Raw genomic sequence first — 922,746 nt, 5'->3', positions numbered from 1 at the left:
GGGTTAAACTTAAGCGATCGCAATATCCTGATTACGCCTGGTAGTCAAACTCTCTATTTCTACGCTGCAAATGCTTTTGGTGGCTACTGTCTCGATGGTGAGTTAAGGCAGATCGTTCTACCCCTAAGTCCAGATTACACGGGTTATGGTGGCGTAAGTCTTGCCCCAGAAGCGTTAATTGCCTATAAGCCTGCACTAGATATCGATGCAGCCGCCCATAGATTCAAATATCGCCCCGATTTCAGTCAACTTAAAATTAACGAAGAGACGGGATGCGTCATATTTTCTCGTCCCTGCAATCCTACGGGTAACGTTTTGACGGATGAGGAAGTCAAGAAAATTGCAGCTTTGGCTGCACCTTATAACGTTCCAGTTATTATCGACTCTGCCTATGCGCCTCCCTTTCCAGCTTTGAATTTTACGGAAATGTCTCCTGTATTTGGTGACAACATTCTCCATTGCATGAGTTTATCCAAAGCCGGATTGCCAGGTGAAAGAATTGGAGTGGCGATCGGAGATGAAAAATTAATTCAAATTCTGGAATCGTTTCAGACAAATATGTGCATCCATCCGTCACGTTACGGACAGGCGATCGCGGCTTTAGCGATTAATTCTGGTGCTTTGGCAGAAATTTCTAGCAATGTCATTCGACCTTTTTATCGGCAAAAGTTTGAGGTATTAGAATCTACTTTAGAACAGGCGATGCCCGATATTCCTTGGTTTTTGCATCGTGGCGAAGGAGCAATTTTTGCTTGGTTATGGTTAAAAGATTTACCTTTAACCGATTGGGAATTTTATCAACAACTCAAACAAGAAAATGTCATTGTCGTTCCTGGTAGTTCCTTCTTCCCTGGTTTGCACGAAGATTGGATTCACAAACAGCAATGTTTGCGGATTAGTCTGACTGCTAGCAATGAAGAAATTGCAGTGGGAATGCAGCGACTCGCAAAAGTAGCAGAACAGGTTTATGCAAAGTCAAAAGTTAAAAGTTAAAAGTTAAAAGATTCCCAATCGACATCTCAGTAGTTTTATGATTGAAACTAAAATTCTCAATTTTGAGATGAGATTTGCCGAACCGGATGACGTACCATTAGTATTACAATTTATCAAAGAGCTGGCTGAGTACGAGCAACTGAGTCATGAAGTTTTTGCTACTGAAGCTATTTTACGAGAGTCTCTTTTTGGCGACAGAAAAGGCGCAGAAGTTATTTTAGGTTACTATCAAAAGCAACCTGTCAGTTTTGCACTTTTCTTTCATAACTTCTCAACATTTCTCGGACGTGCGGGTATTTATCTAGAAGATTTGTACGTAAAACCAGAGATGCGCGGACGGGGAATCGGTCGTGTTATGCTCAGTTATCTAGCTCATATAGCGAAAGAGCGAAACTGCGGTCGCTTGGAATGGTGGGTATTAGACTGGAATGAGACAGCAATAAACTTTTATCAAAAACTAGGAGCAGTGCCAATGAATGAGTGGACTGTCTTCAGAGTAACCGACCGATCGTTGATAGATTTAGCCCAGGAGTTTGCGGTTTAACGCTACTATTATGAATGGCAAAAATACGAGTTCAAAACTTAAATCTCAAAATCAAAAACCACAAATTCCCGATGGCTGGTTGGCAATTGGTACAATTGTTGCACCCCAAGGGTTAGATGGAGAAGTCAGAGTTTACCCCGATTCAGACTTTCCCGAACGATTTGTCGAACCAGGACAGCGTTGGTTATTGCGTCCGGGGAAAACAGAACCAGAACCAATTGAATTAATTGAAGGTCGAGATATTCCAGGTAAGGGATTGTACGTGGTAGCCTTAGAGGGAATTGAAGATCGCAGCCAAGCTGAAGCATTACGGGATTGTGTCTTGCTCGTACCAGAAAGCGATCGCCCCGAATTAGGAGAAGATGAATATCATGTCGTCGATCTGATCGGTTTAGAAGTTTTCTTACAAGAAACTGGCGAGAGCATCGGTACGGTAACAGATGTCATTCCTGCTGGAAACGACTTGTTGGAAGTACAGTTGCATCAAGAAGCCAAAAGTCAAAAGTCAGAAGTCAAAATTAGCGATCCTCCACTCCCGACTCCCGACTACGCGGTTCCGATGCGGAGGACACCTCCGCCTCCACCCGCTTCCCAACTCCCGACTCCCCAAGAAAAGTTTTGATTCCATTTGTGAAAGCGATCGCACCTGTTGTAGATCTAGAGATGAGAAGAATTGAAATCGCACCGCCACCAGGTTTGCTGGAACTGTAACGTTTAGCAGAATACTTCTATCTTGGCTTATCTCTGGTACGATCTTCTCATCAGCATTAGTTATTCGACATTTAATTTGCTGGGTGTAGTTAGCTTGCAGTCTTTTGAATTTTAACTTTTAACTTTTGACTTTTAACCAATGAAGTTATTGCGAAAACTAATATCACCCCTAGTAGATAAAAACACGAATCCAAATTTTTTAGTTTTTGTTGATAAAGTAGAAGATTTTTTTGCCAAACTCTTAACGCTAGCAATGTTAGGAGTTATTTTATTTGCCATTATAGATTTGGGCGTGACTTTAGCTAAAGAACTGCTACTTGTCTCTGAACTAGGGAATTTTTCTGCTGGCTTACTCAGAATATTTGGTTTATTTTTAAACATTCTTATTGCTCTAGAAATTACGCAAAATATTACTTCTTATCTTAGCAGCCATATCATTCAAATCGAGATGGTAATTGTCACATCTTTAATTGCAATTGCTCGCAAAATTATCATTCTCGATCTTGGCAAAATTACTGATTCTCAACTATTAGCACTTGCGGCAGCGATTATTGCTCTTTCTATTTGTTACTGGTTAGTCAGACGCACTAATGCCAAATATCCACCACATAAAGGGCATTAATTATGAATAAACAGCTTAATTTCTAATTTTAACTTTTAACTTTTGACTTACTTAGCAGCTGCGATAGGATCTGGATGGGCGATCGAGCAGTGTATTTGAAGTATGAAAATATACGATTGGATTGTAGTAGGTGGAGGTATTGCTGGCGCAGCTTTGAGCTACGAATTAGTTCAGCAAGGCTTTTCCGTCCTGCTGCTAGAACAAGATCCAACAGGACAAAATGCGACTCGCTATAGCTATGGTGGTTTAGCTTTTTGGTCTGGTACTACCGATACGATGCGTCAATTGTGCGCTGAAGGAATCGCCCGTCATCGCATTCTCTCGGAAGAATTAGCCGCCGACACTCAATTTCGGGAACTAGACTTACTGCTGACAATTGCAGCTGATGACGACCCCGCAGCAGTCGCTGCTACCTATGCTGATTTTGCCATTCCGCCACAACTTCTCAGCATTTCAGAAGCCTGCGAATTAGAACCATTATTAAACCCTCAAGCGATCGCCGGAGCATTGACGGTAAAACACGGTCATATCAATGCTGAAAAAACCGCTCAAGCCTACATCCAAGCCTTTCTACGGGCGGGGGGCGATCTTCAGTTTGCTCAAGTACTCAAACTCTGGCAACAAGGCGACAAGGTAGGAGGGGTAAAAACCGTTAGCGAGACGTATTGCAGTGCCAACACAGCGATCTGCGCGGGTGGATTGAGTCGTGCTTTACTCAAAGCAGCAGGCATTTCGATCGAACTGTACTTTACTCATGCTGAGTTAATTGACATTCCACCAGTTGACATCCAATTGCGATCGCTCGTGATGCCAGCTCGACTTCAACGCTTTCAACTAGAAGCCGCATCGACGACAAACGATCGCCTATGGGACGAACAAGGATTAGAACTCGCACCCCCAATTTTAGATGCTGGGGCGATTCAATTTCTCGATGGTAGCCTGCGATTAGGGCAGTTGAGCCGCACTTTGACCGATACCCAAGCCACCATTAATCCCGAAGCCAGCGAAGCTACTATTCGAGCAAGTGTAGGGCAAATTTTACCAGCACTCAAAGACCTGCCGGGAACTTGGCATCACTGTTTAGTTAGTTTCAGCCGCGTTAGCAAAGCTGAACGAAGTTATCCCCTGCCACTAATCGGTAACATCCCTGGCAAAACAGGCATCCACACCTTCTCTGGATTCAGCAATCCCCTCGTTATCATCCCACCCCTAGCGCAGCGCTTTGCTCGTTCAGTTATCAGTTATGAGTGAACAGTTATCAGGAAGCAGGGAGCGATCGAGTAAGGAGCAGAGGAGACTAGGAGCTACAACCAACTACCAACTACCAACTACTAACTACCCATTACCCATTACCATTAACCAAACAATAAACGTAGTTCCCCCGCTACTTTCTGGGGTGGGATGCCACAAAGCAGGACTAAAAACTTCAATCGTGCCTTGCATTTGTTCGATCAGTGCCTTAGCAATTGCTAGTCCCAAACCCGTACCAGGAATATCTGAATCTGCTTGTCTACCTCGGTAGTGGCGATCGAAAATTCGCTCCTTATCTTGCGGGGGGATACCTACCCCCGTGTCGCTAATGGCGATGCCCTGGAAGTTGTCTCGCTCTAATCCTGCTTGGACGTAAATTTTGCCTCCAGGCGGAGTATATTTAATCGCATTGTCAAGCAAATTGCTTAATACCTCACGCAATTCTCTTAGATGAGCGCGCACTGCTGGTAAATTTGGTGGCAGATCTGCAAGCAGCTCTAAGTTGCGTTCTTGAGCGATCGCCCAAGCAGAAGCTAGCAAGGGTTTTAGCACGTCCTCAATCGTGCAAATCTCGCTCTGAGTGCCTTCGCGATTGGGCAGCAGTGGTAAAGGGGTATTGAGTATAGGTATTGCCGATCGCACCTCTGTGGCTGGAGGAAGGGATTTGGTTGGTTCTAAATCTTCCTCTGTCATGTCGATGACTCGATCGAATTGTTGCAGCAATTCTTGCAAGCGATCGCTTTCTCTCACGATATTGTCTGCCACAGCTCGGTTTGCATCTCCAGGCAGCAGGCGCTTGAGCAGCAATTTGCCGAACGTCCGCAACGCCGTCAGTGGGTTGCGAAACTGGTGCAGTAAGTTATCTAATAACTCTCGCTGCTGGGCTTGTAGTTGCTTTTGCTGGCTGAGCTGCTGCTCCGATCGCTCTCGTCGCCGATCTAAAAGTCTTGCCAACGCTAGCGTTTGCGCCACTCGTTCGATTTCATGCCGTTCTCGCTCGTTCCATGCTCTATCCTCCCGACTAGTCACGAGTAGTCCAATTAACACTCCTTCATTAAGCAGTGGTAAAACAATCTGTTGGCTCGGTACTAGCGCTTTATCTGCCGTTTCTGGCGGTTCAGCTACATTTGCCTCGGTCGGTAGTTCCGGCAAAGATACAGTATCTATATTTTTTGCAGTGGCTTTTGCTTGCAATCGCGGTGGCTGAAGGCGACTTGTTGTAGCAGGAAGTGCTGCACTATTTAACTCTAGTCCCTGCCACCTCACTGCTGACTCTGGATAGGCTACGACAGGGATCAGCTTCTCCTGTGCTGTTCCTTCCTCTACTAATCTTTCCGTCAGATATACCACGCTCAAAGCCGCCCCCATTCCTTGGGTTAGCAAGGCAACTTGAGAGCGACACAATGAAATAAACTCAGCACTGGCAGGCATTACGAAGGGCTACGGCAAGAATTTGGGAGTCGGGGGAAGAGAGCTGGGGGAGCAAGACAAGTCACGAGTCACAAGTCGTTGATAACTGACAACTGATAACTGAATTGTAAGTGGATTAAGAATCTTAATTGACTGCGATCGCTTGTGTCGTTTTATTAATCATATTTTCAACATTAGCGGGTTTTTTGTTGCAAACGCTTAACATAAGTTGATTTTTCTAACTCAAATCGATATACTGACGACGGATTTTGTAAATATAAATACAATTTTCTGGTTAAAAAAAGGAGGGAGACAGGTTGGCAAGAAGACGCAAGCGCAAAAGTCGTCGTCGCCAGGAAGGACGTCGCATCCTCGAGCATGTGCCTCAATATAGCATTGAAAGTGGCGAAGATAAACCCGTGACTGCTGCTCGGAAGTTTATTCAAGCGGAGGGAATTGCTCCGCCTGCATTGCTGCTGGTTAAGCGAAACGAGCACACTACAGATCGCTACTTCTGGGCAGAAAAAGGTTTGTTTGGGGCGCAGTATGTAGAAGAGAATCATTTCTTGTTCCCTAGTCTACGGGTACTAGAAAATCCTCCTGAAAAGGAACTCGTTGCCGCACACAGGTAGCCTAAGGCGTTGCCGAAGCTAAATGACAACCAAAAGTTAGGTATTGGAGATTTTGAAATCATTAGCGTTTTAGTCAAATGCGAGTGAGTCGCGTTTAGCAAAGCAAAGATGAAATTTAGGGGAAGTATATACTTCCCCTAAAATATTGCTACACGCAAGGCTACGCGAATTCCAGATTTCGATCTCCTTACTCTGCTGGCTTCAAATTCAGCGATCGCTGCAATTGAATTAACTCATCCCGATGAGCGGTGACTGTGAGTAGGCTTTGTGGCGAGATGCGATCGCCCGTATTTGCCTCTAATTTAAGAGATACCCGTTCTTTCCTGGCTGCTTTTTTCCAATAGAAAATACCTGCTGTTGGAGCTAGCAAAATCAGGAGCGAGAAAGCCGCCGTCCAGTTTGGAAATAGTAACGACCAAACCAAGATCAGGCAAAGAATTCCCACCGTGGCAAGGATTGAGAGAAACACAGCTAGAAACAAGCTCGGTCGGATAACTCCCTCAAACGTAACAGAATTTTTCTCAGCATCCACCTCGGACACAGTGTAGGAACGCGAGCGCAAATACTGTTGTAGTTGCGCCATCAACGAAGCTTCTGGCTGTGCGGACACCAGATGGAGCGTTTGCGTTCGGTCTTTAGTAGAGGCTCGAATGAAGAAAAATAGCCCCACTGACAGCAATAAAGTCAGCAGTAGGGTCGATGAGAGAATCGGAGTCATAGCTATCTTGCGTTTGAACAGCGCCTGTTCGACTTTTTCACAATCGATTTTTGCACGATCGATCAGCCATTAGCGTACCACCTTACTAATATACTCTTGCCACAGTCGAGATAACTCCTGCGCCTGTACTTGCCATTCTGGGCTTATCTGATACATCCGTCGCGGTCGCCCTCTTCCCTCAACCTTCTTCCAGTAGCCGAGAATTGCCTTTTCATCTTCCAGGAACTTAAGTGCGCTATATAGGACTGTATCGGAAAGGCGATAATTAGGGTATTCGCTCTCCAGCTTTTGAATCAGTTCCGTGCCGTAGGATTCTCCTTTTAACAAAACTGACAGCACGTAACATACTGCAAGTTCTTGGCTCAAATAGGTCGGAGGAGGATTTTGGAAAAACTGATAAATATCCTCAATTCTCATAGCTTTAGTTTACTTCTCATCCATAAATCACAAAAAACAGCACTTTTGACAATCATCTCTGACGAAATCCTTGTTTCTCACACTCAGCCGCGATCGCTCTGCAAAACTTCGCCGATCGCACCGGAATGCGGTTGAGGCAATTTTAAACGCAGAACCATAAGTTGTCTGCTAAACTTCATTCAAAATTCATTACATTTTTGCTTCTTGTCTGACCTAACGCGACAAGATCTCTTACAGGAAGGGCTGTGGAGTAGGGTTTGAGGATTTTGGATGTAAGAATTATTACAAGTTACGAATTATGAATTCTATTTTAAGAGTGATAAGTATCTGTTTAATAAATCCAAACTGGAGATAAATATGTTTGATAAGTCGGGTACGAAGCCTCCTCCGGCATCGCTTGAATCCATTGCTAACCAGTTTCGGCTGACTGGTTGGATTGGCTTCTGGTCGCAGATCGTTTTGGGTGTTGTTTCTGCCATAGTTTTATTGCTATTTGCCGTATTCAGTCAGCGAACTGGTAGTCCTAGTAACAATCCTGGGACTGGATTTGGTATTTTTCTCGCTGTCTGCGGCTTGATTGCCCTTGGCATGAGCGTCTACTGTGCTTTTCGATACACCAGACTAGGCAGACAACTTCGGTCATCTAATCCTGCTAACCGTCCGCGCAAAGTTTATACGATTCAAGTGATCAAATTTGCTTTAGTCGTTAACTTGGTAGGAATGCTCTTGAGCCTGTTTGGAGCTTATGCGATTATTGGGACTCTATTTGCTAGAGCCATATCACCCCAGGCGATCGCAACCGGAATATTCGATCCCAATCGGATTATTGGCGGATTGGACATATTAGCAGTGCAAGCAAACACGAACACCATTTTTGCTCACTTTCTGGGATTATCCAGCGCTTTATGGCTACTCAATCGGATTAATCGGAGTTAAGGAAGTCGTGTAGGGGCGGGTTTTTAGAACGTACCTGTACTAGAACAGAGAATTCTGGGGATAAACCCGCCCCTACGGAGGTTGGTAGGGGCGGGTTTCCAAACCGCCCGTACGGGAGTTGGGAACACAGGAGCAACAACTGTCAACCAACAACAAATGACCAATGACCAATGACCGCTCGTGATAGTGTTGTAACCAGAACTAGAAGAAGCTAAACAGATCCGTGCTGGATATTAAGCAAATTAGAGAAAATCCCCAAACCGTGCAAGAACGGTTGCAGCGTCGTGGCGACTATGACTTGCAACCATTGTTGGAGTTAGACCGTCAACAGCGGGACTTAGAACAAGCGCGATCGCAACTCCAAGCCCGTAGTAACGAAATTGGTAAACTCGTCGGACAAAAAATTAAATCTGGTAGCAGTCCTGACTCTCCAGAAGTGCAAGATTTGCGAGAAGAAGGCAACACGATCAAAACTCGGTTGAGCGAACTCGAACCGCAAGAAAGAGAGCTAAAAGAACAAATCGAAACTTTCTTGCTAACAATTCCTAACTTACCAAGCGATTCTACTCCGATTGGCAAAAACGAAACAGAAAACATTGAAGTGCGGCGTTGGGGCGATGAGTATCTGCCCCAAAACGCGAACATTCTGCCCCATTGGGAAATTGGTGAAAAGCTAGGTCTGCTCAATTTCGAGCGATCGACAAAAATAGCTCAAAGCCGTTTTGTCAGTTTAATTGGTATTGGGGCGCAGTTGGAAAGAGCGTTAATTCAATTCATGCTCGATCGCCAAACCGCCGCAGGTTATGTAGAAATTATCCCACCCTTTTTGATTAATTCTCAATCCCTCACAGCCTCCGGTCAACTACCCAAATTTGCTGAAGAAAGCTTTAAGTGCGCCAATGACGATCTGTGGCTCAGTCCCACAGCTGAAGTTCCAATTACTAATTTCTATCGAGGGGAAATTTTAGCAGCAGAAGATTTGCCAATTAATCACTGTGCTTATACGCCTTGCTTTCGCCGCGAAGCTGGTAGCTATGGTAGAGATACACGGGGACTGATTCGACTACACCAATTTAACAAAGTCGAATTATACAAATTCGTCCATCCCGACACCTCGGAACAAGAGCATCAAAAACTATTGCACGACGCAGAAGCGATCTTACAGGCATTACAACTGCCTTATAGAGTTCTAGAACTGTGTACAGGCGATCTTGGCTTTTCGTCTACAAAAACCTATGACTTAGAAGTATGGCTACCCTCATCAGAAAAATATCGAGAAATCTCCAGTTGTTCTAATTGCATGGATTTTCAAGCTCGCAGGGGGAGCATTCGGTTTAAGGAAGCAGGCAAAAAAGGAACCCAGTACGTCCACACTCTCAACGGCTCTGGCTTAGCTGTAGGTCGGACAATGGCAGCAATTTTAGAAAATTACCAGCAGCCAGATGGCACGGTAAAAGTACCAGAGGTGTTGCAACCTTACTTAAGGCGAGAAGTCATTGGGGAGAGGTGAGGGAACAGCGATCGGTGACCAGCGATCGGTGACCAGTTATCAGTGGCTAGTGTCTTGAAGAATCTAACCACTAGCCACTAGTCACTATTCACTAATTACCACGCACCACTCATTACAATGAAGAAATATGTAGCTAAATTTATCGAGAATTGATTCTATGTCAGTTTTGGCAGCGATCGCAGTCTTAGCCGTTTTAATTTTGGTACACGAGCTAGGACATTTTATAGCCGCACGGTCACAGGGTATTCATGTCAATCGTTTTTCCTTGGGCTTTGGACCGATTTTGTGGAAATATCAGGGACCGGAAACCGAATACGCGGTTCGTGCTTTTCCCTTGGGTGGTTTCGTGGGATTTCCTGACGACGATCCCGATAGTACGATTCCTCCTAATGACCCCAATCTTTTGCGCAATCGCCCGATTCTCGATCGCGCAATTGTCATTAGTGCTGGGGTAATTGCCAACTTAATTTTTGCCTACTTGCTTTTGGTGACTCAAGTAGGAACTGTAGGCGTGCAAAAATTCGTCCCCGAACCTGGGGTACTCGTCCCTGTGGTGGCTACAGATGTGAGTTCTGTGGCTGCTAAGGCGGGCATTCAACCAGGAGATGTAATTTTAGCAATCGAGGGAAAGCGATTAGAGGCTGTTCCCGGGACTTTGGAATACGTCAAGCAGACGATCGCAACGCATCCCAACCAACCTTTAGAACTACAACTTCAACGGGGCGATCGAACTCTAGATTTAACTATTACGCCAGAACGCAGCCCTGAAGGTCAAGGACGGATCGGCGTTCAACTCAACCCCAACGGTAAACTAGAAACTCGCCGTGCTGCGAATATTCTGCAAGCTTTCAACGTGGGAGCAAACGAATTCCAAAAAATTGTCGTTCTCACGGGTCAGGGATTCGTCCAACTGATTAGTAACTTCAGCCAAACTGCCAACCAAGTTGCAGGACCAGTCAAAATTGTAGAGTTTGGCGCAAATATTGCCCAATCGAATCCAGCTAATTTACTTCAATTTGCCGCTTTAATCAGCATCAACCTTGCTATCATCAACATCTTGCCTCTACCAGCTCTAGATGGTGGTCAATTGGCGTTCTTATTTGTGGAAGGACTGCGCGGTAAGCCCCTACCGACTCGCATTCAAGACGGCGTAATGCAAACAGGGCTAATGCTATTGTTAGGATTGGGAATTTTCCTGATCGTGCGCGATACTGCTAACCTACCTTGGGTGCAAAAGTTCTTTCAGTGAACATAACTCGGAAGTGGGCATCGAAAAAACAACGGGCATTGGAAATTCTAGTGCGCCTGAAGCGGCTGTACCCCAATGCCCCTTGTACGCTCAATTATGCAACACATGTTCAGCTTCTGGTTGCAACTATACTTTCAGCTCAGTGTACGGACGAGCGCGTGAACTTAGTCACACCTGCTTTATTCGGGCAGTTTCCCGATGCTGAAGCACTAGCTAAGGCGGAACCAGTTGAGATTGAAAATCTCATCCGTTCGACAGGGTTCTATCGCAACAAAGCTAAGAACATTCAAGCCGCCTGCCGGATCTTGGTAGCGGAATATGGAGGACAAGTCCCTCCCAGCATGGAACAGCTTTTACGCTTGCCAGGAGTGGCGCGAAAAACGGCAAATGTGGTGCTGGCTCATGCCTTTGGGATTAATGCTGGAGTCACGGTAGATACCCACGTCAAACGCTTGAGCTATCGTTTAGGATTGACGAAAAATACAGATCCCATTCACATCGAGCGCGATTTGATTCGGTTGCTCCCCTCAGATGACTGGGAAAACTTTTCAATTCGGATTATTTATCACGGACGAGCTATTTGCAAAGCACGCAATCCTGCATGTCAGGCATGTTTGCTCTCCGATTTGTGTCCCTCAGCCGATCTGCCGTTATTAGACGAGACTCCCCCTAGTGTTTTGAGTGAGGAGTGAGGAGTGAGGGAGACAAGGGAGAGGGGGGAGACAAGGGAACTGGGGGAGAGTCGCCCAGCTGAGGGAGAAAGAAATTTACAATCTCCACACCCTACACCCCACTAGCCACTAGCCACTAGCCACTGATAACTGATAACTGATAACTGATAACTGATGAGATACAATGGAAAACGGTGTCTTTAGGGAACAATAGCTTTCAGCATTTATGGCTAAAAAGAGCATGATCGAGCGCGAGAAAAAGCGCCAAAAGATAGTTGCAAAGTATGCTGACAAACGTGAGGCATTACTTGAGGATTTTCACAACGCCGAATCTCAAGTCGAGAAACTAGAAATCCATCGGCAAATTCAACGCTTACCCCGCAGTAGCTCTCGCACCCGCCTCCACAATCGTTGCTGGGTTACGGGTCGTCCTAGAGGGTATTACAGAGACTTTGGGCTGTCTCGGAACGTGTTGAGAGAGTGGGCGCACGAAGGGCTATTACCAGGAGTCGTTAAGTCGAGCTGGTAGGTTTTATTGACCGCAACAGCGATCGATGCCCAAGCTATCTAGGAGCAGATCGCTGACTGCATTAGCAACAGCAAATTCGCTGTAAAAGCTTTTAGAAAAATCAAATTCTTGCATTTCTGTGACGATCGCGATCGCTAGTGAACCTAGATCGTTCTCTCCCTCCATTCGCTGCCGGACGAAGATTTGAGCAGCGCGACGAGATATTTGTTGATTAGCTGGCTCTGGCAGAAATTCTGTATCGAGCCATTGTTGCAGGGCTGCTCGCAACCATTCCCCCTCTTGTAGAGGATCTTTAGCTGGTGGCAATGTGACTGGCGGAATTGGTTCAGCCATAACTAGGGGTGAGGAGCTAGGGGTGAGGAGCTAGGGGTGAGGAGCTAGGGGCTGGGGCTAGGGTAAGAGAATTTAGTATATTATTCTATATTTTCGGTTCAGAATCAAAAGTATCAGTTATCAGTTATTAGTGACTAGTGGCTAGTGGCTGGACTCAATTCTTGTCACTAGCCACGCTTTCACTATCCACTCACCAATGACCAATGACCAAATATGACGTGTCTGCAATCGTAGAGGGATATGCCCAAGGCTATTTCCTGATGGCTGACGAGACAGGTGAAAATTTGAGTTGGTATTCTTGCAGCGATCGCACTTTCATTCCCTTGGATGAAAGATTTCATTATCCTAAGTCTTTACGGCGAGTTTTAAACTCTAACCGTTTTACTGTTGCCATTAATCGCGATTTCAAAGCTGTGGTAGCTGGATGTGCTAACCGCCAAACAACTTGGATTTCCTCTCAATTAAAAGAAATTTACTGGTTGCTCTATCAATCTGGTTATGCTTATAGTTTTGAAACTTGGCAAGGAGATGAATTAGCAGGAGGAATTTTAGGAATTGCGATTGGTGGTGCTTTTATCGGTGAGTCAATGTTTTATCACATCCCCGAAGCTTCTAAAGTCGCAATGGTGAGGTTAGTTGAAAGATTGCGCGATCGCCACTTTGTTTTCTTCGACGCTCAAATGATGAACCCTCACTTAGCAAGATTTGGGGCTTACACAGTCAGCGAGAAAGAATATCGTTCCTTACTCCGTCTCGCTTGGAAAAGCTCTTGTTCTTTCGCTTAAGCTTTATCAATCGAAAAAATACTTTTAGATAATTAGTGTGGTAATTTAGAATACTCGATTGAAAAAACTACCTGCTGTTGTATTTATGCTTGTGGAAAGAGGAAGCCTCTCTATTTCCTATCTAGGATTGAACTAATAATGAAAGTAAGGGAAAATAGATCGTGGCTTACAACAATGTAGAAGAATTACCGGCAGAAATTACCGAAAAGTTACCCCAACACGGACAGCAGATCTTTTTAGCCGCATTTAATGCCGCACAGTCAGATGGGATGAGTGAAGACGCTGCAACGAACGTTGCTTGGAACAGCGTTAGCCAAGAATACGAACAAGGGGAAGATGGTCAGTGGCATCAGAAACCAGAAGATCCCGCAGTACACGATAAGTCTACCGTATCTGGTGGTAATTAGTAGATAGTTTTAACATCCGATCCTAAGACTCAGCGATCGCAAAACTATTTAACACGAGCTGGCACGAATTTGAACAAAGCTCAGGTTAAGAAAACTAAGGTTAAGAAAACCCGCCCGTGCGGGTTTCTTCTATTTTTTAATCGTTTAGGATGGAATCGCAACTGCGAACGATCAGCCAAACAAGCGATCGCGTTCTGCTCGTAGCAAACCGTAACACTCGCACGCTGTCGCCTCTAAACCTTGGCGATCGCAAATTGTCATCTTACCGCGATTATATTGAAGTAACCCTATTTTTTGCAGTTTTAATGCCACCTCTGTCACGCTAGCGCGGCGCACGCAAAGCATTTGAGCTAAAAACTCTTGGGTCAATTCAAATTTATCGTCTCTGGCACTATCGTGCATCATCAGCAACCAGCGACAGCATCGTTGTTCGACGGGATGGCGGCTGTTACAAGCAGATGTTTGAGCAATTTGGATTAGGAGCAGATTGATATACCGTTGTATCCAGAGCGATAGAGTATCGACTTGAGCGATCGCTTGCTTGAAGACATCGGCTCTCAGCCGTATTGCTTCCCCTGGAATTTGAACGATCGCCTTAAAGTTAGATATGTCGGTTCCCAAAAATAAGGGAATCCCTGCCATGCCATCGTTACCTACAACACCTACCTCTACGGCAGTACCGTCTGTCATAACGGTTAAGAGGGAAACTAAACAACTCGTTGGAAAATAGACATAAGGTATTCGCTCTTGTGGCTGAAACAAAACCTGCTTGAATGCCAAAGAAACAATTTCGAGATGAGATTGGAGGCTGCAATAGGCTTCTTGAGATAAAGCAGATAGTAAGCGATTGTTTAGATCCTTTTGATTAACTTTTCGATCGAGTTCAGATCCACTCATTGGCAGATGTCCTTAGCCATGTGTTTTTTATCAGGAAAAGGTATGGCACAGGACAGGGCAGTGTTTTTCCTCATTATATTTCTCACCGAGAAGTAAATCTTAACTCCTACTTAAGAATACCTACAAAATTAGTATAACAAGCCGTGTATGTACGTTATCGTACTTTGGTTTTTGTCAGCTTTGTGTACGATTTTGAAGTGAAAAGCTGAGCTATGCCTGTAACTCCAATTGCATGAAGTCAAAATATTATCGATTTATCGCTCCAATTCAATACGAGATCTTCATTCTTCATATTCGATATTGGCTACTATGTCAATGCTATTTCTTGGTAGAAGCAAGCTAGTAGTAAATAGCTCAAATATTTTGATTTTCCCCTCATTTTAATTTTCCTGCGACGCTCGATAGATGACAGTACCGACATCCTCGAAACTAATGCTGGAGTGATGTCAAAACTTATCTTGCGCGATCGAAGCAGGTTAAACCCCAATTATTTTCAATTAAATCGATGGAGGAAGCTTTACGTGTCGGATTCTGAAGCTAACGAGCTTTATCGCAAAAATCACTTGCTGGCTGCTTTACCAACGGAGGAATACCAACGCCTACAACCTCACTTAGAAGTTGTCTGCTTATCTCATCGGCAGATTTTGCATGAAATTAACGAGCTAATCGAATACGTTTATTTTCCCACTCAGGCTTTAGTGTCTATGGTATCGCTGATGGAGGACGGAGCGACAATAGAAGTTGGTGTAGTGGGAAGAGATGGTATGGTGGGTTTACCAGTCTGCTGGGGAGGTGGCAGCGTCACAACTCAGGCGATCGTGCAGATTCCTGGTGAGGCGATCGGAATAACAGCCGATCGCCTCAAAGCCGAATTCGATCGCCACGGAGTGCTACACCGGCTCATACTGCTCTATACCCAAGCTTTGTTTACTCAAGTAGCTCAAACAGCTGCTTGTAACAGCCGCCACACTGTAGAGCAGCGCTTGGCGCGGTGGTTGCTATCAATTGAAGATCGAATTGAGTCCGAGCAATTGTTACTGACTCAAGAATTTATCGCTCAAATGTTAGGTATCCGCCGTTCTGGAGTGACTGTAGCGGCTACAGCTTTACAACAAGCGGGAATGATTCGATATTCTCGGGGCAAAATTGCTATAGTCGATCGCCAACTGCTGCAATCTAGTGCCTGTGAGTGTTACAAAGTCGTCAAAAATGAGTTCGATCGCTTGATACGTTTAACACACAATATTTAACACGCAATCCCAATCAATTCGCCGCTTCATTCACTGTTGAGATTGTGCGAGTCTACGTCCGCTATCGTACAGTCATTTTTTACCTCAGTAGATATACTACTTTAAGCATATCTATTCTCATAGCTGTAAACTTTGAATTTTTCAGAGTTATTTTATTGCTTAGTTGCATTCCTTCTAATGTCAACTAGCTTAACAGCAAAGTTTAACCAACACAAACGCTCCGATTGGAAGAATTCTGACAGATCGAGTTGACTTACCTCTCAAAAATTGTAATAGTCGAGCGCAACGCCGTTTAACTTGACTAAGCTGCTTCTATACATTTTGACTTATGAGTTTTCTTATGACCTCAGGAAACGAGCGCGACATCCAAAATCAGAAAGTTGCTAAGCTTTGGGGTAGTAGTTGGCAAAAACTCAGTCCTAAGCAGCGACAGTTGGTTGGAGACATCATGCAAGATGTCAAGATCGTGTCTATTGGCGATCCTCTGGAAGTAGAAGTTAGTAAAATGCCACCGCCAGATTTTGCCAACGTTACGCCAAGCGATCGCTCTACTTACTTTGGCGAGCATAGTTCTTCCGAGCCTCATTCCACTGATGTTTTCGCAATTACATGGCAATCGGTTCTAGAGAAAACTACAGATGCTTTGGTAGAAGAACAAAAGGATTTGAAGCAGCTTCAGTTTATCTTTCAAGAACTAGATTATCAAAAACTTACAAACAATACTATTAATGATATTAGTACGATTGTCAGACAGCCAGCAGATTTGGAGGCGATCGCAACACTTGAAGCCCAAACCGAGCTACTGAAAGAACTACTCGATAACTATTTTATTCAAGCGTTTTCATCTATAGCAAATTGCTGTGAAATATCTCTACAAAGCGATTTAAATGAGGCACTTAAAGATTTAGTTCAACAAGCACAAAGTTTAGGGCTACTAGGATTGGGAGCTTTTACACTCGCAGCAAATTTACATCTATTGCTTTTACACGAAAAGGTGAAATCTTTCCCCCAAGAGCGACAGAATCTCAACCGCATTCTCAATCATTATATAGCTTATGTCAAAAATACAATAAGGCTAATATTTAGACTATCTGTAGGCAAAATTGATAAAGCTTGTACGTGTATAAAATATTATTCAAATTTTGATGAGAACCCAGAATATGAATGTCTATATTCTGATGGGAAAGACATTTATATTTTTCGCGATCGCAGCGAACGAGCAGGATATGAGTGTAACAAACACAGATTAAGAATGTTTCATTCTACGGTAGACCGGGTGATGCAATTCATAGTTCAACCTCTGCGATCGACAATTAAAGTCTGGGAAAAACTAGTAGTTCAGATGTCGCTTTCACCTATGTAGAGATACAAGTTGTGGTAGGGGCGCACAGCCGTGCGCCCCTACATGATGTATTGCACCACAATACAATCTCTATGCCTAAATGTTATTTCCGATGACTACCTAGCCACTTAGCCGCAGCGATACCCAATACGGCTGCTACTAGGGGATTGCTAAGGAACTTGATAATAGCTGGTTGTTCCGCCATGACTTCTTGGAAGATGTCTGGATGGTTGTGATATGCATAAGCAGCCAATTTGCTCACATCATCAGCACTCATACGGTTGGGATTGTGGGTAGAGAGTCCCAGTTGTCTTTCTAAATCACGATCGTGTAGTCCTTTCTTACTTAAATGCTTGAAGAAAGCCCGCGCCACATCATCCCGTTCGTTGGGTTTAATTTGGGCGATCGCTTTTTGCAATTCTGGCTCCATTTGCGCTGGAGGAATGCGCTCGTGCTGTAAAGAGTTACCGAACATTTGGCGGCGCTGATCGTATGACGATCTTTGAGCGAAATCGTCAAAGTTCTCGTACTCTTGTTCTGGATTATTTGAGGGATATGCGTCAAGGTTTTCCGTGTTACCTTGCGCTAGATCGCCCATGATTTCCCTTCTGTATTTGTCGCTGCTAGTCATAATTCCAATCTCCTTTTTTTAAACCGTTCACCTGTCATCAGCTAGTTTGAATAACTGTTTTATCAAGAGAGCGGGTTTATTAATATCTACTTTTATAAGTAAGAAGTTCGGGTGAACCCACCCCTACAGTTATCGTTCATTTAACTAATGACAAATGACCAATGACTAATGACAAAAAAATGACCCTATTTGTACTGAATCTGATTTGTTTGCACATCGTATTGTGCTGTCAAAATCAGTTTTTTGTCAGGAGCGTACATTAAGACTGTCAAGTCCTGGTTAGGGAAGTTTTTATGAAACCCTTGTGCCAAAGATTTCGCTAATGGCTTCACTTCATTCGGACGAACATCCGGGGTAATAACTACGCCTAGCTTATTGTTGTCTCTTACATATGCGTCTTGAACCAGTCCTTTGCCTGTGCGAGTTACCCAAGTCCCAAAGTCTTGCCCGACTGGTGTATTCCCACGAGCAATTTGTCCGTAATCGGCGCTGCGGCTTACTGTTGGTACGTTAGCGTTGGGTTGCTTTGCTTGTACGCTGCTACTACAAGCAACTGTTGTTGTCAGTAAGAAAATGGCTGAAAGAACGATCGCAATTCTACGAAAGTGCTGCATGAAATTCACTTCCGTTTCCTCCCTAAAATTATTGATGTCAATTCCGTTTTTGAAAAAATTGAGGAAGGTAAAATTTCACACTCTCACTTATTTTACCTTCCGATTTTCTAAAGTTTGATTAGAGGTTCTTCTTCACTTCATCTTTTACGTCTTCAGCAGCATGACGTGTTTGTCCTTCTGCTTGCTTGGCTTTGCCTTCTGCTTTATCTTCAGGATCGCCTGTAATATTTCCTAAAGCTTCTTGGGCTTTTCCTTCAATATTTTTAGCAGTAGCTTTTGCTCTATCTTCTGCGCTCATGCTATTTCTCCTTGTGAATTCAAATTAGCTTCTAAGTTGAGTGCCAACTTGAGAGAGCTTTTGTCTCTACACTGAACAATTTATCTGAAAATAATAGTTTTAGCCTTCTGCCACAAGACTGATTCGAGTTCTCTATAAAAAGAAAGAGATAAAGCTTAGTAAGTCAAAAGTCAAAAGTTAAAAGTTAAGAATTACTATCGCAAATGACAAATGACGAATGACCGATAAAAAAACCTAGCTGTATTAAACAACTAGGTTTATAAAGGCACGATTAGATTTTGATTTCTTAATCGATATAACCCATTAAATATGGATAGTTGTCGATTTCATTAGAAGCAATTGGACGCATTCCAGAAGATACATAAGTGGTGGAGAAATCAAAGGCATCTTCGGCAATGGGGCGATCGCCCATTAAGGGAATAATGTTGGAGTATTTGAACTGGTCTGCCATAATCGGACGCAATCCAGCTGAGTTGATTGTATCCACAATCTCTAAATGATTTGCCTCAATCGGGCGAATACCAGAGATGTTAACAGTGTCGAATGTATCAAAATCGGTAGCCATGATGGGGCGAATCCCATGCATGTTCACTTCTTCTCGCACCACTAAACTGCTTGCGGCGATCGGGCGCAGTCCTGCCACGTTGACAACACTACCAGCCAGTGGCTTACCATCGGCGGATACACTCAAAGCCGAACTTTCGATCTCGCCAGTCACCACTTGATTCTCAGCCTTAGACTCGGTACTCTTGGCACGCGGTCTGCGGCTGGTGGAACCGTTACCATTTTTTCTCGCATTACTGGCATTAGTCATAATCGCAAACCTCTAAGTTTCTATCGAGCAATAGCAAATAGCCAGAGAAAATTCCGAGTGGTTTTTATCGGTTAATTACTGCTATCTGAGTTTAACGTTAAAAAAGATTATATAGTTATAGGTATCTTAACGGAATAAACATAGAAAAACTTAAATATGTTAAGATAAATGAAGGTCATTGGTCATTAGTTGTTAGTTGAGCGTTGTTAGTTGTTAGTTGTTGGCAAGATATCACTAATAACTGGTCACCGGTCACTGGTCACTGATAACTACTCCCTTCTTCATGATGCAATTTAGCCTTCAAGCGCCGTTTGCACCTACAGGCGATCAACCGTCGGCGATCGCTCAACTTGTAAAGTCCATTCAAGCCGGACATCGTTACCAAACTTTACTTGGAGCTACGGGAACGGGTAAGACGTTTACAATGGCTGCGGTTATTGAAAAGATTGGCAAGCCAACACTGGTACTCGCTCATAATAAAACCCTTGCTGCCCAACTTTGTAACGAGTTGAGAGAGTTTTTCCCAAACAATGCGGTGGAGTACTTTGTCAGTTACTACGATTACTACCAACCAGAAGCCTACATCCCCGTCACCGATACATTTATTGAAAAAAGCGCTTCGATCAACGACGAGATCGATATGCTACGCCACTCCGCCACGCGATCGCTCTTTGAACGGCGAGACGCGATCGTCGTTGCTTCCATCAGTTGTATTTACGGCTTGGGAATGCCAGCCGAATACCTCCGCGCCTCGATTCCCTTACAAGTAGGAATGGAAGTGAATCAGCGGGAAATTTTACGCAGCTTAGCATCCGTACAGTACAACCGCAACGATGTAGAAATGGGACGGGGAAAATTTCGCGTACGGGGTGATGTATTAGAAATTGGACCCGCTTACGAAGACCGGATCGTGAGAGTAGAATTCTTTGGGGACGAGATCGACGCAATTCGTTATGTCGATCCGGTGACGGGGGAAATCCTTCAGAGTTTGGAAGCGTTGAATATCTACCCAGCGCGACACTTTGTCACTCCAGAAGACCAGTTAGAATTTGCACTGGAAGCGATCGCGGCAGAACTAAAACAGCGTAAAGCCGAATTAGAAGCAGAGAATAAGTTACTAGAAGCACAACGCATTGACCAGCGGACGCGCTATGACTTAGAAATGTTGCGTGAAGTCGGCTACTGTAATGGCGTAGAAAACTATTCCCGTCACCTAGCGGGAAGACAAGCAGGGGAACCGCCAGAGTGTTTGATCGATTATTTCCCGAACGATTGGCTGTTGGTAGTAGATGAGTCTCACGTTACCGTACCCCAAATTCGGGGGATGTACAACGGCGATCGCGCCCGTAAGTTAGTCTTGATCGATCACGGTTTCCGCCTACCCAGCGCCGCTGACAACCGCCCGTTAAAATCAGAAGAATTTTGGGCAAAGGTGAACCAGTGCGTCTTTGTCTCCGCAACTCCTGGGAATTGGGAATTAGAGGTTTCAGAGGGACGAGTAGTAGAACAAGTGATTCGTCCTACAGGTGTAGTCGATCCAGAAATTTTCGTCCGTCCTACCGAGGGGCAAATTGACGATCTTTTAGGTGAAATTAAACAGCGGGTGGATCGGCGCGAACGGACGCTGGTAACAACCCTGACAAAGCGAATGGCAGAAGACCTGACAGAATATCTTCAAGACCACGGGATTCGCGTCCGATACCTCCACTCCGAGATTAATTCGATCGAACGGATCGAGATTTTACAAGATTTGCGCGAAGGTAGTTTTGATGTCTTGGTAGGAGTGAACCTGTTGCGGGAAGGATTGGACTTACCCGAAGTCTCGCTAGTGGCAATTTTAGACGCAGATAAAGAAGGATTCTTGCGGGCAGAGCGATCGCTAATTCAAACTATCGGTAGGGCAGCCAGAAACGTGCGGGGACAGGCGATTTTGTACGCCGATAACCTCACAGATAGCATGGCAAAGGCGATCTCGGAAACAGAACGACGACGGGCAATTCAAATCGAATATAACGAAAAGCACGGGATTACGCCCCAGCAGATCGTGAAAAAATCGAGTAACGCGATTTTATCCTTCTTAGCCGTGTCGCGTCGTTTAAACGCCCAAGAATTAGAAACTGTTTACGAACAAGCCAGCGATTTACCCTTAGAACAGATTCCAGAATTAATTACCCAACTGGAAGCACAGATGAAAGAAGCAGCAAAAAATCTAGAATTTGAAGAGGCAGCAAAATATCGCGATCGCATCAAGCATTTGCGGGATAAATTGCTGGGACATTAAATCAGTGGCTAGTGGCTAGTGACTAGTGACTAGATAAAGAATCCAGCTACTAGCTACCAGCCACTAGCCACTCACCAACTACCAATTACCAACTACCTTGCAATTGAAAGTCATAGTTATCGGCGGTGGGGCGGCGGGTTTTTTTAGCGCGATCGCCTGTGCTGAAAACCATCCCCACACGCAAGTTACTTTACTAGAAGCTGGTCGTCAACCATTGACAAAAGTATTGATTTCTGGCGGGGGACGCTGTAATGTCACCCATGCTTGTTTCGACCCAGCTGCACTAGTCCAAAATTACCCTAGAGGTGGGAAAGCCTTGCGGGGTGCATTCACTCGGTTTCAAAGTCAAGATACTGTCGATTGGTTTACTCGTCGCGGCGTACAGTTAAAAACTGAAGCAGACGGGCGGATGTTTCCCATCACCGATAATTCCGAAACCATCATCGAATGTCTGATCCATGCAGCTGCAAAAGCTGGCGTGAAGATAAGGAATAACGCGCCAGTGGCTGCTGTGTCGTATGTCGGGAGTCGGGAAGAAGGACAAGGGGACAAGGGGACAAGGGGACAAGGGGACAAGGGAGACAAGGGAGACAAGGGGGACAACTACCAACTACCCATTACCAATTCCCCATTACCCATTACCCATTACCCCAAATTTGAAGTCGAACTCAAATCTGGTGAAGTCCTAGAATGCGATCGCCTGCTATTAGCGACGGGTAGTAATGTGGCGGGTTATCGCATAGCGCGATCGCTGGGACATCAAATTGAGCCGCCAGTCCCGTCTTTGTTTACTTTTAATGTTTTGGATAAGAGTTTGCGAGAGTTGGCAGGGGTGAGTATGAACCCCGTGCATCTACGATTGCTGACGGATAGCAAGACAAAATTAGACCAAACGGGGGCGTTGCTAATTACCCATTGGGGTTTAAGCGGTCCCGCCGTCCTCAAACTTTCTGCGTGGGGGGCAAGGGCATTGCATGACTGTCATTATCAAGCGAAATTATTGGTTAACTGGCTGCCAGAATTGGATCGGGAAACGCTGCGATCGCAAATTTTAGCAGTCAAAGCCGCCCAACCAAAAAAAGCGATCGCTTCTTATCGTGGCGTGAATGTGTTGCCGCACCGTCTGTGGCAATACATAATTGTACGAGCGGGAATTGCGCCAGAAGACCGCTGGGCGGGAATCTCTAATAAGGAGATCGATCGCCTGATCCAAGAAATTGCTCAAGCTGAATACCTCATCCAAGGCAAAGGAGCTTTCAAAGAAGAGTTTGTTACCTGTGGCGGAGTCAACTTAAAAGAAGTTGACTTTAAAACCATGCAAAGTAAACTCGTCCCAGGGCTTTACTTTGCTGGCGAAATCCTCGATATTGATGGCGTAACTGGAGGCTTCAACTTTCAAAGTGCCTGGACAACTGCGTGGTTGGCTGGACAAGCGATGGGAATTCGGAATTCGGAATAGACGCGCTCCGCTACACTGCGTGAACGGAATTCGGAATTAGTTCAGTACTCGCTATTCTCTGATTAGGATTGATGATGAAACTTCTTGCATGAACCGCAGTAATTGCATTAAATGTAGGGGCGAGTTCACCAAAAAAATCGGCTCTTGACACGAATTTCAGGTAAACTCGCCCTAACGAGCCGTGCAAGCGTTCTGAGGATGAAGCGAACATGAAATTTAGCGAAATTGTCAGCAAATTGGGTGAGGCGGCTAGCAATAACAGCCTTGCTGCTAACCCAGACTGCGATCCAGAAATTACGGGTGTAGCCGCAGTCGATCGAGCAACGGCTGAAAATATCAGCTACATTGATGGAGACAAATTTGCTGCTTACATTCATGAAACTGGCGCTAGCGCCTTGATTTTGCCTCAAGATGAAACTTTAAAGGAGCGAGCGCAACAACGGGGAGTTGCGTGGATCTCTACGTCTCAACCCAGATTGATGTTTGCTCAGACGCTGGCATTGTTCTATCAACCCTATCGTCCCAAACCAGCGATTCATCCTACGGCTGTGATTCATCCTTCGGTACAGTTAGGTGCGGATGTAGCAATTGGGGCGCATGTTGCGATCGAAGCTGGTGGAAAAATTGGCGATCGCGTTTGTATTCATCCTAATGTCGTGATTTATCCAGATGTAGAAATTGGCGATCGCACGGTGTTACACGCTAACTGTACAATCCAAGAACGCAGTCGGATTGGCGCTGATTGCACGATCCATAGCGGCGTTGTCATTGGTGCAGAAGGATTTGGCTTCGTGCCTACGGCAACTGGTTGGTTCAAAATGGAACAGTCTGGCTTTGTGGTGTTAGAAGATGGTGTAGAAGTAGGATGTAACAGCACGATCGATCGTCCTGCTGTAGGAGAAACCCGCATCGGTCGCAATACCAAACTCGATAATTTGGTACATGTCGGTCACGGTTGTAAAATTGGTGCTAACTGTGCAATGGCGGCGCAAGTTGGCTTGGCGGGAGGAGTGGAACTTGGAAATGGCGTGATTCTCGGCGGACAAGTGGGAATTGCCAATGAAGTCAAAATGGGAGATGGGGCGATCGCTTCGGCTAAAACCGGAATTTATCACAACGTTAAACCGAAAGATATTGTTTCTGGTTATCCTGCTGTTCCCCACAAAATTTATCTCAAAAACTCGGCTATTTACAAGCGATTGCCAGAAATGTACGAATTTTTCAAGCAGAAAATGAAAGAAAAATAACTTACGACTTACCTTTTAAATGTTTGCCGAGACAACCATTGCACGAACCCAGGGAACACATTATATGCAGCTTGAGCGAAATTTGCAGAACCAACCACGACTTCAGCCCTTTGGTGTTTAACTCCATCCCAAATTGCTTTCGCTACATCTTCCGGCTTTTCCACAAAAGGGGTATGTAGTATTTCTTCTAACTGTTGTCGGCGCGATTGGGCATCTGCTTCATCATGACCGGTAAAAATTGCCCGTTCTGTAAAACTGGTTTTAATAATGTTGGGATAAATGCCGCAGACGTGAATTCCTTTAGGCTTAAGTTCTGAATGCATGGCTGCTGTCATGCCAGCAACGCCGAATTTAGTGGCAGTGTAGGGAGCTAGGTAAGGAATTGGTACTTTACCCCCAATTGAACTGATATTGACGATCGCGCCTTGTCTACGTGCCAGCATGTGCGGTAAAACGCTGTGGATTGTATGAACGTAGCCGCAGAGGTTGGTATCGATTGTATGATGCCACTCTTCTAGGGAAAAGCTTTCTACCGGACCTGAGACGTATATTCCGGCATTGTTGATCAGGACATCAATCGCGCCATAATGTTCTAGTGCTTTGTCGATCAGATTTTTTACTTGGTCTGGATCTCTAACATCTGTAGGGACTACCAAGGCTTGGCGATCTAGTTTTTGGATATCCTCTGCTACAACCGCGAGGCGATCTCTATGTCGCGCAGCCAGCACGAGATCGTAACCTTTGCTGGCAAAAAGCAAAGCAGTTGCTTCGCCGATTCCTTGGGATGCGCCTGTAATCAGTGCTATTGGAGCCATACCGAAAGTAAACTATCACTAGTATCTATTACTTGGCTATTCGTGTTTTATTACCTCCCTCTGTTGGCAGAATTCGCGAATGAGTCAAGAAAAAGATTTTTATGTCGCGCAAAGCCGCAAAGACGCGAAGTGTTTTTGTGGAGAAAGTTAAGGTTAAGAGAAGTTAAGAGGAGGGTTTATGTGTTTTTAAATGACGATTTTTTAGAATACTAAGATGTTTAAAATATTGGTTGATTATGAGATTTACTCCGCTCGAACAAATCGATAGCAATTTTCTCAGAAATATTAAAATAATTGCTACTGATATGGATGGAACTCTGACGCAAAAAGGGAAGTTTACGTCAGATTTATTGCTGATGTTTGAAAAGTTGGCTGTATCGGATCTCCAAGTTTTGATTGTGACTGGACGTTCGGCTGGATGGGTGAGTGGATTAGTCAATTATTTACCAATTGCTGGAGCGATCGCGGAAAATGGTGGTTTGTTTTATCCAACAAAAAATGAAGAGGCAATCGCGCTTACATCCATTTCTAATAGATTAGAACATCGACAAGAATTAGCAGCAGTTTTTCAAAAACTCCAACAATCTTTTCCTCAAATTTGCGAGTCCAGCGACAATTGCTTTCGGATTACTGATTGGACTTTTGATGTACGAGGATTAAGTGCAGAACAATTAGAGCGACTCAGTAGTCTTTGTCAGGAATTAGGTTTGGGCTTTACTTACAGCAACGTTCAATGTCATATTAAGCGACTCAATCAAGATAAAGCAACTGGCTTAATGCAGGTTTTACAAGATTACTTTCAATGTCTGCCAGAACAGGTGTTAACTGTTGGTGATAGTCCTAATGATGAGAGTTTATTTAATCCTCAGTATTTTCCCTTTTCTGTCGGAGTTGCAAATGCGCTTGAGTATGCAAATCATTTAAGCTACCAGCCTGCTTATATTACAAAAGCAAGTGAAGGACAAGGATTTTGTGAGGCATGTAGGAAAATTCTCAGGGTTTCAGGTAAATTGAGTAACTAAAGTTTCAAACTTCAATGCGAAAATATCTGTATAATGCTGGAGATTTTTCTTGTATTTGAGAGCAATTTTGAAGGAAGTTATTCGAGCGATGATTCTCAGTTTTTTACTTCAAAATTCTGCAATCTAGCTCTGGACAACTCGCTCAACTACAAAATTAATAATGCCTGCAACTAACGTCAATACAATTGAGCCTAGCAAACCTGGTAACAATCCCGCGACAGTAAAACCAGGTGACAAAACGCTGGCAATCCAAATGCTTATCCCATTGACGACAAATAGAAATAATCCTAAAGTCAAGATTGTGAGTGGTAGAGTTAACACGATCAAAATCGGTCTGATGACAGCATTAACTAAACCAATAACAACTGCTGCAATTAAAGCTGCGGTAAAGTTCGTGACTATAAAGCCATTGACAATGTTTGCCGTAATTAGTAAGGAAACTGCGGTCACGAGCCAAGTCAACAGGAAATGTATCATGGTAGTTTCTACTGAAATGACAAGATGATATTCTTCCTTATTTAATACATACCACAGTGGTGTTTGTCTGTTATAAATCTGCCACTCTCTAGCTGCTAATTTTAGGCAATTGGCTGGAGAGTATGGGTTGTGGCTTCTGCCCTCTGTTCTCTACCCTCTGTCTTTCAGATTGAATGCGATAAGCTGAAAAGAGTAGCATTGAGATCTCACATGGTATTTTTGCGGCAACTGGCAGGATTATGTATCGCGATCGCTCTATTCGTGATTTGGGCTTTACCTGCCCAAGCTTTAGATTATCCGCCGCCGCTCTCCTACAGCAATGCAGAGCTGACAGGTAAAGACTTTTCGAGACAAATTTTAAGAGCCGCAGAGTTTTCTAATGCCAATATGGAGCAGGTTAATTTTACTGATGCTGACTTGCGCGGGGCAATTATGAGTGCTTCAGTGATGACACAGGCAAACTTGCACGGTGCAGATTTGAGTATTGCTATGGTCGACCAGGTGAAAATGACTGGAGCCGATCTGAGCGATGCTGTATTGCAAGAAGCCCTTTTACTCCGTACTATCTTTACTGGTGTTGATATTACAGGTGCAGATTTTAGCGACGCGATTTTAGACGGGGCGCAGGTGAAAGAATTGTGCCAACGAGCAAGTGGAATTAACTCAAAAACAGGTATTGCAACTCGCGAATCTTTGGGGTGTCAATGAAGCGTGTCGGTGTTATTGGTGGCGGACAGTTAGCCTGGATGATGGCTGATGGAGCCAAGAAGTTAGGGATCGAACTGGTAGTACAAACACCAAATAAGAGCGATCCAGCAGTAGCGATCGCCACAGAAACAATTATCGCCGCGATCGACGATGCCGAAGCAACAAAAGTCCTAGCTGAAGATTGCGAGATCGTGACTTTTGAAAATGAATTCGTCAACATAACCGCTTTATCAACTTTAGTCGAGCAAGGAGCCTGCTTTCGTCCTGGGCTAAATGTCTTATCTCACATTCTCGATAAATACGAGCAACGTTGCTATTTACAGCAAATTGGTTTACCTGTCCCCAAGTTTATCGCTTTAGAAGAATCAAATGTAGGGGAGCATAGCTATGCTCCCCTACAAAAGTTTCCTGTCGTACTCAAAGCTCGTCGTCACGGATATGACGGACAAGGGACTTTTATTATTAAGGATGCGGAGACTTTACAAGAAAAACTATCTGCATCTCGACATCCAGAGAAACAGTCTCAGTATCTATTAGAAGAATTTATCCCTTTCGATCGCGAATTGGCAGTTATCGCCGCTCGTTCCGTTACAGGTGAGATAGCAATTTATCCCATTGTCGAGACGCAGCAGCAAGAGCAAGTTTGTCGGCGGGTATTTGCCCCTGCGGATCTTAGTGCAGAATTAGTTCAAGACATCGAAGCGATCGCCCGCACGTTTTTAGAAAGTCTACAAGCTGTTGGTATATTTGGGATCGAATTATTCCTCACCTCAGAAGGTAAGGTATTGGTCAATGAAATTGCTCCCCGCACGCATAATTCTGGACATTTTACCCTAGATGCTTGTGAAGTCTCGCAATTTGAACAACATCTTCGCGCTATCTGCGGCTTACCATTGGGAAATCCTACCCTCCGTAGTGCTGGGGCGTTGATGGTAAATTTATTAGGCTATGAAACTTCTTCTGGGCGCGACTATCTCGCCCAACGCCAACAAATCGCCCAAATTCCTCAAGCATACCTTCGCTGGTACGGCAAAACTGCATCTCGCCCAGGACGCAAGCTAGGACACGTCACCGTATTATTAGACGATCGCAACCGTCACAAAGCAGAGGCGATCGCCCAACAGATTGAATCCATTTGGTATTCAGTCAGCAGTTATCAGTGACCAGTGGTAAGTGGGGTAATGGGTAATGGGTAATGGGTAATGGGTAATGGGTAGTTGGTAGTTGCTTCCTTGTCCCCCTTGTCCCCCTTGTCCCCCTTCGCCCCCTAATCCCCACTCCCTTCAGTCGTGGGGTCCCCGAGTTCCCCCTTGTCCCCCTTGTCCCCCTTGTCCCCCTTGTCCCCCTTCGCCCCCTAATCCCCACTCCCTTCGGTCGTGGGGTCCCCGAGTTCCCCCTTGTCCCCTTGTCCCCCTTGTCCCCCTTGTCCCCCTTCGCCCCCTAATCCCCACTCCCTTCGGTCGTGGGGTCCCGAGTTCCCCCTTGTCCCCCTTGTCCCCCTTGTCCCCCTTGTCCCCCTTCGCCCCCTAATCCCCACTCCCTTCGGTCGTGGGGTCCCCGAGTTCCCCCTTGTCCCCCTTGTCCCCCTTGTCCCCTTGTCCCCCTTGTCCCCCTCTTCCCGACTCCTCTTCCCGACTCCCGACTCCCGCGTGCTTGTCGATTCTCACTAAAAAGTTATAATAGTTGGAGTTCAACTGCGGCGTTGGTGACTGCCAATAATGTTTTTGATCTATGCTTAAACATTTAAGGGAGTCAAAATTGCTAACGGCAGTAGACCGAGCAAGTACTCGGAAACTTTAAGTTCAGCTAATCGATTCCCACCTGGATTTTCCAGGTCAAAACTGAGGTAAGACGGCGTTGCGGTGAACTTACAAGCATGAACTCCTTTGGCTAATAGCTGAAGGAGTTTTTGATTTTGGTCAGTTATCAGTGACTAGTGACTGGTGAGTGGTGACTAGAAAAGAGTCCAGCCACTAGTTCCACTAGTTCCACTAGCCACTCACCAATTACCCATTACCAATAAATTTTTGTATCAATTTATGCAATTCATTATTTGTGCTAACAGTAATATAAATAAACTTAATGTAGTCTTAATTTGGGCTTAAGCGTTTGTCGCCTCTATTGATAGCACCGAGTCACTCGCCGACCATTCTTCAATTAGATTCTGGTTTAACTCTCATACATCAATACCTTCCTGCAACTACAGTGGTAGTCACAGATGTTTGGTTGCGGGCAGGTGCGATCGCAGAGCCGGAAGCATGGTACGGGATGGCTCACTTTCTGGAACACATGATATTTAAAGGGACGGAGACGATCCCGCCAGGAGTGTTCGATCGCGTCGTGGAAAACAGAGGTGGAATGACAAATGCTGCTACTAGCCACGACTACGCTCACTTTTATTTAACAACTGCCGCTCCTTACTGGGAAGATACGCTGCCGTACTTGGCAGAATTGTTGTTAAATGCTGCTATTCCAGAAGACGAATTCGATCGAGAACGGGAAGTTGTCTTAGAAGAAATTCATGCTTGTTACGACGATCCAGACTGGATTGGATTTCAAACCCTGAGTGAAAGTATCTACCAACAGCATCCCTACGGGCGATCGGTTCTGGGTACGGAAATAGAGTTAATGCAGCACTCACCAGAGGCAATGCGGTGCTTTCATCGCGCTCATTACCAACCCGAAAATATGACGGTAGCGATCGCAGGTGGAATCGAAACAGAACGAGCGATTGAAATCGTCAACCTCAGTTTCGACCGATTTTTATCACGGGTAGAATTACCACCTGTAGAGGTAGTCAAAAAACCGCTGCTAGCCGGAATTCGCCGCCAGGAATTATATTTACCAAGACTGGAACAAGCACGGCTACTTATGGCTTGGATCGCACCAGGTATCGACCAATGGCGCAGTGCTTATGGTTTAGATCTGATTTCAGTTATATTGGGCGCGGGACGTTCTTCCCGCTTAATCCGCACTCTCAGGGAAGATAAACAATTAGTCCAAGCAATCAGCAGCCAGTTTTCCCTACTGCAAGATGCTAGTTTATTTACCATTAGTGTTTGGTTAGAACCGCAACATTTAGAAAGAGTAGAAGAATTAATTTGCGCCCATTTAGAACAGTTACAGACAACTGCGATCGCCCCGGAAGAACTCGCGCGCGCTCAGCGAGTTCTGTGTAACGACTATGCTTTTTCCACCGAAACACCAGAACAACTGGCAGGGTTGTATGGTTACTATCAAACTCTAGGCGAACCCGAGTTAGCCACAACTTATCCCCAGCAAATCAAATCCTTCGATTCCGTCGAACTCCAACAAATTGCTCAACAATACCTTTCTCCCTATTCCTACGCGGTAACAGTCGTCAAACCTTGTTAGTCTAGGGAGTAGGGACAAGGAAGCAGGGTAGCTTTGTGTGCAGGTGTGCAGGGGGGAGAAGAGAGAGTCGCGGAGCGCAAGATTGCGCAAGGTCGCGCTTGGGAAAAACTGCCTCTCGCAAGAGCGCAAGAGCGCCTTTCACCAATTACCCATTACCAACTACCAACTACCAACTACCAATTCCCTACACAGACGTTACATGTAACGTTTCTACTGATAACTGATAACTGATAACTGATAACTGATTTCCCGTGACAACCTCTTTACCAACTCAACAGATCCATCGCACAGTTTTACCTAATGGCATGGTTGTGCTGGCGATCGAAAACCCAGCCGCAGACATTGTTGCTACCCGTATTTTTCTCAAAGCAGGGAGTTGCTGGGAACCACAACAGCAAGCTGGGTTAGCGCATTTGCTATCTGCGGTGATGACAAAGGGAACCACAGAACTATCCTCGATGGAAATTGCCGAACGGGTAGAGTCCGTTGGCGCAAGCTTGAGCGTGGATGCAGCCTCAGATTATTTTCTGTTGAGCATGAAAACTGTTTCGGCAGATTTTCCCGAAATCTTGGCATTAGCAGGGGAACTGTTGCGATCGCCCTCATTTCCTGCTGCTGAAGTGGAACTCGAACGACGGCTGACAATCCAACACATTCGTTCCCAACAAGAACAGCCATTTACAATTGCTTTTGACCAACTCCGACAAGCAATTTACCAAAATCATCCCTATGCTTCTTCTGGTTTGGGATGGGAAGAAACGGTAGCTAAAATCGAGCGAACTGACTTACAACAATATCACCAGACTTATTTTCGTCCCGATAATGTTGTCATTAGCTTAGCAGGTCGAATTACAGCCGATACCGCGATCGCCCAAATCGAAAAAGTTTTTGGCGACTGGGAAGCGCCGCGATCGCCCATACCACCATTGCAGTTACCCAGCCTGACTCCCGCACCTCAGCAGCTCAAGATTGCTCAGCCGACCCAGCAATCAATTATCATGCTGGGCTACTTAGCTCCTTCCGTCCATCAATCAGACTATCCAGCTTTAAAACTGCTGTCAACCCATTTAGGTAACGGGTTATCTAGCCGCTTGTTTGTCGAACTGCGCGAAAAGTTGGGTTTAGCTTACGAAGTTTCGGCATTTTACCCCACGCGCATGTCACCCGCTACGTTTGTCGCCTACATCGGGACTGCGCCAGAAAATACCGCGATCGCCCGCGATCGCCTACAAACGGAAGTAGAATTACTCTGTCGAGCACAACTCAGCACGGAAGATTTACAAACAGCCAAAAATAAGCTTCTCGGTCAATATGCCCTTGGCAAACAAACGAACGGACAAATTGCTCAAGTATATGGTTGGTATGAAATTTTAGGGTTGGGAATTGAATTCGATCGCTCCTTTCAACAAGAAATTGCCCAAGTGAGCGCTGAAGCAACACAACAAGCAGCTTGCCGTTATTTACTCGAACCCTATATTTCTATGGTTGGACCAGAAACGGCGATTGGCGATCGATAACTTGTTTGTAAACAGTTTTTAGCAATTATTACAACCGATGAAACCTCATAAACTTTAATAAATTAGCAAGCTCTGCCCGAAGAAAGCCATGCTACTTTAAATGAAGGCACAAAAGGAGATTCTTAAGAGAAAAAACTCTAGAGATTAGAGCCTGTGCCTCCCGCTCTAGTCCTATCGCAAAGTACCTGAACTTGACAATACCTCACTTGTAGTAGAAGAAACGTTGAGTGAAAGAAACGTTCTTGCCTAAATATTTCTACTTTCTCGCAAATAAAAGGAGGTGTCCGGTTTACTGAAGAATCCCGATTGAGCGACGACAAATACAAGCCAAGTTTGATTGTCAGGTAAATTGCGAATTTGTCCACCCTATTTGAGTTCATCTAGTTTTTGCTGCTTTTAACTAAATCCAAACTCTCTGAATAACCCGCCTCCAAAATCAATTAACCGAGGCGGGTTTGCTATTTTAATCAGTTATCAATTATCAGTTATCAGTCGCCCCGCAGATTTTGATAGCGGTAGAATGCATATGTATCGAACAGCGCTCCGACTAAACTACAAGTCATACCGATGATACACAGCCCTCGCCCAGCACTACCACTGCCAAACGTAGCTAAGAACTGTTGCATAGCAGAAGCAATTGCCTGACCGATTCCTTGCAAGCCAGGAACGTACTTCAGCAGAGACACGCTTGCTAAACCCCCACCAATTAGAAATGTGGGGACGACAAAGCTCAGAATAATTGTCAGTAATAGAGAACGGAGAAAGTTAGGCAGAATGCTCATGAAGCGTACTCTGGTCAATCGGTTGACAATAAAAATCCGATACGAGTGCCACTTTCTACAATAAGAGCGATCGCCTACCGTTGCCGCAAATTTCAAAAATCTTAAGCGATCGTTAAAAGTTTTGTCTACAACTTCAAAGCGATATTAACGATCGGGGAATTAGATTAAATTTTTCTGGCGGAGCGTGGCGAGACTGTAACGTATTTTTATTGCTAGATAAGTAAGACACGGTAGGCGATCGCAGCATCCACCCCTAACAACGGCTTCCAACTTGAGTTAATCGGCAAATTTCTCAGATTCACTTAACAATTGGTAAACATTGACGAAGCGAACCTTGACAAGACGGCGCGATCGAACGACACAATAAGGCAAAAATCTATCTATTGCTAGAGTGAAAGCTAGCGATCCTAACTTAAGTTATTTTGCACCTAGTGATTCTGAACTTAGTTATTCTGGACACAGAGTTTATCGAGCAGAGGAAAATTGAGCGAAGTCAGACCAAGTTCTTTCCTGGGAGTATGGAGTCAGCGATTGCTGGCAGCAATTTTACTAGGTGGGCAAGTCCTAATTCACTTGCTCCAAGGTAGGATTCATCGCCGAAATACTGTAGAACAGATGGCAGCAGTGGGACCGGACTCATTGCTAATCGCCCTCATCACAGCAGTTTTTGTCGGCGCAGTTTTTACGATTCAAGTAGCACGGGAATTTATTCGATTTGGAGCAGGAACAACAGTTGGCGGGGTCTTAGCTCTTGCCTTAACTCGGGAACTCGCACCTGTATTGACAGCTGTAGTTCTCGCGGGGCGAGTTGGTTCTGCATTTGCGGCGGAAATTGGCACGATGCGCGTCACAGAGCAGATTGACGCTCTTTATATGCTCAAAACCGATCCAATTGATTATCTTGTCATTCCGCGCGTGTTAGCCTGCTGCGTCATGCTGCCAATTTTGACCCTATTATCTGCAATTACAGGTATGATTGGCGGCTTGGTGATAGCAACCAACTTGTATCGCCTATCTCAGAGCGTATTTATTGATTCAGCCCGCAATTTCTTAGATGTCTGGGATGTTACTAGTGCTTTAATCAAAGGTGCTGTTTTCGGAGCAACGATCGCAATTATTGGATGCAGTTGGGGTTTGACAACCACAGGGGGAGCCAAGGGAGTCGGACAATCAACCACAGCTGCTGTAGTCACGGCGTTACTATCAATCTTCATCATGAACTTTTTCTTATCTTGGGTCATGTTTCAAGGCTTGGGGCGCTCGACGTTGTAAGCAGGGAGCGCACGCGCAGAGAAGCTTCAAGTGCAACTACCAATTACCCACTCCCGACTCCCGACTCCCGACTCCCGGCTGAACCTTAAAATAAGAGTGTTAGAGTCTATTGTTCAGGCAGGACAAAAACAGTGACGACTTCCCCATCTGTAACATCAACCGTTCAGCTTGCTCCCAGCTACAAGCTGCCTTTATTCATAGTCTTAGGGGCAATTCCTCTAATACTCGTTTCAGCCTGGGTAGGTGGCATAATTGCCTTATTTGGTTTGTTTCTGATGTTTCAAGCTACAACCCTACGGCTACAATTCACTGATACTGCCTTAGATATCTACAGAGGAGAAACCATCATCCGGCACTTTCCCTATCAAGAATGGCAACATTGGGAAATTTTTTGGCATCAAGTGCCGATCCTGTTCTACTTTCGAGAAGTGAAAAGCATTCACTTTTTGCCCATTCTCTTTGACCCCAAAATGCTACAAACTTGTTTAGAGCAACGCTGTCCAAGACTAGAGAGCAAGGGGGCAGGGAGCAGGGGTGAAGAGAGCTGAGTGGGACAAGGGAGACAAGGGGGACAAGGGGGAACTCGCTCTTCCCCACTCCCTTCGGTCGTGGGATTAGGAGGCGAAGGGGGACAAGGGGGACAAGGGGGACGAGGAAGCAATTCTAGTCACTAGTCACCAGTCACTAGTCACTGATAATTGATAACTGATAACTGATAACTGATAACTGATAACTGATTATGACTTCAGATGAATCCCAAACACCAAAGCCAGATAATCAACCTTGGGAAGATTCAGAGGAACAAGACAAACCTCTAAACTTCTCAATGGATGCGCCAAATGGGAAATTAGAAGAAATAAATTTACTAGATGAATCTCAATCTGAATCTAATACAGATAAAGATACAGATACGGACTTAGATTTAGAAAACTTTAACTTTTTTGCCTCGCCATCCGAAGAAGCAGAAGATGAGTTTTTGCAAGAGTTAGTAGCGCCAAATTCTGCAAGAGAAACTCCAGCGGAAACGCCGCTCATTCCACTGGCAAAACCATCCAACTTGTCTCAATTGCAACAGCAGGAACAAGCCTTAAGACAAGAAATTGCACGCCTCCAAGCAACGCACAAACAGCTATCTGCTCAATTAGCGCAAACTCAATCTGCTATGAGTAAAGTGGTGCAAGAAGGTCTTGCTCAAATGGAGCAACGCAAGCAAGCATTACAAATTTCAATCGAACAGTTAGAACGGCGGCAAGAACGCATTCGGACGGAAATGCGGACGAGTTTTGCTGGAGTTTCCCAAGATTTAGCAATTCGAGTGCAGGGCTTTAAAGACTATCTCACAGGCAGCTTGCAAGATTTGGCAACAGCAGTAGAGCAATTAGAGCTAGCACCAAAAACTAGACCAGAGCCGCAACCAGCAACTAGACAACCCAAACCTCAAGAGCCGGAGCAACCCGCCACGCCTCAATTTACCGAACAGAGATTTCAAGCTACCACAAAACAAATTCGCCGCCTGCTCGACCAATACCGCAACCAACCAGATTATTACGGTCCCCCTTGGCAACTGCGCCGCACGTTTGAACCAGTGCAGGCGGAACGAGTATCCAATTGGTTTTTCAAGCAAGGAGGACGAGGTGCTTTACGAACTACAGGTAGTCGCCTACAAAATATTCTAATTAGCTCGGCGATTATTTCAATTCTATACACCTTGTACGATACTCGGCTCCGCATCTTGGTCTTAGCTAATACCCCCGAACGGCTGGGAGATTGGCGGCGTGGTTTGCAAGATTGTCTTGGCATTTCTCGCACAGATTTTGGACCCGATCGCGGTGTAACCTTGTTTGAAGATGCAGAAGCAGCTGCCATCAGAGCCGAAAGAGCGATTGAAGCCAATCAAATGCCACTGATTATCATTGATGACTCCGAGGAAAAAATTAGCCTCTCTCTGCTACAATTCCCTCTATTACTAGCCTTTGCCCCGATCCCCAAACTCTTAGAGAAAGAGATTTTGATTATTAATGGGTAATGGGTAGTTGGTAATGGGTAATTGGTAGTTGCTCCCTTGTCCCCCTTGTCTTTCTTGTCCCCCTTGTCCCAATTTTGAATGCGTGAATTTTGATTTTAGAATTTAAACTGTCTCCCTTGCTTTCAAAAAACTAGCCCTTACGTATGACTATCTGGCTCACTCTGTGCGTAGTAACTTTACTAGTAGCGTATCTAATTGGCTCTACGCCCACTGGTTTCACGCTAGCAAAACTTTTAAAAGGAATTGATATTCGCGAGCACGGTTCTGGTTCAACTGGAGCAACTAATGTTTTGAGAACCTTAGGCAAGGGACCAGGCGCATTTGTATTAGTTATTGATGCTCTCAAAGGGGTTTTAGCGATCGCCCTCGTACCTTGGCTGTTTAGCTTTGCTAGCGCTCAAAATCTTCTGCCTCCTACTGTTGACCCTACGCTCTGGCTGTCCTGGATGGTAACGTTATCGGGTTTAGCAGCCATTTTGGGACATAGCAAATCGATTTGGTTGGGGTTTAGTGGGGGAAAATCTGTCGCTACGAGTTTGGGCGTATTATTGGCGATGAATTGGCAGGTTGCTTTAGCAACTGTCGGGGTATTTGGCGTTGCGATCGCCATCTCGCGGATCGTCTCACTCAGTTCGATCGCAGGCGCGATCGCAGTTTCGCTATTGATGTTGCTATTTCATCAACCTTTACCTTACGTCCTGTTTGGGATAGTAGGTGGTATCTACGTCATTCTGCGCCACAAGAGCAATATTCAACGCTTACTAGATGGTACGGAACCTCAACTAGGGCAAAAATCATCTACCGCAAATCAGTGAACGGGTATCAGTTATCAGCGAACAGGGTATGGGGTATGGAGTGTAGGGTGTGGGGTATAGTGAGTGGTGGGTGGTAAGTGGCTTAATTGCGACTTGCAACTGCGAGCATAGCGACTTGGAATTGCTCCGCGACTCTCTCTTCCCTCTGCACACCTGCGCACCTGCTCTCTGCCCCCTTGTCTCCCTTGTCTCCCTTGTCCTCCTTGTCTCCCTTCAATGCCCCAAGTTTCAATTGCCGAACTGGTTGCTGGTGTCCGCGCTGGTTGCGTGGTTAGCTTTCCTACCGATACCGTTCCTGCATTGGCGGCTTTACCAGAGCGAGCCGATCTAATCTTTGCAACCAAACAGCGCAGTCAAGATAAGCCGTTGATTTTGATGGGAGCAAAGGCAGAAGATTTGTGGGATTACGTAATTGGGACGGAAGCAGAATGGCGAGTTTGGCAACAGGTAGCGGCACAATATTGGGCTGGGGCTTTAACTTTGGTACTGCCAGCAAACGATCGCGTCCCTCAAGCCATGAACCCTACCGATCCTACGACTATAGGCGTGCGCGTTCCTCAAAGCGCGATCGCGCGAGAAATATTAGCTCAAACTGGACCTTTAGCTACTACCAGCGCTAATTTATCGGGGCAACCACCATTAGAAACCCTGACAGAAATTGCAGCTCAGTTTCCCGATGTTTTAACCCTACAAATCTCAGATGTTTCTGGAATCGGCGTTCCTTCTACTGTAGCTAAGTGGATGGGTAGTGGTTGGGTAATTTTGCGCCAAGGAGCGGTAGTGTTAGAGATATAATTATCAGTTTTAACTACGGAACTATCTTGGTCGAGAGAGGCTCAATGCTACCAAACTCAGGGTAAGATTTCAATTTTTTGTGGTGTGAGTCTTTGGGAAGTTATGAGCTGGAATGAATGGGTGTATTTATTATTTGGGCTGTTTTTAGGACTGAGCTTAGGTCTAGGTGGACGCTGGTGGCTAGACAAATCTAAGCGCTCGCTTACTGCTAATAATGCCAACGATCCCACACTTGAGCAGAAGCCTCTCACGGCAGATAGGAATGAGATCCTGGCTCTACAAAGTCAGCTACAGCAAAGCCAGATTGCCTATCAGCTAGCACGGGAAATGTGCCAGTTTAAAGCCGGATTTCTGACAAGAACCGCCCATGAATTGCGATCGCCGCTCAATAGTTTAATCGGTCTGCACCAATTGATTTTATCCGATCTATGCGATGACCCTGCGGAAGAGAGGACATTTATTGCCCAAGCTCATCAGTCAGCGTTGAAGCTGATGAATTTAATGGATCGGGTGATTGATGTTTCTCGACTAGAACATGGCAGGTCTCCGCTAGAAATCCAGCCAGTTAATTTAGCCGGGCTATTGACAGACGTTTATAATTCTACTTATCTCATTGCTGCTAATCGCAATCTGCGGTTACAACTCTCCCTACCTGAAACCGAGACTTATATCTTAGCCGACCCGCGCTGGTTGCGGCAGGTTGCGATCGATCTACTTGACATTTGTTTGACTCAAATGCAAGAAGGAAACATTCTTGTTTCTACACATTCCTGTCTTGCTACTAACGAGATGGCAATTTGGCTAGATGCCGAACTACCACATCAGATTTTGTCAGATTCAATTGATGTATCTCAGAGCGATCGTATATCACCATTAGAGATCAAAGATTTTACTTTTTCACCAGGAATGATTCTGCTATTGACTCAGACTCTTCTCGATCTGATGCACTGTCGGTTAGAAATTCTATCAATGCCAAACTCAATATCAATAGACGAAGAGAATGAATCTTACACGCGACTGCAATTAATGATTCCTTTGGTAACTCTCGAACCTGAAACCGTTTCGGAAGCAATAGAAAACTAGAAAGAATTTCGTCTCTCATCCCTCATGCTTCTACTGACAAATCCATTTCCACAAAGGATGGCTTTTACCCTGCTGGCGAATTTGCTGTACTTGTTTCGCTAAGCGACGCAACTCCTTTGGTGGTAGTCCAAATAGTAAAATGCGACCCTGCCAAAGGAGATTAGAAATTGTCATGACCGCACAACAAGCCAAACCAAAAGTGGGTAAAGGATTATAATAAAGCCCGTATCGCACGGCTACCCAAGTGAAATATTGCAACAATAAACTAATTTCATAACGCAGTCCCCAAAGACTTAAAACACCAACACTCAGCCACAAACACCCTACGACTAACCATCTGCTATATGCGATCAGCAGATACAGCTTTTGTACTTGTCGCTCAAAAGTTGGGTCAAGTTCTATCGGTACAAAGGGTGGGTCTTCTGGCTGCATCTGATGGGGGAGTCGAGAGGAAGAAGTCAAAAGTCAAAAGTCAGAAGTCAAAATTGAGTGGCGCATGGTGCGTAATTTTCAATTGAATTGTCTCCCTGATAACTGTTCACTGGTCGCTGGTTGTTGACAACTGGTTGTTATTCTGAGATTGACCAGTCCGTTCTCGCCACAAGGAAAGTAGGGTACTGGCGATAAAAATACTAGAGTACGCCCCAGCAGCGAAACCAATCATGAGTGCTAAGGCAAAGTTTTTCAGCGTTTCGCCACCAAAGATGAATAAGGTCAGCAAAGTCAGCAATACGGTTAAGGTGGTGTTGATCGATCGCCCCAAGGTTTGATTGACCGCATTGTCTACCACTTGGTCTATGGGTAGATCGGGATTAACCTTCAGGGTTTCGCGGATGCGATCGTAAATGACTACCGTGTCATTGACAGAAAAACCCGTGATTGTTAGCAACGCAACGATAAATAAACTATCAACTTCAGTGCCTTGGACTAAGCCAAGAATCCCGAAAATCCCCGTGGTAATCAAAACATCGTGGAACAGAGCCACGATCGCAAATATGGCGTAGTCTAACTGGAAGCGTAGGCTTAAATAAACGACGATCCCAGCAAAGGAGACGAGTAGAGCAATTAAACCCGAAGATAACAACTGTTGTCCGATGGTTGGACCTACTGTATCAATTTGGGTTGCTTTGGGATCGAACGCGCCAATTTCTTTAGTAAGTGTTTGTTGTAACTGCGTCCTCTCGTCAACATTGAGAGTTTTTGTCCGAATTGAAATCCCTTGTTGTTGTCCGCGTTCGTCACTTACCAGTTGAATGCTACTATTGCCCAATCCGCGCTCGGACATGACTTGACGGACGGCATTGATGTCAATTGGTTTGGCGCAGTTTTCTGGTTTAGAGCAGTCGCGCTGGAGTTGCAATCGCGTTCCGCCGATAAAGTCGAGACTCGGACGCAGTGGCGCACCGTATTTTTGCCAAGAAATCCCCATCGCCACTAAACCAGCCAGAATCACGATCAGGGAAACTCCCCACCAAAGCGATCGCTGTTTGTTAATATTGAGTCTCATGTCGCCCCCTGTGCCTTATTCGATGCTGGCAAGCTCGGACAGTATAACTCTGGTTTGCGCAAACTGGGAATTGCGATCGCCAACATTAAGAAGGTACGACTACAGGTAATCGCGGTAAACATACTCATGGCAACCCCCAAGGCAAGCGTCAGAGCAAAACCTTTCACTAACCCAGAACCGAGCCAAAACAGCGCCGCACAAGCAATCCAAGTCGTGACGTTACTATCTAAAATGCTAGAAAAAGCACGGTAAAAGCCAGATTCTACGGAACGATAGAGCGATTTACCCGCCCGCAATTCTTCCCGCGTCCGCTCGAAAATCAACACGTTGGCATCCACTGCCATCCCAATACTGAGGATAAATCCAGCGATACCTGGCAGCGTCAGGGTGACACCCAACAAAGCGAAAGTTGCCCATGTCAGCAAAGCATAAATCACCAAGGCTAGATCGGCTATGAGTCCAGGCAAGCGGTAGTAAACCACCATAAAGATCAAGACTAAGGACAATCCCCCAACCCCAGCATAAATACTGCGTTGAATGCTATCGCGTCCCAAGGTTGCGCCCACAGTTCGATTTTCAACGATTTCTACGGGTACGGGCAAAGCACCGCCTCGCAATTGCAGTGCTAATTCGTTAGCAGACTCGAAATCAAAATTACCTGTAATTTCTGCCCGTCCGCCTGCAATACCTGTTTTTTCAAATTCTTGACCAACTACGGGCGTACTGATTGGTTTATCGTCGAGAAAAATTCCCAAACGTCTTCCCGTGCCTGCCAATTCTTTTGTCAGTTGGGCGAATAATTCGCCGCCTTTGGCATCAAATTCTAAAGCTACACTCCAGTTGCTGCCTTGTGTAGGTGTCGCCTGAGCGTACTTGAGATTTTTCCCCGTCAACCCGGTGCGCTCGAATAGCTTTGCTTCTAGCTCGGTAATTTCTTTGATTTTGGCTTCTATTTGGGCATTATTTGCCGCGATCGCCTTTTCGTCTCGTTCCTTCGCACTTTGTAACTTTTGTTGTTCTTCCAGCAATCCTTGAATTTGTTGCTGCCTGTTATTGACAAAAGCTCGACTTTCTGCATTCTCGCGACGAAAATCCAGTTGAGCTGTACCACCTAGTACCCTTTCTGCCTGTTCTGGATCGTTGACTCCTGGAAGTTGGACGAGAATTTGGTCTTGTCCTACTGTTTGAATCACGGGTTCCGATACCCCTAGTCCGTTGACGCGGTTTTCCACCACAGTTTGTACTGCTTCTAACTCGCGTTCGGTGATGCGTTTGATTTCCTCGTTAGGCTTGACCTGAATTGTCAATTGCGAACCCCCCTGGAGGTCTAACCCGAGTGGCACGGGAAATTTCACAATTACGACAATTGCGGCGATGATGAGAACGACAATTAAAGCTAATAGCGATCGCTGTTTTTGCATACTACGTGTTGCGGCAACAAGTGCTATACTAACCTCTTTTTGAGAGGCTGGGGACGCTTGAGCTAGCTCAAGCGTCCCTAAACTTACACCTGAACGGCAACCATCTTTTTCACGGCTTCGACAATTTGCTCTGGTTGTACGATGGTAAGTCTTTCGAGACTGCCGTTGTAGGGTGTGGGAATGTCTTGAGAAGATAGACGCAAGACAGGCGCATCTAATTCATCGAAGAGGCGATCGTTAATTAATGCGGTCAATTCTGCGGCTATACCCCCAGTTTTCATGCACTCTTCCACGATGATGACGCGATGCGTTTTGCGGACGGAAGTAGCAATGGTTTCTATATCTAGGGGTTTTAGAGAAATGAGATCGATAACTTCTGGATCGAATCCCTGTTTCTCTAGCGGCTTGACTGCTTGCATGACGTGGTGGCGCATTCGCGAGTAGGTCAAAATTGTCACGTCTTCGCCACGGCGCACGATTTCTGCTTTGTCTAACGGGACTAAGTATTCGTGTTCTGGTAGGTTTTCCTTGAGGTTGTAAAGTAGTACATGTTCAAAGAATAGAACGGGATTATCGTTGCGAATTGCTGATTTAAGCAACCCCTTAGCGTTATAGGGAGTAGAACAAGCGACTATCTTCAATCCAGGCACTGCTTGGAAGTATGCTTCTAACCGCTGCGAGTGTTCTGCACCCAATTGTCTGCCTACTCCGCCAGGTCCGCGAATTACCATCGGAATTTTAAAGTTGCCACCAGAGGTATAGCGCAGCATTCCTGCGTTATTGGAAATTTGGTTAAAAGCCAGCAGCAAAAACCCCATATTCATCCCTTCGACGATCGGTCGCAAGCCAGTCATCGCTGCTCCTACTGCCATACCCGTGAAGCTATTTTCGGCAATGGGGGTGTCTAGTACCCGTAACTCCCCATATTTCTTATACAAATCTTTTGTAACTTTATACGAGCCGCCGTAGTGACCGACATCCTCACCCAAAACGAATACAGTAGAATCCCGCGCCATTTCCTCGTCGATGGCTTCTTTCAGGGCATTAAAGAATAACGTTTCTGCCATTAACCTTACAACTTTAGTTGACTAATCTAGCATCTTAGCGCTAAACAAGGGGCGAGGAGTGAGGAGTGAGGGAAAGAGAGTGGAGCGTGGTGTGGGAAGTATGGGAGAACGCTCGAAGAATTTGCTCCCCGCTCTCTCTTATCTCCTTTGTCTTCCTTGCTCCTCGCGCCTCATTCCTCATCCCTAAATTCAGAGAGCTTTGCAATTCTTATTTTTCTGTCGAGTTTTCCCCAGGTATTCCCCACTGTTTCCACAGGTAGTCTGGGTTTTTCCACAGCAGGCTTGAGTTTTTCCACAAGAGATGACTTCAGAAATCTGGGTTTACTGCTCTAGTTGTGAATTTCTCACACCGCTTTCTCTCTGCTGAGAATCTGAGAGGATTTGTAAAGATGTGTGACAAAAATGTGGTTAAAACCCTAATTGTATCGTACTGATTTTTTTGTGTTTAGAACCGTTGTAATATTTCGCAGCATTGACGGGACAGGGAAACTTGTCGCACAATGATGCGACTTCCCTTTATAAAACCTGCCGAGAAAACGTTCGGGCGATCGCGCTCCATCGAAGTGATGATTATGCTTTAGCAACGAGGATTTTTCAGTGCCACAGGTGCAATTATGGTTGCTGCACGAACTACCGAAGGCATTGCATCTTTAACTTGATTTTTAACTTGCGTTTTTTATGTCGTGGAAGTCAGCTTATCCCATTCATGTAACTGTTTGAAGAGAGGTTCTCCATGTCCGCCACCGTTAGCATTTTGACTGAAATTCCCGAGTCATTACACGAATCAATGCAAAATTACTTAGAAACCCATCCTGATTGGGATCAAGACCGAGTGTTTGCCGCAGCATTATCCCTGTTTTTGCTACAAAATAGTAATGGCGATCGCCGTGCCGCTAGAGTCTATCTAGAAACCCTATTTCATCACTCTTAATTTGAGAATGAGTGTGAGTGACTGGTGGCTAATGACTCGTGACTAGATATGAGAACTCTAGCCACCAGCCACTGGTTCCACTGATAACTGACAAAACAAAAGGGTCTTCAACCACATGAAGACCCTATAGTTTTTCCCTCAGCAGCAAGAGTGTAGCCTTCTAGCTCTGATTTTGTAATTGAGAGTGGTGTGCTATTGACTTTTCCCAGCCTTACTAGGAGCTTCAAATTTATATCCGACACCACGTACTGTCTGAATCAGGATCGGCTGAGCCGCATCAATTTCAATTTTTTTGCGAATCTGACCGATATGCACGTCTACCACCCGCTGATCTCCTACATATTCATAGTCCCAAACTTCTTGAATTAGCTCGGCACGCCGCCAAACTCGACCTGGATGGCTGGCAAGAAAGCGTAACAAATCAAATTCCAATGCAGTTAAGGGAATCAATTCATTGTTAATTGTCACTTCTCGCCGTTCTGGATCGATTGTCAGTTTATCAAACACCAGACGTTGTTTTTCCGCAGTCGTAACTACTCGTTGGCGTTTCAAAATTGCTCCAACTCGGACTTCTAACTCTCCTAAACTAAATGGTTTGGTTAAATAGTCATCCGCACCTTGAGAAAAGCCTCTGATTTTGTCTGCCTCATCAGCTCGACTTGTCAGCATGAGTACAAAAACTTTAGTGCGGTTTTGCATCTCTTGGCAGAGATTGTAACCAAGCGTATCTGGTAGATTTACATCTAGGATGACTAGATCGGGGTTAAATTGCTCGAATAGAGCCAAGGCAGTCTTACCGTCTTCGGCAGCCTCTACCTGATAGTTATGCTTGGTTAAAAAGCGTTGAATTAAATTACGAATTGATGGATCGTCATCAACAACTAGAATTTTGGCAACAGCCATAGGCATTACTTTGAGCAGAGAAGGAATAAAAAGCCTATTCAGCAACCTGGGTGGTAGCGCTAGAACAAGCAGATCGAAACTACCACAATTATTAATCGATAATTCAGGAATGCCAACTCTGAGATCGACCCTGGTGTTCTAATATACTAGTAGAATTTCCCCGGGGATTTTATCGCCAGTACGGGCGCGTAAATCAATTAACCCACAATAACTCGAGCAGTTCTCAATCGAATAGACTCGGGCTAGCAAAACGGCAAAAATTGCCAACTCCGCTATTGTTTGCTTTTGCACCTGTCTCACTAACGGCAGATTTTGCGACTAAAATTTTCTTTTCGACTGCCGATCGCTCAATTCTGCTTGAACTCAGTCGTGCTATTTACGACAGCATGGCTCGGTGTTACAACTTATGTTACGTTTTCGTACAATTACCGAGGTAAAGCAGAAAAGCTTAGCAGTTCTGGTCAAAAACAGTAAACTAAGTGTCCGATCTCAGTAAATTTGAGGTAGAAACCAGCGTACGCGATCGCATTGCCTAGAAGACATGACAGTAAAAAACGAATAAGTGATATTCTGGTTAAGTACGACGATAACCGGTAGCCGCAATAGTCTATTAGAATAGATCTAAATAGGCTAGGCTGACAGCATACGCCTTGTTGTACATTTTTCTATATTCGCCCCCGACTCCGCTAAGGCGATAAATTCACATGATCGAGCAAAGTCCCTACGACAAACTTGGGGTATCAGAAGACGCGACATTCGACGAGATCCAAGAAGCTCGCACTCGCCTCGTACAGCAGTGCAGCAACGATCGGCAGCTGTTGGAGACAGTGGAAGCAGCTTATGATGCCATCTTAATGGAGCGTTTGCGACTGCGCCAAGAAGGAAAGATTAAAGTTCCAGAAGGTATCCGCTTCGCTGAGACGGCTATCCAATCTCCCCCTAAAGAAGTCTCATCGCCTGCGCCTCAAGCCCCAGCGTGGCTGCAAGGTATACAAGACAAGCCTAGCTTGAGTGAGATTCTCATGCCTGGAGTGCTGTACTTAGGGTTGAGCTGTATTGGAGTGTTTTATAGCGCTGTCGGCGCTCAAATCTTGCAATTTTTATTAATCGTTGGTGTTTGTTCGAGCCTCTATTTTCTCTATCGGAAAGAACAAAAATTTGGTCGAGCAGTACTGCTAACAGCTATGGGTTTGGTTGTTGGCTTAATCGGTGGTGGGCTGATCGGTAGTTTGTTGCAAACCCAGATTGCCAGCATTGTAACAGTAGAACAATTTTCTACTGTCCTAACTTTTGTGTTGTTGTGGGTGATTTCTAGCTTTCTACGCTGAGAAAAGATCGAGGTACTAGCTAGCTTGGGCAAATGCAGCGTTGAGAACGAACTCGACTGCTGCATTTAGGTCTTTCACAATTAAATCAGGTTGGTACTGTTGTAGCCGCACGCGATCGCGAATTCCGCATTCTACGGCGATCGCTTTGATCCCGTGCTTTTTTGCCGCAATAATATCCGCTTCCGTATCACCAACCATCCAAACATCGCTAGCAGGGGGCAATTCTACTAAAGCCCTTGCCATCAACAAAGGTTTATCGTCAATGTCGCGAGTTTTCAGATAATCATTGCTTAAACAATAGCAGCGATTTTCAGGAAAAAATCTACCTAGATCGTGCTGTCCGAAAGCATAGTCCAGCTCGCGCACGCGACGCATTGTCATCACTGCTAAATCGATACCAGCTTGCTGGATTTGCTCTAAAGCTTCTACTGCGCCCGGAGCGAGTTTGTCATACTGAAAGTAAGGATGAGCGTGTACCGTTTGTCGCCGCAAATTAGCAAATGTTTTAGCTTGAGTTTCGTCTAGTCCAGATAGGATAGCAATCTGTTTTTCAGGAACCTTAGAGCGCTTCAACTGCCAAAATTCCGCTTTACTCAACTGCGTTACAGCTTGTTCTGGATGGCGAGTTTTCTCTAAACATAATTGATATACGCGGTAGTATCGCTCCGACACATCAATAATAGGTCCGTCAAAATCGGTAATTAATCTAATCATTTTTATAGTTAAGATGCTAAGTTTCATTAACACCTTAGCTCAGATGCCATAAGGCGAAATTTTGAATGTTTGATGGATGAGTTTAGAAATACTAATTAGTCATCGATCGTTAGTCATTGGTCATTGGCTATTTGGTAAGTTATCTCCCTTGTCTCCCTTGTCTCCCTTGTCCTCCTTGTCTCCCTTGTCCCCCCAACTCCCGATGCCCGACTCCCGCACCTGAAGGCTACCGCGCTTCATCTGTTCTCGTTCGATTGCCTCAAACAGAGCGCGAAAATTACCTTCGCCAAAACCCGTGGCTTGGGAGCGGCGTTCGATAATTTCAAAAAAGAAAGTTGGTTGGGTAAAAATGGGTTGAGTAAAAGTTTGTAGTAGCAAAGCATCAGGGTGGGAATCTTGCCAGTCAACTAAAATTTGCTGTTGGGCGATCGCTTGTAACTCATCAACTGAGATTGGAAATGATATTGGTAATCCCAAACGCTGCTTTAGCTGAGTGTAGTAAGTAGGAGGAACTGAAAGAAAAGATACGCCGTTATTGCGAAATTGCGCGATCGCTTCGATGATGTTGCTAGTTTTGAGGGCGATGTGTTGAATTCCCGCACCTTGATTGCAATCTAAAAATTCCTGAATTTGCGAATTAGGCGATGCAGGTTGATTGATTGGAAACTGAACGCAGCTATTACTAGAAACCATCACCTGACTATGCAAAGCAGAGCGATCGGTTTGAATAGTAAAAGCCTGCTGAGAGCGAAAATCTAAAATCTCTTTATACCATGCCACAGCCGTCTCCAAATCCCCCGCAGCAACGTTTAATACGATGTGATCGATGCCCATGATTGAGGGTAGTGCGTGTTGCGTGGCGTTGGTAATGGGTAATGGGTAATGGGTAGTTGGTAGTTGGTGGTTGGTTATTTTTTCTCCCTCAGTTTCCTCAGCTCTTTTCTGTTTCCTTGCCTTCTCCTGCCTCCTGTCTCCTGTCTCCTGTCTCCTTTCGATCAAAGTATGAGCCAGAGAACCCCAGGCAGAGATTTTACTCCACTTGTAGCCTTGCTGTAATTGTGGGGGGTGTAAGACTTTTGCGCCGTGAGCGATCGCTCTTTGGACGATCGCTTCGAGATCTTCTACAACAAAGGCGACATCCGCCACACCAGGAGGATGATGGCGCAAAAACTGCCAGACTGGACTGAAATGCGATCGCGGTGACGATAGAGCGAAGCAGACGAAACCACTCTTCACCACTTCTGTATCAGTGTAGCGATCGCGGCTGTAACTAGCTACAGTTTGAAAGCCTAATTTGCTGACAAACCAGTCACGCCAAGCTTTTGCATCTTCTACGTAGAAGTGAATCCGATCGATTTTCATATTTTTGGAAAATTCAGCATCACAGCCTATCTCTTTGTAAATTTTGCCTGTTTTGCTGAATTTACCATTCGCTCTTAAGCAAGAATTGCAGAATCAGTTGTCAGTTATCAGTTATCAATTATCAGGGCAAGGGTAATTGGTAATTGGTAATTGGTAATGGGTAGCTGCTTCCTTGTCCCCTTGTCTCTAAAAAAACAAGTGACTGTCTGGCTGAATATTAATTTCCATCGGGACTGCTTGCGGTTCTGCTTGGAGGGCATAAAAGATTGCATTGGCAGCAGTTTCGGTACTGAGCATTTTTTTGCGATCGACTTTTAGCTGTATGTTGTCCCAGAAGGGAGAGTCTACGCCACCAAAATAAAATAGCGTGAACTTCACACCAAAACGCTTCAACTCTTCCGCCATGCATTTACTGAAACCAACTACACCAAACTTGGAAGCGCTGTATGCTGCTGCCATTGCCATTGAATGCTTGCCCAAAATTCCAACTACGTTACAAATATGCCCGGATTTCTGCCGTTGCATGAATTCAGCTGCGGCTTGGCAGGTGTAGAAGCTACCCTTCAAGTTTAGGTCTAACATCGCCTCTAGATCGGCTGGTTCTAGAGCATTGTAAGGCTTTAATATTCCTGCACCAGCTGCATTTACTAAAGCATCAATTTTTCCAAACTGAGCTGTAGTTTGCTCCATCAGGGCATTTACCGAGGTGCGATCGGTGATATCTGTGGGAACAGTCAATACTGACTTAACTGACAACTGTGTTGCCAAGTCTTGCAGCGCGCTGCTATTTCTAGCTGCCAACACCAGACGCGCTCCAGTTGGAGCCAGTTTGCGAGTTAAAGCTGAACCAATACCCCCAGTTGCACCGACAACTACAACCACCTTGTCTTGCATCTTTCTTTACATTTGTTTACATCTCTCTACATGGTAGATGAACTGATTGGTTATTGGTCACCGATCGCTGGTCACTGGTCGCTGGTCACCGATCGCTGGTCACTGGTCACTGAATTAGCGCGATCGCTTAAAATTACGTTAAATTTGATTAAGATAGTAATCAAACTGCTATCAGTATCTTCATACACTAGAAGATTTACTGATTGAAAGAAAAGTTAACAATATCTGTTTAAGGACTATCGTTTACGGGATAAAAGCGCCCGCCTGTAGTCAAACTGATTTGTTGTATCTACACCTAGAGGCAACTAACTGATGAAATTTTCTTGGAGAGTCCTAGTACTGTGGACACTGCCTGCACTCGTGATAGGCTTTTTCTTCTGGCAGGGGGCATTTGCTGGCGCTCCTGCTGATATGAGTAAGAACGCCGCCAGTACTCGGATGACTTACGGTCGTTTTCTGGAATATCTAGATGCTGGTCGCGTCACTAGTGTAGACCTATATGAAGGCGGACGGACGGCAATTGTAGAGGCAGTCGATCCAGAACTGGACAATCGAGTTCAAAGGCTGCGGGTAGACCTGCCATACAGCGCTCCCGAAGTGATTGCTAAACTCAGAGCGGGAAATGTAAGCTTTGATTCTCATCCGATGCGAAATGATGGGGCAATTTGGGGTTTACTGGGTAATCTCATTTTCCCCGTGCTGTTGATTGGCGGTTTATTCTTCTTATTCCGTCGCTCTAGTAATATTCCGGGTGGACCAGGGCAAGCACTTAACTTTGGTAAATCCCGTGCTAGATTCCAGATGGAAGCCAAGACGGGCATAAAATTTGATGACGTAGCGGGAATTGACGAAGCCAAAGAAGAGTTGCAAGAAGTCGTGACTTTCCTCAAACAGCCAGAACGCTTCACTGCTGTTGGCGCACGCATTCCCAAAGGCGTACTGTTAGTAGGACCCCCAGGAACGGGAAAAACATTACTAGCAAAAGCGATCGCTGGGGAAGCAGGAGTCCCATTTTTCAGCATCTCCGGTAGCGAATTCGTGGAAATGTTCGTTGGTGTCGGTGCATCGCGAGTACGGGATTTATTCAAGAAAGCCAAAGACAACGCCCCGTGTTTGATCTTCATTGATGAAATTGACGCAGTAGGTAGACAAAGAGGCGCGGGAATTGGTGGCGGAAACGACGAGAGAGAGCAAACTCTCAACCAATTGCTCACAGAAATGGACGGTTTTGAAGGTAATACGGGAATTATCATCATTGCTGCTACCAACCGTCCTGACGTACTCGATGCGGCATTATTACGTCCCGGTCGATTCGATCGCCAAGTTACAGTAGATGCCCCAGACATCAAAGGGCGTTTGGAAATTCTCAAAGTCCATGCCAGAAACAAGAAGCTTGCTGACACTGTATCGTTAGAAGCAATTTCTCGCCGCACTCCTGGGTTTACAGGAGCAGATTTAGCCAACTTGCTGAATGAAGCTGCTATTTTGACGGCAAGACGACGTAAAGACGCGATTACCCTGCTAGAAATTGACGACGCTGTAGATCGCGTTGTAGCAGGGATGGAAGGCACACCGTTGGTAGATAGCAAGAGTAAGCGGTTGATTGCCTATCATGAAATCGGAACCATGCTTTAATCGGTACGCTGATTAAAGACCACGATCCACGGTACAGAAAGTCACGCTAGTACCACGCGGACAAGCTCAAGGTTTGACTTGGTTTACTCCTAGCGAAGAACAAGGATTGATCTCGCGATCGCAGCTCAAAGCTAGAATTAGTGGTGCTTTAGGTGGTAGAGCTGCTGAAGATATCATCTTTGGTACGGCAGAAGTGACTACTGGTGCAGGTAATGACTTGCAACAAGTAACGGGAATGGCGCGACAGATGGTGACAAGATTTGGGATGTCAGATTTGGGTCCCCTGTCGTTAGATAGCCAAAGTTCAGAGGTATTTTTGGGACGTGACTTGATGACTCGTTCCGATTACTCAGACGCGATCGCTTCTCGCATCGATACTCAGGTTCGCGCTATTGTCGATCAATGCTATGAGTTGGCAAAGAAACTCGTCCGTGACAATCGCACTGTGATGGATCGCTTAGTCGATTTGTTGATCGAAAAAGAAACCATCGACGGCGAAGAGTTTCGTCAGATTGTGGCTGAATACACCGACGTACCAGAAAAGCAGCAGTACGTGCCAACGCTGTAAGTTTGTCACATTAATTCTGTTGGTTTTTGCCACAAGTTATATCCCCCAACCCCCCTTCAAAAGGGGGGCTTTTGTTGAGATCCCCCAACCCCCGATAAATTGGGGGCTTTTGTTGAGATCCCCCAACCCCCTTCAAAAGGGGGGCTTTTGTTTTGACTTTTAACTTTTGACTTTTGACTTGTTTTATCAGGGGGCTTTTGTTTTGGCGTAGGGAATTATGAAGCTGCGATCGGTAAACGTACCCGAAAACAGGTGTCTCCAGGCTTTGACGTAAAATTGATGTCGCCGTGATGCTTGCCCACAATAATCCGATACGTGACATCCAAACCCAAACCCGTGCCTTGTCCTACACCTTTAGTGGTAAAAAATGGCTCGAAAATACGGGGTTGAATATTGGCAGGAATGCCCGATCCGTTGTCGGCGATCTCGACTACTATATGGTCGTGTTCTTGCCAAGTCCGCAGCCAAATCTTGCCCTGTCCTTGCATGGCATCGATCGCATTATCAATGAGGTTCGTCCACACTTGATTCAATGCCCCACCATAACCGACAATTCGCGGCAAGTTGCGATCGTAGTTGCGGATTACAGTCACGCCACCTTTGAGTTTGTGACTTAAAATTGTCACAGTGCTTTCTAGCCCTTGATGTACGTCTACGTCTTGTAGAGGGGCGCGATCCATGTAAGAGTAATCTTTAATTGCCTGTACTAACTGAGAAATGCGATCGGCACAGCGATCGATCTCTTCAATTGCCCCAACACCTGTAAGGGATGCAGCTAACCAAGCGATCGCCCCAGATAGGGCATCGGTAGGTATTTTCTGGGCGATGCTTTCTAGCCAAGTTGAATCTAACCCAGTTCCAACTAAAATGGGGGCGAGTTGCCAACTATTTTCTACATGATGGGTTGTCAGCCACTCAGCTATTTCATCCTCGCGATCGCTTTGTGTCAGTGGATCGAGAGTAGATATATTTTGCGCCCGTTGCACTGCCTCGCACTGCATATCAATCAAAAAGCCGAGTTGTTCGTTTGTCATCTGCTGCTTCAGCTTTAAAGTGAAGCAGGGTATATCTTGCCAAAGTTCGTGCAGGTGTTTGGCACTGCGTCTGACAGCGGCAGCGGGATTATTCATTTCGTGCGCGAGTCCGGCAGCTAACGTTCCTAAAGCAGCTAATTTTTCTCGTTGCTGTGCTATGGTTTGCACCGTTTGCATTCGCTGCGCCATCGTGCTGAGAATGGAGGCAGTAACGCAGGAACAAGTAGATAGTAAGCGCCAAAATGCGTCTTTTGGTAGTTCAAAAATGCGCGATCGCTTAATCGCAATTCCACTCGCCCAATAAGTATCTTGCCCCATTAATACGGGTAATTCACCAAACAGAGTTTGCGTGTCGTAGGTAGCTAAAACGAGTTGCTGATTTCCTACCTGCTGGGTAATCCGAATTTCTCCTTCTAGCAAGATAAAAACATGGTCGGCTGGATCTCCTTCTTGACGGTGAACTTCTCCTGCTTCCCGCCATACTTCTTGTCCGCGATCGCATAACCACTGCAATTCTGTTTCTGGTAATTTAACAAATAGCGGTACTTGGCGGAGTGCGTCTTTGATATTGAGTTGCTGACGTGGAAGATTTTGAATGTTGGTCATAATTATCCTTCGTAGCATGTCAAAAGTGGTAGGGGCGGGTTTCTACTTTTATTTTGTTTCACTAACATCATCGTGGCAGCAGCAAAAGTTTTGCCAACTGATGCCAATTCGTAAATAGAATTTTTTGTTACTGGTACTGATAATTCTACATTTGCTAATCCATAGTCTTTTACTAGCAAGGGACTACCATCTTTTACTACTGCAATAGAAAGCCCAGGAATAGAACGACTAATTCTTAAAATTTTCAATATATTCGTCCATTGCGATCGCTTCTAAGCTACTTTAGCTAAAAATTGCATGACTGCTCGATTAAATATTTCTGGAAATTCCATCCAATAATTATGTCCACCTTTCTCCGATATGACTAATTCTGCATTAGGAATATTTGCAGCTAACTCCTCAGAAAAATTCAAAGGAATAAATATTTCATCTTTACCAATAAGCACTAAGGTAGGAGCAGAGATTCGATGGATATCGTCTCTTATATCGTGTTCTAAAAGAGCAGCGATTTGTCCTACAAAGCCATGCGTTGGTTGAGGATGTGCATGATTCAATCCCAGGTTTACCGCTGCTGTAACTCGCGCCTCATCTGCTAAAAATTCATCTGTAAACACCCATAAGCAAATCTCTTGCAGTCGGGTTTCTGTAGAAACCTGTTCCTCAAGCATTTTTAACCATAACTTAGTTAAATATCTAGCTCTAGCTGGAAACTTAGCAGATGTCGCGACCAAAATTAGGCTTTTCACAACTTCTGGATATTTTAAAGCAATTTGCTGAGCGATCGTTCCACCCATTGAAAAACCTAAAATATGGGCATTTTTAATATTTAAAAACTTCAATAATTCCACTATGTCATCAGCCATCATTTCAGTAGAGTAAGGTATATTAGGAGAATCAGATTGCCCTACGCCGCGATTATCAAGAACAATAACTCGATACTTTTGAGAAAATGCAGAAATCTGATCTGCCCAAGCACTACTATCCAAGCTCAAACCTTGAATTAGGACTAAGGGCTCTCCAGCTCCATGTACCTCATAGTACATATTAATATTGCTCAACTTAGCTGAAGGCATTCTTTTCTCCTTTTTTGGCTTTACATCTTATTCGGATAGTAAAATATCTTCCATCTTTTGCGCCTTTGCGTCTTTGCGCGACATTTTAATTTAACTGTATCGGCAATCTAACCTGAAACTTTGTCTCTCCTGCCTTTGTCTCAAACCTAATATCACCCTTATGCTGTCCGACAATAATTCGCCGCACGATATCTAACCCTAAACCCGTCCCTTTCCCCACTTCTTTCGTAGTAAAAAACTGTTCAAAAATCCGCGACTGAATCTCTGGTGCAATTCCCACACCATTATCAACAATTTCTACCAAAATGCGATCGCCCTCTTGACAAGTCCTAATCCAAATTTGTCCTTTACCACCCGTAGCATCGATCGCATTATCAATTAAATTCGTCCAAACTTGATTTAACTGACTGCCATATGCACTAATCTTGGGTAAATTACCATACTCTTTATGTACTGATACACCTTGTTTCAATTTGTATTTGAGAATCGTTAACGTAGTATTAATTCCCTCGTGAACGTCTACTTCTTGAATGGGGGCGCGATCCATGTAGGAATATTCCTTCATCGCTTTAACTAATTCTCCAATCCGCCCCGAACTTTGTTGTAATTCATATAACAATCCGCTTCCCGTAACTGTTGCATCCAACCAGCGCAATACACTACTCAAACATTCAGGAGTAATATGAGCTGTAATTTCATCTAATTTTTCTGTTGTAATTCCAGCGTTGACTAATGTAGGAGCAAGTTTCCAACTTTCTTTAACCTTGCGATCGTCCAACCAATCAGTAACCTCATCTTCAGCTTCACTTTGAGCAATTGGATCGCGACGAGAACAAGTTTTTGCAGTTGCGATCGCTTGTTTATACAAGTCACATAAAAAATCGATTTGTTCCTTATTTAAAGGCTGCTGATGTAGCTGCAACGCCAAAGCAGGTAATTGCTGTAAAATCTCATCTAAATTTTGAACGTTTCTTTTTACCGCCGCCGCCGGATTGTTCAATTCATGTGCTAAACCAGCCGATAAAGTACCAAGAGAAATTAATTTTGCTTGTTGCTGGGTGACAGATTCGTGGAGTTGCGATCGCTGCGTAGCAATTTTTAAAATACTGCGCCATACTTGAGGGCAAATTTCTAACATCTGCCAAAAAGCTTCTGGATGGAGTTTATAAAGTGTAACGGGAGTCAAGGCGCGTCCGCTGGTGGGATAGGGTTCGTCTAGCAGTAAAATTAATTCTGCAAATACTTCCCCAGAACCTAAATTGACGGCATGTGCTGCTTGTCCATCTACAGTTCGCGTCCATTCTGTAACTCCTTCTAAAATAATATAAAATCCATCTGGCAGATCTCCTTGTTTGGCAATTTGCGTACCCGCATCGAGGTGAATTTCCGTACCGAGTTGATTTAAACACTGCAATTGCTTCTCATCTAAATGAGCAAAAATTGGTACTTGTTGTAGGGATAATTTAGTAGCTGTCATTTCAATTGGTAATTGGTAATTGGTAATTGATGGCTGAGACGCTACGATAAACGTGCTGCTGCTTCCCGTAATCGCTGATTACAGTTAGCGATAATAGGGCTACCGTGGGCAACGGAAATAACTTGTAAGTCGTGTATACTATCAGCTAATGTTTCTAACCATTGACGATAAGCATGGCGATCGCGTAGAAAAAATTGCCTACCTAAAAAAGTCATACCAAAAAATCCATTTGCCCCAATAGCACTTGCTCCCAACCATTGAAATGTAAACTGTCCTTTGGGTGAGTTTTGTTGTAAATATAACTTATTTAAATTAAATAAAATGTCTGTAAATATTAATGCTTTTCCTGTAGGTAATGGTAATTCATAAACGAGTTCCTGCGGACGAATACCAGCAGGTTCGTGACAGATAATGTCATATTTTGGTAATACTTCTTCTGCAATTCCATCTACTGCTACGACTTCTTCAACATATGGTTTTGCAGCGGCGGGACAAATAATTGTAAGTTGTGGATATCGCTGTTTGTATACGCCAGCATCTAGCCTATGAATGCGGTTAGGTACTATTAAAATTTTAGGTACGCCTAAAGACTCAAGCTGTGACATTCCCACTTCGTTGAGTGCGATCGCGCTGTGAATTAGTAAACTAGAGTCTGGCAATTTATAAACCACCATTTCACGTGGAACCATAGTAGAACTTGGTAAAATACCAGTAACGTGCCATAGATTCGGCGCTAGTTCTGCAATTGCGCTATGAGGTAAAACATGAGATTGCCACTCATCTTTAGAAGAAGTGCTTTTACGAGGTTTAATTAGAGAGAAGAAAGCATAGAATAGCTCAGAATCTCCTTTTTCTTCTTGTTTCATACACTTATTACCAAAGTCTTTGCATTGGATCGGCATCGAAAGCAGAATCGATACTTAATATTGGTAATTGCTCTACAATTACTTGTGAGATTAACAGGAGAGCGAACGGATAGCGATGGTGAAGACGTAAGGATGCAACTACAGCTTCCCCAAGGCTAGCTACACTCAACAAAATATCATTATTTACATCATTAACGATCTCCAAAACTGAGGTAGTTAGTTGTCCTTCATTCGCCACGTACCAAATAAATGTATGAGTATCTAGCAAGAACCTCATGACATGTAATCCTTAAAATCTTCTAGAGGCTCATCAAAATCATCGGATATTATTACTAAGCCTTTAGCGTTTCCTGGCTGACGGCGACGTTGAGTTGCCAATAGCGGCGTGAGTTGAACTAGTGGCTGTTCGTCTTTTGTAATAATGACTTCTTCCCCATGCATTGCAGCTTCAATTAATTCTGATAATTGTTGAGATGCTTCAACAAGATTGACTTATCGCATAGCTACAACCTCTCTATTTCTACTTTTTTGGTCATTGGTCATTATTCATTTTTTACTTACAAATGTAATTTTGACTTTTGACTTTTAACCTTTGAATTTTGACTTCCCTATTACCCATTACCACCTACAACACATTACTCAAATACCGATGGATAAATTGGACGCAAATAGAGCCCTCACCAACGCTAGAAGCCACGCGCTTAATGGAACCGTGACGTACATCGCCCACAGCAAAAATCCCAGGTACGTTAGTTTCTAATAAAAAAGGTTCTCGATCTAACGTCCATCCTTTTGGGCGGTGTCCGTTCTGGCTGAGATCTGTTCCAGTCAAAACAAAACCGCGATCGTCGCGTGCGACAATTCCATCTAGCCATTCTGTTCTGGGAACAGCCCCAATGAAGATAAATAGGGAATTAGCCGGAACGACTTCAATTTCACCTGTTTGGGTATTTTGAATCGCGATCGCCTCTAAATTTGTCTCTCCTTTTACCTCCACCACCTGAGAATGCACCTTAACTGTAATATTTGGTGTCTCGGCAATTTGGTCGATTAGGTATTGCGACATGCTACTAGCAAGAGACTCGCCCCGCACTAACATCGTGACGTGGTGGGCATAGCGAGAAAAATACATCGCCCCCTGTCCGGCAGAGTTTGCACCACCAACGATGTAGACTTCTTCCCCTTGACAAGCTAGGGCTTCGGTTTGCGCTGCACCATAGTACACACCCGCCCCAGTCAATCGATCCATTCCTGGGACGTTCAACCGTCGCCACGAAACGCCCAACGCCAAAATTAAAGCATGACAGCTAATTTCGCTGCCATCGGCGAGAGTTATAATCCGATAGGGATCTTCTATGCGAATTCCCTGCACTTCTTGGGGATTGAGAATCTCTACACCAAAACGTCTAGCCTGGGTGACTGCCCTTCTCGCCAAATCGCCACCACTCAAACCCACAGGAAATCCCAAATAATTCTCAATCCGCGAACTCGTTCCCGCTTGTCCACCTGGGGCTTCCCGTTCGATCAATACCGTGTGCAACCCTTCCGAAGCACCATAAACCGCAGCCGCTAAACCTCCTGGTCCTCCTCCTACAATCGCCAGATCGTAAAATGGTTTTCCAGCTTGAGTCTGTAGCCCAATTTTGGCTGCAACCTCCAAAGGCGAAGGTTTGAGTAAACTGGAACCATCGGAAAATAGCACCAGCGGCAAATTTAATTTATCGCAGTCGGCGTATTTAACTAAATCCTGCGCTTCCTCTGACAATTCAATATCCAACCATTGATAAGGTAATTGGTTGCGGGCGAGAAAATCTTTAATCTCGTGAGAATGGGGCGACCAGCGATTGCCAATTACGCGAATCCCATCAAAAGGCGGACGGAATTGCGATAACCAATCATCGAGGAGATCGTCCAATACTGGATATAACCTTTCCTCTGGCGGGTCCCAAGGCTTCATCAAGTAGTAATCGATCCGCGTAGTATTGATAGCGCGGATTGCTGCATCCGTATCTGCATACGCCGTAAGTAAAGCCTTTTTCGTCTCTGGAAACATCTGTAACGCCTGTTCCAGAAACTCTACCCCAGACATTTGAGGCATTCTTTGGTCTACTAAAAACAATGCTACAGGCTCGTTTCGCAGTTTAAGCTGTTGCAGCGCTTCTAAAGCAACTGCCCCAGATTCCGCCCGCAAAACGCGAAAGCGATCGCCATATTCACGTCGCAAGTCCCGCGCCACCGCTTGTAAAACTTCTGGATCGTCGTCAACTGTTAAAATGACAGGCTTAGTTGTCATGATTGGTAGTTGGTAGTTGGTAATTGGTAGTTGGTAGTTGACGGATAACGGTTAACTGATAACTGTCAACTGATAACCGTTAACTGATAACTGTCAACAGCCATTGCTTAGCTGCTTGCACGTCTTCTCCACTTAAGGCGTGTCCGCCAGAATGCCAAGTGAGGGTTACATCAGCACCAGCAGTCTGCAATATTTTGACTAATCGTTCTGTTTCCTCTGGACTGACGATAGAATCGTTACGTCCGGCTGCAATAAATATGGGGATACCAGTAAGACTGGGTAATTGAGACGGTTCGAGGGGAACCATCGGACGGAATAATACTGCTGCACTCAAAGTATAGGGACGGAGTAACAACATACTGACAGCAATATTTGCTCCATTGGAATAGCCTACAGCAACAACTCGATCTGGTTCAAATCCGTAGCTGTCAGCAGCAGTGGCAACAAAGTTAGCAAGTTCGTGGGTGCGGAATTTTAAGTCTTCTAGATCGAATATCCCTTCAGCTAAGCGCCGGAAAAATCGCGGCATTCCATTTTCCAAAACTTGACCGCGTGGGCTGAGTATTCCTGCATCTGGGATTAATTCTTCCCCCAGCCAAAGTAAATCGGTTTCATCGCCTCCTGTTCCATGTAGCAGTAGTAAGGTGTAAGGTATATTTGGCTCAGCAGCAGGGATAAAACGGTGAGTAAATCCGAGTTGAGTTTGAGGGCGATGGTTGCTGCTACGAATGGGAGAAGTACCAGTTTGCGGTAAATATAGTGATGGCAAAATTGCTTCGATTCGCTGCCGCTTCTTTTCCAGCCAAGGAGGTAGCATCAGGTGAGTTCCCAGTTCTGCTGGTGCTTCATCAACGGTAAAACCTGGGGCATCTGTAGCTAATTCAAAAATAATTCCCCCTGGTTCTTGAAAGTAAATTGAATGAAAATATTGACGATCTAAGACTGGGGTAACGTTAAATCCTAAATTAGCGATCGCGCTTCTCCAAGCTTCCTGTTCCTCATCGTTACGAGTCCGCCACGCTACATGATGGACTGTCCCCACCGCTACCGCACCTTTCCAAAAATCTGGCGCACACCTGACATCGACAATTTTTCCCGATCCTCCTGCCCCAATTTGGTAGCGAAATATATTCCCTTCTTGTTGTTGAAAATTCCACTCCATCGTTTCTGTCAGCAACTTTGCCGTCAGTTCGTAGCCATCCTCACATAGCATGATTGTATGAATTCCACGGATTGCGTGTTCTGCGGGAATACCGCTAGTAGACCAAGGCGATGAAGTTTGAGGATTGGCTGTAGCTACTAGTTCTACCATCAATCCATCTGGGTCTTTAAAACTCAAGACAGACTCGCCAAACCTTTCTTCGGGACTTTCGTAGCGGATGCCATATTTAATACAGCGTTCGATCCAATAACCCAACGATGCTTGGGGAATGGCAAAGGATACAATTGTCGCTTGTCCCGTTCCTTGACGACCCTTAGGCGCATCAGACCAGACGAAAAACGTCATAATCGTACCAGGTCGTCCTAATTCATCGCCGTAATAGAAATGGTATGTTTCAGGATCGTCGAAATTGACAGTAACTTTGACTAGACGCAGACCCAAAAAACCAGCGTAGAAGTTGAGATTTTTCTGTGGGTCTGAGGCGATCGCAGTCACATGGTGAATTCCCAGGATTTCTTGGCTCATGTCGTTTCCCTGCTTGCTGTGAGGACACTATGACCAACCCGTACACTGTGTTTCTGAGTTTTCTATATAGTTTTCAAACTCTTAAGAGTACCTATTTAGTTATTTCCGCCACTAAAATCGAACAGCGCAGACTCATGCAAATTACTTAATTTATACCTTGTTTTTCGTCTAAATTGTCTGCCTAATATATTTTGCCGTATCTACCATAAAATAATCAAAAAGTAAAGTCTTTATGAGAGAGGCAATTGAATTATGGTAAGTTTCAATCGAATTGATGTTGCAGCTAGCGAACATATGGGAGCAGTCCGAGTACCAGTCAAGCTTACAAATGCTGTTGATGAAATCTTAGTCAATCGAGGATTACTTAATCCAAATCAGTTGCGCGTGTGTGAAACTGAAGCACTAGTAGACACTGGTGCAGTTCGTACAGTCGTATCTCAAGCTATAGTACAAGAACTGGGCTTAAAAGTTCGCGCTCAGCAGCTTGCTAAATATGCTGATGGTAGAGAGGAAATGGTGGGACTTACTGAACCTGTAATTATCGAAATCATGGGACGGGAGACAACCGAGGCAGTGTTAGTAACTGGGGATGAAGTCTTAATTGGTCAAACTGTATTAGAAACATTAGATTTACTCGTAGATTGTAAAAATCAGCGTTTAATTCCCAATCCCGCTCATCCCGACCAACCTGTTTTTCGGATTTAGATGTTTTTGTCAGTTATCAGCTAATTCCAACTTACGACTTACGACTTACGACTTACAACTTCCCATTACCCATTACTACGCCAATGAACCAATATATCGTTATCTTTGACGGCAATTGCAATCTCTGTACCACTCTCGTTCAATTATTAGAAAAACTAGACCAAGGACAAAAATTTCGCTATATATCCATGCAAGATGAAACTGCTTTGCAACAGTTAGGAATTACATCTCAAGATTGCGAACTCGGGATGATTTTAATTGATGCTAATACTCCCAATCGTCGTTGGCAAGGTACAGCCGCCGCTGAAGAAATTGGCAGACTATTACCGATGGGTGAAATATTTGTCAATGCTTACCGTTCTCTACCTGGCTTAAAATGGATGGGCGATCGCACTTACGAACAAATCCGCGATAACCGCTACACTCTATTTGGCAAACGCGACACGACATATAAAACTGTGTACGCCGCCGATTGTGGCTGCGCTTCTGGGGGAGTCGGAAAAGAGAATTGAGGGAGCAAGACAAGTCACAAGTCAAATTTAACTGGTCACTTGGTTGCTGATAATTACTCCCTGCTCACTACTCCCTGCTCCCTTGACCATTAAACACTTCCATAATCTTGCGGCAAATCTGCTTTAACTTGTCGCTGGATTCTGTTTTGGGTTTTGTTTCGCCTTCACAACGCCATTCCTCAACCGTAGAAAATTGCCACTGTTTGCCACGATGATCGAATCCAGCAGCCTCCACGCCGATGCAACGCCGGACATCGCTGATGGGATCTTGATAAAACCGAATTTGGATTAGGATACTGCGACTCTGAAACGATTTACTCCAACCAGGAAAATGAAAGCCAATATCAACCGAGTCAGGATCGACTAACTCTAGGGTTTCTGGATCGTTCGTCCAAGGTTTGAGATCGGCTCTAATTTCAGGAAACTCTGCTTTGAGTAAATTCACCACCGTAGCAATCTTACTTGTAAACTCCAGATTAATCGCTTGCTCGGCTGCATTCACGCGAAACACTCCTGTAGATTGAAATATAGATGAGAGAAGTGAGGGCAGCAAGATTTCTAGAAAGCTCGCTGCTATTGGTAACTAATTTTAACAATTCCCTGAGTGCTTACTTGCGTGACTTGTGATACAAAAATTGTCATTAGTCATTAGTCATTAGTCATTTGTTATTTGTGATTCACAAATGACTAGCGATCGCCATAACGTTTCGAGCGTGTGGGGTTGCTATAAGGATCGATCTAGTTGAAGACCAACATTTCTAGCGCGGATTTGCGATGAAAAGGTTGATTTTCTATCTTTTGAAGATTGTATTTTTCGATTATGGAACTATCATTGGTTTGACTGTAAAGCGCTAACGTCGCAAATGACTAGTGACCAAAAATTATCAAACCCGTATGTAACTTAGATTACATACGGGTTTGTGCTTAACGATAATTACTTAAGTATAGTATTAGAGCTAGAGATATTCGGTTTGGCGTCAAGTAAACCTTTGCTTGTTTACTCTATATCAACTGTAAGACTTACTCTATTTTGCTGTCATCAAGAAATGATGAAGATGCACCACTATACTATAAAGAAATGATGTTTTCTACTCGGTCAAGGCTAGAAGAGTCGAGAGTCGGGTGGAATGCGCTGCCGAAAGCGCTTCGTTTTGCCATCTTCGCCATTATTGGTTTTTTGCTAATCTTGATGCTGACGCTGCTAGGAGTGTTCAACAGAGAGCCAATGATGCCTGCACCACCTCAGTTACTGACAGAGCCATTTTTACAACTACCAACAGCCAACTCTGTACAAGTAGTGTGGTTTACAGAATTTGCAGGTAGTCAGCACGCAGTTACTTATGGTGCAGGACTGAAACAAACTGCGATCGCCTCTACAGTTAAACTCAGCCGCACGCGAGAAGATCGAGAGTCCCATGTCGGCGCACAAGCTGAAACCGGACAATACCAAAACATCAAACTGCGAGATATCTGGCGACACGAAGCAAAAGTGACGGGATTAAGCGCTGGGGTGCGCGTCCCCTATCGCGTGTCTAGCGTGCGTGAAGATGGCACGACATTCAGTAGCGGTGAATATACCCTTGCTTCCCTGCCTGAATCTGGAACGCCACTCAAAATTTTACTCACCTCGGATCATCAACTCAAACCGATGACAGCAGCAAACTTGCAAAAAGTAGTAGAGACGGTAGGGAGAGTAGACGGGGTTTTCTTTGCTGGAGATTTAATTAATATTCCCGATCGCGCTTCAGAATGGTTTGACGATAATCGTGGTGGCGCGTTTTTTCCCTGCTTGCAAGGAAGGGCAAAATACGAGATTGCTAAAACAGTGTATCGCGGTGGGGCGATCGCTCAATATGCGCCAATATTTCCCGCGATCGGCAATCATGAGGTAATGGGTAGATATGGTAGTGGCGATAGTTTAGGGGAAGAATTCGAGAATTCTATCCCGCGCGCGATCGCTAAAAAACTTTATCCCGAACAAACAGAAACTCAAACAGAACAATGGTTGAAGGATCGTTCCTTTAATACGAATACCTACGAAGAAATTTTCACGCTTCCCGAAACGAGTCCAGGCGGAAAGACATACTACGCCATTACCTTTGGTGATGTACGGTTGGTAGTGCTGTACGTGACAAATATGTGGCGGTCTTACAATCTCACGCCAGATGTAAGAGGAAAGTACCAAGAACGCCAACAAGATTTAGATCGCCCTGAAAAGTGGGGCTATGGACAAGTCATTTTTGGTGAAATTGCTCAGGGTAGTCCGCAATATAACTGGTTGGAAGCGGAACTCAAAAGCCAGGAGTTTCAACAAGCGAAATACAAAATTGTTATGTTCCACCATCCGCCCCATTCTTTAGGAGATAATATCGTTCCTGCTTATACCGATCCAGTACAAATTCGCGATCGCGCTACAGATGGTAGCCTCGAAGCAGTGCGATACGAATATCCTAGAGCAGCAGATTACATCATTCGCGATGTCGTACCTTTGTTAGAGACGGCTGGGGTGCAATTAGTTTTTTACGGGCATTCTCACCTGTGGAATCGTTTTATTAGTAATAATGGCACGCACTTTTTAGAAACATCGAATGTTGGCAATACTTACGGTGCGGCTGTGGGAAATAAAAGGCGAAAAGTCCCACCTGGCAATAATAAGGATTATGTTGCGCTAGGCAATCCGAATGGATTAGAACCTATAGTACCAACCATTCCCCCTTTACGAGGTGAAGACGATAAGCCACAGCCTTATATTGCCAGCAACGATATTACAGTTTTTAGTATTTTCAATACGGCAACAGGTACGATTAGTAGCTATCGATTTGACACGCGATCCCCGGGTTCAGATGTAGTTAAGTTTGATGAATTTGCTTTGTAGAGACGTTTCATGAAACATCTCTACATATATAGCGATTCTCGTTATGATGCGATACATTCGTAGGGGCGCACAGCTATGCGCCCCTACAGATCTTGTATTTCATCGAATTGAAAAAGGCTATATAAAAAATTAAGGATACAACCCTCGGTCAGATAATGCTTGAGCAACACGACCGACACCCAACATATACGCAGCCCCTCGCAAGGATATTTCCCGCTGCCTAGATTTTTGAGACACTTGCTGATATGCTTGCACCATCAAGTGTTCTAATTCTCGGTTGACGCGCTCTTCATCCCAAAATACATAAGACAGCCCCTGCACCCATTCCAAATAACTCACTACAACTCCGCCAGCATTCGCCAGAATATCGGGTAATACTGTTATCCCTCGTGCTTCTAAGATGCGGTCTGCTTCTAGGGTTGTCGGTCCATTCGCTGCTTCTGCTACAATCGCGGCTTGAATTTGGTTAGCATTATCCTCAGTAATCTGATTTTCTAATGCAGCAGGAATCAGCACGTCGCAGGGTAAAGTTAGCAACTGAGCATTACTAATTGGCATGGCGTTGGGAAAACCCTTCAAACTACGGTGATTTTGAGCCGCAAAACTCTTAAGTGCGGGAACATCTAAACCATTTTCGGCGTACACTCCCCAGCACCAGTAGACACAGCAATGACTTTTGCTCCTGCTTGATGGAGTAACAAAGCCGCCGCACCGCCAACATTCCCAAAACCTTGAATCGCAATCCGCGATCCCGCCAAAGACTTACCCCGTTCGGCAAGTGCCTCTCGCACGGCAATCATCGTACCCCGTCCCGTTGCCATTTCCCGACCCCGCGATCCACCCACCGAAATCGGCTTTCCGGTCACAATTCCCGGTACGGCGTGACCGACGTTGACAGAATACGTATCCATCATCCACGCCATTTCCCGTGCGGAAGTCCCCATGTCTGGGGCGGGAATATCTACAGATGGTCCAATATCCTTGATCAGTTCGCTCGTATAACGTCTGGTAATGCGTTCTAGTTCTCCCACACTATAGCGACTAGGATCGATCGCAATTCCGCCTTTTGCCCCACCGTAGGGAATACCCAGCAAAGCGCATTTCCATGTCATCAACATTGCCAATGCTGAAACTTCTCGCAGGGTTACAGCCGGATGGTAACGAGTTCCACCTTTATAAGGTCCTAAAATATCACAATGCTGTACGCGATGCCCCGCTAACACTCGCACTTCGCCGCTATCGAGTTTAACTGGAATTGATACGGTGATAACTTTGCGCGGGTGACTCAGCATCACGAGTAGGTTTTGGTCTAACCTTAATTCTTTTGCTGCCTGTTCTAGATAGCTACACGCTTGGTCGTAGGGGCAAATATGAGCCGGAGAGGGAGTTTCTAGCGGCAGTGGGGATGTAGAAACCATATTTTTTCCTCTATTTGATTGCGATCGCCCGATTGCGATCGGATTATCTCTCGATCTCTAGCCTATCCTTCCACGATCGAAACACACTAAATTTCTGTAAAATTCGTTACATTTTCATCGGGGAGCAGCGGAGATTTAAACAATTTCCGACTTACGACCTACCAGCAGCCATTTTTGCCGTATTTGCATCTAAAAAATGCTGCGATCGCATGATGTCATAAAGATTTGTCTCTGATTCGAGCAAGCAGGCGTGTCCGCTGTAGGGTAGGACAACTAAACGGGAATTTGGTAAAATTCCGAGCAATCGTTCGGCTTCTGCAATTGAAGGTAAAAGACGATCTTGAGCGCTGGCAATTAGTAATACTGGTTGTGTTAGTTGTCGTAACTGTGTTTTGTCTACATCGAAGTTCTTGATTAAAGCAATTCGCCAGAGAACTGTTTCTGGGGTACTGAACGAATGACTTTAAGCATTTCGCGACGATCGCTTTTAGTTACTCTCCCCAAGGAGGCAAGAAACGGTAACAATCCCACTGCCCCAAATTGGTAGAAACAAGACGGCACTAGATTTGCAAATTGCGAACCCCACGCTAAGAAAGGACGAAGTTGTACGGAAGAAGCAGGATTGACCAAAATAATGCGGCTAAATAACTTTGGTGCTTTGACTGCTACTTTCATTGCTAGACAGCCACCGAATGACTCGCCGCACAAGTAAACTTCTCTTTGAGGATTTTTAGCAAGTTCTTTGTGAATCAGTTGAATCACTTGTGCGCTCAACACATCCCAACTTGTCATATCATCTGGTGGAATCATCAAACAACGCACGTCAAAAGCAACTTCTAAACCTTCAGTTTGCGATCGCAATAACTGCCCCGTTCCATCCATACCTGGTAAAAATACGAATAGCGGATACTCCGGCTGAAGTTTTTTCGGACTGAGGAAACAGGGACGATTGGAGACTATTGGTGTTGTTGTAGAAAATCGGGAATCGGTAGGGGCGCACTGCTGCGCGCCCGTACTAGGAAGTCGGGAGTCGGGGAATTTTGAATTTTGAATTTTGAATTTTGAATTTTGAATTTTGAATTGCTCCTCTGCTCCTTTATCATTCATAACTAGTAACATCCTTGACGTAACAGCGTCTCGATTTCTGTCTCGCAGCGCTCGGTCAATTCTGAGACAACAGCTTTTGCTTGTTTGCCCTGATATTGTTTCACCTGCTGAGGCGTAATCCACAAGGGACGACCGACGAGAAGGGCAACGCGGCGATAAATAACTAAAGGATGCCAGCCAGCGCGATCGAATAAAGGTTCTGAGGGGTCAAATACGCTCAGCAGCCGCAGCGGTACGGCGGAGGTGTTAACTTCTTCTAAAGAGGCGATCGCCACTGGTAGAACTGCCAAGTCCTTGACTGGTTTATGAATCTCTCCACCCGCAGCTGCCCGAATCGCTAAGTGAGCAAATCCGCGCTGAAACTTTTGCATCTGGTAAGGTTGACTAAATTGCACCATTGGCTTTGTCCCTTCGGGAAAGACTCCCACGGCTTGCCGACGTTGCAATAATTCAATTGCTTGATTAAAAAAGCTTTGTTGGCGATATTGGGGAGTTTCCAAAGGAAAACACCCTAATTGACCCGTGACAATCTCGCGCATGACTGGTACTTGTCCCATGTAATGATGGCAAGCAAAGCGGATTGGACGTTCCACTGCCTTCATCAACAGTGGTGCATCCATAAAGCTACGATGATTACTCACGATCAAAACGGCACTATCGCGAGGAATACGGTCTTCGTAATAGAGAAACTGTTTGGTTCCCATTGAAGCCAGAAACCAATCAGAAATTTGCAGGGGGCTGTTTCCACTCATGCACTACTTTGTATAGTTCTTTTATGAGATCGGCAGCCGGCGATCGCTCGAACGAGTTGCTGCTGTACTTAATCTATTTTTACATTTCTTTGCGAACCCGATCGCATATCTTTGGGAATAGGAGTGAGGAGCGAGGAGCGAGGAGTGAGGGGACAAGGGGGACAAGGGGGACAAGGGAGAGAAGAGAGCCCAGGGAGCTGAGGAAGTTGAGGGGACAAGGGAGACAAGGGGGACAAGGGAGAGAAGAGAGCTCAGGGAGCCCAGGGAGCCCAGGGAGCTGAGGGGACAAGGAAGACAAGGAGGACAAGGGAGCAATTACCAATTACCCATTACCCATTACCAACTACCAATTCCCTACACCACTCTCCACTTATACAGTTTCTATCAGAAATTGAGCTAATTTTATAGAGTTTAATTATTCGATCGCGATCGCAAGAGTCATAACTCAAGTAATTATGTAGTTGCATTAAAAGTAATGAAAATATATAACTACCAAGGCTGATATATGATAGAGGGAGTTTTTAAATCCTCTGCTTAAGATTCATGAATTTTGCCGATCGCAGCAAAGACACATTCGCTGTTACAACGCCACTATATTACGTCAACGACTTACCTCATATCGGCAGTGCTTATCCAACGATGGCAGCAGATGCGCTAGCTCGGTTTGAGCGATTGTTGGGTAAATCCGTACTCATGATTACAGGCACAGACGAACACGGGCAGAAAATTCAACGAGCAGCAGAAAGTCACGGGCGATCGCCTCAAGAGTATTGCGATCGAATTTCATCTAGCTTTGTCTCTTTGTGGGAGCTGTTGAACATTCAATACGACCGCTTTAGTCGGACGACAGCAACTCAACATGAAGCCATTGTCAAAGAATTTTTTGGGCGAGTTTGGGATGCAGGAGATATTTACTCCGATCGCCAGCAAGGATGGTATTGCGTTTCCTGTGAAGAATTTAAAGAGGAACGAGAATTATTAGAGGGGAATTACTGCCCGCTGCACCCAAATAAACAAGTAGAGTGGCGAGACGAACAAAATTACTTTTTTCGCTTGTCGCGCTACCAAGAACAACTAGAAGCACATTATCAAAAATATCCCGATTTCATCCAGCCAGTCAGCCGTCGCAACGAAGTGCTGAACTTTGTCAGTCAAGGCTTACAGGATTTTTCGATTTCGCGAGTGAATGTAGATTGGGGTTTTCCCGTTCCCGTCGCGCCAGAACAGACGCTCTATGTCTGGTTTGATGCATTGTTAGGATACGTGACGGCGCTGCTCGATCCTGACAGCGAAGCAACTTTGGAAAATGCTTTAGCTCAATGGTGGCCCATTAACATACACATTATCGGTAAAGATATTCTCCGCTTCCATGCTGTCTATTGGCCCGCGATGTTGATGTCTGCTGGTTTGCCGTTACCAGGGCGAGTTTTCGGACACGGCTTTTTAACCAAAGACGGGCAGAAAATGGGAAAAACGATGGGAAATACAATCGATCCCGTAGCTTTGGTTAAGCAATATGGTTCCGATGCCGTGCGCTATTACTTCCTCAAGACGATCGAGTTTGGTAAAGATGGAGACTTTAGCGAAACTCGATTCATCAATACAGTCAACGCAGATTTAGCAGATAACTTAGGTAACTTGTTAAATCGCACCCTGAGCATGGTGCGCAAGTACTGCGCTGGCAAAGTACCGAGTGTAGGAGAAGTAGCTGCCGAGCATCCTCTGAAGGCGATCGCTACCTCTTTAGGACAAGAGGTGAAACAATACTACGAAGTCCTAGCATTCGACCGCGCTTGTGAAGCGATTCTCGATCTCGTCAGAGCAAGTAATAAATTCATTGATGAGAAAGCCCCGTGGAGTCTCTACAAACAAAAGCGACAGACAGAAGTGGAGGAAGTATTGTATGCTGTGTTGGAATCAGTGAGATTAGCAGCCTATTTACTAGCCCCAATTATCCCACATACTTGCACCGAAATTTATCAGCAATTAGGATTTGCGATTGATTTTAATCACAAAGCTCAAACTTTCATTACCACTCCATTCAGTAGTCACTCAAATTGGGGGATACTGAGCGATATACAACAATTGGGGGAGCCTAGACCAGTGTTTCAACGCATAGAATTGGCTCAAAAGGTTTAACTAATAAGTCAAGCTTACAGGGTCGATAGGAATTACTAAAGATTTGAGCCATCGACCCTGTTCTTTTATAGAGTCTAGTGTTAGCAGGGGCGTTTGCTAGAATCAAGACAATAAAAACTTTCAAAAATAACAATTTTTCTTTTTTTAATAAAAGCTTGAGGTATAACAATCATGTTGAGCAATAGAGATTTTGAAAATAGTTCGATCTTTACGCCAGAACAAGTTTTAGAAAATCGAGGTAAGGTAGCAATCTTTATTGATGGGTCAAATTTATTTTATGCAGCGTTACAGTTGGGAATTGAAATCGATTACACCAAGCTTTTATGTCGGCTAACGGCAGGATCGCGATTGTTGCGCTCGTTTTTCTATACAGGCGTAGACCGTACCAATGATAAACAGCAAGGGTTTCTATTATGGATGCGGCGCAATGGCTACCGCGTGATTGCTAAAGATCTAGTTCAGCTACCAGATGGTTCTAAAAAAGCTAACTTAGATGTCGAGATCGCCGTTGATATGATGGCGTTGGTTGGCGCATATGATACAGCAGTATTAGTCAGCGGTGATGGAGATTTGGCTTATGCCGTAAACGCTGTCAGCTATCGTGGGGCGCGAGTTGAGGTTGTCAGCTTGCGATCGATGACCAGTGATAGTTTGATCAATGTTAGCGATCGCTATATCGATTTGGAAACGATCAAAGAAGATATTCAAAAAACACCGCGCTCCGGTTATACCTATCGTCCTCTCTCCAGCCTGGATCTTGTCGAGCAACCATCCCCCGATGGTTTAGATACGATCGAAACTTCAGACACTTAACGAGGGAGCAGGGAGCAGGGAGCAGGGAGCAGGGAAAAAGAGGACAAGGGGGACACGGGAGACAAGGGAGAAGTCAGAAGTCAGAACTAATTTTTCTCCCTCAGTTCTCGATCGCTCCCGCAGCTCTTTTCTCTCCCGACTCCCTCTTTTTTTGTCAAGATGGAGGCATGAAAAATAATATCTTTCAGCAATTTTTTATGTTTTCTCGCTGCATGGCAGCACCATTAGTAGGTGTAGTACTTGTAACGTTACTATTTGGCTGCGAGCAGCGAACTCAGACAGCAGAAACAGTTGCTCAAGCTCCCTCCTCGCCTCCTCAGCAAGTGCAGCGCGACTTAACTTTTAATGATGTGATCTTAGAGCAGTCAGATAAGCAGGGAAAATTGTTTTGGAAAGTTAAATCGAAGCAAGCAACGTATAGTAAAGATCGTAAAACCGCTCAAGTAGAAAACCCTGTTGGTCAACTGTTTCAAGACGGCAAACCCGTATACGATATTACGGCAAAAACAGGAGAGATTCAGCAGGATGGAGCAAAGTTATTGCTTAAGGGTGAAATTGTTGCTAAAGCTCCTGCATACAATTTGGTATTGCGCGGCAATGAGCTAGAGTGGCAACCAAACCAAGATTTATTAATCGTGCGCGATCGCCTGACGGGAGAACATCCCCAAATGCAAACAGTCGCTCAAGAGGCAAGAGTTAGAAGTCGAGCGGGAATTGTTGAGTTCTTGAATGGAGTCCAGGCAACTGCAAAAGAATCAAACGTGCAAATGCAGACGGAACAGCTAACTTGGCAGTTTCGCGCTCAAAAGTTGATTGGCGATCGCCCGATAAAATTCGATCGCTACCAAAATCATAAAATTACCGACCGAGGGACGGCAGGTCGTGGCGAGTACGATCTGAAAACAAACATTGCTACCTTGGCGCAAAATGCTCAAATTTCTTTACAAGAGCCACCGCTACAAGTGAATGGCAATTCGCTTAAGTGGAACGTTGACACGAAAACTGTAATTGCAGACCAACCCGTGCGCGTCGTGCAGCGCCAGCAGCAAGTCACTGTGAGTGGCGATCGCGGTAGGCTAGAAACGGAAAAACAAGTTGCCTACATGAATGGCAATGTCAAAGGTGTAGGGCAGAAGCAGCAGACTGTTACATCTGACGCGCTTACTTGGTACATTGAAACTCAGCAAATGGAAGCAACAGGCAATGTTGTTTATCAACAATTTCAGCCGCCAGCGACTCTTAAAGGACAAAAAGCCGTAGGCAAGTTGGACGCACAAAATTTTGTCGTTAGCGGGGGTAGGGTTTCGACACAATTCGTACCGCAACCGTAACAAAGGAATTATAGAGGCGCATGGCTGTGCGTCCCTACAGAGGAAACAAAAAAAGTCCGCTCCCAGCGGACTTCAAAATACATAGCTTATGTGGATAAATCCGAACTAATTTGGAATCCCCTTGCCAAGACAAGGGGATATAGCATTAGAAGCGGAATGTCGTTCTCAGCGTACCTACATAAACCGTGTCGTTGTTGTCGTTATGCTCTGGATTAAAGATGACAATGACACCAGGAGTCACATCAATGTTATCGGTGAGCGGAAAGCGATAGAGACCTTCTAAGTGATATGAAGTATCTTGGTCGCGGCGACCGCCAAAATCATTTTTAGCTGTTCTTGGTGGCTGACCGAAGACTAAACCAAGTACGCTACCTTCTTTACCTACATCTTGTAAAGCCAGGGTTGCTGCCCAGTTCCAAATATCAGCAGTTTGTGAAGGGCTGTCTTCATTGAGCGCTACCGTATAACCGCCCCAACCGCCAAGAGTGAAGCCACCCAACTTAAAGCTAGCTTGTACGGCGTACTGGTTGGTGGATGTTGACGCACCGCTGAAGGGGTTGTTAGAAAAGACACTGCCAGTTGCGCCAGAAACGCTAATACCGTTAGTCGCCGTAATATCGCTTACGGTGGAGTTGTCGTAGGTGTGAACGTAGGTCGCACCGATCGCAATGTTATCACTAGGACGGAAGGCAATCTGTCCCAGAGCGGCATAATCACCATTAAACAAACCAAAAGAATTTGTCGGATCGTTAGCATTCCGAGCTAGATAGCTTGCAGAAGCGCTAATTACACCTTTGGGATTTAAGTTGATAGTTAAACCAGCACCATCACCCGCACGATAAATGGGGTTGAAACGTCCGAACCGAGAAATAGCACCGCGACCGCTGCTTTCTAGTAGAGGGTTGAAGGTGAAGACGTTATCGTTGAATTCCCCATTGTCAAAGTCAACTTTGATATCCGCAATTTCGCCAAGCGGGAACTTGTAATAGAAATCGTCAATTTGAACGTCGTTACCTTCATCGCCATCGAAGCCCAGACGAGTCATATTCGTACCCGTCAGACCCGTGCCAAATGGTACAACGTTGCGAGCTTGCAGACGGGTTCTCAACTCGTCTTTTCCGGTGAAACTGGTGTTAAAAGTCAGACGAGCGCGGTCTGCCAAAACAGTGTTGACATCGTTGTCATCACCTGTAGGTTCGCCACTTCCAGATGCAGCTAGCTCGTTACCACCGAATACGTCAGAAACGGCAACAATCACTTCCCCACTCAGTTTGGTTGTGGTAGAGAACTGATTTGCTTCTAGTTCTGCCGTCCGTGCTTCTAGAGCATCAACGCGACCGCGCAGGGTAGCTAGTTCCGCCGAAAATTCTTCCTGCAACCGCTGTAACGTTGCCAGGTCTTCTTTGTTGACCATATCGGCAGAAGCGGTGGCAATCAGTTCGTTCACGCGGTCTAAACAAGCGTTTAAACCTGCGGCAAACTCATAACGGGTCAAGGCGCGGTTGCCACGATATGTTCCATCGGGATAACCAGCAATACAACCGTAGCGCTCGACTAAAGACTGCAAGGCTTGAAAAGCCCAGTCGGTAGGCTGTACGTCAGACAGCTGAGAAACGGACGTGACTTGGGCTAGAGTTTCTGGAGCTTTCTCTTCAGATAACTGGGTAACAGATGTTTGCTGTACTTCTTCCAAAGGTAGGGGTTCAGCAGCTTGAGTCCGAGTTGCTACAAACAGGGTTGCTGTTAGTAAAAGGGGACTTAGTTTGAGAGTATTCCAAATAAGTTTCGACATATATCTTCTCACTCACACCAATGCATAGTTGCTGTTGTCAACTCAAGAGAGATTTCAGCTATCGATCGCTCTTGGCTATCTATAATATTCTCACCAATTCACTCAAATTGGAACCGTGTATGCACTATCGTAAATTCACCGTAATTTCACTGCGATCGCCTCCTAGTAGACTAAATTAGAAGCGGATGAGAACCGGAATTAGACTTTTGCCTTTCCTATTGGTAAACGCAGAATAATGCGTCGTTGGTGTCTTGTTAACAGCCCTTCTTCCTCGAATTGCTGTAACATCCGCGTTACCGATACCCTAGTCGTATTTATAACTTCGGCTATTTCTTGATGGGTAACAGCAACGTCTATTAATCTTCCCAGATCGACATCGCGACCGAATTTTTGACCTAGCCAGATTAAAAACTGCCACAATCTAAGCGAAACGGGTTTGCGGTGAATAATGCTCAGCAATTCCTCTGTTTGGCAAACGTGAGACATCATTGCCTCTACAGTCAAATGCCATAACTCAGATGGAATTATAGTTGTTTCAACACTGGTCAAACACTCAATTTGGTAGGGAACGACTCGCGATAAAGGTTGACCGACTAGATCTCCTGCACCCCAGTAACCCAGAGTAATTAACGTGCCGCTTTCGCTCCAAGTAACAGTGCGCACGGCTCCGCGCTCAATCCGCCATAAAATATTTGGACGAGAGGGAATCAGGTCGTGGCGGGCAAAGAGTCGTTGGGATGACTGAGGAACAAGGCTAGGAGTTGTAGTAGAGATTGCCATAAGACGAGAGGACAAAGGGGACAGTGAGAATTCAAAATTCAAAATTCAAAATTGAGACGGAGACAAGGGAGACAAGGGGGAGAGAAAACAGCTCTCCACTGCTTCATAGCGGTTTTCAATTGGGTAAAACAGACGATCTGTAGGGGCGCACAGCCGTGCGCCCTTACAAATGTCACGCACGCAATCGAGAATTGCTATCATCCTTCTAAAGTTAGTGAGGAAATTTCTGTGGCTTGACCCTGTTGTGTTATGCGACAGAGGGGATTTATAGCTATAGCAAAGACTGACTGTGCGATCCCAAATGGCGATCGCGTTGAGACAAATCAAAATATTATTAGGTAGTAGATCGGGTAAGATTTGCGATCGCGCTTGCCTTTGCCTAAACCATCGCCAAAACAACAATGGGAAAAACGACAGTGTGAAACTTGGCACTTCTGAAGCCATATTTTCAAGTGCAACCGCACTCGCTTTCCCTAGCAAAGACATTAGGGCATTCTGGCACTTGAGCTTCATCAGTCACATGCTCGCTCTTACCTACAACATCTCACCACTAAGCTTTATGACTAAACGTCTCTATTACTAAACTTTTATTATTACTACTTGTTAGCTAGATATTAAAACGCTTAGTTTAAGAAGTCAGTAAGTTTTCATTAAAAAGTGAATTGTCAGTTGTAAGTCGTAGGGGCGGGTTTTGACCAAAGATTTACAGTCGCAGTTGTCTATCTATTTGCGCGCACCCGCCCGTACAGAAGTCGGAAGTCAGTAAGCATCTATTCATCAGCCACCAGCCACTGGTTCCACCGCCACTAGTTACTGGTCACTGCTAAGAGCGTTGTCCGGTAACGATGTAAGCGACTCGCTGACCGACGTTGGTAGCGTGATCTGCCATCCTTTCTAAGTGGCGAATTACCAAAGCTAATAACAACCAAGGTTCTAAAACTCCTTGGATATCTCTTTCTGTTGCTAAAGTGTGATAAAGATTTTCGTATGAGTCGTCTACAACGTCGTCTAATTGCTTGACTGCTAACCCTGCTTGTGCATCTAGATCCGCTAGCGCCATCAAGCTAGCCGCTAACATAGCTTGGGCGTGGTGAGACATAATCTCGATCTGAGGGATGCATTGATGAGGGGGATAGGGAAATAGCTTAATCGCAATTTCTCCTAAGTCCTCAGCATAATCTCCAATTCTTTCTAGGTCTCGCACCAGCTGCATAAAGGCACTTAGTAAGCGCAAATCCTTTGCTACTGGTGCTTCTAAAGTTAGCAGCGCCGCACACTCAATCTCAACGTGGCGATAAAATTGATCGATTTGCTTGTCGAGCAGTGGTAGTTCCTCTGCTGCTGATAGGTTACGGGCAAACAATGCTTGATGACTGAGGCGAAATGAGTTTTCTACCAAAGCTCCCATGCGCAAAATATCTCGCTCTAGACGTTTGAGGCGACGCTCAAAGTGAGTGCGGCTAGGTTGGTGAGGTTGGAAAGGAACAGCATCTACGTTGAGCAATTCTGACACCGTAGTATAAAGGTAGGATTTTATTATTAGTTATAAATCTTGTTAACTGTATCTGTCACTGGCAGGAAAAGCAGATTGTGACGTAAATTACTAACTATATTCACTGTATATAAGCATCTACATTTACTATTATAAGCATCTGCTCTGTCATTGAGTTGGCAACTCAACTTGCAGCCAAGCACCTTTAGTTTCAGGATGGTTCATGGCTTTTACCGTGCCACCATGTGCCGAAACAATTTGTTTGACGATCGCTAAGCCCAAACCACTACCGTGAGTTGTAAAAGGAGAAATTTTCTTTGAGTCGGGTGTTGTTTGTCTAGCTCTGGCTAGATCCCCACGATAAAGGCGTTCAAATACGTAAGGTAAATCGGTCGGTGGAAAGCCGCAGCCAGAGTCAATAATATTTATTTGCACGTAATTAGATTTAGTTTCTGAATTAATTAGTTCGACATTAACCCAAATCGTGCTTTGAAAAGGGCTATATTTGATACTGTTATCGAGTAAATTTAATAACACTTGCGTTAGACGAGACTTATCTGCCTCGATCCACAAAGTTTCTGCACCGGAATAGGATAAACGGAGCTGCTGTCGCTGTGCTAAAGGTTCTATAGTGTGCCATACGGAATCAATCAGCGATCGCAATTCCACTGGTTCGCGCTTGAGCTGACGGCTGGGATCTAACTCTAGTTGGCTTAATTCCAACCAATTTTGCACTAAACTAATCAATCTTTCCACTTCTGGTAAGAGGCGATCGACCCAAAGTTTATATGGTGGTTCGAGTTGTTGCTGTAAGTTTTCTACCACCAATAAAATTGAAGTCAATGGCGTTTTGAGTTCGTGTGCTAAATCGGAAACCCAGCGATCGCGAGTCCGCGCTAAATCGAGCAATGGCTGGCGATTTTCCAAAAATACGCCCACCTGTCCGTTTTGCAGAGGTAAGCTGGCTGCGTTCACTGTCAGCGCTCTCAATTCACTCAGCGCTGCTGCATCTGCACTCGTTCGATGAAACAACCACTCTTTAACCTGCGGCTGCTGTCTTTCTCGCGTTTGCTCGATTAACTGATCCAATTCATAGGAACGCACCCACTCCAATAGTAAGCGCACCTGTCCTGGTTCCCATTTTTGCAAGCCTAGCAATTGCTGTGCCTGTTGGTTGCACCACAACAACTGATTTTCTTCGTCTACTTGCAAGTATCCTACAGGAGCGACTTGCATCAACTGCTCCCAGGTTTGCAGTTTAGCTTGCAACTCTTCCCGTTGCTGTCGCGCCGAAACAATTTCGTGCCGCAACCGAGGGATAGCTCCCAGGGAAGTTGCCATCTCACTATCATTGGATACTGTTCGCAGTAAACGCCGCAATCTAGCTTGTAATTGGGTATACTGCCACAACCACAAGCAAATTCCTATCCCTAGTCCCAGCAAAAACGCCAGCAGTACCATCAGAAAGGTTCAGGATCAAAAGTGGGTTAACTATCACTTTAACCCTTCTTACTAGGGAGCAGGGAGCAGGGAAAAGAGAGCTGAGGGAGCTGAGGGAGCGCAAGGTTGCTGAGGAAGCTGAGGGAGCAAGAGCGGTCAACTGTCTTCACGCAGTGTAGCGTCAGCGCCTACTGTCAACTGTTAACCAACAACCATCAACCTATCCAAATCGATAGCCAAACCCGCGCACCGTTACCAAATATTCTGGGTGGCTGGGGTCTTTTTCGAGTTTTTCCCGCAACCAACGAATGTGAACGTCTACAGTTTTGCTGTCTCCAACAAAATCTGCTCCCCAGACTTGGTCGAGCAATTGCTCTCGCGACCAGACGCGGCGCGGATAAGTCATGAAGAGTTCTAGCAAGCGGAATTCTTTAGGGGAAAGGTTGACTTCTTGCGCTCTGACGGTTACGCGGCACTCTTGCGGATAAAGGGTGACATCTTTAAATTGTAGAATCGGGACTTGTGGTAATACGCCTATGCGCTGGCGGCGTAACAAAGCACGACACCGCGCGACTAACTCCCGCATACTAAAAGGCTTTGTCAGATAGTCGTCTGCGCCAACTTCCAAACCCAAGACGCGATCGGTTTCGCTGCCTTTGGCGCTCAAAATCAAGATTGGTACTTGATTTCCTTGGTGGCGGAGCAAGCGACAGATATCTAAACCATTGATCTGAGGCAGCATTAGATCTAAAATCACCAGATCGAAGGGAAAATCTCCGAAGGTAGGTTCGCTACTCTGAAGTAAGGTCAAAGCTGTACGTCCGTCAGCAGCAGTAGCGATCGCAAAACCTTCTGCCTCCAAAGCCATTACGAGCATTTCCCGAATCAGGTTTTCGTCTTCTACCACCAGAATGCGGCTCATGTGCCCGATTTCCACCTTGGGGGAACTGTTGGTCAATTCGCGAGTAAACATCGTTTTTATCGATCTGTTCTTGCACCATTATTATCTAATCGGAAGACATCCGAAATCCTTTCAACTGCAAATTTCTGGAAATTTAGAGAAATCCAGATCTTGACAGTCTGCATTCACCCAGATATATTTTTTACAGTACACTTGTACTATAAACAGATGGATTGCGGTTAGTGTGTAGCTTTGGGCTAATTGCTAAGCGCTATCTGCCAGTTTTTACGGTCATTTCAGCAATTTTACTGCTTTGCGATCGCCTCAAGGAAGGCTAGCTTAGGATCTATATCTTAGGGTATAGCCACGAGTATTCGTTTTAACTTAAATCTCTCTTAAATTTAGTTGCAGGAGTTGCAATATGAATCGATTCGTAGCTAAAGACAGTACAGATCGTTTGTTAACATTTCAACGCATTCTGGCTGATAGAAAGGATATGTCATTAAAAATTGCTACTAAACAAGAGGAGGCGGACAAGGAAAAGAATAAACAAATTCTACAAACTGCTGCTAGCTATACAGTAGATAACATAGTGAAAGGCTTAGCCGAACTGCAACTAGAGTTTGGCGGAATTGTTAACGGACTATCAGAGAAATTATCTAAAGAAACTTCTAAGTTAGACGAACTCAAGCGTGCTATCGAAGTAGAGACTCAAAATTTACAAGAATTACAACAAATTAGAATTGTTGCTGATACTCTGTACATTTTAAATCAAGAGCATCAAGAAAAATTAAAATTAATTGAGCAAGGCGCAACAACTCAGCAGGAAAACTTAGAAAAAGAAATAACGCAAACACGAAAAATTGGGCAGCAAGAGCAAGTAGAGTTTGAAACAAACCTACAATATCAAAATGAATTGTTAGTTAAAGAACGACAGCGAGAAGTAGAAGAGTATCAATATCGACTCGCACAGACACAAAAAATTAACGCTGATACTTACCAACTGAAAAAGCGTACACTTGAAAGAGAAATAGAAGAAGCAACGCAAGCTAAAGAAAAAGATTGGGCAGAACGGGAAAAAGTTTTGACCGAACAACAGTCATTGCTGGGAGAATATACAAAACAAATTGCTGCTTTCCCTACAGAATTAGAAGAAGCAATTAAAAAAGCTAGAGAAGAAGCGATTAAAGATGTCAACCAGGATGCAAAAGTTAAAGCCGATCTATTTGAGAAAGAATGGCAAGCAGCAAAACAGAGTTACGAATTACAAGTGCAGTCTTTAGAGCAAGTTATTACTAGACAAATAGAGCAAATTGAAAACTTAACAGCGCAAATGCAAGCCGCACAGCAACAAGCTCAAGAATTAGCATTGAGAGCCTTTCAAAATGGAACTAGAGGTTAGGGGAAGAATGAAGATATAAGGGAGACAAGTCAGGAATCCTCTTTCTTCCCCTGCTCCCTGTTCGCTGATAACTAAAAACAGAAAAGGAGATTATTTATGGTAGTAAGAAAACTAAGTGAAAAGAGTACGAAAGCTGAGATCCTAGCGGCTTATGAGGAAATGTCGAAAGAAAAAACCATTCTGAAATCTCAACTCGATAAATTAGCTAAGGAAACTCTCGTAGTTCAAGCAAAACCAATATCCGAGCCAAAACTAGCTATGAATCAATCTGCAACCGTGCAACAAAGAATGAATTCTATTATTGATAACTTAGGCAAAATTCAGCTAGGAGTTGGTAGTGCTGTCAGCGAATTATCAGAGCAGCTTACTACAGAAGCTTCCAAATTACAAGAGATTCGTCGTAATGTGGCAACTGAGACAGAACAATTACAAATTCTACATAGTCTAAAAAAGATCGATGACACAACTTTAGATAGCTTGATTAAGAGCTATGAAGACAATTCAAAAACTTTTAGTGAGGAGTTTAGTCAGAGACGAGAAACTTTAGAGCAGGAAGTAGAAACAAAAGTTAAGGCATGGAATAAAGAGCAAGAAGAATATAAAGTCAAGATTAAAGAACGAAATGAAGCTCAAGCAAAAACTCGTCAAAGAGAGACTGCGGAGTATAAATATAATTTAGAATTGCAGCGTAAATTAGCGGTAGAAGAATACGAACAAACTCAAAAAAATATTTATCGAGAATTAGAGGAGTTTCAGCAAACCCAAGAGAAACAATGGACGGAAAGAGAAAAAGCGATCGCGGAACGCGAAAAGCAGTTTGCAGAAGCAAAAGCTAAAGTGGAAGTCTTTCCTAAAGAAAAAGAAGCGGCACTGAAAAAGGCAACAGAAGAAGGAAAAGGCATCGCTCACTATCAGGCAAAGATTAAATCGGATTTATATGCTAAAGAAGTCGAAGGACAAAAGCGATTTTACGAACAGCGCGTCCACTCTTTAGAACAAACTATTCAAAATCAAGAAGCGCGGATTCAAAGCCTTGCTAAACAATTAGAGGCAACTTCCAAACAAGTACAAGACTTAGCTGTGAAAGCTATTGAAGGGGCAGCGAATGTAAATTCTTATCAAACGGTTAAAGAAATTGCTTTGGAGCAAGCTAAGAACGCCCAGAAAAACAAGTAAGTGCATTCTTCTACAGCTCAAGATGATTGCTCAAGTGTAAGCAACAAGTGTAAGCAACAAGCTATTATTTTAGTAAGATCGGCGCGATCGGCTACAGGTAGTCGGACATACCAGCCTAGCCTGCATGGAAGTGGAAACGACAAATGCAAGATCGACAATTTAGAGAAACTGACGAGATCTACGAAAGCTTAATGGCGCTCAGCAACCAAGCTTTAACGAGCAATCATTATGAAGCTGCTTACCATATGCTAACAGCCGCCATGCACTATGCGAGCGATCTAGGCGACGAACAGTATCTTGCAAGAGTCGAGCAGGAGGCGAAAGCGCAACGCAACTGGATTGACTCCCATACGCCGGAACACCGACTGTCCACGCAGTCAGTCAACAAGCATCATGGGAAGAACTTGTATGACATGTTGGCACGACAGGCAACAGCACAGATCGCGATCGCCAAACAAAAAAATCGAATTAATAGTCATCGGCGTTATCCTTGGCTAGGAGAGCAGTCAGGAAAATTGTTTCCAAAAGAAAAGCAAACAGAATAATTTGACTTGCTGCTTTTGGATTCGATCCTTTCTTTACAAGGAATTTGATTGGTGAGATTACTGGTTCTGGAAAAATAGCAGACTGTCTCATGCCAGTTGATGAAAAAACTATTAAATATTGACACTCGATGGTGAATCGAGGGCAGAAATCATATTTGGTGTAAACAACATTACAAATCTCTACAATCTGAATCGGTAAGCTGTTGAAAACCCTCCGATTGCTCAACAACCGCCATCTCCTGGCGGTTTTTTATTTTCGATCGCGCGATCGCCTTGTAGAGACGTTACATGTAACATCCCTACACTGAAGAACGGCGACGGCGACAGCGTTCGGAACAGTATTTCACCTCATCCCAACAGTCTGCCCATTTTTTGCGCCAGGTGAAGGGGCGTTGACACACTGGACAAATTTTTGTTGGTAGGTCAGATTTAGATCGAGTGCGTGCCATATACAGTTGTTGAGAGAGTAACTAAATTTTACGGAATTGTGAATGAGTCTACTTCCCCCTCTTACAGTAAAAATGGGCTTGCAGCCCCCGGCTACCCCTTGGCAGCGGTAAGAATCGTGCTGGTGGAACCAGCAGGTTCGCTGAATGTGGGAGCGATCGCCCGCGTGATGAAAAATATGGGTTTGCAGCAATTGGTGTTAGTCAATCCCCAGTGCGATCCGCTGTCGCTGGAAGCACAACAAATGGCAGTCCATGCATTCGATCTCTTGCAAGCCGCCCAAGTTGTCGAAACGCTACCAGCAGCCTTGCAGGGGTGTACGAGGGCGATCGCTACGACTGCTCGTCCTCGCACCTTAGACATCCAATTAGAGCAGCCTCAAGAGGCTTTACCTTGGTTAATTTCAACCTCAGAACAAGCAACAGCCTTGATCTTTGGTCCCGAGTCGCGAGGATTGAGTAATGAGGAAATGTACTACGCTCAGCGCTTTATCCGCATTCCCTCCAACCCTGCCTATCCTTCATTGAATCTAGCTCAGGCAGTGGCGATCTGCTGTTACGAACTGGCGAAATACAGCCAATTGGGAGTTAACGATGACAAGAGTGCGATCGCGGTTGACTACGCCTCTGTAGAAGCTTTAGAAGGGTTTTACCAACAACTTGAAGCGCTACTACTCAAAATTGGCTATCTTTACCCCCATACTGCTACTAGCCGCATGGAAAAATTTCGTCAACTATTTAACCGCACTCAGTTAGAAAATACTGAAGTATCAATGTTGCGGGGGATATTAACTCAGATGGAGTGGGCTATGAAGAATTCGGAAGCGTGGAAGTCGGAATTCGGAAGCGATCGGTGATTAGCGATCGCTTATTAGTGCTTTTCTAGGCTATATTTCATCTGAAGATTTATCGCCATTACAAATTGGTTGAGATAAACTTTGACCCAATACTACTTGCTTTTACAACTCATGCAAGCAGTGTTAGGTTATTGTTCAAGTCCAGTTCGCCCTTGTTGTCTTCTGTAAGTCAATGGTATTAGAAAGCGGGTCGTCAAATTCAGGTAAGCGGTCAAACGCTGGGCATAAAAAAGGTCTAAGTAGTTCGCAGCAGCGCGAACAGGCTAAGATGCGCAATCCACGTGGGCGTTTCTCACCACAAGACGCTCGTATAGTCTCTGGGGAATCTAGAAACAGCGATAGGAAAAACCGTAGCCAAACAGTGACTTCTTCTGGAGATAATGGTAGCAGAAGAGTTACTGGCGAGACACTGCCAACACCAACTAGAAAACAGAGTAAGCAAAGACAACACCCGCAGCGTCAAAATAAATTGATTGTATACGCCTTGCGGTTGTTAATTCTGGGAATTGGCATCAGCGCGATCGCGGGTACGGTGCTATCGGCTTTAGACCCTACCACACGCATCACCTCTGAAGAAATACCAATTACGGCGATGGAAGTTATGCCGCAGCTACAAGCTAGAGAAACTATTGCCCATGCTGCACCACTTCAGCCAACCCAAGAAATTACAGCACTAAAAACGCTGATGCAACAATTGGCAGCGAACAACACTCAGTTGTTTCCTGGCATGTTTTTTATCGATACCGAGACAGGCACTTATCTAAATTGGAATGGAGATACAACTTTTGCGGCTGCAAGTACGATCAAATTTCCCATCTTGGTTGCTTTTTTTCAAGATGTAGACGCGGGCAAGATTCGATTAGACGAAAAGTTAACTTTAAAAAAAGAATTAGTTGGTGGTGGTGCGGGAGGCTTTCAATACAAGCCGTTGGGTAGTCAGTTTACTGCCTTAGAGACGGCAACTCAGATGATTATTGTCAGCGATAACACGGCAACTAATTTGCTCATAGAACGTTTAGGTGGTATAGCAGCTTTGAATCAGCGGTTCAAAAACTGGGGTTTGACCGTAACAGAATTGCGGAACTTGTTACCAGATCTGGAAGGGACAAACACGACCAGTCCTAAAGATTTAGCGCAATTAATGGTAGCAGTGCAAAAAGGAGATCTAATTTCTGTCAAATCGCGCGATCGCCTACTCAATATTATGCGCCGCACGCATACAGCCACGCTATTACCAAAAGGGTTGGGACCAGGGGCGACAATTGCTCACAAAACTGGAGATATTGGTTCAATGGTAGGGGATGTCGGTTTAGTCGATCTGCTCAGCGGTAAACGCTATGTTGCCGTTGCTATGGTCAAGCGCCCCCACAATAACGCACAGGCAAAAGAACTGATCCGACAAGTCTCGCGTGCTGCTTACCAAGAGTTTAGTAAGTGAGCGGTAATTGGTAGTTAGTGGTTGGTGTGTCTTCAATTCCGAATTCCGAATTCCGAATTCTCATCAGTCTGCTACTAGCTTTTGAGCCTTTTCTAACTGAGTCTTCAATTCTTCGCGAGGAAATCCTAAATCAATCGCTTGTTGATAGGAATCCCGCGCTTCTCGGTGTCTTTTTAATTCTGTTAAAGTATCTCCTCGATTCGCCCAAATAAAAGGATCTTGCGGTTGTCTTTTAATTGCTTGGTCAAAGGCTTCGAGGGCTAGCTGATGGCGTGCTATTTCTGTTAAAGCGATACCTTTTCCTAGCCAAGCGGGATGAAAGTTATCTCTGAGTTGTATGGCTTGGTTAAAAGATTCGATCGCTTCTCCTTGGCGCTTTAAATGTTGCGATAGCAGCATCCCGCGATTGTACCAAACTTGATAATCTTTGGGACGAATTTTACTTGCTTGATTGTAGGCTATCAGTGCATCTAAATAATTGTTTTCTCCTAACAGAACCAGTGTATTGCCTTTACCCATTAAGGCTTCATAGAAATTAAAATCGATATCTATCGCCTTTTGATAAGATTCAAGCGCTTCTTGGGGACGATTTAATTTTAGTAAAATAGATCCTCTATCAGTCCAGCTAATTATATCTTTCGGTTTTCTATCCAGAAGATCGTCATAAGATGACAACGCTTCTTCAAAATACGATCTAGCAGATTGCCCTCCTTTTGTCTGCTCGATCGCCAAACCTATTTGCTGCCAAATACTCGGATCGTTAGGTCTGAGTTGCTTGACTTTTTCAAAAGATTCTGAAGCTTGCTGAGATTGATTTAAGCCTAGATGGACTAAACCTTTTCCGCTCCAAGCTTCCACATTATTCGGATTGGTTTTTAAAACTTTTGTATAAATATCTAATGCTTGTTTATGTGCATCTCCGCCTAGCTTATATAAAACTTTGCCTTTATTAACTAAGATTTTTGGGTCGTTCGGTTGATATGAATTTGCCATTTCATAGGATGCTAAAGCAGCTTGATAGCGTCCTATGCTAAAAAGGGCATCACCCCGTCCTTTCCAAGCGTTGGCGGAGTTTGGCTTCAGACTTTCCGTAATATTTTCAAATTGTTCGAGTGCTGCTTCTGGCTGACGGCGATCGAGCAAACTATTACCTTGATATAAATAATATAAAGGGCGGATAAATGGATGAATAAAAAACTCTACACCAACGATCGCAGTGCTTAATGCAGTCAATCCAACTACAACATAGGGATAAATCTTTTCTTTTTTAAAGAGAGGTGGTTTTTCACCAGATTTTATTCCGACTGTTTTTGCGAGTTTTGCCGAACTATTTTTCGATGAAACTTTCTGTAAATCTTGCAGAACTCCTGTAACAGATTGATAGCGACGCTCGGGATGAGTGTATACCATCTTAACTAAGATAGCGGCTAATGGATCGTCAGGGGCGATCGCCTCTGTTAAAACTAACCTATCTTTATCGTCTCGTTTGAATTCGCTAGGATGACACCCTGTCAAGAATTGCGCTGCTGTAATTCCCAATGCATAAATGTCGCTGTTGAAGCTGGGTTTTCCCGCCCATTGTTCCAGAGGTGCGTATTCGGGTGTAATAATTTTAGTCTGAGTTGGTTGCTCGGTAGCCTGAGAATTAGTGTCTAATTGTTTGACTGCACCAAAATCAATTAAAACAAATCGCTCGTCTTGCTCTCTTTTAATGATGTTAGATGGTTTGATATCGCGATGAATAATATTTTGCTGATGTAGCGTGTTTAAAACTAATAAAATCTGTTGTAAAAATTGCATCACCTCTTGTTTTTGCCACGGGAAGTTAATTAATTCGTTAAGAGGAGTACCGTGAATGTATTCTTCGACTAAATAGTAACTTTCTCCTTCCTCAAAGTAATTCATGAACTTAGGAATTTGATGATTTTGCTGTAGCTTGAGAATTTTGACTTCCCTTTGAAATAATTTTTGGGCTGTTGCTAAGTCTGCTTGTTGGATGTCAAGCTTTTTGATCGCGCAACGCATATTATCCGACCAAACATCTTCAGCAAGATATGTAATTCCAAAACTTCCTCGTCCTAAAATCTTGATGACTCTATAGCGTCCGTCAAGTAGTTTTTCTGTTCTTTCCATCGCTCTCAATTAATTTCAATGGTTAATATGTCGGTGATGTAGAATCTTATACCTACTGAAACAATCGCTTACTGAGGTGTTATGGTGAATAATGCTGACCCTAACTGTAAAAACAATTGAACCCTAGATTATAGTATGTTTCTGTATTTAAAGATAGCAACAAACTTATTTTTTTATATTTGTTGAATAAATACTACAAGTTACAACTCCTCAAACGGAGAAGAAGTCGATCGCTTATTTACCCAACATTGGTTAACTTTTATTATGAAGATAGTGACCTCAAAAAACAATATGTGGTAAATAAATTTTCATTAAAAATCTTAAATATGTAAACCAAAGCGTTCGTGCAAAGCGATCGCAAATGTTTTTGTCTAAGGAGTAAAACCATTTGAATCGTGGCGAACATTACCGATGTTTCCGGCTCAACTTGGCTATTTTATCGATCCTAGAAGTACCGATCGCATTCTTTAGTTCTATTGCTTGGGCGGGAGACTTGAATAGTGTATTTTGCTGCACAGAATCGACTGCGATCGTGTCTCAGATTCCCAATCCAATTCCACCCAGACAGCCTGAATTACCAACTCCAACCCCGCGACCTACGCCGAAGCCTCCTCTAGATGTCACCCCTACACCTACCCCAACTCCAGAGCGTCTAGAAGCACCAGGAACTATTACGGTCAAGCAGTTTGAGTTTGTAGGGAATACAGAAAAGGTAATTAGTGACGAGCAGTTAAGGGCTGCAACCAAAACATTCACCAACCGACCGCTTTCCTTTGCCGAACTGTTGCAAGTTGAAGCGGCGGTGACAAAACTGTACACCGATGCGGGATATATCAACTCTGGGGCGGTGATTCCAGCAGGGCAAACTTTTGCGCCAAAAGCAGCAACGGTCAAAGTGCAAATTGTTGAAGGTGGACTGGAAGACATTCGCATCACGGGGACGCGGCGACTGAATCCGAAGTACGTTCGCAGTCGGTTAGCGATCGCAACTACTAAACCTTTGAACCGATTCAAACTGCTGGAAGCACTGCAACTATTGCAGCTCAACCCCCTGATTCAAAATCTGTCAGCGGAGTTGTCAGCTGGTTCGCGTCCAGAAACAAGCTTGTTGGAAGTGAGGGTGACAGAAGCAGATTCTTTGCGGACGGAATTATTTGCCGATAACGGTCGCGTTCCCAGTGTGGGTAGTTTTCGGCGAGGGATCGATTTCAGGCAAGCCAACTTATTCGGGATTGGAGATGGCTTGAATTTGAAATACACCAACACTGAGGGTAGTAATGCTTTCGACCTGAGCTATACAGTACCGTTTAACCCTCGAAATGGGACGTTTACCCTAGCGAGTGGGTTTATCGATACCAATGTTGTCGAGCCGCCTTTCGACCGGATTGATATTACGGGAGACTCGTTTTACTTGGAACTGAGTTCTCGCCAACCGATTATTCAAACGCCAACGCGAGAGCTAGCATTAGGCTTAACTTTATCTCGCCAGCAGAGTCAGACCAAAATCGGTGGGGAAGAAATTCCGATTTCGCCTGGAGCCAATGAAGATGGGGAAACCAAGGTATCTGCAATTCGTTTTTTTCAGGAATATACCCAACGCAACCCCAACAAGTTTTTGCCCTACGTTCTCAGTTCAGTTTAGGAGTGGGGTTGTTTGACGCAACGATTAACAGCGATCCACCCGACAGTCGATTTTTCTCTTGGCGAGGACAAGGGCAGTACGTGCGACAGTTAGCACCAGATATGTTGTTTGTCTTACGTTCCGACCTGCAATTTGCTTCTGAAACCCTCGTACCGTTGGAACAGATTGGCATTGGTGGTTTTCAGAGCGTTCGAGGCTATCGGCAAGACCAGTTGTTGACTGATAATGGCTTGTTTACTTCGGCAGAAGTGAGATTTCCAGTGCTACGAGCAAAAGATATTGAAGGAGTTTTGCAGGTTGTTCCTTTTGTTGATTTTGGTTTGGGTTGGAATGGTTCTGACAATCCCGATCCCGATCCTAATAGTTTGGTGGGTGTTGGTTTGGGATTGCAATGGCAAATGGGCGATCGCTTGAATGCTCGTTTGGATTATGGTATTCCGCTGACGGATGTTGATTCGCGGAATCGCACTTGGCAAGAAAATGGTTGGTATTTTTCAGTAAATTATAGTCCTTTTTAATTATGAAATTAGTGTGGCGATCGCTCTTTTTCTATTCGTTTTTGATTGCGAGTTTGGTTAGTTTATTTCCGCTGGCTAGCGTCAAAGCCCAGATCGAGCCGGATAATACTTTAGGTACGGAAAACTCTCAAGTAGTGCCTGATATCGTTGATGGAGTCGATTTGATTAATGGTGGTGCGACTCGCGGCTCCAATCTTTTTCACAGTTTTCGCGAGTTTAATATAAATGAAGGTAGAGGGGCTTATTTTTCTAATCCTGATGGTATTGCCAATATTTTCAGTCGAGTCACGGGGGGTAATCCTTCAAATATTTTGGGTAGGCTGGGAGTATTAGGTAATGCCAATCTGTTTTTAATTAATCCCAATGGAATTTTCTTCGGACGCAATGCCAGTTTGGATTTAGGGGGATCGTTTTTTGCGAGTACGGCAGATAGTTTAGTATTTGATAATAATTTTGAATTTAGTGCTAGCGATCGGGCTGCGCCACCTTTGTTGGCTGTAAATATTCCCACTGGACTGCGATTTCGAGATAATCCTGGCAACATTACTGTGCAGGGATTCGGACAGGATTCAGGTTTAAATGGGATTGATGGTAGATTTGTTACTCCTACTCTGGAAGTAGCGTCAGGGAATACTCTTGCTTTGGTGGGTGGTAATGTAGCTCTAGACGGTGGTGTTTTACAAGCTCCAGGGGGTCGAGTTGAGTTAGGAGGTTTAGTAGCAGCGGGAACAGTAGGACTGGATGAGAATCTTGGGTTGAGTTTTCCTACTGACATAACACGAGCTGATATATCACTGAGTAATTTGGCTGGGATCAATGCGATCGCTGATGATTTTTTGGTTGACGGAAGTATTAATATTAATGCTCGGAATATTAATATTGCAGGACTAAGTTTGCTGACTGCTGGTCTTGCCGCAAATTTAGGAACGGTTGACACTCAAGCAGAAGATATTACACTCAATGCAACTGGAGAAACCAGAATAGACCGTAGCAGAATTGAGAATAATGTAAACGAGGGAACTATTGCTGATAACAGTAATATTAGAATTACAACTGGCTCATTGATTTTAACTAATGAATCAGAGTTAAGTACTTCTAATCTTGGTTCTGGCGAATCAGATCTCGAAAATCCCAGAGTTGCTGGAGATATCATAGTTGATGCTAGTAGGCAAATTGCTATTGATGGAGGAGCAAGCATATTTAGTACTGGCTTTTTTGGAAGAGTTTTTCTCACCTCTGCTAATGGTTCGATAAATATTAATAATGCTTCGATTAGAGCTACGGGTGAGAATGATATTGCCGATTCTGAAAATAGTCGTTTTAGTTCAATTAATATTACTGCTCCTCAAGGCTCGGTTTTTCTCAATACTGCTACATTTGAAGCAAGCAATTCTGGGGCTGGATTTGCAGGAGATATTAAAGTTAATGCCCGCGAGCAAATCCGGCTGGTAAATAGTAATATTTCTGCTACAGGTAGGGCTGGGTTTATTTTTATTGGCAAATCTGATTCAAATGCTCAATCTCCGTTACCCATACCTGATAGCATTGAAATCGATAACTCAATATTGAGTGCTACTAACTCTAATACTAGATTTGCTGGGGATATCGTCCTCAATGCCCGCGATCGCGTTTCTATCAATAACAGTACGATTGAGACTGATGGCAATTTCGGTCGCATTTTAATCGGCAAGGGTAGAGAAGATTTTTATCCAGAGGAAATTACTTCACCTAGAGAAGTCAGCCTCAATAATTCTATCTTAAGCACTACTAACAGTAGTGTTAATGAGTTTCCAGATACGCAAATTGATGCTGGAGATATATCAATTGATGCAATTGAAAGTATCTTCTTGTTAGGCAACCAATCTCAAATAACCTCTTCTACCTGGCGATTTGGAGATGCAGGCAATATTTTATTAACTACTGATGGCTCAGTAAATTTTGAGCGAAGTACATTATTTAGCAATGTGAGAGCTGGAGGGAGGGGTAGAGCAGGTAACATCACGATTACAGCTGGTTCTCTTTCTTTGCTTAATGGCGCACAAATACAGTCTGGTGTTCTAAAAGCGTCAGAGGACGATCCGCAGGCTGGGCAAGGCAATGGTATTAGTCAAGTAACAATTGATATTCGAGGTGATGTGAGGATCGGTGGCTATAAAATCGATCCAAATACTCAAGATAAACTGCGTAGTGGTATCTTTACTGATGTAGAGTCAGGCGCTAGTGGCAACGCAGGCAATATTAAGATTACATCTCAAGCTGGCTCAATTTTTTTAGATGATGAAGCTAGAGTAGTTAGTACGAATACAAGCGATGGTTTTGTAGGAAATGTTGTCCTCAATGCCCGCGATCGCATTTCCATTAACAATAGTGAAATTGAAAGCAAAGGTAATTTTGGTCGGATTCTGATTGGAAAATCTGAACTTTCTGAAGAAACTGCTTCACCCAGAATAGTTAATCTTACTAATTCCACCTTAAGTACTACAAACAATAGTATTGAAGGTTTCTCAGATACACAAATTAATGCTGGAGATATCTCAATTGATGCGACTGAGAATATCTCATTAGAGAATACTTCTGAAATTATTTCTGACACTGAACGCCTGGGAAATGCAGGCAACATCTTCTTAACCACCAATGGCACTATAGAGTTTGATAACAGCACATTATTTAGCAACATAGATGTTGATGGAATAGGGAGAGCGGGTAACATTACGATTAAGGCGAACTCTCTTAGCTTGCTTAATGGTGGGCAAGTGCAATCTGCTATCAACCAAGGTGGGCAGGGAAATGATATCAGCCAAGTGACAATTGACGTTCAGGGCGATGTGAGAATTGCTGGTCGCAACCAACTCGAAAAACCGAGCGCCATTTTTACTGATGTGGTATCAGGAGCAAGTGGTAATGCGGGAAGCATCACTATTACATCCCAACGCGGTTCGTTAGTATTAGATGGTGGCTGGCTGTATAGTACCAATGACAGTAACAGTGGTGGTAAAGCAGGCAATATTATAGTGACGACAGCTCAGGATATCCGACTTGATAACCAGGCATTGATTACTGCTGACAATAGAGGGGATACAGGTAACATTATCTTGCGATCGCGCGATCTAATCTTACGCCGTAACAGCAACATCAGGACTAATGCCGAAGCTGATGCAGCCGGAGGCAATATCGAGATTAAAACTGAAAATCTCGTTGCTTTTCCAAGAGAAAATAGTGATATCACCGCTAATGCAAGACGTGGTAGCGGCGGAAAAGTGGACATTACTACTCAAGCTCGATTTGGAATAGTTCCCCGTAGTCGGTCGGAGCTAGAGCGCCTGCTTAATACAACAGATCCAGCTCAATTAAATCCTGGTAATCTACCTACTAGTGACATAACTGCCATTTCCCGAGAAAATCCGTCTTTAAGCGGCACTGTTGACCTCAACAACCCAGATGTCGATCCCAGTCGCGGGTTGATTGAATTGCCGGAAAATGTAGTCGATCCTTCGACACAAATTGCTCAGAACCCCTGCCAGCGCGGTGTAGGAAGTGAATTCACCGTGACAGGACGGGGAGGATTGCCACCTAGTCCAGACCGCACGCTCAACAGCGATAACGTGCGAGTTGGTTTAGTTGCACCTGTTCCTAGTAAAGCTAATACTGCGACAACAAATATTAACTTACCATCCGTAAATTCTAATACTCAAGAAATCGTACCTGCTCAAGGATGGGTGTTCAACAACAAGGGTGAGGTGATTCTCACGGCTTACGATCCAACGAATAAAGGTGTTGAGCGTTCTAGGCAAAATCCTGCTACTTGTACGGCAAGATGATTTAAAAAGTTGAAAGTCAAAAGTCAAAATTTGGGAATTTTTCAAATTAAATATGGACAAGAAAAAGAGCTGGGCGATCGGAAATTGTAGCTATGCGGGCAAAACTCACCTGCGCGGGTTATTTAAAATTCTATTTATGCGATGTACGATTTTTTTCTTAGCTCCCTTTTTAAGGGGTTGGGGGATCGCAGAACTACGCTACTCATGAAGAGATCCCCCTAGCCTCCCTTAAAAAGGGAGGAAAAAGTGAAAGTTGCACATTGCGTCTAGTTTTTTTCTTAGTCCGCGCAGGCGGAAAGAGTTTGTGTAAAAGCGAATTTGATTCGCCCCGATTGTGGGGAAAACTTGCCAGTCCTCGCAGATCCCCCAACCCCCCTTAAAAAGGGGGGCTATGAGATTGAAGTTATTTCTGGTAGTTTTACTATTTTTTTTGTCGGCGACAGTTACACCTGTTATTGCTTCAAATTTATCGAATTCTGTTATCCAAGCTCAACAAACTACTACGCAACTTACTAATAATGCAGCCAACTTATTCCAGAGTGGAAGATATCAAGAAGCAGTAGAGGTATGGAAGCAAGCTATCAGTGCATTTGCCGCTCAAAAAGATGGCATAAACCAGGCAATGGCGCTGAGCAATCTATCTTTAGCTCACCAAAAGTTAGGACAATGGAAACAGGCAGAAAAAGCGATCGCTAACAGTTTAGCTCTCTTAAAAAATCAATCTCAAAGTAAAGAAGAACAAAAAATTCTGGCTCAAACTTTAGACATTCACGGAAATTTGCAAAGGGAGATGGGGCAAGCAACAGATGCTTTGTCAACTTGGCAAGCTGCAACGAAAATTTACGAGCAAATTGAATCAAGTCTAGCAGCTCAAAGCAAAATTAACCAAGCTCAAGCGATGCAAGATTTAGGACTTTATTCCCGTGCTTGCAAGACTTTATTAGAAGTAGTAAATGTGAATATAAAAGCTGATGATTGTCAAGACATAAGTTTGATATCTTCAGAAGAATTAACAAATAAACTACAAGCCGTAGCGACAAAAACACCGACTCTAACTCAAATAGTCGGATTGCGAAGTTTAGGCGAATTACTGCGCTCGATCGCCCAGCCAGAGCGATCGCTAATATTTTTAGAAACGAGTTTAGAACTAGCGCAAAAATTGAATTCTTCCGCAGAAGTAGCTGCAACTCATCTCAGCATTGGTAATACAGCACAAACTTTATCAGAAACAGAAAGGGTTCGCCGCAAACGCGAGAGCAATCAAGAAAAAGCACTAACTGCATACGCGGAAGTCATCAAGTTAACTTCCTCGCCAACCCTGCATCAGCAAGCACAGCTAAATCAATTGACTTTATGGTTAAAACTTCAGGAATTCGATCGCGCTGCTCAATTATGGCGATCGCTCTTTCCCCAACTGACTACTTTAACCCCGAGTCATACAGGTGTTTACCAGCAGTTAAATTTTGCCCAGAGTTTGATTAAGTTAGTGCAGGAGTCGGTAGGGGCGCACAGCCGTGCGCCCGTACAAGGGAGTCGAGAGTTGGGAGAGAATGAACAACTACCAACATTTGAGCAAATCGAGCAACTTTTAATCCAAGCAACCGCACAAGCTACAACTTTAGGAGATAAACGCGCTCAAGCCTACGCTTTGGGGTATCGAGGTGAATTGCACGAACTGGCAGGAAAACAGAATTTATCACTAGCCGAGCAGTATACTCGACAAGCCCTCAGTATCGCCACCAATTTTGAAACCCCAGATATTGCCTACCAAATGTTTTGGCAATTAGGACGCATCCAGAGAGCAAATGGCAATATTCCAGAGGCGATCGCGGCTTATACTAAAGCCTACGATGCCTTGCAATCAATACGTAGCGATCTCGTCGCCATTAACCCAGAAGTCCAGTTTTCGTTTCGCGAGAGCGTCGAACCAGTCTATCGTCAGTTGGTAGAACTCGATTTAGAATATGCCTCTAGCTTAGAAAAAACGGGCAAGCCAAAGGATGGCACGAAATATCTTACCCAAGCACGAAATGCGATCGAATCTCTACAACTGGCAGAACTTAACAATTTTTTCCGCGAAGCCTGTGTCGAAGCAAATCCCCAACAGATCGATCGTATCGATCCCAAAGCAGCAGTAATTTATCCGATTATTTTCCCAGATCGGCTAGAAGTACTGCTGAGCTTACCCAATCGAGATCCCAGCCTGCATACGCAAAAAATTCCGCCCGCACAGCTAGCCAACACCATAGAAAGCGTACAGCAATCGCTGATCGAGCCTCAGAGCGTCGTACAGGAATTTTTACCCCAATACCAACAACTGTACGATTGGCTGATTCAACCCCTAGAAACAGAGTTAGCCAAATCTCAGGTTAAAACCTTAGTTTTCGTCCTCGACGGAGATTTGCGAAACATCCCAATGGCTATTTTGCGCGATCGCCGCAGCAATAAATATCTCATTGAAAAATATGCCCTGGGCTTAACTCCAGGCTTACAACTACTCGATCCCAAACCGATTGCAGATGTCGAGCCGAAAGCTTTAGCAGCAGGAATTAGCAAAATTCGTCCTAACTTTGCTCCTCACCAAGGTTTTGAACCACTGAACAACGTGCAAGTAGAACTTGCCCAGATTCAAAAACTAGGGTTAGCAGCCCAGGAATTTCTCAACGAACAATTTACCAGTAACCAAATTAAGCAGGCAATTAGCGATTTTCGGTTTCCCATAGTCCACCTGGCGACTCACGCCCAGTTTAGCTCTGTAGCTGACGATACTTTTATCCTTGCCTGGGATCACCGAATTAACGTCAAACAGCTAGGTAATTTACTGCAAGATAATCCAATAGGACGCGAGCCAATTGAATTGTTAGTGCTAAGCGCCTGCGAGACAGCCAGCGGAGACAAAAGGGCTACTTTAGGACTCGCAGGAGTTGCAGTAAGAGCAGGGGCAAGGAGTACGCTAGCAACGCTGTGGGCGGTACAGGATGAAAGCACTGCTAAGTTTATGGGCGAATTTTATCGCCAGATCGAACAAACCAGGAAGACAAAAATCGGTAGTCGCGCCGAAGCAATGCGTCAGGCGCAACTATCGCTGCTGCAAGACAAGCGGTACAGCCATCCTCACTTTTGGAGTCCGTTTGTTTTAGTCGGTAATTGGCAGTAGATAAAATACACGTAGGGGCGCACAGCTGTGCGCCCCTACGAATTGCGTCCCCTACGAATTGCGTCCCCTCCGAATTGCGCCCCTACAAGTGTATTACCTAAAAATCAGGTGGTAGCAGGACCCGATCGACCTCAATAATCACGCCATTTTGAGTGACAATCGAGGGGTGCTTGCCATTAGCATCGTTGAGCTTCACCGTCCCATCAGGAGCGATCGCAATTTTGACAGCATTGCCTTCAACTGTGGCGATCGCACCGCTATCGACGCGATCGGGGGTAACATGACCTGAGACGACGTGATATTGCAGTACTTTCTTCCGATTTTCTGGCTGGCTATAACGCCGAAAGATGTCTTCAGGCAAGGCATTAAAAGCATCATCAGTAGGAGCAAAAATCGTGAATGGTCCCGATTGCTTTAAAGTATCCAGTAAACCAGCTTCTTTTAGCTCATCAACGAGATTGGCAAATTTAGCTTCTTTGGACAGAGTATCGGCAATACTGCTCTTAAAACTGCGATAGGGATAGCTACTATAAGCAGAAGGTTGAAATAGCGCGTAACGAGGATAAAATCTGGCAGCCACAGGAGCAGCAACTAGGGCAAAAACTCCAGCAACTCCCGCCAAACCAGCTAATTTCCACCAAATTCTCATCGAGAAATTAGACTTTTGAATATTCATAGATTAGTCTTGTAGTCAAGATTTGTCCTAAAAAATAGATGATCCGAGCGATCGCACCACCATCTACCTATACAGTTGCTAGCAGTTGGATTCGCAAAACTTCCTGCATAAATCAACGATTTTGTAGGTATATCTAGCATTTACCAAAATTGTTACGGCAGGCGATCGCTATTTTGAGAGAATGAAGGTCGTAAACTGCTGGCACAAGGCACAAATTATCAACAGCGCGAATGTCATGCGCAAACGTTGTAAAGCCTCTCTAGATTCTTTGCAGCGTTTTATCCGGTTTCTGACTTCTGTACGGGCGGGTTTGACTAATAACATACTCGTCTAGCTACAGTCAGCACAAATCAACCTGCCCCTACGACTCCTGATTTTTGACTTTTGACTTCGCCATGACTATCACTATTTCTCTCAAGGCTGACAACTTCAACAGCTTAGATGTATTGCCAGCTGCCAAGACGATCGAAAATATATCGCAAGAAAAATCGGCGATCGCCACTTACGAGCAGCAACTTCGCTTCGAGATCGATTATCCTCGTCCCTCAGACGATCCACGGGAACTGTCTGAAATTCCCGAAGTACGGATGTGGTTTATTCGCCTTGACAGTCGCTATCCCTGGCTACCTTTTCTCTTAGATTGGAAAGCAGGCGAACTGTCCCGCTACACTGCTATGCTGGTTCCCCATCAGTTCCATCGCCAAGAAGGAATTCAATTCAATCCCGAAGCCCTAGAAATTTTCCTCATGCAAAAAGTATTTGTTCTGCATGACTGGCTACAACAAATGGGGATCCCCAGCACGGCACGGTTGAAATCTATGGGTCAAATGCTAGGCTACGACTTAGACGATGACTTGTTTGGAATGTTATGAATAGTCATTTGTCATTTGTCATTGGTTATTTGTAAGGAGTCAGACGTTGTAGGGGCAGGTTTACCAAAAAACTCCGTGCTAAACAGAGAGTATAAATGAACCCGCCCGTACAGGAGTCAGGAAATTTTGAATTGCGACTTGCCACTTGTCTCCCTTGTCTCTCTTGTCCCCCTTGTCTCCCTGCTCCCTGCCTAAATCAGCCGCCCCAAACTCGTTCTAAAACAGTTTGCGGTGCGATGTCTGAGAGTTTGCCTGTAGGAGATTTGATGGCGATACAGCGATCGCTCGGTGGGATTAACTTCTTGGGATCTGTAGCTCCAAACAACGCAATCGTATAGGTTTGCACTGCTACTGCTAGATGCATGGGCGCGCTGTCAGTACATAGCAATAAATTGGCAGCAGCAACGATCGCTGCTGTTTTCCCAATATCTGGGGGATTTGTCACCTTCAGATCGGGAAATGCTTCCTGTAGCGATCGCACCAACTGCTCGTCCTCTGCTGTTTGCACTAGGATCGCAATTGGTAGATCCGGCTGACGCTGTTGCAAATTTTGAATCACTTGTCGCCAACTTTGGACGGGGTAGGTTTGGATGCTGGTTTTCGCAGCCGCAAGTTGGCTAGAGCCGCCGTGAATTAATATGTAACCGCTATCTTTGATTCCCAGTCGTTGCTGCTCTTTGTCTGCCCATTCTAGGTCTGATTTGGGGACGTTAATCGTTAAATCGGGACAGGGGGTAGAAATCCCCAATCCTTTGAGCAGATCGTGATACATTGCCGCGACATACTGCTCGGTTTTGAGGGGGACGGAGTTCGTCAGAAACAGATTTCCTCCCCCCTGGTAGCTGACTCGCACTGCAACGCCACTCAGCCAGAGCGCCATGCCTACAAAAGGGCGCTTTCCGGCACAAATCGCGATATCGTATTCGCGATCGCGGATATTACCGATTAGATCGACCCATTCGGTCAAACTGTTACGGTCTTTAAAGTCGAACTTTAGCACGTTGGACACGGACTTACAGATTCGGTACGCTCCCAAAGAGCCAGGCTCTGCCACCACATCGATTTCAGCGTCGGGATAATTTCGCTTCAGATCGTCCAGGGTGGGAAAGAATAGAATTTGGTCGCCAATCCCGCCAGGGACTAGGGCTACTATTCGCATATTTACTGTTCTACGCTTACTCGCTCCTATTTTAGGGGAACATATACTTATGCGAAACGATAAAAGCGTACATTTTTTCAGTTCACAGGAAATAGGGAACAAGGGACAGGAAACAGGCAACAGGAAATAGCAAGCTCTTTTCACGCATCACGACGCGGCTTCATTGCGGAGGAAACCTCCGCTTCCGCCCGCTTCACCACGCACCACTCACCACTTTCTTAAGAAACTGTGTATTTATTAATTCCAGCCGCCGGAATGGGACGAAGAATGGGCAGCGATCGCAATAAGCTGCTGTTGACGCTGCGATCGCAACCTCTAATCGCTTGGACGCTACGCGCAGCCGAAGCATCTCATGAAATTAGTTGGATCGGCATTATCTCTCAACCCGCCGATTGGGTAGATTTGAAGGAGATCCTGGGGGTTTATCCCTGAATAAACCTGTGGAATTCATTCAAGGGGAACCACCCGCCAAGAGTCTGTTTACAATGGCTTACAGGCTTTGCCAGCAGACGCTAAACAAGTCCTCATCCACGATGGTGCAAGGTGTCTCGCTACACCAGAATTATTCGATCGCTGCGCGGTAGGAATTCGGAATTCGGAATTCGGAATTCCGAATTCAAAATTTTCTGACTCCCGACTCTCGACTCCCGACTCCCCAATCCAAGGCTTAATTGCCGCAATCCCAGTCAAAGACACGATTAAAGTCGTCGATGATGCTGGATTCATTCAAGATACACCAGACCGCAGCCAGCTTTGGGCGGCGCAAACTCCACAGGCTTTTGACGTGCAATTATTGAAGCAGTGTCACGCAAAAGGTCTGGAGCAAGGTTGGGAAGTTACAGACGATGCAGCTTTGTTTGAAAAGTGTGGCTTACCCGTACACATTGTTGAGGGCGAAGAGACAAATTTAAAATTGACGACACCAATGGATTTGGCGATCGCAGAGTTTATATTACAGCAAAGATTAGAAATTGGTAATAGATAATTGTTTACTAGTGTAGAGGCATTACATGTAACGTCTCTTGAGATAAATGACTTACAAAACTGTTAAATATGTATCCTTTCCCTCAACAGGTAAAACTCGCAATCTTTGATTTTGTAAATCCGGTTCTAAGCCCAAGTCTTCTAAAGGCAGCAAACCTAACAAAGGATCTGCACCAGATGGTAATTCCATGCAATTGTACGTACCTTCTCTACCTTCAACAGTGAGGTTAATTTCTCTAAAAATACGCAGTTTTTGCACTCCCGTAGCAATTTTTACGTCTACTTCTCCCTGAAGCACTAAACCCAAATCGTTGATAATATTCGCAGGTAGGCAGAGTCTAGTTGCGCCCGTATCGACCAAAACATCTTTTAACGTTACCGAACGGACTTGTTCGAGGGGAATAAATCCTCTTTCAGCTAAGATTTGATCGATCCGATTAGTGACGGTAATTGTAGTTGTAACTTTGCCCATTCTGTCATCAGTAGCGGTTGCTGCCATATTCACCTCTCTTAGAATACGCGATCGCTACACTTTAGTAGACTTTGCTACCAACCCCAATTGCAACCCCGATGGATAGCTACCTTCTTCCTTGATCCGCTTGATTTCTACTTCGGAAATCCGTAGGTTAAGTTTAGGTGCGATCGCTTTGATAATATCGCCTCGATCTATCGTTCCCGCTATAGCTCCAGCTGGAGAAAGTACGGTTAGACGGGGTAGTTGCTGGCTTTCCATCTGGTTGATGACTTCAACTAAAGATGTCGATTCCTCAACGTGGGGGATTTCAGTGAGGGGATAAGCGATGCTGTGTAAAGTTTGCGTTTCCCACTGACTGCGTTCGACAAGGCGCAAATCGTCAATCGATACCATTCCACGATACCGCCCATCGGATGCGGCAAAATAAGTTTGTGGGGCGGATGTTTCGAGCAGATAAAGGTCAGCAAAAGCCCGCAAGCTCATATCGGCATCTACGACGCGAAAATCGCGGGACATAGCATCGGTAGCGTGCAGTTGCAGCAAGGCTTCTTGTAATTTCGTGATGCGCTCGTATGCACTAGCATGGCGAATACCAAACCATCCCAGCAGCACCAACCACAGACCGCTGACTAATTCACCCGTAAAGAATTCTATTGCCGCACCAGTCGCGATCGCCGACCAACCCAAAAATTGTCCAGTTCTTGCCGCCCAACGCACCGCTTGAAAACGATTCCCCGTTACCTTCCACACTGCTGCTTTTAATACCTGTCCTCCATCTAAAGGTAAGCCAGGAATTAAATTAAACAGCGCCAAAATTAAATTCACTCTGGCTAAGTCTGTCACCATGACATTAGCCAAACTCGACGCAGGCAAAACCAAGCCGATCAGAGCAAGAATACCAAACAAACCAATACTCACTAAAGGTCCGGCGATCGCCACTTGTAATGCTTCGCCTGGGGTTTTCGATTCTTCTTCAATTGAAGCAATTCCACCAAAAAGGAATAAAGTAATAGAATTAACCCTAATCCCTTGCGATCGCGCCACTAAGCTATGACCGAGTTCGTGCAGCAAGACCGAACCAAATAACAGCAGTGCGATCGTTAAACCCGCACTTCCAGCTAAGATATTTCCCCAAGGTGAATAACTCAACCCAAAATTGAGGGCAACAAAAGTTAAAATAACAAACCACAAGGGGTCTAAAAATAGTGGAATGCCCCATAAAGCTCCAATTCGCCAACCTGTTTGCATGGGATTTTCCTAAACCAAATTTCTATCCATCTGAACTATAGGTTATGGCTTAAATAAGATTCGATTGCCGGATTGCGATGCGATCTCAAAAATTACAAATCTTACTAGCCCCTATATTTTCTAGGATAAAAGATTTGGCGATCGCACTAGGTTTAATTGAATTCGCGCTAACCGTACAACTGCAATTGTAGAAATACTCAAAGTTATATATACAAAAGCAAAGACGCAAATAATTCTTAGTGCATCTGCGTCTTTGCGCGGGCAATTTGCCTACCTATGCTCGGTGTATTGCTTTTAGTTACGGATAACCGTATTCATCGATCTACTTGATAATGCCCAAGATATTTAAACTCAGCACTAATGGAATGCCGATGACATGCCCTGCACTCATGGCAGCAAGGAAAGAACCAATACTGGGATTATTGAAAATTCCGGCAAATGGTCCTAAAGGAAACTTAGTGCCAACGTGAGGATAGCGAATCGTGCGGGGAATAATTAACAGAAAAACTAAACAAGTAGCAACAATGACTGCCGATCCAGTCCAACTCCACTTGACTGTATCGGGAACAGTTGGTTGAACTTCGGCTGCTGCAAGCAAGAGTGATTCCAACAAAGCTTTAACTCCTAAGATCGATAGGGCTTGGCTACACTCCATCAAAGTGACTTTGCCAAGAAATTTTATCTGTCTTAGGAGTTAATGTCAGTTATCAGTTATCAGTTGTCAGTAGGAGTCAGGAGCCAAAAGTCAGGAGTCAGAAGTTAGAATTTACTGGTCACTGGTCACTGGTCACTGATAACTGCTCCCGCAAAAATCTAGCTCAACCAACCGAGGTTGGACAGTCCGAGGACGATTCCGGCTCCGACGACGTGACCAAATGCCATTGATGCAACAAATGTACCAACGCTGGGACTGCCCAATACTGGTAAGTTTACGGGTAACTTAGCGCCGACTTGAGGATATTTGATACTGCGGCTAGCGATTAGCAGTATTAATAAGGAGCTAGCACTGATAATCAGTGCTACTTGCGGACTCCAGCTGATAGTGTTGGGAACAGTTGGTTGTGTGGCAGCTAGTAAAATTGTATTAATCAAGGTTTTTTCTCCTACATCGAACTATGGAGCGCAATTTCAGGATTATCAAAATTGCTTTGCCAGGAGATAGTATTTGTTTTAATAGTTAACATTAGCTTTAATTTTCTACACAAACTTGGCTTGTATGCGAATCAAAATTTGCGGCATTACGAAACCAGAACAGGGAAAAGCGATCGCCTCTCTTGGCGCAACTGCTTTAGGGTTTATCTGCGTTCCCAACACGCCTCGCTATGTCAATCCCACCCAAATTCGAGCCGCGATCGCGCAGCTACCAGCTACGGTAGACCGGATCGGTGTTTTTGCCAACACCACCATAAAAGACATTAGCCAAATTGTCGCAGCCACGAAATTGACAGGGGTACAGTTACACGGAGACGAAACACCCGCTTTTTGCCATCAGTTAAGATCCTTGCTGCCCGATGTAGAGATTGTCAAAGCATTGAGAATCAAAAATACAGAAGCACTGGAGCAAGCAGCTAATTACACCACGTATGTAGATGCTCTCCTACTCGATGCATACGATCCTCAGCAGTTAGGTGGTACGGGAAAAACGCTAGATTGGAATGCCTTACAACAATTTCAACCGAGTTGTCCTTGGTTTCTCGCCGCCGGACTCACTCCAGATAATATTCTGGCTGCTTTAACTCAACTTCGTCCTCATGGCATTGACTTATCCAGTGGCGTAGAACGTTCTCCAGGAGATAAAGATTTAGATAAGGTTGCTCGACTATTCGAGCAATTGCGCTTAGCGATCGCTAATTGACGATCGTTTAGATTTCGCTCTCAGCTGTTATTAGTTAATAGCTGATGAGAAAATGATGGGAGTGTTAATAGTTGATGGTTGATAGTTCGGTTCTCCAGTTGACAATTAGCTACTGACAATTAACGTCTTTCACCCCTAACCCTTTCCTACCCCTAGCTTATCTTCATGTCTTGGAACGAACTACTACAACCCGATTTAATCCTAGAAGGATCTGTGCTGAATTTGACCCCAGAAATGATTCAGCAATACCAACTCAAAGGCTTGGTGTTAGATGTGGATGAAACCTTAGTACCAATTAAAGCCACAACAGCGTCAGCCGCTCTGCAAGCGTGGGTTTCACAAACAAGACAATTTGTCAAGCTATGGTTAGTTAGTAATAACCTCAGCGATACTCGCATTGGTGGTATTGCTAGGTCTTTGGATCTACCTTACATTCTCGGCGCTGTCAAACCCTCTCGACGAAAGCTGAGGCTAGCGGTAGAGGCAATGAACTTACCAGCGGAACAGGTAGCAATGGTAGGCGATCGCCTCTTTACTGATGTGATCGCTGGCAATCGCTTAGGTATGTTCACAATTTTGGTCGAACCGTATGTCGATCCTGGTGAAGCCGTCCGTGCTTACCCCATCCGTGGCTTAGAAGTCCTAGTTTCTCAAGCTCTCGGAGCCTCCCTGATCCCCAAGCACACAAAAATTAACAAAAATCAGTAAATCTTTGGAAAAACAAACATTAAGAAATTATTAAAGAGAGTGGAGCTGAGCAAAATGTCTGAGATTATACTAAAAGTTAATAAGGGGTTGCGCTTATAAAGACCCCAGCCATAAATCATCAGTCATAACCCCATGAAGCGCCAGCCTTCTTCTCTAAGAAGACTGGTGCTTTATGATTGTTTAGTTGTTAGGGAGCAGGGAGCAGGGAGCGCACGAGCAGTGACCAGTGACCAGTGACCAGTGACCAGTTAATTTTGACTTGCGACTTGTCTTGCTCCCTCAGCTCTCTTCTCCCCTAAGCCCTTTAAAGATGTTGCGAACTCAAACCATTGTTGTCAAAATTGGCACTTCTAGTCTGACGCAATCGCAGACAGGTTTACTAGCTCTCTCCACGATCGCGACTTTAGCAGAAACTCTCTCTCATCTCCGTCGTCAGGGGCATCGGGTGATTTTAGTGTCTTCTGGAGCTGTAGGGATCGGTTGCGCTCGATTGGGGCTGACAGAGCGCCCCCGCACGATGGCAATGAAACAGGCAGTAGCGGCTGTCGGACAGGGACGGTTGATGCGCGTATACGACGATTTTTTTACAACTCTGCAACAGCCAATCGCTCAAGTGCTGCTGACCCGTAGCGATGTTGGAGAACGCAGTCGCTATGTCAATGCATACAACACATTTCAAGCCTTGTTGGAAATTGGCGTGATTCCAATTGTGAATGAGAATGACACGGTAGCAGTTCAAGAACTAAAATTTGGCGATAACGATACTCTCTCTGCCCTAGTTGCCAGTTTGGTTGAGGCAGATTGGCTATTTTTACTGACAGATGTAGACCGTCTCTATTCTGCCGATCCGCGATCGTTTCCCGATGCTCAGCCAATTGCGTTGGTAACGCACATGGAACAACTAGCCCAATTACAAGTACAAGTAGGTTCTCCTGGTTCCCAATGGGGAACGGGTGGCATGGTGACGAAGATTGCAGCGGCACGAATTGCTACAGCGGCTGGTGTCCGTACTGTCATTACTGAAGGGCGATTTCCACATAATATTGAAAAAATTATCCAGGGAGAGCCTTTAGGAACTCAGTTCGCGCCTCAACTTCAACCGACTAACGCTCGTAAACGCTGGATTGCTTATGGTTTAATTCCTACAGGTAAGCTTTACTTAGATGATGGTGCGGTTAAGGCAATTTGCCAGCAGGGAAAATCTTTACTAGCGGCTGGCATTACTACCATTGAAGGCGAATTTGACAGTCAAGATGCCGTTCAAATTTGCGATCGCTTTGGCAAAGAAGTTGCTAGAGGTATTGTCAACTATAGCAGTAGCGAACTGCAAAACATTCGCGGGCGACACTCGAGAGAAATTGCCACAATTTTAGGCTATGCTGGTGCAGCAAACGTAATTCACCGCGATAATTTAGTTTTGATTTAATCTGAGGAATTGAAAAAGGCACAAGGAATTTGTTTTCTACCTAAAGCGAATTTGCTCCATACCAAAACACGAACTCAACTCAAAAACTCTTGTTTTGACTTTTGACTTTTAATTTTTGACTTTCTTAGCCGGAATCCTAACTGAAAGATGTATGCCTTTCATAGATGAACTAATATATGTCATTATTCCATAGATAAAAGTAACAATTCCTAGCATTTCCATGCCTTCTTCTACAGCGGTCAGAGCGTAATACATCGGGCGATCGCCATACAAGGATCTATAGTATCCGTTACACATTTCTACCAGCAATGCTCCGCCAACGTAAATGCCTCCAGATAACAAAAATAGATACTTGATCTTAGGAGGAAGAGAATTAATGAAGCGCAGAAATGCCAGAAAGCAGATAATTGTAAGAATGCTGCCAGGTATTGTCCAGGCAAAATAGAAAAAGCCGCTCGGATTGAATTTATCTTTAACAATCCAGCCGATTCTTTCGTGAATTCCAATTGCCTCATCTATATACAAATAGAAAAAAATAATTGCTAGTGCCGTCCAGTGAGAAGCGTAGGGTTCTCGATTGGCTTTTTTGCTGTACGCGATCGCCCCTAACAGTAAAGCACAAAATAGCAAGAGCGACCACGAGAAGAATGCAGGTATGGTTTGTTCACCATCTATATTAAATAGAGAAACTAAAGTATCTTGTAATGGATAATCAGGTAAAAGGTAAGTACTAGCTTGAGCTAAAACACAGACAAAAATTACACTAAATGCCGAGACGAGCAAAAATCGAACGATCTTGTGAGGAGAAAGATAGATATTCGGATTGTTAGCAAATCGATTGTTCGGTTGGAATAAGGTTTCGTCCAGGAATTTCTGCTCGCCTATCTCGCGCTCTGGTAATACAATTTTTTTCATCACATATTCAATAGTTTCCTGTTTTACCCAACCTCGGGCTGATAAAATTTCTCCTATACATTTTTCTGTCTGGTGTTGCTCTTGAAGCGCAGTTTCTAATTGAGCTGAGTTGATAATTCCAGACTCAACCAAATACTGTCCCAAAGGCTTTGCCAGCGATGGTTTTAGCTCTAAATCTCTAGTCATTGATTCTTCCCCACATCCAGGTCAATCTTTAAGGCAAAAGACTGCTAGCTCTGCCTAACGTCATCATTTATTAAAAATTTATTTTTTAATTAATTTATAGTTAACAGATGATTAAGTAAAAGTAAAGGTAAAAAACAACAAATTTATACTTCTTTAAGAAAATATACTTAGACGCAGACAACAAAAGACTCGTTACTAGTTTTTAGACTTGAATGCGATCGCCAGAAAGACATGCAAATAGTACAAATAAACTAATAAAGATTGATTAAACACAATAATACAGCATGAAAAAAGCCCAACTTTGTGATTGGCAAAGTTGAGCTAGATAATTGTTTTAAATTAAATTGTTCGATGCCTTGGTATAGCAAACAGCTAAATACTACGGCGCTTTTTTTCAGATGTCACAATATTTATACGTAAGCCTGTACCTTTCATATAGTAACTTATGTAGTGAAGTAACGAGTAAATAAACACTGCTACACCTAACATTTCCAAACTTTCTTCAACTGTAACAATAACAGTATAAATAATATCATTTCTATCATTCATTAGACTAGAATAGTAGCCTCCTATCATCTCTATTCCCAGCGTACCGCTAACGTACAAGCTGCCAGCTAAGAGAAATAAGCGACGAGTCTGGGTAGGAAGATGGCTGAGGAATCGTGTAAAAATAAGCAAACAAATCACAACAAAAGCTGCACCAGGAATAACCCAGGTAGAGTGAAGAAACCCACTTGCGTTTAATCTTATCTGCAATGGCTCAATTAATTTTTCGTGTAGACTAGCGAACTCATCAATAGCTAAAAATAAAAATATGATTGATAAGGTCATCCAATAATTAATATATGCTCCTCGATTGGCTCTCTTGGCATTAGTAATAAATCCTAAAATAAGAGAGCAAGAAAGTAAGGTTAAGACAGAATACAGTGTCGGAATATTAGATTCATGGTCTACAAAAAACAAACCTGATAAAATCTTCTTGGCGGGATATTCTGGTAAATAATAAAGTCCAAATTGCACGCTCAAGCTAGCAATAGCAAGTATAGTAATTGCCACTAACAAAAATTTTAAGGTATGCTGTGGCGTTAGCTCGAATAAGAGAGTTTGCGGCAAATCTTCCCGCACTGGACTGCGTTTTATCACGTCAAATTCTCCAAATGATTTTCTATGTTTTAAATAGAAAAATGCTTGTAATTACGCAATGAGGTTTCATAAATTAGTTATGAAACCTCATAATGAAATATTTTAAAAATTTTAACCTAAATTTAACCTAAGATTATGTGAAGGTTATTTGAAAGTTCAGTGAAAAGAGTGTAAAGTTATACAGCAGAAACTTGCCCAACCTCTGTGCTGTAGTTGGAGTTTGGCGCTCGTTAGCCAGCTAGATCGGTTATTCCGTCAACGGTTAGCGTTCGGCTCTAAAAGATTGAATGTCTGCGCGTAGTCTATCTATCATTGTCATAAGCTCAGTTTGGGCGATCGCAGTTTGCTCTTTAGTTGCCATCCACTTGAGTTTGACAGTTTGGTTGGCTGCTTCCTCATCGCCCAAAATTAGACAAGCCACCGTGCCGCTTTTATCAGCACGGGCAAATTGCTTTTTAAAGGCACTACCGCTGAGGTCTAATTCGACGCTAAACCCTGCTTGGCGTAATTTCTGTGCTAGTATCAGTGCTTGCGCCTCAGCGCGATCGCCCCGTGAAACTACGTAGAAATCTAATTCCGAAACTGGGGGCGTTTGCAATTGTTGTAATAAAATAATCAATCGTTCTAGACCAATTGCCCATCCTACCGCAGGCGTATCGGGTCCACCTAATTCTGTGACTAACCCATCGTAACGCCCACCACCACACACTGTTGCTTGCGCTCCCAAGTCATCGGAGATAACTTCAAAAGCTGTGTGGGTGTAGTAGTCTAATCCTCTGACTAACTTGGGATTGAGTTGGTATTTAATGCCTAAATCGCTCAGTAATTGCTGTACCTGCTCGAAGTGTTGCTGCGACTCAGAGCCAAGATAATCTAAAATGCTAGGAGCGTTTTGAGCGATCTCTTTAGTGCGCTCGTCCTTACTATCTAGAATTCGTAAGGGGTTGCGGGTCAAGCGATCTTGGGAATCTGGATCTAATTCGCCTTTGTAGGGCGTGAAATAGTCTACTAGTGCTTGACGATAATTGTGCCGATCTGTTTTGTTCCCAACTGAATTAAGGTCGAGATGCAGGTTTTTCAGCCCTAGATTTTGTAAAATCTCTGTAGCGATCGCAATAACTTCTGCATCTGCCCTCGGATCGGCACTACCGATAACCTCTACACCTAATTGGTGAAATTGCCGCTGTCTACCAGCTTGAGGGCGCTCGTAGCGAAACATCGGACCTGTATACCACAGACGCTGCACGCCGCCTTGAGCGTATAGCCCATGTTCGATTAAAGCGCGGACAACTCCAGCCGTACCTTCTGGACGCAAGGTAATCGAGCGATCGCCCCGATCCACAAAAGTATACATTTCTTTACCCACTACATCCGTAGCTTCACCAATTCCCCGTTCAAACAACGTCGTCTGCTCGAAAATCGGCGTACGAATTTCTCGGTAGGCGGCTTTACTTAAAATATGCCGCGCCGTTGCTTCTACCCGTTGCCAAAAGACAACCTCATCGGGCAGAATGTCTCGCGTCCCACGTAGTGCCTGAATTTCTCCCATCAGCGATCGATAATCTCTGTAAAGTATGCAATCTAGTTCAGGATGACAGACGATTTGGAAATTAACTACTCCCGACTTCCGACTCCCGACTCCCGACTCCCTGCTCGTACCGAGCCTGATAGTAAGCCAAAATCCGGTCTACTAATTCTCGACTTGCCGAGCTAGCAGTAGGAGCGTACTGAATCCACAATCCGCCTACTTGACTTTGATTGTAGTCAAATTGCTGGTTCGTTGCCGGATACAGACCTGTTTCTACCCCTTCCACTTGACGTAAATGGGCAGCAACTTCCCTATAGACTGCTAAAGGCAAGCCAGGAAAACAGATTTCATATCTTAACTTACTATCCTGCTGTGTTTGCATCTTGACATTGAGCTATGAGAGACAAGCCGCTATTTGCTTTTCAGCAATCGGTCGATCAATTCTTGGCGATATATTCTCGCCTTGCTGTTTGATTGTATCGCTGTTGTGGTGCGATTAGTTTGCGATCGAGTCAATATAGCTACCAAGCGCTGCTTAGATTGTTGGGCTGATGGCAGTTTGGTAGAAGATTGCAATTGACTAATATTGTCACCTTCTACTCCCGGCAGCGAGTCATGAGCAGGTTTTGCTTCTGGGGTATTTGGGGTATTATCCGGCTGTGGGGATGCTTTCTCGCTATTTACCTCGCTCTTTGCCTCTGTAGGCTGTGCCTCTTCTGGAAATGCCGTTGAAGGTTGAACGGTTGGCAAAAAGGTTTTTGTCTGCACTGCTGGCACTGACTCGCTGGAAGACTGCGCGTTTGGGTCGTCAGTTGGTAACGGAGAGGTTCTCAACCGATTTTTCAGTTCTTCTGGAGATGGAGTTTCTGGTAACGGCTGATTTGGTGTTGAATTCTCCATCGTTGGCGGAGATGGAGGTAATGCATTTTGTCCGCCTGCACTAGGAATAACACCGCTAGAGGGTAGTGATGGTACGGAAATAGAAGACGAGGTTTTCCCGGGTGAGCCTGGAGTTGTGCCAGTATTTGCTTGAGCTGGTTCTTGTCCGACTACTCTCGACACCTCTTGACCGAATTGTTCTAAAACTACCACTGGCTCGGAGCCTGGGTACATTTCAATTCTTTTCACCGTCACTTGTCCGTCAGCTAGCCGTTGCCCTTCGCTGACATAACGGCTGGTTGCCTCATTTGGCACTTGAACGATTGCTTGAAACTGGTTGCCTACTTCAATGACACCTAAAACAGTCGTACCCCTAGCTAAATCTGGTTGTGGCGGCGCGACTGGCATTGGAGGAGGTAATGGAGCTGGCTTTAGGACTGGTGTAGCAGGAATTGATGGCGGTTTCGGGGGTTTTGGCGCTGCTGCTACTTTTGGCTGCGCATCGTACAGTTCGGCAAACGGGTCTGGACGACCTTTTTGGACTTGTTGAGTGCGCCGGTCTGAATTGGTTGGCTGAATCAATCCATCTGTTGGTGTAGCTATTGGCGGCGTTTTTTGGCTAGCTTTTGGGTCTGGCTGCGGTGATTGGTCTGGTTTTTTCTCTAGTTTTTGGGCGTTATCTGGTTTTTGTGCCACGATAATAGGCTGGCTCTGTGTCTGAGACGGCTCTGGGCTAGAATCAGAGGCTTGAGTGGCAGCCGTTGGTTGGACGTTGGTACTACTGGTTTCCTCACCTCCCGAACTACATCCGGCTATTGTCAAAGCTAGCATTCCTGCTACAGCGGTCGTTGAAAGTCGATGCATACCCCTTCCTTACCCTTTATTTATGATTTAGATAGTGCGTTGAATGACACCAAACACGTCCTTATTGCTTATTTACCTCAATCTCAATGGCAGCAAATTCGAGCCAGGTTTTTAATTTAACTAAAAATTTTTCAGAATTATTTACTGTCAGTACCTATCAGTTGATTATCAAAACTAATTATTCATCGTTGCCTGCCATCGATCTTTTCAAGGTAGCAAGTCCTTTTTTAACACAACGGGAAACAGTGACAACACTGATACCTAATCGTTCTGCCACTTCTTTTTGAGTTAAGTCATAGAAAAAAACAAATTTTAAGACTTCGTGAGTGCGCTGCTCTAACTCTACTAGGGCTTGTTGTAGGCGCAGTTGGTCTTCCTGGGCTAGTTGAAAGCTACGATATTGTTGATCGGGAACCATTTCACCAAGAGACATTGCTCCTTCTTCATCCTGCACCGGAGTATCCAAACTTAAAGGGGAGCGATTTGTCCATGCTAGTTTAATTTCTTGCCATTCCGTAATAGAAATTTCCAGCTCGGCGGCGATTTCAGCATCCGTGGGCTGGCGATTGTGTTGCGTGCGCCACTCTTGAGAAAATGTCATTGCCTGTTGCTGAAGCGCCAGCCAGCGTCTCGGCATCCGCACTAATACCCCTTTATCGCGCAGATAATGTTGAATTTCACCCCGAATGTAGGGAATGGCAAATGAACTGAAGGCATGACCTTTAGATAAGTCAAATCTCTCAATTGCCCTAATTAATCCCATACAACCGACTTGCAGTAAGTCTTCATAACTTTCCGTGCATTGATTGCTCCAAAAGTGGGCTTCTTTTCTCACCAATCCTAGATTCAGTGTCACCAGTTGATTGCGGATCGCTGCGGAGCGAGACTGTTGATATTCTCGTAGCAGTTGAGCGCTCTCGCGTTTAAGTTCGGGACTCGTTAAAGTATAAGTAAGAACCATAATTTATTTATTGTTAAGCGATATTACGGAAGCTACTGCTGCAAGTTTTATGACTCGGCATCGCATTTTGCCACAAATACTCAAGGGAGCAAAGTTGTAGAAAAGGCTAGAAAAAACTGGAATGACTCATAAATGGAGATTCAGGGAAAAATTGTTTGTGCGGTCGAAAAAAAGCTTAATTTTAGGTCGCTAGACAGATTACGAATAAGGGGTTGACAACAATCCAGGGTATTAACTTTTGCATAATCGCAGCTACCGAAATTCCACTGATCTTTGTTTAACGTAACTTTTGCTCTACTGATAACCTCCTAAAAAAAACTACATAAAGTAGCTAGCAATATATGCAAAAAAAGGGGCTGAACGCCCCCATACAGTTTTTAGCCAGTTTTTAACATGCAGTTTTTATCGACACTTCTAAGTTACCGATAAGTTCAGTTATTGATAACGTACCTGCTTGTGCTTTTCATAGCGCTTCTCCTCGATACAATACGCTTGTAGGGGCGCACAATAGCAGTACGCCCCTACAGGTCTTGCATCCGATTCAATTGTCTAACAATTTACGCTTGTGGTTCGATCCGAGCGTAGAATAGACCGCGAACCTTTACATCTAAAGCTTCCTTCGCACCCATATCCGTATCAGAAGGTTGGATGCTCTCGAAAGTACCAGCTACCTCTCCTGTGGCGTTATCAACTTTAGCAACTTGGAGAGAAATTGACCCGTTTTCAATTCCTGCACTCTTGACATTGGCATACCCTTGCTTGTCTGCTGATGCAGGTAGAGCTACCGCATTGTCATACCCCGTGGTTACGCCTCGTCCTTTGGGGTCGAGGAAGTTAGCAGTCCGGTAAGATGGGACGTTAAATTTACCTTCAAAGTCAGTGGAAGTGTTAATACTGGTCAACCCGGGCTGAGTTTGTGCCACCAAGTTTTTAATTGTGAATAAGAAAGGTACTCTTTCACCACCTGGTAATTGTACGGTAATCGCTTGGAAATCAAGACCATCTTTTTCAACGAAAGTCAAGCTTTTGTCAGGATTGACTTTAAGATCGCCCTGTACCTGGTCGATGGTCGAAGTGTAGCGAGTCAACAGTTTTCCAGCAATATACTCTGCTTCTTGACGCTTATTAACTGGTTCTTCTTTGATGAAGAATGATGTTGGCTCTAAACACAGTTCTACCATTCTGTAGGATTGATTCGGATCGATCGCGATCGATCCGCGAGATGTTTCGGACAGTTGAGGACACTTATTAGCTAGACCAGTGCCTCTAATTTGCTCGTATGTGAGTAGTTCTCTGCTTGCTACTTGTGAGGGTTCGCTACAGGCAGTAAGAAATCCTAGACACAAAGCTAGGAAGGCAACAATTAGCGCGCGATACTTCATCGATCAACCTCAATTTTTAAGTCTGTATCTAACCAATAAAAATGCTAGTGAAGACAAGTGACAATCAAGCGAATATTAGCTTTCATTACCAAGAGTACATTTGTTTGTGCGGGCAACAAATGCGAACAATTGCTTATAATGCGTTTTTCGTCAGGTGAGATCCCCACTCATTTCAAACACTTTTTCACTCTTGGGGTTTAGCTCATTGAATGATGATTCAACCTCGCTCCCATTACAGAATTTTACACGGGGATGTGACGTTTATGTAGGGGGTGAGGAGTGAGGAGTGAGGGGTGAAGAAGACAAGGGAGAGGGGGGAGGCAAGGGAGACAAGGAAGCAGGGGAGCAGAGGAAGCAGAGGAGAAATCCAAAATCCAGAATTTCCCTACACCCCACAACCCACAGCCCACACCACGCACTACTTCGCTGACAACTGATAACTGATAACTGTCTAGCCTTTTTGCCGCTGCCTGCGGATGGCGGCTTGAGCGGCGTTATGTTCCGCTAGGGTGCGGCTGAAAACATGAGAGCCGTCGTAACGGGCAACAAAGTAGAGATAGGGCGTTGATTCGGGATCGAGTGCAGCTTTGAGACTGGCTATGCCAGGGCTAGCGATGGGTGTAGGTGGTAGTCCTGGATTGCGATAGGTATTGTATGGCGAAGGGGTATTAACTTGAGCGTAAGTCAGGGGCTGGTCTGCTGTTTGGCGCAGGTTGAGGGCATACTCTACCGTAGGATCGGAGCCTAGTGTATAACCTTTTTGCAATCGCTTGACAAATACGCCTGCAATTCGCGATCGCTCTTGAGGGATAACAGCTTCTTTTTCGACAATACTAGCTAATGTCACCCACTGCTTCAGGTCGAAATCAGTCCGATCTTTGCCTTGTTCGTATAAAGGTAAAGCGACTTGCTCGAAGCGTTGCAGCATTTGGTTCACCACCTGAGTTGGCGTAACGGAACCACTACCAATCTTGTACGTGTCGGGGTATAAATAACCTTCGAGATGGGGAATATCAGCAGGTAGCCAGGAAAAGCGATCGCGTTTAATTTGACTGGCGGCATTGAGAAACTCGCTAGCAGGGAAATATCCCTGTTGTTCAAAATAAGCCGCCATTTGCCGCAAAGACCAGCCTTCAGGAATCGTGAAGCTCTGCTGCACTACCTGACCGTGCCAGATCTTATTTGCCACTTCTTCTAAAGACTGACTGGGAGAGATTTGATATGTCCCTGCTTGAAATCCCCCATTGGGATTTCGCCAGTGCAGCCACCTTGCCCATAAATTCCATGCTTGACTAGAGCGAATTAGTCCTTCTGCCTCTAGCTGCTTGCCGATTTGCTGGCTGGCTGTGCCTGGAGGAACGCGAAACTGCACTTGCGTAGCATTTGCTGTCTCTAAAGGTTGAGACGGGGCGCTGGAGTGCTGCCACCAATTCCAGCTCGACCAAGCGCCTATTCCTAGAGTCAAGGGGATTAAAGCCCAAATTATGCGCCACTTCAATAGTTTTTGCACTACTATATGCCCATAGGTATCGACAACTACTATCTAAAGGCAGTAGTTTACGCTATTCTTCCATTTCGTCAATCAGCTGCTCTGCTAGTAGCGGTTGTAACTTTTGAAACTCTTCTGGAGACAGTAGCTCTGGATTGCCGGAGCTATTCAATCGCGCAAAGAATAACAAGGGGTCGAGGGGCGTATAAACAGAGTACTCTTGGTCTTCGTGGTAGAAACTAGCTAGCAGTTGCAGTTGCTCTGGTTCTATATCGCTGGTGTCATCTTCAATTTCCAGCGTAAACAATTCTGATTCTTCCACTGGAGGTAATTCCCCTGCTACGGTTAAAGCATAGGCTGTCCGCTTGAGGACTAGATTTTGCTCGGCGAGAACGGCTTCAGCAGTAGGAAAAATACTATTGATGGTTTCGTCATCTTCTACGGGAACTGCTTCTTCCTCGTCGCTATCATGACTTTGCCAAGCAAAAATTTCTACTGCTGCATCTGCGGGTAGGAGTAAGAGATATTCTTTGTCTTCGACCAACAGCGATCGCTCTACGTAACATTCTAAGCTTCGCCCTGCTTCGTCTTTGAGCGTGACGGAACTCGAATTGGAATATTCGTTATTTTCTTCAAATGCCGATGAAAACATAGCCATAATAGCTGACGGAAAACTTTAGATTAGCTTAAAGCTGAGGACATGGGAAGAGTCATCAGTTGCTAATTGTTGGTTGTTGGCAAAAAAGTGGTGTGTGGTGCGCTCAGGCGTGGTGCGTGTCTGATAACTGTTCCTGGTCACTGGTCACTGCTCACTGCTCGATCGCTCGTGCGCTCCCTGCTCACTTCTTCTTGTATCTAACCATTGTTGCAGAATTATGGCAGCTGCTTTGCGATCGATCAGAGCTTTGTGTCGCGAGGGGGAGATATTTTCGGCGTGCATGAATTGTTCTGCTTGAAAAGATGTCAGTCGCTCGTCTACAAATACTAAGGGGAGGTCGAGCGCTTTGGCGATTCTCTTCGCCACTTTTTGGACTTGTCGAGCTTGAAAACCCAAACTACCGTCCATAGAGTACGGTAGTCCAGCTACTATTGTTTGCACGCGGCGCGATTGGACGAGGGACTGTAGTTGGGCTAAGTCCTCAGCAAAAGATTTACGCTCGATCGTCATCAGACCTGTCGCAATCAGACCCGTACCGTCGCAACCAGCTACTCCAATCCGCTTGCGACCGAGATCTAGACCCAAAGCGGAAACAAATGCTTTAGGCGTTTTAACCACAGTAGTGGACGGCGATCGCATTTGTTCAGTCACGCTCTCGTTCTGTTTTGGGTGAAGTAGATTCAGTTGGTTGGACGATCTCGTCAGCCCGCTGGCTGGCGTATTTAATTTGTTCTGTGGGTGAATTTTGCTGTCCCGTCTTGGATGGTGGCTTGCTAGGCTGGATGGTTTCTGGTGCTGGCTTGCCTTGTCCTGCCCATGACATCCCTCCAGGGACGGGTTTACGGGCTGGTTGCAGTCCTTGCAGCACTTCGTGCCATTGCATCCCTTCCAAAGAAACGAGTTTTGATTCCCGTAGCTTGTGCCAGACAGAACGAGACATCATCAGCGTGTGTTCGATGCGGTCTGCACCAATTTGTTGTAAATACTCTTCTCGTTCTGGTTGGTAATCTGCTGAAGCCAGACGCAAGGCTTGGGGAGGAAAATCTTGAGCGATGCGGGCAAGTTGAGTTAGCAGTTCGGGATAAAGCCAAGTATAGGCGGGATGAACGGTCAGCGTTGCCTCGTGCGGCTGGCAACCGCGACGGCACAAATGGACTTGAAAATAGCCGATCGCAGCTTTGCGCTGCGGTTCAAATACATAGCCGCTGACAACTTCCGTTTTGCTTAACCATTGTTTAATGCCTTCGATCAACCCACCGAACAAACTTGTTTTGAAGTCGTCGGCATTGCGATCGAAGACTTGCCGCACCAAAGGAGGCATGGATGCTGTATCGAGTTGATAGAGCAGTTGAGCATCGGCATTACCGATCGGTAATAAGTTAGGTAAATCTGGTTCGCCTAACGCCAGTTCTTGCAACAGAGCGGGAGCAATCTCCCAATAGGTGAGTTGCGCCAGAGTTTGAAACCCATTTTGGCGATAGAGTGCTAGTGCTTCCTTGTCATTGACATTGACTTCTAACAGCCATGTTCGAGCTTCTCGAATTGACTCGAAACAGTGGCGTAGCAGTTGAGAGCCTATTCCTTGAGCGCGGACTTGGGGAGTGACAGCGACTCGCTCTACTCTCCACGTACTGCGAGTGCGGTTGAAGGGACAGACTTGAATCATGCCTTGAACTTGGCGATGTTGCTCCGCGACATGAAGGCAGAATCGGTATTGAAGGGGATTAGGAAACAGGCGAAAGAACTTCAGCAACCAATACCAACTGTGCAGCCAATGCAATTGCTTTTGCAGCTCGGCGACAGCATCTGGATTATCCGTTTCAACCGACTCTTGGTAAAGCCGCTCTATTGCTTCCAAATCTCGGTATTGGAAGGGACGAATGACAACGTTAGAGTCTTGGGGAAGCACTGAAGGCATGGTTGGGTATGCTACTAGGTAGCTTTGAGTAACAAAAATGGAAGTGCTGCCATTATCTTAACGGTTTTCTCGCGATCGCCGTCGAGCATAGCAGGAAATTTGCGCTTTAGTTCAGCGTGGACTCACCGAATATCTCAAAAAATTTCACTATTGTTTAAGCACCGTTCTTATCCGATGTTGGGGTATGAAGTGTCTTTAGTGCCAAACTACAATCGGTAATTGAAATGCTCGGTTGAGTATCTCAATTACCGATTGTTAACTTTATGTGTTGATGAATTGCAGATTTTAGAGCTGTGTTTTGCGCGAGAAATTCTCCGATCTAAGAGTTTAGTCAGAGAATTTGGCGAGAAGCTAATTTTTCAATAGTTGCTTGAGTTTGCTGGAGTAATTGTTCGCGACTATCAACCACTGTTTGGGTTAAAGAAGGCACGAGATTGCGAGCTTGTAGCGCCATATGCAGTTGGAGATGGGCAACGTACTCGCTTAGATCTTCCCGCACCCAATCGCTTGTGAGTCCCTCTGATTGCATAGCTAACTGTGTTCTCCTTATTTCAGCTGGCAAGCTGTATATCCAGAATAGAAATTATCATTATATGTTTGCCATCTTTTGCACTTTGCAATAAAGTGTAATCCTTAACAGCTATAAGGATGGAGAAATGTAAAGTTCTCTGACTTGCGATCGACCATCCCTAACCCCCGATTTCTTAACCCCCTAACCCCCATCAAGTCATGCTGTTGTTTAGTGGCGATCCACACGGGGATTTTCGACCGATTATTCAGGCAGTTGAAACCTACTCTCCCGCAGCAGCAATTTTGCTGGGGGATTTTGACTTGGAGCGATCGCTTTGCGAAGAACTAGAGGAGATCGCGGCAAAAACTGAGATCTGGTTTATTCCTGGCAATCACGATGCCGATCGCGACGAGTGGTATGATAATTTGTTTAATTCTAAGTTGGGCGATCGCAATCTTCACGGGCGCGTTGTAGAAATTGCGGGTAAGCGCGTAGCGGGTTTGGGTGGAGTGTTTCGCGGCAAAATTTGGTTGCCTCCAGCCGCGCCTAAATTTCCCACTCAAAAAGCCCTACTATCGGCTTGTAGCCGAGGCGAACGTTGGCGCGATCGTATTCCTCGGAAGCATCATGTAAGCATATTTTGGCAACAATATCAAGCTTTGCGTTCTCAACGGGCTGATATTTTAGTTACCCACGAAGCCCCGTCTTCTCATCGCTTCGGTTTTAAAGCTTTGGATGAGTTAGCTATGGCAATGGGCGTGAAAACGATATTTCACGGGCATCATCACGAACACTATAGCGCGACGATTGGTAACGGTATTGTCGTGCATGGCGTAGGGGAGGCGGGAGTGGTGGATGAGGGGGGGAGGGTTTTGATTCTAGGGAAGTAGGGACTAGGGGCTAGGAATTCAATTCACAATTCACAATTCACAATTAAGTAGTAGGGTGCGTTTTGAAAACGCACCCTATAAGCTTAGAATGCTTCGATCTTTTTCTAGCGCCAAGAACGTTTCTTCGCCTTGATAGAGAACGTTAACTTGCCCTCCATATACGTCATCAATAGCCAAAAACTTTTTCCCTTCTACTTCTTCAAATTCACAACCTGCTATTGCTCTACAAATGCTATTAAGATTCGTATAATTAGCTGTACTGACTTGCTCGACATCTGTTAAGCGGATGAACAGATAAGGTTCGTTTACTACAGAATTGTTCTCTTTCATTTCCTTCGGTAGCCACACGGCATCCCATTGAATAGCTAATGTTACGCTTTGTTGGTAAGCAACATCATAAAAAATACCTACCCAATAAGAGTCATGTAAGGTATATTTAGCATTGAATTGTTTAAAAGCTATCTTCTGACCTTGTTGCCAAGGTAGGATATCGTCAATAAGCTCATGATAGAGCCAGATTGGGTAATTGTATTCCAATAACGTTTTTCAACTAAAGGTATAGTGGGTAATGCATATTCTCGCATTTTAAAAGGGCGCACGGCTGTGCGCCCCTACACTACTGCTTATTCTCTTGTACTACGCTGCCTTCTCTTAAGCCGATCGCAATTTTACTGTGTTGTTCGATTTGCGTCATGACTTGTTTTGCCCGTTGAATGACGACGGGGGGTAAACCTGCGAGTCTTCCGGCTTCAATTCCGTAGGATTTGTCTGCGCCACCTGGTTGGACTTGGTGTAAGAAGATAATGCGATCGGGTAATTCTTTGACTGTGACTTGGTAGTTAGCTACGTTAGATAAAATTGAAGCGAGTTCGTTCAATTCGTGGTAATGGGTAGCAAAAATTGTGCGGGCGCGAATTTCTGTGGCTAAATATTCTGCTACTGCCCAAGCGATCGATAATCCGTCAAACGTTGCCGTACCTCTACCAATTTCATCTAGTAAAACTAAAGATCGTGGTGAAGCGTGGTTGAGAATATTTGCTGTCTCATTCATTTCTACCATAAAAGTAGATTGCCCCGTTGCTAAGTCGTCTACTGCACCAACGCGGGTGAAAATGCGATCGCATATGCCCAATTTTGCCGATTTAGCTGGGACAAAACTTCCTACTTGTGCCATTAATTGAATCAAACCAACTTGGCGTAAGTAGCAGCTTTTACCACTGGCGTTAGGACCAGTTAGGATGATTAAATCTGGTAGTTGATAATTGGTAGTTGCTCCCTCAGCCTCCTCAGCCTCCTCAGCTTCCTCAGCTCTCTTGCCCTCACTCCCTATTTCAGTAGAATTAGGCACGAAGAATCCGGCGGGTATGGATTTTTCAACAACTGGATGTCGCCCGTCTACAATGTTAATTTCTCGTCCTGAGACAATTTCTGGACGGCAATAACCTTGATATACTGCAACTTCGGCAAAGCCACACAATACATCGGCTGCGGCTATGGCACGGGAAACGTTACGGATTGCCTCGGCTTGTTCTCCTACTTCTGTTCGCAGTTCGGTAAAAATATCGTACTCTAGCTGGTACAAATCTTTTTCAGCCGTAAGGATACGCGCTTCTCTTTCTTTTAGTTCTGGCGTGTAGTAGCGTTCTTCGTTTTTTAGAGTTTGCTTGCGAATGTAGTTAGTGGGAACTTGGTCGGCTTTGGCACGAGAAATGCTGATATAGTATCCGAAGGTGTCGTTGTGACCGACTTTTAATGTCGGAATTCCCGTTCTGGCTTTTTCATCAATTTCAAAATTAGCCACCCACTGCAAATCTTCTTCTAATAATCGTCGCCTTTCATCGAGTTGGGAACTAATCCCAGGACGAATTAAATTTCCTTCTGTGAGGTAGATGGGGGGAGATTCAACTAAATATTTACGAAGTTTATGCCCTAGTTGTTCCAAATCTGAGGGGAATTTTTGTAAAGTACGGAGATATGGCGATCGCGTTTCTGTGACTAATCTTGCTAATTCTGGTAAACGCAACATTGACTCTGCTAATGCTACTAAGTCTCTCGCATTTGCCGTTCCCGAACCAGCCCTACCGCTGAGTCTTTCTAAATCATAAATTTGTCGTAAAAGCTGCCGCAAATCGTGCCGCAAGGAACTATTTTCTACTAATTCTTGAATTGTATCTTGTCGCGCTCGAATGCCTTTAATATCTAATAGTGGTTGCAAAAACCATCGTTTTAAAGCACGACTCCCCATCGCCGTAGTTGTTTTATCTAAAGCCCATAATAGTGAACCGATAAAAGTTCCATCTCTCACAGTTTGGGTAATTTCCAAGTTGCGACGAGTTTGATGATCGAGAATTAAGTAGTCGGTAATGGCATAAGTGCGTAGTTGTTGTAGGGGAACGTCACTTTCTTTTTGCGTATCTTCGATATAGTCTAATAATCCACCCGCCGCACTCACGGCTAGGGGTAAATCTTCACAACCAAAACCTTCAAGCGATCGCACTTTAAACTTTTGAATTAACTTTTGTCTAGCTTCACCCGTGTTAAAACTAGATTGCGATCGCAAACAATAGCAAAATGATGGTGGTAAGCATTCGGGAATGTGTTCTGATGTTTCCCCAGGACGAAATAATGTCCCTACGTCTGGTGCTTTGGTGGGAACGAGAACTTCCGATGGTTGTAGTCGCAGTATTTCTTGAGTTAATTGTTCTAAATTGCTCCCTTGCGTTGCTAAAAATTCTCCCGTTGAGATGTCTGCGTAAGCTAAACCCCAATGATTTTTCGCGATCGCTATTGCTGCGAGATAATTATTACGGCTAGCTTTGAGCATTCCATCTTGCAGCAGAGTTCCTGGAGTCAGGATGCGCGTTACTTCACGCTTGACTAAACCTTGTGCAACCGCTGCATCTTCAACTTGATCGCAGATAACGACAGCATAGCCTTTTTCGATCAACTGAGTTGTGTATCGTTCCCAAGCGTGATGCGGTACGCCTGTCATCGCCACCCGTCCGATTTCGCCACCGTGTTTGCTGGTGAGAACGAGTTCCAATTCCCGCGAGACTATAACTGCATCCTGAAAGAATGTTTCAAAAAAATCTCCACACCGATACAGTAATAAAGAATGGGGATGCTTCTCTTTTACTTCTACATAATGCTTGTACATTGGCGATAGCTTGTTTTTGTCTATCTGCCGACAGTCAGTACAAGGTTGTATGGGTGCTTGAGATTCAGCAGCAGTTGGAGTGGAAGGAACTTTCATGAATCGCTCGTACTACAGTCTTTTACGACTCTACCGTAGGTTGATGTGAGATGATAACAACGTTTGCGCTAAACGCTGCACTACACTACTCCTTCGGAGAAGCAAGCTACGTGAACGCTAACGCTGTTTTTGTTACTCAGTGCGATCGCTTGCCTCGTCTATTTTAACTGTCAAGGTGGTGAAGAGGCGATCGCAGAGGCGATCGCAGTAGAAGAGGGAGGCGGCGCGGACTTTAGCTACAGATATTTGTTCTAAAAGCCTTGCACCATGCTGAATTTTACCGTATTCTCCCTTGGATGTTTCTTTTGTGGCTTTCTGTAAGGCTGAATATATTTCAGTTTTGTTAATTTTTTCTACATTTAGATTTTTAGGAATCGCATTTTCTTTAAAGCCTTGCCCGTAGAATCGTTTTAAAGCCTCTATGTCAGCAATAAACCAAGCTTCCATCATTTGTACCATAAGATGACAGCACGTATCGTCCACTTCTGGCTTATTCCAATTATCCCTTTCTTTCAAATGCTGCCAAGGTGCTTTTTTTACAGATGCTTCTGCATCAACGAGTAGCACGTTAAAAGCGTCTGGGTGTTCTTTTAAAGCAGATTTAAATTGACTGAAAGTATTATTTCGAGAATCACAGATGATTATGTTCCATTTAATTTTCCTACTTCTAGCGAGCTGATTTAATTCCTGTAAAAACTTATTGAATCCTTCTCGTAGTAACCCTCTTGTATTTCTGCCATCTCCACCTCCTTCTATATAAATACGAATCTCTTTTACCATCTATTTCCCCCGATTTCACCCATACGCCAAATATCTCCAAGTGAATATTCTTCCATCCACTTTTTGAGTTTTACAGGATCTAAGCGGCGTAAGTGAGTCCCCTGATAGTCTTTCTCACATATCAATACTGATTCAGGAGGAAGTGAGGAAATTAAAGATTCAGAATGAGTTGTTACAATTATTTGCGTTCTTTGAGATGCTTCGATAAGCATCTCAGCGATGGTAGACATCATATCAGGGTGTAATCCGATTTCTGGTTCCTCGATACATATCAGCGGTGGTGGAGTGGGATCGAGGAGTAAAGCCATTAAGAATAAATAATGTAAAGTACCATCTGATAGGCGTGTTGCTGGAATTGGTTGAGTTAATCCCGCTTCACGAATATATATTTGTACTGTACCACCGTAAATTTTTGTCGTTAGTTCTTCAGCTTCTTCATAAAATTTCTTTAACTTATCAATGATTTTCTTAGAGCCAATCTGGTGCTGTAAATTATTTAAGCATATTCCTAGGTTACTACCATCCTCTAACAAGGGATGTTCAGGTAAATCTGTTTGTTGAGGCATTCTAGCTTTAGAGTTACGCCCTATATGCCAATCTCGATATAAACTGATATTAGAAAACTGATTTCCTAAATATGTAATTTCCAGCATTCGATCTGGATCTTTTCTTTGAGATAGAATAGATTGCTGTCGTTGAACTTTACTATAAGAAATAGGAAGTGTTTTATTTTCTAAATTGGATAGTGCATAAAAACTAAAAGTTGAAGAATCGTTTTTATTAAGTTGGTGATGATATACATCCTGTTGTTCTATTTCTACGCCTTGAATTTTGATGAACTCCTCCAGAACTTCAAATGTTTGCTGGAGTGCGCCAAACACAATTCTATATTGTAATGAAATATTCGTAAGGTATTCTACAGTTACTTCTATTCTTGCTGTTGGAATATCATCACTACCTTTCCATAAAAATTCACTCACGCCGCCGCCGCGACGAATTGACGCAAGTAAATCTGTAGGTAAAGCTTTGAGAATTCCGAAAGCTTCAATTAGATTTGACTTGCCAGATGCATTTGCCCCAATAAGAACATTTAAGGGTTGTAATTCGATTTCCTCTCCTTCGCTACCAAAAGAGAGAAAATTTTGTAACCTTAATGAATGGATAAATCTTTTCCCGTCCATCCCATACTCCTGATGAGTAAATATGTTTCAGCAGACAGTGCAGTAATCCTGTTTAGTTTATTCTAAACTGCGATCGCCCTTACATTCGCATACGACCTCTTAGCTAGAATAGGAGATTATTTGATGATAACTTACATAAAGTTAGTTTTAACTGCAATTATTTGGGGTGGCACGTTTGTGGCTGGTAGAATAGTCGTGCAAACTATGGAACCGTTTACAGCCGCTTTTTTTCGCTTTGCAGTTGCTTCAATTTGTTTGTTAATCTTGACGCAAAAGATTGAGAGACGCTTACCTAAACTCAAAAGAAATCAAATTTTTACAGTTATTTTATTAGGCTTGACAGGAGTTTTTAGTTATAATGCCTTCTTCTTTCTCGGTTTGCAAACTGTTACTGCTAGCCGCGCTGCTTTAATTGTGGCACTCAACCCTACTTTTATTGCTCTTGGTGCTGCTCTATTTTTCAGGGAGAAATTTAACGGTTTAAAACTACTAGGAATTATAACTTCCCTAACAGGTGCAGCAGTTGTCATTAGCAAAGGTCAAGTCATAAATATATTTAAAGGTAGTATCAGTTGGGGAGAGTTTTTTGTTTTTGGCTGCGTCCTGAGCTGGGTAGCTTATACTCTGATTGGTAAATCAGTGATGAAATCTTTGTCTCCCTTAGCTGCTACTACATATGCTTGTATAATAGGCGCGATCGCGCTGTTAATTCCAGCCTTATTTGAGGGAATAGTTCAAAATTTCATGCAGTTTCCTCCTTCTGCTTGGCTGGGAATTTTATATCTGGGGGTTTTGGGTTCGGCAATTGGTTTTAGTTGGTACTATGAGGGAGTTGCAGCAATTGGTGCTGCCAAAGCCTCAATTTTTATTAACTTAGTTCCCGTATCTGCGATCGCATTTGCCGCTTTATTATTGCAGGAACCGATTACTGTTAGTTTAGTCTTGGGTGGGGTTCTAGTTGTCGTCGGAGTATTTTTTACAAATAAGAGTTAACTGTTGGAGAAATGCAATTTGCCACATCTCTACACTAGGTTCATTTATTTTGATTTATTTTGCGAGCGTCCCCACTTCTAAAAAATCTAAAATAATTTGTCTTGCCGCAGGGACTAAAGGTAAAATGCGATCGGCTTTGGCTGAATAACAACTCCCGTGTTGAATTTGTTCGGGAGTTAATAAAGCCATATCCCAACCTTCCTTTAATACGAGTTGGTCTAAATCTACTGTTAGTGGTGCGTGGAAAACATGGCGCTCTACTTGAGGATCCGAGTAACAGCCGACTTCAGATATAGAAGGGGGAAAATAAGCAATTTCTTCCTGTAATTCTCGAATTACAGCCTCATGTGGCGTTTCGCCTGGGTCGAGATGTCCGCCAAAAAAGCCCCAGTGTGCGGGATAGACAATATTGGGAATGTCGTCGCGTAATTGGAAGAGAAATTTATCGTCACGATAGAGGATAGCGATCGCCACGCGAACGGGTTGATGAGTCATAATTGTGCAATAATTAACCTAACGAGTGGGAGTCTGTACCTGCTGTTCCTCTACATAGATTTCCCCAAAATCTTGCCCTGCGATCGGGATACTCTGAAAATATACCTTACCCTCGATTGAGACAGGTGTTTGCAGCCGCACATTCGTTCTTTTTGTCAGCACCCAAATTTTCCCTGTTGAGTCTTGCAGTTGATACATCCGCCAACCAGCCAAAGGTATTTGTTGTACGACTTTACCTTGCAGGCGAACGGTAGTTCCATTGCCTGTTTCTGGCTTGAGTTCGCCAATCTTAAAAGCAGTTGTACCCATCAAGCCAATACCATTCATTGCATACTGGGGCAATCTACCACAACTAAGTAGCCCCAGGATGAGCAGCGAGTAAATAGCAGTTTTGAAAAGATTCATAAAAGAAAGACAAGGGAGACAAGGAAGACAAGGAAGCAGAGGAGAAATCCAAAATCTAGAATTTCCCTACACCATACACCCCATTCTTCACTGACAACTGATAACTGATAACGGATTGCTTAAACTATATAAGTCAAAACAGTTATAACTGCCTTTTGACAAAACCATTTTAAAAAAGTTCCCCCAACGGCGATGAACGCAAAAACAGCGAAGATACTAGATGGCAAAGCTTTAGCCCAAAAGATTCAGACAGAGTTAACGACACAGATTCAAGCACTACAACCGCAAATCGGACGACCCCCAGGACTAGCAGTACTCATGGTAGGAGATAATCCTGCTAGTGCTGCCTACGTGCGCAATAAAGAGCGGGCTTGTACTAAAGTAGGAATTGCTTCTTTTGGAAAGAATTTTCCTGCCGATGCTACCCAAGCAGAAGTCGCGCAAGCGATTCAAGATTTAAATGAGGATGAAAGAGTAGATGGGATTCTCGTTCAACTACCATTACCCAACCATTTAGATTCTGTCGCTTTACTGCATCAAATTGACCCAAATAAAGACGCAGATGGATTGCATCCAGTGAATATGGGACGGTTAGTCAGGGGAGAATCGGGTTTACGCAGTTGCACCCCTGCTGGGGTAATACGAATGTTACAGGAATACCAGATTTCTTTGCAGGGTAAACAAGCCGTAGTCGTGGGGCGGAGTATTTTGGTTGGAAAGCCCCTAGCTTTGATGTTACTAGAAGCTGATGCAACAGTCACGATCGCCCACTCGCGATCGCATAACCTTGCAGCCATTACTCAAACAGCAGATATCCTCATTGCTGCTGTCGGTCGTCCTAACATGATTACTGCCCAAATGGTCAAACCTGACGCTGTAGTCATAGACGTGGGAATCAACCGCATTATCGACTACGAAGGTAACAGCCGCCTGGTTGGAGACGTAGATTTTGAGTCAGTGCAAGAAGTTGCCGAATTGCTGACCCCAGTTCCAGGTGGTGTTGGTCCCATGACAGTCGCCATGCTACTGCACAATACAGTCTGGAGCTATTCTCAAAAGGTTAATGGGTAATGGAGACAAGAAAGTCAAAAGTTAAAAGTCAAAAGTCAAAACGACTTTCTTTTCTTCTGACTCCTGTTCGCTGATAACTGATAACTGATAACGATCGACTGACAACTGCCAATTTCTCGTAAAATTGTTACGGAGACGACAGCACCTAAAGGAAACAAGGCATGGTAGCAGCGGATAACCTTCAGATGCCTCATAATGAAGCCCCGTTTGACCTCTCAGCTTACTTGAAACAACGCCAAGTAGAAGTTGAAGCGGCGCTGGAGAGTTCGATTATCGTCACTTATCCAGAAAAAATCTACGAGGCAATGCGCTATTCGCTTTTAGCAGGAGGAAAGCGGTTACGTCCGATTCTCTGCTTGGCTACTTGCGAAATGGCAGGAGGCACGGTAGAAATGGCAATGCCTACGGCTTGTGCCTTAGAAATGATCCATACGATGTCATTGATTCATGATGACTTACCAGCTATGGATAACGACGATTACCGACGCGGACGACTGACAAATCACAAGGTTTATGGTGACGATATTGCAATTCTGGCTGGAGATGGTCTGTTAGCTTATGCCTTCGAGTATATTGCTACCCAGACTAAAAATGTACCACCAGAGCGCGTACTACGAGCGATCGCTCAGTTGGGTCATGCTGTTGGCGCGGCGGGGTTAGTTGGGGGTCAAGTGGTAGATTTGGAATCGGAGGGTAAGTCAGACGTGACCGCAGACACTTTGCACTTCATTCATACGCATAAAACCGCTGCACTACTAGAAGCCTGTGTTGTCAGTGGGGGTGTTTTAGCGGGGTTAGAAGAATCGGATTTGCAACGGCTATCGCGCTATGCTCAAAATATCGGACTTGCCTTTCAAATCATCGACGATATTTTAGATGTTACGGCGACAGCAGAGGAATTAGGCAAAACGGCTGGCAAAGATTTACAAGCGCAAAAAGTCACATATCCTAGCCTATGGGGTATAGAAGAATCCCGCCGCCAAGCACAAGCATTAATTGCTACGGCAAAGGAAGAACTAACTCCATTTAGCGAGAAGGCACAACCACTCATTGCTCTAGCTGACTTCATCACCAACCGCAAGAATTAGGGGAGTCCGGAGTCGGGAGCAGAGAAGGAGGCACTGTCTTCACGGAGTGTAGCACAGCGTTTACTGTTAACCAACAACTAACAACCAACAACTATCAACTATTAACCTTCATCCCTCATCCTTTCAATCAAACCTCATGCAGGACATTGGCGACATTCTCAATAACAGCGTGCTGCTAGTTGCTGTCATAGCTTGTCTAATTGCTCAAGCAGCAAAACTGGCAGTCGAATTACTTAAAAACCACAAATTGGATTTTCGCGTTTTGTTGACTACTGGCGGTATGCCTAGCGCCCATTCTGCATTGGTCACAGCCTTAGCTACGGGTGTCGGTCAAACCGCAGGTTGGGATAGTCCAGAATTTGCGATCGCGACTATTTTTGCCATCATTGTTATGTACGATGCTGCTGGCGTGCGTCAAGCCGCAGGCAAACAAGCCCGCATTCTCAATCAAATGATGGACGAGTTATTCAGCGAACATCCTGAACTGAATGAAGACCGCTTAAAAGAATTATTGGGACATACACCTTTCCAAGTCATTGTTGGTTCTATGTTGGGCGTATGCATTGCTTGGTTTGTCAATACTTTGTTATTCACACCTACCTACCCAGTACTAGCGGCGGGAGGCTAATCAGTTATCAGTGACCAGTGACCAGTGACCAATGACCACGCACCACTCTTTCCTGATAACTGATAATTGATTACACTGTTGTTAACGAAGCTAAAGGATCGGGGATAGTATCGGAGGGAGCTTGAAATTGCCCGGTAATGACAAACTCTAATCGCAGTTTCAGCCAAGTAATAAACTGAGAATTAGTAGAAATAATTGCTGCTGCTGGCTGCGGGCATTTGCTTTTAATTTCCTGCATTTCTGGGGCTTCTAGAAAGGCAGGTTGTTTGACTAACCAAAAATCAATTTCTTTTTGCTTTTCTAAGTAGTCGCGCGTCCGTTCTTTCAATACTTCTTCTAAAGGTTCTTCTTCAGTTAAAAAGCGTTGACTGGCTAAAACGTAGTGGTAGGTTTTCATTGTTTTGATGGTAATTGGTAATTGGTAATTGGTAGTTGGTAGTTGGCGAGAGGTGAGAGGCAAGCGGTAAGAGGTTTTGCTACCTCAGCTCCCGCTCGCTCCCTTACCTTTCTTCCCCTGCTCCCAGCTCGTCCCTGCTCCCTGCTCCCCTAATAGCCTGTTTCATCTCGCGCACGGCTCGTTCCATACCAACTAAAGCCGCTCGACTAATAATTGTATGACCGATGTTGAGTTCTTCCATCCCAGGAATGCAGGCAATTGGGTAAACATTCCAATAGGTTAAACCGTGTCCGGCGTTAACTCGCAATCCAGAGGCGATCGCTTGTTCGCAGCCTTTGGCTAACACTGTCAATTCTGCTTGGCGGCTGGCTTCCGATTGTGCTTCAGCATAGCGTCCCGTATGCAGTTCGATAAATTTGGCTTTAGTCTTGACAGAAGCTTGGATTTGTGCATCTTCGGCATCGATAAACAAACTTACGGGAATATTTGCCGTTTGGAGCTTGTCTACTACCTCGCTCATGCGATTCAGTTGTCCTGCTATATCTAATCCCCCTTCTGTTGTCACCTCTTCTCGTCGTTCGGGGACTAGGGTAACGTAATCTGGCTTTACATCTAGAGCGATCGCTACCATTTCTGCTGTCGCTGCCATTTCCAAGTTCAGGTGCGTGCGAACTGTCTGCCGCAATATTCTCACATCTCTTTCTTGAATGTGTCGCCGATCTTCGCGCAGGTGAACTGTAATCCCGTCAGCTCCCGCTAATTCTGCTAGCACCGCTGCTGCCACGGGATCTGGCTCTACCGTGCGTCGAGCTTGTCGAATCGTCGCAATATGATCGATATTTACTCCCAGTGTAGGCATCCACGCTCCCTTTACTTGCCGTCTCCGCACTTAATTTTACCAAGAGTCAAACTAAGTCGTAAGTTGTAAGCCGTAAGTCGTCAGTGGAGGACTGCAAAAAAAGCGCGATCGCCCTATTATAGAAGTTAGATGGCTCCGAATCTAGCTCGCTTCCTACGACATGGCATCTACAGAAAAATTAGCGATCGGGGCATTGAGCATCAGCATAAAGATTTGCATTAGAGCTGATAAATAAAATAGGAGGCAAGCTATGCGCGATCGCGTTAACTTAACCTGATTTGATATATTTTCGATTCCTTAATACAACTTAATAATTTCCGAGAAAGGAATCATTTTAGATGTAGCTATACCAATATTAAGTTATCAATTATTTGGTCAGTGGGAAGACTTGTGAAAACTTCTTCCCTCAGTTTCCAGTCCCTACCCCTTAGCTTAGCTCCAAAGATGTGTCCATTAAGTGTCAGTACTAGCCGCTCTACTCATGCCTTGGAAACAGGGGAAGCCAAGCTATGGAGTTTGCTGGTGGGAGTGAATCAATATCAAGACGCTCGGCTACCTTCGCTGAGTTATTCTGCCTCTGATTGCCAAGGATTGACAGAAGCGCTGGCAGAAGCAACTCAAGGATTTCCACGCAAGGAACCGATCGCGCATCACGATTTCGCGACTCATCCACCCACACTAGAGGCAGTGCGGCAGAGTTTAGAACAAATTGTCGCAGCGGCTCAACCTCAAGATACAATTTTGCTTTACTTTTCCGGTCATGGAGTTTTAGATCGGGAGACGGGGCAAGTCGTTTTATGTTTGGCAGATACATCGAAAGATAACCTACTGCAAACAGGTTTGAAGTTGCCAGATGTATTAGAGCTATTGCAAAAGAGTCAAGTTCATCGCCAAATGCTATGGCTCGATGCTTGTCATAGTGGGGATCTCACTTTGCGGGGAGCTAAAGGTGAAGTGACGATAGAACAACCAGAACTGAACCCAGCACAGCAATTGATGGAGGTATTGAGGCAACGAGCAACTCAAAGTCGGGGCTTTTATGCCTTATTGTCCTGCGATCGCAAGCAAAGGTCTTGGGAATTTCCCGAACTGAAGCATGGGTTATTTACTTACTACCTGATGCAAGGATTAAGGGGGGAAGCCGCCGACACTCAAGGTGTGATTGATGCGGATGGGCTGTATAAATACGTTTATCACCAAACTATCCAATATATAGATCGGTTAAATCACCAACTGCGGCTGATGAATCAGCAAAAGCGCAGCCGAGGAGAACTAGATTTACACCCAGAATACCCTTTACAAACTCCGAAGCGAATTGTAGAAGGGGTAGGAGAACTCGTTTTAGGGTTAAAGGTAGACGAACGCATCCCACAACCAGTCAAACACAGCCGCCGCGCCTTAGTATGCGATGGTTTTGCCGATAGTAATGCCGTTTATGCTTTCAGTCGAGCTTTACAAACAGCTGGAAATTTTGCCCTAGAATATTTTCCCCAGTCCGGTAAAGCATGGACGGATGCCAGATATGCCATTCAAAGCTGTTTGCGATCGCCCGTTTCCTCCCAAGAACCAGAAACAGTTTTGTTATACTTGCGCGGTAGAATGGAGGCGATCGCAGATGGGGAAGCTTGGCTTGTTATGGGCGACAGTCTGCGGCTAAGTCGTTCTTGGTTGCAGCAAGAGTTACGCCGTAGTGCGACAGCACGACAAATTATTCTTCTCGATTTTCTGGGTACAGAGCGATCGTCAGCAACACTGCAAGAGTGGATCGAAGAATTACAGCTCAGTGGTGGAAAACAGTGTATTATCGCTGCTGCACCCTCCGATCGCGCACCAGAGCAATTTACTCATGCTTTGCTAGAAACATTGGCAGCAAAGGAACCATCCTCACCTTTGTCAGTAACAGCATGGATGGATGAATTACAGCAAAAGTTAGAACGGATGGGAATGCCATTGCACCTGTGGCTGTCAGAAACCGCCGGCGACATAGAAATTTTCCCTCCAACGACGTTGACAGCCACAAAATTCGTTCCATCGCCACCAAAACCACCACGGATCGAAAAACCTGCTGTCAGCCACTCTACGCCCAAAGTGCAGCCACCAGCAGCCGCCGCCAGTCCTCCTCCAGCACCCGCACCAGCAATACCATTACCGGCGAAAGAATATTTTTCACAGCAATACGCTCAGTTAGAAAAAATTTTGCGGGAACTGGTAGGACCAATTGCTCCTACCTTACTCTCTCAGGTGGCAACTCCAAATTCTCAACCGCATCACTGGGTAGAAAATTTGCTGCCAATATTATCACCGCAGCAACAAAATCAATTGCGTCAACAATCGATCTCCTTATTACAACAAATCCCAGGATCGCAACCGCAAACGCGATCGTCATCTTGTGCTACAAGTTGGCAACACGAAACTTTGTCAGAAAATTTTATTCATCAATGCGAGCAAGCTTTATCTGCCGCGATCGGTCCCATTGCGACTTTCTTAATCCAAAATACAATTAAATCGCAACCACAAATTTCGCGATCGGAATTAATCGAAATATTAGCTACCGCGATTCACGATCCTCTGCAAGCAGCAGCCTTCCGCCGTCGATTATTGTAGCTTCTATAGAGACGTTCCACGGAACGTCTCTACATCGTCATGACTACACGGAAGCGAAGTAAACTTTGGATTTTGTGGGGTCAGGAGTCATGGTTTTATCCCCAGGCTGCCAACCAGCAGGACAAACTTCATCTGGATGGCTTTGAACGTACTGAATTGCTTTCAACGTCCGTAGAGTTTCTTCAACACTACGACCGAAGGAAAGGTTGTTAATCGTGGCGTGTTGGATAACTCCCTCTTTGTCAATTAGAAATAGACCGCGAAGAGCAACACCTGCTTCTGGATCTAAGACATTGTAAGCAGCACTAATCTCTTTCTTGATGTCAGAAACAAGAGGATAGTTGAGGTCGCCAACGCCACCTGACTTGCGATCTGTTTGAATCCACGCTAGGTGGGAGAATTCGCTATCTACAGAAACGCCGAGGACTTCGGTATTAACTGCCTTGAATTCCTCAAAGCGATCGCTGAAGGCAGTAATCTCAGTGGGACAAACGAATGTAAAGTCTAGAGGGTAGAAAAATAGTACGACATACTTGCCACGATAGTCAGATAGTTTGATAGTCTTAAATTCCTGATCTACTACTGCTGTGGCAGTGAAGTCTGGAGCAGGTTGTCCAACACGGAGGCATCCTTCACTTGCGTAACTTAGTGGCATTAACCAATTCTCCTTTGATGTGTCTACTATTTGGCAAATTTAGGGAAAGCTAGTTGAGATTCACCCTTACGCTTATAGGCAAGTTCTCGGCTTCCCGTACAGTTGATTTTTACGTTACGTAACAAATATATCATAGTCATAACGATTTTGAGTAGCAATGGGCAATCTAGATACAAGAGAATGGCTGCTGACGAATGGGTTGGGTAGTTTTGCCTGCGGTACGGTAGCGGATGCTCGGACTCGAATTTATCACGGCTGGTTGATTGCTGCCCTCACTCCTCCTAGTCAGCGTACCCTTTTACTGTCCCATCTAGATGCCAGTTTAGAAGTTTCTGCTCAAGTCTTTGCTCTATCGACAAATTTTTGGGGTGGTGGCACAGTCGAACCAACTGGCTACGAGCTACTACAAAGTTTTGAGATCGAACCAGTACCAACCTGGGTATGGGGTGCGGATAATTGGCAACTGTCAAGACAATTGGTAATGCCAGGTGAGGGAGCAGGGACGAGTTGGGAGCAGGGAGACAAGGGAGACAAGGGAGACAAGGGAGACAAGGGAGACAAGGGAGACAAGGGAGAGGGGGAGACAAGGGAGAGGGGGAGACAAGGGAGAGGGGGGAGACAAGGGAGACAAGGGAGACAAGGGAGACAAGGGAGACAAGGGAGACAAGGGAGGAAACACCAACTACCAATTACCAATTACCAACTACCAATCGTTTAACCACCGAATCTTAATTCAGTACCAATATCAGGGACAAGAGACAGCTATTTTGCGATTGCGTCCGGTAATTGCCGATCGCAAGTTTCACGACTCACAACGGGAGGATGAAGATCTACAATTTTCTCAATTAGTTGCCGAGAGTTCTGTTTGCCTACAAGCCGTAAAATCGGGACGTGTAGGCACGTTATGGCATTTACACTGGACGCAGGGGGAGTATCAACCAAATGGCGTATGGTACTGGAATTATTTACTACCAGAAGAGACAAAACGAGGACTGAGCGATCGCGAAGATCTGTACAGTCCTGGCTATTTCACAATTAATCTCAAACCAGGCACAACCGTCACCCTAGAAGCAAAAGTAGGACTGCCAGAATCTCCTTTAACCGATGATGATTTTGAAAAAGCGATAGAAAGTCAAAATTCAAAATTCAAAAGTCAAAAAACAGGAGTCAGGAGTCAGGAGTCAGGAGCAAGAAGTAATTTTTCTCCCCCAGTTCCCCCAGCTCACTTCAGCGACTCCCGACTCTCGCAATTACTCCTCAAAGCCGGAGAACAATTTATTGTCTATCGTCAGTCAGTAGCCGGAGCAACGATAATTGCTGGTTATCCTTGGCTGGAGGACTTTAGTAGAGATGCATTAATTGCTTTGCCAGGATTAACACTCTCGACGGGACGGTATGACTTAGCAAAAGAGTTGTTGGGAACGTTTGGTAAATATTGCTGTTGCGGTTTAATGCCAGATTGTTTGTCAGATGGCGATCGCGAACCTACATATCACAATGTTGATGTTTCGCTGTGGTGGATTGAAACTTTGGGTCTTTATCTAGAGGCTAGCCAGGACTGGGATTTTTTAGCGACTCAATATCCGATCGTGCAGCAAATCTATAAAGCGTTTACAACTGGAACGAAATACAACATTCAAGTTGATGTGGCTGACGAGTTAGTCATTTGGGATGCGGCTGATGCGGCGCTGACTTGGATGGATGTAAAAATTGACGGTCAACCTGTCACGCCACGTCAGGGTAAGCCGATAGAAGTCAATGCCCTGTGGTACTCTGCTTTATGTTGGGCAAGTCTTTGGGCAGAACGGCTCAGTCTTACTCCTGGGGAGAATGTGGAGCGTTTGAGCAACCAGGCACGACGATATACTCAGCAAGCACACAAGGTCAAAACCTCGCTACAAAAGTTTTGGAATCCTACCCTTGGTTATTTGTACGATGCGATCGCGCTCGACGATCGCCTCAACAATCAAATCCGTCCTAATGCCGTTTTAGCTCTATCTTTACGCCACTGTGCTTTTAGCGAAACTCAAGGACAGAGAATACTGCAACTAGCAACCCGCAGCCTACTAACTCCCTATGGCTTGCGTAGTCTTGCTCCGAGCGATCCTGAATACATTGGCAGCTATGCCGGAGCGCCGCATCAACGCGATCGCGCGGCTCATCAAGGCACAGTTTGGAGCTGGTTAATTGGTGCTTACGTGCGTGCTTGGCAGCGTTTTTATCCCACGCAACCGCTACCGATTGACTGGCAACCAATGCTAGTTCACTTACAACACCAAGCTTGCCTCGGCTCTATTTCCGAACTTTTCGACGGCGATCTACCACACACTCCCCGAGGGGCGATCGCCAAAGCTGGCGCTGTTGCCGAACTGATTAGACTGTTATGAGATGGTAGTTGGTAGTTGGTAGTTGGTAGTTGATCGATCGCCGATCGGCGATCGCTGGTCACTGGTCACTGGTCACCGATCGCTGCTGTCCCGCCACCATGAACTGTACCATCTGGCATTACTGCACCTTTGAGGGTGACACCATTGATTTTGGCGTGAAGTATGTTTGCTTTGTATAGCCTCGCTCGACAGAGATTGGCACGGTTGAGGTTAGCACCTAGCAAATTCGCTTCTTCAAGATTGGCTTCAATTAGATTTGTCCCTTCCATGTTTGCCTTTTGCAAGTCAGCTTGACTCAAGTTCGTTTGAACTAAGTTTGCTTGCAATAAGTCTGCCTGTTTGAGTTTGGCTCGATGCAAGTTTGCCCCAACTAATGTAGCGCGTCGAATGCTAGCTTGAATCAAGTTTGCCTCTTGTAGGTTTGCATGACTAAAATTAGCTTTGTAAATGTCGGCTCCCTGGAGGTTAGCTGCTTCTAAACAGGCTTGCTGACAGTTTACCCCTATGAGGTCTGCCATGTAGAGATTAGCCCCCTTCATGTTTGCTTCTTTAAGAAATGCTCCTCTCATATCAGCGCCACTAAGGTTGGCATATTCCAAGTTTACGCCAGCAAAGTTGACAAAAGCGAGATTGAATCCACTTAAATTTGCGCCTTGTAAATCTGGAACGAGTTCTCGATTTTGTTCGCGCCAATCGTTCCAGGTTACAACTCCTTTTTGCAGCCATGCTAAATGCTCTGGTGAAGACTCTGCGATCGCACCTTCTGAGGGGTGCAGCGTTGGCTCGCTCGTGGATAGTTCAACTGACAGCCCCAATAAACTGTCAATCTTTGCCCGTAGCTCCAGTAGTGCTTTACGATCTAATAAAGTTAAGATATCTTGGGCAATGGATTGCAGCGTTACAGCAGAGGGCTGTACGGAACTAGGCTGCTTTTCAGTCATACTATTGTTTACATAGGAATTGCTTCTCACTTATCTTTCCCAAATTTCTCACCATCTGTAGCAGAGTCAGTCAAGAAGACAAAAGTTTGAGGGGCAGTTTTTTTGACGTGACTTACAGCAAAACAAAAAATTCTGCGATTAAACCCATACCTACACAAGTTAGAAGTTAAAAGAATATTGATGCAGATTAAGTTTGCTACCTCAAATCTCGATATATCACGATGCTTTCCGGTGATGGTGCAGTTGCGATCGCATTTGACAGAAGCAGAGTTTGTTAACCGCGTGCAACGCCAACAGCAAGCTGGTTACTTTCTAGTCTACGTCGAGAAAAACAATTCAATTAAAGCCGTAGCTGGGTGTAGATTGATGGAAACATTAATTGATGGGCAGCTACTTTATATTGACGATCTCATCACTGATACATCCGAGCGTTCTCAGGGTTATGGTAGTGCCTTAATTGATTGGTTGATAGAGTATGCTAAATCGCAAGGGTGCGGTTCGCTGCAACTCGATAGCGGCGTACAACGTGCTGCTGCCCACAGATTTTACTTTAGAAAAGGGCTGACAATTAGTTCTTTTCGTTTTAAGAGAAGTTTACAGTGAAGAAAGGGAGCGCACGAGCAGGGAGTAGGGAAGAAGAGAGCGGAGGGAGCGATCGGGAGCGATTACCAATTACCCATTACCCATTACCTTTTGTAAATATCATAATATGTTGTGATGGTAAAACATCTTTTGTTGTCTGCCATTGCAAACCGATCGCTTGCATCTCTTTGCGGGCTTGTTTTTGGGTCATTTTATGTAAAGTTTTGATCGGAATAAATGGATTTTCTCTGCGATATTCAACTAGTACCACTCTTCCGGCTGGCTTGAGAGCTTTTACTAATTTTTTCATCATTTCGTTGGGATGAGAAAATTCATGATAGGCATCTACCATCAAAGCTAGATCGATACTATTTGTAGGTAAGTTAGGATTGGCGATCGCACCTAAAACAGGTTCTACATTTGCGATTTTATTTTCTTGTTTGAGAAACTCAATTATGTCTAACATTTCTGGTTGAACGTCAACAGCAAATACTTTACCTTGAGGTACTACTTTCGCTAGCCGAAAGCTAAAATAGCCCGTACCAGCACCAATATCTGCCACTACATCAGTAGGTTTTAAATCGAGAGCGGCAATCGCTTTTGTTGGTTGTTCTTCCCGTTCTCGACTTGGACGTTCTAGCCATAAACTTCCTGTATGTCCCATCACTTTAGCAATTTCCCTACCCAAGTAAAACTTACCTATACCATCCGCACTCGGAGAACGATATTCATAAACTTTTGTATTTATTGGATTAGATTGTGTTGCTACATCTGCGGCAGCGCTACTAATATTAAATCCTAGACAACAGACAATTAAGCACAATCCGCAAGTGATGCGTAAAAATGATGAAATACGTGTTTTCAAGTGCATTTTTATGAGTTGTAATTGGTCATTTGTCATTTGTGCGTAGCTAGTTACCAAATTTTTATCTAGCCACTAGCCACTAGCCACTAGTCACTGACAACTGATAACTGTTCACTGTCTCCGTGCTTCTAATTTTTTGACTCTTGCCTCTAATTGATTGACTTGCTGTTTTGTTTCGACCGCTAATGTTGCTAGGTTATCAAAAGATTGTAACTGACTTAGGTTATTGCGATCGCGTCTGCGATTATCTGTATTAGGCGTTCTGGGAAGATTGGGGCGAGAAGTACGATCTATTTGACTTTCTAGGCGATCGAGTCTTGCTTCTAAGGTTCTAAGGTCGAATTCTAATGAGTTGAAGCGCGAATCTGATTGTTGAGATAATGCAATTTTAGGGATAAAACCAATCGTCAAAAATATACTAATCAAACCAACTAAGAGCGGTAATAATATTTGTCTAAAAATACGATTATTGTTCAGCATGGTTTATATAAATCGAGCAAAAAAAGTGTCATCAGTCATTTGTCTATTGACTGATGACCGATGACCAATTACCAATTACCAATTGTTAATTACAGTCTAACGAAAATTCCCAGGATTTAACCGCGAATGAGAGCTATTTTGCTTGACTTGTACGGCATCGTCAAGTTTTGCTCCAGTGCCACCATCCTTTGCATCTAAGAAGGGTTTGAGGTTAATATTCTTAGTATTAGTGCGTTTTTTTCCACCCAAAGCTTCACGACCCATGTTGATGAGATCGCTAATTTCGCTCTGTCTTCCCTGATAAGTACTGACTGCATCAGTTTGCTGTCCGCTATCAGCTACGGTGAGGTTTTCAAAGACGCGATCGCGAGTTGATATGGGGTCTTGTCCTGGTGGTACGGTAAAAACAATCCGACAGGACGAGTCTCTTTCTGTCGTGACGCAAACAGTGTTGTAGCTATTTTCTACCCCTGTAGTCATTTCTAACAAACCATCGGGACGGTAAGATTCTAAACGACGAGCAATTTCGTTACAACGTCTTTGAGAATTCCAACCACCACCCATATTTGATGGTTTTGCCCACTCAAAGAACTCTCCTGGCTGGCTTTCTGGCTGGTAAACTACAGTGTACTCGCCATTTACAGTCTGACAGCTAAACCGCGTCGCTCTCGTAACGGGATCTGAACTGCCAGGATTGCGGCGGGAAGTAGGTGTAGTATCGCCTTCTGTATCTACGACAACATCGCGATCGCGGTTGGTCGAGCGACTATTGCGATCGCTAGAACGAGAATTCTCTTGAGCAATTATCATTCCTTGGCGGGGAAAAGCCATTGCAGTTTCATGTGCTAACAGCAAGGCTAACCCCATTGATAAACTCAAACCTCTTAACAATTGAAACTTAAAAGTTTTTGCAGACATGAAAAATAATCCTCAAACTTAACCCTGCTGCCTCTAAGCTATCTACCTCAAGCCAGTGATGTATCTAGTGCAGGAAAGATTGTTTACATTTATCGATGATGCTTTTTCTTAGTTATCAGTTCCTTCTGAATCAAAATTTTTTCCACTCTTGCTTTCATCTCGGCATGGCGCGCTACTCCCTCGTAGGTATAACGGTTGTAGCCATTACGTTGAATCAGTTCTTCGACATAGCGAATGCGATCGCCTGTTGGGGGGTGAGAAGATAACCACGCTGGCGGTTCTCCCCTTTTGTCTTGTTCTTTCAGCGTCACTAACAGATCGCGTAAACCATCAGCTGCATAGCCGCTAGCTGCAATTAGTCTTGTCCCTAAAGCATCTGCTTGGCGTTCCATATCGCGACTGTATCTCATGGCAAAAATGTTCGTTACAGTCCCACCATAGGGAATATATTGAGTCACATTCGCCAGTAAATTACCTTCAGCTGCCAACTGAAACCCATGAGAAAGGACGGCGTGAGATAATTCGTGTGCCAGTAATCCAGCCAACTCTGCTTCAGATTCAGTTTTGGCGATCGCGCCTGCATTCACAAATACTTTTCCACCTGGTAAGGCAAAAGCATTTAAATTATCGTCTAATACAACGTAAAACTCATATTGAAAATCGTCGCGACCTGTGACTTTAGCTAGTTTTTGTCCAATTTCATTCACGTAGTCAATGACTATTTTGTCTTCTACCATTGGCAATTGTTCTCGCGCATCTTTGGCAATCGATTTACCGATGGATGATTCCCCTCGTAATAACATCGAGCCTGTTTGCAAAGCCGACAGCGGACCCAATAGACTACCTGTAAGGGCATATCCTGCTACCCCAGTAATCACATTGGCGATCGCATTTCCTCGTAACTTGCGGCGCAGATGTCGCGTATAATTCTCTAAATGTAAATCGGCTAGTTGAGTAAATTCTGCGGTGCTAGGTTGGTTGGGATTGAGAATTGCAAATCTTCGCGCGGCGATCGAGGCTTCCATCCATTTTTTTTCAGCAACGAAGGCTTCTATTTTGGCTTTGACTAACTCCGGTCGATCGGGATAAAGAGATGTTGCTCGTTCCAAAACATCGATCGCTTCTTCAGGATGACCTTGTTTATTGAGTACTGCTGCCAGTTGCAGATGTCCGGGGATAAATTGGGGATACTGTTCTACCAACAATCGCAAGGGAACCAAAGTTCTCGTTTGCAGATTTTGAGCGATACCTGCTTCTGCTTCCCGCCAATAAACCTTGCCTGCTGGTGATAGTTGAGTCACATCAACAATCGGTTCTGGACGCTGTTTAACTTCTATAGGGGTAGTAAAAGGCTCTTTGACTTCTCGATAGAGTTTTTCTGCTTCTGCGTGCTGTCCGGCTTGATGCAAACGATCCGCTTCAATTAGTTTTTTTCTCTGCTCGACAATTGTGGCAAGGCGGGAGGCACTGGTTTCGAGTTCAAATGTGGGTGGTTCCCCTGGTTGTGGTTGCGTGGGGGTATTTTCTGTTGGCGCAGGGGGTATCGCCATAACTGGCGTTCCAGAGACAAGCAAAGCTGCATTTAAAGCGATCGCCAGTCGAGTCCAGGCGGGTTTCATAGGGTATTTGTCCGAGTGTGGGAGTGTAGATAATTTTTAGTCTATAGTTGTTGTCAGACTTTAGGCGATCGGGACAAATATTTTTCTCAACGCTCTCCACAAAAAGGCGAGAATCGCTAACCACGGTACTAATACTATGACGCTCAGAATCTTGAGCGAACGAGTACTCCTCAAGACTTCTCTAATTTGATTGAACGTAGTTTTCAAATCTCCTTTGCTCAGCGCTCGAAACGCAAGTTTAATTCCATACTTGCCACATTCTTCTAATGCTTGTTTGGTTAGTTTCCAGCAGAGGTGAGAGGGAAGCAAGCGATCAAATGTTTTTATCACACGTCTAGCACAGACTAAGTTATATCCTGAGGATAGAACAGTAGATGTAATGGTATTATTATGTACTCTATAAAAAGCTAGCACTTGTGGCTCAAACCAAACTTTATAATTAACTGCTATCCTAATCCACATCTCATGATCCGCAGAACTCTCCATTTGAGAATTAAATTTTCCTAGCTTTTCATAAACCTCTTTTTTGACAGTAACAGCAGGAGGATCGAAAAGAGAACTAATAGCAATTTTTTCAATAAAGTTGGGGATTATTCCTGCTTTTTTTCTATGTAAGCGGGAAATATATTTTAGCCGACGACCTATCTCATCTATATGTTGGTGGCGACAGCAAGCTGCTCCAATTGCAGAATTAGTATTAAAACCGATCTCCATCCGATGATAAAATTCAGTTCCAACAATATCGTCATCATGCAAAATATGTATGTATATTCCTAGCGCTCTTTCTATGCAAGTATTCCAATTTGTATAAATATCTACTGTCTTTGGCTGACAATAAAAACTAACTTTACCTTTGTATTGAGAAACTATGCTCTCAATCGCTTTGTTAGTAGAACAGTTATCTACTACTTCTATTTGAAATCGATTGAATTCTCGTTCTGATATTTGAGCTAATACGCTCTCTATTGCTGCTGATAAATATCTCGATCGCTCATAAGTTGGGATCATTATCGACCAGATTGGTCTTCGATTGGTTTCTGGTGTCATCTCAACTTTGATTTTGGTTAAAAATTAGTTGTATAGCTTTATATCGATTGCCGGATATTATACGCATTAGCGATCGCGCGGGCTGTTTTGCACATTACACAAAACCTATTAAACTCATAACGACTTTGCTTTAGTGCAAATGCCGATTCTGCATACCTATGGCGTTCCCGATTTTGAAAAAAAGCGATACATTAATAAATAAGTATTTACATTAATTAATACTTCTGTTAATTTTTTGAAATCTTTGACAAACTCAGCGCAACATCTGCACCATGTCTACAACCACCTTTTTAGCTACCGTACTCAAACCCAACACTAGCCCTAACTTCTGGTCGCAGACTGCTTGGGCTGTCCTGCGTGCTGTCGTAGGGATTGTTATGATTCATAATGGCTTAGACAAACTGGGTAATATCGAAAGCTTTTCTCAAGCTTACGTTGAGTACATTGGTTTACCCTTCCCGATCTTTTTCAGCTACTTAGCTGCATTAACCGAAACAATCGGTGCGCCACTGGTAGCGATTGGCTTTTTGACCCGTCCAGCTGCTTTTGGTTTGTTCGGAACCATGTGTGTAGCGATGTACCATCACATCTTGGTTGCTGGTTTAAATCTTTCTTATCTAGAACTTTCTGCTGTTTATGCAGTTTGCTTTCTCTTCTTCACCATCAATGGTGGAGGACTATTCTCTACAGATGCTTTGATTGCTAACTGGCTCGATGCTAGTGCTTTCTCTATGCAAGCGAAGCGGATTATGCGCTTAGAAAAAGCTTATCAGGCTCAGAGTGTGGCGGAAATGGTCAGTAAGTAATGAGTTGTGAATCGTGATGGAAGATTGGCAACTTGCGATCGCCATTCGCTCTACGATTTAGGGAAGGAAGCGATCGCTTCTTTCCCTAGTTTTTGTATTTTTACAGCAACCCTCAATCGTTTATGAAGAGCTTGTACTACAGTCACCATTAGTTATTGACAAATGACCAATGACAACATGTGAGGGCGCTCTATCTCAATAGTCTCGTTACCCTAATATCGTATTCAATACCTTGTGGATGGTCGCTTCTAGCCTGCGCTCTAGCAAGGCGATCGACTTTATCTTTGGACTCTGCATCGATTTCGTAGCGTGCTGTTTCGCTTCTGCAACTAGCACTTGTCATTTCTAAGCATTCTTTGATATCTACCAATACTTCATAAGTGTGCATCGTTTGAGAACCTCCTCGTTCGAGATGCAAAAGGTAGGAATTAAGTTCAGTATAGGAAGCTACGGAGTTCACAGTCTTTAATAAACACAATTCTTTATAGTGGTAATCGGCAGTTGGTAGTTGGTAATTGGTAATGGGTAGTTGGTAGTTGCTTCCTTGTCCCCCTTGTCCCCCTTGTCCCCCTTGTCCCCCTTGTCCCCCTTGTCCTTCTTGTCCCCCTTGTCCTCCCTGCTCCCTACTCCCTGCTCGTGCGCTCCCTTTCTTCACTGATAACTGTCCTTAGTTGGGCAAACCTCATAAAGTGGTAGGGTAACTTGAAATGTCGTACCTACGCCAATTTCACTTTCTACTGTAATTGTTCCCTGATGGGCTTCAACAGACTTTTTGACAATGGCAAGTCCTAATCCCGTGCCTGGAATTGTACCGACATTACTAGCCCGATGAAACGTCTCAAATAATTGGGATAGTTCTGTTTGCGGAATACCGATCCCTTGGTCTTGAACTTGGAAAATCAGATGTTCTAATTGAAAAATTAACTTAAAATTGACAGCACCACCTTTAGGAGAATATTTAATTGCATTTGAGAGTAAATTACTAAAAATGTGTCGTAGGAGCTTTTCATCCATACAAGCATGAATATACTGGCGCTTGCAATGAAATAAAACTTTATGGTTTTTGGTAGTTATTTCTATTTCTTCTATTAGTTCTTGACAAAAGTTGACGACATCAATCGAGTGGGGATTAAATTCAATTTTTCCAGCTTCTACTTTACCAATCAAAAGTACATCATTTAAAAGTCCGGTCATGTGTTTTACAGAATTAGCAATTCGCTGAAAATGCTGATTTTTGCGATCTTCTGTCCATTTGTAACCATAATCTCGTAGTAACTCTGTTGAAGATAAAATTGTAGTTAATGGTGTCCGAAATTCATGGGAAGCTATAGAGATAAATTTACTTTTCATCTCGTTCAAATGCTTTTCTTGTTGTAAAGCCCGATCGGTTTCTGCTTTGGCAGCCTCAGCTACTCTTACCTGTAACATTGCCGCTTCTATTCTTTTCTTTTCAGTTATATCTCGCGCTACACAAACGAAACCCTGCTTGTTACCCTGTTCGTCAACAATAGCAGAAGAACTAAAAGATACAGGAATTGCTCTACCTGCGGCTGTTAACAGATTTGTTTCCAGATTGAGATTTAACCCGCGATCGGCTAACGTATAAACACTCAAGTTTGTGTTTTGGCTTAGAAAAATATCGATCGACTTACCAAGTAATTTGCTTTCTGAAAACCCAAGTAAATCGAGTGTTGCTTGATTTACCTTAGTAACAATTCGCTCTGGATTAGTTACAATTAGTAAATCTGACATCGAACTGAGAATTTTATCTAAATAGATTTGAGATACTGTTGTTCTCGATAAACCTAATATCATTTGATTAAAAGCATCAGCTAAAACTCCGAGTTCATCGTGAGAATCGATCGCAACTCTAGTTTCTAAATGACCTTCTCCAACCTGAATTGCTGCTCCTTTTAGCTTGTCGATCGGTTTGAGAATAGAACGAGAAATGAAATAGCCTAGAATAATGGCAGTTATGACAGCAGCTAAAGTTGAGGAGACGATCGCGCGCTCTCCCATGAGAAACATTTTTTCGGTTTCTCTAACTTCAGTTGATAAACTATTTTCGGCTCGCTGCTTGTATTCCTCGACCTCGGGTAATATGCTTTTTTCTACATACCATTCTAATTTATCTGCTAAAAGCTGCTTGGCATCCCACTCATTAGTAGATAGTAATTGTAAATATTGCGTGACTAAAGTTTTATATCTTAAAAAATTGGCTTTTAATGCCTTAAGGCTTTGATAACTTTTCTCAGCTTCTTCTCGCGTAAGTTCAGTTTCAAAACTTACTATTAATGCCGGATCGTTTTTCTGAATTCTATCATTTATATTGTTTTCTATTGTATTTAATTTAGATTCGATTAGTGCAATAATTTCTCCTCTACTATATATATGTATTTCTCCAATTGAAAGTTTATGCGTTGCTACATTTACTGCTTGTATGTCAGCGATCGCCCGACCGGAGAACTCGAATTCATAAATGTATTTTTTGTTGATTCGCTCTATATGAGCGTGAGTATTTTTATCGACAACCAATGATAGACAACCGATTGAGCCTACTAATAAAGAAGTCCCGACAAAACCTATAGTTAACTTTTGACGAATCTTCATGTTAGAAACCAATTTATGGGAGTCGCGATCGCGCTGATAGCTATAGCTATGCATTTTCATTTCAACTTCCGGGAATTGCGATCGACGACCGTAAAAATACGGGTGTATTCCGTATCTCCAAAAAATATAGAGACGCAAGCGCTTGCGTCTCTACGATCGAACTTATAGCCAGTTAAGACTCTATGAAGTCTTAGTTTTTGATTTAGAAGCAGTCGTTGTCTTGCGAGTGCTGCTAGCGGTTTTTTTCTTGGCTGTAGTTGCAGTCCCATTACCGTTAGCACTTGCCTTAGTAGATTTGCGCTTCGTCGATTTTTTAGCGCTCGATTCCTTTGAGGCTAATAGTTCTAACGCCTTATCTAAAGTCATATCTTCGACTTTTTGCCCCTCTGGTAATCCCGCATTGGTCTTTCCGTGCTTGACGTAAAGCCCGTAGGGACCCTCGAAGATGTTGACTGGTTCTCCGTCCCCCGGATGAGCGCCCAACTCGCGTAATGCTGATTTGGATTTGCTGCTGGTACGTCGTCCTTTCTTGGGTTCGGCAAGAATCTCTAGCGCCCGTTCTAGAGTCACTGTCAATACGTTGTCACTGACTTTAAGCGATCGATAGTCTTTGCCTTCCTTACCTTGGTCGTGGACGACATAGGGTCCATAGGGTCCAATACTAGCTTGAATTTTGCCTCCCGTTGCTGGGTGAGTACCAAGTAGCCGAGGTAGAGATAGCAAACCAACAGCTGTCTCTAGGGTGAGGTTATCGGGCGTGACACCTTTAGGCAACGAGGCTTGCTTGGGTTTGGGCTTATCCTCAGTTTTTTCCCCTAGTTGCACGTAAGGACCGTGAGGACCGATCTTGACATAGATCGGCTCTCCAGTTTCAGGGTGAATCCCTACCTTGTCCGGTCCTTCGGTTTTCTGTTTGAGCAACTTTTCCACTAATTCGGCATCTAAATCTGCCGGAGTCCAGTCTTTAGGAATGGAAGCAGTCACAGTATCGCTACCGTTCTGTGCTTCGATATAAGGACCGTAACTACCGATGCGGACTTTTGCTTCTAAGTCATCAAAAGCGACTGTTCTCGCAACGTTGGCTTCAATTTGACTTTCCCGTGCCTTAACTAGAGTTTCCAGTCCCGCATCGCCTGAATAAAACTTGCGGAGATATGGCAACCAAGCTGCTTCACCCGTAGCAATATCATCCAAGGTTTGCTCCATTTTGGAGGTAAAGCTAGGGTCTACCAAGTCAGGAAAATGCTGTTCTAACAAGGCAGTGACAGCAAAGGCGGTGAAAGTAGGAACGAGGGCGTTGCTGACGATTTGGGCATAGCCTCGGTCTACAATCGTACCGATGATGCTGGCGTAGGTACTGGGGCGACCGATACCCTCGCTTTCTAGTGTTTTAACGAGAGAAGCTTCCGTATATCTCGCAGGGGGTTGGGTTTCGTGTCCGATCGCCTCTAGGTTTTTGCAGTCGGGGCGATCGCCTTTTTTCAGCGGTGGTAGAATGACTTCCCGATCTTCTAATGCTGCTTCTGGGTCGTCGTAACCTTCCACGTAAGCGCGTAAGAAGCCAGGAAAATCAATTCGCTTCCCACTAGACCTAAATCCCGCGTCTTCTACCTGCAATTGCACGATAACTTGAGTTTGGCGCGAGTCTGCCATCTGGGTCGCCACAGTGCGCTTCCAGATCAAATCGTAGAGATCGAATTCTCTGCCGCTCAAACCTGTTTCCTTGGGCGTGCGGAAGCTGCTCCCAGCCGGGCGAATGGCTTCGTGTGCTTCTTGTGCGCCTTTACTTTTGGTGGAGTACTGGCGCGGTTGGGGACTGAGATAATTTTTGCCATACATCTGCTCGACGCAACTACGGGCAGCTGCGATCGCCTGCTCGGATAAATGCACCGAGTCGGTACGCATGTAGGTAATATATCCCTGTTCGTAGAGGTTTTGGGCGACCCGCATCGTGTCCCGCGCCGACAAGCGCAGTTTGCGGTTAGATTCCTGTTGCAGGGTAGAGGTGGTAAAGGGTGGTGCGGGTTTGCGCGTCGTAGGACGTTCTTCTAAATCCGTCACCGTCCAAGGTTTGCCCGTTAAACGCTCTAGTAGTTCCCTGGCTTGGGTTTCATTCAATAAAACAACATTGCGTCCGGCAACGATCTGCCCTGTATCTGGGTCAAAATCGCTGCCATTGGCGACTTTTGTACCAGCTAGGGTGGTGAGTTTGGCTTCAAATTCACCTTTCGCCTCTTTGCCTTTCGCCTCCAAGGTGGCTTTGAGATCCCAGTAACTCCCTTGGCGGAAAGCGCGGCGTTGCCGTTCGCGGTTAACTAAAAGTCTGACTGCAACTGACTGGACTCGTCCGGCAGATAGCCCTTTGGCTATTTTTTTCCACAGTAGGGGGGATAGGGTGTATCCTACCAGGCGATCGAGTATTCGGCGCGTTTCTTGGGCGCGGACGAGTTGTTCGTCAACGGTGCGGCAATTTTTCAGCGCTTTGCGGATTGCGTCTTGGGTAATTTCGTGGAATACCATCCGCTTGACCGGAACTTTTGGCTGGAGTAGCTGCAACAAGTGCCAGCTAATGCTTTCGCCCTCTCGGTCTTCGTCTGTCGCCAGTACGAGTTCGTCAGCAGATTTTAGTGCTTCTTTGAGCTGCGTGACAATTTTCTTTTTATCCTTGGGAATCACGTACAGCGGTTCAAAGTCACTTTCCACATTCACGCCCAACTGCGCCCATTTTTCCCCTTTAACGTTGGCGGGAATATCGGTGGCTGATTGGGGTAGGTCGCGTACGTGACCCATAGACGCTTCTACCCGAAAGTCCCTTGGTAGGTAGTTACGGATGGTGCGTGCTTTGGTGGGGGATTCGACGATAACGAGAGTTGACATGAGAACCTAAAGGAAAAATAGCGGCTGCGGCTGAAAAATCAGAATTAAGGATTTATCGGTCGGATGTCAATAGTTCACTCCTAGTACGATTGGATTGGGTCAGCATCAAGTGCCTATTGCAGAAAGCGATCGCTGCGGTGGGCATAGCTCCAGCCTCTCCTACCAAACTATTTCCATCTTTAACTTATATCTAGCATTAGTGGCTACCATTAAATGCAAGTTATAGTTCTAGACAATAGCTGGAAGTCCAGGCAGGTAGTGGCAAAATTCACATAAAAATTTTATAATTCACGCCGCTCGCTCTTGGTAGTCGCAGGGGCGATTTTCTCGGAAATAGCTTTACTTTACACGGTTGGCAGCTGAACAAATGTAGATGTACTGAAGTTATACAGCATAATCGAGGGTAGAGCAGTTTTTGTAGTTTTTTGTAGTGTAAACGAAACGATGCGGCGATCGCACGATGTTACTTGATGTTACCCAGAGTATTGTTCGACGACTCGTAGAGTCATTTGAGAGAGGATGAGTTCATAAGATTGCAGACATTCAATCTTGAAGGATAAGGGGCATTATAGGCACAAGGTAGCACTATCTACCTCCGTATCATTTCTGATAGAGCGTGAATTTAGAATTTGAATTAGGAATTTTAGATAATATAAATCTGTATTCGATCGCAATTTAACTGAGGTGCGATCGCATGATTTTTTAAGCACAATTAGCGCAAAATACAGCCAATTACCAAGGTTTTTTATTGTCCGCGTCCTGGTTTGCAATCTGCAAAACCTAACGCTTCTGTATCCAAAAAACTAGCCTTCGCCATCTCAACTACTGCTTCAATTGGGTATTCAATTTCAGCAGCACGAGCAATTAAGGCGGTGCGAATTCGTTCGGGTAAGCGTCCTAAAATGACTTCGGCATCAGCAGGAGAGAGTTGCTCTTGAAGTTTGGCTTGCATGGCTTTACCTGAATTGTTGGATTGTGGCAACTATATGAATATATCAGATATGATATAAATAACACATGAATGAAACGGATAAACCTTTGGTTTGGTTGCATGGCGAGATCAAAACACCTCCTTTTAGCCAAGCAGCACGCATAGAAGCAGGAGTTTTGCTGCGACGGTTACAGCAAGGTGACAACTTAGGACTGCCCCATTCAAGACCAATGACAAGTATTGGGACACGCTGCCACGAACTACGGATTCGAGATGCAGATAAGAATTGGAGAATCATCTACCGAATTGATGACGACGCAATTTTAATTCTTGAAGTGTTCAATAAGACAACCAGAACAACACCTACCAGTGTTATCGATATCTGTCAAAAACGACTCAGCAAATACGACAAAGATATACAGGATTAATTGTATGAAAGAAGCCAAAAGAAAAAAGCTGGAAGAAAAAGGTTGGAAAGTCGGAACTGTTGCAGAATTTTTAGATCTTACCCCAGAAGAAACTACACTTATTGAGATTAAGCTTACTCTCAGCCGTCACCTCAAAGAACGGCGACAAAAATTAATGACCCAAACTGTACTTGCAGAGAAATTACACTCTAGCCAACCTCGAATCGCTAAGGCTGAAAATGGTGATGCTTCAGTTTCTATTGAATTACTCATTCGGGCAATGCTAGCAACAGGCGCAACTCCTCAAGAAATTGGACAAGTTATTGCACAAGTGGGCTAAATTTAAACACTCTAATTGAAACAATCGTATGCTAGAAAAGTGGCGATCGCGATTTAACTGGGGTGCGATCGCGTGAGTTTTTAAGTGCAATTAACACAAAATAAACCCAGCTACTGAGTTTGTTCTAGTAGAGATTTAGTAATAAATGAGCTATGTTGCCACTGCTGCTTAATACACTTCGTCATGGCTACCAATATCTACAAACACAGCTTTTCCATCTTCTGTAAAGTAGAACAATACTCTCTGGTCATAATCTATGCTAAAACTCCAAAATTCTTTGAGGTTGCCTGATAATTTGTGAGTTTTTAAGCTGGGAGCAAATGGAGCTATAATAAACTGCTCTAATTTCTGCCAAAATCTCGCCTCTAAATCTACATCGCTCTTAATACGTTTTTTAAAAGCACGTTTGAATGAGGAACTGAAACTGACTTCCACTATTATTCCTCTATCAGTTGCTTCAGTTCATTAATGTTGGCGGAAAATTTTAGTTCGCCTTTTTGCTGTTCAACCTGCGCCAATTGAAAGTTTTTATATATCTGTTGTCGGCGTTCTTCACGGATATACTGTTTCAGTAGCAGTTGGATTTCTTGTTTTTCGTCAGTGGATAGACTTTTGATTGCCTCGACCACATCGCTGAAGGTCATAGTGTACAAACCCTTTTCATGCTTACTCAATTACTTTAACATATCGCTTGTTGTGGGCGATCGCGCGTTGGCTGTAAGGGAATTGTTAGTTTGCGATCGCATCTTAAGTGATTAAATTGCGATCGCATGAGTTTCTTAGTACAATTAGCGCAAAATAAACTCAATTGCCGATGTTTTTATATGAGTCATTCAGCTAAAAATTAAGTAACTCAAATAAAAAATTTTCAGAATTAGTCTAATATCTATTACCAGGTTGCTAACTAACAATGAAAGCGAGCAACAGGATAGTAGCACCGAACGAAGCGCGAAAACTTTGCACGTCCGCTCCAAAGCGTTATTAGGCTTCTTACGGCGACTGAAAATGTTGCCACGATCATCCTTGCCTCCGATCCTATTTTGAATTACTTATCCGGTACTTAAGCTGCTCTCCCCTTCTTGATAACCTGCATAGCAAGGTTGTAACATTCATCGACGTGCATATCACCGATAGTTTTCATCGCAGCGATGCTAATTGCAAGTGCTGCGCTTTGTCCAATGATTGGGATAAACTTTGCAACTTGCCTTGCTCCAACTCGGATACCAACCCGTTTGAGAATAGTCAAAATTAATTGTTTGGTGATTACCTTACCCGCTAATTGAGTTCCCATGTTAGAAACAAGTCCATAAACTATTGCTTTCATTTGTGGATCAAGTTTTTCTATCTGGTCTGGGGAAAGTCCAAATTTACTATTGATAGCAGGAAGTAGTTGCAAGAGCAATCCAACATCAGCCGCAATGTCAAGTCCTGGAATTGGAACAAGGTTCGCTGCACCTGAAACGACTGCTCGCTTGACTACCATCTGTTTGCATTCTTTACGGATTTCTTCTAGTTCGCTGAGATTTGTCGGAAGCATTTAATAAACCCTAACCTTTCTATATTAGGATTCCCCGAAAAGCTACCTAACTATCTACTAGGCTGAAACTTTCTATATAACTACCTCGTATAGTTGTTTAATAAAATATCGCTTATTTAGTTATTTCTTCCTTATCTTCAAGATAGTTTTGAAGAACTCGATTAAGTTGCTGTAACTCAAATAATTCAAGAGAGATTGAAGTTGGTCAAGTATTTGATCGAAGAGTACCTGAGACATTAAGATTAACCTGCGATCGCACTTTCTCATCCATCTATTTTACAAACCTGTAATATCAAAAGACAGACTAGTAAAGAATTGTAGGGATTTCGGAACCATTTAACCTCATGAGCTATCACAGGAATACTGTGCGAGTAAAGCGAGGCGAACTGTGGCTACGGGTGTGAGAATTGGGGTGTATTTCCTACTAGTATTAACACTTGTACTGGGTATAGCAGGGTGTGGTACGGCGCGGTTATCGGAAAACGAACCACTACCAGTAGTTGCACCGATTCCTCCGCCACCATTACCAAACTGGATTGAACAAATTAGTCCGATTGGAGAAGCTGAAACAAAAGCCCAAATTCGGATTCGGTTTAAAGAGGCGCTGATTCCAGTTGAAAGTATTGATAGCAGCCAAGATATTTTAAAGAAATTTGAGCTTTATCCACCCTTGCCAGGGCAATTTCGCTTTCTCACGCCGCGCATGGTAGGATGGCAAGGCGATCGCGCTTTACCGAAAGCTACACGGGTTAGAATTACCCTGAAAGCTGGATTGGCAGATTTAAAAAATCATCGTTTAGATAAGGATCTGGCTTGGACTTTCAGTACTGAAGCAATTAAGTTATTCAACTTACCAGGAATCGAGCCTAATTCGGAATCTTCATCTGAACCTTTGGGTTTACAGCCAACGCTGAAATTTAGTTCTAATGTCGAATTAAATTTAGAGTCTTTATCAAAACAAGCGCAACTTGTAGCAGAGGAGAAAAAACAAAGCATACCGCTGAAAATTGCGTTGGAGAAACAGGAAGTTATCGAGGCAGATAATTCAGCTCAAGAAAAATTCGATCCTGCTAATCGTGATTGGAACTATACCATAAAGCCGCAACAAAATCTAGACAAAGCAACTCGTTATCGTTTAGAATTTGCCCGTGGTTTGCTGCCTTTACACGGAAATTTACCCAGTACATCTACTTTTGCAACTCAGGTACAAACTTACGCACCTTTAGCATTTGATAAAATTGAGTATATCGGACAAGCGGATGCTGGTGGAGCTTACGGCAGATTTGTTCAAGGTAGCCCCCAACTAATATTTAATAATGGTTTGGTAGCAGAATCTGCGATCGCCAATATTACAATTCAGCCAGCACCTAAAAAATTGCCTCGTTTGGTACAAGCTTACGAAGGTAATAATATAGTCAATCTCAATCCCTATGCTTTAGAACCAGCAACGACTTATACTGTTACTTTGGGTGCAAATCTTAAAGATAAGTTTGGGCAAACTCTCGGTAAACTAATTACTCAAAAATTCAACACAAGTGATGTTTCTCCCGATATTTGGGTTCCCACAGATTTGAATATCTTTCCTGATGGCAAAGATTTACAACTGAATATTAGCACGGTTAATTTACCTGAGTCGAGGTATAAAGCAGCCTATAAAGTCGTACAACCAGAAGATTTAGTTTATATTGATTCCGCCTATCCTAGAAGTGATGGTAACGATTTACTTCCTTCTCAGAGTTCTTGGCAAAAGTTTCCTGTTAAAGGACGCAAGAATCAATCGGTTGATACGACTGTTCCTCTACGAGAAAAACTGGGTAACTCTACAGGAATGTTAGCTTATGGCGTGCAGGCGCGCACTAATTCTTATAAGGAAAATGGTAAGCAGCAATGGCGCGAACCGACATTTTACGGATTAGTACAGTTAACTAATTTGGGTGTATTTAGTCAGTGGTTTCCCGATTCAGGTTTGATTCGAGTTCATCATCTTGCAGACGGTGCTGCTGTAGCAAATGCAAATGTTGAAATTTACGAATCTAAATTAGGGGCAAAATCTAGAATTGTACCCGTAGCTTGTGCGGTTGGGAAAACCGATTTGACTGGAACTTTACTGCTAAATCGTCAAGCTTTGCAAACTTGCACGGGAGGTGCAGAGTTTAATACACCACCTAAGTTACTCGTAATTGCTCGTGAAGGTCAAGACTGGACTTTTGCGCGGAGTGATGAGTATAGCGGTTCCTATGGTTATGGGATTGATGCGGGATGGAACAGCAACGAAATTGAATCGCGAGGTACGATTTTCTCAGATCGTCAATTATATCAACCAGGGGAAAAGGCTGAGTTGACTGGCGCAGCTTATTATCTACAAAATGGCGTTATCAAACAAGATAAAAATGTCTCTTATCAAATCACTCTAGAAAATCCGAACGGAGAAAAGATAGATTTAGGTACTCAAACTACAAATGAATTCGGGACGTTTTCCTTAGAAATACCTCTCAATTCCAGTCAACCTTTAGGATACTATTCAATCCGCGCTAAAGGTGAAAGTGGTGCAGAAATTTCTGGTGAATTTCGCATGGCTGAATTTAAACCGCCTAATTTTAAAGTAGAATTGGGTTTAGATAAAGAATTCGTGCTAACTGACGAAAAGATTACAGCTACAGCCCAAAGCAATTATTTCTTTGGTGCGCCTGTAGAAGGAGGAAAAGCACAATATTACGTCACTCGCAGCCAAACTAATTTTAATCCTCAAGGTTGGGAACAATTTTCATTTGGACGACAGTGGTTTTGGCCCGAAGAAAGCCCTAATATTACTAGTGATGTATTGCGATCGCGTCAAGTTTTAGATGCAGCAGGGAAAAGCAGTCAAGTTGTTCCTGTAGCTAAGGATTTACCTTATCCGATGACCTATCGTGTAGACGTACAGATATCAGATGTTTCCAATCTATCTGTAGCTGATTCTCGCACATTTACGGCACTACCGAGCGATCGCCTCATTGGTTTGCAAAGCGATTTTGTCGCCGATGCTGGTAAATCTTTTCCCATTCAAGTTATCGTCACCGATCCTACAGGCAAAGCCGTGACAGGGCAACAAGTCCGCATCGAGTTACAAGAAATGAAATACAGCAGCGTTACCCAGGTGGTAGAAGGTAGCCAGACTCCTCACAATCAAGTGGAATATAAAACGGTAGCGCAAACGCAGACATCATCTAGCAATACTCCTCAACTTGTTTACCTGACTCCGCCAACATCCGGTTCTTACCGCATTCGCGCTAATTTTACCAATGCTAAAGATGAAAGCACTGCTACTGATACGCAGATTTGGGCGACGGGTGATAATGGGGTAAACTGGGGCGATCGCTACACGAACAATCGCTTAGAACTCAAACTAGATAAAGATAGCTATCAACCTGGGGAAACAGCCACAGTATTGATTCAGTCTCCCTATCCCGAAGCAGAATTATATTTGGCAGTTGTACGCCACGATACTCTATATCGCACGATTATTCCAGTTAAAGGTGGTGCGCCGCAAGTTCAATTTCAAGTCACCGCAGATATGTTACCAAACGCCGCAGTCGAAGCGGTATTGGTACGCCAGGGTACTCCCATATCTCAAGTCGAACCAGGAAGTTTAGAAAATTTGGTACGAATTGGGTTTGCACCTTTCAAAATTAATTTAGAAGATAAGTATTTAAAAGTGCAAGTGAAACCTGAAAAGCGATCGCTTGCTCCTGGTGAAGCGCAAACTGTTGAATTACAATTACAAGATGGAGTAGGAAACCCACTTCAAGGACAGTTTGCTGTCATGGTGGTAAATGAAGCCGTGTTGCAATTAAGCGGTTATCGACTACCAGATTTGGTACAAACAGTATACGCCGAACAACCAATTTCTACTCGCTTTGCCGATAATCGTCCCAATGTGGTTTTATCACCCCTATCATCTCCCCTCGATAAAGGTTGGGGTTACGGTGGCGGAAATTCTTCGGGATTGGCAAGTACCCGCGTGCGGACAAACTTTCAACCTTTAGCTTACTACAACGGCGCGGTGCAGACAGATGCAAGTGGAAAGGCAAAGGTTACGTTTAATCTACCCGATGATTTGACAACCTGGCGAGTCATGGCGGTTGCTACCGATGGCGATTTGCGCTTTGGTAATGGGGAAGAAACATTTATTGCGACTAAACCGCTATTATCTAATCCAATTCTGCCGCAGTTTGCTCGTATAGGCGATCGCTTTGATGCAGGTTTATCTGTCACCAATACTACAGGGCAATCGGGAACGCTAGCAATTCAAGGTACTGTAGATGGTTCCATACAATTTGCTGACAATAATTCAGGTGATTTATCAACTCCGACAAAATCCGGTACGAGTGCTTATCGTTTCCCCTTTGTTGCAAATCGTGCAGGCAAGTCAACAGTTAAATTTACCACGCAATTAAATGGTACAACCGATGCTTTCGCCGTACCGTTGGAAGTCAAACCGCTGGAAGTGACAGAACAAGTGGTAGAGTCGGGAGTAACCAGCGATCGCACTTCCATACCCTTAAATATAGATAACAATGTCGTGCCCGATGTCGGCGGATTAGAAATTTCTCTTGCTAGTACGCCAATTGCTAATATTACCGCGCCAGTTAAACAAGTTCTAGATGAAGAACAATTGCCATTTTTAGAACCAGCCGCCAGTCAACTTGCGATCGCGGCAAATTTACAAATTCTTTCTCAACAATACGGGCAAACTGTAACCAATTTCAACCCCAGTCAACAAGCAAAAGCTTTAGAACGCTTGCAAAAACTCCAGTTACCCGACGGCGGCTTTGCTAGCTTACCTGGCGAGAAAACATCAGATCCTTTTGTTTCGCCTTATGCAGCATCAGCAATTGCTACAGCCCAAACAGCAGGATTCGATCTTAATGCTAAGATGGTGCGTCAGCTGAAAATATACCTGCAAAAACTCCTAGCAAATCCTAGTCAATACGATTTTTGTAAAGAGTCGCCTTGTAAAGAACGAGTACGCTTAGAAGCAGCGATCGCACTATCGGAATTAGGCAACAAACAGAATGATTTTCTTGCCGATATTTATCACGGACGCGATCGCTTCGATCTCGTTACCAAAATTAAATTAGCACGATACCTGCATCTATTTCCAGAATGGCAGCAAGAGGCGAAAATTCTGACGGATCAATTGCAAGAGATTGTATATGAAACCGGACGCAGTGCCGTGGTAAACTTACCTTCCGGTTGGCAGTGGTTGAATTCTCCTACCACAAGTCAAGCCCAAGCCTTACGATTATTTATCGATACTAAGGCAAAGCCTGAAGTTTTAGCTCGATTGTTGCAAGGACTCTTGGCGTTGCGAAGGGAAGGAACTTGGCAGACAACCTATGATAATGCTGAAGCACTCACCGCTTTGGTGCAATATATGCGAGTAGAGACGTTACATGTAACGTCTCTACAACCCACACCACCTAACTTTACAGCAAACGTGCAACTAGGAGGTAAAAACTTAACTGCAACTCAATTTGAAGGCTACCGCAAACCCAGTGTAGATATTTCCGTACCGATGACTCAGCTACTCCGTGGGCAAAAAAATTTAAATCTAACTTTGAAAAAATCCGGTCGCGGGATGCTACACTACCTACTTGCCTATCGCTATCGCCTCCAGGGAGAACAACCAGGGCGCTTAAACGGACTCAGAGTGACGCGAGAAATTCGTCCGGCTAATGAAACAAAGGCATTGCGGCGAATTGGTTTGTATGCCCCTACCGAACCCTTGACAGTTCCAGTTGGACAAGTGTTTGATATAGGTTTAGAAATAATTAGCGATCGCCCTGTGGATCGAGTTATCATTACAGATCCTCTCCCTGCTGGATTTGAGGCTGTGGATACGAGTTTCCAAACCGCTACGCCTTACTTCCAACCGCAACAAGATAGCTGGGAAATTGGTTATCAAACAATATACCGCGATCGCGTGGTAGCCTATAGCGACAGGCTAGAACCAGGAGTCTATCAACTTCATTATCTCGTGCGATCGGTCACTCCAGGCACGTTTCTTTGGTCTGGTGCAGAGGCGCATTTACAATATGCTCCAGAAGAATTTGGGCGTTGTAGTTCCTCTCGGTTGGTGATTCAAGATTCGCAGTGAGATTTTTACTCTCCATCTACCCCAAAAACAACTTGTACGCCGGATTTTGGCTTTCATCCCAATAATTCAATCCCAGCGTATCGAGAAACGCCTGCCACTGTTCCATTTCCTGGGGCGGAACTTGCATTCCCACTACGGCGCGTCCGTAGTCTGCCCCGTTGTTGCGGTAGTGAAACAAGCTAATATTCCAATTGGGACTCATGGAACCAACAAATTGCATCAATGCCCCAGGACGTTCGGGAAACTCAAACCGATAGAGTAATTCGTTGCTAGCTAGGGGAGATCTTCCGCCTACCATGTGGCGCAAGTGTAATTTTGTCAGTTCGTCATCGGTTAAGTCAATGGTTTTCAACCCCGCCGCTTCAAAGTTAGTTACCATCTTGGCTGCATCGGCGCGATTTTCAATTTGTACGCCGACAAAAATATGCGCTTCTTTTTCGTCAGCAATCCGATAGTTAAACTCAGTTAAATTGCGCTTACCAATACATTCGCAAAACTGCCGCAGACTGCCCCTTTGTTCGGGAATTGTCACGGCAAAGATGGCTTCTCGACGTTCGCCTAACTCTGCACGTTCGGCTACAAACCGCAGGCGATCGAAATTCATATTAGCACCGCAGGCGACAGCGACTAGCGTTTGTCCCTGAATTTGTTCTCGTTCTGCATAAGTTTTAGCAGCCGCGATCGCTAATGCCCCAGCAGGTTCTAAAATCGATCGCGTATCTTCAAATACGTCTTTAATTGCGGCGCAAGTATCATCTGTATCCACCAAAATGATGTCATCGACATACTGCTGGCACAACCGAAAGGTTTCTTCCCCGACTTCCCGCACCGCTACCCCATCGGCAAATAAGCCGACTTGAGGCAACCTTACCCTTTTTCCAGCTTTAAGAGACTGATACATCGCATCAGCATCTACGGGTTCTACGCCGATAATTTTGATTTCAGGGCGCAACCTTTTGACGTATGCCGCAATTCCCGAAATTAAACCACCACCCCCAATTGCCACAAAAATTGCGTGAATCGGTTGTTGGCACTGTCGTAAAATTTCCATCCCAATCGTACCCTGTCCGGCAATCACATACGGATCGTCGAAGGGATGAATAAACGTCATGCCTTTTTCAGCTTCTAATTGACGGGCATGAGTATAGGCATCATCGTATGTATTCCCATGCAATATAACCTCTCCCCCATGAGATCTGACTGCATTTATCTTCACCTGGGGAGTCGTCACGGGCATGACGATAATAGCGCGAGTTCCCAACTGGCGGGCTGCAAGCGCAACTCCTTGGGCGTGGTTTCCGGCAGATGCAGCAATGACACCCTGCGCCAACAATTCAGGTGGCAGTTGTGCCATCTTGTTGTAAGCCCCCGCAATTTGAAGGAAAAGACTGACTGCATATCCTCTCGCTTCAGGAGGAGTTTGTTGTTTATTCGAGTTGAGAGATTTGCAGCGTATTCTAGTGGAGATTCCTGGGCGACATCGTAGACGCGGGCAGTCAGAATTTGGACGAGATAATCGCAGTACATGGGGGAGGCGAACAAATACCTATGAATGATAATTTTACGGCACTAGCGTCCCGATATTAGAGTCGATTAGCGATCTCGCTGCTAATCTAGAAAAGTAAGGCTTCTCCAGGGTTTTGCATTAGATCGTTTTTTGAACCATTTTTTCCAAAAGCTATTTCTTAGCTACCTAAACGCTGTCATTTGAATTAAATCAACATTATCATGGCTGAAACTTACTACTTTGTTAAAGATTTAATTAACGATTTAGAAAGGGGTAGAATTAGAATTCCTTCTTTTCAAAGGGGTTTTGTTTGGGACGCAGAGCAAGTTGCCTGTTTTATAGATAGTATATACAAAGGTTTTCCCTTTGGTTCTGTTTTACTATGGAGAACAAAAAACCCTTTGCGAACAGCCAGAAATCTTGGTCCATACAAGCTTCCTAATAACGACCAGAATATCCATTCACTCAAAACCTAGCTCTCAAAATCACGCAGAATTTCATCTGGTAATGGAGCGTTAAAATCAGGAGGAACTGTAAACTCTCCGGCACAAAGCGCAAATGGACGCGGAGATTTTTTTTGTTCGGATACCTGCTGTGTTCTACGAGCTTTGGCAAACAGCAGAAAATCTAAAACCTCCTCAAGCAAAACATCTGGAGTTTGAGCGATTTCGTTAAGCAGTTGTTCTCTTGCAGCCATTGTCGTTCTCTACTCTTTTCCTTGTTACTTTCATTCTCCTATATTAATACTCTAGTTTTTCTTGCTACTCTTGGGGAGAGTTACTAATTCAAGAGAGTGCTTTCACTCTACACTACGCGATCGCAGGTAGAGCGAGCCTCAAGTAGAAAGGCTCGGTACTTACTATAGGAATCCAGTTTGATTTATAAACTTACTCGTGAAGACGGGCAACAGGCAATAGAAAATATTAAATTACTGAGCTGTTTTCAAAAATCAAATATAAATCCTATAGTTGAAATGATAGTACAAATTACTATTAAACATTTTTGACTAAAATCTCTTCTGCTAGTTGAAAGTTGACGGGCGTACCAAAGAAATACCCCTGCGCTTCGTCACACCCCAACTTTTTTAATACAGCTAGTTGATGAGATGTTTCTACTCCTTCGGCGATCGCTTTAATTCCTAAAGTGTGAGCTAGAGTAATAATTGTCCTCACTATTTCACAATTCTTGCCTTCCGCATCAATCGGACTGACAAAAGAGCGATCGATTTTCAGTGCGTCTATTGGAAAACGATGTAAATAACTTAAAGAGGAATATCCCGTGCCAAAATCATCAATACTGAGTTGAATGTTTTGCTCTTTAATTTGAAAGAGAAGTTCGATCGTCTTTTCTCCTCGATCCATTAGCATAGTTTCAGTCAGTTCTAACTTGAGATTTTTTCCATTTAAACCAGTACGATCCAGAATTTTAGCTAACTTATCTACTAGATCGAATTGCTGAATTTGCTTGCTGGAAAGATTGACACTAATATATAAAGATGTCGTAGCAAATTTTTGCTGCCAAATATATAACTGTTGACAAGCTTCCTGTAAAATCCATTCACCAATCGGTACAATTAAGCCAGTTTCTTCGGCGATCTCAATGAAATCTCCTGGATCGATCAATCCCATTTTTGGATGTTGCCAGCGTAATAAGGCTTCAAAACCCGTCAATCTCCCAGTTGCGACAGAGATAATTGGTTGATAGTGTAATAGAAACTCTTGACGTTCCAAGGCATAACGCAAGTCTATTTCTAGTTGTGAAAGATGCAACGTTCTGTCGTACATTTCGCGATCGAAGATTGCATAACGTCCTTTTCCTAAAGCTTTAGCGCGATACATCGCAATATCGGCATCCCGCAGTAACTCATTGACAGTTTGATAAGCTACCGAACCAAAAACAATACCAATACTAGCCCCAATATAGACTTTACATTCACCTAAATGAATTGGAGCAGTTAGTTTCTCTAACAATCGTTCGGCAATTGCGATCGCGTCTTGAGTATCTTGTAGATCTTCTAATAAAATAGTAAACTCATCTCCACTCAAACGCGCTACAGTATCAACCTCGCGCGAGCATTCTTTCAGGATATGAGAGATCGCAATTAATAGGCGATCGCCGACAGCATGTCCCCAACTATCATTAATAATTTTGAAGCGATCGAGATCGATAAATAAAACGGCACACAAATAATCTTTATTTCTGGTAATACGATGTAGAGCTTTTTGTAAATGCTCCATAAATAAAGTTCGATTGGGCAAACCTGTTAGAGCATCATGTAAAGCTTGATAAAATAGCTTTTTTTGAGTTTGTTTGTGCTTGACGATTTCTCGCTCTCTTTGCTGAATAACTTCTTCTAATTGTAAAGTTCTTTGCCGAACTTTTTGTTCTAGAGCGTTATTTAATTGATAAATTTCTGCCTGTGCTGCCTGTAAAGCTAATTGATGTTGGATGCGGACTACAACTTCTTCAATTTGAAATGGCTTTGTGATATAGTCTACTCCACCAACTGCAAAACCTTTAACTTTATCGAAAACATCATCTAGCGCACTTAAAAAAATTACAGGAATATGACTCGTTGAAGAATCTAATTTTAGCTGTTCGCAAACTTCATAACCATCCATTTCTGGCATTTTAATATCTAACAAAATGAGATGAGGTGGATCTTTTTTAGCTGTAAGTAATGCCATAGCACCATTTTTAGTACAGCGAACTTTATAACCTCTTTCTATTAAAGCTGTAGATAAAACTCTCAAATTATCAGGAGTATCGTCAACAACTAAAATGTCGGCACAATGATAATTTAATTGAGCGTTATTCATAAATTAGCTGCGGTTTGAGCGAAATTCATAATCCGGTCAAAATTAAATTCACTAACTTCTTTTTGAATCGATTGAGCTAATGCTTGATATTCTTCTGGTATTTGAGACACTAATTGAGCAATTTGCTCTTCGTCAATCAAAGCCGCAGCTTCTGAGAGGTTCATCAGCCATTCATTCGACATAACGGCTAAAGCTTCAGCTGTCAACTTGTCAACAGTTGAAGCTTCAGAAATATTTTTAGAGCAAATTTCTTCATATATATACCGTACGCCTAAAAATTGAGCCATTTTGTCAAAAATGACTTCTTCATGAAAAGGTTTGCGGACAAAATCATCGCAACCAGCCGAAAGAACAATAGCTTTCTCTTCTTCAAGAGTGCTAGCGGTAAGAGCAATAATTGCAGTAGCTTGTCCTTGAAGATGTGATTTAATTTGTTGAGTCGCATCATAACCGTTCATGACTGGCATTCGCATGTCCATCCAAATCAAATGCGGTTGCCATTGCTGCCATATTTTGATTGCTTCTTGTCCGTTAACTGCTTCTTTAACTTGGAAACCAATTGGTTGTAATAATTTTAGTAAAAGCTGGCGATTCTCCCAGCGATCGTCTACGACTAAAATCCGATATTTCTGTTGATTTGGTTGGATTCCAACAACTCTATAAGTTCTTTTTTGCTCGACGGCTTTACTAACATCGCTTTCTAAAGCTTGGATATTAAATTGAAAAACTGTACCTTTTCCTAGTTCGGAGTTAACAGTAATCTTGCCTCCCATCAATTCGACAAAACTTTTGGTAATAGGTAAGCCTAAACCAGTTCCTTGTTGAGATTGTTTACCTGTTTCTGTTTGAACAAAAGCTTCAAATACACTATTAATTTCTGTTGGTGCAATACCTGCACCAGTATCAGCAACTTCAAAGTGAAGAGTTATGAGTTGTTGATTGTTGGCTATTGGTTGCCGATCGCCTGCTAATTCTACTCCTAGAGTGACGCTACCAACTGAAGTAAATTTAATTGCGTTACCCAATAAATTAATTAAAACTTGCCGCAGTTTCTTGTCGTCAGTTTTGATATATTGAGGGAGATTGTTGCTGCGCTCGATTGTTAACTGTAACCCTTTAGATTCTGCTCGTAGTGCCAACATCTCTTTAATCGAGTCTAATAAGACATATAAGTCGAAGTCAGTGGGATAGAGAGTCATTTTTCCTGACTCAATTTTGGCTAAATCTAATACGTCATTGACCAGCGAGAGTAAATGTTCGCCACTCCGATTGATAATTCTGAGGCTTTCCTGTTGCCGATCCGTTAAAGAAGGTTCTCGATTCATCAATTGGGAAAAACCGAGGATGGCGTTGAGAGGAGTCCGTAGTTCGTGACTCATGTTCGCTAGAAATTCACTTTTAGCGCGATTAGCTAGTTCTGCCGCAGTTTTAGCGTGTTGTAGTTCTACAGTTCTTTTCTCTACTCGCAGTTCGAGTTCATCGTTAGCTGTTGCTAATTCTTGATTCGCCTTATCTAATTGCTCGTTGATTCGGACAACTTCCTGGTTTTTGCGATCGAGTTCTTGATTGATTCGAGCTAAATTAGCAAAAGATGCTTGTAATTGTTGCGCCATCTCATTGAAAGAGCGTGACAATACTCCTATTTCAAGGATCTTTTTCACGTCCACTTGTTGGTTTAAATCTCCTTGAGCGATCGCCGCAGAGGCTTTACTTAAGCGTAGAATTGGTTGACTAATCCAACGAGAGGTAAGTAACCCCAACCAAATTGCTACTAATAATGTTAAAAAACAGAGAAAAAATGTTGTTCGGTTGTTGGCATGAATTTGTCCCATGAAATCTGATTCGGGTATGGTAGTTACGACTAACCAATTCAACCCAAAGCCATCTTGCCAAGGGACTACGCGAACGAACTGAAGTTCGTCTTGTAATTTAAAACTTAGTTTTTGTTCGCCTTTAATTCTTTGGAAATTACCGAAATTGTGTTTCAAATACTTGGCTGTTGCTCGAATTTGAGCGTCATTAATATCAAGAGCGCTGAGTCTTTTAGCTATACCATTAACTAGGGTAAAAGGTTTTTCCGTACTAGAGGAGGCAATGAGTAACCCATCACGTTCGATCACAAAAACTTTGGCTGATGGAGTAAGTTTAAGTTGTTTTAAAAAATCATTAATACCAACTAAAAGTAGATCGACTCCAATGACACCGAAAAGTTGATTTTTATTATTGTAAATAGGACTAGTAGCAGTAATAGATATGTATCCTGCTAAATTTTCGCCATCCCAGTTAGCTACTGAACTCCAGACTGGTTTTCCTGCCTTGACTGCGTCCTGATACCAAGCTTCTGTTTGAGGGTTGTAGTCATCGTAGACTACTGCTATTTGAGTGCGATTGCCTCGCTCGTCTGTAGCGTATGTATATGTTCTCCAGTCAGTAGCAGCAGATAGTTCATCAATAGTAACTCCCCGTCCTGCTAAAAATCTTCCTGCACCGGCATATTCTCCCGTAGTCAGTGTATAGGCACTGTAAGCTAGTTCTGGATAAGTTTGTAGTTGTTTCCAAAAATAACGTCCTGTTGTCTTGAAGTCTTTTAAATCTAATAATCCTAACGCGACCGCGTCATGATTAATCTGATTAATTTTTTGAGGAGTGTCTAAATAACCAGTGAGATGTTCGGACACTAGGTTGCCACTTTTATCCATTAAGCGATCGACAAGAGCGTTCACCGCTTGCTGACCGTTTTTAAACGAAAAATAACCCACTAATCCTACTGCACCAACAATTTGTAACACAAAAGGTAATATCAAGACTAATCGTAGGGGCAGTCCTCTAAAGCTTTTAGCTCTGGAAATATCTTGCTCTTGTGGTGATGCGGTTGGGCTAAACAATTTCATAGTTATCTACTGAGAGTAGGAGCATTAAGAGTGAAGGAATGAGCTTGCTAGCTTTAAATTGCTCAAAAATGTTCTTAAAATAACATTAGTCAGAGTAAGATGCGATATATATATATCTGTGTAATTAAATACTATTTCTTCTAAAAACAATTAACGTCTGCTTAGGTTATTTGAAAGAATTGAAAATGCAATACTTGAGACTACCGTTATAACTTTATGATAGAAACACTAATTATTATAATCGCGATCGCCTTCATCATTACCGGGATTTTCATTCATCCTATTCTAATAAAAAAACGTCGCCGTTACTATAAGCAGCTTCCTTTTCCTATACTGTGGAATGCAGTAATTGAAGATAATTTACCAATTTATTATTGTCTTTCCAAAGGCGATCGCCAGCGCTTGCAAGGACACATTCAAGTATTCTTAGCAGAAAAACAATTTATTGGTTGTAATGGTTTGCTAGTGACAGAAGAAATGAAAATAACGATCGCTGCTGTTGCTTGCTTACTTTTACTCAATGAAAGAGGCGAATACTTCTTAAGGTTGCGCACTATTTTCATCTATCCCAGGACGTATTTTGTCAATGAGATCGCAAAAACTGGAAGTTATATTGTAGAAGAACAGCGCGTCGCAAGATTGGGAGAGTCTTGGACGAATGACCAATTAGTCTTATCTTGGGAACAGGTACAATACGATACTCGTAACTGGCAAGACGGTCGCAATATCGTACTGCATGAGTTTGCCCATCAGTTAGACCAGGAAGATGGTGAAGCTGAAGGCGTACCCATTTTGCCACGAAAATTAGATTATCCGATTTGGATGCAGGTGATGACAGCAGCGTATCAGCAACTTTGTCATGACGTACAACGAGGTAGAAAAACTGTTATAGATAGCTATGGAACGACAAATCCAGCCGAGTTTTTTGCCGTCGCTACAGAAACTTTTTTTGAAAAACCGCACCAATTACAGAAACAGCATTCAGCACTTTACAAATTATTGCAAAGTTATTATCAACTCGATCCCGTGCAGTGGGTTTAAGGTTATGACAATTTTTAGGGTGCGTTAAACAACGCACCCTACTAGCTTTCACGTAGAAGAAGTCATAGCTGCGCTGTCAGAACGACCAACACCAAAAATGCCCTTCCACACTTGTACTAATCTGTAAACAGACGATCGCCGTTCGATTCCCAAGGCGCGATCGTAGCTAGCATAACACTGCTCGTAACGCCCTAAATAATTTAAAGCTACGCCTTTAAATAACCAAGCCTGTTTGTCTTTAGGATTAATTGTCAAAGCGCGATCGCAATCTGTCAGCGCTGCTTCATTCTGTCCTAAATGAATCAATACAACTGCTCGCATCACTAAAGCGGTAGGATTGTCCTCATAAATTGTTATGGCTCGATTTAGGTAATTTAATGCTTCTGTATGTTTACCTAAATTGGCTAACTGAGTTCCCTTTTGCTGCCAAATCTTAGCAACTTCAACAGCAGATGCAAATTCATCAATTGAGTTCAATTTATTATTAGTCGTTGCGGTCATAAAAGTTGTTTAGTAAATGCAGGTTTGAAGTTTTTAACAAAACAGTAAGTACTTATATTTGCATCTCAAGGTTCGATTCAAACATCAAAAAAGTGATTTTCGCTACTTAAAATCAACATATTTCATTTTCTCTCTATCAAGTTTAGAGAAAATACTGAAACCACTATGAACTTTTGTTAAAGAGCGATCGCAATTATGACCTATTCAATGCCCGAGTGGAACTCATATACTCAACATTTACAGTAACACCGCGTTCATTCCAAAAAGAATTTTAACTTGTGTATTGAGATTTTTAGCACATATCGTTTCGATACTTAAAAAAGCTTTATCTAAATGTCTACCAGCTAACTCCCAAATCTCCCGGGACTAGCAGAAACATCCACAGTGCTTAACCAAAAAAACCTAATTTGTCTGTACGCAAACGTACAAAATCTGAGTAGTTAATTCCGACTTCCGACTTCCGTACAGGCGGGTTTCCAAACCTGCCCCTACCGACTTCCGACTTCTCCCTTCGCCTTCTGCCCGTGAAAATAGGCTTCCATCACTTTTAACACCATTGGAGCGCAAATCTTACCACCGCCACCACCAGAGTGTTCGGCAAACGCGACGACCACGATTTCTGGCTTATTGTAGGGGGCATAACCGCCAAACCAAGTATGAGATTTCTGCTTATAAGTCTCCGCCGTACCGCTTTTACCAGCAGCCGGGGGAATGGTAGGAGAACTCAACGCCCTACCCGTGCCGCTAGCTACGACTTGTCGCAATCCTTGACGGACAGTTTGCACGGTACTTGGTTTGATATTTAAAGACTCCCGCCACTTCTTCGCTTCCTCGTTATCTCGCAGTAAGTGCGGTTTGATCCGGTAGCCACCACTAGCAGGAACGGCGAACATCACGGCAACTTGCAAGGGAGAAACTTGCAAAAACCCTTGACCAATGGACATATTTACCGTGTCTCCTACCTTCCAAGGTAAGTCATAGTTGGCTCGTTTCCATTTATCATCTGCAACTAAGCCTTTTGCTTCTTCTGGTGCGAGTTCAATGCCCGTTTTGCGCCCAAAGCCAAATTTCCGCGTCCATTCAATTAAAGTAGGTCCGCCAATACCCCGACCGATTTGATAGAAAAATGTATCGCTACTCCAAGCCAACGCCCCCGGAAAATCGAGTACGCCAAATCCGGCAAGATTCCAATCGCAGAATCGCGTACCACCAATGTTCATGCAACCATAGGTTTGCAATCGCGTTTTAGGCGAAAACTTCCCTGATTCCAAGCCAGCCGTAGCAGTGATGATTTTAAACGTACTGGCAGGGGGGAAACCTCTTAAGGCGCGGTTGACAAAGGGATGATCTTTCTTTTGCAGGCTGCGCCACACGGCGGGGGTAATGCGTTTAGAAAATACGTTGGGGTCGAAGGTAGGACGACTCACCATTGCTAATACTCCGCCAGTACGGGGGTCGAGGGCAACGATCGCCCCTTGGCGATCGCCCAAAGTTTTTTCGGCGGCTTTTTGTAACTCTAGATCGATCGTTAAATGAACGTTCTGACCCGACCTTGCCTTTTTCTCGCCTAAATATCGTAAAACCCTACCCTTACCGTCAACTTCTACCTGTTGTCCGCCCCATTCACCCCGCAGTTGCTTTTCAAAGGCTGCTTCTACTCCCATTTGTCCGATGACATCTCCGAGGCGATAGCCTTCTTGACGTTTCTCAGCTAATGTATTGTCATTCATCTCGCCTGTATAACCGAGAATGTGGGCGGCGATTTGACCGTTGGGATAACTGCGAATCGGTTCGATGTAAACTTCTACATCTTTTAATTGATTTTTGTATTCTGCCAAAGCCGTAATTTGAGCCGGGTTGATATCTCGTGCCATGCGAATTAAGCTAGGAGAATTTACCCCGGCTTTATCCATGCGTTGTTGAATTTCGGCGGCTGGCATTTGTAAAATTTGGGCAAGCCGTTGTTTAGTACTGTCCCATTCCGGTTTTTTGGGAGCCATAGGCCAAATGTAAACGGAATGAGACAGACGACTAGTTGCTAAAATTCTGCCTTTGCGATCGAAGATACTGCCCCGTTCTGGCTGTTTAGGAATCAATCGAATTCGGTTATTGTCCGCCAATTGACGATTGCGAGTCCCTTCAACAAGCTGTAAATATGCCAGCCGACTGCCAATCCCACCAAACATGGCAACAGTAATCCCTAGCATTAACACTAAGGCTTGGAAACTACGCCCGACAGTGCGGGTCGTTTTCGTCTTGCTGCCATAGGCGGGATAAATGATTTTCATGGGGTGGGATTTACGATATTGGCGCAGTAGCATTTAAGATCTAAGTTACCCACAACTGAGGCGATCGCGCTCAGACAAAGCAGCCTTCATCGATCTCATTTTAATCAATTGGAATGAGCGTTCGCTCAGCTAATAGCGGTGACAAGTAAATTTATTGGCACTTCGACAAAATACCGTGCAGACTGGAAGATAAAATATATTACCTGGGACAATACGGATGACGGCTCGAACTGCAACACGGTATACAGGGGGAAAAGTCGGTGCATCGCTGCTTGATGTTGAGCTGCAAAACGTCTATAAGTTTTTTCATCAAGAATTAGCCGTAAACGGGATCGACGTAAATATTCGTCGAGGAGAATTTTTTAGTATTCTCGGTCCCTCTGGTTGTGGCAAAACGACAACGTTACGTTTAATTGCTGGATTTGAACGAGCGGACGCGGGAAAGATATTGATTCAGGGTGAACAGATGAATCGCGTTCCGCCCTATCGTCGCCCCGTCAATACTGTATTTCAAAGCTATGCTTTGTTTAACCACTTAAATGTGTGGGATAACATTGCTTTTGGGTTGCGGTTGCAAAAACTCTCGCGGGTGGAACTGAATAGCCGCGTGGAAGCCGCACTCAAATTAGTCAAGATGGAGACAATGCGATCGCGCTTTCCCACCCAACTCTCAGGCGGACAGCAGCAGCGAGTTGCCTTGGCAAGGGCATTAGTCAATCGTCCGGCAGTCGTGTTGTTAGATGAGCCTTTAGCAGCGTTGGATCTGAAACTACGTCAGGAAATGCAGGTAGAATTATCCAATCTGCATCAAAATTTGGGCGTGACTTTTATCTTTGTCACCCACGACCAAAAAGAAGCCCTTTCTTTATCAGACCGCATTGCTGTAATGCATCGTGGCAAGATCGAACAAATTGGTTCTCCTAAAGAAATTTACGAACATCCAAGTACGGCATTTGTAGCTGATTTTATTGGCGATACTAACTTATTAGCCGGGAAAATCGCGCATAGCGATCGCTCGACTCTCCAGGTTGATACTCACAAGGGATTAAAAATTGTCGTGCAAAGACATGACTATACAGAACCAACTGCAACTTCTGCTCCAGTGATGGTAAGCGTGCGTCCAGAAAAAATTGAATTGAGCTTGGAACGTCCTACTATTCGCACGAATTGTTTTGCTGGTAAACTACTACACGTCATGTACCTGGGAACTCACGTTCACTACTTAGTAAAATTAGACTCGGGCGATCGCATTAAAGTCTTACAACCAAATACAGGCAACACTTTATCAGACACTGATATACCGATCTACGTTCGTTGGGCGACTCGTGACTGTATAGCTTTAAAAGCCAGTGGAAGCGAATGAACACAAACCATCAGCCAGTACAAAGATTTTCGCGATCGAGACGCAGATTTATTCGCACATCAGTAGCAGCATTTTCTGGACTTGCTCTCACCCGTTGTGGCTGGAGACAGGGAGGAGTCCAACGGGAAACAGCATCAGCAGGTCCAACCGACAAGTTATTTGTCTATACCTGGTCGCAGTATACAGATGACAAACTAATTAAAAACTTTACTGCTCAGTTCAAAGCACCAGTCGTTGCAGACATCTATGAATCAAACGAAGCAATGCTGGCAAAGTTACAAGCGGGAGGAGGAGGAAATTACAGCGTCATCTATCCTAGCGATTATATGGTGCGGCGTATGATAGAAATGGGAATGCTCCACGAACTCGACCGTTCGCGCCTCCAAGGTTTAGACCGACTTGCCCCTCAATTTCAAAATCCGACTTACGACCCGCAAAATCGTCACAGTATTCCCATGAGTTGGGGAACAACTGGATTTGTTTACAATACCCAACAGTTAAAAGAACCACCTACAGATTGGGAATATTTGTGGAAAAACCGCCAGCAGCTATCAGGACGCATGACTTTAATTGATGACGTGCGGGAAGTCATGGGCGCAACTTTACGAATGTTGGGTTATTCCTACAACTCTAAAGATGAGTCGCAAATTAAACAGGCTTACGAGAAGTTACGAGAACTCAAACCCAGTATTGCTGCATTTGATACCGATGCTTGGCGCAGTCAAATCCTCGCTGGAGATTTAGTGCTAGCGATGGCATATTCGACTGATGGAATTAAAATTTCCCAAGAAAATCCCAATCTCAGATACATCATTCCCGCCAGTGGCACGTCTTTGTGGACGGATACGATCGCCATTCCCAAAACCGCACCCAATCTCGATGCTGCTTATACTTGGCTCAATTACAACTTGGAACCTACGGTAGCAGCAGAGATTTGTCAGCGACAAACCGTTGCCATTCCCAACCAAGTTGCATTAGAACAGTTACCAACTCAACTGCGCCAAGATACCAATTTGTTTCCTCCAGAATCGGTCTTAAATAAATGCGAACGCATTTCCCCTTTAGGAGATTTTGATGCAGTTTACGATCGCTACTGGACGCAACTAACTAGCAGCTAGGGGATCGGAAATTAGGAAAGTATGAAGGAAGAAGGAAGAAGGAAAAAGGATGAAGTATGAATAGTTATTCGTCATTGGTCATTGGTCATTATTCATTTGTTGACTGACAACTGGTCACTGGTCACTGGTCACTGGTCACTGATTATTGCTCCCTACTCCCTTCTACAAACTGTGCCTGCAAAAAAGTCACCACTTCAACTCGATGCAACCTCAAGTCAGGATGCCGAACCACCGCTACCACCGAAACATCCTCGTTGGTGGAATTGGCTAGAACCGACGATTTTTCTAACCCCGGCTGGAATTTGGTTGATATTGTTGTTGGTACTACCAACACTGATTATCTTTGAGTTGAGTTTAGTGCCAGGGTTTCGCCCGGGAAATATTGTTAATCCTAGCGGTGTAGATAATTATATTCAGGTATTTCAACCCCTGTATATGGGAGTGATGGGGCGATCGCTATTTTTAGCTAGCTCTAGTACTATTATTTGCTTATTATTAGGATTTCCCGTCGCCTACTGGATTGCTTTGTTGACTCCTCAACGCTGGCGGACTCTACTTTTATTGGGTTTTGTCTTACCTCTGTGGACATCCTCTTTACTGCGTTCTTATGCCTGGATTACGATTTTGCGTCCTACAGGCGTGCTGAACTCTTTGCTCAATAGTGTTGGTTTACCCAGCCTCCAGATTCACAATAGCAGTACGGCAGTTTTGATTGGCTTGAGTTACAATTTACTGCCTTATATGGTACTGATTCTCTACGCTTCCCTGGAAAGATTAGACCGGAGATTGCTGGAAGCAGCCGCAGATTTAGGAGCAAATCCCGCTGAAACCTTTTGGAAGGTAACTGTCCCCCAAACTTTACCAGGAATTGCCGCAGGTTCGCTGTTAGTTTTCATTACGGCAATTGGCGATTTCATTGCTCCAGAGTTACTAGGTGGTGCATCCAGTATGACGATCGCCAGGTTAATTTACAATCAGTTTTTAGGCGCAACCCAGAACTGGGGATTTGGTTCGGCGTTAAGTATGGTGTTGGTACTAGCTGTTAGTATTGCGATCGCGCTATTAATTAAATACGGCGGGAATAATTCAGTGACTAGTGACTAGTTATCAGTGGTAATTGGTAATTGGTAGTTGGTAATTGGTAATTGGTAATTGGTAATTACTCCCCTTCTCCCACTCTCCCCCTCTTCCCCTCTGCTCCCTGCTCGTGCGCTCCCTGCTCCCTTGTCCCCCTTGTCCCCCTTGTCTCCCGACTCCCGACTCCCGACTTCCGACTCCCGGCTCCTCTGGAAGAAGGGAATTTTTGTTTTGATACTACTGTGTCTGATTGTCCGTGGCTTACCGTATCTCGCGCCAATTCATGCCAAAGATATCTTACAGGATGGACAGGCAATTGAATTTAGCGATCGCCACGGGTTGCCTTTGGGAACTTTACTGACTCGCGATCGCAACCATACTGTAGCCGTACCGTTGAATGCAGTTTCGCCCCAGTTTATCCAAGCAATTTTAGCAGCAGAAGACGGGCAATTCTATCATCATGGAGCGTTGGATTTAAAGGCAGTCGGACGGGCGATCGTCACTTCTATTCAAGCTAGAAGAATTGTCAGCGGCGCATCGACAATTACGATGCAACTAGCACGGATGCTAGAACCTTTACCGCGTAACCTCTGGGGAAAAGTTCGGGAAATTTGGTTATCTTGGCGGCTAGCCGCAGGCATGAGCAAAGACGAGATCTTGCAAGCTTACGTCAACCGTCTGCCGATGGGTGGCAATATCTACGGCGTAGAAGCTGCGGCGCGAATATATCTGGGAATGCCTGCATCCGAACTAAATTTAGCACAAGCTAGTCTGCTAGCAGCCATACCCAACAATCCGGTATATCTGAATCCTTACGATAGTTGGGAAAGATTGAAACGGCGACAGAAATATGTCCTCGATCGCATGGTTCTAGATAAACATATTACCCGTGCTGAGGCAGAAAAAGCCAATATCGAAGCAATTACGCTCCAGTCGCGACGGCAGGGAATTATCGCTGCACCGCATTTTCTATTTTGGGCAGCTAGTCAACTTCCCAAACAACACCCATCCCAAATTCGGACAACTATAGATCGTCCCTTGCAACAGTTTGTAGAAGTCCAAGTCCAGCAGATCGTGCGCCACCTTGCACCACACAACGTCCACCACGCTGCTGCTTTAGTTATCGACAATCATTCTGGTGCAGTTTTAGCTTATGTCGGTTCTCCCGATTACTTTGCCGATGCCGAATTGGGGCGTAACGACGGCGTGCAAGCACTTCGACAGCCCGGATCTACCCTAAAACCTTTTTTGTATCAATTAGCCTTGGAACAGCGGCTAATTCGTCCAAATACCGTATTAGCAGACGTACCTACCCACTATGCTATTCCTGGAGCGCGGCTTTACAGCCCTACAGATTATAGCGAATCCTTTCAAGGACCCGTGCGCGTCCGCGTTGCCTTAGCGAATTCTCTTAACGTTCCCGCCGTACGAGTCTTGGAGCGAGTTGGTGTAGAAAATTTCTTGCAACGCTTGCATCAACTTGGTTTCGAGCATTTAAACCAGCCCCCGGAATATTACGGACTCGGCTTAACCCTCGGTAGCGGCGAAGTCAGTCTGTGGGAATTAGCCCGTGCTTATGCGACTATGGCAAGAAATTCTATGGAATTAAGCGGGAGTCGGGACAAGGGGGACAAGGGGGACAAGGGAGAGGGGGACAAGGGGGACAAGGGGGACAAGGGGGACAAGGGAGAGGGGACAAGGGGGACAAGGGGGAACTCGGGGACCCCACGACCGAAGGGAGTGGAGATTAGGGGCGAAGGGGGACAAGGGGGACAAGGGGACAAGGGAGCAACTACCAATTACCAATTACCAACTACCAATTACCACCTAACACTGATAACTGGTCACTGGTCACTGATAACTGACATATTAAGCGATCGCCATGCTCGTGCTAAGTCTTTTGGTGTGGACTCGGTGTTGAATTTGCCTTTTCCCGCTGCGGTGAAAACGGGAACTTCTTCTAATTTTCGCGATACTTGGACGGTAGGATTTACGACTGATTATACAGTTGCAACTTGGGTAGGCAATTTTAACGGCGAACCGATGCGTCAGGTATCTGGGGTGATGGGTGCTGCTCCTTTGTGGAATCGGATTATGTTGCACTTGCACGAAGATCGAGAACCTGCGGCTTTTCCTGCTCCATCTGGTTTGGTTTTACGTCCCGTCTGTGCTTTGTCGGGATTGAAACCTACACCTGCTTGTCCGACAGTGGTACAGGAATATTTTTATCCAGAAGATTTGGACGAATACGATCGCCACCCCGATACTTTTTATCAACTGGTAACTGCTCCTACAGCAGGAGAGCCGCAATATCGGCTTAACTTACCTAGAGAATATGATGAGTGGTTGGCAACCCAAGGGCGATCGCCTGGAGTTTCGAGCGGACTGAAAATCGTGTCTCCTACCAACGGCGCTTTGTTTCTCCTCTACCCTAGTAATGGTGCGAGTGACAGTCAGCAACGGCTTGAATTTAAACTCGCTGCAAAGTCAGATAAACCTGTAGAATGGTGGCTTAACGGTGAGAAACTAGCAACGCAGACATCTGATGCTTTCTTTTGGGAGCTGCGTCCTGGGAACTGGACTGTGGAAGTTAAAAGTGATGGGACGAGCGATCGCGTCAGTTTTCAAGTACAGTTAGCACAAAATAAACCTACTCGTCGAGGTTTTTCTATCGGTCGTGTAAGCAAAAATTAGTCAGAGTTACAGGGGTGAAAATGTCAGATTCTACATACATCTTTGCTAATTCTCAGCCTGAGAAAAAAGTTGAATCTAAAACAGTTGAACCCCAAGAATTTAAACTGACAGAAACTGAGTTGAAAGAATTGGCAAGACTCCAAGCAATCGAACGAGTCTTCGATCCTGCCAGTCGTCAGCGAATTCAAGCAACAGGTATTTCTCCTAATTGGTGCTGTCTGGAAGTTGGTGCAGGAGCAGGATCGATCGCCCGCTGGATGGCAGAAATTGTTGGAGAAAATGGTAAGGTTGTTGCTGTCGATTTAAATACTCGCTTTGTTGCCAAGCTCGAACGAGCGAATTTAGAAGTTATAGAAGCCGATATTCGTCATCTAGCGCTAAAGAGTCAATCTTTCGATCTCATTCATACTCGCTACGTGCTGATTCATGTTCCAGAATTTCAAGTTGCTCTCGCAAAAATGTTAGATTTACTCAAGCCTGGTGGGTGGATTGTGATTGAAGAACCAGATTTTTCTGCTGCTAGAGCGATCGCGGGAAATGAAGCAGCTTGTCAGTCGATGAATCGGGTGAATGAGGCGATCGCCCAAATGTTTGCTAGTAGGGGGATGGATTATGCTTTTGGTGTTAAATTGCCTACCATATTTCAACAGTTGAATTTGCAAGAATTATCTGTTGAAAATGATACTCCTTTAGCCCCTGGTGGTTCGGGAATTGCTACAGTTATGAAAATGTCTGCCGAGCGATTAACAGATAAATATATTGCTACGGGTAAAGCAACGCAACAAGACATCGAGCGATATTGTCAAATTGCCGAAGATCCGCAGTCATGGGCAATTTATTATTCAACTATTGGGGCGACAGCGAGGAAAAGCAAGTCAAAAGTTAAAAGTTAAAAATCAAAATTGTGAATCTTAGCTGTGAGGGATCGGTGTTTCTGGACTCTTCTCAACAATATCACCTGCTAGCAATTCCACATGGCGATCGCGCAGAATGTCTGCTTCGATCGTGCGATGATAGTCTTCTACAGACCATTTAGCTAGCGTTTTCATAGCAGAATTGCTCGGAATTTTGCGATTGATTTAGTTCAATTTTATAGTTTCTGGGTTGAGAAGTAACGCGATCGATCGCAGGCTGCGAAAAATATGTCAGTGGTTTCGATTCGCTACAATTTCAGTCCACTTCATGGGTGTTGCCCATACCCCATTTTTGCAAAAGCGATCGCCACTTTGGACAAACCCGACTTTTTGATAAAAGCCTACTGCCGCATCAGATGAGTTAACAATGATTTCATTAAGATCGTTGCTGCACCGAGTGAATAGCTCTCTACCAATTCCTTGCCTAGCAAATTCTCTTCGGACGAACAACAAAGATAGATGATTCCCTCTCCGAAATGCGATAAAACCGACAACGATTCCATTCCATGTAGCGACTAGCGTTTTCTCACCACTCAAGATTCTTCCTCTCAATTCTTCTAGGTCACAAATTTGTTTCCATTCGGCAACACTTTCTGGTGTTCCATCTGTAAGTTCCCAGAGATCCGCAGAAGCCCACATGCAAGCACTAATTTGGTGTTCATCCCCTGGCTCCGGCAGTCTATAGGTAATTGCGTTCATCTTTGTGGGCTGTTGTTGCGAGCGACGCATAACTCACCACAGTATGGTGACAGGGTAACTTCCAAATATTTCGTCTTTCGTCACTACAGGTATGCACTCTGCTAAACTTTGAGCAATTATCAGTCGATCGAATGGATCTTTGTGGTGAAAAGGTAGCTTGGCTAATTCATCTAAATGTTCTGGCTGTATTTCAAGTAACTCAATAGCATTTCCGTATACTTCACGCTGGACTAACTCAGCAAACGTCATTTCAAGCTCTAGTTTTCCAATACTAACCTTGATAGACATCTCCCAGAGACTTGCAACACTCAAAAATCTCTGATTTTTTCGATCTTCGATCGCACTCCTTGCTATGTTGCTGAGGTTGGGACTGCCCTCAATAAACCACAAAAATGAGTGGGTGTCGAGCAATATCCTCATGGAGCATATGCTTCAAAGTCTTCCAATGGCGCGTCGAAATCATCTGACATCTTTACCATTCCCTTTGCACTGCCAAATTTAGGGATCGCTTCTACCGTACCAATCGGTATAATCTTGAAAGATCTTCCATCACTACAGGTAATTACAACTTCTTCCCCGCCAGCCACTTCTTCAATTAGCTCTGCTAGTCGAGTCTCAGCTTCTTTTAAGTTAATCTGGTGCATAATGGTTTTTGGCAAAACTCAATATCTTGAATATAACTTCTGAGTTAAGGTTTCAGTTTAAAAAGCGATACCGCTCCTGATACAAGCATTTGAGAGCGATCGTAGCCTCCTTGCTGCTGTCTATTGATTTATTATGATACGTAATGAGTTTCGCGAGGCAATTCCTGATTTTTTTTCATATTCTTTCAGAATTTTAGAGGTTAATGCCAAAATGCACACTTCTTGATTCTCAATAGTCTCGTCAGTCATGGGTTTTTCAATTTTAGATCTTTTGTTATTTACATCAATAATCATAGTTCCAAAATCTGCCATGCTGATGGAGTCGGCTGTATATTCGTATTTAGCAAACCCATTTACAAGGTTTGAAATCCGTTTTGCATAAAAATGACGTATGCTCATTAGCGTAAAAACAATTAAGGTGTGTTGCGATCGAGATTTTTGGCTTTATAAAATGTTTCTAAACTATCGCGATCGCCCACAAATCTCCAGTGCCAAGGTTCGTAACTTACCCCTTGCGAGTTATTCTTAGGAAAAGACATTTCAAAGTGAAATCGCGCTGCATTTGCCTCTAACCATCTAAAGGCTTTCGTCTTCTCAAAATTAGTATTTAAATTTGTTGCTGGGGTATTTCCATCACCAATATCTACGGCGTAACCTGTATGATGCTCGCTGTAGCCTGGAGGGGCGCTGACTTCGGCACGTTTGGTTACAGATTGTCCCCGTTCTGCTTGAATACCAAAATAGATGTGCTGCTGATCTTGGGTAGAACGAAAACCGGAAATTGGTACTAAACTTATCCCTGAAGCCCTAGCTGCCCGTACCATCGCCTGAAACTCCTCGGCAGCAGCTTGACGCAACCTCATGGCACTTCCTGGTAGAATTGGCACGAGTTCTGTTTCGGGGGCTTCTTGATAAGGTAAATGTCCTAAAAGGTTGTCCGAGCGAGCGGGAGAAGGATTGACTGCTACTGGTGTTTGTGGTGTTGCAGGGGTAGTAGAAACAGTCGGACTAGGAGAAACAGTAGGTGTAGGCTGAGTGACTGTATTTGGTGACGGAGCATTAAAGTACCATAAACCAGTCCCTACCGCGATCGCGCCTACAGCAATTAAGCCACCAATGAAGTAAATCGGCTTGCCACTGGAAGCACGATTTGATGAAGTGACAGAATTAGAAGGGGTTGCATCCCGCAAAGCCTCTGGAATATCATCGGGCGATCGACGATTTGCAGAATTTGAATGTTTTTGTCGCTTTCTCGACAAGTCAGCGTTATCCACAACTCACTCCTTACAGTTCGCCCCGCCAACGTCAAGTTTACAATTGCCAATTGTAAACTTAAGACTGATTAACGGCTAAGTGTCAATTCGTTAAACTGCACTAGTCCATTATTCCCCATTCCCCACTAATTCTTTCAGAAGAATAATTTTCTTTTCGTAATGCAGCTTTTGATACTATACGCCCAATTAATTGGGTTGGTTTCGTTAGGCTTTTGCGCCAGCAGCAGAATACCTCAACTCTCTCCCCATACTTTGGGACAATTTCTGTTTTGGATTGGAGTCCCGATTAGTATTGTTGCCTTCTTGCGCCAAGCCGACTTGTCAGGTGCTATTTGGATTGCGCCGATATGCGCTTGGATAGCTATTTTACTCGGAGCAGGTTTAGCGTGGGGGTGGATTAAGCTAAAAGTCAAAAGTCAAAAGTTAAAAGTCAAAAAACAAGAGCAGGGGAATAGGGAAGCAACAATCAACAACCAACAACTACCAATTACCAACTACCCATTACCTACCCAAGGTAGTTTTCTGCTAGCTGCTATGGTAGGCAACACGGGTTATATTGGGTTTCCCGTGGCTTTGGCGGTGGTGGGAACGCAGTATTTTGGCTGGACGCTGTTTTACGATTTGTTGGGATCGACTTTGGGATCTTATGGTTTAGGTGTAGTGCTAGCGGCGCGATTTGGGAAGGGAGTTAGCGATCGCACTTCACTCATCCAGGCAATATTAATCAATCCTGCTTTGTGGAGTATGGGGTTTGGCTTGTTATTTCGTCAAGTTGCCTTACCTGCTGTCGCAGAATCAGTTTTATCCAGCTTGGGTTGGAGTGTGGTTGCTTTATCGTTGGTTCTCATCGGGATGCGCTTGCAACATCTCAAGTCTTGGCACAATCTACCCAAAGCCGCAGTTAGTTTAACAATTAAAATGCTGATCGTTCCTTTAGTTGTAGGTAGTGTCTTAACTCTATGTGGTTTTACAGGCGCGCCTCAACTAGCGATCGTTTTACAAATGGCTATGCCTCCCGCTTTTGCTACTCTCGTAATTGCGGAAGCTTACGATCTCGATCGCGATTTGGCTGTGACGGCTTTAGCACTCGGTTCTGCAAGTCTGTTGTTGACTTTGCCATTGTGGTTGTGGTTGTTTGGTGTTCGTTAGAACAGGGCTATTGCAAAAGTTTTATTTTGTATGTCGCGCAAAGGCGCAAAGGCGCAAAGAAAGACGCTAGTTTTGACTTTTAACTTTTGACTTTTGACTTTGTTCATCCAGCTCGGTAAGCTTTGGGTGTCATGCCTGTGAGTTGACGAAATTGTTTGCTTAAATGGCTGTGGCTGTTAAAGCCGGATTGTAGAGCGATTTCGACTACTGATAGGTTTGTTTGTTTCAACAATTGTTTTGCTCGTTCTATTCTCTGCTGAAGTAAGTATTGATGGGGAGAAATTCCCAGAGATTGCTTGAATAGGCGGCTGAAATGAAACTGACTCATACCAAGTATTTGAGCTAAATCTGCTAGTTTAATATCTCGATCTAGATGAGCGTTGATATATTCTGAAACTTGTAATAGCCTACGATCGCCTAATCCTCCCTCATAAAGTGCTACACGTGGTTGAGTTGTGGCATAGTCGCGAAGTAAATGCACTGTTAGCAGGTTTGCTAGAGATTCGATATAGAGGCGATTCACCCAAGCATCGTTTTGATGCAATGCCAATCGCAACATCATCGCTATCTGCTCGATTTGCGGGTTGCGTACCCGAAATTCCGGTATAATTTCGAGGCGATTAGGATCGATTTCGATCGCTTCTTTTGCTACCTGTTGTAAGAACTGGGGCGGGATTTGGATGTGTAAGTAGCAATCCTCGCCTTCCGAGCGATATGAAGAAGGGAGATGAGCGGGGGTGATGGAAATATCGCCTTTAGTATAGAGTCCTACATAACGGCGATCGCCCATAATCTGATGCAGGCGATTGGGTTTCGTCGCTAGACATACGGCGATCGCGTGTTCTGGCAAGGCGAAATGCTCTATTCCTCCAGGGGGTTGCTGAAATTCTTCAACAATAATTGATTCCCAACCTAAATTTTGACTCGATGCGATCGGTAATTTGGGATCGCGTGTTGGAGTGTGTAATGCTTTCGCCATCTGTGCTTTAGCCTTCTACAAAACTGACCGCAAGATTTTGATAGTCGCGCAAGATTCAAATAGATCGAAGCTTTGAGTTTCCTTATTCTGTAATTGTAACGGTAAAGTTACATACTGTAACGCCAAAATTAACTAACCGAATTTTATTTAAATGATAGGAGATTGAGATGCTGCTAAAAAAGTATGCAAACGGGGATAATTGTCAAGCAATCGATTTAGTAAAGTCGATCAAAAGTATTGCGATCGCCAATATTCTCAACCAGCGCGATCGCGGCTCTGTTGCTGGTTGGTTATTTCTAATTGGCTCGTTAATGTTTGTATTTGATGCCATATTAGAAATTTCTAAAGGGGTTACTTTGTCTGCTGTTTTGCATTTTTCAGCCAGCATTATATTCACGATTGGCTCAATTCTTTTTATGCCCGATCCTACTCAAAATTAATTTGACAAACTTTGATTCTACAACTTTTTCGTCTGCTCCCTGCTCCCTACTATACAGTCCTAGATATTTTGTCATGTCTTCTCATACCCTTCGCTTCAACATTCAGACTGAAATTAAGGAGTTTCTCAAACTTGCTATTCCTCTAGTCAGCGCCCAACTTGCCCAATCTGTCACGGGTTTTGCCGATACGGTCGTCATGGGTAGGTTGGGACAAGAAACTCTCGCAGCAGGCGGATTAGCCTCCATCACGTTTATGACGCTGTTAAATACCGCAACTAGCATGGTGGTAGGAGTTAGCCCGCTTGTAGCAGCAGCGTATGGTGCAGGAGATAAATCGCGAGTCACGCAGATAACGCGCCAGGGGTTATGGATATCGGTGGTTCTGGCAATTGCTCTGATGCCGATTGTCGGACGTTTGGACGCACTGATGCTTCAGCTCGGACAAACTTCTAGAACTGCTGCTTTAGCCAATGAATATTTAGATGTTGCACTTTGGGGAATATTTCCAGCTTTGGGGTTTACCGTACTCAGAAGTTTAGTAGCTGGCGTATCGCAAGCACGTCCGGTTATGGTTATTGCGATCGCTTGGACGCTGTTTGATATCGCAGGTAATTATCTCTTAGGTTTGGGTATGTTTGGTTTTCCGCACCTGGGACTGGTGGGTTTGGCATTGACAAGCGCTCTCAGTTTTTGGGGTAGATTTTTGTCTTTAGCCGTCTACATACTCTGGCACAAGCAACTAAGAATTTACGGTATTTTTCAGGCATTACATCAAATTAAACCGCGCATTATTTGGGAACTGCTCTGGCTGGGCGCGCCGATTGGGATAGCGACAGCTATAGAATATGGGCTGTTTAATATTGTCACGTTCCTGATGGGGATGTTAGGAACTGAGATTTTGGCAGCACACCAAATCGTTTTACAAACTACGGTGGTTTTTTATATGATTCCCTTGGGAATGTCATACGCGACAACAGTGCGAGTCGGTCAATGGCTGGGACAGCAAAACTTAAAAGCAGCTAAACGAGCCGGATACGTCAGTATGGTTTTAGGTGCTAGCTCGATGACACTCATGGCGATCGCAGTGTTAATTTTTCCTCAACAAATAATAGGATTATTTATCGATCTTCGCGACCCAGCAAATGCAAACGTTTTATCAATTGCTGTCCCTATGCTGTTCGTAGCAGCTTTAGGAGAAATTGTCGATGGAGTGCAAAGAACTGCCAATGGCGTACTGCAAGGACTGCAAGATACTCGCGTCCCCATGTTACTAGGCTTTTTAGCTTATTGGGGAGCTGGTTTGACCAGTGGTTATCTGCTGGGGTTCCAATTTGGTTTGGGTGGTGTAGGGTTGTGGATCGGACAGTCAATTGGACTGGCGATCGCATCTATTGCATTTATCTGGCGATTTCGCCAACTATCTTCCCGCAAGCAATTACAATATTCTCTTTGTTCCTGTCCTCCAAATTCTTAAACTTGTGGACAACATCCGTCCCTACGAGACTCCCGCTTCCTGATGCAATGCAGCTAATTCTGCAATATTCATCTTTTCATAAGGCTCAAACGGTTGGTGAATCCAGGGACTATCGGGTAAATATTCGACATAATAATCTGGGACAAACGCAGAACAACCCTTGTACCACAAAACAGCAGTGCGAATTTCTTCAACTTCCGTACCAAATTGCTCTTGCAACCAGGGAACAGTCTGCTGTAGCGTCACGCCAGAGTCTACCAAATCGTCAACCAAGAGGATGCGAGAACCTAATTTATCTGTTGTCATGGTTAAGTAACGGGAGACAACTAGACTACCTCTTTCTTGCTTACCTGCACCCACATAAGATGAAGTTGCTAAAATTGCTAGCGGTTGTTCGTAAATGCGGGAAAGAATGTCGCCTACCCGCAAGCCTCCCCGCGCGAGACAAACGATTTGATTGAAGTGCCACTGCGACTGATAAACCTGGACTGCCAACTTCTCAATTGTGCGGTGGTAGTCCGACCAAGAAACATAAAGATCTGACATAAGGGGTACAATTTAGCGCTAATACTAGATGGCAGAGTCATTTATTCTAAACTTTTACCATCTTGTTTATGCATAATTCCTCCCCTAATGGTGATTCTGAAGCAACATCTTTCAGTGACAAGTTAGACTTAAAAACCAAACTTGCCTATGGTGCAGGGGATTTGGGACCAGCAATTGCTGCTGGGATTGGTGGATTTTTTCTGCTGGTTTTTTTTACAAATGTAGCTGGCATTCCCGCCGGGTTAGCTGGCAGCATTTTGCTGATTGGCAAAATCTGGGATGCAGTTAATGACCCAATTGTAGGAGTGCTGACCGATAAAACTAAATCTCGCCGTTGGGGTCGGCGTTTACCTTGGTTATTTTATGGAGCCATTCCCTTTGGGATTTTTTTCTTTTTACAGTGGATTGTACCGCGCTTTAGTACCGAGCCTACCAGCCAAATGTGGAGCTTGTTTTGGTATTACGTCGTCATTGGGGTAGTGTCTCAAGTTTTTTATACTGTGGTCAATTTGCCTTATACGGCAATGACTCCAGAACTAACTCAAGATTACGACGAGCGGACAAGTCTGAATAGTTTTCGCTTTATTTTTTCCATTGGTGGCAGTATTTTTTCGCTAATTTTGGCACAAATTGTCTTTTCGACAATTAGCGATCGCCAGCAACAATTCTTTATTTTAGCAGCTATTTGCGCGGTAGTTGCCACTTTATCACTTTACTGGTGCGTTTACGGCACGCGCGATCGCATTTTGGCATTTGAAGCCAGACGCACGGCAGTTGAAGAACCGCCAGCTCTACCAATTAAAGAACAATTCAAAATTGTTTTTACTAACAAACCTTTTTTATTTGTTATTGGAATCTACCTTTTTTCCTGGCTAGCAGTACAAGTTACAGCCAGCATTATTCCTTACTTTGTTGTCAACTACTTGCAACTAAGAGAAGCGCAAGTTCCTACAGTTCTCATTGCTGTACAAGGAACTGCAATTTTCATGTTAATAGTGTGGAGCCATCTAAGTAAAAGAATTGGCAAAAAAACTGTTTATTTTATGGGAATAATTTTATGGATTTTAGCTGCGATCAGATTATATTTCTTACAACCTGGTCAATTAGGTTTAATGTTTGCTTTGGCAGTCATAACAGGCATGGGAGTATCTACAGCTTATCTAATTCCCTGGTCAATGATGCCGGATGTAATTGAATTAGATGAGTTGAATACCGGACAGCGCCGCGAAGGAATTTTTTATGGTTTTATGGTGTTGTTGCAAAAATTCGGATTAGCTTTCGGTTTATTTTTAGTTGGAAATGCCTTGCAAGCATCTGGGTTTAGGGAAGCTGCGGCGGGACAAGAACTACCAACACAACCAGAATCAGCATTATTTGCCATTCGTCTTGCTGCTAGCGTTCTACCTGTAATTTTCCTGATTGGCGGTTTAGTTTTAGCGTATTTCTATCCCATCACTCGTGAGATTCATGCTGAGATTTTGTTGAAATTGAAAGAGCGAAAGCAAGGTAATGGGTAATTGGTAATGGGTTTCAGTCTACATATCTACTCCCACTCGATAAAATTAAACTAGAGATACCAACGTAGATAGTGCTATGGAAACTCTCACGAAACAAAAATGTACTGCTTGCAACAAGGATGCACCACGAGTCACCCCAGAGGAAGAGGCACAACTCAAACCGCAAATTCCCGATTGGCAGATTGTGGAAGTAGAAGGGATACCACATTTAACCCGGACTTATAAATTTCCTGATTTTCAAACTGCTTTGAATTTTACGAATCGCGTGGGTGAAATTGCTGAAGCGGAAGGACATCACCCCGCATTGCTAACCGAATGGGGTAAAGTCAAAGTCAGTTGGTGGACTCATGCCATTTCTGGTTTGCACAAAAACGACTTTATTATGGCAGCTAAAACTGACGAGATTGCGGCTCAATTTACCTGATGCCGATAAAATTTAATTGCGATCGCGCATAGAAGAGGGCGGGTTTATTGAGATTGTAATGGACAAGTAGAGATGTTTGGTGAACCCGCCCCTACATTTACGCATGATTTTGACATACAAAAACCCCGATCGCGATCGGGGTTTTTGCAAACGGGTTGATTATTAATTTTGCGGATCTTGTTGCCCCCCTTTTTAAGGGGGGTTGGGGGATCTAAACTAGGGCAACCATTCGAGGACGGCTTCTTCCTTAGTATTGGTATTGCGCGAAGGGGTTTCGCGGTTGAACTTCATGTGAATCGAACGAGTTTGTTCGCCATCAGCTGCAACAGCCATAATTGGGTAGTCAATTAACCCATCTTGGAATGACATCTGGAAGCGGAATGTCCCATCTGGATTGAGTTTAATCGGACGACCACCGATAGTTACTGTTGCATCTGGTTCGGTTGCCCCGTAGACAATTAACTCAGCATCGGCAACTAACCAAAACTGACGCGGACGCATGGGAACGGCAGAAGCGGAGAAGCCTACGCCGGACATACCTACGCCAGACATGGTTAAACCAGATACGGTAGGTACTGCCCACATTCCTACGCCAGAGGGGAAGACATAAGAACTGATCGCTTGTTCTGGAACTTGCTGCATGGAACCGAACAGAGAACCCGCAACTCGCTGCGCTTCTGCACCTTGAGCCATGCCGAAAATTTCATCGTAGATTGGATTGCCAGTAGCGGCTGCACCACCAGCTGCCATTGACATACGCTTAGCAGGGGGAACCAGTTCAAATACAGTCTTACCGCGCAGATCTTCTTCCATGCTGACGGTAACGAAGTGGTCTTCAATCCAGTCGCTAGGATAGACGGGGGGAACGTGGACGGTAGCAGAACGAGCTAGAACTAGAAAACGACCGTCAACGCAACGATAACCGATATCTACTGCGTAATCGCGATCGCTTACTGGGATCGGTAAATACCATTCCCGCGCTAGTTCGTCGCAAGGGTATTCTTGAATGCTGTGGGGGCTTTGAAATTCGATATTAATATCTGTCACGTCGTAGAGGCGCAACGCCAACTGTTGTCCGCCTTGGCGACGCAGTTCTTCTTTGTGGTCGTTGGGAATATCCCAGTACGTATACGACCATTGCGGATCGCGGGGCATCAGCACAATTCGGCTTTCGCCGTAGCCTCCAGGTAAATCCGCCAAACCCTCATCCACGTCAGCTAAGGAACCACCAGTCCGGTCTTCTTGTCCCAGTTCAAATTTAGCTGCTTCCACTGTTTCTTGTGCCTCCAGATTACGCGGTTGAGTGCTAGAGAGTTTAGTACGCTCGGCTTGTTGTATTGCTGCCAATAGTTGCGACTTACGCATTCGACTGTAGCGGGAGATGCTATATTCACTAGCAACCCGACGCAACTGCCGCAGTGTCATGTCGTCTAGAGGTGGGCGTTCTTTCGCCATAGATTTGACCTCCGATATGAAGTACGAATTCGGAATTCGGAATTCGGAATTCAGAATTAGTGAAAGAGAAGCTCTCTTCTCCCTTTTCCCCGATCGCCATCTTTGCCTTGCGGCAGACAGTATTTTTTTGGGATCGCGGGGATCGCTTTGTTTACTATTTGTAGCAAAAAAACTCTTAGCAAGATCGTTGTTAAAAGACCGATTTCCATCGATCCCACGCAGGTATCGGTTTTTGGGGATCGTTATGTCATGAATTCATGACATAATATTGAAAGCGATCGCGTACTCCTTCAGTTATGTCAAATTTTAATGACATTGCGTAGCGATCGCCTTCATGTAATCGGGCAGACAGCCATAAAGATTTTTATGAGTAGGGGCGCACAGCCGTGCGCCCTACAAACGTCACATACGCGATCGAGTCCCAATACTTCCTGGTTAAGACAAGATCCCCCTAACCCCCTTAAAAAGGGGGGATTTTTGCCCCCTTTTTAAGGGGGTTGGGGGATCTTCAAGATCTTTGCAGTGCTAACCGAGAAGTATTGGATCGAGTCCCTAATTCCCAAACACGTACAACCACAAAGGCAGGACGAGAAGATAGAGAATAGTAGAAAGAATAATACTGCTGGCGATCGTCGTCCGGTCGAGTTCGTACTCTTCAGCAAAAATCAGTCCGGCAAAAGCAGTTGGAACGCCAGACATCAACACCATTGCCAAACGGCGATCGCCCGATAACCCCAATACAAAAGTAGTTGCTACACCCACCAATCCGGGGATAACGATGACTCGCAATACAGCCGGAATTATCCCTTGTTGAAAGCTTTTCCATCCAGGTAGTTGAGACAACCGCATCCCAATTAGTAGAAAAGCGCAGGCGATAACAACATCAATCGATCCCTGCAAGCCTGACTCAATTACAGGTGGGAGTGCCACATCTTGAGTAAAATAACCGATCGCAAAAGCCCAAAGAATCGGTACGGTTAAAACATCTCGAAGATGAATCCACCAGTGATGGGATTGTTCGGAACGACCGAAATAACTAGCAATGAGTACTCCAAACCCGTAAGCACCAACTATGTTATGAGTGATGCTGAAAAATACGATCCAGCTCAAGTACTCTGGATCGATAAAGGTAGGGACGATACTCAATCCTACAAAACCCGTATTTCCTAGCGCCGCAGCTAGGATAAAACTGCCTTGGTAAGATGGCTTGTCCCACGGCTGAGCTAAAAAGCCTGAGATATTGGCATTGGTCGATCGCGCGGCAAACTGCTGCAAGCCCACTAAACATAAATAAGCGATCGCCACCCCAGTGCCAATCGCTGCTAAAGTAATCCCTGGAGCCAATCCCGCTGGCTCTGAAAAATTGGTTTGACGCGCCAAAGCCAGAATTTCCAAAGGAATTCCCACCCAGTAAAGACCGCGACCCAACCAATGGGGTAAAGTCTCCGGTACTAGGCGAAGCATTATTAGCCCCAAACTAGTCCACGCAATCAGGGGCAGGTAAGCATGAAATAAAGTTTCTGTCATATTGAGCTATTAGCTATTAGCTGTTAGCCGTTAGCTATTTGAGCGACGTGCGAGTGTAAACATAGGAGTGAAGCTAAACCCTAACCCCACAAGTTACAATCCTAATCGCTAATTGCCAATTGCTAATCGCTAAAACTGCTATTTCAGCACCTTCATAGTCTGAATTCGCCACTCACCATTTTGACGCACTAAGTTGTACTGCACGCGCAGCTTTTCATTATAAGAAGCAGCTCGGTTCAGGCGGTTTCTTTCGTAAACTTGGGCTACTTCTACAACTGTCGCATCTACCTGGGCGCGATCGCTGTTTTTTGGGTCATTTTTCACGCCATTGACCTGAAGGCTGTGCTTGTAGCGCCGGACGCGGCGATTGAGCAAATCGTCTTGAACGCGCTTTTGCCACTGAGATAAAGCTGGCTCGACCAGAATTTGCTTTAATTTATCTGTTGTGTGTTCCGAGCCAAAAGCGGCGGCTTTTGCCGCTAGCCAAGCTTGAATCACTGGAGCTGCTGTATCCCGATTTAACGGTTTTGGTACTGCTGGCTTTGGCTGCGGTCGAGGAATTGCTACAGGCGGTTGGTTCAACTCTACGACTAGTTGTTCTGAGATGACAGGTGGCTGTTGGGCTATGGGTGGAGTTGCGGTTCTGTGGAATAAGGCGAAGATTTGACTGGCGAGAAACCACAAGACAGCTAAACCGAGAGCCCCGCCACCTAACAGTATTGCCAAACGACCAATCTTGAGAGAACCAAAGCCGAGCGCACCAGTGGTGCGCTCCTTGCCATTATCATAGCTCCCTCGCCGTGGCGGACGATTTTTTGAATTGCGGCGCTGGCGAGGTGGTGTAGCTTTTTCCACCCCAGAAGTTGTCTTCGTAGCACTTGAGCTTGCCGTCACTGGCTCTGGATTGGACAACACAGCCACAGTTCCTTGAGAGGAGTTGTCATCTCCTCTGACCTCTAGCTCCCCTGCTCCCCTGCTAGTTGCGGCACTAGCTGCGATCGCCTGTCGTTGACCATTTCTGGCTGTCTCCCGCCCGTTTCCGTCCGTAGCGCGGTCTGCTGGAGCGACAAACTGGTATTCTGCGATCGCATAGTCTGGTTGGCTAGGTAAAGCTTCTAAGTATTCCTGCACGCCAGGATCGGCAAAATAGTCTTTGAGCGAAGCGGTTCGAGTCGCCAAATCGCGAAAGTGAGGAAAGACTTCTGTTTGTAACCACGTTTCGCTATACAGACACAATCCAGGCAGAAGATCGGGCGCACCTTGAGAATTTTTGCGGATAACGGCTAGAGGTTCTTCTTCTTGACTGTGTTGAAGGGCTTCAGTTGCTTCTACTGTTTGCCCTAGTAGCAGAGAGCAGATTGCTTGTTCTAGATATAAATCTTGGCGTTTTCCCAACCGCAGCAACAGGATTTTGGCTTGGTGAATCAATGCGGGCATTCGTGCCGCAAACCCCCTGGCAATGGAGGCGTAGACAGCTAAATACGTTGCTACTGCTGAAGGACGCTGGCTTTCTGCCTCAAATAGACTTTGCTGTTCTGCGGCTGTGAGGTAGTCTCGTAGTTGTTGAATAAAGCCGAGAAAATCCTCAATACTCAGACCCGAACCATCATTGCCAGTACCTTCAATCCCTTGGCGATCGCGCAAAATGTCCTGTAACAGATGCAACCCTCGCTGCCTTTCGGCAATGTGAGATTCGGGTTGCGATACCAATTCTAGAATGCGATAGGGGCGCAGTTTCTCTAGGTCGGCAGCAATTTCTGCCGCAGTATTGGGAAATAGCCCTTCTCGTTCTAACAAGCTATACCCTGCTTGGAGAGAAACAGCTGCATTTTCATACCGGTCGTTCTGCCATTGCTCTCGTCCTTGTTGTAGATAGGCAAGAGCCACAGCTAGAACAATATCAGGGCGATCGCTTTGAGCGTCGCTATCTGCTTCGAGATCGCTATTGCTGAGGAAAGACTGACCTAAGTTCAATACTAGTTCGCATTCTCCCGCATCTTGCAGAATTATCAGCGCTCCAATCAGCAGCTCGTCGGCAATTTCAATACTGAGGCGATCGGTTTCAGGTTCAAGTTCAAAATTACGCTCGAAACTCTGAGATGGCGCGTTCGCCTCTTCCTCAACGGCATCCGCAGCACCATTCATCACCCCACTGTTTGCTAATTCATCGGCAGAGGCACGATATTCAGCATCATAGCGCTGTCGCTGTTGGGGATCGGACAGGACTCGATAGGCAAGAGAGATGAGTTGATTGCGAATCTCGATCGCTGTCAAAGAATACTCGCGTTGCGGCAGTTGCGCGGTGCGATCGCGGTAAGCTTGTTGCAACTGTTCCGCACTCATCGGCTGAAAAAAATTGGGTGGTAGTCCCAAAATGCGATAGTAATCTAATGGAACGCGCACAGTTAAGCTCCCCTGCACCGTGAGAAAATAAATAGTTTATTTATATCGAGATGTCAAGCGACAGCGTTTTTCCATAGCTTGGCAAAACGTGCCTATATGATAACTTGTGGATTTTAACCTCAAAGTTATTTTATCTACCAGCTTGAAGCATGGATCGTTGAGTCGTTGCGAACTGAAATTTTACTTAATAGAGGAGTGGCTAGTGGCTAGTGGCTAGTGGCTAGTGGCTAGTGGCTAGTGGCTAGTGGCTAGTGGCTAGTGCTAAATTCTTCTGTCTAGTCACCAGCTACCAGTCACTATTCACTGATAACTGATAACTGATAACTGATAACAGGTTATCTTAAAAAATAATTTCATATTAGCGATCGCAAAGGTATTACATAGTAATGGTTCAGGAGCGGACTTTACCCGTTTTTCACGCTGCTACAGCCCAAATCACCAGAGAACAAGGGCTAGTGCTTTACGAGGATATGGTTTTGGGGCGCATGTTTGAAGATAAATGCGCCGAAATGTATTATCGCGGTAAGATGTTTGGCTTCGTTCACCTATATAACGGTCAAGAAGCCGTCTCTTCTGGCGTAATCCAAGCAATGCGACCAGGAGAAGATTATGTTTGCAGTACTTACCGCGATCATGTCCATGCTCTAAGTGCGGGAGTCCCTGCTAAAGAAGTGTTAGCAGAGTTATTCGGTAAAGCTACAGGCTGTAGTAAAGGGCGTGGCGGTTCGATGCATATGTTTTCTGCCGAGCATCGCTTACTTGGTGGCTATGCTTTTGTCGCTGAAGGTATTCCCGTCGCCGCTGGTGCAGCATTTCAGTCTAAATATCGTCGCGAAGCGCTAGGAGATGCAACCGCCGACCAGGTGACGGCTTGCTTTTTTGGCGATGGAGCCTGCAACAACGGTCAGTTCTACGAAACGCTAAATATGGCGGCTTTGTGGAAATTACCGATTTTATTTGTCGTCGAAAATAATAAGTGGGCGATCGGGATGGCGCACGAACGGGCAACTTCCCAGCCAGAAATTTATAAAAAAGCCAGCGTGTTTGGCATGGAGGGAGTGGAAGTAGACGGAATGGACGTGCTAGCAGTCCACGCCGTAGCTAGAGAAGCTGTAGCCCGCGCCCGTGCTGGGGAAGGACCCACTCTGATTGAAGCCCTTACTTACCGTTTTCGAGGTCACTCTCTCGCCGATCCTGACGAGCTGCGTACCAAGACAGAAAAAGAGTTTTGGTTTGCTCGCGATCCAATTACGAGATTAGCAGCTTATTTAGTCGAGCAAAACCTCGCCCAGCAGGAAGAACTCAAAGCGATCGATCGCAAAATTCAGCAGACCATTGATGAAGCCGTACAATTTGCCGAAAGCAGTCCCGAACCCGATCCCAGCGAACTATATCGCTTTATTTTTGCGGAGGACGAGTAAAACGGGAGTCGGCGAAGAGAGCTGAGGGAGCAGGAGGACAAGGGTGACAAGGGTGACAAGGGTGACAAGGGGGACAAGGGTGACAAGGGTGACAAGGGGACAAGGGTGACAAGGGTGACAAGGGTGACAAGGGGGACAAGGGGGACAAGGAGGATAACTACAACCACCAACTACCAACCACCAACTACCAACTACCAACTACCAACTTAACTCGTGTTTACCATTGCACAGCAAAAACAACAATACCAAACCTACGTTCTAACAGATTCATCCACTGATTCGCGGTTGGAAGTCGTACCAGAACGAGGTGGAATTATTACCCGCTGGCGCGTCCAGGGACGAGAAATTCTCTACTTGGACGCAGAACGGTTTGCTCGTCCTGAAATGAGCATACGAGGCGGAATTCCCATTTTGTTTCCGATCTGCGGTAACTTACCGGATAACACCTATACGTATCAAGGACAGCAATATACGCTGAAGCAACATGGTTTTGCCCGCGATTTACCTTGGGAAGTAACAAAATCTGAAGCTGAGGACGACAGTGCTAGTCTCACGCTCGTTCTCAACAGTAACGAGCAAACTCGCACGGTTTACCCGTTCGACTTCCAAGTAGAGTTTACCTATGAGTTTAAAGGTAACTGGCTGGGAATCTGGCAGCGATTTGTCAATCACTCATCCGCTCCCATGCCATTTTCGACAGGGTTACACCCTTATTTCCAAGTCTCTGACAAAACGGCTTTGAAATTTGAGATCCCAGCGACTCAATTTCAAAATCAAATTACGAAGGAAATGCACGCCTTCAGCGGAAATTTTGATTTCGAGCAAGAAGAACTCGATTTAGCCTTCCGACCAATCTCAAACCAAAAAGCGACTGTCAGCGACAATTCTCAGCGTTTACAACTGACATGGAGCAGTAACTATTACGGGACGCTAGTTTTCTGGACAATTAAGGGTAAGGACTATTATTGTTTGGAGCCTTGGACAGCTCCACGCAATGCTTTAAATACGGGAACCGATCTGATTTATATCGAACCTGCTGGTGAAGTTCAAACTTGGATCAATCTGGATATCACTTCTACTTAAGCTAGACCCATGCATAGTTTTCAATATCTTATCTAAACTTCTGAGTTAATTTGTGGGGTACTTGTGTTAATCTAGAAAGAGTGTCAGCTACGGGATGTAGCGCAGCTTGGTAGCGCGCCTGCTTTGGGAGCAGGATGTCGCAGGTTCAAATCCTGTCATCCCGATTTAGATTTACGGTTGAGGCGATGAGATCTTTCGCAAGGTTGTCATTGGTCATTGGTGGTTGGTAAGAGAGTGGTGCGTGGTGCGTGAGAAGAGATCGCTGCTGGTCACTGGTCACTGGTCACTGATAACTGCTCCCTTCTATTTACAAATCTATTTAATTCTTAAAATATTCCAAGAATGCGAACAACCAGCGATAATGTGCCGTCAGCAATAGTCAGTGGCGATCGCATTGGTTGAGTCATCCCTCTTGCCAAGACACTGCTACTATAACTACAACTAGTTGGGTGGGTATATTTACCACCGCTGGAAGAAACACAATCTGGTCATTGATGTCAGGAATACTCATGAAATCAGTTATAAAATCGATGATTCGCTGGAGTGCAACGTTAGGAGTGGTGGGAAGTACCATTATTGGTACGACGACAATGGGCGCTCTAGAAGTCTTGGCTTTGCCAGAACAACAAATCTTGCAAAAGCTTGGACCCGTGCCAATGTTTACAATCACGGATAATAAGGGCGCACCACTGGTAGCTTCCGTACCAGATCAAAAAGATAAATCAGGAGTAGCTGGAGTCTTTATCAATCGCCAAGACGCACAGGCTTTTATCGATCGCCTGAAGCAGAAAAATCCAGAGTTAGCGAAAAATGTCAGAGTTGTGCCTGTCTCTCTAGCAGAAGTTTACAAGCTAGAGCAAACAAATAAGAAAAAGCCGAATTCTCCCAACTTTGCCTTTGTCCCAGGACAGCAGCAAGTTGACGCTGCAAAAACATTACTACAGCAAAGCGGTCAAAAGCCGGAGCAATTTAAAGGAACGCCATTATTTGTCGCTAAAGCTGGCAAGGAAAAAGGCTACCTCACAATTAAACAAGCAGATCAGCAAGTCATTCCTTTCTTTTTTAATAAGACTGAATTGCAGGCAATGCTGGAACGCTTTAAGAAACAGAAACCCGATCTCGCTTCGACAATTGAAATTCAAGTTGTCAATTTGGAGGGAGTATTGCAAGCAATGCAAACTCGCAACGACCAGGGTTTAAGTCAAATTGTTTTGGTTCCTCCCAAAGAATCAATTGACTTCGTGCGATCGCTTCAACCAGCAGCACCCAACCAACCAGCTAAAAAGCCTTAATTACCGAACAAGCTGAAATGAATACATCTGGTCTAGAACTGTGGCGATGGCGACAGCAAGCTGCAATAGATGCGATCGCGGCTGATGTCTCGCCTACAGAACTAGACTGGTTGCTGCAAGAAGTCGCAGGGTTAGATACTCTTTCCCTACGATTGGAGTTATATAAGCACCAACCGCAAATTCAGTTGAAGTTACCTTTAGCTGAGTTGGATCGATTGTGGCAAAGGCGGTTGCAAGAACGCTTACCAGTACAATACATTGCTCAGATTACGCCCTGGCGGGATTTTAAGTTAGCTGTTTCTCCCGCTGTTTTAATTCCGCGACCGGAAACGGAAATTTTAATCGATTTGGCAGTTGCAGCGGTTAACAAAAGTTTCGTGACTGGATTAGAACGGGGACATTGGGTCGATTTGGGTACGGGTAGCGGTGCGATCGCGATTGGCTTGGCTGCTGTTTTTCCGGCGGCTGAAGTTCATGCTGTCGATCGCAGTTCTTCGGCTTTGGTAATTGCCCAAAGTAACGCTCAAAATTTAGGGTACGGCGATCGGCTAAAGTTTTATTTAGGGAATTGGTGGGAGCCGTTAGAATTTCTCCAAGGTCAGGTTTGCGGGATGGTGTCAAATCCGCCTTATATTCCTAGCAAATTGGTTCCTCAACTACAACCAGAAGTCGCCAATCACGAACCGCATTCAGCTTTGGATGGTGGTGCAGATGGTTTAGATTGCATTCGTCATTTGATTGCAACTGCACCAAATTTTTTGCGATCGGGTGGGCTTTGGTTAATTGAAATGATGGGGGGACAGGCTGAAACTGTAAGCGAGTTGTTACAGCAGCAGGGGAGTTATATGAATATTCAGATTTTTGCAGATTTGGCAGGGATTGAGCGTTTTGCTTTGGCTTATCGGCAGTGATAGATTTTGTGGGTCACGCAAAGGCGCAAAGCGTTAGGTGCAAAGCTTTACCGAAGGCTAGGTGTACGGAGCGGTCAGTGCAATTACCTAATTTTATAATAGAATAAATTTTGATTCAACTATAGCAATCCTATTTGATTCATGAACGAAGCAGGCTTCTAGCCTGCCGCAGGCTAGAAGCCTGCTTTACAAATCATTTAGAACTGCTATAGCAATAGATTTAGCTAAATAATTAGATATACATGTTTTAGTCAAAAAATATAATCATTTGCCAAAAGTACCGTAATTTTACTATTAGTAAGTTTGCGATCGCGACTCGATAAGTATCACAATACTTCTTGGTTAGAGCGCATAGTCCTTGAAGATCCCCCCAACCCCCTTAAAAAGGGGGCTATGATTCCCCCCTTAAAAAGGGGGGAACCAGGGGGGATCGAATCAAAACCTGCGATGTATTGGATAAGTATCACGCTGAATGAAACCCTCTGCTCTATCGGCTTTCAAGCATGACTGCGATTTTTTTAGGCGAGCTAATACAAGTATTTTATTGATGTTTTTTACTTGAATAGCTTAAATTTTGGTTGATTTTATGCCTTATGTTCTTCCAAGTCTATAGCTGCAAGCTACTCTGAGAAATTACCTACTAAATAAATCAGTAAATTTTCGCTTGAATGCATACTGAAGCGAGAATACTTTAGGTTTAGTTTAGCTTTTTAAAGCTGATGTAAAGTAACCGATCTGCGTCTGTCAAAAACCTAGATTTGCATGAGGTGTAATGATTCACAATTTATTCAAGTCGTTACACTTCTCGATGGCATAACTGCACTGAAATAGAGCGTTTTTAACCTACTTGAAAAGCTATTTGCATTCAACGCTCTGCCCCTAACCACAATTTCTCTAATCAAAACTGCTGAGGGCGAAAGCAAGTGCAAATCTGCGTGACTTGTCCCACACTCGCACGAAATTCTAGTTGCGTTGAGTGATGCATGGGGCTGGCAGTCGCTTGTCAACTTATCAGGGTACAAGATGAATTTACACCAAAAGATCCAACACCTAGCTCAAAACAAATCGTTATTGCGATCGCTCAAGCCTAAAACAATTGCCTCTATTTTCGTTGCCTCGGCTCTCCTCTACACTTTGCCAGCACGGGCGCTAACAAGTTACTTAGGAATTAATAACGGCACTGGCTACAATACCGATCCAGAATATGTCGATCGCTCCATCCAGCACACGAAGGACTTAAATTTAGAAGTCGCCCGTATGGGTATGGATGGTGTTGGCGGTTTCACAGAGGGCGCTGGTTTCAATTGGTCAGCCAGAGATGCAGCCATCGATCGCTATCTCAACGCCGGACTCAAAATTCATCTGGTACTATCGGCACGGATGCACGTCAATCGAGACGGTAACTACGACCAGTGGAAAGCAAATTTCCGTTATTTTGTGCGTAACGTCATGATGCGTTACAAAGGCAAGATTTCTTACTACATCATCGATAACGAACCCGACCTCGACTACGGTAACGGTAAGATGTCAGCTCAAGAATGCGTTGACATGACGCGAATTGCCTACGAAACAGCGAAAGAAATTGACTCGAACATCAAAATTGAATCGCCGCCCGTAATGGGAATTGAATCCGGTCTGTTAGACGAAATGTTAGATGCTGGGATTGCTGAGGTGAGCGACTATATTGGCTTGCACGCCTACGGCGGACAAATTTCCGAGAATCGCCTCGGACATCCTTGGCGAGTCTTAGAATCGCGTGGCATTCGCAAGCCTCTAGCAATCAGCGAATCGGGATCGATTAACGAGTATTGCAACGGTTCCGAATTTGAAACAGAAGACTGTCGCCGTCGATGGTTTGCTTATTTCGGACAACAACTGAAGCGTTTCGGTTACGACCACGCACTACTATTCGATCTGGACGGTCACGATAGCTGGGCTGTTGCTCCAGACTTTAACCCAACTAAGACATATCAGCAAATCAAAGATTTACGCTTAAACGAAGCTCTGAGTAATGCCGATTTTGAGTCTGACAATAACGTTGAAACAGGCTGGATACCGTTTGATAGCAACGATGTCTGGATTCTAGAAGGTGCTTCGCCCTACGTGAGTTTTGTCCGTAACGATAATGGTGGAGCGCACGGAGGAAACGGATATGTCAAACTCAACAACGGTAATGCCTCCCCAGATACACCAGTGAGAGTCCGGCGCATTGTCGGTCAGCTACCAAAGGGACAAAAGGTCAAGATTGGTGCTTGGGTGTATGTCAACGGTAAGGCATCGGCAACTCTGAAAGCATTAGGGTACGACTATCGCAACGGTGATGCCGAAATTTCAGCTACTTCTACCAAGAAAAATGGGTGGGAATACTTAGAGATTGAAGTCCCGATTTCAAGATACTGGACGGTCATCGAACTGGGAACGTCGGGAACTGGCAATTCGGGAGACTACGTTAAGTGGGATGATGTCTCAATCGATTAATTGGTTGTAGAGGCGCGAAGCGCCTCTACAACTCTAGCTCAACTCTGCTACGACTCGATCTTCGAGTAAAGTTTGATTCGTGAGTAAGTCCTCTACAGTCATTCGCAAGCAGCGCTGTGCGTCTACTTGAAACAAAACCTTAATCCGATCGCTCCCAGGATACCCAGGTGGAGTTAATTGGGCGATTTGCCTCGCCCCATCTCGGTCGTTGAGGGGTTGTACCTGTTTTTTTCCACTATCTAAACGGCGGGTAATCAGGCGATCGCCATCAAAATAAACTTCCGTCCCGCCAGTCTCCGCCCCCAGTTCTCCAACAATGAGTTCGATACTGGGCTGATTATCCAACGATGCGCCCAAAACCAATTCTACGGGATTTGTCATTGGGTAGGGTTGCCCAGGATTGATAATTGGATGCCAGTTGTGACATTGATTCCGTCTATCCCAATAACGGATACCGTAACTGTGATAGAGAAAATCTTTGACTTCCACGCCTTGACAGATCTGCAACGCACCTTGGGCAATCGCTTCAAACGGGCGATCGCAATGAATTTTTTCTGGGGGAAAATACTGTTGTACCCAAGTCTGCACGGCGGGCATTTGTGCTGTTCCACCCACCAACAATACAGCATCGATCTCTGTCACCTCTATCTCCTGTCGCCGCGCCTGTTGTAATAACTGCTGCATCGACTCGTCTAATTGCTCGAAAAATTGATGTTCTGTCAAAATCTGCGTGAGGCGATCGCGGTCTAATTCTAATTCGTAACTCTCAAACGTCTCATCATTAAAATAAACTTCGCTGGCTTGCACCCGATCGGAAAGTTGAATTTTCACCCTTTCTGCCAAGCGAGTTGTTAAAGGAGATACAGCCAATCCTCGCTCCTGAGCGAAATAATCGACAATCCAGTTATCGATATCAGTTCCGCCTAAATTTTGTCCTGCTTTTGCTAAAACACGGGCAGTTTTTACTTTCTGTCCAGATGTTTTAGCAAAAGATTTCTTCCCCCATTGCAACAAAAACCCCGTCTGTTTTTTGACAGTATTTCCACCACCATCTAAGCGGACTAGAGATAAATCTAAAGTACCACCACCAAAATCAATGACTAATAAATTATCCCGCTCTGCCATGCCATATCCCAAAGCAGCAGCAGTAGGTTCGTCCAAAATTCGGACTTGTTCCACAGGTAAAGCACGACAGATCTCACCCAGCCACAAGCGATAAGCTTCAAAACTATCAACTGGGACTGTTAAGACTAAGGATTGCTCGTCTTCAGGGGCTTGAGTGGCTAATTTCTCAATAATTTGGCTCAAAAACCACTTACCAACTCGTTCAAACGAAACCGTCTCGCCATCCAGTTGAGGCAAAAATCCCTGAATCTCCGTACCAATACCGCGCTTAAAGCTACGAAAAAAACGTGGGTCAGTCGTTAAATCCAAACCGCGATCGCGTACTGTCTGTCCGATTAACACGCGATCGCTTGCCGCATCTTCTACATAAACCAAACTGGGAATCAGAGGTGGATTTTGACCCAACTGCTGAGATAAGCCTGGTAAACTCAAAGTTTCCGCTTGCTGCGTCACGGGATTCCAACGGGCTATACAAGTGTTACTCGTACCAAAATCGATTGCGATCGCCATACTTAATCAGTGACCAGTGACCAGTGACCAGTTATCAATTGTTAGTTATCAGTTAATTCTAAATTCCAAATTCCGAATTATAAATTCATCCTACCCCGTGGGGGATACAAGCTACACTTCATTCTTACCAAGCGCCCTTAACCACCAGTCACCGATCGCTGGTTACTAATCGCTGGTCACTGGTCACTGTTTACGCCAGCCTGCTTCTGCTTGCTGGAGGACATAGGCGGAAACTGCTTGAATTTCCTCTGCTGTCAAGCGATCTTTGTAAGCTGACATATTTCCTTGACCGTTGGTGACAATGTTGGCGATCGCCTCTATTGAATCCATGCCATATTTTTTCAAGGCTTTTTGTTTCAGGTTCTTGCCGCGCCTGACGATATTACCACCATTAATGTGACATCCAGCACATTGAGTTTCAAAGATTTTGGCTCCAATTGGTGTCTCTGCGGCTAAGGCTGGGGTAGAAAAGGCGATCGCCATTCCTACGAGCATCACCAGTACTAAACTAAGTATTTGCTTTAATAACATTTTCATATGATAAGGAAATTTTAGGTAGCAAAACCACTACAAGCCAATCTACAAGCCGATATCTACAGAATACAAGTTGCGATCGCGCCCTTGCTACTGATAATCTCTTTCATTAAGCGTTACTCCAATACCTGTCATGACCCTTACCCTGACCGCACAGGAAGAAGACGACCTGTGGGCTGAAGCCGCGCAGCACAACCCACCTCAGCTTGACCCCGATTCTGGGATCGAGATACATGAAATGCCTCAAGAGTTAGGCAAAGGACACAACCTCTTTGTTGAACTGTATCCAGAGTGCTGGCTACGCATCGAGCGCCATCAGTATTGTGAAACTGTCCAAACCAAACATCCAGAGGCGAATCATGGGTTGCAGTTTGGGGTGCTGCTTTTTGGGGTGATTCTCGATAGCCAGGATGGGGTATATGGCAATGGACACACTATGATTTCTGGAAGCGGCGTGCAACAGGAGATTTTCAGTACCAGTTTCAGCACTCAGCCATACCTGGGCATCAATCTCGAAATGTCTGCGGAGTGGTTAACCACTTTCTTTCCAGATGAGAATGGGCAGTTGCCCGCCGAACTGAGCTTTTTAGTGAAAGGGAACGATTGGCAAACGCTAATTTACCCTAAAACAAATCCAGCGATTCAGAATGTAGCATGGCAGATGATTAACTGTCCCTATGAGGGAGCGGCAAAGCGGTTGTATCTTCAAGCAAAAAGTTTAGAACTGATGGCGTTGCAGCTCGCGCCAATCGTGGCGGATCGGGGCAATCCGAAACCACCGTCCCGAATGAAACCAACTACGATCGCTCGTATTTACGAAGCACGAGATATTTTGCAGCGACGATTAGAAAATCCACCCTCGTCGTTGGAGTTGGCTACTGCGGTGGGACTGAGCGATCGCACGTTACAACGAGGGTTTCAATCGCTGTTTGGCACAACTGTAGTAGGATATTTAGCCGAGCAACGCCTATTGCAAGCCGAGCAATTATTACGGGAGCGATCGATGACAGTGACAGAAGTGGCGCATCGCGTTGGCTACGGTCATCTCGGACGCTTTGCCGCTGCCTTCAAGCGCAAGTTCGGCATTACCCCTAGTCAGTGTTTGTTGGGCAAAAAGGTAATTTTGGGAGCATGATAGAGACAACCAAGTTTAGGTTGCACTCATGAATCAGAGCATTTCTACAACTTCAAAACGGTTGACGTTTGAAGAATTCCTCGCCTATGACGATGGCACGGACACGCGCTATGAATTGGTGGATGGAGAATTAGTAGAAATGCCGACAGAATCGCATGAGAACTGCCAGATTGCGAAACTTTTGATGTTTGAATTGGCAAAATATTTTGCGATCGCACTTCTCAACCTCAAAGACGTTGAAATTGAAGTGAGCGGACGAGGGGCAAAAGTCCGGCTTCCCGATTTGCTCGTGCTGAGTGAAGAAGGCTACGCAGCACTGCAAGGCAAAACCCGCAACATCATTACTCGCGATATGCCACCGCCGATCCTAATTATTGAAGTCGTTTCGCCTGGTGATGAGAATCGGACTCGCGATTATCGGTACAAGCGAACCGAGTATGCAGCGCGGGGCATTGCCGAATATTGGATCGTCGATCCTCAAGAACGGCGGATTACAGTATGTCAGTGGGTAGAAGGGCAGTACGAGGACAAAGTATTTGCGGGTGAAAATCGAATTGAATCGACGGTGATTCCCGCATTTGCGCTCGCAGCAGAGCAGATATTTGCATTTGCTCAAAATTAATTGGAACAGTATGGCGGTTTTGGGATCGTCAGACGGTTTTTGGATAGACGCATCTATTGATACTTCTCTACACTGACACTGATTGCAATTAAGAGTGATTGGCAATAAAGCTTCATCAACTGGTGTCAGGAGTGAATATGAGTGGCTGGAAGTCGTCAAGGATTTGCGTATGGGCGATCGCCTCTATAGCGTTGAGCTTGCTGGGAATATTGCCGAGTCGAGCGGCTGAAGTTAAAACTGAATCCCGACTCCAAGATTTGCAACGTCCGGCAACAACTGTTAAAGACTGGCTGGCTCAAACTTCAACGCCAATCGAGATTACAGGGGTACGACTTAACCAAACTGCTAGCGGTTTGGAAGTGTTATTAGAAACTACTAGCAAGCAACCGCTATCGATTGTAACTTCTGGCTACGGGAGAACATATGTAGCTAACATTGTCAATGCTCGTCTAGCTCTACCAGAAGGAAGCTTTCGTCAGGACAACCCCATTGCAGGAATTACCGTTGTCAGCGTTACCCAGCAGGGAGCAAATGGGATTAGGATAAGTGCGATCGGCTCTGAAGGTATACCAGTAGCAAAGGTCAGGCAGAGTAATGGCAATACCGTTTTCAGTTTAACTACTCCTACTGTTCCCACAGCCCAAATACCTCAGTCAGCGCCACCAGAAGGAGAAACCGCGCTGCCTCAAACTCCGACTCAACCAGGAGAATCTACACCAGAAGTACAAGAGGAAATCCCTGCACCACAAGCACCCGCGCCAGATGGAACCGCACAAGGGGACGAGGAAATGGAAATTGTGGTGACGGATGAGCGGGAAGAGGGCTATCGCGTACCGAATACCAGCGTAGGAACTCGAACCGATACACCATTGCGTGACATTCCCCAATCAATCCAGGTTGTACCCCAGGAAGTATTGCGCGACCAGAATGTTAATACCCTAGATGAAGCCTTGAGAAACGTAAGTGGGGTAACTACAAATAGTGGTCCAGACAGTTTCAGCGAAGCTGGGTACATTATTCGAGGCTTTGGTACGTCAAGCCGTAGTGGTGGTAATTTTCTCAGAAATGGATTAAGGGAAGGTGGAGATATACTTAGGGATTTTACCCCCAATATCGAAAGAATCGAAGCACTCTTAGGTCCAGCTTCTGTGCTTTATGGAAACGCCAATCCAGGCGGAACTATCAACATACTGACGAAACAACCCTTACGCGATCCTTTCTATGCTATTGATGCCACCATTGGCAATTATGACTTCTATGAGGGTGCGATCGATCTATCGGGACCATTAAACGACTCCAAAACACTGTTATATCGTCTCAATGTCGGCTACCAGAATCGAGGCAGCTTCATCGATCTTATTGAAGCCAGTATCTTCACTATTTCGCCTGTCGTAAGTGTGGATATTGGAGAGCGAACTCGCTTAACCTTAGAAGGCGAATACACAGAAAGAAGCATTGTTAGTTACCAAGGCTTGCCAGCAGTGGGTACAGTACTTCCTAATCCAAATGGTGAAATCCCGCGCGATCGCTTCACTGGAGAACCTGACGGTACTATTAATAACACTATTACCAGAGTAGGCTATCGGTTAGAACATCAATTCAGCGACAACTGGGCATTACAAAATGTTTTCTCGGCAAGAATTCAAAGCAATGAACCTGGAAATGAGTTCTATATTCTTACTGAAGATGGTCTTGCCGACGATAATCGAACCTTAAATCGTCAGGCGATCGACAACACAGTTGATTACGAAGACTACGACCTAGCTACTTACCTGACGGGCAAATTTTCAACTGGGTCAATTAACCACGAGCTACTCCTGGGAATCGATTTGAGCAGCTCATTCTTAGCATTTGACCGACCTAGCATTATCCCAACAACGTTAGACATATTTGACCCTGTGTACGGGCGTGCTACTGAATCATCCATCGACGCTTTTGATGGAGATCAACTAACAAGAACTCTGGGGATTTATGTTCAAAATCTGGTAACACTAACAGAAAATCTCAAGTTATTGTTGGGCGGGCGATTCGATCTATTTGAACAAGACTTTCGTTTTCAAAGCGATATCGACAGTGCATCGGGGGATGCGTTCAGTCCCCGTGTCGGGCTTGTTTATCAGCCGATTCAACCGATTTCACTCTATGCTAGCAATAGCAAATCGTTTCTTCCAGTTCAAGGCACTGCCTTTGGTGGTGGCGCATTTGAACCAGAGGGCGGGACTCAATATGAAATTGGGCTCAAAGCAGACGTGAGCGAGCAACTTTCAGCAACTCTGGCACTTTATCACCTGACCCGCACTAATGTCACAACGGAAGACCCAGATAATCTAGAGTTTCAGATTCAAACAGGGGAGCAGCGCAGCCGAGGTGTTGAACTCAGAATTGCAGGCGAAATTCTCCCTGGATGGAACATTATCGCAAGTTATGCTTACACCGATGCCCAAATTACCGAAGACAACACGCTTCCCGTGGGTAATCGTTTAGATAACGTTCCTGAAAATGCCTTTAATCTGTGGACAAGTTATGAAATTCAGCAGGGTACATTACAAGGGTTAGGGTTTGGCTTGGGCTTGTTTTATGTCGGCGAACGGCAAGGGGATTTAGACAATAGCTTTCAAGTTCCTAGCTATTTGCGGACAGATGCTGCAATTTTTTACAATCGCGATCGCTTCCGTGCTGCCCTCAATTTTAGAAATCTGTTCGATATCGATTATTTTGAAGGTAGCTTAGGCTCAAATGTTTTCCCTGGTGCGCCGTTTACAGTGCTGGGTACAGTTTCGTGGGAGTTTTAGTATCTGTAACAGAGAATAATAGTTCTTTACATCCATCACGGGCGATCGCCATGCAAACAGCTTTCGCAGTCACAGCTACTTTGCAGCAGCCTTTAGAACAAAATTCGATTTTTGTCTCATCCGTCGTCTACGCAAATAGCGATCGCGCTGATTCATCCTGGCGATCGCGTTCTTAGTTGCTCTCGAAACGCCATCACCGCATCAAACTGTTCCTCTGGTTTCACATAGTTTGCTAATAACCCCGTGTCACAATCCGGCAATAACTCGCTTGTTGTAATTCGCTCGTATTCCTCAGCGCGTAGATGATAAATCGTAAATTGCCCGCTTTCCCAAACCCACACTTCCGTTACCCTCAACCCGCGATAAATCTCTAGCTTATCCACCATGCCACTACTCAATACAACCTCAATCGCTAGATCGGGAAACTCCTTTTTCTGCCCCAAGCAATAGCACTCATCTGGCTCCAATCCGCGCTGTTTCGCCACCTTACGAAATGTTGCCGAGCCGATTGCATGAAAGCGGATGCGCGACTCCTGAAAGTACGCCTCCATTAACATCCCAATCGTTTTTTTGAGTTCTTCGTGCAGTGAAGAGGTGGTCATAATTTCTAGAGTTCCTTCCAAATAGCTCAACCGCAACCCTGGAAAATCATCGCCCAAGGTTGCTAGCAACAATTCATACTGCTGCCAACTTACGCCCTCCAGCACTACACGCTGTTCTGACAAGGGTTGTGAAATCGCTGAAGACAATAGTTGAGAATTCATCAGGATTCGCACTCCAATTCGTCCTTCCATATTAAAATATCGAAGCTTCTACCACGGAGATAAAATCCTTTGCGTCAATCTGGCGCGAATTGTTATCGCCATAAAATTGCTCCATTATTGTAGGCTGAGTAATCGGTAGTGAATTTTTCTATCCCACTCCCGTACGGGCGGGTTCACCAAAAAACTCTTTTCTCAACTAATATTCTGAGTGAACCCGCCCCTACGACTCCCGATTATTGTGACTCGCCAACGCTTATTTCTATTTATTATTGCTTTACTCCTCATCGTACTTTCCTGGTGGCAAATTGCGGCTGTAAGAACTGGGCTAATCGTACAATCCCTCTCTAGAGATGGCATACCAATGCTGTATGTCGCACCAGTGCGATCGCCAAAAATACCAGGAGTACTGATAGCTCACGGTTTTGCAGGCTCTAAGCAATTAATGTTGGGTTATGCCTACACGCTGGCTCATGCAGGCTATGCGGTGATGTTGTGGGATTTTAGCGGGCATGGAGCTAATAGCAAACCCTTGGCACGATCGTCACTCCAAGCCGATCTCGATACTGCATACAAAGCTTTACTCGCTCAGCCTAGAGTCGATCCGCAACGAGTCGCTGTATTGGGACATTCGATGGGTAGCGGTGCGGCGATGACAGCAGCAATTCAACAAAGCGATCGCTTTACTGCAACTGTGGCGATCTCTCCTACTAGAGCCGCAGTTACACCCCAAGTTCCCGCTAACTTGCAACTACAGGCAGGAAATTGGGAACCGCGTTTTGTTGCCACTGCCCAGCAATTACTACAACAAGCAGGGGGAGAAAGTCAAGGGCGATCGCTCGTTATTATCCCCAATGCCGAACATATTACTATTCTTTTTCGCCAAGCTAGCCACCAAGCAGCTAAAACCTGGCTCGATCGCAGTTTTGGTATTCAAAATTCCAGCAATTATATAGATAATCGCATGACTTGGTATGGCGTACATCTATTTGCGTGGCTTCTCATCTTAGGCGCTGTTGCTCCTACGATCTCAAGCGAGCCAACACTACGTCAGCCACCGAGAATCTGGCAGCGCTTTCCTGCAAGAGGAGTATCAGATCTGCTGTTTCAAGCAGCAATTCAGGTTCACAATTCTGACACTGTAAGTAAAAGCGATCGCCTTAAAAGTTGGATTGGTTTAATCTTGAGTCCTTTAGGGGCAATTGGCATACTCGCATTACTAAACCGCAACACAGACATTGCCAGCTTAGGTGGCGTGTTAGTAGGTGGTGCGTTGGGAATTTGGTTTTATGCGGCTGGTATCGTCTGGCTGTTGGCTAACTTGCGTTTACCGCGTTTGACTCCAGCAGGATTGGGATTGGGTTTGGGGCTGTTTCTCCTGCTTTGGGTTGCTTTTGGGGCGATGGCGCAGGTAGTCTGGTTACAGTGGTGGTTGGTTCCCGTTCGCTTGCAACTGTGGCTGTGGTTATCGTTGCTGTGTTTTCCCTGGCTGCTTGCTTCCGGTATTGCCCAAAGACAAAGTAGCCTTAAATCGCGATTTATTTGGTGGTTGGGACAAAGTTTAGTCTTAGTCATAGGACTGTTGGCAACAATCCAAATGCTGCCCCAAATTGGTTTTATCTTCCTCTTATTGCCTATCTTCCCCTTATTTTTGGCAATGTTCGCGATCGCATCTGCCTCTGTCAAAGATGTTTGGGCTTATGCAATTGGATGTTCTCTATTTTTCAGTTGGGCGATCGCGGCTGCTTTTCCCCTGGTAGGATAACCTAAGCTTAAATTCAGTTGCCAATAATATCAGTGTTAGCAATCGAGAATGGCTTATGAAATCGTTGCATCGCCCAGATATGTATACATGGTCGATTTTCGACCGCGATCGAAACATGGATTTCAATAGCTACATTTGGATTCGCCCCAAAGGTAATATCCTCATCGATCCTTTAGCATTATCAAACTACGATTTCGATCGCCTCAATTCTTTTGGTGGTGCAGCTTGGATTATTATCACGAATTCCGACCATATCAGAGCAGCTAAAGGGATCGCCCATGTCACCGGAGCGAAAATTGCTGCCCCATTAGGTGAGAAAGAAACCTTCCCCATTGCGTGCGACTGCTGGTTGATGGATGGGGATGAGTTAGTCTCAGGGTTACAAGTTTTTGCTTTATCTGGTTCCAAAACTCTTGGAGAATTGGCACTGTTAATTGAAGGTAAAACTTTAATTACAGGTGACTTAATTCGCGCCCCCAAAGCTGGTAGCCTGACAATTTTGCCCGATAATAAGCTCAGTCACAAAGCGGATGCTGTAGCCTCAGTCCGCCGCATTGCTGCGATCGATAGTATTGAAACCGTACTCGTAGGTGATGGTTGGTCGATCTTCCGCAATGGTAGCGATCGCCTCAAGGAACTAGCAGCAACGCTATGAGGGTATGGGGTGTGGAACGTAGGATACTACACCCTAATGCAGTTGGTTAGGATCTTCTAGAGTTATTGGGAGTTCGGTATTTTCGACTCGGTTAGGATCTTCCAAACTAGGGGGAAGTTCTGTATTTTCCGTTCTGTCGAGATCGTTCGCTCTTTCGGAAGTGCCTGCATCTCCAAATTCCTCTTCTACCACACAACCAGCTACAGAAACCGAATATTTATGACCTGTAGTGCTGATATCTCCAACTCTCACATTGACCTGATAGGGTTGATTGTCACGACGGGGAATAGCTGCAATTTTTAGCGGTTGACCTTCTAGCAGCCTCACCGAAGAATTGCGATAGAACTGATCCTTCGTACCATCGCTATATTTCAGGTAAACCGATATGTTGTACTTAGCAGTCTGTTCTGGCATCAGATCGATGACAAAGCGATCGAACGTAGCACCACCCGGTACGCCAAAATCGGTATTGTAGTTATTCCGAGAGATCAGCATTCCTGGTGCGGAAACAATTTTTCTTACCTGCGTCCCATCACCCCCGATCGCATTTAACGATTCACAGCTTTGACCGTAAGCAGGTACGTTACTAGCCAACAACCCTAAAATTCCCAACACGGCACAACGATAAAACACGCCCCAACCTCCTTCTGAGCTTTATTCGCCAAAAGTCTACTAGAGATAACCATATTTTTTTGGAAATGTCAAGAAATTTATTGTTTGAAGGTTGTTGGTTGTTGGTTGGCAGTTGACACTCCCTTGTCCCAATTTTGAATTGTGAATTGCGACTCTCCCGTACGGGCGCACTGCTGTGCGCCCCTACCGACTCCCGAAACTACGGCGCGGACTCAAATGCCGCATAACTACCCCCTAATCCCTCGACAATCGTGCGGGTATTGGCAACTAGCATCTTTGGGTAAGTATCGCCGTCTGTGCCTGGTTCTCCTAATCCATCAGCGTAGAGTTCTCTATCTGCAACTTTGACTTTTGCTTCCCTTGCTACAGCTTCAATCAGTTGCGGATTAACTGTCTTTTCGGCAAATATTGTCGGAACGCCAGATTTTCTGATATCTTTGACGAGTTCTGCTACCCTGGCAGCTGTAGGTCTTTCTTCAGTGCTAATCCCTTGTAAGGCTCCTTCAATTGGAATTCCATAAGCATTTGCATAGTAACCCATTGCATCGTGGGTGGTGACTAATTTACGCTGTCCAGGTGGAATTGTCTGAATCTGGGATTTAATCCAAGTATCGATCTGTTTGAGTTCACCCGTCAGTTGTTTGGTATTGCTGGTATATTTTGCGGTGTTATTCGGAAATGCTTTTGACAAGGAGTCAGCGATCGCATTGGCGATGCGAATACCGTTTTGGGCATTATGCCAGACGTGCGGATCGGTAACGGTTTGTCCGTCTTCCTCAAGTTGTTGGGGTTTGGGAACGCCAATCTCATGCACTGCTACTTTAGGTACGGGGTTAGAGGTGGCTTTGATTAGTTTAATGAGACCAGACTCAAAGTTGTAACCACCATACAAAATTAATTGCGCTTGCTCGATCGCTTTGCTATCTTCTGGTTTCGGTTGATATAAGTGAGGGTCAGCACCAGGCTCGATTAAACATTTTAAGTCTATGGTGTTTGCCGCGATTTCTTGAGTTAATCCGCAGGTAACGCTGTTAGTTGCAACTACAAGTGGTAAGTTATTTTTCTGCGCGATCGCCTCATCCCCTTTAAGATTCAATCCAGCTAGACCAAGTGCGATCGCAAAGGTCGCTATAGATTTGACAGACAACTTTAACATCTTCTTTTCGAGCTTGGGTGATAATGATTATCATTGTGCTATAAGAAGGCGTATGTTAGAAGTCCAACATTTAACCGTCAGCTATCGAGGTGTATCTGCTGTTGAAGATGTCAGTTTTCGCCTGCAACCAGGACAAATCGTTGGCGCGATCGGTCCTAATGGTGCGGGTAAAAGCACGATGGTCAAGGCAATGTTGGGTTTAGTACCAGCTGTAAGTGGAGTGGTAAAGTATCGCGATCGCGCCTTACAACAACAGCTGAATGCAGTAGCATACGTCCCTCAACGCACGCAAATTGACTGGGATTATCCCGTGACCGTGTGGAACGTTGTCATGATGGCACGAACGAGACAGACGGGATGGTGGCGCGAACCCAATCGTCAATCTAAGCAAATTGTCGCTACTGCTATAGATCGAGTTGGGATGTGGGAACTGCGTCACAGACAAATTGGCGAGTTATCCGGCGGACAACAGCAGCGAGTCTTCTTAGCGCGATCGCTAGCACAGGAAGCAGAATTATTCTTTTTTGACGAGCCATTTGTTGGTATCGACAAGAAAACCGAAACAATTATGTTTGATGTATTTTCCGAATTAAAATTGCAAGGTAAAACTCTATTAGTTATTACCCACGATCTCGCCACAACATTAATCAAATGCGATCGGCTCTTATTATTAAATCGTCAGTTAATCGCCAACGGTTCTCTCAAAGAAGTCACGACAACAGCCAACATCCAACGCGCCTACGGTGACAGCATTTTGTTAATTCGGAATTCGGAATTCGGAATTCGGAATTAGTAGCTCTCACGAACAAATAACAAATAATAAATGACAAATGACTAACTTATTACTCGAACCGCTAAATTTTGAATTTATGCGTTTAGCGCTAGTAACAGCAATTTTACTAGGTATACTTTGCTCGGTTATCGGCACTTACTTAATCGTACAACGGATGGGTTTATTAGGAGATGTTATCGCTCATGCAGTGTTACCAGGACTAGCGATCGCATTTTTTCTAGGAATTGATATATTTGTCGGTGCATTTATTTCCGGTACGCTCAGCACGTTTGTCATCTCTTGGATTCAGTCTCAGTCTCGAATCAAAGTTGATGTAGCAATGGCTTTGGTTTTTTCGGGCTTTTTGGCATTAGGAATTACACTAATTACCATACTCAAAAGTAAACTAGACTTACATCAATTTCTCTTTGGCGATCTTTTAGGAGTCACCACAATCGATGTATGGAAAACTTTCGCGATCGCCATCATCATATTGCTATTAGTTAAGCTATTTTACAAGGAACTATTATTCTATACTTTCGATCCCTTGGGCGCTCAAGCTGTCGGTCTACCAGTCACTTTAATTCACTTAGGCTTAACATCTGCTATTACCTTAACAATTATTGCGAGTATGCAAGCAGTAGGTATAGTGTTAGTAGTTTCGCTTTTAATTGGACCTGGAGCTACAGCTTACTTACTCGTGAAAGAATTACATCAAATGATGATTTTTGGATCGATTATTGGAATTTTTAGTAGTGTCACTGGAATGTATTTTAGTTACTATTTCAATGTTCCTTCTGGTGCGGCGATTGTCTTAGTAGTTTCAGGGTTATTTATATTAGCACTATTATTCAGCCCTTCCCAGGGCATTTTAACCCAGCCAGCAGTAGCAAATCGTTCTCTTTCGATCTTAGGTCAATTCAAACAATCGAACAAACGAATTTAAAAATATAGAGACGTTACATGTAACGTCTCTACACTGTCAAAGCGGTAGCTTACCTTGTAATTGCTGAACTGCAACGATACAACTAGAACAGTCACAACCATATCTTTGAATTGCAGCCTGCGACTCTTCATCAGTGAAATCTAAAGTAGGAACTTCATCTTTTGATGGATTTTCTGTAACATTGGTAAAAGGTTTAGGAGTTGGGCGATCGAATACTATGTCAACTAAGGGAGGAGATACCGATTTTGAGGTATCGTTAGGTTGAGTCACAATTTCTCTAGCCTGAGCTGAATCGGGAGCTATAAGTATTAATGCCATCAGCGTAGGACAGGCAAATAAGGCTAATTTAGATAACTTCATAAGTCACGCCATAAAGAATTATCTGGTTGGCGCAGATTTTAACTGATTTGAGCTATTTTGTAAACAATTTTTTCAATTATCTAAAATTTATGCATCACAGAAAAGAGATCGATCGCCACACTTAGTTGTCTAGATTTACAAACGCGCTCGTCAATCGATCTTTTTAGTATTACATTTTACTTTTTTTAGTGTGGCATATTTTACTTAATTTGGTGTTCATTATTGAACATGATGTTAGATAAGCTCCTAATTAAATTGCTAGATGACTTCAACTTCTATAGCAGTTCTAAATGATTTGTAAAGCAGGCTTCTCCTGCTCCGCGTTCATGAATCAAATAGGACTGCTATAGCTGCAAATATTAAAAGCAAGTGAAAATTTCTCAGTTATGTAGCCAAATAGGTTTATGAATAAGGCTTTATATAGATCGCTCGTAAGCAGTGATTTATTTATTTTCGTAGAATAATTTTATTGTCAATAGAAGAATCTTTCATCTATGAAAGTTGTAAACTATGCGGAATTCCGTTACTACCGATTCTAAAAAGCTACCACTACGCCTGATTCTAGTCGTGCCGTTTGTGCTACAAATCTTTGCTGCTGTGGGACTAGTAGGGTATTTCTCCTTCCGAAATAGCCAGCAGACGATAAACGACCTAGCTAATCAGCTAATGACAAAAGCTAGCCGACTTGTTAACGAACACCTTAACGCTTATCTAGCCACTCCACATCAAATTAATCAAATCAATGCCGATGCGGTAGAACTAGGACATTTGGACTTGCAAAACTATCCTAAACTAGGACATTACTTCTGGAAACAGTTACAGGTGTTTAATGTTGGCTATATTTCTTACGCAACAGTAAAAGGTGAATTTGCCGCAGCTGGCTATTACAAAAATCCCCAAGAGGCTGTAATTGATGAAGTCTCTTCAGCTACTAAAAGAAAAGATTATATATATGCTACAGATAGTCGTGGCAATCGTACTAAGTTAATTAAGAGCTTGCCAGATTACGATCCGCGATCGGAGTCTGTTTTTCAAGATACGGCGCGAGCAGGTAAACCAACTTGGAGTCAGGTTTACGCTTGGGATGAAGATCCAGATATTTTATCGGTTGCGGCTGGCTACCCGATTTACAACAAAAATAAAGCATTGCTAGGAGTTATTAGCGCCGATCTGCGCCTCACACAGATTGGTGATTTCTTGCGCCACATACAAGTGAGTCAGTCGGGAAAAATTTTTATTGTCGAACGGAATGGATTAGCTGTAGGAAGTTCGAGTCCTGAACCGCCATATACAATTGTGAATGGTAAAGCACAGCGGCTTAATTTTCTCAACAGTCGCGATCGCTTAATTCAATCTACAGCACAATATTTACAAACTAAGTTTGACAGCTTAAAACAAATTCAACATAGCCAACAGCTAGAGTATATGCTGGCAGGAAAACGCCAGTTCGTCCAACTGACACCGTGGCGAGATAAATACGGTTTGGACTGGTTAGTGGTTGTTGTCGTACCTGAATCTGATTTCATGGCACAAATTAACGCCAACACCCGTACTACAATATTGCTCTGTTTGGGAGCATTAGCGATCGCTACAGTAATTGGTGTTTATACTTCTCGTTGGATTACTCAACCAATTTTAAAGCTGAGTCGAGCCAGTCAGGAAATTGCTGCTGGAAATTTAACGCAAACAATCACAGTTAAAGGTATTCAAGAACTCGATATTTTAGCTAAGTCCTTTCACCAAATGGCAGGACAATTAAGAGAATCTTTTGCAGCTTTAGAAACGACAAATCAAGCATTAGAACAGCGCGTGAGCGAACGTACTCTCCAACTGCAATTAGCAAAAGAAGCTGCTGATGCTGCGAATCAAGCCAAAAGCGAATTTCTGGCTAATATGAGCCATGAACTACGGACTCCCTTAAATGGGATTTTAGGTTACGCTCAAATTCTCCAGCGTTCTTCAAGAATTACAGAGCAAGAACATAAAGGAATTAGTATTATCTCTCAGTGTGGCAATCATCTCCTTACCCTAATTAATGAGATTCTCGATCTTTCAAAAATTGAAGCGCGCAAGATGGAACTTTATCCCATTGAATTTCATTTTCCTGCTTTTCTACAAGGGGTAGTAGAAATTTGTAGCGTTCGTGCCGAGCAAAAGAAAATTGCTTTCGTTTATAGTGCGGAAAGCGAAATACCTTCTGGGATTTACGCTGATGAGAAGCGTTTGCGCCAGGTATTAATTAACTTGCTCGGCAATGCAATTAAATTTACAGAGCGCGGGGAAGTTAAATTTACAGTTAAAAGCCGAAAACTCGAAAATTTAAATTATCAGGTAAGGTTTCAAATCGAGGATACTGGTGTAGGCATGACAGCCGAACAATTAACAAAGATTTTTTTACCCTTCGAGCAAGTGGGAGATAATAAATACCAAGCGCAAGGAAGTGGTTTAGGACTAGCAATTACCCAGAAAATTGTTTCTTTGATGAAAAGTACCATTCAGGTATCTAGTCAAATAGGAAAAGGTAGTATTTTTTGGTTCGATCTAGAAGTGACTGAAACTACAAGATGGTTGGACATAGCTAGGCTAAGGTCTCAAGGTAAGATTGTTGGTTTTCATGGCAATAAGCAGAAAATTTTAGTAGTTGACGATCGCTGGGAGAATCGTTCTGTTATTGTCAGTCTTTTAGAGCCAATTGGATTTGAACTAGTAGAGGCTGAAAACGGTCGAGAAGGTTTAGAAAAAGCGTATAAATTTCATCCCGATCTCATTATTACTGACTTAGTAATGCCACTGATGAACGGCTTTGAACTGTTACAGAAAATTCGCGTCTCAGAGCAACTTTCTGGAATTGTCGCGATCGCCTCTTCTGCTAGTGTATTTGAAACTAATCAATACCGTAGTTTAGCTGCTGGAGCCGATGAATTTTTACCCAAACCAATACAAGCAGAAATTTTATTAGAAATGTTGCGATCGCATTTAAATTTAACTTGGATTTACGAACAACAAGAAAATCAAATAGTCTCATCAATTCAAGATTATGCTAGCCAGCCTCATCAAACCGAGCTGCCTCCAGATGAAATCTTGACTCAACTATACGAACTCGTCAGAAAAGGCGATCTGGATAATATTTTAACCGTAGCCTATCAATTAGAAAAGTTAAGCGATCGATATCTATATTTTGCTCAAGAAATTATTCAGTTAACCGAAAACTTTCAGGTTAAACAACTACGAGAAAAACTGCAAAAATACATAAAAAATTGAAGCAATGATGAGATATAGCTTTTTATTATAGCATTATTATAGCGGTTTTCAATTGGGTAAAGCACACGTTCTGTAGGGGCGCACAGCCGTGCGTCCCTACAAATGTCATACACGCAATTGAGAATTGCTATATTTGATTTATGGACGTAAAATAGGCTTCTATGCCGCCATAGAAATGATAGATGCGAACAACAGACAATTATCTGTTGTTCGCAAAATATTTATGACTGCTATATTAAATATTAATCCGATCGCTTAACGCATAAACTACAAATAAATCATCAATGTTCATTTGTATCACCCCAGCTTAAATCTGCGTTTAAGTTTATTTTTTCAATAGTAGCTCTATTTTTAAATTTAATCTTATAATAATTTAATGAAAGCTCTAAATAACGGACTGATATTAATTGTGGATGACAACCCCACAAACTTGTCAGTCTTATCGCGTACGCTAAAAAGTGCAGGATTTAACATTAGAGTTGCAATAGATGGTGAAAGCGCGATCGAGCTGGTAAATTGCGAGCCACCAGATCTCATATTATTAGATGTCCAGATGGAAGCACTGGATGGATTTGAAACCTGTAGCATACTCAAAGCAAATCCAGCCACGCAAAAAATCCCCATTATTTTTATCACTGCTTTAGCCGATCCGCAGGCTAAAATTAAAGGTTTTGCTGTCGGAGCAGTAGACTATATTACAAAACCATTTTACGAAGCAGAAGTTATCGCCAGAGTGTCAGTACATTTACAATTGAGCTTTTTAACGCGCACAGTAACGGAACAAGCGATCGCGCTGCAAAAAGCCAATCAGGAATTACAAAATCTCATCTATATAGATAGCTTGACCCAAATTGCTAATCGTCGCCAATTTGATACTTGTATCGAGAGAGAGTGGCGGCGACTAGCACGGGAGCAAGCACCGCTAGCTTTAATTTTGTGCGATGTCGATTACTTTAAAAAATACAACGATTGCTACGGTCATATCGCTGGAGATATTTGTTTACAAAGCATTGCCAAAGCGTTGATGCGTGCTGTGACACGTCCGGCAGATTTAGTCGCAAGATATGGTGGTGAAGAATTCGGAATTATTTTGCCAAATACCAATACTGAAGGTGCAATTCGAGTCGCCGAACGCATTCAAGCAGAGATCGAACAGCTTCAGATTCTCCATTCTCAGTCTGAAGTCAGTGCATACGTCACTGTGTCTTTAGGAATTAGCAGTCAACTTCCGCATCGGGAAATGTCAACTGAAAAATTGATCGCTGCTGCCGATCGCGCTCTCTATTGTGCCAAACAGCAAGGACGTAATACTTATTGTATTTGCGATCGCTTCTAGAAGACTGGCAAGCTAGATAAGAGATCCAAAGAATTTGGTATACCAATACAATGCAACCAAACCAAGCAGAGATTGAGGCAATTCGCGCACAAATTGCGGCTTTACAGCAAGAATGCGCCTCCCTCAGCGCTGAGTCACCAGAAAGTAGCTCTACCCAGGCGCAAACAACAAACGATAGCTTAGCACAGCTACTAGAAAGCTTAGCAGCTTTGACGGCGCAACTGCGACAAAAACGCGCCGAATTCAGCGCCTTGCAGGTGCGATCGCAATATCAATCGATCGAGCAACACGTCGAGGAAGGGAGAACGCAAGCTAAAGTTCACGCCGATCGAATCAACGAACTTGCAGGAGAATTAGCCGAAGAAATCCGCGCGCTTAAAGCGATCGCAGATCGAATCAGTCCGAGTTATTGGCAAGTTTACTACAAACCGTTTATCACTGGCTTTCAAACGATTTCAGTCCCTCATGTCCGTTCTGATGGAGACGTGTGGACGATTGTGAATCGCGTAGTTTAGATACAGGTGGTTTAGATATAGATTGTAGGGGTGTATCGTAATGCATCTCTACAACTACAGGCAAAGGCTTCTGATAAAAATTAAATACATGGCGATCGCTACTCTCAGCGACAAGATACTGGCTAGTAGCGAGGGGACTGAAAACAACGGGTTCAAACTGTCGCAAGTTTTGACATTCTTCAATCACAGGGAAAGGTTTGTGTCTGGTAACATCATTCCAGCCAAACACTAACATTCCGCCTGGACGCAAGCATTGAAAACATTGCTGAAACGATATCTCTGTTGCTTCTTTACTATCAATCCCATGTCCGAAGACACCGTTATAAACTATTAAGTCAAAGTAACCAGGGGCAAAATGCTGGCTTAAGTTTAATAGCGAGTCAACAACGTGTCGTTTAGAACCGAATTTTTTTCTGTTCGGATTAATTTCAATCGTCCAGTACTCTTTATTTTTGAAATAGCGATTGTACGGTTTAGTGTACCAGTCGCTACCAACAAATAGGATTTTGTGAAATTCATTACATTTGACGATGTAGGGAATAATTGCATCTTCTAATACGAAGCGATCGGGAGAGTTTAGATAAAAGCTGAAACCCTTCCTTCTAGTGACAGATATCAGAGCTAACCAGCTTTGAATTTGATTGACTAAGGGTTTAGGAAGAGCTAGTTTAGCAAGATCCTTAGCCTGCCTGAGAATACTCATAGATACAATAACCTTAATTAAAATAAATTATTGTCAGAAAAACTTTTAGCAATCTCGACCATTTTATTTAAGGTAAAAGTAGTCAATCCGCGATCGATCTGAGCTGAGATTTACTTCCTGACTCGACCTAGCTATCAAATTTTTTCTGATTTAAAGAGTAGTATAAAAAGTTTTTTAAAAAATAGGAAGATTCTAAATTTGACGAGTAAGAACAAGTGATTTCGTTCGCCGACTAAAATTGCTTTGTTTTAGCAAATCGATGACTTATTTGCTCAGTAGATAAACTGTGTTCAAAGTTACTTTAAATATTTTGTGTAACTGTCTAAAATTTTATTTATCAAGGAAAAATTACAGTATAAAAAATATCATTTTATTTCTGTTGAATAACCTATTTATAGACTTTTATTTGCGTGTAATACTGAAGACTACTCAGTGTAAATGTAGCGAAGAGCAACATGGTGATTTTTCTTTATCGCTGCTTCTGGCGTGCGAGTTGCTCAATGATAGTATTTCTCAGTACTACCATATTGTATAAGTAGTTTTTTATACTGCAATGTGTTGTAAGTATTTTTACTGTAAAAGTTAAAATTTTTAGCAAAGCAGGTAAAATTACCTTTGCAAATCTTTACTTAACTTAATAAAATAGAAGCCATAGATAGTAAGTATTTATTCCCAGCCATGTTTCCCGAACAAGTCCCTTGGCTAAGCATCATCACCCTACTACCGCTAGTAGCCAGCCTAGCCATTCCTTTGATTCCAGACTCTAAAGGCATTGTTCGCTGGTATGCTCTCGGAGTCGGGATTGCAGATTTCTGCATCATGCTCTATGCCTTTTGGCAGCATTTTGATTTACAAAACTCTACATATCAACTCGTCGAAAGCTATGCTTGGATTCCCCAGATTGGTTTAAACTGGTCGGTTGCCGTTGACGGTTTATCCATGCCTCTAGTGTTGCTAGCAGGTTTTATCACCACGATGGCAACATTGGCAGCGTGGAACGTGACAAACAAGCCACGCTTGTTCTACTTCCTAATCTTGGTCATGTACAGCGCCCAAATTGGCGTGTTTGTTGCCCAAGATGTATTGATGTTCTTCTTAATGTGGGAAATCGAGCTAGTCCCTGTATACTTGCTGATCTCCATTTGGGGAGGACAAAAGCGGCGCTACGCTGCCACTAAGTTTATTCTGTATACTGCTGCTGCTTCTATATTTATTCTGATATCTGGTTTAGCAATGGCTTTTTACGGGGATACAGTCACCTTCGATTTGACTGCCCTGGGGCTGAAACACTATCCTAAAGTCTTGGCAATGCTAGCCTATGCGGGATTCTTTATCGCCTTCGCTGTTAAATTGCCAGTATTTCCCCTGCACACTTGGCTACCAGATGCTCACAGTGAAGCATCTGCCCCCATCTCAATGATTTTGGCTGGGGTATTGCTAAAGATGGGTGGTTATGCGCTCATCCGCTTTAATATCGAACTACTACCCGATGCTCACGTTTACTTTGCACCAGTCTTGGCAATATTGGGAATAGTTAACATTATTTACGGTGCTTTTGCTGCCTTCGGTCAAGGTAATCTCAAGCGGCGACTCGCTTATTCTTCCATAGCCCACATGGGTTTTGTCCTGATTGGGATTGCTTCCTACACTGATTTAGGCATTGGCGGCGCAGTATTGCAAATGGTTTCCCACGGTTTAATTGCCGCTTGTTTATTCTTCCTATCGGGAGTAGCTTACGATCGCACCCATACTTTAATCATGGAAAAGATGGGGGGGATGGCGAAAGCAATGCCCAAAGTCTTTGCTTTATTCACTGCCGCTTCAATGGCTTCTTTAGCTTTACCCGGAATGAGCGGATTTGTGGGTGAGTTGACGATATTCCTCGGCATCACCACCAGTGACGCTTACAGTTCTGCGTTTAAAACCGTCGTCATCTTCCTCGCCGCTGTTGGTTTAATTCTGACTCCGATTTACTTGCTGTCCATGTTGCGGCAAGTCTTCTATGGAAAAGAAAATCAGGAATTGGCATTCGAGTCATATTTAGGCGATGCTAGACCGAGAGAAGTTGCGATCGCCATGTGTCTGCTAGTTCCCATCGTCGGTATTGGTTTGTATCCCAAAATTGCCACTCAAACTTTTGATGTCAAGACGGTAGCAGTCGCAAGCCAAGTACGTACCGCCCTGTCTACCGTGGTAGCACAGCAGCCCAAGACTCCTCTATATTCTCGCCTGCTGGCTGCACCTCAGTTAGCCGTGACTCAGACATCAAATTTGGCTGAATAGTCATTTGTCAATTCTTTGTATTTATCTGTAGGGTGCGTTAGTAACTAACGCACCCTACATTTTTGCATCTCCAGATGATGATAGCGGTTTTCAATTGGAGCAATACACGTCTGGTAGGGGCGCACAGCTGTGCGCCCCTAATTATGTTGTTGTCGAACAAATCCCGACAAAAAAAGTCGGGTATGTTTGACTCGCTATATACACCGTGTTAGTATCAACCGAAGTTGACGGACAATCGAGGGAATGACTAATGACTCAGGCGATCGCAAACCAAACCAAGACAAACGCCACGTTTAGAGCCTTGAAATGTAAAGAATGTGGTGCTGAGTACGAACTACAAGCAATGCACGTTTGCGAATATTGCTTTGGACCATTGGAAGTTGCCTACGATTACAGCGCTCTGCGCGATACCGTCACTCGCGAAAGCATTCAAAAAGGACCCCACTCAATTTGGCGCTATCGTCCTTTTTTACCTGTTGCTACCGATAACCCAATCGATGTCGGGACTGGCTTAACACCTTTAGTTCGTGCCAATCGCCTAGCGCGTCGCCTCGGACTGAAAAAGCTTTACATCAAGAACGATGCTGTCAACATGCCTACCCTGAGCTTTAAAGATCGGGTGGTATCGGTAGCCCTGACTCGTGCTAGAGAGCTAGGCTTTACGACAGTATCTTGTGCGAGTACGGGGAATTTAGCTAATTCTACCGCGGCGATCGCCGCTCACGCAGGTTTAGATTGCTGCGTCTTTATCCCCGCCGATTTAGAAGCAGGTAAGGTTTTAGGAACTTTGATCTACAGCCCTACTGTAATGGCAGTACAAGGTAACTACGACCAAGTCAACCGCCTCTGTTCTGAAGTAGCGAATACATACGGCTGGGGTTTTGTCAATATCAATTTGCGCCCCTATTACTCCGAAGGTTCCAAGACTTTAGGTTACGAAGTTGCAGAACAACTGGGTTGGGAACTCCCAGACCACGTAGTTGCGCCTCTAGCTTCTGGTTCCCTGTTCACCAAAATCTACAAAGGCTTCCAAGAATTTACCGAAGTTGGCTTAGTAGAAGGCAAGCACGTCAGATTCAGCGGCGCGCAAGCCGACGGATGTTCGCCGATTGCCCAAGCTTACAGAGATGGCAAAGACTTTATCAAACCAGTAAAACCGAGTACGATTGCTAAATCAATCGCGATCGGTAATCCCGCTGATGGTGTCTATGCCTTAGATATTGCGCGGAAAACAAACGGTAATATTGAATCAGTCAGCGATCCTGAAATTATCGAAGGCATCAAATTACTAGCAGAAACCGAAGGCATCTTTACCGAAACCGCAGGTGGAACCACGATCGCCGTGTTGAAAAAACTGGTAGAAGCAGGTAAAATCGACCCCGAAGAAACTACCGTTGCTTACATCACTGGAAATGGCTTGAAGACACAAGAAGCCGTCCAGGGATATGCAGGCGAACCCCTAACAATTGAGCCAAAACTCGATAGCTTTGAAAGAGCATTAGAGCGTTCTCGCACCCTCGAACGCCTAGATTGGCAACAAGTTTTGGTCTAATTTTAGATTTTGGATTTTAGATTTTAGATTGGTAATGGGTAGTTGGTAGTTGGTAGCTGGTGATTAATCAGCACCGACTCCCGACTCCCGACTCCCGACTCCCGACTCCCGACTCCCGAAACATGGCTATCAAAGTACTAATTCCGACTGCATTGCAAAAGTTCACCAACAATCAAGCTACTTATGAGGGTAGCGGTAATAGCGTCTCCGAGCTGATTGAATCCTTAGAACAGGGTTTTCCTGGAATTAAGTCCCGTTTGTGTGACGAACAGGGACAACCGCGTCGTTTCTTGAATCTATACGTGAATAGTGAAGATATCCGCTTTTTAGATGGTATAGATACACCTTTAAAAGAAGGCGATGAAGTGAGTATCGTCCCTGCGGTAGCTGGCGGTTAATTCAGTTAACAGTTATCAGTGTAGAGACGTTACATGTAACGTCTCTATTATCATGTCACAATAATTTTAAGGAAAAAGTTATAAAGCGATCGCTCTTATACCTATAGATCGAGGAATGAGTTGAGCAATGGCAGAAGAAAATCAGAATCCAGAACAGGCTCCAGCAGGAGAAACGGCAGGCGAAAACGCGCCACCCAGCACTGTAGATAAACAAGCTCCTGATGTCGTTGCAGAAAATCTTAAAACGACTTCTGACCCAGAAGCTTCAGAGATTCCTACTGCCAACGCACCAGTTCCAGAAGAGAATCTAGTGGCGAACACGGACGAGGCGAAGGAAAAAGGCACGGCGACAGCAGAAGCTCCAAATGAAACTGACCAGCAAGCAAAAGCAGCTGACAAGCCAGGTTCCAAAAAACCCGACGCATCACCTAAAGCCGATAAGCCAGCCGCCGCTAAAGCAGCAGGTGATAAACCCGCCGCTAAAGCTAAGAAAGAAAAAGGTCCAACAGTCGAAGATAAACCATTTACTGAATTCATCCAACAAGATTACATCCCAGCAATTGAGAAGGCTTTAAAAGCTCAAGGAGTCGTGGATGTAGACTTAACGCTTACCAAGCAAAAAATTCCTGTAGTTGGTTTAGAGCAGCAAGAGTGCTGGCAAATTGTTGGCAAGTGGCAAAATGTCTCGCGACAATTCAACCTTTATTTCCCTGATGAAGATATTCAAGGCAAGAAATATTTCTCTTGCAATGAAGGCTCTCGACCCAGCACTATCGAGCATTTTCTGGGTGACGAACGCAAGATGACGCTCGACCTTCTCATGTGGGGAATCGTCCAGCGGTTGAACGGTCAAAAGTGGCTGTCACTGAATTAAATTGACTTGGCTAAATTCCTAAAATCCGATAGATAACCATTCCTGTTTTGGGATGGTTATCTATATGTGCGTGACCAGATTTAACTAACTGTTTCAAAATAGCTTCTACTTCAGCCAAGTTAGCTCCTGTATCCAATACTGCTTGAGTGGCAGAGATTATACCACCTCTGTTACGGGCGGATTTGAGAATTTTCTGCATCAGCTTGTTATAAGCTGGATCGTTAACCACTGCTGTAACTTGACCAGAAAGAGGTACGCCATTTGGTGATAAGCCAAGTTTAGCTTTTAGCTTGAGGTCGCGTTCTTCAACCATGTCTGGAATTAAGAATAAATCTACAAATTGACCAATGCCAAAAAAACCTAAAGTAAAAAGCCACAATAGTCCTGTAACAATCTTGCCATTGTATAAACGATGTACTCCTCCGACACCCAAAAACCAAGCGGCGCAGAGAACATAAGATGTTGCAAGGCGTTTAGTATTCATATTGATTCAAATATCGATAATTATTTAACCTTATATAGTGTTCCCATGCATAAGGTAAATATTTGATTTTTGAACGAATACGTAGGGTGCATTAGCGTTCAGCGTAACGCACCCTACAGTTTTTGTATTTGATGCAATGACAAATCGCTACGATGACAATTCAAGGAATTTGTAAACAACCACTCCAGTTGCAGGATGATTGTCAACTCCTACATAACCAGACTTGACCATCTCTTTTAAAGTTGTTTCTACTTGAGCAAAAGTAGCACCAGTATCCATCACGCCTTGCGTGACGGAAAGCTTACCCCCATGCGCCGCCGCAGCTTTGAGCAATTTAACCATCAATTGCTCTTTCGGATTTACTTGGATTGTCTGGGTAGCAACTACCGGGTCTGATAGCGGTACGCCAGCAGCAGATAAACCCATTTTGGCTCTTAGCTTAGCGTTGTAATCGTCTACCATATCGGGAATTAGAAATAAATCGATCAATTGTCCGACACCAAATAAACCAAAAGTAAACAGCCACAACAAACCCGTGGCTATTTTGCCGTTATAGAAGCGATGCAACCCGTAAACTTGAAGCAAACAACCCAACCACAGAATATAAGAACTACTAGTTTTATTCATAAGTTGTGTGGATAATCAGGGAGCGTATTTTCTATGTTAGAGATTGGGAATGGGTAGTTGGTAGTTGTTAGTTGTTGGTGAGTGGGTGGTGGATAGTGGCGCTTTGGCTAGAATCGCTTTCTTGTCTTCCTTATCTTCCTTGTCCCCCTTGTCCTCCTTGTCCCCCTTGTCCTCCTTGTCCCCCTTGTCCCCTTGTCTTCCTTGTCCCCCTTGTCTTCCTTGTCCCCCTTGTCTTCCTTGTCCCCCTTGTCTTCCTTGTCCCCCTTGTCTTCCTTGTCCCCCTTGTCTTCCTTGTCCCCCTTGTCTTCCTTGTCCCCCTTGTCTCTCGACTCCCGACTTCTAATACACAAATCAGTCTGTTTCGCCTAAAAAGTGACAAATTTGTAAAAAAAATTGATGGGGTGTAGTAACTCTTAATGTGGTAAAGCGACGCGATCGCCCTGAACCCTTGGTAGACTGAATTTTAGATAATAAATTGCGCTCTATCTTTTGTTACAGAGATAAGAACCCCACAAGAGCAAAACGACATGGTAGATTCCCTGAAAAAGCCGAGCTTTGAAGAAATACGTCCTGGGGTAAAAGCTCCAGCCAAGGAAACCATTCTCACGCCTCGGTTTTACACCACAGACTTCGATGAAATGGCGCGGATGGATATTTCCGTCAACGAAGATGAGTTGAAAGCAATACTCGAAGAGTTTCGTACTGACTACAATCGCCATCACTTCGTCCGAGATGAAGAATTTGAACAATCTTGGGATCGCATCGATGGGGAAACTCGCCAATTATTTGTTGAGTTTTTAGAGCGTTCTTGTACGGCAGAGTTTTCTGGTTTCTTGCTGTACAAAGAACTCAGCCGCCGCTTGAAGGGGAAAAACCCTGTATTAGCAGAGTGTTTTGCCCTCATGTCACGAGATGAAGCCCGTCACGCAGGCTTCCTAAATAAAGCGATGTCTGATTTTGATTTGTCGCTTGATTTAGGATTCTTAACCAAGAACCACACGTATACTTTCTTCAAACCGAAGTTTATCTTCTACGCCACTTATCTATCGGAAAAAATCGGTTACTGGCGCTACATCACAATTTACCGTCATCTCCAGGCGCATCCTGAAGATCGGATTTATCCAATTTTCCGCTTCTTTGAAAACTGGTGTCAAGACGAAAACCGTCACGGAGATTTCTTTGATGCCATTATGCGGGCGCAACCGCAAATGTTAAATGACTGGAAAGCGCGGTTATGGTGTCGCTTCTTCCTGTTGTCGGTGTTTGCCACGATGTATCTTAACGATATTCAGCGGGCTAAATTCTATGCTTCCATCGGCTTGAATGCGCGAGATTACGATGTCTACGTGATTGAGAAGACGAACGAAACCGCAGGACGGGTATTTCCGGTGATGCTGGATGTAGAGAATCCAGAGTTTTACCAACGCTTAGATGTTTGCGTGAAGAATAATGAAAAATTAACGGCGATCGCTAGCTCTAATACGCCGAAGTTTCTACAATTCTTCCAGAAATTACCGTTCTACGTTTCTAACGGTTGGCAACTCTTGCGCTTGTACTTGATGAAGCCAATTGACGTTGCCCCATCTCACGGAATGGTACGATAGCAACTTTAAGTTTTGCTCCGCTAAAGTGGTTCTGTACTATGCAGAACCACTTTTTTTGTGAAAGAATCGCCAAAATCTCGAAAGTTCGGCTGGAATCTCGGTTTGTTGAAACTACGTCACGGCAGATCCCCTCAACCCCCCTTATCAAGGGGGGCAATCAGCTCCCCCTTTTTAAGGGGGCTAGAGAGAATCTGACAAGACATATTCCCCCTTTTTTAAGGGAGGCTAGGGGGATCTGACAAGACATATTCCCCTCTTTTTAAGGGGGGCTAGGGGGGATCTCATCGTTCTGTTCCTTCTCATCTCTACACCTGCGTGGAGTCAACCGCAGCAACACAAAACCCCTAGCGCTGCGGATTTAGATTTAAAGCCAGAAATTATTGAAAGCAGCCCTGTTCTACAGCGCTGGATGCGTCAAGTACCGAACGTGCTAGAAGAGATCGATCGCGATCCGAGTTTTCGTACCCGTCTGCGGCTAGGATATTCTTTATTTCCTTCAACAGATAATGCTAGTGGTTGGAATTTTGGTATAGAGGATTTATTTATTAGTAAAAGTGGTTTGACGATTAGTGGAGATTATCATGCAGCTTTCGATCGCCAGCGCGAGGCTTACGGTGTAGACTTACGTTATTACGTGCGCCCTTTGGGAAAGTACATCAATTTTGCGCCAATAATCGGCTATCGACATATGGAAACAGGCAATTATTCCACTGATGGCATAAATTTGGGCGCAAGGCTGCTCTTGGTATTATCTCGCGGCGGTGCGGCAGATATTGCTCTATCTCAAAGTTGGGTGTCTCCTGGTACGGATGATGAAGTGGGATTGACAACACTCTCTTTTGGCTATGCTGTCACTCGCGATTTGCGGTTGTCTACAGATTTACAAAGGCAAAATTCGCGTCAAGAAAAAGATAGTCGGCTAGGAATTGTGTTGGAATGGATGTTGTGAGATTTTGGTATGGTGCCGCAATCGCATTGCGTACCTGCTACAACCACTGGCTACAATAGGGAAGCGATCGACCTTTGATGCTCTACCGGACGGCTATCTTGTCTGTTACCGAGCATAACATCTATCTAAAGATAGATCGTTATAAATATTGCCTAGCTTAAGATATATCTAGCTATTCCGCTAGTTCATGTCTTAACAAGACTAAATCGTTCTAACAGCCCGCATTAAGCGGGTTTTTTCATGTTTATTTTCCGATCGCGCTGCTCCCAAATCCGTGCAGCAGGCAGATGAACTGTATGCTATTGGAAAGAACGAGGCAATAGCAGATCGTACTTGCACTGAGATTGTACTTGCACTGATGGAGAGTATCTATGCGCTACAAACTATTAGGTAACAGTGGATTGCGCGTTTCCGAACTCTGCCTGGGGACGATGACTTTTGGTGAAGATTGGGGGTGGGGAAGTTCTTACGAGGAAAGTCGTAAAATATTCGATGCCTTCGCCGCTGCGGGTGGTAACTTTCTCGATACGGCAAATCTCTATACCAACGGTACGAGTGAAAAGTATGTTGGTGAATTTGTTGCAGGCGATCGCCATAAATGGGTGATTGCGACAAAATATAGTTTAAACACGGGTAATGGCGAAATCAATGCTGGTGGCAACCATCGTAAGAATATGGTGCAGGCAGTAGAAGCCAGTTTGCAGCGATTAAATGTGGAATATATCGATTTACTATGGTTGCACGCTTGGGACTTCACTACGCCTGTAGAAGAGGTGATGCGATCGTTTGACGATCTGGTACGCATGGGTAAGGTATTGTATATCGGTGTTTCCGATACTCCAGCTTGGATTATCTCGCAAGCAAATACCCTAGCAAATCTGCGCGGCTGGACACCTTTTATTGGATTGCAGATCGAATATTCTTTGAAAGAAAGGACACCCGAACGAGACTTATTACCAATGGCACAGGCGCTTGGAATTGGCGTGACAGCTTGGAGTCCCCTCGGTGCTGGTTTATTGACAGGTAAATACAATCGTCCAGCAGAGGAGACGGACGAACCAGGAAGACTAAGCAATCCAAATGCAGCCCAAATTAGCGATCGCGATTTAGAAATTGCAGCAGAGGTGACTAAAATAGCCACAGAAATTGATAAAGCACCTTCACAAGTTGCACTCAACTGGATACGGCAACAACCAGGCGGAATTATTCCTATTATTGGCTCCCGTAAACTGAAACAGGTTGAAGAAAATTTAGCTTGTTTGGAATTTCAACTAACTACCGAACAAATGCAGCGCTTAAATGATGTGAGTGCAATTGAACTCGGTTTTCCTCACGATTTTCTCAAAAGTTCGATGGTTCAAGATTTTGCCTTTGGTGGAGCGTTGACTAAGATCGATCGCGATCGCTTTTTCTAGTTTTTAGCCGACCGAAAAATTAGATTGCTAACAGAAATACTGAGTAGCTAAATATATACAAAAAGTCCGTATTTTACGGACTTTTTTATGTGGAATTGTTACTAAAGATTGAGTTAATAAATATGAAGTATTTCCATAAAGACCCGATCGAAACTTGTATTAAAACATCGTTTAACTGCTGCAAACTCAACTGAGTTTTGCAACGCAACTATTAATTATTAAGTTTTACGCATGAGGGAAATTTATGAGTTACGAGCTTTCCCGTCGTCAAGTTTTAAAACTAGCTGGATTCTTATCTGCTGGAACTGCTGCTGTCGGAAGCGTTCCCATCGTGAGTCGGTTTTTCGCCGATCGCGCTAACGCTCAGACTGGTACTGTCTACATTCGCGAGAATATATATACATTTATCCAGTCGCCACAGAAAGTTGAGGCTCTCAGGAGAGGTATTCAGGTGATGAAATCTCGACCTGATACGAACCCGACCAGTTGGATTTACCAAGCTAATATGCATGGCATTCCCAGCGGTGAGACACGCAGATTAACAGCATGGAGGACATGCCAGCATGGAACCTTCTATTTCTTCCCCTGGCATCGCATGTACCTATATTATTTCGAGCGTATTCTCAGGCAAGCATCCGGCGATCCGAATCTGGCACTTCCGTACTGGAACTATTCAGATTCCGTCGAACAGCGCGTTTTACCCTCACCGTTTCGCATCCCCGCCAATTCTACAAACCCCCTCTATAGCGATCGCGGCAGCAGCATTAATGTCAACCAGGGCGATCCATTGCCAGAAGCCGATGTTAGATATGCAGATGCTTTTCAACGGACAAACTTTTTCCATACAACAGATGGCGGGCGCAGCTTTGGTGGACGCAGGGTAACTGAGGCAAATGCGAATACTCACCGTGCTAATGGTTATGGAGACTTAGAACGAAGACCGCATAACGGCATCCATTCGCGTATAGGCGGCTTAATGGGAAGCGTACCTACTGCTGCCCGCGATCCGATTTTTTGGTTGCATCATGCGAACATCGATCGCCTGTGGGAGCGCTGGTTGCGACTGGGAGGTGGACGAGCAAATGCGACAACAAACAGCGATTGGATGAACGATGTTTTTACCTTCTTTGATGAAAACGGCACTCAGGTACAGTTGCGCGGTAGGGATGTTCTCGATACTGCGGGTCAACTAAACTATTTGTATGACGATCCTTTATCAAGGAGAAACAGATCTGTAACGCCATCGTCGCAGAGTATAGATACAAGTACTCAACAAACAGATACAAGCACTCAGCAACAAATAGCTATGTCGGCTAACGATCGGCAATTAACGATTGTCCTCAGCGATGCGCCTCTCACTCTGTCTGCTCCAGCTCAAGATCTCGTGAGGACGAGAGCATTAACGGCAGAATCTGCATTGACTCTCAACATTACAGGAGTCGAGTACAACCCAGATAATCCTATTCCCTACGACATTTACATCAATTTACCTGAAGGAGTTGCACCAGACCCTTATGGTCCCTACTATGCTGGGATTCTGTCACTATTCTCTCTGCCCCAAAGAGGCACTTTCCGCCTTGATATTACTTCTACGGTGAGGCAACTACAAAGGCGTAGTCTCATGACAGGAGATTTTATCTCTGTGACTTTTGTGCCACCTTATAGAGAATTACAGCAGGAGCGCTCTACCCAAGATCGCCAAGCTCAATTACAAGGGGCAGTTCGCTTTAGTGGAGTGACTCTGACTAGAGAGTAATCGGGGTTGCTATCGCGCTGTAGCGGCAACGGTGACATCAAAATTGAGCTGAAACGGTTTGAAATTAGCTCCGGCTTTAGGAGTCCCTTTCAATTCCACCTGATAAGCACCGGGTTTGGGAAAAATAATTTCCGCGCCAGGAATGCCTTGATATTTCTCGGCTGTCACGGCTTTGAGTGACGGTTGTAATAGTGGTGCAGCATTTTTCTGGCGCGGTTCGGCATAGACTGCTAGTTGGCAATTACACTGCTGAAGGGGAATTGTTTGTCCGCCTTTACGTGTGAGTGCGATCCAAGCGAGTGTTGCTTTTCCTGCTTGGGGATTGTCGTTAGGTTCGAGGTGAATTGTCCCGCCGACATCGCCGGAGATTTCTACTTTATGGGCGATCGCCTCAGTCGCGATCGCTCCTGTTGCTAGTACGCTGAGTAATAACCATTGAATGTAGTTACTAAGATTTTTTGGCTGAAACATAGTATTTTTCTATATGAAAAATTGACCAAAACCAACGCGATCGCACGAGCAATACTCCCATAGTGGCAACTCCCAAGAGAATTGCATAGAACTGACTGCTTTCACTCACGCTACCTAAATAGTGAGAACCAATCAGCACCGCATGAGCTGAACTCAAAATTGTGGCGGGAATTCCTAATAAATGAATTTGTCGCCAGCGCGTGCCTAAGAATTTTTGGGCGCGATCGCAACTCGTAATTGCTGCCGGAGTCATCAAGATAATCGCAACAAATCCCAAGATTAAACTGATTTGATGGGCGGGTAACAGGAAAGCAAATGCTTCTAAATTCCAATCCAGCGTATGCGCCATCATGTGAGTTGTATGTGCCAAAGCGAGTACGAAGGCTCCCACGCCTAAGACGCGGCGATAGTGTAAGGGCGCAGCCCACAAACGGCTGATGGGACGGGCAATCAGAGCTAGCATTAGGCAGAATAGGGATGCATGACCTGTATAATCAGTCATCGTATCCCCAGTTCGTAGTAGGGTAATCGCCCCAATTGCTACTGTAATCCAGCCACCTAAGCGAAATAATTGACTGCGGCGATCGCGACTTAAAAAAGATGTGGAGACTCCTACTCCTAGCATCATCGGTAGAGTGCCAATGCCAAAAGCGAGCATCGTGGCTGCACCTTGCCATAATTGTCCCGTTTCCGCCGCTTTAATTTGAGCCGCATACAAAAACCCACAGGGCATTAAGCCCCACACTAAACCCAAGCCTGCGGGTGTCCACCATTGTGTTTTAAAAGATAGATTGACCATACCCCGACTCAGGCGATCGTGCCATTTACCGTGCGTCAGGGGGTGTAGCAGGGGAAGGTGGATAAATTGGGGGTTAATTTGCGCTAAACCAAATAAAATGAGCATGATTCCCGTCAGAGTTGCCAGCCAGCGCCGTACTTCGCTTCCGATGCCTGCCATTTGTCCGCTGGCGATCGCGATCGAACCAATCGCCCCAATTGCCGCACCGACGAGAACGTAACTAATTATCCGCCCTAAATTTAATAGAGTATGAAAATAGACTTGCTGCTGCCATTTCGGTTTGTCTTGTTGACCTGATAGGGAAAACGCCACTGTTAGGGGTCCACACATCCCGACGCAGTGTCCGAAACTTCCCAAGAAACCGAGGGACATTATCAGTAGAAGGTCAAAAGTCAAAAGTTAAAAGTTAAAAATTTCTACTTTTTGGTTGCGGGTACTTCTACGATTTGCGTAGCTTCTATCATCTTACCGTTGTGAGCTAAGACCTGATGGTTGTTAGCATTCAAGCTAACCCTAATTTCGTTTTTACCAGGTTTGAGATTGTCTAAATAATACCAAGAGCTATATAAACGAGTGATTTTTTTGCCGTTAACGTAAAGATGGGCGTGACCTTCTCCTGGTTTTGCTGCTTTGTTAACTTCTTCTGGCGCAAATTTGAAGTTGGTCGTTTGCACTTCTAGGTTGTACCCGCGCATAGTGTCGGGATGCACCACCAGTTTCACCGTTGGGATGGGTTCGCCTGCGGAAATTTCCCTCATCTGATGATGGGGGTCTTTACTGGTGTGGGAATGAGGCTCGGATGTGGGATCGTGGTTATGAGCCGTCATTTCAGCGTTGTTCGCCAAAATGGTAACGCCAACGGTAGCGAGTACGAGGAGCGATCGCTTAAACATGCTGTCTAATTGCCAGAGATCTGAAAGTACATGTTTTTGACTGCAACTCATTACTCTAGGTAAAACTTTTGCTTCAGTCAAAAGACAGGCTGTCGTACATATGCGATCGCTCTTGCTCAATTCAACCGTGAATTAATCCATCTGGCATGATTGCCCAAGCTAAATCTATTCGCTCATCTTGCAGTTGAGATTTTAGTTTTGCTCGTTTTAGGTTAGCTCCCCGCAAAATTAACCCTTCCATTTTGGCATCGACTAAATTCGCTCCGGTTAAATTTGCGCCGCTCAGGTTAGCTTGGCTTAAGTTTGCCCAACTTAAATCTGCTTGGGAGAGGTTTGCCTTAATTAGCTCCACCCGTTCTAAATTGGCTCCCCGCAGCGTTGCTAAAATCAATTTGGCATCGGTCAAGTTGGCATGACGCAAATTTGTTCCAGTCAGATTTGCTCCACTCAAGTTAACTCCAGCTAAGTTTGCTTCGCTGAAGTCAACTCCTACTAGATCTGCACCACTAAAATCTGCTTCGCTCAAATTCACTTTCCACAAGTTCACGCCGCTCAAATGCACTTCGCGAAAATCTCGCTCTCCCTGGTTGTAGCGACTAACGAGTGCTGCGGCATCCATACTATCGCGGTTCGTATCCCAACCAAAAGGCGATCGCATCGATCCAAAATTCATCGGGAGTCTCCTTCTATACTTACAAAAATCTCATCCCCGATCGCGCGACTTGGATAACAGCGTACAGGCTGTAAATCTCGCTCTAGTTCAGTCAAGTCAGATGGATAAACGTTGCGGGGATAAACATTGGCTCCAGTTCTGACATCGTAGAGGTAATGATGCCAAGGACATTCGATCTTGTCTCCCCACAGCGTTCCTTGCTCCAGAGGACCATCTTGATGAGGACATTGGGTGGCTAGAGCGTAGATCTCTCCATCTAAATTCACTAACAGCAAGCGTAGATCTCCAACTTCCACAACCTGCATCGTGCCTGGAGACACAGCACTGAGTTTAGTAACTTTGATAAATTCAGTCATAGCAAGATTTTGCAGTAGAGACGCGCCACGGCGCGTCTCTACTCTCTACAGTTTGTGACCGTTGGATGGTGCGACTAAAAAGCGCGAAGTGTAGGGCGATTCTCCTGGTGCGCCTCTACGGATGTGACCGGAAGGACCTTCACCTAAAAACTCGGAGAACCAAGCTTCGTGTTCGATTTCCTCGTTGAGAATAGCCAAGGACAGCTCATAGGTGCGGTGGTCTTTCCCAAAGGTCATGTTGCAAATCTCAGTGTAAACGCGAATAGCACACCGTTCTGCCTCTACCAAAACCTGAAGCATTGGTCTAATATCACCTTGTTGCATTGCCTGCTGTACTTCTGAGACTGCTTCTTTTGATTCCTCGCTTCCGCCACTGGTAAAGCCAACTCGTGGCGTGGATTTGCCATTACCACGATTCCATTCAGGCAAGTAAGCATCTGGACAAGCAGCTTCGTTAGAAAAGTCTCGAATATCCCTTGGTAACTGTCCGCCTAATTCATAGATTCGCGGTACTAAAGCCTCAAAGTGATTGCGGTCTTCTAATCTTGCATCCTCGATGATTTCTTTGAGTCCTTCTCCTTCAAAACCAATGGCATTAACCCGCAGAATTGTGTAGTAGTAGTAAGTTGTAAATTCAGCAGACGCGGCACGGACGAGCTTCTGTACCAACTCTTCTACATTCACACCAGACTTCTGAACGACTTCCTGGGCAATCTTAGCCATAGTGTCCCTCCTCCCTTTTTTATCGGGATTTGTTAAAAGTCTTTTGTTAAAGATATATAAGCAATCTCTTTCAATCGGCTTATCTCAAACTCGTAACGAATTTGAGTTGCTGCTCATAATACGATTTTGAACAAACCGAGAACAAATGTGTGAGATTTAATAGAAAAATTAAAATTCTTTAGACTTCTTTACATATTTAGAGATCTATTCGTTGCTAAAGTCAATTGAGAATTTCCATAGATTTATTTGCATCAGCAACGGTGCGATCGCTTTACCTCTTCTTATTAATTTAGCTACCAATTTAAACTTTTTACACAACAACAGCTTTTAATCACTAATCTTTCATACGAACTTCGGTAATTCTTCCAGTCTGAAACCTGAGAAAAATCAATTATTCTATATTTGGCTCTGTGCCAGTGAAGACGATAGCAAATCTCTGAAAAATAATTATGACGTTTGAAAAAGAATTAGAAGAAATTACTGCTTTAATTTTATTTAGCTGCACGGGTCTATTTTTTGGCTTTTTATTATTTTTTATTTGGGCTTATTCTTGATAAAAACCTTTCAAGCAAAAATTAGATAATAAGGTGGGTATTGCCCACCTTATTTTTTGACAAAAATTGAATTTTGTTGAAAATCATCTCTACTCATAATAGATTTTATAAACATAGCATTTGGATTAGTGGGACTAGCCAAAATAAGAAAATACCACCAATTTAAGGCTTGGAATAACAATAATCCATGCTTCATCTTTAGTGGAGTAGTAACTTCCTTTTTTAGAAGCAGCGAGAAGGATTTGACGTAACAGCGAGCGACTTACACTCGAACAGCCCAACCCTGGCCAAGCGCCTTCACTAGTCCATGTCTTGGGAACTGGTGTTTCTTTCCACGCTCTATAGGTGTAGTAGAGATCTTTGCTTCTTCTGGAATAGATAGCGTCGCTAAAAAATCAATTCCTTGACGGGAAATGGCATCCGCAGTTGCATTTGTTATGCCAAATATAGCTGTGCCACAACCCTCTCGCAAATCGCTCTGACCGCTAATATTTATGGGGTAGGCTATCCCAATTTTTGCAGGAATAAGACTACTGTACCAAAAGTATTCATAAACCGACCATGCTACATGCAGAGTAATAAGTATTAAAATAATAGTTTTTACAAATTTTTTCATTAGCCAAGCAAAGGAATCGTCATGTCGGAGCAAAACCTTCCGTTTCGTCTACTAGATGAAAACTAACTTAGAGAAATATTAAAGCTTGCCAGCATAGCCGAACAAAAGATGCGAGAAAGTAGCGAAGGACTAACTGCTTTATTAGAAAAATGGCAAGATAAAGCTCAAGTCCAGAAGTCAAGACAACGAGGGTAAACATTCTGTCGCTGAATATCTAATACCTGCTTGCTTAAACCTGCGTAAGGCTTCGCCCAAGCGATCGCATTCTAAAATTAAACTAATCCGCACGTATCCTTCTCCGCCTACGCCAAAAGCATTTCCTGGTGTGACGACAACGCCAGTTTGCTGCAATACAGATAAAGCAAAGTCTGTAGAACCCATCCCAGGTGGGCAAGGAATCCACAAATACATCGTTGCTTTGGTTTTTGGGATGTTCCAACCTAATTCTGCTAATCCTTGAATCAGAAAGTCACGGCGGCGACAGTAGCGTTCTTGGACTTGATGTAAATATTCATCTGGGAGTTGTAAAGCTGTTTCAGCGGCTGTTTGCAATGCGGCAAAAATACCATAATCTAAATTCGTTTTTAACGTCCGCAAACCTTGAATAATGTGGCTATTTCCTACCACAAATCCCACGCGCCAACCTGCCATATTATAGGTTTTGGACATGGTGTGAAATTCTACACCGATATCTTTTGCACCTGGTATTTCTAATAAGCTGGTAGGTTGATAACCATCAAAAGCTAATTCGGCATAACATAAGTCATGCACTAATAAAATTTCGTATTTACGGGCAAAGGCAACAATGTCTTCAAAAAATTCGCGGGGGGCTGTGGCGGCGGTGGGGTTACTGGGATAGTTAAAGTAGAGAATTTTGGCTTTTTCGGCTACTGCATCGGGAATTGCTGCTAGATCGATCAGCCAATCATTTTCTGGTTTGAGAATGAGGCTATAAATCTCTCCGCCTGCAATAACGGGACCGCGAAAATGGACGGGATAAGAGGGTGAGGGGACTAGTACGACATCGCCAGGGTTAATATAGGCGATCGCTAAGTGTCCCAATCCTTCTTTAGAACCGAGTAGCGGTAACGCTTCGCTATCAGGATCGAGATTCACACCATAGCGACGATGATACCAATTTGTAATTGCCCGTCGAAAACTTGCCGTACCTTCAAACGGGGGATAACCGTGGTTGGCGGGGTTTTTTAATGCGGCGATCGCCGCATCGATTACGGGCTGAGGTGCTGCGCCGTCGGGGTTTCCCATCCCCAAATCAATTAAATCGATCCCTTGTTCTCTGGCTTTCGCTTTTAATTCATCTAATCGAGCAAATACATACTGTGGTAGCGCCCGGACGCGATCCGCCGGACTAATCCAATCCAAGCTCATTGAGCTACCTCTTCGTTGACGAGATTTGTAGTGATGGGGTTGATGGGATTGCTGTTAGCCGGAGCCGTAGTAGAAACCATCGCCGCCATCAATTGTTCTGTAACAACTTTAAAGGGTAGCCGATGAATGTCAGATTTGGGATTTAAAGCGATTTCTGCCGCTTGTTTGAGTTGGGTAATCGTAATATCTTCCAGTCCCAAGTCTGCAAGAGTTTGGGGTAGTCCGATTTCGGTATAAAACTTAAGTAACTGTTGTCGTGCGGTAGCTGCCAGTTGATTGCCCTGTACCATTTCTTCTAACCGCAACTGGACTAAGATGCCGTAGCTAACTTTTTCGCCGTGAATGCTGCTGTGAATCGGCAGGTGAGTTAAACCATTGTGGACGGCGTGAGCAGCTACAGTACGGCATTGCGCGCCCCCTAAACCACCAATAACTCCTGCGAGTAAAACTGTAGCATCGACTACTTCCCGCCAAACTTCGCTACCTGGTGCTTGTAAAGCAGTGGCGGATTTTTGAAATAAAATATCGCGCAGTACCCTAGCTTGTTGCACGGCAGCAATAATTAAAGTTTGCTCCGAGTGTCCGCTACTCACAGAGGCTTCGTACCATTTGGCGATCGCATCTCCAATGCCAGCGACTAAAGTATGTCTGGGAGCAGTTTGCACCAAATCGTAATCTAGGATGAGTAAATTAGGGCAATTGGGCAGGCTGACATCATACAAAAATGCTCCGTCTTCCGAGTAGACGTTAGAAAGAGCCGTCCAAGCCGCACAAGTAGCCGCCGAAGTCGGAATCGTGACGACAGGCAACTCGCACTGATACGCCAATAATTTCGCTGCATCTAAGGCTTTACCACCACCAACACCAATAATCAGATCGGCTTGGTGTGCTGCTACCGCTTGTTTTAACGCCGCTAAACTCGCCTCGCTGCAATCTCTACCGTAGCTTGCTTGGGTAAATTTCAATTTTTGCGCTTCCAATACAGGCTTTAAGCGAGATTGGACGGCAACAAGAGAGCGATCGCCTCCTACAATCAGAGGACGATGACCTAAACGCGCGATCGCGCTTCCAGCTGCTTCTAAGGCTTGCGGAGCGCGGATTACCTGTGCTGGGGCTACGGACAGACAAAGCATTTTATCTAGTATTTGGTGGTTGAATATATAGTATAAGCGAGTGGTAATTGGTAATTGGTAATTGGTAGTTGCTAGATTTTGACTTTTAGCTTTTGACTTTTGACTTTATGACTACCCATTACTCTGTTCCCTCAGCCCTCTTCTCCCCTGCTCCCTGGTAATTGCGCTATGCTTTCGGGATTCAGCTTGATTTCCATTGCATTGTCAGTGCGGCTGGAGAGCGATCGCTCGATTTGTCCCAAGTAGAGGGGTTTGGTAACTCCTGGTTCTGGATGCAGATTTGTCCTGACTCTAATCGTCAGTTTATCGTCCTGTCTACCTAAGCGACCGTAGGAGAATAAATCGCTGGCGGCTTGCTGCATTGTTGCTTCTAGCGCTTGGCTATCAATGGTAGGCGGAACGGCAATCACGGTTTGCGTCCCGCCGTTATCGAATACTAAAGAGTAACGGACTGCGCCTGGGATAACCGTGCGAGTAAATGGGACTAAACCAAGGGCAAACAATCCGCCTGTAAGTACGCCTAAAAAGCCAGTGATCCCGACGAGGCGAAATCTAATTCCCCATTTAAGCAGAAAACCCAGAACGGTTATCGCCGCTAAAGCTAGGGTGGTTATTCCTACCCACCCAGAAGCATTGAGAAAATCAGTTGTAGTTGGCATTATGAAATCAAATAGTGAGATTGATTACTCGTTTTCGTTACTGATAAATCCTTCAGGCACTTGCTCGTTGGTTGATTCCAAGGCGGCTTTGAGGGTATGCCAGGTGAGATTAGCACATTTGATCCGCACGGGAAACTGAGCGACTCCCGCCATCACGTTGAGTTTGCGCTGTTCTTTAGGAAACTCATCTTCCCCTTTCATCATCCGTTGAAAGCGCTGCACCATCTCTAATGCGACGCTGACAGGCTTACCGCGCAAAACATCTGCCATTAAGTCAGCCGATGCCATCGCGATCGCGCAACCTTCACCATCAAATTTTACATCTGCGATCGTATCGCCCGCTTCATTCAGTTGCACCGTTAATTCAATCGTGTCTCCACAAGAAGGATTATGTCCCCGTTGATACCGATGCACGGGATCGGTTTTTCCTTTGTGGCGAGGTTTTTTATAGTGTTCTAGAATTACCTGCTGGTACAGGTCGCGGACATTACCCAAAGTCATAATTGCGTTTGCGATCGGGTTTATTTACCTACTTCCATCCTATCAGGGTATTTCAGGTGCGATCGGGTCGTTTTGACGTACCCTATCAATTCAGGAAAAAAGGATTGAAAACTGCGATCTAATTCCTGATAATGAGCTGTTAATTCTTCAATCCCACTAGCTAAAATCTCTCCTTGCCTGTTCACGCGATGAGCCATCCGGTTGAGCGTCACCTCTATTCCACTAATATATTGATATTTATTTAACCAATCTTGTTGAATCATTTGTGGTAATGCACGTTGGAGGCGATCGGGTAGAATCACTTGATGTTGTGATAGTATCGCATATACTTTTTGGCTGAAATCGTTAAGAGTTACCGAACTATATTTCTGCCAATCTCTAGCTAAAAAATGGTCGTAAAATATATCAACTAAAATTCCGGCAAATCTTCTCCTCGTTACAGAGATTAGTTGTTTAGCTTCTTTGACTATTGGGTGCGAATCTGTATATGCATCGACTTTTCGATGTAATTGTATTCCTTGCTGGATTGCGATTGAATATCGTTCTTTACTTATCCCTTGAAGAAAATCTCCTAAAAGATTTCCAAGTAACGATTCAGGTGTATGTTCGGCTAAAAACAGATGCGCCAAATAGTTCATTTTGTAACTCGTAACACTTGCCCTTCTTTGGGGCGATCGCCTTTATTAGAAATATATATCGCCCCATCACGACCAATAGTAAGAGCAGTTGGCGATTCTAGTCCATTACCACTAACAAGCGTTGTCCGCGTACCATCAGGGGCAACTTGAATCAAAGCACCATCTACACTACCCGTCCATTGCGGCTGATTGGCATATTGTAAAACATATAAATTACCTTGGCGATCGAATTCTAAGTCGGAAATTTGGGTAAAGCCTTCGGCATAAACTGTTGTTTTACCATCAGCAGCAACTCGCAGGACTCTAGCTTTCCCTACAGGGAACGGAAAACCCGTGTATTCGCTAACATACAAAGCATCATCGGGACCAACCGCCACGCCTGTCGGTACGGATTGAATTTCGATTTCCGCTGGTGTTTGTCCTGGTGGCGGCGCTTCAGGAGGTAGTACTTGTCCCGGCGCTGGCGTAGGAAAAATTGGGTCTTTTATCGTCTGGGTGGGAAGTACAGATAATACACTTAAGCTACCACCATTTAGACTTACACTCAGCAAGTCATTTGCAGCTGCATCCACAATATAAGCGGTATGACCCTTAATTGTAAAAGCATAGGGGTTGCTGGCGACTTCACCGCTAACATCTAATGTGTCCTTCCCATCAGCATTATTATCCAGTTCGTATTTGGCTAAATCGGCAAGACTTTTTAAATGACCTGTAAGCAAATCAACTTGATAAAGTTGTCCCCAACTCGGCGCACCTTCGGGAAAGTCGCGAGTTTCTGGGTTTCCGCCATATCCAATGAGTAAATAGGGATTATTATAGGCATCAAATACTATATCTTGGGGTCCAGCAGCAGTAGTACCAGTGGGTCTTAAAGCGATAGATGGTAGTCCAGTCAACAAGCGTTCTTGCTTACCGTCCTTAATTTTGGTTACAGCACCACTATTACCGACACAGGAAGAAAGTCCTTGCAAACTGGGACCAGGAATGCAACGTCCATCTCCCCCTACACCTGATTCTGTCACGTAGAGGCTGCCATCAGAACTAAAGTTTAGCCCGCGTGGATTATCAAGATCGTTAGCAACTACCGATATTGTGACTTCTGCTTGTGCTGGGAAAATAAATATGAGAGAACTTAATAGCGCAAAACTATGAACTAGTTTAGAAATTAAAGATAAAGACATAAAAACATGGCAGGAAGGGAACAAGAATTAGATCGACCAACCCTGCATCAGCAATTTATGAAAAGTGAGAATGCGATCGCAATGGGTAATTTTTCGATCGCTTAGGTATTTGTTTCGATTAATTCTTAACTTCTCTCTCTCACAACTTCATTAATTCTGTCTTGAATGGCTTGGCTTGCGGCGCTAATTTCTTCTGGGGAATCTGCCACAATTTAGTAAGTAACCATTCAGGGACGGGACTAATTACCATATGACATTTACCACACAAGGTAATTAAATTTGCCAAATCGTTTGTTCCGCCTTGACTTCTAGGCAGAATGTGATGCACTTGTCCGCTATGTTCTTTCCCGCAGACTTGGCACTGGCGATTATCTCGTTGTAATACTTTCTGTCTAATTTCTCGCCATTCTGACATACATTACATATATCTCTAAATTGGTAAGTCAGCGCGGGGGTTGAAGGTTTCGATTTGACGAATCTTTTCGTATAAATCTCGTTCTTCAGGACTAATATTTCTAGGGACAACTATTTGGATCTCAACAATTTGATCGCCTCGTTCGCCATCAGGATCGGGATAACCTTTTTTTGCCAGTCGCAATCTTTGCCCAGTGCGCACGCCTGGAGGCAAATTCATTTGTACCAAACCATCTAAAGTTGGTACTTCTACCGCACCACCTAAAATTGCCTCGACGGGAGTAATTGGTAACTGAATCGCAATATCGTTACCTTCTAACTTGAAATACGGATGAGGGGGAACGGTTATTTTTAAATAAAGATCGCCGCCACCAATTCCCTGTTCTCGTAGGCGAACGATCTGTCCGGTGTACATTCCAGGTGGCATGTTGACTTCTAGCGATCGCCCGTCTTCTGGGAGGCGAATTCGCTCCAATCCGCCTTCATATGCCCGTTCTAAGGGTATAGTTAACTTAGCCTCAATATCACGCCGCGTAGTACGGGCATTAACTGTATAAGCTGCTTTAGTCGTCCCCGGACGAAACGGATCGCGGGGTGCTGTCGTCACTGGTTCGTCATCGGCTGTCGCAGTCCTGGCTTGTTTGCGCCGTCCTAAGACTTGATCGACAAAATTATTAAAGTCGGGAAATGCGCCATAATCAACTTTATTACCATTACCGCGACTATCGCCAGTTTTGGCGCGGGAAGTTTGCTTGCTCCAGAAACCAGGCTGATTCCAATACTTAGTATATTGGTCGTATTCTGCCCGTCGAGTTTGGTCAGAAAGGACTTCGTAAGCTTCGCCAATTGCCTTAAATTTTTCCTCTGCCTCTTTATTGCCTGGATTTAAGTCAGGATGATACTGTCTGGCTAAGCGCCGGAAAACCTTTTTAATCTCTTCGTTGCTTGTCTCTCTGGAGACTCCCAACACTTCATAGTAGTCGCGAAAGTTACGCAAATCTTGCATAGTTTAGCTATCTGCTTGCAGCTTTTGGCTGTTAGCTTTTATAAGTTTCCGTTTAACGTTTTCTTTTTTAGTTCTAGCAATCAACGTACCAACTTAGCGAATCGCCAATCGCTAGATTATAGCCAATCATCGTCATCATCCCAGTTGTCTCGGTAAGTGGGACGCTTGCGGTTAGGCTTATCGCCGCCGCCATAATAAGGGGAACGATCGCGGCTATAGTCTTCTCTACCATAATCGTAGGAGTCGCGATCGCGATAGCTATCTCGGCGGGGTAGGTCGTAATAATCATCGTCATCACCCGTAAAGATGCCCTTGATTGAATCCCACAAGCTTTCTTCCTCATCGTCGCCATAATACTGACGGATCTCTCGTTTTAATTCGGAAATCGCATCTTGCAGTTCGACAAATAATTGGTCGATGCCGCGATCGTTATTTTCCTCTAAGTTTGCCCGCAGTTCGCGGACTAAACTTTCGATCCGTTGGCGTTGACTCCGGGCAAATTGCATCCCGAAGTCTAACGCGACTTCCTTCAATTGTCGTTCTGCTTCAACTGTCAAAGACTCTGCCCGCGTCCGCTTTTCTACCCGTTCTTTGCGCTGACGGTCGATATCGGCATATTGTTCTGCCTCGCGAATTGCCCGTTGAATTTCTCCCTCGCTGAGGGTAGAAGCCCCTTGAACGGTGATACTCTGTTCTCTGCCTGTCGTGCGATCGAGTGCCGTGACCTGTAAAATTCCATTAGCATCGACATCCAACGACACCTGAATTTGGGGAATTCCCCTCGGTGCGGGTGGAATCCCCGTCAGTTTGAATCGTCCGAGGGATTTATTATCAGCTGCCATTTCTCGTTCGCCCTGAACGACGTGAATTTCTACGACAGTTTGATTGTTTTCTGCGGTGGAAAAGATATCGGAACGACGCACGGGAATTGTCGTGTTGCGCGGGATCAGTTTTTTCATCACGCCGCTGACACTTTCCAATCCCAACGATAAAGGTGTGACATCCAATAGCAGCACGTCTTTCATCTCGCCGCCCAAAATGCTGCCTTGAATTGCTGCCCCAACAGCCACAACTTCATCGGGATTGACATTTTGATTCGGTTCTCTGCCAATTAATGCCTCTACAAGTACTTGTACCATTGGCATTCGCGTCCCTCCACCGACGAGGACAACCTCATCAATATCTGCGGGTCGCAAGTTAGCATCCATAATTGCTCGTTTGACAGGGACGCGCAATCGTCCTAGCAAGTCAGAACACAAGCCTTCAAATTGAGAACGGGTGAGTCTTGTTTCTAAATGCTTGGGACCCTCATCTGTAGCAGCGATGAAGGGCAGGTTAATGTCTGTCACCGTCACGCCGGATAATTCAATTTTTGCCCGTTCTGCTGCTTCCATTAAGCGCTGTAGAGAAGAGCGATCGCGTCTTAAGTCTACCCCTTCTGTCTCTAAAAATTGCTCTGCCAGCCAATCGACAATCTTTTTGTCAAAATCATTACCACCTAGTTGTGTATCTCCACTAGTGGCTTTGACTTCAAATACACCGTCGCCCACATCTAAAACAGATACGTCAAACGTACCACCACCCAAGTCAAATACTAAAATCGTTTGGCTTTCCTGACGGTCTAAACCGTAAGCTAAGGATGCAGCGGTAGGTTCGTTTAAAATCCGCAAGACTTCCAATCCGGCAATTCTTCCAGCATCCCGCGTAGCTTGGCGTTGGGAGTCGTTGAAATAGGCTGGAACAGTGATGACTGCTTTTGTGACGGGTTCCCCTAAATATTTGCTGGCATCTTCCACCAACTTTTTTAGCACCATTGCCGAGACTTCTTCGGGAACGAATTCTTTATTCAGTCGCGGGCAGTCGATCTTAATATTTCCAGCTTCACCTTTGCGGATTGTATAAGCAACCCGCTTCGATTCGGGGCTGAGTTCGCTATAGTTGCGACCGATGAAACGCTTGACCGAGTAGAATGTGTTTTTAGGGTTGAGGACGGCTTGTCGTCGCGCCATTTGTCCCACCACCACTTCCCCTTCGCGACTGACACTAACCACGGAGGGAGTAGTCCGCATTCCTTCTGCATTGGCGATCGCCACAGGTTTACCACCCTCCATCACCGCTATGACTGAGTTCGTTGTCCCTAAGTCGATGCCGACTACCTTGCCCATGCGCGATCGTTCTCCTAGTTTGTCTCAATATAATAATATGTTGAGAACTTTTGCTGGATTTATTGTATCTTGCTGGCAGCCTAACTAGGGAGCAGGGGAGAAGAGGGCTGAGGGAGCTGAGGGGGCTGAGGGAGCTGAGGGAGCTGAGGGAGCTGAGGGAGCTGAGGGAGCAAGAGCGGTCAACTGTCACCCCATACCCCACACCCTACACTCTTTCTTTAACGCACTACTCTTTTCCGACTTCTGACTTCGCCATGACACATTCTTGTCACAACTGTTGCTTATGCTAGGTCTTTGTAGTGTTAGCAAATGGATTTGACATGTTGGCGATCGCTAGTTTTTCCCTCTTGAGAGGGAGCCACTTTGCGAACAGAAAAAGTTTAAATAACTTAACAATCATCCGAGCTATGGCAGGAAGAAATAGCCGCAGCCACACTCAGTAATAAAGACTAGCTTATATATTGAAGTTGCCGCAGCAAAAGCAAAAATCAGAATTTTTTTATGGGAGCCTTCGATCTATTTAAAGCAATTGCGTTGAGTGCTGTTGTACTCAGCGCTACAGCAGGTTGTGGCATCTTACCAAAAGAAGCGGCTGATGCGCAATCCCAGGGTAGGGGAGCAGAACAACAGCAACCACCAGCGGTAGAAGTGGCGATCGCCCGTACTGGAAAAATTCGCACGGAACCGGAATATACAGGGACGACTCTACCACTACAAGAAGTTTCGCTCAGGGCGCAAGTAGAAGGGCGGATATTAAAACTCTTAGTCGATGTAGGCGATCGCGTCAAACAAGGTCAAATCCTCGCCCAGCAAGACAATACTATATTGCGAACGGCGCTGAATCAAGAACAAGCAGAATTAGCAGCCCTTAAAGCAGAAGTTGCTAGAGCCAGAAATCAAGTCAGTAATGCCAAAGCCAGGGTAGAACAGGCACGGTTGGAATTTCAACAAGCACAGTCAGACTCTCAACGCCAACAACAATTGGTCGAACAGGGTGCAGTTGCCGAACAGGCTGCCGAACAAGCCCGGACTAACGCTCAAAGTGCTGCTAAAGTGTTAAGAGCTACTGAAGAAGAAGTCCGTACTGAAGAACAAGCGGTAGCAGCTGCTAGCGATCGCGTCAACGCTCAACAAGCAGCGATCGCTCAAGCCCAAGAACAATTATCCTATGCCAACATCCGTTCTCCAATCAATGGCGTAGTCACGCAAAAAGTCACCGAAGCAGGAAATTTTCTGCAAGCTAACGGCGAAGTTCTGCGTTTAGGAGATTTTCGCCGCGTCAAGGTGAATGTAGAAATCTCAGAATTAGCCTTGGCAAATTTGCGCGTCGGACAGACAGTGAGGGTGAGACTAGATGCCTTCCCTAACCAGACTTTTACGGGAAAAATCAGCCGAATTTCCCCAGCTGCCGATCGCACGGCAAGACTAGTTCCCATAGAAGTCATCATTCCCAACGACAATGGGCGGATCGGCAGTGGATTGCTAGCACGGGTGAGTTTTGAAAGTAACGCCGCTGCTAGGGTTGTGGTTCCTGAGACGGCTGTAGTGGAGGATAAGGGAACAAGGGGACAAGGAGGACAAGGGGGACAAGGAGGACAAGGGGGAGAAAATTCCCGACTCCCGACTACAGCGACAGTATTTGTCATAACTGGAGAAAAAGTAGCAGCGCGATCGGTGAAATTGGGAGAACGGGTAGATGGCAAAGTAGAAATTCTATCTGGGTTGCAACCAGGGGAAAGGTTTGTAGCAAAAAGTGGCAGACCGTTGAAAAACGGTGAAACCGTGCGACTGTCTGTCTTATCGGAAACACAGCAACAGGAATCGTAGGGGCGGGTTTAGCAGATGAATCATCGGCTTCAACAGTCAATCTCGGCTTAAAACCCGCCCACGCTTGAATTTGTCGATACAGAGTACAGGTAATGCAGCCGCCAACATCGGGATTTAGTATCAGCGCCATTTCGATCCGACGACACATCGCCACACTGATGTTAACTGTAGCCGCGATCGTCTTAGGTGTCTTTTTTCTGACGACACTGCAAGTCGATCTCTTACCTGCGATTACCTATCCTCGCATCGGCGTGCGGCTAGATGTTCCCGGAGTATCGCCAGAAGTTGCAGTTGACGAAATTACTCGACCGTTGGAAGAAGCTTTAGCAGCTACAGAAGGCGTAGTCCAAGTCTATTCCCAGACTCGCGAAGGACAGGTCAGTATCGATCTATTCTTTCAGCCTGGTGGGAATATCGATCAAGCCTTAAATGATGCTACGGCGGCTTTTAACCGAGGTCGAGGTGGATTGCCCGATAATTTAAATATCCAAGAACCCCGATTATTCAAGGTCGATCCTTCGCAATCGCCAATTTACGAATTTGGTTTAACCTCCCCGACACTTAAGCCAGTAGATCTGCGCGTCTTTGCCGATGAAGAACTGGGACGCGAATTAAGTGTCGTCCCAGGAGTAGCAGCTGTAGACGTGTCCGGTGGCGTGCAGGAAGAAGTGAGGATTAATATCGATTTAGATCGCCTCCAAGCTGTGGGTGTGGGTTTAACTGACGTATTGGAAGAACTGACAACCCGCAACCAAGATATTGCTGGGGGTCGAATTTTGGGAGAATCCGAACCCTTGACGCGAACTCGCGGTAGATTTCAAACCTCTCAGGAAATTCGCAACTTATCCTTTGAAGCCGCTACCTTTGAGGAAAATAACTCTACACCAGGGGTAGCGCGGCGCGTTTACCTGCGAGACTTTGCGGAAGTTATAGACGGGACAGAAGATCAAAGGGTTTTTGCTTTTCTCAACAAAACCCCAGCCGTCAAACTGAGCGTCCAAAAGCAACCAGAAGCTAATACGATCGCAGTAGTTGATGGAGTCAAGCGTCGGATCGAATCTCTACGGCAATCGGGTTTAATTCCCGCCGATGCGGTCATAACTCCCACTCTAGATGAGTCAATTTTCATTCAGAACTCAATTTCTAACGTTACCAGTTCGGGGTTAATTGGTGCGGGACTCGCCGCGATCGCGGTTCTACTTTTCCTCGGTTCGCTACGTCAAACCATCATTATCGTTCTTGCCATTCCGCTAGCGACCTGCGCTGCAATTATCTTGATGGGATTATTCGGTCTTTCCCTCAATGTCTTCAGCTTAGGCGGACTTGCCCTCGGCGTTGGCATCGTCGTCGATAACTCCATCGTTATGTTGGAGAATATTGTCGAGGGAGTCAGGAAGGATGAAACTCATGTAGGGGCGCACGGCTGTGCGCCCCTACCAAAAACCTCAATAATCGATCGCGCCGAAAGCAGCAGCCGTGAGGTAGAATCTGCCTTGGTTGCTTCTACCAGTACTAACTTGGTGGCGGTGCTGCCGTTTTTGCTCATTGGCGGTTTGTTCTCTCTCCTATTTAGAGAATTAATTTTAACTATCAGCTTTGCCGTCGCCGCATCAATTCTAGTAGCAATAACGGTCGTACCCATGATGACATCAAGATTAATGGGAATAAAGCGATCGAGTGGAATTGGTAAATTTTGGTTACTGCGAGAATTTAATCGCAAATTTGAGGCTGCAACTCGTAGTTATGGTAACTTCTTAAATCGGCTGTTGCGCTGGCGGTTCATAGTTGTCTTGCTGGCTTTTCTCGTCCTGGGTGGTGGTAGTGTGTGGATGGCAGGTCAAATTCCGCAAGAAATTCTGCCTCGCATTGATACCGGACAGGCTAGATTATTCGTGCAGTTTCCTCCTGGTACGGCGTTGGAAACGAACCGTAAGGTGATGGAAATTGTAGACGATATTTTACTCAAACAACCAGAAACCGAATATATCTTTTCGACTGCAGGTGGTTTTTTGTTTGGCAATAATACCAGTGAAAATCCTCTACGTGGCAGCAGTAATATTACTCTTAAACCAGGTACTAATGTAGAAGCGTATGTTGCTAGGGTAAGCCAGGAATTCGATCGCCTCAACTTAGTTGAAACAGTTATCCGCCTGCGACCAGGAGAGGTGCGGGGTCTGATCTTAACTAATTCTCCCGTACGGGGGGCGGAGTTGGATGTCATACTTCAAGGATCGGATACGGAAGAACTGAATCGCGCCGGACAGCAAGTTCTCCAAACTTTAGAACAGCAGGCAAAATTAGCGAGTTTTCGACCCGATGCGACTCCCAGACAACCGGAAGTCCAGATTCGTCCTGACTGGGAACGGGTAGCAGAATTTGGTTTGACAACTCAAGAAATTGGCGAAACAATTCAAACCGCACTCGAAGGTTCAATCCCAACGCAACTACAAAGAGGCGATCGCTTAGTTGATATTCGCGTCCAATTGAATGAAACTACAATCCAGCGTCCTTCTCAACTCGCCAGCCTTCCCTTATTTATTGAAGGAAATCGGCAAATTCGTCTTGGTGATGTTGCCCAAATCGAACTCGGTCAAGCACCAGGAGAAGTGCAACGAATCGACCAAAGACAAGTATTTATCATAGCCGGAACTTTAGCAGAGGGAGCGAGTTTAGGTCAAGCGCTCGCTGAAGTTAACAACGTGATGCAAAATATAGACTTACCGCAAGGAGTCAACGTCATCCCGAGTTCGGCGGCGCAGTCCAATCAACAGTTACAAAACTCGTTGAAGCTTTTAGGGGCTTTGGCTGCTTTTCTCGTATTTGTCGTGATGGCAGTGCAGTATAACTCTTTAATCGATCCTTTCGTCATCATGTTTACCGTCCCGCTAGCCCTAGCTGGAGGTATTTTTGGACTGTACGTCACCCAAACGGCTATTGGGGCAACGGTTTTGGTAGGTGCGGTGTTATTGGTCGGGATTGTGGTCAATAATGCAATTATTATGGTGGAACTGGCAAATCAAATTCGGGAACGGGAGGGTTGTTCTCGTTGGCTGGCAATTCAGCAAGCCGCACCGCAACGCTTGCGTCCTATTTTGATGACGACAATTACGACTGTATTGGGGATGCTTCCCTTAGCTATGGGTATCGGTCAAGGTTCGGAGTTTCTCCAACCTTTAGGAATTGTGGTATTTTCAGGATTAGCTTTAGCAACGTTGCTTACTCTATTTATCATTCCCTGCTTCTACGTCATGCTACATGACATTGGCTGGGGTTGGGCAACGCCGATTTGGAAATCTGTTAGCGTTGTGCCGGACAAATTTTTGCATCGCAAGCGCTATAAAGATAAACGCTGGTGAGTCATGCATTCGTAGGGGCGGGTTTACCAAAAATCTTTGACTTCGACAAACGATCTGGTGAACCCGCCCGTACAAAAGTAAGTAGGACAGGCATTGCCCACCAGAAAATAGCGATAATTTTATGAATTTAATGAAACTGCTATAGCAATTCTCAATTGAATGAGGTAGACGTATTTGTAGTAGGGGCGCACAGATGTGCGCCCCTAAAGATGTATTGATGGGATACGCTATACATGGCAACAAATTCTTTATTTACAGGTCGCGTAGTAGTTATTGCGACTATGCACGAGAAAGAAAAAGCGATCGCACCCATTTTAGAAGCAGAATTGGGAGTGCAATGTGTAGTTCCAGACTTTAACACAGATATCTTTGGTACGTTTACTCGCGATATTGCCAGACCAGCAGACCAAATTGCTACAGCTAAACTCAAAGCCAAAAAAGCTTTAGAAATAACAGGTGAAACAATGGCGATCGCTAGTGAAGGTTCCTTTGCACCCCATCCCGATCTACCTTTTATTTCGGCAAATCGAGAAATAGTCGTTTTCATCGATATGCTAAATCAATTAGAAATTGTCGGTCAGGAAATTTCCACAGAAACTAACTTTAATAGTCAATCAGTTAGAACGGTGGAAGAAGCCGAGTCTTTTGCTAATAAAATTGGCTTTCCCTCTCATGGTTTAGTGGTCATGCTCAGTTCTGACTCTTTAGAGCGCACAGAAATTTTTAAAGGTATCAATACAGAAGAAAAATTAACAGAAATTGTGAATTTTGCCTTAAGCAAATCCTCAACAGGGAAAGTGCATATCGAAACAGATATGCGGGCGCTATATAATCCAACCAGAATGCAGAATATTGCTAAAGCTACTAAAAATTTAATTCAAAAAATTCATCAAATATGTCCTAATTGTGCTTGTCCTGGCTTTGATGCGATCGCCCAACGTCGCGGATTACCCTGTGGATTATGCAATCTTCCCACATCTGCAATCCGCTCGGTAGTCTATCAGTGCCAAAAATGCAGTTTTCAACAAGAAAAACTATTTCCGCAGGGTGTTAAAGTAGCCGATCCAGCTCAATGTATGTATTGCAATCCTTAGTTGAAAGTCAAAAGTTAAAAGTCAAAAGTCAAAAATTGAAAGTTTAAAGTTAAAAATTAAATATTGTTAGGTTAGATTGTCAGTCACATTTAGTGACAAAATCTTACAAAAAAAGTCATCAAATTTTGCAAAAATCTAACTTAAGGTAGAAGAAAACCAAATATAAACTTTTCTAATGGGAATAAGGTAACATATATTCTTATCTACTCCGATCGCTTGTAGATCCATTTCTAGACTAGGCAGCAGCTATTACATAGCTCGTGTCATGCGATTTTGACTTTTGCCTTGCGACTTGTGACTTGAGTATGCGATTACTTTTTCTCTTACCCTTAACAACTAGTCTGCTCTCTGGGTATCTCTGCAAAAAATCTGCTGATGAGATGGCTTACCTAACAGGAACGGCTACAGTCGTCAGCCTGATTTTGGCTTTGATTTTAGCTCCTTGGCAGATCCAATTATTAATCCTGTGTGTAACAATCTTCGGGACAAAAAAATTACTTTTAAAAAATTTATCCAAAAGCGAGTCTAATTCAATCGCCCAAAGCATAACCCAGAGCGATCGCCCTCAGATAGCAATTCCTAGCATCTCCAGCGAAAACGATGCCGTCGCAGAAGTTAAAGGAATGTATCGCGGTGCGCCTTGGCTATCGAGTCAGGAAAAAACACCTGCACCACAGCCAGATCCCGCCAACCTCAAATATCGCGGTGCGAGTGTTGTAAAACAAGGGACCAGTGACCAGTGACCAGTGACCAGTGACCAGTGACCAATGACAAATTATATATAGTAATTTTAAATATATGTAAATTTTCAGGATGGGGAAATGAGATACTTACGCAGCAAAATCACTAGCAGTAGAAAATATCTGCAATCTTTAGTTTTCTCTTTGGGATTAGTTGTTCTCACGACATTAATGCTGCCATTTCCAGCGATCGCAACGAGTTTGTATGAAATTCCTTCAGTCGCGCCAGGGGAGAAGACCTGGGTGATCGATCCGGCAAAAGCAATCAGTGCGATCAACGAAGGTAAGATTGGTAGCGAATTGGAGAAATTGGCAGAAACGACCGGAAATGAAGTTAGATTTGTTGCAATTCGCCGCCTCGACTATGGGGAGACTGCTCAATCCTTTACCGATAAATTATTCGAGCAGTGGTTTCCAACCCCAGAAGCGCAAGCCAATCAAACTCTCATCGTATTGGACACGCTGAGTAGCGGGACTGGAATCCGAGTAGGAGATAAAGCTAAGTCGCTGCTGACAGATGACATCGCCAAAAGCGTGGTTACTCAAACTATTTTGTATCCTTTACGTGAAGGTGAAAAATACAATCAAGCGTTTCTCGATGCTAGCGATCGCCTCGTAGCTGTTTTATCTGGCGCACCCGATCCTGGCGCACCCGAACAGCTAGCAACTGATGTCGCTGTCGAAAGTACCTACAAAAACACCGAAGAAACTAAATCCAGCAACGCTACAATTTGGGTCATTGGCTTTCTTGTAGCTGCGACGATTATTCCAATGGTGACTTATTATTTTTATATCAAGTAAGTGGTAATTGGTAGTTGGTAGTTGGTAATTGGTAGCTGCCTATTACCCATTACCCATTACCCATTATCAATTTAATCCTGAACGTATTCTTGCCCGTTGACTAAAGCGATCTCGGCGCGGACAAATTCTCGTCCCAGATAAGCGGCGTGATCTAAGTAAGTCACGGGACAAGTTTGTTCTTGCTCGAAAATTTCTACGCAAATTTCTTTTGCTGTTCTCCCCCGATATAGTGTGGTGGAAGTTCGTTGAACTTTACCGCGTGCGGGGATAGGTTTACCCGTTTCAGGATCGACGGCTAAACCGCGATCGTCGATCGCGTTGGTGTAATGCTTCGCACAAATTAACCCTGCTTCTCGATCCAGATAAATGATGAAATATCCGCCTGGGTCAAGGTCAATATGACGCTTAGAAAGTTTATCATCAATTGCCGTTAAGTCTTCCAGCGTCCGCTCCATGTCTCATCCCATGATTAACTATTTTTTGTCCTTAACTTAATTTTAAATCTTTCTTCTCTCTATGGTTTTTTCCCAATCTCGGCTTAAATCTCCAAGTTTTTGCCGCATAACTGTTTTAACAGCAAATATATTTCCTTGCCATAGCGTGCTGGAGTAAATTGCTCGGCAGCCCATTGTTGACCGTTTTCACCCATTTGTTTAGCCAGATCTGGGCGATCGCAAATATATCTAATTTTCTGCGCTAGTTCTCGCTCGTCTTCCGCAGTATATAACAATCCATTAAATCCATCTCGAATTAACTCTTGCGTGCCACCACTCCTCGTACCGATTATCGGCTTACCTGCCCGCATCCCTTCTACAGTCACCCTGCCAAAAGCCTCGCACTTAGAGCATACAAGTACGACATCTGCACTCTGCATCAACGGAAAGGGATTATCGGCGTAGCCATAAAACTTAATAAATTGCTCTATGTGGTTTTTTGTCGCAATATTTTCTAAATACTCTCGGTACTGAGGATCGCCATCGCCAACGATTAATAGCTCTACTCTTACCCCTGTATGTACCAATTCGGCAATAGCGCGGATCGCGTCTTCCTGCCTCTTTCCCTCCACCAATGCACCCACAATAATGCATCTCAAATTTGGTGTCGGAGGTAAGGCGATCGCCTCGCCTGGAGTGACGTTAACTGCTTGATAAACCACTTTCAACTTTGTCGGCGCGATCCACTGCTCGTATTTTTGAGCTACAGCTTTGGAGTTTACGATACAAACCTGGGACAGCAAATCTACTAGTTTTAAGGTGAGGTTGCGACCGAGATCGAAAACTTGTCCGTGATCTTCGTAAACAAACTCGCGGATATGCCACACATGGGGTTTCCTCAATAAAAATGCGGCAAAAGCACCAACGCCTATGGCAATAGTATTCGTGTAGACAACATTGCACTGCCACTCTTTAATTTGGGCGGCAATTTGGAATGCTATGTGGTAGCTTCGCTTCAGCTTCCGCCATCGATCGCGCCAGGGATAATTTGTGGCTTCCAGCCAGCGTTCGTAGGGAATGACACGAACAGGAATATCGCGACGGCTCAATTCGTCAAACAACCGCCCCTGTGCGGGTAATAACACAAAACACTCGACTCCCAGCTTCTGAAGCGAGTCTATAGTTTCCAGCAGCGATCGCGGTCCTCCCCGCATATCCGTGCCTGGACAGGCAGCAATGAAGCATACCTTCATCATCTATGTTTATCTATCCTCAGTTACCACAGCCAGCGTAAACTTCAATTAATTCTTGAAAATGTTGTTCTAGCGATCGCACCGTTCGCGCCTCTTGCCAAAACTCGGTTAATAAGTGCGGGTTCTCGCGAATAGTTAAGAGTTTCTGCTGAAAGTCTCCTTTTTTGCCTGGGTCGAAAATGAATGCCGGATGTCGTACAAATTCCTGTGCGCCGCCTCGATTCGAGCAAAGTACGGGTACGCGACAAGCTAAAAGCTCATAGGTGACTTGCGGTAAATTATCTTCCCATAGTGGCGGGACAATTCCCAAGTGGATGCCATCTAAGATTTTAGGAAGATTTTCGTGAGAGTAACCGGGATGGTAAATTAATCGATGCAAAGACTGAGCTAAAGAGAGCAAGGGTCCTTTCTGCTGCATTGCCAAGTCTAACTCGGTGCGATCTGCGATTTTACTAGCGACAACGAGTTCTAACGTGCTTAATTCTGTTGCTGACAGGCAACGTAATTCTTCCAATAAGAAGTAAAATCCTTTATCTTTTCTCGGTACTCCCATGTAAACGCATCGAAAGGGCTGCCCTGGAGAGTATATTGCTGGGTTATGCGGCGGGACTGGAAACTGCGTGGCTTTACTACCTATATATTGCGTACTCAACCGTGTCGGATCGACCCCATAGTACCGATAAATTGCAGCAGTGCGATCGGAAACAGACAGCGCCACATCAACATAACGATTAATCAGAGAAACGATTTCCTGCCGTCGAAATTGATACGCCTCGGCTTGCTGAGGCAGATTTGCACCTTTAAGTTCTAGGGTTTTGAGTAGAGGCGATCGCGTCTGCACGACTAGCGGTCGTTGAATTTTGTAGAAAAGAGCAACGAGTTTTTTCAACAAGTTTAGAGGTAGCGATCGCCCTTTCAAATCGAGCGAGTTGCCTAAAAATTCTAGTCTTCTCATTGCCAATTCTCGCTCTGAATTTGGCGGTATAGGTAAACAGGCAAGACAGGCTCGTCCGTCTAAATTATCGTCACAATGGCTCTGTTCTAACCGCCACAAATTAACTTGCGGACAAACAGCCCAATAATTATGTAAACTAAACACGACCTTAGCACCACTTTCTTTTGCTATTTTGAGACAATTAGCGGTTATGCCCTCTAAATTATGAAAGTGAATTACCGAGAAAGGTGCTTGCGTGTCTAAAAACTCTTGAAAGCATTTTTCCAAAGCAGGTTGTTTAACGTTGCCTAATGGATCGTCAAAAGCGAAGTGAGAAGGGGCAATAATTGGGGAATTAACGAGTGAAAAAGTGGGTACGTGGGGATGATTTTGGTTGCGAATCGGTTTGATATGTGGACGTTTATTGAAATAAATATAGTCGGTTCCAGAATAAAGAAAGGTGACGTGCCAGTTATCTTTTTGAGTTGTATAGTCAATTAAATTTTTACAATAAACAGATACGCCTCCCCCAAGAGTAGGTTTCTGAAAGTAGGGAGCCCAGTTATAATGAAGTACTCTGTATGACATATTAAGTTTTCCTAATTGAAAACTGATAATTGAAAACCGATTATGTAGCAGCAAACGCTATTATCATTTTTCAGTCAGCGCGCTCGCCAGTAACAATCTGCCACGCTCGCGGTTGATAAAACTTGCATTGACTCATCGTTCCATCCGATTTAACGCTAAATCGGAAAGACTCAAAGACATCGAAAGTATAGATAGAGCTTTGTTTGAGTTTAATGCTCATAGTATAAGTTCCAGGGGCTAAACCTAAACAAGGCATTTGCAATTGAATTTCATGTTTTCCTGGTACAACTTCAAAAAACTTCTCATCATTTTCGCCACTTAAAAATAAAACTGCCCCCGTACCACCTTCACCACCTAATTCTGTAATTTTTAAATGCAATGTCACGTTGTCAAACTTTTGATGAGCTTTACAGCCTACACAGAAGGAAGTAGGTTCGCCACTTTTGAGCGATTCTAAAATCTTGCCTTCAGCGTCTCGAAAAAATAGATGAGTAATGTCTAAGCCAAAACTTTCATTTGCCGATTTTTCTGGCAAATACATGACTTGTGCAGTTGCTTTCTTACTGTCTAGAAACAAATCTTCCTCATACTTTTCGATAACTCTTTCTGTATCGCCAGATGCAATCAATTCACCCTTGACTAGGTAAATTGCCGAATCACATACGTTTAAAATTGCTTGGGGATTATGATTGACTAAAACAAAAGATGTTCCCTGCTGGCGCAGTTGGTGGAGTTTGCGATAACATTTGGCTTTAAATTTGATATCTCCTACAGCCAAGACTTCATCAATTAATAGGATTTCCGGTTCTGTATGAATTGCGCAGGCAAAACCTAACCGCGCTGCCATTCCCGAACTATAATTTTGTACTGGTGCGTCGATCGCATCCCAAATTTCAGCAAAGTCTATTACTTCTTGAAATCTAGCTTCGATTTCTTTGGTCGATAATCCTAAAATTGACATATTGGCATAGATGTTTTCTCGCCCCGTCAATAGCGGATTAAAACCTGCTCCTAAAGCAATTAGTGGAGCTACCCTACCCTTAAGTTTTACAGTGCCAATATCCGGTTTAATCAGACCGCTAATAATCCGTAATAGCGTGCTTTTTCCAGCTCCATTTGCCCCAACTAAGCCTAATGCTTGCCCCCGACGCAGCTCGAAATTAACATCTTTCAGCGCCCAAAATTCTTGGGTACGCAGCGTTTCTGTTCTCTTCCCACCTATTAACTCTGTGGCGATATCTCGGACACCATAAAATAGCGATCGCCTTAAGTCTCGACAAAACTTTTTTGAGACATTTTCTACCGAAATAACAACTTCAGAATCTTGAGATTGAATAGCAATTTCTCGATCTACTAATTCAGTCATTAGGAACTCACCCTTTCAATCACGAAAGGCATGGCGAGGCGAAATGCCACCCAGGTTAATAATAAGCCAACTAGAGTAATTAGACTGGCGATCCAAAATCCAGCCGGATCTGAGATAACTCCCGTCGTTGCTAGTTCCCGTGTTGTCACGAGTAGAGGAGTCACGGGATTCAGCCGTACCAAAAATCCAAACGTTCCTTCACCAGGAACGGGATAGACTACCGGAGTCAAGAACAGCCAAAACCCTGTAATCATGGTCAGTCCTTTTGATACATCCTGGTATAAAATCCCCAACGGCGCTAATAAAACACCGATAAATGTACCGAATAAAATCAAATGAATCAGCGCCACTGGAGCCAAAATTACCGTCCAACTGACCGGAACTTGAAACCAAATAAACAATCCCACAATTAAAATCAGCTTGATCGCAAAGTTGAAAAAGACCTCACCTAACTTTGCCAAAATTATTGCTTCTCGGGGAAAATTCACCTTAGCTAGCATCGGCTTAGCTACTGTTACCGCTTGCACTGGACCGTTGAGCGCTTCCACAAAAGTTTGCCACAACGCCGTACTGAACATGACATAAGCTGGATATGGTAAATCTGTAGCTTCAACTGCGATCGCACCTGCATCACTTGCTAGCGTAAATCCTGCTGCCATCACAATCGGGGGCAAAAAAGCCCAAATTACACCCAGAAACGACTGACGGTACTGAGCGCTAATATCTCGCACCATCAGCCGCCATGCTAGTTCGCGAGAAGCGAGTAAGTCTCGTCCCATTTGCTTAAACAACTGAATCGGATGCCTTAATAAGCTTTCAGGCGTATACACCACTTCAAACGGCATCGGATTTGAATTGAGATTTCTCTTTTGCTTCAAGTGGTTTATCCTTCTTCCAAAGTTTGGTAGGGTGGGCAATGCCCGCCCTACTGCTACCTTATTATGCTGATACTGGAGTTTTAGGCAACGACTTGGCAGGCTGCTGTTGCACTTCTTGCGGATGTTTGCGAGTATGGCGATCGCTGAGATAACGGTTCAGCCTTTTCTCCATCCGCACTAGCATATTCTCTATTCGAGTCTTGCCCCTACCAAAGACATAATATTTATTCAGCAGCGGTCTAATGATAAATACCCTGCGTCTTCCGGTTAAATATTCCGACCAACTGCGATACCAATTTTGGTGGTATTTATCTTCGGTCAGATTCCACTTTTCGCGCAAGCGGTTTAAGCTAGTCGTACCCCAAGCATCGCTCCAACGTACCATGTAGAAAGGAATTTCGGACAATTCCAACGGCATCCCGTTAATGTATGTGACGAGGGATGTTGGCTCTAAGTAGATGGAACCTCCAGCCTCAGATACCGCTACACAAAAATCTACGTGTTCCTTTGTGTTCATCATTGCGGGGTCGAGCTGACCGCCAATTTTTTCAATTATCGCCGTGCGCACCAACATGCAATGGAACTCTGCCAAACCAGTTGGCTGTCGTTGCAAGAAGTCGCCTAAATCTGCTACGCGCTTACCTTGCTTGTAAATTTTATCGTGCAAGCGCCGCGTTGGGCGATCGCCTTTGTTTTCCTCAATGACCGCAGATTCTCCACCTGCACAATGTACGATTTCGTGTAAAGCTTGACCTTGACATACGAGGGGACTAACTACCGCAGCTCCCGTTTCCTCAGCGCATTGAACCAAATTGTTCAACCAATTCGGAGCAACGACAACATCGTTATCCATGAAGACAACGTATTCTGTATTGACCTGGGCTAAACCTAGATTTCTAGCATAATTTGGTGAAGGGTAATAATCGGTACGAATCAGTTGGAAATTTTTCTCGCGGGCTTGAGCTGCTAAGTAATCTCGGATACGCGCAGGGGAGCCACCATCTACATAAATCAACTTGAAAGGGATGGTTGTATTCTCATAAATACTTTCAAGGGACTTTTGAGTTAAACTGAAACGTTCGCGTGGTACGACTACGATAGTGACTTGTGGTTCTGCCATCTTTGATACGTCCATTTACAACCCTGTTATCTATAAAAAAATCAATCGTCTACAAGTCTGTCTACTTGCAAATACTTACACAAGATTGCAGAATTAGGCTACTCACACCAATACCATACGCAAATTCGCGTAGTGTCATAGGCTTACTAGTTATAAAGAGGCATGTACATAACAGTAATTCATAAAACATTTATACAATATAGGCATTTTATGAAGTATAGATGAATGTTTTATGAGAGTTTTTTCATAATTAGTCGCAGTGTTATCCACTATACAAATGTCAACGCCGTTTCTACCAAAAGTAGTATATCCTTGGGAGAAGTTGCGGTGTACGATTTGTCATTTGAAGGATGAATTTGCATACTACATCAGTAGCAACGAATGTATTCGATTGTTTTTGACTAGATTTTTGGTGTTTTCCAACTATTGTTGCAGAAATTGCTATTATGCTGCTAGTCTGTTTTCTAAAGAGTTGAATCCTACCTGTTGTCTGTTGCCTGGGGAGAGATTATCTCTTATCTCTTAGCGATCGCTTGTATTTTAACTTTTATTTTTCTTCTAGCTCTCATCGATTGGAAAATTTCAAATCAACTCATAGAAACTAGGAACTGACAATGGTTGAAGCAACAATCGCTGTTGTAGTCGTCACCTATAACCGAAAGAAACTTTTAATAGAATGCCTAGACGCAATACTGACTGGAACGCGCTTGCCAGATAAAATTATCCTTGTAGACAACGGCTCTACTGATGATACACCTGATTTTTTGAAGGCAGAAGGATATCTGGCAAATCAACTTATCGATTACATCCGCTTGCCAGAAAATACTGGCGGCGCAGGTGGATTTTATCAAGGTGTAAAGTATGGATATGAAGCAGGTTACGATTGGCTGTGGTTGATGGATGACGATGCCGAACCTGAAATAGATGCTTTAGAAAAGCTAAGTCATTATCTAGATGAACCTGATGTCAGTGCTTTAGCAAATCTCAAAATAGACTTAGAAGGTGAGATATTGCATCCCCATCTAGGGTTTTTCGACCGCCAAACTCATCAGAATGATTTTGATTTTGATATTGAGATTCATCGGAAGATAGAAGACGATTTAGTCAAAAATCATCGAGCCTTAGAAATAGCTTTTAGTTCTTTTGTTGGCATCCTAGTCAGTAAAAGAGCAATTGAAAAAATAGGATTTCCCAATAAAGAATTTTTTATTAGGGGTGACGACTTGGAATATTGTCTGAGGTTAAATAATGCAGGCAAAATTCTCCTAATTACTGATAGCGTTATTCTTCACAAAGAAGCAGGCGATCCAGGAGCGATTGTTAAACAGTTTTTAGGTAAAATTTCTTATAGAACCAAATATAACAGGATATGGTTAACTTATTTTGAAACCAGAAATGCAATTTGGTTAAGAAAAAACTATGCTAGTAAAACGAGATTTTATTTGAGAACATTTAAATACTATTGTCGCTCTTTAATTGCTATTTTGCTCTTTGACGATCGCAAGTTCAAGCGCCTACAATTTCTCACTGAAGCTTATCAGGATGGCTTCAAGGGTTATTTTGATAACAATAAGCCTAAAATTTTATATGAGGAAAAACTCTAAGGTTTTGGTCAACTGAAGTCAAAAAAAATACGCGCGTTATATATAGGGCATCAAACTCAGTACTCGAACAATGATTCCTTAAACAAGCTTTTATTTAGCGATTCATGCTTTCGTAGATGACTCGAAAAAATCGAAACAAGGAGTGCTTGAATGTTCGATTACTTAATTGTAGGAGCGGGATTTGCTGGCAGCGTCCTGGCTGAAAGGTTAGCAAGTCAGTTGGGAAAAAAAATTCTGATTATCGATACGCGATCGCACATCGGTGGAAATGCTTACGATTGTTATAACGAAGCAGGTATCCTCATACACAGGTACGGTCCCCATATTTTTCACACCAACTCTCGCGAAGTTTTCGAGTATCTTTCGCAATTTACTCAATGGCGTTCTTACGAACACCGCGTTCTTGCCAGTGTTGACGGACAACTCGTGCCAATTCCCATCAATCTCGACACGATTAACCGACTTTACGGACTCCATTTAACCTCATTCCAGCTAGAAGAGTTTTTTGCTTCAGTGGCTGAGCCTAAAGCGCGTATCCTAACTTCTGAAGATGTAGTGGTGAATAAGGTTGGCAGGGAACTCTACGAAAAATTCTTCCGCAACTACACGCGCAAGCAATGGGACATCGATCCATCCGAACTCGATCGATCGGTGACTGCCCGCGTACCTACCCGCACGAACCGCGACAATCGCTATTTTACGGATACATATCAAGCAATGCCCCTGCATGGCTATACTCGAATGTTCGAGAATATGCTATCTCATCCGAATATCAAAATCATGCTCCAAACTGATTATCGGGAAATTGTGGGGACGATACCGTATCGCGAGATGATTTATACAGGTCCAATCGATTTATTCTTCGATTACCGTTACGGCAAGCTTCCTTACCGCTCTTTGGAATTTCAGCACGAAACCGTGAATATGCCCGTGCATCAGCCAGTTGCCGTAGTCAACTATCCTAACGAACACTTGTATACAAGAGTTACAGAATTCAAATACTTAACCGGACAAGAGCATCCTAAAACAAGTATTGTCTACGAGTACCCACGCGCCGAAGGCGATCCATATTATCCCGTACCGCGATCGGAAAATACTGCACTCTACAAAAAATATCAGGCACTAGCTGACGCAACTTCCGGGGTGCATTTTGTCGGCAGGTTGGCGACTTACAAGTATTACAACATGGATCAAGTCGTCGCTCAGGCTCTGACAATCTACAAAAAGCTGAGAGAAACTGAGAATAGACGATCGCCGGAACTAGACCAAAAGCTGGTTCGGGTAGGTTAGCAGTTGTCAGTGTAGAGACGTTATATGTAACGTCTCTACAAATTTATTCGTGACTAGACGAGAACGAAAATCTGGTTCTATCAACCGCTTGCTACGTATCCCGCCGATTGTAAGGTAATTCAGCATTAATTACCTCGATTTCTTGCCGTTCTAACTCATTGACCTCACGAATGTAGGAAGTTAGAATTTGCGCCAACCGTCGATGATAAAACCGATGTAAGCTGTGATTGACAGTAGCAGGGAAACCGCGCCGCTTTTTATGCCTTCCCCCGCGCCAGGATCGAAAGTTTGAATACCATTGGCGATCGCCCATTCAATCGGCTTGTAGTAGCAAGCCTCGAAGTGCAAGCAATCAATTTCTTGAAAACTGCCCCAATAACGACCGTAGAGGCGATCGCCCTTCGTTAAACAAAATGACATACCCATCGGTTGACGCTTATCTCCTGCCTTATCTCCTGCATGGTAAGCTGCCACAAACAACACGCGATGGCGATAATGGGCGTGCAACTGCTCGAAAAACTTCTTGGTCAAATACTTGCTACCCCACCAGCCGAATTTATCACAGGTATCGGCATAAAAATGATACATCTGCGGAAATAAAGACTTATGGATCTCATCTCCCGTATGAGTCACTAACTCTAAGCCTGCATTTGCTACGGCTTTGCGTTCGCGCTTAATGTTACGGCGTTGGTTGGCGTTGAAGACTCCGAGATAATCATCAAAAGTGGCAAAACCGAGATTTTGCCAGACATAACTGTGGTGCAACCACGTTGTAAATCCGTGTCGTTCGAGGGTGGGTCGCCATGCAGGATCGACATAGAGAAAATGACACCCAGAAATATTGTGGCGATCGCAGAAATGGTCGATTGCACTCACCATCAACGCCGTCATTTCATCCTCATCTTCCCCTGGCGCAACCAAAAACCGATAGCCTTCAGCAGGGGTAAAAGGTGTCATGCCTAAGAGTTTTGGATAGTACTCTACACCGATCCTCTGTGCCAGATCTGCCCATTGGTGGTCGAAGACAAACTCACCTTGACTGTGACCTTTCAGGTACATCGGGGCAGCTGCAACCAGCGTGCGATCGCGCCATATTGTTAAGTGATTCGGCAACCATCCAGCCCTCGCCGTAGCACTACCAGAAGTTTCTAGATTATTCAACCACTCCCACTCCAAAAACGGAGTTGCTAGAGGTAATGCCAAAGCATCCCATGCCGACTGAGGAATTTCAGCAATTTTGTTCGTCCAGGCAACAGAATATTGCGGTTTAAGTTGTTCCACCATTATTTAGGGAGTAGGGAGTAGAGGGACAAGGCGGACAAGGGGACAAGGAAGACAAGGGGGACAAGGGGGACAAGGGGACAAGGGGGACAAGGAAGACAAGGGGGACAAGGAAGACAAGGGGGACAAGGGGGACAAGGGGGACAAGGGGGACAAGGAAGACAAGGGGGAATGACAACCAATTACCAACTACCACTCTTCACGCTCTTACTAATAACTGATAACTGACAACTAGCCACTGTTACTTAAGTTAATCTAACTATTGCGATCGTTGCAGGCGATAGTGGAGAAATACTTCTTGTGCTTCAACTTGAGCTGATAATAGTTCCAGTCGCGGCGCTAAATTTTCTGGGAAACCCATCCCTGCCACTGGGCTAGGGGCGTTTGTCCCCCCCAAAAGTAAAGGACAGACAGTCAACCACATCTCATCGATTAAATCGACTGCTAGCATCGCTGCCACCAACTCACCCCCACCGAGAACGGCTAAGCGTTTGATTCCCAAAGAAAATAACTGTTCTAGAGCAAATGTCCAGTTGATTGTTGGGAGTCGGGAGTCGGGAATCGGGAGTCGGGAATCGGGAGTCGGGAATCGGTAATTGGTAGTTGCTCCCTCAGTCTCGTCAGCCTTCTTATCCTCCCTGTCTCCCTTGTCTCCCTTGTCTCCCTTGTCTCCCTTGTCTCTCTTGTCCCCCTCGTCTCCCTTGTCTTCCTTGTCCCAATTTTGAATTTTGAATTTTGAATTTTGAATTTTGTCTCCGACTCCCTGCTCCCCCACAATCACTTTCTCAAATTCCGATCGCCCCTGCCAAGACTTTGCCCCAGCCGCAGATGTGAGCAACCAACGAGGTACGGGTTGGCGAAAAAATCGCCACTGAGGATCGATCTTGGCACTAGCAGAAGCCAGGATCTGAATTGGTTGTGATTTTTGATGATTTTGTAGTCTTTGATGCAGTAATTTAGCACTAGTTACGCTTAAGGTTGTGCCGTAAGCGCGAAGCGTACCAGCCCCGAATAGTGTGGCATCGGCAGCAGCTATTTGTTGTTCGAGATGGAACCGATCGCGCTGGGAGGAAAAGCGAGCAGGCGATCGCCTCGCATCGGCAATCTTGCCATCGGCACTCATTGCCAAGATAACTGTTGTATGGGGACGACTTCGAGATCGATCCACGAGCTGCTACCTAGTTTTAAACGATCGAGCATGTTGGCAACCATACAGTAGTAGAAAACACTGTCTCTGCGCTGGCAAAATCTGCCGGAAGTTTTAGCGTAAAAAGTCACACTTTAATTAATTTTGAGTTAATGTTTAAAGATAAAACATTTCTTATGATTAACCAACGAATCTTTTTATACAACATATATGGTAGCAGCTAGAGCTTTTAGATATGCTGTGAAAATGTCGAAAACATCAAGAACGCAATTGAGCTTGGCATCCGTAAATCGCGAACTTTGTTTTGTATGATTTGTTAAATCAGACAAAGATTTTAACAGAATTTGCTTGGCAGCGATCGCGTTTAATGGTATTTAAATGCTAAAACTAATCTGTTTGCTAGCAAGCTATTACTAGAGGGTCTTGCATCTATTTTGAGGGAGCTTCCATGGCTAAGCCCAGTCAATCCTCATTTCGCCGTATCTTACTTGCAAGAATACTGCTGCTGACCGTACCAGTGTTGTTGATTGGGGAAGCGGTGACTTTCAGGAAAGCACGTTCTAGCTTGCTAGAAACCGCGCGCTGGAATTTAACTGAAAGTGCGGTGAACAAGGGAGAAAATATCAGCAACGCGATCGCGGCACTGAAATCAAACCTGCTGCTGGCAAGTCAAACCACCGTCATCCGAACAGGTTCGCCTGCACAGGCTCGGGAGTTTCTTCAACAGTTAGCGTCAACGCTGCCAAATACTCAGTGCTTGCAGGTGACTGAGATCGGCACGGGTAATTTGGTAGCCAGTACTTGTGGTAATACTCGAATTGCTTCTGCTAAAGCAGATCCCGCTTGGGAACAGCAGCAAAATCAAAAAATCTCGCCTTTGATTCGCGTTCAGCCACTAGTCGAAATTGACGCGCGGCGATCGCTACAGCTATCCGCCTCGCTAGATCCTCAACGCTCTCTAGGACAACTACAATTAGTTTTATCGGCTCCCGTGTACAACAGTAGCGGGCGATTGACCTACAGCCTCAACGTATTATCGGCACTGCACAAAAGAGAACGAGATCGACCAGGATTGCTGGCTGGCTCCACCGTCGTAATCGATCGCAACGGCACGATCTTAGCTCACCCAATGGCTAACCGCATTGGACGCAACGTCGCGCAAGAGCAAGATGCAGGACAGTTACAACATCTGCTCAAAAATGCGATCGCCGGACGCACGCGCCAAGATTTTATCCACTTGTCGTTCGACCGCAACGGTCCCGATTTGCTAGCGGGCTATAACGTCATTCCCAGTCCGATCGATCGAGCCAACGGATACTGGCTGATTTTAGCCGTTACCCGTCTGGATCATGCCTTGTACGGACTGCAAGAAATTAAAGTTATCCTTGTCGTACTGACCATCGGCTTGTTAGTAGCGACCTTAATCGCCGCACTACATATCATCCGCGATTTAGCAAGACCTTTAGAAAAACTACGGGACTACGCCCTCAACCTCCAAAGCCACCACGCTGCCGAGAGAGTCCCGCACAATTTCAAAGTCCGCGAGGTAGAACAGCTAGCAGAAGCCTTGGAAGAAATGTTAGGACGGCTAAATGCTTCGGCAGCAGAATTAGAAACCGCTTGGCAAGAAGCCCAGACTTCCAACCAGATGAAAAGTGAATTCTTAGCCAATACCTCCCACGAGTTACGCACCCCTCTCAATGCCATCATCGGATGTATTCGCCTCGTCCGCGACGGCTGCTGCGACGATCGCACCGAAGAACTAGAGTTTTTGGCACGGGCTGATGAGGCAGCTATTCACTTATTAGGTATTATTAATGACTTGCTCGATATTGCCAGAATTGAAGCTGGTAAACTCTCAGTCGTTACGGAAGCGCTCGATTTACGGCAAGTATTACGAGAAGCGATCGACCTGCAAAAGGTACAAATTCAGCAAAAAGGGCTGCAATTGATCGCTACAGAGTGGCAAGAACCGCTACTAGTTCATGCCGATGCTGCCAAACTTAAGCAAGTGCTGATCAATGTTATAGGTAATGCTGTCAAGTTCACCGATCGCGGCAGCATCAGTATCAAAATAGAAGTTACTGCCCAACCCGTACAAGATGGCAGTACTACATTTTGGGTCACTGTGGCTGTAGAGGATACGGGACTGGGAATCGATCCGGCTCAACAACACAAGCTCTTTCGTCCCTTCGCCATGGTAGATGGTACTACTACCCGCAAGCTAGGCGGGACTGGCTTAGGATTGGCAATTTCCCGCAATTTAATTGAATTAATGGGGGGTCGCATTGCCCTCAGTAGTCCTGGTATCGGTCTAGGGACTACTGTAGAAATCAGCTTACCGTTAGTCGATCCTTTGCCGTCTCCTCCCAGCTTGGAGACGCAGCTATCAGAGCGATCGCACTCCACCAGCGACAGCAATTTTGATTTAAACGAACAGAGAGCTTTACTAGAGGATGACTTGAGAGAGAGAATCATAGAAGAATCCAAAAGACTAGACTCCATTAGCTCCGTCAAAAGTATAAAAGTTGAGGAAAACATTAACGGTAGTGGCGTGACTTGTCTTTGACCGATAACTTTGTAGAGACGTTACATGTAACGTCTCTACAAAGTTATTGGTTATTAATTTGTGAATTCTGGTAAATTCTACTGTGCTATTTATACCAATTGAGATTTTGTTGGTAGAAGATGACTCTGGCGACGTGCAGTTAACTAAATTGGCTTTAGAAGAAAGCAAAATGTCTGTAAACTTGCACGTAGTTGAGGACGGTGTAGAAGCGTTAGCATTGTTGCGAAAAGAGGGAAAGTATGCTAACACAAAACATCCAGATATAATCTTGCTCGATCTCAATCTGCCTAAAAAGGATGGGCGAGAAGTGCTAGCAGAGATTAAAGCAGACCCCAACCTCAAGCGCATTCCTGTTATCGTACTGACAGCTTCTCAAGCTGAGACAGATATACTCAACGCCTACAATCTCAACGCCAATTGTTACATTATCAAACCAGTTGACTTTGACCGCTTTGTCAAAATCGTGCAATCGATTGAAAACTTTTGGTTCACCATCGTGAGGCTGCCGTAAACCCTGCACAGTCAACTATCAGTGGCTAGTGGTTAGTGGCTAGTGGAACCAGTGGCTAGTAATTGCGACTTACGACTTCTTCCTAGTATTCCAGCAAACTTCCGACTGCTGGACAAAATTGCTATCTTTGATAATAACCATAGATATTGTTAAGAATAATTAAGAGAGGTATTGTGGCTCTATACGCTGAATTGCACCGCCACTTGGGGGGTTCGGTCGTGCCTCGCGTTCTCTGGCGCTATTTCCAGCGTCACGCTGACGACAAAATCGAGCGGTTTCCTGACTATGCTGCGTTTGAAGATTTCTATACCCGTCCCCGCAACACGTTGGACGAGTATTTAGAATTGCACACTTTAGTTGAGAGCGTGCAAACAATTGAGACTTTGCCTTACTTTGTCTATCGCTTGATTCGTGGGGCGTATATTTTTGAAAATTTGGCGTACTTAGAAATTCGCTACACGCCATATTTACGCACGTCAGAGCATTTAACTCAATCCCAACGGATCGAACAGATGGCGGAGATTGTTGACGTGGTAGGTAAAGCAAGCCAACTTTCCGAATATCCGATTGTCACTAGCCAAATTTTGTGTATGCATTCGCGGCTACCCTATGAGGTAAATCGGGCAATTGTGGACTTGGCTGCCCAAAAACGAGAATATGTCTGTGCTGTGGATGTCGCTGGTGGCGATGGACATTATGCAGAACGCCTCGAAGAGTTCGTGCAATTGTATGCCTACGCGCGATCGCTTGGTTTAAATACCACGGGACACTTATATGAAACTCCCGCAGGTTGTTATCCCGAACTGTTGCCCTATCTGATGCGGATCGGTCACGGTATCCAAATTCCCCTGCTGCATCCCGAACTATTACCAGATTTAGCCAGCAGGCAGCAATGTTTAGAGGTTTGTCCCACAACTTATTTAAAGACGGGAACCCTACAGGACATGCGCCAGTTGAAGTTGGTATTCGATCGTTGTTTGGATGCTGGGGTAGATATTGCCATTTGCACGGATAACGCCGGATTGCACAACGTCCGGTTGCCATTTGAGTATGAAAATCTGCTGACGCTAGATATTATTGACTTTGACGAATTGCAAGCTTGTCAAGATGCAGCCTTCCGCCATGCCTTTGCTTGGCCCTATGGCGATCGCCCAGCGTCTTTACTCAATGGATTACTCAAGCCATCATTACCAACGGGGGTGCTAGCAATGCAAGATTAAGATTGGTAGATGGTAATTGGTAATTGGTAGTTGGTAGATGGTAGTTGATAAGTAGGTGGAGTTTTATGTCTAGCCACTAGTCACTACTCTCTACTTACTACTCACTACTCTCTAATATGAGCGCTAATAACCAAAATACTGGAATTTCAGGCATATTAGCAGCCAATATCGAATTGATCCAACTTGCTGATGGAATGCTTTTTGGTGAAGGACCAGTTTGGGACAAGCAGCATCAGCAACTTATTTTTAGCGATACTGGGGCAAACGAACATAAATCTTGGAGTAAAACTCAAGGATTGCACACTTACCGCAAACCCAGTTATCAGCCAAATGGCAATGTGCTTGATTCTGTGGGTAATCTTTATACTTGCGAACACGAAACGCGGGCAATAAGTATTACAGATCAAGACGATCGCCGGACAATTTTATGCGATCGCTTTCAAGGTCAGCGGTTCAATTCACCGAATGACTTGGAAATTAAATCGGATGGGACGATCTGGTTTACCGATCCACCTTATGGTTTGGGTGATGGAACTAAAGAGATAGAATTTAATGGCGTATTTCGCTACGTTCCAAAAACACAAGAAATAACTGTAGTTATTCAAGATTTGAGTATGCCGAATGGCATTGCTTTTTCTCCAGATGAAACCAAGCTATATGTAGGTAACTCAGCAGCAGGCGATCGCTATATTTGGGTATTTACTGTTAACTCAGATGGAACTCTTTCTAGTGGAGAAAAACTCTGTCAAATTGATAATAATGATTGGGGAGCTGATGGGGTTGACGTAGATACTAATGGCAATATTTATGCAGGTTGCGGCGATGGCGTCCACATTTTTTCTCCTACAGGTTTACTACTAGGTAAAATTTTGACCCCGAGCGCTATTTCTAATTTCGCCTTTGGTGGGGAAGACGGTAAGACTTTATTTATGACGAGCGAACACGCCTTGTACAGAATAGAATTATTAGTTGCAGGCGCAGTGCAGCGATGGTGAAATTTCTGATGAAAGTTTTTTTGGAAACTCATAGACTAGTTCTCCGTCAATTTACGCCGGATGATGCTCAACATTTATTAGCTTTAGATAGTGACATTGAAGTTATCCGTTATGTAGATTTAGGGATGATTAAAGAAGGAAAACCTCTAGAGAAAAGTTCTGAAGACTATCAAAATAATGTTTTACCCAAATGGATGCACTATTATCAACAATATCCAGGTTATGGATTTTGGGCAGCAATTGAAAAATCGAGTCAAGAATTCATCGGTTGGTTTCATTTACGACCGGCATTAGATAGTCAATTTAATCTTAGTTCAAAATTCTTCCATGCTGATGAAATTGAATTAGGTTATCGTTTGCGTCGAGTTTCTTGGGGTAAAGGATATGCCACTGAAGGTTCTCGCGCCCTCGTCACAAAAAGCTTTGCCGAATTAGGGACTCAGTGCATCGTATCTTCTGCATTGGCAGAAAATCGAGCTTCTAGTCGGGTGATGGAAAAAGCAGGGTTAAAGTTTGAATTAAAGTACGTTCACCCAGAAATCGAGCGCGAGGTGGTGAAGTATAGTTTGAGAAATCCTCATAAAAATTGGTAGGAATACACAAAATTGGTAGGGGCGCAAAATTAGGTAGGGGTACAAAATTAGGTAGGGGCGCACAGCTGTGCGCCCCTACTTTACGAAATCCTAATTTTCGCAGCGTGTAACGCCATTAAATTTAACCGTCACCTAAATTCTTAGGAATCTCTTTAGGAATTACCCAGTAATAAATGGTAGAACCACCAGGAGTCTGCAAGGTTTTTTCTGGCTTCCAATCGCCCATATCAAACGCATGAGACACGATACGAGTCCCAGGTTTGAGCTGTTTAAATAGCTGCGGTCTGAGCTTAACATTAAGTTCGGGCAACAAATAAAGCGTTACGACAGTTGCATCGCTGAAGTCGCTCTTAAACAGGTCTTGATTGAGAAACGTCACGCGGTCTGTTACGCCTGCTTTTTTAGCGTTTTCCTTTGCTTCTTTAATCCGTTCTGGGTTGATGTCTATCCCAACTGCCTTTTTCACTTGATATTTTTGTACAGCAGTAATTGGGATGCGTCCGTCGCCACTACCAAGGTCATAGAGCGTATCATTTTTAGTCACTTTAGCAACTTTGAGCATTTCGTCTACCGTCTCTTGAGGTGTAGGTACGTAGACGACATCTGGTTCGCGTAGTGGTGCTTGCGTATCTTGGGCAATTGTTTGAGTTTGAGCGTTAGTTTGGGTAGTGAGACTGTAACCAGTTATTCCTAAGCCAACTATACCAATGCAGGCGATCGGTAGTAGGAACAAGCGTTGTCGGCGCATTATTTTCCTTTCCTGTAGCCGTTTCCGTATAACATAATGCCATGTTATAAGTCGTAAGTTGTAAGTCGTAAGTCGTAATTAAGGAAGCAGGGAGTAAGGAGAATTCGGAATTCGGAATTCGGAATTCGGAATTCACGCATTCAAAATGTATCACTCGCAAGAGCGCAAGAGCGCCTTTCACCAATTACCAATTACCAATTACCAACTACCAACTACCACCCATCAATTAAATAAGTACGCCAGGATTGAATTTTATCTTCATCGGTAGTTTGAGGAATTGCTAAACGCCAGGTTTTCCCCTCTTTCTGAAGTTGTAAATAGACCTCGAATGGATTATTTTCTTGCGTTATCCGTCGTTGAGAAATTTGTAAGGTGCGATCGTAAGTTCCGATAATTCGATATGCTGGTAAGTTTCCAATTTTGAGTTGTTGCTGTTCTTGTATTCGCAGGCGATCGATTTCTAGTTTAAGTGGTGTAGATAGATGGAGTTTCTGACTGATTTGTTGTTGTATTTGAGATAATTGAACTGCTAAAGCTTTTTGCACCAGTCGCTCGTTTGGGATTACGATTGGAGTGCTACTACATGCTGTCAGAAATATTAGCAAGATTCCAATTAAAACGAGCGGTAATTTTCGGCACATAGAACTTGCATTCGTGGGCGACAAGAGACAGCAACTCAAATGAACTCTAGATATATGAAACTTTCTAGAGTTAGTATAAACTGTGAATGACTCTATCGAGCAGTCAATTATGCAAAAAAGATCCCTTGGTTTAGACGATCGCCTCTACGATTACTTTCTATCTGTCTCTCTACGGGAACCAGAAATTTTATCTCAGTTGCGTCAAGAAACAGCTAATCATCCCGCAGCAATGATGCAAATTGCTCCCGAACAAGGTCAATTTATGGCTTTACTAGTTCAATTGTTAGGAGCAACAAAAACTTTAGAAATAGGGGTATTTACGGGTTATAGTTCTTTATCTGTGGCTCTAGCGCTGCCTGCTCATGGTAAGATATTTGCTTGCGATGTGAGTAAAGAATACACAAATATAGCGCGGCGTTATTGGCAGCAGGCTGGAGTCGCTAACAAAATAGATTTGCACTTAGCGCCAGCAATAGAAACACTAGATCGATTATTGGCATCGGGACAATCAGAATCTTTTGATTTTGCTTTTATCGATGCAGATAAAGAAAATTATGACTGCTATTACCAGCGATCGCTTCAATTAGTTCGTCCTGGTGGATTAATTGCAATTGATAATGTTCTCTGGGGTGGAGATGTGGCTAATTTTCAAGTTCAAAATCGAAGTACTCAAGCAATTCGAGCGCTCAATGAGAAATTACATCATGATGAAAGAATAGCCTTAAGTTTAGTACCAATTGCTGATGGATTGACTTTAGCATTAAAGCGATAGATTCAGAAAGTAGATTCAGCCTTTCTAAATTTACTTCTAGGTGCAATTCTCAGTAAAAAATTGTCTACTTCTGCTAAAAAATCTCCGGCTGAATCACTCTTTACATTCCCCTGAGCGTCATCTTGTTCTGCTGCTATGGCTTCCTGCAACAGTTGCTCATGCTGTTGTTGTAAAAGTCTTTTGTGTAGAATTTCTAGCAACACTGCTTGCTCGTCGATTGATAAAGCTTCTACCGTTTCGATCGCCTGCTGAAACTTAGGGGTGTTAAGTACCATAGATACAGATAAGTTACCAACTTCGTTAGGTCTGTTCTTAAGTGTAATCTATAAGATGCTGTTGTAGTACGGAAATTACCCAATGATTTTAGTTGAGGCAATTCCTCATGCATTCGGGCTTTATCATTCTTCAAGAGTTAAATTTAAGCTTTTTTATTTCTGTTTCTTTGGTAAGAAGGTAAAAATTGATAACCCTCTTTAAAAAAGCATAAAGAGGGGGTTATGAAATCTATTTTTCGTGCGATCGCGCTTTTATTGCCCTCTCATTCTGGCTTTATATTCTGCATAATAGTTGCTGAATTTCCAGAATTCGACAATTAGATGCCGCACGGAACGATAGCTTTTTTTAGCAAAGTTGTAGGCTTGCTGTCTGTGACTAACAGGTGCGCGATCGGTGTGTTGATAAGAAGTATCTCTCATATTCGTCTCCTAAATTAATTACAGTTTTTGACAAAATTAGCGGTAATATCTTTGCTCGATCCAAGAACGCATTTCTGCTTCAGTGCCAAAGCTTGTTGACTCATTTGTATTTGGATCGAATGCTTGCCACCATGTATTGCCTTGGCGATCGCGGCGTTGCTTTACTTGTAGTTCGTTGCTTTGAAATAACCAAGCAAATAAGTGCTGAAAAAATTTGGAAACCTTGGCATAGTCGTTTGGCTTTGCCACAATAAATTTAGTTTGAGATTTACGGTCAGTTGTTTCATTTCCACGGGAAATTAAGTAATCGCAATTAGCTTTCATAGTTCGAGGTAATTGAAAGTAAAAATAAGTCTTTGTTTTGCGGCACAAATCTAATCTAACAACTACTAATTCTGATGACAAAGCAATCTATGCATAGTTGTATGAATAAAATCGATAGCTCGAAAATAAGGTAAGTTATGAATGGGTGGCATTGAGCCAAATTCATTCATCATTTATCGTTGAAGCCATGCTAGAGCTTAGCAATAGTCAGATCAAACTCTCCCAACTGCGAGCATTATTGGCAGTAGCCGAATACGGTAATTTTAGTGAAGCGGCTTTACGCTTGGATTTGTCTCAATCAGCAGTCAGCCACGCGATCGCATCATTAGAAGATGAATTAGGCATCTTATTATTCTCTCGCGGTCGGCAAGGCGCATCTCCCACACCTGTAGGAGAACAGGTCATCGGTTATGCTGAAAAAATCTTGCAGCTATTGGAAGAGATGGTTGCAGCAGCCAAATCAGAAAAAAGCTTGCAGAGTGGCACTGTCAGAGTTGCTTGTATACGGAGTGCAGCTACCCATATCTTACCGTCTGCGATCGCCCAATTTCGCCGTCGTAGTCCAGGAATTGCGATCGACATCTTAGAACATTTCGACCACTTGGACGTAGAAAAAGCTTTGCGGGAAGGTCAAGCTGATGTAGGCTTTACCCACCTCCCTACCAGTGCGGAATTTGAGACTTGGGAAATTTTGCGGGATGAATATGTTGCTCTACTACCACCATCTGCTAATTTGCGGCAGAATCAGTGTACTTGGGAAGAATTATTTGCTTATCCTTTAATCGTTCCTAGTACCAATAATGCGTGTTTTACCACGCTTCGCAACCACCTGCTAAGCGCAAGTATTCGGATCGATCATCAGGTTGCTTACCAAGTTAACGAAGACTCTACTGTTGTCAGCATGGTATTACAAGGTTTAGGCGCAACAATTATGCCACGGCTAGCAGCAGAACCAATCCCATCAGCCGTACATGCGTGTAGTTTGCCAGTACCATTAGAAAGAATCATTGGAGTAGCTGTGCTAGCAAATACGCTGCTAACTCCGGCGGTATTTACTTTTTTAGACGTGTTGCGGGGTGTTAAATCACCTGCGGTTAAATTTGCATCGTGAGGTCAGTTATCAGTGTAGAGACGTTACATGTAACGTCTGTACAAAGTTATCAGTTATCAATCAACCGTCAACTACCAATGACCAATGACCAATGACTAATGACCAATAACACTAAAAACTTGTTGCTCTAACTTGTCGCACGACTGGCGTACAAGTCTCAGTCCTTCATCTAGAGAAATTTCACCTGTGGAGGTTTGGAATTCTTGTAACAGTTCCGCTTCTGTAGTTTGATATTCACCGAGATCGGAACGAAATTTAGTTAATAAATTGATATTTTCACCGTCTTGAGTGGCAAATTCAAATATGGAGTCGAGATAATCCTTAACTTCTCGATTTTTCACTCCTTCGGTTACGGCTGTATAGAGTAGATCGTTATCTAAATATTCAAATTCTGGTACGTCTAACCGATCGCCCTTTAATTGAAAAGTCTTAACGCCTGCTTTTGGTCTGACGGTTAAATTCTCGCGTCTGACTCTGGCGGCGGCGTTACTTACTAAAGTTGCGATCGCTAATATGCGATCGGGATAGTTACTATCTGTACCGCGCAATTCGATCGTCCCGATTTTATTGAGTCGGACGCGATTCCATGCCGTTTTTAACATGCTACCTCCCGCCTCATAAAACAGATGGCGTTCTACTCCAGCACGATCCATCGCTTCCAACCAAGCATGATAGCGCCCAAACTGCAACTCTACTAATTCTTCTACGCTATGGACGTAAGGCTGAAGTCCTCCCACGGCTTGCAGATTGGTGTAAACTCCCTCCCAGCCAAAAATATTTCGTCCGCGATAATGTACGGTATGCGCTGAAACATTCATTCCCCGTCCTTCGTAAAACGGACAAGCGCGGGAAAGCGCGATCAGTGCAGCGTCTAAAGCTGTCGCTAGATTGAAGAGATTCAAGATTTCTGCTTTGGCTGCTGGAGTAGCGTCGTAAGATACTCCTATACGCGGATCGATCGCCCCTGGTTCAACTTCCAAATGTAGGTGCGTACCCGTACACCTGCCTGCGTGCAAGAAGCGATCGTAACCTACGGTACGCAGTTGAACGTGATACCATAACTTATTACGAATTATCGGCATGACGTGCAAGGGATAAGTAGACAAGGGATAGAGTCTCAAATCCAATTCTTGTCCCGCCTGGATTGCTATTTGCAGGTTACTAAAATACTCTTGAGTGAGTTCAGTAACTGAATTGACCGGGTTTGTATTAATTTCAACAATATGCTTAACCCATTCAGGTGCAAAACAATCTGGATTGCTGCCTTTTTCAGTTGCGATCGCCTGACAGCGCGATAAAAATTCATCGGCACGATGAGAAATTGCCCCAGTGCGATCGACGAGGAAAAACTCTTGTTCAAATCCAAGCCGCCGCTTTGCTTCTGTCATGGCTAAAATCTCTACAATTTAGTTTTTTACCTCTATTGCAATGATTTCACGCTCGTCGATAATTTAAAGTATCTAAAAGATAGACTTTGACTTTTGAGCTAAAATATCTCTCTTAAGGCGTAAATTTAATGCTCTCGATGATGTTAAGCCCAATATTCCGGTTGGCAAAGCTCGATTGCTAGTGCGATTAAATTGGCAAAATCAATTTTGCTAACTAACATCCAAAAACGTAATTGTTCTCGCTGTCTTTGGCTACTTTTATGAAGATACCTTCCTCGTCATTTCAAATAAATATTGGGCATTTTGTCCTAAGAATGCATCGAATAATACTTTCTTTCCTACTGCTTCTACTGGGTAGCGTTCGGCAATTTCATAATAAGCATAAGTCCAAGGAATTTGCATTAATTCTCCAGTCACATCATCTATGACTGTTACCATCTCTTTCACTGCATGAGTAGCAGTCTGACGCAAACCAACTTCTAAGCTACCTTCAATTTGGGCTTTCATCGGTACTCTCAAAGTAGCTAAGCCGTTAGCTGTAGTCTCTATATCTGGATATTGTAGAGTGTGCTGACGGTTGACATAGCCAGTGAAATGATTGACTGCATATCCATGTAATAATACCCAGGCTCCATATTGGGTAACTCGATTAACTTCTTCTACCACAGATTGTTTGGGAGGCGACCAAGGGCGGGTGAATACGCCTTGGAGCCGATCTACGATTAGATCTATATCGGTTGGATTAGTTGCATTAGAGGGCATTGCCCACCCTAGAGAGGCATCGCTAACAGTTTGATAGATGAGAGATGCGATCGCCTCTGGTAATTCTTCTACAATCAATTCACTAATAAATAGTTTGGGTAAGTCATACTGTTCCTGTTCTGGATGTTGATAGTGGCGAGCGTATAATTTCTGTGCTGGAAAAATATATTCTCCCGCTGCTGTGTAACCCAACGCCTCAGCAACACTAGCTAAATACTCAATGCCTAAATTCTGTTTTCCTTCGGGCGTATCAATATTTAACCGCAGCGAACGAAAAGCAATATGGTCGTTGGCAACCGTACCACCTGCTTGGAAAATCATTTGTTCGTAAACTTGAGCGTAGCTGACTCTAGCACGGTATTGTTGCCAGAGCCGATCCCAAAGATGAAGCGCAATTTCAGCTTTCATAACATCATGAAGGAAGAAGGGGATGAAGAGGTGGGCATTGTTCACCCTGCTGACTGATAACTTTGTACAGACGTTACATGTAACGTCTCTACACTGACAACTGTTTCCTCACAAGTTCCTCAAATTCTATTTCTATATTAAATATCAAGTCATCTGAGTCATCTGTGAATGACGGTAGTGTGACTGGTAGATGCTACGCCTTTGCGCTGATATAGTTCCGCACGTTCTATGGTGGTGAGTGCGGAACTTTTTTATAATTAATCATTTGTCACTTGTCATTTGTCATTTGTTATGGTGATAGTAAGAGCCAAATTTTGAACGCCAGTTGCTTTAAGTCGGCAGAGCCGCCCAACGCACTGGCTCCTTTTGGCTTTTGACTTTTAACTTTGTACATATTTGTTCAACTAACTTCATTCGGTTGAAACAAACTCACAAGATTCTCAACTTTTCTACTTAGTGTAAAAGTAGACATATTCCGGGGAGAGTCTGATATGGAAAGCTTCGATTTTGTCATTATGGGAGCTGGACTAGGAGGACTGTCAGCTGCCGCTTGTTTGACTCGACAAGGATATCGAGTTGTGGTTTTGGAGCAGCATTACTTAGCGGGAGGATGCTGTCATACATTTGATTATGGGGAATATAGATTTTGTGCAGACGTTCACTATATTTCCCAGTGTGGCTCGGGTCAGGCGATCGCGCAATTTCTTAATTACATTGAGCGGGATGTCCCCTTTGTTTCCCTCAATCCCGATTGCATCGATCGCGTTATTGCTCCAGAAATTGATTTTAAAATTCCTTTAGGTTGGGAAAACCTACGTCAGCGTTTGCTCTCAACTTTTCCAGAGCAAGCCACACCAATTAATCGCTATTGTGACGAAATCAAGCAAATACACCAAGAGATTCGCAGCCTAGTTCAAGAAGTCCGTTGGTACAATCGCCATCTATCAGATTGGTTGAAGTTACCCAAGTATTGGAATTTATTTGTAAGGCGAAATTGGACGCTACAAGATCTCTACAATCGTGTCGGTTTGTCACCCAAACTACAAACGATATTAGCAGGACAAAGCGGAGACTATGCTTTGCCACCCGAGGAAATTGCGCTTTTTACTCATACTTCTTTAGTATGGGATTACTCGGAAGGAGCCTATTACCCTCAGCACCACTTCAAACACTTGGTTGATGAGATTGTTGCAGCCATTACCTCTGGTGGTAGCGTCGTGCAATTTTCAACTCCCGTAGAATATATCGAAGTTGAAGACCGTCAAGTACAAAAAGTCATTGCTGGAGGTAGAACTTATCAGGCTACTCGTGCTTATATCAGCGACTTAGACCCCAAGTTAACATTACATTTAATGCGGGAAACTGTCGAAGAATTAAGTAATCGGGAGCGTCAACGCCTGACTGGTTACGAATATTCTGCTAGTGCTTTTAATATTTATTTAGGTTTAGATAGCCGCTTTGAGCCAGAAAAATATGGGATTGGCAATTGGAATATTTGGTATTATCCCAATGGCGATTTAAATCAAGCCTATCGCCAACAATTGCTGGGTGACTTACACCATCCTTGGATTTTTCTCTCTTGTCCTACGATGAAATCTCCAGCAGGTGGTATGGCTCCGCCAGGACATCACGTATTAGAAATTGCTACCGTGTGTCCCTACGAACCATTTAAACAGTTGCACTCAACAGATCTTAAAGCTTACAAGACGAAAAAACGGCAATTTTATCAAGATATGATGACAAGCGTGCGAGATTTGATTCCTGACGTGAATGCTTATACTCGTATGAAGATTTCTGGAACTCCCACCACTAGCGAATATTATCTCGGACAACCACAAGGAAACATTTACGGTGCGAAGTTAATCCCCAAGCAAGTCGGTTTGAATCGTTTAGGATATACAACTGAATTGCCAAATCTTTTCTTCGTTGGTGCTAGTGCTGGATATCCCAGTGTCCCAGGAGTCATTGGTAACGGTATGGATGCGGTTGAATTGATTACAGGTCAATCGGTCTGGAATCGAGCTAACACTTCTGAGCTGTTGATTAAAAGATAGTTTACCTCTTTTGGGTTATTAGCTGTTAGGAGGGAGAATGGACGCAGTGACCAGTTGTCAATGTACAGACGTTACATGTAACGTCTGTACTATTAGGAATCATCAGATACTAGTTACCAAGGTTTTTAATTGCGATCGCCAGTCGTTGTCGAACTGGTCACTGTCCTAACCTCTAACCCCTAAACCCGATATATGAGCATCAGTAAGCAAGGAAAAATAATTGCTCTTTGGATAGTATTTCTATTCGGAACAGTTTTTCACACGCAGTTAGCTTTAATGCCGCTGCTTTATGGTGAAAATGTAATGATGCCTGATACTCAGGGAAAAATGCCGGCATTCGAGTCATGGTTAATGTTAGGCATGTTTGTCTTACCAGCGATCGCAATTGTAGTGACTGCATTTAATAATTCGAGACGATATAGACTCATACATTTTTGCCTGACAGTTCTGTTCACTGTCATAAATTTTATTCACATCGTCTTCGATCTATCGGTACAACCGATTGTTTGGCATCAAATTGTTTCGATCGTCTTGTTATTTGTGAATGGGTTATTGTTAAATATTGTTTCCTTGCAATGGTTGCGAGAGCGAGATAAAAGTCCTAAACTTCGCAAGAAAGTGACTGTTAAAGCAGTCAAAAATTCCTAGTTGTAAAATTTGAAAATTAAAGCCTAAAAAGCTACTTCTTTTTGTGAGTAGAGACGATCGCAATAGAGCATCCAACCCAATCCAAATAAACTCGATAGAGAACCTGCGATCGCAGCTTTGACACCCCATCCCACAGGTCCTAGCCAATCGTTAATTTCGTTTAAAATTGCCGTACTAACTTTAGCAACGACATAGGCTGTTCCCACCGCACCAATAGTAACCATACCTAACTCAGCCAATATTTCTAATAGATTTTTCTGCGATAGATCTTCCTCAAAATAGATTTTCCAAATTAAGGTGTACATGCCAATATCAGCAGCAGTTAAGACAAACTGTTTTGGCATTTCTACGCCTGGAGAAGGGAGAGCCGATACAGCACCGCCACTAGCAGCATAACCCGCGATCGCTAAAACAGCTTCGATTCTCTTTTTACCTTGTAGATCCATGATTATCTCCTTGATGATTTGTCATTTGTAACTACTTTCTGATAACTGATAACTAGAACTTACAAATTCTCTGGATCTTCTCCCAGCTCTCGCAACCGTGCAGCTAATCGTTCGGCTCGTTCCTCTGCTGTTAAATAGCGATTTCCCTGCAAGTCATACCACGTCAATACCTCTTGCTGTATGCCTCCTAAAACTATTTGATGTCTTCCGATTCCTAGATTTACTTCTGGCATCTTGTAGGGTTCGCCTATCTGCAACTGATACACTCCATTTACCAATTTATAAACTTCAAAGGGTTGATGTCCGTCCCGCCGCCAGAACTCGGAATTATAAATTATGTAATATAGAACCCCTAACTTAGCGTAAACTTCCATCTTTTCGTCATACTCTCCCCCTGGAGTCCAAGAGACAATTTCTAAGGTCAAAATTGGTACAACATCATTTTCTTCCCAAATGACATAGCTTTTACGCGATTTACCTTGTTTTTTGCGATCGACTCCCAAACTCAAAAAGCCATCAGGGACAACGGGAATTCTAGGATTGACTCCGGTGGTGTGATAAATTCCCATATCCACCCCAAAGAACCAATCGATCCGATTTGCCCAGATAGTGTTAAGTAAAAATAATAAGAAGTTAGGCAGAAAATTTTGGTCTTCGTTGTCTACGGGCGTATCATCTGAACAAGGTAGTTCGGCACTAGTTGGTAATGCTGGCTTGAGGTCGGATTGTGTCATCATCCCATCCTAAATTGCTTTCATTACTGATGAATATTAGCTGAGGCGATCCGATCGCATTCCTGCTTGTATGGGGTCAAATCCTGGGGGAAAGTGGGTGGTATCGGGGTCGTAATCTGCTTCGCGTAAGTCTGCTGTTTCGAGTTTGGCGTGACGTAAATCTGTACCAATTAGAATTGCTCCGCGTAAATTGGCTCCATTGAGGTTAGTTTCGTTGAGGTTAGCATAGCTTAAGTCTACTCCTCTCAAGTTTGCGCCACTTAGATCGGCTCCACTTAGTTCGGCATAACTTAAGTCTGCGCCCTTCAAATCGGTAGCTTTAAGATCGACTGCACCAAGTTCTATGCTTGTAAAGTCTCGTTTTCCAGCCGCATATTGGTTGAGGAGTTCGGCTACATCAGTCATGGAGTTGGGGATGGCTTCAGACATAAGCAAATCTAACAATTTTGGAGTTAAAGGTTTTATTTCTAGTTTAAGGACACAATAGAACTATTTGTAGTTTGGAAGTGGAAGAATTATGTCGCGCAAAGACGCATACGCGGAGCGTTCTCGAAGAGTAGGCGCAAAGAGTAATTAGGATGTTTACATTTTATTACGGAAATGAAAAATAGAGAGATAGCAAGGAGCGCTGCGTTGGAAATAATTGACTTATATTATGTTTTGTTTAAATGGAACTTATGAGAATAGTTCGTTCTGAGGATTTTATAGAATATGCTGGTATTTTCGAGATTAATCGACTTGCATTTGGTCAAGAAAATGAAGCGAAATTAGTTGAGAATATCCGTTACTTACCTAATTTTAACTCTGCTCTATCTTTAGTAGCAGTTGAAGGCGATCGCCTCGTCGGGCATATTTTATTTAGCGAAATTGCGATCGTTAGTCCTCAAGGTGATGTGATAGCATTGGCTTTGGCTCCATTAGCTGTTCTGCCTCAGTTTCAAAATCAAGGTGTCGGTTCTCAACTTGTGAGAGCAGGGTTGAAACAGTGTCAGATTTTAGGATACAAAATTGTTATAGTTCTGGGTCGTCCGAACTTCTACAGTCGCTTTGGTTTTGTGCCTGCGATCGATCGAGGATTGCGATCGCCTTTTTCTGTTCCAGATGAAGCATTTATGGTACTGGAACTCGTACCTGGGGCATTAAATGGAGTTAGCGGGATGGTGAAGTATCCATCTTTGTTCGATTGCGTTTAAGCATGAAATAAAACACGTGCTTAGATTCCGTGGCTTTTACCAATCACCCAGTGACGGCGGAAAAAACGCGATAAAGCCGATTCTTCTAACGATAAATAAATTGGGCGACCGTGGGGACAGGTACGGGGGTTGCGGGTACGCTGCCATTGATTGAGTAGCGTTTGCATTTCTTCTAAACTCAAAGTCGTACCGTTGCGGATGGCACAGCGACAAGCAGTCGCAACTTGAGCCGCTTGTAAGTCGCCACCTAAACTTAGTTCTACTAAGGCATCGGCGCAGTCGTCGCGCTGTACCAGCATTGCAGGGGCGCTACGGACTGCCCACAAGCGATCGCCAAACGGTTCGACTTCTAAATTCAAACGCTGTAATTGAGCTATTTGAGCCAGCGAAAGATGATTCAGAATCACTGGCGGTTCTAGGGGACGAGTTGCCAGCGATCGCACAGTTGCTCGTACAATACTCGTTCGTGGGCGATGTGCTGTTCCACCAACCACATACCACCAGGATGTTCTACCAAGATATACATGTTGTGTACCTGGGCGATCGCTTTCAGAAAAGGGTGTAGGGTGTGGGGTGTAGGGTGTAGAGTCGATCCCCCTCAACTTCCTTGTCTCCCTTGTCTTCCTTGTCTCCCTTGTCTCCCTTGTCTCCCTGTGCGATCGCCCGACTCGTACTATATACGCCTTTTTCTTCCGCAACTTTAATGAGTTGAGTAACTCGTGTATTATGAGCCGAGTCCGACACGCTGTTACTATTGAGCCGCAGTATTTGTTCTATAGCGCCTGCCGTGTGTTCTTGCCAATGACTCAGATGATGTAGGTAAATTTCGGTTTTCGCTGGCTGGCGGTTCCAATCGATCTGCCACGGCGCAACTTTCAAATGGAGAAAACAAACTGGATAGCGATCGCGGGGTAACGTCCGTGTCATCGCCGCAAAGATCGTTTGTTCCAATTCTGCAAACTTCACCATTCTACCGTTCACTGCCACCCTCACCCAGTCTGGACGATGACGATGACAGCGATCCGGTAAACCCAGAACCAATTGAAGGGATGAATAGTGAGAATTTGGAATTCGGAATTCGGAATTCGGAATTAAATTCTCCCTCTGCTCCTCTGCTCCCCTGCTCCCTGCTCCCTCAAAAGGAGTTGGCACTTCAACCTTAAGATATTGCAAATCGCTCAAACTGACTTGGCGTAGAATTTGTGGGATTAAGTGCTGGGTAGTTGCTCCTGGGGAGAGGGTAAACCATTCGCGATCGTCTTGCCAGACTTGCCAGGTGACGTGAGGATGACACAGGGCAATTTGCTGAATTGTATTTTGGATCGCTCTGGTTTGTTGACTCAGAGAAGGCATTCCCTGACGACGTTCTGCCCAATTTGCAAATAAATTAGAGACTGTGACGACTGTACCAGGAGCGATCGCCACTGTTTCTGTCTCTAGAACTTCGCCGCGATCGCAGTATCTCACGCGCCATCCCTCACCAGTCGCAGCAGCACGGCTCAAAATTTCTAATTCAGCCAGTTGAGCCAAACTATGTAACGCCTCGCCACGAAATCCCAAACTCGTAACTTGCCACAAATCTTCACAGCTACGAATTTTGCTGGTGCTATGGGCAGTAGCACACGCTTGTAAATTCTCCAAATCCATGCCACAGCCATTATCGGCAATGCGAACGCGCCACTGTTGCGGATAGAGATAAATAACTACCCGCGTTGCTCCAGCATCTAGAGAGTTTTCTGCGAGTTCCCGCACGACAGCAGCCAGAGAATCGATAACTTCTCCAGCCGCGATTAAATGTACGACCTCAGTAGGTAAAGGTAGAATCCCAGATTTCATAAGATCTAGTCTATCGGAGGAGACAGTTATCAGGGAGCAGAGAGCAGGGATAAGAGAGCTGAGGGAGCGATCGGGAGCTGAGGGAGATGAGGGGGAGAAGGGGGATAAGGGAGCAACTACCAATTACCAATTACTAATTACCCATTACCCATTTATAAATATTTTCTAGGATTATTTCTTAAGGATGACGAAGTGTGATTTTATGACCATAGATAGTGAATCAGGTTCAATTCGATTTGCATTGCTATAGCTATCATCTATGTCGTGGGTTTTACTTCTTCTACATGGAGATAGATCGCTGATGGATGTTTGAGTTTATTATTCTATCTTTAGGATGAATGTAGAAAAGTTCTTGCTAAAGAAAGATCGTTTTGGTTTGTTTTCCTTGGTACATTGCTGTTAGTTTTGTAAAGAGAGGAAGCCTAATGGATAAAGATAATCTTATGCAAGGGGTGATTCCACCTGAGCCTCCGATTAAAGCTCAGTCGGGCGTACACGAACTGAAATCGCGCTTGGAATGGGGAGAACCTGCTTTTACCATCCTTGACGTGCGCCCTCGAAACGCATATAACGACGGTCATATCATGGGAGCTATGCCCATGCCAATGGAAAGTTTAGCTGAACGGGCAAAATCTTCCTTAGCTCCGAGCCGCGATATCTACGTTTACGGTGAAACAGACGAGCAAACTGCTGAAGCTGCTCAAAGTCTCCGGTCGGCAGGATTTGAGCATGTATCGGAACTTAAAGGCGGTTTTCCTGCATGGAAGGCGATCGCAGGTCCTACAGAAGGGATTGTTGAGTCTCAAGCACCAAAAGATCAGGAAGTATACAATGTTGTAACTCAGTTACAACATCATACGGATACGCAGAAAAACCTTAGAGATAACTAGTGTAAGAAGTCAGAAGCCGGAATTAAAAAAAGACGAAGCTACTTACGTAGAACATCAAAAGAGCGTTAGAAATTTAATCGACTCTGAATAGCAAACCAATCCCATCTCGGAGTTTTTTCGCGGTGGGATCTTTATCATCTAGCTTTGGGCGATCGCCAATCGTCAATTTTGCGATCGCGGCACTTACAATAAAATGCATTGATGCAATTGATCTAGGAGTCGCGATCGTGCCAGCAGCAGTAGGAGTCATTGAAACTTTGGGTTTTCCAGCCATACTCGCCGCAGCAGATGCAATGGTGAAAGCAGGCGAAGTCACCCTTGTTTACTATGGGATTGCCGAAAAGGGAGAGTTTTTAGTCGCGGTTCGCGGTAAAGTAGCAGAGGTTAATAGATCTGTAGAAGCGGGAATTGCGGCTGCTGAAGAAGTGTTTGGGGCTCAAGTCATCGCTCACTACATCATTCCCAACCCGACAGAAAACATAGAAACGGTATTACCAATTCAATACACTCAAAAAGTAGAGCAGTTCCGCACGTTTTAAGGCGACTGGCAATATAAAGTGAGGGCGCGACGCGATCGCCTGTCAGAGCTTATTGTCACAATTAGGAATAAATATCTATTGACAAAGAAGAGATGACACAAAATGCTTTCGCTCTGTCAAAATATAGGATGAGCATTTATAGAATGTATTTCTTAAGCTCTATACTTACAAATTCTTGACACGATCTATTTGGGGAGATAGCCAGTGCCACAGGCAGTTGGATCGATTGAAACGAAAGGTTTTCCTGCTGTGTTAGCCGCAGCAGATGCAATGGTTAAAGCCGGAAGAGTCACTTTAGTTGGTTATATTCGAGTTGGTAGCGCTCGTTTTAATGTCAACGTGCGCGGTGATGTCCAAGAAGTCAAAACCGCCGTTGCCGCAGGAATTGAGGCAGTAGAAAATGTATACGGAGGTACGCTTGAATCCTGGGTGATCATTCCGCGCCCACACGAAAACGTAGAAGTCGTACTACCCATCGGCTTTACAGATGAAGTCCAGCGCTTCCGCGACTCGGTGGAACGACCGATAATTCAAAGATAGAGAGCGATCGAGTAGGGAGCAGGGAGCAACTACCAATTACCAATTACCAATTACCACTAATAACTGACAACTGTTCCCTACTCCCTTTTCTTGTGATTCGGATTTCAATTATTATTCCAACGTTGAATGAAGCAAGCTGTATCGGGCGTACTCTGCGACAGCTAAGCATACTCGATCCTCCAGCGTGGGAGGTGCTAGTTGTCGATGGTGGTAGCGAAGATGGTACGGTTGCGATCGCTCAAGCTGCGGGAGTGCAAGTTTTATTCTGTACTGAGCGCGGGCGTGCAATTCAAATGAACCAAGGGGCAAAAGCTGCCAGCGGAGAAGTTCTTTGTTTCATCCATGCTGATACTTGGGTTCCAGACGATCTCGTTGAAATAATCGAGCGGACTTTGGCAGATCCTGAAGTTGCAGGTGGGGGTTTTGTTTCCCTCATGGCAGGTTCCTCCAAAACTCGTTGGTGGATGTCTCTGCACAATTTTCTCAAAACTTATTACGCGCCGTTACTATTTCGTCCCCACTTATTTTTTCAGGGTTTGAGGTTACTATTCGGCGATCAGGCGATTTTCTGTCGTCGAACTGATTTTTGGCAATGTGGTGGTTTCGATCGCACTTTGGCAATTATGGAAGAAGCCGATTTCTGCTTGAAATTAGTGCGGCAAGGGCGCATCCGGCAAGTCAATCGCATCGTCCAAAGTAGCGATCGCCGTGTTGCCCGTTGGGGATTTTGGCAAGCAACAGCAATATATCTATATGTCGGTTTTTTGTGGGGATTTGGTATTTCTCCCACATATTTAAAGCGACTGTATCGGGATATTCGGTAAGTGGTGCGTGGTGAGTGGAAAGAGCGATCAATAGCTGGTGGCTGGAATTGCTTCCTTGTCTCCCTTGTCTCCCCCCTCTCCCTTGTCCCTCTTGTCCCCCTCAATTCTCCGTCCAGTCATAACCATTTCAACTTTGGTAGGGGCTGAGACTAAACCTCGCCTTACGGGATGTACGGGGCGGTTGTTGGCTAGCGAGAGTTCTAAGTTAGATAGGATGGTAGCCAAGACGAGTTTCATCTCAAACAGGGCAAAAGCTGCACCAATACAGCGCCGCACGCCGCCGCCGAAGGGTAAGTACTCGTAAGGAGAAAATTGCCGTTCTAGGAAGCGTTCTGGTTTAAATTGCTTTGGTTCGGGGTACAGGTCTTGGCGTTGATGGGCGAGATAGATGCTACCTACTAATACCGTACCTGGTTCTAACTGTTGCCCTAAAAGAGTAACGGGCGATCGCACGACTCTCGGAAAAGTAAGCATTCCCACGGGATAAATCCGCAGGGTTTCAGAACAGATGGCGTTGAGATAGGGCAGTCGCACGATCGCGTTTTGGTCTGGTGTATCGCCTAGAATGTCAAGTTCTGCCAGCAACTTTTGCCGGACTTCGGGCAGTTTGTGAATCCAATATAATGCCCATGTCAAAGCTGTAGCCGTGGTTTCGTGACCTGCAACAAGCAGCGTCATCAATTCATCGCGTAGTTCCTCATCTTTCATCGGTTCTCCGGCTTCATCCCGCGCCGCCATGAGTAAGCTGAGGATGTCGGTACGCCCGGGATCGGGATTGGCGCGACGTGCTTCTATTTCAGCATGTAGTAGTCGATCGAGTTGTTGTTTTTGACGCAAAAAGTTCCCCCACGGACTCCATGCACCTAAATCTCGTTGTAAAAAGGGAAAGAATAAGAGGCTAGCTTTGAGGGGCGAGTTCGTTAACTCCAGCATGTTGTAGAGGAGTTTTTCGATCTGTCGATAGCGTTCTCCTTCCCTCAAACCGAAAACAGCTTGCAAAATGACATTGAAGGAAATGGCTTGCATGGAATCCCGCACAGAGAAAGGCTGATTCGGATTCCATTGGCTGGTGACTTGTTTGGCGATCTCGGTAATGATTTCACCGTATGCCTTCATCCGATCGCCATGAAAGGGTGGAACCATCAGTTGGCGCTGGCGGCGGTGGCGATCGCCACTTTGCATGATGACTCCAAAATCCCCTAATAATGGAGCGAAAATGCCGTTGATCTCTCCAGGTGCGTCAAACTGCTTGTAATGGTCGTTGGTCAATATCTCCTGTAACAGTTGGGGACTGCTGACATAGACCAGGGGACGATAATTTAAACCTACCTTGAGAGTAAACCAGTCACCATAACGTTGAGCGCAAGACTCCATTAAAGCAAAGGGATTAGCAATCCACTGTAACAATTGAACGAGCGGTGGAGTTTTTGGACCTTGGGGTAGAAACATAATTTCTTGCTCTAACTCTCTTTCTAAATCTCTTTTATTGTTACGCCAGCCTTAAGTAGTCAAAATACAGATACTGCATTACTGAAATAATCTACCCCAAGCAGATGTAGAGTCAACCGCGATCGCCTTAAACTTTCCTAGCGTTTTCTCGTTGGCGATCGCTATGGTGGATATTTATATTCTCGATCTACTTGTCATTGGGTTGCTGCTGCTAGCAGTCACCCTTGGTTCGGGTTGGATTTCCCGTTTACCTTTTTCCTTTGCCCTCATTTACTTAGTTGTAGGGATTATTCTCGGTCCCTACGGTTTTAAACTCATTCAAGTGCAACCAAATGCTGAGTTTTTGCAACGACTGACCGAATTTGTCGTAATTGTCTCGGTGTTCAGTTGCGGCTTAAAAATGAACCGTCCCTTACAATTGCGAGCATGGCAAATTACAGCCAGATTGATTGGATTTCTCATGCCCATTTCAATTGTAGCGCTGGCAGCAGTAGGACATTGGTTGTTGGGAATGAATTGGGGTGCAGCCGTGTTACTGGGTGCAATTCTCGCTCCTACCGATCCCGTATTAGCTTCAGAAGTGCAGCTAGCAGACATTGACGATGAGGATGAATTACGTTTTGGTCTGACTTCCGAAGGAGGTTTGAATGACGCACTGGCATTTCCCTTTGTCTATTTTGGCTTGCATTTATTCAAAGACCCCAATTTAGATAATTGGTTTAAACAATGGGTAGCCGTGGATTTAATTTGGGCGATCGCATCTGGAATTGTGATGGGAATTGCCGTAGCCAAAGCTATTACTTGGATCGATCGCCAGCTGCAAAAACGTCGTCCTGCTGATGTTTTGATGGAGGATTTTGTTGCTCTAGGAACGATTTTGGTTACCTATTCCTTGGCAGAAATTGTTAACGGCTATGGATTTATTGCCGTATTTGTTGCGGGGTTAGTCGTCCAGCGAAATTACGCAGACAATCTAGAAAAACGCGAGTCCGAATTAGAATTTGTCGAACGAATTGAAAAGTTAATGGAAGTCGGCACAATTCTGTTACTAGGATCGCTGTTGAGAATGCAACCCTTGTGGCAATATCTCGGAAATTCTCTGATTGTGGCAGGATTATTACTCTTTGTCATCCGTCCCGTAGGAGCGTGGATTAGCACGATTGCAACAAATCCTCCGGTAGAATGCGATCGCCGTCGCTTGCATCCTGCCAGTCGGTGGTTATTTGGTTGGTTTGGTATTCGCGGTGTTGGTTCTTTGTACTATCTCTTCTACGCTTTTGGTGAAGGTTTAAAAGACAGTGCGGCAGAACAAATTGCCTGGATTACTTTCACAACAATCGTTATTTCTGTAGTTTTACATGGAATTAGTGCCACACCTTTAATGAGTTGGTACGAGCGTAGAATCAGAGGGAAGAGCAGGCGAGCAAAACACGCAACTCTACCCGAACAAAGCGAGTAAATAATGCATAGAGACGTATCATATTACGTCTCTATATTTGTACTATTTTGCTATTTTTTCCAGTAAGCCTTTTGCCTTATCTTTGAGACTAGTTTTACCTTCTTGGGCTTGAGCATCGATATTTTTGATATTAGCCTTTAAGTTGGGATCGAAATTTCGATTAGAGTTAGTCCTTGCTTGTTTTGCCTCTTCCATCAATCCCGTGGCTTCGCTATACTCATATGCTCGCTCGATCTTCTCTTCTGGAGTAGGTTTATATTCTGGAGGGATGAGTTGTGTCTCTTCTAAAGTCGCTGCATAAACTGGTGAATAGCCCGCGATCGCAGTGCTAAAAAAGCCAAGTAAACTCACGAGAAATAACAGTAAAAGCTTTTGCAAAAGCCCTTGTTTTAGATTGGATAAAATCCCACGCATGACAGTCTCTCAAAAAGTTTGACGATGAGAGCAGCTTACATTTTCTGCTATATCTATTCCTTCTACCAGAAGTACGATGTTACCATTTTTCATAAATGTAGGTAGGGGCGCACAGCTGTGCGCCCCTACAAATATATTTGCTGCTGAATGTGAATATTACGACTTGCCATAGTTTGTTCAAATAAGTCTGTGGGCAAGGCTTGTTCTACAGTCGAAACTCCTGGGTGCTTGAGCTTGCCTGATAATAAAAGTTGGGCAATACTACCAGTACCGCAGCCAGCAGCGATCGCGGTGTTATCGTGAATCAACGTCGAACAATAACTCGCCTGCTGTCCGTCTTTTAACCCCGTGACTTCGGAACGAATTGCGACTCCAATCCCGCTAAAACGATTTGTTACATCGGTCATATAGTGGCTGACATGGGCTAAAAATTCGATCGCACTGCGCCGTTGCATCCAAGATTTGGGGAAGACATGGGCAGCAATCCAAGTGAGATGATTGTAAAAATCGGGAACGGAACCAAATTTGGTAATTACGGTTTTGACGGGGAAGGCTTCCGGTAAGGTAAAAGCTTCTGGCATATCAAACCAGTAAACGCCAGATTTACCATAAGGCGCGGGAAAATCTACGACTTCGCGATCGCTATATGGTTTAATTTCCACCCACTGACCGTCGATCCAAGCGGTGAAAGGCTTCTGTAACCCCAAAAATGTCGTTCGCATGACTGTCACGCCAGCACCGCCAGAACCCGCTACTAAGTAACTTAAGTGGATGCGTTCCGGCTGGTCTAATTTTTCCACTCCCTGGCGTACCATGCTGTTTGAGATTCCAGGGAAAACGCCTGTATTGACAATTGCTGTCACTCCAGCAGCTGAAGCCGCTGGAGATAAATCTAAAGCTTTGCGAGTAAAAGACCGATGATCGCTAACATCGAGATAATCTACACCCGTTTCGATACAAGTTTTCAGAACGCTAGCGTCACGGAAATGAAAGGGTCCGGCACAATGAATGACGAGATTGGAAGCGGCGATCGCTTCTCTTAATTTGGCTTTGTCTGCTAAGTCTAATGCTAGCGATCGAACCTGCGATCCTAGTTGCTTGCTAACTGCGGCTGCTATATCGGGGTTACGGCTAGTGATGGTAATTTCTGCTGATGTATGACTGGCAATGTCTTGGGCTACACTGCTGCCGATTCTTCCCCTGCCACCAAGAATTAAAACTCGATCTGTCATCAATCCAGAATTGTTGCACCTTCTCTATTTGAACAGATTTTATGCCCGCTCTGCCTCGGTAGTAGGGATGAGTTTGGTTTTACCTCTGTCATCGTCTGCCAAACCAGTTTTTTATCTTTGTCAAAAAACCAGAACGGCGGCGAGGGCGGATACGCGGTGAATTCTGAGGATCTACAGATGGTAGTCGGTTAGCAGCAACAGAAACAGCATTTTTTGTTGGCACAATTTCAGAACCATATTTACGGGCATAAACTTGAGTAAATTCCGCCCCTAAAAAGAAAACTTGGGCAGAATAGTAGATCCAAACTAACAGAACGGCAAGGGAACTAGCTGCACCAAAGGTCGAACTGACGGCGGCACTACCGAGGTACATACTCAATAATGTTCTGCCAATTGTGAATAAGAAAGCCGTTGTTGCCGCACCAACTAAAACATCTTTCCAAGCAATTTTGACATCAGGTAGGATGACGTAAATCATCGCAAATAATAATGTCATCAAGCTAAAAGAAACGACAAAGTTGAGAATAGATAATCCAGTTGCTAAACCTGGTATCCAACTATTCATAAAGCTACTAAATGCTGCTAGTGCCGTACTCAAAAATAGGGATAATAACAATAAAACGCCAATCCCTAAAACCATACTAAATGAGATCAGGCGGCGGCGAATTAATACCCAGATTCCTTGTCCTGATTTTGGTGCAACTTCCCAAATTGTATTGAGTGCGTCTTGCATTTCACCAAATAAACCTGTCGCACCTAACAGAAGTGTAGCAAGACCGATCGAAGTGCCAACAATACCCGTTTTGGTTTGATTGACGTTAGCAAGTGCAGTTTGTACGACTGTTGCCCCTGCTTCTCCTACTAAATCTTGAATTTGGGTGACAATTTCTCCTCTAGCAGCTTCTTCACCGAATACTGCACCTGCCACAGCGATCGCGATCATCAGTAGTGGTGCGATCGAAAATATCGTGTAATATGCTAAGGCTGCTGCTAGCCGCGATGCTTTATCCTGGTTCCACTCCTGAAATGTCTCTTTTAATAATTCTCCAACAGATCGCAAGTGCATTGTTTGTCTCTTGTTGGTATTTGTTCAGTTACGTTGGTTGCAGTCAAAAAGCAAAATGGTATGAATTTATTGTAATACCAATTCTTTGTGACTACATCGCAGAATATCCCCATAGCCACCTTAATAAGGGGGGGGGTTCGGGGATCGGATCTGTGCAAAAACAAATAGAATTGGTATGGGCTAGCTAGGCTGAGTTGTTGTAATACAAATCTTTCCTATTCCCAATCGGGTAGGTACTTTTATTTAAATATTTTTTGTGCGATGTGAATTAATTTTATAGTAAATTATTATACAGTAACCGGAGTTTGAGATTCAGTATTGTCAACTTGGAGAGGAAAAACTAAAAATTTTTCGCGATCGCTCAAGCATTTTTGGGCAACCATCTCCGGCAAATTGGGTAGAATTAGTGCTGTCTTTCTGAGAAAGATACTAGTCCACTTTCTAATCCAATAGTGCTGCATTTGATTGACAATCTCTGCATCGTTGCCAGTAAAAATGAATTCCGCATTCTCATCCATCTGAAAGTATGCCAGACACTCAATTTGTTTGGGGCGAGTAGAATCCCAGTATTTTATTGTCGATTTTCTTCCCATGTAAGTACTGGTAAATTTACTTAAATGGTTGAGAGCATTTAATAGTTCTAAAACAGTAATTTTTTCTTTTTGCTTGAGAGATAAGCTTTGATTGCCATCGCATACGTGAGGAAATGTCTGCGAAATTGGCTGTGCGATCGCGCGAACGAGAGGAAATTCTTTAGCTAATTTCTGAAATATAGCAATTGTTTGTTCGGCATCTTTTTTGAGTACAGTTTTTAGTTGTAGGTTAGCGATCGTTTTAATTGCTGCTAGTCCCATACTCGTCAAAACTAACAAGGTGACTTGCGAACTCACTTTATATGTATAAACGTAATTCGTGTGAATTGGAAATTCAAAAACATCAAATGCATCGGGATTTTTGATAATATTACGGATAAAATTATGATTGAGAAATTCTTTCACTTGCCATTGTACGGCTTGCTCTTTTAAACATAGGTAAGATTTCGGTTGTTCTTGAATGAGAATAATTCCTAATCCAACGACTCCGGGCAAGTTGAGAAAGTTTTTAATAGTCGTCTCAATCATAGGATTATCATCCTTGTCCTCTTAGCTAGAAATATCTTTTGTTCTCGAGCCAATAGTTTGAGTTTACATGCTAGCTTGGTAAAATCATACATAAGTAAAATAATTACTTTCTTCAGTAGAATGCGAATATAAAAACTATAACCGATGAGTTTAACGAGAAAATATTCTACTCTCAAGGTAGATTTTACTGAAAATACCTCTGAGGGTAGAGGGGGTTTTAATTATGTCGGTAAATCCACGGAAAATATGATTAATTTTATCAAAAAATAATAGGGTACGCGATCGGCGCACCCTAGCAATTAAGTTGATTGGGATTCTAACAACCGGACAAATTTTACCTTCATCGCTTCAAGATAAATATTTGCGTGAAGTAGTATTCTCCTTTTGAATTTCTGGCAACACCAATACCAGTTAGGTTGTAACTACCTACGATGTTCCGTTGGTGTCCAGAACTATTTAACCAGCCTTGAACGGCATTGGCAGCAGGATCGGCGTAACCTTGATTATACGCAACATTTTCTGCTGCTCCCCTATAGGAAATGACTTTGGCAATCTCTTGCACTCTCTGCTGAAAACCATTATGGCTGAAAGGAACTGCACCACTTGCCATATTTTGACTGTGAATTCGAGCTTGATTGCTGATGCTATTATCCCAAGTTAGAGGAGCTAAATTACGCCCTTGGCGATATTGATTAATTCGGTTGAAAACAGCCCGTTCTACGGAGGAAGTATCAGCCTGAGCTAGGATAGTCGTATTAGGTTTCGGCTTTGCAAGTATGTTTTTCTTAGCAATCTCTCGGTAAAAAGTAGGGGTTTTAGCGTTAGCTACAATTGTTGTTCCAGTGGTGAAAATGACTGAACACAAGGCTAGTTCGAACAAAACAGAATGCTTCATGCAATGATTTCCAATGAAAGAATAAGCAAGTGAAACTGAAAATTTTCAGGATGAATCGCTGCTAAAAGAATTAGCAGATGAGTTTATTTTCCAAACTGAACCGTTGCTAAAAGAATTAGCAAATGTACAGTTTAATCTAATGCGGTCACTCTTGAAACTTTTTGCAGAAAGATTTAAAATTAACTGCAAAAATATAGCCTACAAATCTATTCAACTTTATCTCTAATTAGCTAACAAGCGAATTATTACTGAAGCTATATATCGAAGTAATTTTACTGAAAACTCAGCTATATAAATTCTGAATTAGTGACAAATACTAGACTGTTGATAGCGTATGGCGAGCCGTATTTCACTCAAGGCTTTTCAGTTAAGGCAAGAACCCTCCTAACCCAATACTTGTCGGTTAGAGTACATAGTCTTTGAAGATCCCCCTTAATCCCCCTTGGAAAGGGGGAAAAAAGCTATTCTTATCCCACGCCACTTTAACGCGACGTGCTTCAACGGGGGCGACGAAGTCCGCGATCGCGCCACCCCCGCACGTAAGTGGCTCCCCTTTTTAAGGGGGTTGGGGAGATCGAATCAAAACCCACGAAGTATTGCCCCCTAACCCGCCGCACAAAACAAAACCCCCGAGTTTGCGGGGCTGGGGGATCTTCAATCTTGCAATTTCGCAACGTAAGAAAAGCGTAAGACCACGCGCTCTAGATTATTCTGAAACTGTTTCTTCCTGCAATACCCCTAACACTCGCGCAATATACTCGCTACGCCATTGTTCCCGTGCCTGCACTACTGGTTCCTCTGGCTGATACGCTTCAATCTCTGCCAGTGATATAACTTCTTTTGTCGCCAGTAAACGTTCTACAGTATCGAGACGTTCCCGCAAGACAGACACCTCACCTGTTAACGCGACGATCGCGGACAGCAATTTATCGAGTTGCGGCTCGTCAAAGTAAACGGGGCGTTTGCCCTTGGCTTTTTTCATCCCCATGACTTCCTCCATTTACTTAGTCGCAGCAACAATAAACCAGCTACCTCTACTACCTCCTCCTTGTTGGGAATTGTCAGCCGCAGTTTTCCAAGCCCCATTGGGAACGAAGGTTTGTATGACTCGATCTGCTGCAAATCCAGCTTCAGTCATAACGGCTGTCAAGTCCAACTCCCGCATGGCACTCCAAAAAGGTTCGTTGTTGTTGGCAGTTTCCCAGTCATACATGAAAGCGCTGAAGGCATCCATGTGGCTGTACAAGGGTGCTTCTACGTGGATCGTCATCCCCCCAGGAGCTAGGAGGCGATCGCATTCTCGCATCACGTTACGGATGGCTGGAAGGGGAATTTCATGCAGCAGGATATGAGAAACTATCAGGTCAAAGGAAGCAGCTTCAAAGTGAGTCCGTTCGGCATTTTGTTGAGAAAAATGGACTCGTTTGCCTAAAGCTTCTGCTCTAGCGTGAGCGTAGCGTAGCATCGGTGCGCCAATATCGATCGCGTAGACTTCGGCTTCTGGATAGGCATCGACATAGGGTAAAGTACTGTGACCGACAGAACAACCCAAATCGAGAATTTTGGCGGGTCGAAAGTCGGGATATTTTGGTTTCAGGTAGTTTTTGACAATGGACAAGCCCATATCATCGTTAAGCGGACCCAACCACCCCGCACCGTAAATATAAACGCCGCGATCGTAGGTCGCTCCCGCAGCTAGATCGTCTGCTGTATATTCGCTGTGATAGCTACCAGGCATACAATGGATATCGACAGCGGTTTGGTAGGCAGGAATTTTGAAATTTGGGTCTAGAGTCAGCGTACCTAATTGGCGATCGCTCTGTTTTGCCCGGTCGATGAGTTCTGGTAGTTGTCGCTCTACACTGGTATTAACCGCATCCCACAACATTTCCTGGTTGATGCGCCGCAAAGCACTCCACCAACGATAATGCGGGTGTCCTTGCATAGCAGTGCGGATTTCGTGACGGTTTTGGGGCGATCGCTGGTGTTCGCGTTCAAATTGGGGCTTGACAACTTGCTCGTATACTCTTTTATTGCCGGGACTGAGATTTTTAACGATGTGTAGTTTCAGGCTTTTTACAAAGTTTTGTCGCGCCAGCTCATCATGAGTGACTTGTGGTAGCATTGGGTGTTGGAATTGCCGATCCATGTTTCCACCTCTTGAATAAGTCGTAAGTCAAAAGTCAAAAGTCAAAAGTGAGTTATTTACAACTTAGATTGATGTATAACAATTTTGCAGGCATATCATGAAGATCTACCTGCTCTAGTTGGGTATTTTCGGAAAGTATTGCTAATTGCTAAGTGTTAAGTGCTAATTGTGAGTTGCTAATCGCCAATCATTTTTAGGTACTTAGCAACGGTTTGTACGTCTTTGTCACCGCGTCCCGAACAGTTAATGACAATGCGAGGGCTACCGTCTAGCTGCGGACAAAGGATATCGAGATAGGCGATCGCATGGGCGGTTTCGAGCGCGGGAATAATCCCTTCTAACTGCGAGAGACGCTGCAATCCCGCGATCGCTTCCTCATCGGTAATGCTGTAATATTCTGCCCGACCAATCTCTTTTAAAAAAGAATGCTCTGGACCCACGCCAGGATAATCTAATCCCGCACTGATCGAGTGTGCCTCAATCACCTGTCCGTCTTCGTCCTGCAACAAGTAACTCATGGCTCCATGCAGTACCCCAACTCTACCTTTGGTTAAAGTCGCGGCGTGTTTTTCCGTAGTGACTCCTTCTCCAGCAGCTTCAACACCAATGAGTCTGACGGTTGGTTCGTTGACAAATTCGTGAAACAGCCCCATAGCATTAGAACCGCCACCTACACAAGCCAGCAAAATATCTGGTAAGCCACCCCATTTTTCCATTGCTTGGACGCGGGTTTCTTGACCGATTGCTGCTTGAAAGTCTCGGACAATTGTTGGGTAAGGATGGGGACCAGCTACAGAACCGAGGATGTAATGAGTTGTTTCTACGTTCGTCACCCAGTCGCGAATAGCTTCAGAGGTGGCATCTTTGAGCGTTCCCGTACCAGCTGCTACAGGTTGTACCTCTGCCCCCATCAAGCGCATCCGAAACACGTTCAGGCTTTGGCGTTCCATGTCCTGTACGCCCATGTAGATGACGCATTTTAGCCCAAACCGAGCGCAGACAGTAGCTGTAGCAACGCCGTGCTGTCCCGCCCCTGTCTCGGCAATGATGCGTTGCTTGCCCATCCGTTTAGCTAACAAAACTTGAGCCAGAGCGTTGTTAATCTTGTGAGCGCCCGTATGATTTAAATCTTCTCGTTTGAGGTAGATTTGCGCCCCCGTCCCATCTGGACGGGCGTAATGTGCTGTGAGGCGTTCGGCAAAGTAGAGAGGGGTGGCTCGTCCCACGTAGTCGCGGAGAAGATTTTGCAGTTCTTGTTGAAAGTCCGTGTCATGTCGATATTTTTGGTACGCTGCTTCTAACTCGCTTAGGGCAGGCATCAGCGTTTCTGGTACGTATTTTCCGCCAAAACGTCCAAATCGTCCGAAAGAGTCAGGACGTTGTGTAGATGGTTGGGAGTTGGGGGAGATCGGTGTAAGGGTCACGATACCTGCGGAGAATGACGATACTCCCATCATTATATAAGTTTGAGGAAATAGGTTTGAGGATAGTTAAGAAGAAGAGGGCGATAACGCCAATAATAAAGTATAAGCTCCCGCACCGAGAGCAAATGCCCAAAAACGGCTTTCTCTTTCGGCTGGTAGTTCTTCCTTCAAGGCATTGAGAATAATTCCCCCAGCCAGGAAAGCAAACATAAGTGCGATCGCCGTGCGGTCAACTCCCATACCGCCACTACCAAGCGTCCACCCAACAATTACTGCTGTTGCTAATACCCAGCGACCAATACCGTTATAAATAAACTTGTGATGTTCTCGCAAGCCATAATCGTTGACTGCAAAGTGTAATGCCATTGCTAAAGCAAATTGCAGCATCCCAATCGCATCATTATCATCGCGATTGAGTAGTAAGTAACCGATGATGGTATTGTAAAAACCGTAAACAATGATATGCAGCCAGAAGACACTTGCTGCCGTTACATCTCCTCGGCTCTCTTTGCGGTTGTAACGACGCGATGCGATCGCCGCCCGATCCAAACCATAAAATATCGCTAAACCCAAAAGCGCGACTACGTAAATATGGTATCTCCAAAAAGCCAGCCATCCACCTACAACTTCTCGAATGACTGCTTGTGCCTCGCCTAATTCTGGCAAAATATGAACGAATACATAGGCGATCGAAGCCCCACTGCTGGCAGACAACCATATGCTACGCGGAGTCGCGCTCAGAAATCGCAGCCTACCAGCAAATAATTGCACTAATGCTAGTGCAACTGCCACAATCAGGGAAAGCTCGAACAGAAATCCAGGTAAGAGCATTATTCACGATTGATGATTGGCGAGCGGTATTCGATGGCTGATGAGCGTACCTCCCCATTTGCAATCTAATGTTATGTGGCTATAACGATTTAATTTATACCTTAAAACAGATCTGCAACTAAATATATAGCATTATTTATCAATCCGGTCTTAGCAATCGACTGACTTACGGTTGTGGCGGTTAACTGTTAACAGTTAACCGTCAGCGAACTATATAGGCGCGATCTCCCAGATAATTCGTTTCAAGCACTTATCTGCGGTCGCTGCTCGTGGCAGACAATAAAATGATTCTTGCTATCAATCTCAATTTTTCCTTCCGCCTGTAATTTGCCTAACATGCGGGTGATCGTAACTCTGGTGGTCGAGCAAGCAGCAGCAAGATCGCTATGAGTTAGACGAATGCCCAAACGAATACCTCGCTCCGTAGGTTGACCGATTTGCTTAGCTAGCAACAATAACAAGTGATGCAAGCGGCTCTTGGCATGGCGCTTGCCAGAAATTGCTAAAAGAGCTGTTGTTTGCTGTAGCCGTTGGTTAACTTTGGGTAATAATTTTTGCGAGAGATCGGGATCTGCCGCTAACTCTGACCAAGAAAAACAGGTCAGTTCGACTTCAGTTAATGCTGTGGCTTCGCAAAGTCCGAAAGCTTCTATATCTAGGGCACTGAATGGTGAACCCACTCCTGCCAAACCCAGTAGCACCTCTTCGCCAGTCTCGCAGGCTATTACCAGCTTGACAATCCCGCGACACACCAGCCAAACGGTCTCCGGTCTGAGTCGGATCGTTTCCCCTTTCAAATAAATCTGTTTTTGACTGAGATCTAGCTCGTCGATAGATAGATCTATGTTTTGGTTGTGTGGCTCAAGTTTGTCAGATAGATACAAATGTCGATTGGGATCGCCGATCTCGCGCAGCGATAGCAGGATAGTCTTTGGCTGACCCGTTTTCTCGCAGTTAGACAGACTTGCTACAACTGCCACTTTTACAGGCTGGCGATCGCGCGGACAAAGGTGCATCGTCCATTCCTGCGATTCTTCCATACCTTGTAACTCATTGAATTTGTACCAAAATATTTCCCGATCTTCGGCACTAAGAAAGGTAGTCAGCGGTTTTCCGCTTAAAAAGCGCTGCGATACATTCAAAAGCTTAGCAGTCGCCTGGTTCACTTCTCGAATCGTACCTGAGAGATCGACGATCGCGTAGCTATCCGGTGCCAGCTCAAATAAATCTTTGTAGCGCCTGCGTTCTTCCTCTAAAGCTCTACGCATCGCTAAAAGTTCTGCATTCTGCCGATGTAGTTCTTCTAGAGTGACTTGAATCTCTTCCGAAGCAACACCAAGTTCCTTAAGTGCTATGGGTAACAGGTCTGGTTGAAGCTGCGGACAATCTACATCATGAAGCAGCAGGTCCAACCGTCCTTGCATGGACTGGATTTGCTGGACGAAATTATCTGTCAACATGCACTCTACCTCTACACGAAATTGTTAGCGAGCGACGATTGGCGGTCAATGAATCAGTTGTCATTGCTTTGCTTCAGAGTGACAGATTCCCAAGATAGCGGCATCTATCAAAAGGTAAGTACATTCATCAAGCTGAAGTCATCTATAAAAAGGTAGAATTTTTTCCATACATGCAAAGTCTCTACACCGATCGCTTTGTAGAGACGTTCCATGAAACGTCTCTACAAAGCTCCCGACTCCCTGCTCCCTGTAAACTGCAAACGGCGAGCCGTTCCATCATCGCTAAAACGTTGCTGACCGACTCCCACCACTTCGACAACGACTTCTCGCGCTGGTGGTGTCCATTGTCCCTGTCGCGCGTCAATCTCAACGATTGTTTCTTCTCCTATTGTATTGACACGATAGGTAGTGGTTGACCAGACACCTTGACGATAATCAAAGCTAAGTCCGTCATCTTCGTACATCGTCCATTCTCCCTGTCCTGTCCAAACGCGCAGTGTGAGGAGATCGCATGGTTTTTCATCGACAAACTGTACTACGGGCTGCATGGGTATGACTGTCCCAGACCGTACATAGAGAGGCATTTTTTCCAATGGTGCGCGTGCCAGAATATGAGTCGGTCCCGCGAACGCCTCCCCCGTCCACCAGTCGTACCAAGTCCCAGCAGGTATGTATACCGCACGATGTTCTATCCCAGGACGATAAATTGGTGCAGCCATCAGACCAGCACCCAGCAATACTTGGTCGTAGAGGTTGTAAGTCGTGGGGTCTTGGGGAAAATGGTAGAGTAGGGGGCGAAGAATCGGCGCTCCGGTGGTAGCAGCTTCCCAAAATAGGGTGTAAATGTATGGTAAGAGCTGGTAGCGCAAGTTGATATATTCGCGACAGATTTGTTCGACGCGATCGCCAAAAACCCAAGGTTCGTGACGAGCAGTTGTCATTGCCGAATGACCGCGCATGAGGGGGTAGAGCATTCCAACTTGCATCCAACGGGCGAACAGTTCTGCTGTAGCATTGCCAGCAAAACCACCAATATCACAACCAACAAACCCTACACCCGACAACCCCATATTGCACAGCATTGGCAGGGACATTTCCAAATGCTCCCACAATGACTGGTTATCTCCCATCCACACCGACGACCACTTTTGTACGCCAGCATAACCCGAACGAGTCAAAACAAACGATCGCTCGTTGGGGCGCAATTTTTCCAGCGCCTCAGCACTCGATCGCGCCATCATCAATCCGTAAAGGTTGTGAACTTCGGCGTGAGTTGTGGCTGGGTAATTGGTAGTTGGTAATGGGTAATGGGTAATGGGTAATTGGTAATTGGTGGTTTTTTCTCCCTTGTCTCCCCCCTCTCCCTTATCTCTCTTGTCTCCCTTGTCTCCCTTGTCTCCCTTGTCTCCCCCTGCTCCCTGCGGTGCATCCAACGGAAACCAGATGTGCTTACCGTCGTCACCAAAGGGGCGATCGGCGATCGCGGGTTCGTTCATGTCGTTCCAAATTCCGGCTACACCAATACTGGTAAGACTTTCATGTAAGTTTCCCCACCATTGCCGGACTTCAGGACGCAAGAAATCGGGAAATAAGGCTTTATCAGGCCAGACGTAGCCATGAAATAACTGTCCATCTGCTTTACGGACGAAATAATCTTTATCTATACCTTGGTCAAACACATGATAATTTGCTTCCGGTTCGTACTTTACCCCAGGGTCAATAATTGTTATCGTCTTAAATCCATCCTCGGCTAGTTCCCGCAGTAGCTTCTCTGGATGGGGGAACCGTTGAGGACTCCAAGTAAAGACTCGATACCCCCGCATGTAGTCGATATCTAAATGAATTACATCGCAGGGAATGCGGCGGCGGCGAAATTCTTGGGCGAGTTCTCGTACTACTGTTTCTGAATCATAACTCCAGCGGCACTGATGGTATCCCAAAGCCCAGCGAGGCGGAAGGGGCATTCTGCCTGTTAGCTGCGTGTAGCTACATAGAATTGTGGCTGGATCGGGACCGTAAATGATGTAGTAGTCTAGGGGTGGTGTCTGCATTCCCGCTAAGCTGCGGGTTTCCATGCTCCAAGTTCCAGGTTGAGCTGCGCCAATATCAAACTGACTCCAAAAAGTCGTGTTGAAAAAGATGCCATAACCGACTTCTGGACGCAAAGCCATAAAAAATGGAATTGCCTGATACATCTCATCCGTCAAGGAGTTGTAGTCTAGAGCATCTAGCGTCCAATTTGTTTTAACTTCGCTTAATTTATCTAAGAAACCCGTGCGTTCGCCAAAACCATAAAAATGCTCGTCAGCCTCAATGTGCTTCCAGGCGGCGGTTGCACCCATGCGCCAACCCATACCCATTTCAGCATCTTGGGCAAAGGGGCGATCGCAATTGTCAAAGCAAGTGAGGCGACAAGGTTGGCGTTGAACGACAATTCGCAGCCGATCTGTTTTAATTTCTACCGTGTCAGGTGTTTCTGCAACTTCAAAAGGAACGGGCGATCGCTCGATATCTTCGTCTCCTACGACTGCCCAAGGGCGCTGGGGAAAGAATTCACCGTGAGGGGCTAAACGCACGCGAATAAGATGAGCATCAATAACGCTAATTAATACAGAAGACTCACCGCAATCCAACTGGACAGCGCGATCGCTTTGCGATACTGCCTCCACTGCGCCTACAGTTACCCACGGTTGGTCAGTCGTTGGCAGTTGTCCAAAATATTGCGGCATAAACCTTTCCCCAAATCGCGCATTTACAGCAGGAATTCTATCCCCACAGTCAATTTTCCCGTATCTACACAAACGTAGATTTCTTTGTGAGGGAGCAGGGAGCTTCTGAGCAGGGAGCAGGGGAGACAAGGGAGACAAGGGAGACAAGGGAGACAAGGGAGAAAAAACCATCAACTACCCATTACCCATTACCCATTACCCATTACCATCACTGCTGACTTTTGACTTTTGACTTCCGATTGATTTGCTTGGGGTCGCTAAATTAGAGTAAAGTAAACAAATGTAAAAAAACGCGACTTAATTATAATAATTCTTACGACAGTAGCGATTTTGAGACTCCGATCTACAACTTATAATTGCCCATGCAGCGTTCATTTTGGCGAAGAATCCCGGTTTTAGTAACAACATTTTTTCTGGCAGGGTTGGTTTGGATGATGCAACCATCAGCAGCCCTAGCTTATGACAATCCAGAACTGCTACCCGATCGCCCTACCCCGGTCATTGACCTAGCAAAGACTTTTACCGATATTCAGGAAGAACAACTCGTAGCAGATTTAAATAAGTTTGCCGCTGATACTGGCTGGAAACTGAGAGTTTTAACTCAATACGATCGCACTCCTGGTAGAGCAGTAATTAACTTTTGGGGTTTAGATGACAAAAGTATTCTTCTAGTTGCCGACTCTCGCGGTGGTAACATTCTCAGTTTTAGCGTTGGCGACGCAGTTTACGAACTTCTCCCCCGCACGTTTTGGATCGAACTACAAACCCGCTTTGGTAATTTGTACTATGTGCGAGAACATGGGGAAGACCGCGCCATTCTTGGAGCTTTAGAATCCGTTGAAGGCTGTTTAGTCAAAGGCGGTTGTAACGTCGTTCCAGGTCTACCAAGAGAACAGTGGATTCTCACCCTAATCACATCAACACTGGGAGGCGTAATTTGTGGTTTTGCCGCTCAACCCCGTCGTCCAGGGCAAGCTCTAGCTTGGCAGTGGGCTTTGATTTTCTCGCCGTTGTGGGGCATATTATTCATTGCTTTCGGTATTGGACCAGTTGTCACGCGCACTACAGAATGGCTACCTCTGATCCGCAATATCTCAGGCTTTCTGATTGGAGCGCTCGTAGCATATCTCACGCCGATATTTGGGCGTTCTTCTGCTTCGGAAACGTAATGGGTAATGGGTAATGGGTAATGGGTAGTTGGTTATTATTCTCCCTTGTCCTCCTTGTCCCCCTTGTCCCCCTTGTCCCCCCTTGTCCCTGCTCCCTGCTCCCTGATAACTGTTAAACTGGTCTCTGTCCCTAGCTCCCAGCCTTTCTCTATGGAATGGCAGATGATTGATGCCCAAAATCTGGCGATCGTCGATCGCGAGGTTGGCGATTATGACTTTTCTCCCGCAGAATACGAGATCGTCCGTCGTGTCATTTATGCTACTGCCGATTTTGAGTATAAGAATTTAATTCATTTCTCAGAAACGGCAATGCAAGCAGGCGCGGCGGCGATCGCTGCTCGCTGTACGATTGTGGTGGATGTACCGACAATCCAAGTGGGCATTCTACCCCAGATTCAAAACACTTTTGCCAATCCCCTTTATTGCAGCTTAGACGCGATCGCTCGTCCGCAAAAAGATAAGACTGCTACAGCTTGGGGAATCGAAAACCTTGCTCAGCGCTATCCCGAAGCAGTTTTTGCGATCGGTCAAGACCAAAGTGCATTAACCAGTTTAATAGATTTAATTGCCGCTAGCGCAATCAAACCAGCTTTGGTAATTGCTACGCCTGCGGGATTTGTCGATGTGGATGCGACCAAAAAACGCTTGCAGGAATTTGCCGTACCCCAAATTTGGACGGAGGGTTCCAAGGGTGGTGCTACTGTAGCCACCGCAATTTTGGACGGATTGCTAGAACTGGCTTGGCTTGCTTACGCCCCCTAGAAGAGAGCTGAGGGAGCTTCGCCTCAGCTCTCTTCCTTCTACCATTCCCGATCTTGTCTCGGTAGCTGAGGTGGTTCTTTTCTTTGAGGAGGACGGCGCGGAGTACGAGGTGATTCTTCTTCGGATTCTAAGCGATCGCGACGGATGCGGTTGCTGACTTCCACAAAGACATCTCGTTGCAAGAATGGATAGTCACTCACCCAAATATCGCGGCTGGGGATGTAAATATCGGTCACTTTGGTGATATTGCTCAAATCAGCGCGATTTGACAGTACAATCATTTCCACCACTTGACGACGGGCAATCCCTTTGTGACTGCGGCGCAGTGGCACTTGTACCTGGATGGAAAAACCAGTTTCATCTCCAACTTCGACATTTAGACGGCGCTCTAAATTGTCTACATAGACTAGTTCGCCTTTATTGTTAACTGTTTCTTCTCTCCCAATTAGCTCTTCTGAAATGTAAACATCCAAAATGCGACCGCGAAAGAAACCACTGTATTTGTATTTGCGGTACTGTGCGTTACGCAAACTCGCCCACAGTACGGGACCCCACAGCCAATAAAAACCGCCAACCACCCCAAAGGGAAGTAGCAAACCCCCAAATCCCTCACCCAACAGCCATCGCAACAACAACACGACGACAACAGCGACAACAGAAGCTAACAATCGGCGCAAAAAGTCAGAAAATTTTCCCCAAACGTAGCGATATTGATCGCCCGTAGCAATACGAGGAATGAGTTGTTCAAACTTCTGGCGCGTGAGTGGGACGAGCATGAGGGACTGGGGAGTAGGGTTTTGTTGACAGTTAACCGTTAACGGTTAACTGTCAACTCTTTACAATATTTTTTCTAACCCATAAACAAGGGCTTTGAGTTGGACGACTTTACGGATCGCTAGCAACACTCCTGGCATGTAGCAGGCGCGATCGCTCGTGTCGTGGCGCAAAGTATAAATTTGACCCGCTGAGCCAAAAATGACTTCTTGATGGGCGATTAACCCTGGTAGGCGGACGCTATGAATGCGAATACCTTCTGCTGCGACGCTACCTCTCGCACCTGGTAATTTTTCTGTTTCTTCTACCTGGGGTGGGTTAAAAGTTTTCCCCAACTCAGCTAACATCTGCGCGGTTTGCAATGCCGTACCGCTGGGTGCATCAGCTTTTTGGTTGTGGTGCAGTTCGATAATTTCGACGTGATCGAAATATTGAGAGGCTTGAACCGCTGCTTGTTGTAACAAAACCATCCCAATTGAGAAGTTGGGAATCATCAAACATCCAGTACTGGCTTTGTCAGCAAATTCAGCTAAGTCTTGAATTTGTGCGGGACTTAAACCTGTCGTACCGACGACTGGACGCACTCCATAGGCGATCGCCGAGCGGATATTGTCATACACTGTACTCGGATGGGTAAAGTCTACCATCACCCCAATTTGCCTTTCTTGCCCCGCCATCGCCAGCATTGGTTCTAATTGGTCGGTAATTGGGACTTCCAATGGTTCTGGTAAACCTGCTAGTTCTCCTGCATCTTTACCTTGATGCTCTGGGTTACGATCGATCGCCCCTAGTAAGGTCAGATCGGTAGCTTGGGAAACTGCTTTGACAACTTCGCGTCCCATTTTGCCCGCAGCACCATTGATGACTACTGGGATTGGATATTGGCTGTTCATTGCTTCGTCGATCTCAGTTTTATCAAGGGCATTTTAGACTAATTAAGGATAGCAACGTCTAATGTATACTGGAGTGCTTCCCTTTGACACAGAGCTTTTCTTTTGAAATATTAGCTATTGTAACCTAAATAAACCTTGAGAATTCCTTTATAGTAGGGTGGGCAATGCCCACCTTACGTTTGAAATTCTAAATTTTACCGTGCAATTGTTTTTATCTAACAATATTAATGCTTTATGGCGAAGTATCGTAAATTCAATTTTAAATGGCTGCGCTTACTATTTATAATTATTTTGTGTGTAGGAATAGCTTTTCGAGTTACAAATATCGATAAAAAAGTTTATTGGCACGACGAAGCTTATACTTCTTTAAGAATTGCTGGCTACACGATGAAAGATTTCTCTCAAGGAGCATACGCTCATCGAGACAGCAGTATTAAATACTTGCAAACGTTTCAACGTTTCAAACCTGGAAGCCAATTAAAAGATACAATTCATTCTCTTGCTATAGAAGACTCTCAACATCCACCTTTGTATTATGTTTTGTTGAGATTTTGGGTAAAATTGTTTGGCAATAGTATTACGATAATTAGAAGTTTAAGCATTTTATTTAGCTTCTTAGTATTTCTTTGTTTGTATTGGTTGTGTCTAGAATTATTTCAATCGTCTCTCATAGCATGGATGGCGATCGCGCTTTTAGCAGTCTCTCCAGTGCATGTTTTATTTGCTCAAGAAGCAAGGCAATACGCTTTATGGACGGTAACAATTCTAGGATCGAGTGCCGCTTTACTCAGGGCAATCCGACTGAATCAAACAAGGATTTGGATTGTATATGCCTTCGCTTTAGCAACTAGTTTTTATACTTTTTTCTTGTCTGGATTAGTAGCCGTCGGTCATGGAGTTTACGTTTTCATAATTGAAAAAATTAGGTTGAGCAAAAGAGCGATCGCTTATCTTCTCTCCTCGGGTTTGAGCTTATTACTTTTTACTCCTTGGATATTGAGCTTAATTCAGAACTATTCCATGTTTCAGATGACGACGGGATGGACAAATAATGCTTTACCCGCAGACATTTTTAGTCGTCGCTGGCTACTCAATATCGGTCATGTGTTTTTCGATCTGGGTTTGGAAAAAGATCCAGAATTTCTGATTGTCTATTTCTTGATATTACTTCTAATAGTTTATGCATTTTATTTCACAATACGTCACGCACCTTTGAGGATTTGGCTATTTATTATTACCTTAATGGCTGCAACCACGCTACCACTACTGATACCAGATATCATCAAAGGCGGACAAAGATCGATCGTGCCTCGTTATTTATTTCCTGGTTATTTAAGTATTCAGCTAGCTGTTGCTTACTTATTGAGTCAAAAAATTAGTCAATCGAGATTATTGTCTCGCAGAATTTGGCAAGCGATCGCAACTTTACTCATTTTGGCTGGAATCATATCTTGCACGCTGAGTTCCCAAGCTAATACCTGGTGGATTAAAGAAATTAGTTATAGTAATCCTCAAGTAGCTAGCTTTCTCAATAAAGCAAATAATCCTCTCATAGTTTCTACTAATGGTTGCATCAACAATGGTAATTTACTTTCCCTTAGCTACTTATTAGAACCAAAAGTTCGATTAAGATTAGTTGATATCGCTCCTTTAAAAGAGATACCACAAAATTCTGGCGATATCTTTATTTACGGAGATTGTACGGAGCCAGTGCGGGATAGTCTTATAAAGAACAAATACAAAATAGAACCAATCTTACCTTACTTATGGCAACTCAAGTCAGGGGAAGGAAATTGAATTTAGAGAGGTAAGGAAAAGATCCCCTTAATCCCCCTTAAAAAGGGGGAGACAAGATTGTACTTACTTAATCTCCCTTAAAAAGGGGGAGACAGAATCGTTCTTAGCCCCTTTTTTCAACAAAAAAGACAGAATCGTTCTTAGCCCCCAATTCATCGGGGGTTGGGGGATCGAATCAAAACCTACGAAGTATTTTAACGATCTACAAGTCTAACTAAAGTTAAATTCACTCATTTATGGCATTCGCTCAAAACTCCTACTCAAGAGAGAAGATATGCGATCGCCTCCTACGGCAAGATCGATCCGAAAACTAAAATTAAAACAAAGCAATTAAGGAGCGCTTATTGTTAGCAACCTTAGCAATTGTGTTTCTAAAAGTTTTTACTCTAAAGAAACGCTAATTTTAGTAATCAAAATCATTGGAGGATTCAAATGAAGCAAGTAGTTGATAAATTGAAGCACATGGGCTTGCGTCGAATCGTTACCGTATTTTTAGCAACGATTTTATTTGTCGCACTGCCAGCATTCCAAGCAAACGCTGTAGAATCTGCAACGGGAGAATACAACCCTGTCACCCCTGATACTGTCAAGCGCATTCAAGAAAAAGCTGAAGATTTGGGAGATGCGCCAGGTAGAAGAATAGGTGATACCGGGCTAGAAAATATCAAGACGCTGCCCAAAAAGATTCCTGAAGTCCTCAACCTCAAAGCCAAGCAAACTAAAGTAACATTTGACACTAACGAGCCGAACAAAAAAGCAGCTATGGATGAGGCTCAAGCAGAAGTTGAGAACAAACGCTAGAGATTGCTATCTTGGGTTGCGTTTTTAAAAAGAGAATACGGTGCGGAGAGTACCAGTAATAATTGTGCCATTATCTGCTTGATTGCTAGGGTTGGCGATCGCTTGAACTAAAGGAGCGATCGCTAGATTTTCATTTAGGGGAAAGTTATAGTAGGCTTCAAAGTTTGTTTGAGTCGCATCCCCTACAGCATTTTCCACAAAAGGCTGACCTGCCGCAATTCCCGCTACAGCGCCAGGTAGTAACAAATTGCGTAACGATATCCCCACCATCCAGTAAGACGGTTCGAGATCTCCAAAAATAGTATCGTCATAGCTGCCGTAGCCATAACGCCCAAAAACTCCAAGTCGGCGCGATAAATTGAGTTCGACATTCGCTCCCAATACATCGAAATGGCGATCGAAAGTATTTCCACCACTGTACTGCAAGCGTAGAGTAAAACCTGGGTTAGGAGAGTATTCTAACTCAACCGTCCCCTGATAAGGATTGCCAAATAAACCGCGATCTCCACCCTCATCTGGGTAGAGTAGCCTTGTTAAAGCCGATACACCTTCAACCTCATCGCGACTGCCAGAATTTTCAGCGTCTGCCGCAAGATACATTGCCCGTAATGTAAAAAACTCGTTCGCTTGCCAGTTAACAACCGCCCCAGCACCTTGTTCGTCAATCGGAAAGAGAAGGTAGTTGTTAACCAGTGCTTGAGTCGAAAAATCAACAAAACTGCGGTTAGCATAACGATTGCGATCGAGATAATCTGTAGGTGCGATCGCAGTCCCTAAAACAATTTGGAGATTTTTAGCGGCGCTAAAGCTGTAGTAAAGCCGACCCAGCCCCAATTCTCCACTTCGAGATGGTCTGGTCGAGAAATCAAGTCCGCTGCCGAAATTAGGTTCTAATACTCCGGCTGCATTATCGCGGTTGCCGTTACTACCAGTATCCAAACGAATTTTGAGTAAGTCAGTACCAGAAAAACTCGTATCAAAATCTAACTGAGTCCTGTAAAATAACGTAGTAACAGGATTATTATCGGCAATTTCCGTACCTGTAGGGTCGCGAAGGGAATCGCCGCCAAAGCCACCCCCATTAATTGCAAAGATAACTTGACCTGCAAGTTTAGTCGTTGTGGAAAACTCATGTGCTTGGAGTACGGCGCTTCGAGCTTCCAGGGAATCTAAACGGCTTTGTAAAGCTTTTAATTCCGCAGTATACTCTTGCAGAAGTTTTTCGAGAGTCGCTAAATCATCTTGAGTTGCTTGTACTGGCTTGCCATTAGCGATCGCTCCCTCCAATTGCCGTACCACCGCACTCAAAGCCGCCGCAAATTCGTAACGACTCAAAGCACGATTGCCGAGAAATTTCCCATTCGGATAGCCTGTAACTATTCCATAGCGCCAGATTAAAGATTGTAACGCTCGACTTGCCCAGTCATCGGGTTGCACGTCGGATAATTGGGAAACTTGGGTAATTGGTAATTGGTAATTGGTAGTTGTTGGTTTTTTCTCCCCCCTCTCCCTTGTCTCCCCCTTCTCCCTTGTCTTTCCCCTCTGCTCCCTGCTCCCAGCTCGTCCCTGCTCCCTCATGAAAGTTTGGGCTTGTAGTGGAGTTATCTGAGCTAGAAAGCACAGAATGCTAATACCACTGACTAGGAGGGGGTAAAATTTGCCCATTTTTTAACGAAAGTGTTTGAAAGTGACTGTTTATATGATTTACGAGCGCAACATACGACAAACCTCTGAATGAGCCACAGTTTTTTACTTCTATTTGCGATGATACAGTCTATTTGTACGCACGCTAAACTTTTTTAAGTGGGATGAATTTTTGTGAAACAGCCGCTTAGGATTGACATAACTGAGAAGCCGCATCCTAAAGACATAGAATTTATTTTGCAACAACTGCTGGCATTTAATCGCGATCGCGCAGGTGAGGGACATTTCCAGCAGTTAGCTATCTTTTTACGAAATGAAGGCGATCGTCTGGCTGGCGGGTTGATTGGTTCGACTTATTGGCAGTGGTTGTATATCGATATTTTATGGATAGATGACACTTGGCGCGGACAAGGATACGGTCATGCTTTGCTAGAGGCTGCCTCAAAAAAGAAATTCATTTGTAGGGTAGGCAACGCTCACCTTACAAAAAAAACTAATCTACAGGCAGCTGGTTCACGCCATACAGCCAAGCAATGAGTAAAGGTGTCAGAAATGTCAAAATTAAATTTAAAGGCGCTCCTACCTTAGTAAAATCGAGGAATTTGTAGCCACCAGGACCATAGACCATCGTATTCGTCTGATAACCAATTGGCGTGAGATAGCTGTTAGAAGCAGCAAATGTCACGACAAACATAAAAGCAAACGGATTGAGACTCAAGGTTTCTGCTACATTAGCCGCAACTGGAAGCATCAGCACCACGGCAGCATTGTTAGATAGAATCTCTGTGAGTACGGTTGTGGCAATGTAAAAGCAGACTAGTAACCAAAAACCAGAGAATTGACCGCCGAGCGATGCTAAACCACTCGCTAACCACTTGGTTGCACCTGAATTATCCATCGCCGTACCGAGGGGAATCAGTCCGGCTAGTAGGAAGATAATATCCCAACGTACCGACCGATAGATCTCTCTTGGCTTTAACACTCCAGTCGCTACCATTAAGACAACTCCTGCCAAGGAACTGACTAAAATTGGTATCCACTCAAAAGCAGCAGTAATAACTACACCTAAACCAATCGCGATCGCGATCGCGGCTTTGTCTCGGCGCAGCGTTTCCACCTCTCGCGGTTCTACCACCAGTAAATCTGCACTATTTTGCAGTCCGATAAAACTATCTCTTGCACCTTGTAATAGTAAGACATCGCCAAATTGCAATCTGACTTTACCCAAGCGATCGCGAATGATTTCCTCATTGCGTCGAATTGCCAGTACTGTGAGGTTGTAACGCTGGTGAAACTGTAACTCTTTGAGCGTAGAGCCAATCAAACTAGAGTTGGAAATTATCAAAGCTTCAGAAATAGCTCGATTTTCCGAACTTAACTCAGATGTTGGGAATTCTTGCTGAAATTCGATTTCTGGTAAGATTTCAATCCCCCGCTCATCTCTAATTTTGAGTACGTCGCTGCGATTACCGCGCACGATCATAATATCGCCACCCGCTAGCACTTTATCTGCTACAGGTTTGGTATAACGGCGACTGTTGTGAAAGAGTTCCACTACGTCAATATCGAATCGCTGCTCGATCTGGCTAGAACGTAAAGTTTGTCCGATTAAATTGGAGCGTGGCGCGACAACAACTTCACTAAAGTAATCTTTTAATCCGTAGTTGGCGATCGCTGGAGTCGCAGCTGGCTTTTTTCGGTCTGGTAACAGTTTAGGTGCAGCGAAGGCAAGATAGACTAAGCCGATCGCAAATGTAATTAATCCTACTGGGGTAAATTGGAATAAACTAAATTCTCCATATCCCAACTTTTTTGACAAACTGCTGGCGACAACATTTGTCGAAGTGCCAATAACTGTAATCATTCCGCCTAGAACCGTAGCGTAGGACAGCGGTATGAGCAGTTTAGAGACAGAAATATTCCGCTTTCTACTCCATTCCTCCACAATTGGAATAAAAACGGCAACTACTGCTGTATTGTTGAGGAAAGCGGTAATCGGACCAACGATCGCCCCTAAAACAAAAATCTGCCGTGTCGGATTTTTTCCCCCTCGCCGCAGTAGAAAATCGCTGACGATTTGAATTGCACCCGTGCGTTCGATCCCACCACTGAGAATGAACATTGCTAAAACCGTGATGGTTGCGGAGTTGCTAAAGCCAGCTATCCCTTCTTCTGGGGTAATTAATCCCAGTAGCATCAGTACAACTGCTGTCGCGATCGCGGTAATATCTACAGGGAGCCATTCAAAAATGAAGAAAACTATGGCTAGTCCCAGAACACCAAGGGTAAGAGCAATATCCATATACAATAAAATCGCCCGATATACCGTAATTTAAAGCGGCTTTCCTATCGTACTATATTCCGCTCGACAAATCGTTGTTTGCAAAACAGATTTTTTGTATTCTTCTACTAATGTCGGTACACAGTGCTGAAAGTAGAAGTTATGGAATTATTCAAGCCTAAACGAGTTGATGCAGGAACATTGACACCGCAGCTCAAAAATCCAAATCGCGTGCGGGATCATTTAGCCAACGAACGGACTTATTTAGCATGGATGCGCAGCGCGATCGCGTTGATGGGATTTGGTGTCTTAATCGTGCGTCTGCGAATTCTCCGTCCCCCGCTTGCGCCTCAACCTCCTGGTAATGGTTGGAGATTGGGCTTAGCCTTTGGAATAGTAGGATTATCGATGGTACTGCTTTCAACCGCACACTATTTTGTGATTCGGCGTGACATTGATGCAGATACTTACGAACCAGGCGATCGGTGGGTCATCGTCACTAGCATTGCCGTGCTACTGTTAGGCGTGGGAGTCATCTACTACGTCTTCAGCATTCCGTTAGAATCGTTAAACGCCGTTATTGTCGAGTAAGACTTTACATGAAGACTGTACGGGTGAGAGCGCCGGAACTACCTCAAAATCAGCCTTGGCTAAATACCGACAAGCCGCTATCGCTTCAACAACTCAGAGGTAGAATTGTCATTCTCGATTTTTGGACTTATTGCTGTATCAACTGCTTGCACGTTCTGCCAGATTTGAAATATTTAGAACAGAAGTATAAGGACAGCCTCACGGTTATTGGCGTTCACTCGGCTAAATTCGATAACGAAAAAGAAGTCGAGAATATTCGTCAAGCCATCCTGCGGTATGACATCGAGCATCCAGTTTTAGTTGACACTGGCTTTCAGGTGTGGCAACAATATGCAGTGCGTGCGTGGCCTACGCTAATGATAATTGACCCAGAAGGGTACGTCATTAGCTCTGCTGCGGGGGAAGGAAATCGGGAAGTTTTAGATGAATTAATTGCCAAACTAATTCAAGAGTATCGAGATAAAGGTGCGATCGCATCTCAAGAACTCAGTCTAATTTTAGAAAAACAACGACAACCCTTAACTACACCCATAGCATTTCCTGGTAAAGTATTGGCGACTGCTGCTGGATTATTCATCGCTGATTCAGGACATCACCGCATTATTTGGAGTACCCTCGATGGAGAAATTCTCCACGTCATAGGTACGGGAAAACCTGGGTTAACCGATGGAGACTTTACCCAAGCGCAATTTTTTGCCCCCCAAGGCATGGTATTGGATGATGAAAACCAGTTACTCTACCTAGCCGATACCGAAAATCACGCGATTCGCCGCATCAACTTACCGTTACAGCGTGTAGAAACCATCGCCGGAACCGGAGAACAAAGTCGTAATATCCGTCCTTATGGTGGGATTGGTCAAAAAATAGCTTTAAATTCCCCTTGGGATTTGACGATGCTGAAGAATTATCTCTTCATTGCGATGGCGGGAAATCATCAAATCTGGCAAATGGATTTAGAAAAAGGCATATTGCAAACTTACGCAGGTACAGGTGCTGAAGCGTGTTTGGATGGTTTAGTCGCAGATTCGGCTTTTGCGCAACCGAGCGGGATTACCACTAATGGTAGAGAATTATACGTTGCTGACAGTGAAGGTAGTTCCATTCGCGGTATTGGCTTAATGCTCGATCCTCAAGTACGGACAATCTGCGGGAGTGGCGAATTATTCGGTTTTGGCGATGTCGATGGAACTGGTGCTGACGTACGACTCCAGCATTGTTTGGGGATAGAATCTGCGCAAAATTTCTTGTGGGTAGCCGATACTTACAATCACAAAATTAAATTAGTCAGTCCTCATAGCGGTAATTGCCAAACTATATTGGGAGGGGTAGCGGGTTTACACGATGCTCAAGGTCAAAATAGCTGCTTTAACGAGCCTTCTGGACTGAGTATTTTTGGTGCTTACTTGTACGTCGCCGATACGAATAACCATGCGATTAAGCGGGTAGCATTAGATACATTGACCGTAAATACAATGGAATTTTCAGGTTTATGCGCGCCTGATGTTTGTATTCCGTAGCGTCAATAAATCTAGCTACAATGGCTTGGCAGATGTTTGCTAATCGACAACGCTTTCTGCTACGCAACGCATGAACCAACAGCTTAACAATGCTTTTACCCTGTTCCTCAGCTTGCTTGTCGAGGCAATGCCGTTTTTGCTGCTGGGGGTGTTATTCTCTGGGATACTGTTGCTATTTGTAGACGAACGCAAGTTAATTGCGAAACTACCCAAAAACCCCCTGTTAGGTGCTTTGGTTGGTAGCATGGTAGGATTTTTATTTCCCGTGTGCGAGTGCGGTAACGTCCCCGTGGCGAGACGGATGTTGATGCAGGGAGTGCCTACACCCGTAGCAATTGGCTTTTTATTAGCAGCACCAACGATCAACCCAATTGTTATTTGGGCAACATGGACGGCATTTCGCGATCAACCAGAAATTGTCGTTTTACGAGTCGTATTTTCATTAGCGATCGCCACTATTATCGGTTGGGTATTCAGCGTTCAAAAAGATCTGCGTCCCCTATTACAACCAGCTTTAGCAGCAGCTTGGCAACCAAAACAGCCGCACAAAGATAGGAAAAAAACCTCGTCTGACTTATTACAATCAGGTACGTTTTGGCTATCAGGAACGGGAGATCCAATTAGGTTAGATGCATCTGTGTTACAGGCAAATTTAGCAGCCACGCCAGTTAAACCATTATCAGAACGCTTACGGTTGTTATTAGATAACACTATACAAGAACTGCGCGAACTCGGTTCTGTTTTAGTCATTGGCAGCGCGATCGCGGCATTAATTCAAGTTTTTATTCCCCGCGAGGTCATTTTAAATCTTGGTGGTGGTGAAATTACCTCTATTCTCACCATGATGCTCTTAGCAGCAGTTGTATCGATTTGTTCTACAGTAGATTCATTCTTTGCCCTATCCTTTGCCTCCACTTTTACCAGCGGTTCGTTACTAGCCTTTTTAATCTTTGGACCCACGATCGACCTCAAAGGCATTGGTCTAATGCTATCAATCTTTAAACCCCGGGCAATTATTTATCTATTTGCCTTAGTTGCTCAATTAACATTTTTATTTACTCTATTTGTTAATTTATATGTTATTTAAATACGTAGTGCGTGACCAACTACCAACTACCAACTACCAATTACTACTACATGAACCAAAAGTCTAAAATTTACAATTGGTTAGAAGTATTTGCGATCGCTGCTTGGGGCAGTTTGATGCTGAAATACTGGCTGACTGGTAAGCTAAATTTATTAATTCACCCCGATTATTTTTGGTTGGTTATTGCTGGGGGAATTGGGTTTTTAAGTGTAGCAGGTTTAAAGGCTTGGCAACTCCTGCGTCAACGCCGCATATTGCCAGTGCGTCATATCAGTTTGCTTCCGCCTGGTTTTAGCAGTATTTTGCTATTGGTAACTGCGATCGCCGGGTTGATTTTCACTCCCCGCGTTTTTGCCAGCCAAACCGCCATGCAAAGGGGGGTGACAGACTTTCTCGCTGCTACCCGTTCCCAACCCCAAGCCTTTTACGGTTCTGTCAAACCAGAGGAGCGATCGCTGTTAGATTGGGTGCGCACGCTGAATGTTTATCCCGAACCTGATGCATACACAGGTCAAAAAGTCAAGGTGCAAGGATTTGCGATCCATCCGCCGGAATTTCCACCTAATTACTTGCTCCTTTCGCGGTTTGTTATTACCTGCTGCGCCGCTGATGCCTATCCGGTGGGGTTGCCAGTCAAATTGACGGAAGATCGTCAGGCTTATCCGCCCGATACTTGGCTGGAGGTGGAAGGACAAATGATCACCGAAACTTTAAAAGATAAACGCCAATTAACTATTCAAGCCAATGCTGCCCCCAAGAAAATTCCCGAACCCCAAAATCCTTATGAATATTAGGATCTGTAGGGGCGCAATGAATATTAGGATTTGTAGGGGCGCACAGCTGTGCGCCCCTACGAATGTATTGCATCTGTACTAGAATCACTGCGATCGGGACTACGGGTTAAGAAAGGAACGTCAACGACTTCGCCTGTAACTTCTCCGACTTTAACTTTCAAACCAACACCACCAGCTTTGGTGCGGATGTAACCCAGTCCGAAGCTACCCTCCTCAGTATCGGTATAGCTGGTGAGAATACCTACTTTCTCTTCACCTACAGTAATAATACTACCTGGCTCGGCTGGAGCGTTAAGGCGAATTCCCCATAGGTGTTGTTTGACTCCCTTATAAGTATTCAGACGCGCAATTGTTTCTTGACCGATATAGCAACCTTTATTGAAAGAAATAGTTTGCCACAAGCCTGCTTCTAAGGGATTGTAATCTTCAGTCAGTTCTTTATCGGGGACGGGGCGACCTTGTTCGATCCGCAATTGTTCCCAAACGCGATCGCCTAGAGGGACTGCACCAGTTTCTATGAGGTGATTCCAAACGATCGTCGCTTTGTCTGCTGGCACAATTAGGGTATATCCAGGTGTGGCTAATCCACTCCCAACTGCCACCCGAATTTCTACATCTTGGAGTTGAACGAGCTGGTGGTTAGCATATGCTTGACCGATAATCGAACTTAAGTCCAGTTGTGCCAAAATTTCATCGCTTTTAGTGCCAAGCAGACTGAAAATAGCAGTTTCGCCAGTTACATCTTCTAGTTGGACGCGATCGGCAAAAAAGATATAGCGATCGAGCCAATCTATCAAATACTGACGGCGATTAGGAGAAACGATCAGCAGTACTGCGTCTTCAGTCACATATGCAGTTGCTAGATCGATCGTGCGGGCAGTAGAAGAGACAAAAACCGTGTCGCAGCCTTGCCCTGGTTTGAGAATTTGAAAATCGTTGGTACTTTGGTTGTGTAAAAAGCGAATGCGGTCTTCATCGGTAACGCGGATGATTCCCCAGTGGGAGCGATCGCAGATTGCTACCCCTTCCCTTACTGCTTGCTTAGCTGCTACATCGTTGCCAAAACTCACCGGAATTTTGTCTCCGGCAATTTCCTCAAAAACCGCTCCCGCCGCCGCTTGAACTACCTGTAACTTTTCTCTCATCATATTTTTATGTAATGGGTAATGGGGAAATCAAAAGTTAAAAGTTAAAAGTCAAAATTCACTACTCATTACTCACTACTTAATACTCGCTCCTCACCCCTGACTCCTCACTCCTCACTAAATCTTCGGTAAACTACTAAAGACTTGTTCGACTGCTGCACCTGCTTTAGTATCTAAACGCTGCCAGTCTACCTCGCCAGTTTCATCAATCAAGCTAGTGTCAATTTCTACCGAACTATGACTGGATGTCAAGTCTGCATTGTATTGCTGAAAGCAAACCTGATAGCACAGTTCCCACAGATCGAAATTATACTGTTGGTCTTGGTTTTGTAGAGATAACTGATATCCTGGCTGGGGAGTCGGAAGGTTGGCGATCGCCTGTTCTATTTCTGCCGTGCGTTCTGGAGAAGCAGCATCCAATTCTTGCAATAGCAGGATTACTCTAGTTTTCATTTCCTCTGTCGTGTCTGGAGACCAGATTAATACGTTCTCGTAAGTCCCCTGCCACGCTGATTCGTCCAAATGCTTGCGAATGTGGTCGATGATGCGAATAAAAGCAGGTTGCATTAAGAGTTCTGCCTGTTGCCATGCAACTGGATCGGTAATTCTCGGTGGCATGGGTATTCTCCCGCGATGTGGAATAGATATCAACGCGATGCGATCGCGCTGCCGATTCCTTCATGCTACCGTAAGCACCAGCAGAATTAATGCGAGGGGACGTGGAGCGATCGCCATTGGGTATCAAATCTAAGCAGTAGGTTAAACAAAGCTTGAGTGGTTTCTAATAGTAACATTGAGAGTGGCACTAGTAAGAAGAGCCAATTCAACAAACTTACAACCACAAAAATACTAACAAATACTATCCGCAGAAAAATATTAATTTGTCTCAAAAAATCCCTATAGTTAAATACAAAATTATAGAGCGAGTATCTCAACTTCAAAGCTTCTACTATGCCCGTGCGTGCCTGTTCTTGTTCGGGATCGAGTCGCAACGATTCGCGAAAACATCGTTCAGCCAAATCTCTATTCCGACAATATAAATATACCCAACCTTTAATCGCATAAGCAGCTGAATTTTCGGGGTCTTGAAAGATTGCTGCATCCAATGTGGTTTGTGCTTCTTGATAGCGGCGTAGGCGTAATAAAGCCATAGCACGAAGATTGAGACACAATACATGCTCGGCATCCAAGCTCAATCCCTGTTCCGCACTGAATAATGCGCGATCGCGATCGCCTTGTGCCAATTGAATGACTGACAATAAAGCAAAATAATCGGCAATTTCTGGTTCTAACCGAATTGCTTCTTGGACTACTTTCTTGGCTGGCTTAAGTTGCTTTTGAATATAGAGAATCTTAGCTAAATTATAATGAGTATCAGATAAATCAGGAGCTAAATATACTGCTCGCTTTGCTGCTTGAGTTGCCTCTCGATCTCGATTCATTTCTATTAAGCATATACTTAACAAAGCATGAGCAAAAGAACTATTTGGATCGGTCGCTAATTGGCGCTCAATTTCTATTGCTGCTAATTTGTAGCGCGATTGCTCGATTAAAATTAATGCTTTATCTAAATTTACAAACATAAAAATTATTGCCGTTACATATATCCGGTAGGGCGCGTTGATTAACGCATCCTACTACAAATTTTAGCTAATCTTTAAAAGATTAAACTTAAAATAGCTTGTTTTTATCTTTTGTTTGTTGTAAATAATTCAAAATATCATCATAAATGCCATTTTCGTTAGCATAAGTGGCATAGTTCCGAGCAGTGGCAAACCATTCCGTAACGGAAGGATGAATTAATTCGACTGCGGCTAGGAAATCTCTAGTTGTTAAAGGTTTAGGTATCCCTTGCTTAATTGCTAACTGTAGCTTTCTGTCTATAGCTAAATCTACAACTGCCTTTAAATCTGCTCCAGAAAAGTTGACAGTTTTTTTACTTAAATAATCGTAGTCAATATCTTCAATTGGTTTATGACGGCAGAGAATACGCAAAATATGTGTTCTGGCGTGGCGATCGGGTGGTGGAACAAACATAATGCGATCGAAGCGTCCTGGTCTGCGAAAGGCTGAATCTAAATGCCAGGGAGCGTTAGTAGCAGCTAAAATCAAAATGCCATCATTAGGACTTTCTACACCATCTAATTCGGCAAGAAACTGATTGACAATTTGGCGACCGCTACTATATCGCATATCAGTGCGTTTGGCAGCTAGAGCATCGACTTCATCGAAAAAAAGCACGCAAGGCTTAGATCGTCGTGCTTGCTCGAACAATTCGTGTAAGTTCTTTTCACTACTCCCCAGCCACATATCCAAGACATCATTGATACCTATAGATAAAAATCTCGCTTTAATTTCTCCAGCTGTAGCTCTGGCTAAATAAGTTTTACCGCAACCAGGAGGACCATACATTAATACTCCTCCTCCAATTCGTTGACCGTAAGCTTGATAAATTTCTGGATGCGCTAATGGATGAACAATCTTCAGCCGAATTTCTTCCTTAATGGCATCCATACCACCAACGTCTTGAAAAGTAATTGATGGTTGTTCTAAAGGTGCTTCAACCGCAGTACTAACATCTAATTCGTACTCCGGTAGTTTGTATTCTGAAGATTTAGATTTTGGTGATTTGTACTCTGAAACAGAAATTTTATCAGTGGATACATCGGTATTGCCAAGCCGCTCCGCCAAGATAGGATCGTTCATTTCTGGATCGAGTGCAACAGCTATATGAAAATGTACGGATGCATTGGTAGTATCGCCAGCGTGCAGCAGCAAACGAGCGTAGAATAGATGCACAATAGCCGGAGGTTCAGCGCTTTTCAGCAACTGTTCGACCAGCACCATTGCTTGTGAATTTTTGCCTTGGTGATAAAAAGCAGAAGCCAAATTGAATTGTAGAAAATGGTTTTCAGGCATCAATGACAGAGCAAGGCGATACTCTTGTTCTGCCTCCTCAAATTGCCCTAATTCCATGAGAATATCTGCCAAATGTTGGCGGAGCGGTAGATTATCGGGCGAAACAAGCAAGGCTGCACGCAAAGCCCGCAGAGTATCTTCACTACTAGTCATAAATGCTTCTGATTCATCTCTAATATAAGATGCCCAGATCGAATCAGAAATATTACATTAGTGAGGAGTGAGGAGTGAGGAGTGAGGAGTGAGGAGTGCGTGGTATGTGATGAATAGGGTGTGGGGTGTAGGGTGTAGGGGGAATTCGGAATTCGGAATTAGTGCGTGAATACGTGAATTTTGAGTTGCTTCCTCTGCTTTCTTCCTCGACTCCTGACTCCTGACTCCTCAGTTTTGACTTTTGAATTTTGACTTTTGAATTTTGACTTACTCATTACCAATAGCTGGTCGATGCTGACTCCAGAATTTATTGACTTCGAGTTGAGCGGCGATCGCAATAATGGTAGCTTCGGCTGTAGGACGACCGACAATTTGAATGCCGATGGGTAAACCGTTAGGCGCAAAACCAGTAGGAATAGCGATCGCGGGTAGTCCGCTAGCATTAAAAGGCGGACAGGGAGCAACCCAATTAATGATTTTTTGTAGCGTCTCTTCTGGACTTAATGCTGCCCACTCGCCGACTCGAATTGGTGGGTGCATGTATGTAGGTAAGATTAGCGCGTCTACTGAGTCAAAAAATGCCACAATCTGTCTGGCAATGACTTGTACCTGCGCGACAGCACGAAGATAATCTCCGGCAGAACCCGATTGTTCGAGCAACCACTGATTCATCGGTTGCAAGATTTCTTTTGGTAGTCCAGCATAAGCTACGCCTGCTTGCCACACAGCAGTAAATGGCTCGATTAATCCCGTAAAGTCAGGACAGCCTTCTTCTATTTGATGACCCATTGCTTCCAATAGCCTCACCGTACCCAAAACTGCTTGTTGACAGACTGGATCTGCGGTTCCAATTTGGGGTAGCGAGTTGGTGAAAGCAATCCGCAGGCGATCGGGCGATCGCATCGCAGCAGCCAAGAAAGAGGGATTTGGGGCTGGCAACCAATACGGATCTCCCGTGATATATCCTGACATCACATCTAGTAAGGCAGCAGCATCGGAGACAGTACGGGCAATAGGACCGTTTGCGGCGACACCACTTAATTGATCTCCCAATGGTGCATAGGAGACCCGTCCCCGTGCTGGTTTGATGCCTACTAAACCACAACAGAAGGCGGGACCGCGAATCGATCCACCTGCATCCGAACCTTGGGCGATCGCGCACAATCCTGCGGCTACAGCCGCCGCCGATCCCCCACTAGAACCCCCTGGTGTATACTCTGGATTCCAAGGATTCCGGGCAGGAGGAAATCCCATCGGCTCTGTATAGGGAAAAGAACCCAATTCGGAAGTGGCGGTTTTACCCAAGATAATAAATCCAGCTTGTTTCATCCGCGCGACTACGGCATCATCGTAAGTCGCGACGCGATCGCGCAGTGCTGGACTGCCATAACTACAAGGGACATCAGCCACGGGATTCATATCTTTAATGGCGATCGGTACGCCAAAAAAAGACGGTAACTCAGCCGGATCTTGAGTGCCAGCTAGCATTTCTGTCTGAGTTTGTGCCTGGGCGATCGCCATTTCTGCCATCACCGTAAAATAGCAACCCAACTGCGGATTGAATCGATCTATTCGCTCTAAATAAAGCTGCACTAACTCCCGTGGCGAAACTTCCTTATGTCGAATTAGCCGTGCTTGTTCTAGAGCTGGAGCAAATGCTAGATCGATTGAATTCATAATTCTACAGTTTTGATTTTTGTGTTTCGGTTGCTATAGCTATTCTCAGTTGAATGAGGTACATAGATCTTTAGAGGCGCAAAACTGTGCGCCCCTACGCATGTATTACACCTACATGAGAAACACTATATTTTTAGCTTGCCTATCCTCCAGTAGGTTCGAGACGAATCAACTGCCCGTTGTTATCGTCCGTCAAGACATACAGCAATCCGTCGGGACTTTGGCGCACGTCGCGCACGCGCTGACCGATCTCGATCGCCTGCTGGTTGACCACATTACCCTGAGCATCTAAGTCAATGTACCGCACGTCCTGAGAGACGAGTCCACCTGCGAATAAATCGCCTTGCCATTGCGGAAATTTGCCCCCACTGTAGAATGCTAGACCCGAAGGTGCGATCGATGGTGTCCATACCAGTTTGGGGTCTACCATACCAGGGCGCGATCGCTCTTTAGTAATTTCTTCTCCGCTATATTCGCGGCTATACGTGACGATCGGCCAACCATGATTTCCGCCTGCTTGCACGAGATTGGCTTCATCACCACCCTGCGAACCGTGTTCTGTTGACCATACACGGTTATTTGCTGGATCGAAGGTTAAGCCTTGAATGTTGCGATGTCCGTAGCTCCAGATCGCAGGCTCAGTATCAGTAGATTTCACAAAGGGGTTATCTTGTGGGATCGAACCGTCATCGTTGAGCCGCACAATTTTACCTAGACGACTGCGGCGGTTTTGCGCTTGTTGGCGGATTAACTCGCCATTGAGTTGAATCGGTGGGTTGCCACCATCACCGATCGCCAATAGCATAGTACTGTCAGGCAGCCAGACGATCCGCGAACCGAAGTGTTGCAGACCAGACTTAGTTGGGGAAACCTCAAAAATAATTTGCAGATTGCTCAAGCTTTTCCCGTCAAATGTAGCGCGGGCGAGGCGGGTGCGGTTTGCCTGCTCTGTGCCGTGGGAATATGTTAGATAGACTAAGCGATTTTCAGCAAAGCGCGGATGAACTGAGATCTCCATCAAACCAGCTTGTCCGCCCGTAAGGACTTCGGGAACTCCTGCAATCGGTGTGGGATCGAGCTTCCCGTCCCGCATAATTCGCAATTGTCCCGATCGCTCGGTGATTAACATCGCTCCATCTGGTAGCCATGCAAGGCTCCACGGATGGTCTAAGCCTTCTGCTACAGTTGTTTTTTGAATGCCCTGAGCAACAGCAACATTCCCACTGTCAGATACGTTAAGATTGCTCGATGATAAATTGGGCGATGTCGTTTGTGCAGTCGTAGAGGCGTTAGGCTGTTGTGTCAGAGAACAACTCGCAATGGCTAATAGGGCGATCGCACTCCCTACTCCTTTCATCCAACCGTCAATCTTTGCTTTCATAATTTGGCTGTAATAGTTTTTTATCTCTAGAGTGATATATGAATGTGACAGAAAAATGTCGTTCGCGGCGAACCTATTTGCTCCTATTTGCCCAAGACTAAAACAGCATTCTGTCCGCCAAAGCCAAAACTCAAACAGAGTACGTGCCTGAGTGCTGCTTTTCGCGACGTGACGATTAGATCGAGATCGAATTGGGGCGATCGCAGTCCCGTACATGGCGGTAATATTTGATGACGTAATGCCATCAGACAGAATGCCGTACCAATCGCCCCAGAAGCTCCCAAAGTATGCCCCGTGGCTCCTTTTGTGGAACTTACGGGAACTCCATGAGGAAATAAATACTGAATTATTTGTGCTTCGCGCTTGTCGTTGAGCTGGGTCGCCGTACCGTGTGCGTGAATGTAATCAATGTCTTGTGGTGTAAGATTACCGCGCTCCAAGCATTGCTTAATTGCCACGATCGCGCTTTTCCCCGTTGACTCTGGCTGAACTGCATGAAAAGCATCGTTTGTCAAGCTAAAACCTAGAACGCGACCGTAAACTTTTGCCGAACGCTGCTGGGCTGCTCGTGCTGATTCCAGTACTAATACAGATGCACCTTCCCCCAACACCAATCCTTCTCTATAGCGATCGAATGGATAAGCGCCAGTAGTTGCCAACGCGCCCATCTGCCCAAATCCAGCCAAAGTTAAGGGGGTAATCGGCGCTTCCACTGCGCCAACGATTACCCGGTGACATTGCCCAGTTTTGATTAATAAACTCCCTTGAGCGATCGCCCAAATCCCCGTAGCACATGCTGCCATTGGGGACAATACTACACCTGTTGCCCCAATTTGTCTTGCTGCTATTGAGGCGATTGCGTTTGGTAAGATTTCTAAGAATTCGGGAGTCGGTAGGGGCGGGTTTAGAAACCTGCCCGTACAGGAGTCGGGAGTCGAAACAACTTTTGACTTTTGACTTTCAACTTTTGACTTTATCAGTTCTTCCCAAACTGCCTGCTGGCTGCGGCTAGAACCGATGACTACCCCGCAGTCTGGTAAAGGTGATTCTAAGCCTGAATCTTTTAAAGCGGCTGCTACTGCTAACCGAGTTAACTCGATCGCATTAGTTGGTTGTTCGTCAACCAGTGCTAAAGGTCTAGCCTCTAGTTCTGGGAAAGGTTGCTGCAATCTAATGCCGCTGCGATCGAATATTAAGTTTTCCCAGCTAGTTTCTAAGCTTTTTCCCAAGCTGGAAATGAGACTAATACCTGTGACAACAACTTCCACGCTTTGGGGTGAGGGTTAAGAGTAGGCGCACGGCGTGCGCCCAGAGATTAATTATTTGCCACCGTTTTTCAGCTTGTCACTGCCTTCAGTCACCTTAGCAGAGTCAATGCGATCGCCTTGTTGAATTTTGTCTACCACGTCCATACCGCTAGTCACTTTACCAAAGACGGCGTAATCCCCATCGAGAAAACTCAAATCGGCAAGGGCGAAATAGAACTGAGAAGAGGCGGAATCTGGCTGTTGCGATCGCGCCATAGCGACAGCCCCTCTAAGATGCTGTAAAACTGGTTGTTTTCTGACTCCCGCACTTTTCAGCGTCCGACTGTAGATCGGATCTGTTGCCCCTGTGGGCTTAATTTCTAAAGGAATCTGACGTTCTGTTCCTGTATTTGGATCGATAAAACCGCCAGTTCCTAGACGCTGAGGTGAAAAATTGGGGTTTTTGCTTTGCGGGTCTCCTCCTTGGACTACAAAAGGTTGTTCTGGTGGTCTGCTCTGGGGACCGATGACTCGATGAAACACGAGTCCATCATAGACACCCCGCTGTACTAGATCGACAAAATTTCCTGCCGTTAGAGGGGCATTCTTACCATCTACCTCGATAGTAATTGGTTGCCCCTTCACCGTCATCACAACTGTCGCCGTTCCTTCTAGAGTTGGTAAATTCTTCATTTGAACGCTACTTGTTTGAATTGCAGGTACAGGTGTGGTTTCAGCTGCCGTATTATCGGGGGAAGCAGAATTCGCCACTTGGTTAGGCGTACATCCTGCCAAACATAACCCACCAATAATGAAAACTAAAACCAACCACTGCTGAACTTTTAACTGCATTTGCCTCTGCGATCGCTATAGGTAAAAAAATTCAAAAGGCTAAATCTTCCTTCCGAACGCTTTACCAGGGTACCTCCGGTTTCCCCAGGCAAATTCTGAATTTTTAATTAAATTACTTGATGAAATTACAGTCCTTCTAGCGGCACAGCTAAAAATCGAGCCAATTCTGCCCCATCGTTCTCTAGCTTTGTAATAGATAAGGGTTGACCTACTCGCGTCAAGGGAATATTTCGTCTTCCTTTGACTCGTAGATAAAGTTCTCGACGGGGATTCAAGCCTTCTTTAATCTCTAAACGCACAGCTTGAATATCTTGTATGGGGGCTTTAATTTCAATGCGGCGGTTTTTCCCAGGAAATCCCCACCGAAAAATGTGAAATTCACCCTTCTCCTTGTCAAACTCATTGTAGCCGCCGCCTACGTCCAGCAAAATCATGCCCCACAGATACAGCGCTAGCAGCAGACCTGCCACTCCATAAAATCCAATCGCTATCCCTTGGGGAATGAAAACGAGCTGGGTCGGCTCGGCAAATGGAATTAAATTAATTTGCAAGTAACTAGAAAGTCCAGCCAAGAAAAAGCCTATCCCACCGATGGAAACGACTGTAGCCCACCAGTAATTGCTGAATCGTCGGGAACCTAAAACTTTTTGATTCAAGCAGCTGGAGGTACTGTTTTTATTTGCTTTAGCTTCCGAATCGCCGGAATTGGTGGTTGTTGATGCCGTCATGTCACTACCCTGCTCAGTTAAACTACTGAAGGCGGTTTTCCACTCTTATTATTCACACAGTAAGTTGCCTGGTTCAACTGCGAACAATCTGAGAGAACTGCAAAAACTTGTGTCAAATTGTAAAAATTCTCATATTTGATTAGACTATAATCTAACACTAAACACTCAATCCGCTTTTGTGGATTGGGCTTGAGGTGCGGTCACTGCGATCGATTAAGAAACATTAATCAGCCGTGCTGTCAAGTTGCTGCTTTTCGCGGCAACACTGACATGGCATTCTAGTGAGAAAGGCGTTAGTTACTACAACGATTTTCTTGCCTGCGGAGTTGGATCTAAACCATCTCCTAGTCAACAAAAAGTTAATTCCTCAAAAAGCGTTGCAATTTTTAGTAAACCCAGAGGATTTTAAATGACAATTGCAGTAGGACGCGCACCGAGTCAAAGAGGATGGTTTGACGTTCTCGACGACTGGCTCAAGCGCGATAGATTTGTATTCGTCGGCTGGTCGGGGCTATTATTATTCCCCTGCGCCTACCTAGCACTAGGTGGATGGCTGACCGGAACCACATTCGTCACCTCGTGGTACACCCACGGGATTGCCAGCAGCTACCTGGAAGGAGCCAACTTCTTAACCGTAGCCGTATCGACCCCAGCCAACAGCATGGGACACTCATTGCTGTTCTTGTGGGGACCAGAAGCGAACTGGGACTTCACGCGCTGGTGTCAGCTCGGGGGCTTGTGGGCATTTGTCGCCTTACACGGAGCATTTGCGCTGATTGGATTCTGCCTGCGGCAGTTAGAAATTGCCCGCTTGGTCGGGATCAGACCATACAACGCATTAGCATTCACTGGACCAATTGCGGTGTTTGTCAGCGTCTTCTTGCTCTACCCCTTAGGACAGTCCGGCTGGTTTTTTGCACCTTCATTTGGAGTCGCGGCAATTTTCCGCTTCTTGCTGTTCTTCCAAGGGTTCCATAACTGGACGCTCAACCCGTTCCACATGATGGGAGTAGCGGGAGTACTAGGTGGAGCGCTGTTGTGCGCGATTCACGGGGCGACGGTGGAAAACACCCTGTTTGAAGACGGCGATAGCTCCAACACCTTCCCCGCCTTCAACCCGACTCAATCGGAAGAGACCTATTCGATGGTGACGGCAAACCGTTTCTGGTCGCAGATTTTCGGGATTGCCTTTTCCAACAAGCGCTGGTTGCACTTTTTCATGTTGTTCGTGCCTGTAACTGGACTGTGGATGAGTGCAGTGGGAGTCGTCGGCTTGGCAGTGAACCTGCGGGCATATGACTTCGTCTCTCAAGAGCTGCGGGCAGCAGAAGACCCCGAGTTCGAGACTTTCTACACCAAGAACATTCTGCTTAACGAGGGCATCCGTGCTTGGATGGCTCCTCAAGACCAACCCCACGAAAACTTCGAGTTCCCTGAGGAGGTTCTACCCCGTGGAAACGCCCTATAATTCATCGTTTAATCGCGGCTTGACCTTAGGTGGCGGTCGCGACCAAGAATCTTCAGGATTTGCTTGGTGGGCTGGTAATGCCCGACTGATCAACTTATCTGGTAAACTGTTGGGCGCTCACGTTGCCCACTCAGGTTTGATTGTTTTCTGGGCAGGAGCAATGACTTTATTTGAAGTTGCTCACTTCATCCCAGAAAAACCAATGTACGAGCAAGGTTTGATCTTGCTGCCTCACCTGGCATCTCTCGGTTGGGGTGTAGGTCCTGGTGGAGAAGTCATCGATACTTTCCCTTACTTCGTCGTTGGCGTATTACACCTGATCTCTTCCGCCGTGTTGGGATTTGGTGGAATTTACCACGCGATTCGCGGTCCAGAAACTTTAGAAGAGTACTCCTCTTTCTTTGGTTACGACTGGAAAGATAAGAACAAAATGACCAGCATCATTGGTTTCCACCTGATTATTTTGGGATGTGGAGCCTTGTTGCTGGTACTGAAAGCCATGTTCTTTGGCGGTTTGTACGACACCTGGGCTCCTGGTGGTGGAGACGTTCGCGTCATCTCTAACCCCACCCTCAACCCCGCAGTTATCTTTGGTTATTTACTGAAGTCTCCTTTTGGCGGCGAAGGCTGGATTGTCAGCGTCAACAACTTAGAAGATGTTGTCGGCGGTCACATCTGGGTTGGTTTGACTTGTATCGCTGGCGGGATTTGGCACATTGTCACCAAGCCTTTTGCTTGGGCGCGTCGTGCTTTCATCTGGTCTGGTGAAGCATACCTATCCTACAGTTTGGGTGCTTTATCCCTGATGGGCTTTATCGCCTCCTGTATGGTTTGGTACAACAACACCGTTTATCCCAGCGAATTCTACGGTCCTACTGGTCCAGAAGCTTCTCAAGCTCAAGCTTTGACTTTCTTGATCCGCGACCAACGCTTGGGTGCTAACGTCGGTTCTGCTCAAGGTCCTACAGGTCTGGGTAAATACTTGATGCGCTCTCCTACAGGGGAAATCATCTTTGGTGGTGAGACAATGCGTTTCTGGGATTTCAAGGGTCCTTGGTTGGAGCCACTACGTGGTCCCAACGGTCTTGACTTAGAAAAGATCAAGAACGACATTCAGCCTTGGCAAGCACGTCGCGCTTCTGAGTACATGACTCACGCACCTCTGGGTTCTTTAAACTCTGTGGGTGGTGTGGCTACGGAGATTAACTCCTTTAACTATGTATCTCCTCGCGCTTGGCTAGCTACTTCTCACTTTGTACTAGGCTTTTTCTTCCTAGTCGGTCACTTATGGCACGCCGGTCGCGCTCGCGCTGCGGCTGCTGGTTTTGAGAAAGGTATTAACCGCGAATCTGAACCAGTAATGGCTATGGGCGAATTAGACTAAAACAATATTTGGGGTTGGAGTTAAGCTCCACCCTAAATTGATAAGGCTCCTGCGTTAGAGCGGGAGCCTTTCGCATGGCACGAGTTTTATGACAGAATCTTTTATATGGTGCAAAAAAAGCTACGCTAGCGAGGTGCGATCGCAGTTATTGCTTCTTGCTCACTCCAATCTCAGTTGATGGTGACGACCATGTCAGATTCAAACTTAACCGATCGCCTACAATGGACGAATGAAGCCCAAATTAAGTTAAAAAAGATTCCCTTTTTTGTTCGTTCTCAGGCGATCTCGCGCATAGAACAGTTGACGCGATCGCGGGGTCAAGATATTGTTACAGCAGAGATTGTCGAACAAGCCAGGTTAGAGTTTGGACAATAAGAAACCTAGCTCGATCTTAGGGTTTGTGAGTGTGATCGCGCTTTTCCTTCAAGCTCTCGCTATTTTGCTGCCAAGTGCATTTTTTGACATGCGTTACCTTTTTTGCGGTTTCACGACTAGCTAACGCAGTATGGGCAATACAAGCAGCAGCACAACTAACAATAAACATTTTTTTCTTCCTCTGATTTCCGCAGTTCTCCACATTTATGTTTACGATAGCTACGGTTTAGAGGCTTATATACGCTTATAACTCTTCATATTAACATAAGTAGCCACCATCATGACTGGCGATCGCTCGATTATCCGTAACCAGCGTTTGCAATACCGAAGATTACGGGTTTCCACCGACCGCAGCCGGACGTAGGTTGAGCCGTCAAACAGCCTCACATAGAAAAATATGTAGTTTCCTCTATTATTTCAATTTGATGTGAATGGCATACCAAACCTTCAAACTTACTAGTATTTCCTAACAAAAACCAATAAATTGCTAATTTTCAGCAAATTTAGGTGCTAGTAAAGAATGCAAGTTAGTCATTCTAGGTAGATTCTGGCTTTGGTATATAGATAATTTAATAAATTTGCTCTTTCCGTATAATTTCGCTATCTAATAAATCAGTGTAATTTCTATTGGTTACCGATCCAATATAAAGTTAAGTTTAATTTGTAATCGATCTATGTAAATAAAACTTGAAGCGTACAGAGTACCCCTATTAATGACTTTGTACAGCCTTTACTACGGTTATTTTGATAACAACAAGTTAGATAAGTAACTGTCAGAAAAAATATGACTTTCCAGAGGTATGTTATGAGAATTCAGCACGTAGTAAAAAACTTGAAACTGTCTACGGCTCTACTAGCAACTATGGCGATCGCAGGTTCCTGTACTGCGGCTCCAGTTCCTAGAGTTACTACCACTTATGAAGGTAGTTCAGAAAACTTTTCCAACCCAGAAAGAGGGTTCTACAAATCGATGGAACCGCTCGATAATAATCCAGCTCCTCCACTACAGCTTTCTGAGCTACAACAAGTTAGGCGCGAAAAATTATCTACAATTCGACGATACTATTTATTATCAGATTTTCGAGATAAACCAATTTCGCAGCCTTATCTTGACATGATATCAAATGATTTAAAAACAGTTAGAAAGGCTGGGATAAAAATGATTGTACGGTTTACCTACAATTGGTTAGGAGGTGGTCCTGATGCTCCATCGAGTCTAATGCTTTCTCATCTCGATCAGTTGAAGCCAATTTTAAGAGCAAACTCTGATGTGATTGCTTACATGGAAGCAGGGTTTATTGGTTACTGGGGAGAATGGCATCATTCAACTCATAACTTTACCGATCATACTACAGGAAAAATTACTAATGATGCTAAAAAAGTAGCGCTAAAGATATTGTCTGTCCTACCAAAAAATCGCATGATGGTTGTACGGACTTTGGGATATAAAAAGCAGATATTTGATAACGATCTTCCTCTTACGTCTGAAGAAGCTTTCAATGGCTCTAATAGAGCGAGAACGGGACACCATAATGATGCTTTTCGCTCTACGAAAAGTGATTGGGGAACGTATAGCGGTAATCTAGAGGTAATGGAGCAAGAAAAAGCATGGCTAAACCTTGATACTAAATATGTAGTACACGGTGGAGAACCTGCTGGACCCAGCGACCCGCCGGAATGGGATGATTGTCCAGGAGCGCTAACTGACTTTGCCAGAATGCACTGGAGTGGAATGACAGTAAATGCTAATGGAAATTATTCAGTACCAGTCTATCAGGGCTGGAGAGAGCAAGGCTGCATGAACGAAATTCAACAGCGCTTAGGCTATCGCTTTCGCTTAATAGATTCAGCTATTGTGGACAAAGTCAAACCTGCTGGTACGTTTTCAATGAGTTTTAGAATTACCAATGATGGCTGGGCTAGCCCCTATAATCCTCGTAGTCTAGAAGTAATTTTGAGGCATCGGGAAACAGGACAACAATACTATATTCCCGTAGCAGAGTCTGTACGTCGGTGGATGCCTGGTGAAACCAAAACAATAGATATAGTATGTGGGATTCCAGCAAACATAAATTCAGGAGAATATCAGGTGTTGTTAAATTTACCTGACCCTGCTCCTAAGTTGTATTCTCGTCCAGAGTACTCGATCAGATTCGCCAATCAAAATGTTTGGGAGCCTTCTACAGGATATAACTCGCTGTTGAGAAGCGTTAACATCAGTCCGAACGTAGCAGGAGAAACATATTCTGGGACTCAAGTGTTTAAACTACGTTAACCGCGATCCCTGAAAAGGGTTTTATTATCAGTTTATCGATTGGATATCGATGGAATATCGCATCAAATCGAGTTCTGTCGATTTATTGATTGAAATAGATCCTAGTTTAAGTTTCATTGTTTTTAAAAAGCAATGTAAATAGTGAGATGGATGGTGGTATAGTGCTAAAGGCATAAGTATATATAAGTTTACACAAATCCATTTGCTATGGCAGCTCAACAGCCAAAGATACCAACGTTGCGTCAAAACTTCTCTTGGACGTTTGTTGGCAACGTTGTTTATGCAGCTTGCCAATGGGGAATGCTAGTCATGCTTGCAAAACTAGGCAGTCCAGAGATATTAGGGCAATTCACTTTAGGATTTGCTCTAACTGCGCCTGTTATTATGTTTACAAACTTGCAATTGCGAACAATTCAGGCAACAGATGCTAAACAACAATATTATTTTGGAGATTACCTCGGATTAAGATTACTTGCAACCGGACTGGCGCTGTTAATTATTATAGGAATCACTTTTATATCTGGGTATCGTTTTGAAACATCGTTGGTAATTTTAGTAGTTGGTTTAGCTAAAGCGTGTGAAGCTATCAGCGATGTATTTTACGGCTTGATTCAGCAACACGAACGAATGGATCGCATTGCCATTTCAATGCTAGTTAAAGGTCCTTTATCACTCTTATTCTTATCTTTTGGAGTTTATTTCACAAAAAGTGCTTTATGGGGAACAGTAGGCTTAGCTGTTGCTTGGGCTATAGTACTATTAGGATACGATATTCGTAGTAGTGCATCACTGTTAAATGGTATCCAATCGAGTCAACAAGACGCAAAAGGTAGAGACTTGAGCGGGGCAAAAGTGCAGCTTCAGCCACGCTGGGATTTGAAAACATTAAAGCAATTAGTATGGCTGTCTCTTCCTCTAGGTTTTGTTATGATGTTGATTTCGCTCAACACTAACATTCCCCGCTATTTTATTGAAAATTACTTAGGAGAAAGAGAGCTGGGCATTTTCGCTGCCATAGCATACTTAATGATGGCAGGAAACATAGTAGTGAGTGCACTAGGAGAGTCTGCTTGTCCGCGATTGGCAAAATATTATGCAGCAGGAAATCGCACTGCTTTTCGCAACCTTTTGTGTACTTTAGCTGGAATTGGCGCTGCTTTAGGCGGTGTTTGTGTCTTAGTAGCTTTTGTGGCTGGAAGACATCTGCTAGCAGTTCTTTACCAACCTGAATATGCTGAGCGAGCAGATTTATTTGTGTGGTTAATGGTAGCGGCAGGTGTAAGTTTTATAGCTTCTTTTTTTGGCTATGGCATGACATCTGCCAGATATTTTCGCGTTCAGATGCCTTTGTTTGTTTTCGTGACAACTATCTCAGCTATAGCCTGTTTGTGGTTAATTCCTAAATTTGGACTGCTGGGAGCAGCATTTGCCTTACTTGTTGCAGCAATTGTTCAAGTAGTGGCTAGTTTAGGTGTGAATATCCACGCACTGTACGCTCTGAAAAAAGAATGTAATTGAAAACTAAAATATACCAACGTAATTTGAGAAATTAAATATGACATTATCCAATCAACGTCCGCTTCGCATTCTACAAGTTGTTGGAGGTATGAATCGCGGTGGTATTGAAACATGGTTAATCAACGTTCTACGCCACATCGATCGCGATCGCTTTCAAATAGACTTTTTAGTTCACACAACTCAGCCGTGCGCTTACGACAACGAAATTCGCGCCTTAGGTAGTCGAATCATTCCCTGCCTGCATTCAAATCAACCGTGGTTGTACGCTCGAAATTTCAAGCAGATTTTACGCGATTATGGTCCGTACGACGTAGTTCACGCTCAACTATATCTTTTTAGTGGTCTGGTACTGTATCTAGCACATCAGGAAAAAGTCTGCACCAGAATAGCACACATGCATCCTCTAACAGACCTCCACGAAAAGCGTTTTCTACGTGCAATTTATCAAAAGATTATGACAAGATTGTTATCAAAGTATGCAACTCACATTATTGCTCCATCAAAAAGTAGTTTAAAGGCTTTTCAAGCTATTTGTAACTGTTCGGGTAAGCATAATGAAATTTTGTACAACGGTATCGAGCTGAGCCAATTCGATCGAGAAGTAGACAAAAGAGCTGTACGCCAAAAATTTAATCTCCCAGTCGATCAGCCTATAGTTATATATGTAGCTCGTTTTACTGCTCATAAAAATCATGCTCAAATTTTGAGAATTGCAGATCGAATGAGCAAGAATGGAGTTAACGTATATTTTGTTATGGTGGGTTCTCATGGCGAACTTTTGAATACACTCAAGGAAAAAGTAGCTGAACGAAATGATATGGCAATGATGGTGGGAGTTGAAGATATTTCCGAACTTTTGAAGACTGCCGATTTGTTCTTTCTGCCGTCACTTGAAGAAGGATTTGGAGTTGTTGCTATAGAAGCTGCTGCTGCTGGGTTACCTGTTGTTGCTACCGACTTACCAACAATTCGTGAAGCATGTTCGCCTAGCCATCACCCTTTTATGTTTCCTCCTAATAATGATGAACTTGCTTGTAAAAATATCTTATCAATACTGGAAAACCAGGAACTGAGAAAACAACTCTCCGCTGATGCTCGAAAATGGGCTAATAACTTTTCTATATTTAGTTCCATCAAACAACTAGCTCATCTATATGAGAATTGCACCCAGTGACTGAAAAATATTTTGGGTTTTCCTTAAGAAGCAATTTTTCAACAGAAGCTCTCGATCGACTTGAAATTTAACAATGAAATTGCTAGTTTTTATAACTATATTTATATCGCATCTATTTGCGGCACGTCCTTTTTACTTGAGGCTGCGTCATGAAGAGATGCCATCCACAATTCATTTTGCTACAATTTCAGTTATTCTCTACTACGATCTCGGGTTAGGGTTAGAAGCATTAAATTTTCCCTATGAAAGCAATTTTTTTCTGCCTTTATTTAATGCAGATGAAAAAATAATATTACAAGCATTTGCTTTAATATTGTTTACTCCCTGGTTGTTCGAGCTTGGTGCTACCTTAACAAATAAATATACCAATTTCGGTATACAAGAACCAAATGCAAGCCTGAATAAAGAAAGACAGAACCTTTTTTACTTTATCACAACCTCGATCTCAATCGCTTTAGCTATTTTTGGATATCGTCAATTTGCTCAAAACCCATCTATTTGGTTTAGCAGGCAGCAAATCGGAGAGGCATTAGGTCCTTTTATTATCCTGTTATACTTTCCCACATGTTTCTTAGGTTTTTATGTGAGATTAACTAACGCTAAGACACAATTTGGATCGTTATATTCATTAGGATTAGCTATAACTAGTATTTTTTCCACTTTTGCAGTAGGTCAGAGGAATACTATATTAGTTCCTTTGCTGGTTCTAACACTATTTCGTACAAAGATAAATCTTACTCGAATTACAGTCTTTGTATGTGTAGCAGTAGTAGCTGCTTCTGCTCTCTTACCGATTTTTAAGTGGCAGTATTCTCATGTTGATGCTTCGATACTAGATTTAGTTGGAGAAACTATTAATGGTGATTTCTCTAGAAGTCCTATTTTGAAGACAGCGCTAGAAATGGCAGAACCAGTAGGAACAAGTATCATGCCATATCCTCTAGCTGGCTATGTATACGCTTTGCTTTATTATGTACCTCGTTCAATAGTACCGTTTAAAGGTTGGTCTACAGCACAGTATTTTACAAGCGAACTAGCTAGGACACCCGTTGAGGATACTACATGGGGATTTGGTGTTGGTGCAATAGAAGAAATCTTATTAAATACGGGTTTATGGCTGTTAGTACCAGGATTGATCGTGTATGGAATGTGCATGGGTATGTTAGACAAGCTTTCAGGTCGTATACCTTCACTTGTAGTTTCAACCAGGCTTGCAGCTATTTGGCTTTGTGGTTATGACTTGGTATCGTTGTTAGTCACGTTTGGAACTATGGCTATAATTAGTTTTGGATTTCATTACTTATTTGTACAACAGCATATACATCTGTCCGAGAATCAGCACGAGCGCAATATGTCATTACGCAAACTTGAATAACTTTTTAGACAAGATTTTTTCACAAGCTTTCAATTCATTTGTGTTTATATTCCCAGTTATATTTGACAGTAAAACGTAATACAATAATTAATGTATATTTAATTTGTGGCTTTTTTCTAGTTTTTGTTGAAATTTAATTTGTAACGGCAAATGAAACCACTTGTAAGTATTGGAATGCCTGTATTCAACTGCGAACAAGTACTGACATCAGCAGTGAATTCGATAGTGAATCAAACCTACCAGAATTGGGAACTCATTCTGATCGATGATGGTTCTAAAGATAAAACTTTAGAAGTGGCAAACAGCTTTAGCGATCCGCGAATTAAAGTCATTTCAGATGGGTTAAACCTAAAGCTTCCTCGTCGTCTGAACCAGGCAATTAGCTTAAGTAAAGGCAAGTATTTTGCTCGAATGGATGGAGATGATATTTCATATCGCGAGCGCCTGCAATTACAAGTAGAATACTTAGAAAAGCATCCAAAAGTTGATGTTTTAGGAACTCAAATTCTCGTATTTGACGGCGAAGGTAATCCTAGAGGAAAGTCGGTTTCAAAAGTTTCTCATGTCGAAATCTGTTCTCGTCCCTGGGCTGGCTTTTCTCTTGCGCATCCAACATGGATGGGTAGAACTGAATGGTTTCGTAAAAACCAGTACAGAACACGGGCTATTAGAATGGAAGATTACGATCTTTTACTCCGCACTTATAATATTAGTTGTTTTGCCTGCCTTCCCAATATCTTACTAGGATATCGTATCGAATCTTTATCATTAAAAAAAATTTTAACTGCTAGGTATAATATCTCAACTGCTTTACTTGAAAAAGCTTTTACCGAGCAAAAATATTTATTCGCTTTTGGAGTAGTAGAACAAGGTTTTAAAGCTTTAGTTGATACATTTGCTATTACTACAAGTTTAAATTTTCAGATACTGCGTCACCGGATTGGAGAAACACTAGACGAATCAGAATTAGTTCAATGGCAGCAAGTCTTTGCAGAGTGCCAGGTTAAATAAAACTGCTGCATGAATGTAAAAAGTTGAAGAAAAATTCAGGTATGCCGTGAAATTCATCTTGCTAAAATTGACATAAGCATGAGTAGAGAAAAGACAACTATCCTAGTGACTGGTGGCTGTGGCTTCATAGGCTCCCACATTGTGGAAGCTCTGGTTAAAGAAGGTTATAAAGTTCGGATTCTTGATAATTTTTCAACTGGTAAACGCGAAAACCTCAGTTCTATTGACTCAAACAATGTTGAGGTTTGCATAGGTGATGTCACGGACTTTTCAGCGGTTGATGCAGCTGTGGAAGGATGTGAGTATGTATTTCACGAAGCAGCTGTTGTGAGCGTTCCTAAAAGCGTTGAAGATCCAGTAGGAACAGGGAAAGTTAACTATGGTGGAACCCTCAATGTTTTAGAAGCAGCTCGCAAACATGGCGTGCGTCGTGCAATTTTTGCAGGAAGTGCTGCGGTATACGGTGACGAACCAACTTTACCAAAACATGAGTCAATGCAAGCTTGTCCTATTACTCCTTATGGTGCAGATAAACTGGCATCAGAAGTCATGGGACATGTTTATGCTCGAAATTTTGGTCTAGAGTTTGTCAGTTTGCGTTACTTTAATGTTTTTGGTTCTCGTCAAGACCCATCCAGCCCATACTCAGGAGCAATCTCTATATTCTGTAATAGAATGCTTCAAGGCAATGCTCCAACAATATACGGAGATGGACTTCAAAGCCGAGATTTCGTTCATGTGTCTGATGTGGTTCGTGCCAACTTGCTAGTGATGCAACACCCAAAAGCAGCAGGAAGAACTGTTAACGTAGGACGAGGGATAGCAACAAACTTATTGGAAATTGTCCAAGCAATTAACGATTTGAGCGGACAACACTTGACACCAATCCATCAAGAGGTTCGCCCTGGAGATATTCGCCACAGCCTTGCCGACAACACGGCGTTGCAAAATTTGGGGTGGACTCCCCAAACAAGTATTCGCACGGGTTTACAAGAGTTATTACAGTCAAATTTTTAGTAGCTCAATTCAATCTTAAAGTCTATATTAAAGATTTTTCTCAACCAAAACCTATTCAAGTTACTAACAGATTTTAGATAATTTCAGTATGAATAAACTATTAATCGTTACCACTGTACCAGCTACGATTGATGCCTTTCTCTTCCCTTATGTTCACTATTTCCGCACTAAAGGCTGGCAAGTGGATGCGATGGCACAAGGCATCTCAACCAATACAAATTGCTTGGAAGCTTTCGATCGCGTCTGGGAAGTAGAATGGTCGCGCAACCCTCTTCAACTTCAAAATCTCATGGTTGCTCCACAACAAATTCGACAAGTGGTAGAGCAAGAAGGATACGATCTAGTTCACGTGCATACTCCAGTAGCGGCTTTTGTGACTCGATATGCTCTCAAGAATTTAAGAAAGCGGGGTCAGCCGAAGGTGATTTACACTGCTCATGGTTTTCACTTTTATCGCGGTGGGAAGCTGTTAAAAAATGCCGCTTTTCTGTCCCTAGAGAAGCTGGCTGGAGCCTGGACAGATTACTTAATAGTTATCAACCGAGAGGATGAAGCAGCCGCCAAGCGATATCAGATTGTTCCTGACGAGCGACTCCGCTATACTCCAGGAATTGGAGTAGATTGCGATCGCTACAGTTCCAAATTTGTTAGCGATTCTGAAATCCAAATGGTACGCCAGGAGTTAGGATTAGCACCGAATGCACCACTTTTTCTATCAATTGCTGAACTAAACCCTGGTAAGCGACATCAAGACATTTTGCAAGCATTGGCACAGCTAAGACGGTCTGACGTACACTTGGCATTGGCTGGAACCGGACCGCAACAGGCAAAATTACAACAGCTAGCATTCCAGTTGGGTATTGCCGAGCAAATACACTTTTTGGGTTATCGTCGTGATATTCCTGCTTTGATTCGTGCTTCAGTAGCTACAGTACTTGCTTCTGAGCGGGAAGGACTACCGAGGAGCATTATGGAGTCATTGTGTCTGGAAACTCCGGCGATCGGCACGAAAATTCGCGGTATCCAAGATCTACTTGCAGAAGGCTGCGGTCTTTTGGTCAAGGTTGGGGATGTAAAGGGATTGACTGAAGCTATGGCTCACATACTCGATCGCCCCGAAGAAGTCAAGCTCATGGGTCAACGGGGTAAAGAACGGATGAATGAGTACGAGCTGCAAAAAATTATCGAAATGTACGAACAACTGTATGCTGAAGCATTAGGGCAAAAAATTGTCGAAGTTAAGACCCCTGCTTGATCGGGCGCGATCGCATATAAATTTCGCCGCCTAATCCCGCCGCTACCGTACCGATCGCACCCACGATCGCACCCTTTAAGCCATAAAATCCTACAACTAACGCGATCGCGAGCGTTATTCCCATATACGTAGCGGCAACCCGTCCATGCGACCAACCAGATTGCTGTAGTCTTTGATATAGATGACTGCGATGTGCTTGAAAAATATTTTCTCGCTTTAAGAGGCGACGCAAGATCGTATAAATTGCATCTCCTACCAGTGGGAGAGTTACAGCCAAGGCTGACCAAGCCTGTACTGCGCTATCGCCAGCATTGAGTAAAGCGATCGCTACTGTAGCACCTAAAACAGTACTACCTGCATCGCCCATAAAGATCTTGGCTGGCGACCAGTTCCACCACAGAAAGCCTACGAGCGCTGCTACAAGAAACCACAACAGGGGATGATGTAGGTAAAAGGCAAAAAAACCTAATTGAATCGCACTCGTTCCAGCCACAATTCCATCTAACCCATCCATAAAGTTGTAGAAGTTGACGATCGCTGTCATACCAATTGCAGTGAGAACAATTGCTACGATACTCCCGACAACTCCAAACTGCGACAGCCAAGGCTGAGGAAAAGCACCAAAATAAGTCACTGCAACTCCAGCAGCAACCAACTGAACCAAATAACGAATGCCTGCGGGAACGTTACTGCGATCGTCAAGAATTCCGACAATAGCTAGTGGAATTAGTATTAACCAGACGATCGCTAAATTAAGATTTAATGGTACGTCTGCAAACAGATGAACATAGTTATTTCCCATAGCAATCGCACTCGTAATGGCGAAGGCAATAATAAATCCTAAGCCGCCACCACGGGGAGTAGGCTGGGTGTGAGAACTGCGCTCGTTCGGAATATCTAGTAAGCTCTGCCGAAAGCGCTGTCTAATCAAATTCACGGTCAGGAAACTAATTCCAAAGCTGAAGACCGACAACACGATCGAAGGCATGGTAGTCATATTCTGTAAAGAAGAACCATTAAAGCATATTTGCTGTATGTCAAGTTGGCGATCGCAGCATTTGTGCTAAACCTGCATCAACTGTAAAGGGGGGTTGCCAGTTCAGGGTCTTCTGAATGTAACTGCTATCAATTGCTAAACTTCCTAGTAGGCGATCGATAGTCGATGTGTTAAGAGGCAATTGTTTTTTACTAACATTCTGTACGGTATTCCCTAATTTTCCTCCCAGTTGCAACCAACTTGGAGGAACTGACAGCATGTTACATGGGTGCTTTAAGTTAACGGCAATTTTTTGAATTAATTCTGGTGTGGAAAGATCCTCTCCATCGCTGACTAAAAATGTTTGATTTGCTGCTTGGGGATGGTTCAGGGTAGAGGCGATCGCATCTACTAAATTTCCCACATAAATTAAACTGCGACGATTTTTAACTGCACCAAATGGCAGTGGTAAACCTGTTTGAACGAGTTTAATTAACCGTTCCATATTACCAGGATTTCCCGCACCATAAACTAGAGGCGGACGTAAAATTGTCCAAGTCATAGCACTTTGACTAGCAAGCTGTACTATGGCTTGTTCTGCTTGCAGTTTGCTGCGACCGTAGGGCGTATCTGGTTGACAGGGCGAACTTTCCGTGAGGGGGCGATCGCTACTTGAGGTCATTGCTCCAATCGAACTTACGAATACGAACCGCTTCACCCCTGCGGCGATCGATTGCTTGACTAGATTGACCGTTCCCTCGGTATTGACACTCAAAAACTCTGCTTCTGGATCGGACGCTTTATCTTGAAGAATATGGGCGCGTGCTGCTAGGTGAACGACTATATCTATACCCTTTAAAGCCGAATGCCAATCAGTATTACTGTCAATATTACCAACTTTTACGGCTGTAACGTTGGCTGGCAGTCGTGCAGAATCGTTTCGTACAGCTGCCACAATCTGCAATTTCTCTTGCAGCAGTCTGGGTAGCAAATGGCTAGCAACAAAGCCAGTGGCTCCAGTAACCAAAATCGCGTTCATACTGAGTCCCGTCATTTACGGCGATAGCACAATCCATCAGGTAACAGAGTACTATTTTTTACTTAAAAAACTGTAATATAAGAAAAACTCTGTTACAGTTCGGACAGAAGAAATCATACCTAATTATTTATTTCGTCTACTCAAGTAAATCTGCTGTTATTTATGCGCAGGCTCAAGCAGTTAAGCCGATTAGTTAAATTGTTGCTCGATCGCTTTGTTGCCGCGATCGCGCTGATCGTCTTGTCTCCTATAGTTATTTGTGTTGCGATCGCCATTCACTTTCGCATGGGTTCTCCAGTTATTTTCACTCAACCCCGTCCAGGTAAAGACGGTAATATTTTCAACTTTTACAAGTTTCGTACCATGACCGACGAGCAAGACGCACAAGGAAATCTTCTGCCTGACGCACAGCGCCTTACTGCTTTTGGTCAATTCCTCCGGCGCACTAGTCTTGACGAACTGCCCCAACTGTGGAATGTTCTCAAAGGCGACATGAGTTTCATTGGTCCCCGCCCTTTATTAGTACTTTACCTCGACCGCTACACTCCAGAACAAGCCCGCCGTCATGAAGTGAAACCAGGAATTACAGGCTTAGCTCAAATTAGCGGTCGCAACGCTTTGACTTGGGAAGAAAAATTTCAATTCGACGTTTGGTATGTCGATAACTGGAGTCTGTGGCTAGATTTAAAATTGCTGTTTTTGACTGTATTGAAAGTTTTCCAGCAAGAGGGAATTAGTCAAGAAGGCTTTGCTACCTCAGAAGAATTTAGAGGTAGTCCAGAGGTCACTATTCCAGATTCTAAATAGACTCCCCAACTATGAACTTTAGGAGCAATCGATCGAGATGGAAACTTGCGCGTCTTTGTTGACAGAGGAACAAATAGCTGTTTTACCTACCGAGGAAGATGTAGCTTTTTATGAAGAACATGGTTGGTATATTTCTCCAAAAATTCTTCCTGAGGAAGTTATCGACAGAGCAGTTTTAGCCATTGAAAGGTACTATCAAGGAGAGCGAAACACTCCATTACCTACAAACAGTGGCTTTGGCGATTGGAAGATAGGAGATGGAGATGGAATTCGCAATAACGAACACACCTGGTTACAAAGTAAGGATATCCGCCAGCTTGCCTTACAACCAGCTATTGGGGCGATCGCGGCACGACTGACCAGAACTAAAAGCATCCGCATTTTTCAGGATCAAATTATTTGCAAACCACCTACTAACACCAACTGCACGGGCGCAATTGGCTGGCACACCGACCATGCCTATGTCTCCAATAGTACATCGAACAATCTTTTAGCGGCTTGGATTCCTCTGCAAGACTGCGATTTATCAATGGGACCGTTGGTGATGCTGGACGGAAGTCACAAATGGTCTGGTACAGAACACATGCGACTGTTTAACAAAGAAAATTTAACAGAAATTGCTGACGAATTGCACCAAGCAGGACACCAGCTGGTTGAAGTTCCGATGACTTTGAAGAAGGGACAAATCAGTTTTCATCACTGCTGGTTAGTTCACGGTAGCTATCCGAATCATAGCAATTCATTACGCTTAGCAATGGCAGTCCACCTCCAAGATGAGACTAATCGATATCAACCATTTTGGAATACCCAAGGAAAACAAATCCATCATTTTCTCGACCAACTTTGTAGAAAATTACCAAATGGATATCCCGATTACACCGATCCGAAATTTTTTCCTATCATTTGGTCGGACGAAAATAATCCAACTATTGCTCACAGATGAAAAGCCAAATTATTGTACCATCCAGCTCTTTATGGTTTGATACTGTCCAACAACTGCGGCACGATATTTATCAACTCCCTGAGTATGTAGCTTTAGAAGCTAACAGAACTAACACAATTTCTGAAGCAATTTTAATTAGCGCAGAAGATAAAATATTTTTTGCTCCCTATCTCATCCGTAGTTGCAAGGAGCTAGCATCCGCAGCATCATTTCCTACAAAAACTTTTGATATCATCTCTCCTTATGGCTACCCTGGGATTTTAATGAATGCAGCAGCGGTAAATCCGCCAGAATTTCCTAAGTTAGCATTAGAGGAATTAAAGCGCATTTTAGCTGCTAGGGGTGTTTGTTCGGGTTTTTTTAGATTACATCCTATTCTCAACCACAATTGGAGAGAAATATTTCCACCAAACACTTTTACATTAAATGGAGAAACAGTTTCAGTCAATTTAAAACTTTCTTCTACTGAAATTTGGCATCAAACTCATTCTAGCCAACGCAATAAGATTAATAAATGTAAGCGTTTAGGAATGACTGCTAAAATCGTTAGTTTTTTAGAATATATAGATGAATTTGCCACAGTCTATCAGGAAACAATGGAGCGAGTAGGGGCTGCCAACAGCTACTTTTTGTTCGATAGGCAGTACTTTTTGAAATTGCAAAAATTCTTGTTAGATAAAATTCATTTGTGCATTGTAGAGTTAGATGGAGAAATAGCTAGTGCTGGAATTTACACCGAATGTAGCGGAATTGTGCAAGGATTACTAGGTGGAACTCGCAACAAGTTTTATCGATTTTCTCCCAGTAGTTTGGAAACAGATTATGTCAGATTTTGGGCAAGAGAACGAGGCAATGAATTTTTGCATCTAGGTGGAGGTGTTGGTGGTTCTCGAGATAGCCTTTACCAATTCAAAGCAAGTTTTTCTCAACAAAGACACGAGTTTTTGACGCTGCGTTTAATTATTGACTCAGAAAAATACGATCGCTTAGTTAAGGTACGCGCTGAGTTATTAAATACTCAAGTAGAAAGCTTATTAAGTTCTAACTTCTTTCCTGCATATCGCGCTACCATCTAGAATCAAATAGGATAAAATTTTCAGTTTTTTGCTTTTCTACTTAACTTTCATTCTCTATTTTCTACTAAGTTGCCGTTAGCTCTAAATGAAAACTCTCGGTTTTAGATATCTATAATGGAATACTACCTTCAATCTATACTTATCATTTATAAATTATATGATAACTGTTATTACAATTATAAAAATATATTATTTACATCTATAGGAGGAGGCAATTTGCTTTCATCTCTAGCAAAGATGTATAAACTAGCACATTGTATAGCTTTTAACGAATGAGTATTTAATGTTTAAGTAATAATAGCGTTTACAACTATAGTACGTAGTTAGCTCTGCGGCGCTGATAATTTCATTCAGATGGGAGTATTTTCCGCTGGTGAGAACTGTATTTTTACTTATGAAACGGGACGTAACTAAATTTTTAAAAGTGATTCAATCAGTATTACAATCAAAATAGGGTGAGAATGAGTCAAACGCTATCGTAGCATGTCTTGAGGTTCTATCACAATTAATAGTAGATAGAAAATAAATGCTTCAATTGAGTCATAACGCACATTCTTACTACTGAATTGATAGTGTAAGAAAACTAACTTAGTTATAGCTACAATATATACAAGCAATTATTAAATGATTAAACCAATCCTGCTCTCTACCCCTCATATGAGCGGGGAAGAGATTGAGTATGTCAAAGAAGCATTTGATACGAATTGGATTGCTCCCGTTGGTCCCCATTTAGAAGCTTTTGAACAAGAATTTTGTCATGTAATTGGTGTCAATCATGCTGCTGCTGTAGTATCTGGCACGGCGGCTTTACACCTAGCCTTGCAGTTAGTTGGAGTGGAGTCTGGAGATGAGGTATTTTGCTCGACACTCACTTTTGCGGCTTCAGCCAACCCCATCGTCTATTTAGGTGCAAAACCTGTCTTCATTGACAGCGATCGCACTTCGTGGAATATGAACCCCGAATTGTTACAAGCAGCCTTGGACAAACGGGCGCGGTTAGGTAAATTACCTAAAGCCGTAGTTGTCGTTCACCTATACGGTCAAAGTGCTGACATTGACCCGATTTTAGCAGCCTGCAACCGCTACGAAGTAGCGTTGATTGAAGATGCAGCTGAATCTCTAGGAGCAACTTACAAGGGGCGATCGCCCGGAAGTTTCGGTAAAATTGGCATTTTTTCTTTTAACGGTAATAAAATCATTACGACATCTGGAGGTGGAATGTTGGTTTCCAACGAGCCAGAAATTGTCATCAAAGCCAGATTTCTCTCCACTCAAGCACGCGATCCAGCGCCCCACTACCAACACTCAGAAATCGGTTACAACTATCGGCTGAGCAATGTATTGGCGGGAATTGGTCGAGGTCAATTGCAAGTCCTGGAGCAACGGGTACAAGCTAGAAGGCGTAACTTTGAAGTTTATCGGCAAGCTTTGGGCGAATTGCCAGGAATATCATTTATGCCAGAAGCGAGTTACGGTCGCGCCACGCGCTGGTTGAGCTGCATGACAATCAATCCTCATATTTTCGGTGCAGATAGAGAACAAGTCCGTAAAATCCTCGCTCAGCAGCACATTGAGACTCGCCCAGTTTGGAAACCACTTCACCTCCAACCTGCTTTTGCCCAATACGAGACAGTTGGAGGTGAGGTAGCGGAAGAGCTGTTTGCTTGCGGTCTGTGCCTTCCCTCTGGCTCTAATTTAACCAACGAGGATTTAGAGCGAGTCGTAGGGGCGATCGCTAAAATTTGCTCTGTTGGGATCAAAATGAACTGAGTGGTTACCAATTCAATCGAACCAGAAAAACCTCATCTCTTTTTGCTAATGCTCAGAGGAGAATGACTTTCCGCTAATGCTACATTATCATCTTCTTCCGACTGGCTAGAACGATAATAGTAGTATTGTTCGCTATCGGGATTAAATCCATTCACTACCTGACCGAGGACATGTTGCCCTGACTTTTCTAGAAATTCTTTAGCACGGATAGCAGCAGCAGTATCTACCACCCCAGGTCGAACAACTAATAAAACTCCATCGGTCATTTTACCCAAAATTGCTGCATCAGCAGCCGCATTTAAAGCAGGAGTATCAATAATTGTGTAGTCGTAATTGGCTGAAAAAACAGTAACTAGAGATGCCATCCTTTGAGAATCCAGTAATGCCATTGGATTCGGTGGAATCACTCCAGAAGTTAGGATGTGAAGATTAGCCGTAATCTTTTTGATCGCTGTTTTTGGTTCGGTCTGACCCACAATGATATTACTTAAGCCTAAGTGATTTGGTAATTCCCAGATTTCATGCTGCAAGGGACGATACATATCTGCATCAACTAACAATACCTTACGCCCCATTTGAGCGATAGTGACAGCTAAATTTGCCGCAACTGTTGATTTTCCTTCTTTAGGAACGGAACTCGTAACGACAATTGCTTTGAGCTGTTTATCAGAATTCAGAAATTTCAAATTAGCTTGCAGCATTCGATATGCTTGGCTGAAAGGCGATCGCGGTGACTCTTGCACTAAAATTTCTGGTGTAGCTCTTTCTAGGGAGCGATCGCGCAAGAAAATGTTCTCAGATTTTTTCAAGGCTGGAATTATCCCCAGTAAGGTATAGCCAAATATTTTTCTAGCTTCCTCAACGCTTCTGAGCGATTTATCTAGTTTTTCTAATATTAAACCAGTAGCAGCCGCTAATATTCCACCCAGCATAATTCCTGTCACCAGATATAACATTTTGCGGGGAGCAACCGCTTCTTCTGGTGGTATGGCTGCTGAAATGACGCGAGCATTACCTATATTCTGATTTTCCGCAATCCGAATTTCTTGTAATTTTTGCTGTAGTAATAAATAGGTAGATTGAGCTGTTTGAATTTTTCGTTCTAACGCCCGCTGCAATTGTTCTAACTGAGGTAACCGATCGAGTCTTTCTCTATAAGAAGATTGAACGTTTGAGATTGCTGCTATTTGGCTAGATAAACCCAAACGTCTTGCTTCTGCCCTCACAAACTCTTCTGTCAGTTTTTGATCGAATTCACTATTTTGTAAGCTATTTCCTCTAAGAAGTTTTTGTTCTCCTACCACTTGTTTTAAGCGTTGTTTGAGTAACTGCTCTAAACTTGCTTTCTTTTGCTTGAGGGAGACGACATTAGGAAAATCTGCCTGAAAGCGGCTCTGTTCCACCGCTAGCTGCGATTCTATTTGTTGGATCTCTTTCAAAATACCTTGAACGGCTGGAAATTGACTTACACTAGTTACCGCTCCGGCGCTATTTAAAGTTTCTCCTAATTGCTGTTTCAGCAGTTCAGATTGAGCTTTTGCATCTGCCAAACCAGCATTAGCATTCGCAGCTTGGCGTTGCATATCGGCAATAATTGCTACTGCCGCTCTTTTTTCTTCATTTAGATCGACAACTTTATTCTGCTCTTGAAATTGACGCAACTCTGACTCGCTTTGACGCAAACTTGTTTCCGCCCTGGGCAACTGTTTTTGCACAAACTCTCTCGCAGAAACGGCTTCAGAGCGATTAGCAAGTAAGTTATTTTCTAAATAAATACCCATTAAAGTATTGACTACTGTTGCAGCTCTGTTTGGATCTGCATCCCTATAAGTAATTTGCAACACGTCCGTTTTTTTCACGTCTGTCACGTCTAGTTTTTTAAGAAATTGTTCGGGTTTAAGAGTTTTACCCGATTCATCCTTCAACTCCAACCGCGTAATCGTTTTTTTAATAATAGGCAGAGAACGTATAATTTCCGCTTCTGTATCTACAGGATTATTTTGCTCTTGTAATGGCTGCAATTCACCTATACCCTTACCCACTTCAGGTAAATACGAAGAACTAGGGCTATTTTTTCTAAATAGTAACTTTCCTTCTGCTTCATATATTGGCTTTTGCAAAGCTAAGCTTATACCTGTCAGTGCGACAACTACTCCAAACACGATTGATAGTGGTAAGTAATGTCGTTTGAGTAACAGCCAATATTGCTGTAATTTGACACTAGATTCTGTGGACTCAGGAAGTGACATGAGCGCGCTATAACTTTATGACAAAATTTAACAAATAGATATCGTATTCAATACTACCTTGAATAATGTTGTTGTAAACACCTTCTCCTCAATTCTTCTACATCGATTATTATTTTACGACAAAATTTTATCGCGAAACAATGTTTATTCATAAATCGATAGCTATAGATTGCATGAAATCGGAGCTAGGGAGAGCCAGATAAACGACGTTGCCAATCAGCATCGATTTGCGCCGGATTTTGGCTTTCTTGTTCTAATAAATCGCTATCAGTCGAGTAGACTACATCGTCTTTAGTAATCGTAGATCGAGCAGCAAACTGACTTGCATAAGCAATTTTTTGCTGTAAGACTAAATCGGAGCTAGCTAGCAGATTTGCTCTTGCTTGCCGTCTCTGATTCCGATCGCTGATTTTACGATTGCGCCTCTGCACCCAAAAATATCTTACCAGAGGTAGAAGCAAAAAACCTACGCCGTATGCAAGCAGCAACCCATAAACTCCCTGCACGAAGGCAACCAGTCCACCGAGCTGAGCTGCTGCTAACCCATCTGCGAGTAAATTCCCCAATACTAGCAACCCAACAAAATTCAACGCGCCCAAGCCAATACCGAGCATAATTTGCCCAGAGCTAGCTGCACTGAAACGATAGGGGAACTCTTGCAAAAATGCTGGTACACGTCTAGATTGTTGCTGAGTCGCACTAACTTGCAACTCTGGAAAATGGTAAACGAGATGCCCTTCTGGACTAACAAGTGGTTGACCGTTGAATCTGGTCAGCACGGGCAGCATATAATCTTCGTACTCCTGGGCATATCCCTCGCCTAAGTCGTCAAGATAGGGAGCAATTTGTTCTGCCGTTACTACACCTCGATTGTTACGAATTGTAGCGGCAATCAGCGAGAAGCGTTTATCTTCTAGATCGATATTGGGATTACCATCACCAAAGAGAAACGAGAATATCGCTTCTAAAAAATTCAAATTGCTGGTTTCCCGTCTCCGCTGTCGATAGCGGGTGTCGTAATCTGGATAGAATACCCAAAACCAATCTGGACCAATCCAAAAGTAAGGCATGTAGAACCCACCACCGCCGCGATCGCCGCGATCGTCTCCATCCCGATTTGTCGCTGTAATAATAATTGCGATCGTGAGGAAGACTAGCACGATTGAGACAAGCAAAACAATGCCAAACGAAATCCGAATCAGGTAAAATAGGACTTTCCAAATTTTTTGCCACCATTCTTGCAAGCGCAACCGCCAGTATTTGTTGCGTAAAACTCCCCGCAAATTCTGCGGAAACTGGTAGGCGATTTCACCTGAGTTAGCTACCTGCATGTGTCCGCCGACATCACTTGCTAGAGCAAGTAATCCCTGTTGAGCTTGACCGACATCTAACCCGATCTGAGCTGCTACGTCTCCCACCGTGACGCGATATCCCAATTGTTCCACAGCTTGCACGATCGCGGGATTTGGAATCATACACTACCCTCGATTGCCATTCCTACCTTCTCTCAGTATAGAGTTCTATTTCGGGATGAGGAGCAATTAGCAAGTCGCAAGTCGCAAGTCGCGATGAATTCCGAATTCCGAGTTCTCACCGCGCGCCACTTATTGCAAATGGCTAGCGATCGGTCACTATTAATTTGGATCGATAACTAAAAGAAACGAAACACCTATTTGACGATCGATTTTTTTCACTCGATCTAATCTTCCCCAGGTATTTCGTTTCTCAAACTACTTTCCATTTGAGGTATATAGACAATTTAATCCAACAATAACTCTGCGTCCAGACTTGAATTCCAGTTAACCTAAATCTTTATAAAAAATTTACTATATCAGAAAACTATTATTTACCGCTAGAAATTGCACCATTGAAATATTTATTAAGCGATCGCCGCGATCGCAATATTCGATCTCATGCTCGCAAATCAGGAATTCTGCTGATATTCACCTATTAAACTTGGTATGAATTATTGCATTTCACACTGAAAAACGTGTTTCGTTCGTTTGCTAAATGCTGGGATAAATACCTTCAACTCTATCTTACCAAAGGACTACCATGATGGTGTATTAAATACCACTTGCCAGCCATCTTCTCGAAGATATTTGTAGCGATTGATTCAGCCTTGATGGTTTTGTTACTACTAGCTTGTAGCACGCGCTCAAATAACACGATATAAGCAGTCGTATCGCGAACTTCTGTATTAATAATTTCGATTTCAATTTCTAAATATTTGGTATTTTTGAAAATGACTTCCCAAGAGTCGCGAATTTGCTTCCAACCGCGCAAGGCGTTCCGCCCAGGATGAATGCAAAGGCTGGCAGTTCCCTGCGACCAAACTTGACTCATAGCTTCTAGATTTTTCTTCTCAAAAGCACGGTAAAAATTTTCATTGACTGCCAAAACCTCAGCTTCTACGTCTGTCATTCTTTACTCCTCTACTCCTGTACGGGCGGGCTTATCTAAAATTTCTGTTAGTCAGGAAGTCTATCGGTGAACCCGCCCCTACAACTCCCCACTCCCTAATTAACGTCGGTACTCGTCGCCGCAATCGCCGATTAACCGTAACAGATCTCGCGATCGTGCCAATACAGCTTCGATTTGACCCGTATCGTCTGCATCTAAAGTAAGTGCAAACACCTTAGCATTATCTGCGACGTGTTCCGATATCCCTAACCGCGTGCCAACGATCGCCCCTGCGACTGTCGGGCGCTCGAGAACGTAACGGACTGCAACATTAGCAATGCTGACATCGTGCTTAGCTGCTATTTGTTTTAAAACAGCTAAAAGCTCTTGGAACAGATTCCAACCACCCCATGCATCTACCATGTTTTTATATTTTCGCAGGGAAGCTGTGTTTAACGCCGTACCTCGCGGTTCTGCTTGTTCTAAATATTTTTCTGACAGCAATCCGCCGCAAAGCGTACCGTAAGCTAAAAGTTGAATATTATGCTCTTGACAAAACGGAATCATCTTCATTAGAGGGCGGCGATCGACCAGCGAGAACTGCACCTGGTTAGAAACGATCTTAATGCCTGCTTCTGAGATGATTTTCAACCGTTCCGTGTCAAAATTTGTGAGTGCTAAGTGCTTGATTTTCCCTTCTTGCTGGAGTTCTGCTAGATAAGTTAATGCATCTATGTAGTTTTTATCTCTGTATTCCCACCAGTGGAATTGTAGCAAGTCTAGCGTCTCTACTCCCATTCGAGCTAGGGAGCGATCGATATTTTGCTCGACGACTCGCCGCGTCATCTTTGCTGGTCTGGGAACCCATTTGGTAAATGCTTGTAGGTTAGAAAGCGCCTCTTTACCCCGCGTAGCGATCGCTTGACGGCGAAACTCACCGATGAAGTCTTCAGCCGGTCCGTAGTGGTCTGCTAAGTCCCAAGTAGTGAAACCAGCATCTACATAATCAAACATAGTGGCGATCGCTTGTTTTGGCTGGATCGCTCCATGCGCCCCCGATACTTGCCACATGCCATTGAGTACGCGGCAGATATTCAAATCTGGGGTAAATTGCCACCGACTAGATTCTGGTAATTGCATTTTGCTACACTTACTGTCCTATTTCACAAGGTAGCAGGAGTTTGGTAATTGGTGAGTGGCTGGTGGCTGGTGACTAGCGGCTAGAATCTTGTCTATTCACTAGCCACTAGTCACTAGTCACTCTCTACTGATAACTGTCAGATGATTTTCAACCAATCGGAGTTCGATCTGCGCTGTGAATGGGGAATCGGTGGTGTGATGCAACTGGCTCCTATTAGCGATGTCGTTGTGATTGTGGATGTTTTATCTTTCTCTACTTGCGTAGAAATTGCTACGAATCGAGGAGCGATAATATTTCCTTATCGCTGGCAAGATGATACAGCGATCGCCTATGCTCAGTCTGTCAATGCAACTTTAGCAAGTCGTCAGCCATATGCCGCGATCGCGCTTATATTCGGCATATTTGACATAGATCGCGAGTAGAGGCAGACGTGATAGCAATTCTCAATTGCGTGCGTAACATTTGTAGGGGCGCACAGCTGTGCGCCCCTACAGATTGTCTGTTTTACCCAATTGAAAATCGCTATGAAGCGCAAAATTATCTATCTAGCTAGTCCCTATGGATTTTCGCAGCAGCAAAAGACGCTACTTTTACCTCCCATCGTTCGGGCTTTGGAGGCGTTGGGCATAGAAGTTTGGGAACCGTTTGCCCGTAACAATCAAATCGATTTTTCTCAAGCTGATTGGGCGTATCGCGTGGCGCAGGCAGATTTGCAGGATGTGAAAAACTGCGATGGCATTTTTGCGGTTGTCAACGGCACGCCACCAGATGAAGGAGTCATGGTAGAGTTGGGAATGGCGATCGCCCTGAATAAAGCAATTTTCTTATTCCGAGACGACTTCCGGCGCTGTAGCGATAACGAACGGTATCCCTTAAATCTCATGCTTTTTGCTGGCTTACCGGAAATTGGCTGGGAAAATTATTACTATACCTCGGTAGACGAAATCCAGTTGCAGGATAAAGCGTTGTACAAATGGTTAACAGGAATGTAGACGATCTCTGTAGCACATAAAAATTTGTAGGGGCGCACAGCTGTGCGCCCCTACGGATCGCGATACATTTTATCCTAGTTTCACGGTTGAAATATCGGTTCTTCAACGACAGCAGCCCGCGCAGATGCAATCCGGGAAGCGGGAGAACGGAACAATGCCTGAAAGTAAGACTGTCGCTGTTCGCTTGGTTCTGGGGCGTAGTCCCATAGACTTTGGTAAAAGAAGAAAGCTACTCCCAAACCGCGATCGCGTGTAGCCCTCACTTGTGCTTGAATTCGTTGCATTGGCACTGGATCGTTTCTCAAACCCGTAAGAATACCGATACCAGTGGGAATCTTTTGTTGTACCTCTTGAATTTCGGGGCGGGCAAGTTGTTGGAGAAAACTTTGCAGTTCGGGACGGTAGACTTGCACGATCAGTTCGTCAACAATCCCTTTGCGCACCCATGTTAGCCAGTCTTGCAGGTGAAATTTATAAGCAAAGTCGTAGTAGTTGGGGGCGACGGCAAAAATTGCTTTGGGCTTGCTTTGCTTAACTGTTTGATTGAGTTGAGTCATGAATGCCGTAATTTTGTCAGCCCGCCACCGCATCCACGCTGTATCGCCAGGATGGGCTGGACTGTGCTTGGTTTCCTTCTTGTACAGAGCCACCGTATATTTGTCATAGCCAAACTCGCGCGGTAAACTCATGTGGTCGTCAAACTGAATCCCATCGACATCGTACTTAGTCATAACCTCCCGTACTAGTGCGGTGATGAATTGCTGGACTTCTGGATGGAAAGGGTTGAGCCATACGACCTCACCTGCAACATCAATCGAAGTTTTGCTCCCATCCCGTTTTTGAGTTAACCAGTTAGGGTGTTGTAGTGCTAGTTCTGAAGTAGGAGGAGTCATGAAACCAAACTCAAACCAGGGGACGACGAGTAAACCTTGGCGATGGGCTGTAGCGGCGAGATCGGCTAAAGGATCTTGTCCTTGCAAGCCTTTGCGCACGAAGGTTTGAATTCCTGCTTGTCGTGCTATGTTGCTATCGTACTGGGCGTATCCAGAATTCCAGACGACGGGATAGATGGTGTTGAAGTGCAGCCGCGCTAGTTGGCTGACAGCAGCTTGCATTTTGTCACGGTCGATGAGGGTACTCGTATCGTTATTCGTCATCCACACGCCGCGAATTTCCTCAAAAGGCTGCTGGGCGATCGCCGGAGGTGAAATACTATTCGGTATTGTTAGGGCTAACAATGTACCTAAAAGTAAGGCGAAATACTTCAGCGATCGCCACCACTCTCTAAGGATTACGTATGATTTCAAATATAATTTCATAAGCTAGAATCGCCAGCTATGCCAAATTTCACTTTTGGTAGTAGTTCTTGTCTCCACCATCATTTATCAGCATCCAACTCACCATCCGTTGTCATACTGAGAACTATTAAGATTGCGTGAAAATTCATCTAAAAAGAGGCGTTTTTTGCTAGTAAATTGTGATAAAATAAGCGCGACAACCGCAATTTAACTAAGTTCTGCCCTTAGTATTTCAGCAAACATATTTTAGTTTTGATTTGATATTAGCTGTAAATTCAACTTGAAGTTCTGCCAAGGTAAAGCATCCGAGTCAACGTATTTCTTCCTCAAGATGTGTCCGCGATCGCTCTGAGGACAGTAGTGTCCAGATTATCATAGTGGATATGTTACTACAGCTATATTTATTCTCGCACCTATGACAGGGGTTACAAAAAAAGACGCGGAGCGGATGCTGGAAAAGCAGATGGAAGCAGAACGGATGCACGATGTTTTGCTACTGCTGCAAAATTTATCTAACGATCAAGAAGCAACTATTAAATTAATCATCGATTGTCTCTATGATGCGGGTGCAGTTAATCTGATCAATCAAAAGATCCAATTTCGTCCGCTGAATCGGATGACAAAATCAGTAGCGCGGATATCCAAACCAGTATTTAGAAACATAGCGTGGTATTGGTTTAGACGAAACTGCCCGCAATTGATTGTTAATTGGTTACTGATTAAGATTACTTTTCAACCTCAGCGAGTTGCAGTGGCGCTGGCTGAAGATCGACCCGAACCTTTAGTAGAGAATGAACCGCGTCCCGTGTCTCAGAACGAACCCCGTTATCTAGAGCGCGATTTAAATCGGGTAGCAACTCTCGATCGCGAGAATCGCCAGTTACGCCATCAAGTGCGGTTGCTAACAGGGGTTTCTGTTTTAGCGATCGCAGCTTTGGGTATTGCCGTGACCATACCCCATCGTACTCTGGAAATTTTCCCTAGCCGAAAGCAACAACCAGGAGCATCTGCTAAAATTAGCAGTTCAACTGGTGTGACTCTTGAACGAGCTTGTTTAACTGGTAGACTAACGAACTGCGATTTCTCCCCGTCGATACAGTTCGCGGGCAAAGTCAGTCCACATTCCCTGTCCCCAATAGCGGAAACAACTAGTTTCCAACAATAAGTTATACAACAAGGCTTCAAGGTAGTCAGGACGCTGAGTTAACGTCGGATCTTGCTGTACTAATGAGTCATATTTAGCATGAAATGCTGCACTGAGTTGATTCATCGGTGCTAAAACATTTTCGTAGCCTTTTACCCAGCTGAGATCGTTCGTCCAAGACGCACCATCCATGTGAAATTGATGGTCAGTTGCTTTTAATTGGGCGATCGCATTTTCTACTGCTTCTGGATTTGCATTATCTGGATCGACTTGCTGCCAAATTTTGTGTTGATTTGCCGCTTGACAAGCTGGATAATCATCGGGATTAGCGCCAGCAGCCTCAATCAATTCTAAATATTCCGTGCCATTTAGTGCTACGATGCCCGCGTCATTATTGCCAGCATCGCGAATTTCATGATACACGCGAAATAAATCGCGGGGATATTCATTCATCATCACGCCGCCATTTTCTCCATCAGCAATTTGGGTTACGAGAGAGGGTACAGTTACGTTACCGATTTGTTGCTTCCCTCGCCCTTTAGCTTCAAAATAAGGCTGCATTTGGGCAACTAATTTCGTATCCGAGCCTTGAGTTTTAATTAGTGCTGTAATACTAATCGTTTCACCCACAGAATTACGCGCTACTAAACGGTTAGGAAGATATTTTTGGTCGTGGTGCAACCCCGTACCATCCAAACGTTCCACTGAATGTTCTTGTACCATCAACCAGCGATAACCGCATTCTTTCAAAGCTTTGATGTATTCAAACAAAGTATCTGGGTGGTTGGGTAAGTGCATCTCAGGAGGAGAAAAACCCTTGACGCGCCGCAAAGCATCATAGCCAAAAACCGCCGCAAAATAATGCTGCCAAGCTTGAATGTGCAGCTTGAGATCGGGAATTGGCGTAGAAGGAACGACAGCATGACTCCACATCGTTCCCAGCCATTCTACATAAGGTTGGTATTGGCGATTGCAAGTTATCCGTTTGAGATTGTTCAGGATATCTTCTCGCCCCATTTGCTGCAATCCCCACAACAAATTACCTGAATAGTCCAACATAATTCGAGGATTGCAACCTTCAGCAATTAACTGCGGAATAAACTCTCCCATGCGTCCGTAGCACCAGGCAAAGACTCCGGCGTTGTGGTTATCCCCATCGTGGGGATGTTCAAACATATATTGCAGATTGCTGATGAGTTCGCCATTACCAGCTGCGGGAATTGTCGGTTGGTGCATGTGCAGGGCGCAAGCAAACCCAGCAGTAAGATTTTCTAAACGTAAATTGGTGGTAGGTAGAAATATAGGTTCGTTGTGGTTCGTTACCGATTTAATTTCCGCCTCCCAGCCGCAAATATTTGGCAACCCCGACCTCGATGCTGCTAAAACAGGTAAGTTTGATATAGCTGTTGCCGTCATAGGATTTTCCTTATCAGTTATCAGGGAGCGCACGAGCAGGAAGCAGAGGGGAGAAGAGAGAGTCGCGAAGTTGAGGAAGCAAATCAAAATTCACGCATTAATTCCGAATTCCGAATTCCGAATTCTCCCCACACTCTATACCCTACACCCTTCTTTCTTCAACCACGACAAAATTACCAAAGACGAATGACAAATGACCAATGACAAATCAATTTGGCAAGCTGATTTTTATCGTCGCCCGTGGCAAGATGACACCGGACAGGTATTGTGGGAATTGTTAATCTGCGATGCCGAAGGCGGTATGCTCTTCGACCATGCTACGCAAACGCGAAGCGACCATCGCACGGGGAATTTTCGCTACGAAGCCATATGCCCGCAAGCAGCAGCCAATGCATCGTGGTTGGTAGAACAGTTGCAATTAGCTGCATCTAATTCATCCGAATTTTTTTCGACTACGCCAAAGTCAATCTCCCCTAGCCCCCCTTATCAAGGGGGGTTGGGGGGATCGGAATCTGTGACAGGACAGACAGAATTGGCGTTACCAGATATAATCCAAGTCTTTCGCCCGCAATCTCTCAGTTTAATCGCCACCGCAGGGCAAAAACTAGGTATTACTGTAGAACCAACGCGGCGCACTGGGGCATTGAAACAGTGGTTGCGATCGCGCATACCTCAGTATTCTACCACTGGAGCCTACAACCCCCTTGCTGTAGACAAACCACCCCCCGTCCCCCTACCGGAAAATTTGTGGGGCGATCGCTGGCGTTTTGCTAGTCTACCAGCAGGAGATCTCGAAGCTGCATTTAAAGACCGTCCGCTGCCGATCTTAGACATGCCAGAATTTCTACTTCCCCTAAATTTAGGCTTAGCATCGACAATTACCGTGCCAGGGATAATTATTTATGGTGGTAGAAAGTCTATGCAGTTAGCCCGTTGGTTGCAAGCAGCGCAGCCGATTGCCCTCAACTACGTTCCAGGCGAATTAGCGGGATTAATTTTAGAAGCAGGGTTAGCAGATCGGTGGGTTGTCGCGACTTTTTCCGATAGTGAGGCGATCGCATCTGCTCAAACTTACGCACAGCGCCAGCAACAGAGTCAAGGTTTGCATTTCTTGTTAGTCCAACCCGATGATTCAGGCATGACCTATACTGGTTTCTGGCTGTTACGAGATGAGTAGAAAATACTTCTAGCGTACTTATAGGGGTTTTCAATTGGGTAAACACACCATCTGTAGGGGCGCACAGCCGTGCGCCCCTACAAATGTTACTGAAATTTTCCTCACAACTTCCTCAAACTGTTTCTATATAACCCATAACTGTAGAGCAAGTAGATAGAGTCAATGGCTTTTCCAAGGCTTATCGAGTTTCTATTGACTCAACCTAAATATGAGAGGAATTGAGTCTATGTTGCAATCAACAGCGAAGCGGCAACAGTTACAGAGTTCTAAAGAACAAGCCTTTGTGCTATGGTTTGAGGAAGTTGGCATTGCAGATATCCCTTTAGTAGGTGGTAAAAACGCCTCTTTAGGTGAAATGATTCAACAACTGACACCCAAAGGCATAAACGTACCTATGGGTTTCGCCACAACAGCTCATGCTTATCGCTACTTTATCGAGCAAGCAGGCTTACAAGAGCAGTTGCGATCGCTATTTGCCGATCTAGATGTGGAAGATGTAAATAATCTGCGGCAACGAGGTAAGCAAGCTCGTGCTTTAATTCTCAATACGCCGTTTCCGTCAGAATTAGCCAGCGCGATCGCGGATGCTTATTTGCAATTGTGTCAAAAATATGGCGACACGTCAGCGAGTTTGTGCGATCGCCTCGCGCCAGAATATCGCGAATCGTGCCAGCGTTCTAGTGGTGAGACTGATGTAGCAGTTCGATCTAGCGCTACAGCCGAAGATTTACCGGATGCAAGTTTTGCCGGACAGCAGGAAACATACCTCAACGTCCACGGCGTACAAGCAGTACTAGAAGCTTGTCATAAATGTTTTGCTTCTCTATTTACCGATCGCGCCATTTCCTATCGCACGATTAAAGGCTTCGACCATTTTAATATTGCCTTGTCAGTGGGCGTGCAAAAGATGGTACGTTCTGACTTAGCGGCTTCTGGGGTAATGTTTTCCATTGATACGGAAACGGGGTTTAAAAATGCTGCCCTGATTACCGCTGCCTATGGTTTAGGGGAAAACGTCGTCCAAGGTGCAGTTAACCCCGACGAATATTTTGTCTTTAAGCCAACACTGCAACAAGGTTTTCGCCCCATTTTAGAAAAACGCTTGGGCAGTAAAGAAATTAAAATGGTCTACGATGTCGGCGGTAGCAAGCTGACAAAAAACGTCACCGTACCGGAATCAGAACGAGTCAAATATGCTCTCACGGATGATGAAGTTCTGATTTTAGCTCAATGGACTTGTATCATTGAAGACCATTATTCGGCAGTACGCGGCGTTTATACCCCGATGGATATTGAGTGGGCAAAGGATGGCTTAACGGGAGAATTATTCATCGTCCAAGCCCGTCCCGAAACCGTACAATCGCAAAAATCTACCAATACTATCAAGAGCTATCAACTCGTAGGGGCACATAGCAATGCGCCCGTACTGGCAAGAGGTCGTGCAGTCGGAGAGGCGATCGGTACTGGTAAAGCGCGGGTGATTTTGGATGTCCACAAACTCGACACTTTTCAACCAGGGGAAGTTTTGGTGACATATAAGACCGATCCCGACTGGGAACCGATTATGAAAAAAGCCAGCGCGATCGTGACTAATCAAGGTGGAAGGACGTGTCACGCGGCAATTATCGCCCGAGAAATGGGAATTCCCGCGATTGTGGGAACTGGTAATGCGATCGCCCAATTAAAAACAGGTCAGGAAGTGACGATTTCCTGCGCGGAAGGGGAAGAAGGACGGGTGTACGAGGGGATTTTGCCCTATGAGGTGAAGGAGGTGGCGTTAGAAAACTTACCGCGGACGCGCACCCAGATCTTGATGAATGTGGGCAATCCCTCGGAAGCATTTAGTCTAGCAGCCATACCAAATGATGGTGTGGGTTTGGCGCGATTGGAATTTATCATCGCCAATCATATTAAGGTGCATCCCTTGGCTTTGATACATTTCGACAAATTAGAAGACGAGGATGCTAAAAATCAAATTGCCTTGCTGACACAGCTATATGAAGATAAACCATCATACTTCGTCGATCGGCTAGCTCAGGGGATCGCGACGATCGCGGCTGCTTTTTATCCCAAATCTGTAGTCGTGCGTCTGTCTGACTTCAAGAGCAACGAGTATGCTAACCTTCTCGGTGGGAAGCAATTTGAGCCAGATGAAGAAAACCCGATGATTGGCTGGCGCGGTGCGTCTCGGTACTACGACGAGAAATATCGTGAAGGTTTCGCCCTAGAGTGTCAAGCCTTGAAACGGGTACGGGATGAGATGGGTTTAACCAACGTCATTCCAATGGTTCCCTTCTGTCGCACGCCTGCGGAAGGACGCAAGGTGATGGCAGAAATGGAAAAATATGGTTTAAAACGGGGCGAAAATGGGTTGCAAGTCTACGTCATGTGCGAGATTCCTAACAACGTTATCTTGGCGAAACAATTCAGCGAAGTGTTTGATGGATTCTCAATTGGTTCCAATGACTTGACGCAACTGACTTTGGGACTCGATCGCGATTCTGGTTTAGTCGCGCACCTATTCGACGAACGCAATGAAGGCGTGAAAGAGATGGTACAAATGGCGATCGCTAAAGCTAAAGAAAACCAGCGCAAGATTGGGATTTGCGGTCAAGCACCCAGCGATTACCCAGAATTTGCCCGTTTCTTGGTCGAACAAGGAATTGACTCCATCAGTCTCAATCCAGATTCAGTTTTGAAAACTTTATTGGAAGTTGCTGCTGTTGAGGGTGTATTTACACATTGACGTTTTTGTCAAGATGCAAATCGCGTCTTGACAAAAAATTTGACTGAACTGCGACGAGCGATGAAACAAGAGATGAACGCGAGCCACCAAGAGCAACTGCTCGACTTCTTACAAGAAAAATTGGCAATTTCACCCAAGGCGATCGCGATGGTATTGCGGCTGAACGAGCAGAATCCCGGTCCCTTACCCATGCTGCTGTGGCAGTACGGTCTAATTTCTCTGGAGCAGTTAGAGCAGATTTTTGACTGGATGGCAAGCTAAATTGAGCTGCGAGCAACAAAAATATGCATTCTCATCCCCCAGCAAAAGTGCAAGATCGAGCTACCGTCACGACTCATCCGAGTGGTGATAAGCGTTTTAAGCTTCTAGATGTCACGATTAAGCGACATCAGGCTCGACAAGATGCACTGATCGAGATCTTACACAAAGCACAGGAGCTTTTCGGTTATCTGGAAGATGACGTTCTGCTGTACGTTAGTCGCAGCTTGAAATTGCCTCCCAGTCGCGTTTATGGGGTGGCAACTTTCTATCACTTGTTTTCTCTTGCACCCCAAGGAGTTCACACTTGTACGGTTTGTACTGGAACTGCTTGTTATGTTAAGGGTGCAGCACAAATCTTGGCAGCAGTCGAGCAGAACGTTAAGATTCGTGCTGGTGAGACGACGGCAGATAAACAACTTTCTTTACTGACAGCCCGTTGTCTGGGTGCGTGTGGTATCGCTCCTGCGGTTGTATTTGACGGGACTGTATGCGGACATCAAACGGCAGAGTCAACTTGCGATCGCCTGAAAGAATGGCTGGAAGGCAGGTAGATTTCGCGCCAGCCGAGCGCATCCTCACAAGTTTCTCATACTTCTTTTCTAACTTCAGAGTGGAGTCGAAATCGGTCGTGGCGAGGAGGCAGCTAAAAAATGGATTTAACCCAATTACAGGAGATTGCCCAACACGAACGCGCCGCTCAAAAACCGATACAGATTCGTTGTTGCGTAGCTGCGGGGTGTCTATCTGCTGATTCCCTAGCTGTGAAACAAAGGCTTGAACGAGTAGTGGCAGAGACGGGTTTAGGGGATAAAGTGCAGGTTTGTGGTGTTGGTTGTATGCGCTTGTGCAGTCAAGGACCGTTAGTACAGGTCGCAGAAAGCACGCTTTACGAAAAAGTCACTCCTAAAGATGCACCCGCGATCGTTGCCACGATAGATACAGATGGAGAGATGTTTCATGAAACGTCTCTACATGAAACGTCTCTACAACGTGGCGATTTGACCCAGCCGTTTTTTACTCAACAAATGCCAATTGTTTTAGAAAATAGCGGTAAGGTCGATCCAGAACGGATTGAATCTTATATTGCGGCAGAAGGATATCGGGGACTCTACCACGTTTTGCACGAGATGCAGCCGAACGAGGTGGTAGAGGCGATCGCCCAAAGTGGTTTGCGGGGACGTGGTGGTGCTGGTTATCCCACGGGTTTGAAATGGGCAACGGTAGCTAAGGCAAAGGGAGAACGCAAGTATGTTATCTGCAACGCTGATGAGGGCGATCCTGGCGCATTTATGGATCGCAGCGTCTTGGAAAGCGACCCGCATCGGGTGCTGGAAGGAATGGCGATCGCGGCGTATGCGATCGGGGCAAACCAAGGCTACATCTACGTTCGAGCTGAATATCCTACTGCCATTAGCCGCCTCCAAATTGCCATTCGTCAAGCCCAACGCCTCGGTTTGTTAGGCAGTCAAATCTTTGATTCACCTTTTGATTTCAAAATTGATATTCGCATTGGTGCGGGTGCTTATGTCTGTGGCGAAGAAACCGCATTAATGGCATCGATCGAAGGCAAGCGGGGTTTACCCAGTCCTCGCCCTCCTTATCCTGCTGAATCTGGTTTGTGGAAAAATCCGACTCTAATTAACAACGTCGAAACTTTTGCTAATATCGCGCCGATTATTCGTAAAGGTGCTGACTGGTTTGCCAGTATTGGTACAGCAAAAAGTAAAGGTACAAAGGTCTTCGCTTTAGCAGGCAAAATTCGCAATACGGGTTTGATTGAAGTCCCGATGGGAACGACTTTACAACAAATCGTCGAGCAAATGGGCGGCGGCGTACCCGGTGGCGGGGTGGCTAAAGCCGTGCAAACTGGTGGACCTTCAGGCGGGTGCATCCCAGCTTCAGCTTTTGATACGCCTGTAGACTACGAATCGCTGGCTCAACTTGGTTCGATGATGGGTTCTGGTGGCATGATTGTCATGGATGAATCGACCAACATGGTAGATGTTGCCCGCTTTTTTATGGAATTTTGCATGGATGAGTCTTGCGGTAAATGTATTCCTTGTCGTGTCGGGACTGTACAGTTACATCGTTTATTAACCAAGATTCGGCAAGGTGAGGCATCCTTAACCGATTTGGAACTGTTGGAAGAACTGTGTGACATGGTGAAAAATACCAGTTTGTGCGGTCTGGGTCAATCTGCACCTAATCCAGTACTTAGCACTTTGCGTTATTTCCGAGATGAGTATTTGACTTTGGTTGATGGCAGCGCCAGTAGATACTGCGATTTAAAGGCAAGGTAGAACAATAGCAATGGCAGTCAAAACTTTAACAATTAACGACCAACTCATCAGCGCCCTTGAGGAGCAAACCATATTGGAGGCAGCAAGGGATGCGGGAATTCATATTCCGACACTTTGCTATTTAGAAGGAGTTTCAGAGGTTGGTGCTTGTCGGCTTTGCTTGGTAGAAATTGCTGGCAGTCATAAACTGCAACCCGCTTGTGTAGCGAAAGTTGCGGAGGGGATGGAAGTGAAAACTCATACCCCAAGGTTGCAGAATTATCGTCGCACGATTGTCGAAATGTTGTTTGCAGAAGGCAATCATATTTGCTCGGTTTGCGTGGCGAATGGTAACTGTGAATTGCAAGACTTGGCGATTGAAATGGGTATGGAACACGTTCGGTTAGAATATCATTTTCCCGATCGCCAAGTTGATGTGTCTCACGATCGCTATGGCATCGACCATAACCGTTGCGTTCTCTGCACTCGTTGTATTCGAGTCTGCGATGAAATCGAAGGGGCGCATACTTGGGATATGGCAGGTAGAGGCACAAACTCGCACGTCATTACCGATTTGAGTCAACCTTGGGGAACGTCACAAACTTGTACTTCCTGCGGTAAGTGTGTGAATGCGTGTCCCACAGGGGCGCTTTTCTACCAAGGTTCGAGTGTAGGGGAAATGAAACGCGATCGCGCCAAATTGGAATTTCTGGTGACAGCACGGGAGAAACAGCAGTGGCAGATTTAGCGGGGGTGATTCTTGTCAAGGTTCAAGCCAGTTCTCTTGTTGCAAGCCTGAAATATTGATAAAGTGGCGCGTGTTATCGGTTACAAGAATATCTTGTCGAAAACGGGCGATCGCAGCAATTATTGCGTCTATTTCTCCTGTTGGTCTGCCAATTTTTCTTAACTCAGCTTGAATCTTGCCAAATTCTTCAGCTGCACTCCGGTCAAACTCAATAACTGGCATCAAGTTCAGAAATTGCTCTAGTATAGTTAAGTTTTGCTGTACCCGTTGAGAACAGCAGACTCCTTTATACAATTCAGCTACTACAATTGTGGGAAGATAGCAAAGACTTGCTTTGGCATTAAATTGTTTGATAGCAAAAATATTTTGTTTGAGTAAAGCTACACAAATATTTGTATCTAACAAATACACAAATTTTTTCCTTACTCATCAAGGGTTTCTATTGCTCTACCCCGCTCGGCATGACGCTGTGTGTCAATCTCAGAAAATATCGTATCGAGATCGGGTTGATTTTTCCATGCTCCAAATATTTGGTTGAGTCTAGTTAGTCTTTCCTGTTCGCTTAAAGGCTGCTCGATCTCAACTTCCATGTGAACTTCTGTGCCATCAGGAATGTTTATCTCTTCTAATAATTCAATGTTTTTACCACGCTTTGTACCTTTAACTTTCATCGCGAGCTGTTCCAGATATTAACAACGAGTTATACCCCCACTATACCTAAGTGTTAGAGTGGAGTATTCCGGTTGCCAGGAAGGCAAGAAGGAGAGTTAGCAGCCGTTTTGAAAAGACTCACATGGCGATTGGGTGCAGTTGAAGCAAAGGTGCGATCGCGCCTTCAACAGCTATCCAGTACCCAGTGAGAAGAATTAGCAAATTTAACTTTTATAGTTGTAAATTTAATTTTGGCAATTCGCGATCGCCCTACCTTCAATCAAATTCAAGTTACCGTACTTTTACTTAAATTTGAAAGATTATAAAAACTAATATCCTCGTATTCCTGCTGTGGTTGTTAATAATTTAACTTGATAAAACTGTAAGGGAATAATCTAACTATAACAATGGCGTTTATTGCCACTTGTTATAAATTGATTGTTTCTATGTTTATGGTCAAAATATGCGATTTATGTAAATTTCACTTTTAATTGAGAACGATAATTGAGTTTTATTCCTAAATTTTATCTCTCATAGCAGCATTTTCAAAGAACTAGTAGGGAAGCAAGAATGTCAACTCGCAAGCGCCACAGAGCTAAACAGAATATATTTAGACAAATCTGGAAGCTAACTAGTGCCATTCCCAAATGGTTAATTAGTTGGTTTCTACGTACTTTATTAGTAATTGGTAGAAAACCTCGCTTTGCTAAATCTGGCTTTGTATTACCTACTACAGCATTATTATTAATAATTCTTGCTTTAGTAGTTGGCAGTTTAATATTTCGCAGTTTTAGCCGGACAAATCAAGTTCTAGCTGCACGCGAACAAAAAGTAATTTACAACGCTGCTACGCCTGCTATTGACCGAGCTAAAGCAAAATTGGAGTACCTCTTCAAGCAGGACGATCGCTTGCCTGGTGGAGTACCCTCAAGTGCTGTGCTGTCCAGCATGATGCTTAATGATGGTCTTAATGGTGTGGCTGCGAATTCTACTAAACACCCATATACATTTCCTGATGAGAAACGCCTTGACATAGATAACGATGACAAGCTGGATAATGTTTGGGCTTTTCCGGTTGATAGCAGTGGAAACAAAATCGGAGACACCACAACTGTTTACTCTATTCTGTCAGCAACTGAAAGTGGCACGGGAACTAGTGCTGTAACTATTGACAAAAGTACAGATGCACAAAAAGCTGCTACACTTGTTGTCCGCAATGCTCCACTTAGCAGCTTTCAAAATAGCTTATCTGGCTGTAAGACAGATAGTAGAACGCCCGAAAATGGTTGGTATCAACTCAACAGTGCTACTTTGCGTAAAAATTTTCAGGTTGATGCCTTTGTCATTAATAACAATACATCAGCTAAAACTGTTACTACTCTTGAGCTACAACAAGATAGACAAGTTGATAAGGGTAACAAATGGGGAGTTTGGTTCCGTAACGATTTAGAAATTTTTCCTTATCCCACCTTTAATTTTAATGGAGCTATGCATACAGAGGGCAACCTCATTGTTGGCGGAGATGACAAAAAAGTTACTGGTTACATGATCAGTTCCCATAACTCTTGCTTATATAATCAGGATGCTTCTAAAATTACTGTTGCTAAACAAGCAAACTTTCAGGGAGAAATTATCTCTGGGAATGTAAAAGATGACCAGTTTAAGAACGAATCGTATTTTCATTTATTTAATGGCTTGGGTAATGCACCAACCCGCAATGAAAACATTAATAAGCTAAACAAAGATACAGACTCCATAACACCTAATGATGATAATCTAGTTTCAAAAATCGCCCTCGATCCAGTAGCTCTTTTCACTAGAAATGAATCTAAACATCGAGACAGTAGCGGATGGTCAAGAGATGGCGATTGGGAAAATAGGGAATTAGTCAAGAGACGGCGTATTTTCAATGACATATCGCCTCAACCCTATGTTGATGATACTTATCGAGCTGATAACCGCTATGGACCAAAACCTAAATATAGCGAGTTATTAGAAATACCAAGTGGAAAAAAAGTCGGAGACGAAATCACTAGTGTAACAGAACTTACGGAAAACGCTCCCCCAGTGGTTCAGATAAATTTGGATTTGACGGTTACTGGGAACGCAGAGCGCGTGCAAATGGTTTGCGCCTCATAGTAGGAGAGAGGCTAGATTTGGGTAATACTTATGGCTGGGAAGGGACAAACGATCCTCTTTATCCTTCCTCTAGTACAGCGATTACTCATGAAACTCGTCAGCGGAGAACATTACGAGACAACTTAGCGGCAGTTCAAGCAACAGCTATTTATCATCATGAAAAGGGTAATAGTGGCTATTTCCCTGCTGCTTGTTTGGCAACAACAGTCCATCCAGGAACTGCTACAACTCTGACACGAAGTAAAAATTTTCAAATAAGGGATTTCTTTATAGGAAGGGGAACTAACGGGTGGGAGTATGCGCCACCCACTGCGAGTGAGACTGACTTTGCCAGTGCCATTGCAAGTACTCAACCTTTGGGCAAGGTACTGAGGAATTTGGCATATTTTGCCGGAGATCCTGATGGCGCTTTTCCGCCTAAGCAAGAAACGTCAGGCTCAACTGTGCATCCTTATCCTTACTTGACTATGTGGGGAAACTTCTCTAACTTGCGGCGAGTTGTAAGCAAGCTCGATGCTGGCACAGCATACGCAGATCTGAGCATTGCAGACAAAACCTATCTTCAGACTGCTGGCTGTACTACGGGGATGCTAGCTGGCAACATCAGCAATGCTGAGACTGCAAAAAATAATTTAGTATCGTCGAACAGTGCTGTTAATTTGGGCGAACATATCTGGCAGGTATTTGCGGGTTTAGGTGGTAATCCAGATCTAACCGGAACCTTCTGTGATGCTAGTGGCAATTGCAAAACTCCGCCAATTGAAGTTTTGTTAGCAGGACTTGATGCCGCAGATCGTGCGGATGCTGTGAGTTTTAATACAGCACGGCAAATAGAACGAGACCGAAAGTATGGTTTTCTACTATCCCCAGCTTCCAGTACTCCGTTCTCGTTTACGCATGGAGGTAAAGATTACAAATTCAATTTTTCTCCAGAGTGTAATCCAAGTGACACTTCTTATGTTTATGGATCTCTGAAGTGGGGAGGTGGCAAAGGTCTAGATCCAAAAAAAGCTGGTCTGTCAATGCTGTGCGAGTTACAGGTCAAGTACCCTTCCCTTTATTATCTTTTCCCAGTCGTTGACCACGACCACGATGGTAACAACGACACAGCTACTGGAGGTATTGACCACAGGCAGCCTACCTCTGAAAAATATATAGATGACGCTTATATCAAAGGTACTAGTGTTAACGGTAGCTATACCTACAAAGCACTTAGTAACACAGATATTGCAAATATGGCGATCGCACCTAAAACTACAACTTGGGTGTTACCAAAAACTACTACAGCACCTACAGCACCTAATGTAGGAAATCAGGTAACTGATCCAGATGGTAACACGGTATATGTTCCTTTCCTCGACACTGCTCTCTCCAATGGTCGGGAAATGATGAGCGTACGGGTTCTTAACGTTGATTTGGATTTGCTGCGTAGCAATAAAGTTGTAAACGATACTTGGCTACCTGTTAAGGATGGGATTGTCTACGCTTTTCGTGAAGATGCAGTAAGAGAGGACAGTATTGCTAGACCAGCATCTAAAGATTGGTCTACCTATAAAGACGATCCCACTAATGCTGACTACCGCATGAAAGCCAACACTCCCCAAGATCCTCCTGTTAATGCTGACAATGGTATTAGCCCCAAACCCGTTGACTACTATCCTGACCCAGACCGCCGCCCTTATGGTTTCCGCTTGAGAAATGGACGCAATTTGAAACGTAATGCTACAGGTATTTCAGCTAGTGACAACATTAACGGTTTGACCTTCGTTTCAGATAATCCTGTCTACGTTCAGGGAGATTTCAATCTGCACAGTACTGATGGTACGATTAGCAATTTACTTGAAGAATTTACTGAAAAACTTGGAAGCGATTGGACGACGAATCCTAACTTTTATACTGGGCGCTCAACCGTTGATTCAAAATTTGCCGATGCCACACAAGATACTTGGCGAGCTACAGAAATTCTTGCTGACGCAATCACCATTCTTTCCAATAATTTCATTGATGGCAGCATAGAGGATGCTTTTACTAAAGCGATAGAACCAGGACTTAACACGACAAATACATCTTACCAAAATCAAAACCGTCCTAATTACGACACTACTAAGCTTACTAATTTAAAATATTGGATTCGAGAGGAGCCTTATAAACCAACAACAGTTTCTACCCTAGGTGAATCTCCAGTCAAATTAAATAGAGATGGCTACCCGCTCTATTGCAAAGTTGATACCATTCCTTGTCCAACAAGCAATTTGGAAGCTTACGATGGAACTCCAACCACGGAAACTTTTCGTGCATTCTCAAGCACAGACAGAAAAAAAGAATTGGTAAAGGCAGCAGAAACTAGAGTCAATTCTATTTTGATTAGCGGTCTTGTTCCTTCACAAGCAAAACAGTCTTACGGAGGACTCCACAACTTCCCAAGATTCCTTGAGTATTGGAGAACCGAGATTGATGCAGGAACTTTTATTCCTCTACATATTTCTGGCTCTTTTCTTCAGTTGAACTTTAGTACCTCAGCTACTGGACCTTTTGACCAAGACGCTTGGGAACCAAATTCAACACCTAGTAGTGATGAACATATGCGATACTACGAACCGCCTGCTCGTCGCTGGGGATATGATGTAGGACTACAATACGCACCAGCAGGAGCTGCGGCGCGACGATTTGTGACTCTTAACAATACCCGTAGCGAGTTCTACCGAGAGTTACCTGTAGACGACCCCTACATTAAGAACTTGCGCTGTACCAAGCTAGGGACACAGCAAATCGACTCCAGTGCTAGCTGCTCGTAATACTTATTTAAGGGAGGGAAGATAAAGTGATATCTGCTGAAAGGCGCAAATATACAAAGCGGATAAATAGCGATCGCAATATATCGATGCAAGCAATGTTTTGCCAAAGCAAGCAATCGCCTCAAAATGGATTAACCATATTGGAGTGCTTAGTAGCAATCTTAGTAGTTAGTATAGTTCTCGCGGCGATGGCTCCACCGATTCTTTTGGCGGCGGCTACTCGTTTACGAAATCAACGGGTAGAACAAGCTATGCAGTTAGCCCAAGCTGAGATTGACAGAACTCGGTTAATAGTAGAACGAGGGAATTACACAAATTCAGATTTACCTTTGCAAAGTGACAGTACAAGTGGTATTACTGCAACCTCTGTTCCAACTAGCTGTGTCACTAATAGATCTGATATAGATCAAATAACTAAAGGATTAGCTATAGATGTAAATAAAGATGGTACGAACGACTTTGTAGTTCAATCCTTCCGAGATGAAGGGAAAACTGCCAACAGTAAGCTTATTAATTTCCAAATGAGTGTTAGGGTGTATAGCTTTCGAGCCTTTCAAAACTGCTCGACTGCGCCAACACCAGCTTTAAATAATACTCCTGCTTCCTTAACTTTAACAACAGGAGAGCAGAGTATTAGTCCTCTTTCTGTCCTTAATGTCCAGATTGCTAGAGGCGACTTAAAAGAGTCTTTTGAAAAGTATAAAGAGGCACTAACTTTATCTCCTTAGTTAATAGTATTTTGCCAATTTATTTTTTGAGTATTATTACTTAAGCTAGTACTGTATTTTGCTTAACTAGTGTTGCAGAACAATCAATGAGTTTACATTCTTTTGAGTTCTTAATCAATTCTTTTCAACTCAATCTTAAAAAGTCTAAAACTTCAGGTTTCACCCTGACAGAACTTTTGGTATCTCTTATCATGGCTGGAATTATTATCTCAAGTACTCTATCTCTAGTCATTAATCTTTTAGATACAGATAGGCAAGAATCTGCTAGTAATGCCACTCAATCAGAAATGCAAATGGCATTGAATTACATTGCCTCTGATTTAAAAGAAGCAGTCTATGTGTATGATGATGCTGCAAAAATTAAAGATTACATACCTAACTTTGATACATCTATAAAGCCAATTCTAGCTTTTTGGAAACCAGAAGCTATCGATCCAGACGGTAGTGCAAGCTTAAAGCCTCCTGCTGATTGTACGGGGTTTACAGATAATACTACAACCAAGGTTTTCAAAAAAACTGAGTGCGATATTCTTTTGCTTAGACGTAATACATATACTCTAGTCGTTTATCTACAAGCAAAAAATCCAGCTAACGATGATAAGTGGAAAGGTAAATCTAGAATTATACGTTATCAGTTACGTAAATATAGTGATATGGCTAATTTAACCAAATCCACAGGGTATATAGATCCTGTGCAAGATAAAACTAATTTCAAGATTTGGCCCAAAGATTCAGCAGACAATAATCTTCAGGGTACTACTCGACCTGCCGTAGATACAAATGATGTTTTAGTTGACTTTGTTGACGATCCTGATAATGGAAATATTCCTGACTGTCCAGATAATACTAAGTACAACTGTTATGGGACTACACCGAATCCTCCAAGTAAAAGCTTTTTTACTTATGTGAGAAAGGAGGAGAATCAATTTGGATTTAATCAAGATACATTTATTTTCTTAAGAGGAAATCCTGTAGGCAGACCGGGAATTTTTAGTAATAATCAATTTTTACCTACTCTACAAACCCAAGTTTTAGTTAATGGAGTGATTGATAAAGTGCCTAATCAATAACTTTTGAATTTTATTAAAAAATAGTATTAAACAATAAGAATGAACAGAAAAATATCTTGTGTCAGCCAATCAATAGTAGGTTTTACACTAATAGAAACGCTTCTAGTTACCGTCATAATTGGAATTTTAGCAGCAATTATGGTTCCAAGTTGGGTGGCATTTATTAATACTCGTCAACTCAATGCTGCCCAAGAAAAATTGTATCTCGCTTTGCGCGAAGCTCAAAACAATGCTAAACGGGATAAAGTGACTTGGCAAGTTAGCTTTCGCGAGAATAATAGTACTGTACAGTGGGCTGTTCACCCAGCAAGTGCTACTGTTGCTTCACTAAGTTGGCAAAAATTAGAGCCAGTAATTCGCATAGTCGATACAGATATTAACGCTAGCGATCCTAATGGAACAAGATTTGATTATGACAGTACTAACAATTTATGGAAGATGCAATTTGGTTATAAAGGTAATACTCATGGTCAGATAGGACGGATCACACTAGCAACTCGTAACGGAGGTCAAGCAAAGCGTTGTGTCTTTGTTTCTACCCTTCTAGGAGCTATGAGGATTGCTCAAGATGGAGACTGCGTGAATTAATCTAAGCTTATACTGCCAAGTACTTAGATAAAGAATACATTTACCTTAGGGGTAGGCATTGCCTACCCTTTATTTCTAATTAGTTTAATGAAACTCATCTATCGTAGCAATCCTACTTTTAGCAGGTCAACGCGATCGCCTCTTCCTCAGCATTTATTTATACTCAACCGCTTTCCCTACAACTTAAAACAAAGTTAACCCGTGCGTAACACTCGCCCCAAACAACATGTAGCGCGATAGAATAACTTTGCAGGCTAGCAGGGGAGAACGCTTTTAGGCGTTCCATCTACTTAAACCTAAGTAGATACCCTTAAAGTGAGAAAGCAGCAATGTTAAAACGTATACTAAAAAATATCGCGCGATCGCTGACTCGCAAACAAAGGCGACGACGGTTAAAACCTCTATATCTCAAAAAACGCCGCCGTCCGGCTGAGGCTGGCTTTATTTTACCAACTGTCGCCGTGGTATCGATGGTGGTGGTACTAATGACCGCAGCGATGACGATTCGGTCTTTCGATCGCGCCCGTAATGCGAGTAATGTTAGAGTCAGTCAGGCAGCAGCAGAAGCAGCCGCACCCGCGATCGCCCGTGCTAAAGTTAAAATTGAGGCTTTACTGAGAGATCCTGCCCTACCCAGCCGCACGCCTTCCACTCAATCTCTCTACAACGCAATTAAATACAACTCTAAATTTACTTTTGGCGATGAGACGCGCCTGAAACTAGGCTTTGATATTAATCAAGATAATGCCATAACCGCAGACAACGCCGATATCAAAAATGACGAAACTTTAACAACTGCTTGGCGTTTCCCCATCGATACCAATAATAATGGTAAATTTGATACATATACACTTTATGGAATTTACTTCCGCAGTCCTAGCATTGAAGCAGGTGATTTTAACCGCGAACGCAATCCTCTCGAAGCCAGAACCCCACCTGTAAATATCCCAATTGCTAACAGTCGTTGTGCTGATATTTTAAATGCAGATACAGAAATATTAGACAATGGTTGGTATCAATCTAGTAATAAATTAAATAAAAGTTTTTTTGTCTACACTGCCAGCATACCCATTACAGATAGTACCGATTTAGGCGATCGCTTTGAAACTTTAGGGGTAATACCAGCTTTTATGCTCTAGAGTATCAACAAGACCGCAGCTTGATTCCGCTGAATCAATATGCAGTATGGTTCAACGACGATTTAGAATTGTCACCCAGTAATGATTTTCGCATTAATGGCAGAATTCATACTAATGGAAACTTACTAGTAGGTGGACGCAACAACGCCACAGTTAGATTTTATCAAGTCGATAGTCAAGAATCCTGTTTCTATCAACCAGAAAACGGCAAAATTACTGTTGGGGGTAATGTTGGTAATGGTAGCGTTACCGATACAAGCGATCGCAATGTCGTGACTGTCGATTTATATAGTAACAATCCAAGCAATAACACCGCTCAAATTGGCAGTAATAATAAATCTACAGAGGAAACGGGCGGAGAAGAAATTGCCTATTCTGATGATGCGTTTAACCAACGTATTGCCTTGATGAAACAAGCAGCATTAGAATTTTGTATCGAAGCTGGACGAGATTGTTCTGAATTAGAACCACCGGAAATTAAGACAGTTCTAGCGATTAACAGATATCCTGACGAGGTGAAAAATCGCTTCAGCCAACGCTTGCAGGAAAATCCTAGTTTAAATACATATATTGTCCTCTCAGAAGAATTAGAAAGATATCTGCGTCATCGCACTCGGCGCGTCCCTTATGCAGAAGTTTTAGAATTAAATAACGATATTTTAGACGATTACACCCAAGACAATATTTTTGCCAATTTAAATATAATCGAACCGCCTGCCGAATGGCGAGAACCAACAGATAATAATACTAGATTGTTACTCAGAACGCGCCAATTAGAAGCAACATCTCCCGAACAACAGCTAGATGGAATTGAAAGATATTTAGGCGATCGCATTCGTGTAGGAAATAACTTACCTGCATATTGGAAAGATGGCAATAACTATGTTACAGCACCCCGCGACCGACAATTAATTGCTGGTATAAACTGGACGACTCCTAACGATAAGCCGCGCTATCGTAGCACCCAAGTACAGCCATTCGATCCTAGCGAAATTGCAGAACGCGGTGGATTTTGGGAACGACAAACCGCCACAAATACCGGAGGGTTACGGATTATTACAGGTACGGGAATTTATCGCGATCGCAAAGATAATAACTCTCGCATTCCAGCTTTACAAGTCGATTCTTTTTTACCCGATCTATCAAACCGTAAACTTGACTCTGGAGCAGATCTTCCTACTCCTGATAATCGGTTAAGAATTGCAGGTCAACCTATAGATAAATATACCCTGGTTTGGTCTGACATGATGCCGATGACAGGTGGTGACGAACAGATAAAAGATCCAAAGCAAGCAAATCCTCCCAATCTGCGAATGCGTGCGACAGCAGTTTATCACTATACTCAGAGTACGGGTGTTGACCAAATACCAATTGCTTGTGTTAGCAGTTATTACGATCCTACAGATGAAACTACAGCCAAAAATGGCAAGTTTGGCACTAATAACGGTTATCCCTGGGGCGCAGGTGGTAATGTTTTGCCTTACAATAACGACCTTAATGGTAGGTCAAATAATGGCATAGTTTATGAAGCTCCTTATACTAACAATAACGATAGAATTAGAGAAATTGGGATTTACTTACCAGAACTAAGATCGCAAGCAAAGATGATGTTTCCCAACGGACGCATTGTCAATCAACCCTTACAAAATGCTCTCAAAAAGTTAACTGCAAACGTTACGCTGGAAGACCCCGAGAAACCGCTGAGTATATCAGATAACGCCGCGCTTGATACAGCGATTTGTGCTTTAAAAATCTTAGACGGAACGATTATACCAGTCAATAATAATCCAATTATTCCCCACGGAGCAATTCAAGAAGCTTCCTTCTTAGATAGTAGAGAAATTAAAGCAATTAGCCGCGATGAAGACGATCCTTCAAGTTCTACACTCAACAGCGATCGCAATCCCCGCTACGACTTAGATCTAGAACAGCGTCAACCATTAGAAATAAGGGTGACAGACATCAATCTGAGTACGGGAGAAATTCAAGAAACATATAGCGATCCAGAGAAAGAAAAAGTCGTAGGAATTACTCGCAGAAAAATAAATCCAAGTCGGATCGACAGCGATTATCTATTACCAAATAGTGGAATACTTTACGCCAGTCGTGACGATGCCTTACGCGATGATTCATCGGCAATTAATTCTATTTCTAATAGCACTGGTAGCTCAATTATAGTACAAAGTTCAACCGATACATCTGCGACCGCGCGACATGAGAGTCAGTTGCTTAGTCCTACAGATTTTAAACTCGATCCTACCCGTCGCCCTAATGGGATTCGTTTAATTAATGGGAGTGACTTATCGCGCGATATTGATAATAGATATCGCCCGGAAGAGAAGGGATTGATTTTAGTTTCCAATCTCCCTGTATATATCAAAGGTGATTTTAACCTACATCAAACCCCATTAGGTAACAAATTAGAAGAGTTTCAAGAAACATTAGATTGGTCTAATTGGAGCAATTTTTATACTCGGAGATTAGGAAATCTCAATCCAAATTTTGCCTGTCGCCCTGGAAAAGCAGGATGTCCCGATCGCGATGGCGATACGTGGCGATCTTCTACTATTATTGCTGATACTGTAACACTGCTATCCAATTCTTTCAGAGATGGTTTCCGCAGTGAGGGAGACTACGATCTCAACAATAATACAGCACTCCCCATCTCTCAACAAACTACGCCAGATAATCCTCAGCAGGCTACGACAGAACGCGAAAAGGTGTCTCAAAACCGGAAGAATAATGGCTTTTGGGACAACAGCTTTGTCACTAGTTCTGACTGGTGGGATACAAATAGTAGCGGTAATCCATATCCTAATCAGAAAAATTCCGACGAGAGTTATGTAGGTTCCTATTTAACGAACGGAGTCACACCCATACAGCGACGCACAAACTTTCCTGAATACGTCATGGAAATTTGTCGAAAAATACCTGTTGAAACCTGTGCAGATGGTGATTGGAAGATTGGGTATGACCAAGATGGTGACAGAAAATTGAATAATAACGAAATCAATAGTGCTATAAATCTAAGTAGTCCACCAAATGGAGGATACAAACCCGATCGACTTGGGGCTGGTACTACTGCTTCACCTGCATTACAACCAGAAGATAGACGCTATCCTCGGCGAGTGGCTTTTCAGCGAAACGATAACTTAAATAATCAAAACCAAAATCAAAACAGGAACCAGAATAATCGCCAAAATAATTTAAATAACCAACAAAACAACCAGCAGAATAGTTTAAACGATCGACAAAATAATCAACAAAATAATTCAAACAACCAACAAAGTAATCCAGGTATCCAACAGAATAATCGCCAAAATAATTCGAACAACCAACAAAGTAATCTAGGCGACCAACAGAATAATCAACAAATTAATTCCAACAATCAACAGAGTAATCCAGGTAACCAACAGAACAACCAACAGAGCGATCGACAAAACAACCAACAACAAAATAATCAACAACAACAAAATAACCAAATCAATGCTAATCAACTAACTCCTTTAGGAATAGATTCTCAAGGAAATGTAAAACAGTTTCGCTATGTTGATGAAAATAATAACGGTAAACCAGATGGATTGCCTCGGCAAGTATCTAATGCATTATGGTTTAAAACAACATCTAATTCTGTCGATCCAACTCAAGGCGAATCGTATAGTCCAAATAATCTGCTGTTTATTAAAGAAATCTCTAATGGTAAGCCGCTATTAGTACCAGTTTTACAAATTCACAGTCCCGATGGTTCTCCCAGTGAAAACCTGGATCGAGGAAACCCAAATCGTTACGCTACCAACTGGTTGCAAGCAGCTGAAGAAGATACAACTTTTAATGCTGTATTTATGGCTGGTAATAGTCCCAGTCGTCCTCAAGAAGAGTCGGCAGGATTGCCTAACTTCGTCCGTTTTCTAGAAAACTGGGAAAACAGAATCGTCAAAATCGACGGTAATTTTATTCAAATGCGGCGGAGTACCTACGCTACAGCACCATTTATGCCGATCCGTCGCGACACGGCTACTGAGTTGGCTACAGCAACCGATAACCTTAGTTGGTTTGACTACGCCATTAATAAATATCCCACTGGTGGCGCTAATAACGATTTACCGACAGGAACGCCACCATATTACAGCGAACCAGAACGACACTGGCAGTTTGATGTTGCCTTACTATCCCAATCTTCAGACTTATTTGCCCAAGAGTTTACAACTCCATCGACAAGCCAGCCTAGCGAACTCCTCAGAGAAGTCAGTCGAGACGATCCTTGGGTACAAACTTTGTTGTGTGCAGCCATAGCCAGCGATCGCACTGGTAAAGTTACAGCTACCTACACTCAATATGCGGTTTCAGATAAAACTCAGCGTCCGGCAACTTGTCAAAACGATACACCCGATTATCCGGCAAACTTGAATTAGAGGACAAGGGGGACAAGGGGGACAAGGGAGATGAATAAGAAAAGACGAGTTAGTGCAAAAGTCAAAAGTCAAAACTTAAAAGTCAAAAGTCGTTTGCAATTCCCGACTCCCGACTCTAGTACGGGCGCACATCTGTGCGCCCCTACGACTCCCGCTTCATCAGGCTTCACTATCCTAGAGGCTTTAATCGCGATCGCAATTCTATCAATATTGATGACCGCGATCGCGCCTGTGTTTGTCCTTGCTGTTGGTAATCGGCTGCAAGCAAGGCGAATAGAATTAGCAACTCAAGCAACAAAAACCTATATTGCTGGAGTTAAGGCGGGAACGATTGCACCACCACAGCATATAGTTGTCTTAAATGAAGTCGATAGTAACAAAAATTTTAATTCTCAACGCGAACAATTTGTTGCTACAGCTCCTCCTTCTACTTCTGGTGGTTTGCGTTGTACGAATGTTACAGTTGGTAATTCTTATTGCTGGAATAATACGACATCAAGTTTATATTGTTTCGATTTAGATGGTGGCGGTTGTAGTAGCGATAGCGGACAAGATTTGGTGATTCAGGCTTTTCGCAGCGCCAGTTCTGAGGATCGATCTATGGATAAAGCTTATATATTGGGGCTTCGGGTTTATCGTGCTGCTGGTTTTAGCGATCTGTCACCGCTGGTTGCTAGCGATCCTAATACTCAAAGAACGCAGTTGACTTTTTCGGGAGGGTTGGGTAATTTCAAAACACCATTGGTTGAAATAGCTACAGAAGTTGCTGCAAATGAGTCGAGTATAAATGATTTTTGCGATCGCCTTGGGTGTGAGTGAGCCAAAGGTCAAAAGTCAAAAGTCAAAAGTCAAAAGTCAAAAGTTTAAATATCTGTTTTTTGATTTGCTATATTTTTATTGATAATAAGGTTAAAAATTTTTATGAGTCATGATTTTTTTGATTTTTGTCGCGCAAAGACGCAGAGGCGCAAAGAAAGGAAAGAAAAGAGAAGAAGATTGGGTTGTAATGGTTTTACTTTGATTGAGTTGTTGGTGTCGATTGTTATTTCTTCGATTGTTTTGAGTTCGCTGTTGTCTTTTATGACGAATATGTTGACTTCTGAGCGAAGAGAACAGGCGAAGTCTAGTAGCGAACAAGAAATACAGTTGGCACTCGATTATATTTCTAGGGATTTACAGGAAGCTATTTATATTTATGATGCTGATGGCGTGCAGGCGATCGCCGACCAATTGCCTCATGCTAGAGAAGCAGATAAAGTTCCCGTACTTGTGTTTTGGAAGCCTACTTTTTTAGCTCAAGATCGTCCTGTTATTACGATAGATGGAACTACAACTACTGTTGGATGCTTGACTAAGTTACCTAGAACTGATACCTGTAGTCAAAGAGATTATTTTGTTTATTCTTTAGTTATTTATTACTTAATTAAAGATAATAATCCTGCTTGGTCGGGAGCAGCCAGAATTGGAAGACTCGAAATACAAGATGGAATTAGAGATTCTCATAATTCGCGTAATTATCTGACAAATCCCGCTCCGGGTTTTCAATTATTCAATCTTTCTCAGGCGGGGAGTATTGAAGATAAAATGAATGCTTGGGAAAAGGCAGATACAGCTTACGATCTGCAAAAAAATCCGATTGAAGTATTAGTAGATTATGTCGATCCGAGTCCGAGCGATCGCACGCCAAAACCGTTAGATTGTCAAAATATTTCTTCTGATGCTCAACTCGTTCCTGCTAATACTCAACTTGCTAATCCTTTACAAATAAATAGTTTTTATGCCTGCGTGGATGCATCGCGCAATTTAGCTCAAGTTTATTTAAGAGGAAGTGCGTTGATGCGTTTGGAACAAAATGCTGTTTATAGTGACAGTCAGGCTAGCTATTTTCCTAGTTTAAATATACAAGTGAAAAGTCGCGGTACGACCAGCTCTAAATTTTAGCGGCAATTTGTTATGAATAAAATTACCAAGACAATTTTACACCCATCGATTTTTCGCAGGGGCGCACAGCTGTGCGCCCCTACAGATCGCGTTCCTCTTGGAATCTCCATTGGGGATAGGGGAGAGAGGGGGAATCGAGGATTTACCCTGATCGAACTCATCGTTGTAGTCATTATTATCGGAGTTTTAAGTGCGATCGCGGCTCCTAGTTGGGTGGCTTTTGTTGACGGTCGCCGTTTGAGTGTTGCTCAAGACCAAATTTTGCGCTCTTTACAGGCAGCACAAAGTAATGCTAGGCGAGATAAAGTAATATGGCAAGTCAGCTTTCGCGAACATAACGGCGTAGCACAGTGGATCGTTCTGCCAGCAAGTACAAACCCGACTGCTGTAACTTGGCAAAACTTAGATGCAGCGGTTCGCATCGTCGATCCAATTGTGAATGCCAACGATCCCGATGGCACAACTTTAGAATTCGATCCAACTCATAATTTATGGCGAATGCAATTTAACTATCGCGGAGAAGCAAATAGTCCGTTAGGAAAAATTGCGATCGCCACTCGTAGCGGCGGACAGCGCTGGAGTTGTGTTAAGATTGCTACTCTCTTAGGCGCAATCCGATCTGCTAGTGATGAGAATTGTCTGGATTAAACGTCATTGGTAATTGGTCATTTGCGATCGCCGATGGTTAGTTGTTATTAGTTTTGACTTTTGACTTTTGACTTTTGACTTTTTACTTACTCATCGCCTCTGCTGTTTTTTCCCGATTTAGCTTCAAAATTAGCACGCCTAAGGGAGGCAAACACAGATCGATGGAATAGGGATGATTGTGGTATTGCCATTCATCCGTCCATTTGCCCCCTAAGTTACCCATGTTGCTACCGCCGTACTCGCGGGAATCGCTATTAAATAACTCTTGGTAAAACCCTGGTTCGGGTACGCCAATTCTGTAGTGAGAGTGCGGTTGGGGAGTAAAGTTACAAACTGCGATCGCAAAATCCTCTGAATCTTTGGCGCGACGAATTAACGCAACTACGCTATGGCGATTGTCGCTGCAATCGATCCACTCAAACCCCGCTTCAGCAAAATCTTGGCTGTACAAAGCTGGTTCAGAGCGATATGTGTGGTTTAGATCTTTGAAAAACTGCTTGAGCTGTTGGTGTGATTCATATTGCAACAACTGCCACTCTAAGTCACCCCAGACGTTCCACTCGCTCCACTGTCCAAACTCCATGCTCATAAACATGGTTTTTTTGCCGGGGTGAACGAACATGAAGGTAAACAAGCAGCGGACGTTGGCGAATTTCTGCCACCTATCCCCTGGCATTTTACCGATGATGTTACTTTTGCCATGTACGACTTCATCGTGGGATAGAGCCAACATGTAATTTTCGCTGTGGTGATACCACATGCTGAAAGTGACGTTATTTTGGTGGAACTGGCGAAACCAAGGGTCCATGCTGAAGTAATCCAGCATATCGTGCATCCAGCCCATGTTCCACTTGAGATTAAAGCCTAATCCGCCCATATACGTAGGCCAAGATACCATAGGCCAAGCGGTAGATTCTTCCGCGATGGAGACGATACCAGGAAAATAACTAAAAATAACGTGATTTGTTTGCCGCAGGAACTCTGCTGCCTCTAAATTTTCCGTGCCACCATATTGATTTGGCAACCATTCCCCTTCTTTGCGGCAATAGTTCAGGTAAAGCATTGAGGCAACGGCATCTACCCGAATTCCGTCGATATGATACTTATCAAACCAGAACAAGGCGTTGGCAACCAAGAAGTTTCTCACTTCGTTGCGGCTGTAGTTGAATACTAAAGTTCCCCATTCTTTGTGTTCTCCCTTGCGCGGATCGGCATGTTCGTAGAGGTGAGTCCCATCAAAGAATGCTAACCCGTGTCCATCTTTAGGAAAATGACCTGGAACCCAATCAACGATTACCCCAATACCGTTTTGGTGGCATTGGTCAACAAAATACATGAAGTCTTCTGGCGTGCCATAGCGGGACGTACAAGCATAATAGCCAGTGACTTGATATCCCCAAGAGCCGTCAAAGGGATGCTCTGCAATTGGTAATAATTCAATATGGGTGTATCCTAAATCTTTTACGTAGGGAATCAGGCGATCGCCAAGTTCTCGGTAGGTGAGAAAACGCGCCCCCGGTTTGAGTTCCGAGACAATGACGACGGGTTCTGTCTCCCCATTAGGCAACTTGGGAGGTTCGGCAGAGGAGGCGTGCAGCCACGAACCGAGATGGACTTCATAAACAGAAATTGGCTGCGTTAGGGGGTCGGTATGGCGGCGTTTTTCCATCCATGCCAAATCGCTCCATTCATAAGCATCTAAGTCTGTGACAATGGATGCGGTTTTGGGTCGGGGTTCTTGCTGATAGCCATAAGGGTCAGACTTTTCGTAGATGTGACCATTGTTATTTTTTATTTCATATTTATAGCGATCGCCGACTTTGAGTTCGGGAATAAATATTTCCCATACTCCTGTAGCACCTTTGCGCATCTGGTGCTTGCGTCCGTCCCAATGATTAAAATCTCCAATAACTGACACGTTGCGCGCGTTCGGAGCCCAAACAGCGAAATAAACGCCTTGGACACCGTTAATTTCTGTTGCGTGCGCTCCTAGTTTTTCATAAATGCGGTGGTGATTGCCTTCCGCAAATAGATGCAGGTCAAAATCTGTCAAGCGGGGAGAGCGAAAGGCGTAGGGGTCGTAAATCACACGCTCGCGTTCTCCCTCCAAAATCCGCAACTGATAGTTTGCCAGTTCGGGAAGATCGAGCGTGCATTCAAAAAAGTGAGGATGATGCACGGTCTCCATCGGAAATTCTTTTCTTTCCTCTGGCAGTACCACCCACGCCGCACTCGCATTTGGTAAGTATGCTCGCACTGCCCAGACGGTTTTGCCTTCCTGTTCCACGGAATGAGCGCCTAGCACTTCAAAAGGATCTTGATGCTGGTTCCAAATAATTCGATCTACCTGTTCTGGTGCAATGGTGGTCATAGACATGCAGCTACCTACTTAGAATAAATTTACTAAACTCCTCTCGTCATACTTATACACACTCTTTACATTTATTTGCAAATGAGCAAGCAAAGCAACGGTATTTAGTTTGATTTTGTCTCAACCATAGGTAAGACTTTGGGGAGTCAGGGAAAAGGAGACAAGGGAGACAAGGAAGACAAGGGAGACAAGGAAGCAGAGCGGTAAAGGGAGCAATTCTAGTCACCAGCCACTAGCCACTCTCTACTGATAAATGTTCGCTGCTCCCTGCTCCCTCAAATAGGCAAAAAAGGTAAAAAAGTCCGAATTGCCTTTCGCAGTTGGAGTAGAAAAACGATTTCTCGGACTTGAGAGTTCAAAGTGGGTGGTGCAGGACGGGTTTGTAATTTAGCTTGTAATTGAGCGTATTGGGCAGCAGTTAGTGATTTGCCATCCACAGGCGATCGCGCTGTGAGAAAGATTTCCGTCCGCAAGACTTCTTCTGGTGTATCTTCTGGTGGTGGTAAAGCTAATACAGATTGGGCGATCGCAGAGATTGTAAAAAACACGATGCCAACACCTAAAAATTGAGTTTGAAAGTGGGTTATCTCCTGACGTTTGCCAACTGGCAAAAACCCCATACTCTCTCTTTCTCCCTAAACTGCTACCAGAGTATTTATAGCATTTTGTCTGCCCTCCTAAGCACTACACCTAAGCACTACATATGTAGGTACTTATTACTTATGTGGTAAGAGAGCATATGTAATGCAAAAAGCGCCCCCCTTTTGGGGAGGCGCTTTCCTAAGTCAAACTAACGCGAATTAGCCATTGAGGGAAGGAGCTTCGACAGCAGCTAAGTCGAGGGGGAAGTTGTGAGCATTGCGCTCGTGCATCACTTCCATACCCAGGTTAGCGCGGTTGAGGATGTCTGCCCATGTACCAATCGCATGTCCTTGAGAGTCAACCACCGACTGGTTGAAGTTGAAGCCGTTGAGGTTGAACGCCATGGTGCTGATGCCCAAGGAGGTGAACCAAATCCCGATGACGGGCCATGCTGCGAGGAAGAAGTGCAGCGCGCGGCTGTTGTTGAACGATGCGTATTGGAAGATCAAGCGACCGAAGTAGCCGTGAGCTGCAACGATGTTGTAGGTTTCTTCTTCTTGTCCGAATTTGTAACCGTAGTTCTGAGATTCGGTTTCGGTTGTTTCACGTACCAAGGAAGAGGTAACCAAAGAACCGTGCATCGCGCTGAACAGGGCGCCACCGAATACACCGGCTACACCTAATTGGTGGAACGGGTGCATCAGGATGTTGTGCTCGGCTTGGAACACTAACATGAAGTTGAATGTTCCCGAGATCCCCAAGGGCATCCCGTCTGAGAACGAACCTTGTCCGATTGGATAAATCAAGAAGACTGCGGTTGCTGCTGCTACTGGTGCCGAGTATGCGACGCAGATCCAAGGACGCATTCCTAAGCGGTAGGATAGTTCCCACTCACGTCCCATGTAGCAGAATACACCGATTAAGAAGTGGAAAATTACCAATTGGTAAGGTCCACCGTTGTACAGCCATTCGTCTAATGATGCTGCTTCCCAGATTGGGTAGAAGTGCAAGCCGATGGCGTTGGAGGATGGCACAACTGCACCTGAGATGATGTTGTTACCATAGATTAACGAACCTGCTACTGGTTCGCGGATCCCGTCGATGTCTACCGGTGGTGCGGCGATGAATGCGACGATGAAGCAGGTGGTGGCAGCGAGCAACGTGGGGATCATCAACACGCCAAACCAGCCAATGTATAGGCGGTTCTCTGTGCTTGCTACCCAGTTACAAAACTGTTCCCACAAGGAAGCGCTTTCGCGTCTTTGTAATGTGGTTGTCATGGTTCTATGTATTGCTAATTAAACAACAGGAATGTTGCTTGCTTTGGTATGAATCAGGCTCCGTACTTGGTTGCCTGTAAATATATCTTTACACAACTTCAGCAAAAATTTCACATATTGTTAATTCTATTAAGTAATATTAAAACAAGATATATATAAAAAAAAGTTATATTTAAAGAGGAAAATTTCTGTCTGTAAGTAATATTCGCAATAAATTTATAGCGATCGCAGCAACTGACGTGAGGGCAGTCGCTGCTTTGTCAAGCAGAATTGGTAGGCAAATAGTTGGTTCAAAGTAGTATAAATTTGAAAAATCCTCAGTGGGGAAATATTTGAATGTAATAAGGTATATTTCTAAAGGGGGATGAAAAAAATTTAGATTTCAGCAGCCCTAGCAAGTGACTTAAACAGTCGTAATTTGCGCGATCGCGCCTCCTAAAATAGAGGTAAAGACTCACTCCAATCGAGGTTTAGATGCCTACTTCCAATTCCAACCTCAAAGAAACCGCAGGCGTAAAAGTATTATTTTTTTCAATTCCCAACAATTTCCTATTGCAGCTCGGTACTGGCTCTCTACTACTTGGGCTAGTTGGAGGTAAAGCTGTAGCTCAGGCAGTCACAGCTATTGGGCAAGCCAGTGAAGAAGTATTTCGTGGCGATCGCTTGCCAGTTTTGCCATTTCCAGAAGCAGAGACGACATCAGACTCTAGTGACGCATAATTTGCATCGTGCCTAATTCGTCAGGATTTCGATTAAAGATAAAGATTGTCGCTTCGACAACGAATTAGGACAGCATTCAACTCTACAATTATTAATTGTTCCTGGCTCTACTCGAACAGACCCTATGACTTCGCTCCTCCACTCCCATGATGAAGCTTTGACTATCAGCACCTCTCCCTTTGATTTGTTTTTGAGGCAACGCCTGCAAACAGTAGAGGAGTTGTGGGAGTCTGTTCTGAAACAAGAATGCGGTCAAGAATTAGTAAATCTCTTGGCGCAATTACGCGATTTATGCTCGTCAGAAGGACAAGCGATCGACGAGCAAATAGCGGAAGTCGTACAATTAATCTCTCAGTTAGAATTGAACGAAGCAATTCGCGCTGCGCGTGCCTTTGCACTCTATTTTCAGTTAATTAACATTGTCGAGCAGCACTACGAGCAACGCCAACAGCTGAGTATCAGTCGCGCTTTGCATCAAAAAGCAGCTAAGCAGCTACATCAAACGCCACAACCCACCTCCACAATTAACGGACATCAAACAGCAGATGTAAATCGAGATCCTGGCGTAGAGCTGTTAGAAAAAAACTGGCACGCTACCCAGCAACAGCAAAAACAAGGGACTTTCCACACCTTGTTTCCCCATCTACGGCAGATGAACGTACCGCCGCAACACATCCAACGGTTGATCGACCAGTTAGATGTCAGATTAGTCTTCACGGCGCACCCCACTGAGATCGTGCGCTCTACAATTCGGGACAAGCAAAGACGCTTAGCCAAGCTACTGCAACAGCTCGATCGGATTGAGGAAAGTACGGGCAGTATTGAAGGTGCTAATCCTTGGGAAGCAGAAGCCCTGCGGGAACAGCTCACAGAAGAAATTCGCCTCTGGTGGCGCACTGACGAGTTACACCAGTTTAAGCCAGCAGTGTTAGATGAGGTAGAGTACGCCCTGCACTACTTCAAAGAAGTTCTGTTCGAGCAAATTCCCTTGCTGAATCACAGATTTAAACACGCTCTGGCAGCTGCCTTTCCCCGCTTGCGTCCGCCTAGTAATAACTTTTGCAAATTTGGTTCCTGGGTAGGATCGGATCGGGATGGCAACCCCTCAGTGACACCCCAGGTTACGTGGCAAACGGCTTGCTATCAGCGCCAGTTGGTGTTAGAAAAATACATTCATTCAGTCAAGCGACTGACGAACTTATTGAGCATATCGCTGCACTGGAGCGATGTCCTGCCAGATTTATTAGAATCTCTGGAGCAGGATCGGTTGCAGATGAACGAAGTGTATGAAGCACTTGCCCTGCGGTATCGTCAAGAACCGTATCGACTCAAGCTTGCCTACATTTTGAAGCGACTAGAGAATACATTCGAGCGTAACGCGCGCCTGTACAACAAGAATCTGCGCAAGCAAGAAATTCAAGAAGAGAACGTGACTACGGCAGTCTATAAATCCGGGCTTGACTTTCTCGCAGAATTACGACTCATTCAACGCAACTTGTCAGAAACAGGCTTAAACTGCCGAGAACTGGACAGTCTGATCTGCCAGGTGGAAATTTATGACTTTAACCTAGCTCACCTCGATATTCGCCAAGAATCTTCTCGCCACGCCCATGCTTTTAATGAAGTGTTGGAATATCTACAAATTCTGCCTCAGTCATATAACGAATTGTCAGAAGCAGAAAGAGTCAAGTGGTTGTCGGGAGAATTGCAGACTCGTCGTCCGTTGATTCCCGCCGAACTACCTTTTAGTGAAAAAACCAACGAAGCGATCGAAACTTTGCGTGTCGTGCGTTTGTTACAGCAAGAGTTTGGCGTGCAGGTTTGCCAGACTTACATTATCAGCATGAGCCGCGATCTGAGCGATTTGCTAGAGGTGCTGTTACTAGCTAAAGAAGCTGGACTCTACGATCCAGCAACAGGAATCGGCACGATCCAAGTTGTACCTCTATTTGAGACGGTAGAAGACTTGCAACGCGCCCCCAGCATCATGCAACAGCTATTCGAGCTGAAGTTTTATCGCGCTTTGTTAGCGGGAGGGTATAAGAGAGTTGAGGGAGCTGAGGGAGCTGGCAAAGACAAGGGAGACAAGGGAGACAAGGGGGACAAGACAGGCAATTCAAGTCACCAGTCGCAACTAATTCCGAATTCCGAATTCCGTTCACGCAGTGTAGCGTCAGCGTCTATTCCGAATTCCGAATTCTCTCCCCTCACTCCTCACTTACAAGAGGTGATGTTGGGTTACTCAGATAGCAACAAGGATTCTGGGTTTCTCAGCAGCAATTGGGAAATTCACAAAGCGCAAAAAGCACTCCAACAAGTTGCCGAACAGCATGGAGTCGATTTGAGAATTTTTCACGGACGCGGTGGCTCAGTAGGACGCGGTGGTGGTCCTGCATACGAGGCAATTTTGGCTCAACCCGGACATAGTATTAATGGCAGAATTAAGATTACCGAACAAGGTGAAGTTTTAGCCTCTAAATACTCGCTGCCAGAGTTGGCGCTTTACAATTTGGAAACAATTTCGACTGCCGTGATTCAGGCTAGCTTGCTACGCACGGGATTTGATAATATTCAACCGTGGAATGAAATATTAGAAGAGCTAGCAGCGCGATCGCGGCAACATTATCGCGCCCTGATCTACGAACAACCAGATTTCATTGACTTTTTCCACCAAGTAACTCCGATTGACGAGATCAGCCAGTTGCAAATCAGCTCTCGTCCCGCCCGACGACAAGGCGGAAAAAAAGATTTAAGTGGTTTGCGGGCAATTCCTTGGGTGTTTAGTTGGACGCAAAGCCGTTTTCTCTTACCTGCTTGGTATGGTGTTGGCGCAGCTTTGCAGGAATTCTTAAACGAGGAACCCGAGCAACATCTCAAATTGCTACGTTATTTCTACATGAAGTGGCCCTTCTTCAAAATGGCAATTTCTAAAGTAGAGATGACGCTGGCAAAAGTAGACATGCAAATCGCTCATCACTACGTCAAGGAGTTATCGAAACCCCAAGACTTAGAACGATTTGAGCGGCTATTCGAGCAAATTTTGCAAGAGTTTCACCTCACAACTGACTTAGTACTGAGTATTACAGGTCATAAACGCCTGCTCGATGGCGATCCAGTCCTACAGCAGTCCGTACAGTTGCGAAGCGCCACGATTGTACCGTTAGGATTTTTGCAGGTTTCGTTGCTGAAGCGACTGCGGCAATATAGCAACCCGAGTACGACAGGCATCATCGATTCTCGTCATAGTAAAGGCGAATTATTGCGCGGTGCATTGTTAACTATCAATGGGATTGCTGCCGGGATGAGGAATACTGGTTGATTGGTAGTTGGTAGTTGGGAGTTGGCGATCGCATTTACAAATGACCAATGACAAATGACCAATGACAAATAAAAAAAGAATGTTGGTTTGCACCTTTGTAGCGTTGGCAGCGGGATGTTTTGGTGCGATCGCAGGTGGGCAAATTAGTGCATGGGTACACCAGCAAAACTGTCAACAATTCCAGTGGGGAGGCAAGGAAATTTGTCAAGCTTGGGCGATCCCAGGAGCGCTCTGGCAAGGTAGTACCACTGGATTTTGGGTTGGCGAAGTGGTAGGTGCGTTACTGGCTGGTTTGGCAACACAACGAAGGGCTACTGACAACTGACAACTGATAACTGTACGGGTGGGTATGAAGTGAAGATTATGGCTAAAGCCCGTGAATCTGCTTGCTAAACCCGCTCCGACGACAACTGATAACTGTTCACTGGTCGCTGGTTGCAGTAGGTGTTTGCAAGCTCTCCCAACTCTTCCACGTATTGGTATTCGTGTCAAAACAGCGCCAGCTCAACTGTTCTGCTTCTTGGTAGCAAATCAAGACGCGGTGGCTATATGGGTAGCTGCTACTGATGTAAGATACTACTTGTTGTAGAGGGGTTGTTTTGCGACTGAGCCGCCTAGCTACAGCCTGGTTGGGGCATTCAATTAGCATGGCTGAGTGTCCGTCAAGGTAAGTCAGAGAAAAGACAGACATGCGCAAAATTGCCCGCAACCAACTTTCAGTATGGTCAAAATACTCGTCTACAATCCTGTTAGTAAATGCTCTTTGCAACGAACGGTCGTTGGAGTTGGGTTTGAGAGAGTCTGACATAGTGGCGCTTGTGAGTGGCTGGCTTGAGGTTAGATCGAAAATGTTGAGAGTGACAAGTAGGCGATTCCCTTCGGGATAGCTTCGCTTCACGCACAACCGAGCAGATTTTTTCCATTTGTAACAGAAAAATTCCTGTCGATGCTTTTTGTTTTGATTTTGCCAATCTCTCTTGGTAGAATGCATCCGTAGATCTTCTCATATAGCCATGTCTGCGGAAACGTCACTAGATAACACTTTGGGAGCAGATGCCGTCGATCGCGCGATCGCGGATGGGATCGATTTGGACGGCTCCCCAATTCCTCCTGTCAAGTTGGAGCTTTACCATCAAGTCATGGCGCTAGAAGCTGGAAGACAGCGCAGTGGCGTGTCAAATACGATGCGATCGCGGATCGTGCGCATCGGTGCGAAGCACATCCCCAAGCGGAACTCAACCAAATGTTACTCGACGCTGGTTTTGTTCCACTTAAAGATAAGGAAGTCGCTTTTTATTACGGGAATAAATAGGGGACAAGGGGGACAAGGGGACAAGGGGGATAAGGGAGAAATATAACTGGTCGCGATCGCTGGTCACTGGTCACTGGTCACTGATAACTGCTCCCTACTCCCTCAATTACCACTCATAGCCGCGCTCGACCCAATAGTACCAATCTTCGATCGCTTCTAACGTGCCGTCATCAACTTCCATTGGTACGACATCATATAAAGGTACGGCAAAAGCATCTTCCGTACCCTCTTCTTGATAAACAATTTCTACATACATATCGTCTTGGCATTCTTCTTCCGATGCCATTCCGATAACTTCGACTTCTTCACCTTCGATTTCTACTTCATCTTCCGAATCAATCGGACGCTCTTCTGAAATCCAAATGGCGTTGAAAGGAAATTTAACTTTGTTATCGAGATAGTAATACCAACCTAGTCGCCGTTCTTCTTCGTCATAAGCATCAACGACAACTTCCATCTCGATTCTTTCTTCTCTGCTTGCGTCGATTTCCAACTCGGACATAGGAAACCTCACCACAATAGGCTGAGCGTGAACATTACCAAGCACAAACATTCTAGATGCTAGCAATACTAGCTAGACAATGAGGTTAAAAATTTTAAAGCGCTGAATTCTGAAATTACCTTATGAATGTGTATTCAATACCTTTAAATGAAAAAATGAAAAAAACCAAAATTTCTTCCATGTAAAATCCTCTCAATTTTCTCAATTGAGTGATGAGGCTACCCTTCAGCCTACACCCTGCTTAAAAATTACCAACCCCAACTACCAGGAACGCCTTTAAATGGTCCCACAATATCCTTCGTAATCCAGCCGCCATAAAAGTTACCTGGTTGAGGCTGTACTTTTTCCCCATCGACATAGCAAGCATCCATGACATGGGCATAAAAAGCTACATAATCCTTAATCGTGGCAAAACTTGGCGTTGGGTCGGGATAAAACCAAGCTACATTCTCAGCCTGTTTGTCGCCGACAACAATAGTGTAATATCCCGCTCGACCTTTCCATTCGCAAAAACTCGAATTGGGTGTTCTGACGAGGTACTCCATTTTAATATCGCTAGGAGGGATATAGTAAACCGGAGGATGGCTGGTTTCGAGTACGCGCTTGGCATGGCGAGTATTGGCAATTTCTACACCATTGAAAATAATTTGAATCTGCTTGTTAACATCCTCCAATCGAGGAGGTCTGGGGTAATCCCAGACTGATTCTTGACCAGCAGCGGGTTGAATGCGTTGAGGATGCGCCATATGCTAATTTTTGTAGTTATCAATGTTTGAAGGTAGATATTGTTGCAAAGAGCCGATCCCCCTAGCCCCCTTAACAAGGGGAACCGCCCATAGCCCCCTTAATAAGGGGGGTTGGGGGGATCTTCTGCGGCATAGTCATAAAGAATTGGTATAACCTAAATCTTTGTGGGTGAAAGATTTAGCATTCGTCCCCGTGTAGGTAGCAGCGATGTGTCCGTCGCCTGTTAGCTGGTATTTGTATGTAACTAATCCTTCTAAACCAACAGGACCACGGGGTGGTAATTTGTAGGTGCTGATGCCAACTTCTGCACCAAAGCCGTAGCGAAAACCATCAGCAAAGCGAGTCGAACAGTTATGATAAACTCCTGCTGCATCGACTTGGGCTAAAAATGTTTTGGCAGTTATCGGATCTTCAGTGACGATCGCCTCTGTATGTCGCGATCCGTAGGTATTAATGTGGGCGATCGCTTCTTCTAGAGAATCTACCACCATTATTGACAAAATCAAATCGCTGTATTCCGTCGTCCAATCTGCCTCGGTTGCTGCGGCTACATCGATAATTTTGCGAGTGCGATCGTCACCGCGCAATTCTACTTGACGTTCTTGTAACGCACGGGCAACTAACGGTAGAAATTCAGGGGCAATATATTGGTGTACTAATAGAGTTTCTATGGCATTGCAAGCAGCGGGATAATGGGTTTTGGCATCAACAGTAATTTCTACTGCCTTGGCAATATCAGCTGCTTTATCTATGTAAGCGTGACAGATACCATCTGCATGACCTAAAACAGGAATGCGGGTGTTTTCTTGTACGAAGCGCACGAAAGAGTTAGAACCCCTGGGAATAATCAGATCGACATATTCATCTAATCGCAACAGTGCCATTGTCTCTTCTCGCGTTGTCAGCAATTGGACTACGGCTGGATTAATTTCTGTTTGAGAAAGTCCGTGGTGGATCGCTTTGACGATCGCCTCGCAAGATCGCACGGCTTCCTTACCACCTTTGAGGATGACACCATTTCCCGATTTGATTGCCAATAAGGAGATTTGAATTGCTGCATCGGGTCTAGCTTCAAAGATGACCCCTAATACTCCCAGAGGGCAAGTAATTCGCTGAAGAATTAACCCCGTATCTAATTCACGGTGAATCTGCACCGCACCGACGGGATCGGGTAATTTACCCACATCTCGCACCCCCGCGATCGCATCTTTGAGTTTAGTTGCATCCAATTTGAGGCGATTGTATAGTGGTTTGGCAATTTTTTCCGCTTCAGCTGCTTTGCAATCAGCCGCATTTGCTGCCAAAATTTCCTCAGCTTGGGCTTCTAACGATTGAGCGATCGCTTCAATTGCTCGATTTTTCGCTTCAGTAGATAAGACTGCAAGTTGACGCGCAGCATCGCGAGTAGAAAGAGCGATCGCACTGAGAGAATGGGATTCGATCTGGGTGGCAGTCATGAATCGATCTCAAAGATATCCAGCCAAAGTGTAACAAAATCTGGGTGCTGTTTGATGTTGAAATAAATTGGTAATGGGTAATTGGTAATGGGTAATTGGTAATGGTAGAGAGAATTTCAGTGATTCAAGGTGATATTACTCAGTTGCAGGTGGATGCGATCGTCAATGCTGCCAATAATTCACTGTTGGGTGGTGGTGGCGTAGATGGGGCAATTCATCGCGCGGCTGGTTCCCAGTTGTTAGCAGAATGTCGTCAGTTAAGGGGGTGTGCCACAGGTGCAGCTAAAATTACTCAAGGGTATAACTTACCCGCCAAGTGGGTGATTCATACAGTCGGTCCGGTGTGGGAAGGTGGCGATCGCGGTGAGGATGAACTTTTAGCGAGTTGTTATCGTAGTAGCTTGACTTTAGCAGTGCAACATGGAATTAAAACCATTGCCTTTCCTGCTATTAGTACGGGCGTGTATCGCTTTCCTGTCGATCGCGCCGCACAAATTGCTGTGAGCGAAGTTCAGGCTTTTTTGTCTACCAATGATTCGATCTCGCAAGTCATTCTTGTCTGTTTTAGTCAATCGACATGCGATCGCTTTCTTAAAGCATTGCAACAAGTGGGTGAAACATCGCTAAATTAGATCGGCGTATCTGTTTTTGTCGGGAGTCGGTAATCATTGTAGAGACGTTACATGTAACGTCTCTACAATGTGGTTTGTCCCCTTGTTCTCCTTATACCTTCTAATTTGGAGTGAAATAATGTCAAAACTGCCCAGCAACAAGATCGATCCCGCACCCATGACGGCGGATGTTAGCGTTGTGGATCTGATCGATAATTACTTCACGGCATATAATTCGGCACGATTACGGGAAATTTGCCAACTATTGAGTCGAGAAGTGTTTCGCGAGGGTGTCACTGTAGGTTTAAGCTTATCAGGAGCTATGACCCCTGCTGGATATGGAGTTTCTGCCTTAGCGCCGCTAATTCGACATGGTTTTATCGACTGGGCGATCAGTACTGGTGCGAATCTCTATCACGACATGCACTATGGTTTAGGTTTTGAACTGTATAAGGGTAATCCGTTTGTAGACGATGTGAAGTTGCGTCAGGAAGGCACGATTCGCATCTACGATATTATGTTCGGTTATGACGTGCTGCTGGAAACAGATGCTTTTATTCGTAAGATCCTCCAAGCAGAACCTTTCCAAAAACGCATGGGAACGGCAGAATTCCACTACTTGCTGGGTAAATACATCCGTGAAGTTGAAAAGCAAGTTGGGGTAAAACATTCTTGTTTGCTGGCGACGGCTTATGAATGCGGCGTACCGATCTACACTTCTTCGCCTGGAGATAGTTCGATTGGGATGAATGTTGCAGCTTTGGCTTTGGAAGGATCGAAGTTAATCCTCGATCCGTCGCTAGATGTAAATGAGACAGCCGCGATCGCCTATTCTGCTAGAGAATCTGAAGGGAAAAGCGCGGCGTTGATCCTTGGTGGTGGTAGTCCCAAAAACTTCTTATTGCAAACCCAACCCCAACTTCACGAAGTACTAGGGTTGGAAGAACGGGGACACGACTACTTTATCCAGTTTACCGATGCGCGTCCCGATACTGGCGGTTTATCTGGAGCTACCCCCAGCGAAGCTGTCAGTTGGGGAAAAATCGATCCTGAAGAACTTCCCAGTACAGTTGTCTGTTATACCGACAGCACGATCGCCCTTCCCCTCGTTACCGCATACGTTCTCAACCAGTGTCCCCAGCGTCCCCTGAAACGCCTATACGATCGCCGCGAACAGATCCTAGAACAACTCCGCACCGATTACTTAGCTGCTAAAACTCAGCCCACAGATAAGATTCCGGCTGCGGTGGCTGATGCTGCTACAGAACAACCGATCGCGACTTATCCCTGTGGAAGAGTGATTTCACAACATTCTTCATGAAATTCAAATGTAGGGTGGGCAATGCCCACCTTGACTGAAAAGCTAGGAGATTTTTTTATTTAAACTTACCTATCTTTCGATAGATGAAGTTTGAAAAAATAATATTAGCTGATTAACAATTTAAACCTAAATCGCAAATTTTTAGCTCCTGACTTGTTACGAAATTGTCACTTTTATTGGTTAAGATACAAGACGGCATGGCTGAAAAATCTCATAGCTTTCTTTATGCAATGTTTGTCATCAAATTTCACCTGGATTACTGCCAGTTTTAGATAAACGTGAGAACTTTCTCATTCAAGCTTCATGCAAAACTCACAAAAATCCTTGAATATTTAGGTGTTGTTACTCTATCATTAAGATAAGTAAATCTTGATGAGATTCGCCTCTCAAAATCATCAAAAGAGTGGCTGAACTGCTCATCATGGCTGGCATTGTTCCTGTCTTGGCTAAGATCGAGGCGATCGCTAGTAACTAGCAAGCAAGCATCCTGTTAACTGTTCTAAAGGCGAACGGTAGCTTTGTGCTGCTTGTAAAAATATTTTGAGGTTTGGTCAATTTGATATTAGTGATGAAACAAGTCTGAAACAAAATAGAAAACAAAAGATCAAATCTTTTTCGACCGTCCAACTCTACTTTATCCGATTTTTTGTTAACTGTGCTACGAAAAACGGAGCAGAACGAGAAAAAAGATCGACTGCAAACAAAATGCACAAATGAATTCATTTACTAATTTTAGCCAGTCGAATCAGCGGAACTGAAAAAGATGTTGGTGATGTCCGATCGCTGCTAGAAAGCGCTCGATGCAATTCATAAATAGAGTCATAAATGGAGGAAAGCATGAGAATTCGAGAAGGGATCAAAAACAAACGCGCTTTCATTCGCGGCTCTGCAACCAATGATTTTCTTGCCTCAATCGTCGTCTTTCTCGTCGCCTTACCTTTGTGTATGGGGATCGCGATCGCCTCTGGAGTACCACCAGCAAAGGGCTTAATTACGGGCATTATCGGCGGGATAGTGGTCAATATTTTTTCCGGTTCACCCTTACAGGTAAGCGGACCCGCTGCCGGACTAGCAGTGGTCGTTGCGGAACTGATTCAAGAATACGGAATCGAAATGTTAGGTCCAGTGCTGCTATTAGCAGGTTTCATGCAATGGCTGGCGGGAGCGTTCAAACTCGGGCAGATCTTTCGTGCCATGTCCCCAGCCGTAATTTATGGAATGCTGGCAGGAATTGGCGTGTTAATTTTTGCCTCTCAATTCCATGTTGCCATTGATGAAAAACCTCACACCCACGGGTTAGATAATTTGCTTGCTATTCCCGCTTCAATTCAAAAAGCAATCTTACCCCCTGCTAGCAGCAACCATCATATTGCCGCACTCATTGCGATCGCCACCATTATCACAATTATTCTGTGGGACAAGTTTAAACCCAAATCTTTACGATTATTACCCGGAGCATTAATTGGTGTAGTTTTAACCACGGCGATCGCCACTTCGCTACGACTGCCAATCCAGTATGTCAACGTCCCTGGCAATTTATTAGAAGCAGTACAATTACCGCAACCTGCTGGATTATTTCGCTTGCTGCACGCACCACTGATTTTGGAAGCACTAGCGATCGCCTTTATCGCCAGTGCCGAAAGTTTACTCTCTGCTGTTGCCGTAGACCGCCTGCACTCAGGTGAGAGAACAGATTTTGATAAAGAACTTTCAGCGCAGGGAATTGGCAACATGATTTGCGGCGCACTGGGGGCGTTACCAATGACAGGGGTAATTGCTCGTAGTTCGGTAAACGTCGAAGCGGGCGGAAAAACAAAATTATCTGCTATTCTGCACGGTGTTTGGATACTAATCTTAGTCGTTGCTGCCCCTGGTTTGCTGCGGATGATTCCCACCTCCAGCTTAGCGGCGATTCTGTTGGTAACAGGTATTAAACTGATCGAGGTCGAACACATTCGCAAGTTGAAATTTTACGGGAAAGCTCCCCTCGCCATTTTCTTCGCTACCTTTATCGGCATTGTTGTCACAGATTTGCTCTCAGGCGTATTGATTGGCATCGTCTTAACAGCAATGACACTGCTGTACAAAATGTCTCGCTTAAATATCCATATGCAACGAGACGACGATCGCCCTCGAATCGATATCTACTTAGAGGGAGCAGCAACATTTATTCGGTTGCCCAAACTAGCAGCAGCTTTAGAACAATTGCCACCTCAAAAAGAACTGCACGTTCACTTAGACAAGCTGGCTTACATCGACCACTCCAGCATGGACTTGATCTCGATGTGGGCAAAGCAACAAGAACAGATGGGAAGTCAGGTAGTTATGCAGTGGGACGGTTTAGAAGACCGCTTCCGCAGACCGTTTTTACCTGGACGGGCGATCGCTGCTTGAGGGAGTAGTGCGGGTTTTACTTGCGAATGCGCGACTTGTGACTTGTGACTTGATTGTGTCCCTCTGCTCTCTTCCCCGATTCCCGATTTCCGACTCCCGATTTACAACGACAAGTAGAAGCTTATGAATTTGATTTTTCTGATTCCATTAGCAACTTGTTTTTTTACTGGTTATCTTTGCCAAAAATGCCCAGGTGAAATAGCATATCTTACCGCTGTCATTGCAGTTGTTAGTTTGATTTTGAGTTTGATTTTAGCTCCTTGGCAGCTTCAGCTATTGATAATACTGCTTGTTTCTAGTGCTATTAGAAAGTTGTTGCAGCAGAATGAGTATAGATTGCGGTTGCTGGAGCAACAAAAACAAGGCGATCGCCATTCGTAGTAACTTGGGCGCTGCTCAGCCGAGGAGATCGGAGTTTTAGAGGCGCTGTCTTGACCGCAAATATATACTGGACTCATCCGTTAGGTAGAGCTTTGAGAAAAATAACTCGCACCATTGGCTAGAGGAAAGAATCTGCTTGGCTTTTTACTATAGTTGGGTGGTTGAGAAAAATTGTGAATAGTTTGACAAATAGAGAGTAGAGAGCGCACGAGCAGTAATATCTACTTCAAGTAGCGATCGCTCAACTGTATTACATAGACACAAGCCAGGAGCAACACATGACAGCCTCAAACGAACAGCGCAAAATTCGCTATGCCGTAGTTGGATTGGGGTGGATTTCCCAAGTTGCAGTACTACCAGCCTTTGCTAATGCTGAAAATTCTGAATTAGTGGCTCTGATTTCAGACGATCCTACTAAGCGGGAGGAATTGGGCAAAAAATACCAGGTGCAAAAAACTTATTCTTATGCAGAGTACGATCGCTGCCTTGAGAGTGGTGAGGTTGATGCTGTCTATATTGGCTTACCCAACCACCTGCACCGAGAATACACCGTGCGAGCGGCAAAAGCTGGGGTACACGTACTCTGCGAAAAACCAATGGCAGTTACGGAGCAAGACTGCGAGGCAATGATTGCAGCTTGCCAAGATAGTGATGTCAAACTGATGATTGCCTATCGCTTGCATTTCGAGCCTGCAAATATGCAAGCAGTAGAAATTGTGAAATCAGGACAAATTGGCGAACCACGGTTTTTTAGCTCGGTGTTTGCCCAGCAGGTAGAAGAGGCAAACGTCCGCGTCAAGAAAGCTTTGGGTGGTGGCGTTCTAGACGACATGGGCATCTACTGCATCAATGCCGCTCGTTACATATTTCAAGACGAGCCAGTTGAAGTCTTCGCTGTGGCGGCTAGCAAGCCAGAATCGCGCTTTCAGGAAGTAGCAGAAATGTACAGTGTCACTTTGCGGTTTCCCGAAGATCGGTTAGCGACGTTTACTTGTAGCTTCGGTGCTGCTCCGGTAGGGAGCTATCAAATCGTTGGTACGAAAGGAGATTTGCGGCTAGATCCTGGTTATGATTTTCAAGGAGCGCTAACGCATTACCTGACAATCGATGGTAAAACTCAGGAACGGACTTTTCCACCTACCGATCAGTTTGCCGCAGAATTAATTTATTTTGCTGACTGCATACTACAAAACAAAGATCCTGAGCCATCAGGGATTGAGGGTTTAAACGATATTCGCATTATCCGCGCCCTCGATCGCGCTATTGAAACTGGTAACCCTGTCAAGTTAGGCAAGCTAGAAAAGCAACAACACCCCTCAGCCGCTCAAATTATCGAGCGTCCACCGATTCATCAGCCAGAACTAATTCACGCTGCCGATCCTTCAGGAAACTCTTAACGATTAGTCATCATGTCACGAATACTGAATCTGATGCAAGCAAAGGTGATTTTTTGTCCTCTGCTACTATATTTTTAAAATTAAATGCAATATTTTATACTGACAAGTCAAACTACTTTAAAGACTGAAACCCGTTGTTGTGCAAAGCTTTGAAAACGAAAGTAGCTAAGTAAAATCGCTTGCTCTTAGCGATCGGACAACACTCGTGTAATGAGATCGTAAGACTGATGCACGAAAAGATAAGGCTATTTGCCGATCCCGAGCGATTTCAACTCATGAAATAGAGTGGAATAGAGCGACGATCGCTTATGGCAAAGGCTATATTTGCGCAAGTATCACTCAATTCTTGACGCTAACATAGTTGTTTTACAGCGCAAACAACACGTATATGGACAAGAAAAAACGATTATGCGCAAAAAAGTTAATTTTAATTATTAATAAAGAATTGAGATTTTTAAGTAGTAAAATTTGCTACATAACTTTTCTTTAACTACGCACACACTTTTTTTAAAAGCTTCTTTTTCGTGAGAATTCTATTACAAATCATTAGAAAAGCTTGGCAAATATCTAAGCATTATTCTGGAAAGTAGCAAACTCTGCCTGTAGTGATTAAGTAGAGTAGCCTTTATATCATATTTTGTCATGCAGTTAGCTAATCGCGTTGCAATTCCACTGCGGACTCTGACTTTACCTGAACAAACCCCGAGCAACAAAGCATAATAGTATTTCACTCTACAGGCTCTTCAAATTCACAATTATCACGCCCTCACTCTCATACATTTTTTGAACTTTTTTTTGTTGAAGAGGGTGAAGGTTGGTATTCAATAGGCGATCGCCCTATTTGGGCTAAACCTGGAGATCTATTTTTACTCGCTCCTGGTGAGGTTCACGATCCGAGTGGACTCGATGATGCAACTAAGTGGGTTGTTGGTTTTAGTGCCGAAGCTCTTAACCCTACCCGCGCTGAAGCCGATATGCTCTTAATGTTACCCGATCGCCTGCTAAACTCATTTGTTCAAACTGAAAATGCCCGAACCAAACACTATTACGTTCCAACTGAGATTCGATCGCGCTGGTTAATTCTACTGGGACAACTCAAAAGCGAACTCTGCGATCGGGGATTTGGTTCTACTGAAGCAACCCGCGCTCTGTTAATTCTATTACTGATAGAAACTGCTAGACTCGCTGCATCTGAACTACCTGAATCAAAAAAATCTTCGCCGCAAGCTCGCCCCATAGTAAAACAAGTTTTGTGCTTCATTGATGCTAATTATCGCAACTCCATCGGACTGCAAGAAGTGGCTAAAGAGGTTAACCTTTCTCCTGCTTATCTCACTGATATGATTCGTCGAGAGACTGGTAAAACTGTACTAAGTTGGATTGTCGAACGTCGGATGACAGAAGCTCGTCGCTTGCTTTTAGAAACCGATCTGGCTGTAATTCAAATTGCCGAAGCAGTTGGCTATTGTGATGCGGGTTATTTCAGTCGCCTATTTCGACGACTGAACGGCACAACCCCCCAGGCATGGCGAGTTATGTATCGCGGCTAGCATAAAAGTTAACAGTCAAAAGTTAACAGTCAAAAGTAGGGTGGGCAACGCTCACCCTACTGATTATTTGCACTCAAAGATTTGAATGTAAATTAATCTTTCACTTACATAATTTTAGCTAATTGAAGTCACAAGTAGAGTAGGCAATGCCCACCCTACTGATTATTTGCACTCAAAGATTTGAATGTAAATTAATCTTTCAATTGCATAATTTTAGCGAGATTGAGTGAAGAGAAGCCACAAGTATAAAATATCGAATCGATCTGCTAATCTTTTTCATAAAAAATGTCCAATTGTACAAAAAAAATGTCCATTGATGTTCGAGTTTATCTTGCATAAACTAGTAAACATAGAACAAATAGAGCAAGGGCGATCGACCAATGTAATGTAGTCAAACGAGCGGAACTTTAAAACATAGTTCTACTTAACAATTTCTTCAGTTAATGCTCTGATTTGAAAAAAATTGATGATTTTGCGAATAGTAGTTTGTGATTTCTGCATTATATCGATCGCAAAGTTGAAATATCGATACATTTTTGAAGGTTGAGATGATGCAATCAGCCCTAATTCGAGGAAAAAAACAATGAGACAGTTTACAATTAGTACGACCCTAATGGGTAACGTGACTGAAATCAGAGAGCAAGAAGCTGCCTTTCATATTAAATGTAGAAGTGGTGACGAACTCGTCGTCAATGTAGGTAGAGAAACCCAATTTCAGTTTGTACAAAATTTAGATGGAATTAACCGCGATCGCTATCCAACTCCAGAAGGCTTTGCTTGGAGTCCGTCACAGTTAGTCAAAAAATATATTCAACGCGGTCGCTTAGTTGCCGTTCAAGGAGTTTATCTTGAAGACGATCCCAATCGCCGCCTCGATGCGCGAATTATTAATATCTTACATGCTCCTGACGGCAAATTCCTATTCGAGCAAACGCATTGGTGGTTGGTTCAAATTGCTCGTTTAGCTGATACTTGGTTAGGTTTCTTATTTCCAAATAAGATGACTTATGAAATTGATGATTTCAAACTGTATCAGACTAACTTAAACATTATCGGTTTGCGTACCGATGATAACCTGCAAGAAAGTTCGACGCTATCGCGATTGATCTACGGTCTCTCTTCTGCTTACTTACTCACTGGATGCGAAAGCTATTTATCAGCGGCGCGTGCGGGAGTTCAGTATCAAAGAGAAACTTTTCGCGGCTTAACTAGCGATGGCAAACATTGTTTTTGGGCATCTGGTAAGCGCAAGACAGATTACAGCTATCAACTGTACATGACATCGCAAAATAGTGACGATCTCAACACAATTCCGCTCTACGAACAAATATATGCCTTAGCTGGATTAGCCCAATACTATCGAATTACTCTCGACTGGGAAGTACTAGATGATATTCAACGAACAATTCGTACCTTTAACGATTACTATCTAGATTTTGAATCGAAGTATGGCGAGAATGCTTTTGGAGATTACTTCTCACACCTCGATTATGCAACCCTAAGTTGGGATAATGAGGCGTTAGGTGACAATCAAGCGAGGAAAAATTGGAATTCCATTGGAGACCATATTCCAGCTTATTTGGTCAATCTGATCTTAGCTCTTGAGCCATTGCCAAGAACTTGTGGCAACTTTGAAGAACTTCAGAAGTTTTTAAATATCTGCAAAAAGATTCTCCACACGACCAGCACGATTATCATCGAGCAGTTTCCCGATCCAGATTCGAGCATACCATTTGTGAACGAGAGGTTTTTCCGCAACTGGCAACCAGATCAATCTTGGCGCTGGCAGCAAAATCGTGCCGTGATCGGACATAACTTAAAGATTGCTTGGAACCTGACTCGCGTTGCTAATTACTACTACTTTACAGCTGATAAATCTGTAGCTGAAAATCCAGAAGCGGCAGAGCCAACAAAACAGTTTGCCGATAAGTTGATGAAGCTTGCAGATAAATTAGGTTCGACAATGGCTGAGATTGGTGTCGATCTATTCCGAGGCGGAATTTTTGATACTGTAGAGCGCCATCCCAGCAACGGATTTCCATTAGAATTCCCTTGGAGCAACACAAAAGACTTTTGGCAACAAGAACAGGCTCTCCTAGCCTACTTAATTCTGCATGGTTGCAGTAATGAAGATGAGACGCAAAAGCAAAAGTATTTAGAACTCGCGCAAGAGACAGCCGCTTTCTGGAATTTATTCTTCCTCGATCAAGACAGCAAAGGGATCTTTTTCCGAGTCACCGAAAGCGGAATGCCCATAATTCAAGGTGGTTATGGGAATAAAGGCGGACACGCGATCTCCGGCTACCATGCCTTCGAGCTAAATTATTTAGCTCATATATACGTGAGTTCTTACGTCACGAAACAACCTTTCTGCCTTTACTTCAAACCGAATAAAAATTGTCGGCAGCGCTCGATTAATGTCTTACCTGATTTTGTCAGACCTCATAGCTTGCAAGTTAGCCGCATCAGCATTGATGGTAGCGATCGCGATGATATCGATCCCGATAACTTCCGAATTAATCTGAGCGAAAAAGAATTTCAACTCGGTTCGGAAGCAGAAATCGTCGTACAACTGAAGCCTTTAAGCGCGTAGGAGCAAACACATGACCGCGAGAATGCTTGAAGGCAAGAAAATCGCCGTACTGGTTGAAACTGAATACATTCCCTACGAGATTGAAGCATATCAAACACGCTTTGCCGAACTAGGTGCAACCGTAGATTTGATGTCTCGGCTATGGGAACAGCCCAGCGTTCGCTTTGCCGCTGATGTCGATAGCGTAGAAGTAGCAGATCGGATCAATAGACAGGAAGCGCCCCTTGCAACATTAGAAGTCAACATAGACTTTCAAAACGTAGATCTCAATGAATATGCAGCTGTCATCATGGCTGCAAATTACACCAGCGTCCGCCTGCGCTACTTTCAACCCCCACAAGGACAACAAATCAGTCCAGAACAGACTCGCACCGCTCCAGCAGTCCAATTCTTCGCTAAAGCAATGGCGAATCCCAAAATCATCAAAGGGCTGCTGTGCCACGGGTTATGGTTGCTTACACCAATGCCAGAGCTACTGAAAGGACGACGAGTGATTTGTCACGAAGTTGTCTTAGCAGACATCACGAATGCAGGTGCAATTTACGTACCACCCCCTGCTAATTCCGAGCCAAACGACCCCAAAAATATTGCGATCGACGGCGACATGGTAACGGGACGAGCAGGACATGATGTTCACGCATTTATCGATGCGATCGCGACTCAAATCAAGCAGAATTCGGAATACCCCTGCGGGGAAGCAAGCTACGGAATTCGGAATTCGGAATTAACTACGCACTAATGTGCGGGCGGTTTTACCTAACAAATAACTTGTGTGGTACAGAAATCTAGGAACAAACTCGCCCCTACAACCAATTACCAACTACCAATTACCAATTACCAATTACCAATTACCAAAAGAGGTTCCAATGACTAGAAAGATTTTGATTATTCTATCGGAATGGGGTTACTGGGGCGAAGAATTGATCGGTCCCCTAGAAACCTTCGATGCTGCTGGGTATCAAGTGGACTTTGCAACGCCAACAGGCAAAAGACCTGTAGCCCTCACCCCTAGCATGGATGCTACATTCGTCGATCCGCCTTTAGGTCGCCCTGTCGTTTCTCAAGAAATGGCAGAGAAAGTCCGCGCTATAGACGACCCCAATAACCCCCGCTTAAATAATCCAATCAGCTTGAGAGATTGGCTACCTGAAAGACCTTATTGGAGTTCTCCTAAATTTCTGCGGGAAATGGAAGCCTACTACCGCAGACTTGAGGAAATCCGCGCCAAAGATTTAAGTCAATACGATTCGATGTTAATCGTTGGTGGTAGCGGTCCTCTGGTGGATTTGGTCAACAACCAAAGAGTCCACGATTTGATCCTCAACTTCTATCAAATGGATAAACCCATTGCTGCCGAATGTTATGGCGTTCCCTGCCTTGCCTTTGCCCGCGACATCAACGATCGCAAAAGCATTATCTGGGGCAAGCACGTTACAGGTCATTGTTTGGAATATGACTACAAAGACGGTACGGGATTTATGGGAGCGAACGTCAATCCTAACTTAGGTGATATTAACTTCGGTCCTCCGTTCTATCCACTAGAGTACATTCTGCGCGATGCTACGGGACCAGAAGGGCAATTCCACGGTAACGTCGGGCATGAAGTTTCAGTCATTGTCGATTACCCCTTCGTCACAGGTCGTTCCACCCCAGACTCCTATGCAACTGGTCAACGGTTGGTAGAGGTTTTGGAAAAGGGATTAAGACGGTACGGCTGGTAGTGGAAGAGGACAAGGGAGACAAGGGAGACAAGGGAGACAAGGGAGACAAGGGAGAAATTACAGGTTACTGGTCACTGCTCCCTGCTCCCTCTCTAAAAGGAAAAAATCATGGAAAAAAGAAACGGTAGATTTGCAATTATCGAGCAATTACTTGCTGATGGTATCCGCTACATGTTCGGCAACCCCGGTACATCTGAAGAGGGGTTTCTCGATGCACTCAGCGATTATTATCCAGAATTTGAATACATTCTTGCCTTACAAGAAACGATCGCGGTAGCGGCTGCTGATGGCTACGCTCGCTCTACTAAAAAGCCTACTGTCGTGCAACTGCATAGTGGCGTTGGTCTGGGTAATGGGATCGGAATGTTGTATCAAGCAATGCGCGGTCATGCGCCGCTAGTGGTACTGGCGGGTGAATCTGGCATCCAATATGATGCGATGGATGCGCAGATGGCAGCAGACTTAGTAAGTATGGCAAAGCCTGTCACTAAATGGGCAACTAGGGTCGTTCATCCGAGTTCGCTGCTGCGGGTATTGCGTCGAGCGATCAAAATTGCCGCTACGCCACCGATGGGTCCGGTTTTTGTCTCTCTGCCAATGGATGTGTTGGATGCGCCAAATGAGGAAGAAGTCGTTCCCACCTCGATCCCCATTACGCGAGTTGCTCCCGAACCGGAGGCGATCGCGAAAGCAGCGTCAATGCTGGCTACAGCATCCAAACCACTGATGATCGTTGGTGATGGTATAGCTTATTCCGACGCTCAAGCAGAATTAACCCGCGTTGCGGAACTAATTGGCGCTCAAGTCTGGGGTTCGGATTCATCGGAACCGAATATGAGTGCAACCCATCCGTTGTTTGGTGGCTTGCTAGGTCATATGTTTGGCGAAGTCAGCAGTCGCATTACATCTCAAGCTGATGTCGTGCTGATCTGCGGTACATATGTTTTCCCCGAAGTCTTTCCTGCATTATCCGGTGCGTTTGCACCTAATACAAAAATCATTCATATCGATCTGAATGCTTACGAAATTGCTAAAAATTTCCCTGTAGATCTCGGTATAGTCAGCGATCCGAAAATGACCCTTGCTAAATTGGGTGCTGAATTAGAAAAAATAATGACTGCCGAGCAAAAGCGGCTAGTCGGTCAAAGAATTGCCCAAATTGCTGAAACGAAAAAGCAGCACATGACGGAACAGTTTGAAGCTGACAAAGCTGTGCATGACATAGTACCTCTGCATTTATCACAGTTTGCTGAGGAACTCGCCAGACATTTACCACCAAACGCGATCGTCTTCGATGAGGCTATTACTCATTCTGAAGAGCTGTGTCGCTACATTCCACCAACGACGCTGGGGCATTATTTTCAGACGCGGGGTGGTTCTCTCGGTGTGGGTATTCCTGGTGCAATTGGGATTAAGCTCGCCCATCCCGATAAAACGGCGATTGGTTTTTCGGGTGATGGTGGCGCAATGTACACGATCCAAGCATTGTGGACGGCTGCTCACCACAATATCGATGCTAAATTTGTCATTTGCAACAATCGCAGCTATCGCATTCTAAAGTTGAATATTTTGCAGTATTGGCAAGAACAGCAGCTTCCGCAAGCCGAATTTCCTGCATCTTTCGATTTATGTCATCCCGATCTGCGGTTTGACGAGCTAGCACGGGCGATGGGAGTACAAGCCGTGCGCGTGGAAACACCAGAGCAGATCAAACCCGCGATCGCTCAAGCTCTGTTCCACAACGGTCCTTTCCTGATCGATCTTGTCATTAGTAATGAAGTCCCAGGAGCGATCGGCTAGGGAGAAGAGAGCTGGGGGAGCAATTCAAAATTCAAAATTCAAAATTCAAAATTAATTCTGAATTCTCCCCATCACACCCCACACCCTACACCCCACACCCTTTCTTCACCATGATTCACCAATTAATATTTGCCCATCCCAGACCAGGGATGAGTGAGAAAGATTTTCAAGACTATTGGATTAACATTCATGCGGTAAATTATGCCAGCAAAATTCCTCAAATTAGAAGGTATTTAATCGATCTCAGAATTCCTTTTGGAGCCGAGCCAGTAGATCCGCTTTTTAGTGGTGTTGCTGAAATTTGGTTAGAAAATGAAGCAGAACAAATTGCTTCGCTTCAGTCTAAAGAGTTTATCGAAGGAGCGCGACGAGATGAACCAAACTGGGCAGCATTTTGGCGGACGGTTGGGCTAGATACTACAGCTCACGTTTTAATGGAAGGCGAACCGCTACAAAGAGATTCTAAGCGCATCAAGCTTTTGATTATGGTGAAGCGAAAAGCTGGAATGCCATTAGCAGAGTTTCGCCAAACTATGTTGCACGGTCATGCTGCTAAAGTTATGAAAATTCCAGGTTTGCAACGCTATCTTCAATGCCACGTTCGCGATAGTTTTTACGCGATCGGTGAGTCTATTCTCGACTGTGTATCGCAACTTTGGTTTGATGATTTATCTTCTCTTGAGAAAGCTTTGAATTCGCCAGAATATGAAAATCTAATTCTACCGGAATTTGGGCATCTTTTTGAAACTAATTACGTTCATAGTATGGTGACAAGTGAAAACTGGATTATTGGTCCAGATTTTCGTTAGAGGAGATTATGTTTATGTCGAAAGCAAGTGTAATTGATTTTTTTAGAGTTTGTCATAGCGATACAAAATTGCTAGAAAAATTCGAGCAGAAAAACTTACCCGAAGTTATTTTTCACGCTAAAAGTTTGGGTTACAGCTTTAATGGTGAGGAATTAGCTGAGGTTATTGGAGGTATGGAAGCTCAGATTATTACAGAGAGAATGGGTGAAGCGATCGGCGCTAATAGTAGTTTATGGCGGAAAATGTGGGGCAAGTCTCGCCTGCACTATGTAGTTGAAGAATTATTTCAGGCTTTTTCTGAGGCAGAACTAAAACAGTTTCTTAACTAAGTTTTTAAACTCGTCAAAATCCTATGGCAAGAATAGAAGTCGTTAATTTTTTACAAAAACTCGTCCACCAGTCCGAATTGCAAACCAAATTAAAAACTCTTCCTAAACTAGAAGTTTTGACATATGCAGCGCAAGCAGGTTATAAGTTCACCGAGCAAGAATTCGACGACACTGTTTGGGAACTTGAAATTTATTTAGCGAATAAATTAGGGGAAAATTTCGATTTGACATTTAGTTTGTGGGAAACAATGTGGGGCAAATACTATCTGGAATATCTCGCTGCCAATGTCATTGATAGTTTATCCCAAAAAGAGATTGATGAGTTTCTAAACCGGTAAAAAAGGTGGACTAGTCAATGAATTTTGAACGTACATTTGATTACATTATTGTAGGTGCTGGCGCGGCTGGTTGTGTCATTGCCTACCGACTGATGAAAAATCTGGGTTGTAGCGTTCTGTTACTAGAAGCAGGCAGTCCAGATAGCAACCCCGCTATCCACAACACAGATATGCAGTCGATGACTTCTCTGTGGGGTTCTAATGCAGATTGGGGTTACTCAACCGAACCAGAACCAGGTTTAGGCGATCGCCAAATCTCCATCGCGCAAGGCAAAGTTTTGGGTGGCGGAACCTCAATCAATGCCATGATGTACATTCGGGGCAATCGTCGCGACTACGATCGCTGGAAATATTTAGGTAACGAAGGTTGGAGTTACCAAGAAATCTTACCCTATTTCAAAAAATCGGAAGATTATGAAGGTGGAGCCTCGGAATATCGAGGTGTAGGCGGACCTTTACACGTCATTAACTATCGCAATCCCGCACCTGTATCCCAGGCTTTCGTGTCAGCAGCGATGGAATTGGGTTATGGGGGTAATGACTGGGACTGCAACGGCGCACAACAGGAAAATGGCGCATTTTTCTATCAATCGACTCGCACGCAAGATGATCGGCGTTGCAGTACGGCTGTTGCTTTTCTCAGACCAATTCTCGGACATCCCAATTTTGCAGTAGAAGTTAACGCGCAAGTCACCCGACTTTTATTTGCTAAACAGCGAGTTATTGGCTTGGAATATCTGCAAGACGGCAAAATTCACCAAGTTAAAGCCGAAGCGGAAGTAATTCTTAGTTGTGGTGCATTTGAATCTCCGAAATTATTAATGCTTTCCGGTATTGGAGCCGCCGAACATTTGCAAGCTCATAGTATTCCTCTGGTAGTTGACTTACCTGGAGTTGGCAAAAATCTGCAAGATCATTTGCTATTTGGAGTTGGCTATAGCTGCAAGCAAGAACAACCCGTACCTAATCTGCTTTCCGAAGCAGGTTTATTTACTTATACCAGCAGCGACATCGATCGCAGTACGAACTCACCCGATTTGCAATTCTTTTTTGGACCCGTACAATTTTTAGAACCTCAGTATCGAGTCGATGGTCCTGGCTTTACTTTCGCACCAATTTTAGTGCAGCCGCAAAGTCGAGGTACTGTTTCTTTAAGATCTAACAATCCTCAAGATTTAGCTGTTTTGCGTCCTAATTACTTGCAATCTGAAGCCGATCTCGATGTGTTAATTCGAGGAATTGAATTATCGAGAGAATTAGTGAATACTCGTGCTTTTGATGAGTTTCGCGGTGAAGAATTAGCCCCAGGAATTTCTGTCACCAGCAAAGCAGAATTAAGCACCTATATTCGACAAGTTGCTTCTACTGTCTGGCATCCAGTTGGGACTTGCAAAATGGGAAGCGATCGCGATGCCGTTGTTAATTCTCGACTGCAAGTTTATGGAGTAGAAGGATTGCGGGTTGCAGATGCTTCGATTATGCCCACAATTACGAGCGGGAATACGAATGCTCCTACCATCGCTATTGGTGAAAAAGCAGCCGATTTAATTATTGCCACTCGGTAGTTTAGCAAAACTAAAAACAAAAATTAATGAATGGGGGGCGATCGTGACAGAAACTTTTGATTATATTGTTGTCGGTTCGGGCGCAGCAGGTGCAACCGTTGCCTATCGTTTGAGTGAACTTGCTGATGCTAAAGTCTTAATTTTGGAAGCTGGCGGAACTCAAAATTGGGAAGCTATTGACGTTCCCTATCGTTGGAATGAATTGTTATTGACCGAAATCGATTGGGCTTACATGAGCGTTCCCCAGCCTGGATTAGCTAACAGACAAATCTATTCTGCGGCTGGCAAACTGATCGGCGGAACTTCCAATATTTATCACATGATTCATACCAGAGGTAAAGCCGCCGATTTTGATGATTGGGCTTACAATGGTTGTGCTGGCTGGTCTTTCAAAGACGTGCTGCCTTATTTTCAAAAACTCGAAAATCAGGAAGACGACACCAACCCTACTGCGGGTAAAGGTGGTCCAATTAATATCATTGATGCCAAATACGAAGGCAATCCAGCTTCACAAACTTTTATCGATGCCTGTGTAGAACTAGGATATCCTTACGTCAAAGATTTTAATGCCGAGGATTTTGGTGTTGGTTGGCATCACGTCGATATTAAAAATGGTAAACGTGCTGGAGTCAGAACTGCCTATTTAGAACCAGCTTTAGCTCGTTCTAACGTTACTTTAAGTAGCAATTCCCAAGCAACAAAACTATTAATAGAAAACAATCGTTGTGTAGGAGTTGAATATCAACAGGACGGAGTTTTAAAGACTGCCAGAGCCGATCGCGAAGTTATTGTTTGTGCAGGGGCAATTCAATCGCCAAAATTATTGCTGCTTTCAGGCATTGGCAATCCCGAACAACTGCAACAATTCAACATACCTACAGTAGTCGATTTACCAGGTGTAGGAGAAAATTTTCACGACCATCCGCTGATTATCGGACCTATGGGCATGATGTCCGAACCAGGAGCCGATCCCAAAGGCAATATGACCGAAGTTGCCTTATTTTGGAAATCTGAACCGTCGATGCTGGTTCCCGACTTAGAAATTTGTTTGGTGCATCGCGCCCCATTTGGCGAATCATTTTTCGGTAACGTCATCCAACGTCTGCAAACAAATCAACCAATTGCGCCAGTCAGCCAGTTAGTCGATCCGAGAATCATTTTGGCACTACCTGGTTTAGTGCGTCCGCTATCGCGTGGCTGGGTGCGTTTGGCAAGTAGCGATCCGATGGCTAATCCGCTGATTAACGCCAATTATGGCGCAGAAACATCAGACATCGATCGCATGGTCGAGATGGTAAAAATAGCACGTCAGATTTATCAAACTCAAGCCTTTACTAAGTTAGGTTTGACAGAAATCAATCCAGGTCCAGAAGTCAACAGCGAAGCAGCACTTAGAGATTGGGTGATTAACAATGTCGGTTCCTACTACCACTACGTAGGATCTTGCAAAATGGGTGTCGATCGCATGGCAGTTGTAGACACGCAACTCAAAGTTTACGGCGTGGAAGGATTGCGCATCGCAGATGCTTCCGTCATGCCTGCCATCCCCTCATCCAACCCTCATACAACAATCGTCGCGATCGGCGAAAGAGTCGCAGATTTTATTAAACAACAGAGGTAAATATGCCAGAACAATCACAAACAGAAATTTTCGATTTAGGTGACTTCCAACTATCAACTGGATTCATCCTTTCTAACGCCAAACTAGCGTATAAAACCCACGGTAAATTGAACGCAGCCAAAGACAATGCGATTTTGTTTCCACATTTTTTGGGCGGAGCGCCAGAAGCTCTAGAAATCTATATTGGCGAAGATCGTCCGCTCGACCCGCGCAAATACTTTATCATCTTACCTGGGTTGTTAGGCAACGGTGTCTCTTCCTCGCCCAGCAACACAGCTCCACCATTCGATCGCGGTGGTTTCCCGCAAACTCACATCGCTGATGATGTTATCGCTCAACATCGGCTCGTCACTGAAAAATTCGGCATCGACGAACTGTATTTAGTCCTCGGCTGGTCTGTCGGTGCGTTGCAAACTTATGAGTGGGCGGTTCGCTTTCCCCACATGGTCAAGCGTGCGGCTTCGATCGCAGGCGCTCCCAAGCCTTCTCCGTGGACTCTTTTGTGGTTGCGCACGGCAATTGAGGAACCGATCTTAGCCGATCCAGCTTGGAACAACGGCTTTTACACCGATCCTCAAGCCGTACAAGCTGGATTGCGCCGTCAAGCACACGTCATGGCGCTGACATTACCACCTCTGGGATTCTACCGTGAAGGCGAAGAAGTCTGGCGGGCGATCGGCTTCGCTTCTATGGATGATTTCGTTTCTCGCTTCTGGGAAGCCTTTATGCTGCCCCAAGACCCCAACAATTTGGTGAATCAATCGCGCAAGACCCGCGCCGCAGACCCCAGTGCTGGTGGTGACTTGTCCGCCGCACTCAGCCGCATTAAAGCACAAATGTTTGTAGTTGCTTTCACTGGCGATCGCATGTTTCCGCCGGAAGAATGCCAGCGTGACGCTGAAAGGATTCCCAACGCTAAATACTGGGAAGTTAACAGCATCGGCGGACACTTGACCACATTCTCCCTAACCGAGCAAGACAGACAGGCAATGGACGACGTGCTACGGCAAGTGCTAACAGCTTAGAAATGGGAGCAGGGAGAAGAGAGCTGAGGGAGCTGAGGGAGCTGAGGGGGACAAGGGGGAACTTGGGGACCCCGCGACCGGAGGGAGTGGGGATTAGGGGGCAAAGGGGGACAAGGGGGACAAGGGAGCAGGGGGACAACTACCAACTACCAACTACCCATTACCAATTAACCTCGCGTGCGACTTTTTTCTTAGCCCCCTTTTTAAGGGGGTTGGGGGATCGACAAACTACACCACTCACGAAGAGATCCCTCCTAACCCACGCCACTTTGCTCAAGTCGGGAAACCCGCCCACGCAAGTGGCTCCCCTTGAGAACGGGGGGAACAAGAGCAAGAGACAGTTACACGTTGCGTAATTACCAACTACCAACTACCAATTACCATCTGCATTCCTTTTACAAGCAATTTAGTATCTTCGTAGGAGACAATAAATGTATATCGGTCGCGATTGGTCAATCGAGCATAACCAACGGGCGAAAGTCAAAAATGCCGAACTCAGATATGCGCTGGTGGGAAGTGGCGAACCCGTACTTTGCATTCACGGCACGAATATTGCTGACAGCCTGATTACGCCACTGCAATTTTATCCCCAGTTGTTTGAAAAATACCAGTTTATTAGCTACTACAGAGCTGGCTATAACGGCAGCACGCTAGAAAAAGATAGTTTGAGTATTGAAGAAGGCGCAGAACACGCTAAACAATTGCTGGAGCATTTAGGGATTGAAAAAACACATATTCTAGCTTTTTCCTTTGGTGGTGTGATTGGCTTTCAATTCATGCTTTCCTATCCTGAGATGGTACATTCTGCCATCCTGCTCGAACCATACTTGCCGAGAGAAGCTCCAGAGGCAGTTGAAGCAAACGTGAATGCCTTTAACCGAGCGATGGATCTGTTTAAAGCTGGCGATCGCCTGGGTGCGGCTCAGCGCTACATGGTAGATGTCTGCGGACACAGTTTTTTGAGTGCTGTCGATCTGACAAATCCAATTGATGTATGGGACAGAGTTGCTGTTGATGCCAATATCGCTTTCACAATTGATTTCCCGGCAATTTCCAATTGGGGATTCAGAATGTCAGAGGCAGATCGGCTAGTCGAGAAAAAACCAACTATGCCAATCTTAGCGGCGATGGGATTGGACAGTGAAGCGGCGATGCCTGGTTTTCGCGAAACACAGCAGTTTCTGATGGACTGGCTGCCGCAAGCCGAACGGTGCGGCATCATGAATGCAACTCACGGGATGCAAAGCATGAATCCTGTAGAAGTTGGACAAGCTGCCCTGGCTTTTCTCCAGAAGCATCCAATGGATTGAACGAAATGCTTGTGATATTGTGTCCTTCTATTATTGCTTTTTGACACAAAATTATGCAGACACGCACTCTCGGCAACAACGGTTCCAATGTCTCTGCTCTCGGTCTAGGGCTAATGGGGATGTCAGACTTCTACGGTCCCGCTGACCAAGCTGAAAGTATCGCAACCATACACGATGCGATCGCAGCTGGAATTACGTTATTGGATACAGGAGACTTCTACGGATCGGGTCATAATGAGATGCTTTTGCGCGAAGCCCTGAAAGGTCGCAGGCGTGAAGATGCCTTTATCGCTGTCAAATTCGGGGCGATGCGATCGCCTAACGGTGGTTTTATTGGTGTTGATTGCCGTCCCGCCGCCGTGAAAAACTTCCTCGCCTACACGCTCAAACGGCTGGGAACTGACTACATCGATCTTTACCAACCAGCGCGGATAGACCATACAGTACCGATTGAAGAGACAGTCGGCGCGATCGCCGAAATGCTTAAAGCGGGCTACGTGCGCCATATCGGGCTTTCAGAAGCAGGAGCCGAAACCCTGCGCCGCGCCCAAGCCGTTCACCCGATTAGCTGGCTGCAAATTGAATATTCGCTCCTCAGTCGCGGCATTGAAACTGAGATTCTGCCGACAGCTCGCGAACTCGGCATCGCAATTACTGCCTATGGAGTCCTGTCGCGCGGTCTTTTGAGCGGTCACTGGTCGAAAGAGCGATCGGCAACAGCCCGCGATTTCCGCGCCCACCTGCCCCGCTTTACGGGTGCAAATCTAGATTGCAACCTCGCCCTCGTCGAGGCGTTACGGGCGATCGCCCACGAGAAAGGGGCGACAGTGGCTCAAGTCGCGATCGCCTGGGTTTTAGCGCAAGGATCGGACATTATTCCCCTAGTTGGGGCGCGTCGGCGCGATCGCCTTGCTGAGGCGCTGGGTGCGTTGGAAATAGAGCTGTCTGTGGCAGATCTCGCTCGAATCGAAAAGGCAGTACCAACAACTGCGGTGGCGGGCGATCGCTACGATGCCGGACAGATGGCTATGCTCGACAGCGAAAGAAAAACATAAAGACGTTAACAAGAGTTTTGCTATGCCTACCATTCAATTTACATATTGCACGGGATTAAGAAGAGAGATTTTTGCCAACGTCCGCTTAACTGGTAACTGGGACGGCAACGGACGTTATTCGGAGCAGTGGACGACTATCCCCATGCAACAGGCTATTGGTGAAGATGGTTGTCCCTGCTTTACAACAACAGTTGAGTTAGATGATTCGCAAGTTGGTTGGTTATTTCGTTGGGGTGTAATTTTAGATAGTTCAGCAGGCGCAGATCGGTGGGGCATTGCCACTGAGATTAACGATAGTAATTCGAGCGATCGCTACCGCAGTTTTACACTACAACCTGACAGCGGTAAACCGCAACCAGAAAGCTATTACCTCACCCATTCCCGTCTTCTGGGAGCGCAAAAATACTATAACGATGCTCCCCAACCAGCGATTCAATTTGCCGTTTGGTCGCCTAACGCTCAGAATGTGGAAGTAGTTTTTGGTGGCACTAGCGGTTACATAGGTGATGACGGTTCTGGTATCGACTCCTCTCGCAGTACTCTGGCTTTGTCTCGACAAAATAACGGCATTTGGCTAACAAATATTGCTAATTCCGCCCTGGCTAATTTTTCTAATTTCGACCATCTGCCCTATATGTATCGGATTACGAAACAGAGTGGCAGAGTAGAATACAAAACAGATTTATATTCCCGCTGTCAGATAGGGCAAGGAAATATCAATCCCAACGGCGCAGCTTATACTGGCGATTACCGCGAACTCGATGGTTCGGTGAGTTGTTCGGTGGTTGTCGATCCCGATCGCGTTTTGATGCAACCTGGAGATAGCATTACGTCATCTTCACAAGAATTTACCTCTGAAGCAGAGTTTTGGCAAAACGAATTTAATCCTAATCGTCCCCTTCCCCGTCGCGTTGAAGATCTCGTTATCTACGAACTGCATGTTGGTGCGTTGGGATACGGTACGAATCGACCTGGTAATTTTGCCGATGCTATACAACTGCTGCCCTACTTAGTTGATTTGGGTGTCAATGCGGTTGAATTACTGCCCATGTCTGAATTTAGAGACGAGCAAAATTGGGGTTACGAAACATCCCACTACTTTGCTTTAGAATACAGCGCGGGTGGTCGCGACCAATTAAAGCATTTCGTTCGCGAGTGCCATCGTAACGGTATTGCTGTAATTATGGATGTGGTCTATAACCACTACTCTCCAGATGCCGGACGCGCCCAATGGGCTTACGATTCGGACATTCCCGAACAAAACATTTATTACTGGTACGAAGGCAACTCCAGCAACTATTTCTACTCGGACGGCAGGCACTTCCCAGAAGGCGGATATGTAGACAACATGTCTACCGGCTTTTCTCCCCGCTTTCATGAAGAGATGGTACGGAAGATGTTTATCAGCAGTGCTGCGACGCTATTAGAAGAGTTTCATGTTGACGGTTTCCGCGTCGATCAAACAACTTCGATGCATTCGTATAACGTACTACATGCCGATGGTAGACCGTTAGGAAACGTTAATGTTTTTGGGGCTAAATTCCTGCGAGAATGGTGTCGGACGTTGAAGCTGATCCGCCCAGATGTGATGTTGATGGCGGAGGATCATTCTGATTGGGATCGAGTCACCGAGTCAACTGAAAATGGTGGTTTGGGGTTTGATGCGGCTTGGTATTCCAGTTTTTACCATAATTTAGTCGGCGATGCCAGCGCTGGAAGAGAATATGCCAAATTAATTCCCACAGCTGGCTATGGTGACAACGATCCGCTAGCAATGGATTATTTTGCAGGCGCGTTAGCAGCATCTGGCAGTCACAAAGTTGTCTACCACGAATCCCACGACGAAGCGGGTAACTCATATTACGACGAAGGTGGTCATCGCGTTGAATCTCGGCGCACGATTGTAGCAGCGGTGAACTCTGCACCCTTAATTGGCGAGACGCGGCGCTTTGCTGAGGCACGCTGTCACTTTGCTTGTGGCGTGACAATGTTGAGTGCAGGTACGCCGATGTTTCTCATGGGTGAAGAAATTGGGGCGCAAAAAGCCTACAGATACCGCGATTTCATGAACAACCGCGAAGATTTACTCGGCGAACGGCAAACCAACGGACAGCGATTGTTTCGATTTTATCAGGATATCATTCGATTGCGACTCAACAATTCAGGATTGCGATCGCACAACATTGACATCATCCACGTCCACAATGCTAACCGAGTTATTGCATTTAGACGCTGGGACAACTCCCAAGAATTTTTAATTGCTGCCAGTCTGAATAATAATCCCTTTGGATCGGGATATGCGATCGAATCTTCTCGTCTTGGCAATGGTTCTTGGCGCGAAGTTTTTAATAGCGATGCCGAACCTTATGGGGAAATAGTGTCGGTAATTTAGGCGGATCTATTGGTTCTAGCAATGGGTGGATTCATGTTGTCATTCCGGCAAATGGATTTGTTGTTTTGCAGCGAATTTAGATCCCCCAACCCCCCTTCAAAAGGGGGGCAATAAGATTTTTCGTTAGGATCGATTTAGATCTTCTCATCCCTTCTTAAATAGGAGAGCAATAGAACTTTTGTTGAACCACAAAATTCATCTGCTATCCACGTCTAATTTTTTAACTTTTAACTTTTAACTTTTGACTTACTTTACCATGCCAAAATACACAGTTGAAGATGTTCTAGATATCATTAAAACCTTTACTCCAGAAGAAAAAATTGCCCTGCAATCTCAACTAGCTACAGCTTTAAATTCTCCAGCAGGTGTAACACCTTCAAGTAGAAACCAACAATCTCAATCTTTTGGTAACGTTACCCTTGGTAGTGGCAATACTTTTGATGCCAATCAGATTTCTGCTAAAGGTTCGGTAAACTTAGCCCGTAGTACAAACAAAGGTGAATTTGTTAAACAAGAAATTCAAGAAGCTTTAGACTTATTGCAAACGCTTAAACAAGGAATTGCTCAAACTGAGAAGCTGAATGTATTAGAAAAGAAAAATGCTGAGGCAACGATTTCAGTTGTAGAAGAAGAAATTACTAAGCCCAAACCAGATAAAAATTTACTGACTCAAGCAGGAAGCGCTTTAGAAAATTGTTGTAAAAAAGTAGCAGAATTTGCCGATCCTGCCTTGGCTATTGCGAATATCATCGCCATGATAGTTTAACGGTTATCAGTGACTTGTGACTAGTGACTGGTGACTAGAAAAGAATCCAGCCACTGGTTCCACTAACCACCAGCCACTCACATGACAAAAAATGCTAAATAGTCAACAACAAGTACAAAGTTTTGGTGATATTGCATTAGGCGATGGAAATGTTTTTACGATTAACCAAATCCTCCACGTCACTGCTTCTGCAATTCAAACTCGCCCCCTCAATCCAACATCACCTTATCGAGGACTGAGAAAGTTTGAATTTAATCATAAAGATCTTTTCTTTGGTCGCGATCGCCTGATTGCCAATTTAATTGAAGTCATCAGTCAAAGTAATTTGATCCTACTCTTGGGTGCATCTGGTAGCGGCAAGTCATCCTTAGTTCGAGCTGGAATTCTCCCTCAACTTGCTGAAAAATTAGGTGCTAAATTTCGCGATTTCACATTTACTCCTGACAGAAATCCTTTTGAGTCTTTTCGGATTAGTTTAATTAGCAAAGGCTATAGACAATCCGAAGTAGAAACTGCTTTTGATAATTTTAAATTACCTCTCAATCAAGGTATTCACGCCTTGAAAGAGAAAGATTCGCAATGGCTCATATTTATCGACCAATTTGAAGAGACTTTCACATTATGTCAAGATTTAGAACAACGTAAAAAATTTATTGATAATTTAGTTGCTATTGCAAAATCGAATCGCCAATCTGTCAAAATTATCTTAGCAATGCGGGCAGATTTTTTAGATCGTTTTAGTCCCTACCCAAACTTAGGTAAAATTGCACAGCAGAATATTCATCTCGTCACCGATATGCACCCAGATGAGTTGAGACTGGCGATCGAACAACCTGCTGCTCATCATGGTGTTATTTTTGAAGCCGGATTAGTAGAAGAAATTATTCGAGATATCCAAGGACAAGCTGGTTCTTTACCTTTATTACAATATACTTTAGATTTACTTTGGCAAAATGAAGATATTTCAGACCGCACTTTAAATATTAAAACTTATCGAGAACTGGGCGGCGTGCGCGGCGCATTACAAACTCATGTCGATCGCATTTATCAGCATTTACAACCACAAGAACAACTGGCAGCAAAACAAATTTTTCTCAGATTAATCGATTTAACTGCAACAGAAAAAGAATTCAATATAGTAGGAAAAGCTGTCAGTCGTCGTGCCCATCTGACCGAATTTGACAATCAATTAGTTCAAAATATTTTAGATCGATTAATTGATAGCAACTTATTAGTTAGCAATCGTCAAGAACAATCGACTGTAGAAATTGCTCACGAAATTTTAATTAACTCTTGGTCAACTCTGAAAGAATGGATCGAAGATAGTAAAGAAGCGATCGCCATTCGCAATCGATTGTCAGAAGATGCCCAACGCTGGCAAGATGCAGGTACACCCTCAGACGAACTCTGGAATGGTTCTAAGTTGCAACGGGTAGAAGAACTGCGACAGAAGCAAGAATTCGAGCGCCTGGGTGGGTTAACTGAGTTAGAAAATCAATTTATCGATGCCAGTATAGCAGAACGCGATCGCCGTCTTTGGGAAGCAGAAGCACGTAGAAAACGTCTACTAATAGCAGTTTCAGGCGCATCTGTAGTTTTTGCTGGGCTATCCCTCTTAGCGGGGATACAGTGGCAACAAGCCGAACGACAGAAAACAATTTTAAGCTTGCGCGAACGGGCAAATCAAGCTACCAACCTGCTAAACATTAACCCAGTAGCAGGAGTCACGAGTGCGATCGCCCTCACTGGTGAAAGTATAGACCGATTTGGCGATCGATTCGCACAGACTTTACCCCAAGTACGTTCTAGTTTACGGGATGCGATCGCCGTACCTACAGAACGCAACGCCCTCAGAGGACATCAGGGTGCTGTTTGGGTAGCTGCTTTTAGCCCCGATGGTCAGTATATTGTCAGTGCTAGCGATGACGGGACGGTGCGGTTGTGGGATAAACAGGGTAATCCCATCGGTCAACCCTTTCGGGGTCATAAAGGTTTTGTTCATTCAGTCGCTTTCAGTCCAGACGGGCAATATATAGTCAGTGGCGGTGGTGACAACACAGTGAGGTTATGGGATAAACAGGGTAATCTTATCGGTCAGCCCTTCCGAGGTCATCGGGGTAAGGTGCTGTCAGTCGCTTTTAGCCCTAATGGACAGTACATCGCTAGTGGGGGTGATGATAGCACGATCGGGTTATGGGATTTACAGGGCAACCTCATCGGTCAACCCTTCCAGGGACATCAAGGAGAAGTTTGGTCAGTCGCCTTCAGTCCAGACGGACAATACATTGCTAGCGGTGGTACTGACAACACGATTAGGCTGTGGGACAAACAAGGAAATCCACGCAGCCAGCCTTTTCGGGGTCATCAAGACCAGGTGTTTGCAGTTGCCTTCAGTCCCGATGGAAAAGCGATCGCGAGTGGTAGTGCCGATAATACAATTCGCTTGTGGGATCTCAGAGGCAATGCGATCGCTCAACCCTTCACCGGACACGAAGATTTTGTCCGTGCAGTCACTTTTAGCCCCGATGGAAAGTATGTTTTGAGTGGCAGCGATGATAAAACGCTGCGGTTGTGGGATTTAAAAGGACATCAAATCGGTCAGCCTCTAATCGGACATGAATATTATCTTTACTCAGTTGGCTTTAGTCCTGATGGAGAGACAATTGTTAGTAGTAGCGAAGATAGTACAGTTCGCCTCTGGAATCGAGCCGATTTTGAAACCGATTCCACTCTGACAGGACACCAAGATACAGTTTTGGCTGTAGCCATTAGTCCCGATGGGCAGTACGTTGCAAGTAGTAGTGCTGACAAGACAATTCAGTTGTGGGATAAATCTGGAAATCCTCTGACTCAGCTACGAGGTCATCAAGGTGCTGTCAACTCAATTGCTATTAGTCCAGACGGACAATATATTGCCAGTGGTAGCGACGATCGCACGGTACGATTGTGGAATAAACAAGGTAATGCGATCGCTCGTCCCTTTCAAGGACATGAAGATGCTGTACACTCAGTGGCTATCAGTACTGATGGACAACATATAATCAGTGGTAGTGCAGACGGTACAATTCGATTATGGGATAAACAAGGTAATGCGATCGCGCGTCCTTTCCAAGGACATGAAGGTGGCGTATTCTCAGTTGCCATCAGTCCTGATGGACAACAAATTATTAGTGGTGGGAACGACAAAACAATTCGCGTGTGGGATCTAAAGGGCAATCCTATCGGTCAACCCTGGCGTAGACATCCAGATGAAGTCCACTCAGTAGCTTTTAGCCCAGATGGAAAATATGTCGTTAGCGGTAGCCGCGATCGCACGGTACGATTGTGGGATCGCCAAGGCAACGCGATCGGTCAACCTTTTTTAGGGCATGGTAGTCTCGTTACATCCGTTGCTTTCAGCCCAGATGGAGAATATATCGTTAGTGGTAGTCGCGATCGCACGGTAAGACTGTGGGATTTGCAAGGCAATGCGATCGGTCAACCGATGCAAAAGCATGAAGCTTCTGTCACCTCAATTGCAATTAGCTCCGATGGGCAACATATTATCAGCGGCAGTTGGGACAAAACAGTACAATTATGGCAAGGTGGCAGTTTCTCAACTTGGTTGAAAACAGCTTGCAACAAACTACAAGCGCATTCCGTTATTACCACACATGCCACAGAAACAGCCAAGATAGCCAGCAAAACCTGTCAAATTAAGTTGTAATTGGTCATTGGTCATTTGTAGCGATCGATGGTTAGTTGTTCTTGGTTTTGACTTTTGACTTTTGACTTCTAATTTCCGACTTCCCTATGGTTTCCTCCCGCAGTATCCCCAACCGCCAGACTATAGAACAGCTGGCTCAACAATTTCCAGAAGTTGATATTGCTTCAGTCGAAACCTGTTTAGCTTTTCTCGATACTACTGCTGAAGTTTATACTGCCCTGGAAACTCATTTTGCCCGCCACGGCTTGTCTGTGGGCAAGTTTACCCTACTAATGCAATTGTTTGTGGCTGGGGAACAGGGACTTACACCTTCGGGTTTTGCCGAACGTGCGGGTGTCACTCGTGCAACTATTACCGGACTGTTAGATGGATTAGAACGGGAAAAATTAGTGCAGCGCCAACCCTATCCCGGCGATCGCCGAATGCTAACGATCCATCTGACTGACAAGGGACGAGAACTCATTTCAAATCTGCTTCCAGAGCATTTTTGCCGCACGACAAGCATGATGTCTCAGTTGACGACAGCAGAAAAAAAGACATTGATCGAGTTACTCGGTAAACTGCGCTCTGGTAGTGCTGCGATGCGCGAACCGTAACTGAAACTGAACCGATTCGCGATCGTGCTGTAGTATATAGTTAGCCGCCTAATTATATGGCAGCTAGCAAAAATCTTGATGCAGTATCGCATAAGACTAATCTACTTAGTCAAATTTGACCTTTGCTACTCGTGCATTCGATACCAACCGAGTTTTACATGATTGGAGGAACTCATGTCTGCAATCGACATCAACAGTGAAGAAACACGATCTAAAGTAAAAACGAAATCAAAAGAAGGGAAATCTCCAAGATGGAGCATTCAGCAAAAGAACTGGGTACTATCATTTCATATTGGGTTTGCGACACTGTGGACAGGAACTGTGTTGAGTATGTTTCTCATTGCATGGAGAAATAAGGACTCAACTAATCCCGATATTCTGTTTGCGCTCAACTCAGTTATCAACCTCCTCGATGATTTCGTTGTGATTCCTGCGGCAATTGGCTCAGTCATTACCGCAACATTGCTTTGTTGGCAAACAAACTACGGATTTTTCAAATTCTATTGGGTAATCGCCAAATGGGTTCTCTCGACTGCATTGATTATTTTTGGAACTTTTTGGTTGTTTCCTTGGGCAAACGCGGCAACTGAGATTTCTCTCGAATCAGGGCTAAAATCGTTTCAAAATCCACTCTATACCTTTGACGCGCTCGGAGTGTTACTCGGAACGCTGATTCAAGTTTTCTTTCTATTCGTCATTGTCGGCATCTCGGTACTCAAGCCGTGGGGAAGACGAACAACCACAGAGAAGCAGGCAAAGCCAACCGCCGCAAGTTAAGTTTTTGTCCAAGGATTAATACTTTGAGTTTGTAACTAGTCGCAGTCTAATTGTCATTTAGCAGCTTCATTATTGTGTTAACGTAAACGTCATCTTACTTCAATTTGAAGTTTAAACATAAGACAGGGTTGATGGTTAGCAATCTCCTATCAACCTTTCTTTATGCTTGCTTTTTATCAGAGGATAAAACATTATATCAAGGTATTGTCTCCGAAATAGTTCTTTTTTTTTACAATTCATCTATTTTTCTAAGCTAAATTTGTTCATAAGTTTCCTAATTCACTTTTTAACAATTCTAATATTAAAAATCTTAAATACTAATTATATCAGTATTATCTTAGCAAAATTTGTATTGTATTCAAAAACTTTTGCTAACAAAGCACGCATTACATAAAGTATAACCATCGCCACGAACAAACTACTTACCTTACTGTCAATTCCATTATTTTTCAATTCCTGAACTTTTCTGTCTTAACAAAATATAGCTTCTAGCAGAATATAGAGACTAGATTGCTTCCTAAAGTAGTACTTCAACTTACTATTACCTACTAGTAAACTGTTCGAGGACTATTTTAAGGTTTTTTTAAATTTAGCTTTAAGAGCTACTAGAGGTAGTTGTGAAGCTGCAATCTGACAGCAGATACATGCTAAAGCTACTATAAAAAGTTATGACAATTATTCTAGTCACGGGTTCGGCAGGATTAATTGGTTCTGAATCAGTGAGATTTTTCTGCGACCGGGGTTATACCGTTGTAGGAATTGATAATAATATGCGGCAAACATTCTTTGGGGAAAATGCCTCAACTAAATGGAACCGCGATTTGCTATTAGAAAAATATGAAGAACGCTACATTCATCATAATATTGATATTCGCGATCGCGAGGCAGTTACCAAACTATTTCAAGACTATGGCACAGACATTAGCTTAATTATTCATACAGCAGCTCAGCCTTCACACGACTGGGCAGCTCGCGACCCCTACACTGATTTTACAGTCAATGCTAACGGCACTTTGATCTTACTAGAAAATACCCGTCAAATTTGTCCAAATGCAGTTTTCATTTTTTGTTCTACTAATAAAGTTTATGGAGACAAACCGAATTTCTTACCACTAGTCGAGCAAGAGTGGCGTTGGGAAATTGAGGAAACGCACCCATACAGTGTTGGCATTGATGAAACAATGTGTATTGACCAATGCAAACACTCTTTGTTTGGAACTTCCAAGGTTGCAGCGGATGTATTAGTCCAAGAATACGGACGTTACTTTGACATGAAAACTGCTAGTTTTCGAGGTGGATGTTTAACAGGTCCTAGTCACTCAGGGACTGAATTACATGGATTTTTATCTTATTTAATGAAATGCACGATGTTAGGAAAACCCTATCGGGTTTATGGCTATAAGGGTAAGCAAGTCAGAGACAATATTCATAGCTACGATCTGGTCAATGCTTTCTATCATTTTTACCAAGCTCCTCGAATTGGTGAAGTTTACAACATTGGGGGAAGTCGGTTCAGTAATTGCTCGATATTAGAAGCGATTCAAGAATGTGAAGCGATTGCTGAGAAAAAACTCAACTGGAGTTATGAAGAAGTTAATAGAAGCGGAGATCATATTTGGTGGATTAGCGATGTTCGGAAGTTCCAGCAGCATTATCCAGGCTGGAATTTAACCTATGGCATCAAAAACATTATCAAAGAGATTTACATTCAAAATACGAGTCGTTGGAATTAAAAAATAGCTAGTTTAAGTCGTGCGAATTACTCTCTTAGCTTCATTTATATTGGAGTAGTAGCGATGCAAAAAATATTTCAACAACGAACAGTTAAATTTTTCATTGGTGGAGGTGTAGCAGCAGCACTGAATGTGTGGCTCATTTCTCTATTAATCGATCGCTTAGGGTTTCATACACCTGAATTGCGAAATCTAGCCAATGCAATATCAATGGAGGTTTCCTTATTATTTAGTTTTTTTATCTACCGCATCTGGGTATGGACTGGCGGTGATTGGAGGCTGGAAAAAGTTTTGTGGCGACAGTTACCGCTCTATCATATATCTGCTAGTTCGAGCATAATTATACGTTTAATACTTTTTCCTATCCTCGATTGGTTAAGTCTTAGCCCTCAAAATAATACCCTAATAGGTGTGCTACTAGGTGCTATTCTTAACTATATAATTAGCGATCGCTTAGTATTTCAAACTAGAAAAAAGACCGAGCTTTATTATCCAGAAGGATTAGCACCAGCTTTAGCAACTCCGTCAAATTCAGCCAAACTACCTGTAACCTCCACAAGTATTGAACCTACTCTGGTTCTTTCAATAGTCATTCCAGCTTATAACGAAGAGGATTGTATTGCCCGAACAATCCAATCGATTAGCCAAGTTTTAGAAGAGAAGTACATCCCTTACGACATTTTAGTAGTTAATGATAATAGTCGCGATCGCACAGAAGCAGTTTTACAACAGCTTCGCTTACAAAATCCTAAAGTAACCTACATTAATAACTATTATCCTAATGGTTTTGGTTTTGCAGTACGCTGCGGTTTAGAGAATTTTCAAGGGGATGCTGTAGCGATTGTGATGGCAGATTGCTCTGATGCTCCAGAAGACATAGTTGCTTACTACTATAAGCTATGCCAAGGTTACGAATGCGTGTTTGGTTCTCGCTTTATTAAAGGTGGTAAAGTCATTGATTATCCAGCTCATAAGTTAATTGTGAATCGTTTAGCCAATTTATTTATTCAAATCTTATTTGGCTTAAACTTCAATGACACGACTAATGCTTTTAAGGCTTATCGCCGAGAAGTCATTAAGGGAGTTTATCCACTTTTATCTCATCACTTTAATCTTACGGTTGAAATTCCGCTTAAAGCGATCGCGCGAGGCTACTCTTACGCAGTTATACCAATTTCCTGGCGCAATCGTACAACAGGAGTGTCTAAGTTAAAGCTAAAAGAGATGGGGAGCCGTTATTTATTTATTGCCCTCTGTATCTTTCTAGAAAAGAAACTTTCTAGAGGAGATTATGTTCGGAAGAACTTACAATCTGCAATTCGTAGATGAGCCTGAAAAGGAATACTTTTTAATTTGAGGAAGCTCATAAATTTATGACTATTTCACATTTAAACCAAGAGAAATATCTCAAAAGACTTTACAATAATCGATTTAATTATAAAGAGAAGAGAGCTAAAATTGCTTTATGGAAAGTTTTAATAGAAAACTTTTTACAAAAACATGTCGGACAAGACTCAGTTGTATTAGATATTGGGGGAGGATATTGCGAGTTTATCAATCAGATTCAAGCAAAAGAAAAATACTTAATTGATTTAAATCCTGACTCTCAAGTATTTGCTAATTCTGACGTTAGGATTGCTCATCTTAATCTTCTAAACTTTAAAGAACGAGATTTGTTTACCAAGCGTGTCGATCGGATCTTTATTTCTAACTTTTTTGAACATTTAAATAATAAAGAAGAGTTAATTGAGATTTTATTATTTTGCTGGGATCGCCTTAAACCTGGTGGCTCTCTGTTAATTATTCAGCCCAACTTTAAGTACTCATTTAAGGAATACTATGACTTTATCGATCATAAATTACCACTAACTCATCTTTCTTTGAAAGAAATCTTAGAGACTGTGGGGTTTGAGATTGATGTGTTAATTCCCAGATTCCTACCTTATTCAACAAAAGGTAGATTGACCTCACCTCAGCTTTTAAGACTCTACCTTAAATTGAAAATTTTGTGGAGGTTTTTAGGAGGGCAAATGTTTGTGAAAGCAGTTAAACCTTCCAAAGTTAATGAATTACCAGCAATCGGGAGATAGATCTGATGACTCGACAAGTTTTGATTACAGGAGGAGCAGGTTTTGTAGGTAGTACTTTAGCGTTGGGGTTGGCTCAGCGCTATCCTGACTGGCAGATTACTGCTTTAGATAACCTCAAGCGGCGGGGTTCAGAGCTAAATTTACCTCGATTGAAGCAAGCAGGTATTCAGTTTATTCATGGAGATGTACGAAATCAAGAAGATCTCGATCCAGTGGCACTTAAACCCGATTTAATTGTAGAGTGTTCGGCAGAACCATCAGTTTTAGCGGGATATGCGTCTCCAGGGTACGTACTACAAACAAATTTGGTGGGAACGATAAACTGTCTGGAATTGGCTCGACAAACTCAAGCAGATTTTATTTTTCTTTCTACTAGTAGAATCTATCCAATTAAGAGCCTTAGTAATTTGCAGTTTAAAGAGGCAGAAACACGGTTTCAACTCTCAGAGCAACAAAGTTTACCAGGAGCATCGAGCCAAGGTATTGCTGAGAATTTTCCTTTAAATGGGTCGCGATCGCTTTACGGTGCTACTAAGTTAGCGTCAGAGCTGTTGGTGGCTGAATATGCCGAGGCTTATGGACTAAGAACTATAATTAACCGCTGTGGCGTGCTGACTGGACCCTGGCAAATGGGCAAGGTCGATCAAGGCGTATTTGCTCTGTGGATGGCATTTCACTACTTCAAGCGATCGTTGAAATACATTGGCTACGGTGGAACGGGCAAGCAGGTAAGAGATTTTTTACATGTAAGCGATCTCCTAAACTTAATTGACCTGCAAATTCATCAATTATCAAAATTAGCTGGACAGACATTTAATGTAGGCGGTGGGGTAAACAATACACTTTCACTCTGCGAGACGACGCAGCTTTGCCAGGAAATCTGCGGGCATAGCATACCAATTACTCCCCTTCCAGCCTCTCGAATGGGAGATGTACCAATTTTTATTACAGACTCTAGCAAGGTCATGTATGCCACTGGATGGCAACCTCAGAAAGATGCAAAAACAACTCTAACTGAAATTTATGAGTGGCTGCATAAATTCGAGCATCAAGTTAGCGAGATTTTTCTTTAAGGATTAGTTGTAATACCAGCAATAAGAAGGCTATTGATAGTAAATTTCTATTATTAAAATACCTTGTTTATTACACAAAAAATAAACTTTAATGTATAAAACTACCATTTCTAAATTCAAGCCACCATTAGCAACAATTTTTCTCATTCCACCTACAGTTACTCTATGTTTTATAGCTTTTTTTAGTGTCAATGCTCCCTTAGGAGATCAATGGGATTTAGTTAGCCTGTTTGAAAAAGTTTTAACAGGAAAAGCAGATTTTGAAGATTTTTTTGCTCAACACAACGAACATAGAACATTTTTTCCAAAGCTTATATTTGTTGGTTTGGCTTTAATATCAAACTGGAACATTAAATATGAATTATATTTTAGCGTATTTTTAGTAGGCATGACATTTTTACTGCTATATAAACTTTCCCTACTAGAAGGCAGAAATAATTTTAGCAATTCAAAACACTTAACAAATTTCTTAACCTGTATTTTATTGTTCTCCATAATCCAGTACGAAAACTGGTTATGGGGTTATCAATTACTATGGTTCTTAATTAATGCTTGTTTAGCAGTAGCTGTTTTAATTATTGCTTCATCTAATAATTTTCCTAAAAGGCTTTATTTAGCAGCAATACCTTGTTTTATAGCTAGCTTCTCTGCAGCGCATGGATTGCTAACTTGGCTAGCTGTAATGCCATCAATAGCTTCTATTAAGGGTAGTTATAGGCAAAAAATAATAAGAATCACAGTCTGGATTTTACTTTTAATCGGAACTTTTACTATTTATTTTATAGGTTATCAAAAACCAAGTCACCACCCCGATACGCTTCTTTTTCTGAAACACCCACTTGGTACTTTATACTACTTTTTTACTCTTCTGGGAGCGCCTATTGTATATCATGCTAATATTCCCCTTATTGTAAAAACTTTAGGGGCTATACTTTTCTCAACTTTTTTCTTACTAATATTTTATTTTGTAAAGTATAAATCAAAATTTAATTTTAGTTTAGAGATAGCACCTTGGGTATCAATAGGCTTATTTGCCATACTTTTCGCTCTTATAACCACATTAGGTCGTTTAGGTTATGGAGAATCTATGTCGTCAAGATATACAACTTGCTCAATATTATTAGTTGTTGCTGTTGCTCATCTTTGGCGGCTATCTTTTTCAAGAAATGTCTTTATTACTAGTATTTTCATAGGGTTTATTTTCATGAATTCTATTAACCGGATTCCCCCGACAATAGCTCTTCACCAACAAAGACTTGCTGGTGAAACTTGCTTAGAGTTAATAAAATTCATAAATAATTTAGAACATAGCTGTTTAGAAAAAACTATTCTTCCACCACCTCTTACTAGTCAGCTAAGAAAGCTATCAGGAATTCTGGAGGAAATAGGTTTTAGAAAGTTTCCGAAAGATGTATCCTTTATTACTGAGCCAGCCAAGAACTATGGTCGCTTAGACTCTCCCCCTACAGAAGGAACCCTCATTACTGTTAGCAGAAATGGAACTTTGGATGTAGCAGGCTGGGCTAGCTTACCAGACAGTCAGGAAATTCCAAATATAGTATTGTTTTCCTATGGCGATCGTAAATCATTTTTTGCCGATGCGCTTGTAAACCCAAATAGTCCGATCGTTGACACAACTCCTAACTCGATTCAATTTAATAAAGTAGAATGGTCAGCTAATATTTCATTCGAGTCGTTACCACCTGGAGAAACCGTAATACAAGCTTGGGTATACGAGCCTGTAGGTAAGCAGTTTATCAAATTAGATGGTGAAATTAAAGTAAATGTAGTGGAGTAAAGTGGCTATATATCCCCTAGCATAAAAAATGCAAAAAACTACTTTTAAGAAAATTCAATACCCCCTATTTTTTTTAATCTTGACACTCGTATCATTATACCTTTTTCTAATTTTTATACCAATACCAAATAGTCTAGGAACAGATTTAGAGCTATCTTGGCAATATGCAATTAGCCGTGCAGCAGTAGACAAACTTATTTTTGGAAAAGATATTATATTCACATATGGTCCGTTAGGGTACTTAGTTCATGGAGCAGCGTTAGAGCAAAATTTTATTACAGTCACAAAATTTCGTTTTATTGTATATTTCATTTTGTTTGTAGCGGTATCTTTAAAAATAGCAAAGCTAAAAACGAAACTACAGAAATTAGCAATATTTTCAAGCTGGTTATTACTTGTTTCGATTAATATATCTGTAACTTATCAAAATATATCAACAGACTACCAGATTCTATTTATATTTTTAATCATTTTATCTATAGTTGATAACTTACCTATCAAATTAACGAGATGCTGCGCTGTAAGTTTAGGAGCTTTTGCTGGTTTCTGTCTATTAACCAAGTTCACTCTTGGAATTGCTACTGCTGGTTCTCTATGTTTATTATTCCTGGGGAACTTTTTTGATTCTATTAAGAAAAACTCAAATTACCTGATTAATCTCTTTGCATTACTTGATTCATTATTAGCTGCCATATCCGTATCATTTATATTATTGTCCCCGGATTTCTATATATCAAACCTCTATAAAATACTAGTTTGTCTTGTTGTCTCTGGTACTAGTGGATTACTAGCTTGGTTTATTCAGCTAAGGCTAGATCGTAAGGTTATTCTTAAAGCGGGTGAGAAAATTACTATTAGCAGGAATTTAATCAGTAAATCTCGTATTAGAACTGCCAGTTGGTACGTCTTTTATATAATTTATTGTTCTTGTCTCGTCGTAACAATTTTTTCCTCTTATCCTTCATTAATAGACTATTTAAAGCATTCTTTAGATGTAGCATCTAGCTATTCCAGCGCAATGAGCCTTGTTGGTTCCAAGCGAGAGTTGATTCTTGCAGTGTCAGAAATAGCTTTGATATCTATTCTTTTAGTTTTAGTAGCAAAACAGGGAAGCCTCGGTTTTACTTTAGCTTTATTTCTATGTTTGTTTTTAGCTTTTAAACATGGTTTTGTCCGTCATAGTGTCAATCATGTCGTTATTTTTAGTTGGTGTACGCTAATTGTAGTTTCATTATGTCTACCAAAAGTCAGAGGAGTTCGCATTCAAAAATTTTCTTATTTACTATATTTTTATGTGTTAGTTATAGCTTTTATATTTTGGATACCACTAGGAACTAGCAGCCCTCGCTCTGTTACTCCAGACATGGCGATTAAAAATTTGACATACTTATTTAACCCAAGTTCTTTGCACTCTAGTATACAAGCAAATAGTAACAATAATTTAGCTGTTGAAAAATTACCTACTAGCATGACAAGCATAGTAGAAAATAAAAAAGTTGATATTGTTCCTTGGGAAATATCATTAGTAGCAGCAAACAACCTAAACTGGAAGCCGCGACCAATATTTCAATCTTACTCAGCTTATACAACTACTCTTGATAACCTCAACTTTAAAAGTTTATCAACAGAACCGAGAGACTATATCTTCTATGATTTTTCTGCCATAGATGGTAGACATCCTTTCTTTGATGAACCGAGAACTTTTTCTTATATTTTTTGTAACTATAAGTTAAATTCTTATCTCCCTAAGTCTAGCCAACAAAATAAATTTTCTTATCCAACAAACTTATTACTTTTAGAAAAACTGTCTTCAAGTGGATGTTCTCCAAGTGTTTCAACAGGTAAAACGTCAACTATACGTTGGAATAATTCTCAGCATATAGAAGCAAGCGATCGCTCTATAATTCTTGCAAAAGTTAAATTTACGTATTCTCTCTTTGGGAAAATCTATAAAAGCTTGTTTAGAAGTCCACCTGTAACTATGCAAGTAACTTATGCAGATGGTAGCAAACGAGACTACAGAATTATTCCTGAGAATTCAGACAACGGTGTTATAGTTAGTCACCTACCTAAAGATGACAATGAAGCGTTGTCTTTCTTTCACAGACAATTACCTGCTCAAGTCCAGTCATTTAAATTCCATGCAACCAATTCTCTCTTATACTCACCAACTATAGAAATAAATTTCTTATCATTTGATATCTGATTCCTCTTTTGTTGCTTTGGCAGGATTAAAATAAGAAAAGGAGTGTTAGAAACTAGGCTGTGGCTGTGGATGAGCGTAGAGAGCCAGTGTCAACGGTAGCGTTTCTCGAAAAATATTGCCAAACGTACCGAATTGAAATCACTGGTATGCTCTCAGTACGGTGAATAGATTTTTCAAGCTTCTCATTAGTAATAAATTCTTCTGCGCCAACTAGTACAGCTGCCGCTACGTGTAGGGCATCCATTGCTCCTAATCCCGATTCACTCACTTCTCGATATGCATTTTGAATTATTTGGTCGATATTTTCAGCCCAGTAAGAAACTGCATCAAAATATGCCTCGTAAAACCTAACTTCGCTATTACGACTGTTGTAAATTGCTTTAGGCAGTACCTCTAACTTCAGGAAGATGCTAGATGCGAAGTCACGATTGGGATCTCTAAGAATTGCTAAGGCTCTTTGGGCAATAGCTCCCTCGCCCCGTGCGGCAGCAATTAGCACGCCTGAATCAAGAAATGTGCAAGTCACTCAACGTCTTCCTGATATCCGCCTCTACGCTCGGCTTTCTCACGCTCAACTCCTTCCCAATCCAGCAAAGGTTCGCCAGACGCAACGATTTCCTCACGAATCTGTTGTAACCTTTCACCCAGCGTTGACTTAGACTTCGGTTCGGCTGCTTGCCTGCTTGTAGTGGCTTTCTTTAATTCTAAAAACTCTACAAAATCAATCACTTCTTGTTGCCGCTCTGGAGGTAGCAATCGCCATTTTTCTAGTAACAATTGTTCGGTATTCATACGCCTTACTACTACCGCTCTGAGCGCGATCGCTTTCTCTCGTAGTGTACACCGCTAGTTGAGACTATGTGCGATCGCTCTATTGCTATACACAATATTAGAGCTGGCTTTACTAAAGCTACTTGGCTACTTTTCGTTGTCCAGCAGGAATTACATATTCAAAACCAGGACAATTTCTCACAATTCCATCGCCGCTAGGATTCATTTTCTGGGGATTTGCCAGGTATTGCTGCTGGCAGTTTTTTCTTACGCGCAACGCAAGACTTGCTAAGGCTCGATTATTGACAGCATCGACTGTGTTGTATTCGTGAAGCTTGCCAGCAAAGAATGCTAGAGTCCCCCACACCAGTAGTGCAGCAATTGGAATCGCATAGGCAAGTTTAACCGAATTTATGGCAATTCTCTTCGCTGCCTGGGTCAAGAGCAGCACTTGCTTTTGTTCTTGAATCAGGTTAGAAGTTGCATCGACCAGACCAGTTGAGATCGTGTGTCATTACTACCAAGATGTTCCACAACATATGAACGAACCTCCTTACATACAGCATCGGCATCCCAGGCGGCTCGACAAGCGTAAATGTTGCAAACGGTATGGGCTATTGTGTCCCACCTGTTCTGCCCTTTGCAGCGCCATTCTTGCGCTCCACCGGACTCACTCGTGCTGGGACATAATTAAAGGCTGCTTTGCGTGCTTCCGAACGAGCAAAGTGCTTTCCCAACTGTTGCTGGAACCTCTTGAGTGTTTCACTCCATTGCGAGAGTGCTTCTAACGCAACACCTGTTAAGAATACGTTGGATGTATCTAGCATTGCTCAACCATATTTACTGATAAATCTAGTTGAGCCTGAATACAACTGTAATACTAAACGCGAAAACCCTTCCCATCTTTGCGCCTTTGCGCCTTTGCGTGACATTAATCCGGCAACTTATACTGCCCCACAATTCGCTTAGCAAACTCCGGTACATGCGCTTCCAACTTCTCTAAATAATTCCGCTTCACGTACAGATAATTCCGCGTAAAGTGAGAATCAATCGAGAACCGGGCATATTCCAACCCTTTCGGACCAATTCTTTCAATGACTACACCCATTAACTTCGCCGCCCACATGGGCAAAGTCACCGCTTTATCGTAAGCAGGTATACTCTGTTGTACTGCTTGATGGCGATCGCCCTGCGAAATAACAGGTTGTAGCTCTAATTTATCTTGCACCAAATCCAGCATTTCGCGACCGCGATCGTTGCGGACAACAATCCACTGCCAACCAAAGGTAGCACCCATGTAACCGACAACCAAATCGGCAAGGGAATTGACATAATCAAAGCAACTCATACAAGAAGGTGCAAATACATCCTTGAGTTGGTTTGTCTTTAAACCAAAGAAAGGTACTGTTTCCACCGAACCATCTTCATGCTTGAAGTGAACGCGGAAATCTTGCATGAATTCGTAATGTACTACTGTATCGGGCGATTTACTAGTCGTTTCTAAGAATTTTTGCAATCCCGCACGGGTAACGTTATCCACGCAAGGAGTTCCTAAAACGTAAAGCTTTTCTAAGCCAAGTTGTTTTTCTACTGCCCGCAATGCTTGAATTTGACAACCGACACCAATTACTAACAGCCGTTTCATGCCTGACTGTTCTATTTGTTCTAGCACCGATAGGTTAGGCGACAGCGTAGGTTTATTTACCCGTGCGGCTAAAATTTCCTCTGGGGTACGGGCAATAATTGGCATCGGTTGAAAGCGGTCTTCTTTGGTATTCTGGACGCAGACTACGCCTTCGACAATGCCGCGATTTAGCATTTCGATCGCAATGGTACTAACAATACCCGTCCATTGCGCCCCTGGAATCGGTTCTTTTTTCCGCGCCGCTGTCATCGATTGATGCACGCCGAAGTAAAGTTCGTCTGGATTGTCTAAATTACGGCTGCGATCGTGCGTTTGAGTTTCTAATTGGTCAAATTGCTGATTTAAAAAAGCACAGGCTTCCTTGACATAGTGGATGTAATATGTATCGCACAGACCGCACTCGCTACAAAGTTCTTTGGCTGGGCGACGGCTGCCAGGTTTGAGGGCTTTAGCTTTCTTATGGTCGGTAGGATGAAGGGCGGTCATAAGTCATAAAACTTTGTTTTTTATACCTGTTCACACAATACCGCTTTCAGCCGAAATATTTTAGTATGTGGTGACAAAAGGTAGAATTTGCACCTTTTAAATCGTAGTTTCCTCCGTTTCCTGAGAATTGTCTCCAAAGCATAATAACCGAATTGCAAGCACGGCAAAACCCACAGCCGCGATCGCCTTGACGAATTTTACAGGTAGCAACTGAGCTGCACCCGCACCTGCTAAAACTCCCAGCAAACTTGTCAATATCAAAGCGCTAGCCGTGCCAAAAAAGACAGCACGTGGAGATTTACAACCGCCACTGAGGGCGATCGCTGCTAGTTGGCTTTTGTCTCCCAATTCTGAGAGAAATACAGTTACAAAAGTGATTCCTAGTAGTTTCCAGTCCATGAAGTTGAGGAGTGAGGGGTTGAAGAGAGCTGAGGGGGACTTTTCTGTATTTATTTCCCCCTTTTTAAGGAGGGCTAGGGGCTAGGGGGGATCTCTACGAGAGTAAAATATCCCCTACTAAGGCGATCGCGATCAGTAGTAAACTCGTACCCGCGGCAATTTCTAACTTTCTAGGTGATAAGTGTTTTGCTAACCACTGTCCAAGAGTACGCCTAGTAAACTGGTCGTAATTAACGCTGCGGCTGCACCTACGAAGACAATCCAGGGGGATTGAGACTCTGCACTCATCAAGAGCGTGGAAAGTTGAGTCTTGTCGCCGCATTCTGCCAAAAATATGGTGAAAAATGTCGAGGCGTATATTGCCCACCAAGACTGCTGTGTTTGCTTTTGCTGTTGCGGGGGGCGATCGCTAACGCTGACAACAGGTTGGCTGTGTGTTTCCAAAACCTGTTTCTCCAGTGCTGTTATTTGGTCAGATAAGCTAGATCGCTGTGGGGGTGCAGATTCCAGTTTCACGGGCAACTCAGTTCAATACGCGATACTTTTCATATTCCTTTCATTTTCTGCCAAATCGTGACAAAAGGCAACCCCGTTATCAGTTGTCAGCGACCAGTGACCAGTGACCAGTTAACCAACAACCAACAACTAACAACTACTACCAATCGCCAACTTCCCTACTAAATCGCACCATTTCCAGGCTGCGATCGCCATAAACGCCGGAAATCTGTTGCTCGCAGCACTCGATCGCAAAATCGTTGACTTCTTCCGGCTCGATGCCGTACATATCTAAGAATATTTCTGGCTCGACTCGGCAAAAGCGAGGGCGGTTGGGATAGATTTTGCATTCTCGCTTGAGATGGTCGTAGTTAATACACCAACCACCTTCACCTACCATGCTGAGATAGAGTGATAACTCTTCTGGTGTCAAATACTCTGCTATGTCTGGGCGTTCTTCTGGGTCGAGATGACAGCAAGCGCCACACTGCTTTACACATTTCCAAGTTGCCATTTCCAAGTCGCCATAATATTCAGATTGGGTGACGATCGCGTTCCCGCTACTCAAGCTTAGCGATTTTAGTTACCCCATCACTAAAATGAGAGCAGCAAGAGTTTATTTGTGGTTTGTTATAGATTTGTTAAGTTAATTAAATCCGGTAATTCTCCTCTAGGTAAAATAAGGTGCGGATTTTTATGTAAGAAATCGACGTTAAATAGACAAGCTGGGAGGAGAGATAAATCTTATGTCTGGAATTTTTGATGCGATCGGTAGTTTTCAGTGGGAAACTCTGTTTCAACTAGTAAGCGTTGCCCTGATCATGCTAGCTGGTCCAGCAGTTATTTTTGTCCTTGCCTTTCGCAACGGCGATCTCTAAAACTCATACGATATACCATCAATGGATAAGGGAGGGAGTAGCTTTGAGCTATTTTCCCTCTTTTGGTTTATTTGGATGAAAAGAAAAGTTACAAAAATTAATTCGGTGGTAACTCTAAGGGAACTGTCCCCAAAATTCCTTTGCGAAAATCTATCAGTATCTGTCTTGCCGTGCGTTCCAAGTCACCGCGATCGCGTTTTGCCGATAACTCATAGACAAATTCTTCTCCTGTCATGCCCAACGAATCGATTTTGTAGCGAGATAGGGGATTGTCAGGCATGAGTTCGGGAGCAGTTGCCATTAAATCTTGCAGCAAATCGATAAAGATAACAGCCACTTGGTAAGAATCGTAGGCAGCATCACCAATATCATCGCAGATAGCTAACTTAATTGCTGCTGCTTGGTCTTCTAGCTTAGTTGGAATTACCCCAGGTGCATCTAACAATTCGACGCGATCGGAAATTCTGACCCAGCGCAACTGGCGCGTTACCCCAGGACGAGCCTCACTGACAACAATCCGCCGCTTCAATAGCCGATTGATCAGCGCTGACTTACCCACGTTGGGAAATCCAATCGCCGCTGCCCGCACGGGACGGGCTAACAAGCCGCGATTTTTGCGGCGTTGATTAATCTCATCACCTGCTCTTTGCGCTACCTGCAATACTTGTCCTACACCGTTACCATCTTTAGCATTGGTAAAGTAAACTGTTTCTCCCCGTGTCTTAAACCACTGCTGCCACAACTGCCGCACCGCAGGGGGAATTGCATCGACGCGGTTGAGGATTAATACTCGTGTTTTATTGCCTACCCACTCTGGCACGCGCGGATGGTGGGTCGCTAGTGGAATCCGTGCGTCCCGTACCTCCAATACCACATCAACCAACTTCAGTTGTTCGGCAAGCGCTCTTTCTGCTTTGGCAATGTGACCTGGATACCATTGAATGTCATTGGTCATTTGTCATTGGTCATTTGTGAATGGGTAGTTGGTAGTTGGTAGTTGGTAGTTGGTAGTTGGCTGGAATTGCTTCCTTGTCCTCCTTGTCCCCCTCACTCCTCGCTCTCTGCTCCCTCATTAAGGTACAACTAAAACCGGACAGGGAGATAGATTGATCACGCGGTTGGTGACGCTTTCGGTGACTCCTTCTTCTGTTAACCCGAGTCCTCGGCAACCCATGACAATTAAGTTTGCATTAACTTCGTCGGCTACATCACAGATAACAAATGCAGGCTTGCCCTGCCGCTCAAATGCCTCTGTTTGAATGCCTTGCTGTTTGAAGACGGACTGGGCATCTTCGAGAAGTCGGGCTACGACATCAGGCGATTCCATGCCCTCGTCAGCCTCTTCCGATCCTTCTACTACCGATAGCAGTATTAGACGGCTACCATACTTTTGCACGATTTCAACCACGACTCCTACGGCTTCTTGTGTTTCGCGGCTGCGATCGATCGGAAACAGAACAGTCTTAAACATTTGTGGTAACTCCGATACCCATGCTTCGGTAAAATGTGGACGGCGCTAAATGATGGACTAGACCAAAAAGGCAATTAGGAGGTTGACGCTGTGTCCAAAAAAACTCTAGCAAATTTATCCTCGTCAGATTTATCTGGGAAGCGGGCGTTAGTACGGGTAGATTTTAACGTACCGCTAGATGACCAAGGCAATATCACCGATGATACCCGCATTCGTGCTGCACTGCCGACAATTCAAGATTTAATTAAAAAGGGTGCTAAAGTCATCCTGGCTAGTCACTTCGGTCGTCCCAAAGGTGTAGATGATAAATTGCGTCTGACTCCCGTTGCTAAGCGCCTTTCCGAATTACTCGGTCAAGAGGTTATTAAGTGCGACGATTGTATCGGTGATGAGGTTGCTGGCAAAGTTGCAGGAATGCAAAACGGTCAGGTGTTGCTACTGGAAAACGTTCGCTTCTATCCCGAAGAAGAGAAGAATAATCCAGAATTTGCTCAAAAGTTAGCTGCAAATGCGGACTTGTACGTAAATGATGCTTTTGGTACGGCTCACCGCGCCCATGCTTCAACTGAGGGCGTAACTCACTACCTCAGCCCTTCGGTAGCAGGTTATTTGATTGAAAAAGAACTTCAGTATCTCCAAAGCGCGATCGAAAATCCTCAGCGTCCCCTAGCGGCAATTATTGGTGGCTCGAAAGTCTCCAGTAAGATTGGCGTAATCGAAACGCTGTTGGACAAGTGCGATAAGCTGCTGTTGGGTGGTGGGATGATTTTCACCTTCTACAAAGCACGGGGTTTGAATGTTGGTAAGTCGCTGGTGGAAGAAGACAAGCTAGAACTGGCTAAATCTTTGGAAGCTAAGGCAAAAGAACGTGGTGTCGATCTATTGTTACCTACAGATGTGGTGGTAGCAGATAAATTTGCTGCTGATGCCAACGCTCAGACCGTCAGTGTGGATAATATTCCATCTGATGGTATGGGTTTGGATATTGGTCCAGATTCGGTCAAGACGTTCCAAGCAGCACTGGCTGAGTGCAAGTCGGTGATTTGGAATGGTCCGATGGGTGTATTTGAGTTTGACAAGTTTGCTGTAGGTACAGAAGCGATCGCTCGTACTCTTGCCGATCTCACCAAGCAAGGCGTAACTTCCATCATCGGTGGTGGTGACTCTGTAGCAGCGGTGGAGAAAGTCGGTGTAGCTGAGCAAATGAGCCATATTTCAACTGGTGGCGGCGCTAGCTTGGAGTTACTTGAAGGTAAGGAACTACCCGGTATTGCTGCTTTGGATGATGCCTGATTCGGAGACTGAGAGGAAATCCGCAGTTGAAGAAGCGGGATTTCGATCCCCCTAACCCCCCTTAAAAAGAGGGGAAATTAAAGTACGGGCGGGTTTGCCAGCAAATGTATTTGTTACTTGACATATTTGCTGTAAAACAAACCCGCTCCTACTTGATTTATATTGGACATTCGTTTTATATTTATTTATATCAAACGTTCGATTTAATATGGAGTCAAATTAATTATCCCGATGCCCAAAATTGTAGACCACGACCAATATCGTAAAGAACTGTTGCTCAAGAGTTTCGATCTATTTGCCGAAAGAGGCTACGGTTCGATCACCATGCGACAGTTAGCTCAAGGATTGGGCGTGTCTACAGGGACGCTTTATCATTACTTTCCCAGCAAACAAGCCTTATTTCTTCAGTTGGTAGAAGAACTAGACAGACAAGACTTGCTCAACTTCTTGGCTGAGGCGGGAAATCCACCCACCTTAACAGAGCGAATTGAAACTATGTTCAATTTTGTTGCTAAAAATGAAGATAATTTTTGCAAGCAAGTTTTACTTTGGGTGGAATTCTACCAGCAGGAAAAAGCTGAACTGACCAAAAATAATGCTTTTCACAGCTCTTGGGATAAGACTACGCAAGCGATCGCCGACTATTTGCAAGTACCAGATAAAGCGATCGCGGATTTTGTCCTGAACTATCTTTACGGTTTATTAATGCGAGGAATATTTGAAACTGAAACAATTTCCTATCCAGAACAAGCAACCTTACTCAGCAAAATTCTTGTAGCATACCTGAAATAATCAGTTATCAGTTATCAGTTATCAGTTATCAGGGAGCAATTACCAATTACCAATTACCCATTACCAATTACCAACTACCAATGACCAATGAAATTTTAAAACCTTCAAATCGCTGGATAGCGGGGTTAATTCTGACGGCAACTGCCATCACAGGGGCAACTGGCTTTTATGTCGTTTCTCAATCTTCTCAGCCTTCTCCTCCTGTGGCGACAACTCCCCCAGTGACGCAAGTTACGGCTTTGGGACGACTGGAACCAGAAACAGAAGCAATTCGCTTATTTGCCCCATCTGCATTGGATGGCGATCGCGTAGACCAATTATTAGTTAAAGAAGGCGATCGCGTCAAAGCAGGACAAACTATTGCGATTTTAGATTCTCGCGATCGCTTGCAAAATGCTTTGGCACAAGCACGCGAACAAGTCAGAGTTGCCCAAGCTAAGTTAGCACAGGTGAGAGCAGGGGCAAAAACAGGAGAAATTAAGGCGCAAGAAGCGACTATTACCCGGATACAAGCAGAAATTGCTGGAGAAACGTCAACTCAAAATGCTACTATTGCTCGCTATCAAGCAGAAGTTAACAACGCCCTAGCAGAGTATAATCGTTTTTTACAATTATATCGTCAAGGTGCAATCTCTGCATCGAACATAGATAGCAGGCGATTAACCCTAGAAATCGCTCAAGCACAATTAAAGGAAGCGCTTTCGGGGAAAAACCGCACGGTGGAAACTTTACAGGCTCAACTACAAGAAGCCAAAGCTACCCTGAATCGGATTGCCGAGGTACGTCCGGTAGATGTGGATGCAGCCCAAACAGAAGTGGATACCGCGATCGCCGCTGTGAAAACATCGGAAACGCAGCTACAAGAAGCCTATATTCGCGCCCCTATGTCTGGGCAAATTCTCAAGATTCGCACGCGAGAAGGAGAAAAAATTAGTGATTCGGGGATTGTAGAAATGGGACAAACGGCTCAAATGGTTGCTGTCGCTGAAGTTTATCAGACTGATATCGGTAAAGTTCAGTTGGGACAGCCAGCCGTCATTACCAGTCAAGCAATTACAGGACAGTTGCGCGGTAAGGTTTCCCAAATCGGTTTACAAGTCGATCGACAGAATGTCTTCAGCAACCAACCTGGAGAAAATCTAGATCGGCGCATAGTAGAGGTGGAGATTCGCCTAACTCCAGAAGCTAGTCAACAGGTAGCTGGGTTGACAAATTTACAGGTAGAAACAGCAATTCAACTATAGATTTTATTTGTTTCAAAGCATAACGCATGTTCGGTATAAATAGGGAAAAGTCAAAAGTTAAAAGTCAAAAGGCAAAATCTATCTCTCGCCTCTCGCCTAATGACTGACAACTGACAACTGAAAAGGAGAAATTGAGATGGTGCAAGTTTTGTATTTAACACTTTGTATATTAGGCACTGCTTTAGCCTTCTCTGAAATTTTACCTTTTCTATTCGAGCAAGGATTCAACCCTCAAATCTTTGTACAACAGCTATTTACTAACAAAATTTCAACCTTATTTGGTTGGGATGTCATTGTTGCAGAATTAGTTTTGTGGGTATTTATTTTCTGGGAAGGTTCGCGGCTAGGTATGAAATATTTATGGGTTTATTTTGCTAGTAGTTTAATTGGTATTTCTACAGGTTTACCGTTATTTCTTCTCATGCGTCAAAGATATCTCATTCAGAATTCCCAATAAATTATCGGAATAAGTTTAATTGACTACGACAAAGGTAAGGACGGGTTTACCAAGAAAATCTGTTTTGAACTAAGCATATTGATAAATCCGTCCCTACAAGTAATGGATGTACGCCATCAATTACCAATTACCCATTCCCAATTACCATTATGAAATGGCTGAAAAAAATTCCCCTCGCATGGCATCAATTAATGAAAGAAAAGACGCGGTTGCTAGTGGCGATCGCGGGAATTAGTTTTGCTGATATGCTGATCTTTATTCAACTGGGATTCAACGATTCTCTTTACGACAGTGCGACACAGACACAAAGTTTGCTACAAGCAGATTTGGTGATGATTAATCGGCAATTTGAATCGCTGTCTACGCTGCAAAGTTTTTCAAGGGAAAGATTGTATCAAACATTGGCATACAATGGCGTGTCTTCTGTCAGTTCAATTTATATTGGGAGAGGAGAATGGAAAAATCCTACAACGAGGATTGACAGAACGATTTTAATTTGGGGTATCGATCCAAATGCACCTAGCTTTGCCGTACCAGAAATTCAACAAAATGCGAAGCGATTGCAACTTTTAAATACTGCTTTATTCGATCGCGCTTCACGTCCAGAATATGGGGCGATCGCAGAAACAGTGGAAAAGCAAGGTAGCGTGGAAATACAGTTAAATCAGCAAAATATTCGGACAATTGGATTATTTAGAATTGGTGCATCTTTTGCGGCTGATGGGAATGTAATAGTTAGCAATTCAACTTTTCTCAAATTACTAGCCGATCGCAAATCGAATCAAATTGAAATTGGATTAATTCAACTCAAGCCAGGAACAAACTCAGAAACTGTCAAAGCACAATTAACAGCAAATTTGCCGAATGATGTCAGAGTCATGACACCACAAGAATTTGCAGAAGTAGAAAAATACTACTGGGAAAGCCAAGGTGCAATTGGATTTATCTTTGGGCTTGGTGTGGTTGTAGGAATTATTGTAGGCATTGTCATTGTTTACCAAATTCTCTACACCGATGTTGCCAATCACTTACCAGAATACGCCACGCTTAAGGCAATGGGATATAGCGATCGCTATTTATTAAGCGTTTTGATTCAAGAATCAATAATATTAGCAATTTTGGGGTATATTCCTGGTTTTCTGATTTCTTTAGGACTATATCAAGTTGCAGCAGCAGCAATTTTAATGCCAATTGGAATGAAAGTAGAACGAGCAATCTTTGTATTAGCAATTACGTTTATTATGTGTAGTATTTCTGGGGCGATCGCCATGCAAAAATTGCGTTCTGCCGATCCTGCTGATGTTTTTTGATTGGGGTAATGGGTAATTGTTGGTTAGCAAGGGGAAATATAAGACATGGAGTATAAGATGAGAGTTGTTGAGTGGCTAGACCTGACTTTGAGAGTTTGGAAGTGTATAAGTTGGCTGAACGCTTAGCGAATACAATTTGGCAGATTGTTCAGCAATGGGATGGTTTTACTAAAGATACGATGGGAAAACAAATTGTCCGCGCTGCGGATAGTATTTGTGTCAATATTGCAGAAGGGCGCGGTCGTCATAATTTCAAAGATAATCAGAGGTTTATAAAGATAGCTAGAGTATCTTTGTATGAAACCATTAGTTGGTTACGCTTAGCATATACTCGAAACCTTCTTAATACCGAACAATCAGCTAAACTTAAACCAATAATTGACGAATTAATTCCTAGATTGAACGCTATCTAAAATCTTTGGAGAATGGATAGCTTACAATTACCAATTACCCATTACCCATTACCCATTACCCATTACCATGCAACCTGTCATTTCTATTCAAAACCTCAATCATTACTTCGGACAAGGCGAACTAAAAAAACAAGTTTTATTTGATATTAATTTGGAGATTATGCCTGGAGAAATTATTATTATGACTGGTCCTTCTGGCTCTGGGAAAACAACACTATTAACCTTAATGGGAGGGTTGCGATCGGCTCAAGAGGGTAGCTTAAAAATTTTAGAACAAGAAATTCGCGGGGCAAACAAACAACTATTAACTCGGTTGCGCTGCCAAATTGGATATATCTTTCAAGCACATAACTTGATGTCATTCTTAACTGCAAAACAAAATGTAAGAATGTCTTTAGAATTACACGATCGCTATCTTGCTGAAGATTTAAATGCTAAAGCCACAGCCATGCTAGAAAGCGTTGGCTTGGGAAATCGAGTCGATTATTATCCAGAAAACCTCTCAGGAGGACAAAAACAACGAGTCGCGATCGCCCGTGCGTTAGTCAGTCATCCTAAAATTGTTCTAGCAGACGAACCAACAGCCGCACTTGACAAACAATCTGGACGTGATGTGGTAGAGATTATGCAGCGTTTGGCAAAAGAACAGGGTTGCACCATCCTGCTTGTCACCCACGATAACCGCATTCTCGACATCGCCGATCGCATTGTTTACATGGAAGATGGTTATTTAGCCAATAATCCGAATTCAGCTGTCTTGGGTGAGTAGATATATATGGAGTCACTACCCAGGAGAATCAAAAGTGGATAATCTAGACGCTGCTAATATCTGCCAAACACCTAACGCTTGGGCAAATACTAAAACTTGGCAGGAGACTTGTAGCAAATTTAACGCAGACGCGCAAACCAGTCACAACGATTTGCTGATTCCATCGGCAATTGTAGTATTACCTATATTTATGCTCGTATCAATACTCGTGACTAGAAAGTTACGCCGACACTATCATCGTCAGCAGCAGAGAAATAGAGCATTTGCCCGTTTGCAAAAAGTTGCACTGCTAGAGCGGATGTTATCTATTAAGGTTAAGTAGTCAATGATATGTGTGATGAGCTTGATAAACTGACTAGACTCAGTAGCAAATACATAGTATAAATAAAGCATTTGAATTAATTAATTTATCAAAGTCAGGTGCGATCGCGTCTAAAGTTCGATATTTATACAACTCAATATTTCTACTAATAGCTTAGCCATGACCAGAAACAGCGAAGATAAAGATAAACATCTGTTTGAAATGGGTCTTGTCTACGGAGCTATTTTAGGATGTCTGGGTTTAATCGCGCTAATTATGTTCTCTGAACCAAGATTAATTATTGCATGTTTGATATTTCTAATTTGGATTCTAGTTTTCTCGTTAATTTAGAAATTTCTATTAGATATCAGTGACTAGTGGCTAGTAGTTAGTGGCTAGTTTCTCAATTTCTAGTCACCAGTCACTAGTCACCATCCACTCACAAATTACCAATTTCTTAGCAATCTTAAACCACTCAAAGTCACAATGACAGTCGATCCTTCATGACCAATTACACCAATTGGCATATTCATGTTGCCAGTAAAATTAGCAATGAGTAGTAACACAATAAAGCTGAGAGCAAAGGTAATATTTTGTTTGATAATTCTTTGCGATCGACGACCTAAATGAATTGCTACTACTAATTTTTCTAAACGATCTGCCATCAAAACAAGATCGGCAGTTTCTAAAGCAACATCGCTACCAGTCACACCCATAGCAATACCTACCGATGCTTGAGCTAAGGCTGGTGCGTCGTTGATGCCATCTCCTACCATAGCTACAGTTTGATATTGGCTCTGAAGCTGACGAATAACTTTGACTTTATCTTCAGGTAATAATTCAGCATGAACGCGATCGATCCCCACAGATTGGGCAATGCGATCGGCTGTACGCTGATTGTCGCCTGTTAATACGATCGTTTCCTCAATTCCTAATTGTTTTAGCCGCTTGATGACTTCCACAGCCTTGGGACGTAGGGTGTCGGCTACAGCCACAATCCCAATGATTTCACTTTCTCGTGCTACCCAGATGACGGTTTTACCTTCGGCTTCGAGGTGTTGGGATAGTTCGGGAGTTGTAGGGGCGGGTTTTGACCAAAAATCGCCAGATGGAATTGTCAAGCTATCTGCTAAACTCGCCCGTACAGAGGAATCGGGAGTCGGTAGGGGCGCACTGCTGTGCGCCCTTACAGGGGAGTTATTAGTTAATTCCAAATTTTGAATTTTGAATTTTGAATTTTGAATTAAAAAATCAGCTTTTCCTACTAGGACTTGCTGGCTATAAACCTCCCCAATAATTCCTTGTCCTGGGTGAGAATATACACCAACAGCAGGAACGAATTCGATTTGTTTTTGTTGGGCAGCGGTGACGATCGCTTGTCCGATAGGATGTTCGGAATAGGCTTCTAAAGCAGCAGCAATTTGTAAAACTTCATCGACTGAATGCCCAGTGGTAGGGATAACTTCTGTGACTGCTAATTTGCCCGTGGTGAGAGTTCCAGTTTTATCAAATGCGATCGCTCGCACTTTTCCCATCATCTCTAACTGCGCCCCACTTTTAAATAAAATTCCCTGTCTTGCACCGTTAGCAATTCCCGATAGCAATGTGGGCATAATTGCAGCCATCAACGCGCAAGGAGAGGCAACAACGAGAAAAATTAAAGCGCGATAAATTGTTGTTTCCCAACTCCAACCCCAAATAAATGGGGGTAAAATTGCCAATAAAATCCCAGCAAGAACGATAACTTTGGCATAGCCGCGCTCAAAACGTTCGATAAACATTTGCGAGGGAGGCGCTTCTGTTTGGGCTTGTTTGACTAATTGAATGATGCGCTGAATTAGACTGCTTTCCGGCGGCTGATGCACTTGCAGAATTAAAGCCCCGTTACCGTTCAAAGTTCCTGCAAAAACTTCATGCCCTACAGTCTTTTCTACTGGCAAAGACTCCCCCGTAATTGCTGCTTCGTTGAGGGTGCTGTAACCTTCTTGAATGATGCCATCGGTGGGAATGAGTTCCCCAGGTTTAACCAAAATGCGATCGCCAACTTGTAACCGCTCGACATCAACCAACTTTTCCTGTCCGCGATCCACTACCCTAGCTGTATCGCTACTCAGACTCATCAAACTGCGAATATCTCGTTCCGTACGCTGCATTGCATAGCCTTCCAGCGCCCCACTGATAGCAAAAATTAAAATTAGAACTGCCCCATCGACAATTAGGTAATATTCCCGCCGCCACACACCTAATCCCGCCGCCCCCAAAGCAGCGACAATCATCAATAAGTCTACATCCAACTCTTTTTCTTGCCACAGAGTTGTCAGCCCCTCCTTAGCGCTCTCATACCCGCCGATAACGTATGCTGCTGGTAGTAACAATAATCCCAGCCCGAGCCAACCTATTTGGAGCGCTATCCAGCCCAAAAGTACCAATACAGCACAAACAAAAGCAGCGATCGCATCTAGATGTTCTCGACTGAAAACTCGAAATAAAGTTTTCGATAAGGTTTTGAAACGGGTAATCGCGAAGTAAGTCATAGCAACCGCACATACACCCTCTCACCCTAAACCTTGACATCAATGTCAATGTCAAGTCATTGGTCACTGGTCACTGGTCACTGGTCACTGGTCACTGATAACTGGTCAGGAGTCACTGGTCACTGATAACTGGTCAGGAGTCACTGGTCAGGAGTCACTGATAACTAGTCACTAGTCACCGATTCCTTTATCCTTGAATAGGCGAATAGCAGATAGCCAAGTCTAAACATATGGTAGCGGTAGCAATTTTGGCAGCTGGGCGCGGTACGCGAATGAAATCGACGTTGCCCAAAGTTTTACATCAAATCGGAGGGCGATCGCTGATCGAACGAGCGATCCTGGGTAGTCTGGAAATCTCTCCCAATCGAGTTTTGGTGATTGTGGGATATCAAGCCGAGCAAGTGAAGACAGCTCTTTTAGATCCCAACCGCTCGCTTGTCTCTAATTCCTTGCCAAAGTTGGAGTTTGTCGAACAAACCGAGCAGTTAGGTACGGGTCACGCAATTCAGCAAGTCCTGCCACATTTAGAAGGCTTTCAAGGGGATTTATTGGTGTTGAATGGTGACGTTCCCCTGTTACGACCCCAAACTCTACAACGGCTGATTCAAACCCACAAACAGCACCAACATGCTGCTACCATTCTCACGGCTCAACTTTCCGATCCTCAAGGTTACGGACGGGTATTTTGTAACGGTCAAAACATCGTCCAGCAAATTATTGAAGACCGCGACTGTAGCGCGGCTCAAAAGCAAAATCGTCGCGTTAATGCTGGGGTATACTGTTTTCGCTGGCAAGATTTAGCGAACGTACTACCGCAACTACAAGCAAACAACGACCAAAAAGAATACTATTTGACAGATGCTGTAAATTTGCTCCAACCTGCGATGGCGGTTGATATCGAAGACGAACAAGAAATTTTGGGAGTCAACGATCGCGAACAGTTAGCAACAGCCTACGAGATTTTACAAAGACGCATCAAGTCCTATTGGATGTCAGCAGGAGTGACGCTGATCGATCCAGCTAGTGTCACAATTGATGACACGGTAAAGATTCAACCAGATGTTGTCATTGAGCCACAAACCCACCTACGGGGTCAAACGGCGATCGCCTCTGGCTGTCGGATTGGACCGGGTAGTTTAATTGAAAATAGTCAGATTGGCGAAAACGTCACCGCGATGTATTCTGTTGTCAGCAACAGCATTGTTGGTGCTGAAACTCAAATCGGTCCCTACGCTCACCTACGAGGTCAGGTTGAAGTTGGCGCGGCTTGTCGGATTGGCAATTTTGTGGAATTGAAAAATACGAAATTAGGAGCAGAAACCAAAGCTGCCCATTTATCGTATTTAGGCGATGCCACCATTGGGGAAAAAGTCAATATTGGTTGCGGTACGATTACAGCTAACTACGATGGTGTAAAAAAGCATCCTACTAAAATTGGCGATCGCAGTAAAACGGGTGCTGATAGCGTCCTCGTCGCTCCAATCGCGATCGGACAGGATGTCAACATTGCCGCAGGCTCGACTATTACCGAAGACGTACCCGACGATTGTTTGGTTATTGCCAGATCGCGTCAGGTCGTCAAACCTGGCTGGAGGCTGAAGTCGAAGGAGTGATTAGTGACTAGTGGCTGGTGACTAGAATTAGTCCCCCTTGTCTCCCTTGTCCTCCTACTCCCCCTTGTCCCCTTCCCTAGCCACTTAGTCACTAGCCACCAGCCACTCAAATACAACCAACCTGCGTCCCTACGGGCAATTCCAAAGTATCGCCAATGCGATCGCCATTGTGGAAAGCAGCCAAGATCACGTCGCTAGTTTTACCCCAAGCGATCGCCCCAGAAGCATCGAGGGCGATCGCCCCTAAGTCTCGCTGGCGATCGCTGGCTTCAGTAAACGATCGTTGCATCGCATCTAACAAAGACATACCATCCGTGACGCGGACGACGATCCGCGCTGCCAAACACTCATCGATGATGTCTTCGCCAATTCCCGTACAGCTTACGGCAGCGTGTGCTGTAGCATAATTTCCCGCAGGCATGGCAGAATCGCTGACACGTCCGATGCGTTCAAACCCTTTACCACCTGTAGATGTACCAGATGCTAGCTTTCCTTGGCTGTCTAGCACGACTACGCCAATTGTCCCCCGTCTAGCACTCGTATCGACAACTGCGGTGTCTGCATCATCTCCTACCCCGACTTCTGCCACTACCGCCGCCATCGTCTTTGTGAAATTTTCCTGCCTTTCTTGCAGCCATTCGTTGAGACGACGCTCTGTAATCGGATCGTAACTAGGCAGTTGCAGTTCTCGCAATAGTTCTGCTGCCCCAAAGTCTGACAACACGCGATCGGGGGAGTTTTGTAAATATAATGCTAGTTCGATTGGATGCTGGACTCGCGAGACATTGATCGTACCGCTAAATCTTTGAGCAATACCATCCATCAGCGCCGCACTCATGCGAATTTGTCCGTCCGATTGCAGCACCGATCCCGTTCCAGCATTAAACAAGGGATCGTCTTCTAACATTTGGCAACCACGTACCACTGCCTCGCAAGCACTCTTTCCTTCTAGCAGTAAAGCATAAACATCTTCAATAACCGGGTAGAGCGATCGCCTCACTGCTTCCACTCCACCTTTGCCGTGTAGCGAACTGCCTGCACCACCATGAATAATGACTTTTGGTTGCACGTCTAACTCCATTTCGTCTCCGTGCTTAAAAGTACCACAAAGAGGCTAGAACAGCGACCAGCAATCGGTGATTAGTTCTCAGTTGTCAAAAGCCATAAGTAGAAAACACTTACGACTGTACGGGCGGGTTTACCTGAAATATTTGTCAGAGTCAGATTTCTTTTGTGAACCCGCCCCCTACAACTTACTCCTCATTAGGACTGACTCTCTAGCTCTGCTTTCATCCGCTCCAAAGTATTATGCATTTGCTCAAACATTTGCTGCGGCGTGATCCCAAACTGATTGAGCTGAGTTCTAAGTTGTTCTACCGTCATTTGTGCCATAAAGTCTTCTGAAAGTTCAAAGCGCTTCATAAAAATCCGATAGCGCTCCATCATGGCTTCCATTTGATCGATATATAGCTTTTTTCCTTCGCGGTCAAATTTGCCGTAGCTATTCCCCAGCTTGATCAGCGCTTGATAATCCTCAAACAGCTGTTTGGCTTCCTGTTGAACTATATCAGAATCAAAAAATCCCATAGCGCTTGTAATTATTTGAGTGAGGCACTCAGAGTTTTTATAGGTACGTCTAATATCATTCTAGTTTAGACGACAATTTAATACAGCAGTCATTGGTCATTGGTCATTGGTCATTGGTCACTGCTCGTGCGCTCCCTGCTCCCTGATAACTGATAAGGGAATGAATAATATAGAAGGTAAGGTAGTTAAAAAAGCGATCGCTGGCTTGACAAAATACCTTTAATCCCCCCTTTTCCTTTGGAGTTGTCCTCATGAGCATCGTCAGCCAACAAAAAAATCGTAAAGTTGCTGCTACTCTGGCTTTTGCTTGTACGGTGTTGCCGATGCCAATCGCTGGATTGCACAAGTTTTACTTGGGACAGCCTTTGTGGGGACTGCTTTATCTACTGCTCTCATGGACACCTATACCCCGCGTAGCTAGCGCCATTGAAGGGTTTTGGTATTTAGTACAAGATAGTGAGGAGTTTGACCTCAACTTTAATTCTGAATTCGGTGAATTAGGCATGTCTGGAACGAGCGTAACTAATCTTGCCAATTTTTCCATTTTATCTAAGCGCCCCTCAACTACAGTCATGCCAGCCCGAGTGAGCGCGATCGCAGATGCCATGAGAGAATTAGACAATCTCCGCCAAGAGGGGTTAATCTCGGAATACGAATTCGAGCAAAAACGCCGCCAGTTATTAGATAGTATTTGAAATAAGTCGGAAGTCTTAAGTAAAGAACATCTAGCCACTAACCACCAGCCACTAACCACTGATAACTGACTGCCAAATGTTAAGCTGGCTGCAAATTCAAACGATCCGCAATAGATTGCTAAACGATCCCTATTATCGGTTGCAATCATTAGAAGAAATTGCTGTGGCGGTGTCTTTAGGAATTCAGATTGATGTCAACCAGGCAACGGTAGATGACTGGTTGAGGCTACCGGGACTTTCCATACATCAAGCGCGATCGCTCGTTCAACTCAGCCATGCTGGGGTACAGTTTTATTGTATTGAAGATATTGCCGCTGCTTTGAGCGTTCCCGTACAACGCCTCGCACCCTTGACACCAATCCTCAAATTCTGTTACTACGATGCAGAGACTTCTCCTCTGATTCGCCTCAATCCCAATACAGCGACAGTAGAAGATTTAATCCAAATTCCCACTATGGATTTGGCATTAGCGCAAGCAGTTGTAGAAAATCGTCAGATGGCTGGTGCTTATCGAAATTTAGTTGATTTTCAAAAACGACTGTCCCTTCCAGGTCAGATTATTTCTCAGTTAATGCATTATTTAAGTTTTTGAGTCTCATCTTAAGTCACTTAGCGATCGCTCGTCAGCAATACTTTTGAATTTTGACTTTCCACTTTTGACTTTTGCTGCACGACCATTTTCATATTAGCTGGAGGAGCAACTGTTAAACCGCGACGAGTTGGTTTGACAGGACGGTTACTTGCTAATTTGAGATCGTAATTTGAAAGCATATTTGCTAATACTAATTTCATTTCAAATAAGGCAAAAGCTGCACCGATACAGCGGCGATTGCTACCACCAAAGGGTAGATACTCGTAAGGAGAAAATTGCCGTTCTAAAAAGCGTTCTGGAATGAATTGTTTAGGTTGAGGATAGAGATCCTCGCGCTGGTGGGTGAGATAAATAGAAATCACCACGATCGCACCTGACTCCAACTGATAACCGCCAATTTCCATTGGGACTTTCAGAATGCGCGGAAAGGGACTAATTGCAATTGGATAGATGCGGAGAGTTTCGCAACAAACAGCATTCAAGTATGGTAGTTTAGCGATCGCACTCGGGTCGGGATTGTCTCCTAGCGAGTCAATTTCTGCTTGTAACTTTTCTTTGACTTCCGGCAGGCGATCGAGCCAATATAATGCCCAGGCAAGTGCTGAAGCAGTCGTTTCGTGTCCGGCAAATAATAAAGTTAGCAGTTCGTCGCGCAATTCTTCATCGGTCATGGGTTGACCTGCTTCGTCTCGCGCTGCTAGTAGTAAAGAAAGAATATCATCGCGCGGTGGAGACGTTACATGTAACGTCTCTACACGTTGTAACATCTCTGCACGTCTTTGTTGAATTTCTGCAACTAACAGATCGTCAATTTGCTGTTTCATTTGCAAAAACAGTCCCCAAGGACTCCACTTTCCCCAATCTTTTTGTAGGGAAGGGAAGAATAGTACCATCGAACTTACAGGGGAACTGACAGTTTCTAACAGAGAGGTTAGCAGTTTTCGTAGGCGATCGTAACGTTCTCCACCATCCAAACCAAAAACAGCGCTGAGGATGACGCGCATCGAGATTTCTTGTGTCGCAGCACGAACGGTTATCGATTGTCCCGATCGCCACTGACTGGTAACTTGTGTAGTAATATCCCAAATAGTTTGTCCGTAAGTTCGCAAGCGATCGCCGTGAAAGGGTGGCATTAATAACTTACGCTGACGCTGATGTTTCATCCCACCGAGTAAAATCAGCGAATTAGCTCCTAATAACGGTAGTAAAACATCATTGCCGCTATTAGTATCAAAAAACTCTGGATTTGCTCCTAAAACTTGCTCGATCGCGGCTGGATTGCTCAAATATACCATCGACGGTGAGGCATTCTTGGCGATCGCAAAGATATCTCCATACTTCTTCGCCCGTGCCTCCATCACCTCAAATGGGCGTAAGATCCAATTAATAAATCTCAGTCTCCGCAGCCAAGGCGGACCACTGGGACCATCAGGTAATCGCATACTAGGGGTTAGGGGTTAGGGGGGACAAAGAAGACAAGGCGGACAAAGAAGCTGTTCTAGCCATCAGTCACCAATCACTGTTTTATTCTAATGCTCTTATAGCTGTAGCGGTTAGCTAATCTAAGGCGATCGCACCTCATACACAATTTACTCCGATTACAATACACTTCTAGCAGAAGAAGTGAGTAGCGAGCAGTGATGAATATTGACTAGTGCGCGATAGAAGTGGTGCATGACTGATGGAACCAGCTTCTTGCCTCTAGTCACCAGCCACTAGCCACTGGTTCCACTGATAACTGATATGTTCTACCTCCCTGTTTCCATATTGCTGTTTATTTTACTTTTGTTAGTATTTCCTTTTATTTGGTTCGCGCTGACACTGGATGTTGTCCAGATAGCAGTAGCAAAATTAGGGTTTTCTGCCAATGCTGCTCTATTTTTATTGGCAGCAATAATTTTTGGCAGCACAATTAATATTCCTTTATACAAGGTAGAATCTCAAGTTGAAATCATCGATGATTACAGCAATCTGTGGGTACGACAATTTTTCGGTATTCCCCTACCGCGCATTCGTCAAAAAACAATTGTTGCTTTAAATGTCGGTGGTGGTTTAATTCCCGTTCTTGTAGCTTTATACCAATTTCGCCATGCTAATCCACTAGCAATTGTTTTAGTCACGGCAATTGTGACAATTGTAAGCTACTACGCTGCTCGTGTCGTACCAGGAATCGGAATTCAGATGAATCCGTTGCTGGCTCCAATAACCGCCGCGATCGCGTCTGCTTTCATCACTAGAGGAATCCACGCCGCACCCGTCGCTTTTGCTGGCGGCGTGTTGGGAACTTTAATCGGTGCGGATATTTTACACTTAAAAGAAATTCAGCGCATGACACCAGGAGTTCTTAGTATTGGTGGTGCTGGCGTGTTTGACGGAATTGCCTTGTGTGGTTTATTTGCTCTTTTGCTATCGTAGTTTCTAGATTCTGCAACTTAGGAGAGATGGAGCATCGATTCAAAATGCAGCTTGGCAACTGGTTTCAAATAGAAAAAATTATTCGTAATTTAGAAGTAATTCAGAATTTTATTGTAGTCTCTTTATGTTTTGGTTTATTCTGTGTCATGATAATTCGGCTAGGAGATATGTTTATCTCCCTGCTACATCCTTTAGAATTTCAGCGCGTCACTTCTGACATTCTATTCATTTTAATTCTAGTAGAATTGTTCCGCTTATTAATTATCTATTTACAGCAGCAGCGAATTTCGGTTGGTGTAGCAGTGGAAGTATCAATCGTTTCTGCATTGAGAGAAATAATTCTACGAGGTGTATTAGATATTCCTAGTAGTCAAATGATAGGAATTTGTAGTTTCTTAACCGTGTTAGGTTTACTGCTCTTAGTTCGTGCTTGGATGTCACGCATATACGATCGTCCTATGAGTTCTCCAGTAGAATCAGCAAAACCAGAAAAATAATTATTGTCAAACTAAGCGACGGTCAGCGATTATCAGTAAATATTGACCCCATGAGATGATTTGAAAAATGAGTATGGAAAACCGTTTAGCAGCCTTTCGTAAATTGCCATTAAGAGCGCAACTAGCTCTAATTAACTCAACTCGCGACAATTCAGTATTGAGCCAAAAAACAGAATATCTCGACAATTTAGAACGCATTCATGCAGAATGCCTCAACTCAGCAACTCCAGAACAAAAAATAGCCTATGAAAAGGCTAAAGAAAATTTATGAAAGGAAGTCAAAAGTCAAAAGTCAAAAGTCAAAACTGAGGATCCAGGAGTTAAAGGGATTTCGCGCACCACTCACTAATGACAAACAACTAATGACTAATGACTAATTAAGTCCAATACAAAACTTTTGCTTGAGGAAAACGCTGTTGAATCTGGCGCTCGAAAAATCTGCGTAACTCTCTCATCGTGTCAGAATCGTATACGTATTTCGTACCACCAAACTTATTGCGCTTGACGCTGCGCTTTGACTCGTCCATGTCTAACTTAGTCTGAGGATACCAAGAAAGCAAAACTTCTTTGGAACCTGGAGTAAAACGGTGAGAAATCAACTCAAAAGTCAAATCGCAATCGAAATCTAATGCTTCGCTAATCGCGTCAAATAACTGGGTGTAATGCGATTCCCAGTCTTCCATATCCATAATGGGTGCAATGACTAACCCCACAGGATAACCGCCACCACCTTGCGATCGCGGTAATGCTAGCTTTCTTAACGCCTGCAATCTCGCGCCTACAGAAGCCGTACCACCTTCAAATTGTCCCGATATAGGTGCCGCGTTAACGCTGACGCGACAGCGCGTATGACCGTTGTGAGGCAGCTCTAATAGGCTATCTACGTTATCAAATTTCGATACCCAACGCAGATATCCATCTTGGCGCGTCCCAAAGTGGCGAATGCACTCAGCTAAACTACCCGTAAGATGCTCTATTCCTAAAGGATCGGTGTAACAACTCACCTCAAAACTAGTCGCTCTACCAGGCTGTTCGTAGGATGCAGTATTGGCTAAAATCTGCGGTAAATTGGCAAAAACGCGAATGACTGGTGGACCTTGCAAGCTTCCAGCTAAATAGCAATATTGACAATGTGCCGGACAGCCTTCAGCCAGATGAAACTGCCAGTCAGCCGAGGGAGGAATAGGACTGAGTTTCAAAGCACTTGGTGGTGCGGTGACAACAGCGAGGGTGCGCTTGGCAATATCATAGGTTTCGCGATCGCTCTCTCCCCTTAAACCTGTCAAACGGTTGCGCGGTAACTCTTCTACTGGTAGGTTAAGCGCCTGTACCCGTGCTAAAATCTGCTGAGCGTACGGTTCCGCTAAAGCTGCGGGAGTAAATATGACTCGTTCTGGCATCCACAATCGCGCCGAACGGACTTGCATTTGCGAAGACGGTTGATTGAATTTGTCTTGTGCGATCGTCATGCGAGAAAAATCACGATATAGTTTGCATCGTATAGAGACGTTACATCTAACGTCTCTACACGAGGTTGAATGTGTCTATTCTTCGATCGCTCCCTTAATCCGTCGTTCTAAGCGATCGAGATCTAACTCACCTTCATCGCGGACAATCCGGCGAATAGTCGGGTTAATATTTTGCAGATCGATGAGTAAATCCTGCAAAATCTCTTGTTGCTGGCGAGACTGGGTAATGTCGCGTGGCTCTTGGACTAAATCCCGTACAATCGAGTCTTCTGCACGCGAAGCCACAACCGGATCGACTTGCCCTTCAAGGTGTACGAATGTCCGCCGTCCTGGTCCCCGATCTTCCTCAATCGGTACAATCGATGTCACTTGGTCGGAACGGACGTACTTGCCATAGCCGAGGTGTACTAGCACCGATGACTGTATTTTCATGTAGTGGATCTAAAGCTGTCTGATGTGATATATCTATTATGACAAAGGTATGATGTACCTGAACTGTACCTATAGAGCGGGTTCTACGAGTTTTTAGTAGTGCTAACCGTTAAGCAATATTTCTTTAGTAGCGGGTAGATCGAGTCAGAAGATAGATGTCTTCTAGTTAATCTGGATACATCATCATTTATAGATGTTTGCAGATAAAACCAGTGAGGAAAGTAGATACGATCGCGCCACTATCAACCAATGAGATCGGTCAACAAAAGTTATCTCTGGTTGAAGTATTAGTCAAAGCTGAGGAAATTGCCGATTTCTGTGCGAGTAACGCTGCGGCAATTGATGTCAATGGAGCCTTTCCAGTCAAAGAATTTGAGTCGATCGCCCAAGCTGGTTTACTAGCAGCACCTTTACCACCAGAATTAGGTGGACTGGGGTTAGGAATTGACTCTAGCCGCACCTGGGAAACGTTGCAATTGCTCAAACAGATCGGACGCGGGAATCTTGCCGTAGGGCGAATCTATGAGGGACACGTTAACGCCTTACAATTAATTCAAACATTTGGGACGAAAGCACAAATCGAAGCATATGCCAGCGATGCCCGCGATCGCCATAAAATATTTGGCGTATGGAATGCCGAAGCGAGCGATGGCGTGAAAATCTTCCCAATGGGAGATGGCAAATTTCAGTTGCAAGGATCGAAAACCTTTGCTTCTGGTTCTGGCTACGTAGAACGTCCTTTTGCTAGCGGTGCTTTACCAGATGGCAGCTGGCAAATGTGTATCGTCCCGATGGAAGAAGTCGCTACAGTCAGCGATCCGGCTTGGTGGCAACCTTCAGGAATGCGGGCAACAGCAAGCTTTAAGGTAGATTTCAGTGGGGTAGAACTGGATGCTGGGGCGCTGATTGGTAAACCAGGAGACTACTACAGACAACCTTGGCTGACCACAGGAGTGATTCGGTTTGCTGCCGTACAGCTAGGTGGGGCAGAGTCATTATTTAACGAAACCCGCAAGTATCTCGACAAATTAGGCAGAACTCTCGATCCGTATCAACAGACGCGGGTGGGGCAAATGGCGATCGCCATTGAAAGCGGTAATCTGTGGTTGCGTGGCGCAGCAGATTTAGTCAAAGCATACGCCCCTACTTTTGCTGGTGATGCCAATACCTCCAACGAACAAGCAGATAAGTTAGTTGCCTATGCCAATATGGTACGCACGGCGATCGAGCAAACCTGCATGGATGTAATTCAACTGTGCGAACGCTGTGTGGGGACGCGGGGTTTACTACCACCAATTCCAATGGAACGGATTATTCGAGATCTGACATTATATCTGCGTCAACCTGCATTTGATGCGGCGATCGCTAATGTCGGACAGTATGCCCTATCTGAATCCTCATCTGCACACTCTCTCTGGTCTTATGAGTCCGATAACTAACAAGTCGCTGTTTAGCGATCCGGCTACATTACCTTGGCGTAGCGTGGCTGAAATTGCCAGCAAATCTGCGTATAGGGGCGCACAGCCGTGCGCCCCTACCAAGGCACAGGGGACGATCGCTAAATCTGTACTGGTAGTTGCACCCCATCCCGATGATGAAACTTTAGGTTGTGGGGGTGCGATCGCCCTATTACAATCTCTAGAGTGTCGGGTAAACGTATTAGTTATCAGCGATGGTACGATGTCTCACCCGCGATCGCGCCAGTATCCCGCAGCCAAATTGCGATCGCTGCGCGAAGGCGAAACCCGCACTGCTACAGCGACTTTGGGGATCGAGGTATCTGCGGTAGATTTTCTTAGATTACCGGATGGAGCAGTACCTACTCCAGAAATGCCAGATTTTTCAGTTGCAGTTGAAATGTGTCGCGATCGGATCACAGCCATAAAACCCGATATAGTGTTTCTTCCCTGGCGCTACGATCCTCACCCCGATCATCGCGCTACTTGGCAGATCGTTCATTATGCCATCGTGGGGGCGCACGGCTGTGCGCCCATACATCCCCAAAATTCGCCTCGATTCATTGAATATCCGATTTGGGATTGGGATGAAACGCAAAGAAGCGATCTAGCAACAGGCGATCGCATTACAGCATGGCGGTTAGATATTAGCGATGTTGTCGAAGTGAAAAAACAGGCGATCGCGGCGTATCGTTCTCAGACAACGAATCTAATTGACGACGATCCAGAAGGCTTTCGTCTCACGCCAGAGATGTTAGCAAACTTTACTCGTAATTGGGAAGTGTATATAGAAGAAGATCCCCCTTACCCCCTTTTCAAGGGGGAATAACAAAGCCCCCTTTTTAAGGGGGTTGGGGGATCGAATCTAGGAAGAAAGAGGGGACAAATGCCCCCTTTTTAAGGGGGTTGGGGGATCGAATAGAGCAAGAATATTTGGAGTGAGATATGAAACAATCTTTACCAGCCAGTTACTTTGACAATCTTTACACCGCCGATCCCGACCCGTGGAAATTTGAAACCAGCGAATACGAAGCAAATAAATACGCTGCCACGATCGCCGCTTTACCCAGATCGCGCTATCATTCTGCATTTGAAATTGGCTGTTCGATTGGAGTCTTAACCGCAAAATTAGCCAATCGTTGCGATCGCCTGCTATCTGTAGACTTATCGGAACCAGCCTTAAACCGTGCTATAAAACGTTGCGAATCTCTCCCACACGTCCGCTTGCAACTCATGGGAGTACCGCAAGAATACCCCGATGAAACCTTCGATCTAACTCTAGTTTCCGAAGTCGGATATTACTGGTGTTGGGAAGACTTGAGAAAAGCACAACAACTGATTCTGTCTCACCTAGAACCAGGCGGACATGTACTCTTAGTTCACTGGACTCTCTACGCCAAAGACTATCCACTCAGCGGCGATGAAGTCCACGAAGCATTTTTAGAATTAGTCCCTACTCAACTACGCCATCTCAAAGCACAAAGAGAAGAACAATATCGGCTCGATTTATTTGAGAAAGTTTAATTGGTCATTTGTCATTTGTCATTAGCAAGTGAGCGCCATAGCATCTGACTTTCTTAATTGCGAAAGAGCGAATTGCAAATTGGTAGTGATGCGTGGTAAGTGGTGCGCGAACGATTAATTCCGAATGCCGTAGCTTGCTTTCCCGTAAGAGTATTCGGAATTTCCAATCTTCTGTACTAGCCTCCTTCAAAAGAAAGGAAGATGCAAAAGCAGATCTCCACACTAGAGAGTGATGAAGGCTGACGAGTCTCGAAGTGAAATAGAACTATAACAACCAGTACTGGAATTGCGATCGCCATTTCAAGGGTCATTTGTGATTCCTAACCGCAAGCGATCGAAGATTGGTGACTAGCGACTAGAGATAAAACTAGCCACCAGTCACTAGTCATCAGGCACTCATTTAACTGGAGATAAAACTAGCCACCAGTCACTAGTCACTAGCCACTCACTAACGATCGATGACAATTTTTGCATATGCTTTTATTAACTGTTGATGAACTCAAAAATTTAGTTGCAAAAGCTAAACCTCCCTGTGTCTCCTTGTATATGCCAATGCAAAAAGGAAGTACAGAGGTTAGACAAAATCCAATTCGGTTCAAGAATCTCATTCGTCAAGCTGAGGAACGCTTAGATGCAATAGGAATCCGCAATACAGAAGCAGTAGACTTCCTCAAAGCTGCCCACGAACTAGATACACCTGAATTTTGGGAAGAACATCAAGAGCGGGGACTAGTTATCTTTGTCTCCCCAGATGTCTTCCGTTACTATCTACTGCCTGACGAAGTTCCAGAAATTGTAGTAGTCGATGGTCAATTTCACCTCAAACCGCTACTACCCTTGATTCAAAATAATGGGCGATTTTACGTGCTGGCGCTGAGTCAAGATAACGTTAGATTTTTTCAGGGGACGCGCTACAGCATCAAAGAAATTGAGGTGGAAAATCTACCCAAAGATTTACAAACAGCACTTCAATATGACGAGACTGCTGGAGAAGGACAACAGCGAAATGCTACAGGCAGAGGAACTAATCCAGCATCACAACCTGGCGAATTTCACGGTCAAGGAAGCCCCGATCGCGACGAACACCAGAAGGATATTTTACAATTCTTCCATTTAATCGATCGCGCTTTACACCCAAAACTCAAAACTGCATCAGCGCCTCTAGTTCTAGCAGGTGTAGAATACCTGTTTGCCATTTATCGCCAAGCTAATAGCTACCAACACTTGGTAGAAGAAGGCATTAATGTCAATGTAGATATTGTTAAGCCAGAAGAACTTCGCGATCGCGCTTGGTCGTTGGTAGAACCGCAGTTTCTCCAAGCACAGCAGCAGGCAATGGAGCGATATCAAGAATTAGCAGGAGCTAGTACGGGCAAGGCTTCTGACGACTTAACAGAAATCGTTCCCGCCGCTTATTACCAACGAGTAGATTCTCTCTTTGTCGCTAGCGATCGCCAGCTTTGGGGTGATTTCAATACAGAGACAATGGCAGTGAATTTACACTCAGAACCGGAACCAGACGATGAAGATCTGCTCGATTTTGCTGCCGTCTACACTCTCTTGAATGGTGGTACGGTTTATGCTCTTGCACCAGAGGATTTACCTACCTCTGCCCCAGCAGCAGCTATTTTCCGCTTCTAAGCGAATAGAATTCATAGTGGTTTCTCTGTACGTCCCTACCAGCAACCCTTTTGGGCGACTTATAGTCGCCTTTAGGGATTTTAGACAGTTGCCTGACTAGTTGCTACATTGCCATTAGTCGCCCCGTTATTCGAGGTCGAACTTTCCAAAGTTGAGTTATTCGAGGTTAAATTTTCCAGAATTGGCTTACGAGTTTTCAGATCGAATTTGTAACCGTGGGGCAGAATGTGAAGTCTTGAGCCACATATTGCCAGCGGTTCATCTTTTAAGATCTCGCTTACGTTAGTGTAAGTTGCTTCTGATTCATCAACTATAGTGACAGAACCTTCGCCAATCACTTCAAATTGACTATCGGTCACTACCATAGCAGTATTTTCGTCAATCCCAAATCCCAGAACGGCTGGTTGTTGCGCTAAGGCAGAAATTAAGCGCCCTAACCGTCCCCGTTGAGAAAAATGCTGGTCTATCACCACTCCTGGTAAAAATGCCATTCCTGGTCCCAATTCCACCGTATCCATGCGGGGATGAGTTTCTCCGTCTCCTTCAACAATCATCACATCTGGCATCACCGCTGCACCCGCGCTCGTACCTCCTACAACGACTCCTTCGCCAAAACGCTTGTGAATGAGTGCATCTATGTCTGTATCTTTGAGAATATCGGTGATCCGGGCTTGGTCGCCGCCAGTAAAAAAGATTCCCGTGGCTTTTTCGATCGCTTCTAGGGCAGTAGAGGATCTAGCATCTTCGCGGGTTTCGGTGTCAACTATACGAGCATCTTCCGCGCCCAGACGCTCAAATACTCTGATATAGTTTTCTCCTACATCTCTCGGTAATTCCGTGGCTGCCGTCATAATCACAATTCGTGCTTTTGTTCCCCCAGCACGGCGCACGAATTCCCGCAAAACTTGGCATTCACCTTCTTTATCTTCTGCACCGCCAATAATGACTAGCGCCCCCCGATTGTTACTCATATTCGTATCCATACCATACTTTAAGTGAGTATTCTCAAGAAAACATAACAAATATTCTAGTTAAAACCGTCTTTTGGTAGATTTCGATACAGAATCATGAAAAATAATATAGTAAGCATATTCGGGTGCGATCGCCACGGACAAAAAAAGACCCCTTGTAAAGGGTCTACGTCCAGTAATGTAATTCTTAGTTTTAATTGCGATCGCGCTGATAGACTAAATCGCTGAGAAAAGAGCGTGCTTGTGCCAGAGAAAGATGTCGAGGCTTACCATTAAATACAATTTGGTACTCTTTTTCATTTGCACCGTCACCGTAGCCGGAAATCAATTTGCGGTGAAAAGCTTCCTCCGCCAGATATCGGACTTCGTTTCTTAGATCGGTTGCTGTACCTTTCATATGTCAACGATTCCAAACAATTTATTTATTCTTTTATTTATATATAATTTTCGCTTGCCCTTACACCTTTCCAAAGTTGTATTTTTCGCTACCGTATTATCTGCTATAAATTGCAAGTGGGAATATATCAATCGGATGATGCTGTGGTTATTTGTCATTCGTCATTCGTCATTCGTCATTCGTCATTCGTTTTTACAAAGTTTGAACATCTATAGAAAGTGAGTAGCGAACAGAAGTCGGAAGCGGAAGTCAGAAGTCATACTCTCTGCTCCCTGCTCCCTGCTCATTGCTCCCGAATAACTGAAAAAAGGAGGATAAAAATGGTAATAGATACAAGTACTGATGTCGTGCGCGTTAATGCTAGAAAGACCGATATATTCGATCTATTCAACTTCAAACATTCCATTGGTTCTAATCACGATTTAAATAGGGCAGCATGTACTTTTGATTTTGCTTTGACGGGGTATCGAGAACCACTAGAAATCGCAGATTACGTAGAAAAAATCAGCGATCGCTATCCTCACCTGCGCGAGGAAAAATATGAATCTTACGCTCATTTGTTTGCACGGACATTATCAGAAGTTAGCAAACTCGATATGGGTTTGCACTTCCACTGTTGGAACGTAAAACCGTTAGAACGAGGGGCAAGAATTAGCATTCAGTCGCTCCATACTAGAACGACGCGATCGGTTATTTACTTCGTCTGGGATTGGTTTGAAGCCATGACATTAGATGAAGAAATTGCTTTTGACGAACAGATGCGGAATTTACAAAATATCTTTCGTCGGTCTGTTTATGGTGGTCCTACCGTCTACTCGCTCTTGCGCAAAGCTAACGAAAAAGGTATTCCTGCTTTTTATTTGTGGGATGAAGGACTGATGCAATACGGCTACGGTCGCAAGCAAGTGCGTGGCATAGCAACCACATTTGACGGCGACAGCCATATAGACTCGGACTTTACCACCCGTAAAGATGACTGTAAAGCTTTTCTAGCCACCCTTGGCTTTCCAGTTCCAGGCGGAGAAATCGTCACTAGTCGCGAGGGAGCTTTAGATGCAGCGGAGGATATTGGCTATCCCGTCGCCATCAAGCCTGTTGTCGGTCATAAAGGGATTGGCGTAACCGCCGATGTCAGAGACTCTGAGGAGCTAAGAGCTGCTTTTAATCGCGCTGTCAAAGCAGTTCCAGAAGAACAGCCAATTCGGATCATTGTCGAAAAAAGCATCTCTGGTGCTGATTTTCGCTTGCTGTGCGTCAACGGTCGATTTGTCGCGGCGACCGAACGCCGTCCCGCTTCGGTTGTTGGGGATGGATATTCAACGATTTCAGAACTGATCGATCGCGAAAACCGTTCTGACGCACGTAGAGACACGCCAACTTCTGCCATGAGTAAAATCCAGCTCGATGAAGCAATGGATATGTATTTGGAGGAGCAAGGCTTATCTCTTGACAGCGTTATTAAAGAGGGACGGAGAGTGTATTTGCGTAAAGTTGCCAACCTTTCCTCTGGTGGTGTAAGTATTGATGCCACACCTACAGTTCATCCTGATAATATGATTCTGGCGCAAGATGTCGCCCAGCATTTTCGCCTCACTTGTTTGGGAATCGATGTCATTTCTGAAGATTTGGCAAAATCTTGGAAAGATAGCAGCTTTAGCATTCTCGAAATTAATGCTGCACCTGGGATTTTCATGCATCTTAACCCCGCCGTAGGCGAGAGCGTTGACGTACCTGAAAAGATTTTAGAAACCTTTTTTGACGGAGGAACTGAAGCTAGGATACCGATAGTTACCTTTAACCGAATTAAGGTAGCGGAACTACAAACAACTATCGACCAAATTTTATCTCACCACCCCGATTGGGTCATTGGTGCTGTGTGTCGAGATGGCGTTTATATCAACCGTGCAGAAAAGATTTTGCATCGAGATTACAATACAAACGTTCAAAATTTGTTGCGTAATCCCAAACTCGATCTACTAATAGTCGAGTATGAGGAAGATGTTTTAGCAGCTCAAGGGATGTTTTATTACGGCAGTAATATGGTTGTTTTAGATAATCCCACAGAAATTGAAATGATGTTGGCGCGAGATGTTTTTGAGGACTCTACTATAATCATCAAGCAGGGAGATCGTGTTTCAATTCGCCGTCAGGGATTACTCGAACAATATACTTTGGGTGTAGATGAACCATTTAGCCGAGTGTATTTGAAGGAAATTCCGACAATTTTGTAGTCGATCGCTGATGCTAATTTACTTTTTGACGGCGACAGGGAAGATCCCCCAACCCCCTTAAAAAGGGGGCAGTTCCCTTCCTTCAAAAGGAAAGTATGGGTAGGGTGCGTTACGCCAAAGGCTAACGCACCAAAAACTTAGAGCTGAAAAGTTTTATACTGAAAGCGATCGCCCGCTGATTCGGGAGCATAAATGAAATCTATCGTCATTACAGGAGTGTCTACAGGAATTGGATTTGGTGCAGCAAAAGAATTTGTGACTCATGGCTATCACGTATTTGGTAGCGTGCGACGAGAAGCCGATGCTACCAGGTTACAAGCTGACTTAGGGGATAATTTCACGCCGCTGATTTTTGATATTACAGATAGTAAGGCTGTACGATCTGCGGCTTGCCAAGTAGAAAAAATTCTTGGCGATCGCAATTTGAGTGGATTAATTAATAATGCAGGAATGGCTACGAGTGGGACTTTAATGCATCAACCACTCGAAGAAATTCGGGTACAACTTGAAGTGAATGTTGTCGGACAAATTGCCGTAACTCAAGCCTTTTTACCTTTATTGGGAGCCAGAGCAAATAACAATGACAAACAACCGGGTAGAATTATTAATATCAGTTCTGTCGTGGGAAAATTAGCCGTTCCTTTTCTTGGTGCTTATGTTGGTAGCAAACACGCCTTTGAAGGAATTTCCCACAGCTTACGCCGAGAATTACAATTATATGGTATAGACGTAATTATTATTGCGCCTGGAGCAGTTAGCACGGCAATTTGGGATAAAGAATCAGCCCAAGATGTTAGCAAATATCTGACTACTGACTATGCGGAATCAGTAACGACTTTTCAAAAGCATTTCGTCCAACAAGGTAAAAAAGGTTATCCTCCAGAGGTTTTTGGTAAATTTATTCGCAAAGTTTTTGAAACCCCCAAACCGAAAACTAAATATGCGATCGTCCCTAATCTTTTACTAGATTGGATAATTCCTACTTCTTTACCCGAGCGATGGCTGGATAGAATTATCGGCAGAAAATTAGGCTTTTTTCAGAAATAAAGTTCGTTCAAGTATTAAGTCTTAGAGATTAGAAATCGCGACTATACATACGAAGTTCGCCTGCACAGACTTACCAGCTACGCAAAATTTTAATTAGTACGCTGTCGATTAATTTGTTGAATCTGTTGGGTAAAGTAATCTTGTTGATATTTCAACTTTTGTGCCAGTTCTAAACCTTGTTGAAATGCGGTTAAAGCTCGATCGTAATTACCGCGAGCGAGATGAATTTGCCCAATTTGGTCGTAAGTATTCATCATGCCATAAAAATTAGCAGCAAGGCGATCGCTTTCTAAAAGAATCTGACTAGTTTGCAAAGCAGCATCAATTTGTTGTTGCGAGCGATAAAGTCGAATCATTTGACGTAGTGCATCGCTAGCTTGGGCATATTGTTGCAATTTCCAGGCAGTAGTATAAGCTTGTTGATAAGTCGTAAAAGCTTGTTTCAACTGCCCGATTGCTTCATAGTTTGCACCAATATCTAACTGTAAAGCGGGTAATAGATCGTTTTGTTGTTGTTCCTGGTAGGTTGCTCCTAACCTTTTTTGAACTGTTAGTGCTTGCTGGTATTGTCTAGCTTGTTCGTAGATATAATTCAACTGTTGTAAGTAATTAATGACCTCTAGGCGATCGCCTCGCTGGGTGGCATTTTGTAATAGTTGTTCGTATGCAGCTGCGGCTGGAGGGTAGTTAAACCAGCTCAGATGTAATTCGGCGATCGTTCTTAGAGTCGTTTCTACTGCAACGGCATCTTTCTGTTGACGATGAATAGCCAAAATCTTCTCATAAACCGCGATCGCGCTTTTTGGTTCGCGCACCTGTTGGAACGCTATCCCTAAACTATTCAATACTTCTAAGTTAGGTGCAATGAAAACTTGAGATTGCTGCCGCTCTTCCTTTTTCTTTTTATCAGGTGGTAAAACTTGAATTTGCTGCCCAATTTCCTGCAATCTCCGCGTAATTGCATTCAACTCTAAACGGCGATTTTCTTGCCAAGCAATCTCTCCTACTCTCCCCAAAGCTGGAATTTCTTCCGTAATACCCAAAAATCTTCGTAGCCTTAGCTCTCGACTCCAAATCGCAAATGCTTTTTCCGTATTCCCTGCGGCGAAGCTGGCAGTTGCTTGCTGGTTTAATTTATCCAATGCTGCTCTGAGTCTCAGCTTTTCTGAAGTCGATAAGGGACGGATAAGTTGAGGTAGTAGCGGATCTGGGGTCGTAATCTCTAGAGGATTATAGAATTCTTGTGGCAGTTCTGGTTTGCGATTTTGTGCCAAACCAGGGGCGCTACTACACAAGCAGAGGATACAGGCAAGGAGAGGGAGTAGGGAGCAGAGAGCAGGGAGTAGGGAGCAGGGGGAAGCTGAGGAACAAGGGAGAGCGGGGAGAAAATTCTTTGAGTGTCTTCCCACGCTTCCCACACCACTCACTACACTCCACACCCCACACCCCACACCCCACACCCCACACCCTTTCTTCACGCACCACACCCCACACCCCACACCCCACACCCCACACCCTTTCTTCACGCACCACACATCACGCACCACTCTCTTTGCTGGCTCCTGTTTTGACTTTTGACTTCTGACTTTTAACTTTTGAGACATAGGAAGTTTTAAAATACTGGCAATAGTAAGTCGTTGGCTTTCGAGTAATTTCTACTAATGACCCATTCTACGGATATTGAGACACTAGCTCGCTGGATGGCAGCTGATTTTAGCAATCAAGCGCAAGCTTTTGAAAATCCTCCTTTTTTTGCCCATATTCGCGTTTGTATGCGTCCCCTTCCCCTGAATCTATTATCTGGGGTTAGCTTTTACGTAGAACAAGCCTATGATTACATGCTCGGCAACCCATATCGGGTACGAGTATTAAAGTTATTGCAGGCAGGCGATCGCATTGAAATTGAAAATTACACCATTAAGCAAGAAGAAGAATTTCACGGTGCATCCCGCGATCTCAAACGTCTGCAAGCATTATCAGCCGATCGCCTGGAAAAGCTAGCAGGGTGTAACATGATCGTCCAATGGGTAGACAATGGCTTCAAAGGTACAGTTGAACCAGGTAAGTGCTGTATGGTCGTGCGTAAAGGTAAAGCTACCTATCTCGACAGCGAATTTGAAATTGATGGCGATAAATTTATCAGTCGCGATCGCGGACGCGATCCCGAAACTGACGAACACGTATGGGGTTCAGTGGCGGGACCATTTTACTTTGTTCGCTGGCACAGCTATGCTGATGAGGTAAAAATTGCCTAAATTCAAAATTGCGTCAAAAGTTGCGTAAGGATCGAGCCTTACGGTAAGGTAAGACGAGGTTGATGCGGCGGCTCTTGCTTGCCCGACTGAGATCTCGTCATTTTCTGGCACAATACCAAACCGCCAGTAGATCCAAAGTTCTAAAAAGTGATACAATATATTGCCTGCAAAGATGTCGGCGACATAGCCAAGTGGTAAGGCAGAGGTCTGCAAAACCTTTATCCCCCAGTTCGAATCTGGGTGTCGCCTTAAGGAGTCCAGCCTATAAAAGCGTTCTATGCCCGCTACATTGCCATTTGTCCGCCAGATTGGAAATATGGCATATCTGTCGGGCAAGTTCCACAAGCTCCTTTACCTGGAGCCAGCAAACCGCTACAGTGGGATGAAAAGCTAGGCGTGCGAGTGAGAAAGTAAAGGTTGAGGGAGCAGGGAGCAGGGAGTAGGGGGAAGAGTGCTGAGGGAGTCGCCCAGCTGAGGTTGAGGGAGCAGGGAGCAGGGAGTAGGGGGAAGAGTGCTGAGGGAGTCGCCCAGCTGAGGGAGAAAGAGCAACTGTCAACCGTCAACAACCAACTACCAACTACCAACTACTAACTACCAATGACCCCTCTCACAGATTTAGAAGCAATTCCATATATTGATACAGACGGTCAATTACCAGCACAGTACCAAGGTAAAGTAGGAGTCTATGCAATTTTTGACTCGGACAAAGTGCTGCAATATATAGGGTATTCTCGCGATGTTTATCTCAGTTTGCAACAGCATCTCGTCCGCCAACCGCAAAAATGTTATTGGCTGAAGGTAGAAACTATAGACCGTCCCAGTCGCTCAGTCTTGGAAAATATTCGCCAGGAGTGGATTGAGGAAAATGAATCGTTTCCCCCTGGAAATGGCGCACAAGAAGCAGAATGGACTCAACCAATTGATGCTAAATTATCGCTGACATCTGAAGAACAAAAAAGTTTAGCAGATGGTGATGAATTGGCTCAAATAAAAATTTTAAAAACTGCGGCAAGACGAGTTGAAGCAGAGATTTTATCCCAATTACAAACTCGCGGTTTGCAAATGCAATTACGGTTTAATCCTAAGCTCAAAGAACAGGGATTATTAGACTTGAAGTAATTGCTCGCATAGCCGATCGCCGCGATCGCGCCTATATTGAAAAAAGTGCGATCGCCAGATAGAACAGACAGAATGGAAACAACAACAGCAGTTAATCCCTTTCTTGAGGGTAACTTTGCGCCCGTGCGTGAAGAGATGACTTCCGATCCGCTTAAGGTGATTGGCGAACTCCCTACCGATTTATCAGGGATGTTCGTGCGCAATGGTCCCAATCCTCAGTGGACACCCATCGGACAGTATCACTGGTTTGATGGAGATGGGATGTTGCACGGAGTCGAAATTCGTCATGGCAAAGCTAGCTATCGCAACCGCTACGTCAGAACGCGAGGCTTTGAAATTGAGCAAAAAGCGGGTAAAGCGGTTTGGAGTGGCATATTAGAACCACCTCAGCCAGATAGCGACGGCTACAAAAACGCTGCGAATACTGCCTTGGTATGGCACGCAGGGCAACTTCTAGCCACTTGGGAAGGAGGTGCGCCCCACGCGATCGAGGTTTCCCAGTTAGAGACGAAGGGCGAGTATACCTATAACGGTAAGTTAGCTTCTGCTTTTACTGCCCATCCTAAAGTCGATCCAGTGACGGGCGAGATGATGTTTTTTGGTTACTCGTTTGCTCCGCCATTTGTCAAATACAGTATTGTTTCTCCACAAGGCGAGTTATTGCGCACGATACCCATAGATTTGCCGATGGGGGTGATGATGCACGACTTTGCCATCACTGCCAATTACACGATATTTATGGATCTGCCGATGACTTTTAACCCCGCACGGATGCAGCGTGGCGAACCTGGGTTAATGTTTGAACGCGATCGCCCCAGCCGTTTTGGTATTCTCCCCCGTCATGGCGACAGTGACAGTATTCGTTGGTTTGAATCTCCTTCCTGCTATGTCTTCCATACCCTCAATGCTTACGAGGAGGGAGACGAAGTAGTGCTAATTGCCTGTCGCATGAGTTCTACTAATGTCTTTGTGACGCAGCCAGAACAGCGCGATCCTGATGGTGATATTCCCCGTTTGCATAGTTGGCGGTTCAATCTTAGCACTGGAACAGTGCGAGAGGAAATGCTAGATGACGTACCTATAGAGTTTCCCCGCGTTAACGAAAATTTGTTAGGACGCAAAACTCGCTATGGTTATGTAGGAAAAATGGCTCCTACACCTCTACCTTTGTTTGACGGTTCGATCAAATACGACCTTCAAGCAGGTTATGCTCAAACCTACGAGTATGGTAAGGGACGCTATGGTGGTGAGGCTGTATTCGTTCCTCGTCCTGATGCAACTGTAGAGGATGATGGGTGGTTAGTTACCTTTGTCTACGATACTGATGCAGGAACTTCTGAATTATTGGTGCTAAATGCCCAAGATTTGAGTAGCGATCCTGTGGCGCGGGTATTAATTCCTCAGCGCGTACCTTATGGCTTTCACGGAACTTGGGTATCTCAACAGCAGTTGGATGCTTCCGTGTAGTAGGGCAAATCCAAATAGATCTCGGTTAGGAATGACAAGATCTTACCGATCTCCCAGCCCGCTTAAAAAGGGGGTTTTGTTCCAACACTTCTCGGTTAAAATTCGATCCCCCCTAGCCCCCCTTAATAGGGGGGGGTTGGGGGGATCTCCAAGGGCTATGTAATCTAACCGAGAAGTATTGGGTTTTGTCCTCTCTTGTATAAAATCATCCTGCCTTTAAAAAGGAGTTGGGAAGAGATCGACTGCCTAACTCTCGCTAGATTTGATTTTTCCTCTGCCTGTAGTCAGGTTTTCTACTTCTATCTTCAGTAGGTTTAAGCAAGTTCATAATCTTTGTTACTGTGCAAAAGGTTAGTCATAATCTGCTGACGACAAAGATAAGTTTAGCCGAAGAAGTTTAGAAGGAGTTAATATGACATTTACTCAAAGCAACGACCAGAATCTTAGTCAATTTGTTGCTTCAATTCAGAAATTAAATGTAGACGATCAATTAGCTTTGTTCTACTTCATTTACAAGAAAATGGGTGATTCTGTTACCCCAGCCGCACCAGGAGCTAGTACTGCATCTGCGGATGTAGCTGAAGGTTTATTTAACCAAATTAAAGAAAAGTCTCACGAAGAACAACTACAATTTCAACGGGACTTAATTAATAAGGCTGATAACGAGTACACGCGGATGTATGGTTCGATGAGCGATACTACTAAACTACTATTTTGGTATCGTCTAGCTCAAGGAATGGACAGCAACGTTATCAGTCCTATGCCTCCAAACTACGAGCTTTCCAGTGAATCAAAAGAGATATTAAACCAGCTCGAAGGGATAGATTTCGAGCAACAAATTACTCTATTCCGCGACTATGTATCGCCGATGGGCGCTGAACCCAAGCAAGGCGCGGAAGTATAGAGATGCAAGGGCGCGAAATTTCGCGCCTCGAAAGATTCTGGAACGAAATTACAAACCAAAATTGACAGTAAAGAGGCAAATATGGCATCTACAAACGTTAACGATCTGAAGCCACTAGCAAAACAATTTACGAGCCTAGATATCGATGACCAGCTAGGAGTAATGGCTTTAATCTACATAGAAATTGCTAGTTCGATTCCAGCTGATAGTTTACCAACAAGCTCTAGTGATGTTCAAACCATCGTCGGAAGCGTACAAAAAATGTCCTCTGAAGAGCAGATAAATGCTCTACGCGATTTGTTGCCAGCCAACAAAACAGATCAAGACGAAACTATGCTCGATCCTAATCCTGCTAAGGCACTGCCGGAATTGCTCCAAGGTAAATCAGAAGTTCCTACAGGGGAATATGGCAAGCTAAATCCTGAATCTAAGTTGGCAGTTTGGTATCTTTTTGCACAAAAACTAGGAAATGGAATCGTTGCCATTCCCAGCGATTACAGCCCTTCAGCGGAAGCAATGCAAGTCTTCAATTCCCTCAAATCTATGGGACAAGAGCAAATGGCTAATTTCGTAGTCAAAGGTATGGAAGAGTTGAGTTCCAACATCACAGAACCGCCCAAGAATGCGGAATAAGCGATCGCTCAAATCACATACAGCTAGATAATCTTCATTGCTACCAGGCTAAGTCTGATAGCATTTTTTTATACTCGATTAGGATTGCGTTTATCCACAACAAATGACCAATGACCAATGACCAATGACCCAACTTTTCCCGCTATTATGGTGGATTGGTGGTGGCTGTTTAACCGCCATTATCGGTGTCTTCGTAATTCTATATTTTCGAGGCACATTTCGCGATCGCATTGAGTACAAAGTTCAAAATGTTCCCGCACCTCAAGATGCACGCTTTTCCCTCGCCCTAGCTAGCTTATCTAACTCTGTCATTACCAGCGGGCGCTCGACAGATTTTTGGCTGGAAGCAGAAGAAATCAATGCTGCACGACTAGAAGCCGTCCGTAGCGCCAAACATACGATTCACTTCGAGACATTTTTCATGACTCCCGGGTACAGGGCGAACGATTTCGCCGCCGCGATCGCCGCAAAAGCGCAGGCAGGTGTTAATGTACAAGTCATTGTCGATAAGTATGGGGTCAAAACTTTACCGCAGCGTTACTGGAGACGACTGAAAGCTGCTGGAGTCGAAGTCAGGTTCTTCAATGATTTTAACTGGCGATCGCCCATTGATTATTTTGCCCGCAGTCACCGCAAGCTATTAATTATTGATGGCGAATTTGCCTTAATTGGTGGTGCAGGTGTCTCCGACTATTGGGATGGCAGAGATAATATTCGAGGAACTCATCCTTGGTACGACTTTGAAACGCGGCTAGAAGGCGAAGTTGTCGCCGTGTTAGAAGGTATGTTCATGCAACACTGGACTTACGTACATGGTACTGCTGACTTATCGACTACAGTTTCCCATCTGGGAACGTCGAGCAACCCGACAATTCTCGTTACCGCAGGCGACGATCCTTCCTATCGTTCTGCATCAGTTAAAGCTTTATTTCAAGTTAGCATTCATGCTGCCAGACAGCAGGTTTGGATTGCCAGCCCCTATTTTCTTGCCGATAAAAATATCCGCATTGCGCTAGTTGATGCCAAAAAACGGGGGGTTGATGTCAAAATATTCACGAATGGAATTCGCTCAGACAAAAGATTTGTCTATTTTGCTTCCTGCGAACAATATCGCGACCTACTCGCTGCGGGCATAGAAATTTATGAATATCAACCCAGTATGATGCACGCTAAGGCATTGTTATTAGATAGTTGTTGGCTCAGTACTGGCAGTGCTAATTTCGACCCGCGTAGTTTTTTTCATAATGACGAGTTAGATATTTCTACTTCTGATATTTGCTTAGTCAAGCACGTTGAAAAAATATTTTTACAAGGATTTGCTAAATCCAAACAAGTCAGTTTCAGGGAATGGAAAAAACGCCCTTTATCGCAAAGGGCGTTAGCTAAAATTGTTCTCTTTTTTGAATCGCAATTGTAGAAATACAAAATTTTGTGTCTCTACTAAATATTTCGTGCTACTCCAACATCATTGACTTTTGCAGGTAAAATGATGCCGTAATATAAAGCAGCAACTGCTGTTAAACCGTTCAGCAAAACGTTGCCACCAAAAATTGGCATCAACCCAAATACTGTGTTGGTCGCAGGAATGACTCCTAAAAGAGCAATTAAGATGTAGGAAACGGCAAAAAAGCGGTTAAATACCCGCGCACTACTTGCACTGGTATAGGAAGCAATCCCAAAAATTCCTACAGCACAATGGACTAAATTGTGTAAGAAATTGGTAGGAAATGCCCCAAATAAATAGCCAAATCCGGCAGAATAAGCTCCTGTTGCAACATCTGGTGGAACGTATGAGGCGTTGGTTCCAGGTAGGTGAACGAAAGCTGGAATAAAGCCAGCAATACCGAGAATTAAAAAAGTAATTCCAAGAACTAGAGCGCAATAACGCTCTGCCATGTTCATTTTGTCCATTTTCATGGCATCCATACTCGCTATTCCTCCCATCACTAAGTACAAATTCTTGTTGTTAAAAAAGTCAACCCCTATATTCTCTAATTCAACTTATATAACTGCGATCGCACTCTATCCAAAGATAGGGATGGGAAAATTCGGAATTCGGAATTCGGAATTCAGAGATAACGTTAAAAATATTTTTAATGTTGCAATTATAATGTCTGCAAAAAGGAAGACGATCTTCTGGTGACTATCGAGGTAACTCTTTTGGCATGAACAAAACACACAGTTTTAAATTCCCGCGCCAAAACCCATAATTCGTTCTACAGTCAAATCTAAATTAGGGAAGAATTGGGAAATGATGCGATCGCTGCCTGTAAAACTCGTAAAACTGATAACTGACTAATGTAAAATCTATAAAGCCTGCATCCATAGCTGATTGTGCCTTATCAGCCTAGCGTTACTCTCTGTATCAATCCTAGTGACCCCCAGCATCCACACGTCCAAGCAGGGGGAAACAAGTTTTGTACGACTTGCGGCGCGGCGATCGCGTTGCGAGAGCGTTATATTCCACTCAAAAAATTAGGAACGGGTGGATTTTCTGTAATTTACAGCATTTGGGATCTGCAAACTCAGACCGAACGAGTGTTGAAGATTTTGCTAGAAAATGGCGCTAAAGCAAGACAATTATTTCAGCAGGAAGCGGCAATTTTAACTAGCCTCAACCATCCTGGGGTTCCTAGAGTCGAGCCAGACGGCTATTTTCACATACCCGCCAGCAATTCCAAGCGGGATCTATTTTGTCTGGTCATGGAAAAAATCGACGGTCAGACTTTAGAGGCTATCCTCGACAAGTACGACCGAGGTTGTCCAGAAGAAATGGTTCGAGATTGGTTCGGACAAGCTTTAGAAATTTTACAGGTATTGCATAGCAGGCAGATCATCCACCGCGACCTGAAACCCTCAAATTTAATGCTACGTCAAGCAACAAATCGACTAGTATTGATCGATTTTGGTGGAGCCAAAAAAAGGCGATCGCGTCAGCATTCCGTGTCCGCCGCAGAAAGCTCAACTCGTCTCTATTCCCCTGGCTACAGCCCTCCAGAACAATCTTCGGGTCGGGATGTGGAACCAGCCGCCGATTTCTATGCTTTGGGTAGAACGACAATTGAATTACTCACTGGTCAGCCTCCCTCTGAGTTGGAAGATCCCGTAACCAAAGAGCTGAGTTGGCGACATTTAGTCCAAGTTAGCCCAGCATTTGCCGATCTCCTGGATGAATTAGTGCAGGAAGATGCCCGCCTGCGTCCAACTAGTGCTACGGCGATCGAACAAAGGTTATTACAAAGTCCGCCGACCGAAACGCAACCATCTGTATATCAAGCGATTCATCAACTGAGTTTGAATGGCTGGAAGCGATCGCAACTCATAGCTACCTACTTAACTCACCGCTTAGCGCAAATTAGCAAACAGCGATCGCCCCAACTTGTGAATCAAATGCATCAGATTGCTGCGCGAACGACGAATTTGTTCGCAGAAACAATTAGGAAGCAATCGCCGCCATCAACCTTTCAAACTCACAATACTGCCCCCCAGGGATCGCATACTCTACGACAAGCAACTCAGCGCAAATTATCGACAAGCCGCTTTGCGTCTATACCATTTGTTACCAAGATCGGTAGAAGCCTAGCGAATATCGCTCGTTCTCTATGGCAATTGACTACCCAAGTAGGACACGCTGGAATAGATACTATCCGAGCAATTGTGTGGAGCGCGATCGCGGCTGTTGTTGGAACTAGTATCGGCTTTATCTTTGGTTATTTTTCTCCCCTGGGAATCGCAGTCAATAGCTTCCTAGTAGAATACCTACCCCAACTGATGACAGACTCTCAAATTGCCACAGAAGCAGAATCGATCGTGTTTGCCTCTGCGGGGTTATTTACAGCGTTGGGATTGACCGCACTAGGAGTTTTTGACCAACGACGGCGCTATTTAATCTCTGCTTTATTAGGTGCTAGTGGTTATGTTGTGGGCTGGTTGTGTTGGACTTTAATTACGCCTTACATGGGAATTTGGAGCTTGCCTGCAACTGTTTGCGTGGCGATCGCCTTTCTCGTCTCTGGCTTGGGTTTGCGCCGTCATCGCTTTTTTCATGCTACCGTTGCTGCTGTTAGTACGGCGATCGTGTTTACTATTCTCGTTCGGCTCAATCTTTTCCCAGCCCTAATTTTTCATCTTAGCCCGCAACCAAGTTGGTTTGAGCTTCAGTTGTATGCTACCTTTTTTAGCGCGATCGCCGCGATCTCTAGTTGCTGTCTGGGGATTAGCCACTACATCCTTATTCCTTGCTGGCGTTGGTTGCAGCGCTAAAGAGAGCAAGAGGCAGAATCTGAAAAAGATTTCTTCTGTCTCCTGCCCTTTACAATTGCATATCTAGACGCAAGCCTTACCGCACGCTGCTATTGCTGGCATTCACGAAATTCTCTCGAACCTCCTCCAGTTGGTTCTGGAATTTGATTGGACTCGCAAAATATTCCAGCTCTATCGGTGTTAGAGCCGGAAGTTGAGGTTTGCGATTCAGGGGTAGACGTATCGCTAGCATCGGGGCTAGTCGTAGCATCAGGACTCGTGGTTTCGGGCGTACCTGCATCAGGAGTTACGTCAGGCGTAGTCGTTCCCTCTGGACTCGTACCTGGCGCGGGTGTAGTTGCATCGGGTGTAGTTGCATCGGGTGTAGTTGCATCGGGTACAGTCGTATCCGGTGTAGTTGCATCGGGTGTAGTTGCATCGGGTACAGTCGTATCCGGTGTAGTCGTTCCTTCTGGGCTTGTACCAGGCTCAATTCCTGCGGGTGGAGTTGTTTGACTATCGGGAGTCGTAGGTACTTCCTGGGTTTGAGCTTGTAATAGGACTGAGGATTGTGGCTTTGCTTGAGCTGAGAAACCGCCTACGAGCAATAGGGCGAGAACAGAACCACCTGTCAAAAACTGTTTGAGCATATTTCACTGTCTCCTTTGCTTTAGCTGTCGTGCTAGAAATCTAGAAATTCATAGCTCAGCTTGGCATTTCTGAGTTTATTGCCACCTGTACCATAATGTAGATTTGGTATTTTTGGCTACCGATGTAGTCGATACAAATATTTCTGTCATAAAAATTACTTTTTACAATCGAAGTCTATCTTTCAACTGCAACGAACCTACATTCTTTGTATAAAAAATTACTTGAGCCTTGCTCGCAGACAAAGTTACATAAGTAATAACTAGCCAACTAAATAAAGGTATTATGGTTATTTATAAAAAGAGCTAATAACTACCCGCAACTCACGACTCACAATTCACTGTATGGTTTATGACATCTCAGAAAACTAATTCGCCAGATCCAGCAACGACAACTCAAGAAACAAAAACATCAGAAGCATCTGGATGGTTGCGACTATGGCGATCGCAGGAGGAAAATATTCGCCTAGTTGCGATCGCTCTAGTTATGGCGCTGATAATCCGCATTTTTGTGGCGGAACCGCGCTATATTCCCTCAGATTCGATGATACCCACCTTACATACAGGCGATCGCTTGGTAGTCGAAAAAGTCTCGTATTGGTTTCACCCAGCTGAAACAGGCGACATTGTAGTGTTTGAACCACCTGCACAGTTGCAAAGTATGGGTTATCACAAAAACCAAGTTTTTATCAAACGAGTTATCGGTCAACCTGGGGATACCGTCAGCGTGAAGAACGGTCGAGTTTATCTTAACGGGCGATCGCTCTCGGAAGATTATATTGCCGAACCGCCTGCCTATCAACTCAACTCAGTCCAAGTTCCAGCAGAATCTTACTTCGTCATGGGAGACAACCGCAACGATAGTAACGACTCTCACGTTTGGGGCTTTTTACCTCAACAGAATATTATCGGTCGTGCCGTATTCCGTTTCTTCCCCTCGATCGCATGGGATTTATCTCAAGCTAGCGCGATTTTCAGGCAAAACAAAGCAGCTAGTCTCTTGGCGTGGAATGCTGAATCTTCAAGCTTTTAAACTCTGGCGAAAGCTAGAAGGAGTGGTCGCAGTATGTTTTTTAAAGAAGCGAGAAAAGTATGCTGCATCGTTAAAGCCAAGTCGAAAGGCAATCTCCTGCACGGATTCAGTCGATCTTGACAGCATTGCTTGGGCTTCGGATAGAGTTTTTTCAATCATCCAGGCGTTGACAGATTTACCCGTTTTGCTTTTAATCACCGTACTGAAATAACCAGGGTGAAGATGCTGCGCTTGGGCAAAGTCCTGCACTCGATATGGGCGATCGAGTTTACCCATTGCAAGATCGCGAAAATGAGCTTCCAGGTTGCGCTTGAATGTCATGACAATCTCTGAACCCGTTTGCGATTCAGCCAAAGGATTATAGGTATTCCAAAACTGCTCTTTAATTTTGAATAGCAGTACAACTGTCAAACTGCCAATAATTTTGAATTTGTAGGCAGAATCCGATTGGTATTCTTGTAAAAGTTGCGTTCCCAAGTCGTCAAAAATTTGAAAAACTTCGCGATCGGGATAGTGCGGTGGCACAATCTCGGCAATTAAAAACGGAAAATCATCAAAAATATTTTCATGGACGTATTGCTTCAGAAATGTTTCTGAAAACGTAATCACGTAGCCATGCGATAGTTCGTGAATCTTAAATCCTTTGACGTGACCGGGATTAGTAAAGTAAATCGTCCTGTCCTTTGTTTCGTAAGATTGACCGTCAAGAATGTAGCGACCCCGTCCTTTACGAATGAGCAAGATCGAGTAATAGTTAGCGCGAAATAGGGGAGACTCGATCGGCACATTGCTATGAACTAGCTCAAGCTGATGAATCGTAAAATCAACGTCTTGTTTTAGGGTTCCACCCATTGATGCATAAAACTCAGACATGGAGTTGTAAGCTTTAATCGCATCAGACATTGGCATACTCTACTATTTCAAAGTCTGCCTTAATTGTACTTTGTCGGGTATAGGTTGATACGAATAAGCAAACAAAGTCCGCTGGTGCGGACTCAGGGAAAATTAAGGGTTTTGAACCTGCGTTGTTTTGAAATTGCGTTATTTTGACTCCTCGCATCCTGAAGCCACGACCAAACGCCAGTCACCTAGTCCCGCGTTTATTGTCAAGTCAGGTTTTTTGTCTGAACCAGGCGATCGCACCGATGCTAACGGCGATCTGCGGGATACGTACTCGATGCGTACACAATTAAGAGAACGCACAATAAAAAAGCTGCTAATAAACCGAATAAAACTCCAGTTGCAGTTGAAGCGAATTGCCCTTCACCGTAGGCAAAATAATAGATGTGATGCATGAAACTACCTCAAACTCAAAAATTTTGATGCGATCGCAGCAAGGCGATCTATCCGAGTTTCTACCAACCTACATGAATACCTTGAACCATGAGTGAGGCATTGGCAAGCTCCAAAATGATTAATAAAAACAAGAAAAACAACAGCATTAAACCTACCATTAACGGTGTTGTACCCCAACCAGGGGCAACCTTACCAGCTTCCGAATTGAAATTTCTGAAAAAGTACTGCACGGGGGCAGTTTTTTTAGGTTGATATTTTGGTTGTTGCATAAATGAGGGGTGAGGGAGATAAGGGAGACAAGGAAGACAAGGGGGAACTCGCTCTTCCCCACGACCGAAGGGAGTGGGGATTAGGGGGCGAAGGGGGACAAGGGAGACAAGGGAGACAAGGGGGAATTTATCGACTCCCGACTCCCGACTCCCCAGTTATGCAGCAGGTTCTCTAGTTCCAGCCATAGCTGCGACAGGTATTTTCTTACGTGTAGTAAGGTCTCCTACCTTCTGGAAGACACCAAACTCCACCTGTTCGTCCAAACCAGGATCGATACCAGCAAAGACATCTCGGAAGATAGCGCGGGAACCGTGCCAAATATGCCCGAAGAACCACACTAAAGCAAAGCAACAATGGAAAAAGGCAAAGAATCCGCGATTGCTGGTGCGGAATACGCCGTCAGAGTTATAGGTTTCGCGATCGAAATCAAAGACTTCACCGAGTTGAGCTTGACGGGCAAATTTCTTCACCGTGCTTGGTTCTGTATATGCTTGACCGTCTAATGTGCCACCCACAAAGCTAACCGTAACGCCTTTTTGCTCGAAGCTATACTTGGCTTCTGCTCTACGGAAAGGAATATCGGCGCGGACGACATCATCTTTATCTGTCAAAACGACTGGGAAGGTTTCAAAGAAATTCGGCATTCTGCGCACGTTTAATTCCCGTCCTTCGCCGTCTTTGAAAATGGCATGACCGAGCCAAGCTTTGGCGACTCCATCTCCATCCACCATCCGACCGACTCGAAACAAACCACCTTTTGCCGGACTGTTGCCAACGTAATCGTAAAACGCTAGCTTTTCAGGAATTGCCGACCAAGCTTCCGAGAGGCTTTTACCTTCAGCTAAATTGGATTGAACGCGGCGATCGATCTCTTTTTTGAAGTAATTTTGATCCCATTGAAACCGAGTAGGACCCCATAATTCAATCGGAGTGGTAGCAGTGCCGTACCACATCGAACCGCAAGCAACAAAACCAGCGAAGAAGAATACTGCCAACCCGCTAGCAAGTGCGCCTTCAATATTTCCCATTCTCAAGGCTTTGTACAGTACCTCTGGCGGTCGCGTCACAATATGGAACAATCCGCCAATAATACCGACAATTCCCGCCGCAATGTGGTGCGCCACCACACCACCAGGATTGTAAGGATTAAAGCCTTCTGCTCCCCAGACAGGCGCAACGCCTTGGACGTGACCAGTTAATCCATACGGGTCGCTGACCCACATCCCAGGTCCAAAAATTCCCGTTAAGTGGAAAGCACCAAAACCAAAACAGAGTAACCCTGCTAACAATAAATGAATGCCAAAAATTCTGGGAAGATCTAACACTGGTTCGTTTGTTTTGGGGTCGAAAAATGTCGCCAGATCCCAATAAACCCAGTGCCAACAAGCGGCAAGAAATTCTAATCCTGAGAAAATAATATGGGCGATCGCCACAGTTTCAAACGTCCAAAAACCAGGGTCGGCGACCGATTCACCCGTAATACTCCAACCTTGCCAGGAATTAGTTACCCCTAGGCGAGCCACAAAGGGCATTAAAAAACATCCCTGTCGCCACATGGGGTTTAAAACTGGATCGCTAGAGTCGTACAATGCTAGTTCAAATAACAGCATGGAACCAGCAAAACCCGCACACAGAGCGTTATGCATTAGGTGTACGGCAATAAGTCGTCCTGGGTCATTTATGACCGATGTATGTACTCGATACCAAGGTAATCCCATTAATTATGCTCCTTTTGGTAATTGGTAATTGGTAATTAGTAATTGGTAGTTGGTCTACGATCGCTGGTCAATCGCTACTCTTTACTACTCACTACTTACTGTCCCATCAAACAAAAAGTTGTAGGTAGGTTCTCGATATAAAATTGGGAAAAAAGTATTTTATTCCAATTAAAAACAAGACGAGAACAAATAGTAAAATCCAATCAATTATGGGATCGAGAATTTTCTTCTGAACTGTTTTTTGCATGGCATTTAACTAAAAACAATGAATGAAAAGTAGTTTTTTAAATTTTGACAATGTTTTACATGCTGGAATCTAGGCTATGAACCCTATTCAAGTGATGAAATAATTGCGGGTTTTGTCATTAGCCATCGATCGCTATGTAAATTGAAAGTACAAATGACCAATGACCAATGACCAATGACAGCATGTTGAAGAAAAGGGGAAGAAGCCAGAACAATCTTCTTCCCGCTGCGCTCCAAACTTGTCTAGTCAAGCGGGGGCATAGATAAAACTGGTTCGTCTTCGCGATCGATGCCTCTTTCAAAACCAGCAGCCGCAGCTCTAGCGCGTCCGGCGTGCCATAAGTGACCGACTAGAAATAGAAAAGCGAAAACAAAGTGAGCTGAAGCTAGCCAAGCGCGAGGAGATACATAGTTAAAGGAGTTAATCTCCGTTGCTACACCGCCCACAGAGTTTAGAGAACCCAGAGGTGCATGAGTCATGTACTCAGAAGCACGCCGAATTTGCCAAGGTTGAATGTCATATCTGATTTTCTCCAGGTCGAGTCCGTTGGGACCGCGTAGTGGCTCTAACCAAGGACCTTTGAAGTCCCAAAATCGCATCGTTTCACCACCAAAGATAATTTCTCCAGTCGGCGATCGCATCAGATATTTACCTAACCCCGTCGGACCTTGAGCAGAAACCACGTTTGCCCCTAACTGCTGGTCGCGTACCAAGAAGTTTAATGCTTGCGCTTGCGATGCTTCTGGCGCGGTAGGACCATAAAACTCGCTGGGATAGGCAGTGTTATTAAACCAAATAAAACAGGCAGCAATTAAAGCTTGTCCAGCCACATTTCCTAGACTTTGAGACAGGTAAGCTTCACCAGACCAGATGAAAACACGCTCCGCCCACTTAAATGGCTTAGTTAAAACGTGCCAAATACCACCAGCAATCAAGATCGATCCCATCCAAATGTGACCCCCGACTATATCTTCCAAGTTGTTGACGCTGGCAATATTACCCGCACCACCAGTAAAACCTTTGAAGAGATAGCCAAAAATGATTCTGGGGTCGAGGGTGGGATTGGTCACGACACGGACATCGCCGCCGCCTGGAGCCCAAGTATCGTACAAGCCACCCAAATACATAGCTCTAGCAACTAACAAGAGCGCTCCCAAGCCCAGAGCAATCAGATGATATCCCAAGATGCTCGTGACCTTATCTTTATCAGTCCAGTCAAAATCGTAGAAACCTGCTAGCCTTTCCGGTCCTTTAAGCGAGTGATAGACACCACCAAAACCGAGAACTGCCGAGCCGATGAGATGTATGGCGGCGATCGCAAAAAATGGGAAAATATCAACGACTTGACCACCTTGCCCAACACCAAAACCCAAAGTAGCAATGTGGGGCATCAAAATTAAACCCTGCTCGTACATCGGTTTTTCCGGTACGTAGTGGGCAACTTCAAACATCAGCATTGCGCCTGCCCAGAAAGCCACTAATCCAGCATGGGCAACGTGAGCGCCTAAAAACCGACCGGACAAGTTGATAAACCGTGCATTTCCAGCCCACCAAGCATATCCAGTAGACGCTTCATCCCGTCCTTCTCTAGGCGTATCGACATTAGTTGTGGTTGTAATCGAGCGATCGAAAGGTGTTTCCATTTTTGAATTGGTAATTGGTAATTGGTAATTGGTAATTGGTAATTGGTATTTACGCGACTTATCTATTGCCCCCTTTTTAAGGGGGTTGGGGGATCGAAAAATTAAGTTACCTCCTCGAAGATCCCCCCTTGGAAAGGGAGGAACAAGAGAAACTACCACATCGCGTTAATTGATTTTCACGCACCACTCCTACAGGGCATTTCCGCGCGGTAAGACTTCTTCGGGGAATTGGAATTTTTCGTGAGGTTGGTCTTGGGGTGCTAACCAAGCTCTGGCTCCCTCGTTGAGGAGAATATTCTTGGTGTAGAAAGTTTCAAATTCTGGATCTTCTGCGGCACGTAATTCTTGGGAAACAAAGTCGTATGCCCGCACGTTAAACGCTAAACCTACCATGCCAATTGAACTCATCCACAAACCCGTAACGGGAACAAATAACATGAAAAAGTGCAGCCAACGTTTGTTAGAGAAGGCAATCCCAAAAATCTGCGACCAGTAGCGATTAGCTGTGACAAAAGAGTAGGTTTCTTCTGCTTGGGTAGTAGAAAAACCTCGGAAGGTATTAAAGCCTTTGGTATCTCTAAATAGAGTGTTTTCTACTGTAGCCCCGTGAATCGCACACAACAAAGCTCCACCCAAAACACCAGCTACCCCCATCATGTGAAATGGGTTGAGGGTATAGTTGTGAAAAGCTTGGAAAAATAGTAAGAAACGGAAAATGCCGGCGACTCCGTAGGAAGGCGCAAAAAACCAGCTAGATTGTCCCAAAGGATAAATTAAAAAGACGCTCACAAACACAGAAATTGGAGCAGTGAATGCTAAGGCATTGTAGGGACGGATACCTACAACTCTGGCAATTTCCATCTGCCGCAGACAAAAACCAATTAAACCGAAAACGCCGTGTAGAGTGACAAAACTCCACAAGCCACCGATTTGACACCAACGGGTGAAATCCCAATTAGCTTCTGGTCCCCATAAAAATAGTAGAGAATGACCCATACTATCAGCTGGAGTGGAGACAGCAGTGGTGAGAAAATTGCAACCTTCTAAATAAGAACTAACAACGCCGTGGGTATACCAGGAGGTAACAAAGGTAGTGCCAGTGAACCATCCGCCAATTGCCATATAAGAGCAGGGAAAGAGCAACAAACCAGACCAGCCGATAAACACAAAGCGATCGCGCTTCAGCCAGTCATCGAGTACACCGAACCATCCCCACCCAATCGGGGTAGATCGAATTGCTATAGTCATATGTTAAGTTCCTGTTATTTGTCATTTGTCATTTGTCATTTGTCATTTGTTATTAGTGAATTTTGACTTTTCACTCCTAACTCCTAATTTTTGACTTTTGACTTTTAACTTTTGACTTTACCGTTGCCAATCTGTTCGACCGTTATTTTGAAAATAGGGTGCGCCAGGAGAGGAAATGACTTGCAAAATGAGGTCGAAGTAAGGAATGACTTCGGCTGCATCTTCTGGTGTTAACATGGCGCTAACTTCTGCTTTGACGCAAAGCATATATTGGCGCACATTTTCTAAGGGGATGCCGACGCTGTTGTAAAGTTCTTTCATTCCAATTAAGCCAATTTCCTCTAACGGTTTCTCATTTCCGGCTAGCAGGCAATAACTCACCAGACGGATGTACCACCCGATATCCCGCATGGCTGCCTCAGTTTTACGGGCGTTACCGCTATTACTGGGAGTTCTGGGGCAGATCTTCCAAAATTTTTGCGTCGCTCGTTCGACAATCTTTTTTTCGTTCTGTGCTAGGACTTTCGCCAGACGGATACGCTCTGTTCCCGATCTATAGAAATTTTGCAGGGCGTGAATTTCACCAGGAGTCAGGTAGCGTACCTCTTCATCAGCGTTCAGAATCATTTGCTTGACTATACTCATAGCTCTCCTCTAAGCTCTCTTCCGGTGAATTACTGCGATCGCCTACTATTTCCGCATGTCTCATCTCGGTTGCTCTGTTCGATCGCCCATCGCTGGTAATTTGATTCAGAATCGGTTGTTCGACAAACTCAGTTAGTGCTGCCCAATTCGCTTTTCTAGGATTGTATTTATCGGGAACGGTTTCTGCTGCTTGTTCGCGTCTTAACTGATTTTCATGACGCGGCGATCGCATTAAGTAACCCCTTGCCGTAACGTAGCGTTCGTAAGGCACTGTATTTTCTCCAAAACACTCTAAGTATTCGGGACTGTCGATAATGGCATCGATCAGCGCGTAGAAGCCTCTCGTGGCGCAGATGTCATAGTAGCGATTCATTTCTTGTCGTCCGTAGGTGGGACGACCCATCAACCGTCGATGGATGTATTCAATTGCCTTCGTCACGTAAAGCGAATCCCAATATAAGCTACGGAATACTTTCGACTTGGCTAACTGCCGCACGAACTCCCGCACGCTAATTTCGCCCCCTAGCAGCTTCGATTCAGTACTGGATAGCGGTTGCCGCTGACCTTCATATAAAGAGCGCCCGAATACCTGCCGATAGGCTCCTTCAATAAATGCTGGAGATGAGTGGTGTAAAAGATTAACGCTAGGACTCTGATGCCCTGGCTGACTCACGCCGTTTGACGTACCGTTGCCATGATGCAAGGGTTCTAGCTTCAGTACCCTAGTACCCAAGGAGCCAGGAACTTTACCCAAAGCATTACCGTTGAGCTTGTCGGGACTACCTGCTCCAGAACCGATCAGAATGCGGCGCGTATCCTTGTTAAAAAATGCAGGTTGAGGATGAGGATTGCGAGTTTCCTGGGGAAAGATTGCCCCAAATTGAATTTCTAGCGGGTCGTTACCGCAACCGTAAGGATGCTGTTCGGGTAGGGGTTTCTGGTAGCTACCGAACAGAGTAATAAACTGCGGGACTTTCCGCACGGGGGCGCTGTATTTAAATAAGTCTAGTTGCGGTCCCCAGTTGCGACATTCTTGCGCTTCTTGACCCAATCCCCGTAAATACGGGACTGTCTCTTCACCAAAATAATCGCTGTACTCCGCAGAATCGACAAACGCATCGACCAAGGCAGGCAAACCACCTTTAGTCATGACATCAAAGTATGTCTGAAATTCCTCGCGACTGCTCAATCCACGTCCCAAGAAGTGTCGCGCCGCCAGTTCGATCGCCCGACTAATGGTAAAAGGTTCATAGAATAATCTGCGGTAGAGACGAGATTTACCCAAACGGCGCACGAACTCCTTGACGGAGATATTTCCACCAATGAGCTGAGATTCTAATTCAGCTTTTTGGGTAAACCCATACGTATCGGTTACATCGCGCTCGAATACGTGACGATAGATAGCTGCGATCGCCTCTTGTTTCTGAGTTAGCGTCGCTCCCTGCTTGAAGACGAATTTCGGTCGCACTTCTGCTGACATCGAGTAACTTTGCGGCAGTTGCAATCCTTGTTGGTCGTTGGAAACACCAATTCTGACTTGATTTGAGGGTTTATCGGTCAGATATTCGGCAATCAGTAAGTCAAAGTAACCCTTAACTAATTGGGTTGCCTCCGCATCCTCTAAGAAATAGTCGAGCGACTGTCGCCGCATTGCCCGCAGTGCCACAATAGTAGCTTCTGTAACATCTTCAGGAATTACGCCGCGCAAGCCTCGGACGTTGGCACTTAAAATACTGCCATCACCCGCCACAATTGCATAGGTGATATAGCGTAAAAACCACGCCAAATCCCGCATCGATCGCTTCATCCTGACTGCACCATAGCGAGACACATTGATGAAGCGAAAACCACCAGGCAAAGGATCTTGATTATTAAATAGGTCGCGAAAACGCTGCAACCAACCACTCAAAGGATTGCTGTAGTAGGCAACTTCTTGGATTTTTAAAGCCTCTTTGACCATCACAGCACCAGCTTTTCTTCTAGCAGCCGTGAGAAAATCTTCACCGACGTAGTAACCAGAACCAGGCAATCCAATCTTTTCTTTGGGCTTTTCTAAATAAGCCATCGGCGAACCGCCAACAAAAATTCGGTTAGCCCCAGTTAAGACAATTTCATCAGCATGTTGAGTCAGCGTGTTGGCAATTTCTAACAATTTCACGCCCGAACTGAAAAAATCAGCGAGTTCTTGTAGTTCGGTATTTTTTAAACAACGGTCTTGTTGTACCGCATGAGAAATCACTGCAACTGGGACAGTATGATATCGTTGCGGTTGAGTTACCGGACTTCCACCACTTGCTTTTACACTCATTGTTAAAAAGGTAATTGGTAGTTGGTAATTGGTGGTTATCTTAATCAATTCCGAATTCCGAATTCCGAATTCCGAATTATGGAGTCATTCCCTGAATTAAACAATCAAAATACGGTGTGACTTCAGCAGCATCTTCCCGACTTAAAAGGTCTAAAGTCACTTCTTTTAGACAACGAATGCATTCCACCCAATTTCTTAAAGGAATTTCTAGGGATTCGTACATTTCTTTTACACCTACAATTCCAATGTCTTTTAGAGGTTCAACATCTCCCACAATAACTGTATAAGCAATTAGGCGGATATACCAATCTTGATCGCGCAAACAAGATGCCCGATAAGTTCTATTACCGCTATTACTTGGCGTGTCGGGACAGCATTCCCAAAACTTCAAACTACCTCTTTCAACAATTTCTTTTCTGTTTTCAATTAGAGTTGTAGCGATTCGCAAACGGTTTTCCCCGCCATTATAGAAGTCGCGAATTGTTCGCAACTCCCCAGGACTTAAATAACGAGCTTCGCGATCGGCGCTAGCAATTGCTTTGGTGATGATACTCATTGGTAATGGGTAATGGGTAATTGGTAATTGGTAATTGATAAGTGGCTGGTAACTAGTGGCTGGAATCTTTTCTATTCACTAGCCACTAGTCACTAATCACTAATTAACTCAAACCAGCAGCAATATGATCGAAATAAACACCCATTTCTCTGCCTGCATCAGCACCAACTAAACTAGTGACAACTTCTTTCATGGCTTGTACGGAGCGAATTGTTGCCCCAATTGGCACGCCTAAAGAGTTATAAGTTTCTCTTAAACCGTTAAGAATGCGCTCGTCTAAAATTGAAGTGTCTCCTGCTAACATTGCGTAGGTAGCGTAGCGCAAAAAGTAATCTAAATCACGCACGCAAGCAGCATAGCGACGACAAGTATACATATTGCCACCAGGAGCGGTGATATCTGTATAAAGCAAAGATTTTGCTACTGTTTTGGTGACAATGTTTTTAGCATTTGCACTGACTGCGATCGCAGTTTTTGCCCGCATATCGCCACTTTGAAAGTAGTTTTGCAACTTATCCAAAGAACTCGGATCTAGATATCTGCCTTGAACGTCAGAAGAATTAATTAAAGCAGTAATTGCGTCTTGCATTGGTTTATCTCCTGAATTTGGTAATGGTAATTAGTAAGTGGCTGGTCATTAGTGGCTAGTAGCTAGATTCAATTTTTTTCACTAGCCACTAGCCACAAGACACTAATCACTTTAAGAAAGCGATCGCATCACGTAGTCAAAATATGCTGATACTTCTAAAGCATCTTCTTCGCTCATAAGCGATAGTGCTTCCTCTTTCAAACAGCGCATACATTCAACTATGTTTCTGAGCGGAATTTCGAGGTTGTTATACATCTCTTTGATGCCAATCGTGCCGATTTCTTCTAGAGGCTTTTCGCTACCTGCTAATACGGAATAGGCGATCAGACGAATATACCAACCTTGATCGCGCTGGCAAGAAGCGGTTTTACGTTCGTTGCCGCTATTGCTAGGAGTATTGGGAACTCGTTCCCAAAATCTCGCGCTACCATTTTGAACGATTCTTTGCTCGTTTTCTGCTAATATTTTGGCGATCCGAATTCTCTGTTCGCCTGTTTTAACAAAATTTTGATAGACCTGAATTTCTTTTGGTGCGGGATAGCGAGATTCACTATCGGCATTCAGAATTAATTCGGTAACAATGCTCATTGTTTTCTCCTAAAAATTGCTAAGTCATTTTGTCAAGTTGGTTTGAGTAAAATTGGCAAGCCAATCGGAAAGTCAAAAGACTTGCCAATAAATAGCCAGAGGATAGCTAAATGAGTGCTTAACTGGCGATCGCCTGTGGTGTAACTTCAGCGATTGCTGGCGCTTTGAACGCTACTGGAACGGCATCGCCACAAGCAAGATCTAAGGGGAAGTTATGAGCATTGCGTTCGTGCATGACTTCAAATCCTAGATTTGCCCGATTTAATACATCAGCCCAAGTTGGTAACACGCGACCTTGCGAGTCGAGAACTGAGTTATTGAAATTAAACCCGTTCAAATTAAACGCCATCGTACTGATACCCAGCGCCGTAGCCCAAATACAAATCACGGGCCAAGCTGCCAAAAAGAAGTGCAACGAACGACTATTGTTGAAGCTGGCATACTGGAAAATCAGACGACCGAAATAACCGTGGGCGGCGACAATGTTGTATGTCTCCGATTCTTGTCCGAATTTGTAGCCGTAGTTCTGCGATTCGTTGTCACTTGTTTCGCGAATTAAGCTGGATGTCACCAACGATCCATGCATGGCGCAGAACAACGAACCTCCCAGCACTCCTGCAACTCCCAACATATGGAAGGGATGCATCAGAATATTGTGTTCGGCTTGGAAGACAAACATGAAATTGAAAGTACCGCTGATGCCCATTGGCAGACCATCAGAGAAGCTACCTTGTCCGATGGGATAAACCAAGAACACTGATGAGGTGGCAGCAACGGGAGCGGTATAGGCAACTGCAATCCAAGGACGCATCCCCAAACGATAGGACAACTCCCACTCGCGCCCTGCATAACAACACAGAGCTGGGATGTAGTGAAAACCTATCATCTGATAGGGTCCACCGTTGTAAAGCCACTCATCCATCGATGCTGCTTCCCAAATAGGGTAAAAGTGCAAGCCAATGGCATTAGACATCGGCACTACGGCTCCAGTAATGATGTTATTGCCGTAGAGTAAGGAACCTGATACGGGTTCGCGGATACCATCAATATCTACAGGTGGTGCTGCGATAAAAGCAATGGTAAAGACGCAAATGGAGACTCCTAAAAGGGGAATCATCAGCACGCCAAACCAGCCGATATATAACCGATTTTCTGTGCTAGTCACCCAATTACAGAACCTTTCCCACGCAGGGACGCGGTTTAATTGACGCTGTAAAACTGTAGTCATATGTCAGTTATTAGTTGTCAGTTATCAGTGGAACCAGTGGCTGGTGGCTAGTGGCTGGTGGCTAGTTGTACTGGCACAAGGCGTTAGCCGAAAATAATTTCCTGCCTAAAAGCTATTTGGCAAGCATAATCTTGAACTCATCTTGTGTGTCATTACAGCTAGTAGCTAGAGTCTTTTCTAGTCACCAGTCACGAGTCACTAGCCACTCACTACTCATTACTCACTGCCATCAAGTCACTGGGGAATTGGTGTAACTGGCGATCGCGTGCCATATCTATGCCTAGATTTGCCCAGTCGATCGCGTCTGCCCATGTATTTACTGTTCTGCCTTGGCTCTCAATGTGGGTTGGCTCGAAGTTCAACTTTTCAAAGTTGAATGCTGCAATGTCAACCCCCAAAGCCGCAGACCAGATTCCTGCTACTGGAAAAGCTGCTAGGAAAAAATGCAATCGGCGCGAGTTGGGAAAGCTAGTTCCCCGCCAAATTAACCGCCACAAGTACAGTTGAGCTGCCCTAAAACTGTAGGTCGGGCGCTTTTGACCGAGCTTGTATCCGGCATTGGTCGATTCGCTCAATTCGTCGCTGCGATCGCCATCCATACGGATCAAGGTAGAAGTCACCAGGGAACCGTGCATAGCGCATAAGAAAGCACCACCCAAAACTCCGATGACTCCCAAGACGTGAAAAGGACTCATGAGAATGTTATGGTCTGCTTGAAACCGCAACATGAAGTTGAAAGTTCCAGAAATTCCCAGTGGCATTCCTGCTGAGAAGCTACCTTGTCCGACTGGATAGACTAAGAAGACCGAAATTGAAGCCGCAACGGGTGCAGTAAATGCTAAAGAAATCCAAGGTCGCATTCCCAAGCGATAGCTCAATTCCCATTCGCGATCTTGATAGCAAATAATGCCGATCAAGAAATGCAGCACGATCAGTTGATAAGGTCCACCGTTGTAGAGCCACTCATCTAAAGAGGCTGCTTCCCAAAGTGGATAAAAATGCAGTCCGATCGCCGCTGATGTTGGTACGACAGCCGCCGTAATAATGTTATTGCCGTCTAGTAGAGAGCCAGTAATCGGCGAACTCATACCGTCCATATCTACTGCTGGTGCGGCAATAATGGCAACGATAAACACGCTGGCTGCTGTCAGCATACAGGGAATCATTAGTACTCCAAACCAGCCGATATACAACCGATTTTCAGTACTAGTCACCCAATTACAAAAGCGATCCCAAATACTAGTGCTTTGGCGTTTTTTTAATTCATTAGTGACTGGGATCTGTTCAGTAGGATCGCCACGAGTTGGAGTCGCGATCGCACTGTCTGTCTTTGACACCATGAGAATAGATGTTTAATAAAGGGCGAGAAATTCCCCACCGCAACAGTGTTTTAATCCTGATGCGATGGGTTGACTTTTGATAGTCGAATCAAAGCAATCAAAGTAGGAGCAACAAAACTTGTTGGACGTTGATTGTGTTTGAGAATAGGGAAAAAACCTGAAGAACCAATGAAGAAATGAAATTTGTTTACAAAAAGTAATAATTTTACCGAGAAAACGCTTGCGCGATCGCTTGCCTTGAAGTTGCGATCGCCCTTACTATCAGATGCTTGCAACTCAATGTGCTTGTTAGCAGCAACTCCCAAAAAGTCTTTTGTTCCTCGATGAGCATTGGCTCACTAAAAGTTGAAAATAGATTAAGAAACATTAATTTTACTTGCTATAAGCAGACTAAAATTAGAGATTTGTGAATAATATTTGTCAAATAAGAAACATCGTCTACTTATATCCACTGGTAGAAAAAACTACTCAAAAAATGTATTGACACGGAGGCATTCGCACTTAGCATCTTAATAGCCAAGATTCTAGGATATAGCTTGAGCAACCATTCTAGCTAGAAGCTTTCTAGTAATTCGATACCTGATAGCAGATTAAAATGTAATAAAAGCAACATACATATCGCTTTGCAACTGCTGGCTGAGAAATTTGGATATTTCGTAAGAAGTATTGACTGCTAGTAATTCTTGGCTAGCTATAGGAATCCGGTTCGATCGATCGACTTACTTGTGAAGATAGGGAAGAGGCAGAAGTCGTAAGTCGTAACACGCATCTCTCACTGACCAACTACCAATTACCAACTACCAATTACCAATTACCAACTCACTTATTTAATAGGTGATACAAAATGAGAATTTTACTCATAGAAGACGATGAATGTGTTGCTAAGGCTTTAAAAAATGTGCTTCAGCAGCAAAACTATGTCGTCGATACTGCAACTGATGGTCAGACTGGGTGGGATCTCATTCAAACCTTCACCTATGACTTAATTTTGCTAGATGTGATCCTGCCTAAGCTTGATGGTATTAAACTTTGCCAACGATTGCGCGATCGCAAATATCAAACCCCCGTGCTATTAATTACGGCGCAAGACTCTAGCGATCGTAAAGTGATGGGATTAGATGCAGGCGCAGATGATTATCTCGTCAAACCTTTCGATATGCCAGAATTACTGGCTCGAATTCGCGTACTTTTGCGACGACAAAGTAAACCAATCCTACAAGCTTTAGAGTGGGGAGACTTGCGGCTGCAATGCGGGACGTGTGAAGTAACATATGGCGATCGCGTCTTGCATTTGACACCGAACGAATATCGTCTGCTAGAGCTTTTCCTGCGCCATCCTCAGCTCGTCTTAAGCCGTGGTGAGATTTTAGATCGAGTTTGGGCAGTTCCAGAAGCCCCTAAAGAAGACACGGTGACGGCTCATATTAAGGGTTTGCGACAGAAATTGAAACAAGTCGGCGCACCTGCCGATTTAATAGAAACAGTATACGGTCTGGGTTATCGCCTGAAACAACCCGCACCGACAACTAAAAAAACAAAACTGCGCGGCGCGTCTTTACCTCAAAGTCAGGACTCGATCCAGCAGCAGACAAAAGCAGCCTTGGCAGAAGTCTGGGAAAAAATCAAATATCAAAGTAGCGATCGCGTTGCCGTGTTAGAGCAAGCAACCATATCCTTACTAGACAACAAACTCACAGAAGAATTGCGCGAAAAAGCGCGACAAGCAGCACACAAGTTAGCAGGAGCGTTGGGTATTTTTGGGTTTGCCAAAGGTTCGCGGTTGGCAAAACATATCGAGGATATCTGGCAAGCAGACGTAATTTTAGACCGTAGTGAGGCACTGCACTTATATGAAATGGTGATGGCATTGAAACGAGAAATTCAACGACCTAGCCTGAGCCAACTCGATCGCCCCTTACCGCGCCAGCAATCGATCGTCATGCTAGCAATTGATGGCGATGCCGGACTAGCAGAGCAAATCGTCAAGTTGGCTGCAACCGCAGGAATTGGAGTAAAAATTGCGCCGAATATCTCGGCAGCAAAAGCAGCGATCGCCCATTTAGAAAAGTTCAATCGCCTATCTCCAGCCGATGTAGTCATACTCAATCTTTCCCTCGCCAATACCACCGCCGCAGATTTAGCCATTCTTGCCGAACTGACAAACCGTACTCCACCAATTCCAGTCTTACTGTGTACCAGAGGCGATCGATTAAGCGATCGAATCGAGCTGTCTCGTTTGGGCGTTCACGCTTTTTTACGACAACCCTTCAACCCAGAGGAGGTGCTAGCAGCAGTTACGAGATTGCAACAAACTCGCTCTCATCCCACCAAAATTCTAGTTGTGGATGACGATCCAGAGATTCTGACGCTAATGCAAGCGTTATTAGAACCTTGGGGCATTCAGCTCAACACGTTGGAAGAACCATCGCGTTTTTGGGCAATTTTAGAAGAATTTGCCCCCGATATGCTTGTGCTTGATGTAGAAATGCCTCAGTTTAACGGCATCGATCTGTGTCAAATTGTGCGTAACGAACCACGTTGGCATAAACTACCCGTCCTCTTTCTTACAGCTCACACTGACGATCGCACCATACAACAAGTCTTTACCGCAGGTGCAAACGATTGTTTGAGCAAGTCGATTTTAGGTACGGAACTCGTAACTCAAATCTTTAATCGCTTGGGGCAAATGCGATTGATGCAGAGTATTCAGTAGGGAGTCGGGAGTCGGGAGTCGGGGACAAGGAGACAAGGAGGACAAGGAGGACAAGGAAGCTATTTTATCTAGCCACTAGCCACCAGTCACTGGTTCCACTAATAACTGATAACAGTAGTCAAATGCAAACAAATCGTTCCCTGTCAAATTCTACTTGTGGAGCGAGCGAAGAACAGATCGCTTCGCTGGAAGTGTTGCTACATCGGATGATGAATCGCATTCGTCAATCTTTGGAGTTGCCTGCGATTCTTTCAGGAACTGTTGCCGAAGTGCGTGCCTTTTTGGGAACCGATCGCGTGATGGTTTATCGGTTCGATTTAGATGGTAGTGGCGAAGTCGTAGCAGAATCGGTGCAGGAAGAACGTTTACCATCTTTACTGGGACAACACTTTCCTGCCGAAGATATTCCGCCCCTGGCGCGAGAGTTGTTTTTGAAGGCGCGTCAGCGTTCGATTGTTGATGTGGCAGCACAGGAAATTGGCTCAAGTTCGTTGGATTGTCCGGTTACCGGAGTATCGCTTCCAGAAATTGACATTCGATTTCGCCCTGTCGATCCTTGCCATGTGGAGTATCTCACTTCGATGGGGGTGCAGTCTTCTCTAGTCGTGCCGATCTTACATCGCGATCGCCTGTGGGGGTTGTTAGTATCCCATCACAGTTTACCGCGACAAGTTACAGACCGAGAGTTGCAGGTGGTGCAGTTGGTAGCAGATCAATTATCAATTGCGATCGCCCAAAGTACCTTGCTCGAACAAACTCGCATCCAAGCCCAACAAGAAGCCACGATTAACCGCGTGGCTAAATTATTGCATTCCATGACCGAGATGCAGTTACAGCAAGCGTTAGAGCTAACTGTCTCGGCGCTGGGGGGAACGGGTGGCAGAGTTTATATTAGCCCCAAAGACCAGGAACCGCAGCGCAGTTGTTGACTTGTGGCGAACAACCGATTTGGCGATCTGAAGCGGGGTGCCAGTTGTATCTGGAAGAATATTCGAGTTGGCGATCGTGGCTAGACGCACAAACAACTGTGGATGACGATCGCTGTACTTGGGCGATCGCCGATTGGCACGGTCTAGAAATTCCTACAGAATTGGCGCTGGCATGGTTTCCGGTGCGAATTCGCGGTTTGTTAATCGTGCGCTTGCAGTACCGACAGCAAATTTTAGGTTATTTGAGCGTATTTCGGCGAGAAATTGAGATTGAAACCCTATGGGCGCGACGACCCGACCGGGACGATCCGCGCCACTTACGCCCGATTCAATCTTTTGAAACTTGGCGAGAATTAAAACAAGGGCAAGCGCAAGCCTGGACGAGTGCGGAAATAGAACTAGTGCAAGCTCTAGGTAGCCATTTCGCTCTGGCAATTCAACAATACGAACTGTATTTGCAAGTTCATGCCCTCAACGCCGATTTATCTCGCGACATTCAAGAGCGCAGGCAAGCAGAGATTAAAATTTGTGCTTTAAATGCTCAATTAGAGCAACGAGTCGAGGAGCGAACCGCAGAACTACAACGGGCTAATATCGATTTACTCAGAGAAATTAGCGTGCGCGAACAGGCGCAAGCTTCCTTAGAACGCCTCAGCCGCCAAAATGAATTAATTCTCAACTCGGCAGGCGAAGGAATTTACGGTTTAAACGCTCAAGGCAAAATTACCTTTGTTAATCCCGCTGCCGCAAGAATGTTGGGATACCGAGTTAGAGAGCTAATTGGATCTAATTGCGATCGCGATTTAGAAATTCATGCCAGCTACTTTTTACCAGAAACGCGCGATCGCTCCAATGCTAAATTTATCCATGCCATCCTCAACCACTCCCAACCGGACGGCACGCCTTACACTTGGGAAGACAGCCCGATTTACGCTACCCTCCAAACTGGAGCAGTACAATACATAACCAACGATATTTTTTATCGTCGCGACGGGTCAAAATTTCCAGTTGAATACGTTAGCACTCCAATTCGAGAACAGGGAAAGATTGTCGGTGCAGTTGTCATATTTAAAGACATTACCGAGCGCCAAATTGTCGAGCGGATGAAAGATGAGTTTGTCTCAGTTGTCAGCCACGAACTCCGAACTCCTCTCACTTCAATTCGTACTGCTTTGGGTTTGCTAGCGCGGGGTTTTCTGGAGACTCAACCAGCCAAACGGCAGCGGATGTTAGAAATTGCGTTTGACAATACTAACCGTTTAGTCCGGCTCATTAGCGACATCCTTGACATCGAACGGATCAATTCTGGCAAAGTTATCATGCACAAACAGCTTTGCGATGCAGCTGAGTTGATCGTCCAATCGGCAGAGGTTATGCAAGCAATGGCTGAGAAAGCAGAAATTAATCTGTGCGTCACACCAGTATCAGCAAAGTTGTGGGTAGATCCAGACCGAATCGTACAAACACTAACTAACCTACTCAGCAATGCGATTAAATTTTCCTCCCCAGGATCTACAGTGTGGCTGAGTGCGGAATTAGGGGCAAGGAGCGAGGAGCGAGGAGTGAGGGAACCTGAAGTAGAGGGAACTAGGAGAGGTGAGAACACAGGGCGAGAAATCCAAAATCCAAAATTCAAAATCCAAAATTCAAAAATCTCCGATCCCCTCGCTCCTCGCTCCTCACTCCTCACCCCTCATGTCACCTTCCAAGTGAAAGACACAGGACGAGGCATTCCAGAAGATAAACTCGAATCAATTTTTGAACGCTTTCAGCAAGTCGATGCTTCTAACTCCGGTCATCAAGGCGGGACTGGCTTAGGACTAGCAATTTGCCGCAGCATCGTACAGCAACACGGAGGACAAATCTGGGTCGAAAGTGTTTTAGGGACAGGCAGTACTTTTTCCTTCACCCTACCCTTAGCAGAAAACAGTGACCGGTGACCAGTGACCAGTGAACAGTTATCAGTTGTCAGTTATTGTAGGGGCGGGTTTTTTGAGCCAACTTTTACTAAAACAAACAATTCTGCGGTCAAACCCGCCCGTACCAAAGTCGGAAATCGCGACCATCAACCATCAACTAATAATAAATAACCAATGACTAATGACCATGAAACGCATTTTAATTATTGATGACGAGCAGGATATTCGGGAAGCGACTCAAATTTGTCTGGAGATATCAGGGGAATGGGAAGTGCTGACAGCTAGCTCTGGTGCAGAGGGATTGGTGACAGCTGCATCCGAACAGCCTGACGCGATTCTATTAGATGTGATGATGCCGGATATGGATGGATTAACTACATTCCAAAAGTTGCAAGCTCATCCTTTGACGCAAAATATTCCTGTCATTTTACTCACCGCTAAAGCTCAACCTGCGGAACAGAGACAGTTTACACAAATTCAGGTAGCGGCGGTAATTACTAAGCCTTACGATCCTTTTACCTTGGCTAATCAAATCGAGCAAGTTTTGATTGCTGCTAAGTCATGAAACAATTTGGTACTTAAATAAATAATTATTCATATTGTTTTCCATGAGTTGAATTACGTAGTTTATAGAGTCTTATAACTATATCTTTTTGCGTGTATATTATTGACTGTTTACATCCTTCATGAATTATTCATATTTTTTACCTACGCTACAAGATATAGCAGAGGTTGGCAGTTAGAAGTTGGAAGTCGGAAATCATAACTTTTGACTTTCCGTTTCCTGTTCCCCAATCGCTGACTTTTGTACGCACGGGTTTAGCAAAAGATCTCTGCCTACAGCAATTAAATCTTCGCTTCATACCCGCCCCTACGGTAACTGATAACTGATAACTGATAATTGTGGTTAATCGTGCATCTCGCCGTGTTTTACTGATTGAGAATGAGAATGCGATTCGAGAACTAGCTCAGATTTGTTTAGAAATCGCTGCTGGCTGGGAAGTTTTGGTTGCTGATTCACGTTGCGAAATTATTGTCTTAGCCCAGACAAGACAAGTCGATGCGATTTTATTAGACTTAGATGCCTGCACTACCAAGTATAGCGATCGCTCAGTAGAAGTTGCAGCAGATCTCACACCCGATCGCGACTGGTCAACAATCTTACAACAATTACAGCAAAATCCCGTGACTCAGCATATTCCCGTGATTTTATTAACCAATACCATACACTCTTATCAGTTACCACAATCGCTTGATTTAGGTGTAATTGTGGCGATCGCCAAGCCATTCGATTTATTAGCTTTGGCTAACCAAGTCGCGATCGCGCTGAACTGGAACTAGTGACAGAAAGCACTCGTCAAATTTACAATTTCTTCAAACTGGAAATTATCGACTAAATGCGCGATCGACTGGGCTAAAGATGCGTGTGATGGAGGAATTTGGGCGATTAATTGATGTAATAACTTAGCATTAACGCAAATCGCCGCTTGGCGCAATTGTTCGATCCATTCAACAGGCATGACTTGTAAGGATGAAGCATGAAGATTGCGGGTTGAATCGATCGCTTTTCTCCCTTCTTCCTCCTTGTAAATATACTGCACGCCAAGATATTCAGTCATTTTCTCAAATAGGACTTCGGCACGGAAAGGCTTGCGAATAAAGTCATCGCAGCCAGTAGCAACGGCAATTTGGCGTTCTTCCTCAAAAGCACTACCAGTTAAGACAATGATAATGGGAGCATCCTGGGGCTGATTTAATTTCGTTTGGTGGCTGCGTATCCATCCATGACAGGCATTCGCAGATCCATCCAGATTAGGTGCGGTTGCCAACTTTGCCAAATTGCGATCGCCTCTCGTCCATTCTCTGCTTCTCGCACGTCAAACCCTACAGGTTGGAGTAGTTCTAACAACAACTGTCGATTGCTGGGCTTATCCTCCACAATCAAAATTCGATATGCAGGCTGTCCCGCAGCTAACCCGATAACTTGTCTGGAGGTTGTTGGTGATGGAATGACATCGGCTGCGGTATTCTCTGCTTGAATATAAAACTCAAAGCAACTTCCCTCACCCAAACGGCTTTCCACCGTAATATTTCCACCCATCAATTGCACGAATTTGCGACTAATCGGCAATCCCAACCCCGTTCCCTCCTGAGAACTAATACCCGCTTCCGCTTGCACGAACGGATCGAAAAGGCGATCGACTTCTGCTGGAGCGATTCCGACTCCAGTGTCTGTGACTGAAAAAGTGAGTAGTGAGAATGAGTGGCTAGTGGCTAGTGGCTGGTGACTAGAATTACTTCCTTGTCCCCCTTGTCCCCCTTGTCCCCCTTGTCCCCTTGTCTCCCTTGTCCCCTTCGCCCCCTAATCCCCACTCCCTTCGGTCGTGGGGTCCCCGAGTTCCCCCTTGTCCCCCTTGTCCCCCTTGTCCCCCTTGTCCCCCTTGTCCCCCTTGTCCCCCTTCGCCCCCTAATCCCCACTCCCTTCGGTCGTGGGGTCCCCGAGTTCCCCCTTGTCCCCCTTGTCCCCCTTGTCCTTCTTCCCTGCTCCCGACTCCCGACTCCCGACTTCCTAAACTAACGCGCAGAGTTACACTTCCAGCCTGAGTAAATTTAATCGCATTGCCAATTAGATTGACTAAAACCTGACGCAGTTTACTTTCGTCTGTGCGGATGCATTCGGGTAGATCGGGCGATCGCTCGACGATAAATTCTAACCCTTTGGATGTGGCTCTCAATTGAAACATTTGTTGCAGTCCATCCAGTAAATGATGCAGGTTGAAATCTTGCTCGTTGAGCGTAATTCTGTCTGCTTCAATTTTGGACATTTCCAATACGTCGTTAATTAAGGCGAGGAGGTGTTCCCCACTGCGGCTAATTGTATCGAGATATTCCTGTTGTTTGGGATCGAGTTGGTTGCTGCGAGTCAGGAGTTGCGTAAAGCCTAAAATTACGCTTAAGGGAGTGCGTAATTCGTGACTCATGTGAGAAAGAAACTTAGTTTTGGCATGATTTGCGACTTCTGCGGCTTCTTTTGCCTGCGCTAGGGCGGCTTCAGCAGCTTTGCGATCGCTAATATCGGCGATCGCACCTTCCAAACATCCTTCTGCAACGTTTAACCGTGCCGAAAATAACCCCCAGAATGTCGTCCCGTCTTGGCAGCGAAATTGCTGCTCGAAGTTATTAATTTCGCCTTGCTGTTGCACGATTTCGAGCATTTGCTGACGTTGGCTAGGATCGACGTAAAAATCGATAGTGCGCTTATGTCCGACGATCTCTGCTGCCGATTCATGTCCTAACATGTTCGCAAATCTCTGGTTGGCGGCTAAAATTAAGCCATCTTCCAGCCGCACGCGAAAAATGCCGAACAGGGAGTTCTCAAAAATTGCCCGGAATTTTACTTCGCTTTGTTGTACGGCGATCGCAGAGGTGCGGAGTTTCCAAATAATTGAAGTGGCAATTCCAATGACTAGTAATGTAGAGAGTAGATAAAGTGCCAGTCGATTCAGACTTGCCGTATCGAGTGCTTGTTGATAGGCGTTGTAGTAAGTTTGGGCAATGTCTTCACCGCGATCGCCAGTCGGTAGCGACAATATGTTATTTACTAAGCGATCTCCTTGGGGACGGCGCGCTAAGATGATTCGGGCATGGGCGATCGCTCGTTTTACATCCGCACGTTGAGCCGTAGGGCGAGATACAGCAAGAATTTGAGAAATTGTATCTTCAATCTCTGGTTTTAATTCTTGGCTGGTGGTGAGGTTGAATAATAGTACGTCCTGCAATAATTTATTCAGAAGATCTGCTAAAGTTGGATCGATCGTCTGATTCTGGAGCAAACTATTGACAGAAACAGGAAAATATGATTCAGAATTACGCAAAATAGCTATTTGAGACTTAAACTGTTCGATCTGGCTTTCCTTGTCCTGATAGAGTTGAATATGTAGTTTAATAGCGCGATCGATTGACTGTCGTTCGCCTGCATCAATAAACGCCGGAATTTGTTGTAAATCTGCTTGAATTCGTTTTAGTTTTGCCAATTCATGTACGATTGGATCGTAGTACGGCAGCAATCCTAACCGTGCTTGCAAGACATTTTGATTTATCCGCGCATCGAGTTCTTGAATTCGTAGTAAATTGCTAATGTAGCGATTGTGTCGATTGGGCTCGATCGCTTGTGACTTCATCCACAGCAGTAAAAATAAGATGACTGCACCCGTTGGCAGCAAATAGTCACTCAGGGCAGAAGTGAATTTTTTCAAACGCAGTGGACGCATATCAATTACCAATTACCGATCGCCAGATTTTAATTCAGAATGCTCTCCCGTGAGAGTGCGGAGGAACTGAACGATTAACTGGGTATCTTTAGCAGAAAGCGATCGCCCTAGTTGATACTTTGCCATGATATTAATTGCTTGTTCTAACGTCCGAGCGGAACCATCGTGAAAATAGGGTGCTGTTAAGGCAACATTGCGGAGGCTAGGGACGCGAAAGACAAACATATCCGCCTCATTTTGAGTGACGTTATAGCGCCCTAAATCTACTTTCGTAATCTTACCGCGATCGCGAAAATAGTCGCCCATAATGCCAAACTTTTGAAACAAATTGCCTCCCACATTCATTCCTTGATGGCAACTAACGCAACCGTAAGCTTGGAATAGTCGATAGCCTTCTTTTTCTGTAGCATTAATCGCAGATTTATCGCCGCGTAAGTAGCGATCGAAGCGCGAATTGGGAGTGTATAGCGATCGCAAATAAGTGGCGATCGCATCTACAACATTTGTGGCTGTCAAACCATCAGGATAATTTTGGTTAAACGCCCGTACATAGTCTGGAACCCGTTGCAACTTTGGCAGCAAAACTTGCCATTCAATTCCCATTGCTGTTGGATTTTGAATCACGGCTGTGGTGAAGTCTTCCAACGTGGCAAATTTACCATTCCAATTCAAGTAAGCATTAAATGCTGAATTATATACAGTTGGAGCATTAATGTTACCTACTTTACCATTCACGCCAATTGAAAAAGCCTTGTTATCTGCCCCCCGCGATTGAGAGCGTGACAACTGAGGCAAGAAATTTTATTATCTGAGGAGAGTCGCGGCTCGTGAAACAGTTGCTCGCCCAACGCCACCTTACCTCGATCCAAGGAAATCTGGAGTGGAATTGGTTGAATCGGTTCATCGACTTGTACGGTTTCTATGCGTTCAAACACAACTTCTCTCATTGGTTGGGGCGTTTGGATGCGTTGCCACCAAATGGCTACCAATGTTGCCAAAAATACCAATACAACGAGATATATCCTGCGAAGAACTTGCTTAGTCATTAATAAGAGGTTTTTGTTATATAGCGTTTCTATTTGATTCATGAACGTGGGGCGGGCTTCTAGCTTGCCGCAGGCTAGAAGCCCGCTTTACAAATCATTTAGAACTGCTATATAGCGTTTCTATTTGATTTGCGAACATTTTGTCAAGGCTATTAATAGTTAATAGTTAATAGTGGCTGACCATCGATCGTTAACCATTGACAGTCCTGATAGAAATTTTACTTCGCTGTTTAGACCCGCTATATAATTATCAGACGAGTCGATTATTTTTATGCAGAATAAGAAAAATGGAGATATTCTGATCGTCGATGACAAGCCGGATAACCTACGGTTATTATCTGCCATGTTGAGCGATCGCGGTTATGAAATACGCGCAGTGATGAGCGGATCGGCGGCTTTAATGGGAGCGCAGGCACAGCCCCCAGACTTGATCTTATTAGATATTAATATGCCTGAAATGAACGGGTATGAAGTTTGTCAGCGCCTCAAAGCAAATCATCTGACTCAAAATATTCCCATCATTTTTATCAGTGCGCTAAACGAAGTTTTGGATAAAGTCAAAGCCTTTACATTTGGTGGAGTCGATTACATCACCAAACCATTTCAAGAAGAGGAAGTCTTCGCCCGCATTGAAACGCAGCTATCTTTACGTCGGATGCAAGTAGCATTACAAACCCAAAACGATCGCTTGCAGCAAGCAGAAGCCGATCTCCGCCGCGCCTTGGAACAGGAACGGATGTTAAACCAGCGGATCGAAGCAATGACTGCAATAGAAGAACGCCATCGCATCGCCCGTGACATTCACGACTCTCTGGGACATATTTTAGTCGGACTCAACATTCAAATGGAAACCGCGCTAACGCTTTGGCAAACAGCACCCGATCGCGCTTTTGAGTTTCTGGGCGAAGCAAAAAAACTAGGCACTGAGGCATTAAATGCCGTGCGCCGTTCGGTAACAGATATTCGGTCAGATCCGCTGCAAGGTCAATTATTAGATCGGGCGATCGCTGGCTTAATCGCAGAATTTCATCACACAACAGGCATTGCCCCTGAGTGTCAGCTCGATCTCTCCCTTCCCTTTTCTAACTCAGTAAATACTGTGGTATATCGAATTGTGCAAGAAGGATTGACAAATATCTGCAAACATGCGAAAGCTACATCTGTTCAGTTACAAATTCAAACCACGCCCACCGAGCTATCACTGAAGCTGCAAGATAATGGTGGCGGCTTTTGTGCAGATGAAAACCAGAATGGCTTTGGATTGCAGGGAATGCGCGAACGAGTGCTAGCGGTTGGAGGACAGTTAGAAATTACCAGCGCACCTGGCAAAGGATGTAGAATTACAGCCAGATTTCCTAGAAATGAGGGAGTCGTGTAGAGGCGGGTTTTTAGAGCATACTTTTAGTAAAACAAAGAGTTCTGCGGATAAACCCGCCCGTACCGGAGTCGGGAGTAGAGATCGAGAGTAGTGTCTGGTGCGTGGTGAATAGTATAAATACCAATTACCAACTACCAATTACCAATTACCAATTAAAATGATCCGGGTGCTACTAGTTGAAGATCAAGAAATCGTCCGACGCGGCTTGAAAACCTTGCTGGAAATTAAACCTGACTTGCAAGTAGTGGGAGAAGCTAGTAACGGACAGCAAGCAATTGACGCAGTCAGATCGCTATACGCCCAATCCGATCCACCAGATATTGTCCTCATGGATATTCGGATGCCAGTTATGGACGGCGTGACGGCAACTCAACAAATGTGCCAGGAATTTACCAATATTAAAGTTTTAGTTCTAACTACATTTGACGATGCCAATTATGTATCGGAAGCTCTACGCTTTGGTGCAAAGGGATATTTATTGAAAGACACTCCTGCGGAGGAACTAGCAGAAGCCATCCGCAGCGTTCATAAAGGATATACTCAATTTGGTCCTGGCATTATCGAAAAAATTGCTCCCACGACACCCTCCCCAGCACCAACTCCATCCCCAGAAGAACCGCCACCAGGATTTACAGAACTAACGCAACGCGAACGACAGGTGTTACGCCAAATCGCCGCAGGTGCTAGCAATCGAGAAATCGCTCAGACGCTTTTTCTTTCTGAAGGGACAGTCAGAAATCATATTTCTCGAATTTTGACACGCTTGGATTTACGCGATCGCACCCAAGCCGCAATTATTGCCAATGCATTTCTCTCCTGGTTGAAAGAGTAGGGACAGTTATCAGTGACTAGTGGCTGGTGGCTAGTGACGAGAATTGAGTCCAGCCACTAGCCACTAACCACTAGCCACTCTCTTGCCATGACAAATGTAATGGTAGAAAAATGACATTTATTCGATGCGATCGCACCTTTGCTGCTCGTAAATTAGAACCATTGCGACAGTATGACAAGGAGCAAGCATAGGAGGTAGTCGGATGATGTCCAAAATTACAATGGCACAACTAACACAGACATGGCGATCGCAGTTAGCTGAAGACTACCCGCAAGCCAGTGTAGCCAATAGAGACAGTATTGTTCGGTGGTTGCTTGGCGACGACTTAGAACGATTTGACAACCTGACTTCAGCTCAACTACACGTGACTCAACAAGCATTGTCATTTCGCTATCGAATTCTGCAAAAGCGTTATTTAGGCATACCACCAGAACGAGCTTATCGCCGCCTCATCAGTCGTTTGAGTAGTTTATTGGTACTGCGGCACAAAGTTCGCGCTTTAGTTGCCCTCAGTCGCGATCGCCACCGCACTGTGGTAGATGTCATTCAAGAAGTCTTGCAGGAATTATTGCTGCGCGATCGCTACATTCAACAACAAGTAGCCTGGATTGCCCAGTGTACAAACAATTTCCAACTCCGTAGTGCTTTACTATTCGCCAGTATAGAAGAATATTCCATGCGTCCGATCCGCGATCGACCTCTGTTAGTCTATCGGACGATTGACTATTTACAGCGTACGGCACGGGGAGGAATCACTTACTCACCTAACAGCGAGCAATTACAACTCGTGTCAGACGAATTTTTCACGGAGGAAAGCGACAATTCTTTCAGCTGGCTGGATAACCATGCCTTAGTTGCATATCAAGAGGCTGAAACCGAGGCAGAACAAAAAGCGATGCACGATGCTGTCAAACAAGAATTGTCCGATTATTTGCAGGTAAAACTAGGGATGGAAGCAGTACAGTGGTTGCAGCTTTATCTCCAAGGTAAATCGCAGCAGGCGATCGCCAATCAATTAAATTTGGATGTGCGACAAGTTTACCGACTGCGGGAAAAAGTCTGCTACCATGCAGGACGAACTTTTGCCCAGAAAAAACAACCAGAACTTGTAGCTAACTGGCTGAAAGCAAAAGTTGCCGAACATCAAAGTTGAAGACTTCCAGCCGCTCGGGATGCCTTGCTCATTTTCTTTTCGCCGTTGCGGATCTTTGACTCAAGAGTGCTTGCACATCTTTACATCATCATATAGCATCAGTTTTTTTGACTTTTGACCGAATAGGGATAAGGGAGCAGAGAGCAGGGAGTAGTAGTATACAAAAAAACTTCAGCGTAACGCATCACTCTCAGTTTTTGGTGCGTTACTGAGATTTTTTCAACAATCAAACCGGATTCCTATAGTCAGAAACTATACAGCAAAAATGTAAGCTTTTATTAAGCTACTACCTTTCTTCATTAGTTCTTCATTTTTTTTTCCTATTCTCCAAAAAGATAAAGATGCTAGTGCTTGAGTTTGAATACTCAGATTAAGACAACAGCCAAACAAACTAAACTCCTCGGAGTCTTTCATTGCCAGAAACAAAGTAAGTTATCACGCTATCCGGTGTAACTTGCGATCGAACTCTGGCTTTTTTCTCTATTAACTAGCGATTGAAAAGTCAAAAGTCAAAAGTCAAAAGTCAAAAGTCAAAATTATCTCTCGCGAATGACCAATGACCAATGACCAATGACCAATGACAAATTATGTTTCTCGTATAACCAAGGAGAAATTTGATGACAATTACTCCAGAGCGAGAGCAAAAAGTAAGGGTTGTGGTCGATAACGATCCGGTTCCTACCTCACCTGAGTTATGGGCAAAACCAGGACACTTCGATCGCACTCTTGCTAGAGGTCCCAAAACGACTACTTGGATCTGGAACCTCCATGCTAATGCTCACGATTTCGACACTCATACCAGCGATTTAGAAGATATTTCCCGCAAGATTTTCGCTGCCCATTTCGGTCACTTAGCTGTTATATTTATCTGGCTGAGTGGCATGTACTTTCACGGCGCGAAATTCTCCAACTTTGAAGCTTGGATGGCAAATCCAACTGGTGTTAAACCCAGCGCCCAGGTAGTTTGGTCGCTTGTCGGTCAAGATATTTTAAATGCCGATGTTGGTGGTGGCTTCCACGGAATTCAAATCACTTCGGGACTATTTCAACTCTGGCGGGCTGCTGGCATTACTAATACTTTTCAGCTTTACTGTACCGCGATCGGTGGTTTGGTAATGGCAGCGATAATGCTCTTTGCTGGCTGGTTCCACTATCACAAACGCGCTCCCAAATTGGAATGGTTTCAAAATTGGGAAGCGATGATGAACCACCACTTAGCAGGATTGCTAGGCTTGGGTTGCCTGGGTTGGGCAGGGCATCAAATTCACGTTGCTTTGCCCGTTAACAAACTATTGGATGCTGGGGTCGCTATTAAAGATATTCCCCTGCCTCACGAATTCATTTTGAATACAAGCTTAATGGCAGAGTTATATCCCAGCTTTGCCAAAGGTTTAGTACCCTTCTTTACCCTGCAATGGGGACAATATGCCGATTTCCTTACCTTTAAAGGTGGTCTGAATCCGGTCACGGGTGGTCTGTGGTTGTCAGATACCGCTCACCATCATTTAGCGCTTGCGGTGCTGTTCATCGTTGCCGGACACTTCTACCGCACTAACTGGGGTATCGGTCACAGTTTCAAAGAAATGTTGGATGATGCCAAATCTCCCAACATGCTGCCATTTTTAAACTTTATCGGTCCCGTGGGTCATGAGGGACTCGATAAAATCTTCGAGACTTCTTGGCACGCTAATCTATCTATCCACTTAGTACAGTTTGGAACGGCTAGCCTACTGGTGGCGCACCACATGTATGCTATGCCTCCCTATCCCTACCTAGCAACAGATTACGCTACTGCCCTGTCTCTATTTACTCACCACGTCTGGATTGCCGGATTCTGTATCGTCGGTGGCGCAGCCCACGCAGCTATTTTCATGGTACGGGACTACGATCCAGCCCATCACGTCAACAACATATTAGATCGAACCCTCCGTCACCGCGATGTCATTATTTCTCACCTCGCTTGGGTTTGTCAGTTTTTAGGCTTTCATAGCTTTGCTATGTACTGCCACAACGACACCATGCGAGCTTTCGGTCGTCCCCAAGATATGTTCTCAGATACGGGAATTCAGCTACAACCAATTTTTGCCCAGTGGATTCAGCACATCCACACCGCAGCCGTGGGAGCGGCGCAGGTGGCTCAACCCTTGGGTGATGTCTTTGGTGGCGTGCGGGGAATCGAACTCTCAGGACTCGGTACGACAGCTCCAGGCATCGGCGCACCCGTCAGCTACGCTTGGGGTGGTGGTATGGTTGCAGTTGGTGGTAAAGTCGCCATGATGCCGATCGCACTGGGTACGGCAGACTTCTTGATCCACCACATCCACGCTTTTACAATTCACGTCACGGTACTCGTACTATTTAAGGGCGTACTATTTGCCCGTGGTTCGCGTTTGGTTCCAGATAAAGCAAACTTGGGCTTCCGCTTCCCTTGTGATGGTCCAGGACGCGGTGGTACGTGTCAGGTATCGGCTTGGGATCACGTCTTCCTGGGTCTATTCTGGATGTACAACTCGCTGTCAATGGTAGTTTTCCACTTTAGTTGGAAGATGCAATCAGATGTTTGGGGAACGGTCGATTCAGATGGCATTGTCACGCACTTGACCGGAGGTAACTTTGCTACCTCGTCGATTACCAATAACGGGTGGCTGCGCGATTTCCTCTGGGCGCAATCGGCACAGGTGATTCAGTCTTACAACTCATCCCTGTCTGCCTACGGTCTGATGTTCCTAGCCGGACACTTCATTTTTGGCTTTAGCCTCATGTTCCTGTTCAGCGGTCGGGGCTACTGGCAAGAACTGATCGAATCGATCGTTTGGGCGCACAACAAATTAAAAGTTGCCCCAGCAATTCAGCCGCGTGCTTTGAGCATCGTCCACGGTCGAGCTGTTGGTGTCGCTCACTACCTCTTAGGAGGAATTGTGACAACCTGGGCATTCTTCCTCGCTCGCATGTCGGCAATTGGTTAGTGGTAATGGGTAATGGGTAATGAGAAGACGTAGGGGCGGGTTTTGACCAAAAATTTTCACTTAAGGTTGTCAACCTATTTGCGCGCACCCGCCCGTACAAAAATCAAAAGTCGAAATCAAACAACTACCAACTACCAATTACCAATTACCAATTACCAATCAAATAAATTTGAACCGAAACAAAGAATATGGCTACAAAATTTCCAAAATTTAGCCAAGACCTTGCTCAAGACCCTACGACCCGTCGTATTTGGTATGCGATGGCGACTGCTCACGATTTTGAACTCCACGATGGCATGACGGAGGAGAATCTTTATCAAAAGATTTTTGCTTCTCACTTCGGTCATTTGGCGATTATCTTTCTGTGGGCATCGGGGGTTTTGTTTCACGTCGCTTGGCAAGGCAATTTCGAGCAGTGGATTAAAGACCCTTTAAATGTGCGTCCGATCGCCCATGCGATTTGGGATGCTCAATTTGGTCCACCCGCGATCGAGGCTTTTACGAGAGCCGGAGCAACTAACCCAGTCGATATCTGCTATTCCGGTGTTTATCACTGGTGGTACACGATCGGGATGCGGACGAACAACGAACTTTATGTTGGTGCGATCTTCTTACTTTTACTCGCAGCTTTGTTCTTGTTTGCTGGTTGGTTGCACCTCCAACCTCGATATCGTCCTACTCTCGGTTGGTTCAAAAGTGCCGAACCACGTTTGAATCATCACCTAGCTGGTTTGTTCGGTGTCAGTTCCCTAGCTTGGGCGGCTCACTTAATTCACGTTGCAATTCCCGAATCTCGCGGGCAACATGTGGGTTGGGATAACTTCTTGTTTACCCCGCCGCATCCAGCGGGTTTGGGTGCGTTCTTTACAGGAAATTGGAGCGCTTACGCCCAGAATCCCGATACGGCTCAACATGTGTTTAACAGTTCTCAAGGTGCAGGAACGGCAATTCTGACGTTTTTGGGCGGTTTTCATCCTCAAACTCAATCTTTATGGTTGACGGATATGGCGCATCACCACGTGGCGATCGCCGTCTTGTTCATAATTGCCGGACACATGTACCGTACCAACTGGGGGATCGGTCACAGCATCAAAGAGATGCTGAACTCCAAATCTTTTTTTGGGGCAAAGGTTGAAGGTCCTTTCAACTTACCGCACCAAGGATTGTACGACACGATCAATAATTCGCTTCACTTCCAACTGTCTTTTGCTTTAGCTGCTTTGGGTGTAGCAAGTTCTTTGACAGCACAGCATATGTATTCGATGCCACCCTACGCTTTCATCGGGCAGGACTTCACGACTCAAGCAGCACTGTATACCCATCATCAGTACATTGCTGGGTTTTTGATGGTAGGGGCATTTTCCCATGCTGGTATCTTTTGGATCAGAGACTACGATCCAGAACAAAACAAGGGTAATGTCCTAGATCGGATGCTGCGTCACAAAGAAGCGATTATTTCCCACTTGTCTTGGGTGTCTCTTTTCCTGGGTTTCCACACTCTAGGCTTATACGTCCACAACGATGTAGAAGTTGCCTTTGGTGCGGCAGAAAAGCAAGTGCTGATCGAACCAGTGTTCGCTCAGTTTATCCAAGCAGCTCATGGTAAGGCGTTATACGGGTTTAATACGCTGTTATCAAACCCAGATAGTATTGCTTCTACAGCTTGGCCCAACCATGCTAATGTTTGGCTACCGGGATGGTTAGATGCGGTCAATAACACGACGAACTCCTTGTTTTTGACGATTGGACCTGGAGACTTCTACGTTCACCACGCGATCGCCCTTGGTTTGCACGTCACCACTTTAGTTCTGGTCAAAGGTGCCTTAGATGCTCGCGGTTCCAAGCTGATGCCCGACAAAAAAGACTTCGGCTATGCCTTCCCCTGCGATGGTCCCGGTCGCGGTGGTACTTGCGATATCTCTGCATGGGACGCTTCTTATTTAGCCGTGTTCTGGATGCTCAATACTTTGGGTTGGGTCACTTTCTATTGGCACTGGAAACATTTAGCAATTTGGGAAGGGAATATAGCTCAATTTAATGAGTCTTCCACCTATCTCATGGGTTGGTTCCGAGATTACCTCTGGTTGCATTCTGCTCAGTTGATTAATGGTTACAACCCATACGGTACGAATAGTCTAGCTATTTGGTCGTGGATGTTTCTCTGGGGTCACCTGGCTTGGGCTGTGAGTTTCATGTTCTTAATTACTTGGCGGGGTTATTGGCAAGAATTGATTGAAACTCTGGTCTGGGCGCACGAAAAAACACCATTATCTTTCGGATATTGGAGAGATAAGCCTGTAGCATTATCTATCGTTCAAGCTCGTCTAGTTGGCTTGACTCACTTCACCGTTGGCTATATTGCTACCTATGGTGCTTTCTTGATTGCGTCAACGGCTGGAAAATTTGGCTAGCCTAGAGCAAAAATTTTAGGGCAGATTCTACAAGAAATACATTTGTTGTTTCTGCCCTAGAAATTGGCTTTATCAGTTGCGAATTTAGACTCTCCTCTCCCGGTGGACGTACCAGGAGAGTTCTTTGAAAACCATGAGTTAATGCTTTCTATATTCGCGTTTATCTACGTTACAACTCATAAAAAAATGCTTATTTGAGAAGTCGCACATAAGAAGCAAGATCGGAGGATCGACAACTTTAATTAGGAGAAAATCAAAAATGACTAATACTGCAAATCCATCTGTAGAATCAAAATTGAACTATAGGCTCGATACCGATCCCGTTCAACCCTATAAAGGAGATCCGTTTAACAGTAATTTCTCTACAGCTATTACCGATTCTCCCTTAGCTAGAGCTTTTATTAACAATCTTCCTGCCTATCGCAAAGGACTCACTCCTTTTATGCGTGGTTTAGAAATTGGCATGGCTCACGGCTATTTTCTAGTGGGACCAGAGGTTGTGGTTGGACCATTACGAGAGACAGCTCATGGTGCTAATTTAAGTGGATTAATTACAGCAATATATATAGCTGTATCAGCCTGTTTGGGAATTTCTATTTTTGCAATCACGACCTTCCAAGGCGATCCTAGAGGTGCTTATGGCTCTACTTCTAAAGATTCACTCAGACCGTTACGCAATCGCGATGAATGGTATCAATTAAATGGTGGAATTTTTCTAGGAGCAATGGGAGGAGCTGTATTTGCTTATTTACTACTAGAAAACTTCGATGCTCTAGACTCAATTTTGCGGGGTGGGGTTAATGTTAATTAGTGCGGAGGTAGGCATTGCCCATCCTACACACCTTATCAATTACCAATTACCAATAAAAACTGGAGAATAGCATCATGGTAGATATGACACAATTAACAGGGTCTTATGCTGCTTCGTGGTTGCCTTGGATTATGATTCCTTTAATATTTTATATTTTGCCGTTTCCAGTATTTGCCCTAATATTTATTTGGATTGAAAAAGAAGCAGGAACGGCTGACGAAGAAGTATGATTGCAAGGAGAGAGAAAACTAATATATCTCGGTTTGTGAGGCAAAGAGCTTGAGTATCCTCTCTAATCTCTCTTATAAAAGAGGCAAGAAACCCTGTCAGTTCTATTTGCTTTACAAATTTTTTCCTGTAGAGACGTTACATGTAACGTCTCTACAGGAAAACCAATTTTTAGTTATCTTTCTTCTGTCACACTAGCAGAATAAAAGTAGAAGTTAAGCGGAATTTAGCTGAACATAAGTAATTGGGACAGTATGGAAGTCATTCATATAAGCCATCAGTTTGAAGAAGCCACGTTTAAGTTCTGGAATCGGAAAAACTTGCAAGAACCTATCCCACTAACTTGGGAAACCAGACGTAGGATGTGGCGAGGAGAAGGAAAGCATCAAAACACACTTTCAGGCGTTCAAGCTCGAACAACGAGTCTTCTATACTTGCGTTGAAACCAGGAGAAAGAGCGCTCCTGTTGATAGCGCGGTACAACTTCCTTGATTGGTCTGCCCTTGGGCTTTTTCCCTCCCAGATGCCGTTTGCGGGGGAAAAAGAGCCGCGCCTCGGCTCCGTACTTCCAGTCGATCATTCCCTTTTCCTCTGCCACTGCCAAAATCCGTCTTTTTAGTTTTTCCAGTGTTCCGTCTTCATACCATCGCGCTTTGCCATCGGTGGGCAGAACTCTTTGATGCCCATTGCGCCCCTCGTGGTATGTCGCACCATCGACAACCAGTAATTAATACGTATAACTGAGTATTCAAAACGTTTTTAGGTGCGTTTTATCGGCGTTTACGTTCTCGACTTGGCTCTCCTAAAGCTATTACTGCTACTGCTCACAAAATTGCGCGGATTTTTTACCAACTTTGGACAACCGGAGCAGATTACACTGATCCTGGCATGGATTATTATGAGCTGCGTTATCGCGAGCGAATGGTCAACAACCTTCACAAAAAAGCCCAGGCTTTTGGTTTTGAGCTTATTCCTCAGCCCTCAGAAAATCTGGTTTCTTAGAAGAGGGATAAGTGTTGTTGGTATTTTTGAGCGATCGCTGTAGCAAATTCGCTCATTTCTCTAGCTTTTTGTTCTGCAATTTTGGCAAGTTCAGTAATTTCAGCTAGTTTAGCTTGCTGTTCTTCAGATAAAGATTCTTGTGTCATACTCAGAAATACAATAAATTGCGATCGCACCCCTCCTCTAACTTAAAGCCATGCGATCGCCTTTTACCCTCTATCTATTTACCTCCAACAAGCGCGAAGTCATAAACCGATCCATCCAATTTTCGAGATAAGCTATATTTGCCCGCTGTTCTGACGGATCTTCAGTATTTGCCGGATAAGGCATCAACCCTAAAATTGCGGCTGTGGTGACGCAGAACATTGACTTTTGGAAAGTCATACAAATTTGTACCCGCAAGTCATCTTCTCCACGCTTGGTGCGCCGATAGACTTCATGCAGATATTCGGGTAAGTAATGCCGCATATCCTGCATTAACAGCGTCGGAGGAATGCCAGCACCACCAATTGGTAACGGATCTGCATATAACGCACCATAAGCAAATCGCGCTTGATCGGGGGGAATTTGATGTGCTTGAGCGTTGTAAGAAATTGTCCCTTGAAACGGCGTGCCTCGGAAGAAAACTGCCTCTACGTAGGGTACAGCTGTATCGGGAAGGAAAGTTAAACCCGCACTTTTGGGAATAATTTCGTACTGTTTGCCTTTAATTTTCACCGTGTAAGTAATTGGTGTATTGGCATCGGCAACCAAACCATTTAAGATATGCTCGACTACCTGCGGAATAGTTTTGATTTCACCGCGATCGTAGCGATCGCTCAGCTTCAAAAACATATCGCTCATGATGTGCCAAAATTGCCCCAACCCACTGTAATAAGCTTGCTGACGTACCAATTCTGGAAGAAATTCTGGGAAAAGTTGGTTCAATCCCAAAACCAAAGGATTATTTTTAAACTTTGCCTGAATCGCTGCTGCTGCTCGTTCTTTAAATTCCAGCGTATCTAAATAAGCATCCAAACCGCCGCCACCATGCCAGAACATAGCTTTCATGCAGTATTCAGCGTATTCAAAATTGATGCGATCGTGCCACCAATGACGGAGCAATTTCCTAATAGAAAATTCACCGTTAAAATACTTGAAGAAGGGGAAAAAGACTAAAAACTGATTTTCTGATATATATGTTAAATTCCGCCAGTAGGCATCTAAAACCACACCGTAGCTTTTGAGAATTCCTACAACTTCTAAAACATTTTCAGGAGTATCTGCAAGTAGAGCTTCTCCTGTTTGCAACCTTTGAATGTATTCTGCTAAAGGATGGCTGGTAGGCTTGTTAGTGATGCTGACCATATCAGGTATTAGTTAATCAGTTATCAGTTATCAGACATGAAATGCAACGTCTGTACAAAGAGCTTGGTAAGTGTTTTTTTGATAAAACAAGACTTTATTTTTTATTGTTTCACACATTGGTTAGCAAAATCTGCCCCTACAGGTATGAATCTCAATAGTAGGGACAGATTTTATTCAAACCAATTTACAATTGTGGATTCTTGACTGCGAGATGAGCGATCGCCTCTACATTATTTACCATAGCTGTAGTTGTCCGTTCGCTCCACCGTGCCATCCAACTCGGTTGAATTCCCAACACGACGATCAGTATTGCTAACGCGATCGCGGGGATGCGATCTGACCAGTAAACTTTAGGTAAATTCTCAACCTGGGGCGATAGCCGTCCGAAAAAGGCGCGGTTTACCAAGAGTAAGAAATATACCGCAGTCAAACCAGTCCCCACCATACTGAGGAGAGTTTGGGTAGGGAAGACGGGAAAACTGCCGCGAAACACGAGAAACTCTGCCACAAATCCTACCATACCAGGAATTCCAGCGCTTGCCATTACGCCTAAAATCATCAAGCTGCCAATGACAGGTAAACCTCGTTCGGGGTTGAGTAGTCCTCTTAACACTTGAGTATCGCGACTACCCGCTTTTTCGTAAACGACTCCCACCAGCAGAAACAGGAGTGCTGAAATTAAACCATGACTGAGCATTTGCAATACTGTCGCTAAAATACTCAAAGGTGTCGCTGCCGCTGCTGCCAGTAACACGTATCCCATGTGACCGATAGAGCTATAGGCTACCATCTTTTTCATATCAGTTTGGGCGATCGCGCAGGAAGCCCCATACAGCACGCTGACCACTGCCCAAGTTGCCAGCCAAGGGGCAAATGCTGCCCAAGCCTCCGGTAACAAGTCCATGCCAAAGCGCAACAAACCATAAGTTCCCAATTTCAATAATACCCCTGCCAGCAGCACGGAAACGGGTGTAGAAGCCTCGACGTGAGCATCTGGTAGCCAAGTATGGAAAGGAACCAAAGGAATTTTAATCCCGAAGCCGACAACAATTGCCCCTAGTAAAATCAATTGTGCTGTCAACGGTAAACCCAGCGCCGCCGTGCGTAAGGGTTCGTAAGCAAAAGAACCCGTACCGCTTAATAAAACCAAACCCAAAAAGGCAGCTAAAATCAGAATGCCTGAAATTGCCGTATAAATTAGAAACTTCGTCGCTGCATAGCCGCGCCTTGCGCCACCCCAAATCGCAATTAACAAATATAGGGGAATCAGTTCCAGTTCGTAGAACAGAAAGAATAGCAAGAGATCCTGAGATAGGAAAGCTCCAGCAACACCGGTATTGAGTAGCAGAATGAGAGAATAGTAGAATCGCGATCGCGCCACTTGGTTATTGGTGCTGTAAAGTGCAACGCAAGTGAGTAAGCCATTCAACACCAATAATGGGAAAGATAATCCATCCACGCCTAAGCGATAGCTCAAACCCAAAGCATCTATCCAAGGTAGTGCTTCTTGAAACTGAAAAGCACCATCCGCCGGATCGAATCGAAACCCGAGAACAATACTCCAAATAAATGTAGCAGCAGTAACTGCTAGAGCAATATAGCGCGATCGGGTCTCACCTGGAGGCAAAACCCAGATTAGCACCGCACCTAAGACTGGTAAGCAAATGAAAGCACTGAGCATTGGAATTGGGTAATGGGTAATGGGTAATGGGTAATGGGTAATGGGTAAGAGTTGATAGTTAACGGTTAATAGTTGATAGCAAGACGCGATTGACAATACACAATTGCCAACCACCAATTACCAATTACCAATCACCATCTACTGAAAAATGTATCCTAAAGACCAGCTGATAATTAAGCCGAGCAGACCGACTCCGAGGAGAATGGTTAGCATATAGGCTTGCGATTGACCGGAGATAGTGTACTTCAAGCTTTGACCGCTAAAGATGGTGACAATGCCAACTAGATTTACTAAGCCATCTAAGATGTAGCGATCGATCCAGGCGGAAATTTTGGAGATCGAATTCACTGCCAAAACAACGGTGACTTTGTAAACCTCATCTACATAGAAATCGTAGCCCAACAAGTCTTGCAAAAATCGCCACTGCAATTGCACGGGTCGCGACCAAGCTTTATGCAGGTATATTGTCGAGCCGATTGCCAGCCCTAATCCACTTGATGCCATTAAGAGAGTAACTGCTTGCCAGTTGATGTTTTCCCAACTCGGTAACAATCCCCACTGCTGTAACATCAACGGAACTAGCAGAGTTACTATTGTCAGCGACACCATAGGTAAAGCCATATGCCACATGACCTCTGGAGCGCGACGAGTTTTTGGCTGCGGGTCGCCCCAGAAGACGAGTCGGAAGACGCGAGTGAGATTGAGTGTCGTTAAACCATTAACTACGAGCAATACGCCGACAACCCAAGGGCTAACTATCCAAAAGCCGTTTGTCCATTGCACCATTGCCCAGAAGCTACCCAAAGGGATGAGCGTCACTAGTCCGGCTGCGCCGACGACAAAAGCCGTTGTGGTGGCAGGCATCCGCGACCACAAACCTCCCATTTCCGTTAAATCTTGGGTGTGCGTGGTGGCAATGATCGAGCCTGCACTCATAAATAGTAATGCCTTGGCGATCGCGTGGGTAAATAGCAACATCAGCGCTACGCCACCCTGTTGCAAACCTACCGATAAAAAGACCAGTCCCATGTAGGCGCTAGTGGAATGGGACAGCGCCCGCTTAATATCAATTTGGGCGATCGAAACTAACGATGCTCCTACTGCCGTCATCGTGCCGAGAATGACCAAAGCTTGAGATGCCACAGGTGACAGCGCTAATATGGGCTGCAATTTATACAAAACATACGCACCACCTGATACCACCATCGAGTTTCGCAGCACGGAAGCGGGGTTAGGACCTTCCATTGCTTCGTCTAACCACAAATGCAAAGGAAATTGAGCGCACTTCCCTGCTGGGGCGGCAATTAAAGCTATGCCTAGTAGTGTTGATGTTAAAGGCGATAGTTGAGCTGTCTGCGCCCACTCGTATAAATCGGAGAAGTTGAGGCTGCCTGCAAAGGAGGCAAGGGTAACAACACCCATTAGCAGCAGTATGTCCCCTACTCTTTTGGTTAAGAAGGCATCCCTTGCTGCCGTCACTACCAATGGCTGAGCATACCAAAAGCCTACCAGTAAGTAGGTAGAAAGCGTCAGCATTTCCAATAGAGCGTAACTGAGGATCAATGAATCGCTCAAGGCTAAGCCCGATAGCGCTGCCTCAAAAAATCCGAACAAAGCAAAAAACCGCGCTATGGCATAATCTTTCTCCATGTACCCCAAGGCATAAACTTGTGCTAGCAGACTCAAACCAGTAATTAAAACTGCTGCACCAAGGGTAACTGGCGACACGTCCAACGCAAAAGATAAATCTAAGTCGGCAGCTTTGAACCAGGTAAAGAGAAAGCTCTGTGGCTCTTGATTCCACATATCCCTCAAGAGGATAACGCTGTGGATAAAAGCTACCACTGTCATTAATAAGTTTAGATAAGCGGCAGGTCTTGGTCCAGTGCGACGCACTATCCCCATTGCCCAAGGTAAGGTGAGGACTGCACCAATCAAGCCGTAGAAGGGAACCCACCAACTATTTATGAATAAAAACTGCGTCATTTGCAATTTTCCTACTTATTTGCAACTAAAAAAAAATTTATTTGGGAGCAATTCTAGTTTTCTCAGTAGAGACGTTTGAAGTTTTTTAATTTCTGTTTGTCAATCTCGTTCGGACTATTTTTGTTCTCTGAATGTTTTTGTTATTAATAGTTTTTCCTTACAAAATGTAGCCGGGTAAGTATTTTCTCAAATGATTTGCACTCTTGCCAAATTTCACTCTTTGTATTACTCGTGCAAAACTGATTTAGCTTGAGTGTAGGCAATTATAGCACCCAAGCAGGCGAGATTTCGTCGGTCAGTGGCGATCGGTCAGTAAAAACTCCTAAACCCATCAGACGCGACCTTCGGCAATCGCTCTAGAGGCTGAAGTTGCCGAGTTATAAGTTTGCTTTATCTAAATGTAATTAAAAAATTATAAAACAAAAGTAGAATAGCGATAAACAGGGGCGGTTTAGATGTCAGATCGAGCGGAAAATACACCGTTAAGTTTTTTTAAACATTCTCATTCAAAATTATCATAATGATTTATATTGTCAGGGGAGCAAAGCTTCCCTATGCTTATTTCAGGAAGACTTTTTTCTAATTAAGAATGGGTATTCTCGTCAAAAATTTACTGTCAAACTAAATCCACTAGGTTTACTTACGCGCCATCAAGGAGAAGAGTAAAAATGCCGATCGCGGTTGGAATGATTGAGACCAAGGGCTTTCCCGCAGTTGTTGAAGCAGCAGATGCGATGGTAAAAGCTGCCCGTGTCACTCTAGTGGGTTACGAGAAAATTGGTAGCGCTCGCGTCACGGTGATCGTGCGGGGCGACGTTTCAGAAGTACAAGCTTCGGTTTCCGCTGGCATTGAAGCAGCTAAACGAGTCAATGGTGGTGAAGTTCTCTCCACGCACATCATTGCCCGTCCCCACGAAAACCTCGAATACGTACTGCCAATTCGCTATACCGAGGCTGTAGAACAGTTCCGCACTTAGCCGCGATAAATCCTCAGCTTTCAGTTTTTCAGTTTGATAACCTTACGCTACTTTCAGTTACGGAGTAAAACAAAATGGCAATCGCAGTAGGAATGATTGAAACGTTGGGCTTCCCCGCAGTTGTGGAAGCAGCAGACGCGATGGTAAAAGCAGCTCGCGTCACTCTGGTGGGCTATGAAAAGATCGGTAGCGGTCGAGTCACGGTGATCGTACGAGGCGATGTTTCGGAAGTGCAAGCTTCGGTATCCGCTGGTATAGATTCCGTCAAGCGCGTGAATGGCGGACAGGTCTTGTCTACCCACATCATCGCTCGTCCTCACGAAAACCTAGAATACGTGCTGCCGATTCGTTATACAGAAGCTGTAGAACAGTTCCGCGAGAGCGTCAGCGGTATCCGTCCTTACAACAGACCGTAACCCTGAATGCAAATCGCTCAAGTTCGGGGTACGGTTGTCAGTACCCACAAAGAACCAAGTTTGCGAGGAGCCAAGCTACTGTTGTTGCAATTTATCGATGCTGACGGTCGCCTGCTACCTAAATATGAGGTAGCAGCCGATTGGATAGGTGCTGGTGTAGATGAGTGGGTTTTAGTTAGTCGCGGCAGTGCTGCCCGTCAGATCGACGGCAATCAATCGCGTCCCCTAGATGCATTGGTAGTAGGAATTATCGATACTGTCAGCGTAGACAATCGCAACCTGTACAGCAAAAGAGAGCAAGACCGATCGAGCTTTCCTTAGGCGATCGCGGCAAAATCAATTCATAGCAACAGGATATTTCAGAGGATTTTAACGTATGGTAGCCCGCAGCTATGCTGCCCCGCCTACCCCCTGGTCAAAAAATTTGGCAGAGCCACAGATTGACGAAACTGCATACGTACATTCCTTTTCCAACGTGATTGGGAACGTCCATATCAGTTCTAACGTCCTAATCGCGCCAGGAACTTCAATTCGCGCCGATGAAGGCACTCCTTTTCATATCGGTGCAGGCACGAACGTGCAGGATGGGGTAGTGATTCACGGACTGGAACAAGGTCGCGTGATCGGGGACGATGGCAAACAATATTCGGTATGGGTCGGGAAAAATACTTCCATTACTCATATGGCGTTGATTCACGGACCGGCATACGTAGGAGACGATTGCTTCATCGGCTTTCGTTCCACCGTATTCAACGCCAGAATTGGTAATGGTTGCATTGTCATGATGCACGTTCTGATCCAAGATGTAGAAATCCCGGCTGGGAAGTACGTACCTTCGGGAGCGACGATTACCAACCAACAGCAAGCCGATCGCTTACCCGACGTGCAACAAGTAGATCGAGAGTTTGCGCGTCACGTCATTGGGGTCAATAACGCGCTGCGATCGGGTTATCTTTGTGCTGACGATAAGGCTTGCATCACCCCCATTCGCGACGAGTTGTCACAACCTCAAGCGGATGGGGATAAAGGCGTTAATGGGAGTGCTAGTGGAATCATGGGTAGAAGATTGAATACAGAAGCAGTGGAGCAAGTGCGACACCTATTGTCGCAAGGATACAAAATCGGGACAGAACACGTAGACCAGCGCCGTTTCCGCACTGGGACGTGGAAGAGTTGCACGCCACTCGAACCTCGCTCGGAGTCAGAGGCGATCGCAGCTTTAGAATCTTGTTTGGCAGAACATGAAGGCGAATACGTCCGGTTGTTTGGGATTGACCCCAGACGCAGGCAACGAGTATTAGAAACAATTATTCAAAGACCTAACGGACAAGCCTTAATCCAAAGTAACGGCGCGGCGAGAGTTACCGTACCACCAGCTAGTAGCAGCTACCGCAGTAGTGCGGCTAGCAGTGGCAGCTATGGCGGAGGCTCGACAGGCAGCTCCAAACTCGATTCCGAGACCGTAGAGCAAATTCGTGGTTTGCTGGCACAAGGCTATCAAGTTGGGACAGAACACGTAGACCAACGCCGCTTCCGTACCGGTTCTTGGGCTAGCTGCGGCACAATTAACTCTAACCAGGTATCTCAGGTTATTTCAGCCGTGGAAGCCAGCCTCGCTGAGTTTTCAGGGGAGTACGTGCGCTTGATCGGCGTTGACCCCAGACGGAGACAGCGGGTACTAGAAACCATTATTCAGCGTCCCGACGGACCAGTGATTTCTCACTCAGCAGGTCATTCAGCAGGTCATTCTAACTACGCCTCTGCTCCTTCATATGGTAATGGCAGTAGTTCCAATTCGGGTAGGGTAACGAGTTCTAAGCTGGGGGGCGATATTGTAGACCAAGTACGCCACCTATTGGCAGCTGGGCATACAATTGGCTCGGAACACGTAGACCAACGCCGTTTCCGCACTGGTTCTTGGCAGAGTTGTAGTCCGATTACTACCAGAAATGAGTCAGAGGTAGTGAACGCGCTGGAAACTTGTCTGGCTAACCACCCTGGTGAATACGTCCGGTTGGTCGGGATTGACTCTAAACAAAAACGACGGGTGCTGGAAACGATTATCCAACGTCCATAAGATGAGGGAGTAGGGAGTAGGGAGTAGGGAAAAAGAAGGGGGGCTAGGGGCTAAGGAAGGGCAAGAGGACAAGAGGACAAGGGGAAATAACAACATAACTCATTCCCTCACTATCTCCATCACCTTGTCTTCCTCCTCTTCTCCGACTCCCGACTACGCGGTTCCGATGGCGAGGAAACCTCGCCCTCCACCCGCTTCCCGACTCCCGACTCCCGTTCAAAGGATTTAATCTAGATGTCTTTATCGCCACTACACCCAATTGGTAACTTTAATTCGCATATCAGTGGCGAGGTGATAATCGATCGCACGGCAGCGATCGCTCCTGGGGTAGTTTTCCATGCCGACCCAAACAGTAAAATTATTATTGCAGCAGGAGTATGTATTGGCATGGGAGTCGTGCTGCACGCCCATGACGGAAATGTAGAGATCGAGACGGGAGTTAATCTCGGAGCTGGGGTTTTAGTGGTAGGTAAAGCTACAATCGGAGCAAATGCTTGCGTCGGTGCGGCAACGACAGTTTTTAATTGTTCTGTCGCTCCCAAACAAGTGATTCCTCCAGGTTCTTTGCTAGGAGATACCAGCCGTCACTTAACGGTAGATTCTACTGTTGAGGTTGAAGCAGCACCGACACCGCCAACTGATGCAACTCAGCCATCGCCACCAACATCGGCAACACTTGGAGCAACACCTGAGTCTAACGGTCAGATGGCTGGATCGGCACAAAGTCAACTAGAACCAACTCAACCGAGTGGCGATCGCATTGTTTATGGTAAAGCTTCCATCACGCGGTTGATGGCAACGTTGTTTCCCCATAGTCAATCATTGAACCAACCACCACCAGATACTCCTCCATCTCAAGGAACCTAAGTCAAGGCAATTTTAGATTTGGAATTTGGATGGGATTAACTTTATCTGTAAATAGGATGAAGCCGGAAAATGCCCAGACTGACGATTTTAGAATTATTCTGACTTGCGTTGTCGCGGTACGCACCGACAAATCCTCATTTAAAATCTAAAATCTAGAATCTAAAATCGGTTAGATCTACCATGCAGACACAGAATCAAGGGTTCGCCACTTCTGGGCAAGAACATCGGGTACAAAACTTTCAGGAAATGGCTTTAGGCTTGGTATCTACCCGCAGCTTTCCCGCAATTGTCGGGACGGCAGACATGATGCTCAAGACTGCTGAAGTCACCCTAGTAGGATACGAGAAGATTGGCGGCGGGCACTGTACGGCGATCGTGCGCGGTCGTACTGCCGATGTTCGCCTCGCCGTGAGGGAAGGTGCGGCAACGGCTGAAAGCTTTGGCGAATTAGTTTCCTCATTAGTCATACCTCGCCCTTTGCCGAATCTAGAAGCTGTATTACCAATTGGTCTGCGCTTGCAACAATTGACCGCAAGAGGTTACAGCCGCCTCAGTCATCAAGCTGTCGGACTGCTAGAAACACGGGGATTTCCTGCAATGGTAGGTGCAGCCGATGCCATGCTCAAAGCTGCCGACGTGCAACTTGCTTCCTACGAACGCATTGGAGCTGGGTTGTGTACCGTCATCATTCGCGGTAGCGTATCTAATGTTGCCGTCGCTGTAGAAGCAGGAATGTACGAGGCAGAACGGATTGGCGAACTCAACGCCGTGATGGTGATTCCTAGACCCTTGGACGATTTAGAACAGACCTTACCACTGGCAAGCTGCTGGATCGAGCAACAGCAACCTTTACAACTACCACTCGCCATCAAGGAGAAGGAAAAGGAAAAAGAACTCGTACAATTACCAGATTTAGCTAATTTGCCCGTGCCACTTAAAGAAGAAGAAATCATCCCTCGCGATCTGTAATTGCTGCTATTGACAGCTCGTCATAAGAACTAAGGAAAAGCATCGCACGCGCTGATGAAATGTCGGTGAAATTCTGCGGCTGGTGGGCTAGACCATTCACAGGAGAAGAGTAAATCAATTCCCTACACCCCATAGCGACGTGCAACGCTGCTTGGAAGTCATCTTACGCTCTTTCAGTTGTAAAGAATGGTAACTCATATTCACTATAAATAAAAGCCATAGTTTTTAATAGGTATTATAGGTACATATCTATAATTCAATCTGCTAGGAGAATAGCAGTGAAGCAAGCAACGCTTCACCAATTAAAGGTGTTTGAAGCTGCGGCGCGCAATGGTAGCTTTACCCGTGCCGCAGAAGAGTTATTTTTAACCCAACCGACTGTTTCCATGCAGGTGAAGCAGCTAACCAAGGCGGTGGGTCTACCTCTATTCGAGCAAGTGGGTAAGCGTCTCTACCTCACGGAGGCAGGACGAGAACTATTTGCTACCTGTCGGGAAATTTTTGAGAAACTCGCTCAATTTGAGATGACGGTAGCAGATTTGAAAGGTTTGAAGCAGGGGAGATTGCGACTTGCGGTCATTACCACTGCCAAATACTTCGTACCGCGCCTGTTAGGACCATTTTGCCAGCTTTACCCAGGGATTGATATCGCCTTACAGGTAACGAATCATTCAGGGATTGTCGATCGCCTGAAGGAGAATCTGGACGACTTGTATATCATGAGTCAGCTACCAGAACATCTCGATATCGGTTTCCAGCCATTTTTAGAAAACCCCTTAGTCGTGCTTGCGCCAGCCAATCATCCGCTGGCAGGGGAAAAAAATATTTCCTTGCAACAATTAAGCGAAGAACCGTTTATCCTGCGCGAACCAGGTTCGGGAACGCGCACGGCGGTACAGAAGCTCTTTGACGAGCAGGGGATTAAACTGAAAGTTAAGCTCGAATTAGGCAGTAACGAGGCAATCAAGCAGGCGATCGCAGGGGGTTTGGGTCTTTCCGTCCTCTCGCGCCACACCATCATCCCAGAATCCGCTAATCCAGAATTAACCGTGCTGGATGTGGAATATTTCCCCATTGAGCGCAACTGGTATATGGTTTATCCTGCTGGCAAGCAAATGTCTGTCGTTGCCCGTACTTATTTTGAGTATTTGTTAAATGCTGCCCAGCAAATTGTAGAACAAACAAAAGGAACGCTGTAGAGACGCTGGCGATCGCATCTCTCATTTCCTTTTTATTGGTATTGGTGTCATCACGCCGATCTCAAAGCAGTTTTTGATTGCAGATCGGTAGGGCGCACAGCTGTGCGCCCCTACTACAAATATTGCGCCCCTACAAACGTATCGCATTTCAATGGGAACGCTATATCCGCCCTCTGAAATGGGCTGAATAGATTTGGTGTCTGCAAAGAAACTGTAATAATCGATTAAAGAAAGTATTTAAAAATAAAAACGATTTAATCGAATGGCAATCTACTTTTACAAGGTATGCGAACCCTACGGGTGTTTTTCTAACTTTTCACCCCACTCGATCGACATCCAGGGTACTTACTGGTCAACAGTAGAGCATTATTATCAAGCACAAAAATTTGTCGGTAGTGCTAATGAAGCCATTATTCCTATCATTCATGCTGCGGCAACACCAGAGCAAGCTGCCGCACTAGGACGCGATCGCACTCTTCAAGTTCGTTCCGATTGGGAACAAGTCAAAACCCAGGTCATGCACGTCGCCGTGCGCCAGAAGTTTCTGACCTATCCCGATATTCAATCGATTTTGATTGCAACTGGAGACGAATTACTGGTAGAAAACTCGCCGACTGATTACTATTGGGGCTGCGGTTGCGATCGCACGGGTCAGAACTATCTGGGGAAGATCTTGATGAGCGTGCGTCAGGAAATTCGAGAAATAGCTCAGATCGGCGATCGGGCGCTGCACGACTACCAATAACTTATTATCTATTCCCCAATTCACTTTTCAAAACTTAACTTTTACCGAAAAGGTAAAGATTATTTTCTAACATATTATCTTTAAAATTCATAGTGATAATTTAGTAATTGAAGCAAAAGAGCTTCAATTGGCAGATTGAAAAGCCAACTTCTATTGAGTTAAGAGGTAAACAAGAACTGCTGATTTCTCTTCTGTCCGATCGAATAAAAATAACACCCAACTCACAGGTTGATATTTCCTCAAATACGCGCAAATAGGGGGCAATATATCCGAGCTTGCTATACTAGTATTAATTTACTAGTATTAGTAAGGTAGAGTTCAGAATATCCCTACCTAAGCTTGAAAGACAGAGGAAATTCCTCAGCTAGTGCTAGCTTGGGTGTTATTGTTTTACGGTTAAATCGAGAATGGCAATCATTGCGCTCAAAGCTTGGTTTCTAGAAAAATACGAGCCAGTTAAAGAATTAGAAAAACGCACTCACGATTTGCGATTGAGTAAGAATAGTCTGTTGAAATCGGGATTGAGAGCTGATTTTTTAAACGACAGCGAGGAAGTTAAAAAATCGGCATGGTTTCAGCGCTATTTAGAAGGAGAGGCTGTCGAGTTTTATATTGAGGGTAGCGGTGGTTACGTTATCTCGAATATTGACTTAATCAGTCACGAAATTTACTTTACTAAGCAAGCGGTATCTGCTCTACAAGACCCGACAATTTTTTTATCTTACCAAATAGAATATAGCGCAGCTAGCGAAGTTTTGCGGGAAGGATTGCAACAAGCCCTAGAAACATTAAATAAGCGATCGCGCTTACCTATATCCTTAGTAGAATCTTATCGTTCTAAAGAGAATCCGCTCCGACTCAATCGCCAAATGCTGCTCAACATTCGTAAAAGTTTACTATTTATTGCCGATAGTACGCCAATTACGAGTATTTCTCAAGAGGACAGCAATCAGTTAATTCCTAGCCCTAATGTTTGTGTAGAAATTGGCTACGCCATCCAAACAAAACGTTCCGAGCAAATTTTACTCGCACACATGCAGCGAGATTTAGAAGGACAATTACCCTTCGATTTACCATCTTTACAAACTCTACAATTTAAAGACGGTAAAGAATTAAATAAAATTTTGCCCAAAACAATTGAAAACCAGTTACAGAGATATAGTTTGTTTTCCTAATTTGTTTTTCTACACGAAATGGCGATTCGGATATTAGGGGCGTACAGATGTACGCCCCTCTGTCATAGGGAGGAATTCCCTACTTGATGTTCGGTTTGCACGTATTGAGACTCTTTGCAAAATATTGTTACTTTTATTTACATAAAGTTACACAACTTAAAGCGAGGTAACAGCGATGACTATTCTAATTGCACTATTGGTAATCGGTTGGGTAGCAGCTTCTGTCATCGGAACCCAAGCATATTTTTTAGGAGAGCAAAGAAAACCGATCCACGATCGCAACTGGCGTAGTAAGTCTTTTGAAAAGTTAGCCAAATCTATCACTGGTACTGATATAGATTACAGCGATCGCACTCCGGCATACCGGATGGATGCTTATACGAGCAATAATTTACCTGGTTAATGTTAAACGCCGTAGGGGCGCACATCTGTGCGCCCCTACGTGTAAATTGCAAATAAATTACAAAGGACGATAAACTCGGTAGTTGATTTCGGGGAAGATATTATCCATTTGTTCTACCTTCTCCAACCAGCCGCTGTCGATTTTGCCGATTTTGACATCCTCGTAGAGCTTATTAAAGCGCATCAAGTGCGATCGCGTCCTTCTCACCGCATAAGGAACCATCGTTCCCGTTCGCATGATAAACGCCCAGTCGGAAGACTGCGCTAGTAACAACTCTCGCGCTGCCTGATTCAACGCCTTCCATTCCAACTCATCAACGGGTTCGCGGTAGGCAATTTCGATCATTCGTTCGGCGGCTTTGTGGAGATGCGGATAAATCCAAGCATTGGTCTCGTTCAACCAGTATTCGTGAAATCCCTTGTAACCCCAACTCGATTGCGAAGGACGACACACTTGCTGAGTCGGGTTTTCCTGTAAATAATCCGCTAAGTGCGTCATTTGATAAGTCTGCTGGTCATACCAAGACTTACGGAATAGGTAATCGATAAACCAAGGACCTTCATACCACCAATGCCCGAATAACTCCGCATCATAGGGCGAGACAATAATCGGCGGACGGTGCATAATGCCGTGTAAATGTCGAGCCTGCTGTTCGCGGTTGTACATGAAGTTGCCAGCGTGTTCTGCTGCCTTTTCCCGCGCCCAGTAGGGGTCATAGAGTGCTTTATCGCTCAACCCCAGACCGCGACCAGTGATTTTATGGTATTTAATCCCCGTATTTTTCCGCTGTCCGTTGGGCATGATATAGGGCTTGATGTACTCATACTCGGCTTCCCAACCTAAATCTTTGTAAAATTCGCGATATTCAGATGCGCCAGGATAACCGACTTCTGAAGACCAAACCTGCTGAGATGATTCGTGGTCGCGACCGAAAGCAGCTACCCCAGTCTCGGTAAATATGGGCGCGTAAGAACCAAAGCGAGGACGAGGGCGGGCGTAAAGAATTCCATGCCCATCGGTGAGGAAGTAGCGCAAGCCAGCATCGGCTAACATTCGCTCTAACCCCTCATAGTATGCACATTCAGGCAGCCAAATTCCTCTAGGAGGTCGTCCGAAAGTTTGCTCGTAGTGTTCGCAGGCGACTTGAATCTGCGCCCAGACTGCCTGGGGATACATCTTCATCAACGGTAAGTAGCCGTGAGTAGCGCCACAAGTGATGATTTCTAGGTTGTTGCTGTCTTGAAACTGCTTAAATGCCGTGACTAAATCGCCGTTGAAGCGTTCCCAATATTGGCGAATTTGATTGAACTCACTGACGTAATGTTCGGCAAGGTAGCGAATGTGACCGTTGTGAGCGTTACGTTCTGCCTCTAGCTCCACTAACTCTTCCAGCTTAGCTAAATGAGCGTCAAACCGTTCTTGGAGTAGAGGATCGCGCAGCATTGACACCAAAGGGGGTGTCATGCTCATCGTAATCTTAAAGTCGATTCCGTCTCGTTTTAATCCTTCAAATACCAGCAGTAAAGGGACGTAGGTTTCCGCGATCGCTTCATAAAGCCATTCTTCCTCCAGAACGTAGTCACTTTCTGGGTGGCGCACGAAGGGTAGGTGAGCGTGGAGGACAAGAGCGACATAGCCAATAGCCATAATGAAATTTAGAAATGTTAGGTGAACGGGTATCGCAATGAAGGAACCAGGGAAAGTCAAGCCGCTTTAACAAATTTTATGCCGAAAGCGGGATCGGAAGCGTAGCAAAAGTGCGAGATGACAAGAAAATCTAAAATTTCTAGGTAAAGATCGATCCCCTAGCAGAGTCCATAGAATCTTACACCTTGAGGGGGATAGCAAGCCAATCGCTTTTTCGTTACAACCACAACAGGTAAAGTTCGTCTCAACAGTGGTGAACAATGGACGATAATTCGCGACAGCCAGCTCGATCGCCAGCCTCAGTTGAAGAAGTTAAAGTGCAAGTCACGCCTTCTCAAAACAATCAGGCAATGGAGGCGCAGCCAGTCTCAGCTTCCAGAGAAAAAGCGGCTGGTGAATTGTCGTCCTTTTCTAAGACATTAGGTCAAGCAGTAGGAGCGATCGCCCAACTGCCAGAAGCAGCTTTACAACAAGTCCACGATTGGCTCTCTCCAGCGACGACAAAAGCTGGAGAAGCGATCGAGTGGGTAGGGAATAACTGGTTCGTGCGACGGATTAGTCGCTTCCTCAACCTCAATTGGTTGATTGGGGCAACCGACAGTGTAGATTTAGCCAAAGCAGAAGCAGCCGTCAAAAAACTACAGCAAGAGCATCCCGAAGAGTCTCCCGAACAAATCGCTCACCGAATTATGGTGGAAAAAGCTACCCGTGCTGGGGGTATAGGACTTGCTACCAGTTTCTTGCCAGGGGTAGCACTGGCACTTTTAGCAGTCGATTTAGCTGCAACCACCCAACTGCAAGCGGAAATGGTGCATCAAATTGCTGCTGCCTACGGACTCAGTTTAAAAGACCCTAGCCGCAAAGGAGAGGTATTAACAATTTTTGGCTTGGGACTGGGAGGCGGTCGGTTACTAAGGCTAGCGGGTTTAGGGGTATTACGTAACGTCCCTTTTGCTGGAGCGTTTATTGGCGCGAGTTCTAACGCTGCTATGCTTTACTCCTTGGGATACGCCGCGTGTCGCTTCTATGAAGCCAAATTGAAGTCGCCAGAAACCCTTAACTCCAAAACAGGAATTGCTCAACTCGAACAGCAAAGCAAAAAGTATCTGGAAACGGCGATCGCCCAAGAAGCGGTAATGGATCGAATCTTAGTCCACATGATTCTCGCCAGTCACCCAGAAAAAACTTGGTCGGAAATCCAACCACAGTTAAAGCAGTTAAATCTCAGTCCTTCTTCCTTAGAGGCAATCTCCAGAAATATTCAGTCACCCCAACCTTTAGAGGTGCTTTTAGAGCAGCTCAACCGCGACTTTGCGATTTCCTTATTGGCTCAGTGCTGCCGCATCGCTCGCTTGGACGAACGCAAAACACCTGAAGAAGACCGGATAATTCAGGCGATCGCGACTAAATTTAACCTGAACTTAGAGCAGATTGAATCGAAGTTGGAGACTCCCTAAATACGGTAGGCAATGCCCACCCTACTGTGACACAATTATGCCGGAGCGATTGAAAAATCTGGTGGGCAATGCCCACCCTACGGTTACAAAATTATGCCGTAGTTATTGAGAGTAAATTTAAACTCCAGAATCAGGCGATCGCTCTTTTGAGGCAGAATTCCTTTATGGAAGCAGGAGGGGTCTTCGGCAAAACCAACCCCAGCGCGATCGCAAATTGTCGCGATATTTTTGTCACCGTAATATTCTTTAATTTCACTATCTTCTCTTTCTCTCAGTAGCGAAAACTGGTGACTTAGCTTTTTATTTCTATGACTGCCTTTCACACAAACGTGGGGACCACCGAATAAATCGACATCTGTGAGATAGAACATGAATTTCACACAGGTGTAATCTTCCAGATCGTAGTGAAACTGATAAAAACCTTGAGCGCGACCCTCAGCGGGTGCATCGTTCACAAAAGTCCACCATAGCTGAGTGCAGGCAAGCATTGGTTGACTGCCAAAATATTTTGCCGCAATTTCCCACAGCTTCCGATCTTCTGCTAATTTCCTAATTGCCATACATTGAGATGTAGGCTCAAAATTGTAGCCGATCCTAAAACTTTTGCTAGATTTCATTTCTTGCACTCTTCGATTCGCCAGCGAGAACGGAAATTGTAAGTCTCCATTTCCGTAGTATGTCGCTGTTCTGGCAAAATCTAGAATCTCTTTGAGTATATGTGGTGGGATCGTAATCCCCAAATGCAAACCATCGCTGTTTAAAGCTTTAACCGCCCGATCTGGATCGAGATCTGTAAAAACAGAATTTTCTTTAAGAAAATCAATTTTTATAGGTTTTTTAGTTAAGTGCAACACCAAAAAACGAATAATCTGAATGCGGCTAAATGCAAACATCAGCAACCACTGCGGCTGCTTGAGCGAGATTGCCGAGTATTGTAAAAACCTTCGTTGCAACTTCAGCCATAGTTTTTGAGAATTAATTAGTGAAATCATTTATTTTCGTGAATTCCCTACGATCTTCTAAGAACTGCATGGCAAGAGAATACGATTGCCTGTTGCTACTACTTCTGAGCGGTACGATCTAGCTTAGAGGTGACGCAACATAACACAATGAAATTGAACCAAAATGAGGTTGTTGTGCCAACCCAGACATTCCTGAATTGCTTGGAAATATTAGCTTGATGGAGATTCGGAGTCAGGTGTTAATTTATGGCTACACATCCCGCCGCTGAAATTTCGTCCTACTCAATGAGAATCGGGGTTAAATGAGCAATAAGTAATGTTAAACGACTAACACTGTAAGTATAAAAGACTACCAAAAAATAATAATAGCTATACCGATAACTTTACGATCTTTTTAAATAAATCCAATGCTCCAGGTACAAATCATAAGATATTGTAAAGACAATAGTTCAATCTATCCGGTAATTTACGGTAATTAAGGCGTGTAAATTCTAGCTGTACTTTTCACTGTGATTTAAGGCAATAGAAATCGCAATTGAAGTGCAAAACCATAAATTAAGCAGTGCGGCAGCTAGAAAATCGAATCGCGATCGAGATGACTTCAGAAATCAATTTAGGAAGATTTAGAGGGGCGATTACCTTGTAGTCGAGAGCAAAACTATCAAAACTCTGTTCTTTTCTTTTTGACTTTTGCTTCACAATCCCTGTATTTTTCAGTAAAATTCATCACAAAAACCAAATAGAACAATCGATACAATTACATCAAACGAGCAATTAAGAGGTAAACAAATGCTGCCTGAAATTACGCAAAAACTCTTAGCAGCAAAACAAGAAAAAGGGATGTCCTTTGTCGATTTAGAAAAAGCAGTCGGTAGGGATGAAGTTTGGATTGCCGCAGTCTTTTACCGTCAAGCTAGTGCTTCTCAGGCAGAGGCAGAAAAGATTTTATCGGCGATTGGGCTACCGACGACATTAGCACCAGAACTAACAGAATGCCCGCTCAAAGGTTTAGGTCCAGTCGTACCGACAGATCCGCTCATATATCGCTTCTATGAAATCATGCAAGTGTATGGAATGCCACTCAAAAGCGTGATTCATGAAAAATTTGGCGATGGCATTATGAGCGCAATTGACTTTACTTTAGATGTAGAGAAAGAAGAAGACCCCAAAGGCGATCGCGTCAAAGTGATCATGTCGGGAAAATTTTTACCATATAAAAAGTGGTAAAAATTCAGTTATCTAATTGATAACTGTTCACTGGTCACTGATAACTGTTACTTGAGGCAAACGTCCTCCTAAACCAGTCATGAGTTGTAAGGCAGATCGCTTGACAATAGGTACGCGCCGCAAAACCCACAAGCCGAATTGACGAGCGATCGCCACGGGTAAATAATTATTCGAAAACGTCCGATCTAATAAATCGGTAAAACCCAAAACCACTGAATTTTCTCGCTTGCGCCAGCGTTCGTAGCGTTTGAGTACCTGCAAGCTGCCGAGATCTTCTCCTTGACGAGTGGCTGTTTGTAGCACTTCAGCTAAAGCCGCAGCATCGCGAATTCCTAAATTCAAGCCTTGTCCGCCCACGGGATGACAGCAGTGAGCGGCATCGCCCACCAGTGCCAAACGCGGCAACACATACCGATCGCTTTGCATCAACTGCACCGGAAACATAAAGCGATCGCCTTCTAGTTGCAGTTCTCCCATTTGAGTGCCATACCTGCGGGTGAGTTCGGCGAGAAACCGCTCGTCATCCAATTCCAATAAAGCTTTTGCTTCGGCATGAGGAGCAGTCCAAACAATACGACAGCGATTTCCTGGCAGAGGTAGAATGGCAAAGGGTCCACTCGACCAGAATTTTTCATAAGCTGTGTTGTTGTGGGGTTTTTCAGGCTTGACAAAAGCGACAATACAAGACTGCCAGTACTGCCAGCCCCAGGTTTTAATTCCCGCATTTTGGCGAATCCGCGATCGCGCCCCATCCGCTGCGACTAACAACCGCGTGCAGATCTGCCGTGACTTCCCTGAGACATTGAGTGTCAGCTCGACTCCATGCGATTGAAACTCAGTTCGCACCACCTCTACCGGACATAGATACTCCACGTTGGAGCATTCGTGCAAAAATTCCTGTAGCGGCGTTAATAAAGCTTGGTGTTCGGCAACGTAACCGATAACCTCTGTCCCCAAATCTTTTGGATGGAACTCTACCACGTTGGGGCGATCGGCATCGGAAAGTTTGACATGGTGAAACGTTTCAATTCCAGGCAGAATTTTATCCCAGACACCGATTGCCGATAAAATTAGTCGCGAAGACATGTGAACGGCGTATGCTTGCCCCTTCATCGCTGCTACGGAGTATGGCTTTGCTTCAATGAGTGCCACCCTCAACCCCGAATTTTTCAAGGCACAGGCAAGGGTTAAGCCCACAATTCCACCACCGACGATCGCCAAGTCGTAGTCAAAACCGTTATTGGGTGCGATCGCTTGCGGAGGTGAAACTGATTGCGAAAGTTGCTCGAACGCCATGTCTAACAAAGTATATCGAGTTGATTAAGAATATTTACTTATCTTCATTTTGCCGCGAATCCGCAGGGTAAGCAAGTCATGATGCAGTTAGAAGTCAGCAGTTAGCTGCGTTCGGAGGACGCAAGCTTGATAGTGTTAAACTTCGGGGCTTACTGCTGTTTTAGGTTTTGAGAGTTGCGCGATAAATTCAGTCTGGGATGGGAGTGATGGCTATACCGACGGCAAAGATCTGGACGTTTTGGGTTTCGAGCCGTATAAACAAAAAACAGAGCCGAGCGCTCTGCTGTACGTAGGCTACCATGATGAAAAACGCTGTGAGTATCGACCAGTATCACTGTACCCGCAGCTCCAACACATGATTTCCATGCAGATCTAGGGACGAATTGCTCCATCTTTTCATTTTTCAGACCGGAAAAACCCGTGCGGAAAATCTGATAATCGATCCGAAATCTTAGCCAAGCAGCGGCAGTGACGGATTTAGGAATGTATTCAAAAGGTCCATGCTCTCGGTCAACATCACTCAAATATATGATGACTTTGATACTGCGGCGATCGTCTCCATCCTTATGCCATAGCATCGCGCCAAACTGCTGTGGGTGACTGAATTCTCGTCGCAACTGGATACCTTGAAATTTAATTGGTAGACCGATATAGTTTTGAACGATGTCAAGCAGTCGCCGTTCGTTTCCCCATAAAGAGAAATCTGTTAATTCTGATAGGGTGTAGATTTGAAGCGGAGATTTTGCCGCACTCCGATCGCGTTCGGGTTCGGTACAAGACAGAACTTCGCTGCAAGCATCAACCATCTGTGGAGTGGAAGCAAATCCCAACTTTTCTAAAGAAGTCACGTAAACTCCCTCTTGCTGCAACCGATCGACAATTTGTCGATCGGCTAGAGAAAGTGCGGGCAGTGACTTGGCATATCTTTTTAACGCTAGTCTGTAAATGAATTCAGTTTTTAATTGCCAAACCTTATATCCAATCTCCTTGAGCATTAGGCGTACGATTAAAATGGAAAGAAATAAACTTGCGTATAAAATAATACTATAATCTTTGGATCTGTCAAAGTAGCGAAAATATTTTAGATCCAAATAGATCTCGTCTCTATTGATAGAGCGATCGCCAATATTTTTATCTGAAAAAGGCTTTTACGATTTACGACTTATCACTAAAATCGCTCAAAGCGGCACTTGACTAATTAATCATTACCGTATAGGTGCAGAAAGATTGATAGACTCTTTTAGCTAAATGAGATACACGTGAAATACATACTCAATCGGAACGCGCAGCCGTGCGTCCCGATTAATTTTCTTTATCAGCAAGTCTCTTGACTGCAAGTCGCGCTCGTGGTGTAACTTTTTCATCTGCTCAGAAGCTCAGCTCTCTGCTCGTACGCTCCCTGCTATAGACTAAGCAAAGCTCATGGCAATTAACCGATCGCTCATGTCAAAGTTAGCGGTAGCGTTCTGCACGTCATCCAAAGATTCTAAAGCATCGATTAACTTCAAAAGCGATCGCGCCTGTTCTGGGTCAGTAATTTCTATTGTATTACTGGGAATCCAACGCAATTCTACTTCGTCTACAACAAAACTTTTTTCTTTCAGCTTCTGAGTTAGAGCTTCCAAATTGCCGATCTCTGTCATCACATCAGCCGAGCGCCCATGCTCATCCTCGTTAATTTCATAGGATTGCGCGCCACCTTCTAGAGATGCTTCTAAAAGTTCGTCTTCATCTACTTTGCCAGAAACCAGCGCGACTCCTTTGCGCTCGAACATCCAACTCACGCAGCCTGTTTCACCTAAATTTCCCCCATTTTTACTAAAGGCAGCTCTCAAGTCGGCAGCAGTACGGTTGCGGTTGTCAGTCAAAGCCTCAATCAAAATCGCCACGCCACCAGGACCGTAACCTTCATAGCGGATTTCTTCTAAATTGGCAGAGTCTTCATACGTACCCGCGCCTTTAGCGATCGCTCGCTCGATATTTTCATTTGGAATGCCTGCTGCTTTGGCTTTCTCTATCGCTGTTCGCAACTGAAAATTTCCTGCCGGATCGGGTACGCCATTTCTCGCCGCCACAATAATTGCCCGCGACAATTGCGTAAATGTTTTCCCCTTGACGGCATCAACCCTTGCTTTTTGACGTTTAATGTTCGCCCATTTACTGTGTCCTGCCATAATTGCTTCTATCGTCACACTCTGTCTGAAGTTGGAAAACTTGTGACTATTATCACTCTCGATCGTTGTTTCCATACTTCAATCTCACTGCCCACAAGAGACTCGGGCATTGTATGTAATACCTCTACATAATGTTAGCGAGTGAAGTAGCAATAGAGACTATTTTTTTCACAGTAACAGATGCTAATGGAATAGCCTAGCGATCGAGGCATGTATAAATTAACCCATGAGAATCAGTGCTGACCAAACTGTGAAGAAACTATTTTCCTCATTTACATTTCTTTGCATCTATCTATGGTTAAATTTACAATGTTCCCTTACTCCATTAGCGTTAACAAATGCCGTTGTCGAGGCAAGACCCTTTGAAAATATGTTTTGAAGTAGCCATCAATGGACAAACAGAAACCATTAATAGCTATTTTTCGCCGGATGGAGAATTAGTCTTGACGTAGCACAAATCAGACATTTTTTAACTATTTATTCCCGATATTGAGAGGAATTAATAGAAAAACAGAATTCGAGCTTTGATGAGACTGGAGTTGAATGGATGAAAACTGTAGGTGCTAGTGTTCGTTGGGTACTAGCGGGACGTGGCGCGACTGCTGCTACCTTGCAAACACTGCTGACGAAGATATTGATTTTAGCTGCTAATACATGTACGGGTGCGATTACAGCACGTATTTTGGGACCTGATGGGCGAGGCGAACAAGCAGCGATCGCTCTGTGGCCCCAATTTTTAGCCTTTACTATGACTTTGGGACTGCCAATTGCTTTACGCTATTATCTCAAACGCAATCCAGAGCAGGAATCAGAGATTTTTTCTGCTACCCTCGTCCTGGGTACGATATTAGGTATAGTGGCAGCGATCGCAGGTATACTTTTCATCCCGCAGTGGTTAACTCAGTATTCGCCAGAAGTCATCCGCTACGCTCAATGGTTTATGGTGCTGTCGCCCATAATCATGCTGACAACTATTTATACCGCAGCACTGGAAGCAGATTACAATTTCAAAACTGCCAATCAAGCACAATATCTGCAACCGCTAACAACGTTAGCTATCTTGACCGGACTAGCAGTTTCAGGCAACCTCACTCCTTTTACTGCTGTCATTGCTTATGCATTTCCCAGTCTCCCGATATTTTTTTGGCTATCGCGTTGCGTATGGCAACGCTTTCGTCCCCGTTTGGACGGGTTGAGAAAATCTTACCAACGTCTGGTGAGTTATGGTTTGAGGGCATACGGTATCGATCTAATCGGTACGCTATCAGTACAAGTCGATCAAGCGCTAGTGATCAATTTGTTAGCACCCGAAGCTATGGGAAAATATGTGATTTCTCTGAGCTTATCCCGGATGCTGAATCTGTTTCAGCATTCGATCGTCACAGTGCTGTTACCTAAAACAGCAGCTCGTCCCATAGCAGAAGTTGTTGCTGTAACTGGGATGGCAGCGCGTATCAGCACGGCTCTAACTACTATGGCAGCTGCGATTTTATTTATAGTAGGACCGATGCTGCTCAACTTGCTTTACGGTGCTGAGTTTATGGGAGCTGTCCCTGTATTTCGCATTCTGGTAGTGATGACTGTGGTTGACGGTAGCGTCTGGATACTGGCACAGGCATTTATGGCATTAGGAAGACCTGGAACGGTGACACTTCTGCAAACAATTGGCTTGGGGCTGAGCGTTCCCTTCCTGTTATTACTCGTGCCTCGGTTGGGATTGCAAGGTGCGGGTTGGGCTTTACTCTGTTCAACCGTAGTCCGACTCCTATTTGTCTTGGCTTGCTATCCGCTCGTGTTAAAGGTTCGACCCCCAAGCTTGCTAGCAAAGCGATCGGATTTTTACATACTCAAGCAAAAAATGGTGCATCGGACGTGAAGCGATCGCAACTCTGTTAACTCACCACTGAGGATTGGTCAAAATTAAAGACTCTGCGGCTGCTAAATCTAGGGGTTTAGAAAATAAATATCCCTGTGCTTCTTCACAATCTAATGCATGTAAGTGTTGTAAATGAGTTGGAGTTTCCACGCCTTCAGCGATCGCTTTAATTCCTAACTGGTGAGCTAGGGAAATAATTGTGGCTGCAATCTGACGAGATTTGCCACCAGCTCCAATTCCACTGATAAAAGCTCGGTCTACTTTTAAATAATCAATTGGAAAACGATGTAAATAGCTGAGAGAAGAATAACCCGTACCGAAGTCGTCAATACTCAGGCGAATATTTCTCGCACGCAGTTGTCCGAGAACGAAGATCAGTTCTTCCACGTTGTCCATGAGCATACTTTCGGTCAGTTCTAGGTTGAGACTCTCGCCGGCAATTTCCGTTTCGGTTAATATGCGATCTATCTTCTCCAGAAAATCGGGTTCTCGCAATTGTTTCAGCGAGAGGTTAACGCTGATTTTGGCGGGTGGATGAGAAAATTTAGTTTGCCATTGTTTCATTTGGCTGCAAGCTGTGAAAAGCACCCATTCACCAATCGGAACAACTAATCCAGTTTCTTCAGCAATCGGGATAAACTGGGACGGAGAAATCAAACCCCGTTCGGGATGCAGCCAGCGTAGTAGCGCTTCAAAACCGATAATTTTACCTGTATCTAAAGAGACGATTGGCTGGTAATTGAGGTGAAACTCTTGTCCGACTGCTGCTTGACGCAGATCGTTTTCGATTTGCAGCTTTTGGATTGCTTCAGCATACATAGCTCGGTCAAAAATTTCATACCGCGCTTTACCTTGCTCCTTAGCACGGTACATGGCTATATCTGCATCTCTCAGCAGCTCTGAGCCTTGCTGATAGTGAGTTGCACTCGCAGCGATACCGATACTAGCACCGATAAATACTTCTCTGCTTGCCAGTTGCAGTGGCGATCGCAATTGGGTGTGAATTCGCTCGGCAACTCGAATCGCATCATTAATATCTTGAATGGGGTCGAGGAGAATGATAAACTCATCTCCGCCTAAGCGAGCCACTGTATCTGTGGAGCGGACGAGTTGTTGTAGCTGATGGGCGATCGCCAATAGCAATCGATCGCCTACCTGATGCCCTAAACTGTCGTTGATCGTTTTGAAACGGTCTAAGTCGATAAATAAAACGGCAAATAAATGGTCTGGATATCGTTTTACCCGTTGTAACGCCATTTCCAAGCGTTCCATCAATAGAGTACGGTTAGGGAGATGGGTTAAGGCATCGTGCAAAGCACTGTAGACTAATTGCTCTTGTACTTGATGGCGATCGCTAATTTCTTGTTGCAACTGTCGGTTGACTGCCTCTAGTTGCAGCGTTCGCAGGCGAACTCTTGCTTCTAGTTCTTGGTTAAGCCGTTCGATTTCTATTTTGGCTGCACGTAATGCCAATTGATGTCTGACTCGCGCTAACACTTCCTCGGCTGCAAAGGGCTTGGTAATGTAATCAACTCCGCCAACTGCAAAGCATTCGGCTTTATTGGTTGCTTCATCTAAAGCACTAATAAAAATCACTGGAATATCTTGAGTTGCTGGATCGGCTTTGAGATGACGACAAGTTTCAAAGCCATTCATTCCTACCATTACTACGTCTAATAAAATTAGATCTGGTAATGTATTTTTGATTTCCAATAAAGCATTTTCACCGCTGTTTGCAACAGAAACTATAAACCCAGAGTGGTGTAAGATTTTAAACAAACCTTTAACATTGAGCGGGCTGTCGTCAACAATTAAAATAGAAGATCTCTGATTTATATCGACCATTGCAGGAAATAGCTATGATTAGCTAGCTATTAGCAGTTAACTTTGAGAATAGAAAAAATAACTAAATTTTTGACAGTCGTGCTTTTATCGTGACTTAAGCAAGAGTAATTTAGGTATGCGTACAATGAAGAATTCGATGAAGATTTGAAAAATATGGATTTGTTTCACCCTTGAGACTTGGATAATTTTTTTAAAATTAAAATTAACTAACAGAGAAAATCGCGATCGCAAGGTACAGGTAGGAGCAAATGAGGGATGACGACCGACAGCGGCATGAAGAAATTAGGCTACGTGAAGCAGAACGGCGAGTGACGCTGGCTAGCCGTAATGCTACTGTCAGCAAGCTGGTACAAATTATTTACTTCCTCGCCGGAGCGCTGGGGATGCTGCTGTTGTTACGAATGATTTTGCGGCTGTTTGGGGCGAATCCAGATAATACATTCGCTCAATTTATCTATAATCTCTCCGAGCCTTTTTACGCTCCAGTTGCTAACCTATTCGGTACACCAAAGTTTGGTAATTCCCAGGTGTTTGAAATTAACGCGATCGTGGCAATTGCAGCTTACGCAATTCTTGGTTGGTTGGTAGGAAGATTAGTTTGGTTAATTGGCAGTAGGACAGAATAATTTGGGAGTCGGGAGTCGCAAGTCGGAGGCAAAATTCACGCATTCGCGCATTCAAAATTGGGACAAGGGAGACAAGGAGGACAAGGGGGACTTGGGAGCGGGAGAGAAGAGAGCGGAGGAGCTGAGGAAGCAAGGCAAGTCACAAGTCATAATTCACAAGTGTTTCACGCCTGAGCGCACCACGCCTGAGCGCACCACGAACCACACAACACTCACTACACCCTGCGCGGAGCGCACCTCACCCTTTAAAATAAATTTAGAGGATATTGCAAAAGAGAGCTGTCTGTAAATGCCTAAGACTGTTGCCGATGTCATGACCCGCGACCCAATTGTGGTGCGTCCAGAAACCTCACTGCATGATGCAATCAAGCTTTTGGCAGAAAAGCGTATTAGTGGTTTACCCGTGGTAGACGATGCAGGCAAGTTAATCGGTACAATTTCAGAGACAGATCTGATGTGGCAAGAAACAGGAGTTACTCCCCCGGCTTACATCATGTTTCTTGATAGCGTGATTTTCCTGAAAAATCCGGCTCAATACGAACGAGACTTGCATAAAGCGTTGGGGCAGACGGTGGGAGAGGTAATGAGTCAAGATTTGATTACCGTGGCTCCTGATAAACCATTGCGAGATGCAGCACAACTAATGCACGATCGCAAGATCCCGCGTTTGCCAGTCGTCGATCCTAGCGGTAAGGTAATTGGAATTTTGACTCGTGGCGATATCGTGCGCGACTTAGCAGCCAGCGAGTAGGAGTCAGTTATCAGTTATCACTTATCAGCGTAGAGACGTTACATGTAACGTTTCTACAAAGTAGTCAGTGAAGAAAGTCATTAGAGAGTAGGGCAGGGAGCAGGGAAAATTACTTCTCGTCTTCTAGATTTTGACTTTTGACTTTTAACTTTTGACTTTTAACTTTGACTTCTTGCCCCTAAAAAATGGTAAGAGTAAATACAAATTACCAAATACAAATAACAAATTCAAAATGGCTGTTAGTCCAGAATCGGTAAAGCAATTACTCGATTCGCAGGATTTGGGCGATCGCTTGCGGGCGATGAATCAAGTTCGCGAATTGGAAGATAAAGGAGTTGCGCTAGAGTTGGCGCTCAAGGCAATTGATGACCCCAACGCCAGAGTGCGCTACTCGGCAGTGAGTCAGTTGGACACTTTGGGAGGACAAGATTTAAATACTAGTTTAAATGTATTGCGCGATCGCCTACTCAACGACCCCGAACCAGACGTACAAGCTGCTGCGGCTGACTGTCTGGGAGCGCTGAAGTTAACTGATGCGTTTGCAGATTTAGCGCAAGTCTATCACAGTACGCCCGAGTGGTTAGTGCGGTTTAGTATTATTGCAACTCTAGGCGAATTGGGCGATCCGCGCTCTTTTGACTTATTAAAAGAAGCATTGGAATCGGGTAGCGAGTTAGATAAAACTGCGGCAATTAGCTCTCTGGGAGATTTAGGCAATCCGCAAGCAATAGAATTACTAGTTCCTTTTGCTACCAACCCCGATTGGCAAATTCGCTATCGCGTCGTGCAAGCTTTAGCTAAATTGGGCGGCGAACAAGCCCGGACTCTGATCGAGCAGTTAGCAAAAGATGAAGCTGAAGCTGTATCTCAAGAAGCAAAAAATAGTTTGTAGTAAAATTTGTTTCTAGGAAGTTTGGCGAATAAAATTCGCAGCTATATAGACAAAATCTGCTTAAGCAGATTAAGAGATTGAATATGTTTCAGTCCGCGCAGGCGGACTTTGTTTGTGTAGTCGCGAATTATATTCGCTCAAACCACTATACGGCAACTGCGAGATAACGTACTACAAAAACTCCAGCAGAACAAACATCTGCTCTTGCTGACACATATTGCCTTTTACGAGAAAAATATCGAGCGGGTGCTAGAATTATTTCCCCAGCTCAAAGAGTGGTAGCAGTCTAGATTTCGCCAAGCCCTAGCCAAGGCAATCGAAACTACCCATCCCCAAATGGCGATCGCGCTTTACAAACAATTAGCTACGCAGGCGATCGAGCAAAAAAATCGCTCTGCTTATCGAGAAGCCGTCCAACATTTACAACGAATCAAGGCTGTCTGTGAATCGTGCAACACTCAATCTGATTGGACGGAATACATCACGCAACTGCGCTCTCAATACCCTACTTTACGGGCGTTACACGATGAGTTGTCCAAAGCAAAACTGTAATCAGCAGGTGAATAGTGACTGGTGGCTGGTGACTAGTGACTAGCAGCTTCTTAACTTACGACTTACGACTTATATTCACTTTTGCAACATCTATGTTGTTAAAATGCTAGAAACAATGCTTCAAATCTTGTAAACAAAACTTAACGATTCGTCAAGAAAGGTTATGAACACAACAGAAAACAACGCTCTATCGACTGAGAAAAGCCTAGAGGCAATGTGGCAGTTCTCCCAGACTTATGCCAAGCGCACGGGAACATATTTTTGTGCCGATCCTTCCGTGACAGCTGTAGTGGTAGAAGGGCTTGCCAAACACAAAGACGATCTTGGTGCGCCTTTATGTCCCTGTCGCCATTATGAAGACAAGGAAGCAGAAGTACACGCAACTTTCTGGAATTGCCCTTGTGTACCAATGCGCGAACGTAAAGAGTGCCATTGTATGCTGTTCTTAACTCCAGACAACGACTTTGCTGGAGAACAACAGGACATCGATTTAGAATACATCAAAACCGTGCGAGAAAGCATGGGATAGAGAATTCGGAATTCGGAATTCGGAATTGTAGGGGTGGGTTCACCAAAAATCTCTACTTCCATTAGAAAAAGTAGACAAACCCGCCCCTATTTAACAATTGCGTGTGAGGTATAAAATCTTGAATCAAGAGGAACCAGAGGAGTTTTGGCAGGGTGTAGAACAGTTCAATCAAGGGCAGTTCTATGCCTGTCACGATACCTTAGAAGCCTTATGGATGGAAGCAACTGAACCGGAAAAAACTTTCTATCAGGGAGTTTTGCAAGTTGCTGTGGGGCTTTATCATCTAGGTAATAAGAATTGGCATGGGGCAGTCATTTTATTAGGAGAAGGCATTAAGCGGCTAGACAGGTATCCTAGTGCTTATAGCGGGATTGATGTTGATGAATTGATAATTTCTAGCGCCGATTTATTAAAAACACTACAACAAGCGGGTGCAGAAAAGGTGGGTACTTGGCAATTGGGTAAAGATGCGATCGCAACAGAAACTTCTACCTTGCCCCTGCCGAAAATCGTACCAGCTGAGTCAGAGATTGTGTAGGCAGACTTGACTACTCACTTCTACAAATATTGAAACAAGTCAGCAAAACCGTAGAGGCTGAGGATAAATAACAGTACGGCAATAACTTGGGTGGGACGCGCTTGGTAGGTAGGGGCGATCGCCTCTCGTATCCACATGGAAGCCGATACCCCGATTAAGTAACTCCAGGCTAATGCTTGATAAGACCAATGGGGTGAAATTAGCCAAGTCCCCAATAACATCGTTGCCAACAATAACATCAGCATTTCGATCAGCTGGGGTGGATTGTGCTGACAAGAAAAAACTAGAGTGTTCCACCAAATTAGCCAAATTCTCATAGGCAAGTCAAAAGTCAAAAGTCAAAGTTCAAAAGTCGTAGGGGCGGTTTTTTTAGGCAGACCTGTTCTAGAACAAGTAATTCTGCGGTTCAAACCCGCCCGTACAAAAGTCAAAATGCTCAAACATGAATAATTTAAGGCTAGCGATAGCGTCCGCCTGCTTGTCCAATACCATTAGCTTGCGCTGTTTTTTCTGACATTTCATCCGTCGCTGGTTCAATGCCAAACACGCGGCTAAATGCCTTGTCTACTTTGTAACCAGAATCGATCGCCTCTAAGGGGTCTTTCCGCAGTCTGTGACGCAGGCATAGAGTAATGACACGACGAATATCATCTACTGTGACTTCAGTACGACCTTCAAACGCCGCGATCGCTTTAGCTGCGCGGTTGGTTACAATGTCACCCCGCAAGCCATCAACATCAAGTTCGGAGCAAACTTCAGAAATTTTTACCCGCAGATCGTAATCCATTTGTACTGAAGGTAACAACTCTTGAGCCTTAATCAGCTGTTGTTGTAAAGCTTGTTGCTGTGGCTGATATTTGTCAGAAAATTGCAGTGGGTTTTGGTCGAAATCCGACCTTTGTTCCACAATTTGTACCCGCAAGGCTGGTTCTTTTACAGTATGAATTTCTGCGTGCATTCCGAAGCGATCGAGTAGTTGAGGGCGCAATTCACCTTCTTCTGGGTTGCCAGAACCAACGAGAACGAAACGGGCGGGGTGACGGATCGAAATGCCTTCCCGTTCTACAGTATTCCAACCACTGGCGGCGGAGTCTAGCAATACGTCTACAAGGTGATCGTCAAGTAGGTTAACTTCATCGACGTAGAGGATACCGCGATTTGCCTTTGCCAGCAGTCCTGGTTCAAAAGCTTTGACACCTTCAGATAAGGCTTTTTCAATATCAATCGTGCCGCAAACTCGGTCTTCTGTGGCTCCCAGGGGCAGATCGACCATAGTAATTTTTTTCTTGGCGATGGGAATTTCTGCACCTTGTTCTAATTTTTGCCGTGCTGCATCTCCCATCAAATCGGGATCGCTAGGATGGCTGTTGAACGGATCGTCCGCTACAACTTCAATCTCTGGTAATAAGTCAGCTAAAGCGCGGATCGTGGTAGATTTGCCAGTACCGCGATCGCCCATGATCATTACTCCGCCAATTTTCGGGTCAATAATGTTGAGTAAAAGGGCGAGTTTCATTTCGTCCTGACCCACAATAGCGGTGAAAGGAAACACGACACGACGAGCAGCGGTAGCAGTTGTCACGGGATTACCTATTAAAGTTTTTTCTTAACACCGTCTTTAATTTTGCCACATAATGCAGTGCCACCATTGACACGTAATGCAGTAATGCCAGTAACACCTTATGCAGTGCTAGAGCTTGCAGCAGGCAAATAGAATTCGCAGCTATTGACCAATGTAACGGTTTTGTGGAGCGTAATTCGTGACATTCCTCAGCAGATCTCTCGTGTCGGACTGCATGAAATACAGGCAGGCTATTTGCTGACAAACCCGAGGATAAACATCAAGCTGCGCGTAAGAGATAGAAATCGGTAACAGAGTGTTTCTCATCTACCGCGCTCAAATCAACAATTATACACCTGCTGCTATCCAACCCTACATCAAACCCCACGCTTTAAAGTGGCGGTTTCATCCTTCTGGACAAAAAGTTTGAACCCACGCTGCAACCTTTCCCAGAGTACGTGTAGCCACGGGCAATGAATTGGCGCTTTCAACTTGCAGCTAGTCACAAAAATTCAGAATTCCAAATCCGAAATTCAGAATTATCGAGAGGTAGTTAAGAGTAGGACAACGGTAATTCTTTTCACTGAATGTCTTGCAATTCCTCAGTATTTATATCGCGTTCAGAATCTTTCTGGAAATTAACTTTAGTAAGGAATCTACCACGTTCAAATTTATTTTATTTACACGTTCATCAAACACATATTACCTAAAGGAGAAACAACAAATGCAGCTTTCTTATCGTGGTTTAGCTTACACCAAATCTAATCAATCAGCTCAAGTAGTGACTAAGCAAGTAGCAGGAAAATATCGAGGTGTCAGCTTCGGTTCTCGTCCAACCACACAAGCGATCGCCCCACAACCTACTCAACAATTAAAATATCGTGGATTAGCTTATTAAAGTGAGTAGTGAATATAGCAATTCAAGTTGATTTGTAAACGTGTCCAGTGTAGAGATGTTACATGTAACGTCTCTACACGAGCAATTAATTTCACGATTCATCTAGGATTGCTATAGTAGCTAAGTCAACAACTAATACCCAACAATTAACACCCATTACCAATTACCCATTACCAATTACCCATTACCAATTACCAATGTTTATTGACTAATAATTCCCGACCATTGAACTTTTTTCTGTTTGTCGCGACGATAGGAAAAGAAACGTTCTGGTTCTTGGTAGGTACAGTGAGGAGCGATCGCCACTTGTTCGGGGCTAATACCCAATTGCTCTAATTGCAAGGTAATAACCCGCCGGATATCCAACCGGACTCTTTCTGGGTGAGAATCGGGAAATAGAGGAGAGTTGGGTATTTCAGCTAAACAGTCGAGAATTTCGGTTGTGGCATCAGTTGCAGTAATGCTAGCTCCAACTTCAGCTGCTACCTGTCGGGAAACCTGATAGACACTACCCGCGATCGCAGGACCCAAAGCGACGCGCAAATCTTGAATTTTGCTACCTTGTGCTTGCAAACGCGCAATCGCTTGCGGCACAATTTTCATCGCCGTTCCCCGCCAGCCTGCATGAACGGCTGCAACTTGTCCGGTATGGCGATCGGCAATTAATACAGGCGTACAATCGGCACTCGCTACCCAAACTGCCTGTAGCGGCTGTTCTGTGAGCAATCCATCTGCCTCAACTAGGAGCGAGGAGTGAGGAGCGAGGAGTGAGGCAGAATTTTGGATTTTGGATTTTGGATTTTGGATTGAAAATTCTTCCTTGGCTCCCTCAACCCCCTTAGCTCTCTTCTTCCCCTCGCTCCTCGCTCCTCGCTCCTCGCTCCTCACTTCAGATGGAGTGACGACAACATTCCCGTGTACCTGCTTGACGCGATAAGCCTCGGCTTCTGGGTGTAAAGCTGAGGTCAAGTCATGGGGAGCATGAGGATGAAAATGTCGCGTAAAAAAACCGTGGGGAAATGCTTCTAACAAGCTACAGGATAGATAGAGAAAACCTTCGCAACCGCGCCAATCCCAAGTATGCATGGATTAAATCTAAAAATTAGCAAACAATTAACCAACAAAATGAAACTAAATTAGCCAAGCTGCCATCTAATGTAAAAGCACAGCATGACAGGTTTATTTTCAGCAAATTAATGCTAACTTAATTGACACAGTTTGCACTTGCCAGCGTGACACTAGACCGACAAAAGCTATTAGCAATTCTTGCTCCAATGGTAGCAGAAGCGGATTTTGCTGTAGAAGTTTACGAGAGTCTACCCTCGACCAACCAGAAAGCCTGGAATGCGATCGCGCAGGGGGCAAAACCAGGAACGGTCATCATTGCCGAACGACAAACAGCTGGACGGGGACAATGGGGACGACAGTGGGCTTCGCCAGCAGGAGGTTTATATTTATCTGTAGTCCTAGAGCCAAACTTACCAGTCAACTGCGGCTATCAGTTGACTTTAGCAACTGCTTGGGGCATTGCAACGGCTTTGGGCGATCGCGGTGTTCCGGTAAAATTGAAATGGCACAACGACCTAATTTTGCTAGGACGTAAACTGGGTGGAATTCTGACAGAAACAAAAGTGCGACATGAAAAAATTATTCATGCTGTAGTCGGAGTCGGGATTAACTGGGCTAACCCTGTCCCAGCTACAGGGATCGGTTTGCAATCTTTCTTATCTCAACAACCTTTGGCTGCAATTGACTGCTTAGAAACATTAGCGGCTGTGACACTACAAGGCACAATTTCAGGTTACAAGTTTTGCTCCCCAGGGGGAATCGATACTCTTCTGCCGTCTTACCACAAACTATTTATAAATATGGGACAGCGCCTCACCGTAGAAGGACAAAACGGCGTTGTAGTTGGTATTAGCGATCGCGGCGAACTACGAGTCAGGCTTGACTCTCAATCATACAATTTCAGCCCCAATTCAGAAATTTGTCTCCCCCCTGGTGCTGTGAGTCTGGGTTATGATGGCTAATTGTTTGACAAAGCATAAATATTTCGTTTGTATCGTAAGGAAATAGCAGGGACGAGCAGGGAGCAGCGATCGTCAGTTGTCAGTATATTGGCGGAGCAAGGGAGTAGGGAGTAAGAAGGAACTTACAACTTACCAATGACAAATAACAAATGACAAATAACAAATGACTAACTACTAATTACCAGTTATTATGCCTACTAACTCCAAACATATATTTCTGATCGGTTTTATTAGTATTTCTAGCTTGCTTGGTGGCAACTTAGTCTTAGCTCAGTCAGAAGCCGCGATCGACAATTCATTCGATGCCTCTCCCAGCCCCAGCCTACAAGTCAATTCAAAATCGGTAAAACCGGAGAGATGGCAAAAACTGAGACAACAGCTAGACACTTCACCTGTCAGGCGATCGGCTAACTTGCCCGATCGTCCTGCTCCAGATCCTAGTGGTGCGTACATCGACCCCACAGGATACAGCCTCGGTGCTACCACTGGCTACGAAGCACCAAGCTCAATAGTATTAAAATCCAGAATCTCCGGTTGTCGGGCTGTTGCTAGACCTGGTTTGAGTAGCCTTTGTCGTCCCAGCCTCCGCCAACAGCGGATGAGACAACTAGCTCGTTCTAGAAACTTTGGTAGAAGCGTCGCCCCGCTCGATCGCCACTCGGTTGCCAACGGCATCAGACCAATTCAGCTGGGACCGATCGATATCACTGCTGAAGGCTTTCGCGTGGCGACCAACTTGAAAACCCAGCGTAGCGTTCTCAGCTATCAATACCGCGATCCCGAAGCCAAAGGACAGGGCAATTTCATGTTTCCACTAACAGTTCCCTCTCCCGTCACCTCAGTTTTTGGCTGGCGCGTCCATCCTCTGTTTGGTGATTTCAGTTTTCACTCTGGTACAGATATAGGTGCGCCCCTGGGAACGCCAGTGTTAGCGGCTTATCCAGGTACGGTAGAAGTTGCCGATTATGTCGGTGGCTACGGTTTAACTGTCGTTCTCAACCACAACAAAAATACGCTCCAAACTCTTTACGGTCATTTATCTGAAATTTTTGTCTCCCCAGGAGAAACAATTCCGCAGGGAACTGTCATCGGGCGGGTTGGCAGTACGGGTAATTCCACAGGTCCTCACCTCCACTTCGAGACCCGACAGTTAACTGCCAACGGTTGGATTGTTGCCAACCCTGAAGCATACTTGAAGACTGGGCTAGCACGATTAGATAAAGCTATCCGCTTAGCCAACTCCCAACCAGATCGTCACGAAACGGCGATGCCCGCCACTGTTCGCGAAGCGATCGTCGCCAGCGCCAGCAGTACTCAATTCAACTTTGAAATTAAGCAAGTCGATTTGGATAGCTTAGTTGCCCGCGATCCTGGTGCAGAATTAGAATCTGCCGTAGTCCAGCTAGTTAATGCACTTCGTGGCGATCGCAACGCTGTAAGTAAGAGCGAGGAGTTAGGAGTGAGGGGTTAGGGAAAAGACAAGGGAGAAGCCGTAAGTTTTAAGACGTAGGTATTTCACGCACCAGGCATCACTCTCTTATTCCCTCGCTCCTCGCCCCTCATAGATACCCGTGTTCTACTAAAAATGCTGGCGATAACTCTTCTCTGGCTTGATGAGGAGAGTTGTAATTCAGCAGTTTTTCGACATATTTGCCTAAAATATCAGCTTCTAAATTAACTAGACTACCAGGGCGGAGATCGCGTAAATTAGTGCAATCGTAGGTATGGGGAATGACGGCGACTTTAAACCAATTTCTGGTAGGGTCGAGATCGGCAATGGTAAGGCTAACACCGTTGATGGCAATACTGCCTTTGGGAACGATGTAGCGGGCGATCGCTTCTGTTGCAGTAAAGCTCATTTCCCATGAGGTAGCTGTGTCTTCTACCGTTTCCAAGCACCCCGTTCCATCTACGTGTCCCATGACAAAATGACCTCCCACTTTACCACCGACACGCAAAGAGGTTTCTAGATTGACATATCCTGCATCAGCTTCGCGCTGTCCCAGGGTAGTACGGCGGAGGGTTTCCGGCGAGGCTGCGGCGATAAATCCTTGGGGTAGAATCTCCATGACCGTGAGGCAAACTCCATCCACCGCAACGCTATCCCCGAGCGCGAGATCTGGCAAAATTAAATTTTTCTGGTCGCTAGAGCAAGTAATTTGATAATAATAGTTGTCTAGCGCTCGAATTTGACCCAAAGCTTGTACTAATCCCGTAAACACAGTTTTTCTCCCAAAAATCGATAATTTTGCCCAGTTTAGCTAGTTTGTCTCATCCGAGCGGTCTTGGATGCAATTTAGACAACTGATTCTGGCAAAATTTACTCACGCTAAATCCATAAATTCAGCTTACAATCAGGGCATACTTAGGATAGGCTATCGTACAGCAAAGAACTAAGGGCAATTCTCTGTCTTTGCTGACAGCAGATCGGAAAAGTTGTTATGTAAGGCTATAAAGTATGTTTATTTTTGCTATACAGAATCAAACACCTTCAACCCCATCTACCAATTACCCTTTGCCTAGAGAGTTTTAGAGGCTACGCAAATGATCGAAATGAAAGTCGCTGGCATTGCTTTAGATGCGGTCAACCGCAGTCCAATCGTGCTGTTGAAAGACGGTAAAGAGCGTAGAGCATTACCCATCTACATCAATCAAGATCAGGCAAAGGCGATTATTGGCGCTTTGGAAAATCAAAAACCGCCCAGACCTCTAACTCACGACCTCATAGTAAATATTCTAGAGGTCTGGGGTATGACCTTGGAAAAAGTCGTCATTCATTCAATTCAGGATGGGACGTTTTACGCAGTTTTGTGCGCCCGCCAGGGTGAGGTCAAAAAAGAAATTGATGCTCGTCCCAGCGATGCGATCGCGATCGCCCTACGCCTGAATAGCCCGATCTGGGTGATGGAGGAAGTGGTAGCTGATGCTTCAATTCCCGTCGATCGCGAAGCAGATGAAGCTGAGCTGAAAGCTTTTCGAGAGTTTCTCTCCAACATTAGACCAGAAGATTTGATTCAAGGAGGTGGCGAGTTTCGTACAGGCTGAAATCAGCGACCAGTTATCAGTGACCAGCGATCGATTACCAATTACCACTGATAACTGTCCGCTGTTCACTGAAATGTAATCCATTCTAAATGCTGCGGGTTCTCCATTAAGTCTTTGGCGACGATATAAGCGGCGATCGTCCAGGTTTGATAGCGCATTGCCTTTTTGCCGACTAAATTGCCTTTTCTGCCATCGTAGTATTCGGGCCAACGATCTTTATCTTTATACTCGCACCAACGTTTTTCGGCAATTCTAATTCCCCGTTCGGCAATACTTTTTCTCCCCACTTTTAAAGCTGCCGCGACTAAAAACCATAACAGAACGGGCCAACTTCCTCCATTATGATAAGACCAACTCACATTTTTTGGGTCGCAACCTGTAATTAATTCCCATTCCTTGTCTTCTATAGCAGGAAAACAAAGCTTCATTGGCATATTTCCAACTAGATCGATCCATCGTTTACCGATCAGATTCATGATCTTTTGAGATTGCGCTTCATCTGCTAACGAGCAAATAACTGACATCAAATTCCCAATTGCAAAGAAGCGAAAATCCATCCGCCCTGGTCCCAGATTCCCAGCGAGATAGCCTCCTTCTTTGGGAACCCAATCAATCGCCCAGGCTTCCAAAGACTCTGGATATATATTGAATTTGTTGCAAATTTCTTCTCCAAATTGCTCGTTTTCGTAGCGATGAATTTCATTCACTTTTTCTAAATCGAGCCAATAATGTTCGCGAATGTGCGTTTTCAATCTTGCCAGTCGCTGCTCGATTTCTGTATGAATGTCCTGTTTATTTTTGGGTAACAGCAATTCATCTGCTGCTAGTAAAGCCGCGTAAAATAGAGCTTGAATTTCTAGCGGACGCTCATACACTCCCATGCGACGGTCAATCATAAATGCCCCTTCGGGAACTAACAGCGTCGGGTACATATCGAATTGCTTCAGCATGTAGAGATTGAGAATTAACCTAATTCCCCGCTGAAATCCTGCTTCTTGAACTAACTCTTGGTCGCCTGTAGCTCTTTGATAAATCCGTAGTAAAATCAGCCACCACAAACAAGAATCTACAGGTGTCACTCTACCGATTGCCCGTTCGCCAAAATCGGCTCTGACAGCTTGTTTTCCTTCTTCTTCGACTATCTCAAAACTTGCTGGCATTAGACCCATACCTGGTCTTACGCCATCCATATGCGCCCTAACTTCATCGATATTTTTGTCGTTAATCTGTAACTTCAGGGTTTGTCGTAAAAAATTGGCGACAATTTCACCCTGACCTCTAGTTAAAAATGCTAGGGCTGAAGGCACAAAATCGCGAATAAAGCAATGCCCGTAATTGAATTGTTGAGTGCTTTTATCAATTGCAGCAGCTACTGTACCAATTGGTTCATTCTCAAACTTTAAAACCGATGCTTCTAATCTCGTCCACGCCTCACTCAGTAGCTCCTTTTCTGTATACATGAACCAGTTAGTCCCCGCAAATTTTTGAGCAACCTTTATTTTAAAGGGAGTAGGGAGCAGGGAGTAGGGGGTAGGGAATAGAAGAGGGACAAGGGAGATAAGGAGGACAAGGGGGACAAGGAAGAATTCAAAAGTTATTTTTCTCCCTCAGCTCCCGATCGCTCCCGATCGCTCCCTCAGCTCTCTTTTAGGCTTTTGCCGAGACTGCCAATTTGATTTCTTTGGCAGTGAGGCTTTCGTAGACTGCTCGCATCTTCAAGCCTGTTAGGACTTGGAATAAACCCGTGCCGTTGTTGGAACCAGGGTATTCGCGGTGCTGGAGCAACAAATGAGTCATTTCACCTTGGTATTTGGTAAAGGTGTTGCTCAGGTGAGTTTCGATGTAAGCAACTTCCTCTAGGTTGTCAAATTGTCCGTCTACTTCTAATACGGAGACGTATTGACCGTAGTAAACGTCCGACCCGTAGAACATTTGCATTCCTGGGTAGGAACAGGTCAGTTTACGTCCGCAAGGTGTCCACTGAATCGTAGAGCCTTCGTCGAATAGGTAGGTTGGTGTCATGCCGTGTACGTCTTCTTTTTGCAGCATCCGCACGCGCAACACTTTCCGCTCTTTGTCTTCTTTGATCAGGTTAGTTGGCAACACCTGAATCACAACATCGGCAAATTCTCTTTGCGGCTCGATGTAAGCGTCAAAATCGGGTTTGCGAGAGTTAATTGCCGCAACCACGTCTTCATAGCGATGACCGCGTTCTGCCATGTCGCGTTGAATTTTCCAAGCGATCTTGACTTCATTGCTGATGTCAAGATAAACGCTGAAATCAAGTAGCGATCGCACCCGTTCGTCATACAGCGGATGCAAGCCCTCAACTACAATGATATGATTTGGCTCGATATGTTCCGGTAGGTCAATGCATCCGGTTTCGTGGTTGTAAATCGGCTTTTCAATTGATTGACCGTTTTTCAGAGCTTTGATTTGCTCGTACATTAGGTCAAAATTATTTGCCTTGGGATTGAGGGCAGTGATTCCTGTTTCTTTGCGCTGTTTGCGATCCAGGCTGTGATAGTCATCTAAGCAAATAACGGTGACTAACTCTTCTCCAAACAAATCTGTTAAACGGCGCAAAAACGTGGATTTACCGCAACCGGAATCTCCGGCTACGCCAATCAAAACCACGCGATCCGGCTTACTGATCATAGGTTTCCTCTAACTGACAAGATGGGCTGTTTTTGTATGTTGTTTGTTTGGCTTACTTGGTAGCCTGGAACTTAATCTGGTAGTCTTAACTTGTATTGCTTGGGTTGCCTCCAAGCTTCAGCTGTTGCGATCGCGCTTCCCGATGGAAGAAATCGCCTGAGAGCTGCTAAGTATTTAGTCCTACTGTTATAGTAGATCCTACCAGAAGGGGATCGCCCTTACAAGGCTACTTTTGGGCTATATCGTCTAGTGGCTTAGTACTTATGCTAAGGTTTTGTTGCACATTTTTATTAAAAAAAACAAAACTCGATCGCTCTTAACATTCTGCAAGTGACTAAATTTGTAGTCTGGTAGAGGAGTTAAGCAAGGAATTTGCCATCCCAGGCGCTCCTTTACGGGTGAGAATAATAAAAGTTCATCACAGCTACTTTTTGGAAGTATTTCTTGCGACTCTTTTTTGCAGAAGCAGAAATCTCTCTCTTAAGAGAGCTGTTTTAGAACACCAATTTTCAGTTTTCAGTAGTGATGTAGGGTTCGGAGAGAGTTAATCGATGTACAATTCCAACGCCGCTGATGCAGCCGCCAACACCGAAGCTGGTAGCCGCGTCTTTGTATACGAAGTGGTGGGCTTACGTCAGAATGAAACAACTGACCAAATGGGCTACCCGATTCGTCAAAGTGGCAGCGTATATATGAGAGTGCCTTACAACCGCATGAACCAAGAAATGCGGCGGATCGCCCGTATGGGAGGCAAAATTGTCAATATTCAACTTCTGACAGTTGATGGCAACGGTAACGGCAAAGCCCCTGCTGTGGCTCCAAAACAAGAAGCAGCAAAAGCTGCACCACAAGAGCAGAAAAAAGCAGAAAATAAAGGCAAGCCCATGACTCAAGCACAGCCAAAGCCTGAGAAAGCCAAACACGCAGATGTCCCCGTCAATACCTATCGTCCCAATGCTCCTTTTGTTGGGAAGTGTCTTTCCAATGAAGAATTGGTTGGTGAAGGCGGAATTGGTACTGTTCGTCACTTAATTTTCGATCTTTCCGGTAGCAATCTTCGTTACCTAGAAGGTCAGAGTATCGGCATCATCCCACCCGGGACAGATAAAAACGGTAAGCCGGAAAAGCTACGGCTATACTCCATTGCTTCCACCCGTCACGGGGACAAAATGGATGACAAAACCGTTTCTCTATGCGTGCGTCAATTGGAGTACAAGCACCCTGAAACAGGCGAGACTGTCTACGGTGTTTGCTCGACTTACCTCTGTCACTTAGAAGCAGGGGCAGACGTGAAGATCACCGGACCCGTCGGGAAGGAAATGTTGCTGCCAGAAGACCCCAATGCCAACGTTATCATGTTGGCAACGGGTACGGGTATTGCTCCATTTAGAGCTTACCTGTGGCGGATGTTTAAGGATGAAGAAAAAGCTGCCAACCCTGAGTATCAATTTAAGGGTTTTGCTTGGTTGATCTTCGGTATTCCTCAAACTCCCAATATCCTTTACAAACAGGAACTAGAAGAGTTACAAGCGCAGTATCCCGATAACTTCCGTCTCACTTATGCCATTAGCCGCGAGCAGAAAAACGCTCAAGGTGGCAAAATGTACATCCAAGACCGAGTAGCCGAACAAGCAGCAGAACTGTGGAAGCTGATCCAGCAAGAAAATACCCACACTTACATTTGCGGTTTAAAAGGTATGGAAGGCGGGATCGACGAAGCACTAGCAGCGGAGGCTGCTAAATCTGGTATCAAGTGGTCGGACTATCAGAAAGAGATGAAGAAAGCCGGACGCTGGCACGTTGAAACCTATTAGTGGTTAGTGGTTAGTGGTTAGTGGCTAGTAGGGTGGGCAATGCCCACCCTACAATTGTTTTTGGCGAACTAAGTGGGAAAGTTGTGGCTTTTAAGGTTGGTTTACTAGGATTAGGTACGGTAGGAACGGGGACGGTTCAGCTATTGCAGGATAGGGCTGGACGGCATTCTCTAATGCAGGAGTTGGAAATTTATCGAGTTGGAGTCCGATCGCTCGATAAGCCCCGTGCGGTCAACCTACCAGATGGAATATTGACGACAGATTTACAGGCGATTGTCAGCGATCCAGAAGTAGAGATTGTCGTTGAGGTATTGGGAGGACTGGAACCAGCGCGATCGCTGATTATGGAGGCGATCGCTCATCACAAGCACGTCGTCACGGCGAATAAGGCTGTTATCGCCCGTTACGGCAATGAAATTTTTGATGCTGCCAACGCTGCTGGAGTTTACGTCATGCTAGAGGCGGCTGTTGGGGGAGGCATTCCAGTCATTCAACCCCTGAAACAAACTCTAGGTGTGAATCGGATTCATGCTATTACTGGCATTGTCAACGGGACGACAAACTATATTCTGACGCGGATGCAAGCGGAAGGCAGTAGTTTTGATGACGTACTGGCAGACGCACAAAAACTCGGATATGCTGAAGCTGACCCTACTGCCGATGTAGACGGTTTAGATGCTGGCGATAAAATCGCTATTCTCGCTTCCTTAGCTTACGGTGGCAGGATCAAGCTACCCGATGTTTACTGTGAAGGCATTCGTCAAGTCAGCCAAACAGATATTGCTTACGCCCAAAAACTCGGTTTTACAATCAAATTACTCGCGATCGCCCAAAGAGAAACTCCTTCAGCTTCCTCAGCTCCCTCAGCCCCTCTGCTCTCCGTCCGCGTTCACCCCACTCTCATACCTCAATCGCATCCCTTAGCCAGCATTCACGGGGTCTACAACGCAATTTTGGTGGAAGCCGAACCCCTCGGACAGGTGATGTTTTTTGGTCCTGGGGCAGGGGCAGGAGCAACCGCTAGCGCCGTTGTTTCGGATATTTTAAATGTTGCTGCTGTGTTGAAAACGGGACACTTGGAGACAGAAAGCGCCTCACTCCACCCATTACTCGCTTGCACTCATCAAGACTACTGCGCGATCGCCCCAATGTCAGAACTCGTTACCCGATTTTACGCCCGCTTCCTCACCAAAGACCATCCTGGGGTAATTGGTAAGTTGGGAACTTGTTTCGGTTCCCACGGTGTCAGCTTAGAATCTGTCGTGCAGACGGGAATTCACAAACATTTAGCCGAAATCGTCGTTGTCACCCACAACGTGCGCGAAGGCGATTTTCATCAAGCTTTAGCAGAAATTCGCCAGCTTGAAGCAATTGATAGTATTCCTAGTATTTTGCGCGTGTTGGAAGAGGGGAGTGGGGAGTGAGGAGTGAGGAGTGAGGAGTGAGGAGTGGGGAGTGAGGAGTGAGGGACAAGGGGGATAAGGGGGACAAGGGGGACAAGGAAGACAAGGGGGACAAGGGGGACAAGGAAGAATAATTACTGTCAACCGTTAACTAATGACCAATGACCAATGACCAATGACCAATGACCAATGACCAATGACTAATGACCAATTGAAAAAATTAGCCTTAAGGTAGTAGATTGAGCGAATTAGTACAAGTAGATTGTCTTAGACACGAAATCCTGATTCGATGGGCGAAAATGCATGACTAATTCCCCACCTCCCGATCCTCGGTCTTCCAGAACTCCTTTAGGATTTGATGAATTTCTTGCAGTCGTGCTGGCTTTAGCTGCGCTCGGCGGAATACTATTTTGGTCGCTGTCTCGTTCGGGGCGAGGTTTTCAGATTCCCAGTATCTTACCGTTGGTGACTGCCCCAGAAGCGCGATCGCCTGTGGCTTTGACTCCCCAGCCGCAAGCTAGCCCCGAACCTAGAGCGGAACTAGCGCCGATTCCCAGTCCTGCCCCAGAAGCGATCGCTCCAGAAACGCCTGTCACGCCCCGCAGACAGCCTGTAGCTCCATTTCCGGCGATCGTCCCTGTTCCCACCACACCAACCACTCCAGCATCCCCAGAACCATCTCCAACCCAACAAGTTAAGTTTCAAGATGTGCCTGCGGATTATTGGGCATATCCATTTATTACAGCTCTTGCCGAGCGTGGCATCGTCAGAGGTTTTTCTGGCGGCTATTACAAGCCTACCGATCCCGTCACTAGAGCTGAGTATGCTGCGATTTTGCAAGAAGCCTTCAATCAATTACCTGGATCTGATACTCAGAGTAAATTTACAGATGTGCCTGAAAATTTCTGGGGAATCCCAGCGATTAATCGAGCAATTCAACTTGGATTTTTACGCGGGTATCCTGACAATACATTTAAAGCTCAACAGGAGATTCCTAGAGCGCAAGTTTTGGTGTCTCTGGCTAGTGGCTTAAATCTTGCACCACCAGCCTTACCAGAGCAAGTCTTGGAGAAATTCTATGTAGATGCAGACCAAATTCCCAATTATGCTAGGGAGAGAATTGCCGCAGCTACCACGGCTGGGTTAGTCGTGAATTATCCTGAAGCTAATCAACTCAGACCTAATATCAAGGCTACCCGTGCTGATGTAGCAGCCAGCGTTTACCAAGCTTTAGTAAGAGCAGGACGGCTCGATCCGATTCAATCTCCCTATATTGCTGGAGTTCAACAGCAGTAAATGGTAATTGGTAGTTGGTAATTGGTAATGGGTAATTGTTCCCCCTGCTCCCTACTCCCTGGTTCCTGATAACTGAAAAAGCGATCGCGCTAAGACAAATCTTATTGGGCGATCGCTTTTATTTGTTTGTGTTTTTATGCAGATCTCCGCTACTGCTGCGGACTATTTCTTGCTACCAACGACTTGACTGGTAATAGCTTGAATTTCTTGCCCCAATTCTTCCCGTGTCTCTACTTTGAGTAGGTAACGATAGACAAACCAAGCAGAATAACCGATCCCGATTAATTCAAAAGTTGGTGCAAGCAGAGGAATATCATTGAGAGCATCTAAGATTGCCAAAACGACTTTGACAGTGACAAATGCTGCCACAATCAAGAGGACAACAGTAATTGGCTTTTGGTTTTCGTTATAAAACTTGGCAATGTATTCTGGTAGTTCGTCCAGAAAGGCTCTGACTTGAGCGCCGAGTTTTTTCAATTGCGCGTTTGACTGAGGCGCGGGAGGAAGCGCCAAGGTGCCTGCGGGTTCGCTAGCTGGCATTCCTTCAGGTGTGGTGGTGTATTCTTGTTGTTGTATCTGAGATTCCATAGTTTTACCTTGTTTTTGACAATGACTACTTTAATATCGCCGATATAGCAACGGTCTGCATGTTCTACCGGACTGATTAGTTTGAAAATCAAAAAATCAAAACGAGTTCTTTGTTATTGATCAAATATACTTAACTTCCACGGACTACTCGATCGACTTCAAGATAGATAAATCAGATCGAGTTCGTCAGCACTCGGATTGTCATAAGTTGTAAATTAAGTTACTTGACATTGGTAGCAACCGCTTGAGGAAACTCTACTTTAATTTGATTAGGACAAGGTTTTCCGCTTTCAAAATCGCTAATATTGGCAAGGGTAGTCTGGGCAATACTAGTCAGTGCGTCTTTGGTAAAAAAGGCTTGATGACCAGTAATCAGGACGTTGGGGAACGTCAGCAACCGCTGTAATACGTCATCTTGCACGATGGTGTTTGAGAGATCTTCAAAAAAAATATCTCCTTCTTGCTCGTAGACATCTAAACCAAGATATCCAATTTTACCGGATTTTAAGCCTTTAATAGCTGCTTTTGCGTCGATCAACGCTCCACGACTGGTATTAATCAGCATTACACCTGTTTTCATCAAGGCGATCGCTTCAGAATTAACTAAATGGTATGTCTCTGGTGTTAGCGGACAGTGAAGGCTGATAATGTCAGTACGGGCAAATAAGTCCTGAAGCGAGACATACTGCACGCCTAAAGCTTGACAGTCAGGGTTTTGATATTTGTCATACGCTAGCACATGACAGCCGCAAGCATGGAGAATTTGCGCGACGATCGCCCCAATCTTTCCAGTACCAACGATCCCCGCTGTCTTGCCGTGTAAGTCAAAACCCATCAAACCTTCTAGCGAAAAATTCCCCTCGCGCACGCGATAATGAGTGCGGTAAATTTTACGATTCAGGGCAAGAATTATCCCTAGAGTATATTCTGCTACTGCATAGGGTGAGTAGGCTGGCACGCGCACGACTGGTAAACCTAATTCAGTAGCAGCGATGATATCTATGTTGTTATATCCGGCAGCACGCAAAGCAATTAACTTCGTACCGCGATCGGCTAGACAAGTCAAGGTTTGACGATCTAATTGGTCGTTGACAAAGACGCAAACTACTGGATAGTCTTTTGCTAAAATGCTCGTTTCGCAGGTCAGACGAGGTTCAAAAAATGCCAGTTCGTGTTTGTATTCGGCGTTAGCAGTTTCTAAAAAGGTGCGATCGTAGGATTTGGTGCTAAATACAGCAACTTTCATCCTTGTTCCTCTACTCAGTACGTCAACAGTGAAAAGTCAAAAGTTAAAAGTTAAAAGTCAAAAAAGCAAACTTTTAGCTGTTGTGCTGTTGTAAAGATGTCATCCTGATGTGGCAAAGCTGCTTTTCATTGTACTTGAGCCAGCAGTCGTTACAGTTCTTTGCGAACTTATTCGTCATTTGTCATTCGTCATTTGTTAGTAGTTAGTTAACTCTTGCGTCTTGCCGAATGAAGATGAGTGCTGCGATCGCACCCGATGGATTGTATCGTTATTCCCTAACTAGAGTTTGGGACACCGATCTACCATGCATTGGCTTTATTATGCTCAACCCCAGTACGGCAGATGCAACCAAAGACGATCCCACGATTCGTCGCTGTATCAATTTTGCTCGTAACTGGGGATACGGAAGCATAGAAGTAGGCAATTTATTTGCTTACCGCGCCACCGATTGGTTAGTGTTGCGAAGAGTCTTCGATCCGGTTGGCTGCGAGAATGACTCTTATTTAATGCGAATGCAGCAAAGTGTCGAGAAAATTGTCATTGCTTGGGGTAACTATGGTAGTTGGCAACAAAGAGATAAATCCGTACTAGGTTTCTTGAGTCAGGGTCAAGTCTTGCATTGTCTAGGAGTCACCCTACAAGGACAGCCACGTCATCCACTCTATGTTAGAGGGGGTGCAGTCCTAATACCATATCGGGAGCCGGGAGTCGTAGGGGGGGTTCATGGAAAATTCCTGCGAACAACTAGAAGATCTGCAATTAAACTCGCCCGTACGGGAGTCGGGGAAGAGAGAGTTGCCAAGCTGAGGAAGTTGGGGAAGCTGAGGGAGCAATTCTAGTCACTAGTCACCAGCCGCTAGCCACTGATAACTGATTCAGCCTCCAGCGGCAAATGTAACCAGAATTATTACTGAAAGCAAAATCCCAGGAGTCAAAAGCATTACTAGTGTTAATAGATCGTGGGCGTTCATGATTTTGCTGTTTGATAGCCTTACTTTACTACTCTAATCATTGTGGGGGAAAATTGAATTCTCACCATCGTCAGAGCTATTGATTTAAGATTTCACCTTGTAGAGATGTTACATGTAACGTCTCTACTTTAACCCCATCAAGGGCTGTGCTACTTCTGTCTCAGTGAGTCCCCGGCTTTGAATCAAAACGCCAAATCCGCCTAAACCCATAGGATCGAGCAGTTGATGTAGAGCATCACGCCGCCATAGGACTTGTTGGAGCGATTGGCTTGTGGTTTGAGATAGTGCCGCAATGCGATCGCCCAATCCTAACGCCATCAAAAATAAGCCTTGTTGGGTGAACCCGACTGTTGGCAGTCCGCAGCGATCGCCCCATCGCTGTAGAGCTGTAAAATCAACGTGAGCGGTGATATCTTGTTGTCCGATATTGATATACGGGATCGTTGTGGTGATGGTGTTGATAGTAGCATTGTAAAGTCCCTTGCGATCGTGCTGGATTGGAGTATCGACTTGCAGGATAACCATAATCAATTGGCAATACATATCCGCGCTGCAACTTCTGAGCTACTGATTGCAACCAGTCTAAAGCAGCCAAATTTACCTCGCTGCGATATCCATCTGGATAGGTAGAAGAAGTTATATCGATGCCAACCAAGTCGAAATATTCTTGCAGTCTGGGTGTAGAAAGTTTCTCTGTAATTTCTGTAAAAGGAGAGTGGCTAGTGGCTAGTGGCTGGTGACTAGAATTGCTACTTCCTTGTCTCCCTTGTTTCCCTTGTCCAACATACACCTCTCGCAGCACACCTCGTTCGATCGCAATTTGATGTACGGGTAGTGCGTCTATGAGTTCGTTGGAAAAGAAACAGCCAGCGATCGAATTATCTGGGATTTCTTCTAGACTGCACCAGCGGATGGATCCCCCGCCGGCGGCGACCCCCTTAAAAAGGGGGTTGTAGAGAGAACATTGCCTCCCTTTTCAAGGGGGGTTGGGGGATCGTCTTGCCCCCCTTCTCAAGGGGGGTTGGGGGATCGTCTTGCCTCCCTTTTCAAGGGGGTTGGGGGATCGTCTTGCCTCCCTTTTCAAGGGGGTTGGGGGATCGTCTTGCCTCCCTTTTCAAGGGGGTTGGGGGATCGTCTTGCCTCCCTTTTCAAGGGGGTTGGGGGATCGTCTTGCCTCCCTTTTCAAGGGGGTTGGGGGATCGTCTGCTGCTGTAACTCTCGCAAAGCAGGAGACTGCTCGACAATGATGTAGTCCAGTACGGCAAAAAACTCTGGATAATTCAGCTGGACGTATTTGAGTAAATCTAAAGCCAAAAAACCTTGACCTGCCCCCATTTCTACTAAAGTAAAGGGCTGAGGTTTTCCTAAGATCTGCCACATTTGAACGAACTGCTCTGCGAGCAACTCGCCAAAATCAGCACCCAGATGGGTAGACGTAAAAAAATCACCCTGCTTGCCCATTTGGACGGCTTTAGTCGTGTAATAGCCGCAAGTCGGGTGATATAGCGCTAATTCCATATACTCAGCAAAAGTGATTCGCTGCTGAGAACTGGAGGCGATCGCACGTCGAATCGCCTGCTTCAACTCTAAATTCGAGTCATCTGTCATTTGTCATTTGTATTGATTATTTTTGACTGACGACTTTTGTACGGGCGGGTTCACTAGTTTGTTCTAACTTTGACAAATATTTTAGGTAAACCCGCCCCTACGACTTACGACTTATTTATCGGTCTACCGATCCCATGATGATGTCAATACTACCCAGGATCGTGACGATATCAGCAACCTTCACGCCTCGGAGGATATGAGGCAGAATTTGCACGTTGTTGAAATCAGCTGCGCGGATTTTCCACCGCCAAGGGAAGACATTATCATCGCCGATAATATAAATGCCTAATTCCCCTTTGCCACTCTCTACACGGACGTAGTGTTCGCCTTTGGGAATCTTGAATGTGGGGGCAACTTTCTTACTGATGTATTGGTAATCAAAACCACTCCATTCAGATTTTGGACCAGCTTGCATCCGCTTGGCTTCCAGGTTTTCGTAGGGTCCACCTGGTAGTCCGGCAATGGCTTGGCGCAGAATTTTCACCGATTCGCGCATTTCCCGAATTCGCACTAAGTAACGCGCAAAGCAATCCCCGGCGGTTTCCCAGTGAACGTCCCAGTCAAAGTCGTCGTAGCATTCGTAGTGGTCAACTTTCCGCAAGTCCCACTTTACGCCACTTGCCCGCAGCATGGGACCGGAAAGCCCCCAGTTAATAGCTTCTTCTCTTGTAATCGTGCCTACACCCTCAACACGACGACGGAAAATCGGGTTGTTGGTGATCAGGCGCTCGTATTCGTCTACTTTGGGCATGAAGTAGTCGCAAAAATCGAGGCACTTATCGATCCAGCCGTAAGGTAGATCGACGGCTACACCACCAATGCGGAAGTAGTTGTTATTCACCATCCGGTAGCCTGTAGCTGCTTCCCAGAGGTCGTAGATCATCTCGCGTTCGCGGAAGATGTAAAAGAAAGGAGTTTGAGCGCCAACATCAGCCATAAACGGACCCAACCAGAGTAAGTGATTGGCAATCCGGTTCAGTTCCAGCATGATGACGCGGATGTAGCTGGCGCGTTTAGGAACGGGAATATCGGCTAATTTTTCGGGGGCGTTGACAGTAACAGCCTCATTGAACATCCCCGCCGCATAATCCCACCGACTCACGTAGGGGACGTACATGATGTTGGTGCGGTTTTCGGCGATTTTTTCCATTCCTCGGTGCAGGTAGCCGATGACGGGTTCGCAATCGACCACATCTTCGCCATCCAGAGTCACGATCAACCGCATCACGCCATGCATGGAGGGGTGATGCGGTCCCATGTTGAGTACCATGGGTTCTGTTCTGGTTTCTATCCTTGCCATATGTTTAGCGATCGCTCCTTGACCAATCAGTTATCAGTTAGTAGTAGAGACGTTACATGTAACGTCTCTACTACTAACCACTAACCAGTTTTATTGCGTTTCTTTAATAATTATAAGAATTGACGGCTCCGAAAAAGTTTTATAAACCACTGATATTCATAAACTTTGGCAACTGCTGGTATAGATGGTTTAGCTGCCGATCGCCACTTGCTGCTCGTCAGTCTGTCGCAGGCAAATCCGTAAATGACTTGCCGTTCCTTGGCGATCGCGCACGACGGTTGCCGTCAAGAATGCGTCATAGGGTTCCCATTTGTGAGGTTGGATGCGGACTTGCCAGTTTTGCAGTCGGTCAATTTGATAGCATAGTCGATTGAGTTGAGAACGAAAGGATGAGCGATCGCCTCGTTCGACAAACAAGACAAGTGGTTTGCCAACTAAGTATTCTGGCGCTGCATTCAGTAGACTAACAGCAGCACGGTTAGCTTCGAGAATCACTCCCGCAGCATTGGTGACAAAATAGCCATCTGGAGCCAATTCAAATAAATCTTGGTAGCGTTGGCGCTCCTGCTCGACTAAAAATCTAGCTGCTGCCAATTCTTCATTTTGCTGCCGCAGCTCCTCAATAGCAACATAAATCTCTTCTAGAGAACAACTGAGTTCTCTAAAAGATTCTGCCAGTAACTCGGCTGGCGACCAAGCTGGCTCTTTTGCACGAATATACAAATTTTCTAAGCGACGGCACATTGCTTCTAACTGAATCGTTAGCTCGCCCGTGTTCTCAGCAAACTTATTTGAATTGATTGGCATAGTCTGCGAAAATAGCAATTTTTCTACAACACTTTAACTCGCAAGTATGACATTTGCTATATAAAACAAAACAACAACAACTTCTGACCTCCTATCTCATAGCGGTTTTCAATTGGATGCAATACACGTCTGGTAGGGGCGCTTTCTCTGTGCGCCCCTACAAATGTCATCCATACAATCGAGAATTGCTATCAATACTTTTCGGTTAAGGCAAGATCCCCCCTAACCCTGCCTTATAAAGGGAGCGAGAGAAAGTTGCACATTGGACAAAAATCTCCAGAAACCCACCCTTTCCATGCAGCAAAACCATGAAAATTCAAGTCATCAATCCCAATACCACAGCTAGCATGACCCAAAAAATCGGGTTAGCAGCAAAAGCCGTTGCAAGTCCTGACACTGAGATTATTGCTTGCAACCCAACTATGGGACCAGTTTCGATCGAAGGACATTACGATGAAGCACTTAGCGTAGTTGGCTTACTTGAAGAAATTCACCAAGGAGAAGCAACTGGGGTAGATGGTTATGTCATCGCTTGTTTTGGCGATCCTGGCTTGCTGGCTGCCCGCGAACTAGCACGGGGTCCCGTCCTCGGTATTGCGGAAGCGGCGATGCACGCTGCGAGTTTTGTGACTACTGGATTTTCCATCGTTACCACCCTCAAACGCACGCAAGTCATTGCTCGGCAATTAGTAGAAAACTACGGTATGAGTCGCTTTTGTCGTAATATTCGCGCGATCGATCTCCCCGTGTTGGAACTGGAGATTGCAGGATCTCCAGCTCGCAAGACAATTATTCAAGAGTGTAAATCTGCCCTAGCTGAAGATGACTGTGGGGCGATCGTTTTAGGATGTGGTGGTATGGCTGACCTACCTGCTGAAATTAGCGGCGAGATTGGTATTCCCGTCATTGATGGTGTTACTGCTGCTGTCAAATTTGTAGAAGCTTTGGTAAGTTTGGGTTTAAGTACTAGCAAAGTTGGCGATCTAGCATATCCCATTCCTAAACCCTATACTGGTATGCTTGCCCCTTTTGCTCCCAAAAAGTAACAGCGATCGCCTTTAACTTTCGCTCGAACTGGCTTTGTAAGCAGCCCACCCACCAAGATGCGAAATATCAGTCCAATTGTATTTTTCAATTAATTCTTTCGGATAAAGAAATGCTGTCAAGACTTCTCCATCCTCTAGAACAATATCGCTTGCATACATATTTGGTGGCTCGTTTGCCGACAAATATTCAAACTGCTCTTTCGTCATTTCATAGACTTCCCCAGGAATAGAAATTCCACCTTCTGCGACTTCATAAATCGCCGGATGCCAACCGTCACCAGCAGCGTGAAGGCGATAGCGGGGTTGAGTTGCTGCTGTTTTGACAAACTTTGCTGACTGAAGATTTTGATGATCTGGTTGTCCGCGCAATGCCGAACCACAAATAAAAACTTTTCTGTTTTCTGAGGTTGTTTTCATGTTGAGGGGGAATTGGTAATTGGTAATTGGTAGTTGGTAATTGGTAGTTGGTAGTTGGTAGTTAGTAGTTGGTAGTTAGTATTTATTAGACCTCCTGCGTGAATACTTGAATTGTCATCCATACGCGAAGCGAAACATCTGGGAGATTCTTCACTACACTGCGTTGCGTACCCTTCGGGAAGGCTTCGCCAACAGAATGACATCCATGATTTTTTGATTCATGCAGGAGGTCTATTGATTACTAGCCACTAGCCACTAGCTACTAGCCACTCTTCACTACTCACTACTCACTTTCGTTTGCTGTAATTGCTCGACTTCTTGTACGACTCGCGCTTTACTTGCTCTTAAGTGGGCAACCATTGCCTCGACTGCCGCTTTTTCATCTCGCTGCTGTATGGGTTGATAAATTTGTCGATGTTCTGTACGAATTTCTAATACATTGGGATTGTGTTTGGTTGTCTGAATCCTTAACAGTTGCATTTGATCGAAGACTCGATCTAACAGGGAGACCAGCCAGGGATTGCCGGAACTCTGCGCTAATAACCGATGAAAGCGGTAGTCAATATCTAACAAGCGAAAGCTAGTCAGTTGTGTAGGTTTACTATTTACTATCTTTTCTGCTTGCTCAACCATGCTTTCAAGTTCTTGCAGTTGCATTTCTGTCGCATGATGACAGGCTCCCCGGACAGATAATTCCTCCAAAGCAATTCGACAATCGTACAATTGCATTGCATCCACAATTGAGATCGTCGCAACCCGCAAGACTCCATCTAGGTCGCTTGTAGCTAGATTTTCATGCTGAAGTAAGCGAATTGCTTCTCTAATCGGCGTTCGACTTACCTGAAGCTTGTTCGCTAATTTGGTTTCTACTAGTCGCTCTCCTGGTGCTAGTTCCCCTGAGAGTATGGCATTCCGCAACGCCTGATATGCTTGTTCTTGTAGCGATCGCTGTCGCTGGAGCGACTGAGGAGACAGGGACAAAGCGGGACTCCTTAGCATCTGTCTGAAGAGGGATATTTTAGCTATTCTTATTTTATGTTTTTGACGGCACGATCTTCCTTAACTGTATTTGTACGTGTTATTGAGGAAGAAGTTAGGCGATCGAGCCAGAATGAATATTGTGTGGCTAGCTCCTGACCTCTTCATCAGCTTTGCATACAGTATACAATTTTTTCTCCTGAGGAGCATGAGTTTTTGCTAGCGATCGCCACCCTCAATTATTAAATAGATATTCTTAATTATCGAGATCCCTCGCCTGAGATAGACATGCTCTTTCTCTCGGGGAGATTGTAGTCCAACATACAGTTTATTTTTTCGATTTATTCTTATATATCATCGTATACAGCATACACATTTATCAGCTAGACTTTTGAGTCCAAACGTGCGTACCTGCTGATGAGTAAAGTGCAAAGATAAGAGCGAACTACTGTTACCGCTTTTCTAGCATCGCCCGTTCGCAGCAGGATTGAGTCAAGCTAGCAATTGCACTACAGAACTAATCATGACAACAACTGGAGTTAGACAAGAATTCCTCCAAACGAGTTCAGCAACGCAACAAGCCTTAGCTGATGCGGCGGCTGGCGTATCGTTGCGATCGGTGACGAAGAAATACGGCTCGTTTACAGCAGTTGAAAATTTGACCTTAGATATTCCCGCCGGAAACTACTGCTGTTTATTAGGTCCGAGTGGATGCGGCAAAACAACAGCACTGAGAACGATCGCGGGACATGAAGAAGTCACTAGCGGAGATATTTTAATTGGCGATCGCCGCGTCAATGACATTCCAGCAGCGAAACGCAATACTTCGATGATGTTCCAAAGCTATGCCTTGTTTCCACATAAAAGCATTTGGGAAAACGTCGAGTTTGGCTTGAAAATGCGTAAACTCCCAGAACAAGAACGCCGTACCAGAGTGGGAGAAATGCTAGAAATGGTAGGTTTGAGCCATGTTGCCGAGCGCAAACCGAATATGCTCAGCGGCGGACAACAGCAGCGGATCGCCTTAGCGAGAGCCTTAGCCACCCGTCCCCAGGTGTTGATGTTGGACGAACCTTTAAGCGCCTTGGATGAAAACTTAAGAGTTAAGATGCGGACGGAGTTGCGCCGAATTCAGAAACAATTTGGCATGACCTTCATTCAGGTGACTCACCACGTTGAAGAAGCTTTTTCTCTTTCAGATATGGTGGTGGTGATGACCCACGGACGGATCGATCAAGTTGCTACACCTTCAGAACTTTTCAACACTCCTGCTTCCCAGTTTGTAGCCAAATTTATGGGAGACAACAATATCTTTACAGGTAAAGTTGTCAACAGCGTTGCCGATACGAGTTTGGATTTAATTCAACTGGAAGTAGAAGGCATTGGCACTTTATTTTGTCGCGGCTACGCTGCACCAGTAGGATCTATAGCAGCGTGTTCGATCCGTCCCGATTTAATGCAGATCGAGCCTTATTTGCCTACTGTTCCTATTCAGTCTTCTCTGGCTGCCAATCAAATTACTGCTCGAATTGTTGCTGTAGAAATGACGGGTTTTGTGACGCGAGTTTCCTTGATGGCAGAAGCCACAGGGCAAGAAATATTATACAAAGCCCGTACAACTGATTGGGATGCAAATGCACTTACAGAAGGACAATTAGTCGTACTTAGTTGGTCGAAAGATAACTGCGTTTTCTTAGCCGCATAAAAAAGTCAAAAGTGAAAAGTTAAAAGTCAAAACGGCTTTGTTCTATTCTGCTTAGACTTAATAATGATGGCAGCAATAATGTTCATTAGCTCATTTATCTCACTTAGTAGAGACAGCAATCTTCTTTCGGGAACAATGGCAGTAGCAACGATTAGTTTGAGCCAGTATCTAGTTTCCCTAGCTTCTTTTAAGGCAATTTCTAGTTTGTGGATAAAATCAGCAGGACTTTGTGCTGCTCTAGATTCCTCAACATTTGCCCCAATGGAAGTTCCCGACCGAATAAGCTGCTTTGATATTTCCCTTGCCACCCCCGATATTTTATGCAAAAAACTGCACAGCTTAACAACGCGAATAGAAAACTGAAAAGCGCGATCGCAAATATCAAAAGGCGGTGTCATATCTTTCTAAGAGAGGCGATCGCACCATCTTAACTTTTGACTTTTAACTTTTGACTTTTGATTTTGTAAAGTTATGGGAAAAATTAGTCGGCGCAAGCTGCTCAAAACAGGTTTGGCAGCAGGGGGAACTGCGATCGCGGCTGCTAGTTGTTCCAATCGCAGTCCAACAGTTATTACTAACAAACTTCAAGATGTAACGCTGCGATTAATTGGCACAGGTGCGGCACAAATTAACGATATTCGCGTCCAAGCAGAGAAAGATTTGGGTTTCAAAATTCAAATGCGGGCGTTGAGTACGGCAGAAAACATTCAAATTGCCATTACTCAACCCAAACAATACGATATTTTTGACGGTGAATATTTTGCCTTACCATTAGTTGCTCCTTCTGGCAATCTTCAGCCAATTGATATTAGGAAAATCAAAGAATTCGATAAAATTACGCCGATCTTCACGACTGGAGAATTATATCCAGGGGCAAGAGTCAATACCTCTCAAGGAACGGCTCCACGCAAAGTCATGTTTCTGAAAGGCAAGGATTCGACTGAATTTGCTTCAGAACCAACTGACTGGGCGACGATGATTCCATTTCAGTACAACGCCGATACGCTGGGATATCGTCCTGATTTAGTAAGCAAGAAAATCGAGTCTTGGGCAGATTTATTTGACCCACAATTTAAAGGCAAAACATCTCTGCTCGATATTCCTTCCATTGGCATTATGGATGCAGCAATGGTGATGGAAGCCACAGGACAGATGAAGTTTGGCGATAAAGGTAACATGACCAGAGAAGAACTCGACAAGGTGACTAACCTTTTAATCGAGCAAAAGCAAGCTGGGCAATTTCGTGCCTTTTGGAAGACCTTTGATGAGTCCGTCAACCTGATGTCATCTGGGGAAGTGGTGCTGCAATCGATGTGGTCGCCTGCGGTGACTGCTGTGAGAGCAAGGGGAATCCCTTGCGTTTATGCACCCTTGAAGGAAGGTTATCGCGGTTGGGGTGGCGGTTTGGGTTTGTCGAAGAATCTTTCGGGAATAAAACTAGACGCTGCTTACGAGTACCTCAACTGGATGTTAGACGGTTGGGTAGGCGGATTCCTCTCGCGTCAAGGTTACTACAGTGCTGCTCCCCAAAATGCCAGAAAGTTTATGAAGCCGGAAGAATGGGACTTTTGGTATGAAGGCAAACCTGCGGCGATTGACATTATCGATCCCTTTGGTAAAAAGATCGAGTCTAAAGGTGCGGTGCGCGATGGTGGTTCGTTTACAGAACGAATGGGTAATGTCGTCTGTTGGAACTCTTTCATGCAGCAGCAAGTATATCTCGTTTATAAGTGGACTGAGTTTATTGTGGCGTAATCAGTTATTCAGTTATCACGTACCACGCACCACTTTCTATGAACAACTCAAAAACTTTACGCAATTATTTGTTGGTAGCTCCACAAACATTGGTTTTTCTACTATTTTTGGTGTTGCCAATTATCGCGATCGCAATTGTCAGTTTTTGGAATTTTAATGGCTTTGCGATGACCCCAGGATTTACTTTAAATAACTACTTGGGAATTTTTAGTTCGAGAGTTTACTTGTCAACTTATCTCAATACCTTTAAGTTTGCTTTTCTCGTTTGGTTGATTTGCTTGTTGATTAGCTATCCAGTTGCTTACTTTTTGGCTTTTCACGTTAAAAGTCCGAAATGGCAGACGATTTTATTTTTAATTTGTACTGTACCCTTTCTGACATCAAACATTATTCGGATGATTTCTTGGATTCCATTTTTAGGGAGAGAGGGATTAATTAATCAGGCATTAATGGGCTTAGGTATAACTAATCAGCCAGTGGAAATTTTTCTATTTTCTGATTTTTCTGTAATTCTGGCGATGGTGCATCTCTACTGTTTATTTATGGTTGCACCGATATTTAATAGCATGATGCGAATCGATCGCTCTTTGGTAACGGCATCTGAGGATTTAGGATCTTCTCCATTTCAAATTCAAAAAGAAATTATCCTGCCTTTATCTGCTTCGGGAATTGCGATCGGTTCGATTTTTGTGGTGACGTTGGTGATGGGAGAATTTGCCACGATGCGGATTATGAGTGGTGGTAAGTCTTCTTCTGTTGGCTATTTAATTAAGAACCAACTCGATAGCTTGCAGTATCCCCTAGCCGCAGCAAATGCAGTCGTGTTATTGATTGTTACGCTGATAATTGTATTTGCCATTTTGCGCGTAGTTGATATTCGCAAAGAATTGTAAAAAGTCGAATTTCAAAAGTTAAAAGTCAAAAAATAAAATGACTAACTACCAGCTACCAACTATAACTCTTCACTGATAACTGGTCACTGGTCACCGATCTCTACTCCCTATTCCCCATAATTAAATATGGCTGAAAAAAAACGATCGCTTTCTTACTATCTACTAGCAGGATTTTTCGGATTATTTGTCTTATTCCTTTACGGTCCAATGTCGGCTATTTTTCTCCTCTCGTTGCAGGGACCAGAAGGACAATTGACTTTTCCAATGCGGGGTTTTAGTTTTCATTGGCTCAAAGCAGTATTTGAACCGCAGCGGGTAGGAAATTTTGTCGATGGATTTGGGCGATCGCTTTGGCTAGGGTTAATTGTCATGCTAATTACAGTTGTCTTTAGTGTGATGGCAGGACTAGCATTTCGTCGGAAGTTTTTCGGCTCAAATCTGATTTTTTACCTGACAATTTCTAGCTTAATAGTCCCTAGCATTCTAGTCTCATTAGGAATTGGAATTTTGTTTAGTATAGTTGGGTTAGATAATCAGTGGTATTCTTCAGCACTTGCCGGACATTTAACCTGGACGCTACCTTTTGCCTTTTTAATTATGTTAGGAATATTTGGTCGGTTTAACCCTGCATATGAAGAAGCTGCCCGCGATTTAGGAGCGAGTGACACGACAACATTTTGGCAAATTGTCTTTCCTCTAATTGCCTCTAGCGTCATTGGTGTAGGGTTACTAGGATTTACACTTTCCTACGATGAGTTTACCCGCACATCATTAATTTCTGGAGAGACTAACACCTTGCCATTAGAAATTTTTGGTATGACAACAAACGTCACTTCTCCCGCACTCTATGCCCTGGGAACATTGACAACTTTATTTTCTTTTGCTCTGATTGCGATCGCATTAGTGGCAATTAATTCCCTATCGCGACAGCAAACAAGATGAAGATGTTTCATTCGATCGCAAATCGGGCAAGATAATATTACAACCAGCGAGATACACAAATGTTTCGGTCATTTTTAGCTTGGATTTCCGAAAGTAGCACTTGCAGGTTACGATTAAACGTAGCGTTACCCAAATTGGGTATCGATGTTGAATTGTTCAAAGTTTATGGACGCGGATCGAAGTCCATCCCCCCACAGTAGCATTCTCCTCTGAGCTGAGCGAACTAGTCTCTCAGAGTAGGGGAGACTTAGGAGGTGTTTATGCTCACTCAAGAAGGACGTATTGCCCTAACCGATATTACCGATCTCAACTTACTCAAAGCAGAATTAAACCGTTTGCCCCCTGTAGATGCAGGGGATTATATTGCGGAACTTTCGCCTCAACAACAGGCAATCGCCTTTCGCTTGCTGAATAAAAATCAGGCGATCGCTGTATTTGAATACTTACCTCAAGAAGTGCAGGAAGAATTAATCGGTTCTCTGCATGATGCCCAGGTATTTCACCTGGTAGAGTCCATGAGTCCTGACGACAGGGCAGAGTTGTTTGACGAGTTACCTGCTGGTGTTGTCAAGCGGCTGCTACAACAACTTAGTGCGGAAGAACGGCAAGCCACAGCAACAATATTAGGCTATCCCGAAGGCACGGCAGGACGGGTGATGACGACGGAATACGTCCGCCTGCGCCAAGGTTTAACTGTAGGAGAAGCCCTCAATAAAATTCGACGAAATGATGAAGATAAAGAGACGATTTACTATGCCTACGTCACCGACGATAATCGCAAACTGGTGAGCGTAGTTTCCTTGCGGCAATTATTATTTACTATTCCCGATGTTCTCATTCGCGAGATTGCCAGTCAGCGTGTCGTGCGAGTCAGAACCGACACACCGCAAGCAGAAGCCGCCCAGTTGATGAAACGCTACGACTTGATCGCCATCCCAGTCGTAGATCGGGAGGATCGCTTGGTAGGAATTATCACCGTTGACGATGTGGTAGATATTTTAGAAGAGGAAGCCACGGCAGATATTCAAAAGTTAGCAGGGGTTAGTGGTGGTGACGAAGCGGCTTTATCTCCGCCCCAGGTAACGATCCGCAAGCGATTGCCTTGGCTGTTAGCAAATATTGGGTTATATGTTGGGGCAGCTAGCGCGATCGCGCCTTTTCAACAGGTGATTTCTGTAGTGCCAGTGTTAGCCGTAATTATGCCGATTTTATCTAACACAAGTGGCAATGTTGCCATACAAGCTTTGTCGGTGACGGTACGCGGACTTGGTGTAGGCGAAGTGACACCCTTGGATACGTTAAAAATTCTCCGCAAAGAGATCTTGGCTGGGCTAGGAACAGCCTTAGCTTTGGCGATCGCTTTGGGGATTCTGTCCTTAATTTGGTCGCCGCCTCAAGAACGCTGGGTTGCTATTGTTGCTGCCTCGGTGATGGCAATTAACGTATTTGTAGCGGCAAGTTTAGGGACAATGCTACCGATGGGATTAAAGCGATTGAAACTCGATCCGGCATTGATCAGCGGTCCCCTACTCACAACTATTCTGGATGCCGTTGGGTTCTTAACTTTCCTCTCATTAATTTCTTTAGCTTTACGGATGGTGGCAAAATGACAGCAGCATTAATTCTAGTCGCTGGTGCAACAGGTGGAGTCGGACAGTTAGCAGTTGCTAAAGCACTGGAAAAAGGTTTTACCGTGCGCGTCCTCACCCGTCAAGCTGACAAAGCCAAGCAGATGTTTGGCGATCGCGTAGAAATTGCCGTAGGCGATATTCGTCAACCCAACACCCTACCAGCAGCAGTCACAGGATGTAACGCACATTATCTGCTGTACTGGTACGACTGCCTTTCCTTCTGCCAAGTGGGATTTTCAAAACTTCTTCTCAGCCCAAAATAGTCCACAGCAGGTTGATGCTATCGGCGTGAAAAATTTGGTGACAGCCGCACCGAGAGATTTGCAAAGGTTTGTTTTTATCTCTTCCTGCGGCGTTTTACGCAAAAAGCAGTTTCCTTTTAGTATTCTCAATGCCTTTGGCGTTCTCGATGCCAAGCAGGAAGGAGAACAGGCGATCGCGACTTCGGGTTTGCCTTACACGATTATCCGCCCAGGGCGTTTAATTGATGGTCCTTACACTTCTTATGACCTGAATACATTATTAAAGGCGACAACTGACGGCAAATTAGCTGTTGTTGTAGGTACGGGCGATACCTTGGTAGGGGATACTAGCAGAATAGATGTAGCTACCGCTTGCGTAGAGTGTATATCTGACCCCGTAACAGTCAACAAGACTTTTGAAATTGTTAATTCTGGTGCAAGACCGGAAATCACTGATTGGGAAGCGCTGTTTGCTCAGTTAAATTAATTTCTATGCGAACTTTTTTCTTAGCCCCTTTTTAAGGGGGTTGGGGGATCGAAAAACTACGCCAATGACTCAAAGATCCCCCTAACCCCCTTTATGAAAGGGGGAGACAAGAGAAAATCGAAAAACTACGCCAATGACTCAAAGATCCCCCTAACCCCCCTTATGAAAGGGGGGGACAAGAGAAAGTTGTACCGAAGCGAATTATTTTTAACTATAAACCGCTTCTAACTGAGACAAGTCCCCTTGTACCAAAGCCTCAACCGCTTCCGCTTTAGTTGGTAATGCTGCTGTCAAGACTTCTCTGCCAGTCTCCGTAACTAACACGTCGTCCTCGATCCGAATGCCGCGCACGTCAGCAAATTGAGTTAAGCGTTCCCAGTTGACGACATCTCGATACTTTTTCCGCCGATCGCGATCGGTTAAAATTGCCGGAACTTGATAAAATCCTGGTTCGATCGTGACTAACATCCCAGGACGGAGGGGACGATTCAACCGTAAATAATTTAACCCAAAGCGATCGCTGCGTTTGCGCCCTTCCTCATATCCAGCAATATCCCCTAAATCTTCCATATCGTGGACATCTAAACCCAATAAATGCCCGATCCCGTGGGGAAAAAATAGGGCATGAGCATCCATTTCGACTAAATCTTCCGGTTGACCGCACAAAATGCCTAGATCGACCAAACCTTGAGCAATAACCGTCGCCGCTAACAAATGTATATCTTGATACTCTACGCCGGGACGAATCTTCGCAATACAAGCATCGTGCGCCGCCAGTACCACATCGTAGATCGCCCGTTGAGTGGCTGAGAATTGCCCAGATACAGCCCAAGTGCGGGTGACATCCGCCGCCCAACCTGTTGACGTTTCTGCCCCTACATCCACCAGTAACAAGTCTCCCAACTGCATCGGGTGATGATAGCGATCGTTATGCAACACTTCTCCATGCACCGTCACGATACTGCTATAAGCACAGCTCATGTTATTAGCGAGAATAACGTGTTCCATCGTGGCGCGCACGTCTGCCTCCCATGAGGCGTTAGTTGACACTGCCATACCAGCAATATGAGCTTGTACCGTCACGTCAGCAGCTTGGCGTAATTGAATTAAAGCAGCGCGATCGTGACTGAGCCGCAGCGCTACAATTGCTTGAGCTAACTCCAAATCAATGCCTTGCAATACCTTAGCTGGTGAAATTGGACGGTTAAGGATGCGAGACTGTTGGAGAGCGGTCATAGTATCCTGTGCGGCAATAGTAGCTGCCCCCACAGCATGAGATTCCAACTCGCTCATGGGTAAAGCTGCATCTGCGCCAATCTGAGTTGCAATGTCTGTTCTGCTGGGCATTTCTCCGTGCCAGAGGGCGCTTTCTGGTTTCGGATCGTCTACAAACAACGTCATTTCCCCCCCTTCTAAGCGAATAGCCGCTGTTTCCAGGGGAATACCAGCAAAATAGAGAAAGTGACTGCTGGCTCGAAAGGGAAAGCAATTAGCAGGAAAATTACGCGCGCTACTGCGTCCCGACCATAATATAACTGGTACATCAAGGCGATCGGCTAGATTCTCTCGCCGCTGCCGCAGAGCTTCCACATCAGTGTCATGAGTCATTGAAAACTAAGTCGTGAAGAGTGACTGGTGACTAGTGGCTGGTGACTAGCTACTGACAAATGACCAATTTAATCGTCGTCATCTTGATTATTTTGGTTAGGTGCTTCGTTGCCATCATCCTCGTCGTCTGCTTCGTTCTCGTTGTCTTCTTCTACATTCTCGTTCGTGTCTCTGACTCTTTCATCTCCACTAGGAGTACAGCTAACAAGTCCGCCTGCTACGCTCAGCAAAACAATAACACTTAGTAAACTTCCGATCGCCGCTCTAGGGTTCAACCATTTACTTAGGTCTTTCATTCGCAACCTCCGAGACGCAGAACACATCAATATTTAATTATTAACAAGATTTTAATATCTTGCGTTCATCTATGAATAGTTATTCGTCATCTGTCATTGGCAACAACAAATGACGAATGACCAATGACTAATGACTCTTCACTAAAACACCATTGAGAAAAATATCAGCTAATCCTTCCGCCATCTCTTTCATTTGTTGGGGGGAGGCGTTGGGTTCCATTAACGTGTTGTGGCTGAAACCAGAGATGGCAAACATGCCTAAGAATACTTGGGCGACGATACGCGGATTCATCGGACGGTAAATGCCCCGTTCCATTGCTGTTTGAAAGAAAGCCTCAGCAACATCCGTCATTTTGCCGATCACCTCAGATTGAACGCGATCGCGCAAATCTGGGTGAAATTGGGCTTCCATGAAGCAAACCCGCATTAAATCGGCGTTTTTCTGAAAATTCCACATTCGCCGCTGCATGACTTGTGCTACAGCTTTATAGCTACCCATTTCGCTCAATTCCGTCAGCAGATCGGTGAGAATTTCTACCCAACCTTGGGTTGCTACCTCGACCAAAATTGCTTTTTTATTAGAAAAGTGACGAAACAGCGTACCTTCCGCCACACCAGCAGCTTGTGCTAAGTCGCGGGTCGTCGTACCGTCAAACCCTTGACGCGCGAACAATCGCTGCGCCGCTTGTAAAATGCGATCGCGAGAAGAATCTGCTGGCTGTGAAGCACGGTTAAAAACTTGCATAGAAGGTATTTATGGTTGTATCGATGTTAATACAACTTGTAGGGACATTCTCTTACATCCAGCTGCATAACTGGCAAACTTTAATAGATCGTTAATAGATCTATCTCGAACGCACAATTGATTCCAATCTATGATGCATCAGATCGTACGTTTTATCCGCTCAATTTTATCCGCATTTAAGATCTGGCAACGCTTGCTTGCCGTATTAACAATTGTAACTATCTTGTTTTGGGTTGTCTGTTCGGAAACGGCGTTAGCTGATTCAGTTATCAGGAGTCGGGAGTCGGAAGCTTCCACATTAATTCCGAATTCCGAATTCCGAATTCCGAATTCTTCTCAGTCAATCCAACCTTATTACAAGCGTGTGAGCCAGGATTTAACCGAATTTCGTCTCAGTAATGGGATGAAGTTTATTGTCTTGGAACGCCATCAAGCACCAGTTGTATCTTTTCTGACCTATGCTGATGTGGGTGGAGTTAACGAACCAGTAGGTAAGACAGGTGTGGCTCACTTTTTGGAGCATTTAGCATTTAAAGGTACGACGCGAATCGGTACGCGAGACTACACCGCAGAAAAACCGCTGTTAGAAAAATTAGACAAATTAGCAGCAGAAATTACCGCAGCCAAGACAGCGAAAAATGAGGCAGAAGTTACCAAATTGCAAGCGCAATTTGAGCGAGTAGAAGCTGAAGCAGCCCAGTTAGTTAAACAAAATGAGTTAGGGCAAATCGTCGAACAAGCTGGAGGTGTAGGTTTAAATGCCAATACTTCGACAGAAGCAACGCGGTATTTTTACAGCTTTCCCGCCAACAAACTAGAAATGTGGATGTCGTTGGAGTCAGAACGTTTTCTCGAACCCGTGTTTCGAGAATTTTACAAAGAAAAAGATGTAATTTTAGAAGAACGACGGCTGCGGGTAGAAAATTCGCCTATCGGACAAATGGTGGAAAAGTTCCTCGATACTGCTTATCAAGTCCATCCTTACAAGCGTCCCGTTATCGGTTACGAACAAGATATTCGCAACTTAACGCGGGCTGACGTGCAGCAGTTTTTCGATACTTATTACATACCGAGTCAATTAACGATCGCAATTGTCGGTGATGTTAATCCCCAACAAGTAAAACAGTTGGCTCAAGTTTATTTTGGACGCTATCGCGCTAAAGTCGCTCCTCCTAAGTTGACAACAGTAGAACCAAAGCAGCAAAAAACGAGGGAAGTGACGCTCAAATTACCGACTCAACCTTGGTATTTAGAAGGCTACCACTGTCCGGGGATTAACGATCCAGACTATGTGGTTTATGAAACGATTGGCAGATTGTTGAGTAACGGACGTACATCACGACTCTATCAATCTTTAGTAGAAAAGCAACGCCTAGCTTTATCAGCTCAAGGTAGTAGTGGATTTCCGGGGAATAAATATGAAAATTTAATGCTATTTTATGCTTTGACAGCTCCAGGGCATACAGTTGATGAAGTGGGGACAGCGATGAGAAAAGAAATCGATCGCCTCAAAACCGAACCAGTTTCAGCGATGGAATTGGAGCGAGTCAAAACACAAGCTAAAGCAGATTTATTGCGATCGCTCGACTCAAATATGGGGATGGCACAGTTATTGTTAGAGTACGAAGTCAAAACAGGTTCCTGGCAAAATTTATTTAAAGAACTAGAAGCGATTTCTCAGGTATCGTCAGCCGATATTCAACGAGTTGCACGACAAACTTTCATCCCCAAAAATCGTACAGTCGGGCGGTTATTATCTTCTTGAGGGAGTCGGTAGGGGCTGGTTTCCAAACCCGCCCGTACAGGGGTCGGAAGTCGTGCATGAAAATACTTTTAATTTCTTGAATTATCTCTCACCCATCAACAACTACCAACTACCAACTACCCATTACCAACTACCCATTACCAATTTCCAATTCACATGGACAAACTACAAAAATTACTGCAAGATGACCTTCCTCGCTTAGGTACATACTTTTTAGATATGACAGCGGTACAGGGAGATGGGGTTTTACTTGTCAATTACTACCCTAATGATGCGATCGCTCAAATGGAGGCAAAATTTCTCAAAGCAAGTGTGATTCCCAAATATTCAAGACAAATGGGATTAGCCGATCTAGTCACACAATTTGAAGCACACGATCGCCAAACTCAAATGGTGGTGGCTGTCGTTACACCAGAGACGAAGGGGACTCTAACTGTAGAGGTATCGTCTACACCCCCACCAGCACCAGAACCAGAGACAGCCAAACCAGAAACCGCCAAACCCGAAACAGCTAAATCGACTACCAAGCCTAAAGCCAAGGGGAAAACTTCTACTCGGACAACTGCTAAATCTCCCGCACCAGAACCCGCACCGCAACCAGAAACCGCCAAACCCGAAACAGCTAAATCAACTACTACCAAGCCTAAAGCCAAGGGGAAAACCTCAACTCGGACAACTGCTAAATCTCCCGCACCAGAACCCGCACCAGAACCCGCACCAGAACCCGCACCGGAACTAGAAATAGCTACATCCCCGGCTAAATCAACTACTACCAAGCCTAAAGCCAAGGGGAAAACCTCAACTCGGACAACTGCTAAATCTCCCGCGCCAGAACCCGCGCCAGAACCCGCACCGGAACCAGAAACCGCCAAACCCCCAGCTAAACCAGCGAAACCACCTACCAGACACAAAGCACGGCGCACTCCGCCTCGGACAGCCGCAAGGCGAAGAAAGGCAACTTAGAGTCAACATCCATTTGCTAAACATTCGGCAAATATTCCCAAAAATTAGCACAAGAAACTGTAAATTTAGCGCTGTAGGATCGTTTGCATAGCTGTAAGCCAGGATGCAAATGACTCTTTCATATACGGTAAAGCTGATTTCAGTCGCTTTCGCATTGGCTAGCGTGGGACTGGATACGACAAAAGCGATCGCGCAGACGATATATCCATTTAATGGTAACTATGACACAAGAATCGAGATCGTACCGATTGACGAGGAGCTATCTCAATCGATCGAGTTAGCTACGAGTTCCGATCCTGAAGCCCCTTATGGTCTAACTCAGTATGAAGGATTAATCTACGCGCGAACCGATCCTGCAACTGGTGCGCTTAACTTTGATACCAATCCCGCTACGTTTGGCTTACCAGATCTACCACCAGGTTACATCGTATTTGAGGGAGAAGGCACGGATAACAAATTGCGAGGAACTGCCACGGCTACGGCTACACTTGACCGGGAAAATCTGACGGGATCTGGTTCCGGTACGCTGACAATTACAGGTGGCGAAGGCATATTCACAGGCGCGACTGGAACGCTAGATTTTACTCAAGTCGATCGACTTAACCCAGATCCAAACGTTCTTTCGCTTGAGGGTGATGCTGTCATTACTGGCTCAATCGAAACAGTCCCAGAACCAGGAGGAGTAGGAACGCTGGCTGGTGTCGGTGTTATTGGCGCTGGCTTACTGCTACATCGCCAACGCCAAAAGTTGACCAAAAACACTTAAGACGATCGCCGCCGCCCTTGACCGAATAAAATCGCTTTAGATTCTTCGGTGACAGATGGCGCAGTACTAATTTCGTCAGCCTTAGCATAGGCACGTTGCACGGCAGGACGTGCTTTTATGCTCTCAAACCAGCGTTTAAGATTGGGAAAGTCATCTAAATTTTGCTGTTGCGTCTCGTAGGGTACGATCCAGGGATAAGCTGCCATATCCGCGATCGAGTAACTACCTGTGATAAAAGGTAGATTTGTCAGCCGTTCGTCGAGTACGCCATATAATCGTTCGGTTTCCTTTACGTAGCGATCGATCGCATAAGGAATTTTCTCCGGTGCGTAAGTGACAAAGTGGTGATTTTGTCCCAGCATGGGACCCAATCCACCCATTTGCCAGAACAGCCATTGCATTGTCTCGACGCGATCGCGTAGGTTATCTGGTAAAAATTTTTCCGTTTTTTCTGCCAAATATTGCAGAATTGCCCCCGATTCAAATACGCTTATCGGTTCGCCACCATCAGGGGGGTCGCGATCGATAATCGCCGGAATTTTATTATTAGGTGAGATCTTGAGAAATTCTGGGTCGAACTGTTCGCCCTTAGCAATATTGACAGGTTTGATTTCGTAAGGTATCTCTGCTTCCTCAAGAAAAATGGTAATTTTATGTCCGTTTGGAGTTGTCCAATAGTAGAGTTCGATCGTCATGGCAATTCATTCGGAATGCATAAACTCTTCGATCGTAACTGGAATTGTTGAGTGGTTGGTAGTTGGTAATTGGTAATTGGTAATTGGGTGGTGCGTGGTGCGTGTTGATAGGGTATGGAGTGTGGGGTGTGGTGTGACTAATTTCTCCCTTGTCCCTCTTGTCCCCTCAGCTCCCTCAGCTCCCTCAGCTCCCTCAGCTCTCTTCAGGAGGCAAATCCACGCTGTAGAGGGTGTCCCCGGCTAAATTGTGTAGGGTGACGGTCATCACTTCACTGTCGCGATCGATTTTGACCATACCAAAAAACTGTAACCCTTCCGAAGGGGGACGATTTGGCTTAGTTCCCTTTGGCAAACTGTTAAATTTCACCTGCGGACCAAAAGTACTATCTAGCTCGTTAGGTCCAAATGTGCCTGAGTTTAAAGGACCCGCGACAAACTCCCAAAAAGGCTTGAAATCAGTAAATTGAGCTTTGCTGGGGTCGTAGTAGTGAGCGGCGGCATAATGTACGTCTGCTGTCAACCAAACCACATTGCGGATATTTTGCCGCTGAATGAACTGAAACAAATCTGCAAACTCTAGTTCTCGCCCTAGAGGCACGCCGTTATCCCCATTTGATAACGCTTCATAAGCTGTTGTCCCATCTGGAATTACTAGTCCAATTGGCATATCGCTAGCAATGACTTTCCAGGTGGCAGTTGAGGTGAGTAATTGTTGCTTCAACCAGCTGACCTGAGCTTTACCTAAAAATGCTGTCTCGTCGCTTGCCTCAGTTTGGCGATTTGCCGAGTTTGCGCCTCGATAGCTGCGCTTGTCGAGCATGAAAATGTCTAGCATCGCTCCGTACTGAAACGAACGATAAATCCGCTCTGGGTCGTTAGGATCGAAGCGAATTGGCTGGTATTCTAGAAATGCTTGTCTTGCCCGTTCTGCCAGAAGATTCACATCTTTAACCTGATAACGGGCATCTGTACCGACATCTGTAAGAATCTCGCCCGGATACCAGTTGTTTGTGGTTTCGTGGTCGTCCCACTGAACGAGTTGAGGGACTTCGGCATTGAAACGGCGGACGTTTTCATCGAGTAGGTTATAAATATAGTTGCCGCGAAACTCAGTTAGTGTTTCTGCTACCTTTGCTTTTTCTGGTGTGGTGATGTTTTTCCAAATGCTACCATCATCAAGTTTGACTTCAGCCAAGATTGGATTATCAGCGTAAATCGTATCGCCAGAGTGGATGAAGAAGTCTGGATTGAGTTGTCGCATGGTTTCATAGATCTTCATGCCACCAAATTCTGGATTAATTCCCCAGCCTTGTCCGGCTGTGTCTCCTCCCCAGACAAATTTAATGTCGCGTTTTTTAGTTGAAGGAGTGCGAAAAGTTCCCGTGACAGGAACGCTCGAAATACTGGAGTTGTCCAAATCCTGAAAAGTAAATCGGTAGAAGATTTGCTCGTCGGTTGGCAGTCCTGATAGGTCAACGCGGACTGTAAAGTCAGTTGCTTCTAAGGCTGGCGCTCCAATAATTCGTCGGACATGGCGAAAATTTTCACTCGTACTGTATTCTACGATCGCTCGTGCGGGGCGATCGCAACGGCTCCAAACTACGGCACGATTCCCCGTGATATCACCACTGGCAACTCCATAAGGGATTGTCGGGCGCATTTTGTCTGAGGTCACAATTCCTGGCGCTTGTGCCTTAACTTGTCGGGATGGCGACAACAAACTGGCAGCTACAGCCCCGCTGGTGAAAGCCGAACCGAGCAGAAATGAGCGACGGTTAATTTGTCGCAAGTTGAAATTCATAAGTATTTCCTTTAGTTTGGCAAGGGAAAATCGAAACAATATCGAAAACCTTAATTTTGATAAGTCAAAATAAACTACCAAAAAGCTCAATTCATGCGCTTCGATTTAGCGCGATCGCTATCCTGTTAGTAGTTAATGACGTGAAAGTAATCTTGAAAAAAAAAAGAGTTTACGGCAGTAATTTAAACAAATCTCGCTCCGCAGTCAAGCAGCAAAAATTAACCTTAACTTAACTATTTGATGATGTTAATCGTATTTGCGATCGCTCAGACCAAATTTTAAGAACAATTACCTACGATTAGAAATTTGGCATTTATCATTTATTGTAAATTTATCCGCAGGCATCTTAACTATAGAAGCTATACCAATCGCTCGTACTAGCTTTATATAAGCTTTCTCATACTCCTGAGAATCGATCGATATAAGCAAAATTACTCGGAGGGATTCAACATGAATCTGACTGGACTAAAATGGACTAAAAATGTAAAAAATCAAGATGGTAGATATTGGGCTTATAAGGATAAAACTGAATATATTGAACCAGCAGAAAATATTTTTGGTTTACATTGAAAATTCAACCAATATGAAAACGCTGGCAAGCCTCAAAAAGACAATTTTATCATTTTAAGACAGCACGCCAGGGTCACTCATGTAGTTCGAGTTATAGATAACGAGTTGTACAAAGAGTTGACAGCAAAAGAATTTAGCTTTTATCGGATGGTAAAAACGGTTTGGATAGCTAATGATGGCACAATCCGCCAACTTACGAGCAAGTTTTCGGTCAAAAAATCTTTTTTCCGAGAGATGGAAAAGTTATCGACTTAGAGAATATGAATGTTTTTCAAGAAAACTGGAATTCAAAAGCAGGATTGTTAGCTTTTCAAAAGCACGTTCAACAACTACTTCAAATCAGCTAACGGATTGCAATTGCTAACTGATAATTTTTGAAATGTTTAAATGGATGGTGAGTATTGCTTACCTTTATTTTTGATATTTATTTTGACACTATTTTTTGATATTATTTAATTGCGATCGCCACTCATTACTGACTCGATCATGACTTGGCAAACTCTTGGCTTAGAGCCCCATTTATATGATTACTTATTATCTATTTCATTGCGAGAACCAGAGATTTTAACGCAACTACGTCAAGAAACTGCCCGTCACCCATTAGGTAAGATGCAAATTGCACCCGAACAGGGTCAATTTATCGCCTTATTGTTGCAATTAATCGGAGCAAAGAAAACTTTAGATATCGGTGTATTTATGGGTTATAGTTCTTTAGTCATGGCATTAACATTACCCATTGATGGTATAGTCGTAAGCTGTGAAAAGAATGAGGAATATGCTGCGATCGCCCGTCATTGGTGGCAGCAAGCAGGCGTAGCACATAAAATTGACTTGCACGTTGCACCAGCCAAGGAAACCCTTCACCATCTCATAGAAACAGGTGCATCTGAAACATTTGATTTTGCTTTAATTGATGCAGACAAGAGTAATTACGATAGCTACTACGAACAAGCACTTCAGCTTATACGTCCAGGCGGATTAATTGCAATTGATAACGTTTTATGGTCGGGACGAGTTGCCGATCCACAAGTCCAAGATAATCGCACTAAGAAATTACGCACCTTAAATCAAAAACTTCATCAAGATAAGCGTATTACTCTCAGCCTTGTACCAATTGGAGACGGTTTAACTCTGGCAAGAAAGGTAATGAATGCTAATTGCTAATTGCTTCCTTATCTCTCTTGTCCCTGCTTCCGCAACTCCCGACTCCCGACTCCCTGTTTCAACTTTTCTTGCTGGCGGCTTCTCTTCTCCTCGGTAAGAGTATCAAAGCAATCAGGACAAGAAATTCCCTCTTCGTACTTTTCAGATTGTTTATCTAATTCCGAAAGTGGGTGTCCGCAACTACGACACATTTCATAATTACCTGGTACTAAACCTTGTTGTACAGCTACCCGTTCGTCAAATACAAAACACTCTCCTTGCCACAAACTTTCTTCAGATGGAACTTCCTCTAGATATTTTAAAATTCCACCTTTGAGGTGATAAACTTCCTGAAATCCTTGAGACAGCATGAAAGATGAAGCTTTTTCACAGCGAATTCCTCCCGTACAAAACATTGCTACCTTTTTATGTTGGTCGGGATTGAGATGTTGACGCACGTATTCAGGAAATTGGCGAAAAGACTGAGTTTGTGGATTTTGCGCTCTTTGGAAACTTCCAATTTTTACTTCATAATCATTGCGGGTGTCAATCACAACGACTTCAGGATCGCTAATAATTGCGTTCCAGTCTTGAGGGTTGACATAAGTACCGACTTGCTGACTCGGATCTGCTTCCGGTATTCCAATGGTGACGATTTCCCGCTTCAACTTCACCTTCATCCGCTCGAATGGGGGTGCTTCAGCACGTGATAACTTGTACTCTAAGTCTGCCAGACGCGGATCGGAGCCGAGAAAAGCAAATAGGGAATCAATTAAACTTCGGGAAGCAGCTGCAATTGTGCCATTAATTCCCTCCTCTGCGAGTAGAATTGTCCCTTTCACCCCTTGAGACAGGCAGTAAGACAGTAACGGTTCGCGTATTTCGGCGCAGTCTGGTAAGCTGACAAACTTATAAAATGTGGCGATAACCTGAGTCATGGCTTTGAATGAGTAGAAATTTCTGAAATATTTTTGGTAATTTTGCTCGTTTAGCTCTTGACCATATTGTTTTAGAGTAGCTATAATAACAAAGTTGTCGAAAAAACGACAGCAAACTCACGACTCGCGGGGGTTTAGCTCAGTTGGTAGAGCGCCTGCTTTGCAAGCAGGATGTCAGCGGTTCGAGTCCGCTAACCTCCATATTTAGTTATTAATTATTTAATCCCAACTACCGAATCGACTCTACACTTCTGACTTGCTTGTCAAATAAATCGGTCAAAATACTCATAACCGATCGCTTGCGAATAATAATCCCAGCATTGACTCCCATCCCAGATTGTAAGGAAATTGGTCTGCCATTCACCGATAAATTTTGCGATTCTAATTGAATTCTGGCAGGAAAAGCGTAGTATTGCCGCTCTTGAGTTGGTGCTAAAGCATCGGAACCAACCCAAGTAATTTTTCCTTTGAGTGTACCGAATTCTGTTGAGGGAAAGGAATCGACTCGCACTTCCACTTTCATTCCCTCGCGCACGAAGCCGATATCTCGATTTGTCAGATATACCGAAGCAACCAAATTATCGTTGGGAACGATTTTTAAAATTGGTTTTGTATCGCCAATCACAAAACCCGCCGCACGAGGCTGCAAGTCAAATACAGTTCCATTCACTGGAGATTTAAGCTGCTGATATTTGACAGATTGTACGGCTTTACTAATTTGCGCGTCAATTTCTGCTAATTTTGTCTTATTTTCCAATCGCTTTTGGCTTAATTGACTATCAATCTCCGCTATTTTTTTATGATTTTCGGCAATTTTACTATGAACTTCTTTCGCTGAGGTGGCAATTGTATTTTGTAATTCTTCCTTAGCTCGATCGATAGAAATTGCTAGCTTTTGTTGTTCGGCTGTTAGGCGATCGACCTCTCCTTGTTTGGTAATAACTTCCTGTTGCTGGCGTTCGTATTGAATTTGAGAAATTGCCCCTTCTCCAGTTGCCAAGGGAGTAATTCGCTTTAAAATTTGGTTGTTGACCTTGAGAATTTGCTTCGCCGTTGCTAGTTCTTTGGCAGTCTGCGATCGCTGTTTTTCTAATTCTTGAACTTGCTTCCGCGCTGCCTCAACTCTCGATTGAATTTCATTTTGACTGGCTGTCAATAATTGACTTTGATTATTTGCAAAATCCGTCGTTTCTCCAGAAGCAATATTACCACCCTTTAAAACATTTTGAAAATAGCGATTTTCCGACATCAAATCGGCGCGTAACTTCAGTAGAGAAACCAGATCGGCACTTCCAGAAATTACAGGTTTACTACTATTAATTGCCTGGTCGTAAAACTGATTTTCTTGTACTAAACTAGAGCGAACTTTTGTGAGAGAATCTAAGTCAGCTTGAGGTGAAGTCGGGTCTAAAGTGACTAAAAGCTGATCTTTTTTCACGCTCTGACCGTCTTGAACGTGAATTTCTCGTACCACTCCCCCGTGGGAGCTTGAATTTCTTTAACTGCCCCTAACGGCTCTAATTTACCCGTTGCGACTACAGTTTGATCGAGTTTAGCAAATGTTGCCCAGGCGATCGCCGAAGTTGTCGCGCCAACAATCAGCCAAATAAACAAATGCGACCACAAAGCAGGACGGTTAAGTACTACTGATGAATTTAAAAATTGTTCCTCAGATTTGGCTAACGGTTCGGTATTCATAGTTGCGATTCCTATTGTCGATGGCGGTATCCGTATGTAGGGGCGCACAGAGAAAGCGCCCCTACACGAGGGGAATATTTACAGTTGCGATTCCTGTTGTTGGTAGAGACAGAAATAACGTCCTCTCAAAGCCATTAATTGTTGGTGAGTGCCTTGTTCTACCACCACGCCTTTATCCATCACCAAGATCGCATCGGCATTTTTGACTGTGGCGAGACGGTGGGTAATGAAAAATACGGTGCGCGAGTGAAATGCTTCTGCCAAATTCTGACAAACCTGCCGTTCCGAATCGTAATCGAGGGCGCTGGTGGCTTCGTCCAAAATCAGCAATTTGGGATTTTGCAGTACCGTACGGGCGATCGCAATCCTTTGTCTCTGTCCCCCCGACAGTGACGAACCCCGTTCCCCAACGTTGGTGTTGTAACCGTTGGGTAAAGACATAATAAAGTCGTGGGCGACGGCAATTTTCGCAGCGGCAATAATTTGCTCTGAACTCGCTTCTGGATTCGTTAGAGCAATATTTTCTTGCACCGTGCCGTTGAATAACAACGTGTCCTGTAACACCATGCCGATTTGTCGTCGCAGGGAATACAACTCAACTTTGCTGATATCGTAATTGTCAATTTGAATCGTCCCTGTGGTTGGTTCGTACAGACGCGGTAACAACTTCGTTAGGGTACTCTTACCCGAACCACTCTGCCCGACAATCCCGACAAACGTACCCGCAGGAAATTCTAGATTTACATTAGTCAGTTGAAACACACCGCTGTTGCCAAAGCGAAAAGACACGCCATCAAATTTGACTGCCCCTTCAATTTCAGGCATTGGCAGTTGCGCCCGGTTTGCCTCGTCTACTTCTGGGTGTGCGTCGAGAATATCACCCAAACGCTCGATCGATAAAGCAGTTTCTTGGAAGTTTTGCCACAGTTGAATCAACCGCAATAAGGGACTGGTGGTGTAGCTAGAAATGATTCGAAAGGCGATCAATTGTCCCAGGGTTAATTGTTGGGAAATCACCAAATATGCCCCAACCCACAACAGTAATAGCCCAGAAAACTTATTGAAAAATCCGCTCACCGAACTTGCCGTAGTGGAAGTCACCACGGTATTAAACCCAGCGCTGATGTAACGGGCGTAGCGTTCGTACCAGTGCCAGCGCGATTTAAGTTCGATGTTTTGCGCTTTGACTGTTTGAATTCCCGAAACAACTTCTACTAAATAAGACTGAGTATCGGCGTAGCGTTCTGCTTTCACCCGCAGTTGTTTGCGGACGATGGGCGCGACGAAAATTGTCAACAGGGCAAAGACTGGGACTGTTGCCAGGGCTACAAGTGTCAGTATCCAACTGTAAAAGAGCATCACAGCGATGTAGATCACCGAGAACACGGCATCTAATACAACTGTCAGTGCCGTACCCGTGAGGAATTGGCGGATATTTTCTAACTCGTTGATACGTGACGCTAATTCTCCGACGCGGCGGCGATCGAAATAACTTAAAGGTAGACGTAACAGGCGATCGATCACTTCCGAACCCAAAGCAATGTCGATGCGGTTCGTGGTATCGACAAATAAATAAGTTCTGACTCCCGTGAGCAAGGCTTCAAATAGCGCTACCCCAAGCAACAAAATTCCCAGGACGTTTAATGTATCCAAAGCACCGTTGACCAAAACTTGGTCGATAATGACTTGGGTAACGAGGGGATTGGCTAAACCAAATAGCTGCACGAAAAATGACGCGATCAAAACTTCGATCAATACGCCACGATGGTGGGCGATCGCCGGTAAAAACCAGCGCAAGCTAAATCTTTCCGTCTTTTCCCCCGGACGCGCTTGTAACAGCAATACTTGCCCTCCCTCGCCCCAAGCACGGGCAAAATCGGCAGGGGTTTGACGGTGAATCCCGATTTCGGGAACGGCAAGCGTCAGTTCTTTGTCGTCGCAGGCGTAGAGAATTGCCAAGCTATCGTGATAGCGGATTAAAGCAGGAGTTTTGATCCGCGCGATCGCTTTGCTGGGGACTTGAATTAATTGGGCGCTCATGCCCAACATCTCGGCGATCGCGCCGCAGCTTTGCAAAGAAATTGTTCCGAGAGATTTCTGCTGATTTTCCAATACCCGCCGCACCGTGTCCCGTCGCCACGATACGCCCAAATATTGACACAACATTTGGAAGCAAGCCATCGCCGCGCTAATTTCTCCCTGTCCGCGCACGAAGGGATATTTAACGGATTTGGTGTTGGTTGCTGGGGCTACTGGGGGTTGTTCTGGGGCGTAGGGAACTTCTAGATCGGTAGGAGCAAGTACGACGGGCATAGTTCGTTCGATTTCCTGGGGTAATTTCACGCCCAGCAGCCGCACCCCTGGCTCTGTAATTGTGGGGGCTGAACCGTTCAGCTCGAAACGGTTGCCGACAATCGCCTCCGCTCCACTACTAATCAGCCAAGTGCGATCGCCACGCAATCGCGTCCCATCTGCTTGCCCTGGGGCTAAATTCAGTACCTCAACGGACGGACTCAGTTGAAATACCAAGTCTTTCAGTTTCGTGGCACTGTCGGCGCGACGTTGGAGTTCTAAGCTCAAGAGTTCGCACAATTCCGCAGGAGAAAATTGCACTTTGACGTGTTGGGCAAAAGTCGGTTCGGTTGAAAGACTCGCTAAAAAGTCGGCGGCGGGAATCGCAATACAAATGACTTCCGTAGAGGCGATCGCGGTTTCACAGGGAATGTTGCGAATCAAACCCGCCCAACCTAAGACGGTTTTCGGTTCGACTAAACCCAAACTTACGGGGCTTTGCTGGCGGCGATCGTAGCCTATTAATCTAGCAGTACCTTGGTAGATAACTAACACCTGCGTCGGCATTTTTTCCCGCACGAGTAGCGGTTGCCCGATCCGATAGCGCCACAAGTGACATTTCGTTGCTAATTCCTGTAAAGTCGTTGCTGGCAGCGGATGAAATAAATTTGTTTGAGCGAGAAATGCCTGAAATTGAGAGCTAGAAATAGTAGCTGTCATGACGAATTCAAAATTCAAAAGTTAAAAGTCAAAATATTCCAAAATCAGAATTTGCAGATCGATCGGCTTGATACTGTCCGGGGTCTGATTTAGCTACGGGCAAACGCTAAGACCAAGAAAATTGCAATGGTTGGAGCTGCTGAATTTGTTCGTTCAGCCAGGTTTCAAACATTTCGTTGAGCAAACGCTGCCGCATATTTGCGTCTAATTGAGCTGGTAGCAACTTTTCCAGTCGGACGATCGTAAACCAGTTTTCGATCCGAGTCGGTCGCCAAAGCTGCCCTGGTTGACCGATGGAAAGAATTTTGGCAAGAGTTGGATTGAGTTGGCTTAATGGCACGGGTCCGATGACTCCGGCTGTGTTTGCCTCCGAGCCTTTGGAGTATTGTTGTGCCATTTCAGCAAAGGTTTGCTCCCCTTCGAGGATGCGAAAGTAAATTTCTTGTGCCAGCAAACCGTCTGTTGTCCGCAGTAAGGAAAAAATAACTTGGTCGAAGGCTGCTTTGCGACTCATAAAATAAGACTCGACCTTTGCACCCCAAGTATCTTGTTTGAACTTCTCAATCAGGAGCGATCGCACGGCGACTTCTGCCATCTGTGCTTCACTCATGCCAGCTCTTTTTAACCAAGCTGCTCTTGACTCTGTATCGTTTATGTGATACTGTCTCTCAAACTGCTCGATTGCTTGTTGGCGTTCGGCTTCGGTACAAAAATAAGGAGCGATCGCGCGATCGATCGCAATTCCCCGCATCAACTGCGGTAGCAATTGATAGCGACTCAATAGAGACGGAATTTCTTGAGTGGGAATGATGCTGTTTAATTGAAACTCTTGTGCCATACCAATATACAGATATATAAATTTACAGCCCTAGCTGAAAAATGCATAACATAATTTGTGTTCGACTAGGGTTGCTCATAATTGTCCTTGCGAATACTAATACTAATCTTGATTTAGCCGATCTCGCGGTAAAAGGTAAAAAGTCTTTATTCTTTACTCAATTGGCTTCCCTACTAACTTTTGATTAGCGCTGTATAGGTAAAAATTCCCCACATTAGCTGCATGTTAAATTTACTCCCATCTCATCTTATCCATGTCACCTTTAGCGGAATTAGCTTTTCTTTGGCAATCTTTGATTTTTCTTATGACGTTATACTCCAACTATGGAAAATTAAATGACAAAACAACTAAAGTTACAAGAATTTCGGATTTCTTGATAAAAGTTTATTTGCACAGAGCAGGGAGCAGGGATCGAGGGAATCTCGTAGCGAGTGCGATCGCGCTAGGCTAGAACAAGTGGAGTAAGCTGAAGTTACTCCGCTTGTGCGCTTTGCTTTAGATCTACGAGAGGGTTAGGGTGTTATTTGCACAAAATCATCAACTGTAATTTGACTAGCTTGAATCCCTTCGAGAATAGTTACGTGCGTCTGACTTCCTACATCGTTCAACCCTTCAAGCTTCCAGCGAATTTCAAGATTCTGCCCAACTTGAACAATATCAAGGTCGCTGAAACTGAGAGGAGGACCATCGCTCGTTGTCAGTAGCCCCAATAAATCTCGACCATCCTGAAAGTCTTGGATGATATCGCGATCGCTACTCAAATAGAAGCGATCGACCCCGGAACCACCTTGGAGTACATCGTCGCCCGTACCCCCATTCAAGCGATCGTCACCTGCTCCAGAAATCAAGATATCGTTACCCGAATCGCCATCAAGTTTGTCATCTCCATGACCTGCACGCAACTCATCGTCGCCAGCGTCGCCGTAGAGAATGTTGTTGCCTTGAGTGTCTTTTAAGCGATCGTTACCCGCACCACCACTGAGAGTATCGTTGCCTTTGCCGCCGCTCATCGTATCGTTGCCATCAGCACCAACTAGGGTATCGTCGCCGTTGTCCCCTTCTAATACATCGTTGCCCCCATCCCCATGCAGAAAATCGTTCTCATTACCTCCGTGTAAAGCATCGCTGCCATCCTGACCAAATAAATAATCATTCCCACTGTCACCGTATAGAGAATTATCCCCTCCACCTCCGTGTAAGGCATCGCTGCCATCGCCTCCTTTTAAGACATCGTTACCTCCACCTCCATAGAGGGAGTCATTTTCTCGCCCACCACAGATCTCATCATCACCATCTTTGTCAGACAGGAGATTTTCTCCCTGATAAGATTGGGCGATAACTTCTGGATAGGCTTCTGGAAGCGGAAAGGAACTGTCAGCAAACAGAGGACTTTCTCGATTTTTTAGATAGCGATCGAAAAAAGCAGTGAGATAGTCATTAGTAAGTCGTTGGGGTCTTCTGTGAAAGGTTCTTCTCGCTCCGAATCTTTAAAGTAAAGAGAAGTTGTTCCTACGGCATAATTGCCAGTCGGCTTTGGAAATAAAGGCGCTTGATTTGTATTTGTTTCCATTGCAGTCACATCCTGTTTCGTATTTTGGACTATTCGTTCTAGGGCTATTTGTGTTGGTGTTTATCCTACGAATGGAGTAACTGCTTGCAAATCGCTCGTCCAGTCAAATTGGTAAAACCAATCGGTTAATCTTAAATTCATCCAATCGGTCAGGGTCTTTGGACGACAGCCTTTGCATCGATGCCCGATCTAACCGATCGGTCAATTCCAAATCTGAAGATTGTGATATAGCATCATGGAGTTGAATATCTCTAAAATTTATTTATGGGGCGATCGCTCAAGTCAGGTCAATGGTTGCAATTTATTCAATTAATTTGGCACTGGCTCAGCCGACACGCTCAATACTGGTTGACCCGCCTTAAATCACGCCCAGACTCAGCGGACTACTTGACTTGGCGGCATCAATTTTTACAAAAGCGATTGCGCCTTGGACTATGGTTAGCGTTGTTTTGGCAGTCGCTCGTATCGGCTGAAGGTCTTTACTCTGTTTTGTTTGAGTTTGAGAGATTGAGAGCAGTTGCCTTCAGTACCTATGGAGATGCATCGATCTCGGAGCGATGGAGAGTTGCATCCATTGTTTACTACCTCAGCGCTGTTGTCATTTTATTGGCTTGTGCGATCGGGCAAAAAACGATCTGGGGACGACGGTATCCCGAAGCGCTATTTCTGCTTTTTGCCTGTTCCTTGAGCAGTCTTACACATATTATTTTCACTTTCGTCAGTCTTCCTGAAACACCACCATCCCTGTTATTTCTCATTTTTGCAGTGCTGGTTCCAGTGCATTGGCGGTTACATGTTATCTATCAAGCGGTAGCGATCGCCTATTATGCGATTTTTTATCCCATAACTGGTCTGGCTACCCTTGAGTATGCAAAAATCCGCAATCTTTACTCAAGAGAACTTATTATCCAACTCGCCTGTGCTTGCTCGATTAGTATTCTGTCAGTGTACCTATACGAACGCTTGAAGCGATCGCCAGCTCGCCTTAATTAATTCTCTTCTCGAAGCTCACACTGCTGAAACACAAGGTGTTATTCTCCATTGCGAACCGACTCAACTAAAGCCGTTAGTAGATTCAGTCCTCATTAATTTAAACCACAATTTAACCAAAAAACGCATTCAACCGATCGATTGCATCACGGACGATCTGCCTATTGTGAACGCCGATACCAACCAGCTTTGGCGAGTGTTTAGTAACCCGATCGAGAATGCAATTAAGCACAACCCTCACGAAATTCAATTAACGTTGGAAAGGATTTTTAATCTAAATTTTGTTCGATTGTTTGGTAAACAATCAATACTATAGCAATCTCATTTAACTTTTGAAAGGATTAGGAGAAAAAACGGAGAGCGATATTGGAATTTCCTCAATTTTGTACCTGAATTAACAATCTCAGTTTAAAAGTAGAGTATACTGTATACATAAATGTCTGGGAATAAATACTCTAGTCTGAGATATTGCCAATGGTAGATACTTTATCCCAACTGTCGATAAACCGCGATCGCCTCATCCAGAGCATCGAACAGTTAGCGCAAATTGGCGCTTTGCCTGGTGGAGGAGTGCGGCGGATTGCTTACAGCGCTACGGATATGCAAGCTCGCGATCGGGTGCAACAATGGATGCAAGCCGCAGGGATGAGCGTCAAGATCGATCCGGCTGGCAATATCATCGGTAAATATCCCGGCAAATATCCCGACGCAGCAGCCTTAGCAACGGGTTCCCACATCGATACCGTACCGAATGGCGGACGCTATGATGGTGCGTTTGGAGTCTTGGCAGGCTTGGAAGTGGTAAGAGTTTTGCAAGAACAGCAAATTCAACTGAATCGCTCTCTAGAAGTCATTGTCTTCACCGATGAAGAGGGGACGATGATTGGCAGTAAAGCAATGTCCGGTAGAGTCATTCTCGATCCGGCGACATATCCCCGTGTTGATGGCATAGACATTCAAACTTGTTTGACGCGGGTTGGCGGCGATTGGAGGCGACTTACAGAAGCACGTCGCACCGCCGCAGACATCGCAGCTTTTGTCGAGTTGCACGTCGAGCAAGGACCCGTTTTAGAATGCCTTGGCAAGCAGATCGGTGTTGTGGAAGGAATTGTCGGGCAAAGACGTTACATTATTACCGTTAAAGGTAGCTCCAGCCACGCGGGTTCTACACCAATGCAGATGCGACAAGATGCCTTGGTAGCTGCCTCAAGAGTTGTACTGGCAGTGAATAAAATTGCGCATACCCCAGGCGGACAACAGGTAGCCACAGTAGGCTGGATGGAAGTTTTACCTAATGCTGCGAATGTCATTCCAGGGTTAGTGAAGATGAGCTTAGATATTCGGGATTTATCCAGCCAGCATCTCGATAATTTAATGGCACAACTGCAAGCAGAGATTGAAACGATCGCCGTTGAAACTCAGACTTATATCGATTTACAACCTCGTTTGCGGAACGAGCCAGCCTTAGCAAAACCGCAGATCCAACAGGCGATCGCGCAAGCGTGCGAAGATTTAAGGCTGAGTTACACCCATCTACCCAGTCGCGCCAGCCATGACGCTCAAGAACTCGCCACTTTCACCGATATGGGGATGATTTTTGTGCCGAGTAAAGCGGGTGTCAGTCATGCTGAAACGGAATTTACTTCGCCAGAACAGTGTGCTGAAGGAACGAATGTTTTATTGCATACGTTTTTAGAGTTGGATCGGCATTATCGTTGTGATTAGTCATTGGTCATTTGTCATTGGTGGCATCATGAGCGAGTTTACCAAGGCAAAACTTCGCCATTGCTGTGCCAAAAAGTCCCCGTATTATCTAATGACAATTCATCAATTCGGGCTAACAATCCTTGCACCGATTCTTCAGAAGTAATGCCAGATGCACTAAAGTTAGTCATGCGGGTTTGGACTAACCCTGGATGGAGAATAGCAACGGCAATTCCCAACGGTTTGAGATCGTGCGCTAGAGACTTACCCGCCATCGATAATGCAACCTTGGACATCCGGTAGCCGTAGGAACCGCCAGAAGTATTATCGGCGATCGATCCCATGCGACTAGTCATCATCACGACTTTGGAACCTGCTTTGAGATGGGGTAGGAATGTATGCGTCACTCTTAAAGCACCGATCGCATTGACTTCAAATTGTTTTCGGATACTATCAAAGTCAAGATTTTCCAGCGTGACGCGCTCGACGATCGCCGCATTGTTAATTAACACGTCAATCGGCATTTGTTGCAGGCGATCGCGTAGTTCGGTGACGCATGCATCTGAGGTAATATCAATCTTAGATTCAATGTGTACGCCTAGTTCTTTTAACTCATCCGAAACGGCACGACAGACCGCGATGACGTTCTCCCCTCGCGCTTTAAGTTGACGGCAATATTCGTAACCAATCCCGCGATTTGCCCCCGTGACTAGATATGTTGCCATGTTTTACTCCTCATTAGAAGCAATTCTTCTCGGTTGGGATGCATAGTCCTCGATCCCCCAACCCCCTTCAAAAGGGGGCTTTATTCCCCCCTTTTGAAGGGGGGTTAGGGGGGATCGAATCTTAACCAAGAAGTCTTGGTGGTCTTAGAAGACGGTAACGTAAAACGGCGGATAAAAAAGCGATCGGGAATGGCAGTTTCTTTTCCTGGAATGAGACGATGGCGAATGCGCGATTCTGTCACCCATATTTGTCGATCTGCTACAGTCAAATTAACGGGCGATTCCATTTTGTCCGCTAAGACTTCGATCGCTTTTGGTTGCGATGCAGGTGTAAGAATGTCACGAATGCAGAGCAGACGACCGTTACCACTGGCGATCGCTCCTTCTAATACGAGTAGCGAACCATCTGGAGCAAAGACCATACCATCTGGATTTTCAATCGAGCGTTGCAGCGAAATCGCGTCTACTTGCGTTCCCTGTGGTGATGGAGTCACTTTGAATAATCTGCCACCGGAGAACAGCCCCACAACTACGATACCGTTAGCTGCTCGTGCAATTCCAGCTAAACCAACTGGTTGAGAGCGCAAGCGATCGTCTTCAGCCCAAACCTGAAGTTGCTTGGCTCCAGGTGCAAGATAGTAAATGCGAGGACGATTACTATCAGTGAGGTAAACTCCACCTTTGGGATCGATCGCCATGTCATTACCAAAGCCGCCATCTGGCATCAAAACCACCCGCAGCACTTTACCAGTCCGAATATCGAGTGCAAAGATCCGATGGGGACGGCGAGTGACTTTGCCATCAGCACCGCGCACGCCTAAAAAGTCTGATGAAGCTCCCCACAAAATACCGCGTTGCTCGTCGAGCCGCAGACTATTAGCGGCAAATATTTCATTATTTCCTGGGAAGAAAGTTTCAATTCTACCATTTGGTCGAACTTGGAGAATTTTGCCGCTTGTCACTGAACCCACGTACAGTGTTCCGTCACTAGCGCGGGCAATGCCATTTGGGTATTGAAACCCATTCGGTAAGCCAATGCGAGTTTCTTCGCGCGCTGGAGTTAAACTGGCAATAGTTAAAGGAGATGCGATCGCCCTGGTATTAGAAAGCAGCACGGCGGCGAGTGCAATTGTACGGAAAAGCGTTCTCAACATAGCTCAGCCAGGAATACTAGAAAGCGATCGCCACTTTGCCAAAATACCTCTCCTCTTCGAGATATTCAAAGGCTACTTGAGTTTGCTCTAAGGGAAAAATCTTGTCAAGAGTTTTTAATTCCGAATTCCCTCAACGCAATGGTCCAGCTAAAATCACTTTAGCGATCGCACCTCTAACATCTGCTGGTTCTTCTTGTGCAAGTTGCTGATACCATTTTTGGGTAATTTCTGGCTCTTTACCGTGAATCATTTCGGCGCGTTTGCGGGCTTTTTCAACTACAGCGCTAGTCCGTTCTTTCCGGTCTGCTTCGTAGCGTTTTAAGGCATATTCCATACTAATATTTGTTGTGAGCAGGTATTGAGTTAACACCAACCCATCTTCCATTGCTTGACAACCTCCCTGTCCCAAATCTGGACAAGTAGCGTGCGCGGCATCTCCGAGTAAAGCAACTCTACCGCGTACCATCCGGTCAATCGGTCCCACGTCGTGAATTTCTAAACGATTTGTTTTGTAGGGATCGAGACGCTGAATTAAATTTTGAACGGGTTGCGCCCAGCCTTGAAAGTGTTCTGTCAATTCGGCGCGGTAATTTTCGGGGCTAGAAACAGTACCTTTAGGCAAAGGAACATCAAAAAAGAAGTAGAAGCGATCGCCTGCTACTGGCATCATTGAAGCCCGTTTGTGTTCGCCGACAAAAATTACCCAAGAATTTTTTGCGGCTAAATCTTCGCTGGCGGGAACTAAACCATTCCAGTTGACGTAATGACCGTAATTGGGTTGCACTTCTTGTCCTAATACATACGTGCGCAGAAGCGATCGCACTCCGTCTGCTGCTATAAGTAGATCGCCTGTGGTACGATGTCCGTTCTCAAAAATTGCCGTAACGCTATTCTCGTCTTGTTCGACTGCAATACATTTATGTTCTAGCTTGACTTCGCCGGGATAAGCCTCCAAGAGCATTTGTTGCAAGTCAGTACGAGCGACTGGATAGGGACGCTGACCGACTTCCTCAACTAAGGGATGCAGATCGATATCGCTTAATACATCCCCCTTAAGGGTAAGATATTGCATTCGATCCATCAAGCCGCCGATCGCCGCCATCTTTTCCCCTAACCCCAGGCGGTTGAGGACTTTTACACCGTTCGACCACAATGAAATTCCCGCACCCGCCGGACGCAGTTCTTTGACTCTGTCATAAATCTCGACTTCGTACCCTGCCTGACGCAGAGCGATACCTGCGGTTAAACCGCCAATTCCCGCACCGATGATGACAACCTTGAGGTTATACATTGTAACTTTGCCCCTGCGTAACTTGCCCCTATGTAACTTGCCTCTACCTAACTTGTCCTAACTCAGCGACCAAAACAATTCAAAATTTTGACTTTTGAATTTTGCTCATGCTTCTAACTCTGCAAGTTCGTCAGCATTACTATCGTCCTGCTCGGTAACTTCTTCTTTTCGATCGTAAGGTAACAACCAATTTAATAAGATAGCCGTCAGTCCACCGGCAGAAATTCCAGAAGAGAGAACGTTTTTAATTGCTAGTGGTAATGCATCAACAATTTCCGGCGTGTAAGTCACCCCTAACCCCATTGCCAAGGATGTACCGACAATTACCATCGCACGGCGATCGAGTTCTACTGATGAGAGAATGTTAATCCCGGCGACAACAATTGAGCCGAACATGATAATTGTGGAACCACCCAACACAGCTTGCGGTAAGGTTTGAAAGATCCCACCAACAATTGGAAATAGACCCAAAAAGGCAAGTATGGCTGCGATGTAGTAGCCGATATAGCGACTACCCACACCTGTAATTTGAATCACGCCATTATTCTGACTGAATGTCGTGTTGGGAAATGTATTGAATAATGCCGCAATCAGAGAATTTACACCATCTCCTAAAATTCCCCCTTTGATTCGCCGCATGTAAGTCGCGCCTTTAATTGGCTCTCCAGATACCGCTGATGTGGCTGTGAGGTCGCCAATCGATTCTACTGTGGTGATGATATAGAGTAGAATGAACGGCACGAAAGCAGCAAAGTCAAAGCTCAGTCCGTAACGAAATGGAATTGGCAAGGCGATTAACGGCAAATTTCCCAAACCGCTGAAGTTAACCATGCCTAACACGCTTGCCACAGCGTAGCCGACTAGCAGTCCAATGACAACTGAAGCCATTCTCAGCATTGGCTTTTTACTCACGTTCAGCACGATGATGGTCAGCAGTACCAATGTGGCAACGCCTATGTTTTGCAAGCTGCCGAAAGTACCGTTTCTTTGCGCTGCTACCCCTCCACCCATACTGATAATCCCTGTTTTGATCAGGGTCAGACCGATGACGCAAACAATCGTACCCGTGACTAGGGGAGAGATAATTTTTCTAACTAGGTGTAAGAAGCGGCTCAAGATTATTTCAATAAACGCGCCAAAGAAGCATAAGCCAAAGATTAAGCTCAACGCGCTTTCTGGGGTTCCTCCGGCTGCGACTACTGCTGTCCCTGCGGAGATAATGGGCACTAGAAAAGAGAAGCTAGTTCCCTGAATGCTGAGCAATCCCGAACCAATTGGTCCAATTTTTCTAGCTTGAATGAATGTCGAGACTCCTGAAATAAACAGTGACATACTGACGACGTAGCTAGTGTCAGTTGGGTTCAGCTTTAAAGCGTTGGCAATCAGCAACGGAGGAGTAATAATACCGACAAAGATCGCTAGAACGTGCTGCATGGCTGCTAGCACTGCTTCGATAAATGGAGGCTTGTCGTTCAGTCCGTAGATTAGTCTATTGACAGGTGCTACAGCGTTGCGCTCCTCAGTTTGCGGAGTCGATTGAACACTCACTTTTGCCATCAGGATTCCTCAAATTCAGCGCTTATTTGCGAGGTTTATAAAACTATTTTCGTTATTGTCATGCACGCGCGATCGCCTCTTTTTTTCCCAACGATCGCCTGCTGGAGTTTAGTCGATTTTTACTACTAATTTGTCATTAAATCTCAACTCTCTCGCGAGTTTTTGCATTATTTAATACAATTCACGATCGTTTATCTCTCCTCTCTTGACTCGCCAACTTAAAATTATTTAGCGATTGAAATACAAATTGTCTCCAGATTTAATATTCTGTATTTTTGGCTACAAAACATCAATTTACAAAAATGTTCGTTTGGTCGCTGTCTAGAATTGTTAAATTACTTCTAGGATTGTCACGTAGTCAGGAAATTGCAGGCATCGAGCATTGCAGTCTAAACATAAACTCGATAGATATGGTATACAGTATACTAAAACTTCTAACAACACAAGCCTGCTGCGGATCTGAAATATTAAGTGGTGCGATCGAAGTGCGATGAATGCGTTTTATGATTTGGACAACTGCTCGAATAATATTGCCATCATTCCCAGTGCAATCAACGCGATCGCGGTTCCAATTAAATCGGTTTTAACCGAACTTAAACGAAAAGCAGGTTGTAGCCAAAATCTCATGAACCGCGTTACCAATGGCATCACCAACCACGTCAAAATTGAGGATGTTATCAGGTTATTCACCAACATCGAACTAGCAGGCGACCAAGACTGCATGATACCAAAAGCAGCAAATACTCTCGATTGCGTCATGACTGTGGGATACAATCCCAGAACTACCGATAAGACTTGCTTCCATGCTGGGAGACCCAAACTCGTTTTCTCTATACCAGACTGGAGAGAAAACCATCCCTCTAAGCCAGTCGTCAATGACTTGAATTTGTAAATTTGGAAAATCTCTCGTCCTGACTCCATCACGCGATCGCGATCGCGTGATTGCAGCCACCGATTTAACCGAGTCGGTGTGTCGAAGTGCATGATGGAATACCATTTGACGACTCCATCGCGACATTCCAGAGGCGGACAGAGATCTGTGCGAGTAAACCCCTCGTAATGTGCGGCAGCACTCACTAAGCGATCGTGCCATTTGAGAAAAACAGCTTCTTTCCCCTGTGGCACAATGTATTCGATCGCCACGCTGGAATAAAAAATTTCCTCATCATCTGAGTTGAGCATTAGCTAGTTGGAAGAGTAGAAAATCATGCCATATTTCAAACTAGCATTTTCGATCGAAATTCTTTTCCAGAAAGGTTTTGAGCTAGCTGAATACAGCTTTTATCTCTGCTCAAAGAGAGAGCCGACAGAGCAAAAATGTTTCTAAAAACAGATATGTAACAAGAGTTCATCATGTTATATAATAAAAATGTATCTTAAGGCACGGAAAAAGATTCGGACATACGCTCACAAACCGCGCAATTCTAACTCGCGTAATTGTCAAGCGTCGTGGTGACAGGTTTAGAAGTGCCTCCTGCAATGACTTTAATTGAGGAGGACGATTGTGAAAACTCTCAGCCAAACAAGCAACTCTCAGTGGGAAAACTACCAACAATTAGAACTCATTCCCAGCCGAATTCCCAATCCAGATGGTAAAGCTTCTACATTTAAGTTAGGATTGGACTTTGCTTGGCGAGTCCTAATTTCCTTACTTGTCGATGAATTAGTCGATCGCGAACAACAAGTAGAGTATATTGAACGGTGCTGGGCTAACAAGGAATTCGAGCAACAAGAAAATTCCACCAGTTCGCTGCAAAAACTTTGGCTGTTGATGAATTAAAATCTCTCAACGTCTGCCAAAGGAGATTTTTCGAGCTAGGGATTTCTAGAATAACAATCGCGTCTAGATCGAAAGTTCGTACTGCGATCTAGACTTTTTTGTAGTTGGAATTACAATTTTTTCACTCAAGTTACACTAGCGTATACAGTATGCTTGCAAGCCGATCGGGTCTTGAAAGCTAAAAGTAAGGATGTGTACTCGACATTGGATCGAGTTTAATTCTAGAGTGCGATCGCCACTATAAATCTGTTTTTTCAATTTTTAAATTGTTTAGAGCAAGACAGATTGCTATCTGTTATTGCCAGTTTGCTATGCGTGTGAGGAGTCATGGATTCAGGTTTTTTCTGTCAAGTAAAAGCGACAGCTAAAATAACTTTGTGGTTACGTTTATTAGCAGCAAGTCTTTCAATCGGCGTACTACCAGTAGAGGCAAATGAGAATAATTTAGAATCATCTCAGACCGATCCAGATATTATGGCACAAGTCACATCTGTATCTCAGCTTTCGGACGTACAACCTACAGATTGGGCATTTCAAGCATTACAATCTTTAGTAGAAAGATACGGTTGCATTGCTGGCTATCCTGATGGAACTTATCGCGGTAATCGTGCATTAACGAGATATGAATTTGCGGCTGGGTTGAATGCCTGTTTAGACAGAGTCAACGAACTCATTGCTACAGCCAGCGCCGATGTAGTAGACAAACAGGACTTAGACACCTTGCAAGCTCTGCAAGCAGAATTTGCAGCTGAAATTGCGACTATGCGTCGTCGTGTCGATGCTTTGGAAACACAAACAGCAGAATTAGAAGCAAATCAATTTTCCACGACGACAAAACTCACTGCTAATATCTTCCTCAACGTGACTGGAGCTTTTGCCGATGGAGATATAACAGCAGAGGGAACCAGTGTTTTTGTTCCGGCGCGGGGAGCTGATGGTAGACCTGTACGCCGGACGATTAGCGATGACCCTAATGTTACCTTCAGCGATTACCTTTTCCTCAATTTCAACACTTCATTCACAGGTAAGGATAGCCTCGTCACCCAACTCGTAGCCGGGAATGGGAATTCTCCTGCAAATACATTTGCTTCTGCTGGTTTATTTAATACCTTTGGCGTACCTTACACGGATCAAAAAGGTGTGACGGGAGCGGATAATAATGTCATCGTGCGCGAATTATTCTATAGTTTTCCGGTTGGGGAAAGTCTACAATTTACAGTTGGTCCTCGCGTTAACTGGTTTCGTCATTTTGACAATAACCGCTTCACTCTATATTTAACCGGAGCAAGTAGCTACAACTCGATTGGTAGTACTCTTCTTAATTCCGTCGATAGAGGTTCAGGAGCAGTCGTAGCCTGGGAAATTAACGACCAATTCAAATTAACTGCTGGTTATTTAGGCGAGAATACAGAATTTCTTTCTGGTTCTGCGTTCAATACTTCTAGTAATCCTAGTCAAGGTTTATTTAAACCAACTAACACAATTACAGCAGAATTAGCCTTTGCTCCTGGCAAGAATTTGAACTTGAGATTTCTCTACAACCGTTCTAACATTCAAGCAGTGAACGGACGGGTAGGTGGCGCAATTGGCGAACCGATTTATGGTTTTGTCGATGATGGGTTTGGCGGTTCAATTGAAGATGCTACAGCTGATACTTGGAACTTCAATTTTGATTGGTTAGTAACTCAAGGCATTGGTTTATTTGGACGATATACCTATGCGAGTACGAATGTTAAACCTACTACAGATGGACGACTGGATGGAGAAGTTGACGTACAGGCAATTCAAGCAGGATTAGCTTTTCCCGATTTAGGTAAAGAAGGAGCATTGTTAACATTTTCCTATCTCAGACCATTTGCTGTTTTAGACGGTCGGAACTTTTTAGTTTCTGGTGGTGGTGATGGCGGCGTACAATATGAGTTTGAGGCAACTTACTATTACCCAATTACGGATAACATTGCTCTAGTTCCCGCGTTTTATTTGATTGCCAATCCGAATAATTTCAGTGACAATCCTAATATTTATGTAGGTAATTTACGCGCTCAGTTTAAGTTTTAAAAAATCAAACATTGGTAGGGGCGCATAGTTATGCACCCCTACTGTGATACGATCGCATCTAAACGAAATTTAGCAATTTGAAAAATTTCTGCTAAAGCTTGGTTTCGTTCTGTTTCAATAGAATTTTGCAACCGTTGTTCAAAAGCTGCAAGAATGCTATCTTTTGTGTGATTTTTAACGGCAATAATAAACGGAAAATCAAACTTATTTTTATAGGCTTGGTTTAGAGATAAAAAGCGATCGTATTCTTCAGGTGTAAGACGGTCTAAACCTGCACCAGCTTGTTCTTGTACCGATGCCATTGCCATTTTGGCTTTACTACCTAAGTCAGGATGTGCCTGAATGAGTTCTATTTGTGCGTCTTGACTGGCAGTTCTGACAACATCTACCATTGTTTGATGTAATTGCGCTACGTTTTTAAACGGTCGCTCGTACCAGGCATGATAAGCGATCGCGGGCGTATCTTCAAACACTGCTCCCAAGGTTTTTACAAACTCATCTTGGCTCATTTGGTTCAGTTCTGTTAGAGAAATCATCATCAAGTTACCTAGAAAAGAATTGTCACGCAAAGACGCAAAGACGCAAAGAACACTTTTGCGCCTTTGCGTCTTTGCGCGATCCAAATTAAGCTTAACTACCTCGATAAGTACTATAAGACCAGGGAGAAACGAGTAAGGGAACGTGATAGTGAGAATTAGGATCGGCGACTCCGAATTGTAACGGTACGCGATCGAGAAAAGCTGGCTGAGGTAGGTTCTCTATATGTTTGGTAAAGTAATCGCCGACAGAAAAAACTAGTTCATAAATACCTGATTTGAGTTCTTCATCTACTAATAATGGTGAGTCCGTACGACCGTCATTATTAGTATGAATAGTTTTTAATAGCGTTTTTTCTCCATTTGAGCTAACCAACCACAATTCAATTGTCATTTGTCGAGCGGGACAACCTTGAGCTGTGTCTAAGACATGTGTAGTAAGTTTACCTACCATATTTATCAATGCAAATATAATTTGCGATCGCGCTGATGTATCGTTCGGATTTTAACAGAAATTCAGTGCAAAATCTGCGACAGAAACTTTTTAGTTCTCTCTTCTTTTGGGTTATTGAAAAATTCCGATGGTGTGGTATCTTCTATTAAATAACCATCAGCTAGAAAGATAACGCGATCGGCAACTTCGCGAGCAAAACCAACTTCATGAGTCACGCAAACCATCGTCATCCCAGAATTAGCCAGCGATCGCATTACCTGCAATACTTCTTGTACCATTTCTGGATCGAGAGCTGATGTTGGTTCGTCAAATAACATGACTTTTGGTTTCATTGCTAAAGCACGCGCGATCGCCACTCGCTGTTGTTGTCCGCCAGATAGTTGACCTGGATATTTATTTGCTTGATGGTCGATTCCGACTCTTTCTAATAGTTGCATCGCCATTTCTTCAGCCTTGCTTTTTGTCATTCCGCGCAAATGAATTGGAGCGAGAGTCACGTTTTTTAGTACAGTTAAATGAGGGAATAAATTAAATTGTTGAAACACCATTCCTACTTCTCGACGTACGATTTCGATATTTTTGAGATTATGAGAAATCTTCGTTCCATCAATTTCAATGCTACCTTTTTGATAAGGCTCCAAACCATTGAAAGTCCGAATAAAAGTTGATTTACCCGAACCAGATGGTCCCATTAAAACCACGACTTCACCTCGATTAACTGTCAGGCTAACGCCTTTCAAAACGTGGAAATTATTGCTATACCACTTTTCCACGTTTCTAGCAATAACAATTGGCTCTAAGTCAGTACTAGCGATATTACTTGAACTTATTTCGGAGTGAGAGTATGCCATAAACTGATACTTTTCCCATTAACTATTTATATCTATTTGCATGGTGGACAATGCCCACTATACATTTGACTTTTAACTTTTGACTTTTAACTTTTGACTTTTGACTTTTTATACAGTAGGCAATTCTGCCAGAGGTTCTCCCAACCATTTCTGAGAAAAACTATTCAACTTTCCCGATGTTTTCAAATCTGTAATAATCGCATTAACTCTTTGTAAAAGATCGGTATCACCACGTCGTACGCCAATGTAACAAGGAGAATTCTTCAGCACAAGCTTGCGATCGATTTGTTTATCGGGGTTATCTCGCATTAATTTAGCCGCTACCACGTTGCCAGTTGCAATCAGTTCTACCTGTCCCGATACTAATGCTGATGCCGTTAAGCTGTTACTAGCAAAACGTTTCATTTTAACTGTTCCAGTAGGTAGTTTAGACAGTTCTAAATCTTCTAAAGAGCCTTGAGCAACACCTACGGTACGACCTTTCAAGTCTTCCATAGAAGCAACTTTAACATTTTGTCTGCCATAAATTCCTGAAAAAAAAGGAGCATATGGTATGGAAAAATCAATAATTTTGGCTCGTTCTTTGTTCTTACCCAAACTCGAAATTACCATATCTACCCGATTTGTTTGCAAAAACGGAATTCGGTAATTACCAACCACGGGGACTAATTCCAACTCGACCCCTAAACCTTTAGCTATCTCCCGTGCTACATCAATGTCATAGCCGCGCACTTGCATATCTGGTCCCACAGCACCAAACGGGGGAAAATCATCTGGAACAGCAACTCGTACCTTGCCAGTAGATTGAATTTGTTTTAGCGTTGTTCTAGAATTTACACCAGGTAGGCTAGTAGCTGACGCAGTACCAGATGTCACTGACATCGATTTGACATAAGATGATTCTGACGAGTTACAAGCAGCAATACTCGCCGTCATTAATAAACTTGCCAAAAACAGCGTGATGAATTGCAGCCACTTTTTAGGAATCGCGTTCATTTGAGGTAAATAGGAAATCGGGAGTCGGAACTAGCCGTTAGACTGATTTTTTCAAGCTTTGTATGTTAATTTTCGTTCTAAATTTTGACTTAAAATAGAAAGGGGATAACACAAGCAGAAATAAATCAAACCTGCAAGTGAGAATACTAATAGCGATCGCAGAGTCACATTATTAATTTGCGCCGCAGCGCGAGATAATTCAGTAAAGCCAATTACAGAAGCCAAAGAAGTTCCTTTGATAACTTGTACGGCAAATCCTACGGTTGGTGCGATCGATAATTTGAGTGCTTGTGGTAATACAATCAATCTAAGTTTTTTGAAATAGCCAAAACCTAATGCTGATGCTGCTTCCCATTGTCCTTGAGGAATAGCAGCTACAGAACCCCGCCAAATATCTGCTAAAAATGAACTAGTAAAAGCCGTTAAAGCTAAAGTTGCTGCTTGTAAAGGTGACAAATTAACTCCGAAAACCACAGAGAGTCCGAAAAAGGCAAGAAACAATTGTAATAATAGCGGCGTTCCTTCAAAAAACTCAATGTAAATCCAACTAATGCCTCGAATCCACTGGTTCGGAGAAATCCGCATCAACATCACGAGAAAACCAATAATTCCACCACTGATAAATGCGATCGCAGATAAAATCAACGTCCATTGGGTTGCAATTATGAGGTTTTTCAAAATGATTGGTATAGTAAATTCATCCATTTTTAGAAAGTCAAAAGTTAAAAGTCAAAAGTGATGCATTTGTACGGGCGGGTTTTTATCGTAAATATTTGCCGTAGTCTTAAGTGTTTGATAAACCCGCCCGTACACTAGCCAAAACACGATAAATATGTCATGGATTAGCGTCTATATTTAGCAAATTCAAAAAACCGTTTTTCTATAGCGTAAGTTAATCCTTTAATTAACCAAACAATAGCTAGATAAATGAGAGAAATCGTGAAGTAAATCTCAAAACTGCGGAAAGTTCTGGAATTCAGATAGTCCCCAGCAAATGTCAAGTCTTCAGCTGCAATTTGAGAGACAACACTAGTAAATAAAACCGCAAGAATAATTTGACCAACTAAAGCTGGAGAAATATTTGATAATGCCGGAGTTAAAACAATATAGCGAAACACCGATAAGGGTTTAAATCCTAGTGCCAAGCCTGCTTCAACTTGCCCTTTATGAATGCTTTCTACACCTGCTCTGACGATTTCTGTAGAATAAGCTCCAAAGTTGACAGCTAATGATAAAATTGCTGCTTGTTCTGCTGTTAGCTTAATACCTAAATTCGGCAATCCGAAGAATATAAAGAAAAGTTGGATTAAAAATGGCGTATTTCTGATAGCCTCAACATAGGCGATCGCTAACCAATTCAAAAACCGATTTTCAGAGGTTCTAAATAACGCTCCTACGATGCCAAGAATCAATCCAAAGGCGATCGCAATTAACGATAACCTAATGGTGACAAATGCTCCCGCCGTAAACAAACCTATGTTATTCCAAATCACTGAAAAATCAAAGGTATAGTTCATAGTAGCAAGTCAAAAGTCAAAAGTTAGGAGTCAAAAGTTAGTGCGATCGCGCCAAATACTTGCAGTAGCTTAGCAATAGTAATGCTAACTTTTAAGTCAGTTACATAATTTTGAATACTGTATACAATTATCGTCTTTTGTTCTGTGTAGATCGATACAAGTCACTCTTGATAGCAATTCTCGATTGCGTGTTTTACCCAATTGAAAGCCGCTATGAAAGCAGAAATCATGTAGAAGAATCTGAAGCTGCGAGGAGTAATTTCATGCTTGTTCGCTATTTTGTCAGAATTTCGTGACTATTGAACTAAGATTTCAACCGATTTTCAGAAAATTTAGTTACAATAAATACAGAAAATAAATCGTTCATCTCTCTTAAAAACACTCTTCACCGGATGCTGAGAGAGACGGAAGTAAGGAAATATCCAGAAGGAACGCACGCGAAATAATGACCTGATTCCTTCAGGAGGCGAGATCGTGATGAATTATCAACAAAACATTCAAAAACTAGAACAAATTTACAACTACAAACCAGAACCGCAACACAATCGACCAACTCGCAGATCGTGGTTGAAAAAGATGTGGCGATCGCTCGTTACCGCTTGGAGTCACAATGCAGAAATGCGAGTGTGGCAAACCGAAGATAAAATAGGTCGTTCGTTGTGGAAGCTTTACGACCCGATAACAGGCGAAACGTTTGATTTTAACTCAGAAAATGAAGTGAGAACTTGGATTGAGGAATCATACAATCGTCCGCTAAGAAGAGAAAGAAGCTTTCGACCCTTTTACAGCTAGTTAGACTTAATAGGAGCGTGCGGTGTGCGTTCCTACTACCTTAACTTGGTGAAGCGGCTGAAGTGCAAACAGATAATTGACTGGAACGCAGCAAACAATCTAACCCTTCAGATAAACTCAGTGGCGCATCGCGCAGCTGACGATGCATCCGTAATATGACCTCTTCAGGGACTTGGCGATCGCGCCGTCGATTTCGCGCTAGACATAACCATACAGGAGTATCGACCCAAAGTCCTACAATCTGCTTGAACCCCGCAGCACGAGCGTAAACGATGACTTCTCGCCGATGTCTGCGTTGGGCATTAGTTGCATCGTAAATTGCCGTACTGACTTCGCCGCGCGAAATTTGAATTGCAGCCCTTTGAAATTGCCGTTGCACCTCGCGCCAAACTAGCAACCATTCCCCCTGAATCACCTCATTCCCAAATAGGCGTTCTCGAATTTTGTCAGTTGATATGGGTTGTAGCTTTGAGTCTGCTGCTACCAGTTGTCCTACTAAAGTAGATTTTCCACTCCCTGGTAAACCAACGAGCAGAATTAGAGAGTAGGGAGTAAAGAGTAAACCCGTGTACGACTGATCTAATGCCCCCTTTTTAAGGAAGTTGGAGGATCGCAGAACTACCTCACTCATGAAAAGATCCCCCTAGCCCCCCTTTTTTAAGGGGGAACAAAGAAGCTACACATTATACGAGTAGAAAATTATTTTCAATTCTTCCACTCATCACTCACCACGCATCACTCACCACTAAATAACTGTCCCATCGGAAATCACGGCGTTTTTCAGCACGACAACGATGCCACTGCGGATATAGAAGCCTTCGCTTTCTCGATCTGCTTCTTCAACCCGGTCTTTGTTGATGATGCGGACATCACAACCGATCCGGGCATTTTTGTCAATAATTGCTCGTCTGATAATGGTGTTAGCACCAATTCCCAGAGGAACGTTCTCGATTTCACCATCTGCACAAACTGTTTGTCTTTCCTCTATATGGGGATCGTAGAAATCTGCCCCCATGAGTAGCGCATCTTCTACAATCGAGCCTGCTTGGATAATCGATCGCACGCCTAAGACTGAATGATGTACGCGACAGTTTTTCAAAATACAACCGTCGCCAACGATTGATTCTGTTACCTGACAATCCATCATTTTAGTAGGAGGCAAGTAACGAGCGCGAGTGTAAATTGGTGCTTCTTCCTCGTAGAAGCTAAAAGCTGGATAGGGTTGCTTTGTCAACGATAAGTTAGCATCGTAGAACGCCTCAATCGTTCCGATGTCTTCCCAGTAATCGTTAAACAAGTAGGCTTGAATGTTGTACTCTTTCGCACAAGCTGGCAGAATTTCCTTCCCGAAATCAGTTTGTTCTGGCGCTTCTTTCAGCAACTTGATTAAGACATCGCGTTTAAAAACGTAAATCCCCATTGAAGCGATGTATGGTTTTTGCTTCGCCTCTTCTGGATTTAACCCCAATACTGTAGTATCGACCTGCATGTTCAGCAGTGCATCACCTTTGGGTTTTTCGCTAAAGTCGATTACCCGTCCCGCACTGTCAATTTTCATCAAGCCAAAGTCAGAAGCGCGACGTTGTTCGATCGGGATCACAGAAAGAGTCACATCAGCACCAGTTTCGCGGTGACGCTCGACAAATTGGCGATAGTCCATGCGGTAGAGGTGATCTCCCGACAAGATTAAATATTCGTCCACGTTCCACTCTTCCATCAACCAAAGATACTGACGCACTGCATCTGCCGTACCCTGGAACCAGTTAGTGCTGTACTGCGTTTGTTGAGCTGCCAGGACTTCTACAAAGCCTTCAGTAAAACCAGAAAAGGTGTATGCACGGGCAATATGGCGATTGAGTGAAGCCGAGTTGAATTGTGTTAAAACGTATATTTTGTAAATCTCTGAGTTAATACAATTACTGACAGGAATATCGATTAAGCGGTACTTCCCTGCTAATGGTACGGCTGGCTTAGCTCGTAGCTTAGTCAGCGGATAAAGACGAGTTCCAGCACCGCCACCGAGAATAATTCCTAGTACTTTTTTCACAAATTCCTCCCGACTGCCTTTCGTTCCCAAAATTAGTGTAGAGGACTAGGTGTAAAAGTTGTTAAGAATCTAGAGGCAGAAATTTATCAGCACTACACATGAAGAATTCCTGGGAGTCTGGGGCGATCGCGGTTAGCTCGGCTTTGGCAGGCATAGAGCAGTTGAGCAGCAGCGATCGCACTTCCCAAACTCCAAAATTATCGTAAAATTTGGTGTGGTGCTACCGCTAGTCGTAGTTTTCCCCATCTTTAGGGAGCGGGGAGTAGGGAGCAGGGAGCAGAGGGAGCAAAACAATTCGCGCATTCAAAATTCTCTATACCCCACACTTCCTACACACCCCACACCCCGATAGCGCCAGTTGCTCATAGGGGGCGACGAAGTCCGCGATAGCGCCACCCCCAAGACCGCACTGGCTCCCCCAACCCTATTTACTACTAGCCACCAGCCACTAGCCACTAGTCACTGATAACTGTCAAAAAGCGATCGCGACATTCACCCCCTGGTTAGAGCCACAGAATGGAGAGTATTTGTACCTTGTCAATGAAGGGCTAGAAAGTGACTATGGAGATTACCACCCCAGACTGGGTAAAACACGCTGTTTTCTATCAAATTTTTCCCGATCGCTTTGCTAAGAGTCAACAACCCCGCAAGCGGCTGTTAAAAAACGCTACTTGGGAAGAATGGGAAGAAATGCCCACTCTTCAAGGTTATAAGGGTGGCGATCTCTGGGGTGTGATGGAGCAATTAGATTATTTGCAAACGTTAGGCATTAACGCCATCTACTTCACCCCGATCTTTCAATCTGCTAGCAATCACCGCTATCACACCCACGACTACTATCGAGTCGATCCGATGTTAGGCGGAGATGAAGCTTTTCAAGAATTGCTAGAAGCTTGTCACAGCCGCGATATTAAGGTTGTTTTGGATGGAGTCTTCAATCATGCCAGTCGGGGCTTTTTCTTTTTTCACGACATTCTCGAAAATGGTCCCTACTCTCCTTGGGTAGATTGGTTCAAGATTGAAAAATGGCCCTTGTGTCCTTATGATGGCGATCGCCCTGCTAATTACGAAGGCTGGGCGGGAAATCGCGCTTTACCCGTGTTCAATCACGATAACCCAGAAGTGCGAGAATACATTATGGAGATTGCCGAATATTGGCTGAAATTCGGCATCGACGGCTGGCGGTTAGATGTGCCGTTTGAAATTAGAACTCCTGGTTTTTGGCAAGAGTTTCGCGATCGCGTCAAAGCCATCAACCCCGATGCTTATATTGTCGGTGAAGTATGGGAAGATTCGCGAGAATGGCTAGACGGCACGCAATTTGACGGCGTGATGAATTACTTGTTTGCCGCACCGACAATCGCTTTTACGGCTGGCGATCGCGTGGATATGACACAAGTACAAGACCGTTCCTACTATCCCTATCCACCCCTGTTTGCGGCTGAATATGCCACAAAAATGCAAGAATTGCTGCAATTGTATCCTTGGGAAATTCAGTTAACGCAGTTGAATTTACTCGCCAGCCACGACACGGCGAGACTAATTTCGATTGCAGGAGGCGATCGCCCTAGTGTTGAACTTGCTACCCTATTGCTATTAACATTTCCTGGCGCTCCTAGCATCTACTATGGTGACGAAGTTGGTTTACCAGGCAAAATCGATCCAGACTCTCGGCGGGGTTTCCCTATCGAAGCCACTTGGGATCGGGAAATTCTCGAATACCACCGTCAGTTGATTGCCTTACGCCATGCATATCCTGCCTTGCGTACGGGAGATTATCAAGTGTTACACGCACAGGGCTTGGTTTATGTTTTTGCGCGAACTTTAGGCTCAGAAGAAATTGTCGTAGCTGTCAATACTGGTACTGACTCGGCACAAGTTAGTTTAGACACAAGTAAGTTGCGATCGCACCCCAGCAAGTTGTTATTTGGGAGTGCAGAAATTGAGTCTATTGCTGATGGATCGCAAATGAATTTGAATCTACCTCCAAGGGCAGGTTGTATTTTGGTATAAAAACTTGGACCTAAAAATGTAGAGACGTTACATGTAACGTCTCTACATTTTTCTATTGAAATAAACTCGGTAATAAACTAGAACCTCGCCAAAGAGCGTAAATTAAAAAGGCAAATATTAAGGTAATGACAATAGTATATATATAGCTAACACACATCAATAATCCATCATCTTCTAGTGTTGCTACTGCCAGTACTAAAATACCAATAGTTGGAAAAGAGTTTGTCAGTGGAATTGGTAACATTAATAAAATAGCTAACCAAGCAATACAAAACCCGTTAAATTGCCAAATATAAGGATTTCCCGCTATTTTCAACATGCGAGGACGAACGATTCTTTCTAGCAATCTGGTACACCTTTTCAAGTTTTGTAACAATTGCTGGGCAAACCAGCGAGGAAATTTGAATTGAGCAACTTTTTTCGGTAACCAAGGCGATCGCCTTCCCAATGCCATTTGTAGGGATAAAATTAAGCAAGCTATTCCTGGTATGCCAGTAAAACCAGGCGGATGAGGGAATAAAAATGGTAAGACAAGTAAGGCAATAACAAGACTAAAACCTCGTTCTGAAGTTCCTGCCAAAATATCGCTTAAAGTTAAAGGTTGTTGAGATAGTTTTTCTAGTAAAGATTTAATATCGTGTGAAAATTTTAAATGCATGTTAGCTAAATCGTAAGTCGTAAGTCGTAAGTCGTAAATTAGAAATAAAAACACTCAATACTTGTGCCATTGTTCGCTGCTCTTTGCTGTCTTAATTTTCCTTACTCGATCGCTTTAGTACTAATCTGGTACTAAAACTGCTACTGCTTGGGGAATGACGCGAAATTCTGCGGGAGTGTAAGCGGTGATTTCTCCATCGGTATTAATGGGACGGGGTTTTCTAGTCGCAACACGGATTTTTTGACCGTGCAAGGTACGGACTCCAGGTAAGGCTGTATGCCTACCTTGACGCATTGCGGGTAATAAAGGGATCATCTGCCACCAGTGACGCAATTCCAGACTGTATAAGTCTAGCCTGCGATCGTCGATCGCCGCATCATGAGTGATTGCCATGCCACCACCGTAGTAGCGTCCGTTACCAACGGCAATTTGTACGGTTTTGACTCGAATCGCATCTTGATTATTAATCCGAATTTCGGCTCTGAAGGGTCGAGATTGCCAGAGAACCTGAATTGCTGCCATTGCATAGGCTAAAACTCCCCATCGACGTTTAGACTCTTTCGTCAGTTTCTTAGCGATTTGGACGCTCAAACCGAGGCTAGCAACGTTAAAAAAATGCTTGCCATTCACCCAACCTAAGTCAATCCAACGGACTTTTTGACTCGCAATAATCTCACACGCTTCAGGTAGAGAATTGGGAATTTCTAAAGTTCGAGCTAGATCGTTAGCAGTCCCTAGAGGTAATATTCCTAAAGGTAATCTAGTCTCGACTAATGCATCTACTGCCGCGTTGAGCGTCCCATCTCCACCACCAATAATTACTAAGTCTACTTGATGGCGATAGTAGCGGATCAGTTCGGCTAACTGCCGAGGATGTTCTATTGGCTTTTCTAATAAATCTAAATCTAACTGCTGTAACTGTTCTATGGCAGCAGCAATCCGCTGCTGTCCGTGACGGGCATGACGATTGACTAGCAGTAAGGCTCGCTGTTTCACGATCGATTACAGGTGAGGGTTGCTGCCATGCCCTTGAACGCGCATTTAGAGGCGATCGCGGGTAAGGCTTAATACTAATTTTATCTAAATTAAATCTTTTGATAAATTTATTTTGCTCTCTGACAAGTTAAAAGCAATTTAATTCACAATCTTTCACGCAAATAAAGAGTAGGGCGGGCATTGCTTACCCTATCATAATTCTGACTTTTTATAGATATATAAACATTTGAAAGTTTTAGATGAAACTACGTCCATTCTAATTTTCGAGAGTCATGCCATTGTCTGCTTGAGATAAATTGGCAAAGTCTCTTGACTAACAAGATAAATCGAGAGATCGATCTAAGTTTGTAGAGAATTAGATATGAGCGTAGCTGTTGGTATAGACAAGGCATTAGTTGGTACAGATAAAAATGATGTCATATTCGGTACAACGGATAGCGATACTATATTCGGTGGAGCAGGACATGATGCCATTTTTGGACAAGCAGGTAACGATATATTGAACGGTGACGATGGTAATGACCTGTTACAAGGTGGAGACGGTAACGACAAGATCGACGGTGGTAATGGTAGCAATGTCATATTTGGTGGTAATGGTCATGACATTTTAGTTGCCCGGAATGACGTTGACAGCGGCACTAATTTTATATTTGGCGGTAGTGGGAATGACTATATCAATGGTAGTTCTAATGATGACTATTTATATGGCGAAAATGGGAACGATGAATTGTTCGGCTGGTTTGGGAACGATACTATAAATGGGGGTGCTGGCAATGACAGAATTCAAGGCGCTTTTCACCATAGCAGAACAGACGAAATCGATGTCATGACTGGATGTAGAGGGGCAGATACTTTTGTCTTGGGTGGAAGGTCTTATGGCGAAATGCAACCGCTCTATCGAGGTGACAACCGTAATTACGGTCTAATTACAGACTTTAATAAAAATGAAGACGCGATCGAACTCAACAAATGGGAGGGCGATCTAAGGCACGATCGCGCTATAGAAGTTCGATATAGTCTGGGTGCTGCACCAGTAGGATTACCTCAAGGAACGGGTATATATGTAAATAGCCCAGGACAATCACCAGATCTGATTGCTATTCTTCAAGGTGTCGATCCAAATTCTCTGAATCTGAAGGCAAGCTATTTCAAAATTGTAGATTGAATTAGATCGAGTAGGGTGCGTTATTAACGCACCCTAATAGCCATTTACAACAGTCCGCGATAACGAATAAAAACTAATATAACTGCCCAAGAACCCAAGGCGACTTTGACGGCTACCAGGATATTAAGTAGCGGAATTACTCCGCCGCTGACAAGTGCGCCCAACTCTCCGTGCGGTAGTTCAAATCCAGACAGAGTTATTGCCGCTAAGAGGACGAAAATCAGCACCGAAACTTTCTCCCATGTAGCAGCGTGCCAGCGCTTGTAGATACTTTGCATCTTCTCTGGTGATGAAGTAATTGCCACCAGACCGATCGCCGTTCCTCCCGCTACCCCAGCCGCAAAACCGCCGCCTGGGCTGAGATGTCCCCGAATCGCCAGTTCAATCCCCACTAAAGCTGCAATTGTCGCCCCTAATCGCGCCAGTACTATTGATGGCTGATCTGTAAAACGATAGACTTTAGCGGATGGCTGTTCGTTCGCTAACAAAAAATGAGCGCCCATAATGGCGATCGTAAATACGACCACCTCAAAAATGGTGTCGTACAGTCGATTTCTAAAAATAATCCCTGAAACCGCATTGGGTACTCCGCTATCTCGTACAACTGATTCGACAATTGACAGCGAGAAATCCGGTGCGGGATTGGACATGATGAGGATTTTGACAAACAAAGCTATTCCTGCGGCAATGTAGACCCATTTCATGAATGTTTCTCCTCTGGAATGCTGACATAGGTAATGCTTGTTGCAGGTGATGAAAGTTCGGCTTGTATGATGTCATAGATCCGCTGCACTCTGGTGACGGTATGGTAGGGTTGTTTTTCCGCATCAGGCGTTGTGCAATCTATGTCTTCGGGTCGCGTACAAGTTGCGTGTACTTCTTTCTCCATCAGCGCTTGGTGCAAATCCTGTTGGTCTTTGTAGGTCACTAACTCAAGTCGCATGTGACGTTTGCCCAAAATTGCCCGTAAGTCATCTAGCAGTTGCCCAAAATGGCGATTGCCTTCGCTATCTGTCGCGATCGCTCCTTCTGCAAGTACGCCTAGACGCATCACCATTGACGATCGCACCGCCACGGCATAGAGAGTAATCGCTAGCATTGTACCGACTAATGCTTCGGTCAAAGACACATCCGCCGCCCCCAAAACTGCATAGACCATTGCTGCCACGGCTCCCAAAATGCCGCGAATCACCAAGGCATGATATGGATTGACCTGAAAGACGACCATCGCAGCGGACAGCGGCAACAGAGCCACTAAGACATAGATATAGCTATCCATCATTGCTACCCCTGCTACTGGAACAGTATGCCAACACGTACCCCAGCACTGTATTCCAAATCGCCAAGGAAATAATGGCGAGGATCAGTAACGGCGATTCTCTGGGTCTTTTTAGCAGTAGCCCGATGATGATACTCATCGATCCGAGTGTATCTGCAACTGAAAGACCGTGCAGTTTAAATAATAGCGATCGCTTGCCTAGCAGGGGGAAGGTTCCCCAAAACCAGAAAAATACTCCTATACCCATGCAGGTATAACTCAACACGTCGATTGCCATATTACTCGTTTAATAAATCGCTCATTCGTTTAATCACTTGTGCCAGCAGCATCAGTGAAGCATTCCCCACGCTGAGAATAATGACTCCTACCACACCAATCGACCAGTCATCGCGCAAGACGGATACGACTAAGATCGTGACTGATGTTTTTGTCGCAATACTGGCAAATGCCAACATAGTTTGCCAAATGTTGCCATCCTTACATGCGACGTAAATCGGGATCAGCAGAGCCAGAATCATTGCAATCAATACCAGATTCATGTTTTCCTCCGTCGCACTCGATGGACTTCGTACCAGCCGTCTTCGCGGTATTTCAAGACAATGGTTTTTGGCGTAAAGGTAATCAGGAAAATATCTAGAAATATCAGACCTGGTGTCCGTCGCGGTGGCACTCGTTCTAAGGTGACTTCTTCTTGAGTATGGGGACGGAAAATGATTTCAAATGCCTCAACATATGCCTGTGGAATTGCTATGAGGATCTTACCCAGCGCCCGCAGCCAGTCTTTTAAAGCTGCTCGCGATTTGGGGCTTCCTGGCAATAAAAAGGCAACAGCAACGCCGATGATGATATTTGCCACACTAAAATTAGCAGTGAGCAAAAACCAGATAGCCAGTCGTAGTATGAGATTCAGATATCCAATCATGCCCACGCCATCCAGAAAAGTAGGATTAACATCAAACTCATCACGCCAATTAGATGCTCGAATTGTTCGAGCATACGCGGTAACCTGAGTACTGTCCGTCGAAAGATCGTCAAATATGCCAACCAGCCAACGCCAACGATCGCGAGTGGTTTGACGATATTCTCTAGAGTATACGCCTCGTAATACAGCACGTTTGTCACAACCAATGCACCGATTAACAGCGTTACCGCTACCCAGAAACCATAATTAACTTCCTGTTGTCTCTCTTGTCGCTGATGGGGTAGAAAGATAAATCTGGCATATGCTGTTGCCGTTCCTATAGCCGCAACATTCATGGCGATTGTTTGCCAGGGCAACACGTTGTTCAGGGTTGACATTTTCGCCCCAAAGCCAACCAATAGGGGAAAGCCGGAAATTGAGAGGCTACCTACGACCAAGACAATCCAGATTGCAGTACCGATTGGCTGGTGTTGCAGTTCCTTGATATTTCGGCTCGGTAAAGTACCCACGCTCAGAAATAGCGCCGATTTAACCAGCCCGTGCGCCAGTGCATAAAAGCCGCCTACTTCAGGTGCAGCAAGAATCCAGCCTAGCTGCGATATCGTACTCAACGCCAACGTGCGCTTGTTGTCTTGTTCCCAGATTGCATAGAGTACTCCTAGCAGCGCTGCCCCAACTCCAAAAATGCGGACGATCGCATCCACCTCGTCAAACATCAGGGCGCACCGCACTATCGGAAAAATGCCAGCTTTTACCACAATTCCCGACAGCATTGCTGATACTGGCGTTGCTGATTCGGAGTGGGTTAACGGCAACCACAAGCCCGACACGAAGACTCCTCCTTTTGTCAAGAGTCCCAAGAAGATGAGGGCAAGTGCTTCGATTGGTGCGCCACGCAAACCGGCAAAAGCAAATGAATGATGCACCTGATAGACCAGTACTGCGCCAACTAGATAGAACAGCATTGCCGTGTTGCTGACAAACAGATAGCGCAAGCCAACCCAAATCGAGCGATCGCTTCGAGGATAAGCAATTAAGAGAAATGCCGCAATACCAATTACCTCTAGCGCCACGTATAGACTAATAAAATCCGCACAGACAAACGCAGCATTGAGGCTGCCATGTAGGATGATAATCTGTGCGTAAAAAAAAGCTGTCTTACCACTGCGCCAGCAGTAAAGAATCACCGCTGCCGTTACCAAGGCATTAGTCAATATAAAGTAGCCGCTCAATCGGTCTACTAATAATGTGACACCGAAACTATCTAGTAACTGTAGTGATAGTGGAGATGTAACAAATAGCAGCAACGCATATGTCCCCGAAACCAGTGCTACGCATAATGCGAGATACCGATCGAGTTTGGGGAACAGATAAGCGACAAATCCGACAAAAAACGGTAGTGCAATCCAGGCGATCGTAGTGGTACTCATGGCGTATTATTTTTCTCGATCTCGTTGCTTTCTAATGTCGGATTATCTCTTGCCAATTTCATCACACCAACTAGCATTAAAGCCTGAATTGAAAATCCAATCACGATCGCCGTCAATATGACTGCCTGGGGAACCGGATCGGAGTAAGCGATATTTTGGACATCTGAAACAATCGGTGCGAACAAACCATCTCGCGATGCAATCAGCACGTAATAGGCAATTACCCCCGTACTCATGACATCCATAGAGACGATTTTCATCACAAGATTCTTTTTGAAGATGATACCGAAAAATCCGCACAATATTGTTGCTAATACGCACGCTTCTAACACGAGGATTGCCTGTTAAGTAAGTTTCGGTCGTAGATTTTTATTGCAATACAGATTTCAGCAAAATGTTGTCATTTGTCATTCGTCATTTGTCAAAGTGCAGTGAGCGCGGCACGATCCGATAAATGACATTTTCCCAACTAACATTAGAACTGTCATAGCACTAGATTTTTGACTTTTAACTTTTGACTTTTGACTTTCAACAACTAATTGCTGCTACTACAGCGATTTGGATTCAGCAAAGCTATCCCGCAGGGAATCGTCATAACACACTTCACACTTCATGGCGCAAGAATTTACGAGCGATGATAATCATTTGCTAGTTTTTTCAGTAAAGTGGGCATTGCCCCTGCTCCCTACTCCCTGTTTTGGTCACGAAACTCATTCGCTCAACTTTAAAACAAGTTTTTAATTCTTGCTATAATTAAATATTAATATTAACTCAAGCATTTTGTAAATTATTTGAGTTGGGGCGATCGCGCTCAAATTCAATCAGCGCTAAGTGGAGCAAGACTTATACTTATTTTCTATATATTACCTGCGATCTTCTCTATGCTTTCTGTTCATTTGACGAATGAGCCAATAACTAATTGAGAGGGCAAAACTAGCCGTTGCTAGACCGATTAAATCTATACCTGTAGCTTTACTAAAATCAAAAATAATCAGCTTGCGGGCTACAGCAATCAAGGCAGTTACAATTACTAGTTCAACTTGAACGACGTGTTTTCTGAGGTAAGCAGTAATATTTTCTAATAATTCTAGAGCAATGAGAATATTCAGGAACATCCCGAAAATTTCGATGAGAGTCTTATTGAAAAAACCAATCGGCTCCCTAAATAAATCTTGATACAAAAAAATGATTAAGTCAACTAAAGAAACTAATATAACACCCACTAGAGCGAGTGACAAAATTTTTGAAACTAGGTTCTCAACTAGGTGAATGCTTTTGAGGAAACCTTCATCTGCCAATAACTCTTTAGTTGAAATCGCTAGTTTTTTCCAAGGACTTATCATGCTCTTAAACTCGCATTGCTGTCTACCGATACTAACTAATATCTCACTGTTATGGTGCATCAGTATAGCGATCGCCTGAGAAAAGGTAAAAGGCAAGACGTAAGAGGCAACTTAATTCAAACTTACGACTTACGACTTACGACTTACGAATTACAACTTATTGTTGCAGTGCTGGATCGGTGAAATCGCTCAAACCTTGGCTCGAAGCACTTCCAACATCGGCAGTAACCCTATCATTACTATTTACCAATGCAACTGCTTGTCGCAATGCAGCCAGCCGATCTGTCATTAAATTTTGTGGGGGTAAAAGATCGAAGATGCCCAACTTTTCTAACCGCCGCTGCACGGAACCAGTTGCACCAACGATAAAAACGTGACGACCCTGTTCGACTGCATCTTTTATTGCATTTTCAATTGCTAAAGAAGCAGTCACACCTAGCATCGGTACATCGCTCAAATCTAGAACCAAAACATCGTGGTCTGCCATTGCTGTATGTTCGCGGGCGATCGCTTTGGATACGCCGAAAATCATCGGTCCGCTGAGGTAGAATAACAGCACGCGATTGTTAGCGCGATCGAGTAACTGTTTTTCTTCCTGATTTAATACGATCTCATCATCGGCATCGCTAATGGTTTTGACATCTTGCGCTTGCAGATTAGATAAACGCTCGATGGTCAAGATGTTAGCAATAAACACTCCCACTCCAACCGCCACAATCAGATCGACAAATACCGTCAGTAACAGCACCCCATACATAATTAGCGTTCCCTTCAGGGAAACCTTGTGGGCGCGTTTTAAGAAACTCCAATCTAAAATGTCAATCCCAACTTTCAGGGCAATTCCAGCTAATACAGCCATTGGAATCACCTGAGTCAAACTTGCAGCCCCTAAAACGACGACTAGTAGAATTAAAGCGCGAGTTATTCCAGATATAGCTGTGGTTGCACCCGTTTGAATGTTCACCACCGTACCCATTGTCGCACCTGCGCCAGGTAAGCCGCCAAACAGTCCAGAAACTAAGTTACCAATCCCTTGACCGATTAATTCTTTATCAGAGTTGTGTTGAGTACGTGTAATACTGTCGGCAATTACGGCAGTCAGCAAAGTATCAATACAGCCCAACATCCCTAGAACAACACCATCGAGAAACATGGTTGTGATTTGACCAGGAGTAAAGATGGGCATCTGTAACTGTGGCAATCCCATCGGAATCTCGCCAATCCGCCGAATATCTGCACCTGGAAAGAGAACCAGAGAAACTACTGTGCCAACTACCAGTGCTACAAGTTGAGGCGGGACGAAACGCTTGAATTTAGATGGCATTAAGAAAATAATTGCCAGTGTTAGCGCCCCTAACCCAGCTTCGATTGGATCGGTGTTTGCTAGCAGTTGAGGTATGCTCTGCACCGTACCCAAAACCCCACCTTTAGGTGCTGCTTGCCCGACAAACGGCGCAATTTGCAAAATAATCAGTATGACTCCAATCCCAGACATGAAGCCAGAGATCACGCTGTAGGGCATCAGCGTCACGTATTTCCCTAGCTTAAATGCCCCAAAGATAATTTGAAAAATCCCCGCCAGCATCACGACGGTAAACGCCATTGCCAAGCCATTCTCAGGGTTGCTTGCCGTTAAACCAGCAACGATCGCCGTCATCACCACGGTCATCGGTCCGGTTGGCTCGGAAATTAGAGTTGGCGTGCCACCAAACAACGCCGCAAAAAAACCAACGCAGACTGCACCGTAAAGCCCAGCCACGGCTCCAGCACCAGAGGCAACACCGAATGCCAATGCTAGGGGTAAGGAAACGATCGCGGTGGTTAAACCACCAAATAAATCGCCTCGTAAATTTCTGAAGTGAATTTTGTTTGTTATTTGCATGAGAAAGAGACGAAAGACAACAGCAAACTAAGCAACCTTGCTACATAGAGCCAAAACTATTTATGACTACGAAAAAATTTGATGCTTGGTAGATTTTCCGATCGCAACATGTCGAGTTAGAATACATCTAAGGTTAGATGTCGGATTACGAAATTCAATATCTCAAAGTGGCATTTTTTGAAAAATCTCGATAAGAAATTGGCTGGTAATAAGTTGCTACTTTGCAACCAACCAACAAAGCAAAATATAGGTTTTTCAACCACATGGCGATTGCCGCCGTATCTTGTTTTGAGAGGTTAAAGTAGTTGCAAGTAACTTGAATCTGAATCGGCTAAGATCGAACCTAAATGCAATTCCAGGCATAAGCAACAATTAACAACAAGTTAATTGCAAGATATTTATCCCGGTTTCAGGCAGTCATTGACTTCAAAAACTATGTGCTTTGAAGCTTTTGGAGCTGCTTGAAAAGTTACATTAAAAATAGATTACAACTTTTAGAGCGAGTTTAGTTAATTTAATGAAATAAATATTGAATAAATCTTATATGGTTGCGATAGATAAGATCCTATACGCAAGCGGCTCTACTAGCTTCTATGGAGGGGATTTACCCATATAATTAGAACCTATTATTACATCTATTGAATCTAATTATTGTGCCGATTATTACTTCTTTCTCAGTAGGGTGGGCGATGCCCACCCTACTAATAACTAACCGACATCGTCGTGGGCGAAACGGTTGTAGAGGAAGTCTAAAGCGTAGTTGCGCAGTTGATAGTATTGTGGATCTTCCATGATGCGAGCGCGATCGCGGGGACGGGCGAAAGGAATATCTAACACCTCGCCAATTTTAGCGTGAGGACCGTTGGTCATCATCACCAGGCGATCTGCTAAGAATAGTGCCTCGTCAATATCGTGGGTGATCATTAACACGGTGCATTTATGGTCGTTCCAGATTTTCAGTAACTCTTCCTGCAACTCCTCTTTGGTAATTGCATCCAACGCCCCGAAAGGTTCGTCTAAAATCATCACCTTGGGACGAATTGCCAAAGCACGGGCGATCGAAACCCGCTGTTTCATTCCCCCAGATAGTTGCGGTGGCTTCTTATCTGCGGCTTCCGCGAGTCCAACCATTGCCAAATGTTCCCGCACGATCGCCCGCTTTTCTGCTTCTGGCTTGTTGGGATGTACGGCATTCACTGCCAAATAGACATTTTCAAACGCAGTCCGCCAAGGGAGCAAGGCATAGTTTTGAAATACCACCATCCGATCTGGTCCTGGTTTAGTCACGGGACTACCATCAACTAAAACATCTCCTGAAGTGGGATGAGCAAAACCCGAAACCATATTTAACAGCGTACTCTTACCGCAACCGGAGTGACCGATCACGCAAATAAACTCCCCTTCATAGACACTGAGATTCACCCCATCAAGGACAGTGAAGGGACCGTTTTTGGTGGGATAGACTTTACAAACGTCCTTAATCTGTACGAAAGCCTGACGATTAGACTGCACTGTAGAGAGTGGCTTGCCTAAACGATTTCTGGCGATGTCTGTATAAGCAAAAGCGTTGTTCATTATGGTAATTGGTAGTTGGTAGTTGGTAATTGGTAGTTGGTAGTTGGTAGTTGCTGAGAGGCAAGTTCTTCTCTACTTACGACTTACAACTTACGACTTACGACTTTACCCATTACCCATTAACAATTCAGCTAGGCTGCTCTGCGGATTGGTGCGTCGAGAATCACTTCGGCTACAGAGAAGTCACGTTTGATTGCTAGACTGTTGAGATAGCCGAGTGGGTCGTCGGCATTAAATACAGTCCCGTCGAAGAGTTTGAGCGGCTGGCGGGTGTAGCTGACATCTAAGCCGAGTTCTCTAGCAGCTGTACTGAAGACTCCGACACGGCAGATCCGTTCGATAATTTCTACCCAATTTCTGGGGAAGGGAGTGTGACCCCAACGTGCTAGTTGAGTCACGATCCAAGTTTGCTCCGTGCGACTGGGGCGATTGATTGCAGCTTCAGAAAAGAATTGGTGGTGAGCATACTCCCGCATTGGACTACTCAGATCGCAACTGCTGCTATCGGGGTCTAGCAACTGAATATAATCGACGCTGGTACTAACATATTCCCGCCGTGCCAAAATGTGACGAATTTCTTCAGCATTTTCTGGCAAAGAGCAATAGTAGCAAGCTTCTAAAAGTGCTTTGACTAGAGCGATATGCGTGTTAGGATACGCTGCTGCCCAATCTTCCCGCACGCCCAGAACTTTTCCTGGGTGTCCCAGCCAAATTTCTAAATCGGTAGCAGCGGTAAAGCCAATTCCTTCTTCAGCAGCGCGGTAGTTCCAAGGTTCGCCAACGCAGAATCCATCAATACTACCCGCTTTGAGGTCGGCAACCATTTGGGCTGGGGGAATGGTGTGAACGTCAACATCTAAATCGGGGTCGATACCACCTGCGGCTAGCCAGTAGCGCAAGAGGACGCTGTGCATTGAGGAAGGATGTACGACCCCCATCGTATGCCGCTGGTCGCGGGTACGCAGCAAGTGCTGTTTGAAGTCGGTGAGGTTGTAAACTCCTTGGTCGTAAAAGCGTTTTGATAAGGTGATGGCGTTGCCGTTACGAGTCATGGTTAAAGAAGTAACCGTGGGTATCGGTTTATTCTCATGACCACCCAAAGTCAACCACATTGGCATCCCTGAAGGCATTTGGGCAGCATCGATGTAGCCGCCTGCAATTCCATCGACAATCCCGCGCCAGCTAGTTTCCCGTACTAAGGTGACTTCATCTAAGCCATGCTTGGCAAAGAAACCTTTTTCTTGAGCGATCGCCAGTGGTGCGCAAGCGGTTAAGGGAACGAAGCCGATTTCCAAATTGACTTTTTCCAACCCGTGACGAGCAACAGCGGTCTTTTTCCGCGCCCGAATTTGCTTAACTCGTTTTTGCTGATTTAAAAAGTAGATCATTTCGCTGCGCAGACTGTAATAGCTGGGATGTTCTACAACCTGCATCCGCTTACGAGGTCTGGGGATATCTACTTCTAAAATGCCACCAATTTTCGATTCGGGTCCGTTGGTTAACATGACGATGCGATCGCTCAGCAATACAGCTTCGTCTACATCGTGCGTCACCATCACGGCTGTGACTTGGTTCTCTTCGCAGATTTGCATCAGCTGTTCTTGCAAATTACCCCGCGTCAGTGCATCTAACGCCCCAAATGGTTCGTCCAGTAACAGCAACTTCGGACGCAGCGCTAAAGCACGGGCGATCGCCACCCGTTGTTTTTGTCCCCCCGATAGCATTCCTGGTGGCTTATCGGCATGGGGACGCAAACCTACCATATCGATGTGCTTTTCGACAATGGCGCGGCGTTCTCCCGCAGGTGCGCCCTTCATTACAGCATCTACAGCCAGGGCGATGTTTTCCCGTACCGTCCGCCAAGGTAGAAGCGAGTAGTTCTGAAACACCACCATTCGGTCTGGTCCTGGCTTGGTAATTCTTTGTCCTTCCAGAGTGACAATTCCCTCTGTGGGCAGGTCTAATCCTGCAATCATGTTGAGTAGCGTCGATTTACCGCAGCCAGAGTGACCGATCAGCGATACAAACTCACCCTTTTTAATCTGAAGGTCAATGCCTTTGAGAGCAATGTATTGTCCCCCACCGACGAGATTGAAAACTTTATCTATTTGGTCAACAGCAACGAATACAGACATGGCTATTTGGTAATTGGTAGTTGGTAATTGGTAGTTGGTAAGGACGGAGTGCGGGGAGATTTTGATTTTTGACTTTTGCCTTTTGACTTCTCCCTTGTCTCCCTTGTCCTCCTTGTCTCCCTTGTCTTATTTTTGTTCTGCTGGCAAGATCAGCGTTTGTATCCAAGCCATGAGTTTGTCGAGTAACAAACCAACTACACCAATGTAAATTAGGGCAAGGATAACTTCGCTGACGTTGTTGTTTTGATAAGCTTCCCAGATGAAGAAACCAATGCCGACGATACCGGACATGACGATTTCAGCAGCGATAATTGCCAGCCAAGCTAGACCGATCGCAATTCGTAGCCCTGTGAAAATGTAGGGTAGTGCCGCAGGGATGAGAATGTTGAAAAAGTATTCTTTTTTAGTTAATTGCAGTACTTTGGCGACGTTGTTGTAATCGCTGGGAATTTCTTTGACTCCTACTGCCGTGTTGATCAAAATGGGCCAAATTGCCGTGATGAAGATAACGAATAAGGCAGCGGGTTCGTTTTGTCTGAGGGCAGCTAGAGAGATGGGAACCCAAGCTAGAGGTGGTACTGTTCTGAGTAATTGGAAGAGTGGATCTAGTGCTTTGGACATCACTTTCGACGTACCAATTAAGATTCCTAAGCCGATTCCTACAATTGCCGCTAATGTGTAACTAATTGCTACCCGTTGCAAGCTCGCCCAGATCTGCCAAAATAAACCTTTATCCGTGCCACCTCGGTCGTAGAAGGGCCAGAAAATTAATATCCAAGTGTCTTGAATAACTTTTATAGGTCCAGGTAATGTGGCTCCTGGTGTGAGAGAAAAGAGTTGCCAAATTGCTAAAAAGATCGCGATCGCGATAAATGGTGGTAAAAAGTCAGGCAGTCTTTTTTGCAAGCCTGCTAAAAAGCTATTATCTGCGCTAGCCCGTCTTCTAGGAGAATATGTAGTCATCGATCGTCTGTTCCTCAGATTTACATGGATAGTTGATAGTAATTGCTAATTCCGAATTCCGAATTTTAGACGTTAGGCTTTTTTGATCTTCAAACTCTTTAAGTAGGCAGCAGGATTTTCGGGGTCGAATTTGACTCCATCGAAAAATGTTTCTACGCCACGGGAGGTGCTGGTGGGAATATCGGCAGCTGCAACGCCTAATTCTTGGGCTGCTTCTTTCCACAAGTCTTCGCGGTTGACTTTATCAATTAATGCTTTGGCTTTTGTCAGGCTGTCTGGTGGTAAAAAGCCCCAGCGGACGCTTTCTGTTAAGAACCAAAGGTCGTGACTCTTGTAGGGATAGGAAACGCTACCTCTAGGATCTTTCCAGTAAAGTACGGCTTTGTTGCGATCGTCAACTGTCCGACCTTCGCCCATGTCGTATTTACCTGCAAATGGTCCGGCAAGAATTTCGGCTGGCAAGTTGAAGTAGTTCCGTCCGCCGAGGATTTTGGCGGCTTCTTCACGGTTGTCGAAGTTATCTAACCACTGTTGCGCTTCCATGATGCCTTTGAGTAGCGCCTTGGTTGCTTTGGGATGTTTATCAACCCACTCTGCCCGTAATGCTAAGTATTCTTCTGGGTGAAACTCCCACATGTCTGCGGTTAGCATTGCCAAGAAACCGATTTTATCTTTGACAATGCGGTAGGGCCAGGGGTCGCCCGTACTGAAAGCATCCATCGTGCCTGTTTTCATGTTGGCAACAGTTTGGGCGGCTGGTACGGGAATTAATTTGACATCAGCATCGGGATTAACACCGCCAGCAGCTAGCCAGTAGCGAATCCAAAAATCTTGGTTGACTTGAGCAAATGTATAGGCAGCAGTGAAGGGAGTGTTAGCTGATTTGAGTTGACCGAATAAGTTTTTGCCACCTTTGGCTAGTTCTAGTTCTATTCCTTTGCCTCGGTGTTTCTCAGCGATCGCAATGCCATTTCCTTGCGTGTTTAATTGCGCTAACACATACATTGGAATCGGCTTGTTGCCTTTGGTGATCCGCCCTTCTGTAATGAGATGTGGCATCGGCATTTGATATTGACCGCCATCAACACCACCACCAGCCGCACCAATTTCTGTATTGTCTCGCATCGAACCCCAAGAGGCTTGTTTGGAAACATCTACATCGGTCATGCCGTACTTCGCAAAAAAGCCTTTTTCTTTAGCAATAATTATGGGTGCTGCTTCAACAATAGGGATATATCCTAACTTGACTCTTGTTGTTTCTGGTGCTTGTTCGGGACTAACATTCACTGCTGCAACTTGTTGCGTTTGAGTACCAGTCACGGAATCTGGTGGATTCCCCAAACAACCTTTCAGAAACACCGAACCAACCGCAGAAGCACCAGCAGTTATGATAAATTTCCGGCGAGAAAACTCCGTCATACAACCTTCCTCAAGCACATTCAATGGTTTATATCAAGGCAAATCCATGCAATGAAACTGTTGAGTTTCTTGCATATAAAATGCATGGTTCGATCTAAAATACTGGTTTGGCTCAGCGAAATAGGTGATCGTAGCTGTGAAGTTGCAAAGTTGAAATTTCACAACTGAGCTACATGCAAATCGAGTCTTTAAGAGACAACGAACACCAAAATTAATGTTGTTTTAATAAGCTTACAGCTTTTAATGCAAAATTTGTTAACTTTTAACGAGTGACAGTTAAATAAATCTAATATCGCTCTGATAAGCAAAAGTTTATGGTTTTTAAATTGTCTATTGAACTATCTATAGTTAACATTGGTTACCTCTGAACAATCGCGGCGATCGCCTATTGATTCCTATAGCAGTGCAAGTTGTTTATCGTAACTATCAATCGATCCCAAGGTATTTTTGCTTGTCGATAATCAATCGAGATTTGCTGAGTATAATTGCTGGTATTAGATTTTTAAATTCCTTAAACTTTTAGCAATCTACAATTTACGCTTTGTACTAAATCGAACATTAATTCACATTTAAAGTTAAGTTTTACAACTATGTATACGCTGATTCAGAACAAAATGACATTTATTCGTCAGACCTGACTTGAAAATCTATTTTCAAGTCAGATCTACTACTTCAATCGCTGCCGAGAATCTCTACCGTACCCTCTTGACCGTCGAGCCGCACCTGTTGACCGTCGCGCAATAAATGAGTTGCGTCGCGCACATCCATCACCGCAGGAATGCCATACTCTCGCGCTACGATCGCCCCATGAGATAATCTTCCTCCGACTTCGGCGATCAATCCTCCAGCCCTAGCGATCGCGGCTACCCAACCGGAATCGGTATAAGGTACGACTAGAATTGTTTTTTTATCGATCTCTGGCAGCATTTGCCAATCGTGCAACACGACAATCGTTCCCGTGACTTGACCGGAACTAGCAGGAATTCCTTTTAAGAGGGAGTTGGGAGATTGTGGGGGCGGGTCTGGAAACCCGCCCGTACGGGTGGGAGTCGGGGGAGAATTACCGTAGATTAAAGCGGGTATGGGATTGAGTTGGCTGTCTCGATCGAATTGCGATCGCCTCGCTTCGACTAATTGTGTTAATTGAGATATAAACTCCACATCTTCAGCAACAACTCTTTGCACTTCAGGAAATTCTAAAAAGAAAATATCGCCAGGTTGAGATAATTGTCCTAACTGCAAAGATATCTCCTCTAGTCGCACGAAACACCAGCGTAATTCTGCTAATAAGCGGCTGTATACCTGCGTAACTCTTCCTTTAAGATCTATGCGTTGCTGAACTCTCGTTGTACTACGTTGCATTTCTAAGCGATCGCTTCTAAAACTGCCTTCCTCCACGCTCAACATCTGCATAAACAATTCTCGTACTACCTGCGGTTCCTCCTTCCAAGTGGGAACCGCAATATCTGTGCCTACCTGACTCAAATAGCCGTAGCGATCGAGCAATCGCTCGAACTGCTGCAAAATTTCTCTCCCGGGCGCAGTATCTTCCAACTGCTCAAATGCTCGTTCTGGAGATAATTGCGGCGCTATTTTTCGAGCTTTTTTTGCCAAAGCTGCAATTTCGCGCAATGCGGCTACTTCTGGCGTTTGGCTGTTGTCGATTTTGTCATCCCGAACTCGAAATACTGCTTGTCGTAACGCAGCGCTTAAGGGAGCCAAAATACTATAATAAGTAGCCCGTTTGAGCAGTGATAAAATTCCTTCTATCCGTTCTAGCAATTCTCTGGTCGAAAGTTCTTGCGGCGATCGCTGCTCTAATTTTGCCAAACCAGGACGAAAATACTGCCGCTCGTCTTGTTGAAAATCTCGGACTAAACTCAATTCACGCCCCAGCAACCGCAGCAACCCAGGTACATTTTTTAACGTAGAACTTAAAGGCGGTTTGCTAAACTTAGCTCCCCTGGTCAAAAACTCCAGACTTTCCGCAGGCAAGCCCATCAATCGAAAAATCGATCCTAACAACGACGCATTGAAATAGGCGCGGGAATAATGCAGCGTTGCCGTTTCGTTAAAATCTAATCCTTGGGAACGATCGCCCAAAACAATTGTAAAAATCTCCCCCCACACGCCACAAGTTAGCGGACGGTTGATCGACCAAGTTAACGGGCGAATTGCCCCAGGAATCACTTCAGCTGCAATCTTGCGCGTCCAAATTGGCAGAAGAGTTGTAATCGGACGCGATTGCAGCAGCCACAATTGGCTCCCGTCGTAACTCCACTCAATATCTTGGGGGATACCGTGGTATCGATCTTCGATTTTGCGGGCGAGAAGGGCAACTTGTTTAATCAGTTCTAGCGGTACGTCTCCTTCACCTTCCATTTGTAGAGACGTGACATGTATAGACGTTACATCTAATGTTTCTACATCTGCGATCGCAACTCGGTATTGTTCTGGAGTCAATCGTCCCGAAACCACCTGTTGCGCTTCACCGGGCAAAGCTTCGATCGCAACAGCATCTCCTTGCTGGGTAATTGGGTCGCGGCTAAAAGCTACGCCAGAAAAAACTCCCTGAACTTGCTTTTGAATCAACACAGCCATGGCTGCATCGATTTGCCCCCTAGCACGCCGATACTCTACTGCATTTGGCAGGTCGTAGGAAGCTTGAGTACGGGCGATCGCCTGCCTTAACATAGAGCGACTGGTAACTTGCAGTACGGTTTCATACTGTCCCGCCGCCGCCGCTTGTTCCGAGTCTTCTCCAATTGCTGAGGAACGGACTACTAGCGGTTGGGTAGCTGAAGGTTGCAAAGCTTGAATTAGAGGTTCTGGGTCGTCTCCTGGCACGACTACCCAACCCATCGGTACGGGATAACCCCAGCTTTTCAGTTGAGACAAAGTAGCTGCCTTATCGCCGACTTTTTGAGGATCGAGTCGGTCGTCGAGAGAAACAATTGCCTTATCACCACGAAAAAAACGAAACATTTTTTCAGATCCGGCTTGTCCTGCTGTTGGAGATAAATCTAAATCGTCGGGAATCTTTTTGTAAATCCAGCCAATTAATATCGCCAAGGCGATCGCGGCGACAATTCTACCAAAATCATTTAAGTGTAACAGTGCCGTAATTGTGGGAAAGAGAAATAATACGCCAAATCTTCCCAGCTCTTTTTCCCGCAACAGAGTAAAACTAATCCCTCCAATTAAAAATACCAACAGCGCGACTCGCCAATCATGGACGACATAACCCCAAACGACATTTGTGGTTCCCGCGCCTTTCCCAACCCAGTAGCGACCCATGACCAAGGCAATTAGGGCAATTAATTCCCACGCTGGTTGAGTTGGGAAAAATGCCCGTGCTAGCAGAACTGCGGCAATACCTTTCAATGCCTCCGATAGCACTGCTAAAATGCCCGCTAACTTACCACCATGATAAAAAGCGGCTGAGACACTGATATTACCAGTTCCCATCCGCTCCAGTCGTCTCCCAGTCAGGGTACGAGTTATCCAAGCAATTAACGGTAGTCCGCCCAAACAGGGGCAGAGAATGAAAATCGCAAGTACACCCCAAACTTGCTGCATATTAGTCATCGATCGCTAATGAGTGGTTAGTGGTTAGTGGCTTGTGGCTAGATTCTTATTTTGGTCTAACCACTAGTCACTAGTCACTAGCCACTGATAACTAATAACTAAACAGCATAAGCTACTCGTAGCGCCCAAAATATTAAGGCGGCGATCGCTCCTAACAGTAGTACGGTAGATACAATCACTACCTTGGGACTATCCGCCCCATCGAACTTCATAATTCCTCGGTTCAAGTCGGACATACTTGATGTAAATCCTCCTGTGTTCAAAAGACTAAAATCTCCGTATTCGATTTTAGTCTTTCTTTTCCAATTTGGCTTGACGATCGCCCAGAAGAATTACTCTCGGTCTGCTTGTTTTACCTTTCAAAGCCTAAAATAACCTAAAATCATCAGTTTCGTTCCTACTTTCGAGGACTGAAATTTAGCTCTACTTTCTCCCGTCTAATTGGTATATCTACAGTATTTGCATCTGCAATCTTGATGGTTATTTCATCACCGACTTCGAGATTGAGATCGAGCCATCTGAGAAATTCTCGACTACCTTCTGCAATATTCAACATCCCACCCACATACAATCTGAAATCTTCAGCATCTAACTCTTCAGGGTTTGCAGCTGGAGCGTCTGCTTGACGCTGCCTCCAGTTCAAAATTGCTGTAAGAACGCTTAAATCTCTCAAACCTGCTGTACAGAGCTTTTCTCCGTTTAGATATACTTCAAAAGCGATCATTATTTTTAGTTTTTCAAGATATTTAAATACAATACCGTTTAGTTATGTATAATTATAGTTTGGGTTAGATAAGCGCTCAACCCAAGAAAGTTCTGAAAAAGTCAGGTTTTAATTCTTAAATGCGACTTACTTGAAGATAAATGACCCGTTCGGCGTAGTGGCTCCCCATCCTACGGCACAGCTTCAGGTTATTGACTATATCTAAGAGTGTTATTGATTTAAGATATTTAAGCTAGAGCGATCGCCATAAATTTACAGAGCGATCGCCATAGATTTATATTCCAATACAGTTCAGTAAAAAGCGATCGCGCCTCGAAGATCCCCCAACCCCCTTGGGAAGGGGGGCTACGATTCCCCCTTTTTAAGCGCTACGATTCCCCCCTTTTTAAGCGCTATGATTCCCCCTTTTTAAGGGGGGCTAGGGGGGATCGTCTTAATCTGAATCGTATTGATTTATATTCGAGTTATGGCGATCGCAATATCTTCATACATAAAGTAAAAGCACGCGGCTGCGTGCTTTTACCAAAAAACGTGCTATTTAAACTTGCTCGCTAAACGGCAACAATCGGATACTCGTACTCCCGTTCTGGTAGCTTCCAAGCATGACCGTCTACAGCCATTTGCTCGATTAAACTTGCCAAGCGCAAAGCTTTCAGTGCTTGTTCTCCTCCTACAGAGGGCTGGCTACCACCACGCACGCAGCTCACAAAATGTTCTAATTCGGCGCAAAGTTTATCGGCGTTGCTCGTGTAAACTTTTTCAATCAAGCCATCTTGACGGTAAAGCACCTGACCGTGTTCTGTCATACAGTTAGCAGTGGTTTGACGGTGGATCAGAATTTCATTGTTCAGAAAATCTGCCTCAGTCAAGGAATTTTTACAATGGGCAGCGATGCGGCGAATTTTGCGGTGAGTCACTTTACTAGCTGTGAGCGTTGCGACAATTCCATTCGCAAAACCTAGAGTTGCCGTGACGTAATCTAAATATCCTGAATCAGAACCACAGCTGCCACTAGCAGTTAGCTTCACTACTGGCGCGTCAGCCAATTCTAACAATAGGTCGATGTCATGAATCATTAAATCTAAGACGACCGAGACATCGTTGGCTCTTTGAGCAGCGGGACTCATGCGACGAGCCTCAATTGCCATCAATTGCTCTGTCTTTAAAACTTTGCTTAATTCTTGAAATGCTGGACTGAAGCGCTCGATGTGACCGACTTGAAGGATTCTTTGAGCTTGGGCAGCTGTATTGACTAGAGATTCTGCTTCAGAAATACTAGCAGCGATCGGCTTTTCAATCAGGACGTGAACCCCTTCTTTTAGGCAGGTCATCCCAACAGCATAATGGGCGCGAGTGGGGACAGCTACGCAAACTGCCTCGACATGAGGCAGTAAATCTCGATAGTCTTCAAAAAAACGCACTCTGTACTTGCTAGCAATATCGAGTCCTCGCTCGACATTAATATCTGCTATACCCACCAGTTCCACGTCCTTGAGCAAACTTAGGACGCGGGCGTGATGTTGCCCCATATTGCCCACTCCAACCACGCCAATCTTAATTGCTTCAGGTTGGTTGCGCTGCATCTGCGGGACTACTTGCCCCTTAGACATGGTATTTTGCACTCAGTCTTCTCCTCCACCACCAAAATTTATCGTCGCTACTGCACTGCTTCTGTAATCTACATTCCAGTTATTAAGGTTTCATCTCTCAACTGTTAGAATTCAGCCAGATGATACCATAATTCTTGTCTTTGTGTAGAATCTCAAAGATTGTTAGATTTTTTTTGAGATTGTCTTGATTTTGTTACGGTTATACCTTTTTTAATTGTGATTTTACCGATGTCTCTGCGATAGCGGTATTGTGTCACTTTTTTTCCCGTCCATTATTTTGAAGGGAGCAGGGAGCAGGGAGCAGGGGGACAAGGGGGACAAGGGGGACAAGGGGGGCAAAGGGGGACAAGGGGGCAAGGGGGACAAGGGGGACAAGGGGGACAAGGGGGACAAGGGGGACAAGGGAGGACAAGGGAGAAGAAATACAAATGACGAACGACCAATGACCAATAACGAATGACAAATGACGAATGACAAATGACAAATGACAAAGCTGTAATTTTGCTATCTGGGGGATTAGACTCATCAACGGTGCTGTACCAGGCACGGGCAGATGGCTATGATTGCTATGCGATTTCTTTTGATTATCAACAGCGACATCGCCGAGAATTAGAGGCAGCTAAGACGATCGCGCGATCGGCAGAAGTGGCAGACCATAAACTCATATCTTTCGATCTGCGGCAGTGGGGCGGTTCTGCTTTAACTGATAGCAGCATCAATTTACCCCAAGCGCGATCGCTCGACGAAATGGCGCAAAATATACCCGTTACCTACGTACCAGCCCGCAATACAATCTTTTTGAGTTTTGCCCTGGCTTATGCTGAAACTTTAAATGCCAGCCGCGTTTACATTGGCGTAAATGCCCTCGATTACTCCGGCTATCCCGATTGCCGTCCCGATTACATCCAAGCTATGCAAGAAGTATTTCGTCTAGGTACGAAACAAGGGCGGGAAGGAAACGCGATCGCAATTGTTGCTCCTCTCATTCAGCTGAAAAAAACCGAAATTATTCAACTGGGCGATCGATTAGGCGTACCTTGGGAAAAAACCTGGTCTTGCTACGCAGGCGACGAACTTGCCTGCGGTGTTTGTGACTCATGCCGTCTGCGTTTAGCTGCATTTGCTGCTCTAGGGCTGGAAGATCCTTTGCCTTATAGGAGGGAGTAGGGAGCAGTTATCAGTGACCAGTGAAGAATGGAGTGTGAGGAGAATTCGGAATTCGGAGTTCGGAATTCGGAATTAATGTGTGAATTTTGAGTTGCTCCCTCAGCTCTCTTTCCCCTGCTCGCTGCTCTCTGCTCCTTGCAAAAGGTGAATCTTAATCTCGTCAAGGCGGGGTCCTTCAACAGAAACGATAGTAAATTCCAGGTTTTGATAATTTAAGGTTGTGCCGACGGCGGGGATTTCTTGTAGTTGATACAAAATAAATCCTCCCAAGGTCTGATAATCTTGTCTCAGAGGTAAATCTAAATTCAATAACTTGTTGAGGTCTTCTAAGTTCATTTGTGCCTGTACCAAGTATGTTCTGTCGTCCAAACTCTGGATCAACAGCTCATCGGTGCTTTCTATCGCCCCTGCATCGCCAATAATCTCGGCAATTAAATCTTGTAGCGTGACTAGTCCTACGGTTCCGCCAAACTCGTTGACAACTATAATCGTGGCTCGTTCCGCACGGATGGAATGTCTCAAGCTTTGCTGCATGACGGGCAGAAGTTCGCCTAATGAGGTGTGTTCCGGTACAAATTGGGCAGGACGCATCCAGGGATAAATTTCTGTTGATAGGGAAATTTTTCCTAGAGCGAGTGGTTCTGCTAGGTCTTTGAGGTGAATAATGCCCCGTACTTCGTCCAACGATTTACCAATAATGGGGTAGCGAGAGTGTCCCGTAGCTGCAACTGCTTGCAACAGAGTTTGCAACGTGGCGTTCATGGATAAAGCAATGATTTGCGGACGCTGTACCATGACTGCCCCAACTTTGACCGTACCGAATTCAAAAATATTATTCAGTAACGCTCGTTCTTCTGCCTCTAAGCCAGTCGATTCTCGCTCGGTAGAAATAATCAGTTGTAACTCTTCGGGAGTAACTGGTGGTCTCCAAGCTTGTCCCGTGTATTGAATACCCACTAAACGCAGCAGAAAGCGCGTGGATTGGTTGAGAATCCAGACAAAGGGCGTAAAAATGCGGGCGATCGCTTTGAGGGGTGAACCCAATAACCGCGCTAGTTGCTCGGAGTAGAGCAGCGCGACTGACTTGGGACATAATTCTCCCAGCACGATTTGCAAATAGGCAACTAGAAAAAAAGCAACTGAAATGGAGATCGCATGGGTAATAAAAGCCCGCTCTCCCGCAGGTAAGGGTAACTGCTCTAACCAAGCAGCAACCAGTACGCCCATCGTACTCTCGCCAATCCAACCCAAGGCAAGACTGGAAAGAGTGATCCCAAGTTGGGTAGTAGAGAGGACGCGCTCGAGACTGCGTTGTAGCGATTGTACTGTCAGCGCTTGCCAGTCTCCCGCTTCTACCAACTGATAAATCCGCGATCGCCTCACGGAAACAAGGGAAAACTCAGCCGTGACAAAAAAAGCATTAATGGCAATCAACAACAGCACAGATAATAATCTGAGCCAAATATCTGCCCAATTCAGGGGAGGGAAAGCACTCATCTTTGGTGGAGGGAGCAGGGACGAGCTGGGAGCAGGGAGTAGGGAGTTGGAAAGTTTTGAATTTTGAATTTTGAATGCGTGAATTTTGACTTCTCTCCTGTCCCCTTGTCCCGTTATTTACCTAACTACAGGAATATTTAACATTTGTAACTGCAATCGCTGTTCGGGATAATCGGTCAGATGTAAAGAAATTTTCTGTACGTTGTCGAGCAGAGCAGTGGAGATACTGAGCGTGCTGGCAACAGTTTTGCCGTTAGCTGGTAATTCTTCAGGAAAGCCTTCCGTGTTGGCGCTGAGTGTCTGTCCTCGTTCGTTGGTTACATCTAAAAAGCTAGATAGAAACCTGATGGTTCTATCTCCTTCGTTTTTAAAGTTCATCTTCAACTGTAATGCCCCGCCAGAAAATCGTGCAGATGCAATTTCTAAGGACACTCCTTCGGTTTTAGAAATCATTGGAAATCCAGGCTGAGGGGACTCGCTCTCAGCCACCAACTTTGATTTTGTAGACGATCGCTTGTCGTTCTGCGGATTTTCAATTAACGGCTTCTCCGGCTTGGCTTTTTTTCCTTTGCCGTCAATTCTAGCTTTTACGGCAGCTAAGACATCGGCTTCTTTGAGCATCACCACGCCTTGCTGCTGTTGAGACTTATTTTTGCGAAATCCAATTTTCCCGGCGGGACGAGAATCGGGTTGATTTACGCCTTCAATCGCTTCATGTCCGATCGCATATCCCCAGATTGCACTTATATAACCCCCGATCAACATCAGAAGCAACAAGATCAACGTCAGGGCGACGGTTGAATTGACTTTTCTTAATGATGCTCGCTTAATCCAGAGCATTGACTCCTTACACCAGTTGTTTGCTAACGAATGAGCTAGTTATATCATTGCGGTTATGTAAATTATGTACTATTTGTCTTGTGGCGATATTAAGTATTGAGACTAAACAATTTGCCTTGACAATCTAAGTTACAATATAAACTCCACCAGGGTTGGCCGAGCGGTTGAGGCAGCGAACTCATAATTCGCCTTAGGCAGGTTCAACTCCTGCACCCTGGATTTCTAAGAGTCAACACTCAGCAAAAACTACCAAGCAAAAATTACCAGACTGGCTACTGGTGATGAGCGGCGATCGCTACAGAATCTATGATTGCTTGTGGGAATTTAGAGCGCTCCCCTATTCCCGACTCAATACTTCTCGGTTATGATTGCACAGCCTTTGGAAGATCCCCCTTAATCCCCCTTGACAAGAGGGAAATGAAGCTGTCTTTAGCCTCCCTTTTTAAGGGAGGTTGGAGGGATCGAATTCTAACCAAGAAGTATTGATTCCCGACTGGCAAATTACTTTGGATTACTAGACTTCTTAGACTCCAAAACTGAAGTTCTGTATGGATTGGGCAGATCTCGCGTGCGGATGACCGGATCGCTAGAGACTTGCTGCTCTAGTGCAGTGCGGTACAGGTCATCAGTCCGTTTCGCGTCGCGATTAATTTCGTTGTCGGGAAATCCGTTTGTTCCCAACAGCCAATCAAATTGTCGTCCGAAAGAACGATTTTGGAAGAAATCACGACCGCTAGTGAACATCGCTTGCTCAAAGCGATCGGCAAGAGTACGGTTGCTTGGTTGGGCGATCGCGCTAGCCTGAAATCCAGAGACAGCAGCGATCGCGAGTAGAATACCACTGAAGCGGTTGAATTTGATGGGCATAGAATGTCCTCTATACTGTTGCAATTTTGACTTATACTGAACTGTTGCATCAGTCTTAGCCTATTCTTCCCCGTTTTATCAATTAGCGATCGGTTATCAGTTATTAGTAGAGACTGACTAGTGGCTGGTGACTAGTGACTAGAATTGCTCCCTCAGCTCTCTTCCCGACTCCCGACTCCCTGTTCCCTGCTCCCTGCTTTCTCAAATTATGACAACCGATTTAACTGCACTACGCCAAGAACTACTCGATCTACTCTGTCAACTTGCCTACAAAGAGGGTGATTTTGTCCTGTCTTCTGGTCAACGCAGTTCTTATTACATTAATGGCAAATTAGTTACGTTACACCCTCAAGGTGCTTTGGCGATCGGTCGTTTGTTATTATCTCTGCTACCACCAGACACGCAAGCAGTGGCAGGATTGACACTGGGAGCCGATCCCATTGTTAGTGCCGTGAGTGTGGTTTCTGCGATTGAAAATCGTCCCATTCCAGCTTTGATTATTCGTAAAGAAACTAAAGGACATGGTACGAGAGCGTATATTGAAGGTCCAGTATTACCAGATGGTGCTTTGGTTGTGGTTCTAGAAGATGTTGTCACGACTGGACAATCAGCAATGAAAGCAGTTGAAAGATTGCGAGAGGCGGGGTATAAAGTTGAGGAAGTTATATCGTTGGTAGATAGAAAGCAAGGTGGTGCTGAGTTATATGCAGCGAAAGGATTGAAGTTTCGGACATTATTTTCCATTGAGGAGCTTCAAGCACGATATCAGCAAATGAATTCTTAAAATTGCTTAAATATTGGAAGTTCAAGCTGAAAATATTAGCCCGAACGTGCCTCTTTCATACAGAATAAATAAACCTAAGCCAATCAATATGAAAGGAACTATCGGTTGACCGTAGCGACTTAAAATATTGGCAATAGTAGGTTGGCGAGTTAATAAATAGGCGATCGCACACCAAACTCCTACCATCAAAAAAAATACAGCGAGAATTAGACTTAAACTAGCAAGTTGACTACCAGCAAATAACGGAATATAGATACTAATATTATCGCCCCCATTAGCAAGTGTTACTGCTGCAACTTTATAAGTATGAGGGTTCAGAAGACTTAAAAGGAAAGAAAATGTGGAATTACGATAACTAGAATTTTCAAAGCTGGTTACTGTTTGTACTTGTACGGTTTCTATTTTGCGATTTACTAATTGCTTAAACCCAATTATTATTGGCAAGAGTCCTAGTAAACCAATCCATTCTCGCGGTACAATTAAACCACCAAAAAAACCTGGTAAGCTAGCCAAAACAATAGTTGTAAAACCTAGATACTGACCGATAACGATATGCCGACGACGAAAATTAGCATTTATTTGAGAGAAAAAGAGTAGCAAGACAATAATATCATCAATATTTGTAGCAATAAAGGCGATTAAACCTTCTGCAAAAGCCATGCCAATTCTACTCATTACCAGTCAAATTCGTTTAATTTAAAACAGGCAGATGTCAGCATATAAAATTGATATAATATGACTATTTTGAGTTCATCTGTATTCTGAAACTTGTATTTTTCCTTGAAATTAAGTCGTTTTAATGGCTCTAAGAAACTCTATATTTAGCTCTAACTTGTCTCCTAACCAAAGGGCATGGTTTGTATGGTCGGCAACATCGTTACCTGTTGTTGGATGGACTAAAATATCTAATCCTTGACGATGCAACATTAACCAGGAAACAATCGCACCAAATTGCTCTGGTAAAAAGGCAACTTGATACATAGGTTTGGGATGGGGACCAATCGGATTGTCATGCCAGCGCCCAAGCCTCACGTCGAATTTTGTATTCAATTCTTCACGTACACGCGCTGCTACTTCGCGACTTTGGCGATCGTAATAGACATGAGCGTGAAAATCTGCTATCTCCTTTGTATCTTCTAGCATCGCTTTTCGCTCCACTCATACTTAATACTAGTTTGACAAATCAAGAACTGGGATCGCTCAAAGATCGCAACAGCAAATCAGAGCATAAACTCAGAGATGAGATTCATCAACCCAATGCTGAGCGCGGTTAACAGCTTTAAGCCAAGTGTGAAAATTTTCTTGTGCTTGAATTGCCCCCGTTCCTGGCTCAAAAATTCGGTCGATTTTCCGACTGCGACACAATTTTTGATAATCAGTCCAATAACCGATCGCCAATCCAGCACCAAAGGCTGCACCTTGAGCCGTTGCTTCTAAAACAACTGGACGCTCGATCGGAATTCCGAGTGCATCGGCTTGGAACTGCATTAAAAAGTCATTTTGACAAGCACCTCCATCAACTTTCAAGACTTCAATCGCTTTGCTAGAATCTCGATTCATCGCCTCGATCGCCTCTTTTACCTGATAAGCGATCGCTTCTAAAACAGCTCTTACCATGTGTTCGCGCTGTACGCCGCCTGTAATTCCCAGAAAAGCACCCCTAGCGCTCATATCCCACCGAGGCGCACCCAATCCACTTAATGCTGGGACGAAGTAAACACCGTTATTATCTGTAACTTGACGCGCCAGGTGTTCGGTTTCGGCAGCTGAATCGATCAGCTTCAAACCATCTCGCAACCACTGAATGCAAGCACCTGTCGTAAACATAGCCGCTTCTAAAGCGTAACTCGTCGCCGTTCTTCCGTTTGCTAAAACTTGCGTCCAGGCAACAGTTGACAATAACTGGTGATGCGATCGCGTCAGTTCTTCACCTGTATGGGCGATTAAAAAACATCCCGTCCCATACGTACATTTCACCATACCAGGACGATCGCACCCGTGAGCAAATAGCGCCGCCTGTTGATCGCCAAATACCGCTGCGATCGGAATTGCTTCCCCCAGTAGTTGCGGATCGGTTTCGCCAAACATACCCAAACTCGGCTGAATTTGCGGCATGATGCGATCGGGAATCTGAAATAAATCGAGGAGTTGCGAGTCCCAATTTCCCTGCGCTAGATTCATCAACATCGTGCGGCTGGCATTACTATGGTCAGTAGCGTGAACCTTGCCACCCGTTAATTTCCATAAGATCCAAGTGTCGATCGTCCCAGCCAGAATATTATCCAGATTTATATTTATATTTTTATCCCGTACCCAATCGAGCAACCACGCGAATTTAGTTGCCGAAAAGTAGGCATCGACAATTAATCCAGTCCGTTCTTGAATTGTCTTTGCCTGTCCTTTTGCTTGTAATTGCCGACACATAGACGCGGTACGCCGATCTTGCCAGACAATTGCTTTGTGCAAGGGTTTACCTGTTGTCTTATCCCACAATAAACAGGTTTCTCGCTGTACCGACAAACCAATTGCCGCGATCGCATTTGCTGAAATACCTGTATGTTTGAGAATTTGTTGTATACAAGTGTAAGTATCTTGCCAAATCTCTTCAGGATCGTGTTCTAAATAGCCAGGTTGAGGATAATATTGCGTCAGTTCTTTATAGGCTTGACCGGCGATCGCACCTTCAGCATCGAACAAAATTGCTCGATTCCCTGTCGTGCCTAGATCTAATCCTAGAATGTATTGCATCAGTTATTAGTTATCGTAGGGGCGGGTTTAGCAACAGATTCACGGTTTGTCACGATCGATCTTTGCCCAAAACCCACCCGTACATCAATTGTCAAATGACAAATTCTAATTTATGAATTATTTTGTCACTTTTTGGCATGACATGCAGCGATCTTGACAAAATACGAGTATCAGTTATCAGTGTAGAGACGTTACATGTAACGTCTCTACAAAGTTATCAGTTATCAGTTGTTACACACCACTCAACTACCAACTACCACCTACCAACTACCACCTACCAACTACCAATTACCACTCTGTCATGAACCTCAGAGCAATTATATTTTCATCTGTAGTAACTGCCGCAATCGGTGCAGTCATTGGTTTAGCTGCGGCGAGAATCGGTCAACGTGACTTTAATCAGTTGAGATTTGAGGGGAAACATTATGAAGGAATGCAAAATAGATATGTTTTGATTGGTGCTAGCGTAGGTTTAGCTGTGGGGTTGGGACAAGAGTGCGTCCGCCAACTCAAGGCAGAAAGAGATCGAGAGACAGAGTAGTACGAAGTATGCCCCCTAAACTAAAATTTAGCTTAATCGGCTTGCTGGCAATTGGTACAGCAGCAACGTTCGCTACATCCTACTCGTACTTGGGGATGGCTGGGATCGCTGTATTCTTGCTAGCTTATTTGTCCAAAGGCATGAGAAAGCACGGTTAAAGCTGGCAGGTGATTAACCGATTGAAAAAATAGTTGGTCATTTTCGCGCCGAAAGGAGAATTCCACCAGCGGGAGGGATGGCAACCAATGGGTGCTGTGAGGGTATAGTCTAGATCGTCGCATTTGAGCCATTTACGATTCGATCGCCAGCCCACACGATCGCCAAAAGACTCGATAATTTGATAATCTTGGTTAATTGTGGTTTCTATAGAGCCGCCAATACTTTGATAAATTTGTGTTTGGATACTAAAGCCAAAGCGACCGTTACTATATTTACGCCACAGATTATCGATGACTTGTAGTTCGTTACAGGGAAAACTTCTAATTTGTTCCGGGGTAATGGATTCTAGTTCTAACTCTCCCGTCACAGATTGAATGAGGCGAATCGTTTCCCAGTCTGCTGCATGGAAATTTTCGGCAGCTAGCAATTCTTGTAGCTTTTTGTAGCGGTAAACATCAGCTACTAGCAGAAAATTGTCTTCCGTCCGAGCTAGGCGATCGCTCAAGTTTGATAGCATTTGAGTCATCTGCCCTAGTTGTGTTTCTATCATTGCTAAACGGGCGATCGCTTCTGATTCTTTAATTTCGCTAGACATAGGAAACCTCACAATTAGGTTGTCATTTGTCATTTGTCATTGGTGCATGTTTTGTACTTATGACTTACGACGAGGGTTGCTCAGGCAGTCAACTGGGTTCTCTATATCTTTCTATAGATCGGCAAAAATTTAAATATATAAGTGGTAATTCACAAAAAACTTAATTTCTTAGCAAGAAAAATTAAGTGTATAGGGTGCTTCTAAAGCAAATCCTCAAATCATAGCGTAAAATGTAATCCAATTGACATATATCATATATAAACTGAATCTAACCTATTTACTCTGGAGAGGTAACTATGACTAACGAAGTTAAAAAACTTAGTATTAGAGAACTTGCTAAACTGCCGAGAGAAAGCCAAGACAAAATTCTTTTAGAGCAGATAGCTGCGTTACCAGAAATGTGTTTTATCTCAGGTTCGGAAGAGATGGAATGGGTGGAGGAGTATCAAGAGGAAGATCCTGAAGATGAAATATGGTGAGATATGGCAAATTAATTTCGATCCAACAATAGGAGATGAAATCAAGAAAACTAGACCTGCTGTAATTATTAGTAGGGATGGACTATCTGGATTGAGAATAAGACTTGTAGTACCAATTACAGGATGGAAACCTAATTTCGATCGATTATCCTGGATAATCCAATTATCTCCTACATCGACAAATGGATTATCAAAACTATCTGCCGCAAATCCGTTACAAACACGCTCTGTTTCTACAGCAAGATTTGTCGATCGCGTAGGAGTGTTAGAAGGTGATAAACTAGAAGAAGTTATTTTAGCTTTAGGTATACTAATACAGCATCCTTGACATGGCAATAAGCAGCGATCGAGCTAATTTGTCTGCAACACAGGTAACACTTTCTCGCCAAATACCTGAATGAATTGTTGCTGTTCGCGATTGACGTTGTGTAGCAGCAATTCATCAAATCCCAACTCTACATCTTGCTGCAACCATTCTATATGTTGCTGCGGATCGGCAGAGATGCGGACGTGTTCGTTCATTTCTTCCGGTTTGACAAACTCTCCGGCTGCATCAAATTGCTGGGGCGATCGCAGTTCGGTCATGAGAATATTTTTGAAAATATTATTGCGCCACTGTTGATGGGCTTTTTGCCTTGCTATATCTTCATTGCGATCGTATGATAGTTGAACTTTCAATAGCATGGGCTTGCCTTCTCCCCCACCCCGACGAAAGGCATCGACGACTTGTTTAAGTTTCTCTGGCGGACGAGAAATTGTAATCAACCCATCTGCCCAACTTCCCAACCACTCAGCAGTTTGAGCCGTCACAGCAGCACCGATAATTAAGGGTGGAGTTTCGGGGCGAGAATAAAGTTTTGCCTCCTCAACGCAGACTAAACCTTGATGAGTCACGGTGTCTCCGCGCCACAAAGCACGCATAATATCGACGCATTCTTTCAAGCGAGTATTGCGATCGCTTTTACACAACCACTTATCGCCTGTAATAGCCTCATTGAGCGCTTGACCGCTACCTACAGTTATCCAAAAACGTTGAGGAAACATTTCCGCCAAAGTAGCCGCCGCCTGAGCGATAATTGCCGGATGGTATCGCTGCCCTGGAGCGCAGACCACGCGATAATTCAATCCGGGAGTCGCTTGCATCGCTGCACCCAACCAAGACCAAGCAAAACCGCTTTGACCCTGCTGTTCGCTCCAGGGGTGAAAGTGATCGGAGGAAAGAGCATGAGTGAAGCCTGCTTGTTGAGCCATTTGCACGTATTGCAACAATTCACTGGGCTTGAATTGTTCGTGGGAAGAGTGATAGCCGATTTTTGTCATTTCGGGAGTAGGAGCTTCGAGTAGATGAATCCGATCGCAATTTAGCGCCAGTGAGATTTCTTGTACTCCCCCCCTGGTTAAAACCTGGAGATATATTTACTGCGAGCGCAAAGCTTGTACGGGGTCGAGTTGGCTAGCGCGAAGTGCTGGGGGAAATCCGGCTCCCACACCGACTACCAAGGCGGAACCCAAAGCCAGTGCAGCGATTCTGCCTTCAAATTCATAGGGTAAATCGAACGCATCGGCAACGTTGAGCGCAACAACATGCACGACTACTAAAGCTACCGTACCGCTTGCTAGACTGAGCAATGCTGCCTCTAAAACGAATTGGAGCGCGATTTCGCGTTGGGTAGCTCCTACGGCTCGACGAATGCCAATTTCAGACGTGCGTTCGGTCACGGAAGCAATTGTAATATTAGCAATGCCCACACCTCCTACCAATAGGGCGATCGCTCCCACTACCATCAGCCCTCGCGTTGCCAGTTCCAGAGTTTGTTGCTGCTGGATTAGGTCGTCTACATTATTCCAAGCCCAAAAACTGAAACCAGGATAGCGTTGTTCTAATAATTCTATGGCGCGATCGCTCAAGTCTTCTAATTCTTCCAGTCGATAAGGACGCAGTTGAACGCTGCCGATATCTTGTTTGCCGTGCAAGGCATTATAAATCGCCATCGGGACGAGAATTTGACCTTCAGGAGGCGAATCATCATCTGGGCGTGTTTCTAACACTCCTATAACGATGTAAAGTCTGCGCCCAACTAAAATTTGTTCTCCTACCGGATTGCGATCGCCAAATAGTTCTTTGACCAAATATTCATCAATTACCGCTACGGGTCGATAGTTAGCAAAATCGGTAGCATTAAAAAACCGTCCCCTAACCAAGTTTTTTCCCGAAGTCAGTAAATAGTCTTGAGTTACGGGCGATACTGAGGGCAGATATGCTTTATCTTGATATACGGTGGGCAATGGTCCCGCCCAGTTAAAAGCGCTGATTGCCTGCACCCCTACTAGGCGCTGGCGCAAGAATTCCATGTCCTCCAAACGCAGTTGCAGCACAATGCGATCGGGTTCCCACTGGGGATAAACTGTAATTTGCGGTGCGCCGCGCTCTGCTAATTGTCGAGCAATGACAGCGCGGCTGATACTACTAGATTGTAGCGTTGCACTCACCGCCGCTACCCCCATGAATACCCCCAACATGGATAGGGTTGAACGCACGGGATGACTGCGGAGGGAACGGTAGGCAAGATTAAGTAAATCGAATGGTGAAATGCCCATGATTTAAGAAGGGAGTCGGGAGTGGGGAGTCGAGAGGACAAGGAAGACAAGGGAGACAAGGGAGACAAGGGAGACAAGGGAGACAAGGGAGACAAGGGGGACAAGGGGGACAAGGAAGCAGAGAGCAGGTGGGCTTTGTGTGCAGGTGGGCAGAGGAGATAAAATAACTAACTGGTCAGGAGTCAGGAGTCAGGAGTCACCCCACACCCCACACCCCACACCCCACACCCTATTTACCGATCGCTGGTAACAGGTAACAGGTCACTAGCCACCAGCCACTAGTCACTGATAACTGGCACTCCTGGCTCTAGTGATGGCTCGGATGGCGGTTGAATGACGCGATCGCCAATTTGCAAGCCGGAGGTAACTTCAACGTTTGTCAATCCTTCTAAACCCAACTTCACTGGGCGTTTTTGAGCGTTGCCTTGACTATCTCGTACCCAAACAAACGGTTTGGAATCGTCATCGTCGTCGCGTTGCACGATTTCAGTCGGTAAGACGATGACATTTTGCCGCTGTTGGAGCAAGATTTCGACATTGACGCGGCTGCCTGGAATCAGCGTACGAGTGGGAGTATCCAACAGGACGATCGATGGGACGGCTGGCTGATCTGAGCTACTCGATTGATTCGATTGCTTGGAACCGCCGCCTGAGCTTTGTTCCTCTTCCTCCTCCCCAACTGCTTGCGGATATAGGCTTTGAATTCGCCCTGTAAATGTCTGGCGATCGGGACCGATAACGCTAACCCGAGCCAATTGGTTAGGACGGACTTGAGTTGCGTTCAGGGTGGAAAGCTGAAGTTTTACCAACACTTGCCTCGGATCGCCAATTGAGAGTAAATTTGTGCGGAATTCAACCCCGTCGCCGTTTTTCACGTTGACTCCCAACACAACACCGTCAATCGGTGCAGTCACGATCGAGTCTCGCACTTCTTGCTGAATGCGTTTGCGCTCTAGTTGGAATGCTTCTAGTTCCAAAGCAGCCGTCCGTGCATCTGCTTGGGCATCGCGCAAGGTAGCCCGTGTCTCGCGGAGTTTATCTTGTTGCTCGTAGACTTGTTCTCGTGCGATCGCCCCCTCTCTCGCTCCAGCCACCAAAGGACGCAGTTTTATTTCATCGGCAGCAATTTGTTCTTTCGCTTCCACAATTTCCTGTTGATGGCGCTGTAAAATCCGTCGCTGCTGCTGAATTTTGACTTCTTGATTGGCGAGGGCTGTTTCTCGTTCTGGATAGCGCAGAGTAATTAGCGTCTGTCCAGCCTGAACGCGGTTCCCAGGTTGTACCAAAACTCGATCTACCGCTCCCTCTGTTGGGGAAGTCAAGATTCGCTGGTCGCGCAGTTCTACCACGCCGCTTTCATTGATGGTAGATTCTACAGTGCCGCGCTTGACTTCGGATAGGCGAACTGCTACGGGTTCCTCGCGATTCAGGATGAGGATGAGATTGGATTGCCAAGCGCCCACCCCGATAACTGTTAGTATGGCTGCGCCAGCAAGCCATCGACCGTTGTGATGGAAGAATTTTTCTAGCTTAGGATTGTCCTTGCCAAACATGGCTCTCTCCTGTTTTGCTGGAACCGACAATGCGAGCTGGATTACCAGCTGCGATCGCATAGGCAGGGACTTCAAAATCGACGACTGCACCCGCACCCACGATCGCACCGTCGCCGATGCAAGCTCCCCGCAACAAAACTGCTCGCGTCCCAATCCAAGCATCGTTGCCAATTTCAATGCTGGTGGGTGGTACGGCTGCATCACCTTCAGTCATTAGAGCGGGTGTAGCAGCGAAAGTATCTGCTATGACCACTTCGCGGGAAATTAGCGTGAAATTGCCAATCGTAACGCGATTATTAGTAGCAATAATTGCTCCAGCGATCGTGCAGTAATCGCCTATCTCCACCTCGCCACAGGGTCCGAGATCGAAAAAAGAATCAATATAAATGCCCGTATCGCTGCCGACACGCAGACCGCAAGGGCGCTGAGAGCGATAGTGCAGAAACACATAACTACTGTGCAACCAACTGCGATCGCCAATTATGACGTTAGGTGGCAGCGATCGCCCGAACCAGTCGTGGGAAAGCCGGAGTGATGTCATCGTCTCACCCCCAATAAGCTTGTCACTTTGGCAGGATTACCCGTCACCATCGCCCCCGCAGGCACGTTAGAGGTGACGACAGAACCAGCGCCAATCTGCGCTCCCGCACCAATTTGCACGCCTTTGAGGATAATTGCCCCAATGCCGATTTGTACGTCATCGGCAATAACTACAGGCTTTGCCTCCAAGGGCGGACGCTGCTGCGGATTGCCTGCGGGAGAAATGGCGATCGCATCTAGTCGCCGCAAGTCTGGATCGCGGGGATGAAAGTCGCTATCGGCGATCGTCACGTTGTAGGAAATTAGGACGCGCCTGCCGACTACGATCGACTCAGCACACCAAAACACTGCCCCGACGAGGACGGAATCATCACCAACGACAAGCTTGCCTGCTGGTTCTACTGAAAATGCCGACCAGGTGTAGACTTGTACGTTCTTGCCCAGAACTAAACCTGGATTTTGTTGGCTGCGAAACCGCTTAAAACTCTCTTGACGCTCTAGATAGCAACCAGGTTCGATCCAGATATTATCGGGTAGCGTGTTGTAATCCCACTCTCCAGTAAACTCGCGGGTATCCATGCGTATCCCTCCTAAGCAAGTCAAAAATTAAAAGTCAAAAGTCAAAAAGGAAAAATGTAGTTCTAGCAAAACTTTTGGCTGCTGCCTGCACGCGAATTCAATGTGGAACAACTTATTCAATTCGCTCTAATATTTCGCCCAGCACTAAGCGCGAGTCAAACCAAGTCCGCGCCAGTTCCCTTGCTGCCTGCTGGTGGGTATCGTAGTCTCGTTCGATCGCCTCAATTGCCTTGACTGCCTCGTCTAGATTGGTAAATGTCAACAGCCCAAATCCGGTGGGGATATATTTGGAAAAACCCGTATCTTGCACCACCACGGGGCGACCTGCGGCTAAATAGCAGACCGAACGGCAACTAAACCAGCCGCAGCGGGTAGCGACGTAAACGTTCTTGGCAACGCTGAATTCGCCGCGAGATTGTTCGATATATTTGCGGTAAAGGGCAACTGAAGCGGAAGTAGCTTCGGCATCCACGACCGACCAACCGAGCGATCGCCAGCGATCGAGCGGCGCTTCACCATTGACATTGATCGTCACCTCAAATGATGCAGGGCTGTGGGTTGGCAGTGGCTCAATTTGCTCGAACTCCAACTCTTTAGAGCCGTACCTAACACTGTTGTGAACGATCGGTTGCGGGTAATGATTCCAAGTCATTACCGTCGTCCATTGCTGGGCGGGTAGTTGAGCCAGCCAGCAATCTAAAAGAACTGGGGGGCGGGTTGGCAGCCAGGGAATGTCAAATGTCGGCAGCGGGCAATCCGGTTGTCCCAGGCGCAGGGCGTAAGTAAAAAACAGATCGTGCGATCGCCAACCCCAACGCTGTTGTTCTATTGGCTGTTTATCCCACTGGGGAAATATGACAAAGTGATTCCAGCCTGGATCGGTGTCGATTAAGATTTTGTTACGACAGTGTAGGTATTCATCCCGCAGCACGCTGCCACCAGAAACGTTCAGTAACAAAGTTGCTTCCGCCGCCACCTCTGCCATTGTTTCGGCATCTAACCCATATGTTTGCCCATCAACAGCGCGATAGTGCCAGCGTTGTGCCAATGTAGGGGAAAGTAGGGCAAGCGATCGCTTCAGAAATTCAATCCCATAACTGGGATCTTCTTCATACACCCCCGTCTCTGGGTTGTAGCTGTAGGAAGGAATCCCAGGATCTTCGAGATAGTACACTTCAAATCCCAGTTGTTCCAATCCCAGCGCGTACTGTCCGTAATCCCAAGCTACGCCGCCTACAGGACTGGTGACGATCGTGCCAGTAACGATCGCTTTCATTGCCGCACCTCCAGCACTTGACGATAAAGCGATTCGTAGCCATCTACCATGCGGCGGTAGTCAAAACGGGCGATCGCCTTTCGTACTTTATAACGGTCTAAAGCCAGCGTATCGGGAATCAAAGCGGCAAGGGCATCGATATCGGCAGCGTAATATCCCGTCACGCCTGGTTCTACAATCTCCGAAACGGCACAGCGATCGATCGCCGCCACGGGCGTACCGCACGCCATCGCTTCCAACATTACCAGCCCGAATGGTTCGGAGGCATTGATCGGAAACAGCAGCGCCGCCGCTTCTGCGAGTAATTTGTTTCGTTCTGGCACGCCGATATATCCGATATATTCCACTTGCTTGCCATCTACCCAAGGTTCTATTTCAGCGTAGAAGTAGTCACTTGTCTGTCCTGCCATTACCAGCCGCATTCCCACTTGCTGGGCGATTTGAATCGCTTCTAAAGCTCCTTTTTTGTGAATCAAATGTCCCAGAAAGACGAGGTAATCGCCACGTTTGGCATGAAAGGGAAAGGCATCGATATCAATGCCGTTATAGACAACAGCAACGCGATCGAGAGTGGTAAATTTGCTGCGGTGGTATTGAGAAACGGCAACAACTTGAGTTTCAGGGTAGCGACTGTAGCAACTGAGGATATCTTTCGTTGGGTTGATGTGGTAAGTGTGGAGGACGGGCGTACTTACCAAGCGAGTGAATGGTAGGGCGTGATGGTAGGCGTGGCTGTGGATGACATCAAAGCGTTCTGCCTGCTCGAAAGCGGCAGCTACGTGCACGATCTCGTGAAATTCGTAGTAATTCCACAGCATTGAGTCTTCTTTGTAGCTGCGGGGATAGACAGCGTGTAATCTTGCCTCAGTTTGAGAATCCCCTGAAGCAAATAACGTCACCTCATGACCTCGGCGCGTTAATTCTGCTGCCAGCAAAGACACGAGCTGTTCGATCGAACTGCCAATGTCAGGACGAGTGGGAAGGGCGAGCGGCGATACCAGAGCTATTCGCAGGCGATCGCGCATAATTTTCCTCCTTGTCTAGCCAATGCCAACGTTCGGCAATTTTATCGAGTAACTTATCGACTTGAGCGATATCTCGACAGGGTGAGATCCACCAACGGAGATACCAGAGAATTTTGAGAATGTCGCAACCAGCCAGCGTCCGGTCGAAGGCGCGGCGATCGAGTGGGGCGATCGCGTGTCGGGCAAATTCGTCGCAATAAGCAGCCAGCAAGCGCGGCTTTCCCGTTCCCCAGCCGGAGGATAGCTTCGCCACATCCCAAGCTGGTACGCCAATCGCCGCCCATTCCCAGTCAATCGGTCGGATGCCTACTTGCGGTTGCACGATTAGGTTTTGGCACGACATATCGCCATGTACCAAAGTGTGGGGCTGCGCCTCCAACTCGGCAATTAATTCGTCCAATCGCGATACGAGAGAATCGAAACGAGCGATCGCTTGCGGTTGATACAATTGCACGCTCTGACGCGCCATGTCAGCCAAATATCGATAAAAAACAGCACCGTGTTCGACCAGGCAATCTAACTGGCGCAACTGTGCCGCTTGACCGTAGTAGGTGGCGTGCAGCCGCGCCAGCCAGCGGAAAGCCGCACACCATTCCTCAACATCGCAGTATTCCAGCTTCCATTCGCCGACATCCTCCATGAACAGCCAGTAGCGATGGTTGGATTCGTCGTACAGCGAGGCATATAAAGCAGGCGTACCGAGATCGCGATTGACGAGCAAGCGTTCGTAGATCCTGACTTCTTTACCGCGATGGCGGATATGGCGATCGCATTTGAGCTGTAGTTGTTTGAAAATGACGCTCAACTGCTGACCGTCATCTAATGTCACTTGCAACCGATCGATCGGATGGGTGCTGAAACTGTCAAGCGGCTGAGATTCAATCGCCACAATTTGTAGCGATCGCCCCCAATAACGACTCAACCCCTGTTCTAGTACAGCGGCGGGAACGAGCATTTCGTCGATTTGGTCTGCGCTCATCGCGAACGCTCCTGGGTGGTGGTGCGAGCTAAGTCAACTAATTGCCCATGCTCGATCGCCAGTCGCAGGTCGCAGCTTTCCAAAGTGCTGAGTCGATGGGCGATCGTAAAAGTCGTGCGTTTGTCCATCAGGCGCTCCATTGCCTCCATAATTGCAGCTTCAGTTTTGACATCAACCGAACTGGTTGGTTCGTCCAAAATCAAAATCGGTGCATCCTTGAGAAATGCCCTGGCGAGGGAGATCCGCTGCCGTTCGCCTCCCGAAAGTCGCATTCCCCGTTCTCCTACTCGCGTCTCGTAACCGTGCGGCAAATTCAAAATAAATCGATGGGCGTTGGCTGCTTGTGCTGCGGCGACAATCTCCTCATGGCTTGCCCCTGGACGGGCATAGGCGATATTTTCCGCAATACTGGTAGAAAACAGCACGGGTTCTTGCAGCATGATGGCGAACTGATTGCGTAAATCTGACAGTTTGTAGTCCCGCAAATCTAAGTCGTCTAACAAGATCTGCCCTGTGGTAGGGTCGTAAAAACGAGTTAGCAAACTGACGAGGGTTGTTTTCCCCGCCCCTGTCGTTCCGGCGATACCTACCCGCGCCCCTGCGGGAATGCTAAAACTAATCTCATGCAGGACTTGGGTGTCGCCGTCATAGCTAAACGAAACGCGATCGAAGACTACAGCCCCTTTAGCTCGTTGCAACGGTCTGGCGTGCGGTTTTTCCACCACATCTGGCGCTTGGTCGAGTAAGGTAAAAGCACGTTCTGCCCCTGTCAAAGACCCTTGCAGGCTGGCGACATTCTTACTCATCGATTCGAGCGGTTTGTACAACTGCGACAGGTAGCCCATCACTAGCAGCAGATTCCCTAAAGACAGCTCCCCACTTTGCACCAGCCTTACCCCCACGTACAATACTGCTGCCGTACCTACTGCCGTAGTCAAGGCAATTAGCACGCCCAAACTGCCCTCAATTAAACTCAGTCGCAGTTTCGCCCACAGCGCGTCCTCGGCATGGCGGACAAAACGGTGCTGTTCTCGGTCTTCTTGAGCAAAAGCTTTCACGACCCGCATTGCTGCCAACACTTCCTGCACCACCGAAAAGGCAGTGCTTTCCAGCTTTTTAGCTCCTCGCCACTGCTGGCGCAACCGTTGCCCGTACAACCGCGACAGAAAGTACAACAGCGGCGAAATCACCAGCGCAATCAGGGCAAGTTGCAGGTGAATGCGGGCGCTGACGTAGAGCATACTGAAAAAGGTGAAAGCGGAAGTGACGAGGGGAATTACGCCGTCAACCGCAATCCATTGCAACGCGGGTGCATCGTGTTGTACTCGATAGTTAGTGTCGTGGGTTCCTTTGGAGTCGTGATAGGAAAGCGATAGCCGCTGCGCGTGGCGAAACAGCCGCGCCCGAAAGTCTAAAACGAGCTTTGCACCTGTATAAGTTTGCAGCATCGATCGCGTTAGCCCTAACAGCTTGCCTCCCAAAACGATCGCTACTGACAAAACTACGGCAAAAATTAAAATTGCCTGGTTCGATCCAGTTATTGCTGCGGGAAGCACGACACGCAAAAAGTAGGGCAACGGCTGCGAACCGATGACACTATCAACTGCGATCGCCACTGGTAGCGGTTGCAGCAGCGTCACGGGAATGGATAATAAGCTGAGTAGCAACAGCAGTCCTAGATGCCAGCGAAACGATCGCACCTCGCGCCAGATTCGCCGATATAGTTTGGGGATGTTGTCAGGAATTGCTCCCACTATTTGCCTCCGACTACATTTACCAAAACAGGGTGCAGGGGGTAGGGGGTGGGGTGTGGGGGAACACCCTGTTTTCGCTTCATAGCGGTTTTCAATTGGGTAAAACACGCGCTCTGTAGGGGCGCACAGCCGTGCGCCCCTACAAATGTCACGCGCGCAATTGAGAATCGCTATCAGGCTTTACCCGTTCGATCGCTTGCAAGACAACCGCAGAAGCAACCGCACTCTCGTAGAGCGATCGCAATAACAGCAGCAAGGCGATCGCTCCTAACTTCGCAACCGCACTCCACGCTGAATCGATCCACGCTGCTACCGTGAGTCCGACGAACAGGAAAAACAGCATCCAACCGAGTTTCGACCACCGCGACCAAGTACGCAACCGCACTAGCTGCTGTCCGCCACCGTGTTCTTCAATCGCCATTAACAGGCGATTGCTACCAAATAATCCCCCTGGCACTTCCAAATCCCAAGGATCGAAGTTACCGCCGCGTTGAACGCGGTGTCCGGCAGATTGGATCGCCGTCTCAATTGAGGTCAGCCACGATTGGGGCGCGTGCCAACTGGCACTCCAAAGCGTTGCTACTCTTGCTAAAGGCAAGGCTAAATTTGACATCCCATACCAGCGCCAAGGTTGCAAGCCGTAGCGGAAACGTCCTTTGAGACGAGCCAAAGGTTGGAGTAGGTACAGCACTGCGGTCAAGCTATAACGCCGCCAGCGATCGAAGTGAGATTTCGGCTGGTTGGGAAACTTGGCTTGTGCGGCGCTGCGACCAACCTGTATTAAGGTTGCGGCGATCGCAACTAGGGCAAGGGGCGAGATTAACCACATTGGAGTCCACAAAACTCCTCCTAGCAAACTCAGTCCCACCAATACCATTACGACTAAATACCATTCCGGCATCAGCAGTAACGTTCTCAGCGTTCCTGGCATTGGTTGATAAATAGATTGAAACAGTGCCGAACCCCAAGTGCCATAGAACACCCGCTCTTGTACGCTCAGTCCGTACATGACGCTCGGACCATAAATTCGTCCCGACCAGGTAAGATGTCCGAGGATGTTGTATTTATCAGTCCATTTCTGTTCTAAAAGAGCTTCGGCTTTACCATAGCCCTGTTGTTGCTTCCAGTAACGCCATACCGAGTTGCGGCGATGATGCCAGACTACGGCAGCTGGGCTAAACCCGATCGTCCAACCCTGTTCTTGCAACCGCCAGCAAATGTCCACGTCATCACCTGCCGTCCGAAACTGAGGATCGAACCCAGCGATCGCCTCTAGGCAAGACTTGCGAAATGCCATATTACAACCAGGAATATGCTCTGCCTCCCGATCGGATAGTAGGACGTGAGAAGGACCTCCTGGCGCATTTGCCACGCACTGGGCTACCATTCCGTCCTCTGGTGGGGGCAAATTGGGACCACCCACCCCGACATGGGAGGTTTCCATAAAGGTGATGGCAAGATAAGTCAACCAGTGTGGGTCTGGGTAAGCATCGTCATCGATGTAGGCAACAATTTCCCCTGTTGCTGCTTGCATCCCTACGTTACGGGCATGGCTCAAACCACTTTGAGGAGTGCGGATCAGCCGGACATCGTACTCGCTGACGATCGCTGCTGTATTATCTGTAGAGCCATCGTCAACCACAATCGTTTCACAATATGGATACTCCAGTTGTGCCAGCCCTGCCAGAGTATCGCGAATCGTGTGAGAGCCGTTGTAGCTGCACACGACTACCGAGATCGTGGGAAAAGACAATGCAGGGAATGGCACTTGAGCAAATGCCTGACGCGCGGTATTCAAGGCAGGTTTAGGACGGCGCTGGCGATCGGTAATGCCAAAATCCCAGTCGTCAATATCGTAGCCGCCGCGATACCATTCGTCCGTCCAAGCAAAGACAAACGTTCCCGCACAACCCGATGCAAACGTTGTACGGAGCTGCCAATCGAGTATTTCTGCCTGCTTTTGTTTACCATTACGGCGGCTGTCTAGCCCTAATTCTGCAAGTACCAAGGGGCGATCGCCTGCTAGATTTTGCAAGCGGGCAATATAGGCAGCTAAGCGATTCTGTTGCTCTAGGTAGACATTGAAGCAAACAAAATCGACAAACCGCAGTTGTAAATACTCTGTCGTTGGGTAGTTGACATAGGTAACTAAGCTATCGGGGTCTTCGCGTTTAGTAATCCGATACAGGCGCGCTAAAAATCGCTCGACGCGATGACGACCGTACCAACGCACGATTCCAGCTGGAATTTCGTTACCGATCGCATAACATAATAAAGCTGGATGCCCCGCACAACTACGCACGCTGGCGCGGATACGCTGTTCGAGCGATCGTACCCTTTTTCTGTCGTCTAAAAACGCAATATGCTGCTCCCACGGCAGTCCTACCATCACCCAAAGACCGTACTCTGCTGCTAGATCGAGCAACCAACGCGGCGGTACTGTGTAAGTTCGCACCGCGTTAATCTCATTCGCTACCATAGCGGCAAAATCGCGACTCGTAATTTCGGGACTGGGATAGAAATTGCCTGCTGCATCTGGGTGAAACGTACCGTAGGTCACGCCTCGGATGTAGAGCTTTTCATTCCCGACAAAAATAAATTTACCCCGAACTTGCGGTCTTGCTATTGGTGCAGCGACACCTGATGATATGGAGTCACGAGTGGTTGCCAGTTGAGCAGGTATACTGTTTGTTACCTTCTCGAACCGCATAAGCAAAATAAATTAGCCAATGAAACCTTAAGAATAGGTTATGAGGCGAACCTTGCGAAAACCTTAAATTAAGCTTCAAGTTGGCTTAAAGTTTTTTTTACTTGTACTCGTACCACGTACCACGCACCACTATTCCTCAGAATACAACGGCAGCTCGACGATAAAACAAGCGCCACCCCTTGGCTGGTTAAACGCCATAATCGTACCGCCGTGGGCTTCTACGATCGCCCTGGCAATTGCTAAACCCAGCCCCGTACCTTGCTGCTGACCGCTATGAAACCGTTCAAAGATGTGTTCTAGCAGATCGGAAGGAATGCCCCGACCCGTATCGGCAATTTCAATCCATGCCGAGTTGCCAATGACTTTTAGACGCAGATCGATGCGCGTCTGTTCGGGAGTATGGCGGATGGCGTTATCTAAAATATTGGACAAAACTTGTTCGATGCGGTCTGGATCTCCCAGTACTACGACTTTCTTAGGAATATAGCTCTGGAAAACTCGCTGTCCCATCATCAGGGAAAACTGAGCGGCAATTTCAGTACATAACTCCGATAAATTGACTGCTTGCATCTCAAAGGTTGCCGCGCGATCGCTGCGTACCAGTAATAACAAATCTCTGACTAGTCGCTCGGTACGGTTGATTTCGCGGCGCATCGCCCGCAGCAAGCGCGTGTTTTCTTCTGGAGTTGTTACCACTCCTCGCAGCAGCAGATCGGCATAGCCACCAATGACTGTCAGCGGTGTACGGAGTTCGTGCGATACATCCGCCAAAAACTGGCGCAACCTGTCTTCCGATTGCGTTTTAACGGCTAGGGCGCTTTGCAGTCGATCGACCATTTCATCAAACGAGCGAGCCAGTTGACCGATTTCATTCATACCTGGCTTGAGGTTGCTCCGCTGAGATAAATCGCCTTGGGCAATCCGATAGGCTACAACAGCCATGTACTCCAGCGGGCGCAAATTGCTGCGTACCATGAGAAAAATAGCGATGACAGCGATCGTTAACAAGATCAGACAAGCTACAACGGTAGAAAGTACGTGCTGACGTACCAATTGATAGCTGCTCTCTAGCGACGTACTCAGCACCGCTACACCCAGCGGCGTTTGGCGCGGGGGAATCGGCACGAGCGCCACCAAGATATCGCTGCCATTTCTATCTTTTATAATGTGGTCTTGCTTTAGCTCGCCTGCCAAAGCTGATGCATACCAATCTTTCGGTAACTGAGGCGCAGCTGGTTCGCCAATCGTGCTGTTGTGGCGACCGATCTCTCGACCGTAGCGATCGACAATTGACGCTCCTGTTTCAATTGAGCTGAGGTCTGTAGCAAGTCGATCGGCGATCGCTCGCAGTTTTTCATCATCAACTTTCCGATTGAGTAGTTCTGCATCAATAATTGGCTTTGCTTGCGCTCGCAAGCGGATGCTTTCGCGCTCGATCAAAAAGTTACGCAAGTTATAAAGGTCGTGGGTAAATAAGAACAGTAGTAAAGGCGCAATCAACGCTATAGTACTCAGCGTTAATCGCCAGCGCAATTTCATAAGCTGGTTTAGGTGTCTGAATTGATGGCAACTGCATCTAAATGTTGTCCAGACGGAACTTTCAACATATATCCAATGCCGCGTACAGTCCGAATTAAACCATGTGGATCTCGGTCTAGCTTGTTTCGCAAGTTGCTGATATAAACTTCGATTACCGTCGTATCGCCGTAATAGTCATAGCCCCACACGCGATCGAGGATTGTTTGACGTTCTAAAACGCGATCGGGATGCTGCATTAGCAGGTGTAACAAGTTAAACTCTTTACGAGTCAGTTCGATAGGTACGCCTGCACGCCACACTTCTCGTGTATCGGAATTCAGCGCGATCGCGCCCGCTGTTAGGATATGACTTTGTGACTGTAGGTGTCGCCGCAATGCAGCTCGAATGCGGGCAAGTAATTCAGGAAAATGAAAGGGTTTGGTAAGGTAGTCGTCAGCTCCCAGTTCTAGACCTTTAATTTTATCTGCTAAGTCGTCCCGTACCGTCAGCATAATAATCAGTACATCACTTTGCTGACGAATTCGATGACATACATTAAAGCCATCAAGATCGGGCAAGTTTCCATCTAAAATGACAAGTTGTGGCGACCAGACGTTAGCTACCTCGATTGCTGCATAGCCACGTTGAACCGATCGCACTTCAAATCCTTCATAGCGCAAACCCAGCTCGATCAAGTCAATAATTGATTGTTCGTCGTCTATAACCAAGACACGAATCAGTTGATTGTTTGCATCTCGTTCCGATTGTTGCAAATGCTTTGGTTGTAGATTGTTCGATGCACCTGAGTTATTCATCTTCTAAGCAGGTAGGTAGATGGGCAGGCGGGCAGGTGGGCAACTACCACGCACCACGCACCACTTGCAGTAACTCCCTTTCTAATTTACCTGGAACCAGCGATAGCCATAGCCAGAAATTTCGATTTCTTTAGAATTACAATCCATCTGTTCGTAGGGGCGATCGCTATATACATCCAATAAATGCGAGTATTCTACCGATTTCAAGGTAATAGTACATGACTGTGCAGACAAATTGTGAACCGCAAGAACTGTATTTCCATTCTGTTGAGAACTGTGGGCAAATACGCTTGGTTTGTCTGTAGCAACAATTTCCCATTTACCAGAACCGAATTCTGGATATTGCTTGCGGGTGCGGATCGCCCGTTCCATCCAACTGAGAATAGAGTTAGGGTCGCGCTGTTGGGAAGTTACGTTAAGCTTCTTGTAGCCGTACTCTCCTTGCGCGATCGCAGGTCGCGCCAATTTATCTACAGGCGCAGAGGAAAATCCACCATTCTCTCTACTAGACCATTGCATCACCGTGCGGACGCTACCGCGACCCTCTAAAGAGAGATCGTCACCCATGCCAATTTCTTCCCCATAACGCAGCATTGGTGTACCAGGCAGGGTTAATAACAGACTGTATACTAGTTCTATTTGCTGGCGATCGCCCTCTAGCATGGGTGGTAGCCTGCGCCGAACTCCGCGCCCCCACATCTGCATATTTTCTTCAGGAGCAAAAGCTTGAAAGATTTCCTGAATTTCAGATTCTTGCAGGCGATCGAGCGTTAATTCGTCGTGGTGACGGACGAAGTTGAGCCACTGACAGGTATGGTGAGCGTCGGGTAATATCTTCAGTCCCTCAACCAGAGTCGCCGCATCTTGCCGCGCCAGCGCCAAAAACATATGCTGGTTTAACAGAAAACTGAATAGCATCTGCATTTTGTCGCCATTGCCAAAATAAACCCCAATTTGGTCGGCATCGACATTAGCTTCAGCAAGTAAAATAGCATCAGCTCGCCGCGAAACAAGAAACTCTCGCATTTCAATCAAGAAACCTTCCAAATCTTCCGGCTTTGCGTCTGGAATGCCAATTCCTTGAATTAAAAAAGGTGCAGCATCAATCCGAAAGCCAGAGACTCCTAATTCCAACCAGAAGCCCATAATTTTACAAATTTCTTCCCTCACGGCTGGGTTGGCGATATTTAAATCTGGCTGTTCTTTGTAAAAGTGGTGTAAGTAATACGCTCCTGCTTTATCGTCGTAATCCCAAAGGCTATCTTCCACATCGGGAAAAGCAATGTGCTTGGGGTCAGCTGGCGGCGGATTATCCGACCATACGTAGTAGTTGCGGTATTTAGAGTTGCGATCGCTCCTAGCCTCTTGAAACCAAGGATGCGCGATCGATGTATGGTTGACGACAAGATCGACTATAACTCTAATTCCCCGTTCCCGCGCCTTGTGCATGAATTCGACAAAATCGCCCAACGTCCCCAACCGGGGATCGACACCGTAATAATCCATTACGTCATAACCGTTATCGCGGTTGGGCGAGGGATAAAATGGTAACAACCACAAGCAAGTGATTCCCAGCCCTGCAAGATAATCTAGTTTTTGAGTCAGTCCTGGAAAATCGCCTACTCCATCGCCGTCCGAGTCCATAAATGTCTCGACATCGAGAGAATAGACAATCGCGTTTTTGTACCAAAGATTTTGCATGGTAATGGGTAATGGGTAACTTTGTAGAGACGTTACTTTGTAGAGACGTTACATGTAACGTCTCTACACTGGTCGTCGATCGCTGTTAATCGTCGTCATCCCCTTGGAGTCTGGCAATGCGATCGCTGGTGGCTGGGTGGGTACTTAAAAAAGCTGGTATTGAAGATTGGTTGCGTAATTTTTCTAGAAAGGCAATCATTTGATTTCGATCGTAGCCAGCTCGCTGCATATTCTCAAATCCCAGCCGATCTGCTTCAAATTCTGCTTGACGGCTGCGCGGACGGCGCACGCCGAGTTCAACTCCCAAGGCTATGACTTTGTTGCGATCGACTCCTGCTGCATTTGCTAACCCTTGAGCGATCGCAGTTTGTCGCATTTGCTCTACTGTATGACGCGCTGCAATATGTCCGATTTCGTGTGCCAATACGCCAGCGAGTTGCGCTTCGTTGTCTACAGCTTCTAGTAAGCCTGTGGTTACGTAAACAAAACCCCCAGCGGTGGCAAAAGCATTGATGCTTTTATCCTTTACCACTTGAAAGGTATAGGGAATATCGGGACGAGAGCTAGTTTGAGCTAATTTTTGACCGATGCGATTGACTTTATCGTTTAAGGCGCGATCGCGCACGGGTTGAAATTGAGTGCTAAGGAGTTGTTGGTTAATTTGCTTGCCTAACTCTACTTCATCTCGGTCAGAAATCCTGTAGAGTTGGACGACTTGCGCTCCTTGCTGGAATAATTCTGCCCACGGAACCGACAAAGCTACTTCGGGGCTACCTGCACTTATACTTAATGCAGCCATCGAACCAAGTACTGGATAATACCAAGTACGGCAAGTACGGCGAGCGAATTTAGAAATTGCAATCATGCGTGAATTGGGAGAAACAGCCACCGTACCAAACCTCCAAGCAACTTATCACTAACGATCGCCTCTTTGTCACTATTTGTAGATTTTGTGGTTTTCTTGTCTGCGTGTCATCCTACTACTTATAGAGTTTTAAGCGCGTGGTGCGCTCAGGCATGGTGCGCTCAGGCGTGGTGAGAAAGCTACAACCCTCTCACTAACTACCAACTACCAACTACCCATGAACGCTTTATTTATTTCTCTTAGCTTAAATGCTCTGGCTTTAACGTTAGCAATATTATTTGTCGCTAAAAAAGGAGGCGTTTCTTATTTACGAACGAAACTTTCAAGGTTTGCTCGAAACCGCGATCGCTTTAGAATTCAAGTTGCTAATCCATCGTATTACTTACAGAGAGTTAGCCAGTTTCAACTTGCACCAATATCCAATTCAGACATCGTGTTTTTGGGAGATAGTATTACTGATGAATGCGAATGGTCTGAGTTGTTAGAAAATCCTCATGTTAAAAATCGCGGCATCTCTGGCGATACTACTATGGGAGTGTTACATCGTCTTGAGGACATTGTGAGTTCTCAGCCAGCCAAAATTTTCATAATGATTGGAATTAACAATTTTATTCATTACCAGCAATCGGCAGTAGAAATTTTGGTGGATTATCAAAAGATAATCGTTGAGATATGCGATCGCAGTCCTCAGACTGAAATCTTCATTCAAAGTGTTTTGCCAATTAATCGGACTAAATCTGGTTTGAATGTCAGCGATCGCGAGATCTTACAATTAAATTCTGCTCTCCAAAAACTAGCAACAGAATATTCACTCACCTATATCGATTTATATTCTTATCTCTCGGACGAACAGCATCAACTAAAGGAATGTTATACGCTAGATGGAGTGCATTTAAACGGTCAGGCTTACTCAATCTGGAAGCAAGTTATAGAAAAGTATATATAACAGATAAACTAATTGTAAATATGCTACCTTCACCTAAACTTCAGATCGAGTCCAACTACCTACTTCTGCATCAGTTAAAGGTTTCTCCAATTTGGCATACTCAGCTTGGGCTGCACGTAACCAGTGTTTCATCTGCACGGATTCCCTTGTTCATCTTCCTACTAGCTCATTAAGAGAAAACTAATACCATTTCACTAAAACTATGCTACAGAAGATCCCCCCTAGCCCCCCTTGATAAGGGCAGGGCTGATCTATTGAAAAAAGGAAAATAGACGACTCAGATCGTGAGCTAAATGACGCATCCCTTGGGTAATTGAGTCAAAACCATTGAAGCGGAAGAGATTGAGTGCAATGGTTCGCACAATGGCAAAATTGACAGGGGCATGACCATCACATCAGGGAGAGCAATCTTCGTGAAGTACTACATCTTTAATCCAGTGGAGGCGATTTTCAATCTGCCAGTGAGAACGAATCAGTCGTGCAAATCCTGTCGCATCAATTGCCAGAGAACTGACGATCGAACATTGTTTCACTAAACGGCTGATTTGCCCTTGTGCCAGTACGTTCGACTCGAATCATCCGTTGTATTCCCAGCCATTGCGGTTCGATCCCAGCAATTGTGTCCAAAACGCTCACCTTCCTTTGGGTGTATCGGTCGCGGCATTGTTCGATGTGGAGATTTACACTCAAGGGGGGAATTGGCTCAAATTGAGTCCTCAAATACGCCAGTAAATTTGGTTGGTTAGCTTTGACGGCAATCACATAGTCATTTTCACTACTGATGATTTGCCCGACTGTTTTTTTGGGTGTGTAGTGCATCTAAACTGAAGCACACACCCTTGAGTTGTAGCTTGTCCAACAACATCTCCACTGTTTTGATTTCACCCTTTTGATGATTTCTCATTGATTCTAAGCCTACCACCACACCTTGAGCCACACTCAAAGCAGATACTACACTGACAAAATCTTGATAAGCAGAGTCGTAATCGCTCAGGCTGGCTTTGATGCTCTTGCCATCGATGGCAATTTGCTCTAAGGGCATTAGTGTAAATGTCTCTTGTGCCCAGGCATTGAACGCCTCAGTTAGAGACACAAAATCCACCCGCACCATGACTCGCCGAATCGTCGAGCTTGCTTGGTAGTCGTTGGTTCGGCAATTTCAACAACTCTAACAACAGTGATTGGTGGCGTGACACGAAGTCTGCTAGCGGACGATATCCATTGCAACCGCTCATCGTGCCCATAATCACCAACACTAACACTACCCACAACGGATAACGCGGTTGTGTACGAAAATCCCGTACTCTTTGCAGATGCTCAATCAAACTCATCAGACCGAGTATGCAATTAAACTACTCCTCCATTATTTATTTTCTTCCCTCAATAGATCAGCCCTGCTTGATAAGGGGGGTTGGGGGATCTCTTTTGTCGTAGTCAAAGAGTAAATTGGTATTAGTTGCTGTCAAAACTCTGCAACACTTGGGAGAAGAAGATGCGATCGATGCTTTAATAACTGCTTTGCAAGACGAAAGTACTGCCGTGCAAAAAATTGCGATCGAGGCACTGTAGGAAATTGCCAATCCTATTGTAGTTCCCGCTTTAATACCATGTCTTGCTTCACCTGACGCAGAAATTCGTAGCGAAGCACGATCGGCGTTAGGCGAGTTAGTTGCTTCCGAACATCTACAACTTTTACTAGATTCCCTACAACAAGAAAACTTCCATCTCCAATCCAACATCCTGATTCTTTTACGCAAAATCCATGATGCTCAATATTTACCTGCGATCGTCAAATTCTTCAAGTCAGAAAATCCCGAACTGCGAGAGGCGGCGGTAACGACTTTATCTTATCTAAACCAAGTTCAACGTTGTCCGCCAGTCCTAAAGCTGATGCAAGATTCTGATGGCAGTGTAAGACGTGCGACAGCTTTAACGTTGGGTCACTTGGCTGATGAAGAAGCGATCGCATTATTGACGCAAGCACTCACCACCGACCCAGACTGGCAGGTACGCCGCAATGCCGCAAAATCGATCTTTATTCATGCTAAACCATCAATAATTTTTGCTGTCGAAAAAGCACTTAAAGACGAACACTGGCAAGTGCGAAAATCTGCCATACAGGTATTGCAGAAAATCCCTGATACTAGGTTGTTATCTACTTTGATTCAAACATTAGCGGATGAATATTCAGATGAGAGAAAAGAAGCGGCGATCGCCCTTGGTAATTTGGGTAATTCTGATGCTATAAGCGCCCTGCAACAAGCATTAGACGATTGCGATCGGGAAGTGACCATACAAGCTCAACGAGCCATTGAGAAAATTACTTTATCTAACCGATTGGTTAGATAAATTCAAATTGTACAATTGCATTGTTAGACCAGTGAAACCGTTTCGCCATTTGCTATCTCTTGCCGTACCATATGAGCCAACCGATCCCACTGTTCGTCAGTCGTTGTTTCAAATCGAGCTGACCATGCTTGTTCATCCTTCAATTCAGCCATCAGACAGGACGCGATCGCATCTTGCTGCTCGGCAGGAAGTTTTTCGATCTCTGAAATAGCTTGTCGGAGTAACTCAGTCATAATCTTAAGGAGAAGAATTACTACTATAGATTGTTCTCTAATTCTACTTGAGCCTTAAGCAAATAGCTTACAAAATGCTTTACTTATAGTTAGATAACATCCCGTTTACCACCCATAAGCAGAATTCGTTGCGATTGTAAAGCATCCAAAGAAGCAGCGATCGCTCTTGGTGATTTGAATCATTTCAATGGTCTTGGTCTCTTTCGATAAGCATGAGATAATTGCGAGCGGGAAGTGAGTATACAAGCTCAACAAGGCATTGAGGAGATTAGTTTAGACAAGCTGATGAATAGCTTGAATTCAGATTTTATATTGCTACTTAATACTTGTACAATCAAGTATGAAATAATAAAGATTTTTGTCCATAATAAAGTTATATAAACAGGTCTGAATTCATTTCTCTTAAAATTAATAGCAAAAATCACTAGTGGTGATGCATATATATTATTGCCATTGTGAATCAATTGAATTCTCAATATCTTGGCACTTTTTTATATTTCTAAACAAATTAGCTAGGTATGACTCTGGATACTTTTCACTTATTGCATTTGCAGTAAGATCAATTATGCGAATAGTGAACTCTGAAACCTTGCTTAGAAGATTTTGTATATCTTTTCTGGGATCGTCGAGATTGTCAAAAGGAAGATACCGAAATACTTGCCGAGCTAAGAACCTATTGCCATGAACAGGTATCATCGTTTCTCGTCCCTGCCGATTTTTCCGTTCAGCTTTCAGTTGATCCTCTATCGCACGATGAATCTGTACAAGTTTCCACAGCTTAATACTAGAAAGACTTGGATTGAACAGAGCCTTATATGGTGCTTTAGAGACATCCTCATAGAGTAAGCTAACTTTACCTTTTGCCTGTACTGCATAAGCAAGCTCAGAATGAGCACACGCAACAGCCACGATTGCTTCTGAAAAATCAAAACCACTTCTGCTATCATGAACGGTGTAGCCAGCCTTGTAAATATATTCGATCCCTTCCAGTTGCAACTCAGTTCGTATACGCTCTTGATTTTCGGTATCGAGGGAGACAAAATCACGACTATCAATACGGTTCTGAGTATTTGTTGTCCGCGTAACACGTATAGCAAAATCTTCTGGACAACTTTCAAGTGAAATGAATCGAATTAACACAGATGCTTTTGCAACTTGGTCAGCTGATTTTGCGTTTGCGGTCGCAATAGCTCCTACGGTTTGCGCTCCGTTTACAATGCTTACATCAAGACATTCAAACACGCCTGTCTCATGAGTATTACCTCCTAGTGGTTTCTTCCGAATCTTACTACATAGTGCTGTTATGCCATTGTTAAAGTACCAGAACTTTTCTGGTTCTGATAATAAGGTTTCAACAATACTTTGGTTAATCTCCGTTTCACCCAAAAACGAACGTATATTCGGCATAAAAAGTTTTGGATAATATCTATTCCACCAATCAGCAACTTCAGTTGCCGATACAAGACCGTAATACGCTGAAAAAGGATCTCTCATCTGTCCCCAGTCCTTGAGCACTACATCAAAATTAATTGGTGCGCCTAAAGTGCCACTAGCAACAATCCCATGTAAGTTACCTTGCCTAAAAACTCTTAATTCCACAACTTCTGAAGGATCGTTCATATCTTTCAGAAAATCATTGAAATCACGCGAAATATCCTGACTCAATGTTGCTTGACCAGTATAAGCAACTAAAAGAACGATTCGGGTATTTGCAAGCGATAATGCATCTAGGATTTCGACTGAGCGATTTTTAATTTTGTCGTTAAAGCGATTAAATTCTGCATTAATAAGATCTTTGATACCAGTAATAAATTTTAGAGCATCTCCACGTTCAATACTACCTGTACCATCATGCCGCCACTTAGATTGAACAACAAAAAGAACCTTTTCACGATTATCAAAATAAACCGCGTCAATCCCGTTATCATGAAAACCATCAGTTATGCACAATGCAGCTTGTTCTGGGGTTATGTCAGTAGCAACTGAAATTGCGAATGCAGCAAGCGCACGAGTTAAGAAAGCAGAATCTTGCTCAATTTGTGGTTTACATACATAATCACTGAGGTCAATTGAATTAGCGAACAGCGATCTTAGCTTTGCTTCAATCTGACGAACATGAATAATACTCATGAAAACTCTATAGATGCTTGGAAGCTGTAAGTTAGCAAGTATATTTTAAATATTTTATATCTAATGTTTCCTGCTTTACAGGCAACTAGAAGGAAAAAGTTTTTCAAATATTAACTTCTAGCAAGATTTATAAGCTGAAATTTTTAACATATCTTTACTATGTAAAGAAAAAATCTGCACAGCAATCTTCAACAAAAGCAAAGGTTAAAAGTTTCAGCCTATCGCCTCTAAAAAGGTAAATCCAAGCGCGATCGCTTCTACAACATCCGTTCTATCTTTAAAAGCGATCGCCTTTAAGTATTTCAAGTCTTAAATCGCTCATCTACTGGAATTCGATAACCGTTAGCGAGGCGATTGGTCGTATTTGCAGTAGCGACAATTGCCATTAATTCACCAAACATATTATCGCTCATTCCCTTGGCATATGCTGCTGAAGTGTGGGAAGCAATGCAGTATTCGCAACCATTAGTTACGCTTACAGCTATATAAATTAATTCGCGTATCAGTGGATCGAGTTCCCCAGGACTAGTCATCACTTCCTTTACTGTCTGCCAAGTGCGTTGTAAAGTTGGTGGATGGTTTGCTAATGCTTTCCAAAAGTTATTAATCTCATCAGTTTTACGAGTAGCACGGATGTCATCGTATACCGCACGTACTTCATCGCTGCTATCTTCGTATTCAATCAACTGAGTCATATGTCGATGGAAATGAGTTTCTCTTTTTGTAATTGCAATAGTAGTATCTAGTAGCGCAAACGAGCAGATGCTCAATCCCTTCCAATTTCTGCGATCGCTTGCTTTATGCATACTACCATTAATTGATTAAGTTGCCGTATTATAATTAAAGGAATGCAAATATAGTCTGAACGATTTGTATGGCTAGTATATGCGGATAATGAACGAGGTTGATTAGAAGCGATCGCAAACCATCTTCATACGAAAGACGTAATGCTTAACCACCAATCTCCGTTTCACCAATCCCCAGAAGAGATCGCTGTCGCACCTCTCGATTCGCTCATCGCTACTCGTCAGCAAGAAGTTATTCAACTGCTCAAACAAGTCATCGAACCAAAACTTAAAAATGACATCGTGAGTTTAGGAATGGTACGCAATTTGCGAATCGTTGATGACTACGTTTACTTGCGCCTCTACATTGGTTCTCACCAACACCACTTACAGGCAGAAATCCAATCCATCCTCTCGCCCCTGTCTTGGTGTAAAAAATCGTATATCCAACTTTGCACGATTCCTAATGTCAAAACAACCCTGGCAGTTTCTAGCGGTAAAGGCGGCGTAGGCAAATCTACTACTGCCGTCAACTTGGCAGTTGCCTTACAATTAGCTGGTTTGAAAGTCGGTCTGCTCGATGCCGATGTTTACGGTCCCAACATCCCCCAGATGCTCGGACTAGGACAAACTGACGTGCAAGTTATTGACACCCCAAACGGTCAAAGATTCTTACCATTAGAAGCTTCTGGCATCAAAGTTATGTCAGTCGGACTATTGGCAGAACGCGATCGCCCTTTGGCATGGCGTGGACCTGTTCTACACAAAATTATCGCCCAATTTCTCCATCAGGTAGAGTGGGGAGAACTGGATTATCTACTAATCGATCTACCTCCTGGGACGGGAGATGCCCAAATTACCATCGTGCAAGAAAGCCCTGTATGTGGGGCAATAGTGGTAACAACTCCCCAACAAATTGCTATTTCAGATGTACGCCGCAGCATTCATATGTTTCGCCAAGTTGGGGTTCCCGTTCTCGGTATTATTGAGAATATGAGCTATTTGATTGGTAGTGATGGGGAAACCATGCCGATCTTTGGTAGTGGTGGCGGTCAACAGTTGGCAGCAGAATTAAACATGCCCCTTTTGGGACAAATTCCCCTCGATCCTGACGTTTGTACAGGTGGCGATACGGGAAAACCGATCGCAACTGCCAATCCAAATTCCCCAGTCAGCCAAGTTTTTCTACAGATGGCTGGGGCGATCGCCAATACTTTTCAGCCAGTTACCACTTTACAGGACAATCATCTAACAAAAATATTTAAACTCGATTGACCGATCCTGGCGGAGTCTCTCTACGCAAAGCTTTAACGATATTATCCGCCGCCTCTAATGCAATGTCGCGGCGAATATCATGTATCCCTCTTCTGTTGCTTTGGCAGGATTAAAATAGAGAAAGAAGTGATAGAAGCTAAGCTGTGACTATGGTTGAGCGTAGAGAGCCAGTATCAACGGTAGCCTTTATTGATGAATACTGCCAAACTTACCGAAATCTTTTCCCAGATGTCAGAAATTTTGAAGCCTTTAAGTTTCTACATTTAGGCGTAATTTCTGAAATTAACCGAAAATCTTTACCAGCACTTGCTCGGATTGTTGGGCTGTCTGATGGGCAAGAATTACATCATTTCTTGCGAGATACACCTTGGGATGTGAAAGGATTGCGAGAACTGCGATTGCAGATAATTAAAGCATCAGTTGGGGATGAACCAATCGTACTATGTATAGATGAAACAGGGGATGAAAAAAAGGGTAAAGCAACAGATTACGTCGCCAAACAATACATTGGTAACTTGGGCAGAACAGCGAATGGTATTGTTTCGGTTAACGCTTACGCAATAGTTGATAATATCACTTATCCATTGAGTTTTAAAATCTTCAAACCACGTCACCGACTCAAAGAAGGAGATGTCTATAAAACTAAACCACAGTTAGCAGAAGAAATTATTCGAGAACTTTTAGCATTTGGATTTAAATTTCACCTAGTTCTAGCCGATAGTTTGTATGGCGAGAGTGGGAATGTGATTGGAGTTTTAAAAGAGCTAAAGTTAAATTTTATTGTGGCGATTCGCAGTAATCATGGAGTCCTAATTGCGCCAGGACAGCGCGTGCGCTACAACAGTTGGCGCGCCTACCAGCAGAACTTATCTCACCGTCAACCAGAAAGACGCTATATTCGGGAAATTATTTTTGGCAAGCGGCGCACGGTTCGCTACTATGAAATCACTAAAAGCGATACGAAGAATCCCAAATCAGACACCTGGTTTATTATGACTAACTTACCTGGCAACATTCAGCTTGTTGTCGGCAACCTCTACAGCTTGAGAAATTGGATTGAGTATGGTTTTAAACAGGTAAAAAATGAATTGGGTTGGGCGGATTTTCGCTTAACAGATTATGCTAGCATCGAGCGGTGGTGGGAAATAGTTTTTAGTGCCTATTTGCTGATTAGCTTGCAGGCTGAAGCTTTCAAAGACGAAGCAGCTAGAAGCAGCTTATATCTGAATTCTAGATTGTTAGAACTGACTGAATTTAAACGGCATCCCTACTGGGAGTCAGGCACTAATTGGAAGAGTGCTTTAAATAACTTAAGACTAATTATTCAGCCCCACATCTTTTGGTGTTTAATTGAGCCGTGGTTGAGGCTATTTCCGATTCCTGGAATGAAACGAAGCTTTTTCAAATTGATAAAAATTATGAATGGTTTTCGAGCTGTTCCTATCGAGTATGCTGTGGCAAGTTAGATGTCTCTTTTATTTTACTCCGCTTGTAGTAACAGAAGAGGGATGTATAGCAGAGCCAAGATGGGGAGTTCTGAACTATGTCTAGGTTAATTTTAAATGACAATGTTCTGCAAGAAATACTAACTACTAGCAAAGTTATCGCTGTTGTCGGACACTCCGACAAACCAGAACGTACGAGTTACCAAATTGCTCAATTCTTACGGCAAGTTGGTTATACAATAATTCCAGTGAATCCATCAGTGAGTGAAATTGACGGACAACGCAGCTATGCATCACTGCAAGACATACCAGAACCAGTCGATATAGTTAATGTCTTCCGCCGCAGAGAGTACGTACCTGAAATTGTAGAGGAAACAATTGCCATCAGAGCCAAAACTATCTGGACGCAATTAGGAATTTACGACGCACCTTCTGCCCAAAAAGCTTCTTCGGCAGGGTTGAATGTCGTCATGAATGCCTGCATCAAAATTGAATATTATCGATTGGGAATAAATCACTCCAGCGAGTTACTGAACTAATTGCCAACCCCTCTTTAGTAGCTTTAAGTATGTACCGATGCCTACAGACAGCTTGATTTCGCGCTGTTTTTGCTTTGTATACTGTTCGAGTTTTTCATTTACAGCTAGCAAACCGCAAGCATAGTCAATTTCTGCGCTGCCAACAATTTCTGGGAACTCATAAAGCGGACTAAACTGTAATTTATCCGCTGGTCTGAGATATAGAGTACCTTGCTGCCATCTCATTTTTCCGGTTTTCAGGTTCATACGTTCAGCTAGTGAATTTTTCCAATTCTACAGTAATTCTTGGCGACTAAATTCTGAACTTTCTGACAAAGTTCCAATTTAAGAAAAAGCTGTTTGCATAGTAAGTGAAATCAACTATCCCAAACTCACTATGCAAATAGCTAGACGCATTTGCAACTTGTAAGACGAAACCCCTACTAACTCAAAGCATTGATGACATAATCTACGTAAGAATTCAGCTCAACAGCAGGATCGCCTGTTAAACCGTGATTTGCTTTGATGTGTTTGAGAGCTTCAATGTACCAGCTGGGAGACAGCTCAAAAGAGCTATTAATCTCAGCCAAGCCAGCAACGAGATACTCGTCAATTGGTCCCGTACCGCCTGCAACCAGAGCGTAGGTGATAATCCGCAAATAGTAACCAATGTCACGCACGCACTTCGATTTTCCTCTCGGATCGGCAGCATAGTTCGGACCTGGCAACTGAACTGTATAAGGAAACTTTTGGTAGACGGCGTTTGCCGCACCCTCAGCTAAGCTTTGGGCTTTATTAGATAATGTTTTTGCTGCTTCTAGGGATGCGGCTGCTTGACGAAAGCGACCAAAGGCGATCTGAAATTCAGTACTGCTTAAAAAGCGACCTTGAGTATCCGCAGATGCGACTGCTTCAGTTAAAGGTGTCTTTGCCATTGCTTGAGGTTCTCCTAATTTGACTTACTGTGTGTTAGTTGAAAAGATCTCTTGCGTTTGTCATCAATTAAGCAACTGATGAGGCAGCGCGATCGAAGTAGCTGGATAATTCCGAAATCAACGAACTGCAATCGCCTTGAGTAATACCGTTGGGGTCGTTGACGATCGCAATCGAGGCTTCTTTCAACTTTTGGATACCAGTTGCAACTGAACTCCCAGGAACGCCTAGAGCTTGATAAGTCTCTCGCAAACCATTGAGAGCGCGATCGTCGAGTATGCTGGCATCGCCGACAAAAATGGCATAGGTAACATAGCGCAGGATAATTTCTAGATCTCGCAGACAAGCAGCAGCACGACGATTGGTGTAAGCATTACCGCCAGGAGCAACGAGCTGGGGTTGTTCCTCAAATAAAGCACGAGCTGCATTAGTCACAATTGTGGAAGCATTGCTAGAAATGCGGTTGACAGTATCTACGCGCTTGTTACCATCTCTGACAAGAGCAAGTAGTCCGTCCAACTGAGATGCACTGAGGTATTCTCCCCGCGTATCAGCTTGAGCAACAACCTTAGTAAAAGCATCTAGTACCATGTTTCTATTCTCCTAAATGTCAATTGTGGAAAATCGGGTTTGGATCGCTTCTGGCTCAAATGAGTCAGCTTGAAAAGGTGATTGTTTTTTACAAAAATCTTTTCGGTTTTAACAGCGACCGAGGAATGACAAAGCAGAAGTTTAACTATCTCTCTTTTATCTGTCACTTCTCTAATTTCTTTGTACATTTTTAGTGTATCTTTTTTTGTTAAATTTTGTTTAGATAGATATTTTTACCAATCTGAATTGAGTTTTTTAAACAGCAGCGATCGCGCCTGTCAAATACTCGATCTTTTTTGACAAGTGACTTCTCGCATATTTTTTGAGCAGAAAATTCTTCAAAATTTGATTCAAGATTCGACTGAACAAATAATCGACTAAATCAGTTTATTTGCTTTGGCTCATTATCAGCAGCATCCGATCGCTTCTAGTTTTAGATTGTGTAAATGCTAGTAATTTGAAATACAAGATTTTCGGATCGAATGTACTATTAGCAGCACCAAAAGTTAAATCTTGTAAATGTTGTAATTCGCGAGCGCGAATTCTACTTGCTAGCCACTAACCACTTTGCACGCTAATAACTGATAACTGTCTTCACGCAGTGTAGCGACAGCGTTTACTGTTAACTGTATTTTCAGCTTTAGCTAGGAAGAATTTGCGGTAAAGCCAGTGAATATATAGGAAAACTACACTGACTATAACTAGGGGCATCAAGCGCAGAATTGTTGTATATGCCTTTGTTTGCCACCACAAATGTTGTATCGCTGTCACAGGTAGCTCTAAAGGTTTGCTGCGCCACGTACTGAAAGATTTTATTGGTTAAGATTGGTAGGTGCTGACTGTAGCAGGTTTTCTGACTCTCAGTTGTATATTTACCATTCTGGCTAATTTTGTATTTCTAATTACATTAATTTAGTAAATCTATCGATTTACCGTAGATTAAAATTATGACATAGCTGATTGACAAAAGCAATTATGAGGCGATCGCCTCAGCTTGTGGTTACATAGATACATTTTTTGCTGTTAAATCCTCGCTACTGTTGTAAATTAACCAACGCAACTGGTAGCTAAATCAGAGTTGCAACCCCTGCGGTTTTGCTTATACTGTTATTTAAATCTCGGCAGCAAACTTCAGAAGTAGAAAAAATCCAGACTATGGCACGAGAGATCGCCTTGAGGTGGCATCAATTAATTCTGGGCTTAGGCTGTCTGCTATTAATTATTGCCTGTAACAAGCTGAAAGTTGCGATCGCATCTCATCTGTCCGAGCGGTCAGCGATCGCAGCTACCTGCGTATATTTCTTGACATACTGTATAAACGATTCCTTCAGTTGGGGATTGACACAACTATAATTAACGAATTCAAAGCCAAGATGTCGCGCCTTTGCTAAGGTTTGCTCCGGTGTTAATCTATCCTGAATAGCAACACTTAGTAGGGCAATGACAGCCGAGCGAATACCTGCTGCACAATGCATCACAGCAGGTTTGGGGATTTGTTCCAGGTGCATCAGGATTTTGCTAACTAGTTCCTCACTTAATGCTTCTGGCTTGAGCGGCACATTCACATAGTGTAATCCCAACGCTTCAGCCACCTGTTGCTCGTCTGCTTTAAACCCTAGCTCGTCAGGCGATCGCAAATTCAGAACTGACTTACTAACCAGAGCATAGAATAGTGAACAGTTTAGGCAGCTGCGTAAGCAACATGTTTCTCGTGGAAGAAGTTTTGCACAACGTGAGGGAAACGTTGTGTACTACGTAAATAGCTGCGGATGTTGCCAATCATCTCGGTTTTGTTTTTGGCGCGTTGCCGTCCGACAGCATTGGCTTTAATATCGTGGTTGAGTAACTCATCAGGGTTTAATTCGGGACTGTAAGCAGGTAAGAAAAACATGCGGATGCGGTCGGAGTGTTTTTCTAGCCATTTATGCACTGCACGAGAACGATGCACTGGATGACCATCGACAATCAAAAATACCTTCTGGGCGCTATGACGAACCAAACGACGCAGAAAATCGAGCATGACTGTAGTGTCAAAGCGTTGTGTAAACACTTTGAAGCATAACTTGCCACGATTGGTAATAGTTGAGATTAAATTACAGCGAAACCGTTTGCCTGTAGCCGATACAATAGGTGTTTGTCCAGAACGCCCATAACTACGTCCGGCTTGATAGTCAGAACACACTCCCATCTCGTCACCCCAATGAATTTCGGCTCCCTCGCGGTGAGCATCTCGACAAATTTGGGGATATTCAGTCTCTAGCCATCGCTGAACCGCCAAAGGGTCTTGCTCATAGGCACGTCGCAGTGGTTTTTGTGGCGTAAAGCTCCATTTTTTCAAATAACGTCCAACTGTCCACACTGACACTGATAGCTCAAATCGCTTTGCCAGAAACTGTTGCACCGCTTCGCGCGTCCACAAATAGAAGGGCAATCCTAATTGATCCGGACACTTCTGCTCAATTAGCCTGACTGCCGTTGCTGCTTGATGAGGTAGCAACCGCGAGCTAGAGCGTGGACCACGCTTTTTTGCTTTTAATGCTTTTGCTCCCTCTGTCGCTGTAGCTTTTGTCCAATGATGTATTGCCGTGCGCGACACCTGAAATACACGCGATGCCTCTGATTTACTCATGCCATTTTCAATCGCATTCACGACTCGATACCTTAGCGCTTCTTGGGCAGAAGCTGACATATGACGAGCGTCTTTGAGTTTCATCACTGACTCCGGACGTGTCTACACCTACCATGTTAACTAATCTCTGCTCTGGTTAGTAAATCCCTCTTGAATCGCTTGTTGAAGTTGTTCTGGTATCACCTGTCCTGTAACGGTCAAGTTTTCATTAATTCGTACTGCCTTAATCACATCTTCTCCTTTTGATGACAAACCTCTTCTGATGCCGCAAATCTACAGTTAAGTCAGCATGACGGAACAGACGGAACAAGCGTAGCCTGTTTCGACCAAATTCCCCCAGCTATCTGTTAATTACTTACGAATTTGCTGTTTAGAGTTGGTTATCCAATTATTCCCAAAATAATACATATGTTTATCGGTAGACATACCGTAAATTAAAAATATTTATACAGTTTATTGATAAGTTAACCGTAGTTTATAAGAATATTACCAATGCGATCGCATACGCCCTTACCCAACCGCCACACGTAAACGTCAACGAAATTCTCATCCGACCCACCGAGCAAGAACGGTAACAGTATCTCAACTATGCAGTCTTTCAAGCGTAAACTACGATAAATTGATAGAATTAGCGTATTTTAGAGGTAAGAGTCGTGGCGCGATCGCTCTATGGAACACAATTCACATCACAAGGTGAGGTCGCGATTGAAGGACTGAGCCACATTACTTTCGTTGTCAGCGATCTGGCTCGGATGACGAAATTTCTGATGTATATCTTCGACGCAAAAGAAGTGTACTCTAGTGGCGACAAGACATTTTCTCTTTCGCCAGAAAAGTTTTTCCTCATCAATACTGTGTGGATTGCAATTATGGAGGGAGAGGCGCTACCTGACAAAACCTACAACCACGTCGCTTTCAAAATCCGAGCAGAGGACTTCGACAAATACGCTACTCGCGTGCGATCGCTTGGTGTGGAGATGCGCGAAAGCCGCAGTCGCGTTGAAGGTGAGGGAAGTTCTCTTTACTTTTACGATTATGACAATCACCTGTTTGAACTACACACGGGAACGCTGGCTCAAAGACTAGCACGTTACCTTCAGCAGCCACAATCTGAAAAGTAGTAGTGCGAAAGTATCGTCAGTCACGTTTGAAATCTCAATTTTGCTTAATTTGTATAGGAATGAGTTGGATCGAGAGGTACAAAATGTCGTCAATTCAAAACACTGTATCTAGCTGGGAGCAACTGTTGGAAATTGCCCAAAAACATACCTCAGCTCGACGGGTACGTAGAGCGGGACAGTCCCCTTCTACCGCGCCAATTCCTAGCAGTCTGCATAAACTACCCCCAGAGACAAAACCACCAGTCCTGCTTTACCGCGATACTAACTCTTGGTGTCCCTTTTGCGAGAGAGTTTGGTTTGCCTTGGAGGAAAAGGAAATTCCGTTTGAAACCGAGTTTATCGATCTGAGCAACAAGCCCAAATGGTACACGGATCTCGTTCCGACAACCCTTGTTCCTGCAGCAAAAATTGAGGGCAAGTTAGTCTACGAGTCGAAAGACATTCTTTTAGCCTTGGAAGAACGATTTCAGGATTCGCCTCTGTTGCCTGAAAACTCAGAGGAAAACACCGTTGCCAGGCAACTAGTTGAGGATGCAGATAACAGCGGGTTTCTGGGTGCTGGGTACAAATTGTTGCGGGAAAGCACTAGCGATCCTCAAGAATTAGCCAATCTCCAAGCTGAGTTTGAAGCGAAATTAGACGCGATCGAGCAAGCCTTAGCAAAATACCCAGGTGACTACTTTGTTTCATCGTTTAGCTTGGTAGATATCATGTATAGCCCCCATTTCGATCGCTTGGCGGCTAATTTACCTGTCTACCGAAATTATCACATCAAGGGTAATCCCCGCTTCCCTCACCTCAATGCTTGGTTTGAGGCACTCAACCAGCGCCCTGCCTATCACCGAGTCAAATCAGACCCAATAACGAATAATTTACTCTTGCGCCGCAGATGGGGCGCTCAACCAATTGGAAATCTCTTACCACCAGATGCAGCACATAGTGAGGCAATTGAATATCGGGCAGAAGCCGCAGAACGATTGAGCGATAATCGGGAAGCAGCAATAGGAGATATCTTGAAAAACTCTGGAGTGCAAGGATTGGCAGTAAATGGTGATGTTAGTGCGATTGCCGAAGCCGTCGATTTTCACCTCAAACTGCTGGCAGAGTATCTTCTGAACGGGAACGATAGACCCTTACCGTGGGGACGAGTGGGTGGCAAAGACAACGCCGATCCAACTATAGCGGCGGTGGGAGCCATTACCCTTGCCTACGTCAGGAATCGCATCTGTGCGCCTCGCGATATGAGTGCGGGTGCAGCTACGGCATTTCGAGCCGCTGCCGAGCGAGTGCTGGCATCGCTCTATTAACTCACCAAGCCTTCCTTTTTTAATCTTGACTAAATCGGTAGATATACCACAAAATATTCTCATCTGATTTAGTTAGTTCATCTAACAATCCGAGCTACTACCTACTTCTGCTCGCTCTACGTATTCCCACAAAAAAATTAACCTATGAGTCCAAAAAACTTTGAGATCCAACCCGTTGCAGGGCGCATCGGTGCTGAGATCGTCGGCATCGATCTGAGTGCTAGCCTGGGTGACGACATCATCAGCGAAATCCGTCAAACCCTGGTTCAGTACAAGGTGATTTTCTTTCGCAACCAGCAGCTCGACGCTAGTAAACAAGTTGCTTTTGCGCGTCGATTCGGTGAAGTGACCACAGCTCACCCTACAGTGCCATCACTGCCTGGACATTCAGAGATTCTCGATCTAGATTACGGTCGCAACGTCAACCGTGCCAATCAGTGGCACACTGATGTGACGTTCGTAGACCGTCCTCCACTCGGTTCGATCTTACGGGCGATCGAAATTCCTCTCTCTGGTGGCGATACAGTCTGGGCAAACACGGTAACGGCTTATCAAGATTTACCCACTCCGCTACGAAATCTTGCCGACCAACTTTGGGCTGTACACAGCAACGCCTATGACTATGCGGCTGCCACAATTGACCTTTCCGAAGAGTTTCGGGCTTACCGAGCTATCTTTGAGTCAACTGTATATGAAACCTTACATCCAGTTGTACGCATTCATCCTGAATCGGGCGAACGTGGATTATATATTGGTGGTTTCGTGCGTCGCTTGAAGGGCTTATCTCAAACAGAATCGGACGATATTGTTAGGTTGTTGCAGTCCTACGTCACTCGCCTAGAAAATACTGTCCGCTGGCGCTGGCAAGAAGGAGACGTGGCATTCTGGGACAACCGCGCTACGCAACACTACGCGATCGATGATTATGGCAGCCAACCCCGTCGCGTACAGCGAGTGACAATTGTGGGCGATCTTCCAGTTGGCATTGACGGTAAGCATAGTGAAGCCATTAAAGGAGACTCTTCAGCATACAATCGACGCGAAGCAATTGCTGCTTGATTTATCTCAAGTTGTCTTAATTGCTCGTAGAAATTCAATATTTAGCTTTAGCTTTTCTCCCAACCACAGAGCATGATTTGTATGGTCTGCAACATCATCACCCGTTGTTGAATGAACTAAAATATCCAATCCTTCCCGATGTAGCATTAACCAGGGAACGATCGCGCCAAACTGTTCTGGCTTGAAGGCAACTTGATACATAGATTTGGGATGGGGACCAATCGGATTGTCATGCCAGCGTCCAAGCCGCACGTTGAACGCACTCAATCCTTCGCGTACCCGCGTCGCTGCTGCACGACTTTCAGAATCGTAATAAACATGAGCGTGAAAATCTGCAATCTCGGTTGTATCTCCTGACATCGCTGCTAACTCCACTCGCCCTGAACAGTGACCAGTTATCAGTGACCAATAACCAGTAACTCCTGAGTTGATTTGTCAGAGCCAGAGTTTTTGTGACTCATAGATTATCTCTGCGCTATCAATTGTGCTATCGATAACTGGTCACTGTCAAACTGGTCACTGATTTAATTAAGCGGGGTAAAAAACTAGCGTCCGCAACTCAATGCTTTCTCGTGCAGGTGCATTTGCTGGGCTAGTAGGGTCGTCAAATGCAGTATGGGCAGCAAACCGCGCCCGTCCGTCCTCGGCAGAGTCGAAGCACTTGATGAGAATTGCTTCATCCGATCGCAGTTGCGGAAAGTAGAACCAGCGGTGCGTTGGATTGTAAGTAATCGCATAGGTTTCGCCCACGCGATCGCGATACACTAAATTGCCAGCAACGAGGTCTATCGGTGCGATACTTGTCGCATCGCATACCGCTAATGGTGATGTTTGCACGGGTGTGGCGATCGGTCGCCAGACATTAACGACAGCAAAACGATGCTGCAACAATGCTTCAATATCTTCGATGCCTCGCGCTTCCAACTCGGCACGGGCGCGACTGTAGCCAGATTTGGCGGTGAAGTCGTTGTGGACGCGCTTGACTGGCTCTTTGGCGTTACTTTCTCCCCGTTGCGATCGCTCGAGATTGCGAACGTTGTGGTCGAATACCACTACCTTAACTGCACCCGTTACCTCTGCCAGCAGTTTCTCTGCTTCAGGGTAATAGACGCGGCGTACCTCCTCCGAGTCATAAAAGTCGCGGACGCTGCTGGAGTGGCTGACCAGACTAAAACCTTGCCGATCTAAGGATAGATCTTGGGCGATCGCCCTAGCATTGTAAATCGGCAGCCTGCGCGTCTCGTAGGTTCCATTATGTCGAGGGATACCCGCTGGTGGCTCGTATGTGTAGTTTACGGGTCTTTCTGCCATCGGGATCAGATAATAGAGTTCCGCCTCAACATATTGCAGCTCGTCGAAAATGGGGCGTTCTAGAATCGGGGTTCGGCTCATAGTTGCATCCTTGTGTCAAGAAGGGAGTCGGGAGTCGGGAATCGGGAATCGGTTAAAATAACTGATAACTGATTGCTACCGCGCCACAGCACTGGGTTCACCCAGGATTTTAGAGAATCTTTCCACATAGAAACTAGTAGGATTTGCGACTGCCCGAATTGAGTCGCGATCGCGCACGATATTCCACCATTGCTGCAATCGAGGTGTTTGGGATGGGAATGAAAAATTCCGGAAGTGTTCTAACACGGGCAGACGTTCAAACCAAGGGTAAAAACTGATATCGACTAGACTGAAATTATCTCCTAACAAGTATTGACCGTTGGACTTGCCTAGTCCTTCTTGTTCGATATACAGTAGGGATTCTAAAAACTCTCTTTTTCCCTGTTCCTGTTCTTGGGTATTTTTCCCGCGTAAAAGTTTGTTAAATGCTGGTACGAGGCGAGTATTGGCGTAGTCAATCCAAATTCGTGCAATCGCTTTAGCTGCTGGATCGTGAGGTGATAAGGGCGGTTCTGGAAACACTTCATCGAGATACTCATTGATAATGGCAGACTCGTAAATTTGGGCATCTCCATGTTTAATGGCAGGGACTTTGCCATAGCGCGAAATCTTGAGGAATTCTTCTGGTTTACTCTGCAAGTCGATTTCAATCGGGGTAAAGTCGATACCTTTTTCCAGCAGAACAACGCGGGTGCGTTGAGAAAATGTAGAAGCTTTGGCAAAGTAAAGTTGTATGTGACTCATGACCTCATTTCCTATTGAGTATGCGGGCTGTAATGAATTGTCTCGTTCTGGATATGACCGAACGACAACTGGGCACTGGAGCACGCCCAGTTAACTTGTCAGTGGTAAATACTCTAATTGCAAAGTGTCTAGACTACGAGCAAAAGCTAGTACTGTTTGTCGGTCAGATTACCGTAGAATAATTTACGTCTATTATACAGTCTTTCCAGAAAGATTCAGTCTGGCGTTAATAAAATATGTATAACTAATTATTAGATGTTCTAATAAACTGTAAAGATAATGACAGAAATAACTCGCCGTAACTTTATCGCCACTGCAACCCTAGCAACGGGTTTTGCTTTAGCCGTGCAGCCTGTTTCTGCCAAAGCGATCGCTACCGATACTCAGAAATTAGTTGCGGGTGCAGTCAAAATTCCGGTTAAAGATGGTGAAATTCCTGCCTACAGAGCGCAGCCTAACACTGGGGGAAATTTCCCAATCGTCTTGGTGATTCAGGAAATTTTTGGCGTACACGAACACATTCAAGATGTCGTCCGTCGCTTTGCCAAGTTGGGATATCTGGCGATCGCACCTGAGTTATTTGTACGTCAGGGAGATGTTGCGAAGCTAAGTAATGTTGATGAAATTCGCTCAATTGTTACTAAAGTGCCAGATGCTCAGGTTATATCCGACCTCGATGCTACAGTTGATTGGGCAGTGAAGTCAGCAAAGGGAAATGCCACTCGGTTAGGAATTACGGGCTTTTGTTGGGGAGGTCGCATCACCTGGCTGTACGCCGCACATAATCCTCAACTCAAGGCAGGTGTAGCATGGTACGGGCGACTAGTGGGCAACGCTACCGAACTGACACCGCAGCATCCTGTTGATGTTGCTTCTACACTAAAAGTTCCCGTTCTCGGACTTTACGGTGGTAAGGATACGGGCATTCCCCTCGATACAGTAGAACAGATGCGCGATCGCCTCAAGTCCAGCAGCAGCAAATCGGAAATTATTGTTTATCCTGATGCACCCCACGCCTTTTTTGCCGATTATCGCCCTTCCTATCGCGAACGAGAAGCTCTTGATGGCTGGCAAAAGCTTCAAGCATGGTTTAAGCAGCATGGCGTGTAAATCTGCCAATGTTTCAGTACCAGGTGGTAGTACAGGTAGCTACCAAATTTAGATTTTGGATTTTAGATTTTGGATTAAGGAACCTCTAATGTCAACCACAGCATTAATTGTAGGCGCTGGCAGCGGACTGAGCGCATCACTAGCCCGCTTGTTTGCCGCAGAAGGCATGACTGTTGCTTTAGCCTCAAGGCATACTGATAAACTAGGTAAGTTGTCTGGGGAAATTGGAGCCGTCAGTTTTGCTGCTGATGCATCTAAACCGGATGAGGTGGATCGATTATTTCATGATGTCGAACAAAAACTAGGAGTACCAACCGTAGTTGTTTATAATCCTAGCTGGCGAATTCGGGGATCGTTAGTCGAACTTGACCCCGCCGAAGTTGCTAAAACACTAGAAATTACTGCCTATGGTGGTTTTTTGGTAGCACAGGCAGCAGCAAAGCGAATGTTAAAGTTAGGCGAAGGAGCGATTTTTTTTACAGGTGCTTCCGCCAGTGTTAAGGGTTATGCTTATTCTGCGCCATTTGCAATGGGAAAATTTGCCTTGCGGGGTTTGGCTCAAAGTATTGCCCGCGAACTGGCTCCCCAAAATATTCATGTAGCCCACTTTATCATTGACGGGTCAATTCGTTCTGCTACCCGTTTAGAATCACCTGACAAGCCCGATAGTTATCTCGACCCAGACGCGATCGCTCAAACCTATCTCAACAGTCTCCGCCAGCCTCGGAGTGCTTGGACGTGGGAAATTGAATTGCGTCCTTGGGTGGAGCCTTTTTGATTTATTAATGGTGCGATCGCGATCGATAGAATCGATTTCAGATTTATGGGATGGTTTAAGTTGCAGTTAAAGTAGACGCGATCGCTTTTACCAAAACAACATGAGGCGATCAATTGCTGATGCTAATATCGGTGTAGCGGATTTTTTTAGATTATAGCTTCATCGGATAATACACGCGAATTTTTAGCTTTTTATTCTATTTTTTTCTCCTATTTTTGAACCAATCAAAAATAGATAATGCATTAGTTGAGAATATTCGTATAAGTTATGCATCTTAACTTTTATAAGAAAAAAGTCTAGATATTATTCCATATAAGCTAGATATAGGGAAAGTCTCCGTATAATAAATAGTTAGGTGGTTTAGGCTGTCGGCGAGGGCTCTGTATCGCTAGATTGTCTGTAGGACGCAGTGTGCTAGGTTGATACTGTAGCTATTAGACAAAGTAGTTAAGCTGTAATAGCTAAAAAATTAGGAAGCAATTATGGAATTTCTCCAGATCGAGTACGTGTACCAGCACTCAGAAGAGCAAGACTTAGAGGCTTTTCTAACTGAATTACAAAACGAGGTAGGTGGCGAGAGATCTCCTTATTATTCCAGAGGTGGAGCTATTGATCTAGTTGCATTTTTTGGTGTAGTTGTCGCTTTTGTAATTGCTCCTACTCTGCAATCTGCTGCCCAAAAGTATTTAGAAGGCTTACTGAATCTTGATGAGCTTAAAAATTTAGGAGAAGGTCATCGCAAACAAATTTTTAGATGGTTTCAAGAAATAGAAACTAGAGTTTATAGATTAATTAGAACGATTCAAGCAAAGCAGTTTCTAATCAGCAGAACTTTTACCTTTCAACAAAAAGAAGAAGCTCTTGTACTAGAAGTTCCTACTAAGTTTGGCACAATATATGTTGTTCTGAATCATAAACATATATCTCCTACTTTATTAGAAAATCTTCCTAGAGGGATAGTTGCAGCAATTCGTTACCTTCATGAAAACTCGCTCTTAGAGGAAGGTATAGCGTTTCAACTTTATTTTGATGTGGCTTCTCAGGAGTGGGTTTATCTATTTGCTCCATCTATTGAGGGTTTCAGTCATTATATCGATCGGTATGTAGATCTACGAGATCAACAAATTAAACAAATTTCTTCTCAGTCAGAATTCATGAGATTGTTTCAGCCTGCATCCGAGGATGAGTTTAAGTTTTTAGTTTCACCATTTCGTGAATATAAGGAAATTGCCAACGAAGTTCAAGTCTACACACCACCTAACAATTCGGGTGCAGCGGATTGACCCAAGCTGCTTAGGTTGGATGCAGAGATCTCTGCAACCGCTGACCAGAACCGTTAGCTAGACAGATTTGCATTCTCCAAATTACTTTGTGACAGCGCCAGAATCTTCAAACACTTGCTTGAGCAGAGCCAAACCCGTATCAATTTGGCTAATTTGCTCGTCGCTCAACGAGTCGAGTAAATCGGCAATGTAAGCCCGCGTTTGTTCCCGCGCTTTCTGAAGATGCTCTTTGCCCGCTGGAGTTAGCTTTAATTCAACTCGTCGCCGCTCTTGGGGATGGTCGCAGCGATGGACGAAATTCCGCTGTACTAGTCGTTCGGTATTAGCAGAAGCAGTCGCACGGGTAACTCCTAAATGCTCGGCAAGTTCGGATAAGGATGCTCCAGGGTTGCGATCGAGAAACGCTAAAGTGCGGAATTGGGGAACGGACATATCAGTAGCATTAATCGCACGCATATCTGCCCGAATAAAACGCATGACCAAGGGAACAGCTTCCATGACTCTCGCTGCACACTGTTGAGATTTTTTTCGAGTTGATTTGGGCGATCGCATCTGATTTACTACTGTTCCAGACCAGAGTGTGGCTACGTATAGAGCCGTTACTATACTGTAGCTGTAATAACGCACCCATCTCTATTTTTATGTCAGCGACATTAAGAAGGCGATCGCAATCGCATTTACATTCCCAGTTGTGGATACAGCCGCGCACAAATAACAGTTAGCACTGTCACCACAAATAGCAAAATCGCGCAATCCCAACCAAACCCATAAGCGGTAGTGCTATTTGCCAACATCACGCCACGCAACGCATCCACTTGATACGTGAGTGGATTGAGATGGGAAAGCACCTGTAACCAAGGTGGCATTAGGGAAATCGGATAAATCGCATTACTGGCAAAAAATAGCGGCATCGACATTAGTTGTCCCAATCCGCCAAAGCGTTCGCGAGATTTCACCAAGCAACCAACAATTAAAGAAAATATCGAAAAACAAGCAGATCCTAATAGAATAACCAGAATCACACCCGCGATCGCTAGTGGATTTAAATTTAGTTGCACTCCCAACAAGAACGACAAAATATAGACAAACACTGCTTGCGACAAGCTACGTATCCCAGTTGCTAAAGCTTTGCCCAATACCATCGCGGCGCGGGGCGTAGGACTAACTAAAAACTTATGTACGATGCCCAGATCTCGCTCCCAGATGATTGCCATTCCGCCGTTAAAAATGGCAACGAACAAGACGCTTTGCGCCAAAATTCCCGCCGCCAGAAAATCCAAATAGCGCAATTCTCCGGTAGGAATGCCACGAATGCGAGTGAATACTTGCCCGAAGATCAGCAACCAGAGGACAGGTTGAGCGGCTCGCAGAAATATATCGCTAGGATCGTGGCGCAGTTTTCGTACTTCTAGTTCGGTAATGACCAGAGTTTTGCGAATTAACTCGGCGATCGCCTCCGTCCAAGGTTGTCGGGATGCAGTGCCATCAGCCCAACCGTTTAGCCGTGCGGCGAATTTTTGAGGTTTCACGATAGTTAGCTCCTGAAGTGAGGCGATCGCCCGTGTAGTGGATAAATACGTCATCTAGCGTGGCGTTTTCACCCAAAGAGGCTTTGAGTTGAGCAGGCGTACCAACTGTAATTACCTTGCCGCCATGCAGAATTGCGATCGCGTCGCACAACCGATCTGCTTCTTCTAAAAAGTGCGTTGTCAGTACAATCGTCGTCCCGCTTTCGTGCCGCAGTTGTTGCACCAGCTCCCAGACAGAACTACGAGCGATCGGGTCGAGTCCTACAGTCGGCTCGTCTAGAAACAACACTTGGGGTTTATGCAGAATAGATTGGGCAACTTCCAAGCGGCGGATCGTACCTCCAGAGTATTGACGCACGATTCGGTGCGCCACAGACTGTAAACCCATGAATTCTATAACATCGCGAATTCGCTGCTGGCGCTGCTTTGCGGGAATATCGTAGAGCTTGGCAAAAATCAGCAAATTTTCATATCCCGTCAGATCGGCATCGGCAGATAAGGCTTGAGGCACGTAGCCGATCGCCCGTCGCACAGCCGCCGCCTGTTGCCGCACGTCAAATCCCGCGATCGCTGCCTTGCCAGAACTCGGAGGTAGCAGCGTCGTCAGCATTTTAATTGCCGTACTCTTGCCCGCTCCGTTGGGTCCCAACAGACCGAAGACCTCACCTGGAGCGACAGAAATTGTTAGCTCGTCAACAGCCGTGAAGCTACCAAATCGACGAGTCAGGGCGCTTGTTGCCAAAATCGGTTCTGACTGCTCTGGCGATCGCCCAATACCTCCTGTCCATCCCATCAGTCCAGCGCCTCCATTAGTTAGACGATCTAAACGATCTTATTCTAACCACATAGTTAGATTATCTAACAATAAGAGTAGCTATGAATTTTATTAACGAGTAGACTTGAGTTTTGGCGGCAACTATATCAAACTACAAATTAAAATACGGTAAGTTAATCGGGAAACAGCATTAATTACTCGAACGCGGATTTTGTTTGGTATCGTATGACTAACTAGATACGAGGTAATCAGTGTGGGTGTCAGTCAGTCAGACTTAGATGGGCGATCGCCTACTGCTATTCCAGCTCCACAAGCGCAGTTATTACAAGAACGATATGGCGCTGCATTTGAGTTTGAATTCGATGATGTGTGGAACGATAGTCTGACTGCATTATTATCTCATCGCTCAGTCCGTAGTTACCTTGCTAGACCGCTGCCAGCAGGCACATTGGAACTTTTGGTAGCGGCTGCTCAGTCTGCTTCCACTTCGTCCAATCTGCAAACTTGGAGTGTCGTCGCCGTAGAAGATCGAGAACGTAAAGAGCAGCTTTCTCAACTAGCTGGGGGACAAAAGCACATTCGGCAATGTCCCCTATTTCTGATTTGGTTGGCAGATTTGGCACGTCTAACTTACGTAGCCGAACAACAGGAACAATCTCATGAGGGACTAAATTACTTGGAAATGTTTCTGATGGCGGTGGTAGATGCAAGTCTAGCAGCACAGAATGCCGCGATCGCTGCCGAATCGTTGGGGCTGGGTACAGTCTATATTGGTGCGATGCGGAATCATCCCGAAGCAGTTGCAACTCAACTAGGTTTACCAAAATCTGTTTTTGCCGTATTTGGCTTATGCGTAGGCTATCCCGATCCAGCTCAACCGACTGCTATCAAGCCACGTTTGCCGCAATCCGCCGTGTTGCACAAAGAGCAGTATAGCTTGGAAACACAAGAGCGGGCGATCGCCGATTACAACGACATCATGACAGATTTTTATGCCAGTCAGGGCATGAATGTCCCCTATTTCTGATTTGGTTGGCAGATTTGGCACGTCTAACTTACGTAGCCGAACAACAGGAACAATCTCATGAGGGACTAAATTACTTGGAAATGTTTCTGATGGCGGTGGTAGATGCAAGTCTAGCAGCACAGAATGCCGCGATCGCTGCCGAATCGTTGGGGCTGGGTACAGTCTATATTGGTGCGATGCGGAATCATCCCGAAGCAGTTGCAACTCAACTAGGTTTACCAAAATCTGTTTTTGCCGTATTTGGCTTATGCGTAGGCTATCCCGATCCAGCTCAACCGACTGCTATCAAGCCACGTTTGCCGCAATCCGCCGTGTTGCACAAAGAGCAGTATAGCTTGGAAACACAAGAGCGGGCGATCGCCGATTACAACGACATCATGACAGATTTTTATGCCAGTCAGGGCATGGATGTAGCAGGCAACTGGTCGCAACATTCTGTCGAGCGCATTGCTACGGCTGAATCCTTACGCCATCGCGCTCGGCTACAGGAAGTCCTTCATCAACTGGGTTTTGAACTGCGTTAACTCGCTCCTAGAGACAGATGTTTTAGCGATTGGTGGTTAGCGCCTGCGCTGGCAATGGATGGGATTTATTAGGAACGTTATCAAAAAGTTGGCTAAATATCTAAAGACGCTGCCATTGAGCAATAAACCAATTGACAATCGCCAGGAGCTTTTCTTCTTCAGGCGGCGGATCGGGTTCTTTTCCAGCAATGGGAAAAAAGTAAGCAATGGAATAGGCAAACACCTCAACATCTGCTGCCAAATTGACATGATGAAATAGTCCTGTTTCACAGCCTTCCTGAAGAATCTGCCGGATCGTCCGCATCGTTAAGCTGGCTTCCTCTTCGATCCGATCGGGATCTAAGCGAATCACTGCCCTAGCAATTTCAGCCGCGCGATCGCTTCCCTCACGAGTCGCTCTAGCCGCGCGAAATCGGTCGAGAATGTAGTGCCGCAATTTCTCGTCAGCCGCGCGATCGGACTGCAAAATGAGACGTGCAGCGCGGTCGTGTTCTTCCCGAAACACTTGGGTGCAAGCGAGCAGGATTTCATCTTTATTTTTGAAGTAAAGGTACAACGTGCCCACCGATAGCCCTGCGTCTCGCGCAATTTCCTGCATTGTCGTCTTTTGAATCCCGTAACGATGGAAAAGGTTTTTGGCTGCGGTAATAATAGACTGTTTCTTTTGGGGATCGAGTTTCTGCATATTCGGGCTATCGTCGCACTAGCCTCATGGAAAGCCCATTTTTAGGGCGCAAAGTGAAGGTTGGATCGATTTCTACGGGCTGACCCGAAGCTGGCTCTAGGTGAAACCGTTGAACTAAAGTTGCAAGGATTAACGTTGCTTCCATGAGCGCAAACTGATTGCCAATACAAATTCGAGGTCCTCCGCCAAAAGGATAGTAGGCGAACTTGTGCCGTTTTGAGGCTTCAGCTTCTGTAAACCGTTCGGGGTTGAATTGCTCTGGTGCAGTCCAAAACTCAGGATGACGATGGGTGAAATAAGTGCCGACGATGACAAACGATTTTGGAGGAATGGAATAGCCTTGGATTTCATCTGCTCTTATCGTTTCGCGGGAAAGCCCCCAAACTGGAGGATACAAACGCAGCGTTTCCTCAATGACCATTCGAGTGTAGGGAAGGTGCATGTAATCCTCTGCACCAGGCGGATTTCCCTTGAGGACAGTTTCCAGTTCGTCTTGCAATTGATGCAACACTTCAGGGTGACTTCCCAGGAGATGGAATGCCCATGAAAGCGTGACGCTAACGGTTTCATGACCTGCAATTAATAGGGTCATGACTTCATCTAAAAGTTCTGAGTCGCTCATTTGCGCTCCTGTATCTGCATCTTGGGCAGCCATTAACATCGACAGCAGATCGAGCGGCACGTTCTGTTGATGTCGCCGTAGCCCAATCAGATGCATAGCAATTTGCTGCAAGCGATCGCGGTTTTCAATAAACTGTCGATGCGGCTTTGTTGGAACCCACATCGGCATTTTGAACGGAGCGTTGATGCGATCGTTAATAAATTCTGCGGCGCGACGAAACGCTGTGGAAAACGAATCGAGCTGCGCTTCTAACCCCGTGCTAAACAACGCTTCTCCAACAATTTCCAGCGTCAATTGCTGCATTTCTTCTGCAACATCGATCGCACTACCAGTGGGATAGCCTTCCCACCGTCGAACCCGCTCTTGGGCAAAGCGAGTCATAACCGATGCCAATTTTACAATACTTTGCCGATGGAAAGCAGGATTCATGAGCCGTCGTTGCCTTAGCCAGCTTTCTCCCTCGCTAATCAAGATGCCATTTCCCAACAGCAAACTCAACGGTTGATGAACGCTAGGAGCCTTTCGATATGCCTGCCCGTGGCTGGTCAGAACGTGCGCTGCGGCATCAGGATGCACCACAAAATACACGTCCACCCCTGGAAGTGCTTTGAATCGAATCGAGTCACCATAAGTTTTCCAGGCTTGACCAAACGCTCTGAGAGGGTCATCTCGATAGGCTTTTGAGAAGGCAATGTAGCTAGACGGACCAGGCGGGGTTGTTGCTAAAGCCATAATCCTGGACTTTGAATGAATAATGAATGAAATATTTTATTATTCATTATAGCTCCAAGGTGTCCTGTAAGCTGCTACTTGGGTTCTTTCGCTCTTACTCCCTTTCACCAACAGAGCGTAAGAACATAAAAATGTCAGTATTAGTAAATAACTTCACTGCAATCGCTAATTCAAAGACGTGAATCGCAATAGAAACACCTCTATGGTTGGCAAACTAACTTTCTGTTTCCTGCTTGGTAGTGTAGTTTTCCAGCAGAAATTGCTGCAAGTGGGGTTGATTTAAATCGAGATCGACTTGTTGAGCTTTTTCCTGAATTTGCTCGTAAGTTAAGCCTTGTTGAATCGCAGTGGCAATTAAAGCAATTCCACCTGCCCTTGCCCCAGCAGCGCAGTGGATTAAAATTGGCTTTGGTAAATTTTCAGTGGCTCGAATTGCTTCTTTTGTTGATATTAGATCCGGTTCTGAAGATTGTAGGGGAATGTTAGCGTAATCTAATCCTGCTGCTTGTGCTTGCTGTTGTTCGTCGCTGAGGAAACCTGGTTCATCAGGAGAGCGTAAATTCAACACCGACTTAAAACCTTGTTGCGCTGCTTGTTGCAACTGCTCTGGAGTCAGTTTTCCAGCTACGCTCAGCTCGTCGCTCACTTTTTTAGCTATGGGTGCGGCAAATCTAGCATATCGCTGAATATAGTATTCTGTTGGATTGGCGATCGCCAATACAGATTCGCGTTGACTTACTGCTTTCCGCCATTGCTGCAACCGCGTGAATTCAGGTGGTAGTTTAAAGCCGCGATAATGTTCGAGCGCCGACCATCTTTCAAACCAAGGATAGAAGGTGAGATCGACTAAACTAATAGAATTACCAAACCAATACGATCCTTCTCCAGATAGTTTTTCTAAACCCTCTTTTTCAATAAATTCTAGCTGACTGTATAACTCCTGTACCGCTGCCTTTTGTTGTTGCGGATCTGGAGAACGTAGCAGATTGGAATAAGCCCAGATAAACCGAGTATTAGCAAAATCAATCCAAATTCTGGCTTGCGCTCTATTTACAGGCTCTTTTGGCAACAGTGACGGTTCTGGAAATACTTCATCGAGATATTCATTAATAATTGCCGATTCCCAAACCCGCACATCCCCATGCTTGATTACCGGAACTTTGCCGTAGGGTGAGATCTCTGTAAATCCTGCTGGCTTATTTTGTAGATCGATTTCAATCAGCTCGAAGTCAATTCCTTTCTCTAGTAAAACTAGGCGCGAGCGATGAGCGTAAGGACAAACTGTGGCACTGTAAATTGTGATTTTCGCCATCTGTCAGACCTTCCTTGTTCTAGCGAGAGTTTTTAATTTTAAAAACCAGGTTAAGCAAGTAAAAATAAATTACTCAAAATCTTGGCATTTACTGAACGTAAATTGAATGCGATCGCTACTCTCAGACTGATTCTAGCTTAGCCAAAACAAAAGCGCGCTCTTGCTGCGAGCGGTCAAGTAACAATTACATCTTCAATTTAAATCTAAAAATACAGTAAACTGGTAGTTTAACCGTAGTTAATGAAATTAGTCATAAGTATGACATAGATAACTTAGATAAGCAAGTCTGGCGAGGCAATCCGAAACAACGATAACTTAGTCCATTAAGCACTCGATCGTTTAACTCTTTTATATGATGCTTTCGTTGAGAAGAGCAAAAAATAAGTACGCCCTGCAAGACTTGGTGTACCGCATTTATTTGAATTTGTTAGCGATCGCCTCTATCAGTAGAACTCTGCATTACGAACTGACTACTCCGAACTAATGTTCTGATAGAACTGTAGACGACCAGTACCGACATATTGACCGTTCCTCTGTCCTGCGGCTGGGAAGGTTCTTACCTGGAATAAGTAAATCCCATCGTAAGTAGGATTTCGTTCTGGTTTCAATCCGATTGTGACTGTCTTACCTGCTGGTACTGGTTGAGCGAACGTTACTGTTACAGTCCTGTTTTGGCGATCGCTTGTCACTTTGGATTCTAGCGGTTGTCCTTCGCGCTTGGAGGTTCCTTCAAAAGCACGACTATTGTTCTCGTCAAAGCTAATATCTTCAGAACCCTGCGTCTGAGTCAAGGTGACTTGTTGGAGTTCCTTAGCAGTAGCAGGCACTTCTAGAGTGAAATAGTACGTTGCTTGCCGAACTTGGACTTCATTGTAGGTTGTCCTGGCAGCAATCAGACGCGGAGGCTGAATTGAGGTAACTGTGGCTGCGGTTTGAGTTAGTGCCTGGGTTGTAAGTAGAGGTATCGAACACAATCCCGCACCAATCGCTAACAGAGTTTTGTAAAAAGTACGAACGTTTTTCATGTGATTTGAGAGTTAGCAACTTCTGTATTTCTGTCAATTAAATTTCCAATAAAACATAGCAATTTTGTGTCAGCATACATGAGCTACATAGCCGTTTATTATCTTTCAATAAATAGACATGAGGATTAAATTTGAATTTTCAACCCATCTTTTTATTTTTTATTTGTTTCTCTTGTTGACTTCTATCTTAAGACATAATATGTTTTCTAACTACCCTGAAAGAAATGCAACGATCTGCCTTGTATTCTAGCAAATTTCTGTAGTTTGACCAGAGCAATATTTCTGAACTAAATAGACGATCGCAGCGTAGATTAATTCAAGTTTTTGAGCGATCGCATTTACTTAATTTTCTAACTTAACCATTGTCATTTCTAAATTTGATGTACCTGCTACCTAGTTTAAAGGTAAAGTAGACTAGCCTTTTTCTACACTAATTCGATAGCATTTTTGGAGTTTATATCCTTTATTATTAGCAGGTTTATTTATAGTAGATTGATGATTTTAACGTAGATTAAACGAACTTTTTTAATCAATACTATTTGAACTAAACCGATGGATTTAACGTAGATTGAAATGGATTTTATTTCTAAAAAAGTTAAAGCATCATTTTGAGACGAAGCCACATCTCTTGCTTACCCTTGTCAGTCTCGATCGCGTTCAACAAAAATCGAACTTTGAACGATCGCTAGAATGCATGAAGATTGGCGAACGTCATCAGCTTATCGAGTAAAAATGACAACAAGATGTCAGCCCTCATGAGGTAGTACGCACCACTGTAATTGCAGGAAAGCGATCGTCAAAAGCTGTTTGAAACTGCGAATGGCGCGATCGCGTTTCTTCGATGCTTGACAACATAGACTGATGCAAAGGTTTCATCCATCACTAATAGTTCTAATAGTACAAAAATAGTACTTGATATTAACCTTCTGTTAACCTAAACTTAATAAACGGTAAACCTACCAAATTACAAACTTATTCAATTCTCCAGCCCTTCACCTACAGGATTCGTTGGATTGACAAGCAAAACTTCTTCCTAATTTCAAGCGGGGGTATCGGTAATGAGCATGATGTTCCTTCACTCCAATGATTGGTTGCACATTGCATTTAGGCTATCACTAGCGTTACTGGTAGGTTGCCTAATTGGAATTAACCGCGAGCGCAAAGGTAGACCAGCTGGGATGAGGACTTTCATGCTCGTCAGTATGGGAGCTGCCCTATTTGTGATGATTCCGTTGCAGGCTGAGGGAGACAGCCCCTATGCCGCGACTAATGCCCTGAGTCGGACAATTCAGGGAGTCACAACTGGAGTTGGCTTTCTGGGCGCTGGGCTGATTTTGCAACAATCGTCCAAGCGTTCTGAAACTCCGAAAGTACGTGGATTAACAACAGCTGCCTCTGTTTGGATTGCCGCAGCACTGGGAGCAGCGATTGGCTGCGGTTTTTGGCAAATGGGGGTAATCGGAGCCTTGCTAACTTTGGTAACACTTAGCGGAGTCAAGCGCGTGCGGCAGTCAGTTTCAGGTCGTCTCGGTCAGGATCGACAACTAACAGATCGAGAGTCAATAGCTGAGATATCCGATTTGGAGCAGGAGTCGCAAGACTAGAAGCGATCGCTCATCTATTTATTATTGACGCTTCCAACACTCAAATTTAAGATTTTTGTGTCATGTGAGAGATCTATGGCATACTTTATCGTGACATAGATACAGTATTACTATCGATATACCGTATTTTATGTTGTATTAATGAAGGAATCGGGGCGATAAGCTATAAGTCACCTGAGCTGTTCGTGAAGACAGTGGAGCAGGAAAGACTGAAATCTAAACTCTAAAATCCAAAATCCAAAATCGTATGACTCAGGCACAGAAACGGAATTCACTCAAAGCAGATCGATTTACGGAGTCGGTGAGTCGGGAAATGACCAGAGTGGCATTACAATACAGTGCGGTGAATCTGGCGCAGGGATTTCCCGATTTTCCTTGCCCGCCCCAGTTGAAAAGAGCTGCTTGTGAAGCAATTGAGACAGATAACAATCAATATGCTATTACCTGGGGCGATCGCTTGCTGAAATTGCGATCGATCCAAAGAGTCAGCCAAAGCAACTTGAGATAATTTGGCATCGCCTGCTAGCTTGCTTTCAAAGATTTCCGCCAAAAAGAGTCTTAACTTTAACTAACCAAACCATCTAGGAATCAATCGTGACAAGTTCACCAACAGCCGAACTAGACTCGGCGATCGCCGTTCTTCAAGAGGGTGTGACATTCGCGCCACCACTGACAGCACTAAATTTAATTGACAGCTTTCAACAGCAGGTGCAGAATTTGGGCAACAGTGAAATTGCTAGCAATCTGTCTGCACTCAAGCAACTTTTAACAAGCGGTAGCGCCACTGGTGCCGATATCGGTCGAGTTCTATTACAGCTTAGTTTCCAAACTACAAGCGCCGCCGAAAGCGCCGATCCAGATATTTCTAGTAAATTGCAGCAATTAGCTCAACTACTGAGTGAGGTCGGCAATTCGCTATCGTAAGTCACACAAACTCATGCGGCTCCGCGTCCAGGCTCGTTTGCTTGGGAGGACTAGATGTAGTACATATAATCTAACTGCCTGCGGGCAGCGACGCGATCGCATAAGTCTTGGAGCGTATAGTTTTGCCAAACTGCGTTAGCCGCCTGCTCAGCATTGTACCAAATTTCCTCAATTGCGCCTCTTTCCGCCTCTTCGGAAGTGGTCTTCTCTACCGATGGCACGATGTCTAATCCCTCAATACAGCGCAAAGCATCTAGCAACGTAATCTGGCTTGGTTCTCGTGCCAAGATGTAACCACCTTTGGCTCCACGTATACCCTTGATTAGTCCGCCTCGCCGCAAGATTGCCAGCAGTTGATCGAGATAACGCTCTGGGATATCTCGTCTGGCTGCTATCTGTCGAATTTGGAGTAACTGAGCGCTCTGATAGGCATTCGCCAACTCTAGCAGAGCCAGCAGCGCATATTCAGATTTGCTCGAAAGTTCCATGAGGAAAAACTAGCCGGAAAGTACAATGTTTTCACTTTAAGCGACGAGATGACACCAGGAGATGGAAGTGCAGCGATCGCGCAGCTCCAATTAGGAAACAAAGGATGAGTTGATTTGATGCGAACGCGATCGCCTGCTTTGAATTTCCCAGATGCGATCGAAGGAGTTAGTGCGCTTTGTGTAGATCGCCGATGAAATTGACTTGCACTCACGATTGCTTCCTTTAATCCTGGGTGAGATTAACTTCTTTGGGCAGCAGCTATCGGTTCTAGGTGCTTGCCAAAAGCCAACTGTTCTACCTCCGACCACGATAGAGAGTGTAATTGGCTCCACAACTGCTGCACTCCATTGACAAAATGAATCAAAATATCTCCATTCCAAGCTTGGGAATACAACATCCAACCGCGACGAATCGCTTCATCAACCCATTCCCGCCATCCTCTACCTGGTTTGGTAGGGCATGGTTTTTGTCCAGACTTGACTGCAGAAATAAACAATCCCAAGCCTGGTTTGTTTTTCCAAGTAGCAAGCGCTTGTTGGAAATATTCCAGTGCATCTTTAACGTGAGTTGGATAGCGGTTGAGAGCATTGGCTAAACGAGTATTCAGCCGTAAACTCTCGAAAGATTTACGTGTGAGATTGGAAAGTTCTTGCAGAAGTTGAGTCCTTTCTAGCCGTTCAAAATACTCACACGTTTGTCGATCGCTAAGTGATTCCTGCCCAGAAAAACCATGCGTATCTTGAGTTACTTTTACACTCATGCTAACTTCCATTTCACTCTCCCCTGGTTCTCCTTGAGGGGTCAGGGGAGTATTAGTTAGATCGTGAATTAGTTGTTTTTGATTAATTATTTGTTGTAAATTGTCCGACGATGGCAAAGCCGATTGACGGTTTTCCCGTTTTCGAGACTGCTGGACTTGGGAGGATGGAGTTGTAGTTCGATTCCCATTCGAGTTTTCCATTTGTTGACGACTAACATAATCTGCTGCATCTTCAAGAGTTTCAAATACCAAGATTTCCCAACCAGTAAACCGCCCCCGTTCATCCTGCCGTCGAGCGCGGATGATATAGCCAAGAGCTTCTAATTCCTTCAGTCCCGATCGCAACGACTCGCGCCCATCAGGTTCAGAAGCATTAATTAAATTGGCGACGATAATCTCCTAGTTGTTGGGCTTGGTCAAAAGGTACGCTAAAATCCCCCTTGCTTTCCAACTTAAGCGAGTGTCGAACAATGATGTTTTATCGATTTGAACGTAGGAATGGCGCTTTTTCTGGCAGCGAATAATACTCATAGCTATTGCTTCTAATGAATATAAATAAATCGGACACAGCAATGAAAGATTCTGGTGTTAACTGCATATTCAGCTCTTCAGTTCCACGATTTAGAGAGGGAGCTGCTGCTGGGAAAAGACAATGGATTTGTGTTAGCACTCTATTCATCAGCTAATACTCTTGACTGGATGTTTTGCCTAAGATGAGGCAGAAATTTCCGCAATTTAAATTCAATGGCATAAACAAGAGCGAGCAAGGTTGTGGAATAAATTTACACTCTCGCCTTGTAATTTGTAGCAGACATAAACTTTAATCCCTGTAAAAAAATTGATCTACAGGGTATTTGGATGGCTACAACAGTTTTCTCAACGCTTGTCAAACGCCACCTATGGCTGAGTCACCAAAAATTTCAACTGTTTACGATTCCAAATGGGGATGGTATCAAGTGTGGGTAGAGAACCGCTGTTTGCGAGAAAAAGCGGGTAGCTGCGAAGAAGGAAAGAAGATAGCTCGCAAGTATATAGCGGCAGAAAAGCTACGCTCCTCGCATAGAGAATTAGTTTTAGCTGCCTGCACCGAATAACAAGACTGATACGAATATTAGCAGGCATTCTCCGGCACGAGCTGAAAAATGCCTGCTGCTTGAGGATAGATCGCAAATCCCAACTGTAGCAGCAAGCGAACTAAAATTTTTCCAGAACAATCGTTCTGGAATTTAAGTTCTTATTTCCATTACAACTTCCTAAAACTTTGGAGAAATTAAGTAGACAGGTTTGAGGGTTATTCCGATAATTATTGATGGCATTATCATCAATTTATCAAGAAAGATTTGCAATGAGTAACTGAGACAGAGACAATTTAACTACTCTAGCACCTGCAATTCTAAAAGTTGAAAATTGACAAAAACTAGCCAAGTAGAAAGAATTAGTTTCTGGAAGCGGCGAAATTCGATTTTGAGCGATTGCAAGCTAAAATTTTTTCAAAAGTACCCAACAATACTATTATAGAGTGAGCGATCGCTACCAAAACTTATTGTGAAAACTTCTGAACGATGCCATGTTATTCTAGTAGTCTAGGCAAAAACCTCTCATCTTTTTGTTCGTCAATTGTAAATGTATTTCAGTCACAAAATTATATCCAAAGGATAGACTATGAAATTTGACATCCCAACTAGCAAACCATAAAAATTTATGCTTGACATCGAAATTACGATAATGGGAGAAGCCAGCTTTGTACCAACTAACAACTCGGCTGTAGCATCCCATCAAAGCCAGCAGTATCCATCTGAGCCTTGCTTGCAAGTCACTATCTTTGTTAGTCCAAAACTAGTCGTGAAAAAGACTCATGCTGAAGTGCAACTTCCCGAACTTAATTGAGATCGAGCTACTCTCACAGTATTTTTTTCGTGGAGTGAATTGCTAGCTAAATGCGGCTGAGATACCTAAAATAATACCCCAAGGCGATTTGCTTTAAAATCGTGACAGCCGCATTCAAACATTTCATCATGAAAGCGATCGCCCATGAGGTTATGACCCAAATCACGCGCCTTATAGTGGCAGAACTCGATCCGGAAGAAATTATCCTATTTGGCTCTCATGCTTGGGGAACCCCTCACAAACACAGCGATATCGATCTATGTGTCATTGTTCCTGATGGCATTCCTGGTTTTGACCGCATTGAGTGGGGAGTTCGAGCATTAAACGCTTTAAATGACTTGACGATTGATGTTGATGTGATGGTAACAACACGCTCTGTCATCGATACCTTCAAAACGGTTCCTGCCTCACTGCAAAGAAAAATAGTAGAACAGGGAAAGCTCTTATATGCAAAAGGCAAAAACAGTCCTGGTGAAGTTTTGGTTGAAAAAAGCGCAACGTGACTTAGCCGTTGCTCTTTAATCCCAGCCCAGGCGAACTTAAGAAAGCCTTCCGAATCGCTGTAGATATTTACAACACTGTGCTAGCTGCCATGCCTCCAGAAATTGTTAGTTAACCAGAAATTGTTAGTTAAATTGAGCGATCGCTTAATAATGAATAGCTGAATAGCAGAGTTCTCAGAACGAACGATGAGCAGGAATTCTAATGCTGCATAGCAACGCAACAATCCAAATAGTATGCTGCTAGAAACTTGCAGAAAAACTGTTTACGAGTATTGGTAAATCAAGGTTTTTCCACACAAGAACAATTGAGATAGCAAATAGCAGCAGCTAGTCAAATACTTAGAAGCAGTTTCTAAGACTGCTGCGATCGTAGCACCTAACGAGAGAGATTTGATTTGAAATACAGAAGCCTCAAAAGATAATTGATGTTTCTACACAACTTTTAGCACATACTAGCTATACAGTTGTTTTACTCTTATTTTGCCTAGTTGAAAAATCAGCTCGAAATCATTCAACTGTTTGTTCCATGAGAGATGTTGTAGAATTGTTGATATAATAATTTCCGCTGCAAAAGTAGCAACATCAACTGTATTAAGAGTAGCCATGATTACACAAGTACTAGATTGTCCTTACTGCCAGGGAACAGATCTTGTTAAAAATGGCAAGACTTCGCAAGGGAAGCAACGCTATCAATGTTGAGAAACAGCTTGCGATGGTCGAACATTCAATGCGCGATTATGCTCCCTTCAGGTCAATCTAGAAAAGTCAAAGAGCAGATTGTAGACATGGCAATTAATGGCAGTGGCATTCGAGATACAGCACGAGTGTTGCATGTTAGTACTAGCACTGTTATCAAAGAATTAAAAAAAGAAACAACAACTATAACAAGTAAATTTATCACTGTTAAAGCAACTGGAGTCCGCATCAGTTGCAGTAGATATTTGTCTAGTGAATCTAAACGAAACAGAGAAACAGAGAGAATCTGAACTAGATGAGATGTGGAGTTTTGTCGGAAAAAAAGCGATATCATTGCGTGGTTGTGGCACGCCATTAACCGTGCAAGCGGAAAAGTCTTAGCTGACATCTTCGGCACTCGTAAAGATCGAGTTTTTCTTCAATTAAAAGCATTGTTACAACCTTTTGGGATTAGCCGCTATTACACTGATGATTGGGGGGCATATGAACGTCATTTAGACACATCAAAGCATGAAGTTGGTAAACAAAACACACAAAAAATAGAAAACAAGCATTTAAATCTCCGCGCCCCGGATTAAACGTTTAGCGCGGAGAACAATCTGTTTTTCCAAGACGGTTCTCATGCACGATCTTGTGATTGGGCTATTGATTAACCGCTACGAGTTTGGCTTGTCAATTTAATCCTTCATCAACACCTCTACAATATCTCCCTTCTTTCTATGTTTTGGATCTTCTACTGCGCTAGATAGAGGCGGATGGCAAATTTCACAATACAGGGGTCGAGAACCATACGTTTCTCGCTCCGTGGGTTGGTTATATTGCTGGCAAATGAATTTATAAAGGCGAGTGTGAATCGTGCGATCGTGAGCGCGAACTGTGTATTCTCGGACAACAACCTTTTTAGATGGCATAAATTGGCTGATGTTACTAATGTGTGGAGATCTACTGTTGAAAAGTTCACTATAACAATTGTTATTTCTAGATAGCACGTATTAGGTTAGAGATAGAGCTGTTATTTCAATACTATAAAAGTCAAAGTATTAGATCGCTTTAAATTCTATCAAACTCAAATAATCCATGACAAATTTGTAAATATTTCTTGTTGGAAATGAAAAAATAAACAGAATATAGGGTCATCTTCTAGAAACTTAGTAAACAGATAAATAGAGAAAAAGTAGAAGCGCAAAACTATATGAAATTATGCTTTGAGTACTGCACTTTATTTTAGTCAACTCTACTATCAAAAAATCTTGGAATGCTTTCTGTTGTTTTTATATCTAGATTGAGAAGAAATAATTTGCTATTCTCCTACTACAATAAACTACAAATTAGAATGCTGCAATTCTTGTCATGTTACCTCGTCAAAAATATCGACAAATCTGAAATTAACTATCATCTACACTTAACAGATTTGGTAGTCTTGGTTTACTATTCACATTTCCAGCATAGTTTTCATACAGCGTTCTTACATTATGCCCCGTTAAAACAGCAACCGTGACCGGATTCATCCCTAAATCGAGAGCATGAGAAACTAGCGTACTTCTCGTCGAGTAAGGCTTGCGATAGTCAATTTCTAGTCGGGTCAGTACTGTCTTCCAAGCTCTTTTTCTGAAATTACAATCATTAATAGGCTTACCAGTTGGACTCGTAAAAACCAAATCATCAGGTTGAAAATTGAGCGGTCTTCGAGCTAGTAATGTTGTTTGAAGTGTAAAATTCAAAGTTAGAGTCCTGGCTCGGTTATTTTTAGTTGATTTCCTAGTACCACGACTTAGGCTCTCACCGATCCAAACACTCGAACAATCGTCGCTTATATGCTTCCATCTCAAGCCAATTGCTTCAGCAGTACGACAGCCTGTACTAAATAGGAATTATACATAATCAGCATAGCAATGGTAATAGCGATCGTTCCTGAATGCCTGAATAATGGATCTGATTTCTTCCTGAGAAAATGGTTTAGGTGGTTGCTTAGGAGAGACTCTGATACTTTTAATTACAGTCGCCCAAGGATTTTGACTGATAATTCCCTGCTTTTCTCCCCATTGCCACGCTGCTTTAAGTAAACCTACCCATTCCTTGAGAGTACGGCTGCTGATGTGCTGCTTCAAATATTCGATGAACTTATGTGCATCCTCTATTGATATTGCCTCTGCTGCTTTGTCTCGAAAGTATTTGTCCACATGCTTGCTAGTAGCACTGTACTTCATTAGCGTTTTAGGATCGACCTGCTTCGACTTTGCCGAGGTGAATTGTTCAAACAAATCTATAGCTGGTATTTTCAAACTTTTTTGCTGCTTGTATCGTCTCAAGCTAGCGTCGAAGTGACCGCTAATAATATCTAACTCAATTTGACGCGCTTTCTGCTGAGCAAATTTCTGATTTACAGCTGAATCAGGTAGCCCCAGAGTCAGTGCATACCTTCTCCCCTCATGAGTCCACCGCAACCTTAGCCAACCTTTATCTACTCCAACTTTGACTGTTCCCTTAACTTTGTCCATCTGCCTTGTCTACCACTTGTCTACCAATCTATGACCATAAGTGTTCAAATCTGACCACTTTGGAAGTGTTTATTGAGAATGGCAATGTGACTGAAATCAACCTGGCGTAAGTATCAAAGGCTGATGTAGAAAGGGTTTCAGGGGATGGACGTAACTGGATTCGAACCAGTGACCTCTACGATGTCAACGTAGCGCTCTAACCAACTGAGCTATACGTCCGTGTGATTTTGACTTTTCTAAGGATAACATATGAGACACCTTTGGGACACATGAGAGAAATAAAACCTATTAACCATAACAGCTCGATACAGCTTAAGTTCAGCTTTGGAGGCAAGCGATACAGCTTTAACCCGATCCCTGGTGGAGACCATAACAATAAACGGGATATTGCAACAGCGGTATAGTATCAGAACGATAGTTAACTCCTACACTTTCCTGAACTTTTTGGGATTGACAGACCGTGAGATTACTTCTGAATTGACAAGTTTTTAGTATCAGTCGAGAATAAGCCGAAAGTAAAGATGTAGGAGGTCATACTTGCTCGCCTATAGCAGTTCTAAATGATTTGTAAAGTATGCTTCTAGCCTGCGACAGGCTTCTAGCCTGCTCCACATTCATGAATCAAATAGGATTGCTATATATCTCTATTAGTAGTGATAGGAGTGCAAGTTTAGCTATCATGGTTTGAGTTCTTTCTGGACTAGCTGCATACGTAGATGAAGATAATTACCAAGACTTTTTCTCCCACTCATCGACCCGAATCGAGTTACTTTTACAGAAAATCTGAATGAGAATGTCTTAAGAATTTATGTAATTTTTGTCCGGCTCTGTCAAGATTCTCGGAGCAGTAAATTGCTGCTATACTCAACTAGATTTTTCCATCATCGTTTGGCAATGCCTTAATATGTGAATTGTAAAGGGGGAGACTAATGTTAGCTGACACTTGTGATATTCTGCGTTCGATCGCTTGATTTTGACTTTCTGCCAAATACTAATTTTAGGTGTGAGCAAAGTGCTGATGCGCGAGCAAAATTTGCTGCTAATAACTCGACTAAAAAGCTGTAGCTACTACTATATTGGCGTACTCAAAAAGTATTTATCTAGAACTCCTCAATGGTTATTTATGTATGTATTTGGTCGCTTTAGCTCGATCCAAATCATGATGTTAAATTACTATCAGCGTCAACGAACCGCTAAAGTCTACGAGGAAAAGGATTCGGTGTTTAGTCACCTCAATACTGATGAAGTAGTTGAATCTTTAATCGCTGACGGATTGTACTTGGGGATTCATCTACCAGATAGCTGGGTGAGAGAAATCCGTGAGTTTGCAGAGCGTAATAATTGCTACGGAGACGGGAATTTACGCTTGAGTTTTGCTTATCAAGAAAGGCTAGCGGCGCAGAGTTCATACGGTCAATCTTTTCGACTAGGGAAATATTACAATGCCAGCTTGCTATGTCCAGCAATTGAGAAACTGGCTCGCGACCCAAAGCTATTAAATATTGCTGCGAAATATTTAAAAGTAGAATCGGTTCATGCTGGTAGTTGGCTGTGGTGGAGTTTTCCCCCAACAGCAGCAATTTATGAATCTACGGCTGCGATTGGGCAAGTGTTTCATCACGACCTTGAAGATTACCGTTGTCTTAGATTTTACTTCTACTTAAGTGACACTACCTTAGCTAATGGACCGCATGTATGTATTCGTGGCAGTCATCGTCAGAAAAAACTTGCCTATCTTCTCAGCTTGTGGCGGTTGCGTTCCGAGCAAGATGTGATTGATTACTACGGTACTTCTAGGATTGTGACAATTTGTGGGCCGGCGGGGTTTGGCTTTGTGGAAGATCCATTTTGCGTTCACAAAGGATTGCCACCAACGAAGGGAGATCGGCTGATTTTAGCGATACATTTCTCTATTAACGACTACGGGGTGTTAGGCGATCGAGATGACTCTTTGTTGTTGAACTCTAGCCAGCTGACTTCAAAATAGTCTCTACTTTTATGCGATCGTACTTAACTTCACGTCCAAAACGAAGATATAAAAGATACATGAGATCGGGAATATTTGAATACAGAATCTATTGCTGGCAATTCTTCCAACTTGAACTTTCTTGCTGCTCAATTATTTATCCGACTATCTATAGGTAATAACAATTCTAAAATTCCTCCTGTTGATAGTAGTAAATTAATCTTACTTAAGCAGTAGGCTCATGAGTTCTGTCATTGGCTATTCCACTTGTATGAAGACAAGAGACTACGAATCGAGGCATTCTGATGGGAAGACTATTCACTATCTTCCCATCCTCTTGACATAGTAGAAATCGAGTAAGTCAGGAAAGAGATCTCATGGGATACTACGACTTTGACGACCACTTCTGGTTACCAGAAGAAGTTTGTGCGAAGCTACCAAGACAAAAGGCTGCTCAAAAATTACCTAGATTTTGGCAGTTCATAGAAGTCTTAAAAAATAGCTTACTAGAGCGGCGCAATTAAAACTATACGATTGGGTATGAGTTCGATTTATAAACTACGAGCTATTTCTGTACATTAAATATACAGTTAAATGACCACCAGAATAGCGGTTGTGGTGCAAAAAGGGGTGGGTCAAAATAATGTTCTCTAGAAAACTATTTTGACCTACGTTCAAGTGGCAACAATCTCAAGTGCGAAATTATACTGCTGGGCTGGCGTTGGGATTTGAGATATTCACTGTCGTACAAAAGCCAAAACAATTAAATTAGAAAGGGATAAGTGACTGGAGTTGCAAAAGGAGATACTTTAGAAGTAAGTCAAAATTATTGCTCAAATTTTTGGAGTTACTGCCTACTCTGCTTCTACACCAGTAGTTATTCTGTCTGCGATAATTTTTAGCAACCCAATCCTTTCGTTTCACTATAACTGCTCGCTGTCACTGTATTACTCTGAAAATCTGTGTTTAAGTATCTTCCGCCTCTCAACGAGCATAACCTTCCTTATCCCGATACCATTCACCCAATCGTGGTGCATTTCGCGATCGCTATGGTGCTGTTTGCAGTATTTTGCGATCTCCTGGGGTATTTCACCAAAAATTCCAAATTGTATGAAGTCAGTTGGTGGAATCTGACCTTCGCAACAGTTTCGATCTTCATTGCAATTATTTTTGGACAAATTGAAGCAGGTTTGGCAGAACCTTATGCTGCATCTGTTTCAACGCTGAATGCTCATACAATTTTGGGCTGGTCGCTCTCAGGAATTCTAGCAGTCGTCACCGCATGGCGCTACGTGATCCGGTTGCAGGAAAGACCGCAGCTACCCCTTCCTTATCTCGCAGCGAGCGTGCTGCTAGTTGGGCTAGTTTGTATTCAGACATACCTGGGCAGCTTACTCGTGTGGGTCTATGGCTTGCATACGATTCCTGTCGTAGAGGCAATCAGAGGAGGTATATTATGAATCCAGACTTGCTGGAACAGTGGGGTAGTTTGGGAGTGAATGGGTTGCCCTACCCAATTCCCATCCATCCCAATCTGGTGCATCTAACGCTAGGGTTATTTATTGTAGCGATCGCCTTTGACATTGTAGGGGTACTGTTTCCCGTCGAGAAAGCAGTTTTTAAGTTTCTAGCAATTCCCGTTACCCGCTCGGCGCTGTTTGATGTCGGTTGGTATAACCTTTTAGCATCGGCGATCGTGACCTTTTTTACGGTTATGGCTGGTGTGTTTGAAGTTGCTTTGGCTGTACCGCTAGCGGATGTCACCAGTGCCTGGGGGCTTCATGCCTTGGAAACGATGATTCTACACGGTGTAGGGGGGGTGATGATTTTGACCTTAATCGTGGGAATGACCGTTTGGCGAGGCTTTCAACGCTATCAGTGGCGCAAAGACATGGCAAGACAGGTACAGTGGAGTTATCTCGCTGCTGGTTTATTTGTTTTTGCTCTGATGTTTGTGCAGGGAACGCTGGGCGCACATCTGGGTGCCGAATTTGGCATTCACGTCACAGCGGATCAAATGCTGCACTTAGGCGAAAATCCCAATCAACTCTAGGGAAGGCAAAAGGCAAAAGGCAAAAGTCAAAACAGGAGTCAGGAATCAGAAGCTATAATTTTTCTCCCTTGTCTCCCTTGTCTCCCTTGTCCCCCTTGTCCTTTCAGCTCCCTCAGCTCCCGAGAGCATCATAAGCTCTCTTCTTCCTGCCTTCTCCTCTCAGTTCGCTGTTCTAACTATGGTGCGATCGCTGTCATGATGAAACTTCGTGCAATTCTAATAATGACGGTCTATGCCATCCTGGTCGCTATGACAAGCTTGTGGATGGCGAAGCAATCCTATTCTTGGTTTCCGCCAGAAGCAGCAGCAGAAGCAAAGTTGCTAGACGATCTATTCAGTCTCTTTACTGGGTTAGGCACATTCATTTACTTAGGTGTAATTGGACCTTTCCTTTACTCGTTGGTTTTTCATCGAGCCAGTAAGTATGACATGAGCGATGGTCCCCCGATAGAAGGCAACACCTGGCTGGAAATTATTTGGACGGCAGTACCATTAGTTTTGGTGTTAACACTTTCCTTTGTGAGCTATCGGACTTACGAAAAAATGGCGGTGCGGGGTCCGATGGAACTGGTACACTTGCATATGCCTCAGATGATGCAGCCTGCTTACGCCGAACCCTTTGACAGCAAGCCTCAGCAGGAAATTCAGAATGCAGTAGAAACCGCTCCCATCGAGCAAATTGACGTGACCGCTAAGCAATGGGCATGGATTTTCCATTATCCAAAACAGGATATCACCAGCACTGAGTTACATTTACCAGTCGATCGCCGCGTGCGGTTTACGTTGCGATCGCAGGATGTGTTGCACGGCTTTTACATTCCGGCATTTCGCCTGAAGCAAGATGTCGTTCCTAACCACGAAATCGATTTTGAACTGACTCCTGTGAAAACTGGAACCTATCGCCTGCGCGATTCCATGTTTAGCGGGACTTACTTTGCCGCAAATCAAGCAGATGTCGTCGTTCAGCCATTCAACGAATATCAACAATGGCTCGCTGATGCTGCCACTGGGTCGCCTACCCCTGCTTTTAATCGAGCTGCTTTCGAGTACAGCCAAGCAAACGATCGCTCTGGGACAACGAAAGACAAGGTAGCCGTTCGCGGTTGGGACACTATCCCACCTGCATCGCCACCTGTAGTAAATTATGCCCCTAAGCACGAACCGAATAGTCCACCTGCCTGATGTAACCAAATAATTTGTAATTCGTAATTCATAATTCGCGATCGTGAGTTTCGCAATTTTAACTTTTGACTTTTAACTTGCTTAATAACTTATGACAAACATCTCGATCGAAGCTCCAGAAGCCGTGCGCGGTCAGCCATACCCAGGCGCACCCGATAACTGGAAGCGATTCTTCACCTTCAGCACCGATCACAAGGTGATCGGCATTCAATACATCGTCACATCTTTTTTCTTTTTCCTAATTGGTGGCACGTTGTCGATGATTATGCGGGGCGAACTGATTACCCCCGATGCCGATCTGGTCGATCGCACTGTTTATAACGCGCTGTTCACAATGCATGGCTCGATCATGCTGTTTATGTGGACGTTCCCCGTTTTAGTGGGATTGGGAAATTATCTCGTGCCGCTGATGATTGGGGCGCGAGATATGGCATTTCCTCGGCTCAATGCGGTTTCGTTTTGGATGGTTCCTGTAGTAGGCATTCTGATGCTAGCCAGTTTCCTAGTACCAGGAGGTCCATCGCAGTCGGGATGGTGGGCATATCCGCCTGTGAGTTTGCAAAACCCGACTGGCAATCTGCTGAACGGACAGGTGTTATGGATTTTGGCAGTGGCAATTTCGGGGGTATCTTCCATCATGGGTGGGGTGAATTTTGTCACTACCATCTTCAAAATGCGTGCGCCAGGAATGACTTGGTTTAGAACGCCCGCCTTTGTCTGGTCGGTGCTGGGAGCGCAGTTAATACAACTGTATGGACTGCCTGCACTGACTGGAGGGGCAATCATGCTATTGCTCGATATCACGATCGGCACCAGTTTTTTTACACCAGAGCGGGGCGGTAATCCCATCTTATACCAACACTTTTTCTGGTTTTACTCCCATCCGGCAGTCTATGTGATGATTCTGCCAGCATTTGGGATGTTTTCCGAAATTCTGCCCGTTCATGCCCGTAAGCCCTTATTCGGCTATCGGGTGATTGCGGCATCATCGATCTTAATTACGGTTGTCAGTGGTTTGGTGTGGGTGCATCACATGTTTGCCAGTGCCACCCCTAGTTGGATGCGGATACTCTTCATGGTGACATCGATGCTGGTTGCCATTCCTTCCGGCATTAAAGTCTTTGGCTGGGTGGCAACGATTTGGGGTGGGAAGATTCGCTTCACCACGCCGATGCTATTTGCGCTCGGTGGTATTAGTAATTGGTTGTTTGCGGGAATTACTGGAATTTTTCTGGCTTCTGTGCCGATCGATATTCACGTCAACAACACTTATTTTGTGGTCGGACATTTCCATTACGTGCTGTATGGCGCGATCGTCATGGGCATTTATGCCGGAATCTATCATTGGTTTCCTAAAATGACCGGACGCATGTATTATGAAGGGCTGGGTAAACTGCACTTTGCTTTGACCTACCTGGGAACGGCGTTAACCTTCCTGCCGATGCACCCGCTTGGATTGATGGGAATGCCCCGCCGGGCTGCATCCTACGACCTGGAATTTGCTTACTGGAATGTTATAGCAAGTATTGGCGGTTTTCTATTGGGGCTGTCTACGCTACCATTTATTCTCAACATGGTGAGTTCTTGGATTCGGGGCGAGAAAGTAGGCAACAATCCCTGGCGGGCATACGGTTTAGAGTGGCTGACCTCTTCACCACCAACCGTGGAAAACTTTGAAGAAACACCGCTTGTGGTTTCGGGTCCCTACGGCTACGGTAGGAACCAACCCTTGGTAGGGAACATTCCCAATCCAGGCTTGACTCAATTTCCTGAATCTCTGACGCAGCAGCAAACATCATGACAGCAGAAAGAGCGATCGCGCAAGATACTGAAGCTAACGTTCGACAGCACCAGGAGCATGACGCAGCAGGCAATAGTAAGTTTGGCTTTATCGTGTTTCTGCTGTCGGAAAGTGTCATTTTCCTGAGCTTCTTTACGGGTTACATTGTCTACAAAACCACTACCCTAGACTGGTATCCGCCTGGTGTGACTGGCTTGGAAACCAGAGATCCATTCATTAATACGCTCGTGCTGGTATCCAGTAGCTTTGTCATCTACGTGGCTGAGCGTTATTTACACGATCAAAAACTGTGGGGCTTTCGCCTATTTCTGTTAGCTACTATGGCGATGGGTAGCTATTTCCTCTTTGGGCAAGCTGTGGAATGGCGCAGTTTACCATTTAGCTACCAGTCGGGTTTGTTCGGTGGTACGTTCTTTTTATTAACTGGATTTCATGGCTTGCACGTTCTCACCGGAATTCTGCTGCAAACATTAATGTTGGGGCGATCGTTTATCCCGGGTAACTACGACAACGGTTATTTTGGTGTTGAAGCAACGTCCTTATTTTGGCACTTTGTCGATGTCATTTGGATCGTGTTGTACACGCTCATTTACGTTTGGCAGTAGGAGAGCCCTATGATAATTGACGACCAATACTATGACGTAATTATTGTTGGTACGGGTGCAGGCGGCGGGACGCTGGCGCGAAAGCTGGCATCAACTGGTAAAAAGATCTTGCTGCTCGATCGCGGAGAACTGATCCATCGTGAAAGTTCGGAGTTGGTCGATACAGAAGTTTTTAAGAAAGAGCAATTTCACGCGCCAGAACCCTGGTACGACAACGCAGGAGAACCGTTTTATCCGCAAACGTATTACGCCGTTGGTGGCAATACAAAAATCTGGAGTGGCGTTTTGCAGCGAATGCGCGAACGCGACTTTGAGCAAGTGCAGCATCAGGGTGGGGTTTCTCCGGCATGGGCATTGAAATATCAGGACTTTGAGCCTTACTACACCGAAGCCGAGAAGTTGTATCAAGTACACGGTAAAGTCGAAGATGACCCCACTGAGCCGCCCCATAGCCAAGCCTATCCTTTTGGGGAAGTTGCTCATGAGCCGATGGTGCAACATATTGGTGACACTCTTTCTCAGCAGGGGTTGCATCCCGTTCATTTGCCGCTAGGGTTGGGCAATCGCGGTAGAACTGATGCTGAAGACACCGGAGTTAGCCCCATCCTCAACAGCGAAAACGTGACGCTTAAAACTGCTGCCCAAGTCGTTTGTTTGCATACCAACCCATCAGGATCTCAGATCAAAGCAGTTGAAGCAAAAATTGGGGAACAGTCCTATTTGTTTTTAGGCAATATTGTAGTGCTTGCCTGTGGTGCTGTGAACTCGGCGGCATTGCTGCTGCGGTCTGCCAACGAAAAACACCCTGATGGAATTGCAAATGGCTCCGGTCAGGTGGGGCGAAATTTGATGAAACAACTGCTGTCGGTTGTGGTGCAGTTAACCTCTACCGCTAATTCTGGGTCGTTTTCCCGCACGCTAGGGCTAAACGATTTTTATTGGGGAGATAAAGATTTTCCGTATCCGATGGGTCACGTACAAAACTCCGGTGGCATTTTTCAAGATGTCATTTTTGCCGAAGCACCACCAATTTTATCGGCATTGTCTAGGCTGATGCCAAGTTTCGGCTTGCGACAGTTGGCAACTCATTCAATCGGTTGGTGGTTGAAAACAGAAGATTTGCCCGATCCCAACAATCGCGTTCGCTATGTGGGAGACAAACTGCGAATTGATTACACGGCGAATAATGTAGAAGCGCACGATCGCCTAGTATATCGTTGGGTTGATGTATTAAAAAGTGTCGAGCAGTCTCAGCCCAATGTCTTTAACCGCACGACCCATCCGCGCAGCGATATGCCCGTACAAGTTGTAGCTCATCAGTGCGGCACTTGTCGGTTTGGAGAAGATCCGGCAACATCGGTGTTGGATCTGAACTGTCGCAGCCACGAAGTGCAAAATCTCTATGTCGTAGACAGCAGTTTTTTCCCTTCTCACGCCAGCGTTAGTCCTGGCTTGACTGTCATTGCCAATGCTTTGCGGGTGGGCGATCGCTTAATCGAGCAGTTGAAGTAAGGCGTTGCTGAATGAAAAATATAGCCTTTTTCAATTCGATGAAATACAAGATCTGTAGGGGCGCACAGCTGTGCGCCCCTACGAATGTATCGCATCATAACGAGAATCGCTATAAAGCAGTTGAGGCTAATCTCTTAGCAAAGTATTAGCCTTAATTGATTAACATCGCGATGATTTTGATAAACCGCTAACCTAATTTTTTTTCAACACCACCACAGGACAATGAGCATAGCGAATCACTCGTTCTGCTACCGAACCGAGAAAAAATCGACTCAAGCCAGTTTTGCCATGCGATGGAATCACAATTAAATCGGCATTAATCTCCTTAGCATAGTCGAGAATCTCCGAACTGGGGTCGCCAACAGCAACGCCAATATGAACTCCTTCAAACTCCGAAGCTTTAAATCGTTTGTTCAAAGTCTCTTTTACGTGCTGCTGGCGCGAGCGATCGTCTAAAGTATTCCACATCGCCCCAGGTTCAGCTGGATGCAGGTGAGACAGAACGTGCAGAACATACAAATGACTTGCATCCTTCACAAATTCTCGCGCTGGAGATAGTGCCGCAAAAGACTCTTCTGAAAAATCGATCGGAACTAAAACTCGGTCTTTCTGTAACCAACTCATGATTTTAAATTGGTAATTGGTAATTGGTAATTGGTAGTTGGTATTTTCTCCCCCATCCTCCTCAGTTCCCTCAGCTCTCTTCCCCCTGCTCGATCGCTCCCTAATAACTGCTCACTTAAACACGGGCATCTTTCCAGTTTGGAGGCGCTGCATGTAATCTTGTAAATCGGCGGCAACTTTGTTTGACAAGAGGAAGCAGCCCAAGATGTTAGGGAAAGCCATTGACAAAATCATCATGTCGCTGAATTCTAAGACTGCACCGAGGTTGACGACAGCGCCGACAAACACGAAGAAAACAAACAGTGCCTTGTAAACTAAAGTGGTGCGATCGCCAAACAAGTATTCCCAACTGCGTTCGCCGTAGTAACTCCAAGAAATCATCGTGGAGAAAGCAAACAGAAAGATGGCGATCGCTAGTACGATTGGAAACCAGCTAATCGCGGAAGCAAAAGCAACATTTGTGAGTTGCGCCCCGTCTGCTTTGGTGTCGGTGTAAACACCTGTAATCACCACTACCAAAGCTGTCATGTTACAAATCACGACAGTATCGATGAAAGGTTCGAGTAATGCCACAATCCCTTCGCGGATCGGTTCTTCGGTACGGGCGGCGGAATGGGCGATCGCTGCTGAACCGACTCCTGCTTCATTCGAGAAAGAGGCACGGCGAAATCCTTGCACCAATACCCCAATAAATCCTCCGGCGATCGCTTGTGGGAAAAAGGCTTCTCGGAGAATTGTGCCAACTGCACTGGGAATTTGAGGTATGTTCGTCAAAATAATGAATAAAGAGGCGAGGATGTAGATCAAGCACATGGCTGGAACCAGTTTCTCAGCCACCGAACCAATCCGCTTGATGCCACCAATAATCACTAAAGCAACTAATACAGCCATGACTAAACCGTAGAGCCAGTTTCGCCCCTGCAAAAAGGGTATGACTCCCGATACCGCAGCAAAGGACTGGTTTGCCTGGAACATATTGCCACCACCGAAAGACCCACCAATGCAAAACACAGCAAATAGTGGTGCTAGCACTTTACCCAAAGGACGCAGTCCCAGTTCGCCCAAGCCACGCGATAGGTAGTACATCGCCCCGCCGGAAACGCTACCATCCGGCTTGACAATACGATACTTCTGTCCCAAAGTACACTCAACGAACTTACTGGACATCCCTAACAACCCTGCGACAGTCATCCAAAACATTGCCCCAGGACCGCCTAACTGAATGGCGATCGCTACTCCAGCAATATTTCCTAAGCCTACTGTTGCCGATAGTGCCGCTGATAGCGCTTGAAAATGAGTGACTTCTCCTGCTTCTGCTGGATTATCGTAATGTCCTTGCACGACAGAAATCGCGTGACCGAAAGCACGGAAGTTGATGAAACTCATGCGGATTGTAAAAAATACCGCACCAATAATCAACCACAGGACGATAAACGGCATTCCGCCAATGCTAAAGAACAGAATTTGAGACAGCGCTGCTACTAGATAGGAAAAGATAGCATCAATTGCCCCTAAGATTCCTGTCGGCTTACCGTCAGCAGCGTAAGCCGTGCTAGGTATGGCTAGTAACGCTAAACAAAGCCAAGGATATTTTCTCAGCCAATTTAAAAGCTTATGGTGATTCATTAGCGTTTCTTAATTGTGAGTGTTAGCAAAAAATCCTTAATTTTAAGAAAATATAACTTTAGGTCGCAATTAAACTGTTCTTAAGACACAATTTTTTAGCATTTATCAAAAATAAGCTGTAGTATATACTTCCAAAGATAGATATATTGCGATGTTTGGGAATTAGTCACTGGTAGTTGGTAACTGGTAGTCAAGCGTTAGAATTACTTAAGAACTTGACTGATAGATCGCTCTGACTATTCACTCGTACGGGCGGGTTTCACCGCAGAAATTCCAGTCCTAGACTCGGTATTCTCAACATTAAACCCGCCCCTACAACTCACGACTCACTTTTAATATGCCAACAGCTTTGATTACTGGTGCTTCTGCGGGAATTGGTGCTATTTTTGCCCATGAGTTAGCTTCTCGACAAATGGATTTAGTTTTAGTAGCTCGTTCCGCTGACAAATTGCAACAGCTGGCAGCTCAGTTACAAGCACAATATCAAATTCAAGTCTACGTCCTCGTCCACGACCTAACTGTACCAGAAACAGCTACAGCTATCTACAATACGGTAACGGAAAAGGGATTAGAGATCGATCTATTAATCAATAACGCTGGCTTTGGAGATTATGGCGATTTTGCCGAACGAGATGGCGATCGCCAAGTCAGAATGGTACAGTTGAATGTTTTAGCGTTGGTAGACTTGACTCACAAATTTTTACCAGGAATGCGCCAGCGTCGATCTGGAGGTATTATCAATCTTGCTTCTACTGCTGCATTCCAACCGATACCTTACTTTTCTGTTTATGCAGCCAGTAAAGCTTTTGTCCTCAGTTTTAGCGAGGCATTGTGGGCAGAAAATCGCAAGTATGGGGTACGGATTTTAGCTGTTTGTCCTGGTCCCACTGAAACGAAATTTTTCCAAGAGGCTGATTTTCCCACGACTTTTTCAGAGACGATCGCTAAAAATTATATTTCACCTCAGCAAGTTGTCAAAGAATCACTTCAAGCTTTAGAAAAAAACCGTTCTTCGATCGTTCCGGGACTGACAAATAAAATTAGTGCTAATGCTTATCGATTTTTACCGCGCCAAGCTTTAGTCAGTTTAGTTGGAAAAGTGTTTAAGCTTAGTTGAGTTTTTGTTGTCAGGGAACAGGGAACACTTAATTCCGAATACCCGACTACTCGAATTATCAATAATCTATTGCCAACTACCAACTACCCATTATCAATTACCGATTACATATACCGCGTTAATTGGACGCGATAGCGCTCTTTTTTCGTGACGGCGACTTCTCCCACTTCTAATCGTCCTTTGCCGCGAATAGCGATTAAATCTCCAGTTTTGACTTGAGTGCTGGATTGGCTCATTTCTTTCCAGTTAACGCGCACGTCTCCACCTTCGATCAAATCTACCATTTTGCTGCGGGACATCCCAAACCCAGCAGAGGCGATCGCATCTAATCGTAAAGAGGCTTCTACTGTTGTTAATTCCTTTTTTTTCGGTTCTTTAATTCTTAATTCGCTCAGCTCGATCTGCTGAATTTTGACGGGAACGGAACGTACTTGCTTTAAATTCATTGCTAAGAATTCTACTAATTCTGGTACAACAATTGCTTGCGCTCCCCGTTCTCCCAACACAATAATATCGCCAGTTTTGTCCCGTACAATTCCCGTGCCTAGCATCGCCCCTAAAAAGTCGCGATGGGTAGCAGTATCAAATAGAAAGTTCCCGGCAATATCTATTGCTGCTACTGTCACTTGGGATGAATCGAGAGGGACTTCCGCACGAGCGATCGCTAATCGTTGCCGTTCTGCTTGAGGATAACCGCCCCAAGCTACTAATTGTACGTCAGTCAAACGACTAAAAATTTGCTGACTCTCAGCTAACTCTGGGGGCGATAAAAAATCAGTGAGTACTACTTCCCAAGTTTTGATTGCTTGCTCTGCTAGATCGATAACACGAACGATAGTTTCTCGATTTTCTACACCTTTTAATAAGTCTTCTCTCGGCAACATCTTAATTTTCTAACTTTTAGTTGGCTATATATGTTCTATATTGTTTGACACTTATTGTTATCCGCATAAAATCCAACTGCTGTCATTTCTTGTATTTTTGGTACATGTGTTAGCAGCATAGACGTTGCGAGAGGCTCAAACTCAATCGTGTTTCGATCTCCAACCCGTTTTCCTATGCAGATATCCTAACACTAGTCATCTGTTACCAACATTGCATTTGCTCCTTACCTTCACGAATAGCACAGCTCCACTCTTTTCGCCCAGACAGTTCTATGTTATATTTTACACAAATATTTCTTCCGTAAAGAATAGATGTCAACAGCAAAAAACTCAATTCTATTCTGTATCTAGAGATACTTTTATCGCAAGATAAAGAATATGATAATTGGACTGTTTGCAGTATAAAATATTTCTCAAGTCTTTCTAAGATTAAGTAATTATGGCGTTGGTGTTCTCTAGCGATCGCCATCTGGGTGCAGCTCATCGCGTCTAAAGATGCAGACCTTGAAGCGGCGAGCATCATTGGACATGGACTGATTATCGATCTTCTGGGTGCTATAGCAGTTCTAAATGATTTGTAAAGTAGGCTTCTAGCCTGCGGCAGGCTTCTAGCCTGCTCCACGTTCATGAATCAAATAGGATTGCTATAGCACTCAGAAGTGAGTTGAGTTTGTCTTGATTTTCTTACAATTCTACTAAATCAAACAGATGAAAAGAATACTATTTTACGATGATGGCTCTGGCTTTGGCGGTCATAGTATTTCTGCTGTGGATGCAGTTAAATACTTACTAGAAAATACCAACCTCAAGGTTGGATTTATGTTTTATCAAGGAAATCAAAGACTTTACGATCGCTTAACTTTACTATTGCGAGAATTTAAGCACCTCGAACTTTATCCAATAGAGTTCAAAGCAGCAAGATTTAGAAACTTAGGAGCATTATTATCGTTTCCCGTAGTTGCTAAAATTGCTCAAACTATTTCTATTATCAAACCCGATGTAGTCATTGTCGTTCAAGGCACGATCGAACTTAGTTCCCTCGGTTTGCTAGCAGCGAAAAAAGCTAACCTTAAAGCAATTAGCTTTATCCCGCTAACACAATCTTTATCGTTAATGCAAGGCAAACTCTCTAAATTAAGAGATTTCATTAATTTGCATTTTTACAAATTGCCAGATGCATTTATTACGACTAGCGCTCAGGCTAAATATAACTTAGTTCAGCAGGGAGTTAAATCAAACATTTCTGTAGTATATTACGGTCCCGACTTAAGAATATGGCATCGACAGGAGCGAAACATATCTCGGCAAAAATACGGCATAGATAACAGCGATTATGTAGTGGCTCTGGTTGCTAGAATCGAACTCAAACACAAAGGACATGATTTTCTCATTACCTCAATAGCGAAATATGCCAGTAAGCTAGAAAATATCAAATTATTAATTGTAGGTGATGGCTCAGATGAAGCGAAGTTGCAAAAACTCATTCAAACTTCTGGTTTAAGCGAAAGAGTCAAAATTATTCCTTGGGGAGATGACTTATCGTATATCTACTCTGCCATAGACATGCTTGTCATTCCCTCTCGATTAGAAGGATTACCATTAGTTATGTTAGAGGCAATGTACTATGGTTTGCCAATAGTTGCTTCAAACATAGATGGAATGTTAGAAATTTTACCTCAAGAATGGTTATTTCAATTTGGTGACAGTGAAGCTGCTATTGAGACTTTACTCCGAGTTAAAAATAGCGACAATACAGAGTATTTGTTAAATCATAAAAAACGAATTATGACAGAATTCAATCTCGACGAATTTGGCAAAAACTTCTACAAAACTCTTTGTGAAGCATAGATAGAAAACAAGGATTAAGAAATCGCAGTAGAGACGTTACATGTAATGTCTCTACACGATAACTCAGATCAGCCAGTCGTTTCAGCATAGCCTTGGATATTTTCGGGTTCAAATCGACGTAGTACGCTCGTTGCTTGTCGAAGTGTGCCATCCGTGCCTTTAACAACAATTAAATACTTACCTGCATTGAGACGGTTGCGATACGGCAAAGCATCGCCACTACCAAACACCAAACCAGCACCACCACCAGCAAATAGGCTCCCCATACCACCAGCCACAGCACCTAGTAAACCACCAATGACATGATTGCCGATTTCACCCGCCCAAGCAAAGGTATCTAGACCAGACAGCACGCTGAAAGCAACTCCAGAGGCAAAACCAAACGGTACGAGCCAGAAAGCCATCAGTTTTGCTTGTTTAGCAGCTTGCTCGTTGGGATCGATCAAGCCAAACTCATCTGCACTTTTGTATCCTCTACCAAGAATAGTAATGCGATCGGTAGGTATACCTTCTTTTTCTAAAGCTACAGAAGCTGCTTCTGCTTGAATGCGATCGGGTAACACGGCGATAAGGTAATTCATGGAAGTTGGGGACAAGGGGGACAAGGGGGCAAGGGGGACAAGGGGGACAAGGGAGACAAGGGGGACAAGGAGGAAAAGGCGAATTTAGAATAAATTTCTTCCCTGCTCCCTACTCCCTACTCCCTGCTCCCTGTTAACTGTTAAAATATCGTACTGCGGCAGCGAATTACCGAAAGCACAACTTAACCTAACTAAAGGCAACCCTTGAGCTGAGAGTAACGCGCTACTGGAATCACCCCTGGTCTTGTGTATCGCTGCTGTCGCTCAAAGCGAGTAGATAAACAAATTACTCACACGAGCAGACAGTTCACTTATCATTAATAGTGCCTTTTTCCCACTGGATTCCTATCGTTAATCATGGCTAAAGTTCTCGTATCTGACCCAATCGACCAGGCAGGAATTGATATTCTTTCCCAAGTTGCTACTGTTGACGTAAAAATCGGTCTAACACCAGAGCAGTTTGTACAGGCGATCCCAGAGTATGATGCGTTGATGATTCGCTCTGGTAGTCGCATTACTAAAGAAATTATCGAAGCTGGGCATCAACTGAAAATTATCGGTCGTGCTGGTGTGGGCGTAGATAATGTAGACGTACCTGCTGCCACCCGTCAAGGAATTGTCGTCGTCAATTCTCCCGAAGGAAATACGATCGCCGCTGCCGAACACGCGATCGCGATGATGCTGGCATTATCGCGTTACATTCCCGATGCAAACGCTTCTGTCAAACGCGGTGAGTGGGATCGCAAAACCTTTGTGGGGGCAGAAGTCTACAAAAAAACCCTTGGCGTGGTGGGTTTAGGAAAGATTGGTTCCCACGTTGCTACGGCGGCTAAAGCGATGGGAATGAAGTTACTCGCCTACGACCCATTTATTTCTACCGAACGAGCCGAACAGTTAGGTTGCCGCTTAGTCGAGGTAGACATCCTACTACAAGAAGCCGATTACATTACGCTGCACATCCCCAAAACCCCAGAAACAACACATTTAATTAACGCCGAGGCACTGGCTAAAATGAAACCCAATGCTAGGATTATCAACTGTGCTAGGGGTGGCATTATCGATGAAGCGGCGCTAGCAGAAGCACTTAAGGCGGGTAAAATCGCAGGCGCGGCTTTGGATGTCTTCGAGGAAGAACCCTTGAAGGAATCGCCGCTAAGAGCATTAGGAAAAGAAATTATCCTCACCCCTCACCTCGGCGCTTCGACCACAGAAGCACAAGTCAACGTAGCGATCGACGTAGCAGAGCAAATCCGCGATGTCTTGCTAGGCTTACCAGCCCGTTCTGCCGTCAATATCCCTGGACTCAGCCCCGATATTTTGGAAGAACTCAGACCGTACATGCAACTTGCCGAGACTCTGGGTAATTTAGTCGGTCAGCTGGCTGGGGGACGAGTCGATCTACTCAATGTCAAACTGCAAGGGGAACTTGCTACTAATAAGAGCCAACCATTGGTTGTTGCTGCCCTGAAAGGATTGCTTTCTCAAGCACTGCGAGAAAGAGTCAATTACGTCAATGCCAGCGTCGAAGCCAAAGAACGGGGTATTCGGATTATTGAAACGCGAGATGCTGCCATTCGGGATTATGCAGGTTCCTTGCACTTATCAGCCAAGGGTTCGATGGGCGAGCATTCAGTGACGGGGGCGCTATTAGGTGATGGCGAAATTCGCATTACCAACATTGACGAATTCCCGATCAACATTCCTCCCAGTTCGCACATGCTATTCACGCTCCACCGAGATATGCCAGGAATTATTGGTAAACTCGGTTCCCTGCTGGGTAGCTTTAACGTCAACATTGCCAGTATGCAAGTCGGACGCAAAATCGTGCGCGGCGATGCGGTAATGGTACTGAGTTTAGACGACCCCCTGCCCGATGGGATTTTGACTGAAATCACCAAAGTTGCAGGCATTCGCGATGCGTATACAGTAACTTTATAGCAATTAGCGATTAGCAACTAGTTGCTAATCGCTAATTGCTAACCGCTAACTATGGCAAATCACTGGTGGGAAATTCAAATTGTGTGCGATCTAGACCTAGAAGAGACGATCTTCTGGCGACTAGAGGATTTTGGCTGTCGTGGGATGGCAAGCGAACGGCAGAAGAATGATGGTAATGTTTGTTTGGTGAAAGCATATTTGCCACAAGAACAAGTAAAGTTACTTGACTTAGCTGCCCTTTCGCTGTGGTTGCGACAGGATGCCTTGCTGGTAGGATTAGAGCTGCCCAAAATGCAGTGGCATTTAATCGATGAAGAAGACTGGGCAAGCAGTTGGAAACAGTACTGGCAACCGCAGGAAGTGGGCGATCGCATTTTAATTTATCCTGCTTGGCTACCAGTGCCAGAAAAATCAGAGCGACTTTTGCTAAGGCTAGATCCTGGAACTGCTTTTGGTACGGGTAACCATGCCACAACGCAGTTATGTTTAGAAGCCTTAGAAATGCGCTTGGACGATCTTCCCAATTCCAGTCGAGAAGACTTAGTTATTGCAGATATTGGCTGTGGCTCTGGTATTCTCTCAATTGCAGCAATTTTACTTGGTGCTAGCCGAGTTTATGCTGTAGATACAGATATCATGGCAGTCAACGCCACCCACAGCAATCGACAACTCAATCAAATTTCTGCCGATCGCATAATTGTAGGACAGGGTAGCGTCAACACGCTGCCTCAAATGACCCAAGCATCTTTCGACGGCATTGCGTGCAATATCCTAGCAGATGTCATCATTCAATTAATTCCCCAAATTACTTCTGTTTCTAAACCCTCAACTTGGGGCATTCTCAGCGGCATTTTAATCGACCAAGCCCAATCGGTAGCCGATACTTTAGAACATTATGGCTGGACTGTAGCAACTCTTTGGCGACGCAAAGAATGGTGTTGTTTTAATGTGAGACGGTCTTAAATGACCAATGACAAAAAGGCAATTCCTGCCCTATTTATTGTTTATTTTCTCTCAGGGTTTACAGCGCTGCTTTATCAGGTAGTGTGGCAGCGAATGCTGGGATTGTTTTCTGGATCTGATGTGCGATCGGTAACGATTGTGGTTGCCTCGTATTTGTTAGGACTGGGTGTAGGTGGCTGGCTGGGTGGCTGGATTAGCGATCGCCTCAGTAACCGTCAGGCAGTACAAATCTATAGTTGTTGCAATTTTGGAATTGCTATTTTTGCTGTTTGCAGCCGCTTTTTATTTTACGACTTGCTGTTTCTGCAAGGAAAATCTTTGGCACAATCTCCAGCAATGATGTTGGCGATCGTGTTTGTTAGTTTATTAATTCCTACTACCTTGATGGGCGTGTCGCTGCCTCTAGTAACGAAAGCAACTAGCCGTCATGCAAAAGGTGCAGCAGCTCGAATTGGTCTGCTATACGGTTTAAATACGCTCGGATCGGGGCTGGGAACGCTCGTTTCTGGTTGGTATATTATCGGTACTTTTGGATATGAAAAAACAGTTTATTTCGGTGCAATTCTAAGTACTGTAGTGGGAATTATTGCCTGGTCTATTTCTCGTCAGTTTCAGCCTAGCTACCCTGTATTAGTTGCATCAAATACGGCAAATGGCTCGCTGCGATCGCGTTCTCTATGGCAGTGGTGTTTTTTGGTCTTTCTTTCCGGTTTTGCAGCAATTTCTTTAGAGATTATTTGGTTTCGGGTTTTAGATACAGTATTGCAATCGATCGCCTATACATACGCTCATCTTCTCGCGTTTATTCTGATTGGTAATGCCTTAGGAAGTATTGCAGGATCGGCAACAATTCGATTCATTCGTCAACCTCGAAAAGTCTTTTTTGCGATTCAAGCTGGTATAGCGGCTTATTCGCTAATTTCTATTTGGCTGATTAGCATTTACTACCAATCTCATCCGACAGATTTACGTACAGATATCGGCTACATTGACTTAAATAATATTACTTCTATTGTCATCTTGAGATATGTAGTCATACCTGCGGTTATGCTCGTATTGCCAAATTTCTTACTGGGTTTTTATTTTCCCTTAGTACAGAAAGCCGTACAAACAAAAGATAGCCAAATTGGACAGCGAGTCGGTTTCATTCAAGTCGCAAATATCTTAGGCAATACTACAGGTAGCCTGCTGACGGGATTGGTGCTGTTGGATAAGTTCGGTACGGCGGGTTCCTTGCGATTCATTGCGTGGTTGGGACTGGGATTTGCCCTGCTATGTTTCAATCTGAGGAGAGATAAGCTTACGAGTATGCTGGCGATCGCCCTAGCTGTCATCATTGCTGTATTTCCCAATAATACTCATCTCTGGGCAGCTCTACATGGCATTCCAGCCACACAATATTTCCTAGCTGCTGAAGATTCAACAGGTGTAGCCGCCGTCACAGAGGTAAACGGACAAGGGACTTTACTCGCCAGCGGACAAGCGCAAGCCAGTTTCCCTTACATGCAAGTTCACGCCCTCCTGGGCAGTTTACCCGCACTGATTCATCCCCATCCCGCCCAAGTCATAATTATCGGACTGGGTTCGGGGGGGACAGCTCATACAGCAGGAGTAAACCCTGCAACCCGGCAAATTAAAGTCGTAGAGTTACTTGGAGCTGAGTTGACAGTTTTGCGTCAATATGCTCAAACTCCTAACGGTCAGCCGCTCAAATACTTATTTGAAGACCCGCGTTATAAATTTATTGTCGGTGACGGACGGCAAGAGCTGGAACTATCCCAACAAAAATTTGACATCATTGAAGCCGATGCGATCTATCCCTGGCGATCGCGAGCTGGTATGCTCTACTCGCAAGAGTTTTTTCAAGCCGTGCGATCGCACCTCGCCCCTGGTGGTATGTTTGTGGAATGGAACGTAGGTTTAGGCACAGCGCAGACGTTCCGCAGCGTATTCCCTAACGTAATTCAGTTAAGCATGAGCGGCGATTTACACGTTTTAATTGGCAGCGATCGCCCCGTTGACTTCAATCGACAACGGCTATTAAATAAACTAGAGGACGCATCTGTATTGAATTTCTTAGCAAAAGCAAGCGTCAATGTCGAAGCAATTCGTCAAGATGTCAAAACTGCCCAGGTAAATTACTACTCCCACGCCAAAGACGGTCAACCTCAACCTGTTAATACAGACTTATTCCCGCGATCGGAATATTATTTGAATCAGGGGTAATTGGTAATGGGTAGTTGGTAGTTGGTGGTTGCTTCCTCAACTTCCTCAGCTCTCTGGTCACTGGTCACTGGTCACTGGTCACTGTCTCTGGCGTTTTACTGTCGATATATTCGCGCCAGCGCTTGATTTTACCTGCGACAAAATCGGCAATAATGGCATCGTCTGCACGGTTGCGACGACCTGAAGCTTTTTCTGTATCTTCCCAATACCACTCTACGGCAGCGCGATCGCCTTCAATGATAATTTGGCGAATTTCAATTTTGACGTTTGAGGCATAAGTAGCAAAATCTGCTGCTGCTTTGCGGATGGCATCTTTACCTACCCATTTTTGTCCTGGGACGATCAGTTCTCCGTCAGGAGTGAATAAAGCAGCGAAAGCATCTGCATCTCCATTGACCCAGCTATCTCTCGCTTGACGAACGATTGTGCGGATCTGTTCTGGAGATGTAGTTTTTCTCCCTGCTGGGCTGGAATTACTGACATTCATCTGTGTGGGTATACCTGCAAATACTTCGATGCTAATTAAAACAATAGCAATTCCAACCAGAACCGCAATTCCTTTGGAAAGCTTTGCTAACGCTACCCTGTACGATTTAATTTTCACCTGATGTAAGTCGATCTTCATTTATCGAACTATCGAATCCCAGATTGTTTTCGTATCCGCAAACATTTGGAAGCGGCACACCTTGCTATCAACTAGATCGTATACGTGCGCAGCAACTGCACGCAGCGATTTTTGCGTCTCCCGATGGCGACCTACATATGCTCCAATGACAACTACAGAATTTTCTGCATCAAGATAGCGATCGATCTGAAATGAAAACATCTCCCAACGCTCGTTATTGGATTTAAAAACTCCTGCGATGACTGCTTCTGCACCTTGATACGTCTTACCTTGCGGAAATCCATCATTCTGTATCCATGTAAGGTCAGCAGTACAAATTTGCTGAAAAGCATCGTAATCTTTCTCGCGAAAAGCTCTGTATAGCTCTTGAATAACTTCAAGATTTGTCATCGATCGCCTTTTTTCGTACTGTCCAATCTCAATTTAACTCTTGAGAAGGAGCGAGTGCGCGATCGCCACAGTATCGCCCATATAGCAGAGAACAACACTAGGGTAAAAATGTCAACCTGGTAAGTAGATACAGAGAATTAATTTTTGTTTTGTATCTAAGTCAACAATCTCCCGCAAAATGGTAAAGGTAGCTAGTTGAAAAAACGCCCCCAGCAGATATCCCCAGAAAACACTCTAAGTTAGGAGTAGATGAGAAATGCTTGCATACATCCTTGCGTTAGCTGTTGCTATTGGTAGTCTTGGCATCTACCTAGCCGCCTTTTTCTTTCCAGAAATTGGTCGCAAAAACGATATCTATTGGAGCGGCGTAGGGTTGTTCTATGCTTTAGTCTTATGGGTATGTGCCAAGCAGATTACAGGAGGACTCCTATTAGGTCAAGTCGCTGGAGTCGTGTTACTGGGTTGGTATGCGTTCCAAACTCTACAGTTACGCCGCCAACTCACTCCTCAACAACAACAAACAGCTGTACCGAGCGCAGCACAGGTAAAAAGCAACGTTCAAGAGCAAGTCACCAAAATCTCACCCCTACAAAAGCTGTCACAGTTTGGCAAGAAAGCAACGAGTAAAGCGACCGCAGCCAAAGAGCAGCTACAACCAAAAAGTGATGTCAAAAAGGTTCCGACACCGCCAGTAGAATCTACTCCCACTGTAGAAATTGTCGATCGTCGTACTTCTACAGCCCCAGAAACAACCGAGTCAGCGTCTACCTTTGAAGAAAAAATTGCTACAGAAGTGAAAGTGTCTCCCCCAGTCGAAATCGCTACAGAAGTAGAAGTGTCTCCTCCAGCCGAAAACGCTATTGTCGCTCCTGAATCTCAACCAAACCCAGACATTACAGCAGCTACCCCAGTTGAAACCACGCAACCAGAAGAATCGACGACTACCGAAACTGAAACCGAGTTATCCTCACAGAGCGAAGTCACTGAATTACACCGTCCCGATCCCCCCAGTCCCGAATTAGTAGAAGCTGCAATTGAAGATGCAGAAGAAAAGCATCAACCAGCTTCGCCACCTGAGACCGAGGAGAAGTCGTAAGTCGTAAGTATCTGTTTCCCAGCAATACTTTGTAACCATATATAGTCATGCACTCATGTATCGTATTTATGCATGTGTAGAATTTGACTCGATCGCATTTGCTGGGGAAGGGTAATGGTTGTCATAGCTGGGAAACATAAAAATTATTGCATGGTAGGCTGGACATCTGCTATAGCGATTTGTGGTGCGATCGCTAGCCTGGAAAATTTTGCTTCAGCTCAAGTTGTACCAGATAATACATTGGGAACAGAGGGTTCTATTGTTACATCTCAACCTGTCGATCCTACGGTTGATGTTATTTCTGGTGGAGCGACACGAGGCGATAATTTGTTCCACAGTTTCGACTCCTTTTCGGTTTTAACTGGACGCTCTGCTTACTTTAATAACGCCAATAATATTCAAAACATTTTCAGTCGCGTTACAGGTGGCTCCATTTCCAATATTGATGGGTTGCTCAGAGCTAATGGTGCTGCTAGTCTATTTCTGCTCAACCCCAATGGCATCATCTTCGGTACAAATGCCAGGTTAGATATAGGTGGTTCTTTTATCGCTAGTACGGCAAAAAGTCTAAAATTTGCAGATGACACGAGTTTCAGTGCTAGTGCGGAGCAAACCACGCCTTTGCTAACTATCAGCGTTCCGATTGGCTTGCAGTTTGGTGACAGTGCCAAAAGTATTCAGGTGCAAGGAAATGGTCAGGGTGTAAGGACGGGAAGCGATAAGTCTAATGGTCGTGTTGTACTCGATGAGCCAACTGTTGGTTTGCGCGTGCAGCCATATAAAACTTTAGCTTTAGTCGGTGGTGATATAACTTTGTCAGGAGGAACGCTCCATACACGAGGGGGACAGATTGAGTTATCCAGTGTTGCTAGCCCTGGTTTAGTCAAATTAGACTTTACAGATCGAGGCTGGGCTTTCAGCTATGAGGACATTTCAAGCTTTGGAGACATCCAACTATTGGATGCAGCAGTAGTCGATGCTAGTGGTGATGGTGGCGGTAATATCAAAGTTCAGGGCAAGCGAGTCAGCCTAAGAGACGGTTCCGAAATTGAAGCCAGCACCATTGGTTCGAGAGCGGCGGGTACTTTGAATGTGATTGCTTCTGAATCAGTGGAAGCAATCGGTGTAGAAGCGAACGGTAAGTATCCTAGCGGCTTATTTGCTATATCCCCAAGAGGAGGACCTACAGGCGATAGTGGCAAGATAAATGTGGAAACCAAGCGGTTAACCTTACTAAACGGCGCACGGATATCTACCGATACACGTTCTTCAGGGTTAGGAGGCAACTTGCAGGTAAATGCCTTGGAATCAGTGGAAGTGATTGGAACATCATCAGTAAGAAACCCAGCAGGCGATCTATGGCGAAGCTCCTTGCAAGTTCTATCTGCTTCCGATGCCACAGGTAATGCTGGCAATTTAGCTATAGAAACTCAAAGGTTGATTATTAGAGATGGAGGAACTGTAACTGCTGGTACTAGTGGTTCTAGACCAAGGATAGGACGGCAAGCTAGCGCGGGGCAAGGGGGCAGCTTGTCAGTGAAAGCAAAGCAATTGGTTGAAGTGAGTGGTAGAGATAGTAAATTAACATCTGGGTCTGGAGGTGCTAGCACTGCTGGAAACTTGACGATCGAAACAGGGGAGTTGACCGTTCGAGATGAGGCAGAAGTAGGTGTGAGTGGTGGTGGAGCAGGGAACGCAGGCGACATAATTATTAAGGCTCGCTCGATCCACATAGATAATCAAGGAAAAATTGTAGCTGAAACGAGATCGGGTAATGGTGGTAATATTACCTTAGATGTCAACGATTTATTATTGCTCCGTCGCAATAGTCAAATATCGAGTACCGCAGGTACGGCAGAAGCTGGAGGAGATGGAGGCAATATCAATATAGATACGACGTTCTTAGTGGCACTGGAAAACAGCGAGATTGCTGCTAATGCTTTTGCAGGTCGTGGTGGTAATATCGAAATTAATGTCCGAGGGCTGTTTATCTCTCCCGACAGTCGGATCGCTGCGACGAGCGATCGCGGTATTGATGGCGTAGTGACAATAGACGATATAGATGTCGATCCCAGTCAAGGATTAGTTGTATTACCAGTAGAATTAGTCGATGCTTCTAACCAAATTGTGGCTGGTTGTGCTACTGGCAGCGAGAATCAATTCGTCGTCAATGGACGCGGCGGCTTACCACCTAACCCGAGAGAACGACTCAATGCTGAGACAGTCCTAACTGATTGGGCGATGCTGGAACCTGAAGCAGAGAGCCGCTCCAACACAATACCCGATCGCGTCGTAAATTCTGCCCCAACTCAAATTGTCCCAACTCAAATTGTCGAAGCGACTCAATGGGCATTCAACGAAAAAAATGAAGTTATATTGATGGCTGCATCTACAAATAAAATGCGATCGCCTGCATTAAACTGTAACGGAACTTATCCTGCCGCAGAAATACTTCTAAAATAGTTGAATAACCTTGTCCCTATTTTAGACAAAGCTGTGACAGAACTAGGAAGCTACAAAGATACCGTAAACCTGCCCAAAACCAAATTTGACATGCGGGCAAACGCCACCAAGCGCGAGCCAGAGATCCAAAAGTTTTGGGCAGAAAATCAAATTTACGATCGCCTGTCACAGCAAAATTCTGGCGAGATTTTCACTTTACACGATGGACCCCCCTACGCTAATGGTTCGTTACATATCGGTCATGCCCTGAATAAAATCCTCAAAGACATCATCAATCGCTATCAACTCCAACAAGGGCGTAAAGTTCGCTGCATTCACGGTTGGGACTGTCACGGATTGCCTATCGAACTCAAAGTCATCCAAAGCATGAAGCCGCAGGAACGCGCTTCGCTCACACCTTTAGAACTGCGCCACAAAGCACGGGACTTCGCCCTCAAAGCAATGCAAGAACAATGCGCCAGCCTCAAACGCTGGGGGGTAATCGGTGATTGGGAAAACTCCTATTTGACTCTCAAACCAAAATATGAAGCTGCCCAAATCGGCGTATTTGGGCAGATGGTCTTAAAAGGCTACGTTTATCGCGGCTTCAAACCCGTTTACTGGAGTCCCAGCTCGAAAACCGCCCTAGCCGAAGCAGAACTAGAGTATCCCGAAGGACACACCTCCCGTAGTCTCTATGCAGCTTTTCCGATGACTCACATCGAGCCATCAGTCTTCCCCAAACTCAAATCCTTCCTCCCCCATCTTTGGGTAGCCATCTGGACGACAACCCCTTGGACAATTCCAGCCAACTTAGCAGTTGCAGTCAACCCCGACTTAACTTATGCCGTGGTGGAAATGTCACGCAAAGACGCAGAGACGCAAAGCACCCTTAGCGCCTTCGCGTCTTTGCGTGACCAAAATCCACAATACCTCATTGTTGCGGCGGATTTAGTGGAGAGATTATCTGTAACACTTGGCGCTCAACTCACTGTCAAAGCTACATTCAAAGGCTACGAACTAGAACACTGCAAGTATCGCCATCCCTTGTGCGATCGCGAAAGCCCGATTGTCATTGGCGGCGACTACGTGACGACAGAATCTGGTACGGGACTCGTCCACACCGCACCAGGACACGGACAAGAAGACTATCAAGTGGGGATGCGCTATAATTTGCCGATCCTCTCTCCCGTCGATGCCGATGGTAACTTTACAGCAGAAGCCGGACAATTTGCCAAGCTCAACGTATTAGGGGAAGGTAACGCCGCAGTCGTTCAAGCTTTAGAACAAGCTGGTTCGCTGCTGAAGGAAGAACCATACGTCCACAAGTATCCCTACGATTGGCGGACGAAAAAACCCGTGATTTTGCGGGCAACTGAGCAATGGTTTGCGTCGGTAGAAGGATTTCGAGATGCAGCCCTGCAAGAGATCGCCCATGTCCGGTGGATTCCCGCTCAAGGAGAAAACCGCATCACCGCAATGGTAGCTGAGCGTTCTGACTGGTGTATCTCCCGCCAGCGTAGTTGGGGCGTACCAATTCCCGTATTTTACGATGAAGAAACTGGGGAACCGCTACTGAATGAAGAGACGATCGCGCGCGTCCAAAATATCTTTGCCGAAAAAGGCTCGGATGCTTGGTGGGAAATGTCGGTAGAAGAGTTGCTCCCAGAAAAGTATCGCGATAACGGGCGAAAATACCGTAAAGGTATTGATACGATGGATGTTTGGTTTGATTCTGGTTCCTCTTGGGCGGCTGTCCTTCAACAGCGACCGGAATTATCCTATCCAGCCGATCTGTATCTGGAAGGATCGGATCAGCATCGCGGTTGGTTCCAGTCTAGTTTGCTCACGAGCGTTGCGACCAACGGTCACGCACCTTACAAAACTGTTTTGACTCACGGGTATACCGTGGACGAGCAGGGACGTAAGATGAGCAAGTCTTTAGGAAATGGAGTCGATCCCACGGTAGTTATTGACGGTGGTAAAAATCAAAAAGAAGAACCGCCCTACGGTGCAGATGTATTGCGGTTGTGGGTGTCTTCGGTAGATTATTCCGCCGACGTGCCGATCAGTAAAAATATCTTGAAGCAGTTAGCGGATGCGAGAAATAAAATTCGCAACACGGCTCGTTTCTTACTAGGAAATCTGCACGATTTCGATCCCAGCAAGGATGCAGTACCATACGAGCAGTTACCAGAATTGGATCGTTATATGCTGCACCGGATGACGGAAGTATTTACTGAGGTAACACAAGCTTTTGATAAATACCAATTCTTCCGTTTTTTCCAAACCGTGCAGAATTTCTGTGTCGTAGATTTATCGAGTTTCTATTTAGATATTGCCAAGGATCGGCTGTATATCAGTGCCGCTAATTCGTTTCGCCGTCGCAGTTGTCAAACAGTTTTGCAGATTGCCCTAGAAAACTTAGCCAAAGCGATCGCCCCTGTATTGTGTCACATGGCAGAGGATATCTGGCAATATCTCCCCTACCCCAAGTCGCATGAATCTGTATTTGAATCCGGCTGGGTGAAGTTAGAGGACAAATGGCAAAATTCAGAGCTGGCAGAATCTTGGGTTCAGTTGCGCCAACTCCGCACGGAAGTGAATAAGGCATTAGAACAAGCACGTACTGAAAAGGCGATCGGTTCTTCTCTCGAAGCAAAGGTACTATTATATGTCGCCGATGCTAATTTGCGACAACGCCTGCAATTTTTAAACCCCAGTACGGACGCACAGCCATCTACTCATTCCAACGGTGTTGATGAGTTACGCTATTTATTCATCACTTCTGGGGTAGAATTGCTCGATACTCCCGCAACCCTAACAGAATTGAAATATAATTTCCAATCTGAAGCTTTGGGAATTGGGGTCGCTAAGGCTGACGGGAAAAAATGCGATCGCTGTTGGAATTATTCTATACACGTCGGCGCATCTCAAGCACATCCGCTCTTGTGCGAACGATGTATTCCCGCTCTCGCAGGAGAATTCTGATTGTCGTTTAGTTAGCTGTCGTTAGTTATTGGCAAATTGCCAGTGACTAGCGATCGCTACATCATCAAATTTCATGAACCTTGAGATTTTACTAAGTAACACAATAGTATTTGCTTGAAAGCTAGCAAAGTAAATACTGGGATAGTTTGACCATATCGACTCGATAGTCTCAGTGGTTCTTGCAGCCACCGATACAACCACTCGCCACCACCAAAACGCAACCAATGGGGCGCTCTTTTTCGATCTCCTGCATAAACAGGAAATGCTCCCCCCAATCCGATCGTTACTGCTCGGATTTTACCTTGATGTTGCTGCATCCAATATTCCTGTTTCGGGCAACCTAAAGCGACCAAAACAATCCCAGCACCACTGTGATGAATTTTTTCAACCAAAGCTTCATCTTCTGAGCGCGTCAGTGGATGAAACGGCAAAGGCTCCATACCAGCAATTTTCAAGTTAGGGAATTCCCGCGCCAAGCGCTCTCTCATTTTCTCTAAAACTGGTGTTTCAGAACCTAAGAAAAATATGCTCACGTTCTTCAAAGGAGCGAGTTTACATAAAGATAAAAGAATATCTATTCCCGCAACACGATTTTGGGTACGCGCTCCCAACAACTTCAACATCCAGACTAAAGGCATTCCATCAGGAGTCACAAGGTCTGCATTCTTCAAAACTGTGGCAAACTCTGGATGCCAGTAAGCTTCTACTAGCATATGAGTGTTAGCCACACAAACAAATTTACTAACTTTACTCGTTGCCCACTCTAAGATTAAGTTAATTTGAGATTCAAACGGTAAAGCACTAACAGGTGAATCGATCACGTCAAGTTTTTTATAAACTTTTAATACTCTAAATTCTAAATCTAGAGTCTCAAAGGATTGATTTTGAATTTGATGTTGTTCGCTAAATAAATCTTTATTATTTAGCGTGGATTGTTGTGTATTTTTCATTCTTTCTCTATTGCCAGCAATGTGGAACCTCAGTTAACAATCCTGGCTGTGCGTAATGTATAAAGCCATCTCCGCACACACAAAAAATAGTCGAAATCGGCTGTTAATCTCTGACGTACTTAGCAGAAGTAGGTTGAATGCCTCTCGCAAACTGATAATATCTTACCGATTCATTTAAAATTTGTTCGATCTATTACTCAGCCGAAACTTTAGCAGAATTGCTTTATTTTAAATAATCAAAGTCTTTTACAACTTATACTTATTAAAGTATCACTAAAGCTCTCTATTTTTACTCTTTCATAGCTTAATTTAACTGTATCTTAAGAAAATCAAATTAGATGCAAGCCTGCCATTTATTCTGATTATTTTACAAGCGTAATGTATGATGCTTCCGAAGAAAAGATTGGCGAGTCCAATCTAAATACAATAATAATTTAAGTTTCAGGCGCGATCGAGCGCGAACAAGCGAGCGCCATATTTACGCTTTGATAGAAAGCTGAGTTTATTAGGCTGTCTTTGAATACCGCTAGCAACTGCACCTAAAACTGGTGTGGCAGAGAAATTTAACTGCTCTAATGCCTTGACTAAAGCGGAACAGTTTGTTTTACCCATACTTACAGTCAAAATGCTAGCATCCACATGCCTAGCTAAAAGATTTGCATCAGCAAAACCAATCAAGTGAGATGTATCGTATATCACTAAATCGAAAGTTTGTTGCAGTTGCTCTGCCAAGCTTTGCATTTGCGGTGATGAAAGCAGGATCGATGGATTCGGGGGAATTGAACCAGCAGTTAAGATAAACAAGTTATCCTTGGATATTTCTCTACTGTGCGCTGTAGCCTCGTGAAAAGCTCCATTATCCTCAGCTTCCTCAGAGCTATTACGCACTTGTTGGATCGCATACTGAAAGTTTAAACCTTCGGCGATCGCATTGCTCAGTCCTTGCGCGTTGGATAAATTTAACATTTTATGAATGGTGGGAGTCCGCAAATTTGCATCAACCAATAAAACTCTTTTACCCATTGCTGCTGCTGTCTGAGCTAAGTACAATGCAACTGTTGATTTACCATCTTCGGGAGCAGCTGAGACGATCGCTAGAGAACGAACAGTCCCATTAAAATCGAGAAAAGAAACGTTTGTGTAAAGAGAGCGGAAAGACTCCCAGAAATCAGAAACTTCAGTTTTTTGCGCCAGTCTACTATTGCGATCGAATTTGACGCTAGGAATTTCACCTAAAATTAGCAATTTAGTCTTATCTTTAATTTCTTCAGAGTTATAAAAGACGTTGTTAAGTTTATCTACAAGCAGAGCAACTCCAAAACTGACTAATAAACCTAAAGCTGTGCCTAGAACTAAATTACGCTGAACGGTAGGTGCGGTATTTTGAGGTTCGCTAGGAGGCGTGAGTATTTGCCAAGGTACTTGCTTTTGCGCAGCATCGATTCGTAGTGCTTCGCGCTTGGTTAAAAAGTGGTTTAAGTTATCGGAAGCAATTCTTAACTGCCGTTCTAAGTCATCTTTCTGACGAATAATTATCGGAAATTGTTTAGCTTGTTGTCTTAACAAGTTCTCGGACTTATTTAGGGTGTAGTCTTGCGCTTTTAAGGACTGAATTTGCTTAGCAGCATTAGTCAATTTTTGAATTTCTCTTAAACGAGCCGAACCGGGAGAGGCTGTATCTATCAAGTCTGTCGTTCCATTTGGCAATCGATCTCCCAAGATTCGCCGTTCCTCTTTTCTGACAGCTTGCAGCAACTGCTGTTGTTGAGCTAATAGAGATTGAAATTCAGGACTATCTTCTTTGTAACGAGACGATTTCGCCGCAATTTTAGTTTCTACATCTTGAAGTAAATTGAACAGCTTCAGATAGTGAGACGATTCGCTCAGTTCGGTAATTGCTGCCGCTGTATCCGGTTGCAATCGCAGTTTTTCGTACAGATTATTGTAAAAAGCTGTGCTGCTAGATAACTGAGTCTGGATCTCCAGTCGCTTCTGTTCAATTCGATCGAGCTGATAAGAGAGATGTTGACCTTGAGTATCGGAATTAACAATACCATGTCGTTGCCGAAAACCTTGAAGGCGCTGTTGCAAGAATTCAACTTGCCGCTGCAATTGTGGTAGCTGAGATTCGACAAACTGAATTCCTAAATTAACATCTGTCTGACGTTCTTCTAGGCTGTATTTTAAGTAAGCCTCAGCTACCGTGTCCAAGACAAATTGAACTTTCTCAAAATTAGGATCTTTATAGCTAACTTCTAAAATATTTGTGTTGGGCAACAGCTTAATGTTCAATTGAGGCGTGCTGCTACCAGGGTAATATAATTGTAGTTTTTGGGTAATGGGAGACATCAACTTCGGACTTTGTAAAACCTTCAAAGTTGTCTCATCTAACCCCGGAGAATCCTTTTCTTCTTTCTCTTCGTCCTTAGAGGATACAACTTTATCTTCAGCAGTCACGGGTTCGGTTAACAGCTCGAACTTAGCGACATAGGTTGGAGTACCAGTCGCAGCTAGTAATACAGATACACCGGCAACTGCGGTTGTGCCGATCAGAATTGTTAGTATTCTGCGCCGAATCGCTCCTAGCAACCAACTGACATTCAATCCACCTTCATTAGCGTCGTCAGGTTGAGTCGTGTAGAGCTGAGGTTGAGGCTGAAGTTGCTGGCTGTAGGTCTGAGGAGGCAACTGTTGAGAGGAGCTAACATTTCTCATATGTAGACTCTGTTTATTTTTTAATAACGGGTCTTAGAAACTTACTCAAGTCTGAAGTCAGCCTGATACTCAACTGAATACACAGTCTACTCGCCACTTATCTCCCTCTTTAAGGAGTTGAGTGCGTATACGACTAAAAACAAGTCCTTGCTACTCTCGATTGGGAGGGCATGTACAAATCTACCACCTAGTCTATAAGATTATCAATCCGTTTTAAACAAAATTTCGGTTTCTGGATCTCCTGTAAAGTACTTCACAGAAAGTTTACATTATCTTTATTTTTTCTTTATTGTATATCTATCACTACAGTGATTGAATGAACTTATACACAAATCTCTGCAATCCTTGCTACGGGATTTTGATGCAACCTACCAAAACGTCTACTCTATTTGATTAGTTTTTTTAGCTATTACAATGTCTAGTCGGAGGAAACTGTTATCTGCTGAGGTAGCGGTAGCTTCTGCTGGTATCAAATCTAAATCGATGCGATACCAAACTAGGTAAGGGGATCTGAGCCGACCGATTCTTTGCGATCCAGTCAGACAAGGCTCTTGCAGTTCGTTGAAAATCGTGGGTGAGAGAGCTACTTAAGAAACATGTACGTAACAACTCGAAATTTATTTATACAATTTGGTCATCCTATCAGCCAGTCCTGGAAGCACTCACGGCGCTACCGGAGCCGGACATCCCTTAGATGGCAGCTGCAATCTTTGCTTGCATTACCAGCACGTACAAGCAAATGCTCGGGGGTTCAATTTTACTGGTTAGACTATAGAAACAGCATTTAAATTTAGAATAGCCGCTTGGCGATCGCGAACCGTTTTGGCGCTTTGTGTCACTTGCTTGGCGATCGTAAACCGTCTCTACACGACCTTACCTGAATTTGGTAAGGAAGTTAGCCTCCGTTTTTTTTTGCACTGAGCCAGGTATTGCTAGTTTCTCAAGCAATTTCCATCACAGCTCGATTGCCTCGTTTGCAGAATCAAACCGTACTGCCATTGTCGCATTAGCTACATCAGTGCCGTAAGGTTAACCAGTCTGTAAGGGTGGCAAACGTGCAAATGACATAGCGCAAGTCTGCAACCATCTGACTCAAGGTGAGGAGATTGGCATGGCAACTTGCCGATATCTGCATAAGGTTTGAGCTGGGATCGACCGCAGATGGCGGATAGTCATTCGTTGAATGCAAGTTCATGCATATAGAGTCAAATGAAACTATTAGGTAGGCTGGTAGCTGTAAGCATATGCAGACGAGAAAACTAACTATACAAGCTGGTCGTACTGAGAGCCAGTATTGGCTGGATCTGTGGCGTTACCGAGAGCTATTCTACTTCTTGGCTTGGCGAGACATTCTCGTGCGTTACAAGCAAACAGCTATAGGCATTGCTTGGGCTTTAATTCGACCATTTCTCACAATGGTTGTATTTACAGTCGTGTTTGGCAACTTGGCAAAGCTACCTTCAGAAGGCGCACCATACCCAATTTTGGTATTTGCAGCCATGTTACCTTGGCAGTTTTTTGCTAATTCCTTATCTGAGTCCAGTAATAGTTTAATCGTCAATACCAATTTAATTTCTAAAGTTTACTTTCCTCGCTTAATTGTACCCGCCAGTGCAGTGATTGTCAGCTTTGTAGATTTTATGATTTCAGGCATGATTCTACTAGCTTTGATGGCTTGGTACAATTTTATTCCCGATTGGCGCATCTTGACATTACCCTTATTTATTTTAATTGCCTTTGCTGCTGCTGTAGGAGGAGGGCTTTGGTTAGCGGCGCTGAACGTAGAATATCGGGATTTTCGCTATGTCGTGCCATTTATCGTTCAGTTTGGTCTGTATATCTCACCTGTAGGTTTTAGTAGCAAGATCGTCCCGGAACAATGGCGTTTACTCTACTCTTTGAACCCTATGGTAGGAGTGATTGATGGTTTCCGCTGGGCAATTTTAGGCGGTGAATCAAACATTTATCTCCCAGGATTCATTTTGTCAGTGGGAATTGTTATTTTGCTGGTCGCGAGCGGAGTTTGGTATTTCCGTAAAATGGAACGAACTTTCGCTGACATTATTTAAATTGGAATTTGCAATTTGAATTTGGCGATCGCCAAGCCAATATAGGTTGTATTATTAGGAATTGTATTATCAGGAGTTGAGTGCGTGTCCGAGCCGCTTATTCGCATTGAGCAACTGGGAAAGAAATACATCATCAGTCACCAAAGAGAAAAACCCGCTGGTTTCTATCGCTATAAGACTTTAAGAGATGTCATCGGGAATAAGATTCAAAGGTTTTCTAAAACATTTTTGCCACAAAATGGTAAACAAAACTTTCAATCTAATCTTGAAGAATTTTGGGCGCTCAAGGATGTTTCCTTTGAGATTAAGCAAGGCGAAGCAGTTGGAATTATTGGACGCAATGGCGCAGGTAAATCGACACTCTTAAAACTTTTGAGCCGCATTACCGAACCTACCACTGGCAGCATAGAGATCGCCGGACGAGTCGCTAGTTTATTAGAAGTCGGTACTGGCTTTCATCCAGAACTCACTGGAAGAGAAAATATCTATCTGAACGGCTCCATTCTTGGCATGAGTCGAGCTGAAATTAAAAAGAAGTTCGATGAGATTGTTGATTTTGCTGAAGTCGAGAAGTTTTTAGATACCCCAGTCAAGCGCTACTCTTCTGGTATGTACGTGCGTCTTGCCTTTGCAGTAGCAGCTTACTTAGAACCAGATGTTTTGATTGTAGATGAAGTTTTAGCAGTAGGTGACTCAGCCTTTCAAAAGAAGTGTTTGGGAAAAATGAACGACGTGGCTACCAAAGAAGGACGAACAGTTTTGTTTGTCAGCCACAGTATGCAGGCGATCGCGCAATTAACTAAGCGATGCATCTTACTTTCAAAAGGGAACGTTCAATTTGATGGTGCTACTGACACGGCTGTACGGTTATATATTGCCGGACAAAAAATGGCTGACGAGCAACCAGCTTATTACCAAGCTCCCTTAGATAAGACTGGCAACTATCTAGCTTGGGTGAAAGTACATACTTCTGAGGAACAAGGAGTTCACTGCTGGGGAGAAGCAATTTCTTTTGAGTTTGCCTTACAAGTTACTCAACCGCATGAAAGTCTGTGCTTTTCCTTCCAGATAATGAATGAGTTTCAACAACCAGTGTGTATTTTTTGGAATTTCGATCGGCAACTTCCCTTTCGTCGAGAAGCAGGATTGTTTATTCTCCGATGCGAGATCCCCAAATTCAGACTCTATATGGGCTTGTATACTCTAACAACATGGTTTTCAGAGCGACGAGGTAGTAATTTACTAGAAAATGTGAGAAATATTTGTCCGTTTGAAGTCACGATGCACGGGATCGAGCGGGAAGAGTACCCGTGGCAATCGGATGAGTGTGTTTACTTGGAAGATGCGATTTGGCACGCAGTTTCATCAGAAAAAGTTTTGACAGAAAAATTTAATTAATCAAACGGCAGTTTTCAGGTTTAATTATAGTTAAGACTAAAAAAAGATGGCAATAAATCATGATGTAGAACTAGGCGATCGCGTGAGTATTTTTCATCCACAATTAGTCAATCTTTATGGTTGCAAAATTGGTGCTGAAACCAAAATTGGTACTTTTGTAGAAATTCAAAAAAATGCGGTCGTTGGTGCTAGGTGTAAAGTATCATCGCATACTTTTATCTGCGAGGGTGTGGTTATAGAAGACGAAGTATTTATCGGTCATGGAGTTATGTTCACCAACGACCTTTACCCTCGTGCCACCAACGAAGATAGCAGCCTGCAAACCGAAGCTGACTGGTCTGTCATTGAAACCAGAGTAAAGCGTCGTGCTTCTATTGGCAGCAATGCCACTATCCTGCCAGGAGTCACAATTGGAGAAAATGCCATAGTTGGCGCTGGAGCAGTCGTGACTCGCGATGTTCCCGATCGCGCAACTGTAGTGGGAGTCCCCGCGCGGGTAGTCGGCAATATTGCCGATGGAGGCGAATTAATGAATAACGGCTCAAAAGCGAGTGTTTGAAATGACCGAACAATTCAATCTAGATGAATTTCTTATAGCTCAAGCTCAGACTGAGCAGACATTATTTACCACACAAACACCTAATATTCAAAATCTTAGCGACGGAGTTCCTTACGAACTGGGGATGAAATTCCGCAGTACAAGCGTTGGTCAGATAACTGCAATTCGATTTTGGAAAGCTGCAAGCGAGACTGGTAATCATACTGGCAAAATCTGGGCAGCAGGTGGTGGCACTCCATTGGCAACTGTGAGCTTCTCAAATGAGACAGCATCAGGATGGCAGCAGCAAGCTCTCAGCACACCGCTGAACATTCAAGCCAATACAACTTATGTGGTTTCTGTCAACATCAACAGCTTCTATGCTGCTTATAACGATGAATTGGCAAGCTCAATTGTCAACGGCGACCTTAGCTCAGTCGCTGACGGCAGCAACGGAGTTTACAACGTAAGTCCAGGCGCTTTTCCCAGCAGTTCTTATCGCAACACCAACTATTACCGCGATGTAGTCTTCTCCGCTACCCCTGTTTCCACGATTTCTAAAGTCAGCGGTGATAATCAGAGTGGCGGAGTAGGGACAACCCTAGCTAACCCATTAGTCGTTCAAGTGAGAAACCCTGCTGGCAGCCCTCAATCAGGGGTGACTGTCAATTTTGCCGTAAGTGGTGGGGGTGGTTCCGTTTCACCTACCAGCGCCGTCACCAATGCCAACGGACAAGCAAGTACAACATTGACTTTAGGAACGACGGGTGGCGCAGCAAATACAGTTACTGCAACAGCCGATAATATAGGCAGCGTGACTTTTACTGCTTTTACCACCAGAGCCAATCCCACCAACCCCAACCCCATCTACCTAGAAAACCAAAAACCAGGTAATCCCGACTGGAGAATCCCCAACTCTAACTACGATACAAATGGTGAGATCTGTGGCTATGCTGGTGCAACCAGCGTCAATAAGGGCGGATCGCTGCCAATTAAAGTTTCTCTAGGATACAGTGCGCAATTCACTATTGACGTGTATCGCTTAGGTTACTACGAAGGTGCGGGAGCGCGATTAGTCGCTAGCAGTGGTGCGCTGAATGGAACTACGCAGCCTGCTTGTACCTTCGACAGTACGACCCGCCTGATCGAGTGTAACTGGGCAACTTCCTATACGCTGGCAATAGGTAATGATTGGACGAGCGGTTTGTATTTTGCGAAGCTGACCATCTTAGCAACTGGTAAACAGTCACAGATATGGTTCGTTGTCCGCGATGACAGCAGTACTTCTGACATCTTATTCCAGAGTAGCTTTACCACATATTTAGCTTATAGCACTTTTGGCGGTTACAGTTTATACACATATAACAGTATTGGCGGTCAAAAAGCACTGAAGGTTTCTTACGATCGCCCGTTTTCAGCCGCTAGTATCCGTCCCGAAGAAATGCACTCGATATTACGCTGGGAGCGTCATATGGTGCGATGGTTAGAGTCTCAGGGCTATAACGTCTCTTACGTCACGAACATGGACGTTCATGAAAACCCACAGCTATTGCGACAGCACAAAATATTTTTATCCGTCGGTCATGACGAATATTGGTCGCTAGAAGCGAGAAATGCTGTCGAACAAGCCAGGGACGCAGGAGTTAATTTAGCTTTCTTCTCAGCCAACACTTGCTATTGGCGAGTTCGGTTTGAAAATAGCCCCACTGGCGGAAACAACCGCATCATGGCGTGCTATAAGGATGTGACAGATCCCGTCGCACCTACGAACAAGTTCCGCAGCCAACAAAACAATCGACCTGAAAACGCTTTGATCGGTGTCATGTATACAGGCGATAATGGGGGGTTGTATTGGACTTACGATTACAATAACCCTTACTACGGCGGGTATGATTTTGTTGTCACCAATAGTAGCGATCCTTACTACGCCAACACCAACTTGAACAATGGAGACACGCTAAGTGGGTTAGTGGGTTATGAATGGGATGCAGCGATTAATAATGGTGCTGCCCCCAGCAATCTTGTCGTTTTGAGCGAATCAGCAGTTAACCCCAACGGTTCCTTTGATTCCGATCTCCCACCTGGAACTAATATCAATATTTCCAACGCAGCCCGTTACACTGCTGCCAGTGGCGCTAAGGTATTTGCGACTGGATCGGTTCATTGGATGTTTGGGTTGGATACTGATGGCGCTCGGGTCAACCGCGAAGATATACGCGCTAAGCAAATTGCTGTCAACGTACTAGCAGACTTGGGGGCTAAGCCTCAGTCTCCAGATGTCAACATAATTGTGCCTTAAGAATAACTTCGTATGAACTTGAGATTAAAACGCCGCCGATTCGGTCAGCTAGCGATCGCTAGTGCCGCTACAACCGTACTCTCCAATTTAGCAGCCAAAAAAACAGTTGCCCAAACACAGCTCGTAATTTACGGCGTGCGCCTAACTCCTGCTAGCAGCAGCATCACAGAAGACTTAGTTGATGAGAAAGCAGCAAACAAAACTCCTGGAATGATTTTGCAATCCTTAGACCTTACCACAGGTCAAGAATCGTTATCTACTGAAATTGCCGAACAAGCCGTTCAAAATCAACAGGACGCAACTGAAACTGCAAGTAAAGCTTTCATCATCAAAAAGCAGAGCGAACGAATCACTGGTTTTACTGCCTTATCAGATGGGACATTTGTGGTTGCGGCTCTAGCATCGACTCGCAAGGGCGATCTAAATCGCTTCATCGTTTTCAGTCCAGATAGTAAAAAGTCCGCCACAAAAGGCTTGAAAGCTAAAAAAATCAAAAAGAACAATACAATTGAGAGCCTACTCGCCATTCAACAAGACCAACTTCTAGGTATCGTTAGCCTTACCCAAGGTCAACCGCCTTTCGAGCTAGGATTAATTGACTCAAAATCAGGTCAAGTCGATTCTCGCTCCGATCTACCAAATTTACCTCCATTTAATCGGTACAGCAATCTCGCCCAATCCTCGGATGGCAACATTTACGGTACTAGTATCGATCCTGGTGGCAACCCAATTCTGGTGCAGTTCGATCTAACAAATAAGTCTCCGATCACTGGTAGAGGAAGAGTTATCAATTTAGTGGAACTGAGGTTTAACGGTCGTCCTTTATCAAATGACTTGGCATGTCTCGCCTTTTCTCCCTCCAATCAACTATTTGCACTTGCCGATCCCAATCTAGAAGGCAGTAATTCTTTATTTTCTGTCGATCTGCAAACCGGACAAATGCAATTTCTCAGAAAATTTGCCGTTGATAAGATTGCTTTTAGCAAAGTCTAAAAACTATTAGCTAACCGATCGATCGCTATCGTTTTTTAGTAATTGAAGTTTTGTAACCTTACTTCTACCGATCTACTCCTATGACAAATACTCGCGATCGCTTAACACAAAATCTCGATTCAAGTACTTCTCCCGAGCAGGGAAATGTTTGTACAGACAAGCAAAATTCGGCAATTCATACAATTAATATTGGTGTCATAGGCTATGGCTATTGGGGTCCCAATTTAGTCCGTACCTTTGCCGATCTCCCAGGAGCAAAGGTCGTAGCTGTGAGCGATTTTAAAATAGAAAGGCTGGCTAAAGTGCAATCGCGTTACCCAGCCGTGAAAGTAACGACAGATAGCCAAGACTTATTTGCAGATCCAAATATCGATGCGATCGCGATCGCGACCCCAGTTTCGACTCATTACGACTTAGCCTTGGCAGCTTTGCAGGCTGGCAAACACGTACTCGTCGAAAAACCAATGACTGTTAGCTCCCAACAAGCCATCAGGCTGATTGAGGAGGCTCAACGGCGGAATTTGGTATTGATGGTAGACCACACCTTTGTTTACACGGGCGCAGTCCGTAAGATGCAAGAACTCGTTGCTAGTAAAGCAATAGGCGACGTTTATTACTACGATTCTGTCCGGGTCAACTTGGGGCTGTTCCAGCACGATGTGAATGTGATTTGGGATTTGGCAGTCCACGACCTCTCGATTATGGACTACGTGTTACAAGCTAAGCCAACCGCTGTCTCGGCGACAGGGATGAGTCACATTCCAGGCGAACCAGAAAACATTGCCTACCTAACATTATTTTTCGACAACAGCGCGATCGCCCACATTCACGTAAATTGGCTAGCGCCAGTTAAAGTTCGTCGTACCCTGCTTGGGGCAGTCAAAAAATGATCTGCTATGACGACTTGGAACCAAGTGAAAAGATTAAGGTATACGACAAAGGAATTACAGTCAATGGCAGTCCTGAGAACGTTTACCAAATGTTAGTGGGCTATCGCACCGGAGATATGTGGTCGCCAAAGTTAGATATGACTGAAGCGTTGCAAACCGAGGCATTACACTTTGTTGATTGCATCCAGCAAGGCAAACGTCCAATTACCGATGGGGAAGCAGGACTGCGGGTCGTCAGAATTCTAGAGGCTGCTACCCAGTCCATCAAGCAGCAAGGTCAATTAGTTGAACTAAGCGGAGTGGAGGTAGCAGTATGATCCCATTCGTAGACTTAAAAGCGCAGTATTTGAGCATTAAAGACGAAATTGATGCTGCTGTTTTTAAAGCTTTAGAAAGCACGCAATTTGTGCTAGGTAGCGAGGTTGTTGCTCTCGAAGAAGAATTCGCTCATTACTGTAATGCCGATTCTGGCATTGCTGTCAATACAGGCACTAGCGCTCTCCACCTGGCACTCCTAGCTGCTGGAATTGGTGCGGGTGACGAAGTAATTACCGTGCCTTTTACTTTCGTTGCTACCACAGCCGCCATTTGTTACACCGGTGCTAAACCTGTCTTCGTCGATATCGATCCCGTGTCGTACACGATGGACGTAACCCAGATTGAAGCAGCAATCACCGAGCGCACCAAAGCGATCCTACCAGTGCATCTGTACGGTCAACCAGCCGACATGGAACCGATACTGGAAATTGCTCGCCGTCACGGTCTCGTTGTGATTGAAGATGCAGCACAGGCACACAGAGCCGAGTACAAAGGGCAGCGAGTTGGTAGTCTTGGCGACATCGGTTGTTTCAGTTTCTATCCTGGAAAGAACTTAGGGGCGTGTGGTGAAGGTGGTATGGTCGTCACCAGCAATCCCGAATACGAGCGCAAAATGCGGATGCTGCGCGATTGGGGACAAGAACAGAAATACCATCACCTGCTCAAAGGCTATAACTACCGCATGGATGGCATCCAGGGAGCGATCTTGCGGGTGAAGTTACGCCATTTAGACAAATGGACAGAGGCAAGAAGAACACACGCCGCTCAGTATGATAAGTTACTGGCAAGTTCGGAGGTGTCTACTCCTGCTGTCATGCCATACAGTTATCACGTTTACCACGTCTACGCCGTGCGATCGCCCCAACGAGATTGGTTGCAACAGATACTACACAAGCAGGGGATTCAAACAGGCATTCACTATCCGATTCCGGTACACCTACAACCAGCTTACGCCGAATTAGGGTATCAACCTGGGGATTTTCCCCACGCCGAACGAGCAGCGAGGGAAGTTCTTTCTTTACCCATGTATGCCGAACTTGCTCTCAACCAATTAGAAGTTGTAAGTGCTGTAGTACGCGAGAATCTTCCATGTATGAATTGGCAAAAAGTAGGGTAGTTGCAGCTACACACGGCTCCCAAGAGCTGAAACCAGACCCAGAGTTTGAAGTGGGGATGGCAAAACATTTGCGCCATCAGCACAGTAATGACCAATTACTCGAATTGTACAATCGCTTCACGATTGGCGAGGGTGATTTTGACTTGTTAATGCGACGAATTATTTGGCGTACAATGGCACGTCAATTCGGTCATGGCATTCGGATTGGTAGCGGTGTTGGCTTCAAACATTTAGAAACATTTGAGATTGGCGATCGCGTTTTCATTGGTTCGCAAAGTTACATTCAAGGACGCTTCGATGGCAAGTGCGCGATCGGTAACTACGTTTGGATCGGTCCGCAGAGTTACTTTGATGCGCGTGACTTGATAATTGAAGATTATGTGGGATGGGGACCAGGAGCAAAAGTACTTGGTTCAACTCATACCGCATTCCCCATTGATGTTCCAATTATTCAAACCGACCTGGAAATTAAATCGGTAAAAGTAGAAACAGGAGCTGATATAGGGATGAATGCCGTCATTCTTCCTGGGGTAACGATTGGTAAAGGTAGTATTGTTGGTGCTGGAGCCGTTGTCACCAAAGATGTACCACCATTTGCCGTCGTTGCTGGCGTTCCTGCTCGGTTTTTACGCTGGCGAGAAGGATATGAACCATTACAAAGCAATTAAAGCATATGCAAAATAAACGTGTATTAATTACAGGCGGTGCTGGGTTAGTTGGCTCCCACATTGCCGATTTGTTAGTTAAAGAAGAAGTTGCTGAAATTATAGTTTTGGATGATTTTACTCGCGGACAGCGCCAAAACTTAGCTCAAGCGCAAGAACGCGGACATTTAGTCATTGTCGAAGGTGACATCCGCGATCGCCAACTGCTTGCCGATATCATGCAAGGTGTGGATATCGTCTTCCACCAGGCAGCGATCCGCATCACTCAATGCGCTCAAGAACCGCGCCTAGCGATGGAAGTTCTAGCTAATGGAACTTTCAACGTCCTAGAAGCTGCGGTCAGTGCCGGAGTCAAAAAAGTAGTCGCCGCCTCCTCAGCTTCAATCTACGGCATGGCAGAGGAGTTCCCCACCACAGAAGCGCACCATCCCTACAACAACCGCACGATTTACGGTGCAGCCAAGACATTTAACGAAGGGCTGTTACGTAGCTTCCATGACATGTACGGATTGGACTACGTAGCCTTGCGTTACTTCAACGTCTATGGTCCCCGGATGGATATTTATGGCGTTTACACCGAAGTGCTGATCCGCTGGATGGAACGCATTAGCGCAGGTCAACCGCCACTGATTTTTGGTGATGGCAAGCAGACAATGGATTTCGTCTACATCGAAGATATCGCTAGAGCAAACATCTTGGCGGCTAAAGCCGATGTGACGGACGAAGTGTTTAACATTGCTAGCGGTCTAGAAAGCAGTTTGAACGATCTTGCCTACAGTTTGGCTAGAGTCATGGGGTCAGATTTACAGCCAGAATATGGTGCAGAACGCAAAGTCAACCCCGTACAGCGCCGACTAGCAGATGTCAGCAAAGCTAGAGATTTATTGGGTTTTGAGGCGCAAGTCTCTCTAGAAGAGGGGTTGCGTCAGCTTGTCAAATGGTGGCGCGAACAAAAGCTGGCAAAGGAAACAAGCAATGTCTGAGCAGATGCAGAATATTCCAATTGCCAAACCTTGGATGGGTGAAGCCGAGGCAGATGCCGCTAAGCGGGCGATTCTGTCCGGTTGGGTAACGCAAGGACCCGAAGTCGCCGCTTTCGAGCAGGAATTTGCAACTTATGTAGGGGCAAAGTCTGCTTGTGCGGTTTCTAATTGCACCACGGCATTGCATCTAGCTCTGTTAGCCGTAGGCGTGCAGCCTGGGGATGAGGTAATTACCGTCAGTCATTCTTATATTGCCACTGCGAATAGCATTCGCTATTGCGGCGCGATCCCCGTATTTGTCGATATCGAGCCGCACACTTACAACATTAATCCCACTTTAATCGAAGCAGTGGTGAGCGATCGCACCCGCGCGATTCTGGTCGTCCACCAAATGGGAATGCCTTGCGACCTCAAAGCGATTGTGGAGGTTGCGCGGCGCTACAATTTACCAGTTATTGAAGATGCAGCCTGCGCCATTGGTAGTGAAATTCTCTGGGAAGGACAGTGGGAAAAAATCGGCAAACCCCACGGCGATATTGCCTGTTTTTCCTTCCATCCCCGCAAGGTAATTACGACTGGTGATGGTGGAATGCTAACCACTAGCAATCCTGAATGGGACAAACAGTTTCGTCTGTGGCGACAACACGGCATGAGCGTCCCCGATACTGTCCGCCACGGCGCGAAACAAGTGATTTTCGAGACTTACCCGATGTTGGGCTACAACTACCGGATGACCGACATTCAAGCGGCAGTAGGACGGGAACAGCTCAAACGCTTGCCGGAGATTGTCGCACGTCGCCGCTACCTAGCACAGCGATACCACGAACAGCTCTCAGACGTGCCTGGATTAAAATTGCCCACCGAGCCAAATTGGGCAAAAAGTAACTGGCAGAGCTATTGCGTCCGCTTACCCCAGCAGTACGACCAGGTGCAAGTCATGCAAGCGATGTTGGATGCGGGAATTTCCACGCGACGGGGGATTATGTGCGCTCACCGCGAAGCGGCATATCAAATTGAGGCTTGGTCTTGTGGAAGCGATCGCCTCATCGAAAGCGAAGAAGCTACCGATCGCGCCATCATATTACCACTTTTCCACCAAATGACGGAGTCGGAACAAGATCGGGCGATCGCGGTTTTGAAAACTGTTTGTCTTTAAGTGTTGTGCTGAGTGCAATCTAGCAGGAGCAGATCGAGAGAAAGTATATGGAAACACTAGCTAACAAAACACTCAGCCTTTGGCAAGCAGAAGGTCGCCAGCTCATCCCACAAAACTTTGCGACATTTCGCAGCCTGATCTCGCAAGCAAAAGACTTAGCGCAGCAAGGCAACTACGAAGCAGCAGCGGTGTACGGGCAGATTGCAGCTAACTACGCTCAGTTGAACCATTGTGGTTTTTTCGTCAGCTCCGAACTAGAGCAGCTCCTTCTGACCATTGGACGCAAGGCAATCCCAATCGCTTTCGCTCCTCAAAAGGAGACTGCATTGCCCAAAACGGTGAAGCACGTACTTCACGTATCTACCCATCTTTCTGATATCGGCGGTATACCTAGACTCTTGCGGCGCTGGATTCAACAGGATACCGAGCGATCGCACTCAGTTGCTTTAACAAGGCAAGCACTGAACGAAATTCCTCAAACCCTGAAAGATGCTGTAGCCAATAGCCAGGGCAGGATTTACGTATTAAACGACCGTAATGGCGGAATTATCTCGCGTGCCAAGAGGCTACGCGAATGTGCCGCAACAGCAGATATCGTCGTGCTACATACTTGGGAGTACGATGTTGTACCAACAATTGCATTTGCTAATAAAGCACAATCTCCCGCAATTGTCTATACAAATCACGGCGACCATTGGTTTTGGGTAGGAGCTGCTGTCAGTGACGCGATCGCGAATCTCCGCGAGTCGGGAATGCATTTATCTCAACAGCGCCGAGGGATTGAGGCAAAGCGTAACCTGCTGCTTGCGACGATTTTAGAACCAGCTTGTAGAAAACTGTCGCGATCGCAAGCCAAGCAACAACTTGGAATTGACGAAAACAGTATCATGCTGCTCTCCATTGCCAGAGCAGTTAAATATAAAACGGTTGATGGCGTTAGTTTTGCTGATGCTCACGTTGAATTACTAAAGCGATACGATCGAGCGATCTTGGTTGCGATCGGTCCAGGTCATAGCGACGAAGATTGGTCGGCAGCGATCCAGCAAACCCAGGGAAGAATTCAAGTCTTGGGAGAAACTAAAGATACCGCTGTATTTTATCAAGCTGCCGACATCTATGTTGACTCATTTCCTTTCGTTTCCATTACATCCATACTAGAAGCTGGCAGCTACGGCGTACCCTCGGTGAGTCGCTACCCATACTCTTCCGATCTATGCGGCGTTCTTGGCTCTGATATGCCTGGTTTGACTGGTAATTTGATTCGAGTGCGGGATCTAGAAGAGTATACAGCAGTTTTGTCCCGCTTAGTTGAAGATGAAGAGTTTCGTCTATCGCTTGGGGAAGCCACCAGAAATAAAATAGCCGCAACTCATTGGGGTAGTCATTGGCAGAATGCTTTAAACGAGCTTTATTCTTATGTTGTAGCTCTACCTAAAAAAACTGCGACCTTAGATTTAGTGGATGAGATGTCTTTAGGTGAACCGGATATCTTCTTACCAAGCGTCAATCAAACCGATATAAAAACAGTTATGCATTGGCATATGCCGCTAATGCCATTCAAACAACGGCTACAGTTGTGGCTCAACTTGGTCAAAAAATACGGTTTTCGTAATAATCATCTGAATTTTTTACTTCCAGAAAAATTGCGATCGCGCTATTACTTGTTGCGTCGAAACTACTCGCACTGGCATTTTTTACGAAGACGTTAATCAAATTTTTATCTTTACAAATTATATGCTTAAAAACTTACCACCAATTTATTTTTATATTCCTCCCAGCAAATTACCTGCTGGCAACTTACCACAAAACGCTCAGTCTTTCTGGCAGTGGCTATCTTTTCACCGTTCGATATCTCCGATGGCGGGTGGCGGTTGTATTTGGACATTGCAAACTTATCTTTATCTCAACGATCGTGGATTTCCTTGCCAATTAGTACAAACAATGCCTGATGAAGGAATTGTTTTATCTCATCGTGATTTTTTGGATGATTCTCTACAGCCAAGTCCAAAATTACTGATTGTTTGCTTAAGAGCAGATGTGGATCGGCATCCTTACGCACAACTGCATGTCGTACAAAATCCGTACCAAGCAATACCCAGAAGATTTTTGACACTTTGGGAAAGTTACTTTATTCCTCACTGGACGCAATCTTCTCTGATTCCTCGCGATCCTCAGCGTGGGGATACTTTTGAAAATGTTGCGTTTATTGGAAATGAAACAAATTTAGTTTCTGAATTTCGCGGTCAGTTTTGGCACGAGCAACTAGACGCTTTAGGCTTGCGGTTTCAGAAGAAACTCCTTCACGATTCCTGGCATGACTACAGCGATATTGATGTCGTCTTGGCTGTCAGAGAATTTGGTCGTAAAAATTATTTTAGAGGCAAGCCTGCATCAAAATTATATAATGCATGGCACGCTGGCGTGCCAGCAATCTTAGGATATGAATCTGCCTTTCGAGCTGAGCGCAAAAGCGATCTCGATTATCTAGAAGCAACTTCTTTAACAGAGGTGATTTCATCGCTCAAGCGCCTTCGAGATAACAAGGAAATGCGTCGCGCTATGGTTGAAAACGGGTGGATACGGGCTAAAGAAACACAATCGGAGCAAATGGTGGCAAAATGGCAAACTTTTTTGATCGATAGTGCAATTCCAGCCTATAAAAATTGGTGTTCGATGTCGCCTTGGCAACAGCAAGTCTTTTTTAATACACGTCGTTCTTTCCTTTCATTCCGTCCGAGTTACTACTTTCTAAAGTCACAGGTATTCAACTTTGTAGAAAAAACTGTTCGCGGGAAAAGTAGCTTAACGATCTCAGGTCGCAGACAGTAATTTTTACTTGAGTTTTGTATTTGTAAAATAACAAAAATACAAAAATATTACTTTTTAAAGTCTAAAGATTATACAAAACATGAAGATAGCATACACAACCACTTATAATGCTCGCTCTTTAGGTACGCAAGGCTGTAATGAATGGTCGGGAACAGGTTATTACATAGCTCAGTCACTCAAGCACCAGGTCGCCAGCGACATAGAGTATATTGGTTCTCTAAAAAATCAATTGACGTTGAAAGCTAGGCTAAAATTGAAGCGGCACTATCACGAGCTTTTTCACAAAACTTATATCAAAACTACGGAACCAATACTTCTTAAGAATTACGCCAATCAGGTTGCTAAAAAACTAGCTCAAAGTGATGCAAATATTATATTTAGTGCCACGGTAGATCCGATCGCATATCTTGAATGCCAACAGCCAATTATTTTCTGGGCAGATGCAACTTTTGCTAATTTAATAGATTTTTATCCCCAATATAGCAATCTATGTCAAGAGTCAATTAGCAACGGACATTTAATGGAAAAAACTGCTCTCCAGAAATCTAAACTAGCAATTTATTCATCTGAATGGGCAGCTCAAACCGCTATTGAATATTATCAAGCCGATCCAGCAAAAGTACAAGTTGTGCCTTTTGGAGCAAATATTGAAAGTAGTAAAACTCTTTACGAAGTTAAAGATTTAATTGAACTCAGACCCTTAAATCCATGTAAATTGCTATTTATTGGAGTTGATTGGTTCCGTAAGGGGGGAGATATTGCCCTTAAGGTTGCTCAGGAGTTAAATAACTTAGGTTTGAGTACAGAGCTAACAGTTATTGGCTCTCAACCTATTGTAGAAGGTTCTCTACCTAGTTTTGTTAAATCTTTGGGGTTTATTAGTAAATCTAGTCGCGAAGGTCAAGAGAAAATCCATCAACTTATTGGCGAATCTCACTTTCTAATTTTGCCCTCACTGGCAGATTGTTCGCCCATTGTTTTATGCGAAGCGAATTCACTAGGCGTACCTTGTCTGTCCACTAAAGTTGGTGGAATTCCGACAATTATTAGAACAGGTTTAAATGGTGCAACGTTTGACAAAGAAGCCGATATTTCGGAGTACTGTAAATATGTAATTCATCTATTTACTAACTATAACGAATACAAAGATTTGGCACTTTCTGCTTTTAATGAATATCAGACGCGACTTAACTGGAAGGTGGCTGGGCGAACCGTGAAAAAATTACTGGTGGACAACCTAAATTAGAACTGGAGATTTCAGGGGCTAATATGTTTACTTTTAAGAGTTATTTTTATGAAAAATAAACCATCAGTTAGCATCATCATCAATAACTATAACTACGATCGCTTCTTAGCAGAAGCAATTGATAGTGCCTTAAGCCAAACTTATCCTCATACTGAAGTCATTGTTGTCGATGACGGATCTACAGATAATTCTCGCAATATTATTGCTAGTTACGGCGAGCGTATCATTCCTATTCTGCAAGAAAATGGCAAACAAGCAGCCGCTTTTAATAGTGGATTTGCTATGAGTCAAGGCGAAATTATTATTTTTTTGGACTCTGACGATTATCTTTTGCCTCATACTGTCGAACGCATAGTTTCTATTTGGAAGCCACATTTAGCTAAAGTACATTACCGCTTAAATGTAGTTGATACCTTTAGTCAATTTTTAGGATACTCCTGTCCGCAAGGTGCATTATTATCGACTGGCGAGGTATGGCGCAGATTACTAGAAGTTGGTGGTTATGATAGCACGCCTACTAGTGGCAACGCACTCAGTCGCAAAGCACTAGAACAAGTCTTCCCGATTCCTGATGAATATAAATTAACTGCTGATGATTACTTATCAATTTCAATTCCTTTTTATGGAGAAGTAGCAGCGATTGAAGAACCTTTAGGTGTGTACCGAATTCATAATAGCAATCAGTGGGCTTTAGCTACAGTAACAGGCGATCGCTTTCATAGATTTGTCCGACACGACTTACAAAACTATTCCCTACTATTACAAAAAGCAAACGAATTAGGATATAAATTACCAAAAGATTTAGAACAACGAGCCATCGGACGGTTATGGTCGCGGATTATTTCCTTACGGTTAGATCCTCAAAATCATCCGATTCCCTTAGATCGACCTCTCTCACTCGTCTATCAGGGAATTCGTTCGCTTTGGAAATACTCGCACTTTAATTGGCAAAAACGATCGATCTACAGTCTCTGGTTTATTTGGGTGGGATTTATGCCTTTAGCTTTAGCAAAACCAGCGATTACTTGGTTATACGCGCCGCATTTTCGCCCCAAAGCGATCGCTTGGATAATTACAAAAATTCAGGCGCAGGCAAATCGGTCGAAGTTATTTAGTAGTAAAGCATAACTATTTATACATAATAAATATTATGAAAACAGTAGATTCTATTCATAGCAAAAAAACAAAATTTAAAACTAACTCTTGTCTGCGAGTTCTTTTTGTCAGCCACGCTTATGTAGTAGGTGTGAATCAGGGAAAACTTCAGGCGATCGCAGAAATTGATGGAATTGAAGTCGGTTTATTGGCTCCTAATAACTGGAAGGCATTGGAATGGAATCGCCGACTTGAACTAGAAAAACCGTACTCAAAAATTCAAGTTTACAGCGCACCCGTGTTGTTTGCTGGTCGTGGCGGCGCTCATATTTACGCACCTTGGCGAGTTTGGCAAGTGCTGAACGATTTTCAACCCGACATAGTACAAGTCGAAGAAGAAGTTTTCTCAATGTGCGCGTTTGAGCTAGCAATTTGGACGCGAATAACAGGCAAGCAATTAGTTGTATTTGGGTGGGAAAATATGGATCGCAACCTACCCAGATTTCGCCGTTGGGTACGTCAATTTGTACTGAATTCAGCCAGCGCCATTATTGCAGGGAATCATGAAGGAGCCGATTTATTGCGTCATTGGGGATATACAAGAAAGATCGCAATCATACCTCAGATGGGAGTAGACACGAATTTATTCGCGCCGCAATTATCCCAAGGCGATCGCCAAGAGTTTCATATCGGTTTTTTAGGACGATTTGTTGCGGGAAAAGGAATAGACATCTTATTTACTGCTGTTAGTCAACTGCGACAACGGGGTTTCAATTGTCGCGTCATCCTCTGCGGTTCTGGTACGAGTGAAGCAGATTTGCGTCAGGAAGCAGAAAAACAGCAGATTGCTGACTTGGTAATTTGGGAAAAAGCAGTACGACACGAAGCAGCACCGATCGCAATTGCACAATTTGACGTACTCGTACTTCCCTCACGCACGACTCCCACCTGGAAAGAACAGTTCGGTCATGTATTAATTGAAGCAATGGCAATGGGTGTACCTGTTATCGGCTCTACCAGTGGCGAAATTCCTCACGCGATCGGACGATCTGACTTAGTATTTCCAGAAGAAGACGCAGATCGATTAGCAGCAATTTTAGAGCGGCTAATTTGCGACCCAAATTGGCGACAAGAAGTAAAAAATTACTGTTTGAACAGAGTGCAACAACACTATTCGCACGAACGAATTGCAGCGCGATCGCTTCAACTATGGCAAACATTAAGGGAATGGGGAGTAAGGAATAGGGAGTGGGGAGAGATCGTCGATAACTGATAACTGATAACTGATAAGGGGTTTAAAAATGCGCGTCGCGATCGCACGAACAATGGCTGAATTTAGCATTGATGTCCATACCAACGGTTTAATTTCAGGACTCAAAGCTGTCCGTCCCGATTGGGAAATTATTGAATTAGCACCGCGTTCTTTCGATCGCAATAATTCTTCCTGGTTGCTGAGAGTGCAGAAATATTACGAACGTTTCTGGCGCTATCCTCGTAGAGTTAAACAACAAACAGCCGATATTTTTCATATTATCGAACCTTGTGATGCTCATCTCGTCTATTGGTTAAAGCAGACTGGTCAACCTGCGATCGTTACTTGTCACGACCTGATTAACTTTTTCTACCGCGATAATCTTAAAGGTTCGGTACAATTACCGCTAGTTAGTAGAAATGCTTGGATCTATGCAGTTAAAGGCATGAAATATGCCGATCGCATCATTGCTGTTTCTAGTGCAACCGCTAAAGATACAACTCAAATATTAAATATTGAGCCAGCGCGTATTAGTGTCATTCCTAACGCTGTTGAAGCCATATTTAGACCTCTGCCTAAAGTAGAAGTTGAGTCATTTCGCGCTCGACAGGGAATTGGCAAGGAAACATTTTGTCTTTTAAATGTTGGTGTAAATCATCCTCGTAAAAATATTTCTAAGATTTTACAAGCAGTAGCGTTTTTAGTTGAAAAAGGATTGCCAATACAATTTTGGAAAGTAGGGTCGGATTTTAACACCGAGCAAAAAGAGTTTATCCAAAGTCATAACTTAACTAAATGGATTAAATATTTTGGAAAACCGGATAAATCGACCTTAATACAGTTATATAATGCTGCTAATGTTCTAATTGCTCCTTCATTACACGAAGGGTTTGGGATCACTATTTTAGAAGCAATGGCTTGCGGTACTCCTGTCATTACTTCTAATGTCTCTGCTATGCCTGAAGTTGTTGGTGATGCTGGGATTTTAGTTAACCCAAACAATCCGATGGAAATTGCAGACGCAGTAATTTGTTTGCAAAAAGATCCAACGTACTACCAAGACCTTGTAAACAAAAGTTTGCATAGAGTTAAGTCATTTACTTGGGAGAAAACAGCAGAGCAAGTAGCTAAGGTTTATGAAGAATTACTAAGTAGCAGGTCGTCCAGTAATCGGATTGTTTCTAGTAATTACTTAAAAATTACAACGGGGAGGAAGTAGTAAAATGATTGCAATGTCTACAAAAGATTTAGTTAGAAGAACATTACCCCCTTCGGCTGTTATTCACTTAATGGCTGCGATGCACTACCGTAAGGGTGAGCCTGAGTTAAAAATACTTAAATCGCTTGTCGATCGCCAGAAAAATAGTATTGACATTGGGGCAAACAAAGGAATTTATACTTATTTTCTAGCTCGGCTTTCGCGCCATGTCTTTGCTTACGAACCCAATCCAGAACTAGCAGAATTTATTCATAAATCGGGTCGTTCCAATGTGAGCGTCTACGCGATCGCTCTTTCCAATCGTTCGGGACAAGCAAATCTATCAATCCCACTTGTCGATAACTTTTTATACGACCAACTTGGAAGCTTAGAAGAAAAAGCTGTTCCTCAAGGTAGTAAAACATATCAAGTTCCATTAAAAACACTTGACGAGCAAGGTCATCCAAACGTCGGTTTTATCAAAATTGACGTAGAAGGGCATGAAGCAGCTACAATTGATGGAGCCAAAAATTTATTGATAACTCAACGCCCAAATCTTCTAGTTGAAATCGAACAAAAACATCATCCAGATCGCGATATTTCTGAGATATTTGCGAAAATTCTAGCTTTAGGTTACAAAGGTTTCTTCTTGCTAGATGGAGAGCTTAAGAGTTTAGATAACTTTTCTCTCAAAAAACACCAAAACATCGAAAATTATGCCGGGTTATCCTCACTAGGAAAAACCTATATCTGCAACTTTATTTTCCAGCCTTCCCAAAGTTAGTTAACGAAAAATTTTATAACCTTACTCCCGCACCCGACCATGAAAATATTAATATCTGCATACTCCTGCGAACCAGGTATGGGTTCAGAGCCTGGTATCGGTTGGAATATCGTTCGCGAGGCTGCCAAATATCACGAAGTTTGGGTACTCACTCGACCTGATGAAAGCCAGAATGAGATTGAGGCAGAACTAGCACGCAACCCCATCCCCAATCTTCACTTTATTTATTTCACTCTTCCCTTTTGGTACGATAGCCGTCGATGGGGACACTCTGGCGGAATGCAATTGCATTATTACTTATGGCAAATTCAAGCATATTTTGTGGCTCGTCGCCTACATCAGAAAATTGGCTTTGACCTGACGCACCATGTGACTTTTATGAAGTATTGCAATCCTTGCTTTCTATCTTTGCTACCATCCCCCTTTATCTGGGGACCAGTAGGAGGTGGAGAGTCTGCGCCAAATACCTTCTGGGAAGATTTTAGTTGGAAAGCCAAAATTTACGAAATTACCCGCAGCTTAATTCGCAAGTTGGGAGAGATAGATCCCTTCGTACATCTGACTACCAAAAAGAGTACTGTAGTTAGAGCAACAACTAAAGATACAGCCGAGCGGCTGTATAAAATAGGCGCAAAGCAGGTACAAATCTTGCCAGGATTCGGATTACCTGAAGAAGATATGGCGCTTCTGACTCAATATGAAATACCTGACGAGACACCAGTAAGGTTTATCAGTATCGGTAGGCTTTTACACTGGAAAGGCTTTCATCTGGGACTGCGTGCCTTTGCTCAAGCAAATTTACCCAATACAGAGTACTGGATTGTTGGAGAAGGACCGGAATGCGATCGCCTGCAAATTCTAGCACGAGATTTGGGTATCGATCGCAAAGTAAAATTCTGGGGTAAATTACCGCGTGAAAAAGCTTTAGACCTCTTAAGAGATTGCCACGTATTAGTTCATCCCAGTTTGCATGATTCTGGAGGATGGGTATGTATGGAAGCAATGGCAGCAGGTCGTCCCGTTCTCTGTTTGGATTTAGGAGGTCCAGCAATTCAAGTTACAAATGAAACTGGTTTTAAGGTTCCAGCTCTCGAACCATATCAAGCTGTACGCGACCTCGCAGCAAGTATGATTCACTTAGTTAAAGATCCAGAACTGAGAATTAGTATGGGTCTTGCTGCACGGAACCGAGTCAGTCAAAACTATAGCTGGAACGCTGTCGGCGAAGATTTGAACAAGCTTTATGCAGAAGTCAAGCGTCAGAAGCCAGGAGCCAGAATGACTAAATAGCTCCTAAAATCCTATGTTTCTTAGAGTCACGTCTGATACATGGCAATACATATTTAAGGGAGCATCTCGATATGCATATTCTCATTGCTGCTTTACACAGACCTTCCAAACCTACTGGTGTTTGCAGACACGCCGCAAATTTAGCTCAATGCTTAGCTGATACAAAAGAGGTCACTAAAGTAACTTTGATAGTAGGAGCATGGCAAAAGCATTATTTTAAAACATTTTTTAACTCCAAAAAAATTAATTTGATCGAAATAGATATTGAGAATAGTGCGTTGGCAAGAAATATGTGGTTTTTATTTGGTTTGCCAAAATTGGCTAACCGTCTCTTGCCTGACTTAGTTTATATGTCATTTCCTTTCCCCTTTGTAAGAACGCTGTTCTCATCTCCTGTGATTTCTACGATTCACGATCTATATCCCTATGAAAAACCTGAAGTTTTTGGATATCCAAATGCAATTTTTAACCGCTTATTCCTCAAACAATGTATAACAAATAGCGACGGTCTAGTTTGCGTATCTAAATCTACTGCAAACAGCCTGAAATTATATTTTCCAAATCTTCATCTACGCAAACTAGTAACTGTTATTTATAACTACGTGAGTTTGGAAGGCTTAAAATCTAATTCGTCAATTCACTTACCAATTAGCGATCGCGATTCTTTTCTATTAAGTATTGCGCAACATCGAAGCAATAAAAATATCAATCTAGCAATTCAAGCTTTTTGGTTGTTAATTAAAAACAAGTATTTAAAAAATACGACTAAACTAGTCATTGTGGGCAACAATGGACCTGAAACTGAAAAAATTCAGCAGTTAATTAATCGACTCTCCCTTCAAGAACTGGTATTACTGCTTGATTCTATCGAAGATAATGAATTATGTTGGCTGTATCAAAATTGTGAAATGTTTATTGCCCCTTCGTCGCAAGAAGGTTTTTGTTTGCCTCTAGCAGAAGCTATGCATTTTTCTTGTAAAATAGTTTGCTCTGACATTCCAATATTTAGAGAGATTGGCTCTTCTAACTGTACTTACTTTGACTTGCAAGGAGATCCAGTAAAAAATCTTTCTCAAGCAATGATTAATGCTTTAGAAAAACCTCTCAGTCAAACTGCAAAAGACTTGCGTTTTTCTAAATCAGATGTAGCCGCTCGTTATCTGAAATTTTATGCTGCGATCGCTAGAAAGAGTCCATTACGTGTTGGTATTTTGCAACGAGTGCAAACTAGTTTTGATAAAATCAGTACCGATAACCAAAATCAATCTACATCGAAAGTTAAAAAGTTTAACCAATAAGATAGGTGAACGTAGATATTTATCGTAAAAAAAAGGCAGAAGGTAGAAACAAAATAAATTTGCTCTTTAATTATGTCCGAATACTTAACTCCTAACATTTAGCGGAGGGAAATGAGTAGATGCAACCCTTACCTCAAAAAATGGATTTAGCGATCGGCACTAGAACCATAGCAAAAAAGAAGTATATTATTAAGAGTTCAACTCTGATATTTTTTGCCTTTGCTACTGCTTTTTATTCTCGAATTTTTTGTACGATAACTCGCGCTCCTTCATTTCTCAATTTTTTTCATTTTTTGACAGTTGGGTTTGCGCTTGCAGTGGTGCTAGTCACTAACCGCAGTAAAGATCGTAAACAAATTGCGATCGCCAGTTTGCTTTCATCTGCTATCCTGGTTCTGCTGGGAGCTATGCTTGTCAGCGCGCTTGTCAATAACGCAGGTTTTATCAATGTAGTTTTTAACTTTTTAATTCTGGCTGAGCCATATCTATTCCTACTAGCAATAGTTTGTATTCCCCTATCATCCGCCAGCATTAAAAAAATTAGAAATTGGACGTTAATTTCAGCTTTGATTAACTTTTTGTTAGCTGAAATTCAGAAACCTTTATTAAGTGCTGGCTTACTATTTGCAGCAAATGGAATGGATGAAACGGATGGCGTTCAAGGAGTTTTCTTTGCAACAGGAGCAGGCGGTTATGTCTCCACTGCCGTTTCCGTAAGTGCTGCTTTATATTTCTTGCTTTTTTTTAAAACAGCTCCCCTCTGGCTACGAATACTTAGCTTAATTGGCGCAGTTCATCAGATATTGATTGCAGATACAAAACAGGTAATTTTAACTTCAGCATTAGCTTGGATGTTGTTAGGTTTAAGCCAAACTCGAAATGTTAAAAAGTTTTTAATGTATGCAACCTGTATCGTTCTCGCGATCGCCGCTTTTATCTGGGCTGCATATAATCTAGAAGCTTTTGAGGTTTACAAATATTGGTTTTCTAGATCCGATATATATGAGAATTCTGAGACTGGCGGACTTGCCGTTAAAATGCAAGGAATTCATATGGTACTTGCCCACTGGCGATCGCCCTTAAATTGGTTATTTGGGCTTGGACCAGGGCATACGCTTGGCAGATTAGGAGGATGGTCAATTCGAGAATATTGGCACTTATTAAGCCCGCTAGGAGCTTCCAATCCTCCTCTATATGACGACATCTGGAAGTTTATCAATGGGAATTGGATTGCTTTGACAACAACCTTGTATGTTCCTTTATTCAGTTGGGCAGGAATTTGGGGAGATTTAGGTTGGTTTGGGCTAGGAACTTATTTGTATCTTGGCTTCATTGTATGGCGCAATCTTTGCTTAGATGATTTCAGTAGGTTTCTCGTACTTACTGTAGTAGTTTACGGTTTTTTTCTGACTCAAATGGAGGAACCAGGTTTTATGCTCACTATTGCTCTTTTAATCGGTCTACGATGGCATGAAAACAGAAAAATAGCGTTAAAAATTGAATAAAAAAACAACTATTCTATCAAAGTTTTGACGCTAATACTCGCTATTTCTACTAACGTTAAAGCTTGTCCAAGGTCTTACAAACAACATACATCAAACAAATTTACAAGGTTTAAAGATCGTGACAAAAAATAATTCTCAGAAATCGAATCTTATGGATCGAGTCAAAGCCCACAATTCACAAACTAGAAAATATCGCCATACAAGCTGGATGAGAAAGTTGGCAATTTTTTTGACAATGGGTTTCCCAGATCAAAAATACTTAGGAGCTTTTTACATACCCCTACTATTTCAATTAGTTCCACAAAAATACCGGAGAAATCTAGCTTTAAATTTAATTGCGATTAGTCCTCATTATTTTGGACAGCATAGAAAAAGCATTCAAAACATATCTCGTCGAAATTTTTTAGAAACCGAACACAAAAGGATGGTTAACGATAGACAGTCTATGGTTGAAAGGGCTGTGAAACCATACATAAACCAGGAAATGACCGTACTAGATCATGGCTGTGGACCTGGATACCTGGCTCAAGCAGCTGCACAATATTGCCGTAGAGTTATAGCCGTAGATATTTCCGCAGGCGTTATCGCTTGTGCCAAAGAAATTAACTCTCAACCGAACATTACATATTTGACTGAAAATAAGAGCGATCGCTTATCTCAAGTTGGTGACTCTAGTATAGACTTTATCTACTCTTTTGCTGTCATGCTACACGTTACCGATGACGTATGCGAACAACTCTTAAAAGAGTTTTTTAGAGTTCTAAAACCTCAAGGAAGAGTCATTTGCGAATTTCGTTTAGAATCGCCAGAAAATAAGAACTTAGCGATCGAAGGGAGCGGAAAGAAAAAATCTCTCTTTCAAAGAGTACTAGATAAGTATACTCTTCGCGTAGTCAATCGACCTTTGGAAAAAATTGAACGATTTATGCAAAACTCGGGTTTTGAAATCGTCTCATTTAGCGAAAATCCTGGTTACAGCAACGGTTACTACACGTTCGTATTAAAATCAACTCAATTCGCTAAAGTTTCTGACATCACCGTTTCAGTCTAGAGCCAGCTTTCCAAATTTTAGCGCCCCGTTCGTATGCCCCGATATCGGGGGCGCTACCCACAAACCCATCTGTCACCCCAGTAATTGTCATGCCTGCATCGATCGCGGGCGAACCAGATTGTAAGGTAAAATCTGGGATAGATTTTGAATCTGTTGTAGTAGCTTTGGTGAACTTTGGATCGGTTGACTGAAATAAATTGTGAGACTGCTGGCTGGCAGTTATACTCGTCGAACTCCGCAAAATATTGTTGCGCGCTTCAACAGTTTTATCTGTATATATTGAACCGAGAAACGTATTGTTAAAAATCCGATTGTATCCGCGTGGACTACCTGCGACTAGATAAAAGCTATCTTTGCCCCCTGTAATATTCCATACAACATTGTGATGAATCGTACTGTTGTAGCTTTCAATATCTAAATAAATGCCTCGCGTGCCCCAAAACGGACTGAATGCTTGAGTATCTCGAATCCAATTGTGGTGAATAGCTCCGCCTGCAAGATTGACATAGCAACAGATATAGATTGCCCCTAAGTCGGTACTCAACATGCCAAAGCGAGAAATATCGTTGTAAGCAATATCGATTTTGTTACCATCGAAACCTGCGGTATGCCAATCAAAACTGATGGCATCGCGTCCAGCTGCTTCGATTGTATTGTAAGTAATCCGGTGACCAGTACCGTTGATGCGGACTGGGGCGGCGTAAGATGCCATATAATTGCTGTTAGCAATAATATTATTTGTCACTCTATGTCCAGTACCTTCTAACAATACGCCATTGCCAGAACTCCATTCTACAACTGAGTTTTTCAGCGTATGCTTGCTACCCCGCAATTGAATTCCAGTGTCGTGTGCATGAGATGCAACGATTAAACCATCATCAGAATTAGGTGCTTGCTCGGACTTCGGCAATGGTGGTAGAGTCATGTGGTGCGATACGTACTTAGCACGGATGCCATCAATCACGACACCTTGACTCGCATTGCTGGTGGTCACTGTACTGGCAAAAAGCTTCAAATTACGCAGTACGATATAAGAGCGATCGCCCAGATCGAAAGCAAAGTTACGCTGCTTCACCTCTACTGAGTTAGGACTCGTACCACCAAGAGTCCAAAGATAGAGGGCGCGATCGCTACCATCATAAAACCATTCGCCTTCACTATCGAGCAACCCCAACTTGCCAACTAGATAGAACCAATATCCACCTCGATCCCAAGGGGCAGTCATTTGTGCCGTCAGCTTTCCCGCAGTACCACCCGTTATCGTCCCGGTGCGAGTGACATACCAATCATTCGTCCATACCGTAGCACCAGCCCAACCCTCTGCTAAATTGGGAATTTCAGCGTTTTCTACGATCGCCGCATTACCACCCTGGCTTCTGACACCACCACCCGCCAGTTTCGGACGCAACGGATCTCTTCCCGTGTTGGGCCACCGCGCTTCTGGCATCATCTCCCCATTGACAAACACTTGATTGGCAAAAAAGCCCGTATCGTTATATCTATTTGTGGGTAAAGACGCATTCGCACGGAAAATAGAACCGCGAAACACCTGCCATCCCTCAACCGGGTTCGCACCGGAGATCGTTACGTCCTCTTTGTTGTACGCTGCAAATGTTATCGGTGTAGTCGATGATGTCCCTGAATTTGCGGGGCGAATTGTTTCGCGATAAATTCCAGCTCTTAATAAGCAGGAGTCACCAGGCTGAGCGACATTAGCACACTTTTGCACTGTTTGAAATGGGCGCTCCAACGTACCAGGATTATTATCTGAGCCTTTTGAGGCGACGAAATACTCGCGAGCAACATTCGCAGCATCAAGTGGCGAACTACTGAGTAAATATCCATGCGGATTATCAGAGCGATCCGAGGCAGATATACTGAAGCTGATAAGAATACCAGTGGCAAACAATAAAATTCTCAACTTATTCATGCGATCGCCCGTAAAGCCATAGCTCGGAGTACATTTATGTTGAAATGGCTGAAAGTTAGTGCCATCGTATTCACGGAATACTTGAGTGCTGGATAAATTTTTGATTGTTTTAACCAGGTGGTGCAAATACAAGTACGGGTAAAGAGTGAGGGATTATAAACGAAAAACTTTTCCCTCAATGCTGATTACCCAAGGAGTACCATTCGGTTCGACTGCTATGCCAGTAGCAGCACCAGGGAGTGTCGTCCACTTAGAACCTTGGCGTGAAAGTATTTCAAAACCACCAGCACCAGCTGACTTGCAACCTAGTATCCAAGCTGAGCCATTTTCTCCTACTCCAATCTCCTTTGCACAACCGGAAACTTGTTGCCAACTGTCGCCACTACGTTTGTAAATCTGCCCGCTGGAATTGACAATCCAAGGAGTACCATTCGGTTCGACTGCTATGCGTGCAGCAGCGCCTTCAACTCGATTCCATTGGGAACCTTGCCATGAAAGAATTTCAAAATCCTTAGCTCCAGATTGCTTGCAACCTAATACCCAAACAGAGTCATTTCCTACTGCAATATCTCTCGCACAACCTGCAACTTGTTCCCATCCATTGTTACCGTTGCCTTTGTAGATTTGTCCGCCTGAGTTAGTTATCCAAGGAATACCATTTGGTGCGACTGCTATGTCGCTACCAAAACCTGGAATCATATCCCACTTAGAACCGTTCCAGGTAAATAAGTAAAAATCCCCCGATTCGTTTGCTTTAGCGCAACTTACCATCCAAACAGAGCTATTATTGCCCACGCCAAGATCTTTTGCACACACTCCGGGAAATTGCTTCTGTACTGACGTTGCTCGATCTGCACATTGAGTCGTTACAGATGCTAAACATGACAAAACAATGATTTTAAAAATCGTTCGTCCCAGTTGAAAACGCATAGATGGTTAATTGAATTGTATGATTTGTATGGCGGAAAAATTTGCTATTTCGATCGCATCTTCATAGATCTATCATCAGATACTTGTCCTTGCAGAAGAAAAAAAATAAGAGATATTTTATAATCGATTCCTAGTCGAGTGTTTCGATCGCCATAGCTCCGATCGCAGTTGTTACAGATAAGATCTAGAGAGAACGCGATCGCACTCAATTAAAACTCAAAATGACAAATTTGCGGCAATCAAACTCTAAAATTAATCATTTTCAGGCGATTGGCAAAAAATTAACGCGCGTCTTGCGGATTAGCGCTACCTTACTCACCTCATATTACGCTTATATGTTGGAATATCGGGCAGAGCTATTTTTATGGGCTTTGTCTGGTAGCCTACCGCTGATCTTAATGGGGGTATGGACGCAAGCAGCCCAAAGCGGACAATTCGGCTTAACGCCTATAGACTTTGCCCGTTACTTCCTCACAGTATTTCTGATCCGACAGTTTACTGTGGTGTGGGTCATTTGGGAATTTGAGAAAGAAGTCGTCGAGGGACGGCTATCTCCCCGCTTGCTTCAACCTTTAGATCCGGTATGGCATCATGTATTTTCTCATATCTCTGAAAGATTTGCTCGCTTACCATTTGCGATCGCCCTTGTCGGTTTGTTTTTCTTCCTTTATCCGCAAGCGTTTTGGATACCGAGTTTAGGTAGTTCGATCTTATTTATAATTGCCGTTCTGCTGGCTTTTACTCTGCGGTTTCTAATCCAATATACTTTTGCTTTGTTTGCTTTTTGGACGGAAAGAGCAAATGCGATTGAAAATTTCTGGTTTCTATTTTACCTGTTTTTCTCGGGTCTAATTGCACCTTTAGAGACGTTTCCGCCAATTGTGCGCAATATTGTTCTATGGACTCCTTTTCCCTATCTGATTCATTTTCCTACTTCCTTAATCGTGGGTTTACCAGAAAATGTAGGGCGGGGTTTTTTAATTACAATAGGTTGGTGTGCGCTATTTTTTGGCTTAAATCGTTGGTTGTGGCGACGGGGGTTAAAGCAGTATTCTGGGATGGGAGCTTAAGAGATTATGTCGCGCAAAGTCACCAAGATTGCTTTGCGCCTTTGCGCCTTTACGTGAGATTAATTAAAAGACTTGCTTTTCGTGTAGAACTACTAGAAGATGTAGGACGGCGATCGCATTTATCCAATTTATGACCGATATCCCTCAGCCAGGGCAAATATCACCAAATTTTACTGCTATCAACCAGGATGGTAATTTAGTTAGTTTAGCCGATTTTGCCGGACAATGGCTGGTACTTTACTTTTACCCTAAAGATGATACGCCTGGGTGTACGACGGAAGCAAAGGATTTTAGCGAGTATACGCAGGAGTTTAGCAACCTGGGAGCGAAGGTTGTCGGCGTGAGTGTTGATTCTCAACAGTCTCACTGCAAGTTTATTGCCAAACATAATTTGTCAATTATACTTCTGAGCGACCCCGAACATCAGGTTGCTGATGCTTATGGGGCGTGGCGATTGAAAAAGTTTATGGGGAAAGAGTATATGGGTATCGAACGTTCTACTTTTGCGATCGCACCTGATGGAACTATCGCTCATACTTGGGCAAAAGTCAAAGCCAAAGGTCACGCGATCGCCGTTCTCAATCGTCTGCAAGAATTAACGATTTGACTTCTCCCTGGTCTGAAGACACAGGGATTCTAAACTGATGCTACGTGGTGGGTTGAAACCACACCACTTCGCTTCTGTTTAACTGACCAGAGACGTATTCTCTGGGGGGCAGTCAAAGACCCCCTACCGATTCCACTTAGGTCTAACCCAAGTGTTACCGCTACTTTGCGAATAATATTTGCTGCCGCTTGAGCATCACAATTGACATACCAATTATTAGCCGTTCGGTACAATCCGCGCTTAACTCGCTTTCCTGACGCTCTCCAGTTTGTGGGTTTTTCACCATGTTTGGGGAGAGTGTCATTATCCAAAAACGAAGCGGCAGAGGTATTCGCTTCCTCTATTTCAACAAACCTTATGCCGTACTGTTGGCAGAATTGGCTAATTCTTTCTTTGAGTCTTGCGGTTGGAATTTGCACAAAAGATTGATTGTTTTTACCCAATTTTATCTCTTGCCGTTGTCCTTGGTTCCAGCCAAATACTATCGTACCGATACGATGTTCAATGCAGTGGTTGACGACTAATCTTGCTGCCTTGTTTATCGCATCTCTCATCTGTCGATTGCGCTTTTCAGTGATAGCCGCCAACCGATTAGACCAAAAGCCTTGAGGCTTGTTTTCTTTGAGCGTGGAAACTTGCTTGTTGTACCAGCGATTGAGTGATTTGATGTGCCTACCGTCAACAATAAAGCTAGTACCAACACTGGAAGTACAAGTCAGCCAATTCGAGATTCCTGGGTCAATACCTAATGCATTGTTCGGGTCTATATCCACCTCAACAATATTAGTTTTGTAGATAAACTCAACATAAAAACAGCGGTTTCTTGGCAGTATTCGCAGTTCTTTGATATCGGCAAAGTTCAGGTTTGACGGCATCGGCACGAAGAAACAATCCAGCCCAAACCAGCACTTAACTTGCTTTCCCAACGGGATTCTGATTTGGTTGTCTACCAACTTGAGTGCTTGCTTGGGATAAGAGACGAGCGCAAAACCTCCCGACTTACGATATTTAGGCGGTTTGGGCTTGTCTACTATTTTCCCTCGATTGAAAGCTTGTTTTAACTTTTTGAATGACTCGAATGATTCAGATACAGACCTTAACACTTGTTGGGCTGCTTGCGAGTGCAGTGCCTTGAAATGTTTGTTGGTCTTATATTCTGCTTCTAAATCATACTTACCAAGGAACTTTTTAGTTTTAAAGTAGATTTGACGGGCATAATATATGCCACAATTAATCAAAGAGTTAGCGGTTTTGCAGACGAACTCAAGAATCGCTTCTAGTTCATTTTCTGGGTGCAATAAAATCTGTTGGTATCCGTACAAACGCATCATCTCCTAGTTAATTAATATACAACAAAGTGAGAGCTTTAAATATTAAGATATGGTCAAGGCAGACGGATGGTTAAAACCATCCATCGCTTTTCATCCCAGTCTCTTTAGAGACTGGGATGAAAAGCGTTCCGACTCTCTCGGTAAGGGAACACACACTCATTCCAATTAAGATATGTTAAGCTTGGCTCGAACCCTCAGCTTTCCCGGACGATGACCATGCTAGCAGCGATTCTCTACGATCTCGACGGTACGATTGTCAATACCGATCCACTGCACTTTCGCATATGGCAAGCACTCTTGAAAGAGCATGGTATAGAGATTGATGAAGAGTTCTATAAAAATCGCATGAGTGGCAGGCTGAATCCATTTATCGTGCGAGATTTATTTCCAGAATTCTCTTCTGAAGAGGTGATAAAATTTAGCGATCGCAAAGAAGCAGAGTTTCGCGAACTAGCAGCAGAATTGACACCAATACCGGGACTGTTAGAAGTGATTGCTTGGGCTGATGAAAGAGGAATCAAACAAGCCGTAGTCACAAATGCTCCTCCAGAAAACGCTAAGCACATGTTGAGCGTTTTGAACTTAGAACACAGATTCGAGCGGGTGTTTGTCTCGCAAGAAATCGGCATGGCAAAACCCGATCCTGGACCCTATCTCTACGCACTGGCTTACTTTGGCTTAAATGCTCAACAAGCACTTGTATTTGAAGACTCCCCTTCTGGCATTCGTTCCGCTGTGGGTGCGGGAATATCTACAGTAGGAATCGCCTCCTCTCAGACACCAAGCGAACTGTACGATCTGGGTGTTATGCTTGCCATTCCTGACTTTAAGGACTCGCAATTATGGAAACTGTTGGGTAAGTCGGGAGTCGGGAGTGGGAGAGTGGGAGTCGGGGAAGAGAGCTGAGGGAGCAATTTAAAATTTAAAGTTCAAAATTCACGCACCATGCACCAGTAATACCTGACTAAACTACCGCAGACTCTAACATTTGAATTGTTCCTTTTGCAGCATTGATTTCAACTTCTAAACCCATTGGTAGTGTCAATATAGTGTCAATGTGACCGATCGCCGCACCATACCAAGCGGGAATTTTTAATGGTTGAATGTGGTTCCAAACAACTTCCTCTAGAGTTAGAGAACCATAATCGGCATCTGGAGTACAGTTAGGACATTGCCCAAATATAAAACCTGCTAGTTTATCGAAGATTCCAGCTAATTTTAACTGTGTCATCATGCGATCGAGTCGATAAATATTTTCGCCAATATCTTCTAAAAATAAAATCGCTCCGTTTAGATTCGGCAAGTATGGCGAACCGACAATTGCCGATAGTACAGATAGATTTCCTCCCAATAACCTACCTTTAGTACGACCAGAATTAATCGTTTGAATTCGATATTTGACTTGCATTAAACGATCTGTATCGCTGCCATCTTTGAAGTTTTTAAACTCTAAAGATTCACCCGCAAATAAGATGCGTCGAAAATAATCTGTTTGCTCTGCATTCCAAGAAGAAAAGCCATTTGGTCCATGAAAAGTGACTAGATTAGTTCGAGCTGTAATCCCTAAAATTAGAGCAGTAATATCGCTAAACCCAACAATAATTTTGGGATTTTTACGAATTAATTCGTAATCTAAATATGGTAAAATCCTGCTAGAACCCCATCCACCTGTAATAGGCAAAAGTGCAGCAACTTTAGGGTCGGCAAAAAACTGATTTACATCAGCAGCGCGATCGCGGTCTTGTCCAGCAAGATAACCGTATCGCTCCAAGACATGAGGTGCAAGTTTCGGTTCTAACCCCAATCCTCTCACAGCATCGCGGACAATATCTAAATTTTCTCGCACAAATGTCGCCCCAGCAGGGCTAATAATTCCGACAACGGAGCCGGGTTTTAGTCTTGCAGGTTTGATGATGCGGGAGTCGGGAGTCGGAAGTCGGGAGTCGTAAGTAATTTTGCTTCCTTGTCTCCCTTGTCTTCCTTGTCTCCCTTGTCCAAGTACGGGTGTAGACATAGCACCAATACCAGCAATAGCGATCGCGCTTCTGAGAAAATGACGGCGTGGGAACATTGAGCTTAGCGATTTGGCGTACCAGCTAGCCGAGCAAAAGCACTCTCGACATCTGGGGGTAATTGACGCATAATTTTACCCTTTTCGCGATCGACTGCTACTAATATGACTCTTGCCGTTACATACAATTCTTGACTGTCGGGAGATTGAATTTGATAATCCCAATTGATCCGCACGCCTTCCATATCCGCCATGCGAGTTCTAACTACAGCATCCATCCCCATTTTGATCGGACGGTGGTAGCGTACTGCAATTTCTACTACGGGTAAGTCGCAACCCAAAGCGACTAAGTCAGCAAAATTAATCCCAATCGATCGCAAGCATTCTACCCGCGCTTCTTCCATCCAGGCTATGTACGAACCATGCCAAGCGTTACCACCATAATCTGTGTGATGTGGCTGCGCTCGGACTGGATATTCAAACCAATCGGTAAAGGCTACATTAGGTAGGTTGGTTGGGGACTGTTCTGGTGCTTGACTCACTTATACTTCATCGGTAATAGGTCATAGGTAATGGGTAACAGGGATAGTTAATGGTTAATGGTTGATAGTTGATAGCAACTAACTACCAACTATCAACTACCAACTACCAATTACCAACTACCATCTGCCATCATACTTTAACAAATGTCCACTCCAAACTTTTCATCGGTGCGGTTTGTAATTGCTCTGTCAGTTCGGCATTACTACCAAATTGTAGTTGGGAAAGGTATGAGGCTTCTACGTTGACAGTAAACTCCTTATCTTCAAAGCACCAAGGAGTAACGGTAACTTTGCCATCCTGCAACTGAATAATATCGTAGCGATCGCCATCTGGTCCTTTCCCAATTTCTAATGCGCGTTCGTCTACTGGTAATTGACGATTACAGAGAATTAATGAAAGGCGATCGCACCACTGAAAAAAGGCATAAGCTTCTTCAGCATCTTTCTGACTAATTTTAAGTTCTTTTCTATATTGTTTTTGTAGCTCTAATTGTTCGTCAAGAAACTCATCGAGTTCCGATGACTCTCCCCGTTTTCCTTCATTCAAAAAACTAGTATGCATAGAAGTTAGCATTGTCACCCACCGTCCCCGATAGCGTGCGTTGGAAATGTGCTGTTTCAGCTTGGGTAGATGAGTACTAGTATCGAGAGTAAAGTCTAACGGCGCGCCAGCTGGGGTGAGATTGTTTTCTTCCCATTCTTTTTCTAAATCGTCGTGGTGGGAAATTGCAGCTATAGTTTCGTAAATCCGAGGTGGGAAATCCTTACGTCGCCAATGTCCGGCAATTTGTGCTGCAAGTAGCGCATGAGCGCGATGATAAATAACTTCCCAACCTGTTTCAGTTTGATTAGCAATCATATATCAGTTATCAGTTTCATTGAGCTGTATTTAATTTCCCTCAAGGCAGAGAGTAAAAAGTGAATGGTGGATAAACATCTAAGAGTTACAGCATTTGGTTACTGGTCACTAGTCACTGTTCGCTGGTTTAATCCCCACCTAATTCGACAATCTTGCCAATATTAAAATCTATCCTGATCCAGCCTTTAAGCCTGCGGAGATTGTCTAACAGCAAGAGGGGAATTTGCCAATGGTGTACCATCAAAAACGGCAACGGATCGTCGATCGCGAAAATTGCATCCTTCCCACGCAAGATGTTTTTGCACCAGGTCTGCAATTGTGGAAAAGAGCGAATTCCAGTGAGCCGCCAGAGTTCGTGATAAGTCCAATAAGTAGGCTTGCTGGTCGATAAGGGTTGCAACGGATATATTGTAGGGGCGGGTTCACCCGAAATATTGTTGATGAACGAAGAATTCAATAAACCCGCCCTCGACGTAGAGGTATTACATGTAACGTCTCTACAAAATGCATCGGCTACCCCTGGATGATTATAAAACATTGTAATTGCTGAGTGGGTGCGGGGGTTGCACTCGATCGCGTAAACGTTTCCATCCTCAGCTTGAATAAAGTCAAAAGAAGCTTGTCCGGTAATTCCTAATTCTTTGACAAAATGACGCACCCATGCAAGTATTTCTGGCTTGTCAACGTTTTCATAATTGACTTGAAAAGCCGAAGACTCGCAACAGCAGTGCATTCTTAATTCCCCGTTGCGGACGGTGCTGTGAGTGCAGTATTCCTGTCCTGGGATAAATTCCTGCATAATCCAGGGCTTTTCAGGACTAATCGGCAGGCTATTGACAAAAGCTGCTGTTTCTGCTTGTGTAGCGCATGGAAGCTTAGTTAAGTTTAAGCGCCGTACCGAGTCGTAGGGAATGCTTTTGAGGATATATGGACGTTCCGCATCGGAAAAGTCAAAGTTAATGACTTGTTCTGGATTGGTAATTTTGAAAGATTTGGGGACAGATAAACCGAGCGATCGCGCTTTCTCGGCAAACTCATACTTATCGTCTAACATCTGCGTTACCTCTGCATCGAAGTGAAACACCTCGCAGCAGCCAGATAAAACTGATTTAGCCACAGAGTCATAGTAGCTGGCGACGGGACTACAGACGGGAACGTAGACATCGATATTTTCTTGTTTGGCGATCGCCAGTAATGCTTGTGAATAGCCTTCCGGGTCTTTTTCCGGCGCGGGAACGGTATAAAAGCGATCGACGGCGTTAGAAAATCGATGTCCGGTCAACCAATATTTATGAGTTTCTACCAACACCACCCGATGTCCGACCATATGAAACGAACGGGCAAGTTGCAGGGCTTTGGTCATCTTCCCCCCCGTCAGCATGATGTTTTTGGGGTGAGATACAGGTAAGATGCCCCGGTCACGAAACGGCTTGCTGACGAGATTCCACAATAACGCTGTCAAAACAACGATACAGTTGAAAGGAAAGGCGATCGCGAGTAGAAGTAGCGTTCCCAGATTTTGGAATACTGCAAATATCTGCATGGTAGGGGTAATAGATTGTGGTAAAAGCATGGCAGTGCCATGCTTTTACCGATTTATATGCGCCGAATAATCGTCAAACCATCGCGTAGCGGTAGCAAAACCTGTTCCACGCGGGGGTCAGCAGCTACGATGCGGTTGAATTGGGCGATCGCTTCTCCGTTCGGGGTGCGCTGGTCGGGTGGCAGGTATGGTTGCCCTTGCAACAAGGTGTTATCGACGCAGATAAATCCTCCAGAGGGTACTAAATCTGCATTTAGCAAGAGGTGAAAATAATCTACGTACTCCTTCTTGTCGGCATCGATAAATACTAAGTCAAACGACTCTTTACCATCTGCCAATTTTTGCAATGTTTCCATAGCTGGGGCTACTTCCACAGAAATTTTGCGTCCGTGGGGAGATGCTTGAAAGCAGTCGATCGCAAAGTCTGCCACGTATCGATCCACTTCACAAGCTACCAAGCGTCCGTCTTCTGGTAAAGCCTCTGCCATCGCTAATGCAGAGTAACCCGTGAACATTCCAACTTCCAAAATACTTTTGGCTTTGGTCATGTGAACGAACATTTTTAATGTTTGTCCTTCCAAATGTCCAGACAGCATTTCCTGTTCTAACTGGCGGACTGTCTCCTGGTCAGAAAATCGTTTTTCCCAAGGTTCAGCACAGGTTTTTTTTGCTAGTGCGGCGAGGGCAGCAGATTCTTCGGTAGAAACGGCTTCGATATATGGATCGATGCCTGCGGCGAGTTGCCACACCTGCTGAATTTTGGCAGCTACCTCTAAAGAAATGTTTTGTTCTTTCGCCACTAATTCTAGGATGTGCTGCAATTGCTGCACCAGAATCCCCAAGGGCGTAACTGGTCTTGCCGTATTTTCTTTCTGAGGTGCGATCGTCATGGTCTATACGCTCCCTACGAGTTCGGGTTCTTGTACCATGTAAGCATCAACACCGTCGCCACCGCGAGGATATGTCGCGCACAGTTGCTTGTGTTCGGCTAAAGCAGCATTCAATTCTTCCCGCGTCAGGTCGTTGACGAAGAAGCAAGTCCCGATCGGTTTGGGCATTGCGGCGCGTAGTTTGCCGTCTCTGGTTTGCATAATCGACTCAGTTGCCTGCCAGAGTAAATCGCCTTCTAGTAGGGGATGGTCGAGGGCTAAGCCGATCCGACTCATTAAACCAAGGATGCGATCGCGGTCTTGGGTGGAAATATAGCCGCGTTTTGCTGCGAGAGTGGCTGAGAATGCCATGTCAATATTCACAGCGTGACCGTGGAAAATTGGTACGTTAGGGGCGAGTTCTAAAGTCGGACTCCAAGTGTGACCGTAGGCAATGACGCGATCGAGGTCGATTTCGTGCAGGTTCGGAGTTTCCAACTCGATCATCGTTTTGATCGATTCGTAATTGACTTTGTAGGCAATTTCCTGAAGTTCTGGTGTTGCATCCACATAACCGAAGTGAGTTTGCAGCAGTTGTTCGCCATACTCCTCCAGTAAATTGAAGACTTCAGCGTTAGCAACTACAGCAATTTTTACCAGTTCTGCCATACCGTTACGCACTTGGGCTGTAGGTAGGGTGCGCAAGAAAGAAAAGTCAAGGATGACTTGTTTAGGTGCGTGGTAAGCGCCCAAGCGGTTTTTTAGTTTCTTATGGTTAACTGCAACTTTAATTGCTACTCCAGCATCGATCAGACCGATCAAGGTCGTTGGGACGCGGATGAAGTTAGAGTTACGACGATAAGCAGCACAGGCAAAACCAGCTACATCTGTGACTAATCCACCACCAACAACCAAAACTGGTTCTTTGCGGACTAAGCCGAACTCGGCAAATGCATCGATAATTGTCTCGAAGGTCGCGATCGTCTTATTCGGTTCGGTGATGGTGATGGGGAATACGGTCAGATCGATGTTGTAATGCTGAAAGTAAGCTTCAATTTGTTCGCCATACAATCGATAAACATTGGCATCGATGACGGTTAAACAGCGTCCGTATTTTTGATATTGGTCGGCAATTTCACGGTTGCTAATGTCAAAAGCACCATTAATGCAGAGGAGGCTGAATTCAATCTTTTCGTAGCCTTCAACGTGAAAAGCTGTTTCAGTCGCCGTGAACTTTGCTTGTACTTCGCTCATGAATTTTACCTGTGTGAATTAGTCCAACAAAAATTAGCGACTTGCATGTAGCGCCGCAAGACCAAGTAGATGCAAAAGAAGATCTGCGAAAGCACATTGGATATAGTAGTAAATACTTACCCAATTTTTGACTTCACTTGTTTCTATTGCCTCTAACGACTCGCCACCGTGTTTGGAGATGCGATGACAGAAAGCCTAATAAGTTCGCGTTAATTAGGGTGGCGATCGCAAAGTTTGCGCTAAACGCTACACTACTCCTTCGGAGAAGCAAGCTACGTGAACGCTAACGCAATTTCTGCACGCCCTTTACTCTCAGCTACACATTCATAGCTGGCACTGCTCTTATTAGGTCAAAAAATACATTACTAAAAGCCAAATTAGTTATCTCCTAGTGTGTTCCCCGCTCTGAATCTAGAGGGCAGAAAAGGAGGAAAAAACTAACATCGGCAGATTTCTATTGCGCTTTGAGAGCCAAATGCCTCTTACAATACATTAGCAGCAAGTAAATATTATTTGCAATCCTTGACAAAAACAAACCTTTATAGGAGACAAAAATTTGTCGCAATTAAACATTGCTTAAACTGTCACTCGGAATCGCTTATCTTACTGCTATTACCTTATATTTTGCCGAATCTGCGATCGCGGTTGACAATCTACACAAAACACTGAAATCTCCGACCTTTGACAAGCCTAAATGCTTGGTTTTGAAGTAGTTTTACTAATGAGAATAGCGGCTATGGCTATCAAACTACCTCTTTCATCTCCAGGTTTCCATTTGAGATTCGCAACCGTAATTAACTTTCTGCTCTGGATTTAGAGGAGATCGATTCAGTTCAACATTGGGCTTGTATTGCAAGTTTTGCTCCCTTATGGACTTTGCCACACTTAAGGCGATCGCAGCTATGCCAAGGCACTCGCGTGCTTGAGTCTATTTACGTTACATCACAAAAATAAACTGAAGCCGAAATTTCTGTCCTCAGTCCAAAGTAGGAGTTGTATTTACTGTCAAAAAATTGACGGCGATCGCCACGATCGTTCATACAACACTACCTGCATATTCTATCAAACTCAGCAATTATTTACAATAGTTTACATAAAATTGAGAGGGCGATCGCCAAATATTTTCTCTATATTTTATTGACTAATTTCAGCACACAATTTATTACTTTTATAACTATAGATAGATGTAGTCAGTTATCAGTTATCAGCAAACAGGGTGTAGGGAATGGGTAATTGGTAATTGGTAGTTGTCCCCCTTGTCCCCCTTGTCCCCCTTGTCCCCCTTGTCCCCTTGTCCCCCTTGTCCCCCTTGTCCCCCTTGTCCCCCTTGTCCCCCTTGTCTCCCTTGTCCCCTTGTCCCCCTTGTCCCCTTGTCCCTACTCCCTGCTCCCTACTATTACAGAATTTAAAGTTATGTAGCCTTTTACTGAAGTGGATTCGGACTCTACGGTAAACTAAGCCTTGATTATGAGTCTATGCCAACATAAAACGCTCGTTGGAGTCTTAATTTCCATGTCTCATACCGTTAAAATCTACGATACCTGTATCGGCTGCACTCAGTGCGTGCGGGCTTGCCCGACAGACGTGCTAGAGATGGTTCCTTGGGATGGCTGCAAAGCCGCTCAAATCGCTTCCTCTCCCCGCACGGAAGACTGTGTAGGCTGCAAGCGCTGTGAAACAGCTTGTCCCACCGACTTTTTAAGCATTCGCGTATACCTCGGTGCGGAAACCACTCGCAGCATGGGTCTAGCTTACTAGAGTTTGATTTAAATTCTCTAGAAGCTAGAAATAAAAAAACAACATTTTGATAGCTAGTACCATTAGACGATTGCCTTTTTTAGCTGCGTGTAACAATCCAGCTGCTTTCGGGAGGGGGGAGAACACAAGCCACCCTCTTTTTTTGATGAGGGAGCAGGGAAAAGAGAGCTGAGGAGGCTGAGGAGGCTGAGGGAGCTGAGGAAGACAAGGGGGAGGGGGGAGACAAGGAAGACAAGGGAGAGGGGGGAGACAAGGAAGACAAGGGAGAGGGGGGAGACAAGGAAGACAAGGGAGAGGGGGGAGACAAGGAAGACAAGGGAGAGGGGGGAGACAAGGAAGACAAGGGAGAGGGGGAGACAAGGAAGACAAGGGAGAGGGGGAGACAAGGGAGAAAAAACTACCAACTACCAATTACCACTAATAACTGATAACTATCAACTAAGTAATACTGCTTAATTCTTGCAGGAGCAACACCTGTATGACATAAGTCATCAATTATAGAATAGAGAAATTATTTGTCGATTCAAACTAACCCCGATAGATTAACTTATAAAATCCAAAGAATAGAAGGAGTGAAACATGTGCGGAATTGTAGGCTATATCGGTACTCAAGCAGCAACCGGAATTTTACTGGCGGGTTTAGAAAAGCTAGAGTATCGGGGCTACGATTCTGCCGGAATTGCTACGGTGTGGGAAGGCGAGATTCACCGCGTCCGTGCTAAGGGTAAGTTACGCAACCTCCAATCAAAACTTAACGGACAAGAAATTCCTGGTTTAGTCGGAATCGGACATACACGCTGGGCAACCCACGGAAAACCGGAGGAACACAACGCTCACCCACATTTAGATACTTCAAAACGGGTAGCTGTAGTGCAAAACGGTATTATCGAAAATTATCGAGAGCTACGAGAAGAATTAAAACAGCTGAACTATGAGTTTGTAACTGAGACTGATACTGAAGTTATTCCCAATTTGGTAGCGGAATGTCTGAACCAAATGCGGCAGAGTGGCGAAACTGAAAAATTCTACTCTCCTTTGACGGAAGCAGTGCGGCGAGTCGTGAATCGGTTGGAGGGAGCATTCGCGATCGTGCTTTTGTGTGCCGATTATCCCGATGAAATTGTGGTGGCGCGACAACAAGCGCCCTTGGTGCTTGGTTTCGGGCAAGGGGAGTTTTTCTGTGCTTCAGATATCCCGGCGATTTTACCCTATACTCACGCGATCGTACCGTTGGAAAACGGAGAAATGGCGACTCTGACGCCTTTGGGAATTGAAATTTACAACTTTGCGGGCGATCGCCTTAAAAAACATCCCCATTTGCTCAGCGGTACTGCTGTCACAATGGAGAAACAAGGCTTCCGTCACTTCATGCTCAAAGAAATTTACGAGCAATCGAGTGTCGTGCGGATGGTTTTAGAAACTTACATTAGCAACGATTGGACTGCTGCATCTACCACCAGTCCGATTAATTTGAGCTTACCAGCAGAGTTCTACACCGACTTGGAACAAGTTCAAATTGTGGCGTGCGGTACGAGTTGGCACGCTAGCTTGGTGGGTAAGTATTTACTGGAGCAGTTAGCACAAATTCCCACACAGGTACACTATGCTTCAGAGTTCCGTTACGCGCCGCCGCCTCTGATGCCGAATACGTTGATTGTGGGCGTGACGCAATCTGGTGAAACGGCTGATACGCTGTCGGCGATCGCTATGGATAAGCAACGCCGTGCCGAAAAAACGCCACAATTTCGTCCTCGTCTGTTGGGAATTACCAACCGAATGCAAAGTTCGCTAGCTCGACTAGTAGACTACACGATTGACATTCAGGCTGGAATTGAAATTGGCGTAGCCGCGACAAAAACTTTTATTGCCCAGTTGGTTGCTTTTTATTGCCTCGCCCTCGATCTGGCGTATCGCCGCCAAACTCTATCAGCGACTCAACTAGAGCAAATCATCGGGCAACTGTGGCAACTCCCAGCCCAGATCGAGTCAATTTTGGAACAGCAAGAGCGACAAATTGAAGAACTCGCCCATGAGTTTACCGAGACGCAAGATTTTATTTTCATCGGACGGGGAATTAATTATCCGATCGCGCTGGAAGGGGCGCTGAAATTGAAGGAAATTAGTTACATTCACGCGGAAGGCTATCCAGCGGGAGAGATGAAACACGGACCGATCGCTTTGTTGGATGCCAAAGTCCCTGTCGTGGCGATCGCTATGCCTGGTAGCGTCTATGAAAAAGTTCTTTCTAACGTACAGGAAGCTAAAGCCCGCGACTCGCGCTTAATTGGCGTTGCTCCCATGCACGACGAACACGCCAAGGAAATATTTGACGATACACTCCCCGTCCCAGTTGTGGATGAAATCCTTTCTCCCATTCTCTCTGTAATTCCATTACAGCTACTTGCCTATCACATTGCTGCAAGGCGTGGCTTGGACGTGGATCAACCCCGTAATTTGGCTAAGTCCGTTACCGTAGAATAAAACTTTGAAAAAAGTCGATTTGTGTAAGATATAAATCGACTTCTGAATTTGTCACTATGAAATTAATTCTCGTTCCAAAGTTTGCTCGATCGCCTGTAAAGATTGCTGATTGACCTGCAAACACTTCCATCCTCTATTTGCAGTGATAGTAAAAATTAAACCTCCCTCTCTCAAAGCACTGAGTACTTGCCGCGCTGTATTTTTGTTAATGGCAACTTTTTGAGCAATAGTTTCTACCGTCATCGGTTCTTCACCGCTACAACAGTCAAGTATTTCTAAAGCTAATTGATAAGGTTGAGCTAAATATGGTCGCACAACCTGTTGAAATGGTTGCGGTAAACAGTGACGAAACCAAAGAATAAATTTTGTTGCTGTTTGAATTTTTTCTACACTTTTTTGATTCACTTGCTCTGGTTATCAGTTATCAGTTATCAGTTATTAGTTATCAGTGAGTATTTACAACTAGACCATCTACAAGCAGCAATGCTTTTGTTACTCAGAAACCGTTTCAATGGCTAGCCACTGGTCACTGGTCACTGAATTGCTCCCTTTTAGGGACAACTTCATCCCTTAGAGGGATATAAGAATTCTATGACTGATGCGAATATCAGTGTATCTACCGAAGGACGGGTAATTGACTGATTATCTCTCACCCGATTTCAGTAAATGTTCGGTGGACTTTGTAATTTATATTGAATTGACTGCGACAAAAACTGTTTTTTCAGGTAATTTTTTAAACTGTTGAGATCGAACTGGTTGAGGTTAAATATGAGTCTAATTCAAGTCGCCTTGGTTGAAGACCACACTCTTACCCGCTTAGGAATGCGGACTGCTCTAGAACAGACTCAGAAAGTAAAAGTGGTTGGCGATGCTGCTAATGCCCATGATGGGTTACAATTGCTGCAAACGACTAAGCCAGACGTGGCGATCGTTGATGTAGGCTTGCCAGATATGGATGGAATTGAATTAACTCGTAAATTCCGCGAGTTTCAAAGTCAAACGCCAGACTGCAAGACTAGAGTTTTGATCCTGACTTTAAACGATCGCGAAGATACTGTTTTAGCTGCTTTTACGGCTGGAGCAGACTCTTACTGTATGAAAGATACCAGTATAGATCAATTGGTCGAAGCGATAGAAGCGACCTACGGCGGTGAAAACTGGATTGATTCGTCAATTGCCCGGATCGTGTTGAAAGAAGTCCGTCCGGTTGGTGCTAAGCCAACGGTGGCGATCGATGCCATAGAGCCAGAATACACTCAAATGCTGGCAGCGACTCCCCTCACCGATCGCGAACTCGACGTGTTAGCGCTGATTGTGGCGGGGCATAGTAATTATGACATTGCCGATAAACTCTACATTACAGTTGGCACTGTCAAAACTCACGTCCGTAATATTCTCAATAAGTTATGCGTCAACGACCGGACGCAGGCGGCTGTACGCGCCCTCAGAGCTGGGTTGGTAGCATAATTTATCCAGAAATGTTATGACGTGTAGAGACGTTACATGTAACGTCTCTACACGTCATGTCTCTATATGTAATAAGTTTCTTGTTTAAAAGGTCTGAAGCCGCGATTGAGGTAGTTGGGCATGGCGGCTGGGTGATCTAAAGTGCAGGTATGCAGCCATATATAATTTTCGGTCAAATCCCAAGCTCGTTCGATCGCTACAGTGAGTAGGTGTTTGCCCAATCCCCGCCCTAAAAATTCGTCGAGAATACCAAAATAAGCAATTTCTACCGATTTATCTTCGTGTTGTTTTAATTCAAAAAATCCGGCTGGCGCACTCATAGAATACAGAACCCAAATAGAAATGTTGGGTTGTTTGAGATGATTTTTAATTTGAATATCTGTCCAGTTGAGGCGATCGCACCAATGGTATTTACGTCCAACTTCCGTGTAAAGATAGCGATAAAAGGAAGCCGGACATTCAACGACCTGATGAATTTGCAGGCGATCGCTTTCTATTTTGGCAGGTTTTAATTCGTCTGCCGCTGTCATTTTTAAATAGGTACGGGTGACTTCAATTTCTTTTATCATTGGTCGATGAACGGACTTAAATAATTGTAAACGAGAACCCAGCAAGATATTATAAAAGTTATAAACTATATTACATTTTTTAAATGAATTGTATGGGGCAAGTTATAAAATCCACCGACGTGATATTTTCAAATAGATTTATAGCAGTTTTCAGTCACATGAGGTACACAGATCTGTAGGGGGCGCTTTCTCTGTGCGCCCCTACAAATGTAATGCATTAGCATGGGAATTACTATATACAGGTATTAAATACGAGTCTTTGACATCGTTGGCAAAAAATAGTGAAAGTCATATCTTGAAAAGTTTTTTCTTTGTCGGTGGCGTGCTACTAATTCTTTTTGGTTATTTTGGTTTAAACTATTCTGGCTTTTGTTTCGCAGAAATGCGCTACCTAAGTAACGAAGAAAAAATTAGAGCAGTATTCGATCTCCAAAATAGCCGAGATACATTACCTCTGGACAATGCCCCAGATCCCAAGCACGTCAAGGATAAAAGCTTTGATGGATATAATCTCGCTCACATCAAGTATAAAAGCTTCGATGAGCATATAGCATTGTATCCAGAATGCTGTTCCGTTAATCCTGGCGGCGGTTATGAAGTTCCTCCTGTAAATTTTCTCGATCGCATTTTTGGATATGATTCGGGCGATGTTGTAGTGATTAATTTTCAAGTACGTTATTTAGAGGAAAATGGTTCGCTCAAAACAGTAGAAAATCGCTTTGATAACTACTTGCAAAACTGTGATAAACCTCAATGATAATTTCCTCTCTATTAGTCGATTAGTCACCGATAACTGTTAACGGATATAGCAATTCTCGATTGCGTGCGTGACATCTGTAGGGGCGCACAGAGAAAGCGCCCCTACAGATCGATCGTGTGTTTTACCCAATCGAAAACCGCTATAACCAATTATCGTTTCTTGGTCGATTTAGCCGATCGCGATTTTGTGGCTGCACCGTTTTGTGGTGTTTGTCGTTGGTTGGCAGCTTGAGTAAGCAGAGATTCAGCAAAGGCGATCGCATCTTGGGCAGATTTACCACCAGCGAGATTTGCTAATTCCTCCCGCCGCGTATCAAAATTATCCAGAGCTGCAACTCTCACAACCGTCCTAATTTCTCCCGATCCCGGTACGGGCGGGTTTGTCTGAATTGTTTGTTTGTCCCCAGGCGTGTCTGATAAACCCGCCCCTACGACTCCCGACTCCGGTACGGGCGGGTTTGCCGGGATTGTTTGTTTGTCCCCAGGCGTGTCTGATAAACCCGCCCCTACAATAACTTGCTTATCTACCCGAAAATGACGATCTGCCATTGCTGCAACTAAGGGTTGGTGGGTGACGCACAACACTTGGTGACGTTGGCTGAGGTGGTGAAGTTTATCGGCGATCGCTTGGGCGACTCTTCCCGATACGCCAACATCAATTTCATCAAATATCAGCGTTCCCGATGCTTCGGCTTGGGAAAAACAGGCTTTCAGGGCGAGTAAAAATCGACTCATTTCACCCCCAGAGGCGATCGCAATTAAGGGTTGTAATGGTTCGCCAGGATTGGGGCTAAACAGAAAAGAAATTTGGTTGTTTCCGGTGGCTGTAGGGACTGTAGAGGCTATTTCTACCTGAAATTGAACTTTTTCCATCGCCAAGGGTTTGAGTTCTGCAAGAATCTGTGCTTCGAGTTTGGCGGCGGCTTGCTGGCGCAGTTGGGTGAGTCGATCGCATTCCTGCAACAGTCGATCCAGATATTTTCGTTCCTGTTGTTCCAAGGCTTCAATCGATTGTTCGCTGTCGTTGAGTTCGGCGAGTTCTGTTTGAATTTTTTGGTAGTAGGCGATCGCTTCTGGGAGAGTACCGTATTTGCGGCACACGAGTTTCAATTCGCGAATGCGGGATTCAACGATTTCTAGCCGCTGCGGATCGGATTCTAAACTTTCTCCATAAGCACCGATCTGCCGTCCTGCTTCCGTGACTGCTGCTAGTGCTTCGCCCACTAAATCGAGGATTGGTTGTAGCTGGATGTCATATTGCACCATATCTGTCAGCGTAGCTTCCGCGTCTGCTAGCAAGTCGGCGCTGGCTTGTCCGTCATTCTCATTTTGATAGAGGACTTGATAGACTTTGTAACTCGACTGTTGTAGTTCTACAACATGGCTGAGGCGTTGGCGTTCCTGTTCCAGTTGTTCTAGTTCGTCTGGTTCGCCCAAACTAGCTGTTTCTAATTCTTTGACTTGATAAGTTAGTAAGTCAATTTGTTGCAACCGCTGGCGATCGGACTGTCGCCGTTTTTCTAAATTAGTTTTAACTTCTTGGTATGCGGTATAGGCAGTTGCGACAACTTCCCGTTGTTGAAAGTGACTTGTACCACCATATAAATCTAGCCATTCTCGTACTTGGGCTGCTTGTCCTACTTGTACGGCTTGCCCTTGGGCAGTAATTTCTACCAAGCGATCGCGTAGTTGTGCCATTTGCTGGCGGTTGACGAGTACCCCATTGACTCGCGATCGGCTGCGGAGGCTATTTTGAGCTACGGTTAACTCGCGACTGCATATTAAGGAATTATCGTCAAGTAGTTCGATTTCTTCTGTAATTAGCCAGTCAGCCAAATCTTTATCCAATCGAAATGTCGCTTCAATCAAGGCGCGATTGGTTCCCGTGCGGATAGCGCGACTATTGACTTTTCCACCCAAAGCTGCATCGATCGCATCCAAAATAATCGATTTACCAGCACCAGTTTCGCCTGTGAGGACATTCAGACCAGTGCCGAATTCCAACTCCAGCTGGTCAATTAAAGCAAAGTTTTCAATCTGGAGGGAGATTAACATGAAGGGCTATATCGTGAGGGCGATCGCATACTTGCCACCTCATGAATTTTAGCCAAGATTGGCAGGGGATTAATAGATCGAGTGGTAATTGGTAGTTGGTAGTTGGTGGTTAAAGGTGGGCTGCTAACTTCTGTTACGATAAGTTGCAAATTACAATACGAGTCGAGGAGTGTTGGACGACCTTTGACAAATCTCATCTGGCACAAGTCAATATTGCACGTTTGCTCTTTTGACTTCTCACTTTTAACTTTTGACTTTAATTTAAATGGAAGTCGCTCAGTTAGTTACTGTCTTAATTATCCTGTTACTGGTTGCGACTGGCGTGGCTTTACTATCTCGTTGGTTGCGAATGCCTTACGTTGCAGGTTTAGTATTAGCTGGTTTAGCTATTACCCAACTTTTACCTCAACGTATTGGTTTAGATGCCTCTCTAGTTTTGAATTTGTTTTTGCCAATTCTCCTGTTTGAGGCAGCTATCAACACTGATATTAGCCGTCTGCGTAACACTGTTAAACCGATTGCTCTCCTAGCAGGACCGGGAGTCGTTATCGCTGCTGGAATTATAGCACTAGTGCTGAAATTCGGACTGGGATTGACTTGGATACCAGCGTTACTAGTTGGAGTGATTTTGGCAAACACGGATACTGTTTCTGTGATTGCCGTCTTCAAAGAAGTGCCAGTACCCTCTCGACTATCCACAATTGTTGAGGGGGAAACTTTATTTAATGATATCCTCACGCTGGTTTTATTTAACTTAGTTTTGAATGTCAATACTACTGGCTCATTCTCAGTTTTGGGTGGATTGCAACAACTTTTTGTGGCGATCGCCGGCAGTATTTTAGTAGGGTTAGGATTGGGCTATTTAAGTACGGGTAGCACGGGTTTGCTAGCTCGATTAGACGATCCACTCAGTAGCATCTTACTAACAGTAGCAGTAGCACTAGGAACCTTTCAAATCGGTCAGGTTTTGGGAGTTTCTGGTGGAGTGGCTGTAGTTGTTGCAGGATTAATTTTCGGCACGATTGGGCTTGCTAGTCATGTATCGGCTTCTAATAAATTAACTTTGTTAAGTTTTTGGGAATGCGCTAGTTTTGCTGTTAACAGCTTCATTTTTCTGCTTATCGGCATAGAAATTGACTTGATAACTCTCTGGCAAACCCTACCTGCCGTATTGCTAGCAGTTTTTGCTTGCCAAGTGGCACGTATTATCTCTGTTTATGGACTGTTAGCTTTAGTGCGTTGGTTCGACCGTCCGGTTCCGTGGCGCTGGCAGCACGTTTTATTTTTCGGTAACATCAAAGGATCGCTGTCAATGGCGCTTGCCCTCAGTTTACCAAGTGCATTGGCAGAGAGATCGCAGTTGATTACTTTGGTATTTGGTACGGTTTTGCTGTCTCTAATTGGGCAAGGTTTGAGTTTACCTTGGTTAGTCAAACGTTTACATTTGTCCCCTTTATCCACTTCTCGTCAACAGACTGAACAATTACAAGCACAGTTGATGACGGCTAAAGCAGCACAAGATGAATTAGATAATTTGTTGAGGTCAGGAGTATTACCAAAAGCTGTTTATGAAGAGATGCGATCGGCTTATCAGGTAAGAGTAGCAGGGGCAGAAAAAGCCTTGCGAGAAATCTACAATCGCCGCCCAAATGAGTTAGACGCTACTGTAGGTAATCTCACTAAATTCGATGCTATTCGTCGTCGCTTATTATTAGCAGAAAAAGGAGCGCTGAACGATGCAATCCGCAAGCAAATTCTTTCAGAAGAGATTGCGCGATCGCGCTTGCAAAAGCTTGACGAACAACTACTAAGCCTAGAAGACGATTGACAGTTATCAGGGAGCAGTAAGACTTTACTTCTAATTTTGTTAGCTGATTGTATTTCGCTATTTATTGTTATCTGATTTTATGACTTTACCTGGACTAATAAAAGAAATGCCTTGATGGTAGCCGCTACCAATCATAACTGCTTCAATAATAGGTTCAGAAATTTCTGTTTGAGCTATCCATTCCACAAGAAATTTAGCTCCCGATCCTCCACTCGTATCGGTTGTATCAATGACAAAATCTGTAGAAGCTAGAGCATCAATTTGAATTGGTTGCTCTAAATATTGCCTGACTAACTTTCCATTTGTATCGTAGTAGCGAACAAAGGTAATGACAATAGGATTTGCCAAATCGGTATTACGAATACTAAGGGTAGCTGCTAAATTAAAAGTCTTTTTCCCATCATCGTGATAGATATGAGAGTAGACAGGAACGTAGACAGTTTTACCTGCTACTCTTTTAAAGTTTTCATCTACATTTACTACTTGTTGAGATGAAGCTTTCTGTGGAGAATTAGCTTGTTGCGACGGACTTGGTGACGTACAGGAATACAGAAAAAAAACAGATACAAGTAAGCAAAATAATGGATATATTCTCATGAAAATTAGTTACCGACAACCTTCGATAAAATCGATGACTTGATGTAGCGAGCCTGGTTTCGTCACGATTAATACAGTTGAATCCGGTTCTAGTATTGTACTACCATTAGGTATGACTAAATCTTCATGAGGGTGGGCTTGATAACCAATAATTAAAGAGCCTGTGGGAAATCTTCGATCCTGAGCAATTTCGGCAACGCTACGACCGACAACGTAGCAATTATTAGGAAGTGCGAGTTTCAATACTTCAATTTGTCCCTGCTCGAAATGCATCATCGATTCCACTTGGGGATACTCGATCGCATTTACCATTGTAGAGACTGCCAGCTCTACAGTACTAATAATATGATTAGCTCCAGCAAGACGTAGCGGTTCGGCAAAATCGCGGTGACGCATCCGCGCCAAAATATGAGAGACTCCGTAGTGCTTGGCAAGAGTGACCATTGCTAAATTTAAAGCATCCTGACGGAGGACAGCAGCCACAGAGTCAGCTTTGCGAATCCCTGCTTCTAACAACACTTCTGTATTGACTGCACTCCCTTCAAAAGCCATCACCCCCACTTGTTCGCGGGCATAACGACAGGCATTAGGATCGCAATCAATAATTGCAACCGTATGCCCTAACTCTACAAGCTTTTGTGCCAAATTTAGCCCAACTAAGCCCGCGCCGCCAATAAGTATATACATTGCTATACCAAGCTAGCTTTAATTTACAGGCTAGCAGAAATGTTGTATGCCATTAGTCATTCGTTATTTTTGATTGTCAGAGCAAATGTCACGCAAAAACGCTAAGGCGCTAAGAGTACTTTTGCGTCTTTGCGTCTTTGCGCGATCGAAAATAAAGATGGGTAAGAACGGGTATCCTCAACAGCAAACCACCGATAGAATCTCCAAAACTTGCCCGTCATCAGTAGGATTACTTTACTGAACTAAAAAGCGATAATGATGACGTTGGTGCAGTGCGATCGCTATCGGAGTGATAGCAAATTTCTATCTTAAGTCCGGTAGCCTTCGGGTATTGCGACAACTTTTTAGGTAACAAATTGTTACAATAGTTAGCAAACTCACGCCCAAGCGTCACCAAATTCATGAATGTGAAGCAGGTTTCCCCAAATCCTCAGCAGTTGGACAGCCAAACAGGGAACAGTTACGTAGAAGTAACGACAGATAGCCCCGTGACTAGCACAGATGTTGTGCCAAGACACGCTACAGAAATTGGACACAGCTCGATCGAGCCGGAATTTGCATTAAGATACGAACCGGAAGCGATCGCTGCATATTACAGTCGTCGTCCTTTTCAGGTTATTGGGAGAATTTTTGCGGTTCTGCTGCCCTGTTTTTCCTTTGCTTTTGGTTTGTGGTGGGATAAGCAATGGGGACGCAGCTTAAAAATGCAGCAGCGTAGGGCAGTTCAGTTAAGAGAATTGTTGACGCAACTTGGTCCAGCTTATATCAAAATCGGTCAAGCTCTTTCTACTCGCCCCGATTTAGTTCCACCTGGATATTTAGAGGAACTAACACAACTGCAAGATCAGCTACCACCTTTTGATAATGCGATCGCCTACCGTTTTATTCAAGAGGAATTGGGGCAAACTCCCGAAGAAATTTATGCCGAACTGTCTGCCAATCCGATTGCTGCTGCTTCTTTAGGGCAAGTGTATAAGGGTAAGCTAAAGACTGGGGAAGATGTGGCGGTGAAGGTACAGCGCCCAGACTTACGCGATCGCATTACTATTGACTTATATATCATTCGTCGTCTGGCAGCTTGGGCAAACAAAACTTTTAAGCGCATCCGCAGTAACTTAGTCGATATTCTCGACGAGTTTGGATATCGCATTTTTGAAGAAATGGACTACGTTCAGGAGGGCGAAAACGCCGAACGTTTTACCGAATACTACGGATATTTACCAGATATTTACGTCCCCAAAATCTATTGGCAATACACCCAGCGCCGAGTCTTGACGATGGAGTGGATTACCGGAACGAAGCTGACGCAGGTAGAAGCGATTCGCGCCCAAGGAATAGATGCCCAACACATCATTGAAGTTGGGGTGCAGTGTTCGCTGCGTCAGCTATTGGAAAACGGATTTTTCCACGCCGATCCTCACCCAGGGAATTTACTTGCTACGCCCGATGGGAAGTTGGCATATTTAGACTTTGGCATGATGAGCGAGATCAAGCCAGCCCAAAGGTACGGATTGATTGAAGCGATCGTCCACTTGGTAAATCGTGATTTTGACTCTTTAGCACAGGACTATGTGAAACTGGAGTTTTTGACTCCAGATACAGATTTAACACCCATCGTCCCTGCTTTTGCTAAGGTATTTAACGCCGCCTTGGGTGCTAGCGTATCGGAATTAAATATTAAAAGTATTACTGACGAACTGTCGAATTTAATGTACGAATATCCTTTCCGCGTCCCAGCATATTACGCTTTGATCATTCGCTCTCTGGTGACGTTAGAAGGAATTGCCATTCGGATCGAACCTGATTTTAAAGTTCTCAGTGCCGCTTATCCTTACGTTGCAAAGCGTTTGTTGATCGATCCCGCGCCAGAGTTGCGCGCATCATTAAAAGATTTGCTGTTTAAAGAAGGGACGTTCCGCTGGAATCGCTTAGAAAACTTGTTACGCAATGCCCGTGGCAATCAGGACTATGACTTTAATATTGTCTTGAATCAAATGATTGATTTTCTCTCATCCGAACGCGGGGCTTTTATTCGCGATCGCCTGGTAGATGAGATCGTTAAGAGTGTAGATGCTGTGAGTCGAAATACCTTACACGCCGTCACATCCAGGCTGCGAGATACATTCGATCGCGTTCCCTTGGGAAATCGTTTGGCAATGGCAATTCATGAAACTCCAGGTGCTTCTTCCGAGCAACAGCAAACTTTGGAGCATATTAAGCGTATTTGGGGAATTTTACAAGAAACTCGTGGTTTCGACCCGGCACAATTAATTCCGCAATTAACACAGGTGTTGACAAAACCAGAGACTCAAAAGATTGGGCAGCAACTCGCCAGCCAGTTAACGCAAAAGGCGATCGCCCGTTTGTTGCGGGAATTATTAATTACACCAGAAGATAATTACAGCAACGGTTATAAACCAGATGCGCGCGATCGGCTAGTGTTACCACCCGCAAAGGTTTAAAAACAAGGTGGGCATTGCCCACCTTATGACTTACGACTTACGACTTACCCAGGTTCATCTTCCTCTTGTTCTCGCCTCACATTCGTTTCCAAAGCCTGAATTTGTTCTCGTCTAGCTTCCACTTCTAACGCCCGTCGAGATAACTCTTGCGTCTGTAAAGTTAGGGTTTGTCGCCATTTTTCTGCCCGTTCCATTTCTTGTTGCAAAAATAATGGAGTAATGCCACTAGTGAGATAGGTTTGGACTAATTCAATCACCCAATCCGTAGCATTGTGAAGGCTGTAAACTTGGCAGCAATCAGGCGAGAGTTCTGCTAATACCAACAAACCCTCAGCCAGGGTAAAAGGACAGCGATCGCCAATCGTAGTTTCCACATCGAGAATAGCGCTGCGATCGCTTACCAATACCCAAGTATGTTCTGCTTCCTGACTTGCCAGCAATTTTAAGCCTAACTTACCAGAGATACCGTACTTGATAATTTGAGCGAGGTAGAACATCGTGAGTGGTGAGTGGTGAGTGAAGAAAGGGTGTGGGGTATGGGGTGTGGGATGTCGGTGGTTGGTAGTTGGTAATTGGTAGTTGCTCCTTGTCTCCCTTGTCCCCCTTGTCCTCCTTGTCCCCCTTGTCTCTATTTCAACAAACGCAATCGGGCTTGGAGAATTTCAATCTGTTTTTCTGCTTCGGCTAAAGCATCCTTAGCGCCTTGGACGACATCAGCAGGGGCTTTATCAACAAAGGTAGGGTTAGATAGTCGCGCCGAGAGAGATTTAGCTTCAGCTTGGGCTTTACTAAGGCTTTTTTCTAGCTTAGCTTTGAGTACGACAACATCAACAACTCCCGCCAAAGGAATTAGGACTTGTACCGTACCGACAACATCGGCGATCGCAGGTTCTAATGCTGTTTCTAAAGCTGAAGTTATCGTCAGTGACTCGACTTTGGCAAGGTCTTGAATATACAATTCACTACTTGTCAAAATTTGGCGTTCGCGATCGCTTTCACTTTGCATTACCGCTTTTACCTTTACCCCTGGCTTAATTCCTGCTTCCGCCCGTAGGTTGCGCAGGGTACGAATTGCCTCAATTAACAATTCAAATTGCTGCTCTAATTCTGAGTCAATTAGAGTCGCATCTGATTCTGGATATGGTTGTACGGATATACTCTGCCCCTCTTCTGATTGCGTCAGCGTGTGCCAAATTTCCTCAGTAATATGAGGCATAAAGGGATGCAGGAGTTTGAGTATACCTTCTAAAACGTAGGCAAGAGTTTGTTGTGCTACCAGCCGCGACGCTGCGCCCTCGGCATCTTTCTGAAATAGCCGCGATTTGACTAATTCGATATACCAGTCGCAGAAATCGCCCCAGATGAATTCATATAAACCTTTTGCCGCTTCTCCCAATCCGTAATTATCAATGTAATCTGTAGATTGTTTGACCACCTGGTGGTAGCGAGAGAGAATCCAGCGATCGGACAATTGTAGAGACGTTGCGTGCAACGCCTCTACACCTAATTGTTGCGGGGTTTTGCCATCCAAATTCATCATTACAAATCGGGCGGCGTTCCACAATTTATTGGCAAAGTTGCGGGAAGCTTCCACAGAAGCCGATTCATCTTTTTGACGATTGTAATCCAACCGAATATCTTGTCCCGCGCCGACAACTTCTTTCACCAAGGTGTAGCGTAAGGCATCTGTCCCATATTTATCCATTAGTAACAGCGGATCGATCCCATTTCCCGCTGACTTGGACATTTTCTTACCATTTTCATCCAATACCAACCCGTGGATGTAAACATCCTTGAACGGCATCTGTCCGGTAAAATGCCCCCCTAGCATAGTCATTCTTGCCACCCAAAAGAAGATAATGTCAAATCCCGTGACTAGGGTAGCGGTAGGATAGTAAAATTCTAAGTCCTCAGTGCGATCGGGCCAGCCTAAAGTAGAAAAGGGCCATAATCCCGAAGAAAACCACGTATCTAATACGTCTGGGTCTTGTTCCAGCTTGACATCTGCACCAAACTGTGCGCTAGCTTTTTCCCGTGCTTCTGCTTCGCTTCGTGCGACAACGAACGGCGTATTGTCAGTAATTTCTCCACCTGTCTCGCTGACAGCATACCAAGCCGGAATTTGATGTCCCCACCACAGTTGACGCGAAATACACCAATCTCTGAGTTTAACTAGCCAGTCGCGATAAACCTTCGTCCAACGTTGGGGAACGAACTGAGGCGAATTTTGCTCGTCTAGAAATGATAGAGTGCGATCGGCTAAAGGACGAATTTTGACGAACCACTGCGTTGAAAGTAGGGGTTCAATCGGAACCTTACCGCGATCGCTATACGGTACAGCATGTTTGTATTCTTCTACTTTGACGAGAAATCCATCGGCTTCTAACCGTTTGACAACATTTTTACGGGCAACAAATCGATCTTGTCCTTGAAAATCTCCCGCATTTTCATTCAGCGTACCGTCTTTATTCATAATATTAATAAACGGCAGATCGTGACGCTGACCCATCTCAAAATCGTTCGGGTCGTGGGCGGGAGTCACTTTAACGCAACCCGTTCCAAATTCAGGATCGACAAATTCATCACCAATTACCGGAATTTCTCGTTGCATAATTGGTAAAGTTAGGGTTTTACCAATTAAATGTTTGTAGCGATCGTCATTTGGATTTACCGCGACAGCCGTATCGCCTAACATTGTCTCCGGTCGCGTTGTTGCTACTTCTACAGATCCAGATCCATCAGTTAATGGATAGCGGAAGTGCCATAAATGCCCGTTGACTTCTTTATTTTCTACTTCTAAATCGGATACTGCTGACTGAGTGGCGGGACACCAGTTTACTAAATATTTGCTGCGATAAATTAGTCCTTCTTCGTGAAATCGGACAAACTCTTCTATAACTGCTTTGTTTAAGCCTTCATCCATCGTGAAGCGTTCCCGCGACCAATCTACGGAAACTCCCAAGCGGCGCAGTTGACCGACAATTGTACCCTTAGATGAGTCTTTCCACTGCCAAGCGCGTTCGAGAAATTTCTCCCGTCCGAGTTCGTAGCGGGTTTTGCCTTCTGCTTGCAGTTGCTTTTCCAAAATTGTGTGAACTGCAATACTGGCGTGGTCGGTTCCAGGGAGATATAGGGCATTGTATCCCTTCATGCGATGGTAGCGGATCAGGGAATCTATCAGCGTGTTATCGAAGGCGTGACCCATGTGGAGGCTACCAGTCACGTTTGGAGGAGGAATGACGATGCAGTAGGGTTCCCCGCCGCGCTGGGGGTCTGCTTTATACACTTGGTTGTCTTCCCAAAACTTTTGCCACTTGGCTTCAGTGGTGAAGGGGTCGTAGAGGCTAGGCAGGTTAGGAATGGTTGCTGTCATGTCGGGAAGACGGAATGCAGTGAATTATTTAATATTTTGCCATAGCGCAAGGTGGAGGTAGAACAAGTACTGTGATTCGTCATTCGTCATTCGTCTTTGGTGAATACAGCTGATTCTTAGCCTTTCTAAATTTTAATGTCTGCGAGGAGAACGATCGCTCTAATTATCTATTGCTATCGATCGCTAACATCCTTGAGTCACAAATTGAGCTACTGGTTCTAATAATTTATTCTCTTTTGCAGGTGAAGATAAAAATAATGTGAGACTGGAGACATTAGCATGACTTGCCGACTCGATAAGTAAGTCGAGTTTTCCATCCCTATCTAAATCGCCTGCCCAAAAAACTGAGGGAGGTTTGCGATCGCTGGGTAGTTCGTTATTACTATAATGATGTTTAAATTCTTGTAAATTTTGATTAATAGAAGAATTATCAGAAACCGAAAAAATATATTTCCTAGTTTTAGTGTTACTCTGACGTTCAAATGAAAATTCTTTATTTTCGAGATTTTGTTTATCTTCAATTGCTATCTGATAGTCACTATCTATTGCGCTATTCAAACTCAGATTGAGAACTTTGTTAGGAGTCAAATACTGCTGCTCTGAAAACACAGTTTTAACTATCCCTGGCTTGAGATAAGCTGTACCTTTAACTAAAAAAATAGGTTGACTTTTTTGGTTGGTGATAACTTTTTTTCCAGTTTTTTTTTCGTTTCATCTAAGTCGATAACGTAATCGCGAACGGTATTCACCATAATCTTTGTTGGTAATAACTCAAAACCTTTTGGTGTAGCAAACAGTCCCAGCCATTGTTCTCCCGATTTTGCTTGAACTTCATTTCCATGAAATTCACCTATTGTTTGTAGTTTCAGTGGATACGATTTAGGATAGGTAGTTTTTAGCAATGAAGTAGATGTCTGTTGCTGGGAAGACTGGCTAGAGATCGATACATCAGGTTTGCGATCGCTACACGATCCTAAAAAAACTAGGCAAAATATTGGCATCGTTCTAACTGCCTTATAGCTCGACCAATCTCTTTGTCTATTTGGCATAATTTTTAACATCGTAATTCTTTATTGAAAATTGAGGAAAAAGACTAAAGGTAGATACTTAGTAACTGCAAGCAAGAGCGATCGCCTACAAGTACCATATATTACCTGCCGCGATCGCACTGACTCAAAACCACGATTATTTGTATGAATTTATACTTTTTTGTAAAATCATGTCAATTTTTTGATTGATTAGTCAATCAATGTTATTCTGAAAATAGAGTTTCAATATTTTGACTTTTGACTTTTAACTTTTGACTTACTTAGGACGGAACAATGCCCCCACGCGACGATCGCGATTTTGAGGATAAGCGACAGCAAATTATTGATGGTGCTTTACAAGTTTTTGCTAGCAAAGGCTTTGAGAAAGCAACTAATAAAGATATTGCTGCTGCATCCGGTATTGGTTCCCCTGGGTTGATTTATCACTATTTCAAGGATAAAAGCGATCTGTTTGAGCAAGTTATCGAACAACGCTTACCTTTACTGCAACTACTGAGCCATAGCGATGAGTTAATGACCAAACCAATAGAGGATGTGTTAACTCTGTTCGGTCATGCTTTTCTCAGAATGGCTGAAAATCCTACATCGCTGGCTCTATTCAAACTCATCATGGGAGAAGCAATTCGGCAGCCGCACGTTGCAGAAATAGTAAATCGAATTGGTCCTAGTCGTTCGGTGGCTTTCTTGTCTGGTTATTTAGAACAACAGATGGCTGCTGGCGTACTCAAACCGATGAATCCAAACGCAGCAGCACGCTGTTTCGCTGGTTCTTTTGTGGCATATTTACTAACGCGGGAGGTCTTCATGCAACCCGACGCACAGCAGCTTAGTGCAGAAGTGATGGTAGAAACTGCGGTCAAAGTTTTCTTACAAGGGACATTAGTTGTTCCCATAGATGAGTAGGAATACGGGGTAGGAATAATTCACGCAATTCAGCTTTAGGACATTTTTTCGGGTCTTTTTGATTAACCAATCAATCAAAAACAAGTCCAATGATTTTGAAAATTTTAAGGAGTTTTTGAGATGACGAACGATATAACTCCCAAATCGCCAACTGATGCTGTATCCCCGCAGCATGACATTTTAGACCGACAAACGACAACCTGCTGTATTGTGGGCAGTGGTCCGGCAGGAGCAGTATTGGCGCTGCTGTTGACACGTCAAGGTATACCTGTGATGCTGCTGGAAGCACACAAAGATTTCGATCGCGACTTTCGGGGTGATACCATTCACCCGTCTGTGATGGAGATCTTGGCAGAATTAGGCTTAGCAGATCGCTTGCTTGAGCTGCGCCACACCAAACTACGCCAGCTGAGTATTCGCACAGATGGGAAAACTTTCCCAATAGCTGATTTCAGTCACTTGAAAACACGCTATCCGTACATCACAGTGATGCCCCAAGTAAAATTTTTGGAATTTATCACCGAGGAGGCAAAACAGTATCCCAACTTTCAACTCGTGTTGGGCGCAAACGTACAAGAATTAATTGTGGCAGATGGAGGAGTCCGAGGCGTGCGCTATCGCGGACATGGCGGTTGGCATGAAGTCAGGGCGCAGCTTACAGTTGGTGCAGATGGTCGTCATTCCCGCCTACGTCAACTAGCTGGATTTAAGCCAATTGAGACCTCGCCACCTATGGACGTGCTGTGGTTTCGTCTTCCGCGCCGACCGGATGAACCAGAAGGGTTGAATGGTCGTATCGGTAGCGGTCATATTTTAGTAACGATCGATCGCGATGATTCCTGGCAGATTGCCTATGTCATTCCTAAAGGTGGCTACCAAGATTTGCGGGCGGCGGGATTGGAGGCGTTGAGAAAGTCTATTGTTGAGGTAGTGCCGGAATTTAGCGATCGCGTGGAATTACTCAAAGAGTGGTCGCAAGTAGCATTTCTCTCGGTTGAGTCGAACCGCCTACCGCAATGGTATAGTTCTGGCTTACTATTAATTGGTGACGCTGCTCATGTCATGTCACCCGTTGGTGGAGTAGGGATCAACTATGCGATTCAAGATGCCGTAGTCGCGGCAAACCTGCTGAGCGAACCACTAAGAACTGGTAGATTGCAGCTACAGGACTTAGCCAAAGTTCAGCGTCGTCGTGAGTTACCCACGCGATGTATCCAAGTGTTTCAGTCTTTAATCCAAAAGCAAATTCTTGCTAAAGCCCTCAATCCAGGGCAAAAGTTCCAAGTGCCAAGTTTGTTACGGCTGTCTATTCTACGTGACTTGCTAGCGCGGTTCATTGCCTTTGGGTTAGTACCCGTGCATGTAAAAACTTAACTTTTCTTATTCTTGCCCTAGAGCTAGCGCAGATTGAGTAATTTTTCAATCTTTACCACTATATGTAAATCGCGTATAGTCTTAATCTATTGCCTTGAACATCCAGGGCTTTTTCTTCAGCAAAACCTTTTTTTATCACGACTCTACTATGGTGCGAGAGCTACAGCGCTTAACCCAAACCACCCAGTTTCCCGAAACTGCCCCAGCTGCAAATCCAGTCTTCTTCAGAACGTATAGTCGGCGGATAGGAGGTGGGCGCGAGACTTGGGAACAAGTATGCGATCGCACCCTGCGCGGGCTAGTGGAATTGGGTAAACTCACCCCAGCAGAAGCCGCTATTCTCGAAAAAATGCAAAAGGAGATGAAATCTCTCCCAAGCGGACGCTGGCTGTGGGTAGGAGGTACGGAATGGATTTCTCGCCCAGAAAACTTTTCTGGCGCTTATAACTGTACTTCTACCAACGTGGTAGACTGGCGGGCTTTTGGCTTGATGATGGACTTGGCAATGATGGGCTGCGGTACGGGTGCAATCCTCGAACCCCAGTACATTAACCAATTGCCTGTAATTCGCAACCGCCTCCACGTCACTGTAGAAGGAGAAATTGGCACAAATCCCGCTTCAGAACGGAGAGAAGAGACAGAAGTACAAATCGAAGGGAATATCGTCAATATTCTTGTGGGTGATAGCCGTCGAGGTTGGGTTAAGTCCTATCAAACTTTGTTAGAACTATCAACTAACGATGCCTTTTCGGGTATCGTACATGTTAGCGTCAATTTAAGTAACATCCGTCCCGCAGGGGAAATTTTAAAAGGCTTTGGCGGCGTTGCTAACCCGATTAAATTGCCAGAATTGTATCAACGCTGTGCGGCAATTTTAAATAAAGCTGTAGGCAGAAAACTGAATTCAGTTGAGTGTTGTTTATTAATAGATGAAGCTGCTGTTGTAGTTGTCGCAGGCAATGTTCGCCGCTGTTTACCTGAAGATGCTTTAGTACATACATCAAAAGGACTTATACCAATTCGAGATATCCAAATTGGAGATTTGGTACAAACTCCACTTGGTTTTCGACATGTGATTGATAAATTTGACCAAGGCGTTCAAGAAGTCTACGAAATTGAGACAAATGGTACTTTTCCCCGCGCTACTTTAAATCATCGTATTGCCGTTTTAGCTGATGCTAAAGGTAAGATTAATTGGCAGCGAATTGGAGATTTAGTAGAAGGCGATCGCCTCATGCACAATGCTCAGGTTCTTCCTGGTACTGTGACTCAATTGCCACAAGATTTTACTACAAAACGACCGATTCAAAGTAGAAATGCTAGCCCAATTAGTATTCCCGAATTAACTCCTGACGTGGCATGGCTAATTGGTCTGACTCATGGTGATGGATATGTTAGTTTAGGTAGAAATAAGCATGGAAAACCTTATGGAGCAATTTCTTGGGCTTGTAGCAGCTTAGATGAAAAACTCGCTGCCAAAATTCACGATAAGATCGATCGCGCTCTAGCTTTATTTGGACTCAAGGTAACGCATGTACTGCTCTCAAATGAAAATACACTGCGATCGCGTGTCACTTCTATTCGCTTAGCTGAATATTTCCATAAATACATCAAACAACCGAATAAAGCGATAGAAATTCCTGATTTTATTTTGCAAGGTTCGGTTGACATCAGAGCTGCTTATCTAGCAGGTTTAATGGACAGTGATGGTGCAATTAATAATAGACCACCTCATTTAGTGACAACAGTTTATCGCTCATTTGCTAGACAAGTAGCTGCTGTTCTTTCCAGTTTGGGAATTGCTGGAAGAGTAAAGCTAACTCGTCCGCAAATAGAAAATTGGCAAGTAAAATACAATGTCACAATACCTGCTTTAAAAAATCAATATAATGCCTTAATTGCACTGCATTCAGTCAAAGGTGAATTACGCCAAGGACTGAAGATGTATGGATTTACTATACCTGGTTCGCTAATGCGTGAGGTATATAGCTATAGTGAGATGCGAGGCATGGGATTTCAAGGTTCTCGCGATGTGGATGCTAATTACGAACGCTACGTTGCTGAATCAGATATTTGTCTCGATATTCCAGTTACAGTAAATGCTTTGGGAAGCTACGACTGCGTGCAAACCTACGATATCGAAGTAGAAGAAGCTCACTGTTTTTATTGTGATGGCTACCTAACTCACAATAGTGCAGGGATGCGCCAAGGTACTAGCAATGATGAATTATTTGCTAATGCTAAAAATAACCTTTGGCAACAAGATGAAAATGGTAATTGGCGGATCGATCCCGAACGCGATGCGTTGAGAATGGCAAATCATACCCGCGTATTTCATCAAAAACCAACTTTAGAAGAATGTATTAACGCCGTTCGCAGTCAATATTATTCTGGTGAAGGAGCGATTCAATATGCGCCAGAAGCGATCGCCCGTAGTAATGCAGATATTTTGACTAGCCAAGAGCTAAAACAAGAATTTATCAAAACATACACAAACTCAAAAGAACAAGCTCAAAATTGGTTGCGCGATCGCCATCCTGAAATAATAGCTTCAGAACTAGAACATAGGCTTTCAAGATATGGTTTGAATCCATGCGGCGAGATCCACGGTGCTGATTTCCACTGCAACTTATCGGAAGTTCATTTAAATCAAATCGAACCCAAAAATGACAAAGAACAAGAAGAAGCTTTTACGGCAGGGGCATTATCTGTCGCTTCTTTGTTGAACCACAAATTTCTCGAACCCCGCTATCAATTCAGTCGGGAATTAGACCCAATTGTGGGTGTTTCTTTCACGGGACTATTCGATTTCTTCGTCCGCGCTTTTGGCGTAGATTGGTTGCGGTGGTGGGAACAAGGAAGACCGGCAGAATTCGGAATTGAGAATTTAGGTGAGTATTTTAGAACCAAAGAACGGGAGTATCTCAGCCGTTGGCGCGATATCGTGTTTCGCGTTGTATGGGAGTATTGCGATCGCCATCACATTAAACGCCCTAATCGTTGTACCACAGTCCAACCTAGCGGGACTAAATCTCTACTGACTGGCGCGTCTCCTGGCTGGCATCCCCCTAAAGCCCAACGTTTTATTCGTCGGATTACCTTCCGCAAAAACGATCCAGTGGCACTAGCTTGCATTGATTATGGTTATGCTGTCATTCCTTCCCAATCGGACAAAGATGAAAATGGCAATTTGTTGAACGATCCCTTCGATCCTCGTTGTATGGAGTGGTTGGTAGAAATTCCTGTCGCCGTGCCTTGGGCAGATTTACCTGGTGCTGATGAAATTGAAATTAGCAAATTTAGCGCTCCAGCCCAGATGGATTTCTACATGCAAGTGCAGAAATACTATGTCACTCATAATACGTCCGCAACAATTGAGTTACGAGAAAACGAGGTAGAAGCATTAGGGACGCGGATTTATGAAGCCATTCAAAACGATGAAGGCTATATTAGTGCTGCCTTACTAGCTAGATTTGACGACTTACAAACTTTTCCCCGCTTGCCATTTGAACCGATAACCAAGGCTAAGTACGAAGAATTAATGCAACAAGTGCATTCCCGACGGCAAGTGCATGATTTTTATACTGCCCTCAGCCGCTATGATGCTCAAGAGTTAGATGAAGCAGGTCCAGCAGGGTGCGATTCAGATAAATGCCTCTTTCCTCAAGTAGAAGGTAAGTAGGGATTGGTAATTGGTAGTTGGTAGTTGATGGTTAACGGTAAACGCTGCGCTACACTACTCCTGCAGAGAAGCAAGCTACGTGAAGACAGTTGACAGTGAAGAAAGGGTGTAGAGTGTGGGGTGTAGGAAAATTTTGAATTTTGAATTTTCTTTCTCCCCCAACTCCACGACTCTCCCTCAGCTCTCTCAGCTCTCTTCTCCCCGACTCCCAATTCTATAAAGAGCTAGAATTTCAAACAGTACAGATGCAGCCACGCATAGAGGAAATTCAAATATGTTTGTAGACGAACTAGCACCTATTTTTAAGGAATTGGTACAGCACCCAGTTTCTTTTTTAGGAGGATTTGTCTCTGGGGTACTGCGCCTCAGCCTAGCTGACGATCCAGTCAAAAGTTGGCTCGATCGCCAGTCTGATTCTTCCAGCTACAATTCTTCCACATCTGGCGATCGCAACGGCAAAACTAGCGGTCCCCAAAGCATTTCTATCGACTAGAGGTAGAGAGTTACGTAGAGGCGCGATCTTTCGCGTCTCTACAGTAGACCTCCTGCGTGAATACTTGAATTGTCATCCACACGCGAAGCGAAACATCTGGGAGATTCTTCACTACACTGCGTTGCGTACCCTTCGGGAAGGCTTCGCCAACAGAATGACATCCATGATTTTTTGATTCATGCAGGAGGTCTAGTGGTGATTGTTAACTGTTAACAGTTAACAGATTAAATGATAACTATCAGAAATTTTTTAGGCAGTATTTGTAATACAGAAGACCTTTGATAAACAAACCATACGATATGATATGCGTAAGTGTGAGTTCAGTCCTGTAACTGGTTAAATTTGAGAAGCTGCTACCGACTGGGGTTGTCTATCTTGAAAGCTAGATTACTGATAAATTTGAAATCTGGTGTTTGCCGAAACTGCAAATTTTTAGGTTCGATTTCCCGACTGAACTTGACTCTCTGTTCAGACTTACGCGACCGATTATGACTATCTACGTTGGAAACCTTTCTTACCGCGCTACGGAAGAAGACCTGAGAACTGTATTCGCAGAGTATGGCGCGATCAAGCGCATTGTCCTACCGATGGATCGGGAAACTGGCAGAATGCGCGGATTTGCTTTCGTTGACATGGACGAGGATGCCCAAGAAGAATCAGCGATTGCTGAATTAGATGGTGCAGAATGGATGGGAAGACAGCTGCGAGTCAATAAAGCTAAACCCCGCGAAGAAAATGGCGGTGGCGGCGGTGGATATCGGCGTAACGGAGCCGGAGTGAGGGCAAGATTTGGTCAGGAGTAGTGACAATCACCCCGCTCTGTAGGAAACTACTCGGAACAAGATTAATAGTTTAAATCTGAATTTGGGTCAACCCTTTCACTGACCAGTTAAGTATCTGACACTGATAATTGCTGGTCGGTGCTTTGTCGATCGCAGTTGGCTCGATCTAATTCTTGTCATCAGTTCAATGCATGTTGTCAATCGCTCTTGGCAAGAACTAGACTGATGGCTTGACGGCATTGTTTGAGAATAAGACTCTGAAGATCGAGCTGCGATCGCAGTATTTCGTAATCGCTCAGCAACACGATTGTGGCGATCGCGCATGGCAAGGTGCAGTGATTTCTATAGTTTATCTAAAGTCAGATTCCACTATTAGATTCAGTTCCTAAGATAGTAGTGCAGGGTGCTGCCTTATTGGTAAATCTTGCAACATGCCCTCATCTACAGAGAGAGCGATCGTTATGGCTGAAGCTGTCCAACACTCAATAGATTACGAATCTGCACTCGGTCGGGATTGTACAACACTGTCTCGACACGTCCTACAACAGTTGCAAAGTTTTTCTGCTGATGCCCAAGATCTGAGCGCCTTAATGAGTCGCATTGCCCTCGCTGGCAAGTTAATCTCGCGTCACCTCAGTCGTGCGGGATTGATGGAAGGCGTACTGGGATTTACCGGAGACGTGAACGTACAGGGGGAATCAGTCAAAAAGTTGGATGTCTACGCCAACGATGTCTTTATCTCGGTTTTCAAGCAGAGTGGTTTAGTCTGTCGCTTGGCTTCCGAGGAAATGGAAAAGCCATATTACATTCCTGAAAACTGTCCGATTGGTCGTTATACCTTGCTTTACGACCCAATCGATGGTTCATCCAATACAGATATTAATATGAGTCTGGGATCGATCTTCGCCATCCGACAGCAGGAAGGCAACGATCTAGATGGAGAGGCAAAAGACTTACTGCAATTGGGAAGCAAACAAATTGCGGCAGGATATATCCTCTACGGTCCTAGCACCATCTTGGTGTATTCCATCGGCAAGGGCGTACATTCTTTTACCCTCGATCCCAGCCTCGGAGAATTCATACTTTCAGAAGAAAATATTCAACTGCCGCAACACGGCTCGGTCTACAGCGTCAACGAAGGCAACTTCTGGCAATGGGACGAATCGATCCGAGAATACATTCGTTACGTCCACCGCACAGAAGGCTATACCGCACGCTACAGTGGAGCTATGGTAGGTGACATTCATCGGATTTTAGTGCAAGGTGGCGTGTTCCTTTACCCTGGCACGGTGAAAAAACCAGAAGGTAAAATTCGCCTACTGTATGAATCTGCTCCCTTAGCATTTTTGGTCGAGCAAGCAGGAGGCAGAGCAATTACGGGAACCCAAGACATCATGGATGTCGTGCCAGAAAAACTGCATCAACGCACTCCGTTGATTATTGGTAGTAAAGATGACGTGGCATTAGTTGAGTCCTTTATTCAGCGACACGCCCAAGCCCAAGAGGAAAAGAATATTCGGGCGCAGGCACGCATACCACAATGAGAGGGATGAGGAGTTAGGGGCTAGGGGTTAGGGAAAGGACAAGGAAGACAAGGGAGACAAGGAGACATTCCAGCCACCCATCACCCGCTCTCTTATCTCTCGCTCCTCGCTCCCCATCTAGCAAACCAATGAAGAGTTGAGAAATACAAATATTATGGCAACAAATCATTTACTAGAGATCAAAGAATACGGTCAAAGCATTTGGATGGATAATTTGACCCGTGACTTAGTTCAGTCTGGAGAGCTGAAGAATTTAGTTGAGAATCAAGGTATTTGCGGGATCACCTCTAACCCAGCGATTTTTGAAAAAGCGATCGCGGGTAATGCGATCTACGATGCTGACATCGAAGCAGGGATTCGGGCGGGGTTGCCAACTTACAAAATTTATGAATCCCTAGTCTTTAAAGATATCCGCGATGCTTGCGATATCTTGCGTCCTGTATATGACGCTTCCGGCGGACTAGATGGATATGTCAGCATTGAAGTTCCTCCCACGATCGCCCACGATACCCAGGCGACAATTAATGAAGCCCGTCGTTACTATCAAGAGATCGGGCGGGATAACGTAATGATTAAGATTCCTGGGACTGATGCAGGTTTACCAGCGGTAGAACAGGTCATTTCTGAGGGGATTAATGTCAACGTAACGCTGTTGTTCTCAGTTCAAAGTTACATCGAAACAGCCTGGGCATATATTCGCGGTTTAGAAAAACGCGCGGCAGAAGGAAAGGATATTAGTAAGATTTCTTCTGTGGCTAGCTTCTTCCTGTCGCGGATCGATTCTAATATTGACGGGAAAATTGATGATGCCCTCAAAGCAGGCGTAGACCGGATTGAGAAAGAAGCAAAATTAAGAGCCGTGAAAGGGAAAGTCGCGATCGCCAACGCTAAGATTGCTTATCAAGAATACAAGAAAATTATTCAAAGCGATCGCTGGCAAGCATTAGCAGCCAAAGGCGCAAACGTTCAGAGATTGCTGTGGGCTAGCACCAGTACCAAAGACCCTAACTACAGCGATGTCATGTACGTTGACGAATTGATCGGTCCTGAAACAGTCAATACATTACCACCCAATACGATTGATGCGTGTGCCGACCACTGCGACGTAGCAAATCGCGTCGAGTCAAATGTCGAGGAAGCATACAAGTTAATTGAAAACTTAAAAGATCCAGATGTGGCGATCGATATCGACCAAGTGATGGACGAATTACTCGTGGAAGGGATCGACAAATTCATTAAACCCTTTGAATCGCTGATGCAGTCTTTGGAAGAGAAGGTTGCTAAGCTGTCACCTGTATAGGAGGAGCGAGGAGCGAGGAGATAGGGAGTCAATTGAATTCGCAATTCATAATTAAATTCTTTCGACGCTCCCTCAGCTTCCTCAGCTTCCTCAGCTCTCTTCTTCCCCTTACCCCTTACCCCTTAACCCTCATATGGTCACGTTGCTAGAAAATCCCTTACGAGTGGGGCTGCAACAACAGAGAGTTCCCGAACCGCAAATCTTAGTCATTTTTGGTGCGTCGGGAGATCTGACTCAGCGCAAACTCGTTCCAGCACTCTACAAACTCAGACGGGAACGCCGCCTACCACCCGAATTTACAATTGTAGGCGTAGCACGCAGAGAATGGAGTCACGATTACTTCCGCGAACAAATGCGGGAGGGGATCGAGCAGTTTTCTGACGGTATTGGTTCGGAAGACCTATGGCAAGAGTTTTCTCAGGGTATATTTTATTGCCCCGGAGATATTGACAATCCCGAAAGCTATCAAAAGCTAAAAAACTTTTTGGCAGAGTTAGATGAAAAGCGGGGAACCAGAGGCAACCGCGTATTTTACTTATCCGTATCGCCCAAATTTTTTGCAGAAGCCATCCAGCAGTTGGGCAAAGCAGAAATGCTCAAAGATCCGCTCAAAACCCGTTTGATGATTGAAAAGCCTTTCGGTCGGGATTTGGGAACGGCGCGATCGCTCAACCGCGTCGTGCAGCAAGTTTGTAAAGAAGAACAAGTCTACCGGATCGACCACTATCTGGGCAAAGAAACAGTCCAAAATTTGCTGGTATTTCGCTTTGGGAATGCCATCTTTGAACCATTGTGGAACCGCCAGTTTGTCGATCACGTCCAAATTACAGTTGCCGAGACAGTCGGGGTAGAAGACAGAGCGGGATATTATGAAAGCTCTGGGGCATTGCGGGATATGTTGCAAAACCACTTGATGCAACTGTTTGCCTTCACAGCAATGGAAGCACCTAATTCCCTAGATGCCGATTCAATCCGTACGGAGAAAATGAAGGCGATTCAAGCGACTCGCCTAGCAGATATTCAGAATTTGGAACGTGCGGCAGTGCGAGGACAATATAGTGCGGGGTGGATGAAAGGCAAGCGCGTCCCTGGTTATCGAGAAGAACCAGGGGTGAATCCCCAGTCTACAACTCCTACGTTTGTTGCCATGAAGTTTTTGATCGACAACTGGCGTTGGAAGGGAGTGCCTTTTTATCTGCGGACGGGTAAGCGCTTGCCCAAAAAAGTCTCGGAGATTTCAATTCATTTCCGCGAAGTGCCGAATTTGTTATTTCAGTCGGCAGCACAGCAGATGAACGCTAATATCTTGGCGCTGCGAATTCAACCAAACGAGGGAATCTCGTTGCGTTTTGAGGTAAAAATGCCAGGGGGAACTTTACGAACTCGTTCTGTAGATATGGACTTTACCTATGGTTCCTTTGGCTTACAAGCAACTTCCGACGCATACGATCGCCTCTTACTCGATTGCATGATGGGCGACCAAACGCTATTCACTAGAGCCGACGAAGTAGAAGCTGCATGGCAATTAGTGACTCCAGCCCTCTCAGTTTGGGATTCGCCCACCGATCCCGCGACAATTCCGCAATACGAAGCAGGGACATGGGAACCAACCGAGGCGGAATTACTGATCGATCGAGATGGTCGTCGCTGGCGTAGGTTGTAAGTAGCAATGAACCGATCGGCACTCAATCTGTATACAGGCTATCTGTTACAAATACCAATTTACGGGAATGATGGTAAAGGTGGCGATCGCTCTATTGCTAATAGCTAGTTTCATCCTTCATCCTTCATCTTTCATCCTGTCCTATGGTGACTCAATCTGCTCCAATTTTCTCACTTCAGGCTCCCAAGGATATCTCAGTTAGCGAGATTGAAGCCGAACTCAATCAGATTTGGCAAAGTTATGGCGTGGCTGGTGAGGATGGGGGACTGCCCGCCGCCACTCGCGCCAAAACCTTTACTTTGATCGTTTACGAACCAGAAGAAACTCAACAATTGCTGGCAGCTTTGGGATATTACAGCGGTCCAATCGACGGCATCCCAGGACCACGCACCGCCTCCGCAATTCGCGAAGCCCAAAAAGTATTTGGACTAGAAAAAACGGGGAAATCTAGCCCAGAGTTACTCATCAAACTTAGAGAAGAACAAAGCAAACGCCGTGGTGTAGTAGATAGCAGCGCAGCAACGACAGCTTACGCAATGGATACCCGCAGTCCCGCTGTTGCTGATGCGATCGCCAGCCGCAATCCTTGCCGAATTATTGCTTTATGTCCAGTCACCGGAGAAGACGAGGGCGTAAAGGCACAAGTTTCGGCATACTGCCCGATCCAAAAGCAGTCCGCTACAACTTTGATCTGTTGCGAATACATCACCCTGACGGGAACGGTTGAAGCCCTCGAAAGAGTGGTAGGCATGGTTCCAGATTTATTAATTGGTGGCTTGCCGAAGTTTCTCTGGTGGAAAGCTACTCCAGAACCCGATCACCCGATCTTCAAGCGTTTGGTAGCCTCTTGCAACTCTGTCATCTTCGACTCCAACAGTTTTACACAAGTTGAAACCAATCTCATCCGGCTGCAAGAATTGATCGATGCAGGCATGACAATTTTCGATGTCAACTGGAGTCGGCTAGCTGCTTGGCAAGAGTTGACGGCAGAAGCCTTCGATCCACCCCAGCGCCGCGCTGCATTAGGGGAAGTCGATCGCGTCACTATAGACTATGAAAAAGGCAATTCTGCCCAAGCCTTGATGTTTTTAGGCTGGTTGGCAAGTCGATTGAACTGGCGACCGACTAAAGTGACTACAGAAACGGGAGACTACGACATTAAACGCTTTTACTTCATGGCAGAAGGCGATCGCGAAGTCGAAGCAGAAATTGCTGGCGTTCCAACTGCTAGCGACGGTGACGTAGCTGGAGATTTGATTGCTTTACGCTTAACCTCTACGAATCCAGCTGCCAACTGTTCTACCGTTTTGTGTTCCGAAACCTCTGGCTGTATGCGGATGGAGGCACACGGCGGCGCTCAAGCTGGAATCGTCAACCAAGTGACATCCCTTGCCGATCAAAGTGCTGAAGAGTTGCTCTCGCAGCAACTACAACGCTGGGGACGAGACGTACTATTTGAAGAAAGTCTGGCAGTGACAGTACAGATGTTGAAATTGGGTAATGGGTAATGGGTAATGGGTAATGGGTAATGGGTAATGAGAAGACGTAGGGGCGGGTTTTGACCAAAAATTTTCACTTAAGGTTGTCAACCTATTTGCGCGCACCCGCCCGTACAAAAGTCAAAATGAATGCTTTTGAAAGTTCAATTACCAACTACCAATTACCAATTACCAACTACTAAGTTATGTCTTTAATTATTGCTGGAGAACGCAGTGGGGTAGGCAAAACAACCGTGACGCTTGCCCTACTATCTTTTTTATGTCGGTGGCAAAAATTATCCGTCCAGTCTTTTAAGGTAGGACCAGATTATATCGACCCGATGTTTCACCAGTACGTCACCGGATCTCCCTGCCGCAACCTAGACCCCGTACTGACTTCCGAAACTTACGTCCAGCAATGTTTTATCCATCATACCCAACAGTCTGAGTATGCACTAGTAGAGGGAGTGATGGGACTGTTTGATGGAATTGGTAATATCAAAAGTCAAAAGTTAAAAGTCAAAAGTCAAAATTACCAACTACCAACTACCAACTACCAACTACCAATTAATTTTGCCAGTACCGCTCACATCGCCCGAATACTCAATCTACCTGTAGTACTGGTTATAGATTGCAGTCGCCTGTCTGGTTCGGTTGCGGCGATCGCCCACGGTTATCGTTCCTTCGATCCCCATGTAAAAATAGTCGGATTCGTACTGAATCGAGTTGGAAGCGATCGCCACTTACAATTATTACAAGATGCCCTTGTACCTCTAGACTTACCAATTCTCGGTGTTTTACGCCGCCACGATAATATTACTATTCCCGATCGCCATCTCGGTCTAGTCCCCACCGCCGAACTTCCCCAACTAGATTTCGTTATCGAGCAATTAGCAACCTTAGCCCAAACCTGTTTTGATTGGGACAAATTAATGCCTTTGATACAAGGGAGCAGGGAGCAGGGAGTAGGGAGCAGGGGGACAAGGGGGACAAGGGGGACAAGAGGGACAAGGGGGACAAGGGGGACAAGGGAGATAAGGGAGACAAGGGGGACAAGGGAGACAAGGAAGAAGGATTTTACCAACTACCAATTCGCAATTACCAATTACCAAATCACCAATTCCGAATTCCGAATTCCGAATTCCGAATTCGACTCGCCATTGCCCGCGATCGCGCTTTTAATTTCTATTACCAAGACAATTTGGATTTATTGCAACAATTAGGGGCAGAACTTGTATTTTGGAGTCCCTTAACCGATCCTGAATTACCAAAAGATGTTTGTGGGATGTATTTTGGTGGTGGATTTCCTGAAGTTTTCGCCCAAGAATTAGCAGCAAATAGAGGAGCGATTGCTTCAGTAAAAACAACTATATTGACAGGAATGCCTACATATGCTGAGTGTGGGGGATTAATGTATTTATGCGATAAAATTATTGATTTTGATGGTAATTCTTGGACAATGGTAGGCGCTATTCCAACCGCTGCTACAATGGGTTCTCGCCTTACTCTAGGATATCGCCACTGCGTTGCGCTTCAAGATAGTCCCTTGTTACAAACGAACGATACAGTCTGGGGACATGAATTTCATCGTTCTGCTTCAGAATTACCAATCCAACCCCTATTTCAAACCCAAGGATTCAGCACTTCCCCAACTCCCGAAGGCTGGCGACTCCCCAACCTACACGCCTCTTACATCCACCTCCATTTTGGTACGCGCCCTGACATTCCCGCCCGGTTTTTACAACACTGTGGTTCTTGGAGAGATTCAAGGGTATTGAGTTAATTCCGAATTCCGAATTCCGAATTCCGAATTCCGCTATTCTCCTCAATCGCCCGACAACACTCATCAACCCCAGCCCGTTGCTGCATCATACCAACCAAAGCTTCATAAGCCGACCAATTTGTCTGCAATAAAGTCCGTGCTTGTAAAACCGCCCAGCGTTGCTTTTGCTCTACAGCATTAGCCGTATATCCTAAAGGGGTCAAAACCATTCCTAACTTCTGGCGATCGTCTGCCCCCCCTTCGGTGTTACTGTAAACTAAATCTTCTGCGGCTAAACCTGCCATCCAAACAGTACAATAGCGGTCTAGCATTTGAGCTGTCAGCATACCTCGATCTAACTGTGCTGCTAACTCTCGATCTTCAAAACTGACACCCCCTAACCCTGGTTGTTTCTGTTTCAAAGCCTCCCAAGCGCTAAGAGTATAACCAGTAATCGGGATATTTAATAAATGCGCTACTAGAAAATGTCCCGCTTCGTGACGAACAATGCGATCGCGGTGTTGGGGTGAAAAACTCGCCAGCCAGTCTAAAACTAAATTACCACCTTTACCTTGAAAACTGAAGCTATCTAGTGTTGCAATTGCCAAAATGCTGAAAGTAGCAAGCGCTGGAATTGTAGGGGAAAAATGCAACAAAGGACTTAGTAGCGTCGAAAGCGTCATCGCGAAGATGGAAATAGCAACTAAGTTTAGGGCAGTCTGGTTCATGCTTAAGATAAATATAACTACAGTTATTTCTCTTATTATCTCGCGAATGGAGATTGAAAAATGAACGGTAGCCTAACTGTACGCGCATTGAAGCTTGATGATGCCGAATTCGAGCAAGTCGTTCGAGCTAACCCAGAGTGGAATTTTGAACAAACAGCAGCAGGAGATTTAGTTATAGTGCCACCTACTGGAGGAACATCAGGAAAGAAAAATTTAAGTCTATCTAGGCAATTTGGCAATTGGGTGGAAGAGAACTTAGATAAAGGTGAAGGATTTGATTCTTCAACTCTGTTTATTTTACCTAATGGCGCTAAACGCTCACCCGATGCAAGTTGGGTACAGCGAGAACGCTGGGATGCTTTAACTCAACAGCAACAGGACGGTTATGTACCCCTGTGTCCAGATTTTGTAGTAGAGTTGCGTTCTCCTACCGATCGCCTTGAACAACTACAAGTTAAGATGCGAGAATATATGGATAATGGGGCGCGTTTGGGTTGGCTGATTAATCCTCAAGATCGTCAAGTAGAAATATATCGTCAAGGGCAACAAGTAGAAACTTTACAAGATCCTTTTACTTTGTCTGGCGAGGATGTATTGCCAGGTTTTACGCTCAATTTACGGCGAATTTTTACTTAGTAAAATATTATTTTATTGCAATACTTTTTAAGGCTAATAGTTGAGTGATGCATTGCTTTATTGATTTAGCAACTGCACTATCACTGAATGTTTTTGTTTGGTACAAAGCAATTATAATAAATGAGTTGAGTATGCAGAGAATTTTATTTAATAATATAATTGTTGAGTATGCAGAGAATTTTATTTAATAATATAATTACAGTATGGTATCTGTCCACTTCGTTTTTGAAGATTTTGCGAAATCCTTTTACATCACCCAACTTTTTCAGATGCACCACCAATCCGTCATCAGGAATTTCTAGATTTTGAACTTGGGTGTATTTTTCACCATTGATTGGCACTTTTTGGTTTTTGGCAATGCCCATGAGAAACCCCAAATCATTGTTTTTTAATAATTTCAGGCGTTCTCGGCGTTTCATGCCAACTATAGCCAGTCACCGTCTTTAGTTTTAATCCTCAATCTAACACTTCAGTTATCATTTCTCTCTCGATAATCATTACTTGCTCTTCTGTAGAGACAACGAGAGTATTATAGGTTTCAACTAGTTTTTCTCGCTTAGCGATCGCATTCCTAAGAAATCTATTTTCCTCATAAATCATATGACGCTCACTTTATCAATGCATAAGTCATAAAATATACTCTTAATATATTGGATCTGAATTCTGAAATATACTTTTTCGAGGGGTTGGATCAAAATCCCTAGTTTAGGAGTTTTGAAAAAGTAATGAAGATAATGTGTTTGAATGGATGGGGAGGAAAGTTACAGGAACATCTAATCCCTTATGTTCACGATACGTCGCCTGATGTATTGTGTCTGCAAGAAGTTGTTCATACGCCCACCAGTCATAAGGATTGGCTGACTTATCGCGATGGCGAGCATATTCTGCCTCAACGAGCGAACTTCTTTCGTGACGTGTCCGAGGCTTTGCCAGATTGCATTGCTACATTTTGCCCCGCAGCGCAGGGCGTTTTGTGGGATGGCGATCGACAGATACCCTCACAGTGGAGGCTTGCCACATTTACTCGAAAGAGATTTCCAATCATCGGGCAGATTCAGAGGTTCGTACACAAGTCCTTTGAACCAAATGGTTATGGTGAGCATCCTCGGTCTCGAAGTGCTCACGCAATTCGTGTCTTTGACTTCGAGAAAGATAGACCAGTCAGCATTGTTCATATGCACGGCTTAAGAGACCTGAACGGCAAAATGGATACGCCAGAGCGGGTGGCGCAGGCGCATAGGCTGTTAGCACTGGCACAAGCCGTTATGGAAGAAAATGACCCTCTTGTGGTCTGTGGCGACTTCAATGTTGAGCCGGATAGTGAAACTTTTGATATCCTCAAAAAGCTCGGGTTGACCGATCTAGTAACTTCGCGCGGATTTACCGATACTCGGACTTCTCACTACCAAAAGCCTGGACGGTTTGCCGACTACATGCTCGTCAATACATCTGTTGAAGTAGTTAGCTTTCAAGTTATAGAGCAGCCCGAGGTATCAGATCATCGACCTCTAATGCTCGAAATCTGAACTTTTTGTAGGTATCAAGTCTCATGTGAGACAAGCAATCGGTATCCAGTTGCCTGGTTGACTGACAATAATTGGTGGCTCAACGCCTGAAACGTTTGTGAATCCAAGCTTTGAGAGACATAGAAAAGTTAGGTGGGAGTCAGCATTCTAAGAATAGATACCACTCACAACCCAGAATGCTGTGAAAAAAACTCCCGCCTCTAACAAGTTCTACATACTACGCCCACTTTGTCAATGCGTAAGTCCTACTGGTATTTCCAAGCTAGAGATGAATCGACAGCCACAGTAGAAGCATAACAAACCCACCTTTACGGAAATCGTACAGACAAAGCGATCGCCATCCTACTAAAATGCGATCGCAAGTTTATGTCTGCAAATATCTACCCAATGACAGATGACAAAATGCGATCGCAAGTTTATGTCTGCAAACATCTATCTAATGGCAGACGACAAACTATCTAACCTGCGTTAGAAATACGCTTGTTGTATACACTAAAGTCACAAAACCATCCTCTTTACAATTGTTAGCATACAACTGCCGTAAATCTGCAATCAATCGCTCGTAGGCTGTACCAGCGCGGGGGATGTACGATGTACTCATTGCCCGACCGACAACCCCATCAAAATCGAGTCGCTGTTGATAGGCAAATCTATACTGCTGGACATCAGCAAACAAACGACTCCTGAGTAAAGGCTCAATCGCCATCCGCCGCTGTTCGGCAGGATGATAGCCAGAAGCAACTTTAATCAGATGAGTATACTCTGCTGTAAACTTGTCATGGCGATCGCGTTCGTTCCACACTACAGCCAATCTTCCTTCTTCTGTTAAGATCCGGCGAAACTCTAGCAGCGTCGGTTCTGGATCGAACCAATGGAAAGACTGAAAGCACGTTACCAAATCTACAGCAGCATCAGCTAAACCTGTTGTTTCAGCAGTCCCGTCTCGAAATTCTACTAAAGCATGGGGTGCAGCTGCTTGCCTCATTGGTGCATTTGGTTCGATTGCTATGACTCGCACTCCCTTTTCTGCTAACAATCGCGCTGCAATTCCCGTTCCCGCACCTATATCTGCGGCAATTAGTTGTGATGGCGATAATCCCGTTAAGACTCGCTCGATTGCCGCTTGAGGATAACTCGGACGATATTTTACATAATCCCCCACGCGATCGGAAAATCGATCGACTGGATTCATCGCATACAAAGGTGTTGCATCTAAATTAGATGTATTTTGCTCAGACATAGGTTGGGAAACATAAGGGGCAAGAAACTATTGACATCTAGCTACTTCATTACCTGTAATGCCAATTGTAGAGTGCAGGCGCAGTTGAGTTCGCGGCAGAATAATTCAAAATATTTTGACCGAAGTATATTGATTTGCAAATTTATCTATATTTTATTGTTTCAAAATCGCACATGTTCTTGAAAAGTTAAAAAATATTACCATGAGGTCATTAATTCTAATCATCAATCTGTAAAACTGAAAAAATAATAAGTTTTTCTTAATGCAATCGTTTGCTACGTAGCGAATGTAACGATTCTGCTTGCCCCGTCAATCGTGGGGATTAGTCTATACTTGAAGTAAGCAGCGGTACAACTCTAGATTCTAAATTGGAAATTTGGAGCTTCTCGTTCACGGACATAGAGATTCTACAGGCAATTTTCTCAATCTCATTGACTCTTTTAGATGTTGAGCGATAGAGCGAGAGCGCGAGCGGCAAGATAAGTATTTCAACGTTGATTTGCTCTTGTCTTGTGTTACTTCATACATTTTTGCATGTCAAGATTATCTGTTTTTAGTTGGTGATAATTCATACACTCTTAAATGCTGATATGACTTGCTTTCAGCTTGTGATACTTCATACATTCTCGAACGCCAATATAAGACAGTTATCTCATCCTTGATACGGATGTCTGCATCATTTTCTTACATTAAGCTGAGAATTCGTAAGTAATAATTGGTAAATACCACTAGCGAGAGGTTATGCAAAGACGGAAACGCCGAAAAAGCTCCTGCCCATTACCTGAGAAATGACCGCTGGGTAAGCAATCGCCAAGAATCTGTGGTTGTATGAAAAAATTTGTAAACTTGTATATGGAGATACATTATAAATTTTCTCAGTATAGGTATGCTAATAAAGTGCAGAAATAATCCATAAAATATAGATATATTGTCTCTGCAAGCGAGCTTAAAAGCCGAAATCGATAGATAAACTCTACTCCAAAGCGAGCGTGCTGTGATTTTCTAAACCAGACAATATAGAGGAAATATTAATAGTTGAGCCAGGAGAGGTTATACATCTTTCTAAAAGCTAACAGTACCTAAATGTAGCGATCGCTCCGAACAACTGAAGAGGAATCAAGAGCGCGATCGCAACAGTGCAGTTAAATTTATCTTCAAAAATAGAACTTGAAAAAAATTGAAAAAAGCATTTGACAAATACCAATAAATTCTGTTATTTTTTTAGTATTGAAAAGCCAGCAAATATTTAATGAATTTTCTGAGTATTTATGGCTTGAATTTACAATAGAAATTAATTAGGAATATGCAAGAGGTATTCAGCGCATGTGGCGCTGTAGGTTGTAAGAGAAGACACCGAGGAGTGCACTTTTACAACTTCCATAAAAAGAGTATGCGTACTCTTTAGGTGGACGAATTATTATCGATAATTTATTATCGATAACTTGTAAGTCTGCCAGGAGTTTAATTATTTTTGAATGAGAATAAACTTGAGGCTGTTAGGAGTGAAAGCTAATCAACTCTAACAGCTTTTTTTATGGGTAAATCTCGCTTATAAATAAGCGAGAAACTCGCTCATTCTAGTTTTCGTAAATTTGTTGTTCTTAATTGGTAAGAAAACCAAAAAAAGAGTTAAAAAGGAAGTAGTAAATTTTATGAGTCAACCTGTAGTGATGGTTATCGATCCAAAACCCGAACTTATAGGAGAGATTAAGAAAGATTTGCAGCGTTCTCATCAAAAACTGAGAATATTATATGCGAATTCTCCATTAGAAACATTAAAAAAATTGAAAGATTCGCAGTCGTCTAGCGATACGCTAACTCTATTAATCGTAGAACAAAAAACCTTTCAAATAGTCGCTGCCGATCTTCTACAATTAGTCAGAGAAATGTTTCCAAAGGTGCAACGCTTGACGCTCAAAGTCCACGATAGCGACGATTTACCGAGTTGCATTCCCATTCCCACAGCTTTTGTAGTGAGTACCAATGAGGTAGAAACTGCGCTGCCAGATTTACAGCTAATGGCGCACGCGAGTTGATTCACCAACTTACCTCCGAGCGTCATCAGATTTTGTGGTTGAAATTCGGTAAATTTTAGATTGATTCCAGCAAAGTTATATTGGAGCAAGATTCTAGTTAAGCATGAGTTTTGAGTGACAGAAAAGATGTTCTGGCGGATGGTATTTTTGTAGTGATTCAAAGGGATTTCCAATGCCTGGAAAACGTAGCAGCCGCAAACAAATACAGCATTTTTGCTGTCCTTACTGCGATCGCCGTTTATGGCGAGCAGGTAGCACAAAACACTTTTTGTTCTATACAGAAGCAGCTCAAATCCGACAATATGTAAATGTGTCTCACAAAAGCGCCGCTTTGCTTGCTAGTCAAGGTGCTTATGTCGATCGCAACTCCTGGATTGAAGAATTTTTTTGCGGCGAACATGGTAAGCTGTGGCTGAAACTCAACCGTAATCCAGCAGGTCAATTAACTTCGCAAATAGCTACAAGTAAAGATTGGCAGCAATCAACTCAAACGATTAATCCAGAAGTGCCAAACCCTTCAGTGAGTGAATATAGTTATCGCATGAGTCGAGCGCCCAGTGGTAGGCTCTCCTATTGCAGGAGATAAATCGCTGCCATCTATCAACGCCTGCCTCCATTCTTGTTCGACTTTAGGGATGCATCGCGATCGCTACTATAGGCTTGATAGGCTTGGTAAAACCATTCAAAAAATTCGTTTAACTCTTGCTGTTGAATTTTAACCTGACCCGCATCTGAGGTCTGCACAAATTCTTCTAGCAAAGCTTTAGTTGCGTGCAAGCAAAGGTGGCTGGCATCCCGTAACTGCCGAAAATCAATTTTCTGCGAGTCTGACGCTGGCAAGTCACGAGCAGCAGAATTAATATAATTCAGATGTACGTCCAGCAAACTAGCCGGCGTAATTTTTTGTGCTATGCGCTGTGCTGGATTGCTGAGAAAATTCAATCCTAATAATCTAGCACGCTTAGCAGTTGTATTGGCTGTCTCCATACCCCACGTATCTGCCGCTAAGTTTGTCAGCGTTCGATCGGTTGCTGGCTGTTTTTGTTCGGAAATAAAAGCTTTCAGGCGATCGCGCAACACGAGCAGATCTAAATTCTGGGGGAGGTGCACTAATTGCGTTTCGACTTCTTGCAGCAGCAGGCGAGCCTGGTAGATAGAGGCAGCAATATAATCGGTAAAAGTTTCTCGCTCGGCAGTTTCTAATAAATAAGTCAGCGTCACTGCCGTGTCCCATAACTCTTCTACCAGAAATTGGCTGCCAGCGTCATCGTAATGAATTTCTAGTAAAACGTAAGAGTTGTAAGTGCGAATCAGCTTAGAAAACAAACCGACTACAGCTATAGTGTAAGGTTCGCTCTCTGAACTGACAACTAATGCAATTGCAGACTGAATTTCTTGCAGGTAGCTATGTAAAGTGCGAGCGGCATGGAGAAAAGCATGACTGAAGGCAGGCTCCGTCTTATCGAGTAAGTGGACGAGTGGTAAAGTAATTCTCTTATCTAGCTTATGGGGTAAGTTTTGCTGCATCTATCCTCTGTCCGCAAAAATAGCTCTTTACCTTCTAGCGATACGCACTTTCCTATTGATAAATTGACAATTCAAGTCCGTAAATCCTAAACTAAGCGCTGCGTATCTGTCAATCAAAACTTTGAGACTGGCATGGAATTCACTCATTCAAAGAAGAGTTTTCACCTCACCTTCGGTTGAGAGGCTGTCCTCCCAGTGCATCGCTCGATACTAGATCGAGAATATTTTCTAACCTCATCCCTATTAATCTGAAAGAGTGCTAGCCTCTGATGATAACACGCTCAGTGCTAGCTTATATCCTGCTAATCCTTTGAAAATTTGATTCAAATCGTGCATTAGCGACAATTTTTGCTAAAAACTTCGTTCTCAAAAATACTGCCTTATTCAGTATTTTTGAACGAATCCCAAACAGAAATTGCAGTTCATTCAATATTGCTCTTGACCGCGTTACAAGATAGCACTTATATATAAATCTTTCTTCAGTGATAAGCATTTAGTTATAAGTACTATTATGGGTTTACTTCAATATGGCTATATTTTGTTGGTATTACAAATCGCGATCGCTAATAGCGGGCGATCGCATGACAGTGAGTAGTTGATTATTCAACCTGACATTTAAATGTTTGGATGCAGACTGGCAAGAGTACGAACTTTCACAGGGTAAATCTACAATTTTTATCCACCACCTTTTACCCATATGGCAGCTTGTGTCTACAAAAAAGAAACAATGGATTACCTTTAAAGTTTCGGAGTTAGAAATGCAAGCCCTCGAAGCTTATTGTCAACAAACTCAACGCACAAAAACAGATGTTTTGAGAGATTTAATTCGAGGTTTACCAACCTATACTAACTCGCGTTCCGCAACCAGAGGCTTTAATCTCAACCAACCTCCCCACCCTGAAGAAGACCCCAATTTCTAAATTCAAATCTTAGGAAAACTATCATCAAGATTTTGCTCGGTTGCCAGGGCAAAATTTCTGTTTTTAGGGGATTTTTGTGGTTCACCCTCATAGTGTCCAGGGTTATTATTGCTTTCAGCAAAGGAATTGAAGCTACCACGTAACTTTACCGTGACAAATGAAACCTATTTCTATTGAACAGCTCATATTGACTCAAAATCAACAATATACTCGCCAGAAACAATGGATTACCTTCAAAGTTTCTGAACTAGAAATGCAAGCCCTTGAAACTTACTGCCAGCAGACTCAAAGAAGTAAAACAAACGTACTGCGAGAAACAATTAGGCAATTACCAACCTACAGCAGTTTTTCGACAAATTCATAGCTAATTGCTATCAGTTCTAGTTCAAATTTTAGTCAAGGGTGTGTTGAGACATATTGTTGAGACATATTTGTAACTTGAAAAACATCTGTTGAGATTAAAACAGAAGATATCAGAGTACAGGTAGGCTTGGGACAAGAGTGTAATTAATCTCACCCGACAAATTTGCTCTTCAACTTTATTAGTTGACCTATTTACTTCTTTGCAAGTTATTAAGTCAAACCTCGGTTGCAACAAGAGAAACTCTAGTCTTAGGCAAATAATTGTCAGCTATTGTCAAGCATTGATACTTTTGTTACTTCCACTACCAAACTAGAACGAGATTCAAGTATGAAACAGATATTCAGTATTGCCCGCAAGCACTGGTTGCCACTGCTTGGATTTAACACTGCCGTGCTTGCTGCCACAATTTATGCAGCGTTCTATGCCAGCACGAGCATTCCTCCAGTCTGGACAGCTAATGCCAAGTTAAATCTTCCCCAAACAGGCGGTTTAAGTGCGAATCTCGGTCCTTTAGGTAGCACTCAAACCACAGCGCTCAACTTTAAAGATGTCAGCCCTTTGGACGTGCAGTTAGCTATTTTAACTAGCGATGCCGTGATGAAGCGCGTGCAGGCAGTCGATCCCGAAAAAAGCTTGTACTCGAAGGTGAGTAGCTTCAGCCAGTTATTTGTCGTCACCCCACAGCCAGCAACAACGCTGATAGAAGTGGAAGCTCAGGGTAGTCGCCCCGATATAGCTTACAAGCGATTGTTTACCTTTCTTGAAGTCTATCAACAACGACTCAACGAACTGCGTCGCAAAGATGCAGAAGTCCGAGTGCAGTATACCCAAGAAGAGCTGGAACAAGCTCGTCTCAATCTCAACCAAGCGCAAGCGAATTTATCGAATTTTCAGCGCTCCACCGGACTAGTCAACAGTCCCGAACAATCCGGGGGGTTGATTTCAGCAATTAACAATCTCAAAACGACGCAGGCAACGCTGATTGCCCAGGGACAAGCCAATGCCACGCAAGCTCAAGCTGCGGCAGTCAGTCTCGGGATTACGCCCCAACAAGCAATGAATTCTCTGCGTTTGGGCGAGAACAAAGAGTATCAAGCCACCCGCACTCAACTCTCGCAATTAGAGTCAACTATGGCAGTCACCCGCAGTAAGTATAGAGATGATAGCCCGCAGGTGCAATCTTTATTACAGCAGCGCCAACAGTTACTCCGCCAACTCAATCAGCAAATTGCCGTGGCAATTCCTGGTGCTAACGCCGCGCAAATAGATACAACTCTAGGTAATGGACCTAACGATAGCCGCCTAGAACTGATGGTAGAGTTGATCCGAAATCAGACCTTAGCTCAAGGGGCGCAGCAACAGGCGAAGCAAATTCAAAAGCAAGTTGACAAACTCAATACCGAACTCAGCTTCATCACGAAAAATCAAGCCCAGTTGTTAGACCTCCAGCGCAAATACGAGATTGCCGAAGGCGTATACAAAGGCATTATTGCTCAAAGCGAGCAGTCAAAGACCAATCCTTTTAACGCCTATCCAAACGTGCAAACGCTAAACGAACCCACTATCGACCCCAGACCATCTATACCTAACTTAAAGCTGATTACCACTGGCGGTATGCTCGCTGCTATTTTCGGCAGCATGGCTCTAATTTTCTTCCTAGAAAATCGCAACCCATTGCTCAAACCAAAAGATTTACAGCAAGTGGAACTCCCAGTTTTGGGTAGCATTCCCCATCTCAAACAACCCAGCATGGAACGAAATTTAGCAGCCGAAATCGATATCGAGTTTCAGCGCTTGGCTTCATCTATCTTGATGCTGGAACACCCGTGTTTGATGGTGACTAGCGCCACTGCTGGCGAGGGTAAGACCACGGTTACTCTGGGGCTAGCTCTAGCCTTAGTGAACTTCGGCTTTCGGGTGTTGGTAATCGATGGCGATCTGCGCAAGGCAGAAATGAGTCGGCGCTTAGGGAAAAATCGGATCAAGAGCGCAGCAAATGCTAGTCCTCCAATGCCAGTTTCCGTTTCCCCAGGTTTTGACTTGCTACCAGCGTTATCTATCCCCAAGCAGAAAATTCCTGAATTCTTTGCCCGTGGTAGTTTTGAGCGCAATATCAAAGCCCTGCGCGAGTCCGGTGGCTACGATTACGTATTAGTAGACAGCCCTCCAGTCGGGCTAGCCAGCGAGACGAATTTAATGAGCGCAGTGGTATGCAACGTCTTGTTTGTTTTGCGTTCTGGCACGAGCGATCGCTATCCCGTGATGAATAGCTTGGAACAACTGACGCGGTATAACGCGCGGATTATGGGTCTGGTAGTCAACGGATCGGACTCCCATACCTCAGTTTACCGCTACGGGTACGGACGGCAACGAGAATTACTAGAACACGAAGCTTAGGTGTTGCGGAGATCATGACTCAGCTGTACAGACCTAAATCCACGATCGCGACAACGGTATCAGCATCAGATCGCCAGCTGTTTTTCTGGGGCTGGATGCGCTGGGAAGCTTTAACAGCAGGAGAACGTTTTGTCTGTGCCTTTATCATTCTCATACCAGTGCTGTGGGTAGTAGGCATTTACAAGTACATGACATCTCTCCTGATCGTATGCATTGCTGCTTATGAATGGTGGAAGCATGGAGAAATACGTCTCAAGCCCCCGATTACGGCAGTCGTTGCCGTGTTTATCTTCTGCATCTATCGAATAGCCCAAATGCTGATCAATTTTGATGCTCCCAACAAAGGCAGCATATCTGGTCTCCTGATTACATGGTTTAGCTACGCATTGCTGCTGTGGTACATTCAAAGCAATAACGTGAGATTGCGCTTAGAACCGATCGCCTGGGCTTGTACGGTCAGCATAGTGCAAATGCTTGGGTTTTGGTTGTTGCTGCAATATGTCTTGCCAATCAGCCTTTTCCAGCCTCCTAGCATACCTAACTTGTTTGGATTGGTTACGGGTAAAGCAGCAGGAGAAAACCTCTTAGCTCCCTATCAGGGCGATATATCGGGGTACTACCGTCCGAGCTTATTTTTTGTCTCCGCACAACTTTTTGCTTTGATTGTAGGATGTATTGGCTTAATTGCCTTGGAAATCAAAAATCGGATTTGGTCGCTGCTGTTACTTTTAGGCAGTGTTTTCCTCATCGTTATCAGTCTGAGCCGGGGTATATGGATAGCTTTTCCGATCGCTATTTGGTTTCGCTACCTCTTTAGCGCCTACAGTCAACCTCGAAATCGTCTCATCTTGTTTGCAGTGATGGCTATAGCCAGTTTCACTATATTATCAATTGCGCCATTCACGCACTTTTTAGTCAGTAGCTATACAGACATCACCGCCCACGTTTCTCAGTTTCGGGCAGCATCCACTGAATGGCGTGCCGAGATTTACAGACAGACTTGGGAGGCATTTCTAGAAGAGCCGATCTGGGGTCAAATCGGCAAGGGGCAACCCGTCAGTATGGCTGGCGGCGAGGCAAACGTCGTCGGCTCCCACAGCGTCATTTTAGGCAACCTGTTGTATGGCAACGGCATAGTCGGTACGGGAATTTTTGCAGTTTTCTGGATATCTTTGTTTGCGTGGTTGTACAAGACCCGCTCGGGAAGACCTCTAACAGTTTTTTGCGTGATGATCATGTTTACCCTTGCCGCTGCTACGTTAGGAGCAATGTGGTTTTCACCTTTTCCAGCGCTGGCTCTGTTGCTATGCATTGCCATCCGGCAACCTAAACTCAAACCTGCTGGAGAGGTGCGATCGTGGCTAAGCTCTTAGTTCTACCAGGATGTCAGAATACATTAGGGGGTACGACAGTTTCCCTATCTTTGATGCTCAAGGGATTTGAACAATGTGGCATCTCCGAGCAGTTGTGTGTCCTGGTCAAATCTAACTCGTTGATGGAGCGGTATTTGCGGCAAGTCGGTCAAGCATCTTATCTGCAAATCATTCAAGAACGGGAGTTTATGAAGCACGCGCTGCATTGGGTGAGCCAGCAACCCAAAGATTATCCCCTGTTACTGGAAAACTGTGTCGTGCGGAAGATTTTGCCAAGCTTGATCCTGGCTGCACCCGCATTGCGTTTGAGCGGTCGTCCGGTTTACCATGTCTTCCGCGACCAAACCCGATCGCCTAAATTACTGGGTAACTTGGCTAGAAAGTTAGCTTTTGCCTGCCTCTCTCCCCGCGCCATCTGTAATTCACACTTCACGGCGGCGCACGTCAAAAGTTTAGTGTCCGAGATTCAGGAAATCCTCTATCCGCCAATCGATCCACAGCGGTTTAACGATAGCCCCGCGACTAGCTCGCCGCCAGCAAATTTACAGCCTATCCTCAATTCAGGAGCGCGGCTGATGCTGACACCTTCGCGAATTACCGCACCCGAGCAGGTGAACGACAAAAATCTGCGATCGCTACCTCTGGTCTTGGCTCAGCTCAAAACTCTCGGTCACAACTACCACGGAGTTGTCATTGGCGAGGATGCATCCCCAGGTCAGTCGCTGACCCGCGCTCTGCTCGATCGCGCCGAAAGCTTAGGAGTGGCAGACCGCTTCACGGTTTTACCAGCTACATTTGCGATCGAGGACTACTACAAGTATGCCGATGTCGTCGTCACGCTTGCGCCGCGAGAGCCTTTTGGTCGCACGGTGGTAGAGGCGATCGCTTGTGGCGTACCAGTCGTCGGTAGCAACACGGGTGGCATTGGTGAAATTTTACAGAACTTCGCGCCCGAATGGGCTGTCGATCCCAACGATCCTGTCGCTGCGGCTGAGGCGATCGTGCGCCTGACTGCCGACCTCAATACTCCAACTACGCTCGTTCAGGGCAGGCGTTGGGTGGAAACTTACTGTAGTGCGGTGGGATACGCCCGCGCGATCGCCAGAATTACGGGTTTAGTCCCCTTAAATGCAAGCGATCGCTTGCGCTCCGGCGATGACAATTGTTTTTTAGCCCCAACCTCTGGGATATGATAACCGATCTGCAACGGCACGAGCGTTCTAGTCAGTTGGAAACATCTCCGCTCGTCAGTGTCATCATTAATAACTACAACTACGGACGTTTTGTTGCTAAAGCAATTGACAGCGTTTTGGAGCAAACATACAAAAATGTTGAATTAATCGTCGTTGATGATGGTTCTACGGATAATTCGCGGCAAGTTATTGAGTCCTATGGCGATCGCCTCATCGCGATTTTTCAGGAAAATTCCGGGCAAGGAACCGCATTGAATGCCGGAATTGCCCGAGCTAAAGGCGAAATTATTTGTTTTCTAGATGCTGATGACTTCTTTCATCCCGAAAAGATAGCAAGAGTCGTCGCCACGTTTGCAGAGCATCCTGAATGGGTACAGCTAGGTCACTGCTGGACTTCTGTAGATGCCGAGGGAGTCCCAATTGGCAGCAGCACTTCTAGTATTCTCAACCAAGGAGATGTCCGCAATTTATTATTGCAATGGGGAAGATACGCCACGGCAATTACGTCTGCCCTAGCCTATCGCCGTACAGTTCTCCAGCAAGTCCTGCCGATTCCGACACAACGAACTGAAGCAGCAGATACTTATTTGACAGCAACCGTTCCCTTTTATGGCGAAGTGGGTAGTATTAACGAACCACTGATGTTCTACCGCATCCACGGCAAAAATCGACAAGCCCACAGCGGTAACTGGTCGCGGATGCTGCATCAGCGCGAGTTAACTGCTGCCTATGTCGATCGCGCAGCTGCCACAGTCGGACTCGTCGAGCGCTCCAATCTCCAGCGGGATGTAGACTATCGCAGTTTCAAAGCTATCGAGCGAGGTAAAGGCAGTTGGATCGGAGCATTGCAAGTCGCGTGGTTGTCCTGGCAAGAAAGTCAGGCAATCGGGCGGAGTATGAAGGATACCCTCGTCAGGTTGGTGTTTCGTAGTACCTGCACTCTATTTCCACAGCAGGGTATCTTGCTGCTGCGATATGGGTTGCGCGGTTACGTGCGTTGGAAATTCTTGGGTCAAGCACCAAAAACATAAAGCAAACCCCAATGACTACACAAAGTCTTGCTCTAGATGCTGCGTCAGCCAGTCAAGCACCCGATATTCTGATTGTCTCTCGCGTTTTTCCCCCCGATCCAGGCGGAATTCAAGATTACACCTACAATCGTTGTTTGCAAGACCCCGATCGCGCGATCGTTTTAACCGCCGCTCACCCAGGAGACAAGGAATTCGATCGCCTGCAACCATTTCCAGTCCATCGTTGGTTAGTGCCTGGATTTCTCCACACTTTTTTCGATCGCGCTGGTTGGTTGGGTGGTGTCCTCAAGCAGCTGCTCTACGCGATCGAGTCGTTTATTGTTGCCCTCTTACTCTATCGTCGCTATCGCTATCGATATATTGAATGGTTTCACGGCTTCGATTTTCCCGTGCTATTACTGCTGAGTTATTTGCTACCGATCCGGTTTTTTATCTATTTACATGGAAACGATCTGCTCTGTCCTTTAAGCAATCCCATTTTTCAGGCTTTATTCCAGCACACGCTCCAGCGGGCGCAGGGTATTGTTTGCAATAGTCGTTTTACCCAGGACTACTTAAAAGATCGCTGTCAGTTGAATACGCCTACATATATTATCAATCCCGCGATCGGAGTTGAGAAGTTTGGCAATCTCGACCGCGTTCCCAGCCTTCGCGCCGAGTTGCGCGCTCAGCACGGCATTCCTGAAACAGCGGTAGTCCTTCTCTCTGTGGGGCGGCTGGTTCGTCGTAAAGGATTCGATCGGGCGATCGAGAATTTGCCCGCACTGGTGGCTGAAGGCATCGATGTCTACTATTTCATCTGCGGTCGAGGTCCAATGGAGTCCGAGCTAAAGTCCCTCGCAACTCGATTGGGTGTGGATCGCCGCGTGTTCTTTACCGGATACGTTCCTGACGAGCGATTGGCTAGCTACTATGCAGCCTGCGATTTATTTGTCATGCCAACCTTTTTTGATGCCGCAGCCAAAAGTATCGAAGGTTTTGGGATTGTTTACCTCGAAGCTGGATACTTTGGTAAACCCGCGATCGCGGCGCGGCTGGGTGGAGTAGCAGATGCAGTTCGCCACGAAGAAAATGGTTTGCTCGTAGACCCAAATTCTTCCACAGAACTTGCTAATGCTCTACTGCGTTTGTGTCAAGACCGACAGTTACGCGAACGGCTTGGTAGCAGGGGTAAGGAATTAGCAGAACGCAAACCTCTGCACCGATCGCTATATAGCAATAATCAGTGACAGTTATCAGTTATCAGTGTAGAGACGTTACATGTAACGTCTCTACAAAGCGATCGGTTAATTGTGACTTGTGACTTGCGATCTCTCACCTCTTGCCTCTCACCTCTCCTCACACACACCGGAGTTCAACGCAATGAAATTATTATTGGTCTGCAATCCAGGGGGTCATTTTTCTACCATGATGGGTTTGAAAAGTTTTTGGTCTACCTACGAAAGGGAGTGGGTGACTTATCGGCATTATGACACGCAAAAATTAAGCGAAAAAGAACGGGTTTATTGGGTAGCAATGCAGGAAGCTCGGATGTTAGTTAGAGCATTTATCAACTTCTTTAAAGCCTTAGTTGTTTTGCGCCAAAGCAAACCCGATTTGGTCCTCTCCACGGGAGCTAGCATAGCCGTACCATTTATCATAGCTAGCAAATTGTATGGCATTAAAACAGTTTTTATTGAAAGTATCTCGCGCTCGGGAAATTTAAGCCTCACTGGCAGAATTGTTTATCACTTAGTAGATGAATTTTACGTCCAATGGCCCGAGTGTGTAGAACGCTATCCCAAGGCTCAATACAAAGGTGTAGTTGTGTAATTTTCTCCAAGCTTACGAAGGTTGATTTCAATGATTGTTTACACGCTTGGAACTATCTTTTTTCCTTTCGATCGCGCTGTTGATTGGTTGCAAATACTACTCGAACAAGAAATCATTGTCGAACCAGTATTACTTCAGCATGGTGCGACATCGACTCGGTTGAACCATCCCCTGTTAACTAGCGTGCCTTCACTCAGTCGGCATGAAATGTATGCAGCGGCACAGCAGGCTTCATTAGTTATTTCACATGCAGGGCAAGGTTCTACACGAATGCTAGCAGAAATGGGTGCTTGTTTTGTTCTGCTCCCAAGGCTGAAATGTTATGGAGAACATGTAGACGACCATCAACTCTTATTCGCTCGTGCTGTAGAGAAATATGGCATACAACACTGTATCGAACTTCAGCAGTTACTTGAATATGTAAAGGAGCGTCCTTCTCCCTTTCAAGGAAAATTATTTAACGCTCCTTCACTCGTGATGCATCTAATTGAACGGTATAGAAGTTTGGAACTTCAGAAATAAGCGGCGCTGCTTATGGTGCAACTTGTCCAAAACCGGAATTAGCATCTCCCAGGCGATATTCGTCAGTATAGACAACTCTAGGAGCAGGACCTTTAAAGTTAGGATTGCCTTTATACAAACCCATCTTGAAGTACGGTCCCGTGCCTTCATCGTTCCAGAAAGTAGCTCCTTGATGGTTAATTTTTTGAACGTAGTTGCCGTTGCCTGTTTTCAACCAAAGTTTGAGGAATCCGTCTTGATTTCCCGTCCATTTCACATGCATGACAAAATCAGTCCACTGCCCTCGTAGTTCCGCAACCTTAGCTATGTTAAATCGAGTACATACGGCATCAACAGAACCACCGCTGCGTTGAAGATCGAATCCAACGGAATCGCCTTTGCGAGAAATTTTGGAACCAATGCCACCACAGGGATGTTTTCTGCCTTTTTTGGTGGGATAAGCCCCAAATTGATTCAAAATATCAAATCCTGCGTCATTATCTTTCCAGTCTGTGGGGATGAATATAGACCACCCATACCAATAAGTTTCACCAATTTTGGTTTTATTCTTTTCGATTTCAGATCGTTCGCCGCAACGGTTTACCCAATGTTTGAAAGCTGTCTGTCCAGCTCTCTTAATGTTGTAGGAAGGCTCCATTCCCGAGCAGCCTTTGTTTCTAGACTGCGTAATTTCAGTCGATGACTCAATAATTCCGGCATGGGATTGATGTATTCCTACTGAAGCAAACAAAGCCGTACCCAAGAATATCGTGCCTAAAGCCGTGCGTAGCGATCGCCGTTTCCAAACTTTGGCAAACTTATTGCAATTCTCAACGGTCATATTTAAGTTCTCCGTAGATGCAGAATTTTTAACGCTAATTTGAGTAATTCCTATCGAGTCAAAACATCTAAATACTTCTCAAATGAATGACTCGAACTGAATCAATTGGCAGAGTTTAACTGCACGTTGTTTTCCTACAAATCAGCGGTGAACTCAAGTTAATGCTTGCTCCCAGCTATTTCTAGGAGAAAAAACACTGATTTTTCTGAAAACCGTAATTTCACCGATTTTTTTGTGTAGCTATAACTTCTGTAAAAATACGTTGGTGAATCTAACTAATGCTGCAAATAAAGGGACTAACCAATGCGTTAACACTTTAAAAAATTAGTTCGAGATGTGAGAGTTCAATTATCTATCGATTAACGATTTCCTCTCAAACTATCCCTGGCAAGCGATCGTTGAATTTGGATGAACAATATTGTTAATTTCAACTAATCGCTGCTCAAAGACTCAATTCTCGTCTGTTATATCGGTAAAAGCAGGAATACTAGTAATTTAGTGCGATTTTTGTTAAATAATTCTACTGAAATTTAGGACGCGATCGGTAGAAAAACGGAGACTTGAGTTGACTCAAACTACGAAATTCATCTCTTATGACTAAGACTCAAACATCTTCAAATCGACGATTTAGCTATGACTCAGTAAAAACACTGGTACTAGCTAATTCTTGCAGGAGTTACGCGAAAGATCCCCCTAACCCCCCTTTTTAAGGGGGGAAATTAAAGCCCCTTTGTTAGGGGGTTAGGGGATCGAAATCTCTAACTTCAAATGCAGATCTAATGAATGCCCACTTTGTTAGGGGGTTAGGGGATCGAAATCTCTAACTTCAAATGTATATCTTCTGTCTCAAACAAATTTGCTTAAACTACTACAAAACTAAGAGGTAAAGCTATGAAAGCTGTTCTACTTGCTGGCGGACTTGGCACTCGTTTAAGTGAAGAAACTACCATTAAGCCAAAGCCAATGGTTGAAATTGGTGGTAGACCAATTCTTTGGCACATTATGAAGACTTATTCTACCTATGGCATTAATGATTTTATTATTTGCTGTGGCTACAAAGGCTATGTAATTAAAGAGTACTTTGCTAACTATTTCTTACACATGTCCGATGTCACATTTGATATGCGCTTTAATCAAATGAACGTTCACTGCGGTTATGCCGAACCTTGGCGAGTCACGCTAGTTGATACGGGTGATAAAACCATGACTGGCGGACGGCTGAAGCGAGTCAAAGAGCATATTGGTAGTGAAACTTTCTGTTTTACTTACGGTGATGGTGTAAGTAGCGTCAATATTAAACAGCTAATTGAATTTCACAAACAACAAAAAACTTTAGCTACTTTAACAGCAACTCAACCACCAGGAAGATTTGGTGCAATTTGCCTAGAACAGGAACAAACTAAAATTACTTCTTTTCAAGAAAAGCCTACAGGGGATGGCGCTTGGATTAATGGTGGTTACTTTGTTTTGGAGCCAGAAGTTATTGATTACATAGCAGATGACTCCACGGTTTGGGAAAGCGAACCATTAGAAAAATTAGCTTATAACGAGCAATTATCTGCCTACAAACATGATGGTTTTTGGCAACCAATGGATACTTTGAGAGATAAAAACTATCTCGAAGATCTTTGGAAGAGCGGTAAAGCTCCTTGGAAAGTATGGTAGGACACTGAATATGAATACTAAAGGGTGTAATCATTTCTTTATAGGTGTATTAGCGTTGTGTACGACCTTCTTGTGCTTACCAGAAGGAGTACATAAATCTGATGCAAAAATCATTGATTCAGTGATTACAACTGTTAAGCGCCCAGAAATCGGTAAAGGGGGTTCTGCTTGTCAAAAGCTAGCAACTATTCCCCCTACAAAAGGGAACGGACAGAAGGTCTTCAAACATTGGGTAGATCGTTGCGGCGAACGGTCTGAGATGGCAACGAAAAAAACTAAGATTGGTGAAACCTATTGGTATGGATGGTCTATGTTCGTTCCCTCTACTTGGAAAGATACCGATGCGGGATTTGATATTGTAAACCAATTTGGGGCTTTTCCTTCCAAAAAAGGCAGAAGATACAAGTGTGGTGGGATCGGCTCTAAAATCTCTCGCCAAGGTAGTAACTTTATTTTCGATTTGCAACGGCAGGGTAATTTTGTTGATGTCGAATGTACCAAATTCAACTTAGCTAAAGTCTCCCAACTAAGAGGGCAATGGACTGATTTTGTCATGCATGTGAAATGGACGGGAAATCAAGACGGATTCCTCAAACTTTGGTTGAAAACAGGTAACGGTAAATATATTCAAAAGATTAACCATCAGGGAGCTACTTTCTGGAACGATGAAGGTACGGGACCGTACTTCAAGATGGGATTGTATAAGGGCAATCCTAACTTTAAAGGTCCTGCTCCTCGATCGCTCTATACTGCTGAATATCGCCTGGGTGATGCTAATTCCAGCTTTAAGCAGGTTGTACCGCGCCTTTCTAAGCAAAAAATAGCCGAACGATGACTTCAATTCAGCTTAAAAATTAATTGCTACGGCAATTCTAAATTATTCACGAACAACAGTTGTTTTTATCGTAAGGTGGGCATTGCCCACCCTACACTTAAATTTTTCTAGTGAATGGTAGTTGTTCAAGGAGATATTTTTTATGTCATTTGTTATGAACATACTTAAGAAAAAAATTATGACTGGTCGTCTGAGATCGGCGATCGGGATGATTCGATTTCCAATCCGTCAATGGATATTTTCCATCGCTACAAAAAAGCTGGGCTTAAATATAGTAACTAGAGAAGATATTTTAAAAAACAAAGAACAATATTCTTTAATTCAATTTGGAGCAGAGGAATCAATCTTAGTTGACGAGCCTTACAACAAGAACCCCAATGAAATTCCCAGCATCATTTCTAGCAGAGTTGGTAAAGCGAATACCTTAAACCAACCTGGCGTATTTGAAGTTATAAATGCTCGGTTAGTAGGTTCTACAGCCGTAGGATTTGATGCAGCCGGAAACTTACTTGCGGAAACACTCAATCCACTGAATTTAAGTAGAGCTATACCTACCCGTACTCATATCCTTAAATACTTCCCTACTGGGGAAGATCGAGTAGATACAGCCTGTTCTATAGTTATGGGTAACGGTAATTATTTTCACTGGATTGCAGATTATTTAACTCGGCTTCAGGGACTTGAATTCTATCAAGAACAAACTGGAAGAAGACCGACTTTAATTATAGATAAAAATCCTACTAAGTGGCAGATAGAGTCTCTTAGACTTTTGGGATATGAGCCAGAGAATTGTCTACCCTGGAATGGAGCGAGCTTAAAAGTTGACCGATTAGTCATTCCCTCCTGGCGACGCGAACGGCGTATCATACCACCTTCTGTTTGTCGGTGGATACGACAGCGTATGCTGAGCAATCTAGATAAAGTTGAAAGTCAAAGTGACAGTTTTTCTTCTAGAATTTATATTTCTAGAACCAAAACAACTGGTCGTCAAGTTATCAATGAAGAGGAAGTTTTAGCAGCTTTAGCTCCATTAGGATTTGTATCTTACACAATGGAGAGAATGAGTTTCGCCGATCAAGTTAGATTATTTTCTCAAGCTGAAATAGTTGTTTCGCCTCACGGTGCTGCACTCACAAATACCCTCTTTGCACAGAACTTAAGCGTCATCGAATTTTTTGGTTCCTATGGTAGTCCCTCTTTCTTCCTCTTAGCAAAAGCCTTAGGTTTTCGCTACGCTTGCCTTGCGTCAGGATACAGTGGCAAGAATGAGTTTAGTCAGAAGTATAACGGCGTAACAGTAGATGTAGCGAGATTGCAGGTTCTCGTTGAAGAAATGTTATCCCTATCGAGCGATCGCTCGTTGTTAAGTATGAACTCATAAGTCTTTTTAGATTGGTTCGCTAAGCAAATAATAGTTTTTTCAAGAGAGATATTTGCGAGCTTTTCAACAAATTTGATCGAGAAAAAATTCTGGTTGCTGCTTGTAAAGCATTAAGTGACTCTCTGTTAATGTCGATCGCCAACTGACAATTACTACTTCCTGATATCCATAGAGCTAGAGCTAGCAAAATGACAACTGAGTCAATAAATATAATCAAGTTTACAACAAAAGCAAGTTGTAGTTATTCAGGGAAAAAATCTCATGGTGTCATCTATAGTGAAATCGCTCAAGAAAAAAATTCTCGTTGGTCGTCGTAGGCAAACTATTTTGCTAATAAAAAGACCCTTGCGCCAGTGGATATTTTCTCAGGCGATCGAAAAGTTCGGCTTAAATCTAGTTACAAGGAAAGAATTACTCGCTCAGCGCAAAAATATCATGTTCAAAACTTTAGCTCTGGGGAATCAGTTATAATTGACAAGCCCCGCCAAGGTTCAGATGAAATGCCTAAATTAACTGAAAGTATGGGCAGTTTTACTTTGGAAGAGCCTCTAGTATTTGAAGTGGAAAATGCTAAACTTGTTGGACCTGCTGCTGTTGGTTTCGATCGAGATGGAAGCATAATTTCAGAAATAATCAGTGGAAATCTAAAGAGTTTAAGCAGATTACCTGCACGAACCTTAGTTTTAAAGCAATTGCCTGATTTTACTACTCCTCAAATAGATGTAGCTTGCTCGCTGGTGAATCCAACTAGCATGGGCTATTTTACCTGGATGGGAAATTTAACTCGACTTGAAGGAATAGAATATTATCAAGCGCAAACTGGGATCAAGCCTGAATTAATTATTAATTCTCATCCTACTAGATGGCAAAAAGAATCTCTCAAGCTCTTAGGATATGAGCCGCAAAATTGTGTACAATGGAACGGCTCAAGAATAAAAGTTAATCGATTAGTAGTTCCATCTTATCGTCGCGTACAACAGCTAATCTCACCTTCAGGCTGTCGTTGGCTTCGTCAACGTCTAGTTAGTAATTTACCTGATAAAGGAAGTGAAAAAGGCGATTTTTCCTCCAGAATATACATTGTTCGTACCAAAAAAACAGGTCGAACAATTACTAATGAAGAGGAAGTCCTGTCTATTTTGACTCAATTGGGATTTGTGGGTTACACGCTAGAAGAATTGAGTTTTGCAGACCAGGTTAGACTATTTTCACAAGCAGAAATGGTGGTTGCTGCTCATGGTGCTGGGTTGGCAAATATCATGTTTGCAGAGAACTTGAAGGTAATCGAACTTTTTGGTTCATATGGTACTGCGGCTTATTTTGTCTTATCTAAAATGTTGGGTTTTGACTATAGCTGCTTAGTGTCAGATCCTCAGGGAAAAAACCAGGTGAGTGAGAGATACACTGATATGACAGTAGACATCGCCAAATTAAAAATGCTTCTTGCAGAAATGTTGTCTAGCGATCGCCAACCTTTAGTTAAATCTATTGATGAGCCACAAATTGATGAGCAACAATTAGTTGATTCTTAAATTGCTTGGCGATCGCAATTTCTTCAGCAGGGTGTCCAATGGCTTAAGTAAAACCGCAAGTATTACCTATTAAACAGGAGTGACCCTGGCGGACTGCGTGTGAAGCACTAATGCTCTCTAAGGAAACCTCAACTTTATAGCCTTAATTCGACAGTATGTTTGGATGACGAGCAACAAACAAGTCATAGCTTTTTAAGGAAAGATTTTATGGCATCTGTAAGGAATCTGCTGAAGAAAAAGATTTTAGTTGGTCATCGCATAGTCCTTTATAAAAGAATTAAAAAATCACTGCGTAAGTGGATATTTTCTTTCCTTAAGGAGAAGAAAAGTTTTAATATATTGACAAGGGAAGAACTATTTAAAAACAATGATAAATACCAAATTCTCTCCTTCGGAGCTGAAGAAAATATTATAGTTAGTGAGCCGTTTAATGGAGTAAATGAACTACCAAATTTAATTAAAACTACAAGTTTGCTTACAGGATCGATTGGCAAATTTACTTTAAACAAGCCTTTTGTAGCTGAAGTAATAAACGCCGAGCTTGTCGGTTCGGCAGCAGTTGGATTCGACCGGGAAGGAAGCTTAATTACAGAAACTGTAATGCAAAATCTAGTAAATATAGAAAAATATTTACCTAATGGCATCCCTGCACAAACCTTGATTTTAAAGAATTTACCTAGCTTCGGCTCTCATCAACTGGATATAGCTTGTTCGTTACTTAATTGGTGGTCTAAGAATTATTCTCATTGGATAGTAGATTGTTTATTGCGGCTTGAAGGACTCGAATATTATCAAAAGCAAACTAAGAGAAAGCCAGCTTTAATTATTGAATCAAATCCTCCTACCTGGAAAATAGAGTCTCTCAAACTTTTAGGATATGGACTAGATGATTGTATACCTTGGAAGGGTTCAAAAATAAAAGTCAACCGACTAATAGTTCCATCTTTTCGACGCGAGCAAGCCTTCCCTGTATCACCCGCCGCCTGCAAGTGGCTTCGTCAACGCCTATTGAGTAATCTTCCTAATATAGAGAGCAGTCAGCGTTCTTTTTCACCAAGAATCTATATTTCCCGCGCCAAAACAACAGGTCGTAAAGTAATTAATGAAGATGATGTGTTAGAAGCTCTATCTCCTTTTGGATTTGTGGCATACGCACCTGAAGAGATGAGCTTTGCAGACGAGGTTAGACTATTTTCACAAGCAGAAATGGTTGTTGCTCCTCATGGTTCTGGTCTAGTAAATATAATATTTGCCCAGAACTTGAGTGTCATCGAACTTTTCGGTTCAACTGGTGTTCCGTGCTTTTTAGTTTTAGCGAAATCACTAGGTTTTCAGTATGGATGTCTTACAGGAGACTACAATTCGAGAAACAATCACTCCTTTGAGCAGAACAACAACATAATGGTTGACATTCCTAAATTGCGGGTTTTGGTGGCAGAAATGTTAAACAACAGATATGGCGATCGCCAACCTGTAATTACTACTTATTGACGAGCAACAACTAGCTGGCTACTAGATTGCTTGGCGATCGCAATTTTATTCAGAGAAAGGCAGCACTACCTTGAGTACAGCAATAAATCCTGTTGTACTTAATTAATTTGATTCAACTCCAACTAACAAAAATTCTAATCTTTGCAGGAAAGATGCTGTGGTAAATTTTTTGGTCGCGCCTTTGAGGAATTTGCTCAAGCAAAAGATTTCGGCTGCTCATCGTAGAACAATTGGTGGAGCGATCCGACGCTCAATTCAGCAACAAACATTTCATTTTGTCAGAAAGATCGGCTTGAAAGTCATCACGAGAAAGGAAGTTTTTGAGGGAAATATCAAACATCGAGTTCTTCAATTTAATGCCGAAGAAGCAATTGTCATTAATCACCCCTGTAACGGTTCTGACCAGATTCGAGAAATTTTAAATACAACTGGTCAACACAATTTGTCACAACCATTTGTCATAGAGGTGGAAAATGCTAAGTTAGTTGGAACTATAGCTATTGGTTTTGACGAGGCTGGCAACATAATTGCAGAAACGATCTCGGGAAATCCAGACTGCATTAAATATATTCCAGCTCAAACTTTACTTTTGGAAAAGTTGTCTAACTGGGCAGCACCTCAGTTAGAAGCGGCTTGTTCGTTAACTAACTGGAATAGCGGTTACTTCCACTGGTTGATCGATTGTTTAACCCGACTGGAAGGAATTGAGTACTATCAAGCACAAACTGGAATTAAACCAACTCTAATTATTCATGCTAATCCTCAAGAATGGCAAAAAGAGTCTCTCAGACTTTTAGGATACAACCCAGATGATTGTATTGAATGGAACGACTCCGGCGTTAAAGTTAAAAAGTTAGTTGTCCCCTCTTTTCGACGAGAACACAACATCATATCGCCTACAGCCTGTCAGTGGTTGCGCCAGCGGTTATTGAGCAATCTGTCTGATAATACCAGCATCTCTTTATCGCCTAGAATATATATTTCTCGACCCAAATCAGCCGGACGAAATATCATTAATGAAGCAGATGTTATGGCGATTTTGGCTCCTTTGGGCTTCGTCGCTTATACGATGGAGGAACTGAGTTTTGCAGATGAAATTAGACTATTTTCTCAAGCAGAAATAGTTGTCGCTCCTCACGGTGCTGGTCTCACAAATATAATTTTTGCACTCCAGAAATTAATTGTTATCGATCTGTTTGGTTCGTTTGGTACGCCGTGTTTCTTTGCCTTAGCACAAGCATTAGGTTTTTACTACGGTTGCCTGGGAGAGGGCTTCGATCCAAAGAATAAAACTGGAAAGTACAAAGGGATTACGGTAGATATTGCCAAATTGCAAGTTTTACTGCAAGAAATGTTCACTGTTAGAGATAGCGATCGCCAAGTTGCCAGTGTAGAAGACGCACTATTTCTAACTGGCGACAGTGCCGTCTAAAGAAAGCGATCGCCCCATATACACAAATTCAAGCTTACAAACATGAAAATTCTTGTTACTGGTACGGAAGGCTATCTCGGTTCGTTACTAGCTCCAATTTTGATGCAACGCGGGCATGAAGTTATCGGCGTAGACACGGGATTCTATAAAGTTGGTTGGTTGTACAACGGCACTCAACTGACTGCTAAAACACTCAATAAAGATCTGCGGCAGATTTCAACTGAAGATCTAGAGGGGGTGGAAGCGATCGTCCATATGGCAGAGCTTTCCAACGATCCAGCCGGACAACTCTATCCCAACATTACCTACGACATTAATCATAAAGGTTCCGTCCGCCTCGCTACCTTAGCTAAAACAGCTGGAGTACGGCGCTTTGTCTACATGTCTTCCTGTAGCGTCTACGGAGTTGCAACCGCAGGAGATGTGACTGAAGCATCTCCAGTCAATCCGCAAACCGCTTATGCCGAGTGTAAAACGCTTGTCGAGCGAGATGTCACGACAATGGCTGATGATAGTTTTTCGCCTACATTCATGCGAAATGCGACAGCTTTTGGTGCTTCCCCCAGAATGCGCTTTGATATCGTCTTAAATAACCTGGCGGGGTTGGCTTGGACGACCAAAGAAATTAAAATGACCAGTGACGGTACGCCCTGGCGACCCCTAGTCCACGCCCTCGATATTGCTAAGGCGATCGCCTGTACGCTGGAAGCTCCGCGCGATATTATTCACAATCAAATCTTTAACGTGGGTGACACGGCGCAAAATTATCGTGTCAAACAAGTTGCCGAAATCATTGCTGAAACTTTTAAAGGATGCAAGTTGAGCTTTGGCGAAAACGGGGCAGATAACCGCAGCTATCGCGTCAGTTTCGAGAAGATTAATACGGTACTGCCGGGATTCAAATGCGAGTGGGATGCACGACGCGGCGCTCAACAATTATTCGATCTATTTACTCAAATTGATATGACTGCGGACACGTTTTTATTCAGAGGATTTACTCGGTTGAAGCAGTTGGAATATTTGATTCAGACTCAGCAGATCGATCGCGATTTCTTTTGGAAGAAGCTAGGCGATTAGAAATCGCGGCTAGACAAACCACTACATTTTGATGAGTGATGCAAAGATCTTGGAGATCCCCCAACCCCCTTAAAAAGGGGGCTTTCCTGGAAAAAGCAAGCGTTGTTTCCCTTCTTAAAAAGGGGGCTTTCCTGGAAAAAGCAAGCGTTGTTTCCCTTCTTAAAAAGGGGGCTTTCCTAGAAAAAGCAAGCGTTGTTTCCCTCCTTTTTAAGGGGGGTTAGGGGGGATCTTGCCTCAATCGGTTAGAGGAGTAATCATGTTAGTTGATGCCTTGAAATTACCAGCAGAAACGCTGGTAGAAACAGACATTTGTATTATCGGTGCTGGTGCGGCAGGAATTACGCTCGCACGCGAATTACGCGATCGCCCCGAACAAGTTTGTTTGCTTGAAAGTGGCGGATTTGACTATGAGGAACAGATTCAATCGCTGTATGCGGGAGAGAATACTGGTCTAGCTTATTTTCCCTTGAAAGAAGCACGCGGGCGCTATTTCGGCGGTTCGACCAACTTGTGGGGCGGTTGGAGTCGTCCGATGGATGAAATTGACTTCGAGCATCGTCCCTGGATGCCTTATAGCGGTTGGTGTTTTCCCAAGGCGGAGCTAGACCCCTACTACGAACGGGCGCAAACTGCTTGTCATTTGGGTGCATTTGAATACGATTTGGCATACTGGCAAGAGGCGTTAGCGCAACAATGTCAAGTCCCTGCAACTACAGAGCAGCTGGCTACTTATTTGTGGCAGATTATCCCATGTACTCACTTGCGCTTTGGCGAAGCGTATCGCGCCGAGATCGAGCAGGCGAGTAATATTACTACCTATCTCCACGCTAACGTGCTGGAGATTGAAACCAACGACAGCGCTCAAGCCGTGACGCGGCTGCGGGTGGCAAGCTCTGATGGAAAACAGTTCTCGGTAGCAGCAAAAATCTTCGTGCTAGCGGCGGGTGGAATTGAAAATCCCCGCTTGCTCCTAGCTTCCAACCGGGTGCAAAGTGGTGGAGTCGGCAACCAATACGATTTGGTAGGCAGATTTTTCATGGAGCATCCCTATTTAATTTCTGGCAAAGCCGAATTGTCCAATTCAGCTGAGTTATATACGCGAATTAAGTTTCCCGTGGGTGAAACATTTCTGGCAACAGGCTTAGGCTTGTCCAAAGAAGTGCAAGAACGCGAACAGATTCTGAATTTTGGCTTGAGATTATTAGCCATTGATGAATGGTTAGAAGCTTACAAGCGATTGCGATCGCAAACTCAACAGTCAGTCCGACATAAAGCTTTTCCTTCCATTGCAGAAGGACGGAAGAACGCAGGTAAGTCTTCTACAATTGCGGATTTCATCAAAGTCGCTAGCCGTCCCGATCGCTTTGCTGACAGAATGACAAAAAAACTGTTTCACCAATCCATGGCAGCGCGACAATTCAACAGTTGCGATACCCATTTAATTGGGGAGCAAGCACCAAATCCCGATAGTCGGGTTACTCTCAGCCGCGATCGTGATAAATTAGGGATGAATCGCGTCCAGCTTGACTGGCGTTTGAGTCCAATTGACAAGTATACAATTGCGCGATCGCAGCAGTTGATCGCAGCAGAATTCGAGCGTTCTGGACTGGGTAAAATTCACGTCGAACTAACTGACGATGAAGCGACTTGGCGATCGGTCGCTGGCTCGTATCATCATATCGGCACAACCCGCATGAGTAGCAACCCCAGGGAAGGTGTGGTTGACGAGCATTGTCAAGTGCATAGCATTCACAACTTATATGTTGCTGGTAGCTCGGTTTTTCCCACCAGCGGACTCTCCAATCCTACTCTCACGATTGTCGCTTTAGCGATCCGACTTGCCGATCGCCTGAAAGATCGCCTGGATAACTCTGCTGAAATCAGTCCAGCAGTTGCAGTTCAGGCTCTTTAGTTTAATCGTGAATTTTGCACAAGAGATCCCCCAACCCCATTTTCAAGGGGACTTCTGATTCCCCCTTTTTAAGGGGGTTAGGGGGATCGAGATCTAAAACTTCCAGTCCGTAACCCCTAAACAATTCTGACAGATGAATCACCAGCAACCGCGCCTCAGCATTGGTATGCCCGTGTATAATGCCGAGCAGTATATCATAGAAGCAATAGATGCAATTTTGGCTCAAACCTATACAGATTTTGAGCTGATTATTTCAGACAATGCCTCCAGCGATCGCACTCAGGAAATCTGTCAAGCATACGCAGCAAAAGATCGGCGGATCAAATACTATCGGAACGATCGCAATATTGGCGTTCATCGAAATTACAGACGCGCCTTTCAATTAGCGACAGGCGAATATTTTAGATGGGCTACCCACGATGATATTTGCGCTCCACAAGGGATTGAAAAATGCGTTGAAGTTTTAGATCGAAATCCAGATGTCGTATTGTGCTACACCAAGACTAAATTAATTAACGAGCATGGCACGATTTTGGAGCAAAACTACGATGAAAACCCCCTACTCACTAATTCACCACACGCTCATATTCGCTTTCGGAATTTGATAATTGACTCTTTTTCTCGACGTTATCGCGGTCAGCAACTTTTTGGAGTCATGCGTCATAGTGTTGCTGCAACAACTCCTCTTTTAGGCGATTACTCTGGTGGGGATAAGCCTTTTCTGGCTCGCATGACTTTATTAGGTAAATATTATGAAGTTCCTGAATATTTGTTCTTTAACAGAGAACATTCTCAGCGTTCTTCTAGTAAGGAGATGAATAGTCCCTACCTACGTATGCGGTTATTTAACCCTGATACCAAAGGAGAAAAACCTGTCTTTCCTAGATGGAGTGTTTTCTTAGATTATTTAAGTGCTATTAAAGATGTACCTCTCAGTCTATCCGAACGAATTCGTTGCTATTTAGTTCTCGGGACTTGGTTAGGAAAAAACAAGAACTGGGAGCAATTAGTTAAAGAATTAATTAAGGCATCTGTCTGGTCTATTTATTTTTCTAAACATCGCCAGATGTTAGTACAACAACACCAAGCTGAAATTCCATCAAGTTGATTATAACTGTCATTAGCGATTGGTCATCTATTAAATCATAACGTCTTGCTTTAAGTTTCAGGCGTGCAACCCTCACGGTAAGGGTCTTAAATCACTTTCGTGAAGTTAGACATACTCAAAACGGGATGGGCTACAAAAAATGAGAATTCTAGAAAAAATTTCTCACAAATCTAATTTAACAGCAAGAAAATATCTGACCAATTTATTGGTGCATGAGGTCAAACTTGAGGAGCATTATAAGAATTCTCAAAGAGAAAATTTATCATGTTCTGGTCAAAATATTTATATACCAGAAACTCAACAAATGAATTTTTTCCGCGAGATTAAGCATTTGCAAGCAGCAAATTATTCTCTTCCAGATATATACACGACTACTTTACATGACGTAATTTACTGTACAAAATTTGATATTTTGCTGACAAAAACGCGCAAAGTTATCTCGGATTCCATAAACACCACTATCGAGCAAAATAAATACGATATTGCAGAAAATACTTATTTCAATAAAACAGAAAAAATTGCGGGCGTTTGTGCTATTTTTCGTTCGTTTGCCAATGGTTATTATCACCAGCTAATCGATAACATTCCGCGAATTTTCTTGCTCGATCGACCGCAATATAAAGACATAGAAGAAATTAAATTGCTGGCTTCAACAAAAATTTCTAGATCGGAAGAGTTTTTGCTCTCAAAAATACTACCCAACAATGTCAAACTTACCAAGGTAAGTCCAGATAAAAATTATGCGATCGAAAATCTAATCTTTCCTTCTTTTTTAACTCGTCGTCATGCAGGATACTTACCCTCTGATTATTTAAGATTTTTCACAGAGAAAGTAACGCCACAACGACCGCGAAAGAAAATCAATCGTATTTTCATCTCTAGAAAAGCTTCAAAAAAGGGACGACATATTTTGAATGAAGATGAACTATTTGATATGTTGAGTAAGTACGGATTCAAGAAATACCTACTTGAACAGATATCAATTGAAGATCAAATCGATCTTTTTAGTGATAGCGAATACGTTATAGGTTCGCATGGTGCTGGACTTGCTAATATTATTTTTGCCGAAGGAGTTAATGTCTTAGAAATATTTCCTACACAGGAGATTTTGCCGCATTTTTACTTCTTAGCAAAATCTCTGAATCATAATTATGAATACTGGTGCGGTCAGGCAACATCCAAAAACAGCAATTTTGTGGTTAACGTATCAGAGATTGCAAGAATGATAGCTAGCCAAGAAATGTGTCCAACCTAATCTTGTAATCGGTAGACATTGGAAACAGAGCTATTTATTTTTAGCTCTAAATTGTTGTAGTCGCAAGTTTTAAGAGGAGTCAAGCAATGAAATCGCTTTTATCTAAAATTAAGCCAACCGATATCTTTTCAGAACCATTTCCTCATATTGTCATTAAAGATGCTTTGGATGAAGAAGTCTACTCAAAGCTGAAATCAGAATGGGCTGATATTGAAATTTTAAGGCAAGGAGAAGACAACAAAGGAACAGATTTGTCTAGCAATAAAAGATTGCATTATTTAGCACAAGAAAGTTTAAATGACGAGCGAATTACTCCTTTCTGGAAAGAGTTTATTGCTTTACATACATCCGATACATTCTTTCAAGAGTTTCTGACTATCTTTAAAGACTATATTCTCAAAATGTATCCTGACTTTGAGCAAAAATATGGCTCGTTTGCAACGCTAAAGTCTGGATTGCGAAAAGTTGACACGTTTGAAAGTGTAGATGTGTTACTCGACGCACTGATTTGTATAAATACACCCGTTATTACTAAACCAAATGCAGTCAGAGGCGCGCACATAGATTTACCAGATAAACTATTCGCCGGACTATTCTATCTGCGCGATCCGCAAGATACATCGACAGGAGGCAATCTGGAAATTTATAAATTTAAGAACGGCAAGCCTTACGGATTTAGAAGCAGTGCAATTGAAGATTCTTATATCAAGCATGTAAAAACAATTAAGTACGATCGCAACGTTCTTATATTATTCCTGAACTCAGTTTATTCGTTACATGGTGTCAGCGTGCGATCGCTAACAGAGTCGCCTCGATATTTTGTGAATTTAGTTGGCGAAGTCAAACAGCCTTTATTCAATCCTAAGCAATATCAAGAATTACCTTCGTTCAAAACGAAATACATCAGAAAACTAGAAAACGCCATCAAAAAAGTAGCTCTGGCAGCCAAGTAAGCGACTCATATAAAGAGGTTTTATTCAGCACATGATCTATAGCGAAACCGAAAAGCTCGCCCCTGACATCACAAATACTATTACCACGCCTGCGACAAATACTATTTTAGTCATTTGTCCTCTCCCATACCCTCCAACCAACGGTACTAGAGTTCATATTTGGGGATTAATTCTGTTCTTCAAACAAACTGGCTGGCGAGTCGTTGTTGCTGCATACAATTGGCCCGGACAGAGAATTTTTAAAGCCGATGGTGAACCTGGAATTGACTTACCAATAGATATAGAATTTCACCTATTTGAACGCAGTTTTCGTTATTCTGTAGCGAAAGATCCGCATACAGCACAAAATCTGCACAAGTTACAAACGCTGATTGACGATTGCAAACCCCAGGTTGTTTGGTGTAATTATTCCGATCTCGTACCGCTAGTCTCTCAACTCGACTTAAAAGGAGCGCATCTCTGGTTTCGACCGCACGATTTTGAACTAGCGCATAACATAGAAACAGCGATCGCCTCTCGACCTTGGAAAACTGGGTGGAACCAAAACACTTTTAAACAAACCGTTAAGTGGAGCAAAAAACTCTTACAACAAACAACCCAATCCTTTGCTTCCGAGCGCCAAATGCATCGAATTTCCGACCGGATCTTTTTCAATGCTTACAGCGACATGCAGTTTATGTCGCGCCTCTACGGTGGGACTGTGCGTAAAGATTGGGTCGTCCCTTTTTTAGAACGAGAACGCATTCCGGTAAAAGATAACAAGTCACCGCTCGATGTTGTATACATTAGCAGCAATTACGTCAGTCCAACCCATCTATCGGGAGTGAGACAGCTGCTACAACGAGTCATTCCGGCAGTCGAGCAAGCCATGCCCGGTCAATTTCGCTTTCACTTTGTCGGCAAGGGTTGTGCCGAGCATTTAAGCCAGTATGCCTCAAACGCGATCGTCATTCACGATTTTGTTGACGATTTGTCAGCTTTCATGCGCGACAACATTGATATTGCTTGTTTGCCAGTGGAAATTGGTTGGGGATGCAAAATCAAAGTTTTAGAAGCAATGGCTTCTGGCTTGCCTGTAATTGGTTTACCCCAGACTTTTCGCGGCGTACCACCAACACCAGGAGCTTACTATGCCTGCCACAGCACGCAGGAATTTGTCTCAGCCTTTAGAGCTTTACAAGATACAAACACACGCCGACAAGCAGCGAATGCAGGATTAACTACCTATACAGCATGGCGAAATGAAGGACGGCAAATTCTGAGCGAAGCATTAAATCAGTTAACAGGGAGCAGGGAGCAGGGACGAGCTGGGAGCAGGGAGTAGGGAAAGACAAGGGGGACAAGGGAGAGCGCTCTGGAAAATTCTCCCTTGTGTCCTCCCACACCCCACACTTCCCACACTTCCCACACCCTATTTACTACTTTCCACTGGTTCCACTAGCCACCAGCCACTAGCCACTAGCCACTCATCCGATCGAGGTATTGAAAATATGCAATGCATAGAGCCAGAGCCTAAAACTTATGTTTTACAAGTTGTCGAACTGCTCAAACAAGAAGCAGATGCAATTATCAAAACAGCAAATCAGTTACAGCCAGAAGGTATAGAACGAGCAGTTGAGCTGTTGGCTGATTGTCACGGTAAGGTTGTCTTGGTGGGTGTTGGCAAGTCAGGAATTATCGCCCAGAAAATTGCTGCAACTCTAACCAGTACGGGGACATCAGCGGTTTTTCTGCACCCATCTGATGCCTTGCATGGTGATATTGGAATTGTGGCTGGAGGTGACGTTGCTGTGATCTTGAGTAACAGTGGCGAAACCGATGAATTGGTTGCCATGTTGCCCTATCTTAAATGTCGGCAGATCCCAATTATTGCGATCGTCGGCAGACTGCGTTCCACGCTTGCTTACAATGCTGATGTAAGTCTCAATGCAGCAGTCGATCGCGAGGCTTGTCCGTTTAATTTAGTCCCCACAAGTAGTACAACTGTCGCCTTGGCAATTGGAGACGCGCTGGCGATCGCCCTGATGCACGTCAAAGGTTTAACCCCAGAAGCGTTTGCATTTAACCATCCTGCGGGACGATTGGGCAAACGCTTGACTCTCAGGGTAAGAGATTTAATGCACGCTGGCGCGCACAATCCCGTTGTTTCACCTGAAGCCGCTTGGATTGAAGTCTTGAGTGCAATTAGCGAAGGTGGGTTGGGTGCTGTCAATGTCGTAGACGATCTGGGTTGTTTAGTCGGAATTATTACAGATGGCGATTTGCGACGATTGCTACAAAAAGTCAAACATCAAGAGTTGGAAACGCTGACAGCAGGAACGATCGCCACAGCAAATCCAATTGCGATCGCCCCCGATATACTTGCCTACCATGCCTTGGAATTAATGGAAAATCGCCCTTCCCAAATTTCTATCTTGCCCGTAGTTGAGGAACAACGTTGCATCGGTTTAATTCGGGTACACGATATAGTTCGCAGCGGCATTTGATTGGGAGTGGTAGTTGGTAATTGGTAATTGGTAGTTGTGTTGTCCCTCTTGTCTCAATTGTGAATTGCGAATTGAATTGTCTCCCCTGTTCCCCAATATTGATAACTGAAAATTATGAATATTTTGGCTGTAATTCCAGCGCGCTACAACTCGCAACGCTTTCCTGGCAAACCACTCGTCAGAATTGACGATCGCCCGATGGTGCAATGGGTTTATGAAGCGGCTAAACGTTGTCCGGCTTTCAGTCAAGTTGTGGTGGCGACAGATAGCACGGCGATCGCTGACTGCGTGCGTCGGTTTGGTGGGGTGGTAGAAATGACCCGCAGCGACCATCAAACAGGTACGGATCGAGTCGCAGAAGTCGCAGAACGATATCCTGAAATGACGGCGATCGCCAACGTTCAAGGCGATCAACCTTTTGTCACCGCAGATATGCTGACGCAGCTTGTGACTCCCTACTTGCAAGGAGAGTCACCCGATATGACGACCCTAGCCTGTCCGCTGCATGAAGAGAGCTACAACGACCCCAACGCCGTAAAAGTCTTGTGCGATCGCCGCGATCGGGCGCTTTATTTCTCCCGCTCCCCCATCCCTTACTATCGCAATGCGGGTTCTGCACCAGTATTTCACCACCTCGGACTCTACGCTTTTAGCCGCAATTTTCTTGCCAAATACGCTCAGTTGACCCCGACACCATTAGAACACTGCGAAGGATTAGAACAGTTGCGCGTACTCGAACACGGCTACGCGATCGTCGTTTGTCAAACTCAAAAAGCCGTGTTGGAAATCAACACGCCGAGCGATCTGCTACAGGCGCAAGCCTTAATTGCTCAAAGCACCATGAAAGAAGTCGAAAGTCAAAAGTTAAAAGTCAAAAGTTAAAAGTCAAAACACACTCCTCCCTGCCCTGCTCCCTGCTCCCTGCTCCCTACTCACTTAATAGGAAAATAACAATGCGCGTTATCGTTTGGGGTTTAGGTTACGTCGGTACAGTTGTTGCTGCTTGCTTGGCGCAAGCCGGACATGATGTTATAGGTGTAGAACTCAACCCAGAAAAGGTAAAAGTTTTTAATAGCGGGCGCAGTCCGTTGAAAGAACCCGATTTAGATGAGTTAATTCAGCAAGGAATTGCTCAAGGACGGTTACGGGCTGTAACGGATGGCGAACAATACGTTGCTGAGGCTGATGCTTCTCTCATCTGCGTTGGTACGCCTAGCATGGCGGATGGTAGTCCAATGCTCAACTATATAAAAGGAGTTGCCCAACAGATCGGTAGCGGGTTGAAGCATTCACAACGCTATCACGTTGTCGTTCTCCGCAGTACGGTTTTTCCTGGCGTAACCCGCGATTTTCTCCTACCATTGCTAGAACAGCATTCGCTGCGTTCTGCTGGCGAGGACTTTGGTTTGGTAGTCAATCCAGAATTTCTGCGCGAGACGGAAGCAGTCACAGATTTTCACGCGCCTCCTTATACCGTAATTGGGGAATTAGACAAACGCTCGGGTGATGCGATCGCTCAACTCTATAGCAATATCCAGGCTCCTTTACATCGCGTGGCATTGGAGGAAGCGGAATTGTTGAAGGTAGTTAACAATACATTTCACGCCCTCAAGATCGGGTTTAGTAATGAAATTGGTCGGATTTGCGATCGCCTGGGAATAGATAGTCACGTCCTGATGCAGCTCGTTTGTGCCGATACTAAGCTCAACATCTCCCCTGCCTATCTCAAGCCTGGATTTGCTTTTGGTGGCTCTTGTTTACCAAAAGACTTGCGCTCTCTCATTTTCAACGCTCGGCAGTTGGGGGTTGAAATCCCGATTCTAGACTCAGTACTGCCCAGCAACACGTTGCAAGTTGAAGCAGCGCGGATCAAAATTCACGAAACTGGTGCTAAGCACGTCGGTATCTTGGGTTTGAGTTTTAAAGCAGGTACGGACGATCTGCGCGAAAGTCCCGTTATCAGCCTCATCCGTCAGTTGTGGCAAGATGGCTTAGAAATATCGGTCTACGATCCAGACGTAAATCTAGAGGTGCTATTGGGCAGCAACTTAGAATACCTGCAACGCCAGCTACCGCAAATCGATCGGATTTTGCGCACGGATATCGATAGCGTATTAAATGAATGCCAAACTCTAGTCATTACTCAAAAACGACCGGAATTCACCAACATACAAGGACTCAAGAGTCACGTTGCCGTTCTCGACTTGGTGCGGTTGAGCAACGAGTCTGCCGTTACAGGCTTGGCTAACTATGAAGGGATTTCTTGGCAGAAGAAACAGCCTGCTAAGAAAATCTTGCCATTTGCGGGCAGCGATCGCGCTAACAACAAAGACGTTGCGCCCGTTGCTAGGTAGTAGGTTTTTGAAACAATCGTAGGGGCGCACAGCTGTGCGCCCCTACAAAAATGTGCGCCCCTACAGATCGTGTACCTCATCCATCAGTAACCACAATGATTCAAACCCAAATTTCCAAAACTCTCTCTATTGGTGATGGCTGTCCCCTCACCTTAATTGGTGGTCCCTGCGTGATTGAATCGGGGGACTTTACGCTGAAAATGGCAGAGGAAATTGCTAAAGTGTGCGATCGCTTGGGTGTTTCTTTTATCTTCAAGTCTTCCTTTGATAAAGCCAATCGCACGTCAATTAATTCTTTTCGCGGACAACCGATAGAATCTGGACTCAAAATTCTCCAACGGGTAAAAGAGGAAGTCGGAGTCCCAGTCCTCACCGATATTCACGAAAGCCACCAAGCGGTGACTGTAGCAGAAGTGGTTGATGTTTTACAAATTCCTGCTTTCTTGTGTCGGCAAACCGATCTGCTTTTGGCAGCAGCAGCAACAGGCAAAGTTGTCAATGTCAAAAAGGGTCAGTTCCTTGCGCCTTGGGATATGAGGCAAGTCGTGCGCAAGTTAGAAGCAGCTGGAACTAAGCGGATTCTTTTAACCGAGCGCGGTACGAGTTTCGGCTACAACACTTTGGTAGTAGATTTTCGGTCTTTACCACAAATGCGATCGCTGGGTTATCCCGTAGTCTTTGATGCTACCCACAGCGTTCAAATGCCGGGGGGTCAAGGTGATAAATCTGGCGGACAGCGCCAATTCGTACCTTACCTGGCAAGAGCCGCTGCTGCGATTGGAATTGATGCCTTATTTATGGAAATTCACGAAGACCCAGACAATGCACCAAGTGATGGTCCAAATATGATTCCTCTGGCTCAATTGGAAACCGTGTTGAGACAAATTATCAACGTCCGTAACTGTTTAGAAGTAACTCCCGCTCTTGTTTAACATGACAACCATTTTTGAATTTGAACCCGAAGTGCGATCGCCCAGCAGCTTTCAAGGAGATTCGCACAATATTTCTGAGAGAGATGCACGCTTGTCGCAAGTCAAATTACTAGTTCTTGATGTTGATGGTGTCCTCACAGATGGAGGTCTTTACTACTCCGAAAGCGGTGAGGTTCAACAGCGATTTAACATCAAGGATGGTCAAGGATTAAAACGATTAATGCACTCTGGCGTAGAAGTTGCCATTATTACAGCTAAGTCTTTTTCATCCACTCTTCATCGCGCCAAAGATTTAGGAATTGATCGCGCTTATCTGGGGATTAAAGATAAATTACCGACTCTAATTCATCTGTGTCAAAACTTAGACATATCTTTGTCTCAGGTGGCATATGTTGGTGATGACATTAACGATCTAGAAGTCATGCACGTTGTTGGCTGTCCTTTAACGGTAGCTGATGCCATGCGTGCCAATCAAGACTGCGCTCTTTACATCACTAAATTACCAGGAGGACAAGGTGCAGTTCGCGAGATCTGCGATCTTATTGTTGCCCTCCAAACGGTGAAATAAATTCACTCGCATAGAAATCAAGTATGTCAACATCAAAAACAATTAAGCGGCTTGTCGTTTGTTTTGGTAGCATTCAACTCGTCACGGTTTTGTCAGTCATGAATTATCGAGAAAAGACGCGACAAGACCAGAATTTGCAGTACGAAAACTACCTGCTAATTACTCCTTTATTTGCTCCCCAAGGACAAAGTGAGGAATTTGCTGCTTTGATTGAACAAATGGCTCGGTCGATTTGCACTTGGGAAAAAGTTGCTTATATGCCCTTGGAGCAAAAACAAGCAATTTCCCAAAAAGTGAAGCAGTCTGGTTTATCTAAAGTGACTGACTTGGTTCATGCATTAACCGGGAGTCAGCATTTTGATGAGATTTTTCTAGCGCATGAATACGATTTTGAAGACCAGTTGGTGATGAATCTCTATCAAGATGCCGAAAAGATTTGCTACGGTAACGGCATTGGAGTTTACACGGCACAATCGGCTTTCCCTAAAGCTAATTTATTGAGAGATTCGCGTAATTATCTAGACTTTATCTATAAGTCGTCAAAGGACAAACTCAGAGAATTTCTCCCTCGCAAGCGATCGCTGAGCGAACAAAAGCTAGACATTGGTTATTTCTCGCTGCCATTTGCTTTTGGACAAGAACCGGCAATTCCAACGATTATTCTTGACAGAGATGTTTACCGAGAGACTTTTCAAAAGTTAAGCGCCAAGCTATCTGAGTTTATCGATATTAGTTATATCGAAAACCTACGCGATCGCATCCAAACTGCTCCCACGTCAATTTTACTCACGAGTAATTTCTCTGAGTCGGGTAGAATATCGCCAGAAAATGAAATTGCTGCCTATCGAGAGTTTTTGGTCACTAGAGGAATTCGTCCCGATGAAGTTCTCTTAATTAAACCACACCCTAGAAATTCTAGAGAGAAGTTACTGCAATTAAAGTCTAATCTTAGCGCTCTTTATGCAAATGTAATTCTGCTAGCTGAAGACTTTTTGTTTTATCTTCCATTTGAATTAATTTTCATGGAAGTTTTCTTAAACACAGACTTGAAAAATCTGCAAAATCCTAGAGTTTTTACGTTTAGCTCTGCTTGTTTAACGCTGGAATTTGTTTTAGATACCCGTTGTACTCTGGGCTTCGGTAGCGATATAGTACAACAATTCTTTTATCCCGACCATGTAGAAAGTAGAAGCCAACACGAAGCCGATCTACTATCTACAATTCAGGAAATTAGAAACTTAAATTCCGTTCTCGTCTAATCGCATTTGAACCTACGATTACAAATCAGGGAGAGGAATTATGTCAAATCACCTCAGCATTTCTACTAATCCATTGAAAAAGTGGAGTCATTTCACTTGCAATCATTTAGAGGTTAGAGAATGTCTCAAAATAAGTACAAACAATATCGAAAGTGGTTAGATTTTATAACTTTAAGTTTAGCCACTACGTTACTTTTAGTCTTCATATCAGTTTGGTTAATTCCTTTCAGTAGCAAAGTCAACAGCGATACTCTAGTTTTTCTGAGTGATTTTGAATCAGGATTTTCTGAGTGGGGAGCAGAATTTCGCTACGAATACTCAGCTCAGCTTGTGAACTCTCCCGTACGCGCCGGAAAACAGGCTATTAAGTTTCTTTTGAAAAAAGAAGACACTCGTATTGATGGTGTGAAGCGTGCGGAATTGAGGCTGGGAGAAGTTCCGCCAGATTCAGAAATATGGTACGGTTTTAGTGTTTTCTTGCCTACTAACTATCATCAAGACCCATCTAGTGAAATCATCGCTCAATGGCACGATCTACCAGATAAGAACTTAGGAGAAAAATGGAAATCTCCAGCTCTTTCTCTCAGTACAAAAGATGGTAAATTCATTTTAAACAGGAAATGGGACTCAAAACGAGTTACAGTAGTTCCAGAAGGTAAAGAGGTAGTAGATTTAGGTCTTTACCAAACTGGAAAGTGGACAGACTTCGTGTTTCATGTGAAGTGGTCTAGTGGATCAAATGGTCGATTGAAGGTTTGGCAAGATGGCAAATTAGTTGTGAGTAGAAATGGACCGAATAACTATAATGATGCGAGGGGACCATATCTCAAAATTGGAATATATAAGGGTGATTGGAAAAACCAGCCAGACAAATCGATCGTGAGCGAAAGAGAACTTTATTTTGATGAAGTTAGGGTTGGAGATGCTAACGCTAGATACAAAGATATTGCTCCGCGCGATTGAGTAGAAGATGACTCAGTAGCGCATAAAGACTATGATTGAGATGGCTCACTTTTACGGGCTGCATCTACCAATTTGATGAATTAATATTATTCAAACTACTATTGTTTGACTCGGCAAAGTTGAAAATATATATTCAGTGAAATTTAAGCGTTGAAATTGAAGTATTAAACATGGGTAATGCCCCACCGGAAACATAGTTAATAAGCGTAAGGTGGACATTACCTACCCTACTAATGATGAATTATCTAAAAGCTAACTTAATAAGCAATTTCCGACTTCCAACTCCCGTACGGGCGGGTTTATCCGCACAATTCTGGGTTGTTTCAGGGATATCCTGTAGAAACCTGCCCGTACGACTCCCCAAATTCGCTCTTTTTCACCACAAACTCAAGAAAACTAAAATTCCTCATGACTTGATTCATCGGCGGGACATCGTGTTTACTCGGGGTAGACAACGCCCGCTAAAAATGGACATTCTTCACTCTAAAATCTTACCTGAAATGCCCATGCCTGCTCTGATATGGATACATGGTGGAGCATGGTTGGAAGGAAATAAAGAGCAAGGAATCGAACTGTTACTTCCTTTTGCCCGCCAAGGCTATTTATGCGCTAGCATTGAGTATCGCTTGAGTCATGAAGCTATCTTCCCAGCCCAAATTGAAGATTGTAAATGTGCGGTGCGTTTCTTGCGTGCTCATGCGAAAGAGTTGCATCTAAATCGCGATCGCATTGGGGTTTGGGGTCAATCTGCTGGTGGTCATTTAGCGGCGCTTTTGGGGACAACTGGCGGCGTTGAAGAATTGGAAGGCGAGGGGGGCTGGGAGAACTTTTCTAGTCGCGTCCAAGCTGTGTGCGACTGGTTTGCTCCTACGGATTTCACCCGCATAAATGACTTTCCTCGACAGATCTCCCATAGCGCAGCTGATGCTCCCGAAGCATTGTTGATTGGCGGAACTGTGGCAGAAAATCAGGAAAAAGCAATGCGGGCAAACCCGATCGCTTATATTAATCAAGATGCTCCTCCCTTCGCGATTTTCCATGCAGATGACGACTTTATAGTGCCGCTCAATCAAAGTCAATTATTGCTTGAGGCGCTACAGCAGGCGGGAGTGGAGGTGTCATTAGAAATTGTGAAAGGCGGCGGACACGGGAAAAAATTTGATTCTCCTTTGCTACTGGCGCAGTTGGAAAACTTTTTTCATCGACATCTTTATTAAGTCTTTACTAAGTTCGATCGTAAAAAACAATACAGTATCTATGGTGACGATCTGTTTGCGTATATTCAGTTGCATAATTTTTGCTGAAAGGGCGTAATAATGTTGTTGATTTTACTGCTAGTGGGATTTTTATTAATAATTACGATCTTTGCGATCGCTCTAGTGTGGGACTACACTCACGGTATATTTTCCTTGAACAATACTACGGGTGCTACCGCGATCGATTCATCTCCGAACGATCCCGAAAAATATATATTGTCACAACCGATCGAGCATCCAACCGCATGAACGATCTTCCCAGTGAGTCTGTTTCAGGAATAATTGTTTGACAATCGCAGTACTTTTCGTTATAAGTAACATATACAACTTACTAGTTTACTTATCCCAGTGCATAGCATTGTGGGTTGTTAGAAACGACACCAAGAGTGCAGTTTAACAGTCCTAGTGAGTTAGAAGTATTGTTACTTTTTGGAAATGAGCAGCTCGGTCAAATTATAGATACATTCTCAACACGACTCGAACAATCCTCAATATTAGTTGTGTGAAGGCGCGACATTTCGCGCCTTTTTTGCATATCTAAATTTCGCACAAGTGAAGATCCCCCCAATCCCCGATCTTCGGAGGGCTACAATTCCCCCGTTGTTAGGGGGCTAGGGGGGATCGTCTTATCTGAAGCGTATTGGTTTAAACGGAGACAGCGCGATTGGTTAAATCAGCCGAACGCACTTGAATTTAATTGCGAATTACAGCTTGCGACTGACGACTTGATTTTGTCCTCTACAGAGAACTTCTACATGAACGTAGCCGATTTACAAACAAACAAGACACTTCTGGTTAACGAGTCAAACAAGACTGTCGTTGTCGGTGACAATAGCCTGACCATAGATGATGTCGTGAGCGTGGCACGGCATAGCGCAAAGGTGCGCTTGAGCGATCGCGAAGATGTCTTGCAAGGCGTTCAGGCATCGTGCGACTACATTGCTGAGGCTGTGGCATCGGGAGCGCCAATTTACGGCGTGACATCTGGTTTTGGTGGGATGGCGAACGTCGTAATCTCGCCTGAATCCGCTCAACTGTTACAAAATAACTTGATTTGGTATCACAAGGCAGGCGCGGGACAAAAGTTGTCGAAACCCGATGTGCGGGCGGCGATGCTCTTGCGGGCTAATTCCCATATGTACGGTGCGTCAGCGATTCGGCTCGAACTGATCCGGCGCGTGGAAACTTTCCTGAATGCCAATGTCACGCCACACGTACATGAATTTGGCTCGATTGGGGCAAGTGGCGACCTCACGCCTTTGGCATACATTACAGGGGCAATTACTGGACTCGATACCTGTTATAAAGTTGACTTCAACGGGGAAGAAGTCGATGCTCCCACGGCTCTAAATCGACTGGGACTGCAACCATTGCCACTCCTACCTAAAGAAGGGCTGGCGATGATGAACGGGACTTCGGTAATGACGGGGATTGCCGCAAATTGCGTTTACGACGCAAGAGTTCTCCTCGCACTGTCAATGGGGGCACACGCACTTGCGATTCAAGGCTTACATGGCACGAATCAATCGTTCCACCCGTTTATCCACGATCGCAAACCGCATCCTGGGCAAAAGTGGGCAGCTAGTCAAATGCTCGATCTGTTGGTGGGTTCGCTGTTAATCCGCGATGAGTTAAATGGTACGCATGACTATCGCGGTGGAGATCCGATCCAAGACCGTTATTCCCTGCGTTGCTTGCCCCAGTATATGGGTCCTATCGTCGATGGTTTGGCGGAGATTACGACTCAAATCGAGCAAGAAATGAACTCGGTGACTGATAATCCCCTGATCGATGCCGAGCAACAAGCTAGCTACCACGGTGGCAACTTCCTCGGACAGTACGTAGGCATGGGAATGGATCGCCTGCGCTACCACATGGGGATGTTAGCCAAGCATCTTGATGTCCAAATTGCGCTTTTGGTCGCTCCAGAATTTAACCACGGACTGTCACCGTCTTTAGTTGGTAACAGAGAGCGCAGCGTCAATATGGGATTGAAGGCACTGCAAATCACGGGCAACTCGATCATGCCCATACTATCGTTCTATGGCAATTCGATCGCCGATCGCTACCCCACCCACGCCGAACAATTCAACCAAAATATCAACAGTCAAGGATTTGCTTCCGCCAATTTAGCACGGCGATCGATCGAGATCTTCCAGCAATATATGGCAGTGGCGCTGATGTTTGGAGTCCAAGCTGTAGACTTGCGGACAAAATTAATCGCAGAACATTACGACGCAAGCGAGTGCGTTTCACCTACAACTAGAGCGTTATATCTAGCCGTGCGTGAGGTCGTTGGCGTTCCACCTTCAGCAGATCGTCCCTACATCCGCAACGATAACGAGCAACCGCTAGACGATCATATTGCTCGCATTGCCGCTGATATTGCAGCTGGCGGTCGGATTGTGGCAGCAATGCAAAATGTTTTGTCTAGTTTGAAGTAAGACCAATTTTCTGTTTGACTACGACAGAAGAGATCCCCCTAGCCCCCCTTTTTAAGGGGGTTGGGGATCTCATGCAACAGCCCTATAAGTATGCCAATGCCATGAACATCACACAGCATATAGAACGCGGTTGTCATTTATTTCCCGATAAACCTGCATTGATTTTTGAGGGCACGACTTTTACTTATGCTGAGTTAGATCGGCTAGCTAATCGCGTTGCCAACGGATTGCGAGATTTAGGAGTTCACCGCAGCGATCGCATTGCCTTGTTTTTGCCCAATATTCCCGAATTTATCATCTCCTATTTGGGCATTTTGAAACTGGGCGCGATCGCCGTTTCGCTCAATGCCATGCTCAAAAGCAGTGAAGTCAAGTTTATCCTCGACGACTGCGGTGCTAAGGCTGTGGTGACGACAGCGGATCTGGTGAAAAATGTTCCCCAACAAGACTTACCGCAGCTCAAACACGTTCTGATTGCTGAAGGTACGGCTAGTGAAGGAACTAGCCTCGCCGAACTGATGGCGAATGCTTCACCCAGCGCTCGTGGGGTGGAAATGGATCGCTACGCTCCGGCGGCGATCGTCTATACTTCTGGGACAACAGGGTTTCCGAAGGGAGCTACCCTGTCTCATGGCAATTTAATTTCCAACAGCTACTCGCAGCAACATTGTTGTGGAATGCAGGCTGACGATCGAATATTACTTTATCTGCCCCTATTCCATTGTTTCGGGCAAAATGCTGTCCTGAATGCCGGACTCAATGCTTGTGCCACGCTGGTATTACATCGCAATTTCGATTTGACGCAAATCCTGAAATCTGTCACTGACGAACAAATAACCATGTTTTTCGGCGTGCCGACAGTTTTCCTGGTGCTGCTGAATATGGATCTGCCTAAAGACCAACTCAAGTCCGTACGGTTTTACTTTTCCGCCGCCGCACCCCTCCCAACGGAAGTTGCTCAGAAGTGGTACGACAAGTACGGGTTGGTCATTCATCAAGGCTACGGTTTAACCGAAACATCTCCCTGCGCCAGCTACAACCACGACTATATCTACAAACCTGGGTCAGTTGGGACGGCGATCGAAAATGTGGAAATGAAAGTCGTCAACAATGGCAAAGAAGTCGAGCCAGGGGAGGTAGGCGAGATCGCAATTCGGGGACCAAACGTCATGCTCGGTTATTGGAATCGTCCGTTTGAAACCGCCGAAACGATCAAAAATGGTTGGTTTTACACTGGCGATATCGGACGCATGGACGAAGACGGCTTCTTTTACATCGTCGATCGCTCTAAGGACATGATCAACGTGGCTGGGTTTAAAGTATATCCCACTGAAGTCGAAAACGCGATCTACGAACATCCCGCCGTTGCTGAAGTTGCTGTTTATGGCGTTCCCGATTTAGAAAAAAGTGAAATCGTCAAAGCTAACATCATTCTGAAACCGGATTGTAACGTCACCGAAAAACAGATGATTGCCTTCTGCGCCGAGAGAATGGCAGCTTACAAGATGCCAAAGACGATTAAATTTGTCGATTCCATTCCCAAAAACCCCACAGGCAAAGTGTTGAAGCGAGTTTTGCGCGATGAAGCAGCCAACGAAGCCGCGCTGAAAAAAGGCGGTGCTGCTGTCCCGGCGATCGCTAAACCAATTCCTTTAGTCGCTACAACATCAGTGCCTAGTAACGATACAAGCGGTGGCGTACTCAAATCGTTGGGTAATATTTTCAAACGTCGAAATTAAGCGTCTACGTCGCAGAAGATCCCCCCAACCCCCTTAAAAAGGGGGCTTTGTTCTTTCCTGATTAAGTGGGGCTAGGGGGATCTCTTTTGCCGCAATCGCATTCCCTCGACGTGAAGCTAAGCAGTTTCCACAATTCTCATCTTTTCTTATGAGCCATTCTGCCCAAACAGTTAGATTAGACCAATCCGATTTAGAAGCAGACTATGTAGCACCCCAGAATTCTACCCAAACTCAACTGGTCGAGATCTGGGAACAGCTTTTAGAAATTACGCCCATCAGCATCAGAGACAATTTTTTTGAGATTGGGGGAGATTCGCTACTCGCCGTCCGTTTATTCGCTCAAATCGAGCAAACATTTGGCAAAAGTCTTTCCCTCTCTACCTTGCTCCAGTCTCCCACGGTGGAACAACTAGCAAGCGTTCTCGGTGAAACAACATCACCCTCTTGGTCTTCCCTCGTGCCAATTCAACCAAATGGCTCGAAACCACCCTTCTTTTGCGTTCATGGTAATGGCGCAAACGTGCTTGTATTTAACGAATTAGCTAACCATTTGGGAGCGGAGCAGCCTTTTTATGGATTGCAAGCACGCGGAGTCGATGGTAAAGAAGAAGCCCTAGATCGAATTGAAGAGATGGCGGCTTTCTACATTCAAGAAATGCGTACCGTCCAGCCGCAAGGACCTTACTTTGTAGGCGGCTTTTCTTCTGGAGGCTTGGTGGCGTATGAGATCGCCCAGCAGTTGCACGCAGAAGGCGAGCAAGTCGCTTTTTTAGGCTTGTTCGATACCTTTGTACCTGGTAGTTTCCCACCAGTATCAATTCCAGAAAGACTGGCACGTCACTGGCGCAACCTTTTCCGACTGGGAGCCAAATATCCTTTAAAAATGCTCAGAAGTGCATGGCTGAGAGTATACAACAAAAATGTTTGTCGGCTATATCAATTATTCAGAATTAAGTGGCTGAACTGGCCCTACGAACGGAAAAGAAGATATATAGGAATTTGTATCAGGCGTGCAGTCAAAGCTTACGTACCGCAAGTTTACCCAGGTCAGGTAACTTTGTTTCGCGCTAGCGAACCCCCGATGGGTTGGTACTACATGGGACGAGATTTTCCCACACCCGATGATTGGTACGACCGAGATCCGCAATACGGCTGGGGGAATCTCGTCGGAGAATTGGAAAGCCACGACGTTTCCGGTCATCACGGCTCTATGCTCAAAGAACCTCATGTCGCAGGCTTGACCGAGAAATTAAGAGCTAGCTTAGATGCCGCATTAGATATAGCAGAATTGACTAGGAGTAATCATGTTAGTTGATGCCTTGAAATTACCAGCAGAAACGCTGGTAGAAACAGACATTTGTATTATCGGTGCTGGTGCGGCAGGAATTACATTAGCACGAGAATTGCGCGATCGCCCCGAACAAGTTTGTTTGCTCGAAAGTGGCGGATTTGACTATGAGGAACAGATTCAATCGCTGTATGCGGGAGAGAATACTGGTCTAGCTTATTTTCCCTTGAAAGAAGCACGCGGGCGCTATTTCGGCGGTTCGACCAACTTGTGGGGCGGTTGGAGCCGTCCGATGGATGAAATTGACTTCGAGCATCGTCCCTGGATGCCTTATAGCGGTTGGTGTTTTCCCAAGGCGGAGCTAGACCCCTACTACGAACGGGCGCAAACTGCTTGTCATTTGGGTCCGTTTGAATATGATTTAGACTATTGGCAAGAGGGATTGGCGCAACAGCAACGGCGACAAGTGCCATTTTCGACAACAGACGAGCTGGCTACTTATTTGTGGCAGATTATTCCATCAACCCACTTACGCTTTGGCGAAGCTTATCGCGCCCAAATCGAGCAGGCGAGTAATATTACTACCTATCTCCACGCTAACGTGCTGGAGATTGAAACCAACGACAGCGCTCAAGCCGTAACGCGGCTGCGGGTGGCAAGCTCGGATGGCAAACAGTTCTCGGTAGCAGCAAAAATCTTCGTGCTAGCGGCGGGTGGAATTGAAAATCCTCGCTTGCTCCTAGCTTCCAACCGGGTGCAAAGTGGTGGAGTCGGCAACCAACACGATTTGGTAGGCAGATTCTTCATGGAGCATCCCTATCTCATTTCTGGAAAACTACAGCCTTCCCGTCAAATTCCCTTATATACGGGCAGAAATTGTCGGATTGACGAGACATTTGTGGCGACGGCTCTAGGACTATCGAAAGAAGTGCAAAAGCGCGAGCAAATTCTCAACTTTGCCGCGAGACTGATACCTTACGAGGAAGAATGGGTACGAGCTGCGATCCGGTTGAAGCAGTTAGGTAAACCGCGCGCAGTCGGACATCAAGCCTTTCCCAAGCTTCAGGAACATAAGGAACACAGGCGGAAATATTTCCCCAGCATTAAGGAAGGTAACAAGCACAGCAATGACACGACTTTAATTCAAGATCTGATGACGGCGATCGCCAATGTCGATCGGATTGCGGCTAAAGTTTATGCTAAAGCCTCTAATAAGTTGCTGAAAAAAGGCTCCTCGAAACAGCCGCAATTGTGCGAAACTCACTTAATTGGGGAACAAGCACCGAATCCCGATAGCCGAATTACCCTCAGCCGCGATCGCGATAAATTAGGGATGAATCGCGTCCAGCTTGACTGGCGTTTGAGTCCAATTGACAAGTATACGATTAAGCGATCGCAGCAATTAATTGCGGCAGAATTCGAGCGGTCTGGACTTGGCAAAATGCAAATTGAAATGGGCGACGATGACGCTTCCTGGCGATCGCTGCGCGGTTCATACCACCACATCGGCACAACCCGCATGAGTCACAATCCCAGGGAAGGTGTGGTTGACGAGCATTGTCAAGTGCATGGAATTCACAATTTATATATCGCTGGTAGCTCCGTTTTCCCCACCAGCGGACTCTCCAATCCTACACTCACGATCGTGGCTCTAGCCATTCGGCTAGCAGATCGAATTCAAGAGCAGATGAGTCGTGCTGAAGCCACAGCAGGAGCGATCGGATAACTTGCTCGATCCGTTGTTGTGTCGGCGACTTATTCCATAGGATGAGATCCGCGAGTAGGGGCGCACATCTGTGCGCCCCTACGATTTATGGCGATCTAATGAGAATCGCTCTTTAAAGTCGCCTAGCACAAGATTAAACGTCAAACGCAAACTGGGTGCATCTAAAAAGAGTTATGAAACTAAGTGTAATCATTCCCTCTTACAACGAAGCTGGCACTATTTCCGGTCAGCTTGAAGCACTGACAACCCAACAGTGGTATCAACCTTGGGAAATTATTATTTCCGATAACGGTTCGACAGATGAAACAGTCGCGATCGCCGAGCAATATCAGGAAAGATTACCTAACCTACAGATTGTGGACTCATCCGATCGGCAAGGTGCGGCACACGCTAGAAATGTGGGTGCATCTGTGGCTGTGGGTGAGGCATTGGCGTTTTGCGATGCCGATGATGAGGTAGCTGCTGGATGGGTATCGGCTATGGGCGAAGCGCTCTCCCAGCACGATTTTGTGGCTGGCAAGCGCGAGTACACAAAACTCAACGAACCTTGGACGCTCACGTATCGCCCGCTGACTCAGGTAGATAAGTTGCTAACTAGCCATCCCCCTTATCTACCCCATGCTTCTAGTAGTAACCTTGGCATCAAGCGCTCGATCCATGAAGCTGTTGGTGGATTTGATGAAACTATGCTCAAAGTGCAAGACACTGACTATTGCTGGAGGGTGCAACTTGCTGGCATAAAACTCCATTTTGTCCCAGAAGCAGTGGTTCATTACCGCTTGCGCGATCGCCTAAGAGCTATCTACCGTCAGGCGCGCCTTGCAGGGGAGTACAACGTGCTGCTGTACAAAAAATACAAAGCGCTAGGGATGCCTAAACTTTCCTGGAAAGCAGGCTTAAAGTCTTGGTGGCGCATATTAAAGCAATCTCCGCAAATTTTTTCTCAGCAAAACCGAATGAAATGGGTGGCACATTTTGCTCGCCGCTGGGGACGCTTGCAAGGTTGTATCAAGTATCAAGTTTTAGCACTTTAGTTTAAAGGGTAAGGGCGCACGTCTGTGCGCCCTTACATGTCGAAATAGCATTTTAATTACACGGTAAGCATCTACAAACAAGAATGAAAATCACAAATAAGGCGAAGTTATTTTGGCTTCCGTCAGGGGGGCAATCTGCATCGTTCACTTATCTAACCATGCAGAAAAATGAAGGTATGTTACTTTATTCAAAGTCACAGAAATCCACAGCAAATTTATCGTCTAATTCGGACCATTAAAAAACAAAGCCCTAACTCTATAGTCTTGGTTAATCATGACTTTAGTGTGTCTAACTTAGATATAAGAGATGTAGGTAATTACTCGGAAGTTGAGATAATCAAAAGAAATAAATCGGCTGCAAGAGGTAATTCCTCAATTTTAGAAATTTATTTAGATGCAATTAATTGGTTACTCGCTCGTAAATCTGATTTTGATTGGTTAGTTTGTCTTTCCGGTCAAGATTACCCAACTCAACCCATATCTAAAACTGAGGAGTTTCTGGCTCAAACTGAATACGATGGCTTTATCCGCTATTACGATCCACTGGCAGAAAAGTCCGCTTGGAATGAGAAGAGTATTCAGCGATTTTTCAATCAGTATATCCAACTTCCAGAATCAGCCGCTTGGCTACTAAGAAAGTATTCTGGAAAAATTGAACACTACACGCCGCTGATTGTAAAATGGCGATACTCTATGATCGGACTGAAAACAAAAACTCCGTTCAATCGCAATTTTAAATGTTACAGAGGATGGCACTGGAATACTCTTTCCCAAGCCTGTGTCAAGTTTTTAATGAACTACTTAAACGAACATCCTGACATATTGAGGTATTACAAAAGAACGATCGGTCCTGAAGAATCTCTAGTTCAAACTGTGTTAGTCAATAGTCAGCAGTTCAATCTTTGTAATGATGACAAGCGTTATCATGACTATCCTCTAGAACTTGGCGGTTATGCTAGGTTGCTAACTGTTAAAGATTATCCGATCGTCACCAACGGTAATTTTCATTTTGCCAGAAAATTTGATGCCGAGATAGATAGTGAAATATTAGATTTGCTTGACGCTCAAGCCTTAAATAATTCTCCACTTGCACCCGAACATATTCAAAAGAGTAACAGTTGTGACTGAATATATGGATCGCAGTTTAACTCAAAATATCTGGACTCAAATTGGCAAAATAAGACAACCAGATAAATTACTCAGCTTTCTCGTAACTATCTGGTCGCGCTTTTGGATGAAATTTGCTGGATTAGGCTATTTCGGGCGATTTGCTACTTGGCTTGCTACCTGGTTCATTCCACCTTACTACGAGCGTCGTCGTTTAGCTCAATACAACTCAAAAGGATATATCGCGCCTAGTGCCACCGTGTATCACTCCCAATTAAAACTCGGCGCTAACGTTTTTATTAGCGATCGCGTTTTGATTTTTGAGGATCGCAATAGTGGTTCAGTTCAGTTAGGCGATCGGGTGCGCCTGCATCAGGATATTTGCATTCAGACGGGGAATGGTGGCAGTTTGCAAATCGGAGAGAATACATCCGTTCAACCCCGCTGCCAGTTTTCAGCCTACAAGTCAGCAATTCAAATTGGCAGCAATGTCTTGATTGCCCCCAATTGTGCTTTCTATCCCTACGATCATGCGATTGCACCAGATCTGCCGATCGCGAAGCAACCTTTACAAACCAAAGGAGGGATCGCGATCGAAGATGATGTCTGGTTAGGCTTTGGGGTCGTCGTCCTAGATGGGGTACGCATTGGTAAGGGTGCTGTCATTGGTGCTGGTGCAGTTGTGACGCAAGATATACCGGAAGGCGCGATCGCTTTGGGCGTGCCTGCCCGTGTCGTGAAATTGCGTAGTAGTCTAGCAGAGTCAAATCTCGTACCCAGCCCCAGCAATTAGAAGATATTCAACCCTAATACTTTTCAGTCAAGACTAGATCCCCCTAACCCCCTTAAAAAGGGGAGAACTCTTGCCTCCAAAGAACTCTTGCCCCCTTTTGAAGGGGGTTGGGGGATCGCCAAGCTCTTTGGTCTTGTCCCCAAAGAACTCTTGCCCCCTTTTGAAGGGGGTTGGGGGATCGCCAAGCTCTTTGGTCTGACACGTAAATGTATTAGGTCTTGTCTGTGTAGCCGCGAATTTGATTCGCCAAATTAATTATGTTTGTTGATGCTAGGACATTACCAGAAGATACAGTCATTGACAGCGAAGTTTGCATCATCGGTACTGGTCCCGCTGGAACTACGCTGGCACATGAGTTGCGATCGCAGAACTTTCGCGTTTGTTTGCTCGAAAGCGGCGGAACCGAGTTAGATGAAGCCACGCAGTCTCTCTCCCAGGGCAGGATAGTTGAAGAAATTAAACAAAAGCTTGACAGGTCTCGCTGTCGTCAGTTTGGTGGCACTGCTAACCGCTGGAGAGATCGCACCGGAGAAAACCACTACAGCGTCAGACTGCTGCCACTAGACAAAATCGATTTTGAACAGCGAGATTGGTTGCCATATAGCGGCTGGTCGTTTGACAAATCTCACCTCGATCCGTTTTACGAACGCGCTCAACACTTATGCCGACTGCGACCCTTCGCTTACCATGCAGAAGACTGGGAAGACGATCGCACTCCACGGCTACCTTTAGCTGAGGGGCGACTTGAAACGACTATGTATCAGTTTGGACCGCGCAACGTCTTCACGCACGAACTCAAAAGCGAAATTGCGCGATCGCCAAACATTACAACTTATCTCAATGCGAATGTTGTCGAGATTGAAACTAACGATACGGCTAAAGCGATAACTCGCGTTCGAGTCGCTTGTTTGTCGGGAAATCAATTTTGGGTAGCCGCCAAAATCTTCGTTCTTGCCACGGGTGGAATTGAAAATGCTCGCTTGTTGCTGCTGTCAAACAAGACTCAAAATGTTGGATTAGGCAACCAAAACGATCTGGTTGGTAGATTTTTTATGGAACATCCAATTTTTCAAATTGGCGTGTTTCGACCGAAAGATCGACAGTTATTTAATTCAACAGCATTATACGATCTCCGCTGGGCAAATAACATTTTAATTATGGGCAAACTGAGTCTGACAGACGCAGTGATGCGCCAGCAGCAATTATTAAATACGAGTCTAATTATCGTACCGAAATCTTTATCATACGAGTCACCTGCCGTCAAGTCTCTGAAACCTTTTCTCTCATCAATACGACGGGGCAAATTGCCAGAGGCGCGATCGCATTTGCAAGTAGCAATTGATGGGATAGATGAAATTAAGTCTCATATTTATAGACGCACTTTTAAAATCGAAGAAACGCCCTATACCATTAGCGAAGGCGGTTGGTCGTATTTTCAAAATAATGAAAAAAGATTTGGTGCGTTTGAAGTTTGGGCTGCTACGGAGCAAATACCGAATCCAGACATTCGAGTCACGCTAGGCGAGGAACGCGATCGCCTGGGACTCAGGAGAATACAACACATCCGCTGGCATTCGAGCGAGCTAGAACTTCAGAGCAACTTGCAGGTAGAAGAAATCCTTAGAGCAGAAATTGCTCAAGCCGATCTCGGTCAGTTTCAGTCATGGCGCGAACTGACCGGACGTACTAAACCCAAGTACTACGGTGGAATGCATCACATGGGAACAACGCGAATGCACGTCGATCCCAAACAAGGTGTGGTCGATGAAAACTGCTGTATTCATGGCATTGCTAATTTGTACGTCGCAGGCAGTTCTGTTTTTCCTACTGGGGGTGCTGCCAATCCAACTCTGACTATTGTTGCTTTAGCAATGCGACTGGCAGATCGGATTAAACATGTGATGAAACTAGATGCGATCGCCATAGGCAACGAGCAGTTGTTGCACGTCCAGTAGCGAACAACAAATACAACTACATTTTTACAAACTAAGCAATTTCATGACGATTGCAAATAATTCAGCATATTACGAGATCGACCCACTCAGCGCATTTTCCGAGCGCGGAGTAGATTATGCCAAGTATCGACCGACTTACCCACCCAACGTCATCGATACTATTTTGAGAGAACTGGGTGAACCATCGCAGCTAGCAGCAGCAGATGTTGGAGCTGGTACGGGTATAGCCTCGCGGTTGCTAGCAGAGCGCGGTATCCACGTCTGGGCGATCGAGCCGAATACTTCAATGCGAACCGCCGCCCAAAATCATCCCTTGGTAAAATTCTGCGATGCTAGCGCCGAACAAACTCATCTCCCAACCGCATCGGTCGATCTAATTACATCTTTTCAGGCTTTTCACTGGTTTAATCCTCAGCCAACCCTAGCAGAGTTTCACCGCATTCTCAAACCATCTGGACGACTGGCGATCGCTTGGAATCAACGAGCAGCAGATGACGAATTTTCTGTAGAGTTCGATCGCCTCGTGAAAGCATCAATGAGCGAGCTACCAACGACCAAGCCGCAAAACTCAGTCGCTCGGATCTTGATGTCGAGTTCGCATTTCGGGCGCGTCCGTCGCCATACTTTTACTTACAAGCACGAGTTAGATTTGGTGGGGACAGTCGGTTACGCGCTCAGTAAATCATTTGTCCCTCAAGAGGGAGCAGCGCATCGACAACTACTTGTGGATTTGCAGGAATTGCACGCTCGTTGGGCAGACGAACGCGGCATGGTGAGCTTTGTTTACCATACAACCCTTTATCTCGCTCAGCCGCAGCATGGTTTGAATAAACTACGTAGGCTTTTTTCTAATTGGCTAATAGCTAAATAGCAGGGAGCAGAGGGGCAGAGGGGGACAAGGGGGACAAGGGGGACAAGGGGGACAAGGGGGACAAGGGGGACAAGGGGGACAATTCTGGTTCCATCACCCACCAGCCACCAGTCACCAGTCACAATTGAACCCCACACCCTAAACCCTAAACTCCATACCCCATTTATCACGCATATTTGGCGATCGCTCATTCGCAACCAATATCTAGAAATCATATATCTAGAAAGCACATGCACATCAAACTTCCCACGCCAGTTCGCAATTTTCTAGTAGCTACGAGCTTTTGGAAAGAATATTATTTTATCCTGCGCGAGTTCAAGCACTTTCGACAAATTGCAATTCTGGCAGCAGTTTTCACCTTGTCAGCGGCAGTATTGGAGGGCTTTGGAGTTGGGTTTATCTTAGCTGTCTTACATAGCGTACTCAATCCCAACGCCAAACCAATTCAAACTGGGGTGGGCTGGTTTGATGTGTGGATTTTAGCGGTCAATGCTTCTACCAGCGAGCGACTCTTCCGCTCGTCTGCTTTAGTTCTGCTCACAACTCTACTACGGTTGGGCTTGACGTACTTAGGACGGCTTTACGTTTTTACGGCTCAGTATACTTTAGGATATCGGTTAAGCTTGCAAGTTTTCGAGCAGTTGCAAGCACTCAGCTTGAGTTTTTTCACCAAGACCCGTGCGGGAAATTTAGTTAACAGCCTGACGAGCGAAGTCAATCAAATTACGCTGGCTTTTGATGTCCTGGCTACTTTTTTCACGCGGGGTTCGACTCTCATCGCATATACGATCTCCATGTTCATGCTGTCCTGGCAGCTGACGGCAATTACAGCCATGCTGTTCGGCTTGCTATCGGTGGGGATAACCAGTCTATTAGGGCAGATCCGAGAAGCGAGTTTTGCTACCACAAAGGCTCGACGCTGGTATGTTTCAGTAGCGTTGGAATTTATCAATGGAATTCGCACCGTTCAAGCTTTCGCTGCCCAAGACTTCGAGCGCAAGCGATTTCACGATGCGAGTTTGCAACTATTGCAAGCTAGTACTAAATCTAGAGCTGCCCAAGCGTTAGTAGAACCTGTCTCGGAAGGGATAGCTACTTTTATCCTGTTTGGCATTTTGTTCTTAGCATTTGCTGTCTTAATCCCAAACGGACAACTGCAACCAGCAGGTTTGCTGACATTTCTGTTTGTCTTGTTACGTCTAATGCCAATTCGCCGTCAATTAGATGGAGCCAGGGCGAAGTTCAGTAGTTTTCAGGGATCGTTCAGCAATATTAAAGAGCTATTGCGGACTGATAACAAAACGTATTTACGCAATGGCAAACTTCAGTTTTCCAAGTTACAGCGAGCAATTGAGTTTGTGTCTGTAGATTTTGGGTACGACAAGCAACATTCAGTATTGCATAACATCAAGCTGACGATTAACCGTGGTGAGATGACGGCATTAGTTGGATCTTCTGGTGCTGGCAAAACGACGTTGGCAGATTTAATTCCGCGATTTTACGACCCAACCCAAGGACAAATTTTCATTGATGGTATCGATCTGCAAAATTATGACATTAAATCGCTGCGTCGCAAGCTAGCTGTAGTCAGTCAGGATACATTTATCTTCAATGCTTCTGTGCGAGACAATATTGCCTACGCTTTAGAAGAGGTAGACGAGGATGCGGTGTGGGAAGCGGCTCGACTCGCTAACGCGCTGGAATTTATCCATAAACTACCTGAAGGCTTTGATACTCAACTAGGAGAACGGGGGGTACGATTATCTGGGGGTCAGCGCCAGCGGTTGGCGATCGCCCGTGCCTTGTTACGCGACCCAGATATTTTGATTTTAGATGAGGCGACAAGCGCTTTAGACTCCGTTTCCGAGCGGCTGATTCAAGAGTCATTAGAAAAGCTATCTCAAGGGCGCACGGTGATTGCGATCGCTCACAGGCTTTCAACTATCGTTCGCGCCGATAAGGTTGTCGTGCTAGAACAAGGACGAATTCTCGAACAAGGAACTTATCAAGAGTTGCTGCAACAGCGCGGCAATCTCTGGAAGTATCACCAAATGCAACATGAAGTCAGTCAGATGAGCTAACACCAGATTTTGGTAATTGTGGAATTACCCCATATGCGACTTTTTTCTTAGCCCCCTTTTGAAGGGGGTTGGGGGATCTTCAACTGCACTACTGAAGAAGAGATCCCCCTGACCCCCTTATGAAAGGGGGGACAAGAGAAAGTTGCACCGAAGCGTTACTTGGTAATTGGTAGTTGCTCCCTCAGCTCTCTTTCCCTCACACCCTACACTCTATTTCCACTCAGGACTGAAACAACTGTGTCAACTAACACAAGGGCAATCAAAATTCTACTATATGGAAAATCTTTTCCGGTCAATTATCGTTCTAAGGTCTTAATCGATCTGCTTCAGCGATCGCAATATTGTATTGCTCAATTTAATCCCGACTTTTATTGGACGAGCAACAAGTTCTTAACTCTATTTTCTTGGATCGACTTTTTTATTAAGGCTATCTTTGCCGATGTGATATATTTGCTGCCCAAAAATACCATTTATATCAAAAATGTTCTTTGGGTTGCTAAGCTGCTGCGTAAAAAATTAATCGTAGAAATGCATATCTCGCTTTACGACAATTATGTAAAAGAATACAAGATGATTGAAGTTGACGATCGAAAAGCTAAAACCTTTAAGGAACTCGATATTTTGGCTCTTACTAAATCGGATTATTTGATCCATAGTGCCGATTACGAATTAGTATATTGGGAAAAACTACTCGACATTCAGGTCGATCGCAGTAAGGTTTTTATCGCTCCTAACTGCAATACTTCTACCACGCTACTGCATCAAAGAAGTTTTATGCAGGATGGCGTACTTAGAATTTGCTGGTGGGGAACGTTTATTCCTCTGCACGGCATAGACAAAATTTTGCAAGCAATGCAAACTTTAAAGGAAAAAGAAGTTAAGTTTACTTGCAATTTATTTGGTGTAGACCGACCTATTTTTTCCACTTATGCTGAGAAGATTCAGCAAGCCAATCTTGGAGATTGTGTTTTTCTCAGAAAAGATCTCAACTTTGCTGATGGCTCTTTACCTAAATATTTAGTCGAGAACTGCGATCTAGCATTAGGTATCTTCGGAGATGGAGATGCAGCACGCCATGCTCTCCCAAATAAATTGAATGAAGCTCTTGCTATGAGACTTCCAATTTTAACTATGAATGCTCCTGCCTTGACCGAATTTTTTGACCCTGAAGTAGACTTTTGGACGTGCGAACCTTCGGCTGACTCTATTGTCATGTCAATTTTAAATATTATTCACGGTGTAGCTTATCCTGTGGACTGGGAACAGAGTCGTCAAAAAGTTACAAACACATTCAATGCTGTGCGGTATCAAGAAGTCTTGAAACAGGTATTAAGCAAGGCTACTCCTAAGTTGTCACCGAAAGAAACTCAAAATTCTGAAAGTGGAGGATTAACAACTGGTCGGGCTGCACTTAATTAAATTAAGCGTTCGTTTGTCAATGCTTCTTTGCCTAAAATTAAAGAGTTATGTAGTATCTTGAAGCCAAGTTATAGAATTTTTCACCAGCTATTCCAATCATAAACGCGCTGTCAGGCAACAAAAAATTCAATAGTGAAAGATTGGATGGGAAAATTAGGCAAACTAGAACTCAGTAGAGAGATACAGAATCATGGATTTCGTCAACGATCTGTCTTTATCAAAGTGGCTCCATAGGAAAGAAACTTTAGCCACTAAATTAGTAGAATGGATTCCATTTTCGATTTTAAAAATGCCGATCTATCGCACTATCTTTGCGCGATTAGGTACATCTGCTCAAATTCATCGAGGCGTTCAACTTTTGCGTCCTCATGGGATCGAAATTGGAAACAGAACTACGCTTGAGTCTGGAGTTATCTTAAAAAACGTCGGGAAAACGAGCAAAATCTGGATTGGAGATTCGGTTACTCTTGAGTCTGGCGTTCGCTTAAAAAGCTCCGCTCACAACAGCAGAATTCGGATCGGAGATGGGACATTAATTGAACGTGGAGTTGATATCAAAGTTCATCGTATGGGTACGATTGAGATTGGCGCAAATACTCACATCGGTCCCTATACCTGTTTGTCTGGTAAATCTATCAGCATTGGCAACAACTGTTTGATTGCTTCTCATGGCGGAATTTATGCTGGCAATCATAATTTTTCGGATTGCACTCGTCCCATCAGAGGACAAGGAATTATTTACAAAGAAAAGGGAATTGTCATTGAGGATGATTGCTGGCTGGGTAGTGGAGTCAGAGTTGTTGATGGAGTAACCATTGGTAGAGGAAGTGTCATTGGAGCAGGAGCTGTGGTAACTAAAGATATTCCACCTTACTCTGTGGCAGTGGGTGTACCTGCTAAGGTAATTTGTCAACGACATGATGCTGACAACAAATTGTAGAGATAAAGCACTGCTTTAAATCTCAAGATGAGGACGGAGAGTTCGGGTTTAGTTATAGACATTCATTGCAATTTTTTTGGAGAAATTCATGAAATTTATCGAAACAAAACTCAAAGGCGCATTCATTATTGACTTAGACGAGCGAGTCGATCGTAGAGGTTTCTTTGCTCGAACTTTTTGCATGAAGGAATTTATCGACCACGGATTAAAGCCAACTGTCGCTCAGTGTAATTTGTCTTTTAACCACAAAAAAGGTACGCTCAGGGGGATGCACTATCAAACTCCCCCAGCTACAGAAACTAAGTTAGTCCGGTGTACTCAAGGTGCAATTTATGACGTAATTATCGATATGCGTCCTGATTCTCCGACATATTTGTCACATATTGGCGTAGAACTCTCGGCAGAGAATCGCAGAGCTTTATACGTACCGGATTTGTTTGCTCATGGCTATCAAACCCTCACGCCTAATGCTGAAGTCGTGTATCAAGTGAGCGAGTTTTACACTCCAGGTTACGAAAAAGGACTGCGCTACAACGATCCGGCGCTGGCGATTGAGTGGCGCTTACCTGTGACCGAGATTTCGCCTAAAGATGCAACTTGGTCTTTACTATTAGAACCCGTGAGTGTAGGAGTCTAGAGTTGAGCGCGATTAACGGTACTGAAGCTACCGAAATTTTGCGTGGCGATCGCCAAAATGACATCATCAATGGGGCTGGGGGTGACGATACTATTGATGGTGGAGCAGGTAACGATATTCTCATCGGAGGTAAGGGTAAAGACCGTCTGATTGGCGGTGACGGTATCGATACCGTAGACTACAGCCAATCCACCAGGGGGATTGTAGCCGATCTCAATCGAGGTGTTATTTTAGCGCCGATCTACGGAACGTCAGGAACGCCGAGAATTATGCCTCTTGGCGATTCTAAAACCGCAGGCGGACACCGTGTCGAACCGACCCCAGGAGCCTACCGGATTCAGTTGTGGCAAAATTTTGTCGCGGATGGTTTGAGCATAGATTTTGTGGGTTCGCTATCCAATGGACCTAGCAGTCTTGGCGATAAAGACCATGAGGGACATGGCGGGTGGACGACTGATGAGATTTCTGCTTTACTCGACACGGGTATACTCAAGACCTATCAGCCGCACATTATTCTGTTAACAATTGGCACGAACGATACGGGATCGAGTTCTGTCAATGAAATGTATGGCGATCTGAGCCGCCTGATCGATCGCATTGCGCAACAGTCTCCCAACACGCAGATTTTTGTTTCCTCCATTGCACCGATCGATCCAAATGGATCTAAAGGTGTGAAACCAGAAGCAGCAGAAAACGCTGAAGACTTTAACGCTCTGCTTCCTCAACTGGTTAACAATAAAGTTAGCCAAGGTAAAAAAGTCGCTTTTGTAGATGCAGAGGGTAGTTTAACCATTGACGATCTCGGGTCAGATGGCGTTCACCCCAGTTCTCAAGGCTACAAAAAAATTGGGAATAAATGGTATAACGCGATCGTGGAGCGCGACACCATAAGCAGTGTCGAAAACGTTATTGGTACGGCTTATAGGGATAAATTATTAGGCAATGTTAGTAACAACGTCCTAGAAGGTGGTGCAAGTAGGGATATTCTAACTGGAGGTGGGGGTATAGATACCTTTATCTATCGCTCGTCTCATCATGGTAGCGACACCATTACCGATTTTGGTACAGATGACTTTTTTCAATTCTCTGCTGCTAATTTTGGTGGTGGCTTAATTGCAGGTACGCCTTTGAGCTTGACAGAAGCAGCAACAGGTGTTTTTGTCAGCAGCGATAATCCCTTCGCTCTGGGTACAAGCGCCAACTTTCTCTACAATACTGCCACGGGCATCCTGAGTTTTGACCAAGATGGAGTTGGGATTGATGCAGCTATTACCATAGCCAGACTCAGGAGCTTACCTAGTTTGAATTGGCAGCAAATCCAAATTATTGCTTAATTTCGGTAAAACTAAAGCATAAGGTGCGGAAATACTCTTCGCCGTGTTGATTCTGTAGCTATCTAGCTGTTACATCTATCTATAGGTGTAATTGTGCGGATAGAACAGTCAACCAGTTAGTGTGGGGAGTAGAGTTTTGCCGGAAATATTTGGTACTAAAACTGCTGACAATTTACAAGGCAATGCCCAGGACAGTATCATCTATGGCTGGGAAGGCGATGACACGCTGGTTGGAGGAACTGGCAATGACATTTTAATTGGTGGTACGGGCAAAGACGCTTTAGATGGTGGCGTGGGGATCGACACGGTTAGTTATTTCAACGCTACCAGTGGTGTTACTGTTGACCTCAATGCAGGCATAGCGACGCGCACAGCCAAGTTAATGCCCCTGGGTGACTCAATTACTTATGGTTTTGTCAGTGATGTCAATCCTGATTCAGGCGGCTATCGCCTGAAGTTGTCGGAGTTATTGCAGGCTAATGGAATTAGTATAGATTTTGTTGGTTCCCTGTCTAATGGACCTACAACTCTCCGCGATAAAGACCATGAAGGACATGGCGGCTGGACGATCGACCAGATCGACGGCAAAGTTAATGAGTGGCTGAACACTGCCCAACCAGATGTTGTTCTATTAACAATTGGCACAAATGACACCTACGGAGATTCTGTAGGGCAAATGTCCCAAGAACTGAGCAATTTAATTGACAAAATCGTCCAGTATTCCCCAGATACTTATGTATTTGTAGCCACCATTCCCCCAACTAACAACCAGGAACGGGTACAAAAGATAGCGGAGTACAATGCTGCCATTCCTGGGATTGTAGAGCAAAAGCTAGCAGAGGGCAAAAAAGTTAAGTTCGTCGATATGAGTTCTCTGACGACGGACGATATTTCTAGACCACCAGATGATAACGGGCTGCATCCTACTACGACGGGTTACAGTAAGATTGCTAGTTTATGGTACGAAGCCCTACAAGATTTAGGTATAAGCCAAGGCACGTTCGCTGTCGATCGCGACACGCTCGTTAATATCGAATACATTGACGGCTCTAGCTACAATGACACGCTGATCGGGAATGCGGTGGGAAATGCGATCGCGGGTGACGCTGGGGCAGATGTGCTAACTGGTGGCGGTGGGAGAGATGTTTTCGTGTATCGCTCCTATACAGATGGCGGCGATACGATTACTGACTTTAACGCCACCGACGATTTAATTCAATTCTCTGCTAACGGTTTCGGTGGTGGTTTAACAGCTGGGGTAATGTTAAGTTTGACTGCTGCTGCTACTGGCACGTTTGTTAGTGGTAACAATCCCCAATCTCTCGGCAATAATGCTAACTTTTTATACGATACCGCTACGGGGATATTGAGTTTTGATGTGGATGGCATTGGTGCGAACTCAGCTGTCACCATAGCTCAGTTCAACGGCTTGCCTAACCTAAATCCAACTCAAATTAGTATAGTGGCGTAATTGAGGCGATCGCTGAGTAAAACTCTTACAGGAGGGGCTTTTTGTCCCTCTTTCGCTTTTCTACCCTTAACGATGCTAGAGCATTAAAGTTAGATTATCTCGGAACCATAACCCCAAAAGTGCTTTCAGTGAATGTTAGATTCATTCTCCAATTGAGGTACTGTATTCCATCGTTGTGATGGCATGACATAAACAGCTCGGGCGCACGGCTGCGCGCCCCTACTTACGACTCGGGCGCACGGCTGTGCGCCCCTTCACGACTCACTATCAAGGAACATACATCATGATCATTGTCGATCGCGCTTTACAAGCACGGGCAGAAGCAGGTAACCCCGTTCGGGTGGGGATGATTGGTGCTGGCTTTATGGGACGAGGTATTGCCAACCAAATTATCAATTCCGTCCCAGGTATGGAACTGGTGGCGATTTTTAACCGCGATGTCGATAAAGCCATGCGTGCTTATCGGGAAGCGGGAATAGATGACGCAAAAGCCGTCCAAACTGTATCTGGCTTAGAAGCAGCGATCGCCGCCGGACAGTATGCCGTCACAGATGACGCAATGCTGTTGTGTCAAGCTACGGGCATTGATGCTTTGATTGAAGTCACGGGCGCGGTAGAATTTGGGGCGCATGTCGTCATGAAGGCGATCGCCCACCGCAAGCATGTAATTATGATGAATGCGGAACTCGACGGGACGATCGGTCCTATTCTCAAAGTCTATGCCGATCGCGCTGGGGTTATCTTATCTGCTTGCGATGGCGACCAACCAGGCGTGCAGATGAATCTTTACCGTTTTGTCAAGAGTATCGGTTTAACTCCGCTAGTTTGCGGCAATATTAAGGGACTGCAAGACCCTTACCGCAATCCTACCACCCAAGCTGGTTTTGCTCAGCGTTGGGGACAAAACCCTTGTATGGTAACGAGTTTTGCTGACGGAACCAAGATTTCTTTCGAGCAGGCGATCGTGGCTAATGCTACAGGTATGCAAGTTGCCAAGCGCGGGATGTTGGGCTACTATCATGACGGTCATGTAGACGAAATGACCAATAAATACGATCTCGACCAATTAAAAGCATTAGGTGGGATCGTCGATTATGCCGTTGGTGCTAAACCCGGTCCAGGGGTATATGTCTTTGGAACCCACGACGACCCGAAACAGAGACACTATCTCAATCTCTACAAGTTGGGTGAAGGTCCTCTCTACAGTTTTTACACTCCCTACCATCTCTGCCACTTTGAAGTTCCCTTGTCAGTAGCGCGGGCGGTTTTATGTCAAGATCCTGTCATGGCTCCGATTGCTGGTGCTGTAGTCGAAGTTGTTACCACTGCCAAGATCGACCTCAAAGCTGGAGAAACTCTCGATGGGATTGGCGAGTACATGACTTACGGACAATGCGAAAATGCCGACGTGGTGCGATCGCAAAATCTTTTACCGATGGGTTTGGCTGTTGGTTGTCGCTTGAAGCGAGATTTGCCAAAAGATAAAGTTCTCACTTACGACGATGTAGAACTCCCCACAGGTAGACTGTGCGACCAATTACGGGCAGAACAAGAAGCATATTTCGGCATTCAGCCAACCGCAAAATCTCCTGTAGCAGTCGCATGATTATGAAGTGGCTAGTGGCTAGTGGCTGGCGGCTAGATAGTTGTTTCAGTCTAGCCACGAGTCACTAGTCACTAGCCACTGGCGGCTAGATAGTTGTTTCAGTCTAGCCACGAGTCACTAGTCACTAGCCACTGGCGGCTAGATAGTTGTTTCAGTCTAGCCACGAGTCACCAGTCACTAGCCACTGGCGGCTAGATAGTTGTTTCAGTCTAGCCACGAGTCACCAGTCACTAGCCACTGGCGGCTAGATAGTTGTTTCAGTCTAGCCACGAGTCACTAGTCACTAGCCACTGGCGGCTAGATAGTTGTTTCAGTCTAGCCACGAGTCACTAGTCACTAGCCACTGGCGGCTAGATAGTTGTTTCAGTCTAGCCACGAGTCACTAGTCCCTAGTCACTGACAACTGATAACTGATATTCAAGGGTGCTATCGGAAAATAATGAAAATACTCGTTACCGATCCTGAAGGATATGTAGGTTCACTTGTTGTTGCCTGCTTCACACAACAAGGTCATGAGGTGATTAGCGTCAGTCAAGCAAACGCTGGCGCTGCTTTATCTTTGATTCAGCTAGCAGTCACCGACTTGCAAAATTTCGACGCAGTGATACATACAGGAGAAATCTGCGGGAATCCAGCCTTGCATCCGCAGATCGCCTGTAACATCCACTACAGAGATGCTATGCACTTGGCAAACTTAGCCAAAGCTGCTGGAGTCAGTCGCTTTATTTATCTGTCGTCCTGTAGCGTTTATGGTGCGGGTGAGGAAGAATACGTTACGGAAGAATCTCCTGTTCGTCCTCAAACTCCTTCTGCTACTTGTAAAGCTGCGATTGAAAGCGATTTAATGGCGATCGCCTCGGCAGAATTCTCGCCGACAATTCTCCGTCCGGCAATAGCTTTCGGTGCTTCTCCCCGCATTCGCTTTGATGTCGTTCTCAACAATATGGCAGGATTAGCTTGGACGGCTAACAAGATTAATATTCCTGGCAAGGGTCTATCTTGGTGTCCTGTCGTCCACGTTCTAGATATCTGCCAAATTATCAATTGCATTCTCCAAGCACCGCGTCCTCTGGTTCATCAACAAATTTTTAATGTTGGTGATACAAATCATAACTATCAACTGATAGAAATTGCTGCTATGGTAGCAGAAGTTTTTCAAGTTGAGAATTTTAGCTTTGGGCATCATGGTTTTGGCGATCGCGGTCTATTTATGACTTTTGACAAGATTCATCAGTTTTTCCCTGATTTTCAATGTGGTTGGAATCCTCGGCAAGGTGCGGAACAATTATTAAATTTCTTTACTCTTACCGATTCGATCCAAAGTCACTTTACATTGACGCGATCGCCCTACCATCGGTCAGAAAACCATCTTTTCCATACTGTGTCAATAGCCTAAAGCAATGAGGGTTTTCGTGAAGGAGTAGCGAGTATTTCTATCTTTCTGCTCCCTTACGGTTATTCCCTGAGTTCACACATGTCAAATTTCAGCGATCTTTCTAAAGATTTTAGATTTTCCGTAATTTCACCCGATTACAAATATAGATAATTTCACCGATCGGCAAATTTGCGGTTGCTGCCAAATCATAAAATAGTTAATTTGAAGTTAATTTGAGTCGATCGCAACTTCATATGTCATAAACTGTTTGCAAGGAGAGTTATCGCTCGATTGTTGTTAGTAATAATAAAAACAATATAAAAAGCCGATGACGTGTATTCAATAACGCGATTGCTAGCGATTTTCAAGTTATCTCAGATTGCTAAGTCTAACGTCTCATTTAAGCTGAAAAGCCCTGATGAGAAATATATTAGCAATTAGCAAATGACGCATGACCGTCAAAATAGCAAATCTCAAGAACTATTTGTGACTGCTGTTTAACCTAAAACCGTGGAATTTGGCATGAACACTATCATTGCAGCATCAATTTGCATTTTCTTAGCTGGCAGTTGCTACTTTTTGATGAATTGGATGACCTTCTTTCATCGCCAGCCCAATCCTTCAGTGGAAGATAGATTTTTAGCTTTTACAATTTTAATTGTAGCAACTATTTTCTGGGTTTTGCTAATTCCTGTTTACTGCTTTAGGCTTTTCACAAATTTTCTTTCCAACATGCCAAAAGCTACAAAACAACAGACAATCAATACAGCAAAATTGACAACTGGCTATTCGGAAGTTTTGAGGACAGATTACAAGGTTAAAAGTCAAATTTAGGGGCTGAATCTTTTAAGAAGGGCTGTAACTATAGCGTTTCTTATGCAGGTAAAATACATTTGTAGGGGGCGCACGGCTGTGCGCCCTCTATAGTTCGTTGCACGGATTTTAATGACCAAATAACATTAGACTGTTCGACATTTATTGGCTCTATTATATAATTTTGCTCTGTTTTAAGCTGAGCTATCAGCGCTAAAAACTCCCTGGCAAAGCTAGATTTAAAATCTGTCAAACCGCAGGGATTATATAAAAATACATTACTGAATTGATCTGCATTGATTTCAATATTTTTTTGATTGACTAGCAAAAGCTTAACGTTTGGATTTAGAAAATGGCTAAAAGAAAATAAATAAGTAGCATTACAATCGTACAGAGATTGATAATTACTGACAACGACTAGCGGACGAGCAGCCTGATTGATAATTCGAGCAATTTCAAGATCGTTTTGATTTTTACCTTTATTCCATGCAGTTTCTGAGTAAGCAATTTTAGTAGAAGAAAATATCCCACCTGTGAAGACAGCGATCGCTATCCATAACCACATTTTTCTTTGCCATTGAGGAAAATGAGGGGAAGCAATTTTAGTAGTAAAAAGATAAGCAACAGCAATTTGAATGCTGAGATAGCAGGGAATTAAAAATCGAGCTTGTAGCGTTCTTTGTCCCTGAGTGATAAAGTCTGGAATTGCCAGACATAAGGCTGTACCTCCAAATAGAGTGAACAGAAACAACCAAACTTTACGTTCGGAAAACCGATAGGTAAAATAGGCTGCATATCCGACTAAAATCAGAGTCAATGGCAAGATTAAAAAGTCTAAATTAGTGACATTGAAAAAAATTAGTTTTACCGTATTTCCCCACGAAAAGACTAGCTGACAAGCAGATATTTTAGCTGCGGATATCCAGTTCGTTGAATCTCGCAATCTGCCATAGTTATGAATGGCGATCGCGATCCAAGGGGTGAAGATTGCTAATGCTATACTTGTCGCAAATAAATAAGCTCGAACTGTGTTTGTCCAGCGCCACCTTCGACTCGAATTTTCACTTACAAATATATAAATTCCGTGCGCGATCGCTACAAAAGCAGAAAATAAAAATGTATATAGAGCAGATGCGATCGCGATCGCGTAAATTCCCCAATTCAACCGACTGTAGCAGCGCTTTGCTTGTAATAAAGCAGCACTAGAAAGTAAAATTGTCACAGTCCATAAACTATACTGTCGCGCTTCTTGAGCGTAGAGGACGTGAAACGGAGAAATAGCCACTAGAGCGATCGCCATCCATCCCGTTAAGGGCGATAATGGAAATAATTCTCGGCACAGCCAATAGATGCAAGGAAATACAAGTAAGCTAGTAACAGCCGACAAACTGCGGATAGCTGCCACCGAATTACCAAACCATTGCATCCACTGACGCAACATTAAATAATAAAGTGGTGGATGCTGTGGATCTTCTATTGCTAACGATTCGATCGTATCTAGCCAATTGCGGTTGTGATTTGGACTTAAATATTGCCGAAATTCGCTAACATCAATAATGTTCCCGTTAAAAGTCTGCTGTACGACTTCTCGAATCACATAACCGCCAACTCTTAAAGAAGTAAAGCCTTCGTCGAACCAGTAAACTTTGCGATCGAGGTTAATTAAGCGAAAAAATATACCTAAAACTAAAATAGCTACGAGAAACCTCTGCAACCAAGTGGAATTTTTGCTAGTGAGGGAACGATGCATTAAAAAACCGTTATATATTAGATTTTCATCTAAAGACGTATGGTTTCATGTTGTCACATCCCCTAGTTTAAAAATCTTTATGTTACTGGTAGCGTGGACAATGCCCACCCTACGATAAAAACTCGTCACAAATGACAAATGACCCATGACCAATGACATTCAAGACACTTCTGCTTTCATTTCATCAATTTCAAACAAACTGACAATCACGCTAGCAATCGGAATAGCTAGAAAAACACCTAATAATCCTGCTACTCTTGCTCCTACTAATAAAGCAAAAAAGATGACGACTGGATTAACGTTTAAAGAACCTTGCATCACTCTAGGAGAAATTAAATTATCTTGAATCTGCTGCAAAATAATACAAGCAGCTAATACTTTTAATGCCAGCCAGACATTTTGAGATAAAACAATTAGAAAAATAATTCCAACTCCTAAAGTTGCTCCAATCCCAGGAATTGCATCAAACACCCCTACAATTGCTGCTAAAATTAAAGGAAAAGGTACGTTTAATACTAAGAAAACTATAAAGCTAGAAGTCGTTAAGAATAACATTAAAATGAGTTGACCTTGTACGAAACCAGAAAATTTCCGCTTCACAATAAGTTCAAATCTTGCCCGCCGATTCTTCGGTACAGACTTTAAGATTAGGCTCCAAAGCCGTTGACCGTCGAGCAGCATAAAAAAAGAAACTACAGCAATTAAAATTAAATTGAGAAAATTAGTAAAAAATATTTGAATAGTAGAAAAACTATAAGTTAAACCTACACTCAGTCCTGAGAGAATTTGATTTTGTAACTGCTGTTGAATTGCATTTAGATCGACTATAATGTTACGATTGCGTAGAAAGACCTCTAGGTTTTCTACCAATGGAATTAAAGAGTTTAAAAAAGCTGTAATACTATTAATTAGCTGTTGTGCTTGAGATACTAAGGATAAACCAACAGTAATTGTGAGCGCAATAATTAATACTAAACTCACCAGAAAAACTATAGCAACTGCTACATAGCGAGGCAAGTATTTTTGCAACCACTGTACGGGATAGCTGAGCAAAAACGCTAAAATCGCAGCAAATGAGAAGATTGCAATAACATCCTCGAAATATTTCAGCAGCAAGATAGAAGCCCAACCAGAAAGAAAAAATAGCAAGAAACGCACCAATACCAAATTATTTAAACGTTCCCAAAAATTCGGTGGTTCCTGCATATCTGGCTTCATAAGTACGATCGCTATTTGCTTAACATAGGTTTCCAGCTAGGAATACAGCATACGGTAGCTGCTGGAAATAATCACCTACCTCAAGCAGCAGATAGCTCTTGTACGAGGACGTATGGCTGGACGATCAAAGTATTGAACTGCTTAGCGCGATCGCTATTCCAATCAGAAAGTTGATGAGTAGAAGGCTTAGCAATCAATGCTTCACCGATCCAATGTTGTACCGCAGTTACGTTATCATTCGCGATCGCCACTCCAACATCAAGAATATCGAGCTGTGGTGCAACAACTACTAATGCATCTCGCATCGCATGAGGAATTAACCACTCCCACTCAGCTCTATCTAAACTTTCTGCCAGTTCTGTTCTTAAATCTTCCATCAATCTGAAGTTATGAGAATATTTTTACAGTTTATCGTTTATGAGGTAGCAGTGAGTGGCTAGCGGCTAGTGACTGGTGACTAGATAAAGAATCCAGCCACTAGCCACCAGCTACTAGCCACTGATAACTGATTATCTTCCCAATTCGTGTAGCGTAGTAATCACGGCAGCACACTGTCGCGTGATGGCTTGTAATTCTTCCTTATCAGTGGAAGTAGGAGGGGGAATGACTTCGCCAATTCTTACGGTGATGGGGACGGGACGGGGAACGGCAGAACCTTTCATTAAAATTTTTTCAGTTCCCCACAGGCTGACGGGTAAAAGTGGAGCTTGAGCTTTGGCAGCGAGTAATGCGGCTCCGCGTTTGGGATCGGTAATGCGTCCGTCAGGCGTGCGCTTTCCCTCTAAATACACGCCAATTGCCCAGCCTGCTTCTAAACATTTTAGTGCAGCACGAATAGCCTTGCGATCGCCCGCCCCGCGACTGACTGGATAAGCACCGTACAACTCAATTGCTTGCTTCAAAACCGGAACGTCAAACAACTCTTCTTTTGCCATGTAAGCCACTGGTCGTCTCATACAAGCCGAGAGCAGTGGCGGATCGAAGTAACTAGCATGATTGCTCACTACCACCAACGATCCCTTTTGGGGGACATTTTCCGCGCCAAAAATGCGTCCCCGAAAATAAGCGTGCAGCATCGGACTGACTACCGAATATTTAAATAGGTAGTACAGCAGCAGACTGGCAAATGGTTCGCGTTCTCTTGGCATGGGGAATCGGTAGTCGGGAGGCGGGAGTCGGGAATCGGGAGTCGGGAATCGGGGGACAAGGAGGACAAGGGGGACAAGGAAGCAGTTCTAGCCACTAGCCACTAGCCACTAGCCACTAGCCACCAGTCACTGATAACTGTCAACTTACGACTTACCACTAATATTTTCTAAACCTAAGTCAGGGGAAGTCCGCTTGATTAATCCGGTCAGGACGTTACCTGGACCAATTTCTACTACCTGTTGCACGCCTGCTTCTACAAAGCGTTGAACTGTCTCGCGCCAACGAACTCCACCTGTCATCTGGCGTGCCAGGCGATCTTTTAAAATCGCCGCATCTACAGTTGGCACTGGTTCCACGTTCGATAAAACTGGAATTGTTGCCGTGTTAAAGCTTACGGTTTCTAATACTTGTTGAAACTCGCTAGCGGCTGCTGCCATAAATGGCGAGTGAAAGGCTCCCGATACTTTTAAGGGCATAGCCCGTTTTGTTTTGATGTTAGCAATCAACTCTTGCACGGCGGTGGGAGTGCCAGAAATTACGACCTGAGCTGGGCTATTATCGTTTGCCAGGACAACATCAGACATTTGTTGCAGTTGAGTTTCTAGCTGGGTGCGATCGAAACCAATTAAAGCCGCCATCATCCCACCAGAAACGCTGTCCATCAGTTCGGCACGGCGTTTAATTAGGCGTAATCCCGACGACCAATCAAACACGCCAGCAACGTAGAGAGCAGCATATTCTCCTAAGCTATGACCTGCTACTAAGTCTGGTTGTCGTCCTTGTTGCCGTAACAAGTCAGCAAGAATAGATTCTACAACGTACATACAAGGCTGGGTGTAGAGCGTGCGCGACAGGCTATCATCTTCGCTTTGGCAAATTTCAACAACAGACCAACCTAAAATTTCTTCTGCCTGGGCAAACTTATCTTTGGCATAGTCGATTTCTAACAAATCCATCCCCATGCCAGTTGCTTGCGAACCTTGCCCTGGAAATACCCATGCTGTTTTAGTCATTTGTCATTTGTCATTTGTGAGTGGCTGGTGGCTCGTGGTTAGTGGCTAGTCACCAGTCACCAGCCACTAGCCACTGATAACTGGTCACTGATAACTGATTCACCTACTTCCATTGAAAGATGGCGGCTCCCCAAGTCAAGCCTGCGCCAAAGCCAGAGGCGGCGATGATGTGGTTGGGTTGCACTTGTCCTTGGCGGACTGCTTCGTCGAGTGCCAGGGGAATGGAGGCGGCGGAGGTGTTGCCGTAATGGGCGAGATTGCTAATAACTTTACGGGCGGGAATTTTCAAGCGATCGGCTACGGCATCGAGGATGCGCTGGTTAGCTTGATGTAGGAGCAACCAATCGATGTTGTCAACAGTGAGATTGGCACGAAACAGGGCTTTGTCAATGACTTCTGGAACTCTCTGCACGGCAAAACGATAGACTTCTTTACCGTTCATGGTGATGGGTTGATAAGTTCCTTGAGTCACTTCCACGCCATCCATGAGTTGTTTCGGTTTGCCCTGATAGCTGAGGTTGAGACAGTGGTTTTCCGTACCGTCGCTTTTGAGTTCAAATCCGAGTAAGCGATCGCGTTTGTCTGCTTGCATCACGACAGCTCCCGCACCATCGCCAAAGAGGACGCAGGTACGCCGATCTTCCCAATCTACCCAACGAGATAGCACATCTGCCCCAATCAGCAAAACGTTCTGATAGACTCCCGTGCGGATGTATTGGGCAGCAGTAACCATACCAAACACAAATCCCGAACAAGCTGCGGTCAGATCGAAGGCTACAGCATTACTCGCGCCCAGCCGTGCTTGGACTTGACAAGCACTCCCAAACAGATCGTCGGCGCTGGAGGTTGCTAAAAGAATCAGATCGATCTCGGCTGGCGTAATGCCTGCCATCGCGATCGCCTCTCGTCCAGCAGCAGAGGCGATCGAGCTTAAGGACTCCGCTGTCGTGGCTAGCCGCCTGCTACCAATGCCCGTGCGACTCCTAATCCACTCATCGGATGTGTCTACCAGCTGACTGAAACTCTGGTTATTCAACACGGTTGCTGGTGTGGCAGAACCGCTACCTGTAATAATTACGCCTGATTGTTGTACCATGCTTCTCCCTGTAGAAGGGGCGAGGAGTAAGGAGTGAGGGGTGAGGGGGTTAAACTTTTCCCTCGCTCCTCGCTCCTCGCTCCTCGCTCCTCATTCTTCCGCGATCGCTACCGAACCCTGAATTCGCTCTAGCACTTCGTTATCTACTGCTTCTCTTGCCAGACGAATGGCATTAAAAATCGACGGCGCTTGAGAGCTACCGTGGCTGATAATGCAGATCCCTGCGACACCCAAAAGCAATCCGCCTCCATGTTCGGCATGATCTACCCGCTGCTTGATCCGTTTCAGGTTTGGTCGCAACAGCGATACGCCTAACTGACCGTGCAATCCTTGGGGTAATTCTTCGCGCAGGATTTGCAGCAATACTTCTCCCACTGCTTCGGCAAATTTCAACAGCACGTTACCAGCAAAGCCATCGCACACGATTACATCAAAATCACCCGAGAGAATATCTCGCCCTTCGGCATTTCCGACAAATGGAACTTTAGGGTTGGCTTGGAGCAATTGGTAAGCTTGAAGTGCAAGATCGTTCCCTTTGGATTCTTCCTCGCCAATATTTAGTAAACCGACTTTAGGTTCGGGAATACCTAGAACGTATTTGCTGTACACCGTCCCCATAACCGCAAATTGTTCTAAGAACTTGGGGCGACAATCGACGTTTGCACCCACATCTAGGATCAAAACTTGCTTGCTAGCAACGATTGTGGGAAACACGGCTCCAATCGCTGGGCGATCGATTCCAGATAGTCTTCCTAAACGTAATAATGCCGATGCCATCGCTGCACCTGAGTGTCCGGCTGAGACTACGGCATCTGCCTGTTGTTGCTTGACCAAATTCATTGCTACGTTAATCGAAGCTTTGGGCTTGCGCCTAATGCCACTCAGAGGCTCCTCGTGCATTTCTATCGTCCCTTGGGCAGGGACAATTTCTAGCTGACCGAGATTAGTATTAGCGGGCAAGACGGCTTCAATAGAGTGGCGATCGCCCACCAGTATGACCTCTACGCCTAATTCGTCCCTTGCTCGCAGAGCACCAGCAACAATTTCGGCGGGTGCATGGTCTCCCCCCATAGCGTCTATTGCGATTCGTGCGCGAGTCTTTCCCATTGATGACAGTTCCAGAAACCTTAAAGATCTTACCAGTTATCAGTAGAGACGTTACATGTAACGTCTGTACAAAGCGATCGGCGAGCGGAAGTCGTAGGGGCGGGTTTTTTCGCAGATCTGTACTGGCACAAATAATTCTTCGCTCGAACCCGCCCATAAGAGTCAGGAGTAATTGCGAATTGCAAATCGCCAATTGCGAATTGAATTGTCTCCTGCTAAAAGGTAAGCAATTAAGTCCGATCTGTCAAACTTACTGGTGGCGAAGTTTTAGGTACTGGTGCAAAGCTTTGCGCTCCTGCGGAGCTGATAATGATGGGTTGTAGGATCGCCGTATTGGCAATGGAATTATTTGCCAAGGTAAATAGTGGGTTAGAGAGAATTCCAGCTAGAGATGTCGCAATTAAAGAAAGTACGATACCCACTTGTAGCGGACGCATCCCTGATAAAGTCCAGTTGATTTCGGGATAGTTTTTCACCACATCGGACATTTCCTGCGGTTCTTTGACCACCATCATCCTGACGACACGGATGTAGTAGTAAATTGAAACTACGGTGGTAATTAGTCCTAGCAATACCAATCCATACTGTCCAGCTTGCCAGCCAGCCCAGAATAAATAGATCTTGCCGAAGAAACCGGCTAATGGTGGAATACCTCCCAAAGACAGCAGGCAAATGCTGAGGCATAGAGTCAGCAAGGGATCTTTTTGATATAAACCTGAGTATTCGCTAATTTGGTCGGTTCCGGTGCGGAGGGAGAATAGAACGACGCAACAGAAGCCGCCCAGGTTCATGAACAGATATACCAACAGGTAAAACACCATACTGGCGTATCCTGCTTCTGTACCCGCAATTAAACCAATCATGACGAATCCGGCTTGGGCGATGGAAGAATAAGCCAACATCCGTTTCATGCTGGTCTGAGCTAGAGCAACGACGTTACCCAAAATCATACTCAGGACAGCGAGGGCGGTAAAGACAAACTTCCACTCGCTAGAAAGTAAGGGAAAAGCAGTAGAAAGAAGGCGAATGGCAAGGGCAAACCCAGCGGCTTTAGAACCTACAGATAAGAAAGCAATGACTGGAGTGGGCGCACCTTCATAAACGTCTGGAGTCCATTGGTGGAAAGGTGCAGCGGAGATTTTGAAGCCAATTCCCGCAATGACGAAGACGAGGGAGATCGCCAGACCGAGAGACTGACCCGCGTTAGCTTGGACGATTCCAGTGGCGATCGCGCTCAGTTCAGTTTGTCCGCCCGAGAGTCCGTAGAGTAGGGATACGCCGTAAAGGAAGACGGCTGTAGAGGAAGCACCAATCAATAGGTATTTCAGCGCCGCCTCGTTAGAACGGGGGTCGCGTTTGGTGTATCCCGTCAGCAGGTAAGAGGAAATACTTAAAGACTCTAGAGAGATAAAAATCATCACCAGCTCGTTTGCTCCAGAGAGGAACATTCCGCCTAAAGTAGCAGTGAGCAAAATGACGAGAAACTCCGCCAAAGCAGTACCGCTTTTTTCGATGTAGGTAATTGACATCAAAATGGTGACAGCGGCAGACAGCGCGATAATACCGCGAAAAACTATGCTCAGGTCATCACCATTAAAGCCGCCTAAGAAAGCTATTGGATTGGCAATATCCCATTGAAAATAGAGAGCGATTATGGAACCAAGCAGCCCTGCGATCGCTGCATAAGCAACCCAGCGCGAGGAACTCCGACCCACAATCAAGTCACCAACTAAAACCACCATGAGAGTAACGAGGACGATACTCTCTGGCAAAATCGTCCCAGCATTCAACTGGGTTGCAAGATTGGCTAAATCCATACTCTTTGTATTCAGTTGCGATGTATCAGTTGCGATGTATCAGGTACGCTCATTGAGCATCAGGACTGACTGTGTTAGTTTTATTTTCTCTTAATCCGATCCCCTTTCGGTCACGCCACCCCAGCTAATATTAGCGTTAACTGGGATTGAGAGGATAAGTTTTACTTGTTACATTAGGGCGAGTGAATGCAGATCGTTGCAAATTTCTTATAGCTGATTTTCATTTACATATGGCGATCGCTAATCTAGATATACCGAATATTAGCCATCATAATTGTGAAAGAAAAAAGCCCGACAAATCGGGCTAGGCGATCGTAAATCTCCTAGAGACGTTATATGTAACGTCTCGACAACCGATAACTGATAACTGACAACTGTTTACTGACTCAAAGTTGTCCCCGTCGTAGAGAAATTAGACAGGAAATCTGGAATCGGATTGCCTCCATTACGTCCCACGGCAGGAATTTCTAGCAAATCGTCTGTGGCTTGTCCTTTACCATCATTAACTACAGCATTTTGGTTACCTGGGTGTCCGTTGGGAACAAAAAGCTGTGGGTGGTCGAAGGGCGCTCTTTGAAAGCGAACTCGCTCATCGGTCAGTCCGCGTAGGAAGGCGACGAACGCTTGTTTTTCATTAGTGGTCAAATTCAGCACTGGCAAACCGCCAAAATCTCCACCGCGACTGTAAAAATCTATCACTTGCTCCAAAGTCAAAGTTCCGCCGTTGTGGAAATAAGGAGCAGTCAGTTCCACATTTCGCAGTCCTGGAGTTTTGAAGGCTCCATTCGCCAGGATGGTATCGCTGGGACTTAGGGGTGGATCGAGCGTGGGTGGATTTTCTCCTAATAGTTGCGAGAATTTCCCTTGCTGTGCCAACCGTGCTTCAGAGAGCGAATTGCCAAACCCATCATCAGCACCTAAAGCAACGTCTTCCTGTGGAGGTCTAACTCCAATGGCAAAAAATCCCGTATCTTCCACAGGGGTTCCAGGAATTGGCGCTCTACCGATTCTGCCACGACCAGAAACATTCCGAAACGAAGCCGCAGTTAGTTCTGTACTTGCATGACAGCCAATACAACCCCTGCGAGTGAAAAGCTGCCATCCCTGCTGTTGCTGCGGGGTAAAAGCACTGCGGTTTCCTGCTAAGAATTGGTCGAAGGGCGTTTGGCTGGAAACTAGAGTAGATTCATAGGCTTGAACTGCTAATCCAAAAAATAGCGAGAAATTGTATTCCGCCAGCGTATACTCAATTGTTGATAGAGGGCGATTTCGCGGTCGGCGATAGAATCTCCGCCTACCCGTATTCGGATTGACGCGAATCACCATGTTAGAGTCCCACCACTGAGGTTGGAAAGCTTCTTGAATCATCTGCTCGTAGGTTTTGTTTAAACCTGGCTGAGGTGCTTTACTAAAAGCTCCTAAAACGCTGTCATCGGCAGCAACGCGCTGTTTTGCTAAAGGTGGCAAAGCCAGGAGTTTTTTACCTGCCTTTCTCCCTATTCTCCTGATGATTCTCCGGCGAGTCGATTGTGCTGTCGTAGCGCTAGTTTCCGCGATCGCATCTGTTGAGGCGGCGATATCGGCACTGTTACTATCGACTAAATTACCGTTAGTATCCCTCACCCTCACGGTGTTATCCGTATCAGATAAATCGATGACTAATGGTGCTATTGGCAAATCTTCAGCTGCTGTCTCAACTGCTGTGGTTATGGGTGCTACGGCTTGGGAAGCCAAAGACGAATTTTTAATTCTGACTGGTACATCCCGCAAGCGCCTGCGGTTAGCGGCTTGTAAGACTAAAGCTTCTGGGTTTCTCAAGCCAGAGCGATCGACTCCATTAAATATATTTTGGGCGCTGCCGTCCCAGAAATTACGGAAGTTAAAGACTGCATCGATAACACTTGGAGAGTGACGATCTGTGACGCGCCGCGTGTTGATACCTTGGACTCTGAAGATATCATCTGGCTGTGGCGTGACGTTATCTTTATCGCTTCCAGGCACGATATCGACAAAATCAGCTCGAAATACCCCTTGGGAGCCTGCAATATCATTGCTGTCAGATATAACCCTAGAGGCGATATTATTGGGGTCTTCTAGCTGATGAAAGGGAAAATCTGCCGCTGTTAACTGGTAATTAGGTGCGCCAGCAAGATTAAATACGCGATCGCCTGCTTTTAATCCTGGGTTGATTTGGTTTTTAGAGCGGCTGTCTGCACCTGCTTTAAAGTGGCAGGTGGCACAAGTGACATTACCGTCCGTACCGAGTTGCATATCCCAGAATAAAGTTTTTCCCAAAGCGATCGCAGCGGTTTTGTTGCGAATAAATTCGCCAATATTGTCGGGTTCGGGAATGGATACTTGGTTTAAAGGTACGATTGGCGGACTACCAACTTGTGCTGATACAGTATGTCCGGTTAAGACTGTAAAAATCACAAGTAGGGCGATCGTAATACTAGTTTTGAGTTTTCTCGATAGTCGATCTCCTCCAATCTGCCGAGCTAAAAATGAGGTAAAAAGGCGGATACCAGCCAAAAAAGTAGCTGCTAATTTAGCAAAAAACCGAGCCACAAAACGATAAAAAACTGTTTCGTTTTCCTTGTTCGATAACTCGTTTGGTGGTTTATGCTTCAAACCATGACTCATGGCAAAATTCCCTTTGTTGGTTTGAGTAGAGATAAAATCTCTGCTTCCACAAAACAACATTGTTTAGCTTAATTACTTAAAATCGTAATATTTTGTCATTTGTTATTCGTCATTTGTCATCTGTTGTTGGTTGACAGTTAACAGTTGACAGAAATATACGTAGGATGCGTTACGCCAAAGGCTAACGCTAACGCATCACTCTAAGTTTTTGGTGCGTTACGCGCTGGCGTAACTGAGATTTTTTCAATCATCAAACTGATGGCTGGACTCCTTTCTAGTCACTAGCCACCAGTCACTAGTCACTGATAACTGATTTCAGGCTATCCAAAGTTCTTGGGCAAATCTGACTGAGAATAAGATTAGTAAAATGGTGAAAAAAACTAATGTTATATATCCCCAACGTGGATGGCGGGAGAGTAATAAACTAAGTGCAATTGGTAACGAGATGATTCCGTAAACTAACCGAGTCAATGACCAAGTACTACCAGAAACAAGTAACAATCCTAAACCACAAAAACCATAGGCGATCGCTATAGTAGTTAGTTGGTGGCGCATATGCCATAACAAATAGATACCACCTAAAACAGCAACCGTATTCAGCAACGGATCGCCTGCTAACAGCCACAAAGCCAAAACGAGTACGCAAAAACCATAGCCTACCTTAACTGGATTGAATCGGCTACGCCAGCGCCAAAGACAATAAGCCAAAGCAATTATCGCGATAAACAACAACGGATGCAGCGGATCTTCGATCCTTCCAGACTTCCAGTTAGCAGTGCCGACAACAACTTGCATCAGCATCTTCCACCAACCTTGTACGTCAACCCCTAGCGATCGCTTCCATTCCTGCTGGGCGCGTCCGAAAGCCAGCCAATCGCCTAAATAAATCCTACAGTAGAGGCTGTAGAGTAATAGACCGCTGCCAGCTGCCAAGCTAGCAAGATAGGCGATCGATTGGCGGCGCTCTTTCCAAGCAGCGATAATTAAGGCAGGCACGATCGCAATTCCAGTTGGGCGAGTCGCCGTTGCCAACATTCCCCACAGCGCCACCCCAGGATACTGCTTAAATTCAAAAGCGCGTAAGGTTGCCGTACTGCAAAGTAAATATAGCCCTTCCGTGTAGACTACCGTACCAAACAACGACAGCGGACACCAAGCTAATACGGCTGCACTCCACCGGGCTGCATTGGTTCCATACTGCCGAGCCATCCAATTAGCTAGTAATAATAATGCGCCTAAAAACGCCAAATTATTTACTAATACCCCCGCCACTTCTGCTGATAACCCCAGCAGCATCAAAGCACGGATACACAGAGGAAACAACGGAAAAAAAGCAACATTGTCTCCTGCATAACCAGAAGTTGCAATCTGTTGATAAAAGACGCTATCCCAATGAGAAAAAACTCGCCAACCAAAATTAGGAATAACGCCTCCTGGTGGTTTTGGTAGTGCAGGTGCAATGAATAACATCGCTACTGCTACCACCGAGCGGCTCAGCAGCCACATACAAGCAGCAAATCTTAATTCATTTCTCATTATTCAGTTATCAGTAGAGAGTGACTAGTGGCTGGTGGCTAGTGGCTGTTTATCTAGTCACCAGTCACTAGTCACTAGCCACTCACCAGTTACCAACTACCTTTGTCAAAGCCAATTTAGCCGCTCCCACGATTCCGGCTTGATTGCCTAACTCGGCGCAAACTAACTGCAAACCCTCGCGGGAACAGGGTTCAACTCGACGCTCAATTTCAGCCCATGTTGCAGGAAAGAAAAACTCCGCACACGCACACGCACCACCACCGATCGCCACTGCTTCTGGCGATAGTACGTATACCAGACTTGCCAACCCTGCTCCTAAATCCTTACCATATTCCGACCAAAATTGCAAAGCCGCGGGATCTCCAGCTTCAGCCAAAGCGCCTAACTCGGCTGGTTCCTTGCCCGTGCGCCGTCGGATCGCTGTTACCGAAACGTACTGTTCTAAAGAGCCTTGATTGCCACTTTTACAGGGTGGACCATCAGGATTGAAGGTGATTAACCCCAGTTCCCCAGCCGCGCCGCGATGCCCGCTAAATAGTTTGCCATCAAGGATAATTGCCCCACCGACACCCGTACCTATAGTCAATAAAATAAAATGCTTGAACTTGCGCCCTACCCCCAACCACGCTTCCCCTACGCCCGCACAATTGGCATCGTTAGCAACGACTGTCGGTAAACCCGTTTTTGCTTCTAACCAATCGGCTAAAGGAACGTTGTACCAGTCAGGAAGATTAATCGCAACTTTCGCAATTCGCCCCGCCGCATCAGCGGGACCGGGAGTTCCGACACCAATCGCCACCGCTTGCCGTTGCGGATCGACTTGAGCGATCGCCTCTACCATTGCCAATAGTACCGCTGTTGGCGTAGCTGGTTGGGGCGTAGGTACGGTTAAAGACTGCAAGCAAGTCCCATCCGGCAAAAATCGCCCTAACTTAATTGCAGAACCGCCCAAATCGATACCGATGACTTGATGGTCATTTGTCATTTGTCATTTGTTGTTAGCTGACGTTAACTGATAACTGGTCACTGGTCACTGGTCACTGATTTTGCTGCCAGTTGCGATCGCAATATCTACTTTGTTTATTTTGACCGAGCGATCGCTGTAGAGTTGTGCCATGAGACACTCCTACATTTGGCTGCGATTTCAAAGCTGTTACGGGTGCGGCATGAATAATACTCGCAGCAGCAAGCGAAAGCATCAAACCACCAGCAGCAGCAGCAACTAAAGATATCGGATCTTTCATCGTCTTTACTTTTTCAAACAAGGCTTTTCAAAGATAACCGATGAACGGGTCGTGGGGTGTGGGGTGTGGGGTGTGGGGGAGCCAGTGCGGTCTTGGGGGTTACCCCCATGAGCAACTGGCGTTGTGAGGTGTTTGATTTAATTCCGAATTCCGAATTCCGAATTCCGAATTCATTATGGTGGTGTTTGACTCCAACTGTCTTTTCGCAAACGGGGGTTGATAAATTCGTTTAAGCCTTCACCCAGTAAAGACAATCCTACAACCATTAATGTCATGCCTAAGCCAGGAAAAAGCGCCGTCCACCATACTCCTGTTGGCAGTGCTTCGAGGGCAAGACGCAGATCGTGACCCCATTCTGGTGTTTCTTCTGGCAGTCCTAACCCTAAAAATCCTAAGCCACCCAGCGTTAAAATGGCATCGGCAGCATTGAGAGTGAATAATACTGGTACGCTCTGCACGACGTTGAAAAAGAGGTATCGAGTTAGAATTCTTCCGGTTGAGGCTCCCATAGCTTGGGCAGCTTCGACAAATAATTCGGTTTTGACGCTAACGGTGTGGTTGCGGACGACACGGTAATATTGGGGAATATAGGCGATACTGATGGCGATCGCAGCATTTAATATTCCTCTACCGACGACAAAGGCTAGCGTTACCGAAAGCAAAAGTCCTGGTAGCGTGTAGATCGTGTCCATAAAAAATAACAATATGCGATCGAGTTTGCCACCGAGATAGCCACTGACTAAACCTAAAGGTACGCCAATAATTAAACCAAAGGCTGTGGCTAACACCACCACTTGCAACGCCGCTTGAGTGCCGTATAGCGTGCGCGAAAATACGTCATAACCTTGGCGCGTCGTGCCAAATAAATACTTGAGGGAAGGTGGATCGTGAATTGGGTTAATCAGGGATTCTGTAGGGTTTTGAATCCATCCCCAAGTTTGAAATACTGGAGCGAGTATTGCTATGCCTAAAAAAATCAGGGTAATCGCTAAGCCAATCGCTGTCAGTTGTAAGGAAAGGCTGGGACGACCAGAAAATCGAATCAATCTGGGAAGTTGACGTTTTGCCACACTCATGCGTGTTTGCCCTAACAGGAGCGATACGCAGACTATTGTTACCTAAAAATAAGTCAAAAGTTAAAAGTCAAAAGTCAAAATTTTGAAACTTGTGCTGTTACGCATTTATAGCAAACAGCGGATGAACTAGGACAATTCAATTTACTACAAGTTCGCGCTTGTACCATGAGTTCTTCATTTGCTCGAAAGCTCGCTACTTCCTGAATATTAGCCATAAAGAGATCGCCAACAGGGTTCCATTCTTTTGACTTTTGCCTTTTGACTTTTGACTTACTTTATTGGCTACTCAACCAAGTCATCGCCTGTTTCATCCATTCTTCGGGGCTGGCGTTTTTCGGTACGAGGGCGTTTTGACTGACAGCTGTTAGTGCCTGAGAAATTTCGCTGGGGCTGTAGCCGACGGCGAGGAGTGCGGCTTGCACTTCTTCTAAAATATTTGGGGCTAGGGGTATGGCGGCTGTCGTTGTGGCGAGTCCAGCTGTTTGACTCCAACTGACTAATTTGCTTTTCAGTTCTAAACAAATGCGTTCGGCAGTTTTGCCACCCACACCAGGGGTTTGTAGCAGGAGTTGGGTATTGTTGCTGACGATCGCCTGTACCAGATCGGAGATATCAAAAGTATCTAATAAAGCGATCGCCAGTGCCGCACCAATACCGCTAACGCCGATTAACAAGCGAAATAAGTCTCGTTGTACGCTAGAACCAAAACCGTACAGTGATGGCTGTTCTTCCCGCACTTGGAGATGGGTAAAGATTTGTGTCTGTTCGCCAGCAGTTAGTTCCTGCGATAGTCGGGAGGGAATTTGCATTTCATAGCCGCAAGCGTTCACCTCTAGAATCAGGATGACGCGATTGCTGCTACTTTTGATAATGCTGGCAACTGTACCCTTGAGATAGCTAATCATCCCAAAAAACCGAAATGACCTAAGCCCTCTAGGATACCACCTGCACAGGGGGCTTGGGCTAAGTAGCGATCGCCACCTGGGTTTGCTTCGTGCCATTCTAGTAATTCAGAACTGGCATTACCAACGATAATTCCTTTGGTTTCCCTGGTGGCGAACATGGAAATATCGTTACCAGAGTCGCCGCACACGACTGTTTTTTCTGAGGAAACTTGCCAAGTTGAACGTAAAAACTTGACTGCTAAGCCTTTATCACCGCGTAAGGGCAGAATATCTAAATCGGTTCCGGTACTATAGATTAATTTGACTTCTAAGCCTTGCTGTTTCAAGGTAGATTCCAATTGAGGTAATAGTTCTGCTGCTACAGTTCGAGCCAAGTGAAAGCTAACTTTATAGGGACGCTGTTCTGAATCTGCTTGTAGCGTCAGATCGGCAAAATGAGCTGCGATCGCTAAAATTTTATCGCGATCCCAGCCTATATCGAGTTGTTCCGACCAAGCAGTATAAGAGTTATCAATCCCGTCGAGATAGATTTCCGTCCCCACTGACGCAACCAAAGCATCAGGGGAGATCAGATTTTTTTCCTGTTGCAATTCTTGATATAGTATGGGCGATCGCCCTGTTGCATAAACAATCTTCGTGCCGTGTACGTGGCGATGGTAACTTAGTTTTTGGTTTAATTCTGACAAGGCGCGATCGTCACCTACGAGGGTGTTATCTAAGTCGGTTACGAAGAGAAATTTCACAACTACCTCTTATCCCAGCTACTCCATCAAATAGTTTAGGACTAAGTGGCGATCGATGAGATCGAGCAAGTCAAAAGTTAAAAATCAAAAGTCAAAATAGATATCTTGCTTGCATTCACTCTTCATCCGCGTACCCAATGGTTGCGGCTGCACCAACATCAGCATTCATCTGCGTTTCCATCTGCATTGAAATTCATCTCTAGTAAGCTCAGCCATATTTGCCCCCTTGAGTTAAATATTAGTATTAACTGCATATGTAATTTTTTCTTAGCCCCTTTTTAAGGGGGTTGGGGGATCGAAAAAAAATAGTTACCTTATTGCAAGATCCCCTAATATAGCAATCCTATTTGATTCATGAACGAGCAGGCTTCTAGCCTGCGGCAGGCTAGAAGCCTACTTTACAAATCATTTAGAACTGCTATAGCAGGGCTAAGATTTGAGCAGAATTTAATTCAACAACTATTTCGAGAGGAAATTATGCGGGAATCCGTAATTTATCAAGATATTATTCAAAAGGGCATACAACAAGGCAAGCAGGAAGGCGAGTTAGCAGTTGTGCTACGCCAACTCACCCGCCGCCTTGGAACGATAGAACCTGAAGTCCAAGAACGCTTGCGGAGTTTAACTACTACTCAGTTAGAAGATTTAGCAGAAGCTTAGAGTTTTCAGCCTTTTGCCTTTTAACTTTGAACTTTTGACTTTCTCATGCTGCTTGAGATTGCCCAAATTCGGATAAGAATCGGAATGCCTTCACGACAGCACTAGCGCATTCTCTGGGTGAAGAATTGTAAAAAGCACGCCATGCAGAGGCTTTAAATTCATCGTAACGGTCTGCTTTTTCAGGGAAACGTTCTAACCAAGCTAAACGCACGGCATGACCGATTAATACATCTAAGACGATGTATTCTTCTATTTGCAAATTAGGATTGCGATCGCAAATTGCTGCTAATTCCATTAGCGTTTCAATATTAACTTGTCGATATTCTGGGGCTTCAATTTTATTGAGTAAATGCTCGACTCGTAGGGCAAAGTTTTTTTCTCCCGATGTCATTTCTGCTAGAATTAACTCGCTATCCAAACGATTGCGTCGTTCTAATTTATCGCCAATAATCACGCCTTTAGAGTGTTTCATTAACCGCCAAACTCGTTGGAAAAAGTCTTGAGGAACGCGGTTCATCGCCCCATCCCAGTGTCGCTGCTGTTGCCAGCCACTCAAAGGGACAAAGCCTTCATCTGTAGCTTCAGGCAGTACTACCCATTCAATATCGCTTTCTGGCTGTTTGACGTGTAGCGATTCTCGTTGACGCAAGACTTGATTCATCCCCTCATAACCAATTAAAACTTGGCGCAGGCGCATTTTCACTTCAAATGGGGATAGTTGCATCAAATGTTCGTAGGCTTCATCTTGAGTTAATCCCAATTCTTGCCCTAATTCGCTGGTAATTAATAGAATTAAATAACCAACCCGCAATGTCAGTAATCCCTTAAATAAATGGGGTTCAGTACGAATTAATACCCCTAAATAGTTAAGCATTTCTTGTGTCAAAACGCGATCGCGAATATCTTCGCCACAAAACTGGTCGATTTTTTCCCCAATTTCCTGATTAGACATCGGTTGGGTAATCAAGGAAGCCTCGCTGTAAGACTTACCTACAGCAATTTGTTTTTGCCTGACTAGAATTGATGTCACCTCGTCCGAAAGAGACACGTCTATCATCCGTCGCAGTCCTGCGGCGCGGCGTACAATCGTCCACAAGCAAGAATTTCCCGCCTTGGTATAAACTTCATCCAATAAATCGCCAACCGTCACTCGTCCAGTGCCAAAACCAGTATCAAAATCTAAGCCGCGTAAGCGATACAATGTCTGCAATAACTCAATTTGTTCGTAGAGATTGTCTGAAGCCCGTAATTGTCCTAACAACAGACTGAGATTGGTTTCGCATTCTAGCTGAAATTCTTGAGTAATCCCTAAAGGTAGGTTTTTTTCGGGATGAAACGTTAGGTAATAGTTGCGTTGTGCGGTCTTGTTGACTGCTAAGCGAGTAAAATTTAACTCATGCAAGAAATCAATCCGTTCTGTTTTTGCCGTTAGCATCAACTGTTGCAATCGTCCTAGCTTAACGTGAACGCCGTTGCAAATACCGCTTCTGAGTTCCTCCATCAACGGTAATAACGCTTCTTTCTCCGTTTCTAGCATGGTATGAGTTAACATCAGCGTTACTGTCGGTCGCCCTAAATCACTCCAATGGTGTTTAATATATGCAAGTTCGCTTTTGAGTCGTGCGACTAGAAAGTGGTAATCGAGGGTGAGATAAAATTGTTGGGGATCGAGAAAAGAAGGTAAAAACACCACGGTTTCGTCGCGAATCCGAAAGATTCTCGAAGTCGTTAAACTCCGCAAGCGTCTAATTGGTCTTCCTGACAAACCTAATTTGTCGTTGCGTCCAATTTGGGTGTAGACAGTTGATAGTTCTCCAGCTTGGCGGACTTGAATTGGTTCTACTTGTGATGGTGTTTGGGTTTCAATGCCGTAAACCGCTAGTTTTGCTTGTAAATCTTCATCTTCTGCAAGTAAGGCAATTTGTACCATTGCTTCTTGGCGACGACCGATGTTTAAATGTTTTCCTAGAGGATCGATATCGCCAATTGAGACTAGCCCTTCACTTAACATTTGACCGAGAAAATACAGGCTTTGCGCCCAAACTAAGGGGACATTCTCATTTGGTAGACGAGTTTGAGTTTGGGGATTTGCCCTTTCTGCGGCAATGTTTTCCTGCGGGACGTAGTACAACTCTGGCAATAGTTTCACGCCATCTCGTTCTACGACAATCTTTTCCAAGCGTTCCTGATATGCTTGAATTTGGGTGCGATCGCCTCTAAATATTCCATCTAGTAATAAGTATGTGAAAAATAGGGGCCACTCGCATTCGATATGTTCAAATTGCTTCAGTTCCCACGGTTCGTAATGCAGGCGGTTGGTGTCTTCCAACACCGTTTGATGTCCGTCACGTAAAAATCGCTTGCAACCGTATTTGCCTTGGAGTTTGGTAATAATATCATTGCGGGTGCGTTCTAGCAAGCGTCGATCCTCTACGGCAAACGCAGGATAACCGATAACGCTTAATACGGCTGCATCAACTTCTTTAGACGCAGATTCCCTCGGTAACAAATTCTCTAACGTAATGCGGGCGCGGGCAATTTCATCGGGTAAAACGTGAATTACCGATGCTTGGCTACCCCCAACTCCAAATAAATCTAGTCCGTTCATGGCTTCTAAGGCTGCTTTTGCCATTCCCACAGAACTAGCATTCAATTCGGCATTACCGTGATTGATTTTGTTTCCCCGTTCCCAAATTCCGAAGTCTGGGGTACGGTAGGTGCGTCCGATGTAATAAACCAAATTTTGCACGAAGTTTACTTCGTCGATGGTGTAGACGACGTGCAACCCCGAAGCCGTCATTTGTGCCAGCATCAATAAAAATAGAGAAGTGGCATCGAGTTGTAGATGTCCCCACTCACCATCGCCGACGACAATATCACCCGTTTGAGTATTGTACTTGGCGTGCAAGGCATCTAGGGCAGCTTGAGTGTGTTTGAAGCTTTCTACTTTGGTGGCTTGGCGCATCATCGCAAATAACAAGCCTCGCATCAGCTTCACAACGCTGTGTTCTAATTCGTAGGTACGTCCTTTATCGGGATCGACTTTACGATATGCTAGCGCCAGACCCCAGACCGCTAAAATACTGTAGACGTTATCTCTCACCCAGGCATCGGTATAATCTCCGTGGGCAGTGATGGCAGTACTAGCTGGTAATAAGCCAGAAATCGGATTTTGCCGAGATAAAATGATGGTTTTAATCTGATGGTAATAATAGTCCAGTCGTGCGGGTAACTGAGCGGCAGTTTTGTACATACGGAAGTTTGACTGTTTCGGGAATCAAGCGGTTGCGTGGTGAAGCTATCTACAGAAAAGCAAAGATCGCTACATTTCATCCTTTCGGAGTAGATCGACCAAAGTAGAAGAACGATAAGCTGATTTAGGATTTTGTTCGTATTCTACTGGAAATCTCACCGTACCACTGAATCGCGTTAGCGAAGCTGAACGAAGTTATCGCCACTATCAAACGAAAATTTATTGTAATCTTCATCAAATCCCCACTCTGCGATCGCGTATCTTTGCAAAATCTTTAACGACTCTAAGCTACAACATTGTCAGTATTTTCACTGAATACGTAACTTAGTATTGTCTTTTTTTATACCGTTGGCTTTACCGAATCAACAGGCAGGTAATCGATATGGCACTTTTATACAATCAACAACAGTCTCCTTTGGTAAAAATTGTCTACAGCAAAGTTATTACTAACGGCAAAGTTGAACTAGTACCACTGCAACTATATGCAGACGGTTCCTTGCGTCGCTGTTAGTAGAAAATCATAGTCACCCTATATAAATTGTTAAATCGGTTTTCCCTGTAGAGACGTTACATGTGTAGAGACGTTACATGTAACGTCTCTACAAAAATTCGTGAAAAAATTTAAGAACGACTTAAATCTTGACTCCAAAATAATTCTTTGCCGTGGGAATCAATAACCCGTCCAGTAAAGATAATAGCTTTGGTTTCAGAAATAGAAAAGCCTGCCTCAAAACCGATCGCGGTTTTCAATTGGATGCAATACACGTCTGGTAGGGGCGCTTTCTCTGTGCGCCCCTACAAATGTTATCCACACAATCAAGAATTGCTATGAGATGTAGATTCAGATCGTCAAAGCTTTCATTCCAAGCGGTAATTCGATAATAATTTATTTCAGTCGTGGCAATATCGCGATCGCATCTTGTTCAGTGAGAAGACGAGCATTGGCTTTCTAATATTAAGTAATTGATTATACAAGAGCAACTCTTCCTCTAGCAGCAGGCATAAAAAGCCTGAATCTGCTAAGTATTTGTTCGGGCGAGTATTAAAAAATACCAAAAAACTTAACTTTGAGGACGACATGACAAACTATATTTTTGCGGTTGAATAATAATTGCTTTACTTTATCTTTAAAATTAGAGAGGTAACATCAAGCTTTCATGGGCTTGTATGAAAAAACACTTGGAATTCGTGTAGGGACTGGTGGCGACGCATCTACAGGACATCAGGGAGGAAGTCACCAATGGCTAGAGTGGCATTGCTGATCGGCGTAAGCGATTACGGACCTGGTTTTAACTGGCTACCTGGGGTCGGAAAGGACTTGGTAGCAATGCAACGGGTCTTACAGCATCCAGAAATGGGTGGTTTTACAGAGGTAGAAATCCTCAAAAATCCCGATCCGCTGACAATGCAATTAGCGATCGCGACTTTATTTAACGCCCAGACACGCCAGCCGGATGACTTAGTATTATTATATTTCTCCGGTCATTACGTCAGCGATCGCTATGGCAGATTTTACTTTCCCACTCGCTTAACTTGTAAAAATCCCAACGGAGAACTGGTTGCCCCGACTGCAATTCCAGCTAATCTAGTCAAAAATATCATGAATGACAGTCCGGCAGAACAACAGGTTGTCATTCTCGATTGTTGCGCCGACAACTCTATGGTTGTAGATGAATGGACGAAAAATCCCATGATGGGCAATCTCCAACAGCAGTTAGGAGGAATAGGTAGGGTAATATTGACGGCTGGAAATACAGCAACAGAATTTTCTCATAAGGGATTTGAACTCTCAACATATACTCATTACTTAGTAGAAGGAATTGAAACTGGCGCAGCAGATTTAGATCGCGATCGCACAATTTCTGTAGCAGAAATGCATCAGTATATTAGGAAAAGACTAGGAGAAACTTCGACAAATTTAGCACCAAATATACACGCATTTGACGATCCGCAGCAGATTTATTTAGCTAAAGCGACCATGAAAAGAACGGCGCTTTGGTGGTTGGAAAATGCAACGCTCAATACAGCGATCGCAGCTCATAGTAAAGGTACAGACGATCGAGGTACAGATTGGGAAGCAGACCGTCAGAGTACGGTAGCAGTTTTAACTAGCGAAATGCAGGAAAAAACGGTAGAAGACGATCTCGTTCAACGCCAACCAAAATCTTGGTTGGGGGCAGTTACACTGACAGTTTTGGCAATATTAGGGATAGCTTATGGTGCAACTCGCTGGCAAGATTTGCGCCAGCTATCCATGAGCGAAACTATTGCCGCAGACACGACATACAATCACCAAGTACCGACGGTACTCGAACATGTTAATACTGTTTGGTCGCTGGCTTTTAGTCCTGACAGTCAAATTTTAGCTAGCTGTGGTAACGATCGCGCAATTAAGTTGTGGAGTTTAAAAACTGGAGAATTAATTCGGACAATTCCTGATGCTCATACAGGTGCAATTTGGTCGGTAGCGATCGATCCTGGCGGAGATAAATTAATTAGCGGTAGTAGCGATCGCACGATTAAAGTTTGGAATTTGCAAACCGGGGAACCGATCCGTACCTTGCGGGGACATACAGATGCAGTTCGCGCTGTGGCTGTGAGTCCCGATGACAAACATATTGTCACCGGTAGTAGCGATCGCACGATTAAAGTTTGGGATTTAAGTACGGGAGTTTTACTGCGAACTTTGAGCGGACATACAAGTGCAGTTCGTGCCGTAGCAATTAGTCCTAATGGTTACACGATTGTAAGTGGTGGTGCAGACAATTTAGTCAGAGTTTGGAATTTAAACACGGGACAATTACTCAGCACACTACAAGGGCATACTAGCCGAGTCATTGCGATCGCCATGAGTCCCGATGGAAATATAGTTGCCAGTGGTGGAAATGACAACACAATTAGGTTGTGGAATTTACAAACTGGAGATTTATTACATACTTTGAAAGGGCATTCAGACCACATTAATTCTCTGGCTTTTCGAGCGGACGGACAAGTACTAATTAGCGGTGCAGAAGACCATTCCATCAAATTATGGAATCCGCGATCGGGCGAGCTGCTCAATACTTTAAGCAAACACGATGAAGATGTTTATGCAGTAGCTATAAGTCCCGATGGTAAAACTCTTGCTAGTGCAGATAAAGCAGGGGAAATTAAACTGGGACAGTGAACGTTTATCAGTACAACTAGCCAAAGCGCCACTAGCCACTGATGACTAATTTACCTATAACCGGGATCTTCTTCTTCTAGGCTGGCTCCACCTGGAGGCGAATTAACTGGAGGCAAACTATTAGCAGGTGGAGATGTATTGCTTGATGGTTTTACCGTAGGCGGGGTAGGAATGGGAACTGGAGGAGTGGAGATTGAAGGAGTAGAGGAGGTTGGGGGAGTAGAGCGACGGAAAGTCGGTGCGGTAGACGTAGGAGAAGAGGGCTGCTGTTCGACTTCTATTAGACCAAGCAATACACCAGAACTCGTAAAATATTGACTCCAGTTTTGAATTTGAGGTTGCTTTTGCCAGTCAAAGCGAGAAACTTTGGCAAACAATAGAGGTGCTTCTTGTCCGTTACGTTCGCCAAAAATGCGGACGGACATTTCGCGCAACTTGGAGTTTTCTTGAAATCCTAGTCGGGTCAAGTTTGCGGCGATGATTTCCGCTTGTTGTATTAGCTCGGCAAAAGATTGGGGACGAGTGATGTTGACGGTAAAATCAACCTGTTTGGACTGAGTACTTTGTAGGGTCTGGGAATTGCGTGTAAAGTCTACAACCTCTACTGGATTGGCTGTTACGGGAGAGATGGCGATCGCCCAACTACCTAAAATAAATACCGTACCCAAAATTCTGCTATGACTCATAGCTACAGCCTGATGTATACAAATTCGCTTTAACGCTACTTGAGTTACTCTACCGCTTAATTGCTCCCCAATTGTGTAGATGCACGCAAGATTTTTAATTCCGAATTCCGAGTTCCGTAGCTTGCTTCCCCGTAGGGGTATTCCGAATTCTTAACGTTTGGGATAAACGGCGACGGCTTCAATTTCAATCAACCAACCAGGATCGACCAAACCAGCCACAGCCAGGGTAGAACGAGCTGTTTTGACTGGATTTTCTGGATTGTTGAAAAATTGAGCGTAAGCGTCAAACCAACCCTGGTAATCGACTTGATTATCCATTGCGGGATCTGCCACTAGATAAACGCGCAGATAGACCACATCAGATAACGTCAGGTTCACATCTGCCAACAAAGCTTGAATTCGTTCTAGAATACCGATCGCCTGAGTTTTTGTATCGCCATAGCGATCGCGCGTCCGCAGTGGAGCATCGGGATTAATGACTGGTGGGACTGTGCCACTCGTCCAATAGTAAGCTTGGTCTTCCGGTACGGCGACGGCTGAAGCAATTGAAGAGGTTGGCGAACCGTAAAACACTACCTCTTTCGGTGCAGCTGGTTTGGCTACAGCTTGAAGATGAATCCCAAATATTTGCAGACCAATTAAGCTAGCACAAACAATTGCTAATAACCAAACACTAATTTTTCCAAGTTGAAGTTGATTGATGAAGCGTTTCATAGTTAATTTTTGGGTAATTTTTGGGTAACAATCAAAAATCAAAAGCCAAGCATTTGTAGGGGCGGGTTTAGCCAAAAATTCATGCCGACAGCAAGAAATCTACCTTCAAAACCCGCCCGTACCGGAGATAGGAGAATGTCAATAAAATCCCGATTGCGCACCAATGACAAATAACGCTCATAGAGCCGCAATCTGTGTAGAGACGAGACGAGCAGATTCAAAAGCACCAGCCATCCAACCTGTGAGGTAGCTGAGATGTTCGCCGCACAAATAGATGTTGCCATCTGGTTGATTCAGTCGCGGATAGTAAGTCGTTCTGACATTAGTAGTGTATTCTGCCCATCCACCTTTGCTATAAGGCACTGTTGACCAGAACAGCGAAAAGCCATTCTCAAAGTGGTTGTTATATTGCGGGTGAATCTTACTCCCTTGTTCCAATGCTAAAGCTACGCGGTCTGCGGGGGCGAGGGTTCCGACTGTCTCTGCTGTTGAACCGAAATTGTAGTAGCCCAAAACTATGCCTTTTTGAGACAGATATCCCGTTGAGGGATACCAGATCTGGTCGATATCCTGGTCAGTTTGAGTGATACCACCGAAGATGTCTTCGTCATCTTCCCAAAAACGGCGGTTGAACTGTAACGCACTTTTACCCGTAACGGCATATTCCACGCTGGCGATCGCTTCTTTCATATCGGGAGCGAAATCAGAGGGAATATCTTTTAGTACTGATAGAGGAATGTTACAGATACAGTAGTCGGCTGTTTCTTGCTTGACGTTACCCGATTTATCTTTGTACAAAATTTGCACGCCATCGGGAGTCTTGCGAATTTCTGTCACCACTGCGCCATAAGTAATGAATCTCCCTACCTGCTTTTCAAAAGCTTTGGCGATCGCATCCATTCCTCCTACAGGCTCAAACATCGTCATTTGCTGGTTGAAGCCAAATTCAAAAGATTCGTCTCCTGCAAATCCCAATTCCAACAACGCACTCAAGTCGTAAGGGTCATCAACGACTCCAGGCGCATCGCCCGCTCCTTGATACGTAGAGTAACCGCGTCGGCTGGAACCTTTGTAAAATAAATCTGGGTTTAAACCGCCATAAGTGCGGAGAAATTCGATCATTTTCTCCTTATCTTCCACAGTTAGAGGTGCATCAACTGCATCTTTACTAATTGCCTTCGCTAAGAGTTCGGAAATGTATCCCCGCATATCGGCGATCGCCTCGCGAAAATGAACCTTGCGACCGGATAGCGATCCTGCGTTTTCGCGGTAAATATATTGCTGGCGGCTGAGGTTGACTATGACTTCTAACGGAACACCCAGTTCTTTGCAATAGTCAATCGTGACGTGATGGTAGGGAATCCGAGCGGGACCGGGGTTAAAATATTGTCCGCGATCGAATCCGATGGTCTGTGTCTGACCTAAAGTATCGGTGAATTTATCTCCTGTGCGAACTGTCCAGCAACGACCCCCTGAACGTTCTCTGGCTTCTAAAATTTTGCATTGGTAGCCGACTTTGCTCAATTCATAAGCGCAAGTCATGCCACCTAACCCAGCGCCGAGAATGATAATACGCTTATTACCTCCTCGACGTTGAAGTTGAAACGGGGATTTTTGTGCTGTTGCTGGTTTTTCGATCAAATCCAAAGCTTGCATAACTGCATAAGTAGTACCAGCAGACGCAGCAATTCTCGTGATAAAGTCTCTTCTTCTCACGTCCAATCCTCAATTATTTGGCTGCACAAAAAATGGCGAAAAGATGTAGTTTATACATCATTTGCGCTGCAAAACTGTATCAGAGCAAATAAATACTAGTTGCAGCGTAATTTTTGCGACATGACTCAAAATATGGCGAATAACAGCCGAAGAGTGTATTTACGATGACAGTTCGATTTGTAATAATAATGAGTTTTGTAACTACTGCTTTGCGCAAGAATTAGTTTTGTAACTGCCTGCGATCGCAGTATTTTTAGTTACTGAATATTCAGCAATTCTGCTGTCTGCTGCGGTTGAACTAGAGTATTGGCACACAAAATTCCCGAAGCGGCAACAGCTGGCACGCCAATTCCAGGCGTGGTACTATCACCAACGCGATATAATCCCGAAATCGGAGTGTGAGTACTGGGAAACATACCCTTACCAGCCGCGATCGCTGCTCCATAAGTTCCCTGGTAGCGTCGTAAATAATGCGCGTGAGTCAACGGCGTACCGATCAGTTCTAAGACAATTCTTTGTCTAATATCTGGAATAACTCGTTCTAAAGCACGATACAAAGATTGCGATCGCTCTTTTTTGCGTTCTTGATAGCTATTATCTCGCTGCCAATGTTCGTGCGATTCTAAAGTATAGGCGTGAACCACATGATGTCCAGGGGGTGCAAGAGAATCATCCCACACCGAAGGAATGGAGATCATGCAGGTGTTACCAGGAGTTGTGATATCTCGTTCTGCATCGTGGACGACAACATGATGTCCGGTTAAATTGTCCAACCCCTCGGCTTTAATACCCAAATGCAGGTGCATGAAACTATCTACTGCTGGGGTGGCTAACGCTGTTTGTCGATAGGATGTGGGTAAATCTTCTGGCTGTAATAATTTACCGTAGGTATCCCAAATGGAAGCGTTGGATATAACAATTGGTGCATGAAGGATTTCTCCCTTTCGCAAGCGCACGCCTGTAACTCTACCAGACTCTACCAAAATTTGTTCGACATGACAGCCCAAGCGCAACTCGCCACCCCAACGTTTTAACCCGCGTACTAAAGCATCGACGATCGCCCCACTACCCCCAATTGGATACTCTACCCCAGCACGAGAGCGTTCGCCTAACATAAAAGCAACTTCTGGGGCGATCGTTCCATGTGCTTTTAAACCCGATAGTAGAAAACATTCTAAGTCAATCAGTCGCCTCACCCAGCGATCGCTAACTTCCCGATCCATGACTTGTCCCACCGAGCTTTGGACTAAACCCAAATGGGGTAACATTTTGACTAATGAGGGCAAGCAACGCCCCATAAGAACGGGTATCAGTTGCCAATCAGCCCGTAATAATATTGTGGGAATGCCCTGTAAAGTGTCGTACAAGGGTAGCAAGCGCTGAATAAATCGCTCTAATTCTTTCGATCCTTGAGGGGTAAATTGCCTTACTGCTTCTAGGTAGCGTTCCTGTTGGCTGTATACAGGTAAAGTTCCTTCAGGAAAATGATAATGTCCCAAAGGATCGTAAGGTATGGCTGGGAGAGTTTCTTCTAAAACATTTAAGACTTGACGCAGGGGGTTGCGGCTGTGGGAGTCGTTTAAACCGCAGTAGAAGGAGGGACCAGAATCGAAATGAAATCCCTGGCGAGAAAAACTATGGGCTGCACCCCCAGCTATGGTATGACTTTCACAGACTGTGACTCTTTTGCCATAACGAGATAATAAAGCAGCGGTAGTCAAGCCACCTATACCGCTACCAATGACAATGACATCTACGTCGCGATCGCTCATTTGTTAACCTGTATTACTTCGATATACTATAGCGGTCGGCTATTTTCAAATGGTTCTACTGCTTATGGAGCAAATAAGAGTTAATTCTAATTTTCCCTAACTAAAAGGACGAAGCATTTTAACCATATGTATTCTTGATTTAAAGCTTGCAGCATTATAGATGAGACTCGCCATGAACTTAAGTTCATGGCTGATAGCTAAAGTCCACTAAAGTAGACTAGCAGACAGACTTTAACCCATTGAAATGGGTTTTTGCTATTAGCCTGTGAATTGTATTCGCAGGCGGGCATTGCAGCAGGTGCAAAATTTCAGCTTTAGTCATATAAGCGCTCTACAGAACACTATATTCTAGCAAAAACTAGTTTTGTGAATATGAACTTTATTCGGAGTGAGTTTATGGACAATCGAAAACTAGAGTTTGAAATTGATAGAAAAAACTTAGAATTTGAAATCGATAGAATAAAACAAGAATCATTATTTGTATACGATCTCTTAATCAGCCGCTACGAGATATTATTTGATATTTTACACTCAAAGCAAACTCAAGAAAATATTAAATTTTGCAAACAGTTATGGAATTTCTTTTGTAGAATATGGAAATTAATAGTAGGTGAAGCCCGTTGAGAAAAAGTATTTTTTATAATTCTTTTATCTTTAATACTAGTAGAACTAGAATTTAGCTATTACAACATATTGATTAACGAACAAAACAAAGCATGGTATGTGTTGATTTGGTTGGTAGCGTGGGCTTCTCTTTGGCTTTTTAAATTATGTAGGGGCTTTAAACGAAAAACACAAAGAGATAATAAATCGGAACTGGTTCACAGATTTTTAACAAGAAATAAGCAGAGGGCTACAGATGATTTAGTAGTAATTAATGAACTATGCTCGGTCGCTCATATTTCAACTTTAGATTTCGTTTTAGCAGAAATAAGAGGGTTGATAGACGAAAGGCAAGCACAAGGTGAAGTTTATATTTCATTTGTGCCAATATCATCTCTAGTTTCTGTTGTCTTAGCATTTGCAATATTTGGTAACTTTATACAAGCTTTTGGCGGTACTTTATTTTTCGATGCAGTTGTAGGAGTTCCAGGATTTATACTCATAGTTAATCAAGTAAATACCTTTGTTACAAAATGGAGAATACAACGTGAGGAGATATTTGCACTGAAGCGCTGTAGATTTTTATTAGAACAAGCGAAGACTATCTTAGAAAAGATTAAAGAATAAACAAAATTGCTTAGCAAGCTGACAATATTAGCAACAAAAATTTACAAATAGCCGTATAGTAAATCTCTCTTGCTGCTCGATCGAAGTCAGCCTACTAACGAAATGGTATAACAAAGACCGGGATCGCCTAGACAAATAGGCGGGTACACTTGGATTGTCATAAAGGGTTTAATTAAAATAAGCCAAAATAGATTGAAGAATAGCAAAATGCTAAAACTGCTACGAGTGAGGTAATGGACTAAACTGTGGAAGTACAACCGAACAGTGAAACTAGCCGCTATAACTTCACAATCTGCTGATGGCTGAGCCAATAATCGAACTCAAAGGTGTAAGTAAATCATTTGGTAGCAACCTGGTTTTAGATCGAGTCGATCTGACGATCTATAAGGGAGAAGCTTTAGCCATCATTGGTCCTTCCGGTACGGGAAAATCGACAATTCTCCGACTGATAGCAGGATTATTGGCTCCTGATGAGGGAGAAATTTACGTCAAAGGACAGATGCGAGAAGGCTTGATTGAAGATAAAGCAGACCCAATCGGGATTGGAATGGTGTTTCAACAAGCGGCTTTGTTTGACTCGCTGACGGTAGAAGAAAATGTCGGCTTTTTCTTGTACCAACACAGCCGCCTATCGCGCCAGCGGATTCGAGAATTAGTCAACCGTAGCTTAGAGATGGTGGGTTTACCAGGAATTGGCGATCGCTATCCGGCAGAGTTATCGGGAGGAATGCGCAAGCGGGTGAGTTTTGCCCGCGCGATTATTTCTAACCCCGACAACCCCAAAGATCGATCGGAGGTTTTACTCTATGACGAACCGACGGCGGGACTCGATCCAATTGCTTCGACTGTGATTGAAGATTTGATTCGTCAGTTGCAATGCTTGACAGGAGTTTGTAACACCTACGCGATCGTCACCCATCAAGACAGTACCATCCGCCGTACAGCCGATCGCATTATTTTTCTCTATCAAGGTAAATTGCAGTGGGAGGGAACGGTGGACGATATCAACAAGACAGATCATCCAATGGTGCGACAGTTTTTCAGTGGCAAAGTAGAAGGACCAATTCAGGTAATTGGTTAGCAGGGGTGCTACAGTGCGCCTGAGTCAGTGAATCGAGGAGAAAACGATGCGATCGCGTGCAGTTAGAGAAGGTTCGGTGGGTTTATTGTTATTGCTAGGAATGGGAATATTTATTGCCATCTTCCTATGGATTAGAGGCTTAACTGTAGGTGAGAGAAGCTACAGCTTTACAGTTGAATTTCCCAGAGTCAACGGTTTACTAGAAGGAGCAGCGGTAAGATATCGGGGGGTAACAGTTGGTAGGATTGCCAGTATTCGTCCGCGAGTTAATGGAGTAGAAGTGACTGTAGAGGTTTCTCCAGCCAACGTTGTGATTGCCCGCGATGCAATCATCGAAGCTAACCAATCGGGGTTTTTAGGTGAAGTAAGCGTCGATATTACTCCACAAAAAGAAGTCCCACCAGAACAAGTGACCGCTAGAGCGCTCGATCCCAAGTGCGATCGCGCTTTGATTGTCTGCAACGGTTCTCGTCTCACTGGTGAAATTGGCGTTAGCACTGACGAATTAATTCGCTTTACTACCCGCTTTGCTAGCGTCTACAGCAATCCAGAACTCTATGAAAATATTAATGCGGCGATCGAAAACACTTCAATTGTTGCCGCCGATGTGTCTCGACTGACTCGCGAACTTACGACATTAACCAAATCGACACGACAGCAGCTAGACAACCTTGCAGTTACAGCCGATCGAATTACAGCCACGACAAATAAAACCGCCAGTCAATTTGGAGCCACAGCCAACCAAGTTCGATTGACAGCAGAACAAGCAAACGATTTAATTGCTAATCTCAATCGTCTCGTCACTGAAAATCGCACTTCCCTCGTCGCTACTTTAGACAATCTCACCCAAACAAGCAAACAACTCCGTTCAAGCGTCGAAACTCTCACACCCACCGTTAACCGCGTTACCCAAGGACAGCTGATAGAAAATTTAGAAACTCTTACAGCCAATGCTGCTGAAGCTTCAACTAATTTACGCGACGCTTCTAAAGCGCTAAATAGTCCTAGTAATGTCTTGGCACTACAACAAACCTTAGATTCTGCGCGGGTAACATTTCAAAACGCCCAGAAAATTACCTCCGATTTGGACGAACTCACGGGAGATCCTTCATTTCGGGACAGCATTCGCGAATTGATCGAAGGCTTGAGTGGTTTAGTCTCTTCTACACAGCAGGTAGAACAGCAAGTTCAAGTCGCTAATACGCTCGATAGCGTGAGGGAGTCGGCAGTCGTTGGGGGACAAGGAGGACAAGGGGGACAAGGAAGCTTTGCCCTCGCTCCTCACTCCTCGCTCCTCGTCCCTCGTTCAGAGACTCCCCAATGGTTGCTGAAACTTAAGGAAAGCGTAAAACAGGACAAGTAAAATCAAGGCTAATCAGCTCCAGTCTTCTTCGTCTCTTACTGCATTTTGGTAAATGGAGCTAGTAGCATGAATTTGACGGGTTTTTTCGTATAAAGTAGCTTCCGTTAAATTCCATCTCTGCATGACTGCGTTTAGGTCTGATTGGATGTCTCTAGCTCCAGGGAAGCCGCGATAACGAATTCGCAGTCGTGCTAGCTCTGCCAAATTGTAATCGCTGACGGGATCGGTTTGCAGGCGATCGACGATCGCGCGATCGCGTCTGTACAACGGATGTTGTTGGTCTTTGGTTTCTAAATTGGCACTCATAGAATAGACGCAATGTTTACGGGCTGTATTCCACCTCCAGCTATGATATTCGGAAAATGGTGGGTATTAACTGCGTGCATCGCCTGAATTCCCAAGTTGGCACGGTTCACCAGATCTGCTTCTGTCCCGATAACTCGACCGCTACTGTCGAGAATCGAGTGGTTGAAGTTAAAGCCATTTAAATTGAACGCTACGCTACAAATTCCCGCCGTGGCAAACCAGATTCCTATTGTAGGTAAGGCAGCTAGGAGAAAGTGAAAAGCACGATGATTTCTACTAGCAAACCAAGGAACTAAAAGCCGTCCTAAAAAACCATAGTGTCCTGCCAAGTAGTGATAAGTCATCTGCGACTGACCTAATTTATATCCCGCATTGACAGATTCATGCTCCTGAGTTTGGCGGATGAGGGTAGAAGTTACCAAAGAACCGTGCAAAGCACTCAAAAGCGCGCCACCAAAAACTCCCGCTACCCCTAACATGTGGAAAGGATGCATGAGAATGTTGTGGTCTGCTTGGACTGCCAACATAAAATTGAACGTGCCAGCAATTCCCAAAGGGAGTCCATCGGCAAAGCTACCCTGACCGATGGGATAGACCAGCAATACTGCTGTGGCGGCGGCGGCTGGCGCAGAGAAAGCTACAGCAGTCCAAGGACGCATACCCAAGCGATAGCTCACTTCCCACAGTCGTCCCAAGTAACACCATATGCCGATGAGAAAGTGGAGTACGATTAGTTGATAAGGACCGCCGTTATAAAGCCATTCATCCATAGATGCGGCTTCCCAGATCGGGTAAAAATGCAGCGCGATCGCCGCTGAAGTTGGTATGACTGCGGCTGTAATCAAATTATTGCCACCCATCAGCGAACCGATAACAGGCTCTCTAATGCCGTCTAAATCCACAGATGGGGCGATCGCAAAAGCAAGCATAAAACAAATGCTAGCTGTCAGTAAGGTGGGAATCATCAGTACGCCAAACCAACCAATGTAAATTCGATTGTCAGTACTTGTTACCCACTCGCAAAATCGATTCCATACTTTGGCAATTTCTAATTCCGGTCGCCGTTGAACAATCGTGTTCATAACGTCCTCCTAGCAAAACTCTATCTAAAGAGATAGATGCTATCCTTTGCCGCTGTTGACTGATTTAGATTCCTTGCGGATTAAGAAATGTTGATGCTGTAGTGCCAGCGACCTTCTACACGCGATCGCTGTCTTGGCATCTGAGCAAATTGATTGTCAAGACCGTACAACTTTCTGAGTCAATTTTAGAAAAAATTTGCTGGCTGTTAGAATTTTAGTTAAATATCTTTAAACGGCTGTCAGAAAGGCAAAAAATAAAGAGAGCTGTAAATAGACTCAGATCGTGACTGAACCAAAACCAGGGACGCTATACGTAGTTGGAACGCCAATTGGTAATTTAGAAGATATCAGCTTTCGGGCAGTGCGGATCTTGCAGTCGGTAGATGCGATCGCGGCGGAGGATACTCGCCACACGGGGAAGTTATTGCACCATTTTCAAATTAAAACACCACAACTGAGTTATCACGAACACAACCGTAACAGCCGCATTCCCGAAATTATCGATCGGTTACAAACAGGTAAAGCGATCGCTTTAGTGACAGATGCCGGAATGCCGGGAATTTCCGATCCTGGGTATGAGTTAGTTCAAGCGTGCGTCGAGGCAGAGATAACTGTTGTCCCGATTCCTGGCGCGAGTGCTGTAATTACGGCTTTGAGTGCGGCGGGTTTACCAACGGATCGGTTTGTGTTTGAGGGTTTTTTACCAGCTAAGGGCAAACCCAGACGCGATCGCTTAGAGTTTTTGCAGATAGAATCCCGCACGATAATTTTATACGAAGCTCCGCATCGTTTGCGTCAAACTTTACAAGATTTAGCCACGGTATTTGGGGCAGAAAGACAGATTGTGCTGGCGCGAGAACTAACAAAATTACACGAAGAATTTTGGCGAGGGCAAATTGAAGGGGCGATCGCCCATTATCAACAAAAAGAACCCCAAGGAGAATACACCCTAGTTGTTGCAGGCATGGAATGGGTGAAACCCCAGTTATCGGAAGCAGAAATTCAGGCAGAATTGCAAAAATTGATTTTAGCGGGAGTATCGCGATCGCAGGCTAGCCGTCAGTTGGCAAAGGCGACTTCTCTATCGCGCCAGGAAATCTATCAATTGGCTTTAGCAATTCCGAATTTGCCCCTGTCTGCATCACCGATACCAGACATCCAGAATGAGTAAAGCCGCATCAAATATCGCGCTTACCTGTAGCTAGCTGGAGCTATTGGTCTAAACTAATCCTATGAGCGCCTTCAAGCGCCAATGCGTTTCGCGAATCTTTGCCCCCCTTTTTTAATTAAAAAGGGGGTTGGGGAGATCGAAAGCGTCAAAGCCGTTTCGCGAATCTTTGCCCCCCTTTTTAAGGGGGGTTGGGGGATCGAAAGCGTCAAAGCCGTTTCGCGAATCTTTGCCCCCTTTTTAAGGGGGGTTGGGGGATCGGTGTCGCAAAAACGAAACGATCTGTAGTCTCAAGTGTGAGGGGTTGGAAAGATTTATGATGTCCGTTTTCGCTGCCGCTGTGACATGCACGGCATGGATAGTTGGATCTGTCCTCTGGGTAGAACTCGTGCGGGATGCGTATCACGTCTTATCGCATCGAGTCCCATTTTTATATCGGCAGCACGTCTGGCATCATCGCGTCTTTCGCCGAGACTTGACTTTTGCGAGTGCCGACATTTATTGCAAAGCACAGTGGCATAATGACTTGCCGGAATGCTTGGTGATGCTACTGCTTTCCTTCGGTGCGTGGTATCTCTGCTACTGGCAAACACCCACCTATCAGTGGGCAGCCTTGGCGGGAACTGCCTATACAACGATGTTTTTAGTGAGTTGTATCGCCCGTGGTAGTGGTAGCGAATGGGCAAGGGAAGCTACAGATTTAACTCATATGCCTGGTGCGTTTACTTCCCCTCCCGCACGCTGGTTTGTGAATCGTACCTATCACTGGCGACATCACTTTGATGATGACGATGCCTATTTTTGCGGTACTTTTACTTTGGTGGATAAGCTTATGGGTACAGCATTGGCACTGAAAGGAAAAACAATTGCCGTAACTGGTGCGTCGGGAACGTTGGGGCGATCGCTATTATTACACCTCCACCAAGCAGGGGCAAAAGTCATTGCCCTGAGTTCTCAATCCGAACCCGTGACGTTAAGCGTTGACGGTAAAACCCTAGCAGTTAAAACTGTATCGTGGCAGGTAGGACAAGAAGCCGAATTATCCCAATTGTTAGAAAAAGTTGATATTTTAATCCTCAATCATGGCATTAACGTGCATGGCGAAAGAACGCCAGATGCGATCGCCAAATCTTATGAGGTTAACACTTTCTCTTCTTGGCGACTGATGGAAATGTTTCTCGCCACAGTCCGTACTAACGAAGATATTGCCACAAAAGAAGTATGGATAAACACATCGGAAGCCGAAGTTAGTCCTGCTGTTAGCCCCTTATACGAGCTTTCTAAGCGGACTTTAGGCGATTTAATTACTTTACGGCGGTTAGACGCTCCTTGTGTCATCCGCAAGTTGATTTTGGGACCATTCAAAAGTAATTTAAATCCAATTGGAGTCATGAATAGCGATCGCGTCGCGAAACAAATTATTGCCCTAGCTCAGCGCGATGTCCGTAATATTATCGTGACAATCAACCCTTTAACTTACATCCTATTTCCGTTAAAAGAATTTTTTGTTTCGCTCTATTTTCGGTTATTTAGTCGTTCTGGTAATTTATCGCCATCAGGCGATCGCTCTGAGTCAGCAAAAATTAAAGTAGAGATCGAACGATAGAGCGAGAAATTTTAATCTGTGAATTCTTTGTCAATCGTGTAGCTGGAGAAGGGAACCTGTCACCCTTCTGATGCTCGTTCTTACATCTATAGCAATCCTATTTGATTCATGAACGTGGAGCAGGCTTCTAGCCTGCCGCAGTCTAGAAGCCCACTTTACAAATCATTGAGAACTGCTATATAAGCAGATGGCTCTGTTTAACGACTATCATTGAATTTTTTATCGCTGACAAATTCGTCACTTTTTTATCCCAAGTTTGTCACCTACTTGGATTTAATCTGGAATCAGTGTAAAGAACCTTTGATTGTATAGCGTGTCTATTTGAGTTGCGAACCAACGAGTGAGGATTGTCATTTGTCATTTGTCATTTTTGAAAGCACAATTAGCAGGTTACAGACAGATGGACGATATTTTCACAATTGGTTTAGACCCGCTATATACATCTAGATACTTTTTAGTGGTGATAGAGGCTCTGTCGATAAAATTGTTCTGACATCAAGAGCTAGAAAGGGGGTATTTCATGGCAGGCGGATAGCGTTTGAATACAGGATCGCGCTGTGAGATTTTGAGACTTGCCACTAGCTCAGTTGCACTACAAGTTAGGACTGATTACACCTGTAGAACTTCAAATTGCATTTGACCGAGAAAAATCAAAAACTTTGTATTTTTCATAAAACGATCGAGGAGATTTCTTCATGCGTCAGCTACTAGCTTCTGCAAGATATATCATGTTTCTGCCTGCATTATCTAATGTCTTAGCGGCATTGGTATTGATGATCTATAGCGCGAAACAAACCTTGTTTATTATTCTTGAACTTTTGAGTAAAACCATCACGGTTGGAAAAGTCCCCAAAGTCACTCTTTTCAAAACTGCTATTAGCTTTATTGAGATAGTAGATATCATGCTTTTAGCTACTGTAATTTTGATCTGTGGTCTAGGCTTGTACGAGCTATTTATTGGTGGTTTAAAACTTCCAAATTGGTTGTCAATTCGCAATCTAGATGACCTCAAAGAAAAGCTAATTAAGTCAGTAATAGCTGTAATAGCCGTTCAGTTTCTTGTGGCAGTGGTACATAATGATAGCAATTTACTATCCTATGGTGCAGCAATATCTATGGTAACTGTTGCCTTGGCAATTTTTACTAATTTGTCGCATAGCGCTAAGAAAAAGCTTCAAGCTGAAGATGAAGTTTATAAGACAGAAAAAGTTATCAAACACATTTTACATAGACATCAAGATTCAGCAGAGCAGCCGCAAAATATTACATCAATTCATCCACAATCCGATCGCCGTGCTAGTTAGGGTTGTATGGCAACAATTGCTCTCAGTAACCGTATAGCTCCTGCGATCGCAAACCTGTAGAAGATGATTTACAAGTAAAAACACTTTGAACCCAGATCCGCAAATAAGTTTGGATCTGGGTGCAACCTCTTTGTGGGGTACGCAGATGCTAATTTTGTAGCACTCAAAGCTGTAATTTATTACAATAATGGTAAATAATACCATAATAGAAACAGCGAATGATAGCGGTTTTCAATTGGGTAAAATACGCGATCTGTAGGGGCGTACAGCTGTGCGCCCCTACCAATGTCACGCACGCAATCGAGAATTGCTATGAGACTAATGGTTTGAAACCCCGCACAGGCGGGTTTTGCCTGTGTAGGCGCAAATTCTATTCGCCTAACTGCAATTCGTCCAAAGAACAAAACCCCATGAGTACAACCACCCAGTTACCAATTCCCCCTCACTTTGCACCAGAGAAAGTTGGCGAAGTCTGGCGCGTCCCTTACCAACAAAGGGCAGCAGCGGCGAGAGAGTGGGCAAAAAAATATCAAATTCAACCAGCATCAGCAGATAAAACTCAAGTTTGTTTGCTACTAATTGACATACAAAATACTTTTTGCATTCCCAGTTTTGAATTATTTGTGGGTGGACAATCCGGTACTGGGGCAGTCGAAGATAATCGGAGACTGTGTGAATTTATTTATCGTAATTTAGGAGTGATTAGCGCGATCGCACCGACTCTAGATACTCACACGGCAATGCAGATTTTTCATCCAATCTTTTGGATTAACCAAGATGGAGAACATCCAACGCCATCTGCAACAAATATTACGCCTATAGATATCGAACAAGGGATTTGGCAAGTTAATCCTGCTGTAGCGTATAGTTTAAAATTAGACTACAGTATGCTCCAAAAACACGCTTTACATTATGTCAATCAACTGAGTCAGCATGGCAAATATCCCCTCACGGTTTGGTCTTATCATTCCATGTTAGGTGGCATCGGTCATGCTTTAGTTTCTGCGGTGGAAGAAGCGGTATTTTTCCATTGTATTGCCCGCGATAGTCAAACTCAATTTGAAATTAAAGGGAATAATCCATTAACAGAAAACTATTCTGTCTTGCGTCCCGAAGTTCTTGATGGTGCAGACGGCAAACCAATTGCTCAAAAGAATTCTCGGTTAATTCAACAACTATTAGAATTTGATGCTGTTATTATTGCAGGGCAAGCTAAAAGCCATTGTGTTGCTTGGACTGTAGATGATTTATTAACTGAAATTCAGCAAGTCGATCCGAGTCTGGCTCAGAAAGTTTATTTATTAGAAGATTGTACTTCTGCTGTTGTCGTGCCTGGTGTAGTTGACTACACCGAACAAGCAAACGCGGCTTTTCAAAGGTTTACCGATGCTGGAATGCAGATTGTGAAATCAACTCAACCTTTGGCGATCGCTAGTTAACCTAACTGAAGTATCGATCGAGGAGAAGCCTATTGTGCTGATTGGTTATAAATTCGATGCATATCCAGAAAAAAGAAATATTATCGACATAGTTCCCGATACTAAATACAAAAAAGTTCGCGATTTTTTTCTGTTGAAACAAAGGATTGCGAGTCAATTCAATCAGCTTGCTAACCGAGAGATATTTTCTCTGATTGACTGTTACAATCAATTTTACGATTTCGATTTGAATCGAGTTAGCCTTTTACATTTTTTCAATACAATCAGTTATGGTTCTACTCCCTGGATTACGACATTTGAAACATTTTTACCGAGATTGACTTGCTTGCTTTCATGTCCGAGCGATCGCAACTTAGAACTCGATTTTTCTGCTTTGAAAACTGAATCTAAAATGCATAAAGCTTTTCAAGCAATTTCTCGCGATGCTTGTCGGCGAATTATCGCTATGTCTGATTGCAATGCGAATATGCAAAGAAGGCTGCTAAAAGAATTTCCTGAATATCAAGAAAGCATAGAAAGCAAACTGATAGTTATGCATCCGCCACAAAGGGAGTTTGTTTCTAAATATGCAGATAAAAAATTGAGCCTGGATGAAACGATAAAATTTATATTTGTTGGTTCTTCTTTCTTTCGCAAAGGAGGGCAAGAAATTATGCAGACATTAAAAGCTTTAAAAGAGCGCTATAAATATAATCTTGAGTTAACAGTGATTAGCTCTCTTAATGTTGATAATTATGCTACTAAAGAGACGCTTGCTGACGTTGAACAAGTAAAGCATTCGCTCCAGCAATCTGACTGGATTAATTATTTTCCCCAATTACCCAATCACGAAGTTATTGAATTGATGAAAAAGGCGCATATCGGTTTATTACCGACTTACGCTGATACGTATGGCTACTCTGTTTTGGAATTTCAAGCAGCAGGGTGTCCTGTGATTACAACTAATGTCAGAGCTTTAACCGAAATCAATAATAATCATGTAGGATGGACGATCGCGGTTCCTAAAAATAGTTTAGGAGAAGCAATTTACACGACAAAAGAAGATAGAGACACCATTAGCAAATTGATTCGTGAAGGAATCGAACGAGCAGTACATGAAATATTTGCTAATCGTCAGATAATTCTAGAGAAATCTCATAACTCAATCTCTAGAATTATCGAGCATCATTCCATCGATCGCTACGCAGCAAAGTTAAGAAACATCTACCTCGAAGCCATCGGCGCGGACAAAACTTGATTGAGCTTTCCACTCCGATAACCTTCTAGATCGAGCGTGACGTAAACAAAACCATAACTTTGAAATGCCGCAGTTAGCGCCACTAAATCTGTCTGGGCGACAAAATCTTTAATCAGATCTGGCATTAACTCAATTCTTGCCGTATCTCCCTCCGATCGCACCCTTAAATTTTGCCATCCCAACTTGCGTAGATAAATTTCTGCCCTTCCTACCCGCTGTAGCTTAGATACAGTAATCTCTTCGCCATAGGGAAAGCGGGAACTGAGACAGGGTTGGGCTGGTTTATCCCACCAAGACAAGCCTAGTTGTTGCGATAATTGCCGTACTTCGGCTTTTGTCACTCCTATTTCTGCCAGAGGCGATCGCACGCCGCGTTCTTTCGCCGCCTGAATCCCTGGGCGATAATCGCGTAAATCGTCAGCATTCACCCCATCGACAATATAAGGATATCCCCATTCCTTTGCCAAGGGTTTGAGCGTATCGTGTAACTCGCTTTTACAGAAATAGCAGCGATTCACGGGATTGGAAGTGTAATTTGGATTATCCATTTCATGCGTTTGAATAATTTTATGGACAATTCCGATTTGTGCTGCTTGAACTTGGGCATCTTCCAATTCTTCGGGCAACAAAGAAGGAGAAACAGCCGTAACGGCGATCGCGCGATCGCCCAAAACATCAGTAGCAATCTTAGCGACTAAAGTGCTATCTACACCCCCAGAATAGGCAATCAACGCCCGTTCCATCTGAGCAAACAAAGCCTTTAACTGCTCTAGTTTTTGTAACATTAGTCTGAATCTGCGATCGGCTCATCCCTATTGTAAGGTTATAGACAGTCGGTTGTTGGTAATGGGTAATTGGTAGTTGGTAATTGGTTAACCGCCCCTTGTCCCCCTTGTCCCCCTTGTCCCCCTTGTCCCCCTTGTCCCCCTTGTCCCCCTTGTCTCCCCTAGCCACCAGCCACTAGTCACCAGCCACTACTCCCTGCTCCCTGGCAAATACAAAGTAAAACAACTACCACGCCCCAATTCTGAACGAACGGTAATATCGCCCCCGTGTAGTTGAGCAAGGCGACGCGACAAGGCTAAACCCAGTCCCGTACCTTCATACTTCCGGTTCAAACCACTATCGACTTGGTGAAACGGTTGAAAAATTGCTTCACAATCTTCTAGCGCAATACCAATCCCAGTATCTATGACTGAGAATAAAATTTGTTGAGATGTTTGTTCAATGCGTAACGTAATCGAACCCGTATCTGTAAATTTGAGCGCGTTAGATAATAGATTGACTAGAATTTGATTCAAACGCCGTCGATCGGCAGTACAGGTTATTGCCTCAGAAGCGATCGCCAAATGAAATTCTAATCCCCGCTGCCGACAACGTTCTTGAAAAAGAGATAGACAAGCTTGTGCTATATCTTCAATGGATAAGGTTTCTGGGGTTAATTCTTCTTTTCCTGCTTCAATTTTAGTCAGGTCGAGTAAGTCATTAATCAGGTCTAATAAATGCTTGCCAGAGGTATGAATGCATTCAATATACTGCTTTTGTTTGGCATTTAACGAACCAAAAATTTGTTCCATTAATACGCCAGAAAAGCCTAAAATTCCCGTTAGAGGTGTCCGCAGTTCGTGACTGATATTACTTAAAAATTCGCTCTTAGCTCGATTGGCTGTTTCTGAAACCAATTTTTCTGCTTCTAATTCTTGAGTACGTTGTTGGACTAATTCTTCTAAACGCTCGTAACTTTGTGCGTTATAGAGGGCGATCGCAGCTTGATCGGCAATTTGTTGCAATAAATAAATCTCTTCGTGAGTAAAAGTGCGATAAGTGTTAGTAGTCTGCAAAGATAGACCACCGAAAAGGCGATCGCGAATAAAAATTGGGACGCTCAAAACAGAACGAGTACTTGCTTGTTCTACTTGCATCTGTCTAATTCTCGTAGAAGGCAATTGAGAGTAGTCAGGAGCGTGAAAATAGCGCCGACAGTAAAAATCAGAGTCAGGATCTATCAGATCGATCCATTCTGATTTGGGAAATTGGAGGTTGAGCATTGAGTAAATGCGATCGCTAGCTCGCCACTCTTTCAAAATTTGCACTGAGTCTGTATCGACAGAAAAGATTAACAGTCGATCGACATCAAAACATTCGCCAGTCAGTCTGACAATTTCTTGTAAAATAAAATCTGGATCGAGGATAGAATTGAGTGCTTGACTAATCTGATTGAGAGTTTGCTGGCGATGTAATTGCTGCTGTACTTGAGAAAATAATTGGACTTGATGAATAGCGATCGCGCACTGATCGCTAATTGCTCTGACTAGAGAAATCTCTTGCTCCGTCCAATCTCGTTCTCGCTCGCATTGGTGCAGGATAATTCCACCCAGAAACGACTGACGATACAACAAAGGGGCGATAATCAAAGCGCGAATGTTACATTCTCCGGCAGCGTCTCTAACTGCCATAGAGACATTCTCATCCATATCGCGAACGATAACCATCTCTCCCCGCAGCAGTTTATCTTTATAAAAAGGGTAAAGAGAGCATTCGTGTCCTAGCAAATGTTCCCGTTCTCTGGTCGCAGCGCTGATATGATAAATTCCCATTTGGGCTTGAGAATTGGGCTGAGAAATTAGGCAACGACTCAAACCTAGAGCTTGGTGTAGCATATCCGCTGTAATTTGCAGCACCTCATCCAATACCAAAGTTTCGCGCATGGCGTGGACGATGTGATTGATAATTGCCTGTTGCTGCGCTTGGAGTTGAGTGCGAGCTGCGGCTTGCTGCTGTTGGCGACGAAGTTCAAATTCTTGCAGCGATCGCTTCAACACTACGGGTAGGCGAAACAACCGCTCTTTCATGACATAATCTGTCATGCCTGCTTTGATGCAATCAACTGCTGCCTCTTCTCCCAGACTGCCAGTCACCAGAATCAGGGGAATCTCATGCCCAGATGCCTGCAAAAGTTGCAACACCTGATATGCCGTAAACTGAGGTAACCGATAATCTGCCAAGATTGCATCGTAAGTTTGAGTTTGCAGCAGGTGCTGGCACTCACTCTGACTTTTGGCGATATCGTAGGTAAAAGCGATCTGGGCGGATTCAAGGGCAAGTATCATCAAATCGACATCTGCCTTTACGTCTTCTACGATTAACAGGTGAAGTTGCGCGGCAATTGAGAATTCTTGCCGCCGCATAACCTGAGAATGCTCTAGAGTCTGCATAATTGGCTGAGCAGAGGGCGAGGACAGGGGTTTACATGGCAATAGCATCCAGTACGAACCAATACGGCGAATGACACCGATTCAGGTTTCAAAATCTAGTGATTTCACTACGTGGCTGCTGATTTCCAGAGCGTAACATGCATTTCAGTTATTGTCTGCTGCTGTGGTAGTCAAGATTACCTAAGACCCGATCTTGAGCGACTCTGCTTGGACGAATAACATCCTAGCTGGCGAAACTTCTACTCCGCTCTACAATTATCTTCAGGAAAGTCTAAATTTCATCAAAAAAGTAGCACCTTGTTGGGGTATGCTCTCAGCCCAAATTTTGCCACCGTGACGGTGAATAATGCGCTGGACGATCGCTAATCCAATACCCGTACCTTTAAACTCTTTTTGGGAGTGCAACCGCTGAAAGGCTCCAAACATTTGCTCGGCATATTCCATCTGGAAGCCTACCCCATTGTCTTTAACAAAAATTGTGGTGTTATCTCCTAGTAGTGTGCCAATTTCTATTCTGGCTGGTTGGCGATCGCCACTAAATTTCACCGCATTGTCAATTAGGTTGGCAAAAACTTGTCGTAATAAGACTGGATCGCCGTCGATTGTGGGCAAGTCACCAACGATAAATTCGATCTGACGGTCTGTGGGAGTTTGACTTTTGATTAAGGCGATCGCCGCCTCAACCAATTCTCGCACGCTTACAGAAACCTGCGCCAAAGGTTGCCGTCCGGCTCTAGACAAAGCCAATAAACCATCAATCAACTGTGTCATCCTGATGCTGCTATCTTGAATAGTCTGAATGTAACTAGCAATTTTGGGATCGGCGATCGCCTCAGTAGACTCCAAACGCTGCGCCAAAGCATTGGCAAATCCGTGAATGTGGCGGAGTGGTGCGCGTAAGTCATGAGAAACGGAATACGCAAAAGCATCTAATTCCGCGTTCGCTAACTCCAATTGAACCGTGCGTTCCCGCACTCGTTGTTCCAGAGTTTCATTCCACTGCTTAATTTTGACTTCTGCTTGCTTGCGTTGAGTAATATCCTCGACTAGTCCCACAATTCGATAAACTTCTCCGGCGCGATCGTGAATTGGAAAGGCGCGAGAAAGTACCCAACGCACCGAACCATCGGGGCGGACGATCCGAAATTCATGATTAAACTCCTCTAACAGCTTCGTCCCCAGGGGCTTTTGCTCCAAAACGGCAATTAACGCGGCACTATCTTCAGGATGGATTCCCGCCAGGAAAGACGATGGCTGAGCGTACAAACTTTCACAAGTCCGCCCCCACATTTGTTCGTAAGCTGGATTGACATAGAGAATCTGCGTGAGTCCAGGGGTAGACATCCACAAGACTTCGCGTAAATTTTCTGCAATTTGACGAAACTGTGCTTCGCTCTGCCGCAGTTGTTCTTCTACCCGTTGGCGTTCGGTCAGATCCAGACTGCCACCAAAAATTCGCAACGGATGCCCTCGCTCGTCCCTGACGATCAGTCCGCGTTCCCAAACATGAATATACTGACCGTAGCGATCGCGCAGGCGATATTCTGCCTCAAAATCATCACTATTACCAGCCAACGCCGAGGACAAAACAGCATAGGCTGGCGGAAAATCATCGGGATGAATGCGCTCGTGCCACCATGCAGCATCATTTGGAGCTTCCTCTGGTTCGTAACCTAAGACCTTGAGCAATCCTGGAGTTCTTTCGACTGCTTGAGTTTGCAAATCCCACTCATAAATCGTGGCATTAATCGCTGCCGCTCCCATGTGGAAGCGATCGTTTGCTCGGCGTAACTCTGCTTCTACATGGCGCAATTGGTTAAATTGTCGTTCTAGAGAATCTGCTAGTTCGTTAAAAGATTGTGCTAATTGTCTAATTTCTAATGGAGCATAACGTAATTTTGAAATGCAAACTCGAAAATTACCTTGCTCAGCCAATTGACGACTTGCTTGATTCAGAAGGCGCAACCAACGCCCCAGCACAACTTCAATTCCCACCCAGACGATCGCCATTGCCACCGTTGCGGCTAGCGTCAGTACCGTACACTCAAACTGAGGAACGCGAGCGGCATTGTGAATGAAAAAGAACAGATATAACGGTAAAACAGCAAGGACAACTAGAAATACTAGGTGTACATGGAGAGTGTTAAAAGATTTAGACCCGAGCATTCACAAAAGTTGAATTTAAAAACATGAAATGAATGCACTTTACAAGAGGCAAGAGGCAAGAGGCAAGTCGTAGGAGCGGGTTTAGCAAAAGAATTGACAGTTGAGGCAATAAATCTTGACTCAAAACCCGCCCGTACAGCAGTTGCAATGCACAATTAATTAATCTCTCGCCACCAGCCACCAGCCACCAGCCACTTTGTTGCTTTTGTACAGGTTTTACCCATAACATCTCTACACTGATAACTGATAACCGATCACCGAACCCTGTATGGACGCACAACTGGCTCAATTATTTGTTAATGGGGTAGCTGTAGGTAGCATTATTGCTTTAGCTGCGGTAGGACTGACGCTGACTTATGGCATTCTACGGCTGGCTAACTTTGCCCACGGCGATTTTATGACTTTGGGCGCTTATTTAACTTTGCTAGCCAATACGAGCGGCATTAATATTTGGCTCTCAATGTTACTCGGAGCAATTGGCACTGTAGCAGCAATGCTGATATCTGAAAAGCTGATCTGGTCAAATATGCGATCGCGGCGTGCCACTTCCACCACGCTCATTATTATTTCGATTGGACTCGCTTTATTTCTCCGTAATGGAATTATTTTAATCTGGGGTGGTAGTAACAAAAGTTACGATATTCCTACCAGTCCAGCCAGAGAAATTTTAGGAATCAGAATTCCCCAAAATCAACTTATAGTAATGCTTTTAGCAGTTATCGTTATTTTGGCGCTGCACTATTTATTACAAAATACGAAGATTGGCAAGGCGATGCGTGCTGTTGCTGACAACCTCGACTTGGCGCGTGTATCTGGAATTGATGTCGATCGCGTCGTACTTTGGACGTGGGCGATCGCTGGCAGCCTCACGGCTTTAGGTGGTAGCATGTACGGCTTGATTACAGCCGTCAGACCGAATATGGGCTGGTTTTTAATTTTGCCGATGTTTGCTGCCACAATTTTAGGTGGAATCGGCAACCCGTACGGCGCGATCGCTGCTGCTTTGGTGATTGGCGTTACCCAAGAACTCAGCACTCCTTTCCTTGGTTCTCAATACAAACAAGGTGTAGGTCTGTTCATTATGATTCTGGTACTGTTGATACGCCCGAAAGGATTATTCAAAGGTACGATTTGATTCGGCTAGGAAGTCAGTGACCGGCGACCGGCGATCGCTAGTCACTAGCCACCAACTGACTAGCCGCCAGACAACTATGGATTGATAACGTGGAAGTAAATAGCAGCTACCAGAATGTTACCTGCTAGCAGGATCAAGCTAACTATCGTCCGAAAAGGAAACGGAGCGTTAGCATTAGATTTAGCAACATCTTGACCGACAGTTGGTTTAGTTGCTTGAGCAGCCATAAGCTTTTCTCCTCAAAATAAGGGCATCTACAGAAATACCAAACAGCGGTACCCCTTGCCTACTTCCGTTAAAAATATTTTTGTGAAAAGAGTGACTAGTGGCTGGTGACTCGTGACTAGACAAAAGCATTGACCCACTAGCCACCAGCCACTTTTAACTGATAACTGTTCCCTAGTCACTGGTCACTGTTCCCCCGCATGGTAGGAGCTACGCACCAAGGGTGCGGAACGGACGTGGCTAAACCCTAGATCGCGAGCGATCGCGCCTAATTCCTCGAATTCTTCGGGAGTCCAGTATTTTTGGACGGGTAGGTGTTCTAAGGAGGGGCGCATGTACTGCCCAATTGTCAAGCGATCGCAGCGGATTGCTCTAAGATCTGCCATCGTTTCAACAACTTCTTCTACTGTCTCCCCATGCCCCAACATTAACCCAGATTTTGTCGGAATACTCGGGTCGATTTCTTTAACTGCTTGCAGGACTTGCAACGAGCGATCGTATTTAGCTCCTCTTCTGACTCGTCCTTGCAGCCTTTTGACAGTCTCAATGTTGTGGTTGTAGCAAGCGGGTTTTGCCCCTACAACCATAGCAATTCTTTCCCTTTGTCCTACGTCTCCCGCGCCTGTACCACCCCAAAAATCAGCAGTTAATACTTCAATTTGCGTTTGAGGACTGCGATCGCGAATTGCTGTCATGGTAGCAACAAACCAACTTGCTCCTTGGTCAGCTAAATCGTCCCGCGCTACAGAAGTCAAGACAACGTAGTGCAATCCTAGTGACTGCACAGCCTCTGCGACCTTCTGCGGTTCTTCTGGATCGAGTGGCATGGGTGCGTGACCTTTATCCACTTGACAAAAAGCACAAGACCTAGTGCAAGTTGGACCCATCAGTAAAAAAGTGGCTGTCTTTTG

845 protein-coding genes, 5 tRNA genes, 1 other RNA gene, 29 pseudogenes and 1 riboswitch (2 of these 881 cut by a window edge) are annotated in these 922,746 nt (G+C 44.5%); of the genes and pseudogenes, 458 read left to right on the top strand and 422 right to left on the bottom strand.

The window, feature by feature from the left end:
* From M5J74_RS07870 to M5J74_RS07850, 5 genes are all read left to right on the top strand, one after another.
* On the top strand, nucleotides 1-993 hold the 3' portion of the coding sequence (locus tag M5J74_RS07870) for a valine--pyruvate transaminase (protein ID WP_015153581.1). It extends 288 nt beyond the left edge of the window; the window shows 993 of its 1,281 coding nt (coding positions 289-1,281); its start codon lies beyond the left edge, outside the window; the stop codon is at nucleotides 991-993.
* Nucleotides 994-1,030: 37 nt separating this feature from the next.
* Nucleotides 1,031-1,537: a GNAT family N-acetyltransferase gene (locus M5J74_RS07865; RefSeq protein WP_250016225.1), complete on the top strand. Its 507-nt coding sequence runs from the start codon at nucleotides 1,031-1,033 to the stop codon at nucleotides 1,535-1,537.
* 10 nt (nucleotides 1,538-1,547) lie between these two features.
* Complete coding sequence (gene rimM, locus M5J74_RS07860; protein WP_250016224.1) at nucleotides 1,548-2,159, top strand: ribosome maturation factor RimM; 612 nt, start codon at nucleotides 1,548-1,550, stop codon at nucleotides 2,157-2,159.
* A 228-nt stretch (nucleotides 2,160-2,387) separates the two neighbouring features.
* Nucleotides 2,388-2,870, top strand: coding sequence for a phosphate-starvation-inducible PsiE family protein (locus tag M5J74_RS07855; RefSeq protein WP_015153578.1), 483 nt, complete (start codon nucleotides 2,388-2,390; stop codon nucleotides 2,868-2,870).
* Nucleotides 2,871-2,972: 102 nt separating this feature from the next.
* A complete protein-coding gene (locus M5J74_RS07850) occupies nucleotides 2,973-4,121 on the top strand; it encodes an FAD-binding oxidoreductase (protein WP_250016223.1) in 1,149 nt (382 codons plus the stop codon).
* An 84-nt stretch (nucleotides 4,122-4,205) separates the two neighbouring features.
* Here M5J74_RS07850 and M5J74_RS07845 read toward each other — a convergent pair whose 3' ends face one another.
* Nucleotides 4,206-5,552: a sensor histidine kinase gene (locus tag M5J74_RS07845; RefSeq protein WP_106217712.1), complete on the bottom strand. Its 1,347-nt coding sequence runs from the start codon at nucleotides 5,550-5,552 to the stop codon at nucleotides 4,206-4,208.
* A gap of 296 nt (nucleotides 5,553-5,848) precedes the next feature.
* On the opposite strand from M5J74_RS07845, the gene M5J74_RS07840 reads away from it, so the two are divergent.
* Entirely contained in the window at nucleotides 5,849-6,163 is a 315-nt protein-coding gene (locus M5J74_RS07840; RefSeq protein WP_015153575.1) for a DUF3155 domain-containing protein, read from the top strand.
* A gap of 187 nt (nucleotides 6,164-6,350) precedes the next feature.
* Here M5J74_RS07840 and M5J74_RS07835 read toward each other — a convergent pair whose 3' ends face one another.
* The gene (locus M5J74_RS07835) at nucleotides 6,351-6,881 is read right to left on the bottom strand and encodes a cofactor assembly of complex C subunit B (RefSeq protein ID WP_015153574.1); all 531 of its coding nucleotides are present in this window, start codon (nucleotides 6,879-6,881) and stop codon (nucleotides 6,351-6,353) included.
* 69 nt (nucleotides 6,882-6,950) lie between these two features.
* Nucleotides 6,951-7,298, bottom strand: a complete 348-nt coding sequence (locus tag M5J74_RS07830) for a PadR family transcriptional regulator (RefSeq protein ID WP_015153573.1) — start codon at nucleotides 7,296-7,298, stop codon at nucleotides 6,951-6,953.
* 357 nt (nucleotides 7,299-7,655) lie between these two features.
* On the opposite strand from M5J74_RS07830, the gene M5J74_RS07825 reads away from it, so the two are divergent.
* From M5J74_RS07825 to rpsN, 5 genes are all read left to right on the top strand, one after another.
* Nucleotides 7,656-8,234, top strand: a complete 579-nt coding sequence (locus tag M5J74_RS07825) for a DUF3611 family protein (protein WP_015153572.1) — start codon at nucleotides 7,656-7,658, stop codon at nucleotides 8,232-8,234.
* Between the two features lie 223 nt (nucleotides 8,235-8,457).
* Nucleotides 8,458-9,744 carry a serine--tRNA ligase gene (gene serS / locus M5J74_RS07820; RefSeq protein WP_250016222.1) on the top strand — a complete coding sequence of 429 codons (1,287 nt, stop codon included), beginning with the start codon at nucleotides 8,458-8,460 and terminating at the stop codon, nucleotides 9,742-9,744.
* Between the two features lie 157 nt (nucleotides 9,745-9,901).
* The gene (gene rseP / locus M5J74_RS07815; protein ID WP_015153570.1) at nucleotides 9,902-10,993 is read left to right on the top strand and encodes an RIP metalloprotease RseP; all 1,092 of its coding nucleotides are present in this window, start codon (nucleotides 9,902-9,904) and stop codon (nucleotides 10,991-10,993) included.
* A complete protein-coding gene (gene nth, locus M5J74_RS07810; RefSeq protein WP_250016221.1) occupies nucleotides 10,990-11,685 on the top strand; it encodes an endonuclease III in 696 nt (231 codons plus the stop codon). The genes rseP and nth overlap by 4 nt, the downstream gene beginning before the upstream one ends.
* A gap of 205 nt (nucleotides 11,686-11,890) precedes the next feature.
* Nucleotides 11,891-12,193, top strand: a complete 303-nt coding sequence (rpsN, locus tag M5J74_RS07805) for a 30S ribosomal protein S14 (protein ID WP_015153568.1) — start codon at nucleotides 11,891-11,893, stop codon at nucleotides 12,191-12,193.
* Between the two features lie 3 nt (nucleotides 12,194-12,196).
* Here rpsN and M5J74_RS07800 read toward each other — a convergent pair whose 3' ends face one another.
* The gene (locus M5J74_RS07800) at nucleotides 12,197-12,526 is read right to left on the bottom strand and encodes a hypothetical protein (protein WP_015153567.1); all 330 of its coding nucleotides are present in this window, start codon (nucleotides 12,524-12,526) and stop codon (nucleotides 12,197-12,199) included.
* Nucleotides 12,527-12,729: 203 nt separating this feature from the next.
* On the opposite strand from M5J74_RS07800, the gene aat reads away from it, so the two are divergent.
* Together aat and M5J74_RS07790 are read left to right on the top strand one after the other, a co-directional pair.
* Nucleotides 12,730-13,311, top strand: coding sequence for a leucyl/phenylalanyl-tRNA--protein transferase (gene aat / locus M5J74_RS07795; RefSeq protein ID WP_015153566.1), 582 nt, complete (start codon nucleotides 12,730-12,732; stop codon nucleotides 13,309-13,311).
* Nucleotides 13,312-13,472: 161 nt separating this feature from the next.
* A complete protein-coding gene (locus tag M5J74_RS07790) occupies nucleotides 13,473-13,718 on the top strand; it encodes a ChaB family protein (RefSeq protein ID WP_015153565.1) in 246 nt (81 codons plus the stop codon).
* A 171-nt stretch (nucleotides 13,719-13,889) separates the two neighbouring features.
* Here the strand turns inward: M5J74_RS07790 and M5J74_RS07785 are convergent, their stop codons facing one another.
* A complete protein-coding gene (locus M5J74_RS07785) occupies nucleotides 13,890-14,615 on the bottom strand; it encodes a Crp/Fnr family transcriptional regulator (RefSeq protein WP_015153564.1) in 726 nt (241 codons plus the stop codon).
* Nucleotides 14,616-15,136: 521 nt separating this feature from the next.
* Here M5J74_RS07785 and M5J74_RS07780 point away from each other — a divergent pair.
* A complete protein-coding gene (locus M5J74_RS07780; protein WP_015153563.1) occupies nucleotides 15,137-15,865 on the top strand; it encodes a Crp/Fnr family transcriptional regulator in 729 nt (242 codons plus the stop codon).
* Between the two features lie 328 nt (nucleotides 15,866-16,193).
* On the top strand, nucleotides 16,194-17,228 hold the full coding sequence (locus M5J74_RS07775; protein WP_250016220.1) for a hypothetical protein: 1,035 nt from the start codon (nucleotides 16,194-16,196) through the stop codon (nucleotides 17,226-17,228).
* Nucleotides 17,229-17,310: 82 nt separating this feature from the next.
* Here M5J74_RS07775 and M5J74_RS07770 read toward each other — a convergent pair whose 3' ends face one another.
* The 4 genes from M5J74_RS07770 to M5J74_RS07755 all read right to left on the bottom strand — a co-directional run bounded on the left by M5J74_RS07770 (nucleotide 17,311) and on the right by M5J74_RS07755 (nucleotide 19,564).
* Entirely contained in the window at nucleotides 17,311-17,838 is a 528-nt protein-coding gene (locus tag M5J74_RS07770) for a hypothetical protein (RefSeq protein WP_015153561.1), read from the bottom strand.
* 185 nt (nucleotides 17,839-18,023) lie between these two features.
* Nucleotides 18,024-18,452 (bottom strand): hypothetical protein, encoded by a 429-nt coding sequence (locus M5J74_RS07765; RefSeq protein WP_015153560.1) that lies wholly within the window; start codon nucleotides 18,450-18,452, stop codon nucleotides 18,024-18,026.
* Between the two features lie 118 nt (nucleotides 18,453-18,570).
* Nucleotides 18,571-18,750, bottom strand: a complete 180-nt coding sequence (locus M5J74_RS07760; protein WP_015153559.1) for a CsbD family protein — start codon at nucleotides 18,748-18,750, stop codon at nucleotides 18,571-18,573.
* 286 nt (nucleotides 18,751-19,036) lie between these two features.
* The gene (locus tag M5J74_RS07755; protein WP_015153558.1) at nucleotides 19,037-19,564 is read right to left on the bottom strand and encodes a hypothetical protein; all 528 of its coding nucleotides are present in this window, start codon (nucleotides 19,562-19,564) and stop codon (nucleotides 19,037-19,039) included.
* Nucleotides 19,565-19,847: 283 nt separating this feature from the next.
* On the opposite strand from M5J74_RS07755, the gene uvrB reads away from it, so the two are divergent.
* Together uvrB and M5J74_RS07745 are read left to right on the top strand one after the other, a co-directional pair.
* Entirely contained in the window at nucleotides 19,848-21,845 is a 1,998-nt protein-coding gene (uvrB, locus tag M5J74_RS07750) for an excinuclease ABC subunit UvrB (RefSeq protein ID WP_015153557.1), read from the top strand.
* 97 nt (nucleotides 21,846-21,942) lie between these two features.
* Entirely contained in the window at nucleotides 21,943-23,304 is a 1,362-nt protein-coding gene (locus M5J74_RS07745) for an NAD(P)/FAD-dependent oxidoreductase (RefSeq protein WP_250016219.1), read from the top strand.
* A 10-nt stretch (nucleotides 23,305-23,314) separates the two neighbouring features.
* On the opposite strand, the gene M5J74_RS07740 is transcribed toward M5J74_RS07745, so the two are convergent.
* Nucleotides 23,315-23,515, bottom strand: a complete 201-nt coding sequence (locus M5J74_RS07740) for a hypothetical protein (protein ID WP_250016218.1) — start codon at nucleotides 23,513-23,515, stop codon at nucleotides 23,315-23,317.
* On the opposite strand from M5J74_RS07740, the gene lpxD reads away from it, so the two are divergent.
* Nucleotides 23,514-24,551 (top strand): UDP-3-O-(3-hydroxymyristoyl)glucosamine N-acyltransferase, encoded by a 1,038-nt coding sequence (gene lpxD / locus M5J74_RS07735; protein WP_250016217.1) that lies wholly within the window; start codon nucleotides 23,514-23,516, stop codon nucleotides 24,549-24,551. The two genes, M5J74_RS07740 and lpxD, sit on opposite strands and share 2 nt — an antisense overlap.
* Before the next feature lie 8 nt (nucleotides 24,552-24,559).
* On the opposite strand, the gene M5J74_RS07730 is transcribed toward lpxD, so the two are convergent.
* Entirely contained in the window at nucleotides 24,560-25,366 is an 807-nt protein-coding gene (locus tag M5J74_RS07730; protein WP_106169254.1) for an SDR family oxidoreductase, read from the bottom strand.
* A gap of 236 nt (nucleotides 25,367-25,602) precedes the next feature.
* On the opposite strand from M5J74_RS07730, the gene M5J74_RS07725 reads away from it, so the two are divergent.
* Nucleotides 25,603-26,388, top strand: a complete 786-nt coding sequence (locus M5J74_RS07725) for an HAD-IIB family hydrolase (protein ID WP_250016216.1) — start codon at nucleotides 25,603-25,605, stop codon at nucleotides 26,386-26,388.
* 123 nt (nucleotides 26,389-26,511) lie between these two features.
* Here the strand turns inward: M5J74_RS07725 and M5J74_RS07720 are convergent, their stop codons facing one another.
* Entirely contained in the window at nucleotides 26,512-26,865 is a 354-nt protein-coding gene (locus M5J74_RS07720) for a phage holin family protein (RefSeq protein WP_015153552.1), read from the bottom strand.
* 210 nt (nucleotides 26,866-27,075) lie between these two features.
* On the opposite strand from M5J74_RS07720, the gene M5J74_RS07715 reads away from it, so the two are divergent.
* The gene (locus M5J74_RS07715; RefSeq protein WP_041462395.1) at nucleotides 27,076-27,573 is read left to right on the top strand and encodes a pentapeptide repeat-containing protein; all 498 of its coding nucleotides are present in this window, start codon (nucleotides 27,076-27,078) and stop codon (nucleotides 27,571-27,573) included.
* Nucleotides 27,570-28,736: a 5-(carboxyamino)imidazole ribonucleotide synthase gene (locus tag M5J74_RS07710; RefSeq protein WP_250016213.1), complete on the top strand. Its 1,167-nt coding sequence runs from the start codon at nucleotides 27,570-27,572 to the stop codon at nucleotides 28,734-28,736. Before M5J74_RS07715 ends, M5J74_RS07710 begins: the two co-directional genes overlap by 4 nt.
* Here the strand turns inward: M5J74_RS07710 and M5J74_RS07705 are convergent.
* Genes M5J74_RS07705 through M5J74_RS07695 form a run of 3 tightly spaced genes read right to left on the bottom strand, consistent with a single transcriptional unit; the run spans nucleotide 28,720 to nucleotide 29,240 of the window.
* Nucleotides 28,720-28,938 carry a hypothetical protein gene (locus M5J74_RS07705; RefSeq protein WP_250016211.1) on the bottom strand — a complete coding sequence of 73 codons (219 nt, stop codon included), beginning with the start codon at nucleotides 28,936-28,938 and terminating at the stop codon, nucleotides 28,720-28,722. The genes M5J74_RS07710 and M5J74_RS07705 overlap by 17 nt on opposite strands.
* On the bottom strand, nucleotides 28,928-29,110 hold the full coding sequence (locus tag M5J74_RS32590) for a PE-PGRS family protein (protein WP_256498727.1): 183 nt from the start codon (nucleotides 29,108-29,110) through the stop codon (nucleotides 28,928-28,930). Before M5J74_RS32590 ends, M5J74_RS07705 begins: the two co-directional genes overlap by 11 nt.
* Nucleotides 29,100-29,240, bottom strand: a complete 141-nt coding sequence (locus M5J74_RS07695) for a hypothetical protein (RefSeq protein WP_250016209.1) — start codon at nucleotides 29,238-29,240, stop codon at nucleotides 29,100-29,102. Before M5J74_RS07695 ends, M5J74_RS32590 begins: the two co-directional genes overlap by 11 nt.
* A 21-nt stretch (nucleotides 29,241-29,261) precedes the next feature.
* On the opposite strand from M5J74_RS07695, the gene ssrS reads away from it, so the two are divergent.
* From ssrS to M5J74_RS07675, 4 genes are all read left to right on the top strand, one after another.
* Nucleotides 29,262-29,443: non-coding RNA, 6S RNA (ssrS, locus tag M5J74_RS07690), on the top strand.
* 239 nt (nucleotides 29,444-29,682) lie between these two features.
* Nucleotides 29,683-30,948, top strand: coding sequence for a M16 family metallopeptidase (locus M5J74_RS07685; protein ID WP_371933991.1), 1,266 nt, complete (start codon nucleotides 29,683-29,685; stop codon nucleotides 30,946-30,948).
* Nucleotides 30,949-30,981: 33 nt separating this feature from the next.
* Nucleotides 30,982-31,179 (top strand): hypothetical protein, encoded by a 198-nt coding sequence (locus M5J74_RS07680; protein ID WP_250016206.1) that lies wholly within the window; start codon nucleotides 30,982-30,984, stop codon nucleotides 31,177-31,179.
* A 20-nt stretch (nucleotides 31,180-31,199) separates the two neighbouring features.
* Nucleotides 31,200-32,465 (top strand): pitrilysin family protein, encoded by a 1,266-nt coding sequence (locus M5J74_RS07675; RefSeq protein WP_250016204.1) that lies wholly within the window; start codon nucleotides 31,200-31,202, stop codon nucleotides 32,463-32,465.
* Nucleotides 32,466-32,953: 488 nt separating this feature from the next.
* Here the strand turns inward: M5J74_RS07675 and M5J74_RS07670 are convergent, their stop codons facing one another.
* Nucleotides 32,954-33,247 (bottom strand): hypothetical protein, encoded by a 294-nt coding sequence (locus tag M5J74_RS07670; protein ID WP_192160697.1) that lies wholly within the window; start codon nucleotides 33,245-33,247, stop codon nucleotides 32,954-32,956.
* Nucleotides 33,248-33,730: 483 nt separating this feature from the next.
* On the opposite strand from M5J74_RS07670, the gene M5J74_RS07665 reads away from it, so the two are divergent.
* From M5J74_RS07665 to M5J74_RS07640, 7 genes are all read left to right on the top strand, one after another.
* Nucleotides 33,731-34,519: an MlaE family lipid ABC transporter permease subunit gene (locus M5J74_RS07665; protein WP_015153546.1), complete on the top strand. Its 789-nt coding sequence runs from the start codon at nucleotides 33,731-33,733 to the stop codon at nucleotides 34,517-34,519.
* A gap of 131 nt (nucleotides 34,520-34,650) precedes the next feature.
* A complete protein-coding gene (locus M5J74_RS07660) occupies nucleotides 34,651-35,067 on the top strand; it encodes a DUF3119 family protein (protein ID WP_127022434.1) in 417 nt (138 codons plus the stop codon).
* A complete protein-coding gene (locus tag M5J74_RS32585; RefSeq protein WP_256498725.1) occupies nucleotides 35,068-35,193 on the top strand; it encodes a hypothetical protein in 126 nt (41 codons plus the stop codon).
* A 65-nt stretch (nucleotides 35,194-35,258) separates the two neighbouring features.
* Nucleotides 35,259-36,545: a DUF3086 domain-containing protein gene (locus tag M5J74_RS07655; RefSeq protein ID WP_250016203.1), complete on the top strand. Its 1,287-nt coding sequence runs from the start codon at nucleotides 35,259-35,261 to the stop codon at nucleotides 36,543-36,545.
* Between the two features lie 143 nt (nucleotides 36,546-36,688).
* Nucleotides 36,689-37,360: a glycerol-3-phosphate 1-O-acyltransferase PlsY gene (plsY, locus tag M5J74_RS07650; RefSeq protein WP_015153543.1), complete on the top strand. Its 672-nt coding sequence runs from the start codon at nucleotides 36,689-36,691 to the stop codon at nucleotides 37,358-37,360.
* A gap of 216 nt (nucleotides 37,361-37,576) precedes the next feature.
* A complete protein-coding gene (locus M5J74_RS07645) occupies nucleotides 37,577-38,155 on the top strand; it encodes an L-threonylcarbamoyladenylate synthase (protein WP_106218579.1) in 579 nt (192 codons plus the stop codon).
* A 102-nt stretch (nucleotides 38,156-38,257) separates the two neighbouring features.
* Nucleotides 38,258-39,238, top strand: coding sequence for a sensor histidine kinase KdpD (locus M5J74_RS07640; RefSeq protein WP_250016201.1), 981 nt, complete (start codon nucleotides 38,258-38,260; stop codon nucleotides 39,236-39,238).
* 30 nt (nucleotides 39,239-39,268) lie between these two features.
* On the opposite strand, the gene M5J74_RS07635 is transcribed toward M5J74_RS07640, so the two are convergent.
* The 4 genes from M5J74_RS07635 to M5J74_RS07620 all read right to left on the bottom strand — a co-directional run bounded on the left by M5J74_RS07635 (nucleotide 39,269) and on the right by M5J74_RS07620 (nucleotide 43,233).
* Nucleotides 39,269-39,670, bottom strand: coding sequence for a hypothetical protein (locus tag M5J74_RS07635; protein WP_015153540.1), 402 nt, complete (start codon nucleotides 39,668-39,670; stop codon nucleotides 39,269-39,271).
* A 106-nt stretch (nucleotides 39,671-39,776) separates the two neighbouring features.
* On the bottom strand, nucleotides 39,777-40,745 hold the full coding sequence (gene secF, locus M5J74_RS07630; RefSeq protein WP_015153539.1) for a protein translocase subunit SecF: 969 nt from the start codon (nucleotides 40,743-40,745) through the stop codon (nucleotides 39,777-39,779).
* Nucleotides 40,742-42,166, bottom strand: a complete 1,425-nt coding sequence (gene secD, locus M5J74_RS07625; protein WP_015153538.1) for a protein translocase subunit SecD — start codon at nucleotides 42,164-42,166, stop codon at nucleotides 40,742-40,744. Before secD ends, secF begins: the two co-directional genes overlap by 4 nt.
* A gap of 83 nt (nucleotides 42,167-42,249) precedes the next feature.
* Nucleotides 42,250-43,233, bottom strand: a complete 984-nt coding sequence (locus M5J74_RS07620; protein ID WP_250016199.1) for an alpha-ketoacid dehydrogenase subunit beta — start codon at nucleotides 43,231-43,233, stop codon at nucleotides 42,250-42,252.
* 733 nt (nucleotides 43,234-43,966) lie between these two features.
* Here M5J74_RS07620 and M5J74_RS07615 point away from each other — a divergent pair.
* Nucleotides 43,967-44,164: a DUF2811 domain-containing protein gene (locus M5J74_RS07615; RefSeq protein WP_015153536.1), complete on the top strand. Its 198-nt coding sequence runs from the start codon at nucleotides 43,967-43,969 to the stop codon at nucleotides 44,162-44,164.
* A gap of 192 nt (nucleotides 44,165-44,356) precedes the next feature.
* Here M5J74_RS07615 and M5J74_RS07610 read toward each other — a convergent pair whose 3' ends face one another.
* On the bottom strand, nucleotides 44,357-45,067 hold the full coding sequence (locus M5J74_RS07610) for a response regulator transcription factor (RefSeq protein WP_041462394.1): 711 nt from the start codon (nucleotides 45,065-45,067) through the stop codon (nucleotides 44,357-44,359).
* A gap of 704 nt (nucleotides 45,068-45,771) precedes the next feature.
* On the opposite strand from M5J74_RS07610, the gene M5J74_RS07605 reads away from it, so the two are divergent.
* Nucleotides 45,772-46,395: a CPP1-like family protein gene (locus M5J74_RS07605; protein WP_015153534.1), complete on the top strand. Its 624-nt coding sequence runs from the start codon at nucleotides 45,772-45,774 to the stop codon at nucleotides 46,393-46,395.
* A gap of 15 nt (nucleotides 46,396-46,410) precedes the next feature.
* Here the strand turns inward: M5J74_RS07605 and M5J74_RS07600 are convergent, their stop codons facing one another.
* The 3 genes from M5J74_RS07600 to M5J74_RS07590 form a co-directional block, all read right to left on the bottom strand.
* The gene (locus M5J74_RS07600; RefSeq protein ID WP_041462393.1) at nucleotides 46,411-47,109 is read right to left on the bottom strand and encodes an HAD family hydrolase; all 699 of its coding nucleotides are present in this window, start codon (nucleotides 47,107-47,109) and stop codon (nucleotides 46,411-46,413) included.
* Between the two features lie 120 nt (nucleotides 47,110-47,229).
* Nucleotides 47,230-48,471: a 4-hydroxyphenylpyruvate dioxygenase family protein gene (locus tag M5J74_RS07595; protein ID WP_250016197.1), complete on the bottom strand. Its 1,242-nt coding sequence runs from the start codon at nucleotides 48,469-48,471 to the stop codon at nucleotides 47,230-47,232.
* 186 nt (nucleotides 48,472-48,657) lie between these two features.
* A complete protein-coding gene (locus tag M5J74_RS07590; protein ID WP_015153531.1) occupies nucleotides 48,658-49,365 on the bottom strand; it encodes an SDR family oxidoreductase in 708 nt (235 codons plus the stop codon).
* Between the two features lie 312 nt (nucleotides 49,366-49,677).
* Here M5J74_RS07590 and ftsH2 point away from each other — a divergent pair.
* Nucleotides 49,678-51,568 (top strand): annotated as a pseudogene (gene ftsH2, locus M5J74_RS07585) (ATP-dependent zinc metalloprotease FtsH2).
* Nucleotides 51,569-51,783: 215 nt separating this feature from the next.
* Here ftsH2 and M5J74_RS07580 read toward each other — a convergent pair.
* The 9 genes from M5J74_RS07580 to M5J74_RS07540 all read right to left on the bottom strand — a co-directional run bounded on the left by M5J74_RS07580 (nucleotide 51,784) and on the right by M5J74_RS07540 (nucleotide 60,604).
* Entirely contained in the window at nucleotides 51,784-53,208 is a 1,425-nt protein-coding gene (locus M5J74_RS07580; RefSeq protein ID WP_015153529.1) for a sensor histidine kinase, read from the bottom strand.
* 2 nt (nucleotides 53,209-53,210) lie between these two features.
* On the bottom strand, nucleotides 53,211-53,456 hold the full coding sequence (locus M5J74_RS07575; RefSeq protein ID WP_250016195.1) for a serine hydrolase: 246 nt from the start codon (nucleotides 53,454-53,456) through the stop codon (nucleotides 53,211-53,213).
* A gap of 24 nt (nucleotides 53,457-53,480) precedes the next feature.
* A complete protein-coding gene (locus M5J74_RS07570; RefSeq protein WP_250016193.1) occupies nucleotides 53,481-54,281 on the bottom strand; it encodes an alpha/beta fold hydrolase in 801 nt (266 codons plus the stop codon).
* A gap of 85 nt (nucleotides 54,282-54,366) precedes the next feature.
* A complete protein-coding gene (locus M5J74_RS07565) occupies nucleotides 54,367-55,758 on the bottom strand; it encodes an ATP-binding protein (RefSeq protein WP_250016191.1) in 1,392 nt (463 codons plus the stop codon).
* A gap of 41 nt (nucleotides 55,759-55,799) precedes the next feature.
* Nucleotides 55,800-56,624, bottom strand: a complete 825-nt coding sequence (locus M5J74_RS07560) for a hypothetical protein (RefSeq protein WP_041462902.1) — start codon at nucleotides 56,622-56,624, stop codon at nucleotides 55,800-55,802.
* A 7-nt stretch (nucleotides 56,625-56,631) separates the two neighbouring features.
* A complete protein-coding gene (locus M5J74_RS07555; RefSeq protein WP_250016190.1) occupies nucleotides 56,632-56,901 on the bottom strand; it encodes a type II toxin-antitoxin system VapC family toxin in 270 nt (89 codons plus the stop codon).
* A complete protein-coding gene (locus M5J74_RS07550; RefSeq protein ID WP_106217257.1) occupies nucleotides 56,898-57,065 on the bottom strand; it encodes a type II toxin-antitoxin system Phd/YefM family antitoxin in 168 nt (55 codons plus the stop codon). Before M5J74_RS07550 ends, M5J74_RS07555 begins: the two co-directional genes overlap by 4 nt.
* Nucleotides 57,066-57,249: 184 nt before the next feature.
* Complete coding sequence (locus M5J74_RS07545) at nucleotides 57,250-58,917, bottom strand: FAD-dependent oxidoreductase (RefSeq protein ID WP_015153524.1); 1,668 nt, start codon at nucleotides 58,915-58,917, stop codon at nucleotides 57,250-57,252.
* 79 nt (nucleotides 58,918-58,996) lie between these two features.
* Nucleotides 58,997-60,604, bottom strand: coding sequence for a VOC family protein (locus M5J74_RS07540; protein ID WP_250016188.1), 1,608 nt, complete (start codon nucleotides 60,602-60,604; stop codon nucleotides 58,997-58,999).
* A 252-nt stretch (nucleotides 60,605-60,856) separates the two neighbouring features.
* On the opposite strand from M5J74_RS07540, the gene M5J74_RS07535 reads away from it, so the two are divergent.
* Both M5J74_RS07535 and M5J74_RS07530 read left to right on the top strand, forming a co-directional pair.
* On the top strand, nucleotides 60,857-61,309 hold the full coding sequence (locus M5J74_RS07535) for a clan AA aspartic protease (protein ID WP_015153521.1): 453 nt from the start codon (nucleotides 60,857-60,859) through the stop codon (nucleotides 61,307-61,309).
* Between the two features lie 83 nt (nucleotides 61,310-61,392).
* Complete coding sequence (locus M5J74_RS07530) at nucleotides 61,393-61,821, top strand: thiol-disulfide oxidoreductase DCC family protein (RefSeq protein ID WP_106166813.1); 429 nt, start codon at nucleotides 61,393-61,395, stop codon at nucleotides 61,819-61,821.
* A gap of 67 nt (nucleotides 61,822-61,888) precedes the next feature.
* Here M5J74_RS07530 and M5J74_RS07525 read toward each other — a convergent pair whose 3' ends face one another.
* The gene (locus tag M5J74_RS07525; protein ID WP_015153519.1) at nucleotides 61,889-62,323 is read right to left on the bottom strand and encodes a hypothetical protein; all 435 of its coding nucleotides are present in this window, start codon (nucleotides 62,321-62,323) and stop codon (nucleotides 61,889-61,891) included.
* 576 nt (nucleotides 62,324-62,899) lie between these two features.
* Between M5J74_RS07525 and M5J74_RS07520 the strand changes: the two genes are divergently transcribed.
* A complete protein-coding gene (locus M5J74_RS07520) occupies nucleotides 62,900-64,696 on the top strand; it encodes a metallophosphoesterase (RefSeq protein WP_250016186.1) in 1,797 nt (598 codons plus the stop codon).
* 129 nt (nucleotides 64,697-64,825) lie between these two features.
* Here M5J74_RS07520 and M5J74_RS33340 read toward each other — a convergent pair.
* From M5J74_RS33340 to M5J74_RS07500, 3 genes and pseudogenes are all read right to left on the bottom strand, one after another.
* Nucleotides 64,826-66,114: pseudogene (locus M5J74_RS33340) on the bottom strand (Glu/Leu/Phe/Val dehydrogenase).
* Between the two features lie 151 nt (nucleotides 66,115-66,265).
* A pseudogene (locus M5J74_RS33335) lies at nucleotides 66,266-66,996 on the bottom strand (alpha/beta fold hydrolase).
* 227 nt (nucleotides 66,997-67,223) lie between these two features.
* On the bottom strand, nucleotides 67,224-67,973 hold the full coding sequence (locus tag M5J74_RS07500; protein ID WP_250016181.1) for a 1-acyl-sn-glycerol-3-phosphate acyltransferase: 750 nt from the start codon (nucleotides 67,971-67,973) through the stop codon (nucleotides 67,224-67,226).
* A gap of 23 nt (nucleotides 67,974-67,996) precedes the next feature.
* Here M5J74_RS07500 and M5J74_RS07495 point away from each other — a divergent pair, with 23 nt between their 5' ends.
* The 4 genes from M5J74_RS07495 to lptC all read left to right on the top strand — a co-directional run bounded on the left by M5J74_RS07495 (nucleotide 67,997) and on the right by lptC (nucleotide 72,256).
* Complete coding sequence (locus M5J74_RS07495) at nucleotides 67,997-68,254, top strand: hypothetical protein (protein WP_250016180.1); 258 nt, start codon at nucleotides 67,997-67,999, stop codon at nucleotides 68,252-68,254.
* A gap of 262 nt (nucleotides 68,255-68,516) precedes the next feature.
* Nucleotides 68,517-70,112: a methionine--tRNA ligase gene (metG, locus tag M5J74_RS07490; RefSeq protein WP_015153514.1), complete on the top strand. Its 1,596-nt coding sequence runs from the start codon at nucleotides 68,517-68,519 to the stop codon at nucleotides 70,110-70,112.
* Between the two features lie 171 nt (nucleotides 70,113-70,283).
* Nucleotides 70,284-70,925: an NYN domain-containing protein gene (locus M5J74_RS07485; protein WP_015153513.1), complete on the top strand. Its 642-nt coding sequence runs from the start codon at nucleotides 70,284-70,286 to the stop codon at nucleotides 70,923-70,925.
* A gap of 167 nt (nucleotides 70,926-71,092) precedes the next feature.
* Complete coding sequence (gene lptC / locus M5J74_RS07480; RefSeq protein ID WP_199755393.1) at nucleotides 71,093-72,256, top strand: LPS export ABC transporter periplasmic protein LptC; 1,164 nt, start codon at nucleotides 71,093-71,095, stop codon at nucleotides 72,254-72,256.
* Between the two features lie 145 nt (nucleotides 72,257-72,401).
* On the opposite strand, the gene M5J74_RS07475 is transcribed toward lptC, so the two are convergent.
* The 6 genes from M5J74_RS07475 to M5J74_RS07450 form a co-directional block, all read right to left on the bottom strand.
* Nucleotides 72,402-74,048 carry an iron uptake porin gene (locus M5J74_RS07475; RefSeq protein WP_015153511.1) on the bottom strand — a complete coding sequence of 549 codons (1,647 nt, stop codon included), beginning with the start codon at nucleotides 74,046-74,048 and terminating at the stop codon, nucleotides 72,402-72,404.
* 198 nt (nucleotides 74,049-74,246) lie between these two features.
* Nucleotides 74,247-74,828, bottom strand: a complete 582-nt coding sequence (locus M5J74_RS07470) for a Crp/Fnr family transcriptional regulator (protein ID WP_015153510.1) — start codon at nucleotides 74,826-74,828, stop codon at nucleotides 74,247-74,249.
* A gap of 45 nt (nucleotides 74,829-74,873) precedes the next feature.
* Nucleotides 74,874-75,314: a hypothetical protein gene (locus tag M5J74_RS07465; RefSeq protein ID WP_250016179.1), complete on the bottom strand. Its 441-nt coding sequence runs from the start codon at nucleotides 75,312-75,314 to the stop codon at nucleotides 74,874-74,876.
* A gap of 337 nt (nucleotides 75,315-75,651) precedes the next feature.
* The gene (gene phoU, locus M5J74_RS07460) at nucleotides 75,652-76,236 is read right to left on the bottom strand and encodes a phosphate signaling complex protein PhoU (protein WP_106166815.1); all 585 of its coding nucleotides are present in this window, start codon (nucleotides 76,234-76,236) and stop codon (nucleotides 75,652-75,654) included.
* A gap of 252 nt (nucleotides 76,237-76,488) precedes the next feature.
* Entirely contained in the window at nucleotides 76,489-77,781 is a 1,293-nt protein-coding gene (locus M5J74_RS07455) for a cell wall metabolism sensor histidine kinase WalK (RefSeq protein WP_250016178.1), read from the bottom strand.
* A 199-nt stretch (nucleotides 77,782-77,980) separates the two neighbouring features.
* Nucleotides 77,981-78,733, bottom strand: coding sequence for a response regulator transcription factor (locus M5J74_RS07450; protein ID WP_015153506.1), 753 nt, complete (start codon nucleotides 78,731-78,733; stop codon nucleotides 77,981-77,983).
* Between the two features lie 349 nt (nucleotides 78,734-79,082).
* Between M5J74_RS07450 and M5J74_RS07445 the strand changes: the two genes are divergently transcribed.
* The 3 genes from M5J74_RS07445 (at nucleotide 79,083) to M5J74_RS07435 (ending at nucleotide 81,784) form a co-directional block, all read left to right on the top strand.
* Nucleotides 79,083-80,063, top strand: coding sequence for a hypothetical protein (locus M5J74_RS07445; protein ID WP_250016177.1), 981 nt, complete (start codon nucleotides 79,083-79,085; stop codon nucleotides 80,061-80,063).
* Nucleotides 80,064-80,159: 96 nt separating this feature from the next.
* Nucleotides 80,160-81,239 (top strand): hypothetical protein, encoded by a 1,080-nt coding sequence (locus tag M5J74_RS07440; protein ID WP_250016176.1) that lies wholly within the window; start codon nucleotides 80,160-80,162, stop codon nucleotides 81,237-81,239.
* Between the two features lie 143 nt (nucleotides 81,240-81,382).
* Nucleotides 81,383-81,784, top strand: coding sequence for a hypothetical protein (locus M5J74_RS07435; RefSeq protein WP_106217250.1), 402 nt, complete (start codon nucleotides 81,383-81,385; stop codon nucleotides 81,782-81,784).
* A 299-nt stretch (nucleotides 81,785-82,083) separates the two neighbouring features.
* Here the strand turns inward: M5J74_RS07435 and M5J74_RS07430 are convergent, their stop codons facing one another.
* Nucleotides 82,084-82,233 (bottom strand): DUF2256 domain-containing protein, encoded by a 150-nt coding sequence (locus tag M5J74_RS07430; RefSeq protein WP_015153501.1) that lies wholly within the window; start codon nucleotides 82,231-82,233, stop codon nucleotides 82,084-82,086.
* A 38-nt stretch (nucleotides 82,234-82,271) separates the two neighbouring features.
* Between M5J74_RS07430 and M5J74_RS07425 the strand changes: the two genes are divergently transcribed.
* Together M5J74_RS07425 and M5J74_RS07420 are read left to right on the top strand one after the other, a co-directional pair.
* Nucleotides 82,272-83,087 carry an RNA methyltransferase gene (locus tag M5J74_RS07425; RefSeq protein WP_233222877.1) on the top strand — a complete coding sequence of 272 codons (816 nt, stop codon included), beginning with the start codon at nucleotides 82,272-82,274 and terminating at the stop codon, nucleotides 83,085-83,087.
* A gap of 268 nt (nucleotides 83,088-83,355) precedes the next feature.
* Nucleotides 83,356-84,525 (top strand): serine hydrolase, encoded by a 1,170-nt coding sequence (locus tag M5J74_RS07420; protein ID WP_250016175.1) that lies wholly within the window; start codon nucleotides 83,356-83,358, stop codon nucleotides 84,523-84,525.
* 63 nt (nucleotides 84,526-84,588) lie between these two features.
* On the opposite strand, the gene M5J74_RS07415 is transcribed toward M5J74_RS07420, so the two are convergent.
* Nucleotides 84,589-86,658, bottom strand: coding sequence for a serine/threonine-protein kinase (locus M5J74_RS07415; RefSeq protein WP_250016174.1), 2,070 nt, complete (start codon nucleotides 86,656-86,658; stop codon nucleotides 84,589-84,591).
* Between the two features lie 475 nt (nucleotides 86,659-87,133).
* Between M5J74_RS07415 and M5J74_RS32570 the strand changes: the two are divergent.
* The 3 genes and pseudogenes from M5J74_RS32570 (at nucleotide 87,134) to M5J74_RS07400 (ending at nucleotide 95,793) form a co-directional block, all read left to right on the top strand.
* A pseudogene (locus M5J74_RS32570) lies at nucleotides 87,134-88,818 on the top strand (ShlB/FhaC/HecB family hemolysin secretion/activation protein).
* A gap of 2 nt (nucleotides 88,819-88,820) precedes the next feature.
* Entirely contained in the window at nucleotides 88,821-92,636 is a 3,816-nt protein-coding gene (locus M5J74_RS07405; RefSeq protein ID WP_250016173.1) for a filamentous hemagglutinin N-terminal domain-containing protein, read from the top strand.
* Nucleotides 92,637-93,027: 391 nt separating this feature from the next.
* Nucleotides 93,028-95,793 (top strand): CHAT domain-containing protein, encoded by a 2,766-nt coding sequence (locus M5J74_RS07400; RefSeq protein WP_250016172.1) that lies wholly within the window; start codon nucleotides 93,028-93,030, stop codon nucleotides 95,791-95,793.
* 97 nt (nucleotides 95,794-95,890) lie between these two features.
* Here the strand turns inward: M5J74_RS07400 and M5J74_RS07395 are convergent, their stop codons facing one another.
* Nucleotides 95,891-96,469 (bottom strand): fasciclin domain-containing protein, encoded by a 579-nt coding sequence (locus M5J74_RS07395; protein WP_250016171.1) that lies wholly within the window; start codon nucleotides 96,467-96,469, stop codon nucleotides 95,891-95,893.
* 395 nt (nucleotides 96,470-96,864) lie between these two features.
* Between M5J74_RS07395 and M5J74_RS07390 the strand changes: the two genes are divergently transcribed.
* Nucleotides 96,865-97,341 carry a CRR6 family NdhI maturation factor gene (locus tag M5J74_RS07390; protein WP_015153493.1) on the top strand — a complete coding sequence of 159 codons (477 nt, stop codon included), beginning with the start codon at nucleotides 96,865-96,867 and terminating at the stop codon, nucleotides 97,339-97,341.
* Nucleotides 97,342-97,537: 196 nt separating this feature from the next.
* Here M5J74_RS07390 and M5J74_RS07385 read toward each other — a convergent pair whose 3' ends face one another.
* Entirely contained in the window at nucleotides 97,538-98,500 is a 963-nt protein-coding gene (locus M5J74_RS07385) for a glycosyltransferase family 9 protein (RefSeq protein WP_015153492.1), read from the bottom strand.
* Nucleotides 98,501-98,728: 228 nt separating this feature from the next.
* Here M5J74_RS07385 and M5J74_RS33330 point away from each other — a divergent pair.
* A pseudogene (locus M5J74_RS33330) lies at nucleotides 98,729-99,485 on the top strand (2-C-methyl-D-erythritol 4-phosphate cytidylyltransferase).
* A gap of 51 nt (nucleotides 99,486-99,536) precedes the next feature.
* Here M5J74_RS33330 and M5J74_RS07370 read toward each other — a convergent pair.
* The 4 genes from M5J74_RS07370 to psaK all read right to left on the bottom strand — a co-directional run bounded on the left by M5J74_RS07370 (nucleotide 99,537) and on the right by psaK (nucleotide 102,299).
* Nucleotides 99,537-99,983, bottom strand: a complete 447-nt coding sequence (locus tag M5J74_RS07370; RefSeq protein WP_106217246.1) for an aspartyl protease — start codon at nucleotides 99,981-99,983, stop codon at nucleotides 99,537-99,539.
* A gap of 27 nt (nucleotides 99,984-100,010) precedes the next feature.
* On the bottom strand, nucleotides 100,011-101,207 hold the full coding sequence (locus M5J74_RS07365; RefSeq protein WP_106217245.1) for a site-2 protease family protein: 1,197 nt from the start codon (nucleotides 101,205-101,207) through the stop codon (nucleotides 100,011-100,013).
* A 322-nt stretch (nucleotides 101,208-101,529) separates the two neighbouring features.
* Nucleotides 101,530-101,862, bottom strand: a complete 333-nt coding sequence (locus M5J74_RS07360) for a photosystem I reaction center subunit X-like protein (protein WP_015153487.1) — start codon at nucleotides 101,860-101,862, stop codon at nucleotides 101,530-101,532.
* 158 nt (nucleotides 101,863-102,020) lie between these two features.
* On the bottom strand, nucleotides 102,021-102,299 hold the full coding sequence (gene psaK / locus M5J74_RS07355) for a photosystem I reaction center subunit PsaK (RefSeq protein WP_015153486.1): 279 nt from the start codon (nucleotides 102,297-102,299) through the stop codon (nucleotides 102,021-102,023).
* Between the two features lie 124 nt (nucleotides 102,300-102,423).
* Here psaK and M5J74_RS07350 point away from each other — a divergent pair, with 124 nt between their 5' ends.
* From M5J74_RS07350 to proB, 3 genes are all read left to right on the top strand, one after another.
* Entirely contained in the window at nucleotides 102,424-103,062 is a 639-nt protein-coding gene (locus M5J74_RS07350; RefSeq protein WP_015153485.1) for a phosphoribosylanthranilate isomerase, read from the top strand.
* Nucleotides 103,063-103,227: 165 nt separating this feature from the next.
* Entirely contained in the window at nucleotides 103,228-103,770 is a 543-nt protein-coding gene (locus tag M5J74_RS07345) for a YqeG family HAD IIIA-type phosphatase (RefSeq protein WP_015153484.1), read from the top strand.
* A gap of 310 nt (nucleotides 103,771-104,080) precedes the next feature.
* Nucleotides 104,081-105,196 carry a glutamate 5-kinase gene (gene proB / locus M5J74_RS07340; RefSeq protein ID WP_106166727.1) on the top strand — a complete coding sequence of 372 codons (1,116 nt, stop codon included), beginning with the start codon at nucleotides 104,081-104,083 and terminating at the stop codon, nucleotides 105,194-105,196.
* Nucleotides 105,197-105,304: 108 nt separating this feature from the next.
* Here proB and M5J74_RS07335 read toward each other — a convergent pair whose 3' ends face one another.
* From M5J74_RS07335 to M5J74_RS07305, 7 genes are all read right to left on the bottom strand, one after another.
* Nucleotides 105,305-106,297 (bottom strand): hypothetical protein, encoded by a 993-nt coding sequence (locus tag M5J74_RS07335; protein ID WP_250016154.1) that lies wholly within the window; start codon nucleotides 106,295-106,297, stop codon nucleotides 105,305-105,307.
* Nucleotides 106,298-106,669: 372 nt separating this feature from the next.
* Nucleotides 106,670-107,440, bottom strand: coding sequence for a hypothetical protein (locus M5J74_RS07330; protein ID WP_015153481.1), 771 nt, complete (start codon nucleotides 107,438-107,440; stop codon nucleotides 106,670-106,672).
* A 262-nt stretch (nucleotides 107,441-107,702) separates the two neighbouring features.
* On the bottom strand, nucleotides 107,703-108,989 hold the full coding sequence (gene hisS, locus M5J74_RS07325) for a histidine--tRNA ligase (protein WP_015153480.1): 1,287 nt from the start codon (nucleotides 108,987-108,989) through the stop codon (nucleotides 107,703-107,705).
* Nucleotides 108,990-109,050: 61 nt separating this feature from the next.
* Entirely contained in the window at nucleotides 109,051-109,350 is a 300-nt protein-coding gene (locus tag M5J74_RS07320; RefSeq protein ID WP_015153479.1) for a hypothetical protein, read from the bottom strand.
* Between the two features lie 29 nt (nucleotides 109,351-109,379).
* Entirely contained in the window at nucleotides 109,380-110,711 is a 1,332-nt protein-coding gene (locus tag M5J74_RS07315) for a hypothetical protein (RefSeq protein WP_106166725.1), read from the bottom strand.
* Nucleotides 110,712-110,889: 178 nt separating this feature from the next.
* Nucleotides 110,890-111,672, bottom strand: coding sequence for an RNA polymerase sigma factor SigF (locus M5J74_RS07310; protein WP_015153477.1), 783 nt, complete (start codon nucleotides 111,670-111,672; stop codon nucleotides 110,890-110,892).
* A 557-nt stretch (nucleotides 111,673-112,229) separates the two neighbouring features.
* Nucleotides 112,230-113,054, bottom strand: a complete 825-nt coding sequence (locus M5J74_RS07305) for a photosystem II manganese-stabilizing polypeptide (RefSeq protein WP_015153476.1) — start codon at nucleotides 113,052-113,054, stop codon at nucleotides 112,230-112,232.
* Nucleotides 113,055-113,347: 293 nt separating this feature from the next.
* Between M5J74_RS07305 and M5J74_RS07300 the strand changes: the two genes are divergently transcribed.
* Nucleotides 113,348-113,491: a hypothetical protein gene (locus tag M5J74_RS07300; protein WP_181824283.1), complete on the top strand. Its 144-nt coding sequence runs from the start codon at nucleotides 113,348-113,350 to the stop codon at nucleotides 113,489-113,491.
* A gap of 14 nt (nucleotides 113,492-113,505) precedes the next feature.
* Here M5J74_RS07300 and mltG read toward each other — a convergent pair whose 3' ends face one another.
* The 6 genes from mltG to M5J74_RS07275 form a co-directional block, all read right to left on the bottom strand.
* Nucleotides 113,506-114,564: an endolytic transglycosylase MltG gene (gene mltG, locus M5J74_RS07295; RefSeq protein WP_015153475.1), complete on the bottom strand. Its 1,059-nt coding sequence runs from the start codon at nucleotides 114,562-114,564 to the stop codon at nucleotides 113,506-113,508.
* Between the two features lie 52 nt (nucleotides 114,565-114,616).
* Nucleotides 114,617-115,195 carry a DUF3727 domain-containing protein gene (locus M5J74_RS07290; protein ID WP_039715744.1) on the bottom strand — a complete coding sequence of 193 codons (579 nt, stop codon included), beginning with the start codon at nucleotides 115,193-115,195 and terminating at the stop codon, nucleotides 114,617-114,619.
* Nucleotides 115,196-115,219: 24 nt separating this feature from the next.
* Nucleotides 115,220-115,342 (bottom strand): hypothetical protein, encoded by a 123-nt coding sequence (locus M5J74_RS32560; protein ID WP_255410082.1) that lies wholly within the window; start codon nucleotides 115,340-115,342, stop codon nucleotides 115,220-115,222.
* A gap of 3 nt (nucleotides 115,343-115,345) precedes the next feature.
* Entirely contained in the window at nucleotides 115,346-115,840 is a 495-nt protein-coding gene (gene ruvX, locus M5J74_RS07285) for a Holliday junction resolvase RuvX (protein WP_015153473.1), read from the bottom strand.
* Between the two features lie 4 nt (nucleotides 115,841-115,844).
* A complete protein-coding gene (locus tag M5J74_RS07280) occupies nucleotides 115,845-117,119 on the bottom strand; it encodes a GNAT family N-acetyltransferase (protein WP_015153472.1) in 1,275 nt (424 codons plus the stop codon).
* Nucleotides 117,120-117,450: 331 nt separating this feature from the next.
* Nucleotides 117,451-117,648: a hypothetical protein gene (locus tag M5J74_RS07275; RefSeq protein WP_015153471.1), complete on the bottom strand. Its 198-nt coding sequence runs from the start codon at nucleotides 117,646-117,648 to the stop codon at nucleotides 117,451-117,453.
* A gap of 200 nt (nucleotides 117,649-117,848) precedes the next feature.
* Between M5J74_RS07275 and M5J74_RS07270 the strand changes: the two genes are divergently transcribed.
* On the top strand, nucleotides 117,849-118,520 hold the full coding sequence (locus M5J74_RS07270) for a metallophosphoesterase (protein ID WP_250016153.1): 672 nt from the start codon (nucleotides 117,849-117,851) through the stop codon (nucleotides 118,518-118,520).
* Nucleotides 118,521-118,595: 75 nt separating this feature from the next.
* Here M5J74_RS07270 and M5J74_RS07265 read toward each other — a convergent pair whose 3' ends face one another.
* From M5J74_RS07265 to M5J74_RS07250, 4 genes are all read right to left on the bottom strand, one after another.
* Complete coding sequence (locus tag M5J74_RS07265) at nucleotides 118,596-119,057, bottom strand: hypothetical protein (protein WP_250016152.1); 462 nt, start codon at nucleotides 119,055-119,057, stop codon at nucleotides 118,596-118,598.
* Nucleotides 119,058-119,136: 79 nt separating this feature from the next.
* On the bottom strand, nucleotides 119,137-121,773 hold the full coding sequence (gene mutS / locus M5J74_RS07260) for a DNA mismatch repair protein MutS (RefSeq protein WP_250016151.1): 2,637 nt from the start codon (nucleotides 121,771-121,773) through the stop codon (nucleotides 119,137-119,139).
* 132 nt (nucleotides 121,774-121,905) lie between these two features.
* The gene (locus tag M5J74_RS07255) at nucleotides 121,906-122,553 is read right to left on the bottom strand and encodes a DUF4276 family protein (RefSeq protein ID WP_250016150.1); all 648 of its coding nucleotides are present in this window, start codon (nucleotides 122,551-122,553) and stop codon (nucleotides 121,906-121,908) included.
* On the bottom strand, nucleotides 122,547-123,734 hold the full coding sequence (locus M5J74_RS07250) for an AAA family ATPase (protein ID WP_250016149.1): 1,188 nt from the start codon (nucleotides 123,732-123,734) through the stop codon (nucleotides 122,547-122,549). The genes M5J74_RS07255 and M5J74_RS07250 overlap by 7 nt, the downstream gene beginning before the upstream one ends.
* 123 nt (nucleotides 123,735-123,857) lie before the next feature.
* On the opposite strand from M5J74_RS07250, the gene M5J74_RS07245 reads away from it, so the two are divergent.
* Entirely contained in the window at nucleotides 123,858-124,727 is an 870-nt protein-coding gene (locus M5J74_RS07245; protein ID WP_015153466.1) for a DMT family transporter, read from the top strand.
* Nucleotides 124,728-124,781: 54 nt separating this feature from the next.
* On the opposite strand, the gene M5J74_RS07240 is transcribed toward M5J74_RS07245, so the two are convergent.
* Entirely contained in the window at nucleotides 124,782-125,222 is a 441-nt protein-coding gene (locus M5J74_RS07240; protein WP_106167551.1) for an NUDIX hydrolase, read from the bottom strand.
* Between the two features lie 18 nt (nucleotides 125,223-125,240).
* Nucleotides 125,241-125,627: a hypothetical protein gene (locus M5J74_RS07235; protein ID WP_015153464.1), complete on the bottom strand. Its 387-nt coding sequence runs from the start codon at nucleotides 125,625-125,627 to the stop codon at nucleotides 125,241-125,243.
* Between the two features lie 192 nt (nucleotides 125,628-125,819).
* Between M5J74_RS07235 and folD the strand changes: the two genes are divergently transcribed.
* From folD to M5J74_RS07220, 3 genes are all read left to right on the top strand, one after another.
* A complete protein-coding gene (gene folD, locus M5J74_RS07230; protein ID WP_015153463.1) occupies nucleotides 125,820-126,698 on the top strand; it encodes a bifunctional methylenetetrahydrofolate dehydrogenase/methenyltetrahydrofolate cyclohydrolase FolD in 879 nt (292 codons plus the stop codon).
* Nucleotides 126,699-126,859: 161 nt separating this feature from the next.
* Nucleotides 126,860-127,786, top strand: coding sequence for a geranylgeranyl diphosphate synthase CrtE (gene crtE, locus M5J74_RS07225; protein WP_015153462.1), 927 nt, complete (start codon nucleotides 126,860-126,862; stop codon nucleotides 127,784-127,786).
* 136 nt (nucleotides 127,787-127,922) lie between these two features.
* Nucleotides 127,923-128,414: a divergent PAP2 family protein gene (locus M5J74_RS07220; protein WP_015153461.1), complete on the top strand. Its 492-nt coding sequence runs from the start codon at nucleotides 127,923-127,925 to the stop codon at nucleotides 128,412-128,414.
* A 70-nt stretch (nucleotides 128,415-128,484) separates the two neighbouring features.
* Here the strand turns inward: M5J74_RS07220 and M5J74_RS07215 are convergent, their stop codons facing one another.
* Together M5J74_RS07215 and M5J74_RS07210 are read right to left on the bottom strand one after the other, a co-directional pair.
* The gene (locus M5J74_RS07215) at nucleotides 128,485-128,811 is read right to left on the bottom strand and encodes an MgPME-cyclase complex family protein (protein WP_371934016.1); all 327 of its coding nucleotides are present in this window, start codon (nucleotides 128,809-128,811) and stop codon (nucleotides 128,485-128,487) included.
* A gap of 103 nt (nucleotides 128,812-128,914) precedes the next feature.
* Nucleotides 128,915-129,670 carry a pyridoxine 5'-phosphate synthase gene (locus M5J74_RS07210; RefSeq protein ID WP_106547842.1) on the bottom strand — a complete coding sequence of 252 codons (756 nt, stop codon included), beginning with the start codon at nucleotides 129,668-129,670 and terminating at the stop codon, nucleotides 128,915-128,917.
* A 444-nt stretch (nucleotides 129,671-130,114) separates the two neighbouring features.
* Between M5J74_RS07210 and M5J74_RS07205 the strand changes: the two genes are divergently transcribed.
* Nucleotides 130,115-132,274: a caspase domain-containing protein gene (locus M5J74_RS07205; RefSeq protein ID WP_106167547.1), complete on the top strand. Its 2,160-nt coding sequence runs from the start codon at nucleotides 130,115-130,117 to the stop codon at nucleotides 132,272-132,274.
* A gap of 43 nt (nucleotides 132,275-132,317) precedes the next feature.
* On the opposite strand, the gene M5J74_RS07200 is transcribed toward M5J74_RS07205, so the two are convergent.
* Nucleotides 132,318-132,929 (bottom strand): peroxiredoxin, encoded by a 612-nt coding sequence (locus M5J74_RS07200; RefSeq protein WP_015153457.1) that lies wholly within the window; start codon nucleotides 132,927-132,929, stop codon nucleotides 132,318-132,320.
* 157 nt (nucleotides 132,930-133,086) lie between these two features.
* On the opposite strand from M5J74_RS07200, the pseudogene M5J74_RS33325 reads away from it, so the two are divergent.
* Both M5J74_RS33325 and M5J74_RS07190 read left to right on the top strand, forming a co-directional pair.
* Nucleotides 133,087-133,359, top strand: a pseudogene (locus tag M5J74_RS33325) (glycogen debranching enzyme N-terminal domain-containing protein); the annotation flags it as partial.
* Between the two features lie 58 nt (nucleotides 133,360-133,417).
* A complete protein-coding gene (locus tag M5J74_RS07190; RefSeq protein ID WP_250016147.1) occupies nucleotides 133,418-135,316 on the top strand; it encodes an amylo-alpha-1,6-glucosidase in 1,899 nt (632 codons plus the stop codon).
* Between the two features lie 65 nt (nucleotides 135,317-135,381).
* Here M5J74_RS07190 and M5J74_RS07185 read toward each other — a convergent pair whose 3' ends face one another.
* Nucleotides 135,382-136,257 (bottom strand): pentapeptide repeat-containing protein, encoded by an 876-nt coding sequence (locus tag M5J74_RS07185; protein WP_015153455.1) that lies wholly within the window; start codon nucleotides 136,255-136,257, stop codon nucleotides 135,382-135,384.
* 180 nt (nucleotides 136,258-136,437) lie between these two features.
* Here M5J74_RS07185 and M5J74_RS07180 point away from each other — a divergent pair, with 180 nt between their 5' ends.
* On the top strand, nucleotides 136,438-136,860 hold the full coding sequence (locus tag M5J74_RS07180; protein WP_250016146.1) for a GNAT family N-acetyltransferase: 423 nt from the start codon (nucleotides 136,438-136,440) through the stop codon (nucleotides 136,858-136,860).
* A 76-nt stretch (nucleotides 136,861-136,936) separates the two neighbouring features.
* Here M5J74_RS07180 and M5J74_RS07175 read toward each other — a convergent pair whose 3' ends face one another.
* From M5J74_RS07175 to M5J74_RS07155, 5 genes are all read right to left on the bottom strand, one after another.
* Nucleotides 136,937-137,740, bottom strand: a complete 804-nt coding sequence (locus M5J74_RS07175) for a class I SAM-dependent methyltransferase (RefSeq protein WP_015153453.1) — start codon at nucleotides 137,738-137,740, stop codon at nucleotides 136,937-136,939.
* 75 nt (nucleotides 137,741-137,815) lie between these two features.
* Nucleotides 137,816-138,184 carry a hypothetical protein gene (locus M5J74_RS07170; protein WP_106217456.1) on the bottom strand — a complete coding sequence of 123 codons (369 nt, stop codon included), beginning with the start codon at nucleotides 138,182-138,184 and terminating at the stop codon, nucleotides 137,816-137,818.
* 96 nt (nucleotides 138,185-138,280) lie between these two features.
* A complete protein-coding gene (locus tag M5J74_RS07165) occupies nucleotides 138,281-139,102 on the bottom strand; it encodes a COP23 domain-containing protein (protein WP_015153451.1) in 822 nt (273 codons plus the stop codon).
* Nucleotides 139,103-139,191: 89 nt separating this feature from the next.
* The gene (locus tag M5J74_RS07160) at nucleotides 139,192-140,721 is read right to left on the bottom strand and encodes a M48 family metallopeptidase (RefSeq protein ID WP_106166821.1); all 1,530 of its coding nucleotides are present in this window, start codon (nucleotides 140,719-140,721) and stop codon (nucleotides 139,192-139,194) included.
* Between the two features lie 60 nt (nucleotides 140,722-140,781).
* A complete protein-coding gene (locus M5J74_RS07155) occupies nucleotides 140,782-141,768 on the bottom strand; it encodes a glycosyltransferase (protein WP_250016144.1) in 987 nt (328 codons plus the stop codon).
* A gap of 272 nt (nucleotides 141,769-142,040) precedes the next feature.
* On the opposite strand from M5J74_RS07155, the gene M5J74_RS07150 reads away from it, so the two are divergent.
* Nucleotides 142,041-142,574 carry a DoxX family protein gene (locus tag M5J74_RS07150; RefSeq protein WP_106217453.1) on the top strand — a complete coding sequence of 178 codons (534 nt, stop codon included), beginning with the start codon at nucleotides 142,041-142,043 and terminating at the stop codon, nucleotides 142,572-142,574.
* 190 nt (nucleotides 142,575-142,764) lie between these two features.
* Here M5J74_RS07150 and M5J74_RS33320 read toward each other — a convergent pair whose 3' ends face one another.
* From M5J74_RS33320 to M5J74_RS07130, 4 genes are all read right to left on the bottom strand, one after another.
* The gene (locus M5J74_RS33320; protein ID WP_015153447.1) at nucleotides 142,765-142,962 is read right to left on the bottom strand and encodes a hypothetical protein; all 198 of its coding nucleotides are present in this window, start codon (nucleotides 142,960-142,962) and stop codon (nucleotides 142,765-142,767) included.
* Nucleotides 142,963-143,225: 263 nt separating this feature from the next.
* Entirely contained in the window at nucleotides 143,226-145,244 is a 2,019-nt protein-coding gene (locus M5J74_RS07140; protein ID WP_250016141.1) for an ATP-binding protein, read from the bottom strand.
* A 120-nt stretch (nucleotides 145,245-145,364) separates the two neighbouring features.
* The gene (gene topA / locus M5J74_RS07135; protein WP_015153445.1) at nucleotides 145,365-148,061 is read right to left on the bottom strand and encodes a type I DNA topoisomerase; all 2,697 of its coding nucleotides are present in this window, start codon (nucleotides 148,059-148,061) and stop codon (nucleotides 145,365-145,367) included.
* A gap of 745 nt (nucleotides 148,062-148,806) precedes the next feature.
* Nucleotides 148,807-149,013: a hypothetical protein gene (locus M5J74_RS07130; RefSeq protein ID WP_250016139.1), complete on the bottom strand. Its 207-nt coding sequence runs from the start codon at nucleotides 149,011-149,013 to the stop codon at nucleotides 148,807-148,809.
* A 65-nt stretch (nucleotides 149,014-149,078) separates the two neighbouring features.
* Between M5J74_RS07130 and M5J74_RS07125 the strand changes: the two genes are divergently transcribed.
* A complete protein-coding gene (locus M5J74_RS07125; protein ID WP_250016138.1) occupies nucleotides 149,079-149,420 on the top strand; it encodes a type II toxin-antitoxin system RelE/ParE family toxin in 342 nt (113 codons plus the stop codon).
* Between the two features lie 4 nt (nucleotides 149,421-149,424).
* Nucleotides 149,425-149,739 (top strand): helix-turn-helix transcriptional regulator, encoded by a 315-nt coding sequence (locus M5J74_RS07120; RefSeq protein WP_250016136.1) that lies wholly within the window; start codon nucleotides 149,425-149,427, stop codon nucleotides 149,737-149,739.
* Nucleotides 149,740-149,907: 168 nt separating this feature from the next.
* Here M5J74_RS07120 and M5J74_RS07115 read toward each other — a convergent pair whose 3' ends face one another.
* The 3 genes from M5J74_RS07115 to M5J74_RS07105 all read right to left on the bottom strand — a co-directional run bounded on the left by M5J74_RS07115 (nucleotide 149,908) and on the right by M5J74_RS07105 (nucleotide 151,276).
* The gene (locus M5J74_RS07115; protein ID WP_106546492.1) at nucleotides 149,908-150,174 is read right to left on the bottom strand and encodes a type II toxin-antitoxin system YafQ family toxin; all 267 of its coding nucleotides are present in this window, start codon (nucleotides 150,172-150,174) and stop codon (nucleotides 149,908-149,910) included.
* 2 nt (nucleotides 150,175-150,176) lie between these two features.
* A complete protein-coding gene (locus M5J74_RS07110; RefSeq protein WP_106546493.1) occupies nucleotides 150,177-150,383 on the bottom strand; it encodes a hypothetical protein in 207 nt (68 codons plus the stop codon).
* Nucleotides 150,384-150,799: 416 nt separating this feature from the next.
* Nucleotides 150,800-151,276: a hypothetical protein gene (locus M5J74_RS07105; RefSeq protein ID WP_106546494.1), complete on the bottom strand. Its 477-nt coding sequence runs from the start codon at nucleotides 151,274-151,276 to the stop codon at nucleotides 150,800-150,802.
* 388 nt (nucleotides 151,277-151,664) lie between these two features.
* Here M5J74_RS07105 and M5J74_RS07100 point away from each other — a divergent pair, with 388 nt between their 5' ends.
* The gene (locus M5J74_RS07100; RefSeq protein ID WP_250016135.1) at nucleotides 151,665-157,415 is read left to right on the top strand and encodes an alpha-2-macroglobulin; all 5,751 of its coding nucleotides are present in this window, start codon (nucleotides 151,665-151,667) and stop codon (nucleotides 157,413-157,415) included.
* A 16-nt stretch (nucleotides 157,416-157,431) separates the two neighbouring features.
* Here the strand turns inward: M5J74_RS07100 and ilvA are convergent.
* Nucleotides 157,432-158,942: pseudogene (gene ilvA, locus M5J74_RS07095) on the bottom strand (threonine ammonia-lyase, biosynthetic).
* A gap of 201 nt (nucleotides 158,943-159,143) precedes the next feature.
* Here ilvA and M5J74_RS07090 point away from each other — a divergent pair.
* Entirely contained in the window at nucleotides 159,144-159,398 is a 255-nt protein-coding gene (locus tag M5J74_RS07090) for a DUF262 domain-containing protein (protein ID WP_106168286.1), read from the top strand.
* Here M5J74_RS07090 and M5J74_RS07085 read toward each other — a convergent pair.
* The 3 genes from M5J74_RS07085 to M5J74_RS07075 form a co-directional block, all read right to left on the bottom strand.
* Nucleotides 159,395-159,619: a DUF2281 domain-containing protein gene (locus M5J74_RS07085; RefSeq protein WP_106217447.1), complete on the bottom strand. Its 225-nt coding sequence runs from the start codon at nucleotides 159,617-159,619 to the stop codon at nucleotides 159,395-159,397. The genes M5J74_RS07090 and M5J74_RS07085 overlap by 4 nt on opposite strands.
* Nucleotides 159,620-159,914: 295 nt before the next feature.
* A complete protein-coding gene (locus M5J74_RS07080; RefSeq protein ID WP_250016133.1) occupies nucleotides 159,915-161,741 on the bottom strand; it encodes an EAL domain-containing protein in 1,827 nt (608 codons plus the stop codon).
* Nucleotides 161,738-164,632 (bottom strand): hybrid sensor histidine kinase/response regulator, encoded by a 2,895-nt coding sequence (locus M5J74_RS07075; protein ID WP_250016132.1) that lies wholly within the window; start codon nucleotides 164,630-164,632, stop codon nucleotides 161,738-161,740. The genes M5J74_RS07080 and M5J74_RS07075 overlap by 4 nt, the downstream gene beginning before the upstream one ends.
* A gap of 216 nt (nucleotides 164,633-164,848) precedes the next feature.
* Here M5J74_RS07075 and M5J74_RS07070 point away from each other — a divergent pair, with 216 nt between their 5' ends.
* Nucleotides 164,849-165,673 (top strand): zinc-dependent peptidase, encoded by an 825-nt coding sequence (locus tag M5J74_RS07070; RefSeq protein ID WP_106168290.1) that lies wholly within the window; start codon nucleotides 164,849-164,851, stop codon nucleotides 165,671-165,673.
* A 48-nt stretch (nucleotides 165,674-165,721) separates the two neighbouring features.
* Here M5J74_RS07070 and M5J74_RS07065 read toward each other — a convergent pair whose 3' ends face one another.
* Nucleotides 165,722-166,174, bottom strand: a complete 453-nt coding sequence (locus M5J74_RS07065; protein ID WP_250016130.1) for a tetratricopeptide repeat protein — start codon at nucleotides 166,172-166,174, stop codon at nucleotides 165,722-165,724.
* Between the two features lie 488 nt (nucleotides 166,175-166,662).
* A complete protein-coding gene (gene mrdA, locus M5J74_RS07060) occupies nucleotides 166,663-168,462 on the bottom strand; it encodes a penicillin-binding protein 2 (protein WP_015153431.1) in 1,800 nt (599 codons plus the stop codon).
* 217 nt (nucleotides 168,463-168,679) lie between these two features.
* On the opposite strand from mrdA, the gene M5J74_RS07055 reads away from it, so the two are divergent.
* From M5J74_RS07055 to M5J74_RS07045, 3 genes are all read left to right on the top strand, one after another.
* Nucleotides 168,680-169,825 (top strand): ABC transporter ATP-binding protein, encoded by a 1,146-nt coding sequence (locus tag M5J74_RS07055; protein WP_250016128.1) that lies wholly within the window; start codon nucleotides 168,680-168,682, stop codon nucleotides 169,823-169,825.
* Nucleotides 169,822-170,943 (top strand): spermidine/putrescine ABC transporter substrate-binding protein, encoded by a 1,122-nt coding sequence (locus M5J74_RS07050; protein WP_015153429.1) that lies wholly within the window; start codon nucleotides 169,822-169,824, stop codon nucleotides 170,941-170,943. The genes M5J74_RS07055 and M5J74_RS07050 overlap by 4 nt, the downstream gene beginning before the upstream one ends.
* A 171-nt stretch (nucleotides 170,944-171,114) precedes the next feature.
* Complete coding sequence (locus tag M5J74_RS07045; RefSeq protein WP_015153428.1) at nucleotides 171,115-172,047, top strand: ABC transporter permease; 933 nt, start codon at nucleotides 171,115-171,117, stop codon at nucleotides 172,045-172,047.
* 55 nt (nucleotides 172,048-172,102) lie between these two features.
* Here M5J74_RS07045 and M5J74_RS07040 read toward each other — a convergent pair whose 3' ends face one another.
* Entirely contained in the window at nucleotides 172,103-172,300 is a 198-nt protein-coding gene (locus tag M5J74_RS07040; RefSeq protein WP_250016126.1) for a hypothetical protein, read from the bottom strand.
* Between M5J74_RS07040 and M5J74_RS07035 the strand changes: the two genes are divergently transcribed.
* Nucleotides 172,243-174,714 carry a penicillin-binding protein 1C gene (locus tag M5J74_RS07035; RefSeq protein WP_371934015.1) on the top strand — a complete coding sequence of 824 codons (2,472 nt, stop codon included), beginning with the start codon at nucleotides 172,243-172,245 and terminating at the stop codon, nucleotides 174,712-174,714. The genes M5J74_RS07040 and M5J74_RS07035 overlap by 58 nt on opposite strands.
* Nucleotides 174,715-174,734: 20 nt before the next feature.
* On the top strand, nucleotides 174,735-175,607 hold the full coding sequence (locus M5J74_RS07030) for a class I SAM-dependent methyltransferase (protein WP_250016123.1): 873 nt from the start codon (nucleotides 174,735-174,737) through the stop codon (nucleotides 175,605-175,607).
* A 21-nt stretch (nucleotides 175,608-175,628) separates the two neighbouring features.
* Here M5J74_RS07030 and M5J74_RS07025 read toward each other — a convergent pair.
* The 6 genes and pseudogenes from M5J74_RS07025 to M5J74_RS07000 form a co-directional block, all read right to left on the bottom strand.
* Nucleotides 175,629-175,763 (bottom strand): annotated as a pseudogene (locus M5J74_RS07025) (Uma2 family endonuclease); the annotation flags it as partial.
* A 96-nt stretch (nucleotides 175,764-175,859) separates the two neighbouring features.
* Nucleotides 175,860-176,357 carry a GNAT family N-acetyltransferase gene (locus M5J74_RS07020; protein WP_106218541.1) on the bottom strand — a complete coding sequence of 166 codons (498 nt, stop codon included), beginning with the start codon at nucleotides 176,355-176,357 and terminating at the stop codon, nucleotides 175,860-175,862.
* 3 nt (nucleotides 176,358-176,360) lie between these two features.
* On the bottom strand, nucleotides 176,361-176,747 hold the full coding sequence (locus M5J74_RS07015) for a type II toxin-antitoxin system VapC family toxin (protein ID WP_250016121.1): 387 nt from the start codon (nucleotides 176,745-176,747) through the stop codon (nucleotides 176,361-176,363).
* The gene (locus tag M5J74_RS07010; protein WP_015153422.1) at nucleotides 176,744-176,971 is read right to left on the bottom strand and encodes a type II toxin-antitoxin system Phd/YefM family antitoxin; all 228 of its coding nucleotides are present in this window, start codon (nucleotides 176,969-176,971) and stop codon (nucleotides 176,744-176,746) included. The genes M5J74_RS07015 and M5J74_RS07010 overlap by 4 nt, the downstream gene beginning before the upstream one ends.
* A 120-nt stretch (nucleotides 176,972-177,091) precedes the next feature.
* Nucleotides 177,092-177,370 (bottom strand): hypothetical protein, encoded by a 279-nt coding sequence (locus tag M5J74_RS07005; RefSeq protein ID WP_250016119.1) that lies wholly within the window; start codon nucleotides 177,368-177,370, stop codon nucleotides 177,092-177,094.
* Nucleotides 177,371-177,384: 14 nt separating this feature from the next.
* Nucleotides 177,385-178,245, bottom strand: coding sequence for a D-alanyl-D-alanine carboxypeptidase family protein (locus M5J74_RS07000; protein ID WP_250016117.1), 861 nt, complete (start codon nucleotides 178,243-178,245; stop codon nucleotides 177,385-177,387).
* Between the two features lie 159 nt (nucleotides 178,246-178,404).
* On the opposite strand from M5J74_RS07000, the gene M5J74_RS06995 reads away from it, so the two are divergent.
* Nucleotides 178,405-179,394, top strand: coding sequence for an AEC family transporter (locus M5J74_RS06995; protein WP_250016116.1), 990 nt, complete (start codon nucleotides 178,405-178,407; stop codon nucleotides 179,392-179,394).
* A gap of 103 nt (nucleotides 179,395-179,497) precedes the next feature.
* Here M5J74_RS06995 and M5J74_RS06990 read toward each other — a convergent pair whose 3' ends face one another.
* Nucleotides 179,498-180,373, bottom strand: coding sequence for a helix-turn-helix domain-containing protein (locus M5J74_RS06990; RefSeq protein WP_106218538.1), 876 nt, complete (start codon nucleotides 180,371-180,373; stop codon nucleotides 179,498-179,500).
* Between the two features lie 167 nt (nucleotides 180,374-180,540).
* Between M5J74_RS06990 and M5J74_RS06985 the strand changes: the two genes are divergently transcribed.
* Both M5J74_RS06985 and M5J74_RS06980 read left to right on the top strand, forming a co-directional pair.
* Nucleotides 180,541-180,813, top strand: a complete 273-nt coding sequence (locus M5J74_RS06985) for a hypothetical protein (protein WP_250016114.1) — start codon at nucleotides 180,541-180,543, stop codon at nucleotides 180,811-180,813.
* 73 nt (nucleotides 180,814-180,886) lie between these two features.
* Nucleotides 180,887-182,287: an MATE family efflux transporter gene (locus M5J74_RS06980; protein WP_106167205.1), complete on the top strand. Its 1,401-nt coding sequence runs from the start codon at nucleotides 180,887-180,889 to the stop codon at nucleotides 182,285-182,287.
* Between the two features lie 21 nt (nucleotides 182,288-182,308).
* Here M5J74_RS06980 and M5J74_RS06975 read toward each other — a convergent pair whose 3' ends face one another.
* Nucleotides 182,309-182,833, bottom strand: coding sequence for a phosphoribosyltransferase (locus M5J74_RS06975; protein ID WP_106218535.1), 525 nt, complete (start codon nucleotides 182,831-182,833; stop codon nucleotides 182,309-182,311).
* Nucleotides 182,834-182,901: 68 nt separating this feature from the next.
* Here M5J74_RS06975 and M5J74_RS06970 point away from each other — a divergent pair, with 68 nt between their 5' ends.
* Both M5J74_RS06970 and M5J74_RS06965 read left to right on the top strand, forming a co-directional pair.
* Nucleotides 182,902-184,350 carry an MFS transporter gene (locus M5J74_RS06970; RefSeq protein ID WP_250016112.1) on the top strand — a complete coding sequence of 483 codons (1,449 nt, stop codon included), beginning with the start codon at nucleotides 182,902-182,904 and terminating at the stop codon, nucleotides 184,348-184,350.
* Between the two features lie 76 nt (nucleotides 184,351-184,426).
* Nucleotides 184,427-184,774, top strand: coding sequence for a 4a-hydroxytetrahydrobiopterin dehydratase (locus M5J74_RS06965; protein ID WP_015153413.1), 348 nt, complete (start codon nucleotides 184,427-184,429; stop codon nucleotides 184,772-184,774).
* A gap of 216 nt (nucleotides 184,775-184,990) precedes the next feature.
* Here M5J74_RS06965 and M5J74_RS06960 read toward each other — a convergent pair whose 3' ends face one another.
* The 3 genes from M5J74_RS06960 to M5J74_RS06950 all read right to left on the bottom strand — a co-directional run bounded on the left by M5J74_RS06960 (nucleotide 184,991) and on the right by M5J74_RS06950 (nucleotide 190,159).
* The gene (locus tag M5J74_RS06960) at nucleotides 184,991-186,229 is read right to left on the bottom strand and encodes a DUF4912 domain-containing protein (RefSeq protein ID WP_015153412.1); all 1,239 of its coding nucleotides are present in this window, start codon (nucleotides 186,227-186,229) and stop codon (nucleotides 184,991-184,993) included.
* A 552-nt stretch (nucleotides 186,230-186,781) separates the two neighbouring features.
* Complete coding sequence (locus M5J74_RS06955) at nucleotides 186,782-187,756, bottom strand: AEC family transporter (RefSeq protein WP_015153411.1); 975 nt, start codon at nucleotides 187,754-187,756, stop codon at nucleotides 186,782-186,784.
* Between the two features lie 138 nt (nucleotides 187,757-187,894).
* Nucleotides 187,895-190,159, bottom strand: a complete 2,265-nt coding sequence (locus tag M5J74_RS06950) for an IMS domain-containing protein (protein WP_250016110.1) — start codon at nucleotides 190,157-190,159, stop codon at nucleotides 187,895-187,897.
* 386 nt (nucleotides 190,160-190,545) lie between these two features.
* Between M5J74_RS06950 and pdhA the strand changes: the two genes are divergently transcribed.
* The 3 genes from pdhA (at nucleotide 190,546) to M5J74_RS06935 (ending at nucleotide 192,827) form a co-directional block, all read left to right on the top strand.
* Nucleotides 190,546-191,580, top strand: a complete 1,035-nt coding sequence (gene pdhA / locus M5J74_RS06945; protein WP_015153409.1) for a pyruvate dehydrogenase (acetyl-transferring) E1 component subunit alpha — start codon at nucleotides 190,546-190,548, stop codon at nucleotides 191,578-191,580.
* Between the two features lie 213 nt (nucleotides 191,581-191,793).
* Nucleotides 191,794-192,663 (top strand): aldose 1-epimerase, encoded by an 870-nt coding sequence (locus M5J74_RS06940; RefSeq protein ID WP_015153408.1) that lies wholly within the window; start codon nucleotides 191,794-191,796, stop codon nucleotides 192,661-192,663.
* Nucleotides 192,664-192,753: 90 nt separating this feature from the next.
* Nucleotides 192,754-192,827, top strand: a tRNA-Pro gene (locus M5J74_RS06935).
* On the opposite strand, the gene M5J74_RS32555 is transcribed toward M5J74_RS06935, so the two are convergent.
* Nucleotides 192,809-192,943, bottom strand: coding sequence for a hypothetical protein (locus M5J74_RS32555; protein WP_256498710.1), 135 nt, complete (start codon nucleotides 192,941-192,943; stop codon nucleotides 192,809-192,811). The two genes, M5J74_RS06935 and M5J74_RS32555, sit on opposite strands and share 19 nt — an antisense overlap.
* A 229-nt stretch (nucleotides 192,944-193,172) precedes the next feature.
* Here M5J74_RS32555 and M5J74_RS06930 point away from each other — a divergent pair, with 229 nt between their 5' ends.
* The 3 genes from M5J74_RS06930 (at nucleotide 193,173) to M5J74_RS06920 (ending at nucleotide 197,344) form a co-directional block, all read left to right on the top strand.
* Nucleotides 193,173-193,955, top strand: a complete 783-nt coding sequence (locus M5J74_RS06930; protein ID WP_015153407.1) for a Tic22 family protein — start codon at nucleotides 193,173-193,175, stop codon at nucleotides 193,953-193,955.
* Between the two features lie 17 nt (nucleotides 193,956-193,972).
* The gene (prmC, locus tag M5J74_RS06925; RefSeq protein ID WP_250016108.1) at nucleotides 193,973-194,866 is read left to right on the top strand and encodes a peptide chain release factor N(5)-glutamine methyltransferase; all 894 of its coding nucleotides are present in this window, start codon (nucleotides 193,973-193,975) and stop codon (nucleotides 194,864-194,866) included.
* A 1,023-nt stretch (nucleotides 194,867-195,889) separates the two neighbouring features.
* Nucleotides 195,890-197,344, top strand: coding sequence for a hypothetical protein (locus tag M5J74_RS06920; protein ID WP_250016106.1), 1,455 nt, complete (start codon nucleotides 195,890-195,892; stop codon nucleotides 197,342-197,344).
* A gap of 33 nt (nucleotides 197,345-197,377) precedes the next feature.
* Here the strand turns inward: M5J74_RS06920 and M5J74_RS06915 are convergent, their stop codons facing one another.
* Together M5J74_RS06915 and petJ are read right to left on the bottom strand one after the other, a co-directional pair.
* Nucleotides 197,378-198,979 (bottom strand): Hsp70 family protein, encoded by a 1,602-nt coding sequence (locus M5J74_RS06915; protein ID WP_250016104.1) that lies wholly within the window; start codon nucleotides 198,977-198,979, stop codon nucleotides 197,378-197,380.
* A 183-nt stretch (nucleotides 198,980-199,162) separates the two neighbouring features.
* Entirely contained in the window at nucleotides 199,163-199,510 is a 348-nt protein-coding gene (gene petJ, locus M5J74_RS06910; RefSeq protein ID WP_041462385.1) for a cytochrome c6 PetJ, read from the bottom strand.
* Nucleotides 199,511-199,646: 136 nt separating this feature from the next.
* Here petJ and M5J74_RS06905 point away from each other — a divergent pair, with 136 nt between their 5' ends.
* The 4 genes from M5J74_RS06905 to M5J74_RS06890 all read left to right on the top strand — a co-directional run bounded on the left by M5J74_RS06905 (nucleotide 199,647) and on the right by M5J74_RS06890 (nucleotide 204,238).
* The gene (locus M5J74_RS06905) at nucleotides 199,647-200,648 is read left to right on the top strand and encodes a helix-turn-helix transcriptional regulator (RefSeq protein WP_015153402.1); all 1,002 of its coding nucleotides are present in this window, start codon (nucleotides 199,647-199,649) and stop codon (nucleotides 200,646-200,648) included.
* 28 nt (nucleotides 200,649-200,676) lie between these two features.
* A complete protein-coding gene (locus M5J74_RS06900; RefSeq protein ID WP_015153401.1) occupies nucleotides 200,677-201,270 on the top strand; it encodes a Uma2 family endonuclease in 594 nt (197 codons plus the stop codon).
* A 137-nt stretch (nucleotides 201,271-201,407) separates the two neighbouring features.
* On the top strand, nucleotides 201,408-204,062 hold the full coding sequence (locus M5J74_RS06895; RefSeq protein WP_250016103.1) for a TonB-dependent siderophore receptor: 2,655 nt from the start codon (nucleotides 201,408-201,410) through the stop codon (nucleotides 204,060-204,062).
* A complete protein-coding gene (locus M5J74_RS06890; RefSeq protein WP_041462384.1) occupies nucleotides 204,050-204,238 on the top strand; it encodes a hypothetical protein in 189 nt (62 codons plus the stop codon). Before M5J74_RS06895 ends, M5J74_RS06890 begins: the two co-directional genes overlap by 13 nt.
* Here the strand turns inward: M5J74_RS06890 and M5J74_RS06885 are convergent.
* On the bottom strand, nucleotides 204,215-204,826 hold the full coding sequence (locus M5J74_RS06885; RefSeq protein ID WP_041462881.1) for a Uma2 family endonuclease: 612 nt from the start codon (nucleotides 204,824-204,826) through the stop codon (nucleotides 204,215-204,217). The two genes, M5J74_RS06890 and M5J74_RS06885, sit on opposite strands and share 24 nt — an antisense overlap.
* Nucleotides 204,827-205,034: 208 nt before the next feature.
* Between M5J74_RS06885 and M5J74_RS06880 the strand changes: the two genes are divergently transcribed.
* Nucleotides 205,035-206,588 carry an alpha/beta fold hydrolase gene (locus M5J74_RS06880; protein WP_250016101.1) on the top strand — a complete coding sequence of 518 codons (1,554 nt, stop codon included), beginning with the start codon at nucleotides 205,035-205,037 and terminating at the stop codon, nucleotides 206,586-206,588.
* A 55-nt stretch (nucleotides 206,589-206,643) separates the two neighbouring features.
* Nucleotides 206,644-207,243 carry an MBL fold metallo-hydrolase gene (locus tag M5J74_RS06875; RefSeq protein ID WP_250016099.1) on the top strand — a complete coding sequence of 200 codons (600 nt, stop codon included), beginning with the start codon at nucleotides 206,644-206,646 and terminating at the stop codon, nucleotides 207,241-207,243.
* A 33-nt stretch (nucleotides 207,244-207,276) separates the two neighbouring features.
* Here the strand turns inward: M5J74_RS06875 and M5J74_RS06870 are convergent, their stop codons facing one another.
* Nucleotides 207,277-207,876: a hypothetical protein gene (locus M5J74_RS06870; RefSeq protein ID WP_015153396.1), complete on the bottom strand. Its 600-nt coding sequence runs from the start codon at nucleotides 207,874-207,876 to the stop codon at nucleotides 207,277-207,279.
* 199 nt (nucleotides 207,877-208,075) lie between these two features.
* On the bottom strand, nucleotides 208,076-209,032 hold the full coding sequence (locus M5J74_RS06865) for a metal ABC transporter solute-binding protein, Zn/Mn family (protein WP_015153395.1): 957 nt from the start codon (nucleotides 209,030-209,032) through the stop codon (nucleotides 208,076-208,078).
* Between the two features lie 52 nt (nucleotides 209,033-209,084).
* Between M5J74_RS06865 and M5J74_RS06860 the strand changes: the two genes are divergently transcribed.
* Nucleotides 209,085-209,825, top strand: a complete 741-nt coding sequence (locus M5J74_RS06860; RefSeq protein WP_250016097.1) for a metal ABC transporter ATP-binding protein — start codon at nucleotides 209,085-209,087, stop codon at nucleotides 209,823-209,825.
* A 37-nt stretch (nucleotides 209,826-209,862) separates the two neighbouring features.
* Nucleotides 209,863-210,750 (top strand): metal ABC transporter permease, encoded by an 888-nt coding sequence (locus M5J74_RS06855; protein WP_250016096.1) that lies wholly within the window; start codon nucleotides 209,863-209,865, stop codon nucleotides 210,748-210,750.
* Nucleotides 210,751-210,786: 36 nt separating this feature from the next.
* Here the strand turns inward: M5J74_RS06855 and M5J74_RS06850 are convergent, their stop codons facing one another.
* Nucleotides 210,787-211,110 (bottom strand): hypothetical protein, encoded by a 324-nt coding sequence (locus M5J74_RS06850; RefSeq protein WP_250016095.1) that lies wholly within the window; start codon nucleotides 211,108-211,110, stop codon nucleotides 210,787-210,789.
* A gap of 510 nt (nucleotides 211,111-211,620) precedes the next feature.
* Between M5J74_RS06850 and M5J74_RS06845 the strand changes: the two genes are divergently transcribed.
* From M5J74_RS06845 to M5J74_RS06835, 3 genes are all read left to right on the top strand, one after another.
* The gene (locus M5J74_RS06845) at nucleotides 211,621-214,371 is read left to right on the top strand and encodes a hybrid sensor histidine kinase/response regulator (RefSeq protein WP_250016094.1); all 2,751 of its coding nucleotides are present in this window, start codon (nucleotides 211,621-211,623) and stop codon (nucleotides 214,369-214,371) included.
* A 376-nt stretch (nucleotides 214,372-214,747) separates the two neighbouring features.
* Nucleotides 214,748-215,707, top strand: a complete 960-nt coding sequence (locus M5J74_RS06840; protein ID WP_250016093.1) for a PleD family two-component system response regulator — start codon at nucleotides 214,748-214,750, stop codon at nucleotides 215,705-215,707.
* Between the two features lie 50 nt (nucleotides 215,708-215,757).
* On the top strand, nucleotides 215,758-216,222 hold the full coding sequence (locus tag M5J74_RS06835) for a hypothetical protein (protein ID WP_015153389.1): 465 nt from the start codon (nucleotides 215,758-215,760) through the stop codon (nucleotides 216,220-216,222).
* Here the strand turns inward: M5J74_RS06835 and M5J74_RS06830 are convergent.
* The gene (locus M5J74_RS06830; protein ID WP_250016092.1) at nucleotides 216,143-216,925 is read right to left on the bottom strand and encodes a class I SAM-dependent methyltransferase; all 783 of its coding nucleotides are present in this window, start codon (nucleotides 216,923-216,925) and stop codon (nucleotides 216,143-216,145) included. The genes M5J74_RS06835 and M5J74_RS06830 overlap by 80 nt on opposite strands.
* Before the next feature lie 678 nt (nucleotides 216,926-217,603).
* Between M5J74_RS06830 and M5J74_RS06825 the strand changes: the two genes are divergently transcribed.
* From M5J74_RS06825 to M5J74_RS06810, 4 genes are all read left to right on the top strand, one after another.
* Nucleotides 217,604-219,208 (top strand): NAD(P)H-quinone oxidoreductase subunit 4, encoded by a 1,605-nt coding sequence (locus M5J74_RS06825; RefSeq protein ID WP_015153387.1) that lies wholly within the window; start codon nucleotides 217,604-217,606, stop codon nucleotides 219,206-219,208.
* Nucleotides 219,209-219,458: 250 nt separating this feature from the next.
* Complete coding sequence (gene thrC, locus M5J74_RS06820) at nucleotides 219,459-220,760, top strand: threonine synthase (protein WP_015153386.1); 1,302 nt, start codon at nucleotides 219,459-219,461, stop codon at nucleotides 220,758-220,760.
* A 122-nt stretch (nucleotides 220,761-220,882) separates the two neighbouring features.
* Entirely contained in the window at nucleotides 220,883-221,158 is a 276-nt protein-coding gene (locus M5J74_RS06815; RefSeq protein WP_015153385.1) for a MoaD/ThiS family protein, read from the top strand.
* 127 nt (nucleotides 221,159-221,285) lie between these two features.
* Complete coding sequence (locus M5J74_RS06810) at nucleotides 221,286-222,032, top strand: DUF2996 domain-containing protein (protein WP_015153384.1); 747 nt, start codon at nucleotides 221,286-221,288, stop codon at nucleotides 222,030-222,032.
* 10 nt (nucleotides 222,033-222,042) lie between these two features.
* Here M5J74_RS06810 and M5J74_RS06805 read toward each other — a convergent pair whose 3' ends face one another.
* The 3 genes from M5J74_RS06805 to M5J74_RS06795 form a co-directional block, all read right to left on the bottom strand.
* Entirely contained in the window at nucleotides 222,043-222,516 is a 474-nt protein-coding gene (locus tag M5J74_RS06805) for an NINE protein (RefSeq protein ID WP_250016090.1), read from the bottom strand.
* A 147-nt stretch (nucleotides 222,517-222,663) separates the two neighbouring features.
* A complete protein-coding gene (locus tag M5J74_RS06800; RefSeq protein WP_015153383.1) occupies nucleotides 222,664-223,143 on the bottom strand; it encodes an NINE protein in 480 nt (159 codons plus the stop codon).
* A gap of 130 nt (nucleotides 223,144-223,273) precedes the next feature.
* Complete coding sequence (locus tag M5J74_RS06795) at nucleotides 223,274-223,522, bottom strand: hypothetical protein (protein ID WP_250016088.1); 249 nt, start codon at nucleotides 223,520-223,522, stop codon at nucleotides 223,274-223,276.
* 148 nt (nucleotides 223,523-223,670) lie between these two features.
* Here M5J74_RS06795 and acsF point away from each other — a divergent pair, with 148 nt between their 5' ends.
* Together acsF and M5J74_RS06785 are read left to right on the top strand one after the other, a co-directional pair.
* Complete coding sequence (gene acsF / locus M5J74_RS06790) at nucleotides 223,671-224,747, top strand: magnesium-protoporphyrin IX monomethyl ester (oxidative) cyclase (RefSeq protein WP_015153382.1); 1,077 nt, start codon at nucleotides 223,671-223,673, stop codon at nucleotides 224,745-224,747.
* A 289-nt stretch (nucleotides 224,748-225,036) separates the two neighbouring features.
* Entirely contained in the window at nucleotides 225,037-225,696 is a 660-nt protein-coding gene (locus tag M5J74_RS06785; RefSeq protein WP_371934014.1) for a hypothetical protein, read from the top strand.
* Between the two features lie 201 nt (nucleotides 225,697-225,897).
* Here the strand turns inward: M5J74_RS06785 and M5J74_RS06780 are convergent, their stop codons facing one another.
* Nucleotides 225,898-226,035 (bottom strand): hypothetical protein, encoded by a 138-nt coding sequence (locus M5J74_RS06780; protein WP_181246538.1) that lies wholly within the window; start codon nucleotides 226,033-226,035, stop codon nucleotides 225,898-225,900.
* Between the two features lie 32 nt (nucleotides 226,036-226,067).
* Between M5J74_RS06780 and M5J74_RS06775 the strand changes: the two genes are divergently transcribed.
* Together M5J74_RS06775 and M5J74_RS06770 are read left to right on the top strand one after the other, a co-directional pair.
* Nucleotides 226,068-227,111 (top strand): aldo/keto reductase, encoded by a 1,044-nt coding sequence (locus M5J74_RS06775; protein WP_106216217.1) that lies wholly within the window; start codon nucleotides 226,068-226,070, stop codon nucleotides 227,109-227,111.
* A gap of 244 nt (nucleotides 227,112-227,355) precedes the next feature.
* Nucleotides 227,356-228,867, top strand: coding sequence for a tyrosinase family protein (locus M5J74_RS06770; protein WP_250016084.1), 1,512 nt, complete (start codon nucleotides 227,356-227,358; stop codon nucleotides 228,865-228,867).
* Nucleotides 228,868-228,876: 9 nt separating this feature from the next.
* Here M5J74_RS06770 and M5J74_RS06765 read toward each other — a convergent pair whose 3' ends face one another.
* The 16 genes from M5J74_RS06765 to dnaK all read right to left on the bottom strand — a co-directional run bounded on the left by M5J74_RS06765 (nucleotide 228,877) and on the right by dnaK (nucleotide 243,038).
* On the bottom strand, nucleotides 228,877-229,338 hold the full coding sequence (locus M5J74_RS06765; RefSeq protein WP_015153378.1) for a hypothetical protein: 462 nt from the start codon (nucleotides 229,336-229,338) through the stop codon (nucleotides 228,877-228,879).
* A complete protein-coding gene (locus tag M5J74_RS06760; RefSeq protein WP_371934013.1) occupies nucleotides 229,316-230,509 on the bottom strand; it encodes a sulfite exporter TauE/SafE family protein in 1,194 nt (397 codons plus the stop codon). Before M5J74_RS06760 ends, M5J74_RS06765 begins: the two co-directional genes overlap by 23 nt.
* 44 nt (nucleotides 230,510-230,553) lie before the next feature.
* Nucleotides 230,554-231,081, bottom strand: coding sequence for a hypothetical protein (locus tag M5J74_RS06755; protein ID WP_015153376.1), 528 nt, complete (start codon nucleotides 231,079-231,081; stop codon nucleotides 230,554-230,556).
* Nucleotides 231,082-231,151: 70 nt separating this feature from the next.
* Nucleotides 231,152-231,703: a pentapeptide repeat-containing protein gene (locus tag M5J74_RS06750; protein WP_015153375.1), complete on the bottom strand. Its 552-nt coding sequence runs from the start codon at nucleotides 231,701-231,703 to the stop codon at nucleotides 231,152-231,154.
* A complete protein-coding gene (locus tag M5J74_RS06745) occupies nucleotides 231,700-232,059 on the bottom strand; it encodes a Rieske 2Fe-2S domain-containing protein (RefSeq protein WP_250016082.1) in 360 nt (119 codons plus the stop codon). The genes M5J74_RS06750 and M5J74_RS06745 overlap by 4 nt, the downstream gene beginning before the upstream one ends.
* A gap of 45 nt (nucleotides 232,060-232,104) precedes the next feature.
* Nucleotides 232,105-232,782: a ferritin-like domain-containing protein gene (locus M5J74_RS06740; protein ID WP_015153373.1), complete on the bottom strand. Its 678-nt coding sequence runs from the start codon at nucleotides 232,780-232,782 to the stop codon at nucleotides 232,105-232,107.
* Nucleotides 232,783-233,598: 816 nt separating this feature from the next.
* Nucleotides 233,599-233,952 carry a hypothetical protein gene (locus tag M5J74_RS06735; protein ID WP_250016080.1) on the bottom strand — a complete coding sequence of 118 codons (354 nt, stop codon included), beginning with the start codon at nucleotides 233,950-233,952 and terminating at the stop codon, nucleotides 233,599-233,601.
* 177 nt (nucleotides 233,953-234,129) lie between these two features.
* Nucleotides 234,130-235,341, bottom strand: coding sequence for an aspartate aminotransferase (locus M5J74_RS06730; RefSeq protein ID WP_250016078.1), 1,212 nt, complete (start codon nucleotides 235,339-235,341; stop codon nucleotides 234,130-234,132).
* Nucleotides 235,338-236,474, bottom strand: coding sequence for an iron-containing alcohol dehydrogenase family protein (locus M5J74_RS06725; RefSeq protein ID WP_250016076.1), 1,137 nt, complete (start codon nucleotides 236,472-236,474; stop codon nucleotides 235,338-235,340). Before M5J74_RS06725 ends, M5J74_RS06730 begins: the two co-directional genes overlap by 4 nt.
* A gap of 131 nt (nucleotides 236,475-236,605) precedes the next feature.
* Complete coding sequence (locus M5J74_RS06720; RefSeq protein WP_015153368.1) at nucleotides 236,606-237,133, bottom strand: Ycf51 family protein; 528 nt, start codon at nucleotides 237,131-237,133, stop codon at nucleotides 236,606-236,608.
* A 24-nt stretch (nucleotides 237,134-237,157) separates the two neighbouring features.
* Entirely contained in the window at nucleotides 237,158-237,634 is a 477-nt protein-coding gene (gene sufU / locus M5J74_RS06715) for a Fe-S cluster assembly sulfur transfer protein SufU (RefSeq protein WP_015153367.1), read from the bottom strand.
* 20 nt (nucleotides 237,635-237,654) lie between these two features.
* Nucleotides 237,655-238,272, bottom strand: a complete 618-nt coding sequence (locus M5J74_RS06710) for an ACP phosphodiesterase (protein ID WP_015153366.1) — start codon at nucleotides 238,270-238,272, stop codon at nucleotides 237,655-237,657.
* Entirely contained in the window at nucleotides 238,269-239,453 is a 1,185-nt protein-coding gene (locus tag M5J74_RS06705) for a ScyD/ScyE family protein (RefSeq protein WP_015153365.1), read from the bottom strand. The genes M5J74_RS06710 and M5J74_RS06705 overlap by 4 nt, the downstream gene beginning before the upstream one ends.
* A gap of 139 nt (nucleotides 239,454-239,592) precedes the next feature.
* Nucleotides 239,593-239,868, bottom strand: coding sequence for an HNH endonuclease (locus M5J74_RS06700; protein ID WP_250016074.1), 276 nt, complete (start codon nucleotides 239,866-239,868; stop codon nucleotides 239,593-239,595).
* A gap of 15 nt (nucleotides 239,869-239,883) precedes the next feature.
* A complete protein-coding gene (locus M5J74_RS06695; protein ID WP_250016072.1) occupies nucleotides 239,884-240,873 on the bottom strand; it encodes a DnaJ C-terminal domain-containing protein in 990 nt (329 codons plus the stop codon).
* 116 nt (nucleotides 240,874-240,989) lie between these two features.
* Complete coding sequence (gene dnaK / locus M5J74_RS06690) at nucleotides 240,990-243,038, bottom strand: molecular chaperone DnaK (RefSeq protein WP_106216225.1); 2,049 nt, start codon at nucleotides 243,036-243,038, stop codon at nucleotides 240,990-240,992.
* A gap of 501 nt (nucleotides 243,039-243,539) precedes the next feature.
* On the opposite strand from dnaK, the gene M5J74_RS06685 reads away from it, so the two are divergent.
* The 5 genes from M5J74_RS06685 (at nucleotide 243,540) to psb32 (ending at nucleotide 250,856) form a co-directional block, all read left to right on the top strand.
* Nucleotides 243,540-244,865, top strand: a complete 1,326-nt coding sequence (locus M5J74_RS06685) for an efflux RND transporter periplasmic adaptor subunit (RefSeq protein WP_250016071.1) — start codon at nucleotides 243,540-243,542, stop codon at nucleotides 244,863-244,865.
* Nucleotides 244,866-244,957: 92 nt separating this feature from the next.
* Entirely contained in the window at nucleotides 244,958-248,221 is a 3,264-nt protein-coding gene (locus M5J74_RS06680) for an efflux RND transporter permease subunit (protein WP_015153360.1), read from the top strand.
* 233 nt (nucleotides 248,222-248,454) lie between these two features.
* Nucleotides 248,455-249,315, top strand: coding sequence for a DUF6671 family protein (locus M5J74_RS06675; protein ID WP_250016065.1), 861 nt, complete (start codon nucleotides 248,455-248,457; stop codon nucleotides 249,313-249,315).
* Between the two features lie 380 nt (nucleotides 249,316-249,695).
* On the top strand, nucleotides 249,696-250,058 hold the full coding sequence (locus M5J74_RS06670; protein WP_250016064.1) for a DUF4278 domain-containing protein: 363 nt from the start codon (nucleotides 249,696-249,698) through the stop codon (nucleotides 250,056-250,058).
* Between the two features lie 78 nt (nucleotides 250,059-250,136).
* Nucleotides 250,137-250,856 carry a photosystem II repair protein Psb32 gene (psb32, locus tag M5J74_RS06665; RefSeq protein WP_250016063.1) on the top strand — a complete coding sequence of 240 codons (720 nt, stop codon included), beginning with the start codon at nucleotides 250,137-250,139 and terminating at the stop codon, nucleotides 250,854-250,856.
* A gap of 71 nt (nucleotides 250,857-250,927) precedes the next feature.
* Here the strand turns inward: psb32 and M5J74_RS06660 are convergent, their stop codons facing one another.
* The 6 genes from M5J74_RS06660 to M5J74_RS06635 form a co-directional block, all read right to left on the bottom strand.
* Entirely contained in the window at nucleotides 250,928-251,311 is a 384-nt protein-coding gene (locus M5J74_RS06660) for a DUF4346 domain-containing protein (protein WP_015153356.1), read from the bottom strand.
* A gap of 83 nt (nucleotides 251,312-251,394) precedes the next feature.
* On the bottom strand, nucleotides 251,395-252,546 hold the full coding sequence (locus tag M5J74_RS06655) for a glycosyltransferase family 4 protein (protein ID WP_250016062.1): 1,152 nt from the start codon (nucleotides 252,544-252,546) through the stop codon (nucleotides 251,395-251,397).
* A gap of 16 nt (nucleotides 252,547-252,562) precedes the next feature.
* Nucleotides 252,563-254,065 carry a glycosyltransferase gene (locus M5J74_RS06650; protein ID WP_250016061.1) on the bottom strand — a complete coding sequence of 501 codons (1,503 nt, stop codon included), beginning with the start codon at nucleotides 254,063-254,065 and terminating at the stop codon, nucleotides 252,563-252,565.
* Nucleotides 254,066-254,135: 70 nt separating this feature from the next.
* Nucleotides 254,136-255,431, bottom strand: coding sequence for a polysaccharide ABC transporter ATP-binding protein (locus tag M5J74_RS06645; protein WP_250016060.1), 1,296 nt, complete (start codon nucleotides 255,429-255,431; stop codon nucleotides 254,136-254,138).
* On the bottom strand, nucleotides 255,431-256,276 hold the full coding sequence (locus tag M5J74_RS06640) for an ABC transporter permease (RefSeq protein WP_015153352.1): 846 nt from the start codon (nucleotides 256,274-256,276) through the stop codon (nucleotides 255,431-255,433). Before M5J74_RS06640 ends, M5J74_RS06645 begins: the two co-directional genes overlap by 1 nt.
* A gap of 94 nt (nucleotides 256,277-256,370) precedes the next feature.
* A complete protein-coding gene (locus M5J74_RS06635) occupies nucleotides 256,371-257,444 on the bottom strand; it encodes a glycosyltransferase family 2 protein (protein ID WP_250016059.1) in 1,074 nt (357 codons plus the stop codon).
* 599 nt (nucleotides 257,445-258,043) lie between these two features.
* On the opposite strand from M5J74_RS06635, the gene M5J74_RS06630 reads away from it, so the two are divergent.
* Entirely contained in the window at nucleotides 258,044-259,033 is a 990-nt protein-coding gene (locus M5J74_RS06630; protein WP_015153350.1) for a glycosyltransferase family 2 protein, read from the top strand.
* 150 nt (nucleotides 259,034-259,183) lie between these two features.
* Nucleotides 259,184-260,323, top strand: coding sequence for a UDP-galactopyranose mutase (gene glf, locus M5J74_RS06625; protein WP_250016058.1), 1,140 nt, complete (start codon nucleotides 259,184-259,186; stop codon nucleotides 260,321-260,323).
* Between the two features lie 91 nt (nucleotides 260,324-260,414).
* Here the strand turns inward: glf and M5J74_RS06620 are convergent.
* Nucleotides 260,415-261,607, bottom strand: a pseudogene (locus M5J74_RS06620) (GNAT family N-acetyltransferase).
* Nucleotides 261,608-261,863: 256 nt separating this feature from the next.
* Nucleotides 261,864-262,772: a RibD family protein gene (locus tag M5J74_RS06615; RefSeq protein WP_015153347.1), complete on the bottom strand. Its 909-nt coding sequence runs from the start codon at nucleotides 262,770-262,772 to the stop codon at nucleotides 261,864-261,866.
* A 427-nt stretch (nucleotides 262,773-263,199) separates the two neighbouring features.
* Here M5J74_RS06615 and M5J74_RS06610 point away from each other — a divergent pair, with 427 nt between their 5' ends.
* The 5 genes from M5J74_RS06610 (at nucleotide 263,200) to M5J74_RS06590 (ending at nucleotide 268,639) form a co-directional block, all read left to right on the top strand.
* A complete protein-coding gene (locus M5J74_RS06610; protein ID WP_015153346.1) occupies nucleotides 263,200-265,320 on the top strand; it encodes a hybrid sensor histidine kinase/response regulator in 2,121 nt (706 codons plus the stop codon).
* A gap of 82 nt (nucleotides 265,321-265,402) precedes the next feature.
* Entirely contained in the window at nucleotides 265,403-265,831 is a 429-nt protein-coding gene (locus M5J74_RS06605; RefSeq protein ID WP_015153345.1) for a response regulator, read from the top strand.
* Nucleotides 265,832-266,004: 173 nt separating this feature from the next.
* Nucleotides 266,005-267,051, top strand: coding sequence for an adenosine deaminase (locus tag M5J74_RS06600; RefSeq protein ID WP_106216232.1), 1,047 nt, complete (start codon nucleotides 266,005-266,007; stop codon nucleotides 267,049-267,051).
* Nucleotides 267,052-267,167: 116 nt separating this feature from the next.
* Nucleotides 267,168-268,046 carry an SMP-30/gluconolactonase/LRE family protein gene (locus M5J74_RS06595; RefSeq protein ID WP_250016056.1) on the top strand — a complete coding sequence of 293 codons (879 nt, stop codon included), beginning with the start codon at nucleotides 267,168-267,170 and terminating at the stop codon, nucleotides 268,044-268,046.
* 8 nt (nucleotides 268,047-268,054) lie between these two features.
* Entirely contained in the window at nucleotides 268,055-268,639 is a 585-nt protein-coding gene (locus M5J74_RS06590; protein WP_250016054.1) for a GNAT family N-acetyltransferase, read from the top strand.
* Between the two features lie 121 nt (nucleotides 268,640-268,760).
* On the opposite strand, the gene M5J74_RS06585 is transcribed toward M5J74_RS06590, so the two are convergent.
* Nucleotides 268,761-269,387, bottom strand: a complete 627-nt coding sequence (locus M5J74_RS06585; RefSeq protein WP_015153341.1) for a cyclopropane-fatty-acyl-phospholipid synthase family protein — start codon at nucleotides 269,385-269,387, stop codon at nucleotides 268,761-268,763.
* 212 nt (nucleotides 269,388-269,599) lie between these two features.
* Entirely contained in the window at nucleotides 269,600-269,932 is a 333-nt protein-coding gene (locus tag M5J74_RS06580) for a hypothetical protein (RefSeq protein ID WP_241994199.1), read from the bottom strand.
* 205 nt (nucleotides 269,933-270,137) lie between these two features.
* Here M5J74_RS06580 and M5J74_RS06575 point away from each other — a divergent pair, with 205 nt between their 5' ends.
* Nucleotides 270,138-270,800 (top strand): class I SAM-dependent methyltransferase, encoded by a 663-nt coding sequence (locus tag M5J74_RS06575; RefSeq protein WP_106167159.1) that lies wholly within the window; start codon nucleotides 270,138-270,140, stop codon nucleotides 270,798-270,800.
* Between the two features lie 2 nt (nucleotides 270,801-270,802).
* Here the strand turns inward: M5J74_RS06575 and M5J74_RS06570 are convergent, their stop codons facing one another.
* From M5J74_RS06570 to M5J74_RS06560, 3 genes are all read right to left on the bottom strand, one after another.
* On the bottom strand, nucleotides 270,803-271,075 hold the full coding sequence (locus tag M5J74_RS06570; RefSeq protein WP_015153338.1) for a hypothetical protein: 273 nt from the start codon (nucleotides 271,073-271,075) through the stop codon (nucleotides 270,803-270,805).
* Between the two features lie 252 nt (nucleotides 271,076-271,327).
* On the bottom strand, nucleotides 271,328-271,495 hold the full coding sequence (locus M5J74_RS06565) for a hypothetical protein (protein WP_015153337.1): 168 nt from the start codon (nucleotides 271,493-271,495) through the stop codon (nucleotides 271,328-271,330).
* 36 nt (nucleotides 271,496-271,531) lie between these two features.
* Nucleotides 271,532-271,819, bottom strand: a complete 288-nt coding sequence (locus M5J74_RS06560) for a hypothetical protein (RefSeq protein WP_250016052.1) — start codon at nucleotides 271,817-271,819, stop codon at nucleotides 271,532-271,534.
* A gap of 187 nt (nucleotides 271,820-272,006) precedes the next feature.
* Here M5J74_RS06560 and M5J74_RS06555 point away from each other — a divergent pair, with 187 nt between their 5' ends.
* Nucleotides 272,007-272,930, top strand: a complete 924-nt coding sequence (locus M5J74_RS06555; protein ID WP_015153335.1) for a LysR family transcriptional regulator — start codon at nucleotides 272,007-272,009, stop codon at nucleotides 272,928-272,930.
* Nucleotides 272,931-273,025: 95 nt separating this feature from the next.
* On the opposite strand, the gene M5J74_RS06550 is transcribed toward M5J74_RS06555, so the two are convergent.
* Nucleotides 273,026-274,318 carry a glutamate-cysteine ligase family protein gene (locus tag M5J74_RS06550; protein WP_250016048.1) on the bottom strand — a complete coding sequence of 431 codons (1,293 nt, stop codon included), beginning with the start codon at nucleotides 274,316-274,318 and terminating at the stop codon, nucleotides 273,026-273,028.
* Nucleotides 274,319-274,576: 258 nt separating this feature from the next.
* Nucleotides 274,577-275,488: a DUF1338 domain-containing protein gene (locus M5J74_RS06545; protein ID WP_250016046.1), complete on the bottom strand. Its 912-nt coding sequence runs from the start codon at nucleotides 275,486-275,488 to the stop codon at nucleotides 274,577-274,579.
* Nucleotides 275,489-275,979: 491 nt separating this feature from the next.
* Between M5J74_RS06545 and M5J74_RS06540 the strand changes: the two genes are divergently transcribed.
* Nucleotides 275,980-277,542 carry an NAD(P)/FAD-dependent oxidoreductase gene (locus M5J74_RS06540; protein WP_015153332.1) on the top strand — a complete coding sequence of 521 codons (1,563 nt, stop codon included), beginning with the start codon at nucleotides 275,980-275,982 and terminating at the stop codon, nucleotides 277,540-277,542.
* A gap of 192 nt (nucleotides 277,543-277,734) precedes the next feature.
* Entirely contained in the window at nucleotides 277,735-278,190 is a 456-nt protein-coding gene (locus M5J74_RS06535) for a hypothetical protein (protein WP_015153331.1), read from the top strand.
* Between the two features lie 23 nt (nucleotides 278,191-278,213).
* On the opposite strand, the gene M5J74_RS06530 is transcribed toward M5J74_RS06535, so the two are convergent.
* From M5J74_RS06530 to M5J74_RS06520, 3 genes are read right to left on the bottom strand one after another with little or no spacing between them, the layout of a single operon-like run.
* Nucleotides 278,214-278,636, bottom strand: coding sequence for a hypothetical protein (locus M5J74_RS06530; protein ID WP_106167146.1), 423 nt, complete (start codon nucleotides 278,634-278,636; stop codon nucleotides 278,214-278,216).
* Between the two features lie 59 nt (nucleotides 278,637-278,695).
* Nucleotides 278,696-279,370, bottom strand: coding sequence for a Uma2 family endonuclease (locus tag M5J74_RS06525; RefSeq protein ID WP_106216238.1), 675 nt, complete (start codon nucleotides 279,368-279,370; stop codon nucleotides 278,696-278,698).
* Between the two features lie 36 nt (nucleotides 279,371-279,406).
* The gene (locus M5J74_RS06520) at nucleotides 279,407-279,799 is read right to left on the bottom strand and encodes a pentapeptide repeat-containing protein (RefSeq protein ID WP_106216239.1); all 393 of its coding nucleotides are present in this window, start codon (nucleotides 279,797-279,799) and stop codon (nucleotides 279,407-279,409) included.
* Nucleotides 279,800-280,047: 248 nt separating this feature from the next.
* Between M5J74_RS06520 and M5J74_RS06515 the strand changes: the two genes are divergently transcribed.
* Nucleotides 280,048-280,563 (top strand): GNAT family N-acetyltransferase, encoded by a 516-nt coding sequence (locus M5J74_RS06515; RefSeq protein WP_250016043.1) that lies wholly within the window; start codon nucleotides 280,048-280,050, stop codon nucleotides 280,561-280,563.
* 20 nt (nucleotides 280,564-280,583) lie between these two features.
* On the opposite strand, the pseudogene mutL reads toward M5J74_RS06515, so the two are convergent.
* Nucleotides 280,584-282,399 (bottom strand): annotated as a pseudogene (gene mutL / locus M5J74_RS06500) (DNA mismatch repair endonuclease MutL).
* A 425-nt stretch (nucleotides 282,400-282,824) separates the two neighbouring features.
* On the opposite strand from mutL, the gene M5J74_RS06495 reads away from it, so the two are divergent.
* The 4 genes from M5J74_RS06495 to M5J74_RS06480 all read left to right on the top strand — a co-directional run bounded on the left by M5J74_RS06495 (nucleotide 282,825) and on the right by M5J74_RS06480 (nucleotide 285,192).
* Nucleotides 282,825-283,289 carry a rhodanese-like domain-containing protein gene (locus tag M5J74_RS06495; protein ID WP_015153326.1) on the top strand — a complete coding sequence of 155 codons (465 nt, stop codon included), beginning with the start codon at nucleotides 282,825-282,827 and terminating at the stop codon, nucleotides 283,287-283,289.
* A 227-nt stretch (nucleotides 283,290-283,516) separates the two neighbouring features.
* Entirely contained in the window at nucleotides 283,517-283,828 is a 312-nt protein-coding gene (locus M5J74_RS06490) for a carbon dioxide-concentrating mechanism protein CcmK (RefSeq protein WP_041462378.1), read from the top strand.
* A 204-nt stretch (nucleotides 283,829-284,032) separates the two neighbouring features.
* Nucleotides 284,033-284,368, top strand: coding sequence for a carbon dioxide-concentrating mechanism protein CcmK (locus M5J74_RS06485; RefSeq protein WP_015153324.1), 336 nt, complete (start codon nucleotides 284,033-284,035; stop codon nucleotides 284,366-284,368).
* A gap of 92 nt (nucleotides 284,369-284,460) precedes the next feature.
* Nucleotides 284,461-285,192 (top strand): TIGR04283 family arsenosugar biosynthesis glycosyltransferase, encoded by a 732-nt coding sequence (locus M5J74_RS06480; protein WP_106168987.1) that lies wholly within the window; start codon nucleotides 284,461-284,463, stop codon nucleotides 285,190-285,192.
* 27 nt (nucleotides 285,193-285,219) lie between these two features.
* On the opposite strand, the gene M5J74_RS06475 is transcribed toward M5J74_RS06480, so the two are convergent.
* Entirely contained in the window at nucleotides 285,220-286,641 is a 1,422-nt protein-coding gene (locus M5J74_RS06475) for a cytochrome P450 (RefSeq protein WP_015153322.1), read from the bottom strand.
* 163 nt (nucleotides 286,642-286,804) lie between these two features.
* Here M5J74_RS06475 and M5J74_RS06470 point away from each other — a divergent pair, with 163 nt between their 5' ends.
* Nucleotides 286,805-288,100 (top strand): sodium:proton antiporter, encoded by a 1,296-nt coding sequence (locus M5J74_RS06470; RefSeq protein WP_106168986.1) that lies wholly within the window; start codon nucleotides 286,805-286,807, stop codon nucleotides 288,098-288,100.
* Nucleotides 288,101-288,142: 42 nt separating this feature from the next.
* On the opposite strand, the gene M5J74_RS06465 is transcribed toward M5J74_RS06470, so the two are convergent.
* The 11 genes from M5J74_RS06465 to M5J74_RS06415 all read right to left on the bottom strand — a co-directional run bounded on the left by M5J74_RS06465 (nucleotide 288,143) and on the right by M5J74_RS06415 (nucleotide 301,421).
* Complete coding sequence (locus M5J74_RS06465) at nucleotides 288,143-288,514, bottom strand: hypothetical protein (RefSeq protein ID WP_106216242.1); 372 nt, start codon at nucleotides 288,512-288,514, stop codon at nucleotides 288,143-288,145.
* 125 nt (nucleotides 288,515-288,639) lie between these two features.
* A complete protein-coding gene (locus M5J74_RS06460) occupies nucleotides 288,640-289,746 on the bottom strand; it encodes a saccharopine dehydrogenase family protein (RefSeq protein WP_015153319.1) in 1,107 nt (368 codons plus the stop codon).
* 88 nt (nucleotides 289,747-289,834) lie between these two features.
* Nucleotides 289,835-290,812: a YihY/virulence factor BrkB family protein gene (locus tag M5J74_RS06455; protein ID WP_015153318.1), complete on the bottom strand. Its 978-nt coding sequence runs from the start codon at nucleotides 290,810-290,812 to the stop codon at nucleotides 289,835-289,837.
* 287 nt (nucleotides 290,813-291,099) lie between these two features.
* Entirely contained in the window at nucleotides 291,100-291,933 is an 834-nt protein-coding gene (locus M5J74_RS06450) for a hypothetical protein (protein WP_106216244.1), read from the bottom strand.
* Nucleotides 291,934-292,273: 340 nt separating this feature from the next.
* Nucleotides 292,274-292,828 (bottom strand): CAP domain-containing protein, encoded by a 555-nt coding sequence (locus M5J74_RS06445; protein ID WP_250016035.1) that lies wholly within the window; start codon nucleotides 292,826-292,828, stop codon nucleotides 292,274-292,276.
* 706 nt (nucleotides 292,829-293,534) lie between these two features.
* Entirely contained in the window at nucleotides 293,535-293,816 is a 282-nt protein-coding gene (locus M5J74_RS06440) for a hypothetical protein (RefSeq protein ID WP_039717448.1), read from the bottom strand.
* Nucleotides 293,817-293,828: 12 nt separating this feature from the next.
* Complete coding sequence (locus M5J74_RS06435) at nucleotides 293,829-294,977, bottom strand: class I SAM-dependent methyltransferase (RefSeq protein WP_106216245.1); 1,149 nt, start codon at nucleotides 294,975-294,977, stop codon at nucleotides 293,829-293,831.
* Nucleotides 294,978-295,153: 176 nt separating this feature from the next.
* Nucleotides 295,154-296,401, bottom strand: coding sequence for a tryptophan synthase subunit beta (gene trpB / locus M5J74_RS06430; protein WP_106167798.1), 1,248 nt, complete (start codon nucleotides 296,399-296,401; stop codon nucleotides 295,154-295,156).
* Nucleotides 296,402-296,467: 66 nt separating this feature from the next.
* Nucleotides 296,468-297,232: a hypothetical protein gene (locus M5J74_RS06425; RefSeq protein WP_250016033.1), complete on the bottom strand. Its 765-nt coding sequence runs from the start codon at nucleotides 297,230-297,232 to the stop codon at nucleotides 296,468-296,470.
* A 242-nt stretch (nucleotides 297,233-297,474) separates the two neighbouring features.
* Entirely contained in the window at nucleotides 297,475-298,692 is a 1,218-nt protein-coding gene (locus tag M5J74_RS06420) for a helix-turn-helix domain-containing protein (protein WP_250016031.1), read from the bottom strand.
* A 221-nt stretch (nucleotides 298,693-298,913) separates the two neighbouring features.
* The gene (locus tag M5J74_RS06415; RefSeq protein WP_250016029.1) at nucleotides 298,914-301,421 is read right to left on the bottom strand and encodes a glycoside hydrolase family 31 protein; all 2,508 of its coding nucleotides are present in this window, start codon (nucleotides 301,419-301,421) and stop codon (nucleotides 298,914-298,916) included.
* An 86-nt stretch (nucleotides 301,422-301,507) separates the two neighbouring features.
* Between M5J74_RS06415 and M5J74_RS32550 the strand changes: the two genes are divergently transcribed.
* From M5J74_RS32550 to M5J74_RS06405, 3 genes are all read left to right on the top strand, one after another.
* Nucleotides 301,508-301,639, top strand: a complete 132-nt coding sequence (locus M5J74_RS32550; protein WP_256498698.1) for a hypothetical protein — start codon at nucleotides 301,508-301,510, stop codon at nucleotides 301,637-301,639.
* Nucleotides 301,640-301,783: 144 nt separating this feature from the next.
* Nucleotides 301,784-302,590: a TPM domain-containing protein gene (locus tag M5J74_RS06410; protein WP_106216248.1), complete on the top strand. Its 807-nt coding sequence runs from the start codon at nucleotides 301,784-301,786 to the stop codon at nucleotides 302,588-302,590.
* A gap of 150 nt (nucleotides 302,591-302,740) precedes the next feature.
* Complete coding sequence (locus M5J74_RS06405) at nucleotides 302,741-303,352, top strand: precorrin-8X methylmutase (protein WP_250016027.1); 612 nt, start codon at nucleotides 302,741-302,743, stop codon at nucleotides 303,350-303,352.
* Between the two features lie 38 nt (nucleotides 303,353-303,390).
* Here M5J74_RS06405 and M5J74_RS06400 read toward each other — a convergent pair whose 3' ends face one another.
* A complete protein-coding gene (locus M5J74_RS06400) occupies nucleotides 303,391-304,128 on the bottom strand; it encodes a phosphate ABC transporter permease (RefSeq protein WP_250016025.1) in 738 nt (245 codons plus the stop codon).
* Between the two features lie 60 nt (nucleotides 304,129-304,188).
* Nucleotides 304,189-305,019: a 4-hydroxy-tetrahydrodipicolinate reductase gene (dapB, locus tag M5J74_RS06395; protein WP_015153306.1), complete on the bottom strand. Its 831-nt coding sequence runs from the start codon at nucleotides 305,017-305,019 to the stop codon at nucleotides 304,189-304,191.
* Nucleotides 305,020-305,253: 234 nt separating this feature from the next.
* Between dapB and M5J74_RS06390 the strand changes: the two genes are divergently transcribed.
* Together M5J74_RS06390 and M5J74_RS06385 are read left to right on the top strand one after the other, a co-directional pair.
* Nucleotides 305,254-306,816 (top strand): glycosyltransferase family 39 protein, encoded by a 1,563-nt coding sequence (locus M5J74_RS06390; RefSeq protein ID WP_250016017.1) that lies wholly within the window; start codon nucleotides 305,254-305,256, stop codon nucleotides 306,814-306,816.
* Nucleotides 306,817-307,248: 432 nt separating this feature from the next.
* Nucleotides 307,249-307,617 carry a hypothetical protein gene (locus tag M5J74_RS06385; protein WP_015153304.1) on the top strand — a complete coding sequence of 123 codons (369 nt, stop codon included), beginning with the start codon at nucleotides 307,249-307,251 and terminating at the stop codon, nucleotides 307,615-307,617.
* Between the two features lie 24 nt (nucleotides 307,618-307,641).
* Here the strand turns inward: M5J74_RS06385 and M5J74_RS06380 are convergent, their stop codons facing one another.
* Nucleotides 307,642-309,282 (bottom strand): iron uptake porin, encoded by a 1,641-nt coding sequence (locus M5J74_RS06380; protein WP_250016015.1) that lies wholly within the window; start codon nucleotides 309,280-309,282, stop codon nucleotides 307,642-307,644.
* A gap of 153 nt (nucleotides 309,283-309,435) precedes the next feature.
* On the opposite strand from M5J74_RS06380, the gene M5J74_RS06375 reads away from it, so the two are divergent.
* Complete coding sequence (locus M5J74_RS06375) at nucleotides 309,436-309,798, top strand: GNAT family N-acetyltransferase (RefSeq protein ID WP_250016013.1); 363 nt, start codon at nucleotides 309,436-309,438, stop codon at nucleotides 309,796-309,798.
* Here the strand turns inward: M5J74_RS06375 and M5J74_RS06370 are convergent.
* Nucleotides 309,755-311,569 (bottom strand): SLC13 family permease, encoded by a 1,815-nt coding sequence (locus M5J74_RS06370; RefSeq protein WP_371933990.1) that lies wholly within the window; start codon nucleotides 311,567-311,569, stop codon nucleotides 309,755-309,757. The two genes, M5J74_RS06375 and M5J74_RS06370, sit on opposite strands and share 44 nt — an antisense overlap.
* A 135-nt stretch (nucleotides 311,570-311,704) precedes the next feature.
* Between M5J74_RS06370 and M5J74_RS06365 the strand changes: the two genes are divergently transcribed.
* The 4 genes from M5J74_RS06365 (at nucleotide 311,705) to M5J74_RS06350 (ending at nucleotide 315,531) form a co-directional block, all read left to right on the top strand.
* A complete protein-coding gene (locus M5J74_RS06365) occupies nucleotides 311,705-312,133 on the top strand; it encodes a YidH family protein (protein ID WP_041462864.1) in 429 nt (142 codons plus the stop codon).
* Between the two features lie 8 nt (nucleotides 312,134-312,141).
* On the top strand, nucleotides 312,142-313,650 hold the full coding sequence (locus M5J74_RS06360; RefSeq protein ID WP_250016009.1) for a thioredoxin-like domain-containing protein: 1,509 nt from the start codon (nucleotides 312,142-312,144) through the stop codon (nucleotides 313,648-313,650).
* 70 nt (nucleotides 313,651-313,720) lie between these two features.
* A complete protein-coding gene (locus tag M5J74_RS06355) occupies nucleotides 313,721-314,737 on the top strand; it encodes a permease (protein WP_250016001.1) in 1,017 nt (338 codons plus the stop codon).
* 50 nt (nucleotides 314,738-314,787) lie between these two features.
* Nucleotides 314,788-315,531 carry a TIGR03943 family protein gene (locus M5J74_RS06350; protein ID WP_106216254.1) on the top strand — a complete coding sequence of 248 codons (744 nt, stop codon included), beginning with the start codon at nucleotides 314,788-314,790 and terminating at the stop codon, nucleotides 315,529-315,531.
* Between the two features lie 56 nt (nucleotides 315,532-315,587).
* Here the strand turns inward: M5J74_RS06350 and M5J74_RS06345 are convergent, their stop codons facing one another.
* From M5J74_RS06345 to M5J74_RS06305, 9 genes are all read right to left on the bottom strand, one after another.
* Nucleotides 315,588-316,676, bottom strand: coding sequence for a folate-binding protein YgfZ (locus tag M5J74_RS06345; protein ID WP_371934012.1), 1,089 nt, complete (start codon nucleotides 316,674-316,676; stop codon nucleotides 315,588-315,590).
* Between the two features lie 117 nt (nucleotides 316,677-316,793).
* A complete protein-coding gene (locus tag M5J74_RS06340) occupies nucleotides 316,794-317,294 on the bottom strand; it encodes a hypothetical protein (protein ID WP_015153295.1) in 501 nt (166 codons plus the stop codon).
* A gap of 86 nt (nucleotides 317,295-317,380) precedes the next feature.
* The gene (locus tag M5J74_RS06335) at nucleotides 317,381-318,259 is read right to left on the bottom strand and encodes a tetratricopeptide repeat protein (RefSeq protein ID WP_250015996.1); all 879 of its coding nucleotides are present in this window, start codon (nucleotides 318,257-318,259) and stop codon (nucleotides 317,381-317,383) included.
* A gap of 88 nt (nucleotides 318,260-318,347) precedes the next feature.
* Complete coding sequence (locus M5J74_RS06330; protein WP_250015994.1) at nucleotides 318,348-319,748, bottom strand: AAA family ATPase; 1,401 nt, start codon at nucleotides 319,746-319,748, stop codon at nucleotides 318,348-318,350.
* Nucleotides 319,749-320,015: 267 nt separating this feature from the next.
* Entirely contained in the window at nucleotides 320,016-321,425 is a 1,410-nt protein-coding gene (locus M5J74_RS06325; RefSeq protein ID WP_250015986.1) for an amidase, read from the bottom strand.
* A gap of 142 nt (nucleotides 321,426-321,567) precedes the next feature.
* Nucleotides 321,568-322,806, bottom strand: coding sequence for a PQQ-dependent sugar dehydrogenase (locus M5J74_RS06320; RefSeq protein WP_250015984.1), 1,239 nt, complete (start codon nucleotides 322,804-322,806; stop codon nucleotides 321,568-321,570).
* Nucleotides 322,807-322,889: 83 nt separating this feature from the next.
* A complete protein-coding gene (locus M5J74_RS06315; protein ID WP_250015982.1) occupies nucleotides 322,890-324,074 on the bottom strand; it encodes a beta-ketoacyl-ACP synthase in 1,185 nt (394 codons plus the stop codon).
* A gap of 51 nt (nucleotides 324,075-324,125) precedes the next feature.
* A complete protein-coding gene (locus M5J74_RS06310) occupies nucleotides 324,126-324,905 on the bottom strand; it encodes a peptidylprolyl isomerase (RefSeq protein WP_106547192.1) in 780 nt (259 codons plus the stop codon).
* Nucleotides 324,906-325,030: 125 nt separating this feature from the next.
* Entirely contained in the window at nucleotides 325,031-325,633 is a 603-nt protein-coding gene (locus M5J74_RS06305) for a photosystem I assembly protein Ycf4 (protein ID WP_015153288.1), read from the bottom strand.
* Nucleotides 325,634-326,042: 409 nt separating this feature from the next.
* Here M5J74_RS06305 and psbD (M5J74_RS06300) point away from each other — a divergent pair, with 409 nt between their 5' ends.
* The 10 genes from psbD (M5J74_RS06300) (at nucleotide 326,043) to M5J74_RS06255 (ending at nucleotide 338,485) form a co-directional block, all read left to right on the top strand.
* Complete coding sequence (psbD, locus tag M5J74_RS06300; RefSeq protein WP_015153746.1) at nucleotides 326,043-327,101, top strand: photosystem II D2 protein (photosystem q(a) protein); 1,059 nt, start codon at nucleotides 326,043-326,045, stop codon at nucleotides 327,099-327,101.
* Nucleotides 327,085-328,485, top strand: coding sequence for a photosystem II reaction center protein CP43 (psbC, locus tag M5J74_RS06295; protein ID WP_015153287.1), 1,401 nt, complete (start codon nucleotides 327,085-327,087; stop codon nucleotides 328,483-328,485). Before psbD (M5J74_RS06300) ends, psbC (M5J74_RS06295) begins: the two co-directional genes overlap by 17 nt.
* Nucleotides 328,486-328,674: 189 nt before the next feature.
* A complete protein-coding gene (locus M5J74_RS06290) occupies nucleotides 328,675-328,860 on the top strand; it encodes a PCP reductase family protein (protein ID WP_041462375.1) in 186 nt (61 codons plus the stop codon).
* Nucleotides 328,861-329,665: 805 nt separating this feature from the next.
* Nucleotides 329,666-331,135 (top strand): DUF4832 domain-containing protein, encoded by a 1,470-nt coding sequence (locus M5J74_RS06285; RefSeq protein WP_250015980.1) that lies wholly within the window; start codon nucleotides 329,666-329,668, stop codon nucleotides 331,133-331,135.
* Nucleotides 331,136-331,342: 207 nt separating this feature from the next.
* Nucleotides 331,343-332,653 carry an oligosaccharide flippase family protein gene (locus M5J74_RS06280; protein WP_015153282.1) on the top strand — a complete coding sequence of 437 codons (1,311 nt, stop codon included), beginning with the start codon at nucleotides 331,343-331,345 and terminating at the stop codon, nucleotides 332,651-332,653.
* Between the two features lie 37 nt (nucleotides 332,654-332,690).
* Nucleotides 332,691-333,827, top strand: a complete 1,137-nt coding sequence (locus M5J74_RS06275; protein WP_127023615.1) for a glycosyltransferase — start codon at nucleotides 332,691-332,693, stop codon at nucleotides 333,825-333,827.
* A 73-nt stretch (nucleotides 333,828-333,900) separates the two neighbouring features.
* Nucleotides 333,901-335,202 carry a hypothetical protein gene (locus M5J74_RS06270; RefSeq protein ID WP_106171515.1) on the top strand — a complete coding sequence of 434 codons (1,302 nt, stop codon included), beginning with the start codon at nucleotides 333,901-333,903 and terminating at the stop codon, nucleotides 335,200-335,202.
* A gap of 150 nt (nucleotides 335,203-335,352) precedes the next feature.
* The gene (locus M5J74_RS06265; protein WP_015153279.1) at nucleotides 335,353-336,213 is read left to right on the top strand and encodes a glycosyltransferase family 2 protein; all 861 of its coding nucleotides are present in this window, start codon (nucleotides 335,353-335,355) and stop codon (nucleotides 336,211-336,213) included.
* Between the two features lie 78 nt (nucleotides 336,214-336,291).
* Nucleotides 336,292-337,230, top strand: a complete 939-nt coding sequence (locus tag M5J74_RS06260; protein WP_250015978.1) for an SDR family NAD(P)-dependent oxidoreductase — start codon at nucleotides 336,292-336,294, stop codon at nucleotides 337,228-337,230.
* An 88-nt stretch (nucleotides 337,231-337,318) separates the two neighbouring features.
* Complete coding sequence (locus tag M5J74_RS06255; RefSeq protein ID WP_250015976.1) at nucleotides 337,319-338,485, top strand: glycosyltransferase family 4 protein; 1,167 nt, start codon at nucleotides 337,319-337,321, stop codon at nucleotides 338,483-338,485.
* Here M5J74_RS06255 and M5J74_RS06250 read toward each other — a convergent pair.
* On the bottom strand, nucleotides 338,469-339,482 hold the full coding sequence (locus tag M5J74_RS06250) for a glycosyltransferase family 4 protein (protein WP_250015974.1): 1,014 nt from the start codon (nucleotides 339,480-339,482) through the stop codon (nucleotides 338,469-338,471). The two genes, M5J74_RS06255 and M5J74_RS06250, sit on opposite strands and share 17 nt — an antisense overlap.
* A 40-nt stretch (nucleotides 339,483-339,522) precedes the next feature.
* Nucleotides 339,523-340,500: an NAD-dependent epimerase/dehydratase family protein gene (locus M5J74_RS06245; protein WP_106217387.1), complete on the bottom strand. Its 978-nt coding sequence runs from the start codon at nucleotides 340,498-340,500 to the stop codon at nucleotides 339,523-339,525.
* Nucleotides 340,501-340,662: 162 nt separating this feature from the next.
* Between M5J74_RS06245 and M5J74_RS06240 the strand changes: the two genes are divergently transcribed.
* From M5J74_RS06240 to M5J74_RS06225, 4 genes are all read left to right on the top strand, one after another.
* On the top strand, nucleotides 340,663-341,307 hold the full coding sequence (locus M5J74_RS06240) for a sugar transferase (protein WP_250015973.1): 645 nt from the start codon (nucleotides 340,663-340,665) through the stop codon (nucleotides 341,305-341,307).
* A 37-nt stretch (nucleotides 341,308-341,344) separates the two neighbouring features.
* Nucleotides 341,345-342,250 carry a phytanoyl-CoA dioxygenase family protein gene (locus tag M5J74_RS06235; protein ID WP_250015971.1) on the top strand — a complete coding sequence of 302 codons (906 nt, stop codon included), beginning with the start codon at nucleotides 341,345-341,347 and terminating at the stop codon, nucleotides 342,248-342,250.
* Nucleotides 342,247-343,326 carry a GNAT family N-acetyltransferase gene (locus tag M5J74_RS06230; protein WP_250015969.1) on the top strand — a complete coding sequence of 360 codons (1,080 nt, stop codon included), beginning with the start codon at nucleotides 342,247-342,249 and terminating at the stop codon, nucleotides 343,324-343,326. The genes M5J74_RS06235 and M5J74_RS06230 overlap by 4 nt, the downstream gene beginning before the upstream one ends.
* 624 nt (nucleotides 343,327-343,950) lie before the next feature.
* Nucleotides 343,951-345,096, top strand: coding sequence for a DegT/DnrJ/EryC1/StrS aminotransferase family protein (locus tag M5J74_RS06225; RefSeq protein ID WP_250015967.1), 1,146 nt, complete (start codon nucleotides 343,951-343,953; stop codon nucleotides 345,094-345,096).
* Between the two features lie 32 nt (nucleotides 345,097-345,128).
* Here M5J74_RS06225 and M5J74_RS06220 read toward each other — a convergent pair whose 3' ends face one another.
* The 4 genes from M5J74_RS06220 to M5J74_RS06205 form a co-directional block, all read right to left on the bottom strand.
* The gene (locus M5J74_RS06220) at nucleotides 345,129-347,345 is read right to left on the bottom strand and encodes a polysaccharide biosynthesis tyrosine autokinase (protein ID WP_250015965.1); all 2,217 of its coding nucleotides are present in this window, start codon (nucleotides 347,343-347,345) and stop codon (nucleotides 345,129-345,131) included.
* A 185-nt stretch (nucleotides 347,346-347,530) separates the two neighbouring features.
* Nucleotides 347,531-348,820: a hypothetical protein gene (locus M5J74_RS06215; RefSeq protein WP_250015960.1), complete on the bottom strand. Its 1,290-nt coding sequence runs from the start codon at nucleotides 348,818-348,820 to the stop codon at nucleotides 347,531-347,533.
* Between the two features lie 559 nt (nucleotides 348,821-349,379).
* Entirely contained in the window at nucleotides 349,380-349,769 is a 390-nt protein-coding gene (locus M5J74_RS06210; protein ID WP_015153266.1) for a nuclear transport factor 2 family protein, read from the bottom strand.
* Nucleotides 349,770-349,868: 99 nt separating this feature from the next.
* Nucleotides 349,869-350,888, bottom strand: a complete 1,020-nt coding sequence (locus tag M5J74_RS06205; protein ID WP_250015958.1) for an aldo/keto reductase — start codon at nucleotides 350,886-350,888, stop codon at nucleotides 349,869-349,871.
* 141 nt (nucleotides 350,889-351,029) lie between these two features.
* Here M5J74_RS06205 and M5J74_RS06200 point away from each other — a divergent pair.
* Nucleotides 351,030-351,257, top strand: a pseudogene (locus tag M5J74_RS06200) (hypothetical protein); the annotation flags it as partial.
* Nucleotides 351,258-351,413: 156 nt separating this feature from the next.
* Nucleotides 351,414-351,881 (top strand): nucleoside 2-deoxyribosyltransferase, encoded by a 468-nt coding sequence (locus M5J74_RS06195; RefSeq protein ID WP_106167727.1) that lies wholly within the window; start codon nucleotides 351,414-351,416, stop codon nucleotides 351,879-351,881.
* Nucleotides 351,882-351,961: 80 nt separating this feature from the next.
* Here M5J74_RS06195 and M5J74_RS06190 read toward each other — a convergent pair whose 3' ends face one another.
* The gene (locus M5J74_RS06190; RefSeq protein ID WP_371933989.1) at nucleotides 351,962-353,200 is read right to left on the bottom strand and encodes a glycoside hydrolase family 10 protein; all 1,239 of its coding nucleotides are present in this window, start codon (nucleotides 353,198-353,200) and stop codon (nucleotides 351,962-351,964) included.
* A 394-nt stretch (nucleotides 353,201-353,594) separates the two neighbouring features.
* On the opposite strand from M5J74_RS06190, the gene M5J74_RS06185 reads away from it, so the two are divergent.
* On the top strand, nucleotides 353,595-354,344 hold the full coding sequence (locus tag M5J74_RS06185; protein ID WP_015153261.1) for a hypothetical protein: 750 nt from the start codon (nucleotides 353,595-353,597) through the stop codon (nucleotides 354,342-354,344).
* On the opposite strand, the gene M5J74_RS06180 is transcribed toward M5J74_RS06185, so the two are convergent.
* Nucleotides 354,246-355,739, bottom strand: a complete 1,494-nt coding sequence (locus tag M5J74_RS06180) for a glycosyl hydrolase family 57 (RefSeq protein ID WP_250015952.1) — start codon at nucleotides 355,737-355,739, stop codon at nucleotides 354,246-354,248. The two genes, M5J74_RS06185 and M5J74_RS06180, sit on opposite strands and share 99 nt — an antisense overlap.
* A 193-nt stretch (nucleotides 355,740-355,932) precedes the next feature.
* Here M5J74_RS06180 and M5J74_RS06175 point away from each other — a divergent pair, with 193 nt between their 5' ends.
* From M5J74_RS06175 to hoxU, 6 genes are all read left to right on the top strand, one after another.
* Complete coding sequence (locus M5J74_RS06175) at nucleotides 355,933-356,916, top strand: Tab2/Atab2 family RNA-binding protein (protein WP_250015951.1); 984 nt, start codon at nucleotides 355,933-355,935, stop codon at nucleotides 356,914-356,916.
* Between the two features lie 226 nt (nucleotides 356,917-357,142).
* Nucleotides 357,143-359,662, top strand: a complete 2,520-nt coding sequence (gene ppsA / locus M5J74_RS06170; protein ID WP_250015949.1) for a phosphoenolpyruvate synthase — start codon at nucleotides 357,143-357,145, stop codon at nucleotides 359,660-359,662.
* Nucleotides 359,663-359,722: 60 nt separating this feature from the next.
* Nucleotides 359,723-359,923: a DUF2949 domain-containing protein gene (locus M5J74_RS06165; RefSeq protein ID WP_015153236.1), complete on the top strand. Its 201-nt coding sequence runs from the start codon at nucleotides 359,723-359,725 to the stop codon at nucleotides 359,921-359,923.
* Between the two features lie 23 nt (nucleotides 359,924-359,946).
* The gene (gene hoxE / locus M5J74_RS06160) at nucleotides 359,947-360,474 is read left to right on the top strand and encodes a bidirectional hydrogenase complex protein HoxE (RefSeq protein ID WP_015153235.1); all 528 of its coding nucleotides are present in this window, start codon (nucleotides 359,947-359,949) and stop codon (nucleotides 360,472-360,474) included.
* Between the two features lie 99 nt (nucleotides 360,475-360,573).
* Entirely contained in the window at nucleotides 360,574-362,223 is a 1,650-nt protein-coding gene (gene nuoF, locus M5J74_RS06155) for an NADH-quinone oxidoreductase subunit NuoF (RefSeq protein ID WP_015153234.1), read from the top strand.
* A 10-nt stretch (nucleotides 362,224-362,233) separates the two neighbouring features.
* Complete coding sequence (gene hoxU / locus M5J74_RS06150; protein WP_015153233.1) at nucleotides 362,234-362,950, top strand: bidirectional hydrogenase complex protein HoxU; 717 nt, start codon at nucleotides 362,234-362,236, stop codon at nucleotides 362,948-362,950.
* A gap of 15 nt (nucleotides 362,951-362,965) precedes the next feature.
* Here the strand turns inward: hoxU and M5J74_RS06145 are convergent, their stop codons facing one another.
* A complete protein-coding gene (locus M5J74_RS06145; protein ID WP_250015947.1) occupies nucleotides 362,966-363,361 on the bottom strand; it encodes a type II toxin-antitoxin system VapC family toxin in 396 nt (131 codons plus the stop codon).
* Between the two features lie 11 nt (nucleotides 363,362-363,372).
* Nucleotides 363,373-363,621, bottom strand: a complete 249-nt coding sequence (locus M5J74_RS06140) for a hypothetical protein (protein ID WP_015153231.1) — start codon at nucleotides 363,619-363,621, stop codon at nucleotides 363,373-363,375.
* Between the two features lie 72 nt (nucleotides 363,622-363,693).
* Between M5J74_RS06140 and M5J74_RS06135 the strand changes: the two genes are divergently transcribed.
* The 11 genes from M5J74_RS06135 to M5J74_RS06085 all read left to right on the top strand — a co-directional run bounded on the left by M5J74_RS06135 (nucleotide 363,694) and on the right by M5J74_RS06085 (nucleotide 379,061).
* Nucleotides 363,694-363,810 (top strand): DUF4351 domain-containing protein, encoded by a 117-nt coding sequence (locus M5J74_RS06135; RefSeq protein ID WP_127025167.1) that lies wholly within the window; start codon nucleotides 363,694-363,696, stop codon nucleotides 363,808-363,810.
* 361 nt (nucleotides 363,811-364,171) lie between these two features.
* Complete coding sequence (locus M5J74_RS06130; RefSeq protein ID WP_250015945.1) at nucleotides 364,172-365,740, top strand: hypothetical protein; 1,569 nt, start codon at nucleotides 364,172-364,174, stop codon at nucleotides 365,738-365,740.
* Nucleotides 365,741-365,757: 17 nt separating this feature from the next.
* Nucleotides 365,758-368,535, top strand: a complete 2,778-nt coding sequence (locus tag M5J74_RS06125) for a hypothetical protein (RefSeq protein ID WP_250015943.1) — start codon at nucleotides 365,758-365,760, stop codon at nucleotides 368,533-368,535.
* Between the two features lie 26 nt (nucleotides 368,536-368,561).
* Complete coding sequence (locus M5J74_RS06120; RefSeq protein WP_250015941.1) at nucleotides 368,562-369,263, top strand: prepilin-type N-terminal cleavage/methylation domain-containing protein; 702 nt, start codon at nucleotides 368,562-368,564, stop codon at nucleotides 369,261-369,263.
* A gap of 86 nt (nucleotides 369,264-369,349) precedes the next feature.
* Nucleotides 369,350-370,333 carry a prepilin-type N-terminal cleavage/methylation domain-containing protein gene (locus tag M5J74_RS06115; protein ID WP_250015940.1) on the top strand — a complete coding sequence of 328 codons (984 nt, stop codon included), beginning with the start codon at nucleotides 369,350-369,352 and terminating at the stop codon, nucleotides 370,331-370,333.
* 39 nt (nucleotides 370,334-370,372) lie between these two features.
* On the top strand, nucleotides 370,373-370,921 hold the full coding sequence (locus M5J74_RS06110; RefSeq protein ID WP_015153226.1) for a Tfp pilus assembly protein FimT/FimU: 549 nt from the start codon (nucleotides 370,373-370,375) through the stop codon (nucleotides 370,919-370,921).
* Between the two features lie 329 nt (nucleotides 370,922-371,250).
* Nucleotides 371,251-372,060 (top strand): hypothetical protein, encoded by an 810-nt coding sequence (locus M5J74_RS06105; protein WP_250015938.1) that lies wholly within the window; start codon nucleotides 371,251-371,253, stop codon nucleotides 372,058-372,060.
* Nucleotides 372,061-372,080: 20 nt separating this feature from the next.
* A complete protein-coding gene (gene hpsA, locus M5J74_RS06100; RefSeq protein ID WP_250015936.1) occupies nucleotides 372,081-376,472 on the top strand; it encodes a hormogonium polysaccharide biosynthesis protein HpsA in 4,392 nt (1,463 codons plus the stop codon).
* Between the two features lie 30 nt (nucleotides 376,473-376,502).
* Complete coding sequence (hpsB, locus tag M5J74_RS06095; protein WP_250015934.1) at nucleotides 376,503-377,291, top strand: hormogonium polysaccharide secretion pseudopilin HpsB; 789 nt, start codon at nucleotides 376,503-376,505, stop codon at nucleotides 377,289-377,291.
* A 102-nt stretch (nucleotides 377,292-377,393) separates the two neighbouring features.
* Nucleotides 377,394-378,413, top strand: coding sequence for a hormogonium polysaccharide secretion pseudopilin HpsC (hpsC, locus tag M5J74_RS06090; protein ID WP_106166860.1), 1,020 nt, complete (start codon nucleotides 377,394-377,396; stop codon nucleotides 378,411-378,413).
* Between the two features lie 12 nt (nucleotides 378,414-378,425).
* The gene (locus tag M5J74_RS06085; RefSeq protein WP_106166859.1) at nucleotides 378,426-379,061 is read left to right on the top strand and encodes a prepilin-type N-terminal cleavage/methylation domain-containing protein; all 636 of its coding nucleotides are present in this window, start codon (nucleotides 378,426-378,428) and stop codon (nucleotides 379,059-379,061) included.
* An 82-nt stretch (nucleotides 379,062-379,143) separates the two neighbouring features.
* On the opposite strand, the gene glgB is transcribed toward M5J74_RS06085, so the two are convergent.
* The 3 genes from glgB to psbA (M5J74_RS06070) form a co-directional block, all read right to left on the bottom strand.
* On the bottom strand, nucleotides 379,144-381,432 hold the full coding sequence (gene glgB / locus M5J74_RS06080; protein ID WP_041462369.1) for a 1,4-alpha-glucan branching enzyme: 2,289 nt from the start codon (nucleotides 381,430-381,432) through the stop codon (nucleotides 379,144-379,146).
* Nucleotides 381,433-381,707: 275 nt separating this feature from the next.
* The gene (locus M5J74_RS06075) at nucleotides 381,708-382,052 is read right to left on the bottom strand and encodes a hypothetical protein (protein WP_015153220.1); all 345 of its coding nucleotides are present in this window, start codon (nucleotides 382,050-382,052) and stop codon (nucleotides 381,708-381,710) included.
* Between the two features lie 180 nt (nucleotides 382,053-382,232).
* Nucleotides 382,233-383,294, bottom strand: a complete 1,062-nt coding sequence (gene psbA, locus M5J74_RS06070) for a photosystem II q(b) protein (RefSeq protein WP_015153219.1) — start codon at nucleotides 383,292-383,294, stop codon at nucleotides 382,233-382,235.
* A 474-nt stretch (nucleotides 383,295-383,768) separates the two neighbouring features.
* Between psbA (M5J74_RS06070) and M5J74_RS06065 the strand changes: the two genes are divergently transcribed.
* The 3 genes from M5J74_RS06065 to M5J74_RS06055 all read left to right on the top strand — a co-directional run bounded on the left by M5J74_RS06065 (nucleotide 383,769) and on the right by M5J74_RS06055 (nucleotide 387,658).
* On the top strand, nucleotides 383,769-384,014 hold the full coding sequence (locus tag M5J74_RS06065) for a hypothetical protein (protein WP_106169566.1): 246 nt from the start codon (nucleotides 383,769-383,771) through the stop codon (nucleotides 384,012-384,014).
* 124 nt (nucleotides 384,015-384,138) lie between these two features.
* The gene (locus tag M5J74_RS06060; RefSeq protein ID WP_250015932.1) at nucleotides 384,139-387,333 is read left to right on the top strand and encodes a phosphoenolpyruvate carboxylase; all 3,195 of its coding nucleotides are present in this window, start codon (nucleotides 384,139-384,141) and stop codon (nucleotides 387,331-387,333) included.
* 61 nt (nucleotides 387,334-387,394) lie between these two features.
* The gene (locus M5J74_RS06055; RefSeq protein ID WP_241994305.1) at nucleotides 387,395-387,658 is read left to right on the top strand and encodes a hypothetical protein; all 264 of its coding nucleotides are present in this window, start codon (nucleotides 387,395-387,397) and stop codon (nucleotides 387,656-387,658) included.
* 96 nt (nucleotides 387,659-387,754) lie between these two features.
* Here M5J74_RS06055 and M5J74_RS06050 read toward each other — a convergent pair whose 3' ends face one another.
* On the bottom strand, nucleotides 387,755-388,324 hold the full coding sequence (locus M5J74_RS06050) for a hypothetical protein (protein ID WP_241994304.1): 570 nt from the start codon (nucleotides 388,322-388,324) through the stop codon (nucleotides 387,755-387,757).
* Between the two features lie 22 nt (nucleotides 388,325-388,346).
* On the opposite strand from M5J74_RS06050, the pseudogene M5J74_RS06045 reads away from it, so the two are divergent.
* Nucleotides 388,347-388,645 (top strand): annotated as a pseudogene (locus M5J74_RS06045) (DUF4090 family protein).
* A 106-nt stretch (nucleotides 388,646-388,751) separates the two neighbouring features.
* On the opposite strand, the gene M5J74_RS06040 reads toward M5J74_RS06045, so the two are convergent.
* The 3 genes from M5J74_RS06040 to M5J74_RS06030 form a co-directional block, all read right to left on the bottom strand.
* Nucleotides 388,752-389,147 (bottom strand): calcium-binding protein, encoded by a 396-nt coding sequence (locus M5J74_RS06040; protein ID WP_250015922.1) that lies wholly within the window; start codon nucleotides 389,145-389,147, stop codon nucleotides 388,752-388,754.
* 248 nt (nucleotides 389,148-389,395) lie between these two features.
* The gene (locus M5J74_RS06035) at nucleotides 389,396-389,893 is read right to left on the bottom strand and encodes a DUF427 domain-containing protein (RefSeq protein WP_250015920.1); all 498 of its coding nucleotides are present in this window, start codon (nucleotides 389,891-389,893) and stop codon (nucleotides 389,396-389,398) included.
* Between the two features lie 135 nt (nucleotides 389,894-390,028).
* On the bottom strand, nucleotides 390,029-391,351 hold the full coding sequence (locus M5J74_RS06030) for a glutamate-5-semialdehyde dehydrogenase (protein ID WP_250015918.1): 1,323 nt from the start codon (nucleotides 391,349-391,351) through the stop codon (nucleotides 390,029-390,031).
* A 101-nt stretch (nucleotides 391,352-391,452) separates the two neighbouring features.
* Here M5J74_RS06030 and M5J74_RS06025 point away from each other — a divergent pair, with 101 nt between their 5' ends.
* From M5J74_RS06025 to M5J74_RS05880, 32 genes and pseudogenes are all read left to right on the top strand, one after another.
* Nucleotides 391,453-391,983 carry an O-acetyl-ADP-ribose deacetylase gene (locus M5J74_RS06025; protein WP_250015917.1) on the top strand — a complete coding sequence of 177 codons (531 nt, stop codon included), beginning with the start codon at nucleotides 391,453-391,455 and terminating at the stop codon, nucleotides 391,981-391,983.
* A 118-nt stretch (nucleotides 391,984-392,101) separates the two neighbouring features.
* The gene (gene speY / locus M5J74_RS06020) at nucleotides 392,102-393,283 is read left to right on the top strand and encodes a deoxyhypusine synthase (RefSeq protein ID WP_250015915.1); all 1,182 of its coding nucleotides are present in this window, start codon (nucleotides 392,102-392,104) and stop codon (nucleotides 393,281-393,283) included.
* Nucleotides 393,284-394,120: 837 nt separating this feature from the next.
* Entirely contained in the window at nucleotides 394,121-395,677 is a 1,557-nt protein-coding gene (locus tag M5J74_RS06015; RefSeq protein WP_106170775.1) for a SulP family inorganic anion transporter, read from the top strand.
* 123 nt (nucleotides 395,678-395,800) lie between these two features.
* Nucleotides 395,801-396,058: a hypothetical protein gene (locus tag M5J74_RS06010; protein WP_106170777.1), complete on the top strand. Its 258-nt coding sequence runs from the start codon at nucleotides 395,801-395,803 to the stop codon at nucleotides 396,056-396,058.
* Between the two features lie 278 nt (nucleotides 396,059-396,336).
* Nucleotides 396,337-397,455 (top strand): Gfo/Idh/MocA family protein, encoded by a 1,119-nt coding sequence (locus M5J74_RS06005; RefSeq protein ID WP_250015913.1) that lies wholly within the window; start codon nucleotides 396,337-396,339, stop codon nucleotides 397,453-397,455.
* 716 nt (nucleotides 397,456-398,171) lie between these two features.
* Nucleotides 398,172-398,294 (top strand): annotated as a pseudogene (locus tag M5J74_RS33315) (hypothetical protein); the annotation flags it as partial.
* Nucleotides 398,295-398,429: 135 nt separating this feature from the next.
* Nucleotides 398,430-399,005: a helix-turn-helix transcriptional regulator gene (locus M5J74_RS06000; RefSeq protein WP_250015911.1), complete on the top strand. Its 576-nt coding sequence runs from the start codon at nucleotides 398,430-398,432 to the stop codon at nucleotides 399,003-399,005.
* A gap of 583 nt (nucleotides 399,006-399,588) precedes the next feature.
* Complete coding sequence (locus tag M5J74_RS05995; RefSeq protein WP_250015909.1) at nucleotides 399,589-401,598, top strand: AGE family epimerase/isomerase; 2,010 nt, start codon at nucleotides 399,589-399,591, stop codon at nucleotides 401,596-401,598.
* Nucleotides 401,599-401,608: 10 nt separating this feature from the next.
* The gene (locus M5J74_RS05990; RefSeq protein ID WP_015153205.1) at nucleotides 401,609-402,337 is read left to right on the top strand and encodes a DJ-1/PfpI family protein; all 729 of its coding nucleotides are present in this window, start codon (nucleotides 401,609-401,611) and stop codon (nucleotides 402,335-402,337) included.
* Nucleotides 402,338-402,464: 127 nt separating this feature from the next.
* Nucleotides 402,465-403,319, top strand: a complete 855-nt coding sequence (locus M5J74_RS05985) for a type 1 glutamine amidotransferase domain-containing protein (RefSeq protein ID WP_015153204.1) — start codon at nucleotides 402,465-402,467, stop codon at nucleotides 403,317-403,319.
* Complete coding sequence (locus tag M5J74_RS32545) at nucleotides 403,319-403,447, top strand: hypothetical protein (RefSeq protein WP_256498691.1); 129 nt, start codon at nucleotides 403,319-403,321, stop codon at nucleotides 403,445-403,447. The genes M5J74_RS05985 and M5J74_RS32545 overlap by 1 nt, the downstream gene beginning before the upstream one ends.
* Nucleotides 403,428-405,119 (top strand): thiamine pyrophosphate-binding protein, encoded by a 1,692-nt coding sequence (locus tag M5J74_RS05980; RefSeq protein ID WP_250015908.1) that lies wholly within the window; start codon nucleotides 403,428-403,430, stop codon nucleotides 405,117-405,119. Before M5J74_RS32545 ends, M5J74_RS05980 begins: the two co-directional genes overlap by 20 nt.
* A 110-nt stretch (nucleotides 405,120-405,229) precedes the next feature.
* Nucleotides 405,230-405,928: an EthD domain-containing protein gene (locus tag M5J74_RS05975; RefSeq protein WP_015153202.1), complete on the top strand. Its 699-nt coding sequence runs from the start codon at nucleotides 405,230-405,232 to the stop codon at nucleotides 405,926-405,928.
* 14 nt (nucleotides 405,929-405,942) lie between these two features.
* Nucleotides 405,943-406,257, top strand: a complete 315-nt coding sequence (locus M5J74_RS05970) for a Nif11 family protein (RefSeq protein ID WP_250015906.1) — start codon at nucleotides 405,943-405,945, stop codon at nucleotides 406,255-406,257.
* Between the two features lie 23 nt (nucleotides 406,258-406,280).
* Nucleotides 406,281-406,595, top strand: coding sequence for a Nif11-like leader peptide family natural product precursor (locus tag M5J74_RS05965; RefSeq protein WP_015153200.1), 315 nt, complete (start codon nucleotides 406,281-406,283; stop codon nucleotides 406,593-406,595).
* 17 nt (nucleotides 406,596-406,612) lie between these two features.
* A complete protein-coding gene (locus tag M5J74_RS05960; protein ID WP_250015904.1) occupies nucleotides 406,613-408,160 on the top strand; it encodes a GMC family oxidoreductase in 1,548 nt (515 codons plus the stop codon).
* Nucleotides 408,161-408,203: 43 nt separating this feature from the next.
* Nucleotides 408,204-409,781 (top strand): GMC family oxidoreductase, encoded by a 1,578-nt coding sequence (locus tag M5J74_RS05955; RefSeq protein ID WP_250015895.1) that lies wholly within the window; start codon nucleotides 408,204-408,206, stop codon nucleotides 409,779-409,781.
* Between the two features lie 2 nt (nucleotides 409,782-409,783).
* Nucleotides 409,784-410,806: an alpha/beta fold hydrolase gene (locus M5J74_RS05950; RefSeq protein ID WP_250015893.1), complete on the top strand. Its 1,023-nt coding sequence runs from the start codon at nucleotides 409,784-409,786 to the stop codon at nucleotides 410,804-410,806.
* A 2-nt stretch (nucleotides 410,807-410,808) separates the two neighbouring features.
* The gene (locus tag M5J74_RS05945) at nucleotides 410,809-411,162 is read left to right on the top strand and encodes a hypothetical protein (protein WP_250015892.1); all 354 of its coding nucleotides are present in this window, start codon (nucleotides 410,809-410,811) and stop codon (nucleotides 411,160-411,162) included.
* A gap of 75 nt (nucleotides 411,163-411,237) precedes the next feature.
* On the top strand, nucleotides 411,238-412,116 hold the full coding sequence (locus M5J74_RS05940; protein ID WP_015153196.1) for an alpha/beta fold hydrolase: 879 nt from the start codon (nucleotides 411,238-411,240) through the stop codon (nucleotides 412,114-412,116).
* 53 nt (nucleotides 412,117-412,169) lie between these two features.
* Entirely contained in the window at nucleotides 412,170-413,171 is a 1,002-nt protein-coding gene (locus M5J74_RS05935; protein WP_250015882.1) for an aldo/keto reductase, read from the top strand.
* Nucleotides 413,172-413,193: 22 nt separating this feature from the next.
* Complete coding sequence (locus M5J74_RS05930; RefSeq protein WP_250015880.1) at nucleotides 413,194-415,563, top strand: alpha-amylase family glycosyl hydrolase; 2,370 nt, start codon at nucleotides 413,194-413,196, stop codon at nucleotides 415,561-415,563.
* A 256-nt stretch (nucleotides 415,564-415,819) separates the two neighbouring features.
* Entirely contained in the window at nucleotides 415,820-416,329 is a 510-nt protein-coding gene (locus M5J74_RS05925; protein WP_250015879.1) for a hypothetical protein, read from the top strand.
* Nucleotides 416,330-416,420: 91 nt separating this feature from the next.
* Nucleotides 416,421-420,035 (top strand): hypothetical protein, encoded by a 3,615-nt coding sequence (locus M5J74_RS05920; protein ID WP_250015877.1) that lies wholly within the window; start codon nucleotides 416,421-416,423, stop codon nucleotides 420,033-420,035.
* 86 nt (nucleotides 420,036-420,121) lie between these two features.
* Nucleotides 420,122-420,631: a MarR family winged helix-turn-helix transcriptional regulator gene (locus M5J74_RS05915; RefSeq protein WP_015153191.1), complete on the top strand. Its 510-nt coding sequence runs from the start codon at nucleotides 420,122-420,124 to the stop codon at nucleotides 420,629-420,631.
* Nucleotides 420,632-420,805: 174 nt separating this feature from the next.
* The gene (locus M5J74_RS05910) at nucleotides 420,806-421,408 is read left to right on the top strand and encodes a hypothetical protein (protein ID WP_015153190.1); all 603 of its coding nucleotides are present in this window, start codon (nucleotides 420,806-420,808) and stop codon (nucleotides 421,406-421,408) included.
* Nucleotides 421,409-422,076: 668 nt separating this feature from the next.
* A complete protein-coding gene (locus M5J74_RS05905) occupies nucleotides 422,077-423,141 on the top strand; it encodes an NAD-dependent epimerase/dehydratase family protein (RefSeq protein ID WP_106217487.1) in 1,065 nt (354 codons plus the stop codon).
* Nucleotides 423,142-423,204: 63 nt separating this feature from the next.
* On the top strand, nucleotides 423,205-424,470 hold the full coding sequence (locus tag M5J74_RS05900; RefSeq protein WP_250015875.1) for a glycosyltransferase: 1,266 nt from the start codon (nucleotides 423,205-423,207) through the stop codon (nucleotides 424,468-424,470).
* A 44-nt stretch (nucleotides 424,471-424,514) separates the two neighbouring features.
* On the top strand, nucleotides 424,515-425,231 hold the full coding sequence (locus M5J74_RS05895) for a bifunctional 2-polyprenyl-6-hydroxyphenol methylase/3-demethylubiquinol 3-O-methyltransferase UbiG (RefSeq protein ID WP_250015874.1): 717 nt from the start codon (nucleotides 424,515-424,517) through the stop codon (nucleotides 425,229-425,231).
* Between the two features lie 5 nt (nucleotides 425,232-425,236).
* Nucleotides 425,237-426,304 carry an NAD-dependent epimerase/dehydratase family protein gene (locus M5J74_RS05890; RefSeq protein WP_250015872.1) on the top strand — a complete coding sequence of 356 codons (1,068 nt, stop codon included), beginning with the start codon at nucleotides 425,237-425,239 and terminating at the stop codon, nucleotides 426,302-426,304.
* 91 nt (nucleotides 426,305-426,395) lie between these two features.
* Nucleotides 426,396-428,102 carry a hypothetical protein gene (locus tag M5J74_RS05885; RefSeq protein WP_250015870.1) on the top strand — a complete coding sequence of 569 codons (1,707 nt, stop codon included), beginning with the start codon at nucleotides 426,396-426,398 and terminating at the stop codon, nucleotides 428,100-428,102.
* A gap of 28 nt (nucleotides 428,103-428,130) precedes the next feature.
* Complete coding sequence (locus M5J74_RS05880) at nucleotides 428,131-430,308, top strand: hypothetical protein (RefSeq protein WP_250015868.1); 2,178 nt, start codon at nucleotides 428,131-428,133, stop codon at nucleotides 430,306-430,308.
* Between the two features lie 130 nt (nucleotides 430,309-430,438).
* On the opposite strand, the pseudogene M5J74_RS05875 reads toward M5J74_RS05880, so the two are convergent.
* The 8 genes and pseudogenes from M5J74_RS05875 to M5J74_RS05840 all read right to left on the bottom strand — a co-directional run.
* A pseudogene (locus M5J74_RS05875) lies at nucleotides 430,439-430,834 on the bottom strand (type II toxin-antitoxin system VapC family toxin); the annotation flags it as partial.
* Nucleotides 430,831-431,100, bottom strand: a complete 270-nt coding sequence (locus M5J74_RS05870) for a DUF2281 domain-containing protein (protein ID WP_015153180.1) — start codon at nucleotides 431,098-431,100, stop codon at nucleotides 430,831-430,833. The pseudogene M5J74_RS05875 and the gene M5J74_RS05870, both read right to left, overlap by 4 nt.
* 118 nt (nucleotides 431,101-431,218) lie before the next feature.
* Nucleotides 431,219-431,530, bottom strand: coding sequence for a hypothetical protein (locus tag M5J74_RS05865; RefSeq protein ID WP_015153179.1), 312 nt, complete (start codon nucleotides 431,528-431,530; stop codon nucleotides 431,219-431,221).
* 163 nt (nucleotides 431,531-431,693) lie between these two features.
* Nucleotides 431,694-431,906 (bottom strand): hypothetical protein, encoded by a 213-nt coding sequence (locus tag M5J74_RS05860; RefSeq protein ID WP_041462367.1) that lies wholly within the window; start codon nucleotides 431,904-431,906, stop codon nucleotides 431,694-431,696.
* A 104-nt stretch (nucleotides 431,907-432,010) separates the two neighbouring features.
* A complete protein-coding gene (locus M5J74_RS05855; RefSeq protein ID WP_106169556.1) occupies nucleotides 432,011-433,210 on the bottom strand; it encodes a Coenzyme F420 hydrogenase/dehydrogenase, beta subunit C-terminal domain in 1,200 nt (399 codons plus the stop codon).
* A gap of 96 nt (nucleotides 433,211-433,306) precedes the next feature.
* The gene (locus M5J74_RS05850; RefSeq protein WP_106169557.1) at nucleotides 433,307-433,609 is read right to left on the bottom strand and encodes a TMEM165/GDT1 family protein; all 303 of its coding nucleotides are present in this window, start codon (nucleotides 433,607-433,609) and stop codon (nucleotides 433,307-433,309) included.
* Nucleotides 433,610-433,703: 94 nt separating this feature from the next.
* Nucleotides 433,704-434,125, bottom strand: a pseudogene (locus M5J74_RS05845) (TMEM165/GDT1 family protein).
* 139 nt (nucleotides 434,126-434,264) lie between these two features.
* Complete coding sequence (locus M5J74_RS05840) at nucleotides 434,265-434,618, bottom strand: YkgJ family cysteine cluster protein (protein WP_371934011.1); 354 nt, start codon at nucleotides 434,616-434,618, stop codon at nucleotides 434,265-434,267.
* A gap of 241 nt (nucleotides 434,619-434,859) precedes the next feature.
* On the opposite strand from M5J74_RS05840, the gene psb30 reads away from it, so the two are divergent.
* Nucleotides 434,860-434,982 (top strand): photosystem II reaction center protein Ycf12/Psb30, encoded by a 123-nt coding sequence (gene psb30, locus M5J74_RS05835; RefSeq protein ID WP_039717506.1) that lies wholly within the window; start codon nucleotides 434,860-434,862, stop codon nucleotides 434,980-434,982.
* Between the two features lie 97 nt (nucleotides 434,983-435,079).
* On the opposite strand, the gene ylqF is transcribed toward psb30, so the two are convergent.
* Together ylqF and M5J74_RS05825 are read right to left on the bottom strand one after the other, a co-directional pair.
* On the bottom strand, nucleotides 435,080-435,937 hold the full coding sequence (gene ylqF, locus M5J74_RS05830) for a ribosome biogenesis GTPase YlqF (protein WP_106169646.1): 858 nt from the start codon (nucleotides 435,935-435,937) through the stop codon (nucleotides 435,080-435,082).
* Between the two features lie 117 nt (nucleotides 435,938-436,054).
* Nucleotides 436,055-436,453 (bottom strand): universal stress protein, encoded by a 399-nt coding sequence (locus M5J74_RS05825; RefSeq protein ID WP_250015860.1) that lies wholly within the window; start codon nucleotides 436,451-436,453, stop codon nucleotides 436,055-436,057.
* Nucleotides 436,454-436,543: 90 nt separating this feature from the next.
* Here M5J74_RS05825 and pgk point away from each other — a divergent pair, with 90 nt between their 5' ends.
* The 8 genes from pgk (at nucleotide 436,544) to M5J74_RS05785 (ending at nucleotide 443,053) form a co-directional block, all read left to right on the top strand.
* The gene (pgk, locus tag M5J74_RS05820; RefSeq protein ID WP_015153171.1) at nucleotides 436,544-437,746 is read left to right on the top strand and encodes a phosphoglycerate kinase; all 1,203 of its coding nucleotides are present in this window, start codon (nucleotides 436,544-436,546) and stop codon (nucleotides 437,744-437,746) included.
* Nucleotides 437,747-437,977: 231 nt separating this feature from the next.
* Nucleotides 437,978-438,538: a TetR/AcrR family transcriptional regulator gene (locus M5J74_RS05815; RefSeq protein WP_015153170.1), complete on the top strand. Its 561-nt coding sequence runs from the start codon at nucleotides 437,978-437,980 to the stop codon at nucleotides 438,536-438,538.
* 80 nt (nucleotides 438,539-438,618) lie between these two features.
* A complete protein-coding gene (locus tag M5J74_RS05810; protein WP_250015858.1) occupies nucleotides 438,619-439,782 on the top strand; it encodes an ABC exporter membrane fusion protein in 1,164 nt (387 codons plus the stop codon).
* Between the two features lie 136 nt (nucleotides 439,783-439,918).
* Nucleotides 439,919-440,239, top strand: a complete 321-nt coding sequence (locus M5J74_RS05805) for a DUF2834 domain-containing protein (RefSeq protein WP_250015857.1) — start codon at nucleotides 439,919-439,921, stop codon at nucleotides 440,237-440,239.
* A 149-nt stretch (nucleotides 440,240-440,388) separates the two neighbouring features.
* The gene (devC, locus tag M5J74_RS05800; protein ID WP_250015855.1) at nucleotides 440,389-441,549 is read left to right on the top strand and encodes an ABC transporter permease DevC; all 1,161 of its coding nucleotides are present in this window, start codon (nucleotides 440,389-440,391) and stop codon (nucleotides 441,547-441,549) included.
* Between the two features lie 71 nt (nucleotides 441,550-441,620).
* Nucleotides 441,621-441,962, top strand: coding sequence for a four helix bundle protein (locus tag M5J74_RS05795; protein WP_250015853.1), 342 nt, complete (start codon nucleotides 441,621-441,623; stop codon nucleotides 441,960-441,962).
* A gap of 67 nt (nucleotides 441,963-442,029) precedes the next feature.
* On the top strand, nucleotides 442,030-442,731 hold the full coding sequence (locus M5J74_RS05790) for a DevA family ABC transporter ATP-binding protein (protein ID WP_041462846.1): 702 nt from the start codon (nucleotides 442,030-442,032) through the stop codon (nucleotides 442,729-442,731).
* Nucleotides 442,732-442,765: 34 nt separating this feature from the next.
* Nucleotides 442,766-443,053 carry a hypothetical protein gene (locus tag M5J74_RS05785; RefSeq protein ID WP_015153165.1) on the top strand — a complete coding sequence of 96 codons (288 nt, stop codon included), beginning with the start codon at nucleotides 442,766-442,768 and terminating at the stop codon, nucleotides 443,051-443,053.
* A gap of 425 nt (nucleotides 443,054-443,478) precedes the next feature.
* Here the strand turns inward: M5J74_RS05785 and M5J74_RS05780 are convergent, their stop codons facing one another.
* On the bottom strand, nucleotides 443,479-445,566 hold the full coding sequence (locus tag M5J74_RS05780) for a heavy metal translocating P-type ATPase (protein WP_015153163.1): 2,088 nt from the start codon (nucleotides 445,564-445,566) through the stop codon (nucleotides 443,479-443,481).
* A gap of 230 nt (nucleotides 445,567-445,796) precedes the next feature.
* Between M5J74_RS05780 and glmU the strand changes: the two genes are divergently transcribed.
* The gene (gene glmU / locus M5J74_RS05775) at nucleotides 445,797-447,179 is read left to right on the top strand and encodes a bifunctional UDP-N-acetylglucosamine diphosphorylase/glucosamine-1-phosphate N-acetyltransferase GlmU (RefSeq protein ID WP_250015851.1); all 1,383 of its coding nucleotides are present in this window, start codon (nucleotides 445,797-445,799) and stop codon (nucleotides 447,177-447,179) included.
* Here glmU and M5J74_RS32540 read toward each other — a convergent pair.
* The 3 genes from M5J74_RS32540 to M5J74_RS05765 form a co-directional block, all read right to left on the bottom strand.
* The gene (locus tag M5J74_RS32540) at nucleotides 447,137-447,271 is read right to left on the bottom strand and encodes a hypothetical protein (RefSeq protein ID WP_256498689.1); all 135 of its coding nucleotides are present in this window, start codon (nucleotides 447,269-447,271) and stop codon (nucleotides 447,137-447,139) included. The genes glmU and M5J74_RS32540 overlap by 43 nt on opposite strands.
* Nucleotides 447,272-447,285: 14 nt before the next feature.
* Nucleotides 447,286-448,260: an isoaspartyl peptidase/L-asparaginase gene (locus tag M5J74_RS05770; RefSeq protein ID WP_015153161.1), complete on the bottom strand. Its 975-nt coding sequence runs from the start codon at nucleotides 448,258-448,260 to the stop codon at nucleotides 447,286-447,288.
* Nucleotides 448,261-448,442: 182 nt separating this feature from the next.
* Nucleotides 448,443-448,766: a DUF1825 family protein gene (locus M5J74_RS05765; protein WP_015153160.1), complete on the bottom strand. Its 324-nt coding sequence runs from the start codon at nucleotides 448,764-448,766 to the stop codon at nucleotides 448,443-448,445.
* Nucleotides 448,767-449,017: 251 nt separating this feature from the next.
* Between M5J74_RS05765 and M5J74_RS05760 the strand changes: the two genes are divergently transcribed.
* Complete coding sequence (locus M5J74_RS05760; protein ID WP_015153159.1) at nucleotides 449,018-449,461, top strand: NINE protein; 444 nt, start codon at nucleotides 449,018-449,020, stop codon at nucleotides 449,459-449,461.
* A 76-nt stretch (nucleotides 449,462-449,537) separates the two neighbouring features.
* The gene (locus tag M5J74_RS05755) at nucleotides 449,538-450,053 is read left to right on the top strand and encodes a ComEA family DNA-binding protein (RefSeq protein WP_015153158.1); all 516 of its coding nucleotides are present in this window, start codon (nucleotides 449,538-449,540) and stop codon (nucleotides 450,051-450,053) included.
* A gap of 17 nt (nucleotides 450,054-450,070) precedes the next feature.
* Here the strand turns inward: M5J74_RS05755 and M5J74_RS05750 are convergent, their stop codons facing one another.
* Nucleotides 450,071-451,495: a cytochrome P450 gene (locus M5J74_RS05750; protein ID WP_015153157.1), complete on the bottom strand. Its 1,425-nt coding sequence runs from the start codon at nucleotides 451,493-451,495 to the stop codon at nucleotides 450,071-450,073.
* Between the two features lie 301 nt (nucleotides 451,496-451,796).
* Here M5J74_RS05750 and M5J74_RS05745 point away from each other — a divergent pair, with 301 nt between their 5' ends.
* From M5J74_RS05745 to M5J74_RS05735, 3 genes are all read left to right on the top strand, one after another.
* The gene (locus tag M5J74_RS05745; RefSeq protein WP_015153156.1) at nucleotides 451,797-452,468 is read left to right on the top strand and encodes a DUF1614 domain-containing protein; all 672 of its coding nucleotides are present in this window, start codon (nucleotides 451,797-451,799) and stop codon (nucleotides 452,466-452,468) included.
* Between the two features lie 26 nt (nucleotides 452,469-452,494).
* Nucleotides 452,495-452,965, top strand: coding sequence for a phosphate-starvation-inducible PsiE family protein (locus M5J74_RS05740; protein WP_041462366.1), 471 nt, complete (start codon nucleotides 452,495-452,497; stop codon nucleotides 452,963-452,965).
* Nucleotides 452,966-453,038: 73 nt separating this feature from the next.
* On the top strand, nucleotides 453,039-453,236 hold the full coding sequence (locus M5J74_RS05735; protein ID WP_199755418.1) for a hypothetical protein: 198 nt from the start codon (nucleotides 453,039-453,041) through the stop codon (nucleotides 453,234-453,236).
* A gap of 106 nt (nucleotides 453,237-453,342) precedes the next feature.
* Here the strand turns inward: M5J74_RS05735 and M5J74_RS05730 are convergent, their stop codons facing one another.
* Both M5J74_RS05730 and M5J74_RS05725 read right to left on the bottom strand, forming a co-directional pair.
* On the bottom strand, nucleotides 453,343-454,434 hold the full coding sequence (locus M5J74_RS05730) for a spore photoproduct lyase family protein (protein WP_250015835.1): 1,092 nt from the start codon (nucleotides 454,432-454,434) through the stop codon (nucleotides 453,343-453,345).
* A 75-nt stretch (nucleotides 454,435-454,509) separates the two neighbouring features.
* Nucleotides 454,510-454,866 (bottom strand): hypothetical protein, encoded by a 357-nt coding sequence (locus M5J74_RS05725; protein ID WP_015153152.1) that lies wholly within the window; start codon nucleotides 454,864-454,866, stop codon nucleotides 454,510-454,512.
* 212 nt (nucleotides 454,867-455,078) lie between these two features.
* On the opposite strand from M5J74_RS05725, the gene M5J74_RS05720 reads away from it, so the two are divergent.
* The 4 genes from M5J74_RS05720 (at nucleotide 455,079) to M5J74_RS05705 (ending at nucleotide 459,488) form a co-directional block, all read left to right on the top strand.
* Entirely contained in the window at nucleotides 455,079-456,305 is a 1,227-nt protein-coding gene (locus M5J74_RS05720; protein WP_106169459.1) for an acyl-CoA dehydrogenase family protein, read from the top strand.
* A complete protein-coding gene (locus tag M5J74_RS05715; RefSeq protein WP_250015833.1) occupies nucleotides 456,289-457,152 on the top strand; it encodes a PIG-L deacetylase family protein in 864 nt (287 codons plus the stop codon). The genes M5J74_RS05720 and M5J74_RS05715 overlap by 17 nt, the downstream gene beginning before the upstream one ends.
* A gap of 116 nt (nucleotides 457,153-457,268) precedes the next feature.
* Entirely contained in the window at nucleotides 457,269-457,847 is a 579-nt protein-coding gene (locus M5J74_RS05710; RefSeq protein ID WP_250015831.1) for a class I SAM-dependent methyltransferase, read from the top strand.
* 474 nt (nucleotides 457,848-458,321) lie between these two features.
* On the top strand, nucleotides 458,322-459,488 hold the full coding sequence (locus tag M5J74_RS05705) for a hypothetical protein (RefSeq protein WP_041462843.1): 1,167 nt from the start codon (nucleotides 458,322-458,324) through the stop codon (nucleotides 459,486-459,488).
* Nucleotides 459,489-459,568: 80 nt separating this feature from the next.
* Here M5J74_RS05705 and M5J74_RS05700 read toward each other — a convergent pair whose 3' ends face one another.
* Complete coding sequence (locus M5J74_RS05700; protein ID WP_015153147.1) at nucleotides 459,569-460,459, bottom strand: cyanophycinase; 891 nt, start codon at nucleotides 460,457-460,459, stop codon at nucleotides 459,569-459,571.
* A 193-nt stretch (nucleotides 460,460-460,652) separates the two neighbouring features.
* Entirely contained in the window at nucleotides 460,653-460,856 is a 204-nt protein-coding gene (locus tag M5J74_RS05695) for a hypothetical protein (protein ID WP_250015822.1), read from the bottom strand.
* Nucleotides 460,857-461,176: 320 nt separating this feature from the next.
* Between M5J74_RS05695 and M5J74_RS05690 the strand changes: the two genes are divergently transcribed.
* The gene (locus tag M5J74_RS05690; protein ID WP_250015814.1) at nucleotides 461,177-463,087 is read left to right on the top strand and encodes an acetate--CoA ligase family protein; all 1,911 of its coding nucleotides are present in this window, start codon (nucleotides 461,177-461,179) and stop codon (nucleotides 463,085-463,087) included.
* 192 nt (nucleotides 463,088-463,279) lie between these two features.
* Nucleotides 463,280-464,134 carry an SDR family oxidoreductase gene (locus M5J74_RS05685; protein ID WP_250015805.1) on the top strand — a complete coding sequence of 285 codons (855 nt, stop codon included), beginning with the start codon at nucleotides 463,280-463,282 and terminating at the stop codon, nucleotides 464,132-464,134.
* Between the two features lie 89 nt (nucleotides 464,135-464,223).
* On the opposite strand, the gene M5J74_RS05680 is transcribed toward M5J74_RS05685, so the two are convergent.
* Nucleotides 464,224-465,408: a lipopolysaccharide assembly protein LapB gene (locus M5J74_RS05680; protein WP_250015803.1), complete on the bottom strand. Its 1,185-nt coding sequence runs from the start codon at nucleotides 465,406-465,408 to the stop codon at nucleotides 464,224-464,226.
* On the opposite strand from M5J74_RS05680, the gene M5J74_RS05675 reads away from it, so the two are divergent.
* From M5J74_RS05675 to M5J74_RS05635, 10 genes and pseudogenes are all read left to right on the top strand, one after another.
* Nucleotides 465,402-465,719 (top strand): hypothetical protein, encoded by a 318-nt coding sequence (locus M5J74_RS05675; protein WP_250015801.1) that lies wholly within the window; start codon nucleotides 465,402-465,404, stop codon nucleotides 465,717-465,719. The genes M5J74_RS05680 and M5J74_RS05675 overlap by 7 nt on opposite strands.
* Before the next feature lie 76 nt (nucleotides 465,720-465,795).
* Complete coding sequence (locus tag M5J74_RS05670) at nucleotides 465,796-466,389, top strand: chromophore lyase CpcT/CpeT (protein WP_250015799.1); 594 nt, start codon at nucleotides 465,796-465,798, stop codon at nucleotides 466,387-466,389.
* A 177-nt stretch (nucleotides 466,390-466,566) separates the two neighbouring features.
* A tRNA-Cys gene (locus M5J74_RS05665) sits at nucleotides 466,567-466,638 on the top strand.
* 27 nt (nucleotides 466,639-466,665) lie between these two features.
* Nucleotides 466,666-466,803: pseudogene (locus M5J74_RS33310) on the top strand (cyclase family protein); the annotation flags it as partial.
* Nucleotides 466,804-466,806: 3 nt separating this feature from the next.
* Nucleotides 466,807-466,980: a hypothetical protein gene (locus M5J74_RS05660; RefSeq protein ID WP_250015797.1), complete on the top strand. Its 174-nt coding sequence runs from the start codon at nucleotides 466,807-466,809 to the stop codon at nucleotides 466,978-466,980.
* Nucleotides 466,981-466,986: 6 nt separating this feature from the next.
* The gene (locus M5J74_RS05655; RefSeq protein WP_250015796.1) at nucleotides 466,987-467,508 is read left to right on the top strand and encodes a GIY-YIG nuclease family protein; all 522 of its coding nucleotides are present in this window, start codon (nucleotides 466,987-466,989) and stop codon (nucleotides 467,506-467,508) included.
* Between the two features lie 72 nt (nucleotides 467,509-467,580).
* The gene (locus M5J74_RS05650) at nucleotides 467,581-468,975 is read left to right on the top strand and encodes a carotenoid oxygenase family protein (protein ID WP_250015794.1); all 1,395 of its coding nucleotides are present in this window, start codon (nucleotides 467,581-467,583) and stop codon (nucleotides 468,973-468,975) included.
* Nucleotides 468,976-469,387: 412 nt separating this feature from the next.
* Complete coding sequence (locus M5J74_RS05645) at nucleotides 469,388-469,879, top strand: orange carotenoid protein N-terminal domain-containing protein (protein WP_039716096.1); 492 nt, start codon at nucleotides 469,388-469,390, stop codon at nucleotides 469,877-469,879.
* Nucleotides 469,880-469,960: 81 nt separating this feature from the next.
* Nucleotides 469,961-470,512, top strand: coding sequence for an orange carotenoid protein N-terminal domain-containing protein (locus M5J74_RS05640; protein ID WP_250015792.1), 552 nt, complete (start codon nucleotides 469,961-469,963; stop codon nucleotides 470,510-470,512).
* A 124-nt stretch (nucleotides 470,513-470,636) separates the two neighbouring features.
* Nucleotides 470,637-471,929 carry a phosphatidylserine/phosphatidylglycerophosphate/cardiolipin synthase family protein gene (locus tag M5J74_RS05635; protein ID WP_250015790.1) on the top strand — a complete coding sequence of 431 codons (1,293 nt, stop codon included), beginning with the start codon at nucleotides 470,637-470,639 and terminating at the stop codon, nucleotides 471,927-471,929.
* A gap of 23 nt (nucleotides 471,930-471,952) precedes the next feature.
* Here M5J74_RS05635 and M5J74_RS05630 read toward each other — a convergent pair whose 3' ends face one another.
* Complete coding sequence (locus M5J74_RS05630) at nucleotides 471,953-472,438, bottom strand: DUF4383 domain-containing protein (protein WP_015153128.1); 486 nt, start codon at nucleotides 472,436-472,438, stop codon at nucleotides 471,953-471,955.
* Nucleotides 472,439-472,846: 408 nt separating this feature from the next.
* Between M5J74_RS05630 and M5J74_RS05625 the strand changes: the two genes are divergently transcribed.
* On the top strand, nucleotides 472,847-474,775 hold the full coding sequence (locus M5J74_RS05625; RefSeq protein ID WP_250015788.1) for a serine/threonine-protein kinase: 1,929 nt from the start codon (nucleotides 472,847-472,849) through the stop codon (nucleotides 474,773-474,775).
* A gap of 89 nt (nucleotides 474,776-474,864) precedes the next feature.
* On the opposite strand, the gene M5J74_RS05620 is transcribed toward M5J74_RS05625, so the two are convergent.
* Nucleotides 474,865-475,404 carry a hypothetical protein gene (locus M5J74_RS05620; RefSeq protein ID WP_250015786.1) on the bottom strand — a complete coding sequence of 180 codons (540 nt, stop codon included), beginning with the start codon at nucleotides 475,402-475,404 and terminating at the stop codon, nucleotides 474,865-474,867.
* 349 nt (nucleotides 475,405-475,753) lie between these two features.
* Here M5J74_RS05620 and lepB point away from each other — a divergent pair.
* Nucleotides 475,754-476,367, top strand: a pseudogene (lepB, locus tag M5J74_RS05615) (signal peptidase I).
* A 55-nt stretch (nucleotides 476,368-476,422) separates the two neighbouring features.
* Here lepB and M5J74_RS05610 read toward each other — a convergent pair.
* The 3 genes from M5J74_RS05610 to psbH form a co-directional block, all read right to left on the bottom strand.
* Entirely contained in the window at nucleotides 476,423-477,337 is a 915-nt protein-coding gene (locus tag M5J74_RS05610) for an AraC family transcriptional regulator (protein ID WP_015153124.1), read from the bottom strand.
* Between the two features lie 245 nt (nucleotides 477,338-477,582).
* Entirely contained in the window at nucleotides 477,583-477,729 is a 147-nt protein-coding gene (locus M5J74_RS05605; RefSeq protein ID WP_015153123.1) for a hypothetical protein, read from the bottom strand.
* 60 nt (nucleotides 477,730-477,789) lie between these two features.
* Nucleotides 477,790-477,999, bottom strand: a complete 210-nt coding sequence (psbH, locus tag M5J74_RS05600) for a photosystem II reaction center phosphoprotein PsbH (RefSeq protein ID WP_250015781.1) — start codon at nucleotides 477,997-477,999, stop codon at nucleotides 477,790-477,792.
* Nucleotides 478,000-478,001: 2 nt separating this feature from the next.
* Here psbH and M5J74_RS05595 point away from each other — a divergent pair, with 2 nt between their 5' ends.
* Nucleotides 478,002-478,175, top strand: coding sequence for a hypothetical protein (locus M5J74_RS05595; RefSeq protein ID WP_250015779.1), 174 nt, complete (start codon nucleotides 478,002-478,004; stop codon nucleotides 478,173-478,175).
* Here M5J74_RS05595 and psbB read toward each other — a convergent pair.
* From psbB to M5J74_RS05545, 10 genes are all read right to left on the bottom strand, one after another.
* Entirely contained in the window at nucleotides 478,156-479,718 is a 1,563-nt protein-coding gene (gene psbB / locus M5J74_RS05590; RefSeq protein WP_015153120.1) for a photosystem II chlorophyll-binding protein CP47, read from the bottom strand. The two genes, M5J74_RS05595 and psbB, sit on opposite strands and share 20 nt — an antisense overlap.
* A 489-nt stretch (nucleotides 479,719-480,207) precedes the next feature.
* Nucleotides 480,208-481,608 (bottom strand): photosystem II reaction center protein CP43, encoded by a 1,401-nt coding sequence (psbC, locus tag M5J74_RS05585; RefSeq protein WP_371934010.1) that lies wholly within the window; start codon nucleotides 481,606-481,608, stop codon nucleotides 480,208-480,210.
* Nucleotides 481,609-481,797: 189 nt separating this feature from the next.
* Complete coding sequence (psbD, locus tag M5J74_RS05580; RefSeq protein ID WP_015153118.1) at nucleotides 481,798-482,856, bottom strand: photosystem II D2 protein (photosystem q(a) protein); 1,059 nt, start codon at nucleotides 482,854-482,856, stop codon at nucleotides 481,798-481,800.
* A gap of 117 nt (nucleotides 482,857-482,973) precedes the next feature.
* Nucleotides 482,974-483,501, bottom strand: coding sequence for an allophycocyanin subunit alpha-B (gene apcD / locus M5J74_RS05575; RefSeq protein WP_015153117.1), 528 nt, complete (start codon nucleotides 483,499-483,501; stop codon nucleotides 482,974-482,976).
* Complete coding sequence (locus tag M5J74_RS05570; RefSeq protein WP_250015775.1) at nucleotides 483,467-485,809, bottom strand: phycobilisome rod-core linker polypeptide; 2,343 nt, start codon at nucleotides 485,807-485,809, stop codon at nucleotides 483,467-483,469. The genes apcD (M5J74_RS05575) and M5J74_RS05570 overlap by 35 nt, the downstream gene beginning before the upstream one ends.
* Nucleotides 485,810-485,885: 76 nt before the next feature.
* Nucleotides 485,886-486,365: an allophycocyanin subunit alpha-B gene (apcD, locus tag M5J74_RS05565; RefSeq protein WP_106170801.1), complete on the bottom strand. Its 480-nt coding sequence runs from the start codon at nucleotides 486,363-486,365 to the stop codon at nucleotides 485,886-485,888.
* Nucleotides 486,366-486,468: 103 nt separating this feature from the next.
* Nucleotides 486,469-486,954, bottom strand: coding sequence for an allophycocyanin subunit beta apoprotein (locus M5J74_RS05560; RefSeq protein ID WP_015153114.1), 486 nt, complete (start codon nucleotides 486,952-486,954; stop codon nucleotides 486,469-486,471).
* Nucleotides 486,955-487,065: 111 nt separating this feature from the next.
* Entirely contained in the window at nucleotides 487,066-487,542 is a 477-nt protein-coding gene (gene apcD / locus M5J74_RS05555) for an allophycocyanin subunit alpha-B (protein ID WP_015153113.1), read from the bottom strand.
* A 118-nt stretch (nucleotides 487,543-487,660) separates the two neighbouring features.
* Nucleotides 487,661-488,770 carry a photosystem II q(b) protein gene (gene psbA / locus M5J74_RS05550; RefSeq protein WP_106218457.1) on the bottom strand — a complete coding sequence of 370 codons (1,110 nt, stop codon included), beginning with the start codon at nucleotides 488,768-488,770 and terminating at the stop codon, nucleotides 487,661-487,663.
* Between the two features lie 209 nt (nucleotides 488,771-488,979).
* A complete protein-coding gene (locus M5J74_RS05545; RefSeq protein ID WP_015153111.1) occupies nucleotides 488,980-490,110 on the bottom strand; it encodes a photosystem q(b) protein in 1,131 nt (376 codons plus the stop codon).
* A 183-nt stretch (nucleotides 490,111-490,293) separates the two neighbouring features.
* Here M5J74_RS05545 and M5J74_RS05540 point away from each other — a divergent pair, with 183 nt between their 5' ends.
* The 7 genes from M5J74_RS05540 (at nucleotide 490,294) to M5J74_RS05510 (ending at nucleotide 497,012) form a co-directional block, all read left to right on the top strand.
* Nucleotides 490,294-490,437, top strand: a complete 144-nt coding sequence (locus tag M5J74_RS05540; RefSeq protein ID WP_250015773.1) for a hypothetical protein — start codon at nucleotides 490,294-490,296, stop codon at nucleotides 490,435-490,437.
* A gap of 517 nt (nucleotides 490,438-490,954) precedes the next feature.
* Complete coding sequence (locus M5J74_RS05535) at nucleotides 490,955-492,823, top strand: response regulator (RefSeq protein WP_015153110.1); 1,869 nt, start codon at nucleotides 490,955-490,957, stop codon at nucleotides 492,821-492,823.
* Between the two features lie 122 nt (nucleotides 492,824-492,945).
* Nucleotides 492,946-493,752 carry a GAF domain-containing protein gene (locus M5J74_RS05530; protein ID WP_250015771.1) on the top strand — a complete coding sequence of 269 codons (807 nt, stop codon included), beginning with the start codon at nucleotides 492,946-492,948 and terminating at the stop codon, nucleotides 493,750-493,752.
* A complete protein-coding gene (locus tag M5J74_RS05525; protein WP_250015769.1) occupies nucleotides 493,749-495,692 on the top strand; it encodes an ATP-binding protein in 1,944 nt (647 codons plus the stop codon). Before M5J74_RS05530 ends, M5J74_RS05525 begins: the two co-directional genes overlap by 4 nt.
* Nucleotides 495,693-495,695: 3 nt before the next feature.
* Nucleotides 495,696-495,842: a hypothetical protein gene (locus M5J74_RS05520; RefSeq protein WP_181824273.1), complete on the top strand. Its 147-nt coding sequence runs from the start codon at nucleotides 495,696-495,698 to the stop codon at nucleotides 495,840-495,842.
* Nucleotides 495,843-495,858: 16 nt separating this feature from the next.
* The gene (locus M5J74_RS05515; RefSeq protein ID WP_015153108.1) at nucleotides 495,859-496,236 is read left to right on the top strand and encodes a response regulator; all 378 of its coding nucleotides are present in this window, start codon (nucleotides 495,859-495,861) and stop codon (nucleotides 496,234-496,236) included.
* Nucleotides 496,237-496,574: 338 nt separating this feature from the next.
* Nucleotides 496,575-497,012 (top strand): response regulator, encoded by a 438-nt coding sequence (locus tag M5J74_RS05510; RefSeq protein WP_015153107.1) that lies wholly within the window; start codon nucleotides 496,575-496,577, stop codon nucleotides 497,010-497,012.
* Here the strand turns inward: M5J74_RS05510 and M5J74_RS05505 are convergent.
* From M5J74_RS05505 to M5J74_RS33295, 5 genes and pseudogenes are all read right to left on the bottom strand, one after another.
* Nucleotides 497,009-497,509, bottom strand: coding sequence for a hypothetical protein (locus tag M5J74_RS05505; protein ID WP_250015767.1), 501 nt, complete (start codon nucleotides 497,507-497,509; stop codon nucleotides 497,009-497,011). The two genes, M5J74_RS05510 and M5J74_RS05505, sit on opposite strands and share 4 nt — an antisense overlap.
* Nucleotides 497,425-497,889: a response regulator gene (locus M5J74_RS05500; protein ID WP_250017116.1), complete on the bottom strand. Its 465-nt coding sequence runs from the start codon at nucleotides 497,887-497,889 to the stop codon at nucleotides 497,425-497,427. The genes M5J74_RS05505 and M5J74_RS05500 overlap by 85 nt, the downstream gene beginning before the upstream one ends.
* Before the next feature lie 340 nt (nucleotides 497,890-498,229).
* A pseudogene (locus M5J74_RS33305) lies at nucleotides 498,230-499,087 on the bottom strand (PAS domain-containing sensor histidine kinase); the annotation flags it as partial.
* Between the two features lie 141 nt (nucleotides 499,088-499,228).
* Nucleotides 499,229-499,852: pseudogene (locus M5J74_RS33300) on the bottom strand (DAHL domain-containing protein); the annotation flags it as partial.
* A gap of 102 nt (nucleotides 499,853-499,954) precedes the next feature.
* A pseudogene (locus M5J74_RS33295) lies at nucleotides 499,955-500,889 on the bottom strand (cytochrome-c peroxidase).
* 370 nt (nucleotides 500,890-501,259) lie between these two features.
* Between M5J74_RS33295 and M5J74_RS05480 the strand changes: the two are divergent.
* The 7 genes from M5J74_RS05480 to psaI all read left to right on the top strand — a co-directional run bounded on the left by M5J74_RS05480 (nucleotide 501,260) and on the right by psaI (nucleotide 510,769).
* Nucleotides 501,260-502,366 (top strand): response regulator, encoded by a 1,107-nt coding sequence (locus M5J74_RS05480; protein ID WP_250015763.1) that lies wholly within the window; start codon nucleotides 501,260-501,262, stop codon nucleotides 502,364-502,366.
* A 157-nt stretch (nucleotides 502,367-502,523) separates the two neighbouring features.
* The gene (locus M5J74_RS05475) at nucleotides 502,524-503,198 is read left to right on the top strand and encodes a response regulator transcription factor (protein ID WP_015153103.1); all 675 of its coding nucleotides are present in this window, start codon (nucleotides 502,524-502,526) and stop codon (nucleotides 503,196-503,198) included.
* 202 nt (nucleotides 503,199-503,400) lie between these two features.
* Complete coding sequence (locus M5J74_RS05470) at nucleotides 503,401-504,351, top strand: HetZ-related protein 2 (RefSeq protein ID WP_015153102.1); 951 nt, start codon at nucleotides 503,401-503,403, stop codon at nucleotides 504,349-504,351.
* 617 nt (nucleotides 504,352-504,968) lie between these two features.
* On the top strand, nucleotides 504,969-507,317 hold the full coding sequence (psaA, locus tag M5J74_RS05465) for a photosystem I core protein PsaA (protein WP_015153100.1): 2,349 nt from the start codon (nucleotides 504,969-504,971) through the stop codon (nucleotides 507,315-507,317).
* 188 nt (nucleotides 507,318-507,505) lie between these two features.
* Nucleotides 507,506-509,728, top strand: a complete 2,223-nt coding sequence (psaB, locus tag M5J74_RS05460) for a photosystem I core protein PsaB (protein WP_015153099.1) — start codon at nucleotides 507,506-507,508, stop codon at nucleotides 509,726-509,728.
* 259 nt (nucleotides 509,729-509,987) lie between these two features.
* Complete coding sequence (locus M5J74_RS05455; RefSeq protein ID WP_015153098.1) at nucleotides 509,988-510,539, top strand: photosystem I reaction center subunit XI; 552 nt, start codon at nucleotides 509,988-509,990, stop codon at nucleotides 510,537-510,539.
* Nucleotides 510,540-510,613: 74 nt separating this feature from the next.
* Nucleotides 510,614-510,769, top strand: a complete 156-nt coding sequence (gene psaI, locus M5J74_RS05450; protein WP_015153097.1) for a photosystem I reaction center subunit VIII — start codon at nucleotides 510,614-510,616, stop codon at nucleotides 510,767-510,769.
* Nucleotides 510,770-511,765: 996 nt separating this feature from the next.
* Here the strand turns inward: psaI and M5J74_RS05445 are convergent.
* The 4 genes from M5J74_RS05445 to M5J74_RS05430 all read right to left on the bottom strand — a co-directional run bounded on the left by M5J74_RS05445 (nucleotide 511,766) and on the right by M5J74_RS05430 (nucleotide 516,783).
* Nucleotides 511,766-511,915 (bottom strand): hypothetical protein, encoded by a 150-nt coding sequence (locus tag M5J74_RS05445; RefSeq protein WP_015153096.1) that lies wholly within the window; start codon nucleotides 511,913-511,915, stop codon nucleotides 511,766-511,768.
* A 70-nt stretch (nucleotides 511,916-511,985) separates the two neighbouring features.
* Nucleotides 511,986-513,116, bottom strand: coding sequence for a CO2 hydration protein (locus M5J74_RS05440; protein WP_015153095.1), 1,131 nt, complete (start codon nucleotides 513,114-513,116; stop codon nucleotides 511,986-511,988).
* Nucleotides 513,117-513,300: 184 nt separating this feature from the next.
* Complete coding sequence (locus M5J74_RS05435) at nucleotides 513,301-514,797, bottom strand: NADH-quinone oxidoreductase subunit M (protein WP_015153094.1); 1,497 nt, start codon at nucleotides 514,795-514,797, stop codon at nucleotides 513,301-513,303.
* A 138-nt stretch (nucleotides 514,798-514,935) separates the two neighbouring features.
* Nucleotides 514,936-516,783: an NAD(P)H-quinone oxidoreductase subunit F gene (locus M5J74_RS05430; protein WP_015153093.1), complete on the bottom strand. Its 1,848-nt coding sequence runs from the start codon at nucleotides 516,781-516,783 to the stop codon at nucleotides 514,936-514,938.
* A 668-nt stretch (nucleotides 516,784-517,451) separates the two neighbouring features.
* On the opposite strand from M5J74_RS05430, the gene M5J74_RS05425 reads away from it, so the two are divergent.
* From M5J74_RS05425 to M5J74_RS05375, 10 genes are all read left to right on the top strand, one after another.
* Nucleotides 517,452-517,760 (top strand): carbon dioxide-concentrating mechanism protein CcmK, encoded by a 309-nt coding sequence (locus tag M5J74_RS05425; protein ID WP_015153092.1) that lies wholly within the window; start codon nucleotides 517,452-517,454, stop codon nucleotides 517,758-517,760.
* Between the two features lie 74 nt (nucleotides 517,761-517,834).
* On the top strand, nucleotides 517,835-518,176 hold the full coding sequence (locus M5J74_RS05420; RefSeq protein WP_015153091.1) for a carbon dioxide-concentrating mechanism protein CcmK: 342 nt from the start codon (nucleotides 517,835-517,837) through the stop codon (nucleotides 518,174-518,176).
* Nucleotides 518,177-518,182: 6 nt separating this feature from the next.
* Entirely contained in the window at nucleotides 518,183-518,497 is a 315-nt protein-coding gene (locus M5J74_RS05415) for a EutN/CcmL family microcompartment protein (protein WP_015153090.1), read from the top strand.
* 55 nt (nucleotides 518,498-518,552) lie between these two features.
* On the top strand, nucleotides 518,553-520,253 hold the full coding sequence (locus M5J74_RS05410) for a ribulose bisphosphate carboxylase small subunit (protein ID WP_015153089.1): 1,701 nt from the start codon (nucleotides 518,553-518,555) through the stop codon (nucleotides 520,251-520,253).
* A gap of 234 nt (nucleotides 520,254-520,487) precedes the next feature.
* Entirely contained in the window at nucleotides 520,488-521,120 is a 633-nt protein-coding gene (locus tag M5J74_RS05405; protein WP_015153088.1) for a hexapeptide repeat-containing transferase, read from the top strand.
* Between the two features lie 180 nt (nucleotides 521,121-521,300).
* The gene (locus tag M5J74_RS33290; protein WP_015153087.1) at nucleotides 521,301-522,089 is read left to right on the top strand and encodes a carbon dioxide-concentrating mechanism protein; all 789 of its coding nucleotides are present in this window, start codon (nucleotides 521,301-521,303) and stop codon (nucleotides 522,087-522,089) included.
* Between the two features lie 278 nt (nucleotides 522,090-522,367).
* A complete protein-coding gene (locus M5J74_RS05390; RefSeq protein ID WP_015153086.1) occupies nucleotides 522,368-523,288 on the top strand; it encodes a LysR family transcriptional regulator in 921 nt (306 codons plus the stop codon).
* Nucleotides 523,289-523,550: 262 nt separating this feature from the next.
* Nucleotides 523,551-524,033 carry an NADAR family protein gene (locus M5J74_RS05385; protein ID WP_015153085.1) on the top strand — a complete coding sequence of 161 codons (483 nt, stop codon included), beginning with the start codon at nucleotides 523,551-523,553 and terminating at the stop codon, nucleotides 524,031-524,033.
* Nucleotides 524,034-524,440: 407 nt separating this feature from the next.
* On the top strand, nucleotides 524,441-525,208 hold the full coding sequence (locus tag M5J74_RS05380; protein WP_015153084.1) for a hypothetical protein: 768 nt from the start codon (nucleotides 524,441-524,443) through the stop codon (nucleotides 525,206-525,208).
* Nucleotides 525,209-525,383: 175 nt separating this feature from the next.
* Nucleotides 525,384-525,611 (top strand): photosystem II protein, Psb35-related, encoded by a 228-nt coding sequence (locus M5J74_RS05375; RefSeq protein ID WP_015153083.1) that lies wholly within the window; start codon nucleotides 525,384-525,386, stop codon nucleotides 525,609-525,611.
* Between the two features lie 57 nt (nucleotides 525,612-525,668).
* On the opposite strand, the gene M5J74_RS05370 is transcribed toward M5J74_RS05375, so the two are convergent.
* On the bottom strand, nucleotides 525,669-527,258 hold the full coding sequence (locus tag M5J74_RS05370) for a glycoside hydrolase family 57 protein (protein ID WP_015153082.1): 1,590 nt from the start codon (nucleotides 527,256-527,258) through the stop codon (nucleotides 525,669-525,671).
* Nucleotides 527,259-527,518: 260 nt separating this feature from the next.
* Here M5J74_RS05370 and M5J74_RS05365 point away from each other — a divergent pair, with 260 nt between their 5' ends.
* A complete protein-coding gene (locus M5J74_RS05365; RefSeq protein WP_015153081.1) occupies nucleotides 527,519-528,715 on the top strand; it encodes a hypothetical protein in 1,197 nt (398 codons plus the stop codon).
* A gap of 83 nt (nucleotides 528,716-528,798) precedes the next feature.
* On the opposite strand, the gene M5J74_RS05360 is transcribed toward M5J74_RS05365, so the two are convergent.
* Nucleotides 528,799-529,707, bottom strand: a complete 909-nt coding sequence (locus tag M5J74_RS05360; protein ID WP_015153080.1) for a phytanoyl-CoA dioxygenase family protein — start codon at nucleotides 529,705-529,707, stop codon at nucleotides 528,799-528,801.
* Nucleotides 529,708-530,466: 759 nt separating this feature from the next.
* Here M5J74_RS05360 and cynS point away from each other — a divergent pair.
* Entirely contained in the window at nucleotides 530,467-530,904 is a 438-nt protein-coding gene (cynS, locus tag M5J74_RS05355) for a cyanase (RefSeq protein WP_015153079.1), read from the top strand.
* A 27-nt stretch (nucleotides 530,905-530,931) separates the two neighbouring features.
* Here cynS and M5J74_RS05350 read toward each other — a convergent pair whose 3' ends face one another.
* The 3 genes from M5J74_RS05350 to M5J74_RS05340 all read right to left on the bottom strand — a co-directional run bounded on the left by M5J74_RS05350 (nucleotide 530,932) and on the right by M5J74_RS05340 (nucleotide 534,374).
* Complete coding sequence (locus M5J74_RS05350) at nucleotides 530,932-532,200, bottom strand: FAD-dependent hydroxylase (protein WP_015153078.1); 1,269 nt, start codon at nucleotides 532,198-532,200, stop codon at nucleotides 530,932-530,934.
* 149 nt (nucleotides 532,201-532,349) lie between these two features.
* The gene (locus M5J74_RS05345; RefSeq protein ID WP_015153077.1) at nucleotides 532,350-533,195 is read right to left on the bottom strand and encodes a hypothetical protein; all 846 of its coding nucleotides are present in this window, start codon (nucleotides 533,193-533,195) and stop codon (nucleotides 532,350-532,352) included.
* Nucleotides 533,196-533,609: 414 nt separating this feature from the next.
* Entirely contained in the window at nucleotides 533,610-534,374 is a 765-nt protein-coding gene (locus M5J74_RS05340; RefSeq protein ID WP_041462361.1) for a YebC/PmpR family DNA-binding transcriptional regulator, read from the bottom strand.
* A gap of 547 nt (nucleotides 534,375-534,921) precedes the next feature.
* Between M5J74_RS05340 and M5J74_RS05335 the strand changes: the two genes are divergently transcribed.
* Nucleotides 534,922-536,250, top strand: coding sequence for a lipopolysaccharide biosynthesis protein (locus M5J74_RS05335; protein WP_015153075.1), 1,329 nt, complete (start codon nucleotides 534,922-534,924; stop codon nucleotides 536,248-536,250).
* A 21-nt stretch (nucleotides 536,251-536,271) separates the two neighbouring features.
* Here the strand turns inward: M5J74_RS05335 and M5J74_RS05330 are convergent, their stop codons facing one another.
* The gene (locus M5J74_RS05330; RefSeq protein ID WP_250015761.1) at nucleotides 536,272-538,095 is read right to left on the bottom strand and encodes an EAL domain-containing response regulator; all 1,824 of its coding nucleotides are present in this window, start codon (nucleotides 538,093-538,095) and stop codon (nucleotides 536,272-536,274) included.
* 248 nt (nucleotides 538,096-538,343) lie between these two features.
* On the opposite strand from M5J74_RS05330, the gene M5J74_RS05325 reads away from it, so the two are divergent.
* From M5J74_RS05325 to M5J74_RS05295, 7 genes are all read left to right on the top strand, one after another.
* On the top strand, nucleotides 538,344-538,721 hold the full coding sequence (locus M5J74_RS05325; protein WP_015153073.1) for a YggT family protein: 378 nt from the start codon (nucleotides 538,344-538,346) through the stop codon (nucleotides 538,719-538,721).
* On the top strand, nucleotides 538,702-539,010 hold the full coding sequence (locus tag M5J74_RS05320; protein WP_250015759.1) for a hypothetical protein: 309 nt from the start codon (nucleotides 538,702-538,704) through the stop codon (nucleotides 539,008-539,010). Before M5J74_RS05325 ends, M5J74_RS05320 begins: the two co-directional genes overlap by 20 nt.
* Entirely contained in the window at nucleotides 539,011-539,472 is a 462-nt protein-coding gene (locus M5J74_RS05315; protein WP_106169292.1) for a CBS domain-containing protein, read from the top strand.
* Nucleotides 539,473-539,704: 232 nt separating this feature from the next.
* Nucleotides 539,705-540,364 (top strand): phycobilisome degradation protein NblB, encoded by a 660-nt coding sequence (gene nblB, locus M5J74_RS05310; protein WP_106169293.1) that lies wholly within the window; start codon nucleotides 539,705-539,707, stop codon nucleotides 540,362-540,364.
* Nucleotides 540,365-540,700: 336 nt separating this feature from the next.
* A complete protein-coding gene (locus tag M5J74_RS05305) occupies nucleotides 540,701-540,916 on the top strand; it encodes a hypothetical protein (protein ID WP_106218598.1) in 216 nt (71 codons plus the stop codon).
* Nucleotides 540,917-541,079: 163 nt separating this feature from the next.
* Entirely contained in the window at nucleotides 541,080-541,445 is a 366-nt protein-coding gene (locus M5J74_RS05300; protein ID WP_015153070.1) for a ferredoxin thioredoxin reductase catalytic beta subunit, read from the top strand.
* Between the two features lie 118 nt (nucleotides 541,446-541,563).
* Nucleotides 541,564-541,983: a DUF309 domain-containing protein gene (locus tag M5J74_RS05295; protein ID WP_041462358.1), complete on the top strand. Its 420-nt coding sequence runs from the start codon at nucleotides 541,564-541,566 to the stop codon at nucleotides 541,981-541,983.
* A gap of 20 nt (nucleotides 541,984-542,003) precedes the next feature.
* On the opposite strand, the gene M5J74_RS05290 is transcribed toward M5J74_RS05295, so the two are convergent.
* Together M5J74_RS05290 and bchI are read right to left on the bottom strand one after the other, a co-directional pair.
* A complete protein-coding gene (locus M5J74_RS05290; RefSeq protein ID WP_015153068.1) occupies nucleotides 542,004-542,300 on the bottom strand; it encodes a hypothetical protein in 297 nt (98 codons plus the stop codon).
* Between the two features lie 140 nt (nucleotides 542,301-542,440).
* A complete protein-coding gene (gene bchI / locus M5J74_RS05285) occupies nucleotides 542,441-543,565 on the bottom strand; it encodes a magnesium chelatase ATPase subunit I (protein ID WP_250015757.1) in 1,125 nt (374 codons plus the stop codon).
* Between the two features lie 703 nt (nucleotides 543,566-544,268).
* On the opposite strand from bchI, the gene M5J74_RS05280 reads away from it, so the two are divergent.
* Nucleotides 544,269-544,442 carry a DUF4278 domain-containing protein gene (locus M5J74_RS05280; RefSeq protein WP_106169139.1) on the top strand — a complete coding sequence of 58 codons (174 nt, stop codon included), beginning with the start codon at nucleotides 544,269-544,271 and terminating at the stop codon, nucleotides 544,440-544,442.
* A 201-nt stretch (nucleotides 544,443-544,643) separates the two neighbouring features.
* Here M5J74_RS05280 and pgeF read toward each other — a convergent pair whose 3' ends face one another.
* Nucleotides 544,644-545,528, bottom strand: a complete 885-nt coding sequence (pgeF, locus tag M5J74_RS05275) for a peptidoglycan editing factor PgeF (RefSeq protein WP_015153065.1) — start codon at nucleotides 545,526-545,528, stop codon at nucleotides 544,644-544,646.
* Nucleotides 545,529-545,674: 146 nt separating this feature from the next.
* Here pgeF and M5J74_RS05270 point away from each other — a divergent pair, with 146 nt between their 5' ends.
* Together M5J74_RS05270 and M5J74_RS05265 are read left to right on the top strand one after the other, a co-directional pair.
* Complete coding sequence (locus M5J74_RS05270) at nucleotides 545,675-546,472, top strand: biotin--[acetyl-CoA-carboxylase] ligase (RefSeq protein ID WP_015153064.1); 798 nt, start codon at nucleotides 545,675-545,677, stop codon at nucleotides 546,470-546,472.
* Between the two features lie 190 nt (nucleotides 546,473-546,662).
* Nucleotides 546,663-547,943, top strand: coding sequence for a M23 family metallopeptidase (locus M5J74_RS05265; protein WP_015153063.1), 1,281 nt, complete (start codon nucleotides 546,663-546,665; stop codon nucleotides 547,941-547,943).
* An 88-nt stretch (nucleotides 547,944-548,031) separates the two neighbouring features.
* On the opposite strand, the gene M5J74_RS05260 is transcribed toward M5J74_RS05265, so the two are convergent.
* Nucleotides 548,032-548,694: a riboflavin synthase gene (locus M5J74_RS05260; RefSeq protein ID WP_015153062.1), complete on the bottom strand. Its 663-nt coding sequence runs from the start codon at nucleotides 548,692-548,694 to the stop codon at nucleotides 548,032-548,034.
* A gap of 322 nt (nucleotides 548,695-549,016) precedes the next feature.
* Between M5J74_RS05260 and M5J74_RS05255 the strand changes: the two genes are divergently transcribed.
* A complete protein-coding gene (locus tag M5J74_RS05255; RefSeq protein ID WP_015153061.1) occupies nucleotides 549,017-549,517 on the top strand; it encodes a bifunctional nuclease family protein in 501 nt (166 codons plus the stop codon).
* Between the two features lie 65 nt (nucleotides 549,518-549,582).
* On the opposite strand, the gene M5J74_RS05250 is transcribed toward M5J74_RS05255, so the two are convergent.
* Complete coding sequence (locus M5J74_RS05250) at nucleotides 549,583-550,977, bottom strand: glycoside hydrolase 100 family protein (RefSeq protein WP_015153060.1); 1,395 nt, start codon at nucleotides 550,975-550,977, stop codon at nucleotides 549,583-549,585.
* 187 nt (nucleotides 550,978-551,164) lie between these two features.
* Nucleotides 551,165-552,175 carry a phosphoribulokinase gene (locus tag M5J74_RS05245; protein ID WP_250015755.1) on the bottom strand — a complete coding sequence of 337 codons (1,011 nt, stop codon included), beginning with the start codon at nucleotides 552,173-552,175 and terminating at the stop codon, nucleotides 551,165-551,167.
* 551 nt (nucleotides 552,176-552,726) lie between these two features.
* Here M5J74_RS05245 and petH point away from each other — a divergent pair.
* The 3 genes from petH (at nucleotide 552,727) to M5J74_RS05230 (ending at nucleotide 556,688) form a co-directional block, all read left to right on the top strand.
* Nucleotides 552,727-553,989 (top strand): ferredoxin--NADP reductase, encoded by a 1,263-nt coding sequence (gene petH / locus M5J74_RS05240; protein ID WP_015153058.1) that lies wholly within the window; start codon nucleotides 552,727-552,729, stop codon nucleotides 553,987-553,989.
* 32 nt (nucleotides 553,990-554,021) lie between these two features.
* Nucleotides 554,022-555,413: a homoserine dehydrogenase gene (locus tag M5J74_RS05235; protein ID WP_371934009.1), complete on the top strand. Its 1,392-nt coding sequence runs from the start codon at nucleotides 554,022-554,024 to the stop codon at nucleotides 555,411-555,413.
* Nucleotides 555,414-555,695: 282 nt separating this feature from the next.
* The gene (locus M5J74_RS05230) at nucleotides 555,696-556,688 is read left to right on the top strand and encodes an S-layer homology domain-containing protein (protein WP_015153056.1); all 993 of its coding nucleotides are present in this window, start codon (nucleotides 555,696-555,698) and stop codon (nucleotides 556,686-556,688) included.
* Nucleotides 556,689-556,850: 162 nt separating this feature from the next.
* On the opposite strand, the gene M5J74_RS05225 is transcribed toward M5J74_RS05230, so the two are convergent.
* Both M5J74_RS05225 and M5J74_RS05220 read right to left on the bottom strand, forming a co-directional pair.
* Entirely contained in the window at nucleotides 556,851-557,276 is a 426-nt protein-coding gene (locus M5J74_RS05225) for a CAAD domain-containing protein (RefSeq protein ID WP_015153055.1), read from the bottom strand.
* 220 nt (nucleotides 557,277-557,496) lie between these two features.
* On the bottom strand, nucleotides 557,497-558,522 hold the full coding sequence (locus tag M5J74_RS05220; RefSeq protein ID WP_106169926.1) for a 2-hydroxyacid dehydrogenase: 1,026 nt from the start codon (nucleotides 558,520-558,522) through the stop codon (nucleotides 557,497-557,499).
* Between the two features lie 227 nt (nucleotides 558,523-558,749).
* On the opposite strand from M5J74_RS05220, the gene M5J74_RS05215 reads away from it, so the two are divergent.
* A complete protein-coding gene (locus M5J74_RS05215) occupies nucleotides 558,750-559,361 on the top strand; it encodes a DUF1643 domain-containing protein (protein ID WP_250015752.1) in 612 nt (203 codons plus the stop codon).
* A gap of 255 nt (nucleotides 559,362-559,616) precedes the next feature.
* Here the strand turns inward: M5J74_RS05215 and M5J74_RS33285 are convergent.
* The 4 genes and pseudogenes from M5J74_RS33285 to M5J74_RS05195 all read right to left on the bottom strand — a co-directional run.
* A pseudogene (locus M5J74_RS33285) lies at nucleotides 559,617-560,406 on the bottom strand (class I SAM-dependent methyltransferase); the annotation flags it as partial.
* A 269-nt stretch (nucleotides 560,407-560,675) separates the two neighbouring features.
* Nucleotides 560,676-561,101 carry an SAM-dependent methyltransferase gene (locus tag M5J74_RS05205; RefSeq protein ID WP_250015742.1) on the bottom strand — a complete coding sequence of 142 codons (426 nt, stop codon included), beginning with the start codon at nucleotides 561,099-561,101 and terminating at the stop codon, nucleotides 560,676-560,678.
* 115 nt (nucleotides 561,102-561,216) lie between these two features.
* The gene (locus tag M5J74_RS05200) at nucleotides 561,217-562,401 is read right to left on the bottom strand and encodes an NAD(P)H-quinone oxidoreductase subunit H (protein WP_106171335.1); all 1,185 of its coding nucleotides are present in this window, start codon (nucleotides 562,399-562,401) and stop codon (nucleotides 561,217-561,219) included.
* A gap of 189 nt (nucleotides 562,402-562,590) precedes the next feature.
* Nucleotides 562,591-563,208, bottom strand: coding sequence for a PAS domain-containing protein (locus M5J74_RS05195; RefSeq protein ID WP_015153049.1), 618 nt, complete (start codon nucleotides 563,206-563,208; stop codon nucleotides 562,591-562,593).
* Nucleotides 563,209-563,516: 308 nt separating this feature from the next.
* On the opposite strand from M5J74_RS05195, the gene M5J74_RS05190 reads away from it, so the two are divergent.
* Nucleotides 563,517-564,254, top strand: coding sequence for an aspartate/glutamate racemase family protein (locus tag M5J74_RS05190; protein ID WP_015153048.1), 738 nt, complete (start codon nucleotides 563,517-563,519; stop codon nucleotides 564,252-564,254).
* 12 nt (nucleotides 564,255-564,266) lie between these two features.
* On the opposite strand, the gene M5J74_RS05185 is transcribed toward M5J74_RS05190, so the two are convergent.
* The 3 genes from M5J74_RS05185 to M5J74_RS05180 form a co-directional block, all read right to left on the bottom strand.
* Nucleotides 564,267-564,671, bottom strand: a complete 405-nt coding sequence (locus tag M5J74_RS05185) for a gamma-glutamylcyclotransferase (RefSeq protein WP_015153047.1) — start codon at nucleotides 564,669-564,671, stop codon at nucleotides 564,267-564,269.
* A complete protein-coding gene (locus M5J74_RS32535; RefSeq protein ID WP_256498688.1) occupies nucleotides 564,668-564,793 on the bottom strand; it encodes a hypothetical protein in 126 nt (41 codons plus the stop codon). Before M5J74_RS32535 ends, M5J74_RS05185 begins: the two co-directional genes overlap by 4 nt.
* 154 nt (nucleotides 564,794-564,947) lie before the next feature.
* A complete protein-coding gene (locus M5J74_RS05180) occupies nucleotides 564,948-565,670 on the bottom strand; it encodes a GntR family transcriptional regulator (RefSeq protein WP_015153046.1) in 723 nt (240 codons plus the stop codon).
* A 502-nt stretch (nucleotides 565,671-566,172) separates the two neighbouring features.
* On the opposite strand from M5J74_RS05180, the gene M5J74_RS05175 reads away from it, so the two are divergent.
* The gene (locus tag M5J74_RS05175; protein ID WP_106166320.1) at nucleotides 566,173-567,354 is read left to right on the top strand and encodes an ABC transporter ATP-binding protein; all 1,182 of its coding nucleotides are present in this window, start codon (nucleotides 566,173-566,175) and stop codon (nucleotides 567,352-567,354) included.
* Between the two features lie 26 nt (nucleotides 567,355-567,380).
* Here M5J74_RS05175 and M5J74_RS05170 read toward each other — a convergent pair whose 3' ends face one another.
* Nucleotides 567,381-567,752 (bottom strand): four helix bundle protein, encoded by a 372-nt coding sequence (locus tag M5J74_RS05170; RefSeq protein ID WP_015153043.1) that lies wholly within the window; start codon nucleotides 567,750-567,752, stop codon nucleotides 567,381-567,383.
* A gap of 73 nt (nucleotides 567,753-567,825) precedes the next feature.
* Between M5J74_RS05170 and M5J74_RS05165 the strand changes: the two genes are divergently transcribed.
* The 5 genes and pseudogenes from M5J74_RS05165 to M5J74_RS33280 all read left to right on the top strand — a co-directional run bounded on the left by M5J74_RS05165 (nucleotide 567,826) and on the right by M5J74_RS33280 (nucleotide 573,304).
* Entirely contained in the window at nucleotides 567,826-569,109 is a 1,284-nt protein-coding gene (locus M5J74_RS05165; protein WP_015153042.1) for a PotD/PotF family extracellular solute-binding protein, read from the top strand.
* Between the two features lie 38 nt (nucleotides 569,110-569,147).
* The gene (locus M5J74_RS05160; RefSeq protein WP_250015740.1) at nucleotides 569,148-570,002 is read left to right on the top strand and encodes an ABC transporter permease; all 855 of its coding nucleotides are present in this window, start codon (nucleotides 569,148-569,150) and stop codon (nucleotides 570,000-570,002) included.
* Between the two features lie 126 nt (nucleotides 570,003-570,128).
* On the top strand, nucleotides 570,129-570,944 hold the full coding sequence (locus M5J74_RS05155) for an ABC transporter permease (RefSeq protein ID WP_250015739.1): 816 nt from the start codon (nucleotides 570,129-570,131) through the stop codon (nucleotides 570,942-570,944).
* 260 nt (nucleotides 570,945-571,204) lie between these two features.
* Nucleotides 571,205-572,554 (top strand): magnesium transporter, encoded by a 1,350-nt coding sequence (mgtE, locus tag M5J74_RS05150; RefSeq protein WP_015153039.1) that lies wholly within the window; start codon nucleotides 571,205-571,207, stop codon nucleotides 572,552-572,554.
* Nucleotides 572,551-573,304: pseudogene (locus M5J74_RS33280) on the top strand (SDR family oxidoreductase). The gene mgtE and the pseudogene M5J74_RS33280 overlap by 4 nt, the downstream one beginning before the upstream one ends.
* A gap of 207 nt (nucleotides 573,305-573,511) precedes the next feature.
* Here M5J74_RS33280 and M5J74_RS05140 read toward each other — a convergent pair.
* The 3 genes from M5J74_RS05140 to M5J74_RS05130 form a co-directional block, all read right to left on the bottom strand.
* Complete coding sequence (locus M5J74_RS05140; protein WP_250015737.1) at nucleotides 573,512-574,912, bottom strand: aminopeptidase P family protein; 1,401 nt, start codon at nucleotides 574,910-574,912, stop codon at nucleotides 573,512-573,514.
* Between the two features lie 68 nt (nucleotides 574,913-574,980).
* Nucleotides 574,981-575,208 (bottom strand): hypothetical protein, encoded by a 228-nt coding sequence (locus M5J74_RS05135; RefSeq protein ID WP_015153036.1) that lies wholly within the window; start codon nucleotides 575,206-575,208, stop codon nucleotides 574,981-574,983.
* A gap of 127 nt (nucleotides 575,209-575,335) precedes the next feature.
* Nucleotides 575,336-575,953 (bottom strand): TetR/AcrR family transcriptional regulator, encoded by a 618-nt coding sequence (locus M5J74_RS05130; RefSeq protein WP_015153035.1) that lies wholly within the window; start codon nucleotides 575,951-575,953, stop codon nucleotides 575,336-575,338.
* Between the two features lie 130 nt (nucleotides 575,954-576,083).
* On the opposite strand from M5J74_RS05130, the gene M5J74_RS05125 reads away from it, so the two are divergent.
* The 3 genes from M5J74_RS05125 to M5J74_RS05115 all read left to right on the top strand — a co-directional run bounded on the left by M5J74_RS05125 (nucleotide 576,084) and on the right by M5J74_RS05115 (nucleotide 579,447).
* Entirely contained in the window at nucleotides 576,084-577,718 is a 1,635-nt protein-coding gene (locus M5J74_RS05125; protein WP_015153034.1) for a pitrilysin family protein, read from the top strand.
* 156 nt (nucleotides 577,719-577,874) lie between these two features.
* Nucleotides 577,875-578,681 carry a hypothetical protein gene (locus tag M5J74_RS33110; protein ID WP_305883621.1) on the top strand — a complete coding sequence of 269 codons (807 nt, stop codon included), beginning with the start codon at nucleotides 577,875-577,877 and terminating at the stop codon, nucleotides 578,679-578,681.
* A gap of 109 nt (nucleotides 578,682-578,790) precedes the next feature.
* Nucleotides 578,791-579,447, top strand: a complete 657-nt coding sequence (locus tag M5J74_RS05115; protein WP_015153032.1) for a hypothetical protein — start codon at nucleotides 578,791-578,793, stop codon at nucleotides 579,445-579,447.
* Here M5J74_RS05115 and M5J74_RS05110 read toward each other — a convergent pair.
* Nucleotides 579,444-580,142, bottom strand: coding sequence for a glutathione S-transferase N-terminal domain-containing protein (locus tag M5J74_RS05110; RefSeq protein ID WP_250015735.1), 699 nt, complete (start codon nucleotides 580,140-580,142; stop codon nucleotides 579,444-579,446). The genes M5J74_RS05115 and M5J74_RS05110 overlap by 4 nt on opposite strands.
* 193 nt (nucleotides 580,143-580,335) lie before the next feature.
* The gene (locus M5J74_RS05105) at nucleotides 580,336-581,943 is read right to left on the bottom strand and encodes an alkaline phosphatase (RefSeq protein ID WP_250015733.1); all 1,608 of its coding nucleotides are present in this window, start codon (nucleotides 581,941-581,943) and stop codon (nucleotides 580,336-580,338) included.
* A gap of 1,056 nt (nucleotides 581,944-582,999) precedes the next feature.
* Between M5J74_RS05105 and M5J74_RS05100 the strand changes: the two genes are divergently transcribed.
* The gene (locus M5J74_RS05100; protein ID WP_106217023.1) at nucleotides 583,000-583,677 is read left to right on the top strand and encodes a class I SAM-dependent methyltransferase; all 678 of its coding nucleotides are present in this window, start codon (nucleotides 583,000-583,002) and stop codon (nucleotides 583,675-583,677) included.
* Nucleotides 583,678-583,685: 8 nt separating this feature from the next.
* Here the strand turns inward: M5J74_RS05100 and M5J74_RS05095 are convergent, their stop codons facing one another.
* Nucleotides 583,686-584,594 (bottom strand): rhodanese-related sulfurtransferase, encoded by a 909-nt coding sequence (locus tag M5J74_RS05095; protein WP_015153027.1) that lies wholly within the window; start codon nucleotides 584,592-584,594, stop codon nucleotides 583,686-583,688.
* 128 nt (nucleotides 584,595-584,722) lie between these two features.
* Here M5J74_RS05095 and M5J74_RS05090 point away from each other — a divergent pair.
* A tRNA-Ala gene (locus tag M5J74_RS05090) sits at nucleotides 584,723-584,795 on the top strand.
* Nucleotides 584,796-584,823: 28 nt separating this feature from the next.
* On the opposite strand, the gene M5J74_RS05085 is transcribed toward M5J74_RS05090, so the two are convergent.
* The 7 genes and pseudogenes from M5J74_RS05085 to M5J74_RS05055 form a co-directional block, all read right to left on the bottom strand.
* Complete coding sequence (locus M5J74_RS05085; RefSeq protein WP_250015726.1) at nucleotides 584,824-586,068, bottom strand: HlyD family efflux transporter periplasmic adaptor subunit; 1,245 nt, start codon at nucleotides 586,066-586,068, stop codon at nucleotides 584,824-584,826.
* On the bottom strand, nucleotides 586,029-586,292 hold the full coding sequence (locus M5J74_RS05080; protein WP_250015724.1) for a hypothetical protein: 264 nt from the start codon (nucleotides 586,290-586,292) through the stop codon (nucleotides 586,029-586,031). The genes M5J74_RS05085 and M5J74_RS05080 overlap by 40 nt, the downstream gene beginning before the upstream one ends.
* A gap of 78 nt (nucleotides 586,293-586,370) precedes the next feature.
* Complete coding sequence (locus tag M5J74_RS05075; RefSeq protein WP_250015722.1) at nucleotides 586,371-589,304, bottom strand: peptidase domain-containing ABC transporter; 2,934 nt, start codon at nucleotides 589,302-589,304, stop codon at nucleotides 586,371-586,373.
* Nucleotides 589,305-589,410: 106 nt separating this feature from the next.
* Complete coding sequence (locus M5J74_RS05070) at nucleotides 589,411-590,142, bottom strand: peptidylprolyl isomerase (RefSeq protein WP_106169402.1); 732 nt, start codon at nucleotides 590,140-590,142, stop codon at nucleotides 589,411-589,413.
* Nucleotides 590,143-590,654: 512 nt separating this feature from the next.
* Complete coding sequence (locus M5J74_RS05065; protein WP_250015714.1) at nucleotides 590,655-591,152, bottom strand: calcium-binding protein; 498 nt, start codon at nucleotides 591,150-591,152, stop codon at nucleotides 590,655-590,657.
* A gap of 75 nt (nucleotides 591,153-591,227) precedes the next feature.
* Nucleotides 591,228-591,422, bottom strand: a pseudogene (locus M5J74_RS05060) (calcium-binding protein); the annotation flags it as partial.
* Between the two features lie 122 nt (nucleotides 591,423-591,544).
* Entirely contained in the window at nucleotides 591,545-591,712 is a 168-nt protein-coding gene (locus M5J74_RS05055; RefSeq protein WP_250015710.1) for a hypothetical protein, read from the bottom strand.
* A gap of 264 nt (nucleotides 591,713-591,976) precedes the next feature.
* On the opposite strand from M5J74_RS05055, the gene M5J74_RS05050 reads away from it, so the two are divergent.
* Together M5J74_RS05050 and M5J74_RS05045 are read left to right on the top strand one after the other, a co-directional pair.
* The gene (locus M5J74_RS05050; RefSeq protein WP_106217018.1) at nucleotides 591,977-592,705 is read left to right on the top strand and encodes a hypothetical protein; all 729 of its coding nucleotides are present in this window, start codon (nucleotides 591,977-591,979) and stop codon (nucleotides 592,703-592,705) included.
* Nucleotides 592,706-593,176: 471 nt separating this feature from the next.
* Nucleotides 593,177-594,427, top strand: a complete 1,251-nt coding sequence (locus M5J74_RS05045; protein WP_106217017.1) for a Zn-dependent hydrolase — start codon at nucleotides 593,177-593,179, stop codon at nucleotides 594,425-594,427.
* 38 nt (nucleotides 594,428-594,465) lie between these two features.
* On the opposite strand, the gene M5J74_RS05040 is transcribed toward M5J74_RS05045, so the two are convergent.
* Nucleotides 594,466-595,131, bottom strand: coding sequence for an SDR family oxidoreductase (locus M5J74_RS05040; RefSeq protein WP_250015708.1), 666 nt, complete (start codon nucleotides 595,129-595,131; stop codon nucleotides 594,466-594,468).
* Between the two features lie 104 nt (nucleotides 595,132-595,235).
* Nucleotides 595,236-596,246 carry a gluconolaconase gene (locus tag M5J74_RS05035; protein ID WP_371934008.1) on the bottom strand — a complete coding sequence of 337 codons (1,011 nt, stop codon included), beginning with the start codon at nucleotides 596,244-596,246 and terminating at the stop codon, nucleotides 595,236-595,238.
* On the opposite strand from M5J74_RS05035, the gene M5J74_RS05030 reads away from it, so the two are divergent.
* On the top strand, nucleotides 596,167-596,376 hold the full coding sequence (locus M5J74_RS05030) for a hypothetical protein (protein ID WP_219336081.1): 210 nt from the start codon (nucleotides 596,167-596,169) through the stop codon (nucleotides 596,374-596,376). The two genes, M5J74_RS05035 and M5J74_RS05030, sit on opposite strands and share 80 nt — an antisense overlap.
* Before the next feature lie 39 nt (nucleotides 596,377-596,415).
* Here the strand turns inward: M5J74_RS05030 and hpxO are convergent, their stop codons facing one another.
* The 3 genes from hpxO to M5J74_RS05015 form a co-directional block, all read right to left on the bottom strand.
* Nucleotides 596,416-597,576, bottom strand: coding sequence for an FAD-dependent urate hydroxylase HpxO (hpxO, locus tag M5J74_RS05025; RefSeq protein WP_106167412.1), 1,161 nt, complete (start codon nucleotides 597,574-597,576; stop codon nucleotides 596,416-596,418).
* 105 nt (nucleotides 597,577-597,681) lie between these two features.
* The gene (locus M5J74_RS05020; protein ID WP_250015698.1) at nucleotides 597,682-599,133 is read right to left on the bottom strand and encodes a uracil-xanthine permease family protein; all 1,452 of its coding nucleotides are present in this window, start codon (nucleotides 599,131-599,133) and stop codon (nucleotides 597,682-597,684) included.
* A gap of 501 nt (nucleotides 599,134-599,634) precedes the next feature.
* Nucleotides 599,635-600,315 (bottom strand): hypothetical protein, encoded by a 681-nt coding sequence (locus M5J74_RS05015; RefSeq protein ID WP_106217014.1) that lies wholly within the window; start codon nucleotides 600,313-600,315, stop codon nucleotides 599,635-599,637.
* 322 nt (nucleotides 600,316-600,637) lie between these two features.
* Here M5J74_RS05015 and M5J74_RS05010 point away from each other — a divergent pair, with 322 nt between their 5' ends.
* Both M5J74_RS05010 and M5J74_RS05005 read left to right on the top strand, forming a co-directional pair.
* Entirely contained in the window at nucleotides 600,638-600,913 is a 276-nt protein-coding gene (locus M5J74_RS05010; protein WP_015153017.1) for a hypothetical protein, read from the top strand.
* Between the two features lie 327 nt (nucleotides 600,914-601,240).
* Nucleotides 601,241-602,971, top strand: a complete 1,731-nt coding sequence (locus M5J74_RS05005) for an iron uptake porin (protein WP_250015696.1) — start codon at nucleotides 601,241-601,243, stop codon at nucleotides 602,969-602,971.
* Nucleotides 602,972-603,009: 38 nt separating this feature from the next.
* Here the strand turns inward: M5J74_RS05005 and uraD are convergent, their stop codons facing one another.
* The 6 genes from uraD to M5J74_RS04975 form a co-directional block, all read right to left on the bottom strand.
* Complete coding sequence (uraD, locus tag M5J74_RS05000; protein WP_015153015.1) at nucleotides 603,010-603,510, bottom strand: 2-oxo-4-hydroxy-4-carboxy-5-ureidoimidazoline decarboxylase; 501 nt, start codon at nucleotides 603,508-603,510, stop codon at nucleotides 603,010-603,012.
* Between the two features lie 91 nt (nucleotides 603,511-603,601).
* Nucleotides 603,602-603,961 carry a hydroxyisourate hydrolase gene (gene uraH, locus M5J74_RS04995; protein WP_106167407.1) on the bottom strand — a complete coding sequence of 120 codons (360 nt, stop codon included), beginning with the start codon at nucleotides 603,959-603,961 and terminating at the stop codon, nucleotides 603,602-603,604.
* A gap of 62 nt (nucleotides 603,962-604,023) precedes the next feature.
* Complete coding sequence (locus M5J74_RS04990) at nucleotides 604,024-604,812, bottom strand: amino acid ABC transporter ATP-binding protein (protein WP_250015693.1); 789 nt, start codon at nucleotides 604,810-604,812, stop codon at nucleotides 604,024-604,026.
* 108 nt (nucleotides 604,813-604,920) lie between these two features.
* Nucleotides 604,921-605,808, bottom strand: a complete 888-nt coding sequence (locus tag M5J74_RS04985; protein WP_250015691.1) for a transporter substrate-binding domain-containing protein — start codon at nucleotides 605,806-605,808, stop codon at nucleotides 604,921-604,923.
* A gap of 51 nt (nucleotides 605,809-605,859) precedes the next feature.
* Complete coding sequence (locus M5J74_RS04980) at nucleotides 605,860-606,513, bottom strand: amino acid ABC transporter permease (protein WP_015153011.1); 654 nt, start codon at nucleotides 606,511-606,513, stop codon at nucleotides 605,860-605,862.
* Nucleotides 606,514-606,650: 137 nt separating this feature from the next.
* The gene (locus M5J74_RS04975; RefSeq protein ID WP_250015689.1) at nucleotides 606,651-607,325 is read right to left on the bottom strand and encodes an amino acid ABC transporter permease; all 675 of its coding nucleotides are present in this window, start codon (nucleotides 607,323-607,325) and stop codon (nucleotides 606,651-606,653) included.
* 358 nt (nucleotides 607,326-607,683) lie between these two features.
* A riboswitch (Glutamine riboswitch) is annotated at nucleotides 607,684-607,763 on the top strand.
* Nucleotides 607,764-607,802: 39 nt separating this feature from the next.
* Here M5J74_RS04975 and M5J74_RS04970 point away from each other — a divergent pair.
* Nucleotides 607,803-608,117 (top strand): hypothetical protein, encoded by a 315-nt coding sequence (locus M5J74_RS04970; RefSeq protein WP_015153009.1) that lies wholly within the window; start codon nucleotides 607,803-607,805, stop codon nucleotides 608,115-608,117.
* A 40-nt stretch (nucleotides 608,118-608,157) separates the two neighbouring features.
* Here M5J74_RS04970 and M5J74_RS04965 read toward each other — a convergent pair whose 3' ends face one another.
* Nucleotides 608,158-608,748 carry an AAA family ATPase gene (locus M5J74_RS04965; protein ID WP_250015687.1) on the bottom strand — a complete coding sequence of 197 codons (591 nt, stop codon included), beginning with the start codon at nucleotides 608,746-608,748 and terminating at the stop codon, nucleotides 608,158-608,160.
* A 114-nt stretch (nucleotides 608,749-608,862) separates the two neighbouring features.
* Entirely contained in the window at nucleotides 608,863-610,164 is a 1,302-nt protein-coding gene (locus tag M5J74_RS04960) for a glucose-1-phosphate adenylyltransferase (protein ID WP_015153007.1), read from the bottom strand.
* Between the two features lie 561 nt (nucleotides 610,165-610,725).
* Here M5J74_RS04960 and M5J74_RS04955 point away from each other — a divergent pair.
* Complete coding sequence (locus M5J74_RS04955; protein WP_250015685.1) at nucleotides 610,726-612,177, top strand: glycoside hydrolase family 13 protein; 1,452 nt, start codon at nucleotides 610,726-610,728, stop codon at nucleotides 612,175-612,177.
* Between the two features lie 52 nt (nucleotides 612,178-612,229).
* Here M5J74_RS04955 and M5J74_RS04950 read toward each other — a convergent pair whose 3' ends face one another.
* Together M5J74_RS04950 and M5J74_RS04945 are read right to left on the bottom strand one after the other, a co-directional pair.
* A complete protein-coding gene (locus M5J74_RS04950) occupies nucleotides 612,230-612,835 on the bottom strand; it encodes an exopolysaccharide biosynthesis protein (RefSeq protein ID WP_051033326.1) in 606 nt (201 codons plus the stop codon).
* 120 nt (nucleotides 612,836-612,955) lie between these two features.
* A complete protein-coding gene (locus tag M5J74_RS04945; protein WP_015153004.1) occupies nucleotides 612,956-613,831 on the bottom strand; it encodes a lipid kinase in 876 nt (291 codons plus the stop codon).
* A gap of 361 nt (nucleotides 613,832-614,192) precedes the next feature.
* On the opposite strand from M5J74_RS04945, the gene M5J74_RS04940 reads away from it, so the two are divergent.
* Nucleotides 614,193-614,996 (top strand): calcium-binding protein, encoded by an 804-nt coding sequence (locus tag M5J74_RS04940; protein ID WP_015153003.1) that lies wholly within the window; start codon nucleotides 614,193-614,195, stop codon nucleotides 614,994-614,996.
* A 44-nt stretch (nucleotides 614,997-615,040) separates the two neighbouring features.
* Here the strand turns inward: M5J74_RS04940 and M5J74_RS04935 are convergent, their stop codons facing one another.
* The 18 genes from M5J74_RS04935 to M5J74_RS04850 form a co-directional block, all read right to left on the bottom strand.
* Complete coding sequence (locus tag M5J74_RS04935) at nucleotides 615,041-615,700, bottom strand: Na(+)/H(+) antiporter subunit B (RefSeq protein WP_015153002.1); 660 nt, start codon at nucleotides 615,698-615,700, stop codon at nucleotides 615,041-615,043.
* A complete protein-coding gene (locus M5J74_RS04930; protein WP_015153001.1) occupies nucleotides 615,697-616,278 on the bottom strand; it encodes a DUF4040 domain-containing protein in 582 nt (193 codons plus the stop codon). The genes M5J74_RS04935 and M5J74_RS04930 overlap by 4 nt, the downstream gene beginning before the upstream one ends.
* Entirely contained in the window at nucleotides 616,268-616,552 is a 285-nt protein-coding gene (locus tag M5J74_RS04925) for a monovalent cation/H(+) antiporter subunit G (protein ID WP_015153000.1), read from the bottom strand. The genes M5J74_RS04930 and M5J74_RS04925 overlap by 11 nt, the downstream gene beginning before the upstream one ends.
* 1 nt (nucleotide 616,553) lies before the next feature.
* On the bottom strand, nucleotides 616,554-616,814 hold the full coding sequence (locus M5J74_RS04920) for a hypothetical protein (protein WP_015152999.1): 261 nt from the start codon (nucleotides 616,812-616,814) through the stop codon (nucleotides 616,554-616,556).
* The gene (locus M5J74_RS04915; RefSeq protein WP_015152998.1) at nucleotides 616,811-617,197 is read right to left on the bottom strand and encodes a Na+/H+ antiporter subunit E; all 387 of its coding nucleotides are present in this window, start codon (nucleotides 617,195-617,197) and stop codon (nucleotides 616,811-616,813) included. Before M5J74_RS04915 ends, M5J74_RS04920 begins: the two co-directional genes overlap by 4 nt.
* A complete protein-coding gene (locus M5J74_RS04910; RefSeq protein WP_250015684.1) occupies nucleotides 617,194-618,627 on the bottom strand; it encodes a cation:proton antiporter in 1,434 nt (477 codons plus the stop codon). Before M5J74_RS04910 ends, M5J74_RS04915 begins: the two co-directional genes overlap by 4 nt.
* Complete coding sequence (locus tag M5J74_RS04905) at nucleotides 618,624-618,959, bottom strand: cation:proton antiporter subunit C (protein WP_015152996.1); 336 nt, start codon at nucleotides 618,957-618,959, stop codon at nucleotides 618,624-618,626. The genes M5J74_RS04910 and M5J74_RS04905 overlap by 4 nt, the downstream gene beginning before the upstream one ends.
* Nucleotides 618,960-619,490: 531 nt before the next feature.
* Nucleotides 619,491-619,970: a phosphate-starvation-inducible PsiE family protein gene (locus M5J74_RS04900; protein ID WP_015152995.1), complete on the bottom strand. Its 480-nt coding sequence runs from the start codon at nucleotides 619,968-619,970 to the stop codon at nucleotides 619,491-619,493.
* A 157-nt stretch (nucleotides 619,971-620,127) separates the two neighbouring features.
* Entirely contained in the window at nucleotides 620,128-621,852 is a 1,725-nt protein-coding gene (locus tag M5J74_RS04895) for a SulP family inorganic anion transporter (RefSeq protein WP_015152993.1), read from the bottom strand.
* Nucleotides 621,853-622,560: 708 nt separating this feature from the next.
* Nucleotides 622,561-623,427: a nitrate ABC transporter ATP-binding protein gene (locus M5J74_RS04890; protein ID WP_015152992.1), complete on the bottom strand. Its 867-nt coding sequence runs from the start codon at nucleotides 623,425-623,427 to the stop codon at nucleotides 622,561-622,563.
* A gap of 131 nt (nucleotides 623,428-623,558) precedes the next feature.
* Nucleotides 623,559-625,562: a nitrate ABC transporter ATP-binding protein gene (locus M5J74_RS04885; protein WP_015152991.1), complete on the bottom strand. Its 2,004-nt coding sequence runs from the start codon at nucleotides 625,560-625,562 to the stop codon at nucleotides 623,559-623,561.
* Complete coding sequence (locus M5J74_RS04880) at nucleotides 625,540-625,728, bottom strand: hypothetical protein (protein WP_127022596.1); 189 nt, start codon at nucleotides 625,726-625,728, stop codon at nucleotides 625,540-625,542. The genes M5J74_RS04885 and M5J74_RS04880 overlap by 23 nt, the downstream gene beginning before the upstream one ends.
* Nucleotides 625,689-626,525: a nitrate ABC transporter permease gene (gene ntrB / locus M5J74_RS04875; protein WP_015152990.1), complete on the bottom strand. Its 837-nt coding sequence runs from the start codon at nucleotides 626,523-626,525 to the stop codon at nucleotides 625,689-625,691. Before ntrB ends, M5J74_RS04880 begins: the two co-directional genes overlap by 40 nt.
* A gap of 72 nt (nucleotides 626,526-626,597) precedes the next feature.
* Nucleotides 626,598-627,944, bottom strand: coding sequence for a CmpA/NrtA family ABC transporter substrate-binding protein (locus tag M5J74_RS04870; RefSeq protein ID WP_106217004.1), 1,347 nt, complete (start codon nucleotides 627,942-627,944; stop codon nucleotides 626,598-626,600).
* 672 nt (nucleotides 627,945-628,616) lie between these two features.
* Entirely contained in the window at nucleotides 628,617-631,523 is a 2,907-nt protein-coding gene (locus M5J74_RS04865) for a glycerol-3-phosphate acyltransferase (RefSeq protein ID WP_371934007.1), read from the bottom strand.
* A 107-nt stretch (nucleotides 631,524-631,630) separates the two neighbouring features.
* Complete coding sequence (locus M5J74_RS04860) at nucleotides 631,631-631,768, bottom strand: hypothetical protein (protein ID WP_181245358.1); 138 nt, start codon at nucleotides 631,766-631,768, stop codon at nucleotides 631,631-631,633.
* Between the two features lie 161 nt (nucleotides 631,769-631,929).
* Nucleotides 631,930-632,256, bottom strand: coding sequence for a hypothetical protein (locus M5J74_RS04855; RefSeq protein ID WP_015152986.1), 327 nt, complete (start codon nucleotides 632,254-632,256; stop codon nucleotides 631,930-631,932).
* Nucleotides 632,257-632,807: 551 nt separating this feature from the next.
* The gene (locus M5J74_RS04850) at nucleotides 632,808-633,866 is read right to left on the bottom strand and encodes a Gfo/Idh/MocA family protein (RefSeq protein WP_039713297.1); all 1,059 of its coding nucleotides are present in this window, start codon (nucleotides 633,864-633,866) and stop codon (nucleotides 632,808-632,810) included.
* Nucleotides 633,867-634,116: 250 nt separating this feature from the next.
* Here M5J74_RS04850 and M5J74_RS04845 point away from each other — a divergent pair, with 250 nt between their 5' ends.
* Both M5J74_RS04845 and queC read left to right on the top strand, forming a co-directional pair.
* Nucleotides 634,117-634,326: a hypothetical protein gene (locus M5J74_RS04845; RefSeq protein WP_250015680.1), complete on the top strand. Its 210-nt coding sequence runs from the start codon at nucleotides 634,117-634,119 to the stop codon at nucleotides 634,324-634,326.
* Nucleotides 634,327-634,343: 17 nt separating this feature from the next.
* A complete protein-coding gene (queC, locus tag M5J74_RS04840) occupies nucleotides 634,344-635,033 on the top strand; it encodes a 7-cyano-7-deazaguanine synthase QueC (RefSeq protein WP_015152984.1) in 690 nt (229 codons plus the stop codon).
* 99 nt (nucleotides 635,034-635,132) lie between these two features.
* On the opposite strand, the gene M5J74_RS04835 is transcribed toward queC, so the two are convergent.
* Nucleotides 635,133-636,530 carry a hemolysin family protein gene (locus M5J74_RS04835; RefSeq protein WP_106168801.1) on the bottom strand — a complete coding sequence of 466 codons (1,398 nt, stop codon included), beginning with the start codon at nucleotides 636,528-636,530 and terminating at the stop codon, nucleotides 635,133-635,135.
* Between the two features lie 117 nt (nucleotides 636,531-636,647).
* On the bottom strand, nucleotides 636,648-637,370 hold the full coding sequence (locus M5J74_RS04830; RefSeq protein ID WP_015152982.1) for a hypothetical protein: 723 nt from the start codon (nucleotides 637,368-637,370) through the stop codon (nucleotides 636,648-636,650).
* A 146-nt stretch (nucleotides 637,371-637,516) separates the two neighbouring features.
* Between M5J74_RS04830 and M5J74_RS04825 the strand changes: the two genes are divergently transcribed.
* Nucleotides 637,517-637,589 (top strand) — tRNA-Ile (locus tag M5J74_RS04825).
* Between the two features lie 282 nt (nucleotides 637,590-637,871).
* Here M5J74_RS04825 and M5J74_RS04820 read toward each other — a convergent pair.
* On the bottom strand, nucleotides 637,872-638,237 hold the full coding sequence (locus tag M5J74_RS04820; RefSeq protein WP_015152981.1) for a hypothetical protein: 366 nt from the start codon (nucleotides 638,235-638,237) through the stop codon (nucleotides 637,872-637,874).
* A gap of 208 nt (nucleotides 638,238-638,445) precedes the next feature.
* Here M5J74_RS04820 and pyrE point away from each other — a divergent pair, with 208 nt between their 5' ends.
* Nucleotides 638,446-639,021, top strand: coding sequence for an orotate phosphoribosyltransferase (gene pyrE, locus M5J74_RS04815; RefSeq protein ID WP_015152980.1), 576 nt, complete (start codon nucleotides 638,446-638,448; stop codon nucleotides 639,019-639,021).
* Between the two features lie 21 nt (nucleotides 639,022-639,042).
* Here the strand turns inward: pyrE and M5J74_RS04810 are convergent, their stop codons facing one another.
* The 3 genes from M5J74_RS04810 to glpK form a co-directional block, all read right to left on the bottom strand.
* Nucleotides 639,043-639,696: a cadmium resistance transporter gene (locus tag M5J74_RS04810; RefSeq protein WP_371933988.1), complete on the bottom strand. Its 654-nt coding sequence runs from the start codon at nucleotides 639,694-639,696 to the stop codon at nucleotides 639,043-639,045.
* Nucleotides 639,697-639,807: 111 nt separating this feature from the next.
* Nucleotides 639,808-640,164, bottom strand: a complete 357-nt coding sequence (locus M5J74_RS04805; protein ID WP_015152978.1) for a DOPA 4,5-dioxygenase family protein — start codon at nucleotides 640,162-640,164, stop codon at nucleotides 639,808-639,810.
* A gap of 90 nt (nucleotides 640,165-640,254) precedes the next feature.
* A complete protein-coding gene (gene glpK, locus M5J74_RS04800; protein ID WP_250015677.1) occupies nucleotides 640,255-641,769 on the bottom strand; it encodes a glycerol kinase GlpK in 1,515 nt (504 codons plus the stop codon).
* A 301-nt stretch (nucleotides 641,770-642,070) separates the two neighbouring features.
* On the opposite strand from glpK, the gene M5J74_RS04795 reads away from it, so the two are divergent.
* Nucleotides 642,071-642,310, top strand: a complete 240-nt coding sequence (locus tag M5J74_RS04795) for a hypothetical protein (RefSeq protein WP_015152976.1) — start codon at nucleotides 642,071-642,073, stop codon at nucleotides 642,308-642,310.
* Nucleotides 642,311-642,318: 8 nt separating this feature from the next.
* Nucleotides 642,319-642,468 (top strand): hypothetical protein, encoded by a 150-nt coding sequence (locus M5J74_RS04790; RefSeq protein ID WP_181245547.1) that lies wholly within the window; start codon nucleotides 642,319-642,321, stop codon nucleotides 642,466-642,468.
* Here M5J74_RS04790 and M5J74_RS04785 read toward each other — a convergent pair.
* Nucleotides 642,465-643,064, bottom strand: coding sequence for a GUN4 domain-containing protein (locus tag M5J74_RS04785; RefSeq protein WP_015152975.1), 600 nt, complete (start codon nucleotides 643,062-643,064; stop codon nucleotides 642,465-642,467). The genes M5J74_RS04790 and M5J74_RS04785 overlap by 4 nt on opposite strands.
* Nucleotides 643,065-643,360: 296 nt before the next feature.
* On the opposite strand from M5J74_RS04785, the gene M5J74_RS04780 reads away from it, so the two are divergent.
* Nucleotides 643,361-643,543, top strand: coding sequence for a hypothetical protein (locus M5J74_RS04780; RefSeq protein ID WP_015152974.1), 183 nt, complete (start codon nucleotides 643,361-643,363; stop codon nucleotides 643,541-643,543).
* The gene (locus M5J74_RS04775; RefSeq protein ID WP_015152973.1) at nucleotides 643,530-643,871 is read left to right on the top strand and encodes a type II toxin-antitoxin system PemK/MazF family toxin; all 342 of its coding nucleotides are present in this window, start codon (nucleotides 643,530-643,532) and stop codon (nucleotides 643,869-643,871) included. Before M5J74_RS04780 ends, M5J74_RS04775 begins: the two co-directional genes overlap by 14 nt.
* 23 nt (nucleotides 643,872-643,894) lie before the next feature.
* Here M5J74_RS04775 and M5J74_RS04770 read toward each other — a convergent pair whose 3' ends face one another.
* Both M5J74_RS04770 and M5J74_RS04765 read right to left on the bottom strand, forming a co-directional pair.
* Nucleotides 643,895-644,863, bottom strand: coding sequence for a TIGR03885 family FMN-dependent LLM class oxidoreductase (locus M5J74_RS04770; RefSeq protein ID WP_250015675.1), 969 nt, complete (start codon nucleotides 644,861-644,863; stop codon nucleotides 643,895-643,897).
* A gap of 96 nt (nucleotides 644,864-644,959) precedes the next feature.
* Complete coding sequence (locus M5J74_RS04765; RefSeq protein WP_250015674.1) at nucleotides 644,960-646,141, bottom strand: ABC transporter permease; 1,182 nt, start codon at nucleotides 646,139-646,141, stop codon at nucleotides 644,960-644,962.
* Between the two features lie 21 nt (nucleotides 646,142-646,162).
* On the opposite strand from M5J74_RS04765, the gene M5J74_RS04760 reads away from it, so the two are divergent.
* Complete coding sequence (locus M5J74_RS04760) at nucleotides 646,163-646,303, top strand: hypothetical protein (RefSeq protein WP_181246548.1); 141 nt, start codon at nucleotides 646,163-646,165, stop codon at nucleotides 646,301-646,303.
* A 116-nt stretch (nucleotides 646,304-646,419) separates the two neighbouring features.
* On the opposite strand, the gene M5J74_RS04755 is transcribed toward M5J74_RS04760, so the two are convergent.
* The 12 genes from M5J74_RS04755 to M5J74_RS04700 form a co-directional block, all read right to left on the bottom strand.
* Nucleotides 646,420-647,694, bottom strand: a complete 1,275-nt coding sequence (locus tag M5J74_RS04755) for an efflux RND transporter periplasmic adaptor subunit (protein ID WP_250015672.1) — start codon at nucleotides 647,692-647,694, stop codon at nucleotides 646,420-646,422.
* A complete protein-coding gene (locus M5J74_RS04750) occupies nucleotides 647,672-648,235 on the bottom strand; it encodes an acyltransferase (protein WP_250015670.1) in 564 nt (187 codons plus the stop codon). Before M5J74_RS04750 ends, M5J74_RS04755 begins: the two co-directional genes overlap by 23 nt.
* The gene (locus M5J74_RS33105) at nucleotides 648,232-648,813 is read right to left on the bottom strand and encodes an acyltransferase (RefSeq protein ID WP_305883620.1); all 582 of its coding nucleotides are present in this window, start codon (nucleotides 648,811-648,813) and stop codon (nucleotides 648,232-648,234) included. Before M5J74_RS33105 ends, M5J74_RS04750 begins: the two co-directional genes overlap by 4 nt.
* 112 nt (nucleotides 648,814-648,925) lie before the next feature.
* A complete protein-coding gene (locus M5J74_RS04740) occupies nucleotides 648,926-650,089 on the bottom strand; it encodes a glycosyltransferase (protein WP_250015668.1) in 1,164 nt (387 codons plus the stop codon).
* Complete coding sequence (locus M5J74_RS04735) at nucleotides 650,086-651,114, bottom strand: glycosyltransferase family 4 protein (RefSeq protein WP_250015666.1); 1,029 nt, start codon at nucleotides 651,112-651,114, stop codon at nucleotides 650,086-650,088. Before M5J74_RS04735 ends, M5J74_RS04740 begins: the two co-directional genes overlap by 4 nt.
* Nucleotides 651,056-652,093 (bottom strand): phosphotransferase, encoded by a 1,038-nt coding sequence (locus M5J74_RS04730; RefSeq protein WP_250015643.1) that lies wholly within the window; start codon nucleotides 652,091-652,093, stop codon nucleotides 651,056-651,058. Before M5J74_RS04730 ends, M5J74_RS04735 begins: the two co-directional genes overlap by 59 nt.
* Complete coding sequence (locus M5J74_RS04725; protein ID WP_250015642.1) at nucleotides 652,090-653,847, bottom strand: ABC transporter ATP-binding protein; 1,758 nt, start codon at nucleotides 653,845-653,847, stop codon at nucleotides 652,090-652,092. The genes M5J74_RS04730 and M5J74_RS04725 overlap by 4 nt, the downstream gene beginning before the upstream one ends.
* Nucleotides 653,848-653,995: 148 nt before the next feature.
* Complete coding sequence (locus M5J74_RS04720; RefSeq protein ID WP_250015640.1) at nucleotides 653,996-656,557, bottom strand: glycosyltransferase; 2,562 nt, start codon at nucleotides 656,555-656,557, stop codon at nucleotides 653,996-653,998.
* A gap of 129 nt (nucleotides 656,558-656,686) precedes the next feature.
* Nucleotides 656,687-658,096, bottom strand: coding sequence for a HAMP domain-containing sensor histidine kinase (locus M5J74_RS04715; protein ID WP_250015638.1), 1,410 nt, complete (start codon nucleotides 658,094-658,096; stop codon nucleotides 656,687-656,689).
* A gap of 8 nt (nucleotides 658,097-658,104) precedes the next feature.
* Entirely contained in the window at nucleotides 658,105-658,890 is a 786-nt protein-coding gene (locus M5J74_RS04710) for a response regulator transcription factor (RefSeq protein ID WP_250015636.1), read from the bottom strand.
* An 81-nt stretch (nucleotides 658,891-658,971) separates the two neighbouring features.
* Entirely contained in the window at nucleotides 658,972-660,591 is a 1,620-nt protein-coding gene (locus tag M5J74_RS04705; RefSeq protein WP_250015634.1) for an alpha-amylase family protein, read from the bottom strand.
* Nucleotides 660,592-660,676: 85 nt separating this feature from the next.
* Nucleotides 660,677-661,480, bottom strand: coding sequence for a M48 family metallopeptidase (locus M5J74_RS04700; RefSeq protein ID WP_015152959.1), 804 nt, complete (start codon nucleotides 661,478-661,480; stop codon nucleotides 660,677-660,679).
* Between the two features lie 193 nt (nucleotides 661,481-661,673).
* Between M5J74_RS04700 and M5J74_RS04695 the strand changes: the two genes are divergently transcribed.
* Nucleotides 661,674-662,402, top strand: a complete 729-nt coding sequence (locus M5J74_RS04695) for a GDSL-type esterase/lipase family protein (RefSeq protein ID WP_250015626.1) — start codon at nucleotides 661,674-661,676, stop codon at nucleotides 662,400-662,402.
* A gap of 495 nt (nucleotides 662,403-662,897) precedes the next feature.
* Here M5J74_RS04695 and M5J74_RS04690 read toward each other — a convergent pair whose 3' ends face one another.
* From M5J74_RS04690 to M5J74_RS04680, 3 genes are read right to left on the bottom strand one after another with little or no spacing between them, the layout of a single operon-like run.
* Nucleotides 662,898-663,164 carry a hypothetical protein gene (locus M5J74_RS04690; protein ID WP_051033162.1) on the bottom strand — a complete coding sequence of 89 codons (267 nt, stop codon included), beginning with the start codon at nucleotides 663,162-663,164 and terminating at the stop codon, nucleotides 662,898-662,900.
* 13 nt (nucleotides 663,165-663,177) lie between these two features.
* A complete protein-coding gene (locus tag M5J74_RS04685) occupies nucleotides 663,178-663,513 on the bottom strand; it encodes a hypothetical protein (RefSeq protein ID WP_051033159.1) in 336 nt (111 codons plus the stop codon).
* Nucleotides 663,482-663,733 carry a transposase family protein gene (locus tag M5J74_RS04680; protein ID WP_084739136.1) on the bottom strand — a complete coding sequence of 84 codons (252 nt, stop codon included), beginning with the start codon at nucleotides 663,731-663,733 and terminating at the stop codon, nucleotides 663,482-663,484. The genes M5J74_RS04685 and M5J74_RS04680 overlap by 32 nt, the downstream gene beginning before the upstream one ends.
* A gap of 115 nt (nucleotides 663,734-663,848) precedes the next feature.
* Between M5J74_RS04680 and M5J74_RS33275 the strand changes: the two are divergent.
* Nucleotides 663,849-664,751 (top strand): annotated as a pseudogene (locus M5J74_RS33275) (HEAT repeat domain-containing protein).
* Nucleotides 664,752-664,774: 23 nt separating this feature from the next.
* Here the strand turns inward: M5J74_RS33275 and M5J74_RS04665 are convergent.
* The 3 genes from M5J74_RS04665 to M5J74_RS04655 all read right to left on the bottom strand — a co-directional run bounded on the left by M5J74_RS04665 (nucleotide 664,775) and on the right by M5J74_RS04655 (nucleotide 667,809).
* Entirely contained in the window at nucleotides 664,775-664,984 is a 210-nt protein-coding gene (locus M5J74_RS04665) for a hypothetical protein (protein WP_250015620.1), read from the bottom strand.
* Between the two features lie 444 nt (nucleotides 664,985-665,428).
* On the bottom strand, nucleotides 665,429-667,114 hold the full coding sequence (locus M5J74_RS04660) for an AIPR family protein (protein WP_015152956.1): 1,686 nt from the start codon (nucleotides 667,112-667,114) through the stop codon (nucleotides 665,429-665,431).
* Between the two features lie 302 nt (nucleotides 667,115-667,416).
* On the bottom strand, nucleotides 667,417-667,809 hold the full coding sequence (locus M5J74_RS04655; RefSeq protein WP_106218995.1) for a carboxymuconolactone decarboxylase family protein: 393 nt from the start codon (nucleotides 667,807-667,809) through the stop codon (nucleotides 667,417-667,419).
* A gap of 252 nt (nucleotides 667,810-668,061) precedes the next feature.
* Here M5J74_RS04655 and M5J74_RS04650 point away from each other — a divergent pair, with 252 nt between their 5' ends.
* The 3 genes from M5J74_RS04650 (at nucleotide 668,062) to M5J74_RS04640 (ending at nucleotide 671,158) form a co-directional block, all read left to right on the top strand.
* Nucleotides 668,062-669,174 (top strand): Mrp/NBP35 family ATP-binding protein, encoded by a 1,113-nt coding sequence (locus M5J74_RS04650; protein ID WP_250015619.1) that lies wholly within the window; start codon nucleotides 668,062-668,064, stop codon nucleotides 669,172-669,174.
* A 149-nt stretch (nucleotides 669,175-669,323) separates the two neighbouring features.
* Nucleotides 669,324-670,640 carry an IS701 family transposase gene (locus tag M5J74_RS04645; RefSeq protein ID WP_250015617.1) on the top strand — a complete coding sequence of 439 codons (1,317 nt, stop codon included), beginning with the start codon at nucleotides 669,324-669,326 and terminating at the stop codon, nucleotides 670,638-670,640.
* A gap of 77 nt (nucleotides 670,641-670,717) precedes the next feature.
* Nucleotides 670,718-671,158: a CoA-binding protein gene (locus M5J74_RS04640; protein ID WP_250015615.1), complete on the top strand. Its 441-nt coding sequence runs from the start codon at nucleotides 670,718-670,720 to the stop codon at nucleotides 671,156-671,158.
* On the opposite strand, the gene M5J74_RS04635 is transcribed toward M5J74_RS04640, so the two are convergent.
* The 7 genes from M5J74_RS04635 to M5J74_RS32520 all read right to left on the bottom strand — a co-directional run bounded on the left by M5J74_RS04635 (nucleotide 671,147) and on the right by M5J74_RS32520 (nucleotide 675,542).
* The gene (locus M5J74_RS04635) at nucleotides 671,147-671,404 is read right to left on the bottom strand and encodes a hypothetical protein (RefSeq protein WP_106167653.1); all 258 of its coding nucleotides are present in this window, start codon (nucleotides 671,402-671,404) and stop codon (nucleotides 671,147-671,149) included. The genes M5J74_RS04640 and M5J74_RS04635 overlap by 12 nt on opposite strands.
* Nucleotides 671,405-671,580: 176 nt before the next feature.
* The gene (gene cpcA, locus M5J74_RS04630; protein WP_250015613.1) at nucleotides 671,581-672,072 is read right to left on the bottom strand and encodes a phycocyanin subunit alpha; all 492 of its coding nucleotides are present in this window, start codon (nucleotides 672,070-672,072) and stop codon (nucleotides 671,581-671,583) included.
* 67 nt (nucleotides 672,073-672,139) lie between these two features.
* A complete protein-coding gene (locus M5J74_RS04625; RefSeq protein WP_106167651.1) occupies nucleotides 672,140-672,661 on the bottom strand; it encodes a phycocyanin subunit beta in 522 nt (173 codons plus the stop codon).
* A gap of 594 nt (nucleotides 672,662-673,255) precedes the next feature.
* Entirely contained in the window at nucleotides 673,256-673,432 is a 177-nt protein-coding gene (locus M5J74_RS04620) for a hypothetical protein (RefSeq protein ID WP_250015612.1), read from the bottom strand.
* 485 nt (nucleotides 673,433-673,917) lie between these two features.
* The gene (locus M5J74_RS04615; RefSeq protein ID WP_250015610.1) at nucleotides 673,918-674,298 is read right to left on the bottom strand and encodes a beta-lactamase hydrolase domain-containing protein; all 381 of its coding nucleotides are present in this window, start codon (nucleotides 674,296-674,298) and stop codon (nucleotides 673,918-673,920) included.
* A 44-nt stretch (nucleotides 674,299-674,342) separates the two neighbouring features.
* A complete protein-coding gene (locus tag M5J74_RS04610; protein WP_250013510.1) occupies nucleotides 674,343-675,374 on the bottom strand; it encodes an IS630 family transposase in 1,032 nt (343 codons plus the stop codon).
* A 36-nt stretch (nucleotides 675,375-675,410) separates the two neighbouring features.
* Nucleotides 675,411-675,542: a hypothetical protein gene (locus tag M5J74_RS32520; protein ID WP_256498668.1), complete on the bottom strand. Its 132-nt coding sequence runs from the start codon at nucleotides 675,540-675,542 to the stop codon at nucleotides 675,411-675,413.
* A gap of 233 nt (nucleotides 675,543-675,775) precedes the next feature.
* Here M5J74_RS32520 and M5J74_RS33270 point away from each other — a divergent pair.
* From M5J74_RS33270 to M5J74_RS04595, 4 genes and pseudogenes are all read left to right on the top strand, one after another.
* Nucleotides 675,776-675,865: pseudogene (locus M5J74_RS33270) on the top strand (oxidoreductase); the annotation flags it as partial.
* Between the two features lie 177 nt (nucleotides 675,866-676,042).
* Nucleotides 676,043-676,411: a FosX/FosE/FosI family fosfomycin resistance hydrolase gene (gene fosX / locus M5J74_RS04605; RefSeq protein ID WP_250017112.1), complete on the top strand. Its 369-nt coding sequence runs from the start codon at nucleotides 676,043-676,045 to the stop codon at nucleotides 676,409-676,411.
* 83 nt (nucleotides 676,412-676,494) lie between these two features.
* A complete protein-coding gene (locus tag M5J74_RS04600) occupies nucleotides 676,495-677,718 on the top strand; it encodes a glutathione S-transferase family protein (RefSeq protein ID WP_250015608.1) in 1,224 nt (407 codons plus the stop codon).
* A gap of 144 nt (nucleotides 677,719-677,862) precedes the next feature.
* On the top strand, nucleotides 677,863-678,777 hold the full coding sequence (locus tag M5J74_RS04595; protein WP_250015607.1) for a TauD/TfdA family dioxygenase: 915 nt from the start codon (nucleotides 677,863-677,865) through the stop codon (nucleotides 678,775-678,777).
* 6 nt (nucleotides 678,778-678,783) lie between these two features.
* Here the strand turns inward: M5J74_RS04595 and M5J74_RS04590 are convergent, their stop codons facing one another.
* The 3 genes from M5J74_RS04590 to M5J74_RS04580 all read right to left on the bottom strand — a co-directional run bounded on the left by M5J74_RS04590 (nucleotide 678,784) and on the right by M5J74_RS04580 (nucleotide 680,913).
* A complete protein-coding gene (locus M5J74_RS04590; RefSeq protein ID WP_250015605.1) occupies nucleotides 678,784-679,137 on the bottom strand; it encodes a DOPA 4,5-dioxygenase family protein in 354 nt (117 codons plus the stop codon).
* A 168-nt stretch (nucleotides 679,138-679,305) separates the two neighbouring features.
* Entirely contained in the window at nucleotides 679,306-680,169 is an 864-nt protein-coding gene (locus M5J74_RS04585) for a CmcJ/NvfI family oxidoreductase (protein WP_250015603.1), read from the bottom strand.
* Nucleotides 680,170-680,244: 75 nt separating this feature from the next.
* The gene (locus M5J74_RS04580) at nucleotides 680,245-680,913 is read right to left on the bottom strand and encodes a glutathione S-transferase family protein (RefSeq protein WP_106167647.1); all 669 of its coding nucleotides are present in this window, start codon (nucleotides 680,911-680,913) and stop codon (nucleotides 680,245-680,247) included.
* Between the two features lie 279 nt (nucleotides 680,914-681,192).
* Between M5J74_RS04580 and M5J74_RS04575 the strand changes: the two genes are divergently transcribed.
* The 3 genes from M5J74_RS04575 (at nucleotide 681,193) to M5J74_RS04565 (ending at nucleotide 684,084) form a co-directional block, all read left to right on the top strand.
* Nucleotides 681,193-682,023 (top strand): dienelactone hydrolase family protein, encoded by an 831-nt coding sequence (locus M5J74_RS04575; RefSeq protein WP_250015601.1) that lies wholly within the window; start codon nucleotides 681,193-681,195, stop codon nucleotides 682,021-682,023.
* A gap of 88 nt (nucleotides 682,024-682,111) precedes the next feature.
* Nucleotides 682,112-682,801, top strand: a complete 690-nt coding sequence (locus tag M5J74_RS04570; protein ID WP_250015600.1) for an SDR family NAD(P)-dependent oxidoreductase — start codon at nucleotides 682,112-682,114, stop codon at nucleotides 682,799-682,801.
* Nucleotides 682,802-683,283: 482 nt separating this feature from the next.
* A complete protein-coding gene (locus tag M5J74_RS04565) occupies nucleotides 683,284-684,084 on the top strand; it encodes a hypothetical protein (RefSeq protein WP_250015598.1) in 801 nt (266 codons plus the stop codon).
* Between the two features lie 81 nt (nucleotides 684,085-684,165).
* Here M5J74_RS04565 and M5J74_RS04560 read toward each other — a convergent pair whose 3' ends face one another.
* The 3 genes from M5J74_RS04560 to M5J74_RS04550 form a co-directional block, all read right to left on the bottom strand.
* A complete protein-coding gene (locus M5J74_RS04560; protein WP_371934006.1) occupies nucleotides 684,166-684,636 on the bottom strand; it encodes a MarR family winged helix-turn-helix transcriptional regulator in 471 nt (156 codons plus the stop codon).
* A gap of 125 nt (nucleotides 684,637-684,761) precedes the next feature.
* On the bottom strand, nucleotides 684,762-685,613 hold the full coding sequence (locus tag M5J74_RS04555) for an ABC transporter permease (RefSeq protein WP_371934005.1): 852 nt from the start codon (nucleotides 685,611-685,613) through the stop codon (nucleotides 684,762-684,764).
* The gene (locus M5J74_RS04550; protein ID WP_250015592.1) at nucleotides 685,570-686,406 is read right to left on the bottom strand and encodes an ABC transporter ATP-binding protein; all 837 of its coding nucleotides are present in this window, start codon (nucleotides 686,404-686,406) and stop codon (nucleotides 685,570-685,572) included. The genes M5J74_RS04555 and M5J74_RS04550 overlap by 44 nt, the downstream gene beginning before the upstream one ends.
* A gap of 280 nt (nucleotides 686,407-686,686) precedes the next feature.
* Here M5J74_RS04550 and M5J74_RS04545 point away from each other — a divergent pair, with 280 nt between their 5' ends.
* Nucleotides 686,687-687,415 carry an NADPH-dependent oxidoreductase gene (locus M5J74_RS04545; protein WP_371934004.1) on the top strand — a complete coding sequence of 243 codons (729 nt, stop codon included), beginning with the start codon at nucleotides 686,687-686,689 and terminating at the stop codon, nucleotides 687,413-687,415.
* Nucleotides 687,416-687,429: 14 nt separating this feature from the next.
* Nucleotides 687,430-687,939, top strand: coding sequence for a nitroreductase family protein (locus M5J74_RS04540; protein ID WP_250015582.1), 510 nt, complete (start codon nucleotides 687,430-687,432; stop codon nucleotides 687,937-687,939).
* Between the two features lie 100 nt (nucleotides 687,940-688,039).
* On the opposite strand, the gene M5J74_RS04535 is transcribed toward M5J74_RS04540, so the two are convergent.
* From M5J74_RS04535 to M5J74_RS04520, 5 genes and pseudogenes are all read right to left on the bottom strand, one after another.
* Nucleotides 688,040-688,624 (bottom strand): TetR/AcrR family transcriptional regulator, encoded by a 585-nt coding sequence (locus M5J74_RS04535; RefSeq protein WP_250015580.1) that lies wholly within the window; start codon nucleotides 688,622-688,624, stop codon nucleotides 688,040-688,042.
* 7 nt (nucleotides 688,625-688,631) lie between these two features.
* Nucleotides 688,632-689,978, bottom strand: a complete 1,347-nt coding sequence (locus M5J74_RS04530; RefSeq protein WP_015152944.1) for a cytochrome P450 — start codon at nucleotides 689,976-689,978, stop codon at nucleotides 688,632-688,634.
* A 214-nt stretch (nucleotides 689,979-690,192) separates the two neighbouring features.
* Nucleotides 690,193-690,567, bottom strand: a pseudogene (locus M5J74_RS33265) (beta-lactamase hydrolase domain-containing protein); the annotation flags it as partial.
* A 63-nt stretch (nucleotides 690,568-690,630) separates the two neighbouring features.
* A pseudogene (locus M5J74_RS33260) lies at nucleotides 690,631-691,290 on the bottom strand (glutathione S-transferase family protein); the annotation flags it as partial.
* A gap of 470 nt (nucleotides 691,291-691,760) precedes the next feature.
* Complete coding sequence (locus M5J74_RS04520) at nucleotides 691,761-692,315, bottom strand: DUF2808 domain-containing protein (RefSeq protein WP_250015577.1); 555 nt, start codon at nucleotides 692,313-692,315, stop codon at nucleotides 691,761-691,763.
* Between the two features lie 1,058 nt (nucleotides 692,316-693,373).
* Between M5J74_RS04520 and M5J74_RS04515 the strand changes: the two genes are divergently transcribed.
* From M5J74_RS04515 to M5J74_RS04505, 3 genes and pseudogenes are all read left to right on the top strand, one after another.
* The gene (locus tag M5J74_RS04515) at nucleotides 693,374-693,919 is read left to right on the top strand and encodes an MgtC/SapB family protein (protein WP_015152941.1); all 546 of its coding nucleotides are present in this window, start codon (nucleotides 693,374-693,376) and stop codon (nucleotides 693,917-693,919) included.
* Nucleotides 693,920-694,166: 247 nt separating this feature from the next.
* Nucleotides 694,167-694,406, top strand: a pseudogene (locus M5J74_RS04510) (aminotransferase); the annotation flags it as partial.
* 107 nt (nucleotides 694,407-694,513) lie between these two features.
* Entirely contained in the window at nucleotides 694,514-694,843 is a 330-nt protein-coding gene (locus M5J74_RS04505; protein WP_250015573.1) for a hypothetical protein, read from the top strand.
* A 50-nt stretch (nucleotides 694,844-694,893) separates the two neighbouring features.
* On the opposite strand, the gene M5J74_RS04500 is transcribed toward M5J74_RS04505, so the two are convergent.
* The 3 genes from M5J74_RS04500 to M5J74_RS04490 are packed head-to-tail and all read right to left on the bottom strand — an operon-like array spanning nucleotide 694,894 to nucleotide 696,437.
* Nucleotides 694,894-695,331 carry an Rrf2 family transcriptional regulator gene (locus tag M5J74_RS04500; RefSeq protein ID WP_015152938.1) on the bottom strand — a complete coding sequence of 146 codons (438 nt, stop codon included), beginning with the start codon at nucleotides 695,329-695,331 and terminating at the stop codon, nucleotides 694,894-694,896.
* Complete coding sequence (locus M5J74_RS04495; RefSeq protein WP_146139777.1) at nucleotides 695,286-695,543, bottom strand: hypothetical protein; 258 nt, start codon at nucleotides 695,541-695,543, stop codon at nucleotides 695,286-695,288. The genes M5J74_RS04500 and M5J74_RS04495 overlap by 46 nt, the downstream gene beginning before the upstream one ends.
* Before the next feature lie 27 nt (nucleotides 695,544-695,570).
* Nucleotides 695,571-696,437, bottom strand: coding sequence for a hypothetical protein (locus M5J74_RS04490; protein WP_250015571.1), 867 nt, complete (start codon nucleotides 696,435-696,437; stop codon nucleotides 695,571-695,573).
* Nucleotides 696,438-696,991: 554 nt separating this feature from the next.
* Between M5J74_RS04490 and M5J74_RS04485 the strand changes: the two genes are divergently transcribed.
* The 7 genes from M5J74_RS04485 to M5J74_RS33245 all read left to right on the top strand — a co-directional run bounded on the left by M5J74_RS04485 (nucleotide 696,992) and on the right by M5J74_RS33245 (nucleotide 699,859).
* Nucleotides 696,992-697,186 carry a hypothetical protein gene (locus tag M5J74_RS04485; RefSeq protein WP_250015570.1) on the top strand — a complete coding sequence of 65 codons (195 nt, stop codon included), beginning with the start codon at nucleotides 696,992-696,994 and terminating at the stop codon, nucleotides 697,184-697,186.
* Between the two features lie 607 nt (nucleotides 697,187-697,793).
* Nucleotides 697,794-697,979, top strand: a complete 186-nt coding sequence (locus M5J74_RS04480; protein WP_015152936.1) for a hypothetical protein — start codon at nucleotides 697,794-697,796, stop codon at nucleotides 697,977-697,979.
* Nucleotides 697,980-698,080: 101 nt separating this feature from the next.
* Nucleotides 698,081-698,482 carry a nucleotidyltransferase domain-containing protein gene (locus M5J74_RS04475; RefSeq protein ID WP_250015568.1) on the top strand — a complete coding sequence of 134 codons (402 nt, stop codon included), beginning with the start codon at nucleotides 698,081-698,083 and terminating at the stop codon, nucleotides 698,480-698,482.
* Nucleotides 698,483-699,085: 603 nt separating this feature from the next.
* Nucleotides 699,086-699,181, top strand: a complete 96-nt coding sequence (locus M5J74_RS33255) for an IS1 family transposase (protein ID WP_071925419.1) — start codon at nucleotides 699,086-699,088, stop codon at nucleotides 699,179-699,181.
* Nucleotides 699,175-699,468 carry an IS1-like element transposase gene (locus M5J74_RS33250; RefSeq protein WP_219336078.1) on the top strand — a complete coding sequence of 98 codons (294 nt, stop codon included), beginning with the start codon at nucleotides 699,175-699,177 and terminating at the stop codon, nucleotides 699,466-699,468. The genes M5J74_RS33255 and M5J74_RS33250 overlap by 7 nt, the downstream gene beginning before the upstream one ends.
* A gap of 12 nt (nucleotides 699,469-699,480) precedes the next feature.
* Nucleotides 699,481-699,756, top strand: a complete 276-nt coding sequence (locus M5J74_RS04470) for an IS1 family transposase (RefSeq protein WP_219336077.1) — start codon at nucleotides 699,481-699,483, stop codon at nucleotides 699,754-699,756.
* A complete protein-coding gene (locus tag M5J74_RS33245) occupies nucleotides 699,737-699,859 on the top strand; it encodes an IS1 family transposase (RefSeq protein WP_219336158.1) in 123 nt (40 codons plus the stop codon). Before M5J74_RS04470 ends, M5J74_RS33245 begins: the two co-directional genes overlap by 20 nt.
* Here the strand turns inward: M5J74_RS33245 and M5J74_RS04465 are convergent.
* The 4 genes from M5J74_RS04465 to M5J74_RS04450 form a co-directional block, all read right to left on the bottom strand.
* Complete coding sequence (locus tag M5J74_RS04465; RefSeq protein ID WP_250015566.1) at nucleotides 699,856-700,089, bottom strand: hypothetical protein; 234 nt, start codon at nucleotides 700,087-700,089, stop codon at nucleotides 699,856-699,858. The two genes, M5J74_RS33245 and M5J74_RS04465, sit on opposite strands and share 4 nt — an antisense overlap.
* A gap of 474 nt (nucleotides 700,090-700,563) precedes the next feature.
* Nucleotides 700,564-701,007: a tyrosine-type recombinase/integrase gene (locus tag M5J74_RS04460; RefSeq protein WP_219336076.1), complete on the bottom strand. Its 444-nt coding sequence runs from the start codon at nucleotides 701,005-701,007 to the stop codon at nucleotides 700,564-700,566.
* A gap of 42 nt (nucleotides 701,008-701,049) precedes the next feature.
* Nucleotides 701,050-701,676, bottom strand: coding sequence for a phage integrase SAM-like domain-containing protein (locus M5J74_RS04455; RefSeq protein ID WP_219336075.1), 627 nt, complete (start codon nucleotides 701,674-701,676; stop codon nucleotides 701,050-701,052).
* Nucleotides 701,677-701,821: 145 nt separating this feature from the next.
* Nucleotides 701,822-701,895: transfer RNA gene (locus M5J74_RS04450), tRNA-Val, on the bottom strand.
* 799 nt (nucleotides 701,896-702,694) lie between these two features.
* Here M5J74_RS04450 and M5J74_RS04445 point away from each other — a divergent pair.
* The 8 genes from M5J74_RS04445 to M5J74_RS04410 all read left to right on the top strand — a co-directional run bounded on the left by M5J74_RS04445 (nucleotide 702,695) and on the right by M5J74_RS04410 (nucleotide 710,795).
* Nucleotides 702,695-703,663, top strand: coding sequence for a hypothetical protein (locus M5J74_RS04445; protein ID WP_127025151.1), 969 nt, complete (start codon nucleotides 702,695-702,697; stop codon nucleotides 703,661-703,663).
* A 356-nt stretch (nucleotides 703,664-704,019) separates the two neighbouring features.
* Nucleotides 704,020-704,166, top strand: a complete 147-nt coding sequence (locus M5J74_RS04440; RefSeq protein ID WP_250015564.1) for a hypothetical protein — start codon at nucleotides 704,020-704,022, stop codon at nucleotides 704,164-704,166.
* Nucleotides 704,167-704,604: 438 nt separating this feature from the next.
* Nucleotides 704,605-705,102, top strand: coding sequence for a DUF2231 domain-containing protein (locus M5J74_RS04435; protein WP_015152928.1), 498 nt, complete (start codon nucleotides 704,605-704,607; stop codon nucleotides 705,100-705,102).
* Nucleotides 705,099-705,695, top strand: coding sequence for a DUF2231 domain-containing protein (locus M5J74_RS04430; RefSeq protein WP_015152927.1), 597 nt, complete (start codon nucleotides 705,099-705,101; stop codon nucleotides 705,693-705,695). The genes M5J74_RS04435 and M5J74_RS04430 overlap by 4 nt, the downstream gene beginning before the upstream one ends.
* 195 nt (nucleotides 705,696-705,890) lie before the next feature.
* Nucleotides 705,891-706,877 carry a cytochrome c oxidase subunit II gene (locus M5J74_RS04425; RefSeq protein WP_250015562.1) on the top strand — a complete coding sequence of 329 codons (987 nt, stop codon included), beginning with the start codon at nucleotides 705,891-705,893 and terminating at the stop codon, nucleotides 706,875-706,877.
* Between the two features lie 91 nt (nucleotides 706,878-706,968).
* Nucleotides 706,969-708,678: a cytochrome c oxidase subunit I gene (gene ctaD / locus M5J74_RS04420; RefSeq protein WP_106168492.1), complete on the top strand. Its 1,710-nt coding sequence runs from the start codon at nucleotides 706,969-706,971 to the stop codon at nucleotides 708,676-708,678.
* Entirely contained in the window at nucleotides 708,675-709,283 is a 609-nt protein-coding gene (locus M5J74_RS04415) for a heme-copper oxidase subunit III (RefSeq protein WP_015152924.1), read from the top strand. The genes ctaD and M5J74_RS04415 overlap by 4 nt, the downstream gene beginning before the upstream one ends.
* 9 nt (nucleotides 709,284-709,292) lie before the next feature.
* Nucleotides 709,293-710,795, top strand: coding sequence for a GMC oxidoreductase (locus M5J74_RS04410; protein ID WP_250015560.1), 1,503 nt, complete (start codon nucleotides 709,293-709,295; stop codon nucleotides 710,793-710,795).
* A gap of 192 nt (nucleotides 710,796-710,987) precedes the next feature.
* On the opposite strand, the gene M5J74_RS04405 is transcribed toward M5J74_RS04410, so the two are convergent.
* Nucleotides 710,988-711,419, bottom strand: coding sequence for a universal stress protein (locus M5J74_RS04405; RefSeq protein WP_015152922.1), 432 nt, complete (start codon nucleotides 711,417-711,419; stop codon nucleotides 710,988-710,990).
* Nucleotides 711,420-711,530: 111 nt separating this feature from the next.
* Nucleotides 711,531-713,045 (bottom strand): sodium:alanine symporter family protein, encoded by a 1,515-nt coding sequence (locus M5J74_RS04400; RefSeq protein ID WP_250015558.1) that lies wholly within the window; start codon nucleotides 713,043-713,045, stop codon nucleotides 711,531-711,533.
* A gap of 337 nt (nucleotides 713,046-713,382) precedes the next feature.
* On the opposite strand from M5J74_RS04400, the gene M5J74_RS04395 reads away from it, so the two are divergent.
* On the top strand, nucleotides 713,383-714,162 hold the full coding sequence (locus M5J74_RS04395; protein WP_106218945.1) for an SDR family oxidoreductase: 780 nt from the start codon (nucleotides 713,383-713,385) through the stop codon (nucleotides 714,160-714,162).
* A gap of 104 nt (nucleotides 714,163-714,266) precedes the next feature.
* Here the strand turns inward: M5J74_RS04395 and M5J74_RS04390 are convergent, their stop codons facing one another.
* The gene (locus tag M5J74_RS04390) at nucleotides 714,267-715,046 is read right to left on the bottom strand and encodes a photosystem II S4 domain protein (RefSeq protein ID WP_106218944.1); all 780 of its coding nucleotides are present in this window, start codon (nucleotides 715,044-715,046) and stop codon (nucleotides 714,267-714,269) included.
* Nucleotides 715,047-715,754: 708 nt separating this feature from the next.
* On the opposite strand from M5J74_RS04390, the gene M5J74_RS04385 reads away from it, so the two are divergent.
* On the top strand, nucleotides 715,755-716,894 hold the full coding sequence (locus M5J74_RS04385; RefSeq protein WP_250015556.1) for a glycosyltransferase: 1,140 nt from the start codon (nucleotides 715,755-715,757) through the stop codon (nucleotides 716,892-716,894).
* A 68-nt stretch (nucleotides 716,895-716,962) separates the two neighbouring features.
* On the opposite strand, the gene M5J74_RS04380 is transcribed toward M5J74_RS04385, so the two are convergent.
* The gene (locus M5J74_RS04380) at nucleotides 716,963-717,475 is read right to left on the bottom strand and encodes a hypothetical protein (protein WP_106545269.1); all 513 of its coding nucleotides are present in this window, start codon (nucleotides 717,473-717,475) and stop codon (nucleotides 716,963-716,965) included.
* 357 nt (nucleotides 717,476-717,832) lie between these two features.
* Between M5J74_RS04380 and serA the strand changes: the two genes are divergently transcribed.
* The 3 genes from serA to M5J74_RS04365 are packed head-to-tail and all read left to right on the top strand — an operon-like array spanning nucleotide 717,833 to nucleotide 722,602.
* A complete protein-coding gene (serA, locus tag M5J74_RS04375) occupies nucleotides 717,833-719,413 on the top strand; it encodes a phosphoglycerate dehydrogenase (RefSeq protein ID WP_015152915.1) in 1,581 nt (526 codons plus the stop codon).
* Nucleotides 719,414-719,464: 51 nt separating this feature from the next.
* Complete coding sequence (prmA, locus tag M5J74_RS04370) at nucleotides 719,465-720,376, top strand: 50S ribosomal protein L11 methyltransferase (RefSeq protein WP_106167482.1); 912 nt, start codon at nucleotides 719,465-719,467, stop codon at nucleotides 720,374-720,376.
* A complete protein-coding gene (locus M5J74_RS04365; protein ID WP_250015554.1) occupies nucleotides 720,377-722,602 on the top strand; it encodes a fused MFS/spermidine synthase in 2,226 nt (741 codons plus the stop codon).
* A gap of 64 nt (nucleotides 722,603-722,666) precedes the next feature.
* Here M5J74_RS04365 and M5J74_RS04360 read toward each other — a convergent pair whose 3' ends face one another.
* Both M5J74_RS04360 and M5J74_RS04355 read right to left on the bottom strand, forming a co-directional pair.
* The gene (locus tag M5J74_RS04360) at nucleotides 722,667-723,227 is read right to left on the bottom strand and encodes a nuclear transport factor 2 family protein (RefSeq protein WP_250015545.1); all 561 of its coding nucleotides are present in this window, start codon (nucleotides 723,225-723,227) and stop codon (nucleotides 722,667-722,669) included.
* Nucleotides 723,228-723,617, bottom strand: a complete 390-nt coding sequence (locus M5J74_RS04355; RefSeq protein WP_250015543.1) for a nuclear transport factor 2 family protein — start codon at nucleotides 723,615-723,617, stop codon at nucleotides 723,228-723,230. It lies immediately after the preceding gene.
* 256 nt (nucleotides 723,618-723,873) lie between these two features.
* Between M5J74_RS04355 and M5J74_RS04350 the strand changes: the two genes are divergently transcribed.
* The 3 genes from M5J74_RS04350 to ileS all read left to right on the top strand — a co-directional run bounded on the left by M5J74_RS04350 (nucleotide 723,874) and on the right by ileS (nucleotide 730,146).
* Nucleotides 723,874-724,713: a Ycf66 family protein gene (locus M5J74_RS04350; protein WP_250015541.1), complete on the top strand. Its 840-nt coding sequence runs from the start codon at nucleotides 723,874-723,876 to the stop codon at nucleotides 724,711-724,713.
* A 114-nt stretch (nucleotides 724,714-724,827) separates the two neighbouring features.
* Nucleotides 724,828-727,176 carry a filamentous hemagglutinin N-terminal domain-containing protein gene (locus tag M5J74_RS04345; RefSeq protein WP_250015539.1) on the top strand — a complete coding sequence of 783 codons (2,349 nt, stop codon included), beginning with the start codon at nucleotides 724,828-724,830 and terminating at the stop codon, nucleotides 727,174-727,176.
* Between the two features lie 33 nt (nucleotides 727,177-727,209).
* Complete coding sequence (gene ileS, locus M5J74_RS04340) at nucleotides 727,210-730,146, top strand: isoleucine--tRNA ligase (protein WP_250015537.1); 2,937 nt, start codon at nucleotides 727,210-727,212, stop codon at nucleotides 730,144-730,146.
* Between the two features lie 71 nt (nucleotides 730,147-730,217).
* Here ileS and M5J74_RS04335 read toward each other — a convergent pair whose 3' ends face one another.
* The 3 genes from M5J74_RS04335 to M5J74_RS04325 all read right to left on the bottom strand — a co-directional run bounded on the left by M5J74_RS04335 (nucleotide 730,218) and on the right by M5J74_RS04325 (nucleotide 735,006).
* Nucleotides 730,218-731,096 carry a WecB/TagA/CpsF family glycosyltransferase gene (locus M5J74_RS04335; protein ID WP_250015535.1) on the bottom strand — a complete coding sequence of 293 codons (879 nt, stop codon included), beginning with the start codon at nucleotides 731,094-731,096 and terminating at the stop codon, nucleotides 730,218-730,220.
* Between the two features lie 441 nt (nucleotides 731,097-731,537).
* Entirely contained in the window at nucleotides 731,538-733,811 is a 2,274-nt protein-coding gene (locus tag M5J74_RS04330; RefSeq protein ID WP_250015533.1) for a tyrosine-protein kinase domain-containing protein, read from the bottom strand.
* Nucleotides 733,812-734,826: 1,015 nt separating this feature from the next.
* On the bottom strand, nucleotides 734,827-735,006 hold the full coding sequence (locus tag M5J74_RS04325) for a hypothetical protein (RefSeq protein WP_127023300.1): 180 nt from the start codon (nucleotides 735,004-735,006) through the stop codon (nucleotides 734,827-734,829).
* A gap of 49 nt (nucleotides 735,007-735,055) precedes the next feature.
* On the opposite strand from M5J74_RS04325, the gene M5J74_RS04320 reads away from it, so the two are divergent.
* The 21 genes and pseudogenes from M5J74_RS04320 (at nucleotide 735,056) to M5J74_RS04210 (ending at nucleotide 759,785) form a co-directional block, all read left to right on the top strand.
* Nucleotides 735,056-735,880, top strand: a complete 825-nt coding sequence (locus M5J74_RS04320) for an ABC transporter permease (protein WP_127023297.1) — start codon at nucleotides 735,056-735,058, stop codon at nucleotides 735,878-735,880.
* Between the two features lie 84 nt (nucleotides 735,881-735,964).
* On the top strand, nucleotides 735,965-737,278 hold the full coding sequence (locus M5J74_RS04315) for a polysaccharide ABC transporter ATP-binding protein (RefSeq protein ID WP_250015531.1): 1,314 nt from the start codon (nucleotides 735,965-735,967) through the stop codon (nucleotides 737,276-737,278).
* Nucleotides 737,279-737,324: 46 nt separating this feature from the next.
* Nucleotides 737,325-737,837, top strand: a complete 513-nt coding sequence (locus M5J74_RS33100; protein ID WP_015152903.1) for an acyltransferase — start codon at nucleotides 737,325-737,327, stop codon at nucleotides 737,835-737,837.
* A 1-nt stretch (nucleotide 737,838) separates the two neighbouring features.
* Entirely contained in the window at nucleotides 737,839-740,115 is a 2,277-nt protein-coding gene (locus M5J74_RS04300) for a N,N-dimethylformamidase beta subunit family domain-containing protein (RefSeq protein WP_250015529.1), read from the top strand.
* Nucleotides 740,116-740,127: 12 nt separating this feature from the next.
* Complete coding sequence (locus M5J74_RS04295; protein WP_015152901.1) at nucleotides 740,128-741,108, top strand: hypothetical protein; 981 nt, start codon at nucleotides 740,128-740,130, stop codon at nucleotides 741,106-741,108.
* Nucleotides 741,109-741,188: 80 nt separating this feature from the next.
* Nucleotides 741,189-742,315: pseudogene (locus tag M5J74_RS04290) on the top strand (Gfo/Idh/MocA family protein).
* Nucleotides 742,312-743,433 carry a DegT/DnrJ/EryC1/StrS aminotransferase family protein gene (locus tag M5J74_RS04280; RefSeq protein WP_250015523.1) on the top strand — a complete coding sequence of 374 codons (1,122 nt, stop codon included), beginning with the start codon at nucleotides 742,312-742,314 and terminating at the stop codon, nucleotides 743,431-743,433. The pseudogene M5J74_RS04290 and the gene M5J74_RS04280 overlap by 4 nt, the downstream one beginning before the upstream one ends.
* Nucleotides 743,406-744,101, top strand: a complete 696-nt coding sequence (locus tag M5J74_RS33240) for a DapH/DapD/GlmU-related protein (protein WP_015152898.1) — start codon at nucleotides 743,406-743,408, stop codon at nucleotides 744,099-744,101. The genes M5J74_RS04280 and M5J74_RS33240 overlap by 28 nt, the downstream gene beginning before the upstream one ends.
* Nucleotides 744,102-744,106: 5 nt before the next feature.
* Nucleotides 744,107-745,081 (top strand): SDR family NAD(P)-dependent oxidoreductase, encoded by a 975-nt coding sequence (locus tag M5J74_RS04270; protein WP_015152897.1) that lies wholly within the window; start codon nucleotides 744,107-744,109, stop codon nucleotides 745,079-745,081.
* Nucleotides 745,074-746,237, top strand: a complete 1,164-nt coding sequence (locus M5J74_RS04265; RefSeq protein ID WP_250015522.1) for a DegT/DnrJ/EryC1/StrS aminotransferase family protein — start codon at nucleotides 745,074-745,076, stop codon at nucleotides 746,235-746,237. Before M5J74_RS04270 ends, M5J74_RS04265 begins: the two co-directional genes overlap by 8 nt.
* Nucleotides 746,238-746,284: 47 nt before the next feature.
* The gene (locus M5J74_RS04260) at nucleotides 746,285-747,946 is read left to right on the top strand and encodes a glycosyltransferase family 4 protein (protein ID WP_106166153.1); all 1,662 of its coding nucleotides are present in this window, start codon (nucleotides 746,285-746,287) and stop codon (nucleotides 747,944-747,946) included.
* Between the two features lie 25 nt (nucleotides 747,947-747,971).
* Nucleotides 747,972-749,066 (top strand): hypothetical protein, encoded by a 1,095-nt coding sequence (locus M5J74_RS04255; protein WP_015152894.1) that lies wholly within the window; start codon nucleotides 747,972-747,974, stop codon nucleotides 749,064-749,066.
* 79 nt (nucleotides 749,067-749,145) lie between these two features.
* On the top strand, nucleotides 749,146-750,312 hold the full coding sequence (locus tag M5J74_RS04250) for a glycosyltransferase family 4 protein (RefSeq protein ID WP_106166152.1): 1,167 nt from the start codon (nucleotides 749,146-749,148) through the stop codon (nucleotides 750,310-750,312).
* 48 nt (nucleotides 750,313-750,360) lie between these two features.
* Nucleotides 750,361-751,440 carry a glycosyltransferase gene (locus M5J74_RS04245; RefSeq protein ID WP_250015520.1) on the top strand — a complete coding sequence of 360 codons (1,080 nt, stop codon included), beginning with the start codon at nucleotides 750,361-750,363 and terminating at the stop codon, nucleotides 751,438-751,440.
* Between the two features lie 22 nt (nucleotides 751,441-751,462).
* Nucleotides 751,463-752,680 (top strand): glycosyltransferase, encoded by a 1,218-nt coding sequence (locus M5J74_RS04240; RefSeq protein ID WP_250015518.1) that lies wholly within the window; start codon nucleotides 751,463-751,465, stop codon nucleotides 752,678-752,680.
* A 28-nt stretch (nucleotides 752,681-752,708) separates the two neighbouring features.
* Nucleotides 752,709-753,878, top strand: a complete 1,170-nt coding sequence (locus M5J74_RS04235; RefSeq protein ID WP_106166149.1) for a glycosyltransferase family 1 protein — start codon at nucleotides 752,709-752,711, stop codon at nucleotides 753,876-753,878.
* Between the two features lie 4 nt (nucleotides 753,879-753,882).
* The gene (locus M5J74_RS04230) at nucleotides 753,883-754,641 is read left to right on the top strand and encodes an FkbM family methyltransferase (RefSeq protein WP_106166148.1); all 759 of its coding nucleotides are present in this window, start codon (nucleotides 753,883-753,885) and stop codon (nucleotides 754,639-754,641) included.
* 39 nt (nucleotides 754,642-754,680) lie between these two features.
* Complete coding sequence (locus tag M5J74_RS04225; RefSeq protein ID WP_106166147.1) at nucleotides 754,681-755,931, top strand: glycosyltransferase family 4 protein; 1,251 nt, start codon at nucleotides 754,681-754,683, stop codon at nucleotides 755,929-755,931.
* 71 nt (nucleotides 755,932-756,002) lie between these two features.
* Nucleotides 756,003-757,229 (top strand): glycosyltransferase family 1 protein, encoded by a 1,227-nt coding sequence (locus M5J74_RS04220; RefSeq protein ID WP_250015517.1) that lies wholly within the window; start codon nucleotides 756,003-756,005, stop codon nucleotides 757,227-757,229.
* 119 nt (nucleotides 757,230-757,348) lie between these two features.
* Nucleotides 757,349-758,734 carry a hypothetical protein gene (locus tag M5J74_RS04215; RefSeq protein ID WP_250015515.1) on the top strand — a complete coding sequence of 462 codons (1,386 nt, stop codon included), beginning with the start codon at nucleotides 757,349-757,351 and terminating at the stop codon, nucleotides 758,732-758,734.
* 445 nt (nucleotides 758,735-759,179) lie between these two features.
* Complete coding sequence (locus M5J74_RS04210; RefSeq protein WP_199755560.1) at nucleotides 759,180-759,785, top strand: bifunctional 2-polyprenyl-6-hydroxyphenol methylase/3-demethylubiquinol 3-O-methyltransferase UbiG; 606 nt, start codon at nucleotides 759,180-759,182, stop codon at nucleotides 759,783-759,785.
* Here the strand turns inward: M5J74_RS04210 and M5J74_RS04205 are convergent.
* On the bottom strand, nucleotides 759,769-761,841 hold the full coding sequence (locus M5J74_RS04205; protein ID WP_127023288.1) for a right-handed parallel beta-helix repeat-containing protein: 2,073 nt from the start codon (nucleotides 761,839-761,841) through the stop codon (nucleotides 759,769-759,771). The two genes, M5J74_RS04210 and M5J74_RS04205, sit on opposite strands and share 17 nt — an antisense overlap.
* Before the next feature lie 27 nt (nucleotides 761,842-761,868).
* Nucleotides 761,869-762,645: a tectonin domain-containing protein gene (locus M5J74_RS04200; RefSeq protein ID WP_106166142.1), complete on the bottom strand. Its 777-nt coding sequence runs from the start codon at nucleotides 762,643-762,645 to the stop codon at nucleotides 761,869-761,871.
* A 335-nt stretch (nucleotides 762,646-762,980) separates the two neighbouring features.
* Between M5J74_RS04200 and M5J74_RS04195 the strand changes: the two genes are divergently transcribed.
* Nucleotides 762,981-763,715: an ABC transporter permease gene (locus M5J74_RS04195; protein ID WP_370143950.1), complete on the top strand. Its 735-nt coding sequence runs from the start codon at nucleotides 762,981-762,983 to the stop codon at nucleotides 763,713-763,715.
* Between the two features lie 130 nt (nucleotides 763,716-763,845).
* On the top strand, nucleotides 763,846-764,322 hold the full coding sequence (bcp, locus tag M5J74_RS04190) for a thioredoxin-dependent thiol peroxidase (RefSeq protein ID WP_250015511.1): 477 nt from the start codon (nucleotides 763,846-763,848) through the stop codon (nucleotides 764,320-764,322).
* A 29-nt stretch (nucleotides 764,323-764,351) separates the two neighbouring features.
* Here the strand turns inward: bcp and M5J74_RS04185 are convergent, their stop codons facing one another.
* Nucleotides 764,352-765,644: an RNA-guided endonuclease InsQ/TnpB family protein gene (locus tag M5J74_RS04185; protein WP_371934003.1), complete on the bottom strand. Its 1,293-nt coding sequence runs from the start codon at nucleotides 765,642-765,644 to the stop codon at nucleotides 764,352-764,354.
* A gap of 225 nt (nucleotides 765,645-765,869) precedes the next feature.
* On the opposite strand from M5J74_RS04185, the gene M5J74_RS04180 reads away from it, so the two are divergent.
* The gene (locus M5J74_RS04180) at nucleotides 765,870-766,559 is read left to right on the top strand and encodes an HAD family phosphatase (RefSeq protein ID WP_106218794.1); all 690 of its coding nucleotides are present in this window, start codon (nucleotides 765,870-765,872) and stop codon (nucleotides 766,557-766,559) included.
* Between the two features lie 58 nt (nucleotides 766,560-766,617).
* Here the strand turns inward: M5J74_RS04180 and M5J74_RS04175 are convergent, their stop codons facing one another.
* From M5J74_RS04175 to M5J74_RS04150, 6 genes are all read right to left on the bottom strand, one after another.
* Nucleotides 766,618-767,724 (bottom strand): LD-carboxypeptidase, encoded by a 1,107-nt coding sequence (locus M5J74_RS04175; protein ID WP_250015505.1) that lies wholly within the window; start codon nucleotides 767,722-767,724, stop codon nucleotides 766,618-766,620.
* Between the two features lie 5 nt (nucleotides 767,725-767,729).
* Nucleotides 767,730-768,206, bottom strand: a complete 477-nt coding sequence (locus tag M5J74_RS04170; RefSeq protein WP_015152878.1) for a thioesterase family protein — start codon at nucleotides 768,204-768,206, stop codon at nucleotides 767,730-767,732.
* A gap of 130 nt (nucleotides 768,207-768,336) precedes the next feature.
* Complete coding sequence (locus M5J74_RS04165; protein WP_015152877.1) at nucleotides 768,337-769,065, bottom strand: DUF3891 family protein; 729 nt, start codon at nucleotides 769,063-769,065, stop codon at nucleotides 768,337-768,339.
* A gap of 127 nt (nucleotides 769,066-769,192) precedes the next feature.
* Nucleotides 769,193-770,638, bottom strand: coding sequence for an ATP-grasp domain-containing protein (locus tag M5J74_RS04160; RefSeq protein WP_250015498.1), 1,446 nt, complete (start codon nucleotides 770,636-770,638; stop codon nucleotides 769,193-769,195).
* Nucleotides 770,639-770,661: 23 nt separating this feature from the next.
* Nucleotides 770,662-771,498, bottom strand: coding sequence for an O-methyltransferase (locus M5J74_RS04155; RefSeq protein ID WP_250015496.1), 837 nt, complete (start codon nucleotides 771,496-771,498; stop codon nucleotides 770,662-770,664).
* 3 nt (nucleotides 771,499-771,501) lie between these two features.
* The gene (locus M5J74_RS04150) at nucleotides 771,502-772,731 is read right to left on the bottom strand and encodes a sedoheptulose 7-phosphate cyclase (protein WP_250015494.1); all 1,230 of its coding nucleotides are present in this window, start codon (nucleotides 772,729-772,731) and stop codon (nucleotides 771,502-771,504) included.
* Between the two features lie 1,512 nt (nucleotides 772,732-774,243).
* Here M5J74_RS04150 and psaC point away from each other — a divergent pair.
* Nucleotides 774,244-774,489 carry a photosystem I iron-sulfur center protein PsaC gene (gene psaC, locus M5J74_RS04145; protein ID WP_012411495.1) on the top strand — a complete coding sequence of 82 codons (246 nt, stop codon included), beginning with the start codon at nucleotides 774,244-774,246 and terminating at the stop codon, nucleotides 774,487-774,489.
* A gap of 579 nt (nucleotides 774,490-775,068) precedes the next feature.
* On the top strand, nucleotides 775,069-776,970 hold the full coding sequence (gene glmS / locus M5J74_RS04140) for a glutamine--fructose-6-phosphate transaminase (isomerizing) (RefSeq protein WP_015152873.1): 1,902 nt from the start codon (nucleotides 775,069-775,071) through the stop codon (nucleotides 776,968-776,970).
* A 54-nt stretch (nucleotides 776,971-777,024) separates the two neighbouring features.
* Here glmS and M5J74_RS04135 read toward each other — a convergent pair whose 3' ends face one another.
* Entirely contained in the window at nucleotides 777,025-777,375 is a 351-nt protein-coding gene (locus M5J74_RS04135) for a helix-turn-helix domain-containing protein (RefSeq protein WP_015152872.1), read from the bottom strand.
* Between the two features lie 363 nt (nucleotides 777,376-777,738).
* Here M5J74_RS04135 and M5J74_RS04130 point away from each other — a divergent pair, with 363 nt between their 5' ends.
* Nucleotides 777,739-778,437, top strand: a complete 699-nt coding sequence (locus M5J74_RS04130) for a response regulator transcription factor (protein WP_015152871.1) — start codon at nucleotides 777,739-777,741, stop codon at nucleotides 778,435-778,437.
* A gap of 62 nt (nucleotides 778,438-778,499) precedes the next feature.
* Here M5J74_RS04130 and M5J74_RS04125 read toward each other — a convergent pair whose 3' ends face one another.
* On the bottom strand, nucleotides 778,500-779,006 hold the full coding sequence (locus M5J74_RS04125) for a GNAT family N-acetyltransferase (RefSeq protein WP_106218145.1): 507 nt from the start codon (nucleotides 779,004-779,006) through the stop codon (nucleotides 778,500-778,502).
* A 193-nt stretch (nucleotides 779,007-779,199) separates the two neighbouring features.
* On the opposite strand from M5J74_RS04125, the gene M5J74_RS04120 reads away from it, so the two are divergent.
* Nucleotides 779,200-779,763 carry a hypothetical protein gene (locus tag M5J74_RS04120; protein WP_250015492.1) on the top strand — a complete coding sequence of 188 codons (564 nt, stop codon included), beginning with the start codon at nucleotides 779,200-779,202 and terminating at the stop codon, nucleotides 779,761-779,763.
* A gap of 152 nt (nucleotides 779,764-779,915) precedes the next feature.
* Here M5J74_RS04120 and recN read toward each other — a convergent pair whose 3' ends face one another.
* Nucleotides 779,916-781,820, bottom strand: coding sequence for a DNA repair protein RecN (gene recN / locus M5J74_RS04115; protein WP_015152868.1), 1,905 nt, complete (start codon nucleotides 781,818-781,820; stop codon nucleotides 779,916-779,918).
* A gap of 265 nt (nucleotides 781,821-782,085) precedes the next feature.
* Between recN and M5J74_RS04110 the strand changes: the two genes are divergently transcribed.
* On the top strand, nucleotides 782,086-783,648 hold the full coding sequence (locus tag M5J74_RS04110) for a sodium:proton antiporter (RefSeq protein WP_106218147.1): 1,563 nt from the start codon (nucleotides 782,086-782,088) through the stop codon (nucleotides 783,646-783,648).
* Nucleotides 783,649-783,705: 57 nt separating this feature from the next.
* Here the strand turns inward: M5J74_RS04110 and M5J74_RS04105 are convergent, their stop codons facing one another.
* Together M5J74_RS04105 and M5J74_RS04100 are read right to left on the bottom strand one after the other, a co-directional pair.
* Nucleotides 783,706-784,245, bottom strand: a complete 540-nt coding sequence (locus tag M5J74_RS04105; protein ID WP_250015490.1) for a DUF3124 domain-containing protein — start codon at nucleotides 784,243-784,245, stop codon at nucleotides 783,706-783,708.
* Nucleotides 784,246-784,254: 9 nt separating this feature from the next.
* A complete protein-coding gene (locus M5J74_RS04100; RefSeq protein ID WP_015152865.1) occupies nucleotides 784,255-784,932 on the bottom strand; it encodes a TrkA family potassium uptake protein in 678 nt (225 codons plus the stop codon).
* A gap of 401 nt (nucleotides 784,933-785,333) precedes the next feature.
* On the opposite strand from M5J74_RS04100, the gene M5J74_RS04095 reads away from it, so the two are divergent.
* Nucleotides 785,334-787,394, top strand: coding sequence for an AarF/ABC1/UbiB kinase family protein (locus M5J74_RS04095; RefSeq protein WP_250015488.1), 2,061 nt, complete (start codon nucleotides 785,334-785,336; stop codon nucleotides 787,392-787,394).
* 44 nt (nucleotides 787,395-787,438) lie between these two features.
* Here M5J74_RS04095 and M5J74_RS04090 read toward each other — a convergent pair whose 3' ends face one another.
* From M5J74_RS04090 to M5J74_RS04075, 4 genes are all read right to left on the bottom strand, one after another.
* On the bottom strand, nucleotides 787,439-787,891 hold the full coding sequence (locus M5J74_RS04090; protein WP_250015486.1) for a hypothetical protein: 453 nt from the start codon (nucleotides 787,889-787,891) through the stop codon (nucleotides 787,439-787,441).
* Between the two features lie 131 nt (nucleotides 787,892-788,022).
* Nucleotides 788,023-790,767 carry a valine--tRNA ligase gene (locus M5J74_RS04085; protein WP_250015484.1) on the bottom strand — a complete coding sequence of 915 codons (2,745 nt, stop codon included), beginning with the start codon at nucleotides 790,765-790,767 and terminating at the stop codon, nucleotides 788,023-788,025.
* A 183-nt stretch (nucleotides 790,768-790,950) separates the two neighbouring features.
* The gene (locus M5J74_RS04080) at nucleotides 790,951-791,376 is read right to left on the bottom strand and encodes a VCBS repeat-containing protein (RefSeq protein ID WP_250015476.1); all 426 of its coding nucleotides are present in this window, start codon (nucleotides 791,374-791,376) and stop codon (nucleotides 790,951-790,953) included.
* A 41-nt stretch (nucleotides 791,377-791,417) separates the two neighbouring features.
* Entirely contained in the window at nucleotides 791,418-791,816 is a 399-nt protein-coding gene (locus M5J74_RS04075; protein ID WP_250015474.1) for a hypothetical protein, read from the bottom strand.
* Nucleotides 791,817-792,089: 273 nt separating this feature from the next.
* Between M5J74_RS04075 and M5J74_RS04070 the strand changes: the two genes are divergently transcribed.
* The 5 genes from M5J74_RS04070 (at nucleotide 792,090) to M5J74_RS04050 (ending at nucleotide 799,071) form a co-directional block, all read left to right on the top strand.
* A complete protein-coding gene (locus M5J74_RS04070) occupies nucleotides 792,090-792,719 on the top strand; it encodes a TetR/AcrR family transcriptional regulator (protein ID WP_015152859.1) in 630 nt (209 codons plus the stop codon).
* A 120-nt stretch (nucleotides 792,720-792,839) separates the two neighbouring features.
* Entirely contained in the window at nucleotides 792,840-794,093 is a 1,254-nt protein-coding gene (locus M5J74_RS04065) for an FAD-dependent oxidoreductase (RefSeq protein ID WP_250015473.1), read from the top strand.
* 148 nt (nucleotides 794,094-794,241) lie between these two features.
* A complete protein-coding gene (nrdJ, locus tag M5J74_RS04060; protein WP_250015472.1) occupies nucleotides 794,242-797,775 on the top strand; it encodes a ribonucleoside-triphosphate reductase, adenosylcobalamin-dependent in 3,534 nt (1,177 codons plus the stop codon).
* A gap of 274 nt (nucleotides 797,776-798,049) precedes the next feature.
* Nucleotides 798,050-798,268 (top strand): hypothetical protein, encoded by a 219-nt coding sequence (locus tag M5J74_RS04055; RefSeq protein WP_015152856.1) that lies wholly within the window; start codon nucleotides 798,050-798,052, stop codon nucleotides 798,266-798,268.
* A 488-nt stretch (nucleotides 798,269-798,756) separates the two neighbouring features.
* Nucleotides 798,757-799,071, top strand: coding sequence for an RNA-binding protein (locus M5J74_RS04050; RefSeq protein WP_015152855.1), 315 nt, complete (start codon nucleotides 798,757-798,759; stop codon nucleotides 799,069-799,071).
* Nucleotides 799,072-799,247: 176 nt separating this feature from the next.
* On the opposite strand, the gene M5J74_RS32515 is transcribed toward M5J74_RS04050, so the two are convergent.
* Nucleotides 799,248-799,379, bottom strand: coding sequence for a hypothetical protein (locus M5J74_RS32515; RefSeq protein WP_256498666.1), 132 nt, complete (start codon nucleotides 799,377-799,379; stop codon nucleotides 799,248-799,250).
* Nucleotides 799,380-799,511: 132 nt separating this feature from the next.
* Here M5J74_RS32515 and fbp point away from each other — a divergent pair, with 132 nt between their 5' ends.
* The 6 genes from fbp to M5J74_RS04020 all read left to right on the top strand — a co-directional run bounded on the left by fbp (nucleotide 799,512) and on the right by M5J74_RS04020 (nucleotide 806,818).
* Nucleotides 799,512-800,594 (top strand): class 1 fructose-bisphosphatase, encoded by a 1,083-nt coding sequence (gene fbp, locus M5J74_RS04045; protein ID WP_015152854.1) that lies wholly within the window; start codon nucleotides 799,512-799,514, stop codon nucleotides 800,592-800,594.
* 154 nt (nucleotides 800,595-800,748) lie between these two features.
* On the top strand, nucleotides 800,749-801,894 hold the full coding sequence (tal, locus tag M5J74_RS04040) for a transaldolase (protein WP_015152853.1): 1,146 nt from the start codon (nucleotides 800,749-800,751) through the stop codon (nucleotides 801,892-801,894).
* A 133-nt stretch (nucleotides 801,895-802,027) separates the two neighbouring features.
* On the top strand, nucleotides 802,028-803,557 hold the full coding sequence (zwf, locus tag M5J74_RS04035) for a glucose-6-phosphate dehydrogenase (RefSeq protein WP_015152852.1): 1,530 nt from the start codon (nucleotides 802,028-802,030) through the stop codon (nucleotides 803,555-803,557).
* Between the two features lie 143 nt (nucleotides 803,558-803,700).
* Complete coding sequence (gene opcA, locus M5J74_RS04030) at nucleotides 803,701-805,065, top strand: glucose-6-phosphate dehydrogenase assembly protein OpcA (RefSeq protein ID WP_015152851.1); 1,365 nt, start codon at nucleotides 803,701-803,703, stop codon at nucleotides 805,063-805,065.
* Nucleotides 805,066-805,241: 176 nt separating this feature from the next.
* Complete coding sequence (locus M5J74_RS04025) at nucleotides 805,242-806,258, top strand: cobyrinate a,c-diamide synthase (protein ID WP_250015471.1); 1,017 nt, start codon at nucleotides 805,242-805,244, stop codon at nucleotides 806,256-806,258.
* Complete coding sequence (locus M5J74_RS04020) at nucleotides 806,237-806,818, top strand: hypothetical protein (protein ID WP_250015468.1); 582 nt, start codon at nucleotides 806,237-806,239, stop codon at nucleotides 806,816-806,818. Before M5J74_RS04025 ends, M5J74_RS04020 begins: the two co-directional genes overlap by 22 nt.
* On the opposite strand, the gene M5J74_RS04015 is transcribed toward M5J74_RS04020, so the two are convergent.
* Complete coding sequence (locus M5J74_RS04015) at nucleotides 806,815-807,525, bottom strand: hypothetical protein (RefSeq protein WP_015152849.1); 711 nt, start codon at nucleotides 807,523-807,525, stop codon at nucleotides 806,815-806,817. The genes M5J74_RS04020 and M5J74_RS04015 overlap by 4 nt on opposite strands.
* A 60-nt stretch (nucleotides 807,526-807,585) precedes the next feature.
* Here M5J74_RS04015 and M5J74_RS04010 point away from each other — a divergent pair, with 60 nt between their 5' ends.
* Nucleotides 807,586-808,161, top strand: a complete 576-nt coding sequence (locus M5J74_RS04010; protein ID WP_250015466.1) for a Uma2 family endonuclease — start codon at nucleotides 807,586-807,588, stop codon at nucleotides 808,159-808,161.
* A gap of 143 nt (nucleotides 808,162-808,304) precedes the next feature.
* Here M5J74_RS04010 and M5J74_RS04005 read toward each other — a convergent pair whose 3' ends face one another.
* Nucleotides 808,305-808,580: a hypothetical protein gene (locus M5J74_RS04005; RefSeq protein WP_106217406.1), complete on the bottom strand. Its 276-nt coding sequence runs from the start codon at nucleotides 808,578-808,580 to the stop codon at nucleotides 808,305-808,307.
* 306 nt (nucleotides 808,581-808,886) lie between these two features.
* Between M5J74_RS04005 and M5J74_RS04000 the strand changes: the two genes are divergently transcribed.
* On the top strand, nucleotides 808,887-809,687 hold the full coding sequence (locus tag M5J74_RS04000) for an endonuclease/exonuclease/phosphatase family protein (protein WP_250015465.1): 801 nt from the start codon (nucleotides 808,887-808,889) through the stop codon (nucleotides 809,685-809,687).
* 454 nt (nucleotides 809,688-810,141) lie between these two features.
* Here the strand turns inward: M5J74_RS04000 and M5J74_RS03995 are convergent, their stop codons facing one another.
* On the bottom strand, nucleotides 810,142-810,927 hold the full coding sequence (locus M5J74_RS03995; RefSeq protein ID WP_250015463.1) for a class I SAM-dependent methyltransferase: 786 nt from the start codon (nucleotides 810,925-810,927) through the stop codon (nucleotides 810,142-810,144).
* 1,652 nt (nucleotides 810,928-812,579) lie between these two features.
* On the opposite strand from M5J74_RS03995, the gene M5J74_RS03990 reads away from it, so the two are divergent.
* Together M5J74_RS03990 and M5J74_RS03985 are read left to right on the top strand one after the other, a co-directional pair.
* On the top strand, nucleotides 812,580-812,963 hold the full coding sequence (locus M5J74_RS03990) for a hypothetical protein (protein WP_015152843.1): 384 nt from the start codon (nucleotides 812,580-812,582) through the stop codon (nucleotides 812,961-812,963).
* Nucleotides 812,964-813,135: 172 nt separating this feature from the next.
* The gene (locus M5J74_RS03985) at nucleotides 813,136-813,549 is read left to right on the top strand and encodes a hypothetical protein (protein WP_015152842.1); all 414 of its coding nucleotides are present in this window, start codon (nucleotides 813,136-813,138) and stop codon (nucleotides 813,547-813,549) included.
* Between the two features lie 14 nt (nucleotides 813,550-813,563).
* Here M5J74_RS03985 and M5J74_RS03980 read toward each other — a convergent pair whose 3' ends face one another.
* Nucleotides 813,564-814,490: a hypothetical protein gene (locus M5J74_RS03980; protein WP_106217409.1), complete on the bottom strand. Its 927-nt coding sequence runs from the start codon at nucleotides 814,488-814,490 to the stop codon at nucleotides 813,564-813,566.
* Between the two features lie 547 nt (nucleotides 814,491-815,037).
* On the bottom strand, nucleotides 815,038-815,187 hold the full coding sequence (locus M5J74_RS03975) for a hypothetical protein (protein WP_181245406.1): 150 nt from the start codon (nucleotides 815,185-815,187) through the stop codon (nucleotides 815,038-815,040).
* 10 nt (nucleotides 815,188-815,197) lie between these two features.
* On the opposite strand from M5J74_RS03975, the gene M5J74_RS03970 reads away from it, so the two are divergent.
* The 9 genes from M5J74_RS03970 (at nucleotide 815,198) to M5J74_RS03930 (ending at nucleotide 824,102) form a co-directional block, all read left to right on the top strand.
* Nucleotides 815,198-815,410, top strand: coding sequence for a molybdenum-pterin-binding domain-containing protein (locus tag M5J74_RS03970; RefSeq protein ID WP_015152840.1), 213 nt, complete (start codon nucleotides 815,198-815,200; stop codon nucleotides 815,408-815,410).
* A gap of 157 nt (nucleotides 815,411-815,567) precedes the next feature.
* A complete protein-coding gene (locus M5J74_RS03965; RefSeq protein WP_250015461.1) occupies nucleotides 815,568-815,774 on the top strand; it encodes a hypothetical protein in 207 nt (68 codons plus the stop codon).
* 327 nt (nucleotides 815,775-816,101) lie between these two features.
* Nucleotides 816,102-818,171, top strand: coding sequence for a P-loop NTPase (locus M5J74_RS03960; RefSeq protein WP_250015460.1), 2,070 nt, complete (start codon nucleotides 816,102-816,104; stop codon nucleotides 818,169-818,171).
* Nucleotides 818,172-818,185: 14 nt separating this feature from the next.
* Nucleotides 818,186-819,544 (top strand): O-antigen ligase, encoded by a 1,359-nt coding sequence (locus M5J74_RS03955; RefSeq protein WP_250015458.1) that lies wholly within the window; start codon nucleotides 818,186-818,188, stop codon nucleotides 819,542-819,544.
* A complete protein-coding gene (locus M5J74_RS03950; RefSeq protein WP_015152836.1) occupies nucleotides 819,529-820,737 on the top strand; it encodes a glycosyltransferase family 4 protein in 1,209 nt (402 codons plus the stop codon). The genes M5J74_RS03955 and M5J74_RS03950 overlap by 16 nt, the downstream gene beginning before the upstream one ends.
* On the top strand, nucleotides 820,734-821,768 hold the full coding sequence (locus M5J74_RS03945; protein ID WP_250015456.1) for a glycosyltransferase: 1,035 nt from the start codon (nucleotides 820,734-820,736) through the stop codon (nucleotides 821,766-821,768). The genes M5J74_RS03950 and M5J74_RS03945 overlap by 4 nt, the downstream gene beginning before the upstream one ends.
* A gap of 11 nt (nucleotides 821,769-821,779) precedes the next feature.
* A complete protein-coding gene (locus tag M5J74_RS03940; RefSeq protein ID WP_015152834.1) occupies nucleotides 821,780-822,997 on the top strand; it encodes a glycosyltransferase family 4 protein in 1,218 nt (405 codons plus the stop codon).
* Between the two features lie 133 nt (nucleotides 822,998-823,130).
* Complete coding sequence (gene pssD / locus M5J74_RS03935) at nucleotides 823,131-823,580, top strand: PssD/Cps14F family polysaccharide biosynthesis glycosyltransferase (RefSeq protein ID WP_015152833.1); 450 nt, start codon at nucleotides 823,131-823,133, stop codon at nucleotides 823,578-823,580.
* A 30-nt stretch (nucleotides 823,581-823,610) separates the two neighbouring features.
* On the top strand, nucleotides 823,611-824,102 hold the full coding sequence (locus M5J74_RS03930; RefSeq protein ID WP_015152832.1) for a glycosyltransferase: 492 nt from the start codon (nucleotides 823,611-823,613) through the stop codon (nucleotides 824,100-824,102).
* Nucleotides 824,103-824,112: 10 nt separating this feature from the next.
* Here the strand turns inward: M5J74_RS03930 and M5J74_RS03925 are convergent, their stop codons facing one another.
* Complete coding sequence (locus M5J74_RS03925) at nucleotides 824,113-824,922, bottom strand: polysaccharide lyase (protein ID WP_106166639.1); 810 nt, start codon at nucleotides 824,920-824,922, stop codon at nucleotides 824,113-824,115.
* A gap of 891 nt (nucleotides 824,923-825,813) precedes the next feature.
* Here M5J74_RS03925 and rfbF point away from each other — a divergent pair.
* The 39 genes from rfbF to M5J74_RS03730 all read left to right on the top strand — a co-directional run bounded on the left by rfbF (nucleotide 825,814) and on the right by M5J74_RS03730 (nucleotide 874,035).
* Complete coding sequence (gene rfbF, locus M5J74_RS03920) at nucleotides 825,814-826,587, top strand: glucose-1-phosphate cytidylyltransferase (protein WP_015152830.1); 774 nt, start codon at nucleotides 825,814-825,816, stop codon at nucleotides 826,585-826,587.
* 10 nt (nucleotides 826,588-826,597) lie between these two features.
* Nucleotides 826,598-827,422: a heparin lyase I family protein gene (locus tag M5J74_RS03915; protein ID WP_015152829.1), complete on the top strand. Its 825-nt coding sequence runs from the start codon at nucleotides 826,598-826,600 to the stop codon at nucleotides 827,420-827,422.
* 178 nt (nucleotides 827,423-827,600) lie between these two features.
* Nucleotides 827,601-828,803 (top strand): DUF563 domain-containing protein, encoded by a 1,203-nt coding sequence (locus tag M5J74_RS03910; protein ID WP_250015454.1) that lies wholly within the window; start codon nucleotides 827,601-827,603, stop codon nucleotides 828,801-828,803.
* Between the two features lie 353 nt (nucleotides 828,804-829,156).
* The gene (locus M5J74_RS03905) at nucleotides 829,157-830,335 is read left to right on the top strand and encodes a DUF563 domain-containing protein (RefSeq protein WP_250015452.1); all 1,179 of its coding nucleotides are present in this window, start codon (nucleotides 829,157-829,159) and stop codon (nucleotides 830,333-830,335) included.
* Nucleotides 830,336-830,494: 159 nt separating this feature from the next.
* A complete protein-coding gene (locus M5J74_RS03900; protein WP_250015445.1) occupies nucleotides 830,495-831,826 on the top strand; it encodes a DUF563 domain-containing protein in 1,332 nt (443 codons plus the stop codon).
* A gap of 157 nt (nucleotides 831,827-831,983) precedes the next feature.
* Nucleotides 831,984-833,258, top strand: coding sequence for a DUF563 domain-containing protein (locus M5J74_RS03895; RefSeq protein ID WP_015152825.1), 1,275 nt, complete (start codon nucleotides 831,984-831,986; stop codon nucleotides 833,256-833,258).
* 42 nt (nucleotides 833,259-833,300) lie between these two features.
* A complete protein-coding gene (locus M5J74_RS03890) occupies nucleotides 833,301-834,335 on the top strand; it encodes an NAD(P)-dependent oxidoreductase (RefSeq protein ID WP_015152824.1) in 1,035 nt (344 codons plus the stop codon).
* A gap of 256 nt (nucleotides 834,336-834,591) precedes the next feature.
* The gene (locus M5J74_RS03885; protein ID WP_250015444.1) at nucleotides 834,592-836,247 is read left to right on the top strand and encodes an FAD-dependent oxidoreductase; all 1,656 of its coding nucleotides are present in this window, start codon (nucleotides 834,592-834,594) and stop codon (nucleotides 836,245-836,247) included.
* Between the two features lie 133 nt (nucleotides 836,248-836,380).
* On the top strand, nucleotides 836,381-837,355 hold the full coding sequence (locus tag M5J74_RS03880; protein WP_015152822.1) for a glycosyltransferase family 2 protein: 975 nt from the start codon (nucleotides 836,381-836,383) through the stop codon (nucleotides 837,353-837,355).
* A 139-nt stretch (nucleotides 837,356-837,494) separates the two neighbouring features.
* On the top strand, nucleotides 837,495-838,610 hold the full coding sequence (locus M5J74_RS03875) for a DUF563 domain-containing protein (protein ID WP_250015442.1): 1,116 nt from the start codon (nucleotides 837,495-837,497) through the stop codon (nucleotides 838,608-838,610).
* An 86-nt stretch (nucleotides 838,611-838,696) separates the two neighbouring features.
* Nucleotides 838,697-839,563, top strand: a complete 867-nt coding sequence (locus M5J74_RS03870) for a 2OG-Fe(II) oxygenase (RefSeq protein WP_250015441.1) — start codon at nucleotides 838,697-838,699, stop codon at nucleotides 839,561-839,563.
* Between the two features lie 31 nt (nucleotides 839,564-839,594).
* Nucleotides 839,595-840,887, top strand: a complete 1,293-nt coding sequence (locus M5J74_RS03865) for a glycosyltransferase (RefSeq protein WP_250015439.1) — start codon at nucleotides 839,595-839,597, stop codon at nucleotides 840,885-840,887.
* A 166-nt stretch (nucleotides 840,888-841,053) separates the two neighbouring features.
* Nucleotides 841,054-842,049, top strand: a complete 996-nt coding sequence (locus M5J74_RS03860; RefSeq protein ID WP_106166111.1) for an SIS domain-containing protein — start codon at nucleotides 841,054-841,056, stop codon at nucleotides 842,047-842,049.
* Between the two features lie 114 nt (nucleotides 842,050-842,163).
* Nucleotides 842,164-842,931, top strand: coding sequence for a 3-deoxy-manno-octulosonate cytidylyltransferase (gene kdsB, locus M5J74_RS03855; RefSeq protein ID WP_106166112.1), 768 nt, complete (start codon nucleotides 842,164-842,166; stop codon nucleotides 842,929-842,931).
* A gap of 71 nt (nucleotides 842,932-843,002) precedes the next feature.
* A complete protein-coding gene (locus M5J74_RS03850) occupies nucleotides 843,003-844,403 on the top strand; it encodes a nucleotide sugar dehydrogenase (protein ID WP_015152816.1) in 1,401 nt (466 codons plus the stop codon).
* 95 nt (nucleotides 844,404-844,498) lie between these two features.
* The gene (kdsA, locus tag M5J74_RS03845; protein WP_106166113.1) at nucleotides 844,499-845,335 is read left to right on the top strand and encodes a 3-deoxy-8-phosphooctulonate synthase; all 837 of its coding nucleotides are present in this window, start codon (nucleotides 844,499-844,501) and stop codon (nucleotides 845,333-845,335) included.
* 1 nt (nucleotide 845,336) lies between these two features.
* Nucleotides 845,337-845,903: an HAD family hydrolase gene (locus M5J74_RS03840; protein ID WP_250015437.1), complete on the top strand. Its 567-nt coding sequence runs from the start codon at nucleotides 845,337-845,339 to the stop codon at nucleotides 845,901-845,903.
* A 23-nt stretch (nucleotides 845,904-845,926) separates the two neighbouring features.
* Nucleotides 845,927-847,162 (top strand): alpha-2,8-polysialyltransferase family protein, encoded by a 1,236-nt coding sequence (locus M5J74_RS03835; protein ID WP_250015435.1) that lies wholly within the window; start codon nucleotides 845,927-845,929, stop codon nucleotides 847,160-847,162.
* A 120-nt stretch (nucleotides 847,163-847,282) separates the two neighbouring features.
* Nucleotides 847,283-848,125, top strand: a complete 843-nt coding sequence (locus M5J74_RS03830) for a polysaccharide lyase (RefSeq protein WP_250015433.1) — start codon at nucleotides 847,283-847,285, stop codon at nucleotides 848,123-848,125.
* A 467-nt stretch (nucleotides 848,126-848,592) separates the two neighbouring features.
* Entirely contained in the window at nucleotides 848,593-849,342 is a 750-nt protein-coding gene (locus M5J74_RS03825; protein WP_250015431.1) for an alpha/beta hydrolase, read from the top strand.
* A 99-nt stretch (nucleotides 849,343-849,441) separates the two neighbouring features.
* Entirely contained in the window at nucleotides 849,442-849,630 is a 189-nt protein-coding gene (locus tag M5J74_RS03820) for a hypothetical protein (protein WP_106166118.1), read from the top strand.
* Nucleotides 849,631-850,136: 506 nt separating this feature from the next.
* Entirely contained in the window at nucleotides 850,137-851,825 is a 1,689-nt protein-coding gene (gene hutH / locus M5J74_RS03815) for a histidine ammonia-lyase (RefSeq protein ID WP_106166126.1), read from the top strand.
* A gap of 101 nt (nucleotides 851,826-851,926) precedes the next feature.
* The gene (locus tag M5J74_RS03810; protein WP_106166127.1) at nucleotides 851,927-853,564 is read left to right on the top strand and encodes a class I adenylate-forming enzyme family protein; all 1,638 of its coding nucleotides are present in this window, start codon (nucleotides 851,927-851,929) and stop codon (nucleotides 853,562-853,564) included.
* 148 nt (nucleotides 853,565-853,712) lie between these two features.
* Nucleotides 853,713-854,879 carry a thioesterase domain-containing protein gene (locus M5J74_RS03805; RefSeq protein WP_106166119.1) on the top strand — a complete coding sequence of 389 codons (1,167 nt, stop codon included), beginning with the start codon at nucleotides 853,713-853,715 and terminating at the stop codon, nucleotides 854,877-854,879.
* Nucleotides 854,869-856,578 (top strand): FAD-dependent oxidoreductase, encoded by a 1,710-nt coding sequence (locus tag M5J74_RS03800; RefSeq protein ID WP_127023321.1) that lies wholly within the window; start codon nucleotides 854,869-854,871, stop codon nucleotides 856,576-856,578. The genes M5J74_RS03805 and M5J74_RS03800 overlap by 11 nt, the downstream gene beginning before the upstream one ends.
* A 173-nt stretch (nucleotides 856,579-856,751) precedes the next feature.
* Entirely contained in the window at nucleotides 856,752-857,612 is an 861-nt protein-coding gene (locus tag M5J74_RS03795) for a glycosyltransferase (protein ID WP_250015429.1), read from the top strand.
* 285 nt (nucleotides 857,613-857,897) lie between these two features.
* Complete coding sequence (locus M5J74_RS03790) at nucleotides 857,898-858,740, top strand: beta-1,6-N-acetylglucosaminyltransferase (protein WP_250015428.1); 843 nt, start codon at nucleotides 857,898-857,900, stop codon at nucleotides 858,738-858,740.
* Between the two features lie 4 nt (nucleotides 858,741-858,744).
* On the top strand, nucleotides 858,745-859,512 hold the full coding sequence (locus tag M5J74_RS03785) for a DapH/DapD/GlmU-related protein (protein ID WP_371934002.1): 768 nt from the start codon (nucleotides 858,745-858,747) through the stop codon (nucleotides 859,510-859,512).
* Between the two features lie 257 nt (nucleotides 859,513-859,769).
* Entirely contained in the window at nucleotides 859,770-861,467 is a 1,698-nt protein-coding gene (locus M5J74_RS03780; protein WP_250015425.1) for a GMC oxidoreductase, read from the top strand.
* Between the two features lie 43 nt (nucleotides 861,468-861,510).
* Nucleotides 861,511-862,338, top strand: a complete 828-nt coding sequence (locus M5J74_RS03775) for a class I SAM-dependent methyltransferase (protein ID WP_015152801.1) — start codon at nucleotides 861,511-861,513, stop codon at nucleotides 862,336-862,338.
* A 230-nt stretch (nucleotides 862,339-862,568) separates the two neighbouring features.
* A complete protein-coding gene (hepA, locus tag M5J74_RS03770) occupies nucleotides 862,569-864,419 on the top strand; it encodes a heterocyst formation ABC transporter subunit HepA (protein WP_015152800.1) in 1,851 nt (616 codons plus the stop codon).
* 237 nt (nucleotides 864,420-864,656) lie between these two features.
* Entirely contained in the window at nucleotides 864,657-865,838 is a 1,182-nt protein-coding gene (locus tag M5J74_RS03765) for a glycosyltransferase (RefSeq protein ID WP_250015423.1), read from the top strand.
* A gap of 190 nt (nucleotides 865,839-866,028) precedes the next feature.
* On the top strand, nucleotides 866,029-866,778 hold the full coding sequence (locus M5J74_RS33095; RefSeq protein ID WP_305883618.1) for a DapH/DapD/GlmU-related protein: 750 nt from the start codon (nucleotides 866,029-866,031) through the stop codon (nucleotides 866,776-866,778).
* An 88-nt stretch (nucleotides 866,779-866,866) separates the two neighbouring features.
* The gene (rfbC, locus tag M5J74_RS03755; RefSeq protein ID WP_015152797.1) at nucleotides 866,867-867,415 is read left to right on the top strand and encodes a dTDP-4-dehydrorhamnose 3,5-epimerase; all 549 of its coding nucleotides are present in this window, start codon (nucleotides 866,867-866,869) and stop codon (nucleotides 867,413-867,415) included.
* Nucleotides 867,416-867,417: 2 nt separating this feature from the next.
* Nucleotides 867,418-868,749 carry a GDSL-type esterase/lipase family protein gene (locus M5J74_RS03750; RefSeq protein WP_015152796.1) on the top strand — a complete coding sequence of 444 codons (1,332 nt, stop codon included), beginning with the start codon at nucleotides 867,418-867,420 and terminating at the stop codon, nucleotides 868,747-868,749.
* A 121-nt stretch (nucleotides 868,750-868,870) separates the two neighbouring features.
* Entirely contained in the window at nucleotides 868,871-870,220 is a 1,350-nt protein-coding gene (locus tag M5J74_RS03745) for a GDSL-type esterase/lipase family protein (RefSeq protein WP_250015421.1), read from the top strand.
* A gap of 283 nt (nucleotides 870,221-870,503) precedes the next feature.
* Complete coding sequence (locus M5J74_RS03740) at nucleotides 870,504-871,826, top strand: NAD(P)H-dependent oxidoreductase (protein ID WP_250015419.1); 1,323 nt, start codon at nucleotides 870,504-870,506, stop codon at nucleotides 871,824-871,826.
* A gap of 439 nt (nucleotides 871,827-872,265) precedes the next feature.
* Nucleotides 872,266-873,222: an NAD(P)-dependent oxidoreductase gene (locus tag M5J74_RS03735; RefSeq protein ID WP_250015417.1), complete on the top strand. Its 957-nt coding sequence runs from the start codon at nucleotides 872,266-872,268 to the stop codon at nucleotides 873,220-873,222.
* A gap of 501 nt (nucleotides 873,223-873,723) precedes the next feature.
* Nucleotides 873,724-874,035, top strand: coding sequence for a hypothetical protein (locus M5J74_RS03730; protein ID WP_250015415.1), 312 nt, complete (start codon nucleotides 873,724-873,726; stop codon nucleotides 874,033-874,035).
* 40 nt (nucleotides 874,036-874,075) lie between these two features.
* Here M5J74_RS03730 and M5J74_RS03725 read toward each other — a convergent pair whose 3' ends face one another.
* The 15 genes from M5J74_RS03725 to M5J74_RS03655 form a co-directional block, all read right to left on the bottom strand.
* Entirely contained in the window at nucleotides 874,076-875,764 is a 1,689-nt protein-coding gene (locus tag M5J74_RS03725; RefSeq protein WP_250015413.1) for a glycosyltransferase family 39 protein, read from the bottom strand.
* Between the two features lie 159 nt (nucleotides 875,765-875,923).
* Nucleotides 875,924-876,982, bottom strand: a complete 1,059-nt coding sequence (locus M5J74_RS03720) for an AI-2E family transporter (protein WP_015152790.1) — start codon at nucleotides 876,980-876,982, stop codon at nucleotides 875,924-875,926.
* A gap of 80 nt (nucleotides 876,983-877,062) precedes the next feature.
* Nucleotides 877,063-877,359 (bottom strand): DUF2288 domain-containing protein, encoded by a 297-nt coding sequence (locus M5J74_RS03715; RefSeq protein ID WP_015152789.1) that lies wholly within the window; start codon nucleotides 877,357-877,359, stop codon nucleotides 877,063-877,065.
* A gap of 132 nt (nucleotides 877,360-877,491) precedes the next feature.
* Complete coding sequence (locus M5J74_RS03710) at nucleotides 877,492-878,130, bottom strand: 1-acyl-sn-glycerol-3-phosphate acyltransferase (RefSeq protein ID WP_015152788.1); 639 nt, start codon at nucleotides 878,128-878,130, stop codon at nucleotides 877,492-877,494.
* 144 nt (nucleotides 878,131-878,274) lie between these two features.
* Nucleotides 878,275-879,144, bottom strand: a complete 870-nt coding sequence (gene fabD, locus M5J74_RS03705) for an ACP S-malonyltransferase (protein WP_250015411.1) — start codon at nucleotides 879,142-879,144, stop codon at nucleotides 878,275-878,277.
* 103 nt (nucleotides 879,145-879,247) lie between these two features.
* Nucleotides 879,248-880,240: a beta-ketoacyl-ACP synthase III gene (locus M5J74_RS03700; RefSeq protein ID WP_250015410.1), complete on the bottom strand. Its 993-nt coding sequence runs from the start codon at nucleotides 880,238-880,240 to the stop codon at nucleotides 879,248-879,250.
* 90 nt (nucleotides 880,241-880,330) lie between these two features.
* On the bottom strand, nucleotides 880,331-881,347 hold the full coding sequence (gene plsX, locus M5J74_RS03695; protein WP_015152785.1) for a phosphate acyltransferase PlsX: 1,017 nt from the start codon (nucleotides 881,345-881,347) through the stop codon (nucleotides 880,331-880,333).
* A gap of 230 nt (nucleotides 881,348-881,577) precedes the next feature.
* The gene (locus tag M5J74_RS03690) at nucleotides 881,578-883,164 is read right to left on the bottom strand and encodes an NAD(P)H-quinone oxidoreductase subunit N (protein WP_106167610.1); all 1,587 of its coding nucleotides are present in this window, start codon (nucleotides 883,162-883,164) and stop codon (nucleotides 881,578-881,580) included.
* Nucleotides 883,165-883,542: 378 nt separating this feature from the next.
* The gene (locus tag M5J74_RS03685) at nucleotides 883,543-885,807 is read right to left on the bottom strand and encodes a cytochrome-c peroxidase (RefSeq protein WP_250015408.1); all 2,265 of its coding nucleotides are present in this window, start codon (nucleotides 885,805-885,807) and stop codon (nucleotides 883,543-883,545) included.
* A 315-nt stretch (nucleotides 885,808-886,122) separates the two neighbouring features.
* Nucleotides 886,123-887,343, bottom strand: a complete 1,221-nt coding sequence (locus M5J74_RS03680; protein WP_015152782.1) for a mannosyltransferase family protein — start codon at nucleotides 887,341-887,343, stop codon at nucleotides 886,123-886,125.
* 82 nt (nucleotides 887,344-887,425) lie between these two features.
* Entirely contained in the window at nucleotides 887,426-888,328 is a 903-nt protein-coding gene (locus M5J74_RS03675) for an ROK family protein (protein WP_106171320.1), read from the bottom strand.
* 52 nt (nucleotides 888,329-888,380) lie between these two features.
* Nucleotides 888,381-888,587, bottom strand: coding sequence for a hypothetical protein (locus tag M5J74_RS03670; protein WP_015152780.1), 207 nt, complete (start codon nucleotides 888,585-888,587; stop codon nucleotides 888,381-888,383).
* 173 nt (nucleotides 888,588-888,760) lie between these two features.
* Nucleotides 888,761-889,663, bottom strand: coding sequence for an ABC transporter permease (locus tag M5J74_RS03665; protein ID WP_250015407.1), 903 nt, complete (start codon nucleotides 889,661-889,663; stop codon nucleotides 888,761-888,763).
* A gap of 275 nt (nucleotides 889,664-889,938) precedes the next feature.
* Nucleotides 889,939-890,568, bottom strand: coding sequence for a Holliday junction branch migration protein RuvA (gene ruvA / locus M5J74_RS03660; protein ID WP_250015405.1), 630 nt, complete (start codon nucleotides 890,566-890,568; stop codon nucleotides 889,939-889,941).
* On the bottom strand, nucleotides 890,565-891,311 hold the full coding sequence (locus M5J74_RS03655) for a sucrose-phosphate phosphatase (protein ID WP_106217636.1): 747 nt from the start codon (nucleotides 891,309-891,311) through the stop codon (nucleotides 890,565-890,567). Before M5J74_RS03655 ends, ruvA begins: the two co-directional genes overlap by 4 nt.
* 354 nt (nucleotides 891,312-891,665) lie before the next feature.
* Between M5J74_RS03655 and M5J74_RS03650 the strand changes: the two genes are divergently transcribed.
* Nucleotides 891,666-891,971, top strand: a complete 306-nt coding sequence (locus M5J74_RS03650; RefSeq protein ID WP_250015403.1) for a DUF4351 domain-containing protein — start codon at nucleotides 891,666-891,668, stop codon at nucleotides 891,969-891,971.
* 43 nt (nucleotides 891,972-892,014) lie between these two features.
* Here M5J74_RS03650 and M5J74_RS03645 read toward each other — a convergent pair whose 3' ends face one another.
* Nucleotides 892,015-895,224 carry a glycoside hydrolase family 15 protein gene (locus M5J74_RS03645; RefSeq protein WP_250015395.1) on the bottom strand — a complete coding sequence of 1,070 codons (3,210 nt, stop codon included), beginning with the start codon at nucleotides 895,222-895,224 and terminating at the stop codon, nucleotides 892,015-892,017.
* A gap of 382 nt (nucleotides 895,225-895,606) precedes the next feature.
* Between M5J74_RS03645 and M5J74_RS32510 the strand changes: the two genes are divergently transcribed.
* Nucleotides 895,607-895,735: a hypothetical protein gene (locus M5J74_RS32510; RefSeq protein ID WP_015152774.1), complete on the top strand. Its 129-nt coding sequence runs from the start codon at nucleotides 895,607-895,609 to the stop codon at nucleotides 895,733-895,735.
* Between the two features lie 110 nt (nucleotides 895,736-895,845).
* Here the strand turns inward: M5J74_RS32510 and M5J74_RS03640 are convergent, their stop codons facing one another.
* Nucleotides 895,846-895,989: a hypothetical protein gene (locus M5J74_RS03640; protein ID WP_158631792.1), complete on the bottom strand. Its 144-nt coding sequence runs from the start codon at nucleotides 895,987-895,989 to the stop codon at nucleotides 895,846-895,848.
* 475 nt (nucleotides 895,990-896,464) lie between these two features.
* On the opposite strand from M5J74_RS03640, the gene M5J74_RS03635 reads away from it, so the two are divergent.
* Entirely contained in the window at nucleotides 896,465-898,390 is a 1,926-nt protein-coding gene (locus tag M5J74_RS03635) for a caspase family protein (RefSeq protein ID WP_250015394.1), read from the top strand.
* Between the two features lie 50 nt (nucleotides 898,391-898,440).
* Here M5J74_RS03635 and M5J74_RS03630 read toward each other — a convergent pair whose 3' ends face one another.
* The 5 genes from M5J74_RS03630 to M5J74_RS03615 form a co-directional block, all read right to left on the bottom strand.
* Nucleotides 898,441-899,076, bottom strand: coding sequence for a hypothetical protein (locus M5J74_RS03630; protein ID WP_106168047.1), 636 nt, complete (start codon nucleotides 899,074-899,076; stop codon nucleotides 898,441-898,443).
* A 150-nt stretch (nucleotides 899,077-899,226) separates the two neighbouring features.
* Nucleotides 899,227-899,790 (bottom strand): RidA family protein, encoded by a 564-nt coding sequence (locus M5J74_RS03625; RefSeq protein ID WP_106168053.1) that lies wholly within the window; start codon nucleotides 899,788-899,790, stop codon nucleotides 899,227-899,229.
* Between the two features lie 38 nt (nucleotides 899,791-899,828).
* On the bottom strand, nucleotides 899,829-899,960 hold the full coding sequence (locus M5J74_RS32505) for a hypothetical protein (protein ID WP_256498665.1): 132 nt from the start codon (nucleotides 899,958-899,960) through the stop codon (nucleotides 899,829-899,831).
* A gap of 7 nt (nucleotides 899,961-899,967) precedes the next feature.
* Entirely contained in the window at nucleotides 899,968-901,506 is a 1,539-nt protein-coding gene (locus M5J74_RS03620; protein WP_250015392.1) for a flavin monoamine oxidase family protein, read from the bottom strand.
* A 257-nt stretch (nucleotides 901,507-901,763) separates the two neighbouring features.
* Complete coding sequence (locus M5J74_RS03615) at nucleotides 901,764-903,278, bottom strand: NAD(P)/FAD-dependent oxidoreductase (protein WP_015152768.1); 1,515 nt, start codon at nucleotides 903,276-903,278, stop codon at nucleotides 901,764-901,766.
* Between the two features lie 693 nt (nucleotides 903,279-903,971).
* On the opposite strand from M5J74_RS03615, the gene M5J74_RS03610 reads away from it, so the two are divergent.
* From M5J74_RS03610 to M5J74_RS03600, 3 genes are all read left to right on the top strand, one after another.
* Complete coding sequence (locus M5J74_RS03610) at nucleotides 903,972-904,508, top strand: hypothetical protein (RefSeq protein ID WP_250015390.1); 537 nt, start codon at nucleotides 903,972-903,974, stop codon at nucleotides 904,506-904,508.
* Between the two features lie 298 nt (nucleotides 904,509-904,806).
* A complete protein-coding gene (locus tag M5J74_RS03605) occupies nucleotides 904,807-905,589 on the top strand; it encodes an ABC transporter ATP-binding protein (RefSeq protein WP_015152764.1) in 783 nt (260 codons plus the stop codon).
* A gap of 46 nt (nucleotides 905,590-905,635) precedes the next feature.
* Complete coding sequence (locus M5J74_RS03600; RefSeq protein ID WP_250015388.1) at nucleotides 905,636-906,952, top strand: MlaD family protein; 1,317 nt, start codon at nucleotides 905,636-905,638, stop codon at nucleotides 906,950-906,952.
* Nucleotides 906,953-906,964: 12 nt separating this feature from the next.
* On the opposite strand, the gene M5J74_RS03595 is transcribed toward M5J74_RS03600, so the two are convergent.
* Both M5J74_RS03595 and M5J74_RS03590 read right to left on the bottom strand, forming a co-directional pair.
* Nucleotides 906,965-907,258, bottom strand: coding sequence for a DUF3288 family protein (locus M5J74_RS03595; protein WP_015152762.1), 294 nt, complete (start codon nucleotides 907,256-907,258; stop codon nucleotides 906,965-906,967).
* Nucleotides 907,255-908,340, bottom strand: a complete 1,086-nt coding sequence (locus M5J74_RS03590) for a photosystem q(b) protein (protein ID WP_015152761.1) — start codon at nucleotides 908,338-908,340, stop codon at nucleotides 907,255-907,257. Before M5J74_RS03590 ends, M5J74_RS03595 begins: the two co-directional genes overlap by 4 nt.
* A 280-nt stretch (nucleotides 908,341-908,620) precedes the next feature.
* Between M5J74_RS03590 and rsmI the strand changes: the two genes are divergently transcribed.
* The 3 genes from rsmI (at nucleotide 908,621) to M5J74_RS03575 (ending at nucleotide 912,418) form a co-directional block, all read left to right on the top strand.
* On the top strand, nucleotides 908,621-909,511 hold the full coding sequence (gene rsmI, locus M5J74_RS03585; protein ID WP_371934001.1) for a 16S rRNA (cytidine(1402)-2'-O)-methyltransferase: 891 nt from the start codon (nucleotides 908,621-908,623) through the stop codon (nucleotides 909,509-909,511).
* Between the two features lie 313 nt (nucleotides 909,512-909,824).
* Entirely contained in the window at nucleotides 909,825-911,114 is a 1,290-nt protein-coding gene (locus tag M5J74_RS03580; protein WP_250015384.1) for a bifunctional sterol desaturase/short chain dehydrogenase, read from the top strand.
* 695 nt (nucleotides 911,115-911,809) lie between these two features.
* Complete coding sequence (locus M5J74_RS03575; protein WP_015152758.1) at nucleotides 911,810-912,418, top strand: YqhA family protein; 609 nt, start codon at nucleotides 911,810-911,812, stop codon at nucleotides 912,416-912,418.
* A 179-nt stretch (nucleotides 912,419-912,597) separates the two neighbouring features.
* On the opposite strand, the gene M5J74_RS03570 is transcribed toward M5J74_RS03575, so the two are convergent.
* Nucleotides 912,598-912,822 (bottom strand): hypothetical protein, encoded by a 225-nt coding sequence (locus M5J74_RS03570; protein ID WP_250015383.1) that lies wholly within the window; start codon nucleotides 912,820-912,822, stop codon nucleotides 912,598-912,600.
* A gap of 6 nt (nucleotides 912,823-912,828) precedes the next feature.
* Here M5J74_RS03570 and M5J74_RS03565 point away from each other — a divergent pair, with 6 nt between their 5' ends.
* Nucleotides 912,829-913,857 (top strand): isochorismatase, encoded by a 1,029-nt coding sequence (locus M5J74_RS03565; protein ID WP_250015381.1) that lies wholly within the window; start codon nucleotides 912,829-912,831, stop codon nucleotides 913,855-913,857.
* Nucleotides 913,858-913,891: 34 nt separating this feature from the next.
* Complete coding sequence (locus tag M5J74_RS03560; protein ID WP_250015380.1) at nucleotides 913,892-915,094, top strand: glycosyltransferase family 4 protein; 1,203 nt, start codon at nucleotides 913,892-913,894, stop codon at nucleotides 915,092-915,094.
* Here the strand turns inward: M5J74_RS03560 and larE are convergent.
* The 4 genes from larE to M5J74_RS03540 form a co-directional block, all read right to left on the bottom strand.
* The gene (larE, locus tag M5J74_RS03555) at nucleotides 915,061-915,879 is read right to left on the bottom strand and encodes an ATP-dependent sacrificial sulfur transferase LarE (RefSeq protein ID WP_106170926.1); all 819 of its coding nucleotides are present in this window, start codon (nucleotides 915,877-915,879) and stop codon (nucleotides 915,061-915,063) included. The genes M5J74_RS03560 and larE overlap by 34 nt on opposite strands.
* Entirely contained in the window at nucleotides 915,797-916,048 is a 252-nt protein-coding gene (locus tag M5J74_RS03550; RefSeq protein WP_250015378.1) for a hypothetical protein, read from the bottom strand. Before M5J74_RS03550 ends, larE begins: the two co-directional genes overlap by 83 nt.
* Nucleotides 916,049-916,068: 20 nt before the next feature.
* On the bottom strand, nucleotides 916,069-918,309 hold the full coding sequence (locus M5J74_RS03545; protein WP_015152754.1) for a GAF domain-containing protein: 2,241 nt from the start codon (nucleotides 918,307-918,309) through the stop codon (nucleotides 916,069-916,071).
* Nucleotides 918,310-918,570: 261 nt separating this feature from the next.
* A complete protein-coding gene (locus tag M5J74_RS03540; protein ID WP_250015376.1) occupies nucleotides 918,571-920,475 on the bottom strand; it encodes a PAS domain-containing protein in 1,905 nt (634 codons plus the stop codon).
* A gap of 268 nt (nucleotides 920,476-920,743) precedes the next feature.
* Here M5J74_RS03540 and M5J74_RS03535 point away from each other — a divergent pair, with 268 nt between their 5' ends.
* The gene (locus tag M5J74_RS03535; RefSeq protein ID WP_106167187.1) at nucleotides 920,744-921,610 is read left to right on the top strand and encodes a branched-chain amino acid ABC transporter permease; all 867 of its coding nucleotides are present in this window, start codon (nucleotides 920,744-920,746) and stop codon (nucleotides 921,608-921,610) included.
* A gap of 74 nt (nucleotides 921,611-921,684) precedes the next feature.
* Here M5J74_RS03535 and M5J74_RS03530 read toward each other — a convergent pair whose 3' ends face one another.
* Both M5J74_RS03530 and lipA read right to left on the bottom strand, forming a co-directional pair.
* A complete protein-coding gene (locus M5J74_RS03530; RefSeq protein WP_106167186.1) occupies nucleotides 921,685-921,837 on the bottom strand; it encodes a photosystem I protein PsaX in 153 nt (50 codons plus the stop codon).
* Nucleotides 921,838-922,020: 183 nt separating this feature from the next.
* On the bottom strand, nucleotides 922,021-922,746 hold the 3' portion of the coding sequence (gene lipA, locus M5J74_RS03525) for a lipoyl synthase (protein ID WP_106167185.1). 177 nt of this gene lie beyond the right edge of the window; 726 of the gene's 903 nt are visible here — the last part of the coding sequence; the start codon falls outside the window, past its right edge; the stop codon is at nucleotides 922,021-922,023.

It is taken from the genome of Chroococcidiopsis sp. CCNUC1 (assembly GCF_023546805.1).
GTDB lineage: Bacteria > Cyanobacteriota > Cyanobacteriia > Cyanobacteriales > Chroococcidiopsidaceae > Chroococcidiopsis > Chroococcidiopsis thermalis.
This window is presented reverse-complemented; position numbering and strand designations above follow the sequence as displayed.

Bases quoted from the DNA above. Each gene is read 5' to 3' on its own strand.
- ruvA (WP_250015405.1), bottom strand. From the start codon at position 890,568: ATGATTAGCTATCTCAAGGGTACAGTTGCCAGCATTATCAAAAGTAGC.
- M5J74_RS03945 (WP_250015456.1), top strand. From the start codon at position 820,734: ATGATAACCGATCTGCAACGGCACGAGCGTTCTAGTCAGTTGGAAACA.
- M5J74_RS07390 (WP_015153493.1), top strand. From the start codon at position 96,865: ATGACTATCACTATTTCTCTCAAGGCTGACAACTTCAACAGCTTAGAT.
- M5J74_RS04600 (WP_250015608.1), top strand. From the start codon at position 676,495: ATGTCGTCAATTCAAAACACTGTATCTAGCTGGGAGCAACTGTTGGAA.
- M5J74_RS07255 (WP_250016150.1), bottom strand. From the start codon at position 122,553: ATGGTAAAAGAGATTCGTATTTATATAGAAGGAGGTGGAGATGGCAGA.
- M5J74_RS03980 (WP_106217409.1), bottom strand. From the start codon at position 814,490: ATGCAGCAAAACTTACCCCATAAGCTAGATAAGAGAATTACTTTACCA.
- M5J74_RS04640 (WP_250015615.1), top strand. From the start codon at position 670,718: ATGTCTAGGTTAATTTTAAATGACAATGTTCTGCAAGAAATACTAACT.
- M5J74_RS07545 (WP_015153524.1), bottom strand. From the start codon at position 58,917: ATGACAACTAAGCCTGTCATTTTAACAGTTGACGACGATCCAGAAGTT.
- M5J74_RS05380 (WP_015153084.1), top strand. From the start codon at position 524,441: ATGGCAATCATTGCGCTCAAAGCTTGGTTTCTAGAAAAATACGAGCCA.
- M5J74_RS05015 (WP_106217014.1), bottom strand. From the start codon at position 600,315: ATGCTCAACTCAGATGATGAGGAAATTTTTTATTCCAGCGTGGCGATC.
- M5J74_RS07775 (WP_250016220.1), top strand. From the start codon at position 16,194: ATGAGTTTTCTTATGACCTCAGGAAACGAGCGCGACATCCAAAATCAG.
- M5J74_RS04250 (WP_106166152.1), top strand. From the start codon at position 749,146: ATGAAGATAGCATACACAACCACTTATAATGCTCGCTCTTTAGGTACG.
- M5J74_RS04975 (WP_250015689.1), bottom strand. From the start codon at position 607,325: ATGAACTATACCTTTGATTTTTCAGTGATTTGGAATAACATAGGTTTG.
- dnaK (WP_106216225.1), bottom strand. From the start codon at position 243,038: ATGGGCAAGGTAGTCGGCATCGACTTAGGGACAACGAACTCAGTCATA.
- M5J74_RS04805 (WP_015152978.1), bottom strand. From the start codon at position 640,164: ATGCTAGAAGATACAAAGGAGATAGCAGATTTTCACGCTCATGTCTAT.
- M5J74_RS04610 (WP_250013510.1), bottom strand. From the start codon at position 675,374: ATGAAACTCAAAGACGCTCGTCATATGTCAGCTTCTGCCCAAGAAGCG.
- M5J74_RS07475 (WP_015153511.1), bottom strand. From the start codon at position 74,048: ATGTCGAAACTTATTTGGAATACTCTCAAACTAAGTCCCCTTTTACTA.
- M5J74_RS05325 (WP_015153073.1), top strand. From the start codon at position 538,344: ATGAGGGATGACGACCGACAGCGGCATGAAGAAATTAGGCTACGTGAA.
- M5J74_RS07250 (WP_250016149.1), bottom strand. From the start codon at position 123,734: ATGGACGGGAAAAGATTTATCCATTCATTAAGGTTACAAAATTTTCTC.
- M5J74_RS06455 (WP_015153318.1), bottom strand. From the start codon at position 290,812: ATGCACTTGCGATCTGTTGGAGAATTATTAAAAGAGACATTTCAGGAG.
- M5J74_RS04680 (WP_084739136.1), bottom strand. From the start codon at position 663,733: ATGAGTTTGATTGAGCATCTGCAAAGAGTACGGGATTTTCGTACACAA.
- M5J74_RS06235 (WP_250015971.1), top strand. From the start codon at position 341,345: ATGGAAACTTGCGCGTCTTTGTTGACAGAGGAACAAATAGCTGTTTTA.
- fabD (WP_250015411.1), bottom strand. From the start codon at position 879,144: ATGACTAAAACAGCATGGGTATTTCCAGGGCAAGGTTCGCAAGCAACT.
- M5J74_RS03810 (WP_106166127.1), top strand. From the start codon at position 851,927: ATGAACATCACACAGCATATAGAACGCGGTTGTCATTTATTTCCCGAT.
- M5J74_RS06825 (WP_015153387.1), top strand. From the start codon at position 217,604: ATGTTTCCCGAACAAGTCCCTTGGCTAAGCATCATCACCCTACTACCG.
- M5J74_RS07005 (WP_250016119.1), bottom strand. From the start codon at position 177,370: ATGAGCATACGTCATTTTTATGCAAAACGGATTTCAAACCTTGTAAAT.
- M5J74_RS06445 (WP_250016035.1), bottom strand. From the start codon at position 292,828: ATGAAGCATTCTGTTTTGTTCGAACTAGCCTTGTGTTCAGTCATTTTC.
- zwf (WP_015152852.1), top strand. From the start codon at position 802,028: ATGGTCACGTTGCTAGAAAATCCCTTACGAGTGGGGCTGCAACAACAG.
- M5J74_RS07350 (WP_015153485.1), top strand. From the start codon at position 102,424: ATGCGAATCAAAATTTGCGGCATTACGAAACCAGAACAGGGAAAAGCG.
- M5J74_RS06255 (WP_250015976.1), top strand. From the start codon at position 337,319: ATGAATAAACTATTAATCGTTACCACTGTACCAGCTACGATTGATGCC.
- M5J74_RS06755 (WP_015153376.1), bottom strand. From the start codon at position 231,081: ATGAGTTGCAGTCAAAAACATGTACTTTCAGATCTCTGGCAATTAGAC.
- plsX (WP_015152785.1), bottom strand. From the start codon at position 881,347: ATGGGAAAGACTCGCGCACGAATCGCAATAGACGCTATGGGGGGAGAC.
- M5J74_RS04090 (WP_250015486.1), bottom strand. From the start codon at position 787,891: ATGTTCTACCTCGCTCAAATTATCAAGTACGGTATCTCTGGTAAGTTA.
- M5J74_RS04685 (WP_051033159.1), bottom strand. From the start codon at position 663,513: ATGGTGCGGGTGGATTTTGTGTCTCTAACTGAGGCGTTCAATGCCTGG.
- M5J74_RS07320 (WP_015153479.1), bottom strand. From the start codon at position 109,350: ATGCAAACACAGCAGGATAGTAAGTTAAGATATGAAATCTGTTTTCCT.
- M5J74_RS03710 (WP_015152788.1), bottom strand. From the start codon at position 878,130: ATGCCAAGAGAACGCGAACCATTTGCCAGTCTGCTGCTGTACTACCTA.
- M5J74_RS03955 (WP_250015458.1), top strand. From the start codon at position 818,186: ATGACTCAGCTGTACAGACCTAAATCCACGATCGCGACAACGGTATCA.
- M5J74_RS07845 (WP_106217712.1), bottom strand. From the start codon at position 5,552: ATGCCTGCCAGTGCTGAGTTTATTTCATTGTGTCGCTCTCAAGTTGCC.
- M5J74_RS07120 (WP_250016136.1), top strand. From the start codon at position 149,425: ATGAAAGAAGCCAAAAGAAAAAAGCTGGAAGAAAAAGGTTGGAAAGTC.
- M5J74_RS07455 (WP_250016178.1), bottom strand. From the start codon at position 77,781: ATGGTACTGCTGGCGTTTTTGCTGGGACTAGGGATAGGAATTTGCTTG.
- M5J74_RS06930 (WP_015153407.1), top strand. From the start codon at position 193,173: ATGAAATCAGTTATAAAATCGATGATTCGCTGGAGTGCAACGTTAGGA.
- M5J74_RS03650 (WP_250015403.1), top strand. From the start codon at position 891,666: ATGAACGAGCAGGCTTCTAGCCTGCGGCAGGCTAGAAGCCTACTTTAC.
- M5J74_RS07600 (WP_041462393.1), bottom strand. From the start codon at position 47,109: ATGATTAGATTAATTACCGATTTTGACGGACCTATTATTGATGTGTCG.
- thrC (WP_015153386.1), top strand. From the start codon at position 219,459: ATGACTCAGGCGATCGCAAACCAAACCAAGACAAACGCCACGTTTAGA.
- psbB (WP_015153120.1), bottom strand. From the start codon at position 479,718: ATGGGATTACCTTGGTATCGAGTACATACATCGGTCATAAATGACCCA.
- hpsC (WP_106166860.1), top strand. From the start codon at position 377,394: ATGAGTCATGATTTTTTTGATTTTTGTCGCGCAAAGACGCAGAGGCGC.
- M5J74_RS05825 (WP_250015860.1), bottom strand. From the start codon at position 436,453: ATGTTTAAGACTGTTCTGTTTCCGATCGATCGCAGCCGCGAAACACAA.
- M5J74_RS06660 (WP_015153356.1), bottom strand. From the start codon at position 251,311: ATGGAGCGGACGCTGGAAGACTTAACGGCAATTGATGATAAACTTTCT.
- M5J74_RS05915 (WP_015153191.1), top strand. From the start codon at position 420,122: ATGGTTTCCTCCCGCAGTATCCCCAACCGCCAGACTATAGAACAGCTG.
- M5J74_RS04010 (WP_250015466.1), top strand. From the start codon at position 807,586: ATGAACGGTAGCCTAACTGTACGCGCATTGAAGCTTGATGATGCCGAA.
- M5J74_RS03590 (WP_015152761.1), bottom strand. From the start codon at position 908,340: ATGAACACGATTGTTCAACGGCGACCGGAATTAGAAATTGCCAAAGTA.
- M5J74_RS05030 (WP_219336081.1), top strand. From the start codon at position 596,167: ATGCGAGTTTCTTCGCGCGCTGGAGTTAAACTGGCAATAGTTAAAGGA.
- M5J74_RS05185 (WP_015153047.1), bottom strand. From the start codon at position 564,671: ATGAAAACAACCTCAGAAAACAGAAAAGTTTTTATTTGTGGTTCGGCA.
- M5J74_RS06230 (WP_250015969.1), top strand. From the start codon at position 342,247: ATGAAAAGCCAAATTATTGTACCATCCAGCTCTTTATGGTTTGATACT.
- opcA (WP_015152851.1), top strand. From the start codon at position 803,701: ATGGTGACTCAATCTGCTCCAATTTTCTCACTTCAGGCTCCCAAGGAT.
- M5J74_RS03805 (WP_106166119.1), top strand. From the start codon at position 853,713: ATGAGCCATTCTGCCCAAACAGTTAGATTAGACCAATCCGATTTAGAA.
- M5J74_RS06180 (WP_250015952.1), bottom strand. From the start codon at position 355,739: ATGACGGCAACAGCTATATCAAACTTACCTGTTTTAGCAGCATCGAGG.
- M5J74_RS05960 (WP_250015904.1), top strand. From the start codon at position 406,613: ATGAATTTTGAACGTACATTTGATTACATTATTGTAGGTGCTGGCGCG.
- M5J74_RS06010 (WP_106170777.1), top strand. From the start codon at position 395,801: ATGAATTTGATTTTTCTGATTCCATTAGCAACTTGTTTTTTTACTGGT.
- M5J74_RS07440 (WP_250016176.1), top strand. From the start codon at position 80,160: ATGGTAGTAAGAAAACTAAGTGAAAAGAGTACGAAAGCTGAGATCCTA.
- M5J74_RS05725 (WP_015153152.1), bottom strand. From the start codon at position 454,866: ATGAAAATACAGTCATCGGTGCTAGTACACCTCGGCTATGGCAAGTAC.
- M5J74_RS06470 (WP_106168986.1), top strand. From the start codon at position 286,805: ATGGTGGATATTTATATTCTCGATCTACTTGTCATTGGGTTGCTGCTG.
- M5J74_RS05190 (WP_015153048.1), top strand. From the start codon at position 563,517: ATGAAAATTCAAGTCATCAATCCCAATACCACAGCTAGCATGACCCAA.
- M5J74_RS07370 (WP_106217246.1), bottom strand. From the start codon at position 99,983: ATGGCAGCAACCGCTACTGATGACAGAATGGGCAAAGTTACAACTACA.
- M5J74_RS06980 (WP_106167205.1), top strand. From the start codon at position 180,887: ATGTCTTCTCATACCCTTCGCTTCAACATTCAGACTGAAATTAAGGAG.
- M5J74_RS05065 (WP_250015714.1), bottom strand. From the start codon at position 591,152: ATGAGCGGCGGCAAAGGCAACGATACTCTCAGTGGTGGTGCGGGTAAC.
- M5J74_RS06875 (WP_250016099.1), top strand. From the start codon at position 206,644: ATGAAATCGTTGCATCGCCCAGATATGTATACATGGTCGATTTTCGAC.
- M5J74_RS05560 (WP_015153114.1), bottom strand. From the start codon at position 486,954: ATGCAAGACGCAATTACTGCTTTAATTAATTCTTCTGACGTTCAAGGC.
- M5J74_RS05455 (WP_015153098.1), top strand. From the start codon at position 509,988: ATGACTAATACTGCAAATCCATCTGTAGAATCAAAATTGAACTATAGG.
- M5J74_RS05975 (WP_015153202.1), top strand. From the start codon at position 405,230: ATGATTCACCAATTAATATTTGCCCATCCCAGACCAGGGATGAGTGAG.
- M5J74_RS06545 (WP_250016046.1), bottom strand. From the start codon at position 275,488: ATGAAAGCTGAAATTGCGCTTCATCTTTGGGATCGGCTCTGGCAACAA.
- M5J74_RS04380 (WP_106545269.1), bottom strand. From the start codon at position 717,475: ATGAATTACCTTATCGCCGTGTTACCCGATCGCATTCAAGCAGAAGCA.
- M5J74_RS04955 (WP_250015685.1), top strand. From the start codon at position 610,726: ATGGAGATTACCACCCCAGACTGGGTAAAACACGCTGTTTTCTATCAA.
- pssD (WP_015152833.1), top strand. From the start codon at position 823,131: ATGAAATTATTATTGGTCTGCAATCCAGGGGGTCATTTTTCTACCATG.
- psbD (WP_015153746.1), top strand. From the start codon at position 326,043: ATGACAATTGCAGTAGGACGCGCACCGAGTCAAAGAGGATGGTTTGAC.
- M5J74_RS05125 (WP_015153034.1), top strand. From the start codon at position 576,084: ATGATGCATCAGATCGTACGTTTTATCCGCTCAATTTTATCCGCATTT.
- M5J74_RS04780 (WP_015152974.1), top strand. From the start codon at position 643,361: ATGACTAACGAAGTTAAAAAACTTAGTATTAGAGAACTTGCTAAACTG.
- M5J74_RS05860 (WP_041462367.1), bottom strand. From the start codon at position 431,906: ATGCTAGATACATCCAACGTATTCTTAACAGGTGTTGCGTTAGAAGCA.
- M5J74_RS07275 (WP_015153471.1), bottom strand. From the start codon at position 117,648: ATGCAATCAGAGGGACTCACAAGCGATTGGGTGCGGGAAGATCTAAGC.
- M5J74_RS05300 (WP_015153070.1), top strand. From the start codon at position 541,080: ATGAACACAACAGAAAACAACGCTCTATCGACTGAGAAAAGCCTAGAG.
- M5J74_RS04965 (WP_250015687.1), bottom strand. From the start codon at position 608,748: ATGAGTGAGGTAGTTCTGCGATCCTCCAACTTCCTTAAAAAGGGGGCA.
- M5J74_RS03990 (WP_015152843.1), top strand. From the start codon at position 812,580: ATGAGTCAACCTGTAGTGATGGTTATCGATCCAAAACCCGAACTTATA.
- M5J74_RS06640 (WP_015153352.1), bottom strand. From the start codon at position 256,276: ATGCCGTTTGAAGTGGTGTATACGCCTGAAAGCTTATTAAGGCATCCG.
- M5J74_RS06835 (WP_015153389.1), top strand. From the start codon at position 215,758: ATGCAACCAAACCAAGCAGAGATTGAGGCAATTCGCGCACAAATTGCG.
- M5J74_RS03925 (WP_106166639.1), bottom strand. From the start codon at position 824,922: ATGACCGTTGAGAATTGCAATAAGTTTGCCAAAGTTTGGAAACGGCGA.
- M5J74_RS06695 (WP_250016072.1), bottom strand. From the start codon at position 240,873: ATGCAAGATTTGCGTAACTTTCGCGACTACTATGAAGTGTTGGGAGTC.
- M5J74_RS07620 (WP_250016199.1), bottom strand. From the start codon at position 43,233: ATGGCAGAAACGTTATTCTTTAATGCCCTGAAAGAAGCCATCGACGAG.
- glmU (WP_250015851.1), top strand. From the start codon at position 445,797: ATGGTAGCGGTAGCAATTTTGGCAGCTGGGCGCGGTACGCGAATGAAA.
- M5J74_RS06985 (WP_250016114.1), top strand. From the start codon at position 180,541: ATGCTGCTAAAAAAGTATGCAAACGGGGATAATTGTCAAGCAATCGAT.
- M5J74_RS04870 (WP_106217004.1), bottom strand. From the start codon at position 627,944: ATGACGGAGTTTTCTCGCCGGAAATTTATCATAACTGCTGGTGCTTCT.
- M5J74_RS06400 (WP_250016025.1), bottom strand. From the start codon at position 304,128: ATGCTCGTCCCACTCACGCGCCAGAAGTTTGAACAACTCATTCCTCGT.
- M5J74_RS04585 (WP_250015603.1), bottom strand. From the start codon at position 680,169: ATGAGCCGAACCCCGATTCTAGAACGCCCCATTTTCGACGAGCTGCAA.
- M5J74_RS04635 (WP_106167653.1), bottom strand. From the start codon at position 671,404: ATGAACCTGAAAACCGGAAAAATGAGATGGCAGCAAGGTACTCTATAT.
- M5J74_RS05370 (WP_015153082.1), bottom strand. From the start codon at position 527,258: ATGGCTATTGGCTATGTCGCTCTTGTCCTCCACGCTCACCTACCCTTC.
- M5J74_RS07655 (WP_250016203.1), top strand. From the start codon at position 35,259: ATGACTTCAGATGAATCCCAAACACCAAAGCCAGATAATCAACCTTGG.
- M5J74_RS05160 (WP_250015740.1), top strand. From the start codon at position 569,148: ATGAACAACTCAAAAACTTTACGCAATTATTTGTTGGTAGCTCCACAA.
- M5J74_RS05415 (WP_015153090.1), top strand. From the start codon at position 518,183: ATGCAAATCGCTCAAGTTCGGGGTACGGTTGTCAGTACCCACAAAGAA.
- hpxO (WP_106167412.1), bottom strand. From the start codon at position 597,576: ATGTATAACCTCAAGGTTGTCATCATCGGTGCGGGAATTGGCGGTTTA.
- M5J74_RS06560 (WP_250016052.1), bottom strand. From the start codon at position 271,819: ATGAAAGCTAATTGCGATTACTTAATTTCCCGTGGAAATGAAACAACT.
- M5J74_RS03915 (WP_015152829.1), top strand. From the start codon at position 826,598: ATGAATACTAAAGGGTGTAATCATTTCTTTATAGGTGTATTAGCGTTG.
- M5J74_RS05430 (WP_015153093.1), bottom strand. From the start codon at position 516,783: ATGACGCAGTTTTTATTCATAAATAGTTGGTGGGTTCCCTTCTACGGC.
- M5J74_RS07415 (WP_250016174.1), bottom strand. From the start codon at position 86,658: ATGGAAAGAACAGAAAAACTACTTGACGGACGCTATAGAGTCATCAAG.
- M5J74_RS06425 (WP_250016033.1), bottom strand. From the start codon at position 297,232: ATGCTCTTACCTGGATTTCTGTTCGAGCTTTCCCTGATTGTGGCAGTT.
- M5J74_RS06540 (WP_015153332.1), top strand. From the start codon at position 275,980: ATGGAAAGCTTCGATTTTGTCATTATGGGAGCTGGACTAGGAGGACTG.
- M5J74_RS04455 (WP_219336075.1), bottom strand. From the start codon at position 701,676: ATGGACAAAGTTAAGGGAACAGTCAAAGTTGGAGTAGATAAAGGTTGG.
- M5J74_RS05705 (WP_041462843.1), top strand. From the start codon at position 458,322: ATGCTTTTATTAACTGTTGATGAACTCAAAAATTTAGTTGCAAAAGCT.
- M5J74_RS03780 (WP_250015425.1), top strand. From the start codon at position 859,770: ATGTTTGTTGATGCTAGGACATTACCAGAAGATACAGTCATTGACAGC.
- mutS (WP_250016151.1), bottom strand. From the start codon at position 121,773: ATGAAAGTTCCTTCCACTCCAACTGCTGCTGAATCTCAAGCACCCATA.
- M5J74_RS07235 (WP_015153464.1), bottom strand. From the start codon at position 125,627: ATGAATCTTTTCAAAACTGCTATTTACTCGCTGCTCATCCTGGGGCTA.
- secD (WP_015153538.1), bottom strand. From the start codon at position 42,166: ATGCAAAAACAGCGATCGCTATTAGCTTTAATTGTCGTTCTCATCATC.
- M5J74_RS03795 (WP_250015429.1), top strand. From the start codon at position 856,752: ATGAAACTAAGTGTAATCATTCCCTCTTACAACGAAGCTGGCACTATT.
- M5J74_RS07570 (WP_250016193.1), bottom strand. From the start codon at position 54,281: ATGCCTTCAGCTAAGTTGAGCAATATTAATATGTACTATGAGGTACAT.
- M5J74_RS03675 (WP_106171320.1), bottom strand. From the start codon at position 888,328: ATGACAAATGACCATCAAGTCATCGGTATCGATTTGGGCGGTTCTGCA.
- M5J74_RS07800 (WP_015153567.1), bottom strand. From the start codon at position 12,526: ATGGCTGAACCAATTCCGCCAGTCACATTGCCACCAGCTAAAGATCCT.
- M5J74_RS07550 (WP_106217257.1), bottom strand. From the start codon at position 57,065: ATGCATGGGGAAGAAGTCATTATTACAAAAGACGAACAGCCACTAGTT.
- M5J74_RS06970 (WP_250016112.1), top strand. From the start codon at position 182,902: ATGCATAATTCCTCCCCTAATGGTGATTCTGAAGCAACATCTTTCAGT.
- lptC (WP_199755393.1), top strand. From the start codon at position 71,093: ATGAAAAATAATATCTTTCAGCAATTTTTTATGTTTTCTCGCTGCATG.
- M5J74_RS04260 (WP_106166153.1), top strand. From the start codon at position 746,285: ATGGAAACACTAGCTAACAAAACACTCAGCCTTTGGCAAGCAGAAGGT.
- M5J74_RS04705 (WP_250015634.1), bottom strand. From the start codon at position 660,591: ATGCAAAATCTTTGGTACAAAAACGCGATTGTCTATTCTCTCGATGTC.
- M5J74_RS03630 (WP_106168047.1), bottom strand. From the start codon at position 899,076: ATGAGTCATAGCAGAATTTTGGGTACGGTATTTATTTTAGGTAGTTGG.
- M5J74_RS05990 (WP_015153205.1), top strand. From the start codon at position 401,609: ATGACCGCGAGAATGCTTGAAGGCAAGAAAATCGCCGTACTGGTTGAA.
- M5J74_RS06215 (WP_250015960.1), bottom strand. From the start codon at position 348,820: ATGATTCCAAATCCCGCGATCGTGCAAGCTGTGGAACAATTGGGATAT.
- M5J74_RS03715 (WP_015152789.1), bottom strand. From the start codon at position 877,359: ATGGAAGATTTAAGAACAGAACTGGCAGAAAGTTTAGATAGAGCTGAG.
- M5J74_RS06960 (WP_015153412.1), bottom strand. From the start codon at position 186,229: ATGGCGAAAGAACGCCCACCTCTAGACGACATGACACTGCGGCAGTTG.
- M5J74_RS04775 (WP_015152973.1), top strand. From the start codon at position 643,530: ATGAAATATGGTGAGATATGGCAAATTAATTTCGATCCAACAATAGGA.
- M5J74_RS05135 (WP_015153036.1), bottom strand. From the start codon at position 575,208: ATGAAAGACCTAAGTAAATGGTTGAACCCTAGAGCGGCGATCGGAAGT.
- M5J74_RS33320 (WP_015153447.1), bottom strand. From the start codon at position 142,962: ATGCACACTTATGAAGTATTGGTAGATATCAAAGAATGCTTAGAAATG.
- petH (WP_015153058.1), top strand. From the start codon at position 552,727: ATGTACAATTCCAACGCCGCTGATGCAGCCGCCAACACCGAAGCTGGT.
- M5J74_RS07155 (WP_250016144.1), bottom strand. From the start codon at position 141,768: ATGACACCAGAAACCAATCGAAGACCAATCTGGTCGATAATGATCCCA.
- M5J74_RS05340 (WP_041462361.1), bottom strand. From the start codon at position 534,374: ATGGCAGGACACAGTAAATGGGCGAACATTAAACGTCAAAAAGCAAGG.
- M5J74_RS04715 (WP_250015638.1), bottom strand. From the start codon at position 658,096: ATGAAATTGCGCTGGCGATTAACGCTGAGTACTATAGCGTTGATTGCG.
- M5J74_RS06325 (WP_250015986.1), bottom strand. From the start codon at position 321,425: ATGAATTCAATCGATCTAGCATTTGCTCCAGCTCTAGAACAAGCACGG.
- M5J74_RS04180 (WP_106218794.1), top strand. From the start codon at position 765,870: ATGCTAGCAGCGATTCTCTACGATCTCGACGGTACGATTGTCAATACC.
- M5J74_RS06850 (WP_250016095.1), bottom strand. From the start codon at position 211,110: ATGAAGTTATCTAAATTAGCCTTATTTGCCTGTCCTACGCTGATGGCA.
- M5J74_RS06775 (WP_106216217.1), top strand. From the start codon at position 226,068: ATGCGCTACAAACTATTAGGTAACAGTGGATTGCGCGTTTCCGAACTC.
- M5J74_RS06410 (WP_106216248.1), top strand. From the start codon at position 301,784: ATGCAGCGTTCATTTTGGCGAAGAATCCCGGTTTTAGTAACAACATTT.
- M5J74_RS05655 (WP_250015796.1), top strand. From the start codon at position 466,987: ATGACCCCTCTCACAGATTTAGAAGCAATTCCATATATTGATACAGAC.
- M5J74_RS05670 (WP_250015799.1), top strand. From the start codon at position 465,796: ATGACCCATTCTACGGATATTGAGACACTAGCTCGCTGGATGGCAGCT.
- M5J74_RS07640 (WP_250016201.1), top strand. From the start codon at position 38,258: ATGAGCTGGAATGAATGGGTGTATTTATTATTTGGGCTGTTTTTAGGA.
- M5J74_RS03800 (WP_127023321.1), top strand. From the start codon at position 854,869: ATGTTAGTTGATGCCTTGAAATTACCAGCAGAAACGCTGGTAGAAACA.
- M5J74_RS03785 (WP_371934002.1), top strand. From the start codon at position 858,745: ATGGATCGCAGTTTAACTCAAAATATCTGGACTCAAATTGGCAAAATA.
- M5J74_RS03880 (WP_015152822.1), top strand. From the start codon at position 836,381: ATGAATCACCAGCAACCGCGCCTCAGCATTGGTATGCCCGTGTATAAT.
- M5J74_RS04645 (WP_250015617.1), top strand. From the start codon at position 669,324: ATGGTTGAGCGTAGAGAGCCAGTATCAACGGTAGCCTTTATTGATGAA.
- mgtE (WP_015153039.1), top strand. From the start codon at position 571,205: ATGCTCACTCAAGAAGGACGTATTGCCCTAACCGATATTACCGATCTC.
- M5J74_RS05195 (WP_015153049.1), bottom strand. From the start codon at position 563,208: ATGCCAATCAATTCAAATAAGTTTGCTGAGAACACGGGCGAGCTAACG.
- M5J74_RS04795 (WP_015152976.1), top strand. From the start codon at position 642,071: ATGAACCTCAGAGCAATTATATTTTCATCTGTAGTAACTGCCGCAATC.
- M5J74_RS07610 (WP_041462394.1), bottom strand. From the start codon at position 45,067: ATGGCTGTTGCCAAAATTCTAGTTGTTGATGACGATCCATCAATTCGT.
- mrdA (WP_015153431.1), bottom strand. From the start codon at position 168,462: ATGAAAATCATTTATCCCGCCTATGGCAGCAAGACGAAAACGACCCGC.
- M5J74_RS05215 (WP_250015752.1), top strand. From the start codon at position 558,750: ATGAAGATGAGTGCTGCGATCGCACCCGATGGATTGTATCGTTATTCC.
- M5J74_RS06840 (WP_250016093.1), top strand. From the start codon at position 214,748: ATGAAAGCTCTAAATAACGGACTGATATTAATTGTGGATGACAACCCC.
- M5J74_RS05985 (WP_015153204.1), top strand. From the start codon at position 402,465: ATGACTAGAAAGATTTTGATTATTCTATCGGAATGGGGTTACTGGGGC.
- M5J74_RS06005 (WP_250015913.1), top strand. From the start codon at position 396,337: ATGACAGCCTCAAACGAACAGCGCAAAATTCGCTATGCCGTAGTTGGA.
- apcD (WP_015153113.1), bottom strand. From the start codon at position 487,542: ATGAGCATTGTTACCGAATTAATTCTGAATGCCGATAGTGAATCTCGC.
- kdsB (WP_106166112.1), top strand. From the start codon at position 842,164: ATGAATATTTTGGCTGTAATTCCAGCGCGCTACAACTCGCAACGCTTT.
- M5J74_RS06265 (WP_015153279.1), top strand. From the start codon at position 335,353: ATGAAACCACTTGTAAGTATTGGAATGCCTGTATTCAACTGCGAACAA.
- M5J74_RS05810 (WP_250015858.1), top strand. From the start codon at position 438,619: ATGACCAATGAAATTTTAAAACCTTCAAATCGCTGGATAGCGGGGTTA.
- proB (WP_106166727.1), top strand. From the start codon at position 104,081: ATGTTGCGAACTCAAACCATTGTTGTCAAAATTGGCACTTCTAGTCTG.
- M5J74_RS07830 (WP_015153573.1), bottom strand. From the start codon at position 7,298: ATGAGAATTGAGGATATTTATCAGTTTTTCCAAAATCCTCCTCCGACC.
- M5J74_RS04400 (WP_250015558.1), bottom strand. From the start codon at position 713,045: ATGAATCACCATAAGCTTTTAAATTGGCTGAGAAAATATCCTTGGCTT.
- M5J74_RS06345 (WP_371934012.1), bottom strand. From the start codon at position 316,676: ATGAGAGAAAAGTTACAGGTAGTTCAAGCGGCGGCGGGAGCGGTTTTT.
- M5J74_RS32535 (WP_256498688.1), bottom strand. From the start codon at position 564,793: ATGGATGACAATTCAAGTATTCACGCAGGAGGTCTAATAAATACTAAC.
- M5J74_RS06555 (WP_015153335.1), top strand. From the start codon at position 272,007: ATGCTAGAGCTTAGCAATAGTCAGATCAAACTCTCCCAACTGCGAGCA.
- M5J74_RS05255 (WP_015153061.1), top strand. From the start codon at position 549,017: ATGATCGAAATGAAAGTCGCTGGCATTGCTTTAGATGCGGTCAACCGC.
- M5J74_RS05970 (WP_250015906.1), top strand. From the start codon at position 405,943: ATGTCGAAAGCAAGTGTAATTGATTTTTTTAGAGTTTGTCATAGCGAT.
- M5J74_RS05870 (WP_015153180.1), bottom strand. From the start codon at position 431,100: ATGAATACCGAACAATTGTTACTAGAAAAATGGCGATTGCTACCTCCA.
- M5J74_RS04015 (WP_015152849.1), bottom strand. From the start codon at position 807,525: ATGAACCAGACTGCCCTAAACTTAGTTGCTATTTCCATCTTCGCGATG.
- pgeF (WP_015153065.1), bottom strand. From the start codon at position 545,528: ATGCATACTTGGGATTGGCGCGGTTGCGAAGGTTTTCTCTATCTATCC.
- M5J74_RS05930 (WP_250015880.1), top strand. From the start codon at position 413,194: ATGCCTACCATTCAATTTACATATTGCACGGGATTAAGAAGAGAGATT.
- M5J74_RS07405 (WP_250016173.1), top strand. From the start codon at position 88,821: ATGAAATTAGTGTGGCGATCGCTCTTTTTCTATTCGTTTTTGATTGCG.
- M5J74_RS05470 (WP_015153102.1), top strand. From the start codon at position 503,401: ATGATGTCCAAAATTACAATGGCACAACTAACACAGACATGGCGATCG.
- M5J74_RS06460 (WP_015153319.1), bottom strand. From the start codon at position 289,746: ATGACAGATCGAGTTTTAATTCTTGGTGGCAGGGGAAGAATCGGCAGC.
- M5J74_RS07240 (WP_106167551.1), bottom strand. From the start codon at position 125,222: ATGACTCATCAACCCGTTCGCGTGGCGATCGCTATCCTCTATCGTGAC.
- nuoF (WP_015153234.1), top strand. From the start codon at position 360,574: ATGGATTTAACCCAATTACAGGAGATTGCCCAACACGAACGCGCCGCT.
- M5J74_RS07500 (WP_250016181.1), bottom strand. From the start codon at position 67,973: ATGAGTGGAAACAGCCCCCTGCAAATTTCTGATTGGTTTCTGGCTTCA.
- M5J74_RS03665 (WP_250015407.1), bottom strand. From the start codon at position 889,663: ATGAGTGTGGCAAAACGTCAACTTCCCAGATTGATTCGATTTTCTGGT.
- M5J74_RS07165 (WP_015153451.1), bottom strand. From the start codon at position 139,102: ATGTCTGCAAAAACTTTTAAGTTTCAATTGTTAAGAGGTTTGAGTTTA.
- M5J74_RS03825 (WP_250015431.1), top strand. From the start codon at position 848,593: ATGGACATTCTTCACTCTAAAATCTTACCTGAAATGCCCATGCCTGCT.
- M5J74_RS04110 (WP_106218147.1), top strand. From the start codon at position 782,086: ATGGAAGTCGCTCAGTTAGTTACTGTCTTAATTATCCTGTTACTGGTT.
- rseP (WP_015153570.1), top strand. From the start codon at position 9,902: ATGTCAGTTTTGGCAGCGATCGCAGTCTTAGCCGTTTTAATTTTGGTA.
- M5J74_RS04280 (WP_250015523.1), top strand. From the start codon at position 742,312: ATGATCCCATTCGTAGACTTAAAAGCGCAGTATTTGAGCATTAAAGAC.
- M5J74_RS06595 (WP_250016056.1), top strand. From the start codon at position 267,168: ATGAGCGCTAATAACCAAAATACTGGAATTTCAGGCATATTAGCAGCC.
- M5J74_RS33240 (WP_015152898.1), top strand. From the start codon at position 743,406: ATGTATGAATTGGCAAAAAGTAGGGTAGTTGCAGCTACACACGGCTCC.
- M5J74_RS05445 (WP_015153096.1), bottom strand. From the start codon at position 511,915: ATGACACAAGAATCTTTATCTGAAGAACAGCAAGCTAAACTAGCTGAA.
- M5J74_RS07615 (WP_015153536.1), top strand. From the start codon at position 43,967: ATGTCCGCCACCGTTAGCATTTTGACTGAAATTCCCGAGTCATTACAC.
- M5J74_RS06065 (WP_106169566.1), top strand. From the start codon at position 383,769: ATGCCTACTTCCAATTCCAACCTCAAAGAAACCGCAGGCGTAAAAGTA.
- M5J74_RS06440 (WP_039717448.1), bottom strand. From the start codon at position 293,816: ATGGGGATGAAAAAAGCCAAGGGCAAACGCCCCGTTTACTTTGACGAG.
- M5J74_RS05740 (WP_041462366.1), top strand. From the start codon at position 452,495: ATGGAGCATCGATTCAAAATGCAGCTTGGCAACTGGTTTCAAATAGAA.
- M5J74_RS33290 (WP_015153087.1), top strand. From the start codon at position 521,301: ATGCAGACACAGAATCAAGGGTTCGCCACTTCTGGGCAAGAACATCGG.
- M5J74_RS06990 (WP_106218538.1), bottom strand. From the start codon at position 180,373: ATGGCGAAAGCATTACACACTCCAACACGCGATCCCAAATTACCGATC.
- M5J74_RS06955 (WP_015153411.1), bottom strand. From the start codon at position 187,756: ATGACAGAAACTTTATTTCATGCTTACCTGCCCCTGATTGCGTGGACT.
- M5J74_RS05115 (WP_015153032.1), top strand. From the start codon at position 578,791: ATGACTCTTTCATATACGGTAAAGCTGATTTCAGTCGCTTTCGCATTG.
- M5J74_RS06700 (WP_250016074.1), bottom strand. From the start codon at position 239,868: ATGTCAGAATGGCGAGAAATTAGACAGAAAGTATTACAACGAGATAAT.
- M5J74_RS06645 (WP_250016060.1), bottom strand. From the start codon at position 255,431: ATGACTGAATTAGTAGATCGAGAAATTGCTATTCAATCTCAAGATTCT.
- M5J74_RS07590 (WP_015153531.1), bottom strand. From the start codon at position 49,365: ATGCAAGACAAGGTGGTTGTAGTTGTCGGTGCAACTGGGGGTATTGGT.
- hepA (WP_015152800.1), top strand. From the start codon at position 862,569: ATGCACATCAAACTTCCCACGCCAGTTCGCAATTTTCTAGTAGCTACG.
- M5J74_RS03565 (WP_250015381.1), top strand. From the start codon at position 912,829: ATGAGTACAACCACCCAGTTACCAATTCCCCCTCACTTTGCACCAGAG.
- M5J74_RS03820 (WP_106166118.1), top strand. From the start codon at position 849,442: ATGTTGTTGATTTTACTGCTAGTGGGATTTTTATTAATAATTACGATC.
- M5J74_RS04590 (WP_250015605.1), bottom strand. From the start codon at position 679,137: ATGTCAGGAGATACAACCGAGATTGCAGATTTTCACGCTCATGTTTAT.
- M5J74_RS33110 (WP_305883621.1), top strand. From the start codon at position 577,875: ATGGACAAACTACAAAAATTACTGCAAGATGACCTTCCTCGCTTAGGT.
- M5J74_RS06305 (WP_015153288.1), bottom strand. From the start codon at position 325,633: ATGACGGCATCAACAACCACCAATTCCGGCGATTCGGAAGCTAAAGCA.
- M5J74_RS07085 (WP_106217447.1), bottom strand. From the start codon at position 159,619: ATGGCTGCAAGAGAACAACTGCTTAACGAAATCGCTCAAACTCCAGAT.
- M5J74_RS07470 (WP_015153510.1), bottom strand. From the start codon at position 74,828: ATGGCAATCTCTACTACAACTCCTAGCCTTGTTCCTCAGTCATCCCAA.
- M5J74_RS04150 (WP_250015494.1), bottom strand. From the start codon at position 772,731: ATGAGCGAAGTACAAGCAAAGTTCACGGCGACTGAAACAGCTTTTCAC.
- M5J74_RS04985 (WP_250015691.1), bottom strand. From the start codon at position 605,808: ATGAACGCGATTCCTAAAAAGTGGCTGCAATTCATCACGCTGTTTTTG.
- M5J74_RS04350 (WP_250015541.1), top strand. From the start codon at position 723,874: ATGCTTGCATACATCCTTGCGTTAGCTGTTGCTATTGGTAGTCTTGGC.
- M5J74_RS05385 (WP_015153085.1), top strand. From the start codon at position 523,551: ATGGCAATCTACTTTTACAAGGTATGCGAACCCTACGGGTGTTTTTCT.
- M5J74_RS03605 (WP_015152764.1), top strand. From the start codon at position 904,807: ATGGCTGAGCCAATAATCGAACTCAAAGGTGTAAGTAAATCATTTGGT.
- M5J74_RS03910 (WP_250015454.1), top strand. From the start codon at position 827,601: ATGACTGGTCGTCTGAGATCGGCGATCGGGATGATTCGATTTCCAATC.
- M5J74_RS07200 (WP_015153457.1), bottom strand. From the start codon at position 132,929: ATGCCACTAAGTTACGCAAGTGAAGGATGCCTCCGTGTTGGACAACCT.
- M5J74_RS05080 (WP_250015724.1), bottom strand. From the start codon at position 586,292: ATGAATACCGAACCGTTAGCCAAATCTGAGGAACAATTTTTAAATTCA.
- M5J74_RS05880 (WP_250015868.1), top strand. From the start codon at position 428,131: ATGCAAAAAACTACTTTTAAGAAAATTCAATACCCCCTATTTTTTTTA.
- M5J74_RS04750 (WP_250015670.1), bottom strand. From the start codon at position 648,235: ATGACATCACTCCGGCTTTCCCACGACTGGTTCGGGCGATCGCTGCCA.
- M5J74_RS05410 (WP_015153089.1), top strand. From the start codon at position 518,553: ATGGTAGCCCGCAGCTATGCTGCCCCGCCTACCCCCTGGTCAAAAAAT.
- M5J74_RS07560 (WP_041462902.1), bottom strand. From the start codon at position 56,624: ATGAAACAAGAAGAAAAAGGAGATTCTGAGCTATTCTATGCTTTCTTC.
- M5J74_RS06185 (WP_015153261.1), top strand. From the start codon at position 353,595: ATGACAGGGGTTACAAAAAAAGACGCGGAGCGGATGCTGGAAAAGCAG.
- M5J74_RS04440 (WP_250015564.1), top strand. From the start codon at position 704,020: ATGGGATACTACGACTTTGACGACCACTTCTGGTTACCAGAAGAAGTT.
- M5J74_RS06710 (WP_015153366.1), bottom strand. From the start codon at position 238,272: ATGAACTATTTGGCGCATCTGTTTTTAGCCGAACATACACCTGAATCG.
- psbA (WP_106218457.1), bottom strand. From the start codon at position 488,770: ATGACTACAGTTTTACAGCGTCAATTAAACCGCGTCCCTGCGTGGGAA.
- M5J74_RS05995 (WP_250015909.1), top strand. From the start codon at position 399,589: ATGAGACAGTTTACAATTAGTACGACCCTAATGGGTAACGTGACTGAA.
- M5J74_RS07485 (WP_015153513.1), top strand. From the start codon at position 70,284: ATGTTGAGCAATAGAGATTTTGAAAATAGTTCGATCTTTACGCCAGAA.
- M5J74_RS07400 (WP_250016172.1), top strand. From the start codon at position 93,028: ATGAGATTGAAGTTATTTCTGGTAGTTTTACTATTTTTTTTGTCGGCG.
- M5J74_RS07420 (WP_250016175.1), top strand. From the start codon at position 83,356: ATGCGCAATCCACGTGGGCGTTTCTCACCACAAGACGCTCGTATAGTC.
- M5J74_RS05535 (WP_015153110.1), top strand. From the start codon at position 490,955: ATGAGAATTTTACTCATAGAAGACGATGAATGTGTTGCTAAGGCTTTA.
- prmA (WP_106167482.1), top strand. From the start codon at position 719,465: ATGGCAAATCACTGGTGGGAAATTCAAATTGTGTGCGATCTAGACCTA.
- M5J74_RS06705 (WP_015153365.1), bottom strand. From the start codon at position 239,453: ATGTCTTTATCTTTAATTTCTAAACTAGTTCATAGTTTTGCGCTATTA.
- speY (WP_250015915.1), top strand. From the start codon at position 392,102: ATGTCAAAACTGCCCAGCAACAAGATCGATCCCGCACCCATGACGGCG.
- M5J74_RS06865 (WP_015153395.1), bottom strand. From the start codon at position 209,032: ATGTTAAAGTTGTCTGTCAAATCTATAGCGACCTTTGCGATCGCACTT.
- M5J74_RS04085 (WP_250015484.1), bottom strand. From the start codon at position 790,767: ATGACAGCAACCATTCCTAACCTGCCTAGCCTCTACGACCCCTTCACC.
- M5J74_RS06655 (WP_250016062.1), bottom strand. From the start codon at position 252,546: ATGATGAAGGTATGCTTCATTGCTGCCTGTCCAGGCACGGATATGCGG.
- glf (WP_250016058.1), top strand. From the start codon at position 259,184: ATGTTCGATTACTTAATTGTAGGAGCGGGATTTGCTGGCAGCGTCCTG.
- M5J74_RS06420 (WP_250016031.1), bottom strand. From the start codon at position 298,692: ATGTTGACAGATAATTTCGTCCAGCAAATCCAGTCCATGCAAGGACGG.
- M5J74_RS07760 (WP_015153559.1), bottom strand. From the start codon at position 18,750: ATGAGCGCAGAAGATAGAGCAAAAGCTACTGCTAAAAATATTGAAGGA.
- M5J74_RS04000 (WP_250015465.1), top strand. From the start codon at position 808,887: ATGAAGATAATGTGTTTGAATGGATGGGGAGGAAAGTTACAGGAACAT.
- M5J74_RS04125 (WP_106218145.1), bottom strand. From the start codon at position 779,006: ATGATAAAAGAAATTGAAGTCACCCGTACCTATTTAAAAATGACAGCG.
- M5J74_RS33250 (WP_219336078.1), top strand. From the start codon at position 699,175: ATGTTGAGAAACAGCTTGCGATGGTCGAACATTCAATGCGCGATTATG.
- M5J74_RS06800 (WP_015153383.1), bottom strand. From the start codon at position 223,143: ATGAATAAAACTAGTAGTTCTTATATTCTGTGGTTGGGTTGTTTGCTT.
- M5J74_RS04425 (WP_250015562.1), top strand. From the start codon at position 705,891: ATGATGAAACTTCGTGCAATTCTAATAATGACGGTCTATGCCATCCTG.
- M5J74_RS04990 (WP_250015693.1), bottom strand. From the start codon at position 604,812: ATGGCATACTCTCACTCCGAAATAAGTTCAAGTAATATCGCTAGTACT.
- M5J74_RS04830 (WP_015152982.1), bottom strand. From the start codon at position 637,370: ATGCTCTGGATTAAGCGAGCATCATTAAGAAAAGTCAATTCAACCGTC.
- M5J74_RS33105 (WP_305883620.1), bottom strand. From the start codon at position 648,813: ATGGATACCCGCGAGTTTACTGGAGAGTGGGATTACAACACGCTACCC.
- M5J74_RS06130 (WP_250015945.1), top strand. From the start codon at position 364,172: ATGTCAACTCGCAAGCGCCACAGAGCTAAACAGAATATATTTAGACAA.
- M5J74_RS03885 (WP_250015444.1), top strand. From the start codon at position 834,592: ATGTTAGTTGATGCCTTGAAATTACCAGCAGAAACGCTGGTAGAAACA.
- M5J74_RS06920 (WP_250016106.1), top strand. From the start codon at position 195,890: ATGAATTTACACCAAAAGATCCAACACCTAGCTCAAAACAAATCGTTA.
- psbC (WP_371934010.1), bottom strand. From the start codon at position 481,608: ATGGAAACACCTTTCGATCGCTCGATTACAACCACAACTAATGTCGAT.
- M5J74_RS06680 (WP_015153360.1), top strand. From the start codon at position 244,958: ATGCAGCCGCCAACATCGGGATTTAGTATCAGCGCCATTTCGATCCGA.
- M5J74_RS03930 (WP_015152832.1), top strand. From the start codon at position 823,611: ATGATTGTTTACACGCTTGGAACTATCTTTTTTCCTTTCGATCGCGCT.
- M5J74_RS04325 (WP_127023300.1), bottom strand. From the start codon at position 735,006: ATGAACTTGCATTCAACGAATGACTATCCGCCATCTGCGGTCGATCCC.
- M5J74_RS06220 (WP_250015965.1), bottom strand. From the start codon at position 347,345: ATGTCACTTCCTGAGTCCACAGAATCTAGTGTCAAATTACAGCAATAT.
- M5J74_RS06330 (WP_250015994.1), bottom strand. From the start codon at position 319,748: ATGACTAGTAGTGAAGATACTCTGCGGGCTTTGCGTGCAGCCTTGCTT.
- M5J74_RS06995 (WP_250016116.1), top strand. From the start codon at position 178,405: ATGCAGCTTTTGATACTATACGCCCAATTAATTGGGTTGGTTTCGTTA.
- M5J74_RS04390 (WP_106218944.1), bottom strand. From the start codon at position 715,046: ATGTTGCCGAGAGAAGACTTATTAAAAGGTGTAGAAAATCGAGAAACT.
- M5J74_RS06895 (WP_250016103.1), top strand. From the start codon at position 201,408: ATGAGTGGCTGGAAGTCGTCAAGGATTTGCGTATGGGCGATCGCCTCT.
- M5J74_RS04465 (WP_250015566.1), bottom strand. From the start codon at position 700,089: ATGCCATCTAAAAAGGTTGTTGTCCGAGAATACACAGTTCGCGCTCAC.
- M5J74_RS03690 (WP_106167610.1), bottom strand. From the start codon at position 883,164: ATGGATTTAGCCAATCTTGCAACCCAGTTGAATGCTGGGACGATTTTG.
- M5J74_RS33100 (WP_015152903.1), top strand. From the start codon at position 737,325: ATGGCAATAAATCATGATGTAGAACTAGGCGATCGCGTGAGTATTTTT.
- M5J74_RS04820 (WP_015152981.1), bottom strand. From the start codon at position 638,237: ATGCCCATCAAATTCAACCGCTTCAGTGGTATTCTACTCGCGATCGCT.
- M5J74_RS05895 (WP_250015874.1), top strand. From the start codon at position 424,515: ATGACTATTTCACATTTAAACCAAGAGAAATATCTCAAAAGACTTTAC.
- M5J74_RS06770 (WP_250016084.1), top strand. From the start codon at position 227,356: ATGAGTTACGAGCTTTCCCGTCGTCAAGTTTTAAAACTAGCTGGATTC.
- M5J74_RS06535 (WP_015153331.1), top strand. From the start codon at position 277,735: ATGAGCATCAGTAAGCAAGGAAAAATAATTGCTCTTTGGATAGTATTT.
- M5J74_RS03985 (WP_015152842.1), top strand. From the start codon at position 813,136: ATGCCTGGAAAACGTAGCAGCCGCAAACAAATACAGCATTTTTGCTGT.
- M5J74_RS06685 (WP_250016071.1), top strand. From the start codon at position 243,540: ATGGGAGCCTTCGATCTATTTAAAGCAATTGCGTTGAGTGCTGTTGTA.
- hoxE (WP_015153235.1), top strand. From the start codon at position 359,947: ATGCATTCTCATCCCCCAGCAAAAGTGCAAGATCGAGCTACCGTCACG.
- M5J74_RS06110 (WP_015153226.1), top strand. From the start codon at position 370,373: ATGAACAGAAAAATATCTTGTGTCAGCCAATCAATAGTAGGTTTTACA.
- M5J74_RS04860 (WP_181245358.1), bottom strand. From the start codon at position 631,768: ATGTCCGACTTGAACCGAGGAATTATGAAGTTCGATGGGGCGGATAGT.
- M5J74_RS06520 (WP_106216239.1), bottom strand. From the start codon at position 279,799: ATGTCTGAAGCCATCCCCAACTCCATGACTGATGTAGCCGAACTCCTC.
- M5J74_RS07270 (WP_250016153.1), top strand. From the start codon at position 117,849: ATGCTGTTGTTTAGTGGCGATCCACACGGGGATTTTCGACCGATTATT.
- M5J74_RS04695 (WP_250015626.1), top strand. From the start codon at position 661,674: ATGAACGCTTTATTTATTTCTCTTAGCTTAAATGCTCTGGCTTTAACG.
- M5J74_RS05620 (WP_250015786.1), bottom strand. From the start codon at position 475,404: ATGCTCAAACAGTTTTTGACAGGTGGTTCTGTTCTCGCCCTATTGCTC.
- M5J74_RS04935 (WP_015153002.1), bottom strand. From the start codon at position 615,700: ATGAAATGGGTCTACATTGCCGCAGGAATAGCTTTGTTTGTCAAAATC.
- M5J74_RS06240 (WP_250015973.1), top strand. From the start codon at position 340,663: ATGCGCAGGCTCAAGCAGTTAAGCCGATTAGTTAAATTGTTGCTCGAT.
- M5J74_RS07180 (WP_250016146.1), top strand. From the start codon at position 136,438: ATGCAGATTAAGTTTGCTACCTCAAATCTCGATATATCACGATGCTTT.
- M5J74_RS04270 (WP_015152897.1), top strand. From the start codon at position 744,107: ATGCAAAATAAACGTGTATTAATTACAGGCGGTGCTGGGTTAGTTGGC.
- ntrB (WP_015152990.1), bottom strand. From the start codon at position 626,525: ATGACTACATATTCTCCTAGAAGACGGGCTAGCGCAGATAATAGCTTT.
- M5J74_RS32510 (WP_015152774.1), top strand. From the start codon at position 895,607: ATGGCACTTTTATACAATCAACAACAGTCTCCTTTGGTAAAAATTGTC.
- M5J74_RS03730 (WP_250015415.1), top strand. From the start codon at position 873,724: ATGAACACTATCATTGCAGCATCAATTTGCATTTTCTTAGCTGGCAGT.
- M5J74_RS06635 (WP_250016059.1), bottom strand. From the start codon at position 257,444: ATGGACGTATCAAAGATGGCAGAACCACAAGTCACTATCGTAGTCGTA.
- M5J74_RS05205 (WP_250015742.1), bottom strand. From the start codon at position 561,101: ATGACAGATGACTCGAATTTAGAGTTGAAGCAGGCGATTCGACGTGCG.
- plsY (WP_015153543.1), top strand. From the start codon at position 36,689: ATGACTATCTGGCTCACTCTGTGCGTAGTAACTTTACTAGTAGCGTAT.
- hpsB (WP_250015934.1), top strand. From the start codon at position 376,503: ATGAATAAGAAAAGACGAGTTAGTGCAAAAGTCAAAAGTCAAAACTTA.
- M5J74_RS07030 (WP_250016123.1), top strand. From the start codon at position 174,735: ATGTCAGATTCTACATACATCTTTGCTAATTCTCAGCCTGAGAAAAAA.
- M5J74_RS07430 (WP_015153501.1), bottom strand. From the start codon at position 82,233: ATGGCACGCACTCGATCTAAATCTGACCTACCAACAAAAATTTGTCCA.
- M5J74_RS04155 (WP_250015496.1), bottom strand. From the start codon at position 771,498: ATGACGATCGCACCTCAGAAAGAAAATACGGCAAGACCAGTTACGCCC.
- M5J74_RS04345 (WP_250015539.1), top strand. From the start codon at position 724,828: ATGGTTGTCATAGCTGGGAAACATAAAAATTATTGCATGGTAGGCTGG.
- M5J74_RS06965 (WP_015153413.1), top strand. From the start codon at position 184,427: ATGGAAACTCTCACGAAACAAAAATGTACTGCTTGCAACAAGGATGCA.
- aat (WP_015153566.1), top strand. From the start codon at position 12,730: ATGACCAAATATGACGTGTCTGCAATCGTAGAGGGATATGCCCAAGGC.
- M5J74_RS07070 (WP_106168290.1), top strand. From the start codon at position 164,849: ATGATAGAAACACTAATTATTATAATCGCGATCGCCTTCATCATTACC.
- M5J74_RS05045 (WP_106217017.1), top strand. From the start codon at position 593,177: ATGGTAGATACTTTATCCCAACTGTCGATAAACCGCGATCGCCTCATC.
- M5J74_RS05100 (WP_106217023.1), top strand. From the start codon at position 583,000: ATGACTTGGCAAACTCTTGGCTTAGAGCCCCATTTATATGATTACTTA.
- M5J74_RS04485 (WP_250015570.1), top strand. From the start codon at position 696,992: ATGGCTGAGTCACCAAAAATTTCAACTGTTTACGATTCCAAATGGGGA.
- M5J74_RS04885 (WP_015152991.1), bottom strand. From the start codon at position 625,562: ATGTCTGTATTCGTTGCTGTTGACCAAATAGATAAAGTTTTCAATCTC.
- M5J74_RS05050 (WP_106217018.1), top strand. From the start codon at position 591,977: ATGGGGCGATCGCTCAAGTCAGGTCAATGGTTGCAATTTATTCAATTA.
- M5J74_RS04005 (WP_106217406.1), bottom strand. From the start codon at position 808,580: ATGAAACGCCGAGAACGCCTGAAATTATTAAAAAACAATGATTTGGGG.
- M5J74_RS05605 (WP_015153123.1), bottom strand. From the start codon at position 477,729: ATGCATCACATCTATTATTTTGCCTACGGTGAAGGGCAATTCGCTTCA.
- M5J74_RS06190 (WP_371933989.1), bottom strand. From the start codon at position 353,200: ATGAAATTATATTTGAAATCATACGTAATCCTTAGAGAGTGGTGGCGA.
- M5J74_RS04160 (WP_250015498.1), bottom strand. From the start codon at position 770,638: ATGCTTTTACCACAATCTATTACCCCTACCATGCAGATATTTGCAGTA.
- M5J74_RS05645 (WP_039716096.1), top strand. From the start codon at position 469,388: ATGACATTTACTCAAAGCAACGACCAGAATCTTAGTCAATTTGTTGCT.
- sufU (WP_015153367.1), bottom strand. From the start codon at position 237,634: ATGACTTTGGGTAATGTCCGCGACCTGTACCAGCAGGTAATTCTAGAA.
- M5J74_RS07725 (WP_250016216.1), top strand. From the start codon at position 25,603: ATGAGATTTACTCCGCTCGAACAAATCGATAGCAATTTTCTCAGAAAT.
- M5J74_RS04165 (WP_015152877.1), bottom strand. From the start codon at position 769,065: ATGATTGCTAATCAAACTGAAACAGGTTGGGAAGTTATTTATCATCGC.
- M5J74_RS03960 (WP_250015460.1), top strand. From the start codon at position 816,102: ATGAAACAGATATTCAGTATTGCCCGCAAGCACTGGTTGCCACTGCTT.
- M5J74_RS06760 (WP_371934013.1), bottom strand. From the start codon at position 230,509: ATGTCCCTCGGTTTCTTGGGAAGTTTCGGACACTGCGTCGGGATGTGT.
- M5J74_RS06245 (WP_106217387.1), bottom strand. From the start codon at position 340,500: ATGAACGCGATTTTGGTTACTGGAGCCACTGGCTTTGTTGCTAGCCAT.
- M5J74_RS03995 (WP_250015463.1), bottom strand. From the start codon at position 810,927: ATGTCTGAGCAAAATACATCTAATTTAGATGCAACACCTTTGTATGCG.
- cynS (WP_015153079.1), top strand. From the start codon at position 530,467: ATGCTGCCTGAAATTACGCAAAAACTCTTAGCAGCAAAACAAGAAAAA.
- uraD (WP_015153015.1), bottom strand. From the start codon at position 603,510: ATGATGATTTCTCTAACAGAACTGAACCAAATGAGCCAAGATGAGTTT.
- serA (WP_015152915.1), top strand. From the start codon at position 717,833: ATGGCTAAAGTTCTCGTATCTGACCCAATCGACCAGGCAGGAATTGAT.
- M5J74_RS06290 (WP_041462375.1), top strand. From the start codon at position 328,675: ATGTCAGATTCAAACTTAACCGATCGCCTACAATGGACGAATGAAGCC.
- M5J74_RS06340 (WP_015153295.1), bottom strand. From the start codon at position 317,294: ATGCCACCGAGAATTACCGATCCAGTTGCATGGCAACAGGCAGAACTC.
- M5J74_RS07720 (WP_015153552.1), bottom strand. From the start codon at position 26,865: ATGATACATTTCCTGTTGACTTGGCTCGTGACCGCAGTTTCCTTACTA.
- M5J74_RS05765 (WP_015153160.1), bottom strand. From the start codon at position 448,766: ATGGGATTTTTTGATTCTGATATAGTTCAACAGGAAGCCAAACAGCTG.
- M5J74_RS04565 (WP_250015598.1), top strand. From the start codon at position 683,284: ATGGAATTTCTCCAGATCGAGTACGTGTACCAGCACTCAGAAGAGCAA.
- M5J74_RS06570 (WP_015153338.1), bottom strand. From the start codon at position 271,075: ATGGTACTTAACACCCCTAAGTTTCAGCAGGCGATCGAAACGGTAGAA.
- M5J74_RS06390 (WP_250016017.1), top strand. From the start codon at position 305,254: ATGGCGAAGTATCGTAAATTCAATTTTAAATGGCTGCGCTTACTATTT.
- M5J74_RS04385 (WP_250015556.1), top strand. From the start codon at position 715,755: ATGAAAAGAATACTATTTTACGATGATGGCTCTGGCTTTGGCGGTCAT.
- M5J74_RS05610 (WP_015153124.1), bottom strand. From the start codon at position 477,337: ATGTCTGATGCGATTAAAGCTTACAACTCCATGTCTGAGTTTTATGCA.
- M5J74_RS06415 (WP_250016029.1), bottom strand. From the start codon at position 301,421: ATGCCGCAATATTTTGGACAACTGCCAACGACTGACCAACCGTGGGTA.
- M5J74_RS06260 (WP_250015978.1), top strand. From the start codon at position 336,292: ATGAGTAGAGAAAAGACAACTATCCTAGTGACTGGTGGCTGTGGCTTC.
- M5J74_RS07850 (WP_250016223.1), top strand. From the start codon at position 2,973: ATGAAAATATACGATTGGATTGTAGTAGGTGGAGGTATTGCTGGCGCA.
- M5J74_RS04730 (WP_250015643.1), bottom strand. From the start codon at position 652,093: ATGAGCGCAGACCAAATCGACGAAATGCTCGTTCCCGCCGCTGTACTA.
- M5J74_RS05920 (WP_250015877.1), top strand. From the start codon at position 416,421: ATGCTAAATAGTCAACAACAAGTACAAAGTTTTGGTGATATTGCATTA.
- M5J74_RS04240 (WP_250015518.1), top strand. From the start codon at position 751,463: ATGAAAACAGTAGATTCTATTCATAGCAAAAAAACAAAATTTAAAACT.
- crtE (WP_015153462.1), top strand. From the start codon at position 126,860: ATGGTAGCAGCGGATAACCTTCAGATGCCTCATAATGAAGCCCCGTTT.
- M5J74_RS07020 (WP_106218541.1), bottom strand. From the start codon at position 176,357: ATGCGTCGCTCGCAACAACAGCCCACAAAGATGAACGCAATTACCTAT.
- M5J74_RS03530 (WP_106167186.1), bottom strand. From the start codon at position 921,837: ATGGCTGCTCAAGCAACTAAACCAACTGTCGGTCAAGATGTTGCTAAA.
- M5J74_RS05695 (WP_250015822.1), bottom strand. From the start codon at position 460,856: ATGAAAGGTACAGCAACCGATCTAAGAAACGAAGTCCGATATCTGGCG.
- M5J74_RS03725 (WP_250015413.1), bottom strand. From the start codon at position 875,764: ATGCATCGTTCCCTCACTAGCAAAAATTCCACTTGGTTGCAGAGGTTT.
- nblB (WP_106169293.1), top strand. From the start codon at position 539,705: ATGGCTGTTAGTCCAGAATCGGTAAAGCAATTACTCGATTCGCAGGAT.
- M5J74_RS06205 (WP_250015958.1), bottom strand. From the start codon at position 350,888: ATGCAATTACCAGAATCTAGTCGGTGGCAATTTACCCCAGATTTGAAT.
- M5J74_RS04480 (WP_015152936.1), top strand. From the start codon at position 697,794: ATGCTTGACATCGAAATTACGATAATGGGAGAAGCCAGCTTTGTACCA.
- M5J74_RS04765 (WP_250015674.1), bottom strand. From the start codon at position 646,141: ATGGGCATTTCACCATTCGATTTACTTAATCTTGCCTACCGTTCCCTC.
- M5J74_RS06525 (WP_106216238.1), bottom strand. From the start codon at position 279,370: ATGACACAATCCGACCTCAAGCCAGCATTACCAACTAGTGCCGAACTA.
- M5J74_RS05635 (WP_250015790.1), top strand. From the start codon at position 470,637: ATGACCCAACTTTTCCCGCTATTATGGTGGATTGGTGGTGGCTGTTTA.
- M5J74_RS07465 (WP_250016179.1), bottom strand. From the start codon at position 75,314: ATGTCTTTGCTAGGGAAAGCGAGTGCGGTTGCACTTGAAAATATGGCT.
- M5J74_RS05220 (WP_106169926.1), bottom strand. From the start codon at position 558,522: ATGAAAGTTGCTGTATTTAGCACCAAATCCTACGATCGCACCTTTTTA.
- M5J74_RS06475 (WP_015153322.1), bottom strand. From the start codon at position 286,641: ATGTTTCTACCCCAAGGTCCAAAAACTCCACCGCTCGTTCAATTGTTA.
- M5J74_RS04430 (WP_015152927.1), top strand. From the start codon at position 705,099: ATGAATCCAGACTTGCTGGAACAGTGGGGTAGTTTGGGAGTGAATGGG.
- phoU (WP_106166815.1), bottom strand. From the start codon at position 76,236: ATGGGAGCTTTGGTAGAAAACTCATTTCGCCTCAGTCATCAAGCATTG.
- M5J74_RS07530 (WP_106166813.1), top strand. From the start codon at position 61,393: ATGAACCAATATATCGTTATCTTTGACGGCAATTGCAATCTCTGTACC.
- M5J74_RS03700 (WP_250015410.1), bottom strand. From the start codon at position 880,240: ATGGTACAACAATCAGGCGTAATTATTACAGGTAGCGGTTCTGCCACA.
- M5J74_RS07715 (WP_041462395.1), top strand. From the start codon at position 27,076: ATGGTATTTTTGCGGCAACTGGCAGGATTATGTATCGCGATCGCTCTA.
- M5J74_RS04335 (WP_250015535.1), bottom strand. From the start codon at position 731,096: ATGAAAAATACACAACAATCCACGCTAAATAATAAAGATTTATTTAGC.
- M5J74_RS06530 (WP_106167146.1), bottom strand. From the start codon at position 278,636: ATGGATCTACAAGGTAAAAAGAGAATCGAAGCTGTTTTAGCGATCGCG.
- M5J74_RS05265 (WP_015153063.1), top strand. From the start codon at position 546,663: ATGCCTACTAACTCCAAACATATATTTCTGATCGGTTTTATTAGTATT.
- M5J74_RS07365 (WP_106217245.1), bottom strand. From the start codon at position 101,207: ATGCAAACAGGTTGGCGAATTGGAGCTTTATGGGGCATTCCACTATTT.
- M5J74_RS05730 (WP_250015835.1), bottom strand. From the start codon at position 454,434: ATGACGATCGCACAAGACAAATTCAATCAACCGTCTTCGCAAATGCAA.
- M5J74_RS05105 (WP_250015733.1), bottom strand. From the start codon at position 581,943: ATGAATTTCAACTTGCGACAAATTAACCGTCGCTCATTTCTGCTCGGT.
- M5J74_RS06140 (WP_015153231.1), bottom strand. From the start codon at position 363,621: ATGAAAGTTAAAGGTACAAAGCGTGGTAAAAACATTGAATTATTAGAA.
- M5J74_RS06670 (WP_250016064.1), top strand. From the start codon at position 249,696: ATGGCTTACCTAACAGGAACGGCTACAGTCGTCAGCCTGATTTTGGCT.
- M5J74_RS04920 (WP_015152999.1), bottom strand. From the start codon at position 616,814: ATGAATCTGGTATTGATTGCAATGATTCTGGCTCTGCTGATCCCGATT.
- M5J74_RS05980 (WP_250015908.1), top strand. From the start codon at position 403,428: ATGGAAAAAAGAAACGGTAGATTTGCAATTATCGAGCAATTACTTGCT.
- devC (WP_250015855.1), top strand. From the start codon at position 440,389: ATGAAATGGCTGAAAAAAATTCCCCTCGCATGGCATCAATTAATGAAA.
- M5J74_RS04915 (WP_015152998.1), bottom strand. From the start codon at position 617,197: ATGATTGGATATCTGAATCTCATACTACGACTGGCTATCTGGTTTTTG.
- psaB (WP_015153099.1), top strand. From the start codon at position 507,506: ATGGCTACAAAATTTCCAAAATTTAGCCAAGACCTTGCTCAAGACCCT.
- psbH (WP_250015781.1), bottom strand. From the start codon at position 477,999: ATGCAACAACCAAAATATCAACCTAAAAAAACTGCCCCCGTGCAGTAC.
- M5J74_RS05570 (WP_250015775.1), bottom strand. From the start codon at position 485,809: ATGAGTGTAAAAGCAAGTGGTGGAAGTCCGGTAACTCAACCGCAACGA.
- M5J74_RS04625 (WP_106167651.1), bottom strand. From the start codon at position 672,661: ATGGTACTAGATGCTTTTACTAAGGTTGTTGCTCAAGCTGATACGCGG.
- M5J74_RS06075 (WP_015153220.1), bottom strand. From the start codon at position 382,052: ATGGGGTTTTTGCCAGTTGGCAAACGTCAGGAGATAACCCACTTTCAA.
- M5J74_RS03975 (WP_181245406.1), bottom strand. From the start codon at position 815,187: ATGGGTAAAAGGTGGTGGATAAAAATTGTAGATTTACCCTGTGAAAGT.
- M5J74_RS06905 (WP_015153402.1), top strand. From the start codon at position 199,647: ATGACCCTTACCCTGACCGCACAGGAAGAAGACGACCTGTGGGCTGAA.
- M5J74_RS04790 (WP_181245547.1), top strand. From the start codon at position 642,319: ATGCCCCCTAAACTAAAATTTAGCTTAATCGGCTTGCTGGCAATTGGT.
- M5J74_RS06735 (WP_250016080.1), bottom strand. From the start codon at position 233,952: ATGAAAAAATTTGTAAAAACTATTATTTTAATACTTATTACTCTGCAT.
- M5J74_RS04530 (WP_015152944.1), bottom strand. From the start codon at position 689,978: ATGGCTTTAGCAACAACCCCGCCTGGTCCGTCTAGCTACATTGCCTTC.
- M5J74_RS04175 (WP_250015505.1), bottom strand. From the start codon at position 767,724: ATGTTCCCACGCCGTCATTTTCTCAGAAGCGCGATCGCTATTGCTGGT.
- M5J74_RS07130 (WP_250016139.1), bottom strand. From the start codon at position 149,013: ATGCAAGCCAAACTTCAAGAGCAACTCTCTCCTGCTGATGCCGAAGTC.
- M5J74_RS05805 (WP_250015857.1), top strand. From the start codon at position 439,919: ATGGTGCAAGTTTTGTATTTAACACTTTGTATATTAGGCACTGCTTTA.
- M5J74_RS05940 (WP_015153196.1), top strand. From the start codon at position 411,238: ATGTATATCGGTCGCGATTGGTCAATCGAGCATAACCAACGGGCGAAA.
- M5J74_RS06280 (WP_015153282.1), top strand. From the start codon at position 331,343: ATGGCAGCTCAACAGCCAAAGATACCAACGTTGCGTCAAAACTTCTCT.
- M5J74_RS03835 (WP_250015435.1), top strand. From the start codon at position 845,927: ATGTCAACATCAAAAACAATTAAGCGGCTTGTCGTTTGTTTTGGTAGC.
- M5J74_RS07495 (WP_250016180.1), top strand. From the start codon at position 67,997: ATGAGATCGGCAGCCGGCGATCGCTCGAACGAGTTGCTGCTGTACTTA.
- M5J74_RS05405 (WP_015153088.1), top strand. From the start codon at position 520,488: ATGTCTTTATCGCCACTACACCCAATTGGTAACTTTAATTCGCATATC.
- M5J74_RS05690 (WP_250015814.1), top strand. From the start codon at position 461,177: ATGGTAATAGATACAAGTACTGATGTCGTGCGCGTTAATGCTAGAAAG.
- M5J74_RS05885 (WP_250015870.1), top strand. From the start codon at position 426,396: ATGTATAAAACTACCATTTCTAAATTCAAGCCACCATTAGCAACAATT.
- M5J74_RS04050 (WP_015152855.1), top strand. From the start codon at position 798,757: ATGACTATCTACGTTGGAAACCTTTCTTACCGCGCTACGGAAGAAGAC.
- M5J74_RS05290 (WP_015153068.1), bottom strand. From the start codon at position 542,300: ATGAGAATTTGGCTAATTTGGTGGAACACTCTAGTTTTTTCTTGTCAG.
- secF (WP_015153539.1), bottom strand. From the start codon at position 40,745: ATGAGACTCAATATTAACAAACAGCGATCGCTTTGGTGGGGAGTTTCC.
- M5J74_RS05515 (WP_015153108.1), top strand. From the start codon at position 495,859: ATGAAACGCATTTTAATTATTGATGACGAGCAGGATATTCGGGAAGCG.
- M5J74_RS03735 (WP_250015417.1), top strand. From the start codon at position 872,266: ATGAAAATACTCGTTACCGATCCTGAAGGATATGTAGGTTCACTTGTT.
- M5J74_RS06355 (WP_250016001.1), top strand. From the start codon at position 313,721: ATGAACCAACAGCTTAACAATGCTTTTACCCTGTTCCTCAGCTTGCTT.
- M5J74_RS06380 (WP_250016015.1), bottom strand. From the start codon at position 309,282: ATGGGCAAATTTTACCCCCTCCTAGTCAGTGGTATTAGCATTCTGTGC.
- M5J74_RS04410 (WP_250015560.1), top strand. From the start codon at position 709,293: ATGATAATTGACGACCAATACTATGACGTAATTATTGTTGGTACGGGT.
- M5J74_RS06450 (WP_106216244.1), bottom strand. From the start codon at position 291,933: ATGATTGAGACGACTATTAAAAACTTTCTCAACTTGCCCGGAGTCGTT.
- M5J74_RS05735 (WP_199755418.1), top strand. From the start codon at position 453,039: ATGGAAAACCGTTTAGCAGCCTTTCGTAAATTGCCATTAAGAGCGCAA.
- M5J74_RS07215 (WP_371934016.1), bottom strand. From the start codon at position 128,811: ATGAAAACCTACCACTACGTTTTAGCCAGTCAACGCTTTTTAACTGAA.
- queC (WP_015152984.1), top strand. From the start codon at position 634,344: ATGACAAATGACAAAGCTGTAATTTTGCTATCTGGGGGATTAGACTCA.
- M5J74_RS04755 (WP_250015672.1), bottom strand. From the start codon at position 647,694: ATGTTTGGCAAGGACAATCCTAAGCTAGAAAAATTCTTCCATCACAAC.
- rimM (WP_250016224.1), top strand. From the start codon at position 1,548: ATGAATGGCAAAAATACGAGTTCAAAACTTAAATCTCAAAATCAAAAA.
- M5J74_RS07280 (WP_015153472.1), bottom strand. From the start codon at position 117,119: ATGCCTTCAGTGCTTCCCCAAGACTCTAACGTTGTCATTCGTCCCTTC.
- M5J74_RS06765 (WP_015153378.1), bottom strand. From the start codon at position 229,338: ATGTTTCAGCCAAAAAATCTTAGTAACTACATTCAATGGTTATTACTC.
- M5J74_RS06335 (WP_250015996.1), bottom strand. From the start codon at position 318,259: ATGTTTGTAAATTTAGATAAAGCATTAATTTTAATCGAGCAATCGCGC.
- M5J74_RS06360 (WP_250016009.1), top strand. From the start codon at position 312,142: ATGAAGACTGTACGGGTGAGAGCGCCGGAACTACCTCAAAATCAGCCT.
- M5J74_RS03940 (WP_015152834.1), top strand. From the start codon at position 821,780: ATGACTACACAAAGTCTTGCTCTAGATGCTGCGTCAGCCAGTCAAGCA.
- M5J74_RS06565 (WP_015153337.1), bottom strand. From the start codon at position 271,495: ATGAGAGATACTTCTTATCAACACACCGATCGCGCACCTGTTAGTCAC.
- M5J74_RS06815 (WP_015153385.1), top strand. From the start codon at position 220,883: ATGGCTATCAAAGTACTAATTCCGACTGCATTGCAAAAGTTCACCAAC.
- M5J74_RS06000 (WP_250015911.1), top strand. From the start codon at position 398,430: ATGCTCTTAATGTTACCCGATCGCCTGCTAAACTCATTTGTTCAAACT.
- M5J74_RS04550 (WP_250015592.1), bottom strand. From the start codon at position 686,406: ATGGGATGGACAGGAGGTATTGGGCGATCGCCAGAGCAGTCAGAACCG.
- M5J74_RS06975 (WP_106218535.1), bottom strand. From the start codon at position 182,833: ATGTCAGATCTTTATGTTTCTTGGTCGGACTACCACCGCACAATTGAG.
- M5J74_RS04595 (WP_250015607.1), top strand. From the start codon at position 677,863: ATGAGTCCAAAAAACTTTGAGATCCAACCCGTTGCAGGGCGCATCGGT.
- M5J74_RS06040 (WP_250015922.1), bottom strand. From the start codon at position 389,147: ATGTCCGAGTTGGAAATCGACGCAAGCAGAGAAGAAAGAATCGAGATG.
- M5J74_RS07125 (WP_250016138.1), top strand. From the start codon at position 149,079: ATGAATGAAACGGATAAACCTTTGGTTTGGTTGCATGGCGAGATCAAA.
- M5J74_RS04970 (WP_015153009.1), top strand. From the start codon at position 607,803: ATGAATTATCAACAAAACATTCAAAAACTAGAACAAATTTACAACTAC.
- M5J74_RS05710 (WP_250015831.1), top strand. From the start codon at position 457,269: ATGAAACAATCTTTACCAGCCAGTTACTTTGACAATCTTTACACCGCC.
- M5J74_RS04220 (WP_250015517.1), top strand. From the start codon at position 756,003: ATGCATATTCTCATTGCTGCTTTACACAGACCTTCCAAACCTACTGGT.
- M5J74_RS03685 (WP_250015408.1), bottom strand. From the start codon at position 885,807: ATGAGTCATGGTTTGAAGCATAAACCACCAAACGAGTTATCGAACAAG.
- M5J74_RS05350 (WP_015153078.1), bottom strand. From the start codon at position 532,200: ATGGCGTTCGAGCAACTTTCGCAATCAGTTTCACCTCCGCAAGCGATC.
- M5J74_RS05850 (WP_106169557.1), bottom strand. From the start codon at position 433,609: ATGGACTGGAAACTACTAGGAATCACTTTTGTAACTGTATTTCTCTCA.
- M5J74_RS04580 (WP_106167647.1), bottom strand. From the start codon at position 680,913: ATGAGTCACATACAACTTTACTTTGCCAAAGCTTCTACATTTTCTCAA.
- bcp (WP_250015511.1), top strand. From the start codon at position 763,846: ATGACCGATATCCCTCAGCCAGGGCAAATATCACCAAATTTTACTGCT.
- uvrB (WP_015153557.1), top strand. From the start codon at position 19,848: ATGATGCAATTTAGCCTTCAAGCGCCGTTTGCACCTACAGGCGATCAA.
- M5J74_RS05890 (WP_250015872.1), top strand. From the start codon at position 425,237: ATGACTCGACAAGTTTTGATTACAGGAGGAGCAGGTTTTGTAGGTAGT.
- M5J74_RS04025 (WP_250015471.1), top strand. From the start codon at position 805,242: ATGTCTTTAATTATTGCTGGAGAACGCAGTGGGGTAGGCAAAACAACC.
- M5J74_RS04835 (WP_106168801.1), bottom strand. From the start codon at position 636,530: ATGAGTGCTTTCCCTCCCCTGAATTGGGCAGATATTTGGCTCAGATTA.
- M5J74_RS05750 (WP_015153157.1), bottom strand. From the start codon at position 451,495: ATGCGATTACCTGATGGTCCCAGTGGTCCGCCTTGGCTGCGGAGACTG.
- M5J74_RS07290 (WP_039715744.1), bottom strand. From the start codon at position 115,195: ATGTTTTCATCGGCATTTGAAGAAAATAACGAATATTCCAATTCGAGT.
- M5J74_RS05480 (WP_250015763.1), top strand. From the start codon at position 501,260: ATGCAGAATAAGAAAAATGGAGATATTCTGATCGTCGATGACAAGCCG.
- M5J74_RS03645 (WP_250015395.1), bottom strand. From the start codon at position 895,224: ATGTACAAAACTGCCGCTCAGTTACCCGCACGACTGGACTATTATTAC.
- ruvX (WP_015153473.1), bottom strand. From the start codon at position 115,840: ATGCGATCGCCGTCCACTACTGTGGTTAAAACGCCTAAAGCATTTGTT.
- M5J74_RS04520 (WP_250015577.1), bottom strand. From the start codon at position 692,315: ATGAAAAACGTTCGTACTTTTTACAAAACTCTGTTAGCGATTGGTGCG.
- psaC (WP_012411495.1), top strand. From the start codon at position 774,244: ATGTCTCATACCGTTAAAATCTACGATACCTGTATCGGCTGCACTCAG.
- M5J74_RS06350 (WP_106216254.1), top strand. From the start codon at position 314,788: ATGAACCAAAAGTCTAAAATTTACAATTGGTTAGAAGTATTTGCGATC.
- M5J74_RS05020 (WP_250015698.1), bottom strand. From the start codon at position 599,133: ATGGCAAAAGTGAGTGTTCAATCGACTCCGCAAACTGAGGAGCGCAAC.
- M5J74_RS05640 (WP_250015792.1), top strand. From the start codon at position 469,961: ATGGCATCTACAAACGTTAACGATCTGAAGCCACTAGCAAAACAATTT.
- M5J74_RS04660 (WP_015152956.1), bottom strand. From the start codon at position 667,114: ATGAGTATTATTCATGTTCGTCAGATTGAAGCAAAGCTAAGATCGCTG.
- M5J74_RS05110 (WP_250015735.1), bottom strand. From the start codon at position 580,142: ATGACGATCGAACTCTACTATTGGACAACTCCAAACGGACATAAAATT.
- glgB (WP_041462369.1), bottom strand. From the start codon at position 381,432: ATGACCACCATTGCACCAGAACAGGTAGATCGAATTATTTGGAACCAG.
- M5J74_RS03625 (WP_106168053.1), bottom strand. From the start codon at position 899,790: ATGAAACGCTTCATCAATCAACTTCAACTTGGAAAAATTAGTGTTTGG.
- larE (WP_106170926.1), bottom strand. From the start codon at position 915,879: ATGTTACAAAAACTAGAGCAGTTAAAGGCTTTGTTTGCTCAGATGGAA.
- M5J74_RS06675 (WP_250016065.1), top strand. From the start codon at position 248,455: ATGGCAACAAATTCTTTATTTACAGGTCGCGTAGTAGTTATTGCGACT.
- M5J74_RS06900 (WP_015153401.1), top strand. From the start codon at position 200,677: ATGAATCAGAGCATTTCTACAACTTCAAAACGGTTGACGTTTGAAGAA.
- M5J74_RS03870 (WP_250015441.1), top strand. From the start codon at position 838,697: ATGAAATCGCTTTTATCTAAAATTAAGCCAACCGATATCTTTTCAGAA.
- M5J74_RS05330 (WP_250015761.1), bottom strand. From the start codon at position 538,095: ATGGTCGATATAAATCAGAGATCTTCTATTTTAATTGTTGACGACAGC.
- petJ (WP_041462385.1), bottom strand. From the start codon at position 199,510: ATGTTATTAAAGCAAATACTTAGTTTAGTACTGGTGATGCTCGTAGGA.
- M5J74_RS07535 (WP_015153521.1), top strand. From the start codon at position 60,857: ATGGTAAGTTTCAATCGAATTGATGTTGCAGCTAGCGAACATATGGGA.
- M5J74_RS07520 (WP_250016186.1), top strand. From the start codon at position 62,900: ATGATGTTTTCTACTCGGTCAAGGCTAGAAGAGTCGAGAGTCGGGTGG.
- M5J74_RS07445 (WP_250016177.1), top strand. From the start codon at position 79,083: ATGAATCGATTCGTAGCTAAAGACAGTACAGATCGTTTGTTAACATTT.
- M5J74_RS03535 (WP_106167187.1), top strand. From the start codon at position 920,744: ATGGACGCACAACTGGCTCAATTATTTGTTAATGGGGTAGCTGTAGGT.
- M5J74_RS05715 (WP_250015833.1), top strand. From the start codon at position 456,289: ATGAGTCCGATAACTAACAAGTCGCTGTTTAGCGATCCGGCTACATTA.
- M5J74_RS06050 (WP_241994304.1), bottom strand. From the start codon at position 388,324: ATGCATTCTACCAAGAGAGATTGGCAAAATCAAAACAAAAAGCATCGA.
- M5J74_RS07595 (WP_250016197.1), bottom strand. From the start codon at position 48,471: ATGAAAATCGATCGGATTCACTTCTACGTAGAAGATGCAAAAGCTTGG.
- M5J74_RS07175 (WP_015153453.1), bottom strand. From the start codon at position 137,740: ATGACAAATGACCAATTACAACTCATAAAAATGCACTTGAAAACACGT.
- M5J74_RS04095 (WP_250015488.1), top strand. From the start codon at position 785,334: ATGAATGTGAAGCAGGTTTCCCCAAATCCTCAGCAGTTGGACAGCCAA.
- M5J74_RS07050 (WP_015153429.1), top strand. From the start codon at position 169,822: ATGAACACAAACCATCAGCCAGTACAAAGATTTTCGCGATCGAGACGC.
- M5J74_RS07435 (WP_106217250.1), top strand. From the start codon at position 81,383: ATGCAAGATCGACAATTTAGAGAAACTGACGAGATCTACGAAAGCTTA.
- M5J74_RS03890 (WP_015152824.1), top strand. From the start codon at position 833,301: ATGAAAATTCTTGTTACTGGTACGGAAGGCTATCTCGGTTCGTTACTA.
- M5J74_RS06610 (WP_015153346.1), top strand. From the start codon at position 263,200: ATGGCTAAGCCCAGTCAATCCTCATTTCGCCGTATCTTACTTGCAAGA.
- M5J74_RS07170 (WP_106217456.1), bottom strand. From the start codon at position 138,184: ATGCTGAACAATAATCGTATTTTTAGACAAATATTATTACCGCTCTTA.
- M5J74_RS06210 (WP_015153266.1), bottom strand. From the start codon at position 349,769: ATGACAGACGTAGAAGCTGAGGTTTTGGCAGTCAATGAAAATTTTTAC.
- M5J74_RS07055 (WP_250016128.1), top strand. From the start codon at position 168,680: ATGACGGCTCGAACTGCAACACGGTATACAGGGGGAAAAGTCGGTGCA.
- M5J74_RS03720 (WP_015152790.1), bottom strand. From the start codon at position 876,982: ATGAAGCCAGATATGCAGGAACCACCGAATTTTTGGGAACGTTTAAAT.
- M5J74_RS06630 (WP_015153350.1), top strand. From the start codon at position 258,044: ATGGTTGAAGCAACAATCGCTGTTGTAGTCGTCACCTATAACCGAAAG.
- M5J74_RS06385 (WP_015153304.1), top strand. From the start codon at position 307,249: ATGAAGCAAGTAGTTGATAAATTGAAGCACATGGGCTTGCGTCGAATC.
- M5J74_RS07385 (WP_015153492.1), bottom strand. From the start codon at position 98,500: ATGCGAATAGTAGCCCTAGTCCCTGGCGGGATTGGCGACCAAATTCTA.
- M5J74_RS05925 (WP_250015879.1), top strand. From the start codon at position 415,820: ATGCCAAAATACACAGTTGAAGATGTTCTAGATATCATTAAAACCTTT.
- M5J74_RS07635 (WP_015153540.1), bottom strand. From the start codon at position 39,670: ATGCAGCCAGAAGACCCACCCTTTGTACCGATAGAACTTGACCCAACT.
- M5J74_RS03680 (WP_015152782.1), bottom strand. From the start codon at position 887,343: ATGAGAAATGAATTAAGATTTGCTGCTTGTATGTGGCTGCTGAGCCGC.
- M5J74_RS06030 (WP_250015918.1), bottom strand. From the start codon at position 391,351: ATGACTGCCACCCAGATCGAATCCCATTCTCTCAGTGCGATCGCTCTT.
- M5J74_RS06035 (WP_250015920.1), bottom strand. From the start codon at position 389,893: ATGGCGCATCCTCAACGCATTCAACCCGCTGCTGGTCAAGAATCAGTC.
- M5J74_RS06830 (WP_250016092.1), bottom strand. From the start codon at position 216,925: ATGAGTATTCTCAGGCAGGCTAAGGATCTTGCTAAACTAGCTCTTCCT.
- M5J74_RS06225 (WP_250015967.1), top strand. From the start codon at position 343,951: ATGATTAAACCAATCCTGCTCTCTACCCCTCATATGAGCGGGGAAGAG.
- M5J74_RS06805 (WP_250016090.1), bottom strand. From the start codon at position 222,516: ATGAATACTAAACGCCTTGCAACATCTTATGTTCTCTGCGCCGCTTGG.
- rfbF (WP_015152830.1), top strand. From the start codon at position 825,814: ATGAAAGCTGTTCTACTTGCTGGCGGACTTGGCACTCGTTTAAGTGAA.
- M5J74_RS05425 (WP_015153092.1), top strand. From the start codon at position 517,452: ATGCCGATCGCGGTTGGAATGATTGAGACCAAGGGCTTTCCCGCAGTT.
- M5J74_RS04355 (WP_250015543.1), bottom strand. From the start codon at position 723,617: ATGACAAATCTTGAAGTTATTCAAGAGCTATACAGAGCTTTTCGCGAG.
- M5J74_RS04330 (WP_250015533.1), bottom strand. From the start codon at position 733,811: ATGAGAAATGTTAGCTCCTCTCAACAGTTGCCTCCTCAGACCTACAGC.
- M5J74_RS04770 (WP_250015675.1), bottom strand. From the start codon at position 644,863: ATGACAAAAATCGGCTATCACTCTTCCCACGAACAATTCAAGCCCAGT.
- glpK (WP_250015677.1), bottom strand. From the start codon at position 641,769: ATGCAATACATTCTAGGATTAGATCTAGGCACGACAGGGAATCGAGCA.
- psaI (WP_015153097.1), top strand. From the start codon at position 510,614: ATGGTAGATATGACACAATTAACAGGGTCTTATGCTGCTTCGTGGTTG.
- M5J74_RS04575 (WP_250015601.1), top strand. From the start codon at position 681,193: ATGACAGAAATAACTCGCCGTAACTTTATCGCCACTGCAACCCTAGCA.
- M5J74_RS05855 (WP_106169556.1), bottom strand. From the start codon at position 433,210: ATGACCGCCCTTCATCCTACCGACCATAAGAAAGCTAAAGCCCTCAAA.
- M5J74_RS07825 (WP_015153572.1), top strand. From the start codon at position 7,656: ATGTTTGATAAGTCGGGTACGAAGCCTCCTCCGGCATCGCTTGAATCC.
- M5J74_RS04500 (WP_015152938.1), bottom strand. From the start codon at position 695,331: ATGGAACTTTCGAGCAAATCTGAATATGCGCTGCTGGCTCTGCTAGAG.
- M5J74_RS04065 (WP_250015473.1), top strand. From the start codon at position 792,840: ATGACGAACGATATAACTCCCAAATCGCCAACTGATGCTGTATCCCCG.
- M5J74_RS33095 (WP_305883618.1), top strand. From the start codon at position 866,029: ATGGATTTCGTCAACGATCTGTCTTTATCAAAGTGGCTCCATAGGAAA.
- M5J74_RS06195 (WP_106167727.1), top strand. From the start codon at position 351,414: ATGAAGCGCAAAATTATCTATCTAGCTAGTCCCTATGGATTTTCGCAG.
- M5J74_RS05790 (WP_041462846.1), top strand. From the start codon at position 442,030: ATGCAACCTGTCATTTCTATTCAAAACCTCAATCATTACTTCGGACAA.
- M5J74_RS04070 (WP_015152859.1), top strand. From the start codon at position 792,090: ATGCCCCCACGCGACGATCGCGATTTTGAGGATAAGCGACAGCAAATT.
- M5J74_RS04570 (WP_250015600.1), top strand. From the start codon at position 682,112: ATGTCAACCACAGCATTAATTGTAGGCGCTGGCAGCGGACTGAGCGCA.
- M5J74_RS05245 (WP_250015755.1), bottom strand. From the start codon at position 552,175: ATGATCAGTAAGCCGGATCGCGTGGTTTTGATTGGCGTAGCCGGAGAT.
- prmC (WP_250016108.1), top strand. From the start codon at position 193,973: ATGAATACATCTGGTCTAGAACTGTGGCGATGGCGACAGCAAGCTGCA.
- M5J74_RS04810 (WP_371933988.1), bottom strand. From the start codon at position 639,696: ATGAGTAGAATTGGCATGGCTTTTGCAGAAGGTTTAATCGCCTTTATT.
- M5J74_RS06405 (WP_250016027.1), top strand. From the start codon at position 302,741: ATGGAATGGCAGATGATTGATGCCCAAAATCTGGCGATCGTCGATCGC.
- M5J74_RS06275 (WP_127023615.1), top strand. From the start codon at position 332,691: ATGACATTATCCAATCAACGTCCGCTTCGCATTCTACAAGTTGTTGGA.
- M5J74_RS06885 (WP_041462881.1), bottom strand. From the start codon at position 204,826: ATGAATTCTCAACTATTGTCTTCAGCGATTTCACAACCCTTGTCAGAA.
- M5J74_RS05335 (WP_015153075.1), top strand. From the start codon at position 534,922: ATGAAAACTGTAGGTGCTAGTGTTCGTTGGGTACTAGCGGGACGTGGC.
- M5J74_RS07580 (WP_015153529.1), bottom strand. From the start codon at position 53,208: ATGACCAACATTCAAAATCTTCCACGTCAGCAACTCAATATCAAAGAC.
- M5J74_RS04515 (WP_015152941.1), top strand. From the start codon at position 693,374: ATGAGCATGATGTTCCTTCACTCCAATGATTGGTTGCACATTGCATTT.
- M5J74_RS05005 (WP_250015696.1), top strand. From the start codon at position 601,241: ATGGATTCAGGTTTTTTCTGTCAAGTAAAAGCGACAGCTAAAATAACT.
- kdsA (WP_106166113.1), top strand. From the start codon at position 844,499: ATGATTCAAACCCAAATTTCCAAAACTCTCTCTATTGGTGATGGCTGT.
- M5J74_RS06250 (WP_250015974.1), bottom strand. From the start codon at position 339,482: ATGACTACCATGCCTTCGATCGTGTTGTCGGTCTTCAGCTTTGGAATT.
- M5J74_RS05200 (WP_106171335.1), bottom strand. From the start codon at position 562,401: ATGGCAAGGATAGAAACCAGAACAGAACCCATGGTACTCAACATGGGA.
- recN (WP_015152868.1), bottom strand. From the start codon at position 781,820: ATGTTAATCTCCCTCCAGATTGAAAACTTTGCTTTAATTGACCAGCTG.
- M5J74_RS07565 (WP_250016191.1), bottom strand. From the start codon at position 55,758: ATGACAGCTACTAAATTATCCCTACAACAAGTACCAATTTTTGCTCAT.
- M5J74_RS05530 (WP_250015771.1), top strand. From the start codon at position 492,946: ATGCAAACAAATCGTTCCCTGTCAAATTCTACTTGTGGAGCGAGCGAA.
- M5J74_RS04300 (WP_250015529.1), top strand. From the start codon at position 737,839: ATGACCGAACAATTCAATCTAGATGAATTTCTTATAGCTCAAGCTCAG.
- M5J74_RS05545 (WP_015153111.1), bottom strand. From the start codon at position 490,110: ATGGTGTCAAAGACAGACAGTGCGATCGCGACTCCAACTCGTGGCGAT.
- M5J74_RS04415 (WP_015152924.1), top strand. From the start codon at position 708,675: ATGACAGCAGAAAGAGCGATCGCGCAAGATACTGAAGCTAACGTTCGA.
- M5J74_RS05180 (WP_015153046.1), bottom strand. From the start codon at position 565,670: ATGCTAAGGAGTCCCGCTTTGTCCCTGTCTCCTCAGTCGCTCCAGCGA.
- M5J74_RS04855 (WP_015152986.1), bottom strand. From the start codon at position 632,256: ATGATCGCTTTTGAAGTATATCTAAACGGAGAAAAGCTCTGTACAGCA.
- M5J74_RS03670 (WP_015152780.1), bottom strand. From the start codon at position 888,587: ATGAAAGATCCGATATCTTTAGTTGCTGCTGCTGCTGGTGGTTTGATG.
- M5J74_RS05170 (WP_015153043.1), bottom strand. From the start codon at position 567,752: ATGACACCGCCTTTTGATATTTGCGATCGCGCTTTTCAGTTTTCTATT.
- hutH (WP_106166126.1), top strand. From the start codon at position 850,137: ATGAACGTAGCCGATTTACAAACAAACAAGACACTTCTGGTTAACGAG.
- M5J74_RS05305 (WP_106218598.1), top strand. From the start codon at position 540,701: ATGGCGATCGCGCTTTACAAACAATTAGCTACGCAGGCGATCGAGCAA.
- M5J74_RS05900 (WP_250015875.1), top strand. From the start codon at position 423,205: ATGCAAAAAATATTTCAACAACGAACAGTTAAATTTTTCATTGGTGGA.
- M5J74_RS04950 (WP_051033326.1), bottom strand. From the start codon at position 612,835: ATGCATTTAAAATTTTCACACGATATTAAATCTTTACTAGAAAAACTA.
- M5J74_RS05945 (WP_250015892.1), top strand. From the start codon at position 410,809: ATGGGAGCAGGGAGAAGAGAGCTGAGGGAGCTGAGGGAGCTGAGGGGG.
- M5J74_RS05375 (WP_015153083.1), top strand. From the start codon at position 525,384: ATGACTATTCTAATTGCACTATTGGTAATCGGTTGGGTAGCAGCTTCT.
- M5J74_RS04940 (WP_015153003.1), top strand. From the start codon at position 614,193: ATGAGCGTAGCTGTTGGTATAGACAAGGCATTAGTTGGTACAGATAAA.
- M5J74_RS04785 (WP_015152975.1), bottom strand. From the start codon at position 643,064: ATGTCTAGCGAAATTAAAGAATCAGAAGCGATCGCCCGTTTAGCAATG.
- M5J74_RS07160 (WP_106166821.1), bottom strand. From the start codon at position 140,721: ATGAAACCCGCCTGGACTCGACTGGCGATCGCTTTAAATGCAGCTTTG.
- M5J74_RS03830 (WP_250015433.1), top strand. From the start codon at position 847,283: ATGTCTCAAAATAAGTACAAACAATATCGAAAGTGGTTAGATTTTATA.
- M5J74_RS04100 (WP_015152865.1), bottom strand. From the start codon at position 784,932: ATGTATATACTTATTGGCGGCGCGGGCTTAGTTGGGCTAAATTTGGCA.
- M5J74_RS05950 (WP_250015893.1), top strand. From the start codon at position 409,784: ATGCCAGAACAATCACAAACAGAAATTTTCGATTTAGGTGACTTCCAA.
- M5J74_RS06855 (WP_250016096.1), top strand. From the start codon at position 209,863: ATGACTAACTTATTACTCGAACCGCTAAATTTTGAATTTATGCGTTTA.
- M5J74_RS05280 (WP_106169139.1), top strand. From the start codon at position 544,269: ATGCAGCTTTCTTATCGTGGTTTAGCTTACACCAAATCTAATCAATCA.
- glmS (WP_015152873.1), top strand. From the start codon at position 775,069: ATGTGCGGAATTGTAGGCTATATCGGTACTCAAGCAGCAACCGGAATT.
- M5J74_RS03545 (WP_015152754.1), bottom strand. From the start codon at position 918,309: ATGCAGACTCTAGAGCATTCTCAGGTTATGCGGCGGCAAGAATTCTCA.
- M5J74_RS07065 (WP_250016130.1), bottom strand. From the start codon at position 166,174: ATGACCGCAACGACTAATAATAAATTGAACTCAATTGATGAATTTGCA.
- M5J74_RS03965 (WP_250015461.1), top strand. From the start codon at position 815,568: ATGAAACCTATTTCTATTGAACAGCTCATATTGACTCAAAATCAACAA.
- M5J74_RS04740 (WP_250015668.1), bottom strand. From the start codon at position 650,089: ATGAAAGCGATCGTTACTGGCACGATCGTCACCAGTCCTGTAGGCGGC.
- M5J74_RS05365 (WP_015153081.1), top strand. From the start codon at position 527,519: ATGGACGATAATTCGCGACAGCCAGCTCGATCGCCAGCCTCAGTTGAA.
- metG (WP_015153514.1), top strand. From the start codon at position 68,517: ATGAATTTTGCCGATCGCAGCAAAGACACATTCGCTGTTACAACGCCA.
- M5J74_RS03600 (WP_250015388.1), top strand. From the start codon at position 905,636: ATGCGATCGCGTGCAGTTAGAGAAGGTTCGGTGGGTTTATTGTTATTG.
- M5J74_RS04200 (WP_106166142.1), bottom strand. From the start codon at position 762,645: ATGCGTTTTCAACTGGGACGAACGATTTTTAAAATCATTGTTTTGTCA.
- folD (WP_015153463.1), top strand. From the start codon at position 125,820: ATGAACGCAAAAACAGCGAAGATACTAGATGGCAAAGCTTTAGCCCAA.
- topA (WP_015153445.1), bottom strand. From the start codon at position 148,061: ATGTCAACTCTCGTTATCGTCGAATCCCCCACCAAAGCACGCACCATC.
- M5J74_RS07075 (WP_250016132.1), bottom strand. From the start codon at position 164,632: ATGAAATTGTTTAGCCCAACCGCATCACCACAAGAGCAAGATATTTCC.
- M5J74_RS06270 (WP_106171515.1), top strand. From the start codon at position 333,901: ATGAAATTGCTAGTTTTTATAACTATATTTATATCGCATCTATTTGCG.
- M5J74_RS06590 (WP_250016054.1), top strand. From the start codon at position 268,055: ATGAAAGTTTTTTTGGAAACTCATAGACTAGTTCTCCGTCAATTTACG.
- M5J74_RS05435 (WP_015153094.1), bottom strand. From the start codon at position 514,797: ATGCTCAGTGCTTTCATTTGCTTACCAGTCTTAGGTGCGGTGCTAATC.
- M5J74_RS04265 (WP_250015522.1), top strand. From the start codon at position 745,074: ATGTCTGAGCAGATGCAGAATATTCCAATTGCCAAACCTTGGATGGGT.
- M5J74_RS04215 (WP_250015515.1), top strand. From the start codon at position 757,349: ATGCAACCCTTACCTCAAAAAATGGATTTAGCGATCGGCACTAGAACC.
- M5J74_RS04195 (WP_370143950.1), top strand. From the start codon at position 762,981: ATGTTGGAATATCGGGCAGAGCTATTTTTATGGGCTTTGTCTGGTAGC.
- ppsA (WP_250015949.1), top strand. From the start codon at position 357,143: ATGTTGCAATCAACAGCGAAGCGGCAACAGTTACAGAGTTCTAAAGAA.
- dapB (WP_015153306.1), bottom strand. From the start codon at position 305,019: ATGAACAGCCAATATCCAATCCCAGTAGTCATCAATGGTGCTGCGGGC.
- M5J74_RS05905 (WP_106217487.1), top strand. From the start codon at position 422,077: ATGACAATTATTCTAGTCACGGGTTCGGCAGGATTAATTGGTTCTGAA.
- M5J74_RS05650 (WP_250015794.1), top strand. From the start codon at position 467,581: ATGGAAACAACAACAGCAGTTAATCCCTTTCTTGAGGGTAACTTTGCG.
- M5J74_RS07770 (WP_015153561.1), bottom strand. From the start codon at position 17,838: ATGACTAGCAGCGACAAATACAGAAGGGAAATCATGGGCGATCTAGCG.
- hisS (WP_015153480.1), bottom strand. From the start codon at position 108,989: ATGGGAGAAATTCAGGCACTACGTGGGACGCGAGACATTCTGCCCGAT.
- M5J74_RS06465 (WP_106216242.1), bottom strand. From the start codon at position 288,514: ATGCGTGGGATTTTATCCAATCTAAAACAAGGGCTTTTGCAAAAGCTT.
- M5J74_RS06495 (WP_015153326.1), top strand. From the start codon at position 282,825: ATGGATAAAGATAATCTTATGCAAGGGGTGATTCCACCTGAGCCTCCG.
- M5J74_RS04245 (WP_250015520.1), top strand. From the start codon at position 750,361: ATGAAAAATAAACCATCAGTTAGCATCATCATCAATAACTATAACTAC.
- M5J74_RS06575 (WP_106167159.1), top strand. From the start codon at position 270,138: ATGCAAAAAAGATCCCTTGGTTTAGACGATCGCCTCTACGATTACTTT.
- M5J74_RS05840 (WP_371934011.1), bottom strand. From the start codon at position 434,618: ATGGCAACTTGGAAATGTGTAAAGCAGTGTGGCGCTTGCTGTCATCTC.
- M5J74_RS03865 (WP_250015439.1), top strand. From the start codon at position 839,595: ATGATCTATAGCGAAACCGAAAAGCTCGCCCCTGACATCACAAATACT.
- M5J74_RS06810 (WP_015153384.1), top strand. From the start codon at position 221,286: ATGGCAGAAGAAAATCAGAATCCAGAACAGGCTCCAGCAGGAGAAACG.
- M5J74_RS05070 (WP_106169402.1), bottom strand. From the start codon at position 590,142: ATGGCACAAGAGTTTCAATTAAACAGCATCATTCCCACTCAAGAAATT.
- M5J74_RS05910 (WP_015153190.1), top strand. From the start codon at position 420,806: ATGTCTGCAATCGACATCAACAGTGAAGAAACACGATCTAAAGTAAAA.
- M5J74_RS07730 (WP_106169254.1), bottom strand. From the start codon at position 25,366: ATGGCTCCAATAGCACTGATTACAGGCGCATCCCAAGGAATCGGCGAA.
- M5J74_RS06435 (WP_106216245.1), bottom strand. From the start codon at position 294,977: ATGGATCGGCAATTCCAACACCCAATGCTACCACAAGTCACTCATGAT.
- M5J74_RS06650 (WP_250016061.1), bottom strand. From the start codon at position 254,065: ATGTCATACAGAGTACTTCATTATAACTGGGCTCCCTACTTTCAGAAA.
- M5J74_RS06745 (WP_250016082.1), bottom strand. From the start codon at position 232,059: ATGACTGAATTTATCAAAGTTACTAAACTCAGTGCTGTGTCTCCAGGC.
- M5J74_RS05040 (WP_250015708.1), bottom strand. From the start codon at position 595,131: ATGGCAACATATCTAGTCACGGGGGCAAATCGCGGGATTGGTTACGAA.
- M5J74_RS07220 (WP_015153461.1), top strand. From the start codon at position 127,923: ATGCAGGACATTGGCGACATTCTCAATAACAGCGTGCTGCTAGTTGCT.
- M5J74_RS03740 (WP_250015419.1), top strand. From the start codon at position 870,504: ATGATCATTGTCGATCGCGCTTTACAAGCACGGGCAGAAGCAGGTAAC.
- M5J74_RS06740 (WP_015153373.1), bottom strand. From the start codon at position 232,782: ATGGCTAAGATTGCCCAGGAAGTCGTTCAGAAGTCTGGTGTGAATGTA.
- M5J74_RS06515 (WP_250016043.1), top strand. From the start codon at position 280,048: ATGAGAATAGTTCGTTCTGAGGATTTTATAGAATATGCTGGTATTTTC.
- M5J74_RS04210 (WP_199755560.1), top strand. From the start codon at position 759,180: ATGGTTGAAAGGGCTGTGAAACCATACATAAACCAGGAAATGACCGTA.
- M5J74_RS04900 (WP_015152995.1), bottom strand. From the start codon at position 619,970: ATGATAAGTCCTTGGAAAAAACTAGCGATTTCAACTAAAGAGTTATTG.
- M5J74_RS07335 (WP_250016154.1), bottom strand. From the start codon at position 106,297: ATGACTAGAGATTTAGAGCTAAAACCATCGCTGGCAAAGCCTTTGGGA.
- hoxU (WP_015153233.1), top strand. From the start codon at position 362,234: ATGGCAGTCAAAACTTTAACAATTAACGACCAACTCATCAGCGCCCTT.
- M5J74_RS05770 (WP_015153161.1), bottom strand. From the start codon at position 448,260: ATGGAGTTAGACGTGCAACCAAAAGTCATTATTCATGGTGGTGCAGGC.
- lpxD (WP_250016217.1), top strand. From the start codon at position 23,514: ATGAAATTTAGCGAAATTGTCAGCAAATTGGGTGAGGCGGCTAGCAAT.
- M5J74_RS04665 (WP_250015620.1), bottom strand. From the start codon at position 664,984: ATGACTGAGTTACTCCGACAAGCTATTTCAGAGATCGAAAAACTTCCT.
- pyrE (WP_015152980.1), top strand. From the start codon at position 638,446: ATGACAACCGATTTAACTGCACTACGCCAAGAACTACTCGATCTACTC.
- M5J74_RS07785 (WP_015153564.1), bottom strand. From the start codon at position 14,615: ATGAGTGGATCTGAACTCGATCGAAAAGTTAATCAAAAGGATCTAAAC.
- M5J74_RS06115 (WP_250015940.1), top strand. From the start codon at position 369,350: ATGAGTTTACATTCTTTTGAGTTCTTAATCAATTCTTTTCAACTCAAT.
- M5J74_RS07140 (WP_250016141.1), bottom strand. From the start codon at position 145,244: ATGAAAATGCATAGCTATAGCTATCAGCGCGATCGCGACTCCCATAAA.
- M5J74_RS04710 (WP_250015636.1), bottom strand. From the start codon at position 658,890: ATGAATAACTCAGGTGCATCGAACAATCTACAACCAAAGCATTTGCAA.
- psbA (WP_015153219.1), bottom strand. From the start codon at position 383,294: ATGACAACCACATTACAAAGACGCGAAAGCGCTTCCTTGTGGGAACAG.
- M5J74_RS04445 (WP_127025151.1), top strand. From the start codon at position 702,695: ATGCGCGAGCAAAATTTGCTGCTAATAACTCGACTAAAAAGCTGTAGC.
- M5J74_RS07185 (WP_015153455.1), bottom strand. From the start codon at position 136,257: ATGACTGAAAAGCAGCCTAGTTCCGTACAGCCCTCTGCTGTAACGCTG.
- M5J74_RS04365 (WP_250015554.1), top strand. From the start codon at position 720,377: ATGACCAATGACAAAAAGGCAATTCCTGCCCTATTTATTGTTTATTTT.
- M5J74_RS04255 (WP_015152894.1), top strand. From the start codon at position 747,972: ATGCTTAAAAACTTACCACCAATTTATTTTTATATTCCTCCCAGCAAA.
- M5J74_RS07395 (WP_250016171.1), bottom strand. From the start codon at position 96,469: ATGAATATTCAAAAGTCTAATTTCTCGATGAGAATTTGGTGGAAATTA.
- M5J74_RS07080 (WP_250016133.1), bottom strand. From the start codon at position 161,741: ATGAATAACGCTCAATTAAATTATCATTGTGCCGACATTTTAGTTGTT.
- M5J74_RS05130 (WP_015153035.1), bottom strand. From the start codon at position 575,953: ATGCAAGTTTTTAACCGTGCTTCACAGCCAGCAGATTCTTCTCGCGAT.
- M5J74_RS07360 (WP_015153487.1), bottom strand. From the start codon at position 101,862: ATGGAGTGTAGCCAAGCCCTATCGATCTTAGGAGTTAAAGCTTTGTTG.
- M5J74_RS05165 (WP_015153042.1), top strand. From the start codon at position 567,826: ATGGGAAAAATTAGTCGGCGCAAGCTGCTCAAAACAGGTTTGGCAGCA.
- M5J74_RS04890 (WP_015152992.1), bottom strand. From the start codon at position 623,427: ATGAACAACGCTTTTGCTTATACAGACATCGCCAGAAATCGTTTAGGC.
- M5J74_RS04650 (WP_250015619.1), top strand. From the start codon at position 668,062: ATGCTTAACCACCAATCTCCGTTTCACCAATCCCCAGAAGAGATCGCT.
- M5J74_RS04930 (WP_015153001.1), bottom strand. From the start codon at position 616,278: ATGATGGATAGCTATATCTATGTCTTAGTGGCTCTGTTGCCGCTGTCC.
- M5J74_RS03595 (WP_015152762.1), bottom strand. From the start codon at position 907,258: ATGAGTGCCAATTTAGAAACCAAAGACCAACAACATCCGTTGTACAGA.
- M5J74_RS07540 (WP_250016188.1), bottom strand. From the start codon at position 60,604: ATGAGCCAAGAAATCCTGGGAATTCACCATGTGACTGCGATCGCCTCA.
- M5J74_RS04295 (WP_015152901.1), top strand. From the start codon at position 740,128: ATGAACTTGAGATTAAAACGCCGCCGATTCGGTCAGCTAGCGATCGCT.
- M5J74_RS04130 (WP_015152871.1), top strand. From the start codon at position 777,739: ATGAGTCTAATTCAAGTCGCCTTGGTTGAAGACCACACTCTTACCCGC.
- M5J74_RS33255 (WP_071925419.1), top strand. From the start codon at position 699,086: ATGATTACACAAGTACTAGATTGTCCTTACTGCCAGGGAACAGATCTT.
- M5J74_RS07010 (WP_015153422.1), bottom strand. From the start codon at position 176,971: ATGCACCAGATTAACTTAAAAGAAGCTGAGACTCGACTAGCAGAGCTA.
- M5J74_RS03875 (WP_250015442.1), top strand. From the start codon at position 837,495: ATGAGAATTCTAGAAAAAATTTCTCACAAATCTAATTTAACAGCAAGA.
- ctaD (WP_106168492.1), top strand. From the start codon at position 706,969: ATGACAAACATCTCGATCGAAGCTCCAGAAGCCGTGCGCGGTCAGCCA.
- M5J74_RS05225 (WP_015153055.1), bottom strand. From the start codon at position 557,276: ATGGAATCTCAGATACAACAACAAGAATACACCACCACACCTGAAGGA.
- M5J74_RS03860 (WP_106166111.1), top strand. From the start codon at position 841,054: ATGCAATGCATAGAGCCAGAGCCTAAAACTTATGTTTTACAAGTTGTC.
- M5J74_RS06015 (WP_106170775.1), top strand. From the start codon at position 394,121: ATGAGAATTCGAGAAGGGATCAAAAACAAACGCGCTTTCATTCGCGGC.
- M5J74_RS07150 (WP_106217453.1), top strand. From the start codon at position 142,041: ATGTCTACAACCACCTTTTTAGCTACCGTACTCAAACCCAACACTAGC.
- M5J74_RS05935 (WP_250015882.1), top strand. From the start codon at position 412,170: ATGCAGACACGCACTCTCGGCAACAACGGTTCCAATGTCTCTGCTCTC.
- M5J74_RS07015 (WP_250016121.1), bottom strand. From the start codon at position 176,747: ATGAGGATATTGCTCGACACCCACTCATTTTTGTGGTTTATTGAGGGC.
- M5J74_RS05595 (WP_250015779.1), top strand. From the start codon at position 478,002: ATGAGGGGTGAGGGAGATAAGGGAGACAAGGAAGACAAGGGGGAACTC.
- M5J74_RS04895 (WP_015152993.1), bottom strand. From the start codon at position 621,852: ATGCAAATAACAAACAAAATTCACTTCAGAAATTTACGAGGCGATTTA.
- M5J74_RS04395 (WP_106218945.1), top strand. From the start codon at position 713,383: ATGCCAACAGCTTTGATTACTGGTGCTTCTGCGGGAATTGGTGCTATT.
- M5J74_RS05175 (WP_106166320.1), top strand. From the start codon at position 566,173: ATGACAACAACTGGAGTTAGACAAGAATTCCTCCAAACGAGTTCAGCA.
- M5J74_RS07090 (WP_106168286.1), top strand. From the start codon at position 159,144: ATGGCTGAAACTTACTACTTTGTTAAAGATTTAATTAACGATTTAGAA.
- M5J74_RS07855 (WP_015153578.1), top strand. From the start codon at position 2,388: ATGAAGTTATTGCGAAAACTAATATCACCCCTAGTAGATAAAAACACG.
- M5J74_RS04560 (WP_371934006.1), bottom strand. From the start codon at position 684,636: ATGCGATCGCCCAAATCAACTCGAAAAAAATCTCAACAGTGTGCAGCG.
- psaA (WP_015153100.1), top strand. From the start codon at position 504,969: ATGACAATTACTCCAGAGCGAGAGCAAAAAGTAAGGGTTGTGGTCGAT.
- M5J74_RS07110 (WP_106546493.1), bottom strand. From the start codon at position 150,383: ATGACCTTCAGCGATGTGGTCGAGGCAATCAAAAGTCTATCCACTGAC.
- M5J74_RS03615 (WP_015152768.1), bottom strand. From the start codon at position 903,278: ATGAGCGATCGCGACGTAGATGTCATTGTCATTGGTAGCGGTATAGGT.
- M5J74_RS07345 (WP_015153484.1), top strand. From the start codon at position 103,228: ATGTCTTGGAACGAACTACTACAACCCGATTTAATCCTAGAAGGATCT.
- pdhA (WP_015153409.1), top strand. From the start codon at position 190,546: ATGGTTCAGGAGCGGACTTTACCCGTTTTTCACGCTGCTACAGCCCAA.
- M5J74_RS07245 (WP_015153466.1), top strand. From the start codon at position 123,858: ATGATAACTTACATAAAGTTAGTTTTAACTGCAATTATTTGGGGTGGC.
- M5J74_RS07765 (WP_015153560.1), bottom strand. From the start codon at position 18,452: ATGCAGCACTTTCGTAGAATTGCGATCGTTCTTTCAGCCATTTTCTTA.
- M5J74_RS04910 (WP_250015684.1), bottom strand. From the start codon at position 618,627: ATGAGTACCACTACGATCGCCTGGATTGCACTACCGTTTTTTGTCGGA.
- fosX (WP_250017112.1), top strand. From the start codon at position 676,043: ATGACGAAATTTCTGATGTATATCTTCGACGCAAAAGAAGTGTACTCT.
- M5J74_RS06285 (WP_250015980.1), top strand. From the start codon at position 329,666: ATGAGAATTCAGCACGTAGTAAAAAACTTGAAACTGTCTACGGCTCTA.
- M5J74_RS07310 (WP_015153477.1), bottom strand. From the start codon at position 111,672: ATGGTTCTTACTTATACTTTAACGAGTCCCGAACTTAAACGCGAGAGC.
- M5J74_RS06105 (WP_250015938.1), top strand. From the start codon at position 371,251: ATGTTAAAACGTATACTAAAAAATATCGCGCGATCGCTGACTCGCAAA.
- M5J74_RS07645 (WP_106218579.1), top strand. From the start codon at position 37,577: ATGCCCCAAGTTTCAATTGCCGAACTGGTTGCTGGTGTCCGCGCTGGT.
- M5J74_RS05440 (WP_015153095.1), bottom strand. From the start codon at position 513,116: ATGGTCAGCATCACTAACAAGCCTACCAGCCATCCTTTAGCAGAATAC.
- M5J74_RS06720 (WP_015153368.1), bottom strand. From the start codon at position 237,133: ATGCCAACTACAACTGATTTTCTCAATGCTTCTGGGTGGGTAGGAATA.
- M5J74_RS03635 (WP_250015394.1), top strand. From the start codon at position 896,465: ATGGCTAGAGTGGCATTGCTGATCGGCGTAAGCGATTACGGACCTGGT.
- M5J74_RS07555 (WP_250016190.1), bottom strand. From the start codon at position 56,901: ATGAGGTTCTTGCTAGATACTCATACATTTATTTGGTACGTGGCGAAT.
- M5J74_RS07710 (WP_250016213.1), top strand. From the start codon at position 27,570: ATGAAGCGTGTCGGTGTTATTGGTGGCGGACAGTTAGCCTGGATGATG.
- M5J74_RS05420 (WP_015153091.1), top strand. From the start codon at position 517,835: ATGGCAATCGCAGTAGGAATGATTGAAACGTTGGGCTTCCCCGCAGTT.
- M5J74_RS06165 (WP_015153236.1), top strand. From the start codon at position 359,723: ATGAAACAAGAGATGAACGCGAGCCACCAAGAGCAACTGCTCGACTTC.
- M5J74_RS06750 (WP_015153375.1), bottom strand. From the start codon at position 231,703: ATGAATTTTGGATCGATGCGATCGCCTTTTGGTTGGGATACGAACCGC.
- fbp (WP_015152854.1), top strand. From the start codon at position 799,512: ATGGCTGAAGCTGTCCAACACTCAATAGATTACGAATCTGCACTCGGT.
- M5J74_RS04865 (WP_371934007.1), bottom strand. From the start codon at position 631,523: ATGCAGCAAGTTTGGGGTGTACTTGCGATTTTCATTCTCTGCCCCTGT.
- M5J74_RS06025 (WP_250015917.1), top strand. From the start codon at position 391,453: ATGGTAGAGAGAATTTCAGTGATTCAAGGTGATATTACTCAGTTGCAG.
- M5J74_RS06055 (WP_241994305.1), top strand. From the start codon at position 387,395: ATGACAAATAAAAAAAGAATGTTGGTTTGCACCTTTGTAGCGTTGGCA.
- M5J74_RS04235 (WP_106166149.1), top strand. From the start codon at position 752,709: ATGCGCGTCGCGATCGCACGAACAATGGCTGAATTTAGCATTGATGTC.
- M5J74_RS05815 (WP_015153170.1), top strand. From the start codon at position 437,978: ATGCCCAAAATTGTAGACCACGACCAATATCGTAAAGAACTGTTGCTC.
- M5J74_RS03840 (WP_250015437.1), top strand. From the start codon at position 845,337: ATGACAACCATTTTTGAATTTGAACCCGAAGTGCGATCGCCCAGCAGC.
- M5J74_RS06915 (WP_250016104.1), bottom strand. From the start codon at position 198,979: ATGGCGATCGCAATCGATTTTGGTACGAGTAACACTTGTATAGCCCGT.
- M5J74_RS05230 (WP_015153056.1), top strand. From the start codon at position 555,696: ATGACTAATTCCCCACCTCCCGATCCTCGGTCTTCCAGAACTCCTTTA.
- M5J74_RS05965 (WP_015153200.1), top strand. From the start codon at position 406,281: ATGGCAAGAATAGAAGTCGTTAATTTTTTACAAAAACTCGTCCACCAG.
- M5J74_RS05250 (WP_015153060.1), bottom strand. From the start codon at position 550,977: ATGTATACAGAAAAGGAGCTACTGAGTGAGGCGTGGACGAGATTAGAA.
- M5J74_RS04980 (WP_015153011.1), bottom strand. From the start codon at position 606,513: ATGGATGAATTTACTATACCAATCATTTTGAAAAACCTCATAATTGCA.
- M5J74_RS04655 (WP_106218995.1), bottom strand. From the start codon at position 667,809: ATGACTCAGTTGATTGAATACGAAGATAGCAGCGATGAAGTACGTGCG.
- M5J74_RS05755 (WP_015153158.1), top strand. From the start codon at position 449,538: ATGTTAAGCTGGCTGCAAATTCAAACGATCCGCAATAGATTGCTAAAC.
- cpcA (WP_250015613.1), bottom strand. From the start codon at position 672,072: ATGGCAAAGACACCTTTAACTGAAGCAGTCGCATCTGCGGATACTCAA.
- M5J74_RS05630 (WP_015153128.1), bottom strand. From the start codon at position 472,438: ATGGATGCCATGAAAATGGACAAAATGAACATGGCAGAGCGTTATTGC.
- M5J74_RS04720 (WP_250015640.1), bottom strand. From the start codon at position 656,557: ATGCGGTTCGAGAAGGTAACAAACAGTATACCTGCTCAACTGGCAACC.
- ylqF (WP_106169646.1), bottom strand. From the start codon at position 435,937: ATGACCAATGACATTCAATGGTATCCAGGTCACATTGCCAAAGCAGAA.
- M5J74_RS03850 (WP_015152816.1), top strand. From the start codon at position 843,003: ATGCGCGTTATCGTTTGGGGTTTAGGTTACGTCGGTACAGTTGTTGCT.
- rfbC (WP_015152797.1), top strand. From the start codon at position 866,867: ATGAAATTTATCGAAACAAAACTCAAAGGCGCATTCATTATTGACTTA.
- M5J74_RS04320 (WP_127023297.1), top strand. From the start codon at position 735,056: ATGCAGACGAGAAAACTAACTATACAAGCTGGTCGTACTGAGAGCCAG.
- M5J74_RS05315 (WP_106169292.1), top strand. From the start codon at position 539,011: ATGCCTAAGACTGTTGCCGATGTCATGACCCGCGACCCAATTGTGGTG.
- M5J74_RS07605 (WP_015153534.1), top strand. From the start codon at position 45,772: ATGATCGAGCAAAGTCCCTACGACAAACTTGGGGTATCAGAAGACGCG.
- M5J74_RS05345 (WP_015153077.1), bottom strand. From the start codon at position 533,195: ATGCTCAAGGAGATTGGATATAAGGTTTGGCAATTAAAAACTGAATTC.
- M5J74_RS05745 (WP_015153156.1), top strand. From the start codon at position 451,797: ATGTTCTACCTCCCTGTTTCCATATTGCTGTTTATTTTACTTTTGTTA.
- apcD (WP_106170801.1), bottom strand. From the start codon at position 486,365: ATGAGTATCATCACCAAAGCAATTGCTAGCGCCGATCGCGAAGCTCGT.
- M5J74_RS06365 (WP_041462864.1), top strand. From the start codon at position 311,705: ATGGAATTATTCAAGCCTAAACGAGTTGATGCAGGAACATTGACACCG.
- M5J74_RS07835 (WP_015153574.1), bottom strand. From the start codon at position 6,881: ATGACTCCGATTCTCTCATCGACCCTACTGCTGACTTTATTGCTGTCA.
- M5J74_RS06725 (WP_250016076.1), bottom strand. From the start codon at position 236,474: ATGCTTTGTCTGTCCGTAGCCCCAGCACAGGTAATCCGCGCTCCGCAA.
- M5J74_RS07865 (WP_250016225.1), top strand. From the start codon at position 1,031: ATGATTGAAACTAAAATTCTCAATTTTGAGATGAGATTTGCCGAACCG.
- M5J74_RS07105 (WP_106546494.1), bottom strand. From the start codon at position 151,276: ATGCTTCCGACAAATCTCAGCGAACTAGAAGAAATCCGTAAAGAATGC.
- M5J74_RS05475 (WP_015153103.1), top strand. From the start codon at position 502,524: ATGATCCGGGTGCTACTAGTTGAAGATCAAGAAATCGTCCGACGCGGC.
- M5J74_RS05360 (WP_015153080.1), bottom strand. From the start codon at position 529,707: ATGATTTCACTAATTAATTCTCAAAAACTATGGCTGAAGTTGCAACGA.
- M5J74_RS06175 (WP_250015951.1), top strand. From the start codon at position 355,933: ATGACCAATGACAAATCAATTTGGCAAGCTGATTTTTATCGTCGCCCG.
- M5J74_RS03575 (WP_015152758.1), top strand. From the start codon at position 911,810: ATGCGTCAGCTACTAGCTTCTGCAAGATATATCATGTTTCTGCCTGCA.
- M5J74_RS05155 (WP_250015739.1), top strand. From the start codon at position 570,129: ATGGCTGAAAAAAAACGATCGCTTTCTTACTATCTACTAGCAGGATTT.
- M5J74_RS04735 (WP_250015666.1), bottom strand. From the start codon at position 651,114: ATGCGCGATCGCCTGCGAATAGCTCTGGTATCGCCGCTCGCCCTTCCC.
- M5J74_RS06860 (WP_250016097.1), top strand. From the start codon at position 209,085: ATGTTAGAAGTCCAACATTTAACCGTCAGCTATCGAGGTGTATCTGCT.
- M5J74_RS06730 (WP_250016078.1), bottom strand. From the start codon at position 235,341: ATGAGCTTGGATTGGATTAGTCCGGCGGATCGCGTCCGGGCGCTACCA.
- M5J74_RS07305 (WP_015153476.1), bottom strand. From the start codon at position 113,054: ATGAAGTATCGCGCGCTAATTGTTGCCTTCCTAGCTTTGTGTCTAGGA.
- apcD (WP_015153117.1), bottom strand. From the start codon at position 483,501: ATGAGTATAGTCAAGCAAATGATTCTGAACGCTGATGAAGAGGTACGC.
- M5J74_RS04850 (WP_039713297.1), bottom strand. From the start codon at position 633,866: ATGTCTAAGGGGCAAGTAGTCCCGCAGATGCAGCGCAACCAACCTGAA.
- M5J74_RS06550 (WP_250016048.1), bottom strand. From the start codon at position 274,318: ATGACAGAAGCAAAGCGGCGGCTTGGATTTGAACAAGAGTTTTTCCTC.
- M5J74_RS07740 (WP_250016218.1), bottom strand. From the start codon at position 23,515: ATGTTCGCTTCATCCTCAGAACGCTTGCACGGCTCGTTAGGGCGAGTT.
- M5J74_RS04105 (WP_250015490.1), bottom strand. From the start codon at position 784,245: ATGAGAATATATCCATTATTTTGCTTACTTGTATCTGTTTTTTTTCTG.
- nrdJ (WP_250015472.1), top strand. From the start codon at position 794,242: ATGGTGCGAGAGCTACAGCGCTTAACCCAAACCACCCAGTTTCCCGAA.
- M5J74_RS04535 (WP_250015580.1), bottom strand. From the start codon at position 688,624: ATGCAGAAACTCGATCCCCAAAAGAAACAGTCTATTATTACCGCAGCC.
- psb32 (WP_250016063.1), top strand. From the start codon at position 250,137: ATGAGATACTTACGCAGCAAAATCACTAGCAGTAGAAAATATCTGCAA.
- M5J74_RS07755 (WP_015153558.1), bottom strand. From the start codon at position 19,564: ATGACTAATGCCAGTAATGCGAGAAAAAATGGTAACGGTTCCACCAGC.
- M5J74_RS05095 (WP_015153027.1), bottom strand. From the start codon at position 584,594: ATGACTCAGGTTATCGCCACATTTTATAAGTTTGTCAGCTTACCAGAC.
- M5J74_RS07315 (WP_106166725.1), bottom strand. From the start codon at position 110,711: ATGCATCGACTTTCAACGACCGCTGTAGCAGGAATGCTAGCTTTGACA.
- M5J74_RS04925 (WP_015153000.1), bottom strand. From the start codon at position 616,552: ATGGCAATCGACGTGTTGAGTTATACCTGCATGGGTATAGGAGTATTT.
- M5J74_RS04230 (WP_106166148.1), top strand. From the start codon at position 753,883: ATGATTGCAATGTCTACAAAAGATTTAGTTAGAAGAACATTACCCCCT.
- psbD (WP_015153118.1), bottom strand. From the start codon at position 482,856: ATGACTATAGCAATTCGATCTACCCCGATTGGGTGGGGATGGTTCGGT.
- M5J74_RS07205 (WP_106167547.1), top strand. From the start codon at position 130,115: ATGTGTCCATTAAGTGTCAGTACTAGCCGCTCTACTCATGCCTTGGAA.
- M5J74_RS06845 (WP_250016094.1), top strand. From the start codon at position 211,621: ATGCGGAATTCCGTTACTACCGATTCTAAAAAGCTACCACTACGCCTG.
- tal (WP_015152853.1), top strand. From the start codon at position 800,749: ATGGCAACAAATCATTTACTAGAGATCAAAGAATACGGTCAAAGCATT.
- M5J74_RS05685 (WP_250015805.1), top strand. From the start codon at position 463,280: ATGAAATCTATCGTCATTACAGGAGTGTCTACAGGAATTGGATTTGGT.
- M5J74_RS05140 (WP_250015737.1), bottom strand. From the start codon at position 574,912: ATGACTCATGACACTGATGTGGAAGCTCTGCGGCAGCGGCGAGAGAAT.
- M5J74_RS05075 (WP_250015722.1), bottom strand. From the start codon at position 589,304: ATGACAGCTACTATTTCTAGCTCTCAATTTCAGGCATTTCTCGCTCAA.
- uraH (WP_106167407.1), bottom strand. From the start codon at position 603,961: ATGGTAGGTAAACTTACTACACATGTCTTAGACACAGCTCAAGGTTGT.
- M5J74_RS04055 (WP_015152856.1), top strand. From the start codon at position 798,050: ATGTTTGTAGACGAACTAGCACCTATTTTTAAGGAATTGGTACAGCAC.
- M5J74_RS03775 (WP_015152801.1), top strand. From the start codon at position 861,511: ATGACGATTGCAAATAATTCAGCATATTACGAGATCGACCCACTCAGC.
- rpsN (WP_015153568.1), top strand. From the start codon at position 11,891: ATGGCTAAAAAGAGCATGATCGAGCGCGAGAAAAAGCGCCAAAAGATA.
- M5J74_RS06060 (WP_250015932.1), top strand. From the start codon at position 384,139: ATGACTTCGCTCCTCCACTCCCATGATGAAGCTTTGACTATCAGCACC.
- M5J74_RS06585 (WP_015153341.1), bottom strand. From the start codon at position 269,387: ATGCGCCGACAACGCTTGTTCCTACTACCGATCGCCTGCATTGGTATA.
- M5J74_RS07450 (WP_015153506.1), bottom strand. From the start codon at position 78,733: ATGTTTACTCGCGAATTGACCAACAGTTCCCCCAAGGTGGAAATCGGG.
- M5J74_RS05055 (WP_250015710.1), bottom strand. From the start codon at position 591,712: ATGGAAACAAATACAAATCAAGCGCCTTTATTTCCAAAGCCGACTGGC.
- M5J74_RS05700 (WP_015153147.1), bottom strand. From the start codon at position 460,459: ATGAGTAACAATCGGGGGGCGCTAGTCATTATTGGCGGTGCAGAAGAT.
- M5J74_RS04405 (WP_015152922.1), bottom strand. From the start codon at position 711,419: ATGAGTTGGTTACAGAAAGACCGAGTTTTAGTTCCGATCGATTTTTCA.
- M5J74_RS04075 (WP_250015474.1), bottom strand. From the start codon at position 791,816: ATGCCAAATAGACAAAGAGATTGGTCGAGCTATAAGGCAGTTAGAACG.
- M5J74_RS06310 (WP_106547192.1), bottom strand. From the start codon at position 324,905: ATGCAGTTAAAAGTTCAGCAGTGGTTGGTTTTAGTTTTCATTATTGGT.
- M5J74_RS04225 (WP_106166147.1), top strand. From the start codon at position 754,681: ATGAAAATATTAATATCTGCATACTCCTGCGAACCAGGTATGGGTTCA.
- M5J74_RS03580 (WP_250015384.1), top strand. From the start codon at position 909,825: ATGATGTCCGTTTTCGCTGCCGCTGTGACATGCACGGCATGGATAGTT.
- M5J74_RS04360 (WP_250015545.1), bottom strand. From the start codon at position 723,227: ATGAAGATCGACTTACATCAGGTGAAAATTAAATCGTACAGGGTAGCG.
- acsF (WP_015153382.1), top strand. From the start codon at position 223,671: ATGGTAGATTCCCTGAAAAAGCCGAGCTTTGAAGAAATACGTCCTGGG.
- M5J74_RS05780 (WP_015153163.1), bottom strand. From the start codon at position 445,566: ATGACTTACTTCGCGATTACCCGTTTCAAAACCTTATCGAAAACTTTA.
- M5J74_RS05760 (WP_015153159.1), top strand. From the start codon at position 449,018: ATGAGCATCGTCAGCCAACAAAAAAATCGTAAAGTTGCTGCTACTCTG.
- M5J74_RS06320 (WP_250015984.1), bottom strand. From the start codon at position 322,806: ATGAAAGCAAAGATTGACGGTTGGATGAAAGGAGTAGGGAGTGCGATC.
- M5J74_RS07210 (WP_106547842.1), bottom strand. From the start codon at position 129,670: ATGCCTACACTGGGAGTAAATATCGATCATATTGCGACGATTCGACAA.
- M5J74_RS07670 (WP_192160697.1), bottom strand. From the start codon at position 33,247: ATGAGCATTCTGCCTAACTTTCTCCGTTCTCTATTACTGACAATTATT.
- M5J74_RS03540 (WP_250015376.1), bottom strand. From the start codon at position 920,475: ATGCTCGGGTCTAAATCTTTTAACACTCTCCATGTACACCTAGTATTT.
- M5J74_RS06085 (WP_106166859.1), top strand. From the start codon at position 378,426: ATGAATAAAATTACCAAGACAATTTTACACCCATCGATTTTTCGCAGG.